General features: G+C 46.3%; 914 protein-coding genes, 23 tRNA genes, 3 rRNA genes, 2 other RNA genes, 14 pseudogenes, 7 riboswitches and 8 other annotated features. Of the genes and pseudogenes, 246 read left to right on the top strand and 710 right to left on the bottom strand.

Features of this window, described 5'->3' with window-relative positions; genetic code table 11:
- Positions 1–24: 24 nt before the first annotated feature.
- Positions 25–1074, bottom strand: a complete 1050-nt coding sequence (locus M1D90_RS07530; RefSeq protein ID WP_020452334.1) for an NAD(P)/FAD-dependent oxidoreductase — start codon at positions 1072–1074, stop codon at positions 25–27.
- Between the two features lie 287 nt (positions 1075–1361).
- On the opposite strand from M1D90_RS07530, the gene nikA reads away from it, so the two are divergent.
- The 9 genes from nikA to M1D90_RS07485 all read left to right on the top strand — a co-directional run bounded on the left by nikA (position 1362) and on the right by M1D90_RS07485 (position 11085).
- On the top strand, positions 1362–2984 hold the full coding sequence (nikA, locus tag M1D90_RS07525; protein ID WP_023855329.1) for a nickel ABC transporter substrate-binding protein: 1623 nt from the start codon (positions 1362–1364) through the stop codon (positions 2982–2984).
- Positions 2985–2993: 9 nt separating this feature from the next.
- Positions 2994–3938: a nickel ABC transporter permease subunit NikB gene (gene nikB / locus M1D90_RS07520; protein ID WP_020452336.1), complete on the top strand. Its 945-nt coding sequence runs from the start codon at positions 2994–2996 to the stop codon at positions 3936–3938.
- Complete coding sequence (nikC, locus tag M1D90_RS07515) at positions 3935–4762, top strand: nickel ABC transporter permease subunit NikC (protein ID WP_020452337.1); 828 nt, start codon at positions 3935–3937, stop codon at positions 4760–4762. Before nikB ends, nikC begins: the two co-directional genes overlap by 4 nt.
- Positions 4763–4780: 18 nt before the next feature.
- The gene (nikD, locus tag M1D90_RS07510; RefSeq protein WP_456283290.1) at positions 4781–5599 is read left to right on the top strand and encodes a nickel import ATP-binding protein NikD; all 819 of its coding nucleotides are present in this window, start codon (positions 4781–4783) and stop codon (positions 5597–5599) included.
- A 41-nt stretch (positions 5600–5640) separates the two neighbouring features.
- On the top strand, positions 5641–6459 hold the full coding sequence (nikE, locus tag M1D90_RS07505) for a nickel import ATP-binding protein NikE (RefSeq protein WP_456283288.1): 819 nt from the start codon (positions 5641–5643) through the stop codon (positions 6457–6459).
- Positions 6460–6713: 254 nt separating this feature from the next.
- Complete coding sequence (locus M1D90_RS07500) at positions 6714–7544, top strand: MerR family transcriptional regulator (RefSeq protein WP_206761307.1); 831 nt, start codon at positions 6714–6716, stop codon at positions 7542–7544.
- Positions 7545–7604: 60 nt separating this feature from the next.
- Positions 7605–8960 (top strand): MATE family efflux transporter, encoded by a 1356-nt coding sequence (locus M1D90_RS07495; RefSeq protein WP_095290919.1) that lies wholly within the window; start codon positions 7605–7607, stop codon positions 8958–8960.
- A 305-nt stretch (positions 8961–9265) separates the two neighbouring features.
- Positions 9266–10273, top strand: a complete 1008-nt coding sequence (locus M1D90_RS07490; protein ID WP_026579219.1) for an AraC family transcriptional regulator — start codon at positions 9266–9268, stop codon at positions 10271–10273.
- Between the two features lie 17 nt (positions 10274–10290).
- Positions 10291–11085, top strand: a complete 795-nt coding sequence (locus M1D90_RS07485) for an SDR family NAD(P)-dependent oxidoreductase (protein WP_035338415.1) — start codon at positions 10291–10293, stop codon at positions 11083–11085.
- A gap of 82 nt (positions 11086–11167) precedes the next feature.
- Here M1D90_RS07485 and M1D90_RS07480 read toward each other — a convergent pair whose 3' ends face one another.
- The 6 genes from M1D90_RS07480 to M1D90_RS07455 form a co-directional block, all read right to left on the bottom strand.
- Positions 11168–12952, bottom strand: coding sequence for an acid phosphatase (locus M1D90_RS07480; RefSeq protein WP_026579218.1), 1785 nt, complete (start codon positions 12950–12952; stop codon positions 11168–11170).
- 262 nt (positions 12953–13214) lie between these two features.
- Positions 13215–14042: an alpha/beta hydrolase gene (locus M1D90_RS07475; RefSeq protein ID WP_023855337.1), complete on the bottom strand. Its 828-nt coding sequence runs from the start codon at positions 14040–14042 to the stop codon at positions 13215–13217.
- Between the two features lie 405 nt (positions 14043–14447).
- Positions 14448–15683 (bottom strand): cytochrome P450 family protein, encoded by a 1236-nt coding sequence (locus M1D90_RS07470; RefSeq protein ID WP_023855338.1) that lies wholly within the window; start codon positions 15681–15683, stop codon positions 14448–14450.
- Positions 15684–16127: 444 nt separating this feature from the next.
- Positions 16128–17015 carry a sulfite exporter TauE/SafE family protein gene (locus M1D90_RS07465; protein ID WP_020452347.1) on the bottom strand — a complete coding sequence of 296 codons (888 nt, stop codon included), beginning with the start codon at positions 17013–17015 and terminating at the stop codon, positions 16128–16130.
- A 391-nt stretch (positions 17016–17406) separates the two neighbouring features.
- Positions 17407–19008: a xylan 1,4-beta-xylosidase gene (gene xynB, locus M1D90_RS07460; RefSeq protein ID WP_020452348.1), complete on the bottom strand. Its 1602-nt coding sequence runs from the start codon at positions 19006–19008 to the stop codon at positions 17407–17409.
- Positions 19009–19060: 52 nt separating this feature from the next.
- Positions 19061–20434 carry an MFS transporter gene (locus tag M1D90_RS07455; protein ID WP_026579217.1) on the bottom strand — a complete coding sequence of 458 codons (1374 nt, stop codon included), beginning with the start codon at positions 20432–20434 and terminating at the stop codon, positions 19061–19063.
- A 571-nt stretch (positions 20435–21005) separates the two neighbouring features.
- On the opposite strand from M1D90_RS07455, the gene M1D90_RS07450 reads away from it, so the two are divergent.
- Entirely contained in the window at positions 21006–21386 is a 381-nt protein-coding gene (locus M1D90_RS07450) for a hypothetical protein (protein WP_020452350.1), read from the top strand.
- Positions 21387–21612: 226 nt separating this feature from the next.
- Positions 21613–22407: an SDR family NAD(P)-dependent oxidoreductase gene (locus M1D90_RS07445; protein WP_026579216.1), complete on the top strand. Its 795-nt coding sequence runs from the start codon at positions 21613–21615 to the stop codon at positions 22405–22407.
- Positions 22408–22444: 37 nt separating this feature from the next.
- Here M1D90_RS07445 and M1D90_RS07440 read toward each other — a convergent pair whose 3' ends face one another.
- The 7 genes from M1D90_RS07440 to M1D90_RS07410 form a co-directional block, all read right to left on the bottom strand.
- Positions 22445–24478 carry a GH32 C-terminal domain-containing protein gene (locus M1D90_RS07440; protein WP_023855342.1) on the bottom strand — a complete coding sequence of 678 codons (2034 nt, stop codon included), beginning with the start codon at positions 24476–24478 and terminating at the stop codon, positions 22445–22447.
- Between the two features lie 129 nt (positions 24479–24607).
- Positions 24608–25435 (bottom strand): PTS system mannose/fructose/sorbose family transporter subunit IID, encoded by an 828-nt coding sequence (locus tag M1D90_RS07435; RefSeq protein WP_020452353.1) that lies wholly within the window; start codon positions 25433–25435, stop codon positions 24608–24610.
- Positions 25436–25456: 21 nt separating this feature from the next.
- Positions 25457–26260, bottom strand: a complete 804-nt coding sequence (locus M1D90_RS07430) for a PTS mannose/fructose/sorbose transporter subunit IIC (protein WP_020452354.1) — start codon at positions 26258–26260, stop codon at positions 25457–25459.
- 18 nt (positions 26261–26278) lie between these two features.
- Complete coding sequence (locus tag M1D90_RS07425) at positions 26279–26770, bottom strand: mannose/fructose/sorbose PTS transporter subunit IIB (RefSeq protein ID WP_023855343.1); 492 nt, start codon at positions 26768–26770, stop codon at positions 26279–26281.
- On the bottom strand, positions 26770–27207 hold the full coding sequence (locus M1D90_RS07420) for a mannose/fructose/sorbose PTS transporter subunit IIA (protein ID WP_020452356.1): 438 nt from the start codon (positions 27205–27207) through the stop codon (positions 26770–26772). The genes M1D90_RS07425 and M1D90_RS07420 overlap by 1 nt, the downstream gene beginning before the upstream one ends.
- A gap of 200 nt (positions 27208–27407) precedes the next feature.
- Positions 27408–30194 carry a sigma 54-interacting transcriptional regulator gene (locus M1D90_RS07415; protein ID WP_023855344.1) on the bottom strand — a complete coding sequence of 929 codons (2787 nt, stop codon included), beginning with the start codon at positions 30192–30194 and terminating at the stop codon, positions 27408–27410.
- A gap of 404 nt (positions 30195–30598) precedes the next feature.
- Positions 30599–31057, bottom strand: a complete 459-nt coding sequence (locus M1D90_RS07410) for a hypothetical protein (protein ID WP_026579215.1) — start codon at positions 31055–31057, stop codon at positions 30599–30601.
- Positions 31058–31177: 120 nt separating this feature from the next.
- Between M1D90_RS07410 and M1D90_RS07405 the strand changes: the two genes are divergently transcribed.
- Positions 31178–31438, top strand: a complete 261-nt coding sequence (locus M1D90_RS07405) for a YrhK family protein (protein WP_456283284.1) — start codon at positions 31178–31180, stop codon at positions 31436–31438.
- Positions 31439–31520: 82 nt separating this feature from the next.
- Here the strand turns inward: M1D90_RS07405 and catA are convergent, their stop codons facing one another.
- Positions 31521–32171: a type A chloramphenicol O-acetyltransferase gene (gene catA, locus M1D90_RS07400; RefSeq protein ID WP_023855348.1), complete on the bottom strand. Its 651-nt coding sequence runs from the start codon at positions 32169–32171 to the stop codon at positions 31521–31523.
- 217 nt (positions 32172–32388) lie between these two features.
- Between catA and M1D90_RS07395 the strand changes: the two genes are divergently transcribed.
- The gene (locus M1D90_RS07395) at positions 32389–32949 is read left to right on the top strand and encodes a bifunctional transcriptional activator/DNA repair enzyme AdaA (RefSeq protein ID WP_023855349.1); all 561 of its coding nucleotides are present in this window, start codon (positions 32389–32391) and stop codon (positions 32947–32949) included.
- A gap of 4 nt (positions 32950–32953) precedes the next feature.
- Positions 32954–33523, top strand: coding sequence for a methylated-DNA--[protein]-cysteine S-methyltransferase (locus M1D90_RS07390; RefSeq protein ID WP_023855350.1), 570 nt, complete (start codon positions 32954–32956; stop codon positions 33521–33523).
- On the opposite strand, the gene kdpDN is transcribed toward M1D90_RS07390, so the two are convergent.
- The 7 genes from kdpDN to M1D90_RS07355 all read right to left on the bottom strand — a co-directional run bounded on the left by kdpDN (position 33496) and on the right by M1D90_RS07355 (position 41865).
- Positions 33496–34644, bottom strand: a complete 1149-nt coding sequence (gene kdpDN / locus M1D90_RS07385) for a KdpD-like non-kinase potassium sensor (RefSeq protein WP_023855351.1) — start codon at positions 34642–34644, stop codon at positions 33496–33498. The two genes, M1D90_RS07390 and kdpDN, sit on opposite strands and share 28 nt — an antisense overlap.
- Before the next feature lie 69 nt (positions 34645–34713).
- Positions 34714–35274 carry a potassium-transporting ATPase subunit KdpC gene (kdpC, locus tag M1D90_RS07380; protein WP_020452363.1) on the bottom strand — a complete coding sequence of 187 codons (561 nt, stop codon included), beginning with the start codon at positions 35272–35274 and terminating at the stop codon, positions 34714–34716.
- 12 nt (positions 35275–35286) lie between these two features.
- Positions 35287–37359, bottom strand: coding sequence for a potassium-transporting ATPase subunit KdpB (gene kdpB, locus M1D90_RS07375; protein WP_026579211.1), 2073 nt, complete (start codon positions 37357–37359; stop codon positions 35287–35289).
- 13 nt (positions 37360–37372) lie between these two features.
- Complete coding sequence (kdpA, locus tag M1D90_RS07370; protein WP_023855354.1) at positions 37373–39046, bottom strand: potassium-transporting ATPase subunit KdpA; 1674 nt, start codon at positions 39044–39046, stop codon at positions 37373–37375.
- Positions 39047–39071: 25 nt separating this feature from the next.
- Positions 39072–39119 carry a K(+)-transporting ATPase subunit F gene (gene kdpF, locus M1D90_RS07365; protein ID WP_409333860.1) on the bottom strand — a complete coding sequence of 16 codons (48 nt, stop codon included), beginning with the start codon at positions 39117–39119 and terminating at the stop codon, positions 39072–39074.
- Positions 39120–39373: 254 nt separating this feature from the next.
- A riboswitch (cyclic di-AMP (ydaO/yuaA leader) is annotated at positions 39374–39516 on the bottom strand.
- Between the two features lie 252 nt (positions 39517–39768).
- Positions 39769–40614, bottom strand: coding sequence for an aldo/keto reductase (locus M1D90_RS07360; RefSeq protein WP_026579210.1), 846 nt, complete (start codon positions 40612–40614; stop codon positions 39769–39771).
- A 30-nt stretch (positions 40615–40644) separates the two neighbouring features.
- Positions 40645–41865, bottom strand: coding sequence for an MFS transporter (locus M1D90_RS07355; RefSeq protein WP_059231411.1), 1221 nt, complete (start codon positions 41863–41865; stop codon positions 40645–40647).
- Between the two features lie 157 nt (positions 41866–42022).
- Here M1D90_RS07355 and M1D90_RS07350 point away from each other — a divergent pair, with 157 nt between their 5' ends.
- Positions 42023–42400: a winged helix-turn-helix transcriptional regulator gene (locus M1D90_RS07350; RefSeq protein ID WP_020452368.1), complete on the top strand. Its 378-nt coding sequence runs from the start codon at positions 42023–42025 to the stop codon at positions 42398–42400.
- Between the two features lie 19 nt (positions 42401–42419).
- A complete protein-coding gene (locus M1D90_RS07345) occupies positions 42420–43085 on the top strand; it encodes a peptidase E (protein WP_020452369.1) in 666 nt (221 codons plus the stop codon).
- 302 nt (positions 43086–43387) lie between these two features.
- Here M1D90_RS07345 and M1D90_RS07340 read toward each other — a convergent pair whose 3' ends face one another.
- Positions 43388–44215, bottom strand: a complete 828-nt coding sequence (locus M1D90_RS07340; RefSeq protein ID WP_039072888.1) for a uroporphyrinogen-III synthase — start codon at positions 44213–44215, stop codon at positions 43388–43390.
- Between the two features lie 104 nt (positions 44216–44319).
- On the opposite strand from M1D90_RS07340, the gene M1D90_RS07335 reads away from it, so the two are divergent.
- On the top strand, positions 44320–45264 hold the full coding sequence (locus M1D90_RS07335; protein WP_020452371.1) for a cupin domain-containing protein: 945 nt from the start codon (positions 44320–44322) through the stop codon (positions 45262–45264).
- 42 nt (positions 45265–45306) lie between these two features.
- Here the strand turns inward: M1D90_RS07335 and M1D90_RS07330 are convergent, their stop codons facing one another.
- Positions 45307–46260, bottom strand: a complete 954-nt coding sequence (locus tag M1D90_RS07330; protein ID WP_020452372.1) for an iron-hydroxamate ABC transporter substrate-binding protein — start codon at positions 46258–46260, stop codon at positions 45307–45309.
- A 77-nt stretch (positions 46261–46337) separates the two neighbouring features.
- Positions 46338–47237, bottom strand: coding sequence for a LysR family transcriptional regulator (locus tag M1D90_RS07325; protein WP_020452373.1), 900 nt, complete (start codon positions 47235–47237; stop codon positions 46338–46340).
- Between the two features lie 120 nt (positions 47238–47357).
- On the opposite strand from M1D90_RS07325, the gene M1D90_RS07320 reads away from it, so the two are divergent.
- Together M1D90_RS07320 and M1D90_RS07315 are read left to right on the top strand one after the other, a co-directional pair.
- A complete protein-coding gene (locus M1D90_RS07320) occupies positions 47358–48575 on the top strand; it encodes an MFS transporter (RefSeq protein ID WP_025811072.1) in 1218 nt (405 codons plus the stop codon).
- A gap of 146 nt (positions 48576–48721) precedes the next feature.
- Complete coding sequence (locus M1D90_RS07315) at positions 48722–49105, top strand: YoqO family protein (protein ID WP_039072889.1); 384 nt, start codon at positions 48722–48724, stop codon at positions 49103–49105.
- Positions 49106–49129: 24 nt separating this feature from the next.
- On the opposite strand, the gene M1D90_RS07310 is transcribed toward M1D90_RS07315, so the two are convergent.
- From M1D90_RS07310 to M1D90_RS07295, 4 genes are all read right to left on the bottom strand, one after another.
- Positions 49130–52354, bottom strand: a complete 3225-nt coding sequence (locus M1D90_RS07310; protein WP_456283279.1) for a bifunctional cytochrome P450/NADPH--P450 reductase — start codon at positions 52352–52354, stop codon at positions 49130–49132.
- A 33-nt stretch (positions 52355–52387) separates the two neighbouring features.
- The gene (locus M1D90_RS07305) at positions 52388–52963 is read right to left on the bottom strand and encodes a TetR/AcrR family transcriptional regulator (RefSeq protein ID WP_023855364.1); all 576 of its coding nucleotides are present in this window, start codon (positions 52961–52963) and stop codon (positions 52388–52390) included.
- A 265-nt stretch (positions 52964–53228) separates the two neighbouring features.
- Positions 53229–56372 (bottom strand): Ig-like domain-containing protein, encoded by a 3144-nt coding sequence (locus M1D90_RS07300; protein WP_456283277.1) that lies wholly within the window; start codon positions 56370–56372, stop codon positions 53229–53231.
- A gap of 170 nt (positions 56373–56542) precedes the next feature.
- Entirely contained in the window at positions 56543–57148 is a 606-nt protein-coding gene (locus tag M1D90_RS07295) for a class I SAM-dependent methyltransferase (RefSeq protein WP_025811068.1), read from the bottom strand.
- Between the two features lie 281 nt (positions 57149–57429).
- Between M1D90_RS07295 and yjcZ the strand changes: the two genes are divergently transcribed.
- Positions 57430–57603, top strand: a complete 174-nt coding sequence (gene yjcZ, locus M1D90_RS07290; RefSeq protein WP_105980180.1) for a sporulation protein YjcZ — start codon at positions 57430–57432, stop codon at positions 57601–57603.
- Positions 57604–57699: 96 nt separating this feature from the next.
- Here yjcZ and M1D90_RS07285 read toward each other — a convergent pair whose 3' ends face one another.
- From M1D90_RS07285 to M1D90_RS07255, 7 genes are all read right to left on the bottom strand, one after another.
- Positions 57700–57849 carry a hypothetical protein gene (locus tag M1D90_RS07285; protein ID WP_164468297.1) on the bottom strand — a complete coding sequence of 50 codons (150 nt, stop codon included), beginning with the start codon at positions 57847–57849 and terminating at the stop codon, positions 57700–57702.
- Positions 57850–58021: 172 nt separating this feature from the next.
- Complete coding sequence (locus M1D90_RS07280; RefSeq protein ID WP_020452381.1) at positions 58022–58171, bottom strand: YrzI family small protein; 150 nt, start codon at positions 58169–58171, stop codon at positions 58022–58024.
- A gap of 405 nt (positions 58172–58576) precedes the next feature.
- Entirely contained in the window at positions 58577–58810 is a 234-nt protein-coding gene (locus M1D90_RS07275) for a YrhC family protein (RefSeq protein WP_011198155.1), read from the bottom strand.
- A gap of 87 nt (positions 58811–58897) precedes the next feature.
- Complete coding sequence (locus M1D90_RS07270) at positions 58898–60040, bottom strand: bifunctional cystathionine gamma-lyase/homocysteine desulfhydrase (RefSeq protein ID WP_020452382.1); 1143 nt, start codon at positions 60038–60040, stop codon at positions 58898–58900.
- Between the two features lies 1 nt (position 60041).
- Positions 60042–60965: a PLP-dependent cysteine synthase family protein gene (locus M1D90_RS07265; RefSeq protein WP_456283275.1), complete on the bottom strand. Its 924-nt coding sequence runs from the start codon at positions 60963–60965 to the stop codon at positions 60042–60044.
- Positions 60966–61016: 51 nt separating this feature from the next.
- The gene (gene mtnN / locus M1D90_RS07260; protein ID WP_020452384.1) at positions 61017–61712 is read right to left on the bottom strand and encodes a 5'-methylthioadenosine/S-adenosylhomocysteine nucleosidase; all 696 of its coding nucleotides are present in this window, start codon (positions 61710–61712) and stop codon (positions 61017–61019) included.
- A 21-nt stretch (positions 61713–61733) separates the two neighbouring features.
- Positions 61734–62375, bottom strand: coding sequence for a class I SAM-dependent DNA methyltransferase (locus M1D90_RS07255; RefSeq protein ID WP_023855369.1), 642 nt, complete (start codon positions 62373–62375; stop codon positions 61734–61736).
- 189 nt (positions 62376–62564) lie between these two features.
- Here M1D90_RS07255 and M1D90_RS07250 point away from each other — a divergent pair, with 189 nt between their 5' ends.
- On the top strand, positions 62565–62768 hold the full coding sequence (locus M1D90_RS07250; RefSeq protein WP_023855370.1) for a YrzA family protein: 204 nt from the start codon (positions 62565–62567) through the stop codon (positions 62766–62768).
- Positions 62769–62807: 39 nt separating this feature from the next.
- Here M1D90_RS07250 and M1D90_RS07245 read toward each other — a convergent pair whose 3' ends face one another.
- The 21 genes from M1D90_RS07245 to cymR form a co-directional block, all read right to left on the bottom strand.
- A complete protein-coding gene (locus M1D90_RS07245; protein WP_020452387.1) occupies positions 62808–63500 on the bottom strand; it encodes a YrrS family protein in 693 nt (230 codons plus the stop codon).
- A gap of 58 nt (positions 63501–63558) precedes the next feature.
- Positions 63559–65313 carry a peptidoglycan D,D-transpeptidase FtsI family protein gene (locus tag M1D90_RS07240; RefSeq protein ID WP_145930163.1) on the bottom strand — a complete coding sequence of 585 codons (1755 nt, stop codon included), beginning with the start codon at positions 65311–65313 and terminating at the stop codon, positions 63559–63561.
- A gap of 54 nt (positions 65314–65367) precedes the next feature.
- Positions 65368–65844: a transcription elongation factor GreA gene (gene greA, locus M1D90_RS07235; protein WP_020452389.1), complete on the bottom strand. Its 477-nt coding sequence runs from the start codon at positions 65842–65844 to the stop codon at positions 65368–65370.
- Positions 65845–66082: 238 nt separating this feature from the next.
- Positions 66083–66718, bottom strand: a complete 636-nt coding sequence (udk, locus tag M1D90_RS07230; RefSeq protein ID WP_020452390.1) for a uridine kinase — start codon at positions 66716–66718, stop codon at positions 66083–66085.
- Positions 66719–66722: 4 nt separating this feature from the next.
- Positions 66723–67991: a peptidase U32 family protein gene (locus tag M1D90_RS07225; protein WP_020452391.1), complete on the bottom strand. Its 1269-nt coding sequence runs from the start codon at positions 67989–67991 to the stop codon at positions 66723–66725.
- A 14-nt stretch (positions 67992–68005) separates the two neighbouring features.
- On the bottom strand, positions 68006–68935 hold the full coding sequence (locus tag M1D90_RS07220; RefSeq protein ID WP_023855373.1) for a peptidase U32 family protein: 930 nt from the start codon (positions 68933–68935) through the stop codon (positions 68006–68008).
- On the bottom strand, positions 68932–69594 hold the full coding sequence (locus M1D90_RS07215) for an O-methyltransferase (RefSeq protein ID WP_020452393.1): 663 nt from the start codon (positions 69592–69594) through the stop codon (positions 68932–68934). The genes M1D90_RS07220 and M1D90_RS07215 overlap by 4 nt, the downstream gene beginning before the upstream one ends.
- A 146-nt stretch (positions 69595–69740) precedes the next feature.
- Entirely contained in the window at positions 69741–70853 is a 1113-nt protein-coding gene (gene mltG, locus M1D90_RS07210; RefSeq protein WP_023855374.1) for an endolytic transglycosylase MltG, read from the bottom strand.
- A 194-nt stretch (positions 70854–71047) separates the two neighbouring features.
- On the bottom strand, positions 71048–71332 hold the full coding sequence (locus tag M1D90_RS07205) for a DUF1292 domain-containing protein (RefSeq protein WP_016885528.1): 285 nt from the start codon (positions 71330–71332) through the stop codon (positions 71048–71050).
- 10 nt (positions 71333–71342) lie between these two features.
- Complete coding sequence (gene ruvX, locus M1D90_RS07200) at positions 71343–71762, bottom strand: Holliday junction resolvase RuvX (RefSeq protein WP_003183918.1); 420 nt, start codon at positions 71760–71762, stop codon at positions 71343–71345.
- A 6-nt stretch (positions 71763–71768) separates the two neighbouring features.
- Positions 71769–72035, bottom strand: a complete 267-nt coding sequence (locus M1D90_RS07195; RefSeq protein WP_003183920.1) for an IreB family regulatory phosphoprotein — start codon at positions 72033–72035, stop codon at positions 71769–71771.
- Between the two features lie 83 nt (positions 72036–72118).
- On the bottom strand, positions 72119–74755 hold the full coding sequence (gene alaS / locus M1D90_RS07190; RefSeq protein WP_023855375.1) for an alanine--tRNA ligase: 2637 nt from the start codon (positions 74753–74755) through the stop codon (positions 72119–72121).
- A gap of 346 nt (positions 74756–75101) precedes the next feature.
- Complete coding sequence (locus tag M1D90_RS07185) at positions 75102–76160, bottom strand: AI-2E family transporter (protein ID WP_103749539.1); 1059 nt, start codon at positions 76158–76160, stop codon at positions 75102–75104.
- 87 nt (positions 76161–76247) lie between these two features.
- Complete coding sequence (locus tag M1D90_RS07180; protein WP_003183926.1) at positions 76248–76379, bottom strand: YrzQ family protein; 132 nt, start codon at positions 76377–76379, stop codon at positions 76248–76250.
- Between the two features lie 15 nt (positions 76380–76394).
- Positions 76395–76586 carry a hypothetical protein gene (locus tag M1D90_RS07175; RefSeq protein WP_016885531.1) on the bottom strand — a complete coding sequence of 64 codons (192 nt, stop codon included), beginning with the start codon at positions 76584–76586 and terminating at the stop codon, positions 76395–76397.
- A gap of 15 nt (positions 76587–76601) precedes the next feature.
- Positions 76602–77066, bottom strand: a complete 465-nt coding sequence (locus tag M1D90_RS07170) for a PRC-barrel domain-containing protein (protein ID WP_023855377.1) — start codon at positions 77064–77066, stop codon at positions 76602–76604.
- Between the two features lie 88 nt (positions 77067–77154).
- Entirely contained in the window at positions 77155–79551 is a 2397-nt protein-coding gene (gene recD2, locus M1D90_RS07165; RefSeq protein WP_456283271.1) for an SF1B family DNA helicase RecD2, read from the bottom strand.
- 51 nt (positions 79552–79602) lie between these two features.
- Positions 79603–80253, bottom strand: coding sequence for a tetratricopeptide repeat protein (locus tag M1D90_RS07160; protein WP_456283269.1), 651 nt, complete (start codon positions 80251–80253; stop codon positions 79603–79605).
- A gap of 94 nt (positions 80254–80347) precedes the next feature.
- Positions 80348–81466 carry a tRNA 2-thiouridine(34) synthase MnmA gene (mnmA, locus tag M1D90_RS07155; protein ID WP_456283267.1) on the bottom strand — a complete coding sequence of 373 codons (1119 nt, stop codon included), beginning with the start codon at positions 81464–81466 and terminating at the stop codon, positions 80348–80350.
- Between the two features lie 105 nt (positions 81467–81571).
- Positions 81572–82711 carry a cysteine desulfurase family protein gene (locus M1D90_RS07150; RefSeq protein ID WP_456283265.1) on the bottom strand — a complete coding sequence of 380 codons (1140 nt, stop codon included), beginning with the start codon at positions 82709–82711 and terminating at the stop codon, positions 81572–81574.
- Positions 82712–82731: 20 nt separating this feature from the next.
- Positions 82732–83148 (bottom strand): cysteine metabolism transcriptional regulator CymR, encoded by a 417-nt coding sequence (cymR, locus tag M1D90_RS07145; protein WP_023855382.1) that lies wholly within the window; start codon positions 83146–83148, stop codon positions 82732–82734.
- Positions 83149–83656: 508 nt separating this feature from the next.
- Here cymR and M1D90_RS07140 point away from each other — a divergent pair.
- Positions 83657–84922, top strand: coding sequence for a replication-associated recombination protein A (locus M1D90_RS07140; protein ID WP_023855383.1), 1266 nt, complete (start codon positions 83657–83659; stop codon positions 84920–84922).
- A 146-nt stretch (positions 84923–85068) separates the two neighbouring features.
- Here the strand turns inward: M1D90_RS07140 and M1D90_RS07135 are convergent, their stop codons facing one another.
- The 5 genes from M1D90_RS07135 to M1D90_RS07115 all read right to left on the bottom strand — a co-directional run bounded on the left by M1D90_RS07135 (position 85069) and on the right by M1D90_RS07115 (position 89859).
- Complete coding sequence (locus M1D90_RS07135) at positions 85069–85833, bottom strand: tRNA threonylcarbamoyladenosine dehydratase (protein WP_025811059.1); 765 nt, start codon at positions 85831–85833, stop codon at positions 85069–85071.
- Between the two features lie 154 nt (positions 85834–85987).
- A non-coding RNA gene (ssrS, locus tag M1D90_RS07130) (6S RNA) lies at positions 85988–86184 on the bottom strand.
- A gap of 68 nt (positions 86185–86252) precedes the next feature.
- Positions 86253–88031, bottom strand: coding sequence for an aspartate--tRNA ligase (gene aspS / locus M1D90_RS07125; RefSeq protein WP_023855386.1), 1779 nt, complete (start codon positions 88029–88031; stop codon positions 86253–86255).
- A gap of 14 nt (positions 88032–88045) precedes the next feature.
- Positions 88046–89320 carry a histidine--tRNA ligase gene (gene hisS, locus M1D90_RS07120; RefSeq protein WP_023855387.1) on the bottom strand — a complete coding sequence of 425 codons (1275 nt, stop codon included), beginning with the start codon at positions 89318–89320 and terminating at the stop codon, positions 88046–88048.
- 80 nt (positions 89321–89400) lie between these two features.
- Positions 89401–89640 (bottom strand) — a binding site (T-box leader).
- A 54-nt stretch (positions 89641–89694) separates the two neighbouring features.
- Complete coding sequence (locus M1D90_RS07115) at positions 89695–89859, bottom strand: YrzK family protein (RefSeq protein ID WP_023855388.1); 165 nt, start codon at positions 89857–89859, stop codon at positions 89695–89697.
- Between the two features lie 142 nt (positions 89860–90001).
- Between M1D90_RS07115 and M1D90_RS07110 the strand changes: the two genes are divergently transcribed.
- The gene (locus tag M1D90_RS07110) at positions 90002–91573 is read left to right on the top strand and encodes an SH3 domain-containing protein (RefSeq protein WP_026579149.1); all 1572 of its coding nucleotides are present in this window, start codon (positions 90002–90004) and stop codon (positions 91571–91573) included.
- Positions 91574–91600: 27 nt separating this feature from the next.
- On the opposite strand, the gene dtd is transcribed toward M1D90_RS07110, so the two are convergent.
- The 7 genes from dtd to M1D90_RS07075 all read right to left on the bottom strand — a co-directional run bounded on the left by dtd (position 91601) and on the right by M1D90_RS07075 (position 100383).
- The gene (gene dtd, locus M1D90_RS07105) at positions 91601–92044 is read right to left on the bottom strand and encodes a D-aminoacyl-tRNA deacylase (RefSeq protein ID WP_020452409.1); all 444 of its coding nucleotides are present in this window, start codon (positions 92042–92044) and stop codon (positions 91601–91603) included.
- 13 nt (positions 92045–92057) lie between these two features.
- The gene (locus M1D90_RS07100) at positions 92058–94259 is read right to left on the bottom strand and encodes a RelA/SpoT family protein (RefSeq protein ID WP_023855390.1); all 2202 of its coding nucleotides are present in this window, start codon (positions 94257–94259) and stop codon (positions 92058–92060) included.
- Between the two features lie 169 nt (positions 94260–94428).
- Positions 94429–94941, bottom strand: coding sequence for an adenine phosphoribosyltransferase (locus tag M1D90_RS07095; RefSeq protein ID WP_023855391.1), 513 nt, complete (start codon positions 94939–94941; stop codon positions 94429–94431).
- Between the two features lie 17 nt (positions 94942–94958).
- Entirely contained in the window at positions 94959–97307 is a 2349-nt protein-coding gene (gene recJ, locus M1D90_RS07090; RefSeq protein WP_025811058.1) for a single-stranded-DNA-specific exonuclease RecJ, read from the bottom strand.
- A gap of 71 nt (positions 97308–97378) precedes the next feature.
- Positions 97379–97672 (bottom strand): LapA family protein, encoded by a 294-nt coding sequence (locus M1D90_RS07085; RefSeq protein WP_023855393.1) that lies wholly within the window; start codon positions 97670–97672, stop codon positions 97379–97381.
- Between the two features lie 152 nt (positions 97673–97824).
- On the bottom strand, positions 97825–100050 hold the full coding sequence (gene secDF / locus M1D90_RS07080; RefSeq protein WP_026579145.1) for a protein translocase subunit SecDF: 2226 nt from the start codon (positions 100048–100050) through the stop codon (positions 97825–97827).
- A 36-nt stretch (positions 100051–100086) separates the two neighbouring features.
- A complete protein-coding gene (locus tag M1D90_RS07075; RefSeq protein ID WP_023855396.1) occupies positions 100087–100383 on the bottom strand; it encodes a post-transcriptional regulator in 297 nt (98 codons plus the stop codon).
- A gap of 117 nt (positions 100384–100500) precedes the next feature.
- Between M1D90_RS07075 and spoVB the strand changes: the two genes are divergently transcribed.
- Positions 100501–102054: a stage V sporulation protein B gene (gene spoVB / locus M1D90_RS07070; protein ID WP_026579144.1), complete on the top strand. Its 1554-nt coding sequence runs from the start codon at positions 100501–100503 to the stop codon at positions 102052–102054.
- A 9-nt stretch (positions 102055–102063) separates the two neighbouring features.
- Here the strand turns inward: spoVB and M1D90_RS07065 are convergent, their stop codons facing one another.
- A complete protein-coding gene (locus tag M1D90_RS07065) occupies positions 102064–102714 on the bottom strand; it encodes a DUF421 domain-containing protein (RefSeq protein WP_020452417.1) in 651 nt (216 codons plus the stop codon).
- A gap of 155 nt (positions 102715–102869) precedes the next feature.
- On the opposite strand from M1D90_RS07065, the gene M1D90_RS07060 reads away from it, so the two are divergent.
- Positions 102870–103253 carry a TIGR04086 family membrane protein gene (locus M1D90_RS07060; protein ID WP_020452418.1) on the top strand — a complete coding sequence of 128 codons (384 nt, stop codon included), beginning with the start codon at positions 102870–102872 and terminating at the stop codon, positions 103251–103253.
- Between the two features lie 175 nt (positions 103254–103428).
- Here M1D90_RS07060 and yajC read toward each other — a convergent pair whose 3' ends face one another.
- The 7 genes from yajC to M1D90_RS07025 form a co-directional block, all read right to left on the bottom strand.
- Entirely contained in the window at positions 103429–103692 is a 264-nt protein-coding gene (yajC, locus tag M1D90_RS07055; protein ID WP_085959518.1) for a preprotein translocase subunit YajC, read from the bottom strand.
- Between the two features lie 46 nt (positions 103693–103738).
- Positions 103739–104884, bottom strand: coding sequence for a tRNA guanosine(34) transglycosylase Tgt (gene tgt, locus M1D90_RS07050; RefSeq protein ID WP_020452419.1), 1146 nt, complete (start codon positions 104882–104884; stop codon positions 103739–103741).
- A 28-nt stretch (positions 104885–104912) separates the two neighbouring features.
- Positions 104913–105941 carry a tRNA preQ1(34) S-adenosylmethionine ribosyltransferase-isomerase QueA gene (gene queA, locus M1D90_RS07045; protein ID WP_020452420.1) on the bottom strand — a complete coding sequence of 343 codons (1029 nt, stop codon included), beginning with the start codon at positions 105939–105941 and terminating at the stop codon, positions 104913–104915.
- A 40-nt stretch (positions 105942–105981) separates the two neighbouring features.
- Positions 105982–106182 (bottom strand): DUF2905 domain-containing protein, encoded by a 201-nt coding sequence (locus tag M1D90_RS07040; protein ID WP_003183984.1) that lies wholly within the window; start codon positions 106180–106182, stop codon positions 105982–105984.
- Entirely contained in the window at positions 106175–107179 is a 1005-nt protein-coding gene (gene ruvB / locus M1D90_RS07035; protein ID WP_023855398.1) for a Holliday junction branch migration DNA helicase RuvB, read from the bottom strand. Before ruvB ends, M1D90_RS07040 begins: the two co-directional genes overlap by 8 nt.
- Before the next feature lie 9 nt (positions 107180–107188).
- Positions 107189–107794 (bottom strand): Holliday junction branch migration protein RuvA, encoded by a 606-nt coding sequence (gene ruvA, locus M1D90_RS07030; RefSeq protein ID WP_023855399.1) that lies wholly within the window; start codon positions 107792–107794, stop codon positions 107189–107191.
- 123 nt (positions 107795–107917) lie between these two features.
- Positions 107918–108439: an intercompartmental signaling factor BofC gene (locus tag M1D90_RS07025; RefSeq protein ID WP_023855400.1), complete on the bottom strand. Its 522-nt coding sequence runs from the start codon at positions 108437–108439 to the stop codon at positions 107918–107920.
- A 231-nt stretch (positions 108440–108670) separates the two neighbouring features.
- Between M1D90_RS07025 and M1D90_RS07020 the strand changes: the two genes are divergently transcribed.
- On the top strand, positions 108671–109318 hold the full coding sequence (locus M1D90_RS07020) for a protein kinase family protein (RefSeq protein ID WP_020452425.1): 648 nt from the start codon (positions 108671–108673) through the stop codon (positions 109316–109318).
- Between the two features lie 70 nt (positions 109319–109388).
- Positions 109389–109511 carry a hypothetical protein gene (locus tag M1D90_RS07015; RefSeq protein ID WP_023855401.1) on the top strand — a complete coding sequence of 41 codons (123 nt, stop codon included), beginning with the start codon at positions 109389–109391 and terminating at the stop codon, positions 109509–109511.
- An 81-nt stretch (positions 109512–109592) separates the two neighbouring features.
- On the opposite strand, the gene M1D90_RS07010 is transcribed toward M1D90_RS07015, so the two are convergent.
- From M1D90_RS07010 to M1D90_RS07000, 3 genes are all read right to left on the bottom strand, one after another.
- Entirely contained in the window at positions 109593–109772 is a 180-nt protein-coding gene (locus tag M1D90_RS07010; RefSeq protein WP_023855402.1) for a small acid-soluble spore protein H, read from the bottom strand.
- A gap of 108 nt (positions 109773–109880) precedes the next feature.
- On the bottom strand, positions 109881–110345 hold the full coding sequence (locus tag M1D90_RS07005; RefSeq protein ID WP_026579142.1) for a DinB family protein: 465 nt from the start codon (positions 110343–110345) through the stop codon (positions 109881–109883).
- A 59-nt stretch (positions 110346–110404) separates the two neighbouring features.
- Positions 110405–111115, bottom strand: coding sequence for a poly-gamma-glutamate hydrolase family protein (locus M1D90_RS07000; RefSeq protein WP_144498726.1), 711 nt, complete (start codon positions 111113–111115; stop codon positions 110405–110407).
- 403 nt (positions 111116–111518) lie between these two features.
- Here M1D90_RS07000 and M1D90_RS06995 point away from each other — a divergent pair, with 403 nt between their 5' ends.
- Positions 111519–111698, top strand: a complete 180-nt coding sequence (locus tag M1D90_RS06995) for a hypothetical protein (protein ID WP_003183993.1) — start codon at positions 111519–111521, stop codon at positions 111696–111698.
- A gap of 89 nt (positions 111699–111787) precedes the next feature.
- Here M1D90_RS06995 and M1D90_RS06990 read toward each other — a convergent pair whose 3' ends face one another.
- From M1D90_RS06990 to nadB, 7 genes are all read right to left on the bottom strand, one after another.
- Positions 111788–112114 carry a hypothetical protein gene (locus M1D90_RS06990; RefSeq protein ID WP_023855405.1) on the bottom strand — a complete coding sequence of 109 codons (327 nt, stop codon included), beginning with the start codon at positions 112112–112114 and terminating at the stop codon, positions 111788–111790.
- A 138-nt stretch (positions 112115–112252) separates the two neighbouring features.
- A complete protein-coding gene (locus tag M1D90_RS06985; RefSeq protein ID WP_023855406.1) occupies positions 112253–112975 on the bottom strand; it encodes a YebC/PmpR family DNA-binding transcriptional regulator in 723 nt (240 codons plus the stop codon).
- Between the two features lie 124 nt (positions 112976–113099).
- Positions 113100–113735 (bottom strand): YhcN/YlaJ family sporulation lipoprotein, encoded by a 636-nt coding sequence (locus tag M1D90_RS06980; protein ID WP_023855407.1) that lies wholly within the window; start codon positions 113733–113735, stop codon positions 113100–113102.
- A gap of 172 nt (positions 113736–113907) precedes the next feature.
- Complete coding sequence (gene safA, locus M1D90_RS06975) at positions 113908–114954, bottom strand: SafA/ExsA family spore coat assembly protein (protein ID WP_456283261.1); 1047 nt, start codon at positions 114952–114954, stop codon at positions 113908–113910.
- A 115-nt stretch (positions 114955–115069) separates the two neighbouring features.
- Complete coding sequence (gene nadA / locus M1D90_RS06970) at positions 115070–116179, bottom strand: quinolinate synthase NadA (RefSeq protein WP_023855409.1); 1110 nt, start codon at positions 116177–116179, stop codon at positions 115070–115072.
- A 21-nt stretch (positions 116180–116200) separates the two neighbouring features.
- Positions 116201–117040 (bottom strand): carboxylating nicotinate-nucleotide diphosphorylase, encoded by an 840-nt coding sequence (gene nadC, locus M1D90_RS06965; RefSeq protein ID WP_026579140.1) that lies wholly within the window; start codon positions 117038–117040, stop codon positions 116201–116203.
- Entirely contained in the window at positions 117021–118595 is a 1575-nt protein-coding gene (gene nadB, locus M1D90_RS06960; RefSeq protein ID WP_026579139.1) for an L-aspartate oxidase, read from the bottom strand. Before nadB ends, nadC begins: the two co-directional genes overlap by 20 nt.
- A gap of 100 nt (positions 118596–118695) precedes the next feature.
- Between nadB and M1D90_RS06955 the strand changes: the two genes are divergently transcribed.
- Complete coding sequence (locus M1D90_RS06955) at positions 118696–119874, top strand: IscS subfamily cysteine desulfurase (protein WP_026579138.1); 1179 nt, start codon at positions 118696–118698, stop codon at positions 119872–119874.
- Complete coding sequence (locus tag M1D90_RS06950) at positions 119843–120385, top strand: transcription repressor NadR (RefSeq protein WP_020452437.1); 543 nt, start codon at positions 119843–119845, stop codon at positions 120383–120385. Before M1D90_RS06955 ends, M1D90_RS06950 begins: the two co-directional genes overlap by 32 nt.
- A 41-nt stretch (positions 120386–120426) precedes the next feature.
- Here M1D90_RS06950 and pheA read toward each other — a convergent pair whose 3' ends face one another.
- The 9 genes from pheA to M1D90_RS06905 all read right to left on the bottom strand — a co-directional run bounded on the left by pheA (position 120427) and on the right by M1D90_RS06905 (position 126758).
- Positions 120427–121278, bottom strand: a complete 852-nt coding sequence (gene pheA, locus M1D90_RS06945; protein WP_025811045.1) for a prephenate dehydratase — start codon at positions 121276–121278, stop codon at positions 120427–120429.
- Between the two features lie 27 nt (positions 121279–121305).
- Positions 121306–121749 (bottom strand): ACT domain-containing protein, encoded by a 444-nt coding sequence (locus M1D90_RS06940; protein WP_023855415.1) that lies wholly within the window; start codon positions 121747–121749, stop codon positions 121306–121308.
- A 117-nt stretch (positions 121750–121866) separates the two neighbouring features.
- Complete coding sequence (gene obgE / locus M1D90_RS06935) at positions 121867–123153, bottom strand: GTPase ObgE (RefSeq protein WP_020452440.1); 1287 nt, start codon at positions 123151–123153, stop codon at positions 121867–121869.
- Positions 123154–123185: 32 nt separating this feature from the next.
- Positions 123186–123764 (bottom strand): sporulation initiation phosphotransferase B, encoded by a 579-nt coding sequence (locus M1D90_RS06930; RefSeq protein ID WP_020452441.1) that lies wholly within the window; start codon positions 123762–123764, stop codon positions 123186–123188.
- A 226-nt stretch (positions 123765–123990) separates the two neighbouring features.
- Complete coding sequence (rpmA, locus tag M1D90_RS06925; protein ID WP_003184023.1) at positions 123991–124272, bottom strand: 50S ribosomal protein L27; 282 nt, start codon at positions 124270–124272, stop codon at positions 123991–123993.
- A gap of 12 nt (positions 124273–124284) precedes the next feature.
- Entirely contained in the window at positions 124285–124626 is a 342-nt protein-coding gene (locus tag M1D90_RS06920; RefSeq protein WP_020452442.1) for a ribosomal-processing cysteine protease Prp, read from the bottom strand.
- Positions 124627–124638: 12 nt separating this feature from the next.
- Positions 124639–124947, bottom strand: a complete 309-nt coding sequence (rplU, locus tag M1D90_RS06915; protein ID WP_003184027.1) for a 50S ribosomal protein L21 — start codon at positions 124945–124947, stop codon at positions 124639–124641.
- A 12-nt stretch (positions 124948–124959) separates the two neighbouring features.
- Positions 124960–125034: a sequence feature (ribosomal protein L21 leader region), on the bottom strand.
- A 73-nt stretch (positions 125035–125107) separates the two neighbouring features.
- Positions 125108–125974 carry a M50 family metallopeptidase gene (locus M1D90_RS06910; RefSeq protein ID WP_020452443.1) on the bottom strand — a complete coding sequence of 289 codons (867 nt, stop codon included), beginning with the start codon at positions 125972–125974 and terminating at the stop codon, positions 125108–125110.
- Positions 125967–126758 carry a peptidoglycan DD-metalloendopeptidase family protein gene (locus M1D90_RS06905; protein ID WP_105980149.1) on the bottom strand — a complete coding sequence of 264 codons (792 nt, stop codon included), beginning with the start codon at positions 126756–126758 and terminating at the stop codon, positions 125967–125969. Before M1D90_RS06905 ends, M1D90_RS06910 begins: the two co-directional genes overlap by 8 nt.
- Positions 126759–126903: 145 nt before the next feature.
- On the opposite strand from M1D90_RS06905, the gene M1D90_RS06900 reads away from it, so the two are divergent.
- A complete protein-coding gene (locus tag M1D90_RS06900; protein WP_026579136.1) occupies positions 126904–127332 on the top strand; it encodes an SRPBCC family protein in 429 nt (142 codons plus the stop codon).
- The gene (locus M1D90_RS06895) at positions 127332–127655 is read left to right on the top strand and encodes an ArsR/SmtB family transcription factor (protein WP_023855421.1); all 324 of its coding nucleotides are present in this window, start codon (positions 127332–127334) and stop codon (positions 127653–127655) included. The genes M1D90_RS06900 and M1D90_RS06895 overlap by 1 nt, the downstream gene beginning before the upstream one ends.
- 45 nt (positions 127656–127700) lie before the next feature.
- Here the strand turns inward: M1D90_RS06895 and minD are convergent, their stop codons facing one another.
- From minD to M1D90_RS06840, 11 genes are all read right to left on the bottom strand, one after another.
- Positions 127701–128507, bottom strand: coding sequence for a septum site-determining protein MinD (minD, locus tag M1D90_RS06890; RefSeq protein WP_020452447.1), 807 nt, complete (start codon positions 128505–128507; stop codon positions 127701–127703).
- A 2-nt stretch (positions 128508–128509) separates the two neighbouring features.
- Complete coding sequence (gene minC / locus M1D90_RS06885; RefSeq protein WP_023855422.1) at positions 128510–129190, bottom strand: septum site-determining protein MinC; 681 nt, start codon at positions 129188–129190, stop codon at positions 128510–128512.
- 53 nt (positions 129191–129243) lie between these two features.
- The gene (gene mreD, locus M1D90_RS06880; RefSeq protein WP_020452449.1) at positions 129244–129762 is read right to left on the bottom strand and encodes a rod shape-determining protein MreD; all 519 of its coding nucleotides are present in this window, start codon (positions 129760–129762) and stop codon (positions 129244–129246) included.
- Positions 129759–130667, bottom strand: a complete 909-nt coding sequence (gene mreC, locus M1D90_RS06875) for a rod shape-determining protein MreC (protein WP_020452450.1) — start codon at positions 130665–130667, stop codon at positions 129759–129761. The genes mreD and mreC overlap by 4 nt, the downstream gene beginning before the upstream one ends.
- Positions 130668–130697: 30 nt before the next feature.
- On the bottom strand, positions 130698–131708 hold the full coding sequence (locus tag M1D90_RS06870; protein WP_003184042.1) for a rod shape-determining protein: 1011 nt from the start codon (positions 131706–131708) through the stop codon (positions 130698–130700).
- A gap of 87 nt (positions 131709–131795) precedes the next feature.
- Complete coding sequence (radC, locus tag M1D90_RS06865; protein WP_020452451.1) at positions 131796–132470, bottom strand: RadC family protein; 675 nt, start codon at positions 132468–132470, stop codon at positions 131796–131798.
- 54 nt (positions 132471–132524) lie between these two features.
- Positions 132525–133097 (bottom strand): Maf family protein, encoded by a 573-nt coding sequence (locus M1D90_RS06860; protein WP_020452452.1) that lies wholly within the window; start codon positions 133095–133097, stop codon positions 132525–132527.
- Positions 133098–133247: 150 nt separating this feature from the next.
- Positions 133248–134282, bottom strand: a complete 1035-nt coding sequence (locus M1D90_RS06855; RefSeq protein ID WP_456283256.1) for an SPOR domain-containing protein — start codon at positions 134280–134282, stop codon at positions 133248–133250.
- Positions 134283–134487: 205 nt separating this feature from the next.
- The gene (locus M1D90_RS06850) at positions 134488–135237 is read right to left on the bottom strand and encodes a prepilin peptidase (RefSeq protein ID WP_145624167.1); all 750 of its coding nucleotides are present in this window, start codon (positions 135235–135237) and stop codon (positions 134488–134490) included.
- A 152-nt stretch (positions 135238–135389) separates the two neighbouring features.
- Positions 135390–136688 (bottom strand): bifunctional folylpolyglutamate synthase/dihydrofolate synthase, encoded by a 1299-nt coding sequence (locus M1D90_RS06845; RefSeq protein ID WP_186438586.1) that lies wholly within the window; start codon positions 136686–136688, stop codon positions 135390–135392.
- Between the two features lie 81 nt (positions 136689–136769).
- Complete coding sequence (locus tag M1D90_RS06840) at positions 136770–139412, bottom strand: valine--tRNA ligase (protein WP_154059213.1); 2643 nt, start codon at positions 139410–139412, stop codon at positions 136770–136772.
- A 60-nt stretch (positions 139413–139472) separates the two neighbouring features.
- Positions 139473–139705, bottom strand: a binding site (T-box leader).
- Positions 139706–139871: 166 nt separating this feature from the next.
- Between M1D90_RS06840 and M1D90_RS06835 the strand changes: the two genes are divergently transcribed.
- On the top strand, positions 139872–140063 hold the full coding sequence (locus M1D90_RS06835) for a hypothetical protein (protein WP_020452457.1): 192 nt from the start codon (positions 139872–139874) through the stop codon (positions 140061–140063).
- Positions 140064–140081: 18 nt separating this feature from the next.
- Here the strand turns inward: M1D90_RS06835 and ysxE are convergent, their stop codons facing one another.
- From ysxE to hemA, 8 genes are all read right to left on the bottom strand, one after another.
- A complete protein-coding gene (gene ysxE / locus M1D90_RS06830; RefSeq protein WP_020452458.1) occupies positions 140082–141104 on the bottom strand; it encodes a spore coat protein YsxE in 1023 nt (340 codons plus the stop codon).
- Between the two features lie 27 nt (positions 141105–141131).
- Entirely contained in the window at positions 141132–142694 is a 1563-nt protein-coding gene (locus tag M1D90_RS06825; protein ID WP_456283253.1) for a LysM peptidoglycan-binding domain-containing protein, read from the bottom strand.
- A gap of 148 nt (positions 142695–142842) precedes the next feature.
- Positions 142843–144138 (bottom strand): glutamate-1-semialdehyde 2,1-aminomutase, encoded by a 1296-nt coding sequence (gene hemL, locus M1D90_RS06820; protein ID WP_020452460.1) that lies wholly within the window; start codon positions 144136–144138, stop codon positions 142843–142845.
- Positions 144139–144163: 25 nt separating this feature from the next.
- On the bottom strand, positions 144164–145138 hold the full coding sequence (gene hemB / locus M1D90_RS06815) for a porphobilinogen synthase (RefSeq protein WP_020452461.1): 975 nt from the start codon (positions 145136–145138) through the stop codon (positions 144164–144166).
- 3 nt (positions 145139–145141) lie between these two features.
- Positions 145142–145933 (bottom strand): uroporphyrinogen-III synthase, encoded by a 792-nt coding sequence (locus tag M1D90_RS06810; RefSeq protein WP_035338226.1) that lies wholly within the window; start codon positions 145931–145933, stop codon positions 145142–145144.
- Complete coding sequence (hemC, locus tag M1D90_RS06805) at positions 145923–146864, bottom strand: hydroxymethylbilane synthase (RefSeq protein WP_020452463.1); 942 nt, start codon at positions 146862–146864, stop codon at positions 145923–145925. The genes M1D90_RS06810 and hemC overlap by 11 nt, the downstream gene beginning before the upstream one ends.
- A gap of 39 nt (positions 146865–146903) precedes the next feature.
- Positions 146904–147734, bottom strand: a complete 831-nt coding sequence (locus tag M1D90_RS06800; RefSeq protein ID WP_020452464.1) for a cytochrome c biogenesis protein — start codon at positions 147732–147734, stop codon at positions 146904–146906.
- A 5-nt stretch (positions 147735–147739) separates the two neighbouring features.
- Complete coding sequence (gene hemA / locus M1D90_RS06795; RefSeq protein WP_020452465.1) at positions 147740–149101, bottom strand: glutamyl-tRNA reductase; 1362 nt, start codon at positions 149099–149101, stop codon at positions 147740–147742.
- A 188-nt stretch (positions 149102–149289) separates the two neighbouring features.
- Here hemA and M1D90_RS06790 point away from each other — a divergent pair, with 188 nt between their 5' ends.
- A complete protein-coding gene (locus M1D90_RS06790; protein ID WP_035338224.1) occupies positions 149290–149775 on the top strand; it encodes a hypothetical protein in 486 nt (161 codons plus the stop codon).
- Between the two features lie 48 nt (positions 149776–149823).
- Here M1D90_RS06790 and yihA read toward each other — a convergent pair whose 3' ends face one another.
- From yihA to ilvE, 14 genes are all read right to left on the bottom strand, one after another.
- The gene (yihA, locus tag M1D90_RS06785) at positions 149824–150411 is read right to left on the bottom strand and encodes a ribosome biogenesis GTP-binding protein YihA/YsxC (RefSeq protein WP_075752023.1); all 588 of its coding nucleotides are present in this window, start codon (positions 150409–150411) and stop codon (positions 149824–149826) included.
- Complete coding sequence (lon, locus tag M1D90_RS06780; protein ID WP_020452468.1) at positions 150408–152732, bottom strand: endopeptidase La; 2325 nt, start codon at positions 152730–152732, stop codon at positions 150408–150410. The genes yihA and lon overlap by 4 nt, the downstream gene beginning before the upstream one ends.
- Positions 152733–152948: 216 nt before the next feature.
- The gene (gene lonB, locus M1D90_RS06775; RefSeq protein ID WP_456283251.1) at positions 152949–154604 is read right to left on the bottom strand and encodes an ATP-dependent protease LonB; all 1656 of its coding nucleotides are present in this window, start codon (positions 154602–154604) and stop codon (positions 152949–152951) included.
- 181 nt (positions 154605–154785) lie between these two features.
- On the bottom strand, positions 154786–156051 hold the full coding sequence (gene clpX, locus M1D90_RS06770) for an ATP-dependent protease ATP-binding subunit ClpX (protein ID WP_003184083.1): 1266 nt from the start codon (positions 156049–156051) through the stop codon (positions 154786–154788).
- 268 nt (positions 156052–156319) lie between these two features.
- Positions 156320–157594, bottom strand: a complete 1275-nt coding sequence (gene tig, locus M1D90_RS06765) for a trigger factor (RefSeq protein ID WP_456283249.1) — start codon at positions 157592–157594, stop codon at positions 156320–156322.
- A gap of 226 nt (positions 157595–157820) precedes the next feature.
- Positions 157821–158828, bottom strand: coding sequence for a DNA damage checkpoint antagonist DdcA (gene ddcA, locus M1D90_RS06760; RefSeq protein WP_023855434.1), 1008 nt, complete (start codon positions 158826–158828; stop codon positions 157821–157823).
- A gap of 129 nt (positions 158829–158957) precedes the next feature.
- Entirely contained in the window at positions 158958–159557 is a 600-nt protein-coding gene (leuD, locus tag M1D90_RS06755) for a 3-isopropylmalate dehydratase small subunit (protein ID WP_026579127.1), read from the bottom strand.
- A gap of 12 nt (positions 159558–159569) precedes the next feature.
- A complete protein-coding gene (gene leuC, locus M1D90_RS06750; RefSeq protein ID WP_456283247.1) occupies positions 159570–160988 on the bottom strand; it encodes a 3-isopropylmalate dehydratase large subunit in 1419 nt (472 codons plus the stop codon).
- 33 nt (positions 160989–161021) lie between these two features.
- Positions 161022–162134: a 3-isopropylmalate dehydrogenase gene (gene leuB / locus M1D90_RS06745; RefSeq protein ID WP_023855435.1), complete on the bottom strand. Its 1113-nt coding sequence runs from the start codon at positions 162132–162134 to the stop codon at positions 161022–161024.
- Positions 162135–162161: 27 nt separating this feature from the next.
- Positions 162162–163718, bottom strand: coding sequence for a 2-isopropylmalate synthase (locus M1D90_RS06740; protein ID WP_023855436.1), 1557 nt, complete (start codon positions 163716–163718; stop codon positions 162162–162164).
- Positions 163705–164733 carry a ketol-acid reductoisomerase gene (gene ilvC, locus M1D90_RS06735; RefSeq protein WP_020452476.1) on the bottom strand — a complete coding sequence of 343 codons (1029 nt, stop codon included), beginning with the start codon at positions 164731–164733 and terminating at the stop codon, positions 163705–163707. The genes M1D90_RS06740 and ilvC overlap by 14 nt, the downstream gene beginning before the upstream one ends.
- 23 nt (positions 164734–164756) lie before the next feature.
- Complete coding sequence (gene ilvN / locus M1D90_RS06730) at positions 164757–165275, bottom strand: acetolactate synthase small subunit (protein WP_020452477.1); 519 nt, start codon at positions 165273–165275, stop codon at positions 164757–164759.
- Positions 165272–166996 carry an acetolactate synthase large subunit gene (ilvB, locus tag M1D90_RS06725; protein ID WP_145624175.1) on the bottom strand — a complete coding sequence of 575 codons (1725 nt, stop codon included), beginning with the start codon at positions 166994–166996 and terminating at the stop codon, positions 165272–165274. The genes ilvN and ilvB overlap by 4 nt, the downstream gene beginning before the upstream one ends.
- Positions 166997–167152: 156 nt before the next feature.
- Positions 167153–167414 (bottom strand) — a binding site (T-box leader).
- A 4-nt stretch (positions 167415–167418) separates the two neighbouring features.
- Positions 167419–168333, bottom strand: coding sequence for a branched-chain-amino-acid transaminase (gene ilvE, locus M1D90_RS06720; protein WP_023855438.1), 915 nt, complete (start codon positions 168331–168333; stop codon positions 167419–167421).
- A 458-nt stretch (positions 168334–168791) separates the two neighbouring features.
- On the opposite strand from ilvE, the gene M1D90_RS06715 reads away from it, so the two are divergent.
- Complete coding sequence (locus M1D90_RS06715) at positions 168792–169016, top strand: hypothetical protein (RefSeq protein ID WP_081691800.1); 225 nt, start codon at positions 168792–168794, stop codon at positions 169014–169016.
- A gap of 44 nt (positions 169017–169060) precedes the next feature.
- Here M1D90_RS06715 and gdhA read toward each other — a convergent pair whose 3' ends face one another.
- Complete coding sequence (gdhA, locus tag M1D90_RS06710) at positions 169061–170443, bottom strand: NADP-specific glutamate dehydrogenase (protein ID WP_026579124.1); 1383 nt, start codon at positions 170441–170443, stop codon at positions 169061–169063.
- 398 nt (positions 170444–170841) lie between these two features.
- On the opposite strand from gdhA, the gene M1D90_RS06705 reads away from it, so the two are divergent.
- On the top strand, positions 170842–171096 hold the full coding sequence (locus tag M1D90_RS06705) for a hypothetical protein (RefSeq protein WP_020452482.1): 255 nt from the start codon (positions 170842–170844) through the stop codon (positions 171094–171096).
- Positions 171097–171316: 220 nt separating this feature from the next.
- Here the strand turns inward: M1D90_RS06705 and M1D90_RS06700 are convergent, their stop codons facing one another.
- The 14 genes and pseudogenes from M1D90_RS06700 to M1D90_RS06635 form a co-directional block, all read right to left on the bottom strand.
- Positions 171317–171487 carry a galactose oxidase gene (locus M1D90_RS06700; RefSeq protein WP_456283243.1) on the bottom strand — a complete coding sequence of 57 codons (171 nt, stop codon included), beginning with the start codon at positions 171485–171487 and terminating at the stop codon, positions 171317–171319.
- A 79-nt stretch (positions 171488–171566) separates the two neighbouring features.
- The gene (locus tag M1D90_RS06695) at positions 171567–171761 is read right to left on the bottom strand and encodes a hypothetical protein (RefSeq protein WP_456283241.1); all 195 of its coding nucleotides are present in this window, start codon (positions 171759–171761) and stop codon (positions 171567–171569) included.
- A 375-nt stretch (positions 171762–172136) separates the two neighbouring features.
- Positions 172137–173261, bottom strand: a complete 1125-nt coding sequence (locus M1D90_RS06690; protein ID WP_456283239.1) for an SAP domain-containing protein — start codon at positions 173259–173261, stop codon at positions 172137–172139.
- Between the two features lie 45 nt (positions 173262–173306).
- A complete protein-coding gene (locus tag M1D90_RS06685) occupies positions 173307–174050 on the bottom strand; it encodes a hypothetical protein (RefSeq protein WP_456283237.1) in 744 nt (247 codons plus the stop codon).
- A gap of 268 nt (positions 174051–174318) precedes the next feature.
- Positions 174319–174993, bottom strand: a complete 675-nt coding sequence (locus tag M1D90_RS06680) for a hypothetical protein (protein WP_456283235.1) — start codon at positions 174991–174993, stop codon at positions 174319–174321.
- Between the two features lie 110 nt (positions 174994–175103).
- A complete protein-coding gene (locus tag M1D90_RS06675) occupies positions 175104–175934 on the bottom strand; it encodes a hypothetical protein (RefSeq protein WP_456283233.1) in 831 nt (276 codons plus the stop codon).
- 67 nt (positions 175935–176001) lie between these two features.
- Positions 176002–176896 (bottom strand): annotated as a pseudogene (locus tag M1D90_RS06670) (phage minor head protein).
- A pseudogene (locus M1D90_RS06665) lies at positions 176893–177072 on the bottom strand (phage portal protein); the annotation flags it as partial. The pseudogenes M1D90_RS06665 and M1D90_RS06670, both read right to left, overlap by 4 nt.
- Positions 177048–177368, bottom strand: a pseudogene (gene terS / locus M1D90_RS06660) (phage terminase small subunit); the annotation flags it as partial. The pseudogenes terS and M1D90_RS06665, both read right to left, overlap by 25 nt.
- 267 nt (positions 177369–177635) lie before the next feature.
- On the bottom strand, positions 177636–177908 hold the full coding sequence (locus M1D90_RS06655) for a hypothetical protein (protein WP_456283231.1): 273 nt from the start codon (positions 177906–177908) through the stop codon (positions 177636–177638).
- A 157-nt stretch (positions 177909–178065) separates the two neighbouring features.
- Positions 178066–178308: a hypothetical protein gene (locus tag M1D90_RS06650; RefSeq protein WP_456283229.1), complete on the bottom strand. Its 243-nt coding sequence runs from the start codon at positions 178306–178308 to the stop codon at positions 178066–178068.
- Positions 178309–178422: 114 nt separating this feature from the next.
- Positions 178423–178578 carry a hypothetical protein gene (locus M1D90_RS06645; protein ID WP_456283227.1) on the bottom strand — a complete coding sequence of 52 codons (156 nt, stop codon included), beginning with the start codon at positions 178576–178578 and terminating at the stop codon, positions 178423–178425.
- A 512-nt stretch (positions 178579–179090) separates the two neighbouring features.
- Entirely contained in the window at positions 179091–179540 is a 450-nt protein-coding gene (locus M1D90_RS06640) for an SMI1/KNR4 family protein (RefSeq protein ID WP_456283225.1), read from the bottom strand.
- 17 nt (positions 179541–179557) lie between these two features.
- A complete protein-coding gene (locus tag M1D90_RS06635) occupies positions 179558–181558 on the bottom strand; it encodes a T7SS effector LXG polymorphic toxin (RefSeq protein WP_456283223.1) in 2001 nt (666 codons plus the stop codon).
- Positions 181559–181838: 280 nt separating this feature from the next.
- Between M1D90_RS06635 and M1D90_RS06630 the strand changes: the two genes are divergently transcribed.
- A complete protein-coding gene (locus M1D90_RS06630; RefSeq protein WP_456283221.1) occupies positions 181839–182954 on the top strand; it encodes a response regulator aspartate phosphatase in 1116 nt (371 codons plus the stop codon).
- A complete protein-coding gene (locus tag M1D90_RS06625) occupies positions 182954–183088 on the top strand; it encodes a hypothetical protein (protein WP_456283219.1) in 135 nt (44 codons plus the stop codon). The genes M1D90_RS06630 and M1D90_RS06625 overlap by 1 nt, the downstream gene beginning before the upstream one ends.
- Before the next feature lie 47 nt (positions 183089–183135).
- Here M1D90_RS06625 and M1D90_RS06620 read toward each other — a convergent pair whose 3' ends face one another.
- Together M1D90_RS06620 and M1D90_RS06615 are read right to left on the bottom strand one after the other, a co-directional pair.
- Positions 183136–183519, bottom strand: coding sequence for an ArpU family phage packaging/lysis transcriptional regulator (locus tag M1D90_RS06620; protein WP_456283217.1), 384 nt, complete (start codon positions 183517–183519; stop codon positions 183136–183138).
- A 107-nt stretch (positions 183520–183626) separates the two neighbouring features.
- On the bottom strand, positions 183627–184277 hold the full coding sequence (locus M1D90_RS06615; protein ID WP_456283215.1) for a hypothetical protein: 651 nt from the start codon (positions 184275–184277) through the stop codon (positions 183627–183629).
- Between the two features lie 493 nt (positions 184278–184770).
- Between M1D90_RS06615 and M1D90_RS06610 the strand changes: the two genes are divergently transcribed.
- Complete coding sequence (locus tag M1D90_RS06610; protein WP_456283213.1) at positions 184771–185511, top strand: tyrosine-type recombinase/integrase; 741 nt, start codon at positions 184771–184773, stop codon at positions 185509–185511.
- A 119-nt stretch (positions 185512–185630) separates the two neighbouring features.
- On the opposite strand, the gene M1D90_RS06605 is transcribed toward M1D90_RS06610, so the two are convergent.
- The 13 genes from M1D90_RS06605 to M1D90_RS06545 all read right to left on the bottom strand — a co-directional run bounded on the left by M1D90_RS06605 (position 185631) and on the right by M1D90_RS06545 (position 195351).
- A tRNA-Arg gene (locus tag M1D90_RS06605) sits at positions 185631–185704 on the bottom strand.
- A 119-nt stretch (positions 185705–185823) separates the two neighbouring features.
- Positions 185824–186345: a metallophosphoesterase gene (locus M1D90_RS06600; RefSeq protein ID WP_026579121.1), complete on the bottom strand. Its 522-nt coding sequence runs from the start codon at positions 186343–186345 to the stop codon at positions 185824–185826.
- A 17-nt stretch (positions 186346–186362) separates the two neighbouring features.
- Positions 186363–186953: an XTP/dITP diphosphatase gene (locus tag M1D90_RS06595; protein WP_456283211.1), complete on the bottom strand. Its 591-nt coding sequence runs from the start codon at positions 186951–186953 to the stop codon at positions 186363–186365.
- 22 nt (positions 186954–186975) lie between these two features.
- Positions 186976–187716 (bottom strand): ribonuclease PH, encoded by a 741-nt coding sequence (gene rph / locus M1D90_RS06590; RefSeq protein WP_020452486.1) that lies wholly within the window; start codon positions 187714–187716, stop codon positions 186976–186978.
- Between the two features lie 125 nt (positions 187717–187841).
- On the bottom strand, positions 187842–188951 hold the full coding sequence (locus M1D90_RS06585) for a GerMN domain-containing protein (RefSeq protein WP_123032344.1): 1110 nt from the start codon (positions 188949–188951) through the stop codon (positions 187842–187844).
- A 152-nt stretch (positions 188952–189103) separates the two neighbouring features.
- On the bottom strand, positions 189104–189922 hold the full coding sequence (racE, locus tag M1D90_RS06580; protein ID WP_020452488.1) for a glutamate racemase: 819 nt from the start codon (positions 189920–189922) through the stop codon (positions 189104–189106).
- 7 nt (positions 189923–189929) lie between these two features.
- The gene (locus M1D90_RS06575; RefSeq protein ID WP_003184148.1) at positions 189930–190373 is read right to left on the bottom strand and encodes a MarR family winged helix-turn-helix transcriptional regulator; all 444 of its coding nucleotides are present in this window, start codon (positions 190371–190373) and stop codon (positions 189930–189932) included.
- Between the two features lie 161 nt (positions 190374–190534).
- Positions 190535–190759: a spore germination transcription factor GerE gene (gerE, locus tag M1D90_RS06570; RefSeq protein ID WP_003184172.1), complete on the bottom strand. Its 225-nt coding sequence runs from the start codon at positions 190757–190759 to the stop codon at positions 190535–190537.
- Positions 190760–190934: 175 nt separating this feature from the next.
- Positions 190935–191633 carry an SDR family NAD(P)-dependent oxidoreductase gene (locus M1D90_RS06565; RefSeq protein ID WP_023855445.1) on the bottom strand — a complete coding sequence of 233 codons (699 nt, stop codon included), beginning with the start codon at positions 191631–191633 and terminating at the stop codon, positions 190935–190937.
- A gap of 17 nt (positions 191634–191650) precedes the next feature.
- Positions 191651–192121 (bottom strand): acyl-CoA thioesterase, encoded by a 471-nt coding sequence (locus M1D90_RS06560; protein WP_023855446.1) that lies wholly within the window; start codon positions 192119–192121, stop codon positions 191651–191653.
- Positions 192122–192184: 63 nt separating this feature from the next.
- Positions 192185–192949, bottom strand: coding sequence for a succinate dehydrogenase iron-sulfur subunit (gene sdhB, locus M1D90_RS06555; protein ID WP_020452491.1), 765 nt, complete (start codon positions 192947–192949; stop codon positions 192185–192187).
- On the bottom strand, positions 192946–194709 hold the full coding sequence (gene sdhA / locus M1D90_RS06550) for a succinate dehydrogenase flavoprotein subunit (protein ID WP_020452492.1): 1764 nt from the start codon (positions 194707–194709) through the stop codon (positions 192946–192948). Before sdhA ends, sdhB begins: the two co-directional genes overlap by 4 nt.
- A gap of 33 nt (positions 194710–194742) precedes the next feature.
- A complete protein-coding gene (locus tag M1D90_RS06545) occupies positions 194743–195351 on the bottom strand; it encodes a succinate dehydrogenase cytochrome b558 subunit (RefSeq protein WP_023855447.1) in 609 nt (202 codons plus the stop codon).
- A 301-nt stretch (positions 195352–195652) separates the two neighbouring features.
- Between M1D90_RS06545 and M1D90_RS06540 the strand changes: the two genes are divergently transcribed.
- On the top strand, positions 195653–196096 hold the full coding sequence (locus M1D90_RS06540; RefSeq protein WP_144498754.1) for a YslB family protein: 444 nt from the start codon (positions 195653–195655) through the stop codon (positions 196094–196096).
- A 150-nt stretch (positions 196097–196246) separates the two neighbouring features.
- Here the strand turns inward: M1D90_RS06540 and M1D90_RS06535 are convergent, their stop codons facing one another.
- Together M1D90_RS06535 and M1D90_RS06530 are read right to left on the bottom strand one after the other, a co-directional pair.
- Positions 196247–198820, bottom strand: coding sequence for an ABC transporter permease (locus M1D90_RS06535; RefSeq protein ID WP_456283208.1), 2574 nt, complete (start codon positions 198818–198820; stop codon positions 196247–196249).
- Positions 198817–199566 carry an ABC transporter ATP-binding protein gene (locus M1D90_RS06530; RefSeq protein WP_231006487.1) on the bottom strand — a complete coding sequence of 250 codons (750 nt, stop codon included), beginning with the start codon at positions 199564–199566 and terminating at the stop codon, positions 198817–198819. Before M1D90_RS06530 ends, M1D90_RS06535 begins: the two co-directional genes overlap by 4 nt.
- Before the next feature lie 164 nt (positions 199567–199730).
- Here M1D90_RS06530 and M1D90_RS06525 point away from each other — a divergent pair, with 164 nt between their 5' ends.
- Complete coding sequence (locus tag M1D90_RS06525; RefSeq protein ID WP_105980114.1) at positions 199731–200405, top strand: response regulator transcription factor; 675 nt, start codon at positions 199731–199733, stop codon at positions 200403–200405.
- A 2-nt stretch (positions 200406–200407) separates the two neighbouring features.
- Entirely contained in the window at positions 200408–201829 is a 1422-nt protein-coding gene (locus M1D90_RS06520; protein ID WP_328038255.1) for a sensor histidine kinase, read from the top strand.
- A 568-nt stretch (positions 201830–202397) separates the two neighbouring features.
- On the opposite strand, the gene M1D90_RS06515 is transcribed toward M1D90_RS06520, so the two are convergent.
- The 13 genes from M1D90_RS06515 to zapA all read right to left on the bottom strand — a co-directional run bounded on the left by M1D90_RS06515 (position 202398) and on the right by zapA (position 217168).
- The gene (locus tag M1D90_RS06515; RefSeq protein WP_456283206.1) at positions 202398–203630 is read right to left on the bottom strand and encodes an aspartate kinase; all 1233 of its coding nucleotides are present in this window, start codon (positions 203628–203630) and stop codon (positions 202398–202400) included.
- A 147-nt stretch (positions 203631–203777) separates the two neighbouring features.
- Positions 203778–203958, bottom strand: a riboswitch (Lysine riboswitch).
- Between the two features lie 64 nt (positions 203959–204022).
- The gene (uvrC, locus tag M1D90_RS06510; protein WP_456283204.1) at positions 204023–205795 is read right to left on the bottom strand and encodes an excinuclease ABC subunit UvrC; all 1773 of its coding nucleotides are present in this window, start codon (positions 205793–205795) and stop codon (positions 204023–204025) included.
- A 145-nt stretch (positions 205796–205940) separates the two neighbouring features.
- Positions 205941–206255 carry a thioredoxin gene (trxA, locus tag M1D90_RS06505; RefSeq protein WP_020452497.1) on the bottom strand — a complete coding sequence of 105 codons (315 nt, stop codon included), beginning with the start codon at positions 206253–206255 and terminating at the stop codon, positions 205941–205943.
- Between the two features lie 212 nt (positions 206256–206467).
- A complete protein-coding gene (locus tag M1D90_RS06500) occupies positions 206468–207445 on the bottom strand; it encodes an electron transfer flavoprotein subunit alpha/FixB family protein (RefSeq protein WP_283931399.1) in 978 nt (325 codons plus the stop codon).
- A 49-nt stretch (positions 207446–207494) separates the two neighbouring features.
- Positions 207495–208268: an electron transfer flavoprotein subunit beta/FixA family protein gene (locus M1D90_RS06495; protein ID WP_020452499.1), complete on the bottom strand. Its 774-nt coding sequence runs from the start codon at positions 208266–208268 to the stop codon at positions 207495–207497.
- Between the two features lie 31 nt (positions 208269–208299).
- A complete protein-coding gene (locus tag M1D90_RS06490) occupies positions 208300–209076 on the bottom strand; it encodes an enoyl-CoA hydratase (RefSeq protein WP_039072905.1) in 777 nt (258 codons plus the stop codon).
- A 1-nt stretch (position 209077) separates the two neighbouring features.
- On the bottom strand, positions 209078–209680 hold the full coding sequence (locus M1D90_RS06485; protein ID WP_020452501.1) for a TetR/AcrR family transcriptional regulator: 603 nt from the start codon (positions 209678–209680) through the stop codon (positions 209078–209080).
- Between the two features lie 141 nt (positions 209681–209821).
- Positions 209822–211501 (bottom strand): AMP-binding protein, encoded by a 1680-nt coding sequence (locus M1D90_RS06480; protein ID WP_456283202.1) that lies wholly within the window; start codon positions 211499–211501, stop codon positions 209822–209824.
- A 208-nt stretch (positions 211502–211709) separates the two neighbouring features.
- Entirely contained in the window at positions 211710–212114 is a 405-nt protein-coding gene (locus M1D90_RS06475) for a DUF350 domain-containing protein (protein WP_003184198.1), read from the bottom strand.
- Positions 212115–212132: 18 nt separating this feature from the next.
- Entirely contained in the window at positions 212133–214490 is a 2358-nt protein-coding gene (locus M1D90_RS06470) for an endonuclease MutS2 (protein WP_456283200.1), read from the bottom strand.
- Between the two features lie 16 nt (positions 214491–214506).
- Positions 214507–216222, bottom strand: a complete 1716-nt coding sequence (gene polX, locus M1D90_RS06465; protein ID WP_020452504.1) for a DNA polymerase/3'-5' exonuclease PolX — start codon at positions 216220–216222, stop codon at positions 214507–214509.
- A gap of 143 nt (positions 216223–216365) precedes the next feature.
- Positions 216366–216902, bottom strand: a complete 537-nt coding sequence (locus tag M1D90_RS06460; protein WP_023855455.1) for a CvpA family protein — start codon at positions 216900–216902, stop codon at positions 216366–216368.
- A gap of 8 nt (positions 216903–216910) precedes the next feature.
- Complete coding sequence (gene zapA, locus M1D90_RS06455) at positions 216911–217168, bottom strand: cell division protein ZapA (protein ID WP_020452506.1); 258 nt, start codon at positions 217166–217168, stop codon at positions 216911–216913.
- A gap of 151 nt (positions 217169–217319) precedes the next feature.
- On the opposite strand from zapA, the gene rnhC reads away from it, so the two are divergent.
- From rnhC to M1D90_RS06435, 4 genes are all read left to right on the top strand, one after another.
- The gene (gene rnhC / locus M1D90_RS06450) at positions 217320–218258 is read left to right on the top strand and encodes a ribonuclease HIII (protein ID WP_095290832.1); all 939 of its coding nucleotides are present in this window, start codon (positions 217320–217322) and stop codon (positions 218256–218258) included.
- Positions 218259–218645: 387 nt separating this feature from the next.
- Positions 218646–219245: a hypothetical protein gene (locus tag M1D90_RS06445; RefSeq protein ID WP_456283198.1), complete on the top strand. Its 600-nt coding sequence runs from the start codon at positions 218646–218648 to the stop codon at positions 219243–219245.
- A 25-nt stretch (positions 219246–219270) separates the two neighbouring features.
- Entirely contained in the window at positions 219271–220074 is an 804-nt protein-coding gene (locus tag M1D90_RS06440; protein ID WP_456283196.1) for a hypothetical protein, read from the top strand.
- Positions 220075–220457: 383 nt separating this feature from the next.
- Positions 220458–221258 (top strand): zinc-dependent metalloprotease, encoded by an 801-nt coding sequence (locus M1D90_RS06435; RefSeq protein ID WP_456283194.1) that lies wholly within the window; start codon positions 220458–220460, stop codon positions 221256–221258.
- Positions 221259–221339: 81 nt separating this feature from the next.
- Here M1D90_RS06435 and pheT read toward each other — a convergent pair whose 3' ends face one another.
- From pheT to M1D90_RS06420, 3 genes are all read right to left on the bottom strand, one after another.
- Positions 221340–223754: a phenylalanine--tRNA ligase subunit beta gene (pheT, locus tag M1D90_RS06430; RefSeq protein ID WP_026579104.1), complete on the bottom strand. Its 2415-nt coding sequence runs from the start codon at positions 223752–223754 to the stop codon at positions 221340–221342.
- Positions 223755–223769: 15 nt separating this feature from the next.
- On the bottom strand, positions 223770–224804 hold the full coding sequence (pheS, locus tag M1D90_RS06425) for a phenylalanine--tRNA ligase subunit alpha (RefSeq protein WP_003184229.1): 1035 nt from the start codon (positions 224802–224804) through the stop codon (positions 223770–223772).
- Between the two features lie 362 nt (positions 224805–225166).
- Complete coding sequence (locus M1D90_RS06420) at positions 225167–225913, bottom strand: TrmH family RNA methyltransferase (RefSeq protein WP_023855459.1); 747 nt, start codon at positions 225911–225913, stop codon at positions 225167–225169.
- 118 nt (positions 225914–226031) lie between these two features.
- On the opposite strand from M1D90_RS06420, the gene sspI reads away from it, so the two are divergent.
- On the top strand, positions 226032–226244 hold the full coding sequence (gene sspI / locus M1D90_RS06415; protein ID WP_023855460.1) for a small acid-soluble spore protein SspI: 213 nt from the start codon (positions 226032–226034) through the stop codon (positions 226242–226244).
- A gap of 31 nt (positions 226245–226275) precedes the next feature.
- On the opposite strand, the gene cstA is transcribed toward sspI, so the two are convergent.
- Positions 226276–228072 carry a carbon starvation protein CstA gene (cstA, locus tag M1D90_RS06410; RefSeq protein WP_020452513.1) on the bottom strand — a complete coding sequence of 599 codons (1797 nt, stop codon included), beginning with the start codon at positions 228070–228072 and terminating at the stop codon, positions 226276–226278.
- A 199-nt stretch (positions 228073–228271) separates the two neighbouring features.
- Here cstA and M1D90_RS06405 point away from each other — a divergent pair, with 199 nt between their 5' ends.
- From M1D90_RS06405 to M1D90_RS06395, 3 genes are read left to right on the top strand one after another with little or no spacing between them, the layout of a single operon-like run.
- Positions 228272–228865: a TetR/AcrR family transcriptional regulator gene (locus tag M1D90_RS06405; RefSeq protein WP_035338206.1), complete on the top strand. Its 594-nt coding sequence runs from the start codon at positions 228272–228274 to the stop codon at positions 228863–228865.
- 10 nt (positions 228866–228875) lie between these two features.
- The gene (locus M1D90_RS06400; RefSeq protein ID WP_065643643.1) at positions 228876–229355 is read left to right on the top strand and encodes a PH domain-containing protein; all 480 of its coding nucleotides are present in this window, start codon (positions 228876–228878) and stop codon (positions 229353–229355) included.
- Entirely contained in the window at positions 229342–230790 is a 1449-nt protein-coding gene (locus M1D90_RS06395; protein ID WP_456283191.1) for a PH domain-containing protein, read from the top strand. Before M1D90_RS06400 ends, M1D90_RS06395 begins: the two co-directional genes overlap by 14 nt.
- Before the next feature lie 126 nt (positions 230791–230916).
- Here the strand turns inward: M1D90_RS06395 and M1D90_RS06390 are convergent, their stop codons facing one another.
- From M1D90_RS06390 to M1D90_RS06340, 11 genes and pseudogenes are all read right to left on the bottom strand, one after another.
- Positions 230917–231192, bottom strand: coding sequence for a hypothetical protein (locus M1D90_RS06390; protein ID WP_025811013.1), 276 nt, complete (start codon positions 231190–231192; stop codon positions 230917–230919).
- A 94-nt stretch (positions 231193–231286) separates the two neighbouring features.
- Positions 231287–232795 (bottom strand): arabinosylfuranosidase ArfA, encoded by a 1509-nt coding sequence (arfA, locus tag M1D90_RS06385; protein ID WP_025811012.1) that lies wholly within the window; start codon positions 232793–232795, stop codon positions 231287–231289.
- A 35-nt stretch (positions 232796–232830) separates the two neighbouring features.
- On the bottom strand, positions 232831–233673 hold the full coding sequence (locus M1D90_RS06380; RefSeq protein WP_020452519.1) for a carbohydrate ABC transporter permease: 843 nt from the start codon (positions 233671–233673) through the stop codon (positions 232831–232833).
- Complete coding sequence (locus M1D90_RS06375; protein ID WP_456283190.1) at positions 233673–234617, bottom strand: carbohydrate ABC transporter permease; 945 nt, start codon at positions 234615–234617, stop codon at positions 233673–233675. Before M1D90_RS06375 ends, M1D90_RS06380 begins: the two co-directional genes overlap by 1 nt.
- Positions 234618–234647: 30 nt before the next feature.
- The gene (locus tag M1D90_RS06370) at positions 234648–235925 is read right to left on the bottom strand and encodes an ABC transporter substrate-binding protein (RefSeq protein ID WP_456283484.1); all 1278 of its coding nucleotides are present in this window, start codon (positions 235923–235925) and stop codon (positions 234648–234650) included.
- Positions 235926–235948: 23 nt separating this feature from the next.
- Positions 235949–237154 (bottom strand): sn-glycerol-1-phosphate dehydrogenase, encoded by a 1206-nt coding sequence (locus M1D90_RS06365; protein ID WP_456283189.1) that lies wholly within the window; start codon positions 237152–237154, stop codon positions 235949–235951.
- A gap of 16 nt (positions 237155–237170) precedes the next feature.
- A complete protein-coding gene (gene araD / locus M1D90_RS06360; RefSeq protein WP_101561172.1) occupies positions 237171–237857 on the bottom strand; it encodes an L-ribulose-5-phosphate 4-epimerase in 687 nt (228 codons plus the stop codon).
- A gap of 15 nt (positions 237858–237872) precedes the next feature.
- Positions 237873–239564 (bottom strand): ribulokinase, encoded by a 1692-nt coding sequence (gene araB / locus M1D90_RS06355; RefSeq protein WP_456283482.1) that lies wholly within the window; start codon positions 239562–239564, stop codon positions 237873–237875.
- Positions 239565–239578: 14 nt separating this feature from the next.
- Positions 239579–241060, bottom strand: coding sequence for an L-arabinose isomerase (gene araA, locus M1D90_RS06350; protein WP_035338198.1), 1482 nt, complete (start codon positions 241058–241060; stop codon positions 239579–239581).
- A 260-nt stretch (positions 241061–241320) separates the two neighbouring features.
- Positions 241321–242283, bottom strand: coding sequence for a glycoside hydrolase family 43 protein (locus M1D90_RS06345; protein WP_023855472.1), 963 nt, complete (start codon positions 242281–242283; stop codon positions 241321–241323).
- A 151-nt stretch (positions 242284–242434) separates the two neighbouring features.
- Positions 242435–243521, bottom strand: a pseudogene (locus M1D90_RS06340) (M42 family metallopeptidase).
- Positions 243522–243694: 173 nt separating this feature from the next.
- Between M1D90_RS06340 and M1D90_RS06335 the strand changes: the two are divergent.
- Positions 243695–244096: a hypothetical protein gene (locus M1D90_RS06335; protein WP_023855473.1), complete on the top strand. Its 402-nt coding sequence runs from the start codon at positions 243695–243697 to the stop codon at positions 244094–244096.
- Positions 244097–244111: 15 nt separating this feature from the next.
- Here M1D90_RS06335 and M1D90_RS06330 read toward each other — a convergent pair whose 3' ends face one another.
- The 6 genes from M1D90_RS06330 to lrgA all read right to left on the bottom strand — a co-directional run bounded on the left by M1D90_RS06330 (position 244112) and on the right by lrgA (position 247083).
- The gene (locus M1D90_RS06330) at positions 244112–244375 is read right to left on the bottom strand and encodes a DUF1294 domain-containing protein (protein ID WP_020452529.1); all 264 of its coding nucleotides are present in this window, start codon (positions 244373–244375) and stop codon (positions 244112–244114) included.
- 123 nt (positions 244376–244498) lie between these two features.
- Complete coding sequence (gene rplT, locus M1D90_RS06325; RefSeq protein ID WP_003184266.1) at positions 244499–244858, bottom strand: 50S ribosomal protein L20; 360 nt, start codon at positions 244856–244858, stop codon at positions 244499–244501.
- 32 nt (positions 244859–244890) lie between these two features.
- Positions 244891–245091: a 50S ribosomal protein L35 gene (gene rpmI / locus M1D90_RS06320; protein WP_003184267.1), complete on the bottom strand. Its 201-nt coding sequence runs from the start codon at positions 245089–245091 to the stop codon at positions 244891–244893.
- Positions 245092–245108: 17 nt separating this feature from the next.
- Positions 245109–245627 carry a translation initiation factor IF-3 gene (infC, locus tag M1D90_RS06315; RefSeq protein WP_116523372.1) on the bottom strand — a complete coding sequence of 173 codons (519 nt, stop codon included), beginning with the start codon at positions 245625–245627 and terminating at the stop codon, positions 245109–245111.
- A 67-nt stretch (positions 245628–245694) separates the two neighbouring features.
- Positions 245695–245827: a sequence feature (ribosomal protein L20 leader region), on the bottom strand.
- Between the two features lie 135 nt (positions 245828–245962).
- On the bottom strand, positions 245963–246646 hold the full coding sequence (gene lrgB / locus M1D90_RS06310; protein WP_075212766.1) for an antiholin-like protein LrgB: 684 nt from the start codon (positions 246644–246646) through the stop codon (positions 245963–245965).
- Positions 246647–246669: 23 nt separating this feature from the next.
- Complete coding sequence (lrgA, locus tag M1D90_RS06305; protein WP_105980081.1) at positions 246670–247083, bottom strand: antiholin-like murein hydrolase modulator LrgA; 414 nt, start codon at positions 247081–247083, stop codon at positions 246670–246672.
- A gap of 240 nt (positions 247084–247323) precedes the next feature.
- Here lrgA and M1D90_RS06300 point away from each other — a divergent pair, with 240 nt between their 5' ends.
- On the top strand, positions 247324–248874 hold the full coding sequence (locus tag M1D90_RS06300; RefSeq protein ID WP_026579093.1) for an alkaline phosphatase D family protein: 1551 nt from the start codon (positions 247324–247326) through the stop codon (positions 248872–248874).
- 50 nt (positions 248875–248924) lie between these two features.
- On the opposite strand, the gene M1D90_RS06295 is transcribed toward M1D90_RS06300, so the two are convergent.
- From M1D90_RS06295 to M1D90_RS06285, 3 genes are all read right to left on the bottom strand, one after another.
- Positions 248925–249647, bottom strand: coding sequence for a LytR/AlgR family response regulator transcription factor (locus M1D90_RS06295; RefSeq protein ID WP_101561175.1), 723 nt, complete (start codon positions 249645–249647; stop codon positions 248925–248927).
- Positions 249622–251406, bottom strand: a complete 1785-nt coding sequence (locus M1D90_RS06290) for a sensor histidine kinase (RefSeq protein ID WP_020452535.1) — start codon at positions 251404–251406, stop codon at positions 249622–249624. Before M1D90_RS06290 ends, M1D90_RS06295 begins: the two co-directional genes overlap by 26 nt.
- 385 nt (positions 251407–251791) lie before the next feature.
- Entirely contained in the window at positions 251792–252019 is a 228-nt protein-coding gene (locus tag M1D90_RS06285) for a DUF3923 family protein (protein WP_020452536.1), read from the bottom strand.
- 259 nt (positions 252020–252278) lie between these two features.
- Here M1D90_RS06285 and M1D90_RS06280 point away from each other — a divergent pair, with 259 nt between their 5' ends.
- A complete protein-coding gene (locus tag M1D90_RS06280; protein WP_020452537.1) occupies positions 252279–253091 on the top strand; it encodes an HAD family hydrolase in 813 nt (270 codons plus the stop codon).
- Between the two features lie 31 nt (positions 253092–253122).
- On the opposite strand, the gene thrS is transcribed toward M1D90_RS06280, so the two are convergent.
- The 9 genes from thrS to M1D90_RS06235 form a co-directional block, all read right to left on the bottom strand.
- Positions 253123–255054, bottom strand: coding sequence for a threonine--tRNA ligase (thrS, locus tag M1D90_RS06275; RefSeq protein ID WP_020452538.1), 1932 nt, complete (start codon positions 255052–255054; stop codon positions 253123–253125).
- A gap of 343 nt (positions 255055–255397) precedes the next feature.
- Positions 255398–256240, bottom strand: a complete 843-nt coding sequence (gene ytxC, locus M1D90_RS06270; protein WP_020452539.1) for a putative sporulation protein YtxC — start codon at positions 256238–256240, stop codon at positions 255398–255400.
- Positions 256241–256317: 77 nt separating this feature from the next.
- Positions 256318–256950 (bottom strand): TVP38/TMEM64 family protein, encoded by a 633-nt coding sequence (locus M1D90_RS06265; RefSeq protein ID WP_026579089.1) that lies wholly within the window; start codon positions 256948–256950, stop codon positions 256318–256320.
- Between the two features lie 38 nt (positions 256951–256988).
- Entirely contained in the window at positions 256989–257921 is a 933-nt protein-coding gene (dnaI, locus tag M1D90_RS06260; RefSeq protein ID WP_020452541.1) for a primosomal protein DnaI, read from the bottom strand.
- A 15-nt stretch (positions 257922–257936) separates the two neighbouring features.
- The gene (locus tag M1D90_RS06255) at positions 257937–259361 is read right to left on the bottom strand and encodes a replication initiation and membrane attachment family protein (RefSeq protein WP_023855478.1); all 1425 of its coding nucleotides are present in this window, start codon (positions 259359–259361) and stop codon (positions 257937–257939) included.
- Between the two features lie 116 nt (positions 259362–259477).
- Positions 259478–259936 (bottom strand): transcriptional regulator NrdR, encoded by a 459-nt coding sequence (nrdR, locus tag M1D90_RS06250; RefSeq protein ID WP_020452543.1) that lies wholly within the window; start codon positions 259934–259936, stop codon positions 259478–259480.
- A gap of 16 nt (positions 259937–259952) precedes the next feature.
- Positions 259953–260345 (bottom strand): hypothetical protein, encoded by a 393-nt coding sequence (locus tag M1D90_RS06245; protein ID WP_020452544.1) that lies wholly within the window; start codon positions 260343–260345, stop codon positions 259953–259955.
- A 185-nt stretch (positions 260346–260530) separates the two neighbouring features.
- Complete coding sequence (gene speD, locus M1D90_RS06240) at positions 260531–260917, bottom strand: adenosylmethionine decarboxylase (protein ID WP_020452545.1); 387 nt, start codon at positions 260915–260917, stop codon at positions 260531–260533.
- Positions 260918–261152: 235 nt separating this feature from the next.
- A complete protein-coding gene (locus M1D90_RS06235) occupies positions 261153–262175 on the bottom strand; it encodes a glyceraldehyde-3-phosphate dehydrogenase (protein WP_020452546.1) in 1023 nt (340 codons plus the stop codon).
- A 253-nt stretch (positions 262176–262428) separates the two neighbouring features.
- Between M1D90_RS06235 and M1D90_RS06230 the strand changes: the two genes are divergently transcribed.
- Positions 262429–263913 carry a pectate lyase family protein gene (locus tag M1D90_RS06230; protein ID WP_456283188.1) on the top strand — a complete coding sequence of 495 codons (1485 nt, stop codon included), beginning with the start codon at positions 262429–262431 and terminating at the stop codon, positions 263911–263913.
- A 26-nt stretch (positions 263914–263939) separates the two neighbouring features.
- Here the strand turns inward: M1D90_RS06230 and coaE are convergent, their stop codons facing one another.
- The 9 genes from coaE to citZ all read right to left on the bottom strand — a co-directional run bounded on the left by coaE (position 263940) and on the right by citZ (position 275489).
- Positions 263940–264545: a dephospho-CoA kinase gene (gene coaE / locus M1D90_RS06225; RefSeq protein WP_456283187.1), complete on the bottom strand. Its 606-nt coding sequence runs from the start codon at positions 264543–264545 to the stop codon at positions 263940–263942.
- Positions 264546–264562: 17 nt separating this feature from the next.
- Positions 264563–265195 (bottom strand): sporulation membrane protein YtaF, encoded by a 633-nt coding sequence (gene ytaF, locus M1D90_RS06220; RefSeq protein ID WP_009329359.1) that lies wholly within the window; start codon positions 265193–265195, stop codon positions 264563–264565.
- 220 nt (positions 265196–265415) lie between these two features.
- Positions 265416–266243: a DNA-formamidopyrimidine glycosylase gene (mutM, locus tag M1D90_RS06215; RefSeq protein WP_023855481.1), complete on the bottom strand. Its 828-nt coding sequence runs from the start codon at positions 266241–266243 to the stop codon at positions 265416–265418.
- Positions 266244–266261: 18 nt separating this feature from the next.
- Positions 266262–268901: a DNA polymerase I gene (gene polA, locus M1D90_RS06210; RefSeq protein ID WP_456283186.1), complete on the bottom strand. Its 2640-nt coding sequence runs from the start codon at positions 268899–268901 to the stop codon at positions 266262–266264.
- Positions 268902–269156: 255 nt separating this feature from the next.
- Positions 269157–270902, bottom strand: coding sequence for a two-component system histidine kinase PnpS (pnpS, locus tag M1D90_RS06205; protein WP_020452551.1), 1746 nt, complete (start codon positions 270900–270902; stop codon positions 269157–269159).
- A complete protein-coding gene (locus tag M1D90_RS06200) occupies positions 270895–271617 on the bottom strand; it encodes a response regulator transcription factor (RefSeq protein ID WP_020452552.1) in 723 nt (240 codons plus the stop codon). Before M1D90_RS06200 ends, pnpS begins: the two co-directional genes overlap by 8 nt.
- A 329-nt stretch (positions 271618–271946) precedes the next feature.
- Positions 271947–272885, bottom strand: a complete 939-nt coding sequence (gene mdh, locus M1D90_RS06195) for a malate dehydrogenase (RefSeq protein ID WP_020452553.1) — start codon at positions 272883–272885, stop codon at positions 271947–271949.
- A gap of 47 nt (positions 272886–272932) precedes the next feature.
- Complete coding sequence (icd, locus tag M1D90_RS06190; protein ID WP_023855485.1) at positions 272933–274204, bottom strand: NADP-dependent isocitrate dehydrogenase; 1272 nt, start codon at positions 274202–274204, stop codon at positions 272933–272935.
- Between the two features lie 166 nt (positions 274205–274370).
- Positions 274371–275489 (bottom strand): citrate synthase, encoded by a 1119-nt coding sequence (gene citZ / locus M1D90_RS06185; protein ID WP_020452555.1) that lies wholly within the window; start codon positions 275487–275489, stop codon positions 274371–274373.
- A 626-nt stretch (positions 275490–276115) separates the two neighbouring features.
- Between citZ and bglS the strand changes: the two genes are divergently transcribed.
- The gene (gene bglS, locus M1D90_RS06180; protein WP_025811000.1) at positions 276116–276847 is read left to right on the top strand and encodes a beta-glucanase; all 732 of its coding nucleotides are present in this window, start codon (positions 276116–276118) and stop codon (positions 276845–276847) included.
- Between the two features lie 256 nt (positions 276848–277103).
- Here bglS and M1D90_RS06175 read toward each other — a convergent pair.
- A pseudogene (locus M1D90_RS06175) lies at positions 277104–277251 on the bottom strand (transporter); the annotation flags it as partial.
- A gap of 265 nt (positions 277252–277516) precedes the next feature.
- Positions 277517–277981: a DUF441 domain-containing protein gene (locus tag M1D90_RS06170; RefSeq protein WP_020452557.1), complete on the bottom strand. Its 465-nt coding sequence runs from the start codon at positions 277979–277981 to the stop codon at positions 277517–277519.
- A 101-nt stretch (positions 277982–278082) separates the two neighbouring features.
- Here M1D90_RS06170 and ytvI point away from each other — a divergent pair, with 101 nt between their 5' ends.
- The gene (gene ytvI / locus M1D90_RS06165; RefSeq protein ID WP_020452558.1) at positions 278083–279198 is read left to right on the top strand and encodes a sporulation integral membrane protein YtvI; all 1116 of its coding nucleotides are present in this window, start codon (positions 278083–278085) and stop codon (positions 279196–279198) included.
- 42 nt (positions 279199–279240) lie between these two features.
- Here ytvI and M1D90_RS06160 read toward each other — a convergent pair whose 3' ends face one another.
- The 7 genes from M1D90_RS06160 to dnaE form a co-directional block, all read right to left on the bottom strand.
- Positions 279241–279627, bottom strand: a complete 387-nt coding sequence (locus M1D90_RS06160; protein WP_020452559.1) for an FxsA family protein — start codon at positions 279625–279627, stop codon at positions 279241–279243.
- 105 nt (positions 279628–279732) lie between these two features.
- Positions 279733–281490, bottom strand: a complete 1758-nt coding sequence (pyk, locus tag M1D90_RS06155; protein ID WP_020452560.1) for a pyruvate kinase — start codon at positions 281488–281490, stop codon at positions 279733–279735.
- A 24-nt stretch (positions 281491–281514) separates the two neighbouring features.
- The gene (pfkA, locus tag M1D90_RS06150; RefSeq protein WP_020452561.1) at positions 281515–282474 is read right to left on the bottom strand and encodes a 6-phosphofructokinase; all 960 of its coding nucleotides are present in this window, start codon (positions 282472–282474) and stop codon (positions 281515–281517) included.
- 242 nt (positions 282475–282716) lie between these two features.
- The gene (gene accA / locus M1D90_RS06145; RefSeq protein WP_020452562.1) at positions 282717–283694 is read right to left on the bottom strand and encodes an acetyl-CoA carboxylase carboxyl transferase subunit alpha; all 978 of its coding nucleotides are present in this window, start codon (positions 283692–283694) and stop codon (positions 282717–282719) included.
- Positions 283679–284554, bottom strand: a complete 876-nt coding sequence (accD, locus tag M1D90_RS06140; protein ID WP_020452563.1) for an acetyl-CoA carboxylase, carboxyltransferase subunit beta — start codon at positions 284552–284554, stop codon at positions 283679–283681. The genes accA and accD overlap by 16 nt, the downstream gene beginning before the upstream one ends.
- A gap of 362 nt (positions 284555–284916) precedes the next feature.
- A complete protein-coding gene (locus M1D90_RS06135; protein ID WP_020452564.1) occupies positions 284917–286152 on the bottom strand; it encodes an NAD(P)-dependent malic enzyme in 1236 nt (411 codons plus the stop codon).
- A 142-nt stretch (positions 286153–286294) separates the two neighbouring features.
- Positions 286295–289639 (bottom strand): DNA polymerase III subunit alpha, encoded by a 3345-nt coding sequence (gene dnaE, locus M1D90_RS06130; RefSeq protein WP_020452565.1) that lies wholly within the window; start codon positions 289637–289639, stop codon positions 286295–286297.
- A 139-nt stretch (positions 289640–289778) separates the two neighbouring features.
- On the opposite strand from dnaE, the gene M1D90_RS06125 reads away from it, so the two are divergent.
- The 3 genes from M1D90_RS06125 to M1D90_RS06115 all read left to right on the top strand — a co-directional run bounded on the left by M1D90_RS06125 (position 289779) and on the right by M1D90_RS06115 (position 290911).
- A complete protein-coding gene (locus tag M1D90_RS06125; RefSeq protein ID WP_003184343.1) occupies positions 289779–290120 on the top strand; it encodes a YtrH family sporulation protein in 342 nt (113 codons plus the stop codon).
- On the top strand, positions 290117–290620 hold the full coding sequence (ytrI, locus tag M1D90_RS06120) for a sporulation membrane protein YtrI (protein WP_020452566.1): 504 nt from the start codon (positions 290117–290119) through the stop codon (positions 290618–290620). The genes M1D90_RS06125 and ytrI overlap by 4 nt, the downstream gene beginning before the upstream one ends.
- 111 nt (positions 290621–290731) lie before the next feature.
- Positions 290732–290911, top strand: coding sequence for a hypothetical protein (locus M1D90_RS06115; protein ID WP_020452567.1), 180 nt, complete (start codon positions 290732–290734; stop codon positions 290909–290911).
- A gap of 113 nt (positions 290912–291024) precedes the next feature.
- On the opposite strand, the gene M1D90_RS06110 is transcribed toward M1D90_RS06115, so the two are convergent.
- On the bottom strand, positions 291025–291969 hold the full coding sequence (locus M1D90_RS06110; RefSeq protein WP_023855493.1) for a DHH family phosphoesterase: 945 nt from the start codon (positions 291967–291969) through the stop codon (positions 291025–291027).
- 146 nt (positions 291970–292115) lie between these two features.
- Between M1D90_RS06110 and M1D90_RS06105 the strand changes: the two genes are divergently transcribed.
- Complete coding sequence (locus M1D90_RS06105) at positions 292116–292418, top strand: YtpI family protein (protein ID WP_023855494.1); 303 nt, start codon at positions 292116–292118, stop codon at positions 292416–292418.
- Between the two features lie 28 nt (positions 292419–292446).
- Here M1D90_RS06105 and M1D90_RS06100 read toward each other — a convergent pair whose 3' ends face one another.
- The 15 genes from M1D90_RS06100 to sppA all read right to left on the bottom strand — a co-directional run bounded on the left by M1D90_RS06100 (position 292447) and on the right by sppA (position 305745).
- Entirely contained in the window at positions 292447–293769 is a 1323-nt protein-coding gene (locus M1D90_RS06100; protein WP_020452570.1) for a CBS domain-containing protein, read from the bottom strand.
- A gap of 92 nt (positions 293770–293861) precedes the next feature.
- The gene (locus M1D90_RS06095; protein ID WP_020452571.1) at positions 293862–294419 is read right to left on the bottom strand and encodes a PadR family transcriptional regulator; all 558 of its coding nucleotides are present in this window, start codon (positions 294417–294419) and stop codon (positions 293862–293864) included.
- 117 nt (positions 294420–294536) lie between these two features.
- Positions 294537–295223 (bottom strand): metal-dependent hydrolase, encoded by a 687-nt coding sequence (locus M1D90_RS06090; RefSeq protein ID WP_020452572.1) that lies wholly within the window; start codon positions 295221–295223, stop codon positions 294537–294539.
- Between the two features lie 32 nt (positions 295224–295255).
- Positions 295256–296017 (bottom strand): SDR family oxidoreductase, encoded by a 762-nt coding sequence (locus M1D90_RS06085; protein ID WP_023855495.1) that lies wholly within the window; start codon positions 296015–296017, stop codon positions 295256–295258.
- A 165-nt stretch (positions 296018–296182) separates the two neighbouring features.
- Positions 296183–296326 carry a hypothetical protein gene (locus M1D90_RS06080; protein ID WP_020452574.1) on the bottom strand — a complete coding sequence of 48 codons (144 nt, stop codon included), beginning with the start codon at positions 296324–296326 and terminating at the stop codon, positions 296183–296185.
- A gap of 74 nt (positions 296327–296400) precedes the next feature.
- Positions 296401–297780: an argininosuccinate lyase gene (gene argH / locus M1D90_RS06075; protein WP_020452575.1), complete on the bottom strand. Its 1380-nt coding sequence runs from the start codon at positions 297778–297780 to the stop codon at positions 296401–296403.
- Positions 297777–298988 (bottom strand): argininosuccinate synthase, encoded by a 1212-nt coding sequence (locus tag M1D90_RS06070; RefSeq protein ID WP_039072910.1) that lies wholly within the window; start codon positions 298986–298988, stop codon positions 297777–297779. Before M1D90_RS06070 ends, argH begins: the two co-directional genes overlap by 4 nt.
- Before the next feature lie 194 nt (positions 298989–299182).
- Complete coding sequence (locus M1D90_RS06065) at positions 299183–299701, bottom strand: MogA/MoaB family molybdenum cofactor biosynthesis protein (RefSeq protein ID WP_023855497.1); 519 nt, start codon at positions 299699–299701, stop codon at positions 299183–299185.
- 98 nt (positions 299702–299799) lie between these two features.
- Complete coding sequence (locus M1D90_RS06060; RefSeq protein WP_020452578.1) at positions 299800–300987, bottom strand: acetate kinase; 1188 nt, start codon at positions 300985–300987, stop codon at positions 299800–299802.
- A gap of 229 nt (positions 300988–301216) precedes the next feature.
- Complete coding sequence (locus tag M1D90_RS06055; RefSeq protein WP_020452579.1) at positions 301217–302203, bottom strand: class I SAM-dependent methyltransferase; 987 nt, start codon at positions 302201–302203, stop codon at positions 301217–301219.
- A gap of 85 nt (positions 302204–302288) precedes the next feature.
- Positions 302289–302792 carry a thiol peroxidase gene (gene tpx / locus M1D90_RS06050; RefSeq protein WP_023855499.1) on the bottom strand — a complete coding sequence of 168 codons (504 nt, stop codon included), beginning with the start codon at positions 302790–302792 and terminating at the stop codon, positions 302289–302291.
- Between the two features lie 137 nt (positions 302793–302929).
- A complete protein-coding gene (gene ytfJ, locus M1D90_RS06045; protein WP_020452581.1) occupies positions 302930–303388 on the bottom strand; it encodes a GerW family sporulation protein in 459 nt (152 codons plus the stop codon).
- 12 nt (positions 303389–303400) lie between these two features.
- A complete protein-coding gene (locus M1D90_RS06040) occupies positions 303401–304084 on the bottom strand; it encodes a DUF2953 domain-containing protein (protein WP_020452582.1) in 684 nt (227 codons plus the stop codon).
- A gap of 119 nt (positions 304085–304203) precedes the next feature.
- The gene (locus M1D90_RS06035) at positions 304204–304722 is read right to left on the bottom strand and encodes an RDD family protein (protein WP_026579078.1); all 519 of its coding nucleotides are present in this window, start codon (positions 304720–304722) and stop codon (positions 304204–304206) included.
- Between the two features lie 15 nt (positions 304723–304737).
- Positions 304738–305745 (bottom strand): signal peptide peptidase SppA, encoded by a 1008-nt coding sequence (gene sppA / locus M1D90_RS06030; protein WP_079289271.1) that lies wholly within the window; start codon positions 305743–305745, stop codon positions 304738–304740.
- A 193-nt stretch (positions 305746–305938) separates the two neighbouring features.
- Between sppA and M1D90_RS06025 the strand changes: the two genes are divergently transcribed.
- On the top strand, positions 305939–306736 hold the full coding sequence (locus M1D90_RS06025) for an NAD kinase (RefSeq protein ID WP_020452585.1): 798 nt from the start codon (positions 305939–305941) through the stop codon (positions 306734–306736).
- Positions 306737–306753: 17 nt separating this feature from the next.
- On the opposite strand, the gene M1D90_RS06020 is transcribed toward M1D90_RS06025, so the two are convergent.
- From M1D90_RS06020 to M1D90_RS05995, 6 genes are all read right to left on the bottom strand, one after another.
- Positions 306754–306885 (bottom strand): hypothetical protein, encoded by a 132-nt coding sequence (locus M1D90_RS06020; protein WP_023855500.1) that lies wholly within the window; start codon positions 306883–306885, stop codon positions 306754–306756.
- Between the two features lie 124 nt (positions 306886–307009).
- Positions 307010–307438, bottom strand: coding sequence for a MarR family winged helix-turn-helix transcriptional regulator (locus M1D90_RS06015; protein WP_128823554.1), 429 nt, complete (start codon positions 307436–307438; stop codon positions 307010–307012).
- Between the two features lie 25 nt (positions 307439–307463).
- Positions 307464–309062 carry an acyl-CoA synthetase MbcS gene (gene mbcS / locus M1D90_RS06010; protein ID WP_243456965.1) on the bottom strand — a complete coding sequence of 533 codons (1599 nt, stop codon included), beginning with the start codon at positions 309060–309062 and terminating at the stop codon, positions 307464–307466.
- A gap of 133 nt (positions 309063–309195) precedes the next feature.
- Positions 309196–309408, bottom strand: coding sequence for an alpha/beta-type small acid-soluble spore protein (locus tag M1D90_RS06005; RefSeq protein WP_003184396.1), 213 nt, complete (start codon positions 309406–309408; stop codon positions 309196–309198).
- A 111-nt stretch (positions 309409–309519) separates the two neighbouring features.
- Complete coding sequence (gene thiI / locus M1D90_RS06000; protein ID WP_128823556.1) at positions 309520–310725, bottom strand: tRNA uracil 4-sulfurtransferase ThiI; 1206 nt, start codon at positions 310723–310725, stop codon at positions 309520–309522.
- Positions 310726–310732: 7 nt separating this feature from the next.
- Complete coding sequence (locus M1D90_RS05995) at positions 310733–311878, bottom strand: cysteine desulfurase family protein (protein ID WP_020452589.1); 1146 nt, start codon at positions 311876–311878, stop codon at positions 310733–310735.
- Between the two features lie 194 nt (positions 311879–312072).
- Between M1D90_RS05995 and brnQ the strand changes: the two genes are divergently transcribed.
- Complete coding sequence (gene brnQ / locus M1D90_RS05990; protein WP_020452590.1) at positions 312073–313410, top strand: branched-chain amino acid transport system II carrier protein; 1338 nt, start codon at positions 312073–312075, stop codon at positions 313408–313410.
- A 107-nt stretch (positions 313411–313517) separates the two neighbouring features.
- On the opposite strand, the gene ezrA is transcribed toward brnQ, so the two are convergent.
- Positions 313518–315212 (bottom strand): septation ring formation regulator EzrA, encoded by a 1695-nt coding sequence (gene ezrA / locus M1D90_RS05985; protein ID WP_039072913.1) that lies wholly within the window; start codon positions 315210–315212, stop codon positions 313518–313520.
- A 186-nt stretch (positions 315213–315398) separates the two neighbouring features.
- On the opposite strand from ezrA, the gene hisJ reads away from it, so the two are divergent.
- On the top strand, positions 315399–316211 hold the full coding sequence (gene hisJ / locus M1D90_RS05980; RefSeq protein ID WP_020452592.1) for a histidinol-phosphatase HisJ: 813 nt from the start codon (positions 315399–315401) through the stop codon (positions 316209–316211).
- Here hisJ and refZ read toward each other — a convergent pair.
- Positions 316204–316842: a forespore capture DNA-binding protein RefZ gene (refZ, locus tag M1D90_RS05975; RefSeq protein WP_020452593.1), complete on the bottom strand. Its 639-nt coding sequence runs from the start codon at positions 316840–316842 to the stop codon at positions 316204–316206. The two genes, hisJ and refZ, sit on opposite strands and share 8 nt — an antisense overlap.
- A gap of 129 nt (positions 316843–316971) precedes the next feature.
- Between refZ and M1D90_RS05970 the strand changes: the two genes are divergently transcribed.
- Entirely contained in the window at positions 316972–317466 is a 495-nt protein-coding gene (locus M1D90_RS05970; protein ID WP_065643625.1) for a GAF domain-containing protein, read from the top strand.
- 13 nt (positions 317467–317479) lie between these two features.
- Here M1D90_RS05970 and M1D90_RS05965 read toward each other — a convergent pair whose 3' ends face one another.
- Positions 317480–319180: a sensor domain-containing diguanylate cyclase gene (locus M1D90_RS05965; RefSeq protein WP_065643624.1), complete on the bottom strand. Its 1701-nt coding sequence runs from the start codon at positions 319178–319180 to the stop codon at positions 317480–317482.
- A gap of 331 nt (positions 319181–319511) precedes the next feature.
- Between M1D90_RS05965 and rpsD the strand changes: the two genes are divergently transcribed.
- Positions 319512–320114: a 30S ribosomal protein S4 gene (gene rpsD, locus M1D90_RS05960; RefSeq protein WP_020452596.1), complete on the top strand. Its 603-nt coding sequence runs from the start codon at positions 319512–319514 to the stop codon at positions 320112–320114.
- A 52-nt stretch (positions 320115–320166) separates the two neighbouring features.
- On the opposite strand, the gene M1D90_RS05955 is transcribed toward rpsD, so the two are convergent.
- Positions 320167–320301 (bottom strand): hypothetical protein, encoded by a 135-nt coding sequence (locus tag M1D90_RS05955; protein WP_256164420.1) that lies wholly within the window; start codon positions 320299–320301, stop codon positions 320167–320169.
- A gap of 109 nt (positions 320302–320410) precedes the next feature.
- Here M1D90_RS05955 and M1D90_RS05950 point away from each other — a divergent pair, with 109 nt between their 5' ends.
- Positions 320411–320641 carry a hypothetical protein gene (locus M1D90_RS05950; RefSeq protein ID WP_026579071.1) on the top strand — a complete coding sequence of 77 codons (231 nt, stop codon included), beginning with the start codon at positions 320411–320413 and terminating at the stop codon, positions 320639–320641.
- Positions 320642–320916: 275 nt separating this feature from the next.
- On the opposite strand, the gene M1D90_RS05945 is transcribed toward M1D90_RS05950, so the two are convergent.
- The 4 genes from M1D90_RS05945 to acsA form a co-directional block, all read right to left on the bottom strand.
- Positions 320917–321354 carry a DUF805 domain-containing protein gene (locus tag M1D90_RS05945; protein ID WP_026579070.1) on the bottom strand — a complete coding sequence of 146 codons (438 nt, stop codon included), beginning with the start codon at positions 321352–321354 and terminating at the stop codon, positions 320917–320919.
- Positions 321355–322083: 729 nt separating this feature from the next.
- On the bottom strand, positions 322084–322230 hold the full coding sequence (locus tag M1D90_RS05940; protein ID WP_165395385.1) for a hypothetical protein: 147 nt from the start codon (positions 322228–322230) through the stop codon (positions 322084–322086).
- Between the two features lie 131 nt (positions 322231–322361).
- Positions 322362–323627, bottom strand: coding sequence for a tyrosine--tRNA ligase (gene tyrS, locus M1D90_RS05935; RefSeq protein WP_023855507.1), 1266 nt, complete (start codon positions 323625–323627; stop codon positions 322362–322364).
- Between the two features lie 48 nt (positions 323628–323675).
- Positions 323676–323916: a binding site (T-box leader), on the bottom strand.
- Between the two features lie 53 nt (positions 323917–323969).
- On the bottom strand, positions 323970–325688 hold the full coding sequence (acsA, locus tag M1D90_RS05930) for an acetate--CoA ligase (RefSeq protein ID WP_026579069.1): 1719 nt from the start codon (positions 325686–325688) through the stop codon (positions 323970–323972).
- Between the two features lie 155 nt (positions 325689–325843).
- On the opposite strand from acsA, the gene M1D90_RS05925 reads away from it, so the two are divergent.
- The 3 genes from M1D90_RS05925 to M1D90_RS05915 are packed head-to-tail and all read left to right on the top strand — an operon-like array spanning position 325844 to position 328299.
- On the top strand, positions 325844–326476 hold the full coding sequence (locus tag M1D90_RS05925) for a GNAT family N-acetyltransferase (RefSeq protein WP_456283185.1): 633 nt from the start codon (positions 325844–325846) through the stop codon (positions 326474–326476).
- Positions 326477–326497: 21 nt separating this feature from the next.
- Positions 326498–327142: an acetoin utilization AcuB family protein gene (locus M1D90_RS05920; RefSeq protein ID WP_026579067.1), complete on the top strand. Its 645-nt coding sequence runs from the start codon at positions 326498–326500 to the stop codon at positions 327140–327142.
- A complete protein-coding gene (locus M1D90_RS05915) occupies positions 327139–328299 on the top strand; it encodes an acetoin utilization protein AcuC (RefSeq protein WP_026579066.1) in 1161 nt (386 codons plus the stop codon). The genes M1D90_RS05920 and M1D90_RS05915 overlap by 4 nt, the downstream gene beginning before the upstream one ends.
- A gap of 63 nt (positions 328300–328362) precedes the next feature.
- Here M1D90_RS05915 and motS read toward each other — a convergent pair whose 3' ends face one another.
- From motS to M1D90_RS05850, 13 genes are all read right to left on the bottom strand, one after another.
- Entirely contained in the window at positions 328363–329055 is a 693-nt protein-coding gene (gene motS, locus M1D90_RS05910) for a flagellar motor protein MotS (RefSeq protein WP_020452603.1), read from the bottom strand.
- Positions 329045–329863: a flagellar motor protein MotP gene (gene motP / locus M1D90_RS05905; protein ID WP_020452604.1), complete on the bottom strand. Its 819-nt coding sequence runs from the start codon at positions 329861–329863 to the stop codon at positions 329045–329047. The genes motS and motP overlap by 11 nt, the downstream gene beginning before the upstream one ends.
- Before the next feature lie 95 nt (positions 329864–329958).
- The gene (gene ccpA / locus M1D90_RS05900) at positions 329959–330960 is read right to left on the bottom strand and encodes a catabolite control protein A (protein WP_020452605.1); all 1002 of its coding nucleotides are present in this window, start codon (positions 330958–330960) and stop codon (positions 329959–329961) included.
- Between the two features lie 315 nt (positions 330961–331275).
- Positions 331276–332352, bottom strand: coding sequence for a bifunctional 3-deoxy-7-phosphoheptulonate synthase/chorismate mutase (locus M1D90_RS05895; RefSeq protein WP_003184447.1), 1077 nt, complete (start codon positions 332350–332352; stop codon positions 331276–331278).
- A 212-nt stretch (positions 332353–332564) separates the two neighbouring features.
- Entirely contained in the window at positions 332565–333098 is a 534-nt protein-coding gene (locus tag M1D90_RS05890; RefSeq protein ID WP_229128929.1) for a hypothetical protein, read from the bottom strand.
- Between the two features lie 149 nt (positions 333099–333247).
- Positions 333248–333574, bottom strand: coding sequence for a bacillithiol system redox-active protein YtxJ (gene ytxJ, locus M1D90_RS05885; RefSeq protein ID WP_020452607.1), 327 nt, complete (start codon positions 333572–333574; stop codon positions 333248–333250).
- A gap of 20 nt (positions 333575–333594) precedes the next feature.
- Entirely contained in the window at positions 333595–334011 is a 417-nt protein-coding gene (locus M1D90_RS05880; RefSeq protein WP_020452608.1) for a YtxH domain-containing protein, read from the bottom strand.
- 3 nt (positions 334012–334014) lie between these two features.
- Positions 334015–334437: a DUF948 domain-containing protein gene (locus M1D90_RS05875; protein WP_020452609.1), complete on the bottom strand. Its 423-nt coding sequence runs from the start codon at positions 334435–334437 to the stop codon at positions 334015–334017.
- 167 nt (positions 334438–334604) lie between these two features.
- The gene (gene murC, locus M1D90_RS05870) at positions 334605–335903 is read right to left on the bottom strand and encodes a UDP-N-acetylmuramate--L-alanine ligase (RefSeq protein ID WP_023855512.1); all 1299 of its coding nucleotides are present in this window, start codon (positions 335901–335903) and stop codon (positions 334605–334607) included.
- 265 nt (positions 335904–336168) lie between these two features.
- Positions 336169–339075, bottom strand: coding sequence for a DNA translocase FtsK (locus tag M1D90_RS05865; protein WP_456283184.1), 2907 nt, complete (start codon positions 339073–339075; stop codon positions 336169–336171).
- 184 nt (positions 339076–339259) lie between these two features.
- A complete protein-coding gene (ytpR, locus tag M1D90_RS05860; RefSeq protein ID WP_039072918.1) occupies positions 339260–339865 on the bottom strand; it encodes a YtpR family tRNA-binding protein in 606 nt (201 codons plus the stop codon).
- A gap of 18 nt (positions 339866–339883) precedes the next feature.
- Positions 339884–340693 (bottom strand): DUF1444 domain-containing protein, encoded by an 810-nt coding sequence (locus M1D90_RS05855; RefSeq protein WP_020452613.1) that lies wholly within the window; start codon positions 340691–340693, stop codon positions 339884–339886.
- Positions 340694–340712: 19 nt separating this feature from the next.
- Positions 340713–341033, bottom strand: a complete 321-nt coding sequence (locus M1D90_RS05850; RefSeq protein ID WP_003184462.1) for a thioredoxin family protein — start codon at positions 341031–341033, stop codon at positions 340713–340715.
- Between the two features lie 290 nt (positions 341034–341323).
- On the opposite strand from M1D90_RS05850, the gene M1D90_RS05845 reads away from it, so the two are divergent.
- Positions 341324–341770 (top strand): YtoQ family protein, encoded by a 447-nt coding sequence (locus tag M1D90_RS05845; RefSeq protein WP_020452614.1) that lies wholly within the window; start codon positions 341324–341326, stop codon positions 341768–341770.
- A 52-nt stretch (positions 341771–341822) separates the two neighbouring features.
- On the opposite strand, the gene M1D90_RS05840 is transcribed toward M1D90_RS05845, so the two are convergent.
- Entirely contained in the window at positions 341823–342896 is a 1074-nt protein-coding gene (locus M1D90_RS05840; RefSeq protein ID WP_039072919.1) for a M42 family metallopeptidase, read from the bottom strand.
- A 136-nt stretch (positions 342897–343032) separates the two neighbouring features.
- Here M1D90_RS05840 and M1D90_RS05835 point away from each other — a divergent pair, with 136 nt between their 5' ends.
- Positions 343033–343347: a PepSY domain-containing protein gene (locus tag M1D90_RS05835; protein ID WP_020452616.1), complete on the top strand. Its 315-nt coding sequence runs from the start codon at positions 343033–343035 to the stop codon at positions 343345–343347.
- A gap of 36 nt (positions 343348–343383) precedes the next feature.
- Here the strand turns inward: M1D90_RS05835 and M1D90_RS05830 are convergent, their stop codons facing one another.
- The 3 genes from M1D90_RS05830 to trmB all read right to left on the bottom strand — a co-directional run bounded on the left by M1D90_RS05830 (position 343384) and on the right by trmB (position 346733).
- A complete protein-coding gene (locus M1D90_RS05830) occupies positions 343384–345081 on the bottom strand; it encodes an NAD-dependent malic enzyme (protein WP_165395384.1) in 1698 nt (565 codons plus the stop codon).
- 73 nt (positions 345082–345154) lie between these two features.
- The gene (locus M1D90_RS05825) at positions 345155–346000 is read right to left on the bottom strand and encodes a YtnP family quorum-quenching lactonase (protein WP_023855520.1); all 846 of its coding nucleotides are present in this window, start codon (positions 345998–346000) and stop codon (positions 345155–345157) included.
- A 91-nt stretch (positions 346001–346091) separates the two neighbouring features.
- Complete coding sequence (gene trmB / locus M1D90_RS05820) at positions 346092–346733, bottom strand: tRNA (guanosine(46)-N7)-methyltransferase TrmB (RefSeq protein ID WP_023855521.1); 642 nt, start codon at positions 346731–346733, stop codon at positions 346092–346094.
- Positions 346734–346913: 180 nt separating this feature from the next.
- Here trmB and M1D90_RS05815 point away from each other — a divergent pair, with 180 nt between their 5' ends.
- Complete coding sequence (locus M1D90_RS05815) at positions 346914–347192, top strand: YtzH-like family protein (protein ID WP_020452620.1); 279 nt, start codon at positions 346914–346916, stop codon at positions 347190–347192.
- Here M1D90_RS05815 and M1D90_RS05810 read toward each other — a convergent pair.
- The 5 genes from M1D90_RS05810 to thpR form a co-directional block, all read right to left on the bottom strand.
- Positions 347187–347990: a phosphotransferase family protein gene (locus M1D90_RS05810; RefSeq protein WP_020452621.1), complete on the bottom strand. Its 804-nt coding sequence runs from the start codon at positions 347988–347990 to the stop codon at positions 347187–347189. The genes M1D90_RS05815 and M1D90_RS05810 overlap by 6 nt on opposite strands.
- A 188-nt stretch (positions 347991–348178) precedes the next feature.
- Positions 348179–350311 (bottom strand): type I pullulanase, encoded by a 2133-nt coding sequence (gene pulA / locus M1D90_RS05805; RefSeq protein WP_456283183.1) that lies wholly within the window; start codon positions 350309–350311, stop codon positions 348179–348181.
- 26 nt (positions 350312–350337) lie between these two features.
- Complete coding sequence (locus tag M1D90_RS05800) at positions 350338–351258, bottom strand: YegS/Rv2252/BmrU family lipid kinase (RefSeq protein ID WP_456283182.1); 921 nt, start codon at positions 351256–351258, stop codon at positions 350338–350340.
- 52 nt (positions 351259–351310) lie between these two features.
- Complete coding sequence (locus M1D90_RS05795; protein WP_101561191.1) at positions 351311–352252, bottom strand: hypothetical protein; 942 nt, start codon at positions 352250–352252, stop codon at positions 351311–351313.
- Entirely contained in the window at positions 352236–352841 is a 606-nt protein-coding gene (gene thpR, locus M1D90_RS05790; RefSeq protein ID WP_456283181.1) for an RNA 2',3'-cyclic phosphodiesterase, read from the bottom strand. The genes M1D90_RS05795 and thpR overlap by 17 nt, the downstream gene beginning before the upstream one ends.
- Before the next feature lie 139 nt (positions 352842–352980).
- Here thpR and cysK point away from each other — a divergent pair, with 139 nt between their 5' ends.
- Positions 352981–353913, top strand: a complete 933-nt coding sequence (gene cysK, locus M1D90_RS05785; protein ID WP_075212773.1) for a cysteine synthase A — start codon at positions 352981–352983, stop codon at positions 353911–353913.
- Positions 353914–354030: 117 nt separating this feature from the next.
- Here cysK and M1D90_RS05780 read toward each other — a convergent pair whose 3' ends face one another.
- From M1D90_RS05780 to pepV, 3 genes are all read right to left on the bottom strand, one after another.
- The gene (locus tag M1D90_RS05780; RefSeq protein ID WP_025810985.1) at positions 354031–354282 is read right to left on the bottom strand and encodes a hypothetical protein; all 252 of its coding nucleotides are present in this window, start codon (positions 354280–354282) and stop codon (positions 354031–354033) included.
- Between the two features lie 73 nt (positions 354283–354355).
- Entirely contained in the window at positions 354356–354829 is a 474-nt protein-coding gene (locus M1D90_RS05775; protein ID WP_025810984.1) for a DUF2691 family protein, read from the bottom strand.
- Positions 354830–354845: 16 nt separating this feature from the next.
- Positions 354846–356237 carry a dipeptidase PepV gene (gene pepV / locus M1D90_RS05770; protein WP_039072924.1) on the bottom strand — a complete coding sequence of 464 codons (1392 nt, stop codon included), beginning with the start codon at positions 356235–356237 and terminating at the stop codon, positions 354846–354848.
- Positions 356238–356344: 107 nt separating this feature from the next.
- Between pepV and M1D90_RS05765 the strand changes: the two genes are divergently transcribed.
- Positions 356345–357652: an NCS2 family permease gene (locus M1D90_RS05765; RefSeq protein ID WP_020452630.1), complete on the top strand. Its 1308-nt coding sequence runs from the start codon at positions 356345–356347 to the stop codon at positions 357650–357652.
- A 20-nt stretch (positions 357653–357672) separates the two neighbouring features.
- Here M1D90_RS05765 and M1D90_RS05760 read toward each other — a convergent pair whose 3' ends face one another.
- Together M1D90_RS05760 and M1D90_RS05755 are read right to left on the bottom strand one after the other, a co-directional pair.
- Positions 357673–358833, bottom strand: coding sequence for an ABC transporter permease (locus M1D90_RS05760; RefSeq protein ID WP_212110570.1), 1161 nt, complete (start codon positions 358831–358833; stop codon positions 357673–357675).
- Complete coding sequence (locus M1D90_RS05755; RefSeq protein ID WP_020452632.1) at positions 358830–359537, bottom strand: ABC transporter ATP-binding protein; 708 nt, start codon at positions 359535–359537, stop codon at positions 358830–358832. Before M1D90_RS05755 ends, M1D90_RS05760 begins: the two co-directional genes overlap by 4 nt.
- A gap of 271 nt (positions 359538–359808) precedes the next feature.
- On the opposite strand from M1D90_RS05755, the gene M1D90_RS05750 reads away from it, so the two are divergent.
- Positions 359809–360030, top strand: a complete 222-nt coding sequence (locus M1D90_RS05750; protein ID WP_003184500.1) for a DeoR family transcriptional regulator — start codon at positions 359809–359811, stop codon at positions 360028–360030.
- A 122-nt stretch (positions 360031–360152) separates the two neighbouring features.
- On the opposite strand, the gene M1D90_RS05745 is transcribed toward M1D90_RS05750, so the two are convergent.
- On the bottom strand, positions 360153–360875 hold the full coding sequence (locus tag M1D90_RS05745; RefSeq protein ID WP_020452633.1) for a pseudouridine synthase: 723 nt from the start codon (positions 360873–360875) through the stop codon (positions 360153–360155).
- A 40-nt stretch (positions 360876–360915) separates the two neighbouring features.
- Positions 360916–362544 (bottom strand): putative polysaccharide biosynthesis protein, encoded by a 1629-nt coding sequence (locus tag M1D90_RS05740; RefSeq protein ID WP_128823566.1) that lies wholly within the window; start codon positions 362542–362544, stop codon positions 360916–360918.
- 234 nt (positions 362545–362778) lie between these two features.
- On the opposite strand from M1D90_RS05740, the gene M1D90_RS05735 reads away from it, so the two are divergent.
- Positions 362779–364053, top strand: a complete 1275-nt coding sequence (locus M1D90_RS05735) for an NAD(P)/FAD-dependent oxidoreductase (protein ID WP_456283180.1) — start codon at positions 362779–362781, stop codon at positions 364051–364053.
- A gap of 230 nt (positions 364054–364283) precedes the next feature.
- Positions 364284–365819 carry a glycine betaine transporter OpuD gene (gene opuD / locus M1D90_RS05730; protein WP_116523373.1) on the top strand — a complete coding sequence of 512 codons (1536 nt, stop codon included), beginning with the start codon at positions 364284–364286 and terminating at the stop codon, positions 365817–365819.
- Positions 365820–365853: 34 nt separating this feature from the next.
- On the opposite strand, the gene M1D90_RS05725 is transcribed toward opuD, so the two are convergent.
- The 10 genes from M1D90_RS05725 to M1D90_RS05680 all read right to left on the bottom strand — a co-directional run bounded on the left by M1D90_RS05725 (position 365854) and on the right by M1D90_RS05680 (position 372913).
- Positions 365854–366036 carry a sporulation protein Cse60 gene (locus M1D90_RS05725; protein ID WP_003184510.1) on the bottom strand — a complete coding sequence of 61 codons (183 nt, stop codon included), beginning with the start codon at positions 366034–366036 and terminating at the stop codon, positions 365854–365856.
- Positions 366037–366201: 165 nt separating this feature from the next.
- Positions 366202–366516, bottom strand: a complete 315-nt coding sequence (locus M1D90_RS05720) for a rhodanese-like domain-containing protein (RefSeq protein ID WP_020452637.1) — start codon at positions 366514–366516, stop codon at positions 366202–366204.
- Positions 366517–366598: 82 nt separating this feature from the next.
- Positions 366599–366733, bottom strand: coding sequence for a hypothetical protein (locus M1D90_RS05715; protein ID WP_023855526.1), 135 nt, complete (start codon positions 366731–366733; stop codon positions 366599–366601).
- Positions 366730–367848, bottom strand: a complete 1119-nt coding sequence (locus tag M1D90_RS05710) for a response regulator aspartate phosphatase (RefSeq protein ID WP_195536458.1) — start codon at positions 367846–367848, stop codon at positions 366730–366732. The genes M1D90_RS05715 and M1D90_RS05710 overlap by 4 nt, the downstream gene beginning before the upstream one ends.
- Before the next feature lie 104 nt (positions 367849–367952).
- Positions 367953–368312 (bottom strand): DnaJ family domain-containing protein, encoded by a 360-nt coding sequence (locus M1D90_RS05705; RefSeq protein ID WP_023855528.1) that lies wholly within the window; start codon positions 368310–368312, stop codon positions 367953–367955.
- 37 nt (positions 368313–368349) lie between these two features.
- The gene (locus M1D90_RS05700) at positions 368350–368997 is read right to left on the bottom strand and encodes a YesL family protein (protein ID WP_456283179.1); all 648 of its coding nucleotides are present in this window, start codon (positions 368995–368997) and stop codon (positions 368350–368352) included.
- A gap of 16 nt (positions 368998–369013) precedes the next feature.
- Complete coding sequence (locus M1D90_RS05695; protein ID WP_341045913.1) at positions 369014–370291, bottom strand: Gfo/Idh/MocA family oxidoreductase; 1278 nt, start codon at positions 370289–370291, stop codon at positions 369014–369016.
- A 21-nt stretch (positions 370292–370312) separates the two neighbouring features.
- Positions 370313–370801 (bottom strand): lipoprotein YteS, encoded by a 489-nt coding sequence (locus M1D90_RS05690; RefSeq protein ID WP_145654342.1) that lies wholly within the window; start codon positions 370799–370801, stop codon positions 370313–370315.
- The gene (locus M1D90_RS05685; protein WP_456283178.1) at positions 370798–371919 is read right to left on the bottom strand and encodes a glycoside hydrolase family 88/105 protein; all 1122 of its coding nucleotides are present in this window, start codon (positions 371917–371919) and stop codon (positions 370798–370800) included. The genes M1D90_RS05690 and M1D90_RS05685 overlap by 4 nt, the downstream gene beginning before the upstream one ends.
- Before the next feature lie 28 nt (positions 371920–371947).
- A complete protein-coding gene (locus M1D90_RS05680) occupies positions 371948–372913 on the bottom strand; it encodes an ABC transporter permease (protein ID WP_020452644.1) in 966 nt (321 codons plus the stop codon).
- Positions 372914–373128: 215 nt separating this feature from the next.
- Here M1D90_RS05680 and M1D90_RS05675 point away from each other — a divergent pair, with 215 nt between their 5' ends.
- A complete protein-coding gene (locus tag M1D90_RS05675; RefSeq protein WP_145625132.1) occupies positions 373129–375438 on the top strand; it encodes a helix-turn-helix domain-containing protein in 2310 nt (769 codons plus the stop codon).
- Positions 375439–375469: 31 nt separating this feature from the next.
- Here M1D90_RS05675 and M1D90_RS05670 read toward each other — a convergent pair whose 3' ends face one another.
- The 5 genes from M1D90_RS05670 to M1D90_RS05650 form a co-directional block, all read right to left on the bottom strand.
- Entirely contained in the window at positions 375470–376975 is a 1506-nt protein-coding gene (locus M1D90_RS05670) for an extracellular solute-binding protein (RefSeq protein ID WP_023855847.1), read from the bottom strand.
- Positions 376976–376991: 16 nt separating this feature from the next.
- Positions 376992–377870: a carbohydrate ABC transporter permease gene (locus M1D90_RS05665; RefSeq protein ID WP_020452647.1), complete on the bottom strand. Its 879-nt coding sequence runs from the start codon at positions 377868–377870 to the stop codon at positions 376992–376994.
- A gap of 141 nt (positions 377871–378011) precedes the next feature.
- Positions 378012–378776: an NAD-dependent epimerase/dehydratase family protein gene (locus M1D90_RS05660; protein WP_105981153.1), complete on the bottom strand. Its 765-nt coding sequence runs from the start codon at positions 378774–378776 to the stop codon at positions 378012–378014.
- A gap of 18 nt (positions 378777–378794) precedes the next feature.
- Positions 378795–379682, bottom strand: coding sequence for a dienelactone hydrolase family protein (locus tag M1D90_RS05655; RefSeq protein WP_023855844.1), 888 nt, complete (start codon positions 379680–379682; stop codon positions 378795–378797).
- 32 nt (positions 379683–379714) lie between these two features.
- The gene (locus tag M1D90_RS05650) at positions 379715–380965 is read right to left on the bottom strand and encodes an APC family permease (RefSeq protein ID WP_095290793.1); all 1251 of its coding nucleotides are present in this window, start codon (positions 380963–380965) and stop codon (positions 379715–379717) included.
- A 126-nt stretch (positions 380966–381091) separates the two neighbouring features.
- Here M1D90_RS05650 and M1D90_RS05645 point away from each other — a divergent pair, with 126 nt between their 5' ends.
- A complete protein-coding gene (locus M1D90_RS05645; RefSeq protein ID WP_020452651.1) occupies positions 381092–381985 on the top strand; it encodes a LysR family transcriptional regulator in 894 nt (297 codons plus the stop codon).
- Positions 381986–381996: 11 nt separating this feature from the next.
- On the opposite strand, the gene M1D90_RS05640 is transcribed toward M1D90_RS05645, so the two are convergent.
- The 5 genes from M1D90_RS05640 to M1D90_RS05620 form a co-directional block, all read right to left on the bottom strand.
- Positions 381997–382404, bottom strand: a complete 408-nt coding sequence (locus M1D90_RS05640) for a VOC family protein (protein ID WP_341045923.1) — start codon at positions 382402–382404, stop codon at positions 381997–381999.
- Positions 382405–382753: 349 nt separating this feature from the next.
- Positions 382754–385168: a leucine--tRNA ligase gene (gene leuS, locus M1D90_RS05635; RefSeq protein WP_103750249.1), complete on the bottom strand. Its 2415-nt coding sequence runs from the start codon at positions 385166–385168 to the stop codon at positions 382754–382756.
- Between the two features lie 112 nt (positions 385169–385280).
- Positions 385281–385487, bottom strand: a binding site (T-box leader).
- 102 nt (positions 385488–385589) lie between these two features.
- On the bottom strand, positions 385590–385919 hold the full coding sequence (locus M1D90_RS05630) for a DUF4257 domain-containing protein (RefSeq protein ID WP_016885609.1): 330 nt from the start codon (positions 385917–385919) through the stop codon (positions 385590–385592).
- A gap of 220 nt (positions 385920–386139) precedes the next feature.
- On the bottom strand, positions 386140–387321 hold the full coding sequence (locus M1D90_RS05625) for an MDR family MFS transporter (protein WP_020452654.1): 1182 nt from the start codon (positions 387319–387321) through the stop codon (positions 386140–386142).
- Positions 387322–387441: 120 nt separating this feature from the next.
- Positions 387442–388266, bottom strand: a complete 825-nt coding sequence (locus M1D90_RS05620; RefSeq protein ID WP_456283177.1) for a MetQ/NlpA family ABC transporter substrate-binding protein — start codon at positions 388264–388266, stop codon at positions 387442–387444.
- 56 nt (positions 388267–388322) lie between these two features.
- A riboswitch (SAM riboswitch) is annotated at positions 388323–388430 on the bottom strand.
- A gap of 131 nt (positions 388431–388561) precedes the next feature.
- Here M1D90_RS05620 and M1D90_RS05615 point away from each other — a divergent pair.
- On the top strand, positions 388562–389242 hold the full coding sequence (locus tag M1D90_RS05615) for a sunset domain-containing protein (protein ID WP_145654350.1): 681 nt from the start codon (positions 388562–388564) through the stop codon (positions 389240–389242).
- Between the two features lie 28 nt (positions 389243–389270).
- Here the strand turns inward: M1D90_RS05615 and M1D90_RS05610 are convergent, their stop codons facing one another.
- The 7 genes from M1D90_RS05610 to M1D90_RS05580 form a co-directional block, all read right to left on the bottom strand.
- Positions 389271–390602: an ABC transporter permease gene (locus M1D90_RS05610; protein WP_020452657.1), complete on the bottom strand. Its 1332-nt coding sequence runs from the start codon at positions 390600–390602 to the stop codon at positions 389271–389273.
- Positions 390592–391290, bottom strand: coding sequence for an ABC transporter ATP-binding protein (locus M1D90_RS05605; protein WP_023855839.1), 699 nt, complete (start codon positions 391288–391290; stop codon positions 390592–390594). The genes M1D90_RS05610 and M1D90_RS05605 overlap by 11 nt, the downstream gene beginning before the upstream one ends.
- Positions 391291–391315: 25 nt before the next feature.
- Positions 391316–392296, bottom strand: coding sequence for an ABC transporter permease subunit (locus tag M1D90_RS05600; protein WP_128823570.1), 981 nt, complete (start codon positions 392294–392296; stop codon positions 391316–391318).
- Positions 392290–393168 (bottom strand): ATP-binding cassette domain-containing protein, encoded by an 879-nt coding sequence (locus M1D90_RS05595; protein WP_023855837.1) that lies wholly within the window; start codon positions 393166–393168, stop codon positions 392290–392292. Before M1D90_RS05595 ends, M1D90_RS05600 begins: the two co-directional genes overlap by 7 nt.
- Positions 393161–393553 carry a GntR family transcriptional regulator gene (locus M1D90_RS05590; protein ID WP_003184565.1) on the bottom strand — a complete coding sequence of 131 codons (393 nt, stop codon included), beginning with the start codon at positions 393551–393553 and terminating at the stop codon, positions 393161–393163. The genes M1D90_RS05595 and M1D90_RS05590 overlap by 8 nt, the downstream gene beginning before the upstream one ends.
- 41 nt (positions 393554–393594) lie before the next feature.
- A complete protein-coding gene (locus tag M1D90_RS05585; RefSeq protein ID WP_020452661.1) occupies positions 393595–393723 on the bottom strand; it encodes a hypothetical protein in 129 nt (42 codons plus the stop codon).
- A gap of 125 nt (positions 393724–393848) precedes the next feature.
- Positions 393849–394121 carry a YtzC family protein gene (locus M1D90_RS05580; RefSeq protein ID WP_065643617.1) on the bottom strand — a complete coding sequence of 91 codons (273 nt, stop codon included), beginning with the start codon at positions 394119–394121 and terminating at the stop codon, positions 393849–393851.
- A 152-nt stretch (positions 394122–394273) separates the two neighbouring features.
- Here M1D90_RS05580 and M1D90_RS05575 point away from each other — a divergent pair, with 152 nt between their 5' ends.
- The 3 genes from M1D90_RS05575 to gltP all read left to right on the top strand — a co-directional run bounded on the left by M1D90_RS05575 (position 394274) and on the right by gltP (position 397240).
- Positions 394274–395242 (top strand): TIGR01212 family radical SAM protein, encoded by a 969-nt coding sequence (locus M1D90_RS05575; RefSeq protein WP_065643616.1) that lies wholly within the window; start codon positions 394274–394276, stop codon positions 395240–395242.
- Complete coding sequence (locus M1D90_RS05570; protein ID WP_023855833.1) at positions 395239–395823, top strand: tRNA (mnm(5)s(2)U34)-methyltransferase; 585 nt, start codon at positions 395239–395241, stop codon at positions 395821–395823. The genes M1D90_RS05575 and M1D90_RS05570 overlap by 4 nt, the downstream gene beginning before the upstream one ends.
- A 166-nt stretch (positions 395824–395989) precedes the next feature.
- Positions 395990–397240, top strand: coding sequence for a glutamate-aspartate/proton symporter GltP (gltP, locus tag M1D90_RS05565; protein ID WP_023855832.1), 1251 nt, complete (start codon positions 395990–395992; stop codon positions 397238–397240).
- A gap of 40 nt (positions 397241–397280) precedes the next feature.
- Here the strand turns inward: gltP and M1D90_RS05560 are convergent, their stop codons facing one another.
- Positions 397281–398360, bottom strand: a complete 1080-nt coding sequence (locus tag M1D90_RS05560; protein WP_456283176.1) for a tetraprenyl-beta-curcumene synthase family protein — start codon at positions 398358–398360, stop codon at positions 397281–397283.
- A 14-nt stretch (positions 398361–398374) separates the two neighbouring features.
- On the bottom strand, positions 398375–399154 hold the full coding sequence (locus tag M1D90_RS05555; RefSeq protein WP_023855831.1) for an alpha/beta hydrolase: 780 nt from the start codon (positions 399152–399154) through the stop codon (positions 398375–398377).
- 43 nt (positions 399155–399197) lie between these two features.
- Here M1D90_RS05555 and M1D90_RS05550 point away from each other — a divergent pair, with 43 nt between their 5' ends.
- The 3 genes from M1D90_RS05550 to M1D90_RS05540 all read left to right on the top strand — a co-directional run bounded on the left by M1D90_RS05550 (position 399198) and on the right by M1D90_RS05540 (position 401611).
- Positions 399198–399716 (top strand): gamma carbonic anhydrase, encoded by a 519-nt coding sequence (locus M1D90_RS05550; RefSeq protein ID WP_020452666.1) that lies wholly within the window; start codon positions 399198–399200, stop codon positions 399714–399716.
- Between the two features lie 174 nt (positions 399717–399890).
- Positions 399891–400415 (top strand): phosphatase PAP2 family protein, encoded by a 525-nt coding sequence (locus M1D90_RS05545; RefSeq protein ID WP_396278778.1) that lies wholly within the window; start codon positions 399891–399893, stop codon positions 400413–400415.
- Positions 400416–400474: 59 nt separating this feature from the next.
- A complete protein-coding gene (locus tag M1D90_RS05540; protein ID WP_023855829.1) occupies positions 400475–401611 on the top strand; it encodes a glycosyltransferase family 4 protein in 1137 nt (378 codons plus the stop codon).
- Between the two features lie 41 nt (positions 401612–401652).
- Here the strand turns inward: M1D90_RS05540 and asnB are convergent, their stop codons facing one another.
- Positions 401653–403551, bottom strand: coding sequence for an asparagine synthase (glutamine-hydrolyzing) (gene asnB, locus M1D90_RS05535; RefSeq protein WP_023855828.1), 1899 nt, complete (start codon positions 403549–403551; stop codon positions 401653–401655).
- A gap of 144 nt (positions 403552–403695) precedes the next feature.
- Entirely contained in the window at positions 403696–404898 is a 1203-nt protein-coding gene (gene metK, locus M1D90_RS05530) for a methionine adenosyltransferase (RefSeq protein ID WP_003184586.1), read from the bottom strand.
- Positions 404899–405229: 331 nt separating this feature from the next.
- Positions 405230–405367, bottom strand: a riboswitch (SAM riboswitch).
- A gap of 194 nt (positions 405368–405561) precedes the next feature.
- Here metK and pckA point away from each other — a divergent pair.
- Both pckA and M1D90_RS05520 read left to right on the top strand, forming a co-directional pair.
- On the top strand, positions 405562–407145 hold the full coding sequence (gene pckA, locus M1D90_RS05525) for a phosphoenolpyruvate carboxykinase (ATP) (RefSeq protein WP_025810968.1): 1584 nt from the start codon (positions 405562–405564) through the stop codon (positions 407143–407145).
- 250 nt (positions 407146–407395) lie between these two features.
- Positions 407396–408580 carry a dicarboxylate/amino acid:cation symporter gene (locus M1D90_RS05520; RefSeq protein ID WP_020452671.1) on the top strand — a complete coding sequence of 395 codons (1185 nt, stop codon included), beginning with the start codon at positions 407396–407398 and terminating at the stop codon, positions 408578–408580.
- Between the two features lie 40 nt (positions 408581–408620).
- On the opposite strand, the gene M1D90_RS05515 is transcribed toward M1D90_RS05520, so the two are convergent.
- Positions 408621–408863: a DUF2584 domain-containing protein gene (locus M1D90_RS05515; RefSeq protein ID WP_009329422.1), complete on the bottom strand. Its 243-nt coding sequence runs from the start codon at positions 408861–408863 to the stop codon at positions 408621–408623.
- Complete coding sequence (locus tag M1D90_RS05510) at positions 408864–409688, bottom strand: alpha/beta hydrolase family protein (RefSeq protein ID WP_020452673.1); 825 nt, start codon at positions 409686–409688, stop codon at positions 408864–408866.
- A gap of 145 nt (positions 409689–409833) precedes the next feature.
- Here M1D90_RS05510 and M1D90_RS05505 point away from each other — a divergent pair, with 145 nt between their 5' ends.
- The 3 genes from M1D90_RS05505 to M1D90_RS05495 are packed head-to-tail and all read left to right on the top strand — an operon-like array spanning position 409834 to position 412378.
- Positions 409834–410790 (top strand): ABC transporter substrate-binding protein, encoded by a 957-nt coding sequence (locus M1D90_RS05505; protein ID WP_445594904.1) that lies wholly within the window; start codon positions 409834–409836, stop codon positions 410788–410790.
- A gap of 12 nt (positions 410791–410802) precedes the next feature.
- Positions 410803–411567, top strand: a complete 765-nt coding sequence (locus M1D90_RS05500) for an ABC transporter ATP-binding protein (protein WP_020452675.1) — start codon at positions 410803–410805, stop codon at positions 411565–411567.
- Positions 411554–412378, top strand: coding sequence for an ABC transporter permease (locus M1D90_RS05495; protein WP_031304951.1), 825 nt, complete (start codon positions 411554–411556; stop codon positions 412376–412378). The genes M1D90_RS05500 and M1D90_RS05495 overlap by 14 nt, the downstream gene beginning before the upstream one ends.
- A gap of 30 nt (positions 412379–412408) precedes the next feature.
- On the opposite strand, the gene ytkD is transcribed toward M1D90_RS05495, so the two are convergent.
- From ytkD to M1D90_RS05475, 4 genes are all read right to left on the bottom strand, one after another.
- Positions 412409–412885, bottom strand: coding sequence for an RNA deprotection pyrophosphohydrolase (gene ytkD, locus M1D90_RS05490; protein WP_020452677.1), 477 nt, complete (start codon positions 412883–412885; stop codon positions 412409–412411).
- A 180-nt stretch (positions 412886–413065) separates the two neighbouring features.
- Positions 413066–413389, bottom strand: a complete 324-nt coding sequence (locus tag M1D90_RS05485; RefSeq protein ID WP_020452678.1) for a hypothetical protein — start codon at positions 413387–413389, stop codon at positions 413066–413068.
- 47 nt (positions 413390–413436) lie between these two features.
- Positions 413437–413841 carry a phage holin family protein gene (locus tag M1D90_RS05480; RefSeq protein WP_020452679.1) on the bottom strand — a complete coding sequence of 135 codons (405 nt, stop codon included), beginning with the start codon at positions 413839–413841 and terminating at the stop codon, positions 413437–413439.
- 149 nt (positions 413842–413990) lie between these two features.
- Entirely contained in the window at positions 413991–414428 is a 438-nt protein-coding gene (locus tag M1D90_RS05475) for a Dps family protein (protein WP_003184609.1), read from the bottom strand.
- 133 nt (positions 414429–414561) lie between these two features.
- Between M1D90_RS05475 and ytzI the strand changes: the two genes are divergently transcribed.
- Positions 414562–414705 (top strand): YtzI protein, encoded by a 144-nt coding sequence (gene ytzI / locus M1D90_RS05470; RefSeq protein ID WP_020452680.1) that lies wholly within the window; start codon positions 414562–414564, stop codon positions 414703–414705.
- On the opposite strand, the gene M1D90_RS05465 is transcribed toward ytzI, so the two are convergent.
- Together M1D90_RS05465 and M1D90_RS05460 are read right to left on the bottom strand one after the other, a co-directional pair.
- The gene (locus M1D90_RS05465; protein WP_020452681.1) at positions 414699–415142 is read right to left on the bottom strand and encodes a FixH family protein; all 444 of its coding nucleotides are present in this window, start codon (positions 415140–415142) and stop codon (positions 414699–414701) included. The two genes, ytzI and M1D90_RS05465, sit on opposite strands and share 7 nt — an antisense overlap.
- Positions 415143–415273: 131 nt before the next feature.
- Positions 415274–415747 (bottom strand): S-ribosylhomocysteine lyase, encoded by a 474-nt coding sequence (locus tag M1D90_RS05460; protein WP_020452682.1) that lies wholly within the window; start codon positions 415745–415747, stop codon positions 415274–415276.
- Between the two features lie 137 nt (positions 415748–415884).
- On the opposite strand from M1D90_RS05460, the gene yidD reads away from it, so the two are divergent.
- A complete protein-coding gene (gene yidD, locus M1D90_RS05455) occupies positions 415885–416112 on the top strand; it encodes a membrane protein insertion efficiency factor YidD (protein ID WP_020452683.1) in 228 nt (75 codons plus the stop codon).
- Here yidD and M1D90_RS05450 read toward each other — a convergent pair.
- Complete coding sequence (locus M1D90_RS05450) at positions 416109–416678, bottom strand: beta-class carbonic anhydrase (protein ID WP_020452684.1); 570 nt, start codon at positions 416676–416678, stop codon at positions 416109–416111. The two genes, yidD and M1D90_RS05450, sit on opposite strands and share 4 nt — an antisense overlap.
- Before the next feature lie 125 nt (positions 416679–416803).
- On the opposite strand from M1D90_RS05450, the gene M1D90_RS05445 reads away from it, so the two are divergent.
- Together M1D90_RS05445 and M1D90_RS05440 are read left to right on the top strand one after the other, a co-directional pair.
- Complete coding sequence (locus M1D90_RS05445; protein WP_195536454.1) at positions 416804–417985, top strand: GTP-binding protein; 1182 nt, start codon at positions 416804–416806, stop codon at positions 417983–417985.
- 98 nt (positions 417986–418083) lie between these two features.
- Positions 418084–419115, top strand: a complete 1032-nt coding sequence (locus M1D90_RS05440) for a metal ABC transporter substrate-binding protein (protein ID WP_065643695.1) — start codon at positions 418084–418086, stop codon at positions 419113–419115.
- 82 nt (positions 419116–419197) lie between these two features.
- Here M1D90_RS05440 and M1D90_RS05435 read toward each other — a convergent pair whose 3' ends face one another.
- Positions 419198–419443, bottom strand: a complete 246-nt coding sequence (locus tag M1D90_RS05435; protein ID WP_003184624.1) for a type B 50S ribosomal protein L31 — start codon at positions 419441–419443, stop codon at positions 419198–419200.
- A gap of 192 nt (positions 419444–419635) precedes the next feature.
- Between M1D90_RS05435 and M1D90_RS05430 the strand changes: the two genes are divergently transcribed.
- The 4 genes from M1D90_RS05430 to M1D90_RS05415 are packed head-to-tail and all read left to right on the top strand — an operon-like array spanning position 419636 to position 422465.
- The gene (locus tag M1D90_RS05430) at positions 419636–420961 is read left to right on the top strand and encodes a cytochrome ubiquinol oxidase subunit I (protein WP_023855818.1); all 1326 of its coding nucleotides are present in this window, start codon (positions 419636–419638) and stop codon (positions 420959–420961) included.
- Positions 420962–420997: 36 nt separating this feature from the next.
- A complete protein-coding gene (locus tag M1D90_RS05425; protein WP_025810962.1) occupies positions 420998–422041 on the top strand; it encodes a cytochrome d ubiquinol oxidase subunit II in 1044 nt (347 codons plus the stop codon).
- A gap of 44 nt (positions 422042–422085) precedes the next feature.
- Positions 422086–422247 (top strand): DUF1540 domain-containing protein, encoded by a 162-nt coding sequence (locus M1D90_RS05420; RefSeq protein ID WP_075212789.1) that lies wholly within the window; start codon positions 422086–422088, stop codon positions 422245–422247.
- A gap of 26 nt (positions 422248–422273) precedes the next feature.
- Positions 422274–422465, top strand: coding sequence for a hypothetical protein (locus M1D90_RS05415; RefSeq protein WP_195536453.1), 192 nt, complete (start codon positions 422274–422276; stop codon positions 422463–422465).
- A 161-nt stretch (positions 422466–422626) separates the two neighbouring features.
- On the opposite strand, the gene menC is transcribed toward M1D90_RS05415, so the two are convergent.
- From menC to M1D90_RS05385, 6 genes are all read right to left on the bottom strand, one after another.
- Positions 422627–423736, bottom strand: a complete 1110-nt coding sequence (menC, locus tag M1D90_RS05410) for an o-succinylbenzoate synthase (protein WP_020452691.1) — start codon at positions 423734–423736, stop codon at positions 422627–422629.
- Positions 423737–423748: 12 nt separating this feature from the next.
- A complete protein-coding gene (locus tag M1D90_RS05405; protein WP_023855814.1) occupies positions 423749–425185 on the bottom strand; it encodes an o-succinylbenzoate--CoA ligase in 1437 nt (478 codons plus the stop codon).
- 77 nt (positions 425186–425262) lie between these two features.
- Positions 425263–426081 (bottom strand): 1,4-dihydroxy-2-naphthoyl-CoA synthase, encoded by an 819-nt coding sequence (gene menB / locus M1D90_RS05400; RefSeq protein ID WP_020452693.1) that lies wholly within the window; start codon positions 426079–426081, stop codon positions 425263–425265.
- 13 nt (positions 426082–426094) lie between these two features.
- Complete coding sequence (gene menH, locus M1D90_RS05395; RefSeq protein ID WP_456283175.1) at positions 426095–426916, bottom strand: 2-succinyl-6-hydroxy-2,4-cyclohexadiene-1-carboxylate synthase; 822 nt, start codon at positions 426914–426916, stop codon at positions 426095–426097.
- Positions 426904–428646, bottom strand: coding sequence for a 2-succinyl-5-enolpyruvyl-6-hydroxy-3-cyclohexene-1-carboxylic-acid synthase (gene menD, locus M1D90_RS05390; RefSeq protein WP_065643693.1), 1743 nt, complete (start codon positions 428644–428646; stop codon positions 426904–426906). The genes menH and menD overlap by 13 nt, the downstream gene beginning before the upstream one ends.
- Positions 428643–430067 carry an isochorismate synthase gene (locus M1D90_RS05385; protein WP_023855811.1) on the bottom strand — a complete coding sequence of 475 codons (1425 nt, stop codon included), beginning with the start codon at positions 430065–430067 and terminating at the stop codon, positions 428643–428645. Before M1D90_RS05385 ends, menD begins: the two co-directional genes overlap by 4 nt.
- Positions 430068–430335: 268 nt before the next feature.
- Between M1D90_RS05385 and M1D90_RS05380 the strand changes: the two genes are divergently transcribed.
- The gene (locus tag M1D90_RS05380; RefSeq protein ID WP_128823580.1) at positions 430336–431268 is read left to right on the top strand and encodes a 1,4-dihydroxy-2-naphthoate polyprenyltransferase; all 933 of its coding nucleotides are present in this window, start codon (positions 430336–430338) and stop codon (positions 431266–431268) included.
- A gap of 108 nt (positions 431269–431376) precedes the next feature.
- Positions 431377–432129, top strand: a complete 753-nt coding sequence (locus M1D90_RS05375) for a TraR/DksA C4-type zinc finger protein (protein ID WP_023855810.1) — start codon at positions 431377–431379, stop codon at positions 432127–432129.
- Positions 432130–432156: 27 nt separating this feature from the next.
- Here the strand turns inward: M1D90_RS05375 and M1D90_RS05370 are convergent, their stop codons facing one another.
- The 29 genes from M1D90_RS05370 to M1D90_RS05230 all read right to left on the bottom strand — a co-directional run bounded on the left by M1D90_RS05370 (position 432157) and on the right by M1D90_RS05230 (position 449404).
- On the bottom strand, positions 432157–434562 hold the full coding sequence (locus M1D90_RS05370; protein ID WP_075212793.1) for a glycogen/starch/alpha-glucan phosphorylase: 2406 nt from the start codon (positions 434560–434562) through the stop codon (positions 432157–432159).
- Positions 434523–436004 carry a glycogen synthase GlgA gene (gene glgA / locus M1D90_RS05365; RefSeq protein ID WP_020452700.1) on the bottom strand — a complete coding sequence of 494 codons (1482 nt, stop codon included), beginning with the start codon at positions 436002–436004 and terminating at the stop codon, positions 434523–434525. The genes M1D90_RS05370 and glgA overlap by 40 nt, the downstream gene beginning before the upstream one ends.
- On the bottom strand, positions 436001–437029 hold the full coding sequence (locus M1D90_RS05360; protein ID WP_023855807.1) for a GlgC family sugar phosphate nucleotidyltransferase: 1029 nt from the start codon (positions 437027–437029) through the stop codon (positions 436001–436003). Before M1D90_RS05360 ends, glgA begins: the two co-directional genes overlap by 4 nt.
- A gap of 26 nt (positions 437030–437055) precedes the next feature.
- The gene (locus M1D90_RS05355) at positions 437056–438195 is read right to left on the bottom strand and encodes a glucose-1-phosphate adenylyltransferase (RefSeq protein WP_023855806.1); all 1140 of its coding nucleotides are present in this window, start codon (positions 438193–438195) and stop codon (positions 437056–437058) included.
- Positions 438192–440075, bottom strand: coding sequence for a 1,4-alpha-glucan branching enzyme (gene glgB / locus M1D90_RS05350; protein WP_456283174.1), 1884 nt, complete (start codon positions 440073–440075; stop codon positions 438192–438194). Before glgB ends, M1D90_RS05355 begins: the two co-directional genes overlap by 4 nt.
- Positions 440076–440259: 184 nt before the next feature.
- Positions 440260–440331, bottom strand: a tRNA-Glu gene (locus M1D90_RS05345).
- Positions 440332–440343: 12 nt separating this feature from the next.
- Positions 440344–440434: transfer RNA gene (locus M1D90_RS05340), tRNA-Ser, on the bottom strand.
- Position 440435: 1 nt separating this feature from the next.
- Positions 440436–440510: transfer RNA gene (locus M1D90_RS05335), tRNA-Asn, on the bottom strand.
- Positions 440511–440516: 6 nt separating this feature from the next.
- Positions 440517–440593, bottom strand: a tRNA-Ile gene (locus M1D90_RS05330).
- 12 nt (positions 440594–440605) lie between these two features.
- Positions 440606–440679 (bottom strand) — tRNA-Gly (locus M1D90_RS05325).
- 8 nt (positions 440680–440687) lie between these two features.
- A tRNA-His gene (locus M1D90_RS05320) sits at positions 440688–440763 on the bottom strand.
- A 22-nt stretch (positions 440764–440785) separates the two neighbouring features.
- Positions 440786–440861 (bottom strand) — tRNA-Phe (locus M1D90_RS05315).
- Between the two features lie 9 nt (positions 440862–440870).
- A tRNA-Asp gene (locus tag M1D90_RS05310) sits at positions 440871–440947 on the bottom strand.
- A gap of 22 nt (positions 440948–440969) precedes the next feature.
- Positions 440970–441046: transfer RNA gene (locus tag M1D90_RS05305), tRNA-Met, on the bottom strand.
- Positions 441047–441070: 24 nt separating this feature from the next.
- Positions 441071–441163 (bottom strand) — tRNA-Ser (locus tag M1D90_RS05300).
- 7 nt (positions 441164–441170) lie between these two features.
- Positions 441171–441247: transfer RNA gene (locus M1D90_RS05295), tRNA-Ile, on the bottom strand.
- Between the two features lie 5 nt (positions 441248–441252).
- A tRNA-Met gene (locus tag M1D90_RS05290) sits at positions 441253–441326 on the bottom strand.
- A 25-nt stretch (positions 441327–441351) separates the two neighbouring features.
- Positions 441352–441424: transfer RNA gene (locus M1D90_RS05285), tRNA-Ala, on the bottom strand.
- Positions 441425–441430: 6 nt separating this feature from the next.
- A tRNA-Pro gene (locus M1D90_RS05280) sits at positions 441431–441507 on the bottom strand.
- 8 nt (positions 441508–441515) lie between these two features.
- A tRNA-Arg gene (locus M1D90_RS05275) sits at positions 441516–441592 on the bottom strand.
- An 11-nt stretch (positions 441593–441603) separates the two neighbouring features.
- Positions 441604–441675: transfer RNA gene (locus M1D90_RS05270), tRNA-Gly, on the bottom strand.
- Positions 441676–441690: 15 nt separating this feature from the next.
- Positions 441691–441775 (bottom strand) — tRNA-Leu (locus M1D90_RS05265).
- Positions 441776–441782: 7 nt separating this feature from the next.
- Positions 441783–441858 (bottom strand) — tRNA-Lys (locus M1D90_RS05260).
- 81 nt (positions 441859–441939) lie between these two features.
- Positions 441940–442015, bottom strand: a tRNA-Thr gene (locus tag M1D90_RS05255).
- 15 nt (positions 442016–442030) lie between these two features.
- Positions 442031–442106: transfer RNA gene (locus M1D90_RS05250), tRNA-Val, on the bottom strand.
- A gap of 698 nt (positions 442107–442804) precedes the next feature.
- Positions 442805–442920, bottom strand: a 5S ribosomal RNA gene (gene rrf, locus M1D90_RS05245).
- A 132-nt stretch (positions 442921–443052) separates the two neighbouring features.
- Positions 443053–445982 (bottom strand): 23S ribosomal RNA (locus M1D90_RS05240).
- A 233-nt stretch (positions 445983–446215) separates the two neighbouring features.
- Positions 446216–447765 (bottom strand): 16S ribosomal RNA (locus M1D90_RS05235).
- Together the 16S, 23S and 5S rRNA genes form the textbook arrangement of a ribosomal RNA operon.
- A gap of 538 nt (positions 447766–448303) precedes the next feature.
- Complete coding sequence (locus M1D90_RS05230) at positions 448304–449404, bottom strand: GntR family transcriptional regulator (protein WP_023856004.1); 1101 nt, start codon at positions 449402–449404, stop codon at positions 448304–448306.
- A 161-nt stretch (positions 449405–449565) separates the two neighbouring features.
- Positions 449566–449665: riboswitch (TPP riboswitch) on the top strand.
- A 111-nt stretch (positions 449666–449776) separates the two neighbouring features.
- Between M1D90_RS05230 and thiT the strand changes: the two genes are divergently transcribed.
- On the top strand, positions 449777–450361 hold the full coding sequence (gene thiT / locus M1D90_RS05225; RefSeq protein WP_101561540.1) for an energy-coupled thiamine transporter ThiT: 585 nt from the start codon (positions 449777–449779) through the stop codon (positions 450359–450361).
- Between the two features lie 41 nt (positions 450362–450402).
- Here thiT and M1D90_RS05220 read toward each other — a convergent pair whose 3' ends face one another.
- A complete protein-coding gene (locus M1D90_RS05220; RefSeq protein WP_023856005.1) occupies positions 450403–450960 on the bottom strand; it encodes a class D sortase in 558 nt (185 codons plus the stop codon).
- A 106-nt stretch (positions 450961–451066) separates the two neighbouring features.
- The gene (locus M1D90_RS05215) at positions 451067–452062 is read right to left on the bottom strand and encodes a processed acidic surface protein (protein WP_020452707.1); all 996 of its coding nucleotides are present in this window, start codon (positions 452060–452062) and stop codon (positions 451067–451069) included.
- A 179-nt stretch (positions 452063–452241) separates the two neighbouring features.
- Between M1D90_RS05215 and M1D90_RS05210 the strand changes: the two genes are divergently transcribed.
- The 6 genes from M1D90_RS05210 (at position 452242) to M1D90_RS05185 (ending at position 456626) form a co-directional block, all read left to right on the top strand.
- The gene (locus M1D90_RS05210; protein ID WP_003184678.1) at positions 452242–452430 is read left to right on the top strand and encodes a hypothetical protein; all 189 of its coding nucleotides are present in this window, start codon (positions 452242–452244) and stop codon (positions 452428–452430) included.
- 124 nt (positions 452431–452554) lie between these two features.
- Positions 452555–453667 (top strand): response regulator aspartate phosphatase, encoded by a 1113-nt coding sequence (locus M1D90_RS05205; RefSeq protein ID WP_065643909.1) that lies wholly within the window; start codon positions 452555–452557, stop codon positions 453665–453667.
- A 1-nt stretch (position 453668) separates the two neighbouring features.
- The gene (locus M1D90_RS05200; protein ID WP_269426586.1) at positions 453669–453797 is read left to right on the top strand and encodes a hypothetical protein; all 129 of its coding nucleotides are present in this window, start codon (positions 453669–453671) and stop codon (positions 453795–453797) included.
- A gap of 79 nt (positions 453798–453876) precedes the next feature.
- Positions 453877–454524 carry a pyroglutamyl-peptidase I gene (pcp, locus tag M1D90_RS05195; RefSeq protein WP_023856007.1) on the top strand — a complete coding sequence of 216 codons (648 nt, stop codon included), beginning with the start codon at positions 453877–453879 and terminating at the stop codon, positions 454522–454524.
- A gap of 123 nt (positions 454525–454647) precedes the next feature.
- The gene (locus M1D90_RS05190) at positions 454648–455304 is read left to right on the top strand and encodes a potassium channel family protein (RefSeq protein WP_020452710.1); all 657 of its coding nucleotides are present in this window, start codon (positions 454648–454650) and stop codon (positions 455302–455304) included.
- Between the two features lie 2 nt (positions 455305–455306).
- Positions 455307–456626, top strand: coding sequence for a TrkH family potassium uptake protein (locus M1D90_RS05185; RefSeq protein WP_023856008.1), 1320 nt, complete (start codon positions 455307–455309; stop codon positions 456624–456626).
- Positions 456627–456636: 10 nt separating this feature from the next.
- On the opposite strand, the gene M1D90_RS05180 is transcribed toward M1D90_RS05185, so the two are convergent.
- The gene (locus M1D90_RS05180; protein ID WP_020452711.1) at positions 456637–457551 is read right to left on the bottom strand and encodes a DMT family transporter; all 915 of its coding nucleotides are present in this window, start codon (positions 457549–457551) and stop codon (positions 456637–456639) included.
- Between the two features lie 116 nt (positions 457552–457667).
- On the opposite strand from M1D90_RS05180, the gene M1D90_RS05175 reads away from it, so the two are divergent.
- Positions 457668–458153, top strand: a complete 486-nt coding sequence (locus M1D90_RS05175; protein ID WP_033155020.1) for a DinB family protein — start codon at positions 457668–457670, stop codon at positions 458151–458153.
- Positions 458154–458198: 45 nt separating this feature from the next.
- On the opposite strand, the gene M1D90_RS05170 is transcribed toward M1D90_RS05175, so the two are convergent.
- The 3 genes from M1D90_RS05170 to betB form a co-directional block, all read right to left on the bottom strand.
- Positions 458199–458780 (bottom strand): MOSC domain-containing protein, encoded by a 582-nt coding sequence (locus M1D90_RS05170; RefSeq protein WP_020452713.1) that lies wholly within the window; start codon positions 458778–458780, stop codon positions 458199–458201.
- A gap of 109 nt (positions 458781–458889) precedes the next feature.
- Complete coding sequence (locus M1D90_RS05165; protein ID WP_020452714.1) at positions 458890–460098, bottom strand: iron-containing alcohol dehydrogenase; 1209 nt, start codon at positions 460096–460098, stop codon at positions 458890–458892.
- A 17-nt stretch (positions 460099–460115) separates the two neighbouring features.
- Positions 460116–461588, bottom strand: a complete 1473-nt coding sequence (betB, locus tag M1D90_RS05160; protein WP_023856011.1) for a betaine-aldehyde dehydrogenase — start codon at positions 461586–461588, stop codon at positions 460116–460118.
- A 321-nt stretch (positions 461589–461909) separates the two neighbouring features.
- Between betB and cudC the strand changes: the two genes are divergently transcribed.
- Entirely contained in the window at positions 461910–462464 is a 555-nt protein-coding gene (cudC, locus tag M1D90_RS05155) for a choline uptake/conversion transcriptional regulator CudC (protein WP_023856013.1), read from the top strand.
- 120 nt (positions 462465–462584) lie between these two features.
- Positions 462585–464213, top strand: coding sequence for a sodium:solute symporter family protein (locus tag M1D90_RS05150; protein ID WP_023856014.1), 1629 nt, complete (start codon positions 462585–462587; stop codon positions 464211–464213).
- 44 nt (positions 464214–464257) lie between these two features.
- Here the strand turns inward: M1D90_RS05150 and M1D90_RS05145 are convergent, their stop codons facing one another.
- Entirely contained in the window at positions 464258–465175 is a 918-nt protein-coding gene (locus M1D90_RS05145; RefSeq protein ID WP_023856015.1) for a class I SAM-dependent methyltransferase, read from the bottom strand.
- Between the two features lie 176 nt (positions 465176–465351).
- Entirely contained in the window at positions 465352–466533 is a 1182-nt protein-coding gene (alr, locus tag M1D90_RS05140) for an alanine racemase (RefSeq protein WP_020452719.1), read from the bottom strand.
- 324 nt (positions 466534–466857) lie between these two features.
- Between alr and M1D90_RS05135 the strand changes: the two genes are divergently transcribed.
- Positions 466858–468039, top strand: a complete 1182-nt coding sequence (locus M1D90_RS05135; protein WP_456283173.1) for an oxalate decarboxylase family bicupin — start codon at positions 466858–466860, stop codon at positions 468037–468039.
- Positions 468040–468113: 74 nt separating this feature from the next.
- On the opposite strand, the gene M1D90_RS05130 is transcribed toward M1D90_RS05135, so the two are convergent.
- The 8 genes from M1D90_RS05130 to M1D90_RS05095 all read right to left on the bottom strand — a co-directional run bounded on the left by M1D90_RS05130 (position 468114) and on the right by M1D90_RS05095 (position 473425).
- Positions 468114–468186, bottom strand: a tRNA-Ala gene (locus M1D90_RS05130).
- A 115-nt stretch (positions 468187–468301) separates the two neighbouring features.
- Complete coding sequence (locus M1D90_RS05125) at positions 468302–469288, bottom strand: ADP-ribosylglycohydrolase family protein (RefSeq protein WP_216919651.1); 987 nt, start codon at positions 469286–469288, stop codon at positions 468302–468304.
- 98 nt (positions 469289–469386) lie between these two features.
- Positions 469387–470025, bottom strand: coding sequence for a hypothetical protein (locus M1D90_RS05120; protein WP_101561531.1), 639 nt, complete (start codon positions 470023–470025; stop codon positions 469387–469389).
- A gap of 5 nt (positions 470026–470030) precedes the next feature.
- Positions 470031–471632, bottom strand: a complete 1602-nt coding sequence (locus M1D90_RS05115; protein ID WP_229129359.1) for a hypothetical protein — start codon at positions 471630–471632, stop codon at positions 470031–470033.
- A 19-nt stretch (positions 471633–471651) separates the two neighbouring features.
- A complete protein-coding gene (locus M1D90_RS05110; protein ID WP_003184717.1) occupies positions 471652–471975 on the bottom strand; it encodes a hypothetical protein in 324 nt (107 codons plus the stop codon).
- Positions 471972–472679, bottom strand: coding sequence for a DUF5081 family protein (locus tag M1D90_RS05105; protein WP_456283172.1), 708 nt, complete (start codon positions 472677–472679; stop codon positions 471972–471974). Before M1D90_RS05105 ends, M1D90_RS05110 begins: the two co-directional genes overlap by 4 nt.
- A gap of 17 nt (positions 472680–472696) precedes the next feature.
- Positions 472697–473047, bottom strand: coding sequence for a WXG100 family type VII secretion target (locus tag M1D90_RS05100; RefSeq protein WP_020452734.1), 351 nt, complete (start codon positions 473045–473047; stop codon positions 472697–472699).
- 18 nt (positions 473048–473065) lie between these two features.
- A complete protein-coding gene (locus M1D90_RS05095; protein ID WP_023856112.1) occupies positions 473066–473425 on the bottom strand; it encodes a hypothetical protein in 360 nt (119 codons plus the stop codon).
- Positions 473426–473717: 292 nt separating this feature from the next.
- On the opposite strand from M1D90_RS05095, the gene M1D90_RS05090 reads away from it, so the two are divergent.
- Together M1D90_RS05090 and M1D90_RS05085 are read left to right on the top strand one after the other, a co-directional pair.
- Positions 473718–473927, top strand: coding sequence for a zinc ribbon domain-containing protein (locus M1D90_RS05090; RefSeq protein ID WP_003184724.1), 210 nt, complete (start codon positions 473718–473720; stop codon positions 473925–473927).
- Positions 473928–473949: 22 nt separating this feature from the next.
- Positions 473950–474123 (top strand): hypothetical protein, encoded by a 174-nt coding sequence (locus M1D90_RS05085; RefSeq protein ID WP_020452736.1) that lies wholly within the window; start codon positions 473950–473952, stop codon positions 474121–474123.
- Between the two features lie 20 nt (positions 474124–474143).
- Here the strand turns inward: M1D90_RS05085 and M1D90_RS05080 are convergent, their stop codons facing one another.
- Complete coding sequence (locus M1D90_RS05080; RefSeq protein WP_079289170.1) at positions 474144–475625, bottom strand: alkaline phosphatase family protein; 1482 nt, start codon at positions 475623–475625, stop codon at positions 474144–474146.
- A gap of 16 nt (positions 475626–475641) precedes the next feature.
- Positions 475642–476775 carry an MGDG synthase family glycosyltransferase gene (locus tag M1D90_RS05075; protein WP_035337557.1) on the bottom strand — a complete coding sequence of 378 codons (1134 nt, stop codon included), beginning with the start codon at positions 476773–476775 and terminating at the stop codon, positions 475642–475644.
- A gap of 99 nt (positions 476776–476874) precedes the next feature.
- On the opposite strand from M1D90_RS05075, the gene M1D90_RS05070 reads away from it, so the two are divergent.
- Entirely contained in the window at positions 476875–477423 is a 549-nt protein-coding gene (locus M1D90_RS05070) for a YkoP family protein (protein ID WP_023856115.1), read from the top strand.
- A gap of 45 nt (positions 477424–477468) precedes the next feature.
- Here the strand turns inward: M1D90_RS05070 and M1D90_RS05065 are convergent, their stop codons facing one another.
- The 3 genes from M1D90_RS05065 to M1D90_RS05055 form a co-directional block, all read right to left on the bottom strand.
- A complete protein-coding gene (locus M1D90_RS05065) occupies positions 477469–478284 on the bottom strand; it encodes a metallophosphoesterase (protein WP_020452740.1) in 816 nt (271 codons plus the stop codon).
- 126 nt (positions 478285–478410) lie between these two features.
- Positions 478411–479241: an undecaprenyl-diphosphate phosphatase gene (locus M1D90_RS05060; protein ID WP_023856116.1), complete on the bottom strand. Its 831-nt coding sequence runs from the start codon at positions 479239–479241 to the stop codon at positions 478411–478413.
- An 82-nt stretch (positions 479242–479323) separates the two neighbouring features.
- Positions 479324–480469: an AI-2E family transporter gene (locus tag M1D90_RS05055; RefSeq protein ID WP_020452742.1), complete on the bottom strand. Its 1146-nt coding sequence runs from the start codon at positions 480467–480469 to the stop codon at positions 479324–479326.
- 212 nt (positions 480470–480681) lie between these two features.
- Here M1D90_RS05055 and M1D90_RS05050 point away from each other — a divergent pair, with 212 nt between their 5' ends.
- Complete coding sequence (locus M1D90_RS05050; protein WP_144498826.1) at positions 480682–481668, top strand: Gfo/Idh/MocA family protein; 987 nt, start codon at positions 480682–480684, stop codon at positions 481666–481668.
- Between the two features lie 44 nt (positions 481669–481712).
- On the opposite strand, the gene M1D90_RS05045 is transcribed toward M1D90_RS05050, so the two are convergent.
- The 4 genes from M1D90_RS05045 to tlpB (M1D90_RS05030) form a co-directional block, all read right to left on the bottom strand.
- Positions 481713–482237, bottom strand: coding sequence for a type 1 glutamine amidotransferase domain-containing protein (locus M1D90_RS05045; protein WP_025809689.1), 525 nt, complete (start codon positions 482235–482237; stop codon positions 481713–481715).
- Positions 482238–482368: 131 nt separating this feature from the next.
- The gene (gene tlpB / locus M1D90_RS05040) at positions 482369–484351 is read right to left on the bottom strand and encodes a methyl-accepting chemotaxis protein TlpB (protein ID WP_020452745.1); all 1983 of its coding nucleotides are present in this window, start codon (positions 484349–484351) and stop codon (positions 482369–482371) included.
- A gap of 133 nt (positions 484352–484484) precedes the next feature.
- Positions 484485–486470, bottom strand: a complete 1986-nt coding sequence (tlpB, locus tag M1D90_RS05035; RefSeq protein WP_026580033.1) for a methyl-accepting chemotaxis protein TlpB — start codon at positions 486468–486470, stop codon at positions 484485–484487.
- Between the two features lie 132 nt (positions 486471–486602).
- Positions 486603–488564: a methyl-accepting chemotaxis protein TlpB gene (gene tlpB, locus M1D90_RS05030; protein ID WP_438367174.1), complete on the bottom strand. Its 1962-nt coding sequence runs from the start codon at positions 488562–488564 to the stop codon at positions 486603–486605.
- A 152-nt stretch (positions 488565–488716) separates the two neighbouring features.
- Here tlpB (M1D90_RS05030) and M1D90_RS05025 point away from each other — a divergent pair, with 152 nt between their 5' ends.
- The gene (locus M1D90_RS05025; RefSeq protein ID WP_020452748.1) at positions 488717–489454 is read left to right on the top strand and encodes a protein-glutamine gamma-glutamyltransferase; all 738 of its coding nucleotides are present in this window, start codon (positions 488717–488719) and stop codon (positions 489452–489454) included.
- On the opposite strand, the gene M1D90_RS05020 is transcribed toward M1D90_RS05025, so the two are convergent.
- From M1D90_RS05020 to M1D90_RS05010, 3 genes are read right to left on the bottom strand one after another with little or no spacing between them, the layout of a single operon-like run.
- Positions 489434–490489, bottom strand: coding sequence for a nitronate monooxygenase (locus tag M1D90_RS05020; RefSeq protein ID WP_023856121.1), 1056 nt, complete (start codon positions 490487–490489; stop codon positions 489434–489436). The genes M1D90_RS05025 and M1D90_RS05020 overlap by 21 nt on opposite strands.
- Before the next feature lie 14 nt (positions 490490–490503).
- Positions 490504–490905 (bottom strand): secondary thiamine-phosphate synthase enzyme YjbQ, encoded by a 402-nt coding sequence (locus M1D90_RS05015; RefSeq protein WP_023856122.1) that lies wholly within the window; start codon positions 490903–490905, stop codon positions 490504–490506.
- A 38-nt stretch (positions 490906–490943) separates the two neighbouring features.
- Positions 490944–492626: a glycoside hydrolase family 13 protein gene (locus tag M1D90_RS05010; protein ID WP_023856123.1), complete on the bottom strand. Its 1683-nt coding sequence runs from the start codon at positions 492624–492626 to the stop codon at positions 490944–490946.
- A 302-nt stretch (positions 492627–492928) separates the two neighbouring features.
- Between M1D90_RS05010 and M1D90_RS05005 the strand changes: the two genes are divergently transcribed.
- On the top strand, positions 492929–493519 hold the full coding sequence (locus M1D90_RS05005; protein ID WP_016886099.1) for a TetR/AcrR family transcriptional regulator: 591 nt from the start codon (positions 492929–492931) through the stop codon (positions 493517–493519).
- Complete coding sequence (locus M1D90_RS05000) at positions 493516–494190, top strand: YqeB family protein (RefSeq protein WP_023856124.1); 675 nt, start codon at positions 493516–493518, stop codon at positions 494188–494190. The genes M1D90_RS05005 and M1D90_RS05000 overlap by 4 nt, the downstream gene beginning before the upstream one ends.
- An 82-nt stretch (positions 494191–494272) precedes the next feature.
- On the opposite strand, the gene M1D90_RS04995 is transcribed toward M1D90_RS05000, so the two are convergent.
- From M1D90_RS04995 to M1D90_RS04980, 4 genes are all read right to left on the bottom strand, one after another.
- Positions 494273–495058, bottom strand: a complete 786-nt coding sequence (locus M1D90_RS04995; RefSeq protein ID WP_020452753.1) for a GH12 family glycosyl hydrolase domain-containing protein — start codon at positions 495056–495058, stop codon at positions 494273–494275.
- A 182-nt stretch (positions 495059–495240) separates the two neighbouring features.
- Complete coding sequence (locus M1D90_RS04990; RefSeq protein ID WP_020452754.1) at positions 495241–496530, bottom strand: hemolysin family protein; 1290 nt, start codon at positions 496528–496530, stop codon at positions 495241–495243.
- 50 nt (positions 496531–496580) lie between these two features.
- Positions 496581–497255: a zinc metallopeptidase gene (locus tag M1D90_RS04985; protein WP_023856125.1), complete on the bottom strand. Its 675-nt coding sequence runs from the start codon at positions 497253–497255 to the stop codon at positions 496581–496583.
- A 98-nt stretch (positions 497256–497353) separates the two neighbouring features.
- Positions 497354–497578: a hypothetical protein gene (locus M1D90_RS04980; RefSeq protein WP_023856126.1), complete on the bottom strand. Its 225-nt coding sequence runs from the start codon at positions 497576–497578 to the stop codon at positions 497354–497356.
- A gap of 182 nt (positions 497579–497760) precedes the next feature.
- On the opposite strand from M1D90_RS04980, the gene M1D90_RS04975 reads away from it, so the two are divergent.
- Complete coding sequence (locus M1D90_RS04975) at positions 497761–498015, top strand: membrane-integrating protein MstX (RefSeq protein ID WP_020452756.1); 255 nt, start codon at positions 497761–497763, stop codon at positions 498013–498015.
- Positions 498012–498995: a potassium channel family protein gene (locus tag M1D90_RS04970; RefSeq protein ID WP_020452757.1), complete on the top strand. Its 984-nt coding sequence runs from the start codon at positions 498012–498014 to the stop codon at positions 498993–498995. Before M1D90_RS04975 ends, M1D90_RS04970 begins: the two co-directional genes overlap by 4 nt.
- On the opposite strand, the gene M1D90_RS04965 is transcribed toward M1D90_RS04970, so the two are convergent.
- Positions 498992–499396, bottom strand: coding sequence for a YugN-like family protein (locus tag M1D90_RS04965; RefSeq protein WP_023856127.1), 405 nt, complete (start codon positions 499394–499396; stop codon positions 498992–498994). The two genes, M1D90_RS04970 and M1D90_RS04965, sit on opposite strands and share 4 nt — an antisense overlap.
- A 37-nt stretch (positions 499397–499433) precedes the next feature.
- The gene (locus M1D90_RS04960) at positions 499434–500000 is read right to left on the bottom strand and encodes a DUF421 domain-containing protein (RefSeq protein ID WP_023856128.1); all 567 of its coding nucleotides are present in this window, start codon (positions 499998–500000) and stop codon (positions 499434–499436) included.
- A 117-nt stretch (positions 500001–500117) separates the two neighbouring features.
- Here M1D90_RS04960 and M1D90_RS04955 point away from each other — a divergent pair, with 117 nt between their 5' ends.
- Both M1D90_RS04955 and M1D90_RS04950 read left to right on the top strand, forming a co-directional pair.
- The gene (locus M1D90_RS04955) at positions 500118–500594 is read left to right on the top strand and encodes a TspO/MBR family protein (protein ID WP_026580041.1); all 477 of its coding nucleotides are present in this window, start codon (positions 500118–500120) and stop codon (positions 500592–500594) included.
- 74 nt (positions 500595–500668) lie between these two features.
- On the top strand, positions 500669–501196 hold the full coding sequence (locus M1D90_RS04950) for a GNAT family N-acetyltransferase (protein ID WP_020452761.1): 528 nt from the start codon (positions 500669–500671) through the stop codon (positions 501194–501196).
- A gap of 21 nt (positions 501197–501217) precedes the next feature.
- Here M1D90_RS04950 and M1D90_RS04945 read toward each other — a convergent pair whose 3' ends face one another.
- The gene (locus M1D90_RS04945; protein WP_020452762.1) at positions 501218–502570 is read right to left on the bottom strand and encodes a glucose-6-phosphate isomerase; all 1353 of its coding nucleotides are present in this window, start codon (positions 502568–502570) and stop codon (positions 501218–501220) included.
- A gap of 289 nt (positions 502571–502859) precedes the next feature.
- Positions 502860–504023, bottom strand: coding sequence for an iron-containing alcohol dehydrogenase (locus M1D90_RS04940; RefSeq protein ID WP_101561525.1), 1164 nt, complete (start codon positions 504021–504023; stop codon positions 502860–502862).
- A 141-nt stretch (positions 504024–504164) separates the two neighbouring features.
- On the opposite strand from M1D90_RS04940, the gene M1D90_RS04935 reads away from it, so the two are divergent.
- Positions 504165–504401: a DUF378 domain-containing protein gene (locus M1D90_RS04935; protein ID WP_020452764.1), complete on the top strand. Its 237-nt coding sequence runs from the start codon at positions 504165–504167 to the stop codon at positions 504399–504401.
- A gap of 31 nt (positions 504402–504432) precedes the next feature.
- Here the strand turns inward: M1D90_RS04935 and yugI are convergent, their stop codons facing one another.
- From yugI to M1D90_RS04920, 3 genes are all read right to left on the bottom strand, one after another.
- Positions 504433–504822, bottom strand: a complete 390-nt coding sequence (gene yugI / locus M1D90_RS04930; protein WP_020452765.1) for a S1 domain-containing post-transcriptional regulator GSP13 — start codon at positions 504820–504822, stop codon at positions 504433–504435.
- A gap of 204 nt (positions 504823–505026) precedes the next feature.
- Positions 505027–506199: an aminotransferase gene (locus M1D90_RS04925; RefSeq protein WP_219191959.1), complete on the bottom strand. Its 1173-nt coding sequence runs from the start codon at positions 506197–506199 to the stop codon at positions 505027–505029.
- Positions 506200–506700 carry an Lrp/AsnC family transcriptional regulator gene (locus M1D90_RS04920; protein WP_003184796.1) on the bottom strand — a complete coding sequence of 167 codons (501 nt, stop codon included), beginning with the start codon at positions 506698–506700 and terminating at the stop codon, positions 506200–506202.
- A gap of 204 nt (positions 506701–506904) precedes the next feature.
- Between M1D90_RS04920 and M1D90_RS04915 the strand changes: the two genes are divergently transcribed.
- Positions 506905–507726, top strand: a complete 822-nt coding sequence (locus M1D90_RS04915; RefSeq protein WP_023856136.1) for an alpha/beta fold hydrolase — start codon at positions 506905–506907, stop codon at positions 507724–507726.
- 38 nt (positions 507727–507764) lie between these two features.
- On the opposite strand, the gene M1D90_RS04910 is transcribed toward M1D90_RS04915, so the two are convergent.
- Together M1D90_RS04910 and M1D90_RS04905 are read right to left on the bottom strand one after the other, a co-directional pair.
- Positions 507765–508019 (bottom strand): DUF1871 family protein, encoded by a 255-nt coding sequence (locus M1D90_RS04910; protein WP_023856137.1) that lies wholly within the window; start codon positions 508017–508019, stop codon positions 507765–507767.
- A gap of 79 nt (positions 508020–508098) precedes the next feature.
- Positions 508099–508596, bottom strand: coding sequence for a hypothetical protein (locus tag M1D90_RS04905; RefSeq protein ID WP_456283171.1), 498 nt, complete (start codon positions 508594–508596; stop codon positions 508099–508101).
- 106 nt (positions 508597–508702) lie between these two features.
- On the opposite strand from M1D90_RS04905, the gene M1D90_RS04900 reads away from it, so the two are divergent.
- On the top strand, positions 508703–509866 hold the full coding sequence (locus tag M1D90_RS04900; protein ID WP_025809718.1) for a MalY/PatB family protein: 1164 nt from the start codon (positions 508703–508705) through the stop codon (positions 509864–509866).
- Positions 509867–509892: 26 nt separating this feature from the next.
- Here M1D90_RS04900 and M1D90_RS04895 read toward each other — a convergent pair whose 3' ends face one another.
- Entirely contained in the window at positions 509893–510093 is a 201-nt protein-coding gene (locus tag M1D90_RS04895) for a hypothetical protein (RefSeq protein WP_020452772.1), read from the bottom strand.
- Between the two features lie 67 nt (positions 510094–510160).
- Here M1D90_RS04895 and M1D90_RS04890 point away from each other — a divergent pair, with 67 nt between their 5' ends.
- Positions 510161–510550 carry a kinase-associated lipoprotein B gene (locus tag M1D90_RS04890; RefSeq protein WP_023856140.1) on the top strand — a complete coding sequence of 130 codons (390 nt, stop codon included), beginning with the start codon at positions 510161–510163 and terminating at the stop codon, positions 510548–510550.
- 27 nt (positions 510551–510577) lie between these two features.
- Here the strand turns inward: M1D90_RS04890 and kapD are convergent, their stop codons facing one another.
- Positions 510578–511153, bottom strand: a complete 576-nt coding sequence (gene kapD, locus M1D90_RS04885; protein ID WP_373926117.1) for a 3'-5' exonuclease KapD — start codon at positions 511151–511153, stop codon at positions 510578–510580.
- Between the two features lie 352 nt (positions 511154–511505).
- Here kapD and M1D90_RS04880 point away from each other — a divergent pair, with 352 nt between their 5' ends.
- The 3 genes from M1D90_RS04880 to M1D90_RS04870 all read left to right on the top strand — a co-directional run bounded on the left by M1D90_RS04880 (position 511506) and on the right by M1D90_RS04870 (position 515082).
- The gene (locus M1D90_RS04880; protein WP_025809721.1) at positions 511506–512684 is read left to right on the top strand and encodes an MFS transporter; all 1179 of its coding nucleotides are present in this window, start codon (positions 511506–511508) and stop codon (positions 512682–512684) included.
- A gap of 132 nt (positions 512685–512816) precedes the next feature.
- Entirely contained in the window at positions 512817–514652 is a 1836-nt protein-coding gene (locus tag M1D90_RS04875) for a transglycosylase domain-containing protein (protein ID WP_052252271.1), read from the top strand.
- 31 nt (positions 514653–514683) lie between these two features.
- Positions 514684–515082 carry a thiol-disulfide oxidoreductase DCC family protein gene (locus M1D90_RS04870; protein WP_033155026.1) on the top strand — a complete coding sequence of 133 codons (399 nt, stop codon included), beginning with the start codon at positions 514684–514686 and terminating at the stop codon, positions 515080–515082.
- A gap of 50 nt (positions 515083–515132) precedes the next feature.
- Here M1D90_RS04870 and M1D90_RS04865 read toward each other — a convergent pair whose 3' ends face one another.
- Positions 515133–515690 carry a YufK family protein gene (locus tag M1D90_RS04865; RefSeq protein ID WP_020452777.1) on the bottom strand — a complete coding sequence of 186 codons (558 nt, stop codon included), beginning with the start codon at positions 515688–515690 and terminating at the stop codon, positions 515133–515135.
- Positions 515691–515877: 187 nt separating this feature from the next.
- Here M1D90_RS04865 and malK point away from each other — a divergent pair, with 187 nt between their 5' ends.
- From malK to M1D90_RS04835, 6 genes are all read left to right on the top strand, one after another.
- Positions 515878–517479, top strand: coding sequence for a malate sensor histidine kinase MalK (gene malK / locus M1D90_RS04860; RefSeq protein WP_023856146.1), 1602 nt, complete (start codon positions 515878–515880; stop codon positions 517477–517479).
- Complete coding sequence (locus M1D90_RS04855; RefSeq protein WP_020452779.1) at positions 517472–518179, top strand: response regulator; 708 nt, start codon at positions 517472–517474, stop codon at positions 518177–518179. Before malK ends, M1D90_RS04855 begins: the two co-directional genes overlap by 8 nt.
- Before the next feature lie 525 nt (positions 518180–518704).
- Positions 518705–519241 (top strand): CDP-diacylglycerol--serine O-phosphatidyltransferase, encoded by a 537-nt coding sequence (gene pssA, locus M1D90_RS04850; protein ID WP_020452780.1) that lies wholly within the window; start codon positions 518705–518707, stop codon positions 519239–519241.
- Positions 519242–519247: 6 nt separating this feature from the next.
- On the top strand, positions 519248–519730 hold the full coding sequence (locus M1D90_RS04845; RefSeq protein ID WP_020452781.1) for a DedA family protein: 483 nt from the start codon (positions 519248–519250) through the stop codon (positions 519728–519730).
- Between the two features lie 42 nt (positions 519731–519772).
- Positions 519773–520564 carry a phosphatidylserine decarboxylase gene (locus M1D90_RS04840; protein WP_023856148.1) on the top strand — a complete coding sequence of 264 codons (792 nt, stop codon included), beginning with the start codon at positions 519773–519775 and terminating at the stop codon, positions 520562–520564.
- A 272-nt stretch (positions 520565–520836) separates the two neighbouring features.
- Positions 520837–522180: a 2-hydroxycarboxylate transporter family protein gene (locus M1D90_RS04835; protein WP_023856149.1), complete on the top strand. Its 1344-nt coding sequence runs from the start codon at positions 520837–520839 to the stop codon at positions 522178–522180.
- A gap of 59 nt (positions 522181–522239) precedes the next feature.
- On the opposite strand, the gene M1D90_RS04830 is transcribed toward M1D90_RS04835, so the two are convergent.
- Positions 522240–522473, bottom strand: a complete 234-nt coding sequence (locus M1D90_RS04830; RefSeq protein ID WP_025809732.1) for a hypothetical protein — start codon at positions 522471–522473, stop codon at positions 522240–522242.
- 245 nt (positions 522474–522718) lie between these two features.
- Here M1D90_RS04830 and M1D90_RS04825 point away from each other — a divergent pair, with 245 nt between their 5' ends.
- Genes M1D90_RS04825 through mnhG form a run of 7 tightly spaced genes read left to right on the top strand, consistent with a single transcriptional unit; the run spans position 522719 to position 528485 of the window.
- Positions 522719–525121 (top strand): Na+/H+ antiporter subunit A, encoded by a 2403-nt coding sequence (locus M1D90_RS04825; protein WP_023856151.1) that lies wholly within the window; start codon positions 522719–522721, stop codon positions 525119–525121.
- Complete coding sequence (locus M1D90_RS04820) at positions 525118–525549, top strand: Na(+)/H(+) antiporter subunit B (RefSeq protein ID WP_003184834.1); 432 nt, start codon at positions 525118–525120, stop codon at positions 525547–525549. Before M1D90_RS04825 ends, M1D90_RS04820 begins: the two co-directional genes overlap by 4 nt.
- Entirely contained in the window at positions 525549–525890 is a 342-nt protein-coding gene (locus M1D90_RS04815) for a Na(+)/H(+) antiporter subunit C (RefSeq protein WP_020452785.1), read from the top strand. Before M1D90_RS04820 ends, M1D90_RS04815 begins: the two co-directional genes overlap by 1 nt.
- Positions 525883–527361, top strand: a complete 1479-nt coding sequence (locus M1D90_RS04810; protein WP_026580052.1) for a Na+/H+ antiporter subunit D — start codon at positions 525883–525885, stop codon at positions 527359–527361. The genes M1D90_RS04815 and M1D90_RS04810 overlap by 8 nt, the downstream gene beginning before the upstream one ends.
- Positions 527362–527366: 5 nt before the next feature.
- A complete protein-coding gene (locus M1D90_RS04805; RefSeq protein ID WP_020452787.1) occupies positions 527367–527843 on the top strand; it encodes a Na+/H+ antiporter subunit E in 477 nt (158 codons plus the stop codon).
- Entirely contained in the window at positions 527843–528127 is a 285-nt protein-coding gene (locus tag M1D90_RS04800; RefSeq protein WP_003184842.1) for a Na(+)/H(+) antiporter subunit F1, read from the top strand. The genes M1D90_RS04805 and M1D90_RS04800 overlap by 1 nt, the downstream gene beginning before the upstream one ends.
- Positions 528111–528485 carry a monovalent cation/H(+) antiporter subunit G gene (gene mnhG, locus M1D90_RS04795; protein WP_023856153.1) on the top strand — a complete coding sequence of 125 codons (375 nt, stop codon included), beginning with the start codon at positions 528111–528113 and terminating at the stop codon, positions 528483–528485. The genes M1D90_RS04800 and mnhG overlap by 17 nt, the downstream gene beginning before the upstream one ends.
- A gap of 36 nt (positions 528486–528521) precedes the next feature.
- Here the strand turns inward: mnhG and M1D90_RS04790 are convergent, their stop codons facing one another.
- From M1D90_RS04790 to degQ, 6 genes and pseudogenes are all read right to left on the bottom strand, one after another.
- The gene (locus M1D90_RS04790) at positions 528522–528911 is read right to left on the bottom strand and encodes a hotdog fold thioesterase (RefSeq protein WP_009329508.1); all 390 of its coding nucleotides are present in this window, start codon (positions 528909–528911) and stop codon (positions 528522–528524) included.
- Between the two features lie 16 nt (positions 528912–528927).
- Entirely contained in the window at positions 528928–529566 is a 639-nt protein-coding gene (locus tag M1D90_RS04785; RefSeq protein ID WP_003184849.1) for a response regulator transcription factor, read from the bottom strand.
- A gap of 86 nt (positions 529567–529652) precedes the next feature.
- Positions 529653–531975 (bottom strand): annotated as a pseudogene (locus M1D90_RS04780) (ATP-binding protein).
- Between the two features lie 39 nt (positions 531976–532014).
- Positions 532015–532179: a competence pheromone ComX gene (comX, locus tag M1D90_RS04775; RefSeq protein ID WP_023856155.1), complete on the bottom strand. Its 165-nt coding sequence runs from the start codon at positions 532177–532179 to the stop codon at positions 532015–532017.
- A 14-nt stretch (positions 532180–532193) separates the two neighbouring features.
- The gene (locus M1D90_RS04770; RefSeq protein ID WP_145625260.1) at positions 532194–533063 is read right to left on the bottom strand and encodes a polyprenyl synthetase family protein; all 870 of its coding nucleotides are present in this window, start codon (positions 533061–533063) and stop codon (positions 532194–532196) included.
- 187 nt (positions 533064–533250) lie between these two features.
- Positions 533251–533391 carry a degradation enzyme regulation protein DegQ gene (degQ, locus tag M1D90_RS04765; RefSeq protein WP_003184860.1) on the bottom strand — a complete coding sequence of 47 codons (141 nt, stop codon included), beginning with the start codon at positions 533389–533391 and terminating at the stop codon, positions 533251–533253.
- A gap of 485 nt (positions 533392–533876) precedes the next feature.
- On the opposite strand from degQ, the gene M1D90_RS04760 reads away from it, so the two are divergent.
- Positions 533877–534224, top strand: coding sequence for a hypothetical protein (locus M1D90_RS04760; RefSeq protein ID WP_328067033.1), 348 nt, complete (start codon positions 533877–533879; stop codon positions 534222–534224).
- A 41-nt stretch (positions 534225–534265) separates the two neighbouring features.
- Here the strand turns inward: M1D90_RS04760 and M1D90_RS04755 are convergent, their stop codons facing one another.
- The 7 genes from M1D90_RS04755 to M1D90_RS04725 all read right to left on the bottom strand — a co-directional run bounded on the left by M1D90_RS04755 (position 534266) and on the right by M1D90_RS04725 (position 540092).
- Positions 534266–535486: an EAL and HDOD domain-containing protein gene (locus M1D90_RS04755; RefSeq protein WP_020452793.1), complete on the bottom strand. Its 1221-nt coding sequence runs from the start codon at positions 535484–535486 to the stop codon at positions 534266–534268.
- A 177-nt stretch (positions 535487–535663) separates the two neighbouring features.
- Positions 535664–537073 (bottom strand): nicotinate phosphoribosyltransferase, encoded by a 1410-nt coding sequence (locus tag M1D90_RS04750; protein ID WP_229029889.1) that lies wholly within the window; start codon positions 537071–537073, stop codon positions 535664–535666.
- Positions 537074–537150: 77 nt separating this feature from the next.
- Positions 537151–537702, bottom strand: coding sequence for a cysteine hydrolase family protein (locus M1D90_RS04745; protein WP_026580053.1), 552 nt, complete (start codon positions 537700–537702; stop codon positions 537151–537153).
- Positions 537703–537887: 185 nt separating this feature from the next.
- Positions 537888–538289, bottom strand: coding sequence for a YueI family protein (locus M1D90_RS04740; protein ID WP_025809741.1), 402 nt, complete (start codon positions 538287–538289; stop codon positions 537888–537890).
- A 93-nt stretch (positions 538290–538382) separates the two neighbouring features.
- Positions 538383–538631 (bottom strand): YueH family protein, encoded by a 249-nt coding sequence (locus M1D90_RS04735; protein WP_020452797.1) that lies wholly within the window; start codon positions 538629–538631, stop codon positions 538383–538385.
- Positions 538632–538704: 73 nt separating this feature from the next.
- On the bottom strand, positions 538705–538926 hold the full coding sequence (locus M1D90_RS04730; RefSeq protein WP_020452798.1) for a spore germination protein: 222 nt from the start codon (positions 538924–538926) through the stop codon (positions 538705–538707).
- 56 nt (positions 538927–538982) lie between these two features.
- Positions 538983–540092: an AI-2E family transporter gene (locus M1D90_RS04725; protein WP_075212937.1), complete on the bottom strand. Its 1110-nt coding sequence runs from the start codon at positions 540090–540092 to the stop codon at positions 538983–538985.
- 187 nt (positions 540093–540279) lie between these two features.
- Between M1D90_RS04725 and M1D90_RS04720 the strand changes: the two genes are divergently transcribed.
- The 3 genes from M1D90_RS04720 to M1D90_RS04710 all read left to right on the top strand — a co-directional run bounded on the left by M1D90_RS04720 (position 540280) and on the right by M1D90_RS04710 (position 543388).
- Entirely contained in the window at positions 540280–540714 is a 435-nt protein-coding gene (locus M1D90_RS04720; RefSeq protein WP_020452800.1) for an Rrf2 family transcriptional regulator, read from the top strand.
- A gap of 168 nt (positions 540715–540882) precedes the next feature.
- On the top strand, positions 540883–541779 hold the full coding sequence (locus M1D90_RS04715; protein ID WP_456283170.1) for a prolyl oligopeptidase family serine peptidase: 897 nt from the start codon (positions 540883–540885) through the stop codon (positions 541777–541779).
- 145 nt (positions 541780–541924) lie between these two features.
- Complete coding sequence (locus tag M1D90_RS04710; RefSeq protein WP_205802153.1) at positions 541925–543388, top strand: esterase/lipase family protein; 1464 nt, start codon at positions 541925–541927, stop codon at positions 543386–543388.
- On the opposite strand, the gene M1D90_RS04705 is transcribed toward M1D90_RS04710, so the two are convergent.
- The 10 genes from M1D90_RS04705 to M1D90_RS04660 all read right to left on the bottom strand — a co-directional run bounded on the left by M1D90_RS04705 (position 543385) and on the right by M1D90_RS04660 (position 557065).
- On the bottom strand, positions 543385–543915 hold the full coding sequence (locus tag M1D90_RS04705; protein ID WP_020452803.1) for an HD domain-containing protein: 531 nt from the start codon (positions 543913–543915) through the stop codon (positions 543385–543387). The genes M1D90_RS04710 and M1D90_RS04705 overlap by 4 nt on opposite strands.
- 157 nt (positions 543916–544072) lie before the next feature.
- Positions 544073–544804 carry a (S)-benzoin forming benzil reductase gene (locus tag M1D90_RS04700; RefSeq protein WP_020452804.1) on the bottom strand — a complete coding sequence of 244 codons (732 nt, stop codon included), beginning with the start codon at positions 544802–544804 and terminating at the stop codon, positions 544073–544075.
- Positions 544805–544824: 20 nt separating this feature from the next.
- On the bottom strand, positions 544825–545280 hold the full coding sequence (locus M1D90_RS04695) for a hypothetical protein (RefSeq protein WP_023856164.1): 456 nt from the start codon (positions 545278–545280) through the stop codon (positions 544825–544827).
- A 12-nt stretch (positions 545281–545292) separates the two neighbouring features.
- Positions 545293–545781 carry a type VII secretion protein EssA gene (gene essA / locus M1D90_RS04690; protein WP_025809752.1) on the bottom strand — a complete coding sequence of 163 codons (489 nt, stop codon included), beginning with the start codon at positions 545779–545781 and terminating at the stop codon, positions 545293–545295.
- Positions 545771–548809: a type VII secretion protein EsaA gene (esaA, locus tag M1D90_RS04685; RefSeq protein ID WP_144498846.1), complete on the bottom strand. Its 3039-nt coding sequence runs from the start codon at positions 548807–548809 to the stop codon at positions 545771–545773. Before esaA ends, essA begins: the two co-directional genes overlap by 11 nt.
- The gene (gene essC, locus M1D90_RS04680) at positions 548806–553290 is read right to left on the bottom strand and encodes a type VII secretion protein EssC (RefSeq protein ID WP_144498848.1); all 4485 of its coding nucleotides are present in this window, start codon (positions 553288–553290) and stop codon (positions 548806–548808) included. The genes esaA and essC overlap by 4 nt, the downstream gene beginning before the upstream one ends.
- 36 nt (positions 553291–553326) lie before the next feature.
- The gene (gene essB / locus M1D90_RS04675; protein ID WP_035337611.1) at positions 553327–554643 is read right to left on the bottom strand and encodes a type VII secretion protein EssB; all 1317 of its coding nucleotides are present in this window, start codon (positions 554641–554643) and stop codon (positions 553327–553329) included.
- A 14-nt stretch (positions 554644–554657) separates the two neighbouring features.
- Complete coding sequence (locus M1D90_RS04670) at positions 554658–554897, bottom strand: EsaB/YukD family protein (protein ID WP_020452810.1); 240 nt, start codon at positions 554895–554897, stop codon at positions 554658–554660.
- Positions 554898–554977: 80 nt separating this feature from the next.
- Positions 554978–555274, bottom strand: a complete 297-nt coding sequence (locus tag M1D90_RS04665) for a WXG100 family type VII secretion target (protein WP_003184900.1) — start codon at positions 555272–555274, stop codon at positions 554978–554980.
- Between the two features lie 333 nt (positions 555275–555607).
- On the bottom strand, positions 555608–557065 hold the full coding sequence (locus tag M1D90_RS04660; RefSeq protein WP_043054604.1) for an alanine/glycine:cation symporter family protein: 1458 nt from the start codon (positions 557063–557065) through the stop codon (positions 555608–555610).
- Positions 557066–557199: 134 nt separating this feature from the next.
- Here M1D90_RS04660 and M1D90_RS04655 point away from each other — a divergent pair, with 134 nt between their 5' ends.
- Together M1D90_RS04655 and ald are read left to right on the top strand one after the other, a co-directional pair.
- On the top strand, positions 557200–558438 hold the full coding sequence (locus M1D90_RS04655; RefSeq protein WP_020452812.1) for a PucR family transcriptional regulator: 1239 nt from the start codon (positions 557200–557202) through the stop codon (positions 558436–558438).
- A 110-nt stretch (positions 558439–558548) separates the two neighbouring features.
- Complete coding sequence (ald, locus tag M1D90_RS04650; protein WP_025809761.1) at positions 558549–559688, top strand: alanine dehydrogenase; 1140 nt, start codon at positions 558549–558551, stop codon at positions 559686–559688.
- Positions 559689–559740: 52 nt separating this feature from the next.
- Here ald and M1D90_RS04645 read toward each other — a convergent pair whose 3' ends face one another.
- Positions 559741–559983 carry a hypothetical protein gene (locus tag M1D90_RS04645; RefSeq protein ID WP_025809763.1) on the bottom strand — a complete coding sequence of 81 codons (243 nt, stop codon included), beginning with the start codon at positions 559981–559983 and terminating at the stop codon, positions 559741–559743.
- Positions 559984–559998: 15 nt separating this feature from the next.
- Complete coding sequence (locus tag M1D90_RS04640) at positions 559999–560592, bottom strand: sulfite oxidase-like oxidoreductase (RefSeq protein WP_025809765.1); 594 nt, start codon at positions 560590–560592, stop codon at positions 559999–560001.
- A 103-nt stretch (positions 560593–560695) separates the two neighbouring features.
- On the opposite strand from M1D90_RS04640, the gene M1D90_RS04635 reads away from it, so the two are divergent.
- A complete protein-coding gene (locus tag M1D90_RS04635; RefSeq protein WP_020452815.1) occupies positions 560696–561292 on the top strand; it encodes a biotin transporter BioY in 597 nt (198 codons plus the stop codon).
- 78 nt (positions 561293–561370) lie between these two features.
- Here M1D90_RS04635 and M1D90_RS04630 read toward each other — a convergent pair whose 3' ends face one another.
- Together M1D90_RS04630 and M1D90_RS04625 are read right to left on the bottom strand one after the other, a co-directional pair.
- Complete coding sequence (locus tag M1D90_RS04630) at positions 561371–562699, bottom strand: Na+/H+ antiporter family protein (RefSeq protein ID WP_456283169.1); 1329 nt, start codon at positions 562697–562699, stop codon at positions 561371–561373.
- Positions 562700–562851: 152 nt separating this feature from the next.
- The gene (locus M1D90_RS04625) at positions 562852–564342 is read right to left on the bottom strand and encodes a leucyl aminopeptidase (protein WP_020452817.1); all 1491 of its coding nucleotides are present in this window, start codon (positions 564340–564342) and stop codon (positions 562852–562854) included.
- A gap of 165 nt (positions 564343–564507) precedes the next feature.
- Here M1D90_RS04625 and M1D90_RS04620 point away from each other — a divergent pair, with 165 nt between their 5' ends.
- Positions 564508–564984 (top strand): divergent PAP2 family protein, encoded by a 477-nt coding sequence (locus M1D90_RS04620; RefSeq protein WP_003184918.1) that lies wholly within the window; start codon positions 564508–564510, stop codon positions 564982–564984.
- Between the two features lie 43 nt (positions 564985–565027).
- On the opposite strand, the gene M1D90_RS04615 is transcribed toward M1D90_RS04620, so the two are convergent.
- From M1D90_RS04615 to M1D90_RS04600, 4 genes are all read right to left on the bottom strand, one after another.
- Positions 565028–565693 carry a 3D domain-containing protein gene (locus M1D90_RS04615; RefSeq protein WP_023856175.1) on the bottom strand — a complete coding sequence of 222 codons (666 nt, stop codon included), beginning with the start codon at positions 565691–565693 and terminating at the stop codon, positions 565028–565030.
- 133 nt (positions 565694–565826) lie between these two features.
- Entirely contained in the window at positions 565827–566147 is a 321-nt protein-coding gene (locus M1D90_RS04610; RefSeq protein ID WP_025809770.1) for a YuiB family protein, read from the bottom strand.
- A gap of 74 nt (positions 566148–566221) precedes the next feature.
- Positions 566222–566350, bottom strand: a complete 129-nt coding sequence (locus M1D90_RS04605; protein WP_033155022.1) for a YuiA family protein — start codon at positions 566348–566350, stop codon at positions 566222–566224.
- A 189-nt stretch (positions 566351–566539) separates the two neighbouring features.
- Positions 566540–567757: an NAD(P)/FAD-dependent oxidoreductase gene (locus M1D90_RS04600; RefSeq protein ID WP_026580067.1), complete on the bottom strand. Its 1218-nt coding sequence runs from the start codon at positions 567755–567757 to the stop codon at positions 566540–566542.
- Between the two features lie 357 nt (positions 567758–568114).
- Here M1D90_RS04600 and yumC point away from each other — a divergent pair, with 357 nt between their 5' ends.
- A complete protein-coding gene (yumC, locus tag M1D90_RS04595; RefSeq protein WP_035337619.1) occupies positions 568115–569113 on the top strand; it encodes a ferredoxin--NADP reductase 2 in 999 nt (332 codons plus the stop codon).
- A 34-nt stretch (positions 569114–569147) separates the two neighbouring features.
- Here the strand turns inward: yumC and M1D90_RS04590 are convergent, their stop codons facing one another.
- Positions 569148–569348 (bottom strand): hypothetical protein, encoded by a 201-nt coding sequence (locus M1D90_RS04590; protein ID WP_020452822.1) that lies wholly within the window; start codon positions 569346–569348, stop codon positions 569148–569150.
- Between the two features lie 142 nt (positions 569349–569490).
- Between M1D90_RS04590 and M1D90_RS04585 the strand changes: the two genes are divergently transcribed.
- Positions 569491–569715, top strand: coding sequence for a cold-shock protein (locus M1D90_RS04585; RefSeq protein ID WP_020452823.1), 225 nt, complete (start codon positions 569491–569493; stop codon positions 569713–569715).
- 104 nt (positions 569716–569819) lie between these two features.
- Here M1D90_RS04585 and M1D90_RS04580 read toward each other — a convergent pair whose 3' ends face one another.
- From M1D90_RS04580 to M1D90_RS04560, 5 genes are all read right to left on the bottom strand, one after another.
- Positions 569820–570299 carry a GNAT family N-acetyltransferase gene (locus tag M1D90_RS04580; protein WP_025809776.1) on the bottom strand — a complete coding sequence of 160 codons (480 nt, stop codon included), beginning with the start codon at positions 570297–570299 and terminating at the stop codon, positions 569820–569822.
- 102 nt (positions 570300–570401) lie between these two features.
- Positions 570402–570767, bottom strand: coding sequence for a HesB/IscA family protein (locus tag M1D90_RS04575; RefSeq protein ID WP_020452825.1), 366 nt, complete (start codon positions 570765–570767; stop codon positions 570402–570404).
- A 73-nt stretch (positions 570768–570840) separates the two neighbouring features.
- Positions 570841–571698: a diaminopimelate epimerase gene (gene dapF / locus M1D90_RS04570; protein ID WP_080131491.1), complete on the bottom strand. Its 858-nt coding sequence runs from the start codon at positions 571696–571698 to the stop codon at positions 570841–570843.
- A gap of 126 nt (positions 571699–571824) precedes the next feature.
- A complete protein-coding gene (locus tag M1D90_RS04565) occupies positions 571825–573042 on the bottom strand; it encodes a NupC/NupG family nucleoside CNT transporter (RefSeq protein WP_020452827.1) in 1218 nt (405 codons plus the stop codon).
- 156 nt (positions 573043–573198) lie between these two features.
- Positions 573199–573435: a YuzB family protein gene (locus tag M1D90_RS04560; RefSeq protein ID WP_003184941.1), complete on the bottom strand. Its 237-nt coding sequence runs from the start codon at positions 573433–573435 to the stop codon at positions 573199–573201.
- A gap of 271 nt (positions 573436–573706) precedes the next feature.
- Here M1D90_RS04560 and M1D90_RS04555 point away from each other — a divergent pair, with 271 nt between their 5' ends.
- A complete protein-coding gene (locus M1D90_RS04555; RefSeq protein WP_020452828.1) occupies positions 573707–574774 on the top strand; it encodes an NAD(P)/FAD-dependent oxidoreductase in 1068 nt (355 codons plus the stop codon).
- An 80-nt stretch (positions 574775–574854) separates the two neighbouring features.
- On the opposite strand, the gene M1D90_RS04550 is transcribed toward M1D90_RS04555, so the two are convergent.
- From M1D90_RS04550 to M1D90_RS04535, 4 genes are all read right to left on the bottom strand, one after another.
- Positions 574855–575226 (bottom strand): iron chaperone, encoded by a 372-nt coding sequence (locus M1D90_RS04550; RefSeq protein WP_048350786.1) that lies wholly within the window; start codon positions 575224–575226, stop codon positions 574855–574857.
- A gap of 196 nt (positions 575227–575422) precedes the next feature.
- Positions 575423–576016, bottom strand: coding sequence for a dienelactone hydrolase family protein (locus tag M1D90_RS04545; RefSeq protein WP_456283168.1), 594 nt, complete (start codon positions 576014–576016; stop codon positions 575423–575425).
- Between the two features lie 87 nt (positions 576017–576103).
- The gene (locus M1D90_RS04540) at positions 576104–576301 is read right to left on the bottom strand and encodes a hypothetical protein (RefSeq protein ID WP_154495611.1); all 198 of its coding nucleotides are present in this window, start codon (positions 576299–576301) and stop codon (positions 576104–576106) included.
- Positions 576302–576306: 5 nt separating this feature from the next.
- Complete coding sequence (locus M1D90_RS04535; RefSeq protein WP_020452833.1) at positions 576307–577413, bottom strand: Rap family tetratricopeptide repeat protein; 1107 nt, start codon at positions 577411–577413, stop codon at positions 576307–576309.
- Between the two features lie 275 nt (positions 577414–577688).
- Between M1D90_RS04535 and M1D90_RS04530 the strand changes: the two genes are divergently transcribed.
- Positions 577689–578189, top strand: a complete 501-nt coding sequence (locus tag M1D90_RS04530) for a phenolic acid decarboxylase (RefSeq protein WP_009329528.1) — start codon at positions 577689–577691, stop codon at positions 578187–578189.
- Positions 578190–578208: 19 nt separating this feature from the next.
- Here the strand turns inward: M1D90_RS04530 and M1D90_RS04525 are convergent, their stop codons facing one another.
- Complete coding sequence (locus M1D90_RS04525; protein ID WP_023856183.1) at positions 578209–578475, bottom strand: hypothetical protein; 267 nt, start codon at positions 578473–578475, stop codon at positions 578209–578211.
- A 113-nt stretch (positions 578476–578588) separates the two neighbouring features.
- Positions 578589–578915, bottom strand: coding sequence for a YuzD family protein (locus tag M1D90_RS04520; RefSeq protein ID WP_003184955.1), 327 nt, complete (start codon positions 578913–578915; stop codon positions 578589–578591).
- A 134-nt stretch (positions 578916–579049) separates the two neighbouring features.
- Here M1D90_RS04520 and M1D90_RS04515 point away from each other — a divergent pair.
- Positions 579050–579348, top strand: a pseudogene (locus tag M1D90_RS04515) (NifU family protein).
- 41 nt (positions 579349–579389) lie between these two features.
- On the opposite strand, the gene M1D90_RS04510 reads toward M1D90_RS04515, so the two are convergent.
- The 6 genes from M1D90_RS04510 to yutH form a co-directional block, all read right to left on the bottom strand.
- Entirely contained in the window at positions 579390–581351 is a 1962-nt protein-coding gene (locus M1D90_RS04510) for a prolyl oligopeptidase family serine peptidase (RefSeq protein ID WP_456283167.1), read from the bottom strand.
- A gap of 106 nt (positions 581352–581457) precedes the next feature.
- Entirely contained in the window at positions 581458–582378 is a 921-nt protein-coding gene (thrB, locus tag M1D90_RS04505) for a homoserine kinase (RefSeq protein WP_396278816.1), read from the bottom strand.
- Complete coding sequence (gene thrC, locus M1D90_RS04500) at positions 582375–583433, bottom strand: threonine synthase (protein ID WP_023856186.1); 1059 nt, start codon at positions 583431–583433, stop codon at positions 582375–582377. Before thrC ends, thrB begins: the two co-directional genes overlap by 4 nt.
- Positions 583433–584734 carry a homoserine dehydrogenase gene (locus M1D90_RS04495; protein ID WP_095292354.1) on the bottom strand — a complete coding sequence of 434 codons (1302 nt, stop codon included), beginning with the start codon at positions 584732–584734 and terminating at the stop codon, positions 583433–583435. The genes thrC and M1D90_RS04495 overlap by 1 nt, the downstream gene beginning before the upstream one ends.
- A 232-nt stretch (positions 584735–584966) precedes the next feature.
- Positions 584967–585929, bottom strand: a complete 963-nt coding sequence (locus M1D90_RS04490; protein WP_020452840.1) for a 2-hydroxyacid dehydrogenase — start codon at positions 585927–585929, stop codon at positions 584967–584969.
- A 91-nt stretch (positions 585930–586020) separates the two neighbouring features.
- On the bottom strand, positions 586021–587031 hold the full coding sequence (gene yutH, locus M1D90_RS04485; protein ID WP_146875213.1) for a spore coat putative kinase YutH: 1011 nt from the start codon (positions 587029–587031) through the stop codon (positions 586021–586023).
- A gap of 144 nt (positions 587032–587175) precedes the next feature.
- Between yutH and M1D90_RS04480 the strand changes: the two genes are divergently transcribed.
- Positions 587176–587676 carry a phosphatidylglycerophosphatase A family protein gene (locus M1D90_RS04480; RefSeq protein ID WP_020452842.1) on the top strand — a complete coding sequence of 167 codons (501 nt, stop codon included), beginning with the start codon at positions 587176–587178 and terminating at the stop codon, positions 587674–587676.
- A 46-nt stretch (positions 587677–587722) separates the two neighbouring features.
- Here the strand turns inward: M1D90_RS04480 and M1D90_RS04475 are convergent, their stop codons facing one another.
- From M1D90_RS04475 to M1D90_RS04465, 3 genes are read right to left on the bottom strand one after another with little or no spacing between them, the layout of a single operon-like run.
- A complete protein-coding gene (locus M1D90_RS04475) occupies positions 587723–588493 on the bottom strand; it encodes a TIGR01457 family HAD-type hydrolase (RefSeq protein ID WP_095292350.1) in 771 nt (256 codons plus the stop codon).
- 20 nt (positions 588494–588513) lie between these two features.
- Entirely contained in the window at positions 588514–588954 is a 441-nt protein-coding gene (locus M1D90_RS04470) for a DUF86 domain-containing protein (protein WP_023856189.1), read from the bottom strand.
- Positions 588955–588981: 27 nt separating this feature from the next.
- Positions 588982–589257 (bottom strand): YutD family protein, encoded by a 276-nt coding sequence (locus M1D90_RS04465; RefSeq protein WP_003184977.1) that lies wholly within the window; start codon positions 589255–589257, stop codon positions 588982–588984.
- A gap of 103 nt (positions 589258–589360) precedes the next feature.
- Between M1D90_RS04465 and M1D90_RS04460 the strand changes: the two genes are divergently transcribed.
- Positions 589361–589978, top strand: a complete 618-nt coding sequence (locus tag M1D90_RS04460; RefSeq protein ID WP_020452845.1) for a YhcN/YlaJ family sporulation lipoprotein — start codon at positions 589361–589363, stop codon at positions 589976–589978.
- Between the two features lie 53 nt (positions 589979–590031).
- On the opposite strand, the gene lipA is transcribed toward M1D90_RS04460, so the two are convergent.
- Entirely contained in the window at positions 590032–590928 is an 897-nt protein-coding gene (gene lipA, locus M1D90_RS04455; RefSeq protein ID WP_023856190.1) for a lipoyl synthase, read from the bottom strand.
- 252 nt (positions 590929–591180) lie between these two features.
- On the opposite strand from lipA, the gene M1D90_RS04450 reads away from it, so the two are divergent.
- Positions 591181–592161 (top strand): M23 family metallopeptidase, encoded by a 981-nt coding sequence (locus M1D90_RS04450; RefSeq protein WP_023856191.1) that lies wholly within the window; start codon positions 591181–591183, stop codon positions 592159–592161.
- 46 nt (positions 592162–592207) lie between these two features.
- Here the strand turns inward: M1D90_RS04450 and M1D90_RS04445 are convergent, their stop codons facing one another.
- The 8 genes from M1D90_RS04445 to M1D90_RS04410 form a co-directional block, all read right to left on the bottom strand.
- The gene (locus tag M1D90_RS04445) at positions 592208–592321 is read right to left on the bottom strand and encodes a methionine/alanine import family NSS transporter small subunit (RefSeq protein WP_003184985.1); all 114 of its coding nucleotides are present in this window, start codon (positions 592319–592321) and stop codon (positions 592208–592210) included.
- Positions 592318–593847 (bottom strand): sodium-dependent transporter, encoded by a 1530-nt coding sequence (locus tag M1D90_RS04440; protein ID WP_043054462.1) that lies wholly within the window; start codon positions 593845–593847, stop codon positions 592318–592320. Before M1D90_RS04440 ends, M1D90_RS04445 begins: the two co-directional genes overlap by 4 nt.
- Before the next feature lie 184 nt (positions 593848–594031).
- Entirely contained in the window at positions 594032–594808 is a 777-nt protein-coding gene (gene yunB / locus M1D90_RS04435) for a sporulation protein YunB (RefSeq protein ID WP_095292342.1), read from the bottom strand.
- 67 nt (positions 594809–594875) lie between these two features.
- The gene (locus M1D90_RS04430) at positions 594876–595181 is read right to left on the bottom strand and encodes a YunC family protein (protein WP_023856194.1); all 306 of its coding nucleotides are present in this window, start codon (positions 595179–595181) and stop codon (positions 594876–594878) included.
- A 79-nt stretch (positions 595182–595260) separates the two neighbouring features.
- Positions 595261–596616 (bottom strand): bifunctional metallophosphatase/5'-nucleotidase, encoded by a 1356-nt coding sequence (locus M1D90_RS04425; protein WP_035337646.1) that lies wholly within the window; start codon positions 596614–596616, stop codon positions 595261–595263.
- A 19-nt stretch (positions 596617–596635) separates the two neighbouring features.
- Complete coding sequence (locus tag M1D90_RS04420; RefSeq protein ID WP_020452850.1) at positions 596636–597457, bottom strand: sulfite exporter TauE/SafE family protein; 822 nt, start codon at positions 597455–597457, stop codon at positions 596636–596638.
- Positions 597458–597474: 17 nt separating this feature from the next.
- Positions 597475–598326: a DUF72 domain-containing protein gene (locus M1D90_RS04415; protein ID WP_456283166.1), complete on the bottom strand. Its 852-nt coding sequence runs from the start codon at positions 598324–598326 to the stop codon at positions 597475–597477.
- A gap of 130 nt (positions 598327–598456) precedes the next feature.
- Positions 598457–598990 carry a membrane protein gene (locus tag M1D90_RS04410; protein ID WP_041817309.1) on the bottom strand — a complete coding sequence of 178 codons (534 nt, stop codon included), beginning with the start codon at positions 598988–598990 and terminating at the stop codon, positions 598457–598459.
- Positions 598991–599078: 88 nt separating this feature from the next.
- Here M1D90_RS04410 and M1D90_RS04405 point away from each other — a divergent pair, with 88 nt between their 5' ends.
- Positions 599079–599663: a TetR/AcrR family transcriptional regulator gene (locus M1D90_RS04405; protein ID WP_020452853.1), complete on the top strand. Its 585-nt coding sequence runs from the start codon at positions 599079–599081 to the stop codon at positions 599661–599663.
- A 209-nt stretch (positions 599664–599872) separates the two neighbouring features.
- Here the strand turns inward: M1D90_RS04405 and M1D90_RS04400 are convergent, their stop codons facing one another.
- Together M1D90_RS04400 and M1D90_RS04395 are read right to left on the bottom strand one after the other, a co-directional pair.
- Positions 599873–600007, bottom strand: coding sequence for a hypothetical protein (locus M1D90_RS04400; protein ID WP_456283165.1), 135 nt, complete (start codon positions 600005–600007; stop codon positions 599873–599875).
- A 9-nt stretch (positions 600008–600016) separates the two neighbouring features.
- A complete protein-coding gene (locus tag M1D90_RS04395; protein ID WP_149169286.1) occupies positions 600017–601243 on the bottom strand; it encodes a pyridoxal-phosphate-dependent aminotransferase family protein in 1227 nt (408 codons plus the stop codon).
- A 164-nt stretch (positions 601244–601407) separates the two neighbouring features.
- On the opposite strand from M1D90_RS04395, the gene M1D90_RS04390 reads away from it, so the two are divergent.
- Positions 601408–603006: a PucR family transcriptional regulator gene (locus tag M1D90_RS04390; RefSeq protein ID WP_105981205.1), complete on the top strand. Its 1599-nt coding sequence runs from the start codon at positions 601408–601410 to the stop codon at positions 603004–603006.
- A gap of 100 nt (positions 603007–603106) precedes the next feature.
- Here the strand turns inward: M1D90_RS04390 and M1D90_RS04385 are convergent, their stop codons facing one another.
- Positions 603107–604303, bottom strand: coding sequence for an MFS transporter (locus M1D90_RS04385; RefSeq protein WP_020452856.1), 1197 nt, complete (start codon positions 604301–604303; stop codon positions 603107–603109).
- A 180-nt stretch (positions 604304–604483) separates the two neighbouring features.
- Positions 604484–605890 carry a YfcC family protein gene (locus M1D90_RS04380; RefSeq protein WP_023856201.1) on the bottom strand — a complete coding sequence of 469 codons (1407 nt, stop codon included), beginning with the start codon at positions 605888–605890 and terminating at the stop codon, positions 604484–604486.
- Between the two features lie 242 nt (positions 605891–606132).
- Between M1D90_RS04380 and M1D90_RS04375 the strand changes: the two genes are divergently transcribed.
- Together M1D90_RS04375 and M1D90_RS04370 are read left to right on the top strand one after the other, a co-directional pair.
- Positions 606133–607041 carry an anthranilate phosphoribosyltransferase gene (locus M1D90_RS04375; RefSeq protein WP_456283164.1) on the top strand — a complete coding sequence of 303 codons (909 nt, stop codon included), beginning with the start codon at positions 606133–606135 and terminating at the stop codon, positions 607039–607041.
- Positions 607042–607120: 79 nt separating this feature from the next.
- A complete protein-coding gene (locus M1D90_RS04370) occupies positions 607121–607942 on the top strand; it encodes an endonuclease I family protein (RefSeq protein ID WP_020452859.1) in 822 nt (273 codons plus the stop codon).
- Between the two features lie 126 nt (positions 607943–608068).
- Here the strand turns inward: M1D90_RS04370 and M1D90_RS04365 are convergent, their stop codons facing one another.
- From M1D90_RS04365 to M1D90_RS04250, 24 genes are all read right to left on the bottom strand, one after another.
- Positions 608069–608908 (bottom strand): FAD binding domain-containing protein, encoded by an 840-nt coding sequence (locus M1D90_RS04365; protein ID WP_020452860.1) that lies wholly within the window; start codon positions 608906–608908, stop codon positions 608069–608071.
- A 221-nt stretch (positions 608909–609129) separates the two neighbouring features.
- On the bottom strand, positions 609130–610251 hold the full coding sequence (locus M1D90_RS04360; protein WP_456283163.1) for an NAD(P)/FAD-dependent oxidoreductase: 1122 nt from the start codon (positions 610249–610251) through the stop codon (positions 609130–609132).
- Between the two features lie 64 nt (positions 610252–610315).
- Entirely contained in the window at positions 610316–611176 is an 861-nt protein-coding gene (locus tag M1D90_RS04355) for a DMT family transporter (RefSeq protein ID WP_020452862.1), read from the bottom strand.
- 30 nt (positions 611177–611206) lie between these two features.
- A complete protein-coding gene (locus M1D90_RS04350; RefSeq protein WP_023856206.1) occupies positions 611207–611590 on the bottom strand; it encodes a hypothetical protein in 384 nt (127 codons plus the stop codon).
- A 695-nt stretch (positions 611591–612285) separates the two neighbouring features.
- Entirely contained in the window at positions 612286–613407 is a 1122-nt protein-coding gene (locus tag M1D90_RS04345; RefSeq protein ID WP_023856208.1) for a response regulator aspartate phosphatase, read from the bottom strand.
- Positions 613408–613867: 460 nt separating this feature from the next.
- On the bottom strand, positions 613868–615265 hold the full coding sequence (gene sufB, locus M1D90_RS04340) for a Fe-S cluster assembly protein SufB (protein ID WP_035337663.1): 1398 nt from the start codon (positions 615263–615265) through the stop codon (positions 613868–613870).
- Positions 615266–615283: 18 nt separating this feature from the next.
- Complete coding sequence (gene sufU / locus M1D90_RS04335) at positions 615284–615730, bottom strand: Fe-S cluster assembly sulfur transfer protein SufU (protein ID WP_020452866.1); 447 nt, start codon at positions 615728–615730, stop codon at positions 615284–615286.
- On the bottom strand, positions 615720–616940 hold the full coding sequence (gene sufS / locus M1D90_RS04330) for a cysteine desulfurase SufS (RefSeq protein ID WP_020452867.1): 1221 nt from the start codon (positions 616938–616940) through the stop codon (positions 615720–615722). The genes sufU and sufS overlap by 11 nt, the downstream gene beginning before the upstream one ends.
- On the bottom strand, positions 616940–618253 hold the full coding sequence (sufD, locus tag M1D90_RS04325) for a Fe-S cluster assembly protein SufD (protein WP_123032451.1): 1314 nt from the start codon (positions 618251–618253) through the stop codon (positions 616940–616942). The genes sufS and sufD overlap by 1 nt, the downstream gene beginning before the upstream one ends.
- A 17-nt stretch (positions 618254–618270) precedes the next feature.
- Entirely contained in the window at positions 618271–619056 is a 786-nt protein-coding gene (gene sufC, locus M1D90_RS04320) for a Fe-S cluster assembly ATPase SufC (protein ID WP_020452869.1), read from the bottom strand.
- Between the two features lie 222 nt (positions 619057–619278).
- Positions 619279–620214 (bottom strand): cation diffusion facilitator family transporter, encoded by a 936-nt coding sequence (locus tag M1D90_RS04315; protein WP_023856211.1) that lies wholly within the window; start codon positions 620212–620214, stop codon positions 619279–619281.
- 413 nt (positions 620215–620627) lie between these two features.
- Complete coding sequence (locus M1D90_RS04310) at positions 620628–621011, bottom strand: carboxymuconolactone decarboxylase family protein (RefSeq protein WP_031305044.1); 384 nt, start codon at positions 621009–621011, stop codon at positions 620628–620630.
- A gap of 92 nt (positions 621012–621103) precedes the next feature.
- Positions 621104–621934 (bottom strand): methionine ABC transporter substrate-binding lipoprotein MetQ, encoded by an 831-nt coding sequence (metQ, locus tag M1D90_RS04305; protein ID WP_095292329.1) that lies wholly within the window; start codon positions 621932–621934, stop codon positions 621104–621106.
- 13 nt (positions 621935–621947) lie between these two features.
- Entirely contained in the window at positions 621948–622616 is a 669-nt protein-coding gene (locus M1D90_RS04300; RefSeq protein WP_003185053.1) for a methionine ABC transporter permease, read from the bottom strand.
- Entirely contained in the window at positions 622609–623634 is a 1026-nt protein-coding gene (gene metN / locus M1D90_RS04295; protein ID WP_023856214.1) for a methionine ABC transporter ATP-binding protein MetN, read from the bottom strand. Before metN ends, M1D90_RS04300 begins: the two co-directional genes overlap by 8 nt.
- A gap of 116 nt (positions 623635–623750) precedes the next feature.
- Positions 623751–623858: riboswitch (SAM riboswitch) on the bottom strand.
- Between the two features lie 174 nt (positions 623859–624032).
- Positions 624033–624389 (bottom strand): SCP2 sterol-binding domain-containing protein, encoded by a 357-nt coding sequence (locus M1D90_RS04290; RefSeq protein ID WP_020452875.1) that lies wholly within the window; start codon positions 624387–624389, stop codon positions 624033–624035.
- 121 nt (positions 624390–624510) lie between these two features.
- Positions 624511–624819, bottom strand: a complete 309-nt coding sequence (locus M1D90_RS04285) for a thioredoxin family protein (RefSeq protein WP_026580080.1) — start codon at positions 624817–624819, stop codon at positions 624511–624513.
- A 25-nt stretch (positions 624820–624844) separates the two neighbouring features.
- Positions 624845–625189, bottom strand: a complete 345-nt coding sequence (locus tag M1D90_RS04280; protein ID WP_075212653.1) for a toprim domain-containing protein — start codon at positions 625187–625189, stop codon at positions 624845–624847.
- A gap of 62 nt (positions 625190–625251) precedes the next feature.
- Complete coding sequence (locus tag M1D90_RS04275; RefSeq protein WP_020452878.1) at positions 625252–625488, bottom strand: YusG family protein; 237 nt, start codon at positions 625486–625488, stop codon at positions 625252–625254.
- Between the two features lie 60 nt (positions 625489–625548).
- Positions 625549–625932 carry a glycine cleavage system protein GcvH gene (gcvH, locus tag M1D90_RS04270; RefSeq protein ID WP_020452879.1) on the bottom strand — a complete coding sequence of 128 codons (384 nt, stop codon included), beginning with the start codon at positions 625930–625932 and terminating at the stop codon, positions 625549–625551.
- 61 nt (positions 625933–625993) lie between these two features.
- Entirely contained in the window at positions 625994–626350 is a 357-nt protein-coding gene (locus M1D90_RS04265; RefSeq protein WP_020452880.1) for an arsenate reductase family protein, read from the bottom strand.
- Positions 626351–626465: 115 nt separating this feature from the next.
- Positions 626466–628250, bottom strand: coding sequence for an acyl-CoA dehydrogenase family protein (locus M1D90_RS04260; RefSeq protein WP_145654530.1), 1785 nt, complete (start codon positions 628248–628250; stop codon positions 626466–626468).
- Positions 628251–628269: 19 nt separating this feature from the next.
- The gene (locus tag M1D90_RS04255) at positions 628270–629445 is read right to left on the bottom strand and encodes an acetyl-CoA C-acetyltransferase (protein ID WP_456283162.1); all 1176 of its coding nucleotides are present in this window, start codon (positions 629443–629445) and stop codon (positions 628270–628272) included.
- Positions 629446–629457: 12 nt separating this feature from the next.
- The gene (locus tag M1D90_RS04250) at positions 629458–631848 is read right to left on the bottom strand and encodes a 3-hydroxyacyl-CoA dehydrogenase/enoyl-CoA hydratase family protein (RefSeq protein ID WP_075212654.1); all 2391 of its coding nucleotides are present in this window, start codon (positions 631846–631848) and stop codon (positions 629458–629460) included.
- 209 nt (positions 631849–632057) lie between these two features.
- Between M1D90_RS04250 and M1D90_RS04245 the strand changes: the two genes are divergently transcribed.
- The 3 genes from M1D90_RS04245 to M1D90_RS04235 all read left to right on the top strand — a co-directional run bounded on the left by M1D90_RS04245 (position 632058) and on the right by M1D90_RS04235 (position 632899).
- Positions 632058–632219: a YuzL family protein gene (locus M1D90_RS04245; protein ID WP_456283161.1), complete on the top strand. Its 162-nt coding sequence runs from the start codon at positions 632058–632060 to the stop codon at positions 632217–632219.
- Between the two features lie 76 nt (positions 632220–632295).
- Positions 632296–632547: a hypothetical protein gene (locus M1D90_RS04240; protein WP_023856221.1), complete on the top strand. Its 252-nt coding sequence runs from the start codon at positions 632296–632298 to the stop codon at positions 632545–632547.
- Positions 632548–632557: 10 nt separating this feature from the next.
- Entirely contained in the window at positions 632558–632899 is a 342-nt protein-coding gene (locus tag M1D90_RS04235) for a spore coat protein (RefSeq protein ID WP_009329552.1), read from the top strand.
- 29 nt (positions 632900–632928) lie between these two features.
- On the opposite strand, the gene M1D90_RS04230 is transcribed toward M1D90_RS04235, so the two are convergent.
- From M1D90_RS04230 to M1D90_RS04210, 5 genes are read right to left on the bottom strand one after another with little or no spacing between them, the layout of a single operon-like run.
- Positions 632929–633180, bottom strand: coding sequence for a YusU family protein (locus M1D90_RS04230; protein ID WP_020452886.1), 252 nt, complete (start codon positions 633178–633180; stop codon positions 632929–632931).
- Positions 633181–633921: an IucA/IucC family C-terminal-domain containing protein gene (locus M1D90_RS04225; RefSeq protein ID WP_456283160.1), complete on the bottom strand. Its 741-nt coding sequence runs from the start codon at positions 633919–633921 to the stop codon at positions 633181–633183.
- Positions 633914–634732 carry an ABC transporter ATP-binding protein gene (locus M1D90_RS04220; RefSeq protein ID WP_020452888.1) on the bottom strand — a complete coding sequence of 273 codons (819 nt, stop codon included), beginning with the start codon at positions 634730–634732 and terminating at the stop codon, positions 633914–633916. The genes M1D90_RS04225 and M1D90_RS04220 overlap by 8 nt, the downstream gene beginning before the upstream one ends.
- Positions 634733–634749: 17 nt before the next feature.
- The gene (locus tag M1D90_RS04215) at positions 634750–635805 is read right to left on the bottom strand and encodes a FecCD family ABC transporter permease (RefSeq protein WP_456283159.1); all 1056 of its coding nucleotides are present in this window, start codon (positions 635803–635805) and stop codon (positions 634750–634752) included.
- A complete protein-coding gene (locus M1D90_RS04210; protein ID WP_020452890.1) occupies positions 635802–636803 on the bottom strand; it encodes a FecCD family ABC transporter permease in 1002 nt (333 codons plus the stop codon). Before M1D90_RS04210 ends, M1D90_RS04215 begins: the two co-directional genes overlap by 4 nt.
- Before the next feature lie 152 nt (positions 636804–636955).
- On the opposite strand from M1D90_RS04210, the gene M1D90_RS04205 reads away from it, so the two are divergent.
- On the top strand, positions 636956–637933 hold the full coding sequence (locus M1D90_RS04205) for an ABC transporter substrate-binding protein (RefSeq protein ID WP_020452891.1): 978 nt from the start codon (positions 636956–636958) through the stop codon (positions 637931–637933).
- A gap of 40 nt (positions 637934–637973) precedes the next feature.
- On the opposite strand, the gene M1D90_RS04200 is transcribed toward M1D90_RS04205, so the two are convergent.
- The 3 genes from M1D90_RS04200 to M1D90_RS04190 form a co-directional block, all read right to left on the bottom strand.
- Positions 637974–638420: a YusW family protein gene (locus tag M1D90_RS04200; protein ID WP_145625306.1), complete on the bottom strand. Its 447-nt coding sequence runs from the start codon at positions 638418–638420 to the stop codon at positions 637974–637976.
- A gap of 79 nt (positions 638421–638499) precedes the next feature.
- Complete coding sequence (locus tag M1D90_RS04195) at positions 638500–640284, bottom strand: M3 family oligoendopeptidase (RefSeq protein ID WP_456283158.1); 1785 nt, start codon at positions 640282–640284, stop codon at positions 638500–638502.
- A 110-nt stretch (positions 640285–640394) separates the two neighbouring features.
- Complete coding sequence (locus M1D90_RS04190) at positions 640395–641549, bottom strand: D-alanyl-D-alanine carboxypeptidase family protein (RefSeq protein ID WP_224146405.1); 1155 nt, start codon at positions 641547–641549, stop codon at positions 640395–640397.
- 142 nt (positions 641550–641691) lie between these two features.
- On the opposite strand from M1D90_RS04190, the gene M1D90_RS04185 reads away from it, so the two are divergent.
- Complete coding sequence (locus M1D90_RS04185; RefSeq protein WP_456283157.1) at positions 641692–642534, top strand: SDR family oxidoreductase; 843 nt, start codon at positions 641692–641694, stop codon at positions 642532–642534.
- A gap of 93 nt (positions 642535–642627) precedes the next feature.
- Positions 642628–643092 (top strand): Dps family protein, encoded by a 465-nt coding sequence (locus tag M1D90_RS04180; RefSeq protein ID WP_020452896.1) that lies wholly within the window; start codon positions 642628–642630, stop codon positions 643090–643092.
- Between the two features lie 298 nt (positions 643093–643390).
- On the opposite strand, the gene M1D90_RS04175 is transcribed toward M1D90_RS04180, so the two are convergent.
- A complete protein-coding gene (locus M1D90_RS04175) occupies positions 643391–644761 on the bottom strand; it encodes a S1C family serine protease (protein WP_105981212.1) in 1371 nt (456 codons plus the stop codon).
- A gap of 238 nt (positions 644762–644999) precedes the next feature.
- Between M1D90_RS04175 and M1D90_RS04170 the strand changes: the two genes are divergently transcribed.
- Together M1D90_RS04170 and M1D90_RS04165 are read left to right on the top strand one after the other, a co-directional pair.
- Complete coding sequence (locus M1D90_RS04170) at positions 645000–645674, top strand: response regulator transcription factor (RefSeq protein WP_023856226.1); 675 nt, start codon at positions 645000–645002, stop codon at positions 645672–645674.
- A complete protein-coding gene (locus M1D90_RS04165) occupies positions 645671–647017 on the top strand; it encodes a sensor histidine kinase (protein ID WP_146874762.1) in 1347 nt (448 codons plus the stop codon). The genes M1D90_RS04170 and M1D90_RS04165 overlap by 4 nt, the downstream gene beginning before the upstream one ends.
- Before the next feature lie 23 nt (positions 647018–647040).
- Here M1D90_RS04165 and spxO read toward each other — a convergent pair whose 3' ends face one another.
- Entirely contained in the window at positions 647041–647205 is a 165-nt protein-coding gene (spxO, locus tag M1D90_RS04160; RefSeq protein WP_023856228.1) for an anti-adapter protein SpxO, read from the bottom strand.
- A 187-nt stretch (positions 647206–647392) separates the two neighbouring features.
- On the opposite strand from spxO, the gene M1D90_RS04155 reads away from it, so the two are divergent.
- Positions 647393–648277: a TetR/AcrR family transcriptional regulator gene (locus tag M1D90_RS04155; RefSeq protein ID WP_023856229.1), complete on the top strand. Its 885-nt coding sequence runs from the start codon at positions 647393–647395 to the stop codon at positions 648275–648277.
- A 45-nt stretch (positions 648278–648322) separates the two neighbouring features.
- On the opposite strand, the gene fumC is transcribed toward M1D90_RS04155, so the two are convergent.
- Positions 648323–649711, bottom strand: coding sequence for a class II fumarate hydratase (gene fumC / locus M1D90_RS04150; protein WP_095292311.1), 1389 nt, complete (start codon positions 649709–649711; stop codon positions 648323–648325).
- An 83-nt stretch (positions 649712–649794) separates the two neighbouring features.
- Positions 649795–649962 (bottom strand): YvzF family protein, encoded by a 168-nt coding sequence (locus tag M1D90_RS04145; RefSeq protein WP_020452898.1) that lies wholly within the window; start codon positions 649960–649962, stop codon positions 649795–649797.
- A 125-nt stretch (positions 649963–650087) separates the two neighbouring features.
- Here M1D90_RS04145 and M1D90_RS04140 point away from each other — a divergent pair, with 125 nt between their 5' ends.
- The 4 genes from M1D90_RS04140 to M1D90_RS04125 are packed head-to-tail and all read left to right on the top strand — an operon-like array spanning position 650088 to position 654144.
- On the top strand, positions 650088–651530 hold the full coding sequence (locus tag M1D90_RS04140; protein WP_095292308.1) for a spore germination protein: 1443 nt from the start codon (positions 650088–650090) through the stop codon (positions 651528–651530).
- Positions 651499–652599, top strand: a complete 1101-nt coding sequence (locus M1D90_RS04135) for an endospore germination permease (RefSeq protein ID WP_026580091.1) — start codon at positions 651499–651501, stop codon at positions 652597–652599. Before M1D90_RS04140 ends, M1D90_RS04135 begins: the two co-directional genes overlap by 32 nt.
- A complete protein-coding gene (locus M1D90_RS04130; protein WP_026580092.1) occupies positions 652596–653717 on the top strand; it encodes a Ger(x)C family spore germination protein in 1122 nt (373 codons plus the stop codon). The genes M1D90_RS04135 and M1D90_RS04130 overlap by 4 nt, the downstream gene beginning before the upstream one ends.
- A 43-nt stretch (positions 653718–653760) precedes the next feature.
- Positions 653761–654144, top strand: a complete 384-nt coding sequence (locus tag M1D90_RS04125; RefSeq protein ID WP_026580093.1) for a hypothetical protein — start codon at positions 653761–653763, stop codon at positions 654142–654144.
- 36 nt (positions 654145–654180) lie between these two features.
- Here M1D90_RS04125 and M1D90_RS04120 read toward each other — a convergent pair whose 3' ends face one another.
- The 8 genes from M1D90_RS04120 to M1D90_RS04085 all read right to left on the bottom strand — a co-directional run bounded on the left by M1D90_RS04120 (position 654181) and on the right by M1D90_RS04085 (position 660539).
- On the bottom strand, positions 654181–654816 hold the full coding sequence (locus tag M1D90_RS04120; RefSeq protein ID WP_026580094.1) for a response regulator: 636 nt from the start codon (positions 654814–654816) through the stop codon (positions 654181–654183).
- A 3-nt stretch (positions 654817–654819) separates the two neighbouring features.
- Positions 654820–655884 carry a two-component system sensor histidine kinase LiaS gene (gene liaS, locus M1D90_RS04115; protein ID WP_023856232.1) on the bottom strand — a complete coding sequence of 355 codons (1065 nt, stop codon included), beginning with the start codon at positions 655882–655884 and terminating at the stop codon, positions 654820–654822.
- Entirely contained in the window at positions 655881–656612 is a 732-nt protein-coding gene (liaF, locus tag M1D90_RS04110; RefSeq protein WP_026580095.1) for a cell wall-active antibiotics response protein LiaF, read from the bottom strand. The genes liaS and liaF overlap by 4 nt, the downstream gene beginning before the upstream one ends.
- 30 nt (positions 656613–656642) lie before the next feature.
- Entirely contained in the window at positions 656643–657506 is an 864-nt protein-coding gene (gene liaG, locus M1D90_RS04105; protein WP_195258462.1) for a LiaG family protein, read from the bottom strand.
- A 106-nt stretch (positions 657507–657612) separates the two neighbouring features.
- A complete protein-coding gene (liaH, locus tag M1D90_RS04100; RefSeq protein WP_023856235.1) occupies positions 657613–658296 on the bottom strand; it encodes a stress responsive protein LiaH in 684 nt (227 codons plus the stop codon).
- Positions 658297–658316: 20 nt separating this feature from the next.
- Positions 658317–658703 carry a protein liaI gene (locus M1D90_RS04095; RefSeq protein ID WP_023856236.1) on the bottom strand — a complete coding sequence of 129 codons (387 nt, stop codon included), beginning with the start codon at positions 658701–658703 and terminating at the stop codon, positions 658317–658319.
- Positions 658704–658875: 172 nt separating this feature from the next.
- The gene (locus tag M1D90_RS04090) at positions 658876–659829 is read right to left on the bottom strand and encodes a pectinesterase family protein (RefSeq protein ID WP_130569247.1); all 954 of its coding nucleotides are present in this window, start codon (positions 659827–659829) and stop codon (positions 658876–658878) included.
- A 131-nt stretch (positions 659830–659960) separates the two neighbouring features.
- Positions 659961–660539: a cob(I)yrinic acid a,c-diamide adenosyltransferase gene (locus tag M1D90_RS04085; RefSeq protein ID WP_101561488.1), complete on the bottom strand. Its 579-nt coding sequence runs from the start codon at positions 660537–660539 to the stop codon at positions 659961–659963.
- A 186-nt stretch (positions 660540–660725) separates the two neighbouring features.
- On the opposite strand from M1D90_RS04085, the gene M1D90_RS04080 reads away from it, so the two are divergent.
- Positions 660726–661472 carry an SDR family NAD(P)-dependent oxidoreductase gene (locus M1D90_RS04080; RefSeq protein ID WP_020452903.1) on the top strand — a complete coding sequence of 249 codons (747 nt, stop codon included), beginning with the start codon at positions 660726–660728 and terminating at the stop codon, positions 661470–661472.
- Positions 661473–661521: 49 nt separating this feature from the next.
- Here M1D90_RS04080 and M1D90_RS04075 read toward each other — a convergent pair.
- The 8 genes and pseudogenes from M1D90_RS04075 to M1D90_RS04040 form a co-directional block, all read right to left on the bottom strand.
- Positions 661522–661949 (bottom strand): annotated as a pseudogene (locus tag M1D90_RS04075) (4-hydroxythreonine-4-phosphate dehydrogenase PdxA); the annotation flags it as partial.
- Between the two features lie 103 nt (positions 661950–662052).
- Complete coding sequence (locus M1D90_RS04070) at positions 662053–663231, bottom strand: sialidase family protein (RefSeq protein WP_396278828.1); 1179 nt, start codon at positions 663229–663231, stop codon at positions 662053–662055.
- The gene (locus M1D90_RS04065) at positions 663231–664634 is read right to left on the bottom strand and encodes a sodium:solute symporter family protein (protein WP_023856243.1); all 1404 of its coding nucleotides are present in this window, start codon (positions 664632–664634) and stop codon (positions 663231–663233) included. The genes M1D90_RS04070 and M1D90_RS04065 overlap by 1 nt, the downstream gene beginning before the upstream one ends.
- Before the next feature lie 66 nt (positions 664635–664700).
- The gene (locus tag M1D90_RS04060; protein ID WP_023856244.1) at positions 664701–665870 is read right to left on the bottom strand and encodes an iron-containing alcohol dehydrogenase; all 1170 of its coding nucleotides are present in this window, start codon (positions 665868–665870) and stop codon (positions 664701–664703) included.
- A 4-nt stretch (positions 665871–665874) separates the two neighbouring features.
- Positions 665875–666777 carry a 4-hydroxy-tetrahydrodipicolinate synthase gene (gene dapA / locus M1D90_RS04055; protein ID WP_023856245.1) on the bottom strand — a complete coding sequence of 301 codons (903 nt, stop codon included), beginning with the start codon at positions 666775–666777 and terminating at the stop codon, positions 665875–665877.
- Positions 666778–666966: 189 nt separating this feature from the next.
- Positions 666967–668250 (bottom strand): ABC transporter ATP-binding protein, encoded by a 1284-nt coding sequence (locus M1D90_RS04050; protein WP_456283156.1) that lies wholly within the window; start codon positions 668248–668250, stop codon positions 666967–666969.
- A complete protein-coding gene (locus M1D90_RS04045; RefSeq protein ID WP_026580097.1) occupies positions 668243–669307 on the bottom strand; it encodes a FecCD family ABC transporter permease in 1065 nt (354 codons plus the stop codon). Before M1D90_RS04045 ends, M1D90_RS04050 begins: the two co-directional genes overlap by 8 nt.
- Complete coding sequence (locus M1D90_RS04040) at positions 669270–670220, bottom strand: ABC transporter substrate-binding protein (protein ID WP_023856248.1); 951 nt, start codon at positions 670218–670220, stop codon at positions 669270–669272. Before M1D90_RS04040 ends, M1D90_RS04045 begins: the two co-directional genes overlap by 38 nt.
- A 381-nt stretch (positions 670221–670601) precedes the next feature.
- Between M1D90_RS04040 and M1D90_RS04035 the strand changes: the two genes are divergently transcribed.
- Both M1D90_RS04035 and M1D90_RS04030 read left to right on the top strand, forming a co-directional pair.
- Positions 670602–671282: a GntR family transcriptional regulator gene (locus M1D90_RS04035; protein WP_101561484.1), complete on the top strand. Its 681-nt coding sequence runs from the start codon at positions 670602–670604 to the stop codon at positions 671280–671282.
- Between the two features lie 97 nt (positions 671283–671379).
- Complete coding sequence (locus M1D90_RS04030; protein ID WP_095292263.1) at positions 671380–672171, top strand: SDR family NAD(P)-dependent oxidoreductase; 792 nt, start codon at positions 671380–671382, stop codon at positions 672169–672171.
- Positions 672172–672214: 43 nt separating this feature from the next.
- On the opposite strand, the gene M1D90_RS04025 is transcribed toward M1D90_RS04030, so the two are convergent.
- A complete protein-coding gene (locus M1D90_RS04025; RefSeq protein ID WP_456283155.1) occupies positions 672215–672910 on the bottom strand; it encodes an MOSC domain-containing protein in 696 nt (231 codons plus the stop codon).
- 190 nt (positions 672911–673100) lie between these two features.
- Here M1D90_RS04025 and M1D90_RS04020 point away from each other — a divergent pair, with 190 nt between their 5' ends.
- The gene (locus M1D90_RS04020; protein WP_456283154.1) at positions 673101–674009 is read left to right on the top strand and encodes a LysR family transcriptional regulator; all 909 of its coding nucleotides are present in this window, start codon (positions 673101–673103) and stop codon (positions 674007–674009) included.
- Positions 674010–674046: 37 nt separating this feature from the next.
- Here M1D90_RS04020 and M1D90_RS04015 read toward each other — a convergent pair whose 3' ends face one another.
- From M1D90_RS04015 to sspJ, 13 genes are all read right to left on the bottom strand, one after another.
- Positions 674047–675357, bottom strand: a complete 1311-nt coding sequence (locus tag M1D90_RS04015) for a glycoside hydrolase family 28 protein (protein ID WP_105979815.1) — start codon at positions 675355–675357, stop codon at positions 674047–674049.
- 13 nt (positions 675358–675370) lie between these two features.
- Positions 675371–676861: a UxaA family hydrolase gene (locus M1D90_RS04010; RefSeq protein WP_050820785.1), complete on the bottom strand. Its 1491-nt coding sequence runs from the start codon at positions 676859–676861 to the stop codon at positions 675371–675373.
- Entirely contained in the window at positions 676861–678324 is a 1464-nt protein-coding gene (locus tag M1D90_RS04005; RefSeq protein WP_105979812.1) for a tagaturonate reductase, read from the bottom strand. Before M1D90_RS04005 ends, M1D90_RS04010 begins: the two co-directional genes overlap by 1 nt.
- Before the next feature lie 58 nt (positions 678325–678382).
- Positions 678383–679381, bottom strand: a complete 999-nt coding sequence (locus tag M1D90_RS04000) for a LacI family DNA-binding transcriptional regulator (protein ID WP_216919543.1) — start codon at positions 679379–679381, stop codon at positions 678383–678385.
- A gap of 80 nt (positions 679382–679461) precedes the next feature.
- Positions 679462–680850, bottom strand: a complete 1389-nt coding sequence (locus M1D90_RS03995; protein ID WP_456283153.1) for a glycoside-pentoside-hexuronide (GPH):cation symporter — start codon at positions 680848–680850, stop codon at positions 679462–679464.
- Positions 680851–680885: 35 nt separating this feature from the next.
- The gene (gene uxaC, locus M1D90_RS03990) at positions 680886–682307 is read right to left on the bottom strand and encodes a glucuronate isomerase (protein WP_456283152.1); all 1422 of its coding nucleotides are present in this window, start codon (positions 682305–682307) and stop codon (positions 680886–680888) included.
- 173 nt (positions 682308–682480) lie between these two features.
- Complete coding sequence (locus M1D90_RS03985; protein WP_020452922.1) at positions 682481–684238, bottom strand: sensor histidine kinase; 1758 nt, start codon at positions 684236–684238, stop codon at positions 682481–682483.
- Positions 684235–684963: a response regulator transcription factor gene (locus M1D90_RS03980; RefSeq protein WP_020452923.1), complete on the bottom strand. Its 729-nt coding sequence runs from the start codon at positions 684961–684963 to the stop codon at positions 684235–684237. Before M1D90_RS03980 ends, M1D90_RS03985 begins: the two co-directional genes overlap by 4 nt.
- A 171-nt stretch (positions 684964–685134) precedes the next feature.
- Entirely contained in the window at positions 685135–685902 is a 768-nt protein-coding gene (locus M1D90_RS03975; protein WP_043054605.1) for an ABC transporter ATP-binding protein, read from the bottom strand.
- Between the two features lie 63 nt (positions 685903–685965).
- Positions 685966–686979 carry a FecCD family ABC transporter permease gene (locus M1D90_RS03970; RefSeq protein ID WP_023856259.1) on the bottom strand — a complete coding sequence of 338 codons (1014 nt, stop codon included), beginning with the start codon at positions 686977–686979 and terminating at the stop codon, positions 685966–685968.
- Complete coding sequence (locus M1D90_RS03965; RefSeq protein ID WP_020452926.1) at positions 686979–688043, bottom strand: FecCD family ABC transporter permease; 1065 nt, start codon at positions 688041–688043, stop codon at positions 686979–686981. Before M1D90_RS03965 ends, M1D90_RS03970 begins: the two co-directional genes overlap by 1 nt.
- A gap of 156 nt (positions 688044–688199) precedes the next feature.
- Entirely contained in the window at positions 688200–689603 is a 1404-nt protein-coding gene (locus tag M1D90_RS03960; protein ID WP_020452927.1) for an amino acid permease, read from the bottom strand.
- Between the two features lie 114 nt (positions 689604–689717).
- Positions 689718–689894: riboswitch (Lysine riboswitch) on the bottom strand.
- 159 nt (positions 689895–690053) lie between these two features.
- Positions 690054–690194, bottom strand: a complete 141-nt coding sequence (sspJ, locus tag M1D90_RS03955; RefSeq protein WP_003185183.1) for a small acid-soluble spore protein SspJ — start codon at positions 690192–690194, stop codon at positions 690054–690056.
- Between the two features lie 239 nt (positions 690195–690433).
- Here sspJ and M1D90_RS03950 point away from each other — a divergent pair, with 239 nt between their 5' ends.
- The 3 genes from M1D90_RS03950 (at position 690434) to M1D90_RS03940 (ending at position 694514) form a co-directional block, all read left to right on the top strand.
- On the top strand, positions 690434–690904 hold the full coding sequence (locus tag M1D90_RS03950; protein ID WP_020452928.1) for a metal-dependent hydrolase: 471 nt from the start codon (positions 690434–690436) through the stop codon (positions 690902–690904).
- Positions 690905–691003: 99 nt separating this feature from the next.
- A complete protein-coding gene (locus M1D90_RS03945) occupies positions 691004–692863 on the top strand; it encodes an LTA synthase family protein (protein WP_020452929.1) in 1860 nt (619 codons plus the stop codon).
- A 199-nt stretch (positions 692864–693062) separates the two neighbouring features.
- A complete protein-coding gene (locus M1D90_RS03940) occupies positions 693063–694514 on the top strand; it encodes an MDR family MFS transporter (RefSeq protein ID WP_149169302.1) in 1452 nt (483 codons plus the stop codon).
- 39 nt (positions 694515–694553) lie between these two features.
- On the opposite strand, the gene M1D90_RS03935 is transcribed toward M1D90_RS03940, so the two are convergent.
- The gene (locus M1D90_RS03935; RefSeq protein WP_146874740.1) at positions 694554–695393 is read right to left on the bottom strand and encodes an aldo/keto reductase; all 840 of its coding nucleotides are present in this window, start codon (positions 695391–695393) and stop codon (positions 694554–694556) included.
- 87 nt (positions 695394–695480) lie between these two features.
- On the bottom strand, positions 695481–696341 hold the full coding sequence (locus tag M1D90_RS03930) for an ROK family protein (protein ID WP_020452932.1): 861 nt from the start codon (positions 696339–696341) through the stop codon (positions 695481–695483).
- Positions 696342–696605: 264 nt separating this feature from the next.
- Here M1D90_RS03930 and M1D90_RS03925 point away from each other — a divergent pair, with 264 nt between their 5' ends.
- A complete protein-coding gene (locus M1D90_RS03925) occupies positions 696606–697730 on the top strand; it encodes an aminotransferase class V-fold PLP-dependent enzyme (RefSeq protein WP_105979808.1) in 1125 nt (374 codons plus the stop codon).
- Positions 697731–697806: 76 nt separating this feature from the next.
- Positions 697807–698217, top strand: coding sequence for a DUF5412 domain-containing protein (locus M1D90_RS03920; protein ID WP_219191948.1), 411 nt, complete (start codon positions 697807–697809; stop codon positions 698215–698217).
- Positions 698218–698305: 88 nt separating this feature from the next.
- Here M1D90_RS03920 and M1D90_RS03915 read toward each other — a convergent pair whose 3' ends face one another.
- The 3 genes from M1D90_RS03915 to M1D90_RS03905 all read right to left on the bottom strand — a co-directional run bounded on the left by M1D90_RS03915 (position 698306) and on the right by M1D90_RS03905 (position 702788).
- Positions 698306–699190, bottom strand: coding sequence for an alpha/beta fold hydrolase (locus tag M1D90_RS03915; RefSeq protein ID WP_101561473.1), 885 nt, complete (start codon positions 699188–699190; stop codon positions 698306–698308).
- 474 nt (positions 699191–699664) lie between these two features.
- Positions 699665–702001, bottom strand: coding sequence for an RNA polymerase recycling motor HelD (gene helD / locus M1D90_RS03910; protein ID WP_456283151.1), 2337 nt, complete (start codon positions 701999–702001; stop codon positions 699665–699667).
- A 178-nt stretch (positions 702002–702179) separates the two neighbouring features.
- A complete protein-coding gene (locus M1D90_RS03905; protein ID WP_003185205.1) occupies positions 702180–702788 on the bottom strand; it encodes a trimeric intracellular cation channel family protein in 609 nt (202 codons plus the stop codon).
- Positions 702789–702912: 124 nt separating this feature from the next.
- Here M1D90_RS03905 and M1D90_RS03900 point away from each other — a divergent pair, with 124 nt between their 5' ends.
- Entirely contained in the window at positions 702913–703443 is a 531-nt protein-coding gene (locus M1D90_RS03900; RefSeq protein ID WP_025809899.1) for a GrpB family protein, read from the top strand.
- Positions 703444–703538: 95 nt separating this feature from the next.
- On the opposite strand, the pseudogene M1D90_RS03895 reads toward M1D90_RS03900, so the two are convergent.
- The 4 genes and pseudogenes from M1D90_RS03895 to M1D90_RS03880 form a co-directional block, all read right to left on the bottom strand.
- A pseudogene (locus M1D90_RS03895) lies at positions 703539–704025 on the bottom strand (N-acetyltransferase family protein).
- 94 nt (positions 704026–704119) lie between these two features.
- Positions 704120–704533 carry a disulfide oxidoreductase gene (locus tag M1D90_RS03890; protein WP_003185211.1) on the bottom strand — a complete coding sequence of 138 codons (414 nt, stop codon included), beginning with the start codon at positions 704531–704533 and terminating at the stop codon, positions 704120–704122.
- Positions 704523–705218 carry a thioredoxin domain-containing protein gene (locus M1D90_RS03885; RefSeq protein ID WP_020452939.1) on the bottom strand — a complete coding sequence of 232 codons (696 nt, stop codon included), beginning with the start codon at positions 705216–705218 and terminating at the stop codon, positions 704523–704525. Before M1D90_RS03885 ends, M1D90_RS03890 begins: the two co-directional genes overlap by 11 nt.
- A gap of 125 nt (positions 705219–705343) precedes the next feature.
- On the bottom strand, positions 705344–707455 hold the full coding sequence (locus M1D90_RS03880) for a heavy metal translocating P-type ATPase (RefSeq protein ID WP_105981224.1): 2112 nt from the start codon (positions 707453–707455) through the stop codon (positions 705344–705346).
- Between the two features lie 255 nt (positions 707456–707710).
- On the opposite strand from M1D90_RS03880, the gene M1D90_RS03875 reads away from it, so the two are divergent.
- From M1D90_RS03875 to M1D90_RS03810, 14 genes are all read left to right on the top strand, one after another.
- Positions 707711–708931: an ABC transporter substrate-binding protein gene (locus M1D90_RS03875; RefSeq protein ID WP_456283150.1), complete on the top strand. Its 1221-nt coding sequence runs from the start codon at positions 707711–707713 to the stop codon at positions 708929–708931.
- A 26-nt stretch (positions 708932–708957) separates the two neighbouring features.
- Positions 708958–709851: a carbohydrate ABC transporter permease gene (locus tag M1D90_RS03870; RefSeq protein ID WP_023856274.1), complete on the top strand. Its 894-nt coding sequence runs from the start codon at positions 708958–708960 to the stop codon at positions 709849–709851.
- Positions 709848–710669 (top strand): carbohydrate ABC transporter permease, encoded by an 822-nt coding sequence (locus M1D90_RS03865; RefSeq protein WP_023856275.1) that lies wholly within the window; start codon positions 709848–709850, stop codon positions 710667–710669. The genes M1D90_RS03870 and M1D90_RS03865 overlap by 4 nt, the downstream gene beginning before the upstream one ends.
- A gap of 21 nt (positions 710670–710690) precedes the next feature.
- Positions 710691–713000: an alpha-xylosidase gene (gene yicI, locus M1D90_RS03860; protein ID WP_456283149.1), complete on the top strand. Its 2310-nt coding sequence runs from the start codon at positions 710691–710693 to the stop codon at positions 712998–713000.
- Positions 713001–713014: 14 nt separating this feature from the next.
- Positions 713015–715957: a glycoside hydrolase family 3 C-terminal domain-containing protein gene (locus tag M1D90_RS03855; RefSeq protein ID WP_456283148.1), complete on the top strand. Its 2943-nt coding sequence runs from the start codon at positions 713015–713017 to the stop codon at positions 715955–715957.
- 224 nt (positions 715958–716181) lie between these two features.
- Positions 716182–716925: a metal ABC transporter ATP-binding protein gene (locus M1D90_RS03850; protein ID WP_075212680.1), complete on the top strand. Its 744-nt coding sequence runs from the start codon at positions 716182–716184 to the stop codon at positions 716923–716925.
- Complete coding sequence (locus M1D90_RS03845; RefSeq protein ID WP_020452947.1) at positions 716925–717782, top strand: metal ABC transporter permease; 858 nt, start codon at positions 716925–716927, stop codon at positions 717780–717782. Before M1D90_RS03850 ends, M1D90_RS03845 begins: the two co-directional genes overlap by 1 nt.
- 28 nt (positions 717783–717810) lie before the next feature.
- Positions 717811–718740: a metal ABC transporter substrate-binding protein gene (locus tag M1D90_RS03840; RefSeq protein WP_039073020.1), complete on the top strand. Its 930-nt coding sequence runs from the start codon at positions 717811–717813 to the stop codon at positions 718738–718740.
- 104 nt (positions 718741–718844) lie between these two features.
- The gene (locus M1D90_RS03835) at positions 718845–719171 is read left to right on the top strand and encodes a four-helix bundle copper-binding protein (protein ID WP_020452949.1); all 327 of its coding nucleotides are present in this window, start codon (positions 718845–718847) and stop codon (positions 719169–719171) included.
- Positions 719172–719280: 109 nt separating this feature from the next.
- On the top strand, positions 719281–720060 hold the full coding sequence (locus M1D90_RS03830; protein ID WP_003185233.1) for a MurR/RpiR family transcriptional regulator: 780 nt from the start codon (positions 719281–719283) through the stop codon (positions 720058–720060).
- An 83-nt stretch (positions 720061–720143) separates the two neighbouring features.
- Positions 720144–721058: a 1-phosphofructokinase gene (pfkB, locus tag M1D90_RS03825; protein ID WP_023856281.1), complete on the top strand. Its 915-nt coding sequence runs from the start codon at positions 720144–720146 to the stop codon at positions 721056–721058.
- 13 nt (positions 721059–721071) lie between these two features.
- Positions 721072–722472, top strand: a complete 1401-nt coding sequence (locus tag M1D90_RS03820; RefSeq protein WP_026580109.1) for a PTS fructose transporter subunit IIC — start codon at positions 721072–721074, stop codon at positions 722470–722472.
- A 6-nt stretch (positions 722473–722478) separates the two neighbouring features.
- Positions 722479–722937, top strand: a complete 459-nt coding sequence (locus M1D90_RS03815; protein WP_023856283.1) for a PTS sugar transporter subunit IIA — start codon at positions 722479–722481, stop codon at positions 722935–722937.
- Positions 722938–722962: 25 nt separating this feature from the next.
- Entirely contained in the window at positions 722963–723814 is an 852-nt protein-coding gene (locus M1D90_RS03810; RefSeq protein WP_023856284.1) for a tagatose bisphosphate family class II aldolase, read from the top strand.
- A gap of 41 nt (positions 723815–723855) precedes the next feature.
- Here the strand turns inward: M1D90_RS03810 and M1D90_RS03805 are convergent, their stop codons facing one another.
- From M1D90_RS03805 to M1D90_RS03760, 10 genes are all read right to left on the bottom strand, one after another.
- Positions 723856–724005 carry a hypothetical protein gene (locus tag M1D90_RS03805; protein WP_023856286.1) on the bottom strand — a complete coding sequence of 50 codons (150 nt, stop codon included), beginning with the start codon at positions 724003–724005 and terminating at the stop codon, positions 723856–723858.
- Positions 724002–726437: a heavy metal translocating P-type ATPase gene (locus tag M1D90_RS03800; RefSeq protein WP_456283147.1), complete on the bottom strand. Its 2436-nt coding sequence runs from the start codon at positions 726435–726437 to the stop codon at positions 724002–724004. Before M1D90_RS03800 ends, M1D90_RS03805 begins: the two co-directional genes overlap by 4 nt.
- Positions 726438–726473: 36 nt before the next feature.
- Entirely contained in the window at positions 726474–726683 is a 210-nt protein-coding gene (copZ, locus tag M1D90_RS03795; protein ID WP_020452955.1) for a copper chaperone CopZ, read from the bottom strand.
- A 94-nt stretch (positions 726684–726777) separates the two neighbouring features.
- A complete protein-coding gene (csoR, locus tag M1D90_RS03790) occupies positions 726778–727083 on the bottom strand; it encodes a copper-sensing transcriptional repressor CsoR (RefSeq protein WP_020452956.1) in 306 nt (101 codons plus the stop codon).
- Between the two features lie 124 nt (positions 727084–727207).
- A complete protein-coding gene (locus M1D90_RS03785; protein ID WP_003185255.1) occupies positions 727208–727759 on the bottom strand; it encodes a DJ-1/PfpI family protein in 552 nt (183 codons plus the stop codon).
- Positions 727760–727844: 85 nt separating this feature from the next.
- Positions 727845–728606: a DeoR/GlpR family DNA-binding transcription regulator gene (locus M1D90_RS03780; protein WP_456283146.1), complete on the bottom strand. Its 762-nt coding sequence runs from the start codon at positions 728604–728606 to the stop codon at positions 727845–727847.
- Between the two features lie 79 nt (positions 728607–728685).
- Positions 728686–730167, bottom strand: a complete 1482-nt coding sequence (locus M1D90_RS03775) for a rhamnulokinase (RefSeq protein ID WP_023856288.1) — start codon at positions 730165–730167, stop codon at positions 728686–728688.
- A complete protein-coding gene (gene rhaI / locus M1D90_RS03770; protein WP_456283477.1) occupies positions 730164–731384 on the bottom strand; it encodes an L-rhamnose isomerase in 1221 nt (406 codons plus the stop codon). Before rhaI ends, M1D90_RS03775 begins: the two co-directional genes overlap by 4 nt.
- Entirely contained in the window at positions 731377–731766 is a 390-nt protein-coding gene (locus M1D90_RS03765; RefSeq protein ID WP_096748472.1) for a sensory rhodopsin transducer, read from the bottom strand. The genes rhaI and M1D90_RS03765 overlap by 8 nt, the downstream gene beginning before the upstream one ends.
- A gap of 54 nt (positions 731767–731820) precedes the next feature.
- Positions 731821–733890 (bottom strand): bifunctional aldolase/short-chain dehydrogenase, encoded by a 2070-nt coding sequence (locus M1D90_RS03760; RefSeq protein WP_456283145.1) that lies wholly within the window; start codon positions 733888–733890, stop codon positions 731821–731823.
- 357 nt (positions 733891–734247) lie between these two features.
- Between M1D90_RS03760 and M1D90_RS03755 the strand changes: the two genes are divergently transcribed.
- Entirely contained in the window at positions 734248–735447 is a 1200-nt protein-coding gene (locus M1D90_RS03755; protein WP_023856293.1) for an MFS transporter, read from the top strand.
- Between the two features lie 19 nt (positions 735448–735466).
- On the opposite strand, the gene M1D90_RS03750 is transcribed toward M1D90_RS03755, so the two are convergent.
- On the bottom strand, positions 735467–736693 hold the full coding sequence (locus tag M1D90_RS03750) for an MFS transporter (RefSeq protein ID WP_023856294.1): 1227 nt from the start codon (positions 736691–736693) through the stop codon (positions 735467–735469).
- A gap of 525 nt (positions 736694–737218) precedes the next feature.
- On the opposite strand from M1D90_RS03750, the gene M1D90_RS03745 reads away from it, so the two are divergent.
- Entirely contained in the window at positions 737219–737968 is a 750-nt protein-coding gene (locus tag M1D90_RS03745; protein ID WP_025810757.1) for a tRNA-dependent cyclodipeptide synthase, read from the top strand.
- Positions 737965–739185 carry a cytochrome P450, cyclodipeptide synthase-associated gene (locus M1D90_RS03740; protein WP_328056222.1) on the top strand — a complete coding sequence of 407 codons (1221 nt, stop codon included), beginning with the start codon at positions 737965–737967 and terminating at the stop codon, positions 739183–739185. The genes M1D90_RS03745 and M1D90_RS03740 overlap by 4 nt, the downstream gene beginning before the upstream one ends.
- Here the strand turns inward: M1D90_RS03740 and M1D90_RS03735 are convergent.
- The 3 genes from M1D90_RS03735 to M1D90_RS03725 all read right to left on the bottom strand — a co-directional run bounded on the left by M1D90_RS03735 (position 739182) and on the right by M1D90_RS03725 (position 741426).
- Entirely contained in the window at positions 739182–739637 is a 456-nt protein-coding gene (locus tag M1D90_RS03735; protein ID WP_256163513.1) for a nuclear transport factor 2 family protein, read from the bottom strand. The two genes, M1D90_RS03740 and M1D90_RS03735, sit on opposite strands and share 4 nt — an antisense overlap.
- Positions 739638–739653: 16 nt before the next feature.
- Positions 739654–740133: a MarR family transcriptional regulator gene (locus M1D90_RS03730; RefSeq protein WP_254121973.1), complete on the bottom strand. Its 480-nt coding sequence runs from the start codon at positions 740131–740133 to the stop codon at positions 739654–739656.
- Positions 740134–740247: 114 nt separating this feature from the next.
- Complete coding sequence (locus M1D90_RS03725) at positions 740248–741426, bottom strand: amidase (RefSeq protein WP_271725394.1); 1179 nt, start codon at positions 741424–741426, stop codon at positions 740248–740250.
- 183 nt (positions 741427–741609) lie between these two features.
- On the opposite strand from M1D90_RS03725, the gene M1D90_RS03720 reads away from it, so the two are divergent.
- Entirely contained in the window at positions 741610–742659 is a 1050-nt protein-coding gene (locus M1D90_RS03720) for an oxidoreductase (RefSeq protein ID WP_161513279.1), read from the top strand.
- Between the two features lie 31 nt (positions 742660–742690).
- Here M1D90_RS03720 and M1D90_RS03715 read toward each other — a convergent pair whose 3' ends face one another.
- The 5 genes from M1D90_RS03715 to M1D90_RS03695 all read right to left on the bottom strand — a co-directional run bounded on the left by M1D90_RS03715 (position 742691) and on the right by M1D90_RS03695 (position 745705).
- Positions 742691–743326: an FMN-dependent NADH-azoreductase gene (locus M1D90_RS03715; RefSeq protein WP_020452970.1), complete on the bottom strand. Its 636-nt coding sequence runs from the start codon at positions 743324–743326 to the stop codon at positions 742691–742693.
- A gap of 161 nt (positions 743327–743487) precedes the next feature.
- Entirely contained in the window at positions 743488–743622 is a 135-nt protein-coding gene (locus M1D90_RS03710; RefSeq protein ID WP_261794672.1) for a hypothetical protein, read from the bottom strand.
- A 143-nt stretch (positions 743623–743765) separates the two neighbouring features.
- Positions 743766–744734, bottom strand: a complete 969-nt coding sequence (gene trhO, locus M1D90_RS03705; protein ID WP_105979775.1) for an oxygen-dependent tRNA uridine(34) hydroxylase TrhO — start codon at positions 744732–744734, stop codon at positions 743766–743768.
- A 196-nt stretch (positions 744735–744930) separates the two neighbouring features.
- On the bottom strand, positions 744931–745149 hold the full coding sequence (gene rsoA, locus M1D90_RS03700; RefSeq protein ID WP_031305046.1) for a sigma-O factor regulator RsoA: 219 nt from the start codon (positions 745147–745149) through the stop codon (positions 744931–744933).
- On the bottom strand, positions 745112–745705 hold the full coding sequence (locus M1D90_RS03695) for a sigma-70 family RNA polymerase sigma factor (RefSeq protein ID WP_020452972.1): 594 nt from the start codon (positions 745703–745705) through the stop codon (positions 745112–745114). Before M1D90_RS03695 ends, rsoA begins: the two co-directional genes overlap by 38 nt.
- 157 nt (positions 745706–745862) lie before the next feature.
- On the opposite strand from M1D90_RS03695, the gene M1D90_RS03690 reads away from it, so the two are divergent.
- From M1D90_RS03690 to M1D90_RS03670, 5 genes are all read left to right on the top strand, one after another.
- Complete coding sequence (locus tag M1D90_RS03690) at positions 745863–746012, top strand: YvrJ family protein (protein WP_020452973.1); 150 nt, start codon at positions 745863–745865, stop codon at positions 746010–746012.
- A gap of 93 nt (positions 746013–746105) precedes the next feature.
- Positions 746106–747260: an oxalate decarboxylase family bicupin gene (locus M1D90_RS03685; protein WP_020452974.1), complete on the top strand. Its 1155-nt coding sequence runs from the start codon at positions 746106–746108 to the stop codon at positions 747258–747260.
- Positions 747261–747332: 72 nt separating this feature from the next.
- On the top strand, positions 747333–747731 hold the full coding sequence (locus tag M1D90_RS03680) for a YrvL family regulatory protein (protein ID WP_025810753.1): 399 nt from the start codon (positions 747333–747335) through the stop codon (positions 747729–747731).
- A gap of 64 nt (positions 747732–747795) precedes the next feature.
- Positions 747796–748281, top strand: coding sequence for a DUF6022 family protein (locus M1D90_RS03675; protein ID WP_039073024.1), 486 nt, complete (start codon positions 747796–747798; stop codon positions 748279–748281).
- A gap of 147 nt (positions 748282–748428) precedes the next feature.
- Entirely contained in the window at positions 748429–749874 is a 1446-nt protein-coding gene (locus tag M1D90_RS03670) for an alpha/beta fold hydrolase (RefSeq protein ID WP_456283144.1), read from the top strand.
- Positions 749875–750050: 176 nt separating this feature from the next.
- Here the strand turns inward: M1D90_RS03670 and M1D90_RS03665 are convergent, their stop codons facing one another.
- The 3 genes from M1D90_RS03665 to M1D90_RS03655 form a co-directional block, all read right to left on the bottom strand.
- Positions 750051–751274: a glycoside hydrolase gene (locus tag M1D90_RS03665; RefSeq protein WP_044803292.1), complete on the bottom strand. Its 1224-nt coding sequence runs from the start codon at positions 751272–751274 to the stop codon at positions 750051–750053.
- Positions 751275–751374: 100 nt separating this feature from the next.
- Positions 751375–752922 carry a glycoside hydrolase family 43 protein gene (locus tag M1D90_RS03660; RefSeq protein ID WP_456283143.1) on the bottom strand — a complete coding sequence of 516 codons (1548 nt, stop codon included), beginning with the start codon at positions 752920–752922 and terminating at the stop codon, positions 751375–751377.
- Positions 752923–753550: 628 nt separating this feature from the next.
- Complete coding sequence (locus M1D90_RS03655) at positions 753551–753712, bottom strand: hypothetical protein (RefSeq protein WP_153247050.1); 162 nt, start codon at positions 753710–753712, stop codon at positions 753551–753553.
- A 245-nt stretch (positions 753713–753957) separates the two neighbouring features.
- On the opposite strand from M1D90_RS03655, the gene M1D90_RS03650 reads away from it, so the two are divergent.
- Both M1D90_RS03650 and M1D90_RS03645 read left to right on the top strand, forming a co-directional pair.
- Positions 753958–755571: a ribonuclease YeeF family protein gene (locus tag M1D90_RS03650; RefSeq protein ID WP_456283142.1), complete on the top strand. Its 1614-nt coding sequence runs from the start codon at positions 753958–753960 to the stop codon at positions 755569–755571.
- A 5-nt stretch (positions 755572–755576) separates the two neighbouring features.
- On the top strand, positions 755577–755936 hold the full coding sequence (locus M1D90_RS03645; protein WP_456283141.1) for a hypothetical protein: 360 nt from the start codon (positions 755577–755579) through the stop codon (positions 755934–755936).
- Here the strand turns inward: M1D90_RS03645 and M1D90_RS03640 are convergent.
- From M1D90_RS03640 to M1D90_RS03605, 8 genes and pseudogenes are all read right to left on the bottom strand, one after another.
- Positions 755920–756103: pseudogene (locus M1D90_RS03640) on the bottom strand (peptidoglycan-binding domain-containing protein); the annotation flags it as partial. The gene M1D90_RS03645 and the pseudogene M1D90_RS03640 sit on opposite strands and share 17 nt — an antisense overlap.
- Positions 756104–756196: 93 nt before the next feature.
- Positions 756197–756552: a transfer-messenger RNA gene (ssrA, locus tag M1D90_RS03635) on the bottom strand.
- Positions 756553–756668: 116 nt separating this feature from the next.
- On the bottom strand, positions 756669–757142 hold the full coding sequence (smpB, locus tag M1D90_RS03630) for an SsrA-binding protein SmpB (protein WP_009329604.1): 474 nt from the start codon (positions 757140–757142) through the stop codon (positions 756669–756671).
- A 115-nt stretch (positions 757143–757257) separates the two neighbouring features.
- On the bottom strand, positions 757258–759561 hold the full coding sequence (gene rnr, locus M1D90_RS03625; RefSeq protein WP_144497806.1) for a ribonuclease R: 2304 nt from the start codon (positions 759559–759561) through the stop codon (positions 757258–757260).
- Positions 759562–759574: 13 nt separating this feature from the next.
- On the bottom strand, positions 759575–760321 hold the full coding sequence (locus tag M1D90_RS03620; protein WP_456283140.1) for an alpha/beta hydrolase: 747 nt from the start codon (positions 760319–760321) through the stop codon (positions 759575–759577).
- 139 nt (positions 760322–760460) lie between these two features.
- The gene (gene secG / locus M1D90_RS03615; protein ID WP_003185418.1) at positions 760461–760691 is read right to left on the bottom strand and encodes a preprotein translocase subunit SecG; all 231 of its coding nucleotides are present in this window, start codon (positions 760689–760691) and stop codon (positions 760461–760463) included.
- 163 nt (positions 760692–760854) lie between these two features.
- The gene (locus tag M1D90_RS03610; RefSeq protein ID WP_020452985.1) at positions 760855–761136 is read right to left on the bottom strand and encodes an AbrB/MazE/SpoVT family DNA-binding domain-containing protein; all 282 of its coding nucleotides are present in this window, start codon (positions 761134–761136) and stop codon (positions 760855–760857) included.
- A 28-nt stretch (positions 761137–761164) separates the two neighbouring features.
- Positions 761165–761398 carry a helix-turn-helix domain-containing protein gene (locus M1D90_RS03605; RefSeq protein WP_085959538.1) on the bottom strand — a complete coding sequence of 78 codons (234 nt, stop codon included), beginning with the start codon at positions 761396–761398 and terminating at the stop codon, positions 761165–761167.
- A 152-nt stretch (positions 761399–761550) separates the two neighbouring features.
- Between M1D90_RS03605 and M1D90_RS03600 the strand changes: the two genes are divergently transcribed.
- Positions 761551–761952 carry a transcriptional regulator gene (locus M1D90_RS03600; RefSeq protein WP_020452987.1) on the top strand — a complete coding sequence of 134 codons (402 nt, stop codon included), beginning with the start codon at positions 761551–761553 and terminating at the stop codon, positions 761950–761952.
- A gap of 172 nt (positions 761953–762124) precedes the next feature.
- Entirely contained in the window at positions 762125–762523 is a 399-nt protein-coding gene (locus tag M1D90_RS03595) for a helix-turn-helix domain-containing protein (protein ID WP_224066730.1), read from the top strand.
- 48 nt (positions 762524–762571) lie between these two features.
- Here M1D90_RS03595 and M1D90_RS03590 read toward each other — a convergent pair whose 3' ends face one another.
- The 4 genes from M1D90_RS03590 to M1D90_RS03575 are packed head-to-tail and all read right to left on the bottom strand — an operon-like array spanning position 762572 to position 766011.
- Positions 762572–763249, bottom strand: a complete 678-nt coding sequence (locus M1D90_RS03590) for an ABC transporter permease (RefSeq protein ID WP_020452989.1) — start codon at positions 763247–763249, stop codon at positions 762572–762574.
- Positions 763250–763265: 16 nt separating this feature from the next.
- The gene (gene opuCC, locus M1D90_RS03585; protein WP_103750129.1) at positions 763266–764183 is read right to left on the bottom strand and encodes an osmoprotectant ABC transporter substrate-binding lipoprotein OpuCC; all 918 of its coding nucleotides are present in this window, start codon (positions 764181–764183) and stop codon (positions 763266–763268) included.
- A 13-nt stretch (positions 764184–764196) separates the two neighbouring features.
- Positions 764197–764850 carry an ABC transporter permease gene (locus tag M1D90_RS03580; protein ID WP_456283139.1) on the bottom strand — a complete coding sequence of 218 codons (654 nt, stop codon included), beginning with the start codon at positions 764848–764850 and terminating at the stop codon, positions 764197–764199.
- A gap of 21 nt (positions 764851–764871) precedes the next feature.
- The gene (locus M1D90_RS03575) at positions 764872–766011 is read right to left on the bottom strand and encodes a betaine/proline/choline family ABC transporter ATP-binding protein (RefSeq protein ID WP_020452992.1); all 1140 of its coding nucleotides are present in this window, start codon (positions 766009–766011) and stop codon (positions 764872–764874) included.
- 257 nt (positions 766012–766268) lie between these two features.
- On the opposite strand from M1D90_RS03575, the gene M1D90_RS03570 reads away from it, so the two are divergent.
- Positions 766269–766808, top strand: a complete 540-nt coding sequence (locus M1D90_RS03570; RefSeq protein ID WP_020452993.1) for a GbsR/MarR family transcriptional regulator — start codon at positions 766269–766271, stop codon at positions 766806–766808.
- A gap of 51 nt (positions 766809–766859) precedes the next feature.
- On the opposite strand, the gene M1D90_RS03565 is transcribed toward M1D90_RS03570, so the two are convergent.
- Positions 766860–767492 carry an NAAT family transporter gene (locus tag M1D90_RS03565; protein ID WP_020452994.1) on the bottom strand — a complete coding sequence of 211 codons (633 nt, stop codon included), beginning with the start codon at positions 767490–767492 and terminating at the stop codon, positions 766860–766862.
- A 159-nt stretch (positions 767493–767651) separates the two neighbouring features.
- Between M1D90_RS03565 and M1D90_RS03560 the strand changes: the two genes are divergently transcribed.
- Positions 767652–768431 carry a zinc ribbon domain-containing protein gene (locus M1D90_RS03560; RefSeq protein ID WP_456283138.1) on the top strand — a complete coding sequence of 260 codons (780 nt, stop codon included), beginning with the start codon at positions 767652–767654 and terminating at the stop codon, positions 768429–768431.
- A gap of 163 nt (positions 768432–768594) precedes the next feature.
- Here M1D90_RS03560 and M1D90_RS03555 read toward each other — a convergent pair whose 3' ends face one another.
- From M1D90_RS03555 to M1D90_RS03545, 3 genes are all read right to left on the bottom strand, one after another.
- Positions 768595–768969 (bottom strand): VOC family protein, encoded by a 375-nt coding sequence (locus M1D90_RS03555; RefSeq protein WP_095292199.1) that lies wholly within the window; start codon positions 768967–768969, stop codon positions 768595–768597.
- A gap of 438 nt (positions 768970–769407) precedes the next feature.
- Entirely contained in the window at positions 769408–771186 is a 1779-nt protein-coding gene (locus tag M1D90_RS03550) for a zinc ribbon domain-containing protein (protein ID WP_456283137.1), read from the bottom strand.
- 130 nt (positions 771187–771316) lie between these two features.
- The gene (locus M1D90_RS03545) at positions 771317–772264 is read right to left on the bottom strand and encodes an ABC transporter substrate-binding protein (protein WP_101561452.1); all 948 of its coding nucleotides are present in this window, start codon (positions 772262–772264) and stop codon (positions 771317–771319) included.
- Between the two features lie 204 nt (positions 772265–772468).
- Here M1D90_RS03545 and M1D90_RS03540 point away from each other — a divergent pair, with 204 nt between their 5' ends.
- From M1D90_RS03540 to M1D90_RS03530, 3 genes and pseudogenes are all read left to right on the top strand, one after another.
- Positions 772469–772597, top strand: a complete 129-nt coding sequence (locus tag M1D90_RS03540; RefSeq protein ID WP_257878897.1) for a hypothetical protein — start codon at positions 772469–772471, stop codon at positions 772595–772597.
- Positions 772581–773081, top strand: a pseudogene (locus M1D90_RS03535) (methyl-accepting chemotaxis protein); the annotation flags it as partial. The gene M1D90_RS03540 and the pseudogene M1D90_RS03535, both read left to right, overlap by 17 nt.
- Before the next feature lie 621 nt (positions 773082–773702).
- Complete coding sequence (locus tag M1D90_RS03530) at positions 773703–774092, top strand: hypothetical protein (RefSeq protein ID WP_101561450.1); 390 nt, start codon at positions 773703–773705, stop codon at positions 774090–774092.
- Positions 774093–774396: 304 nt separating this feature from the next.
- On the opposite strand, the gene M1D90_RS03525 is transcribed toward M1D90_RS03530, so the two are convergent.
- From M1D90_RS03525 to M1D90_RS03490, 8 genes are all read right to left on the bottom strand, one after another.
- Positions 774397–774477, bottom strand: coding sequence for a putative holin-like toxin (locus M1D90_RS03525; RefSeq protein ID WP_095292191.1), 81 nt, complete (start codon positions 774475–774477; stop codon positions 774397–774399).
- A gap of 197 nt (positions 774478–774674) precedes the next feature.
- Complete coding sequence (locus M1D90_RS03520) at positions 774675–775307, bottom strand: type 1 glutamine amidotransferase family protein (RefSeq protein WP_456283136.1); 633 nt, start codon at positions 775305–775307, stop codon at positions 774675–774677.
- Between the two features lie 136 nt (positions 775308–775443).
- Positions 775444–776736: a phosphopyruvate hydratase gene (eno, locus tag M1D90_RS03515; RefSeq protein WP_020453001.1), complete on the bottom strand. Its 1293-nt coding sequence runs from the start codon at positions 776734–776736 to the stop codon at positions 775444–775446.
- 22 nt (positions 776737–776758) lie between these two features.
- Complete coding sequence (gpmI, locus tag M1D90_RS03510; RefSeq protein WP_020453002.1) at positions 776759–778294, bottom strand: 2,3-bisphosphoglycerate-independent phosphoglycerate mutase; 1536 nt, start codon at positions 778292–778294, stop codon at positions 776759–776761.
- A complete protein-coding gene (gene tpiA / locus M1D90_RS03505; RefSeq protein ID WP_020453003.1) occupies positions 778287–779048 on the bottom strand; it encodes a triose-phosphate isomerase in 762 nt (253 codons plus the stop codon). The genes gpmI and tpiA overlap by 8 nt, the downstream gene beginning before the upstream one ends.
- Before the next feature lie 30 nt (positions 779049–779078).
- The gene (locus M1D90_RS03500; RefSeq protein WP_020453004.1) at positions 779079–780263 is read right to left on the bottom strand and encodes a phosphoglycerate kinase; all 1185 of its coding nucleotides are present in this window, start codon (positions 780261–780263) and stop codon (positions 779079–779081) included.
- Between the two features lie 174 nt (positions 780264–780437).
- Positions 780438–781445, bottom strand: a complete 1008-nt coding sequence (gene gap, locus M1D90_RS03495; RefSeq protein ID WP_020453005.1) for a type I glyceraldehyde-3-phosphate dehydrogenase — start codon at positions 781443–781445, stop codon at positions 780438–780440.
- A 33-nt stretch (positions 781446–781478) separates the two neighbouring features.
- Positions 781479–782519 (bottom strand): sugar-binding transcriptional regulator, encoded by a 1041-nt coding sequence (locus M1D90_RS03490; RefSeq protein ID WP_105979735.1) that lies wholly within the window; start codon positions 782517–782519, stop codon positions 781479–781481.
- Between the two features lie 293 nt (positions 782520–782812).
- Between M1D90_RS03490 and M1D90_RS03485 the strand changes: the two are divergent.
- A pseudogene (locus M1D90_RS03485) lies at positions 782813–782911 on the top strand (hypothetical protein); the annotation flags it as partial.
- 89 nt (positions 782912–783000) lie between these two features.
- On the opposite strand, the gene M1D90_RS03480 reads toward M1D90_RS03485, so the two are convergent.
- Together M1D90_RS03480 and M1D90_RS03475 are read right to left on the bottom strand one after the other, a co-directional pair.
- The gene (locus M1D90_RS03480) at positions 783001–784008 is read right to left on the bottom strand and encodes an LLM class flavin-dependent oxidoreductase (protein WP_456283135.1); all 1008 of its coding nucleotides are present in this window, start codon (positions 784006–784008) and stop codon (positions 783001–783003) included.
- A 139-nt stretch (positions 784009–784147) separates the two neighbouring features.
- Complete coding sequence (locus M1D90_RS03475; protein WP_023856323.1) at positions 784148–785515, bottom strand: amino acid permease; 1368 nt, start codon at positions 785513–785515, stop codon at positions 784148–784150.
- 61 nt (positions 785516–785576) lie between these two features.
- Positions 785577–785833 (bottom strand) — a binding site (T-box leader).
- Between the two features lie 314 nt (positions 785834–786147).
- On the opposite strand from M1D90_RS03475, the gene M1D90_RS03470 reads away from it, so the two are divergent.
- The gene (locus M1D90_RS03470) at positions 786148–786621 is read left to right on the top strand and encodes a hypothetical protein (protein WP_023856325.1); all 474 of its coding nucleotides are present in this window, start codon (positions 786148–786150) and stop codon (positions 786619–786621) included.
- Between the two features lie 354 nt (positions 786622–786975).
- On the opposite strand, the gene M1D90_RS03465 is transcribed toward M1D90_RS03470, so the two are convergent.
- From M1D90_RS03465 to M1D90_RS03440, 6 genes are all read right to left on the bottom strand, one after another.
- Positions 786976–787902 carry an ABC transporter ATP-binding protein gene (locus M1D90_RS03465; protein ID WP_023856326.1) on the bottom strand — a complete coding sequence of 309 codons (927 nt, stop codon included), beginning with the start codon at positions 787900–787902 and terminating at the stop codon, positions 786976–786978.
- Positions 787902–788591, bottom strand: coding sequence for an ABC transporter permease subunit (locus tag M1D90_RS03460; RefSeq protein ID WP_020453011.1), 690 nt, complete (start codon positions 788589–788591; stop codon positions 787902–787904). Before M1D90_RS03460 ends, M1D90_RS03465 begins: the two co-directional genes overlap by 1 nt.
- Before the next feature lie 336 nt (positions 788592–788927).
- Positions 788928–789650, bottom strand: a complete 723-nt coding sequence (locus tag M1D90_RS03455) for a LutC/YkgG family protein (protein WP_020453012.1) — start codon at positions 789648–789650, stop codon at positions 788928–788930.
- Positions 789647–791080, bottom strand: a complete 1434-nt coding sequence (locus M1D90_RS03450; protein WP_020453013.1) for a LutB/LldF family L-lactate oxidation iron-sulfur protein — start codon at positions 791078–791080, stop codon at positions 789647–789649. The genes M1D90_RS03455 and M1D90_RS03450 overlap by 4 nt, the downstream gene beginning before the upstream one ends.
- Before the next feature lie 42 nt (positions 791081–791122).
- Positions 791123–791839 carry a (Fe-S)-binding protein gene (locus tag M1D90_RS03445; RefSeq protein WP_020453014.1) on the bottom strand — a complete coding sequence of 239 codons (717 nt, stop codon included), beginning with the start codon at positions 791837–791839 and terminating at the stop codon, positions 791123–791125.
- A 130-nt stretch (positions 791840–791969) separates the two neighbouring features.
- Positions 791970–792710: a FadR/GntR family transcriptional regulator gene (locus M1D90_RS03440; protein WP_020453015.1), complete on the bottom strand. Its 741-nt coding sequence runs from the start codon at positions 792708–792710 to the stop codon at positions 791970–791972.
- A gap of 201 nt (positions 792711–792911) precedes the next feature.
- Here M1D90_RS03440 and lutP point away from each other — a divergent pair, with 201 nt between their 5' ends.
- A complete protein-coding gene (gene lutP / locus M1D90_RS03435) occupies positions 792912–794603 on the top strand; it encodes an L-lactate permease LutP (protein WP_020453016.1) in 1692 nt (563 codons plus the stop codon).
- 33 nt (positions 794604–794636) lie between these two features.
- Here the strand turns inward: lutP and rpoN are convergent, their stop codons facing one another.
- Complete coding sequence (gene rpoN / locus M1D90_RS03430) at positions 794637–795947, bottom strand: RNA polymerase factor sigma-54 (RefSeq protein ID WP_444546401.1); 1311 nt, start codon at positions 795945–795947, stop codon at positions 794637–794639.
- Positions 795948–796020: 73 nt separating this feature from the next.
- Here rpoN and yvfG point away from each other — a divergent pair, with 73 nt between their 5' ends.
- Positions 796021–796236: a protein YvfG gene (yvfG, locus tag M1D90_RS03425; protein ID WP_003185491.1), complete on the top strand. Its 216-nt coding sequence runs from the start codon at positions 796021–796023 to the stop codon at positions 796234–796236.
- A 6-nt stretch (positions 796237–796242) separates the two neighbouring features.
- On the opposite strand, the gene M1D90_RS03420 is transcribed toward yvfG, so the two are convergent.
- From M1D90_RS03420 to M1D90_RS03350, 15 genes are all read right to left on the bottom strand, one after another.
- Positions 796243–797220: a polysaccharide pyruvyl transferase family protein gene (locus tag M1D90_RS03420; RefSeq protein WP_043054481.1), complete on the bottom strand. Its 978-nt coding sequence runs from the start codon at positions 797218–797220 to the stop codon at positions 796243–796245.
- 10 nt (positions 797221–797230) lie between these two features.
- The gene (locus tag M1D90_RS03415; RefSeq protein WP_025810738.1) at positions 797231–798376 is read right to left on the bottom strand and encodes a DegT/DnrJ/EryC1/StrS family aminotransferase; all 1146 of its coding nucleotides are present in this window, start codon (positions 798374–798376) and stop codon (positions 797231–797233) included.
- Complete coding sequence (locus M1D90_RS03410) at positions 798363–799028, bottom strand: acetyltransferase (protein ID WP_101561445.1); 666 nt, start codon at positions 799026–799028, stop codon at positions 798363–798365. Before M1D90_RS03410 ends, M1D90_RS03415 begins: the two co-directional genes overlap by 14 nt.
- Positions 799028–799630 (bottom strand): sugar transferase, encoded by a 603-nt coding sequence (locus M1D90_RS03405; RefSeq protein WP_025810736.1) that lies wholly within the window; start codon positions 799628–799630, stop codon positions 799028–799030. The genes M1D90_RS03410 and M1D90_RS03405 overlap by 1 nt, the downstream gene beginning before the upstream one ends.
- A 20-nt stretch (positions 799631–799650) precedes the next feature.
- The gene (locus M1D90_RS03400) at positions 799651–801207 is read right to left on the bottom strand and encodes an MATE family efflux transporter (RefSeq protein ID WP_031305047.1); all 1557 of its coding nucleotides are present in this window, start codon (positions 801205–801207) and stop codon (positions 799651–799653) included.
- Positions 801204–802223 (bottom strand): glycosyltransferase, encoded by a 1020-nt coding sequence (locus M1D90_RS03395; protein ID WP_020453023.1) that lies wholly within the window; start codon positions 802221–802223, stop codon positions 801204–801206. The genes M1D90_RS03400 and M1D90_RS03395 overlap by 4 nt, the downstream gene beginning before the upstream one ends.
- A complete protein-coding gene (locus tag M1D90_RS03390) occupies positions 802220–803299 on the bottom strand; it encodes a polysaccharide pyruvyl transferase family protein (protein WP_020453024.1) in 1080 nt (359 codons plus the stop codon). The genes M1D90_RS03395 and M1D90_RS03390 overlap by 4 nt, the downstream gene beginning before the upstream one ends.
- Positions 803300–803310: 11 nt before the next feature.
- The gene (locus M1D90_RS03385; protein ID WP_020453025.1) at positions 803311–804342 is read right to left on the bottom strand and encodes a glycosyltransferase family 2 protein; all 1032 of its coding nucleotides are present in this window, start codon (positions 804340–804342) and stop codon (positions 803311–803313) included.
- A gap of 44 nt (positions 804343–804386) precedes the next feature.
- Positions 804387–805490 (bottom strand): EpsG family protein, encoded by a 1104-nt coding sequence (locus M1D90_RS03380; protein ID WP_020453026.1) that lies wholly within the window; start codon positions 805488–805490, stop codon positions 804387–804389.
- A 4-nt stretch (positions 805491–805494) separates the two neighbouring features.
- Positions 805495–806655, bottom strand: coding sequence for a glycosyltransferase family 1 protein (locus M1D90_RS03375; RefSeq protein ID WP_101561443.1), 1161 nt, complete (start codon positions 806653–806655; stop codon positions 805495–805497).
- Positions 806648–807490, bottom strand: a complete 843-nt coding sequence (locus M1D90_RS03370) for a glycosyltransferase family 2 protein (RefSeq protein ID WP_456283134.1) — start codon at positions 807488–807490, stop codon at positions 806648–806650. The genes M1D90_RS03375 and M1D90_RS03370 overlap by 8 nt, the downstream gene beginning before the upstream one ends.
- Entirely contained in the window at positions 807487–808635 is a 1149-nt protein-coding gene (locus M1D90_RS03365) for a glycosyltransferase family 4 protein (protein WP_025810732.1), read from the bottom strand. The genes M1D90_RS03370 and M1D90_RS03365 overlap by 4 nt, the downstream gene beginning before the upstream one ends.
- Positions 808636–808645: 10 nt before the next feature.
- Positions 808646–810463: a polysaccharide biosynthesis protein gene (locus M1D90_RS03360; RefSeq protein ID WP_456283133.1), complete on the bottom strand. Its 1818-nt coding sequence runs from the start codon at positions 810461–810463 to the stop codon at positions 808646–808648.
- 259 nt (positions 810464–810722) lie between these two features.
- Positions 810723–811415: a CpsD/CapB family tyrosine-protein kinase gene (locus tag M1D90_RS03355; protein ID WP_020453031.1), complete on the bottom strand. Its 693-nt coding sequence runs from the start codon at positions 811413–811415 to the stop codon at positions 810723–810725.
- On the bottom strand, positions 811405–812157 hold the full coding sequence (locus M1D90_RS03350; protein WP_025810730.1) for a YveK family protein: 753 nt from the start codon (positions 812155–812157) through the stop codon (positions 811405–811407). Before M1D90_RS03350 ends, M1D90_RS03355 begins: the two co-directional genes overlap by 11 nt.
- 236 nt (positions 812158–812393) lie before the next feature.
- Here M1D90_RS03350 and slrR point away from each other — a divergent pair, with 236 nt between their 5' ends.
- Together slrR and M1D90_RS03340 are read left to right on the top strand one after the other, a co-directional pair.
- Positions 812394–812852, top strand: a complete 459-nt coding sequence (slrR, locus tag M1D90_RS03345; protein WP_023856335.1) for an HTH-type transcriptional regulator SlrR — start codon at positions 812394–812396, stop codon at positions 812850–812852.
- Positions 812853–813264: 412 nt separating this feature from the next.
- Positions 813265–813789: an NAD(P)H-dependent oxidoreductase gene (locus M1D90_RS03340; protein WP_023856337.1), complete on the top strand. Its 525-nt coding sequence runs from the start codon at positions 813265–813267 to the stop codon at positions 813787–813789.
- A gap of 36 nt (positions 813790–813825) precedes the next feature.
- On the opposite strand, the gene M1D90_RS03335 is transcribed toward M1D90_RS03340, so the two are convergent.
- From M1D90_RS03335 to M1D90_RS03300, 8 genes are all read right to left on the bottom strand, one after another.
- Positions 813826–815109: an MFS transporter gene (locus M1D90_RS03335; protein WP_456283132.1), complete on the bottom strand. Its 1284-nt coding sequence runs from the start codon at positions 815107–815109 to the stop codon at positions 813826–813828.
- A gap of 69 nt (positions 815110–815178) precedes the next feature.
- On the bottom strand, positions 815179–816129 hold the full coding sequence (locus tag M1D90_RS03330; RefSeq protein ID WP_216919464.1) for a phosphoglycerate dehydrogenase: 951 nt from the start codon (positions 816127–816129) through the stop codon (positions 815179–815181).
- A 27-nt stretch (positions 816130–816156) separates the two neighbouring features.
- Entirely contained in the window at positions 816157–817155 is a 999-nt protein-coding gene (gene pdxA, locus M1D90_RS03325; protein ID WP_050820771.1) for a 4-hydroxythreonine-4-phosphate dehydrogenase PdxA, read from the bottom strand.
- 3 nt (positions 817156–817158) lie between these two features.
- Positions 817159–818430, bottom strand: coding sequence for a four-carbon acid sugar kinase family protein (locus M1D90_RS03320; RefSeq protein ID WP_328038151.1), 1272 nt, complete (start codon positions 818428–818430; stop codon positions 817159–817161).
- A 13-nt stretch (positions 818431–818443) separates the two neighbouring features.
- Entirely contained in the window at positions 818444–819610 is a 1167-nt protein-coding gene (locus M1D90_RS03315; RefSeq protein ID WP_025810727.1) for an iron-containing alcohol dehydrogenase, read from the bottom strand.
- Between the two features lie 13 nt (positions 819611–819623).
- On the bottom strand, positions 819624–820511 hold the full coding sequence (dapA, locus tag M1D90_RS03310) for a 4-hydroxy-tetrahydrodipicolinate synthase (protein WP_456283131.1): 888 nt from the start codon (positions 820509–820511) through the stop codon (positions 819624–819626).
- 144 nt (positions 820512–820655) lie between these two features.
- The gene (locus M1D90_RS03305) at positions 820656–822374 is read right to left on the bottom strand and encodes a PrpR N-terminal domain-containing protein (RefSeq protein ID WP_456283130.1); all 1719 of its coding nucleotides are present in this window, start codon (positions 822372–822374) and stop codon (positions 820656–820658) included.
- A 99-nt stretch (positions 822375–822473) separates the two neighbouring features.
- Complete coding sequence (locus M1D90_RS03300; protein WP_456283129.1) at positions 822474–822797, bottom strand: winged helix-turn-helix transcriptional regulator; 324 nt, start codon at positions 822795–822797, stop codon at positions 822474–822476.
- Positions 822798–822969: 172 nt separating this feature from the next.
- On the opposite strand from M1D90_RS03300, the gene M1D90_RS03295 reads away from it, so the two are divergent.
- The 3 genes from M1D90_RS03295 to M1D90_RS03285 all read left to right on the top strand — a co-directional run bounded on the left by M1D90_RS03295 (position 822970) and on the right by M1D90_RS03285 (position 827485).
- Positions 822970–824064 carry an NADH-dependent flavin oxidoreductase gene (locus M1D90_RS03295; RefSeq protein ID WP_026580145.1) on the top strand — a complete coding sequence of 365 codons (1095 nt, stop codon included), beginning with the start codon at positions 822970–822972 and terminating at the stop codon, positions 824062–824064.
- 348 nt (positions 824065–824412) lie between these two features.
- A complete protein-coding gene (locus tag M1D90_RS03290; protein WP_020453044.1) occupies positions 824413–825858 on the top strand; it encodes a glycoside hydrolase family 68 protein in 1446 nt (481 codons plus the stop codon).
- 79 nt (positions 825859–825937) lie between these two features.
- Positions 825938–827485 (top strand): glycoside hydrolase family 32 protein, encoded by a 1548-nt coding sequence (locus M1D90_RS03285; protein WP_059260908.1) that lies wholly within the window; start codon positions 825938–825940, stop codon positions 827483–827485.
- A 64-nt stretch (positions 827486–827549) separates the two neighbouring features.
- On the opposite strand, the gene M1D90_RS03280 is transcribed toward M1D90_RS03285, so the two are convergent.
- The 3 genes from M1D90_RS03280 to M1D90_RS03270 form a co-directional block, all read right to left on the bottom strand.
- On the bottom strand, positions 827550–827702 hold the full coding sequence (locus M1D90_RS03280; protein ID WP_023856347.1) for a hypothetical protein: 153 nt from the start codon (positions 827700–827702) through the stop codon (positions 827550–827552).
- Between the two features lie 127 nt (positions 827703–827829).
- Positions 827830–827905, bottom strand: a tRNA-Arg gene (locus M1D90_RS03275).
- Positions 827906–828049: 144 nt separating this feature from the next.
- The gene (locus M1D90_RS03270) at positions 828050–828166 is read right to left on the bottom strand and encodes an NINE protein (RefSeq protein WP_234025600.1); all 117 of its coding nucleotides are present in this window, start codon (positions 828164–828166) and stop codon (positions 828050–828052) included.
- A gap of 286 nt (positions 828167–828452) precedes the next feature.
- On the opposite strand from M1D90_RS03270, the gene clpP reads away from it, so the two are divergent.
- A complete protein-coding gene (clpP, locus tag M1D90_RS03265; RefSeq protein ID WP_003185550.1) occupies positions 828453–829049 on the top strand; it encodes an ATP-dependent Clp endopeptidase proteolytic subunit ClpP in 597 nt (198 codons plus the stop codon).
- A gap of 265 nt (positions 829050–829314) precedes the next feature.
- A pseudogene (locus M1D90_RS03260) lies at positions 829315–829618 on the top strand (transposase); the annotation flags it as partial.
- 51 nt (positions 829619–829669) lie between these two features.
- On the opposite strand, the gene M1D90_RS03255 reads toward M1D90_RS03260, so the two are convergent.
- Together M1D90_RS03255 and M1D90_RS03250 are read right to left on the bottom strand one after the other, a co-directional pair.
- Positions 829670–830275, bottom strand: a complete 606-nt coding sequence (locus M1D90_RS03255) for a DJ-1/PfpI family protein (RefSeq protein ID WP_105979705.1) — start codon at positions 830273–830275, stop codon at positions 829670–829672.
- 34 nt (positions 830276–830309) lie between these two features.
- Complete coding sequence (locus M1D90_RS03250; protein WP_059260902.1) at positions 830310–830885, bottom strand: LOG family protein; 576 nt, start codon at positions 830883–830885, stop codon at positions 830310–830312.
- 110 nt (positions 830886–830995) lie between these two features.
- Here M1D90_RS03250 and M1D90_RS03245 point away from each other — a divergent pair, with 110 nt between their 5' ends.
- Together M1D90_RS03245 and M1D90_RS03240 are read left to right on the top strand one after the other, a co-directional pair.
- On the top strand, positions 830996–831331 hold the full coding sequence (locus tag M1D90_RS03245; RefSeq protein ID WP_020453047.1) for a MazG nucleotide pyrophosphohydrolase domain-containing protein: 336 nt from the start codon (positions 830996–830998) through the stop codon (positions 831329–831331).
- Complete coding sequence (locus tag M1D90_RS03240) at positions 831318–832295, top strand: HD domain-containing protein (protein WP_456283128.1); 978 nt, start codon at positions 831318–831320, stop codon at positions 832293–832295. Before M1D90_RS03245 ends, M1D90_RS03240 begins: the two co-directional genes overlap by 14 nt.
- Positions 832296–832342: 47 nt before the next feature.
- Here the strand turns inward: M1D90_RS03240 and M1D90_RS03235 are convergent, their stop codons facing one another.
- Positions 832343–833962, bottom strand: a complete 1620-nt coding sequence (locus tag M1D90_RS03235; protein ID WP_309539572.1) for a SulP family inorganic anion transporter — start codon at positions 833960–833962, stop codon at positions 832343–832345.
- Complete coding sequence (locus M1D90_RS03230) at positions 833963–834562, bottom strand: beta-class carbonic anhydrase (RefSeq protein WP_020453050.1); 600 nt, start codon at positions 834560–834562, stop codon at positions 833963–833965.
- 397 nt (positions 834563–834959) lie between these two features.
- On the opposite strand from M1D90_RS03230, the gene M1D90_RS03225 reads away from it, so the two are divergent.
- Positions 834960–835931, top strand: coding sequence for a 2-hydroxyacid dehydrogenase (locus M1D90_RS03225; RefSeq protein ID WP_026580149.1), 972 nt, complete (start codon positions 834960–834962; stop codon positions 835929–835931).
- Positions 835932–835946: 15 nt separating this feature from the next.
- Here the strand turns inward: M1D90_RS03225 and M1D90_RS03220 are convergent, their stop codons facing one another.
- Complete coding sequence (locus tag M1D90_RS03220; protein WP_145930000.1) at positions 835947–836546, bottom strand: flavin reductase family protein; 600 nt, start codon at positions 836544–836546, stop codon at positions 835947–835949.
- An 88-nt stretch (positions 836547–836634) separates the two neighbouring features.
- Here M1D90_RS03220 and M1D90_RS03215 point away from each other — a divergent pair, with 88 nt between their 5' ends.
- The 3 genes from M1D90_RS03215 (at position 836635) to M1D90_RS03205 (ending at position 838320) form a co-directional block, all read left to right on the top strand.
- A complete protein-coding gene (locus tag M1D90_RS03215) occupies positions 836635–837330 on the top strand; it encodes an ArsR/SmtB family transcription factor (RefSeq protein ID WP_048350579.1) in 696 nt (231 codons plus the stop codon).
- Positions 837331–837584: 254 nt separating this feature from the next.
- Positions 837585–838040, top strand: coding sequence for a ribonuclease (locus M1D90_RS03210; protein WP_026580150.1), 456 nt, complete (start codon positions 837585–837587; stop codon positions 838038–838040).
- A 4-nt stretch (positions 838041–838044) separates the two neighbouring features.
- Positions 838045–838320, top strand: a complete 276-nt coding sequence (locus M1D90_RS03205) for a barstar family protein (RefSeq protein WP_020453055.1) — start codon at positions 838045–838047, stop codon at positions 838318–838320.
- A gap of 64 nt (positions 838321–838384) precedes the next feature.
- Here M1D90_RS03205 and M1D90_RS03200 read toward each other — a convergent pair whose 3' ends face one another.
- The 8 genes from M1D90_RS03200 to M1D90_RS03165 all read right to left on the bottom strand — a co-directional run bounded on the left by M1D90_RS03200 (position 838385) and on the right by M1D90_RS03165 (position 845781).
- Positions 838385–839143, bottom strand: coding sequence for an arylamine N-acetyltransferase (locus M1D90_RS03200; protein WP_035337756.1), 759 nt, complete (start codon positions 839141–839143; stop codon positions 838385–838387).
- 45 nt (positions 839144–839188) lie between these two features.
- The gene (locus tag M1D90_RS03195; protein ID WP_020453057.1) at positions 839189–839458 is read right to left on the bottom strand and encodes an HPr family phosphocarrier protein; all 270 of its coding nucleotides are present in this window, start codon (positions 839456–839458) and stop codon (positions 839189–839191) included.
- Positions 839459–839475: 17 nt separating this feature from the next.
- Positions 839476–840426, bottom strand: coding sequence for a DNA-binding protein WhiA (gene whiA, locus M1D90_RS03190; protein WP_020453058.1), 951 nt, complete (start codon positions 840424–840426; stop codon positions 839476–839478).
- A gap of 28 nt (positions 840427–840454) precedes the next feature.
- Complete coding sequence (locus tag M1D90_RS03185) at positions 840455–841408, bottom strand: gluconeogenesis factor YvcK family protein (RefSeq protein WP_023856351.1); 954 nt, start codon at positions 841406–841408, stop codon at positions 840455–840457.
- 1 nt (position 841409) lies between these two features.
- Positions 841410–842297 (bottom strand): RNase adapter RapZ, encoded by an 888-nt coding sequence (rapZ, locus tag M1D90_RS03180; RefSeq protein ID WP_020453060.1) that lies wholly within the window; start codon positions 842295–842297, stop codon positions 841410–841412.
- 21 nt (positions 842298–842318) lie between these two features.
- The gene (locus tag M1D90_RS03175) at positions 842319–842783 is read right to left on the bottom strand and encodes an 8-oxo-dGTP diphosphatase (protein ID WP_023856352.1); all 465 of its coding nucleotides are present in this window, start codon (positions 842781–842783) and stop codon (positions 842319–842321) included.
- Between the two features lie 420 nt (positions 842784–843203).
- Positions 843204–844154 carry a thioredoxin-disulfide reductase gene (trxB, locus tag M1D90_RS03170; RefSeq protein WP_020453061.1) on the bottom strand — a complete coding sequence of 317 codons (951 nt, stop codon included), beginning with the start codon at positions 844152–844154 and terminating at the stop codon, positions 843204–843206.
- Between the two features lie 166 nt (positions 844155–844320).
- Positions 844321–845781: a tetratricopeptide repeat protein gene (locus tag M1D90_RS03165; protein WP_105979695.1), complete on the bottom strand. Its 1461-nt coding sequence runs from the start codon at positions 845779–845781 to the stop codon at positions 844321–844323.
- Positions 845782–846075: 294 nt separating this feature from the next.
- On the opposite strand from M1D90_RS03165, the gene M1D90_RS03160 reads away from it, so the two are divergent.
- Positions 846076–846573 (top strand): GNAT family N-acetyltransferase, encoded by a 498-nt coding sequence (locus tag M1D90_RS03160; protein ID WP_145624947.1) that lies wholly within the window; start codon positions 846076–846078, stop codon positions 846571–846573.
- A 23-nt stretch (positions 846574–846596) separates the two neighbouring features.
- Here the strand turns inward: M1D90_RS03160 and hisIE are convergent, their stop codons facing one another.
- The 8 genes from hisIE to M1D90_RS03120 are packed head-to-tail and all read right to left on the bottom strand — an operon-like array spanning position 846597 to position 853024.
- Entirely contained in the window at positions 846597–847229 is a 633-nt protein-coding gene (gene hisIE, locus M1D90_RS03155) for a bifunctional phosphoribosyl-AMP cyclohydrolase/phosphoribosyl-ATP diphosphatase HisIE (protein WP_023856355.1), read from the bottom strand.
- Positions 847226–847984: an imidazole glycerol phosphate synthase subunit HisF gene (gene hisF / locus M1D90_RS03150; protein WP_023856356.1), complete on the bottom strand. Its 759-nt coding sequence runs from the start codon at positions 847982–847984 to the stop codon at positions 847226–847228. The genes hisIE and hisF overlap by 4 nt, the downstream gene beginning before the upstream one ends.
- Positions 847981–848718 carry a 1-(5-phosphoribosyl)-5-[(5-phosphoribosylamino)methylideneamino]imidazole-4-carboxamide isomerase gene (gene hisA / locus M1D90_RS03145; RefSeq protein ID WP_456283127.1) on the bottom strand — a complete coding sequence of 246 codons (738 nt, stop codon included), beginning with the start codon at positions 848716–848718 and terminating at the stop codon, positions 847981–847983. Before hisA ends, hisF begins: the two co-directional genes overlap by 4 nt.
- Complete coding sequence (gene hisH / locus M1D90_RS03140; RefSeq protein WP_039073040.1) at positions 848715–849353, bottom strand: imidazole glycerol phosphate synthase subunit HisH; 639 nt, start codon at positions 849351–849353, stop codon at positions 848715–848717. The genes hisA and hisH overlap by 4 nt, the downstream gene beginning before the upstream one ends.
- Entirely contained in the window at positions 849354–849938 is a 585-nt protein-coding gene (gene hisB, locus M1D90_RS03135; RefSeq protein ID WP_231005559.1) for an imidazoleglycerol-phosphate dehydratase HisB, read from the bottom strand.
- On the bottom strand, positions 849938–851218 hold the full coding sequence (gene hisD / locus M1D90_RS03130) for a histidinol dehydrogenase (protein WP_039073041.1): 1281 nt from the start codon (positions 851216–851218) through the stop codon (positions 849938–849940). Before hisD ends, hisB begins: the two co-directional genes overlap by 1 nt.
- A complete protein-coding gene (hisG, locus tag M1D90_RS03125; protein WP_023856361.1) occupies positions 851215–851856 on the bottom strand; it encodes an ATP phosphoribosyltransferase in 642 nt (213 codons plus the stop codon). Before hisG ends, hisD begins: the two co-directional genes overlap by 4 nt.
- A complete protein-coding gene (locus tag M1D90_RS03120) occupies positions 851849–853024 on the bottom strand; it encodes an ATP phosphoribosyltransferase regulatory subunit (protein ID WP_197407088.1) in 1176 nt (391 codons plus the stop codon). Before M1D90_RS03120 ends, hisG begins: the two co-directional genes overlap by 8 nt.
- 232 nt (positions 853025–853256) lie before the next feature.
- On the opposite strand from M1D90_RS03120, the gene M1D90_RS03115 reads away from it, so the two are divergent.
- Positions 853257–853982, top strand: a complete 726-nt coding sequence (locus M1D90_RS03115) for a C39 family peptidase (RefSeq protein WP_026580157.1) — start codon at positions 853257–853259, stop codon at positions 853980–853982.
- Between the two features lie 279 nt (positions 853983–854261).
- Complete coding sequence (locus M1D90_RS03110) at positions 854262–854930, top strand: pectate lyase (RefSeq protein ID WP_081320859.1); 669 nt, start codon at positions 854262–854264, stop codon at positions 854928–854930.
- A 29-nt stretch (positions 854931–854959) separates the two neighbouring features.
- On the opposite strand, the gene M1D90_RS03105 is transcribed toward M1D90_RS03110, so the two are convergent.
- The 5 genes from M1D90_RS03105 to hprK are packed head-to-tail and all read right to left on the bottom strand — an operon-like array spanning position 854960 to position 858840.
- Positions 854960–855478, bottom strand: a complete 519-nt coding sequence (locus M1D90_RS03105) for an acyltransferase (RefSeq protein ID WP_023856365.1) — start codon at positions 855476–855478, stop codon at positions 854960–854962.
- A complete protein-coding gene (gene ppaX, locus M1D90_RS03100) occupies positions 855475–856122 on the bottom strand; it encodes a pyrophosphatase PpaX (protein ID WP_025810719.1) in 648 nt (215 codons plus the stop codon). Before ppaX ends, M1D90_RS03105 begins: the two co-directional genes overlap by 4 nt.
- Positions 856112–857059, bottom strand: coding sequence for a nucleoside recognition domain-containing protein (locus M1D90_RS03095; protein ID WP_026580159.1), 948 nt, complete (start codon positions 857057–857059; stop codon positions 856112–856114). Before M1D90_RS03095 ends, ppaX begins: the two co-directional genes overlap by 11 nt.
- A 24-nt stretch (positions 857060–857083) precedes the next feature.
- Positions 857084–857896 (bottom strand): prolipoprotein diacylglyceryl transferase, encoded by an 813-nt coding sequence (gene lgt / locus M1D90_RS03090; protein ID WP_020453077.1) that lies wholly within the window; start codon positions 857894–857896, stop codon positions 857084–857086.
- An 11-nt stretch (positions 857897–857907) separates the two neighbouring features.
- Complete coding sequence (hprK, locus tag M1D90_RS03085) at positions 857908–858840, bottom strand: HPr(Ser) kinase/phosphatase (protein WP_020453078.1); 933 nt, start codon at positions 858838–858840, stop codon at positions 857908–857910.
- A gap of 196 nt (positions 858841–859036) precedes the next feature.
- On the opposite strand from hprK, the gene M1D90_RS03080 reads away from it, so the two are divergent.
- Together M1D90_RS03080 and M1D90_RS03075 are read left to right on the top strand one after the other, a co-directional pair.
- The gene (locus M1D90_RS03080) at positions 859037–859516 is read left to right on the top strand and encodes a MarR family transcriptional regulator (RefSeq protein ID WP_023856369.1); all 480 of its coding nucleotides are present in this window, start codon (positions 859037–859039) and stop codon (positions 859514–859516) included.
- Between the two features lie 184 nt (positions 859517–859700).
- Complete coding sequence (locus M1D90_RS03075; protein WP_238548684.1) at positions 859701–861215, top strand: MFS transporter; 1515 nt, start codon at positions 859701–859703, stop codon at positions 861213–861215.
- 16 nt (positions 861216–861231) lie between these two features.
- Here M1D90_RS03075 and M1D90_RS03070 read toward each other — a convergent pair whose 3' ends face one another.
- From M1D90_RS03070 to M1D90_RS03050, 5 genes are all read right to left on the bottom strand, one after another.
- Entirely contained in the window at positions 861232–865242 is a 4011-nt protein-coding gene (locus M1D90_RS03070; protein ID WP_456283126.1) for a metallophosphoesterase, read from the bottom strand.
- 97 nt (positions 865243–865339) lie between these two features.
- Entirely contained in the window at positions 865340–865699 is a 360-nt protein-coding gene (locus M1D90_RS03065; protein WP_023856370.1) for a phage holin family protein, read from the bottom strand.
- Entirely contained in the window at positions 865696–865896 is a 201-nt protein-coding gene (locus M1D90_RS03060) for a PspC domain-containing protein (RefSeq protein ID WP_020453083.1), read from the bottom strand. The genes M1D90_RS03065 and M1D90_RS03060 overlap by 4 nt, the downstream gene beginning before the upstream one ends.
- Before the next feature lie 4 nt (positions 865897–865900).
- Positions 865901–866995, bottom strand: a complete 1095-nt coding sequence (locus tag M1D90_RS03055; protein WP_020453084.1) for a DUF4097 family beta strand repeat-containing protein — start codon at positions 866993–866995, stop codon at positions 865901–865903.
- 25 nt (positions 866996–867020) lie between these two features.
- Complete coding sequence (locus M1D90_RS03050; RefSeq protein WP_020453085.1) at positions 867021–867347, bottom strand: DUF4870 domain-containing protein; 327 nt, start codon at positions 867345–867347, stop codon at positions 867021–867023.
- A 214-nt stretch (positions 867348–867561) separates the two neighbouring features.
- On the opposite strand from M1D90_RS03050, the gene M1D90_RS03045 reads away from it, so the two are divergent.
- Complete coding sequence (locus M1D90_RS03045) at positions 867562–867792, top strand: hypothetical protein (protein ID WP_026580162.1); 231 nt, start codon at positions 867562–867564, stop codon at positions 867790–867792.
- On the opposite strand, the gene M1D90_RS03040 is transcribed toward M1D90_RS03045, so the two are convergent.
- The 22 genes from M1D90_RS03040 to flaG all read right to left on the bottom strand — a co-directional run bounded on the left by M1D90_RS03040 (position 867789) and on the right by flaG (position 891444).
- The gene (locus tag M1D90_RS03040) at positions 867789–868181 is read right to left on the bottom strand and encodes a VOC family protein (protein ID WP_456283125.1); all 393 of its coding nucleotides are present in this window, start codon (positions 868179–868181) and stop codon (positions 867789–867791) included. The two genes, M1D90_RS03045 and M1D90_RS03040, sit on opposite strands and share 4 nt — an antisense overlap.
- A 141-nt stretch (positions 868182–868322) precedes the next feature.
- The gene (gene uvrA / locus M1D90_RS03035) at positions 868323–871196 is read right to left on the bottom strand and encodes an excinuclease ABC subunit UvrA (RefSeq protein ID WP_020453087.1); all 2874 of its coding nucleotides are present in this window, start codon (positions 871194–871196) and stop codon (positions 868323–868325) included.
- A gap of 7 nt (positions 871197–871203) precedes the next feature.
- Positions 871204–873189: an excinuclease ABC subunit UvrB gene (gene uvrB, locus M1D90_RS03030; protein WP_025810713.1), complete on the bottom strand. Its 1986-nt coding sequence runs from the start codon at positions 873187–873189 to the stop codon at positions 871204–871206.
- A 183-nt stretch (positions 873190–873372) separates the two neighbouring features.
- Positions 873373–873606, bottom strand: a complete 234-nt coding sequence (locus M1D90_RS03025) for a CsbA family protein (protein WP_020453089.1) — start codon at positions 873604–873606, stop codon at positions 873373–873375.
- 118 nt (positions 873607–873724) lie between these two features.
- The gene (locus M1D90_RS03020) at positions 873725–874018 is read right to left on the bottom strand and encodes a DUF5316 domain-containing protein (protein WP_020453090.1); all 294 of its coding nucleotides are present in this window, start codon (positions 874016–874018) and stop codon (positions 873725–873727) included.
- A gap of 125 nt (positions 874019–874143) precedes the next feature.
- Positions 874144–875379 carry a PDZ domain-containing protein gene (locus M1D90_RS03015; RefSeq protein ID WP_081691837.1) on the bottom strand — a complete coding sequence of 412 codons (1236 nt, stop codon included), beginning with the start codon at positions 875377–875379 and terminating at the stop codon, positions 874144–874146.
- 273 nt (positions 875380–875652) lie between these two features.
- Positions 875653–876006 carry a swarming motility protein SwrAA gene (swrA, locus tag M1D90_RS03010; protein ID WP_003185659.1) on the bottom strand — a complete coding sequence of 118 codons (354 nt, stop codon included), beginning with the start codon at positions 876004–876006 and terminating at the stop codon, positions 875653–875655.
- Positions 876007–876358: 352 nt separating this feature from the next.
- Positions 876359–877777, bottom strand: a complete 1419-nt coding sequence (gene ctpB, locus M1D90_RS03005) for a carboxy-terminal processing protease CtpB (RefSeq protein ID WP_101561419.1) — start codon at positions 877775–877777, stop codon at positions 876359–876361.
- A 127-nt stretch (positions 877778–877904) separates the two neighbouring features.
- A complete protein-coding gene (locus M1D90_RS03000) occupies positions 877905–878963 on the bottom strand; it encodes a tartrate dehydrogenase (RefSeq protein WP_020453093.1) in 1059 nt (352 codons plus the stop codon).
- Between the two features lie 154 nt (positions 878964–879117).
- Complete coding sequence (locus M1D90_RS02995) at positions 879118–880368, bottom strand: murein hydrolase activator EnvC family protein (protein ID WP_026580167.1); 1251 nt, start codon at positions 880366–880368, stop codon at positions 879118–879120.
- A 92-nt stretch (positions 880369–880460) separates the two neighbouring features.
- On the bottom strand, positions 880461–881351 hold the full coding sequence (gene ftsX / locus M1D90_RS02990) for a permease-like cell division protein FtsX (RefSeq protein ID WP_026580168.1): 891 nt from the start codon (positions 881349–881351) through the stop codon (positions 880461–880463).
- Entirely contained in the window at positions 881344–882030 is a 687-nt protein-coding gene (gene ftsE / locus M1D90_RS02985) for a cell division ATP-binding protein FtsE (RefSeq protein WP_003185670.1), read from the bottom strand. Before ftsE ends, ftsX begins: the two co-directional genes overlap by 8 nt.
- Positions 882031–882380: 350 nt before the next feature.
- Positions 882381–882707, bottom strand: coding sequence for a cytochrome c551 (cccB, locus tag M1D90_RS02980; protein ID WP_020453096.1), 327 nt, complete (start codon positions 882705–882707; stop codon positions 882381–882383).
- A 48-nt stretch (positions 882708–882755) separates the two neighbouring features.
- Positions 882756–883610 (bottom strand): YitT family protein, encoded by an 855-nt coding sequence (locus M1D90_RS02975; protein WP_020453097.1) that lies wholly within the window; start codon positions 883608–883610, stop codon positions 882756–882758.
- A 201-nt stretch (positions 883611–883811) separates the two neighbouring features.
- A protein-coding gene (gene prfB, locus M1D90_RS02970) for a peptide chain release factor 2 (RefSeq protein ID WP_096748347.1) occupies positions 883812–884913 on the bottom strand; the annotation gives its coding sequence in 2 pieces (ribosomal slippage) (positions 883812–884840 and positions 884842–884913; 1101 coding nt in all).
- A 62-nt stretch (positions 884914–884975) separates the two neighbouring features.
- Entirely contained in the window at positions 884976–887501 is a 2526-nt protein-coding gene (gene secA, locus M1D90_RS02965; protein WP_020453099.1) for a preprotein translocase subunit SecA, read from the bottom strand.
- A gap of 160 nt (positions 887502–887661) precedes the next feature.
- The gene (gene hpf, locus M1D90_RS02960) at positions 887662–888222 is read right to left on the bottom strand and encodes a ribosome hibernation-promoting factor, HPF/YfiA family (protein WP_103749393.1); all 561 of its coding nucleotides are present in this window, start codon (positions 888220–888222) and stop codon (positions 887662–887664) included.
- Positions 888223–888453: 231 nt separating this feature from the next.
- Positions 888454–888831 carry a hypothetical protein gene (locus M1D90_RS02955; protein ID WP_020453101.1) on the bottom strand — a complete coding sequence of 126 codons (378 nt, stop codon included), beginning with the start codon at positions 888829–888831 and terminating at the stop codon, positions 888454–888456.
- A gap of 9 nt (positions 888832–888840) precedes the next feature.
- A complete protein-coding gene (locus M1D90_RS02950; RefSeq protein ID WP_020453102.1) occupies positions 888841–889182 on the bottom strand; it encodes a flagellar protein FliT in 342 nt (113 codons plus the stop codon).
- The gene (fliS, locus tag M1D90_RS02945; RefSeq protein ID WP_020453103.1) at positions 889182–889583 is read right to left on the bottom strand and encodes a flagellar export chaperone FliS; all 402 of its coding nucleotides are present in this window, start codon (positions 889581–889583) and stop codon (positions 889182–889184) included. The genes M1D90_RS02950 and fliS overlap by 1 nt, the downstream gene beginning before the upstream one ends.
- A gap of 18 nt (positions 889584–889601) precedes the next feature.
- Positions 889602–891083, bottom strand: coding sequence for a flagellar hook-associated protein 2 (locus M1D90_RS02940; RefSeq protein ID WP_146874679.1), 1482 nt, complete (start codon positions 891081–891083; stop codon positions 889602–889604).
- A 19-nt stretch (positions 891084–891102) separates the two neighbouring features.
- Positions 891103–891444 (bottom strand): flagellar protein FlaG, encoded by a 342-nt coding sequence (gene flaG / locus M1D90_RS02935; protein WP_023856383.1) that lies wholly within the window; start codon positions 891442–891444, stop codon positions 891103–891105.
- Positions 891445–891714: 270 nt separating this feature from the next.
- On the opposite strand from flaG, the gene M1D90_RS02930 reads away from it, so the two are divergent.
- Positions 891715–892098, top strand: a complete 384-nt coding sequence (locus M1D90_RS02930; RefSeq protein WP_146874675.1) for a hypothetical protein — start codon at positions 891715–891717, stop codon at positions 892096–892098.
- Between the two features lie 141 nt (positions 892099–892239).
- Here the strand turns inward: M1D90_RS02930 and hag are convergent, their stop codons facing one another.
- The 15 genes from hag to M1D90_RS02855 all read right to left on the bottom strand — a co-directional run bounded on the left by hag (position 892240) and on the right by M1D90_RS02855 (position 903773).
- Positions 892240–893130 (bottom strand): flagellin Hag, encoded by an 891-nt coding sequence (gene hag, locus M1D90_RS02925; protein ID WP_146874673.1) that lies wholly within the window; start codon positions 893128–893130, stop codon positions 892240–892242.
- Between the two features lie 134 nt (positions 893131–893264).
- On the bottom strand, positions 893265–893489 hold the full coding sequence (csrA, locus tag M1D90_RS02920) for a carbon storage regulator CsrA (RefSeq protein WP_003185697.1): 225 nt from the start codon (positions 893487–893489) through the stop codon (positions 893265–893267).
- Positions 893483–893914: a flagellar assembly protein FliW gene (gene fliW, locus M1D90_RS02915; RefSeq protein ID WP_186438612.1), complete on the bottom strand. Its 432-nt coding sequence runs from the start codon at positions 893912–893914 to the stop codon at positions 893483–893485. The genes csrA and fliW overlap by 7 nt, the downstream gene beginning before the upstream one ends.
- 21 nt (positions 893915–893935) lie before the next feature.
- Positions 893936–894502: a DUF6470 family protein gene (locus tag M1D90_RS02910; RefSeq protein ID WP_075212709.1), complete on the bottom strand. Its 567-nt coding sequence runs from the start codon at positions 894500–894502 to the stop codon at positions 893936–893938.
- A 49-nt stretch (positions 894503–894551) separates the two neighbouring features.
- Positions 894552–895463 (bottom strand): flagellar hook-associated protein FlgL, encoded by a 912-nt coding sequence (gene flgL / locus M1D90_RS02905; RefSeq protein ID WP_020453110.1) that lies wholly within the window; start codon positions 895461–895463, stop codon positions 894552–894554.
- A 10-nt stretch (positions 895464–895473) separates the two neighbouring features.
- On the bottom strand, positions 895474–896997 hold the full coding sequence (gene flgK / locus M1D90_RS02900; RefSeq protein WP_145625002.1) for a flagellar hook-associated protein FlgK: 1524 nt from the start codon (positions 896995–896997) through the stop codon (positions 895474–895476).
- A gap of 15 nt (positions 896998–897012) precedes the next feature.
- Complete coding sequence (locus M1D90_RS02895; protein WP_075212712.1) at positions 897013–897489, bottom strand: flagellar protein FlgN; 477 nt, start codon at positions 897487–897489, stop codon at positions 897013–897015.
- 18 nt (positions 897490–897507) lie between these two features.
- Positions 897508–897774, bottom strand: coding sequence for a flagellar biosynthesis anti-sigma factor FlgM (flgM, locus tag M1D90_RS02890; RefSeq protein ID WP_020453113.1), 267 nt, complete (start codon positions 897772–897774; stop codon positions 897508–897510).
- 79 nt (positions 897775–897853) lie between these two features.
- Positions 897854–898273 (bottom strand): TIGR03826 family flagellar region protein, encoded by a 420-nt coding sequence (locus M1D90_RS02885; protein ID WP_020453114.1) that lies wholly within the window; start codon positions 898271–898273, stop codon positions 897854–897856.
- A 58-nt stretch (positions 898274–898331) separates the two neighbouring features.
- Entirely contained in the window at positions 898332–899069 is a 738-nt protein-coding gene (locus M1D90_RS02880; RefSeq protein ID WP_026580174.1) for a ComF family protein, read from the bottom strand.
- Positions 899026–899310 (bottom strand): late competence development ComFB family protein, encoded by a 285-nt coding sequence (locus M1D90_RS02875; protein ID WP_020453116.1) that lies wholly within the window; start codon positions 899308–899310, stop codon positions 899026–899028. Before M1D90_RS02875 ends, M1D90_RS02880 begins: the two co-directional genes overlap by 44 nt.
- Before the next feature lie 54 nt (positions 899311–899364).
- Positions 899365–900759, bottom strand: a complete 1395-nt coding sequence (locus tag M1D90_RS02870) for a DEAD/DEAH box helicase (RefSeq protein ID WP_128822151.1) — start codon at positions 900757–900759, stop codon at positions 899365–899367.
- A gap of 123 nt (positions 900760–900882) precedes the next feature.
- The gene (locus M1D90_RS02865; protein ID WP_020453118.1) at positions 900883–901725 is read right to left on the bottom strand and encodes a DegV family protein; all 843 of its coding nucleotides are present in this window, start codon (positions 901723–901725) and stop codon (positions 900883–900885) included.
- 119 nt (positions 901726–901844) lie between these two features.
- Complete coding sequence (degU, locus tag M1D90_RS02860) at positions 901845–902534, bottom strand: two-component system response regulator DegU (protein WP_003185730.1); 690 nt, start codon at positions 902532–902534, stop codon at positions 901845–901847.
- An 81-nt stretch (positions 902535–902615) separates the two neighbouring features.
- Positions 902616–903773, bottom strand: a complete 1158-nt coding sequence (locus tag M1D90_RS02855; RefSeq protein WP_020453119.1) for a sensor histidine kinase — start codon at positions 903771–903773, stop codon at positions 902616–902618.
- A gap of 222 nt (positions 903774–903995) precedes the next feature.
- Here M1D90_RS02855 and M1D90_RS02850 point away from each other — a divergent pair, with 222 nt between their 5' ends.
- Together M1D90_RS02850 and M1D90_RS02845 are read left to right on the top strand one after the other, a co-directional pair.
- On the top strand, positions 903996–904634 hold the full coding sequence (locus tag M1D90_RS02850) for a YigZ family protein (protein WP_023856394.1): 639 nt from the start codon (positions 903996–903998) through the stop codon (positions 904632–904634).
- A gap of 14 nt (positions 904635–904648) precedes the next feature.
- Complete coding sequence (locus M1D90_RS02845) at positions 904649–905728, top strand: LCP family protein (RefSeq protein WP_023856395.1); 1080 nt, start codon at positions 904649–904651, stop codon at positions 905726–905728.
- A 52-nt stretch (positions 905729–905780) separates the two neighbouring features.
- Here M1D90_RS02845 and M1D90_RS02840 read toward each other — a convergent pair whose 3' ends face one another.
- The 15 genes and pseudogenes from M1D90_RS02840 to M1D90_RS02770 all read right to left on the bottom strand — a co-directional run bounded on the left by M1D90_RS02840 (position 905781) and on the right by M1D90_RS02770 (position 920182).
- On the bottom strand, positions 905781–906164 hold the full coding sequence (locus M1D90_RS02840) for a YunG family protein (RefSeq protein ID WP_023856396.1): 384 nt from the start codon (positions 906162–906164) through the stop codon (positions 905781–905783).
- A gap of 109 nt (positions 906165–906273) precedes the next feature.
- On the bottom strand, positions 906274–907338 hold the full coding sequence (locus M1D90_RS02835) for a glycosyltransferase family 4 protein (RefSeq protein WP_025810697.1): 1065 nt from the start codon (positions 907336–907338) through the stop codon (positions 906274–906276).
- A gap of 130 nt (positions 907339–907468) precedes the next feature.
- The gene (gene tuaH, locus M1D90_RS02830; RefSeq protein ID WP_023856398.1) at positions 907469–908656 is read right to left on the bottom strand and encodes a teichuronic acid biosynthesis protein TuaH; all 1188 of its coding nucleotides are present in this window, start codon (positions 908654–908656) and stop codon (positions 907469–907471) included.
- Positions 908657–908677: 21 nt separating this feature from the next.
- Positions 908678–909436 (bottom strand): teichuronic acid biosynthesis protein TuaG, encoded by a 759-nt coding sequence (gene tuaG / locus M1D90_RS02825; protein WP_023856399.1) that lies wholly within the window; start codon positions 909434–909436, stop codon positions 908678–908680.
- Positions 909437–909465: 29 nt separating this feature from the next.
- Positions 909466–910140: a teichuronic acid biosynthesis protein TuaF gene (gene tuaF / locus M1D90_RS02820; RefSeq protein WP_128822153.1), complete on the bottom strand. Its 675-nt coding sequence runs from the start codon at positions 910138–910140 to the stop codon at positions 909466–909468.
- 41 nt (positions 910141–910181) lie between these two features.
- Entirely contained in the window at positions 910182–911636 is a 1455-nt protein-coding gene (tuaE, locus tag M1D90_RS02815) for a teichuronic acid biosynthesis protein TuaE (RefSeq protein ID WP_023856401.1), read from the bottom strand.
- Positions 911637–911699: 63 nt separating this feature from the next.
- Positions 911700–912629, bottom strand: coding sequence for an NAD-dependent epimerase/dehydratase family protein (locus tag M1D90_RS02810; RefSeq protein ID WP_023856402.1), 930 nt, complete (start codon positions 912627–912629; stop codon positions 911700–911702).
- A 17-nt stretch (positions 912630–912646) separates the two neighbouring features.
- Positions 912647–913978, bottom strand: coding sequence for a UDP-glucose 6-dehydrogenase TuaD (gene tuaD / locus M1D90_RS02805; RefSeq protein WP_023856403.1), 1332 nt, complete (start codon positions 913976–913978; stop codon positions 912647–912649).
- Between the two features lie 182 nt (positions 913979–914160).
- Positions 914161–915342: a teichuronic acid biosynthesis protein TuaC gene (gene tuaC, locus M1D90_RS02800; RefSeq protein WP_023856404.1), complete on the bottom strand. Its 1182-nt coding sequence runs from the start codon at positions 915340–915342 to the stop codon at positions 914161–914163.
- A 22-nt stretch (positions 915343–915364) separates the two neighbouring features.
- Positions 915365–916804, bottom strand: coding sequence for a teichuronic acid biosynthesis protein TuaB (gene tuaB / locus M1D90_RS02795; RefSeq protein WP_456283124.1), 1440 nt, complete (start codon positions 916802–916804; stop codon positions 915365–915367).
- Between the two features lie 23 nt (positions 916805–916827).
- A complete protein-coding gene (locus M1D90_RS02790) occupies positions 916828–917463 on the bottom strand; it encodes a sugar transferase (RefSeq protein ID WP_206761246.1) in 636 nt (211 codons plus the stop codon).
- Positions 917464–917752: 289 nt separating this feature from the next.
- The gene (locus M1D90_RS02785) at positions 917753–919240 is read right to left on the bottom strand and encodes a cell wall-binding repeat-containing protein (protein WP_456283123.1); all 1488 of its coding nucleotides are present in this window, start codon (positions 919238–919240) and stop codon (positions 917753–917755) included.
- A gap of 90 nt (positions 919241–919330) precedes the next feature.
- Positions 919331–919411 (bottom strand): annotated as a pseudogene (locus M1D90_RS02780) (hypothetical protein); the annotation flags it as partial.
- 101 nt (positions 919412–919512) lie between these two features.
- Positions 919513–919725 carry a hypothetical protein gene (locus tag M1D90_RS02775; RefSeq protein WP_456283122.1) on the bottom strand — a complete coding sequence of 71 codons (213 nt, stop codon included), beginning with the start codon at positions 919723–919725 and terminating at the stop codon, positions 919513–919515.
- Positions 919726–919867: 142 nt separating this feature from the next.
- A complete protein-coding gene (locus tag M1D90_RS02770; protein WP_214485290.1) occupies positions 919868–920182 on the bottom strand; it encodes a hypothetical protein in 315 nt (104 codons plus the stop codon).
- Positions 920183–920377: 195 nt separating this feature from the next.
- On the opposite strand from M1D90_RS02770, the gene tagU reads away from it, so the two are divergent.
- Positions 920378–921304 (top strand): polyisoprenyl-teichoic acid--peptidoglycan teichoic acid transferase TagU, encoded by a 927-nt coding sequence (gene tagU, locus M1D90_RS02765; RefSeq protein ID WP_268460852.1) that lies wholly within the window; start codon positions 920378–920380, stop codon positions 921302–921304.
- A gap of 42 nt (positions 921305–921346) precedes the next feature.
- Here the strand turns inward: tagU and M1D90_RS02760 are convergent, their stop codons facing one another.
- Positions 921347–921592: a hypothetical protein gene (locus tag M1D90_RS02760; protein WP_126430466.1), complete on the bottom strand. Its 246-nt coding sequence runs from the start codon at positions 921590–921592 to the stop codon at positions 921347–921349.
- Between the two features lie 209 nt (positions 921593–921801).
- Here M1D90_RS02760 and galU point away from each other — a divergent pair, with 209 nt between their 5' ends.
- The gene (galU, locus tag M1D90_RS02755; RefSeq protein ID WP_023857186.1) at positions 921802–922680 is read left to right on the top strand and encodes a UTP--glucose-1-phosphate uridylyltransferase GalU; all 879 of its coding nucleotides are present in this window, start codon (positions 921802–921804) and stop codon (positions 922678–922680) included.
- Positions 922681–922746: the final 66 nt, after the last annotated feature.

Here is a 922746-nt window from a genome sequence, read left to right as displayed (position 1 = left end):
AGCCGCTCCCACGGCGGTCCTTTTCTACACGAACATCTTCTTCACAAGCTCGCGGTTGCGCTCTTTGAAAACCTCATTATGTGACGACACCATCGCACTCTTGTGTGCTTCGGGATCGATAAAGCGCTTGGCGCTGTTGACCGCGTTTGCCGCATCCTGAAACGCTCCGGCGATCAAGTGCAGCTTGCCTTCATAATGCACAATATCCCCTGCCGCATACAGTCCGGGCACGGAAGACTGGCAGTTGGCGGTACCTTTAATATAATAGTCATCAACCCTGGTAATATGAAGCCGGCTGTTCTCCAGCAGTGAGGTGTCGCGTTCATAGCCGTGGTTGATAACCACTTCGTCGACAGGCAGCTCCATCACCTCACCGGTTTGAGCGTTCGTGAGCTCGACCCGTTCGATCACCTCATGATCTTCCGAAGCGATCAGCTTGGTAATCTGTGTATGGAAGAAGCAGCTCACCGAGCTGTTCAGCAGCTGATCCACCTGGGCCTCATGCCCGCTGAGCGCATCTTTGCGGTAAGCGAGGTAGACCTTTTTCGCTACAGGTTCGAGCTCGTTGGCCCAATCGACAGCCGAATTGCCGCCGCCTGATACTATGACCGTTTTATCTTTAAAATGCTGCAGCGATTTGACCGTATAATTCAGATTGGACACTTCAAAGCGCTCTGCTCCTTCAATCTGAAGCTTTTGCGGATTGAGGATGCCGCCGCCCACGGCAACGATGACCGTCTTGGACAGATGCACCCCTGAGGCAGCCGTATGTAACTCAAACAACCCTTCTTCATTGCGGGCAATCGATTCAACTTTCTCATTCAGCAGCACTTCAGGATGAAATGTTAGCCCCTGCTGCACGATCTGTTCTATCAGCCTGGCTCCGGAAATCGGCGTTAGCCCCCCGACATCCCAGATCATTTTTTCAGGATATACGTGAACCTTTCCGCCCAGCATCGGCTGATATTCGATAATCTTCGTTTTCATTCCCCGCAGTCCGCTGTAAAAGGCGGAATATAAACCGGCCGGACCTCCGCCGATCACGGTCACATCAAACACTTCATTTCTGCTCATCGCTCTTCACTCCCGGTATATGTCATGAGTTTACACCCTCAATCGTAAATGATTATCATTATCATTAAGTGTACTTTGATTGCTTCGTTTTTACAATCCATTTTAATAAAAAGTTCATTCTTCGCCACTTCATTTTCGCCTCTCCCTCTTTGCGTTCGTTCTTCACGGGATGCCGCCGCTTCCCCATTCCGCAGCATGTAAGCAGTTCCTATATCTTACATTGACAAGGGTATGCTTCCTGCATAGAATGAAAATGATTATCAACTTCATTTAGGAGGAAACAAAGCATGATAAGCGGAAGGATTAGTTCGAAAATTAAAATTACTTTTGTATTAATGCTCGCCTTTTCTATTTTATTGGCCGGATGTACAACCTCAGGAAATTCAACAGAGAAAACGCATGAAAACATGGTCACAATGGCTTGGCCTAGAGATATTGGCGAGATGAATCCGCATGTGTATAATCCTTCCCAATTATTTGCCCAGTCGATGGTATATGAACCTTTGGTTACCTATGAAGCGGGAGGAAAGCTTAAACCGCATTTAGCCGAATCTTGGGATATATCAAATGACGGTAAAGTATATACGTTTCATTTGCGTAAGAATGTAAAATTTTCAGATGGAACAACGTTTAATGCAAAAATTGTGAAGAAGAATTTTGATTCCATTTTAAAACATACTGAATTACACAGCTGGTTAGGGTTTCTTTCAAAAATAGCCCAAACAGAAGTGATTGATGATCATACATTTAAATTGACATTAACTGAACCATATTACCCGACCATTCAGGAACTAGCCGTAGTACGGCCGGTCCGGTTTTTGGGAGAAGCCGGCTTCCCTAAGGACGGCGATACATCAAAGGGTGTCGCAAAACCGGTAGGTACGGGCCCGTGGGTATTGGAAGAGCATAAAGCTGATGAATATGCGGTTTTTAAACGCAATGAACATTATTGGGGTGAAAAGCCAAAAGTCGAGAAAATCAAGGTGAAAGTCATCCCGGACGCCGAAACAAGGGTGCTTGCATTTGAAAAAGGTGAGCTTGACCTCATTTACGGCGAAGGCGTTATCAGTTTGGATGCATTCAAGCAGCTGCAAGCGACAGGCCAATATGAAACAAGCCTTTCTGAACCTGTGGCGACGAGACAGCTTGTCATGAATACGAAAAAAGAACAGCTCTCTGATGAGCGCGTGCGTCAAGCCCTCCACTATGGTTTTGACAAAGAAGCCTTGGTGAAAGGCATCACCTCCGGGTTAGAAGAAAAAGCAGATCATATTTTGCCCACAGACTTCCCATACACGTCTGATATTGATGTAAAGCAAATCAACTATGATCCAGAGAAAGCAAAAGCGCTATTAGATACAGCAGGCTGGAAGCTTCCGAATGGCAAGACGGTGCGCGAGAAAGACGGAAAGCCTCTTGAATTTAGTTTAATGTATGATTCAGCGGAATCCATTCAAAAAACAATGGCCGAAACGCTGCAGGCAGAATGGGCGGCGATCGGGGTAAAGCTGAATCTTGAAGGTGTAGAATTGGCAACCCAAGTCAAACGGTTTAAAGCGAATGAGTTTGATATGAACTTCTTTAGCAACTATGGTGCGCCTTATGACCCGCACACATTTTTAAACATTGTCTCCTCCAAAGGATTCGGATTTAATGAAGCGATTTCAGCCTATCCAAACAAGGACGAGCTGATCAAGCAGATGGCAAAGGTACCTCAAACGACTGATGAAAAAGAGCGGCAGGAGCTTTACTCATCTATTTTAAAATCCCTTCAAGACCAGGGAGCCATCGTTCCTGTTTCTTATATTAAAAAGACGGCGATATATCAAAAGAATATCAGCAACTTTACGTTCCCTGCCAATCGTGACGAACATCCATTTACAGGGATTCGCATCAAGCAGCAACACTAGGAGGCTTTTATGGGCAACTATATATTGAAACGAATCATGTCTATTATTCCAGTGTTTCTTTTAGCTGCACTTCTCACAACTGGAATGATTCATCTCTCACCGGTTGACCCAGCTGAAGCATACTTAGCCGCAGCACATATCCAGCCAACCGATGAAATTTTAGCGCAAAAAAGACATGAGTTTGGCTTGGATCAGCCATTCTTCATTCAATATGTAAACTCTGTATTGAAGATATGCCAACTTGATTTTGGCATATCTTATGTTTCGAATCAGCCGGTTTGGGATGAAGTTGCACACCGAATGCCGGCGACGATCGAGCTCGCGCTTGGGAGTTTATTGATTGCGGTGCTTGTCAGTGTGCCGCTAGGCTTCTTAGCGGGAATTAAAAGAAACGGTGCAGTTGATCATATCAGCCGCTTCATTTCCTTTTTCGGAGCATCCATCCCGACTTTTTGGTTAGGGTATATGCTGGTTTTTTTCTTTTCTGTTCAGTTAGACCTTTTGCCGGTAGAGGGAATCGGGACATGGCAGCATCTTGTACTGCCGTCGATGACTTTGGCGCTTCCTTTAATCGCGATGTATACAAGGCTGCTCCGTGCAAGTGTCATCGAAAACCTGCAAGAACCGTACGTGCAATTTGCACGCATAAGAGGAATGACGAGGATGAACATTATGGCCAAACATGTATTGCGAATGGCCATTTCTCCGATGATTACGGGGCTGGGAATGAACCTTGGCAAGCTGCTCACCGGCACAATTATTGTTGAAGTCGTTTTTTCTTGGCCGGGCTTTGGCCGTTATTTTATTGAGGCCATTTTCAATCGGGACATCCCTGTCATTCAATGCTATGTGTTCTTAGCCGCCGCCTTTTTTATATTGAGCAACTTAATTGTTGACCTCATTCAAATGTATATTGACCCGCGCATTTCAAGGAAAGAAGGACAGCATCGATGATAAGTATACGCAAGATTTTCAAAGGCCCAAAAGTGATCGCAATCTGCACCATCATATTAACCGTCCTTTTTATCATCGCTGTATTGGCCCCTTGGATTGCGCCGCATCACCCTGCTGATGTCCATTTGGTCTATAAGCTGCAGCCTCCATCCTGGACGTTTCCTTTAGGAACTGATCATCTGGGAAGATGCAACTTATCCCGCCTTTTGTACGGCGCCCGGATTTCTCTTGGATTCGCGATGCTCATTTTCATTTCCTCACTCGTTATCGGCCTCATAATCGGGACGATCTCAGGGTATAAAGGCGGCTGGATTGATCAGCTGTTAATGAGATGCTGCGATGGTGTGATGGCCTTTCCGAACTTAATTTTAGTTCTTGGCCTCGTGGGCATATTCGGTCCTGGACTTCCTCAAGTCATTGTGGCCCTCATGCTTGTGCAATGGGTCTATTATGCAAGAATTTTTAGAGGAATGGTGCTTAGTCTGAAAGAGGAGAATTTTATTGCGGCGGCAAAAATCAATGGATCTTCACAATGGAAAATTATTAAACAGCATATTATCCCTAATGTCCTCCCTCCCCTCGTCGTCATCGGCACGTTGGAAATGGGCTGGGCCATTATGGATATCTCCGCCATGTCTTTTCTCGGATTAGGCGTTCAGCCCCCGGCAGCTGAGTGGGGAGCGATGATTCATGAAGGTAAATCGTATATTCGGACGAACCCCGAGTTAATGATTTATCCAGGGCTGATGATCATGGTTGTCGTTGTGACGTTCAATTTATTGGGCGAAGCCTTATCAGATCAATACGGCGTCAAACGTCGATGATAAAAAGGAATGAGGAAGTTGGGAACAGAACAATCAACTGTACTTCAAGTCAGAGATTTGCATGTGCAGGTTCACAATCAAAAAGGAAATTCAACTATCGTTCAAGGGATTAATTTTGAACTGAAGCGCGGACAGGTTCTTGGTTTAATTGGTGAGAGCGGTTGCGGAAAAACGGTAACGAGCATGTCTATTCTTCAGACGCTTGATCCAAAAACAAACAAGGTGGAAGGAAGTATTGCTTTGCGGGGCCGGGAATTGAACGGATTAGCAGAACAGGACATGCGTAAAATCCGCGGCAAAGATATAGCCTATATCATGCAGAATCCGATGAACGCTTTTACACCCGTTTTTACGATCGGCCAGCAAATGATCGAATCGATTCGCTCTCATACATCTTTTAGCAAAAAACAGGCGAAAGAGCTCGCGACCGAAGCATTGCATCATGTAAACCTCCCCCACCCTGCTAAACTTTTGCATTCTTACCCTTTTCAATTAAGCGGCGGAATGCTTCAACGGGTCATGATTGCAATTGCAGCATGCCTGGAGCCGGCCGTTCTTATTGCGGATGAACCCACAACTGCGCTCGACGTGTTTAATCAGAAGACGGTGCTGAAATATTTAGACGGCTTGCGATCTGAATTCGGCACGGCGATTTTGCTTATATCTCATGATCTGGGCGTCATTGCTGAAATGGCCGATGAAGTCGCTGTGATGCAGAATGGGAGAATTGTAGAAAATGGAGATGTGTTTCAGCTGTTTGATGAACCAAAACATGACTATACAAAGAAGCTGTTAAGTGCACGGTTGACTTTGCCAATGGATCAACTTGCCACTTGAGTCAGTATGAAGAAGACCTGCATTTGATATGGGGTGAACAAGTGAGTTTATTACAAGTGAAAGACGTCACTCATCATTATACGGCGCGCAAATTGTTCAAATGGAAAGCTCCATCGAAACAAGTCCTTTCCAATGTCAGTTTTTCAATTGAAGAAGGCGCATGTCTGGGCATGCTTGGACCAAGCGGAGCCGGGAAAAGCACATTGGGAAAAGTGTTGCTCGGTTTGGAACGGCCGCAATCAGGCCAAATCTTTTTTCAAGGTCATGATCTATATAAAGCCGAGCAATCCATCCGGCGGAAAATCCGCCGCGACCTTCAAGCTGTTTTTCAAGACTCATATTCTTCCGTCAACCCGCGAATGACGGCGGAACAAATCATAGCAGAACCGCTCGAAAACTATGAAAGGCTCACAATCGCCGAGCAAAAACGGGCCATTATCGAGCTGTTGGAAAGAGTAGGCTTAACTGAAGAGGATTTAACTAAATATCCGCATCAATTCAGCGGCGGCCAATTGCAGCGAATTAATATTGCAAGAGCAGTCTCGCTCAAGCCGAAGCTGATCGTATTGGACGAGTCTGTCAGTAACCTGGACATGGTAACCCAAACGCTTATATTGGATTTATTAAAAGAGCTCAAAAACGATTTTGGAATGTCGTATTTCTTTATAACGCATGATTTAAAAGCCGCCTATCAATTAAGTGATACACTAGGTGTTTTAGATCACGGCCAATTGACCGGGCTTTACGAGAAAGATCGGTTTTTAAAGTCAGGTCACCCGGTTGTAAAAGAAATGAAGCGTTCCATACTGGCAGAGCATCCGCGATTTCGTTCGATCGGAACAAGAGCGCTTCAGCAATAAACTTGCCGGGAACAATTCAAACCTTTTCTCTGAAATGAGCTTCTTTAATTCACGTTTGTGAAAAATAAATGAGGGCTTCCAATCATGAAGCCCTCATTTATTTTTGAAAATCTATCATTTGGCGTAATGCCCCTTTTAGAGGCTGCGGTTCCTTGTTGACCAGGCATGCATTTTCACCTAATGTCAATAGTAGGCTTAAGATATACATCCGATAACCCTAAAAAAAGTTCACATACCAACAAATGAGGTGAAAAATGGTGAATAATCGATTCCGCGTGGGAGAAGTAGCACGGCTTTTCAAGCTGCCCGCATCGACTCTGCGTTACTATGATGAAATCGGACTGTTCAAGCCAAAGTATACTGACCCTGAAACATCCTATCGATATTATGGTGTTGAACAATTTCAGGTTCTGGATACCATTATTTTTTTAAGGAAAAATGGATTTTCGTTAAAAGACATTCAGCATCAGTTAGATAAAAGGACTCCGGAAACGACGATGGATATTTTGAAGAAGAAGCTTGAGGAAGTGAGGATGGAAATTTGCCGGCTCCAACGCAGTGCGGCGAGGATCGAAAACAAAATTTCCACAATCGAAGAAGGAATAAAACTTGCCGGTCATCCTGCTTTAACATTTCAGTATTTCCCAAAACGGCCTGTTTCCTATCTGTATTTTGACAAACCTGTCGATCTGATAGAGGAAGGCGACGACATCTATTTAAAGGATAGAGAAACGCTTTCGAGCCAGTCGATCGAGAATAACGGCTTCTTCACCGGAGACATCGGAACGATCGTGGATATGGAAAGCTTGAAGCAAGAAGGACCTGTAAAATACATCGGCTTATTTGAATTGCTGCACGGCGAAAACAGCAATGAATATTTAAACGAAGGTTTGTATGCAAGCTATCCTCATATTGGCCCCTACGAGGACATGAGAAAAAGTTATCAGCTTGTTTTACGTCAGCTGAAAGAGAAAGGATATAAACTTGAAGGAATCCCCGTTGAGATTTCCGTTCTTGATGAGGCTGTCATCAAGGAGTCCGATCATTTTGTCACTTTAATCCAAATTCCGGTGACAAAGTTTTGATTGACCTTCAAGTAACTTGAAGGTTTAGAATACTCCTGTAGCTCATTATAGGAGGAATACATGATGACAGAAACACATCAGCAGCTAATGAAATTACCAGTTAATCAAGTGTTTTTTAAATATTTCATCCCTGCAACGCTTGGATTACTCTTGATGTCAGCGAATATTTTAATTGATGGCCTATTCGTTGGAAATGGGATTGGAACCGCAGCACTGGCTGGAGTGAACCTTTCCTATCCGGTCATTTCTTTGATTATGGCCATCGCTCTGTGGGTTGGGATAGGCGGAGCAACGAAGTACTCTATCAGCATCGGGGAGAATCGTCCACAAAAGGCAAGCAGCGTTTTTTCTCTGGCTCTCTTCTCTACACTAATCATCAGTGCGCTTTTAGGGGTGTTCGGGCTTTTCAATATTCAAGCCATTTCCCTATGGCTTGGCGCTAACTCCGACACCTCTTCTTACGTCATAGAGTACTTAAACGTCATGTTTTTATTCGGCTGGGTCATCGCATTAGAACAGGTCTTAAGTATTTTTGTAAGGAATGACGGCAGTCCAAAGCTTTCGATGATAGCTCTTGCAACAACATCGATTGTGAATATCATTCTGAATTTTTATACAATCATGATTTTGAACATGGGGGTAACAGGTGCTGCGATTTCAACGGTGCTTGGCGGATTCGCCGGACTGCTTGTATTATCCCTGCACTTCTTTAACCGTCAAGCGCAACTGAGAAAGCTGGCGTTTCAGTGGTCCCGGAAATCCCTTCTGCACATCTTTGCCATCGGGTTTCCAAGTTTTCTGGCGGAGGCTGGGCTCCTCATATTTGTAACAGGGTATAACCTGGCGATGTCCGGACTGGCAGGCACGGGAGGAGTCGCTGCCTTCTCGGTCATCAACTACCTTCACGGGTTTATGTTCCTGTCCTTCTTCGGCATTGAAATGGCGCTTCAGCCAATGATCAGCTATTATCATGGTGCTGAAGAAAGCGAACGAATCAAAAGCAGCATGAAGATTGGGGAGAAGACCGCTGTTATCCTGGGAATTCTTTTGCTCGTTATCGGTTGGGTGGCTGCACCGTTCCTTGTAGGTTTATTCGGAATAGAATCAACCGAAATCCAGGAGCTGGCCATCGATGGAATCCGCCTATTTTTTATCGGGTATATCTTCCTTGGCTATAACTTTGTCTATATGAGTTACTTTCAATCCATTGGCCGGGCCGGCTCATCGGCTTTGATCATCATATTGCGAAGCTTCGTGTCCCTTCTCATCCTGCTTTGGATTTTGCCTAAGTTTATTGGCGTCACGGGAGTTTGGCTATCATTGCCGCTTTCCGAGTTTTTTGTCGCCGCCCTCCTCTTTTTCATGACGAGAAAACATGTGATGAAAACAGGAAATCCCGTGTTTGGCAAGGGATGATTTTACAGCCGGGAGTTTCCTCCCGGCTTGTTTCCTATATCTAAGGACTGCATACATCAATTGAAGATTCAAACAATAATACTTGTCCCTCCTATTTGAAGGTAATGATAGAATACAGGCGCCTGCCTGTCACAGTCTTCGTACGCTGACACGTTCGGCGTAATCGGCAAGTTAAATGTCGTCCTTTGCTAGTTACAGTCCGACAATGGATAGGTAAAGTTATAACTGTCCCGCCAATAAGGCAGGATGGAATGACGACCAAGTGAGCGAAGGTGCAGAAAGTTAAAGGAGTGCTCATACGTATGATGTCTCATAATCGAATTAAATTCCCGGCAGGGTTTTGGGCGGGATTGCGTCACTTAGGAATGAACGCCTCTGACGTGCTCCGAAAAGCCCAGCTGCCGCTCACCATGATGACTGAACCAGTTGTCACCGCCGCCCAATACCTCGCGATCTGGCAGGCGTATTCCGATCTCGTTGATGATGTTTCCAAAGGAATCATCAAGCTTGCGACCGGCTTTGAGCCGGCACATTACCCTCCAGCCGTATTAGCGGCTTACCATGCTCGTGACTACCGCGACGCGCTAAAGCGAATGGCCCGCTATAAACAATTGTGCCCTCCCGAAAGCTTGCGTATCACCGAGGAAAGTGAGCACTGCACAATCGAACTGGAATGGTTGGATGATAAGCAACCCGGTCCGCCGCTCTTGATTGGCATTACACTGGCATTTCTTCTGGAACTCGGGCGCCGGGGTACAGGTCAGCCGTTGACAGCGAAGTCGGTCGAGTTTGCACACCCAATGGGCGACATGCAGGCGCTTGAAGCATACTTCGGCTGCCGTATCCGGAGCGGTGCAGATCGGAATCGGCTGACGCTGCATCGAGGAGATCTGGACCGCCCCTTTGTCTCGTATAATGCAGAGTTGCTGGAGATTCTGACTCCCGTGCTGGATCAATCGTTGAATGATCAGCAAAATAGCCTTTCAATCACTGAAGTGGTCAAGTGGATCATGAAACGCACGCTCACAGGAGGGCACCCAGACATTCAGACTGTCGCGGGCGAATTGGGAATGAGCGGCCGCACCTTGCAGCGCCGGCTTACTGATGAAGGCACTAGCTTCAAACAGCTGTTGATCCAAGTCAGACATGAGCAGGCGCGGGAGTACTTGGCAGACCCTTCGCTCGATATTAAAGAAGTGGCCTTTCTGATCGGATATGAAGATCAGAACTCGTTCTACCGGGCCTTCCGCCTCTGGGAAGGCGAGACACCTTCTAATTGGCGTAAGCAAACCCGGCTGAATGGACTTAACTAGAATAGGAGAAATGTTTGATGGATATGGGATTAAAAAACAAAACAGCTTTAGTTACAGGATCGACGAAAGGGATAGGAAAAGCCATCGCTATTGAACTTGCCAAAGAAGGTGTTCATGTCCTCATTAACGGACGAAATGAGGAAGAGGCAGAACGAACAGTCAATGAAATAAAATCAGCTTTTCCTGCCACCTCTCCCCAAAACGCCGCGGCTGACATCGTGGATATTAAGCAAAGGGAAGCTTTATTTAAAAAATACCCTCAAATCGATATTTTAATAAACAATATGGGCATTTATGAAATCATGGAATATGAGGACGTTGACGATGAAATATGGGAAAAATACTTCCGCACCAACGTTCTGGCCGCAAACAGTTTAACTAAATTTTATTTGCCGAAAATGCTGAAAAGTGATTTTGGCCGCATCATCTTGATTGCGAGTGAAGAAGCGATGATGCCTTCAGGGCAGATGCCTCAGTATTGTATGACAAAATCAATGCTATTATCATTGTCAAAAAGCTTATCTAAATTAACAATCGGAACAGAAGTGACGGTCAATACGATCATGCCGGGGCCGACGCTCTCTGAGAATGTGAAGCAAATCATTGAGGGAATGTACCCTGATGAAGGAATGACTTTTTCAGAAAAAGAGAAGAAATTCATGACCACAAACCTGCCTCAATCCGAAATACAGCGATTTATCAAACCTATTGAAATCGGCAGACTGGCGGCATTTGTATGCAGTCCTTATGCATCCGCATTTAAAGGGTCTCCGATCCGTATGGACGGGGGAATGGTGCCGACTATTTTTTAAGATCTCCTGTTCAAGATAGACTTCGTCAAAACGAAAAACAAGCTGGCGGCAGTAAGCGCCAGCTTGCAGCTTATGATGAAGATCAGCTTCTCCCCTTTTGATCAAGTTTCAACTGAATACTGTTGGACTTATAGATGATCTTCACTTTATACTTGCTTGGCAATCCTCTGGTTTCGACGGAAGAAAATGAGCCATGACGCTTGCGGAAGGTTATGACCGCCGATCCATCAGCCGGAACGTAATTGTCTGTAAAATTGAGACGTAATGTCCCCTTTAATCTTGCTTTTCCTTTAATTTTCAACTGATCTTTTTTTCCGCTGAGATGAAGTTCAAGTATTCCTTCAGCAGATTGTTTGTAGTCTCCCCCGATCATCAGTTTTCCCGGCACATCTTCCCTAAGGGTGCCCCTTCCCAATGAAACATCACCTCTCCCGAAAGCTGTCTCCGAACCGCCCTCAAGCGTCCCTTGATCAATCCGTGTACCGCCGGAATATGTATTTTTCCCTTCCAGCTTCAAAGTGCCTGTCCCCTTTTTGGTCAGCTTTCCAGCGCCGGAGATGTCGTTGCGCCAGCGATCCGTTGCTTGGAAGCCGCCTTTGGCAGCATCCATCTTCACGGTAACATCTTTGGTCAAAGCACCATACCCATCTGCGGCGGAAAAGAGATTAAGCCTTCCCCATCCTTCCGCATCATCAAGAACAGGATAGCCGGCCGGAAGACCGGTAGTTGCTAAAATCAAACGGCGCTGCTTTTTGTCAAGGTAAGGAAAACGCGTTTCCAGCAGGACTTCGGCTCCCTTTGGAACTGCCATTGGTTTAGCGGTTGTCTTCATTTGACGAAATCCATATGTCAATCGTTCCGTATATTGTTTTTTATTCGTTTCATAATCGCTGTATCTGTCTTCGCCTGTACCGGTTTGCGTTAATAGTTTACGATGAGCTTCATCATAAGCCGTTTTCTTCAATTTTTCATTGTCGGGATCAGACAGAATCGCAGCTGACAACGCTGTTGCCATGACCCTTCCCCCCATGACGTCCAGCGGGGAATGCATACCGGCAACAATCCGGTTATGACCGAGTTCAGTAGCGCGAGTCAGCAGCTCCTGATAACGCTCTGGTATCGCATAGGCCATGGCAAAAGCGCTGAGATATGCGGCGTTCGTATGTCCGCTTGGAAAACCTCCGTCTTTGTTCGGATCAGGATTGATGACGGGAATAAGCGTTGGAACAATGATCGAATTGTCTTTCCAGCGAAACGGACGGGGATAATTGAAATAGCCTTTAGCCGGATTCGATGAAGAATAGTTGCCGCGTAAAGTATTGACCAAGCTCACGACATGTCCAAGTTCCGAACTGGTGCTGCCTGAATTGGTTCCTTCATCATGATATTTTTTTATCGAGGCACCTGCCGGGATGCTGATGATCGTTGTCGTCGCTCCCGCGTTCATTCGGTAGACGTCAGCAAGCTTCCCGAGGCCGTCAATAACACTGTAGCTCTGGCCCCTCCGATCATCAAAATATGCAGCATTTTCCTCAAACATCGTGCGGTGTTCAGCAATATCCACGACTTTTTGGATGTTGGCATCCAACACTCTTCTGTTCAGTTTAGTACCGGTATTCCACGTCTTTCCGGGGATCCAAAGTTTATTAAATTCGGAAAGCACCCCGATGACTGGATTGGATTCCACCGTCATATTAGCAGAGATATTATTTTTGTAATGATCTACGAAAAATCCGGAAGACTGCCGCGAAGCTGCAGTTGTTGGTTTAGTTGCCGCGCTCGCATCGCCTACAACCAGAGAACTTAGAAGAAGTGCCAAAGAACAGACAGCTATCAGTAAATGCTTCCTCATCCTTAATCGTTTCATTCTCACATCATATCCCCCTTACTCTTAATCTCCCAACCATCAAGTTCTATATGATCGTATCGTAAATTTGTTAAATCAAATGGCTTGATTTTATTAATGTTTTGTTTATATTTTGGGATTTTGCAGATTGATGCATTATGAGTGAGGAGGGTAACAAGTGTGAGAAAGGCCGGATTTAAAATTCAGGCCTTTCTCTGCTAGTTTAACAGCTGTTTATACACTTTCAACCAAGTGCATAGGAGGCTAAATCGGCCTGTTTAGTCTATTTATTTTCCTTCTCTAAAAACGCCATAACCGCTTTTGTCAGATTCTGTGCTTCTGCCGGCGCATCCGGTGAGCCGAACATCTTATTTAAATCACTGTGAGATAAGCTGTTGACCCGATACACAAAATCCGTTGCTTTCGCTTTGTTTACGGTTTCCGCGAATTTGTAGACGGCGGGGTCTTCCCAGCGGGTCACAAAATAGGCAGGCGGCAATTTTGAGTTGTTGATGTAGGAGAGCGGCGAAGCTTCTGTCCATACCTTTTCGTCGGAACCGAACACTTTTTGATAAGACGGGATCGCTTCGATGAATCGTTTCATATCCAAGGGTCCATCTAAAACCACAATCGAATTGAGCGAGGCCGGCGTGAGGCCGACACGATTTAAATATGCCGGATTTGCGGCAATTAAGGCGGCCAAGTGCCCTCCTGCCGAATGTCCCATAACATTGATTTTTGACGGATCGATTTGATATTCATCAGCATGATCCATCACCCATTTAACGGCCTTAGCCGCATCATCAGCCATCTCTTCATACTGAACATCGGGATGAAGCCGATAGTTGACAGATACGAAAACATAGCCGTTTTCCGTGAACAATGCCGGCTTCGAAGCAGCCCTGCTTTTGTCGCCGCTTGTCCATCCTCCGCCGTGAAGATAGATGAGAACAGGATGTTTTTCACCCTCGTTTGTTTGCGGTGTATAAATATCCAATGTTTGTCTGTCGTCTTTTGCGTAATGAACATTTTCAGCATTCTTGTTGGAAGTACAGGCGATCAAGCCAATACACAGAATCGCCACCCCTGTCCATTTGATGAATCCTCTCAAGTTTAAAAACACCTTTCTTCTTTAGCCAGTATATTTTAAAACGTCTCACGGAACATTCCGGGAATGCTCATCTGTTAATCAGTTTTAAGGCGGCGGAACATTAGCATATGTTTCTAATTATAAACAGAAACAAGAAACTTACAAATTTTAAAATCAATAAGAAAAGTTAAAGCTGTTGTGCAGTAAACTTGCGAGGAAAATATGAGAGGAGGCATTCGTGAAAGCGAACATGAATAACAATAGACGATTAAGCCGGCAAGAGGAGTACTCCCCGTCATATCGGGGAGTACGATTTTTATGAACCTTGTAATAGATGAATGTCTCATAATCTGATGTTCTATTTTCAAGATGAAAACATCCCATGCTTTTTCTTCGGCCGAAATGACAGATCGCAAATCCAATCATTTAAAAAGATAATGGCAGTTCATCTAAAGCTCTCATCAGAAAATTGCCTTTCCATTTGATCTGCTCCCTTTCGCCTTTGATCTCTATATGTTCAAAGCGGCGCAGCAAGGTTTGAATGGCAATTTTGGCCTCCAATCGGGCAAGCGGTGCGCCCAGGCAAAAATGGCTGCCATAGCCAAAGGCAAGGTGGCGGTTATCCTTTCTTTCAATATTAAAGCGGTCGGCATTCGGGAAGACCGTGTCATCGCGGTTGGCCGAGGCTAATGAAATGATGATCACATCTTTTCTCTTCATCTCCTGCCCGTGCAATGTAAACGGTTCGGCCGCCCAGCGCAGAGTGGTCAATTCCACGGGGCTGTAAAATCTGAGCGCCTCTTCAATGGCTGAGTCGATTAAATCTGCGTTTTGATGAAGCTTTTCCAGTTGCTCAGGGTGGTTCAGCAAGGCAAAGGTCATATTGGTTATTAAGTTTACCGTTGTCTCATGTCCTGCAACGATAAGGAGCATAATTGTCGAATACAGCTCTTCTATGCTTAATGTCGTTCCTTCGCTTTCTGCCTGAATTAATGCACTGACTAAATCCTCAGCCGGCTCGTCCCTTTTTTTGCAAACCAAATATTCCAGGTATTCAGCAAACTCGCCTATTTTATGCTTGTATTCCTCCAGGCTTTCGGGCGTGTCAGAAAAATCAATAACCGCCTGGGACCAAACTCTGAATTTTTGCCGATCTTCAAGCGGAATACCAAGCATCTCGCTGATGACAATGATCGGCAGCGGGAAAGCGAAGTCGTCTACAAGATTCATGGAATGATTCGGTTCTGCTTGATCCAATAAAGAATCAGCGATTTTTTGGATTCTGTTCTCGAGCTGTAAAACCATCCGGGGAGTAAATGCTTTCTGTACAAGAGACCGCAAACGGCCGTGGTCGGGGGGATCTGAGTTGAGCATATGCTTTGATAAAGGTTCTTCATTTTCCAGAGCGGAGAAGTTCTCTAATTCTTCTTCAGTAAACACATTTTCGTAATTTTTCTTCATTCTTGCATCCTTTAATATATGGACCGCATCCTCGTACCTCGTAATGAGCCAGCCTTCGCCCAGATCCCCCATCGATACGGGATAGACAGGACGGGAAGCGCGTAATCGCTTGTAAAATTCGTACGCTTCATCTTTAAATGCCGCAGAAGACAATTCTCTCTCAGTTAATATGGCGAAGCTCTCCTCTTGTTTTGAAGACATACATCCTACCTCCATCTCTATTTTTGTAAATAACAGCCTGCACCGGAATGATAAACCGCGATAGTGCGTTAGGCTATTCACATCCACTCATTCACAAATATTATAATTCCAGGAAAACCCACATTCAATCGGCAATCAAGCTGGAGATGTTCATTAATAAACACCTTCCGCATTCATTGTTTAGAAATGAGACGGGGAATGCAAAAAGAGGCATGAAAACAAGTTGAGACCGGCGCTATGCCGATCTCGCTATAAGTAAATTTAAAAATAAAAAGTCCTCTTAGTTTACAGTTCCTTTTCAAGGAACGGCAGTCTAACAGGAGCCCTTCGGTTGTCCGATCGGAATGTATTCGTTTGTTGACGGCCTGAAGTTCTTCCCTTCTCTTGCTTATCGACTTCCGCATCTTTTTTAAAACGCTCATGATATCTGAAGCCGTCGCAAGATTATTGATTTAATGCTTGAGCAGTTTGATCACTTGTTCTTATTTTTACAACAATATATACAATAGCTGATATCCAAACTGCGATGATTCCAATATAAATAGCCGGATATAATGCTGTTTGATTGATCCACGAATGGACAAGCGTTCTTGTGTTGACGAGAATGATCAGTCCGCCGACCAGAACGCCCATTAATCGGGCATGCACCTTCTGCACCAGCCAGGCGGCAATCGGAGCCGCAATAATTCCGCCAATCATCAATGCACCAACCCACAGCCAATTGACTTCTTCCCAGCCGAGAGAAATGAAAAATCCTAACGTTGCCGAAACGGCAATAGCAAACTCGCTTGTGTCAACAGTACCCACTACTTTTCTCGCACTGACGCCTTTTTTGGATAACAAAACTGGAGTGGCAATCGGCCCCCAGCCTCCCCCTCCGGTTGCATCAGCAAAACCCGCGATTAATCCCAGGGGAACGGCTTTTTTTCTCGAAAGGCTGATACCGCTTTTTTGCTCTCCTATTTTAAACATGAATAGAAATCGAGTGAGCACATACACGCCGAGGACAAGCAGAAATATTGAAATATAAGGTTTCGCAAGCTCGCCCGGAATGTTGCTTAAAAAGGAAGCGCCGAGAAATGCCCCGAGTGATCCCGGGATGACGAGTCGTTTGACCGTTTGTTTATCAACGTTTCCAAACTTTATATGCGACACACCGGATGCCGCGGTTGTGACGACTTCCGCCAGGTGAACGGATGCTGACGCAACCGCCGGTGCGATGCCGAAGGCAAGCAGCAATGACGACGATGTCACCCCGTACGCCATCCCTAAGGCGCCATCTATCAGCTGCGCAAATAATCCTATCAAGACAAACACAATCAGCTTTTTCATGTTGGCCTCCCACTTCAATTGGTTTATTTTTATTGTTAAATATAATCTATACTATACCTACCTGTAAAGTGGGAATTTGAAAAATATAAATTTTTTGTATTTTTCATCGACACCAGCAAAAAAGAGCATATGCATGCAAAATGAGCGCCTATCCCCCGGTCTTTTGTCTTATGGATGTTCATTAGTGAACACCTTCTGTAATCATTGTTTAGTAATGAAGTTTAATTTGAAAGGTTCATAATGCATCTGCTCCTTTTGCGTTTCACTTACCCCAAAGCGAGCGAGGATGACAACTTTTAAATTAACCGAGGAAGGAAAGAGGCATTAAAATGGGAAGGGAAGAAAACAAATTTGAACCGCTCCCGATTGTCGGGAGCGGTATTTTGTTGACTCATAGCTCTTTGTACATAAAGTAATCAAAATCGGCATGTTGATGTGCTCCGCTTGTATCTTGGCATTGCATTCCCACAAAAGCTCCGGTGAAGAATCCTCCTCCGCGCACATAATCATCTGACAGTTTTTTAGATTCCAACGGGATCTCAATTTTATACCAGTCTTTTTTATTAAAAGAATAGGAGTAATAATATGTTTCCCATTCGACATTTACTCTTAAATAAACATATTGTATGTCCCGCGGGATGACAATTTTGTCTTTTATCGGCTGTGAGAATGTAAAATTATCGCATATCGTTACATCCAAAATGCGCCCAAGGTCTTCATCATAAGTCACTTGAAGAGCCGTCCAGTTTTCGGTGTTGTAGTAATTCACGAGTCCCGCGGCTTGCTGAAAGGTCTCCGGGTTGAAATCAACAGCAGTCTCCGCTGTAAAACGGAGGCTTTGCCAACGCCTGGCTACAAACGCCTGGGTAAATGTAGAGGTTAGTGATTCACGTCCATATAAACGTAAATGATTCGGCCTTTCAGTCAATGATCCTAATTCTTTCGTAAAGGGAATCCGCAATGTCTGAAAGTTCATATTTAATGTCCGATCAGCAAATTGATCGACTTCCTGATATGTCGATGGAAACTTGGTTTCAGATATGCGGGGCGCTTCCACCTCCACCCTCCCCTCTTTTCCGCCTGCCACATAAGGCCAGCCGTCTTTCCACTCTAATTTTTGAATCGCGGTTTCTCTTCCCAAAGGACAATATCCTCTTTGGTGAATAACCGAGTCATCAGCAGGATGAATAGGACGCCCGGTTAAGTGAGCTAAATACCACTCACCTGTATGCGTTTCCACAATTGATGCATGTCCGCATTTCTGCAACGGATTCCGAGGTTCGTGCCAAGACGTTAAAATTGGATTGTCGGGGTGAATCTCATATGGTCCTTCGATATGTTTTGAACGGGCAATTGTGGCGGCATGCTCGTAACGGGTCCCGCCTTCCGCTGTCAACAAATAGTAATAATCCCCGATATGATAAAGGTGCGGCGCTTCAGTCAGTTTAATATCTGTGCCTTCAAAAATGATTTTCGGTTGATGGATAAGCCTTTTTTCGCGCACGGAAAATTCCTGCATCACAATGCCTCCGAATGAATGGCGGCCGATCCGGTGATCCCACAGCATATTTAACAAATATTTTCTTCCGTCGACATCATGGAACAATGAAGCATCGAAGCCGGAACTATTTAGTTGAATCGGCTCCCCCCAATCCCCATCGACGGTTTCGCAAGTAACTAAATAGTTATGACAGTCTTTCCAGGCTCCGTCCACAACTTTTACATCTGTATATATAAGCCAAAACTTTCCTTCACTATAACTTAGACAAGGCGCCCATACACCGCCTGAGTCGGGATTCCCTTTCATATCCAATTGTGAAACTCTCTGCAACGGATGTGCAATTAAACGCCAATTCACCAAATCTTTTGAATGATGGATTTGCACTCCTGGAAACCATTCGAAGGTGGATACTGCGATATAATAATCTTCCCCTACTCTACATATGGATGGATCCGGGTTGAAACCTTTAAGCACCGGATTGATAATTTTCATCTTCATTCCTCCTCACGGTTGTCTTTAAAATGTATATTTCCACTGAAATTCTTCATAGAGTCCAAGTCACTTTATCTCTATTCTCTAATTCACGTACGACTTTTGCATATTTTTCATCGCTTAAATTGTAAAAATTAATGTCGATCATAGCCAATATAAGGAAAATAACCGGAACTACAGTTGTCGTTAATAATATCCCTGTCAACGCTTCAGGTGTTTGGACCTGGCCTGCGGCATAGCCGAACTTCTCCAATATGAGTCCTGGAACGATTCCGCCGAGTGCCATGCCAAACTTGAAAAAGAAGCCGATAATCGCATAAATCAATCCACTCAAGCGTTTCCCAGTCTTATATTCGCCATATTCGATTGTTTCAGGGATAAGCGCCCACATATATCCCCCGGCCGTCACGCTTCCAACTGCGGCAATGACCCGAAAGAAGAGCACCAGAAACACATTGCTTGGCGGAACAATGAGAATGGCTAAAAGTCCAATGATATTTAATAATAAAGCGGCATTTAATAGCTTTCTCTTTCCCAGCCACTTATTGATTCGGGGTATAAACGGCAGGATGGCCAATGCAGGAAGGCTTCCAAGCAAGCCGTACCATTTCACAAGATCGGCTCTGCCTACATTGTACGTCATGTAGTAGATGCCGACGGAATTGCTTATCGAGTTGACGCCAAAAATAATGATAAAGAAAATGCTTAAAACGACTAACGGACGATTCACCCGGAATTGCTCGAATAGATCGGAAAATTTAATTTTTTCTTCGGACATTGGCAGAGTGACCCGTTCTTTTGTACTTTTAAAACAAAAGATTAATAGACAGGCGCCAATTATCCCCAGCATGCTCATCGTCAGCTGCCAGCCAAGAGCCGTGTTTCCTGTCGTATCACCTAAATAAGTAGAAAGTAAAGGAACAAAAAAAGATACGATGAGTCCGCCAAGATTGGCAAAGACCATCCGAACCGAAGTAATGCTGACGACCTCTTGATTATCTCTCGTCATCGCGGAGGTTAATGCGCCGTATGGAACATTTATCGCTGTATATGTGAGTGATAAACCGACATACGTGATATAAGCGTAGATTAATTTTCCGGTATCTGAAAAATCAGGGGTTGTAAAACAGAGGATGGCAAGTACAGAAAGCGGAAACGCGCCGAACAGCAGATACGGCCTAAACCTCCCGAATCTGCTGTTTGTTCGGTCTACTAATGTTCCGATAAAAGGATCGGCAAGCGCATCAATGATTCGAACAATCAGAAACATTGTTCCAGCGGCAGCGGCTGATAAACCATAAACATCCGTATAGAAAAATAACAGATATGTAGAAACCGTGGTGTAAATTAAATTACATGCTAAATCTCCAGAAGCATAACCGGATTTCTCATACATACTAACTTGGTTTACATGTCCACCCGTCATGATTCTTACCTCCTCCACAGCCTTTCAAAACGGCTTTATGATAAGTTTTTATGAAAGCGCATACATTGAACCTGGCAAGCGGCCTTTCAGCCGAAGTGAGACAGATGCTTCACTCGTCAACCACGAATACTAGATTGTAGGTTTATGTCATCTTATCACCTCCATTTTTCAATTTTCTCAAGAATCAGATTTCGAAGGTTGCTTTGATCAGAACATAAAATGATCTCCCTCTTTCATCCACTCCTTATGCACACACTTAGTTTAATCATCAAACTAAGTTTAAGTCAGTTTGAAAATGTTGTCAATCATTAGCAGTGCCTATTTCAATTTCAAAAGAAAAAAACTCGAAAAACCGCGGAGGCCTTCATGGGATATCAGCTTCATTTGTTACAGCGCCGCAGCACCATGATCGGCCTTTTTTCTTAATAAAAGCACAATTTATGGATGCCGTTCGCAAAAAGTGCATCATATGAAAAAGATAAACCCAATTTTTCAGGGAACAATGCCTCATTCTTTCATCTGTGATGAATGATACAATCCCCAGTGTAGTGACTAAAAAGGAGGACCAATCATGAAATTCAGCAAAATCGGTGCCTTACTGCTCACTTTGGCGTGTTTGCTTTTGCCTTTTTCTTCTGCGTCTGCAGCAGGTTCCGGTGTATGGGATAATATCGGCACATATGGCATGACATCGCAGACTCCGATCATTAAATCAGGCGGAGGGAAATTTTATTTTCACAACAACAGCTTTTATGGCTTTACTTTTACGCTGTATGAAGTTGACGGGGCGGGAAGCACGCCCGAAATCGTTAGAAAAAATATCTACGTCGGACCGAAAAGCAACAGTCCGGTGATCGATGTCAGCGATTTTACAGATGGCGCGAACAAAAAAGCAGAACTCGTTCTGTTTAAAGGGAACGATACATACATCACCGTTACTTGCTATGATTGAATTCCCCATAAACAGTAAGCCCGCCGTTTACAGACGGCGGTTTTTTGATGCTTTTTTTGCCTGGTCAAACAAACGGTCCCCTCTTTAAACTGAGGGGGCACAAAAAAGTGCCTATATAACTTTAAAGTGCGTACTTCCGTTTCGGGTTCTTCTGTTCCATAATCATGAATGATGTTTTGTATGACATTGTTCTGTTTATACTGAAAAGAAAACGGAGGGATCCATGATGAACCTGAACTTACGAGGAAAAACAGCATTGGTGACCGGATCAACGTCCGGAATCGGCAAAGCGATTGCCGCTTCACTTGCGAAAGAAGGTGCGTCTGTCATCATTAACGGACGCCGGCAAGACAAGGTCAATCAAATAATAGACGAATTGCAAGGCCAATTCCCCGAGGCTGTTCTTCATCCGGCCCCTTATGATCTTGGCACTGAGAAAGGGTGTCAAGACCTAATAGCAGCGTTCCCGCATGTTGATATTCTCATTAATAATTTAGGAATTTTTGAGCCGGCGGAATATTTTGAGATTCCGGATGAGGATTGGTTCCGCTTTTTCGAAGTGAATATTATGAGCGGAGTAAGGCTCTCGCGGAGATATTTGCAAAGCATGATCGAGAAAAAAGAAGGCCGGGTCATTTTTATTGCGAGCGAAGCTGCGGTTATGCCGTCACAGGAAATGGCGCATTACAGCGCAACAAAAACGATGCAGCTTTCGATTTCCCGGAGCTTGGCAGAGCTTGCTACGGGTACAAATGTGACTGTCAATACCGTTATGCCGGGCTCAACCTTAACCGAAGGCGTTGAAACGATGCTGAAGACTCTTTATCCGGATGAAAACCTGACGGTCGAAGAAGCGGAAAGGCGGTTTATGAAAGAAAACCGGCCGACCTCTATCATACAAAGGCTGATTCGGCCGGAAGAAATCGCGCACTTTGTCACCTTTTTAAGCAGTCCGCTTTCCTCGCCGATCAATGGTGCAGCCTTGCGGGCGGACGGCGGATTGGTCCGCAGCGTCTTTTAAATGAAAGGCTGGAATGCCCGGCATTCCAGCTTCATCGTTATCGATCAGCATAAACATGTTGGAAGACTGCGGTCGCATCCCATGCATTCAAGCCAAATGCTCCCTCGGTAAACGTGGAATCCCGAGCACTTATCACCAATCGGCCGTCCAAGTAAATATGAAAGTTGGAATCGCGGGCCACCGCCTTCAGGTGATATTTCCGGCCGGTTTCTATCGGTGTGCGGTGTTCGGCAATAACAGAGGCCGAGCCGTTTTCAAATTTGAAAAACTTCACCACATCATGCTTGGCATCCACATTGGCAAGATATCCGTTTTGAACATCCTTGTCGGCCCGAAACACGAGAGCACCCGCCCCTCTGCCATTTCCATCCTTTACCGTGACATCTGCTTCATATGTGAAATCTGTTCCTTTTGCTGAAGATAAAATGAACGAATCCCCGTCAGATCGCCCTTGTTTTCCATCAATCGTGTCGGCCCATACACCGTTTACGGTCGTCCAGCCGGTCAAATTCGATTGAAAGGGTGACGTTCCCCATACGTTTTTCAGAGGATGAACCGTCATCGAATTCAGCTTGACAAACCCGTTAGATGCGTATACTTCAAGCCCTTTACTGGATCGGTCGGGCAGAATAATGTCGGTGATCACCTGCCTCCCGTCGTTGCCGAATACTTCAACTGAAGAGCGGTCGACATAAATGCGCATCTTCACCTTCCCACCGACGGGTTGCAGCGGGGCCGCATGCTTTCCGGTGTTAAAGTTCGGATTAAAGGAGACGTTTCCGGATTGGCTTCGGTCGACGAACAGTGAAGCGCTGTTTTTGCTGTAGCCGATTTTCGTATATTGGTTTTCCCCTGTTCGGACTTTAAAGCCAAATTCGGCCGCAGTTCCGGTATTTACTTGAAATTCCGCATTGATTTCGTACGCATTATCTGACAGCGCTTTCAAAAAATTTCTGTTTCGAGGTGAAATGATCTTGTTTTTCCACATTTGCGATGCACCCCTGATCGACTTCAGCTCAGTTACCGGAGCCTGAACAATTCTGAACCCTTCGGAAAACGCTTTCAATTTTAGTTCTCTCGGGATAGACATTGCGCTTCTCCACGGGGAAGTGGGAACATCGTTTGCGTATTGCCAATTGCTCATCCATCCTAACCAAAGCCTTCGCCCGTCAGACCGCGGGATATCAGACCAGCTGACAGCTGCGTAGAAGTCTTTGCCGTAATCTGTCCATAATACGCGATTCGGCGGGTTTTCATTTTTAAAGGTTGTGCCGTCAAAGCTTCCGACGAAATATTGCATGCCTGATCCTCCTGAAACAGCACCGTCTCCAACACTGACTTGCATCACCCATTTCGTTTCATTCGGTCTGCCCTCTACAGGAAGCTCAAACAGATCCGGACATTCCCACACGCCTCCATGGCTGCCTTCTCCTTCGCCGAATTCGCTCGCATATGTCCAGTGCTTCAGGTCAGGCGATGTATAGATTAAAATTCGGTCGCCGCCCGCAAGCACCATCACCCACTTTTTCGTCTGTTTGTGCCAAACGACTTTCGGATCTCGGAAATCTCTTTTTCCCGGATTTGGAATGACGGGGTTGCCTGAGTACTTCGTCCATGTCCTGCCTTTGTCATTGCTGTAGGCGATGCTTTGTACTTGTTCCCCGTCCCGGTCCTGCGTATAAATGGCAACGAGCGGCTTCTCCGTCCCTGTTTGAAACCCTGTTGTATTATGCCGATCGACGACAGCGCTTCCCGAAAAAATTGTCCCTTTTTCATCCGGATACAGCGCGACCGGCAAATGCTCCCACTTGACCAAATCTTTGCTTACTGCGTGCCCCCAATGCATCGGCCCCCAGCGCAAGCCATACGGATGATATTGATAAAACAGATGATATTCCCCCGCGTAATACACCATCCCGTTCGGGTCATTCATCCAGTTTGCTTCCGGCGTGAAATGATACTTGGGCCGATGATCCTCGTTATAGTAGTCCGGGTCGGCCGCAGCTGCGGAAAAGGCTTCCGGAAACATCATAGCCCCTATGATCCCCATCTGAATCATTCTCTTTTTCATCCCTTTTCTCCCCTCTTCTTCACACGGTTTTTAGTGACGGTTAAGGCAGGAAGTCCAAACAGCCTCCCCCTTTTTGCGGCCGAATGGACCTGCCTCTCCAAAAGCTAAGAAAAGAACAACTAAATCATTTTATGCCAAAAAGCCAGCCCAATAGCCGACAATCCCGATGATAAAAATACCGAAAATCATGAGAAGAGGATTCACCCCTTTGCGAAGCATCCAGGCAGCGAGCAATGTCAATCCTAGAGGCAGTACCCCCGGCATGATGCTGTCTAAAATGTTTTGCACGGTCTGTACATCGACTTTGCCTGCATCATCTTTAATTCTCGACACGACGATCGGGATATTGATCGTCGTCCACTTGGAAACGAGCGCTCCCATCACAAACAGCCCGAGTATTGAAGCGCCTTCCGTCAGTTTCTGAATGCGGTTCCCGACCAAGTCCTGCAAAATTTCCATGCCTTTCACATATCCGTACTTTAACCCGTAGTATTTTGTACTTAACCTGATCGCGTTGATTAAAAAGAAAAACAAAAGCGGGCCGGCGATGTTTCCGCTTAAAGCAAGCGACGCTCCCAAGGCTGCCAGAACGGGACGCAGCGTCCCCCAGAAAATCGGGTCGCCCACACCTGCCAACGGGCCCATTAAGCCGATTTTCATTCCATTAATCGCTTTGGCATCAATCTTTTTATTGTTGGCCATTTCTTCTTCCATCGCAGCGGTCACGCCGAATATCGGCGCTGTCAGCCACGGATGCGTATTAAACCATTCCAAGTGGCGCTGGAGCGCTTCGCTCCGTTTCGCTCCCGGACCGTACAATTTTTTGATCGCCGGAATCATGACGTAGCAGTAGCCGAGCGCCTGTACACGCTCAAAGTTAAATGATCCGAGCAAAAAGTTTGAGCGGATAAACATACTGAAAATCTCTTTCTTCGTTAACCTTTTTTCTGTGCTCATTATTCGTCCCTCCTTCAATAGTTAAGCATCCAGATCATCGTCATCATCATAAGCAGCCACGCTGCTGTCACTGGCGGCAGCCACCGCCCCCTGCGCATGATTTTTTTGCATCACTTGCTGATATAAAAATGCCAGACAAAGCCCGAGGGCACCGAAGCCGACTAAATTGAAATCGGTAAACGCGGCCAGCAAAAAACCGATATAGAAAAACGGCTTCAAATACGGAATGTTCATCATGTTGATGACCATCGCATATCCGACAACAACGATAATGCCCCCGCCTATTTGCAAACCTTTTGTGATGACGTCCGGAATATTTCCCAAAAACGCCTGAACAGCGCTGACACTGATCAGAGCCACAATCAATGTCGGAATCATAACGCGCAGCGCCTGAAACGCCATGGCGGTAATATGCATGATTTCAATTCCTTTAAAATTGCCATCCTTTGCGTATTTGTCGGCGCGGTGAATTAAAAATACGGTGATCGTCCTGACGAAAATCGTCAGCGCCTGACCCGCAGCAGCCAAAGCCACCGCGACGGCAATCCCTTCACCGACTCCCTGATCGGCGGTAATCACTAAAATGGTCGAAATCACGGAAGCGATAGCCGTATCGGGGGCCATTGCAAGACCGACGTTCATCCAGCCAAGCGCCATCAGCTCCAGCGTTCCGCCGAGAATGATGCCTGTTTTCAGATCCCCGAGAACCAGGCCGACCAACGTGCAGGCAATCAGCGGACGGTGTGTCTGCCCTTCGTCCAATACACTACCGATACCTGTTATAGCTGCAATGACGAGCAGCAAAATAATTTGAATCGTTGACATGGCTTTAGAACCCTCCTTCTAGGATTTTATTGCGTTTCTTAAAATCTGCATAAAGTCTTCGCTCGAATCTGACGGCAGCTGCCTCAGTTCCAGCTTCACGCCCAATCCGTGCAATTGTTCAAACGATTTGATGTCCTTTTCAGTCACGCTTACCGATTTCGTGATTTGCCTGCGGTTATTCTCGAAGCGCATCCCGCCGACATTGACTGTTTCGATCGGAACACCTGCTTCGATTAAAGAAACAATGTCGCCCGGATTTTCGAATAACAGCATTGCCGTCGTATCTTCGTACCGCGGACTGTGAAACGCTTTGGCCATTTTAGAGATCGAAACGGCGCTGGCTTTCACATTTGAAGGTGCGACAGAAAGGATCAGCGTTTTTCTCATTTCGTCCTGCGCCACCTCATCAGAGACGACGATAATGCGGTCAGCAGCGTGGATTTTAATCCATCTTGTTAATACTTGGCCGTGAATAAAGCGGTCATCAATTCTTGCTAAAACGATTTTCATTACAATTCATCCTCTCTTCCCTGATTAGACTGACTGAATTTTTCCAATTGTTCGCTGCAGATTTGGAAGCATTCCCGGCTCATCTTTTTCAACTGGTTCAGCAGTTGTTTGAGCGGCATATGCTCCCTCAAGCTCAATGCCTCTAACAAAATCGGCAGGTTCACGCCGGCTGCCATATCGAATCTCCGCTCCTTCGCGATGTAAGGAGTCGCTGCGTTGTATGGCGTCCCGCCGAAAATATCCACTAAAAAAAGCACCTCGTGTTCCTCCGGAATGTCCTTCAGCGTCTGATGATATTTTTCTTGCAGTGTCTGAATGCCTTCCCCTTTCAGAAACGGCACCGCGATCAGGCTGTCTTCTTCTCCGAATATCATCCCTGAAGATTCTTTTAATGCTGTGGGAAAGTTTCCGTGGCCGCTGATAATGACTGTAATCATGTACATTGCTCCTTTCTTTTTTCGTTCGCTTATTTATAATGCAAGGATCGTGCCAACAAAGTTGTATTAAGCGCTTTCACTGCATCTCAAGACGAATGATTTTCAAGTTTGAAACACATTCAAGCATAAAAATAAACCTGTATTAAAATGGGATTCCACTTAATACAGGTTTACCTGAAAAAATCGCTCATGGAAAACAGCTATAACTCTTCAGAAAAGATGGTCGCGATAAATATTTTTTCATCTTCGCTGATCGCGAGTCCAAGCTTTTCTTCGTAAGGCTTTAATGTTTTCTCTGTGATGTGAAGAACGTTTTGAAGCTGATCATTCATTTCTTCTTCCTCAGGAAAAGCGATCGGATTCTGTTTGATCACCCTTTCAAAAGCAAAAGCGGTATGCATGATGACTTTGATCAGCACCGCGTTGCTGAATGTGATGCGCAGTTCGTCTTGAACCGTCTGAAGCCACTCCAACAGCATGTCTATCATATGATAGGGATTCAAAAAGACAAGATATTTTTTCAGGCTGTCTTCGCACAGCTCCTTCACCACCACATTTTTACCGGATAATCCGCCGCTCGCAGGGATATTGCCGTTTCCAATCACTTGCTGAATCACTTTTTCTCCTTCGCCTTCAATCAATACTTCTAAAGGCACGTGCGGAGCATCGATTTTAGGATTCTTCGTGCCCACCGTGGCAAGGATCTCATACGTTTTTTCAATTTCTTTCATGCGGCTTGCTAATTTGATCGATGACACCGACAAAATGCTGATTTGTTCATCGGATGTCCTGCTCACGATTGCTGTTAAGATCTCTTCGAGCTTTTTCGCCGTTCCGCCGCCTGTCGTGCAAATGGAGACGATCGCCTTCTTTTTGCCTGAGACCCGCGGTTTATCGGCCCATAAATCGATGAAATCCTTTGTAACCGAATCATAGATGGCGTGCAAATTCAAATTCAAATAATTCACCTTGCGGACAGCATCAAGCACCATCGATGTCGTAACATTGCTGATCGTTTTTATTTTTACGCCCGTTTGTTGTTCGAGCCTTGTTTCCAGCATCGCAAGCGATCCCATGTCGACAAGCATTAATACGCCTTCTCCTTCATCAACCTGCTTCACTTTCTCCGCCAGACTGCTTACGATTTCCGCAGGTGAAACGGTCAAAGGCATATCAACCGCAGCAATCGGGGTGCTCCCCAGCAGTTCAGTGGCTACTTCAACCATAGAGCTCGCCGTGCTGTTTCCATGGGCCGCCACGACAATGCCCGTCCTTTTGTTTTCTTTCCATGATTTAATCGACTGAATCAGCATCGTCAAGTAGATGACTTCGATTTCCGGAACGGTTACTTTAAAATACGCTTGAATTTTATCTTTGAAAATCAGTGCGACCTCATATTCTTTCACATGGGTTTCCCTGATTTCATCTGTTTCCTGCGGGTTTAAAACATCAATCTGTTTTCCGCGCTTTAAAAATGCGGCGATGTGCATGCTCAGGAAATAGATGAATTTACGGTCGAATTTGCAGTCTAACTCATGTTCAGCGACTTCCTTTAATTCTTTCGTCATCTGAATCACGTCGTCTTCAACGAATTTGAGCAAGCTGTGGTTTTGAAGCATTTTCTGATTAAAAAAGCTTCTGACGTGCAAATGAATATCCGTTAAAATATATTGATTGATTTGTTTTTTTGTTAAGCCTTCTTTATTCAGGATTTTCGCTTTTTCTTCTATGACATGGTATAAGTTAAATGAGTCATCGATTTTCGTTGTATCATCTTCCACAATCGGAGAGATGATCGTTGTAATGTTGACGTATTCAGAAATCATTTTGCTCCGTTCGATATTTTTGCTGCTGGACATCCAGTCCTGTTTGATCTCATCGGGAAGATCCCGGACGGTCAGTTCAACAACCTCGTCTTTGTCAAGGTTATTTAAAAATCCGTGCGCACAGACCAGCTGCACATTTGATTTCAGCTGCCCGACATTTCCGAATTTTGCAGAATGAATCAATGCATTATAGACGTCGATATGAACATTTAAGTTTTTCTTGATCCGCTCTGCTTCTTTCCCCAATAAAAAAGTTGTCAGCTCCACTCTTTCTCCAAGGGACCGTTCATCGAGCGACGGAATATGTACGGTCATCGGAATTCTCCGTAAAAATGTCTTCAGCAATGCAGAACTCGGGTTTTCTGTTGTTGCGCAGATAAACAGGACTTTTGCCGTTCGCTTATGCTCTGTTTCACCAAGCCTGTTGTATGTGCCGCTGTCAATGAAATAAAACAGCATTTCCTGCCCCTCCGGCGGGAGACGATGAATTTCATCCATAAACAGAATGCCCCCGTCCGCCTGTTCGACTAATCCTGCTTTGTCTTCGCCGGCACCTGTAAACGACCCTTTTTTATGTCCGAACAATTGCGAGAGCAATAATTGAGGATTGTTATAATAATCGGCACAGTTGAATGTGATGAACGGGGAATCGGGCTTCAATATGTCCGAATAAACGGCGAACTGGTAGATCCGGTTCGCAAACAGCGATTTCCCCGAACCCGTCGGACCGAGCAGCAGCATGTGCAAGCCGTGCGGAGGATAAAAGACAGCCGCTTTCGCCTGAGAGATTGCCTTTTTCAAGCTCCCTTTGGCCCCGATCATGAGCTCGAGGGGATCGGCGGACATGTTGCGCGCCGGCTTTTTTTGGCCGTCAGCCAGCCGCTTCAGTTCTTCAACCTCCATCAACTCTGAGTTCCATTTGATGTTCAAGATGTTTTCAACGATTTCCACCGGGACATAGCGCACAGGGAACGTTTTAATCTTGATCACCTTTTTGGCACGAACGAGATTGTTTAATTCAAAGCTGACATTTGAACGCTCCATTTGCAGCTGACCGGCGATTTCTTGAGCCGAATTCCCTTGTATCTTTAAAAGCTGATGGATATTCGTTTCGCGAAAATTATCCAGCAGCTGATGGTAGATTTTATCTATTCTTTTCATATGTATCATCCTTTGTTCTCGATTGATCAGCAAAAAGGCGGCAAACTTCTTGAAGATTCAGAACTTTAAAGTCGAATCACGGGATAAAAAAAAGATCTTTTACAGATTGACAATCCTGACTCTCCTACTTTTATATCGATTTGTTCGTGCTCTCATGACACAGTCTGGTGTTTTTGCTTCATCAGCATCCACAGAAACACCCCACCCAAAGTAGCAGCTTGTCAATAGTGTATCATTATTGAGAAAATATTGGTGAAAACATCCTGTATTTTTCTCTAAATGTAAATGTTTTGTGAAAGCTCTGCTGATCAACGTTCACTTCGATACCATGTTGGCCGAACGACCGGCTGCCTTAACTTTCACAAAAAAGGCCGTTGACGGTTCAACGGCCTTATCTTTATGATTCATCTCCCTTTGAAAATAAACGATTCCTTTAAAAGTCTGCCTTCGCTCCCTTTTTCCGTCCAAATCAAGTCCACTTCCAATTCGGTCGCATTCTCTGCCAATAGCAAATTCCGGTGCTTGACAGGGCTTCCGTCATTTAAGCTTTTGGCTAAAGAGACCGCATTGTCGTGAGGAATATTCCAAAGCGAAAATTTCGTTGAAGAATTGGGTTCATTCCGATAGAGATAAATTTCCGCCGAAGCTATATCGTGTCCAATGTTTTTGATTTCGACAGCATAAGTATGAAACCTACCTTTTTCCGGCTTCGCCATTCCGTTTTTTGCTTCGGCTTTACCGATTTGAACTTCCCATTGTTTTGAAGCCTGTTTAACCGGCAATTCTTCAAACGTCAGCGCTTTTGTTTCAATTGTCGGAACAATCATGCCGAACAGGCACAATGCACATATGAATAGCCGCATATTTTTCACTCCTCGATGGTCGATGTCCCCATATATTATTCCTTATTCATAAATCCTATGCATACCGACGTTTCACTCCTGCTTCCGGCAGGGTAATAAAAGGACTGGAGGGATCAAGCAATGCCGCAAAACCTTAATGATCGATACGAACTCTTTTTCAAAAAAAGATACAAAGTTCTTCATACATTAAACGATTTTCTTATCGGTCTTTTATTCCTTGTCGGGAGCTTCTGTTTTTTCTTCGAGGAACTGAAGCCGGCGGGAATATGGATGTTTGTGATCGGCAGCTTTCAGCTGTTAATCAGGCCGACGATCCGTTTGGTTCATGATTTTCATTACCGGAAGTTTGTTGAGAGCCGGCGTTCCAAATCCCGTGAGTAAATTTAAACAGCAGGGAGAGATGGCAGGAGACCCGCTAAGAAGTGCATATAAAAAAGGCCGAATCCTATCGGCCTTTCCTCTGTCACATAAGCCACTCCTCACAATCGGCGGCAAGCCGTTCCAACTCGTTCATAAAAGCGCCGGCATGATAGCCGTCACACACTGCATGGTGTACTTGCAGGGAAACCGGCAAAAATGTTTCACCGCCTTCTGAAAAGTATTTCCCGTTTGTAATAATCGGCAGCAAGTGTTCGCTGTTATCTAGGTTTAAATTAAAGTTTGTAAAGCGCACCCATGGAATAGAAGAAACTGAAAACGCATTGGGCGGGATGTCCGGCTTAGCCCACAAGCCCTTTTTGTCTCCAAAGCGCTCGGCATCCTGAAGATATTGACGATAAAACCGCGAGAAATCATCTGAGTATTCTGTCCAGAGGGCGGAAAACGTTTGGTCGTCCTGATGAAAAATCGTATAGCACGGGTGCATTTGTTCCCAATATCCCAGCTGTCCTTTGTCGTTAAAAGTTGTTCTAAACTCGGGACGCGAATGAATGGCCCTTGATACGATATAAATAAAAACCGGGTACAGCTTGATCTTCTTTTTCTTGAGCACGGCAAACAAATTGGTCACATTGACGTTTGCCGTTATACTGAAAGAACATTTCGCTTCCTTCATGTAATGGTCAAAATAAGATTTTCTATACCAAGTGTCGAGATCGATTGTTTGAAAATTCATGTTTTACCTCCTAAAATATAGCTTTTTTATTTTAGGAGGCCTGCTTCTCTGATTTCGGCAATATTCTCACCTCATCCTGTATTGTAAATGAATTGTAGCGCGTTTCGGAGACGCAGGCAACCGTCCCTCCTCTTCTTTGTCTTCTTGCTGTGCCATTCTCCGCCTCTCCACCTCCGGCTATCATTTAGGTTATACTGACATAGATCGGGGTGAAGATATGAACAGCAAATCACGATTGACGCCTGAAAGGTGGCGGGCGATTACGGAAAACGATTCCGCCTATGACGGAGTTTTTTATTACGCGGTCAAAACGACCGGGATATTTTGCCGCCCTTCCTGCAAATCGAGAGTTCCTCAAATCGAAAATGTGCAAATCTTTTTCAATGCAAAAGATGCTTTATCAGAAGGGTACCGCCCCTGCAAACGCTGCAATCCGGCCGGGATGCTGCTGCCGGATGAAGAGCTGGCACAGCGGGCGGTGCAAATCATCGAGGAATCTTATCGCGATCCGCTGTCTCTGCAAGCTTTGGCAGACAGGTGCCATATCAGCCCTTTTCATCTGCAGCGGACGTTTAAACGAATCAAAGGCGCCTCGCCGGCAGAATACATCCTGCAGAAAAGGATTGAGAAAGCATTCGATTTGCTTGCCCATTCTGAACGAACGATTGCAGAAATCGCCTCAATGGTAGGCATCGGGAATGCGGATTATTTTGCCGCTTTGTTTAAAAAGAAAACAGGGCAATCACCGACGTCATACCGGCAAATGAAACGGAGGTAAACATATGGAAGATCAAATCGTATACTGGCGTACGCTGACTTGCCGCCGCTCGCAGATTCACATTGCGGCGACTGCCCGCGGGCTCTGTTTTACAGGGGCATGGAATCAAGGATTCGGGGAGCTGGCCGCTTGGGCTGAAAAAAGGTACGCACAGCCAGTTTTCATTCGGGATGACAAAGGATTGGCAGAATACGCCGAGCAGATTCAGGCGTATTTAGATGGCAAGCGGACTCATTTCAGCTTTCCTGTCGACCTTGCCGGAACGCCTTTTCAGCTAGCCGTGTGGCAGGCGCTCTCCGAAATTCCTTTCGGCAGCACGCGTTCCTATTCCGATATCGCCGGGCATATACAAAAGCGGAACGCTGTCCGGGCCGTAGGTACGGCGATCGGCGCAAATCCGCTGTTAATGGTAGTGCCGTGCCATCGGGTTATCGGCAAAAACGGACAGCTCACGGGATACCGGGGCGGATTGGAGATGAAAAAAGAACTGCTGATACTGGAGGCCGCAGGCGCCGCTGAACATCCTTTAACAACGGCATCCCGATCTCAAGCTTTCTCATCCGAGACAATGTGAAGGTCGATTCCGTCTGTATGCCTCATAATGCTGTTGACAATCGAGCCTTTTCTGATTTCTTCCCATCGCGATCGGGCGGATTGGCCGAGCACGATTTGTGTAATGCCGTGCTGTTTCGCTGTATCAGTGATCGTTTCAGAAATGCGCCTTTTGTTTGAGTGTTTAAAAATGAATTCGGCGCCGAATTGTGCACAGAGCGTCTCCCATTGCCCGATTTTATCCCGTTCTGTCGGGGCCAGCTGCTCCTTTGACGTGCGCGACACGTTTAAAACGAGCAGATCGGCCTTCAGGCGGCTTGCGATTCTCCACCCGCGCCGAATCAGTTTTTCGGCATTTTTTCCGTGCTGGACGCACACCAAAATCTTTTCATTCGTTCCCCTCGGCCGGAGGCTGCCGTTCGTCCGCTCCAGACGATCATCCACATCATCTGCAACTTCTCGCAAGGCGAGCTCTCTCAACGCAGCTAAATTATTTTTCGTAAAAAAATGGGTTAAAGCCTGTTGAATCTTATGTTTTTCATATACCTTTCCTTCCTGAAGCCGCTTTTGCAATGTTTCCGGAGTGACGTCAATCAAGATGACTTCATTCGCCAATTCCAATACGCGGTCCGGGATCCGTTCTCTCACTTTCACCCCGGTGACGTGTTGAACGATATCATGGACGCTTTCGATATGCTGGATATTGACGGCGGACAGCACGTTGATGCCTTCCTGTAAAATATCTTCAACGTCCATGTACCGCTTTTCATTTTTCGAACCTGGCACATTGGTGTGAGCCAGTTCATCGACAAGCACAAGGTCTGGCTTCCGGTTAATAATCGCATCGACATCCATTTCTCCCATCGTTATCCCTTTATATGAAATGTTTCGTTTTGGAATGACTTCTAAACCTTTGACGAGTGCGGCCGTGTCTTTTCGATGATGCGTTTCGACAAGGCCGATCACGGCATCGATCCCTTCACGCTTTAAATCGTGCGCTTCCTGGAGCATCCGATACGTTTTTCCGACTCCCGGCGCAGAACCGATATAAATGGTCCAATGCCCTCTTTTCAGCTGTTCAATTTCGGCCAGCAGTTCTCCCGGCGTCTTCCTTCGATAATCACGGGTGTTTTTTGTCCGCATTGCAGCATCTCCGTTTTCTTATCAAGTTTGTTTTTCCCGGTGTCGTATGATCAGACACCGGGCAGCATTCTACTTCAGTTTTTCTTTTAAATCGATATTGAGAAGTAGCACGTTGACGCGCGGTTCACTTAAGAAGTCGCTTTTGGTATGCTGATGAACAAGCTGCACAAGCTCTTTCTCCGGCAGTCCTGTCAGACGGCTGATTCTCGGAATTTGCGCCATCGCCCCGTCGGGACTGATATCAGGGTCTAATCCCGAAGCGGAGTTCGTGACTAAATCGACCGGCAGTTTACTGATAGGAACATCAGGGTTTTCCTCCTTCCACTTTTCAATCGATGCTTTCATCCGTTTCAGCAAATCGGGATTTGACGGCGCTTCGTTTGGCGATCCAGATCCTGCGGCATCATACTTGATGCTGGATTCCCTTCCTTGAAAGAGCCGCGGGTCTCTAAACCGCTGGCCAATGAGTTCAGAGCCGATCACATTCCCCTGCCGGTCATACACAAGACTTCCATTTGACTTTCCAGGCATGGCAGCCTGTGAAATCCCTGTCAGCGCGAGCGGATATCCAAGCCCGCAAACCAGCATTAACAGCAGGCTGATTCTGAAGATTACTCCGATTTCTTTCATGACGATTCCTCCTTACAACATAATCTGAAGCAGCATATCGATCAGCTTGATTCCGATGAAAGGGACGATGACGCCGCCGAGGCCATAGATCAATAAATTGCGGGCCAGCAAAGCATTTGAGCTCATCGGTTTATAAGCAATTCCTTTCATGGCTAAAGGCACAAGAAGCGGGATGATCAGCGCGTTAAATATCAGCGCAGATAAGATTGCTGAAATCGGCGAACCAAGCCTCATGATGTTCAGCGCGTTCATCTCGGGAATCGCCAGCATAAACATCGCCGGGATGATGGCAAAATATTTGGCGATATCGTTTGCGATGCTGAACGTAGTCAAGGCGCCGCGCGTCATAAGCAGCTGCTTTCCGATCGAGACGACTTCAATGATTTTTGTCGGATTCGAATCAAGGTCCACCATATTCGCTGCTTCCTTGGCAGCTGTTGTGCCGCTGTTCATGGCAAGCCCGACATCAGCCTGCGCAAGTGCGGGCGCGTCATTGGTTCCGTCGCCCGTCATGGCGACAAGCTTTCCTTCAGATTGTTCGCGCTTGATCACATTAATCTTGTCTTCGGGCTTGCTTTCGGCAATAAAGTCATCAACGCCCGCTTCCCTTGCGATCGTAGCGGCCGTTAACGGATTGTCGCCTGTGCACATCACCGTTTTGATCCCCATTTTGCGAAGCTCGGCAAAGCGCTCTTTCATGCCCGGTTTAACGGTGTCTTTTAAATAGATCAAACCGAAGATTGTTCCGTCTGCCGCTACAGCCAGCGGTGTTCCGCCTTCTTTCGAAATCCGTTCGCTTTCCAGATCGAGATTCGAAGGTATCGTTCCGCCATTGTTGATCACCCACTTTTTCACGGCATCGACAGCGCCTTTGCGAATGTGCCTTCCGTCGGGCAGGTTCACGCCGCTCATTCTCGTTTCCGCCTTGAATTCAATCGGTTCTCCTGCTTCAGCAACGGACGAGTCATAATGAATCGAGAGTTTATCAGCGAGTTCGATGACTGAGCGTCCTTCCGGTGTTTCGTCATGGATGGAGCCAAGCGCCGCATATTCACCAACGGTTTGAAGCGATTCATCTCCGACAGGAACAAATTCCCCGGCCATCCGGTTTCCAAAAGTGATCGTCCCTGTTTTATCAAGAACAATCGTGTTAATGTCGCCCGCAGCCTCGACAGCTTTCCCCGACATCGCCAGAACGTTGAAGCGGGTCACGCGATCCATTCCCGCAATCCCGATGGCTGACAGGAGCCCGCCGATCGTCGTCGGTATAAGACAGACAAGCAGGGCAATCAAGACGGCGGGATCAATTTGAAAACCGAGATAGGACGTAAAAAACGGGAGTGTCGCAACAACGATCAGAAAAATCAGCGTTAAGCTCGTTAAAACCGTATTCAACGCGATTTCATTCGGCGTTTTTTGCCTTTCAGCCCCTTCGACTAAAGCGATCATCTGATCGAGGAACGTTTCACCCGGATCACTCGTGATCTTGACTTTAATCGAATCGCTGACGACCCGGGTGCCTCCCGTAACAGAGCTGAAATCACCGCCTGCTTCCTTTATGACCGGAGCAGACTCTCCCGTGATGGCCGATTCGTCTACTGATGCGAGACCCGCGATGACTTCACCGTCGCCAGGTATCATTTCTCCCTGGGAGACGATGACGATGTCCCCCTTTCTAAGCTCGGCAGACGCTACCTTCTCAATGCGGTCATCCATTACTTTATTGGCCGAAACCCCTTTTTTCGTCTGTTTTAAAGAATCGGCCTGCGCCTTTCCTCTTCCTTCAGCCAGCGCTTCGGCGAAATTCGCGAATAACACGGTGATCAGCAAAATGAAAGAAACCGCCGGATTGAACCAGGGAGCCGCCGTACTGCCGAAAAACCGGGGAAACACGGAAAGCAGAACCGTTATGAAAAATCCGACTTCTACGACAAACATAATCGGATTTTTGATTATAGTTCGCGGATCTAATTTTAAAAAGGCATGTTTGACCGCATCTTTGATGATCGTGTCGTTCATCGTTTGCTTTGTTGTGTGAACGGCATCCGGTGTGGCCTGTTGACTGGAATGATGCAAATCGTTCATGAGTAAAGCCCCCTTATCGTAATGTTAAATATTCTGCGGCCGGTCCCAACACAAGCACCGGAAAGAATGTTAAAGCCCCGACGATCAGGATCGAAGCGATAAAAATCCCGCTGAACAGGCTTGAATCGGTGCGAAATGTTCCGATTGTTTCCGGAACGGTTTGCTTTTTCAAAAGTGACCCCGCAACTGCGAGCAGTGTGACAATTGAGAAATAACGGCCGATAAACATCACAATTCCCGTTGTTATATTCCAAAAAGGCGACGCGTCTCCGAGCCCTTCAAATCCTGAACCGTTATTCGCGGCTGAAGACGTATATTCGTATAAAATCTGGCTGATCCCGTGAAATCCGGGATTTGAAATTGCAGCCTGACCCGCTTGCGTCATGACGGCAAGCGCTGACGCCCCTAAGATTAACAAAGGATGAATCAGCAGAGTAACGGCTAAAAGCTTCATTTCTTTTCCTTCAATTTTTTTGCCTAAAAACTCAGGCGTTCTTCCGACCATTAAGCCCGACAGAAAAACCGCAACCATCGCGTATAGAAGCATGTTCATCAATCCGGCGCCTATTCCGCCAAACACCGTGTTCAGCATCATATTAAGCAATGCCAAAAGACCCGTTAGTGGCGTGAGCGTGTCGTGCATCGTATTGACAGCTCCTGTCTCGCTCGCGGTGGTAACCATCGCATAAAAAGCTGAATTCAATGTTCCAAACCGCACTTCCTTACCTTCCATGCTGCCTTCTGTGTGCTCGATTCCGAGCTGATTGATGACGGGATTGCCTTGCGATTCCGCCATGAAAGCTGCCCCGGCTGAAAGCAAAAACAAAAGACCTGCGGATACAAAAAGAATGCGGCCTTGCTTCAGATTCCCAACCATTTTCCCATACGTAAACGGCAGTGAGATGGTAATCAAGAGCATTAATAAAATTTGAATCGCATTGCTCCATCCATTCGGATTTTCAAATGGATGAGAAGAGTTGACGCCAAAATACCCCCCGCCGTTGTTCCCCAGCTCTTTGATGGATAAAAAGGACGCCACCGGCCCCCGAACAATGGACTGCTCACCTCCGCTCACCGTATGGGCTGTCACGGAACCGTCAAGCGTCTGCGGTACGCCTAGGGCGACGAAAACAAGCGACACCACAACTGTGATCGGCAGTAAAATCCGCGTGATCGAACGGACCAAATCGACAAAAAAGTTGCCGAACGGTTTCCCGGCGAGCCCCCGAATCATCGCAACCGCGGCTGCCAGCGCCGTAGCGGGAGCGGCAAACATTAAAAAGGTGATCGCAATCATCTGCGAAAGCATGGACAGACCGCTTTCGCCGCTGTAATGCTGCAAATTTGTATTCGTCATAAAACTGACTGCCGTATTAAAAGCCAGTGTGGGTTCCATTCCCGCGACCTTTTCAGGATTTAAAGGCAGTACACCCTGCAGACGAAAAACGAGATAAACGATGAAAATCATCGCCGTATTCGTGAGAACCAGCGCGGCGGCGTATTTCTTCCACGATTGGTTTTCTCCTTTTACTCCGCCCAGCTCCAGCAGCAAGCGTTCCGCCGGAAGGAAAAACCGGTCGATTTTGGACGGGGCGCCGTCAAATACCTTCGCTATGTAAAGCCCCATTGGTTTGGCTGCCAGCAATGCGGCAAGCAGGATAAAACAGATGGATATGAGCGACGTCATTTCAATACCCCCAATTTGTGTACAATTAAAATTTCTCAGGATTCAATAAAGCATAAGTCAAATAGACAAACATGGCGGCTGCTCCCGCTGCCAATAGCGCCATGGCAATCACTCCTTTCACATTTATGATTGATCAGCGGTTTTCCCCACCCATCTCAGCAACAGAAACATCATCCCCGCTAAAAATGCGACAATGGCCAGCATCACGATATCCAGCACTCCGCTCACCTCCTTTCATGTTTTTTGCACGAAAAAAAGCCGCAAGAGAACAAACCTCTTACGGCTTTTTTGGGCACAGTTAAGAAACCGTGCTTTATGCACGTTTTTTGGTTCTCTTTAAACGCTTGCGAGGTTAGCTGTCGGATTCAGGTGCAAAGAGTCACCTTACCTTGAAAAGGATTCACCCCAAGTGGCAGCGCCACAAAAAATTGGTTCCCCCGCTTCCAATTGGAATTCAGCGGTTACGTTAATTGGAAATTTTATTCAGTTTTTTGATGAGATTTATATTACGCCCGTTCAATCATCGTGTAAAGTTTCATAAATGATCAAATTTCCTCGTTTATCAATTTTATAACCTTTTTTACACAGTTTATGACTTATTACCTTCTATTTTCTCTTAATATCTCGTTTTCTCTTTCATGTTATGGCTTTTACCTGTGAAAAACGGCGGATAAAAAATGTGTCGAAGCCCCGCTCGGAAATTCGAACGGGGCCGTTTTTTGTTAAAAGTCAAAGTTATCAGGATCAGGACCGACACGGGTGTTTTCATTCAGCCCGTCAATTTGCTTCATTTCCTCGAGGGTCAGTTCAAAATCAAATACGTCCGCGTTTTGGGCAATTCGCTCCGCTTTTGTCGACTTTGGAATGGTGATGACTCCGTTTTGCAAATCCCAGCGTAAAATGACTTGAGCAGGTGTCTTGCCGTGCTTGTCCGCGATATCTTTCAGCAGCGGGTGGCTGAGCAATTGGCCTTGCATCAGCGGCGACCATGCTTGAAGCTGGATGCTGTGCGAACGGCAAAACGCTTGCAGCTCTTTCTGCGTGAGCCGCGGGTGATACTCGACCTGGTCGATCACCGGTTTGACGGCGGCATCTTTCAGCAAGTCTTCCAGATGGTGAACGTGAAAATTGCTGACGCCGATTGCTTTTACGCGCCCTTGTTCATAAAGAGTTTCAAGGGCTTTCCACGCCGCTTTATAGCGCCCTTCAACAGGCCAGTGGATCAGGTATAAATCCAGGTAATCGAGCCCGAGCTTTTCGAGACTCGCTTCGTAGGCTGCAATCGTTTCGTCATAGCCTAAATCGTCATTCCAGACCTTTGACGTTACAAACAAGTCTTCTCTAGAAATTCCGGCTTCTTTCAACCCTTCGCGAATTCCTTGGCCAACCCCTTCTTCATTTCCGTAGATGGCTGCCGTATCGATACTGCGGTAGCCGTGCTTGATTGCCGTTTTTACGGCTTGCACCAGTTCGGGCCCTTCCTCTACTTTAAACACGCCTAGTCCAAACCAGGGCATGTCCGTCCCGTTATTCAATGTGATTCGATCTTGCAGATTTTTTACCGTCATCTAATTGGCCTCCTCATATTTTTGTATACATCATGCGCAGTTTTTCTTTAAAGCTTGATTTTGTTTTTGGTCATTTCGTTCCAGCGCCCTGCTCCAGCCCGTCAGCGCGACGGCGCCGAGCACCATCAAAGCTCCGGCCCATGGAGTGTGAATCAAACCGATCGACTGTGTGATGGCGCCTCCTGTATAAGATCCGATCGCGATCCCGGCGTTGAATGCAGCGATATTGACAGCTGATGCGACATCTACCGCCCCCGGAACAAACCGTTCAGCCAGAATTACCACATAGGACTGGAGCCCGGGGACATTCATAAATGCTAAAAATCCCATCAGCATGATGACGATAAAGCCCGCTGCCTGATAAGGAGCAGCCGCCGTTAAGATGAGAAGCACAACCGCTTGGGCGATGAACATATAGAATAATGCAGTAAGCGGTTTTTGGTTGGCCGCTTTACCTCCGATGATATTTCCGAGCGCGACGGCAATGCCGTAAGCAAGCAAAATGACGGCAACAGCTTCCTGTTTAAAACCTGTCACATGCTGAAGCAGCGGGGATAAATACGTAAAGACAACAAATGTTCCTCCATAACCAAGCGCCGTAATGATGAATAAAAGCAGCAGACGGCCATTGGTTACAAGTTTCAATTGGCTCTTGAAAGACGTTCGGACGCCTTTCGGCAAATCGGCCGGAACAAGAAAGCTGTTGGCGATAAACGCCAGTGCGCCGATAGCGACGATCGCCGCAAAAGCAATCCGCCAGCCGAACAGCTGACCGAGGAACGTGCCGATGGGAACTCCGGTAATCATCGCAATCGTCAGACCGGTAAACATAATTGATATCGCTCCGGCTCTTTTATCCGCCGGGACCAGGCTTGCCGCAATCGTTGAACCGATTGACATAAATACGCCATGAGAAAACGCGGAAATCACGCGGGCGGTTAATAAAACACCGATGCTTCCGGCACATGCCGCAAGCCCGTTTCCGATCATAAAAATAATCATAATCACAAGCAACAGCGCTTTTCTCGGCATACTCGATGTGACAGACGTCAATACGGGTGCGCCGACTGTCACGCCCAAAGCGTATAACGATACAGTCAGCCCCGCGGTCGTCACTGAAATGTTCATGTCATCAGCAATTAAAGGCAGAAGCCCCACGCTGATGAATTCGGTTGTTCCGATGGCAAATGCGCTGGCCGCCAAGGCTAAAAGCGCTAATGTACTGCGTTTTTTATCATGAACAGAAGTCATTCTTTTTCCCCCTTTCGTTTTTAATGTATAGCAAATGTCTGCCGGCAAATGATATTATGGTACATATCATCTATAAAAAAAAGTACGCACTTTTAAGTGCGATAGGAACCAAAAAGTTAGATAGGTACTTTTCGGTTCCTATGGTTTGGAGGAGAACATGAAGCCGAAAAAGTACAATATATCTGTCGAAGCTACACTTGAAGTAATTGGAGGTAAATGGAAATGTGTGATTTTGTGCCATTTGACGCACGGCAAAAAACGCACGAGCGAGCTGAAGCGGCTGATGCCGAACATTACGCAGAAAATGCTGACCCAGCAGCTGCGCGAACTGGAGGAGGACGGCGTCATCAATCGGCTCGTGTACCAGCAGGTGCCGCCGAAGGTCGAATACGAACTCAGCGAATACGGATGGACGCTTAAAGACATATTGGATTCATTGTGCGCCTGGGGAGAAACACATATTACGAAAGTGTATGGAGACAAATTTGCCGTTTTGGAGGACAGCGTGCTGAATGAACAATTAAAGGAAACATAATAAATAGATGGAGGTCAGGATGGGAAAATGGTTTCTTTCCGGGGGCGGAGATGCGCACCAAACTGAACGGCTGGATCGACATTTTGCCGGGAGCCTCTGCCCGCATAAGCCTTTGTTGTATATTCCGATTGCCATGGACGCCGACAGGTATGATGAAGGCTTCGATTGGATCAGCCGGCTCTTTCACCCGCTCGGCGTTAAAAATATCGTGATGTGGACGGATGTCAAAGGCAAAACCGTGCACGATTTAGACGCATTTTCTGCCGTATATATTGGCGGAGGAAATACGTTTCGTCTGCTCAAACAATTCATTGAATCACATTTTATCGAGGTGTTAAAGCGCTATGCCGAAAGCGGCGGCGTCATTTACGGCGGAAGCGCAGGCGCCGTCATTCTCGGAAAGAACATCATGACTTGCTCTTATATGGACCGCAATGCTTGCGGATTGCGCGATTTTAACGGATTAAAGCTTCTGGGAGACTATGCGGTTTGGTGTCACTACAAGGTTGAACATGATCCGCTGATTAAAAGGTATAGGCATGCCTTTGACACTCCCGTCATCGCCTTGCCGGAAGAAACGGGAATCGCCGCAAGCATTTCAGACATCCGGGTCATCGGAACAAAGCCTGCCCGGATTTTTAATGAAGACGGCGCGGTATTCGTTTCAGATCAATTTGTTTTATAAAGCAAAAAACGCTTCGGCTCATCGGCGAAGCGTTTTTCTTGTTTTTGCGGCTGCAAGCCGTTTGACCAGGCTTTCCGTCAGAAAAAACACGGTGAGACTCAAACCCAGCAAAACAGAAAAATTTGACATCAACGGCTCACGATCAACATATTCAAAAGCATGATGCACAAAAAGTATCACAGCCCAGAAAATGATAGCCGCACGGCAAGCTGTGTCTGCGGCTTTTTTCCTTTTGGGTCTGCATACATGACAGCGCCTCCCAAGGAGACTCTCACGCCCCAATCTGCTGATTTCCTTCGCACTTACTGTGTTTTGATTTCCTCTTCCGTTTCATAAAACCGAGCCAGCTCCACAATCATCGCTCCCATTCGTTCGAGGCCGGGAGCGAGCAGGCGTTCAACTCCTTCTTCTCTTAAAGCTTCTGCCGTCACTTTTCCGACAGCGGCTGCCAACACGCTGTCTTGAAAAGATTGGACCATTTTCTCCGCATAGCCGTTTTCTTTCGCAAAATGAAAAAGCGAGCGGACTTGGACGGCTGTTGTAAAGCAAACCGCATCCACTTCACGGTTGATGACCTCGCTGCACAATAAAGCGACGGTTTCCCGGTCCGGTGCAACATGGCGATACGGCAGAAGCGGAAAAACAGCTGCACCTTTCTCTTCCAAAAACTGAAGCAGTGACGGTGCGTTTTCGCCGTGAAGCTGTACCATCACCCGTTTCCCGGAAAAATCATGGGATTGAAGCGAGTCGATCAGTCCTTTGGTGGTGCCGTCTTCATCCGCCGCAACCGGCGTAATGCCGAGCTTTTTTAATGCGGCGATTGTTTTGTAGCCTCTCGATGCCGCCTTCGCCCCGCGGATCGCTTGTAAATAGCGCTCACCGATCCCCAGTTTATCAGCTAGGTTGACAAGCGTCTCCGTCCCGATTCCTGTCGTAAAAATCACCCAGTCGGCTCCCGTTTCAACAAAGGCTCGCAAATCAGGACCTACTTCTTTTTCGGCCAAAAACACGGTACCCTGAAGGGAACGTACGACGGGAACCCCGCCTTGCTTTTTGATTAATGTGCTCATTTCATCCGTTTTTCGCGATGCTCCGATGGCAATTCTTCTGCCGTTCAATCCTTTTCCCAATCCAATCCCTCTTTTCCGTATCTGTTTCTATCAATGTAATGGTTTACTATCATCTTCCAAATGAGATATGATTGAATTATCAAAAAATAACAGGAGGTTTTTCAATGCATTCTCAATTTGAAACCCGAGCCGAGCATTTGACGAAACATGCCCGTTTTTTCGAGTATACCACTGCCTCTGACCCGATTGGAAGCGGAATAATCAGTCCGATTCCTGTGAAAGAGTTCGGACCTGAATTGTATGAAACAGGTGAAACGCGGATCATCCCGCTGGACATCTCAGAAGAACTGAAGACGGAATATCCCGCTTCAAGCCCTTCCCTTCTCGCCCACTTCATCAAGATTCGTTCGGGCGACACGATTCACACCGCCCCCCGCGCGACAAGCGAACTATATTACATTGTCAGCGGCGCAGGGCGTACCGAAGCGGGCGAAGATACGATTCACTGGCAGAAAGGCGATTTTTTGACTTTGCCTGCCGGTTCAAGCAGCCAGCATACCGCAGCAGAAGATGCAGCCATTTATTACATCACCGATTCACCTCTCCTGCATTATTTGGGCGTAAAGCCGTCGGAATCCCGCTTTCAACCAACCATCTACACCGCTGAACAGGCAAAAGCAAAATTGGCTGAAGCGGCCGCCGCTCCTGACGCCCGTTTCCGAAACCGTATTTCCGTTCTTTTAAACAATGATATATTCGATCAAACGCTGACGATCACCCATGTATTGTGGGCGATGTTCGGCATCGTGCCTCCCGGCTCCAATCAAGCGCCCCACAGCCACAAGTCGGTGGCTCTCGATTTTGTCGCCTATGCCGCACCAGGGACGTACACATTAGTCGGAAGCAAAATCGATCCGGCCACAAAGGAAATCATCGATCCGAAACGGATTGACTGGGTAACCGGAAAAGCCTTCATTACACCGCCGGGATTATGGCATTCCCACCATAATGAGTCAGGTGAAGCGGCCTATATCATCCCCATCCAAGATGCGGGCCTGCAAACATACCTCCGGACACTGGATATTCAATTTCAGCATTATGAAAAATGAAAAAGCGGGAAGCCGGATCATTCTTTTCGGCTCCCCGCTTTTCTATTCGTTTTTCGCTTTCTTGGAAATCATGTCCGCGATTTCTTCGGCCTGCGCCTGAACAGCGTTTGGATCATACGGCCAGAACCTGTCCGGATCGAGGAAAAAGACCTTGCCTTTTTTCACCGCGTCAAGCGACTTCCAAACCGGATTGTCCTGATCAAGCTTTCCGTTGTATGATTCATCGACAAATATGTAGTCTCCGGCATATTTCGGCAGAACTTCGAAAGATATGGCTTTATATCCGTCAGCTGTATCAATGGCATCCTTTTTAACAGATTCAGGCGGCGTCAGTCCCAGCTGCGTATAGATCGCTTCTCCGCCCCGATACCCGTAGGCCCCGTAGACATACACAGATTTTGCATATGCGCCGATTAAAGAGAACGTTTCACCTTGTACAGATGCATCTTTGATTTTCGCGCGGGCGGCTTTCATTTTTTGATTAAACGTTTTCGTCCACTCCCGAGCCTCCTTTTCCTTGCCGAGCAGCTTGCCAAACGTTTTCATTTCATCGCGTGCATCTTTAAACGTGCCGAACGGATAAACGACAGTCGGAGCGATTTTTGAGAGCTTTTCATATTCTTTTTTATCGTTTGTCATCGATACGATCAAATCGGGTTTAAGCTTAAGAATCTTTTCCACAGATACTGAAAAACCGTCTTTTCCCCCGATATTCTTTATTTCTGAAATATGATCTTTAATATAGGGACTTTCAAGATATTTCCCTGTTTCTCCAAGCGGCTTGATTCCGAATGCAAGCATTGTCCCGGCATATCCTATCGTAACGACGCGCTTCGGATTGGCCGGTACAGTGACATTTCCGTTGATTGTTTTCACCACTCTTGTTTTCGCTTCGTTCTTTGATGCCGTCTGTTTTTGGCCGCTTTGACAGCCTGAAAGAAAAACAGAAAATGCGAGTAAAACGGTCAATATATAAGAATACTGCTTTTTCGTCATGTTCAACCCTCCAATTGATAATAATTATCATTATCAATATACAGGATAATTGTCACCATGAGAAGTCTTTATTTGCTTTACGGCTGATCAGGCCGCTCATTCCGTCGATAGTATTCGATGACAAATTCTTTAAAGTTGCGTGCCGCCGGCGATAAATAATAGTCTTTCAAAACGGCGAGACCGATCGTCCTCTCAGAACGGTAGTCTGACACTCGGCAAAATGCCACCGGAGAATGGATATGTTCCGCCGTTTTCGGCAGGATCGCCGCACCGAGCCCTGCTGACACAAGGCCCAAAATCGTCGACACTTCTTCCCCTTCAAACGCAAGCTTCGGGCTGATGGACAGTTCCCGGCACATTTGATCAAACACATATCGAAGACCATAACCCGGCTTAAAACCGACAAAGTCCTCATGGGCAATGGATCTGATCGCGACTTCTTTCCGATCTGCGAGCGGGTGGTCGGCGGGAAGCACCAGGTAAAGCGGTTCAGTATCCAGCACCGTCCATTCAAGAAGTTCGTTTGGAAGGGGTGGTGAGCTGAGACATATATCAGCCTCGCCCGTCTCCACCATATGCTGAAGATGTTCATTTGCAGCCTGATACAGACGGAACGCAACATTCGGGTATTTCTTTTTAAAACCGGCAATCAGCTGCGGCATCAGGCGTGAACCAAGCGTATGCAAAAAAGATACCGAGATTTCCCCGGCATTCGGATTGACGCTTTCCCTGATTTGCTGGACGCCTTCGTCAAGAGCAAGGCGGGCCTGTTTCGCTTTGATAAGGAACTGCTCGCCGTACTTTGTTAGGCGGATCGATTTTGTTTTTCGAATAAACAGCGGGACGCCCAATTCTTCTTCAAGCTTTTTGATCGACCTGCTCAAAGCCGGCTGGGAAATCCTTTGTTCCAGGGCGGCTTTTGTAAAATGTTTATGCCTGCTCACGGCAATAAAATGGTCAATTTGATAGAGTTCCAATGCTCATCCGCTCCTTCATAACTAGAATGCATGATATTGATAGATATTATAAATTAGACACATCACAAATGAAAGCGTACCATGAAACATAGATTGTCATTCTGGAAAAGAGGAGCTACCATGACTTACATACAGCCGCATACGAAAGATTATCAAAAAGCAAGCATCGCTTTATTCATCAGCGGTTTTGTGACATTTGCCACGCTTTACACCACACAGCCGCTCATGCCTCTGTTTGCGGAGGAATTCGGCATATCGGCGGCAGCTGCAAGCTTAACTTTATCCATTTCAACAGGTATATTGGCTTTTGCATTACTCACGGCAGCAGCTTTATCTGACGGATTCGGCCGGAAGACGATTATGGCAATATCCCTGTTTGCGACATCTGTGCTCGGCCTCTTGACCGCCTTTAGTCCGAACTTCGCGGCGCTCTTGGTGATGAGAGGGCTGCTTGGCTTTTTCCTTGCAGGCGTACCCGCGATCGCCATGACTTATGTCGGAGAGGAATTTGATCCGCGAGGGCTCGGGAAAATGATGGGGTTATACATTAGCGGCACAAGCCTTGGAGGAATGAGCGGAAGGCTTTTGACCGGCCTTTTGACAGACTTGTTCAGCTGGCGTGCAGCGCTTGGAATCATCGGGGGATTATCAGTGCTATTAAGCTATTTGTTTTGGATTTTGCTGCCCCGGCCACAGCACTCCGCTAAGCGAAAAACGAGCATGAAAAAGGCGAGCCTCGCCTACTCTGCCGTCTTGATGAACAAACGGCTGCTGTCGATTATTTCACTCGGATTTCTATTAATGGGAAGCTTTGTTACGCTGTTCAATTATATCGGATTTCAATTGATGGGCCCTCCGTACAGACTCTCTCAAACTGTCATCGGGTTCATCTTTATCGTTTATTTGGCAGGGGCAATCAGTTCCGTTTATATGGGAAAGAAAGCCGACCGTTTTGGCAGCCCGCTGATGCTGAAAATCGGGATTGCCATTATCGCGGGAGGCGCATTGCTTACGCTTCTGCCTCAGCTTTCTCTGAAAATCGCCGGAATCGCTGTCTTTACATTCGGATTTTTCGGCTCGCATTCGATCGCAAGCTCCTGGGTCGGGCAGACGGCCGGCGAACAGCGCGTTCAAGCTTCCTCCCTTTATTTGCTGAGCTATTATCTCGGCTCAAGCTTAGCAGGGTCTTTCGGAGGCTTCTTCTGGACTCATTTTAAATGGCCGGGAATCGTCGCCTTCATTACCTTGCTGCTTTTGGCCGCTTATCCGGCAATTTTCTTTGCCGAAGCCAAAAGGAACAGGCGGCAAGACGATACACAGATCCGAAATAAAAGCTAAACTTTCTTCACCGCATGCCGATATTTAAACCAAAGCCAGCATGACGATTCCTCCTGAAGATCAGCCGTTTTTAGAATGAATAAATGCAGCCTGTCATGTTGGCTTTTCCTTTATCTCCCTCTATAATGGTTTGAGGGGGAATCATCTTGCTTAAAACAATTGGATTTAACGGATTTTTGGCATCTGCATGTTTGAATCTTTTTCTCAGGTTTGGGCTCAAAATAAACGGCACAGCGAATGATATCATCTCAATGGTCTCCCTGGTGTTCGTACTGATGTACGTATGGGGAGATTTGAAAAAACGAAGTGCAAAAACGCTCATTTTACAAGGGCTCGCTCTCGTCACCTCTGTGGCGTTATTGGTGTTTGTCATCATGAAAGGGCAAACATTCATTGATTCTCTGCCTTTTTTCGAGGGCTGGGAGACGCCGGCAAAATGGGGATATATTTTGCTCGTTTGGTTCTTGGGATTAAACCTTTTCATCTATATCAATGGAAAAATCACAAACTCTAAAAAAGAGGCATCCTGATAATTCAGAATGCCTCTTTTTGTTTTACGTTCTTGCGATGTGGTCCGCATTCACGTTATGTTGAGAAACGCCGCCGTCCCACACATCCTTTACATAGCGCCCTTCTTCCAAAAGTGCGGACAGCCAGCTTTCCGACTCTTCCTGACGCGCTCCCTGTACAATCCGATATGCCTCGCACAAAGCTTGTTCAACAGCGGGAGCCATGCGGCTTCCGTCTCCGCACACATACAGGCGGCCGCCTTTGTTCAACAAGTGAATCAGCATGTCTGCATCCTCTCTGAGCAAATCTTGCACATATGTTTTCGGACGGCCTTCAAGCCTGGAAAACGCTGTATGCAAATGGACGATTCCGTCCTTTTCCGCTTGCTCCAATTCGTCTCGATACAGAAAATCTTCATTCGGACGGCGGCAGCCGAAGTACAAATGCGCTTCACCGAGCTTTATCCCGGTTTCGCGCTGGATGCGGCGCGCCTGAAGAAATCCGCGGTAAGGTGCGATTCCGGTGCCCGGTCCGACCATGATCATCGGTGTTTCAGGATCTTCAGGAAGCCTGAAGCCTGACTGGGGCTCCCTGATGAAACAAGAAATCGCATCTTTCGGCTCAAGGCCTGCGAGATAGTTCGATGCAACCCCCTTATATTGCCCGCGGCCGCTCAATGCCGGTCCGCTTACGACAGAGACGGTGATGCTTGTTTGCCGAGGGTTAATCTGCGGCGAACTGGAAATCGAGTAATACCTCGGTTTTAGCGGAGGCAGAAGCGCCAGAAAGCGGGCGAACGGCAGTTCACAGGCCGGGTATTGCTCAAGCAGGTCAAGCATTGTCAGCCGTTTTTTCAACACTTGATTCTTATAGACGTCATCTTTCAGCAAATCTTCAAGCTCGCGCTGATGAGGCGGACATACAGTATGTGCCGCCAACTCGCGAATCTGGGCCCTTGCAGCCGGTTCCTGCAACTCGACACAATGTTGAAAAAGATCCTTGACATGAACGGGCCGCTCCAAAGGCAAATGTGATGCTTGACTCCGGCCGCTGATCATAATTTGTTCATTTCCGTTCAGCCCAAACCGCTGAAAAACGCGTTCAATCAGCACCTCGCTGTTTTGCGGAAGCACCCCGAGATGGTCTCCCTCCTGATATGCGGTACCTTCAGGAAGCGATATTTCAATATGCCTCGTGCTTCTCCCGCTCTCTTCACACTGCAGTTCCCGGTTTGCCGATATTTTCGCTGTAAACACTTGATAAGCTTTAGCCAGCGGCGAAGCCGCAGGTGCGCTTACAAACTCGACAGATATGGCTTGTCTGTCTGTTTCTGTTTGATTCGGCTCGGGTTCGGACAATGAAAATTCGGTTCTTAAAAGCGGCCACAGATCGTTTTTCCATGACTCAAACTGTCCTTCAAAATCATCGCCTGCATCCCCTTCTCCAAGCTTGTGCAGCCTTTGGGCGCCTCTTTTTTCCAATGCGCTGTCAATCAGGCGCGGAATCCGCTGGTAGGTGCTGGCCCAGCTCCGGTTACCGCAGCCGAATACCGCATATTTGACACCGTGCAAATCGCCTGTCTGATCATGCTCAAGCCAATGGACAAATTCCCTTGCGCAATCAGGCGGGTTTCCGTTATAGGAAGCCGTCACAATCATAACAGCCCCTTCTGCCGGGAGGTCGCCTGAATATTGATCAAGCTCCGCCGTCCGGCTTCGATATCCTTGCTCACGCGCTTCTTCAGCAAGCTCCTTTGCAACCTCTTCGGCTGTGCCGAGATTTGAACCGTAGAGCACAAGGAGAGGGGTTCCGTGCGTATTTTCCGCAGCCGGTGCGGAAGGCTTTTCTTCCTGCCGCTTGTTCTCTTCAGGTTGAGCACCCGGCGTCACCATCATTGCTTCTTTTTTCCTCGGCCTTACCCTGATTGTGAAGCCATCCGGTTTTAATGTCAGCGATTCTTTGATCTTCAATTGATAGTTTGCATGATCTTCAAGATCAAAGTACTGAAGAATCATGCCGAGCACAAGCGTCGCTTCGTGAAGGGCGAACTGCATGCCGATGCATGCCCTTTGGCCGTTGCCAAACGGTTTGTATGCGTGCGCCGGAATGCTGTCCATCTGCTCGAACCGTTCAGGCCGGAACGCCTCGGCATCTTCTCCCCAGACGCTTTGATCCCTGTGCAGTTTTGGGATGAGCACTGTGACGCTCTGGCCTTTCGGAATCAAGTATTTTCCCCCGATAACCGTTTCGTCTTTTGCGTAAAGAGAAAAAGACGGCGCCGTCGGCCAAAGCCTTATCGATTCATTCAAAATCATTCGAATGTATTTCAGCTGCTGAACCTGTTTGTAGGAAGGAACGGGATCGGTCAGCACGCGGTCCGCTTCTTCATACGCTTTCTTAAGCTTATCCGGATGCTTCAGGAGCAGATAGATCGCAAACGATAATAAACCGCTCGTCGTCTCGTGCCCTGCGATCAAAAACGTAATGATTTGATAGCGGATATTCTCATCATCCAGTTTTTCGCCGGTCTCAGGGTCTTTCGCATGAAGCATAAGCGATAAAAGGTCATTTCCGCTTTCGCTGCCGGCCTGCTTCCGGTCAGCGATGATCCGGTCAACAAGAGAAAACATCGACTCAACATCGCTGTCAAACTGACGCTTCGTTTGGACCATCAGCTTATCCTGCAGCGGAAAGCGCTTCGTCTGTCTCATCGCTTCGCTCAAACCCCGGACCATGCTCTCGATAAACGGATGCTGCCCTTCGCGGTAGAAGCTGTTAAATCGGTAGTTAAATCCGCATAAGCCGATCGTATCCAGCGTCAGCCGCGTCATATCATCCGGTACGTCAATACTTTCATCCGGATTGAGACGGGACCATTTTTGGATGAGCTGGACGGCGATGTCCTGCATCATGGGATGGTATCCCTTCATCGCTTTTTGGCTGAAGCTCGGCAGAAGGATATTGTGGGCTTTCCGCCAATTGGGTTCCTTCGTCCAGCTCGTAAACAGCCCGTCTCCGCTGAACTCGCGAACTTTCAATAGCCCCTTCCCCATGTTTTTGTCAAACCGGGATTCGTCAGAGACTTCTTTAACCAGTTCATGGCTGGACACAAATACCCCAATCGCATCTGCAAACTTAAATTGAAAGATAGGCCCCATCTCATCCGCGATTTTCCAAAGAGACTGGGAGACCTTGTTTTTGTCAAGCAAAGGCAGGTTGCCGAGCGGTCCGTAAGTTTTAGGGATTGGAATTCCATTTAACGTGTTCATGAAAATCATCCTTTCTGTTTTGAAAAAAGCTTTTCATCCATGATGTTTGACAGCATGCCAGGAACATTCTTCAATCTCTTTGATCAGTCCGGTAGGATCTTCGATTTCCCCGGCCCTTACCAATTTCTGAATATGAACGAACGCCCCGAATACCACAGCCGACAAGATGTGAGAAGGCAAGGGGCGAATCACGCCGGCCGCTTTCCCTTTTTCAAAAAATAAATAGACGAAATCCAGCAGTTCGTTTAAGACTTCACGGCTTTTCTCTGTCAGGTAATGAGAGGTTTTGTCAATTTCCAAAAAATAAAGCGCATGGACATTTTCCTGAGAAAACTCGAAAAGGCAGCGGAAAATATGCTGAAATTGTTTTTTTATCCCTGCTGAATCTTCAGGATAGTCCTCCTCAATCTTTTCTTTAAATCTCTTCACACTGTCTTGGAACAAGACGTTCACAAGGTCTTCCTTGCTGTCAAAGTAGCGGTAGATGGTGCCTGCACCGACGTTTGCCTTCTCGGCAATCATCGGAATGGTTGCAGCGTCAAAGCCACGGTCTGCGAAAAGGACGAGCGAAGCCTCGATAATCTTCTGATATTTGCTTTCCGATTCCATTGATTTTGCCCTCCAAGCCAGCGGAATGAACGTTCATTCCGCTTTTTCCAATACATTCACTTTTTGACAGAACACTCGAAAATTCCTTTTTTAATATAAAATTTTTTAAAGAAAAACAAAAAAAGGGAGAATAGACCCAACTGTTGACATGAGTTGAAATTCATAAATCGAATGCAGGCAGCGCGGCTGTTTAATAGTATTCTTATATATTAATTTCGATTAAAAAAGAGGAACTGATATGTCATCAGTTCCCTCTGCCATCGGATTATTTTGCTTGTTTGACTTTTAATATGCTCGCTTTGCTCGTATTGCCGGCTTTATCTTTTGCAGTGACCGCTAAAACAGTGTTTGCCTTTTGTTTTTTTATTTTAACGGAGAACGCGCCTTTTTTATCGGCCTTGCCGGTTCCAAGCGTTTTCTTTCCTGCTTTGACGGTGATGGCGGCGTTTGCCTCTGCTTTCCCCTTAACGGCCGTGCTCTTGTTTGTTACTGTATTCACTTTTGGCGCGGGCGGGGGAGTTTTGTCAAGCACAGTGACGGCTTTCGCTTTGCTGACATTCCCGGCTTTATCCTTTGCTGTTACACTGATGACCGTTCCGGCTTTTTGCCTGCTGATTTTCAGCTTGTATTCACCTTTGCCGTTCGCTTTACCGGAAGCGATCGTCTTTCCTTTTACTTTTGCGCTGACTTGCGCGTTTGCTTCTGTTTTTCCCTGAATCACCGTACTTTTATCGGAAACCGGATAAACTTTCGGGGCGCCTGGCGGGATGACATCAGCAACCGTCATTTTAACATCGCCGCTTTCTCTGTAGTCATCAGCAGATGCGGAGACATACAAAACGGCATATTCTTTTTGCTTATTGATGTTCACTTTAAACGCTCCGGATGCATCCGCTTTGCCTTGCGCGATCACTTTTTTGGACGCGTTTTTCACTTTGATCGTGTAGCCGGCTGCCGTTTTCCCCGTTACGGCAGTATCTTTGTTCGTGATGCGTTTGACGGAAGGGTTTTTCGGCGCTTTTTCCACGACGGTTCTGAGCGAGGCTTCCGCCTGATAACCCGATGCCGCGACATGAAGAACTTGCCCCGCCTTCTGGGCCGGAATTTTCACTGAAAACGCGCCTGATTTTCCGGCTGTTCCCGTGCCCAATACTTGCTTCCCTCGCAAGATTTTGACCGTCACACCGCTTTTGGCTGTGCCTGTCACTGCCGTATGGCGGTTTAAAACGGGATGAACCTTCATGTTCAGCTCAAAAACGCTGGCTGCGTGATAAACATTCAGCCTCCCCCACCCGGAAACGAAATCATAACCAGGGATTTGAGCAGCCGGTTCTACATCCAGATCATAGTCCGGGTTGGGATTATCCTGTTCTTCAAATGCCACATCTGCTGTCGTCTCGGTCAATAGCTTTGCGACTTGCTTTGGTTTCAAAGATGGATTCTGTGACAAAAGAAGTCCTGCTGCAGCTGCAACATGCGGCGCCGCCATGGATGTTCCGCTCATATAAGTGACATTTCCGTCCGGAACGAGGCTTGGAATATCGGTTCCCGGCGCCACCATATCGAGACCTTTTCCATAATTGGAATAGTCCGAGACGAGATCGAGGTTATTGGTCGCCCCGACTGAAAGCGTATATTTCGAAGATGCCGGGTACGAAATCTCCGACACTCCGTCATTGCCGGTGGCGGCAACGATCGTCACATTTTTGGACGCCGCGTATTTGAGCGCATATTCCATCACCCTGCTGTATGGTCCGCCAAGGCTTAAATTAATGACTTTTGCACCGTGGTCGGCAGCATAGATGATGCCGTTGGCAATCTGTTCCGTATCTCCGCTTCCTGAAGAATCCAGCACTTTGACAGGCAGGATTTTGGCATAGGCATTGATTCCCGCCATTGAAAAATGGTTGTCTTGCGCAGCTGCGATGATGCCTGACACGTGTGTGCCGTGGCCATTGTCATCCATCGCGTCCGCGGTGCGGCTGATATAGTTATAGCCTTCGTCTTTTTTGACGCTGCCGCTTAAATCGGCAAGCGTATGATCAACACCCGTATCGACAACGGCGATTACTGTATCTCTCAGCTTTTTGCCTTTCATCAGTTTTTGAAGCTGTTCAAATTGTATGTCTGCATTCGCAGCACGGTTTTTGCCGTTATTTTTGAGCGACCATTGATATGGATACTGGGTGTCCGCTGACAGTGCTTCATATTGCTGAACCTGTTCGACGAATTCCACTTCAGGCATCTTGGCAATCTTGGCTGCTGCCGTCTGATATTGCTTTGCCGCCGCTTTGAATCCGGCTGAACGGCTTTCCTTCATTTCCACAACGTACATATCTTTAAATTTCGTTTTACTTTTACCAAGTGGTTCTAATGCCTTGACGCCGGAAGATTGGGCTTTAGATTTGAAAGAACCCAGTTTTTTGCCGTCTTTCAATTTTACAATATAGCGTTTTTCAGGGGCGCTTGATGTAGCTGTCGCCATCCCCGCTTTCTCCAGCACAGCCGATACTTTGCTGCCTGTTAATTGTTCGATGCCGATGTCTTTTGCCACTTGATCCAGCTGTTTTTTCAGCGACTCGGGAACGGACTCGCGCGATGTTTCGTACAGACGGCTGATCGCTTTTTGATCATCATTCGTAATGGTGTATGCGCTCTCTTTTCCGTTTTTTGCGACATCGGAAAACAGCGGCTTCAGCTGCACCAAGTCTTTGTAGACACTGTCTCTCATCGATTTGTTAAAGAGCATTTTTGCGCTGATGAATGGAGCTGCTTTATAGTAAAGGGAAGACAGCTCTTTTCCTTTTTCAGTTTTTGAAAGAACTTCATCCCTGATCGTTCTTAACTGTTTTAATATGCCCTTGCCGGTTTCCCTTTCGGAGACGCTTAATTCTGCAGGACACTCTTCTTCCGCCTCCTGGTTTGCCGGAGGCAGGGTGACGCCTTCATAGCTGATGGTGTAAGAAATATCTGTAATTGAAGTGGTTTCGTTTTCCTCATCATGGTGATTTTCTACTTTTATGTAGTAAGGACCTTTCCAGGCAATCGGAAAATCGATTAAAGCGGGATTATTTTCATAGGAGTAGCCGTTGTATCTGTCAAACGTTTGGTGATCAGCTGCGTTTTCCAGGCTGGAGTAAACGGAAATGTTCAGCTCTGCATCTGATTTCAGTTTAACGCGGAAATGCGTGTGGTTTGCGATTTCCTGATTTGAAGGATTGATTTTATACCAATGCACCTCATCATCGCTTTGAAATGACGCTACAACTGGGGACGCGCCGGTCAGTGTGGTTTCGTTAATCGGAACGCTGTCTTCGGCCGCCATAGTCTTCGGTAGAGGCAGCTGGCCAAAAATCAATGCAACAAGGAGAAAGAAAGCAATTGAACTTTTCACGATCCTTTTGTTCATAAATACCTCCGGAAAATATAGTAAAAACGTTCACTTTGATATTAAACCATGTTTGCTATGTTATTGGAATACTTTTCTTTAAAAATCAAAAATATGATATTTAAGATCTGGTTTCAACTCTATCAAACATAAAAAATCCCTCTCGTATGAAAGGGATGATCGTACAAAGCTCACGATTTTACCGCAGAAATGCAGCAGTCATTTTCGTTCATATGTACCGTGATGTCTCTGAAATGGCTTTCTTCAAGCAGTTGCTTGATTTGCTCTTCTGAGTATAAGGAAAAGCCTTTTGTTTTTTTCGATTTTTTCATTTGCCCTTCCAGATGGACGGCGAGAAACAGCGTGCCGTCAACCTGTAAAACACGGTAAATTTCTTTTAATGCTTGTTTGAAATCCGTCCAAAAATAAAGGGTGTGGACTGAATATACTTTATGAAAAGAACGGTCCGGATAAGGAATGTTTTCGGCATGGCCGAGCTTCAATTCGGCTTTTCCTTCTTCTTTCATATGACGGATTCGCCGCATCCCTTGCTTGACCATGCTTTTTGAAGCGTCTATGCCGCAGGCTTTGCCGCTTTCAAGCATCTCCGCGATCTGATAAAGCGCCGCTCCGCTTCCCGTTCCGATTTCAAGGATGCGCTCATGCGGACAGACATCCATTAAATTGATGGTCCATTCGTTTATATCATGATTTCCGTTTTCCATATATGACGCGACCCATTTCGACAAAATGCCTCTCGGGCTCCGCAATTGTTTTCCAAGCCATTGTTCAAACACGTTATAACACCTGCTTTAATATCTAATTAGCCCGGTTTTTCAGGTTGCAAATCGTTCAAACGGGCCTTTCACCAATCATATCGGTCAATAAACCGAATATTAAAAGCATTAGCAAAAATAACTGCATTCTTTTGTTACATTCCATAACTAGACGGCTTCAGCTTTGAAAATGTTTCGCTTTAAGAACACTGTTTTTTTAATGAATTGGTCTATCCGCCCTTTCCACAACTCAAACCCATGCATAGTATATATGGAATTTTCACTAAAAGGTGGTGCTATTTATGGGCTTTGGTTACGGCGGCGGATGCTGCGGCGGCTGGGGTGGCTACCCTGGCGGATACGGCGGTGGATACGGCGGTGGATACGGCGGCGGATACGGCTATGGAGGCGGATTCGCACTTGTTGTGGTTCTATTCATTCTGTTAATTATCATCGGCGCTTGTTACGTCTGCTAAATGAACAGGAGGGGGGCTTTAAATCCCCCCTTTTTATTTTGCCATTCAGTTTGTCCACATGAAAAAGAGCAGAAAACAAACGTTTTCTGCTCTTTCTCAATAATACCAATAATGCGGCCAATACCCGAATTGGCGCGCCATCTCCATTCTTTGGCGCCGGTACGGATTACCGTATCCGTGCTTGAAAGAATGAGGCATTGATGTATACCCGTGGCCGATAAAAGGCATTCTGCCGTTTTTCTGCATGCTTTTCACCCGCATTCATTGAATTGCTTGCTTCATATTATGCAGAAAAGCGGAGATGCGGAACTCGTTTCAGCCCCGGCTAAACCTGGTCCTTCTCCCGAGTGTAATGTGCCAACAGTTCCCTTCTATGCATCATCTTGATCTCCTCCTTTATTTTTTTTCGCGCTTTAAGCTAGCGCTGGCTGTTCATGTAAAGATATTTCAGCTGCAGGTCTTTCATTTCGTTGTACATTTGTTCGATTTCGTATTCTCGCTCGTACTCTTCCGGACTTTTAAATCGTCTCTGAATGGTTAGTGTTAAGAAGAATAGATTTATTGTCACATCGCTCACCTCCTTTCAAGTTCGCTAAAAACAAAAACAGCCCGCAGATTTTCTGACAAACCTGCGGGCGCAAACAAAAACCGCCAGATAAAAACGAATCGAGTCTTTATCTTGCGGGAGGAGCAGCGTATGATTATGCCTAACTTCCTAACGGACCGGCTGTGCTGAAAAAGCATCGGTTAAGGAAGTGCACAATCTCTCCCACAGGTTTGATGAATCATGATATTGGCGTTCACAAAGTCTAATGTATGTAGTCAGTGCTGGTTTCATGTTCATCAACCTCCTTTGCTTTTTGTTTACTTTGTAAGTATATCCATCAAATTCCTGTTTGTAAACCGTTTTTTTAATAAATGGACGGATTGATCAAACAAAAAAAGCGGAGAGCCCCTCTCTGAGTCTCTCCGCTTACGATTCTTCCATCTCATCTAATTGTCTTTTATATTTAAGCGAGCGCTTCACACAATAGAAGGCTCCTCCCAAAAAGCCGCATGTCGCGAGCATCATTGTCATCTTTTGGCCGGTTTCCAAACCTTGTCCGGGAATGACCGATCCGATATATAAAAATGCGCTTACGCTGAGAAGCGTAAAAGCAAACTGCTTATAGTCTTCCATCAGCGATTTGACTTTTTTCTTCTGCATGTCATGATCACCTGCTTTTGTTTCATAATGGATATGATTCAGGATAACATAGATTGACAGATGACCAGACATGTAAATTCAGCCATTTTAAGAAATCGGGGCCAGCGCTTGCTGCAAGTCTTCCAACAGATCGTCAATATCTTCTACCCCGGCGGAAATGCGGATCAATCCGTCTGTAATGCCAAGCTCCAGCCGGCGTTCACGCGGGATCGAAGCGTGAGTCATCCGCGCCGGCACTGAAATCAGGCTTTCAACCGCGCCAAGGCTTTCGGCAATCGTAAACCATTTCAGACGGCCAAGGACAATGTCCACGTTCTCTTCTTTTCCGATATCAAACGAGATCATGCCGCCGAAGCCCGTGCTTTGCCGCTTGGCAAGCTCATGTCCCGGATGGGACGGCAGCCCTGGATAATAAACCTTTTTGACGGCCGGATGATCATCTAAAAAAGCTGCGATTTTCCTGGCATTTTGCTCATGCGCTTCCATTCTCAAGCCAAGAGTTTTCATCCCCCTCATTAAGAGCCAGGAATCCTGAGGCCCGAGAATCCCGCCTGTAGAATTTTGAATGAAATGGATCTCTTCTGCGAGTTCCTTCGAGGCTGTCACAACCAGTCCGCCGACGACATCGCTGTGTCCGCCCAAGTACTTCGTCGCGCTGTGAAGGACGATATCGGCTCCCAACGAGATTGGGTTTTGAAAGTACGGTGTGTAGAAGGTGTTGTCGACAATCAGCAACAGGCCGTGCTTTTTCGCTGTTTCAGCGGCTTTCTTGATGTCCGTGATTTTCAATAAAGGATTTGTCGGCGTCTCAACATAAATCGCTTTTGTATTCGGCTTGATCGCTTTTTCGATGTCTTCAATGCTGCTCGTATCACTGAAGGTCGCTTCAATGCCGATGCGATTCATCACCTTTGTCATCACGCGGTATGTGCCGCCGTATACATCATCTGTCAACACGATGTGATCGCCGCTTTTAAAAAGCATCATGACCGCTGTGATCGCTGCCATCCCAGAGCCGAACGCGTAGCCTGCTTCACCGCCTTCAACATCCGCGATCAAGGATTCGAGCGCCGTTCTTGTCGGATTTCCCGTCCGGGAATATTCGTATCCTGTATGCTGTCCGGCGCGCGGCTGTTTGTACGTGCTGACTTGGTAAATAGGAACCGATACCGCTCCTGTTTTTTCGTCTCCTGTAATGCCGCCGTGGATCATTTTCGTTTTTGGCTTCATCTCATATTCCTCCTTCGTAAATTTTTTTGCTTAAATAGCGGTCGCTGCTGTCGGGGAAAATTGTCACAATGTTTGTGCCGGCTTTCGCTTTTTCGGCTTCTTTCAACGCGGCAAACAACGCGGCGCCTGATGAGCTTCCGATCAGAAGCCCTTCCTTTTCAGCGGCTTCTTTTACAAGCCGGAACGCCTCTTCGTCAAGCACGGTGTAAATCTCATCGAAATGGCTTTCGTCCATATATTCCGGAATGAATTCCATTCCGATTCCTTCGGTTTTATGTCCGTGCGGTTCTCCTCCGTTTAAAATCGAGCCTTCAGGTTCAACAATAACCGTTTTAATGGACGGATTTTTTTCTTTTAGAAACTTGGCGGTTCCCGCAAATGTCCCGCCTGATCCCGCACCGGCGACGAAGACGTCAATCCGGCCCTCTAGATCATCCCATATTTCCGGGGCGATCGTTTTATAGTAAGCCAATGGATTTACTGGGTTTTTAAACTGCAAAATGCAATAAGAATCAGGAATCTCCTTCTCAAGTTCAAGTGCCTTTTCAATCGCACCCTTCATTCCGGCACTTCTGAGGGTATGAACAATTCGAGCGCCGAGCGCTTTCATGATCGACTGTTTTTCCATGCTGAAATGCTCGGGCACGCAAAAAACGGGTCTAATCCTGTGCTTTCTGGCGGCGAGGGCAAGGCCGATTCCCGTATTGCCTGCTGTCGCCTCAATGACCGTTCCACCGGGTTTCAGCTTTCCCGAATCGACGGCTTCAGCAATCATCACTTCTCCGAGCCGGTCTTTAATGCTGCCTCCCGGATTCATCATTTCAAGCTTTGCATATATGTTAACACCGCTGGGGATATGAAAATTCAAAATCTGCAGAAGCGGCGTTTTACCGATCAATTGGGTGATGTCCTTGATCACATTCATGTTCCTTCCTCCTTCAAGAGGTGCAAAACAGAGGGGGGCTCCCCCCTGTTTTTAATTGATTCTTTTGATCATGCGGAGCACAAGATCTGTCGAATGCTTGGCAGCCTGCTCCAAAAATTGGTCAAATGAAATTTCAGACTCTTTTCCGGCGATGTCTGAAAGCGCCCTGATGACAACGAACGGCGTATTAAATTGATAGGAAACCTGTGCGACAGCAGCCGCTTCCATTTCAACCGCGTAAAGATCTGCAAACTTGCCGCGGATGAATGCCACGCGGTCAGGATCGCTCATAAAGGAGTCGCCTGTTGCAATCGTTCCTTTGACAACCTGAATGTGTCCCAGTTCAGACGCTTCGGCTTCCGCCGCTTGGATCAATGTACTGTCGGCCTTGTATGCGGCCGGCAGATTCGGAACCTGTCCATATTCATAATCAAATGCCGTGACATCGACATCATGATGGCGGACTTCGGTCGAGATGACGATGTCTCCGACATTAAGCGAATGATGGAAGCCGCCGGCTGATCCGGTGTTGATGACAACGTCCGGTTTAAAGCGGTCGAGCAGAATCGTCGTGCTCATGGCTGCATTGACTTTGCCGATGCCGGACTTTAAAAGTACGACTTCTTTTCCTTCATAAAATCCGCTGGTAAATTCACAGTTTGCGATGACTTCTTGGTTCGTCTGTTCGAGCTTGCTTCGCAAAATCGTGACTTCTTCTTCCATTGCTCCGATAACTGCGATTTTCATATCTTAAAACTTCCCTTCAAATTACAATTTTGCCGCTTCCATTACCCAGACAAAATCATTATGCTTTTGAAAGGCGATACTGAATTGTTCTGAGGTAAAGATCATTTCCATTTCCGAAAGCGTCGGATAATGTTCCGTTTCAAGGTCTTCCGCCAATTGCAGGAACCCTTTTTCCTTCGCTTTTTTAACAGCGGCAGAGAAGGCTTCCCGATCCTTGAAGACGGTATCAGCAAACACTATTTTACCATGCTTTCCGAGCATTTTTCCATATCGCTTCACAGCCTCCCGTTTCTCTTCGTTTGTCAGGTGGTGAAACGCATAGGAACTGACAATCGTGTCGGGAGAAAACGGCGGTTCCGGAAAGTCGAGAAAGTCTCCGTCAACGATCACTGCATTCTCCGCTAGCTTTGCCTCGGCAATTTCCCTCATTGCTTTTGAAGGTTCTACACCTGTGACTCCCTTTCCGGCTGCCAGCAATTTTGCAGTCAGATTGCCAGTGCCGACGCCGAATTCAAGAACTTTATGCCCGGAGCGGCTGACGACATCATCCAGAATGCCGTCGTAGTTGCGAAACACTTCTTTGTACTGAAGATCGCGGCCAACTACTGTATCATCATAAGAATTTGCCCAGTTCTCAAATAAAGGAATGAACTCTCTTCCCATTTTATCGTCACTCTCCATCTATTTTTACAATTCCTATAAGTATAGTATGATTTATTCAGTTGATTAGTTCTTATCCTACCACAAGTCATTCGTTTTGGGTACAAAAAAGGCTTGGTTATATTTCCCTTGTCACCCGGACGCTTCTTTGCTTTAATAAAAAATGACTTGAAACGAATGGAGGATTGGTTTATGAACTTCGGGCTCGATCTGATCAAAGATAAAATTGAGTTTTTTGAGGCGCTGAGCTTAGAGGAGCTTGAAAAAAAGATCAGTCAGCAGATTGAAAACAACCAGGCGCTTTTGCTGAGGGTCCATTCGGTTTCCCATCAGACGGCGGTCATTGACGGACGGATCCACTACAGCGCAGTCGTGCATTTTAAAGCCGAATCATAAAAAAAAGCGCCCGGTTGTTAAAACCGGACGCTTTTTTCTTTACTTCAACTGTTCAACTTTTGTCGGCTTCCAGCCTTTCCCGTCAACCCAAGTAATGGCTACCTGGTATTTGACGCCGGTGTCCTTCGCCTGAATGGTTCCTTTCGCATCTTGCGGGCTGCCGTTGTTTCCGAGCCAGATCAACGTCATGTTATCCTGGGAAACCCCTGTCGCATATGAAATGGCTTCAAGCATTTCTTTCCAGTCTTGTGAAGACGAATCATATGTTGCGGTATGCTGTCCGCTCTGTTGTGTGCCGACAGGCTTCCAGTCAGGATTGATGATCGTTTTTTCAACATTGGCGCTTGAACCGCCTTCTTTCACTTCGGCTCCTTCAAACGGATCATCTGATGTTGATTTGTCCTCGTCTGAAGCAGAGTCTTTATCCTTGTCCGAGTCGGAATCGCTGTCTTCTTTGTCGGCAGAATCGCTTTTTCCTTTGTCCTCATCTTTTACATCTTCGTCAGACGTTTGTTTCTTATTGTCGGAAGCAGGTGCTTCTGTCGTCTGTTCAGAATCGTTTTTCGAAGCATCTTGCTGCGCCTGCTCCTTCGGGCTGTTCATCATCAGACTGCTGGCGACGACAACGATTAATACCAATACGATGCCTATTAAAATGTTAAGCACAAGATTCGCTTTCCTGCGCTTATCACGATTTTCAAAACGAGATTCCCTTGTTTCGCTCAAGTTCATTGCACTCCTTTTTCCCTCTTGCCTCGCTTTCTATTTTATCATCACCTGAGGCATTCTTCTATGTCTGGTTCTTTTCAATTTCATATACTTTTTTAACAATATCATAAAATACGGCATTTGTCGCAGCCTTGCTATCCGGCGTATCCATATGGACGACGACGAGCGCATATTTCGGTTTGTCCGCCGGAAAATAACCTGCGAACCATTTATGATAGAGCGATTTTTTGTCATCTGCCGTCCGGCCTGTCTGAGCTGTGCCCGATTTGCCCGCTACTTCGTACGGAAGATCTCTGAAGCGCCGGCCTGTCCCCTTTTCAGACGTGACGACTTTTCTGAGCAGTTTCTGCAGCTTTTGCGCGGTATACTGATCGATTTTCTCTCCGGGGAGCTTGTGATCTTTAAAAGCCGTCATCAATGTGCCGTTTTTATATTCGATCTGGTCTGCGATCTTGACTTGTTTTTTCTCTCCGCCTCTTGCAATGGTCGCCATCATGTTGGCGATTTCCAACGGGGTCAGCTTCACATTTTTTTGGCCGATGGCGGTCTGGGCTACAGCTTTTTTGACTTTTTTGTCCTTTTCATCCCCCCAGATTGATCCGGCAGTTTCATGATGAAACTGTCTGAACTCATCTTCATGATACAGCTTCCCTTCCCAGCCGACCCGTCCGGTCAGCCCAAGCTTTGCGGCGGTATCTTCGATCACGGAGCTGTTTTTTTCAACGAGCTGCCCAGCAAGATTTGTAAACGTGTAGTTGCAGCTTTCCGCAAAACTGTCTTCCAAGCTGAGCTTCCCTTTGTCTTCTCCGGCCTCACCGTACAGGTTCAAATTGCAGTTAAAGGTTTTTGACGGATGGTCCAAGCCGTTTTCGATCGCTGCCGCGGCAATCACGGTTTTAAAAACCGAGCCGGGATATACCGGTGTCAGCATATAGTTTTGCCTTGTTTTTTGCGATGCCATGTTGAGATCGGGCTTGCTCGCAATCGCCGCCACGCCGTTCGTCTCGATGTCAATCAGAACCGCTCCGCCTTTATCAAGCTGATGGTCAGCCAGTACATCTTCCATTGCCCGCTGAACCTTTTTGTCGATCGTTGTTTTGACTTGCAGCGGGTAAAACGGATTTGCATCTGCCGTATATTTGACGTCCATACCGAACAAAGGGTTTCCCAATCCGTCCACATGATACAACAGTTTTGTATCTTGTTCAGGCAGCAGGAATTCATCAAATGTCCGCTCCATGCCGAAGGTGCCGATTTTCGTGCTGATGGAGAGGCCCTCTTTATCGGGATATTTTCGTCGGAGAAGGTCCGGGTCTTGATTGGTCATACCGAGCGTATGCGAAGCCAGCCTGTTCTTTTCTGTTTCTTCTATGTATACGCCGTAAACGCCGGGATATTTCAGTTTATTGATTTTTTCGAGAGCCGTCTTTGAAATGGACGCTCCTTCATGTTTTGTAAGAATCACAGGTTTTTTCGCATGCTCAAGCTTATTCTCGAGCTCATCTTTTGTCATGTTTAAAATTTCGGCTGCTTCTTCGGCCGGCCATGGCTGATGTTTTAAAAAAGGAAATAAGACGATGGCCGGTTTTTGGGTGACGGACAAATGTTCGCCGTTCCGATCTAAAAAAGATCCTCTCCCGTCTGAAATCCGAACTTCCTCAGTGCGCTGTTTGACGCTTTCCTGGATTAAGTTCACATTCCGTTTAGAAAAGGATTCGGTAAAAAACAGTTGAATTTCAGCGAGCCTGATCAGCAGAAATAACAGGGCAGCCGAAATGATAATCGACACCCACTTCATGCGCTTTTGCCATTTCATAATAAAAACACCTCATCCACATTGTGGACGAGGTCATCGTTTGCTAAACAGATTTTATGAAATTTTCACAATTTTTACAAGCATTTCGCCGCCCGGTGTTTGAACGGTCACTTCGTCCCCGACCTGTTTGCCGAGAAGGCTTTTCGCGATTGGGGAATCGTTCGAGATTTTTCCTTCAAACGGATCGGCTTCCGCGCTGCCCACAATGGTATAAGATTCTTCTTCACCGTCAGGAAGCTCCGTAAATGTAACGGTTTTTCCGAGGCCGACGATATCTGAGTTTGCACCATCGTCTTCGATGATCTTTGCGTTGCGGATCATATTGTCAAGGGTTGTGATGCGCCCTTCTACAAAAGCTTGTTCTTCTTTTGCTGAATCGTATTCGGAGTTTTCGGAGAGGTCTCCGAAGCTTCTTGCCACTTTAATACGTTCAACAACTTCTTTACGTTTAACCGTTTTCAAATACTCAAGTTCTTCTTCCAGTTTTTTCTTTCCCGTTTCTGTCATAGGAAATACTTTCTCTTGTGCCATGTTCCTTCACTCCTTCTAGTTGGTTCCTCATCACTTGTATGTGAGGTATAGACTTGAATATACAAGAATGAGGACAACCCTTGTCCCCTTCTTCTCTCCCATATTTGTAAAGTATCATATAAACCGGATGGAAGGCTCCGGTAAATGGTGCTTATACAGTTAAAGAAGGGCTCAGGATGAGAACCCTTCAATTTCTATACATAATATGGTCAGAGTTGTGTTTGTCTATGCTATGTTATTATAAAATCGCGTTTTGTTCAAGAATAGTTTGTATTTTTGTTACCATCAGGTCGATGGCGACGCGGTTTTGTCCGCCCTCCGGAATAATGATATCGGCATAGCGTTTCGTCGGTTCGACAAACTGGTTATGCATCGGTCTGACGACTGAGATGTACTGCTCGATGACAGAATCGATCGAACGTCCTCTTTCTTTTATGTCTCTGACCATCCTTCTGATGATCCGCAGGTCGGCATCCGTATCGACATACAGCTTGATGTCCATTAAGTCGCGGAGCCTTTCATCCTCGAGGACAAGGATTCCTTCCAAAATAATAACATCTTTCGGATCGACGTGCACGACTTCCTCTGAACGCGTATGCAGCTTGTAATCGTAAATCGGCTTTTTGATCGGCTTGTAGGCAAGCAATTCATTTAAATGCTCGATCAAATAGTCATTATCAAATGCAAGCGGATGGTCGTAGTTCGTGTTCAGCCGCTCTTCAAACGGCAGATGGCTCTGATCTTTATAATATAAATCCTGTTCCAGCATCAAGATCGAATGACCTTTAAACTGTTCATAAATGGATCTGGTGACGCTCGTTTTTCCAGATCCGGAGCCTCCCGCTATGCCGATAACTACCGGTTTTTTCCCCATGCCATTACTGCCCCTTTCTCATCATGTTGCTAGGATATATCTTGTTGTCCACTTTAAATTTGACGATCTGCAGGGGATGGCGGGCTGCATCAAGCACATTGCCTTTTTCGTCCCATATCGTGTCAATTTTGCATGTGAAATTTTCGATTTCCGGACCGAAAAATTCGACTTCATCTCCGGTTTTAAAGAAGTTCCGCTGCTGGAGCGTGACCATTTTTGTCTCTTCATCATAATCAAGGACAAGTCCGGCAAAGTCGTATGTTGTCTTTTTGCCGTGAACGCCGAACATCTGCTCTTCATATCCGGGGGTTCCTTCAAAGAAAGCAGGCGCCGTGTCTCTATTGGCGCATTTGTCCAGTTCTTTCAGCCATTCTTCTTTGATGACGAAATTTTCGGGGTCAGCGCAATAAGAATCGATCACTTTTCTGTACACACTGACGACTGTCGCAATGTAGTGAATCGATTTCATCCGGCCTTCGATTTTCAGGCTATCAATACCCATTTCAATCATTTGCGGAATCGATTCGATCAGCTTCAGATCTTTCGGGCTCATCGCAAACGGTGCATCGCCTTCTTCATATAGCGGCAGTGCATTCGCCCCGTCCGTCTGATACAAATCATAGTCCCATCGGCATGACTGGCAGCAGCCTCCGCGGTTAGAGTCTCTGGCCGTCATATGGTTGCTGAGCACGCAGCGGCCGGAATAAGCGATGCACATCGCACCGTGTATGAATGTTTCGATTTCAATATCCACTTTTTCTTTCATTTCTCTGATCTCAAGTGCGCTCGTTTCGCGCGCGAGCACGACCCGCTCAAGGCCTTCTTCCTTCCAGAACTGAACGGCTTTCCAGTTTGAAAGGGACTGCTGGGTGCTCAAATGCACTTCCAGCTTCGGCGCGACCCTGCGGCATGTTTCAATGATCAGGGGATCAGCGACGATAATGCCTGACACGCCTGCTCCCTCGAGGTCGCGCAAATAGTCTTCTAGCCCGTCGATATTTTCTTCATGCGCAAAAATGTTTGTCGTCACATAAATTCTTGCGCCGTATTTTTTCGCAAATTCGACACCTTCAGCCATTTCTTCAATTGAAAAGTTATCTGCGTTTGAGCGGAGTCCATATTCACGTCCGCCGATAAATACAGCGTCTGCGCCATAGTGGACAGCGATTTTCAGTTTTTCCAAATTTCCCGCCGGAGCAAGAAGTTCTGGCTTTTTCGTAATGACGCGTTTTCCATCAACGATTTTGGAAATTTTATCTTTTACTGCAGACATGGCTATCCCTCCTTTTAGTATACTGTTTCTTTGAAAAAGAATCCGGTATCGATGCTGCGGTTTGCAGGCTGCAGCTGTTCAATCCGCTCGATCCATTCTTCTTTCTTGTCTTCGTATGCTTCTCTGTCTGCGATGCAAAGGTCGATGGCTTCGCGGTACATGGCCGTTACCTCAGTCATGTATTCGACCGATTTTAAAATCCCTTCAATTTTAAATGAATCGACGCCGGCATCGATTAAATCCTCAAGCTCATCAATGATGCAGACGTCATTCGGACTCATGATGTGCGTGCCGTTTTCGTCTTCGAAAATCGGATATTTGTTACCGCGTTCTTTATCATGAAGATACATGCCTTTTTCTTTTTTCTTTCCTTCGATATCCATGACTTTTCCCTGGTATTCAAAATAGTTGCCGATCAGGGAGCGCTTTGACTGGAACATACATGTCATGCCGTGAACCTGAATTTCGATCTCGACTTCTGCTTTCTCTTTAATCTCAACGATGCTGTCCATGTTGAGCTCTCTTGCGAGCACCGCGCGCTTCGCGCCCTTTCGCCCCCAATAGTTGCAGGAATAATGGTTGGTTGCGGTCGTTTCCGTATTCCAGTGAAGTTTCATATTCGGCGCTGATTCCCGTGCAGCCATAAGTACAGCGGGATCGCCGAAGACAACCGCATCGGCGCCTGCCTCTGCCAAGAAAGAAAGGTAGTCATTCAGTTCTGGCACCCGGTCATTGTGAAAAATCGCATTCACGGCAACATATACTTTTGCGCCTTTTTGATGAGCCTGAATGATGGCTTCTTTTACTTCCTCTCTGGAAAACTCCCCGGCTAAACGCAGACCGAACCTTTGTTCACCGATGATAAACGCATCGGCGCCCGCCTCTGCCAAAGGCTTAATATCCGAAACAGCCGTCGGCGTCACAAGCAGTTCAGGCTTTTTCATATCCGTTCACCTCTTTTTTGACTGACGGCCAATCCGTCGCCCACAGGCAGGATCGCCGTGTGGTAGTCAGGATGCTCCATCAGCCAATGATTGTAATGATCTATTTTCGATACAAGCTTTTTGATGCGCTTGTTTTCGATCTGATTGTAATCTGATGCGACAAGGCCTTTGAAAAGGACATTGTCAGTAAAAATGATGCCGTCATCGGCGAGCATTTTTTCATATATACTGAAAAACTTCTGATACTGGCCTTTTGCGGCATCGATAAAAAGCGCATCATAAGGAGCCATCGATTGAACGGCATCCGATTCGCTGAGCGCATCGCCGAAGAACACGTGAATTCTGTTTTCAAGCTGGAATGACCGGATGTTTTTCAACGCTTCCCGATACCTGTCTTCATCGCGCTCGATCGTAAAGATTTCAGCTTCGGGAAGGGCAAGTGCCATCCGAATCGCCGAATAACCGATGGCGGTACCGATTTCAAGAATTTTTTTCGGATTTTTGAGTGAAAGAAGCTGCAGGAGCACTTCGATTCCTGTCGGTTCCATAATGGGCACGCCATGCTTTTCGGCATAGGCCTCCAGTTTCATAATTTCAGCCGGTCTTTGCTTCAGCAGCTTTTCAAGATAGCCGGTCAATTCTTCGTGTCCAATCTTCACGGGCAGATGGCCTCCCTTTCATAAAAAAGAGCCTTAGGTCAGATGTGCAGCACTCTCCTAAAGCAGTCGACTGTCTTTTCTCAATAAACAACCCGATATATTTTATCATAAAACCTTTGTATTTGCGAATAAAAGGAGAGTAATTTTTACTCTCCTTTTTCCTCGTCCTGCGTGTTCGTAATGTATTTTGCTTTTGCTTTATTGTGTTCTTCAAGCGTTTTTGTAAAGACGACTTCCCCATTTTTCTTTGCAAGGAAATAAACATAGTCTGTTTGCTCCGGATTTAATGCCGCTTCCCAGGAGCTCTCTCCCGCGTTAGCAATCGGCCCAGGCGGTAGACCGGCATGTTTGTACGTATTATACGGGGAATCCGCTTCAAGGTCTTTGTACATGACACGGTTTTTATGCTCCCCAAGCGCGTATAAAACGGTCGGATCCGTTTGCAATGGCATGTTTTTACTGATGCGGTTGTAAAAGACGCTTGAGATTTTATGCCGGTCCGCTTTTTCGGTAGCTTCTTCTTCAATTAACGAAGCCATCGTCAAGGCTTTGTGGACGGACATCTTTTTGTCTTTCATCTGCTTTTCATACTTTTCAGCCAGCTGATCTGTTTGTTTGATCATCGCTTCGATGATTGCGTCCAGCTTCGTCTCAGGGTCGTAAAACGGATATGTCGCAGGATACAGGTATCCTTCAAGCGGATGCTTGATATTCTTGTTTAGCACGTCGTCGGTGATCAGTTTCGGATACTTCTGTTTTAATCGGCTGATGAATTCGCGGTCATCCAGCTTTTTCATAATGTCCGCTGCCGAGTAGTTGGTTTGTCCGGCAATGATAGCTGCGATTTCCTGGAGCTGTCTTCCTTCAGGAACGGTAATTTTAAATGCCGGTACATGCGAAGCGCTCGTCAGCTTTTTGACCATGCCGGCCGCATCCATCGACTGGCTGAGCTGAAAGTTCCCCGCTTGAAAGCCGGAGGCATTTTTAAATTTCACATAAGCGATAAATACTTTTTCGTTTTTAATTAGGTCCTCTTTTTTCAGTTTGGCGGCGATGGACGTAACGGTCGATCCTTCCGGAATATAGACGCTGACCGTTTTTGCATTATTTTTATCGACCGGTTCGAGCGCCGATTTGACGTAGAGCGAAACAGCGCCTGCGGTTAAAATCAGCAGAACCGCGACCACAGTCAGCCAAAACTTTATTTTATGTTTAAGGAGTCTTTTTATAAACGGTTTCTTTGTCTGATCTTCAAACATTGGTGTCCTCCTCTCCTCCCATGGTATATACTACATGATTCGTTATCATTCGGCAATTTATTACAAAATGTTTTAATAAAAAAAGCCGCCTGTCGGCAGCAGGGCGCAAATGATTGCAGATGCCCATTTAAAAAATGACAAAATCCTAAAACGGTTTAAGTTTTAGGATTTTGTCAAGCGGTTCAGCCGCTGCTTTATTCTTCTTCGTCTTCATCCGCTAAAAACGTGTTCAGCGTCTCTTCGATCATATCCCACTCTTCCTCTGTTTCAATCGGCATCAGTTCGCCGTCTTCTCCGGCTTCATTCGGTACGAAGCTTGAAGCATGGATCTCGATCTCTTCCTCGTCCTGTGCTTCAACCGGATAATAAAGCACGTATGACTTGTTAAACTGATCGCTGTCAAATGTGAAGAGCACTTCACACAGCTGTTCGTTTCCTTTGTCGTCTACAATCGTAATGTTTTTTTCTCCGTGTTCCATCTTAATCACCTCATGAGTTTAGGCTGTCGAGATATCCTTGAAGGATCATCACGGCCGCCATTTTATCTATTACTTTTTTTCTTTTCTGCCTGCTTACATCTGCTGAAATCAGCATTCTTTCGGCCGCCATTGTCGAGAGGCGCTCGTCCCAAAGCACGACGGGAACTTGAAACGTTTCTTCAAGCACTTCCGCGAACTTCTGGCTCGCCTCCCCCCTCGGGCCGACGGTTCCATTCATGTTTTTGGGAAAACCGAGTACAATCTTGTCAATTACATAGTCTTTCGTCAATTCGGCGAGGCGGTTCAAGCCGTAGTCACCGCCCGCCTCGTCGATTTTAATCGTTTCTATCCCTTGAGCCGTCCAGCCCATTTCATCGCTCAGCGCTACGCCGAGCGTTTTCGAACCTAAATCCAGACCTAATATTCGCATGCTTGTTTACGCCTCTTTATGCTGTTCTAAGTACGATTTAACCAATTCTTCGATTATCTCGTCTCTTTCTATTTTCCGAATCAGGTTACGTGCATCTCGATGCCTTGGAATGTAAGCGGGATCTCCTGATAGCAGGTATCCGACAATTTGGTTGATCGGGTTGTAGCCTTTTTCCTGAAGCGCATCATGGACGGTTATCAGCACTTCATTTACATTGGTTTCCATCGAATCGTCGGAAAAGTTAAATTTCATCGTCTTATCAAATGAGCTCACCGTTTTGCACCTCTTTCCCAAATTCGCAGGCAAAGTTTCAGCCTGATTACCTTCTAATCACCATTCTACACCACAACGGCTATTTATAAAACGGATTTTACCCATTCTTCCGCAGATGCTAATGCTTCAGCAAGCCGCTCAGGCTGTTTTCCTCCCGCCTGCGCCATGTCTGGACGGCCGCCTCCGCCGCCTCCGCATGCTTCTGCGACTTGCTTGACAAGCTTGCCTGCGTGGAAACCCCGCTCTATTAAATCTTTTGTAACTCCGGCGGAAATATTCACTTTTTCGTTTTGAACCGCCCCGAGAACGATGACGGCTGAGCCCAGTTTCGCCTTCAGATCGTCAACCATTGTGCGCAGGTGATTCATATCTTTGGCATTCACTTTTTCTGCGAGCAGTTTGATTCCGTCAATTTCTTTTACTTTTTCTAAAATCTCTCCGGCTTCTTTATTTCCCAGTTTCGCCAATAAAGATTCGTTTTCTCTCTGAGCTTCTTTCAGATCAGACTGGAGCGCTTCGATCCGTTTCGGCACTTCCTTCACATTGGTTTTCAGGACTTCTGCCGCCTGCTCGAGAAGCTCCAGTTTGGCGTTCATCTCTTCATAAGCGCCCTGCCCAGTTACCGCTTCGATTCTGCGGGTGCCGGCCCCGATGCCTGATTCGGACACGATCTTAAAGAGACCGATTTCAGCCGTGTTTCTCACGTGGCAGCCTCCGCACAGCTCGATGCTGTAGTCGCCAACTTGAACGACGCGGACGATGTCTCCGTATTTTTCGCCAAACAGCGCCATGGCTCCCATCGCTTTCGCTTCATCAATCGGTTTTAAGTCGATTTGCACAGGAATCGATGCCCAAATTTTCTCGTTCACTTTTGTTTCTATTTGTTCGAGTTCTTCCTTAGTCACCTGTCCAAAGTGAGAGAAGTCAAAGCGCAGACGGCTGTCAGTGACTAGCGAGCCGGCCTGGTTGACATGCGTACCGAGCACATCTTTCAGCGCCTGATGAAGCAAATGTGTCGCGGTATGGTTTTTGACGATGTCTTTTCTTAGCCGCTCCGTGACTTCTGCGGTCACGCTCATGCCTCTTTTAATTGCGCCGCTTTCCACGATCCCTTCATGCAGGTTCTGGCCGTTCGGCGCTTTTTTAACATCTGTGACGCGAATCGCGGCATCCCCGCTTTTAACCCAGCCTCTATCACCGATTTGCCCGCCGCTTTCAGCATAGAACGGGGTTTTTTCCAGGATAAACTGAACTTTCTTGCCTTCTTGAACGAGGTCGGCAAGTTCCCCGTCTTGAAGAAGCTCGGCGATTTTCGTTTCCGTTTTGATATCGGAATAGCCGATGAATTCGCTTTTTGTCATGATATCGCGGAGAGCGCCGCCTTGAACCTGCATGCTGCCGACGTCCTGGCGCGCCTGCCGGGCCCGTTCGCGCTGCTTGTCCATCTCGCGCTCAAATCCGTCATGATCGACTTCCATGCCTTCATCTTCGGCGTATTCTTCGGTCAGTTCAACAGGGAATCCATACGTATCATACAGTTTAAAGACATCTTCCCCGGAAATGATGCGGTTTCCTTTTGCTTTTTCCTTTTGAATCACTTCTGAGAGAATCGCCAAGCCCTCGTGCAATGTTTCATGGAAGCGTTCTTCCTCTGTTTTGATGACTTTCGCGATAAAGTCCGCTTTTTCTTTGACTTCGCCGTAGAATGCGGCCATGATGTCGGCCACTACCGGCACGAGCTCATACATAAACGGACGGTTGATATTGATGGACTTCGCATAGCGGACAGCGCGGCGAAGCAGCCTTCTGATGACATAGCCGCGCCCCTCGTTTGACGGAAGCGCTCCGTCGCCGACCGCAAACGCAGCCGTTCGAATATGGTCGGCCACAACCTTAAATGCCGTATCTTTTTCAGCAGATGTGCCGTACTTTTCTCCTGAAATGGCTTCTGTCGCCTTGATGATCGGCATAAACAAATCCGTATCATAGTTCGTCTTGGCATCTTGAATAACAGATACCATCCGTTCAAGACCCATCCCCGTATCGATGTTTTTCTTCGGAAGCGGTGTGTATGTTCCGTCAGGATTGTGGTTGAACTCGGAGAACACAAGATTCCATACTTCAAGGTAACGCTCGTTCTCCCCACCCGGGTAAAGTTCCGGATCAGACGGGTCATTTCCATAATCTTCACCGCGGTCATAGAAAATTTCGGTATTCGGTCCGCTCGGGCCTTCACCGATATCCCAGAAGTTTCCTTCCAGTCTGATGATCCGTTCCTCAGGAACGCCGATTTTTTTTGACCATAATTCATACGCTTCGTCATCTTCCGGATGGACCGTGACTGACAGCCGTTCGGGATCGAAGCCGATCCATTTTTGATCGGTTAAAAATTCCCATGCCCACTCGATCGCTTCTTCTTTGAAATAATCGCCGATCGAAAAGTTCCCGAGCATTTCAAAGAACGTATGGTGGCGGGCTGTTTTCCCGACATTTTCAATATCGTTCGTCCTGATTGATTTTTGAGCGTTGCAGATACGCGGATTCTCCGGCACAACCCGTCCGTCAAAATATTTTTTCAGCGTCGCAACTCCGCTGTTGATCCAAAGCAGGGAGGGATCTTCATGCGGAATAAGAGAGGCGCTCGGTTCAACGGCATGCCCTTTTTCTTTAAAAAAATCTAAAAACATTTGGCGCACTTGTGCGGATGTCAATGTCTTCATTATTTTTTCCTCCTTTAAATGATGCACATGCAAATTAAAAAGCCCCCGCCCTATGCAAACAACGTTTACACAGGGACGAGAGCTCCTCTCGCGGTACCACCCTGATTATGGGCGTAACAAAACGCCCATCACCTTGATATCCGAATAACGCCGGATGAAGACGGCAGGTTTTCGCCTGCACTCAGGATTAGCTTCTACTGATCTTCTGTTAAAGCTCTTTCACCGCAATGGAGCTTCTCTCTATAAAACAGGGCTTCAGTATACTCGGATCCGTCAATCGAGATACGTATGTATGTCTATTTCGAAATTATAGACAACGGAAGCCGTTATGTCAAACTTCTGCCGCTCACGCTTTTCTTGCCGCTAAAAAATGGACGAGCATCACTTTGATAACGGCCATGACAGGCACAGCCAGAATCATGCCGATGATACCGGCAAGCTCCCCGCCCGCCAGCAATCCAAGCATAATGACGACGGGATGCATATGCAGGCTTTTGCCGACGACAAGAGGGCCGAGAATATTGCCTTCGATAAACTGCAGCACCAAAATCGTAATGATCACCACGAAAACGAGCCTCGTCGATAAAGCGGCAGCTACAATAACGGCGGGAATCGCGCCGATGACGGGACCGAAATACGGGATGACATTTGTCGCGCCGATGACAAGGCCGAGGATCAGCGGATAGGGCAGGTCAAAAAACCAAAATGACAGGCTCGCTCCCAAGCCGATGACAAGACAGACAAAAAGCTGGCCTCTGATGTAGTCTCCAAGAGAATCATCGACATCGCGGATGAATTCGCTGCCTCTCGCCCTCCATGAAGAAGGCGTCAAATACCATACCGCCTTCTTCATCGTATCAATATCTTTCACCATATAGAATACTAAAAAAGGAATAATCGCCGCCACGAGCATATAATCAAAAACGAACCGGATGCTTCTGATCGTCCGTTCCACCCAGCTTGCTACGAATTCCTCCGTCTGATTGACGAACCTGTCGATCCTGTCGTGCATGCCGTCGGGCCAGCCGTCTGTATGATGATGCAGCTGATCCAGCATGCTTTCGTAAGATGCGGCAAGAAACGGAATTCCCTCTGATAGCTCTGTCAGCTGTTTAATGAGGATCGGCACCCCTTTGTAAAAGGCATAGCCGAGACCGGCAAAAAACAGAACATAAATCAGCAAAATACTCAATGTTCTCGGCACGCCGGCCCGGTGTATCTTTTCAACGACAGGCAAAAGCAGATAGGTGATAAAAACCGCAATTACAAGCGGAATCAGAATCGACTTCAGCAGCACGCAGACAGGCTCCCAAATCATTCTCAGCTGCAAAAAGATATAGACGGTTAATAGCAAAAGCATGAAGATCGAGACCCACATTAAAAGCTGCAGCGGTTTTTTCAGCATTTTTTTCACCCCTTGTTAGCTTTTGATTTCTGCTTGTAATTATTCCCGAAGAAAAAAGGGACACCCTTTTAAAGGTATCCCTTCTGCTTAAAACATTTTCATGACGCGTCTTCTCAGCTTTCTCATGTTTCGCTTGTTCATCATATCGTTCTGAGACGCCATGTAGTACATCAAAGCCCCGGCTCCTAAAGAAATGAGAGAAGTCATTGTACGATTCAACTTTCTAACCTCCATTCAAAGGTTAATCGTTCGTTCGTCATCTGAAAACAGATCGTCCAGGCTGCTCAATGTTCCGTCCTCTTCGACTTGATGAGTCGAAATTTTTCCTTTTGAAAGGGTCAGCTCAATAAAGCATCCCCAGCAGTAATATTGATTTACACCGATTTTGCCGATGTTTTTGCTTTTGCAATTCGGGCAAACGAGCATTTGAACACACACCTCTTATTCGTTCAAGACGATTGTGCTTCTGCCTACTTCAAGCGGTTCCCCAGATGAGTGAATCTGCTTTTTGTCGCCTGACAAATCGGCAAAAAAACCGTCTGATAGTTCATATGCTACGATTATGCCCGTGTCGGAAGAAAAGTATACATCTTCCAGCATGCCCAGCGTATCTCCTGCTCCGTTTTTGACCATTTTTTGTTTCATCTGGTCATAAGAAAGACTCTGCTTCGGAATTTGCATCGGCTTGAATTCGGTGAAATCAACATATACGCTGTCACGTCCGATTTCGGTGACAGCGGGAAGCGGAAGAAGCGAACGGGGATTGTAAAAGCGCCGCTTCTCTTCCATAATCAATCCGAGACATGTCCCTTCATTGGAAAAACAGATATCTGTTACCACCCCAAGCGGGAGAGAAGATTGTCTGTCGTAAACATTGAGTCCTTCCAGCTCATTGCATGTTCTCAAAGTGTGATCAACCACCTTTTTACGAACATTCTTATGATCTGCTGTTGCGACGCGACTCATACGATGAAATGGATTCCATGAAAAACACTTATTCTGCTTCCTTTTCCATAAAATCAAAAGGTGTAATGCCTTCCATCCCGATATTGGCGTCATAGACGCTAAAAGGCAGCTCTTTTTGCAGCGCCATGAGCTCTTCATCCTCTTCATGCGCCGCCTGCTGAAGCCTTCTTTTAAGCGATGTCTGCCTTTCCGATGATTCCTTATTTTTCACGCCCCATTCAAGGGCCTCTTCTTCCCCGCACAAAATCAGGAATTTCTTGCTTCTTGTGATGGCCGTGTAAAGCAAGTTCCTTCTCAGCATGCGGTAATAGCTTTTGACGACCGGAAGGATGACGATCGGAAATTCGCTGCCCTGCGATTTGTGGATCGAACAGCAATAGGCGTGCGTAAATTGGTTAAAATCTTTTTTTGTAAAGGTGATTTCATTCCCGTCGAAAGAGACGACGGCCATATCTTCTTTTTCCGTATTTTCTTTTGCATAAAAAATCGAGACGATCTCACCCATATCACCGTTAAACACGTTGTGTTCCGGCTGGTTGACGAGCTGAAGCACTTTATCCCCGGTACGGTACACGACATCGCCGTACTTCATTTCCCTGCCTTTCGGCTTCGGGGGATTCAGGATGCCCTGCAAAAGCGCGTTTAACTCGTTGATACCGGCTGCTCCCCTGTACATCGGAGCCAAAATCTGAATATCCCTGGCCGAATACCCTTTTTGCAGCGCGTTTTTGACGACTTTTTCGACGACTTCTTTAATCTGCTGCTGGCGGCAGCGAATGAAAGAACGGTCTTTTGTCGGCGCGGTCAAGTTTTCAGGAAGCTTTCCTTGTTTCATTTCATGCGCCAGTTCAACGATGGAAGAGCCTTCAGCCTGCCTGTAAATATCGGTTAATCTGACAGAAGGAATGACATTCGATGCCAAAAGATCCCTCAGCACCTGTCCGGGACCGACGGACGGAAGCTGGTCTTCATCTCCGACCATGATGACCTGAATCCGGTCGGGAATCGCCTTGAACAATTGGTTGGCGAGCCATATATCAAGCATGCTCGTTTCATCAATGATGAGCAGCCGTCCGTCAATCGGATTGTCTTCATCGTGCGTAAATCCTTCGGCTCCATTCCAGCCGAGAAGCCTGTGAATCGTTACGGCCGGCAACCCGGTCGACTCGCTCATCCGCTTAGCGGCCCGGCCGGTCGGTGCTGCGAGCACAAACGGAAACGTTTCATCCTTTTTGTAATCAGCCAGATTTAAGCTTAAGCCGTGCAGCTCGCTGTACAACTCGACGATTCCCCTAATGACGGTCGTTTTCCCGGTTCCCGGTCCGCCTGTCAAAAGCAGCATCGGCGACATCAGCGCTTTTTGAATCGCTTCTTTTTGACTTGGCGCGTACTGCACTTTCATCCGTTCTTCAAGCTCCCCTAAAGCGAGCAGGAATTCCGATTCGGGAAACTGGTCATCGTATTCGGTCTGTCCGGCGATTTTCTGCACCCTTTTGGCAAAGCTTTGTTCAGCGTAGTAAAGGGACGGATAATAACACCTTTCATCTTCAATGAACAGCTCTTTTTGCTCCCCTAAAGAAATGATCGCGTCCGCCACATCCATCTCGGTTACTTTTTCATCACCTGCAGACTGGTTTAACAGTTTTTGCGTCTCGATGATGAGCTGTCTCGTGTCTATGTATGTATGCCCTTCTTGAAGGCATGTCGCTTCAACCGTGTATAAAATCGCCGCCTTGATCCGCTCTTCATGTTTGCCTGAGATCCCCATTCTGCCGCCCAGTTCGTCCGCCTTGATAAAGCCGATTCCTTCGACATCCTTGACAAGCTGGTACGGATTTTCTCGGATTTTATCAAGCGTTTCCGCTTCATACGCCTGATAAATTTTCATGGACAGCTGAGGGCCGAAGCCGAATTCGCTCAAGGAGATCATAATCTGTTCGAGCCCCTGATGCTGCTGCAGGGCAGCGGCAAGCTTATCCGCCTTTTTTTTGGAGAGCTTCGGAACATCATACAGGACGGCGCCGTCGCTTAAAATTTTGTTGATCGCACCTTCCCCAAGCTTATTAACAATTTCCTCGGCCGTTTTTTTGCCGATTCCTTCAAATAAATCGCTGGCCAAGTATTGGATCACGCCTTCTTTTGTTGTCGGCACTTCTTTTTTAAAATGATCCGCTTGAAATTGCAGGCCAAATTTCGGATGGGAGGCGGTTTTTCCGTAAAAAGTGTAGATATCGTCTTCATGGATCAAAGGAAAGTAACCCGTGACAGAAACGGTTTTGTCTTCAAAAGACTCCGATGTTTCTTCCACTTTTACCTTTAATACGGTATACAGGTTTGTTTCATTATGATAAATGACAGCCGCAACCGTTCCTTTTACAAATGAAGCTTCTTCCATTTCAATTTGGTCCGGGTTATGGCGCTGCATCACTGTACTCCCCCTCTCCATTCAAAATCCGTCATGACGGCTCTTGATCAATCAAGCTTCTTCCAAAAGCTGCTTGGCGCGAATGCTGAGCATATGGTCCGGCTGAATGTCCAGCGCCTTGTTCAGCATGGCAAGCGCGGTTTCCTGATCTTCCTTAAACGCATAGGCAACGCCTAAATTATAAAAAGCATCTGCATGGGACGGATCGCGCTCTGTTACATTTGAAAACTCCGTGATCGCTTCGTCCAGCATCCCTTCATTGGCAAGGCACATCGCGTATTGAAAACGGGCTTCGACATCCGTATCGTTCTGCTCAGCGGCCCTTTGCAAATACGGCATCGCGAGCTTCGGCTGCTCAAGCTTCACAAGCGTCGTCCCGAGCATATAATATAAGTCGCTGTTTTCCATGCCCGTCCGATGCGCTTTTTCAAACATGTCCTTCGCTTCTTGATACCGTTCTTTCATGACATAGACATTCCCGGCTCCATAATAAGCTGCTCCCGCTTTCTCGTCCAAAGCAGCCGCCCGGTCGTAAAACTTAAGCGCCCTGTCCAGTTCCCCGACTGCCGAAAGCAGATTGGCAAAGTTGATATAAGGCACCGGATCGCCGCTGTTTTCATCAATTGCCTTTGTAAAGGCTTCTGCGGCTTTTTCAAAGTCGCCTTTTTGCATAGCATCTATTCCAATTTGATTGTAATCCAAAAGCCCTCTCCCTTTCACGAACTATTTTAAAAAGGCCGCCGACATTGCCGGCAGCCGTTCGAGAAGCTCCGGGGTGTTATCCAGAGCCCCGGTTTTATACATACCAAAGTTGTTGTCCGTCTTTAAACACATCATCAATCGTTCCGCCGCCTAGGCATTCTTCACCTCTGTAAAAGACAACCGCTTGTCCCGGCGTAACGGCGCGGACCGGCTCTTTAAAGACGACCTCTGCTTCATCTGTCCCGGTCATTCTGACAGTGACTTCGTGATCGGTTTGGCGATAGCGGAATTTGGCCGTGCAGGCGAGCTCTTCTTCACCGCCGAAGACGCCGTCATGCACAAAGCTTACGTTTGTCGCCGTGATCTTATCGGAGAAAAGAAGCGGATTGTCGAATCCTTGGTCAACATACAAGATGTTTTTTTCGAGGTCTTTACCGACGACGAACCAAGGGTCTCCGCTTCCGCCGATGCCGAGGCCGTGCCTTTGTCCGATCGTATAGTACATTAAACCGTCGTGGCGGCCTTTGAATTCGCCTTCCATCGTCCGCATATCTCCCGGCTGTGCTGGAAGGTACTGGCTGAGAAACGTTTTGAAGTTCCGTTCTCCGATAAAGCAGATGCCTGTGCTGTCTTTTTTGGAAGCTGTCGCAAGCCCCGCTTCTTTTGCGATTTCCCTGACACGGCTTTTTTGAAGCTCGCCGATAGGAAACAGCACTTTGCTTAACTGCTCTTCTGTCAGCTGGTTAAGAAAATAGGTCTGATCTTTATTTTCGTCCAGCCCTCTGAGCATTTTAACACGTCCGTCCGTACGGTCGACCCGCGCATAGTGGCCGGTGGCCAAATAATCGGCTCCAAGCGACAAAGCGTGCTCCAAAAAGGCTTTAAATTTAATCTCTTTGTTGCACATCACATCCGGGTTCGGCGTTCTGCCCGCTTTATATTCATCAAGGAAATATTGAAAAACCTTTTCCCAATACTGCTTTTCAAAATTTACCGCATAGTACGGAATTCCGATTTGATTACATACCTTTATAACATCTTCGTAATCTTCCGTCGCTGTGCAAAAACCGTTCTCATCTGTGTCATCCCAGTTTTTCATAAAAATTCCGATGACATCATAGCCCTGCTCTTTCAAAAGCAAAGCCGCCACAGAGGAATCAACGCCTCCGGACATTCCGACGACCACCCGTGTATCTTCAGGCCGCTTCGTCATTTTCATCAACTCCAATAAATCAATTCAAAAACTTGTCCTTTCAGATCATATCATCATTTTCGGGCAAGATGCGAATCTTTAGCTCGGAGCGTCGCTTCCCGACACTTATGACAGGCGCTGAACAATTGCCGCAAGTTCTTTCGCGGCCCGCTCCACCTGCTCCTCTGTATTGCCAAAGCCGAAGCTGATCCGTATGGATGACGTCAGCCGGTCATCTTCCTCGCCAAACATGGCGGAGAGAACATGGGACGGAAGCACAGATCCGGCCGTGCACGCCGATCCGCTCGATACTGCAATTCCCGCCATATCGAGATTAACGAGCAGCGATTCAACAGATACTCCCGGAAAATACAGATTTAAAATATGCGGCAGGCTGTGCTCTCTGCTGCCGTTCACATCGAAGGAGACGCCATCTGCTTCCAGCGTACGAATGACGATGTCTTTAAACCGGCGGTAAAGCGCCGATTTTTCTTCTCTTTCCTGACCTGACAGCAAAACGGCTTCACCGAGTCCCGCGATTCCCGGGACATTTTCCGTTCCCGCGCGGCGTTTGCGTTCCTGCTCTCCTCCGAAAAGCAGCTGGCTGAGCTTCACCTTTTCGTTGACGTATAAGAAGCCTGTCCCCTTCGGCCCGTTCAGTTTATGTCCGGAGACTGACATCATATCGATGCGGCTTTTTTGCACATCAATCGGCAAAAAGCCGAAGGCTTGTACCGCATCTGTATGAAACAGCGCCCGATGGTCTTTTAGCAGATCGCCGATCTCATCTATCGGCTGAATCGTTCCCACTTCATTGTTTCCATACATTACCGTCACCAGGATGGTATCGTCCCGCAGCGCGTCTTTCACCTGCTCAGCGGAAATTCTTCCGCTTTCGTCGACATCAAGATATGTGATGTCAAATCCCATTTCTTCAAGCCTGTTGCACGTATGCAGAACGGCGTGGTGCTCGACTTTTGTCGTGATGATGTGACGGCCCTGCTGCTCTCTCGCCAGCGCGGTTCCGAGAATCGCCATATTGTCGGCTTCGGTTCCCCCGCTCGTAAAAACGATTTCATTGGGATGCGCTCCGATTTCCCGAGCGATCATCTCCCTCGTGCCGTCAAGCCATTTTCGGCTCTCCCTCCCAAAGGAATGAATGCTTGAAGGGTTTCCGAAGTTTTCCGTTAAGTAAGGCAGCATTTTTTCCACTACCCGTGGGTCAGTCGGAGAAGTCGCTGCATGGTCTAAGTAAATCCGTTCCATCGTACCATTACACCTCAATCTTAAATGTAAAACATATACGCTTCTTGCTCGCCCTCTGTATAGCTGGCCAAGTCTTCAAGCGTCGTGGAGTCCAGCACTTCCTTGACAGCGTCGCGAATCTTGATCCACAGCTCGCGCTTTGCCGGCTCCTCATTTTCAAGTACTTCCACCGGGCTGATCGGTCCTTCCAGAACGCGAATGATATCGCCCGCCGTAATCGCCTCAGGCTCGTCACCCAGAATATAGCCGCCGTACGCGCCGCGGATGCTTTTCACAAGCCCTGCGTTCCGCAAAGGTGAAACAAGCTGTTCCAAATAATGTTCCGATAAATCGTTTGTCTGAGCAATACTTTTCAAAGAAGTCGGGCCTTCCCCATGCTTTTTAGCAAGCTCAATCATAATCGTCAGCCCGTATCTGCCTTTAGTTGATATTTTCAAAATAAACACCTCTAACCTATAATAAATCATGCCTTCAGGACGAAGGTACTCGGCGTTTTTCGCAGGACGCGAAAGCTCTTAGCCGAGTCTCCTTTTCTCACCAGAACAAAGCTACTCGGCGTTCCTCGAAGGACGCGAAAGCCTTTAGCCGAGTCTCCTTTCTCACCAAGACGAAGGTACTCGGCGTTCCTCGAAGGAGGAAAAAGCACGCAGCCGAGTCCCGTTCGGACGCAGGAGGCGTCCGGCACATCCTAACAAGGCATAAGCCGTTCTCCAAATGAAATTACCGGTGCAAGCCGGCTGTTGGTTTTTAAGCATCTGTTATATATTAAAAACTCGGTTAAGGCAAGGTACCGTCCTTGCCCTTCTGATAGATTACAGGTTATTATAGCACACTTTATATAAACTTTCATTTTCGGCCCTATATTCAGCTTGCCATATTCATTTCTTTTCTAATCGTCTTTTTTCCGTTACTCTATAAAAAGAATACATTCGGGAGAGATCAATCATGAAACCACTCGCATTTCGAATGCGCCCTACAAAAATCGAAGAGGTTCTCGGCCAGGATCATCTGGTCGGAGAAGGAAAGATCATTCATCGGATGGTGCAGGCCAAACACCTCTCATCGATGATTCTGTACGGCCCCCCGGGCATCGGCAAAACGTCGATCGCCACGGCGATTGCCGGCAGCACAAGCATCGCTTTCCGAAAGCTGAACGCTGTCATCAATAATAAAAAGGATATGGAAGCCGTTGCCGCCGAAGCCAAAATGTCGGGGCAGGTCATCTTAATCCTTGATGAAGTGCACCGGCTTGACAAAGGCAAGCAGGACTTTCTCCTTCCGTATTTGGAAAACGGCATGATTATTATGATCGGGGCGACGACAGCCAACCCGTACCATGCGATCAATCCGGCGATCAGAAGCAGAACGCAGATTTTCGAGCTGCAGCCATTAGACTCTGAACAAATCAAAGCGGCCATTAAACGGGCGCTTGAGGATGAACACAGAGGCCTCGGTTCGTATGATGTTGCCCTCGACGATGAAGCCCTTGACCATATGGCCCGCGGCTGCGGCGGCGATGTCCGCTCCGCTTTGAATGCGCTCGAGCTTGCCGTATTGTCCACAAAGGAAAACAGCGAAGGAACCATCCGCATTACATTGGAAATCGCAGAAGAATGCCTGCAGAAAAAAAGCTTTGTCCACGACAAAGATGGAGACGCGCATTATGATGTCATTTCCGCTTTCCAAAAATCGATCAGAGGCTCTGATGTCAATGCGGCACTTCATTATCTGGCAAGGCTCATTGAAGCGGGGGATTTGGAAAGCCTTGCACGGAGGCTGCTTGTTATCGCCTATGAAGATATCGGCCTGGCGAGTCCGCAGGCTGGAGGAAGAACGCTTCAAGCTATTCAAACGGCGGAACGAATCGGATTTCCGGAGGCAAGGATTCCGCTCGCCAACGCCGTGATCGAGCTTTGCCTGTCTCCTAAATCGAACTCGGCGATCCTTGCGGTTGACGAAGCGCTGTCAGACGTCCGCTCCGGAAAGATCGGCGATGTGCCGAACCATTTAAAAGACGCCCATTATAAAGGAGCCGCAGAGCTTGGCAGAGGCGTCGAATACAAATATCCGCACAATTACGAGAACGGCTGGGTCAAACAGCAGTACCTGCCTGATCCGCTGAAAAACAAAGTTTACTATCAGCCGAAGCAGACAGGAAAATTTGAGCTCGCGCTGAAACAAGTATATGACAAGCTGATGAAACAAAAATAATAAACAGCCTGTTCCCTTTTCATATGGGGAACAGGCTGTTTATTATTACACTAAGCTTTAAAGGATAACAAAATCCCAAAGCGGCTTTTAGTTTTGAGATTTTGTTAACAATCTTAAACGACAGCACCGTTGCCGTCATTTTTGTATTACTTATCTTTCACCCTTTTGATCGGAATATCTTTCAAAAGCTCCATGATCACATGGCCGCCCATGATCAAGCCTGCGACTGACGGAACAAAAGCATTCGAAGACGGCGGCATCTGCGCTTTGCGAATTTTCGCTTCGTCATTTCCGACGATTTGGCGTACGTCTTCGCGGATCACGATCGGGCTTTCGTCAGAAAAGACGACTTTAATGCCTTTCGTAATGCCTTCCTTGCGAAGCCTCGTCCGGATGACTTTTGCAATCGGATCGGTGTGGGTTTTTGAAATATCGGCCACTTGGAACCTTGTCGGATCTGTTTTATTGGCCGCTCCCATGCTTGAAATGATGTTGATGTCCCGCTTCAGGCACTCTTTCATTAAGTGAATTTTATAATGAATCGTATCTGACGCGTCGATTACATAATCCGGTTCATAAGCAAAAAACTGTTCATACGTCTCTTCGGTATAGAACATTTTTAAAGCGATGACATCACACTCAGGGTTAATATCGGCGATTCTCGCTTTCATTAAGTCAACTTTCGGCTGTCCGACCGTTGAAAGTAAAGCCGGCAGCTGACGGTTGACATTGGTGATGTCAACATCGTCTTTATCGACCATCACGATTCTGCCGACACCAGAACGGGCGAGCGCTTCCGCGGCGAAAGAGCCGACCCCGCCGACGCCCAAAACGGCGACCGTGCTGTTTTTTAAAATATTTAAACCTTCTTTTCCAATCGCTAATTCATTGCGTGAAAACTGATGTAACAAGAATCTCACTCCATCTTTATTAACAGTTACCGATAGTATCTTATCATAATCAGGTGATTAAACAAGCGGTCTATTTCATTTTCCCGTCATATTTTTTCGCTTCGCCTCATAGATTATCCTATGTATGGCCGAAAAAGGCCTTTTCAAGCACAAAAAAAGTCCCGATTGTGCCGTTGTCGTATTCCTTCGTTTTGATCCCGCTCTCGGCAGGTGGGTGTTCTGTTCCAAACTTTGCAAGTCCTCCTGAGCACACGAGTGATAAGAGGCATTTGCTCCATTTGGAAACGTCGAACTCCCAAGTAAAAAAATGTTCGGTCAAAACTAGGTGTACAACAAACACATCAGGACTTTATTTGTTAAAAATGATATCATACGTCCCTTTGATTTTCAATGGGATGTGCAGCCGTATATTTTACAATTTACTGTCGAACTTTGCGGTTGATTGACAGGTGCAGCTCATCGAGCTGGGCGCTGTCCACTTCGCTAGGTGCTTCCATCAACAAACAGCTTGCGCTTGCCGTTTTCGGGAATGCGATCGTATCTCTCAGGTTGGTGCGGCCGCTGAGCAGCATCACAAGCCGGTCAAGGCCGAGCGCGATTCCGCCGTGCGGGGGAGCCCCGTATTCAAACGCTTCAAGCAGGAAGCCGAACTGCTCTTTCGTCTCTTCCTCAGATAGACCCAAAAGCGCAAACATTTTCTCCTGAACATCTTTTTCAAAAATACGGATTGATCCGCCGCCCAGCTCATAGCCGTTTAAGACAAGATCATAGGCTTGCGCTTTCATGTCTTCCGGATTCGTGTCGACCAGATCAAGGTCTTCCCGGACAGGCATCGTGAACGGGTGGTGTGCCGCATAGAAACGTCCTTCTTCTGAATCATACTCAAGAAGCGGCCAATCAACGACCCATAAAAAGTTGAACAAGCTTTCATCGATCAGATTCAATTCTTTTCCGAGCTTTAAGCGCAGCGCGCCGAGCGCGTCATTGGCGACTTCCAGCCGGTCTGCGACAAAGAGGATGAGGTCCCCTTCCTTCGCGTCAAGCGCTTCAATGAGCACCTGCTGTTTTTCGTCCTGGAAGAACTTCGCAATCGGGCCTTTCAGTCCGTCCGCTTCGGCTTTCAGCCATGCCAGCCCTTTCGCCCCGTAGTTTGCGGCGAATTCGCCGAGTGCGTCAATGTCTTTCCGCGAATATTTAGATGCAGCGCCTTTAACGTTTATCGCTTTAACCGCGCCTCCGTTTGCCACAGCTGACGCAAACACTTTAAAATCGGAATCCTTTACGTTTTCTGATACATCGGTCAAAAGCATGTCAAAGCGGGTATCCGGTTTGTCGGATCCGTAAAGGTTCATCGCATCCTGATATGACATTCTCGGCAGCGGCAGAGAAATGTCCACACCGTGCGTTTCGAGCATGACTTTCGCCATCATTTCTTCAGCGAGCTTCATGATGTCTTCCTGGTTCATAAATGACATTTCGATATCGATCTGCGTAAACTCCGGCTGGCGGTCGGCGCGCAAATCTTCGTCCCTGAAGCAGCGGGCGATTTGATAATAGCGGTCAAAGCCGGACACCATCAACAGCTGTTTGAAAAGCTGCGGAGACTGCGGCAGCGCGTAAAATTCTCCTTCATGGACGCGGCTCGGCACGAGATAGTCGCGCGCTCCTTCAGGCGTTTTTTTTGTCAACACCGGTGTTTCAATATCGATAAAGCCGTTGTCATCAAGGAAGCTGCGGACGGCTTTTGTAACGTTATGCCGCATTTTTAAGGTGTTGAACATCTCCGGTCGGCGCAAGTCGAGATAGCGGTGCTTCAACCTGATGTCTTCAGACACTTCTGAAGCCTGGTCGCTGATCGCAAAAGGCGGCGTTTTGGCCGCACTCAGCACATTGACCGATTCCGCTTGGATTTCGATTCTTCCGGTTTTCAAGTTCGGATTGACTGTTGCTTCTTCACGGGCAACGACTTTTCCTGTAATGTCAAGCACATATTCGCTGCGGATGCTTTCAGCTGTTTCAAGGGCGTCTTTGGAAACGTCGGGATTAAATACAACCTGCACAATGCCGGTGCGGTCTCTCAAATCAATAAAAATCAAGCCTCCGAGATCGCGTCTTTTTTGAACCCATCCTTTTAAAACGACGGATTCTCCGATCGCCTTCTCCGTTATTTCGCCACAATAATATGTTCGTCCAAACAAAGCGGTCCTCTCCTTTAACTTTCAGTGTTTGTTTTCAAGAAATGGATGAATTCATCAAGGCCGATGGCCTGTTGATCTCCTGTTTTCGCATCTTTGACATTCATTTGATTTTGGCTCAGTTCATCCTCGCCCAAAACAGCGATATATTTCGCATTGAGACGGTCGGCGGATTTAAACTGGCCTTTCATTTTTTTCTGTTCATAGTCGATTTCGGCGGAAATTCCTGCTTCTCTCAATTTATAAAGGAGGGATACAGAATAGTCTTTGGCTTTGTCGCCAAGTGTCACGATATAGCAGTCAATGCCTTCATCCGCTCCGACTTTCACATTTTCCGCGTCAAGTGCGGCGAGAAGACGTTCGATACTCATCGCAAAACCGATGCCCGGCGCTTTCGGTCCGCCGAACTCCTCGGTAAGGCCGTCATAGCGCCCTCCGCCAGCAAGCGTCGTAATCGCTCCGAAACCTTCGGCATTGCTCATGATTTCAAAAGCCGTGTGATTGTAATAGTCAAGACCTCTCACCAGGTTCGGATCGACCTCAAACGCAATGCCGATGTCGGTCAGATATTGCTGCACTTTCGCAAAATAGGCTTTGGATTCTTCATTTAAGTAGTCAAGAATCGAAGGAGCGGTTTTCAGCAGTTCATGATCCCTGTCTTTTTTACAGTCCAGAATCCGCAGCGGATTTTGCCGGAGCCGTTTTTGACAGTCTGAACAAAACTCGTCGATCCTCGGCTCAAAGTGGCGGATCAGCGCTTCTCTGTGAGCGGTTCGGCTCTCTTTGTCGCCGAGGCTGTTAATGACCAGCTTCAGATTGCTGAGACCCGCTTTCCGGTATACGCTCATCGCCAAGGCAATGACTTCCGCGTCAATCGCCGGATCGTTCGAACCGATCGCTTCGATGCCGAATTGATAAAATTGGCGGTAGCGGCCTGTCTGCGGCCTTTCATAGCGGAACATCGGTCCGATGTAGTAAAGTTTCGTCGGCTGAACCGGATTAGCAAAAAGTTTGTTTTCCACAAAAGAGCGTACTGCAGATGCAGTGCCTTCAGGACGAAGCGTCAGGCTTCTTCCTTTTTTGTCAGCGAATGTGTACATTTCCTTTTGTACGATATCGGTCGATTCTCCCACTCCGCGGGAAAATAGTTCTGTATGTTCAAAAATAGGCGTCCGGATTTCTTTATATTGATACGCATGACACGTTTCTCTCGCAATCTTTTCGACGTATTGCCAGCGTTCCGATTCTCCTGGGAGAATATCTTGTGTTCCCCTTGGAATATTAAATCCCATTTTTAAATCCTCCTCATGACTTAAATGCTTTTTTTCATTTATGGAAATAAAAAAACCCCCGAACCTACTATAAAACCAATAGTAGGGACGAGAGTTATACCCGTGGTGCCACCCTAGTTGGAACGATCAACCCGTTCCCGCTCATGCCTTTAACGCAGGTTCACGTCCGCCGCCTAATTGCTCGCAAGTTCTGCCGGGCTTTCAGCGGGAAACCTTCGGAGTGTTCATTCGGTCAAGATACCGTGCAGACCGCTTTCAGCCCAGGGCGGTTCCTCTCTTTTCACGTACTCTTGCCTACTATTCTCCATCTTCAGTTCAACTCATATGTACACTAATTTATATTATAATACGAGTGTTAAGTGTGCATGTCAACCCTATTTGCGGTTCTTTTTATTCTGAATTGATTCTTTGGACGCGAGCCCCAGCTCAGTCGCCGTTTCTTCCATAAAGCCGGCTTGCTCCGGATCCGCATGATCCTTTAGATGCAGATTTGCATCTTGCTCATGGATCGCTCTGCCCATTCTTTGATTATACCTCACACAACAACATCCTTTTGATATCTTTTTTCTATAGTATAAACAAATCATTTTCATTTTATTAAAAAAACGGCAAGGAATATACGATATAGAAGAAGAAGTAGTGTTCCAAGTTTTTTACCGAAAGGAGGAGATGGGTAACAATATGAAAAAAAGAACAGTATTGATCCTATCGATGATGCTGGCAGCACAAGCAGCCTTTTATACATCGTCAAACACAGCTTCTGCAGCCATCGGGGAAGCCGTGATTGCCACCGATGAAATCAATGTCAGGAGCGGACCCGGACTGAGCCATGAAATCGTCAGCGTCGTCAGCCGGAATGAAAGCTATCCGATTCTTGAAGAGCGCGGGGATTGGGTCCAGATCCAGCTGAACGGCGGACAAAAAGGATGGGTTGTATCCTGGCTGATCAAGAAAAAAAGCCAAGTCTCCAACGGCTCTGATTCAGCGGCGGGAAAAGTCACATCTTCCGAAGCAAACCTGAGAATCAGAAAAGGCCCCGGCACTTCATATGAAGTCCAAGGCGTATTCCCTGAAGGAGAACAGGCTGACCTGCTAAAGACCGACGGAAACTGGGTAAAGATTTCCTATCAGAACATCACTGGCTGGGTCCATTCAGACTATGTCAATCAAGGTTCAGGAGCAAAACAGTCTCAATCGTCTTCATCACGCGCTTCATCAACAAAATCAGGAACGGTCGGCGTATCCACCTTAAATGTCAGAAGCACAGCTTCCCATCAGGGACGGATTATTGCGTCGCTTCAACGGAATGCAAGTGTGACGATTTTAAACGAACAGCACGGCTGGTATGAAATCGAATTTAATGGTCAAAAGGGCTGGGTCGCAAGCCACTATATTCTCGAAGGACCCAAACAGAAAAGCGGAACTTCGGAAACAAGCAGCGGCTCCGGGTCAAAACAGCAGGCCACCATCGTGTATGAAGGCACAAATGTTAGAAGCGGGCCTTCGACATCCTCAGCGATCGTCAAGCGCGCAGGGAAAGGCGAGTCTTATCCGATCGTCTCTGCAAAAGGCGACTGGTATGAAATCAAACTGTCAAACGGCGATTCCGCCTATGTGGCAAACTGGGTCGTTCAGACCGCTGACCAGTCTGGCTCAGCCGGAGATTCGAAAAGCGCAGCACCGCCTTTGGCAAAGCGGTCAAGCGCGAGCGGCACAATCAAAAATAAAACGGTTGTCATCGATGCCGGACACGGCGGACATGACAGCGGGACAATCGGAACGCGGGGGACGCTCGAAAAACGGCTGACCATCAAAACAGCAACGCTTCTTGCCGCGAAACTGAGAGCCGATGGCGTCAACGTCTATATGACGCGGAATGACGATTCTTTCGTCAGCCTTCAGTCGCGGGTCGCGACCTCTCATTACCGAAACGCCGACGCTTTTATCAGCATTCATTATGATAGTTTTGCAAACGCGTCCGTAAGGGGAAATACCGCCTATTACTACAGCCCGTCAAAAGACCGGAAGCTCGCAGCAGACGTTCAGTCCGAGATCGAAAAACACTCGCCTCTGCCTAGCCGCGGTGTATTATTCGGGGACTACTTCGTATTAAGAGAAAATAAACAGCCCGCCGCATTGTTTGAACTCGGCTACTTGAGCCATCCTCAAGAAGAAGCGGTTGTCAGCACGAACGCTTATAGAGAAAGAGTGACAGACGGCATTAGAAGCGGCTTAGAAAACTATTTTAACTAATAAAAAAGCTCCCAAATGGGAGCTTTTTTATGCTTTCGAATCCATAATAAAGGTGACGGGACCCGAATTTGTCAGCTTGACATCCATCATTTCGCCAAATCTTCCCGTTTCGACAGCAACGCCTTTTGCGCGAAGCATGCTGTTCCACTCCTCGTATAACTGAAGCGCCTGATCGGGCTTTGCCGCTTTTGTAAAATTCGGCCGTCTTCCTTTTTTCGTGTCGCCGTACAAGGTAAACTGAGAAACCGATAAAACGGAGCCTCCGACATCTAAAAGCGACAGGTTCATCTTTTCGCCTTCATCTTCAAAAATCCGCAGATTGACTAGCTTTTCCGCCAAATATGCGGCATCTTCGCTCGTATCCTCATGCGTCACGCCGACAAGCACCATCAAGCCGAGGCCGATTTGACCGACAGTCTCGCCTCCTACCGAAACGCTTGCATCTGTGACGCGCTGAACAACTAATCTCATGACGCTTTTCCTCCTAATTCATCACCCTGCGCACGGAGTAGATATCTTTGATCTGTTTGATCCGTTCAACCACTTTATGCAAATGATTAATATTTTGAATGAAGATGGCCATATGGATCGTCGCCACTTTATTGCGGTCCGATTTACCTGACACAGATGAAATATTTGTTTTTGTCTCATTAACGGCCTGAAGAACTTCATTAAGAAGGCCGCGGCGGTCATAGCCAAGAATTTCGATTTCGACGTTATATTCTTTTCTCCGCTGCGTCTGCGGCTCATGCTCCCATTCTACTTGAATCAGCCGGTCGAGCGCTTCATTTGTTAAAACATTCGGGCAGTCCTCGCGATGGACGGATACACCACGGCCTTTTGTAATGAATCCGACGATCGGATCTCCCGGAACGGGGTTGCAGCATTTTGACAGTCTGATCAGAAGGTTGTCAACGCCTTTGACGCGAACACCCGCTTCGCGTTTTTTCCCTTGGTAAGGTTTCGGTTCAGGTGTTACATCTTGAACGCTTTTCACCTGTTCTTCCTGATCTCTGATTTTCCGTTCTTTTTCCGTCAGACGGTTTGCAACTTGAGCGGCTGTAATGCCGTTATAGCCGACTGCGGCATACATGTCTTCTTCATTGGCAAAATTGAACTTGTCGGCGACTTTCTGCAGATTCTCAACAGTTAAGACGTCCTTCACTTCAAAGTCCAGGTTTTTAATTTCTTTTTCAACCAGTTCTCTGCCTTTTTCGACATTTTCCTCTCTGCGCTGCTTTTTAAAGAACTGGCGGATTTTATGCTTAGCCTGAGATGTCTGCGCAAGGTTGATCCAGTCCTGGCTCGGACCGTACGAATGCTTGGATGTCAGAATTTCTACGATATCCCCTGTGCGCAGCTTGTAATCAAGCGTGACCATTTTTCCGTTTACTTTCGCCCCGATCGTTTTATTGCCTATTTCTGAATGGATCCGGTACGAAAAGTCGATCGGCACAGAGCCTGACGGCAATTCAATGACGTCCCCTTTCGGCGTAAAAACGAACACCATGTCGGAAAACAAATCGATTTTTAGAGATTCCATAAATTCTTCGGCATCGCTCGACTCATTTTGAAATTCCAAAATTTCGCGGAACCAGGAAAGCTTTTTATCAAAGCTTGAATCTTCATTGACATTTTTGCCTTCTTTGTAAGCCCAGTGGGCCGCGATTCCGTATTCCGCAATTTCGTGCATTTCAAACGTCCTGATCTGGACTTCCAGCGGATCCCCCTTCGGCCCGATGACGGTAGTGTGGAGGGACTGGTACATGTTCGGCTTCGGCATTGCGATATAGTCTTTAAATCTGCCCGGCATCGGCTTCCAGCATGTATGAATGATGCCTAGAACCGCGTAGCAGTCCTTGATGCTGTTGACGAGGATCCGGACTGCGAGCAAGTCGTAAATTTCATTGAATTGCTTGTTTTGCATCGCCATCTTTCTGTAGATGCTGTAAATATGCTTCGGCCGGCCGGAAAAGTCCGCTTTAATATTGACCTCTTCGACGCGGCTTTTCACTTCGTTTACGACCTCTTCGACGTACAATTCCCTTTCGGCCCGCTTTTTCTTCATCAAATTGACGATCCGGTAATATTGCTGTGGATTTAAATAGCGTAAAGCGGTATCCTCAAGCTCCCACTTTATTTTTGAAATCCCAAGGCGATGAGCCAGCGGAGCAAATATTTCAAGCGTCTCATTTGAAATTCTGCGCTGCTTTTCCTGCGGCAGGTGCTTCAAGGTTCTCATGTTGTGAAGGCGGTCCGCCAGCTTGATCAAAATGACGCGGATGTCCTGAGCCATAGCCACAAACATTTTCCGATGATTTTCTGCCTGCTGTTCTTCCTGTGATTTATATTTAATTTTCCCAAGCTTCGTGACGCCGTCGACAAGCATCGCAACTTCTTCGTTGAATGCTTCCTTTAAATCTTCAAGCGTTACGCTCGTATCTTCCACCACATCATGGAGAAATCCTCCCGCTATTGTGGCGGGGTCCATTTCCAAATCGACGAGGATACCCGCGACCTGGATCGGATGGATAATATACGGCTCGCCCGATTTGCGGTATTGTTCGCGATGTGCGTCTTCCGCGTACTGATAAGCCTTTTTTATAAAAGCAACATGTTCATCGGAAAGGTAACTTTTCGCCTTCTCAATGACTTGCTCAGCGGTTAATACTTGTTCGTTCGCCATGGAATCACCTTTTTTATAATTGAAAACTGTATTGTAATTATTATCAAGAAAAATGTCACAGATGTAAAGAGAAGAAATTCAAAAGGACTTTTGCCGGCCCCGGAATACTATATGAATAGGAAAAAAAGCACCCGCTTTTTATGAGTGCTTTTTATAGTATAAAATTTGTTTAGTATTGCATCAAGGTTAAAATATCATATCCGTCCAGTTTATTTCTTCCTTCAAGATATGTCAGTTCGATCAGGAAAGCGATTCCGGCTACGACGCCGCCAAGCTCTTCAACCAGCTTGATCGTTGCTTCGATCGTTCCGCCGGTTGCAAGCAGGTCGTCAGTGATCAAGACGCGCTGCCCCGGTTTAATGGCATCTTTATGGATGGTCAGGACATCTTTTCCATATTCCAATCCGTAGTCGACTTTGATGACTTCACGCGGCAGTTTGCCTTCTTTGCGGACAGGCGCAAATCCTACCCCGAGCGAATATGCGACAGGGCAGCCGATGATAAATCCTCTCGCTTCAGGTCCCACGACAAGATCGATCTCTTTTTCTTTCGCATACGTTACAATTTGATCTGTCGCGTAGCGATAGACGTCGCCTTTGTCCATCAATGTTGTAATATCTTTAAATTGTACGCCTTCCTTCGGGTAGTCCGGCACAATTGTCACATACTTCTTCAAATCCATCTGTCTTCATGTCCTCCTCATACTTTATAAGCGACGGCGTTTTCCGCCATCCGCTTATCCAGCCACTGTTTAAGCTCATCCGCCGAAGAATAAATGAGCTTTTGCTCCAATTCAATCAGGCGCTGTTTTTCCCGGTAGGTTTCAGAATCTGTCAGATCGCGCTTTTCGGCATGATAAACAACAGATAAAACACCATTCTCTATTGTAACAAAACCGAGCTCAAAAAACACCTTTGTCATAAAATCAATTGTGTCTTTTGTCCAGCCTTTATGTCTGGCAAGCTCCCCGCCGTATTTCGGCAAGTCAAAAGAACCTCTTTTCAGGAGGAAAGCATAGTACCATTTAAAATATTCCCTAGTTGGAAATGTTGAGAAAAAATGTTCGTCTGATTGATAAAAAATCAGATAAATGCGCTCCAGTTTTTTGCCTTTTATCACTTGGTCAAAGATGTCGAGCGACGGCGGAATATCTATAAATACCGCATAGCGGCTCTCAAGGACGAGACGCTCTGCATCTTCAGGACCGCTGATGACGGTCAGCTCTTCTTCAAGGCCTGTCCCCGCAAGCTTCGCTTTGGTTTCCTCACGGAAGCAGATGCACGCCCGTTTCGCAGGATCCAGCTGCAATATTTTTTCTTCCCATGACCGTTTTCCCCGCAGATCAAACAGCTGCCATTCATTGACGGCTGCATCTTTGATCATCAGCTGCGGTTTTTTTCTGTTATTCCACTCGTTAATCGACAGTTCCCCGACAATCGAGATCTTTGCTCCAGGAACGATCCCGTCTTCGATGGCGCCTTTATAAAATCCGATGCAATCAAGCTTGTTCTCGCCGTCTGCCAGCACAAGCTTCAAGTGATTCTTGTTGGCGCCGATTTTCCTGGAATCATCAATTTTAACGTCGCTGACAAGGACGAAGGGCTTCGGATTTCCCGTGCCGAACGGCGCCAGCATGTTCATTTCGGCAATGCTGTCAACCGTGATATCTTCGAGCCGGCAGCACAAATCGACGTCTTGGACGGGAATAAAATCTTCCTCGGTCAGAACCGCTTCAGCCTGACGGTTGATTCTCTCCCTTAGTGCCGAAACATCTTCCAGGTTGAGCGTCATTCCGGCTGCCATCGGGTGCCCGCCGAAGTGCGGGAGAATATCCCGGCACTCCGAGAGATTTTGAAATAAATCAAATCCTTTGATGCTGCGCGCAGATCCTTTGGCAATGCCTTTTTCTTCATCGATACCGAGAACGATGGCGGGCCTGTAATACCGCTCGACAAGCTTTGAAGCCACGATTCCGACGACGCCGGGATTCCAGCCCGGCCGCGCCGCGACGATCACCGGCTGATCAAGGCCTTCCTCCTCGATCATCTGAACGGCTTCCTCTGTCATCTGATTGACGATTTTTTGGCGCTCCTTGTTCAAGGCGTTGATATCTTCGGCCAGCTCTTCCGCTTCTGTTTCGTCTTTTGTGTTCAGGAGGTAAACGGCCGGGTCAGCCTGTTCAATTCTGCCGACCGCGTTTAAGCGGGGCGCAATTTGAAAACCGATGGTCTCTTCATCCGCACTATGTATCTCCGCTCCGGCAATTTTGGTCAGCGCCTTTAATCCGGGGCGCTTCGTTCTCCTGAACTGTTCCATGCCGCGCTTGGCAATCTGCCTGTTTTCATCATGAAGCGGCACAAGGTCGGCAATCGTGCCGATCGCACAAAGGTCGAGCAAATCTTCCGGGAGCTCTCCGTTCAAAGCGTGGGCTAGCTTAAATGCGACACCGACGCCGGCAAGCTCTTTAAATGGATAGCCGCAGCCCGGCTGCTTCGGATGAATGATCGCATAGGCATCCGGCAAAACGGGTCCCGGCTCATGGTGATCCGTAATGATCAAATCGACGCCAAGCTCTTTAGCGACTTCAGCTTCATGAACGGCGGCAATGCCTGTGTCAACTGTGATGATCAATGAATAGCCTGATTCTTTGATCCCGCGAAAGGCCGCTTCGTTCGGGCCGTACCCTTCTTTAAAGCGGTCAGGTATATAAAAATCGGCTTGTGCTGAACATTTTTTCAACATTTGCAAAAGGACAGTCGTGCTTGTCACACCGTCCGCATCATAATCGCCGTAAATCATAATCTTTTCTTGATCTGAAATTGCCTGTTTGATTCGCTGTACAGCTTTTTCCATATCTTTCAGCAGATAAGGATCGTGAAAAACTGCATCCTTGCCATTTAAAAATGAAGATGCTTTGTCGGCTGTATCGTAACCTCTCATGACAAGCAATGAGGCGGCAAGGGGAGTAATGCCTAATCTTCCGGCGAGCTGCTCCACCTTTTCTTTGTCGGGCGTTTGCACGTCCCAACGCATTTTTGACGCTAACATAAATTCACCCCTCAACCACACTATTATACTAGAGCAGCATGAGGGGATTCAATTTATTTCGTGCAATCTTTCTAGTCTTTCTGATTTTCAGGGGCCGCCGATTCGGCTTCAAGTTCAGGATACTTTACCCGTTCTTCTCTCTTGAGCGCCTTCAGCTCTTTTTTCAGCCGCATGATCTGGAAAGCGCCGGCCGAGCCGATAATGAGCGCCCCCATCAATACCGATACCAAAATGACCAGGATCAAAGGCCATTCTGCCGTTCCAAAAAGAAAATCAACCTTCACCGGTTCAACATTAATGACCGCGAAAACAGCAACAATTAATGTAAAAATAAGTGCAGAGATTAACGTCCATTGTTTGTTCATGAGATACTCTCTCCATTCGCGTCGTTTTCTAGCGTTATTTTCCCGCTCTGCTCCCATTTTAAACAAAAAGAAGATCGATAGAAAGCCGCCAAAACAACTTTTTTCTCTTCAAACCAAAAAAGGACCGCCCGGCAGTACGGGCAGTCCTCGATTTATTCTCCTGCAGGCTTGCGCTTCGGCTTTTTCAGGTCGCGCCCTTTCCAGACAAGCCATACTTGAGCTGCGATGTAGAGCGATGAATACACTCCACTCAACAGCCCGATTAACAGCGCGACAGAGAAGTTCGTAATCGATGCTGCGCCAAAAATGAGGAGCGCAATGACCACAATGACGACGGTCAGCACCGTATTAATCGAACGAGTGAACGTTTGCTGCAAGCTCAGATTCACAATATGCGATAAATCGCTGAAGCTCTTCGGCTTGCGCTTTTTCACCTGTTCCCTGATTCTGTCAAACGTTACGATCGTATCGTTGATCGAATAACCGATAATCGTCAGCACGGCTGCGATAAACGTAATATCCACCTCGAGCCTTGTAATGCTGAAGACCGCGATGATGAAGAATGCATCGTACAGCAACGAAGCGATCGCCGCAATTGCCATCTTATATTCAAAGCGGATCGAAACATACAGGATGATCCCGAGAGCCGCGACGGCCACCGCATAGAGGGCGTTTCTCGCCAGCTCTTTTCCGACGGTCGGTGATACTGTGCTGACGTTCGGCTCCGAGCCGTATTTATCTTTAAAATAATCCTTCACTTCGGCAATTTTTTTCTGATCCGGAACGCCGACAAATCTGGCGACGCCGTGTTTTTGATCATCACCCGAAAGAACGATTGAATCGGCTGTCAACCCGACCTCTTCAAAGTCTTTTTTCAGCTCTTCGCTCGTCAGCTTGTGGTCGCTTTGCACTTCGATCCTTGATCCGCTGGAGAAATCGATGCCAAGGTTCAGCCTGAAAACAAGCAGAATGACAATTCCCGCAGCCAAAATAATTCCGGAAAATACGAAGAACCATTTACGCTTACCGACGAAATCCCATTTGGTAAACGGAGTCGGAGGCTCAGTATTTTCGTCTGTCTTGCTGATGTCCAGGATGTCTTTTTTGCGCACTCCAAACCAGCCTTTTTTCCGGTCAAGCCAGCGGCTTTCGACCAGCAGGCCGAGCAGGAAGCGCGACAGGAAGACAGCTGTAATAAAGCTTGTCAAAATGGATAGGATCAGCATGGTCGCGAAGCCTTTGACAGAGCTCGTACCAAATATGAAAAGCACGATTCCGGCAAGCATCGTCGTAATATTGGCATCAAAGATCGTTGCAAATGATCTTCTGTTTCCTGCTTTAAAAGCTGAGCGTACCGATTTGCCGAGCTTCAGCTCTTCTTTTATGCGTTCGTACGTAATGATGTTGGCGTCAACCGCCATCCCGACACCCAAAATAAGAGCCGCGATCCCCGGAAGGGTCAGAACCGCATTCATCCAGTCAAAGATCTGCAGTGTAATGTAGATATAGACAGAAAGCGTAATGACCGCGACAAAACCAGGCAAGCGATAATAAAGAAGCATAAATAAGAAAATAATAGCAATACCGACGATTCCCGCAAACACGGTATCATTCAAAGCCTGCTCCCCAAACTGCGCGCCGACGGATGTCGAATACTTTTCAACGAGTTTGACAGGAAGAGCGCCCGCATTTAAAATGCTCGCCATATCTTTTGCTTCCTGAATCGTAAAGTTTCCTTCAATCATTACGTCTGACGTGTTCAGCACCTGGCTGACATTCGGAGCGGAGATGTATTTATGATCCGCTTTTTGCGATTCTTTTTTAAAGGAGTCGCCTTTTTTGTAATCAAGCCAGATGACGAGCTGGTTGTTCGGCTTCATATCGAGCACTTTCTTTGTCACTTCGCCGAATTTATCGGCATCCTTCAGCTTGATCGTCACGATCGGCTCATTTGTGTCCTGCTTGAACGACTGTTTAGCACCGTTTTCGACAAGATCTGAACCGTTCAAAAGCTCTTTGTCATTCGTATCCCTGAACGTAAGCTGAGCCTGTGTGGATAAGATTTCCCGCGCCCTGTTCTGGTTGTCGACGCCGGCAAGCTGAACCCTGATCCGGTTGTTTCCTTCGATTTGAATGTTCGGTTCGCTGACGCCCAACACATTCGCCCGGCGGTTCAGTGCTTCAACCGTACTGATGAGGGCGTCCCTGTCAATTTTGTCGCCCTGTTTGGCAGGCTGGACTTCATACAGAACCTCAAAACCGCCCTGAAGGTCAAGGCCGAGGCTGATGCTGTCTGCAGCCGGCTTCGTGAACATTCCCAGTCCCGTACCGATCAAGAGAACGGTAAGGAAAAACGCAATCAAGCGTCCTTTTTTCATTATGTATTTCCTCCTTAAATCAACCAAAATCTACGGCTACCTCAGCAGCTCATCGAGCATATTCTGCCCTTCTTTGCTGTCGAGTAAATTAGACGTTTTAAACGATTCTACGGTTGCATAGTTCATAAATTCGCCAATTTTCACAGATAAAATATCACCGGCGAGCTGATGAATTTGAACATCCTTCTTTTTCTTCCATTTCTTATTCAATAAGTATGACCACAATTCCTCTATTTCAATATCGTCATAACCGAGTATCCTGAACTCTTCCGTCTTGCTGTGAAGAAAGGGTTTTAAATGATCCTTGTACAGATCAGCCGGATGTTTGCCCATGCCAAAGCCACGCTCCTTTCACATTTTTTCAGAGAGACTTGTCATGCTTGGACGATGTATGCGCATATCTTATTGTATATGATTAAAGGTTGTTTGAGAAGGCAGGGGACTCTAGAAATGACGAAGCAGACGTTTTTAAAAGGAACGCTCATTTTAATAGCGGCAGGTTTGATTACGAGAATGCTCGGCTTTATCAACCGGATTGTCATCGCAAGGTTCATCGGAGGTGAAGGTGTCGGGCTTTATATGATGGCGGCTCCGACTTTTTTTCTGGCGGTCACCCTCACCCAGTTCGGCCTACCTGTCGCCATCAGCAAGTTGGTTGCTGAAGCGGAAGCGCGCGGAGACCACAGAAAGACAAAGCAGATTTTAGTGATGTCTCTTGCAATTACCGGGACGCTCAGCGCCGTCATTACTCCGGTGTTTCTCATCTACGCCCCGCTGATGGCCGACACGCTGCTCACAGACAAAAGAACGCTTTATCCGCTTTTGGCGGTTACACCGGTCGTTCCGATCATTGCTGTTTCCAGCGTGCTGAGGGGCTATTTTCAAGGAAAGCAAAATATGAGGCCGCTTGCCGTGTCCCAGGTTCTCGAACAAATTGTCCGGATATCGCTTGTCGCCGTATGCACGACGGCATTCCTTCCGCTCGGCATCGAATATGCGGCTGCGGGCGCGATGCTGTCATCCGTGTTTGGCGAGTTGGCTTCACTCCTTTATTTGTTCGTCGCCTTTAAATACAAAAAGAAAATCCGCATCAGAAAACGTTTTTTCCAATCCCTGAAATCTGGACGAACCACGTTTTTCGAGCTGATGAGCGTCTCGCTCCCAACAACGGGCAGCCGTTTTATCGGCAACCTGTCATGGTTTTTTGAACCGATTGTCGTAGCGCAAAGCCTTGCAATAGCAGGGGTCGCCGCTTCCGCCGCAACGAGCCAGTACGGAGAGTTGACCGGCTTTGCCCTGACGCTTCTCACCCTCCCGAGCTTTATCACATATTCTCTGTCTACGGCGCTCGTTCCAGCCATCAGCGAAGGAATCGAACAGAAAAAAATGCAAGTCGTGGAATACAGGCTTGAGCAGGCGATGAGGCTTTGCCTTTTAAGCGGCGGAATATCGGCGGTCATTTTGTTTTCGTACGCGGATGAGCTGGTCAGCGTGATGTACGGGTCGTCAAATGCTGCGATTTATGTGAAAATCATGGCTCCATTCTTTTTATTTTACTATTTCCAAGGTCCGCTGCAGGCCGTCCTGCAGGCTTTAAACCTGGCCGGCGCGGCAATGATGAACAGCCTGGTCGGCGCCGTTGTGAAAACAGGTCTCATTTTTGTTCTCGCTTCACGGCCTTCACTTGGCATTATGGGGGCTGCGCTGGCGATTTTGACGGGGATCATCCTCGTCACCCTGCTGCACGCCGCAACCGTCAGCAAAGTACTTCCCATCAGCATTAACCTGAAAGAATATATCGTATCCTTCGGCGTCATTTTGATATCAGGGTGGGGAAGCCTTCTGATGAAAGAACACCTTTTTTTAGACCAGTCCGAGCCGATGCGCCTGCTTTTGTGTGTCGCGGTTACAAGCTTTCTTTACGTCTTCCTTCTGGTCGCCTTCAAGCTGGTCAAAAAAGAAGAAATCCAGCGGTTTCCGCTGTTCGGCCGCTGGATTTCGTAAGCTCTCGCTTTAAGGTTTAAATTCATCCTTTATGTCAATAAAAAAAGAACCTTTATTATATGTGCAATAAGAAATTTTGGAAAGATCGCGGTGTCCTCTTTTTTCAAGCTTTTGCTCAAGCCACTCCCGGTCTTTCCCGATCTTTTCTAATTGTTCTTTTTGAACCATTCCGTCAACAATCAACGGCAGTTCGATCATTTTGTTTGGCCCGTCTTTTGTAAACACTGAAAGCTTCCCGGTCGGCTCCAAAATCGCATATGAAACATCCCCGATTCGTTCCACATTCTTATCTCTCAGCTGTGTCATCAAATCATCGTAATTATAGCGCTGTGTCCTCATGGCGTGTTCATCAATTTTTCCGCGGTCTATGATAATCGTTGGTTTTCCATCGAGAAGCCGGCGGATTTTTTGATTTTTCAATGACAGATATGCAAATATAACCTGGATCAGCGTCAAAACGAGAATTGGAATGATCGTATGGAGAAGGTGGTCATCGAGATTTTCAATGGCCAAAACCGCGATTTCGGCCATCATAATAAAAACGACAAGATCCAATATGCTCAGCTCGCCTATTTCCCTCTTTCCCATCAAGCGAAACAAAATAAAGATGATGAAATACAAAACGACCGTCCGAAACGTAAGAGCTAAAATTTCATCCATTACCGCCCGCCTCCTTCCGCCTATCATGATCATAAACATAGCCTTTGTAAAATTGAGGCTTTTATGTATAAAAGGTCGGGGGAGCTAGTCTATTTGCCAAACGTGCAGAATACATTTAAAAAGACGAGCCCGTCTATATTGAAAGGAGGATCGTGATGAACGAACCAAAACAAGTCGGCAAAGGGATTTTATACAGCTTGGCGGTTATTTTCGCTTTGATGTTTGCGGGAAGCCTGGTCATTTCGCTGCTCCTCACCTTCACATCATTAACCGAAAGTTCATTCAGCTGGTTTATTACCGCCATTTCTTTTATTACCTTGTTCATCGGCGGTTTTATTGCGGGAGGCAAATCGAAGGAAAAAGGGTGGCTGAGCGGAGGATTGACAGCGCTTTGCTTCTCTCTTACGGTGCTTTTGTTTCAATATCTCGGCTTTGGCGAAGCCTTCAATTTGAAGCAGCTGCTCTATCATTCCGGTTTTTTGGGAGTCAGCATGCTGGGCGGGATTTTCGGGGTCAATCTGCAGGGGAGCCGTGCATAAAGACAGCAAAAAGGGAGCGGATGACCGCTCCCTTTTCTCATGCCCATCAGGCTTCTTTTATGCCATGTCACATCAGGAACAACTGCGGCTTCATCAAGACATAAGGAACGGCGCTAGCGCCGTTTTCACGTCCTACGACAGTCTGATTTCCGATGCTTATGTATCAGCCTTTCGGCTATTCTGCTGACGCCTCTCTGATCGCGCGGCGGTCGAATGTCAGACGGGTATTGTCGCCTGTTTTGATGACAACCTTGCTTTCGTCAATTGAATCAACGATGCCGTGCAGGCCGCCGATCGTTACGACCTTATCTCCTTTTTTCAGCTCCTCCTGCATCTGGCGGACAGCCTTCTGCTGCTTTTGCTGCGGACGGATCAAAAGGAAATAAAGAACCGCAAACATTAAAATAATCGGAAGTAATGTTCCAAGCATCTCCATTATTTTTTCACCCCTTTCAAATGGCTTTATCGCTTTCTTCGTTTATGTGTCAGAAACTTTTAGCATTTGGTTTATTAAAACCGTAGCGCTCAAAAAACTCTTCCCGGAAATCACCTAAACGATCTTCACGAATGGCATCTCTGACTTGCCCCATTAATTTTAACAGAAAATAAAGATTATGATAAGAAGTTAAACGAATTCCAAACGTTTCGTTACAGCGGATTAAATGTCTGATATAAGCGCGCGAGTAATTGCGGCACGTATAGCAGTCGCACTGCTCGTCGATCGGTCTGAAATCTCTTTCATATTTGGCATTTTTCACGACGAGACGCCCTTCGCTCGTCATGAGCGTACCGTTTCTCGCTATCCTTGTCGGCAGCACGCAATCGAACATATCCACTCCGCGGATGGCTCCGTCAATCAGAGAGTCCGGTGAGCCGACCCCCATTAAATAGCGCGGTTTATCCGCAGGAAGCAGCGGAGTTGTAAACTCCAGCACACGGTTCATCACGTCTTTCGGCTCTCCGACGGATAGTCCACCTATAGCATATCCCGGAAAATCCAGTGAAATCAAGTCTTTCGCACTTTGTTTTCTCAAGTTTTCGTACTCTCCGCCTTGAACGATTCCGAAAAGCCCTTGCTCGTCAGGGCGTTTGTGAGCTTTCAGGCACCTTTCCGCCCAGCGGCTCGTCCGTTCAACAGACCTCTTCATATAATCGTACTCTGCCGGGTACGGCGGGCATTCGTCAAACGCCATCATAATATCTGATCCGAGGGCGTTTTGGATGTCCATCGCTTTTTCAGGAGATAAAAACAGCTTGTCTCCGTTTAAATGATTGCGGAAATGAACGCCTTCCTCTTCGATTTTGCGGAACTCGCTCAGGGAAAACACCTGAAAGCCGCCTGAATCCGTCAAAATGGCGCGGTCCCAATTCATAAACTGATGAAGGCCCCCCGCCTCTTTGACGATGTCATGGCCCGGTCTCAGCCAAAGGTGGTACGTATTGCTTAAAATAATGCCTGCACCCATTTCTTTCAGCTCTTCCGGCGCCATCGTTTTAACGGTGGCGAGCGTTCCTACGGGCATAAACACCGGCGTTTCAAATGAGCCGTGCGGGGTGTGCACTCTCCCCAGTCTTGCTCCTGTTTGTTTACATGCTTTTATGAACTCATAGCGTATCGGTTGCTGCGACAAATTATGAGCCCTCCAATCTTTTTGAATTTTATTTGATCAACATGGCATCTCCGAAGCTGAAGAAGCGGTATTCGTGTTCCACTGCGGTGCGGTAGGCAGAAAGCACATGCTCTCTGCCTGCGAGCGCGCTGACAAGCATAATGAGGGACGATTTCGGAAGATGAAAATTGGTAATCATCCCGTCAATCGCCCGGAATGTGTAGCCTGGATAAATAAAAATCGATGTCCAGCCTCTCGCTTCCCGGAAGCGGCCGTCATGTTCGGAAGCGATGGTCTCAAGCGTCCTCGTCGATGTCGTGCCGACGGAAATGATTTTTCCGCCTTCCTGTCTGACGCGGTTTAACAATGCTGCCGTTTCTTCCGACATTTCATAAAACTCGGCATGCATATCGTGTTCCTCTACATTTTCCGCACTGACAGGCCGGAATGTCCCGAGCCCGACGTGAAGGGTAATAAACGCAATATGCACGCCTTTTTTCCTGAGCGCATCCAGAATCTCTTCCGTAAAATGCAGCCCGGCCGTCGGCGCAGCCGCCGATCCTTGTTTCTTTGAGTAAACCGTCTGATAGCGCTCTCTGTCATCGAGCTGTTCTTTAATATAAGGAGGCAGAGGCATTTCGCCGAGCGATTCGAGCACCTCGTAAAAAATTCCTTCATAGCGGAATTCAATTTTTCTTCCGCCGTGCTCGAGCTCTTCTGTGCAGACCGCCGTTAGACGGCCGTCTCCAAACGAAAGAACGGTTCCGCGCTTGACCCGCTTTGCGGGCTTGACAAGCGTTTCCCATACGTCCCCTTCCTCCTGTTTTAACAGAAGAACTTCAACCTTTGCGCCCGTCTCTTCCTTGACTCCGTACAAGCGGGCCGGTAGCACCCTCGTATCATTCAACACGATGCAATCGCCCGCGTTCAGAAAATCAATCACGTGCTTAAACGTGCTGTGAGTGATTTCTCCTGTTTTTTTATCCAGCACCATCAGCCTGGACGCATCCCGCTCTTTTAAAGGAACCTGTGCGATAAGGCGTTCAGGCAAGTCAAAATCGAATAATTCTACTTTCATCTTTTTTCACCTTACTCTATCTATAGACTTGAATGTCGCGTCATTTCATTCGTCCGAAAAACGAAAACACCACGGACAGAATGATGCTGATGACAATGCATGTAACAACCGGAAAGAAAAATGTCACGTTTCCCTTTTTTACAAAAATATCGCCGGGGAGCCTGCCGATGACTTGCATGAATAAACCGATGCCAAAAATGACGGCGCCCAGCACCATTAAAATCTTTGGAAATTCAGTCACGGTTCGGAACCTCCATTTTAAAGTGGCTGTATACATCAGGGGTTACGATGCGCCCCCGCGGCGTTCTTTGAATAAAACCGATTTGAAGAAGATACGGCTCATACACATCCTCGATCGTGTGAGACTCCTCACCGATGGTAGCCGAAATCGTATCGATGCCGACTGGACCGCCGCCAAATTTTTCGATCATGCCCATTAAAAGCTTGCGGTCGATATGATCAAGCCCGAGTTTATCAACCTGGAGGCGTTCAAGCGCATCCACCGCCACTTCCTCCGTGATGGAGCTGTTTCCAAGCACCTGGGCAAAATCTCTGACCCTCCTCAAAAGCCTGTTGGCAATCCGCGGCGTCCCTCTTGACCGTCTCGCGATTTCGAGAGCCGAGAGCGAATCGATGTCAACCTCAAACAGCTCCGCCGTTCTGATCACGATGTCTGAAAGCTCGTCACGCGTGTAATACTCAAGCCTTGACAGAACGCCGAACCTGTCCCTGAGAGGCGCGGTTAAAAGCCCGACCCTTGTGGTCGCGCCGACAAGGGTAAAAGGAGGAAGATCGAGCCTCACAGAACGCGCCGACGGCCCTTTGCCGATCACGATATCAAGGCAGAAATCTTCCATCGCAGGATACAGCACCTCTTCGATCGAACGGTGCAGACGGTGGATCTCGTCAATAAATAAAACGTCACCTGGCTCCAGAGCCGTTAATATCGCCGCCAAATCGCCGGGGCGCTCGATCGCCGGACCTGACGTCGTTCTGAGATTGACTCCCATTTCGTTGGCGATGATCGCAGCGAGCGTCGTTTTTCCCAATCCCGGCGGCCCGTACAACAAGACATGGTCAAGCGTTTCTTCCCGCATTTTCGCAGCTTCAATGAATACCTTGAGGTTGTCTTTCACTTTTTCCTGGCCGATATACTGAGCCAGTCTTTGCGGACGCAGACTTTGCTCGATCGCTGATTCATGGTTGTCTAGTTCACTTGATACAAGCCGCTCATCCATGATATCACCTTACTTTAACAATTTTTGCAATGCTTTTTTAACGTATTGATCCGTCGAAAGCGCCTCTTCCTTTTTCAAATGAGGCTGGACTTTTTTAATTTCCCGGTCGGAATAGCCGAGCGCTCTTAATGCTTCAAGCGCCTCCTCAAGAGCCGTTTCCGCTTCATGAATTTGCTCCCGCTCTTCATGGTTAAACAGATCGGCCGCGATTTCAGGAACGGCGTCCGCAAGCTTCCCTTTCAGATCAAGGATGATCTGCCTTGCCGTTTTTTTGCCTACGCCGGGGAACTTGACGAGAAACGCTTCATCCTCATTCTCGATCGCTTCAATCACCGCTCCCGGATCGCCGGAAGCGAGGATCGCAAGCGCTCCTTTCGGGCCGATTCCCGTAACATTCAGCATTTTCGTAAACAGCATTTTTTCTTCCCTTGTCGAAAAGCCGTACAGCGCATTCGTATCTTCTCTTACATAATGGTATGTATAGATTGTTTCGTTGCTGTTTTTCTTATAAATAAACGGATTTGGCGTAAAGATCTGATAGCCGATCCCGCCGTTTTCAATGACAATATATTGGGGCGATACATAATCAATCGTCCCTTTTACGAATTCGATCAACGTTCATTCACCTCTTTGACTGCTCTTCATTGTAACACAAAACAGGCAAAGCTAGAATGAAAAAGTTAACATATGTTCGCTAAAAATGGCTTCTGTCTGCAGCTGAAAAAAGACATAACAGCGTCATGTCTTCATATCTTTTACATGATGTTGGCTTCCGGATGATTTTACGGCTTCAATGACATGTTCAAATTCCTTTTTCGTGCGGTATGGGATCCCTTTGCGCAAATCATCCGCCATCCGGCTTTCCAGGCGCTTTATATCAATCTGAAAAAACGATTGAATCGGCTCTGATAATATGCCCGGGCGGCCGTGAAAAGTCGAAATCACGCCGTCTTCCGTCACTCCGATATAACCGTTTGTTTTGCTGAGGGGAGAAATGTCGTCCACCTGTTTGCGAAACAGAATAAACCCCTTTTTCTGATCGATGAGCTGCCACCCTTTATAAGCAGCTTTAAAGTCTTCCAGTGTTCGAGCGGCCTCTACTTTATTTTCGATTCCAACGTCCCCGTCCAGATAAACCTTTTCAAGCTGGATTTGAACTTTAGCCGGCTTTTCGGCCAGGGCCTCCAGGTGAAAGCTGAGCGCGGCCAGCAGACTTCCAATAAGCAATAAACCGATTTTGAACTTGCTTTGGCTGTTCATCAATATCACCTTCTTTTTTGCCTTAACGATCATATCCATAGTTTGACCAACGCTTTTAAAAATTAATCTAAAAAAGCAATTAGATGACAACCGGTTTACGAATGTTACATTTTTAAACCAATATGAAGAACTCAAAAGCATTTAAGGTGCAAAACCCCTCGTTCTCATGTATAAACAACATTATAGAGAGTTTTTCGTTTGACCAGCCCTTAAAAAGAAGGTGAGTTCGGCGTGAAAAAGGCGCAAACCTATGCAGAGGCCGTAAAGTATAATACGAAAAAAAAGTTCAATAAACTTATCCAAAAACCCGATGACTTAGAGTTGATCGGGAAAGGCAGGAGCGCATACGTTTTTAAGCTGACTGAAGAGGGCAGGGAAATGGCTCTTAAAGTCTTTTTTCCCGAATTTAAGAACATTGCCGCAAGGGAAGCGGAGATTTACAAAAAGCTTTCTGATTCGAATTATTATCCTGATATATATGAAACAGGGCCATCATATATTTTAATGGAGTATATTAAAGGATACACTTTTTATGAGTGTTTAAACAAAGGCATTCCGATCGATGATGACATGATCTGCGAGGTCGACCGCGCATTGAACGATGCGAAGCGGAAAGGATTGAATCCATCCGATATCCACCTCAGAAACCTGATACTGACGCCGGCTGGGACAATCAAAGTCATCGATGTGGCCAGGTTTTTGCAGACGAAAGAATGCAGACAGTGGGATGACTTAAAAACAGCCTATCAAACCATTTATAAAAAAAGCCGTTTCCCGCAAAGGCTTCCTAAGCTGTGGATGGAATTGATCGCTTATCTTTATAAAAAAAACTGGCTTCAGAAACAATGGGCCGCCAGAAAAAACAAATTTCACCCCTAATTTGAAACTTAAAGAAGGCGCGTCCGTATATGAAATAACCCCATTAAAGTCAGGAAGGGAGAAACAGCTGTTGAAGAAAAAGAAGAAACGAAATGATGATAAATGGGATTATCTTTATCTCGTTGATTTGCTTGAGCCGTTGTTTTATGTGCTGAGGCTGGCAGTAAGAGGACTTGCAAAAATCATAAATTAAACACTCGGGCTTTCGGGTGTTTTTTTTGATGGCCGAGTGATAAGACAAATACAAAACCCCTTCATTTGAAGGGGTTGCTTTTTAATGCTCTTTCAAATTTGCGAGCGGTACTTCCTGCTCGTTCTCCGGCTGGCCGAGCGGAAAAATTCTTGCGGTTTCATTTTGTTCGTTGACATGCTGAATATAAATCGGCCTGCCGTTATAAGTAACATCAACCATGTCGGGTGATTCGACGATTTCCTGGGCACGATGCGTATTCATGCTGACACCCTCCTTTTGCTTTTACTCATAATGTGTACACCCGGCTGCTTTCGTATTCCTTTTGAGCCGGTTTTCTTTCAAGGAGGGGTGATCTTCAGGCTCCCGTAATCAATGAATCTTTACGTACAAAGGCAGATCCGTGTGTCCCATTTCACGCACATAAACAAACAGATTGCCTTTGTGATGAATTTCGTGTCCGATCGCTAGCTGCAGCAGCTGTTCGCCGGCTACTTTCCGTCCGAAGACGCCGGTCAAATCGACCTCACGATCCAATTCTTCATCCGTAAAAGATTCAAGCAGCTTTTTTGTTTTTTCTGTATACGTTTTGGCGAGCTCGCTCAGGCTTGACCCTGTTTCTTCCGGCTTCTTTTTAAAAGACTCTCCGTTTCCTTCTTTTGCCGCCGAAGCAAAGGCATAGAAAGATTGCAGCATATGCGTGACAAGTTCCTTCGCTGGCATCGACGTTTCAGTCGGTTTGTAATCGAGATGTTTTTCATCAATCTTTTGAATCAGTTCTTCTGTCACCAGACGGTGGGACATAAATTCCTGAACGATGCGGTCTTTTCGTTCCATTTTTTATTCCTCCTTCGTGTTTTAGCAGTTCATACACAGAATAACACGAGTTTCCATTTTCAGCATCTGTCCTGCAGCACCCTTCGGACCGCCTTGACATATTTGCGGAATGTTCTCGTTTTTGTTTCCTCCCTCTCTTTATAGGAAAAGTCTTCGAAAAACTCTTTCCTTTGAGCCGTGCTGATTTCAAGCTGCACGCTCATTCCTGACTGGCTTTCATTATTGATGTTTTCCTCGGCAGTTCCGGCAAATTTCCCGTCCACTTTGACCAATTCTGCGGAAAAGTCAGACTCTTTCAGAGATTTGACGATGGCTTTTGCCAGCTTTCTGTCCGTTCCTCCCACAAGCGTGTGCGGGCGGTCGCCGGAATAGCCGTGGAATGCGATGGTATAGCGGTGTTCTTTTATTTTCTGCAATGCCAGAGGCTCGTCAAAGTTTGTGCTTGTAATATGAAGATCCGAGTTGTTCTCATCCTTTTTTCCTTCGAATAAATAAGTTGAATAATCATCTTTGAAAGCTCTGACAAGCTCGCTTACTCCGCCTTCTATTCTTCCTCCATGAGGCGAAAAAATTAAACAGTCGCTTCCCGCTTTTTCGTGGTACTCAATGTCATAACCGCTTTTTTCGTGTTCCTGCAATTCCTTGAAATTCATGTATCTGTCCCCGGCCTGGATCTGAAAGTTCTCCCGGGTTGTTTTTTCGAACCACCTGTATGCGCCATTTATCATCACTGCTGCGATCACCAAGTAGATGAGTACTTTTTTCTTCATTGATTATTCCCCTTTTACACTACCTTTCGATTTCTAAGCATGTCCTCCAAGCCTCATTGTATATTTGGCTTTTTTGTGACACAGTTATTTTACGCTTTAGACATGACGCGTTCAATTATGAATAAGTTTGATAAAAAATAAAAATTTAAATAAAATGATGCTTTTTCATTAGTTTAAAAGATCGATAAATTTTAAGAAAAAAATCTCATAAGAATAGGCGTCTCTTGTTGCACGACTTTCCCTACAGCCTATCCCGCTTGAGAATAAGGCATTCTATCAGAAACGGGGTATACGGTTTGATAAAAGTAACATCTGCCGCGTCTGCCGGCTGCTGATGTTATATTTTCTTTTCATCCCCGTTCTGTTATCCTATTACCGACAATAAAAATGCAGGTGATAAAACATGGAAACAGAATATGAAACAAAAGGCTACGACCTGACAAAAGTTTATGATTACAATCAATATCCGGATGTCCGCCACGGACGGTGCGACAATTGCGATTACACCCTTTTTAAAAGCTCTGTAAAAAACGGGCAGTTTTTGCGTGAATGCCGGCGCTGCGGCATGAAAAAAAGCATTTAGCGTTACAGTACATTCTCATATGTATAAAAAAACTTGCCGACAAGGCTGAATGGAGCTTTGCCGGCAATACACGTCATGCTGTCAAATGCTTAAACATCTTTTTGATCTTTGTTTGTGACGATGCCGTTGATCGATTCACCGATCTTTCCGCTAAGATCAGCATTCAGGCTGTTGATATTTTGAATGTATTCGCTGATGATATTTTGGACCGCTTGATTCATCTCTGCATTTTCACTTTTTGTGAGGTCGGCCTCTCTCAGATCGATGCCGCTGTTTTTCTGAACCAGCTCATTGATGGATTGACCAAATCCCGTGATAAAGCTGTTGATTTTTTCGATGACTTGAGCGGTTTCCTGATCTTGCGCACCCGCGTCTATAGCCGTGAAAGGCTTCTCATTTTCGCGCTGTTCAGCCATTTATAGAACCTCCTCTCATGATGACAGATTCCTTCACAATATATGATGAAAAATCAAATCTTGATTCCGCAGCAGCTTGATACGGCTGCTAAATGGTTGAATGCATAAAAAAACGCCGCGAACCTGGTGCGGCGTCCTTTAATGAACGTTCGTATACACTTCCTGCACATCGTCATCATCTTCAAGTGCGTCAATGAGTTTTTCGACTTTTTCCTGAAGTGTTTCATCGACCTCTGCATAGGTTTGCGGAACCATTGTCATTTCGGCTGTCGCCGTTTCGTAGCCGCGCTCCTCCAAGTTTTTCTTTACTTCTTCAAACTGTTCGGGCTCTGTATAAATCTCGAACAGCTCTTCGCTCGTTTCTAGCTCCTCGGCACCGGCATCAATGACCTCAAGCATAAACTCCTCTTCATCTATCTCAAGATCTTCACGCTCGATTGCAATATATCCTTTCCGGTCGAACATATAAGAAACACATCCTGTTTCCCCCAAGCTGCCGCCGTTTTTGCTGAAAGCAGTTCTGACGTTTGTCGCCGTCCGGTTTTTATTATCTGTCAAACATTTGACCATGACAGCCACACCGCTTGGGCCGTAGCCCTCATACGTAATTTCCTCGTAGCTTTTTCCATCCTGGCTGCCGGAAGCTTTTTTGATGGCGCGGTCGATGTTGTCGTTTGGCATGTTTGCATTTTTGGCTTTATCGATGACGAGACGCAGACTTGCGTTAGATTCGGGATCGGGTCCCCCTTCTTTTGCGGCTACATATATTTCTTTGGCAAGCTTCATGAAAATTTTGCCGCGTTTAGCATCTTGGGCATTTTTTCTTCTCTGAATATTTTTCCATTTAGAATGGCCAGCCATATCTTTCTACCTCCAAAAAAATTCTCGTCTCTATGTACACTTTATACGGTTTTCCCCGTTTTTGTAAAGAAATCGGCCGAACGCTTACTAAAAAATTGCCGGGGAATCCCCGGCAATTCCCTGCTTATTGGTTGCGCAAGCGGTTCAAATTGTTATTCGTCGTGTCTCCGCGATCCCTAATGTTCTGAGGGTCGTCGTTCATTTCGCGCAGCCTTGTAAATGCGCCGTCGTCCTCGACAACTTGAACTGTCCGGTCTCCAGCAAACGTTTTGGCTGCTTTTCTAATTTGAGTTCTCTCATTATTTGTCAGCTGTTTATCTGACCGTACCGCGATGATGACCGTTTCATTCGTTACGACGGCCTGACTCTCGTCAACATAATTCAACTTGTTGACGCGTCCAGTGATATTCCTGGAGATTTTACGGTTTTCCGGTCTGTTATAGCCCGTGTCCGCCGTGTTCACCAAATGATTGTGATAATTCATGTCTCCCCGGCTGAAAGTTCCATCGCCTGTTGGAACGGGATTGCCGTTGCCCGCTCGATTGTTCACGTTCGTTGCACCGTTTCTCCCGTTCATGTTTTCAAGCATTTCTGTAACAGGACCGTCATTATCAAGACCGTTATTACGATCTGCATCATTTGAATAATATCCGATCGGACGCGTATTGTTTCCATTATCTATAGCGTCGTTCGTTCCGCAGGCAGATAGACCAGCTGTCAAAAGCAAAATACCCGAAAACACTTTCAGCTTGCTGTCCAATGGTAATACCCCCCGTGAAAACCGCTGAATTTGAGCATTGCGCTCTTTTTTAGGATGTGCGAGATGTGAAGAGTTACCCTTGACAGTTATAGACAGTCCAGTGAAAAAGCATGAAAGTGTTTATAGCGGCCCACAATAAAAAAGGAACGATAGATCATCGTCCCATTCCGAATCAGTCTTCTTCATCTTCCGGTCTGTTAAACATCTGTCCGCCTGCGGGCTGCTGTCCGTATCCGCCCATACCGTACGGAGCTCCCATTTGCGGCATCTGTCCATATGGCGCCGCACCCGGAAAACCTCCCGGGAATTGGCCTGGCCCGCACCCGCAGTCATCTTCTTTGCCGTGTGCCATATTGGGATCGTGTCCGACGTTTGGTGATGCATATCCCGGAAACGGCTGATAAGGCGCATATGCCGGAGCAGTCATCGGCTGATGATGATATCCGTGATGACCGGCATTGTCATGCCCCATGTTGTCATCACCGTCATATTCAGCAGGAGATACATAGCTAGGCTGAGGCATGTAAGGCATTTGAGCAGGATATGGATACCAAGGGTGGCATAAGCCCGATCCAGGCAGCACCGGTGAAACAGGAATCCAGCAGCCTCCAGGATAGAACGGATAAGGATGCGGATGGTGATGATATCCGGCAGCAGCTACATTTGGCATGCCGTGAAACTGCTTATTTTCATCACCTGCTGCACCGACATTCGGCGGCTGCGGAACATTCGGATAATTGACATTTTCCATATGATTCTCCTCCTCATTTGTCCATGGATTATACATGTTAGGGCCTTTCTCTTGATGTTCATAAGGTTTTGGAGGTGCGTACGGCTGATGAAGCTGATTGACGCTTTGATACAAATTTGAAATGTCGCCTTCAGGCAAACTTGACTGCCCGATGTTCGGGACAGGCGGAACATAAGGAACCGAAGGCTTTTCTTTCGGTTTTATATCTTCAACATCAAGCTTACCTTTCGGCTTTTCTTTTGCAAATGGATGTTCCTGCTGTTTTTTCGGTAACTCTTTTCTCATATTGAGCTGTTCTTCTTTTTTGACCGGCACTCCCCCTGACGGTACTTTGATTTTCATGCCCGGCATGATCAAATCTGGATTGCTCAGCTGCGAATTCAGCTTTTTCAGTTCTTCAAAGTCCACTTCATATCTTTCCGCGATTTTTTCCAGAGAATCGCCCTTTTGGACAATATGAATTTTCAACGTTTTCCCCTCCTATGCAAAAACGTGAACGAACAGATGAGAATAACAAATATGCTTCTCCACAAATTTATGCGCATAGCGGAGGGGTTATGATAAAAACTTGTTCTCCAAACATTTAACGGATCGTTAACATCCGATTCAGCGCAAGAATGGCATCTTTTGCGATATCTTGATCAACTTTGATCACGCCTGTCAGTTCACCTTTGTCAATCTGCTCCAGCGACCACAGCAAATGCGGCATGTCGATTCTGTTCATTGTCAAACAAGGGCACATATCTGGATTAAGGGATTCGATTTGTTTATCAGGATGTTCTTGAATGATGCGCGAAACAAGGTTCATCTCTGTTCCAATCGCCCATTTGCTCCCCGGTTTTGCTTCATTAATCGTATCGATGATTTTTTTTGTAGACCCGCTGAAATCGCTGAGTGCGACGACTTCATGGGTGCATTCCGGATGAACGATAACATTAATGTCCGAATCCCGTTCTTTAACACTTTTGATATTCGCCGCGGTAAATTTTTCGTGAACAGAGCAATGCCCCTTCCACAAAATGATTTTTATGTCTTCATAATCGCCGTTATACTCAAGTTTTTCTGCGATGGGATCCCACACCGCCATTCTGCTGAGGGGAATGCCGAGGTCAAATGCCGTGTTTCGTCCCAAGTGCTGATCCGGAAGAAATAAAATTCTCTCCTTTTGCGATAGCGCCCATGTCAACATGCGGGCCGCATTTGAGGATGTCACGGACGCTCCCCCGTTTCTTCCTACAAAAGCTTTGATTTCCGCTGTCGAATTGACATATGTGAGGGGAATAATGGTATCGCCAAACAGCTCTGCAAGCTCTTCCCAGGCGCGATTCGTCTGCTGCATGTTGGCCATATCGGCCATCGAACAGCCTGCGCGCATGTCCGGCAAAACGACAATCTGTTCGTCGGAAGTAAGCATATCGGCTGTTTCTGCCATAAAATGTACGCCACAGAACACGATATATTCCGCTTTTTTATTTTTTTGGGCGACTTGCGCCAGCTGAAGCGAATCTCCCGTCGCGTCCGCAAATTGGATCACTTCGTCTTTTTGGTAGTGATGCCCCGGGATAAACAGCCTTTCTCCGAATTTCTTTTTGATATTCAAAATCCTTCCGGCCATTTCTTCTTCGGTCAATTCTTTATACAGCTCCGGCATCATGCCGGCGTTCCTGTCATGAATCAAGTTTAAAATAGACATCTGTCACCTCTCCAATCCCGCTTATTTTTTCAGATCGACATTCATGCTGATATCAAGGCTTTTCGCCGAATGGGTCAAGTAGCCCAATGAAATACAGTGCACCCCTGTTCCCCTGTATGCGGGGAGATTTTCAAATGAAATTCCGCCTGAAGCTTCCGTCATAATGCCTGCGGGTGTCATTTCCGCAAATGCTTTCACCTTGTCAGGAGGACAATTGTCAAACATAATGATATCGGCTTCAGCCTCAATCGCTTCTTGAAGCTCTTGTTCAGACTCGATCTCCACCTCGATTTTGACCATATGGCCGCACGCTGCCCGTGCTTTTTCAACCGCTTTTGAAATCGAGCCGCAGGCGGCAATGTGGTTGTCTTTAATCATGATGCCGCCGTCCAAACCAAAGCGGTGATTGCAGCCCCCGCCGGTTTTGACCGCGTATTTTTCAAGAATGCGCAGGCCCGGCGTCGTCTTTCTCGTATCGCAAATCGCGATATCCGGATCATTCAGCCTGATAACGGACTGCTTTGTTAAAGTGGCGATCCCCGACATTCTTTGAATGAGATTCAGCACGACCCGTTCGCCGGTCATGAGAGAAGCTGCACGGCCTTTGAGCCTCGCGATCGTTTCTCCTTTATGGACCGCTTCGCCATCTGTTTTCAGCATTTGCACGGCAATCGTTTCATCGAGCAGCCGAAAGCCTTCGAAAATTACTAATTCTCCTGCAAACCATCCGTCATCCTTCGCTGTGATGACCGCTTCGCATTGAAGATTGGCATCGAAAACGGCTTCAGAAGTGAAATCCCCCCAGCCGATATCTTCCTTGAAAAATTCTTTAAGCATGTTCCTAAGTATGAGCCGCTGCATATTTCACAATCCCTTCGTTTTGTCTTATCTTGATCCCGCCTTTTGTGTGAACGATTTGCTTGCCATGCCAGTTTTTATCATCAGGCGCCGGGCGATCCGAACGATAATGGCCGCCTCTGCTTTCTGTACGAAGCAATGCCGAGGCCGTCATCTGCTTGGCGGTCTGCCATAAATGAGCTAATTCAAGCTGTTCTTTTGTGATTTCTTTCACATTCATGATTTGAAAAGGCACTCGCTCAAGCCATTCTTTCGCCTTCGTCAATTCATCCTCCGTTCGCACGATCGCCACATGATCTGTCATGTGTTTTTGAATATCCTTCACATCTGTCAGGGGAACAGAATATGTCACATCCTCAGGCAGAGGAGATTGTCCTCTGACAGGCTCAGGTTTTTGATAAGCTTGTATCCGTTCCGCCGCTCTCCTTCCGAAGACGATGCATTCCAAGAGAGAATTGCTTGCCAGACGGTTGGCACCGTGAAAGCCGGTGCATGCAGCTTCCCCAATCACATAAAGGTGTGGAACCGCCGTTTCCCCCCATCTGTTCACAGAAACGCCCCCCATTAAAAAATGCATGCCCGGTGAAACCGGAAGCCGGCCTTCTTCAATGGAAATTCCGGCTTTTTCGCAAAGAGAGGAAATCGTAGGGAAGCGGCTTTTAAAGTCTGATATGCGGGTAATATCCAAAAATACGCTGCTTCCGCAGGCAAGCTTTTCGTGAATCGCACGAGATACGATGTCCCGCGGCGCTAAATCCTGCATGTGGTGAATCCCTTCCATCACCCGCTGGCCGTTTTCATCAACCAAGACAGCTCCTTCTCCACGCACAGCTTCTGAAACAAGCCCGTGTGCGCGCCCGTCTTTGACGAGCAATGTAGGGTGAAATTGAACGAATTCCAAATCTGCGAGCTCGGCTCCTGCCCGATATGCCAAAGAAATCGCATCGCTTGTCACAGAACGGTTATTCGTGTTGATTTGAAATAGATTTCCGCAGCCTCCTGCCGCCAGCACAACAAAATCGGCTTTCCTGAGAAAAGTCTTTCCCTGGCGGTCTTTCGTCCAGACTCCCGCACAGCGTCCGTCTTCCATCCATAAATCCGCCGCCGTTTCGTATTCTTTCAGTATGACGTGAGGACCGAGCCTTCCGATTAAGTGCCGGATCAGCGCCTGCCCCGTAGCGTCTCCCCCGGCATGCAAAATTCTGTTCATCGAATGTGCGCCTTCTTTGCCGAGGCTGAGCTTTCCGGATTCGTCAGTATCAAAAGGGAAATGCTGAAGAATCAGCTCATCAACAAGGCGCTGGCCGTCTTTAATGGCATCTTGAACGGCTTCGATTTGATTGTGGCCGCATCCGGCATATAATGTGTCGTCCGCATGAGCTGACCAGGAATCGCGAGGCAATACAGCCGAGGCAATTCCTCCCTGAGCGAGGGTTGAATTGCTGTCTTTTACAGATGCTTTTGTCATCACAATCACTTCATAAGACGGCGGAATGGCTGCAGCAAAAGACAGCGCAGCGGCACCTGCTCCGACAACAATTATCGTCTGATGAGACATGTCGACCCCTCCTGTAAATTTACATGTGTCTTGACACCTATATTTACATATCGATAAAATAAACTCAAGTATTTTTTATAAAGAATGGGAGACGAGAGCCGTGATTTATCTTGATTATGCAGCAACGACACCGGCGGCAAAAGAAGCCTTGGACGCGTTTCAAAAACTGAGCACAGACGTGTACGGAAATTCGAGCAGTCTGCACGATGCGGGAGGGAAAGCCGAAAGTATTCTGCGCTACTGCCGCCAAAAGATGGCGGAACTTTTATCCGGGGAAGAAGAAGGCGTTTATTTTACGAGCGGCGGCACCGAAGCCAATTTTTTGGCGATTCACTCCATCTTAAATGGACTCCCCGCCGGAAAGCAGCGCTTTTTAATGACAGAAATGGAACATCAGTCGATCCACATTTTGAAGCGGCATCTTGAGATACTGGGCTTTGAAGTCGACTTGATGAAACCGAATGCTTCAGGCATCATCACAACAGAGATACTGGAACGGCACCTCCGTCCTGATACAGGTCTCGTCTCAATTCAGCATGCCAACTCAGAAACAGGCGTCATCCAGCCCCTGGCAAAGCTTTCGGCTTACTTGCATAAGCGGGACGTGCTCCTGCACAGCGACTGCGTACAGACCTTTGCCAAGATTCCGGTCGGCATTGATGAGCTCGGCGCTGATGCCTTATCTGTTTCAAGCCATAAAGTATACGGACCAAAAGGAGTTGGAGCGGTCTATATTCGGCCTGGTGTGAACTGGAAACCCGTCTACCCGGGCACTTTACATGAAAACGGATTGAAGAGCGGCACCGTCAATGTCCCTGGAATCGGCGCTTTCATTACCGCTGCCGAGTTGACAATAAAGCGTATGGATGCCGCGCATCTTAAACATCAGGATCTGCGCGCCCGTTTTCTGGAAAAGGCAAAAGCCCGGAAGCTTCCCGTCTCCCTCGCTGTGCCCGATTCGGCAAATTCGCATGTTCTGCCGCATATTATAGGTTGTTTTTTTCATTCCTTTGAAGGACAATATACTATGCTGGAATGTAATCGGAGAGGAATTTGCATTTCTACCGGAAGCGCGTGTTCAGCCGGCTATCATGAGCCGTCGAATACGATGAAAGCCCTTTTAGTCCCAAGGGAGCTCGCGCTTCAATTCGTCCGAATTTCGTTCGGATGCGATACGACAAGCGAACATGTTGATAAGCTGTTGGACGTTTTTGAAGATATGATGCATGAGAAAGGAGACCATCGGATTGACAGACGGATTAAAACTTACGGGCGCTGAGCGGCGCCAGCAGCTTCTGGCCTGGCTGAAGGAGTCTGAGGCTCCGCTGACAGGAAGCGAACTGGCGAAAAGAGCATCTGTTTCACGGCAGGTCATCGTACAGGACATTTCTTTATTAAAAGCAAAAAACGAACCGATCATCGCAACAAGCCAAGGATACGTGTATTTGCAGTCAGTTCTCGGCAAAAAACAGCCGGTTCAGCGGCTCATCGCTTGCGACCATGAGCCGGAAAAAACGGAAGAAGAGCTGAATCTGATCGTCGACTTTGGCGTAACGGTGAAAGATGTAACGATTGAACATCCTGTCTACGGCGACTTAACAGCTTCGATCAGAGTCAGCACAAGAAAAGAAGTCTCGGACTTCGTCAAAAAAATCTCTTCGACAAACGCCGCTTATCTGTCTCAACTGACAAACGGCACCCATCTGCACACATTGGAGGCAGATGACGAAGAGAAGATCGAACAAGCTTGCGACGCCCTGCAAAAAGCGGGCATCCTCATTCCCGAATAAAGAAAAGGTCCTTTGCCGTCATCAACGCAAAGGACCTTTCTTTATAATGTATACGCATTGTAGGCTCCGAGCATTTTCACCTTGCAGCCCAAAGCTTCAAGCTCAGCTATCGCACCTGGAATCAGCACATCGTCCAGTGCCATTTCAATATCAATAATGAAAAAATAATTGCCGAGACCGGTTTTTGTCGGCCGCGATTCAATTTTAGAAAGATTCAAATTTCTCCAGGCGAAAGCCGACAGCACCTGGTGGAGAGCCCCTGATCTGTCCGAAGGAAGGGTTACCAGCAAAGTCGTTTTCGGCCTTCCCGTCAAGTGCGGATTGACCGGCGGAGATGCCTCGTGATCCGGATGAAGCATCACAAATCTCGTGTGATTATATTCATAGTCATGCACATCTCTTTTGACGATGTCTAATCCATACGTAGCGGCTGCCATTTCATTGGCAATCACGCCGATGTTCTCGTCCGGATGTTCACTCACGTATTTTGCAGCTGCACCGGTGGATGTCGCATATTCAAACGGAATGGAGCGGAACCGGCTGTGCAAAAATTTATGACATTGCGCGATCGCATGGGAATGGGAATAAACTTTCTGAATGTCTTCCCAAGCCTCTTTTCTTGCAGGATGCACAAGTAAATGCTGACGGATGGGAGCGGTGATTTCTCCGACAATATAAAGGGGCTGTTCGTGGATTAAGTAGTCTATTGTCAGATTCACCGATCCTTCAATTGCATTTTCAAGCGGGACGACAGCCAGATCAATCTCGCCGTTCATCGCCGCATCCATACAGGCGGGTATTGTGTTAAATGCTTGCTGGTCTGCATCTGAAAAGCAGGAGCAGACGGCAAGGTGCGTAAATGTTGCTTCTGGACCTAAATAACCTACTCTCATACTCATGATATATGACATTCTCTCCCTTTAAGCGCCCGAACCTAGTATTTCGACCTTTTCTACGAATTCCAGCTTTCTTAATTTGTTCATCAGCAAATCGATATTTCCATCCATTCCTCTCGTACTGACGGACAGCGTGACATTCGCTCTTCCTTGAAGAGGGATGGTCTGGTGGATCGACAGCACGTTGCAGCCCGATTCAGCCACCACTTGGAGCAGATGGGACAGCGTTCCCGAGCGGTCCTCCAAATGAAAAAAAAGCGTGATAATCTGTTCCTTGACCATCGTATAAAAAGGAAAAACCGCATCTCTGTACTTGTAAAAAGCGCTTCGGCTCAAATCTACCTTTTGGACGGCTTCAGCTACAGATTCCGCTTTTTTCCGCTCAATCAGCTTTTTGACCTCAAGTGTTTTCCGCATTGCCTCCGGCAGCACGTCTTCCCTGACAAGATAAAAGGTCTCCTCTTTCACAGACTTTTCTCTCCTTTTAAAAACCCTGATTCCTTTACATTGATCCAGCAAGCGAAAGGAAAGGCGTTCCTTTCAGCTAAAAGTCGGAGAGCTTGCCTGGCAAACTCTCCGGTATGATCAGTCGATAAATTCAAATTCAAATTCGAGAAGACGGATCGTATCTCCGTCTTTTGCACCGCGGGCCCGAAGCGCGTCATCAACGCCCATTCCGCGAAGCTGTCTGGCGAAACGCTTAACAGACTCGTCTCTTGAAAAATCCGTCATTTTAAATAAGCGTTCAAGCTTGGCTCCGCTGAGCACAAAGGTGCCATCAGGATCACGGCTGATCTCAAACGGCGCTTCCTCATCCTCAAGCTTATACATGACTCTGTTTTCAGTCATGTCTTCTTCGTCGTAGAGCGGGAATTCCGGCGTCGTTTCCAAACGGTCGGCAATCTCAAACAGCAGATCCCTCAATCCTTGTCTGGTCAACGCGCTGATTGGAAAAACAGGATAATCATCTGTAAGCTTTTCTTTGAATGCCTTCAGATTTTCTTCCGCATCCGGCATATCCATTTTATTGGCGACAATAATTTGAGGACGTTCTGTCAGCCTCAGATTATACTGTTCAAGCTCTTTATTGATGGTCACATAATCTTCATACGGGTCGCGCCCTTCAAGACCCGACATGTCGATCACGTGCACGATGACGCGCGTTCTTTCGATATGTCTGAGGAATTGGTGTCCGAGGCCAACCCCTTCGTGCGCCCCCTCAATCAGTCCCGGAAGATCCGCCATTACAAAGCTGCGGCCGTCTTCCGTTTCGACCATTCCGAGATTCGGATTCAGCGTTGTAAAATGGTAATCGGCAATTTTCGGCTTGGCCGAAGACACGACAGACAGGAGTGTTGATTTTCCAACGCTTGGGAAACCGACAAGACCGACATCGGCCAAAACTTTCAGCTCGAGAACGATATAGCGCTCCTTGCCGGGTTCGCCGTTTTCAGAAAGCTGCGGCGCCGGGTTGGCAGGCGTCGCAAAACGGGTATTGCCTCGTCCGCCGCGTCCTCCTTTTGCGATGACGGCTTCCTGTCCGTGCTCCGTTAGATCAGCGATGACCTGCTTTGTATCATCGTCAATGACAACCGTGCCGGGCGGGACTTTTACAACCATGTCTTCTGCATTTCGGCCGTGCTGGTTTTTAGACATGCCATGTTCTCCGCGCGTCGCCTTAAAATGTCTTTGATATCTAAAATCCATCAGCGTGCTGAGGCCTTCGTCAACTTTGAAAACGACGTCTCCGCCTTTTCCGCCGTCACCTCCGGCAGGGCCTCCTTTTGGCACATATTTTTCGCGGCGGAAAGCAACCATACCGTTGCCTCCGTCTCCGCCTTTTACGTATATTTTTACCTGATCAACAAACATAATGTCCTCCGTTCTATTCCTAAAAAACCGCTTTACTTGATATGAATTTCAGCGATGCACTCACGGTCTGTTACATCAAGCCGCTTGATTTCATAAAAATCAGCCAGTGAATGATGAAAGTCTTTGATACCGGTCAGCTTTGTGAATACGCCGTGGAAATCCAGAAAGATGACGAGCCGGTCGTCCGGACCGTCCGTCTGCAGCGTGATCGTCAGATGATTGTCGCCGCCTTTCAAAACGGCATCCTCAAAAGTCCCAAACAGCTTTCTGACGAAAACGACGAGCTTCTCTTCATAAGCTGACAAATCTCTGACCTGACCGATCACCTCATATTCAAGCGTCAGCGAATGGGCCATCCAGTTAAATGTAAGCAGCTCATACGCCGCACGCGGGATTTTAAGGTTTGAAAGCTTTGATTCATGCTGAGCTTCGATGACCACTTCATCAATAATTTCAAATACGCGGTCATACTTTTTTAATGTTAAGTTTCCTTTAATCAATTGCAGTTTATTCATCCAGTCGTGCCTTGAATGGCTGAGCAGATGAATAAGCTCATGGGTCAAAGCCTTATCGTCCATCGTCTTTTCTTGTTTTTTCGAAGTTTCTTCCATTTTTGCACTCCCAATCATTTGTTCTCTATTTTAGGAGTCTGATTCAGTTTGTACTTTGAATTATAACAGAGAAGGCAGTATAAATGAAACACGTTTATATACTTTAAAGAAGCAGAATCAGAGCGGAAACCCGGCCTTGTCCAGGGGGCGGGAAGGTGTTTTTCAGCAAGTCACGGTGCTGTATGTAAAAAACTCCGGTCAGAACGACCGGAGTTTCGTTTAAAGGTTAGGCTACAGGATATACGCTCACTTTTTTGCGGTTACGGCCGAAACGTTCGAATTTAACAGTTCCGTCGACTTTTGCATATAGAGTGTCATCTCCGCCGCGCCCAACGTTTTCACCTGGATAGATTTTTGTTCCGCGCTGACGATAAAGGATGGAACCGCCAGATACGAATTGACCGTCTGCACGTTTAGCACCTAGGCGCTTCGCCTCAGAGTCACGTCCGTTCTTCGTTGAACCTACTCCTTTTTTAGATGCAAAAAACTGAAGATCTAATCTTAGCATGTAGCTCACCTCCTATATTTTGTTCGTCGTTACTTTTAAGTAACCTTTGTAGTCTCGTTCGATCGTTTCAAGGGAGACGATCATGCCTTCGAGAAGGAGCTGCGCCTTTTCAAAAGCCTCCCGATCCGTACCGTCCGGGAATCCGAAAGATAAAAATCCGCCGTCTTCCCCGAGGTCAATGACCGGCTCAATGCCCGTCAGCTTCATGACTGCATTGACAGCTCCAAAGGCGACCGCCGATGCCCCTGCACAAACGAGATCCTGACCATGTTCAGCAAAATTCGCATGTCCCGACATTTCAAAGCCTAAGATGTCTTTGTTCGATCGGGCTCTGGTAACCTTTGCATGAATCATATCATACACGCCTTAAGCGTTGATTTTTTCGATTACAACTTTAGTGTAAGGTTGACGATGACCTTGTTTTTTATGTTGGTTTTTCTTCGGCTTGTACTTGAATACGGTAATTTTTTTCGCTCGGCCTTGTTTTTCAACTTTGCCTGTTACCGTAGCGCCTTCAACCGTAGGGCTGCCAACTTTAACATTTTCACCGCCGACAAACAATACGTTGTCAAAAGTAACTGTTTCGCCGGCTTCAGCAGCAAGCTTTTCGACGTATACAGTTTGGCCTTCTTCAACTTTGATTTGTTTTCCGCCTGTTTGAATAATTGCGTACATCTCTGCACCTCCTAATAAACTAAGACTCGCCAATCACAGGGGGCTAAGAAAGCACTTAACACCTGTGCTGAGCGGTTGTAGCACGGGTGCTACATCCATAACATTAAAAAATATACCAGAAAAGAGCCCGAGTGTCAATGTCTTTTAGAAGGATGGACGGTCAATAAACCAAAAGCAGATCTTCCATTGAGGAAGTCGTACGCTTGTCTGTAAAATAAGCGTGGAGAACTTCATTTTCATCAAGCTGGCTCAGTTTTTGTCCGTCCTTCTCAATAATGATCGGGTGTTTGCAGCCTCGTTTAAACAGGAGCATGACCTCATAAATCTGCTGTTCAGCGCACACCGTGATCGGGGCGAGGCGTCGCACTTCCCTCTCCTTTCCGTAATAGCGCTCAAGCAAAAAACGGATATGGACGTAATGGCGATTGCGATATTCTTGGTAAAGGGATGCAGCCAAAAATACGAGGAGCACCCAAGCGCTCAGCTGTGACGGGGAAACCAACAGAATTGCCGCGATTAAAACAGTACAGCAAAAGCACGACACAGCCAGCATCACCCGCTGTGCTTTCTGATACGGAAGGTGTTTTGAAAACAGCAAAAACAGCAGCTTCCCGCCGTCAAGCGGCCAAACCGGAAACAGATTAATCAAGAGGATGGTCAGATTGTAAAAGGTAAACGTTTCAAATATATGAGGGCTGACGAGCGAATTGACCGCCAAAAGCCATGCAGCAAATTGAAGCCAGATATGCTGAACAGGCCCCGCGGCGATGACGGCCAGCTCTTCCTTTAACGGTCTGTTGCCATGTTCATCGACTTCAAGCGTTCCCCCAAAAGGCAGCAGGAAAATGCCTTTAATTCTCCATGAAAAATAAACGGCAGCAGCAGCGTGGCCAAGCTCGTGGATCAAAATAACGATCATTAAACAAAACAGCGCTTTAATATGTCCTGTCATGATACCGATCGCCATGACAAGCCACAGCAGCGGGTGAATGTGAAGCTTGGTGAAGAGCTCCGTCCATTTATTCAAATGTGATCACCTGTATCGGATCAACAAATTCCTCTCCTTGTTTGATCGCAAAGTAATAGACGCCTTTTTGATTTTTATCCTGCTTAATCGTTCCGAGCTTCGTTCCTTTATCTATAAAATCGTATAAAGCGACATCCGCTTTTTTCAGCTGGCCGTAGTAGGTATAGCTGTTGTCCGCATGCTGCAAAACCACCGTCAGGCCCGTTTCCGGATTTTTGTCCACTTCAATGACATAGCCTTCCTTCATGCTGCGGATCGTTTCGTCTTCTGTTTCTACCTTAATGCCCTGGCCTGAGAATTTCTCCTGAACCTTTCCCATGGCAGGAACAGCGAGATCTTGATTCACCTCGACCTGACCGGATGGTTTTTCACCTTTCGGTTGAAAGAATGCGAGGGGATCGCCAAACTTGGATTCATACCAATTCTGGAGAGCCGCAAATTGGAACTCTTCAGTAAACACCTGGCTGATGACCGGTTTGATTTGGTTTGCGGGTTCAAACTGGCCTTTGTAGGCAATAGCGGACACAAGGACAAGACATGCCGACAGAAGACATTTCATGATGAGCGCATCCGCTTTGACAAGAGGGTGCTTCCCATTTATCAGCAGGGAGCTTCCCTCAGGCGGAGGGAAGTCTCCGGCCTTTTCATCTTCCGAAAAGGCTGTCCATGCAGGCGGCTTGACCGGCAGCTTTTTGCCGCCTGACGAAAAGGGCTGTTTATCCGGCGCCTTCCGCTTTCTTTTCCTGGCCATTCTTTTTCGAATCTCATCTGCTCTATGACTCATAACCCTCATCCTTTACATTCAGGTTCGTTTGTTCAATGATATGTCTTGTCCTAGGCGTTTATGACGGTATATTGACATAAAACCAAAAGGTTTCATATAATAGATAGGAAACCTTTTGGTTTTACTTTTTTCTAGGAGGTCTATTATGAGCAATCAACAAGTGCCTGATATACATAAACAGGCTGTTTTTCACGCATCGATAGAAAAAGTGTGGGAGGCCGTCGCCACCAGTGAAGGCATCGCCGCCTGGTTTATGCCAAATGATTTCCGTCCGGTGATCGGCTGTGAATTCACCTTGCAGTCTCCGTTCGGCCCCTCCCCTTGCAAAGTGATCGAGCTTGAAGCGCCACATCGACTCGCTTTCAGCTGGGATACGTCGGGATGGATCGTCACATTTGAATTGAAAGAGCTGTCTGCAGAAAAAACCGAATTTACCCTGATTCATTCAGGATGGGGCGCGCCGGAAGAAACGGTTGCAAAAGCGGGAGAAAAACAAGCGGATGTCCGCAATCGGATGAATGGCGGCTGGGAAGTGATCGTCAATCAAAAGCTGCGTCAGGCAGTTGAAGGCTAGTGACATCATCGGCCGTAAAACATGATGTGTTCCAAGCCGTTTCCGATCCCTCACGGCGAAAGATGCTGAAGCTCCTCGCCGGCAGGGAATTGCCTGTAACAGATATCAGCACCCATTTCCCGATGAGCCGAACGGCTGTTTCAAAGCATCTGAGAATTTTGTCAGAAGCCGGACTTGTCAGCGGAAGAAAAGCGGGCAGAGAAAAACTGTACAGGCTTCATCCCGAACCTCTCGCGGAGCTGCAGCAGTGGCTCGCCTACTTCGACATGTATTGGGACAATAAGCTTTCCTTGTTAAAGCACAAAGTCGAAAACGATCAATGAAACTGCAAAAAAGCAATCTCGTTTTGGAGATTGCTTTTTTGCAAGTTAAGCGCGTACGCCGAAAAATGATTTAATCTTTGCGAAAACGCCTTTATTTTCTTCTTCAAACGACTGTAAAGGCACAGATTCGCCCAGCACGCGGCGGGCGATGTTCCGGTATGCGATTGAAGCTTTATTGTTCGGATCCATGACGACAGGCTCCCCGTTATTGGAAGCTTTAATCACTTCGTCATCATCCGCAACAATACCGATCAGTTCGATCGACAAGTGCTGAATGACTTCATCAACATCCAGCGTATCGCCGTTTTTCATTAAGTGGTTGCGGATCCGGTTGACGACAAGTCTCGGCGGCTCAATATTTTCTTCTTTTTCAAGCAGGCCGATGATCCGGTCGGCGTCACGAACAGCGGAGATTTCCGGTGTCGTCACGACAATCGCTTTGTCAGCGCCCGAGACCGCATTTTTATAACCTTGCTCAATCCCTGCAGGGCAGTCGATGACAATGTAGTCGAAGTCTTGTTTGAGCTGCTGGACAAGCTTGACCATCTGCTCGGGAAGAACAGCCGACTTATCGCTTGTCTGGGCGGCCGGGAGCAAATAAAGCAAATCATCGAAGCGTTTATCTTTCACAAGCGCCTGATGGATTTTGCATCGCTCCTCAACGACATCTACCAAATCATATATGATTCTATTTTCAAGGCCCATGACGACATCAAGATTGCGCAGGCCGATATCCGTGTCAACGAGACATACCCGTTTTCCCAAAATGGCCAAGGCGGTGCCAAGATTTGCGGATGTCGTCGTTTTGCCTACTCCGCCTTTCCCCGAGGTTATTACGATAGCTTCACCCAATTTTACATTCCTCCCTCAAGCCTTGTTAAACTAGGTCTTAAATGAGCTAATTGCTGAAGGCGGTCAATGACCATATTCTCATTTTCATCTAAATAAGCACATTCCATGTCGTTCCCTTCTTGGATGTGGTCTGGGGAGCGATTGAGCACATGATTGATACGCAATTGAGTCGGTCTCATATCCGAAGCCGCAATAACAGCTCGTTTATTTCCATTAAAACCGGCGTGGGCAATCCCTCTTAATGAGCCGAGGATGAAAATATTCCCTCCGGCCTTCACCATTCCTCCCGGATTCACATCCCCAATCAGAAGCAAATCACCCTCCGTTTCGAGGACTTGCCCTGAACGGACAATTTTAGCGACAGAAATAATTTCGCTTTCCGCTTTTAAACGGTTTGCTTCATCTTTGGTCATGACTTCACTTTCAATGGAGTGGATGAACAGATTTTGTTTCTCAGTGATCACATCGGTCAGGATCTGTTCTTGCTCCTCGGTCACATAACGGTGGCCGAGCTTAACGAGCACACTGATTTTCTGGCCTTTTCCATCCATATAATGTTCGAGTGACAGCATATCCTGAAGACCGTACAATAATTCTTCAAAAGAGCATGTGTCATCAAGATGAAGCGTCAATCCATTTTTCGTTCCTTTAATTGTTACGTATTGCTGCTTTTGGGTCTTCACGGTGTTCACCTCAACATCATACTCTTTTCGACATCGGCTCATAAAATCCTCTTTTACTCATTCCTCAGCTCTTTCTTAAGACTGGTAAAAAACCATTTGAACGGGTAAATGAGCAAAAGGCCGCCAACGGCGTTCAGCCCAAGCGTAGGCAGGAGCCTGCCGAGCACAAATTGATGGAACGGCATGATTTCCGGACGTATCAGCATCTGCACGCCATATTGGTAAAATTCAAGAACACAGACGGCGAGCAGCGAAATAAAAATAACGACCAGCGCGTTTGTCTGCAATACTTTGAATGCTTTTGACGATAAATAGCAAATACCGGCAAAACCGAACATATATACACCTAAAAGGTCGGTGTAATTAATATCATATAACAGTCCGAAAATAAATCCATATGTAATGGCAAAAGGCTGATTGACATAAGCCGTCATAAAAACTAAGACAAGCAGCAGAAAACGCGGGATGAGCTGCTGTTCTTCCGTCACAAAAGGCAGGTTGACAAAATCCGCGTAGACGCTGTCAGATACTAAAACAAACATCATCACGACGGGAAGAAGGAAGCGTTTCACGAACCTTCCTCCTCATCGTCCATCTTGTTGACATCCACCGTATCAAGCGTTCTGTCGACGACGATCACGTTATCAAGGTTATACATATCGGCCGCCGGCTCTACATAAGCGATTTTTGTCAAGCCGTAGGAATCGGGTTCAACCTCTGTCACTTTTCCGATTGTCAGGCCTTTCGGAAAAACGCCGCCCGCACCGGAAGTTTCGACGAGGTCTCCTTTTTTCACTTCCCTGTCTTCATCAGGCTCAATGATTTCCATTGACAGCGCCTTTTTCTCGGAGTCGTAGCCGTTGATGATTCCGTTGACCGTTTTCTTGCCTTTATTTGCAGCGATAACCGTAGAAATTCTGTTATTTCTGTCTGTTGCGCTTAAAAGCTGGACGGTGGAAGTGAAATTGTTCACTTTAGTGCTTTTGATTTTCCCGATCAAGTTGCCGTTTTCATCTGTGACCGCCATATCCTTTTCGACGCCGTGCTTAGAACCTTTGTTAATCGTGATCAGGTTCCACCACTCATACTTATCGGGATTTCTGGCGATTACAGTCGCCAGAATCGGCGTGTAGTCTTTAATTGATTTCAAATGGCCGAGCTCTTTTCTTAAAGACTTATTTTCATTTTCAAGCTCTTGCAGCTTTGCCTCGTATTGCGTCTGGCCGTCGAGCTTTTTCCGCAGGCGCTCATTTTCGCTGTACGTATTTTTTAAGTCTTCGATATTTTCAAAGAAGCCCGCAAAAAATTGAGCGGGCGTATGAAAAATCGTCTGGAATACACCAGTTGTATCGCCAATAAATTTTTCGGGCCAAGTTGCATTCCGGTCATTCTTCAACGAAAATCCAATCATTGCCACTAAAATGATGATACAAAGGAGTAAAAGCATCAACCGTTTATTCGTAAAAAACTGCGGCATGATTATACACCTCTTCTATTCCCTGTGTCCTTAATTTTTGCCTTTAAATAGATGAATTTGCTCGAGAGCTTTACCTGTTCCGATCGCTACACAGTCAAGAGGGTCTTCCGCAATTAAAACCGGCATTTTCGTTTCTTCGCTGATGACTTTGTCCAAGTGGCGCAGCAGCGCACCGCCTCCTGTCAGGACGATTCCGCGGTCCATAATATCAGCCGCGAGTTCAGGCGGAGTTTTTTCAAGCGTATTTTTTACGGCATCGACAATTGCAGTCACAGTGTCGCGAAGCGCCGCTGTAATTTCTTTTTCAGTGATTTCAATCGTTTTCGGCAGACCTGTTAAAAGATCGCGGCCGCGGATTTCCATGCTTTCTCCGTTTTCAGAAGCTTCGGCAGAACCGATTTCAAGTTTGATCGCTTCCGCAGTACGGTCACCGATCATCAAGTTATATGTTTTTCTAATATAAGTAATGATTGCTTCATCCATTTCATCACCGGCAACGCGAATAGACTGGGATGTGACGATGCCGCCGAGGGAAATAATCGCGACTTCGGTCGTTCCGCCGCCGATGTCGACCACCATGCTTCCAGTCGGTTCCCAAACAGGAAGATTGGCTCCGATCGCCGCTGCAAACGGTTCTTCAATCGGATATGCATCTCTCGCCCCGGCCTGGCGCGTAGCGTCGATTACCGCACGCTGCTCAACCGCCGTAATTCCCGACGGGACACAAACCATGACATAAGGCTTTCTCGCAAATAAGCCTTTGTTTTTAACAGCTTTGCTAATATAATGTTTCATCATTGTCGCTGTTGTTTCATAATCAGCGATTACGCCATCTTTCATCGGGCGGAGGGCGACGACATTGCCGGGCGTACGTCCGATCATGTTTTTCGCATCGTTTCCGACTGCAACGATCTGCTTTGTATCTGTTTGCAGCGCAACGACGGAAGGCTCCCTGACGACAATTCCTTTACCTTTCACAAAAACAAGCGTATTCGCCGTTCCTAAATCTATTCCAAGGTCTCTCGCACCAATTCCAAACATTTGTATGTATCTTCCTTTCTTAAAACAATATTCCTAAGCAAAAACCCATAAATTCTATTATAGCTTAATTTAATGAAAAAAAAAGTGTTACAAATATCCTTTTTCTTTTAAGCTCACAAATTTTTGATCACCGATGATGATATGATCGAGCAATTCGATTCCAAGCAGCTGTCCGGACTCGTGAAGGCGCTGTGTAACTTCTATGTCTTCGCGGCTTGGAGCCGGATCTCCGGACGGATGATTGTGGACGCAGATGAATGAGGCTGCGGAGCGCTTTAAAGCTTCCTTAAACACTTCCCTCGGATGGACGATTGAAGAGTTCAAGCTTCCTATAAAAATTGTTCGCTTGTGGATCACCTGGTTTTTCGTGTTCAGATACAGGCATACGAAGTGCTCCTGAGACAGAAAGCGCATATCCCCCATTAAAAAATTGGCCGCATCTTCGGGAAAACGGATCACATAACGGTCTTTGCAGGCAAGGCTGTGAATGCGCCGGCCAAGTTCGAGCGCCGCCAAAATCTGCACGGCTTTGGCGCGGCCGATCCCGGAAATGCTTGAAAGCTCCTCAGCGGATGCTTCTTTTAACAAACGGAGGCCGTCAAACGTTTGAAGCAGCCGGCTTGAAAGCTGAAGAACCGATTCTTTTTTCGTCCCGGTTCTGAGCAGTATCGCGAGCAGTTCATGGTTTGACAAACTTTCGGCGCCTGTGTTGAGAAGGCGCTCCCGCGGCCTTTCTTCATCAGGAAAATCCTTTAATTTCAACGGCAGATCGCTTATGATAAACCCTCCCTTTTGATTCCCTTCTCGTTCGGTTTATCAAAAGGAGTGAAGATCGAACGTTTTCAGCATTCTCATCGTTTTGGAAATCGGAAGACCCACAACTGTATAGTAGTCTCCCTTTATCTGTTTGACAAAAAGCGCGCCTTTTCCTTGTATTCCGTATGAACCGGCTTTATCAAACGGCTCTCCTGTAGCGATGTAAGCGCTGATTTCCTTTTCTTCAAGAGGCCAAAAAAAGACTTCGGTTTCTTCAAAAAATGTTTCGCATCTCTCGCCGTCCTTAATGCAGACGCCGGTAAGCACTGAATGGGTCTGTCCCGAAAGCATGCTCAGCATCCTTTTTGCATCTTCGGCATCTTTGGGCTTGCCCAAATAAGCCCCGTCATAAAGAACAATGGTGTCGGCGCCAAGCACGACGGCATCAGGATATTGTTCGGCTACTGCACGCACTTTTTGTTCCGCCAACCATTTGACGTTTTCTGCTGGTGAAAAGTTTCGAATTAATTTTTCTTCCGCGTTGCTCGTAACGATGCTGTACGGAATCTGAAGAAGATCGAGGAGTTCCTTTCTGCGGGGTGATTGTGAAGCCAATATGAGCTGTCGGGTCATAAGAAGACATCCTTTCAAAGGTTTTTGCATAGGAAAAAAAGATACCTGTTTTATCCTACCAAAAGAACGCCGCCGCCACAATTTCAGAAAAGTAACTTTTTAATAACAAAAATCGTGAAAATAAAAAAACCAGCGCCTCTGCTGGTTTTTTTATTTTATTTGGCTCAGCAATAACTGCTGGCTTTTCCAGCCGTTGGCTGCGGTCGGTTTCTCAAGCAGGTTGACGGCTTCCAGTATGCTCTTCTTTACCTCTTCAGATTCTCCTTTTGATTTGGCGCCGTCAAGTTCAGCTTTGACATCAGCTATGTTTTGAGATGTAACCTCCGCGCCGAGAATCGCTTTTGCCGACAGCTCGGCCGCTTCTTTAAAAGGCTCTAGCAAACCGGGCTCGAGTGCAACCGGAAGCTCTTTTCCGCCCCACGCTTCAAAATCGTTTTCGATTAATATTTTGCCAATTTCAGATGTCATCTGTTTTTCCCCTGTTATTCCGGCGATCACATAAAATCCGTCGTCTTTGGCAATCGAAACGGCGGCATACCCCTTGTCTGCGATTTGAGAGGCCAGCGTCTCCGCTCCTTCTTTAGATGAAAACTTGCCGGCCTGAACGGCAAAGCTGTGAAAAGATTCTCCCGCTTGTCCGCTATTTTTTTGTCCGCTCTTTTTCTCTTCGGCACCTGAGTCACCGACTTTTACCGCCTGTCCGTTTTCCGCATCCGCACCCAGGCTGCCGGATGCCGGCACTCCTTCTTTATGGGTTGCGAGATTCAGCGCGAACAGCCCGAGTCCCGTGCCGAGCAACACAGCAAAGATAATGGTTGCAGCAAAGCGCTTCAAAGGAAACGTAAGGGACATTTTCGCTTTTCGGTTGTTTTTAGCCTCGTTTTTCTTTTGATAAGGCGCCACCACTTTGGGATCGTCTTTGTACACGGTTTCTTCTTCGTCTGGAGGCGTCCATGTAAATTCATCTGTTTCAGGTGCGCCGTCCTCTTTTGAAGCCGATATTTCCCGTTCCGCCTTTCTCTTTTCTTCCCAGTTTGAAAAGGTGAACTTCTTTTCTTCATTTCCGTTGGAAAACTCTTTTTCATTTCCGTAGATGGTCTCTTCTCTGCCATTGATCATCACTTTAAGCGGGTCTTCCTGGGGCACTTTTTTAGCTGAGTTTTTCTTGCTTTTCCGTTTTTTCATGTGGCTTCCCTCGCTTTCCGTTTATTGTTTTATATTGAGATTAGGCGGCAGATTGGCCGCTCTCTATACGATCGGCAGAGGGAAGCCAGAAGGAAGGAGGAGTTCTCCCAAAGGCTGTCCCTCTTATTGTCCACACTTTAACACAGCCTCAAAAAAAAAGAACAAGACTTTTGTCGTCTTGCCCAAAAAGGTTTCGTCAAATTTTTTACCACCGTGCCATTTGAAGGTACCACTCGATCATTGGATTGCCATAGAAACAGCTTATCAGCGTCCCGATCAGAATCGCGGGAGCAAACGGCATAGGTTCATTTTTCTTTAGCTTTCCTGCCAGCAATGCAATCAGACCAAGCACCGTTCCTGCGGCTGCCGAAAGGAAAAAAGCGAGAATGAGGAGGCGGCTGCCGAGCGCCATGCCGAGCACCGCAAACAGCTTTACGTCCCCCCAGCCGATCCCACCTTTCGTCAAAAGCAGCGTCAAGAGCGGAAGCATGCCGCCGGCAAACGCACCGCTTAAACCGGAATGCCACGGCTCGAGGGGAACAAGAAACCGTCCGACAGCAAAGACAATCAGGAAAAAACAAAGCACAGCATCCGGAATGACCATATGTGTCACATCAGATACAAAGACGATCAAAAGCAGGGAAATAAGAGCAAGCACAATCACCAGCTCCCCCTGATGCCCAACCTGCATACCGGCAAACGCAAACAGGATGGCGGCGGAGAGCTCAACTGCCGGATACACGATCGATATCGGGGTTTGACACCCCTTGCACCTCCCCCGCTGCATCAAATAGGACAAAACAGGTATCAGCTCCGCGAGGCCCAGCTTTCTTTTGCAAGCCCGGCAGAGGGAACGCGGAGCAATCAATGATATCTTTTCAGGGATGCGTCGCCCGGCTGAACTAAAAAAGGAACCGAGCACTAACCCCGCCGTAAAAAGGTAAAAGATGAGCATCACTATCAGCCTCGCACTATCAAATTTAACCGCCTCATGGGAAAAAGCGGCTTCCTGAGGCTGTTATTTTAGCAAATATGAAGCGCCTCCGCTTTTCATAAAACATAAAAATGCGCAGTCAGCCGATGGCCAAAAGCGCATTTTTATGTTTTTTATTCAGTTAAAGCTGCCCTGACGGCGGAAATAAAGTAAAGCGACCCGGTAACAATGACCACCGCTTTTTCATCTTCAGCTTGTTCTTCGATATAGCGGAAAACAGAGCCGATGTCTTCATCACATGTTTTATGATCAGCGGTACTTTGCTCAAACAGCTTTTGAGCGGATTCCGCTCTCGGAAAATCAAAAGATGTGAAGTGAATCGATGACGCAAACGACTCGATTTTGCGGATCATGTCTCTGTACGGCTTATCTTTGAGAGCACTGAAGCATACGTGAATATTCCGCCCGTCGAAGTGGGACGTGATCGTCTCGGCCAGCCGCTCTACCCCTTCTTTGTTATGAGCGCCGTCGATATAAACGAGAGGCCTGTTCAATACCTTCTCAAACCGGCCGGGCCATCCCGCCTTATGAATGCCGCGTTTCAGCTCTTCTTCGCTGATGGCCGCATGCTTTTCGGCTGTCAGCCATTCGGCCGCAAGTATGGCCAAAGACGCGTTTTGCCGCTGATGGGTGCCGATCAGGCTTGTTTCAATTCTTTCATAACGATGTAACGGTGTTTTCAGTGAAAACTGCTCTCCATCGGGCAGTGAACGCTCTCCGGACAGCTCGCAATCCTCATGAAGGGATATAAAAGCAGATTCTGTCTCCATCGCCTTTCGCTTTATCACTTCAGCTGCTTCACGCTGATGAACGGCTGTGATAACAGGAACGCCGTGTTTGATGATTCCCGCCTTTTCTGCGGCAATCTCTTTCAGCGTGCCGCCTAATATTGCCATATGGTCATGGCCGATCGAAGTGATGACCGTTAACATCGGCTTCACGACGTTTGTCGAATCCAAACGGCCGCCTAATCCCGTTTCAAAAATAACAAAATCGGTGCGCCGGTATTTAGCAAAATATAAAAATGCGCATGCCGTAATAATTTCAAATTCGGTGGCTGCTCCGAATTCGGTTTTTTCAAGCTCAAGGACGAGAGGCCCGACCTCATTAAAGAGCGCCGTCCATTCGTCGTCCGAGATCGGTGCGCCGTCAACGCTGATCCGTTCGTTAAAGGTAATGATATACGGTGATGTGAAGGTGCCTGCTGTATAACCGGCTTCATTTAATACCGTACGGAGAAAAGCGATCGTTGAACCTTTTCCGTTTGTTCCGGCGACATGAATCGCATTAAGCTTTTTCTCGGGGTGCCCGAGCTTTCTCAGCAGCCATTCCATTCGTTCCAAACCCGGCTTCACGCCGAATTTAAGCCTTCCGTTAATCCAGCTGAGTGCTTCATCAAACGTTTTGAACAAGCGAATTCCTTCCCTTCAATTGATGAAGGTGTTTTCCAGCATCTTTAGAAAGACCTGGAAAACACCTCCTTTTTTCGTTGATTAATTTTTCAATTCGGCAATCCTTTTTTCTACAGCTTCACGTTTTGCCGTATAATCGGCTTCTTTCGCCCGCTCTTCTTCAATGACATGTGCAGGCGCCTTTTTCATAAATCCTTCGTTGCTTAATTTCTTTTGAACCCGTTCAACTTCCTTCGTCAGCTTATCGAGTTCTTTTTGCAGGCGGCTGATTTCTTCCTCAATGTTAATCAGACCTTCGAGCGGCAAAATCAGCTCGGCGCCGGATACGACAGCGGTCATCGCTTTATCGACCGCCTGAATATCCGTTCCGATTTGAAGAAGGCTCGGATTCGTAAAGCGTTCCACGTACGAACGGTTTTCTTCAAGTCGTTCGGCGATTTCCGGCGTGCTTGTTTTAATATAAAGCTCAATCTGCTTGCTGAGCGGCGTGTTGACTTCGCTGCGGATGTTCCGTACAGCGCGGATGACTTCAACGAGAAGCTTCATATCCGCCGCTGCTTCGGTGTCCGTATATTCTTTAACAGCTTCAGGCCACTTGGCGACTGTAATGGATTCCCCTTCGTGAGGAAGATGCTGCCAGATCTCCTCCGTCAGGAAAGGCATAAACGGATGCAACAGGCGCATCGTTTGATCCAGCACATACGCTAAAATAGAGCGGGTCGTCTTTTTCGCCGTTTCATCTTCACCGTAAAGCGGAAGTTTAGCCATTTCGATGTACCAGTCGCAGAAATCATCCCAGATAAAATTGTAGAGATGGCGGCCAACCTCGCCGAATTCGTACTTGTCAGCCAGCTGTGTCACAGTTTCAATCGTTTCGTTCAACCTTGTTAAAATCCACTTATCGGCAACTGATTTTTCTCCTGACAGATCAAGCTCTTCGTATGTCATGCCGTCCATGTTCATCAGGGCGAACCTTGATGCGTTCCAAATCTTGTTCGCAAAATTCCATGTTGACTCCACTTTTTCAAAGCTGAAGCGTAAATCCTGCCCTGGAGAGCTTCCCGTCGCAAGGAAGTAGCGCAGCGAATCCGCTCCGTACTTATCGATCACATCCATCGGATCGACGCCGTTTCCGAGCGATTTGCTCATTTTGCGGCCCTGGTCATCGCGGATAAGCCCGTGGATCAAAACATCTTTAAACGGACGTTCTCCGGTAAATTCGATACCTTGGAAGATCATTCTGGATACCCAGAAGAAAATGATATCGTATCCTGTGACAAGGACGTTCGTCGGATAGTAACGCTTGAAATCTTCCTCATCGATATCCGGCCAGCCCATCGTTGAAAACGGCCAAAGAGCGGAACTGAACCATGTGTCAAGAACGTCTTTGTCCTGCTCCCAGTTTTCGGCATCTTCAGGAGCTTCAGCGCCCACATAGATTTCCCCCGTTTCTTTATGGTACCACGCAGGAATACGGTGGCCCCACCAAAGCTGGCGGGAAATGCACCAGTCGCGGATATTTTCCATCCAGTGCAGATACGTTTTTTCAAAACGGTCAGGGACGAAGTTGACTTTTCCTTCGCTTTTTTGCAATTCGATGGCGGCATCGGCAAGCGGCTGCATTTGCACGAACCACTGCGTTGACAAATACGGCTCAACGACTGCTCCGCTGCGTTCGCTGTGGCCGACCGAATGCGTATGTTCTTCAATCTTGAACAGCACGCCCTCTTCCTGAAGATCTTTCACGATCTGCTTGCGGCATTCAAAACGGTCCATGCCTTTATATTGAAGCGCCTTGTCATTCATTGTGCCGTCTTCATTCATAACGAGAATGCGTTCAAGGTTGTGGCGGTTTCCGATTTCAAAGTCGTTCGGATCATGGGCAGGTGTAATTTTGACGGCACCTGAGCCGAATTCCATATCGACGTAGTCGTCTCCGACAATCGGAATTTCCCTTCCTGTGATCGGCAGAATAACCGTTTTTCCGATTAGGTGTTTGTACCGCTCGTCTTCCGGATGTACCGCAACCGCTGTATCGCCGAGCATCGTTTCCGGACGGGTCGTCGCAATTTCAATCGAGCCTGAACCGTCTTTCAACGGATAGCGCATATGATAGAACGCGCCTTGTACGTCTTTATAGATGACTTCGATGTCAGACAGAGCCGTTTTAGTGGCCGGGTCCCAGTTAATGATATATTCTCCGCGGTAAATCAGCCCTTTTTCATATAGCTTCACAAATACTTCGCGAACCGCTTTAGAAAGCCCTTCATCAAGGGTGAAACGCTCCCTTGAATAGTCAAGGCCAAGGCCGATTTTCGCCCATTGGCCGCGAATAAAATCGGCATATTCCTCTTTCCATTTCCATGTTTCTTCAAGGAATTTTTCGCGGCCGAGATCATAGCGCGTTTTTCCTTCTTCGCGAAGCTTCGCTTCTACTTTTGCCTGAGTTGCAATACCGGCGTGATCCATACCCGGCAGCCAGAGCACGTCATAGCCCTGCATCCGTTTCATTCTTGTCACGATATCCTGCAAGGTGGAATCCCAAGCATGCCCCAAGTGCAGCTTACCCGTCACATTCGGCGGGGGAATGACAACGGTGTACGGTTCTTTTTCAGGGTCGTTTTTCGCTTCAAAAAATTTGCCGTTCACCCAATAGTCGTATCTGTCTTTTTCAACTGCAGACGGATCGTATTTTGTCGGCATCGTCAGTTCTTGATTATCCATTTTCAAACCTCCAACAGTATTAAACGGCTGAACAATAAAAAAGAGCCCTCTCGATCCTGTTAAAAGGACGAAGAGAACTCTCTCGCGGTACCACCTTTTTTCATGAATGCGAAAAAAACGCATTCACGCACTTAAATGGGATAACGGGACTTTCCCGAATTTCTCTACTTTTTGTTCGAGAAATTGCGCTCCTGGGCGACCTTCCAAAAAAGACTGACTGGGAGCCTTTCAGCGAACCGGCTTCCCTCTCTGCAAGCGTCTGTTTTTGTACTCTTCCCATTCAAAGCGGGTGATCATTGACTTTTCAGCACGTACTTTTTCTTTTTCTTATATTACTAAATCTTTTTCATTTTCGTCAATCATCTTTTCCGTTTTTCTCTTGTTTTATACGATACTGGGCCATGCACACAAGCTCCTTTTCCTCATATGATGCTGTAACGATAAGAGAGGAGGCATAAGATGCGAAAAAAATTCAACACACATTCATTCCAGCCGTGGCTGAAGCAAGTCAGGCTTGTTGCTGTTCAAGTCGTCCTCCCGATCACGATCTTCCAGGGCATACGCACGATCATCTTTCCGACCACATTTGATGTCCTCCTTTTGGGCATTCTCATATTCCTTGCGTGCGCCTTTCACCTTGACTGGATATAAGCACGAAAAAAGTCCGCATCATGATGATGGGGACTCTGTTTCTTCCTGCAGTTTTCTGTTTTCTTCCGTCTCGTGAATGCTCATCACAAGCGGTTCGGCGTTTTTCATTTGCCAGTACGCCTTCAAAAGCGTTGTACAGGCTTCTTTTTCTCCGGGCCCCTTCTCAAGGTCGTAGCGGTTCAGCACACCGAATACAGGCCCGGGGTAAGCCATATAGCTGAGGAATAAGCTGATTTCTTCCTCCCGCAAAGGATAGACATTGTGATACGTATAAAACCAGTTTACACATTCCGTGCACATCACGGGATTCGTCTTAAACATTCTTGTAAAAAATACGATGAGATCGTTCGCTGGGGGCCCGTGTCCCGCTTTCTCAAAGTTCGTAAAGTAACCCGTTCCGGTATCGTTATAGAGAAAATGCCGGACGGACAGCTGCCCGTGGTTTAAAACCATTCTCGAAGACTCTTTGTCTTTCATGGTCTCATACCACTCTTCAAGGCGGGCAAGCGCAAAGTCTGCAGCTGATATCGTCTCTTTGAAATACATGGCTGCCTGAAGCTGGAACGGGGACATATACCATTCGTTTTCTGCTCTTGAGATGAATTCTTCATATTTCTGTTTTTGCTGTTCCCATTTCCGTTTTGTCCGTTCATAGTGCCCGAGTATTTCTTCCCGCCTCACACCGAGCTCTTTTTCCGTTCGCTGGTGAAGAAGAGCGATTTCTTTAAACATATATTCGTGTTTTTGGTCACGCTCTTCCTCTCTTTCAAGGGTAAGCCAAGGCATGAGATAACAGACATCTTCTCCGGCTTGCGTTAAAAATTCGCCCGTGCGATTTCGATAGACGGGAACAAACTGCCTGTAGCCTTTTTCCTCCAGCAAGATCATCTGTTCTGTGAAGCGGGCGTTTCTTGAAGCCGCCAATTTTTTCAGGGCGAATACACCGTGATCCGTATACACTTTCCATACCTTTGGACTGACCGATTCCATATATTCAGGCGTAAGACCGTACTCATTTAAAACAGACTGGATGCCTTCCATCGGCTTCACCACATTTTTATCAATGCATTAGGCATGGCTGTTTTGATAATCCGGTATATAAAGGATCTGTCCCTCTTTTAATTCCTCGTCAAGGGAAAGGGAATTCATCCGGATGAGCTGCTGGACATTAATATCATAGCGCTCGCACAAAAGATCAATGGTATCGTTTTGCTGAACGATGCACATCCTCATTCGAGTAAACTCCTCCTCTCCCTGTTTTGTAAACAGCTTTGTCAAATAGAGAGCATTGTCATTCTCCTTCGCTGACACTTCCTGGTCGTCTGCTGCCGGCATCTCATCTCTTTCTTCTTCAGGCTCCGTCTGCTCATGAAACGAATATTCCGGGATTTCAATGGTATGCCCGGCTTCCTCTTCTTCATCAATCGCTTCTGCTTCCTGTGTCACTTCAACTTCAAACGTCTCAGGCTCCCTGTCATTCTGGTCTTCCTCCAAAAGAGGCGGAACACCGTAGAACGGGGTTTCTTTCGGTTCATCATGAGGTTGATAAGCCCTTTGGAGCGGCTCCGGCTCTGCTTCCGCTTCTTCCCTTTTTAACTCGTATTCTTCCGGCTTCTCTTCCGCTTTCTCCCTTTTTTGCTCATATTCTTCCGGTTTTGCTTCTACTTTCTCCCTTTTCAGCTCATATTCTTCCGGTTTTGCTTCTACTTTCTCCCTTTTCAGCTCATATTCTTCTTCCGGTTTTGCTTCTACTTTCTCCCTTTTCAGCTCATATTCTTCTTCCGGTTTTGCTTCTACTTTCTCCCTTTTCAGCTCATATTCTTCTTCCGGTTTTGCTTCTACTTTCTCCCTTTTCAGCTCATATTCTTCTTCCGGATGTTCAAGAGCGGAGTCTTTTGGATTTTCCATTTCGCGCTTCGTCCGCTCTGCCGCAGACAAAGACGCTGTAAAAAACGGCTTTGTTTCCTCTGTATCGTCTCCGAGAAACGACTGGTAAATCGGAACCGCTTCCGCATCGGTATCAGTTTCTTCTGCTTCTTCATACGGCTGTTCTTCGTCCTGCTCTTCATAAGACCTGTCAAGCTGAATCAAAAATTCTTCCTCTTTACCCTGTTCTTCGTCGTCTGAAGGTGATCTGAAGGCAGGCTCAAGCTCCTCTTCCGGCTGGACTGCCGCAGGCATAGTACGCGGTTCTTCTTCTCCGGCTTCACCGCTTACATTCAAGAGGCCTTCAATCGCCAAATCAGCTTGAATCGTCAGCATCCTCGCATCTGTCAGCTGATAATCGAAAGCGTCAATAAAAACAAATACGTCGTTTAAATGATTGACCTTGTCTTTCGGGATGGTGATATCCACTGGGAAACAATGCGTCAGCTCTGCGCTGCCGTCCCCTTTCAGCTTTACATCTTCCACAAATCGGCTTGTCGCAGGCAGCTCTGCATATTCCCGGGTTTGATCTATGTTGTATTCGCCTGTCAGCTCTAATGACCCTCGTATGGATACATAATCATTTACTTCCTGAACGGTAATGTCAGGATCCAATGAAATCGATAATAATTCGGATACTTCCTGTCCTTTTTGAAAACAGATTGACTCTTCTACAGAAAATTGCAAACGATTGTTTTGCGGCAAACTGATATCCTCCCTTCACCTAATTTTTAAAATTAGATGTCAGTAAAGATGTATGAGAAAAGCAGGCAGAATATGAACAGAAAAATCATAAGCCGTTACCGGCACCATGCAAAAAAGAGCCGCCGGCAATGTCCGGCAGCCCTTTTCTTTATCTGGAGCGGCTGATTCTTTCGAATACGCGTTCAGCAGCTTGAATCGTATGCTCAATGTCGTCATCCGTATGAGCGGTTGACAAGAACAGCCCTTCAAACTGTGAAGGCGGGAGAAACACGCCTTCATCGGCCATCCCTTTATAATATTCGGCAAACAGTCCGAGATCAGACTGTTTCGCTGTATCATAATTGATGACCGGTTCATTTGTGAAGAAAAAGCCGATCATAGACCCCGCTCGATTAAATGTACACGGAATGCCATTTTTCCCGGCAGCTTCAGAAATTCCTTTTTCCAAACGGTCTGCTTTGCGGGAGAATTCCTGGTAGGATTCAGGAGTCAGCTGTTTCAATGTTTCGAGTCCGGCTGTCATGGCAAGCGGGTTGCCGGACAGCGTGCCGGCCTGATAGATCGGACCGCTCGGCGCAATTTTCTCCATGATTTCCGCCTTTCCTCCATAAGCGCCGACAGGAAGACCGCCGCCGATCACTTTTCCGAGGCAAGTCAAATCAGGCGTCACTCCGAAATAGCCTTGCGCACAGTTGTAGCCCACCCTGAAGCCTGTCATTACTTCATCAAAAATCAGCAGAGCGCCATGCGTCTCAGTCAGCTCGCGAAGCCCTTCGAGGAACCCTTTAACCGGAGGTACGACACCCATATTGCCCGCGACAGGTTCAACGATAACGCCGGCAATGTCCTCTCCGAATTCCTGAAAGACAAGCTTCATGCTTTCCAGATCATTGTAAGGAACGGTAATCGTGTTTTTTGCAATGCTTTCCGGAACTCCGGGACTGTCAGGGAGGCCGAGCGTTGCTACTCCAGAGCCCGCTTTAATCAGCAGGGAATCACCGTGTCCATGGTAGCAGCCTTCAAATTTCACGATTTTGTTACGGCCTGTGTAACCGCGCGCCAGCCGCAAGGCGCTCATCGTCGCCTCCGTACCGGAGCTTACCATCCGAACGATTTCTATGGAAGGAACACGGTCGATGACAAGCTCGGCAAGCTCGGTTTCCAGTTCTGTCGGTGCACCGAAGCTTGTCCCGTGTTCTGCCGTGTTTTGAATTTCTTTCACCACTTTTTCATTGCTGTGTCCTAAAATAAGCGGTCCCCATGACAAGACATAATCGATGTATTCGTTTCCGTCAATATCATAGATTTTTGATCCTTTTCCCCGCTCCATAAAAATCGGGTCCATGTTCACTGATTTAAAGGCTCTGACCGGGCTGTTCACCCCGCCAGGCATGACTCGTTGCGCCTCTTCGAATGCCGCTTTAGACTTCTCATAGCTCCGCATCCTCTAAAACCCCCAGTTCAAATTCTTATTCCGAAATCCATTTTGCCGCATCTTTTGCAAAGTACGTAATGATCAAATCGGCGCCCGCCCGCTTCATGCTTGTCAGCATTTCGAGAACAAGAGCTTTTTCTTCAATCCAGCCGTTTTGGGCCGCGGCTTTGACCATCGCATACTCCCCGCTTACATTGTATCCGACAACAGGCAGGTTAAATTCGTTTTTCACTTCTCTGACGATATCAAGATATGAAAGCGTCGGCTTGACGATCAGGAAATCGGCGCCTTCTTCCACATCGGATTTTGCCTCCCGGAGAGCCTCCCTGCGGTTGGCATAATCCATTTGGTACGTCTTGCGGTCGCCGAACTGCGGACTGCTTCCCGCGGCATCGCGGAACGGGCCGTAAAACGCGCTCGCATATTTTACAGCGTACGACATGATCGGCACATTTGTAAATCCTTCCTGATCAAGCGCATCCCTGATGGCGGCAACGAAACCGTCCATCATGTTTGAAGGCGCAATAATGTCAGCGCCTGCACGGGCTTGGCTGACAGCGGTTTTTGCCAAAAGAACGAGCGATTCGTCATTTAGTATTTCACCGTTTTCCACAAGGCCGCAGTGACCGTGGTCCGTGTACTCGCATAGGCATGTATCTGCGATAACGACAAGCTCAGGAAAGTCTTGTTTAATTTGCGCAATCGCTTTTTGAACGATGCCGTGGTTGTGATAGGCTCCGCTTCCCACATCATCTTTGTGTTCAGGCACGCCGAAGACGATCACAGATTGAATGCCGAGGCCTGCGACTTCCTCCATTTCCTCTTTCAGCCGGTCCAAAGACAGCTGGTATACGCCCGGCATGGACGGAACTTCGCTTTTAACATTCTCTTCCTCGGTTACAAATATCGGATAAATGAAGTCAGATGCTCTTAACTCGGTTTCTCTTACCAATTTTCGCATACCTGCTGTCGTCCGCAGGCGGCGGTGTCTTTGAAATGATGCTTCCATTTGTCATTCTCCCTTTCTTGAAATGCGGCATATTTCACGCAGCATTCCGTCGATTGTATAGACGTCCGGCATATATGAAGGAATTCCGTAGTCCGACAGCGCCTTCTTTGTCATAGGCCCGATCGTAATAAAAGCCGTACCGTTCTTTTCGGCCCACGTTCTGCTCTCCTCTTTCAAAATGGACATGAATGTATGTACCGTCGAGGAGCTGGTAAATGTCACAAAATCAAAAGACGCGTGTTTTGCTGCTTCCTTAAGCTCCAAAATTCCTTTTTCATCACGAACGGTTTCATACAAAATCCATTCCGAAACTTGAATTCCGAGCGGAGTGAGGGTTTTCTTGATGACGTCCCGGGATAAATTTCCTTTTAAAACGGCCACTTTATCATGACGGCCGACATTTCGCTTCAGTGCCTCCGCCAAATGTTCAGCCACGTATAACTCAGGCATCAGATCGACAGAAAGACCCCTGTCGCGCAAATACCTGGCCGTTTTTTCACCGACAGCGGCAACCTTGGCCTTTGATGCGAAAGGAACGCTGAACCCGGCGTTCTTCAAATAAGAAAAAAAGAATTTTGCCCCGTTCACGCTTGTAAAAACAAGCCAGTCCGCGCTTTCAAGATCTGCTCGAAAGCGCTGGGCCTGTTCTCGCGGGAGGGCGGGCCGAAACGAAATCAATGACGTTAAAACAGCTTCTCCGCCCAAAGCCTCCACCTTTTCCCTGAAGGATTGGGCTTGGGCTTTATTGCGGGTGACGAGCACTTTCTTTCCCTGTAAAGGAAGATCATGCTTCATTGTCTTCCAGCTCCTGTTTCACACGGTCAATCAGTGCCTTTGCTCCTTTTTCCGACATGACCGCCGCGCATTCTCTGCCGACAGCCTCCGGATCTTTTCCTTTTACTGTTTCTCTGTATGCGGTTTTTCCGTCAGGCGATGCCACAAGACCGGTCAGTTCGATGACGCCGTCTTCGTCCATCGTCGCAAATCCGGCGATTGGCACTTGGCAGCCGCCTTCCATCGCATGAAGAAAAGCACGCTCGGCCGTGACGGTCAGCTGTGTGTAGCGGTCGTTCAGGCGCGAAAAGAGGGACAGCAGCTCCTCATCCGAGCCTCTGCACTCGATCGCCAACGCGCCTTGCCCAACGGCGGGAAGGCAGCTCTCTGGATCAAGAAATTCGGTGACGACATCGTCCTTCCAGCCCATTCTTGACAGGCCTGCCGCTGCTAAAATAATCGCGTCGTAATCTTCGGTTTCAAGTTTTTTTAACCTTGTATCGATATTTCCCCTGATCCACTTGATCTCAAGGTCGGGACGCATTTGCAAAAGCTGCGCGCTTCTTCTGAGGCTGCTCGTGCCGATAACCGCACCTTGTTTCAGGTCGGCCAGCTTTTGACGGCTTTTTGAAATGAGAACGTCCCTGGCATCTTCCCGTTTTGGAATGCAGCCGACCACCAGCCCTTCGGGAAGCGCCGACGGCATGTCCTTCATGCTGTGAACGGCCATATCAATTTCCCCGGAAAGCATCGCCTGTTCGATTTCTTTGACGAACAGGCCTTTCCCGCCGACCTTTGACAGCGTAACATCCAAGATCCGGTCGCCTTTTGTAACGATTTCCTTTATTTCAAACGTGAAATCCGGATTTAATTCCTCCAGCTTTTTGATCACCCATTTTGTCTGGGTCATCGCCAATTTGCTTCTTCTTGAGCCTACAATGATGTTTCTCATGTTTTCTTCCTCCCAATCCGTCACGGGCAACCGTTTTAACTAACTAAACCAATGAAATTGCGAAAAGCTGCCGAGCAAAAAGAAATTGATTAAAAGAACAAGAAAAGACGCGGTATTCCACATGGCCGCGATCCTTCCCTGCAGCTCTTTGACAATCCTGATAAATAAATAGTATCCGTATAAAAAAAGCAGCACGATCGATCCGAGCACTTTCGGATCCGCCCAGTACAGGGTTTCAAGCGATACATACGACCAGATAATCCCCAGAATCAGACTCAGCAAAAGCATAGGAACGCCGATGAGATTAAGGACATAAGCCATATGATCAAGTTTTGGCAAATCTTCGATTCGTAAGAGCCATTTCCCCCACTTTTTCTTTTTCAATAAACGGTACTGAAAAAGATACAGCACGGAAAAGACAAACGACAATGAAAACGCTCCATACGAAAGAATCGCCATTGTAATGTGAATGATCAAGAGCTCGGACACGAGCCTTCCCGAAAGCTCCGCCGACTGCTGGGCAGTCGGTGTAAACGTGTGGATCGCCGCCATTGAAAAGCCGATGAGATTGGTGAAAAAAACGAGAAATTCCACTTTCAAAAGCTTCGTCAAAACGAGAGACAGCGTGACAAGCACCCACGCGTAAAAATAAAGCCCCTGTGCATTATTCAAAACAGGAAACTGATCTGTGTACTGCATGAAATAAAAAAGGTATACCGTCTGCAGAATCCAGACAATAGAAAGCAACCAGAAGGCCGCTTTTCCCGCCTTCCGGTTGTGCTGTAAAAAGTCTATAAAATAAAAGAGGACGGTGAGCGCGTACAACACGATTGTAACTTCGTTAAGCCTTGCTAACAATGTGTCTGTCATGTCTGTCACTCGCTCGCGATAGAAGTCAAACCCTGCTGGTTTTGCCGCTTAAACGCATGAACCGGCTGGCGTTCGTCTTGATTCTCTCCGTCAGGAAAAGCCGCTTCTTCAATATCAAAAATCTGCGTAAACAGTGCAAGCTTTTCTTCGGCATCAGCTTCTGACGCAAACTCCTTCACTTTTAAAATCGGGTCGCGCAAGAGCTGGTTGATAATGCTTTTCGTATGCTTGTTTAAAAGTTTTTTCTCTCTTGTGCTCAAGTGAGGGAGCTTCCGTTCGATGCTCTGCATCGTTTCCGCCTGGATTGTCAAAGCTTTTTCCCTGAGAGCAGAGATGACCGGCACGACGCCGAGCGTATTCAGCCATTGTTTAAAAGCGACGATCTCAGCTTCAATAATCAGCTCCACTTCTTCAGCAACGGCCTGACGCTCCTTCAGATTTTCTTCCACGATCCCTTCAAGATCGTCAATATCGTACAGAAAGACGCCTTCCACATCGCTGAGAGCCGGGTCAAGATCCCGCGGCACGGCAATATCCACCATAAAAAGCGGACATCCTTTGCGAAGCTTATTGACATGTTCGATCATCTCTTTTGTGACGACATAGCCGCTTGCGCCCGTTGAACTGATGAGAATGTCGGCTTCCATTAAAGCGCATTGCAGCTCATTTAAGCTTTTCGCCGCGCCTGAAAAACGGCCGGCAAGCTCCTTCGCTTTTGAAAATGTTCTGTTGATCACGGTAACCTGTCCGATTCCGTGGCCGTGCAGGTTTTGAACCGCAAGCTCTCCCATTTTGCCCGCGCCGAGAATCAGCACGTGTTTATCGGAAAGGTCGCCGAAGATTTTCCTGGCAAGCTCGACGGCTGCATAGCTGACGGATACAGCATTTGAAGCAATGTCCGTTTCGGCATGGCAGCGCTTCGCAACGGTGACAGCCTGCTTAAACAAATAGTTGAAAACGGTACCAATTGTCTTCTCTTCCTGAGCCAGCTTAAAACTTGTACGCACTTGGCCTAAAATCTGCGTTTCTCCAATAACCATCGAATCCAATCCGCACGATACGCGGAACAAATGTTCAACGGCTCCGTCGTTTTCATAAAACTTCAAGTAAGGCGAAATGTCCTCTTTGCTTAGTCCGAACCAGTTCGCCAAAAACATTTTCATATAATAACGTCCGGTGTGCAGCTGATCAACGACTGCATACAGCTCTGTCCGGTTGCATGTCGACACGATGATATTCTCAAGTATGCTTTTTTCTTCTTTCAATTGCGACATCGCCTGCCCCAGCTCATCCGGCTGAAAGGTTAACTTTTCACGTATATCAACAGGGGCTGATTTGTAATCCAATCCCACGACAAGTATATGCATAACTCTTGCTTGCACCCCCAACATCTATCTAAATTAGAATGATTATAATATAGAATTTATTATTCAAAACGATTATAACATATATTCACTATTTTCTCTTCCCAAAATGTGAACAGATTTTAAAAAATTGATGTGATATAGTAGAAAATGTGTTTCTATTTCTTTCACTACATCAAGAAGGTGATACTTTGAAAAAGAAATCTGTTTTGCTTCCATTGCTGTTGATAGCCGTGGCTGTCTACGCCTTTCTGCGGTCGGGCCGGATCAACCTGTTTGACGGACAGGAAGAATGGTCTGTACTTGCGGGGCTCATCGGGCTGGCTCTTTTTTATCAGGGACAGAAGGAAGCCGATTCCGCCCATTCCTTTGCAGGGCTCTTCATGACAGCGATCGGTGTTTATTTCACATTTAAAGAGGACTATTTCAGCCGCGCGGATGATTTTGCGGTCATCGTGCTGATCCTCGGTGCGGCGCTTCTTGTCAAATCGTTTAAGACGAAAGAATATCAATATGAGAGTCTGCTGATGATCGCAGTCGCCCTCTATCTTTATTTTTTCCGGCAGATTGCCGCCTGGCTGAAGACGGCGAATATCGAGACGGCATATGTAGAAGCTTATTGGCCGGCCGCTTTTATCGCGGTTAGTCTGCTTTTATTATTCTTAAAAAGAAAATAGTTTATTCAAGAAAAAGCACTTGCATTAATCCCGCAAGTGCTTTTTCTTTTATCTCGCGATCATTTGCTCGATCGCCGACCACGCTTCTTGTTTACCCTTTTTCGTCTCGGAGGAAAACAAGATGAGCTTGTCTTCTTTTTCTATATTGAGCGTCTCTTTGACGACTTTGGCATGCTTTTCCCATTTACCTTTAGGGATTTTATCCGCTTTTGTCGCAATCACGATCACAGGAATTTCATAATGCTTTAAAAAGTCGTACATCATCACATCATCCTGTGAAGGGGCATGTCTGAGGTCGACGATTTGAACGACCGCTTTCAGTTCTTCGCGGGATGTCAAATACGTCTCTATCATACGGCCCCAAGCCTCGCGCTCCGTTTTGGAGACTTTCGCAAATCCGTAACCGGGCACATCGACAAAGTGAAGGACATCGTTAATGATATAAAAGTTTAATGTCTGTGTTTTGCCCGGCTTTGATGATGTCCTCGCTAAGTTTTTACGGTTGATCATTGTATTGATAAATGACGATTTTCCGACATTAGATCTCCCGGCAAGGGCGATTTCCGGCAGCCCCCCTTCAGGGTACTGCTCGGGTTTCACCGCACTGATGACAATCTCTGATTTCGTTACTTTCATTTCTCTTCTCCTACTAGCGCATGCTTTAGAACTTCGTCCAGGTGAGCGACAGGAATGAAGGTTAAGCCTTCCCGCACGCTGTTTGGAATGTCCTCAATGTCTTTTTCATTATCTTTCGGCATAATGACAGTCTTTAAGCCGGCACGGTGTGCGCCGAGCGCCTTTTCCTTCAAGCCGCCGATCGGAAGGACGCGGCCTCTTAACGTGATTTCGCCGGTCATGCCGACATTTCGTGAAACAGGTCGGCCCGTCAGCGCCGAAACAAGAGCTGTCGCCATTGTGATCCCCGCGGATGGCCCGTCCTTCGGAACGGCCCCTTCCGGCACGTGAATGTGAATATCGTGTTTTTCATGAAAATCAGGGTTGATGTTTAACTCTTCCGCTTTTGAACGGACATAGCTGAATGCGGCTTGTGCCGACTCTCTCATGACATCGCCGAGCTTTCCGGTTAAAATGAGCTTGCCTTTCCCGGGGGAAAGAGACACTTCGATGGACAGCGTATCTCCGCCGACCGTCGTGTAGGCAAGACCTGTGACAACGCCGATCTGATCGTCGAGCTCAGCCTGTCCGTACCTGAACATTCTTTTTCCTAAATAGTCTTCAAGGTTTTTGTCCGTGACCGTAATTCTTTTTCTTTCCCCTGATACGATCAGCTTCGCCGCTTTTCTGCATATCGCTGCGATTTGGCGTTCAAGACTTCTGACGCCGGCTTCCCTTGTATAATAGCGAATAACATCAAGGACAGCCTGCTCCCGTATTTGCAGATTGGATTTTTTCAGACCGTGTTCTTTCAGCTGTTTTGGAAGCAGATGGTCTTTGACGATTTCGACCTTTTCCACTTCCGTATAGCCGGCGATCGTGATGATCTCCATACGGTCTCTGAGCGGACCCGGGATTGTGGCCAGGTTGTTCGCGGTCGCAATAAACAAAACCTTTGATAAATCAAACGTCTCTTCAATATAATGGTCGCTGAACGTATGGTTTTGTTCAGGATCGAGCACTTCCAGCATCGCTGAAGCAGGATCTCCCCTGAAATCCGAAGCCATTTTGTCAATCTCGTCCAAAAGGAACACGGGATTGTTCTTGCCTGCTTTTTTCATCCCCTGAATAATGCGGCCCGGCATGGCGCCTACATATGTGCGGCGGTGGCCGCGGATTTCGGATTCATCCCTCACGCCGCCAAGGGAAATGCGGACAAATTTGCGTCCGAGCGATTTGGCGATCGATTTGGCCAGCGAGGTTTTTCCGACACCCGGAGGTCCGGCCAAGCATAAGATCGGTCCTTTTAACGAGCGGGTCAGCTTTTGGACTGCCAAATATTCGAGAACCCGTTCTTTCACTTTTTCAAGGCCGTGATGTTCTTCATCAAGAATTTGACTGGCGAGATTTAAATCAAGCCTGTCTTCTGTTGCATCATTCCATGGGAGGGAAATAAGCCATTCAATATAATTGCGGATGACAGAACTTTCAGCTGAGCTTGACGGTATTTTTTCGTACCGGTTTAGCTCTTTAAACGCGGTTTCTTTCACATTGTCAGGCATGCCGGCCTGTTCGATTTTCTCAGTCAGCTTTTGGACCTCGCCCGTTTTTCCTTCTTTGTCGCCAAGCTCTTTTTGAATGGCTTTCATCTGCTCGCGCAGGTAATACTCCTTTTGCGTTCTTTCCATTGAACGCTTGACGCGCTGCCCGATCTTCTTTTCAATCTCAAGGACTTCTTTTTCGTTGTGAATCAGGTCGATCACTTTGTTTAATCTGGCTTTGACATCGATCGTTTCCAGCACTTCCTGCTTGTCTTTCAGCTTAAGCGGCAGGTGGGAGGCGACGATATCGGCCATTCTTCCCGGCTCTTCAATATCTGTTACAGCGGCAAATGTTTCAGCCGATATTTTTTTCGAAATCTTTATGTATTGATCGAAGTGGTCAAGCAATGTGCGCATGAGTGCTTCATCTTCAACATCTTTTTCAGTCTCTTCATCGATTCGTTCGATTTTTACAGACGTATATTCATCTAAATCATGGTACTCAAGAATGCGGGCGCGCTGCAGCCCCTCCACCAAAACGCGGATCGTTCCGTTCGGCAGCTTGAGCATCTGCTTGATTTTTGTATAGGTTCCGAATGTAAAAATCTCGTCTTCATCCGGTTCGTCTATGGATATGTCCTTTTGTGTTGCCAAAAAGATCATATGGTCATTCATCATCGCCTGTTCAAGCGCCTGAACCGACTTTTCACGCCCGACGTCAAGGTGCAAAACCATCGTCGGATAGACGAGTAAACCTCTTAAAGGGAGGAGCGGGATGTTTCGTTTCGTTTCATCTGCCATTTTGACTGACACCTCCGTAACTTTAGTATGAACCATTATAATATACTTTTTTTATCCCTGTACAATTGTAAGCCCGGCGAAATAAAAAGGGTCTCCTGTAGTATACCCTTTCTTTCAGTTCTGAAAAAGGAAAAGATGTCCTCCGCTAAGAAAACATGCCGGCGCCTGTCGGAGAAAACCGGCCCGAAAAAAATCCCCATCTGAAATGATGGGGATTTATACGGATTCTCTTTTCATCTGAGCGCCGTCAGGCATTTCTGAAGGAGGGTTGACCAATGCAAGGTCCAGCACTTCCTGCAAGGTTTTGACGGGAATGATATGTACGCCTTCTATCCGCTTTAAAATCGACTGGACATTTTCATGCGGAATAATAACCGTTTTTGCCCCCGCATGCTTGGCCGCTTTGATTTTCGGAATCACGCCGCCGATCGGCTTTACCCGGCCGTTCAGGCTGATTTCCCCCGTCATGGCGACAGTATGGTCTATCGGAACCTTATGAATGGCGGAGAAAATGCCCGCCGCCATGGCAATTCCTGCAGATGGTCCGTCAACCGGGATACCGCCGGGGAAATTCACGTGAATATCATAATCCGAAGCTTTTACTCCCATTGTCCGCAATACAGTCATGACATTTTCGACCGACCCTTTCGCCATGCTTTTCCGTCGGATCGATTTTGACTGGTTGCCGATATTCTCTTCTTCTGCGATGCCTGTGATATTAATCGATCCCTTATCAGCAGCCTTGTTGACTGTGACTTCAATTTCGAGCAGCGAACCGCTGTTAGGGCCGTGGACGGCAAGTCCGTTGACGATGCCGACCTGCGGTTTGGAGGCGATTTTTTGTTCGTATTTCGGTGTCAGCTGGCTCGAATGGATCACCCATTCGATATCTTCAACCGTCACCTCGTCGCGCTCTTCAGTCAAAGCCATTCCGGCGGCGATTTGCATCATATTGACGACTTCGCGGCCGTTTCTCGCATACCGCGTCAACAGGTCAAGTCCTTCCTCTGCGACTTTCTTCTCAATCTTATCAGCCGCTTTTTTGGCGACCGTTTTTAATTCTTGCTTTTCAAGGTCGCGGAAGAACACTTCCAGACATCTCGACCGAATCGCTGGCGGGATTTCGTCAGGCATCCTCGTCGTCGCGCCGATCAGTCTGAAATCCGCCGGCAGCCCGTTTTGAAAAATGTCGTGGATGTGTTTGGGGATTTGCGTGTTTTCTTCACTGTAATAGGCGCTTTCCAAAAACACTTTCCGATCTTCAAGCACCTTCAGCATTTTATTCATTTGAATCGGATGAAGCTCTCCGATTTCGTCGATGAATAATACCCCGCCGTGCGCATGCGTAACGGCTCCCTGCTTTGGCTGAGGAATTCCGGCCTGCCCCATCGCTCCGGCACCCTGATAAATCGGATCGTGGACCGATCCGATCAACGGGTCGGCGATTCCCCGCTCGTCGAAGCGGGCCGTTGTCGCGTCAAGCTCGACAAAGACGGAATGTTCCTGGAACGGTGAGCGCTTGTTCTTTTTCGCTTCTTCGAGGACAAGCCTTGCAGCTGCGGTTTTCCCTACACCTGGAGGGCCGTAAATAATGACATGCTGCGGATTTGGTCCGCAAAGGGCGGCTTTCAGCGCTTTAATGCCGTCCTCTTGGCCGACGATGTCTTCAAAAGCTGTCGGCCTTACCTTTTCTGATAACGGTTCTGATAAATGGATTGATCTCATTTTCCGGAGCTGTTCCATCTCTTTTTTGGACTCTCTGTCTATCGTAACCTTTTGGGTTCTTTGATTCTTGAGCAGATTCCAAAAATATAATCCGATGATGATCCCGAAAAATAGTTGTACAAAAAGTGCAATGCTCGTCCAGCTCAACTGATGGTCCCTCCTGAAATGGTTTCGTATCTTTAAGTATGTCAGATAGTATTTCCTGATCACGGAGGGAATAAACGTACAGAAAGGGATAATTTTGCTTTTCGAACCGTCACTTTTTTCTGTATGGCGACGGTTTCCAAATGCAAAAAAAGAACCTCCTTTGGCTAGGAGGTTCTCTGCATTATGCTGAAGTTTTTTTGTCTTTATTGACGACCGTGCCGTCTTTCATAATGAGACGCGGCGGTTCGCCGTCAGTGACGGTTTTGCCTGTAATCACGCATTTTTCAATATCCTCGCGTGACGGCAGATCGAACATCACGTCGAGCATGATTCCTTCGATAATGGAACGAAGTCCGCGTGCTCCTGTTTTACGTTCAATTGCTTTTTTAGCGATTTCTGTGAGCGCTTCGTCTTCAAATACAAGCTCCACATCATCCAGCTCAAGCATTTTTCTATATTGTTTAACAAGTGCGTTTTTCGGTTTTGTTAAAATTTCAACCAGCGCTTTTTCATCGAGTGGTTCAAGGCTTGCGATGATCGGGAGACGGCCGATGAATTCAGGGATCAGACCGAAGCGAAGCAAGTCTTCCGGAAGCACTTTGGAAAGAAGCGCTTCTTTTTCAAGATCTTCATGCTTGTTGTCAGAGCCGAAGCCAATGACCTTTTGACCGAGACGGCGCTTGATGATTTGCTCGATTCCATCAAAAGCTCCGCCGCAAATGAACAGGATGTTCGTTGTGTCAATCTGGATGAACTCTTGATGAGGATGCTTTCTTCCGCCTTGTGGAGGAACGCTTGCAACCGTACCTTCAAGAATTTTAAGCAGAGCCTGCTGAACGCCTTCACCTGATACATCGCGTGTAATTGAAGGGTTCTCGGACTTTCTGGCTACTTTATCGATTTCATCGATGTAGATAATGCCTTTTTCCGCTTTTTCAACATCGTAGTCAGCAGCCTGAATCAGCTTAAGCAAAATGTTCTCCACATCTTCACCGACATAGCCTGCTTCAGTAAGCGAAGTGGCATCTGCAATGGCAAACGGCACATTCAGGATGCGGGCTAGTGTTTGAGCAAGAAGCGTTTTTCCGCTTCCAGTCGGTCCGATCATGGAAATATTACTTTTTGACAGCTCGACATCATCGACTTTGCTGTTCGAATTGATCCGCTTGTAATGATTGTAGACGGCCACGGCAAGGGATTTTTTTGCCTGGTCCTGGCCGATGACGTATTCATCAAGAATCTCGCGGATTTCCTTTGGTTTTGGGACATCTTTGAACTCCACTTCTTCTTCAGAGCCGAGTTCCTCTTCTACAATTTCAGTGCAAAGTTCGATGCACTCGTCACATATATATACGCCTGGTCCGGCGACAAGCTTGCGTACCTGATCTTGTGTTTTTCCGCAAAACGAGCATTTTAATTGTCCTTTTTCCTCGTTGAATTTAAACATTCTTTCACCCCTTATATCCTTGTCATTCCTGTTTCTTCGTTAAAAGAAACATCGCTTGAAAACATTCGTTCCATTATGTATTGCATTTTACCACACTTTCCAAAAAGGCGATAACGTTGTGTTTGCCGTTCGGCATATTCAATATGTATGTTGATCAAAACGACATTATCTATCCTTTCCCAAAGAAAAGATGATAAGTCAAAATTGTATAAAACAAGGCACGAAACATTCGCGCCCTGTTTTATATAAAGTATGATTATGAAACATATTAACGGTTTTCTACAAGAAAATCAATTGCTTTGCGAACTTTTAAGTCCTCTTTCATTCCTTCTGTAGAACCGATTGCTTGTTTGATGTTTTCAACAGGCATGTTGTACGCTTCAGCCATTTTAGAAAGCTCTTCTTCGACTTCTTCGTCAGTGACTTGAAGGTTTTCAGCTTTGGCGATCGCTTCCAGTGTCAGGTTGGATTTCACGCGTTTTTCAGCATCCTCTTTCATTTGCTCTTTCAGCGCGTTTTCATCCTGTCCTGAGAATTGGAAGTAAAGCTCAAGGTTCATGCCTTGCATTTGCAGACGCTGTTCGAATTCTTTCATCATGCGGTCAAGCTCTGTGTCGATCATCGCTTGAGGAATGTTAGCTTCAGCGTTTTCAGCTGCTTTTACGACAAGCTCTTCGCGAAGTTTAGCGTCCGCTTCGTTTTCTTTTGCTTCCTCGAGACGTTTTTTCGTTTTTTCAGTCAGCTCGGCAAGCGTTTCAACTTCCTCATCGACATCTTTCGCAAACTCGTCATTAAGCTCAGGAAGCTCCTTCGCTTTGATTTCGTGGATTTTCACTTTGAATACGGCAGGTTTGCCCGCAAGCTCTTCCGCATGGTATTCCTCAGGGAATGTTACTTCTACGTCTTTTTCAGCACCGGCTTCAAGTCCGACAAGCTGATCTTCAAAACCTGGAATGAAAGAGCCTGAACCGACTTCAAGGGAATAGTTTTCCGCTTTTCCGCCTTCGAACGCTTCGCCGTCTACGAATCCTTCGAAGTCAAGAACAACAGTGTCCCCTTCTTCCACTTTGCCGTCTTCTTTTACAACGAGTTCAGCCTGGCGCTCTTGAAGAGACTTCAGTTCATTTTGAACGTCTTCATCCGTTACGGCAGTATCGTCTTTTTCAATGCCAAGGCCTTTGTATTCGCCAAGTTTCACTTCAGGCTTAACCGTTACCTTCGCAGTGAAGATCAGGTTTTCGCCTTTTTCGATTTTTTCCACATCGATTTCCGGGCGATCAACAGGCTCAATGCCCGCTTCCTCTACCGCTTTCGGATACTCGACAGGAAGCAGGATGTCCAGCGCATCCTGATAAAGCGCCTCAACACCAAAACGCTGTTCAAACAAACCGCGCGGTACTTTCCCTTTGCGGAATCCAGGAATGGATACTTGCTTTACGACTTTTTTAAATGCATCATCAAGGGCTTTATTAAAGGTATCGGCATCTACCTCAACCGTTAAAACGCCTTCGTTTCCTTCTTGCTTTTCCCATTTTACTGACATGTGTTTCCCTCCAAAATCTATTCAGGTTGTGTCGGTTTTCCATTTTAAAACAAACAAACGGCTACGTCCATCGCAAGCTGCCGACTGTGTGCAGCTCATGTGTTTCTGACAGCCATCATTATGTATACAAAGATAAATAATGAACTTTAAGCGGCAAACGGATCAACTTCCGTTTTTCACAAATGCAACCACTATATTATAACACAATGCCCGCTGCTTTCAACATTTACAAATAAGAAATTTCTTCTATGTCTTTGATGAGCGCGCAGGCCTCGTCAAGCTGTCTGTCATTGAATTCATAGAGAATATGAAGCTCCTCTTTATCGATGTCGATCCCGTGCATTTCGTATCCGACTTTATGCAGCGCAGCAGCCCAGAGCTCGCGGTTTGAGTATTTCGGCTGAAACGGATAGAGGACGTAAATATGCCTTCTCCACAGCTCTTCGACCGCTTGGTACAGCGTGGGATTTTCATTCCCCAGCGTGTCATCCAGCACGCTCAGAACATGCTTTAATATCGGCATATCATCCGGCTTGACTGTCTCTGTCGGATTAATTGTCATCGAATCGCCAAATTTTGCGACAAGTGTCGGCTTTTCATGGTCTGACTCGGCCAAAAGCTGGAGAATCATCGTTTTTACGACAGGATGCGCGCTCGGATTTTGCAAAATTGTTTTCAACAAGCCGATATAGCTTGTCAGATTGCGGTCCTTCAGTCCGTGAAGAAGCTTAACCTGCTCTTCCGTGTCATTCAAAAGCCTTTCCTGATCAACCTCCTCCGTCTCGGGAAGGTCTTCGGTGATATCCTCAGGTCCGGGGTCTTCCGTCATCTTGCGGCTGAAATCAAGCAGTTTATAAAACTGTTCCGCGCTTTCAGGAGGCAGCTTATTTTCTTCGAGTACAGCTTCAATCGTTTCTTTTACTTTTTCGTATTGTCTGAGCTGGATTAAAATCGTCATATAGACTTGTAAAACGGTAAAATAATGGCCGTGGCCTTCTTTCAGCATTTTTTCACAGATGCCTTTCGCTTCTTCAAGCTCGCCGATTTCCAGCAGGCAGATGGCCATTCCCAGATAAATATCCGATTCCTCGTCATCATAGCGCTTCGCTTCAGAAAACAGCCTGAGCGCTTCATGGTAATTCTTTTCTTTAAGCGCGGCCATCCCTTTGTGCACTAAACGCTCCTTAACGTTCGGGAACGGGATGATCTTCGAGTTTTTCTTGTCATGCTTCATTTCTAAGTTCCTTTCAGGCACTTATTTTTTAACAAGTGTATCAACCCGGCCCGCTAAACACAAGAAAGAACCGGCGGCAGTATGCTGCCTTCAGCAAAAAAAGCCTCCGATCTACATCGGACAGCTTTTTTATGCTTGCAACCAAGAACTTCTCTGTTTCTCAAATTGTTCGATTTCTTCTTCAAGGAGCAATGTTAAAGAAATTTCATCGTAACCGTTCAGCAGCATCTCTTTCCAATGCGGATCGACCTCAAATGCAATCTGCTGCCCGGCGTGGTCTGTTATCGTCTGTTTTTCAAGATCGACAGTCATCGGCAAAGACTGATGTTCATACTGTTCAGCAAGCACTTTCCACGTCTCGTAAGGAAGGCGGATCGGCAGCATGCCGTTTTTGAAACAGTTCTGGTGAAAGATATCGGCAAAAGACGGCGCGATAATGATTTTAAATCCGTAGTCGTCTAGCGCCCATGGGGCGTGTTCCCTTGAAGAGCCGCAGCCGAAATTTTCGCCGGCGATTAAAATCGAAGCGCCTTTGTATTCCGGCCGGTTCAGCTCAAAATCAGGGTTTGGATCGCCGTTATCCAAATACCTCCAGTCAAAGAAAGCAAAGCGGCCGTATCCCGTTCTTTCGATCCTCTTTAAAAATTGCTTCGGAATGATCTGGTCCGTGTCTACGTTGATTCTGTTTAGCACCGCCGCTATTCCGGTATGGGTCTTTAATGGCTCCATCTTGTCACTCCTCTATACAGCTGTTGTCTCTTGGTAATATTTTCTGACATCGACAAAGCGTCCGTGAATCGCGGCCATCGCGGCCATCGCCGGGCTGACGAGATGCGTCCTGGCCCCTTTGCCCTGTCTGCCTTCAAAATTGCGGTTGGAAGTGGAAGCACAGCGCTCTCCTTCAGGGACAACATCGTTGTTCATGCTCAAACACATGCTGCATCCCGATTCTCTCCATTCAAAACCCGCTTCGATGAAAATCTCGTGAAGCCCTTCATTTTCAGCTTGAATTTTGACGCTTTGCGAGCCGGGAACGACGATCGCTCTGACGCCGTCGGCGACTTTTTGGCCTTTTATCATTTCAGCAGCCTGGCGAAGATCTGTCATGCGCGAGTTGGTGCATGAACCGATAAAGACGTGCTCGATTGTAATGTCCTCGATTTTTTTATATGGTTCAAGACCCATATATTCATATGCGCGCTGCGCTTCTTTTTTATCGTCTTCCTGAGAGAAGGCCTCAGGGCCCGGAATCGCTTCATCAACCGGCAGCACCATGCCAGGGTTGATGCCCCACGTCACCATCGGTGAAATCGCGCTTCCGTCCATCAAGATCGTCCGGTCGTAGACCGCCCCCGGATCGGTTCTCAGATTCTTCCACTCTTCTACAGCTTTCTCAAACTCTTCGCCTTTTGGCGCATATTTTTTCGTTTTGACATATTCAAATGTTGTTTCATCCGGTGCAATCAATCCTGCTCTTGCCCCAGCTTCGATTGACATGTTGCACACCGTCATCCGTTCGTCCATCGACATGTTTCGGAATACTTCGCCGGTATATTCAATGACATAACCCGCACCGAATTTAACCCCGTATTTTCCGATGACCGCCAGAATGACGTCTTTAGCCGTCACTCCTTTTTGCAGTTTGCCGTCAACGCGGATTTCCAGCGTCTTCGGTTTTTGCTGCCAAAGCGTCTGCGTTGACAAGACGTGCTCCACCTCGCTCGTTCCGATTCCGAAAGCGAGCGCACCAAACGCTCCGTGTGTAGATGTATGACTGTCTCCGCAAACGATCGTTTTGCCCGGCAGCGTCAGCCCCAGTTCAGGCCCGATGACATGGACGATCCCCTGGTCGACGCTTGACAAGTCTGCGAGGCGGATGCCGAATTCTTCGCAATTCCGTTCGAGCGCACTGACCTGCCGTTTGGCGACATCATCTTTAATCTCAAACCGATTGACAGTCGGAATGTTGTGGTCCATTGTGGCAAACGTATTTTGAGGCCGTCTGACTTTTCTATTCTTTTGCCTTAGGCCTTCAAAGGCCTGGGGTGACGTTACCTCGTGTATCAGATGCAGATCGATATAGAGAAGGTCAGGCTTCCCTTCACCTTTTTTAATCACGTGTTGATCCCAAATTTTTTCGATGATCGTTCGAGGCATCATCTTTCTTCCTCCCTCTACCAATATCCATTTTCCTTAAACGTAAGCGGTCATGATGTTTGAAATGGCATTGTCGTCTGCCAGCGCAGCTTTTACTTCCCCTGTAATCGATTGAGTCGTGGAATGTTCCGATCCTTTTGCCAGGTCCTTCGTCCGCTTACCTGCCCGGAGAACTTGATCAACTGCGTGTTCAACAGCTTTCGCTTCAGCTTCAAGACCGAATGACGTCCTGAGCATCATAGCCGCGGACAAGATCGCCGCAAGCGGATTGGCAATGTTCTGTCCCGCGATATCAGGGGCCGAGCCGTGGACAGGTTCATATAGATGAAGTCCGGAGCTTGATAAGCTTGCCGACGGCAGCATGCCGAGCGACCCGGTCAGCATCGATGCTTCATCGCTTAAAATATCGCCGAACATGTTTTCAGTCACGATAATGTCAAACTGTCCAGGCGCATAAATGAGCTGCATCGCTGCATTGTCGACGAGCATGTGCTCAAGCTTGACGTCAGGAAACTCTTTCGCTACTTCTTCCGCCGTCTTGCGCCATAGTTTGCTTGACTCAAGGACGTTCGCTTTATCAACAGAGGTCACTTTGCCTTTTCGTCTCTGCGCCATTTGGAAGGCCTCCCTGATGACCCTTTCCATTTCCGACTTTTTATAAAACAGCGTGTCAACGGCTTCTTCCTCGCCGTTCTGATTGACGTACTGCTCGCTAGGCTTTCCGAAATACAGGCCGCCCGTCAGCTCGCGAACGATGACAAAGTCAACACCTTCGATATATTCAGCTTTTAACGGAGAAGCCCCCGCAAGGCTTTCAAATACTTTAACAGGCCGCAGATTGGCAAAAAGATCGAGCTGCTTGCGGATGGCGAGCAGCCCTTTTTCAGGCCTCAGCTCAGAAGGATTTTGATCCCATTTCGGCCCGCCTACTGCTCCGAGCAAAATGGCGTCCGCAGCTTTGCAAGCGGCGACAGTTTCCTCGGGAAGCGGCGCTCCCGCCTCATCAATTGCCGCTCCGCCGATCAGGCCGTATTCAAATTCGAATTCATGCTGATAATGTTCAGCAACGCTTTTCAGCACATCAACAGCCGCGTCCAATACTTCGGGACCAATTCCGTCACCGGGCAAAAGTGCGATTCGTTTTTTCAAATTCAACAAACTCCTTCCTTATTACTGTTATGATCCTACAGCCGCCTGTTTTGACAATCCTTCCGTATTCGTCTTCAATACAAGATAGCGGTTCACTGCGTTCAAGTAAGCTTTGGCAGATGCTTCGAGAACATCCTGGGCGACTCCGCGTCCTCCGGATTCTTTTCCGTCGATCATCACCCTGACGTATACTTGCGCGAATGCATCCTGTCCCTTGCGATTGGATTGAATCCGGTAATCAAGGAGCTGGACTTCTTTATCCATACAGCGCTTCAGCGTGTTGTACACCGCTTCAACACTTCCCGCTCCGGTCGCCGCTTCCTGGATGATCTGATCCGTTTCCTGATCTTTAAGGGAAACCGTTGCTGTCGGAACCTGCGAGGTGCCGTAATGAACCTGCAGCGAAATAAATTCATAGCCGATTTTGCGGTCTGCCGTTTTCTCCTCGAGAATCAGCGAGATGAGATCTTCATCCGTAAATTCCTTTTTCTTGCCGGTAAGTTCTTTAAAGATGTTAAAAAATTTATTGACTTCTTCTTCTCCAAACTGGAATCCGAGGTTTTGCAGCTTATCTTTAAATGCGTGGCGCCCTGAATGCTTTCCGAGGACAAGCGCATCCGTTTTTACGCCGACAAGCTCCGGAGAAATAATTTCATATGTTGTTTTTTCTTTTAAGAAGCCGTCCTGGTGAATGCCTGATTCGTGGGCAAAGGCATTATCGCCGACGACCGCTTTGTTCCGCGGCACGGCCATGCCGGTCAGTTTGCTCACTAAATCACTTGTCCGCTTAATCTCATTCAGCTGAATCGTTGATTCCGCCTGGTAGAAATCTTTTCGGAGATAGAGGGCGACGGCGATTTCTTCCAGAGAGGCGTTCCCCGCTCTTTCGCCTATGCCGTTGATGACCGATTCGACTTGATCCGCTCCGTTTTCAATCGCAGCCAAAGAGTTGGCGACAGCCATGCCTAAATCATCGTGGCAATGGGCTGAAAGCGTGACTTTGTCAGCATTGCGGGCATTTTCTTTAATATAGCGGAAGATATTTCCGTACTCGGCGGGCGCTAAATAACCGACCGTATCCGGAAGATTGACGACGTCCGCTCCCGCGGCGATCACTTCGCTGACGATCTCGGCTAAAAACGGAAGGTCGGTCCGGCACGCATCTTCGGCAGACCACTGGACGATCGGGAAGCGTTCTTTGGCGTATTTCACCATTGCGACCGCCTGTTCCAGAACCTGTTCGCGCGTTTTTTTCAGCTTATATTTTAAATGGATGTCAGAAGTGGCGATAAAAATGTGAAGCCTTGGTTCAGCCCCGTCTTTGAGCGCTTCCCACGCCGAATCGATATCTCCTTTGACAGAGCGGGCAAGCCCCGTTACCGAACAGTTTTTAATCGTCCTTGCGATTTCTTTTACTGCGTTGAAATCCCCGGGGGATGAAGCGGGGAAACCCGCTTCCATAATGTTGACCCCGAGTTTTTCAAGCTGCTGGGCGATCGCCAGCTTCTCCTGCGTGTTTAAATTAACGCCCGGCGACTGCTCACCGTCACGGAGTGTCGTATCAAAAAAGTTAATTTTTCGCACCGGCTACCACCGCTTCCTTCTTCTTGCCCTGCTTGACAAACGGCATCATTTCGCGAAGCTTTCTTCCGACCACTTCGATTTCGTGTTCGTTTTCGCTTGTATTGATGGCGTTGAAACGCGGACGGTTGACTTGGTTTTCGACGATCCATTCTTTCGCGAATGTACCGTTTTGGATGTCTTTCAATACTTCTTTCATTGATGCTTTTACCTTCTCATCGACGACGCGCGGGCCTGATACGAAATCTCCCCACTGCGCTGTGTCTGAAATCGAATATCTCATGCCTGCTAAACCTTCTTCATACATCAAGTCGACGATGAGCTTCAGCTCGTGCAGACACTCGAAGTATGCGAGTTCAGGCTGATAGCCCGCTTCTGTCAGCGTTTCGAATCCTGCTTTGACAAGGGAAGTCAATCCTCCGCACAGCACCGCCTGTTCACCGAAAAGATCGGTTTCAGTTTCTTCTTTAAATGTTGTTTCAAGAACACCGGCTCTTGCTCCGCCGATCGCTTTAGCATAAGCAAGGGCTTTGTCTTTCGCTTCCCCTGTGACATCCTGATAGATCGCAAACAGCGCCGGAACCCCTGCACCTTGTTCAAACGTTCTTCTGACAAGATGTCCCGGTCCTTTAGGAGCGACAAGGAATACGTCAACATCTGCCGGAGGCACGATCTGATGGAAATGAACGTTGAATCCGTGGGCGAATACGAGTGAATTGCCCGCTTGAAGTCCGTCTTTAATTTCCGCTTCATACACTTTTTGCTGCTGTTCATCCGGAAGAAGCACCATAACGATGTCGGCCTGTTCTGCCGCTTCTCTTACCGTGAAAACTTGATGGCCGTCTTCCTCTGCTTTAGCAAAGGATTTCCCTTTTCTGACGCCGACAATGACGTCCACTCCGCTTTCTTTCAGGTTCAGTGCGTGCGCATGGCCTTGAGAGCCGTATCCGATTACCGCTACTTTTTTGCCTGCCAATACGTTTTCTTTGATATCACCGTTATAATATACTTTTACCATTTCAATCTCTCCCTTTTTATGTTTTATACAATAGATATTGTTTTAATAGAGGACGGCTTTTGCTGGGTTCCCCTCGCAAAGGCCGTGGTGCCTGTTCTGGCAACCTCTTTAATCCCGTATGGTTTCAACAGTTCGATCAGGGCTTCGATCTTGCTTGATTCCCCCGTCACTTGAATCACGACGCTGTCTTTTGCGACATCGACGACAGTCGCCCGAAACGGTTCAATGACGCCGTTTATTTCCGCCCTGCTCGACGGAGGGGAAACCACCCTGATTAATGCCAGCTCTCTTTGGACGATCGATTGATTTGTAATATCCGTGACTTTCAGTACATCAATCTGTTTGTTTAATTGTTTTGTCAGCTGTTCCGTTTCTTTTTCATCTGCCACATGCACGACAAACGTGATCCTGGAAATCCCCGCTGTTTCGGTGTGGCCGACGGTAATGCTTTCAATGTTGTAATGCCGTTTTGTAAACAACCCTGTAATTCTGTTTAAGACGCCGCTTTGATTCAAAACCGTCAGCGTGATGATTCTTTTCAAGGTTTCACCCCCACCATTTCGTGCAGCCCTTTTCCAGGCGCAACCATTGGAAATACTTTTTCAGCTTGTGCAACCTGAACATCGATGACCACCGGTTCATTCGACGTTAGCGCCGCTTCCAGCTTTTCTTCCGCTTCTTTTTCAGATGTGATTCGGACACCTTTGATGCCGTATGCTTCAGACAGCTTGATAAAATCAGGCTGTGATGCGAACTTGGAGTGTGAATAGCGCTCATCGTAAAAGATCTCCTGCCATTGCCGGACCATTCCGAGGCAGCGGTTGTTTAAGACCACGACTTTGATCGGAAGGTTCAGATCGCGAATGACGGACAGCTCCTGCAGTGTCATCTGGAATCCTCCGTCGCCGAGTATCGATACAACTGTCGCATCCTTATCCGCAAGCTGTGCCCCGATTGCCGCCGGAAGTCCGAAGCCCATCGTGCCGAGCCCGCCGGAAGTGACCCACCTGTCGGCTTTTTGGAACTGATAAAATTGCGCGGCCCACATTTGATGCTGTCCGACGTCCGTCGTTAAAATAGCTTCACCTTCTGTATAGCGGTGGATATATTCGATCAGCTTCTGCGGTTTGAATCCTTCTGCTTCATTCTCTTCATACCAGAGCGGATATTCGTTTTTCCAGTCAGCAAGCTGCTTTTTCCATTCATCGGAATCGCTCGGTTTGCCGTTTTGCTTGATCAGCTCTGTCAGTACAAGCTTGCTGTCGCCGACAACCGGAATGTGCGTATGAACGATTTTGCCGATTTCAGCCGGATCGATGTCAATGTGAGCGACTTTCGCATATTTTGCAAAATGCTTCAAGTTTCCTGTGACCCGATCATCGAATCTCGCACCGATGCTGATTAACAGATCGCTTTCATACAGAGCCATGTTGGCCGCATACGTTCCGTGCATTCCGGCCATCCCGAGGAAAAGCGGATGGTCGGCTGGAAATCCTCCCAAGCCTAACAGCGTATGCGCCACCGGAATTTGCTGCTGTTCGACATAATTTTTTAATTCTTCTGACGCTTTCCCGTGCAAGACGCCCGCGCCCGCTAAAATTACCGGCTTTTTCGCTGCACTGACCGCTTCCACAAGCTTTCTGATCTGCAGATAATTCGGTTCCTTCGTCGGCTGATAGCCAGGAAGGTGAATCTCATGGTCGTAGCGGAATTCTCCTTCTACAACGGCGATGTCTTTAGGAATATCGATTAAAACGGGGCCCGGTCTTCCTGTTGTTGCGATATGAAATGCTTCTTTAATAATTCTCGGCAGATCTTCTGCATGGCGAACCTGGTAGCTGTGCTTTGTAATCGGCATCGTAATTCCGATGACATCAGCTTCTTGAAATGCGTCAGATCCGATAACCGAGGTCGCAACCTGACCGGTGAATACGACGAGAGGCAATGAATCGATCATCGCGTCGGCCAGACCCGTTACAAGGTTGGTCGCTCCCGGACCGGATGTGGCGATGACGACACCCGGTTTCCCCGAAATCCTCGCATATCCTTCGGCTGCGTGGATAGCGCCTTGTTCATGGCGCGTTAGTACATGAAACATCCCCGATCCGTAGAGTTTGTCATAAATCGACAGGACCGCACCGCCGGGATACCCGTAGATCACTTCGACATTTTCCTTTTTTAAAGCCTCAATCAGCATTGACGCCCCTGCCATTGTTTGTGTACATTGGGCATTTTCAGCATCCAACTGTACATTCGTCCCCATTTTTCTTCCTCCTTATCAAGTGATCATCATCACTGTTCATTCACGTGGTTTTTTAAAAATAATTCATGTATATATGCCGCAAAGCATGTTTCCAATCTGCTTTTGCAGCTAAAAAAAGCCTTCCCGCCCACTGTTGACGCTGCACACCTTGCAGGCCAAAGGGGCGAAAAGGCTTTTCTTTCCGCGGTACCACCCTTGTTCGCGGCTTTCGAAAGCCGCCTTATGGATAATCGCTTATCCGGTTTAATAACGAGTGAACCTTCGTGACGTTCACCCGGCCAGCCTTACTAAACTTGGAAGTCGTTCAGGCTGACACTCAGAGGGGAGTTCACAAGCGGAGGCCGTCACCGGTTTCCAGCAATCCCGGCTCTCTGCAGGCGGCGTTTCCGCTGTTACTTATCCTCTTCAACGTTTGTCTTTATTCAACTGACACTTAAGCTTTGATCTTCGAGGCTGACTTTTATCCCTTCACGGACGACGCGCTCGCGGAACTTTTCAAGCATCCGGTTTGTGTGGACTCCCGGTTTGCCGTCCCCGATCTTGCGGCCGTCAACTTTAACGACCGCGATGACTTCTGCAGCCGTTCCGGTTAAAAACACTTCGTCGGCTGTGTATACGTCATGGCGGGTAAACGGCTCCTCCTTCACTTCATAGCCGAGCTCCTGCGCTATTTCGATAATGGCATTCCGAGTGATTCCTTCAAGCGCTCCGATATAGCCCGGAGGCGTCAAAAGCTTTCCGCTTTTATAAATAAATACGTTATCCGCAGAACCTTCGGCGACATAGCCTTGATCATTGAGCATGAGCGCTTCTGTCACGCCCGCCATGTGCGCCTCGATCCGGACAAGAATATTGTTTAAATAGTTCAGCGATTTCACTTTAGGGCTCAGCACATCAGGTCTGTTTCTTCTTGTCGGAACCGTAACGATGTCAATTCCCGTTTCATATAAGTGTTTCGGGAATATTGCCAATGGTTCGACAATTATAATGACACTCGGGTGTGAACAATTGTTTGGATCGAGTCCGAGGTCACCTGCTCCTCTTGAAACGACCAAGCGGATGTAAGCGTCTTTAAGCCCGTTTTTTTCGACTGTTTTGAGAACGTGCTGTGTCAGTTCTTCCTGCTGATATGGAATCTCCAGCATGATCGATCTCGCAGAATCGTAGAGGCGGTCCATGTGCTCTTTCATTCTGAAGATGTTGCCGTCGTATACCCTGATCCCTTCAAACACGCCGTCCCCGTATAAAAATCCGTGATCATAGACTGATATTTTAGCGTCTTCTTTTTTAACGAGTTTGTCGTTTAGGAAGATCCACTGGTCTTTCTGGTCCCCCATCCCTCTAGCACACCTTTCTGTTGTAAATGAACGCTTTAAACGGTTAAAAATCGATAATGCGGGAACCCGTTTTCCCGCTGTCATTCCCGGGAAAGATGAAAAGTTTTCAAGTGATTTGTTCTTTTGTTTGAACTCATATTACGCCCCTTTACATGCAGTGTCAACCGTATTTTTTAAAATTATTAGACAATTTCGATTAATCAATCTACTTGTATACGCTTACATAATTGATATAAAAGGAAATGCAAAATTGAAAAACAATTTGAAATTTTTTATGCAATCTATAAAGATTACATAAAAAAACTGGTGTTTTATACAGTTTTGTTAGATTTTATGACTGACAACTTTTTGAAATTTCATCCCGGAAGGTTAGATTTTTTACCACATTTGTGTACAGACTCCATTTTACGATTTTTTACATAAACTGCTGTTAATCCAAAAAGAAACGGGTGAATATGATGTACCGCACCTTTCCTCCATACTCTGATCCCCGCGTGCGCCAATACCCGGGATACTTCGGTTATCCGACTACTTATGTCTATAATCCTTCAGCACACGGGCCCTATACCTATTATCCGTACGGCGGAGTGTTCACCACTCCGACTCTCGGATTCAGCATCAGCTATCCGGGAATTTCCGTTCCCGCTGTGCACGGCTTTACCGGTGGATTCAGAGAAGATTAACAAAGCACAAAAAAGAGAGAGCATTTTGCTCTCTCTTTTTACGGTTAAACGACTCCCTGAGCGATCATCGCATCCGCCACTTTAATAAATCCGGCTATATTGCAGCCGTCAAGCAGATTGCCGGGACGTCCGTATTCTGAAGCCGCTTCAACGCTTCTCTTGTAAATATCGGTCATGATCATTCTGAGCTTCTCATCCGTTTCTTCCGCCGTCCAGTGGAGCCGTGCGCTGTTCTGCGCCATTTCGAGCGCTGAAACGGCCACACCGCCGGCATTTGCAGCCTTAGCCGGCCCGAAAAGAACCCCCGCATCCAAAAAGCGTTTGACGGCGCCCTCTTCAGACGGCATATTCGCCCCTTCTCCGACGGCTTTGACCCCATTTGAAATGAGCACTCCGGCCGCCTCTTCGTCAATTTCGTTCTGGGTCGCGCACGGAAGCGCGATATCGCACGGAATAGACCAAATGCCGGAGCATCCTTCGAAATAGTGTGCTTCCGGATGCTCGCTGACATACTCGCGAATCCTTCCGTTCCCGCTTTCTTTAAGCCGCTTCACCGTCTCAAGGCTGATGCCTTTTTCGTCATAGACATAGCCGTCAGAATCACTGCAGGCCACTACTTTTGCGCCGAATTGAGCGGCTTTTTCCATCGCATACAGCGCGACATTGCCTGAACCGGAGACGACAACGGTGCTGTTTTCAAAACGCAGCCCCTGATCCTTCAGCATTTCTTCTACGAAATAAACCAGACCGTACCCTGTCGCTTCTTTCCTCGTCAAACTGCCCCCGTATTCAAGGCCTTTGCCTGTTAACACACCTGCATCATAGCGGCCCCGAATCTTTTTATACTGTCCGAACATAAACCCGACTTCCCTAGCTCCGACACCAATATCACCGGCAGGGATATCCGTGTCCGGTCCGATATGTCTATACAGTTCATTCATGAAGCTTTGCGTAAAACTCATGATCTCCCTGTCAGACTTGCCCTTCGGATCAAAATCAGCCCCGCCTTTTCCGCCGCCGATTGGCTGGCCGGTCAAAGAATTTTTAAAAATTTGTTCGAAGCCCAAAAATTTAATAATGCTCGCATTTACAGAAGGATGAAAACGGATGCCGCCTTTATACGGACCGATTGCGCTGTTAAATTGAACCCGGTATCCCCTGTTAACCTGGATATTGCCTTCATCATCGACCCACGGCACCCTGAAGGTGATCATCCGTTCAGGCTCTGCAATCCTTTCAAGAATGCGGTGTTCGATATACTTTGGATGTCTTGCCAATACAGGGACGAGGGAATCGAAAATTTCTTTTACAGCTTGAAGAAATTCGCTTTCGTGAAGATTTCGCTGCCGCACTGTCTCGTATGCTTTTGTCACATAATCTCTCGCCATCTGAACATTTGTTTGCTCCATTTTTTCTAGCGTTTGCATCTTTCTTCAGCTCCCTTTCTAAAATAAAAGCAGAACGAACGTTGTAAGATTTTCTACATGGTAAATTTTACAACCAATGCCCCATTTACATCAATCTGAAAAACAGATTAAACCATTGCTGAATTGAGATGTATAACAAAAAGCGAGAATAGACGGGTATTAAGATAGAAGAACCGTTCTTAAATGCTGAGGAGAAAAGAACCAATAAACCATAAAATACCATAACATCCGAAAGGTTTTTTCTGGGCTTTTCGTTGCGATCGGCTCATTTGCCCGTTGTACTCTCGGCAGAAAATGAGCATCTTCTCCCGTTCTTAAAATGAATCGTACTGCACAAAACGAAAACACATAGCTCTTCTTTTTCATGGCAACAATAAAACTAAAACAGGGGTGATCTGATGGACGACAAAAAAGAACTGTCAAACGTTGAAACACAAAGAAACTTTTTAACGGCAGAAGAATTTCCTGAAGGAGCATATGGAGCTGCCCAGGGCAAAGACAAGCCTGTTGAAAACAAAAACACGCCATGGAAGGAAGGTCAGCAGTACTACAGCAATTTCACATATGAATTCCGCAACCTCCACCAAGGAATGCCGCGGCAGTACCCCGGGGCGCATCCAACCCATGACGAAAAGGATCAAAACGAGGAATGACCGATATAAAAAAGAGCCGTGCTAAACGGCTCTTTTAAGCTTTTCTATTGGAGGGGCTGCTGGAAATTTTGATTGTGCTGCTGGTTTTGTTGGTTTTGCTGACCCTGTTGACCTTGCTGTCCTTGCTGGTTAAATGACTGCTGCGCCTGCTGAAGTGCCTGGCTCATGATGTTGTTGTTTGAAGAAAAAGCCATTCAGAGAACTGAATGACCTTAAAGAATTACTTATATTTATTCACCTCAAACATCATAATATTTTTAAATACGACATAATCCTTTTTGCTTTCAAACGGTACTTTATTGTTGTCATGTTCATCAATAGCATAAAAGCCCGGTCCTTCTCCATCATCACGTTGTTTGTACCACTTGAGGAATGCATTCACTTCTTTCATGGACAGCTGGTACTCTTTTTGCAAACCATTGACCATGGTTATGACAAGGAGGGCATCCCCATCATCGGATTGGGTTTCATCATCTGGTTTCGTTCCCGTCGTTTGTGCCTTGGTCAGGATTAGTGGAAGAAGTTGATTTAATTGTGTATTTTTCTACAGATTTCATAGTATTTGATTCCGTAGGGTATGATGAAGCTCCTCCGACTGTATAAAGTTCATTATTTATTACTACCTTCCCTGCTCCAGCTCGAGCAAACTGAATACTTTCATCCATTAATTAATCGTTAATTCGTATGTGTTATTCTTATTAAAATCGTCGTCCCAGGTAATCGTTAAATAAAAAGGAATCGGCGTGTCTCTATAAGTAGTAATTCGACTTTTTCGTAGTCACAGCTATAGATTTGTTTTGGAAAAGGGGCAAACACTTCGTTAATATTTACGTTATTACTTGTGATAATTGAAATGTTCTTAGCTACCGCTTGCCCTTTGTTATGTAACGTCAACGTATAACCTGTACGATCAACTCGAATCGTCTTTTTCATTGACCTAAGGCGTTCCTTTTCTTTACGTAAATTCCTATTAATGAACCAACTACCGCCAAAGCAAATGAAATATATTGTACCCACGTTGGCATTCGATCAATCCCCTTTTAATTTATCTTTTCGTGGTTTACTTCGTATTTTACCTCGTAATCATTCGGAAACTCTAAGCCGTATTTATCCCAAAATGATTTCTCGTCCATTTCCTTATTTAATCGGTTGTATGCGTTAAACAAAGCCTCCTTAACTTCATCCGAGTTATCATCAAACGAGTATAGAAGACACTGAAAACATTCATCTAACGTTAAATAGTGAAACTCTGGTCTTGTTTTATCCCAAGCGTTTTTAAACTCTACCTTAAGCGCTGATTCGTCTAAATTCAGTGTTTCAATCAATTGCTCTATTATATGGCGTGAAGGAATATCGTACATCATGTAGTTCGGATGACTTAGGTAGTTACTGTTACCTAATCCGCTTGTATCCATTATAAAAACCCTTAAGTAATGAAATAACGCGTCTTTGTACCTTTTCTCACGGCGCAGTTGTTCCGCCATATTACGAATATCAATAGTCATTAGTCCATATTGAGATTTTACTGCGTGTTCCATGTAAGACCTTTGAAATAACGCCCACGAAATATCACCATTTCCTGGCTTATAGTTCAACTTACTAACATGCCTTATTGCATTCGCAACGTTATATACGCCATCTTTTGAGTCGTAACGATGCGCGGGCACGATATAATAATATTCCTCTAGGACTTTTTTGCCTTTATCAGTAACTCGGATCATACGATTTTCAATAAATGATTCTATTTCATCGCTCGAATAATTTTCTCCGATTCTCGAAATCAAATCAGCTTTCTTGCCGCTTACTTTTAATTCCTTAGTTTTCAAAATCCCCTTTAATTCGGGAAGTTTTAACGCGAGTAGAGACTCGATAGGTGATGCTTCTTTTATATAACCCTCGTTTTGTAGCTTCTCCAAAGATTGTTTAGCCTCAATTCCGTAAGTCGTTTCAAAATAACGAGGGTATTTCGCATTGATTGTTTTTCCTTCGATCCAATTTATTAATACTAACTCACCAGGTAACAATCCATTGGGAAACTTTTTTAATAGAATAGGGTCAATACTATACGAGTTAAATTCGTTAGGAAGTGACTTCGTATAACTAACTGTATTACGTTGAGAACCTTCCCCAACAATAGCCTTTTTAAGAAAGTTGAATATACCCATAACTTTTCCCTCCGATCCCTTAATTTGTATATAATTATATCATTTCTATCTATGTATTTGATACGAAAAAAACTGAGCGAAGGCATCCCGTTCATTGTATTTACTGAATTCTTTTGTGACCTGCGGCCAAGTTTTAGAAATGTCCTGTCCACTCTCCGCTAATTTCTCAAGTTTGCCGCGGGTCTCACCCGAGATCGCCCCCATTTCTTGCAGGGCAGCCGTCACATCTCCGATCGGACGGCCAGACTTGATCCCGTCATAGAGACGTCCCATCCATAGAGCGACTTCCGAGAATGGCCGATGCACACCTGCAGCCACGTCCCCGACAAGTTTCATACCTTCAGCAGTAGAAAGGGCGTTTCCTGTAAAGACTTGCAGCACCCGGCTTGATTCAAAGATTTCATCCCGGGTAAATGGAGTTTGACCAGCGAATGTTGTTAATTCGTCCAGTCTTTGATTGGCCGCCGTCCGGCTTCCGAGTAGGGTTTCAAATGCAGTCGTCATATTTTGACGGTCGGCGACCATCTTTAACGGTACGACAATTCCTCCGGTCGCCCCGGCTCCTACACCTAGAATTCCAAGTGTTGAAGTTGCCGCGGAAGCGATCGCCTTCAAAGGCTTAGTCGCAAGGTCTAACACTTTGACAGTGGCGGTCCATGTCCGGTTCAAGTGTTGGTTCGCAAAAGACGTAACCCGACGGGCAGGCGCTGTAAACCGATCAATCGCTTGAATACTTGATTTGTAGTATTCCGGAATTTCACGCCTGGCACTTGAGACGATACGATTCACGGTTTTCGTCACCATGTCTACTGCCCGAACTGTAACATTGTAGCCTCTTCCCAGCTGATCTTTGGCATACCTGGGAATACGGCGAATGACGGCCGTCGCCCGATCCTTTGCCTCAATAAGGATTCTGGCGAGGACCAGATAAGTGACGATCCAAATAACGCCTCAGGCGCTGAATCTGTGGTGATGCCCGGTCTACCACTTTCATCATGATTTCATGGGCACGCGGCATCTGACTCACCTCCTTTCGTAAAATAAAAAACTGTCTACTTTAAGACAGTTTTTCAGATGATGCATAGTATTCTCCTTGAATGCTCTGAAATTTTTTAATTAAATCAGAGGTTATATTGTAATATCTCTTAGCATCTGTATAAGTAATTGATTTAGCTTCATCATAATCTCTGGCTACAGCAGTTCTTAATTGCCATAAAGAGAGAATAATCCCCCTCGTCTTTTTAGAAATATAGCCTTCATTAACAAGGTTATCTACAATTGGGGGAATGTCTAACATTGTACTTTTTCCGATTCTAACCAACATATACCTTAATTCTTTCTCAAGTTCTAACCATGCTGAATATACAGCTTCCTGGGGAGAACGCCAAGCCATGCTGTCAAATACCTCATTATCCACCTTGTCTCTCGAAAAATCATATTCTTCATGGTCCTCCTTAATAGCAGTATTATTGGCATCATTTATTGTATGCACTACTTTTTGTTCCTCAACAGGACCATTTGTTTCGCCTTTCATATTTTTTTCCTTCTCATTCTCAATCTTATCCAAGACTTTCGAAAAATTAATTTCAAAAACATCTTTATATTTCAAGTTTAGCAATCCCCCAGCCCGATTAAGAATTAAGGCTAAAGGCTTTTTTAAGATTAAGACTACTAGGACAATTGCTAAAGGCCCCGAATTAAGTACTGATGAAAAAAACTCTAACCAATTCATATCTTTCCCTCATTCCCAAAAGTTAAGAGGATATGATACTATCCCCCCGTATTTACTAAGGCTTCTCTTCGAATTTCTTTTTTAATTCTTGCAGCTTTCGTTTGCCCCTTTCAATTCAGATTTTTATATTTATCCTCAAATTCTTTCTTAGCCGCGTTCTCATTCTCTACTCTAGCATCTGAAATTTTTTTAAAAAGAGGGATCCACTTGGCCACTCTTTCCCTTATTGTTTTGTTTCTTGAGCTATATTTCCCTTGTGAAACATGGATAGAATAATTAATGAGTAAAACCAATACAAAACAAACTAATATTACAATTGTAAATAACATAAAGTATGGTCGAAGAGGTATTAACAATTGCTCTTCAGTCATGAACCTATCTACTATAAATAGGTAGATCAAAAATATTTCTACATATAAAAGAAAAGTTACAGTTTGACTGAATCCTCTATAGAAGTTAATCGCTGATCTAATCCAATAATTCTCCTGGCTTGCGGCTAACTGAAACCATTTATAACCGTTGTTAACAACTCTATGGTCAAGATTAAATTCATTTTCAACCTCTATTTTTAACAATAAAAGTTTTTCCATAAGCTGTTGATATGTTTCATTATCTTTATGAGAAAGATATAAATGATAATATTCCGCCACCTTATTAAAACTGTCTATAATATTTCTTTCTTTTAATTTAATCAGGGATGATGGATTATCGAAATATTTTTCAATAAATTTCTCTAACTCAAATTCAATTTCTGCTTTGTTTGTTTTGTTAAGAATTTTGTTTAATGCGAAATATAAAGGACCACAAGCTTCATTTAAACTCTCCTTTGCTTGCTCTTCATACTTATCTGATCTACTTTTTCTCTTTAAAAATAGATAGGTTAAATATGATGACAGTACAGGTGCAAGGTATACTGCAAAGTCTTTTAAAAACCCTAACATAGCATTACTCCTTTCATATAATCATAATACGAAAGCTTGCCATCTAGGTTTCAAAACCCCTCAGAATTCAAAATTTCTTGATGGATTTTTTCTTTTCTTCTACAGATAAACTAAGTATCCTCTGATCAATCACAGGGCCAATTACACAATGACATCTAACCCGCTCTTTGGCTGACAGCTTTGAATCCCTCGGATGCATGCATGTTTCACCGCTGCCTGGAATCGTGAATTCTTCGTCTACTCCCAACAACAGTTCCATCGAGAGCCATATGATTTTCACGAAGATTGTATTTCTTTCCTCCGCTGTGCCTCCACTTTTTCGCGATGACAGCCGGAGATTGGGAATAAGCCTCCTGCTGCGCGGCGGAGGAAGCGGCAAGCACTTCAGTTATGGCTGTTGTCCGTGCCCGGCCTCTATCAAACTGCGGCAAGTCCCGGAGAGTCAATTCAATGTCCTGAATGGAAGAACCGTTCTCAATGGCTTCTGTCAGTACGTTTTCTACCGCTTCATGGGTATTTAATTTCATGATCTCGGCCAGCTCTTCAGACCAGCCTTTGATCCAATTAGTCGAACGACTCGAAAGAACTTTAAACGGGACATCCGGATCCAATGCATCCATGATGACAGATGTCAGCTCCTCAATGGTCTGCTTTAGGAAACCTTCTGTCAGTTCCTGAAATCGTTCCTCGAAATCATCACCTGCAAATAGATTCTGCGTAAAATACACCAGAATGGCTTCTAACGTCTCTTTTGAGTCTTTGCTTACAAAATTCATTCAGTCCACTTAAAAACTTCTTACGCTGGCGTCTGAGCAATCTGGCAACCTTTTTCTCATATTCCTCGACATAACCGGGTACTTAGAAAGGCCGGGGAAATCAGGTATAACCTCCACGAGTGATTTTCCATCATCTTCCTCGACTTTTCGAATAAAAGCGTTCAGACTGTTTAAAAGCTGACTTATTCATTTTGCTTCAGCTCCTCGAGGACATCCCTCATATCCTTTAGCAACATGATCAACTCCCCAGACCGATTGTCTTTTGATTTTTGAAAAAGAGCCTGCATCGGATCAGAAAAATTGTTTTGAGCTTTACCAAGCGGCCGGCTGAATTCATCCTCCGGCCATTCTTCAAGTGTTTTCCGACACCGCCCCTATTTCCTTTCGCATTTTTGTTTCCAGGTGGTGCCTTTCCACCATTGTTTCCTTTGGCGTTTTTATTGCCTATTGGAGCGCCGGAACGTAAAGGAGCGCTCCCATTCGATTTAGGGGCGCTCCTTTTGAATTTTTCTTCCCATTTATCTGTTGCTTTCCACTTTCGGACGGTGCTGCTTGAAACGCCCAATTCATCCGCGATGTCTTTTAATTTCTTGGTTCCGCTGCTCTCTTTCCATAAACGGAACGCTTCGTCACGTCTTGGATCACGCGGTCTCGCCATTACATTTCACCCACCTCCGCAACCTGAATTGAGTTTGAGTTTGTTTTTAAATTTCTTCATCTTTCTGCAGCTGTATATCGAGCTCGATGAGCTTTTTAAATCTTCAACAGTGTTCACCTTAATATAGTTGCTTTGAAAATCTTATATCCACCTTTATCGAAATATTCGTTTTGAGTAGCGAAACGTGCTATGACGGTTTTCCAATTTTCACCGAACACATATCACTGCAAACATAAAAAAGCACCCCGAAGGATGCTTTTTTCCGTACTATTGGATACTTTTTATTTTTTCGTCTAAAAGTTTTATTACTTCTTCTTTACTCAAACCCAAAGGTATTGTAAAACTATGATCTCTTCTATTCTTTTGATATGTTTTATTAGGATTTAAAGGGGTTATTTTTACATGTAACGCCTTTTCTTCAGATATAAGTGGGGTTGCTCCTTCAAACCAACTTAATTCACAACCTTTAGAAAAAGCATATTCTTCGGCGAACTTCCCTAGACACTCACTACTCTCCAAATCAAATATCTCTTTATCCATTCTCTAGCCTCCTAATCTCTATTATCAAGTTACTTAAAATAATTGTTCAACATGAAATTACAATATCCTTTAAAAATAGCAGCATTTTTTGAAAATTGTCGTGCGTTAGATACGTAGAAGTCGTAAGGTAAAAAAGCACCCCGAAGGATGCTTTTAATTAATTGCCCTTGACTTCGTCAGGGACATAATCGAGTAATATCTGCATGATCCAAATGAAGTGCCAAGGAGCAAGGTTTTGTCCTAGATTCTCTTTCAGTTCATTCAAAAGCTTCTCGATAGACTCACCCAACACAATATTATTATTATCCTTTGCTTTTTGTAACGCATGTTCTAAAGTGTTGAGTATTTTAAAATACTCATTATTTCTATCTGAAATATAATATCCACTTTGTTCAGCCAATGTTCTCACCTCCCACCTTAATATCGGTTAAGGAGCATGACAATAGAATCTTATACGAAATTTATCGAAGAAAAAGTACCATCAATCTGAAAAAGCAAGGGTTATTTCCAAAATTTATTTTCTCCGAATTCGGCCACTGACACGCATATAAGTATCACGTTTGGTTCCCATAATCTCTTCCCAATCCTTTCTGGAAAGCTGTCCATTTTTAGCTGCAGAAGCATTAAGTCTCTTTTGATTCTCAACGGACAAAAGATCTCTTAATTTCATACTCATTTCTCCTTATCGAATAAACACCACCTTGCGCTATTCGCTTTTTTGAATTAAAAATGGCTCCTGCTAATCTCCAGGAGGACGCAAAGATTATAGGGAGCCATGTAAAAATGACTTCCTTGGCAAACGGGATCTCACCGCTTGCATTCCCCGTGACTATCGCGCGCAACACTGCATAGACTCCAGCCGCTCCTCCTGTGAAGCTGACGACCTTCATCATCATTCGATACATCCGGGTACACCCTTGATAAGGGAAAGGTGCGTCTCCCATTCTGGCCAATAAAAAAGCGGCCACCAATCAGCTGCACAATATCCGTGTGCAAAAGATCAGTGTCCGCAGGCTCTCCTTCTTGGACTCAGGTATACGTTCATTTTTCTTGTCTCTATCGTATGACAAAATGGAATAGAAAAAGTCCCCCATTTTATCCCCCTTTTTGTCGGCTTTTTCTCGGATTTGAAACAAAAAAACCTTGAAAGGCAGTTGCCAATCAAGGTTCTAAAAGCACATTTTATTCTTCATCATCTTCATAAAGGTTGTCCAAAAATTCGTTGATGTTATCAGCTAGAAAATACATATTGCTCATATCATCCGGATTCTCTGACTCTTCTTCATGATCCCAAAAGTAGATCTTTTCATAATAAGGCTCTTTAGTTCCTAAGCAAATAACATTTCCTGCGGGGTCTTCTGCAATAGGAATAAATCCTTCAGGCAAACGGTCTTCCATTATATCCAAGAAATCCTCTAAATTATCATACATATCCCCAATTCCATAAAAAACGTTTAAGACACTGGATCCTTGTTCATCTGAAATTTTAAATATATTTGGTCTTGCTTTACCGCCATTCCACTTTAATAAAAATTCTTTATAAAGCTCTGACAGCTTAACATTATTTTCTGATTCAAATTGTTCGATTTGTTCCAATGAAAGTTGATCGTGTGAATTAATGATCTGCGCCATATCATATTTCCTCCTCTTTATTTACCGTTAACAGTATTAACTCCTCCAACATGGGTAAATTCTCTATGCACTTTTTTATCAACCAACATCATCGTTTTTCCATCTTCATGATGATGCCAGGTATATCCTTCTGGTGGCTCGTTTAAAGCACCTACAGGCGGATCAGAGTCCTTGTTTAAACCAGCCTTTAAATTTGCCTGCTTGAAGTCTGCTGAACGATTGGTTGGTTTTGCAACCTCAATCTCTACAGGTTTTACAGTAGGGTGCATATATGGAGTGAAGTCTGGATAACCTCCAGTATATCTAACCGTTTGTCCTTTTTTATTTGTGTATACCCAAGTACCATCTTTATCTATTTCTACTTTGCCGCCTTTTTTCTCCCATTTTTCTGGAACAGGAGAATTTTTAGGCTTAGTTGCCAATTGTTCTTTTGTGAATTTTTTCAACGTTTCTTTTTTGCCCTTAGCAACAGCATTCACTTTTCCACTTGTTGATTTAAATAAAACACTCTTCTTCTTATCCTCAACCAGCTCACGTATCGGAGGTGTATTCTTCACGTTAATAGAATTCGGTGCATCCTGAAGAATCCCTTGCAATGCAGGAGTGTAACGATTATTAGGTGGCTTAATTGACTGTTTTATAGTCTTACCAGCTTTCTTCGCCTTGTTGACCGCGGCTTTCCCCGCTTTTGCAAGATCTTTCGAGCCTGTCGAAACAGAAGATTTTCCGCTTTTCAAGCCCCAAAGGCTGCCGATCATATAAGTAAAATAATGCGCTCTTGAATACGCATCCCCATGTACTACTTTCTCATCCCATTTTTCCGCCAACGTGTCAACCATACTCATAAAAGCGCCCTTATAATCGTATCCAAGAACCGTGTCTAAAACGACTTGTGGGTCTTTATGTAAATGGTCGATTGTCCATCCGATATTCCACCCCAGCTGAATTCCGCCATCAACAAAATCTTTCGCAAGATCATATCCAGCGACAGCGCTGCCTTTAGCTGATTTATATACAGGACCTAAATATTTCTCCCCTGCCTCATCTAATTTTTCCCCTGCGTCCACTATACCATCTATAAAGCCTTTGCCGGTCTCTTTAATATTATCAATTGTCGTTTGAAGGGGGTCATCCCAGAACTCAATAGATTTAACATGCTCCATTTGCTCTGGTGTGAGATTATCATAACCAATTTCTTTAGCAATCTTAAGATATTCCGCTGAATCGGATGTATTTTCGAGCTTTTTTCTCAGCTTATAAAGTTTAACATCATGTTCACTAACTTCGCTAACTTCTTTTTCAAGCTTCGATCTCTTATCCAGCTTATCCAACATGACGCCCATCGCTGTGTCTTGTCCACCACGCAAAGTATCCATCTCATCTGGCTTTAAAATCGAACCTTTTTGATAGCCGGTAATTTCAATTTTAGGCCCTGTGTACATTTTTTCAAGCCTGGTTATGTATCTCTGCATCGTTTCCAGGTCGTTTTCTGCGGTTTTAAGAGCGTTTGTCTGTTCGCGGTCAAACGCATGTAGCTTTTCAAGAGTCGTGCTAATTTCCTTTAAGGCTTTCTGATCCTGTTCATGAAAATCGGTGTCATTCAAATCAGGCAAATCGACAATATGACTGACCTTCGCGATCGTGGCGTTGGCTTTAGACACCAGGTGTTTTGTTGTGCGGTCCGCAGCATTCAATCCTTGTTCCAGTTCGTGCTCAAGAAAGCTTTGCGAAATAAATCCGTTGTGGTTTGGTTCCAGAGAATTCAGCGCGCTTTTCATTTTCTTTAGCGTAGAACTGTATTCCTCTATAAACGTATCATAGAACTGTAGAAAAGGAGTGTGACATTCCTCGTAAAAGGCGCGGATCGCGTCGCCGCCTTTTCCTTTTAAAGCATCATCAAGTGATGTAATGCTCTCTACGGCTTTTTTGACTTTGGCGAATTCGTCAGATTGATGTTTTAATTGTTCCAGCGTTTGATCAATGGCTTTGTGCAACGCCTGAACATCAAGAGTTTTCATAGCATTCTCCTCTAATACTAAAGTGACATATCACGAAATATTTTACCACTTTATAGAAAAGAATTGGTGAATAAATCCTGTCAATCCATGAAAATGAATCTTATTGAGTAGGTCTTATACCCTGACACGTTCGACTTGTTATTTTCAAATGCTAAAAAAGGAAAATCATTGTCAAAAAATGATCCTTTATGTAAAATGAATCATATGCAGAAAAAGGAAAAGACCAGACTTTAATTTTTTGAATATTTAAAAACAACTATATGAAAGGATGCTGGGGGCATTGGAAGCTAAAGTTGCGTTTGAGAAAGTCGGTAAAATGCTTAATGATTGGTATTGCTTTATTAGACAAAACAATATTCAAAATGCTACTAAACTGCGGGAAGAAATTAAAAACATACTGCCTAATATGAAGGAAAATCAAAATGTGCTGTTATATTTTAACCTTATAGATTCACGATTTAAACTGATGACTGAGAATTACAAAGAATCTGGAGATCTGTTAAACGATATCAAATCAAAAGCTTTAGAATCCTGTACTGATGATATGATTCAGTACTATTTCTATTTCTTTTCTGGATTGTATGAGTTTTATAAAAAAAGATTTACCAAAGCCATTAATTTTTATAGAATCGCGGAAAGTCGTCTACATAAAATCCCTGACGAAATTGAAAGGGCAGAGTTCAATTATCAAGTTGCCATTGCATACTATGAAATTCGACAAAATTATTTTTCCTTAAATCATGCTGAAAGAGCATTAGAGAGTTTTAAAGCAAATGGTATGTATTCCAATAGAGCAGCAACGTGTCAAATGGTTATTGCATGTAACAAAATGGATTTACTTCAATACAATGAAGCTGAAGACATTTTCAAAAGAGCCATTAAGGAGGCTGCTCAAGCAAATGAAAAAAGGGCTGAAGCCCTGGGATATTTCAACCTTGGCATATGCTATGAAAGACAGGAAAAGTTAGATGAGGCACGACAATCCTTTGAATCAGCATTGGATATTCCAGAGCATCAAAGATCAGTTTATTCTGTCCGAAGTATGTATATGTTAACCCGGGTGCTCTGTAAAAAGGGTCTTATTGAAGAGGCGCGAGAATGGTACAAAAAAGCAATCTATGAAGCTGCTCAAGCTGTAGAAACGACATATGAAGCCAAACTGAATATCATAAAATCTTTATATATGGATTTAAACGAGACTTTAAACGAGACATCATTAGAGAAAGGATTTAATGTTCTCAAGGAAAATAACCTCTGGAGTGATGTTTCGGAATTGTCACAAAATGCAGGTAAACATTTCAAAAAGAAGGAACACCAGGCACTTGCGGCGAAATATTTTGAGGAAGCATTAATTGCCAAAGACCAAATCCAACGATTAACGGAGGGGATTGACTGATGAAAAAATTCCTGATCACCCTGGCTACAGTATCATTAACAAGCTTTATATTATTAGGTGCTGTTCATACACCGAGTGAAAACTTAGTCAAGACTACATCTATAAAAGTAGCTGAAAATGGAGCTTTCGGATAAAAATTCGCGGACTCATAAGAGTCTGCTTTTTTTCTTCTTAACAGCCCTCAGATTATCCCGAGAGCTGTCGCAAGATTGTAAATGGCCCGCCGTTTGACCTGATAGTATTTGTCCTTTTTCAACCCCATCTCCATATAAATCTCAATGTCCTTTATTTTTTGGGGAGAGAGGTACTTAGCCTTTATAATCTTTAATTCATCATCATCAAGGCTTTGTTTAAGTGCCCTGTCCATCTGACAAACTTTCAATTCATTTAAAGAGTGCTGGTCCCTGAGCTGCGGGAAAAGGTTATTCATCCCGGCCGCTTCCCGTTCTTTCCGGTTTTCAAGCTGGACCTTCAAAGCCTTGTATCTTTTCAGCTCCCTTATCATCGTATTTCTGACTTCTTTTTCATTAATGGCCGGCAAAAAAGACAATTGTTTCGCGAACAAATTCACCCCTCCTAAAAATAAAAAAGACACCAAACAAACAGCGAAGATGCTGGTATGTTCAGTGTCCGCAGGCTCTCCTTCTTGGACCTTGGATTTTTGCTACTTTGTTATTTAGGCTTACTAAAACCTATTTTTAAAATAAGTGTTACAAAACCTATTGCAATTAATAATACCGAAATATTTTTTATTAATTGCAGGTTATCTTGAAGAATTTTACGCAATTCAGGGTGAGTCATTATAGCTAAGTAGACTGTAAGAAAACAAATAAATATTACCGAAAAAACAGCAAGATTTCTCTTTATCTTTTGCATTTCCTTAAGTTGTTTTATTCCTTTATCAAAAGTAATCGTACCAAATTCAGTTTCAATTGGTGCAAATTCATCTTTTTCTTTAAGATACACTTTTTTCAACTCTAATAAATTATTAGATATAACCATCTTCTGGTCAATTGATATAAAGTTTGTTTCGAAAATTTCTTTAATAAGATGATCTAAAATCTCACTTATACTATACATGCTATTGACCTTTATTTTAAATGATTTAGCATATGCTGAAACTAGTGAATCTATAAGATGTATAGAAGGCTTTTCACCTTCTGATATTAAATTTTTCAAAGTATGTATCATTACTTCATTTGCTTTTTTAACTCTTTTTAAATACTCTTTTCTTCCAATAAACTTACGAAGTCCATCAACAAAAACGGTGCTTACTATAGCTGATATTAAACTTACGACCCAAGTATTTGTTAACCAATCCATCCTTCACAACCAGACCTTTTTAAATTCAATATACCATAAAATACAAAAAATTTATCGTCTGGTTTATTAATTATTTTTTCATCTTACACGCTGGTGTTTAAACATTAATGCCTGTCCAATGATTTTGTTAGCTTTAAGCGACCCGTGTCGGTTTACTCATACAAACATTAACCCTCAGACTAACAATAACCGGCCAGCTCGCCCCAAGAATCTTTCCTTATTTAAATTCCTTCAGTAATCCGAAATATTTTAGAGTCAAAATTTCCGATCATCTTTTTCTTTTTAGAATCCTTATAACAGAACACCCGGACAATATAGGTTCCGCTGCCTAACTCTCTTCTTACCGACGGCACACTAAATTTTTTAATAGGGATGGAAGATTTAAAATAGCCCACCGTACTCTCCCCGCTATATAAATCGGTGTTCGTCCATTTATAAGCCAGGTCCCCTTTCATCGTCAAGGATCTCCAATTGTTTTAAAGCATTTAAAAATGTGCTCCAACGGGCTGTTGATTGGAAATTTATAAAAGAAAATCCAGCTGACGCAGTCGATCGACCTAAAGCCAAAAGTGAAAAAACTGACGTGTATTCCGAAGAAGAAATCGATTATATTTTCAATCGCTTAAATAACTATTCTTTTATCTGGCAAGTCCTGATCCCGCTTGCGTTTGTTACTGGTGCTCGAGAAGGTGAATTAGCAGCCTTAGAAGAAAAGCACATTAATTTAGAAAAGCCGTCTATTTACATTGAGCAGACTATTGTAGAAGTAAAAGGGAAAGGCGTTGTAGTTAATGACTCAACGAAAACCGATCGAACCCGGCATATTTCAATCCCGAAATTTATGGCAGTTTTGCTTAAAAAGTTGATTCACATTAGGAAACAAGAAAAGTTTCAGGCCGGCTCTCAATGGGAATGGGGAGATTATTTATTTCTTTTTGGAAATGAAGTAGGAAAACCCCTCCGACCAGATTCAATTAGCCAGTGGTGGAGACGGTTTACTGAAAAGCAAAACATTAAGCATATCCGGTTTCATTCTCTAAGACACAGCTCTGCTACTCACTTGATAAACAAAGGAGTGCACGCGAAGGTTATTCAAGAAAGACTAGGCCATACAAAAATGGATACTACAATGTCAATTTATGCTCATGTAATCGAGGAAGCTGACCAAAAATCAGCCACGCATTTTGACAGTTTTTTTGAGGACAGAACAGCGGGCGGAAATTCGAAAATTTAAATCCGCTCCCAATCCGCTCCCAAAACACATTTTCAATCCCAAAATAGAACGCATGTTCCAAGCAAAGAAAAAAACCTCAAACCCTTGTATACCAAGAAGTTTGAGGCTTTTTCCAGAGACGTCCCAGGAGAGATTCGAACTCCCGACCGACGGCTTAGAAGGCCGTTGCTCTATCCTGCTGAGCTACTGGGACATGATGTTGTTTTGTTTCGCTTTAACTATCAGCGACAAGATTTATTATATGCGGATCGGGACATAAAGTCAACAACTTTTTAGAATTTTTTTCTTCACGAGGAAGAAAAAAATTCTTCCTCATGAATGTGCTGGCAGTTGGATATGGTTCGTCAGGCTTTCGACTTCCCGGCCGTCCAAGTCGTAAAAGCGGACCGTTGCATTGTCTTTGTCAATGTTCAGTATAGCATAAGTTTTTTCTTTCCGCACCCGCGGAAGGCGGATGCTGCCGGGGTTGATCAGCAGTTTTCCGTCCATCAGTTCGCTTCCCGCGATGTGGGAATGGCCGAAACAGATGATATCGGCGCCGAGTTCTTCAGCGCGGTAGAATACATTTAAAAGCGACTGTTTAATGCCGTATAAATGCCCGTGTGTGAAAAAAAGCTTTTTTGATCCGACAGGAACGACAATTTCGTCTTTAAACTCCCCGTAAAAATCGCAGTTTCCTTTTACCGTTAAGTAAGAGGAAAGCGCGGGATGGGAAGGATCCAATTCGGAATCTCCGCAATGGATGATGAGATCTGTTTCCTTCCCGTGCCGCTCAGCGATCAATTCCAGTTCGTCTTCAAGGCCGTGGCTGTCGCTGACAATCAGAACCTTCATGATCGGCCCTCCTCCTTTTACGCTTGGTCCAATAGAGCGGACAGTTTTTTCAGTGCTTCCGCTCTGTGGCTGATTTTGTTCTTTTCGCCGCTTGAGAGCTCGGCCATAGTTTGATCTTTGTCTTTGACGAGAAAAACCGGGTCGTAGCCGAAGCCGTTTGTGCCGCGCGGTCCTTCGGTAATGTATCCTTCCACAGAACCTTCGACCGTTTTCGTTTCCTGTCCTGGAATGCATAATGCGAGCGCGCATCTGAACCTCGCGGAGCGTTCTTCTTTTTCCACCCCTTCAAGCTCTTTCAATAGCTTTTTCAGGTTGGCGAGATCGTTTTTCTCTTCTCCTGCATAGCGGGCCGAGTATACGCCGGGGCTGCCGCCAAGGTAGTCGACAGACAGGCCTGAGTCATCGGCAATTACGATTTTACCGGTTTCTTTCGAAATCGTTTCCGCTTTAATCACCGCGTTTTCTTCAAACGTCTGCCCGGTTTCTTCGATTTCGGGCGTATAGCCGATGTCCAGTAGAGATTTGACATCGTAGCCTCTCGGTTCGAGCATCGCTTTGAATTCCCTGACTTTTCCTTCGTTTTTCGTGGCAATGATGACTTCTTTCATCGTGTATCAAGCCTTTCTCATGTTATTGTTGAATGGCTGATGCAACGTCGCCGAGCACTTCTTTCTGCTTTTCGATGAGTTCGGCGATCCCTTTTTCAGCCAGTTCTAAAAGCCCGTCCAATTCACTTCTTGAGAATGTCGCTTCCTCTCCTGTTCCCTGAAGTTCGACAAAGCGGCCTTCACCTGTCATGACGACGTTCATATCCACCTCTGCCGCAGAATCTTCCTGGTAGTTCAAATCAAGGATTAATCCTTTTTCCTTATCGATTCCCACTGAAGTGGCAGCCAAAAAGTCAGTGATCGGCATCGCCTTCAGCGTGCCTTTTTCGACAAGTCTTCCGACGGCAAGCGCCATGGCCGTAAATGCTCCGGTGATCGACGCGGTTCTCGTGCCTCCGTCAGCCTGAATGACGTCGCAGTCGATCCAGATCGTCCGCTCACCGAGCTTTTCCAAATCAACGACCGCCCGCAAAGCTCGTCCGATCAGCCGTTGAATTTCCATCGTCCGCCCGGAGATTTTCCCTTTTGACGATTCCCTGATCGTCCTTTGGTTCGTGGCCCGCGGCAGCATGCTGTATTCCGCGGTGATCCAGCCCTTCCCTTCTCCTCTCAAAAAGGGCGGTACGCGGTCTTCCACAGACGCGTTGCATATCACCTTTGTCCCGCCGACTGTGATCAGGACCGATCCCTCGGGATGCGTAATGAAGTCGAGGTCCATTGTGACAGGGCGCAGTTCATTGTTTTCTCTTCCATCGTATCTCATTTTTTACCTCCGATTGTATGTACATAAACCTTTCACAATCATTCTGCTCTTCCAAAAAGCTGAATAAAGAAAGAGGCAGCTTTAATCGCTTACCTCTTTTTTTATAGTATATCAAAAATCTCTGCTTAAAAACTACCTGTGTTCACCTTGCTCGGTCTTGAAACCGGCTTGGAAAGCTTTTCTCCTTTTTCATTGACGAGCTCGGATTTTCCGTTCACAGTAACCGACACACTTTTCACATCAGGCAGTTCGGTTAATGTCAGCACAATACTATTTAACACTTCATCCGATATCACTTTCTTCTCGCCGTCGGCGCTCCCGTAGATCGCTTCGTTAAAGTCGAGAGTCACATGGCCGTCTTCAATCTTCGGCTCGTTTTCAAGCTTGACATCGCCCTGGAAATCGGAAAGCAGGCCGCTTTTATTGCCCGGTCCTTCCGTCAGCTCTTTAATCGCCGCCGTCACCTGGTCTTTTTCTTTTGCAGACGTCCGTTTCGTTACAGGAACATAGTATGTGCCTTTGTCCGATTCAGCCAAATAATAGACGGTGACCGGCTGTGTCGCCGTTATATCGGTCACACCGGCCGTATCGAGGTTGATGCCGTCCTCGCGGCTGAGTTCTTCTGAAATCGGCGTGCCGTTAACAGGCATTTCTTTCAAATCATGGCCGTTCATGCGGATCTTCACTTTATCAATCGAGTTAAACTGTGTTAACGTCCATGTAATCGCCTGTACGATTTTTTGCTCGTCTTCAGCTTTATAGTTTTTAAATTCATTTGAGAAGTCAGCGATCGCTGTTCCGTCTTCTTTAATATCAACATTGACCGCTGTATCCGCCGGCAGCACGGCTCTGAATCCGTTTGGCATGATGTTTGAAACAGGGCCGCCATCAACGAGGTATTCAAGCGCTTGTTTAGCCGTACCTTCCTGCTTTGGCAGCGGCAGCGTCTGCGCTGTCACATAGCCGTTCTTATCAATGAGATAAAGCTCTCTCATGACCGTATCGCTCGTTTGAGCCGCTTTATCGTCGCTTGTCGTTTTGCTGCCTTTGTCTTCTGTTTTATCTTTGGTTTTGTCTGTTTTGTCTTGCTCCTTCTCCTCTTTTACATATGTGATGTCCTGCGGCGGATCTATCTCCTCTGAGGCTTGATCTGACTGAAATATTCCGCACCCGGAAAGAAGCAGCGCGGAGGCCGTAACCGAAACCGCGATTCCTTTCATTCCTTTTTTCAGCATACTTTTCCCTCCTAAGGCAGTTTGTACTATTATGTATACGAGCCCGTTTTTGAATTAGACCGCTTTTTAAAAAAATCCCTCTGAATACAAAAAACCTTTTCTTTTAAAGAAAAGGCTCATGAAAAAAGCTGCCGTTTGCTTGTGCGGCAGCTTTATTTTATAGCGGTTTCCTGAAGAGAAATGCTTTCCACATTTTTCACTTCGTATCCAAACCAATCATTTGCAATTTTTGTGAAGCGGGCGCGCTCCCCGGTTGTTAAAAACAAGTGTTCCGGCGGTTCACCCGTTTTGCTTAATAAACCGTTGTATGACAAGATCGTGCTGACTTCCCTGGCCGTTTCATCTCCGGAGGAAATGATGTTGACGCGCTCTCCCATATAGCGCTGAATCGGCTCTTTTAAAATCGGATAATGCGTGCATCCGAGAATCAGTGTATCGATTGATGAATCCCTGAGCGGGTGCAGTGACGACCTGACGATTTCATCAGCCGTCTCATCCAAAAATTTACCGCTTTCCACAAACGGGACAAACATCGGGCAAGCCAGATTTTCTACCGTTAAATCTCCGTTCAGCGAAAGAAGCGCTTCTTCATATGCGCCGCTTTTGATCGTGTTTTCTGTTCCGATCACGCCGATTCGCTGGTTCTCCGTCACTTTAATCGCGGTTCTGGCTCCGGGCTGCACAACGCCGATGACCGGGATCGCGACTTCTCTGCTGATTTCTTCAAGTGCGATGGCCGTCGCTGTATTGCAGGCGATCACGAGCATTTTAATATGGTGGCGGGATAACAAATAATTTGTCATTTCCCATGTATATGACAGGACTTCTTTTCTGTCCCGGGGCCCGTACGGACACCTTTTCGTATCTCCAAGATATATAATTTTTTCTTTCGGCAGCTGCCTCATGATTTCTTTTGCAACGGTTAAACCGCCGACTCCCGAATCGATGACTCCTATCGGTTGATCCAACAAAATCGCCTCATTTTCTGTTCATTTCCTGCTGAAGTTTAATTAATAATTTTTCAAATGCGGCTGTTTCTTCCTCGGAAAACGCCTCTAACATGTCTTCCAAATAGTCCTGCCTTTTTTGAATGACCTCCTGGATGATCCGCTCTCCTTCCGAGAGAAGATGAATGCGGACTACGCGCCTGTCGGACGGATCTTTCACCCGTTCAACGAGGTTGTTTTTCTCCATCCGGTCAATTAAATCCGTCGTGGTGCTGCACGCCAAGTACATCTTTTGTGATAACTCGCCGATCGTCATATCCCCGTATTCATACAGCCATTGAAGACCGACAAACTGGGGAGGGGTAATCGTATATTGGGTGAGAATTTCTCTTCCTTTTTGTTTGATGATGCCCGCAATATGGCGGAGTGATTTTTCAATATCCGCTATGTGATTCAAAGAAGCATTCGAATTCATTTTCTCTACCTCGCTCGACTCGTTGTTTTGTTTTCAAAACACTTGAGTCTATTTTCCTTCTTTTCTACACAAATTGCAAGACTTCAACATGAATATACAAATTGCACCTCAAAACAAATAACCGGTTCCCTTCTTGTTACAAGAAGGAACACCGGCTCAATTTAGAGCTCTAGCTCACCCATTCGAAGAAGTTCAACAACAGCTTGCGAACGGCCTTTCACTCCCAATTTTTGCATCGCATTGGAAATGTGATTACGTACAGTCTTTTCACTTATAAAGAGCTCGCTTGCGATTTCCTTTGTTGTCTTGTCTTGAACGAGCAATTCGAACACTTCTCTTTCTCTTTTTGTTAGCAGCGGCTTTGATTGAAACTCTTTCTCCTTCAAGTATTGTAACCCTCCTTGCTAAGGTGAGAGCTGATCTGAAACGAATGGGTTTCGATATAGTCGTGATATCATATGAAACATACGCAAGGTCGGTGACGTTTCTGACGGAGAAAAGGGTTCCCTCAAACACCTATTTTTCAGATCATGACACAGGCATCGTTTCAGGGCTGAACTTCTAAGGAAGACATTTTAAAATCCAGGCGATCAGCCGCCATCTTTTCGTAATATATGCGTGCGTTTTCTTTTTCTGCACAGCACTGATGATTTGTGCAGCCGCTTTTTCGGGCGAAGCCGTCCAAAACAGGTGATCACCTTTTGCAAGAGCCGTGTCCACAAAGCCCGGCTGAATTTCGGTGACCACGATTTCATCATACCCAAGTTTTTTCACTTTTTGACGGAGCCCTTTTAAGTAATTAGAAACGAATGCTTTTGAAGCGGCGTAGGTGACAGCCCCTCCGTTTCCTCTCAGCGCGGCAATGGATGAAATGCCGACTAAATGCCCTTTCCCATTTTTGATAAAATGCTCCATCAACACGTTCGAGCAGGACACAAATCCTGTCATATTGACATCGATCGTTTCCTTTTCTTTGCTCCAATCCATTTCGCTTTCCAAATATCCAACACCTGAACAGATGAAGACTGCATCTGCCCAATTCATCTCATCAAGCAGTTCTTTCAACAGTATAGGCGAGCGTTCGCTGTCGACTGTATCGATCTTTTTAATGTATGAAGGTCCAGGGAGGTCGTCGCGCAATTTGGCTAGCAGTTCATACCTTCTTGCAGCAAGACCGACCTCCACTCCTGCGGCTGACAGCTGCTTGGCAAGCGCCTTGCCAATTCCGGAACTCGCGCCGATGATCATCGCTTTTTTCATTTTCTTCTCCCTGTCAATTATTTCTCAGGAAATGAGTGATTGCCAAGCAGTTTTGCTTTTTGTTCATCTGTCCATTTCACCGGTTTACCCGTATCTTTCGCAATTTGCACCATAACCGCCACCCCTGTAAAGCAAAGGTCACCTTCCCCATTTTTCGCCGCATAGTGGAGGGTGAGGGAAGCGTTGCCGACAGATGCTGTTTTGACGCCGATTTTCAAATGTTCATGAAGCATGACCTGCTGAAAATAATCGCATTGCTGGCTCGCCACGACGGGAATGGCCGCGCTCTTCCCGTCTGAAAGGCGGTCCATGACGCCCAGGTGCTTGAAATAGGAAATCCTCGCTTCCTCGAAATAGACAAACGGTGTGACATTGTTCATATGACCGAACATGTCCGTTTCTGAAAAACGGACGGATACTTCATCAAAAAAAGAAAATGACTGACACCATGTGTCAAACGGTTCTTCAATATATCCCGGCAGCTTCATTGTTTTTCATCCCCTTTGGTCATAAAAACACCTCTTCGGCTTGAAGAGGTGCGTTTTTTCGTGTTATTCCGTGTTGTCGCTTCCGAAGAAGTTTTTAAACGCCTGAACGGTCGTATCCCTGTTTAATGCAGCGATTGAGGTTGTGAGCGGGATGCCTTTCGGACATGACTGCACGCAGTTTTGCGAATTTCCGCATTCGGCCAGTCCACCGTCTCCCATAATCGCTTCAAGTCGTTCCGATTTGTTCATCGCGCCTGTCGGATGGCTATTGAATAAGCGCACTTGCGAGAGCGGTGCAGGTCCCATAAAGTTTGTTTTATCGTTCACGTTTGGACAAGCTTCAAGACATACGCCGCAAGTCATGCATTTTGACAGCTCATACGCCCACTGCCGTCTTCTTTCCGGCATTCTCGGTCCCGGTCCGAGGTCATATGTGCCGTCGATCGGTACCCATGCTTTGACTTTCTTCAATGAATCAAACATGCGGCTCCGGTCCACTTGAAGGTCGCGGACAACCGGGAATGTTTTCATCGGTTCAAGGCGGATCGGCTGCTCAAGCTGGTCGATCAGGGCTGTACAGGACTGTCTCGGCTTGCCGTTGATCACCATCGAGCAAGCGCCGCACACTTCCTCGAGACAGTTCATATCCCAAGCAATCGGCGACGTTTTTTCCCCTTTCGTATTAACCGGGTTCCTTCTGATTTCCATCAAAGCGGAAATGACGTTCATATTCGGACGGTATGGAATTTCAAACTCTTCCTGGTAAGGACTAGAATCCGATGTATCCTGACGAGTGATGATAAACTTGATTGTCTTATTTTCACTCATGATTTCGCCACCTTTTTCTTCGAGTAATCCCGTTTACGCGGTGCGATTAATGAAACATCGACATCCTCATAATGGAATTTCGGGGCTTCAAAATCGCCTGCATGTTTCGCCATTGTTGTTTTCAGCCATTCCTCGTCATTACGTTCAGGGAAATCCGGTTTATAATGGGCGCCGCGGCTCTCATTCCGGTTGTATGCACCGAGCGTGATCACCCGTGCCAATTGCAGCATGTTGTGCAGCTGGCGTGTGAATACGGCGCCCTGGTTGCTCCATTTTGCCGTATCGTTGATATTGATGTTTTGGTAGCGCTCGGCAAGCTCTTGGATTTTTTCATCCGTTTTCAGCAGCTTGTCATTGTGGCGCACAACCGTCACGTTATCTGTCATCCATTCGCCGAGCTCTTTATGAAGGACATATGCATTTTCATTGCCGTCCATTTTCATAATGTCAGCCCACTTTTCTTCTTCCTTTTTGACGCAGCTGTCGAAAACGGAAGAAGACAGATCTTCTGCGGATGTTTCAAGACCTTGAATATATTCAACGGCTTTCGGACCTGCCACCATGCCGCCGTAAATGGCTGACAAGAGCGAGTTCGCGCCCAGGCGGTTTCCGCCGTGCATTGAATAATCGCATTCCCCTGCGGCAAACAGTCCTGGAATGTTGGTCATCTGATTGTAGTCGACCCAGAGTCCGCCCATTGAGTAGTGGACTGCAGGGAAAATCTTCATCGGCAGCTTGCGCGGATCGTCACCCATGAATTTTTCATAGATTTCAATGATTCCGCCCAACTTGATGTCCAATTCCTTCGGATCTTTGTGGGAAAGATCGAGATATACCATGTTTTCGCCGTTGATGCCGAGCTTTTGTCTGACGCATACATCAAATATTTCACGCGTCGCAATATCCCGCGGCACAAGGTTTCCGTATGCCGGATATTTCTCTTCGAGGAAATACCAAGGCTTTCCGTCTTTATACGTCCAGACTCGTCCGCCTTCACCGCGCGCCGATTCGCTCATCAGACGGAGCTTGTCGTCTCCCGGAATGGCGGTCGGGTGGATCTGGATGAATTCTCCGTTCGCATAGTAAGCGCCCTGCTGGTAAACGATCGAAGCGGCTGATCCGGTATTGATCATCGAGTTCGTCGATTTTCCAAAGATGATGCCCGGTCCCCCGGTCGCCATGATGACTGCGTCTGAACGGAACGACTCGATTTCCATCGTCGTCAGATTTTGGGCGACGATGCCCCGGCACGCATTGTCATCATCAAGAACGGCTCCGAGAAACTCCCAGCCTTCATATTTCGAAACAAGCCCTTCTACTTCAAAGCGGCGAACCTGCTCATCCAGCGCGTACAAGAGCTGCTGTCCGGTCGTCGCCCCCGCATATGCCGTTCTGTGATGCTGAGTTCCCCCGAAGCGCCGGAAGTCAAGCAGCCCTTCAGGTGTTCTGTTAAACATGACGCCCATGCGGTCAAGCAAATGAATAATCGACGGCGCCGCATCACACATCGCTTTGACCGGCGGCTGGTTGGCCAGAAAGTCGCCTCCGTAAACGGTATCGTCAAAATGCTCCCAAGGGGAGTCGCCTTCACCTTTTGTATTGACCGCTCCGTTGATTCCGCCCTGCGCACATACGGAATGTGAGCGCTTAACGGGAACGATCGAAAATAGTTTTACATTTGTTCCTGCTTCCGCAGCTTTAATGGTCGCCATCAGACCCGCAAGTCCTCCGCCGACAACGATGATGCTTGAATTGCTCATGCCTGCCCCACTCCCTCTAGTAATCTAGTTCTTTTACACAAATGCCAAAATCGCTCTCAGCCCTACATAGGACAACACAACAAAGACTCCCATTGTCACAAACGTGGCGATTCGCTGTGAGCGAGGAGAAACGGTGATTCCCCAAGTGACAGCAAACGACCATAAACCGTTTGAAAAGTGGAAGATTGTTGAGAGGACACCTACAATGTAAAAGCCGAGCATGATCGGGGAGCTCAAAATATCAGCCATCATGTCAAAGTTTACTTCTGCCCCCATTTGAGCGGCAATCCGTGTTTGCCACACGTGCCAGCTGACAAAAATCAAGGTAACGATTCCTGTAATCCGCTGCAGAACGAACATCCAGTTTCTAAAAAAGCCGAATCTGTTCGCATTGTTTTTCGCTGTAAAAGCTATGTATACTCCATAAACAGCATGATAAATCAGCGGAAGGAAAATCACGAAGATTTCCAAGACGTACCTGAACGGCAGGTTTTCCATAAAGTGAGCGGCGTTATTAAACGCCTCCTCTCCGCTTGCCGCAAAATGGTTGACAACCAAATGCTGGATTAAAAATATGCCTACCGGTATGACGCCAAGTAAAGAATGCAGTCTTCGATAAACAAACTCTCTGTTCCCGGCCATTGCTTTACCCCCTAGTTGAAAAGTGCAGTAAAAATGAAAGGTCTCCTATCCCCCGTCCTGTTTCAAATATCGCACTTTGTTAAGTTTTTATGACAATTTCATTTTACTCCTATGAGAAATAGGCGTCAAGAAAACGCGTACATAAATTGAAATTTTCTAAAATTTAATCATATTTTAGAAAATTTTATTTTATCAAAATATAAATATATCAGATTTTTTTCTTCCTAATTGCATGTCCCCGCTGTAATCTTTCACCCCATTTAAGCTATAATAAACGGAGAAAAGAGGGGAGACATTGGATATGAACAAATATGAAGCAAACTTAGCGCAATTAAAAGAGCTGGAAGTCTCCGCATATGGCTATGAGTTGATCAGGGAAGTGCTGCTTCCCGATATGCTGGGACAAGACTACGCAGATATGATGTACTGGGCGGGAAAAAAGCTCGCCCGCAAGTTCCCGCTTGAATCCAGGGAGGATCTTCCCGCTTTCTTTCTGGATGCAGGCTGGGGAACGCTTACGATCGCCCATTCAAAAAAACAGGAGCTTGAGTTTGAGCTCGAAGGCCCGCTGGTCTCAAACCGCCTCAAATATCAAAAGGAACCCTGCTTTCAGCTAGAAGCCGGATTTATCGCCGAGCAAATCCAGCTGATGAACGAACAAATTGCCGAATCGTATGAACAAGTGAAAAAAAGAGCCGGAAAAGTTGTATTGACCGTCAAATGGGATATGAAAGATCCGGTATGATGCTCGAAAGGCTGCTGTTGATTTTCAGCAGCCTTTTTACAATAAAACCCAAATAGACACACATTCTTAAACCTTCTGTTGAGAATATCGGCAAATCACACATCCACTGCTTCATTCTTCCAGCACGTTAGAAACGGTTATGCTTAAAAATTAATCTTCAAACACCGATTTTACTAAGTTACTTTTTGAAAGCCACAGTGCAGAAGGAAGGGCAGATAGAATACCCAGTAACGGACTTATTAATAATATGATGAAAATTATCACATAAGGTATTTCGAGGTTCTTTACATCTAAAGCTGATAATAGATTATACCCCAGTATAACGCTTGAAATTAAACCCATTATACAGCCAGCTAATGAAATAACAATTCCTTCATATAAAGCGAGTCGAACGATTTGCCACGGCTTTCCACCTATGGCTCTCATCATCGCAAACTCTTTTTTACTTTCCCTTAAATTGCTTGCCATACTATTCATTAAGCCAACAAGTGCAATTAAGGTGATGATTAACACGCTGCTTCCCAATAATACAATACGCTGTTTGTACTGTTGATAAAATTTATCCATTTCTTCTTTTCTATCATACAAAATAGCATCTTGATATTGGGGATTTTCCATCAGTTTCTCAATTTTGGCCTTTATATGGCCTTTTTCACTTTGGTCCTTAATATTAAAAAATATTTGTTCTGTTTTTTGAAGATGAAATAACTCTTTTAACGTAGTCTCATTAGTAAAGAATCTTAAATCTTCATCAGGTAAAATAGGCACTTCGTCAACCACACCGACAATGCGTAATGTAAATGGCTTCTTGCCAGAAACTTCACTTAATTCATCTGGTTCCAATGTGACTGTATCTCCGACTCGAAACCCGATGTCCTCAGAGAATTGTTTCGTAATCACGGCCTCATCATCTTTAAGGTGATCAATTCGGCCTTTCACAATTTCAAAAGGGGCAGTGTTGCGTACTTTTTCCAAATCCAGGCCACCCACACTCGTTAAAACTTCTTTTTTTCCGTTTACGGTCATAAATTGCCCGTTCCAGTTTGAATCTACTTTTTTTATATCTAAATCCAAAGTATGTGTTAATATACTTGTTTGAACCGGGATTGTTTCAACTCCGTTCATATGATCAATTTGTTTTATAATTGAAGAAGAGAAACCTGGTTCATACGAGGCTTCTGTAGCCTGTATGACATAATCAAGCGGATATTGTTTTGATATTGTTTTTTCTGTTTGACTGACAACAGCTTGCAAAATCATATATCCAACGAATCCAACAATGACTGCTAACGTTAATACCCTGGCAATTTGCTGACTTCTTCTCATTCTTTTCAGAGCATTTCTTCCGGCAATCATGCTTTCCATTTGATAAAACGGCCTTAAGAGAAAAGTTAGTGCCGTTACAATGATCCTCAATACTGCAGGAGTCATCACAAACATAATGAGTACAAATGATACCCCTAACAGAATACTGAAGCTGCCGCTTCCTCCGCTTTTATGCACTGCAAATGTCATAGCTGCCAGCAATAGCAAAATCATGGTCAGGCCGATAATGGTTCCTTTTGATTCCGCTTTACTTTTACTGATTTTTTGGCTGTATGCAGCGATAGGAGAAAGCCTGCTAGTCGATAAAGCTGGTATTGTTGCTGCTAAGACAGTCAAAAGAATGCTTCCAAAAAACGAAATGATTATACTTTTTGCCGGGATTGATATTGATTGGATGGAATAGCCTATAAATTGTTCAACAATATTTGTCAGGGCATAACATAGTACAGTACCTGTAACCGTTCCTATTAATGCAGCCATAGTCCCTATCAGAAAAGCTTCCCAGATGACCATATAAAACAATTGGGCAGGCTTTCCGCCTAAAAGTCTTAATGTTGCTAATTCCTTTTGTCTTTCTTGAACCGACATTTGCAAAGTGCTGACTACGATTAAAAGGCTTCCTAACAAGACTGTAATTGATAAACCGTTGACAATCGGTTTTAACCCGCCCAGTTGTTCTTTCTCTGTCGTCATCGCCTTTCGTTGATCAATGGATATGTCTGCAAAATGTTCCTTTAAATCCTCTATTACTTTTTGTTTATCAGCTGATTGATTTAATTTCAGCATGACTGCCGTTGCTTTATTTACATTATGAGTTTGTGCTGCGAGCCAATCATAATCAAAAATGACGATATTATTTAATTGCTCGCTTTCATTTAAAATACCAGATACTCGTACCTTTACGTCGTCCCCTGGAGGAAAAGGGAAACTAATTTCAGAATCAATATCCAAGCCCTTAGCTTTTGCATATCGAGCAGGGATTACCACTTCCTGAGCTTTCGGAAATCCACCTTTACCGATGGAAACCAGCGGGTGCTCCATAGCCAATTGGTGATGTTTAAAGCCTATATAAACAGGCTGAGATGCAACAGCAGCCGGCATATCTTCACTTGCATACGGAAATAACATCGGGGTTATTTGATCTACATCTGGAAATCCCTCTATCTTTTGCAAATCTTTCGCACTCAATTTTTTGGTTGATCCGTTATAACCTGAAACCAAATCAAAATCTCCGTATTTTTCCAACACAGATTTTTCGTTTGATTGTTCTAAAGTTGTCATCATGATTTGCGAAATAATGAGCAGCATAACCCCAAGACTAATACCGATCACAGCAAATATAGACCTGGCTCTTCTTGCTTTCAAAAATCGCCAAGCCAATTGAGCAGTTAATTTCATGCGTATACATCCTCTAATCTTTTAGTGATATGGCTTAAATTTACTTTAGGAGTCGCAGTGAGCTGAATATCTCCCGCCAATTCCCCGTCCTTCATAAATATAATCCGATGTGCATGTGAAGCCACATTTGCATCATGCGTCACCATGATAAGCGATTGTTTTTTCGTATCGCAAAAGTGGCGGAGAATTGTCAAAATGGCATCACCAGTTTTTGTATCAAGACTTCCGGTTGGTTCATCTGCTAATACGATACTGGGTTCCATAATAAGCGCTCTTGCAATTGCAACCCGCTGCTGCTGTCCCCCTGACATCTGGGACGGATAAGAAGAAGCGAGTCTTCCAATCCCTAATAATTGCAGCAAATCATTTGCCTTTTTATTTACCGATTTATCTTTCTTTCCAGCTAGGAGTATAGGAAGCGTTATATTCTCCTCCGCCGTTAGAACAGGAATCAAATTAAACATTTGGAAAATAAAACCGATATTATCTCTTCTGAGTTGTGTAATTTGAGCCTCATTGCAATGAGATAAATGAATACCGTCTAGTGTGACTTCTCCTGAAGTTGGTTTATCTAGCCCTGACAGCATATTTAATAACGTAGACTTTCCCGAGCCGCTAGGACCCATAATGGCTGTAAATTCACCTTTTTTTATATCCAAATCAATATTTCTCAATGCAAAAAATTGATGTGCTCCCTCTCCATATGACTTTGATAACTTTTTAGTTTGCAGGACTGAAGCTCTCATGTTTTTCACCTCTTTTTATAGTTCAGTTTCATTTTAAATAGCTAAACTCAATAGGGCGTTAATAAAATATCAATAAAATATCAAGATTTATTCACACATATTCCGCAATTACCAAAAAAACGTCATAATGTTATTCAGAAGCAAAACAGAAAGGAATGGCGATAATGAAAGAAACCATTTTAGTCGTCGATGATGATGCAGAAATTATTGAACTGATGAAAGACTTTCTGGAGATCGAGAATTACAATGTTCTAACAGCATTTAATGGAGAACAAGCCCTCTCCATTGTCAACAAACAAGAGGTCGACTGTATCTTACTAGATGTAATGATGCCGGGGGAATCAGGCTTTTCGATATGCAAGAAGCTGAGAGACATAAAGGATGTCCCTATCTTATTTTTAAGCGCCAAAGAGGATCCAACCGATAAAATCAGGGGATTAAGTGTCGGGGGTGATGATTATATTGTAAAAACGGCAACACCAGGTGAGATTGTAGCCAGAATCAAAGCAGTGAGACGGCGCTCCGGACAGCAAAAACCCGGACACTCATTCAACGGCCTTACAATTGATTACTTATCCCGAGAAGTACATATACACGGAAGAAAAGTTTCCCTCACCTCAAAGGAATTTGACTTATTATCTCTACTTAGCAGACATCCCCATCAAGTATTTACACACGATCAAATTATCCAATTTATATGGGGGGAGCATTATAGTGATCCGCATACAGTAAGGGTATTCGTCGCGAGAATCAGGGAAAAAATTGAAGAAACTCCCTCTCGGCCGCGGTGGATCCTAACTGTCTGGGGTGTCGGATACAAATTTGTGGAGGGGGCATAAACATGTTAGAGGGGCATAAAAAAAGACTGACAATAAAAAAATGGCTGTTTCTCTTCATGATTGCATTTATTTTGCTCCCCATTCTTACTACAAAAATGGCCGTCCATTTTTATAATGAATCAAAAACAAATTCTATTGAAATAGAAGATATAATGCCTTGGCTGGAACAAAACATTCTAAATCAGCCGGAAAATTGGAACAAAAAAGAGTGGCAAAAACAAATACATCATAAAACTGATGAGCTTCATATAGGGATACGCTTGCTAAACAAAGATCAAAAAGTCTTATTTTCAACAGTAGAAAAACCAGATAATCATCAGATTACAAAAATAGAGCAAACAGCAGATTACTCAGTTGGGAATACAAACTATCTTCTTGAAGAATATTATGTATATCAGAACAAAAAACTCGCAGGCATTTTATATGTTCAAGATAAAAGGCCTGCACTCCATGCTTTCAATGGTCCAGAAAACAGTTTTCTAGAACAGTATGGAGGCTTATTCATCGCATTATTTGTTTTCCTAATGCTTTTGGCGACAGCTGCATGGTTTATGAATAAACAAGTATTAATTCCGTTGACTGCACTGGAGAAAACATCACAGCTCATTTCAAAGCAGGATTTCAATTTTTCTCTTCCTTCTTCACGTGTTACAGAAATTCATGAAGTATCAAACGGATTTAAGTCTATGCAGCTGCAGCTAAAGAAATCATTAGCCAAACAACAATCACTTGAAAACGAAAGAAAACTGTTTATTGCTTCTATCGTGCATGATTTACGAACACCAATATTTACAATCCGGGGATATCTAGAAATTATAGAAAAGCAATTACACCAAGCCCCTGAAAAAGTAAAGAAATATATTGTGACATGCAGAAATAAAGCGGATATGCTGAATCATTTAGTGTCAGACCTATTCTCGTACACGAAGCTAGAACTTTACAAAGAAAAACCAAGTGTAGAGTTTGTAAACCTAAACCGCTTACTTGACGATTACCTGAACGATTACTCAGCAATATTAGAAGAAAAGGGAATTCATCTCATAAAATCAATTCCTGAAGGTGATACATATGTTTATGCAGATCCCGAGCTTTTTTCCAGAGCTTTTTACAACATAATAGACAATGCCATAAGATTTTCTTTTAAAAACAGCGACATCTACGTTTCACTGTTCGAAGAGAAAAAATACGCTGTTATTGCCATTCGGGATAAAGGAAAGGGACTGCACGAGTCCGAGTTAGACCAGATATTTACGCCGCTTTACAGAGGAGAAACCTCTCGCAATCGAAAAACAGGAGGAGCCGGATTGGGCTTAGCCATAAGCAAGGAGATTTTAGAAGTGCATGGAGGTAAAATCACTGCAGAAAACCATAACAAACAAGGTGCCGTTTTTAAATTATATTTGCCATTACCTAATGGATCATGATTAATCATCATACTTTTTTTGATCGCTTGTTTTAGATGATATAGAAAAAGCAATAAAGAAATCGCTCATCATACAATAAAAGCACATAGCTTGAATATGAAAAAAGGACCCATACATCAAGTAGAAACCAAAACAGCCAACCAATAGCTGAAAAGTAACTTTTTATTTTTCGGCCTATCCTATTATTTATATCAAAAAGGAATAAAATTTGGCCTCTGGCTGATTCGGTATTACAAACATCGCAACCGTATTGGGCTATGTTTAATCAAATTTATTTCGCACAAAGTGTCATAGGCGGGGACCGCGGATATATTTTACGAAGAAAAAGGATGCAGCACCGTAAAATCGCTCTGTGTTATTATCAATCGTCTCCCGACTATCTGGAGCCATTCCACAACAAACAATGGATAAAAGCTTATCAGAGCGGAAAACAGCGATATGATTGAGCTCCCTAAGGAAAAATATTCATCTTCATTTTCGCGGATTTCCCGCCTTATTCGACTTTGCATTAGCCCTTACTAACTCTGATTACATACCATTCTCCTCCTGCTAGCAAATTGCAGGATGTTTAATTCGCAGCTATGCTTATTTTCGACAGTTCAAAAGCATCATGCAGCGCTTCAACAGCTTTCACCATATCGCCTTCGTTGACGACAGTCGAAACTTTGATTTCGGATGTGCTGACCATTTTGACCTGGATGTTTTTTTCCGCCAGCACAGCGAACATTTCCGCTGCTACTCCCGGGTTGGAGATCATGCCTGAACCGACGATCGAGACTTTGGCCAGCCTGTTTTCCGTTTCAATCTGTTCATAGTCGAGCGCGTCTTTGTATTCTTCGAGAACTTCGACCGTCCGTTTTAAGTCTTCCGTTTTCACGGAGAAAGAAATTGACGTTTGGCTTGTGCTTGTCACTGATTGAATGATGATGTCAACGTTGATGTTCTGTTTGGCGAGCGTTGTAAAAATCGTTGACAGCGTCGTCAAGCCGCTCGCCAGGCCGCATACGGTCACGCGTGTGATCTGATCTTCAAATGCAATGCCTCTTACAATTAAATTTTGTTCCATTGATGATTCCTCCTCGATTAATGTGCCGGCTTCTTTTTCGGTGCTTGAACGGACTTCCAAAGGCACCTGATAGTTTTTCGCAAATTCAACAGCTCTCGGATGCAGGACGCCTGCTCCAAGATTGGCAAGCTCAAGCATTTCATCGTAGGAGATTCCGGCCAGCTTCCGCGCTGTTTTCACATAGCGGGGATCGGTTGTGAAAACCCCCGGTACATCGGTGTAAATGTCGCATTTATCGGCTTTCAGGGCAGCTGCGAGGGCAACGGCTGTCGTATCTGATCCGCCTCTGCCGAGCGTTGTGATTTCACCTTCCGCTGTCGTCCCCTGGAATCCGGCGACAACGGCGATTTTCCCTTCATTCAGACGCTCTTTCAGCTTGCCTGTATCAATGTTCGTAATTCTTGCGTTGCCGTGAATATTTTCGGTTTCGATGCCGGCCTGCCAGCCTGTATAGGAAACCGCATCATACCCCTTGTTCTGCAAAGCCATTGTCAACAGCGAAATTGTCACCTGTTCTCCTGTTGTCAGCAGCATATCCATTTCCCTGCTGCCCGGCTGCTCGGTAATTTCCTTAGCAAGCGCGACGAGGGAGTCCGTCGATTTGCCCATCGCTGAAACGACGACGACAACATCATGACCGCGCTGTTTTTCCTCGATGACGCGGTTTGCGACATTCAATATTTTTTCCACTGATCCTACTGAAGTTCCGCCAAATTTTTGGACGATGAGACCCATCAAATACCACCCTTTTTGTTTTCGTTCGTGCTTGTTTATGTATGAAGAGGAAAACTTGACCGGCGGGCTGTACGGTTTTTTCGTACAAAAAAAGCAATGAGAGAATTCCCTCATTGCTTTAACCAACAAAAATGCCGATGATTTTAACAACGAGATAGCCCTCCAAGAAATGATTTCTTGACAGCCTTACATTTATTCAATGTAAAGCCAGCAGGAAAAACGAATGGATTTTTTCCCCGCTTCGGCGACGCTCCCCTTTCGGCTTTTTTCATCGGAATCCATCTTCCTCATCAAGCCTACTCTTGAAGTTCGCACCTCTATCTTCACCATATCACACGATCTTATTATGAAATTAGTACAAATTCTATCAGATTCTTTTTAAAAGTTCAACATTATTTTTTCAAAGCCTCTTCAATCAGCTGCGCCGTCTTCAGGGGGATGCCGAGCTTGCGGATATCTTCGGCGCTCGCTTCCTTCATTTTCTTAACGGAACCGAAATGTTTTAACAGCAGTTTTTTCCGCTGTTCGCCGACGCCCGGTATGCCGTCGAGCACCGATTGAAATGCGCTTTTTCCCCTGAGCTGCCTGTGGAAGCTGATCGCAAACCTGTGCACTTCATCCTGAATGCGCTGAAGCAGGTAAAATTCCTGGCTGTTCCGCTCAAGCTGGACGATCTCAAGGGGGTCGCCGATCAAAAGGTTGGAAGTTCTGTGTTTATCATCTTTCACCAGACCGGCAACAGGGACATCGAGCCCCAATTCATTTTCCAAAACGTCAAGGGCGGCAGACACCTGGCCTTTTCCGCCGTCGATCAATACTAAATCAGGCAGCGGCAGATTCTCTTTCAGCACCCTTGTATATCTTCTTCTGATGACTTCGCGCATTGACCCGTAGTCGTCAGGGCCTTCAACCGTCTTAATCTTATATTTGCGGTACTCTTTTTTATGCGGTTTTCCGTCGAGAAAGACGACCATCGCCGAAACGGGGTCCGTTCCTTGAATATTTGAATTATCAAACGCTTCAATTCGGTACGGCGTGTAGATGCCCAGTGCTTTGCCGAGCTTTTCAATCGCGCCGATCGTCCGCTCTTCGTCCCGTTCAATGAGCGAAAACTTCTCTTTCAAAGCGAGCTTTGCATTTTTATGGGCAAGGAGCAGCAGGTCTTTCTTCGCTCCCCTTTTCGGCTGGCGCACGTTCACGTCCAAAAGCTCCTCAATCATGTCCTTATCGACGCTGTCTGGAACCAAAATTTCCCTTGGGAGGAGATGGTTGTTTTTTGAGTAAAATTGCCCGATGAACGTCAAAAACTCCTCGTCTGCTTCCCTGTATAAAGGAAACATGCTGACATCTCTTTCAATCAATTTGCCCTGCCTGATAAAGAAGACCTGGACGCACATCCAGCCCTTGTCATACGAATAGGCAAATACATCGCGGTCAACCATGTCATTCAGCATCATTTTCTGTTTTTCCATCGTTGACTCGATATGGGCCATTTGATCGCGGAATTCTTTCGCCCGTTCGAACTGCAGGTTTTCCGAGGCTTCGAGCATTTTTGCTTCAAGTTCTTTCTTGACTTCATTGTATCCGCCCTTTAAAAAGCGGGTGATTTCTTCTGTGAGCTGTCGGTTTGTCTCCTCAGACACATCATATACGCATGGCGCCAGACATTGTCCGAGATGATAGTACAAACAGACGCGGTCCGGCAGTTTGGCGCACTTTCTGAGCGGATAGAGGCGGTCCAGCAGCTTTTTTGTTTCCCTCGCAGCCTGGACATTGGGATACGGCCCGAAATAGCGGCCTTTGTCTTTTTTGACCTTCCTCGTGACAATCAGCTTCGGATGCCGCTCGTTCGTGATTTTAATAAACGGGTAGCTTTTATCATCTTTCAGCATCACGTTATATTTCGGGTCGTACTTTTTGATTAAATTCATTTCAAGAATGAGCGCTTCGATGTTCGAGGAGGTGACAATGTATTCAAAATCTTCAATTTCACTGACAAGACGCTGTGTTTTGGCATCATGGGACCCGCTGAAATAGGAGCGGACCCTGTTTTTTAAGATTTTCGCTTTCCCGACGTAGATGACGGTATCCTGCCTGTCTTTCATCAAGTAGCAGCCAGGCTGATCCGGGAGAAGGGCCAGCTTTTCTTTGATTTTTTTGTTCATCAAAAATCCTTCCTTGTTTCGGCGTTTTTTCTTCATTTCAGTTTACCATGACCGACCGTACGTTCGCTACAATTGGAGAAGGAAGATGGCGCGTTGTAAGAAAAAAGCGATCCCTTTGGAATCGCCTTTTTCACAGGTTTCTATTTTACAAATGTTTGTTGACCAGTTCTTCAAGGGCTTCTTTCGGTTTAAAGCCGACAGATGTTTCAACCACTTCGCCGTCTTTTAGTATGAGGAGAGTCGGGATGCTCATCACGCCGTATTTGCCGGCAGTTTCTTGGTTTTCGTCAACATCGATTTTTACGATTTTCAGTTTGTCTCCCATTTCTTGATCAAGCTCTTCAAGTACCGGCGCGATCATTTTGCAAGGTCCGCACCAAGGAGCCCAGAAGTCGGCAAGAACTACGCCTTCACTTGTTTCAGATGAGAATGTTTGATCAGTTGCTTTTACGATAGCCATTCTTTCATTCCTCCAATTGTGAAATTATGCTTTTTAGTATAGCATCTCCCTTTGGTTCACGCTAACATAATGCTTGATTATACATTTCCCTATCTGCGCAGTTTTACACATCGGGATTTTAGCCTTTCTAAAAATGTCCTTATTCCATGTTATTTTGCAAAAGGCGGAAATGTGCCTATGTAAAAAGCCGGCCATTTCAGGCCGGCTTTTGATCAAGTACTGACGCTCAGCTTTTTAAATTCCTCCGTGAGCAGCGGAACGATTTCAAATAAGTCGCCGACGATCCCGTAGTCGGCAATTTTAAAGATGTCGGCTTCCGGATCTTTGTTGATGGCAACGATGATTTTGCTGTTTGACATCCCTGCGAGGTGCTGAATCGCTCCTGAAATGCCGCAGGCGATATATAAGTCTGGAGTTACGACTTTGCCGGTCTGGCCGATTTGAAGCGAATAGTCGCAGTAGTCTGCGTCACAGGCTCCCCTTGAAGCGCCGACCGCGCCGCCCAGTACGTCGGCAAGCTCCTGCAGCGGTTTAAAGCCTTCCTCGCTTTTGACGCCGCGGCCGCCGGCTACGATGATTTTCGCTTCAGACAAATCGACGCCTTCGGACGTTTTTTTGACAATGTCCTTGATAACCGTTCTGATGTCCCGAATATCCACTTCGATGCTTTCGACCGCTCCCGTTCGCGTCTCATCTTTGTCGAGCGGGGCAATATTATTCGGTCTGATCGTTGCAAAAATCGTTTCATCTTCGGAAATGATCCGCTCAAACGCTTTGCCTGAGTAGATCGGTCTTGTAAACACGATGTTGCCGCCGGCTACTTCGACGTTGACGGCATCTGATATCAGCCCTGTTCCCATACGGGCTGCAAGCTTCGGCGACAAGTCTTTGCCCATTGACGTATGGCCGAAAATGATCACGTCCGGACTTTCGCGCTCAATGATCGGCATAAAGGCTTGAACATAGCCGTCAGACGTATAGTTTTTCAAGAGCGGGTTTTCGGCTGTAAGCACTCTGTCAGCGCCGTAATGGATCAGTTGTGCCGCATCGCTTGAAACGCTTTCACCGAAGAGAACGCCGATCACCTCTCCCCCTTCGGCAACCGTTTTTCCTGCGGCTATCGCTTCGAATGTCACATTTCTCAACGAACCGTCCCTGAACTCTCCCAATACGATAACTTTTTTGCTCATGTCCATTTCCCCCTGTATTTTAATGACCGTGTTTTTGCTCCCTTCGGCTTCAAACGACCTTTGCTTCGCTTCTCAGCAGTGATACAAGGTCTGCCGCCTGCTGTTCCGGCTCCCCTTCAAGGATTTTCCCGGCTTCTTTTTTCGGAGGCAGGAACCGTTCGATCGTTTTTGTTTTGGCGGCCACGTCTTCCTCGTCGATGTCCAGATCATCAAGTTCAAGCTCCTCAAGAGGCTTTTTCTTCGCCTTCATGATTCCCGGAAGTGACGGATAACGCGGTTCGTTCAACCCCTGCTGTGCAGTCGCTACGATTGGAAGCGACGTTTGGATCACTTCAAGGTCACCCTCGGCGTCGCGTTCCGCTTCAACATCTCCGCCGTTTACCGTCAGCTTTGTAATCGTCGTGATACAAGGGATGCCGAGCAGCTCGGCCAAACGAGGCGCCACCTGTCCCGATCCCCCGTCGATCGCCACATTCCCGCCGAGTATCATGTCATACTCGCGGTCTTTCAAATAGTTGTATAGGATGGCTGACGCCGTATATTGGTCCGCTTCTTCCAGATCGTCTTCAATGTTGATCAAAACGGCTTTGTCGCACCCCATCGCCAGAGCCGTCCTGAGTTCTTTTTCAGCTTCTTCCTCGCCGACTGTGACAACCGTAATCTCACCGCCGTGCTTCTCCTTCAGCTGAAGCGCTTCTTCAATGGCGTACTCATCGTACGGGTTGATGATGAATTCCGCTCCATCCGTGCTGATTTCCCCTTGTTCAATCTGAATTTTCTCCTCTGTATCAAACGTGCGCTTCATTAAGACATAAATGTTCATGTTCTATTCATCCCCTTTGTTTTCACGTTTGTTATTTCCCTTTAAAATGCGGCTTCCGCTTTTCAAGAAATGCCTGAATCCCTTCCTTCGCATCCTCCGATTGGAACACTTCGCCGAAGTATTTTCCTTCCAGCTTGAGGCCGCCTTCATACGAATACACTTTGCTCGAATTCAGGAGTTCAATGACATAAGCCATCGTCTGCGGACTTTTTTCGGCGAATTTTCGCGCGAGCTCTTGTGCCTTTTGCAGCACTTCTTCTTCATTCGCCGCCAAAATCGTGACAAGGCCGTATTCAAAAGCTTCCTTGCCGGATATCGGCTCTGATGTCCCGATCATTTCAAGCGCTTTGGCGGTGCCCACATACTTCGGAAGGCGCTGCGTTCCCGCAAAGCCGGGAATGATTCCGAGATTCAGTTCGGGAAGGCCGAGCTTAGCGCTCTCCTCGGCAATCCGGATGTGGCATGCCATTGCAAGCTCCAGACCTCCTCCAAGAGCAGCTCCGTGAATCGCGGCGATCACGGGCTTTGGAAAAGATTCTACTTTTTCGAAAATCTGCTGGCCTTTATCAGCCAAATTTGCATAATCAGACCCGTCCATCAATGATGTAAACTCTTTAATGTCAGCGCCTGCCGAGAAAAATCTTCCTTCCCCGTGAATCATGACGCTTCTGACATCCTGACGTTCTGAAAGCTCCTCAAGACATGCGGAAAGGTCTTCAAGCACTTGCGTCGATAGCGCATTTGCCGGCGGGTGCTGAATCGTAATGGTTGCGATATAGTCGTCTACGGCGTATGTTAATGCTGCCATTTTATTTCTCCTCCTTCGTCTTTTGGCTGCCGAACCCATGGATCAGCAATTCATGAATGCTGTCTGCCAGCTTTGGCAGATCGTATTTTTGATCATTCATCACCCAGGTTGTAACCGTCTCATCCACCGTACCGAAAATCATCTGCTTCGCCAGGCGGACATCAAGCGTGCTCTTAAATTCTCCCGCTTCTTTTCCTTCGGTGATGATGTCTTCCAGGATCGTCAAGTACCCTTTGAGAATCTCATTGATTTTCAGCCTCAGCTCAAGATTCGACTGCCTCAGCTCAAGCTGGGTGACAATCGCGAGGTGGCGATCGCTGCTGAGCAGTTCAAAGTGCTTTTTGATGAACAGCGTGAGCTTTTCTGTCGCCGAATTTGTCACTTCCATTTCTTCGTTCATCTGCTCGATAAACTGTCCCATTTTCTCTTTGAATAGCGAGATGAGAATATCTTCTTTGTTTTTAAAATAAAGATAAATGGTGCCGTCCGCCACTCCGGCCTGCTTGGCGATTTTCGAAACCTGCGCCTGATGGTATCCGTTTTCTGCAATCACAATGACAGCTGCGTCGATAATCTGCATATACTTTGGTCTCTTTTGTTTCAATTGGCTTCGTTCCTTTCAAATTAATGAATGAATACTCATTCATGAGTTTATCGTAAATAAAAATGGACGCTTTGTCAAGAAGCTAAACTCAAATCGCACCACAAAAGCATGCCGTCAAAATCGACGGCAGACTTCGCTTTTTCAGACGCCGGTTTTTTCTTCTTGAACGAGCGCTCTTCTTAAAATCTTCCCGACTGCCGTTTTCGGCAGTTCGTCCCTGAACTCGTATACTTTCGGCACTTTATAAGGAGCCAGACGCGATCTGGCATATTCGTCCAATTCCTTCTCCGTTATTGTAACATGATCTTTCAGCACTATAAAAGCCTTAACCGTTTCTCCTCTGTATTCATCAGGGATGCCGGCAACAACCGCCTCCTGAACGGCTTCGTGCTCATAGAGCACCTCTTCGATTTCACGCGGGTAAATGTTGTATCCCCCGGCAATGATCACGTCTTTTTTGCGGTCGACAATATAAAAGAAGCCGTCTTTATCCATGTAGCCGATGTCCCCTGTAAAAAACCAGCCGTCCCTTAGACTTTGAGCGGTTTCTTCATCATTGTTCCAGTAGCCCTTCATCACCTGCGGTCCTTTGACGGCGATTTCTCCATGCTCATAAGGTCCGAGAAAACCGCCGGTTTCTTCCGAATAGATAGCCGCGTCTGTACCAGGCCAAGGACAGCCGATACTGCCCGCTTTATTCAAATCCCAAATAAAATTGGCGTGAGTGACGGGCGAGGTTTCAGACATTCCGTAACCTTCGACAAGCCTTCCGCCCGTTACCTTTTCAAACTGCTGTTTGACTTCAACAGGAAGCGCTGCAGATCCGCTCAAACAGCTCTTAATTGATGACAGATCAAATTGGTGAAGATCAGGATGGTTCAACAGGGCGATATATATCGTCGGTGCCCCCGGAAATATCGTCGGCTTTTCTTTATCGATCGTTTTCAGCGCTGCGCGCGCGTCAAATCTCGGCAGCAGAATCATTTCATACCCCTGCCTGATCGTGAAATTCAAGACGGCCGTCATTCCGTAGACGTGAAAAAACGGGACGATCCCCAGCACCTTCTCCTCCCCTTTATTAAATTGATAAAACCAGGCATCGCACATCTCCATATTGGCTAGTATGTTGCGGTGGCTGAGCATGACGCCTTTTGGCGTGCCTGTCGTGCCTCCGGTATACTGCAGGACGGCAACGTCGTGGGCCGGATCGATTTCAATCCCCGGCGGACCGCTTGGAACGGGGCATTTCATGATGGTTCGGAAGAGGTGTGTCGTCTCATTTTCATTGATCTCAACCGACATTTGATTCTCTTTTTTTTGCACGATTGGGTACAGCAGATTTTTAGGGAAAGGCAGGTAATCTTTTATGCTTGTCGCAATGATGTGCCGGATATTTGACAGCGCTTTCATTTTATATGCTGCCGGGTACAGCATGTCAAGCGTAATGATGATGGTTGCCCCGCTGTCATGAAGCAGATGTTCAAGCTCCCTTTCCGTATACAGCGGATTTGTCTGGACGACGATGCCGCCGGAGAAAAGAACGCCGTAATACGCGATAACCGCCTGCGGGCAGTTCGGCAGCATGATCGAGACTCTGTCTCCTTTTTGAATGCCGAGTGACAGCAGGTAATCTGCCATTTTTAAAGCGTCCTCATAAACTTGCCGGTACGAACATTTTTTTCCGAGAAAATGAATCGCTGTTTTTTCAGAAAACTGTTGGGCGGATTGTTGCAGGATGGAATGGAGTGTTTGATCTTCAAATTGCAGCTCGTGAGGAATTTGTTCGGGATAATGACGCAGCCACGGTTTTTCAGTCGGCATAAGCTCCCCCCTTTTAAACAATATATTCTTGATTTCAGTATATCAAAACAATATTCAGAAAGTAATGATATTTTTCCTTTTTAAAAAAGGCGCCCTTTTAAAGGACACCTTTTTCAAGCATAAAAGATCATATAAATCAGGCCGATAACCACAAATACCCCAGCTGTGAAAAACAGGACTTTCGCTAATTTCTCCATGTTGATCCCCTTTAGATACCCGAAGCCACGACAAATGACAGGCCGACTGAAATGACGAATGAAATGAAGCCGACTGCGCGGTTGTCGTTTTCAATCTCCTTGTCAATTTTAAAGCGCGGCGTCAGAAATTCAAAAATGAAGTAGCCGATCAAAAGCAGGATAAAACCGAACAGCCCCCACCCCATCATTTGCAGCAGGGAATTATGCTGGCTGATCGATTTTTGCAGCACGTTGGCGATGCCTAAAATTTTTCCGCCTGTTGCCATCGCGACCGCCATGTTTCCTTTTTGAATCTCCTCCCAATTTTTATAGGTGGTGACGAGTTCAAACACAGATAAAAATATCACAAGACACAAAACGGAAACGCTGTAGTACGCGGCAATTTCCACAAGGTTGTTCTCCCAAAACTCTTTCATCCTTCTAGACTCCCTTTTTTATTTTAATTCGACAATGGTGACGCCTGATCCTCCCTCTCCCGCTTCGCCGAACCGGGAGTTTTTCACATTGCGGTGGGATTTCAAGAGGTCCTGAACGCCTTTTCGGAGGGCGCCGGTTCCTTTTCCGTGGATGATCGAGACTCTTGGATAGCCCGCAAGCACCGCATCATCCAAGTATTTTTCAACCCGGTGAAGCGCATTTTCATACCGCTCCCCTCTAAGGTCGAGTTCGAGCGAGACGTGATAATCTTTTCCTTTGACGGCGGCGATCGTTTTTTGTTTTTCGGGTTCAGGTGCCGATTTCAGGAATTCCAGATCCTTTTCCTTAACCTTCATTTTCAGAATGCCGATTTGAACATTCCATTCGGCCGCACCCGTTTTTTCGAGCAGCGTTCCTTTTTGACCAAAGGTTAAAACCTTGACTTCATCGCCCGGTTTTAATTCGCGCTTGTCCGTTTTTTTCTGAGCCGGCTTTTTCGCTTTTTCAAACGAAGGCACCGCTTCTTCAAGGCGCTTTTTCGCCTCGATCAGCTCATGGTCTTTAAATGCTTTATGGTCTTCCTTGATCATTCGGAGCGACTGGATGATCTCGTCTGCTTCTTTCATCGCTTCTTTGACTTTTTCAGCGGCTTTTTGCTCCGCTTCTTCATAGAGCCTTTCTTTTTTCTCCTGCCATTCGCTGATCTGCTGCTGGAGGTCGCGGTGAAGGGCTTCAGCCTCGGCGCGGATGGCTTCTGTCTCGTTCAGCTCCGCCTCGGCGCGCTTTTTGCTGTCTTCCAGCGATGCGATCATCGTATCAACTTCATTATGCTCGGCCGTCATCTCCGCTTTTGCGCGGCCGATCAGGTAATCAGGCAGCCCGAGTCGCTTCGAAATTTCGAACGCATTGCTTCGGCCGGGCACTCCGATTAACAGCTTGTAGGTCGGCGACAGTGTATCGATATCAAATTCGACGCTTGCATTAATGACATTTTCGCGATTGTAGCCGTATGCCTTCAGCTCAGGGTAATGAGTCGTGGCAATGACGCGCGCGCCAGTCTGGCACACCTCGTCAAGGATGCTGATCGCAAGGGCCGCGCCTTCCTGCGGGTCTGTCCCGGCGCCGAGCTCGTCAAAAAGCACAAGGCTGTTTTCCGTCATGTCTTTCAAAATATCGACGATGTTGACCATATGTGACGAGAACGTACTTAAGCTTTGTTCGATTGACTGTTCATCGCCGATATCGGCAAATACTTGATCAAATATGGCGGTTTCTGATCCTTCTTCCGCCGGTACGTGCAATCCCGACTGCGCCATAATGGTCAAAAGCCCGAGCGTTTTAAGCGTCACCGTTTTACCGCCCGTGTTCGGGCCCGTGATGACAATTGTCGTATACTCTCCGCCGAGCTCAATATCATTCGGAACGACTTCATCCAGGGGCAAAAGCGGGTGGCGGGCTTGAATCAGGCGGACATAGCCGTCATCATTGACAGCCGGTTTAACCGCTTTTGTCGCTTTGGCGTATTTTGCTTTTGCAAAAATAAAGTCCAGCGTCTGAAGCACTTTGACATCGTGAAAGAGTTCATTTGTGTGCTCTGCCGTCTTTTCTGTCAGGACGCGCAAAATCCGTTCAATCTCCTGTTTTTCGTTTACTTTCGCCTGGCGAAGCGTATTGTTCATATCGACAATCGCCTGAGGCTCGATAAACAATGTCGCGCCGGAAGACGACTGATCGTGCACGATTCCTCCGTAGCTTGATCTGTACTCCTGTTTGACAGGGATAACGAAGCGGTCGTTACGAATTGTGATGATCGTATCCGACAGCATTTTTTGCGCAGATGAAGAACGCAACATTGATTCCAGCCGGTCCCTGATTCTTGATTCAAGCGTCCGCAGCTGCGTCCTGATTCCCCTTAACGTCTCAGATGCATGGTCTAGCACTTCTCCATGATCATCGATGCACGAATTGATGTCTCTTTCCAATTCGGAAAGCGGAATGAGCTTTTCTGCATATTGGTGAAGACAAGGAATCTCAACCCCGTCTTCGAACAGGCCTTCGAGAAAATGCTTCATCTGTTTTGCTGCGTATAGCAGACCCGATATTTCGGTCAATTCCGCCGGGCTTAAAATGCTGCCGATTTCCGCCCTTCTTAACGCTTTTCTAATGTCGGTAAGGCCTCCGAAAGGGGCGTTTCCTTTTAAACGCAGGACGGTTCCTGCTTCATCGACTTCTTCCTGCAGCTTTTTGACTTCTTCGAGCGAACGGGAAGGTTTGAGTTCCAAAAGCATTTCCTTCCCTAAAGAAGATGCCGCATGCTCTGTGAGCTGTTCTTTTACTTTATGAAATTCAAGTGCTGATAGCGCTTTTTGCTGCAACGTCCATTAAACCTCCTTAAGATCGATGGCGCGACAAAAATGCCTGGACTTCTTCAAAGGAGCGGGTATTTAATACATTGGCCTTTGGCGTCCATCCTTTTCTCGCTGCCGTAACGCCCGTTTTCATATCGTCAAGCATCGCTGTGTTGTGGGCATCCGTATTAATAACGAGTGTCACTCCGGCAGCATTCGCTTTCATCAAGTGTTCCATCCTGAGATCGAGCCGCGCTGGATTTGCGTTCAGTTCCAAGGCGGTATTCGTTTTCTTCGCAAGCTCGATCAGCTGGTCAATATCGACTTCATAACCCGCCCTTCTTCCGATCAGACGGCCGGTCGGATGAGCGATAATGTCAACGTGCTGATTCATCAGTGCGGTTTCAAGCCGCTTCATGATGACATGCTGCGGCTGTGAAAAGCTTGAATGGATCGAAGCAATGACAAGGTCCATTTCCGCCAGCAGCTCATCGTCATAATCTAGCGTTCCGTCAGGCAGGATGTCCATTTCCACGCCTTTAAAAATATGAAAATCGGTCAATTCCTTATTCAGTTCATCAATTTCCTTCGCCTGCATGCGCAGGCGCTCAGGCGTCAAACCGCCTGCCACTTTTAAATACTGGGAATGGTCTGTGATCGCCATATAGCGGTACCCTTTTGCCATGCAGGCTTCCGCCATTTCCCTGATCGAAAAAGCACCGTCGCTCCAAGCCGAGTGCATATGAAGGTCTCCTTGAATATCCTCGGCGGAAACGAGTCCGATGTCATCGCGGTAGTCCTCGACTTCTCTTCCTGTCTCCCGCAGTTCGGGCGGAATAAACGGAAGCCCGAAATGGGCGAAAAACTCTTGTTCGCTTGAGAAGGTTTTAATTTCTCCAGTTTCAACGGTTTCGACGCCGTATTCACTGATTCTTTCGCCTTTTTCTTTGGCAAGCTGGCGCATTTTGATATTGTGGTCTTTTGATCCGGTAAAATGATGGAGCGTCGTTGGGAACTGTTCCTCCGTCACCAGCCGGAAATCCGCACTGATTTCGTATTCAAAGGCAAATGTGAGAGACACTTTCGTATCTCCTGCGGCAATGACCTCCTTGATGTTCGAAAGCTTCAGGAGTCCTTCCCTGACAAGTTCCGGATCAGTGACAGCCATAATGTAATCGAGGTCTTTCACCGTTTCTTTGGCACGGCGCAGGCTTCCGGCCCGCGAAAACTTGATGAGGCCCTGGAGCCCTTCAAGCTGTTCTTCGATGATGTCAGCGACAGCCAAAGCGACCGCGATCGGGTACCGTTCAGGGCGTTTCCCCGCTTCACCTAAAGCCTGCAGGATTTTTTCTTCCGTTTTTTTGCCGAATCCGGCAAGCCCCTGAACCTTTTGCTGTTCGCATGCCTCTTTTAAAGACGCCGCATCACAGACACCGAGCTCCTGATACAGCTTGGCGATTTTTTTGCCGCCGAGGCCCGGCAGCTTCAAAAGCGGGACAAGTCCTTCCGGAACCTCTTCCTTTAATCGTTCCAGCGTACCGGACGCTCCCGTGTCCATATATTCCTTGATGACGGCATACGTGCCTTTGCCGATCCCGGACAGGGACATCATATCATCGATTTCCGAGAGGCTCCGGTCGTCTTGTTCAAGAGCTGCCGCAGCCTTTCTGAAAGCGGAGATCTTAAATGGGTTATCCCCTTTTAGTTCCATATATATCGCAATCGTTTCAAGCAATTTGATGATATCTTTTTTATGCATGCTGTTCACCTCTTGTTTCCCCTCGTTCATCCTGCTTCAATCATACAAATTTTTGGCTGATCCTACAACAAACAGGCCTATTCGACAGTTTCCGGGGTTCTCAAGAGCCCCGAAAAAAAACTTCCCTACAAACAGAGAAGTTTTTACAAAGATCCGTACTGATGCAGCAGATTGTTTAACATGTTTGATAAAAACGGTGTTTTATGAATGATCAAGTCAGCCATCACCGAACCGGCCATCATGTTTTGCAGAACATCGATCGGCAGAAGCGTTCCGATGAACAGAACGACAAACACGAACAGATAGATCTCCGCAAAACCGAGCACGGCTCCAAGTACTTGGTTGATCTGTTTGAGAACCGGTATGCTTGCAACGGCATCCAGAAACGATGCGGCAATTCTCAAAAGGATAATCGTCAGGAAAAAGAGAATCAAAAACGCAATCATATTGTAATAAGCGCCTTCAAGGCTTCCGTTTACAAACGCCAGCGCAGACTGGCCGCCCGTAAAGTCGGGAGACGGAATCCAGCCGAGCTTAGGTGCAAGGTCGCCGTAATAGGTTGCGGCCACAGCGATCGCTGCGATAAACGTAACCAAACGGATAAACTGGCGGATAAACCCTCTTTTGAGTCCAATAAACAAACCGGACAAAAGCAAAATGATAATGATGATATCTAGCATCGTGATGTTCAATCCTTTTCTTTAATTTGTCCTTTTAATCTCTCAAGCTCTTCCTTCAGCTTCAAATAATCGTGAACCACATTTACAGCCGTCAAAACGGCCAGTTTATTTATATCAAGATACGGATTTTTTTCGTTGATTTCTCTCATTTTATCATCCACAATCGAGGCAACGTGCCTCATATGGCTCTTGCTCTCATCGCCGATAATTGTGAATTGCTGACCGTAGATGTCAACTGTTGTTTTCGTTTTTTGACCATCAGACAACGTTTCTCCTCCATTCCAATTATGCGAGAATCCTAGTCTATATCATAACATGTTTAGAGATTGAATGGAAAGACGAGCCCTCCGCTGTTATGATACACTTATAAAAACAATGATTTAGCCTGTTTAAGCAGCTAATAAAGGAGATTAGAACGTGTCACATTCTGTTTTAAAAGTTCCCCCGTCTGTTATTGAACGGATGCAAAGCCACTACGGGCCTCACATGACTTCCCTTTCCGTACAGGGCGCGGTTTTCCAGGCCAAACCACAGGGCTGCACCATTACAGCATACCGGTCGGGGAAGGTGCTGTTCCAAGGAAAAAACGCGGAAAAGGAAGCGGAGCGCTGGACGGCGGATGCTGAAACACCGGCTGCCAAAAAGCCCGCATCCAAAAAAAGCATCCCGTCCGTCTATCAGCCGCCTGAAGGCATCGGTTCCATGTCTGTGATCGGCTCCGATGAAGTCGGGACAGGCGATTATTTCGGTCCGATCACCGTCGCGTGCGTATACGCTGACAAGGTAAAGCTGCCGCTGTTAAAGGAACTCGGTGTTAAAGATTCAAAAAACTTAAAAGATCCGCAAATCGTTCAGATCGCGCGCGACTTAATCAAGACAGTTCCTTACAGCCTGCTCGTCTTGAGAAATGAAAAGTATAATGAAATGCAGGAAAAAGGGATGAGCCAGGGAAAAATGAAGGCCCTTCTCCACAACCAGGCGATCGGCAACCTTCTCAAAAAATTGGACGGAACCCGGCCTGAAGCGATTTTAATTGACCAGTTCGCAGAACCTGCCGTCTATTTTAAACACCTGGCCGGCAAAAACGCCATCAAAGAACGTACATATTTCAGCACAAAAGCGGAAGGCATCCATCTTTCAGTTGCAGCGGCTTCGATCATCGCACGCTATTCATTTTTAATGGAGATGGATAAGCTTTCGAAAGAAGCCGGGATGACGCTCCCGAAAGGAGCGGGTCCGCTCGTCGATGAAGCGGCGGCAAAGCTGATCAAGAAACACGGCGAAGGCGCATTGAGGGTATTTACAAAGCTGCACTTTGCAAATACGCAGAAGGCGAAGCGGATTGCGTCGAGGTGATAAGCATTAAAAGGGGGACTTCCGGCTGTCGGAGGTCCCGTCGCTTTACATGACCTTAAACATTTTTTCATTTGAATGCGCTGTCTAAATTGAATTCCATATACCATATCTCCTGTAACCGAGGGATAAAGTTTCGTTTGATATCAAGAAAAAGAATTTTTGTATATCGAAAACCTACGGGAAACCAATATTATAGTTTTTAACTAATTCTCCCTATCTGTATCCATTTTCAAACAGTGAATATTCCATCGTTAGAAGATAAAATATTCTCTCTTCATGTTAAACACTTTTAAATAAATTGAAAAATCAGAAAAACGGTCTGTACTCCCTTTGAAGAAAATGGTATATTTTTTCTGTATTTGAATATGTATACAGGAGTTGGTAGCCATGCAAAAGTCTCGTTTTTGGGTAGTTTGCATCACGATGCTTCTTACTATTAATCTTTTCCCTCTGTATCAGGCCTCTGCTGAAGAAGAATTTACTGAAGTGCTTGATGAAAATTCCGAATATTACGAACTTGGTGAGACTGTTAAAATCGAAGGAGTTTTAGAGCCCGCAACGGCAAGCAGTGATTTTCAGGTTAGTTGCATAGCTTGTGTTAATAACAGATACGTAGTGAAGACAATAAAGGGCCCTACCAAGGTAAAAAAACGTGTAAGGTTTTTAACCTCTTCTTGGGCAAAAGCCTCTAGCTATACCTGGAGTAAAACTCAATCTGCCAGCTCCACTGTATCATCTAATGTGGGGATTAGCGCCAAAGGGATATCAAGTCAGTTAGGGGTTTCTAATACAGTAACCACTTCTTATTCAGTTGCAATCACAATTCCCGCTAATAGTAAGAAATATAGTAAACTTGCATTCTATAGTGATTACAACAAACGGTATGTAAGAGTAAGAAATTATTTAGGAAACTCCCTTATAAGTACAAAGTATGCTTACCATTATGCTCCGCGTAAAGATACATACTTGCAAGTTGTCTATAAATAAAATATAAAGAGGTAAAGGAGTCACCATGTCAAAAATAAAATGGATCATCACGCTCTCCATATGCGCAGCTCTGGCATTTTCTCTCTTTATTTTCTTCAACAAGGCGAATTTTACAGAGGCCAGCGAAAATAAAGAAAACGGGCTTTTCTTTGCTCAAAACTATATCAGCTATGCGATGGAAGACGAGACGATGTCGTTTAACATTTTCGGACTGCAAAAAGCAAACACCGGCATTCCGATAAGCGGTGATACGGTTACGTCGCTCGCTTTTGATAACGATCATATTCAAATCAGCGATTACAAGGTTGAAACAGGGATTCGCCATAAAGGCTATACGCTCGTCAACATCATCGTTGACGTCCGAATCTCAAGCGATAAACCGGAAAAAGCTGATCAGCTGCTGATATCTTTTAACGGACGTGATGCAGAAGCATTTCAAATCGGAAAGATTACCCTTCAAAACGATCATAATGTTCGAAGCGGTGACCTGTCGCCTGCTGGCCAGTATACTGCAGGATATCCAAAACCGTCCTTGGACGTTCGGCTGAAAAACAACCTGGCAAAAGATATCTCCCTTGAAAAGATCACCGATCTAAACGGCGTCATGACGTATTCATTTGACAAGAGGACCGCCATCCAAGCTAAACAAAGCAAACACATCGTCGTCCCGGCTTTTGATATGATAGGGGAATATGATTTTTATACGGTCACTCCTGTTTTACGTTACACTGCAGCAGGGAAGCCTCATCAATACAGCTTGCCCGGTGTACTGTACGGAGCTTTAGACTCCGATGTAGAAAAAATCGAACGGATGCTGAAGCGTCCATAGTTACTGCAAAAAAGCCGGTCTCTGGCTATTATGGTTCGGGACGGCTTTTTCTTTATCCTCTAAAAAACAGCTGATACATACCCCCAGAGTCTTTCTTTGATCGCTGCCATTTCAATTACGATAGCCGCAAGTTTTTGTAAAACTCAAATTTTTCTCTCGTTTGACCGAACATTTTGACGTTTTCAAAGATTACTTTTTTTAAAACCCAGATATCAGGGTTAAAAGACCTAAAAAAAGAAAGATTCACATGACCATAGACGGTAATTAAAAGGGAATGCCGAATAGACCTATATAAATCTTCCTCATTTTGGATGGTTAGCAGGAATTCTTAGTTAACTGGACGAATCTTTAGTCTGTTAAAAACTAAGGAGGAAATTTTTCAAATGAAAAAACGGTCTTTATTCTTTACTTTATTGCTTTCTGCAAGTTTAATACCTGGGGCGGCTGGAGTCGCGGAAACGGGCGGTCATAAGCATACTCATGAAGCAAAAGGGATTTATAAGGAAGCATTGCCTAAACCTAAGGAAGGTTATAAAGATTTAACAGGCAAAGTTCACATTGAAAAAACAACGAAAACAAAAGTGCTGGATGAGAAAGGAAATGAAACGAGTACGATCACATTTAAAAAGAATGTAAACAACGGTAAATTTTCGACTCAGGCAAGCACGGGCAAGCAAAAGATAAGTGTCCTCGCGGTGGCTGATAAGCAGTACCGGCAGAAACACAAAGACTGGAAAACGAGAATCGTCAACATCGTTGAAGAGGCGGACGAAATGTTTAACCGCGACCACGATATTGATTTTGTCGTGGAAGCTGTTGCCCCATGGAGTTCTTCCGGAAGCAATGCCTCTGACATTCTTGACAACCTGGCGGAAAAATTCGAAGGACGGCCTTATAAATTCGTAGCCGGCTTTACAGCCAACGACAATTTTGAAGCGGGCGGCATCGCTTTTCAATACCCTGTTAAACCGGACGGTCCTGCTTTCAGCGTCACGTTCGACCTGGGAACGGAAAATACGGCAAAAGCACAAAGACACGAATTTTCCCATAATTTCGGGGTGGAGCATGATCCGCAAGGAAGCGGCATCCGTTGCATTATGAACTACGATTACGCATACACCGTCGATGTCTGGGATGCGGAACACAACAGCCTGATCGAGAAAAATAAAGTTTGGTATCAATAGTTATAAAAAGGCGTCTCCGCATAAAGCGGAGACGCCTTTTTTGTACTGCAGCCGGGCAGCCTCAATTGGGCTGGGAACCGGTTATCCTCTCAATACAGCCTGATACGCATCCTCCAGTGCTTTCAGCACCTGGTCGTGAACTTTTGTCACTTCTTCTTCAGTCAATGTTTGTTCAGGATTCAAATATTGCAAGCTGAAGGCGACGGATTTCTTGCCTTCTTCCATGTGCTCGCCTTCGTAGACGTCAAAGACATGGACTTCTTTGAGCCATTTGCCGCCTGCTGTTTTGATGACGTCCTCAAGCTGACCGGCCGCTGTTTCTTTATTCACAACAAGCGCGATATCCCGGGTAACAGAAGGATACTTTGGAATTGGTGTATACGTGATCTCCGGTACATCCAATCGAAGGAGCTCGTGCAGGTCCAGTTCAAACACATACGTGTCGCTCAGATCCAGCTCTTTTTCAACTGACGGATGCAGCTGGCCGATGAAGCCGACTAATGAGCCGTTATGCAAAATATTGGCCGTCCGCCCGGGATGAAGCTCTTTTCTTTCAGATTGAGCGAATTCGATGCCTTCGGTGATGCCGAGCTTTTCTAACAGACCCTCGACGATGCCTTTTACGACGAAGAAATCAACCGGCTTTTTCTCGCCCTGCCAGAGGTTTTTATGCCACAGGCCTGTCACGGCTCCGGCGACGTGCTCTTTTTCGACCGGTTTCGTATGTTCTTCGGCTTTCAAGAAAACTGAACCGACCTCATAAAAAGCTGCAGAATCGGACTGCCGTGCCAGGTTGTATGCGACCGAATCAAGCAGATTAGGAAGCAGGCTGTGCCTCAGCACGCTTCTTTCCTCGCTCATCGGCAGCGAAAGGATCGTTTTAAACGATTTTTCCAATGCGTAAGCCGTTGCTTTTTTATCGTTTGTTAGTGAGTATGTGATCGCTTGGGAAAGGCCTGCTCCTTCCAGAAAGCGTCTTACTTTTCTGCGCTTGTCCTGATAAGGTGTCAGTCCGCCCGCAAAGCCTGTTACTTCCGGCAGTGTCGACGGAATGTTGTCATATCCGTACAGTCTTGCGACCTCTTCGATCAAATCTTCTTCAATCGCAATATCGCCTCTTCTTGACGGAACCGTCACGACCAGTTCCCGTTCAGCGTCTTCAACTGCAAAGCCGAGCCTTTCAAAAATGTTGACCATTTCTTCTTTGCTGATGGACATGCCGAGAACCTTCGTCACTTTATCAACGGAAAGGCGGATGACATTCTCTTTGATATCAAGGTGGTTTTCTTCAACCGTACCTTCTAAGACGGTTCCTCCGGCATACCGGCTGATCAAATCTGCCGCGCGTTCTGCAGCGAGGCGCACCCGTGCAGGATCGATGCCCTTTTCAAAGCGGACGCTTGATTCGCTGCGAAGACCGAGATCCTTTGATGCTTTGCGAACGGTCTGACCGTTAAAATACGCGGCCTCAAGCAGCACTGTCGCCGTATCTTCGCGGACTTCGGAGTCCGCTCCGCCCATTACGCCTGCGACTGCCTGCGGAAGAGAACCGTTTGTGATGACAAGATGCTCAAGCGTCAATGTTCTTTCTTGTTCATCAAGCGTCGTTATCGTTTCATTTTCGTACGCTTTGCGGATGACGACCTCTTTTGAGCCAAAGCGGTCATAGTCAAACGCGTGCAGCGGCTGACCGTATTCGAGCAGAACAAAATTCGTAATATCGACGACATTGTTGTGCGGTCTGATGCCGGCATTGATCAGCTTCGTCTGCATCCAAAGCGGCGACGGGCCGATTTTGACGTTTTTAATGATTTTTGCCGCGTACAAAGGATTGGCTTCTGTATCTTCAATTTTGACGGAAATATAGTCCGCCGCTTTTTCGGCGCCTGCCTGATAAGCCGTCTCAGGAAGCTTGACTTCGCGGCCGAGAATCGCAGCCACTTCATAGGCAACGCCGAGCATGTTCATGGCGTCGGCGCGGTTTGGTGTCAGTCCCAGTTCAAGAACCGCATCGTCGAGCGCCAGGCTTTGAAGGGCGTCCGCACCGGTTTCTGCATCGCCCGGGAAGACGAAGATGCCTTCCGCATATTCTTTCGGCACAAGCTTGCCTTGAATGCCAAGCTCCTGCAAAGAGCAGATCATGCCGTTAGACACTTCTCCGCGAAGCTTCGCTTTTTTGATTTTAAAATTGCCGGGCAATACCGCACCAACCGTGGCGACGGCTACTTTTTGCCCTCTGTCCACGTTCGGAGCCCCGCAGATGATCTGGACAGGCTCTTCTTCGCCGATATCGACGAGGCATTTATTCAACTTGTCGGCGTTCGGATGCTGTTCGCGCTCCAGCACATGTCCGATGACAACGCCTTTCATTCCTTCTCCCTTATATTCGATGCCTTCCACTTCAATTCCGCTTCTCGTAATCTTTTCAGCGAGAATCTCGGGAGTCATCCCATCTAAATCCACGTATTCCTGCAGCCATTTATATGAAACAAACATCACGCGTCCTCCTCTTTAAGCCTGTTTAAATTGAGATAAAAATCTGACATCGTTCGTATAGAAATGACGAATGTCGTCAATTCCGTATTTCAGCATCGCGATCCGTTCAACACCCATTCCAAATGCAAATCCCTGATATTGTTTGGAATCGAATCCGGCCATTTCGAGCACGTTCGGATGCACCATTCCGGCGCCGAGAATTTCGATCCAGCCCGTTTGTTTACAAACGGAGCAGCCTTTGCCTCCGCATTTAAAGCAGGAAACATCGACTTCGACAGACGGCTCTGTAAACGGGAAGAAGCTTGGACGCAGTCTGATTTCGCGCTCTTCGCCGAACATCTTTTTCGCGACCGTTTCAAGCGTTCCTTTTAAGTCGCTCATGCTGATATCGCGGTCAACGCAGAGCCCTTCAATCTGCATAAACTGATGGGAGTGTGTCGCATCATCGTTGTCGCGGCGGTATACTTTGCCGGGGCAGATGATTTTGACAGGGCCTTTGCCTTTATGCTTTTCCATCGTGCGCGTCTGGACGGGAGACGTCTGCGTTCTCATCAGCGTATCTTCCGTAATATAAAAGCTGTCTTGCATATCGCGGGCCGGATGCTCTTTCGGAAGGTTGAGCGCTTCGAAGTTATAATAGTCGGTTTCTACTTCAGGACCCTCTTCCACCGAATATCCCATGCTGATAAACAAGTCTTCGATTTCTTCAATAACGATCGTCAGCGGATGCCGCGCTCCTGTTTTTACAGGGCTTCCCGGAAGCGTCACGTCAATCGTCTGTTCTTTCAGCTTCCTTTTCACCTCTTCTTCCTCTAGGCGGGCATTTTTTTCGGCAATCGCCGCGGCGATTTTTTCTCTTACTTCGTTCGCCAAGGCGCCCATTTTCGGCCTTTCTTCAGCGGACAGCTTTCCCATTCCCCGAAGTACTTCCGTGATCGGTCCCTTTTTTCCCAGGTACGCAACGCGGACATCGTTGACTTCTTTTAATGAACCAGCGGCTTCCACTTTTTCAACCGCTTCTTTCTCAAGCCGTTTCAGCTCTTCCTGCATCTTAAAAACTCCTCCTTTTATGTAGCAACCTGTTATTTTAGGCAATAAAAAAAGCCCCTTTCATAATGAAAGGGACGAATCGTGGCCGTGGTACCACCCTTTTTTAAAACAAAGCAAAAAAGCTTTGCTGCTTACTTCATTGGCATAACGGAATGAATCCGGTTCACCTTTACACATCCCTCGAGAGACGCGGTCCCGGTGACAACTCAAGAGGTGAAGCGTTTTTCCGGCCTGCCATAAAAATGCTTGCAGTCTAAGGCATTTTCTCCCTAAATGGCGACATGTGAAAAAACGGAGCCTCTATCACTGTTTTTAAACATATTACATTCATTATAGTGAATTACATGATCCTGTGCAACCGGTTATCCGTGGAGATGATAAAGAAGGACCGCGGTTGCGGCCGCTACATTCAGCGACTCCGCTTTTCCGTAGATCGGAACGTACAGATTTTGGTCGGTCTGTGCGAGGAGAGCCGGATCGACCCCAGATCCTTCGTTTCCGATCAAAAGCGCAAATGACTGCGACGGCTCCGCTTCTCTAAATGGCACGGCATCTTGCAGCGCTGTGCCGTATACCGGGACGCTTTTTCCCTTTAGCTCTTCAATCAGCTCCGAAAGCTCGCGTTTTAAAATCGGAATGTGAAAATGCGAACCTTGAGCCGATCTGAGCGTTTTGGCATTGTAGGGGTCGACAGTGCCTTGTCCGATCACAACGGCATCGATCCCCGCCGCGTCTGCCGTCCGGATGATCGTCCCTAAATTGCCCGGATCTTGCACAGCATCCGCAAGCAGCAGCTTTTCGTATTGAAAAGGTCCGCTTTCAGGCATTCGGCATACAGCGGCGACAGCCTGGGGTGTCTCTGTTTCGGCAATCGCCGAGAAAGCATCGTCGCTCAAAATATAGCGGGCAACAGACTCATCAAGCGCGGCCGGGAAATCCGCTTCGTCTCGGACCATGATTTCTTTCACAACACCCGGTGTCTTCAGCGCTTCCTCAACGAGATGCTCGCCTTCTATTAAGAAAGTATTGGTTTTTGTCCGCTCTTTTTTCGTATGAAGTTTTTTCCAATCCTTCACTTTTTGATTTTTGGCTGATTCAATTCGTTTCAAATCGTTTTGACTCCTTTGTCTCGCAATAGTCACATTATATCTCATCAATGATACATAATAAACCCGAAAGCGAGGCAGAATATAGAAAATCAGATTTGATGAAATGGAGTGAAAAAAGATGGATTTGAATTTGCGCCATGCCGTTATTGCCAATGTATCAGGAAACTCGCAAGAAGAGCTTGAGCACACGATCGTCGATGCGATCCAAAGCGGTGAAGAAAAAATGCTTCCGGGATTAGGTGTGTTGTTCGAGGTCATCTGGCAGCACGCAACTGAATCGGATAAAACTGAAATGCTTGAGACATTGGAACAAGGATTAAAAACGAAATAAACCGGCGGCCTGAAACGGCCCCGGTTTATTTTCATCCTGGAATAGAAGGCTCCATCCGCAATGCCGGATCGCGCCAAATCTCCGTCCACTTTTTAATGGCAGCCGCCATGATCACCAGCCCCAGCAGCAGCATAATAATTGATAAAATGCCGTTTAAAACGCTGAAACCGGCAGCTTCCGCATTAAAATAAACGTTTTTGATCATCCAGTATCCCGCATAGTTGACCGTTACGTACAAATAAGCGAGCGGAATGAGACATGTCAGCATATAACGCCGTTTGTCCGCTATTTTTAAAATGACCGTCGCGCCGATAATTAAACCGACGGATGCCATCAGCTGGTTGGATACGCCAAACAGCGCCCAAATCGAGCTGATGTCGCCTGAATACAGCAAATACCCCCACATGAAACAGGCAACGGCGCTCGCTGCGACCGAACCCGGAAGCCAGTCCGTTTTTTTCAGCGGTTTGTACACTTCTCCGAAAAAGTCTTGAATCAAATAACGCGCCACCCTTGTACCGGCATCAATCGCCGTTAAAATAAAGACGGCTTCAAACATGATGACAAATTGAAAAAAGTAAGAGGCCAAATGGCTGAAAAACGGAATATCCGTAAAAATATAAGCCATGCCGACGGCAAGGGTAACAGCTCCGCCTGTTCTTCCTTCAAGATCGAGACCGATTTCGCGGCTGAGTTCAGGCAGGTGGACGACATTCATGCCAAGCGTCCGAAAGACTTCAGGCGAACTGTTGATGGCAAAATAATCGCCCGGCTGCAATGCCGTTGCCGCGATCAGCGCCATGATGCCGACAAGACACTCAACGAGCATCGCCCCAAAGCCGACGAATTTCATATCGCTCCACTTATCAAGCATTTTCGGCGTCGTGCCTGAACCAACAAACGCATGGAAGCCGGAAATCGCACCGCAGGCGATCGTAATTGAAATAAACGGCCAAACCGGACCAGGCGATACAGGTCCCCCTCCGCCAGTAAACTCGGTAAACGCCGGAAACGGAATCGCCGGATTGACGACGAACACCCCGGCAATCAAAGCGATAAACACCCCGATCTTCATGAAGCTGCTCAAATAATCGCGCGGCGCGAGCAGCAGCCATACAGGGAGCGCAGCTGCAAAAAATGCATAGACAGGAAGTGCGACAGCAAGCGTTTTCGTATCAAGCGTCAAGGCGTCTCCAAGCGGCGTTTCCGCGATGGACGGTCCGATGAAGACACCGGCCATCAGTAAAATAAATCCGCCGGTTGACGCTAATTTTAAGTTGCCTGTCTTTTTATAAAATAAACCGACCCCCATTGCGATCGGAATTGTAATCGCAACGGCGAACGTCCCCCACGGATTGCGTTCAAGCGCATGAAGCACAACCATCGACAGCCCCGCCATCGTGATCGTAATAATAAACAGCATCGCAAGCCCCGTGCAAAATCCCGCAACAGGCCCGAGCTCTTCTTTCGCCACTTCTGAAAGCGACTTTCCCTTCCTCCGCATGGACGCAAATAAAACGACAATATCATGCACGGCTCCCCCGATCACCGCTCCGATCAAGAGCCACAACAGTCCCGGCAAGTAGCCGAACTGCGCCGCCAAGATCGGCCCGACAAGCGGCCCCGCGGCTGCGATGGCCGCAAAGTGGTGGCCGAAAGACACCCATTTGTTCGTCGGCACATAATCTTTGCCGTCTTTCTGGAGATGGGCAGGAGTCGGCTTGTCATCATCAACCTTCAACACTTTCACCATCATAAATGTTCCGTACAAACGATAGGCGATCGCCAAAATACAGATGGAAGCGATCACAATTGTTATTGCATTCATCCAATTCCTCCCCCCTTTGTTTCTTTTTTAACATATCTCATATTTTTTGTAAGCGCAATCATCTTTTTTCGAAAAAAGACACGGCCTCCATCTTCGCTTTTTATGACAGCTTCCTTTTGTTATAGACGAGCACCCGGACCTCTCAGTTTGATTTCATATTCTTATTGACACTTTAGCACGATCGTACTAAAATTGAGCCATGAATACGAAATCACAAAAAAGACGACTGCAAATTATTGAAGACGCTATTCAAGTGCTTGTGGAAGAAGGCTATGCGAATGCCTCGATCGGCAATATCGCAAAAAAGGGGGGAATCAGCAAAGGAGTCGTTACGTATCATTTTCGAAATAAAATGCAGCTTATGAAGGCTGTTGTTGAGTATTGCTACGGACTTGCAGCACCTTATATGGAAAAATTCATGGATGGTTCAGACAGTGCGCCGGCGACACTGCGCGCATACATTGAATCAAATCTCAGATTCATGTATGAACACCGAGCTTACGTGACCGCAATCATTGAGGTGGTATCCAACCTACGAACAGAAACCGGCGAGCTGTTTTACCAGAATGAAGATGAATCAATATATGAGCCATTAGTTGAAATTTTTAAGTGGGGACAGGAAACAGAAGGGAGTTTCAGGCAGTTTTCCCCGCACATTATGGCCAGAACCGTCCGAAGCGTCATCGATTCTCTTGGGACCAAAATCGCAAATCAAGATATATCAGATAAGGAAGACATGATATCAGAAATTGTCGATACGTTCGATTATGCAACAAGAAAAATAACTAAATAGGGGGGCTATCGTGAACACTGGTGAATTTAAAAAATTGGACGGGAAAATTGTTGCCGTACGGAAGCTTGAAGGTGTGATCACTTTATGTGTGTATGCAGCCATGATTCTGGCATTGCTATACTTTACTATCACATTCGGCTGGCCAAAATGGATATTGGCTGTCACATTATGTTTAGCTGTTGCCTCGGTACCGTTTGAACTTTATCTTTTGCCGAAGTGGAAATGTCACTTGTGGCGATACCGCCTAAGTGAAGTAAGTATTCAAATCCATAAAGGGATCATTTTCAGACGAAAAGTATTAATTCCTATGGGGAAAGTCCAGCATGTCGAAGCAAAACAAGGTCCTATTTTAAAAAAGTACAATTTATATACAGTGACTTTATCAACGGCAGCCGGCAGCCACGACATTCTGGGATTGGCCGAAGGAACAGCCGATTCGATCCGCAAAGAAATTGAAGCCTATGCGAGGTTATGCGATGAACAAGTCTGACACATTGATCAAACATCGTCTCCATCCGGTTTCCGTCCTTTACTTTATCGCTACAGCGATCAAAGAATCATTTTCCTTTATTTGGTCATTTCCACTGCTCGTATTATGTATTCATAAACTGGGCGGTGACATTCCCGCTTTCCTCATCAATATCACTTTAGGCTCATGCCTTATCATGTCGTTTTTCGTGATTGGTGTATTAAAATGGCGGTCATTTACCTACCAAATACATGAGAAAGCGATATATGTTGAATCCGGTTTGCTTGTCGTCAAGAAAAGATGGGTGCAGCCGGATCGTATACAATCAATTGATTCTGCGATTCGTGTATATGATCATTTATTTTCCACCCGGACTTTGACAATTGAACTTGCCGGAGGAGAAGAATCCGGCATCACACTCAGCTGCATTTCAAAAGAAGAAGAACAGCGCATTCGGACGGCTTTAAAAACAGAAGCAAAAGACAGGCCGAGCGAACATGCTGAAGACTCAATGTTTCAATTATCTAAAAGTAACCTCATTTTACACAGCCTGCTATCGCCTAAAGTCGGGATTGTGTTTACGCTGTTATTACTGGGATTGCTAAAATATATCGATATATCGAAAGAAGGAGACAGGGACACTTTGTTCACCTCCTTATCTGGCTGGTTCGGCCCCAACTGGATCATGATCACGGTGGTCTTGATGGCTATTCTATCATTCGCGCTTTCGCTATTACTCACATTTGCAAGTGATTTTCAATTCACATTAAGGAAAAATAGCAAAGGAGAAATTGAGATTGAGCAGGGTCTGTTTGAAAAGAAAAAACGAACGATCGGACAAGACCGGATACAGGCCGTTCTCATCATTGAGCGTCCGATTCACCGATTCTTGGGGTATGCAGAAATCAAAGCTGTTGTGATTCGCAATCGTTCAAATGAGCAAAGCAGTAAAACCGTCACCCTACTTCCTTTTGTTAAAAAAGAAAAGGCCGAATCCATGCTTGAACCGTTTACCGGTTACCGCAAAGGAGGCCATCTGCACACGCTCACAAAGGGAGCGAAAATTCACTATATGGTTATGCCATTTATAGCCGGCTGTCTTTTTGCCATACCGATATGGCTGTTTGTACCTTCCGACTATCACAATCTGGCTGCAGTTCTGCCGCTCGGATTATTCAGCCTGGGGTGGATAGGGTATCGGATGATTGGCTGGAATCAAAGCAGCCGGTTTTTAACTTTGCAATACGGAATTTTATCCCGGAAAACGGCAATTATGAAACGCGGACGCATTCAATGGGCATCATTGAGCCAAACATTTATGCAAGAGAGAAAAAACTTAGCGTCAATTAAGCTGGCCGTTGCCTCAGGAAAAGAAAATATGAAATTTTCGATCAGCCACATTCCAATAGAGAGTGCAGCAGATCTTTATCAACATGTCCTTAAAACAAAGGAATAATTTTCAAAATCACCCAAAACCCAGTTGACTAATAGGAATAATAAGAATAAAATAGACACATGCTTCATCTGCTGCCTTTTTTAAGGCGTAATTGGCGGGTATCATCGGATATCCGCCTTTTTTCTGTCAGCATAACGGAACAATAAAAAAATGAACGGCCATGACTAGACAGAAAGCGGCGCTCCCTCCGATTCGATTGATGTTTGTTTTGACAAGTGAAGCTGAGAGATGGTGAGACAGCGAAAAAAACAATATGGTGCCGATCAAGATGACGCCCGCCTCTAAAAATGAGTGATTGAGAAACCGGGTCCGATCAAGGACCGCCGTGATAAACAGAAGCCAAAGGTATGCTATAAATGCGTACATCAAAAAGCAATATGCAGCCGAAAAAAACGACTTCATCATATCCCCCCTCCTGTTTTATAGTATTCTCCGACATAAATGCGCACACCTTTTCACACCTAAAAAAACCGGCACAGCGGCCGGATTTTTTAGATCATCTTTTTTTCACTCTGATCACATTCCAGGAAAGTTTCGGAAGGTGAGCCGTCAGCCTGCCGTCACATACTTTGGCGTCTCCGCCGCTGTGCGGAACGACGTTGTTGCGGTCTTTTTCATTCGTCGCTTTATGATCTTCGTGTTCCAGAACGATGTGCTCAGAGACACTGTACCCTTCAAAGCTTCTCATATCGGCTTCCATTTCAAGGCCGGCGTCAGTTGCGCGGTTGACGGCAAAAACGGTTAATTCTTCGGCTTCTTCATTGAAAACAGACACGGACTCCAGGTACGGCACATCCGTAAAGTCTTTCGCATCATACTTCGGAGACGATACCGCCGTCTGCAATACCGTTCCTCTGCCGTAGACGGAAGCGTGCATAAACGGATAGAAAATGGTCTGACGCCACGCTTCTCCGCCTTTGTCTGTCATAATCGGCGCGATGACATTGACAAGCTGAGCCAGACAGGCGATTTTCACGCGGTCGGCATGCTTGAGCATCGTAATCAGCATACAGCCGACGAGAAGCGCATCCTCAAAGTTGTAGATGTCTTCAAGAAGGTGCGGCGCTTTCGCCCAGCGTTCAGCTTCTTTGTCTTTTTCATTCGAGTGATACCAGACATTCCACTCATCATATGAAAGGTGAATCGTTTTCTTGCTTTTCTTTTTCGCTTTCATATAGTCGCAGACTGAGATGACCGTTTTGATAAAGTGATCCATGTCCAGCGATCTCGCCAAATAGTTTGGAAGGTCATTGTCACGGTTGCCGTAATACGAGTGAAGCGAGATGTACTCGACGTGTTCGTACGTATGATCAAGCACGGTTGTTTCCCAGTCGATGAATGTCGGCATTCCGCTTCCCGAACTTCCGCAGGCGACGAGCTCGATCGACGGGTCCGTCCATTTCATCACCTTCGCGGCTTCAGCGGCAAGTCTTCCGTATTCGGCTGCAGTTTTATGGCCGATTTGCCATGGACCGTCCATTTCATTGCCGAGGCACCATGTTTTAATTTTATGCGGTTCCTTATATCCATGGGATTTTCTCAAGTCGCTGTAGTACGATCCTGACGAATGGTTGCAATATTCTACCAGGTTGCGTGCGGCATCAATTCCTCTCGTTCCGAGGTTGACGGCCATATTCACCTCTGCCCCGACAAGCTTTGCCCAATCCATAAATTCGTTCGTACCGATTAAGTTCGGCTCGGTTGTCGCCCACGCCAAATCAAGTCTTGTCGGCCGCTGTTCGACAGGACCGACCCCGTCCTCCCAGTTATAACCCGAGACGAAATTTCCGCCGGGATACCTGATAAACGGAACCTTCAGTTCACTGACCAATTTAATAACGTCTTTCCGAAAGCCAGATTCGTCAGCTTCAGGATGATCGGGCTCATAAATGCCTTCGTAAACGGCTCTGCCGAGATGCTCGATAAAGGATCCGTAAATTCGCTTATCAACCTCTGCCACCTTATATTCCTTGTCAATCGTCATCTTCGCTTTGTGTGCAGTCATGTTAAATCATTCCTTTCAAGATGATATATAGTGGATCAGCCTTTAATTCCGCCTGCCGTCAAACCTGATATAAAGTACTTCTGGAAGAACAGGAAAATGAGAATCACGGGCAGAATCGCCAGCACAGAACCCGAAATCAACATGTCATAATTGTTCCCGTACGGACTGAGCAAAGCGGACAGTCCGATTGGGAGCGTAAACATTTCTTTCGATCGCAAAACGATCAGCGGCCATAAGAAGTTGTTCCAGCTGTTTAAGGATTGAAGAATGATCATCGCTCCAAATGCCGGCTTCATCAAGGGCGCCATGATCCTGAAGTAAATGCCGAACTCTGTGCAGCCGTCCATTCTCGCGGAATCAAGCAAATCTCTCGGCAGGCCGAGCGCATACTGTCTAAAGAAAAACACGGCGACAGGCGAGACGATAAACGGCAGAATCACACCGGCGTATGTGTCGACAATATGAAGAGAAACCGTCATTTTAAATAAAGGCAGCATGAGAATTTCGATCGGCACCATCATGATCAGGAGCACAGCTACAAACAAGAGATTTTTTCCTTTAAAGTCGTAGACGGCAAGCCCGTATCCGACCATTGAAGAAAACAAGAGCGTCAGCACGGTGGATATCACCACGAGAATCAAGCTGTTCGAAAACCATTGAAAATAAATGCTTCCTCCATTAAACAAGTATGTGTAATTGTCAAGGCTCAGGATTTCAGGGCTCAGCTTTAAATTCAAGCCGAAGCGCAACAATTCCGAAGATGGTTTGAGCGAGCCGAGCACAAGGCAGAAAAGCGGAAACACAAACAAAAAGCTTAGTATCGCAAACAGCAGAAACAGAGCAACTTTCGCAATGTTGAGGCCTCTGGCAGGACGCATTAATAGCCCTCCTTTTTAAAAGATCCAGACAGCTTTAATGAAATGAGGCTGCAGATGAAAATGATGATCAAGAGCACGATGCCGAGCGCCGAGCCGTAGCCCATGTTGTTGTAGGCAAGCCCCTGCTGATAAATGTATCCGACCATCGTCAGGCCGATGTTGCCCGGAGAGTTGTTTTGCCACAGCACATAGCTTTCTTCAAACATCCGGAAGCCGCCGATGATGCTGATCGTCAGCACGTAGACGCTGACGGGCTTTAAAAACGGAAGCGTAATATGGTAAAACTTCTTGAACGTGCCTGCGCCGTCGATTTCGGCAGCTTCATATAATTCTTTCGGAACGTTCTGCAAGCCCGCCAAAAAGTACAGGACATTGATTCCCATCCATCTCCAGGATGCGAGCATCACCATTAAAAACATGCCGGTATGTTCGTTGTTCAGCCAGTTGTACGGCGAAGCTCCAAACTTAGCCAATATCGAATTCGCCAGCGATGTATCCATTTCTCCAAAAATCAGCCTGAAAATAATCCCCGCCACAATGGTTGACGTCAGAGCCGGGATGAATAAAGCCGATTTGAACACGCTTTTAAACTTTACGAGTTTAGAATCTAAAAAGACTGCCAGAATAAGAGGAACAGGTATTAAAATCAGCAATGTCCAAAAGGTGTATTTTACGGTGTTGAATAGTGCGGTATAAAATGTAGGATTGTTTAATGCTTGATAGTTCTCCGTCCCGATGAAGCGGACTTCCCCGGGGAGAATGCTTTGAAAGCTCATGATGACGACGCTGATAAGCGGATAAAGAAAAAATATGCAGAAGGAGAGTACAAAAGGTGCTGTGAAAATGTAGGGTGCGGCTTTTGCTGAATATAATAATCGTCTGATCTTTCTTTTTCTGCTCACCGGCGGAAACGAATGCACTGTATCTGTTTTAACAGTCTTCAAGTTATCGCCTCGCTTTACAGTAATGAAAGACTATTGCCCTTTCACTTCAGCTGCTGCTTTGTCCAATGCTTCTTTCGGTGTTTTGCTCTTCGTTTTGAGCGCTTCGTACAGGACGTTTCTGTTGACGAGATCAGAAGTCTTCGCATAATCCTCAGTAAGGTAAAGCGGATTGATCTCATCCTTTATGTCAAGAAGCACGGAAAAGATGTGTTGTCCGTTTTGAAAGTATTCTGTATATTGATTTGGTTTTTTCAATTCGTCCGAGTCCCACACATCCCATCTGAGCGGATCGAATCCGAGCACGGTCCACAGCTTGATGTTGCCTTCTTTCGATGCTTTGGCAAATTTCAAGAAATCCTTGGCCAGATCGACCTCTTTCGCCTGTTTTGGAATCACGGTGGCCGTTCCGCCCATTCCCGCTGAACGGTCTCCCCCTTCTTCCCATGCCGGCAACGGTCTGATCGCGATTTTCCCTTTCAAGTCAGGCATATAATCCAAAAAACGGCCCATATACCAGATCGGCATTAAGACAGACGCCGCGCCGCCTTGGTTCATAAACCCGTAGTATTCTTCACTGTGATGATTACCTCCGGGCGTTGTGACGGCAATTTTGTCTTTCTCAATTAAAGTCTTTAAAAATTCGAGCGTTTTTAAGTTTGTCTCATTGTTTAATGTCAAACGCCCCTGCTCATCAAAGTAACCGGATCCCTGCTGGGAAACCAGTGGCAGAAATGAATTCGGATCGGTCGTTTCAATCGTTGTCATCGGCTTTCCGAGAGCTTTGACGACCTTTTTGCCCGCTTCCCTGTAATCTTCCCACGTTTTGATGTCGTCCGGATCAACGCCTGCTTTATTCATCATTTCCATGTTGTAATACATCACGGTTGTTCCGACATGTGTGTCAAGTCCGTAAAGCTTGCCGTTTTTGCTGTAGAGCGTCAGCCTCGCTTCAACAAACTTGTCGCGTTCGCCCTCCACAAGCGGCGTTAAATCTGTAAGAGGAATGTCAGAGCCCTTCAAAAAGTTCGAATAGCGCCCCAGCTCAACATCGGCAATATCTGGAACCCCTTTCCCGGCTAAAAGCGAGATTGATAAATTGTCATGCATCTGTCCATACGGATACACCACTGTATTTAATTTGATTTTTCGCTCGGGATACTTTTTGTTCCATTCTTTCACCATCTCAGCATAAAACTGTTCATGAAGGCCGTTGAATGTCCAAAATGTCAGTTCGGTGCCGTCCGCTTGATCAGAGGCTGGACTTGCCTTGCACCCCGATAAAAGCAGACATGCAGCGACCGTGACCATAAAGATAGATGAAAGGAACCTTTTCACATTTTAACCCCTTTCACGCCTGGTCCTTTGCCTAAAAGCCCCGGCAAAAGGCCGTATTGATTGATGATTTTCAGTCCTGTATACCGGTCTCTGAGCTGATGGGCGTATGCGAGCGCTTCTTTCACCAGCTCTTCTTCAACATCGAGTTCTTTGAATGATACAGGCCCGCCGATACGCCTCATCCACTCTGCCATTTTCTTACCGTCAGGAAGCTTTTCATAAACGGAGCGAATCGCTTGCTCAGCGTGTTGATCACCCAGGCTTGTACCGATAAGAGATCGGTAAATGTCAGTCAGCATGATGGCGCTGCAGCCGACTTTAGCACCGTGGAGCACTTGCCGCTTATTGTTCTCCAACGCTTTCATTTCAAGGTAGTGGGAAAGATGATGCTCGCCGCCGGAAGCCGGCCTTGAATGGTCGAGAACCAGCATGACAAGACCAGAAAGGATCAGTGATTCCATCAATTTCCTAATCCCATCGCGCGTCTTGGCGGCGATGTCATCTTTTCGGTCAAGGCATTGATCAAGCGCTTCCCTCGTCAGCCGGCTGGCGGCCGGGCAATACGGCTCATCGGCAAGCAGGCGGGAAATTTCCCAATCAGCAAGCGACGTCTCCTTGCCGAGCATATCGCCAAAACCTGCGGCTATCATGTTCTGCGGCGCTTGACACAAGAGCTCCAAATCGGCAAAAAGCGCGATCGGCGCTGTCGTTTGAACCGTCTGTTTCTTTCCTTTTAAAATCAGCGGTGCGCCGGCTGAAGTAAAACCGTCAACCGACGGAGCCGTAGGAACTGAAATAAACGGGATGCCGCGCTGATAGGCGCAAAACCTGACGATGTCGTGAATCGTGCCCGCTCCGGCTGCAATTAGTACATCCGCATCAATCGGTACACCGATCAATGCACTCACCAATGTTTGCTCATCCGCCGTCACATCGCCCGCTTCATTAGCTTCCAGCAGAACCTGAACCGTTTCAGCCGTTTCTTCAAGAAGAGCCGCAATCCGCTTACCGGCTATCCGTCCGGTCGTTTCATCATAAATGACAGCGGCTTTTTTATAGGAAGCCGATTTCACGAAAGCGGGCAATTCTTGCTCAACAGCTTTGCCGCCGATCGCGATTTTTTCGACTGTAAGCGGATGATGAACGGCTCCGCATTCGCACGCACCCAAAGTGTCTTTCACATAAGAGATCAAATCTTTCATTGACAGCTTCCCTCCTCTATTGGCCGTAATACGCGTCTGCCCCGTGCTTGCGAAAATAGTGCTTATCCTGCAAAGCGCTCTTAATCGGCTCAAGAGACGGATTCAGCATCAGGGAGCGGTACGCCATCTTCGCGACTTCTTCCAAGACGACAGCATTGTGTACGGCCGCCAAGGCGTCTTTCCCCCAGCAAAACGGCCCGTGATTGTTCACGAGAACGCCGGGCATCGCCAGGGGGTCCAGATGCCGGAACGTCTCGGCAATCACTTTTCCTGTATTCAACTCGTATTGACCTCTGATCTCCTCAGGATTCATTTCTCTTGTACACGGAATGTCACCGTGGTAGTAGTCGGCATGAGTCGTTCCGAGTGACGGAATATCCTTCCCTGACTGCGCCCAGCTTGTCGCCCACGGAGAATGCGTATGGACGATCCCGCCGATCGACTGAAACTGCCGGTAAAGATAGAGGTGTGTCGGCGTATCGGAAGACGGCTTCAGATCCCCTTCTACAATCTCGCCGTCCATATTCAGAACCACTAAATCTTCGGCTTTCAAATCGCTGTATTTGACACCGCTCGGTTTGATGACGACCAGCTCATTCTCCCAGTCAATACCGCTGACATTTCCCCATGTAAAGGTGACAAGCCGGTATTTTTCAAGTTGCAAATTCGCTTTTAATACTTGTTCTTTCAAAGATTCCAGCACAGTTTTCTCCTCCCTTTAAGCCATCGCTTTACCGGTGTCAGAACTAATGGACTGGATGTTTTTCAATTTTTTAAGGCGTTTCATCACGTTGTTTTGCTTTCCGAAGTACGTGTAAAGCTCCTTGTATTCCGTATAAAGCCGATCGTATAAGGCAACGTTTTCAGGAATTGGTTTGTACGTTTGATCCTTGATCTTGCCCATATGTGCGACTGCTTCTTCGATATGGTCATAACCGCCGTTCACACTTCCGGCCGCGAGCGCTCCGAATATCGCGGAACCTAAAGCCGGCGCCTGCGGAGATCCGGAAATTTTGATTTCCATGTTGGTGACATCCGCGTAAATCTGCATGATAAACGGATTTTTTTCGGCGATTCCTCCTGCGGCATACAGCTCCTCGATCGGCACACCGCTTTGTCTAAACGTTTCAATAATGATCCTCGTCCCGTAAGCAGTCGCTTCAACCAATGCACGGTATATCTCTTCAGACTTAGTGGCAAGCGTCATACCGAGCAGCATGCCTGTCAGATCGGCATCAACGAGTGTTGAACGGTTTCCGTTCCACCAATCCAATGCAAGCAAACCGCTTTCGCCGATTTGGAGACGGTCAGCTTTTTGAGACAGCAGTTCGAAAATGGAAATCCCTTCGGCTTCAGCTTCTTTCATATACGCTTCTGGTACAAAGTGTTGAATCAGCCAATGAAAATGGTCGCCGACGCACGATTGGCCTGCTTCATAGCCGACATAGCCCGGGAGAATCCCGTTTTCAACAACACCGCACATTCCCGGCACCATTCTGACATCTTCACCGAGCAGCATATGGCAGGTAGACGTTCCCATGATCATCAGCATCTTGCCCGGCTCTGTGATGCCGACCGCCGGAACTGACACATGCGCATCAACATTTGCGACAGCGACCGCCGTACCAGCCAGAAGCCCTGTCTTCCCGGCCATTTCTTCAGTTAGTCCGCCCGCTTTTTCACCTACAGAATAAATATCCTCTGTTAATTTTTCGCGAACGATATTTTTCAGCTTCGGATGCAGGCTTGCGAAGAAATCATCAGAAGGATAGCCGCTTTTATTGTTCCAAATCGCTTTATAACCCGCTGTACAATTGTTGCGCTTTCTAGTTCCGCACAGCATATAGACGATCCAGTCGGCCGCTTCCATAATCTCGGCTGCAGCATCATAAATAACAGGCGCTTCTTCCGCGATTTGCATCACTTTTGGAACGAGCCACTCGGAAGAAATTTTCCCGCCGTATGTTTGAAGAAAAGGTTCATTTCTTTCTTCCGCGATTTGATTCAAGCGATTCGCCTGCTCCTGTGCAGCATGGTGCTTCCAAAGCTTGACATAGCTGTGCGGTTCTGACGCATACTCTTCCCTCATGCAAAGAGGAGTGCCGTTCTCGTCAACGGGCAAAATCGTGCAAGCCGTGAAATCGATTCCGATGCCGATGATTTCTTTCGGATCCGCTTTCGACTGCTTTAAAAGGCTCGGAATTGTTTCCTCCAGCACTTCAATGTAATCAGCCGGATGCTGGAGCGCCCAGTCCCGCGGAAGTTTTCGCTTTGAGACGGGAAGCTCCCGGTCTATCACCCCGTGTGTGTACTCTTTGACAGCTGTCGCGATTTCCTCACCTGTCCGGACATCGACGAGAACAGCGCGTCCTGACAATGTTCCAAAGTCAACTCCGATTGTGTAAGGGATAAGCCTTCACCCCCTTAAAACTTGCGAAGCCGATATGCAGCTTCACTCCATTTAAGTTCATTGCGAAGATTTAAAATCGTCGTATCGCGATTGATCAATACCGCTTCAATGCCTGACATTTCGGCCCAATCGAGCATCTGCTCGGCTGTCAGCTGATACGAAAGGCATGTATGGTGCGCACCGCCAGCCAAAATCCACGCTTCAGCCGATGTTCTCAAAGACGGCTGCGGCTTCCAAAGTACGCGCGCCACCGGAAGATTCGGCATATCATGCGGAACCTTCTCAGCTTCCACTTCATTGATGACAAGCCTGAAACGGCCGCCCAAATCGATGAGAGAGACATTCACCGCAGGGCCTGCAATTCCGTCGAACACGAGCCGCGCCGGATCGTCCTTTGCACCCATTGACAGCGGATGGACTTCAATTCTCGGTTTGTGATCGGCAATCGACGGGCACACTTCAAGCATGTGGGAGCCGAGAATCATTTCATTGCCCGGTTCAAAATGGTACGTGTAATCCTCCATAAATGACGTTTCTTTTCCGCCGGCCATCACTTTCATCATCCTGACGAGCGCAGCCGTTTTCCAATCTCCTTCTCCTCCGAAACCGTAGCCTTCGGCCATCAGGCGCTGAACGGCCAAACCTGGAAGCTGCTTCATACCGTGGAGGTCTTCAAAGGTTGTCGTAAAGGCCGTATAGCCCCCATTCGAAAGAAAGCGCTTTAATCCAAGCTCGATCCGCGCCTGCTCTTTGACGGATTCCCTTGCCTCTTCGCCTTCCGGCCACTCATAAAGCTCCTCATATTCGGAAATGAGCTCGTTCAGACTTTGTTCTGATACAGTATTGATCTCTGTGACGAGGTCGCCGATTCCATATCCGTCGACAGACCAGCCAAGCTGAATCTGCGCTTCAATCTTATCTCCTTCTGTTACCGCCACATTGCGCATGTTGTCCCCAAATCGGGCGACTTTGATATGACGGCTCTCAATATATGCGACCGCTGCGCTCATCCATTTGTCGATCGAGTGTTTGACGTCTCTGTCTTCCCAATACCCGGCAATGACTTTTCGCGGAATGCCCAATCTCGCTCCGATAAAGCCGTATTCGCGGTCGCCGTGTGCAGACTGATTAATATTCATGAAATCCATGTCGATTCTATCCCACGGAATGTCCCGGTTAAATTGGGTATGAAAATGGAGCAGCGGCTTATTCAGCTCGGACAGGCCCGGAATCCACATTTTCGCCGGTGAAAACGTATGCATCCAGGTAATGATGCCCGCGCACTCCTCGTCCCGGTTCGCCTCTTCAAACAGTTTTCTGACGCCGTCCAGCGAAGTGGCCACCGCTTTGTACTTGACTTGAAACCTTAAATGTCCGTCATTTAATCCGTTGCAGATCATTTTGGAATGCTCTTCCACCTCTTGTACGGCCTCTTCTCCATATAAATGCTGGCTGCCTGTCACAAACCAAAATACATGCGTCTTTTTTTGAATCAAATAGCTTCCTCCTCTTCTTTAAGGTTTCTGTGTAAAGATTAGCAAACTATTAAAACGCTTACAAAAAAACATGAATATACCTTATTCTCAAACTTATCGCGACTATATGTACGTACAACTAAACTCAAAAACATATTTGTACGAACAACTTCATTATATCATTTTGAAAAAAACTGTCAATTTAATTTCCAGTGTGTTTTTTATTTTTTTTGACAGATTTCAGAACAAAAAAACCGGGCGGAAAAATCGCCCGTCATCTGTTAATAAGTCGGCCACCCTTGGGAATCCCAGTACAAGTCGTTGATGAGCAGCTTCGATACACCATTGTCCAACGCGTCATAAGCGTGTCTGACAAGGATCGAGTTGTTCAGAACATCCTGATGTCCCGGCCCTTTCCAGCGGTCATTGCCGGAATCTAGGATCGTCCCTCCGCCGTTCATCATATTTTTGCCGCTTTTATCATAATAGGGTCCCGTAATGCTCGTTGAACGGCCGTACGCTATTTTATATGTGCTGTTCACCCCTTTACAGCAGCTGTCAAACGAGACAAATAAGTAATAGTAGCCGTCTTTGTAGGTAATGTTCGGCGCTTCAACCGCTCCGCCGTTATTCGGCCTTGAGGCGATCGAATACAGGCTTCCCGTCGGCTTCATCGTGTTTTTATCAAGCCTTGTCAGCTTGATGCCGGTCCAAAAGGAACCGAATGAGAGCCATGGATTCCCGTTATTGTCAATAACCAGATCAGGGTCAATGGCATTAAACTGATCACCGGATGTCGATCTGATGACCAGCCCGTCATCCCGCCATTGGCCGGATGAAATCCGGTCTGTCGATGCGAGTCCTATCGCTGATGTGTTTGAACCGAAAGACGATACAGAGTAATACAGCCAATACCGGCCGTTATAGTAGCTGATATCCGGCGCCCACTGATGCGGTTCATGATTTGGTACGTACATCTTCCACCAGGACAATGGAGCTGGAAAAATACTCGGGGCAGCACTCCAGTTTCTGCCGTCGGTTGACTTAATGACACGCAGCCCTGTACCGAGCCCGGTTCCAAATGTATACCACGTATTTCCCTCTTTAATGATGGAAGGGTCATGGATGAAATTGTCCCCCTTTGTGTCCCAAAACGCAGCCTTGCCTGATTCAGGCATCAAAAAAGCCAGCAGCAGTCCGAACATCAATCCTGTCAAAGACATTCTCCGCAACACATTTTTCATTCAAATCACACTCCTGTTCTTGTAAATGAAAAAACAATGCCTCCCTTTCTTTGTCAATTTTTCGAACAATGTTTATATATGTAAACGCTGTCTTTGACATTACAAAAAAAGCTGACAGCTTATAAAATAAGCCTGTCAGCCACATCTTTCATCAGTCAAACGTAATATTTTGAACCGTCTCTTTATCCAATCGCTTAATCACTTCGGTAATTAATTTTACCGCATGTTCATAGTCATCCCGGTGAAGCATGGCTGCGTGCGTATGGATATACCTTGTCGCGATCGTGATCGACAGAGCAGGCACTCCGTTCGCGGTAAGGTGGATCGAGCCCGAATCTGTTCCTCCACCTGAGAGGGCGTCAAATTGATACGGAATGCCGGCTTCATCTGCAACATTCGTGACAAAGTCGCGAAGCCCTTTATGAGACACCATTGAAGCGTCATAAAGGATGATCTGCGGGCCTTTTCCCATTTTGCTTGTCGACTCTTTTTCCGTAATACCCGGCGTATCACCCGCGATTCCCACGTCAACACCGAAAGCAATATCAGGCTTGATCGTATGCGCGGCGGTTTTCGCGCCTCTCAGTCCGACTTCTTCCTGTACGGTTCCGACGCCGTAGACGACATTCGGGTGATCCGCTCCTTTCAGGTTTTTCAGCACATCGATCGCGATCGCGCAGCCGATACGGTTGTCCCATGCTTTGGCAAGCAGCATTTTTTTCATTATTCATCACCGTAAATTCAAAGTAAGGAACGACCTGGTCTCCCGGAAGAACGCCCCACTCCATCGCTTCCTCTCTGTTCGACGCTCCGATATCGATAAACATATCTTTAATATCCACCGATTTTTTTCTTGCCTCCTGAGACAGGACATGAGGAGGTTTTGAACCGATGATACCGGTGATGTCGCCTTTCTTCGTCACGACCGTCACACGCTGCGCCAGCATGACCTGGCTCCACCAGCCTCCAACCGTCTGAAAGCGGAGATAACCCCTGTCATCGATCCGCGTAACCATAAAACCGACCTCATCAAGATGGCCGGCAATCATAATCTTCGGTCCGTCAGCCTGTCCGGTCTTTTTAGCGATTAAGCTTCCCAGTCTGTCTGTCGTAACCTCGTCGGCAAACGGTTCTATGTACGATTTCATGACTTGTCTGGGTTCTTTTTCATTTGCAGGAATTCCTTTTGCATCTGTTAATTCCTTTAGCATCGTCAATGTTTCATCAAGCTTTGCCATCTCTATACAGCCTCCTTAATTAACCCTCATTTACTATTATACAGAAACATCCCTTTTCAATACGATCAATATTCTGTACAGCTTTTTTGGTTAAAAAATGAAACCTTGCGGGAACTGGTTCGTATATATTGGGATATACTCAAAATTACGTTCAAGGGAGGTTCTGTTTTAACATGATTGTCATCATATTGAGACTGGCTTTGCTGGCGCTTTTGGTTTACGTCGTGTACAGGGCCGTTCAATTTTTGGGGAGTCCGGACAGAAGGCTGAAATCAGCACAAGCCAAAAAACACTTTTATTTTTTGGACGAACAGAAAAATGCACGCAAAAATCTCAAGCTGACATTTAAAGGCGTGCTTTTCGAAGGAGAAAAACACATTCCTTCAAAAGACCATCCGCTGTTCATCCATACGATTTTTGTATGGACGGAAGCGCCTGAAGAAAAGCTCAGCTCTTTCACGGAAGAAGACTTCGCAGAATTGGAAGAAAACATTAAAGCCCACTATCCCGATTGCAAAATCGACTGGGATTCGAACATTCAAAAGTGGAGAAACAAAAAAGCAGAAGAGCAATAAGCCTCGTCTGCTTTTTTAATTCATCATATAAAAATAGGTCAAAACGGCTTGCACGGCCAGCAAAAAAGGAATGCCAAGCCTGAAGGAAAGGTGTTTTGTCTTATGTCTGAACCGCATCATCCCGAACCAGACGCCTGCGGATCCGAAAGCGGCCGCAACGAGCCAGATGCGGCGCTCAGATACCCTCCATTTCCCAGTGACCGCTTTTTGCTTGTCTGCTTTCATTAAGAAAAAGCCGTATCCGTTTATGAGGATCGCGTAAATCCATATGAGAGTCATATTGTTCATTTCTCCTTGTTTCGCGGTTGGGGCTTGCGGCGGCCGGTCTCACGAACCGTTTCACATCCCGCGCGAGTAGCTTCTAACAACAAAAGAAAAAGGCCGGGTTCCGGCCTTTTTCAATTATTTATTCAATTGCGCTTTAGCAGCGTCTGCAAGCTGATTGAATGCGTTCAAATCATTTACAGCAAGGTCAGCAAGCATTTTGCGGTTTACTTCGATACCGGAAAGCTTAAGACCGTGCATCAAACGGCTGTAAGAAAGACCGTTCATGCGTGCTGCAGCATTGATACGAGTGATCCACAGTTTGCGGAAATCGCGTTTTTTCTGACGACGGTCACGGAAAGCGTAGTTTCCTGATTTCATAACCTGCTGGTTAGCTACTTTATATAATGTATGTTTTGAACCAAAATAACCTTTTGCTAATTTGAGAACCTTTTTACGACGTTTGCGTGTAACAGTTCCGCCTTTTACTCTTGGCATTAGATTTCCCTCCTAATTATACCTTTTCCGAATTACTTAATGTTGGCAAGCTGCTGCTTGATGCGTTTGAAATCGCCGGCGCTTACGACTGCGCTTTTGCGAAGCTTGCGCTTTTGTTTTTGAGATTTATTTGCGAACAAGTGACTTGTATATGCATGAGAACGTTTCAGTTTCCCGGAACCTGTCTTTTTAAAACGTTTCGCAGATCCGCGGTGAGTTTTCATTTTTGGCATGGATGTTTCCTCCTTAATTACTTTTCAGTTTTAGGCGCGAGCACCAAGAACATGCTGCGGCCGTCCATTTTCGGCTTCGTTTCAACAGTCGCCACTTCCGCGCAGGCTTCTGAGAAACGGTCCAGCACGCGCTGTCCGATTTCTTTGTGCGTGATCGCACGGCCTTTAAAGCGGATGGACGCTTTCACTTTGTCCCCTTTTTCCAGGAACTTGATGGCGTTGCGAAGCTTTGTATTGAAATCATGTTCTTCAATACCAGGGCTCAGCCGAACTTCTTTTAAGTTAATGATTTTTTGATTTTTGCGTGCTTCCTTTTCCTTCTTCTGCTGCTCGAATCTGTACTTTCCGTAGTCCATGATCCGGCATACAGGCGGTTTTGCATTTGCTGCAACCAACACAAGGTCAAGATTTGCGCGACCCGCAATTTCCAGTGCTTCCTGGCGGGATTTGATCCCAAGCTGATCGCCATTTTGTCCGATCAAACGAACTTCACGCGCACGGATACCCTCATTAACCAATTGATCTTTGCTAATAATGAGCCACCTCCATAGAATCTTTGAATTGATTTCACAACTCATTTTGACCGTTTCTTTGCATTCCACAGGCAAACAAAAAGTGCGGGCATCGAAACACCCACACTGCGAACATTGCATAGAAAAATAAGAAATGTACGTTTAACCTGCCAACTACAAGAATGTGTCAATCAGGTGAGAAGCGGGTGCTTCTGCTTGTTGATATATATTCAATTCATTATCCATCTTACATAAACAAATCCTGCAAGTCAAGATATAAAATTTATCACAACATTTGCTATTATATCAGGACACATTTGAAATAGCAATGCTATTTTTTTATTTTTCTTTCACCGGCTCTATCCGCCGATCATTTGGACACATAACGGAACGACAAACACGGTCACGACGCCGACGACGACAACTGCAATACTCGCCATTGCCGCTTCGACTTCCCCCATTTCAATTCCGACGGCGACGCCGAGGGCATGTCCTGATGTTCCGAGCGCCAACCCTTTGGCGATCGGATGCTGCACTTTGAAGATCTTCAAAAAAAGCGCGCCAAGCGCATAGACGATCACTGCGTTAAAGATGACGGCGAAGGCCGTGATATCTTGAATGCCGCCGATTCCTTTTGATAAAGGAAGCGCAATCGCCGTCGTGGCGGCCTGAGGCAGCATGCTTTTCATGACGGCTCCGTCAAGATGGAGCGCGTTTGCGATCAGATAGACGACAGCAACCGAGCAGACAGAGCCCGCAATAATGGCGCCAAGGATTTGCAGCCAATATTTTTTCAGGCTTTCCACCTGTTTGTATAAAGGAATGGCAAACGCAATCGTGGCGGGCTCCAAAAAGAACTTAATGATGTCTCCGCCGCTCTTGTAGTCCTCATATGAAAAACCGCCGATTTTTAAAAATGCAATCCCAAGAATCATCGCGACAAACAGAGGCGTGAACAAGAAAAAACCATTTGATTTTTTAAATAAAAAAGTGCCGATGCCAAATGCGGCCAGTGAAACGACAATACCGAAATAAGGTGTCATAGCGTTAATAACCTCCTATCGATTCAAGAAGCTGTTTTTTTGGCTGATTCAACCCGGTTGTCCTGACGGTCCTTTTTGCTTGCAGACAGGATGAACTGTGAAAACAAGCCTGTCGCTGCAAGCAGAATGACGGTGGCCAGGAAAATCACGAGGACGATCGGCAGCCCGTATTTCTCCATGACACCGAGCGAGTTCATCACTGATATACCCGACGGAACGAATAAAAAACCGATCAGCGAAGTGAGCGCCGTGCCAAGCGATTCGACTTGTTCCAGCTTCAACACGTTCGCACACAGCAATGCAAACAACATCACCAAGCCGATGACAGACGGAGGAATCGGGATGGGCAGAATCGCGGCGATTCCGTTTGAAACAAACATCATAACAGCAAAAATAAATGCCTGAGTTAAAAAGCCATATTCTTTTTTCCCCTTCATTTCGTTCACCTCTTTGGCTGTGTTGGGTTCATTATATAAAAAGGCCCCGGCCAAAAAAGCGTTTTCAAAATAACTTGCCGGATACCGCCCTTCAATTGCAGAAACGGGACGCTGAAATGCAAATTATTCTTCCGGCTTTGCACATTCTTCACAATTATTTAAATTCCAGAATGTGCTAATGGAGCAAAACAGATCGTATAGTGGTTAATGAGAAAACGATTGATGAGGAGGCTCTGACTCATGAACCATTCAAGAGGAGGGCGCTTTGTTCCGGCTGGCGAATTCGCATCTTTAGCAAGACGCGGCCTGATGCCTGAAGACGCTTCGATCGCCGCCGGCGCGCCCCGATTTGCAGATTATCCATTCAAGCTTGGAGTGGCTTCAGGTGACCCGCATCCCGACGGGGTTGTCATTTGGACGAGGCTTGCCCCCGATCCGCTTGCCGAAGACGGTTTAGGGGGAATGCCCGGCAGAGCCGTCCCTGTTCAGTGGGAAGTAGCCGAAGATGAACATTTCCGCAAAGTGGTGAAGCGCGGGACCGTCTCAGCGCTCGCTGAGCTCGCCCACTCCGTTCATGTTGAAGTGAACGGCTTAAAGCCGGGAAGCTATTATTGGTACCGGTTTAAAGCGGGACGGGAAATCAGCCGGACAGGCCGTACAAAAACAGCGCCTTCCCCGCACGCCGACATCAAGGGAATGTCGTTCGCTCTCGCCTCGTGCCAAGCTTGGTACCACGGATATTTTACAGCTTACCGGCATATGGCCGAAGACCATCCGGACGTTGTTTTTTTCCTCGGAGACTATATTTACGAATATGCCATTAATGCTAAAAATCTTTTCCGCGATGTGACTTTATCTGCTGCCCATAACGCAAAAACCGTCACGCTCAGCCAATACAGACTCAGATATTCTCTTTTTAAGACAGACCCGGACCTCCAGGCCATTCATGCGCTGGCTCCCTGGGTTGTGACGATGGATGACCATGAGGTCGAAAACAATTATGCCGGCATCCATTCCCAATACAACACATCTCCGGACGATTTTCTCCGGCAGCGCGCAGCGGCGTACCAAGCTTTCTACGAAAATATCCCGATCCGCAGCACATCGATTCCAAATGGGCCTGACATGCTGATGTACAGGCGGTTCCGCTATGGAAACCTGGCTGAATTCAATGTTCTGGACACCCGGCAGTACCGCAATAATTTTCCGGCAAATGAGGCCGAACGGCTTGAGCCGTCACGCTCCATACTCGGATTTGACCAGGAGCGCTGGCTTTTTAACGGCTTGAGCCGGTCTGACACGGTGTGGAACTTTTTAGTCCAGCAAGTCGTCCTGGCTCAAATCGACCGCGATACAGGCCCCGGAGTTGAGTACAGCACAGACCAGTGGGACGGTTTTCCCGCTTGCCGCGACAGGCTTTTTTCCGCATACAAGGCATACGGCATCCAAAACCCCGTTGTGCTGACAGGAGATATTCACAGACATGCCGCTGCCGACTTAAAGGAGAACTTCGACGATGCGGGCTCAGCGACAATCGGAACCGAGCTGATCACAACTTCGATATCTTCAGACGCTGACGGCAGCGAGACCGATTCATTGGCGCCGATCTGGCTCGGAAACCCGCATGTCAAACTGTACAATGCGCAGCGCGGCTACGTTCGCTGCCGCTTGACGCCCCGGCAGCTTGAAGCCGACTTTCAGGTTCTTCCTTATATCACACGGCCCGGCGCCCCAGTCTCAACTTATGCCACATTCTCCATAGAAGCGGGACGGCCCGGGCTTCAGCGCTAAAAAACGGCGGTGAATGACGAATTCAGTCTTTCACCGCCGCTGATCATTTTTCACACCATATGCAGCCGTTTTTTCAGCTCTTTCGCGTATGTACGGCTGACAGGAATCGTGGAGCCGTCTTTCATCAGGAGGTTGTATGTCGAATTGAACCAGGGTTTGACTTCTTTAATATGATCCATATTTGCGAGAAAGCTTCTATGCACCCTGATCAACGCCGTCTGTGAAAGCTTTTGTTCGAGAACGACTAATGTATCGTGAACCGTGTATGCCTGATCAAAGGTTTTCACTGTGACGTGTCCGTCTTCTAACCCGGCGTATACGATTTCGTCCGGATCGAGAATGACGATCGCTTCGTCAATGCTGAGAGCCAGCCTGTGGCGGCCCGCAAGCTGCTGCCCCTCCTGATGGCCGGGACGCATCCTTTTATATTTTTGGATCGTCTGTCTGATTCGCTCCTCATCAAACGGCTTTGTCAAATAATCGACCGCATCCACTTCAAATGCTTTCAGCGCATATTCATCATAAGCGGTCGCAAAAACGACAGCCGGAGGCACCGACATTTTTTTCAGCCGCTTCGCAATGTCAAAACCGTTCTCCCCAGACAAATCGATGTCCAAGAAAAGAATATCAGGTTTGTGATCCGCCATTTTGTCAAACGCTTCTTCGATATGTTCAGCTTCATCGACCGCAACCACTTCTTCGGTCTGCTCTAATAAATATTTCAGCTCGTCTCGCGCAAACATTTCATCATCCACGATTAATACCTTGAGCATCTCTGTTCCCCTCTCTTTCGGTTTGAAAAGGAATCTTAAAGGATATCTCTGTTCCTCTATCAGGTTCGCTGGCAAGCTCGAGGGCAGCCTGGTGCCCGAACAAACCGGTAAGCCGCTGATTCACATTGTAAAGCGCCGTCCCGTTCCCTTCTTTTGAAGGTGCGGGCGCCTGTCCCAGCTGTCCAAGCAGCTCGGGATCAATTCCCCTGCCGTTGTCTGACACCTTCATCAAAACGCCGTCCTGCTCTCTCACAGCGCATACTTTTACCGTGCATACCTTTTGTTTTCTCGGGAATGCATGGCGAAGCGCGTTTTCAACAAGCAGCTGCAATATAAATGGAGGAATTTCCATGCTTTCAAGACCGTCCTCAATATGAAAATCAATATGATACTTGCCAGGGAACCGGGCCTGCTCCAATGATAAATAGGCTTCCAGGTGGTTCAGCTCTTTTGAGAGCGGAATCATCAGCTGCCTGGCTCCCTGCAGATTGGAACGAAAATAAACGCTCAACTGCAGGAGGAGTTTCCGCGTTTTTTCGGGATCTGTCCTGCACAGAGCAGAAATCGTATGGATGGCATTAAATAAAAAGTGCGGATTGACCTGCGCTTGAAGCGCCTTGATTTCGGCATCTTTCAAAAGCTTGCTTTGCAGCTCAGCCTCACCGAGTTCTAGCTGAGTGGAAAAAAGCATGGCAAGCCCTTCGGCGAGCTCTTCCGTCACACGGTTAAGACCGGATGGATGCTTAAAGTACAGCTTCAGCGTGCCGATTGTTTCGCGGTTGGAGAAGAGCGGCAGTACGATCGCCGCCTGCAGCGGACAGGAACGGTGCGCACACTCGATTTCATCGCGCGACTTCACTTTCATGACCTTTCCGGTTTGAATGACTTTTTTCGATAAACCGGTGATCAGATTTTTCGAAGGAATATGATGATCTGCTCCATCTCCGACATGAGCGAGAATGTTCTCTCTGTCCGTAATCGATACGGCATCCGTCCCCGTCATCCGGTGAATAATGAGAGCGGCGCTTTTGCAGGAATCCTCATTCAGTCCCCGGCGGAAAAAAGGAAGCGTCTGATCCGCTATCGAAAACACCTTATGGGTCTGAACGGCCCGCGCCTGTTCCTCTTTGCGGATAATAGACTGAATGATCGATAGAAAAATAAAGCTGCCCGTCCCGTTGACAATCATCATCGGAATGCCGATCATCTGAACGAGCGCAATAGCCTCAGCCTGCGGTTTTGCAAGTACGAGAATCATCAGCATCTGCAGACCCTCCATACAAATACCCGCCAGAGCGGCTACCCTTGGTGTCACCATCTGATGCCGTTTCCTGAAAAAGCTGCCGATATAACCGGCGATGACGCCAGCCAACAGTGAAGAAACCGCACAGCTCAAAGCTGTCGTCCCTCCCAGTGAAAAACGGTGAATGCCTGACAATAGCCCGACACCCGCTCCGACAAACGGCCCTCCGATCAGACCGCCGATTTCGACACCGAGAATTCTCGTATTGGCAATCGAGCTTGACGGATCGATCGCAAAAATCCAATCATTGTTCAAAATCTTATGTTCCCGGATTTCAATGCCTGTATAGTTGCTGATGATGCTGAACAGGGAAAAAATGAAGATGAGAACCCCTTTTCCCTTATACCCTTCCGGATGCTGGAGGTGCTGACGGAACACCTTCATATGGGCCAACATAAAGCCCAGGATAACGATGATCCCCACTCTCTCCAGCATCATGATCATGAGTTGAATCATGTACTTCCCCTTGCTTTCTTTCTGTATCGGAATTTGCTCTTATTCTATCATACCTCTTTTTATTCACACTTTGACGCGGCATGCTTTACAAAATAAAAAAGGCAGCAAACAATTGCTGCCTTCAGATTGTTGACAAAATCCCAAAACGACTTTTTGTTTTGGGATTTTGTCATCCTTTCAGCGTGATTGAAAACCCTTGCAGTCTAGGAAGGCCGAGCATCGGAGCGGACTTTCACAGGAGGTGATGACGGCGGTGTTCAGGCAGGACGCCTGGGTGGTTAGCCGCCGATCCTTCCTCTATTCGTGAGCACCGACGCGCAGGCCTGACAACGAATGCGAGGGTTTGTCGACACGCTGAAGGTAGCAAACAATTGCTGCCTTTACCTTATTTGCTGCTACCCGTTTTCAAATTAACAATCAGCCACACAACTTGAATAATGAATGGAAATATAAATGCAATCAATAAAACGATAAACGCTATTAATTTAAGCTCAGGCGTTTGAGTAACACCGGCGCCATCAACATCTCTCAGCCACACGAGAGCCGTCCCCATTACAAAAACGGCCATCCAAAATATGTTGCAAATCCACCAAAATATCCATCGTTTTTTCACAAAACCATTCCTTCCATTTCTACACTGTATCTGCTTCTTCTGTCCGCATGTGAGCCCGTTATCACGAACATAAGATGCATCTTAAAAATCCCCTGCATTTCCAAACAATAGAAACCCGTTTCATTCTATCATATTCGAGAAGCTTTCACACTTTGACACTGCATTACATCACATTCTTAAATTCATTTCTTTCACATCCATTTAATCTATTGTAAAATAAATAAGAGAATTCTATAAATTAATGGCAGAGGAGAAGATCATGAAAGCCGTATTTTTTGATTTAGACGATACATTGCTCTGGGATGAAAAAAGCGTCAGCACAGCATTTTCCAAAACGTGTCTTAAAGCTGAAGAAAAATACGGAATCCATGCGGAAGAATTTGAAGCAGCGGTCCGCGAAGCAGCGCGAAAGCTTTACACGTCTTATGAAACATATCCATACACCGTCATGATCGGCATCAACCCATTTGAAGGCCTGTGGTCAAACTTCAGCGAGCCGATCAGCGAAGGCTTTCAAAAACTGAACAAAATTGTTCCTGAATACAGAAAAAACGCATGGACAAACGGATTGAAGGCGTTTGGCATCGACGATCCCGCCTTCGGGGAAGAACTCGGCGAATATTTCGCCGCAGTGCGCCGAAAGAGCCCTTTCGTGTATGAAGAAACATTTGCCGTTTTAGATGAACTGAAAGGAAAAGTAGAGCTTCTTTTGCTGACAAACGGCGATCCGAGCCTGCAGAAAGAAAAGTTGGCAGGCGTACCGGAACTTGCTCCTTATTTTAATGAAATCGTCATTTCCGGTGAATTCGGAAAAGGAAAGCCTGATCCAAGCATATTTGAACACTGCCTCAGCCTCCTCGGCATGACAAAGGATGATGCCGTGATGGTCGGAGACAACTTGAACACCGACATTCTCGGGGCTTCCAGAGCGGGCATTCAAACCGTCTGGGTCAACCGCAAAGGCAAAAAGAATGAAACTGACCTTACACCCGATCACGAAATCAGCCATTTGAGCGAACTGTTCGATATCCTCCGCGGAAAAACAGCCGACAAACTAAGCAAAAAAGCATGACTCCCGAGCGGGAATCATGCTTTTTTCTCGTTTATTTCTTTGCTTCTGCAACGGCTTTTTTAATGAAGTCTGCAAAGGCAACTGTTTCTGATTTTTGCTCTCCGTATTTGCGGACGTTGACGGCTTCGTTTTCAACTTCCTGGTCGCCGACGACAAGCATGTACGGGATTTTTTGCATCTGTGCTTCACGGATTTTATAGCCGATTTTCTCGTCACGGATATCGACTTCAACGCGAAGTCCTTCACGCTGCAGGCGCTCTTGAACTTTTTTGGCGTAGTCAAGATGCACGGACGGCGATACAGGGATGACCTGGAACTGAACAGGGGCAAGCCATGTCGGCAATGCGCCTTTATGCTCCTCAATTAAGAAAGCGACAAACCGTTCCATTGTGGAAACGACACCTCTGTGAATGACGACCGGACGATGAGGTTTTCCGTCTTCTCCGACATATGTCAGATCAAATTTTTCAGGAAGAAGGAAGTCCAGCTGTACAGTTGACAGTGTTTCCTCTTTTCCGATTGCTGTTTTGACCTGAACGTCAAGCTTCGGTCCGTAGAACGCCGCTTCCCCTTCGGCTTCGTAATAATCGTGGCCGATCTCGTCCATCGCTTCCTTCAGCATCGATTGCGCTCTGTTCCACATTTCATCGTCATCGTAATATTTCTCTGTATCTTCAGGGTCGCGGTAAGACAAGCGGAATGAGTACTGCTCAAGGCCAAAGTCTTCATACACTTCCTGAATCAGGCGGACAGTGCGGATGAACTCTTCCTTAATTTGATCGGGACGGACGAAAATGTGCGCGTCATTCAAAGTCATCCCGCGAACACGCTGCAGACCTGAGAGAGCGCCTGACATTTCGTAGCGGTGCATCGTTCCGAGCTCCGCGATCCGGATCGGCAGTTCACGGTAGCTGTGAATGTCGTTTTTATAAATCATCATATGATGCGGACAGTTCATCGGTCGAAGCGTCAATGTTTCATTGTCCATTTCAATCGGAGGGAACATTGTGTCTTGATAATGATCCCAATGCCCTGACGTTTCGTAAAGTTCTTTGCTGCCAAGGACAGGTGTATACACGTGCTCATAGCCGAGCGCAAGCTCTTTGTCAACGATATAGCGCTCGATGACGCGTCTGATGGTTGCACCCTTTGGCAGCCAAAGCGGCAGCCCTTGCCCTACCTTTTGCGAAATCGCAAACAGCTTCAGTTCTTTTCCGAGCTTTCTGTGGTCGCGTTCTTTTGCTTCCTCAAGGAGGCGAAGATGCTCATCAAGCTCCGCTTTTTTGAAGAAAGCCGTACCATAAATGCGCTGGAGCATCTTGTTGTTGCTGTCTCCGCGCCAGTATGCTCCCGCAAGGCTCAGCAGTTTGAACTCCTTGATTTTTCCTGTCGAAGGAACGTGAACACCGCGGCACAGATCGAAGAATTCGCCCTGCTCATAGATCGATACCGTTTCACCTTCCGGAATCGCATCAAGCAGTTCCAATTTCAAATCATCGCCGATTTCGGCAAACCGGGCTCTGGCTTCCTCACGGCTGACTTCTTTTCTTACGATCGGCAGATTTTCGCCAACGATTTTTTTCATTTCCTTCTCAATCTTCGGAAGGTCTTCCGGAGTCAGCGCTTCTTCCATATCCACATCGTAGTAGAAGCCGTTTTCAATGACCGGACCCACGCCAAGCTTCACGTTTTTATACAGGCGCTTGATCGCCTGGGCCATTAAGTGTGCAGTACTGTGGCGCATGATTTCAAGCGCTTCTTCGCTACCTTCTGTAATGATTTCGATGGCGCCGTCCTCAAGGATCGGTGCGCGCAGATCGATTTCTTTGCCGTTTAATTTCCCCGCTATTGATTTTTTCTTTAAGCCGGGACTGATTGATGCCGCGATATCTTCTGTTGTCGTCGTTTTTGCAAACTCCTTAACCGCTCCGTCAGGAAATTTGATTTTTACCATATCTGACATCCTAGTCACTCCTTTTTTTTACAAAATAAAAAATCCCCGTCCCCCTATGAAAGGGACGAGGATTAATAAACGGAATTCGTGGTTCCACCCTTTTTCCCGAAAACGCAAAAAACCCGTCGCGCTCTCGGCTTTCGGTTCTGTAACGGGAAGTCCCGTCAGTCATTACTAGACACATTGCCGTTCACAACTGATGTTCAAAGGCGGTAAAAAAATGCTCCTTGGCTTAAGAGACTTTCAGCCGTGGTCTCCCTCTCTGTCAAACCGGTGTTCATCTTTTCATGTCCTTATCGATACATAATATCTTTAAGTTTACATCGTATTATAAATCGTTTTTCACACAAAATCAAGAATGCTCTTCCAAAATGTTTTCTCGCGGATGAAAGGCGTCAAGCGAAAGAATCCGTACGCGCTCCTGAAAAATATTTTGAATGGTCTGAACCATGGCGTGTTCCCGGTCTTCTGTATAGAGGTCTATTTTTTCCGGCGCAATCGATACGAGCGGAGCCAGGAGATGGGAATCAATATACATCGGGTGTTCTCTTACGAACCGCCTGTCTATGTATTTTTTTTGTTCCCGTTCAGAAATATACTTTAATTCCCACAATACAAAATAACCGTCGTGCACAATGCGGACATGGTCAAGCATCGGCTCTTTCGACATGACGTAGTCTCTCAGCGATTGAATGAATGTCTGATATTCCTGTTCCATTTTATACTCGTCAATTGCCGCCTCCACATAAGACCTGAGGCGTTCATAATACCTCCCGAGGCGAAATGTCATAAAAGACCGAATGGAAAAGACGTTTTCCTCAAGACAAATCGTTTGGAGCTCCTGAATGATGTAATGTTCGCGAGGGGTGTCGTCCTTGTTGAGAGGAAGCCCTTCAAGTTCGCCCTCCATAATGCTGTGGGCCAGTTGAAGAATCTGCTGCTGTTCATCCCGGTCCAAAAAGTAATAATCGCCTTCAATAACCGAAAGCATGTATTCGTCTTCTTTGCATTCTGTAAAAAATCTCGTCAGAACCGGCTCAATATAGGCCTGAATACTGACAGAGGAATGGGTCTTTTCAATTCCGATCTTCCCTGGTGCTTCGTGAATCTTGATATGCCGGTTCGCATCCGCATTGCGAAGGAGATGCAAAAACGCGGCTGTATCATAATCATCTTCAAATGTAATTTCAAGCATGTTTGTCCCCCCTAACAACATCTGATACATGTATATGGGGGTGACAAATAAAATAGACGTAAAAAAAGGATGAGCCCTTAATCGAGGAGCGCCTGCACTTTTTTTCTGAACAAAAGAGGCACGGTAATGAATATCAAGTAAATTGCCGCTGTAGCTGCAATTGCTATGATGTCGCCGGTCAAGAGGCTTGACCCGAGCACATTTAAAATAACGGTGCCCGGAATGATGCCCGCAGCCGTCGCCAGGGCAAACGACAGGGGCTTCACTTTTGACACGCCTGCCGCATAGCTAACCGCGTCAAAATGAATCGGCGCGAGCCTCAAGAGCAGAATGCAGAAAAAGCCGTTTTTCCGCAAAAGCGTCCGCAGGCTGTCAAGCTTCAGCGGCATGTGCTGAAGGTTTCCGCCGAGCCTGTATGCAACAGCGAATGACAAAAATGCACCGCCCGCCGCACCGATAAAAGAATACAAAGAGCCAAACAGCGGACCGAATGCGAGGCCCCCGCTGACGGCGAAAACGGAAGCAGGTAGCAGCAAAAACGGCCGGATCATCAATAATCCGATATAGATGAGCGGGGCGAAAATCCCGAAGGATAAGACGCCTTCTCTTATATGAGCGGGGCTCAGATTCAGATATTTCGCATTCAACCATAGTCCGGCCGCCGCGATTACGGCGATAACCGTCCATTTGGCCAAGGTTCTTTTTTGCATCTTCTTCATCTCCGTAATTGAAGCTCGGGATCATGTGATTACTGACGTCGGTTTTTCCCGTCCAGCCGGACAGGCGTCGCTAAATACAGCACCCTCTCCATCAGCCTTGCCGCTTTCACCTCTTCTTTTTCGCCCCTTTGCGAATAGGTGAAATGGTGTTTCAGTTCATCAGGGTCAAAGTTGGAAGAGAAAAACGTCGGCAGCTGATGAGACATTCTGTGCTGAAGGATGGCGCCAAGCACCTCATCCCTCACCCAGCTTGACATGGACTCCGCACCGATATCATCGAGCATTAGAATCGGCGTAGACTTGACCATCTCAAGCTTTTCTTCAAGCGACTGATCGTGTATCGCATTTTTCAGTTCCCTGACAAATTCGGGGACATAGACGAGAATGGATGGATGGTCCTTTGCCGCAAGCTCGTTGGCGATGGCGGCCAGCATAAAGGTTTTTCCGACCCCGAACTTCCCGTAGACGTAGATGCCTTTTCCCTTTCCCGTTTCGTTATAGTCATGCAAAAAGCCCGTCACAAGCTGAAGGACCTTTAATCTGCTCGGATCATCTCCGTCAATATCGGCAAACGTAGCATTCAAGAGATCCTGTTGAATATAGATGCTTTTAATCAGCGACCGCTGTCTTTCCCTCTCGTCCGCTGCCTTTTTTTCCGGACACCTGTCATATTGAACATCGATCGTTTTTCCGTTCATCACAAGCTTTGGATGATAACCTTGAATCAGGTTTTTGCACTCTTTCAGACTCGGGCAGTCTTGGCATGCTTTGCTTTGCTGTGTAAATTCATAAAGCTTGTTTAGGCTCCTGTCGATCATTCCTTGATCCACTTCTGACTGGCGGCTGTTTAAAAACTCCTGAACATCCTTGTCAGAGAGCACTTTTTCTTTCATATCTTCAAGGCGTTTTTGAAAATCGGGTCTCGTCGTCACGCCTTGCAAAGCGCGTTTAATCGGCTCCATCATCTTCACCTCACATTAAAGAGCGGAATGGTTTTTCAGTTTTTTTATTTCTTCGAGCAGCTTCTGCTTCTGTTGGTCAAAGCCTTCTCTCGTTACGGAACCGGCCGGCTCTGTTTCGAGCGGTTTGCTGTCGGCTTCGTCACTTTCCCGAAGCCAGTCAGGCAGCTTTTCTTCCCTGATGACTTTCTTGTTCCGGGAAGGCTTTTTCTTCCCTTCCGCCCATTCAAGATATTGGCGGTTTTCTTCTTTCGCAAGCTTCATGGCCTCTCTAACCGTGCGAACGTTTTTTCTGGCCCAGTGAGAAGCTATTTTTTGGGTGTAATTTTTCGAAAGCTTCATATCGGTTTTCAGCATGACATAATAAATCAGAACATTGATGACGCCGGGCTCTAATTTTTGGTCAAGCATTATTTCTTCTATAATTTTCAGATCGGCTTTGGATGGTTCCGCTCCGCCGCCGATATCCTGCAGCAGCTTTTTCGGCGATACCTGCTCAAGCAAAGCAATCAAATTGTCTTCCTTGGCATTCGTTGACGACTGTTGATTCGGCTGTTCGCGGAGATTCATCGGCTGCACTTTGTCGACGAGTTCCGGAAGCGGGCCGCTGCGCTCGATCTGATACCAGTCGCTCGCCGCTTTTCTGAGCGCTTCTGTCGTGATCGTATCGTGCTCATCAACGGCTGACATGACGACGTTTTGCATCTGAAGCGGTTCGATCCCGTAGAGAAAGGCGAGCTTTTTAATCGTTTCCTTCACTTGGTCTGACAGCGCTTTTCTCGGAATAAGCGTGTCGGATAAACCGGCGAGAAACAGTTGAAAGTCAAAGGCGTCGTCTGTGACCGCCGCCGGTTTGCCATTCCCTTCTTTCATCCATTCACGATCTTCGCGAAGCTCCATCGCTTCGATCATATCGTCAGACATCTTCCATTCGCTCGGCTGGACAGATGCAAAAACTTCGTTGAAAGAACGGGTGATATCCCGTGCTTCTTCGGGAACAGACGGGTGGGAAAAGTATTCTTTCAGCTGCTGAAACCTCGCTTTTCCGACGCGGTTGTACAAGAAGACATTCAGCATGCCGTCCTGAAAGAACTCATCCGGTCTGAGCGGCGGAATCAATTCATATATAAACAAACGCTCGTCTTCCGTTTCTTTCATATAAGTTTTCAACAGTCCGATTCCCTCAAGCTTTTCCTTCTCTGAGTGAATCGTCTTCAGGTTGGTCTGCATCGCCGCCATCAGCTGTCTGTGAGTCGAGCTTTTCCCCCAGACTCTGTTTTGCTCCAGTTCCCCCCACAGCGTGAGAAACAAGCTGAATGAAAAAGAGCCGATTAGAGGCTGATACAATAGCGTGACAATTTGCCGGTCCAAGTCCTGAAGCAATCCGCAGCTTTTGACAACGTACGGATCGACAGGAAGCAAGTCTTTCCAATAATTACTCATATCTTTTGTCAACCTTCCACTTTGTTTCTTGTCCTCATTTTACACCTTTTTCAGGCCTTCATGTCACACGACCGTGGTTTTATCATGAGAAAAGAGCTGGATTAATTTACAGCTCTTTACCGTTCTTTCTTTATTAAGTCTTTCAGCTCGTCGATAAATACGTTAATATCTTTAAATTGGCGGTATACTGAAGCAAACCGGACGTATGCGACTTCGTCGATTTTCGCAAGCCGGTCCATCACCATTTCTCCGATCATATCGCTTTTCACTTCAGCAACGCCTTGATTTCTAAGCTCTTTTTCAATTTCAAAGCAAATATCCTCAAGTTGCTTTAAGGCGACAGGGCGTTTTTCGCACGCTTTGATCAAACCGCGGAGCATCTTCTCGCGGCTGAATTCTTCCCGGATTCCTTCTTTTTTTACGACGATGAGCGGAATTTCTTCCACTTTTTCAAATGTAGTAAATCGATAGTTGCATGATTCGCATTCGCGTCTTCTGCGAATCGATCTGCCTTCGTCAACGGGACGGGAGTCCAAAACCCTCGTCCCGTTATGCTGACATGCTGGACATTTCATTTTTTCAGCTCCCTATTCAATTGTTTGAATGTACAGATTTCTGCAGCTTTCCGTCCAGTTCGCTGTATAGCGTCGAGACAAGCCCGCGGCTGTAGCCAAAATCGGTCGGCAAAAACGTTTCCGTTGACACATTAAAATCCACCGCTGTATCAAAAGGGCGAATCGACACGACTGTCGCCACCACAAAAGCTTTTCGCGTTTTTTTCACCTCGGCGCTGATTTCTCCTCTTTCTTCCGACACCGATGTCACCTTACAGCCGTCAAGGCCTTCCAGCACTTCCTTTACAGCATTGAGCGCTTCTTTTGACGCCGCTTTATAATAGCGGCTCTTCAGCTTGTCCGAAGGATGGCGGTCAGACGTTTCGGCGTGTGTAGAAAAAAACCGGTGAATGTTTTGAAAAAGACTCATATCCCCTGTCCCCTTTGTCTTTCTTCTCTATATTTTATTAAAAAAATGGTTGATTTCCAAGGGAAAACAAATTAGGGCAAGAGAATGCCGGGGAAAATATGTTTCGGGGATTGTCGCGAGAGGAAAGAAAAAGGAGCGGATTTTAAAAGCGGTGTCCGCTTTTTCATCCAGCTCCTCTATCGGCATTAAAGTGCCTGTGCTTTGGCGTTGGCCTGTTTCACCTGAACAGGTCCCATGCCTCTCGGTATTTCAATGTTCTCTCTTGTTTCTGCTCTTAATTCTTCTGCGATATAATCGGCAGCTACGTTCGGATCTAAATCTCCGCAAGTATAAACATCAATGCTGGCATATCCGTGTTCAGGAAAACTGTGAATGGTCAAGTGAGATTCAGAAATGATCACAACCCCGCTTACACCTTGAGGTGCAAACTTATGAAAGGCTACCTCACGTACCTCAGCACCTGACTTCAGTGCCGCATTTACAAACGTTTTTTCAATAAAATCCATGTCATTCAGCTTATCAAAATCGCATCCCCACAGTTCGGAGATAACGTGACGCCCCATTGTTTCCATAGCATGGACCCCCCTTAACAAGAATTAGAAAAGTGAATTTCCAAGCAACTGAACCGGTCATTTACCACGGGGGAAAGTTAGTCCGGAGAGGTCCTAACCCTTTAAGTAATGCCGAAGCGCTCACGAACTAGAAGTTCACGAAAAATAGTATACTTTGTTTGAATATTTTTTGCAAGGCGGTTTTATCATTTGATGGTTAAGGGGTATTTATTTTTTATCCGTCCATGCTCTTATTTTATACAGCCGAAGGGTGTTTCATTCTTGAAGCCACGTATCTGATTAAATCGACAACCCTGCACGAATATCCCCATTCGTTGTCATACCATGCGAGCACTTTCACCTTTCTGTTTTCAAGCACCATTGTTGAAAGGCTGTCGATCACCGCCGAGTATGGATTCGTATTAAAATCGGATGAGACAAGCGGTTCATCGCATACATCGAGGATCCCGGACATCGAGCCTGCCGCCGCCATTCGGAACGCTTCATTAATATCTTCTGCCGTCGCATCGCTTTTTAAATCAGCCACAAGGTCAACGAGTGACACATTTGAGACGGGAACGCGCAGGGCCAGGCCGTGCATTCTTCCTTTTAAATGTGGCATGACAAGTGACAGCGCTTTCGCGGCGCCTGTCGTTGTCGGAATGATCGAAGAACCGCAGGCGCGCGCCCTTCTCAAGTCTTTGTGCGGATTATCAATATTTTTTTGATCATTTGTAAATGCGTGAACAGTGGTCACCAGGCCGTTTTCAATGCCAAATGCATCATCAAGCACTTTTGCGACAGGAGCGAGACAATTCGTCGTACAGGAAGCGTTTGAAATAATCGTATGACGCTCCGCATCAAATTCGCGTTCATTGACGCCCATCACGATTGTGATGTCTTCATTTTTCCCCGGCGCTGTCAAAATAACTTTTTTCGCGCCGGCTTCAATATGAGCTTCCGCTTTTTCCTTCGCGTTAAATTTCCCCGTCGCTTCTACGACGATGTCGATCCCGTATTGCGCCCACGGAAGAAGTTTAGGGTCCCTCTGATTGGTCAGCATGACCTTTTTACCGTTAACGAACAGGCAATCGTCTCCAGCGTTTACATCAAGCTCATATCGGCCGTGATTTGTGTCATACTTTATTAAATGAGCGAGCGTTTCCGGAGGGTAGCTCGCATTGATCACTGCAATGTCAATCTGTTCATCAAGCATCGCTTTTCTAAACACCATTCTGCCGATCCGGCCGAATCCGTTTATCGCAACTTTCACTTTCATCAAATATGCACCCCTTATTTTATGTCATTCCACATCATGATTTATTCAAAATAAGTATAACACATTATTTTTAATTAGCCATACCATTTGTTTCTTTTACAGCAAATTTACGCGGTTTTTGTGAAACAGTGAACAAAGAACTAGAAAAAATCGGCATTAAAGCATATATTTCAAATACATCTTTAGTGCTACAATTTCCAACGGCGCCAAATTTTCACACGACAGAAGGCAGTGTCTTCAAGAAAGGACAACCATGAAACTGACCAAAAACATATATTTTATCATTTCTTTTTTGGCTGCGGCCGGCATTTATTTTTTTATAGGAACAGCAGCCGCTTCCGCGGCGAACGAAGATTATCCGAAACAGATGATCAGGCTGGAAAGCTTATCAGGCATAAACATCACGCCCGCCGGGAATCAAGATAATGCACCGCTAACAGCAAAACAGACGAGCGGGGAAAAAGCAGAAAGATGGAGGCTGGATACGTCTGACGGCAAACAGTTCAAAATCAGAAATATGGATAACGGCAAAATTATCATCCCTTCCCATTACGCGTTGTCAAACAATAATCCCGCTGTAGTCTACTATGACAATTCACGAAAAGAAGAGTTGTGGAATATTATCGGGGCTGACAAAGACGGAAACGGAGACTTTATCACGTATAAAATCGTCAGTGCGCAAAACAACAGCCTTGCCCTGACACTGGACGGCAACGGAGTGAAGCTTGCCAAATATACAGGCGGCTCCGTCCAAAAGTGGAAGCTTCCAAGCGACGGTCTCGAAGGTTTCGCGGGCTATGCAAAGGAATCGAATGGCAAGCAGAAAACAGGCACAACCGGCGGCCTGTTTGGAAAAGTCGTCTATGTCAACAATCTGGGCGAACTGAAAGCCAATATTGGAGGTTCAACGCCCCGCACCATTGTCGTCTCCAGCAATATCGGCGCTTCAGCCAAAACGGTATTGACGGTGGGTGCCAATAAAACAATCATCGGCTCGTATGAAAAACATAAGCTGAACAACATTTACTTTAAAACAAAAACGGACTCAGGCAACGTGATTTTCAAAAATCTGATCATTGCACATGATGCATTCATAAATGAAAACAACGACATCCCTGTTTACATTACAGATTCGAGGAATTACTGGATTGACCATGTCACATTCCAGGGCCACAGCTATTCAGCAAACAGTCACGATCTCGACAAGCTCTTATACATCGGCGCTAAAGCCGATTACGTCACACTGTCTCACAGCACATTCACAGACCACAGGTACGGCTTGATTCTCGGCTGGCCTCAAGATGACAAGCAATACCACAGTATATATAATGGATATCCGCGGATGACAATCAGCCACAACCGCTTTGAGAATCTCTATGTCAGGGCGCCCGGGTTGATGCGTTACGGCCAGTTTCATGTGAAAAACAATTATATCAACAATTACCATCTAGGCTTCACGATAACGACATTGGCCAAAATTTATTCTGAAGCCAATTACTTCGGTACGGGCAGCGAGAAAGGCATACTTGATGATTACGGAGACGGCTCATTTAAAGATGTCGGATCATATCCGGCGATAAAAGGACAGAAATCGCCTGAAACAAGCTGGAAACCTTCATCCAACTACAGCTATCGGACGATGAAGGCAGGCAATGCCAAAGCTTTTGCCGAACGGTATGCAGGTGCACAACGCACCGCGCTGTATTATGCGAATTACAGCCAGTTTAACAACGACTAATAAAAAAAGTGAGCGCAATTTCGCGCTCACTTTTCAATATTTGACCATGTATCAAGCAGCTGATGAAGCTGCCCTTCTGTATCTTTCAGACTGCCGCTGTTATCGATCACCGCGTCTGCCTTTTTCTTTTTTTCGTCAAGAGAATGCTGGGCGTGAATTCTGTTCAGCGCCTCGTCTTCAGTGAGCCGGTTTCTTTTCATCAGCCGCTCAAGCTGAAGCTCCATCGGCACCCAGACGACGATCACTTTATCTGTCAAATGTTCAAGCCCGCTTTCATATAAAAGCGGAATATCGAGAACAACAAACCGTTCACCGGCCCGGATGGCTTCGTCGCGCTGTTTGATCATCATTTTTCTCACTTCCGGATGGACGATCGCATTTAACTGCATCCTCTTTTCTTCGTTAGTAAAAACAATTTCTCCAAGTTTTCTCCGGTCGATACCGCCTGTTTCAAGCAGCACGCCTTGACCAAATGTCTCTACGATTTTCTGATAAGCGGGCATCCCTTGTTCAACGGCCTCTTTCGCGATCACGTCCGCATCGACGACTGTGATGCCGCACTGCTGGAACATTTGCGCGACAGTACTTTTGCCGCTGGCAATCCCTCCGGTCAACCCGATGACCAATGTCAAAGGCCTGCACCTCCTTCTTACAGTTTCCAGATGCCGATCATAATCAGCAATATACCGGGAAGAAAGGTCAGTTTATCCATCCAGTTCCATTTCGATAAAAATCGCCCCGCCTGTATTCCGCAAAATACGAACAATGAGCTCATGATGCCTACCGTAATGCTCATCGGTACAGGGGAAAAGCCGAGCGCAGCCGCGCCGATCCCTGCTCCGAACGCGTCAATAGAGAGGGCAAAACCGAGAAGGAAAGCTTCTATACCGGTAATGATTCCTGATTTATCAATGTCGGCGCTTGTCGGTTTTCTTAAAATGTGTATCACGATTCCGAGCGATTTCAATTCAAGGTTGATGAGCGTTTTTTCAGAGAAGACGAGATCCTGTTCTTTCTCCGGCCTGAAAAACTGATACAGCACCCATGCGCCGATCCCCATTAATATGACGGCTCCGAGCCTTTCTGTTACGACAACGGGCAGGAATTTCGCCAAAAGGGTTCCGATCATCATGGCAATATACATCACGGCACCAGAGCAAAAAGCAATAATCAAAATCGCTTTAAATGGGATTTTCAACTTTCGCAATCCGTAAGTAAATCCGACTGAAAAACTGTCCAAGCTGACGGCAAATGCCAGCAGCAAGAAAGATGCAAACATCATATCAGGCTCTTCCTTTCTGTTGATGCGAGCAGTTAAGTCATGCAGCCTAAAGGCAGCTTTCTAGGCTTCTTATATATATGAAAGAAGAAAACCATCCGTGTGTTGTTTACCCGAAAAAGAAACATCACACCTTAAAGCTTGCTTTTAACAGCTATATGGAGCGTATGCATCGACAGCTTGAACCATGATACGGCTTGCTGTTGTCCCTTTTATGCGATTGTCATTTTTTCTGGCACTTTATGCAAAAATGCGTGCCCCTTCCGCCAACGACTGTTTTTTCAATTGGAGATCCGCACTTTTTACAAGGTTCATCTTTCCGGCCGTAAACGAAAAGTTTGAGCTGGAACATGCCGATTTCACCTTGTGAATTGATGTAAGATCTGACTGTGCTTCCCCCTGCTTCAACAGCTTCCTTTAACGTTTGAACGATCTCTTCATGAAGAAGAACCGTCTGTTTTTTTGTGAGCTTGTTCGCTGTTGTCTCGGGATGGATACCGGCTCTGAATAAAGCCTCGTCGACATAAATATTGCCCAGCCCGACCACTGTCCGCTGATCGAGCAGTGCGGTTTTCACTGAGCGGTTTGTTTTCTTCAGGCGCTCTCTTAAGTAACCGGCTGTAAATTCCTCGCTGAAAGGTTCGGGACCGAGCTGCCTGAGAGGCAGCTCCGTCAGTTCCTCCCCCGGCTTAAACAAATGCATCGTGCCGAACTTTCTGACATCCCGGTAGCGCAACTCGCTTCCGTCCGTGAACCTGAAAATGACGTGCACATGTTTATCAAGGGGTTCATCGTTTTGATGAAGCCCGTACTTTCCTTCCATTCTCAAATGGGAAACCATGACACAATCATCAAGATGAAACAACAGGAATTTTCCCCTTCTTCCGATCGACTGAATCGTCTGACCGGCCAGGAGCCTTGCGAATTCCTCAGGCTCCTCCGGACGTTTTATGATTTTTGTCCATCTGACATCAACCGCATCGATCGTTTTCCCTCTTACAAGCCCGGCAAGAGTGCGCCGGACCGTTTCGACTTCTGGTAATTCCGGCACATCATCACTTCCTTTTCTCTATTTTGCATCGTACCATGAAGGCCCTGAAGCGCAGTCCACTTTCAGCGGAACATCGAGCTCCAATGCATGTTCCATTACTTCCGGAACCAGTTGTTCAAGCACTTTGATTTCATCTTCAGGCGCTTCAAAAATCAATTCGTCATGAACCTGCAGCAGCAGTTTGGCCTGGAGATTTTTTTCTTTCAGCTTGTCCGCCATGTCGATCATCGCTTTTTTAATGATATCTGCTGCGCTTCCCTGGATCGGCGTGTTCATTGCCGTCCGTTCGGCAAAGCTGCGCAGATTGAAATTCCGACTCGTCAATTCCGGTATATACCGCCTCCGGCTTAAAAGAGTCGTCACATAGCCCCTCTGTTTCGCTTCTTGAACGGTTTCTTCCATGTATTCTTTAACTCCCTGGAAGCTGTGGAAATAGCGCTCAATAAACGCGGCCGCTTCCTTTCTTGTAATTCCCAGGTTTTGCGACAAGCCGTAGTCGCTGATTCCGTAGACGATTCCGAAATTGACGGCTTTCGCCTGCCTCCTCATCGCAGGGGTGACTTCTTCTTCTGATACATGAAAAACATCCATCGCCGTTTTCGTGTGAACGTCCATATCGTTCGTGAACGCTTCAATCAAATTTTTATCCTTTGAAATGTGGGCGAGAACCCTCAATTCGATTTGGGAGTAATCCGCAGCGAATATGAGCCAGCCTTTTTGCGAAGGGACAAACGCCTGCCGGATTTTGCGGCCTTCCTCAAGACGGATCGGTATATTTTGCAGATTGGGATCGGTTGAGCTGAGCCTTCCCGTCTGTGTTAAAGCTTGATTAAAGCGGGTATGCACTTTATGGCTGTCTTTTTTGATTACTTTTAAAAGTCCTTCGACGTATGTGGACTGGAGCTTGCCGATCTGTCTGTAGTGCAGAATATCTTCGATAATGACGTGTTTGTCGCGCAGTTTTTCAAGCACATCGGCTGAAGTCGAATAGCCCGTTTTTGTTTTTTTGACGGCAGGCAGCCCGAGTTTTTCAAACAAAATCACACCGAGCTGCTTTGGTGAATTGATATTGAACGTTTCACCTGCTGACTCGTGGATTTTCTTCTCGTATTCCGCTAATTTGGCGGACAGTTCTTCCCCCATTTTTTTCAATCTGTCGACATCGACTTGGACACCGATCGATTCCATCTCACCGAGAATGTGGGCGAGGGGCATTTCGAGCGCTTCAAACAGATCGAGCTGCTCGTTTTTCTCCAATTCATCAAGAAGCTTTTCGCGGAGCAGCGATATCGCCTTCGCTTTTCTGGCTAAATGGTCGGCAAGCTCCTTCTCATCCGGCACCGCCTGTTTCGCGCCTTTTCCGTAGACCGCTTCATCTGCCGCGACAATGTGTAATTGGTGTTCTTTCGCAACGCTTGCAACATCGTCGTAAGAGTGTCCCGGATTGATGATATAGGCCGCAAGGAGAACGTCAAATTCTGCGCCTTTCAGTTCGATGCCCCGCCAGCGCAAAGCGACCGCCGCGCGTTTTGCATCAAACACCCATTTCTTTTTCGACTCGTCTTCGGCCCACTCTTTAAAACGGTCCGACTGAACGGCTGTCTCTTCCGGGATGAAGAAAGCGCCATGTTCGTTGACGATCGAAAAACCGAGGATCGGCGCCTCATGATAATTGTCGCCGAGCTGTTCGACAACGAGTGAAGCCGGTGACGCAAACAAATCATCCGTGATGTCTGTTTTGATCGTGACGTTGATCTCTTCAAACTGTTCTTCTTCTTTTTCTCCCGGCTCTTCGCCAATCCTTTCGAGCAAAGAGTTAAAACCGAGATCTTTAAAAATCTTGACGACCGCTTCCCTGTCAAAACCTTCGTATCCGAGGGAATCGAGGGTGATTTCAAGCGGCGCTTCTGTCGTAATTGTCGCAAGCTCTTTGCTCATCAATGCCTGTTCTTTAAATTCTTCAAGCTTTTCTTTCAGTTTTTTTCCGCTGACTTCGTCTATTGACGACAGCAGCTCCTCTACTGTATGGAACTGTTTCAAAAGCTTGATCGCCGTCTTTTCGCCGACGCCCGGCACACCTGGAATGTTGTCTGATGAGTCTCCCATCAGCCCTTTCATGTCAATGATTTGTTCAGGTGTAAGTCCGTACTTTTCCCGGACATGTTCCGGCGTATAGTATTCAACATCTGTAATGCCCTTTTTCGTGATGGCGACCGTCGTTCCTTCTGTAGCCAGCTGTGTCAGGTCTTTGTCGCCGGAAAAAATCTTCACTTCAAATCCGTCTTTTTCCGCTGACTTGGCAAGGGTGCCGATAATATCATCGGCCTCGTAGTTTTCAAGCTCATACCTTGAGATTTGATAGGCGTCGAGGAGCTCGCGGATAAACGGCAGCTGCTCGGACAGCTCGGGCGGCGTTTTTTGTCTGCCGCCTTTATATTCTTTAAACGTTTTATGTCTGAATGTCGTTTTCCCCGCATCAAAAGCAACGAGCATGTGGGTCGGTTTTTCTTCTTCAAGCATCTTCATTAAGATCGTAGTAAAACCGTACACAGCGTTTGTATGTATCCCTTTTTCATTGCTGAGAAGAGGCAGAGCGAAAAACGCGCGGTAAGCCAGGCTGTTTCCGTCAACCAATACTAGTTTTTTTCTTTCAGTCATCTTTATCCTCCTAAGGAGCCGATTCGTCAGCTTCCATTCAACTTCGTGATCATATTTGCTTATTTTATTTTAGCAAAGTTCATTTTGAAAGGAAAATGAGAGTGATTTCGCAGAAAAATAAAAAAAGGGACGCGCTGTTGATCGCGTCCGTCCATATGGCTCCTTGGATGAAGGGGTTCACTAATGATCCTATCAGCCAAGTTTTAACCATATATATAAAAGTTGTTAAGCCTTTGTAAAGTTTGCTAAATGAAGCTACTCGGATGCGCGTTTTAAGCGGACCGTGAATTCGGTGCCTTTCCCCCGCTCGCTTTCGACGTCGATTTCACCGTCGTGGGCTTCGACTAAATGCTTGACGATCGCAAGGCCGAGACCGGTTCCTCCTGAATTTCTGCTCCTGTCTTTATCGATCCGGTAGAAGCGTTCGAATATTCTCGGGATTTCGGACCGCTTGATCCCGATGCCCGTATCCTTCACTTTGACTTGCACTGCATTTTCCAGTACATCAGCCGAAATCGTTACGTTTCCATCTTCAGGCGTATATGTGAGGGCATTGTTCACCAAATTTAAAAAGATCTGCTTTAGTCTGTGCGGATCCCCGGAAGCAACGGCTGGCATCTCCGGCTTTTCCAGGGTCAAGGTGATTCCTTTTTCCTCCGCTTTATTCTTCAAAAGCATCTCAATTTCAGCGAGGATTTCACCAATATTGCAATTTTGAATATTCAAGGTGAAGTTCTGCTGTTCGATTTTCGACAGATCCAACAGGTCCTGGATCAACGTTTGCAGACGGCTGCTCTCTTTTAAGATGATCGATAGAAATTGCAGCAGCGTCTCCCTTTCGTTCATCGCTCCGTCTAAAAGCGTCTCGGTGAACCCTTTGATCGATGTAATCGGCGTTTTCAGCTCGTGGGAGACATTGGCGACAAAGTCCTTCCTCATTTCTTCAAGCTGCTTTCTTTCCGTCATATCATGGAACACGAGAACGATGCCTTTCCACTCATCATTGATGCCGATAATTGGAACTCCGTCGACTTCAAAATACCTTCTTTCAATTTTGATCGGCAGTTTAAACATTTTGCGGACCTTTGTTTCCGTCATAAAAATTTCTTCAATGAGATTAATGATTTCTTCGTGTTCGAGCACTTCGTGATAGAAATGGTAAAGAAGCTGATCGGCTTCTACGTGAAATTGCTTTTGATAAGCGCGGTTCACAAGGTGAATATAACCCTTTCCATCGATTAAGATCAGACCGGAGTCGATATTTTCGATGACGGTTTGCAGACGGTCGCGCTGCATTTCCTGTGCTCTTGTCATGTCCTGCAGGTTCTGCGCCAGCATATTGATGGACTGGCTCAGCATCGTTTCATCTTCGTTGAAAGTTCTTGCTTTATAGTTTCCTTTGGCAAGCTCAATCGCTACTTGTGTCGCAGACTCAATCGGATTCGTATATTGAGAGGTTATTCTCGCCCCAAGCCCGGCGATGATTAAAAAGGCCGTTCCAAGGCTCACGCCGAGGAGAATCCAGATCTTTTGATTGATATCTTGCAATGAATCGACAGGAGTGCTGATCAGAATATATCCATTCACATTCCCGTCTTCTTTCAGCGGCTGCACGTAACGGTAAACCGACTCGTCATCCGGATTGATTCTGAAGCCTCCTCCTTCACCGTTTAAATCCGACTCAAGCGCTTCTTTGATAACGGATTGATCTTCTGCACGGCCCCCAAAATGAAAAAGAACCTGACCTTTTGTATCAACCAGCGATACATGACTGTCCAGTTCACGGCTTGCCTTCTCTAAAATGGCTCCTTGCTCCGAAGACTTCATGTTTTCACGATTTGCCAATGAAGCGACCAAAGCGGCTTCTTTTTCAATATGGCTGCTCAGTTTGGCATCGTATGAGGAGTGAAACAAGTGAACGAGCAGAAAACCGAGTGAAGCAAATACGAGAATCAAAAGCGTCAGCAGGGCAGCTAAAAGCCGGGTCCGGAATTTAATCATTCAGCTTCGGCTCCTCCATTTTGTAGCCAAGACCTCTGATTGTTTTAATGTATTCCGGTTTTTTCGTATTTTTTTCGATCTTATCGCGAAGATGGCTGATATGGACATCGACGATGCGCGTATCGCCCGCGAAGTCGTAGTTCCAGACAGCGTTGAGGAGAAGGTCTCTCGTCAGCACCCTCCCTTTATGCCTTCCCAAATATAAAAGGAGTTCGAATTCCTTAGGCGTTAGCTCGAGGCGTTCGTTTTGAAAGTAAACCTCATAATGTTCTGGCAGTATTTTCAATTCGCCTATGATCAGCTCGCCTGCATCCGGTTCTTCCGTCTCCTCCGGATGAACGGACAGCGTCTGTGTTCTTCTTAAAATCGCTTTGACCCTTGCCGTCACCTCTCTCGGGCTGAACGGCTTCGTCATATAGTCATCGGCACCCAGCTCGAGACCGAGCACCTTATCAAATTCATCATCCTTAGCGGTCAGCATCAAAATCGGATACATCAGCTTCTTCTGTCTGAGTTCCTTGCATACTTCAATGCCGTCCATTTTAGGAAGCATCAGATCGAGCACGATCAGATCCGGCTTCTCTTCAATCGCCTTTAATAAGCCGGCCTCTCCGTCCATGGCCGTCACCACATGATAGCCCGACCGTTCAAGGTTATATTTTAGAAGGGTAACAATCGATTCCTCATCATCTACAACTAATATCTTTTTGCTCATGACATGCCTCCAGGCTTCAGATTTCCCCGACATCTCTTTCTCTATCTTTTGTTAAATAAACGTTTTCACTCCTATTTTAACGAAAGCCTATCCGTTCGACAATTTGATTTTTCAGTGTTTTGCATAAAATCTCTCTTTTTCGGCAATAAACCGCTGTTTTAAGCGATGGAATGCTTCCAGAAAAAAGAATGAAAATGTCCGGGCAGATGATTATGATTAGGTATATGCTGACAGCCCGTGTTTATGTCTTGATTTTCATATGGTTTTATGTAAAAAAAGATCGCATTCAAAAACAGGAAGGCTTGTATAAAGCCTTCCTGCTGTTTTCATTATGATAATACTTTCATGACGTTTTTGACTGATTCAACGGATCGATCAAGCTGACTTCTTTCTGTTTCAGTCAGTTCAAGTTCAATGATCTGTTCAAGACCGTTTCCGCCGATAATCGTCGGAACGCCGAGGTAAATGCCTTCATAGCCGTATTCGCCTTCAAGGTAGGCAATAGTCGGCAGCACGCGGCGCTGGTCTTTTAAGATTGCTTCAACCATTTCTGTCAGGGAAGCGGCAGGCGCATAATACGCACTTCCGTTTCCTAACAGGTTGACAATTTCTCCCCCGCCTTTTCTCGTTCTTTCAACAATCGCATCGATCCGGTCTTTCGGAAGAAGCGTTTCAAGCGGAATGCCGCCTGCATAAGAGTAGCGAACGAGCGGAACCATATCGTCCCCGTGTCCGCCCAGTACAAAACCTGTAATGTCTTTGACGGAAAGGTTGAGCTCCTGAGCGACAAACGTTCTGAATCTTGCCGTATCCAAAACTCCCGACTGGCCGATGACCCGCTCTTTCGGGAAGCCCGATTCTTTATAGACGGCGTATGTCATCGCATCCACAGGGTTTGTCAGAACGACGATGATACAATCAGGTGAGTATTTAACAACTTCCTTCGTTACGCTCCTCATGATCTTTTCATTTGTAGCCACGAGGTCGTCCCGGCTCATTCCCGGCTTTCTTGCGATTCCCGCCGTGATGACGACGATATCTGAGCCGGCCGTATCTTCGTAGTTTGCCGTTCCTGTAATATTCGCGTCAAATCCTTGGACAGGGCTCGCTTCCAGCATATCGAGCGCTTTCCCTTTTGTAGGGTTTTCAAGCTGCGGAATGTCGACTAGCACGACGTCAGCCAATTCTTTTTGAGCCGTTAAAAACGCAGTTGTTGCACCTGTAAAGCCCGCTCCGATGACAGATACTTTATTTCGCTTCTTTCCCATGTTTTCTACCCCTTTTAATTGTTGTTGTTTTACCCCAAAACAGCCGTTTAAGACATATTTTTGATAAGCTCATCACCGAATTCAGAGCATTTAACTTCAGTCGCGCCGTCCATCAAACGAGCGAAATCGTATGTGACGACTTTGGATGCGATTGTTTTCTCCATAGATTTAATCACAAGGTCGGCAGCTTCATTCCAGCCCAAATGCTCAAGAAGCAGCACGCCGGATAGGATGACTGAAGACGGGTTTACTTTGTCTAGGCCAGCATATTTTGGAGCTGTACCATGTGTCGCTTCAAAGATGGCGTGTCCTGTCTCATAGTTGATGTTTGCTCCAGGAGCGATGCCGATTCCGCCGACTTGGGCAGCAAGCGCATCTGAAATGTAGTCCCCGTTCAGGTTCATTGTCGCCACAACATCAAACTCGGCAGGGCGGGTCAGGATCTGCTGAAGGAAGATGTCAGCGATGCTGTCTTTGATGATGATTTTGCCGGCCGCTTCAGCTTCGCTTTGCGCTTTGTTTGCAGCGTCTTTGCCGTCTTTTTCAGCGATGCGGTCGTATTCGGCCCATGTGAATACTTTATCGCCGAATTCTTTTTCAGCCACTTCATAGCCCCAGTTTTTAAAGGCGCCTTCCGTGAATTTCATGATGTTTCCTTTATGGACGAGCGTTACAGATTTGCGGCCGTGCTCGATTGCATACTCGATCGCAGCTCTGACAAGCCTTGACGTTCCTTCTTCAGAAACCGGCTTGATACCGATGCCTGATGTTTCAGGGAAACGGATTTTGTTAACGCCAAGCTCGTTTTTCAGGAATGAAATCAGCTTTTGAACTTCTTCAGAGCCTTTCGCGTATTCGATGCCGGCATAGATATCTTCAGTATTTTCGCGGAAGATGACCATATCCGTATCTTCAGGGCGCTTAACCGGTGAAGGAACGCCTGTGAAATAGCGGACAGGACGCAGGCATGTAAACAGGTCAAGCTCTTGTCTTAGCGCTACGTTTAATGAGCGGATTCCGCCGCCTACAGGAGTTGTTAAAGGACCTTTAATCGCGATCAGGTATTCGCGGATCGTATCAAGCGTTTCTTCAGGAAGCCATTCGCCTGTTTTGTTGTACGCTTTTTCCCCGGCGTAGACTTCTTTCCAAGTGATTTCCTTTTCGCCGTTATACGCTTTCTCCACAGCCGCTTCAAGAACCCTTGAAGCCGCTCTCCAAATATCAGGACCTGTTCCGTCCCCTTCAATAAACGGGATAACCGGGTTGTTTGGAACGTTTAATACTCCGCCGGAGACTGTAATTTTTTCGCCTTGTGCCACAATAAAACCTCCCATAATATGTAATTCTTCAATATAGAAAAACATTTGTTTCCCCCGTTTGGCGGGGGACAAACATGTTTTTTCATAGATTCATGAAATCGTTGTTTCCTAAGAAAGCCGTTAAGAGGCCGGCCGAACAAAGCTCGAACAGCCTCCTTTCAAACGGTCAGCTTCTGTCTTCAATCGGAATGAACGTCTGCATGTCAGGGCCGGTGTAATCAGCCCGCGGACGAATCAGTCGGTTATTTTCATACTGTTCGAGAATGTGAGCGAGCCAGCCTGATACCCTGCTGATCGCAAAAATCGGCGTGAACAGATCATGGTCGATTCCTAAGCTATGATAAACCGACGCAGAATAAAAGTCTACGTTTGGCGGCAGCTTTTTCTGAGACGTGACAATTTCCTCAGTCCGCTCTGAAATCTCATACCATTTGCTTTCACCCGTTAAATTCGTCAAACGTCTGCTCATTTCCTTCAAATGTTTTGCGCGGGGATCGCCCTGGCGGTATACGCGGTGGCCGAACCCCATGATCTTTTCTTTCTTTTCAAGCTTGGCGTGAATATATGAATCTACGTTTTCAACCTCGCCAATCTCTGAAAGCATTTTCATAACTGCTTCGTTTGCTCCGCCGTGAAGCGGACCTTTCAAGGCCCCGATTGCGGCCGTGATCCCTGAGTAGACGTCTGAAAGCGTCGCGACGCATACTCTGGCTGTGAACGTAGATGCGTTCAGCTCATGATCCGCATGCAGAATCAAGGCTTTGTCAAACGCTTCCACTTCAACAGGTGAAGGTTCTTTTCCATTCAGCATGTAGAGAAAGTTGGCGGCAAAACCGAGTTCCGGATTCGGCTCAATCGGCTCGAGCCCTTTGCGGATTCTTGAAAAAGCAGCGACAAGCGCAGGCATCTTCGCTTGGAGACGCACCGCTTTTCTGTAGTTTGCTTCCGCATCCATTTGATCTGCTTCTTCGTCAAACAGTCCGAGTAAAGAAACGGCTGTCCGAAGAGCTGCCATCGGGTGGACTTTTCCATTCGAGTAGGATTTGAAATGGTCAATCACTTCTTTGGGGATACCGGCATTTTCAGAAAGCTGTTTTTTAAGCTCTGCGAGCTCCTCTTTGTTCGGCAGCTTTAAATGCCAAAGCAGATAAACAACTTCTTCAAAGCTAGCTTTTTCTGTCAAATCATCGATGTTATACCCTACATATGTAAGAGTATCATCAATAATTGAACTTACTGATGATGTAGTGGCGACTACCCCTTCAAGGCCGCGTGTTGCTGTCATACTCATCTCTCCCTTTTTTTAAAAATTTCCCCTTTTAAAATTAAACCAAAACCTAGGAGCAAAAACAACGCATGTTGTATACATCTTCTTCAACCCAAAAAGAAAATGCTTACATTAAATCGTTTTTCAAATAAAACAATCGTGCGTTTCTATATACCGTTCGATACTCCGATATGCTTAATAAAGATTAAGCATATTTATATTATAAACAATAATCTGATAAATTTGTAGGTTTTTGATCAAAAATGCTTTTAAAGCCTTATAAATCAAGGGTTCGTAGTTATTTATTATCAATCGACAGCTTTGTAGAATCATGTATTCTTCTGTATCTATTTGAGGGAGGTTTTGGGAAGGGATTTTTATTAAAAGTGGACAGACGTATTCCTCCAGTTCTTTCATACTAATCGGTTTATGATTTTCACCTATAATAAATTTATAAACAAAAGAAAAAGAGATAAAATTTTTTACTTGTTACTTTACAGCAAATCCCCTTCATCCGTTTTAAAACAAACGGGGGGAGTTTTTATGAATGAAAAGTTATTATCATTATTTTGACTGATGTTCCCTTTTAAAAGAATCAGGTATGATCGATAAAGAAAACGTTTTCAAAGAAAGGGGAATGCCACATGCCTTATCGTATGAAACGAGTGTTGCTGCTTCTTGTCACTGGATTGTTTTTGAGTTTGTCTGCAGTCACTTCTACTGCCTCGGCTCAAGCAGGCGGATCGTTTTTTGACCCTTTTAACAGCTATAACTCCGGTGTATGGCAGAAAGCAAATGGTTATTCGAATGGAGGTGTGTTCAACTGCACTTGGCGTGCAAATAACGTATCAATGACATCATTAGGTGAAATGCGTTTGGGGCTAACAAGTCCATCTTATAACAAGTTTGACTGCGGGGAAAATCGCTCTGTTCAAACATATGGATATGGACTTTATGAAGTCAGAATGAAACCAGCTAAAAACGTAGGGATCGTTTCATCGTTCTTCACTTACACAGGTCCAACAGATGGAACTCCTTGGGATGAGATTGATATCGAATTTTTAGGAAAAGACACAACAAAGGTTCAGTTTAACTACTATACGAATGGTGTAGGAAACCATGAGAAGCTTGTGGATCTCGGATTTGATGCATCCAATGCCTATCATACGTATGCGTTCGATTGGCAGCCAAACTCGATTAAATGGTATGTCGATGGGCAATTAAAACATACCGCGACGAGCCAAATTCCGACTACGCCAGGAAAGATCATGATGAACTTGTGGAATGGTATTGGTGTCGATGACTGGCTCGGTTCCTACAACGGTGTAACACCTCTATACGCTCATTACGACTGGGTGCGTTATACAAAAAAATAATGTCAAAAATGATAAGAGCCTGCAGCCTCAACCTAAGCAGGCTCTTATGATTGTAATGAGAAGTTGTTGGCATGATTAGTCTTTTATACAATCTTATCGAGATGATGACAGCCCTCTTTCTGGGTTTGCTTTTTTTGCTTCTTTAGTTCTCTTTCTTTTGTGAAAATGACATCTTCATATCCTTCAATTTTTTGATGGTTTCTTCAATTTCTTTCTGTTTTCTAGCAATTTTTCTTTTTCGTTCACTAAAATCACTTGCTGCCGTCCGCGCCGCAATCATATCCGACGTCTCAGTTAGCAGAAAAAATAAACTCTCCGGCACTGAACAGAACTCCCAATTCGACAGCCATCATAATAAAGGATGCGATAACTGATGCAAGCGTTTCAGCCCGAAAGAGACGATAGATCATTTTTTCTTTTTATCCAAGCTTACCTGCTGAAGACTCCACAAATAAAAACCCACAAATTCGAAATAAACGGTCATATTTCCCCACACAGGTTTTTGACAAACTGAGCCCTCTTTTATAGAGGGCCTTATTTTTTTGCACCAGCTGACTTCTATTTACAGATTTTTAGGAGTTTTAACTGCGTTATGTATGTTTATTTTTAGTTGCGAACGTTTTTTCAAACTAAAAAACCCCCTGAAACAGGGGGAGCTGGCCCGCATTTCTAAGATGTAAAATGCTGGACAGCCTGCATGACAAGATAGGCGATCCCGGCACCGATGAGCGGGCCGACGGCAACACCTTTGAATAAAGCGACCGCTAAAATCGTTCCAAATACAAGAGCGGTGGTGATATGCGGGTCTTCCGCGAGCAATGTGATCCCGTTTTTGGCGATCAATGCTACGAGAATGCCCGCCCCGAGTGCGATCCATGCGTAATATGATTTCATCGCTTCGCCAAGCTGTTTAAAGCCGATCTCTCCAGTGGCAATCGGCACAAGGACCGCTATTGTAATAACGGTAACTCCCCAGTTAATCCCTTTGGATTGGATGGCCGGAAACAGCTTTTGATCGAGGCCGGTCAGCTTGATCAAAAGCAGGACGGATACCGCGATGATCAACGACTGATTTTTCGCGATTAATGCGATGGCCAAAAGCAGGATCAAAAATAAATTAGCTTGAGTAAACATGCTGTATTCAACTCCATTTTTTTATGACCTTTCTCATAATAACAGGACTCAAGAATAAAATGAAATAAGGACATGCTTTCTAATATCAGGAGGATGCAGAATTGAATCAATCCTATCTCACAGCTGCGCTTCGGGCAGTGTATGTGCTGTTTTTGACCGCTGCTTGCGGAGCGGTCGGCTACTACTCTTTTCCGTTAACCTATCCTTTTGTGATTGCGCTTATTCTCGCCATCATGATCAACCCTTTTGTGGAATGGCTCGATAAGCGGACCGGGCTCCCGAGAGGCGTTAATGTCGGCATCGTGCTATGCGGCTTTTTGATCGCCGGAGCCGGCTTTTTGACACTGGTCGTTGCCGAGATTGTCTCTGGAACGGCTCATTTGGCTAAAATACTCCCCGTCCAGTTTAATAAAGCCGCTCTTTATATCGAATCGTTTTTTACGAATCAAATCATGCCGCTGTATAATCAGCTTGCCGCTTTTTTTGACGGGCTCGAAGCCGCCCAGCAGGAATCGATCATTACACAGGTCCAAAATTTGGGCAGTGAACTCGCATCAGGCACCGCTTTGTTTCTTTCAAAAATTCTTGAGATGGTGCCCCTCTTTTTCGCCTTTCTGCCGAATATGGCGGCCGTGCTGATCTTTTCGCTCCTGGCCACTTTTTTTATCAGCAAAGATTTGCATAAAATACAAAACAAGGCGCGGTCTGTTCTTCCTGATCGGCTGATCTCGGGTGCAGCGGCTGTCTATGCGGAATTGAAAAGAGCGCTGGCAGGCTTTGTCAAGGCCCAGCTTACCCTTGTGGCGATGACGATGGTGCTGGTGTTGATCGGGCTTTCTGTGTTGAAGGTTAATCATGCTGTCGCCATCGCTTTTCTCATCGGGCTGGTCGACCTGCTGCCGTATTTGGGAGCGGGGTCTGTATTTGTGCCGTGGATCGTCTATTTAGCAGCATCCAAGCAGCTGCCGCTTGCGATCGGCCTCGGAGTCCTGTACATCGTCGTGCTCGTCTTCAGGCAGCTGGCCGAACCGAAGATTTTGAGCCGGTCAATCGGACTTCACCCTTTGGGAACATTGATCGCGCTGTTTGCCGGTTTCAAATTGTTTGGCTTTCTCGGATTGATCATGGGCCCCGCCCTTCTCGTTCTCATTCAGGCTCTCTTTACAACAGGTATTTTTAAAGACGTATGGCAGTTTATTAAAGGAAATGAAAAATAAGCGGCAGCCTGCTTTTTCCAATGCGGGCCGCCGCTTATCGGGTTATTTGATGATGTTGATCCGCCTGCCTTCAGACATCCTCTTCAGCTTGCGGGATATGAACGGTTTGAAACGGCTGCGCGTTGCCGGCAGCAGCAGCAGTAAACCGATGATATCCGATAAAAAGCCGGGCAGCAAAAGCAGCATGCCGCCTATGAAAATACAAAGCCCGTCCAAAATCGCATCCCCAGGCATTTTTCCATACTGAAGATCGCGCTGAACTTTGTAGTAAACTTCGATTCCTTGTTTTTTGGCGAGAGCGGCCCCGAGAAATCCCGTCAAGATGATCAGCAAAACGGTCGGCAAGACACCGATCCAATTAGCGGACAAGAGGAACAGACCGATTTCACTCGCTGGAAAAATGACGAGAAATAATAAGAAAAACTTCATTGTCTTCACCTCATAATTCTAATATGGAAGCGAACGGCCGCCCTGTTTTGCTTGTGCCGCCTGCAAAAAAAGAAGGGAAAGCTTCCCTTCTTCTTCAATAAGCGATTAAAGTACGCTTGCACGTCCTTTGTAAACAGCTCCGCGGGCGGAGTCGACCGTAATGTCTTCTCCCTCTTTGAGAATGGAAGTCGCATTTTCCATTCCGACGATGACAGGGATGCCGAGGCTCAAGCCTACGACTGCCGCGTGGCTGGTTAAACCGCCTTCTTCAGTAATCAGCGCAGCCGCTTTTTCAAGGGACGCCATCATGTCACGATCCGTGCTTTTTGTAACCAAAACGGCGCCATCTTTCATTTTTTTATCCGCTTCTTGTGCATTTTGAGCGATGACCACTTCACCAAACGCGGATTTGCGTCCGATTCCCTGGCCTTTTGCGACCACGTCTCCGACAACATACACTTTCATCAAGTTTGTTGTGCCGGCTTCACCGACAGCTCCGGCCGTGATAACGATCAAGTCGCCGTGGCGTACGATGCCTGTGTCGAGAGATTTTTGCACTGCTTTTTCAAGCATTTCGTCAGTCGAGCTGTGGTTTTGTCCGCTTGTTGCGAAAACACCGAAGACAAGAGACAGCTTTCTTGAAACCGCATCATTTACCGTAACTGCGACAATCGGCGCCTGCGGGCGATATTTGGAAATCATTCTCGCCGTATGACCGCTTTCTGTCGGTGTGACGATGGCATTCACGTCAAGGTTGATTGCCGTATGCGCCACAGACTGGCCGATGGCATCTGTAATTGACATGCTGACTTGCTTGCTTCGTGCAGAAAGGATCTTTTTATGGTTGAGCGCTTCTTCTGAACGGGAAGCGATATTGTGCATCGTCTGAACGGCTTCAACAGGGTAATTTCCCGCAGCAGTTTCACCTGAAAGCATAATCGCGTCAGTTCCGTCAAAGATCGCATTGGCAACGTCGCTCGCTTCCGCGCGTGTCGGACGCGGATTGCGCTGCATGCTGTCGAGCATTTGGGTAGCCGTGATAACAGGCTTGCCAAGCGCATTGCATTTTTTGATCAGTTCTTTTTGAACGAGCGGCACTTCTTCAGCAGGGATTTCAACACCAAGGTCTCCACGTGCGACCATCAGACCGTCTGATACTTCAAGAATGGCATCGATGTTGTCAACGCCTTCCTGGTTTTCGATTTTTGGAATGATTTGAATATCTGCCGCATTGTGCTCTTCAAGAAGTTCGCGGATTTCAAGAACATCCGACGGACGGCGCACAAAAGATGCCGCGATAAAATCAACACCCTGCTCGATACCGAACACAATGTCGTTAGCGTCTTTTTCCGTAATTCCCGGAAGATTGACGCTGACGCCCGGCACATTCACGCCTTTTTTGTTTTTCAGCGTTCCGCTGTTCATTACTTTCGTGACGATTTCACGCTTGTCCTTGTTGACATCAGTGACTTCAAGTCCGATCAGTCCATCGTCAAGCAAAATCGTTGAACCAATTGATACATCGTGAATCAACCCATCATATGTAACTGAGATTTTTTCAGGCGTACCGATGACTTCTTCCATTGACACGATCAGCTGAGAACCCGCTTCCAGTTCGATTGAACCGCCTTCCATTGTGTGCGTGCGGATTTCCGGACCTTTCGTATCAAGAAGGATACCGATATCTTTTCCCAGCTTGCCGGCTGCTTCGCGAATGTTTTTAATTCTTGCGCCGTGCTCTTCGAAATCTCCATGGGAAAAGTTCAAGCGCGCCACGTTCATTCCGGCTTCCATCAGCTGGGTGAGCTTTTCAACAGTTTCGCTGGCCGGCCCAATTGTACAAACTATTTTAGTCTTTCTCATATTGCTTCCTCCTCGGGTTTTACACTAGATTGACAGTTCTTGAGACAAGCGGTACATGCTTTGATCAATTGTATGTTTATGATCGAGTATTTCAATGATATCATGATGCACAAGCTGGTTATTTTGAATTCCGACACAGCGTCCGCCTTTTCCTTCAAGAAGCAGTTCAACCGCAAATGCCCCTAGACGGCTTGCCAATACACGGTCTGCTGCAGTCGGAGAACCGCCGCGCTGGATATGTCCAAGCACCGATACTCTAGTTTCGAGATTTGTGGCTTCTTCAATTCTTTTGCCGAATTCAACGCCGCTTCCGACGCCTTCCGCCACAATGATGATGCTGTGTTTTTTGCCGCGCTCATGCCCTCTTTTCAGCCTCGCAATAATTTCTTCCATATCGTAGTCAGCTTCAGGGATCAAAATGGATTCCGCGCCTCCTGCCAAACCTGACCATAAAGCAATGTCCCCGGCATGGCGGCCCATTACTTCAATCACGTATGTACGTTCGTGGGATGTAGCTGTATCCCTGATTTTATCGATGGCATCGATAACGGTATTTAACGCCGTATCAAATCCGATCGTCAAATCTGTTCCAGGGATGTCATTGTCGATTGTTCCCGGCACTCCGACACAAGGAAAACCGTGTTCTGTCAGCTTTTTCGCTCCCATATAAGAACCGTCTCCGCCAATGACGACTAATCCTTCTATACCATATTTTTTTAAATTCGCTATTCCTTTTTCCCGTCCTTCTACCGTTTTAAACTCAGGACACCTTGCTGTATATAGCTTCGTTCCTCCGCGGTGAATGATATCTCCGACAGAACCGATTTCAAGCTTTTCTATTTTTCCGCTGATTAAACCTGAATACCCGTTGTAAATTCCGTATACTTCTACGTCATGGTAGATTGCTTTCCTGACAACCGCGCGGACCGCCGCGTTCATTCCCGGGGAATCTCCGCCGCTCGTCAATACTCCGATACGTTTCATCTTTTTCACCTCGAAAACATATATAATTTACCTTAACACGTTCATTGCCGCTAAAACAATGAAAAAGGGATGAAAATTTTCCGAAAATCCCTATAAAACCTTACTCATTATACAATTAAACAAAAAGTTTTTAAATAAATTTTAAGCAAACTCTTTGAAAAATCGCGGGTGAAAGACACAATCCTTTCACTTTTCACCTTTATCCATAAAAAATAAACGTGAGCCAAAGGCCTCACGTTTATTTATTTTATCCCAACAAATTGGTTTTCAGTCGAAATTTTTCCAATTGATTTATACTTGTTATATCTTTGTTGAATCAGCTCGTTCTTATCCAGTTTCAGCAAGGATTTAAGCTCTCTTTTCAGCGCTTCATCGATGTAGGCGGCCTGCTGCTCTACATCGCGGTGTGCTCCACCTCTTACTTCTTTTATAACATGATCTATAATATCCAATTCTTTAAGGTCCGGAGCGGTGATTTTCATTGTTTCTGCCGCTTTTTTCGCGAGTCCTGAATCCTTCCAGAGGATAGCAGCCGCTCCCTCGGGAGAGATCACCGAATAAGTTGAGTTTTCCAGCATCAATAAGCGGTTTGCGACGCCGAGCGCAAGCGCTCCCCCGCTGCCGCCTTCCCCGATGACGATCGAGATGACCGGCACAGAGAGTCCCGCCATTTCAAAAAGATTCTTGGCAATTGCTTCGCTTTGCCCCCGCTCTTCAGCTGCTTTTCCAGGGTATGCTCCTTTTGTATCAATAAAGCAGATGATCGGCCTGTTAAATTTATCGGCCTGCTTCATCAGCCTGAGCGCTTTGCGGTAGCCTTCCGGATGCGGCATTCCGAAGTTGCGGCGGATGTTTTCTTTTGTATCCTTGCCGCGCTGTTGGCCGATCACTGTCACAGGAAGGCCCCGGAATTTGGCAATTCCGCCGACAATCGCTTCATCATCACCGAAATATCGATCTCCGTGGCATTCAAAAAAATCGGTAAAGAGATGTTCGATATAATCGAGCGTTGTCGGACGGTTCGGATGCCTTGCAATCTGGACTCTGTCCCAGGCTTTCAGATTTGTATAAATGTCTTCTTCAAGCCTTTCAAGACGAGCTTCAAGCTTCGTAATTTCAGAGCTTAAATCCATATCGGAATCCTGTGTGAACCTTTTCAATTCGGCGATCTTTTCACGCAGTTCGACCACCGGTTTTTCAAATTCTAATTCTCCAGCCACTCGAGATCACCTCCAGTTTGGTGCATTTTCAAAATGCTGCCGAGCGTTTTTTTCATGTCTGCTCTGTGAACGACGGAATCAAGCTGTCCGTGCTTTAACAGAAATTCCGCAGTCTGAAAATCCTCAGGCAGTTCTTCACGGATGGTTTGTTCGATAATTCTTCTTCCGGCAAAGCCAATCAGCGCGCCCGGCTCGGCAAGGTTGTAATCGCCGAGAGATGCAAAGCTTGCGGATACACCGCCTGTTGTCGGATGTGTCATCACCGAAATGATCAAGCCCTGCTCTTCACTGAACAGCTTTAAAGCGGAGCTTGTTTTAGCCATTTGCATCAAGCTGAGAAGGCCTTCCTGCATTCTCGCACCGCCTGATGCGGTAAAAATAATGAAAGGCACTTTTTCTTCTCTTGCCTTTTCGATCGCCAGCGTAATTTTTTCGCCTACGACAGACCCCATGCTTCCCATTCTGAAAGATGAATCCATCACGGCAACGACTGCCGGAGATCCGTCAACCGTCCCTTTTCCGGTGACAACCGCTTCATTCAGCGATGTTTTTTCCCGGTCTTTTTGCAGTTTCTCAAGGTATCCTGGGAATTCCAGCGGGTTTTCAGACATCATATCCTGATTGAATTCTTCAAAGGAGCCATCGTCCAGCAGGCTTTTTATACGCTGCTTCGCGTTCATTTGAAGATGGTAACCGCAGTTCATGCAGACCCTTAAGTTTTTATCCAGCTCTTTTGTGAGCATGATTTTTTTGCAATCCGGGCATTTTGTCATGATCCCTTCCGGTACATCTTGCTTTGCTGATTCCGCGGGAACGGAAGCGTATTTTTTTTTCTTTTTGCTGAATATATCTTTTAACAAAAGATTACCTCCCTTTTCTGAAGGGTTTTCTTCATGTATGCCTGTCCTGTTTATAGACTAGAACATCACTATACCGAAACTATTGTACTTTTTTTGTCAAACGGTGTCATCCTCAATTCGACATTTTTGACCGGCAAACAGCCGAATCGCACTTGATGCGGTTAGAGACTGACAAATTGATATATCAGCCTTGAGAGCGGATACAAAAGTCCGGAAAAGCGATTTGAAAAAATTTTTTACAGCCCGCATATTCCCTTACAAGTGTCCCCAATAAGAGGAAAAACTGTACATCATATTCGAGAAACAGCGCGTGACGGCTCTTTAGGCCAGAGCAATCACGCGCTGATCACAAAAATGGAGTTTTATTTTCCTTCAATTACTGCAAGCTTTCTTGTCTTTTCAGCGACTTCTTCAGGATCGACATCGATTCGTGCAACACCTGTTTCCATCGCGGCTTTCGCTACCGCTTTGGCAACGGCCGGTGCGACCCTTGGATCGAACGGAGCCGGAATGACATATTCGGGGCTCAGCTCTTCGTCGGAAACGAGTGATGCGATCGCCTCAACCGCGGCGATTTTCATTTCTTCGTTAATATGTGTCGCGCGGACGTCGAGCGCCCCGCGGAAGATGCCGGGGAATGCGAGAACGTTGTTCACTTGGTTAGGGAAGTCAGAGCGTCCCGTTCCAACGACGCTTGCTCCGGCTTCATGCGCTTCAGCAGGCATGATTTCAGGATTTGGATTCGCCATGGCGAAGATGATCGGTTTGTCAGCCATGCTTTCAACCATTTCTTTTGTCAAAGCGCCTTCGACGGAAACTCCGATAAAGACATCGGCGTCTTTGATCACATCTTTGAGCGATCCGTCTATGCGGTTTTTGTTCGTATATTTTGCGACTTCATCTTTAACAGCGTTCATGCCGTTCGGACGGCCTTCGTAAATCGCGCCTTTCGTGTCGCACATGATGATATCGCGCACGCCGAAATGATAAAGAAGCTTGATAATGGCAATTCCCGCTGCCCCGGCGCCGTTTGCCACGACTTTGACGGAAGACATCGATTTGCCAGACAGCTTAAGCGCATTGACGAGACCGGCTACCGTAACGATTGCAGTACCGTGCTGGTCATCGTGAAACACCGGGATTTTTGTTTCTTTTTTGAGGCGTTCTTCAATGACAAAACAGTTCGGCGCTGCAATGTCTTCAAGATTGACGCCGCCGAATGTCGGCTCAAGCAGCTTGACCGTCTCAACAATTTTGTCGACATCAGATGTATTTAAACAGATTGGGAATGCGTCCACACCGGCAAAGCTTTTGAAAAGAACCGCTTTTCCTTCCATAACCGGAAGGGCGGCTTCAGGGCCGATATTGCCGAGACCGAGCACTGCCGTTCCGTCCGAGACGACTGCTACCATGTTTCCCTTCATTGTATAATCGTATACTTTGCTGTTATCATCGTAAATCGCTTTGCAGGGCTCAGCCACACCCGGAGAATATGCAAGGCTTAAATCATCCGCATTGCGAACCTGCACTTTTGATTTTGATTCCAATTTGCCCTGGTTTACTTTGTGCATATGCAGCGCTTTTTCTTTCAATGACATGTTAACAAACACTCCTTCAAGGGAATTTTGCCAAAAACTTTGCTTCGTTTTCTGCTTAAGATTCTTGTAAGACGAACCCTAGAATCTTAAAAATGATAACACAATTGACCGCTTTTTTGATCAATAATGCTCAAAATACCTGCTATCTGAGCACGACATTTTTCTCACCTACAACGCTTTTCAGCCTGTAGAGGGCAGCGTGGTCAGCCTTGATGTTGTAGCTTTCCGGCAGCTGCATCGTTTGTTTCCGTTTTTCATAATAGACGCAGACCGGCGTTTCCCCTTTGTGTTCAAGCAGGATGCTGCTGATTTTCTTAAAGATATCGTGGGTGTGCTGACTTTCCTCCACTTTAATATAGACGGACGGCTGCTTTTTAGCATGAAGCGATTCGACAAGCGATGCCCCGGCGATGATCAGCTGGCGCTTTTCATTCCTTGTCTCAAGACGTCCTTCTGCAAAAAGCGATACGCCTTCTTCCAGGATCGGGGAAAGCTGTCTGAACTGTTCAGGAAAAACAACCGCTTCGATTTCCCCGCTTTCATCGCTCAGCTCCAGAAAAGCCATCGTCTGTCCCGTTTTTGTACGGATCGTCTTCATCTTCGTCAAAAGTCCGCCCAAAGCCGCCTTTTTACGGCTGGAGGCGAGCAGCTGAATAATCGGCAGCGCACCTGCACGGTCCAGCTTCTTGCGGTGAACGCTCAACGGATGGTCAGAAAAGTAAATGCCGAGCGTCTCCTTCTCGTGTGCCAGCAGGTCGACGAGCGGCATTTCTTCCGTCTCGGCGTACTTCGGCTTAATTGTCAAGCCTTCATCGAGAAAGAAGCCGAGCTGATCATTGTCTCCTGCAAACAATTCGGCATGCTCCAGCGCGACATCGACAGAAGCGAGCAAAGTGGCCCGGTTTTCACCGAATTCATCCATTGCTCCGGCAAAAATTAAAGCTTCAATCGTTTTCCGGTTCACGCTTTTCACAGAAGTCCTGACACAAAAGTCAAACAAATCTGCGAACGGCTTTTCTTTTCTTGCCCTGTAGATTTCTTTCACAGCCGAAATCCCGACGCCTTTAACAGCCCTTAAACTGTAGCGCAGCGCCCCGTTTTCCACGACGAACGGATAGCCGCTCTTATTAATGGAAGGACCTAAAACATGCAGCCCTTTCCCTTTCGCTTCATAGATGTACTGAGCAAGCTTTTCCTCATTTCCGATCGCACTCGTCAAGAGGCCGCACATAAAGTAGAGGGGGTAATGCGCTTTTAAATAAGCGAGCTGGTAGCCGATCATGCTGTATGCAACCGCATGACTCCGGTTAAAACCGTAATTGGCGAATTTTACAATCAGATCGTATACTTCATTAGCCGCTTGTACGGAATACCCTTTTTTCAAGCATCCACTAATAAAATGATTTCTCTCTGTATCGAGAATTTCCTTGTTTTTTTTGCCGACCGCCCTTCGCAAAAGATCGGCTTCTCCAAGCCTGAAACCCGCCATCCGCGATGCGATCATCATGATCTGTTCCTGATAAACGATCACGCCGTATGTATCTTTCAAAATCTCGGCCAAATCCTCGTGCGGATAAGACACGGCAACCCGTCCGTGCTTTCGTTCGATATACAGCGGGATATTTTCCATCGGGCCCGGGCGGTACAAGGCATTGACAGCGACAATGTCTTCAAGGCTTGATGGCTTGAGCCTTTTTAAAACGTTTCTCATGCCGGCTGATTCGAGCTGGAAAATACCTGTCGTATCTCCTTCTGACAGCAGCTTAAACGTCTGTTCATCTTCATAGGGAATCGCCGAAAAATCGATGGTGACCCGCTCGCTTTTTTCGATCAGCGTTTTGATCGATTCAATGAGCGTTAAATTGCGCAAGCCGAGAAAATCCATTTTCAATAGTCCCAAGTCTTCGAGATAGCCCATCGAATATTGCGTTAAATATACACCGTCATGTCCTTCCTGTATCGGTATGATATTCGTCAGCGGCTCCTCGCTCAACACGACGCCCGCCGCATGAATTGACGTATGCCGCGGAAGCCCTTCGATTTTCTGAGCCGTTTTAAATATGTCCTGAAGCTTCTTGGACCCGTTCAGGCGCTTGTCCAGTTCAACAGAAAGAGCTCTCGCCTCTTTCAGCGTCACTCCAGGTTTGGACGGAATCAATTTCGCCAGCTGGTCGGCTTCTTTCGGACTGATGCCCATCACCCTGCCGACGTCCCGGAGCGCCGCTTTTGCGGCCAATGTACCAAACGTGATAATTTGCGCTACGTGCAGTGCCCCGTATTTATTTTTCACGTATTGGATGACTTCATCCCTTCTCGTATCGGGAAAATCGATATCGATATCGGGCATGCTGATGCGCTCCGGATTTAAAAACCGTTCAAACAGCAATTTGTGCTTGATCGGATCGACATCTGTGATAAACAGCGTATAAGCGACGAGAGAGCCGGCCGCCGACCCCCGCCCCGGCCCTGTGATAATGCCGTTGTCGTGGGCAAACTTCATGAAATCCCAGACGATCAAAAAATAGTCGCTGAACGCCATGTCGCGAATCACTTTCAGCTCATACTCAAGCCGTTCGACATACTCCCTCGGAGCGGCATCGAACCGTTTTTCCAGTCCGAGAAAGCAAAGCTCAGCCAAATAATCGTCAGCATTCTTGCCGAAAGGCGCCGGATATTTCGGCAGGCGCGTCTGGCCAAGGCTCAGGTCCACCTGGCACAGATCCGCGATTTTGACTGTATTCTCCAACGCGTCCGGACGATCCCTGTAAATGTCAAGCATTTCAGCGGGCGGCTTGAGCTCAAGATGCAGATCTCCTTCGGCCTTCATGTCTTCGTTCAGCTTCTCGCCCGCTTTAATCGCTTTTAAACACGTATAAGCTGCCGCATCCTCTTTTTCGATGTAGCGTACATCGCCGGTTGCGGCAATCGGAATTCCCGTATGTTCGCTGAGCTCCAGAATGCGTTCAGAAAGAAGCGGGTCGCCCTTGTACGGCTGATACGACAAATAAAAGCTGCCCTCTCCGAAGATCGAAAGACAGCGGAGGGCGGCGTTCTTCGCCTCTTCAATCAGCCCTTCTTTCAACAGCGCTTCAACATGGCTTGTCCCGCCCGTTGTCAGCGCAATGAGCCCTTCATGATAACTTTTGAGCCATTTTTCTTTGATGCCGGTTTTTGATTTCGACTGCAACACACTGCTGATTTTCAGCAGGTTTTGGTAGCCTTTGTTTGTTTTCGCCAAAAGAACGAGCGGATATGAAAGCTGTTCTTTTTCATCTGTTAAAACTGAGGCTGTAAGCCCGATAATCGGCTTGATGCCGCGTTTTTTGCATGATTTATAAAATTCCACCGCCCCGTACATGACCTCATCATCCGTCAGCGCCATTGCGCTGTAGCCCAGCTCTTTGGCTTTGGCCGTGAGGTCCTCTACGGAAGCGGCGCTGTTTAATAAGCTGTAACCGCTGTGTACTTGCAGGTGAACAAAAGGCATTTCTGTCACCCCTTCCTTTTTCGAGCCGTCTCTTTTCATTATATGATGGGATCGAATGAGAAACAAATGTTCTTTCTTTGATCAACAATCATACTTGTCTTTCTTTATCCATATAGTGTGATAAGGTGAGGTGATCGGAATGGATCCTGAACAGCCCTTTTTTCCAAACTTTATCAGCTGTTATTTTATTGCGCTAGGAGTGCTTCTCGGCGGTTGCTTAATCGGAGGGATCGGCGCCTATCTGTCGGGACAGCCGCCTTTAACGATTATTACAAGCCTCGCAAACCGTCTAAAAATCTGGGCGCTGGTTGCGGCAATCGGCGGCACGTTTGACGCGGTCTACAGCTTTGAAAGGGGCATTATCGAAGGCAATACGAGAGACATCGTAAAACAGCTTCTCCTGATTCTTTCGGCGATGGGAGGAGCGCAGACCGGTTATCTGATCATCAATTGGCTCACACAGGAGCATATTTCCTCATGAGAATCCCTCCTTATTATAAAAAACCGGGTTGGCAGCGTTTTTTTGCGGGAATGATGTGCGGAGCCATCATCAGCTGGGTCGTGTTCCTGTTTACATACGGCACCTTTCAGGAGAAGCAGGTCGTCTTGATAAGAGAACAGAAAGAGCGCATCAATGATTTAAATGACCAGATCACCATTTACCGGGAGGACCTTCATAAGCTGAATGAAGACAATAAAAGAAAACTGCTGATTCAAAGCGTCGACGTCAAGCTGATCAACGGCAAGCAATACAAATTGTCACAGCCCGACATGATGAACTTTGAAGAGCGTATCCGGGATAATATTTCGGATGTCATCACAAAGGATATCGAAAGCGTCTACCGGACGAAGGAGCTTTTAAAGCGGACGATTGAAAATAAAGAGTATACGATAAACGATAAAACGTACAAAGCGAAAGTCACCGAACTGACGATTTATACACGGCTTTCCGTTGAAATCAAAATCTCTTTTTCCGAATAAAATTATGGATTTTTTTTTACGATTTACATGCATTCGTCGCTTTTTTCCATATTTTAATTTAAACTGACAGTAAGCGATATGTAAGTTTTTTTAAAAAGGGAGGAAAGCAGAATGTACATTTACAGTTACCATCAGCTGGCAAGAGATAAAGTCAACCGGATCAAGCTGGGCTACTCGGCTTATGCGGAAACCGAAAGTCTCGCGTCCCTTATCAAAAGAGAGTTAAGAGCCCAAAACATCCATGTTTATGAGGATGTAACAGATATCGGATCATGGTTTATACCTGAATAAGCAGCAGCTGTGATGCGTAAAATGATCTGCTTACACTTTGCTGCTTACTTTTTCGCAAAATATAATGCAAACGCTTGCAGTTGAACTGCACAAAAAAAGAGGGACTTCCCCTCTTATTTGTTTTCTTTGCATATGCGCTCCAAGTCAGCGATGACAAGATCGGTGTCTTTCCAGTCATAGATGGAAGCACCGGCTGCGAGCGGATGGCCTCCGCCGTTGTATTTTTTAGCGACTTCATTGACAATCGGCCCCTTTGAACGAAGCCTTACCCTGATCTGGTCGGCTTCCTCCACAAAAAACACCCATGCTTTGATTCCTGAAATATTGCCGAGCGTGCTGACAAGCTGTGAAGCTTCAGACGGCGTAATATTGTATTGATGCAAAATGTCACGGGTGATGAATACCGACGCCACACCGTTTTCGGACAGAGAAACATTCTGGTAAATGTAACCGTTCAGCCTCACAACATTTAATTTCGTCTCATACAATTGATTAAAAAGCGCCTGAGAATTAAAAGGATACTCAATCAGCTCTCCGGCATATTTCAATGTCTTTTTTGTCGTGTTCGGAAATAAGAAGCGCCCTGTATCCCCCACAATGCCGGCATAGATCAGTTCGGCACCCTTTGTCGGAAGCGTCCATCCCGCTTGTTCTTTACCCGCTAAATACAGTTCGTAAATCATCTCGCTCGTCGAGCTCGCATTCGTATCCACCCATAAAAGGTCGCCGTATTGGTCTTCATTCGGATGATGGTCGATTTTGATCAGCTTGTCGCCCATGTTGTAGCGCGAATCGGAAATTCTCGCTTGATTGGCCGTGTCACAGACGATGACAAGTGCATTTTCATACACCGGGTCTTCAATCACATCCGGGGTGTACAAAAAAGCGAGGGAAGGCTCGGGCGTTCCGACCGCGAAAATATTTTTTTCAGGATAGGTTGCCCTCAGGATTTCCGCAAGGCCGCATTGGGATCCGTAGGCATCGGGATCCGGTCTCACATGTCTATGTATAATGATCGTGTCATATAATGATATGGTTCTGATGATTTCTTTTTTCATGACGCGCTCCTTCTTTACTTTGTTTTTAACCATTAAATCATAATCTGTTGTTGGTGGAAAGTGAAAGTTATGACTTTTTATTGTAGAAAGCGAACCCGATTATGTATACAATGGGTTTGTAAAACTTACAATGGAGGATGTCGATTATGCCGTTTTTTGTTTTTTTCATTGTGGTTTCAGCGATAGCTTATGGGTACTTCAAAGTAAGGTATGTGCGCACCAAAAAAGCGATTGAACGGGAATACTATTCGGCCAAGTCAAGCATGAGTCTGGGCCTGTTTATCATGTTCTTCGGCGCCAATCAGCTGCTTTTAAACCGCGGCACGCTTGCTGTCGTCATCGGCGTTATTTTTATGCTGACCGGGCTCGGGAGCATGTGGGCCGGCTACAGAGCCTATAAGCACTATGTCCCTTTGCTTGCGAAAGAAAACGAACGGGAAAACGCATAAGCGAAAAGAGGGACACTGGCCGCGTCCCTTAGCTTCTTTCCATCAGCTGAACCATCATCATCGCTTTGCCGACGAGAGCACCCTGGTGAAAAACTTCTATATCCATTTTTCCGAACTTTCTCCCGGCTTCGAGAATGTTCGGTTTTATTTCAATGACAGACTCCATTTGCACAGGCTTTAAAAAATAAATCGTCATGCTCTCTATCACGAGTTCGCCTTTTTTGTGCGACCGCAAAAAACGGTTTGCAGCTTCGGTCAAAATCGTCGTAAACACGCCGTAGGAAATTGTTCCCAAGTGGTTTGTCATTTGCGGCGTTACTTCGTATTGATAAACCGGATCCGGCTTGTTTTTGTCATTGTCCGATTCTTTGAAACCGCCTGTCACAATGTCATCGAGTTTTTCGCCGACCTGAGGCTGCTTCTGAATCATTTGAAGCGCCTTTAATACGTCCTGCCTGCTGATCATGCCGATCAGCTTTTGCCGCTCGTCAACGACGGGAAGCACTTCGATTCCTTCCCAGACCATCATCTGCGCCGCTGAAGCGACTGACGTTTTGCCGATTACTGTAATCGGGTTTTTCGTCATGACTTTTTCAATCAATACAGAGCGGTCATATCCGGCAACATCTTTTGAAGTTAAAATGCCGTGGATTTTCATCTGCTCGTCAACGATGGGAAAACGTCCGTGCCCCGTTTCAAAGTTTTTCTCATACCATCTTTCGAGCTTTTCATGAGGGGATAAGCAGACCGTTTTTTCCAAAGGGGTCAAAATATCCTCGACAAGCACGACCTCTTTTTTGATGAGCTGGTCATAAATCGCCCTGTTGATCATCGCGGCTACAGTAAACGTGTCATAGCTTGTAGAAATGACCGGGAGCTCGAGCCTGTCGGCAAGCTCAATAATCTCCGGCTCCGTATCAAAACCGCCGGTCACCAGCACGGCAGCACCCGCTTCCAAAGCCTGGCGGTGCGCATCGATTCGGTTGCCGACAATCAGCAGGTTGCCCGCCCCGGTATATCTCATCATCGCATCAAGCTTCATCGCTCCGATGACGAATTTGTTGAGCGTTTTATGAAGCCCTGCTTTTCCGCCAAGCACATGGCCGTCAATGACATTGACCACTTCAGCGTATGTCAGTTTTTCAATATTCTCTTTTTTCTTTTGCTCGATCCTGATCGTTCCGACCCTTTCGATCGTGCTGACAAACCCTTTATTCTCGGCTTCTTTTATCGCTCTGTAAGCAGTTCCTTCACTGACTTTCATTTCCTTCGCAATCCGCCTGACGGAGATTTTTTCGCCGACGGACAAAGAATCAATATATTTTAAAATCTGTTCGTGTTTTGTCGCCAATCGTTTCACCTTCATCCTCTGACTGCTAGATATATTTATTATAAATGGTTGTGCAATTGAACCGCAATCCGCCTTCGCAACATCATGTCCGTCTAAGAGCGATCATTCTCCATCAGAAGAAGCGCTTTTTCAAGCCATGAGCAATAGCCGTTTTCCCGCTCCAGCGCCCGGGTCAATACAAGGTAATGGCCGAAATGAGGCGAGCGGAAAGTTATCGATTCACCCGCTTCGCGCTTCAATTCTTCGAGCTTATTTTTTAAAAAAACGGCTTTCTCTTCCCGCTTTTGAAGCTGATCGGCAAAAAGCCTTTTCGCTTCATCACGTTCCATCGAAGAGATAAAATAAGCTTTCAGCATAAATTCATCTTTTACCGTATCGGGGACCGGTTTGAATTCCGTAAGCCATCCGTGAAGTTCACGCTTTCCGGCCTCTGTGATGGAATACATTTTCTTTTCTAATTTTGAGCCTTGGATCACCGTTTCATATTCGATAAATCCTTCATCCGTCAGCTTTTTCAGCTCGGGATAAATCTGACTGTGCTTGGCGCTCCAAAATTGGCCCAATTCGGCTTTAAAGCGGCTTGTCATATCGTAGCCGCTCAAACTCCCGTGATCAAGGAGCCCCAAAATCGCGTATTTCAATACCCTCATAATATCCTCCCAAGAACAATCCGATTCCTATATTATATCATCATTAACATGTTTTGATAGACATATAACCGGTTCAACCGAAAAAAGGACCCGGATTCGGGTCCTCTAAAAACAAGTTTATTTAAATTCGATTGACTCACCGACCTCAAGCACTTTTCCGACGCCGCCGGGAAGGCTGTCCGCAAATGCATGCGGGTCCTGTTCGATGACGGGGAACGTCGAGTAGTGAACCGGTACAACCTGTTTCGCCCTGAGCCATTCTGCGGCCAGTTTGGCATCCTCCGGGCCCATCGTAAAATTATCGCCGATCGGCAGGAAAGCGAGGTCGATATGATTTAATTCACCGATCAGCTTCATATCTGAGAAAAGCCCGGTGTCTCCTGCATGAAAAATCGTCCTTCCTTCCACAGTCAAGAGGATCCCCGCCGGCATGCCGGTATAGACGATCTTTTGGCTGTCTTCTTCCGTATAAGCCGATCCGTGGAAAGCCTGCGTCAGCTTGACTTGGCCAAAATCGAACTGATGGGAGCCGCCGATATGCATCGGATGGACATTCAGGCCTTTCCATCCCAGATAGACCGCGAGTTCATTCGGAGCTACAACGAGCGAATGATTTCGCTTGGCGATTTCGACGGTATCGCCGACATGATCGTTATGACCGTGGGTCAGCAAAATAACATCCGCTTTAACCTCTTCCGGCTTTAAATCGGTTAAAGAATTTCCTGTAATAAACGGATCGAAGATCAATTGATGATTTCCCGTTTCAACTGTTACCACTGAATGACCATGATATGTCACTTTCATCATATCCACCCCTGTTTTTTAATTTCGCACGTCTAAAGAGAATGACGGTTAATCACATTCAAGCCGCCTGTCGCTTCAATGACTGTTCCCGTAATGTAGTCGGAATGTTCATCGCATAGAAAAGTGATGATCCTTGCGATATCTTCACCGGTTCCCGACCTGCCGATCGGCGTTTCCTCATCAAGTGACGCCCTCGCTTCTGAAATCGAAGCCTCTTTCATATCCCCGACGATGTTGCCTGGACAAACCATGTTGGCTGTGATGCCGGAGCCCGCTTCTTCAATGGCGATCGTTTTTGTTAAAGAAGCCAGCCCCACTTTCGCCGCTCCAAAAGCGGAACGATGCAGCCAGCCCGGCGCATGGTCTGCCCCCTGAAATCCGTATGTGATGATGCGGCCGAACCGCTGGCGCCTCATCACCGGAACAACCGCTTTAAACAGATGGAAGACAGAGCTTAAGTTGCCTTCAAGCATGTCATACCATTCATCATCAGTATAATCTGCAAGCTTTTTTCGTTCAAATATGTATGGGCCGGCATTATTGATCAGAAGATCAATTTTTCCAAATCGCTCAAGTGCGGCATTCACCATTCGGAGCAGGTCTTCTTTCTTGGTGACATCTCCCTTTACAAACTGTAAACGGTCAAGGGATGACCGCCATTTTTCTTTTAGGCGGCTGACAGCTTCTTCGTCCTGCCTGTAATTCACCGTCACTGAGTAGCCTTTTTCAAGCAGGGCTTCCGTCACTTTACGCCCCAAACCTTTTGAACCGGCCGTAATTAACGCATGGCGCACATCTTTCCCTCCCAGGCATTGGTTCTCGGTATTCGCAAATGATTGCATGTATCTACCTATACTTTACTACAAAAGCCAGAGTATATCACATGTGGAGCATCGGGAAATTTGCAATCGCCGCTGGACAGAAGAAAGCTGAAGCCCGCTGTTACGGGCTCCAGCTTTCTATTGTTTATCTGCATCAGCTAACGGCTGTGCGTCATCGTGCGCGACAAATCCGCTGAAATAGGCATCAGAGATTTGCTGAACGGTTTCTTTATCGCCGTCGGCATCATACATGTATGCGTGTTTTGACTGATCTTGTTTCATTGCCACACCCCTTTTCGATTCACAAATCTATTTTGCGTATGAAGCCGCACAGTTATGAATCGAATCGGGAAGTGTTAAAAATTGTTCAAACAATGCTTCGCCTTTTGAATGGCTTCTTCCACCTTTTTGAATCCCGTCCCGCCTTCACTCATCCTTTTTTCGACGGCATGGTGCGGGTCGAGCACGATGTAGACGTCTTCTTCAAACAGTTCGCTTGCCTTTTCGAACTCTTCAAACGGCAGGCCGCTGAGATAAATGCCTTTTTCGATACAAGTGTAGACAAGCTTCCCGACGACTTCGTGCGCCTCTCTGAACGGCATGCCCTTTTTCGCCAGATAGTCGGCAAGTTCGGTGGCATTTGAAAAATCCTGCTCCGTTGCTTTTTTCATCATATTTTTGTTCACTGTCATCGTTTTCGTCATGCCGGCAAAAATCTCAAGGCTTCCTTCGACCGTTTTCACAGTATCAAACATACCTTCTTTGTCTTCCTGCAAATCTTTATTGTACGCTAACGGGAGCCCTTTCATAATCGTCAGGAGGCCGATCAGATCACCGTATACGCGTCCGGTTTTCCCGCGGATAAGCTCTGCCATGTCCGGGTTTTTCTTTTGCGGCATCATGCTGCTCCCCGTAGCATAAGTGTCATCAAGCTCAATGAATTTAAATTCCTGCGAACACCAAAGAATGATTTCTTCGGAGAATCTTGACAGATGCATCATCAAAATGCTGCTCGCGCTTAAAAATTCAAGGATGAAATCCCTGTCGCTGACGCCGTCCAAGCTGTTTTCATATATCGAGTCAAACCCGAGCAGACCTGCTGAATATTCACGGTCGATCGGAAATGTCGTTCCGGCGAGCGCCCCGCATCCAAGGGGGGACTTGTTAATCCGCTTGAATGAATCATGATAGCGTTCTTTATCGCGCTCAAGCATCCAGAAGTAAGCGAGCAAATGATGCGCGAACGAGATCGGCTGCGCCCGCTGCAGATGGGTGTATCCCGGCAGTATCGTCTCCACATGTTCTTCCGCTTTTTCGATAAGCACGTGTTGAAAAGCCGTAATCAGCTCGATGATATGCTCTGTGTGCCCTTTTAAATACAGGTGCATATCCGTCGCCACCTGGTCGTTTCGGCTTCTGGCCGTATGAAGCTTTCCGCCGAGCGGCCCGATTTCGTCAATGAGCATTTTTTCAAGGTTGAGGTGAATGTCTTCGTAATCGACTGAAAAATCGAGTTCGTTTTTTTCCGCTTTGTGCAAAAGGGATGTCAGGCCTTCTTTTATTTTGACCGCTTCTGCTTCGGTTAAAATGCCGCATTTTTCAAGCATGGAAGCATGAGCGAGAGACCCTGCGATATCTTCTTTCACGAGCGTTTTGTCAAAGTGGATCGATGCGCCGAACTCATCGACCCATTTTTCCGGTGTTTTTTGGAACCGGCCTCCCCACAGCTTTTTCATGCTTTAATCTGCTCCTTTTTTTGGACGATGCTGTTTACTTTCGTCGGCAGTCCCCACAGCTCAATAAAGCCGACGGCAGCGTGATGATCGAACGCATCGTCTTTTGTATACGTCGCCAGTTTTTCATCATACAGGGAGTATTCGGATTTACGCCCTTCAACGATCGCATGGCCTTTGAACAGCTTGACGCGGACGACGCCCGTGACATGCTTCTGCGTTTCTTTCAGGAAACCGGAAAGCGCGTCTTTAAGCGGAGAAAACCACAGGCCGTTATAGATCACTTCAGCCATTTTTTGTTCGATCAGAGGTTTGAAATGCGCCACTTCTTTTACTAATGTCAAATCTTCAAGCTCTTTGTGCGCCTTAATCAAAGTCATCGCGCCCGGGCATTCGTACACTTCGCGTGATTTGATGCCGACAAGGCGGTTTTCAACATGGTCGATGCGCCCCACTCCATGCGCGCCCGCCAGTTCATTCAGCTTTAAAATCAAGTCTGACAGCGAGTAATGAGCGCCGTCAATGGAAACCGGAATGCCCTCTTCAAAAGCGATTTCGATCACATCGGGGGTATCCGGTGTTTTTTCAAGCGGCTTCGTCAAATCATAAGCCCCTTCAGGAGGCGCCGCCCATGGATCTTCCAGAACTCCGCATTCATTGCTTCTGCCCCACAGGTTCTGGTCAATTGAATACGGGCTGTCAAGATTGATCGGAATCGGAATGCCGTGCTTTTCTGCATACGCGATCTCTTCGTCGCGCGACCATTTCCATTCGCGCACAGGTGCCAGTACCTCTAAATCCGGATTGAGCGATTTAATGGACACCTCGAAGCGCACTTGGTCATTTCCTTTGCCTGTGCAGCCGTGAGCCACGGCTTGGGCGTTCTCTTTTTCAGCCACTTCGACCAGCTTTTTGGCGATCAGCGGTCTGGACAGAGCTGATACAAGCGGGTACTTTCCTTCATAAAGCGTATGGGCCTGGAGGGCAGTCAGTGCAAACTCTTTCGCAAATTCTTCTTTTGCATCGATAACATATGAATTAGAAGCCCCGACTTGAAGCGCTTTTTGCTGAACAAATGCGAGATTTTTTCCCTCCCCGACGTCAAGGCAGCAGGCCACTACATCATATCCCTGTTCCTGCAGCCATTTTATCGCGACAGAAGTATCAAGTCCTCCTGAATATGCTAAAACCACTTTTTTCTTTTGCGTCATTTTGAAAAACTCCTCTCATCTCGGTGCTCTTTTTTGTATAAAAATAAGTTTTATTTAATAAAAATACATTTAATATGTATACACTTTAACAAGGAAGTCTGGTTTTTTCAACCTTTTTATAAAAAAAACTTCATTCATTTTTTATGAATGAAGTTCAGTGCATATTCAGCGTTCAGCCGGAGGGCTTTCCGGCTTTATTTTTTCATATCTTTTCTCAGTTCTCTGATGACATGGGCAAGCTCAGGCACAATCAGCTTTGACATTGCAAGCTTAACCGCCCCGCTTGAACCCGGTGTTGCAAACACGGCTTTGTTTTGAATAACACCCGCTGCAGCTCTTGAAAGGATCGCAGCCGCTCCGATATCCTCTGTATAACTCAGCATGCGGAATATCTCCCCAAATCCCGGAATTTCTTTCGAAAAAAGAGGAACGATCGACTCGATTGTTACATCTCTAGAGGCAATGCCCGTCCCTCCGTTTAATAGGATGGCATCGATCCGGTCATCAAGACAGCCTTCCAGCACAGCTTTTTGAATCATTTCCTTTTCATCCTTTACAATCTCATAGGAAACGATCTCATGACCGTCTTCCGCTAAAAACTCTTTCATAAGCCGGCCGCTTTTATCTGTGTCTTCCGTTCTTGTATCGCTGACAGTAATAACTTTGCAGTTGACGCGGTCCGGCGCTTCTTTTTTATGTTCCTCAACACTCATGGCTAAATAGCCTCCTTTATACAGTCTTTTTTCATTATAAAGGGGAAGATGCATAAAAAAACAGCCTTCCTTGTAAAGAGAAGGCTGTTTTTTTATTTTTAGTGAGCCAGTCTAACGACGTCTCTTGCAATCATCACTTCTTCATTCGTCGGGATGACGAGGACTTTTACAGGTGAATGCGGATAGCTGATAAACGCTTCTTTTCCACGGACGTTATTCAACGCAGGATCCCAATAGACACCCATGAATTCCAAACCATGAAGAACGCGCTCTCTGACTTCAACGCTGTTTTCCCCGATGCCGGCAGTGAAAATGATCGCGTCTACTCCGCTCATTCTCGCTGCATAAGAACCGATGTATTTATGAATTCTGCTTGCGAATACTTCAAGGGCTGTTTCCGCACGTTCATTGCCTTCTTTAGTTGCTTCGACAATATCGCGCAAATCGCTTGAGAATCCGGAAATACCTAAAAGACCGCTCTTTTTATTGAGTGTGTTCAGGACTTCGTCGGCTGTTTGACCCGTTTTTTCCATAATGAACGGGATAAGCGCAGGATCGATGTTTCCTGAACGCGTACCCATCGCTACACCTGCAAGCGGTGTGAAGCCCATTGATGTATCGATTGATTTGCCGCCTTCAACAGCTGCGATGCTCGCGCCGTTTCCAAGGTGGCAGGAAATCAGGCGAAGTTCTTCAATCGGACGGCCGAGCAGCTCTGCCGCGCGTTCAGTCACATATTTATGAGATGTGCCATGGAAACCGTATTTACGGATGCCGAATTTCTCATAGTATTCGTATGGCAGACTGTACAGATAAGATTGTTCCGGCATTGTTTGGTGGAATGCCGTATCAAAAACAGCCACGGCAGGAACATTTGGAAGTACTTCTTTAAACGCTTTAATTCCGACAATATTAGCCGGGTTATGAAGCGGTGCGAGTTCTGAAATCTCCTCGATCTCATGGATCATTTCATCCGTCAATAAAACGGAGTCGCTGAACTTTTCGCCGCCGTGTACGACGCGGTGTCCGATTCCGTCGATTTCATTTAAATCTTTGATAATGCCGAATTTTGTAAGTTTATCCAGCAGCATTTTTACGGCTACGGAGTGGTCCGGGATATCTGTTGTTTCGGTCTTTTTTTCGTCGTTGACGGAAATCGTGAAGATGCCGTTATCCAGCCCGATTCGCTCAACAAGGCCTTTTGTTAGTACTTTTTCGCTGGGCATTTCGAACAGTTGAAATTTCAATGATGAGCTTCCAGCATTGATTGCAATAATTTTGGACATAAAATGACGCTCCTTTTTACCTATAGTCCGGTGACATTATGTTCAACCCGGATCATAAAAAATATGTATAAAATCGTTCTTAGTAAATTCAAAAAATATCTGCCTTTCTCATTTAAACACTCAAAAGAGTGCATTTCAAGTCACGATCCGACATGTTAACGCTTTCACAAAGAAATTATTATTTTCTGAATATAAAAACAGATCAGAGAATATATCTTCTCTGATCTGCTTATCTTTTTTCAGCTTGAAACCAGTTGTCGAGTTTGGCTGTCATTTTCAGCATCGCATCCTGATTGGCGAATGATGGAACTTGTGCAAGCAGAACTTGTTTAGGCGCTTTCGCCTGTTCGCCATGCTTTTGTAAAACCAAAATGCTCTTCGCGTGTGCCTCATCTTTGAAAATCGACAGCGGAAGCTGAAGCACTGCATTAATATACGCATTGTCCTTTAAAAAGGTACGCAGCTTTTCGCTTTGGCTGCTTTCGAACAATTGGTTCGGAATCATAAAAAATAAATAGCCGCCCGGTTTCGTATAGGTCAAGCTTTGTTCAATAAACAAATGGTGTGAAAAAGAATGGCCTTCATCTGCCTTTAATTCGAAAGCGCGCGCGCTTTCGTCATCAGGATAATATCCGACGGGAAGATCGCAAATGACCGCATCGGCAGGCTCCATAAAAATCGGCTGCAGGCTGTCCTGGTTAAAAAGCTCGATTTCCTTTTCCTGCAGGTTTGCCTGGACATAGGCGAGCTTGATCAGAACGTCATCAATCTCTGAGCCGAACGCTTTTCCGGCTTCACCGGCCAGCTGGTTCAAGACGGCAAGCAGCAGGTTTCCAGTGCCGACCGCCGGATCAAACAGCGTCAATTCTTTTTTGGGTCCGATGAATTTGTTCACCAGATATCCGATAAATAAACCGATTGTATCGGGCGTCATCTGCCGGTTCGGATGGGGAATATCTTTCTGGCCTTTCAAGATGGCAAGCTGGAAGGCTTTTCGGATCGCCTCATGGCTGCATTCTGAAAAACGCGCACGGCCGAGCAGATCCTTCACCTTTTGTTCGGCTTTTTCGGAAAGCCCGCGGTCCGCGGACCCTGTAAAGAATGCCTCTCCTGCTTCCGCCAATCCTTCTATGTAAGGGATCTGCAGGTCACGTGCGATGATTTCCGCTCCTTTGTCAAGCCATTCATAAATCGTTTCGACTGGATAGTTTTGCATGATGATGTCTCTCCTTATCAAAAAATCAAAGCCATGAAAAGAGCTCCGGCAAGATGATCACCTGGAGCCCTTTTATGAGTTGAATTTACTTAACGAGTGATTTGGCAGCTTCGATGGCTTTGTCATAGTCCGGGTGGTTTGTCGCTTCGCTGACGTATTCAGTGTAGACGACTTTTCCGTTTTCATCTAACACAAATACGGCGCGGGCAAGCAATCTCAATTCTTTAATGTAAAGCCCGAATGCTTCCCCAAAAGACATTTCCCTATGATCTGACAATGTTTCCACATTTTCAATTCCGTTTGCTCCGCACCAGCGAGCCTGTGCAAACGGCAGATCCGCGCTGATCGTATACACTTTCACTGAACCGAGGCCTGCGGCTTCTTCGTTAAAGCGGCGGGTCTGCGCGTCACAAACACCTGTATCGATAGACGGAATCACCGAAATAACAGCTGGTTTGCCTTTAATGTCTTGAAGCGTGACTTCCTCAAGCGAATTGGACAAAACAGTGAAATCAGGCGCCTGGTCTCCGACTTTCACTTCTGAACCTACCAGTGTCACCGGGTTTCCTTTAAATGTAATTGAAGCCATCATCATTCCTCCTTCATTTATGTATGACTCTACTATAAAAGAGTTTAGGACAAACTGCAAAGCTTAAGTCCGGCCGAGACAAAAAAAGTTAACTGCTGCAGGAACAGTTAACTTCTGTGGCCGGAAAGCCGAAGCTTTTAAAATGGAGGCGTCTGGTTTTGGCGGTTCATATTTTGCTTTTGCTTATCGTTTTTCTTAAACATATGCTGAATCCGTTCGATCGTTTGCGGGGCTGCGTCTAAAATCTTATCGATGACGTGCGTGTTTTCATCCAAATGCAGGATTTTAACGCCTGATGATCCGACAATCAAAAAAGCAATCGGCGTAATCGATACGCCTCCCCCGCTTCCCCCGCCAAACGGGAGCTTCGATTCTTTTCGTTCACGATCTCCATCGCTCGCTTTGGATTCGGCCGGTTTATTTCCGCCGAACTCGCTTCCGCCAGCCGCAAAACCGAATCCCACTCTGGAGACGGTTAGGATGACGCTGCCGTCAGGTGTTTCTACAGGATCTCCGATAATGGTATTGACATCGATCATTTCCTTTAAATTTTCCATTGCGGTTTTCATCAAACCTTGAATTGGATGTTCAGCCATATTCCATTCCTCCTATACTGATGAATCATTCTTTGTTGAACCTGACAGATTTTTTGGCAGCTTAAATAAGCCGCGCATTTTCCCTTTCCAGTTCATCACGATTCTAAAAGCTGCGGTTATAGCATGGCCAACGCGAAAATGGAATATACATGTCAGATGCGTTTTAGAGGAGCGGCTGTTAAAGACTGGAATCACTTCGTATTCCGGCTGGCTGTCAAAGCAAAAAATCTGATGCAAGAGAGCCATTGTGCCGGCTTTCAGAGACCAGGCGCCTCCCGTGACGATTCCGGTTAAAGCGGCATCAGGAAAGCCGAGGACTGAGGTCCATTCGAGCTTCGTGATGTGAATCCGCTTCATAAATCGGCGGATAAGCGGCTGCAGATTGATGACCTGTTCCACCAATTTTTTGATTTGCTTCGTATTATCGAACACTTCCCGATAGCCGACTTTTCTCCTCTTTTTATCGTTTTTTAGAGCCGTATTCGTCTGTTCTTTTACATCAACGGTCATATCCTGCTGATTGATTTTAATCACCGGAATTTCCTTTTTGAAGCGCAGAAGCCCAAAACCTGTTCGAACTTTAAAGGTCAGCCGGTCGTCATCGTCTGTATGAAGATATTCGATCGCGATGCGGATTTTCATCATCATTAACGCTGCCAAAAGAAGGAATACTCCCGCAATCCATATGTAAATCATGATTTCACTTCCTCTTATACTAATCATTATAGGAAGAAATTTGAAAAATAAACATAGACGGAGCTTATTCCAGGCAGCAAAAAAACCCGGCTGTCTTTCAGCAGCCGGGTTTGATACGCTCAGTCTTTTTTTCGATACAGCTTTTCATGAATAACCGCCGTGTCCGCAAAGAAATCGTGAATCCCCTGTTTCTTTGGCGAAAATGCAGCAACGAGATACGTAATATACAAACTGTTGATATAGCGGCCGATAAGCTCCCTAAACAAGATCACATCCCATGTCAGCCCTTTTTCCGGGACAAGCGACACGACCTTCAGCCCGAATACCATCTTGCCCAACGTCTGTCCGAAATACTTCGTCATCAGGACGAAATAAGCGAAAAATACTGCCGCCGTCACAAAAGAATAAAGCGAAAAGGTGAAAAACCCTGATTCTTTAGGGAGATTCAGCAGGCTGAAAACAGGTGAAACCGCTAATTTGTTGATGCTGCCGACAACAATCCCGTCGAGCAGAAAGGCAAACAGCCTGATCCAAAAACCGGCATATGCATGCTCTACATGCGGGGCCGATTCTTCCCTGGAAACACCGGCGTCCGGTGATAATTCATTATGATCCTTTCCATCATAAGTCACATCCATTTTTTCGGTCCCCTCCTATTTAGCGTATAAATACATGAGTCTCGGTGCGCCGGATTGAGAAATTGATTCTTTAATGTTTAAGAAATCGGCTTCGCTTTTAAACATCTTATTTGCAGTCATCGAAAAGAGCGACGCAAGGCCGGCCGATTCTTCATAGCTGACAACAGACGCTCCGGCAAGGTTTTTGTGGTCTTTTTTCATCGCTTTGACCGCATCCTCATAGTAGCCGAGCTCATCAATGAGATGGTTCTGTTTCGCCTGGCGGCCGTCATAAACGCGTCCGTCGGCAATTTTTTTCACGTCATTTTCGGACATGCTGCGTCCTTCGGCTATAACATCGACAAATCCTTCGTACGCGTCATCGACCATTGACTGCATGATTTCTCTTTCTTTTTTCGTCATATCGCGCGTCGGTGACATGATGTCTTTAAACTCACCGCTTTTGATCGTTTCCGTTTTCAATCCAAGCTTTTCTGCAAGCTTGCTGTAGTTAAGGCTTTCCATGATGACCCCTAGTGAACCCGTCAGCGTGTCCGGCGCTGCAAAGATTTTGTCGGCAGGCGTTGAAATGTAATAGCCTCCAGATGCAGCCATCGAGCCCATTGATACGTAAATCGGTTTTTTCGTATCTTTTTTGATCTCTTCAAGCTTCTTATGTATTTCGGCGCTTTCGTATACTCCGCCACCCGGAGAATTGACGCGCAGAATAATGCCCTTTACAGCAGAGTCGTCTTTTGCTTTTTCAAGCATTTGCAAAAACGATCTGTGGTTATAGCCTTCAGAGCTGAACAAGCCAGAAGCGCCGCCATTGTCGGAAATCGTTCCGTTCACTTCAAGCACGGCGATTTTTCTTGAGCTGTTTCCTTCTTCAAGCACCGTTTCTTCCTGGGTGTCATTAAGGCCAAACTGCATCTTTCCGTCATTCCCCATCGTGTCAAATACTGCTAGCAAAAGGCTCACCACCGCAGATAACGCAAAAACGCCCAGCGCGATGACAAGTGCGATCCATCTTTTCGCATTCATTTTGTCTGTTCTCCTCCTTTGAATAAAAAAAGCTGCATGTCTTAGTACGTATATGAAGAGAAAAAGTTCAGTATGATGCCGCTTCATATACAAGAAGTTTTTGGACATGGTAAACTAAGGGTCACAGGTCATTTTAACATACATGTTAGATGGCAGAAAAATCTAAACTTAACAGACAAAGGGGAGAATGATTGTGACAGACCGCCGGAACATTTATTTCTTTTACAAAAAAAGCGAAGAAACCGACGAGCAGTGCAAAAAACTGAAACACCTTGCAGAAGAACACGGATTTCGCGTCGTTCACCACCACAATGAAGCCAATATTATCGCAAGCATCGGCGGCGACGGGACATTTTTGCAGGCGGTTCGAAAGACGAATTTCAGGGATGACTGCCTGTACGTAGGCGTGGCCAAAAAGGGGAAAGCTCATTTGTATGCGGATTTTAATATACATGATACCGATAAAATGATTGAAGCGACAAACTCTGAACAAATCGAGGTCAGAAAATATCCGCTGATCGATGTAACCGTTGACGGGACAAGCTTTCAATGTCTGAATGAGGTATCCATCCGTTCAAGCATTATTAAAACATTTGTGATGGACGTTTATATTGATGATCTTCACTTTGAAACATTCCGCGGGGACGGAATGATCGTGTCCACTCCGACCGGAAGCACCGCGTATAACAAATCGGTTGAAGGGGCCGTCGTTGATCCGCTGCTTCCATGCATACAGGTGACAGAGCTCGCTTCATTGAACAACAACACATACAGAACACTCGGATCTCCGTTTATTTTAAGTGCGGATCGAAAGCTGACATTAAAAATCGTCCAAGACGGGAACGACTATCCGATCATCGGCCTTGATAACGAAGCCTTCAGTACGATGCATGTAAAAGAAGTCGAAGTCAGCCTCTCGGGCAAGATGATCAAAACCATTAAATTAAAAGACAATTCATTTTGGGAAAAAGTAAGGCGCACATTTCTATAATTTTGAAAACCTTTTCATTAATAAAGAGCGGGATGTTCTTCCTGCTCTTTTTTGCGGTTGTTTATCACGAAATTTTCATTTCCGCATTCATGCCGGGTAGCAAGCACTTTGGCGGACGAATTTAATATCGACACATCGGATTGCCTCAAAAGTGCTCCTCCTTCCGGTTTTTATATATCGTATTACAAGTTGTATTACGCATCCTTTTTTCTATAAATCAACAGATTAAAAAGAAAAAGGCTGGTGATCGTCTGACCAACAGCCTTTAGCCGATTATTTGCTCCACTTTTTAAAATCCTGATTCAGTCTGATCAAATGAGTTTCCAATGTGCTCAGTTCTTCTTTTGTCCAGTCTTGAAGAACCTCCGTGTATACATGAAAGCGAGCCTTTTGCACTTTTTTCAGAGTATCAATGCCCTCCGAAGTCATTTCTACAAGGCTGATCCGGCCGTTGTTGGGATCGGGAAAACGCCTGATGAGCTTTTTCCGTTCCAATGCTGCAACCTGTCTGCTCGCTGTCGAAAGATTCAGCATTAAGGTTTCAGCCAGCGAGTTGATGGCAAGAGGACTTTGCTTATCAAGCTCGCTTAACAGCAGATATTCCGAGCGGTCCAGACTTCCGAACCGCGGACTGTAGGCCGTCGTCAGACGGACTAAAAGCGCGATTTCTTTCTCGATGTTTCGGAGTGAGTCATGCCCCAAAGGATATTCCCCCCCTCTTGTGTGGTTATTCAGCTTTTGTTTTAAGAACGATTTCCCGTTGTCTTAGTTCAAAGCGCTTAATTTTCGCCGATGGCGTTTTCGGCAGTTCTTCGATGAATTCTATCTCCCGGGGGTATTTATAAGGGGCCGTCATGGCTTTTACATGGTTTTGCAATTCCTTTGTCAGTTGTTCATTTCCGCGGGATCGATCCTTTAAGACAACATATGCTTTCACGATCGATCCCCTGATTTCGTCAGGGCTTGCCACAACAGCACATTCTTTGACCTCAGGATGCTTGATCAGTGCATCTTCAACTTCAAACGGGCCGATTGTATATCCTGAACTGATGATCACATCGTCATTGCGGCTTTCAAACCAGAAATAGCCGTCTTCATCCTTTCGCGCCTTATCCCCTGTTATAAAGTAATCTCCTCTTCTTTGGCGGAGCGTTCGTTCTTGATCTTTGTAATATTCTTTAAAGAGTGCCGGCGTGCTTAAGTGGACGGCGATATCGCCCGTTACGCCCGGCGGACAGCTCTTTCCATTCCCGTCTATAATATCAACCAGGTTTCCAGGCGTCGGTTTTCCCATGCTTCCAGGCTTGATTTTCATTCCTTTTAAAATCCCCACCAACAGCGTGCTTTCCGTTTGTCCGTATCCGTCCCGCACATCAATATGAAAATGCTTTTTAAATGTATCAATGACTTCCCTGTTCAACGGCTCCCCGGCCGAAACAGCGCTGTGCAGCGAAGACAGGTCAAAGCGGGACAAATCATTGACTTTCGCCATGAATCGATATTCTGTCGGCGTACAGCATAGCACATTGATTTGATGGCGCTCAATCAGCTGCAAATACGTTTCCGGCGTAAATTTCCCGTGATAGATAAAGCCGGCTGCACCGCTGCCGAGCACTGCTAAAAACGGGCTCCATACCCATTTTTGCCAGCCCGGCCCCGCTGTTGCCCAGACGAGATCCCCTTCTGAAATGTCAAGCCATGCGGAAGCTGTTGTTCTTAAGTGAGCATAAGCCCAGCCGTGTGTATGTACAACTCCTTTTGGCTGACCGGTCGTGCCTGATGTGTAAGATAAAAATGCGATGTCATCGCGAGAGGTATCAGCCGCTTGAAAATCCGCGGCAACGGCCTGATTCATTTCTTCAAGCAGGTTGATCCACCCTTCTCTGCTTTCTCCGACGGCAAATAACGACAGCTCATCTTTTGCTTGAACATCTAGAAAAGCATCAAGAAATGCTGAATATACGACGGCTCCTTTGACGCCGGCATGCTTGATCCTGTAATCCAAGTCTTTCGCCCGGAGCATTTCGGAACATGGGATGACCACCATTCCGGCTTTTAAAATGGCCATGTAGACGGCATACGTCTCCGGAATCCGCGGCATCATCACGATAAGCTTGTCACCTTTTTCCAGTCCAGAACGGGTCAATATGCCGCCGATTTTGTAAGCCCTTTCAATTAATTTTTCATAAGTCCAAGACACTTGACGTCCTGATTCATCTTCCCAGATCAAAGCGGTTTTATCACGGGAAGATTTAAATTTTTCAATTTCATCAACCGCGTTATACTTCTCCGGCGCAATCAAATCTTCTCTTCTCAACCCATCCATCTCCTTGTCTTGTGCCATCTTTTTATTATACATAATCCTTTCATACAATTGTATTCCGAAATGCCTATTTTGCAGAACATAAAAAAGAGTGGGGATTAAACCCCACCCATTATCCATTGCTTTTTAATTTTAATTATTGTTGTGTTCCACCCATTTGCTGTTGAGCGAAAGAAACTAAACGCTTAGTGATTTCTCCTCCAACTGAACCGTTTGCACGAGAAGTAGTTTCTGCTCCAAGGTTAACGCCAAATTCAGAAGCGATTTCGAATTTCATTTGGTCGATAGCTTGAGCAGCACCAGGAACCAATAGTTGGTTAGAACTGCTTTGTCTGTTGTTTTGAGCCATGTGTTCTCACCTCCTTGTGAGTATAGATTGTGTAAAAACACATGACTTCATACAAAGAATGTTTGGTAATTGTATGCAAAAACAGACAAAGGCGTTTGATCGAATATTCCTTTAGAAAAAGTCCGCAAATTGATCTTTCGTTTCCGCTTTGCTGCTCAAAACAATCGTTTCTGTGTTCTCTACAGCTTCGTTGATGAGCGGTTCGAAATCTGTGTAGCTTTCAAAGTGTTCGATTTTTTCTTTTTTCGGACGCGTTTTCGGCGCAGAAGGCGTGAAGATCGTGCAGCAGTCTTCGTACGGACGTATGCTGATATCGTACGTATCGATTTCCTTCGCTTTTTCGATGATTTCCGTCTTATCCATGCAGATTAAAGGGCGCAAAACCGGCGTGCTCGTGACCGCGTTGATGGCATACATGCTTTCGAGCGTCTGGCTTGCCACCTGGCCGAGGCTTTCTCCTGTAAAAACGGCAAGCGCGTTATGTCGTTCGCGCAGTTTGTCGGCGATCTGCAGCATCAGCCTTCTGGTCGCCGTCATGGAATAGTTTTCGGGAATCTGCTTTTGAATGAGCTCTTGGGTTTTCGTAAACGGAACGATATGAAGCTTGATGTCTCCGCCGAAAGCCGTAAGGCGTTTAGTGAGATCAATCACTTTTTGCTTGGCCCGTTCGCTTGTATATGGCGGGCTGAAAAAGTGAACAGCTTCGATCTCAAGCCCGCGCTTCATGGCATAGAACCCGGCAACAGGGCTGTCAATTCCGCCGGATATCATAAGCATCGCTTTTCCTCCGCTTCCGACCGGCAGTCCGCCCGCACCTTTTTCATCCCGGAATGTCAAATACGTAGCATCTTCCCGAATTTCGATCCGCAAATGGATGTCCGGGGAATGAACGTCAACGGTAAGATCATCGGTGTTGCGCAAAATGTGTCCGCCGATTTCGGCATTCATCTCATTTGTATTTAATTCAAACTGCTTGTAAGCCCTTTTCGTCGATACTTTAAAGGTATCTCCGGGCTTGTATTGTTCTTGAACAGACGCGAGCGCCGTCTCTTTAATGCTTTCCAGATCTGTCCGGCACTTCACGGCAAGACTGAACGATTGGATGCCGAAAACGTTTTTCAGACGGGCCATTACGGCTTCCGCGTCTTCTCCGTTTAATACGAGAGTCATTCTGTCACGTGTTGACTCATAACGGACGTTGCGGAAATCGCGCAAGACCATTTTGATATTTCTTTTCAGGCGATCGACAAAAAGCTTTCTGTTCTTTCCTTTTGTTGAAATTTCGCCAAATCTGATTAAAATATAGTCTTCATTCATTGTGTCTCTACCTCATAATTCCTTTTAGTTTGTGTAAACTTTCTTTTAAGGCCGTCATAAACGGGCCGACAATCTCCTGATTGTCCCGGTATGTCATACTGATTCTGATGCTGCTTGCCGCTGCATCTTCACCTTTTCCCATTGCTAAAAGCACCTTGCTCGGCTTATGCTGTTTTGAAGAGCATGCTGATGTCGTCGATACGAAAATACCCCGCTCTTCTAGCATATGCAAAAGGACCTCGGCCTTCAATCCCGGCACGGAAAAATTAATGATATGCGGCGCGCTGTTTTCTTCCGGCGTATTTAATATAACACCTTTTAGCTCTTTTAGCTCCTTGATAAAAGCCAATTTTGCCGCCTTTATTTCTTCTATATAATGGTTATAATCCTGTTTTGACATATTGATCGCTTTTGCAAGCGTAACAGCGCCGGCGGTATTTTCAGTTCCGGCACGCCTGTTGTTCTGCTGTTCTCCTCCGGAAATCAAAGGAAAAAGCGAAATCCGTTCGTTCAGAATGAGCGCTCCTGTTCCTTTTAAGCCGTGAAATTTATGGCCCGATATCGTACAAAGGTCAATGTCCGCCCCGGAGATGTCCAGCGGAACCTTGTTAATGCCTTGAACGTGATCAACGTGAAAGTATGCCCTTGTGTTTTCTTTTACGATTTTGCCGATGTCTTCCACAGGCTGGATGACACCTGTTTCATTGTTGACGTGCATGATGCTCACCAGAATCGTGTCTTTGCGGAGCGCTTGTTTCAGATCTTCAAGCGAAACAAATCCGCGGCTGTCGACAGGAAGATATGTAACCTCAAAGCCGAAGGCTGTCTTCAGCTGCTCCAAAGATTCCGTCACAGACGGATGTTCAATGGAGGAAGCAATGATATGTTTTCCTTTTTGCATATGGGCCAAAGCAATGCCTTTCAGCGCCATGTTGTTGGCTTCTGAAGCCCCGGACGTAAACACGATATCATGACTTTTTAGCGAAAGCGCCGTTTTGATCTGTTTCCGCGCTTCTGAAAGCAATTGATCCGCTTCAATGCCGTGGCGGTGCAGTGACGACGGGTTGCCGAAGAAGCGCTGATTTACTTGTTCATAAATTTGTAATAATTCAGGATATGGTTTTGTTGTTGAACTATTATCAAGATAAATCATGATCTACTCCTTTAAAAATGAACGTTCTTTTTCATGACTGTATATGTTATCATATCAACTTGTAATTGAAAATTAAAAATAAATGTTTGACTTCTCTGATTTTTAAAATATAATAGTCTTTGGACTTTTGTCATATTATATCACGAAAATAAATTGACAGAAAATTTAAACAACAAACCAGGAGGTTCTTTTTAATGAAAACTTCACTATCCGCTAAGGAAACGACGGCGATTGGACTTATGCTGTTCGCCCTCTTTTTCGGAGCGGGAAATATGATTTTTCCTCCCCAGCTCGGTCAAGCTGCCGGAGAGAATGTTTGGCCGGCTATCATCGGATTCTTGCTGACAGGCGTCGGTCTTCCGCTGCTCGGCGTCATCGCGGTTGCTCTAAAAGGGAGTGCAAAAGGCCTAGCTGACAAAGCCCATCCGGTCTTCGGCACGATATTAATCGTCAGCATTTATTTGACGATCGGACCTTTGTTTGCTATTCCGAGGACAGGAAATGTTTCATACGTGATAGCGGTGGAGCCGTTTTTAGGGAAACATTCATCAAGTCTTTATCTGTTTATCTTTACCCTGATATTTTTCGGAATCACTTATTTCCTGGCTTTAAACCCAAGCAAGCTTGTTGACCGCATCGGTAAAATTTTAACACCGATATTATTGACTGTAATCGCAATATTAGTCATCAAAGCGTTTATCACCCCGATGGGCAGCATCGGCTCTGTGACAGAGGCCTATCAATCCGCACCTCTGTTTGTTGGATTTTTAGAAGGATATAAAACGATGGATGCGATCGCTTCAATCGTATTTGGAATTGTCGTTATTACCGCGATTAAAGACCGCGGCGTTACAAATCCAAAGTCAATCGCCGCTTCATGCATCAAAGCGGGGATCGTCGCTGCAGTCGGTCTCGGACTCGTTTATGTTTCTCTCGCTTATTTAGGGGCGACAAGTGTTGAAACCGTCGGTTCGCTCAACAACGGCGGCGAAATATTGTCCAAAGCTTCCGCGTATTTATTCGGCTCGCTTGGAAATGCCGTGCTAGGTATCGCGATTTTGTTCGCCTGTCTGACGACGAGCGTCGGACTCGTTTCCTCTTGCGGAGAGTATTTTTCAAAGCTGATTCCGAAGCTCTCTTACAAAGCTGTTGTCATCATCGTGACGCTTTTCAGCCTTGTGATTGCCAATTTCGGACTGACAGAAATCATCTCGTTTTCAGTTCCGATTCTGTCGGCGATTTATCCGCTTGCGATCGTCGTCGTTTTGCTCTCTTTCATTGACAAGCTGTTTGCTGAACGACGCGAAGTCTATATCGGTGCCCTTATCCCGACTGGAATTTTAAGCATCATCGACGGATTAAACGCGGCGAAAATTCCGCTGGGTCCGGTAAACGATATCTTAAAAGCGAACATCCCGCTGTTCAGCATGGGTGTCGGCTGGGTCATTCCGGCTGTTATCGGCGCGGTGATCGGTTACATTGTGACATTTTTCATCGCTTCGCCGAAAGACAAATTAAAGAAAGTCAGCTGATCTTTTAAAAACCGGCTCTGTTTTTAAACAGGGCCGGTTTTTTTATTTTTCATTGCAGCTATAGACAAAAAAACCCGACACGCCTCTTCACGTGCCGGGTTTTTGCTCTATTCAGGCTGCTTCGCGTCCGCTGCAAGCCGGGCAACTGCTCCCGGCGACGCTTTTTCGACCGCTCTGGCGGCAATGTCGTAAGCCTCTTCATACTGATATGCATAAAAACTTTTCTCTGCTTCTTTCAGCTGTTCGGAAAGAATCCGGTCCTGGCTTCTGAAGCGGTTGCCATATTGGATGATGCGTTCGATCAGCAAAACCAGTTCAACCAGTTCATCCGTCTTTGTTTTCACTTCTGTGACAAGCTGTTCCGCCTCTTGAAGGCGTTCGTTCACCGCATCCATGTTCAGCGGCAGCTCATTCAGCTGTTCTGTCACTTTCTGCACAGTCGTTTGCGACTGCCGGATCTTTTCGGTTATGGCTTCCGGAATCCCTGGAACATTGCTTTTCTCCAGGCTCCGCGCCGTATCCTTGATCGTCTGCTTTAATTGCTTGAGAAGCTCTCTTGCCTGAAGCTCTTCTTTTCTCAGCATTTGCAGCATGTCTCTGTATTCGTCATGCTCCCGTTGAGCGGCTTCCATCTGCTTTTCGATATCCGCAAGCTCTTCTTTTAACAGCGAGTAGGCGACATGTTTCTGATCAAGCCTTTCTTTCACTTGTTCGAACTGCTTTTCGATCATTTCAAGGCGTTTTTCGTATGACTGCTGTTTCTCCAGTTCTCCGGTTGTCAGTCTGTAGCCTTTCTTGACTAGTTCGGTTTCAGCTTCGGTATCCTTTTTGGAGGCTTCAAGCTTTTCCAATGCAGCGGCAAGCTCAGGCACTTTCCCCAAAATTTCCTGCCCTGCTTCGACTTCATGCTCCAGCTGGTTATACAGCGTCTGGATCGTTTCATCAATCATCTGCACGATTGCGGCGGCTTCTTCTAAATCAAGTTCGTCCAAAAGCGCACCTTCAGCACGCTTCAATTCTTTCAAAAGATTTTCGAGCTCCTTCTCCACTTGAATATGATCGAGCTTGTACCCTTTATCGATCATTTCCTGATAGCCGGCTTTCAATTTGGCGAGTTCCTGCGGAACGGTCTGCTTGCAGCTTGCAAGCAGTTTCGGCACATCGTCTATGTATGATTGAAGCTCTTCAAGCAAACGGTCTTGGGCGAGCAGCACCTTTCTGGCTTCTATATAATTTCCGCCTTCTGTTTCCTCTTCAAACTGTTTAATCCCTTCCCACACGGTATCGAGGTCGGTTTCAATTTTCTCATAGAGGTCTCCGTACAGGTGACTGTATGCCAAAAGGTTTTTCCGCACTTTTGTATACCGTTCTTTTACCTCTTCGATTTCTTTGCGGTTCTGCTCTTCGCTCGAGACAAGATCGGCGATTTCCTTTAAGATGTCTTCAATGTTGGATTCAGCCGCTGATAAAAGATTCTCAATATGCGCGAGCACCTGTTTCGATTTTTGAAAACGGTATTTGTCGGCGCAATCCTCGGCTTCAAACAGAAGCTCTTCGACTTTGGGCATATGCGAGGTGACGATTTCATCCCATTCCCGGCGCCACCTTTCAAAGAATTCCTCAGTCTGCCCCGTCATTTTCAGATGCTTGATTTTTGACATCTCTTCCACGATCGATCGGTTCATGATTTCGATTTTCCAAGCTTCTAAACGGTCGATCTCTTTATATATATTTTTTCTGAATAAGTAGCCCGTAGCGAATAAGATTAAAAATAACGCCAGTAAGCCAATGACAAACTCCATAATGAGCCCCCTTGCTGTTTATCTGTTCTGTCAGGGTATGTATTTGAAATTGTTATGTAAAAATGAAGTTAAACTATCGTTTTCATTGTTCTTATGATACCATGTAACCAACATTTTTTGAGCAGAATTTTTAATTTTTTTACATCAAAGTGACAACATCTGACTATTTTTTTACGGGGTGACATCATGCTGAAACGAGACGGTCATGTTCATTCTCCCTTTTGTCCGCACGGATCAAAAGACGAATTCAGATATTATATAGAAGAATTATGCAAAAAAGGCTTCCGATCCGTATCCTTCACCGAGCATGCGCCGCTTCCGCCTTCATTCATGGATCCGACCCCGGAGAAAGACAGCGCCATGCCGATCTCCGAGCTGGACCGCTATATTGAACGGCTGACCGAACTGAAGGAAGAGTACAAAGGACAGCTCGACGTTTTAATCGGTCTTGAAGTCGATTATATCCGCACCTTTGAACACGAAACGAAAGCTTTTCTCGATCAATACGGCACGCATCTTGACGACAGCATTCTTTCCGTTCATTTTTTGCCGGCCGGATCATCGCACATCTGCCTTGACTACGATGAAAAAGCGTTTCAGCAGCTGATCGGCTGCTACGGCAGCACAGAACAGGTCTATCTCGCCTATTATGACGAAATTTATTCTTCCATTGTATCACCGCTGGGAGCATTTAAGCCAAAACGAATCGGCCACATTACGCTTGCGAAAAAATTTGTGAAGCTGTTTCCGTATTCGATGTCAGAAAGCGTCAGAAAATCGGTCTCCTCCTGTTTGGATGAAGCCGCAAAGCGCGGATACGAACTTGACTTTAATACGTCCGGCCTCCGCAAGCCTTATGCAGGCGACGTCTATATGGAAGAATGGATGATAAAAGAAGCGGAACAAAAAAACATCCCGCTTGTCTTTGGGTCTGATGCCCACCAAGCAGAGGATGCCGGATTTGGTTACGAACATTTTGAGAGCCGCTTGGCTAAATAACGGCGGCTTGCCGACCTTCTCTGTACAACAGACTGAGAAGCCATGTTTTGACTTCCTTGTAATACGCCTGATAAAAGTACGGCTCGTGCGGCTGTACATACAGCACTTCTGAAATATATTGAGGCTGCAGATAAGGCATCATTAAAAGCGACTTCAGCTGAATCATAAAATGGGAAAGGGGAAAACGGGAAAATTCATTGTCCTCATTTCCCTTTTCAATGATCAGGTGGAGAATGTACTTTTCTTTTGTTAAATATGTCGACATCACTTCGCGATTCAGTGTGGAATCAATCGTGACTTCGCGATAAACAAACCGAGTTAATTGACGGTGCTCATGCTGATACGATAGAATATCAAAAACCAATTGAAGAAGGCAATCCGTTGCACCTGCATCCGGAAGGCGTTCATAACCCTTTTCAAGGACTCTTAAATAGCCTTCATAAAAACGGGATATCAAATGCTCCATTAAACCGCCTTTTCCATTAAAATAATAGGAGATGTGGGCGACATTGACATTGGCTGCTCGGGCAATTTCGCGGACGGATGTTCCTGAAAAACCTTTTTGGTTGAACAGCTCCACGGCAGATTCGATGATCCTGTCCTTCGTGGTTGAAATAGCGTTTGATCCCATCTTGTTTCACCCCTTCTTACTTAAAACAATTCCACTTCAAGCGGAATTGTTCCTGTAAAAAGTGCTCGACAAATAGCATCACGGCAAGCGTGTTTTTGCCATTTCAAAGAAAAAGCGAGGGAAATTATCATGTTTCATGTCGAAAAAACAGAAGGCAGCAAAGAAAAAAAATACGAGCTTCTCCTCAAACAGATCGATGCGCTGACAGAAGGCGAACCTGATATGATCGCCAATACAGCAAACGCCTCCGCTCTTTTATATCAATCATTGGAAGACATCAACTGGGCGGGTTTTTATTTTGCCAAAGACGGCGAGCTTGTGCTCGGGCCGTTCCAGGGACTTCCTGCATGCGTAAGAATCCCGTTCGGGAAAGGCGTCTGCGGCACCGCTTATACAAACGGCCGGATCGAGCGCGTTGAAGATGTGAACGCGTTCCCCGGACACATTGCGTGTGATGCGGCATCCCAATCCGAAATCGTAGTTCCGCTTGAAGTTGACGGGAACATCATCGGGGTGCTCGATATCGACAGCCCGATTAAAAACCGCTTCGATGAAACAGATGAGTATTATTTGAAAAAGTTCACAGAGATGCTTGGAGAGCGTTTAAGCGAAAAGAGCCGGTAAATCCGGCTCTTTTTTAATGTGTCATAAACCTGTTTTTCCCGTTTCGCTTTGCATTGTACAGCGCGACATCCGCCTCTTTAAAAAGGCAGGTTAAAGATTTCGGACGATCTTGAGACCAATTGGATACCCCGCACGAAATCGTCACCTTTGGATCAGTGCATTCCCTGACAAGCGTAATCAGCCTCTCAGCAAGCATTTTACCGGTGTTCAGCCCTGCTTTCGGCAAGTATACCGCAAGCTCTTCTCCTCCCCACCTTGCTGCGACGTCCTGGTCGCGGATGTTTCGCTGGATCACCCTGGCGACTTGAATGAGAATATCATCGCCTTTCTGATGGCCGTACGTATCGTTAATCTGTTTAAAATCATCGATATCAATCAATACGAGTACGCCGCTCTCATCCGCTTTCATACTGTACCCGATTTTTTCATCGAAATAGCTTCTCGAGTAAAGCTCTGTCAAACGGTCTGTTTGAACAAGATACTTCAGCCGGTCGCGCAGCATCAAATTCGACACGGCGAGCGTGGAATGCCTGATCAGCGTCTGAAACAGCTTAAACATTTCAAATGAAAAAGAGCAGACGTTTTTTTTCAATACGATGACAAATCCTTTGTTTTCATTATTCTCCAGCATCGGAACGCCCATTAATGAAGCATAACCGTCATTTCCAAAAAACGAAGAACCGTTTCCGACAAATACCCCGTTTTCCTCTGAAATCTTTTCTTTAACATAGCGGATATATGGAAGGGCCGCATCCGTCTGAAAAAAACTGGTGCTTCCCGGCAGCAGGGTTTCCTCGTCCAAATGATTTTTATAAAAAAAGCCCACCTCTTCGGCGCCAAATGAACTGATCAGCCTTTCGGACAAACTCTTCATCATATCAGGGAGGCGTTTCGTCCGGTTCAGCTGATGCGATGTTTCATTAATCAGCTCCAAATTTGAAATCATATTCTGCGACTGTTCGTAAAGCCGGGAATTTTCAAATGCTTTCCCTGCCGCATTCGAAATAATGCATATATCCGCTGCCGTATCGGCAGCCCCTGGTCCAAAAGCCTTCAAAACGCCATACGTTCCCTGCCGGCCTTTAATCGGAATGTAAACTTCCGATTCATTTTTGCTCTTCGCCTGTCCTGATAAGTATGCCTCTAAGGCGAAAGAATCGGTCGATTCGCTTTGCACATCTAACTCTATCGCAGGAAGGCTGATGTATTGGTCCTCGTCGTATGACAAGAAAAGACAATATGCCAAAAAAGGAAAAACACCCCTCAAACTTTCAACCATTGTCTTGAGCACCTGCTCCTGATCCATCAGCTCATGCAGCAGCGCCGTCTTTTCATAAATCTTTGTTTTATTGAGCTCCTCATGAAATAATGCATCAAGTTTCAGACAATGCATTAAAAACAGGAGGATGGATTCAGCAAGACGTTCTGGTACTTTATGATTCTTTTGACACAAAAGTTCTATATATTTGCTGTTTTCTTCTATTGTTATAATGATATAATAATCATTAACTCGGCTGATCTGGCCGCTTTGGCCGTTCGCTCCCTGCGGACTTGAAGAAGGACGCAATGTAAGAGATATAAACGAAAAAAATGACTCTGCTGCCGCTTTTAGCCAGGCAACAGAGTCATCGTACGAGACGGCCGGCTTTTTTAAAAGAAATTGGAACAGCTTCTGATGAAAAGACAGATATAGGTCTTCAGTTTGTTTATTCATGGTCATCACCTTAAAAAAATCCGTTTTATGTATTTTATTTTCCTGATTATATCATAAAAAACAGGACTTTATACTTATTAACGATTCAGGCTCTTTGGGACAGTCCATGAATGGTTGACTTTGCACAGCGGACATTATATAATCTTCTTTGTGTGAAATAATGCAGCCTTTTTGTTCTGCTTCTGTGTTTCATTTTGTTCCTTATCTATTAAGGTGTATCGTGTAACTCTTTGCTGCTGGAGCGAGGATACATGAAAACAAAATGGACATGGCTGAATTGAACAGATGGGTTTTATTTTCACAAAAATAAAACCAAAGGAGGAGTCACATTATGGCTCGCTATACAGGTCCAAGCTGGAAATTATCCCGCCGTTTAGGCATCTCTTTGAGCGGTACGGGTAAAGAATTAGAAAAACGTCCTTACGCACCAGGTCCTCACGGTCCGGGACAGCGTAAAAAACTATCAGAATATGGTTTGCAATTGCAAGAAAAGCAAAAGCTTCGCCATATGTACGGTGTGAACGAACGCCAATTCCGCAACCTTTTTGACAAAGCTGCGAAAATGGCTGGTAAACACGGTGAAAACTTCATGATTCTTCTTGAAGCACGTCTTGACAACATCGTTTACCGTCTTGGCCTAGCGCGCACTCGCCGCCAAGCACGCCAATTGGTAAACCACGGTCACATTCTTGTTGACGGAAGCCGCGTTGACATTCCGTCTTACCAAGTTAAACCTGGCCAAACGATTTCACTTCGTGAAAAATCTCAAAACCTTTCTGCAGTTAAAGAAGCGGTTGAAGTGAACAACTTCGTTCCTGAATACCTGACTTTTGACGCTGAAAAGCTTGAAGGTTCACTAACTCGCCTTCCAGAGCGTTCTGAGCTTCCTGCTGAGATCAACGAAGCATTGATCGTTGAATTCTACTCTCGTTAATAGAAAATGCTCTTTAAAGAGCATTGGCAAAAACCCTGGAATTGTTGATATATCAGCGATTCCAGGGTTTTTTGTTGTATTCTTCTTCCCCCGTTGATTCGGGGAGATTGCAGGCTGTTGATAAGCCGGGAATAAAACGGACCCAGCTCATAAGCGTCAAGTTTTTAATAGATGATTTTTCTTGCAAGATACCTCCTCACAAGCAAGATATGACAAACGTCTCCTTTTCTCTTATGCATATATTCGGTAAAATCAAATCGTTGGTTAAAGAATGAAAACGGAGGAGTGACCAACAAATGCTTATGTTTTTTGGTAAGTTTCTCTTGTTCTACTTGTTCTGTTTAGCTGCATTCGCCATTTTCAAAGTCATTTACTACAATATCAGCAAAAAATGGGTTGCAAAGACTGAAGATGGCACTAAACTGAATTGGGCTTTGAATGTCTTTGTTAAACACGGTAAGAAAATGGACAGCAACGACTGCTTTGTAATGGGGGTGTTAGCGGGATGGTGTGCGATTTATTTATAAAAAACTCCCGGAAGGCTTCGATGAGGGCTAAGATCCGTCCCGCGATACGAGGGGCATGAACTTCAGTGACTGCTTTTGTTTTAGCCTCGCCCATTTGACTGTCTCCGGTATCTCAAAACCATCTTGAATCGTCACTGAAATTGATATGCCAAACAATCTTCGGAAATACGGGCATCTCTCATTAAAAATCAAGTTAACAGTCGTTCCCCTTCGGTCTTCTTCAGACTATAAAAAACCCCAATCGCCAGATGATTGTCTAACAATTGGGGTGCAATTTACGATACATTTACTTTTGGATCTGGTCCATATTGATTTTCTTTTGTTTCGCCAGCCTGACAGTAAAAAATCAGCAGAATGACAGCACCGATAATCGGCAACAAGCCAATTAAAATCCACCAGCCGCTTCTTCCGGTATCATGCAGCCTGCGGACATTGACAGCCAAAGAAGGCACCAAAACAGCCAACTGATAAATTAAGATCAGGACGTACCCGAGGAATCCACCGCCATACCCGATGATATATCCTACTTGATATCCATCATATCCTTCCGCTGTCATGATTCCTGAAATAAATAAACTTACGATCATTACTGTTAAGATAAATAAAATAAAACATATGATACCGTTAAACAAATGAAACAACCAATATTCCTTTCGTCTTGCTCTCCCTTCAAAATTCGCATAATTCCTCAAGCCTTTCCAAAACCACTTCATACAAGTTCCTCCATTGTCAAATCTATAAATTTGCGAAAAACATATGAATTATACCATAAAATATCATTATCAACCATTTACTTGAAGGATGCTCCCAAGTCATCTTAGAGGAACATTTTTTTAATTGGAATTTGAGCTGTGCCTTTTCAAAATTTCAGTTCTCATTTCACCATTGCTTCTGTATAATATGAATCATCCATTTCGCCTCTGTAGCTCTAGAAGGGAAGAGCGCCGTAAAACATTGTAGGAACGGGTCGCAAGGCAAGGGTTTCAGAAGCACCGAAAAGCAAATAGCTGAGACAGGTGGAATTCCTGTCGGTGAAAGTCCGTAGGGAAGCGTGTTCTCCCCTAGCCTATGCTTACGAGAGGAGTGCGGGTTCGAATCCCGCCGGAGGCATTGTTCTTTGTTCTCGAAGAAGAAGCCAAAAAAACAGACAGAAATTCACTGTCTGTTTTTTACGGCTTTAATCTGTCATATATTCCATCATCCGGCACAGGCATACGAGAGGAGAGGACATTCCTTTTTCCTGTATGAAGCTCTTCAATTCTTCCCGTGCATATGTCTGGAAATCAATGGGTCGGCTTGATCCAGCACTATCTTCTTTCATGATGACGGGAGACCCGGCTTCAAAGTATTGATTGTACCCTTCGTTAACGGCTATGATGTCCGGCTGATGCGCGGAAATTTCTTCGCGGACACCTTCATACCAAGGGGGCCCTAAAGACCCTCTACTTCAGCCACTTTGCTGCATTTTCCGTCTGATTCAATTGATTGTATCCGTCAGCTGACTGCTGCGCCTCTTGTTTTCGTTCCGTTTCCAGCTGCTTGTTGTAATCTTCCATAAACTTTTCTTTCGCCGCAATGAACAGGTTCATGCTACATTCCTCCCTCTTCAACGATGAAAATGCTCTACCTATTACATCTATATTTTTGACATTTCCTGAATGAACATACATGAAACATACGGACACAAAAAAACCCTTGCCGTTTGGCAAGAGCTTTTTGATTATTTATAAGTCAGCAGGAAGTATTTCTTTTTACCGCGGCGAATGACGGTAAACTGTCCTTCGATGCGGTCGTCGCCGGTGAGGACGTCCGCAACATCGGTGCGGCGCTCGCCGTTAACGTATACCGCGCCGTTTGTGATATCTTCGCGCGCCTGGCGTTTAGACGGAGACAGCTTGGATTGGACGAGCACCTCAACAAGAGGCAGTTCATCCGCTTTCTCAAGTTCCATGGAAGGAACCCCTTTAAAGCCGACCTTCACTTCTTCAGCAGTCAGCTGTTTAATATCTCCGCTGAAGAGTGCTTTTGAGATGTTGACAGCCTGCTCAAACGCTTCACGGCCGTGTACAAGAACGGTCACTTCTTCGGCGAGGCGCTTTTGCGCTTCGCGTTTTTCAGGCGCCGTCTCTGCTTTTTCAGCGAGATCTTCAATTTCTTCTTTGGACAAGAAAGTGAAGTATTTTAAGTATTTCACGACATCCCTGTCGTCGGTATTGATCCAGAACTGATAAAACTCATATGCCGATGTCTTCTCTTTATCAAGCCAGATCGCGCCGCCTTCCGTTTTTCCGAACTTCGTGCCGTCTGCTTTTGTCACAAGCGGAATCGTCAATCCGAAAGCTTTTGCATTCTCTTCAGATTTGCGGATAAGCTCGAGGCCTGACGTGATATTGCCCCACTGGTCGCTTCCGCCGATCTGCAGCTTGCATTCCTGGTTTCTGTACAAATTCAAGAAATCGAGAGACTGTAGGATCATGTAGCTGAATTCAGTATAAGATATGCCCGTCTCGATTCTGGAGCTTACCGTATCTTTGGCAAGCATGTAATTGATTCCGAAGTTTTTGCCGACATCGCGCAGGAAATCAATGACGTTCATTTTGCCGATCCAGTCATAGTTGTTCGCCATAATCGCCGGATTTTTTTCAGCTTCAAAATCCAGGAAACGCGAAAGCTGGTTTTTGATTTTCTGCGACCATTCGCGGACGATTTCTTCATTGTTCAGCGTGCGCTCCGCTTTCTTTCCGCTCGGATCGCCGATCAGGCCCGTCGCTCCGCCTACGAGCGCAATCGGACGATGTCCGGCCAGCTGAAAGCGGCGAAGCATTAAAATCGGCAACAGGTGTCCGATATGCAGACTGTCAGCTGTCGGATCAAATCCGGAGTATAAGCTGATTTTTTCTTTATCCAGCAGTTCTCTCAAGCCTGCTTCATCGGTTTGCTGCTGAATCAGTCCCCTGAAGGACAAATCATCAAGTAAGTGTGTCATCATCATTTAGCTCCTTTTTTCCAAAAATAAAACGCCCCTTCGCAAAAACGAAGGGACGATAAAAATCGCGGTACCACCCTGCTTAAAAGAACGCATGGCCGCGCTCTTTTCACTCTCAATGATAACGGAAAAGCTTCCGTTCTTCTGCTACACAAAGCCCGGGAGGCTTTTTTCGCAAAAGCGGTTCGTGAGTGTAATTCAAACCATCCATATGTGCTGATTTTCACCGGCCATCAGCTCTCTAAGACAGGGAAGGATGCGTTTTACTGATCTCAGTCTTCACCTTTTGAATATTCGACTAAATCTTTTTTAACATAATATTTTTGCATTGTCAATGAGACATCAGTCTTCCATCGATGAGAGATCGCCTGCCGGAAGGTTCAGCTCCCAAGCTTTCAGGACGCGTCTCATGATCTTTCCGCTTCTTGTTTTCGGCAGTTTATCCTTGAATTCGATTTCCCTTGGCGCGGCGTGTGCGGCCAAACCTTGTTTCACGAACTGCCTGATTTCTTCTTTTAACGAATCTGACGGTTCATAACCGTCCCTCAAGGCGATAAATGCTTTAATAATTTCACCGCGGACGGGATCCGGTTTGCCGATGACGCCTGCTTCAGCGACAGCTTGATGTTCAACAAGCTTGCTTTCGACTTCAAACGGGCCGACGCGCTCGCCCGATGTCATGATGACATCGTCGATCCTTCCCTGGAACCAGAAGTATCCGTCTTCATCCATGTAGGCGGAATCTCCTGACACATACCAATCCCCCGGCATAAAATAGGAGCTGTATTTTTCAGGATTGTTCCAGATTGAATGCATCATCGACGGCCAGCCTTTTTTAATGGCGAGATTTCCCATTCTGTAAGGAGGCAGTTCATTTCCCTGGTGATCGACGATTGCAGCCTCTACGCCTGGAATCGGCTTGCCCATCGATCCCGGTTTAATTTCCATGCACGGGTAATTGCAGATGAGCTGCGCTCCTGTTTCGGTCATCCACCATGTATCATGAATCCGGTTGCTGAAGACTTTATGCCCCCATCTGATGACTTCAGGATTTAACGGCTCCCCTACGCTTAAAATATGCCGTAATGAGCTCAGATTATATTTGTTTACGAGATCGTCGCCAGCACCCATCAGCATCCGAAAAGCCGTTGGCGCGCTGTACCATACCGTCACTTCCATTTTTTCAATCGTTTCGTACCATGCTTCGGGACTGAATCTGCCGCCTACGACAACATTCGTTGCTCCATTCAGCCATGGACCGAAGATCCCGTAGACCGTTCCGGTAACCCAGCCTGGATCAGCCGTGCACCAATAAATGTCATCGTCGTGCAGATCAAGAACCCATTTGGCTGTTTGATAATGCTGAATCATTGCTTTGTGGACGTGGAGAACCCCTTTTGGCGCGCCGGTCGAACCCGATGTATAGTGAAGCAGCATCCCGTCTTCCTGATCCATCCATTCAATCTCAAGATCAGTATCTGCTTCAGCCGCTTTCGCGTAATAATCGATGACAGCCCCTTCTTCCTTTACGCCTTCTCCAACGACAATGATTGATTCAAGATCCGGAAGTTCGCCGGCCGGCACCCGTTCAAGCAATTCCGGCGTCGTCACGATAACCTTCGCTCCGCTGTTTAAAAGCCTGTCTTTGACAGCGCCTTCCATAAATGCTTCAAACAACGGCCCGACGATCGCTCCCAATTTGACAGCGCCGAGAAGAATAAAATAAAGCTCGGGTGATCTCGGCATAAAAACAAACACACGGTCTCCCTTTCCCACATTGGCATGCTGCTTTAAGACATTCCCGGCTTTATTCGTTTCATTTTTCATCTCTCTGAAGGTGTACTTTTCTTCGCGGACCGGATCTTTGTAGTAAAATGCCACTTTATTTTTCAAATTTGACTCAGCGTGGCGGTCGATCGCTTCATAAGCTGCATTGATTTTTCCCGTTTTGTGCCATGAAAAATGTTTTTCGGAATCCTTCCAGTCAAATGTCCGGTATGCTTCATCATAGTCTTTCAAGTTGTAGTTTCCCTTTTCTGCTGGCAACGCTTTCAATTCCATGCCCATCCCCCTTTGTTCGCTCATCAAAATATATTATAGTATAGATTTTTTATTTTCTCAATTTTTAAAAAATACTCTTCCATCCTATGAAAACGCTTAATATTTTGGTATGTTATGTATAAAAGACTTCAACTAAGATGTAAGGCGGTGGATACGTGGAGCATCACAAAACTTATCATGCCAAAGAATTGCAGACAGAGAAAGGCTCCGTGCTGATAGAGGGCCCTATCAGTCCCGAAAAACTCGCACAATATGAATTTCACAACGAGCTTACAGCCTTTCGCCCATCTCAAAAACAACATGAAGCATTAATCGAAATCGCAGGGCTTCCCGAAGGACGGATCATCATCGCCCGTTTCCGGCAAACCATTGTCGGCTATGTGACATATGTTTATCCAGACCTGCTTGAAAGATGGTCTGAAGGAAACATGGAAAATTTAATTGAGCTTGGAGCCATCGAAGTCATTCCGGCGTTCAGGGGTCACTCTGTCGGGAAGACGCTGCTTGCGGTCAGCATGATGGATCCGCAGATGGAAAAATATATCATCATCACGACTGAATATTACTGGCATTGGGATCTAAAGGGGACTAATAAAGATGTTTGGGAATACAGAAAGATGATGGAGAAAATGATGAATGCCGGAGGGCTTGTCTGGTTTGCGACAGACGATCCGGAAATCAGCTCCCATCCCGCCAACTGTTTAATGGCCCGCATCGGAAAAGAGGTCAGTCAGGAGTCGATCGAGCGTTTTGACAGACTCAGATTCCACAATCGTTTTATGTATTAAGGGAGCAAAGGGGACCTGAATATGATTGTTGAAAAAATCATGAAACGGGATGTTGTGACACTTTCCAGAACGGATACGATTGAAGAAGCGATCAAACGCATGCGAACATTTCATATTAAACACCTTCCCGTCATCAATGAACGGGGAACGGTCATAGGCATTGTCACGGACAGGGACGTCAAAACAGCAAGTCCGAGTATTTTTGCCCAAAACAGATCTGACGAAGATTTAAAAAAGCCGGTGGAACTGATTATGTCAAAAGAAGTGATCACCGGTCACCCGCTTGATTTTGCCGAAGAAATATCAGCTGTTTTTTTCGAACACGAAATCGGCTGCCTCCCGATCGTAAAAAACGGGAAGCTTGTCGGCATTGTGACAAAATCCGATTTGCTGCATACGTTCGTCCAGCTGACAGGAGCCCATTTTCCAGGCTCCCAAATCGAAATCAAAACCGATCATATCGCCCGTAGCCTCGCTGATATCAGCGCCATTTTCAGCAGGCGCCAAATCGCCATATTGAGCGTGCTCGTATATCCCGGTGATGAAGATGATTCGAAAATACTCGTGTTTCGCGTTCAAACGATGAATCCCGCCTCTATCATCAAAGACGTGAAGTCCAAAGGGTATCAGGTTCTTTGGCCGGCTGTTCAAAGGGATTTGCCATGAAGGACAGCGTATTTATTTTTTCTCCCTCTTACCAAACCTATCAATTTCATCAAGATCACCCGTTTAATCAGCTGCGAGTCTATGTAACATACGATCTTTTGAATACGGTCGGCGCATTTGAACCGGGAGAAACGATTGCTCCGCGCATAGCGACAGAAGCCGAGCTCGCCCTTGTTCACACAGGCGATTATATCAAGGCCGTCCAGCTTGCAGGGGCGGGAAAACTCCCGGCAGCCGAAAGCGAAAACTACGGGCTTGGAACAGAAGATACCCCTGTCTTTGCCGGGATGCACGAAGCCGCCTCCCTTTTGGTGGGCGGAACACTGACAGCTGCAGACTATGTCATGACGGGCAAAGCAAGACACGCCCTCAATCTCGGAGGCGGGCTTCACCACGGATTCAGAGGAAGAGCTTCAGGATTTTGCGTCTATAACGACAGTTCAGTTGTGATACGATATTTGCAGAAAAAATATCATGCGAAGGTTTTATATATTGATACGGACGCCCATCACGGCGACGGGGTGCAGTTTACGTTCTATGATGATCCTTCCGTGTGTACCGTCTCGATTCATGAAACCGGCCGCTACCTTTTCCCGGGAACGGGGCAAGTACAGGAAAGAGGTCATGGCGAAGGCTACGGCTACGCTTTTAATATCCCGCTCGATGCCTTCACAGAAGATGAGTCTTTTCTTGAATCCTACCGGACGGCTGTTTCTGAAATAGCTGAGTTTTTTAAACCGGACGTTATTTTGTCGCAAAACGGAGCTGACGCGCATTACTACGATCCGCTGACACACTTGTGCACGACGATGAAGATTTACGAAGAGATTCCAAAGCTCGCTCACGAACTTGCACACACCTATTGCAACGGAAGATGGATTGCTGTCGGCGGAGGAGGGTACGACATTTGGCGCGTCGTACCGAGGGCATGGGCAAGAATCTGGCTTGAAATGAAAGGAATGAAACCTGAGGATAAGATGCCTGAAAAATGGCTGAAAAAGTGGGGGAAGCAGGCATCTGTCCGACTTCCTGCCAACTGGTCCGACCCGGCAGATTTGTATCCTCCGATTCCAAGAAAATCCGAAATAACGGAAAAAAACGCCCAAACCGTTGCCAAAGCTCTTTATCCGATTCGCTCTGCCAAGCGCGCCACTTAATGCGAAAAATCCCGGCGTACAGAAAAGGCCTTGCTTTTATGCAAGACCTTGCTTTCTTCTCATTTATTTTTTTGCGATGACAATTTCGACGCGCCTGTTTTCCTTCATATGGCTCTCTGTGCGGTTGTCCTTGACCGGTTTTGTATCGGCATAACCGATGGCAAGAAAACGTGAAGAGTCGAGCTTTTCTTTCGACGTAAAGTAGCCGATCACAGTGCTCGCCCTTGCCGCAGAAAGCTCCCAATTGGATGGAAAACGGTAAGTCGAAATCGGGCGGCTGTCCGTATGCCCCTCCACACGGATCGGGTTGGACACTGATTTGAGAAGGACGGCGATTTTATGCAAAAGCGGGTGAGCCTGGTCTTTCAGATCCGCTTTTCCCGAATCAAACAAAACCGCTTCCTGAAGGACGAGGATGATGCCCCGTTCATCACGCTTGGCCGCTATCAAACTTGACAGTTCATTTTTTTCAATATAGTCGTTGATTTTCTTTAATAAATCTTCTTGGCTTTTAGCCGTTTTTTCAGCCTTCTGATCGTCCGCGTTTTCTTTTTTCAGCTCTGCGGCGGATTTGCCGTCGGCCCTGTCTTGAAATGAACCGACTGCTGCTTTAAATTTGTTTAAATCGATTTGCGACATCGAAAACAGTAAAATAAAGAACACGAGGATGAGCGTAATCAAATCCGAAAACGTGATGATCCAGTTTGACGATTTGCGACCCTGCTCGCGCTTTCTTCGTTCATGTCTAAGCTTCATGAGCCCTGTCCTTTTGTTTTATATGATCCGCCCGCTTTTTTGCCCATTCTTCTTTTGAACTGAAAACGACAAGCTGGCTTTCCAGATTTCGCGGATTTCTTCCCGACTGGATGCCGATGATGCCTTCGATCATGACCTGCTTCTTAAAGATTTCATTCTCAGTCTTTTCTTCAAGCTTTGCGGCGATCGGTATAAACAGCATGTTGGCTAAAAGGGATCCGTAAAGCGTCGTCAAAAGGGCGATCGCCATATTCGGACCGAGCGTTTCCGGCTTGTTCAGGTTTTTGAGCATCATGACGAGTCCGACAAGGGTTCCGATCATTCCCCATGCAGGGGCAAATTCCCCCGCTTTTTCAAAGATTCTTCTTCCCTTTCTGTGCCTTTCTTCCATCGCGGCGATTTCCGAGTTCATCACATTACGGATCGTCTCCTCGTCCCATCCGTCGATGGCAAGAAGCAGACCTTTTTTCAAAAACGGGTCTTTCATTTCATTGATATTGGCGTCCAATGATAAAATTCCTTGTTTGCGCGCCTGTTCAGACAGGCTGACAAAGGTTTTGACCAAGTCGCGTACATCGTCTTCTTCCGAAATAAAGACCTGCTTCAGCACAGCCGGCGCTCTTTTTAAATCTTTCGGGGAAAAGCTGATGAAAACAGCTGCACACAATCCGCCCGTCACGATAAAGAAAGACGTCAAATCGATAAACGAATAAAAACCGGAAAGCCCCGCTCCAGAGACAACGCCGATTACTAAAATGAAAATACCCAAAATCAAACCGACCGGTGTCAGATAATCAAATCGTTTCATTTTTTCATAATCTCTCCAGCTCAAGGAAAAGAAAGCAAGCAATTCACGAAAAAAGCTGTGAACACTTGCTTTCTTTCTCGTTTATTTAATCATGATCATTTTGTTGATTGTCTGAGTTCAATGCGATGCGGCAGCTGGACAATATGCTCTTCGACTTCCTCTTTGTTCATCAGCTTTGTCAGAAGTCTCATCGCTACGGCACCGATATCATACGTCGGCTGGACGACAGTCGACAGCTGCGGTCGAACCATTAATGAAAGCCTTGTATTGTCAAAGCCGATCACTTCAAGGTCATCCGGAATAGCCAGTCCTTTATCCTGTGCTGCGTGAATAACGCCGAGTGCCATTTCGTCTGTCGCTGACAGGACGGCCGTCGGTTTTTCATCCAGCTTCATTAGCGCCTCCAGCGCTTCCATTCCTGAATCGTAAGTATAATCGCCTTCTGCGACATACTCTTCTTTAAATGTCAGCCCCTTATCCTCAAGCGCTCTTTTAAAGCCTTGAAGTTTTTTCGCTTGATTGACCGGCTCAGTCATAGGTCCTGATACAAACGCAAGGCGCTTATGGCCTTTTTCAATCAGCATGGTAGCCGCATCATAAATCGCCTGTTCATAATCGATCGCAACCGACGGCGTTTCCCCTTTTTCTTCAACAGATGCCGCAAGCACGATCGGAACTGGTGACCGCTTAAACTCCTCCACATGCTCTTCAGTGACATTTCCGCTCATAAAGACGATACCGTCAACTTGTTTTCCTAGCATCGTATTCAAAAGATGAAGTTCTTTGTCCATATTCTGGTCGGAGTTGCTCAAAATAATATTGTACTTGTACATCGTTGCGATATCTTCGATTCCCCTCGCCAGCTCTGAATAAAAGATGCTGGAAATATCGGGAATGATCACGCCGACAGTCGTCGTCTTTTTGCTTGCAAGGCCCCTTGCCACGGCATTTGGACGATAGCCAAGACGCTCGATGGCTTCAAGCACCTTCTTTCTCGTCGTCGGCTTGACGTTCGGATTTCCGTTCACAACCCTGGAAACGGTTGCCATACTTACATTTGCTTCGCGTGCTACATCATATATTGTCACATTACTCATTTTTACCACTCCTTCAACTGGGTACACTTTTCTTTTCCTATAGCATAAACATTTTCATGTAGAGAAATGTCAAAATGTAAAACTTTATGTAAAATAAACAGAACTCAAGTTTACATTATTTTTCATAACCTGCCAAAACAAAAGGGGCTCTCTGAAATTATACACGGTTTTACCTAATATGAAAACGTTCCCTTTATTTTTATAATTAATTTAAATAAGAATAAACAGCTTTTTAATTAAAAATAAGACATTTTTTCGACAATTTTTGATGACAACTAAAAAAAGGACCGCTCGAAAGCGGTCCATAAACGAATCTTATGCTTTTACTTGAACGAGCGGCTTCAGTTCATTTAACCATTTTTCAAATGTCGGGATATCCATTTGCTGAGCAGAGTCGGAAAGCGCGACAGAAGGATCAGGGTGGACTTCGGCCATGACGCCGTCAGCTCCGATCGCAAGCGCTGCTTTTGCTGTCGGAAGCAGCAAGTCGCGGCGTCCGGTAGAATGAGTGACATCCACGAATACAGGAAGGTGAGTTTCCTGCTTCAGGATCGGCACAGCTGAGATATCAAGCGTATTTCTAGTCGCTGTCTCATACGTTCTGATTCCGCGTTCGCAAAGGATGATTTGATCATTGCCCTGTGACATGATGTACTCCGCTGCATTGATGAATTCCTTCAGCGTTGCGGCAAGTCCGCGCTTTAGCAGAACCGGCTTCTTCACTGAACCGGCGGCTTTTAAGAGCTCGAAGTTTTGCATGTTGCGGGCGCCGATTTGGATAACATCAATGTAATCAATGGCTTCTTCAATATGCTGCGGATTCACGATCTCACTGATGACGGCAAGATCATACTCATCAGCAACACGCTTTAAGATTTGCAGGCCTTCAACACCGAGGCCTTGGAAGTCGTACGGGCTTGTACGGGGTTTGAAGGCTCCGCCGCGAAGCAGTTTCAAGCCTTGCTTTTTAGCTGCGGCTGCAACTTCGGCTACTTGCTCATAGCTTTCAACTGCACACGGACCGACGATAAATCTTTGTTCTCCGTCGCCGATCTTTTCGCCTTTCAAATCAACGATCGTATTTTCAGGCTTTTTCTTGCGGGAAACGAGCAGTGCTTTGCTGTGATCGTCTTCCTGAAGCTCAAGTCCAGCTTTGAAAATCTCTTTGAAAATATGCTGGATCGTCGAGTTTTCAAACGGTCCGTCATTATTTTCAATAATTTCGTTCAGCATCGCTCTTTCTCTGACTGGATCGTAGCGGTTGATGCCTTGCGCTTCCTTCGCTTTTCCAATCTCCTGAACGATTCTTCCTCGCTCATTAATCAGCTTTAATATTTGCAAGTTTAATTCATTCGCCTGCTGCCTCAGCAAATCAAGTTCAGTGTTGCTCATGTTATCCATCCTTTCTTTTTAACTTCACCCTCTATGAGAATAAGAATGATTCAATTGATTAGGGTTTATTATAAACAATGTTTCTTAAAATGTCACGAAAAAATTCTTTATTACCAAAACGCTTTTAAGCGATAAAGCATTATATGCAGTTTATCCCTTGCTGTGCGGGTGTTTGTCGGAAGAATAAAAAAAAAAGAATCCTGTTTGATTCTTTAACTTGATAACCTGTATATTCTCTGTATTGCGGTTTCGACGCTAAAAACCCTGTCATTCAAGGCAGCCGCCTTATCATCGGCATGTTCGACAATGTTCTCCGTAAATTGTCCGATGTTCTCGATGATCGTTTTCGGGAGCCTCTCCTGTCCTCTTTTCAGTTCATCTATATCTGTTTCAAGCCGATTCAGCCGCTTGTCCATTGCGTTTAAGCGGTTTTCTACTTTGTTTAAGCGCCCGTCTATTTCTTTGAAGCGCTTGTCGATTGCGTTAAAGCGCTTATCTACTTCAACGAAACGTGCGTCCACTTCATCGAAGCGCTTGTCGATCTCAACGAAGCGTGCGTCCACTTCATCGAAGCGCTTGTCGATCTCAACGAAACGTGCGTCCACTTCATCGAAGCGCTTGTCTATCTCAGCGAAGCGTGCGTCGATTTTGTCTAAGCGCTTGTCGATTCCATCAAGACGCTGATTGATCGGACTCAATTCTTCTTTTAGAACGGATTGAAGCATGTCCTTTAATTCAGTGTTCAACTCATCACCTCCTGTTTTATTAATTATAACGTACAACCATGGATCAAACGATACATTATCCTAAAAAGGCATTTCCATGAGGCAAAAGCATCATAACAACATAGAAAACGGCCAAAACGCTATACGTCTTGGCCGTTTTTACCTGCGGATTATCTGCTGTTTTCCGCAAGTGCTTGAGCTGTAATTTGCGAATGGGAGGCGTGCCATTTCACGTTCCCGTTTGTAAAAATGAAGGCTTGAGGACTTTCGTGTTTAATTCCGTACTGCTCAGCGATATAGTTTGACAGCGGTCGGCTTTCCTGCACTTTTAAATAATAAGCCGGTATGTCTTCATGCTGATTGGCGAATGATTCAAATTCTTCAAACGCGCGCCTGCTGATCGGGCATGTCACACTATGTTTCAAAAAGATAAATGTATCGTTGTTTTCTGCAAGCTTTTTAAATTCATCCTCTGTTTGAATGAGCTGTTTCGACACGGTGATCTCCCTTTCCTCCATTATTTCTGGACGGTATCCGCTGTTTCCCTTGCTTCATCTTCTATTTCATTTTTGGCTTCTTCAGCCTGTTCTTCGATTTTAGTCGATGCTTCTTCCTTTAGTTCATCAGCTTTTTCAGCACCTTTGTTTCGCAAGTCTTTGACTTTATCCATGATCTGTGAAGACTGGTCGGCAACAAGCTGTGAAATCGAAGATGTCTTCTCTTTGGCGATGCTGACGTACTCAGAACCTCTCTCCCTCGCTTCGCTTGTGAGCTTTCCGGTCTTATCTTTTAAAACGACAGCCTGATTTCCGAGGTCATCGCGAAGCTCTTTCCCTGACTTCGGTGCTAAAAATAAAGCTGCGGCTGCCCCGATGATTCCGCCTACAAATGTGCCGATTAAAAAATCTTTAGTATTCATTCCATCTTTACTCATAAATTATTCCTCCTTCATCTTCTTTTGTTTCCATCTATTCCAAATTTCCAAAGCTGCATTGCTCCAGCTGACAACTTGAGAAATTTTTTCACGGTTTTGCTCTGCGGCTGATGTGACGGACTCTGAAACCTGCTGAATGGAGCTGTTAAACTGCCTGACCGATGTGCCGACTTCCTGAACGGCATCCACGACCGTATTCAGCTTCAAAGATTTTTCCTGAATATCATCAGCGAGCCGATTCGTCTTATTCAGGAGCTCCGTTGTTTCAGCTGTGATGCCTTTCATTTGTCCTTCAACACCTTCCAGCGTTGCGGCAACATGATTGAGTGTGACTTGAAGCGATTTTAATGTTTTTGATAAATAGATAACCAGAATAAGAAAGCTGACAGCGATGAGTGCGGCGCTTAAATATAGAATAATAATCATCTTATCCTCCTCGAGCTAAGGTCTTACAATTGATGTATACCCAATTGTTTAAATCGTAAACCTTTATATTTACTTTTTCTACACGCACGAGAGAATTCCTTTAACAGAAACTCCCGGCTCCATATGTACAAAAAAGCAGCGGATTGACTCACACTGCCTTTTTCTCATTATGCTAATACATTTTCATATGCTTTTAAATACTTTTGAATGTCACCTGCGCCCATGAAAATTAACACTGCATTTTCATGCTCCTTTAAAATCGATGTGTCATTTTCATCGATCAGCTTCGCCTGCGGGATTTTCTCCTGCAAATCGCCGATCGTCAGCTTTCCTGCATTTTCTCGGGCAGATCCGAATATATCGCAAAGATATACATAATCGGCTTTCTTGAGGCTTTCGGCAAACTCATTCAGGAACGACTGCGTACGCGTAAATGTATGCGGTTGAAATACTGCGACAATGTCCCGTTCCGGATACTTCTGTCTGGCTGCTTCAATCGTCACCGTGATTTCAGTCGGATGATGGGCATAATCGTCAATCAACACTTGGCTGCCGGCATGTTTTTCGTTAAATCTGCGTTTAACGCCGCCAAAGGTTTGCAATCCTTCCTTAATGATATCGACATCGACCTGTTCATAATGGCAGAGTGCGATAACGGCCAAAGCGTTCAGAACGTTATGGCTGCCGTATGCCGGTATATAGAAGGTATCGTAGAATGTGTTCCTGACGAAAACATCGAACGTTGTGCCCTCGGTATTTTTGATGACATTTCTCGCCTGAAAATCGTTTTCCTCGGCAAAGCCGTAGTATACGACTGGAACGTTCGCATGGATTTTCATCAAATATTCGTCGTCGCCGCATGCGATAATTCCCTTGTTCACCTGTAATGCCATCGTTTGAAATGCGTCAAATACATCATCGATATTCGCGAAATAATCGGGATGATCAAAATCAATATTTGTCATAATCGCATAATCAGGCTGATAGCTCAGAAAATGCCTTCTGTATTCACAGGCTTCAAGCACAAAGTACTCGCTGTTTTCGCAGCCTTTTCCAGTCCCGTCTCCAATCAGATAAGATGTCGGTTTTGCTTTCTGGATGACATGGGATAAAAGACCCGTCGTTGACGTTTTGCCATGTGCCCCTGTCACGGCAATACTCGTAAATTTCTTCAGATAGTCACCGAGGAATTTATGATACCGCACGACTTGCAGGCCTTCCGCTCGCGCTTTTTCAATTTCAGGATGGGTGTCGGGAAAAGCATTTCCGGCAATAACAATCATTCCCGGCTTGATATTTTCCGGATCAAACGGATATATCGGGATATTTCTCTCCTCTAAAGCGGTTTGTGTAAAAATGTACTTTTCGATATCCGATCCTTGGACATTATATCCATTATCATGGAGAATTTGGGCAAGCGGACTCATACCTGTCCCTTTTATTCCGACAAAATGATAAACAGTCATAATTGTACCTCCAACAAACGTCTATCTGCTTCCCAGTATATGACGCTTATTTCAATTTGCAACCTAAGCTCGGCCGCATCGTTTTCTTCAAAGTCATCATTATATTCAGTATCAGACATTTTCAAGAGTGAATAAACCTCCTGCGTAAAGGATTTTTTTGAACCCTTTCACGGAAGTGCTCTTAAAAACGGATTAAAACGCCGCTGCCGGCGCTTTAATATGCGGCGCTCTAAAAAAAACACGCCCATCTGCTATCATACCATGTTTAGCCGAAAAGTGAACTACTTTCTATTAACTGTTCCAGCTCGGCCTTTGTAATCAGGACTTCTCTCGGCTTACTTCCTTTCGCCTCAGAAATCATGCCTTCCCTTTCCATCATATCGATTAATCTGGCAGCTCTGTTATAGCCGATGCGAAAGCGCCGCTGCAGGCTTGAAGTGCTGGCGCTGTTTTGTTCCACGGCAAATTCGCACGCTTCCAGAAACAGTTCATCCTGATCAAATCCGGCCGGATTTTGTCTGACCAATTGTTCTTGTTCAAATAAATAGTTCGGCTCCTGCTGCCGTCTGACATGTGAAACGACACGGTCAATCTCCCGGTCGGAAACAAAGTTGCCCTGCAGGCGGACCGGTTTGCCTGAACCGTTCTCCAGGAACAGCATATCCCCTTTTCCAAGCAGCTTTTCAGCTCCCGCCATATCGATAATCGTTCTTGAATCGACGGCGCTTGATACAGAAAACGCTATTCTTGTTGGTATATTGGCTTTAATCAAGCCGGTAATGACATCAACTGAAGGCCGCTGCGTCGCGATCAGAAGATGGATGCCGCACGCTCTTGCTTTTTGTGCGATTCGGCAGATGCTTTCTTCCACTTCATTCGGAGCGACCATCATTAAGTCGGCAAGTTCATCAATCACGACAACAAGATAAGGAAGTTTTTCACCCATGTTCTGTTCCCGGACTTTTTCATTAAATCGTTCAATTTCCCGAACACCGGAATGGGCAAATAATTCATAGCGCCGCTCCATTTCTTCGACAACCCATTTTAATGCAGCAGTTGCCGCTTTGGCATCTGTGATGACAGGACTGACGAGATGAGGAATTTTATTATACGGAGCAAGCTCCACCATCTTAGGATCGATAAGCAGAAGCTTGACATCCCTCGGCGCCGATTTGAACAGCAGACTGACTAAGATCGTGTTGATGCATACGCTTTTCCCTGATCCCGTAGCCCCGGCAATCAACCCGTGGGGCATTTTTTTCAGATCTGCCACGACGGGCTTTCCGGAAATGTCGAGTCCGAGGGCTGCGGTCAGAGGGGACGGATTCGTTCTGAATTCCGAACTTCTGATCATTTCGCGCAAATAAACCATTTTACTATGCAGATTCGGCACTTCAATTCCGATCGTATTTTTTCCCGGAATCGGCGCTTCGATCCGAATATCTTTCGCTGACAGGCTGAGTTTAATATCATCTGACAGATTTGTAATTTTGTTTACTTTCACTCCGGGTTCAGGATGCACCTCAAATCTTGTCACAGAAGGCCCCTGGGTGACATGAACGACATTTGCTTTGACATTGAAGTTCTCAAGCGTGACGTCCAACAGCTCGCGCTGCTCGTGTATCCAGGCCTGATCATCCTGCTTTTGCGCCGGAGGCACATCAAGCAAAGACATATTCGGGAACTGATATCCTTGAGGCGCTTTTTCTTTTTGTTTATCTGATGCAAGCATCATGACATTAAACGGAACAGAGCCTTTCTTCGATCCCGGAGCAGCTCCTGTTTCCCGTTTCCGCGGAGCCTCAGGCCGCCCCTCAACTGTCCCTGTACTCTCCCGGTCCTGTTCGCTGTTTTCGGGTTCACCCGCGCTTGACGCTGTCTCTTCCGGTTCCGGTGAAAATGATGCATGCTCATGTCTCCAGCCAGCCTGGCTGCTTCCGCTTGTTTCTTCACGAGCGTCAGCCGGCGTGTTGGAATCTGTCCGGTTTTTGTTATCGGAAGGACCATCGCTCTGGTCGGATACTTCAGAACTGCGGCCAGTGTACTGCTTTTCTGGAATTGAAGCTTCCGGGTCAGGCAGCATTTCGTCCGAGCCGTTAGTCTCCCCATGTTCTTCTACGATGGTTTCTGCATCCTCTGCAGTTTCCTTCTCTTCTCCGGTTTCCTCGATCTGATCCAAAAGCTTTTCGATTTGTTCCGGCGTTTGCTCGGCGGGAATTGCTTCTTCTTCCGTTATGTTCCATGATGCGGTGGCTGTCTCTTCTTCAGCTTCATACCGCAGCGCTTTCTCTTCGGCAAGCCCGCCGCCTTCTGTCATTCGCTCTTGGCGGATTTCCGTTTCTTCCGGAGTATGCGTTGAGACAGAGGTTTCCGTTCGTTCGGATTCATGCCGCAGCGCTTTCTCTTCGGCGAGCCCAGAGTCTTCTGTCATTCGCTCTTGGCGGATTTCCGTTTCTTCCGGAGTACGTGTTGAGACAGGGGTTTCCGTTCGTTCGGATTCATGCCGCAGCACTTTTTCTTCAGCGGCTTCGCCACCTTCTGTGATTTGCTCTCGGCGGAAATCCGTTTCCTCCGACATATGCGGGACATCTTCAAATTCGGCTCGCCATGTCGGATTGCGACTCTCGCTTTTAGTCAGCGGACGGCCGTTCTTTTCAGTTTGCAAGGAAGGTTCTTCTCGTACCGGCTGCTTATTTCCGGCAACCTTCTGCTCTTTTTCAATTTCTTCGTTAAACAGCGTGACACGCGCTTCCATTTGTTTGTTTGCACGATATGTATAATTTTCCGGTTTGGCTCTTTTCTGTTCATGAAAGCCGTAAACCGGTGACGGGATGACGGACGGCCTAAAGGGTTTTTTCGCCGCTTTCTCTTCATGATGATAGGAATTTCCGGGTTTCGGCTGAGAAGCTGTGTGCCGGCCTGCCGGGCGGCGGGTCCTTTGTTCGCGGCTGTCATCCTTTTCCCGCGGCCGCGAGTTTTGATCAGGTATAACCGGGAAGCGGAATTTCCCTTTTGGATATTCATATACGACTTTTGCGTCGGAAATTTGCGGCATTTCTTCTTCTTTCTCTATAAATGAATCCGCCTCAAACTCTTCTATGTGCTTTTTTTGTTTTTCATTATCTTCATCATCGCCTAAAAACAGGCTGAACATTTTATTAAACCAGCTCATGAATCATCACTCTCTAACTCCCTTAAATTTTTCGGGGACGGTTTTAAGTATACCACTGCTTCCCCACCCAGAAAAGGACAAGTCCTTCTCATGTGTCCGCCCTCCGAATAAAAAAGCCGCCAAGTTTGTCTACCCAGCGGCTTCTTTTTTACATCTATTCGAAAGTTTTGTTCATTTTATGCCGTTAAAATGTAAAAGCTTCTCCTGCTTTACGGCTGTCATCAAGGACAAGAATGCCTTTTTCCTTCGGCGCGTCTGGGAGGTTCAGTTCCTTGGCAGAACAAATCATACCGCTTGACGCCACTCCGCGAAGTTCCGCATCTTTAATAATCATACCGCTCGGCATCACGGCTCCAACTTTGGCTACGACGACTTTTTGGCCGGCTTCAACATTAGGAGCTCCGCAGACGATTTGCAGCGTCTCGCTCCCTGCATTCACTTTGCAGACACTCAGTTTATCGGCATTCGGATGCTTTTCTTTTTCTTCGACATATCCGACTACAAACTTCGGAGAAAGATCGACGGTCAGCTCATCTTTCAAACCGTTGCGGACCAGAATTTCATTCACATCCTGGACAAAGGATTCGGAAAGCGCAACAGCTCCGCTTTCCTCAATGCTCACATATGAGGAGACATTAAAAATGTTATAGCCAGCTGTTTCCTTTGTGTCTTTATGAAAAATTTTCACGACGTCTCCGCAGCGCTCAAAAGCGATCTCTTCGCGCGGAATATCGTTCAATGAGATGAGCAGCGTATCGCCTACGCCTTCTGGATTATAAAATGCGTTCATGAGAAAAATTCCTTTCTATCATTTCTTTTTAGGGCGGTTTTTAGCCAGAATAAAGATCGGTTCAAGCTTTCCATCCTCATAAAGGAAAGAAAGCGCAGTGATCGGCACTGTTCCGTTTGCAAAAAAGCTCATCGACATTTGACCGAGAATATCGTATCCGGCATTGTTGCGGATGTCGGCAATAATCAGCACATCCTGGTGCGGGATTGACACCGCCAGTGTCCCTTCCGCGCTTTTCTCATACTCTGCGAGAATCGATTCGTTCAACACCCTGCTGGCGTCATAGCCGTCATTTGCTCTGAAAAAGTAGAAGTGATTGCCGGCGACTGCGTCTTCTTTGACAACGGTTTGGAGCGAGCGAAGGTTAAAGGAAGCCGTTTCCCGAATCCTTTCCTTTGTCCAGCCCTCTTTTTCAAGCATTTTTTCGTCGATCAGCCGGTATGTGTTGCCAAGATCGAGCGCGTAGTATATTCGTGTTTCAGCCGTGTGGCCGTCAAAAATCAAGGGAACGCCTGCACTGGATTTCTCGGGAAAGGAAGTCGATCGGATGACGGGATAGATGAGACTTTCCCGCCCTTCCATTTCCTGCGACTGGCCTTTCATGGCATTGAGTGCTTCCTCAGTATAATAGACGACTTCGTCAATCGCATCATCTTTTTTCTGCTCCCATTTGGCGATGATCCCCGGGAGTTCGAGTGTAATGCCTTTTCCTGTATTTTTATCCTCGATTCTCAAGGTGTCTTTTTCCCTGTCGAAATGAAAGGACCAGTTGTCATTTTGCAAACGTTTTTTTAATATATCGGAAAGTTTCCTTGACGTCATTTTCATAGAGGAACTCTCCTTTCGGCTACTTATTCAGGGAATCTGTCAAAAATTGCTCGATTTCCTCTTTCGTTTTTCGGTCTTTGCTGACAAAGCGGCTGATTTCGTTTCCTTCTTTAAATACGAGGAAGCTCGGGATTCCGAAAATGTCCCACTCCGCGCACGTATCAATAAATTTGTCACGGTCAACATAATAGAATGTAAATTCCGGATAGTTCGCCTCAAGCTCGGGCAAAAACGGTTCTACAAAACGGCAGTCCGGGCACCAGTCAGCCGAAAACATCAACAAGGATAAATCGTCTTTCACAACTTTTTGCAGTTCTTCATTCGTCTCGATTGTTTTCATCACTCAACGCCTCCAATATATGTTCTTATCATCCATTCGGATCATACCAGACAACCGGCTCCATATCCAGCCTTTTGCTGTCCACCTGCTTTTTTAAAAGATGGACGATTCTTTATGTATCTTACCCGTTTTAAAAAGGGAAAATCTTAACGATCCGATCCTCTTTCATATCATAAGCATAATTTTTTTGCTTTATCAAGCCATTCTCGTTTAACATGGTAAGTAATAGGGTAAAAATATCCGTTAAGGCGCCTTGCGCCGTGATCCCATGACAGTCAGGAGGAGCATGTATGGAATTTATCGTTTATCTTGCCGGAGAAATACATAGCAATTGGCGTGAAGAAGTGAAGGAAAAAGCAAAATCGCTCAAGCTGCCGATCACGTTTGTCGGACCGATGGAAAATCACGACCGCTCCGACAACATCGGTGAAGAAATTATGGGCAAGCAGGCTGATTCGATCGCGAAAGATGATGCAGCCTCGGATTTGAATAATTTTCGAACTTCCGTTTTAATGAACAAAGCGGATGTGGTCATCGCTCTTTTCGGGGAAAAATACAAGCAATGGAACACGGCGATGGATGCTTCATACGCGATTGCCAAAGGCAAGCCGCTGATCATCATCCGTCCTGAGTCACTCCATCATCCGTTAAAAGAACTGTCAAACAAAGCGAACATTACCGTAGAAACTGTCAATCAGGCGATTAAATCGTTGTCGTACGTATTTGAAAGCCGGTAGCTGTATCATCAAAAAGAGACCCTGTGCGTAAAGCGGCACAGGGTCTCTTTGTTCAATCATTTCGCAAAATCGATTGTACGGCAGAACTGTCGCAAGCTTTGACAAGCTTGAGCAGCAATTCTTTTGCAGCAAGGTAGTCATCAACGTGGATAATGGAAGCAGATGTATGGATATATCTTGAACAAATGCCGATCACGGCCGAAGGAACGCCTTCATTTGAGATGTGAACACGACCGGCATCGGTTCCTCCAGGGGAAACAAAATATTGATACGGGATGTCATGAGTCTCTGCCGTATCCAGCACAAAATTTCTCATTTCGCTGTGCGTCACCATCGTCCGGTCGAAAATCCTTAACAACACCCCTTTGCCGAGCTGGCCAAATTGATTTTTGTCGCCGCTCGCATCGTTTGCCGGACTTGCATCAAGCGCGAAAAACAAGTCAGGCTGTATCATATTGGCCGCAGTTTGCGCGCCTCTTGTGCCGAGCTCTTCCTGAACGGTCGCGCCTGAGTAAAGCGTGTTCGGAAGTTCTGCTCCTTGCATTTCTTTCAGCAACTCAATGCTGAGTCCGCAGCCGTAGCGGTTATCCCATGCTTTCGCCATGATCTTCTTTTCATTTGCCATCGGGGTAAACGGACAGATCGGCACGATTTGCTGGCCTGGTTTGACACCGATGCGTTCGGCATCTTCCCTGTCATCCGCACCAATATCAATCATCATGTTTTTGATATCCATTGGACGTCTCCTCTGCTCATCTGTTAAAAGATGAGGAGGCGTGCTCGCGATGACGCCGGGGATCGGCCCGTTGTCCGTATGGATTTCCACCCGCTGAGCCAATAAAACCTGGCTCCACCAGCCGCCCAGTGTTTGAAACCGAAGCAGTCCGTTGTCTGTGATTGATGTCACCATAAATCCCACTTCATCCATATGGCCGGCCACCATAATTTTCGGACTGTCTTCAGGTCCATGTTTAACGCCGAACACGCTTCCCAGTCTGTCCTGGAGGATCTCATCAGCATATTTTTCAAGCTCTTTTTTCATGAAACGGCGGACTAGATGTTCATTTCCCGGGGCGCCGGGGAGCTCCGTCAGCGTTTGAAAAAGCGTTCTCGTTTCCTGATTCATCTGTTTCCCTCTTTTCTTATGTATCTCTCTACATTTTACATAAGTGTGCGATGTGTTTCCAGAAGAGAGCCCATCCTTAACACGGACGGACATGTTCTGTATAATGAAAAAAACAAGCTTTGGAGGTGCTGAAAAGATGAAACTGCGCCATTTTCTTCTTGGGGCCGGCATCGGCATTGCCGCGGCCGTTGTTGTCAAACAATATGTCATGCAGCCTTACATTTCTTCTGAAAAAGCGCTGCGCATCGTCAAGTCCGCTTTTAAACAGAGAGGCCCGATCGACGGTTCATGGATATATACCGTTCCGGAAGCCTATACCGTAAACGGCGAAACCGTCATGGTGTACAAAACAGGCATTACACGTTCTGCTTTCGGAGAGCTTGAACAGTACGAAGTCATGGTTGATGCGAAGACAGGCATGATCGTAGATGTGATTGATACCGCAGCATAGCATATAAAAAATGCGGCCTGAAATGGCCGCATTTTTTTATATGGCGCGAATCGGCCGGTAGACCGGATGCCACATCGCATCCTGTACAGCTTGAATCACATCGCCCGGCTCATTTTCTGCAACTCCGTCTTTTATGGCTGCTTTAATAACAGCCGTTGCCACTGTTGCGGAAACCGTGCGCAAATCCTCAACCTCCGGAAGGAGCGCTGCGCCGGGCCGTCCGGTGTCAACCATACCTGCGATCGCAGCTGCGCTAGCGTAAAACATGTTGTCCGTAATCAGCCTTGCTTTTGATACGAGCGTTCCGAGACCGAGACCGGGGAATACAAAGGCATTGTTCGCCTGGCCGATCGCATAACGGGTGCCGTTGTAATCGACAGGCGCAAACGGGCTTCCTGTGGCGACGAGCGCCCGCCCTTCCGTCCATTTGATCAAATCTTCTGGTCTTGCTTCAGATAACGGCGTCGGATTGGACATCGGAAATATAGCCGGCCGTTTCACATGCTTTGCCATTTCTTTTACGATTTCTTCTGTAAATGCGCCCGATACAGTAGAGGTTCCAATCAAAATGGTAGGCTGCACTTGTTTTACCACCTCAAGCAGATCGATTGTATCCCCCGGGCCGTTCCGGCTAAAGTCTTTGACCTCGTCGGCAGGCCGTGCATACGGCTTTTGAATGTCCTGCAAGTCGTTCATATCATCTGTCAGCAAACCGTTCCGGTCAACACACCAAAAACGGCGGTATGATTCCTCTTCCGACACCCCCTCTTGAATAAGAGCGGCGCGAATTTGCTCTGCGTTGCCGATCCCGGCCGTCCCCGCTCCGAATATGACCACTTTATGATCTTTTAGGGGCATTTTCGATATTTTGACGGCCGCAAGCACCGCTGCAAGGGTGACTGCTCCTGTGCCTTGAATGTCGTCGTTAAAGGTGCAAATTTTGTCTTTGTATTTTTTTAAAATCTGACGTGCATTTTGCGTTCCGAAATCTTCCCAATGCAGCAAAACGCCCGGAAACGTCTCGGTTGCGATTTGAACGTATTGATCAATAAACGATTCATAACGCTCGCCTCTGATTCTTGAATGCTGATTCCCGACATAAAGCGGATCATTGAGAAGCCTTTCCTGGTTCGTCCCCGCATCAATGACAACGGGAAGGACCTTGTTAGGATCGATGCCCGCAGCCGCAGTATAAACGGCAAGCTTTCCGATCGAAATGGCGATGCCTCCGACTCCCCAATCCCCGATTCCGAGAATCCCTTCAGCATCAGTGGCCACAATCAAATCGATCCGGCTTTTTTTAGCGGCCAGATTTTCAAATGCTGTTTTCATGCCTTCAGGGTCATTAACCGACAAAAACAGCCCCCGCGGCTTTCTGTATTCATGGCTGTATTGCTGGATTGCCGTTCCGACAGTCGGGGTATAAACAATCGGCAGCATTTCTGTCATATGGTCGTTCAGAAGCCTGTAGAACAGCACTTCATTTCGGTCATGAAGCGCCGTTAAATAGACGTTTTTGCTCAAGTCATCAGGTTGTGATTGGAACTGTTTATACGCCCGTTTTGCCTGTTCTTCAAGCGTCAGCACCTTGGGAGGAAGCAATCCTGTCAAGCCGAGAGCTTCCCTTTCCTCCGGAGGGAAGGCAACCCCTTTGTTCAGCAGGGGCGTTGCAAGGACTTCAAATCCTCTTAATTGCGTCTCGATCACTTGTTCATTCAGATTATTGTGGCTCACCCGTCGTCTTCCTTTCAAAAGTTAGTTATCCTTAGGATGGATAACTACAAAGCAAACCATTCACCAAAATAGCTTAGCGCCTTTCTCTCTTTACTGACTCTGCAATCTCGCCGTTTTCATCCCATTTTAATGCCCTATAAATGGCGTCATGGTAAAAAATGTACCAGGCGTTTTTCTCGGCGGCTTTCGCCTGCCATGCTTGCTTCGCCGCAATCGATGTCATCGGATAATCGTCGTACGCCAGCACCCAGAGAGGATTCTGATGGGCATGCGTCGGCATAATATCAGCCATATGAAGGGCCGTTTCGCCGGCATCCTCAAGAACGATCACGGAATGACCGTCGCTGTGGCCGCCTGTATGATGCATCGTAATTCCCGGCAAAACTTCGAGCTTCTCATCGAAGGTCCTCACTTGATGCTGAACTGCTTCCCAGTTTTCTTTCCAATATGTATTTTTGGAGCGGATATTCGGATTTCTCATCTCTTCCCATTCGATCGCAGACGTGTAAATCGCTGCATTTGGAAACACGGAAACAAGGCTTTCTCCCTCATAGCGCGTCAATCCGCATGCATGGTCAAAATGGAGATGTGTCATCAGAACGGCGTTGATATCTTCCGTTGAGAGCCCGAGTGCTTTTAACGAGTCAGCAATTGACGATTCTTCGGTGACCCCGTAATTTCGTTTCTGCTTATCCGTCAGTTTGCCGCGTCCGATACCGGAATCGATCAGCAAATTTGTGCCGTCTTTCTGAACAAGTATAGGGTCTGTTCTCAGTTCGATCTGATTTTTCTCATTAACGTCATACTTTTTAGACCAAAGCGGCTTGGGCACAACGCCGAACATGGCGCCTCCGTCCATGTGTGTGACGCCTCCGTTCAGCCATGTCAGCTTGATTCGTCCGATTGTTAAAGTTTCCATGATCATCCCTCCTTCTCCTATCGTAGCAAAAAACGCAACCCGAAGCTTCATTTGAAAGCAAAAAAACAGACCGCCGGAAGCAGTCTGTTTTTTATGTTCGCCATTCAGCTTCTACTCTGTAGATCGGCTGGCCTTTAGCGGCGAACTTTTCTTCGTATTCGGTCATCACGTTTCCTTGAAAATCGCTTTGATGCAGATCAAGGCTGACGAACGTCAAAACGAGTCCGTATTCGGAAAAACTGGTAAGGGAGTACTCAAATAACCCGCGGTTATCGGTTTTGAAATGAATCGCTCCCTTGCCTCCGAGCACCTGCTCATACTTTTTCAAGAACGCTTGATTGGTCAGACGGCGCTTTGCATGGCGTTTTTTCGGCCACGGGTCGGAAAAATTCAAATAGACCCGGTCGACCTCCCCATCTGCAAAAACGTCTGAAAGCATATTGGCATTAATGTTCAAAAGCTTTACATTCGGCGCCTCTGTCTGCTTTACTTTATCAACAGCGGTTACGATGACGCTTTTAAATAATTCGATTCCGATATAGTTTACATCCGGATTTTGCAGGGCCATTCCTGAAATAAATTGCCCTTTTCCGGTTCCTACTTCGATGTGGATCGGGTTGTCATTTCCAAAAATGGAATGCCATTTCCCTTTACATTGAGACGGCTCGCTGATCACAATATGAGAGTTTTCAGCCAGGTAGTCATCCGCCCAAGGCTTGTGACGCATTCGCATGTACTTACACCTCTATTTGTTATATCGTCTTACAACATACCATGAAATCCCGGAATCCCGCAAGGCCTCTTCCAAAGCAAAAAAGACCGAAGATCGGCCTCCGGGTCTTTCGCGTATAAATTACAGCTTTCTGAACATTTTAATCCATATACTCCGAGAATGAAGGGAAGTGCCAATATTATGGGCTTAAATCAGCAAAATCAGATTCATCTATTAAAAGATATTCTCTCAGACCATCAGGCAGACTGCACCGGAACCGTCGCTGAGTGCGAACAGATGGAGCGGATTATCAAGTCTTTAATGGCAAATACGAATCTTGACGCCGGCCTGAAAGGCGTTCTCGAAGACATTTATTTGTACAGCCAGAGGGGAAAATCGTCCGCTTCAATCAACAGCCACATTCAGGAACACCAGGATCATCTCACACAATGGGTGGAAGATATCGGCTCATTTTCATGAAGCTCCGGCGAGACGCTTCATTAATGCGTGAAGCTGTTCCAGCCCTTGGTGAAAGCCTTCCTGATTGCCTTTCGCTTCTTGCCAGAGTGTTGTCATTGCTTTTTCCGCCAATACGTACCAGGCCATTCTCAGCCTGAGATTGTCCGTTAACGAAGAGCCGTAGCGTTCGAGCCAGCTTCCCCATTCCCGCTCTTCAACGTAATGATAAAGAAGCGGCCCCAGATCGATCGCGGGGTCTGCAATCATCGCTCCATCCCAATCGATTAAATAAAGCTGGTTCTGATCTGTAAGAAGCCAATTGTTATGATTCACATCGCAGTGACAGACGACCTTTTCTCCGGACTGTACATCATCGAGATGGTGCTCCAGATACAAAAGGGCTTGGTCAAGCTGCGGTATCGGATATTGCCGGGCCTGGATAAACTGCTTCAATTGAGTGATTACAGAGCTTGGCTGAAAAGGCTGCTTGCCGAGTCTCTTCAGCATGTCTAAAAGCTCTTTGGAGCTGTGAATTTTCCGAAGCATCTCAGCCACCGCCTGGCTGTTCATATCCTTCGGCTTCAGTTCTCTTCCCTTGAGCCAGTGCTGTGCTGTAATCACATCCCCGTTTTCCATTCGTTTTGTCCAAACGAGCTTAGGAACAATTCCTTCCGCGGACAGGACAGCCAAAAAAGGAGAGCTGTTGCGCTTTAAAAAAAGCTGCTGTCCATTATGTTCTGCATAATATGCGTCTCCTGTAGCTCCTCCTGCGGGGGAAATCTCCCATTCGCTACCTAGTAATTGTCCCAACCAGTTCATATCGATTTTCAACCCATCATTTCATTAAAAGATTTTAAAAAGCATCTGCTCCCTAGAGCGGGCAGCAAACCGCTTGTATTGTCGTCTCTTTATATTCAAATAAAAAGACGGCTATTGAGAGTCATTTGTGCTAAACAATAGCCGTCTTTTAAATTTTAGCGCTAGACGCCAAACTTCGTCAAGCAAAACTAAAAAATCCCTTTTGGTTCGTATAGAACATAGGTTCCGATTCCGTTTAGCCGAAGCCTTTTTTCCGCTTGAACCTTCCCATTGAAGAACGTAAAAGGATCGCAGTGCAGCAAGTACTGTTTCTGGGCGGGCAGCTCAAGCGTTTCCTTTTTTGCAGACGGACAATGCACCACTATGATTTCGTTCCAGGGATCAAATGCTGCAATGTTCTTCAGCTTGTAGGCCGTTACCTCTTCTGTACCGCTCATAAAAGAAAGATGTTCCTTGACTTCCTCCTCTTTTTGCAGACGAAAAGCGGGATGGCTTCTCCGCAGCCTGATCAGCTGGCGCACATATTCGACGTCCTCGCAAAGCTCCGCCCGCTTTTCCCAATCGAGCCTGTTGATGCCATCTCCCGACCTGTAGCTGTTGCTGTCCCCATTCTTTGTTCGGCAAAATTCCTGCCCGGCATGAAGAAATGGAACGCCTTGCGAAAGCAGGACGATCGACAGCGCGAGCCTTTGCCTGAGCCGTTTTGTGCAGGCATCTTCTTCCGAACAGAAGGCCATCTTATCCCAAAACGTATGATTGTCATGGCACTCCGCATAATTGATTGACTGTGGCGGCAGCAAGAATCCCGGTGAGCCGGCAATTCCATGTTGAAGCTCAGCTTTTTTTCCAGTGTCCCCTAAAGCATATCCGCGGTCACCGAGCTCAAATGTACTCCCTTTGACTGCGTTTCTGAACCGATCATTAAAAAAGCCGACCGCCGGAACTTTCCTGGCATTTTGCAATGTTGCTTTTTGCCCGCTTTCAAGCGGGGTATTTAAATCCCAGCCTTCTCCGAACAGGAGCGCGCCCGGCTTCACATTCTCGGCAAGCTTACTGATTTGGCGGACGGTTTCAATATCAAGAATGCCCATTAAATCAAAACGAATTCCATCGACATCATATTCTTCAAGCCAATAGCGGACAGAATCGAGAATATATTTTCGCACCATCAGCCGCTCAGATGCAATGTCATTTCCGACGCCTGTTCCGTCGGCTGGAAAACCGTATTCATTATGTCTGAAAAAATACCCGGGAACCGTTTTTTCAAAAGGGGATGTTTCCCTCTTGTACACATGATTATATACGGCATCCATGATCACGGAGAAGCCGTGTTTGTGCAGCGTCTGAATCATCGTTTTCAGCTCGGTGATTCTGCTTTTGGGGTTCTGCGGATCGAGCGAATAGCTTCCTTCAGGCGCATTAAAATGAAGGGGGTTATAGCCCCAATTATAGGATTGGTCCGGAGACAGCTCGTCAACTCCGGCAAAATCGTGAAAGGGCAGAACCTCGATATGGGTGACACCGAGCTCTTTCAAATAGGCAATTCCCGTTGAGAAGCCGCCGGACGTTTCAGTTCCGTCCTCTGTAAAAGCAAGATATTTGCCTTTATGGCGCATACCGCTGTCTTCATGAATCGAAAAATCGCGGATGTGAACCTCATATATAATCGCATCACACGGACTGTGAAGGCTTGGCGCACGGTATTTTTTCACTTTGACTTCCTCAGGATCTATTACAACGCCCTTTTCCCCGTTTACCGTAACAGCTTTCGCATAAGGATCGACTGTCAATAACGGCGTCCCGTTTACATAAAGCTTATATAAATAGGACCAGCCGTTCAGATCGCCTTCGACCGTTACCTCAAAAACACCCTTTTCTCTGCGCATCATTTGAAAAGTATTTGTTTGAAGCGAATCAGGGCTCTCCAGCTTGATCGCTGCCGTACTCGCGGTCGGCGCCCATACCTTAAATAAAGTACGCTCTTTTGAATAAAAAGCACCGAGACGGCCGTCATAAAAAAAAGCCTTGTCAAACGCCGCACTTCGCGTAACAGAACCAATTTGCAGGTCTGTCCAGACGCTTTCTTCACAGCATACTTTATGAACTCTTCCGAATGGAACGGGGCGGCTGCTTTCGAGAACATACTTGAATTTCTCCTCAAGCTCCTCCGTCGCTTTTACCGAAAGCTCTATCTTCCCTCCTTGATCATCTTCAAGCAGAAAAGGGGGGCTGCAGCTTGACGCGCGGCTCTTCGGAACTAAAACAGTGATCGTTCTCATTTCATCGAGATAAGCTTCAAAGGGGCGGCTGATACCCGGCATCTCAGTCTCTCCTTCATTCGAAAGATTTATGCTCTTAACCGAAGAGATTCGGTCCCTGTTTTGATGAAAACGGGCGCCCAGCCGATCACCTCTCCATCCGCTTGAAAGAGCACCCGCTCATTCGTATGAAAATAAATTTCTTTCGTCTTAAACGCCGTAACACCGTTTTTACCGATGTGTTTGCCGAATATCATTGCAAACAAGAGGCCGGCTTTTTTCAATACGGAGCGGTCTTCAATAATGATCACGTCTAAAAACTCATCCCGCGGATTTGCGTTCGGTGCAATCTTCATGTCTCCGCCATAGTAGGGGTGATTTGAAATCGACGCAAACCAGATTTTTTTAAACGTACGCTTGTCATCCCCATTCTCATACGAAAGAACAAACGGTTTAAACGTAAACGCCGTAACAAAGAAAATCAGTGGCTGAATCAAATGATTCAGCCTGAGAGCAGCCGTCCATTTCGGCAAAGCAGTCATCTTTTTGACGGCGCAGGCATCAAATCCTAGGCTGAGATGATTGGCAAAATAAAGTTCGTTTTCACTGTCTTTCGTATGAAAGCTTCCGAGGGCATAGGTCCGGGTCAGCGATTGCCCTTTTCGCTTCATTTCTTTAATGATATTCGATTTTTTCACGGCAAAGCCGCGTTTAAAATCATTATTTAAGCCCGACGGGATGACGCTCAGCTGAATATCCCGCAAGCTGACTAAGCCGTTGAGCACTTCATGGACGGTTCCGTCCCCGCCGATCACCAGCAGACGCTTCAGCCTGTCATCCTGCATCGTTGATATTTGCCTTGCCAACACTTCAGCATGCCCGGGATGCTGGGTCATAAATGAGCGGTACGATATATTTGCCTTTTGAAGGTCTTTCTGCAATGATTTCCATACTCTGAAGGCCGTCGCATTTCCCGCCTTTGGATTTATGATGATATACCAATCGCTCATGATTCCATTCTCCATTTTATAGTATGAAAAAGCCGGGATAACGTTCTGGCGGTCAGCTCAGCCATTCCTGTCTCCGCATCGAGTCGGAGACGCCGTGCGACAACAGAATTTTCGCCGTTTTCAGCTGCTGGCTTTTAATCGGGGCGAAGTTCTTTTGCTGCTTCTCCAGCCACTCTTTCCAGTGTCTTTTGTCGCAAATGCTGATACCGTAAGGAGGTTCCGGATAATCGATATACGATGTCCGGCTGACAACGACTTTGCGCACAGGCAGTTCAATTCCCGATCCCTTTAACAAGCCGGAAAGAACCGTGCCTGTCCTGAGAAGCTCAACAGCCGGATTTAACAGTGACCGTTCTCTTCCTCTTACCGTTTTTTCTTTCCAAAAACGATCTTTGGAACCGATAAATGCGCTGTCCTTCTCGCCTTCGAGAAATGATATACAGTAGATCTCAAGAGGTGTGAGAATCAAGACGCTGAGCTCTACCGCAGCCTGATTCACCTGCAGCACCGGCCGATACATGATGAAATATGAATCCGGCAGCTGCTGTGCCAAAATGTGCAGGATTTTATCGCTTTTTATTTCCCGGGAAAGCCTGGATATGTCAGAGATTGTCGAGCTTGCCCATTTCAGCTGAAACTCGTACACGTATTCTTTGAAAAACGACACGAGTTCCTCCCCTGCCGCAGGAATTCTTGCAATCAAGCTTTCATCCATTTCTCCATCCAGTCCGTTAAACCATTCATCGGCTTCTTTTCCTTTATTAATATCGGATGCTTCTTTTTTTCTCTTTAATGTAAATGTCTTCTTTCTTTTTCCGACCGTTTCATCATCGGCGGCTTCTTTATCGTAATGAAGGCTGTCTTTCTTTTTCTCAGCCATCTCTTTAATTGACTGCCAGCGCTGCTTTTTCAAGCGGATAAACTGGTTGATATAATGATAAGGATCCTGTTCATACCTTGAAATGCAGTCCTGTATTTTAATAATCTGTGCCAGCTGCGTTCATCTCCGAATCTTGCTTTTCTGCAGCCGGCCGTTCACCGAAATGGAAAACGGCTTGATGCTCATATTTGGGAAGCCTGTCTAAATGAGTTTGAAAGATGGTGAAATGCCCGGCCATAAAAGACACCGCGTCTTCAAGAGGCTCCAGGCGGCCGTTAAAAGAAGCCGATCCATTCCACTTTCTAGCAACCGTCATATGTGGATGAAAAGGCCGTTTTTCAATTTCAAATCCCGCCGCATCTGCAGCATGCTTCACCCGTTCCCTCACGTGAAAGAGAGCGTCTGAGTATTCCGGTTCCGCATGAAGAATTCTCGGCTCCGACGGCTTGCCGAAGGTTCCGAAACGTTTCAAGGCAATCTGAAACGGAGCCGTCTCAGCGGAGATCAGCTTGAGGCTGTCAGCAAGCATAGCCAGCTGCTCTTCTTCAGCGGAGCCGAGGAACACGAGGGTGATGTGATAGTCCAAAGGATGCACCCATCTATGAAAAGAAAATTCCGGACGGCTGCTGACTGTTCGATAAAGCGGCTCACTAAGCTCCGCCGGAATTGGAATTCCAATAAAGTAATGCGGTTTGACTGACATATGTATGGCTTCCTCCTCATTCGTCTTCTCTATATTTTAACAAAAAATATAAGGACTTATAACCTCTCTATTGTCCACTTTCCGAGGCCTTATGATAGGATAATGACAGAATCATGTTTTTTGGAAAGGGTGCACAGCCGTGAAAGCCGTTCACAATATTGCAGAATTAATCGGGGAAACGCCCCTTGTCAAGTTGAACCGCGTTCAGCCCGAAAACGCAGCCCAAGTTTATATCAAGCTTGAATCTTTTAATCCGAGCGGAAGCGTGAAAGACCGCGCGGCCTACCAAATGATTGTGGATGCCGAAGAAAAAGGCCTGCTGAAACCGGGTTCAACCATCATCGAACCGACGAGCGGAAACACCGGCATCGGCCTTGCGATGAACGCTGCGGCAAGAGGCTACAAAGCCATTCTTGTTATGCCTGATACGATGACAAAAGAGCGGATCAACCTTCTGAAAGCGTACGGAGCTGAGGTCGTCCTGACGCCGGGGGATGAAAGGATGCCGGGCAGCATCAAAAAAGCGCAGGAGCTTGCTCGGGAAATTCCGGGCAGCTTTATTCCGATGCAGTTTGATAATGAAGCCAATCCGGAGGCTCACCGGAGATCAACCGCTCTGGAAATTGCCCGGGCAATAGAAGAAATCGGCAAACCGCTTGCCGCATTTGTTGCAACAGCAGGAACAGGGGGAACGATTACCGGAACAGGCGAAAAGCTGAAAGCGTTATTTCCGGGGATAACCGTTCATGTGGCAGAACCTGCAGGGTCGCCTGTTTTATCCGGGGGCAAACCGGGAAAGCACAAGCTTGTCGGGACAAGTCCGGGATTTATTCCAAACATTTTAAACGAAAACGTCTATGACGAAATCTTAAAGATCAAGGACGAAGAAGCCTATGAGATGACGCGCAGATTGGCGCGGGAAGAAGGAATCCTTGTCGGCTCTTCTTCTGGGGCCGCTTGCTTCGCCGCTGTTGAAACAGCTAAGAAGCTCCCTCCCGACAAACTGGTCGTCTGTATGACAGCCGATACAGGAGAACGCTATTTATCAAGCGATTTATTTCAATTTGATTAAGAGAGAAAAGCCTGGTTTCTGTTGTGAAATCAGGCTCAGATTGTTGAAAAAATCCCAAAGCTAAGAGACGTTTTGGGATTTTTTCATCTTTTTAGCGTGAACCGCAACCCTTGCAGTCTAGGAAGGCCGAGCATTGGAGCTGGTTTTCACAGGATTGTGATGACGGCAGTGTTCAGGCAGGACGACGCCTGCTCCGTTAGCCGCCGTTTCTCTTTTGTTCGTGAGCACCGACTTAGCAGGCCTGACAACGAATGCGAGGGTCTGACGACACGGAAAGAAGCGGATAAAACGCCCGTAACCGAAAAAGAACAAAAAATAAAATGAATAAAACCGTTTCCTCACATGCAGCAATTCCTTTTCCTGCTTCAAAAAGCCCCTCTCCTGAAAACAGCAATGTTTAACAGCAAAAAAGCCGCTCTAGAGAGCGGCCGTCTTCGTTATGCTACACATACATTCCTGTCCTGGCATCGTTGTGATCCGTTATATATTCAATCCGCTTGAAACCGCAGTCCTTTGCATTTTGATATAGAAGCTCCAGTTTTTTTTGATCTTTGCAGTATATCGTGACAAAACTCGAATCGGCTGTAAGCACAATCAGCTCGCAGCTGCTTTTCATATATGATTCATATGTGCTGACATCTTCAGGATGGCCATCCTTCGGAAAAGCCTTCAGATCGGCGAAGATGAGATAGTACCTTGCGTCTTCCAGCCTTTTTTTAAATGCTTCTCCTGTCATCACCTGCGGATCTTGAGGAAAAAGATTTTCATCTGACAATTCACCGTTTTCCACGAGATAGCATTCGCCATCGGCAAGCAGCCAATTGAAATCGGCCGGTTCAACCGGCTTCAGCATATCGAGAAGAAAGCGCCCGTACCCGTTCGGGATTTCAAATAAAACGCCTCGCTTATGACTCATGTCATCACTCTCTTTGCTACTTCGCCAATTCATAAATGGCCTGTGCATATATCGATACAGCCTTCAGCAGATCATCAATTTCCATATACTCGTCTTTCTGATGGGCAACGTCGGGACGGCCTGGAAACAGCGGTCCAAATGCCACGCCGGCTTCCAGTGACCGTGCATATGTCGCCCCTCCGATCGAAATTAATTGTGCCGTTTCCCCTGTCTGCTCCTCATAGACCCGCTGCAGCGTTTGGATCAGCTTATGGTCTTTTGCTACATGATGGGGCTTGCTGTCTTTAAAGCTCACCAGCCGGGCGCCCTTTATTTGCGAAAGCCCGGATTTCACCCGATCGCTCTCTTCAGTCACAGGATAGCGGATGTTAATATGGGCTTCTCCGCCTTTTTCCTGTTCATACTGCAGCCGGCCGACATTCAACGTCAGCTCTCCGCTGATGTCATCGCGGCAGCCGATGCCGATTTTTTCCCCTCTCGTATCTCCGGCAAAAGCCCCGCTAACCGTTTGAACAAACTGGAGCCCGGCTCTGTCAAGGGATTGGGTATGTAAAAACTCGGACAAAATGAGGCCGGCATTGACACCGTTATTAGGCTCCATGGCGTGAGCTGATTTGCCGTACACGGTTAATGTCAGTCTGCCGTCTTCTTGAAGAATACGCCCTTCTGCGCGCTTTTCTTTTACAAACCGGACAAATGACTCTTCAAATCCTGATGGGGCAGACCCCTCCAGGACGGCTTCGGCGTCATCAGGCACCATGTTCAGACGCCGGCCGGACCGGAAAGTCTCCAATGTTAAGTCCGCACCTGTTTCCGCTTGATCAGTTTCAATTTTTAAAGCCGCGTCAATCAGGCCTTTTTCCGCATAGATAATCGGAAAATCAGCATCAGGCGCAAAACCAGCCGAAGGCATCTCTTCGTGTTTAAAATAATGCTCCACACAGCGCCAGTCGCTTTCTTCATCAGTGCCGATAATCATTCTGATTCGCTTTGATAATGGGAGGCCGGAGTCTTTGACAATTTTTAATGCATGATACGCGGCCATTGTCGGCCCTTTATCATCAAGCGCTCCCCTTGCATAGATGCGGCCGTCTCTAATTTCTGCAGCAAACGGATCGCTCGTCCAGCCATCTCCGGGCGGAACGACATCAATATGGCAAAGCACGCCGATGATCTCCTCGCCTTTCCCCCATTCGATATGGCCTGCATACCCGTCAAGATTTTTGACCGTAAATCCGCTTTCTTCCCCTTTATTCAAAAGCGCTGTCAGGCATTCTTGAATTCCTTTTCCAAACGGCCGACCCGGACCCGCCGTCTCTTCATCAAGGACGCTGTTGATTTTTAAAAAACCTTGAATATCCTCTACGATCTCATTCCGTCTTTTTGACACTTCCTGTTCCCAGTTCATAATTTCGCCCCTTCTTTTTTCAGTTTAGCCAAAAACCCTTGCAAAAACACCCGATAACGAATAATATAGATATTGTTTTGCTATAATGTTCGTTATTGGAGGAAATGATGTTTAACATAAAAGAAAACCAAACCACAGTCAAAAAAGAAATCCTCGCCGGTATTACAACCTTCTTTACAATGGTTTATATCGTCGTGGTCAACCCTAGTATCCTATCCGGTACAGGCGTCCCGTTTGATCAAGTGTTCACTGCCACAATCATTGCTGCCGTCGTCGGAACGCTTTGGATGGCGCTTTCCGCCAACTTTCCGATCGCGATTGCACCCGGGATGGGGCTGAATGCGTATTTTGCAGTGTCAGTCGTCGGCTCGTCCAACGGCGAAATTTCTTACCAGACAGCGTTCAGCGCTGTTTTCGCGGCCGGCATCCTCTTTATTATCTTATCGCTAACACCTCTTAGAAAACAACTGATCGAAGCCATTCCGGCTAATCTAAAATACGGGATTACCGCCGGAATCGGCTTGTTTATCGCTTTTGTCGGTCTGAGAGGAGCCGGAATCATTACCGCCAATGAATCCAATTTGGTCGGACTCGGCAATCTGCACTCGCCCGGAGTGATCCTGGCACTAATCGGCTTGGCTTTCTCCGTCGTTTTGATGGTCATGAATGTGAACGGCGCTCTATTTTTCGGTATGATCTTAACCGGCCTGATCGCCTTTTTTACCGGCCAGCTTGAGTTTACCAAAGGGATTCTGTCAATGCCTCATCTGCCGGAAAAACTGATCGTCACAAACCCTTTCGCCGCTTTTGGAGATGTCGTCCACTACGGCCTTTATTCGGTTGTCTTCTCGTTCCTGCTCGTCACGATTTTTGATACGACAGGAACGATGATCGGTGTCGCCGAACAAGCCGGACTCATGAAAAACAACAAACTGCCGAATGCAAGAAAAGCCCTTCTTGCCGATTCGACAGCGACGACGATCGGCGCAATGTTCGGGACAAGCCCGACGACCGCTTATATCGAATCATCCGCAGGGGTGGCCGCAGGCGGAAGAACAGGGCTTACGTCTTTAACAGTCGCTGTGCTTTTCGGAGCGGCGCTGTTTTTCAGCCCGCTTGTGAGCGCGGTCTCCGGGATCTCGGCGATTACGTCGCCGGCATTGATCATTGTAGGAAGCATGATGATCGGCGCTGTCACCAACATTCGCTGGAAAGAGCTTGACGAAGCATTCCCGGCCTTTCTCGTCATTTTGACAATGCCGCTGACATCATCTATTGCGACAGGCATTTCCCTCGGGTTTATTTCTTATCCGATTGTCAAAGCCGCGAAAGGCAAATGGCGCGAAATTCATCCGCTTGTCTTCGTGTTTGCCGTTCTCTTTTTCATACACCTCTTCTTTTTGGAAGGGCATTAAACGACTGAACCCCGTCTTTTTTAAAAAGACGGGGTTTTCAGCATCAGGCTGAGCGCGATGACGAGGCAGCACCAGATTAACCCCGGATAGAAAAACCAGTCAATGGAATTCCGCCTGGCTTCATAAAAAGCGTCGCTTTCTTTGTCTGCCCCCAGCAAAAAAACGCGTTCCATCACCTTGTCAAAATGGACGGACAACAGACTTCGATAAGCGAAGGCAAAAACCAGGAGAGCGCCCGCTTTCATCCAGATCGGTCCAACCATGATCAGCGCCGTAAAAATGCCGATCATTTGCATAAGCTGTCTTTTATAGTCCGGATGGCGCAGCATCACTTTAAAAAAGATTTCCTTAAGGCCATTTTGCACTGTACGGGCTTTAAAGATGTTCCGAGATTTTTTAAAGAACAGCCGCGGCCTTTTTGCCCCTCGTTTCCCCTGCTTCGGCACGCTTCCATCCAGGTTCAGCGACAGGAAAAATTTTGCGAGTCTCAGCTTTTTTCTGTTATTAAATTCAACCTCTTCATAAAATAGATACATGTTGCCGAGAGTGCCGCAGGCGGTCTTCAGCGCGGCCGCAGACAGCACCATGCCGCTCAAGATTACAACCGGCCAGGAAAACAACAAAACAACTGCACAAGCCGACAGCCACACGAAAAAGATCAGTCCGGCGTTCAGCACCCGGTGTTTCAGCTTGTACTGCCATCCGATGTTCCGCCTCTTCAAGACGGTGATCAAGGAATTGAGACAGAAATAAAAAAAGAATACGGCGAGACAAGCGGGCAGTTCAATCCCAAATTGTCTGACGAACAGAGGAGTAAACACGGCCGCCGCCAACAGCCATTTGCAAAACTGGATAAACAGACAATATAAATAGCCGCACCTTTTCATGTCCAGCACGAGTGTCTTTTTTTGCAACAAATAAAGCTGATCAGCTTCCATTAAAAATGTCCTCACAGACCCAAACAGCGTAAAAACGGCCGGAGCAAGCACAATCAATCCGGCCTGCCATCCGTTATCAAACGACCCTCCATTCAGCCATTTGATATATTGATAAACGCCGATTCCAGCCGCAGGCAGTACAATATACAGCGCAACCGTCCAATCGATGACCAGTTTGATGATCCGGAGCTGATAAAGACAGTCCGCTTTCAGCCTGCTGATAAACAGAGCCCGGCCGCTCATGCGGGCGCACCTTTTACAGCAAAGTAAAAGCAGTCAAGCAGCGAGCCACCCGAAAGGCCGGTTTTCTCCTGCAGCTCTTCGAGCGTACCTTCCAGCATCAGACGGCCATTTGAAATCAGCAAAAAACGGTCACAGATCTTCTCGGCGGTATCCAGCACATGCGTACAAAGCAAAATACCCGCTCCCCGCTTCTGCTCTTCTTTCAGCATATCCAAAAAGAGGCGGCTTGCGATCGGATCGAGCCCGATAAACGGTTCATCGATAATATATAGATCAGGCTGCATGAGAAAAGCATGGATCAGCATCAGCTTTTGCTGCATCCCTTTCGAAAAGCTCCCCGGATAATCATGAAGCGCATGCTCCAGCGAGAATCGCTCGATGAGCCGATTCGCCCTCGGCAAAAACGAGGACTCGTCCTCCTGCAAAAACGTCCCTAAAGCCGTGATATGCTCCCATAAAGTCAATTCGTCGTAAAAACTGGGCTGTTCAGGTATGTATGCATAGTTTGACGTTTCAGCCCATTCAACCTGCCCGGCCATATGCCTTGTTAAACCGAGTATCGTTTTAATTGTCGTGCTTTTCCCCGCTCCATTCGGTCCGATTAATCCGACAAGCTCGCCTTCCCCCACAGTAAACGATATATTTTCGATCGCCGATTCCTTTTCTTCATAACCGGATTTTTCAATATGCACTTTTAATTTCATTATCTTTACCACCTCTCTTTTACTACGTATGAAGCTAGAAAAAGTTTAAAATTTTTTTGGCAAAAAAACGTGATCGTACTGCATGTTCTGCTCACGATTTTCATTTTTTCATTAATTTGGCTCCGGCTTTTTTCTGGATATTTGGCAAAGAGATCGTGTATAATATTTATTGATCATTTTCAAGAAATGGTCGCTAACCGTCCATGCTGCATTTTGGAGTCGTAAGTTGTGGTAGTCAAGTCCATTCGATCATACGATAGGGAGTGGTTGTTTGAAACCTTCAACAAACCGAATGCTAACCAGGATCAAATCAGTATACATGTTCATTCAAGAAAAAGGACTCGTTACAACCCAGGAACTGGTTGATGAATTTGGCACTACACCGAGAACAATCCAGCGTGATCTGAATGTGTTGGCATACAACGATCTAGTACACAGCCCCAGCAGAGGCAAATGGGAGACTACAAGAAAAAAAGTGAAAATCTCCTCATAGTAATATTCTGAAAAATTGAACTTTAGCGCTGAATATCATATAGGACAGCCATCAAACATAAAAAGCATCAAACCCGATGAAGTTTGATGCCCCATAAACCAGCTCTACAGGCACTCGACGAATCAGAGTGTCTTTTTGTTTTGCAATGCGGCAAGCTCGTGCTCAGAGAGCTCTCTGTATTCCCCCGGCAAAAGCTCTCCATCAAGATCGACATCCCCCATTTTCAGCCGCTTTAAATAGATGACGTCACGGCCGACCGCCTTCAGCATTCTTTTAACCTGATGAAATTTTCCTTCCGTTATTGTCAAAAGCAGACGTTCCACGCCGTTTTTGCTTGCCAAAAGCGACGCTTCAGCCGGTTTTGTGACATATCCTTCACCGATATCGACCCCTTTTTCAAGCTGATCGAGAGCCGCCTGATCAATCGGCTTATCGACATGTACTTCATACGTTTTAGGCACGTGTTTTTTCGGCGATAAAAGCTGGTGTGCCAACTGGCCGTCATTCGTTAAAAGCAGCAGCCCCTCGGTATCCTTGTCAAGCCTTCCGACCGGAAACGGCTCAAACCTCAGCAGCTCCGGATCGAGCAAATCAACAACCGTTTCCTGGCGGCTGTCTTCTGTCGCTGACAGCACGCCTTGCGGCTTGTTCATCATCAAGTAAATAAATTCCTGATAAACGACGGGTTCGCCGTAAACCGTGATGTCGTCTGATTCCGGGTCTACATGCTCTTTTGCGTCTTTGATCAGTTGATCATTCACGCGTACCGCCCCGTTTTTCAGCATTTTTTTGACTTCTTTTCTCGAACCGTAGCCGCTGTTTGACAACAGTTTATCCAATCTCATGAAGACACTCCCTTTTTTTACATAAAAAGAAAAGCCCTTTTTAGGAGGCCTTTCTTTTGAAAAAGCGATTCAACCGCTGACCGAACATTTTTTCGAGCAGTTTCACACGGTAAGCCAAGTACAGATAAACCGATCCGCCGACCGCGGTTGTGATGAAAATGACGACAGCAGATTTGATCTGCCCGCCTTCATATGAAATAAACAGACTGAGTAGCGCCTGAACAAGCAGCAACATGATGCCCATGACCGCCGTCAGGATCAGCATCAGCAAAAACCGTTTAAACAGTTTGCGATACGAATAGCCGGCATGGCGTTTAATCATAATAAATCCGTACAGGAGTGACGCTGAATAGCCGAGCGCCGTTGCCAAAATCGATCCGCTTCCTTGAAACAGCTTGATGAGCGGAACGTTAAGCCCGATTTTGATTACAATCCCGATCATCAGGCTGACAACCGCAAATTTCTGCTTGTTCACCCCCTGCAAAATCGCAGCGTTGACGGTAAAGAGCGAGAATAACAGCGCCACGGGCGCGTACCAGAACAAAATATCTCGTCCCATTTCAGGGAGCAGACTTTCCGAGCCGTAAAAGAACGTGTAAACCGGACCCGATAAAAGAGCCATACCGACTGATGCAGGAAGAACGATAAAAAGAATGATCTGCATCGCCTGATCAATCTGTTTATTTAAAGCAGGGAAATCCTTGTTGGTAAAGTTTTCAGTCACCGCCGGGATCAATGTCAGGCCGAATGCCGTCGCGAGAGATACCGGTATCATCACAAGCTTTGGCACGTACAGCGTCACGATCGCCATCAAATCCTGGCTGATGTTTTGATAGCCGGCTGCAATCATCGCTTTATTAAACGTATTCGTATCAATGTACTGGTAAAGCGGTATCGCCAATCCGACAAAGATGTATGGGGCGGCATAGCTGAACAGCTCCTTAAACATCTGCCGGTACGTAATATTGGTGGAAGGAACCAGGTTCGGCTTCAGCGCCAAAAGCGCCCCTTTTCTTTTCTGCCAGGAAAAATAAAGCGTGAACAGCCCGGCGAATGCGCCGATCAAAGCCGCAAAAGTCGCATAGCCGACAGCTACGACAAGCCCTCCGTCTAATACTTTGATCACCAAATAAGTAGCCGTTAATAGAAAGACGATTCTGGCAATTTGTTCAACGACCTGTGAAACGGCTGTCGGCCCCATCATCTGGTGACCTTGGAAAAAGCCTCTGATCAGCGCCAGGATCGGCACAACAAGTAAAGCGAGACTGACCATGCGAATGACATACACGACATGTTCAATCGTCAGCCCGTTGTTTTCTGTTCCGCCGAGGGCCATCTCCGCAAAAAACGGGGCAGACAAATATAGAATGGAGAAAGCAATGATGCCTGTGACGAGCATCATCGACATTCCGGCGCGCAGCATCCTTCTCGTTGTTTCATAATCGCCCATCGAGTTATATTTTGAAACAAACTTGGACACGGCCGCCGGAAATCCCATGGTCGCAATGCTTAAAAAAATCGTATATTGATTATAACCGTACTGGAACAGGGCACCGCCGGTGGCACCGACCATGGCTCCGAACGGAATCAAGTAAATCATTCCGAGGATCCTTGAAATATAGGTACCAAGCGTTAATACAAAGGTGCCTCTTAACAGTTTGCTTGACATGTTCCCAATCACCATTTTTCTTCAATAGATTCAACTTTTCTATTTTAACATACAGGCGCATTACTCAGGTAATAATAACATGGCTAAATTTTAACATCCCCATGTTTTAACGTTTTTTCATCCTGCCGATCTTTCGTTATAATAAGAAGATGGAGCGCGGATATTATCTGATGAAATCCCTCCCGCCTGCACAGAATGCAGGCTCTACAAGACAGGAAAGTTGAGGATATTGGTATGAAGTATTTTGATGTCATCGTCATCGGCGGAGGCCCCTCCGGGCTGATGGCCGCCATCGCGGCCGGTGAACAGGGGGCGGACGTTCTTTTGATTGACAAAGGAAACAAACTCGGCCGCAAGCTGGCCATTTCGGGAGGCGGACGGTGCAATGTGACGAACCGCTTGCCGGTTGATGAGATCATCCGGCATATTCCCGGAAACGGACGCTTTTTGTACAGCGCTTTTTCTGAATTTAACAACGAGGACATCATCAAATTTTTTGAGCGCCTTGGCGTCAAGCTGAAAGAGGAAGATCACGGAAGAATGTTTCCTGTCTCCGACAAGGCGCAGAGCGTAGTGGATGCACTTTTAACAAGGCTTGAACAGCTTCATGTAAGCGTGCGGACAAACGAAAAAGTGAAAACAGTCCTATACAATGAAGAAAAAGCGTGCGGGATCGTGACAGGCAGCGGCGAACAAATTGGAGCGGGCTCTGTCGTTATCGCTGTAGGCGGGAAAAGCGTCCCGCATACAGGATCGACCGGAGACGGTTATGAATGGGCGGAAAAAGCCGGCCATACGATTACGGAACTGTTCCCGACAGAAGTTCCGGTTACGTCTGACGAGCCTTTTATCAAGCAGAAAACATTGCAAGGCCTATCATTGAGAAACGTCGCTCTCAGCGTATTGAACAAAAAAGGAAAACCGGTTATCACCCACCAAATGGATATGATTTTTACCCATTTTGGACTTTCTGGGCCCGCTGTCCTCAGGTGCAGCCAATTTGTCGTTAAAGAGTTGAAAAAGCAGGAAAACGTCAGGCTGAAAATCGACTTGTTCCCTGATATTCATGAAGAACAGCTTTTTCAAAACATGCATAAAGAATTAAAGGACGCTCCGAAAAAATCACTCAAAAACATGCTGAAGCCTTGGATGCAGGAAAGGTATCTGCTGTTTCTTCTTGAGCGCAACAAGATTGATCCTTCTGAAACGTTTTCATCCCTTTCCAAAGACCGTTTCAGAGCTTTCGTCAAAGACTGTAAAGAGTTTACCGTCAACGTGAACGGCACTCTTTCGCTTGACAAAGCCTTTGTGACCGGCGGAGGGGTTTCCGTAAAAGAAATCGCCCCTAAAAAAATGGCGTCCAAAAAAAAGGAGGGGCTTTATTTCTGCGGGGAAATCCTCGATATTCACGGCTATACGGGCGGGTACAATATCACATCCGCGCTTGTCACAGGCAGACTTGCAGGCATGAATGCTGGCGAATTTTCACTTTGCCGAAGAAAAAAATAAAATTGCTCCAAACCCTTGACAAACGTGGAATGGCAGAGTTTCAGCGCAGTGCTGAGACTTGTGCCTTTTTTGAAAAGTATGTTACGGTTAAAGAGTTTTGTTTCACCTGATTGTGGGGTAATAGGGGAAGCTAGGTCAAACTTCCTGAGAGAGAATGAATTTTATATGTGCAACTCATACTAAACATAATGATGGGAGTAAGGACGAAAAATGATTAGAGGGTGAGGATGATTTTGAAAAATATTTCAAGCGTTTTTTGGATTGTGATTGTTATCACAGCAGCAGCTGTATTATGGGGAATCGTTGCTCCTGATAACCTTCAGGCGTTAACGACTTCGATTCAAGGTTATGTTACGAACACACTCGGATGGTATTATTTATTGGTGGTTTCTCTGTTTGTCGCATTCAGCATCTTTTTGATCTTCAGTCCGATCGGAAAGATCAAATTAGGGAAACCTGAAGAAAAACCTGAATTCTCTCGATTATCTTGGTTTGCCATGCTTTTTAGCGCAGGTATGGGCATTGGTCTCGTATTTTATGGCGCGGCTGAACCGATCAGCCATTTTGCCATTAGCTCTCCATCAGGTGAAACAGAAACAGCCCAGGCCTTCAGAGATTCTCTGAGGTATACATTTTTCCACTGGGGATTGCATGCATGGGCGATCTATGCGATCGTTGCTCTTTGCATCGCGTACTTTCAATTCAGAAAAGACGCGCCTGGCTTGATCAGCGCGACGCTGTTTCCGGTCTTCGGCGACAAAGTCAACGGACCGCTTGGAAAAGGGATTGACTGCATCGCTGTCTTCGCAACCGTCGTCGGTGTAGCAACAAGCCTCGGAATCGGCGCCACGCAGATCAACGGCGGACTCCATTATCTATTCGGAGTGCCGAACAGCTTTCAAGTGCAGCTGGCAATTATTGCAGTCGTTACCGTGCTGTTCTTAATTTCCGCATGGAGCGGTATCGGAAAAGGCATCAAGTACTTGAGCAATACGAACATGGTGCTGGCCGGCATCCTGATGATCTTTATGCTGTTCGTGGGACCGACAGTGTTGATTATGAACTCGTTTACGGACACGATCGGAACGTATATCTCCAACGTGGTGCAAATGAGCTTCCGCCTTGCGCCTAATGATCCGGACAGCCGTGAATGGATCAATTCATGGACGATTTTCTACTGGGCTTGGTGGATCTCCTGGTCGCCGTTTGTCGGTATTTTCATCGCCCGCGTATCAAGGGGGCGCACAATCAGGGAATTTTTGATTGCCGTATTGTTTGCGCCTACTGTGCTGGCGTTTCTATGGTTTTCAATTTTCGGGGTTTCAGCGATGGATCTTCAGCAAAAAGGGATTTTCAACGTTGCAAAACTGTCTACAGACACGATGCTGTTTGGCGTGTTTGACCACTATCCGCTGGCGATGATTACATCTATCGTTGCCTTGGTGCTCATTGCCGTATTCTTTATCACTTCCGCAGACTCGGCAACATTTGTTCTCGGAATGCAAACGACTTACGGTTCACTGAACCCTGCGAATTCGGTCAAGGTATCATGGGGTATCATCCAGTCAGCAATGGCTGCGGCGCTTCTGTATTCAGGCGGACTATCGGCGCTGCAAAACACCGCCATCCTGGCCGCACTGCCGTTCTCAGTCGTCGTGATTTTCATGCTTGTATCGTTGTATAAATCTCTGTCACAAGAGCGGAAAGAAATTAAACAGGCTGAGAAATTCCAGAAGCCAAGAAGCCCGAGAGTGAAAAAAGCATAAACGAAAACAGCTCTTCCTTTGAAGAGCTGTTTTTTTATGTCCTGTATAAAATTAACGCAGAAAAACAGTAAAGCTGTTCGCCTTGAGGATCGCATGCGGCTGATACGTCATATTTTATATCGACCAGCTGGTCTTCCGACAGCTTTTTTAAGAATTCATTGATCTCATGCTGCAAATCTTTTTCGTGTTCTTCATCAAATACGGCTACCTTCAGCATACGCTCTCTCCTTTCTATAATGAAAGGTATTCGCACACAGCCGAAGTTATGCTTAAAATCCTGATCGAAAGAACCTTGAAGGTCGCCGGCAGGAGGCTCCGAGCGTTTCCTGACATGTGATAAATAAAAAACTTCTTATCTGTACAGATAAGAAGCCGGACCCGCTTATTTTGTTTTCGGCTTTGTGTTTCCGGTCCATTCGAGCATGCCGCCGACCATATTGGTGACATCAAAGCCTTTATCCTGCAAATAGAGGCAGACATTTTCGCTGCGCTTGCCTGATCGGCAGACAAAAATATAAGGCTGCTCCTTTTGGAAGACATCGAGTTTTTCAGGAATATCCCCCATTTTAATGTGAACGGCTTCAGGGATCATTCCTTCAGCCACTTCTTCATCTTCTCTGACGTCAATAATGTTCAGCGTTTCTCCTTTTGCAAGCCTGTCTTTCAGTTCATCAGCCGAAATCTCTTTTATCGTCATCGTTACTGCTCCCTTCAATTGCCTTTAGGTGAGACTATTATAGCAAAAGTCGGGAGGCAATTTCTATTTCAGCAGGTTTTCTCTATCGTCCACTGTCAGGAAACACTGATTTTCCCAATGTCTGGAACGATCCGTCCTGTGCTGCAGAATCGGCTGTGAAGCTTCCCCCTATCAGACAAACAAGCATGACGGTGAAAAAACAAATGGATTTTTTCATATGAGCCCCTCCTTCATTTTATATATTTGATTCTTGGCATGCTGCGATTTTTCCAGGTAAAGCGCGCTTTTTTCATAGTCGCCGGACTTCATGTAGTAATCGGCTATATCTTTTGTCAGTTCGGCAACATGAGGCCATAGCCGTTTATCGCTCATGTATTCAAGCGAAAGTTCAATATCGAGCGGATGGCCCGCATCATACAGGGCGAAAATCAGCCTGAATTTCGCCGCGTATTCATCCTCCCCTTGTTCCGCCGCTCTGGTAAATCCCTCTTTGCAGAGACGTCTCGCTTCTTCGGGAGAACCGTTTTTGTACATGAGGTGGGACAGCTCAAAAAGGGTGTTAATGCCAAAGACCGATTGCTCATGGACACCGATTGAAAGAGCTTTTCTAAAGTGTTCCTCCGCCAAAAGCGGCATGCTGCATTTGGCGTAGTTCAGACCCATATTATGATAGATCAGCCCGATGATTCGCCGGTTTTGGAGGGAAACGGCCTGATCAAGCGCCCGGCCGTAGTGTTCCTCGGCTTGTTTGATGCGGAACAGTTCAAACTGAACCGACCCGAGAATCATTTCGCACCCGATCGTTTTGTCTATGTATTCTTTATGCTTGCTGAAAAGTGAGAGCGCTTTTTCGGAGTAGTTCAACGATCTGAAATGATCATCTATTTGGTAGTAGGCAGTTGCGATCTTATAGTAAAATTCCGCTTTTTCAATTTCATCGGTCAGTTTATGCAGCTTCATTTCCGCTTTTTTGTAACAGCTGATCGCCTCAAGATAGTTTTTCTCATAAAACTCATACATGCCTGAAAAAAAGAAAAAATAGTACTGAATGATGTCATCCGCGTTCTTAACCGTTTCCTTCTGCCTTTTAATCTTCCGGAAGAGCTCGGCTGATTCTGCAAACTGCTCCATCATCAATTTGCAGCGGTAGTCCAAAAGCTGAAAATAGAGCTCCAAATCTCTGTTTTTCTCCATTTTAGAGAGCAGGTTTCGGATCTCGTATCTCAAAGATACAGCCTGGAGCGCTTCATGGCGCTTGATCATGGTGTACCACTGATTCAAGAGCCCGGCCGCTTTTTCGTATGCCGCTTTCGCTTCCACTTCTTCATTCATCCTTTCTTCTTTTTAAAAACACAAAAATTACATTTATTAACTTTATTTTACAGAAAATAATTGTTATTGGCAATTATTTTTATGAATAAGTGCAAGGAGTGGCATCAGCTCCAATATTTGAGCTGGCTTTCGAGGTTTTTGGCTGAAACAAGGCCTTTTTGGAATTGGTTCGGACAGGTGAGGTTGTATTTTTTAATTTTTAGGTTGATGGCATCGATCAGCGCTTCGCGCTGATTCGATTTGATCGCTTTTTCAATCTCTTGTTTAATTTCCTTTTGCAGCTTCAGCCACTCCGGCAGATAACGGGCGTTTTTAAGAGTTGACGAAAGCGCATCCCCTTCGAGCGCCTCTTTACTGAGCGGTCTTCCAAAACCGGGGAGGGACTTGAAGTCGTCTTTCTTTTCGCTTTCCTTTACAGCTTGATCAATCCAGTGAAGATATCGTTTTTCAAATTCTTCACTCATGTGGGCCATCTCCTCTCATCACACCTGAAGCAAAGGTTCAGGTGTGTCTTGTCGTTACGACAGTTCCCCTCTGTTCTACGGCCTCCGCTTTTTTCAATACTTGATATGCCAGCCACATGACCGCATAGCTGAGCAGGCTGACGCTGAAAAAAGGAACAATTCCGGGCAGAAAGGCAAAAGCGATATAAAGCACGGCAGCAACCGCCATCATTGTTAATGTATACTGTAAATACGATATGCCCAGAATCAGCGAAAACTTAAAATACATCCGCTTCTTCCAATCGAAATGGGCGAGCAGTGGGAACATATAAAACAGCATAATTAAAAACAAAAACCCAAAAATCATAATGACGAACCGGAGAACGTGCAATAGGAAATGCTCCGGATAAATAAAAGCAAGGTCAACATAAATGATGATGCCAACTGCCGCCAGAATAAGACCGATGACGTTGGAACGAAAAAACTCGCCGCGGTACGCCTGCCAAAACGTTTTACATATCTGAATATCGGTTTTGCCCATAATCCATTTTCTCATCACGGAAAACAATGCAGTCGTCGCCGGCATAAACCCGAAGACGCCAAGGCCGAGCAGCGTAAAAACAAACCACAGCAGATTGGCGTAAAAAAACTTCAGCACCCATTCACAAAAACTCAGCACCCTTCCCATGGAGACGCTTTGTTCCACGAATTCCCCCCCCCCTTTATGTATATTGCCGGGTATACAGAAGTTCACTGATTCCTATCGGCTTTTTTTCTTTGATGGAGCGCCATATTGCCTCGCCGGCTGCAATTGAATAGGCGCCTGCTTCGGCACCGGCCAGAATGTCGTAATTCCTCAACGGGTCTCCTCCGCCAAACAGCTCTTCCAAAAGCAGCGGATCTCCTCCGCCATGCCCGCCGGGCTGCCTGACGACGCGAATCGTTTCTTTCGATTCAAACAGCGGATAATAATCGATGGTCTGTTCGGGAACTTCAAATGGAACCCTTGCCGGTGCATGATATTCCTGCGTTTCAAGCCTTCCCTTTGTCCCGTTGATTGCAAGCCGGTAGCCTTCATACGGGGCTGAAAAATGGACGGAGTAATTCAGCAGCGCCCCTTTGTCGTATTTCAAAACGGCTGCATACGTGTCCTCGATATCGATTTCTTCATCGAAAATACACGCGTCAGGCCTGTAATCGGTATAGAGCAGCTGCTGGCTTTCGTTGGTCTTGACATGATCGTCCTGCGGGTCGCCTGCCTGCCACCTCATATAATAGCGGCAATTCTTCTTGACATGGCATGTTCCGCAATAGCGTTTTTCCCCTTTTTTAGGATTCATTTCGCCGCCGGGTCCGTAGTAGTACAGGCCTCCATAGGCAAAAACCTCGCGAGGCGTTTGAGCAAGCCACCAATTGACAAGGTCGAAATGATGGGTTGACTTATGGACGGAAAGCCCGCCGGAGTATGCTCTCATCCTGTTCCAGCGTTTAAAATAGCTTGCGCCGTGATACGTATCGATGTACCAGTTCAAGTCAACCGACGTAATCGTGCCGAGCTTTCCTTCAAGTATCAGCTCTTTGATCTTGCGGTGGTACGGATTGCAGCGGTAATTAAACGTAACGGTCACTTTTCCTTTGCTCGCGGCTTCGGCTTTTAATACGGCTGCCGCATCCCGTGCCGTTGTCACCATCGGCTTTTCAGTGACCACATCGATATTCGCCTGTAAAGCGCCCAATATATAGCGGACATGCGTATCATCACGGCCTGCTACAATAATGGCGTCCGGCTTGATTTTATCAAGCATTTCGGTAAACGCTTTCTCCTTGAAAAACGGGACAGGACGAAGCGCCGGAAACCTGTCTTTGCAGACTTCTTCCCTTAGCGGATCGCTGTCCAGGAGCGCGGCGATGCGGTGTTCTTCCCCGTATTTTCCCACTAGAGGCTCGATAAACATGTTAAAAGCGCGGCCGCTCAGACCGCATATCGCATATGTTTTCATCGGTTCCTCCCCCTTTCATTTTCAGCGAAGCGCTTCGATGAGTTCCATCGCTTCAGGGGTTTTCTTCGCATAGACCGGTATGAAAGCTGCCATGTCTGTATTCAGCTGAAACGTATAGCCGTTCAAACGTTTTTCTCCTTTTTCAATGACAGCCGCATACAGCTGTACGTCCCCGTTTTTGCCCGGAGCGCTGTATGGCTCTTTTTCTTTCGAAGCAACTTTCAATGGCTGAAGTCCTTCAGGATCGTAAAAAGGTTTAAACATGTCTTCTGGAACGATAAACAGATCTCCTTCTTTCGCCGCAATTTCAACTAGAAGTTTTTCCGGTGCAGCCGGGAAAACGGTGATGTTGAGCTGTTCTTTCCCGGCTGCGCGCTGGACGTTTTCCTTTATTTCAGCCGGTGCATCCGAAAAGATCAATACGTCTGTTCTCCGGCCCCCATCCTGTCCGCATGAGGAAAAAAGAAGCACTGCTGCAAATAGAAGGACGGAGAAAGCGAAGTTCTTCACTTCGCTGCCTTGCGGGAAAAGCGGCCGGTCTTTTCAAGTTCTACAAGAGCCATGATCAATGCGCCGACACCGTGAAGATCGTTGGTGCTTTTTTCCCGCCCGACATAATAATCGTATGTCCCTGCAGAAGTTCCGACGCAAATATCTTTTAAAAGCAAGCCTTCTTTTGCGCTCAGCTCGATTTTCTCTTCGACGAGTCCTTTGAAAGCCTTTGCGGCTCTATCAATATATGATGAATCGATATAGCCCATGCGAGCTCCTTTCGTCATCGCGTACATATATAAACACGAGCAGGAGCTTTCAAGCCAATTGTCCGGAAGTCCGCCTTTATCGACAACCTGGTGCCATAACCCTGTGCGTTCATCTTGAAAATTGGCAATGCTTTTGACCATCTCTTGAAGCACCCGGGTCCACTCCTGTCTCGTGTCATGCCCCTGCGGGAGCAGTTCGATCATATCGCTCAGTGCAAGCGCGTACCAGCCGATTGACCTTCCCCAAAATTCGGGAGAACAGCCTGAAACGGGGTCGGCCCAGGGCATTTCCCTCTTTTCATCCCACGCATGATAATACAATCCCGTCCGGCAGTCTTTCGTATGTTTTCTCATCAGTTTTTCTTCGAGGATGACCATATCGTACAGTTCAGGCTCATTGAACGCTCTTGCATACTTAAGTGCGAAAGGCCCTCCCATGTACAACCCGTCAAGCCACATTTGGTAAGGATATTTATCTTTATGCCAAAACCCGCCTTCTTCTGTTTGATTCAGCGTATCAAAAAGGCCCTTCAGCTTTTTGGCGGCTTTACGGTAGCGTTCATCGCCCGTTTCATCATACAAAGGATAAAGGATAAGTCCGGCTTGTATGGCGTCCAGTTCATCCCTCCTGAAATAAAAATTCCCGCAGCCGTCAATGAGCTCATTGGCGTATTCTTTTACATAGTTGAAATATGCTTCTTTCCCCGTTTCTTCCCAGAGGCGAATCAAGCCGCACAGAAATACACCCTGATGGTAGTGCCAGCGTCCGGCCGGCGGCAGCTCCTCTGGTGTATACGCTTTCATTATTGTTTTGGCCGCTTCTTCGGCAATGTAAAGAGGCGTTTTTGTGATGAGAGATTGATTCATGTCATTCAATTCCTTTCATCAAAAAATATTAATATATTCCTTCTTCTCCAAACTTCTTCGCCATCCTGTTTGCAAATATGACAAGAATGAGACCGACAGCTGCTTTAAATAAACCGACGGCTGTACTGTAGCTGAACTGCCCCTGCTTTAATCCGGCCGTGTATACATACGTATCAAAGATCTCGGCCACTTCGCGGTTCGTTGCATTTAAAAGCAGATACACATGCTCAAAGCCGAGTTCGAGCGTATCGCCGATTTTCAAAATAAGCAAAACAACGATGACGCTTCTGATCGCAGGTAGTGTGACATGCCACATCCTCCTCAGGCGATTGGCCCCGTCCATTTTCGCCGCTTCGTAAAGCTGCGGATCGACAGCGGTAATCGCCGCCAAATAAATGATCGTCGACCAGCCGGCTTCCCTCCAGATGACCTGGAGAATGTACATCGGCCTGAACCAGCTTTCATTCAGCAAAAAGTTGATCTTTTCTCCGCCGAAGTAGGCGATGATCTCATTGATCAATCCTCCGTCAACCGTCAACAGAACGAATGAAAGCGATACCACAATGACCCATGACATAAAATGCGGAATATAGATCAGCGTCTGGACAAACTTTTTGAACAATGCGACTCTGACTTCATTCAATAAAAGCGCCAAAATAATCGGTATCGGAAAGAATACAACAAGGTTGAGGAAAAACAAAATCAATGTATTCTTCAGAAGCATAAAAAACGTCGGTTCGGTGAACAGCCTTTCAAAATGCTTAAAACCCACCCATTCGCTCCCCGTTATGCCGAGAAACGGCTGGTAATCCTGAAACGCTATGACAATCCCCCACATCGGCACATACTTAAAAAGCAAAAAATAAATCAGTCCCGGCAGAATCATCAAATATAAATATTTTTGCTGGAGAAGCTTTTCCCAAAAACGCGTCTTTCGTTTTTTTTCAACAATATGGGCCGGATTTTTTCCGGTCTGGACATCGGCTGCTTTCATAAACGGCCTCCCTTCGTGATGTTTGCTTTCACTTTATCCCACCATGAAAAAATAAATCTACAATCATATCATCACATCGGCCGCACCTCGCCCGACAGCCGGCAAAACCTAATAAAATGAAACGATGGTTAGAAAATGATTATTGACAAATTCACACAAAAGTCGGATTAATTATATATGAACAACTCAAACGAAGATTTGTTGGGGGGGAATTTATGAAGAGAAAACAATATAAGTTTTACTATAAGCTGGTGACCTTCTTTCTCGTTCTGAGCACCATTCCGGTCATCATCGTCGGCTTTTTTTCCTATCAGAGATCAGCGGAAACCATTGAACAAAACGTTACAAACGAAAAGCTCCAAACCGTTGGCCAGACACAGCTAAATATCGAGCATATTTTAAAAACGGTTGACCATTCCTTCACCAATTACGTCCGTTCCTATCCTTTAATTCAGACACTCAGCCGCACCATTACACCAGAACGCTTTCAGCTGTATAACCAAATCAACAAGGAATTAAACGAACTGCAGACATTCGATACCGATCTGTCGGATATCACGCTGATCAGCCAAGAAAAAAAGTGGTATATCAACAATTCCGGTTTATATCCTTTAGATCAGGGAAAACAAGCCATCACGATCTCGCTTTACAACGCCTTAAAAAGCCGCTCCAGCTGGGTGCTTGAAAAAAACAACGACCTTGTCGCCACAAAAGAAGGGGCTTCGGGCAACTGCCTGTACAACGTCAATCTGGTCAAACAGCTTCCGCTGAACAGCATGGAAAACAGAGGCCTTGCGATCGCAAGTATTCCTTCTTGTTCGCTTGTCAAGCGCATGCCGCATCATTCAAAAACAAACAGCATGATGGTGCTTGATGACAACGGACGGATCATCCTTCACTCAGACCCGTCAATGATTGGGCAATCGATCAAACAAGACGATTATTTCAAAACGATCCGCCGGCATCAGGAAAAAAACGGCCAGTTTGATACAACAGTCAACGACACCGCCTATAACATTACATACCAGAAATCAGATTACAATAATTGGATATACATTTCGTTAACGACCATTCCGGAACTCTATCAGCAGACGGCATCAATCGGCTGGTTTACGTTTACGATCTGCATCATTTTGTTAGCGCTTTCATACCTATTTTCCTGGTTTGGTTCTCGTCATTTTTACAGGCCAATCAAGGTTTTGTACGAATCCGTCTCAGGCTTTTCTGCGGGGGCCGCTTCCGGCCAGGAGAAACCGAAAAACGAATTTGAACTGATTGAACGGAATATTAAAGAGATGAAAAATAAAAACCATGATCTGAAGGTGCGCGTCGAACAGCAGGTCACCCAGCTGAAGCAGTATTTTTTAACAAGGCTTTTGCTCGGCAAGCTGAGCGAAGAAGAAATCAAAGACCGCTTTACAGGGCTCGGCTTCCCTGAAGATTGGAGCCACCTGTCCGTTTTTGCCTTGCAAATTGATACATTGAAAGACACATCATATGATAAAAAGGATCTTGATGTCCTGCTGTTTGCGATCAACAGCCTTGTCGAACGATCTGTGCCCAAGAATAAGCGCCTCCCGCCGGTTGTCATTGATAAAACGCAGACCATCATCATGCTGAACCGCGGACAACCGCTGGACAGGTTTCAGGAGGACTTGGAGCATACAGCATCATCCATCAGGGATAAAATTCATGAGGAGCTTGGATTGTTCGTCAGCATCGGCATCAGCCAGCCGTTTACAAGCCTTGCAATGTCGAAGCGCGCTTATTTGGAAGGGCTTGAAGCGCTGACATACCGTCTGAAATCAGGAAAACACGCGGTGATTTTCTATGAGCATCTTGACCGTAACAAAGCGTTTTTAACCCAGTTTCCAAAGCAGATCCAAAATGAACTGTTTGAAGCTATTAAAACGTGCAACCGTAAACAAGCGGCCGAACAGCTTCACCTTCTCCTTGAATCGATTTGTTCTGAAAACATGAATCCGCATCACTGCCAGGTAGCGATTGCAAGGCTCTTGAACAACTTGATTGAATTTATGCATTTGCTTGGAATCGAAATTTTTGAACCGAACGAAAATACGATGCTGTACGACGACGTCTTTGAGCTGACGACCATCGAGGAGATCGAAAGTTGGCTGAACGCGCAGATCATCGTCAAAATGATCGATACCCTCAGCATCAGAGAAGAATCACAATACAAAAACATCTCAGAAAAAATCGTCCATATTATCCAGCAGGAATTCGACACGGACTTGACGCTCGAATCGATCGCAGGAAGGCTTCATTACAACCCCAACTATTTAAGCAGCATCTTCAGGAAAGAAATGAAAATATCGTTCAGCGAATACTTGTCATCCTACAGGCATCATGTCGCGAAAAACTGGCTGACAGAAACGACGCTGTCCGTAAAAGAAATTTCTGAAAAACTGAAATACAAAAATCCGCAGAATTTCATCCGCTCATTTAAAAAGCTGGAAGGAATCACGCCCGGCAAATACCGCGAGCTGAAAACTCATTCGGCATAAAAAGACAATCCCGGCTTCCCGGGATTGCCTTCTATTTTTCTGCTTTTTTAAATGACTCTTCATATTCTTCTATTACTTGATCTCCGCCGTTCGTCCGCCATTTTTCAACCGCTTTCTCGAACTGGCTTTCATCCGTTTTGCCGAGGATGAATTGATATGTGGCATCGTCAATGATCTTTTGCAGTTCATCGCCTCTTTCAGATGCGGCCGGTGAGTACAAACTTTCGGCCGGATTTGAGACGATGATCTCATTATTGTCCTCTGTCAGCTCTTCATATTTTGTGCGGAGCGGATCTCCCGTATTTTTCAAATATTGTTTATCAATGCCGACGAGAGAGACGAGCGGCTGAATTTCCGCCTGCCAGTCTTTCAGTTTTTCATCAATTCGTTTGAATTGTTTTTCCCCTTCTTTTTTATAGTGAACCCCTTCGATCCCGTAAGTCATCAGGCTGTAAACATCCTCTTCGGCGATCCGGTCGAAAAAGGCCAGAATCCTCTTCAGCTCTTTTTCTGTTTTGACGCTTGTTTTCGGGAAGGCAAAGATTCCGTTATGCCCGCCTGATGCCCAGACGCGTTCCTTTCCGTCCGGTCCTTTGATCCGATTGATGATCTCAAGCTCCATTTTATCATCGACAGACTGGTCTCTTAAATTGACGGCATCGACCATATTTCCGACATAAATGCCGGCTTTCCCTTGTGAAAACATCTCCTGCTGCTGCGTTTTGCTCGTAACCGGGAAGTCTTTGTTGATCAGCCCTTCATCATACAGTTTTTTCATATATTTCATCGTATCCATGTACTCTTTTGTCATGAAGTCAGGCGTGAACTTGCCGTCTTTTTCCTCCCAGTCAGTCGGCATGCCCATATAGGACCCCAATGTTTTAAAGGCGCCGTAGATCAAATCGTTTCTGTCGGTAAAGCCGATCGTATCGTTCTTTCCGTTTTGGTCAGGATCTTTTTCTGTAAATGCCTTCGCTGTTTCGTAAAGTTCATCAACCGTCTTTGGTATATCGAGCCCAAGGTTGTCAAGCCAGTCTTTACGGATGACAACCCCCTGTCTTGATAACGGGCGCTCCCTGTAGATGCCGTAAAGCTTTCCGTCGATTGAAGCGTTTTTATTGATCAGCTTGTTCATCTTGCTTAAATTCGGATAATCCTTTAAATAAGGACCAACCTCCCAAAACATCCCCGATCTGAACGCATTCATGACAGATGAATTTTTAATGTCCTGAATGGTGACGACTTTCGGCAGGTTTCCGGCGGCGAGCGCTGAGTTTAAGCGGTCTTCTTTTACTGCATCAGGCACCCACATTAAATCGAGCTTTGTATTGGTGAGCTCCTCGATTTTTTTAATCGCTGTATCCTTCGGCGGCTGCTGATGATAAAGGATTACCATCCAGCTCAAGTCCAAAGGCGAGTTCAGATCGACTTTCTCATCCTTTGTAGAAGCCTGATCTGCTCCGCTTTTCGAACAGCCAAACAGTCCGCCGGCCAAAAGCGCGAACGCAAAAATCGCTATCAGCCATTTTTTCCCCATATTGTCCCCTCCGTTTTTATCCTTTAATTGACCCTAAAAGAGCGCCTTTTGCAAAGTGCTTTTGAATAAACGGATACACGAGCAGCACCGGTATGGTTGCAACGACAATGACCGCCATTTTGATCGTTTGTTCCGGCGGCGCCGCGGCTGCCCCCATCTCCGTCATATCCCCTTGCATACCGCTTGATACGATGACAATCTGGCGAAGCAAAACTTGTATCGGCCATTTTGTCGCATCGCTCAAGTACAGAATCGCTTGCATGTACGTATTCCAATAGGTGACGGCGTAAAACAGCGAAATTGTCGCAATCGCCGGCAAAGACAACGGAAGAATGATGCGGAAGAAGATTCCGATGTCATTGCAGCCGTCGATTTTGGCGGATTCCTCGAGGCTTGACGGTATGTTTTGAAAAAAGTTCTTTAAAATGATCAAGTTAAACGCATTGATGGCCGTCGGAAGAATCAGAGACCAATAGGTATCGAGCAAGCCGAGCGATTTTACAACGAGAAAGGTTGGGATCATCCCTCCGCTGAACAGCATCGTGAACACAACCAAGAACATGAGGACGCGCCTTCCCATCAGCTCCTTTCTCGACAACCCGTATGCCATTAAAGAGGATAGAAACATGCTGACCGCCGTCCCTGCGGCTGTGACAAGAATAGAAATGATTAAGCTTCTGTACACAATGTCAGTTGAAAAAATATACCTGTACGCATCCAGCGAAAAAGTTGTCGGTATTAAGATAAACTTTTTCGAAATGACCTCCTCAACTGTCGCAAAAGAGGCTGCGATAACATGAATGAACGGCAGCACACAAACCAATCCGAACCCTGTTAAAAATGAATAATTCAATATGTCAAACACGCGGCTTCCAGCAGAATGCCTGATCGTCATTTCCCCCTCCTTGTAAGCGCTGTCAAAATATTACGATATCGTGTCTAAAATGTAGCAAACAGAAAGGAGAGCGTCTATAATCATTTTTTAAGCAGGATCAGAAAAGCGGAGAAAAAGATCATCACCTTAGAAGATGATACGTCAGTCTTCATCAAGGATGTCTGAGGTGCTGACTTTCGGCTTGAACCCCAGTTCCCCAATGGCGGAATCGATCGACCACGGCCGCCCCTTATTGTCGCTGACAGCATAATATGTACCGTATGTTTTGACGGATTCGATTGCGGCTTTAAAGATTTGGACGAGGTCGGGGTGGGATAACAGCGTTTTTTTGCTCCTCGGTTTTGCGCGCAGCGTTTCTTGCTCATTTTCAGCGGCTGTCCCGATCCGCAGATTGATCACGGAAACCTTGGCGTCTGATTGGTGCGAGAAAAGATAGCCGAGATTTTCGGACGCCAATTTTAGCAAGCCGTACAAGCTTTTGGACTGCGGGTAGTCATCCGTGTTGATCTTCCTCCCCAGCAGAGAATCGCCGTTCTTTTCATACACATCTGTCACATGGTTGCTGCTTGCAAATACCACCTTCGGCACGCCGAGCTCCGCCGCCGCCCGCAAAATCGTATATGTCGCTTTAAAAAAGATATCCGTCATTTTCTCAAACTCCCGCCGGTCAAGCAAATCGCCTGTCGGCTTGACAGCCAAAAGGTTGATCACCGCATCCGTATTCAGAGGAATGCTTTTCACGACTTCATTGTAATCTGCCGCATCCACCCGGACAAACCGGACAGCCGGCTTTTCATCCGGTTCTTTTAAATCCAGCACTGTCACCTCGTATCCTTCGCCTGCCAATCCGCCCGCTAACACGCGGCCGACCGTGCCGTTCCCTCCGATGATCGTCACCTTTTTCACAGTGATTCACCTCCTGTTTTACAGCCATGTTTTTAAGAAACCGATCGCTTTATGCCTCATTCCGGCTGTCTCGAAGTGCCCTGAATGAGAGCGAAACACTTCATAGCGTTCACCGGCGCCTTTTTCTTTATACACATCGGACAGCTTTTCTTCAATGAGGTCAATTCCTTGAACTGGCGTTAGTTTATCTGCGGTTCCGACCAGGCTTAAATGGGGCCTTGGAGCGATCAGGCTTTCGATTTGAGCGGTTGAAAAGTGCTTGACCAGCCCTGGAACATACGAATAGAGATTGTGACGGTCCAAATTCTGCGTCTTGATTAATGTTTCGCTGTCCACCTGCGCGCATATATCAACGCATACGCTGACCCGTTCATCCAATGCAGCAGTCCACCAGGCCATCAGACCACCCATCGACATGCCGAGTGAAGCGATGCGGCTTTCGTCTGTGTCCTCACGCATGCTCAGGTAATCGATGGCTCTGATGCTGTCGAAGACCATCATTCCCCACATCACCCGTCCTGTCCAAAGCATTTCTTTAAATATCTCACTCTCCGTTTTGCCCCGCCTGTCTCCGAAAGCCCAATGGTCAATCGCAAGCACGGAAAATCCCAAGGCCGTCAATTCCTCGGCGAACGGCGGCGTTTGCAAGTAATCCGCTCCTTCAATCAGCTCCTCCTTTCCCCTTTCGTAACGTCCTCCGTGTGAATGACAGTAAAGCACGGCCGGCCGCTTGCCGTTCATCTGTTTCGGTTTTGCAAAATAGGCCGGTACCGCTTCAATTCCGTTTAAATCAAGCAAAAGCGTTTCAAGAATAAAAGATGACTTTTCTTCAATTTTAAGAGTGCTCACATCAATGCTTTTTTTCTCCGGCAAATCGCCGAGCAGTTTGAAAAGTTGACTGCGCATCGTGTTCCCCTTTCTTTTTTCCGTTTGATTCATTAATACGATTTGAAAGGGCGTTTTACCTTTTTCCAGATGATAAGTTGACGGAAGTTCACCACAAACAAGGCGCTGGTCAGCATGATAAACAGTAATATCCAGGGTGATGAAAACAAAAGAAGCAGCGAGAAGCACCCCATGAGAAAGAGGCAGCCTATTTTGTAAACGCGACCGGACAGCAGCTTGTAAGCAGCGGCAAGACCGCACAGCGAGTTGCAGATGAAAAAGGCGTTTGCGATCAGGACCAGTGTCTCAACATTAAGAAAGTGAAACATCAGGCAGACAAAAACGACGGTATGAATGAAAAACATAAGCCCCAGTGCTGCCATCGGCTGATTTCCCCTTGATCTGCGGGCAAACAGCCCGCCGGCCTGCGATGCCACCAGCCTGGCTGCTCCGCCTGTCACCTGAAAATAAGCGCACATGCAGAGAACAGCGGTGAGCACAGCGATCACCGGCAATGCAAAAGATCCGAACAACGGCGTCAGCATCATCGCCAGCTTCAATTGTCCGTTTGCGAAGAACCCCGGATCAATCCATTGAACAGCTGCCGCAGTCGCCACATATATGAGCGTTACCGTCAGACTGCTGATCACGACGGCCCGGGGAATCGTTTTCCCGCGGTTTTTCACTTCCATGCTGTAGTTGCCGACGATTTCCCATCCGACTAATGCCCAGAACAGCAGCAGCAATCCGCGGCCAAAATCGGCAAACTGAAATGTTCCGTCTACGAGCGGCCCCTCACGAAAGTAAGGCACAGAAGCTGCGCTGCTTCCAAACAGAATGAGGGCCGCGGCAGTGGAAAAAATGAGTGCAACCATGCCGACAAATGAAAGATTAAAGCAAAGGACTACCATACAAAAGATAAAAAAAATGAAGCCGTACAGTTCAGCAGGAAATGCCGTGCCGGCCGCAAGAGAGTGAATATATTCGCCGGCCGTCATTAATACGGCGGCGGGGCCGAAGCTCGCAGCCATGATAAAATAAAAGACTGCCAACTTTTTAACACGGGAACCGAACGCTTTTTCAGCCGCATAAGCAATCCCGGCATCATTCGGATACTCGACGCTCAATCTGGCAAAAATCCAGGCAAATAAAAAACCGATTCCCAACATCAACAGCCATGCAAAAATCGCATAGTCCCCCGCTGTCTGATGAATCATCGGCGGCAGCAGAATGATTCCCGACCCTAAAATAGGCCCCGTCATCAGCCCGCTTAATAATAAAGGGCCAAGCTTTTTTTCTCTCATACTGATACAATCCTTTCGCAAAGTCGTTTAAAATGATTGTAATCTTGTTTAATTCATCAGTAAAATAGATATTATCGATCTGCAACTTCGAATTTTTCGATATAAAATAAAAGGGAGATGGACGAGATGGAGATCCGACATTTGAAAACATTCAAAACCATCGTGGATATCGGCGGTTTTACCCGTGCTGCCGATTATTTGGGATATGCGCAGTCCACTGTGACTTCGCACGTTCAAGCAATCGAACAAGAATTAAGAAAGCCGCTGTTCTACAGGCTGGGGAAAAAAATGATGCTGACAGAAGCAGGAAAACACCTTCTCCCTTATGCCGCAGAAATGGTCGAACTGTATGAAAAAGCGAGGCACATTCCGGAAAACGACCAGGAGCCGTCGGGAAACTTGATCATCGGCGCCTCGGAATCTTTAACGGTTTACAGATTGCCTGCCATTCTTCACGAATTTACTAACAAATATCCGCAGGTCACGGTCACATTAAAGTCTTCCACGTGCTGGCAGCTGAGAGATGAATTGAAGCAGGGAAAAATCGATGTCGCTTTTCTTTTGGACAACGATCGGAAAGAAAACGACCTTCATGTTGAAAAGCTGGTCAATGAGCCGATGGTGTTCATCTTTCCAAAGGAACACCCGGCAGGACAAAAGGCCCTTGATGATTTGACTTTTACCGCAAATGAAACGTTTTTATATACGGAGCACGGCTGCAGCTACCGTGATTTTTTTGAGGAGTATTTACGTCAAAGGGGAGTCATTGCCGACCATACGATGGAATTTTGGAGTGTCGAAGCGATTAAACAGTGCGTGATGTGCGGTTTGGGCGTATCCCTTCTTCCTTTGATCACAACGCGCACTGATATCGAAGAAGGAAAGCTTCAGGGCACGCTTGTCCGCGACGCCCTGTTTTCCACTCAAATGGCTTATCATAAAAACAAATGGCTTTCTCCTGCAATGGCGGCTTTTACAGATATCGTCCGCACGAAAGCAAGAGACTGGGCACAGGCATAACGTTCCTATATCTAAATGCCTTCGGTATTCATCAGCACGATCCGCCAGCCGTCCGGATCTTCCACTGTTGCTCCTTTGTCCTTCCAATACAGATTTTCAGGCGGCACTTCGTGATGGCCCATGTCAGCGAGCCTTTTTAAAATACTCTTGATTTCCTTCTGATCAGGAATATAAAAGACGAGCAGATTGTCTTTGGTCGGTGCCGGACAAGGGCTGCCTCCGATATGGGAGGTGAATTCAAGGTGATATTGGACATTCGGCAGGCCGAACATGACGCCATGATACCCTTGATGTCCGGAAAAACCGCCAAGCTTTTTCAGGCCCAGCCCCTTTTCGTAAAACGCAACGATTTCGTCAAAACGGTCTGTAGGCCGGGCGATTCTGACCTGTGCGGCGGAAAAATCGGAAAAATGCATCATCATCATCTCCTTTTTTCCCATTTTAAGCGGTCATGGATCATTTGAAACGAAGCGAACGGCTGAAATATTTTCATCCTTTCGGCGGAATGACAGGGCTTTCAGATTATTAAAAAAAATCCCAAAACGGCTTTTAGTTTTGGGATTTTGTCATCCTTTGTCCCGCAATCCTTGCAGTCTGGGAAAGCCGAGCATCGGAGCGGTCTTCCACAGGATGTGGTGACGGCGGTGTTAGGCGGTTAGCCGCCTGATCTTTTCTCCTATCGTAAGCACCGGCTTAGCAGGCCTGCCAACGAATGCGCGGGTTTGTCGGCACGCTGAAAAGCCCCTTCGGATTGAAGGGGCTTTTCCATTAATTTGCGACAATATTTACAAGCTTTCCAGGTACAGCAATCACTTTTCTGATCGTTTTCCCTTCGAGCTGTTCTTTTACTTTTTCATTGTTTTTCGCCAGCTCTTCAAGCTGTTCTTTGTCGGCGTCGGCTGGAACGTTCAGCTTCGCTTTCACCTTTCCGTTCAGCTGAACGACGATTTCGACTTCGTCATCAACGAGCTTTGCTTCATCATAGACAGGCCATGCTTCATACGTGATCGTTTCCTCATGTCCAAGTCGGCTCCACAGCTCTTCAGCCAAGTGAGGCGCAACAGGAGACAGCAATTTCACGAAGCCTTCCATGTATTCTTTCGGAAGCTGATCAGCTTTATATGCTTCATTGATGAAGACCATCAGCTGAGAAATACCTGTATTGAAGCGCAGACCTTCGAAATGGTCTGTTACTTTCATGACCGTTTCGTGGTAGACGCGCTCAAGCGTTTCGCCGGCTCCTTCAACGATCTTCTCGTTTAACCCGCCATTGTCATCGATGAACAGACGCCATACGCGGTCAAGGAAGCGGCGGGCGCCGTCAAGTCCTGTCGTTGACCAGGCGATCGATGCATCCAAAGGCCCCATGAACATTTCGTACAGCCGGAGCGTGTCCGCACCATGAGTCTCCACTATTTCGTCCGGATTGACGACATTGCCTTTGGATTTGCTCATTTTTTCGTTGTTTTCACCAAGAATCATTCCTTGGTTATAAAGCTGTTTGAACGGCTCTTTCGTCGGAACGACCCCGATGTCATAAAGGAATTTATGCCAGAAGCGCGCATACAATAAGTGAAGAACGGCGTGTTCCGCCCCTCCGATATACATATCGACAGGAAGCCATTCCTGTAATTTTTCAGGAGAAGCCAGTTCGTTCGGGTTTTTCGGATCGATGTAGCGCAGGAAGTACCAGCAGCTTCCCGCCCATTGCGGCATCGTATTCGTTTCGCGTCTTCCCTTTTTGCCTGTTTCAGGGTCTGTCACTTCCACCCATTCTTTAATGTTCGCAAGAGGGGACTCACCCGTTCCGCTCGGTTTGATTTCCGACGTTTTCGGCAAGATCAGCGGCAGCTCTTCTTCAGGAACCGGAGTCGATGTGCCGTCTTCCCAATGGATGACCGGGATCGGCTCGCCCCAGTAGCGCTGACGGCTGAACAGCCAGTCGCGGAGGCGGTATGTTACCTTTTTCTCGCCCTTCCCGTTTTCCTCAAGCCACTGAATCATTTTTTCGATCGCAGCCGCTTTATCAAGGCCGTTCAGAAAATCTGAATGGATGTGTTCGCCGTCGCCTGTATAAGCTTCTTTCTCAACATCTCCGCCTTTGACGACTTCTTTGATCGGCAGCCCGAATGCTGATGCGAATTCGTGGTCCCGCTCATCATGGGCAGGGACGGCCATGACCGCTCCAGTTCCGTATGTAGCCAAGACATAGTCCGCGATCCATACCGGAATTTTTTCCCCGTTTGCCGGATTGACGGCATAAGCACCTGTGAAGACGCCTGTCTTTGTTTTGGCAAGGTCTGTCCGCTCCAAGTCGCTCTTTGATTGAACTTCTTCGATATAGGCGTCGACCGCGTCTTGCTGTTCAGGCGTCGTGATTTTTTGAACCAAATCGTGCTCCGGAGCCAAAACGGCATATGTGGCACCGAATAATGTATCTGGCCGCGTTGTGAAAACCGTAAACGTTTCGTCTGTGCCGTCGACCGCAAAATGAACATGCGCCCCTTCGGAACGGCCGATCCAGTTGCGCTGCATCTCTTTGATGCTTTCCGGCCAGTCGAGTTCTTCCAGATCTTCAAGCAGACGGTCGGCATAAGCGGTAATCTTCAGCATCCACTGCTTCATTGGACGGCGTTCTACAGGATGGCCGCCGCGTTCGCTTTTGCCGTCGATGACTTCTTCATTGGCAAGAACGGTTCCAAGCGCAGGACACCAGTTTACAGGGACTTCATCTACATAAGCGAGACCTTTTTCGTAAAGCTTTAAGAAAATCCACTGCGTCCATTTATAGTAGTCCGGATCTGTTGTATTGACTTCTCTGTCCCAGTCATACGAAAAGCCGAGCGCTCTGATCTGGCGGCGGAAGTTGTCAATGTTCTGCTCGGTAAAGACGGCAGGATCGTTTCCCGTATCCAGCGCATATTGTTCCGCAGGAAGCCCGAATGCATCCCAGCCCATCGGATGGAGGACATTGTACCCTTGCATCCGTTTCATGCGGGACAAAATGTCAGTTGCCGTATAGCCTTCAGGGTGTCCGACGTGAAGGCCTGCGCCTGACGGATACGGAAACATGTCCAATGCATAAAATTTCGGTTTGGATTTATCTTCACGCGTGGCGAACGTTTTATTTTTAAGCCAATAGTCCTGCCACTTTTTCTCGATTGTTTGATGGTCAAAACTCAATTGTAAAAACCTCCTTTGAATATGAGTACGGCTTCTTTGTATTCAAGTATGGACGGGACTGGCAGCGTTATATTCAGATTATTCTAAAATCAAAAAAACTCTCCCATCCCTAAGAAGGGACGAGAGATTTCCCGCGGTACCACCCTTGTTAGTGTGCATGCGGCACACTCACTTGATATCTGTAACGCAGATACGCGGCAGCAGCTCATCACTGCTGCAACTCTGAGGCGAGTTCGGAAGCTCATTTGATTGACTTTCACCAGCCGTCAACTCTCTGAAACAAAATGGGCTTCTTACTGCTCCTCTTCACTGTTCTTGCCGTAACCGTAATCTTATCTGTATTTTATAGAATTCTGTTCATAAGTGCAAGCAGGTTTGTATACAATGGGAATGTGCTGAAAAAAGGGTAAGAGTGAGGATCTTAATCGTGTGGAGATTTGTTTTGCCGTTCGGAGTTCTGTACATTTGCCTGCTGTTCTCTGACAAAGTCAAAGCTTCTCAATACAGCTTCACCGCCGTAGCCGGCAATGATCGATAACACGACAAGCTGAATTCCAGAATCAGGTTCCGCAGATAAAACAAGCAAAATAGAAGCAACCATTCCGACAAGAATATCTTCAAAAAATCCAAGGTAAATGAATCGTTTCGTTGTTCTCGGTTTCTCGAGGCGCCCTCTTTTTTTAACGTGCCCGAGAACCCCCATAATCCCTCCAATCAAACAAGCAACCAAAACTTGATGCAGCATCTTCATCACCTTCCTAAAGCCCTTAGTTTAGTCAAGCGACTTCAGGCCATCGAGCAGCCCCCCTAGACCCCTTGCGATGATATTCGATACTACCATACAGAAAATGTGTTCTGTCTGAGAAGAAAAAAAGCTTGTTTCTTCCATTATATGTGAAGATTTGGTTGATAATCTTGATTCCTTCGATTCATTTTCATATAATTACAATTACCTATTTTTTCTATACCACTTATGCATCTGATTGAGCGGAGAGCTGCTTTTCCTTCCTGTCGTATAAAAACGCCGTTCCTATTGCGAACAGCAGCAATACGAGCAGAACCGCAAGCAAAAGCTGCATATTGAAATAATCAACCAGCATTCCGCCAAAAAGCGGCCCGATCATTCTTCCGCCGGTCGCCATACTGTTGACAAACCCTTGATAAAACCCTTCTTTTCCCCTCGGAGCGAGACGGTTGGCGATTGTCGGCACAGCCGGCCATACAAGCATTTCGCCAATGGTCAGCACAACCATCGCGGCAAGAAACGCCGGAAACCGTTCAGCGCCAAACAAAATTCCGTATGCCATCATAAAAATGACAAATCCGATCACGATTTGGTTTTTCAGCGATTCGGCAAACCGTTTCACAAAAAAACCGATCAGCGGCTGACCGAAAACAATGAGCGCCCCGTTCACTGTCCAAAGTACGCTGTACTGCCCAAGAGATATCCCCAGCTCCTGGGTGTGTGAAGCGATGGTCGAGGACCATTGCGAATAAGCGACCCAGCCGAGCAGGTAGCCCGTACATATAACCAAAAGCGCGGAGAATCTAGATTTCCCGCTGACTGAATCGGCATGATCCAAAACAGAAGACTGCATGGCTTTTTCAGACCGAATGCGTCTAAATCCGAAAATCGCAATCATGAAAAAGACGGCATACAGCATTGCATTCGCCAGAAAAACATACGTAAATGAAAAAGACGCGACAATTCCGCCGAGCGCTGAACCAACTGCCACCCCTGCATTTTGCGCCACGTATACAGCATTGAACGGCTTTCTGCCGCCTTCCGGCCAAACCGAGCCGGCCATTGCATAGCATGCCGGAAACACGATCCCTGATCCAAAACCGGCCAGTGTTAAGAAAAGAATGTATTGGAACCACTCGTGAAAAAAGACGAGGCCTGAAAGGCTCGCAAACGTGATCACAATTCCAAGTACGACGGTTTTAAATCCGCCGATTTTATCGAATAGATATCCCCCGAACAGGTTGCCCAGCACATTTGCCCCTGAGTTCAGCATCAGCACAAATCCGGCCGCTGTCAGCGACTTTCCCAAATGCTGATGGATATAGATGGTATTCAGCGGCCATAAAAAAGATGCCCCTGTGACATTGATAAACATTCCGATGACCAATAGCCATAATGTGCGCGGCATAGCGTTTCCTTCTTTCTCTTTAGCATTCCCTCTAGATTCTATTCGTTTTGCCCATTTTTTTCAATTGACACGATTTCGATTTTCAACATAAAAAACCCCCTTTTTAAAGGGGGAATTTTTTTATGATTGCGTCATCCATTTTGGCTTTCCGAAACCGGCGAATTCCCGATCGATCGCATCTTCGAAAGCTTTGGATCGTACCGCTTCTTTGAGATCTTTGGCGAATGGCTTGTCTTTGTTTTTTTCATCCACTACCACTTGATTGCGGTAGCGGTCAGGCATGTTCTCAAGCGCCAGCGCGTCCTGCAACTTCATATTAGCGGAGAGAGCGAAATTACCCGGGACAGCCGCGATATCCAGGTCATCGACCGCTCTTGGAAGATTGGCAGATTCAAGCTGTTTAAATGTCAGCTTTTTCGGATTTTCCGCAATATCCTGCACAGAGGCTTTCAATGTGTCGACATCGCTTTTCAGCCGAATCAGCCCCTGATCCTGGAGCGTTAAAAATGCCCTGGCGGCATTGGCCGGATCGTTTGGAACAGCCACTTCCGCCCCGTTTTTGACATCGTTCAAGTCGTTATATTTGGCAGAATAGAGACCCATCGGAGCGGTCGGCACAGAAATGAGTGCAGCAAGATGTTTATTGTTTTCTTGATTGTATGATTTCATAAAAACCTCATGTTGAAACAAATTGGCGTCGAGTTCGCCTTCGCTTAACGCCGTGTTCGGCTGTACATAGTCGGTGAATTCAACCACTTCAACTTTGTAGCCTTTTTTCTCAAGTTCAGGCTGAATCGCTTTTTTGACCATATCGTAATACGGTCCTGCAGTAGCGCCTATTTTGATCGTTTTACCATCGCTTTCGGCATTGTTTCCGCATGCGGCCAGAAGCGCCAGGCTCAAGGCCAGTCCCAGCACGGAAGTCCATTTTAATATCTTGTTCATGTACATCTCCTCCTCCAAAATAAAAAAAACTCTTTCGGCGCCTGAAAGAGTTGTTCAACTTATCTTTCAGAATGCGCCTGACATTCTGCTGGATTTAGCACCTTGCTCTGCTGCAGGTTGCTGAGATTTCGCCGGGCCAGTCCCTCCATCTCTCTTTATAAGCTCCATATTCGGTTTTTTAAATGATTTCTTTATTTTACGTTTGAATATTTAGATTTGCAAGAAGTTTTTTGGTATAAACATTTTTTTCTTTTTAAGCTAAAATATAGTTATCAAACACGAAAGGAGACGAATCATGGAATCTATCATGCTGATCGGGTTTTTATCCTTTATTTTTTCCATCTGCTATCTTGTATTTCATTTGATCAGAAGAATCTTTTCTCCAGGCAAAAGGTTTTCCAGAAAACTCTTTTATCCTTGTTTTGCAGGCGGACTTCTCCTCCTGATCATCTCTGCGCCTTATTACAGTGAGGAAACATATGCCGTCGATGAGACAAAAACAGAGGACCTGACAACCGAGCTTCAGGAACTGAAAACTGAACACAGCGCTGTACAAAAGGAGCAAACCGCATTAAAGCAGCAGCTCAATCAAGCAAACGAAAAACTGAAGGCAGCCAAAACGGAGAATGACACATTAAAAAAAGAAAATGAAAAACTGACAAAAGAAAAAGACTCGCTTACGAAAAAAACAAAATCGCTGTCAGAAAAACTGGCTAAGGCTGAAGAAAAAAGCGGCAGTGCCGAAGCCACTGTAAAAGAAAAGAACGCCACCGCTCAGGCCGGAACGTCACACAGCGCGCCCTCCCCTAAGAAAAACAGCGGTGAAAGCAAACAAGAGTGCAAAATCAAAGGAAGCGTCAACCATATTTATCATACACCAGGAAGTACATATTATGACCGCACGAAAAACGTCGCCCGCTGGTTCTGCACAGAACAGGAGGCGCGTGATGCGGGGTACAGACCTCCGAAACGTTAAAAAAGCCGGCATACCGCCGGCTTTTTTCTTAAAGCTCTCTTCTTAATGCTGTCAGCACGTTCGTTCTTGTCGCTTTAATGGCCGGGTTCAGGCCTGAAAGAATGGCGACGCCTGCACTGATCAAGGTCGCGATAAGGACAAGACTGACCGGAATGTACGAGAAGGTGATGCTGAAGTCTGCCGCACTCGCTCCTCCTTCTGAAACCGATGATAAAATAGGTGGTATAATCTTGTTCACTAAAAAGCTGACACCGTATGAAATGATAACACCTAAAACAGATCCTAAGATACCGATATAGGCGCTTTCCAGCAGAAACATTTTCCTGATCACGTTCGGGCTTGCCCCGATCGCTTTCATAATGCCGATCTCCTGCGTCCGCTCTGTAACCGCCATTGTCATCGTGTTAAAAATGCCGATCGCTGAAATCAAGACGGCAATGACTCCGACGAAGATCAGACCGATTTTAAAAGCCATGAAAAAAAGATTAATGCTTTCGAGTTTTTTCGTTATTGAATCGACGTAGTAGCCTTCATCCTCCAAATCTGTTGTCAGCTGTCCGACATGTTCAAAGTTATCCGCGTAAACCGAAAGCTTTTTTTCGATCGTGCCGCTGTCTTTGTCCGCCTTCAGAAATCCGGTGATGTCTTTTTGCATGTCGTTGCTGACATAGACTGTTGAATCGCTTGCCCATTCATAAGAAGGTTTTTTCGTCACTCCGACAACTTTCAGATCATATGTTTTCGCTTTCCCTTCTTCTCCTGTTTTTTCATCCATTTTTGAGATCTTTAATTCAATTGTTTTGCCGAGAATATCTTCTGCGTATCCTTTTGGTTCTTTTACTTCCTCAGCATTATTTTCCATCTGCTTTTCATAATCTTGGGCTTCTTTTTTCGTCCAGAGATTCTTCCCGAAATGGTAGCCGACGACGATTTCATTCGGTGTTTTCGCTACGCGGCCGCGATCGAGTTTAATATTGGCTTTTTGTTCAGCAGCCATGTCAGTAATCGTGATATTCGACATTTGATTGTTTGTCCTGTTGCCCAACTTTGCTTCAGCAGGTGCGAACACCTGCGTGCGCTCGATAATCGCGGACACATCTTTGCGATTTTCGAATTCTTTCAAGTCTTTCTTTTGAACTTTCTGATCGCTTTGCCCTTCTTTTCCGACAACATTTATCTCAGTCACGATTTGCTCTTTCATCAGCTGTTCAGTCAGCGATTTTTGCAGGCCGAATCCGACCGATGCGAGCACGATTAAAAACGCGCAGGCCACCGTTGTTGCGAGAATGGTCATGAATACACGCAGGCGGTTTTTCTTCATATTTCTTCTAATGAACTTCAACTGATCCTTAAACTTCAACAGTCTCTTCCCCCTTCTCTAATACGCCGTCAGATAACTGAAATTTCGTTTTGGCGATCGATGCCACCTCGTCATCGTGCGTGATGATGACGAATGTAATACCGCGCTCCCTGTTCAGCTGCCGAATGAATTCGAGGATTTCCTGCTCTGTTTCGGAATCGAGGCTTCCGGTCGGTTCGTCGGCTAAAATGATTGACGGATTCAAAATCAAAGCGCGGGCGATGCTGACGCGCTGCTGCTGTCCGCCTGAAAGCTCATTCGGATAGTGTCCAGCGTGGTTTTCAAGGCCGACGCGGTGAAGCATCTCATTGACGCGCTGCTTCCGCTCAGACGGATGAACACCTTTTAAAGTCAGAGGCAGTTCGATGTTTTCGTAAGTCGTCAAGCTCGGAATCAGCTGAAAACTTTGAAAGATGAAGCCGAAATGTTCAAGCCTGAATGCCGCCCATTCTTTTTCGCTGTACTTTGTGACATCCGTACCGTCAATGACGATCTTACCTTTTGTCGGGGCGATATAGCCGGAAATCAAGTTCAACAGCGTCGATTTTCCGGAACCGCTCCGTCCGACAATGCAGGCGATTTCGCCTTTTTCAACGGTAAGCGAGACATCCTTTAACACTTTAACTTCATTTTCCCTCCCCTTTTTACCGACTTTAAATGAGTGGTGAATATGCTCTACACTGATCATTTGTAAATCTCCTCTCCATTATGGATTACAGCTGTTTTATTTTTTTGAAAATCAAGAAGTAACTGATTAAGAATCCGACTGCCGAACCGATCAACATACCGAAGATATAGCTGAACAGGCTAGAAGAAGTGGCTGCGCCGAATCCCCAGATGCCAAATAAAATCACGAGAATTTGAATCGGGCGATCCATTTTTCTCCAGAGAAAAAAATGTCCGTTCCGTTCAAGCTGCTGTTTGATAAAGCAAAAATAGCCGATTATATAAAACAAGATCCCCATGACCAGCGGAATCAACAGCGTAAAGGCCAAGCCGCCGTTATGGACGCCGAAACCGTCGAGGTACACAATCGGCGTTATATAATTTAAAAAATATGAATCCTGAGAAAATAAAGCAGAATTAACCCCAAAGAAACTCATGATAATCTGCAAGTTTGCCATCGGAAGGCCGATCAGCAAATAAGGCAGAATCGACGTTGAAAAAGCAACAATCATCTGGGCCAGCGGATTGCCGGTCATCGCGCCCGCCGCCATGACAAGCGAGTAGACCATAAAGCAGAATATGACCGATCCGATAAAATACTCGTGAAAGTTGACGACGTCAACCTTATACAAAACAACTAAGGCATAAGATAACAAGTAAGATAATAGCTGGGCTGTTAAAAGAATTGTAATACCCAAGAAATATTTCGTATTGAAAATGATGCCTCGCCTATAAGGGAGCCCGAGTGTGAAATCAAGCGTTCCTCTGCTCCGTTCAAACCCGATCTGGCTGAGTGCAAGCGCGACTCCGCCAATCCAGAACATTCTCATGACCCCGCTTATCTCATAATCTTTATATAAAACGCACTCTATATCGGGAAATTTTTTCTGTTCCGCAAGACATCCTTGATACTGAAAATAATCATTTAAAATCGAAAACGGTTCACTCAGCATCACCGCTGCAAACACAACTAAAAAAATCCAGAAATGCTGTTTCCACTCTTTATATAAAAGTCCGCGGTCTACCATCTTCGCTTACCTCCATACTTTGCGATGAATACTTCCTCAAGACTGACCGGAAGCTCGTTCCAAACTTTCGGAGACAAACTTTTTAGAAATTGTTTGCTCACATCGTCTGCTTTCGGAATCAACACCGTATAAAACACGCCGGTGTGATCCAAAACAGGGATTTCCCTTTCCCTGATTTTCAAATTGACATCTTCTTCAAATGCCATTTGGATTTTAATAAAATCGCCTTTCAGTTCATCAAGATCCATGATGTTCGACAATGTATTGTCTTCGAGAAAACCGATTCGGTTGCACATTCTTTCAATATCCTCAAGCCGGTGGGATGTGATGAGAATCGTCGTGTTGTTTTCAGCCACTTCATCGACCATCAGCTGGAGAACATCTTGTCTTGTGACGGCATCAATGCCGTCTGTCGGTTCATCGAGCAGGATGACCGCCGGCCGGATCGCAAATGACAAGATCAGCGACATTTGCTTTTTCAATCCTGTAGACAATTCCCTGTACTTTTTTGTTTCGGGAATATCGTAGCGGTTCATTAATTCATTAGCGTATGTAACATCAAAGTCAGGATAAATGTTTCGCAAAATATTGACGAGCTGTTTGTAATTGTATTTTTCGAAATAGGTGTTTTGAACGGGCATATAGACGATATTGCGCTTGACGAGCGGATGGTCCTTCACCTTGACGCTGCCGAAGTAGATATCTCCCTCATCAGGCAGCAGGATTTGCTGAATCAGGCGGAGAAGCGTCGTTTTCCCTGAGCCGTTTCTGCCGAGCAGTCCGAAAATCTCTCCTTCCTCAAGCTTAAAGGAGATGTTTTTGAGTATTTGTTTTCCGTCAATCGTTTTTGATACAGATTTGAGCTCAATCATTCACTTCCCCTCCTCTCACTTCTTCGTCGATTTCCGCCATCCACTCCTGCAGCTTTTTAGTGTCGATCCCAGCGTAATGCGCATCGATGATCAGCTGCTTTAACTGCTCTTTAATCATCGCAATCTTCCCTTCATCAAGCGTAACTTTCGCGTTTTCTGAAATATACGTTCCTCTCCCCCTCAACGTTTCAATTATTCCTTCCCGTTCAAGTTCTTTATAGGCTTTGCTGACAGTATTCGGGTTTGCAATGATAATGGTTGCAAGCTCTCTGACAGAAGGAAGTTTATCTCCAGGCTTGATTATCCCTTTTAAGCAAAGCTCTTTCATCTGCTGGATAATCTGCTCATAGATCGGGGTAGAGCTTCTCGGATCGATTTGAATCATCTATCTCCCTTCTTTCTCGTTCAATCTCAGGTCATTCACTTTTAAAAAAACACGTATCCCAAATTTTCTTGAATTATAAAGCCCAGCTTCGCAAGAACAAACAAGAACGAACAGGCAATGATAAACGCCACGACCACCATCGGCGTTATTTTTTTATGTTTATCACTCATGAGTATTACTCCTTTACATGTGTGTGTTAATTGTATTACTCGATATAGTACACCTAATACATTAAATACATCGTCCTTTTTGTCAATCACTTTTTTTCAAAAAAATGAACCCTTTCAAAAAGGGTTCATCTTTCATACGATCTCTGCAGAATCATATTGTTTTGAAGGGTTTGCAGCTGAAGCCTTTTGCGGTGAATTTCCTCCCTTTGTTGCTCATTGGCAAACAGCGAAAGCTTGTTTAATTCATTGACCGCGTTTTCAAGCATCAGCTGCGCATCGCTGAACTCTGTCTCATTGTAATGTTCCTGCCTGCTTGCAGTTTCAAATTGAGATAAAGCATAATCATAAGCATCTTCGCTTCTTTGGATGTGCTCTCCGACGGATTGTCTTGTAGCCAAAGAAAACCCCTCCTTAATGGAAAAATCCATCGTGATTAGTTTGGCCATCACAGCCGTGATCATTGAAGAAAATAATTGGGAATCGGTTTGTTCTTATCGTGTTTATTTGCTACAATTTTAGGATGCGTAATACTAAAAGGAGGTCCTTTTGTTTGCATCAGAACAACCCTTTTCCATATACGAACAGTGAAAAACGATATCATACATGGAATTATCATTTACGAAATCATTTCGGTCATAAAGTGTTTAAAGTCGCCCTTGACGGAGGCTTTGACTGCCCGAATCGCGACGGCACGGTCGCACACGGCGGATGCACATTTTGCAGCGCCGCAGGGAGCGGAGACTTTGCGGGAAACCGAGCCGACGATCTGCTGACCCAATTTAAAGAAGTCCGCGACAGAATGCATGAAAAATGGAAAGACGGCAAATACATGGCGTACTTTCAAGCATTTACGAATACGCACGCTCCTGTCAGCGTTCTTCGCGAAAAATACGAAACGGTCCTCGGCCTCGACGGCGTAGTCGGCCTTTCAATCGCAACCCGGCCGGACTGTCTTCCTGACGATGTTGTCGAATATCTTGCCGAGCTTAATGAACGAACATACCTCTGGGTGGAACTCGGCCTTCAAACCGTTCATGAACGGACGGCTGATTTGATCAACCGTGCCCATGATTTCGACTGCTATGTAGAAGGCGTGAACAAGCTGAGGAAACACGGTATCCGCGTCTGCTCTCACATCATTAACGGGCTGCCTCTCGAAGACCGCGGCATGATGATGGAAACCGCAAAAGCGGTCGCCGATTTGGATGTGCAGGGGATTAAAATCCATCTGCTTCACCTGTTAAAGGGAACGCCAATGGTGAAGCAGTATGAAAAAGGAAAATTAACGTTCCTTTCGCAAGATGATTATGTCCAGCTTGTTTGTGATCAGCTTGAAATTCTTCCTCCGGAAATGATCATTCACCGGATTACGGGTGACGGACCGATCGAATTGATGGTCGGACCGATGTGGAGCGTCAATAAATGGGAAGTCTTAAATGCCATCAATGGAGAACTGGAAAGGCGCGGCAGCTATCAGGGGAAATGGTTCAACAAAGAGAAAGAAGGCATCGCCACATGAAGCTCAAGAAGATCCTCCCTTATGCGAAAGAACTGCTGAAAACAGCCGCAGGCGAAGGAGACATCGTCATTGATGCGACAATGGGAAACGGACATGATACGTATTTTTTAGCAGAACTTGTCGGTGAAAACGGACATGTCTATGCCTTTGATATCCAGGAAGAGGCGCTGATCCATACTGCGGAAAGACTTGGAAACGAGTACAAAGACCGGGTGACATTGATTCAAAAAAGCCATGATGAGCTCATCACTTCGCTTCCTGACGACATCTCAGGCAAGGTGGCAGCAGCTGTGTTTAACCTCGGGTATCTTCCGGGAAGCGACAAATCGGTGACGACAAAAAGCGATTCAACCATCGCCAGCATCAAGCAGCTTCTCAAAATCCTGAAAAATGAGGGGCTGATCGTACTGGTCGTCTACCATGGCCATCCCGAAGGAAAGCGGGAAAAGGACGCCCTGCTCGAATTTTGCACATCACTCGACCAAGATACTGCCCGCGCCCTCTGTTACCAATATTTAAACCAGCGAAACGATCCGCCTTTTATCATTGCGATTGAAAAGAAAATAGCGGCTCAAAAATGATATCTTGAAAATCCTCCATTAGGAGGATTTTTTTCATCCAAACATAATGTAAGCGATATCAAAATAAAATATAAGAAATTTTTCGCAATTTTCTAAAAAGAAAAGGTGTTTCACTCTTTGTCACGAAATTATTGAAAACTCATGTAAAATACGGAGGGATTTCGCTTTGAAAAAATTTATCGCTTATCAAATTTTGATCGCACTCGCCATTGGAGCAGTGATCGGACACTTTTTCCCTGATTTCGGAATGGCGCTGCGCCCCGTCGGAGACGGATTTATCCGCTTGATTAAAATGATCGTCGTTCCGATCGTTTTTTCTACAATCGTCATCGGAGCGGCCGGAAGCGGAAGCATGAAAAAAATGGGCAGTCTCGGCATCAAGACGATTATTTGGTTTGAAGTGATTACGACGTTCGTGCTCGGACTCGGGCTGCTTTTGGCTAATGTGCTAAAGCCCGGTGTCGGCCTTGACCTCTCCCATTTGGCCAAAAAAGATATCGGCGAGCTCTCAGGCTACACGGAAAAAGTGGTCGATCTTAAACAAATGATCCTCGATATTATTCCTACCAACATCGTTGACGTCATGGCCAGAAATGATTTGCTTGCCGTGATCTTCTTTGCGATATTGTTCGGCGTCGCAGCTGCCGGGATCGGCAAAGCCTCAGAGCCTGTCATGAAATTTTTTGAGTCTGTTGCCAATATCATGTTCAAACTGACGCAGATGGTTATGGTCACAGCCCCTATCGGCGTGCTTGCTCTTATGGCCGCATCCGTCGGGCAATACGGCATCGAACTCCTGCTTCCTATGTTAAAATTAGTCGGCACTGTTTTTCTCGGACTGTTTCTCGTTCTTTTTGTTTTATTTCCGATTGTCGGTCTTATTTTTAAAATTAAATACTTCGAAGTCCTGAAAATGATTTGGGATTTGTTTCTGATCGCGTTCTCCACTACGAGCACAGAAACAGTCTTGCCGCAGCTGATGGACCGCATGGAGAAATACGGCTGCCCAAAACGGGTCGTTTCCTTTGTGGTTCCTTCAGGCTTATCGCTGAATTGTGACGGCTCCAGCCTATATTTATCTGTCGCTTGTATCTTTTTGGCGCAGGCTTTCAATATAGACATGAGCATTTCACAGCAATTGCTCATGATGCTCGTGCTAGTGATGACAAGCAAAGGGATCGCCGCCGTTCCATCTGGCTCGCTCGTCGTCCTTCTGGCTACCGCCAACGCAGTCGGCCTTCCCGCTGAAGGAGTCGCGATTATCGCGGGAGTGGACCGCGTGATGGACATGGCGCGAACAGGCGTGAACGTGCCGGGTCATGCTGTCGCCTGCATCGTTGTTTCAAAATGGGAAAAAAGCTTCCGGTATAATAAGCGTTTTGTACTTGAAAAACAATACCGGATGGAAAGCTTGTAAACAGCAAAAGCTCAAGCCGATGAACGGTTTGAGCTTTTCTTTACGAGCTTTTCATCCACGGCATTTTTTGAATTTTGCGGTAGGCCCTTCCGTTGATATAGAAGAAGTAGGAAGTTTTTCCGCTCGCTTTAATAAGGCGCTTCGCCAGCCGGCCGATTTCCTTTTGACCCGCGACCTTATCGTCTGATAAATAAACACCCAGAAGACCTCTGTTGATCAAACGGTGAAAGTTTTCGTGCGGAATCCCGCGCAAATGTTCATCCGCCATTTCAATGAAATATTCGAGCCTTTCCATCATATCTGAATGTGATGGGTAATACGTGCAGAAATTCAAATCTCCGCCGATTAAGTCTTCCTCCTGGTCAATTAAATAATCGAGCAGGATGTGCAGTCCCTGTATGTACGGAAAATAGCTGTCGCGGATCTTTCCGGCCATCGATTCAGTAAAATCGGAACGGACGGAATACGATACGAGGCAGAAGATGCCGAGCGTTGAACCCGCACAGGCTGAGAACTCGTACCATTCCATTTTCGGCAAGGCCGATCTATAATTCTCAAACCACGCTTCGAGCCGGGGGACACGCTCATGCTCCACAACGTGTTTATGAACTTGCAGATCGCAGTAATAGCTGCAAAGCTCAAGCAGGTGCTGCTTGATCAAATCATAGTTCTCAATTTCCGCAAGCACGTCTTGGCACGTTTTCACTAAGTCGTGCAAATAGCCTTGATCATCCTGGTCTTCCCTGAACCGGTAATAGTTCTTCAATTCAGCCCCGACGGTCAGCGCGTCTTTCATTGACTGATGAAGCATGGAAAAATCATCAGGGTCAAGCGAGGTGCTCCGGTCGCATAGATTGTCGAGATAGTCGCTTATCGTCTGATACGCCGTAATAAACCGGATCGACTGCTCGATTTTGTCGCCTGAAAGGAGGGCCATAATGCCGCCGCCTTCACAGTGAAAGGTTTTATCCCTGATGCTGGCTTTCGCCTGCGTTTTCAGCTCGGGATTTTGAATCGTTTCAGCTTTTCGTTTCCACTTGTCCAACTCATGATGAACAAGGGGAAAAACTTCTCTGTATACTTTAGCCATTAATCCAAAAGGATGCTCCGGTACTGCCAAAGAATGCACCTCCATTATGTCATATACTGTTCCACAAACGCTCTGGCCGCTTTAAAAACGTCTTCCCGCTCAGGCTCATTAAAAATTTCGTGGTATAAGCCCTCCCATTCCCTGTACGTCTTATTGTGAGAAGCAAGCTCGTTAAACCACTTGACGACCATTTTTTTGTCGACAAGCCAGTCTGTGCCCGCCTGCATGACAAAGAGCGGGATGTTGAGAAAGGCGTCCGTCGGCTCCATCGCGCTTTTCAACGCTTTTAACATTTCTTGATACCATCTGACAGAAACTTTTGTGATATATAATGAATCGTTGATGTCCATTTCGATGACTTCTTTGTTTCTCGTCGCTTTATCAGGCGTGATCCCGGATTCAAACCGCATGGACGGAGCCAAAACGTTGAGCCCTTTGGAAATCCAGTCCAAAAATTTGTTCGGCTTTAATTGCAGCCCGAGACAAGGGGATGATAAAATGAGACCGGCAATGCCGCTTTGCTGCTGCTTAAACCACTCGATCGCGATCAGGCCGCCCATGCTGTGCCCGAGCATAAACACAGGCAGTTCAAATGCTTTCGCCCTGGCGACCCATTTGTCCACTTCATCAATATATTCTTGAAACGAGCGTATATGTCCTCTTTCTCTTGTCGAAGTTCCCTGGCCGGGCAAATCCCCCATGACGACATTAAACCCGGATGAACGCCACATTTCGGACAGCCATTTATACCGCCCGTGATGCTCACATGCACCGTGAATGATGACGATTGAAGCAACTGGTCTTTCCGCTTCCATGCACCACATGCTGACCACCTCACACAATTTTATAAATGAAAGGATGAAACCAATGATCTACCCTTATAAAAAAACGGAACCCGTTATTCATGAAACGGCGTTTATCGCCGACAACGCGGTCATCACCGGAGATGTAACAATCGGAGAGCAATCAAGCATCTGGTTCTCTTCAGTTATCCGCGGCGATGTCGCCCCGGTCAGGATCGGAAAAGGCGTGAACATTCAAGACCTTTCCTGCCTGCACCAAAGCCCTGAGCGCCCTCTTGTGATTGAAGACGGTGTGACGGTAGGCCATCAGGTTACACTGCACAGCTCCGTGATACGAAAGCATGCCCTTATCGGAATGGGGTCGGTTATTCTTGACGAAGCGGAAGTCGGGGAAGGCGCTTTTATCGGGGCAGGCAGTCTTGTCCCGCCTGGCAAAAAGATCCCGGCCGGGCACCTCGCATTCGGCAGGCCCGCTAAAGTCATCCGCCCGTTAACTGACAAGGATAAACAGGAAATGGAAAGAATTCGCAAAGAATATATTGAAAAAGGACAATACTACAAATCCTTGCAAAAAAAAGATTAGCTTTGCTACAACTTTACCATTTTTTCACCGATAATTTAAGCAATAACCTTTTCGGCCGCACGCGTCTGCGGCTTTTTTCTTTTCCGAAATCTTTACAAATACTTATCATTTGCTAAACATTCATTTTTTACAATAAACATGAAGCAGCCATTCATGTAAAGGGGGTTATGACATTTGAATAAACTGATGGTCGGCATCTACAACTTTGAATGCCGGATCTTCCTCGGTATGAACAGCTTATTTCACCAAAAAGCACTAAACCGTTACTTTCGTTCCTCAACACATCTGGGAGGGGCATTCTGCACGATTTCCGCTTGCCTGTCTCTCTTGCTGTTCGGATCCGGAAGTGTTCGTACAGCGGGGATCGCCAGCGCCATTGCACTTTTGGTCAGCCACCTTCAAGTCATGCTGATCAAAAAGCTGTATCCAAGAAAGCGGCCGTATTTAACGCTAAAGGAAACACAGGTTTTGCAAAATCCGCTCAAGGATCATTCTTTTCCATCCGGCCATACGACCGCAGCATTTTCCGTCATTACACCGCTAATGATATTCTTTCCGATACTCGCGCTTTTATTAATTCCGGTAGGCATCAGTGTGGGACTCTCCAGAATTTATCTCGGTCTTCATTATCCTTCGGATGTTCTGGCAGGCACGGCCCTCGGGATATCAGTCGGAACTTTGTCGGCGATGGTTTTCTAAGCCGGCCGTTTCTTCCAAAGCGTCACTGATTTTTTACATCACAAACAGGAGGGGAAACGATGAAAATTGCGATATTTACGGACACTTTTACACCGGATGTGAACGGATGCGCCAGAACGCTGAAAAGGTATACGGATTATCTTGAAAAAAACGGGATGTCCTATAAAGTATTTGCGCCGGAAAGCACGCATGAAACACAATTTTCGAGCCGCATCCGCCGTTTTACGAGCATGCCGTTCTTCTTATACCCCGAGTGCAGAATCGCTCTTCCTAATCTCATCAAAATGAAATCAGAACTCCGCGAATTCAATCCCGATCTCATTCACATCGCGACTCCTTTTAATATCGGCCTGGCAGGGCTCAAGCTTGCGAAGAAATGGAACATCCCTGTCGTAGGCTCTTACCATACCGATTTTGACCAGTACCTTTCATATTATGATCTTCAAATGTTTTCCAAACTATTATGGAAATATATGCACTGGTTTCATAAAGATTTTCGAAAAATTTTTGTCCCTTCGCGCGAAACGTTTATGCAGCTCAAAGCCAAACAATTCAGGAACCTCTCCATCTGGAAGCGCGGCGTGGACTGCTCGCTGTTCAGTCCGGCGCATCAAACCGAACACATCCGCAAGCGATACGGCATAAAGGAAACCTATATCCTCAGCTATGTCGGAAGGCTTGCACCTGAGAAAGATTTGGAGACGCTGCTCAAGATCGCAAGTCACCCCAATTTGAAAGATGGCGTCCACTGGCTGATCGCGGGAGACGGCCCGTTAAAAAAAGAGCTTGAGAAGCGTGCTCCCCTCAATATGACTTTTGCCGGCTATGTCAAAGGAGAAGAGCTGGCAAGCATTTATGCAAGCTCAGATTTGTTCGTCTTTCCTTCTCCGACGGAAACCTTCGGAAATTCCGCGCTTGAAGCGCTCGCCTGCGGGACGCCTGTTATCGGGGCAGATTCCGGCGGCCTGAAAGACTTTATACAAAACGGAAGAAACGGTTTTCTTTCCGAACCTGGAAATCCGGATGCATTCACCGAAAATATATTGCGCGTCCTCTCCAATGTGCCGTTAAAAAAACGGATGTCATACGATGCGAGAAGCTATGCCCTTACCCAGTCGTGGGAAGTGATTTTTGACAATCTCTTCTCCGAATGTGAACGTGTGCTAGCAGATTTATCAGCTGAAAAACCGGCATAAAAAAAGAAGGTTTTCGATTAACGAAAACCTTCTTTTTTGACTTAAACGATAATGACTTCTTTTGGCTGATGATTCAGTTCTTCCGGTACAAAGCGCTTTTCAACGAAAATGCTGTGCCAGATCATAAAGATGAGAACCGTCCAGATTTTGCGGCTGTTATCCGCTTTGTTGGCGCAGTGGTCTTCAAGAAGCTGAAGCACGTAATCTTTATGGATATATGCGTCTGTCTCGCTCTCTTTAATGATGTTCACGGCCCAGTCATGCATTTCGTTTTTCAGCCAGTGGCGGATCGGCACAGGGAACCCTAGCTTTTTGCGGTTTAAGACATGATCTGGAACGATGCCTTCCGCCGCTTTTCTAAGCAGATATTTTGTCGTGCCGTTTTTCGTTTTCAGCTCTTCCGGAATTTTGGAAGCCGCTTCAAATACGACTTTGTCCAAAAACGGAACGCGGAGTTCCAGTGAATTGGCCATCGTCATTTTGTCGGCTTTCAGCAAAATGTCACCGCGCATCCATGTGTGGATATCGACATACTGCATTTTGTTAATTTCGCTGTAGGACTTGCTTTCTTCAAAATATGGCTTTGTCACGTCACAGTAAGAGAGGTTGCTGTCATACTGGCGAAGAAGTTTTGATTTCATGCCTTCTTCAAAAATCTTTGCGTTGCCGATATATCTCTCTTCAAGAGGTGTACAGCCCCTCATTAAAAAGCTTTTCCCTTTCATTCCTTCCGGCATCGCTGAAGCTACGTGCAGAAGCATCTTTTTCAGCGGGGACGGAATTCGTTCAAACGGCTTTAATGAAAGCGGCTCCCGGTAAATATTGTAACCGCCGAACAACTCATCTGCTCCTTCTCCGGACAAAACAACCGTAACTTGCTTCTTCGCTTCCTTCGCGACAAAATACAAAGGAATTGCAGCAGGGTCTGCCAACGGATCATCCAGATGCCAGACGATCTTTGGAAGCTCGTTCATATATTCTTCAGGGGAAATGATCGCGCTGAAGTTCTCCACGCCGACCCTATCAGCGGTTTCTTTCGCAACGTCAACTTCGCTGAAGCCTTCATGTTCAAAGCCGACAGAGAACGTTTTTAAGTTGGGATGAAATTGCTTTGCCACCGACACGATAAAAGAAGAGTCGATGCCTCCGGAAAGGAAGGAACCTACAGGTACATCGCTTCGCATATGGACTTTTACGGAATCAAAGATCGCGTCTCTTACTTCCTGAACAAGCTTGTCTTCTTCGGTCTGAACAGGCTTGAATTGAACTTTCCAGTATGTTTTAAATTGAATATCCTCGCCCGGGCGGACAGTAAACTGATGGCCCGGTTCTACTTTTTGCACCTTTTTGTCAAGCGTCTCAGGCTCTGGTACAAATTGGAATGACGTATACTGCTGAAGCGCTTTTTCATTCAATTCCAAATCGGCATCAACAGCCATCAGGCTCTTTCTTTCTGACGCAAAATAAACATGGCCGTCCGTTTTCGTAAAATAGAGCGGCTTAATGCCGAACGGATCGCGCGCTCCGTATAGGAGCTGTTCTTTTTTATCCCAGATTAAAAAAGCAAACATTCCGCGCAGCTTGGAAGCAGCTTCCTGTTTGTAGTGGCGGTAAGTCGCAAGCAAAACTTCCGTATCTGAATCGGTTTTGAACTCGTATCCTTTTGAAATAAGTTCGTCTTTCAGTTCTATATAGTTATAGATTTCTCCATTAAAAATAATCCAATAGGAATCATCTTCATAAGACAGAGGCTGTCCTCCGTTTTCCACATCGATGATGCTGAGCCTTCTAAATCCGAAGCCTACATGCTCATCATGATAGTACCCATCATCGTCCGGACCGCGGTGTACAATCATTTCATTCATTTGTTTAATCAGTTCTTCCTGGGCTGCTGTCTCGGATGATGGGCGATGATTGAATACCCCTACAAATCCACACATAGTATTGCCTCCGATTTTTTAAATTTCGTGCAGAAATCAAAGTCTGCTTCTTGATTAGACAAGTGTTTAAAGAAAAACGTTTCACATCCGCCCGCTTTTTGCCATCGAAAAACAAAGCCGCTTATGAAAGCGGCTATGCAGTTGTTATTCTCCTAATGCATCTTTCTTCAGCTGATCTGCTTTGTCTGTGCGCTCCCAAGGCAGATCGAGGTCGAGGCGGCCGAAATGTCCGTAAGCTGCCGTTTGTTTGTAAATCGGACGGCGAAGATCGAGCATTTTAATAATGCCGGCAGGTCTTAGATCAAAGTTTTTGCGAACCACTTCGATCAATGTTTCTTCACTGGCTTTGCCTGTACCGAATGTATCGATTGAAATGGATACCGGCTGTGCGACACCGATCGCGTAGGCAAGCTGCACTTCACAGGAATCAGCAAGGCCTGCGGCGACGATATTTTTCGCTACATATCTCGCAGCATAAGCTGCAGATCTATCAACCTTTGTCGCATCCTTACCGGAAAACGCTCCGCCGCCGTGACGGGCATATCCGCCATAGGTGTCAACGATGATTTTGCGTCCTGTTAAACCGGCATCCCCCTGCGGTCCTCCGATAACAAAACGGCCCGTAGGATTAATGAAGTACTTCGTGTTTTCATCGATCAGCTCTTTTGGCACTACCGGGTTGATGACATGCTCTTTCAGATTGCGCTGAATTTGTTCAAGCGAAATCTCAGGGTGATGCTGAGTCGAAATGACAATTGTATCGATGCGAATCGGCTTGTTGTTCTCATCATACTCAACAGTTACCTGTGTCTTTCCGTCCGGACGAAGATACGGCAGAATTTCCTCTTTGCGGACTTCTGTCAAACGGCGAGACAATTTATGAGCAAGCGAAATCGGCAGAGGCATAAGTTCCTTTGTTTCGTTGCAGGCAAAACCGAACATTAAACCTTGGTCTCCGGCTCCGATCGCTTCAATTTCAGCGTCGCTCATTGCTCCTTCACGCGCTTCAAGCGCCTGGTCGACTCCCATTGCAATATCTGGCGACTGTTCATCTATAGACGTTAAGACCGCGCAAGTTTCGGCATCAAAACCGTATTTTGCACGTGTGTAGCCAATTTCTTTAATCGTTTCGCGGACTGTTTTCGGAATATCGACGTAAGTGGACGTCGTGATTTCACCGCTTACCAGCACCAATCCGGTTGTCACAGATGTTTCACAGGCAACGCGGGCATTCGGATCTTTCTTTAAAATTTCGTCTAATATACTATCCGAAATCTGGTCGCAAATTTTGTCCGGATGTCCCTCCGTAACTGACTCTGATGTAAATAACCGACGGTTTTTGCTCATTTATGTTTCCTCCTGTATATGAAGATCAGCCGTGATCTTAAGTATGATACGGATCTCGTCCCTCTTGATTATATGACGATACTCGGGCTTCATACGCTCTCGTTTTGAAACAATTTCCATATGCTATTCTTGACGAGATTCTAAGTCAAAATTCCTCTTAATAGAATTTTTCCTGACTGGCTGCCCGGCTAGACCTTTCACGTCCTGTGAAAAACGCCCAGTACCTTCCTCCTGAAGGCAGTTTTTTTAGCAATTTTTGGATCTCGATTTATGCAATAAAAAAACCTTTTCCTATTCGCTGAGGAAAGGGTCTGGTATTGCGTGCCTTTCACTCTTATCGCTCAAGGTATTGAACACCTTGCATCAGGTTAGCACCGTAGTTGTCTCAGAAACTGTTTTTTTCCATTAATAAGAGAAACCGGTTGCTGGGTTTCATTGGGCCTGTCCCTCCACCAGCTCGGGATAAGAGTATCCGCTCAATGAAATATCTTATCTTAAAATGGCTTGTTATGTCAATATCGGCCGCAATAAATTTAAACTTGTCTTTCGAGAAAAAACCCGAACGAAAAATGAAGAAACGGTATAGACTATAAGAGTAAATGTGTTATACTAATTCTACATTAATGTTATACACATTAAAAAACACGCAAAGGAAGGTTTTTTATGAATTCTGTAGATTTAACAACTGACTTACAAACGTTATTAATGGGCGAAAACGTTCAGCTGAACTTATCCGTTCCCCTTTTGGTTGAAAAAGTCCTTGAACGCAAAGAAGGAGTCTTAACATCTTCCGGAGCCGTGCGGGCTACAACCGGTACATACACCGGCCGCTCGCCAAAAGACAAATTCATTGTGGAAGAAGCGAGCACAAAGGACAAAATCGATTGGGGCGCAGTAAACCAGCCGATTTCAGAAGCCGCCTTTGACCGGCTGTACACAAAAGTGCTCAGCTATTTAAAGGAACGCGATGAATTGTATGTATTTGAAGGGTTTGCAGGAGCAGACGAAAAATACCGGCTTCCGATTACAGTTGTCAACGAGTTCGCCTGGCACAACCTGTTTGCAAGACAGTTGTTCATCAGACCTGAAGAACATGATAAAAAACCTGAAGAACAGCCGTTTACGATTCTTTCCGCTCCGCATTTCAAAGCCGATCCGCTCATTGACGGGACCAGATCTGAAACATTTATCATCGTGTCGTTTGAAAAGCGTACGATTTTAATCGGAGGCACCGAATATGCCGGCGAGATGAAAAAATCGATTTTTTCTATTATGAATTATCTTCTTCCTGAACAAAACATTTTACCGATGCACTGTTCGGCAAACATTGGCGAGGAAGGCGGAACAGCTCTCTTCTTCGGATTGTCAGGCACAGGCAAAACGACGCTTTCCGCCGATCCGAAACGGAAGCTGATCGGTGACGACGAACACGGCTGGTCCAGCACAGGCGTTTTCAACATTGAAGGAGGCTGCTACGCCAAGTGCATTAACTTAAGCAAAGAAAAAGAACCGCAGATTTACAATGCGATCCGCTTCGGTTCCGTTCTTGAAAATGTCGTGGTTGACGGCAAAACCGGGGAGCCGGACTATTCCGACGCATTCTATACGGAAAACACGAGAGCGGCTTACCCGATTGATGCGATTGACAACATCGTCAAGCCGAGCATCGCAGCACACCCGCAGACCATTGTATTTCTGACGGCAGATGCTTTCGGCGTGCTTCCTCCGATCAGCAAGTTAACGAAAGAACAAGCCATGTATCATTTCCTGAGCGGATATACAAGCAAGCTCGCCGGCACCGAACGCGGGATCACCGCTCCTGAAGCCACATTCTCGACCTGCTTCGGTTCCCCGTTCCTTCCGCTCCCTGCACATGTGTACGCTGAAATGCTCGGAAGAAAAATCGATGAACACGGCGTCAGCGTCTTTCTCGTCAATACAGGCTGGACCGGCGGCGGATACGGAACAGGGGAAAGAATGAGCCTCGCTTATACGAGAGCGATGGTTCAGGCTGCGATAGAAGGAGAACTGGATAACGCCGAAATGAAGACTGACCGCATTTTCGGACTTCATTCACCGGTCCATGTTCCGGGTGTGCCTGATCAAGTGCTTGACCCGGCTAAAACTTGGACAGATGAAAACGAATACGAGGAAAAAGCGATCCACTTGGCGAATGCATTCAAAAAGAATTTCAAAAAATTCTCTAATACCGAAAACATTGAAAAAGCCGGAGGACCGCTCGTATAACTCAACCCGCTTGCAGCAGCGCAGGTATTCTGCGCTGCTGCAGTTTATTAAAAATCCGCTTCGCCTGTCAGCGGCCGATGCCATTTTCTGGACAATGATTAAAACGACAATCAAGCACGGCCTGTGATAAAACGCTTCCAATTCGCGGCTGTTATTATTTGAAAATACAGACTTTTTTTATTTTTAACAAAAGAAATCTTTCATATGATAATATGATAAAAACATTTGTATATATCAGGAGGACACATCTATGAAATTTGGATTACTGCCGAGAATTATGACGGCAATTGTTCTTGGTGTTATCGTCGGAAGCTTTGCTCCGCTTTGGTTTGTCAAAACAGCCGCTACTTTCAATGATATTTTTGGAAACTTCATTAAATTCGTCATTCCTTTTATTATTATCGCTTTTATTATTCCCGGCATCGGACAAATCGGCCGCGGCGCCGGAAAAATCCTTGGCATTACAGCAGGTATCGCCTACACGTCAACCATTTTTGCCGGCCTCCTGGCGTACCTTGTCGGATCAAATCTTCTCCCCGCGATCATTTCCGGCCATCAGCTGCAGGAATTTAAAAATCCGGAAGAAGTTTTGCAAGCAGGATTTTTCACCATTGAAATGACGCCGTTTATGAGCGTGATGAGCGCACTGATTTTTGCTTTCATCATGGGAATCGGAATCGCTTATCTGCCCGGAAAAACATTAAAAAACGCATTCGATGAATTTCAAACGATCGTTGAAAAGCTGATATCATATATTATTATTCCGTTACTGCCTGTTCATATTTTCGGTATTTTCACCAATATGACGTTCGGCGGTCAGGTGCAGACAATCTTATCCGTATTTGCTAAAGTTTTCGTGATGATTATCGTGCTTCACCTCGTCATACTTTTGATTCAGTACTCCGTTGCGGGCGCTGCAAACGGCAGAAATCCGCTGTCGCTGTTGAAAATCGTGGCGCCGGCATACTTCACTGCGCTCGGCACACAATCGTCAGCGGCAACGATTCCCGTCACGTTGAGACAAGTCAGAAAAACGGGAGCAAGCCAAAAAGTGGCTGACTTCGCCGTTCCGCTCCTGGCCAATATTCATTTGTCAGGTAGCACGATTACACTGACGAGCTGTGCAATGGGCGTAATGATTCTAAACGGTCAAACACCGACTTTTTCGATCATGATGCCGTTCATTTTAATGCTTGGCGTCACAATGGTCGCAGCGCCCGGTGCCCCGGGGGGTGCCGTTATGGCCGCGGCCGGACTGCTGCAGTCGATGCTCGGCTTTAATGAAACCAGCGTATCATTGATGATCGCACTTTACCTTGCTCAGGACAGCTTGGGTACAGCAACGAACGTGACAGGAGACGGCGCTCTCACCATGCTGATTCACAGGCTGACTTCCAAAAAAGGAATCGGAAAAGAGGAAGATGTGCCTGCATAATACAGAAAAGCCAAGGACGCTATCCGCGCCTTGGCTTTTTTTAATTCGTCGAATTTAATGATACGAGCCTGTATGTTAAATGAGTCCGTCCGTCTGACCATTCAAGGCGCTCCGCCTGCGCGGTGCCGGTAATGTCGCCCCGCTTAGTCTTTCTGACTTCAAGCGGCACATGAAGAGGGTAAACCCGATAACCTTCTTTTTCAAGTGTAAACACATTTTCCTCAACCCGTGTTTCTTTTCCTTTTGTCACAATCATTGTATTAAATTCAACTGGCATTCCCACCTAAAGTCCCCCTCCTTTTCTCTTTTCTTTTAGTTTACCATAACTTGTCCAAGGCCGGCTTTTCATCCATTGAGACAATTCTCTTACAATCCGCCTATTTTCCCGCGGAGGAAAATAGTGGGTATATCGACTGAAATACCACGTATCCACAGACTTGTTTCTTTGCAGAAGTTCGCGTTCTAGACGCCGCGCATGCTCGATGGAGACATTTTCATCGTTTGCTCCGTGGATCAAAAGCACGGGCGCTTCGATCTTCTCCAGCTCGTCAAAAGGCGTCCTCCATTCGTACGCTTCAGGAACCTTTTCAGGCGTCCCGCCGATGACCCGCTTCATCATCCGCCGCAAATCTTTGCGTTCGCGATAGGTCATAACCATATCGCTGACACCGCCCCAAGACACAAACGAAGCTGCAGCTTCTTTCATTTCGATTGCCGTTAAGATACCCATGATCCCGCCGCGGGAAAAGCCAAAAATGTGTACGCGTCCATCTTTTACCAGGTCATGCTTCTGCAGAAGACGAAAAGCGGCAAAAGCATCTTCCCGGTCATCACCCGCAAAGTCTTCATCGCCTTCTCCTCCTTGATTGCCTCTGTAAAACGGAGCAAGAACGACAAAGCCCTGTGAAGCGAACTGGACGATTCGGCCCGGTCTGACCATTCCGACGTTTTTAATTCCGCCGCGCAAATACAAAAATCCGTCATAATGTCCGGGAGCGGCCGGTTCCGCCAAGAGCCCCTTAACCTTGAGTCCTTGTGAAAGGTATGTGACGGAAAACAGACGCACCTTTTTGTTCGGCGATGGAAACCTTCTTTTTTCTAACCACATTCGTCACGTCACCTCTTTTTTAATCCGCAGCTGCCCCTCACACCTGTTTAGTATATAACATAAACTATTTTATGCCGAAAATAACCGAAATCAAAGGAGGGAAATCGGTTTGAAGCGTTTCTTTTTTACCATATTATCCTTCATTATGATGCTGTTTATCCTCGCTTCATGCGGCGGTCAAAAGCCCGAAAAGATCCGTCTCGCGGAAGTGACCCGTTCCGTTTTCTATACGCCTTTATATATCGCCTTGTCTGAAGGTTTGTTTAAAGAAGAAGGCCTTGATGTTGAACTGAAAACGACATGGGGTGGAGATAAAACGATGACTGCCCTTCTGTCAAACGGTGCCGATATTGCGCTTGTCGGCTCGGAAACGTCAATATACGTGAATGCCCAGGGCGCAAGCGATCCGGTGATTAATTTTGCACAGCTTACCCAGACGGACGGAACATTCCTCGTCGCCAGGAACGATGCGGGGCATTTCAGCTGGGATGATTTGAAAAACAAAACGTTCCTTGGCCAGCGCAAAGGCGGAATGCCGCAGATGGCGGGCGAATTTGTCCTGAAACAGAAAGGCATTGATCCCAAAAAGGATGTGGACCTGATCCAAACGATTGATTTCGCGAATATCGCAAACAGCTTTGCATCTGGTACAGGCGATTATGTTCAATTATTTGAACCCCAGGCCTCCATTTTTGAAAGAGAAGGCATCGGCCGCATTGTCGCCTCCTTCGGAAAAGAATCGGGCCGAATTCCATATACGACATTCATGGCTAAACAAAGCTACTTAACAAAAAACGAAGAAGCGGTCGAAAAGTTCACCCGCGCGGTTTACAAAGCGCAGCAGTGGGTAGAGACGCACTCTGCAAAAGAAGCTGCCGAAAGCATTCAAGATTATTTTAAAGATACCGAGCTTTCAATCATTGAATCTTCAATCGAACGGTATAAACAACAACGGTCTTTTGCCCTTGAGCCTGTTTTGGCTGAAAAAGAATGGAACCAGCTTCAAACCATCATGGATGAAGCCGGCGAGCTGCCGAAGCACACCCCTCATCAAGAGCTGGTCAATACAAGGATCGCCGAAAAGGTCACAAAAAATCACTAGGAGGTGGCCGCAGTGTCTTTTTTGCAAGTTCAGGATGTCACACATACTTACTTTTCATTAAAGGAAAAAACAGCAGCGCTGGAAAACGTCAGCATTGAAGTCGAAAAGGGCGAATTTGTTTCGTTTCTCGGCCCAAGCGGATGCGGCAAAACAACACTTTTATCGATCATCGCCGGCATCGTTTCCCCCACGGAAGGACGCATCTTGGTGGAAGGGCGCACGCCTGACGAAGAGGATCGGCACATCGGTTATATGCTCCAGCAGGATTATTTATTTCCCTGGAAAACCATTGAGGAAAACGTCTTAATCGGTTTGCATATTTCCAAAAAATTCGGACCGGAAACAAAGGAGACCGCTCTCGGCCTGCTGAAAAAATTCGGGCTTTACGAGGTTGAAAAAAAGTATCCAAAAGAGCTCTCAGGCGGTATGAGACAAAGGGCGGCGCTTGCCCGCACACTCGCTGTCGACCCCGATATCCTCCTGCTTGATGAACCTTTTTCAGCCCTTGACTATCAGACAAAACTAAACCTCGAAGATTTGGTGTTCAACACGTTAAAGACGTATCAAAAAACAGCGGTGCTCGTGACTCATGATATCGGTGAAGCGATCGCGATGAGCGATCGGATATTGCTATTTTCAAAGCAGCCGGGCACCATCCATAAAACATTTGCCGTTCCTGAAGCGATCAGGAAGCTGACACCGTTTGAAGCGAGACAGGAACCGGAATTTCAGCCCCTCTTTCAGAACATATGGAAGGAGCTCAATGACCTTGAATAACAAACATCTGAAATCAAAAATTGACTTCCTTCATGAGGATTTTTTAAAGGAGCAGCAAGCCGAAAAAAGGCGGGTCCGCTTTTATCAAATCGTGATTTTCATCGTTTTCTTTTCACTGTGGGAAACCGCAAGCCGTCTGGCGTGGATCGATCCGCTGATCTTCAGCTCTCCTTCAGCCGTCTGGGCGCTTTTCCTCGAAAAGATGGGAGACGGATCATTGCCGGGGCATATCGGTGTCACCGTATTTGAAACCATCCTCGGCTTTCTGGCCGGAACATTGCTTGGAACTTTTCTGGCCGCCCTCCTATGGTGGTTCCCGAGGCTCTCCAAAATATTGGATCCGTATCTTGTCGTCTTAAATGCGATGCCGAAAGTGGCGCTAGGCCCCATTCTCATCGTGGCGATCGGCCCCAGCTTGACGAGTATTATTGCAATGGGCGCCATCATCAGCGTTATCATTACGACAATCGTCGTCTACACGTCCTTTCAAGAAATCGATGAAAACTATTTAAAAGTCATGAAAACATTCGGTGCAACGAAACGCGAGATTTTCAAAGAAGTCATTCTGCCCGCTTCCATTCCGACAATCATATCTACACTGAAGGTCAATGTCGGCTTAAGCTGGGTCGGCGTCATCGTAGGAGAATTTTTAGTGTCGGCTCAAGGCCTCGGCTATATGATCATCTACGGTTTTCAAGTCTTTAATTTCAACCTCGTCATGCTGAGCCTCCTGATCATCGCCGTCTTTGCAACATTGATGTATCAGGGTGTCGAGCTGTTGGAAAGAAAGTGGATGAAAGGCAGAGTATAACATGAAAAAACCCTGCAAATGCAGGGCTTTTTATTTGATGATGCCGGCCTTTTTCAGCTTTTCAAGACTGATCGTCAGGACGGAATCTTTCATTATAAAACTGTAATTTCTGTTTTTAGCGATATCTTTCGGGAGGCTCTTCAGCAAAACAGGGCCATTTGTCTCATAGTATGTCTGCTGTTTTTCGATCTTTTCGATATCGGCAAAATAAATATTTTTGACGATCACTTTCTCTCTGCCAAGAACTTTATATTGTCCGAGATAGGTCAGCTTTCTTACGACAGCGCCTGTTTCTTCCTTTACTTCCCGCAAAGCCGCTTCCTCAGCATTTTCGCTTGGTTCGACTTTGCCGCCTGGGAATTCACGGCCCCTGTCTTTATGATTTGTCAACAGCCATTGATCTTCGTAACGGCAGATCACCCATACATGCTTTGGTTCTTTTGAAAAAGGTTCCTTTTCAAAAGAAAGCTGAACCGTATTACGGTAAAAATCTTTAAATTCGTACATCCTAATCCCTCTTATCCGTTTCCTTGCTTCTTCCACTCATCATATCATATATTGGTTCTTTCGGTAGAGTTTTTGTCCAGTTCAGCTCAGTAATTTTATCGTTCCCTCGGGAACTTCAGTGTCCATTTCTGAGTGAGAAGGCGGCAAGGCTGGGTAACTCCGTGCTTGATGGTGCTTCGTTTAATCTGCTGAATTGAGTTCGGCAAGGCCGTTTTCACTGATAAACGACTTGGTTTCTTCATTGCCCAGACGGTAAAGCATCGAGTAAATGTCTTTGCGCAGTTCGTCCATTTTGTCATTTGCACTGTCATAATGGTATTCGACTGCCGGCACGTGAGCTCTGAAAAAGTTTATCCAGTCTTCTGAATACAGCTGATCAAAATATTCCCTTAATATAATGATGTCATCATCTGTCGCTGAAATTTGAAATTCCCACGGGGAAGCGTCTGAGCTCTGTGAAATCATTCCATCTTGCACCGAAACATAGTATGTCCTTTTTTCCAAAGCCAATCATCCTTTTTCGTGTTAGTATGACCAGTTATGTTAAAATGTTACGGCTTTCCCCGGAGTTTTTCCTTTATGGTATTTAAAATATCCAATAACATCTGCGGCACGGGGATTCCTAACGAATGAGCCGTGCTTATGATTTGAAACGCTTCATATAAAATATAAAACATAATAGAAAAATCGCGGATCGAACTGCCTGTTTGCAGCATCTGATCAAAAAGGTGGGCAACGGATATAAGAAAGAGCGTCACCAATTTTTTAGCCAGCCTTGTAAACAGCCTCTTCATTGTAAAGCGATCTTCCACACATTCGTTCAAGCTTTTGCTGACAAATTCAATTCCCATGAGCGTTATTAAGATCATAAATAAATATTCGATTCGGCCAAACAAAAATCCGATGGCTGATAAACCGATTGTAAAGAGCGAAAAGATGCTTAAGTCCTTAAACATATGCTTCAACATCCTTTCAATAAAGACTTTTCATAGCTTATCCTATGAAAAAAGACTTTGAAAGGCTTGGATGAATTGTTTGACAATTTCTAAAAAAGGCTTTAAAAAGAACGAAAATAAAAAAAGCTCAGGCATTGCCCGAGCTATTCTTACCCTAAGTAGGCTTTCAGCATCCAGTTGTGTTTTTCGATCGATTGATGAATCGCGAGCAGCATGTCTCCCGTCGTTTCATCATTGACTTCATCGGCAAGCTCCATTCCGCTTTTCAGCTCCTCAGCCACCGTTAAAAAGTCATTATAAATATTTTGCACCATTTGTTCAGCAGACTCGCTTCCGTCCGCTTCTTTAATCGCGGACATTTCCAGGCATTCCTTCATCGTTCCGACCGGGGAGCCCTGTATAGCCAAAAGGCGTTCAGCCAAATCATCGATATGCTCTGCAGCTTCTGTGTAAAGTTCCTCAAATTTTTCATGCAGCGTAAAGAAATCTTTCCCTTTCACATACCAATGATAATTATGTAGCTTTACATATAGAACGGTCCAGTTTGCGACTTGTTTGTTGACGGTTGCTTTCAATTTTTCAGACATAAGGTCGTCCTCCTTTTCGTTTACTTTTGATTTACCCGTTTAGCTTGTGCAGGAAACATTTCTTTTACTCTTTATCATGATTTTCTTTGCCTGATATGGTAAACTGTTGGAAAAAGCTATTCGGAGGTAAGTGATGATCCTCTTTTGGATTATTGTAGGAATTCTGATTACAGGCGCCGTTCTGGCCGTATCGCTTGTCACAACATCAAAAGCTTATGACTACAAGCATGAAGTCGATCCCCTTCCGTCGCGGGAAGAAGAACAGCCTCATCAGTGATGGTGGGCTTCTTCTTTTTCATCTTCTTCAGTCACATCCGTTGCTTTCCCTACCTTAATGTCTGCAACCGGCATTGTATGCTGTTTTTTCGCCGTGACATGGACTTGAACTTTGTAATGGCCATCTTCAGGAAACGCTTTTTCAATGCTGTATACGCCTTTTCCTTCATTCTTCGCTTTGATTAGCTCGCTATCTTCCTTGCTCCCGGCCTTCCAGCATTCAAACTCCACATCATCGGCATCTGCAACAGGCTCGTCCCCATAGCGCACGGTCGCTTTTATGACAGCCTTTTCATTTTTGGCCGCCGCTTCTGGAGCCGCCAGTTTTGCCGTCAGCACTTTGGGCTCCTCATCCGATGCCGCCTGCTTGTCCCCCTGGCTGCAGGCTGAAAGACCGACTGCTAAACATAAGAGAATAAACCATTTTCCCAAACGCATCCTATCACCCTTTTTCTATGATATGTATTACAATATAAAGTGTAGCAAAGTTCAGGGATATATGGCATTATTTTCTTTGTGAACAAAAAATGAAAACCGGCTCTTTTCTGAGCCGGTTTTTTTCAAACGTTTTATCCAAACACTTTGAGCAGATCTTCTTTATTTTGCGAAAGCCAAAAACGCATCATGCGCTTTGCGCCCTCTAGATCGTGAAGCTTTGCCTGGCCGCACTGTTTTTCGTTAGCCGCCGGAATTTCAGTCACTTCAACGGCTTCTTTGAACGTATCCTCAAGCAAATCAACGATTTCTTCCACTTTCGGTTCACCGCTCACCACCAGGTAATAGCCTGTTTGGCAGCCCATCGGCGAAATGTCGATAATATCAAAGTGGTCATATTTTTCCGCATACGTGCGGATCGTAAATGCAAGAAGATGCTCCAAAGTATGAATTGTATCAGGTTTCATCGCCTGCTTATTCGGCTGGCAAAAACGGATATCAAACTTGTTGACGACGCCGTCCGATCCCACTTTATGGACGCCGCAGTGTCTGACGTAAGGCGCTTTTACTGCATTATGGTCAAGTTCAAAACTTTCAACTGAAGGCATGGTTCCTCTCTCCCCTCTAATCGGTCTTTTTGTATTATATCATACTTTACCGATAAGTTTTCAGGTCAATGCTTTTCCTTTTTATGAGTTTTTTGCTTATATTATAATAAGGTCAAAACAAAAAAGGTGCGAAAAACATGAAAACCTTATTCCTGCTGCTCATCCGCTTTTATCAAAAATGGATATCACCGGCTCTTCCGCCGACATGCCGTTTTTATCCGACATGCTCCAATTACGGCCGTGAAGCGATCGAAAAGCACGGCGCATGTAAAGGCGGATGGCTCACCATTAAGCGGATTCTGAAATGCCATCCGTTCCATCCCGGCGGGATAGATCCCGTTCCGGAAAAAAAGCAAAAGGATTAACGTTCTTCCGGATATCCGTTGACAATAAGATCCAGTCTGCCTGTTTCCGGATTGATGACAAGTCCGTGAACAGGTACTTCCTCCGGCATCAGCGGATGGTTTCGAATCACGCTTACACTATCCCTGACGCTGTCCTCTACAGAATCAAAGCTTTTCAGCCATTGTTCAAAATCGACGCCGGAGTACTCAAGCGTCTCAATCCGTTCTTTTGGAATGCCTCGCTTAACGACTTTATCCAAAAAGCTGTCGCAGCTCAGCTTGCTCATTCCGCAGTCATGGTGGCCGATCACGCATACTTCATCAGCGTTCAGTTCGTATACCGCAACGAGAATGCTCCGCATAATACTCCCGAAAGGATGAGCCACGAGTGCACCCGCGCTCTTAACGATCTTCACGTCCCCGTTCCGCATATTCATGGCATGAGGAAGCAGCTCGACAAGCCTTGTGTCCATGCAAGACAGAATCACCATTCTCTTATCGGGAAACTTGCTTGTTTGGTATTTTTGATAGTCCTGCCGCTCAACAAACTGTTGATTGAACTGTAGAATGTTCTCCAAAAGTTTCATGGCTCATTTCCTTTCTAAACGCTTTTTATATCTAAATATAACATATTTCTTGTATTTTTTTCATAAGTCAAGTAAGATTTCCATTGTGCAAATCGAAATAATTACGTTTTAAAGGAAGTGAAAACATGACGCAAAACCTGATTCCTGTCACTGTTTTAAGCGGCTATCTCGGGTCCGGGAAAACGACGCTGCTGCAGCATGTCCTGCATGAAGCGCACGGCATGAAAATCGCCGTGATCGTCAATGACATGAGTGAAATTAATATCGACGGCTCCCTCGTGAAAAAAGGGGATCTTATCCGCACGGATGAAAAGCTTGTCGAAATGCAGAACGGCTGCATTTGCTGTACGCTGAGAGACGATCTGCTCATCGAAGTCCAAAAGCTGGCGGAGAACGGCGGAATCGATTATATTCTCATCGAATCTTCCGGTATCAGCGAGCCGATTCCCGTTGCCCAAACCTTTACTTACAAAGATGAGGAGCTGGATATTGATTTAAGCAAATATTGCAGGCTTGATACAATGGTCACCGTCGTCGACGGCAGCCGTTTTTTTGAGGACTTCGCTTCGGGGGAAAGCCTTTTGGAACGGAAACAGGCGGCAGATGAAACAGACAGCCGTGAAGTGGCCGATCTTTTAATTGAGCAAATCGAATTTGCCGATGTCCTCATTTTGAATAAAACTGATTTACTCAATAAAAAAGAGCAAGAAAAGCTTTTCTGGTCTCTGAGAAAACTGAATCCGGACTGCAGAATCATTTCCTCGACATTCGCAAAAGTGCCGCTTTCGGCCATCATGAATACGAAATCGTTCGATTTTGAAAAATCGAGTCAATCAGCGGGGTGGATCAAAGAACTGAATGAAGAGCACACACCTGAAACAGAGGAATTCGGAATTTCTTCCTTCGTCTATCAAAAACAAAGGCCTTTCCATCCTGAAAGACTGAAGCGCTGGCTTGAAAACTGGCCGCCTCATATTATCAGAGCAAAAGGCTTCTTCTGGCTTGCTTCTCGAAATGACACAGCAGGCCTTCTGTCCCAGGCAGGCTCTTCTCTGATGATCCAAAGCGCAGGCCCCTGGATTGCAGCGTCTCCCGAGGAAGAACAAAAGCTCGCGTTTGAAGAGGATCCCCATTTAAAAACGGACTGGGATGAAACATACGGAGACCGAAAAACGGAAATCGTTTTTATCGGCATTGACATGAATCAGGAAGACATGATCCGCTCCCTGGATCAGACCCTTCTTACAGATAAAGAAATGAATTCAGACTGGTCGGCCTTCCATGATTCACTGCCTGAGTATATTTAACTATCATTTCCTCTTTTCAAATCGTAATTATTACGATACAATGATACAGGACCATTAAATCGGAACCATTACAGTTTTACATTGAGAGGAGAAATACCATGAAAAAAACATTCGGATTAGCATCTGCATTCATTCTTGCTGCCGGATTAGCAGCCGGTTGTTCAAGCAACGGCACTTCCAGTGAACAAAAAGAAAATAAAGACACGCTGGATATCTATACAACCATTTATCCGCTTGAAGACTTCGCCAAAAAGGTCGGCGGAGAATATGTGAACGTCAAAAGTGTTTACCCGCCAAACGTTGAAGCGCACACTTACGAGCCAAGCTCAAAAACGATGGCGGAAATTTCCGACTCGGATGCCTTTATATACTCTGGAGTCGGTGTAGAAGGATTCGCAGACAAAGCTGTAAACACATTAAAAAACAGCAACGTCAAAATCGTCAAAGCCGGAGAGGGCATTGACCTTCTGTCACGTGAAGAAGAAGGCGAACACGATGACCATGCACATGAAGAAGAACATGGTGACCACGATGAGCATGCTCACGAAGAAGAACATGAACACGGAGAAGCCGAAGGCCATGATCATCATCACGACCATGGAGATCATGACCCGCACGTATGGCTTGATCCTGTCCTTGCTGAAAAAATGGCCGAAAACATTAAAGACCAACTCGTAAAATTAGATCCGGAACACGAAAAAACGTTTACGAAAAACTATGAGTCTTTAAAAAAAGATTTGGAGCAGCTTGACAAAGACTTTAAACAAACCGTTGACAAAGCTGATAAAAAAGAAATTCTCGTCTCACATGCCGCCTACGGCTACTGGGAAAAACGCTACGGCATTAAACAAATAAGCGTTCTCGGCCTTTCGCCTACTGAGGAACCTTCACAAAAGCAGCTTGAAAACATTGTTAAAACAGCGAAAGAACATAATATTAAATACGTCATTTTTGAAAGCAATGTCAGCAGCAAAATCTCCGAGATCATCAAAAAAGAAATCGGAGCCGAAAGTCTGACGATGAAAAACCTTGAATCTGTAACAAAAGAAGACATTGAAAGCGGCAAAGATTATACTACCATCATGAAAGAAAACCTGACCGTCTTGAAAAAAGCTTTATCAAACAAATAACAAAGATCAAGCGCATGAGACCTCATGCGCTTGTTTTTTTTATATGGACGAAAAAAGACCGGAAACATCCGGTCTTTTTCATTTAATCCATATTAAATCTTTTCTTGAACTGTTCGACCCTTCCGCCTCTTTCGTTGAATTTCTGTCTTCCGGTATAAAACGGATGGGTGTCTGAGCTTACTTCAACTTTTATAACGGGATACGTCTTGCCGTCTTCCCACTCGGCCGTCTCATCGGAAGTTTTAGTTGAGCGGCTTAAAAAACGGTACCCGCTGTTTACATCCTGAAAGATCACTTGATAAGTTTTCGGATGAATATTTGGTTTCATATGCCATTCCTCCTAACAAAACGTAATAATTACGTTTTATTATATACCTTTCATATGTTTGTGTCAAAAATGAATGTTCATTTGCCATGTTTTGATCACCTTATCCATTTTAACCGCTCACAGGAAGAATAATCTAAAAAAGGCGGTAAACAATAAAAAGCAAAATGGTGTAAATGAAAGGTGGTTTTCCGGATGAATGACTTGATTTTTGCAAGAAGCCTTTTCGGAACAACGATGGGGTTCCATATTATTTTCGCCTCGCTCGGTGTCGGAATTCCTTTAATGATTTTGCTGGCCGAGCTGATCTATCAAAGAACGAAAGATCCCCACTACGCCATTATGGCAAAAAGATGGACGAAGGCACAGGCCGTGTTGCTCGGGGTCGCCATACCGACCGGAACCATTGCCGGAACGCAGCTCGCCTTGCTTTGGCCGGGATTCATGGAAGTGATCGGGAAAGTCATGTCCCTCCCATTTCAAATTGAAATCTACGCTTTTTTTATTGAGGCTTTATTTATGTCCATTTATGTTTACGCAGCCGATCGGCTGACTCCTCTTATGAGAATTACAGCTGTCATTTTTATCGTTATCGGAGCAGCCGCATCAGCCATCTTAATTACAAATGTGCACGCTTTCCAGGGAACGCCTGAAGGCTTCAAAATCGTGAACGGCGAAATTACAGATGTTCAGCCGTGGACGGCGTTCTTCAACAAAAGCTTTGTGGCTACAGCAGGACACGTTGTCGTCTCCGCTTTTATGACGGGCGCGTTTATTATTGCGACGATAGCCGCTTACAAAATGCTCCGAAACCGCGGTGATGAAAAAGTCTACGCCCTTCATAGAAAAGCGCTGCTGCTCGGGCTGATTGTCGGAGGAGCGTTTTCTCTGGTCACGGCTCTGAGCGGTCACGAATCCGCACAGCTTCTTCACCGCTACCAGCCTGAAAAACTGGCGGGCGCAGAAGGGCTTTTTGAAACTCAGTCCCACGCTCCACTTGCGATCGGCGGATTTACTGATGAAAAGACGCAATCGGTCAAATGGGCGATTGAGATTCCTTGGGCTTTAAGCTTTTTGGCCGACAACCGCTTTGACACCGTTGTAAAAGGACTGAATGACTTTCCAAGGGATGAGTGGCCTCCTCTGTTCATTCATACTTTGTTCAACGGCATGGTTTTTATCGGCAGCCTTTTGATTGTTTATGCCGCTGTCGGTTTTATTTGGAGAAAAGTCATGAAAAAAGACCGCTTTCCCCGCTGGATGCTGGCCGTGTTTATAACCGGCGGCCCGCTCGCTTTGCTTGCAATCGAATTGGGCTGGGTGTTCGCTTGCACCGGAAGGCAGCCTTGGGTTATTTACCATATGCAGAAAACGTCCGAAGTAGTGACATCCTCCGGCTCGATCGGCATATTGTTTCTTTTGTTCTTTATCGTCTACATCATTTTAGGAGCAGCGGTGGTGTTCGTATTGCAATATTACTTTAAACGCCACCCTGTCGAAGAAGATTTAAAAAGCAGCTGAATGCACAAAAAACAGAAGGGAAGTCATATGATGCAACTGGATGGAACAACAGATGCCCTGCTGGCTATTTCGATCGTCTGGGGATTTATATTTATCTACGCTGTGATGGCGTCAATGGATTTTGGAGCGGGATTTTGGTCGATGATCTATATGAACAAAAAACAGCTGAAAGCAACCAATATTGCAAACCGCTACCTTTCCCCGACCTGGGAAGTGACCAATGTTTTCATCGTCGGAATCGTCGTGGCCCTTTTCAGCTTTTTCCCGGGCGGCACTTTTGTGCTGGGAACGGTGCTTTTGCTTCCTGGCAGCATTATTTTATTGCTTTTGGCGATTCGAAGCGGATTTTTGGTCTTTTCGCACGCTGCAAAAGATTATGAAAGGGCGTTGACTTACGTTTCAGGGATCAGCGGCTTTATCATTCCGGCTGTTTTAATCCTTGTCTTGCCCGTGACACACGGCAACTTCGTATATCAGGTAGACGGAAACCACCAATTGGATTTTATTAATTTGTTTTTAAGCCCTCATGCCTATTCTTTTATGGGCTTTGCCATTTTCAGCACGCTGTTTCTGTCTTCATTGCTGCTGGCTGATTTTTCAAATGTAGCCGGAGAAAAAGACGCGTATCAGGTCTACCGCCGAAACGCTTTAATCACCGGCCCGCTCGCTTTGCTTATGTCATTCAGCATCATGATGACCATGAGGACGGAAGCCCGCTGGCTTTATACAAAAATGATGGACGGGCTTCCGTGGCTGATTTTATCGTTTTTGCTGTTTCTCGTCGCATTTGCGGCTTTGTTTCTGCCAAACAGACATAACAGCGACCGGCAGGGAAAGCCTCGCCTCGCCGTCATCGCCATTACGCTGCAGTATTTTACGGCGAGCTATGTGTACGGGAGAGCGCACCTTCCTTACATGGTCTATCCTGATGTCACGATTCAATCAGGCTTCACCGCGCCGGAGACATTCAGGGCGCTGTTCATCTCCTATATCGTCGGTTTTATTATTTTATTCCCCGGCTTTTATTATTTCTGGAAATTGTTCATGAAGGACAAGAGGTACATCAAACAGCATGAATAAGGTTAAGCTAAATGTGTACAACTTTTAAAGGGGGCCAAAATGATATGGAACAAAAAATACTGTGTGAAGTCAGCAACTGCACCTATTGGGGCCAGGGAAACAAGTGTACAGCCGACGCCATTTATGTCGTCAGCCATGCTGAAGGTGAAAAAGCTTCTAATAGCAAAGAAACGGATTGTAAAACATTTAAACCTGAACATCATTAAAGCGGATGAATGAAGGAGGGACAGTCATGAATAAAGAGTCGCTGCTACAGGCTTTTTATCAGGAAATCCACGGGGCGGACGAAACCGCATTTCAAAAAGCCGCCTGCTCCTTCATGAACTTATGGGATTATGAATACGGATGTCTGGACGGGCTGCCGGCTCAAGCGGACCGGCTGATCGGACAGATCGTACACGAAGATTTGCTTTTGGGCGATTAAAGGAAAGGGCTGTCATAAAGGCAGCTCTTTTCATATTTTTAAAAAAACCGGCTTGAAAGCCGGTCCAAACGAGAAGGGAATAATGTACAGCTTTACTATACATGAGAGGCCGTCCATTTAACAAAGCTTGAAAATCTGGAAATCAGCGTTTAAAACAGCCTTTACTGTTTGAAAACATCTATTTTAGATGAATTCTTTCTTAAAACATGAGTATCCACTTCAAAGCCCATTCCCGGTCGGCTTGGAACCTGAATATAGCCGCCTTCGATGCGGATTTCCGGTTTTACGATATCCTCTTCCCAATACCTTGAGGATGAAGAAAGATCCCCGGGAATCAAAAACTGCGGAAGAGAACTCAGCGCAAGATTGTGTGCTCTTGAAATACCGGTTTCAAACATGCCGCCGCACCAGACAGGCATTTGATGTTCTTTGCAGATGTCATGGATTTTCAGAGCTTCTGTCAAACCGCCGACTCGGGACGGCTTAATATTGATAATTTTGCAGCTGCCGAGCTCGATTGCCTTTCGCGCATCATCAGCAGAACGGATGCTTTCGTCAAGACAAATTGATGTTTTGATATGTTTTTGCAGATGGCGGTGGTCTACGATATCATCATCCGCCAAAGGCTGTTCGATCATCATTAATTTAAATGCGTCAAGCTCTTTAATCCGGCTGATGTCTTTTAATTCATAAGAAGAGTTGGCATCCGCCATCAGCGGCACCTTCGGAAAATGCCGGCGTATTTCCTTTAAAAGCTCTATATCCTGCCCCGGCTGAATTTTGATTTTTATTCTTTGATAACCTTCTTTTACATATTGTTCAATTTCCTCAAGCATATCATCCAATGGAGCAAGACCGACGACGACCCCGGCAGGAACTTCTGTTTTTACTCCGCCCAGCGCCTCTCTTAAAGAGATCCCTTTTTTCCTGGCGTAAATGTCCCAAAAGGCGGCTTCAAGGCCGGCCTTTGCCATTCTGTTGCCTTTGAATCCGCGAAGCGTCTCGGGCACTTCTGAAGGGTGTGTGAATGATTCGCGCAGCACAGCCGGAATCAAAAAATCTTTTAGCATGTGGTAACATGTCTCCGTTGTTTCTTCTGTGTACCACGGAGATGAAAAAGCGGATACTTCCCCCCAGCCTGTCACCCCTTCCCGGTCAGCAGCTTCTATGATGATAAACTTGCGATCCTGAAAGGTTTCCAAGCTTGATTTAAAAGGCTTTTTCAGCCGCATGCTGAGATGGTACAATGTCAGCTGTTTGATTTGAATCATGGCGCTCTCCTTCTACAATTGATGTCTCATCAGTTTATTCGAAGCATTTCTCGGCAGCTTGCCGACAAAATGAAAGGCTTTAGGCACTTTATAGGAAGCAAGCCGTTCTTTGCAAAAGTCGCTCAGCTCCTCTTCATCAACAGGGCTGGCGGCGACAAGATAGGCGTGGGGAACCTTTCCCCAAGTTTTGTCATCGACCCCTTTTACCCCCGCTTCCGCAACTTTGGGGTGTGACAGAAGAACGGCCTCGACTTCAGCCGGATAGATGTTTTCTCCCCCTGATATGATTAAGTCTGAACGCCTGTCCAGCACGTATAAAAATCCGTCAACGTCAAGATACCCGATATCACCGGTTTTAAACCAGCCATCATTGAATGAGGCTTTGTCTGCCGCCTCATTTTTTAAGTAGCCCTTCATAACGGTCGGCCCTTTTACGGTTATTTCTCCATGTTCTCCGGGTTGGCATTCCGTGCCGTTCTTTTCGATTTTAATGCTTGATGCAAACAGCGGCTTGCCGGCTGAACCGAGCTTTTCAATCGAGTATTCTGGGGCGAGGGTGGCAATCTGTGAGCACGTTTCAGTCATTCCGTATGACTGTACGACAGGCAGCCTCTTTCTTTTGCATTCCTCAAGGAGAGAAAGCGGAGCAGGCCCTCCGCCCAGTAACAGGCACCTTAATGATTCGGGGCAGCTGTCGACTTTTGCCGCAAGCCTTGACAGCATCGTCTGAACGACCGATGCAATCGTTACTTGATTGTCTTTGATCGAACAGAGAACTTCTTCCGCGTCAAACCTTTGATGTAAAACAACTGTCATTCCGTAAATGACCGATTTAAAAAGAGCCGATAAGCCGCTGATGTGGAAAAGCGGCAAGGCGATCAGCCAACGATCGTGTTCTTGGAGCCCTAAATTCAAAGCGGATGAAACCGCGCTGAAATAATGGTTGGCAAATGTCTGCATAACCCCTTTCGGCCGTCCTGTCGTTCCGGACGTATACATAATTGTGGCCGCATCGTCCAAATGAATGCTCTCGATTTCCGTAACCGGAGGGCCGGCGGCGTTTTGAACGTCTTCAATGTCAACAGCGCGGGCCGGCTTGCCCTCTCTATGCTCTTCCAGGAAAGGCTGTTCTGTAAGCAATAGCTTTGCTTCCGAGTGTTCAATTTGATATGTTCGTTCGGCCATTGACAGCTTCGTATTCAGCAAAACGATGCGAACTCCGAGAATAAAACAGGCATGGACGGCGATAACCATCTCCAGCCGGTTGGTGAGAAGTACAGCCGCTGTATCCCCTTTCCTCAGACCAAAGCTCTTCAGCTGCCCGGCCGTTTTTTTTGCTTCATGAAATAATTGATTAAAAGTCAGCTTGTGATCCCCCTGAATCACAGCCATCCTGTCAGGAGTCAGCTCTGCTCGCTGTTTAAGCCAATTCGGATGGTCCATCAGCATATCATCATCTCCAAAAAATATCTTGAATGATAAAAGAAACAGCTCAGTCGCACTAAGCTGTTTCTCTCTTCCGTCTTTTAAGGAAAACGCGGGAACTGTCCGAAATCTGGACGGCGTTTTTCTTTAAACGCATCGCGGCCTTCTTTCGCTTCATCTGTTGTGTAATAAAGCAGTGTCGCATCTCCGGCAAACTGCTGGATGCCTGCAAGCCCGTCCGTGTCGGCATTAAAGGCCGCTTTAAGAAATCTGAGTGCTGTCGGGCTTTTCTCAAGCATTTCTTCACACCATTGAATCGTTTCTTCTTCAAGCTTTTCAAGCGGTACAACCGTATTGACAAGGCCCATTTCCTTAGCTTCCTGAGCGTTGTATTGACGGCACAGATACCAGATTTCACGCGCTTTTTTATGACCGACGATACGCGCCAGATAGCCTGATCCGTAGCCTGCATCAAAGCTGCCGACTTTCGGCCCTGTTTGTCCGAAAATTGCGTTGTCTGCAGCAATCGTCAAATCGCATACGATGTGGAGCACATGGCCGCCGCCGATCGCATAGCCTGACACCATCGCAACAACAGGCTTCGGAATGACGCGGATCAGCCGCTGAAGATCAAGAACGTTCAGACGTGGAATCTCGTCTTCGCCAACATAGCCGCCGTGTCCTCTTACCTTCTGGTCTCCTCCTGAACAAAACGCTTTATCGCCGGCCCCTGCAAGGATAATGACACCGATATTGGCATCATCCCGCGCATATGCAAACGCATCGATCAGTTCCGAAACCGTTTTTGGACGAAATGCGTTATGTACCTCAGGGCGATTGATCGTGATTTTGGCGATGCCGTTATATGTTTCATATAATACATCTTCGTATTGACGTTCGCTTTTCCATTCTACAGTCATAGATGTGTACCTCCTATTTTAAAATAAATTCACTTACTATTTTACCAAAAAAATCGGGCTCTTCCACATGAACCGCATGACCGGTATGTTCAACAATCTCGAGGCGGGCGGTTGGAATTCGCTTTGCCATGCTTTCATTGATCGCGATAAATTTCCGATCCAGGCTCCCCGCAATAAGAAGCACCGGATCATCGATTCCGCTCAATCTGTTCCACCAGGACGGCTGTGATCCGGTTCCCATTCCGATTAAGCTGCCTCGAAGCCCGACCGGATTGTTGTTCAGACGTTCTTCACGCACTTTTTTTCTTTTCGAAGGGTCCATTGACAGCTGGGATGCAAACAGCGGAATGCCTTCCCAATAATCTACGAAAGACTCGATTCCTTCTTCAAGTATCCGTCTGCTGAGCCGGCTGTCCTGCTCCCTGCGCATTTTTCTTTCTTCCGGCGAATCAAGCCCCGGAGAACTGCTTTCCAGCACAAGACCGGACACACGCTCCGGATGAATCATCGCCATTGATAAGGCAAGCCGGCCGCCCATTGAATAACCGATGAGGTAAGCCTGTTTCACATTTAACTGATCAAAAATCTCGATCAGATCGGCTGCCTGCTTCTCTGTTGTGTAGCGGCTGCTGTCTGCCGGCGAGTCTGTTCCGCCGTGTCCGAGCAGGTTCAGCTTGATCAGACGCAGCCCCTGAAAATAGCCGTCTATCCCGTCCCATGTTGCCGCACTTCCTGTAAAGCCATGCAAAAACACCGCCGTTTTTTCCGCAGACAGGCCATTGTCTTCTATTTTATAGGAAACGCCGTCTTTCAGTGTTAATTTCAAAACGGCCACTCTTTTCTTATTTCATACATTGCGGAATCAAGCATTCGGCGATGCTGCTCTACACGATCATCGCGCTTCGTTTTCACCTCAATGATATCCAAGCCGCGGCGGTTGACGGAGGACAAATACGCATCGGCAAAATGAGCGGATGACTCAGGGCATACATAGCGTCCCCCATACAGCTTGGCGGCATGCTCGAATTCGAGCCCCGTCGGCGTTCCGAACAAGAGCTCGAAGTACCTTTCTTCAGCAGATTGGGGAAGAAATGAGAAAATGCCGCCACCGTCATTGTTGACGAGAACGACAGTCAGCGGAATGTCGAGCGTTTTGCTGACAAGAAGGCCGTTTAAATCGTGATAAAAAGACAGATCGCCGATGACAAGAGTTACCGGTTCTTTCGTTGCGGCATATATGCCCAGCGCAGTCGAGACAACGCCGTCAATCCCGTTTGCCCCTCTATTGGCGAAAATCCGGAATGTTCGCTCCTGATTTTCAAAAAATGTATCCGCATCGCGGATCGGCATGCTGTTTCCTACAAACAGGGAACTGTTGTCCGGAATCAAATGCTGCAGGTTCCGGTAGATATTTCCTTCAAAGGTAAGATCCTCAGCTTCAAGATTTCTTAAAAGAGCTCGGAAGCGGCTGTTGGCAAACCGCCATTTCTCCAGCCAGCTGCCTGATCTTTTTTCTGAATGGACAGCGGAAGCCACAGCAGCCGCGACCTCTTCTTCCGCGCAATGCAGCATATGTGCACTGAGCTGAGTCGGATCGCGCCACCCTCCATCTGGGTCAACAACGATTTGCCTGATGCTCGGATTTTGCTTTAGCAGCTGAAAAAGCGGCTTTGAAACCGGCATCGCGCCGAAGCGGATGACTAGCTCAGGCATGAGCTCCCGTTTCAGCTGTTCTTCTTTCAATAATGAATCGTATCCATCGATGATGGTTTCTTTTGAATGGCTGCCGTTTCTCAAGTTTGAAAGCGGGTCAGCCAAAATCGGATATCCCGCTGCCTGAGAGAGAGATACAATATGTGCTTTGGCGTTATCATCTTGCAGCTCTCCGCAGACGATCATGCCTTTTTCCGTCTCTTTGATCAGAGCGCTCAGCGCTTCAAGCTGATGCCGGTCAGCACGAAAGCGGCCGCTTTCAACCGCCACATGACTGCCGTTTCTCAACCTTTGAAACGGGTCATCCTCAAGGTTCGGCATGAGCGGCTCTCTCAGCGGAAAGTTGATATGCACGGGTCCGCGCGGCGCTTTTTTGGCTTCTCCGGCTGCGCGTGCTGCCAAAGAGCGGATGTACGCCAGCATTTCGGGATGACTGTCAGGCAAAGCCGAGTCTGTGAAAAACTTAACAAAGTTTCCGAATAAGAATTGCTGATCAATCGCCTGAGGTGCTCCTACTTCTCTCAGTTCATGCGGCCGATCAGCCGTTAAGATGATAAGCGGTATTCTTGAATAATGAGCTTCGATCACAGCCGGGTAGAAATTCGCCGCAGCTGTTCCGGATGTACAGATCAATGCGACAGGCTTCCGCATAGCTTTTGCCATGCCCATTGCAAAAAACGCAGCGGATCTTTCATCCACATGAATATGAACATTGATGTCCGGATGACTCGCGGCCAAAATCGCAAGGGGCGTCGATCTTGATCCCGGGCAGATAACCGCTTCTGTCACGCCTGCAAGAGAAAGCTCATCAATAAAATTCCCTATATATTTTGTAATTGGATTTTCAGTCAACGGATATCGCCTCCAAGTGCAGACAGCATCGGCTTCATCTTAATTTGCGTTTCTTCGTATTCCATATGAGGATCGGAATCAGCCACAACCCCGCAGCCGGCAAAAATTCTGGCCTCTTTTGAATCGATAAGTCCTGACCTGATCGCCACCGCAAATTCCCCATTGCCGGACATGTCGATCCAGCCCGCCGGTGCCGCATACCAGCCCCTTGACATCGGCTCCAACACTCTGATGACCTCAATCGCTTTTTGCTGAGGCGCTCCTCCAAGTGCAGGAGTTGGATGAAGCTTCTCGATTAAATCAAAAAGCGAGGACTCCGCATTCATTTTGCCGACAATCGGCGTATACAAATGCTGCACATTTTTTGTTTTGTATAGTCCCGGCTTGGCCGGCTTTTTGATATTGCTGCAATTTGACAATAGCGCCTGATGAATCATATTGACGACAATGTCGTGTTCGATAAGGTTTTTTTCATCGTTTAACAGCTCAAGACCGAGCATCCGGTCCTCCTGCTCACTTTCGCCTCTCTTGATTGAACCGGCAAGGCAGGTCGACAGCACGTTGTCTCCGTCTTTTTTGACCAGTCGTTCAGGTGACGCGCCGACAAAACTTTTGCCGTTTTCTTCAATAGCGAATATATAGCTCGTTTTTTGTTCAGACATCAGATTGAATAATACTCTGTGAAGTTCGACTGGCTGGTCGAACGTTAAAAGGATCTCTCTGGCGAGCACAACTTTATCGTACTTCCCGTTTTTAATGTCGTCAGTCGCCCGCCGGACCGCTTCAAGCCATTCAGGAACATCAAGCTCCTCCTTGGCGGTAAATCGCGCATGACCGTTTTCGGGATAACGGGAAGCGTCCGCCTTGATCAGCTGTGAAGCAGCGCCCTTTATTTCTTCAAGTACTTTGCGCACATCCTCTTCAGGAGCCTTCCATCTATTGACCGTAATGAACGTTTCCTCTCCGTCCTGTGTCAGCATAGCGGTAGGAATAAAAAAAGCGCCTTCCTGGTAGCCGTTCCAATGCTGCTTGCGATCTTCCAGCGGATCAAATGAAAAACCGCCAAACAGCAATGGCCCCACCGCTGCCTGACTCGTGCATTGATCTTCGTGGAAGTGAAAGGTTTTCTCTTTTAAGCGCTCCCATTTTTCATGTACAGCCTGATAACGTCCGGCATCCTTCAGGTCTGTGGAAACCGAAATTTCCTTTCCCAATCCGACAAGCGTCAGTCCGCCGTCGGGATCAGACCAGAAGAACCGTTTCCCGGCAAATTGTTCTTCCCCATTTATGAAAAAGGAAAGAGCATCTATGCTCTCAATTTTTCTGGAATAACTTATTAAAACAGCATGGTTGACTTTTTTGACGATGTTTAATGCTTCAGGCGCTTCCCTTAGGAAAGTGCGCTGCACTGTTGTCACCATGATACATTCCTCCAAAATCCGTAAAATGCTTTTATAACCATACACCTGTGAACGGTATGTGTCAACAAAACGACACTTTATTAACAACTGCCCTTACCTATTATAAACGTAATCGGCCGATTGAAAAAGACAAGGTCATTTAATATTTTTGAATTGCTGGACGGCCGCTTTTTTTCTAACAATATCACCCATTATATTGACACCTTTTTTAACTTTTTCTAAACTTAGTATGGACGTGTACGTATTAAAACTAAAGGAGTCATACTATATGCAGCATCAATCACTTTCAGGGAGTGTTTCTGAAATAAAGCCGGAAAAATGGCGCGTATGGTGGATGTTAACAAGACCCCATACACTGACAGCAGCCTTTGTCCCTGTAACGCTCGGGACCGTAATGTCCCTTGAATCGGGAAAAATTGATATCTGGCTGTTTTTAGCTATGCTGGCCGCATCAATATTAATTCAAATCGGAACGAACTTATTCAATGAGTATTTTGATTTTGTACGTGGACTTGATAATGAAAACTCGGTCGGCATCGGCGGTGCTATCGTCCGCTATGGAATGAAGCCAAAGACGGTATTATACCTGGCATACGGACTGTTTGGAGCAGCCGTTTTACTCGGCCTGTACATCTGCGCTTCTTCAAGCTGGTGGCTTGCGTTGATCGGATTGATATGCATGGCCGTCGGCTATCTTTATACGGGCGGACCGTTTCCAATCTCCTATACGCCGTTCGGTGAAATTATGTCGGGCGTTTTTATGGGAATGGTCATCATTCTGATTTCATATTATATTCAGACTGGCGGGTTGACTTGGAACGTCTTTCTGATCTCCCTTCCGATTACGATTTTAGTCGGAGGCATCAATCTTTCCAATAATATCCGCGATATGGTCGGAGATAAAGAAAACGGAAGGAAGACGCTGCCGATTTTGGCTGGAAGAAAAAATGCCGTGCAGATTTTGAGCTGGGTTTTTGCTGTTTCCTATATATTGATCGGTATATACATCGGCTTTGAGATCGTTTCTCTGTGGAGCTGCATTGTTCTATTAAGCCTGCCGAAGCCGATTAAAGCCATCCAGGAGTTCAAGGAAAAAGAAAAACCGGCGGATCTGATGGTCGCCATGAAATCAACGGCGCAGACGAACACCTTTTTCGGCCTTTTGCTCGCCATTGCCCTGCTCATTCAGTATATTTTTTAAAAAAGGAGCCTTTATGGCTCTTTTTTTTTGCTTTTATTTACAAGAAAGTTCTGTTTGAATTCGTTCATACTAAAAACGCGAGCACTTTAAAGAAACGAGGCGATGCATGTGCTAACAAAAGAACAGTTGACAAAACTCGAAAATGAACTGAAAGCCGGGAAAGAACAGATCGTCAGCCGCTTTAAAGAAAACGGACATTTTGGCATCGATGTGACGCATCCGTTCAACTCGACGGGCGATCTTTCGGCTTATGACAACCATCCAGGAGATGAAGGTACAGAACTGTACGAACGCGAAAAAGATCTTGCTCTTTTTGAACATGAAAGAGAGCATTTGCACGATATCGAACATGCTCTGGCTTTGATCGAAAAAGGAACATACGGCCGCTGTGAGGTATGCGGAAAGGATATCCCGTATGAAAGGCTGTCCGTACTGCCAACCGCAACGACGTGCAGCGAACATTCGTCAACCGTCTCCGTTTCAAAAGACCGTCCGATTGAAGAAGAAGTGCTGAACCCCCCGTTCGGACATTTTGAAAAAGACGAAGACGACGAAAACGTCGCATACGATTCAGAAGACGCTTACCAGGACGTCGAACGCTACGGCAATTCTGAAACACCTCAGGATCTGGCCGTTCCGCCGCTTTCATACAGCCAGATGTACATGGAATATGAAGAGCCGCTCGGATACGTCGAAGATTACGAAAACTATGCCGCAACAGACATTACCGGAAAAGAAGTAACCGTCTACCCGACGAAAGAACACGAAAAATATGAAGACCTTCTTGATGAAGAAGGCATCATGACCTCTTTCGGTGATCTCCCGGCTTATGAAAAGGATCCTTATACTGAAGAAGACTAAGCCCCGCGGGTCAGGGGCTTAGCGTTTTTAAATTCGGCGGTGATACGGCTCAATTTCCCAAATGTCTTCCGCATACTCCCTGATCGTGCGGTCACTTGAAAAATATCCGGCATGCGCGATGTTTGTGACGGCTTTTTCGGCCCAAAGACGCTTATTCAAGTAGTCTTTTTGAATCCGTTCCTGCGCTTCAATATAAGAAGCAAAATCTTTTAAAACAAAGTATTCATCATTATAAGCGATCAGCGAGTCATAAATCGGCTCAAATTCGCCGGCTTCCCCTTCGAAAAAACCATTGATCAGCTGATCGGCCGTTTGTCTGATCCTTGCATCATGCTGATAGTATTCCCTTGACAGATAGCCGCCTTTTTCAGTGTAGTTCAGCACTTCATCCGCCTTTAAACCGAACGTGTAAATACACTCTGGCCCCACCCTCTCAAGCATTTCAATATTGGCGCCGTCATGCGTGCCGATCGTCAAAGCCCCATTGATCATGAACTTCATGTTTCCTGTACCGGAGGCTTCTTTGCTTGCCGCAGATATTTGCTCGCTGACATCTGACGCCGGAAAGATACGCTCGGCGGTTGATACCCGGTAATTTTCCAGAAAGATGACATTGATCGATTGTCTGACATCCGGATCATGATTGATTTTATCTGCGACTGAATGGATCAGTTTAATGACCTTTTTGGCATAATGATAAGTCGGCGATGCTTTTGCCCCGAAAATAAATGTTTGCGGATAAATGGCAAAGCCTTTGTCTTCCTTCAGCCTGTTGTACAAATACATGATATGGAGCACATTTAAAAGCTGGCGCTTATAAGCGTGGAGACGCTTGACTTGAACATCGAAGATGCTGTCAGGATTAATGGCGAATCCGATGCTGCCTTTCATCATGTCTGCTAAAAGCTGCTTTCGTTCCCTTTTGATGCGCTGAAACGCTTCAAGAAACGCGGAATCGTGCGCAAACGGACGAAGATCCAAGAGGCTTTCCGGTTCTTTCAGCCACCTGTCTCCTATCGCTTCAGTTATCAAGTTCGCCAGCGGCGGATTTGCCTTTAACAGCCACCTTCTATGTGAGATGCCATTCGTTTTATTATTGAATTTAAAAGGGAAAACGGAATAAAAGTCGTTCATTTCCCGCTCTTTTAATATGGTTGAATGAATGTTGGCTACCCCGTTAACACTGTAGCTTCCGACAATCGCCAGATGGGCCATTTTCACTTCGCCGTGGGCGATGACGGCAAGCTTTTCGATCCTTCCCCATTCACCCGGGTATTTTTCCCACAGCCAGCCGCAAAACCGCTCATTGATCTCCTCAATGATCATAAAAATTCTCGGCAGAAGCGGTTGAATTAAATCGATCCTCCATTTTTCCAGCGCTTCGGCAAGCGTCGTATGATTCGTATATGAAATCGTATGTACGGTAACATGCCACGCTTCATCCCACGTCATTTTTTCTTCATCAAGCAAAATTCTCATCAATTCCGGCACAGCCAGAGCGGGGTGGGTGTCATTGATATGGATCGCAACTTTTTGATGAAAATCATGGAGTGACGGGTGATTTTTCTTATAGCATTTCACAATGCTTTGCAGGCTTGCCGATACTAAAAAATATTGCTGTTTCAAACGGAGAATCTTGCCTTCGTCATGCGTGTCATCCGGATACAGGCATTCAGATACAGCTTCTGTCTCGCGCTTATACTTCAAAATATTCGGTTCATGATGGAGCGAGCAAGGCTCCGCATTCCACAGCCGGAGGGTATTGACCGTCTCGGTCTCATAGCCGATGATCGGAATGTCGTAAGGCACGGCTGTCATCACTTCCGCTTCTTCCTGCCAAAAGCGGAGGCGCCCTCCTTCCTGCGCCATCTTGACCCGCCCGCCGAAACGAACACAAACAGCCTGATCGGCGTTGCGGATTTCCCAGACGTACCCATGTTTGAGCCATTGTTCAGGCAGTTCGACTTGATGACCGTCAACGATTTTTTGTTCGAAAAAGCCATGCTTGTAGCGAATCCCCATCCCATGCCCGGGAAGGTCGAGCGAAGCCAGTGAATCCAAAAAGCACGCCGCGAGCCTGCCCAATCCGCCATTGCCAAGGCCTGCATCCATTTCGGCCTCTTCGATGTCTTCAAGACAAATGCCAAGCTCGGAAAGACCTTCTTGGACAACTTCACGGACGCCGAGGTTGAGCAGGTTTTGGCCGAGCAGTCTGCCCAGAAGAAATTCAATCGATAAATAATAGGTCTGTTTATTTTGGTTGGAGCGGCTCCTTTCGTTGGTCCTGATCCAGTTTGCGCTGATATGTTCCCTGACCATGATGCCGAGCGTCTGATACTGGTCAAGCGTAGAAGAGTCCCGAAAGCTTTTTCCGCACAACCGTTCAAGACGCTTCAAAAAGCATTGTTTAAAGCTTTCTTTACACGAGAACATGGCGCTTCCCCCTTTATCTCCCGGCTGTATAACTGCTGATACTGACGGGCTGACAAAGCCCAGCTGACATCATGTGTCATGGCTTTTTGAACGATGCTGCCCCATTCTTCTTTCCGGTGATATATAGACAGTGCTCTTTTAATCGTATACTTCATATCATGGGCGTTAAAATGGGCGAACGTAAAACCGTTGCCTTCACCGTTTGTTTCCTGGTAAGCGGTCACTGTATCGTGAAGCCCGCCTGTTTCCCTGACAACCGGAACCGCTCCGTATCTAAGGGCAATCAGCTGCCCAAGACCGCACGGCTCGAATTTTGAAGGCATCAGGAAAAGATCGCTGCCGGCATAAATCTTGCGGCTGAGCGGTTCATGAAAACCGATATACGCCTTGCACCGCTCCGGAAAAGCCTGCTCCATATAGCGAAAATAATTTTCATATTCCGCTTCTCCGGTTCCTAAAACGAGCAGCTGCATGTCTTCTTCTTGAAACAGTTCGTGCAATACCCGCTTGATCAAATCGATGCCTTTTTGCTTCGTCAGCCTTGTCACCATGCTGATGAGCGGAATGTCTTCATTCACCGGCAGACCGAATGTCTTCTGGATCACAGCTTTATTTTTCCGTTTTCCGTCACGGTTGACGGCATCGTAATGATAATCGATGTGAGGATCATTTAAAGGGTCGTACAGTTCATCATCAATCCCGTTTAAAATGCCGGTCAGCACATCCTTCTTGTCTGCCAGCACCCCTTCAAGCCGCTCGCCGTAGTATGGAGTCAAAATTTCATTGCTGTACGTCGGACTGACCGTTGTCACCTGATCAGCGGCAATAATGCCGCCTTTCATATAATTGATGTGTCCATAAAACTCGAGCTTTTCCGTTGTGAAGTGGGAAATGTCAAGGCCGAGCAAGTCATGGACCGCTTCCTTCGGAAAAATCCCCTGAAATTGAAGGTTATGAATGGTGAATACGCTTTTCATGCGCTGATAGAACGGTTTTTTTTGATATTCCTCTTTTAATAAATAATTGATCATCCCTGCGTGCCAATCATGGGTATGGATGACATCAGCATCAAAATTCAGCGCGTATAATGCTTCCAAAACGGCCCGCGAGAAAAAAGCAAACCGTTCTCCATCATCATAATGGCCGTAGAGGGAATCCCGGTTAAAATAATACTCATGATCTAGAAAATAATAAGAAATTCCGTCATGTTCAAGGTGTTCAATGCCGCAAAACTGCCTGCGCCACCCGACGCGAACTTCGCATTCAGCCGTTTTAACCATCCTTCTTCTGAAATCTTCCGCAATCAAGCTGTATTTCGGCATCATGACAGCCGTTTCTATTCCTAAAAGGGCGAGTTCTTTCGGGAGCGCACCGGCGACATCGGCGAGCCCGCCTGATTTAACAAACGGCACACATTCAGAGACAGCGAATAAGACTTTCAAGAGTTCATCAGCGCTCCTTGTACGGCTCCTTTTTTTATGATGAAAGGGAGGCTCATAGTGCCGGACATTTCGATATGATGGCCGACTTTGACATCCTTGTCGCAGATGACGTGCTCCAGTCGGCAGTTTTCTCCAATCCTTGTTTTTTGCATAATCACGCTGTTTTTAATGGTCGTTCCTTTTCCTACGTGAACTCCTCTGAACAAGACCGAATTTTCAACCTCGCCTTCGATGACGCAGCCGTTAGCGATAATCGATTGCTTTACCCTGCTGTTTTTAGCGTATTTTACTGGAGGATCGTTTTTTATTTTTGTGTAGACAGGCTGGCTCATATGAAAGACTTGCTCCCGAAACACAGGCTGGATGAGGTTCAAACTATGAAAAAGGTAGCTTTCAGGAGAGTCGATCACGGCGGTATACCCCGAATGCTCATAGCTGTTGACGGATAGCGAACCACGCTCTTTCCGGCAGACTTCCTCAAAAGATTGCGCTCCTCCGGCGCAATGCCCTTCAACCATCTCCCTCAACAGACTTTTTTTCGTGACATACAAACCTAAAGGTTTTCCTTCTTGACAAACTTCAGTCAGATCACACCCAGATTCAAGGTGCTGGTTGAGCACTTCTTGAAAAGGAATGTGACAGACCGTATAGCTGTTTGCCACAGCAGCATATGGCTGAGTACTTCTTTGAAAATAATCGAGATGCTCGGCAAATTGCCGAAACGAACCAAGCCCGACATGCTCATCATGGGGAATCGAAGACGGAAGAAAGAAAAGACCGTCCCTTTTCCTGTTTAAATCCCACTCTTTTCCCGATCCTAAATGATCCATCAAGGAACGGTACGGAGACTTGGAAAATACAGCGACACTCCGAATGCCTGCATGAACCATGCCTGACAACGCAAAATCGATCAGCCGGTACCTTCCTGCAAACGGAACGGCTCCGATCGAACGTCCGGCCGTTAAATCCTGAAGAGAGTGCTGGTTGACAGCTGCATCAATAATCCCCAGCATTTGTTTATTCATTGGCACCATCCGCCTCTCCGTGTTGTTTAAACAACCTTATGTTTTTTGACATATTCCTCTGTGATCAGCAGGATTTCGCCATCTTCCGCCTTCGCGTGAAATCCGTCCGGAATTCGTATTCCTGCCGATACAATAGCATTTTCGATCTCAACATGCTCTCCAATTGAAACGTCATGCATCACGACTGAACGTTTGATCGCGGAATGTCTGCCGATTGCAACGCGCTGAAAGATAACCGAACGGGTGACAGCTCCATATACGGCGCACCCTTCGCTAATGAGCGATTCTTTGATGTCCGCCTGCTCGGCAACAAACTGCGGCGGTAGGTTCGGAGCGACGGAATAAATCCGCCAGTTCCGTTCGAACAGGTCAAGTGGAGGATGATCTCCAAGCAGATCCATATTAGCTTCCCATAAACTTCTGACCGTACCGACATCCTTCCAGTACCCTTTAAACGGATAAGCGTTCAGCTGCTTCTTTTCCTCGAGAAGAGCCGGTATGATATCTTTACCGAAATCGTGGCTTGAGCCGGATTTTTTTTCATCGCGTTCAAGCGCCTCTTCAAGCACGCTCCATTTGAAAACGTAGACACCCATCGATGCCAAGTTGCTCTTCGGGTATTTCGGCTTTTCCTCGAAGCTTGTAATCTCCATCTTGTCATTCGTATGAAGGATACCGAAACGGCCGGCTTCTGCCCAGCTCACTTCGATGACGGCAATGGTGGCGTCAGCCTGTTTCTCCACGTGGTATTCGAGCATTTTTCCGTAATCCATTTTGTAGATATGATCTCCTGATAGGATGAGTACATGTTCAGGCTGAAGCTCTTTTAAAAAATGGCGGTTTTCATAAATCGCGCTTGCCGTTCCTTTGTACCACTTCACTTCTGACGCTTCTGCATAAGGGGACAAAATGGAGACCCCGCCGTCATTGCGGTCAAGATCCCATGGCTCGCCGATGCCGATATATGAGTTTAATAAAAGCGGTTGGTATTGAGTCAGCACACCGACATGATGAATTCCCGAGTTGGCGCAGTTGCTGAGGGCAAAATCGATGATTCTGTACTTGCCGCCAAATGGAACGGCCGGTTTTGCGAGGTTTTTCGTTAAGGCATTCAGCCTGCTTCCCTTGCCGCCAGCCAAAAGCATAGCCACACATTGTTCTTTCATCCCTTTTTCGCTCCTCTCTTTTTGACTGCTCTGAAAACCGCAGCTCCCAGCGGAGGGACTGTCATGCTGATGCTGTATGGTTTGCCGTGCAGAACGCCTGCTTTTGCTTGAAGGCGTTTCGGGTTGATTTGGTGTGAACCTCCGTATTTTACATCATCGCTGTTAAGCACTTCGATATATTCGGTTTGAAAAGGGACGCCGACCTGATATTCGTGATAAACGGAAGGCGTAAAATTGCAGACGATAATCAACGCTTCACCGGGCTGTTTTCCATAGCGGATAAACGATACAATCGACTGTTCCGCATTGTTGACGTCAATCCACTCGAATCCTTGCTGCCGATGATCATTTTCATACAGAATACGGCTTTTTTTGTAGAGGTGAAGAGCCTCCTTTGTAAACATCCGGGCCTTGCAGTGCATGTCAAAATCGTCCAAGAACCAATCGAGCTCTTCTTCGTCTTTCCATTCATCAAATTGAGCAAACTCACCGCCCATAAAGAGAAGTTTTTTTCCCGGGTGCAGCGTAAAATAACTGATCAGCAGGCGGTACTGGGCGAATTTCTGCCAGTAATCGCCGGGCATCTTATGAAGCAGAGACTTTTTGCCGTATACCACTTCATCATGGGAGAACGGCAGGATGTAATTTTCTGAGTAGGCATACATTAAGGAGAATGAAACAAGATGATGCAGGTGTTTTCTTTGTTCTGGGGAAGCTTCCATATAGGTTAATACATCGTTCATCCAACCCATATTCCACTTATAATTAAACCCGAGACCGCCTGCATAGGTCGGATGCGTCACAAGCGGCCAGTCTGTGGAGTCCTCAGCAATCATTAAAAAGTGGGGATCTTTTGCAAAAACCTGTTCATTTAAAGTTTGAATAAATTCGACGGCAAAGCCGTTCGCTTCAGCCTGAGGACGGTTTGGCCAATACAGGAGGTTTGCAACTGCATCGACTCGAAATCCATCTATATGATACATCTCGATCCAATACAACGCATTCGAGATTAAAAAACTGCGAACTTCTCGTTTTCCGAGGTCAAAATTGGCGGTCCCCCATTCCCAATTTTCCCTGTCATGCTCATGTGAATATTCATACAGCGGCATACCGTCAAACAAATACAAGCCGTGGTCATCTTTGCAGAAATGGCCGGGAACCCAATCCATAATAACGCCGATCTCATGCTGATGGCACTGATCGATAAAATACATCAAGTCATGCGGTTCGCCATATCTGCTCGTCGGACTGTAGTACCCCGTTGTCTGATAGCCCCATGAACGGTCAAACGGGTGCTCTGTCAACGGCATCAGCTCGATATGTGTGAATCCGTGTTCTTTAACGTAAGGAATGACTGTTTCGCTCAGTTCCCGGTATGTGAAAAAACGCCCATCCGCTTTCTTTTTCCACGAACCGACATGAAGCTCGTAGATGGAAATCGGTGTTTCATATACGTTTTTTTGTTTCTTTTTCTTTTGCCACTTTCGGTCGCCCCATGGGTATCCGGCCAATTGATAAGTGATCGATGCCGTTTTCGGCCTGACTTCAGAAAAAAAAGCATAGGGATCGGCCTTCAATTTTGTTTCATTTGCGGCTGTGATCATTTCATATTTATACAGCTCCCCTTCTCCGATGCCGGGGATAAACAGTTCCCATATGCCTTCCTGATGACGCTTCTCCATTTGATGCCGGGCACCGGACCAGCCGTTAAACGTTCCGGCGATTCGAACTTTCTTCGCATGAGGGGCCCAAACACAGAACCGAAAACCTTGGCAGCCGTCCTGTTCCATTTGATGAGCGCCGAAAAATCTGTAGCATTCATAAAGCCGACCTTCATGAAAGAGATGCGCTTTAATATCCGAGGCACTCACACCAGCCATTGATTTCATCCTTTCTGCCACTATATTTAAAGATTACTCTTTTATTCGCATAATATGGCTTGATCCCTTTTATGAAAGCGCTTCTTTTTATTGACAAAGTTCAACAATATCCTTTTTGAACATTGACTGAAGTCATACAGGCATAAAAAAACTCCGCATCATAATGATGCAGAGTTTAACATGATGACCCGTACGGGATTCGAACCCGTGTTACCGCCGTGAAAGGGCGGTGTCTTAACCACTTGACCAACGGGCCTTATTAAAAAAATGGCGGAGAAGGAGGGATTTGAACCCTCGCGCCGCTTACGCGACCTACACCCTTAGCAGGGGCGCCTCTTCAGCCACTTGAGTACTTCTCCATGGCTCCGCAGGCAGGATTCGAACCTGCGACCGATCGGTTAACAGCCGATAGCTCTACCACTGAGCTACTGCGGAATATCATGGTGGGCCTGAATGGACTCGAACCATCGACCTCACGCTTATCAGGCGTGCGCTCTAACCAGCTGAGCTACAGGCCCATGATATACAAATGGAGCGGGTGATGGGAATCGAACCCACGACATCAGCTTGGAAGGCTGAGGTTTTACCACTAAACTACACCCGCATTTCGCATGGGGCGGTTGATGGGAATCGAACCCACGAATGCCAGAGCCACAATCTGGTGCGTTAACCACTTCGCCACAACCGCCGCAATATATAAAATTGTAAAATGGTGGCTCGGGACGGAATCGAACCGCCGACACACGGATTTTCAGTCCGTTGCTCTACCAACTGAGCTACCGAGCCTTTATTAAATGGCGGTCCGGACGGGACTCGAACCCGCGACCTCCTGCGTGACAGGCAGGCATTCTAACCAACTGAACTACCGGACCATTTTGGCAATGAATTTAAATTTGGTTGCGGGGGCAGGATTTGAACCTGCGACCTTCGGGTTATGAGCCCGACGAGCTACCGAACTGCTCCACCCCGCGATGATCAAAACAATAATAGATATATGGCGGAGGAAGAGGGATTCGAACCCCCGCGGGCTTTGACACCCCTGTCGGTTTTCAAGACCGATCCCTTCAGCCAGACTTGGGTATTCCTCCGTAACAATGGTGGACCTTGTAGGACTCGAACCTACGACCGGACGGTTATGAGCCGTCTGCTCTAACCAACTGAGCTAAAGGTCCTTTAATAGCGGCGGAGGGAATCGAACCCCCGACCTCACGGGTATGAACCGTACGCTCTAGCCAGCTGAGCTACACCGCCATGGTGAATATTAAAGATAACAAAGTGGAGCCTAGCGGGATCGAACCGCTGACCTCCTGCGTGCAAAGCAGGCGCTCTCCCAGCTGAGCTAAGGCCCCAAATAATGGTCGGGAAGACAGGATTCGAACCTGCGACCCCATGGTCCCAAACCATGTGCTCTACCAAGCTGAGCTACTTCCCGTTATATAATGGCGCGCCCGAGAGGAGTCGAACCCCTAACCTTTTGATCCGTAGTCAAACGCTCTATCCAATTGAGCTACGGGCGCATAGATGATCAAGCGGAAGACGGGATTCGAACCCGCGACCCCCACCTTGGCAAGGTGGTGTTCTACCACTGAACTACTTCCGCAAAATAGATTGGCAATGCGGATGAAGGGACTTGAACCCCCACGTCTTTAAAAGACACTAGAGCCTGATTCTAGCGCGTCTGCCAATTCCGCCACATCCGCATGAAAATGGTGAGCCATGAAGGACTCGAACCTTCGACCCTCTGATTAAAAGTCAGATGCTCTACCAACTGAGCTAATGGCTCCAATACTGCAATGAAAGCTGAAGACTTTTTCGAAAGCTATCTGTCTTTTTTCAGCAACTTTTATATTGTATCATAAAATCGTGGTGCCGGCAAGAGGACTTGAACCCCCAACCTACTGATTACGATTCAGTTGCTCTACCAATTGAGCTACACCGGCCCATTCCAAAATGAATGGTGGAGGATGACGGGATCGAACCGCCGACCCTCTGCTTGTAAGGCAGATGCTCTCCCAGCTGAGCTAATCCTCCTCGTCAGTTGTTGGAGTAACTCTCGATCTGACAAGGACTATTATATACGGGAATACACCCATTTGTAAAGGCTATATTAAAAAAATTTTATTTTCAGTTTATTCTATCATAACAAGACGAATGTGCACACATCGTTCCGCTTAATCCGTATATTGCATCAAAAGCTTCAGAGCAACATTTATCCCTATGTACTGCTTATAATAGGTTCTTCAGACGCTCCGTGAATTCCTGTCTTTTCCCCATAGCAAATTTGTATTCGAATTGATTTTTCAAAACAATTTTAAGTCCTTTTCGAGCGATAAGCAATGTATTTGGCTTCTCGACTCTCTCTATCCCAACTCTTAATACCAAGCGGCGTGTTTTGAAAATGAGTGTTGTACGGCTCAAAATATATGCCTTCATTTGTCAATTTTAAAACTGTTCAATACCTCAAAATCCCTTTTCCGGAACATCCATCTTTTGCTCCTCTATTTGCATGAGTTTCACTGCCTTACATCACTGATCTTATACATGCCGATGTGTTGATTGACTCCATATTTCGCTATTTCCCTATGGAATTCGCACTGAACCGCCAGATCGCGAGCCTGAAGAGGTGAAAGCAAGTTTGCCTATTGTTTCGCAGTTTCGCGCATCACTGAAGGGTTAAAAGCGCTATATCAATAAAAAAGACCAGCTGATATCAGCTGGTCTTTTTAAGTGCTTGGCGGCGTCCTACTCTCACAGGGGGAAGCCCCCAACTACCATCGGCGCTGAAGAGCTTAACTTCCGTGTTCGGCATGGGAACGGGTGTGACCTCTTCGCTATCGCCACCAAACTATTTGCCTTCAGGACGAAGGTACTGGGCGTTCCTCACAGGATGTGAGGGCCTTTAGCCGAGTTTCCTTGCCTTTGGCTTTCTGAGAGCATTCTCTCAAAACTAGATAACGGTCAGACATTCACAAATATTTAGGTTAAGTCCTCGATCGATTAGTATCTGTCAGCTCCATGTGTCGCCACACTTCCACCTCAGACCTATCAACCTGATCATCTTTCAGGGATCTTACTTCCTTGCGGAATGGGAAATCTCATCTTGAGGGGGGCTTCATGCTTAGATGCTTTCAGCACTTATCCCGTCCGCACATAGCTACCCAGCGATGCCCTTGGCAGAACAACTGGTACACCAGCGGTGCGTCCATCCCGGTCCTCTCGTACTAAGGACAGCTCCTCTCAAATTTCCTGCGCCCGCGACGGATAGGGACCGAACTGTCTCACGACGTTCTGAACCCAGCTCGCGTACCGCTTTAATGGGCGAACAGCCCAACCCTTGGGACCGACTACAGCCCCAGGATGCGATGAGCCGACATCGAGGTGCCAAACCTCCCCGTCGATGTGGACTCTTGGGGGAGATAAGCCTGTTATCCCCGGGGTAGCTTTTATCCGTTGAGCGATGGCCCTTCCATGCGGAACCACCGGATCACTAAGCCCGACTTTCGTCCCTGCTCGACTTGTAGGTCTCGCAGTCAAGCTCCCTTGTGCCTTTACACTCTGCGAATGATTTCCAACCATTCTGAGGGAACCTTTGGGCGCCTCCGTTACCTTTTAGGAGGCGACCGCCCCAGTCAAACTGCCCACCTGACACTGTCTCCCCGCCCGATAAGGGCGGCGGGTTAGAAGGTCAATACAGCCAGGGTAGTATCCCACCGATGCCTCCACCGAAGCTGGCGCTCCGGTTTCCAAGGCTCCTACCTATCCTGTACAAGCTGTACCAACATTCAATATCAGGCTGCAGTAAAGCTCCACGGGGTCTTTCCGTCCTGTCGCGGGTAACCTGCATCTTCACAGGTACTATAATTTCACCGAGTCTCTCGTTGAGACAGTGCCCAGATCGTTGCGCCTTTCGTGCGGGTCGGAACTTACCCGACAAGGAATTTCGCTACCTTAGGACCGTTATAGTTACGGCCGCCGTTTACTGGGGCTTCAATTCGCACCTTCGCTTACGCTAAGCGCTCCTCTTAACCTTCCAGCACCGGGCAGGCGTCAGCCCCTATACTTCGCCTTACGGCTTCGCAGAGACCTGTGTTTTTGCTAAACAGTCGCCTGGGCCTATTCACTGCGGCTCTCTCGGGCTTGCACCCTAACAGAGCACCCCTTCTCCCGAAGTTACGGGGTCATTTTGCCGAGTTCCTTAACGAGAGTTCTCTCGATCACCTTAGGATTCTCTCCTCGCCTACCTGTGTCGGTTTGCGGTACGGGCACCTCTCACCTCGCTAGAGGCTTTTCTTGGCAGTGTGGAATCAGGAACTTCGCTACTATATTTCGCTCGCCATCACAGCTCAGCCTTATGGGAAACGGATTTGCCTATTTCCCAGCCTAACTGCTTGGACGCGGATATCCAATACCGCGCTTACCCTATCCTCCTGCGTCCCCCCATTGCTCAAATGGTGAGGAGGTGGTACAGGAATATCAACCTGTTGTCCATCGCCTACGCCTTTCGGCCTCGGCTTAGGTCCCGACTAACCCTGAGCGGACGAGCCTTCCTCAGGAAACCTTAGGCATTCGGTGGAGGGGATTCTCACCCCTCTTTCGCTACTCATACCGGCATTCTCACTTCTAAGCGCTCCACGAGTCCTTCCGGTCTCGCTTCACAGCCCTTAGAACGCTCTCCTACCACTGTTCGTAAGAACAGTCCGCAGCTTCGGTGATACGTTTAGCCCCGGTACATTTTCGGCGCAGAGTCACTCGACCAGTGAGCTATTACGCACTCTTTAAATGGTGGCTGCTTCTAAGCCAACATCCTGGTTGTCTAAGCAACTCCACATCCTTTTCCACTTAACGTATACTTTGGGACCTTAGCTGGCGGTCTGGGCTGTTTCCCTTTCGACTACGGATCTTATCACTCGCAGTCTGACTCCCAAGGATAAGTCTTTGGCATTCGGAGTTTGACTGAATTCGGTAACCCGGTAGGGGCCCCTAGTCCAATCAGTGCTCTACCTCCAAGACTCTTACCTTGAGGCTAGCCCTAAAGCTATTTCGGAGAGAACCAGCTATCTCCAGGTTCGATTGGCATTTCACCCCTACCCACACCTCATCCCCGCACTTTTCAACGTGCGTGGGTTCGGGCCTCCATTCAGTGTTACCTGAACTTCACCCTGGACATGGGTAGATCACCTGGTTTCGGGTCTACGACCACGTACTCATGCGCCCTATTCAGACTCGCTTTCGCTGCGGCTCCGTCTTTTCAAACTTAACCTTGCACGGGATCGTAACTCGCCGGTTCATTCTACAAAAGGCACGCCATCACCCGTTAACGGGCTCTGACTACTTGTAGGCACACGGTTTCAGGATCTCTTTCACTCCCCTTCCGGGGTGCTTTTCACCTTTCCCTCACGGTACTGGTTCACTATCGGTCACTAGGGAGTATTTAGCCTTGGGAGATGGTCCTCCCGGATTCCGACGGAATTTCACGTGTTCCGCCGTACTCAGGATCCACTCAGGAGAGAACGAAGTTTTGACTACAGGGCTGTTACCTCCTATGGCGGGCCTTTCCAGACCTCTTCATCTACCTCGTTCCTTTGTAACTCCGTACAGAGTGTCCTACAACCCCAAGAGGCAAGCCTCTTGGTTTGGGCTGTTCCCGTTTCGCTCGCCGCTACTCAGGGAATCGCATTTGCTTTCTCTTCCTCCGGGTACTTAGATGTTTCAGTTCCCCGGGTCTGCCTTCTCATATCCTATGAATTCAGATATGGATACTGCTCCATTACGAGCAGTGGGTTTCCCCATTCGGAAATCTCCGGATCAAAGCTTGCTTACAGCTCCCCGAAGCATATCGGTGTTCGTCCCGTCCTTCATCGGCTCCTAGTGCCAAGGCATCCACCGTGCGCCCTTTCTAACTTAACCGTTAAAAAGAATCACTACGTGATATCTTGCTTACTAATTGAATGTGATGTCTACTGTTATCTAGTTTTCAAAGAACAACGCACAGGAGGTGCTAACACATGCGTTGCCACAGGATGTGGCGCATTTAGCAGGTGTCTCCTATGTCTGAAGGAATGATCCTTCAAAACTAAACAAGATCTAAACGCACCTGTCTATAAGACCGCAAGGTCTTATATTCCGTATAATATCCTTAGAAAGGAGGTGATCCAGCCGCACCTTCCGATACGGCTACCTTGTTACGACTTCACCCCAATCATCTGTCCCACCTTCGGCGGCTGGCTCCAAAAGGTTACCTCACCGACTTCGGGTGTTACAAACTCTCGTGGTGTGACGGGCGGTGTGTACAAGGCCCGGGAACGTATTCACCGCGGCATGCTGATCCGCGATTACTAGCGATTCCAGCTTCACGCAGTCGAGTTGCAGACTGCGATCCGAACTGAGAACAGATTTGTGGGATTGGCTTAGCCTCGCGGCTTCGCTGCCCTTTGTTCTGCCCATTGTAGCACGTGTGTAGCCCAGGTCATAAGGGGCATGATGATTTGACGTCATCCCCACCTTCCTCCGGTTTGTCACCGGCAGTCACCTTAGAGTGCCCAACTGAATGCTGGCAACTAAGATCAAGGGTTGCGCTCGTTGCGGGACTTAACCCAACATCTCACGACACGAGCTGACGACAACCATGCACCACCTGTCACTCTGCCCCCGAAGGGGAAGCCCTATCTCTAGGGTTGTCAGAGGATGTCAAGACCTGGTAAGGTTCTTCGCGTTGCTTCGAATTAAACCACATGCTCCACCGCTTGTGCGGGCCCCCGTCAATTCCTTTGAGTTTCAGTCTTGCGACCGTACTCCCCAGGCGGAGTGCTTAATGCGTTTGCTGCAGCACTAAAGGGCGGAAACCCTCTAACACTTAGCACTCATCGTTTACGGCGTGGACTACCAGGGTATCTAATCCTGTTCGCTCCCCACGCTTTCGCGCCTCAGCGTCAGTTACAGACCAGAGAGTCGCCTTCGCCACTGGTGTTCCTCCACATCTCTACGCATTTCACCGCTACACGTGGAATTCCACTCTCCTCTTCTGCACTCAAGTTCCCCAGTTTCCAATGACCCTCCCCGGTTGAGCCGGGGGCTTTCACATCAGACTTAAGAAACCGCCTGCGCGCGCTTTACGCCCAATAATTCCGGACAACGCTTGCCACCTACGTATTACCGCGGCTGCTGGCACGTAGTTAGCCGTGGCTTTCTGGTTAGGTACCGTCAAGGTACCGCCCTATTCGAACGGTACTTGTTCTTCCCTAACAACAGAGTTTTACGATCCGAAAACCTTCATCACTCACGCGGCGTTGCTCCGTCAGACTTTCGTCCATTGCGGAAGATTCCCTACTGCTGCCTCCCGTAGGAGTCTGGGCCGTGTCTCAGTCCCAGTGTGGCCGATCACCCTCTCAGGTCGGCTACGCATCGTTGCCTTGGTGAGCCGTTACCTCACCAACTAGCTAATGCGCCGCGGGTCCATCTGTAAGTGGTAGCTAAAAGCCACCTTTTATAATTGAACCATGCGGTTCAATTAAGCATCCGGTATTAGCCCCGGTTTCCCGGAGTTATCCCAGTCTTACAGGCAGGTTACCCACGTGTTACTCACCCGTCCGCCGCTAACATCAGGGAGCAAGCTCCCATCTGTCCGCTCGACTTGCATGTATTAGGCACGCCGCCAGCGTTCGTCCTGAGCCAGGATCAAACTCTCCATGAAGTTTGATAATGACTACGCACATTCGCATGTACGATTTATTTAATGAATTAACAGGTACGTTTGTCTTGTTTAGTTTTCAAAGATCATTTCCGCCTCTCGAAGAAGCGACTTTACTAATATAACATTCTATCATCGTGAATGTCAACAACTTTTTTCAAAAGATTTTCGAAGTTGTTTTTATAAAGCCTCCTTTTTAGGGGCGGATACTAATATAACATCTATTTTCGTTTTGCACAATAGCTTTTTTAAAAAAATAATAATCAAATGATTTGGACTCAGATGATTCCTGATCATCTCGACCTCCGGCAGTTGACAGCATTTATTTCTTCTTACTGCTTTCTTCTATATAAAAGTATACAGCGGTCTTTAAAAATTGATTTGCTAAAGCTGCACATGGTCCAAAGCTTCGAGGATAACATTAAACTCTCCGTTATCAGCTTTTACTTGAATAAAAAGCTCCTCATTCCGGAGCTTTGTAACAGAATATATATTCTTCTCATTTTCATTCACGCTGGTTGGCGGATAAAGATTGTGCAGCCTACCTTTTCAGCTTGGCGGTCGAATGTCTGACAACCAGTTCAGGTTTGTAGACGGTGGAATGTTCAAGCTGATTCGTGTTGCGTCCCTCAACTTTGGCAATCATCCATTTTGCCGCCTCAATCCCCATCTGCATTTTCGGATGAGTGACTGACGTCAGCTTCACTTCAGATGCCTCGCTCAAATGTGAGTTGTCATATCCGACAATCGAAATGTCTTCCGGCACTTTCAAACCGAATTCCCTCACGACATCCAACACCAAAAGCGCTATCTCGTCATTATAGCAGAATATGGCAGTCGGACGGTCTGATGAAGAAAGCCGCTTCCTGGCTTCAGCTATCGTTTTTTGTTTTTTGTTCTCTGTTGTGTACGTCACGACCATTTCAGGGTAAAACGACAAGCCGTTTTCTCTGAAAGCACGGATAAATCCTTTCATCCGGTTGGCGCCCTGCATATCGTCCTGTTTAAAGAAACCGAACACTTTTTCATGGCCGAGTTTAATCAAATGCTCAGTGGCGATAAAGCCGCCGTGTTCATCATCCAAAATGAAATGGGGTGGATTTAGCTCCTGATAAAATTGGTTGATCATCAAATACGGAATATGATGTTGTTCAAGCGTCAGATAGTAACTTAAATTCGGGTTAAAGCTTCCTGTTTTCGTCGGCTCCACGATCAACCCAGCAATTTTTTTATCGAGCATATTCACAAGGCATTGTTTTTCTTTTTCAATGTCATTATTGGTGCTCGCGACGACAAGGGTGTATCCTTCGCTGGACAGTGACGATTCGATTCCTCTTATAATAGAAGGAAAAATGTAATCCGAAAGGTAAGTCGTAATAACCCCGATCATCTTATTTCTTTCCCTTCCTTTTTCAGAAAGCTGAAGACGGTGAGAGCAATACGTCCCTGAGCCCTGCTCTCTGTATAAAAGCCCTTCATGAACAAGGTCGCCAATCGCTTGCCGGATCGTGTGCCTGCTTACATCAAATATTTTCATCAATTCGTTTTCCGAATGAATTTTTTCCCCCGGCTTCACTTTGCCTTCATATATCCACGATTTAATTTTATTTTTCACCATGCTGTATTTTGTAGGTTCACTCATCAGATCAACCCTTTACTGATCTTGTACGTACGAATACGTTCTATTATAAAGGAAAAGATGTTTGCATTGCTACATATTGGAGAAATTAAGCAAAATTTTTCGAAAAATCAGCTTGTCGTCCGTTTCTTTTTTTAGTATAGTAGAATATAACTAAATAACTTGATGACCACAAGGGGAGCCTCGAGGCTGAGAGTGAACGACCGTTCTGACCCTTTGAACCTGTTAGTTAACGCTGGCGTAGGGATGTGGCAAAGTCATTTCTAATTGCATCCAAAGCAGTGCGTGGAAAACTTTCCTACTCCTTCCCCGCATTGCTTTTTTTATTGGGAAAGAAGTCCAGTATCCCTTTGTTCATCAAAAGTGAGGGTTATGATGAATCAATCTAAACAACTTGTACAGCTGATTGAAATTGCGTTTATGACAGGAATAGCACTTATACTTGATATGGTGTCCGGAATGTTTTTAAAAATGCCTCAAGGCGGTTCAATCGCAGTCATGATGATTCCGATCTTCCTGATTTCCTTTAGATGGGGGCTGAAGGCAGGGCTGGCAACCGGGTTTTTAGCCGGATTGCTTCAGTTTGTCACTGGAGGATTTTACGTTTATCATCCTCTGCAGCTTCTTCTTGATTATTTTATCGCGCCTACGGCCGCGGGTATCGGCGGCTTTTTTGCCGGATCGATCAGAAACGCTTCAATCGAGAAACAAAAAGGAAAGATCATTTTCTATGTTACGCTGGCCGTCTTTCTCGGAAGCGGACTGAAATTTCTCGCTCATGTCATCAGCGGCGCTGTCTTTTTTGGAAACTATGCGCCTGAAGGCACTCCGGTATGGATTTATTCCTTGGTATATAATGGAACATATATGCTTCCGTCTTTCATTGTCTGCACAATTGTCCTTTGTTTACTGCTGCTAACCGCGCCAAAACTCCTGGAAAACAGATCAGACATGAGATAGCATAAAAAAACAGCGGACTCGCCTGAGATTCCGCTGTTTTTTTATGATTTAATCAAATCTGCGACCAATATATACCGCTCCGGTGCTGAACCGATAAAGTCAAAAGGATAGCAGGTGGAAACCGTCAATGTTGCTCTCGGCTTTGGTACAATCACCGTCCGGTCATCCGCATCCACGATCCGCACCTTTTTCACTTTGTATGTAAAAGTTCCGTAGGAAGCTTCAACAATTAACTGATCGCCCTTCCCCACTCGGCCGAGTTTTCGGAAAACCGTATCCCGGTGGCCTGATAAAACCGAGTTGTCATCTTCTCCAGGCAGAACGGAACCAGCGAAATGGCCCACGCCTTTTTGCAGCTCGTCTTCATCTGTCCCGTGATATATAGGAATCCTTGCATTGATTTTCGGAATGACAAGATCACCGATTTTCTCCCCGGTTTTAAATGTTTGATCAATCACCGTTTTTTCTTTTTTCGCCGTCTGAATCGGAGGTTTTTCAGGCTTTTCTTCTTCTTTCATCTGCTGAAATGAAAAAAGAGCGTAGCCGTGCATTAACTTGAACACATTCGTTGTTGTAAAATAAGCGCCGCACACAACCATCACAATAGCTGCGAGCCAGATGATTTTTTTTCGATGTGCCTTAATTTCCTTTCACTCCTTATAAAAACTTCCCATTCTCTACATAATTAGAATGGGAAGTGACATGTTAAGCCGCTTTGCGAAGCCTTCTGATCATGAAGAATCCGCCAAACATCAGAACGGCGCCTAAGATCGACCATTCCGCGTAATGCCCGGCTGTCTTTGGAAGCTTTGCACCTTTAACCGTCTTTTTCACATGAGATGGCTTTGAATCATGTTTGACAGCCGTTTGGGTTTGCTTCACTTTTGACCCTGTATCATGAATTAAATCAGATCCGATCATGTCAGGCGTCAGCAATACATCCAAAATGAAGTTGCCTTGCAGATCGTATACTTCCACCAGAAGGCTTGCTCCCTTCAGATCTTCCGCGCTGACAAGCGTTGTCAAAGACACTTCTTTTTTCTTTCCGTCTTTAACAAGATAGTATTTTGTTTTCACTTCAAGCGTCTTCTGAAGATCGTTTAAAATGGATAGCATTTCAGCGATATCCTGAGCTGACAGCTCTGATACAGACTCGAAATCGGCTACCGCTTCAAGACGTTCTCCAAGAGCCATCAAATCATTTTCAAGGTTTGGATTTTTATCGCGCACCTTTCGGAGATGATTCACGAGCCTTTCCCACTCCTGATCATCCACACCCAATTCTTGAAACAGGTTCCCGATCTGAAAATCGTCTTCTTCATATGTCACAGTGAAAAGCGCATCATCCAATTCGTATTCAAACATAAACACGTCGAGAATGTTTTGGCCGCTTTCCATATAGCCATTTTCAACAAAAAGGTCAGCCGCTTCTTTTTCGCTCAATCCGTATTCTTTTAAATAGGATGCCAAAAGTTGATTAGTCAGTCTTTCCCCTAAAAAATCTTTCAACTCTTCCACCGACTCAAAATCTTTTAAACTTTCATCATATGTATCCTGTAAATAAGCTTCCAATTCTTTTTCTGTCATTCCTATTTCTTCAAGATACTCTTGAAGCTCGGCCTGTTTCGGCGCGGCAAAAGCACCAGCTGCCGGCACTAAAACCAGGATGCAGACCAATAGTGACATCAGCCTTTTTTTCATTTCTTATGACCCCCTAAATTTATCTTTCATTTTGATTATAGTGGAAATATTTTTAAAAACATGTATTGTAATTGAAAATCTTTTCGTCTATAATATTTTGTTCTTTTTCCTGTTTAAACAGGCATAATCTTCCCCTCTATTGAATGTAATATAGTAAAGCGAATAGAGGAGGTATGCAAATGAACCCTTACTATATGATGCTCTTATGTTACGTCCTATCGATCATCCACTTTTTAATAGGCTACCGGGAAGCCCTGAAAATAAGCGGAGCTGACGGGCTGGTCAACGGAACCGCAATGATCTCCTGTATTCCGCTTGGCGCGGTTTTCGCTTTTTTCGCGCACTTTTTTTGGAAAATGACGATTTAATTTCAGAAATGAACTTTTCACCGGCGAACTTGCATTTCAGCGTTATTCACAGACGGCAGCAGTTTATGCTATGATTAATAGAACTTCAATTTACAAAAAATTCACAAAGATTGGAGGGAAGAGAATGGCCAAAGCCGTGGCTTCACAAGAAGTCGCCAATATGCTCAACGACTGGTACATACTGATGAAAAAAAGAGACATTTCAGGCTCAATCGAAATGAAAGATGACATAGATAAAGCAATTGAAAAAATGGAAGAAGATCATGACGTTCTACTCTATTATCAAATGCTCGATTTTCGCTTAAGGCTCCTTCTTGAAGATATCTCCCAATCTTCCACCGAAAAATTGGAGGCCATCAGTTTTCAAGACAAAGATCCAAAAAGTACGGACGACAAGCTGAATTATTATTTTTACCTGTTTAAAGGGATTTATGAGGACTACAAGCAAAACCATACAGAAGCGCTCAATTTTTTCAGAATAGCGGAAAAAAGACTGAGCGTCATTCAAAATGAAATTGAAAAAGCTGAATTTCATTATAAAATCGGTGTTTTGTATTACAACTTAAAAGCGACATGGCTGTCGATTCATCACATCAACATTGCCTCCGGCATCTTTCAAGGGTATGACGGGTATGCCAAGCGGGTCATCAACTGCAAAATGCTGATCGGGCTCAATTATATTGACCAATTTAAGTTCTCCGAAAGTGAAGTATTATTAAAAGAAGCGATCGAAAAAACCGAAAAAATCGGCGACCAATACCTTTTACCGTGTACCTACTATAATATGGGCTTTTTGAAGAGTAAGGAAGACAAGCAGGAGGAAGCGCTAAAGTATTACAATAAAGCTTTTGCAATCAAAGATTTTGAAACGAAAGCCAAGTATGCTTACCTTCTTTGCGTTTATGAAAACACAAGGTCTCTTTTCAAAACCAACGCACACAAACAAGCATTTAAATGGATCGAAGTAGGCTTTAAAAAATCCCGCGAAATGAACAGCGAAATTTTCGAATTGAAATTCAAAATTTTATATACATTATATTCTGATACACAGAATAAACTGGAAATAATCAAGGACTATGTTCACCAGTTAGAAAATGAAAAAGCCTGGGTAGATTTGGAGGAATTATTGATGGATGTAGCGAATTACTACAGGCGAGAAAAGTTATATGAAGAAGCCATATACTTTTACATTAAAACAGACAAGGCGAGCAAGCTCGCTGGAAGAGGAGGAGAATAAAATGAAAAAAGTATTATTAACAGCAGTTGTATTAGGCGCAGTTATCGGCTTTTCATTCGTAAACCATGCACCGGAAGCGGCTTCTCAAGGAGATCAGGTACTTCTGGCATCCCGGGGATCAGGAGCATAAAATATTTAAAAAAATACCCATTCAGACATCTTCTGAATGGGTATTTTGCACTTTATATTCATATTCAGGAGGGATCGATATGGGAAAGAAAGTACTGCTGACAGGTTTTGACCCCTTCGGGGGAGAAACGGTCAATCCGTCTTGGGAAGCTGTAAAACGGCTGAACGGAGAAAAAGTCGAAGGCGTCTCTATCGTGGCGGAGCAGATCCCGACCGTCTTCCATCATTCAGCGGCCGTTTTGGAAAAAGCGATCGAAAAGCACCATCCCGATATCGTCATTTGTGTAGGACAAGCAGGCGGCCGGGCTCACATTACTCCGGAACGCATCGCAATCAACATCGATGACGCCCGCATTCCGGATAATGAAAAACGGGAACCGATCGATGAACCGATCGCGGCAGACGGGCCTGCAGCTTACTGGTCCGCGCTTCCGATCAAACTCGTTGTGAAAGAGTTGAGAAAAAACGGAATCCCGGCCTCCGTCTCTAATTCAGCTGGAACATTCGTATGCAACCATCTTTTTTACCAGTTAATGCACCGTATAGACCGCACCTCGGCAAACATCCGCGGAGGGTTCATCCACATTCCGTATCTCCCCGAACAAACAGTCGATAAGCACGAGCCGAGCCTCAGCCTTGAAACGATCGTCGAAGGGCTGAGGATAGCCGCCGTCGTCTCTGCCCTTCACGAAAAAGACATTCGCGAAACCGGAGGCTCGCTCAGCTGAAACCGAAGCCGCCTCAAGGCGGCTCTCCGGATTCGCACACTTCCGGATTCTTGTACATCCCTGTGTGTTTTTCTTTTAAAAAAGTAAACACTATAAGAAAAACAGATAAAAGGGTGAACACGGATGCAGAAATCTTATGCCGTTTTCGGGCTCGGTCAGTTCGGCGGCAGTCTTGTCAAAGCCTTCCACGCAAAAGGGGCAGAAGTTTTAGGCATCGACAAATCCGAAGAAAAAGTAAACGAATATTCTGCTTATGCAACCTACACCATTTGCGCCAATGCCGTTGATGAAAATACATTGAAACAAATCGGGATACGCAACATCGATCACGCCTTTGTATCATTCGGCGATGACATTGAAGCAAGCATTCTGACTTCGCTTTTGCTGATTGAAATGGGCGTTCCCAAAGTATGGACGAAAGCGCAAAATGACTATCACCAAAAGGTTCTCCATAAAATCGGCGTCCATCGTATCATTCATCCCGAAAAAGATATGGCCAAGCGGATAGCCAGCCATATCACCTCGGAAAAGATGATCGATTTTGTTGAGCTGTCGCCAAATTACAGCATCGTCGAAATTGTGGCAACAAAAAAGCTGGACAAAAGAAGCCTGGGGGATATCGATGTACGCGCCAACTTCGGCTGCAACATCGTCGGCATAAAAAGAGACGGGCATTTCATCATCGCACCGAGCGCTGATGACTTGATATACGAAAACGATATTTTGATTGTGATCGGGCAAAACAAAGATATTGAGACCTTTGAAAAAAAGGGCGATTAACCGTGAAGTTTAAACAGATTCAATTAAGCCCGTCCCAACTGCTCGTGCTGGTGTTTTTATTTTTCATCATATTAGGAACTCTTTTATTGAAGACCCCGGCAGCGACGTCTAAACCCATAGGCTGGATTGATACGCTTTTTACATCGACATCGGCGATGACTGTTACCGGCCTAGCCGTCGTTGATACAGGCACGGATTATACGTTGTTCGGTCAGCTCATGATCCTCGTTCTCATCCAGATCGGGGGACTCGGCATCATGTCATTTGCAGTGCTCATTTTTATCATGCTCGGGAAAAAAATCGGCCTGAAAGAACGGCTGTTGATTCAACAGTCTCTCAATCAAACTTCTTTAGGCGGGATCATTAAGCTCATCAAGAGTTTGTTTATTTACTCCTTCGCAATTGAAATGCTGGCCATGCTGATACTGGCTGTCAAATGGGTACCTGAATACGGTTTCGCACGCGGCGTCTACTACAGCCTGTTCCACGCGGTTTCCGCCTTTAACAATGCGGGATTTTCCATTTGGCCGGACAGTTTAATACGGTATAAAAGCGATCCGCTCGTCAACTTGGTGATCAGTTTTTTGTTTATCATCGGCGGGATAGGGTTTACCGTATTGTCTGATCTATGGCATAAGCGGAGCTTGAAAAAGTTAAGCCTTCATTCGAAATTGATGATATACGGTACGTTTATCATCAATTTGTCAGCCATGATCTTTATTTTTCTGCTTGAGTATCAAAATCAAAAAACGCTCGGCATGCTTCCGCCAGCTGAAAAACTTTGGGGCGCCTATTTTCAGGCCGTGACCCCGCGAACAGCCGGGTTTAACACGACAGATATCGGAAGCCTGCACGAAAGCACGATCACACTTTTGCTCCTTCTTATGTTTGTCGGAGCGGGGAGCGCATCCACCGGCGGAGGAATCAAGCTGACGACGTTTCTTGTCATTCTCCTGTCGGTTATCACTTTTTTAAAAGGCAAAAAACATATTTCGATAGCAAAAAAAACGCTGAAAGACCAATTGATCATTCGTTCGCTCGCTATTTCGACTATCAGTGTGCTGTTGATTTTAGCGGCTGTCTTTATTTTAAATATGACAGAACCTAAGCCGTTTTTGGCGATTTTGTTTGAAGTCGTATCAGCCTTCGGCACGGTCGGCCTGTCAATGGGGATTACGGCTGACCTGACCCCTGTCGGAAAGATACTGATTATTTTCATTATGTTTCTCGGAAAACTCGGACCGCTCACATTGGCGTTTTCCCTGGCCAGACCTGAACAGGAAAACATCCGCTATTCAAGCGAAGATATTTTGACCGGATAAGGTGCAAACTTTAAAGCGCCTTATGTGTTTTCCCTTTCACGGACGGGACGGTGTTTTTCCTCATGCTTTGCGAGGCCATGAACAAGATAATACCTGAAAAAATGACCGCTCCGCCGATCACCTGCGTCATCATGACGGATTCGTCTAAAATCCAATACGCCAGCGCAACCGCTCCGACAGGTTCAAATAAAATCGCCACAGAAATCATATTTGTGCTCAGCCATTTCAGCACCCAGTTAAACAGCGAGTGCCCGAGCAAAGTCGGAATGACGGCAAGCAGAAAGAAATACCCCCAATCTGACGCAGGATAAGAAAAAAAGGCGGCGCCCGAAAACAGACAGTACAGGCATAAAGTGATGGCGCTGATTCCATACACAATAAACGTGTAAACGGTCAAACTGTGGCGTTTTCTGACATGCTGGCCAAACAGCAAATATGCCGTCACAAGCGCGCATGCCAATAGTGCAAGAATGTCGCCGTAGAGCGCCTGGCCGCTTACTTTGAAATCCCCCCAGCTGATGTACGCGCTTCCGCCGATCGCGAGAAGCGCACTGATGATTCCAGCGAACGACACTCTTTCTTTAAATAAAAAGTATGTACCGATAAAAGAAAAAATCGGCTGCAGCGTCACAAGAACAACCGAGCTCGCCACTGAGGTGTATTCAAGCGAACGAAACCATAAAATAAAATGAAATGCCAAAAAGAACCCCGCTGCCGCTGAAAACAGCCAGTCCTTTTTCGAAAAACTCAAGACTTCTTTTCTTTTTCCCCAGAAAAAAGGAAAGATCAGCAAAGCGGAAAAAAAGAGACGATAAAAAGCGATGATTCCAGCGTCAGCCGTTGACAGTCTGACAAAGATGGCGGAGGAAGACACAGCCAGCACCCCGACCACTAATGCGATATACGGGTACAATGTTGTTCTCAAATAAATCCTTCCTTCTATTCATTTTTCTTAAGCATATCCGATGGCGATGCGAAAATCGAGTGTTTTTTGGTTATTTTACCAGCCTGCGATATGGTACAGTAAAAACAGGAGGGGATATGATGAGCATTTTTAATGAAGCGAGAAAAGAACTTTGGAGCGAGATTCAAGGCCTGTCAGACGAAACGCTGAATAAAAGGCCCTCGGAGGACGAATGGAGCATTCAAGAAGTGATCGACCACCTGAAAAAAATCGACCTGATGGCACTTCAAATCCTAAAGGAACAAATCAAGCATGCACCGGTCAAAACAATCGAAGATAAACCGGTGCATCAGTCGGAAGACAGAAGCTCCAAACGAAAGGCGCCCCCATATGCAGAGCCTGAAAGAAAAACGGCGGATGCTTTAACCCTCAAAGCTGAGCTCGACAATGTCAGAACACAATTAACTTCAGTCATCGCCGCCTTTCATGATGAAGATTTTCAAAGGGTGCTGCCGCATCCGGTTTTCGAAGAGCTTACGGTCAGACAGTGGCTCGACTTCATCGGCCATCATGAAAGAAGACATATTAAACAGATCAAGGAAATCAAACAGAAACTATTATAATACACGGAAAGCCCCGGCTTTAGAGGCCCGGGGCTTTTCATCCGCTCAGGCAAACGACCTGGCGTCTTTCGTGGCAGCAGGCGAATACGCCCACACTTCTGCCTGGTCGCCTTGATGGATCAAGCCGGGGCGTTCGACGACGCAGACGATTCCCCTTCTTCCGATCGCATGGCGCACAAAGCGCGAAGCAAGCTTCGGTTTGTCGGGAAACTGCTCCTGAATGACTTCTCCGGGCTGAATGCACGGCTCGTTCTCACCCTCGCTCAACAGAGAGGCGCCGCTTGGAAAAACGATTCTGCTTCCTTCTCTTAATGAAGTTAAATCAGGCAGTCCGCTTAATGCGATATTAGCCCCGAGCCATTCCGGAAGGACCGCAGGAACGTTCAGCCGTCCGGCAATCTCAAGACACTCTTCGACCGAGACAATTGAAATCTGCCTCCTGTTGAAAATCTCCGTCCCTCTTTTATACATCGGCTCCCTTGCTCCCGCTTTTTTCGTCAGTCCAAAATGCAGATCACCCGGTATTCCCCCATAATCAATCACAATCTTTTCTTGTTTCTCTGTCACAAATGACGGTGTGTCCGCTATGTATACGTTCTCTGCAACAGCCGTGTGCTTTTTCCACATTCAACCCATCCCCTTTTTTCAAGATGTGATTTATTTTACAATGCATCCCTTTTTTTCTCAAATTGAGAAAGCCCGCTGTGCGTTCACACAGCGGGATTCATGCATTTCTTTATACAGTTTTCGGGGTTAGATTAAAGCAGCGTTTGTAAATCCAATTGTACGCTTTTTCGTTCAGGTCTCTCGGGTTTCCGACCGTTTGCGGATCTTTCATCGCTTCTTTTGAAAGGCGGTCGATCATGTCAGGTGATACGCCTTGCTCTTCAAGACTAGGAATCTCCAAGTCTTCCACAAGCTGATACATCCAGTTCACTGCAGCTTTAGCCGCTTCCACTGTAGACATGCCGCTTGTGTCAATGCCGAACGCTTTTGCAATGCGGGCAAATTTTTCAGGGTAGCCTTTCCAGTTGTATTCCATTACAGGACCCATCATCGCCGCCACACATTGGCCGTGCGCGACAGGAATGATTCCTCCGAGCGTCTGGCTCATCGCGTGAGCAGCGCCTGCAGATTCGCTTCCGTAAGAAAGGCCTGCAAGCATAGCCGCCTGCGCCATGCCGTATCTCGCTTCAAGATCTTCCCCATCGGCAAACGCTCTGCGGATGTAATGTGCGCCGTATTCGATGGCAAGAAGGGCCACCGCGTCAGTTATCGGCTGAGCAAATTTCATCGTATAGCACTCGATGGCGTGAGCCAAAGCGTCAACGCCGGTCATCGCTGTGACGTGCGGAGGCATTGATACATGCAATTCAGGATCGATAACTGTCAAGTGAGCAGCAATCAGCGGGCCGCCCGTATTGAATTTAAATTCACGCTCTTCATCTGTGATAACCGCCCATTGTGTAACTTCTGAGCCGGTTCCGGCAGTCGTCGGGATCGTTGTAAGCGGAGGAATCCGGTTTTCAAGAGGCTTCTTTCCTTCTGCCGCTTCATAGTCAAGAACCGAGCCTTCATGAGTGGCTTCGACTCCGATCGCTTTCGCCGTATCCATTGAGCTTCCGCCGCCGACTGCTACAAGGCCGTCGCAATTTTCTTCAGCATACAGTTTGGAACCTTCAGCGACAAGACGGACAGGCGGATTCGGCTCGACTTTATTAAAGACGACAACTTCAACGCCTGCTTCCTGAAGGGATTCAACGACCGGGTTTGTTACACCTGCTTTGTAGATGCCGGGGTCTGTGACAAGCAGTGCTTTTGAAACGCCAAGTTTTTTCACTTCTTCACCCACATGTTTAACGGCTCCGATTCCGTGCTTAATGACGGTCGGGATTTCAAACGTGTGGAATTTGTTCATCGCTTCTACTTTCATATTTAAAGTCATGAATAATCTCCTCCTTCTTATGCTTTAAACCAATTGACAGCCGCCGGTTTCGTATTGCGGTAGACGTGCTTCACTTCTGTGTATTCTTCAAGGCCCATGCGGCCAAGTTCGCGGCCGATGCCTGATTGCTTGTAACCTCCCCAAGGCGCTTGTGCGAAATAAGGGTGGAAGTCATTGATCCAGACGGTTCCCATGCGCAGTTTGGCAGCGACGCGTTCCGCTTTTTCGATGTCTTTTGACCAAACGGCGCCGGCAAGGCCGTAAATCGTATCGTTTGCAAGTGAGACAACTTCTTCTTCTGTTTTGAATGTTTCAACTGTTAATACAGGACCGAATACTTCTTCCTGAACGATTCTCATATCTGATGTACAGCCCGAGAAGATTGTCGGCAGATAGAAGAATCCATTTGCAAGTTCAGGGTCCTCCGGACGCTTTCCGCCTGTTTCCAGCTTGGCGCCTTCTTGCAGGCCAATTTCTACATATTTTTCAATTTTGCTGCGGTGCTCAGCTGAAATGAGCGGACCGCTCTGTGTCTCCTCGTGGAATCCGTTGCCAAGTTTGATTTTTTTCGCACGCTTGACAAGCTCTGCGACAAACTCGTCATGAATGGATTCTTCAACGAGAAGACGAGCACCCGCGGAGCAAACCTGTCCTGCGTGGAAGAATACCGCATTCAGCGCCTGGTCAACCGCTACGTCAAAATCTGCGTCTTTAAACACAATATTCGGATTTTTTCCGCCAAGCTCAAGCGCAATTTTTTTCACATTCGTACTTGCAGCCTGCATGATTTTCTTTCCGGTTTCAATTCCGCCGGTGAAGGAAATTAAGTCGACGTCTGTATTTCTGGCAAGTTCATCGCCGACAGTGGCTCCGGGGCCGAGAACAAGGTTGGCAACCCCTTTAGGCACACCGGCTTCTTCCATCAGCTTGAAGATCTTAATGGTTGTCAGCGGTGTGATTTCACTTGGTTTGACAACGATCGTGTTGCCCGCTGCCAAAGCCGGAGCGATTTTCCAGCTAGCCTGCAGAAGCGGATAGTTCCATGGTGTGATCTGCCCGCAGACACCGACCGGCTCCCTGACAATTTCGCTTTTAGAATCGGGAATCGGTGAAGAAATGACTTCTCCGCCATCTTTATCCGCAAGCCCTGCATAATATTGAAATACGTTTGCAATATCATCCATATCGGCTCTGCTTTCTTCAAGCGTCTTGCCGGTGTCAAGCGATTCAAGCTCTGCCAGCTCTTCGTGGTCGCGTCTGATCAGTTCGGCGATCTTTAATACGATGTTGCCTCGTTCAAGACCCGGCGTATTCGCCCACTCGCCGTCGTCAAAGGCGCGGCGCGCTGCGGCAATCGCCCGAACAGCGTCTTCTCTGTCTCCTTCACTGACGGTTTCAATATGCTCTTGATTGTAAGGGTTGATAATTTGGCGGGTTTCGCCTTTTTTGGCGCCCACCCACTTTCCGTCAATGAAAAGTGTTTGACTCATAAAAGCAGCCTCCTCATTACGCAAAGTTTGTTAAATAAAAATTTAACGTTTTGAACACTTTGAATTTATCATGTGCCATTTTTTGTGTCAAAGAAAATCAGGCTGATTATTTTTTTTGAATTTTATATGAACGCAGTACTCACACGGGCTGAGGCCATTTGAAAAAAAATTTTGATTTTGACATTTGAATTTCTTTCGTTAAGATAAAGAACATACAGAAATAACTTAACAAACTTAACGCGGATTTCAGATTAATCCCCGTTTTTCCGGGGCATTGAATCTGCAATGCTGATGTTCCGCTCCTGTGAAAGGAGGCAAGTAATGGACAATCCCCGTGATCTTTCAGCAAAAGAAGCGATCGCACAGGCAAAAGATCTTGTCATTGATTCAATCGCAGAAACGATGGATCTGTACGGCATTACCCGGAGTGCGGGTATTTTGTACGGAACCATGTACCTTTCGGATGAAATGACACTGGACGAAATGCGGGAAGAACTGCAAATGAGCAAGCCCAGCATGAGCACAAGCGTAAAAAAACTCCAAGACTTAAACGTCGTCAAAAAGACATTCCATAGAGGAAGAAGAAAACACAGCTTTGTTGCTGAAAAGGATTTCTTCAAATTTTTCACAAGCTTTTTCCCGCAAAAATGGGAAAGGGAAGTCAAAGTGAATCTCATGGCCATTCAAGACGCTCAAAAAGCATTGGAGGACATCGTCGAAAGCGATGGGCTTGACGAAAGTATAAAAGAAGAAGCGAGAACTCTTTATGACCAGTTGGAACAGTCAAAACCGTATTATGACTGGCTGCTGAGACTCGCGAAATCTGTCCAATCCGGAGAGATTTTTGAGTTTATACCGATTGATAACAAGGAATAAAAAGGTTTTATCCGCTCTGAAGTCAGCAGTTTGCATACTTCCCAGAGTGGCGCAAAACCTTTTTTCACATTTTAATTTCAAGAAAATTCGAAAAATTATTACCGGAGGCGATGTGCATACATGAATTATGCTGAGAAGAAAAAAAACTGGATCAAATTAGGTATTTTTGTGTTGTTTGCGGGAGGCTTACTCGCGTATATCGGCATTTCGAATGCAGACATTCATTGGGGCGGCTTTATCTCCATGATGATATTCTTTGCTTTCACCTATTATTTAGGCGCTTTTTACGCAGCAAAGAAATCAAATTCTTTTTCTGATATGATCGTGGCAAAAAGGAGCATGCCGTTTTTCGTCGGAATGGTGACGATGGCCGCAACATGGGTCGGCGGCGGATATATTAACGGAACGGCCGAATCGGCTTACAGCGACGGTCTCATCTGGGCCCAGGCACCCTGGGGCTACGCATTAAGCCTGATTATCGGCGGTATTTTCTTCGCCAGAAAAATGCGCCGTCATCAATTTATGACCATTATCGATCCTCTCGAACAGCGCTTCGGTAAGCGGATGGCCGGTGTTTTATATATACCGGCGCTGTTAGGAGAATTGTTTTGGAGCGCCGCGATCTTAACGGCATTGGGCACGACTTTCGGAATGATTCTGAATATCGATTTCCAAACGTCGATTATTCTTTCGGCGATGATCGCCATCGCTTATACGGTGGCCGGAGGCATGTGGGCAGTCGCTTTCACAGATGTCTTCCAAATGATCATCATTTTGCTCGGGCTGTTTTTAGTCGTCCCATTTGTGTTGTCAAATGTCGGTTCATTCGATATCGTATGGGCAAATTACAGGCACGATTTCGGAAGCAGCGCCAATCTGTTTCCGCCGTTGGACGGCTGGAAAAATCCTGAATGGGGAAACCTGTTTTGGAACTGGTGGGATAATGCGCTCCTCTTAATTTTCGGTGGTATCGCATGGCAGGTGTACTTTCAGCGCGTTCTTTCGGCAAAATCGGAAAACGCCGCCATGTGGCAGTCGATTATTGCCGGAGTGATCTGTATCATTGCCGCCATTCCGTGCGTGATCATCGGAGCTGCCGGAAACAGTGCGGATTGGAGCCTGTTCGGAGCGAGCGCTCCGGATAACCCGGCGATGATTTTGCCGCAAACGCTTGCGTATTTAACGCCGGGAATTATCGCTGGCATCGGTTTGGGTGCAATTGCAGCTGCCGTTATGTCAAGCATGGACTCATCGATTCTATCGGCATCATCAATGGCCGCATGGAATATTTACCGTCCGCTGATCAAGCCGAAGGCCACCCAAAAACAGCTGCAAAAAGTCGTCAAACGCTCAATCATTTTGTTCGGCGCGGGAGCAGCGATCATCGCGCTGAATGTCAAAAGCGTTTATACTTTATGGTATTTGGCATCGGATTTAGTTTATTGCATTCTTTTTCCCCAGTTAACAATGGCCCTCTTTTATAAAAGAGCAAACCTGTACGGGTCAATTTCCGGATTTGCAGTTGCGGTCATTCTGAGGCTGGGCGGCGGTGAACCCGCATTCGGCATCCCGCCGCTTCTGCCGTATCCGATGATTGAAGACGGCACAGTCCTCTTTCCTTTCCGGACGCTGGCTGCGGTTACAGCATTTATGACGATCTTCGCTGTGTCCGAATTGACGCAGCGCAAATGCCCTCCTAAACAGCTTGTACTCCCCCAAGAAAAACAGAAAGACGATCGCGCGGCTTAAAATAGGAAAAACGCCCGGCCCCGGGCGTTTTTCTTGATTCGTGTTTAATTTTTCACGGCATGAATGTAGTGAATCGTTTCAAAGGCTGACAGATCATCTTTTCGATTTTTAAAATAACGCTCTTGAATATCCGACGGTGACAAATGCTCATAAACGAGCAGTCCGGATTGCTCCAGCATATGCTGGATTTCCTGATACGAATAGCATGACTTCATCGGTTCTCCGCCTGCCGCTGCCATTTTCACCATATTTTCCACCCTGTTGGAGAAACCTTTTTCTTTGAACAGGTTTTCATCCGCATAATCAAAAACGATCGAACTTCCTGAAGGAAGATCAGCCATTAATTGTCTCAGCAATTTTTCGGTTTCTTCCTTTGTTAAGTAGTAGGAAACGCCCAAAAAGCTAAAGAACGTTTTTTTGTTAAAATGAAAACCCTTATCAGCCAATTCTTGATAAGAAAATGCCTTGGCAAAGTCCAAAGGAATAAAATGAAGGTGGGCCGGGATGTGAAAACCTGCTTTGTCCAGCCTTTCCTTTTTCCATTTTTGTGTCGCCGGATGGTCAATTTCAAAGATATCAATTTTGCCTTTTAACTCTAGGTTCCGAAAACAAAAAGTATCCAGCCCTGCCCCAAGAATCACGTATTGTTCTGCTCCAAATCGAATCTCATGGTGCAGCACGCTTTCGCAATATGCGGCACGCGCGAGCGGCGTCGGAGAGAGCTGAATTTGTGTGACCCATTTTAATATTTCTTCATCGTCTCCCTCGTATTTTTCCGCTATATCTTTGTTGAAGAACTGTATACCTTGAATGAAACTGTTTTTAATATCAGAAAATTCTTGTTGGGAAATGAGCGTTTTGGCTAGATTGTCATCAAAAATTTTTGGTTCATCATATTGGCTGTGATAAGCTCTGCCAAAAGCCGAAATAAGAGACGTTACACTCGATTCATCTTTTTTCATGTCGTACACTCCTTCATCAAACGCAAAAAAAATAGGATTCTCCCGGCCAGGAGAATCCTATTATACACACCAATATTCAATTAGTAAATTATAGCATAAATAAATTTTTTTGTCAAGAATTTGCACTTTTCCTATTTTATCAATGATCGAGAAAACAGCCTGTGAGTATGGGAAAACTACACGTATAACAGCGGGGTCGACTTTTTAAAAATCTTGCCGTCTCTTATATAAAAACGGGGGACGCGCCAGCTTATTGTAGATACCACTTCATAATTGATCGTATCAAGCATTTCCGCAACTTCATCAACGGAAATTTCAGCTCCCTTTTGCCGGCCGTAAATCACGACTTCCTCTCCTTGTTTACCTTCGCTCTCTCCCAGACTGACCATTATCATGTCCATTGTTACTCTTCCCGCCACCGGCACCCGTCTTCCGCGGTGTAGAATAAATCCGCGATTGGAAAGTTCACGGGAATAACCGTCAGCATAGCCGACCGGAATCGTGGCAATCACTTCCCCGCGCTCCGCAACATATGTAGCGCCATAACTAACGGTCCGCGGTTCTGTCAACATGGTTTTCACATAAGCGATGCGCGCCTTCAAGCTTAGTGCAGGCACAAGCTTAACGAGATTGAGCTGCCTGATATAATCGGAAGGATATAATCCATACATTCCGATACCTAGGCGAATCATATCAGCGCTGAATTCCGGAAAAGCGATCGCCGCGGCCGTGTTGTTCATATGCACCGTAGGCAGCTTAAAGCCTTGTTCTTTCAGAAAGCGGAGAAAGCTGATAAACTTTTCGTGTTGAATCATGGTTAGCTCAGTATCCGGTTCGTCAGCTGTGGAAAAATGCGTGAAAATCCCTTCCCATCTGAGGTTTTCACTTGCCGCCAGCGCTTCCACAATTGCTAAAAGCCTTTCTTTTGTGCGTACACCTAAACGCCCCATGCCGGTATCCACATTGATATGAACAGACAGCCGGTCAGGGGTTGCTTCTGTTTCCAATATCTCGTTCGCTTCTTTAATCCAGTCAACTTGAAATGCTGATAACGATATATTCCAAGCTGCCGCTTCTTTCACACAGCTAAGCGGGGTGAAACCGAGCACAAGGATCGGTGCGTCAATCCCCGCTTTTCGCAAAACGACCGCTTCCTCCACCGAGGCAACGGCGAGCTCACTCGCGCCGTTTTCCAGTGCATGGCGTGCCACTTCCACCGAGCCGTGACCATAAGCGTTCGCTTTTACGACAGCCATAATCTTGCTCCTCTTCGGAATATGCCGCCGAAATGCGCGCAAATTTTTTTTAATCGCATCAAGGTTTACCTCTACCCAGACTTCCCGGCAAAGCTTTTTCATCAACGCTCCCTTCTTTCTTGTCACATAGTATTCATTCATGTAGCCGTTCGAAAATTGCCCGGATGCTTTCTATCTCATTCTTATTCAGCTTCGGGCGAAATCATTCAGTCAGTAATCGTTAGCGGTGGAAGGCAAACAGCAGGAGCCCGTGCCGTGCAGACTTTAAATCGAAGGTTTTCTTCTGCTGCCAAAGGAAATGCAAATCTGTCCATCTAGTTTTTTTAAAAGTGTCTTAAGAAGGCTCCGATTTTTTTCGATTTGATATATTTTAAGCGTCCCTGTCATAAATTTCGGTATACACGACCTGTGAAGGGAGCTTTTTACATGAAAAGAACAGCCGGGACTCCAGCTTGGTACAATCGCGTGCCTCATCCAATAAGACACGATGGTGCGGGCGCGACTGATTTTGGGCCCCGCGACGTAATGCGGGATTTAGAGAATCCCGACATGTTCGTTCCTCCAAAAACAGATGCCGGAGCAATCCCCAATTTAAAGTTTTCTTTTTCAGACACACATATGCAGTTAAATCATGGCGGCTGGTCGCGCGAAATAACTGTCCGGGAGCTGCCGGTATCAACGACGATTGCCGGCGTCAATATGCGGCTGACGCCAGGCGGGGTGCGCGAGCTGCATTGGCATAAGCAATCGGAATGGGCTTACATGATTTTGGGCCATGCGCGCATTACCGCCGTCGATCAGGACGGCCGAAACTTTATCGCCGATGTCGGCCCCGGGGATTTGTGGTTCTTTCCCGCCGGAATACCGCACTCGATTCAAGGGCTTGAGGATGGCTGCGAATTTCTCCTCGTTTTTGACGACGGGAACTTCTCCGAGTTCGATACCTTCACGATTACAGATTGGTTCGCACACACACCGAAAGATATTCTGGCCGCGAATTTCGGTGTACACGAAAGCGCCTTCGCCCGCATCCCCGACAAACAGCGATACATCTTCCAAGCAAAAGTGCCGGGACCGCTCGAAAACCAAAAAGTGCCCGACCCGTATGGAACCGTACCAAAAAGCTTCGCTTACAGGCTGTTTGCACAAAAACCTATCGTAACACCCGGCGGAACGGTGCGAATTGTTGATTCTTCAAACTTTCCAATTTCGACAACGATCGCCGCCGCGCTCGTCGAAGTCAAGCCCGGCGGAATGAGGGAAATGCATTGGCACCCGAACAACGATGAATGGCAGTACTATATCACAGGAACCGGGCGAATGACAGTATTTGCGGCAAACGGGACTGCCCGCACCTTTAATTACCGGGCGGGTGATGTCGGGTATGTCCCATTTGCCATGGGGCATTACATTCAAAATACAGGCAGCGAAAGCCTGTGGTTTTTAGAAATATTCAAAAGCAGCCGCTTTGCAGACATTTCATTAAATCAGTGGATGGCGCTGACTCCAAGAGAGCTGATTGAAGAGCATTTGCATGTAGGACCGGAGCTGATGAACGCTCTGCGAAAAGAAAAATGGCCAGTCGTCCAATACCGTACAGACAGATAGGCCATCACCCCGCAAAAATGGATCGCGTAAAAAAGGCAACAAAAAAACCCTTGAATGATCAAGGGTTTTAAAGATGGAGCATAGCGGGCTCGAACCGCTGACCTCTACACTGCCAGTGTAGCGCTCTCCCAGCTGAGCTAATGCCCCGTATATTTAAGACATGATTTATTATAGATGGATTTTTGGAGAAAAGCAAGCGGTTTTTGATGTGAAAAAGAAAATGCTCTGTCAGCAGGCATTTTCTTTTTCACCTAGACAAGCGCTATTGCTTTGATTTTTCAAAACAGAACTGAGTGAACCTTTCAGACAAATCCAGAATGTCATCTATCCTAGCCAAGGCAGTGATCCATTCTTCCGGGATGCTTTCCATTTGATCATACATTCCAGCCATCGTACCTGTAATAAAGGCAATTGTATCTGTGTCTTCCCCCAGGTTCACTGCTTCCAATACAGCATCAGAATAACGGTCTGAATTGAGGAAACACCACAATGCCGCTTCTAAAGAGTGCACAACATAGCCGTCTGACATGATGTTTTCTCTTTTAACACTCGCAATGTCATCATTAAGTATCCTCTTATACGAAGAAAACTCATTTTCATACTCGGTTCCTCTCAAATTCTCCACACAAGAATGGACTGCTTGTTTATACGCCTCTTTAGGAGAATGATCAAACAAGTTTATTAAGAATTCTATATAAATGATACATCCCAGCGTAGATCGGGGATGACGATGTGTAATAAATGCCCACCTTTCGATCTCAGCTTGTCTTTTTGAAAAATCTGATTCGTTCCATAGCATAAAAGCCAACGGAGATATTCTCATCAATGCTCCGTTTCCATTATCAAACTCAGACGCTCCGCCGCATTGTTCAATTGGAACGCCCCTTTTGAAGCGCTCGATTGCATCATCAGTCGCTCTGCCAATATCAAACATGCTGCCGTATGGAGTCCAGTACCCTTCCCGATACGCAGCAAACTTTTTCATCAATTCGGTCTCATCTTTTTCTTCGATCAGATTCTCCATTAAACACAAAGTGAGTGATGTATCATCTGACCATGTCCCAGGCGGTTGATTATAAGTCCCGTACCCTATCATTCCAGTGATATTTAAGTTTCTAGCTTTAAATTCCACAGGGACGCCCAGCGCATCACCGATAACCCCGCCAAGGATAGTGGAGTACAGTCTTTTTTTAAATTGTGAGATATGGTTATCATTGTTCCACTGAAACGATATTATTCTTCTTTTCATTTGGCACACCCGCTTTGTTGATTCATCTTGAAAACGCATGGAGATCGATTTCCATGCGTTTTAGTTTTATTTGCTCTTCTTTTTTTAAACCCATTCAATTAATTATTAAAATAGTCACTAACTATTCTATCTAATTTGTCGTTTCCTTTTTCATTTTCAGAAAGATATTCTATAAAAAAATTATCAATTTCTTCATTTTTAAAATGACTAATATATAAGAACAATGTTTCCAAACTATGATTTGTTGTCCACTCTTTCAATTGTCTGCGTCCTATCTTAATCGAATCCTCTATAAAATAGTCATCCTTTATTTCCATTAATAATTCTAAAATAAAGTCTCTCTCATCCTGATTCTCTCCTTGCAATATCTCGCGCATTTCATCTTGACTCATTTCTTGTATATATATATCCTTTTTTGCCCTCCAAAAATCATCTAAGGAAGTACCATCTTCCTCATAAAACATGGACCAAAATCCACTATAAGAAATAAATTTATGAGTAAGCTTATACTCATCTTCTGCTATTTTTTTTTCAACATAATTAGAATTGTTGTTTGAGACAGTTTTAAAATATTTTGCTTCATATGGAATTACACTTCCGTAATCATCCTGAATTCTAAATGAGTTATAATTAATTTCTTCATCATTTTTTTTATACTCACATTCATAAACGGAATAGATTTTGTTTTGTGTTATATCAGGTAAACTATTGTCTCTTTCTATACACTTTACTCTCATTTTAATCACCTCAGTTTAGACGGTACAAAATTGTCATCTAAATCTATAATCCAAAATAAATCCTTCGAGTCTTTTCGTAAATCTTTTGATTTCGGGATTTTCAATTTACTATCAAATGAGCTTACTTCACCAGTTCTTGAGTTTTGATAGTAATGTATCTTTCCCTCTCCAAACTCTGTTTTATATGAATATATCGATTCCATTTTCCACCAATCACTAATGTTCGAACCATCTTTAGTCAATATATCAACTGCCTTTTGATCCCATAAGTCGGCTCCATTAATTATTTTTTTTGAGTTGCTTATTATATCACCTTTTAATAATTCCTTTTTTAGTAGTTGATATGCATATACATCAATAGAAACTGGATTATATTTTTCCGAACTATTTGTTGTCTTAGCACCAGAAGAACTACTCCCTTTGCCGACTTTCCCAGCCTCAATCTCCTTCTCAACCCGCTGAATCGAATCCTGCATCTTCGCTTTCGACGCCTTATGGGCGTCGTTGACGTGGGCGGAGTAATTGGACCCTTTTCGGACGAGGGTGCCGCCGGCTCCTGCTTCTGCACCGCGGGCAATATCGCTCAAAGCGTCGGCGCTTTTGGCGAATTGTTTTTTGATGGCGAAGCCTGCGTCGTTGAGTCGGTCTTGAGCTTTCAGCCCATTCACCTTCATGCGGTTCGCCCAGATGTTTTTGCTGTCTTTAAAAGATTGTACCATATGTTCTGTTTTGCTTGAAATTTGGCCGATTGTGGCTGCGCTTTTAAATGTACCTTTTGCCGCGGCTGCCCCCGGGATGATGTCAAGGGCGCCGAACACGCCTCTTTCAACCCTTTCGTCTGTGTTTAACTCCCGTTGTGTCATCCAGTCTTTTCCGGTTGCGGCGCTCGAAATATTGGCTCCTCCGTAGGCGACGGCCACCGTGAGACCGGCCGGTGCACAAAAGATGGTGAGCACGATGATGCCTGCACCGGCCAGAAGATCCCGCCACAATTCCTGATTCTTTTGGACATCTCCGATTGATTCGTATTCAAATCCGCGGGAAGAGGCAATCGCTTTCATGTATTCTTCATACGATAATTCGATGTCGGGGTGGTTGATCTGGAATTCTTCAAATTCTTTGCTCAGTACGTGATCAAACGATTCCGAGTCTTTGAAGATATCATTTACGCTCACTTTCGCTTTGTCGGTTTCGACCGCTTGTTTGGACATGCCGTATCCGACGTAAGTGGTTTCCTTGGAGCCGATCCGGTTCGCGGTCGTGTAATTATGTATCGTCAGTCCGCGCATTTTTTCGGCGAACGCGTCTATTTTTTTATAAAAAGGGCTGTCAATGTGATCTTCCACCAAACTGCCGGCTTTCAGGCAAAAGTCAGCCAGCTTTTGATAATCCTTAAACAGTTCCTCGATCTTGCTTTTTTTGCTTGTGTGGGTAAAGCTGATCGACCTGTCGCTGTCCTTGTCTTTGATTTTGGATTCGATATCTTCCAAGAGATCGTTGAGTTTGATAAGGCCGGCTTTCATACCGCCGCCATATGGTCCGCCCGTCAGCGCATCGAGCCCGTCTTTCATGCCCTGCCATTCTTCCGGTACGTATTTCACATCCATTTAGATGATCGCCTCATTTCTATTTCTGAATCTTGTAGAGTTTTTGAAGCTCTTTATCTGTTTCATACATTTTCTCCATCGCATAACTGACAATATGGGAAGCTATACAGTAATTATCAAACAGCTCCATCGTCTTCCCGAGAATATCCGCGTAGCTTTCAATCGCTTTTGATGCCTGTCCGGCTTTATAAAAATCGGATTCTGAAAGGTTTTTGATTTCTTTCTGAACCCCTTCTGTATAAATATCGCAGATGCTTTTCAGCTTATTGGAAATGGTGATCATTTCTTCAAACTCGAGATGGATGTTTGTACCGCCGCCTCCTGCTCCGCCTTCTGCATTCATAGCATCGCCCTCCCTGCTCTGAAATTGATGTGCAGTGCGTCATAGATCCGGTTGTTCACAATATAAAGGCTGATCCATTCATATCGATCATTTAAAGGATCAACCGAGATGAAATCTTCGCCTTTTGTAAAGTAAAGTGTTGTCGTCTGGAAACCGGTGTCTGCCGGTTTTTGCTGCGAGGCAAGCTTGAACGTTTCCACAGCAAGAACTTCTTTTTGATCAAGATCCATTGCCCTGACTTCGGCTTTTTCAGCGGCGCTCATCGGTTTTGTCAAAAAAGCGAGGTCTTGATCACGCGGCTCTCTTACTAAAAATGACACGTTGGAAATAAGCGATAAATAAACTTCGCGCTTTTCCAAATAATCTAATGTGTAGCCTTTGCCCTGGCTTCTTTCAGTCAGAGCGACAACGCGCTCCTCATCGTCCGGCAAAAATGCGCACATGACGTTATTAAAGCGCACGAATTCTTCGCTTTCTTGATATTGCTTCAGCAGCTTAATCAGAAAAAAAGCGGTCTTGGTCAGCTTGCCTTCCTTTAAAAGGATGCCTTTTTCAATCAGGCTCTCTTTTGCTTTTACTGCACAATCCGGCTCAGCCAAGGCCAGCTGTTCGCGTTCCGGAAGACCGAATATGTAGGTAACTCCGGCTGCTCCTGCTAAAACATAAAGTTCTGCCGCCGACAGCGTATCTGCTTTCACCTGCATGTCATTCTCCTTCCCTGTTATAAGTTTTTGATTTCCTGCACTTCACTGAGCTTTGAAAAATCGTCGATGTGCATTTGCAGTGCATCTAATGCAGCCGTATGATCTTTCAAGGCGTCTTTCATATCGGCATTCAATTCGATAATCAGCTCAAGGTAGCTTAAGAATGCGTCGCGGGTTTTTCCGCTCCATTTTCCGCTTTCAACATACGCTTTCAATTCCTTTGCTTTTTTCAGCGAGTCGCCAACATGTTTTTCGATCGCTTTCGCATGGGAATGCGCTTTTATTGTTCCATTATGTGAAATTTTCACAGTCTCTCCGCTTACTTTCGGATTGGCCGCTTGATAGTTGTAGTATCCATATCCGTCCATGACTCGGCTGTTCCTCCTCTACGCCTTTTTCTCTTCAGCTTCAGCTTTTGCTTTATAATACTCCCACTTGCTTTTCGCCTTCGACTTGGCGCTTTGAATGTCATCGACCATATCTTTAAAATGCTTGACCAATTCCTTCAGCTTGGCATCCTTTTCATGGCGTGTATCCTCAAATTCGTGGGAAGGGATTTTCAAGTCCGGGAGATTGCTGTTGTATGCTTTCAAACTTGCATCAACTTCTGCTAATTTCGTCTTAACATCGCTTTCTTTATCAGATAAAAAGTCGTATAAATTTTTATACTCGTCGCGTTTTCGTTCATTTTCCGTGTAGGATATGTGCAAAAAGTTGCCTACTGAATCCCAAAAACCTTCGCTCAAAGCAGCTGCCCCTTTCATTTATCCTAGTCAATAAAAACTATTTTCCTGTAGTGGATGATATTGTAATAGGTTTATCTTACAGGATGGTCCTAGGCGAATGAATAGGTTAAAAGGATTGTTTTTTCGACGAAAAAATAAAATAACCGGTCTTCGAGAGATTTTTATAAGCAAAAAGGATCAGTCCGTTTTCCCCTCTTTTCCGACCGGTCATTTCCTGAGAAATATTTTCTTTTGAAGAACATTCCATTATAATGAAGTTGGTTGGATTTTACATCATGAAAGGAGAAGCGCTATGCGTGAACATAAAGGATGTATCAAGTGCGGAAGTACAGATGCGGGGCAAAAAGAAATCGCGACGACCGGCACCGGCCTGTCAAAATTGTTCGATGTGCAGCATAACCGTTTTCTCGTCGTTTATTGCAAAAACTGCGGGTATTCGGAACTGTACAACAAACAATCTTCAACCGCCGGAAACATTCTCGACCTGTTCTTTGGAGGATGACGGCCCGAAAGGAGAAACGGTTATGAGAGAAAAATACGGATTATTGATTGCCATATTTATTTTGGCTTTATGTGTGCACTCCAATATCGTCGTAGAACATGCACTCTTACAGGCGATCATAAAAACAGTCTCACTATTCGTGATGATCGCTTCGGCGCTTGCAGCATTTGTCAAAGGCATCAGACAGCCGTCATAATCACTGAGAGAGGGGGTTAGTCATTGCCCCGTTCCCAGTGATTTGACTAAATCGAGAATCCATTCTTTCACGTCGACAAGGCGATTGTATGCCGGCTTTGTATCGGTTCCGGTGATGATCATGGATACGAGGGAGTCCTGCTTGTGCAATGCACCGTGGCTGGCTCCTCCGACGTGCGTCGGCGACCCTTCGCCGATAAATTCGTATCCAGGCTTTGCATTGGCGATCAAAAAGTCGCCTTCATGCGAAAAAAATGAAGTGTACAGTCTGGCCAGCGCATCGGGAAACTTTCCGTATCTCATGCTGCTTTGCTCGACCGTCAAATCGAGAATGTTTACATCCCCTTCCAGCGTCCACGTTTGTCCAAATTCATCCGTGTACTTGCCTCCCGGCCGAAATGTGAGCTTCCCGTGCTGCTCCCCCGAAACGACCTCAATTGAATCCGTTTCATTTTTCCAGCCGATGATGTCGATCCTCTCGTCCTGTTGCAGAATATCCGCGATCCTCGTGAGCGGAAGCTTCGCTTTATCGAGCGAATAGATAAACGCCATTCTTTCGTTAACGGCAAGAACGATGTCGTCATCGTCTGCCACGCCTTTCTTTAATTTCACAATGCGAAAGGCGTCTAGAAGACTTCTCAAATCAATCAATGCTTCTTTTTTATTGCCGCTGATCCAGGCCTGTCCGTTATCCCCCATCACGATCCAAATGTGATCTTTTAAAGCGGCTTCCCATGACGGAAAGCTGTCTAAAATCTTTTGAACATGCCGGTCTGCTTTCGCGACCCCTGCTGCGTCGTTTCTCCCGTGTTTATGTACGTGCTGGTCGAGATCGGGAAAATAGACGAGTGCAAGAGGCGGCACTTTGTTTGTTTTGATCAGATGAACCAATTCATTCGCAGAAAACCGGTCATTAAAGCCGAATTTTTTGAAAAGCGAGCGGTTTGCCGGATTCACTTTGGAAAAACCGCCGTACGAGAACAGCTGGGACGTGTTGATTTTGACTGATTGGTTTAACCCGGAAATTATTGAAAAAAGAAAAGGAACCTGTAAATAGCCGTCCCGGCTCCCCCTGTGCAAAAGCGCATTGATCGAGCACGTTTCAATTCCTTTTTCATCAAGCTCTTCGTGAAGCGTCTTCACCTGTTGGCTTAAATGAACCTGATTCAAATTGTAAAAGACGTCTCTGGAGGATTGTTTGATGCCTAATTTCAGAAGCTCTCGAATATGGCTGCCATAATTGATGATCCGTTTTTCCTTCGCGTTGTACCACACAAGACCCGGAACTTTATGGCGGTCGCTGCTCGCCCCTGTAAGCAATGTGCTGTCAACATTGACGGACATCGTCGGAAAAGGGCTGATCATATCAGGGACATAGCGCCCGTTTTCCAGAAAATATCGCAGACCAGGAGCCTGTCCGGTTTTCACGGCTTCTTGAAGCGATTCATCCATTAATGAATCAATCAGCAACATGACGACTGATTTCTTGCGGCTCTCAGACATCGTTCTTCCTCCTTCCTTATACGTGAGCATTCCCTAAACCGCTCCGGTTATGAATGATCCCGTCTAAAATGTCGCTGATATCCCGGTCCGATTTTTCACGCAAATATTGACCAACGCTCATTTGATAGCGTCTGATGTCTTCTTCCGAACGGAAAAAGGAGAGCAGCTGCTGTTCAATCGGCTCCTGTTTTTGCTGATTCAGTTCAATGACAAGGTTTTTCTTTTTCAGAATATCGAGATTCATCTCTTCCTGTCCGGGCAGCGCATGGTAGATAAATACCGGAAGCTGTTTTTCAATGCACTCGCTGATCGTGACGCCGCCGGGCTTCGTCATGATGCCTGACGCCTCCTCGTATAAACGGTTCATTTCTGCTTTGCTTTCGATATAAGGCAGCGCTGTAATGTATGGATTGTTTAAATCATGAACATACCGGTAGAGCTTTCGGTTTTTTCCGCATAGTATTTGGTATGCGACATCCCCATTCGGCGACAGCTCCTGCACAAGCTTAAAAATGCCGCCCACCCCCATGCTTCCGCCGGTTATGAGGATGTTGCACACCGCTTTTTTGTCCCCGTTCTGCCCAGGCTTTCTCTCCATTTTATAGGAACGATGCACGGGTATTCCGGTCAAAAAAATCTTCTCTTCATCAACGCCTTCTGCGATCAGCTGTTCTTTGATGTCTTTGATCGGCGCAAAATGATAATCAATCTTTTCTCTTCCCCAAATTCGGTTGACGAAAAAATCGGTATAAACATTGACCACTTTCATGTCGGGAAATCGGCCTTTTAAGCGGTTCAGCAAATAGGAGGGCAATGCATGCGTACAGAACACGATATCAGGCTTTTTTTCCGCAATGATCTGCTGCATATCCTTCAAAAAGATCAGCTCGTACAAGAGGTGGCGCTTTGCGGTTTGATGGCGCCCGCACGCCAGGAGATGATAGACCGAGCTGTAGACTTTCGGAAAATACTGAATCCATGACAAATACGCCGCAGAAGAGGCTTTTTCAAGCCGCCGATAAGCATGTGAAAAAATGTCGATTTTTTCACATTGATGGGATTTGAGAAGCAGTTCTGCCTGCAGTGAATCGGCAACGTGATGATGACCGGTGGAAATGCTTAAAAAAGGGAAAATCAGAATCTTTGTCATCTCCATCCTCCATTTCAGAAGAAAAATGTTTTCCATTTATATTTTTCAAATATCCAGCCAAAATATAAGTGTATTTTTTCAGGAAAGGAAAGTGGCGACTTGAGAAACTGTTTTTTGTCGATTTGGAGTGTAATTGACCCGTTTTATTATTTTTTTTCAAGACTGACACTCATTGATCAAACGAAATCGAGCATTTTTCGCGTCCGTCTCACAAGGTACAAAGGGATCGATGTGGTGTTAAACGATGGGACGGTTATTAAGAAGAACGATGTTCTGATCAAAATTCATCTGCATAATATTAAGCTGATCAAAGAGCTTCAAAATATTGAGAGCGCTGTCAGAAGAGGCATCCTCATTTATCAAAAGGCGTACTTTTCAATGCCGATCCTGGCCGAATATGTTAAAAATCATCACCGGACAGACCAAATCAAAGGCATCATCGGCATTACGACGCTGCATAAAGGCGTTGAAAGGCTCGGTTTTGAAGCCGTTGAGCCCGCAAACCAGTTTTACAGAGTCTTTAAAAAACTGACGCAGATTCCGATTTTATATTTAACAACAAAGCAATTTTCTCTTCGTAAAATTCCTCCTTCCCAATATTTGTTTATCTCGAAAGAAAAATTGTTCAAGTCCTATCTGCAGAAATAACAAAAAAAGAGACTGATCCCTCAAAACAGGAACAGCCTCTTCTTTTTATGAAATGTGATGGAACGTCATTTCCGGACGGCTTCCAATGCGGATATTCGCTCCCGTCTGGCCCAATCCCTCGCTGATATAAAACGGTTTGTCATGATGATAGTGAAGACCTTTAATCATATTCATTCGCACAAGCTTTCCCATCTTCAGAAGATGATAAGGCTTCGGCCAATGAATCTGACCGCCGTGAAAGTGCCCTGACAGAAGATAGTCAAAGTGAAATTCCTGCATATCAAGCACAACGTTCGGATCATGCGTCAATACAAGGTTGTACCCTTCCTTCAGCTCTTTATATGAAGCGGCAATATCGCTTCGCTTCGTGCTGTAATCATCAATCCCGATAATGTTGAGTGCCTCACCTTCCACTTCAATCGAGACATGCTGATTTCGAAGGGTGATGCATCCGTTATCTTCCAGCACACGTTTCAGCTTCCGAAAGTGTTCACCTTTCAATACGTAGTCATGGTTGCCGAATACAGCGTACATCCCGTATGCCGGCTTTAGTTTTTGCAAAGCTTTTAAGTAGTTTGCAAGCTTTGGTATATTTCGTTTCCTATCAAGAAAATCTCCTGTTAAAGCAATGAGATCCACTCGTTTTTTATTGGCAAGTTCAAGAATCTGTTCAGGTGAAATCGAAATGTTTTCTAAATGAAGATCAGACAGATGAAGAATGTTCAGCTTTTTCTTTAAAGCGGGAGCCTGGACGCGCTCGACCGAAATCGTGTTGACTTTCACATCTTTTGTATTGTGGTTCGCTTTATAAAAAATAGGCATTAAACCTAAGATAATCAATAGACATGCGATAATAAACATTTCAATATCTCCTCCCTCTTACTAGTATAGTAAGTTGGCAGGCAGTTTTATAGTGGGAAATAATAGGATATCATTCTTTTTACCTATAATAAAAACCGATTTCCAGCTGGAAATCGGTTCGTAATTTTACAGAAACAAAATGAACAGAAGAAGCCCTAAAATGATGCGATAGATGGCAAACGGGACAAGCTTGATCTTATTGATCAGCCTGAGGAAAAAGCGGACGACAAAAAGAGCGACAATAAAAGCGCTGATAAACCCTGTAATAAAGAAAGGAAACAGGTCTGCACTTAAATATGCCCAGTTTTTAATTAAAGAGAGCAGGCTGGCTCCCATCATGATCGGAATCGCCATGATGAAGGTGAAATCGGCGGCCGCTCTGTGGTTCAAGCCGAGAATAACACCGCCCGAAATCGTCGAACCCGAGCGCGAGAAGCCCGGCCAGAGCGCCAGACATTGAAACAGCCCCATACCGAGTGCCTGCTTATACGTCATCCGGTCAACCGAATCTGTCGTCTCCGTGCGCCGGTTAATCCAGTCGGCCCCGAGCATCAGCACCGCGCCGGCGATGAGACCGACCGCAACGGTGTGTACGGAAAACAGGTACTGATCAATATAGTCTTCGAATAAAAAGCCGAGCACAGCGGCGGGAACAAGTCCTACAGCGATTTGGGCAATGGAAAGGCGGTTTCCCGATTTTTGCTCTTCCGTCATGTTTTTCTTCACACCTAAGAGGTTGAGAATCCGGTCTTTAAATACGATGGCGACAGCGAGGATGGAGCCGAGCTGAATCACGACTTTAAAGGTATTCGCCGCCTCAGGCGTGAGCAGTTCTTTCGATTTCAGCCAGACGTCGTCAACAATGATCATATGCCCTGTTGACGAAACAGGGGCATATTCTGTTAATCCTTCAACAATTCCGAGTATGATGGCGACAAAAATATCCCAAATGTTCATATGTCATTCCTTTCGCTTCATAAAACTTGTCCTCTAATAAACTATTTATATCGCCTTTAAAAGCCGATTATGCAAGCGGGATTTAGACTTCTTCGTTTTTTTCATAAAGGTGTGAACGCTGTTTAAACCATTCAAACAAATGCGTGACCACCACTTTGATGACCGCGTATCCGGGGATGGCGAGAATGACGCCGATCACGCCGAACAGCTTGGCTGCCGTCAGCAGCACAAAGATGATCGTTACCGGATGGATGTGCAGGTTTTTTCCCATAATTTGCGGCGAAATAAATTTTCCTTCAAACAGCTGCACCACAGTCCATACGATGATCAGCTTCACAAGCATAAACGGGGAAGTAACCAGGGCAATAATGATTGCCGGCGTGATCGCAATCGTCGGTCCGAGATACGGAACGATGCTCGTACACGCCGCCACAAGGGCCAATAAGGAAGCGTAATCAAGACCGATGATCATATATCCGATAAACAATAGGCAGCCGATACAGAAGCTGACGATGATCTGCCCCCTGATATACGAACTGAGCCGGTGATTCATCTCGGACATCATCACATACGTCTGTTCCCGCAAGCGGACCGGTACGAGCTTCAAAATAAAGAGCGGCAGTTTTTTACCATCTTTCAATAAGTAAAACAGGATAAACGGCACGGTCACAATTGAAATCACGACTTCTGTAACAGCGCCTATGAACGTTCCCACTCCGGTAAATGTGCTGTTTAAAATTGTGGTGGCTTGATCGGATAATTTGCTTGCCAAATCGGTCAGATTGATGTTCAGCGTCTGCTGGACTTGATTAAAAAACTGGCTTCCGATCAGCTGTTTAATTTGGTCTTCCACAATGTGGACATACCTTGGGAAATTATCGACAAGGCTTGTGATCTGTTCCCTTAACAGCGGGATAACGGAGACGATCAAAATCGTGATCAGACCGATGATCACGATATAGAGAAGAAGAATCGAATAAATCCTTTTCACATTTTTCCGCTCTAGAAAATCAACGATCGGATTTAACAAATAATAAACGACACCTGTCAGTACGACAGGCAGAGCGATGGTTTCCACAAGGACGATGAAAGGCGTGAAAATAAACGATGCTTTTGTAAATACAAGGATGTTCAATCCGATCAAGAGCAGAACGAGCAGAAACAAAACGAATTTATTGTCTAAAAAAAACTTCTTAAATCTGCCGCCCCACATATTCAAAGAGTCCATGGCGATCCTCCATTAACGTTGGTTTTATACATTAAATTGTACACTATTACTCCTCATACTAAAAATAAAACCATTGCTATTGGTCTTTTTTTCCGCTTGCAAATGTTTATTGATGATATACATATACGCCGGTGCTTCCGGCTTTTTGTCTTTCGCCGGCAAAAGAAAACACTGTATAATAAACATATCCTACAGCGAAAGGGGAAAATAGCATGATACGGTTCGGGGTAGTCGGAACAAATTGGATCACCGACCGGTTTCTTGAAGCGGCCCGTTTGGTCGGCGATTTTCAATTAACCGCGGTATATTCAAGGAGCGGGGAGCGCGGACGTGAATTCGCGCAAAAATACGGGGCCGAGGCGGTTTTTACCGATATCAGCGAAATGGCTGAGAGCGATGTTATTGATGCGGTATATATCGCAAGTCCCAACTCTTTACATAAAGAACAGGCCGTCACATTCATGAAAAGCGGAAAGCACGTCCTGTGCGAAAAACCGCTTGCGTCCCATGTCAAAGAAGCGGAAGAAATGGTAAAAACAGCGCAGGAACACCGCGTGACATTTATGGAAGCGATGAAAACGACATTTCTTCCGAATTTTAAAAACATCGAACGCAACCTGCACAAAATCGGCAAAGTCCGCCGTTTTACAGCCAGCTACTGTCAATACTCTTCCCGCTATGACGCCTATAGAAACGGAACCATCTTAAACGCATTTAACCCGGCTTTATCGAACGGTTCCCTGATGGATATCGGCGTCTATTGCGTCCATCCCGCGATCGTCCTGTTCGGCAAGCCCCTCGAAGTAAAAGCAAACGGGCTGATCCTTGAGTCGGGGGCGGACGGTGAAGGAACAGTGCTGTTAAAATACAAGGAGCATGAAGCTGTTTTGATGCACTCGAAAATCTCCAATTCCTTCACTCCTGCTGAAATTCAAGGGGAGGAAGGCTCTATCGTCATTGATAAAATCCACCGACCTGAAAAAGTCGACATCCGCTATCGGGACGGACGGGTTGAACATCTTACGCTGCCGGATGACAAACCGGCCATGTTTTATGAAACAGAGGAATTCATTCATTTAATTAAACAAGGGCGGATCGAGTCTTCGCTCAACACATTTGAACGCTCTATCAACACCTTGGCTGTCATGGATGAAGCCCGCAAACAGATCGGTCTCGTTTTCCCCGCTGATCAAAAATAAAAAATGAGCCGCCTCGATTCGAATGAACGGGCGGATCATTTGTTTTAGGATTGCGCCAAAAGATCGGCAAAGGCTTTGACATAGATCGGCAGGTCCGGCGGGCGGCGGCTTGACACGATATGACCGTCGACGACCGCTGCTTCATTTACCCATACCGCTCCGGCATTTTCCATATCGTCTTTGATCCCAGGTGTGCTTGTGACCTTCCTGCCTTCCAATATTCCTGCGGAAATCAGCACCCAGCCGGCATGGCAGATTTGCCCGATAGGCTTCTTCCTTTCGTTGAACCACCGAATCATCTCCAGTACCTCGGGATATCTTCTGAGCTTGTCAGGCGCCCAGCCTCCCGGAACCAGAACTGCGTCGTATTCCTCAATATTCACACTTTTCAGCTCATAATCAGAGACAGCAGGTACGCCGTATTTGCCCTTATATTCATGATCCGCTTTTTCACCAATGAGGTGTACGATCGCGCCTTCTTCTCTCAGCCTTAAAACTGGATACCACAGTTCTAAATCTTCGAAGTCATCGCTGACAAGCGCGATCACTTTCTTGCCTTCCAGTCGCATGATTTATCCCTCCTGTACAACCAGTGTACGATAGATGACAGTCTGTTTAAACCTATTTATCCCCTTCCCCGTCCCTTTTTAAAAATGCTTTTCCCGCGTAAAAGGCTACCGGATCGCCGGCAGCCTGATGTTTAGTCAATCTTAAATTTTTTCGTCAAATCGCGCAGTTCTTCAGCCATTTGTTCAAGCGTAGCCGCAGAAGAACTGATTTCTTCCATTGAAGCGAGCTGTTCTTCAGCCGAAGCGGCGATGTCTTGAATGCTTCCTGAGCTTTCACGCGATACGTCTGCAATTTCTTCAACCGCTCCCGCGACATGCTGTGACCCTTCTGACAGCTCTTCAACTGCCGCATTCATCGTCTGCAGCTTGCCCGCGATTTCGTTTGTCATGTCATAAATCTGCTTAAAGCTTGTATCTGTTTCATCTGTGATGGTAAGTCCCGACTGTACTTCACGGTTGACGTCCTGGAACATGTCCAGCGACTTTCCGATCTCATTGACGATTTCCTGAATGAGCGCTTCGATTTCTTTTGCCGATGAGGCGGATTGCTCAGCCAGTTTGCGCACCTCTTCAGCCACTACTGAAAACCCTCTCCCGGCTTCACCGGCTCTTGCGGCTTCAATTGCAGCGTTCAACGCGAGCAAATTCGTCTGATCTGCGATGCCGTTGATCACCCGCAGGATTGCCGTAATGTCTTTTGACTTGCTTTCAAGTCCTTTCACGACGGATTCTGCCTGTTTAACGGAATGATCGATGGAATTCATTTGTCCGACCGTTTTTTGAACAAGCTCTCCGCCTGTACCGGCAATGTCCGTCGATTGAATGGATGATTCTGTAATCGATGCTGAAACTTTGGACATTTCATGCAATTGGCTGTTCATGTCAGCCAGCTGCTGTGCACTGACTTCCACTTTCTCGTTTTGGCTTTCGTTTCCGTTTGAAAATTGTTCGATCGCAGATGTAATATGTTCTGTCGCCTTGCTTGTCTGATCCGCGCTCGCGGTCAGCTGCTCTGACGAAGAAGCGACGTTTTCAACTGATGTCTGAATGACGCTGATTAAAGAGCTCAGCGATTCGGCCATTTCGTTGAAGCTTGATCCGAGCTGTCCGATTTCATCTTTTGAACGGACAGTGATTTTTTGCGTCAAGTCGCCTCCGCTGATGCTTTTCGCAGAGGAAACGAGTTCGCGGAGCGGACCTGTGATCGATCTGATGATGAAAATCATCAGAAGCACACCGATGATGATGCTGACGCCCAACGTAATCAAAGCTGCATTCAACACAGGCTGTGACGCTTCTTTTAGTTCAGTGATATACATGGTTCCGCCGATTTTCCAGCCGGTCAGTTTATTAGTCGCGAATGCCATCTGCTTTTCGCCGTCAGACGTATATTTGATTGTTCCTTTGTCATTGGCGTATACTTTTTCAACCCAGCTGCCTTCGATGTCTGAGCCCGCATCATGTTTCGGGTGGGCGACAAACTTTTTATCGGCACTGGTGATAAAGGCAAAGCCTTTTTTCCCGATGGTCACACGTTCTGTCGCTTTAATGAGCTCTTCGATTTTCATATTGACGGCGACCACGCCGGATCCGTCTTCATGCATCTTGGCGATGGTGATAACCATCGTTCCGGTTGACGCCGTTTTGTAAGGGTCTGTAATAATGACTTCGCCCTTGTGTTCGGCGGCTTTTTTATACCAGTCCCGCTCTACCGGATTATATCCGCTCGGCATTTCCTGATCCGGGTAGCGGATGAACTTTCCGTCCTTTGATCCGGTAAAGATCCCTTCCACATCGGGATGGAGCTTGGCGAACTGTTCGAATTTCACTTTTAAAGCGTCACTTTCTTTTCCTTTAAAAGAGTTTTCTTTAATGAACCCGCTGAAATAGGACATGGCATTTGTTTTCTGGCTGATATTCTGATTGATGATTTCGTTCAGCTGATTAACGTTTTCGCGCGCATTGTCCATGATTTCTCCGTCAAGCGTACTGCTTGCCGTTTGATACGCGCTATAGGAGAGGACGATGATTGGAACAGTTAAAATAAGCAAGAATGAAAGAATTAATTTCTTTGCAATGGAGGGACGTTTCACCCAATTTATAATATTTTCCATAGAATTGTTGACTCCTCTTTTCTGTTATATTTCTAATATCGGATTCTTTTAAAAGTTTTTATACGCGTTTTATAACTTTTTATAGTCTAAAATAACTAAAAAAACATCCGGAGGAAAACCGGATGTTTTAAAGCTATTCAATCTTAAATTTCCGTGTCAAATCACGCAGTTCTTCAGCCAGCTCCGCCAATGTGGTGGAAGATGCGCTGATCTCTTCCATAGAAGCGAGCTGTTCCTCGGCTGAAGCGGCGATGTCCTGAATGCTTGCCGAACTTTCTTTCGATACATCAGCGATTTCTTCGACCGCGCCCGCGACTTGGCGGGAACCTTGCGTCAATTGTTCGACAGCGGCATTCATCGTCTGCAGCTTGCCTGCAATATCATTGGTCATATCGTAAATCGTTTTGAAGCTTGTCTCTGTTTCATCTGTGATTCGAAGTCCTGACTGTACTTCATGATTGACCGATTTGAACATGTTCAGGGAGTTGTCGATTTCCTTGACGATTTCCTGAATTAAATGTTCAATTTCCTTCGCCGAACCGGCGGATTGTGCGGCGAGCTTCCTGACTTCTTCAGCCACTACCGAGAAGCCGCGGCCCGATTCCCCGGCCCTTGCCGCTTCGATCGCTGCATTGAGCGCGAGCAGATTCGTTTGATCGGCGATTCCGTTAATCACACGCAAAATGCTTGTGATGTCTTTTGATTTGGCTTCGAGCCCTTTGACGACCGCTTCCGCTTGCTTGACAGACCGATCGATCGAGTTCATTTGGCCGACCGTCTTCTGAACAAGCTCTTCCCCTTTGCCTGCAATCTCAGTCGATTTCAGCGATGCATCAGTAATCGCGGCTGAAGTTTTTGACATGTCATATAACCCGTCGTTCATTTCATTCAGCTGATGCGAGCTTGCTTCGACTTTTTCTTTCTGGCTTTCATTACCGTCAGAAAATTGTTCAATGGCCATTGTAATATGCTCAGTCGCTTTGCTTGTCTGCTCTGCGCTGGCATGAAGCTCTTCAGATGAAGAAGCTACATTGTCAACTGATGATTGAATGACGCTGATTAAAGAGCGCAGCGATTCGGCCATTTCATTAAAGCTTGTACCGAGCTGACCGAATTCGTCTTTTGAACGGACTGCGATTTTTTGTGTCAAGTCGCCGCCACTGATGCTCTTTGCGGATGACACGAGCTCGCTTAACGGCTTGCTGATTCCGCGGATAATGAAGTAGATGAGAATCCCGCCGAGCACGATCGCGGCTGCCAAAATGATGATCGCCATGTGGAAGACAGGCTGAGCAGCCTCTGATATCTCATCCGTGAACATCGTTCCGCCGATTTTCCAGCCGGTCAGCTTGTTCGTCGTAAAGGCCATTCTCTTTTCTTTTCCTTCAAATGTATATTGAAAATCACCTTTTTCACTGCCGTACATTTTTGTAACCCAGTCGCCTTTGCCTTCGGTTCCGGCTTCGATCTTCGGATGAGCGACATATTTTTTATCATTGCTTGAGATAAACGCAAAGCCGCTTTTTCCGATGTTGACGCGTTCTGTCGCTTTGATAAGTTCATCGATTTTCATGTTAACGGCAACAACCCCTGAGCCGTCCTCCGTCTGCTTTGCAATCGTAACGACCATCGTTCCGGTTGACGCCGTTTTATAAGGGTTTGTGATGATCACTTTTCCTTTATTTTCAACGGCTTGCTTATACCAGTCCCTATCCGCCGGGTTATAATCTTTCGCCATTTTTTCAGCGGGATAGCGGATGAACTTGCCGTCTTTTGAACCTGTGTAGATCGCTTCCACATCCTGGTTCAGCTTGGCGTACTGCTCGAATCTCTCTACAAGTGATGCGTTCCCTTTTTCTTGATAAAGCTTTTCACTCACCCAGCCGCTGAAAAAAGAGACGGCCTGCTCTTTCTTTCCGATATTCTGGTCTATGATCTCATTCAGCTGTTCGACATTATCGCGCGCGCTTCTCATGATTTCCGTTTCAAGAGAGCTTCCCGCCGTTTGGTACGCACTATAGGATAAGGCCAAAATCGGCAAAGTTAAAACCAATATAAAGCTGAAAAACAGCCTTTTTGAGATAGACGGACGTTTAAGCCAGTCCAATACCTTTTTCATTTGATATAACTCCTTTAGCTTCTAGATTATGAAACTAATATCGGAGCTTTCATTTACTTTTGCATATTAAAAAACTTTAAAAAGTATTTCTGAAGATTCTTAAAAAAGAGGCTGACCAGCAGCCTCTTTTCATCAAATTGTAAACTTTTTCGTTAAGTCGCGCAGTTCTTCAGCCATTTGTTCGAGCGTCGCAGCGGATGAGCTGATTTCTTCCATTGAAGCCAGCTGTTCTTCCGCTGAAGCAGCGATGTCTTGAATGCCGGCAGAGCTTTCACGCGATACGTCGGCGATCTCTTCGACCGCGTCGGATATTTCGTGAGAACCTGTTGACAAATGCTCTACGGCGGCGTTCATCGTCTGCAGCTTGCCTGCGATTTCGTTCGTCATGTCGTAAATATGTTTAAAACTCGTTTCCGTTTCTTCCGTAATTTCGAGCCCTGACTGTACTTCTTGGTTGACCGATTTGAACATGTTGAGCGAATGTTCGATTTCCTTGACGATATCCTGAATCAACTCTTCGATTTCTTTTGCCGATCCTGCTGATTGGGCCGCAAGCTTTCTGACTTCTTCAGCGACAACCGAGAATCCTCTGCCTGATTCGCCGGCCCGCGCTGCCTCGATGGCGGCGTTCAGCGCCAGTAAATTCGTTTGATCAGCGATTCCGTTTATGACGCGCAGGATCGCGGTGATATCTTTCGATTTCGCTTCTAGCCCTTTGACAACCTGTTCGGCCTGTCTGACGGACTTGTTGATCGAATTCATCTGCCCGACGGTTTGTTGGACGAGCTCTCCGCCTGTTTCGGCAATTTCCGTCGATTTACCCGAGGATTCTGTAATCGATTCCGATACGCCTGCGATTTCATTCAGCTTGTCATTCATTTGGCTGAGCCGCTGTGAGCTCGCTTCGACTTTTTCATTTTGACTTTCAGCGCCGCTTGAGAACCGCTCGATGGCTAATGTAATGTGCTCCGTCGCTTTACTTGTCTGGTCGGCGCTTGCCGTCAGCTGCTCTGATGAAGATGCCACATTGTCGACCGATTCCTGAATTGTGCTGATCAGCGAACGCAATGAGTCAGCCATTTCGTTGAAGCTTGCGCCCAGCTGTCCGAATTCGTCTCTGGAGCGGACATCGATTTTTTGTGTCAGATCTCCTTCACTGATGCTTTTTGCAGAAGAGACGAGTTGATTTAAAGGCTTGCTGATCGCGCGGACGATAAAGTAAACAAGAATGCCGCCCAGAATAATCGCGCCTGCCAATGTCATGACTGCCATGTGAAGCACAGGCTGTGCAGCGTCTTTAATCTCTGCTGTATTCATCTCTCCGCCGATTTTCCAGCCTGTTAGTTTATTGGTCGTGAAGACCGTTTTCTTTTCTTTGCCTTTTTCATTAAATGTGAACAAGCCGCTCTCTTTGCTGAACATCTGCTCTGTCAGATCGGCTTCTGCTTCTGTGCCGGCTTTCATTTTCGGATGGGCGACATACGTTTTCCCTTCGCCGATGATGAATGCATAGCCGGTTTTTCCGATGCTGATGCTGTTTGCCGATTTGATCAGCTTGTCAATGTTTAAGTCAAGGGCGACTACGCCTGATCCGTCTTTGTTCTGCTTGGCGATCGTGACGACCATATGGCCTGTTGATGCAGACTCATAAGGTTCAGTTACAATCGTTTTCCCTTTTTCCTGGACAGCCTGTTTGTACCAGTCGCGTTCTACCGGGTCATACCCGTCAGGCAATGGAGCATTCGGATATTGTGCGTAAACGCTATCCTCCGAACCGGTGAATACGAGTTCGACGTCGGGATTTTGTTTTGCAAATTGCTCAAACCGCTGTTTAATGGCGGTCTGCCCTTTCTCTTTGTACGCTTTTTGATCAATCCATTCGCTGAAATACGCAATAGAAGTCTCCTTGCTGCCGATATCTTGCTGAATGATGTCGTTCAGTTCATCGATATTGTCTTTCGCACTTCTCAAAATCTCATCCTCAAGCGTGCTGCTGGCCGTAAAATATGAAGTAGCCGAAAGAACCAAGATCGGAATTGTTAAAATGAATATAAATGAAAAAATTAATTTTTTAGAAATAGAAGGCCGTTTCATCCAATTTAAAAGCTTTTTCATGTGTGATTCCCCTTTCTCTACTTTTATCGGAGACGGGGTCTATTTTTTAAGTAAAAAAAGCGGAAAATTAGACCGTTTTCCTGCCCAAGCATCAGGCATACGCTAATAAAAAAGGGAAAAGGGTGTATCCTATGATAAGTGTTTCGGGCTACTGGCTCCGTCCTGAGGATATCGAAAAACTGAATGTCAGTCAGACGCAGAGAGACATTGCCAACCGGATGCTGGCCATGCCGTCCAGATATAGATACGGTTCAATCTCAGAACTGTTATTTGAGCTGAGATTCAGAGTGCATACCGTCGAATCAGCCAGAGAGCTGATCAACAGCGGAGCAAAGTTTGCCACCTTTTCAAAGACATACGGGAATGAAGAGTTTTGGAGGGTGACGCCTGAGGGGGCTTTGGAGTTGAAGTACAGAGCGCCGGCTTCAAAGGCGATTCGAAATATTTTCGAAAGCGGCTCTCTTTATGCTTTTGAGTGCGCAACTGCGATTGTCATCATTTTTTATATGGCGCTCCTCAAAACGATCGGCGATCAGACATTTGACCGGAATTATCAAAGAATCATTTTATACGATTGGCATTATGAGCGGCTGCCGATCTATACAGATAAGGGGAACGACTACCTTCCGGGAGACTGCCTGTATTTCAAGAACCCTGAATTCGATCCCGAAAGACCGCAGTGGCGCGGAGAAAACGCTATTTTACTTGAAAATAATCTCTATGCGGCACACGGTCTGGGGATCTTAAGCGGCGAAACGATCATTGAAAAACTGAACGGGCTGAGAAAGCCTCATGCACAGACGTCCGCCTATCTGCTTTCTCAAGTGACACGGGTTGATATTCCTGCATTAATACAAATGATCAGATAGCACATCGGCAGGCGCAAGCTGATCCATCAGCTCCTTCACCGTCGTTAGCCGGACGGAGGCCCGCACGCCCTGCCCGGACCACAATGACATGCCGTCCGGATTCCCTTCAAGCTTCGCCTGTTTTCTCATCGGCTGCGTCAGCGTATTTTGCAGAGGATAAGGCAGCGCTTCAGCTTCGTCCGGGCGCCTGTCTTCCATCCATTGATTGACGATGCCTCTTGCCGGCTTCCCTGAGAACAAACGGGTCAGCCTTGTGTCTGTTTCAACCGCTTCGAGCAATTTTTGTTTGTATGCAGGGTGTGTTCCGCTTTCTTCGCACGTCAAAAAAGCGGTGCCGATTTGAACGCCCTGTGCGCCGAGGGCAAAAGCTGCCGCAACACCTCTTTTGTCAAAAATGCCGCCCGCTGCAATAATCGGAACCGACACATGATCTGCCGCTTGGGGAATTAAAGCCATCGAGCCGACAGCGGGTTCTCCCTTCGTTTTCAAAAAGGCACCCCTGTGGCCGCCAGCTTCACTTCCTTGAACAACGATGACATCCATCCCCAATTCTTCAAGCATCAAGGCTTCTTCAACCGAAACGGCGGTGCCCATTAAACAGCAGTTTCGGTCTTTCAGTTCTTTGACGGCATCGGCCGGCGGCGGGCCAAACGTAAATGAAACGGCGCTGACCCCTTCCCTTAAAATGATTTCGATTTTCTCGTAAAAATCGTCCCAATCGTGTTTCTCTTCTGGCACGGGTGAAGCCGAACGTGCATAAGGTATCTTCTCTTTCCACCCTTCATACTCTTCCCGTCTGACGTTTTCCCGTTTTTCCGGAATGAAGAGGTTGACTTGAAACCCGGCTGATGTCAGCTTTTTAGTCTCCAGAATCTGTTGTTGAAGAACTTCCGGCGTCAAATAGCCGGATGCAAGGCTGCCTAAGCCGCCGCAATCTGATACGGCGGCGGCGAGCCTTGGTGTTGTCGGTCCACCCGCCATCGGCGCCTGGATCACAGGCTTTGATAAAGAGAGACGTTCCATGAACTGATTCATTTTATTTTCTCCTTTCAATCGGCTGTGATTTTAAAATAGCATGTCCGGTGCCTCGGGCCGTCGAACTCGCAAAAATATATACCCTGCCAAGTCCCGAGGACAAGCCTGCCCCCTTCAATGATCATATGTTGCGATGCCCCGACCGTGCTCGCTTTCAAATGCGCCGCGGTATTCCCTTCCATATGGCGGTCAAGCTCATGTTCCCACGGATACACTTCATCGAACCGTCTCAGCATATCGCGTTTAACATCGGGGTCGGCATTTTCATTAATCGTAATGCCTGCCGTTGTATGCGGACAGTAGACAATAACAGTGCCGCTGGAAACGCCATTTTCTGAAACGAATCTTTGGACGTCATTTGTAATATCAAGCATTTCATCGCGCCGGTTTGTTTGAATCTGTATTTTTTTCAACATATGAATCCGCTCCTTTCCTGGCACCCTTTCTCTATTCGTTATAAATCGCCGATTTCCTGTCTGATCATGTAAACGCGCGCCTCATAAGGCTTCATCACAAAAGATGTAAGGTGCTTGTGCGCGTTGATATCAGCATTTGACAGCAGCAGTCCGTCCGTACATAACGGGTATGCGGGATGGTGGTAATACGCCTGGCGCGCGCTAAGGTTGACGATCACGATGGCCGTTTCTTCCCGAAGCTTTCGCAAGTATGCGAAAATCTGCCGGTCCTCAGGCAAGAGCAGTTCATATGATCCGTCGATGAAGACGTCATACCGCTTTCTGATCGCGATCAACCGTTTATAAAAATGATAGACTGACCGGGGGTCATGCTGCTGATGAACTGTATTGATCAGCTTGTAATTTTCGTTCATGCAGAGCCACGGTTCTCCTTTAGTAAAGCCGGCATTTGGCCGATCCGTCCATTGCATCGGCGTGCGGGCGTGATCCCTGCTCTTTTTCCAAACCGCCTTCATGATGTCTTCGTGTGAGCGGCCCTTTTCTTTTTGAATCCGGTAATCATTTTTAATCGATACGTCATCATAATCATCTATCTCGAAGAAAATCGCGTTTGTCATTCCGATTTCCTGCCCTTGATAAATAAACGGGGTGCCTTTCATCAAAAAATACATCGCAGCTAAGGCCTTGGCGCTGTCTACTCTGTATTTCCCGTCATCTCCCCAGACTGAAACGGCCCGGGGTTGATCATGATTTTCGATAAAAAGCGCGTTCCACCCTTTCCCCTCAAGAGCCGATTGCCAGTTTGACAATATCCGCTTGAGTTCGGGGAGATCGAGTTCTCCGCCTTCAATCCCCCAAAGACCGAGGTGTTCAAATTGGAAAATCATGCTGAATATCCCGTTTGATTCTCCAACCCAGTCCTCCGCTTCTTCAGCGCTGACACCGTTTGCTTCGCCGACTGTCATGATATGGGGATACCCGGCGAACGTATTTTCTTTTAGTTCCTGCAATAACGCTATAATCCCGTCGACATTCATATGATAAGCAAATGAAGGCACAAAAGAGAGCCCTTCCGGATTCGGCAGATCCGGAAGTCCTTCTTTTTTCTTAATGTGTGAAATCGCGTCAACCCTGAACCCGTCGATTCCTTTTTGAAGCCACCAGTTGATCATGTCATAAAGAGCGCTTCGCATGTCACTGTTTTCCCAATTCAGATCCGGTTGCTTTTCGTGAAACAGGTGCAGATAATATTGCTCTGTTTTTTCGTCATAGGTCCAGGCTGAGCCGCCGAATATGCTTTCCCAGTTGTTCGGTTCGCTCCCGTCCTTTCCGTCTTGCCAAATATACCAGTCCCGCTTCCCGGAATTCCGCTCTGCCCTTGATTCGATAAACCATGGATGTTCATCGCTCGTATGATTGATGACGAGATCGATGATCAGTTTCATTCCGAGCTGATGCGCTTCAGTCAGCAGAGCGTCAAAGTCGTCCATCGTGCCAAATTCCGGCATAATGCTTTGATAATCCCTGATGTCATAACCGTTATCGGCATTGGGAGAATCAAAGACCGGACAAATCCAAATGGCATCTGCCCCGAGCTCCCTGATATACGGAAGCTTCTCTCTGATCCCGTTGATATCTCCGATGCCATCCCCGTTCGAATCCATAAAACTGCGCGGATACACTTGATATATGACAGCCTCTTTCCACCATGCCCTTGTCATTCAAACACCCCTTGTTGTGAAGACATTATGATATATGAATAAAATATTTTTAGACTCCGAACATAAACATCCTATAAACTTTGATATACCAACGATTATACGTTTCTCAATACTAAATATGCTTTGCGGCTTATAAATCCTTTGAAGGCAGCAAGGGTGATGGCAAGAGTAGGTGAAAGAAGCTTTAATCCTTTTGAAACGGAGCATCTGTTAATACAGAATATGTAAAGCATAAATTACAGTTGCTTTTTTACCTATCGGTAAGTAAAATAAATATACAGATTATGCTAAGGATGATTTCAATGAAAAAGAAAATGAACACCCAAGATGCGATTGTTGAAGCAGCATTTACTCTTATTGCCCAACACGGCCTAAAAGGCACGAGCCTTTCAATGATTGCATCGGAAGTCGGCATTTCTAAACCGGCTATTTACTATTATTTCCCTTCTAAAGAAGAGCTGGTGGATTATCTATTTCACATTGTATTTGATGATCACAATTTCTCTGAATTTTTTTCAATCAATGAGTACACGAAGGAAAACTTTAAAAAACGATTAATAACAGACGGCATACGCTATTTTGAAGAGTATAAACATAACTCTCCTGCTTTAAAAGTGGTACACGAGTTTGTTTTAAGTGCAGCACAAAAACCAAGGTATGAGAAAAAGCTTAAATCTATCATGGAACAATTCTTAGAAGGTTTTGAAGCTTTGCTTTCTTACGGTGTCGAACTCGGTGTCATCTCTTCTAAAAACACCAAAGTGAATGCACACTCCCTTGCCCTGATCATTGATAATTTGGGTAACTTTATGATTTTAGGAATCGAGATGGATTATAAAAAAATATGGGAAACAGCAGTCAGTCATGTGATGAAAGGCAGTGAAAGATTTTGAATCAGGAAACGATTATTGGATTATCTAAAATAGAGAAAACCTTATATTGGATCATTCCACCGGTTTTAGGAGCTGTTCTTGGATGGTTTTTGCCTGTTATAGCCGATTGGGTATTGACCATTCCAATCGTTCCTTTTAAAGGGCCTTTGGAATTTATCACATCACTAAACAATTTTTGGGTTTCAATTATCGCTGCAGTTATCGGAATCGTTGCCGGCCTATTTTTTTCACAATATATTTTCACTGAAATTCTTCAGGTGTTCATCTCTGATCAAAATGTGAAGCTGTTGTTTAAAGAGAAAGAAGAAGTGATTGAGAAAAAAGACATTTCTGCAGTTTATCTTGAGAATAAGGATCTTGTTGTTCTTGATCATAAGGGTACTGAATTGTACCGTGAACAACTTGAATCAAAGAGAGCCCTTGCAGAAAGTGCTTTTAAACATCACGGCTATAAATGGGCAGACGAAGATCCTTTTAAGAATGAGTATCAACGCTGGGTTGCGGATCACCCCGATTTTCCCTCGCATATCAATACGCTACTTTTAGCCAGAGAACGAGCTTTACTGGATAATAAACATGAAGAAGCAAAAATTCTGCGCAAAGACCTGGCAAAGCTTGGAGTGGTTATACAGGATGAAGATAAACGGCAATACGTAAGGATGGTATCGTAATATTTCAGTTGCGAACGCCTAAAAAAGAACATTAGGAATAAATTAAACACCGCTCTTTTTGTGAAAGAGCGGTGTGAATCCATCAGCGGACTGTTACGTCCCAATTGGAAATATTAATTTGTCCTGTGCCTCCGAAAACTTCCGTCCCGAATTCCACACTGCTGACATACTTTGTTTTGGAAAGCCAATGTTTGGAGTCGGCAAGATAATTCGTGAAATCCCGAACATTCAGGTTCGCACGTTGGGTGTTTGCCGTTCTGACAAATGAAAACACGTTCCATCCTTTGCCGCTTCCAGCATCAATATAGCCTTTATATACTTTCCAATTGTGCCCGCCGATCGAAACAGTTTCGACATAAGAACCGGCAGGTCCGGCATTTGTGTTATTGAGCCAGATCATAATCTCATCGGTTGGAGCCGAACCCCAGCTTGCCTTGTTTGTATTGTGGAGCCAAATGTCATATGCGGCATTGTACGTGCCGTTCGCACTGATCGAATAGCTGACTTTCGTGTTGATGTTTTTTTGATCTGACAATCGGGTCGGGAAGCCGCTGCCCGCAGTATAGCCTTCAGTCCAATGCCAGCCGCTGACGATCGACGGATAAGCTTTTACTGTGCTTGTATTGCTCGGCCAATTCCATACCCAGCCCATGTCTGAATCATTGTTATGATAAATGGTCTGCCACCAGCCGCTGACCTGGTCGGCTCCCCAAACATTGTTGAATATGTAGTATTTTTTGTTTTTAAAATACAATTTATCCGACGGGTTTGATGACGAAGCAGCAAGCGCTGAGAGCGGCCCCGTCAGCAGCATGATACATACAGCTCCCCATAGCAGGATAGCTTTTAGCAAATGGTTGTTTCTCACGTATTGAAAACCTCCTCATATTTATACACCCTATTATAAAAAAGAACGAAACGGAGTACATTCGTAAAAAGTCATGAATTTCCATAGATATATCCTCTTATCTTTGAAAAGATATCCATTTTATTGAAATAAAGAACGGCCATCGAACTAAAAAACAGCCGCGGTCGCCCGCAGCTGTCTTTTTAAAATTCCGTTTTTTTCACTTCAATGAAACGGATATGATGATCTTCAGCATCAAGAATTTTAAATTCGCATCCCTCAGTTTTGAGGATGTCACCGTTTTTCAGCTCCATCTTTTGCGTCAGAAGCCAGCCAGCAATCGTATCGACTTCTTCGTTTTCAATCGCGATATGAAGGAGGTCATTCACTTCGTCGATTAAAGCCTTTCCGTCCATAATATAATGGTGTTCGCCTTTTTTTATAATGTGCGGCATTTCGTCCTGATCAAACTCATCCCTGATTTCCCCGACGATTTCCTCCAATATGTCTTCAACCGTAACCAGTCCTGCCGTTCCACCGTACTCATCAACAAGAATGGCCATATGAATCCGTTCCTTCTGCATGCGAATCAAGAGCTCCTGGATCGGTATGTTCTCAATCACCCTGATGACAGGCCTCATTAAGTCCGTTAAAGGAATCGTCTCGTCGAGAAAATACGATTTAAACAAATCCTTGCTGTTGACAATTCCGATAATATGATCTTTATCATCCTTAATGACCGGATATCTCGTATAGCGTTCATTAATGACGGTTTCAATCGCTTCTTTTATGGATTGATCGGCCAACAAGGTAGCCATCTCCGTTCTCGGCACCATGATTTCCCGGGCCAGTCTGTTGTCAAATTCAAAAATTTTGTTGACGTATTTATACTCAGACTGGTTGATTTCTCCTTTTTTATAGCTTTCAGACAGCATAAGCCGCAGCTCTTCCTCACTGATTGCCACTTCATGCTCTTTAACCGAATGGAACCCGAACAGCTTCGTTAACAGCCGGGCCGAGCCATTCAGCAGTTTGATAAACGGGAACATGATTTTATAAAACAAAATGAGCGGCTTCGCCGTCCATAAGCTGACGGCTTCCGCTTTTTGAATCGCAATCGTTTTTGGCGCAAGCTCGCCGACCACAACGTGCAAAAATGTAATGATGACAAAGGCGGTAACAATCGAAGCCACTCTTAAAACGGATTCAGGCAGGCCAAATAGTTCAAAAAGCGGATGGATGATCCTTTCGAATGTCGATTCTCCGAGCCAGCCGAGCCCTAATGCGGTGATGGTAATGCCGAGCTGGCAGGCAGACAAATATTCATCAAGATTTGTCACCACTCTTTTGGCCGCAATCGCCCGCTTATCCCCGCTTTCAACAAGCTGATCGATTTTTGTGCCGCGGATTTTGACGATCGCAAATTCGGCGACAACGAAAAAAGCCGTAGCTGCAATTAAAAGTATGACGAGTATGAGATTCAGGATATTCAAAAAAAGCCCTTACCAAATATGGTAAGGGGCCACCTCCTTAAGACGAATGGTTAGTCATTACGACCGGACAGGAAAATTGCGACGAAGCGCAGCAGCTCAAACAGCGAAACAAGCGCTGCAGCAACATATGTCAGAGCCGCGGCATCCAGCACCTTGCTGACGCCTCTTTCTTCCGTGTTGCGGATCATTCCTTCTGAAACGATGATCCTTTTTGCCCGGGAGCTTGCGTTAAATTCAACAGGCAGTGTCACAAGCTGAAAGAATACGGCCGCCGAAAACAAAATGATGCCGAGTCCGATCAGATTCAGGCTTCCGAGCAGCATTCCGCCGATAAACAAAAACGGCGCCACTCCCGAAGAAAAGTTCACGATCGGAAACATCTTATGCCTCAAAACAAGTGCGCCGTATGATTCCTGATGCTGCAGGGCATGTCCGCATTCATGGGAAGCAACGGAAACCGCTGCAATTGAACGGCCGTAATATACGGGTTCGGACAGGCGCACAACGCGTGCTGTCGGGTCATAATGGTCTGTCAAGGTTCCTCTTACCGGTTCAACCGGGATATCGTAAAGGCCGTTTTGGTCGAGAATCTGTCTGGCCACTTCGGCTCCAGTTCTCCCGCTTGACGCCTCTACTTTTGAATATTTTTCAAAGTTGCTCTTTACTTTAAATTGTGCCCAAATCGATAAACCTAATGCAGCAAATGTTAACAAGTAAAAAATCATGCTCATGCAATCATCTTCCCTCTTGTGATAAGTCGTTTAAAATTTTAATTGTAAATATATTTTATCCCGAGGGATTTCCTTTTGTACAGAAAAGTGCACTACCTTTTTCTTCGCGGTAAACAAACCCCGATAAAGATCAGCACCATTCCTGACACCATGATATAGAAAGGCGGCCTTGTGGACAGCTCCTTGAAAAACTCCCTCCAGAATACCTCATCAGAGGAATGATAAACGGCGTTTAAATCAAAAATGAATTGAATGGATGCCGCCGCCATCAGCTGGACTCCGACCAGTATGAAAAAGAGCCTCATTAAACAGGACATTCCGCTCCCATCCCTCATCCGTTTATAAAAAGTGTATGGAAGGACGGGAACCGATATGACGCCCCAGTAAAAATCTTCAGCTCTACCGGTTATTGTCGGTTATCGAAGGTTTATTTTTACCTGAAAAATTTTTGTAAAATAGGGATATACTGAATAAAAAGGAGAGCACGGGTGGTGACACGGTGAAAGTAACGGATCAGGAAAAAGAACAGTTAAGCACGGCGATTGATAAAATGAATGAAGGGCTTGATGCGTTCATTCTTCTCTATAACGAATCGGAAAAAGACGAGCAGCTGATCGAATTTGAAGAAGAAACGGCTGAGATGATCAGACAAGCGATTGAACAGCACGGGAAAGTAAGCACCAATCAAAAGTTAAATGCAATCATCAAAGAGATTTTATCATTTTCCCTGCGGAAAGACGGTGAAGAAACATGAAATCAAACCGTGTATTTATCGCATGGCTGAGGTGGCCGATATATGTCCGCATCGCAATCATTATCCTTTTATTGATCATCCTTTTCGGTCAGCTGATCACATTCGTCGAGCCGCAGCAGTTTTCAAACGTTTTTGAAGGCGTATGGTGGGCGCTGATCACCGTGTCCTCAGTCGGATATGGCGATTTTGTCCCTAAAACCGCACTCGGCAAAACCGTCGGCATGCTCCTTATTTTAATAGGGGCAGCGTTTGTCACGGCCTATTTTGCAACGATGGCGACGGCCGCTTTTAGCAAGCAGCAGCGCTACGCCGAAGGCAAGGTCAACTACAGAGGCAAGGGACATATGATCCTGATCGGCTGGAACGAGAAATCCAACAAGCTGATGAGGACGCTCCAGGCCGCCGATTCAAACAAAACGATCGTGCTCATTGATGAAACACTAAAGGAAGGCCCTCTGATGGAAAACATTCATTTCATCAGAGGACCCGCTGCGGATGATGCCACACTGCAAAAAGCCAATATTGAAGAAGCTGAAATCGTCTTTATTACCGCCGATCAGCATAAAAGCGAAATATCTGCAGATATGCAGTCGGTCTTAACATTGCTGGCTGTTAAAGGCTTGAACCCGTCGGTGTATTGCGTTGTAGAAATCTTGACGGAAAAGCAGAAAAAAAATGCCGAGCGCGCCGGAGCGAACCAAATCATCAGTACGGCGGACCTTTTAAAAACAGCGATGCTGCAGCATTTTCTCATTAAAAATCAGCTTCCTGATCCGCTATTTAAGGAAGCCGATATTCATTTCAAAGTCCATCGGGTTCCGCTTCCGAAGACGATGGAAGGTGCGTCTTTTCAAGAAGTGATTCACCATTTCATGAAGGAAGACATTTTCGTCATCGGTATTCACCAAAAAGACGGGCCTGTGCTGTCTCCTTCATTTTCGTACAAGCTTCAGCCGACAGACCAGCTGCTGTCACTTTAGGAAAGAAGCGCCTTTTCGAGTTCTTTTACATACGATTGGCCAAGCTTTTCATAGACGTCGGGAATATCGGCGTCTTTTTCTTTCGGTTCAGCAAACTGGTCAAAAGATGCGCGAAAATTCCCCTGAACGACGTAGTCGTCCAGCGCTTCCTGATAGACGTGGCGAAGCAAAAATGGTGTACCGAGCTTGACCGTCGCATTTTGCGAATCAAGCTGTCCGTCCTCCGCTTCAAACGGAATCCGCAAAAATAAGTATCCTTCCTCATCATCAATTTTATAGTCAAAAAAGCCGCGGTCATATTCCCAGCCGCCGCTGATTACATAACCGAGAGGCTTGAGCGTCTGTTCGAGATGATAAAGAGAAAACGACCGGTTTTCCAGTTCAGAAGGTAAGCTTATCATAAAAAAACTCCTTTTTTCGTTTTTATACTTCAGGGCCCTAGCGCAATTGTTTATCAGGTTCGTGCAGGTGCCCTTCATTGATTTCCTTAAACAGATTGTCCTCCGGCTGCTGCAGGTTGTTTTGCATGCGGAGGAATTTTTTATACTCTCCCATAGTAAAAGGCTTTGCATCATCCGATAACTCGTAGCCGATCTGGCCGTTTGATTCGAGCGTTACGTTTTTCACGTCCGATAATTTTGAAATCCCCTGTGTCCTGAGCCTCATTTCCAGCTGGTCGACAGTCAGGCGGTGCCTTTTTAGGTTCTGCTTCTGAAGCTCGCCGTTTTCGATTAATACAACGGCTTTCCCCGCAATCAGGCTTTCAAAAAAATCAAATTTCATTTTCAAATACTCGATCAACAGAAGGACGATGATAAAGATCGATGCAGCTGCCACCGTTTTAAAAATGCTGTCTTCAATGATCGGCTGAACAATGATCGTTCCGATGGAAATCATGACGACGGTGGTGGCTATTGTCATTTGCGAAATTGATTTCCTCCCCGAAATTCTCAGCAGAACAATACCCGTTAAGATGAGAAACAACGTTTCCAATACAAATAACATGATGTCACTTCACCCGTTTTATTTTTTAGTATGGATCAGAAGCTTGTGCGGTATGAGTATATTTAAACGAATAGGGAAAGACAAAGGTATCAAGCTTACTATGGGGAGGGACTTTTATTGAAGAAGGAAAAAATAGCAACGGCTGTCATCGTGTTTCTCGTTACATATGCACTGTTTTCACTGGCGAGCGTTTTATTTCCCGTAGATCGTGAATGGTATGAGTCATTGAACAAACCGGATTGGACACCGTCAGGCCGTTTGATCGGAACCATCTGGAGCGTGCTGTTCGCCTTCATTTCATTAGCGGCGGCGCTTGTGTATGCCACATATGATCTGAGAAAAGCAGCGGCGCCATTTTGGATCATGCTGATCATTAACTATTTGTTTAACCAGGCATTCAGCTATTTTCAATTCACGGAAAAAAACGTACTTGCTGCCGCGGCCGACTCCTTTTTCGTAGCCTTGACCGCTCTTGCGCTCGCCTTGATTACACTTCGCATTCATAAAAGAGCAGCACTTCTCCTTGTCCCTTATGTGTTGTGGAGTTTTTTCGCGACTTATCTCGCGTTTACGATTTACGGGATGAATCATTAGGTTAACGAGCCCCGCCGGCTATTGCCGTGTTAAAATAAGGTGAACAGCTGCCTTACAAGGGGGACCGGAATGGAATGAAGCACTGCTTTCTGCAAACAACACGCATCGGCTTTTCTTTATGGGCTAAAGAGAATTTGAATTTGGCAAAGACATTGTGGGGAAATCGAGATGTGGCCAAATATCTGACAGCAGACGGAATTATGACCGATAGCGAAATAAGAAATCGTTTGCTGCTTGAGATCGAACAATACAAAACACACGGTGTGCAATACTTCCCGATATTTAAAACAGGAAACAACGAATTCATCGGATGTTGCGGACTTCGCCCCTATGACCCGGAAAATGATGTGTACGAGCTTGGTTTTCATCTCGTCCGTTCGGCTTGGGGGAAAGGTTATGCATCTGAAGCGGCTGAGGCCATGATTGAATACGCATTTAACAAAATCCGGGCAAAAAAGCTGTTTGCGGGACATCACCCTGAAAATACAGCTTCACAAAAACGACTGGAAAAATTGGGATTCGTCTACACTCATGACGAATTTTATCCGTCTACTGGACTTCAGCATCCGTCATATGAATTAAAACAGCCTCCTGGACAATAAGTCCGGAGGCTGTTTTTTCGTTTATTGATCCAAACGTTTCTCAAGCTCTGCTTTTTTCTCTTCGAAGCCAGGCTTGCCGAGGAGAGCGAACATATTGACTTTGTACGCTTCCACTCCAGGCTGGTCAAACGGGTTGACGCCGAGCAGGTATCCGCTCATTGCGCAGGCTTTTTCAAAGAAGTATACGAGGTAGCCGAACGTGTAAGCGTTCATTTCAGGTACGTTCACGATCAGGTTCGGCACATTACCGTCTGTGTGCGCGAGCATTGTGCCTTGGAACGCTTTTTTATTGACGAAGTCGACCGTTTTGCCGGCAAGGTAGTTTAAGCCGTCAAGATCATTGTCCGCTTCTTCGATTGTCAGCTCATGTCTCGGCTTTTCAACGTTCAGCACCGTTTCGAACATGTCTCTTCTTCCTTCTTGTACGTATTGTCCAAGAGAGTGAAGATCCGTCGAGAAGTTGGCTGAAGATGGATAAATGCCTTTTTCGTCTTTTCCTTCACTTTCGCCAAAGAGCTGCTTCCACCATTCTGCGAAGTACTGAAGGCCCGGCTCGTAGTTGATCAGCATTTCAATCGTTTTGCCTTTGTTATAAAGGACATTTCTGACGACCGCGTATTGGTAAGCCGGATTGTCTTCAAGCTCTGATGTGGAGAAGTCTTTGCTCGCATCGCGGGCGCCCTTCATCATTTCATCGATATCGGCTCCGCTGACTGCGATTGGAAGCAAGCCGACCGCTGTGAGCACAGAAAAGCGGCCACCGACATCGTCAGGAATGATAAATGATTCAAAGCCTTCCTCATTAGCAAGCGTTTTTAATGCGCCCCGCTCTTTATCAGTTGTTGCATAAATGCGGCGTTTCGCTTCTTCTTTTCCATACTTTTCTTCAAGAAGCTTGCGGAAGATCCGGAAAGCAATCGCCGGTTCTGTCGTTGTGCCTGATTTAGAAATCACGTTGATTGAAAAATCAGCGTCTTCAAGAAGATCCATCACGTCTCTCATGTAAGAAGAGCTGATGTTGTTGCCGATGAAAATCACTTGCGGCGTTTTACGCTTTTCTTTCGGCAGCACATTGTAAAATGAATGATTCAGCATTTCGATCGCCGCTCTTGCGCCGAGGTATGAACCGCCAATTCCGACAACCAGCAAAACATCGGAATCATTTTGAATTTTTTCAGCGCATTTTTTAATGCGGGCGAATTCTTCTTTGTCGTAGTCAGTCGGAAGATCCACCCATCCTAAAAAGTCGCTGCCCGCACCTGTTTTTTCGTGAATGGTATGGTGGGCGACTTTCACGAAGTCACGCAGATATGTAAGTTCATGTTCTTTAAAGAATGGCAATGCTCTTGAGTAGTCAAAACGGACATGCGTCATATTATTAAACCTCCAGTACTAGCTGTTTTCTTCCATATACCCGCCAGCGCTTTCATTTTCATGAGAGTGCGGGCCAAAGGGTTTTAAAACATGTCGATTTTCGGCGACAGCCTCTTCCCTTTTCACTTTATATGAACTCCTTCGTTAAATCAAGTGACGAAAAAAAGGAGGATGGAGGCAGGCGCGCAAAAATGCATGTTTTTCAGCCGCCACGCGCAGTTTTGTCAAAAAGATAACAAATGAACAACGGCTCAAGGTATGGCGGTCCTCCTTGAGCCGTCAAGAAATCTTATAAAGAAGCCTTCAAAATAGACAGAACATCGTCTTTATTCAGCGTTTTAAAGCGGCCGAATTCGCCGTTTGCCATCGCTTTGTCGGCAATCAGATCCAGCTTCTCATCTGTGATGTCATAATCAGCAAGACGATTTGGCGCGCCAAGGCTGGTCCAGAATTCAGACAGCTTCTCGATTCCAACAAGCGCCACTTCACGATCGGTTTTTCCTGTTTCATCTACGTCAAAAACGCGTACGGCAAGCTGTTTAAAGCGGCCGACATTTTCGGAAAGCGTGTGCTTCATCCAATTCGGGAACAGGATCGCAAGCCCTCCCGCATGCGGAATATCGTAGACGGCCGAAACAGCGTGCTCGATATTGTGCGTCGCCCAGTCTCCGCGTGCGCCCATTGATAGCATACCGTTCAGCGCAATGGTGCCTGTATAGAGAATCGTTTCTCGCAGCTCATAGTTTTCAAGGTCTTCAATGAGCTTAGGAGCTGTTTCAATCACCGTTTTGAGCAGGGATTCGCACATCCGGTCCTGATAAGGAGTATTTTCGGTATGGTGAAAATATTGCTCAAACACGTGGGACATCATGTCGACAATGCCGTAAATCGTGTGGTCTTTTGGAACGGTAAATGTGTTGACCGGATCAAGAATTGAAAATTTAGGGAATACGAGCGGGCTTCCCCAGCCGTATTTTTCATTGGTTTCCCAATTTGTGATCACAGATCCCGAGTTCATTTCCGATCCTGTTGCTGCCAACGTTAAAACCGTTCCAAACGGCAGCGCATCAGCAGGAATATGTTTTTTTGTCACAATATCCCATGCATCGCCGTCGTATTTCGCTCCGGCGGCGATCGCTTTCGTACAATCGATGACGCTTCCGCCGCCGACTGCCAATAGAAAGTCAATATCGTTCTCTTTGCAGATCGCGACTCCTTTATTCACAGTGGCAACACGCGGATTCGGTTCGACACCGGGCAATTCATGGACGGTCGCGCCTGCCTTTTCAAGGATTGAAATCACTTGATCGTATAAACCGTTTCGTTTAATGCTGCCTCCGCCGTATACGAGCAGGACATTGCGGCCGTAGTGTTTCACCTCTTCTGCCAGCTTTTCAACTTCTCCCCGGCCGAACATCAGCTTCGTGGGATTCCAATATGTAAAATTATCCATCTATATCTCCTCCTTTATTTACTATTATGGGAAATCGCCGAATGCCCTGTAAAGCGATCTGCTCCTCAAGCGTATAATGTTTCCAAATCCGTCGCAATCTATAAATGTGAAATATAGGACTTCAAAAAGGAGGAAAAACAAATGAATGCACTTCAACGTATTGCATTGGTATTAACAATCATTGGAGCAATCAATTGGGGACTGATAGGATTTTTTCAATTTGACTTGGTTGCAGCCATTTTTGGCGGTCAAGGATCCGCTTTAGCCCGGACCGTTTACGCGCTTGTCGGAATCGCAGGTCTGATCAACCTCGGACTTTTATTTAGACCGGCTGAAGAGACTGCTGGCGAAGACGCCAAGCAGCCGGAAATGCGATAAAAAAACTCCGGCTTTTGCCGGAGTTTTTCAATTATTTCTTAATAAGATCTTTTCTGTTGGACTGCTCGATCCACTCTTCAAGTTTGTCTTTTAACGTGTTGAATCCTTGTGGAGCAGCTGTATCTTCGGCTTGAACAGCCTTTTGTCTTCTAGGCTTGCTTTCTTTTCGTTCAGGAGCTGCCTGTGTAGCGCGGATAGAAAGGCTGATTTTGCCTTTTTCCTCATCTACAGAAAGAACCTTCACTTGCACCTCATCACCGATCGCCAAGTGCTCATTAATATCTTTAACGAAACCGTGTGTTACTTCAGAAATATGCACGAGTCCCTGTGTTTCTTCATCTAATGCAACAAACGCTCCGTACGCCTGTAATCCAGTCACTTTTCCAGTGTAAACACTGCCTACTTCAAATTTTGCTGTCATAACTAACAACTCCTAAATCATATGAATTTAACTCTTTTTATACGCAATAAAAAATTATATCATACAAGTCTTTATTAAGCAAAAAAACTTTTTTAAGCATTGTATGTTTAAAACCGAGCTGAAAGGGGAATACTAAAGAACAACTAAGGCTTTCTAGTATTCCCCCCCCTTATGTTGATGCGGACCTTTTAGGTGCGCATTTTTTTATTGAACTGCACCGGTCTTCTGGACAAAGCGTTTCATTCTGACGAGCGCTTCCTGAAGCTGTTCAAGCGAGGAAGCGTAAGAACATCTGATATAGCCTTCGCCGCTCGGCCCGAAAACATTGCCCGGGACGACGGCGACTTTTTCTGCGATGAGAAGCTCCTCAGCAAACTGTTCTGAACTCATGCCCGTTTTTTTAACGGACGGAAACGCGTAAAAAGCGCCCCCCGGCTGATGACAGTCAAGCCCGATTTCGTTCAGTGAATCCACAAACACATTCCTTCGGCGGCGATAGCTTTTTTTCATCTTTTCGACGTCTTCGAGACCGTTTTTAAGGGCTTCCTCCGCCGCAAATTGAGCCATGCTTGGCGCGCACATCATCGAGTACTGGTGAATTTTCAGCATAGGGTCCCTTAAATATGCAGGAGCTGCGACATATCCAAGGCGCCAGCCTGTCATGGCAAACCCTTTCGAAAAACCCGATATCAATATCGTCCGCTTTTTCATTCCGGCGATTTCCGCAAAGCTTGTATACGTTTCATCGTATGTCAGCTCGGCGTATATTTCATCCGCTATTACAATCAGGTCATGCTGTTCAGCAAAAGCCGCGATCTCTTCCAGTTCTTTTTTTGAATACACAGAGCCTGTCGGATTAGACGGGGTGCAAAGGATAATGGCCTTCGTACGTTCAGTCAGAACGGCTTCAAAATCGGCTGCACTCGCTTTAAATCCGCGCGCTGCGTTCGTGTGAATGTGAACCGCTTTTCCTCCCGCCAAAGAAACAAGCGCTTCATAAGCGACAAAACAAGGCTCGGGAATCAGCACTTCTTCTCCGGGATCAAGGATCGCCCTGACCGCAATATCAAGCGCCTGGCTTGCTCCGACTGTGACAATCAGCTCGTCATCAGGAGCATAATCCAGATGAAAGCGTTTATTCAGATAAGCGCTGATCTCTTTCCGCAAAGAAAGAAGACCCGCGTTTGCCGTATATGACGTGTAGCCCTGTTCAAGGGAAAGGATGCTCGCTTCCCTGACATTCCACGCCGTTACAAAATCGGGCTCTCCGACGCCCAATGAAATCACGCCTTCCATTGTGGACGCAAGATCAAAAAATTTGCGGATGCCCGACGGTTTGATTTGCTGGGCTGCTTTCGAAATATAAGTTGTCCTCATTTAAGGAGACACCACGATTCTTTTGTCATCATCACCGGAGTCAAAAACTTTACCGTCATGCTTGTATTTCTTTAAAATAAAGTGGGTGGTTGTCGACACGACCGATTCGAGCGTCGATAATTTTTCGGACACGAAATGCGAAATATCCGACATCGTTCTGCCGCGGATGACAACAGACAGATCATATACGCCTGACATCAAGTAAACGGATTCAACTTCCTGAAAACGATAAATCCGCTCGGCCACTTCGTCAAATCCGACGCCGCGCTTCGGTGTTACCTTCACATCGATCATCGCTGTCACGCCTTCATGGCCGTCGACTTTTCGCCAGTCGATCATTGCCGAATAATCGATGATGACCTTTTCTTTTTCAAGCTTTTCGATAATCGCTTTTGTTTCTTCCTGTGAAATGTTCGCCATTTTAGCAATGGTTTCAGGTTCGAGGCGGCTGTTTTCCTCTAATATTTCCAATATTTCTGTTTCTTTTTCTGTTAGCTTCATCTCGTTATCACACCTTTTATATGTCAAGAAATCTTCTGAATATTATAGCACGTTTTTGAACGAATGTAAGGCGGTAAAAAAAGCGAAATCAAAGCGTGAAAAAAATTTTTTCGGGTACGATAAATAACGTACTCAGGACTTAGGCGACAACATGCAGCCAGATTGTTTGAACATGAAAGAAAAACATTCGGAGTGATTTGGATCATGCTGTTAACAAAACCTTCTATTGAAACCATTCAAGGGGTCAATATATATTATGAGCATTACGAGAATCCGGGCAGGCAATCGCTCGTTTTAATACACGGCTTTCTTTCTTCCTCGTTTTGCTACAGAAAAATCATTCCTCTTCTGAAGGATGAGTTTAATTTAGTCGCCGTTGACCTGCCTCCCTTCGGCCAATCAGAAAAATCCAGCACCTTTGTGTATACCTATCAAAACATGGCCAGGGTGGTCATCGAACTGATCGAAAGGCTGAGGATTAGAGACGCCGTGCTTGTCGGACATTCGATGGGCGGCCAGATTTCACTTTATGCGATAAAGGAAAGGCCTGAACTGTTCAAAAAAGTCGTCCTGCTGTGCAGCTCAGGCTATTTAAAGCGTTCCCCCCGCCCGCTCATTTTCGGGAGCCATATTCCTTATTTTTATTTGTACATCAAGCGCTGGCTATCAAAACAAGGCGTCCTGAAAAATCTCATGAATGTTGTCTACGACAGATCTCTGATCGATCAGGAGATGATCAATGGCTACCTGAAACCGTTTCTCGACGATCAAATTTTCAGGGCGCTCGCGCGTCTCATCAGACACCGGGAAGGCGATTTATTACCGGACGATTTGAAGAAAATCGAGACGCCTTCCCTCTTAATCTGGGGCGAAGAGGACCGCGTTGTCCCTGTACAGATCGGCAAAAGGCTTCATCAGGATTTGCCCAATTCTATTTTCTATTCCCTGCGGGAAACCGGCCACCTCGTCCCCGAAGAAAATCCGGATTATGTATCAGACAAAATTGCCGATTTCATTTTGACATGAATATAAAAAAACCGCCGTTTGGCGGTTTTTAATTTTGATCAGCACGAACTGCTGTCTTTGATCGCAAGGAGCCGTTCAGCCAGCTGTTTGCATTTTGCCAGCGGCAGCGTCTGATCAAATGATACTTCAAAAACGGACTGGATAGCTTCGCCCAGCCGCTCTGCGTCGTTTTCCGTGTAGACGGCCTGAACAATCTCGGCCGCTTCCGTTTCATAAAAATCGGGTCCGGCTTGAAACGGATCCCATTCCTTTATGATGTGGATGATTTGTGCTGCTGCCTGACTTTCTTTCATCATGATCACCGCTTCATTGTAATGTTTCAAAAGCTATTGTATCATAACGCGCCGGCTTGTCGATAAGGAAAGCACCAGGCTATCGGCCGGCTTGTCTCCGCTTCCTCCGCCAGGCGATCAGCAGCAGCCCGATGCCGTTGACGAGAATCAATCCGAACACGGTATTTCCGAGGGGCGCCCAGCCGTTTTCCCCCGTCAGCATCACTGACAGCACAACCTTGCCGATCAGCGTCACATTCAATACCGCAAGTCCCCACCCTAAGGAGCGCTTCCAAAATGCCGCGCCAATCAACACGAGAAACCCCATCATAAAAGCGAGCGTGAGCACGGCAGAAAGCGGGTTGGACAAAAGCATCTGCTCGTAATCCAAAACAGCCTGCATCTCCGGATTGATCCGCTCGGGGACGGGAAACCAAAACATGCTGCTCGTCATCAGCAAAAAAGTAACGATGACGCCTTTCCAAGTCCGCCTATAGCAAAAATACGCAAGCGCCACAAGAAAGACCGGGCGAATATACCAGCTCATAGGGTTGAGATGACGCTGAAAAGCCCACTCAAGCACACTGCTCCATTCCATCGGATGCCACTCCCTTTACTTTATAAAAGCTTTCATGGTTAAAACATTGCATTCTATCCTTATCACAGTTAATGTATAACATATGAAAAAGACATGAGGTGAGATCATGGATTTTAATACAGAACATAACAGACGCGGGACCCAGTCTGTGAAGTGGGACTTAACACAGGAATTATTCGGTGTAGATGACGCGCTTCCAATGTGGGTGGCTGATATGGATTTCCGCGCCCCCCAGCCCGTTATCGACGCTCTTCAGCAGCGCTTGGAGCACGGGGTTTTTGGCTATACATCTGCAAGCGCGGGCACGAACGAAGCTGTCACCGATTGGCTTAGCCGCCGGCACGGATGGAATACTGAACCGGCGTTTATCACTTTCAGCCCGGGCATTGTAACAGCGCTAGCCCAAGCAGTGCAGGCGTACACAGAGCCAGGCGAGCGGGTGGTCGTACAGCCGCCTGTATATACGCCGTTCTTTGATATAGTTGAAAAAAACGGACGGGTTGTGTTACACAATCCATTAATCGAAAAAGACGGCCGCTATGAAATGGATTTTTCCGACCTTGAAAAAAAGCTTGGGGAACCGGATGTGAAGATGTTCATTCTTTGCAATCCGCACAATCCTTCCGGACGTTCATGGTCGAAAGAAGAGCTGACAACGCTGGGCGAACTCTGCCTTAAACACGGTGTCACAGTTGTTTCCGACGAAATCCATTCAGACCTGATGCTGAACGGACTGAACCATACGCCGTTCGCCTCTTTATCTCCGGAATTCGCGGATATTTCGATCACATGTATTGCACCGAGCAAAACGTTTAACTTGGCCGGGTTGCAGGCCTCAGCCATCATCATACCCGACAAGGCGAAGAGAACCGCCTTTGCAAAAGTTATGCAGCGCCAGGGACTGCATTCTTTAAATACATTTGCAGTTGCAGCAATCGAAGCGGCCTATTCAAAAGGCGAACCGTGGCTCGATCAGCTTATCCCTTACATCGAACGAAATATGGAAGAAGTCCGCCGCTTTTTAGCAGAGGAGCTGCCCGAGGTCCGCATGATGGAGCCAGACGCCTCTTACTTGGCATGGCTTGACTGCCGCAAGCTCGGATTGACGGATCAGGACATCAAACGGCTTCTCCTTCATAAAGGAAAGCTGATTCTGGAGCCGGGACCAAAGTACGGACCGGGCGGAGAAGGATTCGTCAGAATGAATGTCGGATGTTCGCTCTCTGTTGTAAAAGACGGGCTCAGACGTCTGAAGACCGCTTTTTCATAAGCGTTCCGGCTGAAAAACGGGCGCTTCTAAGAGCGCTTGTGGATGGTTTCATTCAATTCTCTTTCCAGCTTTTCCGCTTTTTCAGCTTCTTTTTTGGAATGTTTAATGATCAGCCGGAATACAACAATTGCGATGATAAAGAAAACGGCCAGCGTAATAAAAGAAGGGATATATTCTCTTTTGTCTTCAGGAAAATAGAGCATAAACTGAATCAGAAACGGCGCCATTTTTCTTCCTCCCTGAAATGATTTTTTTACCATTTATTTATTATGATACCATTAGGAGGCAGATGCAGTGAACAACCAATTTCAAGTCGGCGATCGTGTAAAGGGCTTTTATAAGACAGGCGTCTACATCGGCGAAATTACGGATGTTAAACCGATGCACTACCTTGTCAAAATCCTCGCCGTGCTGACCCACCCGAAGCAAGGCGATCTTCACCATCCCAACAAGGCAGACGTCCCTTTTTTTCATGAACGAAAAGCGCTCGCTTTCGGTGAACAGACAAATATCCCGCATCGTATGGTGAAGCCGTTCGATGAAGCTGTACCGGATTATGCGGATTCGCTCCGCTCAGCTTTAAACCGTTTAAAAACGGATCTGCAAAACGATTCGTCCGAATACGCGGCAAAATCGCTTGAACTTATTCATGCGCTTGAAAATGAATATTTCCCGCACAAATAACCCAATCTGTTCGCCAGATTGGGTTATTTATGTGGCGTGCGGAAAAACTTTTGAAAGATCAACCCGTTCGCCGATCGTCGTCGGTTTCGGATTTTCCAAATACTTCTTATCCCGTTCTACGAGCCGAAACAGCTTATACGTTGTCATCGCGTCGTCTAGCGCTTTATGCTGTTTTCCCGTTCCTGAATCGCCGTACTCTTCCGCTGCTTTCCACAAATTCGTCAATGTTTTGTCACCAAAGAATTCCTTGTACTCCATGGAAAGATCCCTCATCTCTCCTTTAAACGGAAACGGAACATGGTTGAACATGCAATTTTGCTTCAGCACTTTCATATCCATGTTTCCCCATGTAATGATGGCGCTGTTTTGGTCAGGATCAAGCTCCCGCAGCTTTTCAATCAACGCGTTAAACGTGATGCCTTGGTCAACCTGTTCCTGCGTAATGCTGAGAAATTTTTTGCAGCGCCTCGTTAATTTAGGGAACTTCTTCGGCTTAATATAGCTTGAAAATGTCTCAACCACCTCATCATGAACCGCCTTTACAATCCCTGCTTCTATGATTTCCGGGAAAAAATTTTGCGGGTGATACTTTCCCTCAGGCATTGTAAATTCAAAATCAATAATCAGTAAGGTGCTCGCTTCCAACTTTCACACCTGCCTTTCTATCTCAATATAAAAAACTTATGGATGTAGCGCAGCGGATGGAAATCGTCCAAGCCTAAAGCCTTCTGAATGTTTTCCAAAGTACGTTCATATTTCTCTTATTATATCATTATATTTCTATATTTAAGGTTTTAATTTCTGAAAATGTTGAAAATTCCTTCAAATACCCAATTTTCATTTTTCCAATGAGCAGCGATTCCATACAGCTTCCACATTTCATTTATAATGAAGGAAATTCAAACTTTTTAAGAAGGTGATTCGCATCTCTGTTTATAAGAAAAACCTTGTGATCATGTGGTTCGCGAATTTTTTCGTGGCCGCAAGCTCTACAATGGTTCTGCCGTTTCTTTCCCTCTATATCGAAACGCTCGGCAGCTATTCGGACGGATTTACGGCAAAATGGAGCGGATACGTTTTCGGCGTCACATTTTTGATGGCCTTTTTGGTTTCTCCTTTTTGGGGAAGGTTCGGAGATAAACACGGCTATAAAAAAATCCTCTTGATCACGGGCACCGGCATCGGCACTTGCATTCTTCTCATGTCCCTTGTCTCTTCCGTATACGAACTGTTTTTTTTGAGAATGGCGATGGGGCTCGTAACCGGGTTCATTCCCACTTCCCTTGCCATGATTTCGGCTCAGACGCCGAAAAAAACGGCTGGCAAAGTGCTCGGCACGCTGCAGATGGGCACGGTCTCAGGAGGGTTATTCGGCCCCTTGCTCGGCGGTCTGCTCGCCGATCGCGTCGGTTTTACATATACGTTTTTCATTACGGCATTTGCCATTTACAGCGCCGTTTTCCTCGTGTTTATCGGAGTGCGTGAACGTCCTTTGAAGGCGAAGCGCGATGCCTCCGCCGGGTATACGAGAAAGCAGGTGCTGCAGACGATTTTGCACCAGCGCCCGCTGATTACGGCGATGATCCTCACCGCTGTGATTCAAGTGGGAAACTTCAGTGTTCAGCCGCTGCTTGCCTTATATGTCAGCGAGCTGCACGGAACTGACAATCTCGCATTTTTCTCAGGGCTGGCTTTTTCTGCAACCGGCCTTGGAAGCCTTCTCGCCGCGAGAAAATGGGGCGTCTTAGGCGATCGGTTCGGCCATGGAAAAATATTGATGATTCTCGCGCTGGCTGCCGCGGTTTGCGTTATCCCGCAAGGACTTACATCTCAGTATGAAATGCTTGTGTTCTTCCGCTTTCTGTTCGGAATCGCGCTTGGCGGGATGATTCCCTGCATCACCGCCTTAATCCGAGTTGAATCTCCGGGGCCTATTCAAGGGGAAGTGCTTGGCTATAATGTAAGTTTCAGATTTTTGGGCAATGTCATCGGCCCGGTGCTCGGCGGCGTTCTTTCCAGCTTTTTCGGAATTTCTTCCGCTTTTTACGCAACTGCCGTCCTCTTTTTCGGCGGAGCATGCCTTCTGATATTCCAAAGGTCCCAGCAAAAAAAATCAGAGGCAAAAGCAAGCTGAAATCGGATAAAAAACTGCCAATCTATCAAATTATCCTTCTCGATATCGAAAAAGAATGGTACGATATGGCTAGAATTTAGCGAAAAGAGAGTGACAAAGTTGCGTTCATTTTTTGGATGGATTTTTCTGTTGATGTTAATTCCTATATTTGTCTTTACCTTAATGGCCTCCGGCCGGGAAGCTCAGGATATGAAGCCTCTCGATCAGGTGCTCGATGAGAAGATCAATATAAAAGATATCGGCCTTGTACAAAACAGCTACATGTATGACAGGGACGGCGCCCTGATTTCAGAAATTGTTTCAGATCACCAAAACCGGGTATTTGTCCCCTATAAAAATATCCCTGATCATGTGAAGCAGCTGTTTCTCACTTCAGAGGATCGGCATTTCTTTCAGCATAAAGGCTTTGATTTTATCGGAATGGCCCGGGCCGCCGCAGCCAATGTCAAAAAAGGCGGCATTGATCAGGGAGCCAGCACGATTACACAGCAGCTTTCGAGAAACTTGTATTTGAACCATGAACGAACCTTCGACCGCAAGTTCACAGAGCTCCTGTATTCCTATCAGCTGGAAAAAAAGCTTTCAAAAGAAGAAATTTTTGAGAAATATTTAAACACGATCTATTTTAATCATGGGGTCTACGGAATTGGATCCGCGTCTTATTTCTATTTCAGCAAGCCTTTGAAATCTCTCAACCTTGCCGAAACGGCGTTTATTTGCGCGATCCCTAATAACCCTACATTATATGATCCTTTGAAACATTTTGACTACACAAAAACCCGCCAAAAGCGGCTGCTTGAAGGGCTGAAAAAAGCGGGCGTGATCACTGAAAAAGAATACAGCAAAGCCGTAAAGCAAAAAATTACGCTTCATGTAAAAGAAAAGAAAGACGCTTATCCCGACTATACGACTTATGTCAACGAGGAATTCACCAAATTGGTGTCTGCTTCGGAAGGGTTTGACGAACGGCTGAAAAAGGCAAAAACAAAAGAAGAAAAGAAAAAAATCGAAAAAGAGCTGTCTAACCGCATCAGCTCCCTCACGACGAGCGGGATCAAAATTTATACGGCGCTCGATACCGGGATGCAAAACCGGGTCGTCCAGCAAGTGAATAATCGCCTCCCTTATGAAGGCGTACAAGGCGGAGCGGTGGTGATCAACCACCAAACCCATCAAATCGTCGCCATGTCCGGCGGGAAAAACTATAAAAAGTATGATTACAACCTGGCATTCCAGGCATACAGGCAGCCGGGATCATCGATTAAACCGCTCCTTGACTACGGGCCGTACATTGAAGAAACGGGTGCGACGGCAGGCAGCATGATTGACGCAAGCAAATTTTGCAGCAAAGAATACTGTCCGAACAACTTCAACGAAAGAACATACGGAACCGTGTCGATCAAGACAGCCTTTAAAAATTCGTATAATACACCGGCCGTACGAATGCTGAACCGGGTCGGCGTGCAAAAAGGATTCAGCTATTTAAAACCGTTCGGATTTGATAAAATCGTTCAAAATGACTACCGTCTTCCTGCTGCACTGGGCGGATTTACATGGGGCTTCTCACCGCTGGAGATGGCCGATGCCTATACGACTTTCGGCAATAACGGCAGCTATACATCCAGCCATGCCATCACAAAGGTGACGGACTTAAAAGGCAAAACGCTTTACAAATGGAAAGACAAACCGCAGCAAGTATTCAGCATGCGGACAAACAACCAAATGCGTCAGCTCTTATCAGCGGTTGTCAAAGAAGGAACCGGGAAAAAAGCGAATTTCAGCGGCGGATATGTAGGAGGCAAAACCGGAACATCCAACGGGTACAGAGACCTTTGGTTTGTCGGATTGACGGATACGTACACAATGAGTGTATGGGTCGGAAAAGAGGCAAAAGGCAATGTCGAGTATCTGCATCACGCGGGACCTCAACTTTTAATCTGGAGAGGAACGCTTGCATACGCATCTTAAATCAAAAAAGGGGTGGCTGAAAGTGGCTGATATGCCTGAGCGAATCGTTCTGTTTGACGGCGTGTGCAACTTTTGCGACGGAGCCGTTCAATTCATCATCAAGCATGATCCAGAAGGCTTATTTTCATTCGCTTCCCTGCAATCTGATGCCGGGGGGAAGCTGCTCAAGCAATATCAGCTCCCCTCCGATCATTTTGACAGCTTTATTTTGATCGAAAACGGACGGGTATATCAGAAATCAACCGCGGCCTTGCATGTGGTGAAAAGCCTTCCTGGTCTTTGGCGGGCCGCTTCCGCCCTCTTGATCATTCCCAGACCGCTACGGGACGCCATCTACAGCGTGATTGCGAAAAACCGTTACAAATGGTTTGGGCAAAAAAGCGAGTGCACCATTCCCGGTCCTGAGATCAGAAAACGATTTTTGTCATAAAAAAACCGGAGCCGTCGGACAAACGTCCGCGCTCCGGTTTTTTGCATGGCTCAAACGGGCAGGCTCGCCATGACGCTGTTATATAGCTTGATGACGATATACACCGTGCCAATTAAAAACGTAAACCAAAACAGCAGCTCAAACATAATAAAGCCGATTAATGACATAAATGAAAGCGTGCTGTGGATCGCATAAACGATAAAAATTAAATATACGAGTGTTGCGAGTAAAAAAAGCGCTGCAATTCCAGCGGCATATTGGACAAAAATAAAGGATAAAAGGCTTGCTCCCAGATACACGGCAGAACCGACCCTGATTTTCCTCAGGTTCGCTCCTTCAGGATCTTTGGCGAAAAATAAGAGGGCAAGCTCTGTCACTGTATTGGCAATCAGCTTCAAAGCGGAAAATACCATGAAAAAAATCAGCGTAAACACAGCAAACAAAGCCATCCGGATGCCGCTCTCAGAGAAAAATTCGAGCATTCCTTTGTAAATGCCGAGAGAAGACAGTATCCCCATGGCATAGATAACGGAAGAAATCGCAAGAGATGAACTGAAAAGAAGAATTGCGATAAAAGGAAAAAAGCCTGTTACATACGTATTTTTCATAAAAAAAAGTCCCTTTCTGATATGTTCCTCATTCATTATGTACGACTTAGGACCTGTTGACAAGAATATTTTCCATATTTTTAATTTCTGCTGTTCGCGGCAGAAAGGGGCAGGATTCTTCACAAATTCGCCATTTACTTGTAAAGTATTATGTGTTGACTAATCAATAGATCGCGAGGAATCGCCGTTGAAAAAAACATTAAAACTGCAGACACGATTAACGATATTTGTCTGCGTCGTCGTTTTGATTTCTTTATTGATCGCGTTTTTTATGGTCGGGTCCGAGACCGCAAGGAACATTCGGGAGCAGGAGCAGCAGATTGCCCTGCAGACGGCGGAGATGGTCGCCGAAGCTCCGATTACGGCGCAATCGCTGGAAAGCGGCGAATACGATGAGCTCCGAACATACACCGCCCGCGTTCAAAAAATCACCGAGACTGAATTCGTCGTTGTCATGGATATGAACAGCATCCGTAAAACCCACCCGGATCCGAATAAAATCGGAAAGAAATTTGCCGGCGGGGACGAAAAAGAAGTGCTGAAGGGCCGCCGCCACATTAGTACGGCAAAAGGCACGCTCGGTGAATCACTGAGGGCTTTTGTTCCCATCTATAATAAAACGGGCAGCCAGGTCGGAGCGGTAGCGGTCGGAATCACCCTTAACGAGATTGAGCAGATCACCCAGCAAAATCTCCGCCCTTTATATACGGTTATCGTCCTCAGCATCTTCGCCGGAATCATCGGAGCTGTCATCGTGGCGAGGAAAGTAAAAACGATTATGTTCGGTATGGAACCGTATGAAATTGCAACGCTTTTGAATGAACGAAGCGCGATGCTTGAATCGACAAAAGAAGGGATACTCGCCGTTGACCGAACAGGAAAAATCAAGCTCGCCAACGCGGAAGCGAAGCGCCTGTTTCATAAAATGGGGATCGAAGAGAATCCGATCGACCGGGATGTCACCGACATCTTGCCAAACAACCGCCTGAAACAAGTGATCGATACTCAGAAGCCCGTTCTGGACCGCGACGTTAGAATCAACGGGCTAGAACTTGTCTTTAATGAAGTTCCGATCCACTTAAAAAAGGGAAACATCGTCGGAGCGATTGCCACATTCCGCGACAAAACCGAAGTGAAGCACTTAGCTGAGCAGCTGTCCGGTGTTAAAATGTACGCAAACGCGCTCAGGGCGCAGTCGCACGAGTTTATGAACAAGCTCCACGTGATTCTCGGTCTCGTTCAATTAAAGAACTACGACGAGCTTGGAAACTATATAAAAGACATTGCGATCTATCAGCAGTCTGAAGCGAGCGAAATTATCAACCATATTAAAAACTCGGTGCTCGCCGGCTTTTTGCTCGGCAAGCAGAGCTATATCCGGGAACAGGGGGCCTCGCTGGAGGTTCATTGCAGCACGAGGATTCCGGATACAGCCAACACAGCGGTGATACACGATTTAATCACCGTTATCGGGAACCTTCTCAACAATGCCCTGGATGCCGTTTCCGCAACTGATAAGAAAAATATCTCGATTTCATTCCGCCACCATGACGGACAGCTTGATATTGAAGTCACGGATACGGGAGTCGGCATATCCAAGGAGGAACAGCAGAAAATGTTTGATCAAGGCTTTTCAACAAAGGGCTCCAACCGGGGGTTCGGGCTTTATTTCGTCGAACAAAGCCTTGAAAATTTAAATGGACATATCATCGTGACAAGCGAAAAGAATGAAGGAACGACATTCAGTCTCCGCATTCCGTATGAACCAAAGGAGGATGACCATGATTGATGTATTAATTGTTGAAGATGACCCGATGGTAAGAGAGCTGAATAAACGTTACCTCAGCCAGGTAGAGGGATTTCAGCTGAAGGGAATTGCTGCTTCTTTTCAAGAGGCTCTCACCTTCCTCCGGGAAGAGCACATCGATCTGATCCTGCTCGATATTTATATGCCGGGCAGGAACGGCGTCGAGCTGCTCACTGAGATCAGACGCCAGAATCAAGCTGTCGACGTGATCGTCATCTCAGCGGCCAGTGAAATGGATGTTGTTCAAAAAACGCTGCGGTACGGGGCTGTCGATTACTTAATCAAGCCGTTCGAATTTGAGCGGTTTCAAAGCGCCCTAACCGATTACAAACGGAAGCAGCAGCTTTATGCAAGCAACCGGAATATCAGCCAAAAAGAGCTGGATTTCGAACTTTTTCAAAAAAAACGCGCGCCCGAAAAGATGCATTTGCCAAAAGGGCTGACCAAAAGCACGCTGAATCTCATTTGGTCAAGCATCAGATCGTTTGACAGCTTGACGTTCACAACAGAAGATTTGGCCAATCACACGGAAATCTCTCAAGTTTCAATTCGCAAATACTTGAAGTTTCTGGAGGAAATCGAAGTTCTCAACGTAGAAATGGCCTACGGCACGATCGGCAGACCGGTTTTCCAATATAAATTAAATACAAATGACTTGAACGTGATTAACCAATATCTATAACATGTCCCCTCCCCGCCCGCTGCTTCCTAAAGACAGCGGGCGTTTTTTTGTGACGGTCACGCTTGACTTCTCGCATGCCGCCGTTACCGGACAAGGATTTATCGCGCTCGCTGCGCTTAGGGTTCGACCCGAACGAATCCGCTCTGTTCTTCGGCTTCGCTCAAAGCTATCAACAGCATCGGGTCCACGCTTCCTTCTTCAAAGAAATACCAAGCGTCTGTTGCTGATTTCGCCTTGCGTTTGACGATTCCCGCGCTGGCCTGATTTATCGGCTTATATTAAAGGAAAACGCCAACCGAACGATAGAATAAGAGAGCGTCTGCTCTCTTATTCATTTTTTTGTTACCTTAACAAAATATAAATTTTTTTGACGCCGCCAGTGTCTTTACCACTTTTATGGTATGATGAAAAAGTCTGGTTATCAATCATTTCAGGAATTTTATTGCAGACAGGAAGCAAATCGTATACAATTTAATATTGTTTAATTTCTATATAAAACGTTTTTATTTAAAGGATGCGAAAACATTGAATAAATCAGTCATACCTTCTTTAATTACGATTGGAAACTTTGTTTCGGGCATCTCTTCAATATTGCTTGCATTCAGAGGGTATTTATTCTTAGCCATTATATTTGTTCTGATCGGCGCTATCTTGGACAGCCTTGACGGCATGGCCGCGCGCAGATTAAATGCCGTCAGCCCGTTTGGAAAAGAATTGGATTCTTTGTCTGATATTATCACTTTCGGAGTCGCCCCGGCCATCATCACCTATTCAATCGTTTTTTATGATGCACCGATCTTAGGCCTTCCTTCGACATTGTTATTCCCTGTTTGCGGAGCGCTTCGGCTGGCGCGATTTAATATTCAATCAGAGAACCAGGATTATTTTACAGGCCTTCCGATCACCGCAGCCGGAACAATTCTGGTTTGCTTAAACCTTTTATCAGAGATCCTTGGCAAAAAGCCGTACATTTTGATTATGCTGTTCCTGTCCTTTCTCATGGTCAGCAAAATCAAAGTCATCAGCCTGAAGGGGAAAAAACTATTGAAGAAAGTGAGCTAGTTTTTCATGGAGTTGGCAAAAGAATTGATTTCCCAATACGGGTATTTTGCGATATTCGGGATGCTTGTTCTCGGAATTGTAGGCCTGCCGATACCCGATGAAGTCATGATGACATTTGTCGGTTATCTGTCTTCTATTCATCTATTAAACTATGAGCTGTCTCTTTTGATCAGCTTTTCAGGTGCGGTATCAGGGATGCTCATCAGTTACTTTCTAGGGAAGAAAATCGGTAAACCGCTGCTCGATAAGTTCGGGAAATGGATCGGTCTGACGCCGAAAAGACTGGACACCGTGCACCGCTGGTTTGAAAAATACGGCCCGTGGACGATTCTTTTCGGCTACTTTGTTCCCGGAATCCGCCATGTGACATGCTATCTGTCCGGCATGAACGAGATGGACATGAAAAGGTTCCTGATTTATGCCGGATCAGGGGCTTTTATTTGGTGTCTCGTTTTTATTACGATCGGATACACAATCGGCGTGATTTAAATACCGCTTGCATCCCGTGTGATCAGTAAAGGAGTGAACAGCTTGAAAAAGCGGCTTTACCGGTTTTTGATCGAGTTGACGAATAAAAAGGGCGTGTCCCGGATGCTGAAAAAGTTTGCTCAGTCAAAGCTCAGCAAACCTCTCATCCCCTCCTATATCAAAACCTTTCATATCAATACAGAAGAGATGCAGGAAGATGTCCGCTCTTTTAACAGCCTGCACGAGCTGTTCATCAGAAAATTAAAGAGCGGTGCACGCCCCCTTCCCGCTGAACCAAACAGCCTGGTCAGCCCTGTGGACGGAGTCATCGAAGAAATGGGCGCCATCACGCGCGACAAGCAATTTACCGTCAAAAAAAAGCTCTATTCCGTAGAAGAAATGATCGGGCGATCCGAGATCGTGAACCGCTATATCGGTGGAACCTATATCATCATCTATTTAAGCCCGAGGGACTACCACAGAATTCACAGCCCGGCTGACGGTACACTTGAAACGCAATATTCGCTGGGAAGCGCGTCTTACCCCGTGAATCAAATCGGTTTGACCTACGGGAAATCGCCGCTGACAAAAAACTACCGGATGATTTCCGAATTTAAGCATCAATATGGGTCCGCCCTGCTTGTGAAGGTCGGGGCGATGTATATTAACTCGATCGTGATGCTCGAGGAGTCAAAAGAATGGCGTCAAGGCGACGAAATCGCATATTTCTCTTTCGGCTCGACCGTTATCCTGCTGTTTGAAAAGGATACCTTTATTCCTGATGAGCGCCTTCACCCCTCTCTTCAAGTGAAAATGGGAGAGGCGTTAGGATCTCTTGCCAAAAGAAAATCATAATGCAAAGCCCCCCGAAAACAGCTTCGGGGGTTTTTTAAATTGCTGCTTTAAAAAAGCTTTCTCCCCGGACAGGGAATTCCCTTTTTTACCTGGATACGCCCCCCAATAAACCAAAAGACCTATAAATTGATCAAAATCAAGCAGATTCCTCCTCTTTTCCCGCTCTTTTTCGCTTTAATTTAATTATCAATCGATTATTTTAATTTAAAAAACGCACAGAATTGACACTTTTCTTCTACAATTGAACACATACAAACATGGGGGTGTTTTTGATGGAAGCAGCAAAAGATTTGAAACCGATTACAAATCACGGTCATAAAGAAAATAAAAATTTTTTCCAGAAGTTGATCAATTGGAAAATCGGCGTGATTCCGTTTCCGCTATACATTGCGCTTGCGCTGATTATTTTTCTGGCAGCTTACTATAACGAATTGCCGAATGACATGCTTGGCGGTTTCGCGATCATTATGATTCTCGGTATTATTCTCGGGGATGTTGGACAGCGCATTCCGATTTTAAAAGATATCGGCGGACCTGCCATTCTCTCGCTGTTTGTTCCTTCGTTTTTAGTCTTTTTCAAAGTGCTTAACCCCGCATCTATGGAAGCGGTTACGACTTTGATGAAAACGTCGAATTTTCTGTATTTTTACATCGCATGTTTAGTCGCGGGAAGTATTTTAGGAATGCATCGCACGGTTCTGATTCAAGGTTTTATGAGAATGTTCGTTCCGTTGTTGGCCGGGACGGTCGCAGCGGTTGCCGCCGGTATTCTCGTCGGTCTGTTGTTTGGCTACAGCCCTTATGAAGCTTTCTTCTTTATTATTGTACCGATTATTGCCGGAGGCATCGGCGAAGGAATCCTGCCGCTGTCACTCGCTTACTCGCAAATTTTGGGACAATCCACAGATGTATTTGTTTCACAGCTCATTCCGGCCGCTATTATCGGAAACGTCGTTGCCATCATCTCAGCCGGACTGATGAAAAAGCTTGGCGAAAAGCGGCCTGAGCTGAATGGTAACGGCAGGCTCGTCAAATCGAAAAAAGACGATGAAATTTTCAACCAAAAAGAAGAGGAGCCGAAAATCGATTTGAAATTAATGGGTGCCGGCGTTTTAATCGCATGTTCCTTCTTCATTTTCGGCGGTTTGGTCTCCAAGTTCATCGCAATTCCGGGAGCGATCCTGATGATCATCGCGGCGGCTGCCGTAAAATATGCAAAGCTTCTGCCTGCAAGCATGGAAAAAGGCGCACACCAGCTTTACAAATTCATGTCATCAAGCTTCACTTGGCCGCTGATGGTCGGGCTCGGCATTCTTTACATCCCGCTTGATGATGTGGCGTCCGTTATTTCCCTGCGCTTCATCGCCGTCTGCGCTTCAGTCGTCATTGCCATGGTGACATCAGGCTACTTTGTCGGCAAATTAATGAACATGTACCCTGTTGAATCAGCGATTGTCACCGGCTGTCACAGCGGTCTCGGCGGTACGGGGGACGTGGCTATTCTTTCGGCTTCAGGCCGGATGGGGCTGATGCCGTTTGCGCAAATCTCAACGCGTCTCGGCGGAGCAGCAACCGTCATTATGGCGACCGTTTTACTAAGGTTCTTCACCTCGTAAGGGCCGCATAAAAAAACAAAAAGGAGTCTGATCTATACGATCGGATTCCTTTTTTGTTTTCAGCGTTTCTCAACTCTGATATATTCTCTCGGTTTAAAGGGAGCTCTTTCTTTTCCCATTAAGGACTGATCTTCCGCTCCCGTCTGAAGCGGCGTGTAATCCCCGCGATATTGAGGGCCTTCGTCCGTTCCTATTCCCGGAGTCTGTTCACGCGTCATTTCCCTGTTGATCATAAACGCTCCCGCAAAAAGCGAACAAAATAAACTTAAGCTGATAAAAGCTTTCCTTCTCATCTTTCATCACCTCAAATTCATCTTGTTCAAAAAAACTTTCCATTATACAAATGCCGCATTTTTTGTTAAAATTGTTTTCAGGTTCATAAGACCGCATAAACCGCGATTATCATGAGATCATGCAGCCGATTAAAATTTGAGTTATAATTTGTCTAGGTCACCAGTTCTAAAAAAGTACATAACGTTTGAAAATTTTAGTATGGAACAGAATGTATTTATACATGCTACCTTAAAGGGAGGTTAATATGACGGCTTTACATATTGCAATTTTATCGCCTTTTGCACTCGCCTTTTTGATTCCGCTATTGGCGAAAAACGTCAGAAAGATTCATACAGGCTGGTTTGTCCTGGTTCTTCCTGTTCTATTATTTATTTATTTTTTCCGCATGATCAAAATGACGGCGGATGGCGGAACATTAAAGGCTGTACTGGAATGGATTCCGTCCTTTGGCATTAACTTTACCGCATACGTTGACGGACTCGGATTGCTATTCGCCCTTCTGATTACAGGGATAGGGTCTTTGGTTGTCCTTTACAGCATCTATTATCTATCTAAAGAAAGAGAGCAGCTCGGACCGTTTTACGTTTATCTGCTCATGTTCATGGGGGCAATGCTCGGCGTTGTTCTCGTTGATAACGTCATTGTACTTTATTTATTTTGGGAATTGACCAGCATATCGTCTTTTTTGCTCATCGGCTATTGGTACAAGCGGGAAAAATCAAGATACGGCGCGACAAAATCGATGCTTATCACCATTTTCGGCGGTCTTTCCATGCTTGGAGGCTTCATTCTTCTTTACACGATTACGGGTTCATTCTCGATCAGAGAAATGATCAACCAAGTTGATTTAATTTCGGGCCACGGCTTTTTCATTCCGGCTCTCGTGCTGGTGTTAATCGGAGCCTTCACTAAATCTGCGCAGTTCCCTTTTTACATCTGGCTTCCAGACGCGATGGAAGCACCAACGCCTGTAAGTGCTTACCTGCACTCCGCCACGATGGTAAAAGCGGGAATTTATATCGTTGCAAGATTCACCCCTGTGTTCGCTTTTTCCGGGGAATGGTTTTGGATCGTGTCCCTCACGGGGATTGTCACGCTTTTCTGGGGTTCGTTCAACGCCGTCAAGCAGACTGATCTGAAAGCGATACTTGCCTTTTCTACGGTCAGCCAGCTCGGAATGATCATGTCGATGCTCGGCGTCGGTGCCGCAGCTTTGCACTATCAAAATTTTGAATACTATATGGTTGCAGTAATCGCCGCCGTTTTTCACTTGATCAACCACGCGACATTTAAAGGCAGCCTGTTCATGGCAGTCGGAATCATCGATCATGAAACGGGAACGAGGGATATCCGCAAGCTTGGCGGTCTGATGACGATCATGCCGATTACGTTTACGATTACGCTGATCGGCGCGTTTTCAATGGCTGGTCTGCCGCCGTTCAACGGCTTTTTGAGCAAGGAAATGTTTTTCACCAGCATGCTCAGGATTACGGATTTTAATTTGTATAACGCCGACACATGGAGTTTTGTGCTTCCTGTTCTGGCTTGGATCGGAAGCGTGTTTACGTTCATTTACTGCATGGTTCTGCTGTTTAAAACGTTCGGGGGGAAATATCAGCCTGAAAAACTTGAAAAACAAGCGCATGAGGCTCCACTCGGCATGCTGATTTCGCCGATTGTCCTCGTCTCTCTCGTGGTGATTTTTTTCTTTTTCCCGAACATTCTGTCATACAGCATCATTGAACCGGCTGCATCGTCGATTATGCCGACCCTTTTGGACGGAGACGAAAAATTCAAGGTTCATATTTACATGTGGCACGGCTTTTCATCTGAACTCTACATGACAATCGGCGTCGTTGCTCTCGGCGTTCTCGCCTATTTGACCTTGTCAAAATGGCGGAAGGTCTACGGCCTCTTCCCGGAAAAACTGACGCTCAACAAACTGTACGACAGCTCGTTGTCTGGGCTTGAAAAAGGCTCCAACAAGATTACAAGAACGTATATGACCGGGTTTCTTCGCGATTATCTCGTCTATGTTTTTGTCTTCTTTATCGTGATCATCGGCGGATCGCTCGTTGTTACCGGAGGCTTTTCATACGATGTGAAAGGCAATGCTTCAATCGGCATCTATGAGCTTGTTCTGTCAGCCGTCATGATTGCCGCAACATTTACCACCGTTTTCGCAAGATCAAGACTGACGGCGATTATCGGGCTCGGCGTCATCGGCTACACGCTTGCGCTGTTCTTCGTCATTTTCAGAGCGCCGGATCTCGCGCTGACGCAGCTGATTATCGAAACGATTTCAGTCGCATTGTTCCTGCTTTGCTTCTATCATTTGCCGAAGCTCAGATTCAAGCCGAAGTCGGCTAAGTTCAGGGTCACAAATGCGCTTGTCTCGGTCGGAGTCGGAACTGTTGTGACGCTGCTCGCACTTTCTGCAAACAGCCAGCGCTCCCTTGAAAGCATTGCATCGTATTTTATTGAAAACAGCTATAAACTCGCAGGCGGCCACAATATCGTCAACGTGATATTGGTCGACTTCAGGGGATTTGATACATTGTTTGAAATTACCGTACTTGTCATAGCCGCTTTAGGAATATACGGCATGATCAGGCTCAGAATGGGGAAAGGAGGGGAAGAGCATTGAAAAAGGTTCAGACGAATGATGTGATCCTGCAAACCGTTACAAAGATTGCATCCTTTATCATTCTGCTCTTTTCTTTCCATCTGTTTTTTGCCGGCCATAATAACCCGGGCGGCGGTTTTATCGGCGGATTGATGACGGCGTCTTCGCTCGTCCTTCTGCTGCTTGCCTATGATTTAAAAACGGTGCAGAACATTTTGCCCGTCAACTTTATCTATGTGGCGGCCGTCGGCTTATTCATTTCCGTTTCCACCGGAATCGGCTCATTTTTATTCGGCGCTCAGTTTCTTTCCCACGCGTTTGATTACTTTAACCTTCCGCTCTTGGGGAAAACGGAGCTTGCCACCGCGGTATTGTTTGATATCGGGGTTTATCTCGTAGTGGTCGGCGTGACCATGACCATTATTCAGACGATTGGGGAGAGAGAATAATGGAGATTTTAATGTCTTTTATTGTAGGAATTTTGTTTATGGCAGCGACATATCTCTTGCTTTCAAAAAGCCTTCTGAGGGTGATTATCGGAACTGCCGTTCTTAGCCATGGCGTCCACCTGCTTTTGCTGACAATGGGAGGGTTAAAAAAAGGAGCGCCTCCCATTTTAAATGAAGAGTCGTCAACCTATGTCGACCCTCTCCCTCAGGCGTTGATTTTAACGGCGATCGTCATTGCTTTCGGGGTCACCTCGTTTCTCCTGGTCATGGCTTTCCGCGCCTACCAAGAGCTGAAAATGGATGATATGGATCAAATGAGGGGAAATGATCAACATGAATAATCTTGTAATTCTGCCAATACTGATTCCTTTAATGGCCGCAGTTCTGCTCATCTTTATGAACAAGTCGATCGTGCTGATGCGTGCATTCAGCGCCATATCTTCCATTGCGGCGATCGCGGCGGCCGCTGTTCTTGTGCAGACCGTCTATACGGACGGAATCCAGACCTTATATCTCGGCGGGTGGAAGCCGCCGTTCGGGATCAGCCTTGTCGCTGATCAATTCGCCAGCCTTCTGGCGTTAACGACAGCCATTATCGGATTTCTGACGGTTCTTTATTCGTTTCGCTCCATCGGCGAAAAACGCGAGCGTTTCTTTTATTATCCCGCGGTCCAGTTCCTGCTTGCCGGAGTTAGCGGCGCTTTCTTAACCGGGGATTTGTTTAACCTGTTCGTATTTTTTGAGGTTCTCCTGATGGCTTCGTATGTGCTGATCGTCATTGGCGGCACGAAGATCCAGCTGCGGGAATCTCTGAAGTACATCGTCTTTAACATTATCTCTTCCGCCCTCTTTGTCATCGGAGTCGCTTATTTATATGCGGTGACGGGCACATTAAACATGGCGGATTTGAGCGTTCGGATCAGTGAATCGGGCCAAACCGGGCTGATCACGGTCATCGCTGTTTTATTTTTGATCGTCTTCGGTTTAAAAGGCGGCATTTTCCCGCTGTATTTCTGGATGCCTGGTTCTTATTATGCGCCGCCTGCCGCTGTGTCCGCACTGTTTGGCGCACTTCTGACCAAAGTCGGCCTGTACGCGATCACAAGGGTGTTTACATTAATTTTCACCCAAGACGCGGCTTTTACTCATCAATTAATGGTCTGGCTTGCGGCCCTTACGATCATCTTCGGTGTCATCGGCTCGATCGCCTACTGGGATGTTCAAAAAATCATTATCTACAATATTGTGACTGCGGTCGGTGTGATCTTATTCGGTATCGCCGCCAATACGCCGGCTTCGATCGAAGGATCTGTCTACTATCTGATTCATGACATGATCATTAAAGGAGCGCTGTTTATGCTTGGCGGAGCGCTGTTTGCCCTGACAGGGACAAACAACCTGAAAAAAATGAGCGGCCTGATCAAAAACCATCCGGTGCTCGGCTGGATGTTTATGATTTCAGCTGTTTCATTGGCAGGGGTCCCTCCTTTCAGCGGATTCATCGGCAAGCTGAAAATTGCAGAGGGCGGCTTTCTAAGCGGTGAATTCGTGATTACGCTGCTGATGCTTTTATCCAGTCTGCTCGTCTTGTATTCCGTCATGAAAATATTTATCAACGGCTTCTGGGGGGATGAACAGGAAGATGCTCCGGCCAAAAGACCGCTAAAAGGCTATATGTATCCGGCAGCGGTACTGCTCTTTCTGTCGCTTGCCATCGGACTCGGAACCGAGCTTATCGCGCCGTATTTCCATCAGGCGGCTGATACGCTCGTCAACCCCGAAAAATATATTGAAGCCGTTTTGAAGGAGTAGATCGCATGGCATTACAAATATTGTTGAACTTTATTCTTGCGTTGTGCTGGATGTTTCTGAACAATGACTATACCGCTGCCGGGCTTGTCGTCGGTTATGTGATCGGATTATTCTCGCTCTTTCTGATGAGGCGTTTTTTCCGCCGCCGCTTTTACTTGATTAACATTTGGGCGATCATTAAACTGCTGTTTATTTTTATTAAAGAGCTCGTTCTCGCAAACGTCAGCGTATTAAAGACGATCTTATCCCCAAGGTTAAAAAATAAGCCCGGCATCTTCGCCTTCAAGACAGACCTTAAAGCGGACTGGGAAATCACGACATTGGCGAACCTGATTACGCTGACACCGGGCACATTGGTTGTTGATATCTCTGATGACCGTTCGATTCTTTATATTCATGCGGTCGATATCGATGATGCTGAGAAAGCCATCAGTGATATCCGCATTTCGTTTGAAGAGGCCATTAAGGAGGTAAGCCGCTGATGTTTGAATTTATTTTGCAATTGTCACTCGGCATTTTGGCGGTCTCCACTTTTCTGTATGTCCTGAGGGTCATTAAAGGGCCGAGCATCCCAGACAGAGTGGTGGCGCTTGATGCGATCGGCATCAACCTGATCGGAATTACGGCTCTCGTGTCCATCTTGTTAAATACGACAGCATATTTGGAGGTCATCCTCTTGATCGGTATTCTGGCCTTTATCGGCACCGTCGCATTTTCTAAATTCCTTGAGAAAGGAGAGATTATCGAAAATGATCGAAGCCGCTAAATTGCTTATCGCCGTCTTGGTCCTTCTTGGCGCACTGATATCGTTAGCCGCTTCCTTTGGAACGCTGCGGCTGCCTGACGTATACTCAAGAATCCACGCCGCTTCTAAAGGAGCGACATTGGGGATCATCAGCGTGCTGCTCGGCGTATTCTTTTACTTCTGGTTTCTGCACGGCTTCATTACGGCCAAAGTGCTGCTCGGTATCGTCTTTGTATTTCTGACGTCTCCTGTAGGCGCCCACCTGATCGCAAGGGCCGCCTATAACACCGGCGTAAAAATGGAAAAGAAAAGCGTACAGGACGATTATGAAGGCAACAGAAATTTTCTGATTAAAAAGAAGGAAGATTCCTATTTATAAAAAGAAAACTCGCCCTAAAAGGCGAGTTTTTTTGGTTTACGATGAAGGGCGGCTGATGACCGCCATCGTGCACCTGGACGTGCAAATCAGGCTGTCTTGCTCATCGCGTATTTCAATTTGAAACACCATTGTTGATTTGCCTACATGCAGAGGCGTTGCGACCGCTTTAACCGTTCCGTCTTTCACCGATTTAATATGGTTGGCGTTGATCTCAAGCCCGAAGCATGCCTGCTCTTTTGGATCGATATGCTGATATGCCCCGATGCTTGCCACCGTTTCAGCAAGCGCAACGGACGCACCTCCATGCAGATAACCGAATGGCTGACGCGTTCTTTCGTCGACAGGCATGACCGCAACACACCGCTCTTTGCTGCATTCCTTCAACTCGATTCCCAACGCTTCAAGAAGTGTATGTTTCGTTTCCATCACAATCGTCCCTTCATCAAAGTACGCCTTCAGATTTCGCGATTAAAACAGCCTCTGTCCGTGATCCTACATTCAGTTTGCTGAATACGGAAGTCAGACTGTATTCGATCGACCGCTTGCTTAAATGAAGCGCATCAGCGATTTCCTGATTTGTATAGCCTTTTTCGACTTCTTTTAAGATCAGGCATTCCCTTTCAGTCAAAAGATCGTGCTGGGTCTGCTGGCTGTTTGACTTCGATTTTTGCTGTGTAATCAGCTGCTTGAAATAATCATAATCGACGACAATTTTATTATCCAGTACCTGATATATGTACTCTATAATCTTTTCCTTCGACTCCGTTTTGCTGATGGCGCCGTGCATGCCGGAACGAATCGCCTCTTCAAAATAATCTTCGACTTCATAGCCTGTGTAAACGATAATTTTGCATGATGAACACGTCTCAAGGATTTTCTTAGATAGGTCCATGCCGTTGATTTCACCCAAATTTAAATCCATTAAGATCAGGTCATACGCAGAAAAATCATGCTTCTTGAGAAATTGTTCGCTGGCTTCAGGGCTGAGGCAATCGACAACAAAGTCCTGGTTCGTTTCAAGAATTGCCTTCGTCCCCTCCATGACAGCCGGATGATCATCGATCACAAGTAATCTTCTCATAATTTCCTCCCTTTTGCGTAACCTTGCCCTATCACCATTTTATAGAAAAAACTTGGCGGATGCCAAGCAAAAATGTTAACTAAACATTACAATTCCATTTCAATGGCGACCCTGAAGCCTTTCCCTTCTGCTGTCTGTATATCCAGACTGCCGTTCAGCGCGCGGACTCGCTCGCGAATACCCGACAGCCCCATGCTTGCGCTGTTTTGATAAAGCTTGTCCGGATCAAAACCGATGCCGTCATCTTCATAATGAAGAACAACTTTTTCTTTTATGCAGACAAGCATAATCAAAACCTCATTAGCTTTCGAGTGTTTAACCGCATTGCTTAAAAGCTCCTGCACAATTCTGTACAAATTCAGCTGCGTGTCCAGGTCGAGCACCTTTGAGAACCTTTCCGTATTGAGGCGGATCTTATCGATCGATGAGGACTCCTGATGCTGTGCCGCCAGTTTCGAAAGGGCTTTGACCAGTCCGAGATCGTACAACAGCTGCGGCCTCAGCTCCTGACACGTTTCCCTTGTCGTCTGGATGACGGTGGACATTTGCTCATTCATATTGATGAGCCTTTGCCTGATTTGATTCGTACAGACTTTATCTTTTTCAAAATCAGCCAGAAACATCTCGCTTTGATGCTTCAAGGAAATCATGTCCTGCAGCACAGAATCATGAAGATCACGGGCCAAATCAGATCTCTGCTTCTCTTCAATCGCAAACATCAATTTATTCAGCCACGCCGGATTCGGCCCTTCTTTTTTCACATGTTCCAGATGCTCCATCAGCTCGCCGATTTTCAAGACGTTTTCCAGGGAAACACTCGTATAAAACGCCAGCGTCTCAAGCCACGAAATCTCATCGCGCGTCAGCCTAGGCGTATTTAAAACCGACAAACACAGCATGACATAAGAAGTCCCGCCCCGTTCACCGATCTTAATCAAAAATCCGCGGTCGACTTCGACGATTTTGCCGATGTCGGTGATAGCCCTAAAAGCTTCTTTTTCATAAGGCTTCCACACTTGATCGTTTGCATTATTTTCAAGTAACCCTACGGTTCCATCACTCTTTAACTCCAGTACATAAGCCTGACTTACAGGTAAAACATCAAGAATCGTTTGAGACAATTCCCTTAGCACTTGAGCTAACGATGTCGAGCTTCGTATAAGTTGTGTAAACTTAAATACACTATCTTGGTAATTAAATTTTTCAGAAAACCTTTTTAAACGGAAACGAAAATCAAGAATTTCCTTGAGATAAAAAACACCTAACATAATAAAATAGATAAATATAGTGTTTTTAACTGTATTCAAACTATTACTTAATTCTTGTGTTAAAGTAAATACACCTACAGCTGTCAAGCTTGGTAAAATGGCTAACAATCCGTAGTATTTAAAACGTCCCAATAAGAATTCAATGTCATATATTTTGGTAGCAATAAATTGATACACTAATGAGAAAGGAATAATCAACAAAAAAGGAACGACAAACATTGCCGGGAATATATAATCCCCGATAAATACATATGGTATGACATAGAAAATTAAGAACGGAATAAACGCAACAAAATTTGTGATAACGAGTATCCTTAAAAAAATAGGCTTGCTCTGAAGCTTTATTTTTTATTACACCATAAATGATAAGAGCAAAGGCTATAATGGTAACAAACAAGAAAGATACCAAGTTAAAGAGCTTAATGGAACTATAAGAAATCTGCAAATTATCACTGAAAATTTCCAATAGCAAATTCAATAAACCCACCGGATATAGGAAAAGAAATATTTTATTATTGAAAAACTCTTTTCCTTTTTCCTTGAAATATTGATAAATATAGTGGAGATACAAAACAGGAACGAATTGAAAAGTTATCATTGTTATATAGATACTTAAACTATCTCCCTTTGCAGATCCCACAGAACAAGAATAAGCTGTTGATGTAACAAGCAGAAAAACAATTAAAATAAAAGCGGAAGCCGAATTTAACCTTTTGTTTGATTTTATTATGAAATAAACACAAAAAAGAGAAAGGAGATAAAACATCATTGGAATGATAAATAGAAATAGGCTTTCATAACTTACCAATTCATATCCGGTCTCTACAAACCCTATCTCTCCATCTCTTTCAACGATCATAGATTTAACATCACTTAATTCATCAGCTAATTTTCCATCATCGGCCCTTAATTTTTCTACACTTTTTCCATTTATCTCTAATATAACATCCCCTTTTTCAAAACCTAGGGATTGGGCTAGTGACCCTTTTTCAATCTCGAATACTTGATATTCATTTTTTTCATTAAATTGCATTGTCATTCCAAGGTAACTAGAATGCAGATTTACATAGATAATATAAGGAACCAAGGAGAGGCTTAGCAAAATAATAATTAAAGATAGTTTGTTATAATTAACACGCATTAATTTTACATCCTTATAGTAGATAGTATAGGAAGAATTTTAAATCCAAAATCCTCCTCCACCCCAACTCTTACCTAATAATCTAATACTGTCAACCACTACTCCTGTTTTTTCTGGGTCTATGCCTAGTAAACAAGCATCCCCATCAACAACTTTTTTTAAAACATCGGGATTTTCCATCAAAAAGTTCACAACATCTTGCATATATAGTCTCCTCTTTAATTGTTATTAAGCAGGGCAGACATCAAACGTTCTTTTTCCATATCCCCCAACTCCAACTCCTCAATCCCCTTCTTAAATTTCTGAATAGCGAGCTGATTCATAACATACATATACTGAGTGACGCCTGCTGCTTTCAATTTCTCTTTATAGCATTTTATTTCTTTATCGGCAATTTTATCCTCAGTTTCAAATGTTTTTAATAAATCAATCGACGGCTGGTTAAATTTTCTTGACAAATATAAGTACGCAAGCGTCCGCTTTTTCTTGGCGATATCGCTTTTTGAATCATAAAAAAGTGCTTTATAATCATTTTCGATTTGTGAAGCAATGCCCAGCTGATATGCGTACTTCTCCACCGCCGGGTCAAATTTGCCCGTGGCAAGCATCGCCCCAAGCACGCATGGCAGAGCCGTCAGCGCCCCGGACTTACGCTTGATCATGTCAAGGCATTCATCTTCAGTGGCAGGCCGGTTGCTGAGATCGTCATGCTGTCCCTGCATCGATTGAAGTATATATTCCATCAGTTTTTCAAAAAACACCGGTTCTTTCGACACCGAACTGATCACTTTAATGCTTATTGTATAAAGCGCAGTCGCCGCATTCATTGCGACTGAACGGTTTATTTTCATCCAAGGTTCATCGGGGCTGTCTTCATCCTCTAAATCATCGAATATATCAAACGCAAGAATCAAAAGTTCTATGCCCGCTCCAAGCGTTTCCGCCGCATCAGCGTCCGTGCCGCCGAAACTTTGGTAATGATAAAAAGCAAGCTCGCTGAAATGCAACTGGTCCTTTGCATCTAGAAAAGCGTGCAGCGTCCGATTTAAGTCCGCATTGGGAATCTCAACGTCTATAAAATGATTCATTCTTTGCTTGATTTTACTGTGATCTAGACAAAAAAGCTTAGAGATGGTGCTCCCTCCTTTCTTAATATTTTACTAAATCAAATTCCCGATTGACAGAGCAATTTTTTTATTTAACAATTATATAATAATATATCCTTTTTTTGGATTTGTTTGCAAAAAAAAAAAGACTTGTCTGAAACAAGTCTTTTTACGAGGTTTTTAGATATGTGTACTTATCGTATTGATCAATGCTTTTGTTAATCTTGCGCAAGGAGTCCTTTGTTTCTCTGATTTCATTCTCTAGCCGCCAAAGCAGTTGTTTTAATTCTTCAATTTGTTGCTTTTCCACCGATTCCACACTCCTTTTGGAAGATCAATCAATTTGTGTATAGTGAACGAGTCATAGGTATTTGATCTGTTAATACAAGTTTAAAGGGAATTGGTCTCTTTTTCACCGAAAAGTTGCATATAAATTCATGCGTTACACCGCAAACTTTAAATAGACCATAACACCCATTCTACACGACTTGCGATTAGTTCTCAATTCCTAATGAAACATAAAATTTTAGTTTGTTTTTAAAGGGATCAAATAAAGATCACTAATAAACCCCTTTAGCACCGCAAGTTCAGTTATTTTTTGTTCGTTTTGCGACATTGAGTCTAAAGTAATAACTAGCTGGGAATAGAAAAACTTGATTGTTCAAGGAACGCAGAGCGGGTATGCACCACCGAAAAACACGCAATAGACCGACACGCATTTCGGCCCTTAAAAAAAACCGACCCTTCGCCTTACACCGCAAAAACCGCAATTTGACCCGTAAAAATTGAAACGAGGTGTTCATATTGCTTCCTTCTCATTGCTTTTGGATGTATCCATACCAACATATCCGCTGCCGGCAGGTCTATCCGGAAGTTGAAGCCAGCGCCTTTTCGCGTTCGGCAAAAGAAGCGGAGCGCTTGATGGCTGACGGACAAAGAATTTTAAGCAGGCTTTCAGCATCGCGTGCTTTGGCTCACCAAATCATGACGGCTGCCCAAAGCAACCAAAAAAATACCGTCCTTGCCCTGCTCAGACAAACTGGCGTCCGCAGCCAGCTTGATGCCTCTTTCGATCCCGACGGCATCCGCATCATGCTTATCAGCCCCCGCAGCAGAATATTCCTCCTCCTGCGTTGGTCTTAGCGCAAAAAAATTCCGGTCCCTAAAAAGGAGCCGGAATTTTTTTATAAAAGTTTTTGACACCAATCAACAGCTTCAAGATAGCATTGATACGCTTCATCTTTTGTTAAGCCTTCTGTTTCTGGCGTGCTGTCTTCCCATTCGTTTCGTTCGATCGATTTTGCAAGCCGTAAGATTTTTCGATAATCGTTTTCTTTGCCGAGCAGTGCTTGTCCTACTTCGTCCGTCAGCGGCAGTTCGCTGATGACTTCCGCCAGTTCTTTGTGAAGCAGTGTATCGATAAATGAAAACATGCCTGTCAGCATATAAGAAGCCGGCTGAGGGCGATTCGTTTTTTTCGCCAGCAATTCGCAAAGCTTCGCGCGGATCAGCGAAATCTTGACGACTTCGTTCTTGCTGGAGTTTTGTTTTTTCGTTAAATCCTTAAATGAGAGGATGAAGATCCACCTTTTGATTTCTTTAAATCCGAGAAGCACGATAGCCTGGCGGATGCTTTTAATCTTTTGAATCGGCCGGTTGGCCGGAGAGTTCAACAGCTTCAGCAGCTGGTAGGAAAGCGACAAATCGCGTTCTATAATATTTGTGACGTTTTCAATATCAGGCTGATCTTCGCTTAATTCATGCAGCAGCTCATAGTAAGCATGGAAATGATATGTAATGTCCTGACCGTCAATCACAGCGGGCTCGCTGAAGAAATAGCCTTGAAACAGTTGAAATCCGTCTTTTACAGCCTGCTCATAATCCTTTCGCGTCTCCACTTTTTCAGCGAGGAACGTCAGACGGTGGTTCCGGCATGATCGAAGGATGCTCTGTCTTTCCTGCCGCGTCGTTTTGAAAAAATCGATCTTCAAAATATCAATGGATGCCAAAAGCTGATGGAGCAAGTCCCTCTCCACGCGATGCTTTAAACAAAAATCATCAAGGGCAATCGTGTAGCCGAGGCTTTTCAAATGCCTGCACCTTTCGATAAGCTCAGGGGTGATCGGCACATCTTCAAGGATTTCTACAACGAGCTGGTCCGGATCAAAATAAGTCGGCAGCCCTGATGCCAAAAGACCTTCGGTAAAATTCACGTAATACCTTTTGCCTTCTGTCAATTTATCGATTCCAATGTTTAAAAAGCTGTTAATCATCAATTCTGTTGTCGCTTGATCACCGTCAATACCGGAAAAAAAGTTTTTCTCGCTTTCTCTGTATAAAAGCTCGTATGCGACAACTTGTTCTTTTCTGTTGAATATTGGCTGTCTGGCAACGAATACCCTCATTCTTCTTCCCCCTAGCGACTGAGGTGCCTTCGCTTTTAAGTATATCAATTAAATGAGCAAATCCCGTCCGCTTAAAAAATCCGCCCAAATATTGAACTTAATATTGAAAAACAGATAATCCCCGAAGAAATTATCTGTTTCAATCCCCAGTTATATTAAAAACTATCGTTTACAGAGTCAACCTTGATCCAGACCTTTTTTCGCCTTGATTTTTGCTTCGTGAATTTGCTGCATCTTGTTGTTCCAGCAAGCTTCGCTTAAATCGACAGGATATTCTTCGGGCTTGCTGATCCGCTTATACTCTTCCCAAAGCAAACTGAGATTTTCTTGAACATACCGCTTAATATCCTGAATGCTCGGATTCTCATAAACAAGCTCGCCTTTTTCAAAGATCGGCTGGTGAAGGTCTTTCGCATCAAAATTCGTCACAAACTTGCTGATAAACGTATGAACGGGGTGAAACATCTTCAGCCGCTCCTGTTCATTGACCTTTTCATAGTCCAAAGCGATATAATCGCCTTCTGAATGATGGTTCAGCTGATTGATGATTCTGTACACCTTTTTCAAGCCTGGAGTCGTCACTTTTTCCGGATTCGAAGAAATTTTAATCGTGTCTGCCATTTTTCCGTCTTCTTCGATGGAAACGAGTTTGTAAACCGCGCCGAGAGCCGGCTGATCATAAGCGGTAATCAGCTTTGTGCCGACGCCCCAGACGTCGATTTTTGCGCCCTGGGCTTTCAGGTTCATAATCGTATACTCATCAAGATCGCTTGAGGCGACGACTTTTGTATCTGTAAATCCGGCTTCATCCAGCATGGCTCTCGCTTTCTTGGACAAATAGGCGAGGTCTCCGCTGTCCAGGCGGATTCCCGAAAATTCAATTTGATCACCGAATTCCTTCGCCACTTTGATTGCATTTGGAATGCCGGAACGCACCGTATCATATGTATCGACCAAAAAGACACATTTTTTATGGGTTTCCGCATATTTTTTAAATGCCGTGTATTCGTCGCGGTAGGCTTGAACAAGCGCATGGGCGTGCGTGCCCGATACCGGAATGTCAAAACGTTTGCCGGCGCGGACATTGCTTGTCGCATCGAACCCGCCGATAATCGCGGCCCTTGCTCCCCACATCGCCGCGTCCATTTCATGCGCGCGCCTTGTTCCAAATTCGAGCGCCGTCTCATCTCCTATCACACTTTTGATTCTCGCGGCTTTTGTCGCGATCAATGTTTGGTAATTCACAATGTTGAGCAGAGCCGTTTCAATCAGCTGCGCTTCGGCCAAAGGCGCTTCGATCCTCATGATCGGTTCGTTTCCAAACACGATTTCGCCTTCCTGCATGGAATAAAGCGAACCGGTGAATCTCATATCTTTTAAAAAGCTGAGAAAGTCATCTTTGAAGCCCAGCTCTTCTTTTAAATAAACTAAATCGCTTTCAGTAAATCTGAAATCCCGCAAAAACTCAATCGCTTTTTCAAGACCGGCAAAAACGGCAAAACCGCTGTCAAAAGGGAGCTTTCTGAAAAACAGTTCAAAAACGGCTTTCTTTTGATCAATGCCGTCGCGCCAATACGTTTCCGCCATATTAATTTGATATAGGTCTGTGTGTAGTGCTAGACTGTCGTCTGTAAAACGGTGTTCCAACCTTCATTTCTCCTTCCTCAATCTGACACTGAGGCTCCCAGGGTGTTTGCAAAATGAGAAAGAGCCCAGTCGTGCCCGTCCGGGTTAAAGCTAGCCACTGCGTTTTGATGAATGACAAGATTAAACCCTTTATTATAAGCGTCTACTGCGGTATGGAGCACGCATATATCTGTGCATACGCCAACGAGGTGCAGTTCTTTAATATCCCTTTCACGAAGCTTCAGCTCGAGGTTTGTCCCGGCAAAAGCAGAGTACCTTGTTTTTTCCATGTAATAGACATTCTGATCATGTTCGTGTTTTCGATAAAGCGCTTCAAGCTTTCCGTATAAATCCTGTCCTGATGTACCTTTTATATTATGTGGAGGAAACAAACGGGTTTCCGGATGATGCGAATCGCCGGCCTCGTGTGAATCGACTGCAAATACGACGTAATCGCCGTTTTGAATAAACGTTTCCGCGAGACGCGTCACGGCGTCTTCGATTTTCCGGCCTGGTTCTCCGCACGTCAGCTTTCCGTCAGCTGCGACAAAGTCATTTGTATAATCTATACATATAAGAGCTTTTTTCATTGCCGCCCTCCCCGCCTTTTGTATGATAGGTAACATTATAACTTATCTAAACGGACAAGTGAATGGCGAATCAAGCGGATATGGCTGCAAAGCCGCGCCAGCAGCGGGTTTTTTCTTTTTCAGAAAAAAACAAAAACCGCGGGTTTTCGCACGCCCTGTGGAAGACGCGTGCGAAAACCCGTGCCTCATCTCTTGTTTAAAACCGACTGCTCAAAGATGTCGTCCTGAACATAAATCGATTCTTTCTCTACAGCCTCGCGCGCTGCGAGGACAAGTCCAAGGGGAGTATCCGATTGCTGGTCGGACACGATGGAAAAAGGAACACCTTGTTTATTGGACTCCTTGATGTAAGGAGATAAATGAGAGTAGTCGATTTCACCGTTCAGCAATAATGTCGCATCTGCTTTTGAGCCAAGCGCATCGATGACTTCGCGGTATGCCTGCGGACGCAGCACTTGTCCTTTCGTCAATGCGATGATAACCCGTTCCCTCAGCGAGCCTAAAAACAGTCTGCGTTCATCCGGCTTCGTTTCGCGTGGTCCATACATTCCCTGCTGTAAATATTGATCCATTGATTGGTCGCTCACGTCTTAGACCCTCCAGTTTATCTTGCTGGCAGCTTGTTTTAAGCTGCGTTTTTTTATCAGTATGCCCATGAAAACAGCGGGCATGAGCCCGGGCTACATTTCGGTCACCCATTGTACAATCTTTTTGGACAGCTCCTCGGCCGCATCCGCTTCAGCCACTTTCGACAATGACCGGTCAAGCTTTTCGGCGAGCTCTGCTTTTTCTTCTTCATAAGAAATCAGCTTACTCCACTCCAGTTGCGGCACAGCCACAAGCGTATGAAATTCCTTTTTATTTTCATGGAGGTAAACGTCTGTGATCATCTGATCTTTGTTCAAGATGTTTGCCTTCCTTATTTTCATCTTTGTCACCTGCCTTATCTATCTTTTTTCCCATTATACTATAAAAAAGAAACAGCCTCTTTAAAAGAGGCTGTCACAGGTTCAATGACTTGAAACCGTCGATCACATCCGCATCTGTGAAGGATGTTTTATTGCTATTGTTTTGAATCAAACCGTAGTCCCCTGTTAAAAATGTACCCGCTCCTCCTCCGGAAACATCCGTGCACTTCGGGGAAATGGCAAACACATCTCCAAAGAAGGCTGCGCTGTCATCAACGACTTGCCTGATAAAAATCGGTCCGACGATCGCCGGCATCTTCACACCTCCGCCATTCAATTTATTAGCATCATATGTGAAAATGGGCAAAACGTTCAGACTTCAGGATTTTCCGCCGTTTCTTTTTTATACCTCTGCCTTAAACGGACAAGGCGGACGATATTCAATGTAAAAGCCTTGAGCAGGGCATAAGCCGGAACGGCCAGGATCATGCCGAGAATGCCTCCGAAGCTTCCGGCGCCGATTAATAAAAGGATGATCGTCAGCGGATGCGTATTCAGACGGCGGCCGATAATCAGCGGCGACAGCAGATTTCCGTCTGTCTGCTGAACGGCAACGACGATGATCAGCGCGATGAATGCTTTCGTCGGCGAGTCGAGAAAAGCGATAATGACAGCCGGTGTCGCTCCAAGAAACGGTCCGACATATGGAATAATATTCGTCACGGCAATAATCACGCCGAGAATCAGCGCGTATTTCACACCGGCGATCCAAAAACCGATGAAGCACGCCGTTCCGACAAACATACAAACGATCAACTGTCCTTGAATGTAAGCCGCCAGCGTCTCATACAAATCCTTAAAAATTTTCAGTCCTTCATTTTTGTACTTGTCAGGCAGAATCTTGACAGCCAAATTCGGGAAACGGTTGCCGTCCTTCAGCATATAAAACAGGATGAACGGCACGGTAACAGCCGTGATCGCAATGTTGGTCACAACACCGAATACAGAAGACAGGCTCCCTGTAATATTCTCAGGCAGGCTCGTCAGATATTCGCCGATTGAGCTTTCGATTTTGGCAACCGATACGAAGTCCTGATTCATCATCCAAGTGAACCACTGCGAATTCGACATTTGCTTAATGAAAATCTGGATCTGTTTCACATAGGACGGGATGCTGTTAAACAGATCGGTCACCTGCTTTGTAAACACAGGACCGACAGCTGACAGCACAAACCCGATGAATGCCACAAACACTAAATAGATCAGCAGAATGGACAGCGTTCTCGGCAGCTTTTTCTCAAGAAACCGCACGATCGGATTGAATATAAAATACAAGATTCCCGCAATTAAAATCGGAGTAAATAAAGTCGATGCAAATACAATGATCGGTTCGAAAAGAAAAGACACTTTTGTCGACACATAAATAATAAGAAGAACCAATAAAATTTGCAGCGTCCAAAAATGGGTTTTTGATTTAAACAAGCTTTGTTTCCTCCCGGCTTTTTTCATTAATCTAAAAACTACTATTCACACTAACGTCTGTCAACTGTTTTCCTTCCATTCATACGAAAAAGCTTTGACAGGGTTTCATTTCAACACCTTTTTGAGCAAAAAAGATTGACAGCTTCATCCGTTGTAAATACAATAATTACAACGGAAGGGTGATTTGATGAAGATCAGCAGCAGATTTACGATAGCCGTACATATGTTATCCTTGATGCAAGTCCGAAGCGACCATTTGACATCAGAACAAATCGCAGACAGCGTCAATACCAATCCAGTCATCATCCGCCAAATCAGCAGATTGCTGAAAAAAGCGGGCTTGATTGAAGTAAAGCGCGGCACAGGCGGCGCGCACTTATTACGGGATGCCGGCGCCATTTCTTTGTATGATGTCTATAAAGCCGTCGAAGTTGTCGGTGAAGGCGAACTGTTTCACACTCACGAAAATCCCAATCCTGATTGCTGGGTTGGCGCGAATATCCACCAGGTTCTTGAGCTTATTTTATTAAAAGCACAAACAGCCATGGAGACTATACTCAAAGAAATTTCTATAAAAGAATTGACTGATCTGATTATCCAAAAAAAGAATGCTTCTCAATGAGGCATATTTTTTTCGACTCGTTGTAATAAACGCACTTACAACGAGAGTCTGGCATTAATTTTTTGCCTCGTTGTAATATTGTTCGTTACAACGGAATAAAAGGAGGTGGGTACCATGTGATCAACACAGGCGAATTCGGATTTCCAACACATTAAGGGAGGACTTAACATGACGAATCATATAAAAGAAATCAACTGGGAGCAAAACACCAACTCTTACATTCAGCTCATACCGAATATTGAGTACACAAAAGTGAAAGACACTTCTTTGACATTACATTTGCTGGTGCGCCGCAATCCAATGGATGCGTTATTTAACCGGGAAGGCAATCAAGAAACATACCCGCTGATTATTTATCTGCAAGGGTGCGGATGGGGGTGGACAAAACAGGATACATCCGCCTTTATCCCCCAGCTGGTTCCATTTGTCGAGCAAGGCTATGTCGTGGCAAGCGTTCAATACAGAGGCAGCGGAGAGGCGGTGTTTCCGGCTCAGCTTCATGATGTGAAAACAGCTGTCCGCTTTTTAAAAGCAAATGCCGACCGCTATAACATCGATCCTGATAGAGTGGGAGTCTGGGGGGATTCTTCAGGCGGCCATTTGGCTCTTTTGCTTGGATTGACCGAAGGAATTGAAGAATTAGAAGGCCAGGACGAACACCGTCATGTATCGAGCAAAGTCGATGCGGTTGCGGACTGGTTCGGCCCGGTTGATCTTCTGTCCATGAGCAAGTATCCGTCCATCTTCGACCATGATTCACCCAATTCACCGGAATCCAAGCTGATCGGCGGACCTGTTCAAGAAAACAGAGAACAGGCGAAACAAGCGAGTCCGATAAGCTATGTTCACAGGGACGCGCCCCCCATTCTGATCATGCACGGGGATCAGGACGATGTCGTCCCTTATGAACAAAGCGTCCAATTGTTTGAAGCCTTAATAAAAGAAGGCCATGAAGCCCTTATGTATAAAATAAACGGGGCCGGACATAACGGTTTTACCCAGGTTCATACCCTTGACATCGTCAAATCGTTCTTCCGCAAACATTTAAAACATGGAAAAGCATGAACATTGAGGCCGGATATCCGGCCTTTCAGTGTATATTCCTATCTTTTATGAATATTTTCTAAATTTTTTTCAGTATATCGGTATAAAGTTCACCTTCAGAAAATAAGATGAAAACGCTTACAACAAAACCATGAGGTGAACAACGATGAAAAAACTGGTACTGCTCATGCTTGTTTTGCTGCTCGTGTATCCGCATGTATCGAAAGCGGGAGGATTTAAAGGAGGGGGCGGCGATCCGGGCCACTGGTTCGCGGGAGACCCTGTTGAACATCCTGATCCCGCAAAACCGCCGATTGTATTTGTCCATGGATTAAACGGCTCTTCAAGCGCTTGGTTTGACGAAAATGACATGGCGGAGCAGGCGTGGAAAAACGGATATGATGCGGCTTTTATCGATCTCCACCCCGATAAAGACATGCAGGATAACGGAGCGATGCTGGCCGCGAAACTGCGCGAAATCTACCAGCATTTCGGCCGCAAGGTCATTCTCGTTTCCTACAGCAAAGGCGGAATTGACAGTCAGTCGGCGCTGATTCATCACAACGCATACCATTATGTCGAGCGCTTGATTACGCTCGGAACCCCCCATCACGGTTCGCAGCTGGCAGACCTTGCCTACAGCAGCTGGGCAGGATGGCTCGCCGATATTTTAGGCCAGAAAAATGACGCCGTTTACTCTCTCCAAACAGGGTTTATGAAATCGTTCCGCGATCAGACCGACAATCATCCCAATCGATCGAAAACCAAATATTTCACCTTGGCAGGCAATAAAATCGGCGGGTTCGGCAGCGTTTTATTTTTTGGAGGCGTCTATTTAAACATGTTTGGCGAAAATGACGGAGCCGTCACCGAAAAAAATGCGAGACTCCCTTACGCCACAAACCTGAATACAGGGAAGTGGGATCACTTCTCGATTATTAAAGGAAACCTCACATTTCCTGTATTTATGCCTTTATTGACGGTTCAGGCATATGCAAATGAAACAGCGGCCATCAAGGAAAACCTATCGTACCCTTTCATCAGAGGAGGGGAAAATCATGGATTGAGAGAAGAGGAATTCGCCGTTGAAAAAGGCGTCAAGGAAATAACCGTTCACTGGCTGAGCAATCATTCCTCGGGAAATATCAAATTGACAGATCCGCACGGCAAGCCGCTCAAAGATTTTTCAATAGCAAAGACGGTGGATGTTTTTGAAGGGGGATTCGTCCATTCCGCTGCCATTAAAAATCCGGCAGCAGGTACATGGAAGATCGCATCATCTGTCAAACAAAAAGAGGCGTTTTTGTTCATTGTGACGTTCGATTCTCCTCTGAACCAGCAAATTAAAAACGCAGTCACCAGAGAATCGGCAAATCTTGCGAATGTTAAGGCGTCCGTTCGTTCTATCCGCTATAAAAACGGAAAACAGGCCGAGAAAAAGTCGCTGAAACCAGCTTCCATCAATGCGCTGCAAAACAGCCTGTCATTCAAAAAAGCGGGCTTGTATTCGGTGACGATCGACCTTTCAGGAAAAACGGCAGACAACTCGCCGTTTAACAGGACGATCATCCGCTCTATTTATGTAAATGACAAAGGGGAGAAGTTTGAAAACAGCCCTTTGTCCGATTAAACCGTTCTTTTCATGGGAGATAAAGATTCATCGACCATGCGGTCAAGTTTTCTGATCTTTTCAAGCGCCAGCTTATGATCAATTTTGCGGTAATGGTGGTTTCCGCCCGGCTCTTCATCCAGCTCATCCGCTTTTTTGACGATTTCCTGCAGCTTGTTTTTATCGAGGTCCCCTTCTGGCAAATAGGAATCCGTATGAAGCAAAATCGCCAAAGCAATCTCTTTTGCCGCTTTCCGATCTTCGCCGAGGCGGATCAGCAGCTTGTGAGCGCGCTCGGCACCCTTTATCGCGTGAATGTCGTTTTGCTTGTATTTTTCATAATCCCATTCCCCGTCGGTATACCATTCATAATGACCGATATCGTGCAGCAAAGCCGCTTTTGTCGCGATATCAGGGTCTACTCCCGCTCGCACCGCCAGGCGGTATGCGTGGTAAGCGCAGGCTACGGCATGAGCTACACCGGAGCGTGTTAAATATTTTTGTGCGATTGGATGGGTGAATACATCCACTAATGTTACGTTTCTCATGTAAACCCCTCCTTTATATATTTTTAGAATCCTAACATATTTTCATGTAAATCTCAATTGATCTGACACATCATATTTAAAATTCCGCTATATGAGCCTGCGCCATAATAAAATAAAAACAAGCACAATCGATTTGATGTGCTTGTTTTTTTATTTTTCACAAAAACTCTTTAATGTCATACACTCTGCCGTTTTCAAAGTCGGTCTCAAGCAGATCGAGCAGAACGCCGGCGACGTAAGGCGTGCTTCTCAGCTTTCCTTCTGTTTGATAGGTTTTGAATCGTTCAATTTCATGAAAGTCTTTTTTCGATGATGAACGTATTACCTCTTGCATGCCGGTATCCATGATCCCCGGTGAGAAAGAAATCATTTTCACCGGATCAGATTGATCTTCCTGTTCAAAGCCGAATGTTTTCGTGAACATATCGAGCCCCGCTTTTGAACTGCAGTAGGCGCTCCATCCTTTATAAGGGTTTTTGGCCGCACCTGATGATATATTGACAATCGATTTTTTACCTTTGTATGGCTTGAGCCATTTGGTAAACAGCTGGCTGAGAATCACCGGAGCTAACAAATTCAAGTCATAATGCAGCCTCAGCTCTTCCAGTTCAGCTTCACCGGCGCGCTTGATCGGCGTCACCATACCCGCATTGTTGATCAAGGTGATCGAAGTAAAATCGCGGGCTTGGACAGATTCTGTCAATTGCCGAAACCACTTTTCTGTTTCGACGAGCTGTGTCAGATCAGCCTCATGCCGGATCAGCCTCTCATGACTGACTTCAGACTTGGTCCTTGAGACAGCGTGAACAATATGGCCTTTTTGCAAAAGCCCTTCGGCAATCGCGGCGCCAAGCCCTTTTGACGCTCCGGTAACAATGGATAAATGCATACGGCGTCCCTCCTTATCCATTATTGTACTGATTCATCAGCCTGCTTCTCAAGTGCAGCGGTTTTCTGTTCCGGAAGAAACGCGGCGAGCACGTAAAAAACCGCCGTCAGTAAACTGAACCATTCGAACACAATCAGCTGGAGAGCTGCTCCAAAAACAAGCAGACCTTGCGTCCATGAACCGCATTTCCCTTTTAAAATGCGAATCAAAGCAAAGATCATGATGGCGAGTGCCACACCCGAGCCTAGCAAGCCATAACCGTAGTGGACAAAGTCCGCCATTGCCTGATCGTGTCCCTCCCTCATCGATGGGTATATCAGTAAAATGATGCCTAATGTGCAGATGACCACAATGTAATAGAAAATGGATTCTAATATGAGCAGCCCATGTACTGCCACAAGCATTAATAACCAAATCGACGCCAATGCAAAAGCTAACCATGCAGATAGCACCTTATAGAACCTCGGATTTTTCATTGTTGAGCGCTCCTATTTTTTCTGCTGCCCGCTGACTTTCGGAATCAAAAAGAACAGACCTGCGATGCATAAGAGGATCAGCAGACCGTATAAGATGGGCAGGAAGATGGATTGCCGACTTTCCGCAGCGTCATCTTCCCGTCCCGATAAGGACGGGTTTGCCGAGAATGACAGGTCAAGCTGCTTCAGCTTTGACGCCACGGAATTGCTTTCATTCGTGAAGCTTCCGGACAGGCTTTTCAGCTTTTCGATGGCATCTTCTTTTTTCGAATCTGTAAATGAGAATTCCTTCAGTTCTTCTGGAATTGATATTTCTTCCTTGTATTCCGTCTCTTCTTCCTGAAGATAGTCCGTCTCGATTTTAATATCCTGCTTTTCATACTCGTTTGGCTTTACATCGACTTTATCGGTTTCCTCCGCCTTCACGAACGGAGTGAAAAGAAAGAAGGAGAGCATGACTGCCATGATCCCCTTCTTTCCCCATTTCGCATTAAGCATCATGGTCAGTCTCGCTTTCTTCTGTTCTTGATTTTGCAAAATCGATAATAAAAGGAACAGCAATCGCGATGATCGTGATTAAAATTAATGCTCCGATTCCGAGTGCAAACTGGCTTCCAGTTCCGTACTGAATCGACATATATACGGTTGATACCGGATTGTTAAAGCTGAAGTTCGGCATCGCCAAGTCAAGCAGCGGCGCTACATAGAACAGCACCATAGCGGCTGTTGCGATTCCGCCTGCGATCGATCCCAGCATAAACGCCGTCCGGATGATGGCTGAACTTGCGACCAGCAGCAAGATCGTAAAGACCGACCACATGACAGCCTGATCGTCTGCGAGTGAGTAAATGTTCAAACCGAACAGACTGATCATCAGTCCGACAATAATATTCAAAATGCCAAACAGCGCGCCTCTGACTAAGAGCGGAGCATTTTGATAATGGTGGCTGAAATATCCGATCAGCAAGCTGGAAAGCATCACAATCACGAGAATGACGACCGGCGGTACGTTTTGCGCTTTCGACTCTGGAACATCCCCGCTGATTTTCACCGGACTTGCCAGATGATCGTATACATATCCGTCGTTTCCTCCGAACGCATTGCCGAGAATGCCGTACACGTCTCCGCGGATCAGCTTTGTCGTCGCGACATTTTGGCCCCAATTTGAATTCAGGGTATCCGCTTTTTTCTGAACATCGTTCACACTTTCCTGAATATTGCCCGTGTACTCGATGACGCCTGATTGCGTTTCCGACAAGGAACCGAGCATGTTAGACAGCTGCAAAATGTCATTTCCGAGCGTATCCTGCATGCTGATGACCATCGTTCCATCTGTCGCGTCTCCCTGCATGACCGTTGTTCCGGCGCCTTCCGGATTGCGCAGCTGTTCAGATACGGCATTTGCTCGTTCTGAAATCGTGCTGAGTTCATTCAGCACGTCAGTCTGCTTCTCACTAATGAAATCGCCGTAGCTTTTGACGAAATCGGTCATGTCTGTTGTGTAATTTTCAATGTCTTCATTTGTAGACAGCATATTATTTTTTAAATTGCTCCATTTTTCCGCTTCGGTTTCACCGATTTTAAGGACGGTATCCACGCTGTCTTTTTTCGCGGAGATAACATTGCTCTTAATTGAATAATCTACTGATCCGTATAGCGTTGTTCTATATACAGACAACGTATTATGATATCTGAGAAGGTCGCGGACATCTCTTGTATTGATTTTAGAAGCAAAAGCCTCTTTTAATGCTTCTTTTCTCTCAGTACCCATCGGGTAGCTTAATATTTCGTTTTCAAGTGTTTCGATTTGACTGTAAATCGTCTTAAAGTCTTCATTCTGGCTCTCTTCAAGCTTTGTAATTCGCCCGTTCAGCTTTTCGACATTTTGATTTAAGTCTTTAATCGTATTCGTTAATTCAGCGACTTTATCATCAAATTTTTCTAGCTGTTTTTTCAACTCTTCATTATGCGTTTCCTGTTTTTCGCGAAGATCTGTTTCCACCTTTTCAATTCTAGCGGCGGCTTCATTGAGCTGTGCTTTTAACTTGGTAATTTCGTCTTCAGGCTCGTCTCCCGGGTTCTCCGTTTGGCCGTCTTCGCCTGTTCCCTTATCGCCTGCATCATCTGCAGAAGTTGAACCGTCCTGCTGACCGTTTTCCCCGGTTTCAGGAGAAGGTTCTTGACCCTGATTCGGCTCTCCGGCAGATGGTTCTTGATCTCCTGAATTGCCGCCATCATTCCCTGAGGAATCCTTTAGCCCGTCCGATAATTCTTTAAGATCAGCCGCAATGTTCTTCAATTCATCTTGCTGTTCTTGAAGATCGATTTTTAAATCTTTCGGCTGTTCTTCGTCGTCATTTTGATCTTCATCATCGTTATCTTGATCATCACCAGGATTTGTGGTGCCTGGATCTTCCTGTGGAACGGTTAACACTGAGCGCCTCTCTATTAATTTAGGTTGAAGCACGCTCAGATTATAGCTTCTCGTTTGGGCCTGATAATCATCGATCAACTCATTCTGAATCCTGTCAATTCCGCTCATTTGTAACGGCACCTGATTTTCACGCGTCGTTTGCAGGTTTTGAAAAGAGTTCGCAGTCAGGCTGAATTGATTTTGCAAACCGTTGAATGAAGCGGCCATGCCGCTCATTTGTTCATTGAAACGGCTCGTTGCGCTGGACTGCTTTTCCTTAATCACCGTAAGGCCGTCTTGAATTTGCTTTTCACTGTCCGCTTGTGCAGCTTGAAGCAGTTCCGACTGCTTTTCTTGATATTGTTTGTACTGATTGACGTTGTCGACGAAGCTGTCCAATTGTTTTTTGGATTCTTCTACGCCTGCGTTGCGCTCTTTTGATGTGCCTTCTGTTTCATTGATCGATTCTTTTAGCCTGTCGATCATCTCTTTTTGTCTTTCTACTTCGCCCGCTAAATTGTTGGAGCTCGGCTTGTAAAAATTGTACATCGCGTTTTGGAACTCTGATTCTTTGTTTACGATGCTGTCAAACTCTTTTCTGACCTTTTTGACTCCCTGTTTGACAAAGCGCCAATACAGGGAAGACATTTTTTTGCTCACCGTTTTTTGCGCGTCTTGAAGTTCGCGCTGGACTTTTTCCTTGTTGACGGCGTCAAGCTGGTCCTGAATTTTAAATTCCAGCTCCGCTTTTTGTGGACGCTCATGGTTGTAGCTTAAAATGTTTTGCGAAAAGTCCGACGGAATGTAGACAATCGCATCGTATTGCTTCTCCGAAAGTCCGCTTTCTGCTGCGCTCCGGTTGACGACCGTCCATTTATAGTCCGGACGGTCAACCAGGGAAGCCGAGATTTCGTTCCCCAGCAGCGCATCTTCATCAACGGTTCCGTCATCTTTCAAAATGCCGGTATCTTCATTGACGACAGCGATTTCCCTTGTCGCGTTCGATACCTTTTTCGTCGGGTTCTCACCGATGAAATGAAAGAACAAGACGGGCAGCAAGATGATCGTGACGAAGGCGCTGATAATTTTCAGCGTGCTTTTTTGTTGTTCCGTCATTTCGTTTTCTTCCTTTCTACGGCACATAAAGGAATTTGAATTTTCCTCTCTTTGCCGTTTTCAACGATATAGCCAAAGCCCGGGAGAATTTCCGGCTCCTGGCGTTCATATGGGAGCTGAATCAAATTCTGCTCGGATTTTTTCATCAATAGCATGGCGTGTCTGACCTGCTTGACTTCGCTTGTCAGCGAATCATAGCCTTTTGTGAACTCGCTGTGATTTCCGGCAGGTATAAAGTGGAAGCCTAAATGGGCGTATGACTTCATAAACATCGCCATTTTATCCTGAATAGATGCGTCGATCGTCTGCTGGAACCGTGAAAGTCCGTCGACGATAAAGACCATCGGTGAAAAATCAAGGTTGGCGATTTCGCCTTGTTTAACGGCTTCCAAATACATCGCTTCTCTTGTCCGGCAAATTTCTTCCGTCTCAGCCAGCCAGAGCATAATGTCGTCTTTTGTTTCAAGATAGCTGATTTGATCCTCTGTCGCATATTGAGAAAGCCCTCTGTCTATCGAATCAAACACGGCAATTTTTTTCGTGTCATGGTCAAGCAGGTGCTCGAGCATGATCTTGATGACGTTTGTTTTTCCGCGCTGCGTCTGACCCATGATGAGGCAGTGCTTATTTTTCTCAAGGTTAAAGTATACCGGTTCGACAGATTCTTCATCGAGTCCCATTGGAATAAGGCCTCTTTCAGGCTGAAGCGGATAATCTCTCACAAACTGCGTAACGGAAAGCTCCAGCGGCAGCATCGGCACAGGCGCCGGCTTTCTCATGCCTTCCGACCGTTCTGCGATCGCCTGAATGTCGGATTTGATCCGTTCAAACAGCTCGATATCATTGTCCGCTTCCACAGGCATAAACATTTGTGCGAAGTATTGGTTTTCTTTATTGATAATGACGCGTCCAGGGATCGGTTCAAGGCTGAATTCCGGCCTTCCGATGATCGAATATGCTTCAGACTGATCCATCAGGTAGTGGACAACCCTCGTTTTCAGGTTGTTCAAGAGCGACTGTCTGATCGCATTGACCCTTGTCGCGGTCAGGATTAAATAAATTCCAAGCGACTGGCCGTCGCGTGAAAACTGGATAAATTCGCTTTCAAGTTCATGCATTTCGTCTTTAATGATGTCAAAGTTGTCGACCGTTATGAAAATAAACGGCAGCTTTTCCTCATTCAGCGCATTGTACATCTTGATATGGCTGATTTCTTTTGCGCGGAAAAGATTTTTCCGGTGCTCGATTTCCGCCTTGATCCGGATCATGAATTTCTCGATTTTTCTCGTTTGGTCCATCAAGAAATAATCCGCGGTATGCGGAAGCCTTGCAAGCGGAAGCAGCGTTCCGTTGCCAAAGTCGAAAATGTAGTAATGCAATTCTTCCGGTGTATATTGTTCGGCAAAGCTCATCATGAACGTCGTAGCGGTCAGGGATTTTCCGTAGCCTGACGATCCGACGATGCCGATATTGCCGTCATCCATCATGCGATAGCTGATCGGCTCCTGGCTTTGCTTTTCAGGTTCATCGATATAAGCAAAGTTAAAGGCATCCGCTTCCTCAGACGGGTAGCGCGTTTTAGGTATGCGCTCTTCAAGCGGCGGCAACCAAGGGCTCGGAAGCTTCTCGATTCCCATTTCCTCTTGAATCCGTTCAATTTGTTCGACGACTGCAGAAATTTCCGTCACGGCCTCTTTTTTCGCAGTATGATCGGCATCAACGTCTGACAAAGGAATTAAACCGGTGTCTGTGACGATCGCCACTTCATCCTCTGTGCCGTAGCCGTCCTCCATGTAAGGGGCGCCGCTCCATGCAGACTGGAACAGTTCATACACCTCATTGTTGCCGACTTGCAAATAACCGCGGCCCGTTACCGTGATGGTAGCCGCATCTCCGTTTTTAAGGATTTCTTTACTGTCATTCGCATCCTGAACCTTCAAGGCAACCTTGAATCTGGAGTTGCTCCAAATCTGGTCGTCGATGATGCCGCCCGGTTTTTGCGTCGCCAAGATTAAGTGCACCCCGAGACTTCGGCCGATCCTTGCCGCGCTGACAAGCTCGCGGATAAATTCCGGTTCTTCGCTTTTCAGCTCGGCAAATTCGTCTGAAATTAAGAAAAGGTGCGGCATCGCCGTTTTCGCTTTTTTCTGTTTGTAAAGCTTTGTATAGTCATTGATATGGTTGACTTTATACTGATCAAAGAGCCGCTGCCTTTTCTTCAGCTCACTCTTAATGGACGCCAGCGCCCGGTTGCTGAAGTTCTTGCTGCCTTCAATGTTAGTAATCGTTCCGAGCAAATGCGGGATGTTCCGGAACGGCTGCGCCATTCCGCCCCCTTTGTAGTCGATTAACAAAAATGCGACTTCATGCGGGTGGAAGTGAACGGCCAAAGACAAAATATAAGTCTGCAAAAATTCACTTTTACCCGAACCGGTCGTTCCGGCAAGCAGCCCGTGGGGGCCGTGGGCTTTTTCGTGAAGATTTAAATGAACAATATCGTCTTTTCCTTTATAGCCGATCGGTACGGCCAAAGATTTGGCCGATTCGCTTGTCAACCATTTTTGGCCAATACCGATGTCATCGACTTCCTTCACTTGGAACAGTTCGAGAAACGATACGGTATCAGGAATCGAATTCGTCATGCCCGTCTGGTGGTCAAGCGTTCTCAGCGTCCGGGAAAACAGTTCGTTGTCTTCTCTGTTGTGGTGATCCAGCTGAAACGGGATCTGGACGGCTTTCTTTTGCTTGATCAAAATGTCGCCTTCCTGTTCAGTAATATAACGAACAAGAGTATGAATGTTTTCGGACAGGCTTTCTTTCGTCTCTGCCGCCACGATTGTCGACACTCCGAGGTTTTTCTGCTTGCCTTCCAAATATTCTAAAATGACGTGTTCCGCGATGAGCTGCTGATTTGTGATGATAAACACAAAGTGCGGCTTATACAAAGTTTTCTTTTTGTTTTCATCTAAATCCCGTTCTCTCAAAATTTCATATATGCTTGAAAGGAGCTGATCTCTTGTCTGTTCGTTGTAAATAAACCCTTTCGCATAAATATGAGGCATCTGAAAATGCGGAAGCCACTTCATCCATTCCCATTCTTGATACTCGGCTTCGTCAAAAATAAAGACAAAGCGCAAATCATGATAGCTGTGGAAAAATGCGAGCTGGCCGACAAGCTGATGAATTTCATTTTTGACGACGGACAATTTTCCGACGACGCCCATCGGGCCTTCAGCAAGATTCACGGTGATCGGTGCATTTTTCAGTTCTCTGTAGACCTCTTCCATTTTTTGCGTTTGTTCAAGGAGATGGTCTGTATCGCGATTGGCCAAATCTCCGCCGTTCAAATTGATTTGGTATGAAGATGCAACATTTCCCGTTCCAAGGCGGATTTGCAGAAAATCGGCGCTTTCAATCGATTTTTCCCAAATCCGTCCGCTGATCTCCTTTGTTAAATATTTCATTCTCTCGAATGTAGGAAAATGGAAATCAAGGACGAACTTTTGCCTTTCTGCAAGTTCGTGCAGCTCTTTCTTTTTGTTTTCAAGGTAAAGGGTGTAGACCCGCTCTCTTTTTTCTTCTCTTTTTTTACGCTGATTTTTGTCGCGGAAGTACTGCACGGTTGACGTAATCAGCGTCATCATAAACATCGCAAGGGAGACGATGATAAAAATTCCCCGCGGCTGAATGAGCGCCACGATCCCCATGACGAGCAACATGACGATCGGAGGCAGAATCATCAGCCATAAGCCTCTGTTGTCTCCGTCGCTTTCCTGTGCCGGGAAGCTGAAGGATATCTTTTCATCCGGCAGATCGTAAATCATTCTCGGCGGCCTGCGGTATTGCGGATATTTATTTTTTGTCTCCGAGCTCGGCTTGAGAATGTTCTCCAAAGACGTATCATATTGCCCGAACCCCTCGATTTCCAAGAGGTCATCTTCAATGATGCGAAGAATATTCAGTCCAAATGCGATTTCGTCTCCATTTTGCACGGAGACCGAAGCGGACACTTCTTCTCCGTTCAAATAAATTTTGGCGCCATTCGGCAGGACATTCCATCGCCCGTCGAGGCGGATGAAGGAGAATGTACCTTTTTCTCCAAAGAATGAATCCGTTTCATTGAAATAAACATCCGCTTCTTGATCAAGGGAAGAAATGACGACTTCCTGTCTCTCTCCTAAATAGTAGGCGGGAACGCTGTCGGATTCTTCGGCTAAAAAAAGTGTCAGCTGTTCAGCGCCGCTTTGGACGGACGCCTTTCCGCCAAGCTTTAAAGAAGAAACAGTCTCCCCTCCCAGCTGCACGTTGAAAGCGTCTGAGTCCTTCTGCTTTTCCAGTACCACCGGGCCTTTTTCAAACGAAAAATGCTTGATCGTGACAGAATGTTTCAAATCCGGCCCGATGGTGAGCGTGCGGCTGTTCTGATCATCCAGTTTTATTTTTTGATAGTTTTTATGATAAAAAATCCATAACAGACTCATTTCCCCGCCTCCTGCCAACAACAGGTGTTTTCGCTTTTATTTATCATCTTTTTTCTTTTTGTCTTCCTTTTCTTTATTTTCTTTTTTCGCCTGCTCTTGCTCGGCTTTCTCCTTTTCAGCCTTTGCGGCTTCTACGTCCGCCTGGCTTTGCTCGGTGTTTGCCTGCTGGTTTTCATCAGTTTTAGCTTTCTGTTCATCTGCTGTCCGCTTCAATTCTTCAAGTTCTTTTTCGAGCGGTTCCAGCTGTTTCTGCCTCTCATCACTGGACAATTTATCATCAGCTTTAATGTCATCTGTATATTTCATAAGTGCCAACATAATCTGTGCATTGTTTTCCAGCTTACGGGCCGTCTCAAGCGCTTCTTTATTGGCGCCGCGTCCGATCTGAATCCAATAAAGGAAGTTATTCGGATCGACTTGAAGCGTCAGGCTCTTCATAGCATCTTCCTGTAAATCCGCTTCCTTCAGTACATTGTCAACGATGATATACGAATAAGCCAGCTGATATTGAACAGAATCAGGCATCTCGCCGGCATCATATTTATCAAGCGTACTGATGACTTTGCTGTACTGTTTATTTAAGAAGTAGCGGTTGCTTTCGATAAACGCCTGCTGTTTCGGTTGTGCAAAGAATAATGAGTAGAAGGAAAATAAAACAGCCGGTATTAAGCATAAAATAAGTCCTAACCCTATGTACCTTTGAATCTTCCATTTCTTCTTCGGAAGATGGACAAGCGTTTTTTCTTCGGCATCCAGTTCATCGATCCTCTTTTGAATGACGGCTTTCAAATCGCCGTACGTCCCGCTTGTGATGATGTCTTTTACCTGATCTGAAAACTTGATGGTTTCGCTGTATTTTAAATACTCTTCAAAAGTAAACTGCCCGTCGACAGCAAGCGCAGCAGCGGCTTTCACTTCATTGAAAAGTCTTTCTTCGTCGTCTTCATATGGCGGAATGCTTTCTTTCACTCCATAATGTAAAAATTTAGGTGTTAATCCTTTGTCAAAAACAATGTTTTCAGGCGCAGCGATCAGGTGCAGCCTTTTAATTGAATGTTCTTCGACGGCTTTCACGAGCTGGTACGCAAAAAGCCATTTGCTTTTTTTATTTTTTCCTTTTATATAACGAAATTCTTTATATTCGGAAGGAGGCTGAATCAAAATTTGGACTTCATCATCGGTCATGACGGTTTCTTTATTAAAGGAAGGATCGACTTCTTTGATGACGTTTGCTTCCAAGCCGTTCACAAGATTGATCTTTTCTCTTTGAAAACGAAAGATATATGAACCGTCTTCTTTCGTCATGACGGCCTCTAATTGGTCTTCGAGATACGTTTTCTTTTTCTCTGCCATTCACCCAGATCCTTTCATAAAATTTCCAGGCGGTCACCTGTCGTAATTCCGCATTGCGATAATGTATATTCGCCTGAAAAAACGGCATCTTTATTTGTCACCCTTACCCAGTAGCCTTCCCGGGGAGGTACCGGTATGCTTTTGGCTTGCCACGCGATGTCGATTACCTTTTTAACAGAATGGTAATCTGACAGTCTGAGGTCAAAGGCGCTGCCGTCGTAATGTTTTAAATCGATGGTAATGTCAACATACACCAGTTCATCACCTCTCAATAGAAAAAGCGCCGTCATCTTCTTTTGAATTAGGCGCTTCTCTCATTCTTCTAATCTGTAAATTAGCCGCGGATTTGGCTAGCGATGTCTTGGTCAGTGCTTTCAAGAGTGTTAGCAGTCTGATGAAGTTGTTTAGAAACGTCGCTTAGAAGTTCAGCCATTTTAATAAAAGAAGGTCTTAGCTCTTGATATTGCTCTGAGAACGCACGGCTTGATTCACCTTCCCACATATCTTGAAGCTGGTTGATCATTTGATCAAGGCGCTGATTGACCTGTTCAGTCACATCTCCGCTTTCTTTTTGATATCTGTCAGCCATTTGCCGCAATTCAGCCGGCGTAACACGAATGATTCCTGACATATTCCTTATACCTCCTGCGCTATTCGCCCTAGATATGGGCTAAATAACTTATTTTTTTGAACGCTTTTATTATAAAAACAAGATTGAGGCACAGTCAAACAAATCTGTTGTTATTTTACAAAATGAGTCTAAAGGTTTATCATTCCTCTATTTCCACCCAGCAAAAATTATAGAAATCTAGTAAAATTATCTCAATTTTCTTCTCTCGTAACATTTGAATCAAATGGCATGGTTCTGTTTACCCACTTGAGTCTGAACCGTTTCCATAGGATAAAGGAAGGATTGCATAAGCGCAAAAAAAGCCCGCCTCTAAGAGAGGCAGGCTTGTCTCGATCAGCCCGCTTTCAAGCCGGCTGATTTTTGTTTTTCCTTATTATAATGGTGCAAAAAGAAATCGTCAGTTTCCGCCCGAATGACTTTCCATAAGAGCACAAGGGCGATTAAGTTCGGGATCATCATTAATGCGTTCGCCATGTCGGCAAAAGCCCATACAGTATTGAGGCTTGCGACTGCACCGTAATATGCAGCGATGACATAAACGACACGGTAAACCGGCACCCATTTTAAACCAACTAAATATTCCAGACATTTTTCTCCATATACATACCAACCGACAATGGTTGAATAGCCGAAGAAAATAACTGAAAACGTCACAATGTATTTACCCGCGGCTCCGAGCGAAGAAGCAAACGCGGCGTTTGTCAGCGCGCCGGCGTCAAGCGATGTATCGTGGGCAACACCAGAAAGCAGACCGCCTGAAGGATCCCAAAATCCCGTAATAATGAGGACGAGCCCGGTCATTGTACATACGATCAATGTGACGATGAATGTTCCCGTCATCGCAACCAATGCAGCCTTGACGGGGTGATCGGATTTCGCGTTTCCTGCGATCAAAGCAGCGGTACCAAGACCCGCTTCATTTGAAAAGATTCCTTTCGACATGCCGTTTCTGATCGCCTCAGACACGACTACACCTGTAAAGCCCCCAGCGGCTGACACCGGATTGAAGGCGTGATAAAAAATCAGCTGGAACGCCGGAATGATTTGATCATAATGAAGGAAAATAATGATCAGTGAGCCGCCGATATAAAGAATCGCCATGACCGGCACGAAAATGCTCGCCACCGTGCTGACACGCTGAAAACCGCCGAAGATGATCGCGGCTGTCAATATCGCGAGCACAAGACCGATGATCCAGCCTGGAATTCCGAAGCTGTGTGTGACGACTTCCGAAATCGTGTTGGACTGGACGGAATCCCCGATTCCAAAAGAGGCAAGCACACCTGACAATGCAAATAAAACGGCAAGCGGCTTCCACTTCTTCCCGAGCCCTTTTTCGACATAGTACATCGGTCCGCCCGAATATTCGCCCCGCTCATTTTTGACGCGGTATTTCGTGGCGAGCAATGCTTCGCTGTATTTCGTAGCCATCCCTAAAAGACCGACGAGCCACATCCAAAACAAAGCCCCCGGACCTCCAACCGTAATCGCCGTGGCTACACCGGCAATATTCCCGTTTCCGATCGTTCCGGCAAGCGTCGTCATCAGCGCCTTGAAATTGCTGACATCACCGTCTGCTCCGGCTGATTCTTTCTCTTTCCCGAATGCAAGTTTGAATGCATATATCAATCTTTTAAATTGAAGCCCCCGCAGGATGAACGTCAAAAATAAACCGGTTCCCACAAGCAGAATGATGCCCGGGACTCCCCATAAAAAGCCGTTGATTTTCTCTAGAATCGCCAATGTTCCTACTCCTCTTATTTCAGAATAATTAAATTTGGTGTAATACATCGCTACGTTTATGAAAAATAATAAATCGTCAGCGACTTTTTTGTTGATTTTAACAAACAACTATATTCATAATAAAAGTAAGATGGGTATATGTCAAAATTTTTTCATGCAAACATAAAAGTAGGGGTTTTTTTATGAACAATCGAAACAATCCTTTTAAATATCAATATGACCGTTTAGAAGATGTGGCAGATCACATCAGCGAGGTGCTGGACTGTCCGATTACAATAGAAGACATCAACCACCGTCTCCTTGCTTACAGCACCCACAGCGACTACACGGACCCGGCGAGAACGTCAACGATCATCGGAAGACGCGTGCCGGAAAAGGTCATCAACAAGCTTTGGAAAGATGGAACGATTCCCGCCTTGATGAAAACCGACGAACCGATCAGGGTTGAGCAAATCGATGAAGTCGGCTTGTCGAGCCGCGTGGCGATATCAATCTGGAAAAACAGCGAGGTTATCGGTTTTATCTGGGCGCTGGAAAGCCAAAAAACGCTGTCGGAAGACGAGCTTCATCTTTTGAAGCTGGCTGCGGATTCCGTCAAAAACAAGCTGCTGCCTTATCAAGTCCGAAAAAGAAAAAATGAACAGCGCAGCCAGGAATTTTTCTGGAAGCTCTTAACCGGGCATATTTCGGAAGATCAGGAGATCTCCGACGGCTTTCATCAGCTTGGTATCGGGGTACCTTCAACTTACTCGGTCATCATCATCCGGCTGAAAGACGAAATCGAAGAAAAAACCGAAAAACAGCTCCACTACTTGCTGGAGACGACGCAGCAGGTGCAAATTCTTCTGGCTACAATCGATTATAATGAGCTGATTGTCCTCGCTTCGCCAAAAACGGGGCAAAAGGGACAGCCGTTCAATGATTTAAAGCAATTTGCCGCGAATATACAAAAGCAGCTTGAAGAGCGCTATAAACTGAACAACTGCACGATTGCGATCGGCGGAATGTACAGCTTGATCACCCTTGTACACCAGTCTTATCAGGAAGCGCTCTCGGCGCTGAAGGTCAAGGAGCGTTTTCCCGAAGAAACAAGGCAGCTCGTCAGCTTTTCAGAACTCGGCATCTATCAGTATCTCGACGTGCTCAGCGAAAAACGAAAACACGCAAGCTATCCAAACTATTCTTTAATGCAGCTTGAAGCATATGACAAGGAGCACCACTCCAATCTTGTCGAGACGCTTGAGCAGTTTATCGAATGCGACAGCAACGTCAACACCGCCGCCAAAAAGCTGAACATTCACGTCAACACGCTGAACTACAGGCTGAAGCGCATCAGTAAAATCGCCGAAATCGATTTAAAAAACATCAATGAAAAATTTACGATTTATCTGGAAATCAAGCTTCGCAACATGCATTTGTGAAATTCCACAAATGCATGTTTTTTTATTTTTCGATCCAAACAAAGAAAATTCTAAAAAGTCAGTATAAACTAAAACAACAGCATTTTTACAGAAAAAGGAGGAATGATGGGATGATTATCGGCGTACCGAAAGAAATCAAAAACAATGAAAACCGTGTTGCCTTGACTCCCGGTGCAGCTTCTCAACTGATCGCGGCAGGACACCGCGTCATCATCGAAAAAGACGCGGGGGCTGGAAGCGGGTTTGAAAATGAAGATTACGTCTCAGTGGGAGCGGAGATCTCAGAACAGGCGAAAGCCGTCTGGGAAGCAGCTGATATGGTGATGAAAGTCAAAGAGCCGCTTCCTGAAGAATATCCGTATTTTAGAGAAGGGCTTATCTTGTTCACTTATCTGCATCTGGCCGCAGAGCCTTCCCTGGCTGAAGCATTAAAGCAAAAAGGCGTGACAGCCATTGCCTATGAAACGGTCAGCGACGGCCGCTCCCTTCCTTTACTGACGCCGATGTCAGAGGTAGCCGGGCGGATGGCCGCTCAAATCGGCGCCCAGTTCCTTGAAAAGCCGAAAGGCGGAAAAGGCATACTATTGGCCGGGGTACCAGGAGTCGCGCGCGGGAAAGTGACGATCATCGGCGGAGGCGTTGTCGGCACAAATGCGGCAAAAATCGCGGCGGGTCTGGGAGCCGACGTGACGATGATCGATTTAAGCGCGGAACGTCTGCGCCAGCTTGATGATCAATTCGGCAACCAAATCAAAACTTTGATGTCCAATCCGGTCAACATCGCTGATGCCGTCGCTGAAGCCGATCTCCTCATCTGCGCGGTGCTGATCCCGGGTGCCAAAGCGCCGACTTTGGTGACGGAAGAGATGGTCAAACAGATGAAACCGGGCTCGGTGATCGTTGACGTCGCAATCGATCAAGGCGGCATCGTCGAGACGGTGGATCACATCACAACCCACGACAATCCGACCTATGTCAAACACGGAATCGTCCATTACGCCGTTGCCAACATGCCCGGGGCCGTTCCGCGGACATCCACAGTCGCACTGACGAATGTAACGGTTCCGTACGCGCTTGAAATCGCAAATAAGGGCGCGGAAAAAGCGATACTTGAAAACCGTGCGCTAAAAGCCGGTGTAAACACAGCAAACGGCCATATCACTTATGAAGCCGTAGCCAGAGACTTAAACTATGATTACGTTCCGGCAGAGCTTGCGATCGAAAATTCGTCGTCAACCGCCGGTGCATAGCATCAAAAAGACAGAGCCTCGGGAAACAGCTCCGAGACTCTGTCTTTTTCTTTTATTCCGTTTTCCGCCGATCCTGAATCAATTTTGCGGTAATCACAGAAACAGGGATCGCCGCAAACAGAACGATTCTCCACAGCGTCCTGTCTGAGGCATCGCCGGCTGCGGCAAACAGCGGCAAAACCACCGCAGCTGTCAGCGCTAATAAAACAGCAAAAGCCTTTTTCTTGAATGATGCGATCAAAAGCCAAAAACATACGGTCAGCATGCAAAATATGAGCAGCTGTACGAAAAACATTTCATCCTCCCCCCGTTAATCAAAGCTGTACCTTTCTTCTTTCCAAGGATTTCCCCTCATATGGTACCCGTTTTTCTCCCAAAAGCCCGGATGGTTTACCTTTGTAAACTGAATGCCCCTCAGCCATTTGGCGCTTTTCCAAAAATACAGATGCGGCATGACCGCTCTGAGCGGAAAACCGTGCTCCGGTGTGAGCGGGGCGCCGTTGTGGGAATGAGCCAAAAGAGACGAATTCTTTAAGAAGTCTTCGAGCGGAACATTCGTCGTCCAGCCTTCCTCTGCATGCAAGATGACAAATTTGGCTTCGGGAAGCGGCTTTACTCTTTCAGCGATCTCCTTTGTTTTGATCCCTTCCCAGACATTATCGAGCCTGGACCAGCCTGTTACACAATGAATATCATTGGACACTTCGCTCTGCGGCATGTCATGCAGATCATTCAAAGACAGCAGGAGCGGCTGTTCGACAAGTCCGTAGACTTGCAAATTCCATTTTGAGAGGTCTTTGTATTCCGGAACATCGCCTGCATGAAGAACAGGAAAAGATGTCGTGACATTTTGGTTTGGAGGGACCCTGTCGGACTTGTGCGGTTTTGTTTTTCCAAAAAACACGAAAGAACCCCCTTTGTTAACTTTGTTTAAAAAGTGGTTGACAAACTATTTTACGATCTCTTACGATAAGGTTGTGTTGAATCACTGAGGAGGAACAAAGATCATGAATAAAAAGAAACTTCGCGCCGCTGATATGGCGCTTGTCGGAATGTTTGCCGCCCTCATGGGGATCGGCGCTAATATCACTTCGTTTGCCCCGTTTCTGCAAATCGGCGGTATTCCGCTTACGATGCAGCCTTTCTTCTGTCTGCTTGCCGGGCTTCTGCTCGGCCGCAAATTAGGTGCGCTGTCCATGATCGTTTATGCGTTAGTCGGCTTTGTAGGCGCTCCTGTATTCGCTTCTTTTTCAGGCGGTATTTCCGTTCTTTTCAAAGGAAGCGCCGGATTTATTCTATCCTACATTCCTGCCGCATATGCCGCGGGCTGGATCACGGACAAAGTATCAGAACCGAGAACAGGCCACTTTTTCACAGCTTCATTGATCGGTACACTAATCATTTATCTGATTGGCGTCAATTATACGTATCTCGCGTTTTCAACTTGGCTCAATACACCGTTGTCTTATTCAGCCGTTTGGAAGATGATGACCTGGTTCTTCGTGAAAGACTTGGCATTCTCCGTTCTGCTCGCCGCGCTCGCCTCAAAGGTTTTCCGGGCGGTTCAAAAAGGCGCAGGCTTCAGAAGAAACCCGACCTATTAATTAAGAGCAGGCGGTGCGGTTCTCTTTTTATTTTAACAAACATAGAAAAAAATTCCCCTCAAAGTGAGGGGAATTTTTTTAAAGAACAATCGCCGCGATCCAGCCAAACAAAATCAGCGGAATATTATAAAAGATGAATGTCGGAACACAAGTATCCCAAATGTGGTGGTGCTGTCCGTCTGCATTTAAGCCTGATGTCGGGCCAAGCGTGCTGTCGCTCGCAGGTGAACCGGCGTCCCCGAGAGCCGCCGCCGTCCCGATAATGGCGATGGTCGCCATCGGACTGAAGCCAAGCTGCATGCAAAGCGGCACAAATATCGTTGCGATAATCGGAATCGTCGCAAATGATGAACCAATCCCCATTGTGATCAATAAACCGACAATCAGCATCAGCAATGCGCCGATCACTTGATTATTGCTGATGAAACCTGTTGACGCTTCAACAAGAGCTTTGACATCGCCCGTTTTCTCAAGCACATTGGCAAAACCGGCGGCGGCCAGCATCACAAATCCGATAAACGCCATCATGTTCATGCCGTTTGTGATCAATTCGTCCGCTTCGCCGCGCTTCATCGCTCCGCTTAAAAACAAGACCGCCAAACCGCTGAGCGCGCCGAAGATCATTCCGTCGACGTCTAAACTTTGAGACAAATAAAGCTGTACGCTTAGTGATACAGCGATGGCCAAAGCGGCAATCGAAAGGCTTTTTTTCGTATAAGCCGCCGATTTTTGACCGGCGATTTCCTTCATTTTGTACGTGCGCGGTTTGCGGTATACAAAAGCAGCAGCAGCCAAACCGGCAATCATCCCGGCGATCGGGATGATCATGGCGATCGGAATATCAGCCAATGTGACCGAAAGGCCGGCATCTTTCATATTGTCTTTCAAAATCCCCTGGAAAATCTGACCGAAGCCGACGGGAAGCAAAACATACGGAGCTGTCAATCCGAATGTCATCGCACACGCAATCAGGCGGCGGTCCACTTGCAGCTCATTCAAAATTTTCAATAACGGCGGTATTAAAACAGGGATAAATGCGATATGAACCGGAACGATATTTTGAGACATACAAGAAATGATTAAAATCACGAAGACGATCAGCGCTTTTGAAAGGGTTTTGCGCCTTGTATCGCCTTCTTTGCCGATCAGCTTGACAGCAGCTTCAACCATGGCATCCGGAAGACCCGTTTTCGTCAAAGCGACCGCAAATGCGCCGAGGAGCGCGTAGCTGACAGCGACGGTTGCGTTCCCGCCGAGTCCTTCCGTGAATACGCTGACCGTCTGGCCGAGACCGAGACCGCCCGTCAGACCTCCTGCAAGAGCGCCCACAATCAAGGCAAGAACAACATTGACTCGCAGCAGGCTTAATATAAGCATGACAATAACAGCAATCACAACTGCATTCATATTTGAAACCTCCGAACAAACGCTTTAGTTTGCTAATGTAGTAGATAATTAAAGTAATGAACGTATATTACCACATGTTTTATGAATGCGTCAATGAGGCTCTTCTGTATTTTTCATAAAAAAAATCCCCTTCTGTCAAAGGGGATAAAAACCTACAATTGATCCGAAAACCGCTCGACAAACGTGACAAGCGTCCTTACCATCACGCCCGTTCCGCCTTTCGGTCCAAAGCATGAACTTTGAGATGTCGTTGCCGTTCCGGCGATGTCAAGGTGAACCCATGGCGTCCGCTCGGCGAATTCACCGAGGAACGTTCCGGCCATAATCGCATGGCCTTCCCTGCCCGGTGAATTGTTAAGGTCGGCCATTTGGCTGTTTTTTACTCTTTTTTTGTCTTTTTCTGTAATCGGAAGCTGCCAAATCGCTTCTCCCGCTTCTTCAGCCGCCTGTCTCACCTGCTGATAAAGCGGATCATGATTTGTCATCGCGCCTGTCGTTTCCGTTCCCAGAGCTACGACGACACCTCCGGTCAGTGTCGCGACATCGATCAACACGGAGGCTCCGTGGTGCTTTGCATATGTCAGTCCGTCAGCGAGCGCCAGCCTTCCTTCGGCGTCCGTATTCAAGATCTCAATCGTCTTGCCGCTCAAGGAAACGATAACATCGTCCGGCTTCATTGCGCTTCCCGAAATCATGTTATCAGTCGATGGGATCACGGCAAGCACGTTTTGTTCCGGCCTTAATTCACCGATCGCTTCCATCGCTCCCAAAACGCTGGCGGCTCCGCCCATATCTGACTTCATGCCGACAATGCCGCTCTTCGTCTTAATCGAATAGCCGCCGGTATCAAACGTGATCCCTTTGCCGACTAAACCGATGACATCATCCCATGCTTCCTTTCCCTGATATTTTAAGACGATCATTTTCGGCGGCTCTTCTGATCCTTGGTTGACCGCGAGGAGACCGCCCATCCCGAGCTCTTCCATTTCAGCCTTTTCGAGAATTTCACATTCAAATTCGTATTTTGCTGCCAATTCAGCGGCGTATGACGCGAGATCCGCCGCTGTCAGCATGTTCCCCGGCATGTTCACGAGGGTTCTCGCCGAATTCGTCGCATTTCCGTACACCTGCCCGACATGCAGACTCGCCTGAATTTCCTTCAGGTCATGGTCTGTCAAAACATAGACGCTTTGCAGGCATTGATCAGGTACATTTGCTCTGTGCTTGTAATCCTGCACTTCATAGCATGACAGCATGCACGATTCAGCCAATGCATGCGCGGCGTCAGCGGCTGGTACCTCTTCAGATACGAAGCTGTCGAGCATGACGGTTAACTCCTGCTTTCGATCTTTGTGAATCTGCTGAACAGCTTCGGCAAAGCACTGTTTCGCATCCTCGAAGGTAAATTCCGCTTCACGGCCCAATCCGACGATATAGATGCGTTTGACTCCCTGAAGGGAAGGGGTAAATATTTTAGACACTTTCGTTTTTTTGGAAGATACATCCCCGTCTTTCAGCAGCTGAGAAAGCTGGCCGTCCAAAAGGCGGTCGATTTCTTCCGCCTTCCCGTACAGCTGGCTTTTTTTAAACAGTCCGATTAAAAGCGTTTCTTTTTTTTCGAAGTCTTTAAAGGCATAAAACATGCGTTCACAGCTCCTTATCAGCAAAGTGAGTAAAATTGAAACAACAATGTTATAATAGGAAAAACATTTTTTCCCGATGGGGTTTCATATTATATATTTTAGCAAATAACTGAGTGCTTTTTTGAATTCATCTCTATTTTCTTTATAGAAAGGATGTTCTGCAAAATGGAAATCCTCACAAACTTTCCTTTACTGGCGAGCTTTGCCGCGATCTTTTTCGCTCAGTTTATCAAGGTGCCCATTTACTTTGTCGTCTCGAAAAAATGGGATTGGCGGCTCGTCACAAGCACTGGCGGAATGCCGAGCTCACACTCAGCAGCCGTTACGGCGCTTTCAACCGGCGTGGCTCTTGATCACGGGATGGATTCTTCTTTGTTCGCCGTTTCCGCAATATTTGCCGTTATTACGATGTTTGATGCAACCGGAGTGAGAAGACATGCCGGAGAACAAGCAACAGTGATCAACCGGCTTGTCCGCGATTTTAACCGCTTTGTCAACGAAGCGAAAGATTTCCCTAAAAGCCATCAGGAAGAAAAACAGAAGAAGCTGAAGGAACTGCTCGGCCATCAGCCGATTGAAGTTTTTTTCGGCGGTTTGACCGGCATTGCCCTGACGCTGCTTCTCGATTACTTATTGATGTAGAGCAAAAAAACGTTTAAGACGCACAGGTCTTAAACGTTTTTTCTTATTCTTTCGCCATTTTATATTTTTGTCTGAATACTTGCATCGATTTATTTTCATTCAGTTTCAGGAGATCCTCTTCGGTAATGGTGCCGTTTCCTTTTTTAATGACATACACATCAAGTGTTTTTTTGCCCCACTCTTTATAAACATCTTCAACCGTCTCATAGTACAAATCAAGCCGGTTCCCTTTGATGGCTGATCCGGTGTCCGCAACAACGCCATAGCCGTAGTCCGGTATGAACAATATCGTGCCGATCGGAAAGACCGACGGGTCGGCAGCAACGGTTGAATATAAATCTCTTTTAACTTTGACTCCCGAATATGTAATCCCGTAATCTGGATGATGAGGCTGTTTTCCCGTCGATTCCGCCCCTGCTGTATATCCGGTCGCGGTGACTTTTTGCTTCGGATACTTGGTCCAGTCAAAGGCATCTTCAAGCGATTTCGGTTTGTTTTTAATTTGTTCTGCGGCAGACAGAGACGTTTTTTCCGCTTTTTCTTTCGGAAGTGATTTAAAGGTGAGCATCAGCTGTTTCAAGGACAAATCGCGTTCTTTCGCCCAGCTGGATATGTCCTGTGCTTCCACGCCTGAAACGGCAAAGAAGGTCGTCATAAAAGCAAAGACAAACAAAACTGTCATCAAGAAACGCCGGAACATTGTCATCACTTTTCTCAAATCTTCCACTCCTCTCACCATCTAGTTGTTTCCAAGCGGAAACAGAAATATTCAGATGGCGGAAAAATTTTAAGAAAAGTGAAAAAATTAAATTCAAAAAACCCTCTCCCTTGAAGAAGAAGGCTTAAAACATTTGATATCCCCTTTTTCGCAACGCTTTAATCGTAACACCCGACAACAGGGCTCCGGCCATTCCGCTGGCTAAAATGATGATATCGGCAGCTCCCAATGAAGCCACTCTGTCAAAAAGGCCGGAAAATGCCTCTCCCGGCGCCTCTACATAGCGAATCAGCTTTTCTTTATTCACAATGAAAAGGCATACAATTGGATAAATGACAGCCATGATCCATGACATCCTGAGCAGCATATTCAGCAGAAAACCGATGCCGAAAAACAGGACGAAAAATAAGACAACTGAAATGATGACAACTGGTAAACTAATCAAAGCCTCCACCCCCAATTCACCTCTTTTAGTGTACATTGGGGAAGGAACTTGAGTCAATCATTGGAAAGCGGCGATCAGCGGTCTTTTCCCGTTCCCTTGCAGTTGTTGCACGTTTCCGAACCACCGAGCAGAAGCTGAAAATAGCCTTTTCCCGAACAAAATGTACAGGTTGATTCAAGGCGATGGGTTGATGTCGTCTTCATTAGATACTCACCTTTTTCTTAATTTTCTGATAATATATCATGAACATTGTCAATAATAAAGTCAGAAAATATAACAGATCATTTGATGTAAGCGCTTAAAAGCTAAGCTTTCTTCCTTTTTCTTTCGTTTTTGAAGTTTTTAACCCCGAATAAAAAGCCCGCAGCTTCCGCTGCAGGCTTCGATTCCGCTTAGAAAAATTTAAACTTTCCTTTTTTCAGAACAAGTCCCGGCCCGCCGATCAGGAACAGCGAGCGGTTGTCGATAATTTTTTTCATCATGGACGCCGTCGTTCCCGTCATCTTTCTCCCGAATGCGACGCCGATTGCATCATGTTCGCCGAGAGAAGCGACAGAGCCTTTATTATCGAATGAGAACGTTTCCGTTTCTTTGCCGTGAATCAGTGCGGCCAAATTGTTTGCGCACGTTTCGCCCTGCTGCATGGAAATCTGCGCAGTCGGCGGATAAGGCCTTTCGGTTTCTTCATTTATGATCAGCGAGCAGTCTCCGATTACAAATATATCATCATGGCCTTCAACGCGCAGATCAGGTTTTACCTTCACACGGCCGCGCATGTTTTCAAAGCCTGATTCTTCTATGATCGGGTTGCCGCGGACACCTGCGGCCCATACGACAGTGCCTGCTTTGATTTCTTCGGTCTGATCGTCTTTTCCACAGATGATTCCGTCAGGCGTGCATTCTTTCACAGCCGTGCCGATTTTGAATTCAACGCCTTTTCCTTCAAGGTAGTTGACCGCATAATCGACAAGCTCAGGATCAAAGCCCGGGAGAACGGACGGCGCGGCTTCCACGCATATTAAACGAACCTGCTGACGGTCGATATCGTATTCGCGGCACAGCTCAGGAATGCGGTTGCCCAATTCGCCCAAAAATTCAATGCCGGTAAAACCCGCTCCTCCGACAACGATCGTCAGGCGTTCCGGGCGCTTCTCGGCTTCTGTGTTATACGTCGCAAACTGATATTCAATGTGCTCGCGAAGCTGCCGGGACGAGTTGATGTTTGAAATGGAGAAAGCATACTCTTTCAATCCAGAAATTCCGAAAGTTTCAGGGACGGCCCCCAGCGCTACGACAAGATAGTCGTAACTAAGCTCGCCGGTTTCAAGGACGACTTTCTTTCCTTCTTTATCGATTTTCTTTACCGTATCCTGAACGAAATTGACACGGGATGTATTGATGACGTCTTTAATCTGATAGCGGCATCTGTCATGATGAAGTGTACCTGCGCTCGCTTCGTGCATCCAGGTTGTCTCATAATGATAATTGTGCTTGTTGACAAGCGTAACATCCGCTTCATTGACGCCGATTTTTTTAACAAGTCTCGTAACGGTCATTAATCCACCATAACCTGCACCTAATACTACTACTTTTGGCTTATTCAACGGAATCACATCCACCTTTTCTGTATTTTACTGCTAAGCCGGATTAAAAATAGCCTTTGGGTTATCTTCTGCCGGCTTCAGGCTTTTTATGAAAAAAAGTTTGTGAAACCCTTCACTTTAATTTGCCGAACAACGGAATGTTTTTCGGCTGTGCGTCGAAAAATATTCACGAATCTTTAACAAAATGTTCACAACTACATCATAGCCGCTCGCTTTTGCTTTTTCAAGGTTAAATATGCTCGGGCGGCAGACTTTAGATCAGACGGTAATATTTTCCGATCTTAAAAAAACAGACGCGCTCGTATTTATTTTATGTGATATGATATAATTAAGAACAATTTTCATTTAGGGGGCATTATTTTCATGCGTGAAGACTCAAAAGTATATGACATTACAATTATCGGGGGCGGCCCTGTCGGCTTGTTTACCGCATTTTACGGCGGAATGCGGCAAGCGAGCGTCAAAATTATCGAAAGCCTGCCGCAGCTAGGCGGTCAGCTGTCCGCTTTGTATCCCGAAAAATACATATACGATGTAGCCGGGTTCCCTAAAATCCGCGCTCAGGAGCTGGTCGACAATTTGAAAGAGCAAATGGCGAAATTTGATCAGACCGTTTGTCTGGAACAAGCTGTCGAAAGCGTTGAAAAACAAGCAGACGGCATTTTCAAGCTCGTCACCAACAAAGAAATCCACTATTCTAAAACGGTGATTATTACTGCCGGAAACGGAGCATTCCAGCCGAGAAAGCTCGAGCTTGAATCTGCGGCTCAATACGAGAATGCAAACCTTCATTACTTTATAGATGATCTGAATCAATTTGCGGGCAAACGCGTTGCGGTGTTGGGCGGCGGCGACTCTGCCGTCGACTGGGCGCTCATGCTGGAACCGATCGCTAAAGAGGTGTCAATTATTCATCGCCGCGATAAATTCCGCGCACATGAACACAGCGTCGAAAACCTGCACAATTCAAAAGTCAATGTGCTGACACCGTTTGTTCCGACCGAACTGATCGGCGCCGAGCGGATTGAACAGATCGTCATCGAGGAAGTGAAAGGCGAGAGAAAAGAAATCATCGATGTCGACGATGTGATCGTCAACTTCGGCTTTGTTTCATCTCTCGGACCAATCAAAAACTGGGGGCTTGAAATCCAGAAAAATTCGATCGTCGTCAAGTCCACAATGGAAACGAACATCGAGGGATTCTATGCAGCCGGCGACATCTGCACATACGAAGGAAAAGTCAAGCTGATTGCCAGCGGATTTGGAGAAGCACCGACCGCTGTCAACAATGCAAAAGCTTACATGGATCCTAAAGCGCGCGTACAGCCGCTGCACTCTACAAGCATGTTTGAAAACAAATAAAAATGAAAAGGAGCCTGACACCGGCTCCTTTTCATTATATGATATTCAAATATGAGAAGATCGTTCCCAAAATCAGCACAATCGTTAAGATACCGACCACTCCCGCCGCAGTCAAGACAATCCGGTCCGTAATTTTCTGTGCTTTTGGAAGCGGTTTTTCGCAGCCGCATGCTTCACAGACTTTTGAATCGTAAGGCGTAAGCCCGCCGCAGCTTCTGCAGTTGATTTTTTCCATGGTTGAACCCCTTTTCTTTACTGGGCTTGGACTCTAAATAAACCTGTCCAGTATAGAATAACAAATTGACGAATAGAATGTCTTAAGATTCACAAAATATTCTTAAATGAACTCCAAAAAACCCTTGTTAGGAAGTGACGATATGTCTTACTACAACAATCGCAATCAAGAGCCTTTGCCAAAGGAAGATATCAGTACGTGGGAATGTACCGCTGAGGACTGCAACGGATGGATGAGAAAAAATTTCACGAGCAGCGATCGCCCTCTATGCCCTCTGTGCAACAAGGAAATGGTAAGCGGAAGCCGCTATATCACCTCAATCACCAACAACACGAGCAATCTCAACCGAATCTTTAACCAGAAATAAACACGATTGTTCCGGAAGCCCCGTTGCAAAAACCTTGCTCAGCACTTGAGCGGGGTGGCTGCATTGCTTCCTTCCGGCATTTCCCGAGCGAAGCGGAAAACAGATTATGTTAAATCTTTTACCAAAAGAATCTCATCCCGAATCGGTATGCCGTTATCAGCGGTAAAGGGAATTTCAGGCTTTACTTTTCTTGCTTCTTCAACTGCGTTTACATACAGCTCGGCCATTGTATAGCCTCTCTTTTGATAAAACATAAACGCCCGCATATTATCGTTCGTCGTGATCAGTTTAATCGATTGACACTGTTTTCGCTTTGCAGCACGTTCCACTTCGTTTAAAAGGAGTGAGCCGATCCCTTTGTTTTCGGCAATACTGTCCAAGGAGACGACTTCACATTCGTTTCCGGCGATGAAGTACGTAATCAGGCCTTTTATATCGCCTTTTTCATCTGTCACAGCGAATCCTTCCAATTCATCGCAGCGGAATGTTCCGTGTGAATTGACCATGTCCGGACTTCCCCAATGCTTATGAAAAAACGCGGTAACGTCCGCTTTTGACAAGCCGAGCGTTGATACGAGTTTCATTTCTTTCCCCCCAGATCATAATAAAACGCCTTTTCGTCACGATGATGCATCGCAATGAAAGGCGTTTTTCTCATTCCATATCGTTGACCTGATGCCAATATGTCAGCACTCTTCAGGCTTCCCTGCATTCACTGCGGTTCTGAATGATGATCCGCAGCCGCATGAAGCGATGGCATTTGGATTATCGATGGTGAAGCCTCCGCCCATCATCGATTGTTTAAAATCAATGACCGTACCGTTCATAATATCCAGGCTTTCTTGATCTACAAGCACTGTGATTCCATGCTGGACGAATTCATTGTCGTCTTCGTTTTTTTCGTGTTCAAAACCCATGCCGTATGACAGACCGCTGCATCCGCCGCCTTTTACTCCGATTCTCAAGAATGCGTTCTCCTCTTCATGCTCTTTCATCATATCCTTGATATGAAGAGCAGCCGCTTCCGTGACCGTAACTGTTTTTTCGCTCATAACATCACACCTCCTAAAAGCTCATGTGTACTTTATTATAAAGTCGCACGTCCGATTTCTCAAACGGACCGACTCATGATATAAAAAACTCGCCTTCACATACCGTTTCAGCGGGTCCTGTCATCATGACACGACCGTCATTTTTCCAATTAATGATCAGATCGCCGCCGGCGAGATGGACGATAATGTCCGTGTCTCGTTTGGAATAGCCGTTGAGTATCGAACTCACTGCGGCTGCGCAGGCGCCCGTTCCGCATGCCTGGGTAATTCCTGAACCCCTTTCCCATACACGGAAATGGAGTTCTTTGTCGTTTTCGACTTCAACAAATTCTACGTTAACCCCTTCCGGAAACCTTTCATCTTTTTCAATGAGCGGTCCCATCGACGTAAGCGGCGCTTTTTCAATATCGTCTAAATAAAAGACGATGTGGGGATTGCCCATGGATACAGCGGTACCTTTCATTTCCCGGCCGCCGAATATCATCTTTTCATTGATCGTCTCCGACCCCTGTTCACCGCCCATTGGCATATCTGATTTGAGAAGACGCGGTTCACCCATATCGACTGTAGCCGATACAACTTTTCCTTCCTTCACTTCAATCTCAGCCTTTACCAAGCCTGAAAGAGTTTCAATTAAAAAGGATGTTTCCTTCACCAGTTTATGTTCATACGCGTATTTTGCAACGCAGCGCAAACCGTTTCCGCAGTTTTTGCCTTCAGATCCGTCGCTGTTGAAAATCCTCATTTTAACCGGCGCTTGATCTGAAGGACAGATGAGTATCATTCCGTCTGAACCGATTCCGGTGTAAACGGAAGACACTTTGACGGCCAAATCTGACAACAGCTCCTCAGGGAGATGTTCTTCAAACTGATTGACGTATATATAGCTGTTTCCTAAGCCGTGCATTTTAGTAAAACGAAAAGAATTCATAGCCGCCTCCACATTTTTTTACTTTCTTCTAGTATAAAAGCTGAAAGGGATGGATACAATATGGCTATCCCCCGTTTTTCATACATAAAAGCTCCCTGCGTTCATATGCAGGGAGCTTTTATCATGTTATCCGATAAACATACCGGCGATCGCCGCGCTTGTAAGGTTGGCCAATGTTCCGGCAGCAACGGCTTTCAAGCCGAGACGGGCGATATCGGAACGGCGGTTCGGCGCCATTCCTCCCAATCCTCCGAGCAAAATCGCCACAGAAGACAGGTTTGCGAAACCGCACAGCGCAAAGCTGATAATCGAAGCGGTTTTGACGGAAAGCTGATCAAACATCGGAGCAAAATTGGAATAAGCGACAAATTCATTCAGCACGAGCTTTTGACCGATAAAGCTTCCGGCCTGAACTGCTTCATCCCAAGGGACGCCGATGACAAAGGCGAGAGGTGCAAATACATAGCCGAGAATGAATTCAAGCGAAAGGTCTTTAAAACCGAACCATCCGCCGATTCCTCCAAGAATTCCGTTTAAAACGGCAATCAAAGCAACAAATGCAAGGAGCATCGCACCGACATTCAAAGCAAGAGAAAGACCTGTTGATGCCCCTTTTGCAGCGGCATCGATGACATTTGCTGCGTCTTCGTCTTCAGCCATTTGAATATCTTTTTCTTCAATTTTCGATTTTTCAGTTTCGGGAATAAGCATTTTTGCCATAATCAAGCCCGCAGGTGCAGCCATAAAGCTCGCTGCAAGCAAATATTCGAGAGGAACCCCAAGAAGGGCGTAACCGAACAAAACAGAACCGGCCACTGATGCGAGTCCGCCTGTCATAACGGCAAACAGCTCCGACTTTGTTAAGTTTGCAATAAACGGCTTAATCACAAGCGGCGCCTCAGTTTGTCCGACAAAGATATTGGCAGCTGCAGAAAGAGATTCCGTTTTGCTTGTTCCGAGCAGTTTTGCCAATCCGCCGCCGATAAAGCGGATGATGACTTGCATGATCCGTAAGTGGTAAAGAACCGCAATCAGCGATGAAAAGAAGATGATAACAGGAAGAACGCTTAAAGCGAAGGCAGCGCTGTCGCCTACTTGCAAGAGAGGCCCGAAGAGAAAGCTGATTCCTTCATTCGCATAATTGACGAGATGCTGAACGGCTTTCGTAAACGAAAGAAACACTTCCCGCCCCATTTCCCATTTGAGAACGATGAATCCGAACAGGAGCTGCATCGCCAAACCGATTAAAATCGTTCTTATGTTAATTTTACTCTTGTGCTCAGAAAGCAGAAAAGCAATCGCGAAAATCGCCAGAATACCAAGAAGTCCCCATAAAATGTTCATGACCACACCTCTTATTATTTTTTAAACTTTTATTAAGATAACAATTAATGATTGGCCTGTCCACAAAAATTTTTAAGAATTTTTTCTCTTTTTATGTAAACCCTTTCAAACAAAGGCTTTGCATGAAAAAACGAGATCACCAAGATGACCCCGTTTTTAAATAAGTTCATTTTCATCAATGAACTTGTATATATTTTCGACCAATTCAGCCGGATTATTCGCTGTCACCATTTCTCCGTTTACAAGAGCATACATGGTCTGCATGCATTGTCCGCAGTAACTCAGGCAGCCGTATTCGACGACGTCCAGATTCGGATCTTTCTCCAATATTTCTTTTGCTTCCTGAGAACCTTGGGCAAGATTGCTGACGCAAAACTCAACGATTGGAAACACTTTATTTCACCTCACATCGCTTTTTTATCGTACCCTATTTACGTTTCAATAGTCAAAGTTTTAGGCTGAGGAATAAAGCTTTTGTAACATATTAATACCTTAAAGGGTTTTACTAATTATCGATTCAAGGCGGATATGTAGGTTATTTTCCCGAGAAATATTGTGATTTTACATCAAATTAGATATAATTCTAGAGGGTATTTACATAGTTTTTTAATTTTGCAATGAAAAAGGTTAGTTTCTTAATCTGAGGGGAAAAGGGGAATTACCAATGAGAAATTTAGTCTTGCTCGGCGGCGGGTACGGAAATATGCGGATCATTCATCGTTTGCTGCCTAACCAGCTGCCAGATGATGTGATGATCACTTTAATCGACAAAAACCCTTACCATTGTTTGAAAACGGAGTACTACGCACTGGCTGCGGGGACGATTTCCGATCATCATATCAGAGTGTCCTTCCCGGATCACCCGAAGTTAAAGATTGAATACGGGACGATTTCGTCTGTTGATTTGGAAGGAAAAAAAGTTTTGTTTCATGACAGGGAGCCGATATCTTATGATGACGCCGTCATCGGGCTGGGCTGTGAAGATAAATATCACAACGTTCCCGGCGCGCCTGAACATACCTACAGCATTCAGACAATTGATCAATCACGCAGCACTTATCAGGCGCTCAACAACTTAAATGCGGAAGCCACCGTTGCGATCGTCGGGGCAGGACTGAGCGGCGTTGAGCTTGCGAGCGAGCTGAGAGAAAGCCGAAAAGATTTGAACATCGTCCTTTTTGACCGTGGAGAATTAATTTTGTCGAGCTTCCCGAAGCGTTTGAGCAAATATGTTCAAAGCTGGTTTGAAGAGCACGGCGTCAAGATTATCAATTGCGCCAACATCACAAAGGTGGAAGAAGGCATCGTCTACAATCATGACGATCCGATACAAGCTGACGCCATCGTCTGGACAGCGGGGATACAGCCGAACCAAATCGTTCGGGATCTCGATGTGGAAAAAGATCCGCAAGGGCGCGTCGTCCTGACGCCGCACCATAACCTGCCGGGAGACGAACACGTGTATGTTGTCGGCGACTGCGCAAGCCTGCCTCACGCGCCGAGCGCACAGCTGGCCGAAGCTCAGGCGGAACAAATCGTCCAAGTGCTTGAACTGCGCTGGAAAGGCGAACCTCTTCCTGAAGCGATGCCGAAATTCAAGCTGAAAGGCGTGCTCGGTTCACTCGGCAAAAAAGCCGGCTTCGGTTTAGTTGCCGAACGGCCGTTGATCGGCAGAGTGCCTCGCCTGCTGAAATCGGGCTTGCTTTGGATGTATAAGCATCATAACGGATAAGATTGCTCGAAACCTTAGCGTTTTTTAATTAGGGCGCTCTCTCGCCTTCAATGAGAGTACGCCCTTATTTTTGCGTTTTTTTATTTCCGCCAAAAAGTTGAACAGTCCGCCTTATCCGCAAGATTAAACTCGATCATTTTTTTAAGTAATGAGAAATCAAGCGGACGATCCCACGGGAAACGGACAAGCTGCTTCGTATGATCATAGCCGGCCTGCACGATTTCTTCAGAAAAACGATCAATTCCCGCGCTTTCAGGGGCAACAGCCAGGTGATGTTTCGCTGTGCTGAAACCGATAATAAAAGTGCCGTGATCGGTAAACATAGGCTGATTCCAGGCGATTTTCGGCGTTAAATTTGGAAATGTCTCCGCTGTCCAATTCAACACTTCCTCCATCCGGGCTCGATGTTCCGGGTGATCAATTCCTTCTAAATATTCTGCAAAAGCTTCCATGTTGCTCCCTCCTAAAATTAAAATGATGCTAGAACTTTGTTTCGCAAATGAACCCTTTGTAATAAGTCTATCCTTGGAACAGCTTCATTCGAATTCCCACAGATAAGATTCTACTCAAAAAAGCCCCCTTGTCATCGGCGAGCTTTCTTGAATTGAGCGTCATACCTATTATAGCGTTTCCATGCCTGTCCGCTTTTTATAAAGCTATTAAAAACTCCATCATCGTTTCATAAGCAATTTGCGAGGACTGCCGGTTGTATTTTACGGAATACGGGTCGCTAAATCCATGCTCACCCTTCAGCTTCACCGTTTTGACATTCTTTGATTCCAATTGGGATATACACGCGGCAACGTCAAAGGACTGCTCTTTTTCCGGGAAAAAAAGCAGTGCCGGACATGAAGGCGATATGTTCAGATAGTCTCTTATCCGGGAGCCGTAGTATCCGGCGATCCCATTGACACGCTCATCTTCGCTGCAAAGCCAGGCAGCGGTTGCTCCGACGCTGAACCCGAGTAAGATGATCTTGCGATATTGACGATCCAGCTTGGATATGATTGTATTTATTTTGCGCAAAAGACCGGGGAAACCGACGTTTTCCATAAAAAAAAGATAAGCCGCTTTTTCCTCAGCGTATTCAAACGGCTGATTCCGATTTAACAAATTGGGGCAAATAACATCAAAGCCCTGCTCAGCTATCAATTGGCAAACATCGTGCATGTGCCGGTTAATCCCGTATATTTCGTGCAGCACGATAACAGCTGTATCGGATTTATTTTGAATATGTATCATGTTCTGACTCCTTGTCTCTCATTGCTGCATAAAAAAAGGGCGCCGCCTTCGGCGCCAGTTTAACAGCTTGTACGGCAACAAATCAGGTTATGCAGTCTTTTGCAAAGCTGCAGGCGCTTTACCATCAAAGCTGTCGAGAAAAATCGCTCTGCCCGCCATCAGCTGGGCCGGCTTATCGTCAAGAAAAATGGCGCGACCGGCAAACTCGGCATTTCCCTTCGGCTGAGACGAAAAACTTAAAACGACAAGGCTGGCAAAGACGGCAGTCAACGCAACGGCAATCATCTTTTTCACTTTAGCTCCTCCGTTCTTTTAAGAATTTGGTCTCTTGCATGATGAGATTCTTCAAAATATTCGGCAGCTTTGTCTGCATCTCCATTTTCTTTATAGTAAAGTGCGATATCAAATGTTAATTCCGCTACATCCGTCCAGAGATTGATCGTTTTAAGATATTCTAAAGCATGTTCAACCGTAAGTGGATCCTGTTCATCATACAGAGCATGAATAAGTTTAAATTTCGACAAATATTCCCTTTCTCCTGCTTTTTCCGCGCGGAAAAATCCTTTTTCATACAATTTGCGGGCTTCTTTGACAACATTTGATTTGTATAGCACATGTGTCAGTTCAAACATGGAGTGGATGCCGTAAACCGATTCTTCATGCTCTTTGATAAGCAGCGCTTCTTTGAAATGATGTTCGGCCAAGGTGAGGAGATTGCGATTGACATAGCTCAATCCTAAGTTGTGGTGAGCCATGCCGAGGAGAACGTGGTGCTTGATCAGTGCCGCGTCTTTTAGGGCTTGCTTGTAATGCTGTTCGGCTTCATCAAAACGAAATAAATCGAGTTTATTTGCTCCGATCAGCATATCGTTGCTGATCGCTTTTTGAATATAGTCATCATGTGTTTTGAAGGTTTTTAGAGCTGTTTTTGCATGGTTTAAGGAGAGGAAATTCTGTTTGATTTGATAGTAGGCGATAGCCAGTTTGTAATGGAATTCGGCGATTTCGATTTGATCGGGGATTGTTCTGAGCTTTTCTTCGGCTAGTTTATAATAATTGATGGCATTTGTATAATCCTTTTTATGAAATTCGTACATGCCTGCGAAAAAGAAATAATAATATTCGATCATGTCATCTGTGCTTTGCATATCTGCTTTTTGCTCCTGAATATCTTCGAACAATTTGGTGGAAGCTGCAAACTCTTCTGTCAGCAGTTTGTGCCGATAGTCTAAAAGATTAAAATAAAGAAGCAGATCTTGATTTTCTTCCATATTCGGCAGCCGGTGCTCAATGTCGTATTTAATCGAGACCGCTTGTGCCACTTCATGGCGCTTGATCATGACATACCATTGATTAAGCATTCCCGCGACTTCCTCATAAGCAATTTTTGTCTTCAATCGTTTATCCTTCCTTTCCTCCCATGTCTCTTCCTTTTTATGGGTTGTTTTTCATTTTACAGAATCGCTTATTTTTTGACAATCACTTTTCTAAATATTGGCTTAATTTCCTAAAATAACTCAAAATTCTGACATCAATCGTAACCATTTTCTGTATTGTTGCAAATCTCTCAGAAAGTATTTTCGTTTGACATTGTTTTTGATGACATTTTATAATTATATATGTAAATATCAACATGTTCGATTTTACAATAAACAAATAAGGAGCGGTTCATATGAATCAAGATGTCAAAGAGTTTGTCGGAAGCCATATGATCTATACGTATGAAAACGGATGGGAATATGAAATCTACATTAAAAATGACCATACCATTGATTACCGCATTCACAGCGGAATGGTCGGGGGACGCTGGGTTCGCGATCAAAAAGCCGATATCGTCAAGCTGACTGAAGGCGTCTATAAAGTATCATGGACAGAACCGACAGGGACTGACGTTTCCTTGAATTTCATGCCCAATGAAAAGCGGATGCACGGCATCATCTTCTTCCCTAAATGGGTTCATGAACGCCCTGATATCACAGTCTGCTATCAAAATGACCACATCGACTTAATGGAAGAATCGCGCGAAAAATATGAGACGTATCCAAAATATGTCGTACCGGAATTCGCCGATATCACATTCATTGAAAATGCCGGAATCGATAATGAAGATCTGATTTCAAAAGCCCCTTATCCCGGAATGACGGATGACATCAGAGCCGGAAAACGAGTATAAATGGGAAAAGGGCTTTTCATTAATGATATAATGACTGGACTTTTGTTAAGTCATGCAGCAAGGCTTTAATATCGTCTTGCGATAAAGGGACAAGCATTTGATCGTAAAGGGTGATGATCTGTCCTCCCTCGTCATGCTCATGCTGCCTTAAATACTGCTGCAAAGCCCTGAGCTGGTTTTCTTTCAAGCTGGTCTGCGTTTGAAACTGCTTGATTTTCTTTAACGAAAAAACATTCATTTCGTCATCAAAATCGCCTGACATGATTTGACCCTCAATGCTGGACATGCTGGCTATCCCTCCTTATTGACGATTCGGCTGGTAGTTAGTCTGTCCGCTTTAAGAAAAGTACAATCATAAAAAATAAAACAGCAAGGGACAGATCTGTCCCTTGCTGTTTATCATGCAGGCTTATAACCTTGCTTTTCCATTTCTTTATACACGTCTTTCAGCTTCGGATTTCCTTCGCCGACCACTTGATCACCGACCATGACGAGCGGATAAAAATATTCGTCGTTCAGGATTTTTTCGGAGATTTCCTGTTTTTCAGGATCGTTTTCCGGCGGCTGATGGATATCAATGTACGTGATCGAGAAAGGCTGGTCGGGATATTTTCTTTTCAGGGCGGCTTCGAGCCACTCATACGTTTCTTTTGATGACGGAAGGTTGACACAGCTTGGACAAAGAACGTCGGCACCGTAAACAAAAAGCTCGGCTTGTTTTTTCATCAGCGGCAGCTCCTTTCTCTTTGTCTTTTATTTTATTCTATTTTGTCCTTTCGCTCCATATTGAAATGAAAATCGCTTTTTGTCTTTGCCGGCAAATATGATATAATATGTGGGAAAACGATTGAAACCAAACAATAGCTTTTTATTGTTCGACTGAATATAATGGTTGTATGATTTGAAAGGAGCGATACGAATGACGACAGAGGTCGAAATGAAAGAACAAGTACAGGAAGTGCTGGACAAACTTCGTCCATTTCTACTCCGCGACGGCGGTGACTGTGAACTCGTCGATGTTGAAGATGGCATCGTCAAGCTTCGCCTGCTCGGCGCATGCGGAAGCTGCCCAAGTTCCACGATCACCCTTAAAGCTGGAATTGAGCGCGCCCTTTTAGAAGAAGTTCCGGGCGTCATTGAAGTTGAACAAGTATTTTAATTTGAGGCGGCTGCCGTTCATTACGGCAGCCTTTTCTTTTTTTATAGATAATCTTCAAACCAGCCGGCAATATACTCAAGCCGTCTGATCCGCTGCTTCGGATGCCCGCTTCTTGATAAATCGTGCGACGCATTCGGGAATCTGACGAGTTTTACTTCTTTCCCCATTTTTTTCAATGCCGTAAACAGCTGCTCCGCCTGTTCAATCGGGCACCTGTCGTCCCGTTCGCCATGGAGGATGAGAAGAGAAGTCTCCACCTTGTCCGCATATTTGAGCGGCGAATGCTCCCACAGTTTGCCGGGATTTTCAAAAAGGTCCGCTCCGATCTGCCAGTCTGTGAAAAAATAGCCGATGTCGCTTACCCCGTAAAAACTGATCCAATTGGAAATGGACCTCTGCGTCACCGCGGCCTTAAAGCGATTCGTGTGGCCGACAGCCCAGTTTGTCATAAAGCCGCCGTAGCTTCCTCCTGTGATTCCGAGCCTTTCTTGATCGATGAAATCATATTGTCCCAGCGCGTGGTCAACAGCTGCCATTACATCTTTAAAATCTCCCCCGCCGTAGTCGCCTCTCACCCGGTTGACAAAATCCTGTCCGTAGCCGTGGCTTCCCCGCGGATTGACATATACAACGGCGCTTCCCTTTGCGGCAAGCACTTGAAATTCGTGAAAATAAGCATTCGCATACATGGCGTGAGGACCGCCGTGCACTTCCAGAATGAGCGGATACGTGTTTCCTTTTTCATATTGAGCAGGCTTTATCAGCCAACCGTGAATTGTCAAACCGTCCGCTGTCTGAAATTGAAGCTCCTCCGGTTCTGATATAATATGCTCTTCCGTAAACGCTTGGTTGGCATCTGTTAATCGCTCCGCTGTTTCTTCACCCAATGGGAGATGGTAAAGTTCGCTCGGCCGGACAGGCAGAGCTATCGATGCCGCAAAACTTTTTTCATCCGGATGCAGGCTGAATCCGTTCAGATGCTCTTTTTCCAACCGGACCGGATAAGCAAGACCTTCGATTGATATGTAGTAAATGCCTGTCGAACCTTGGTCAGATCCAATGACATAAAAGCCGTTTCCGTCTTTGGTCCAGGCCGGTTTCGGAAGAACGCCTCCGACAAGGCTGTCCCCTGCCACTGCATCGCTGAGATGGACATCAAGCATTTCCGTCAGACACGTTAGTTTTCCTGTTTCGATATTATACAGCCATGCTTTATCAAGCGTGGCGTTTTGAAATTCCTTTTCGTTTCCGATGAATGCAAGGTGTTTGCCGTCAGGAGAAAACGATAGTGAAGAAAAAACGCCGTTTTGACCTGTAAGGCGCTTCAAATCACCTGTCGAAAGGTTCATCAAATAGACATCGTTCACACGCATATCCGTCTGATTGGCACAAAATGCAATCCTGTCTCCGCACGGTGAAAATGCGTGGCTGAAATGGTCGCGTTCTAGATCGGTCAGCTGTTTTATCTCCCCGGTTTCCACTTGAACGAGGACAAGCTGCGTATACTTTCCCCTTTTAAACCCTTGGCCGTCTAATTTATACGACAAAGAATCGACTTCCAGCGGTTCGTGATCTTCAATCTCCGTCTTTTTCTCATCGTCGACGCTTTCCTCTTTCGTCAGCCTCACTGAACAAAGCAATGACTTGCCGTCAGGCGACCATTCAGGCTGTGATACATCATAGGGAATATCGGTCACTTTTCTCGCTTCTCCTCCGGCGGCGCTTATTACGTAAAGTTGTGTGGTTTCCTCGCGATTAGACGTAAATGCAAGGGATTTGCCGTCGGGCGACCAGCGCGGATGCTGGTTTCTTCCTTTTCCAAACGTCCATTGTACTGACGCTTGTTGTTTGCGATCGTAGACCATGATATGCGAATCATAAGAGTCCTGTTTTTCGTTTACTTTTGTTTGTACGTAGGCGATTTTTGCACCGTCAGGCGAGTACTGCGGGTCGGTAATGGATACAAGCTTGATGAGGTCTTTTTCGGTTATCAGCTGCTTCATGTTCGTTTCTCCTCCTCTATATGTTTGTCATACTATTTCGACTTTCTAAATAAAACTCCTTGTTTTGAAGGCAAACAAAAAAAGAGCCGAAAAAGCTCTTTTATCGTTAAACACTGTTTACTGATTTTCTTTCAACGATAATGCCTGTATCCGGGACATGAAGGCAGTCCACTTCACAATGCGGAAACTTAGAAGCAAGCTGATCTCTCAGCGCGTCTCCCTTTCCTTTTTCAATAAAGGAAAGGATCGTCGGTCCTGCTCCGCTTAAAGCGGTCCCAAACGCGCCGTTTTTGCCTGCTTCATGCTCTACTTTAGAAAGCTCAGGGACGAGCGCCCTTCGGTAAGGCTGATGAAAGAGGTCTTTTTGCATCATGCGGCCGACAAGCTTCCAATCTTTCGCCATCAGTCCGGCGACGAGCATATTGCTGACCGCGCTTGCTTCCACCGCTTTCGGATAAGAGAGGCTTTCGGGAAGAACATCCCGCGCATCTTTTGTCAGCACTTCATAAAAAGGAATGACGACAACGACATCCAAATCGATGTCTTTCATCGAAACCATCTCTGTTTCATCTTCTTCATGAAGTCCGATGACAAGCCCGCCGAAAAGCGATGCTCCGGCATTGTCAGGATGGCCTTCTTCAAGGCTTGCAAAATGGAGTTTCTCGCGGTCAGAGAGCTTTAAATCGGCAAGTTCGTTCGCCAGCTCAATCGCAGCGGCAATTGCGGCTGCGCTGCTGCCGAGACCGCGCGCCAGCGGAATATCGCTCCACACTTTGACGAGGCTTGGCGGAAGGTCTTTTCCGAAGTGAGCGGCGGTCCGTTTGGCCACCTGGTAAATTAAATTATCCGTCCCTTCAGGAATTCCCGCTACGACTTCTGTTTCAGCCTCAAAACGCCACTCATCATGAGGAAAAACAGACAGTCTCAAATAACGGGACAGCGCCATGCCGACTGAATCAAAGCCCGGGCCCAGATTGGCCGTGCTTCCGGGAACCGTAACGGAAAACAGCATGCCAGCCTCAGTCATACACGAGCGGCTCCTTTTAAGTGTTCGAGAATGGCTTCTTCATCTGTCGGCAGTGTGACAGGTTTGATCTGCGACACATCAACGGCTGTGTTCGGATCTTTCAAGCCGTTTCCGGTTAAGACAGCGACAACTTTCGCCCCCGGCTGAATCTCTTTCGTTTCCAGCTGTTTCAGTACGCCGGCAATAGATGCGCACGATCCCGGTTCTGCAAATACGCCTTCTTCTCTTGCCAGGAGCTGATAAGCGTGCAGGATCTCTTCGTCTGACACTTCATCGATTTTTCCGTTCGATTCTTTTGCAGCATTGACCGCTTTGTCCCAGCTTGCCGGATTTCCGATTCTGATCGCTGTCGCAACGGTTTCCGGCTTTTCAATTACTTTGTTTTTGACAATCGGGGCCGCGCCTTCCGCCTGAAAACCTCTCATGACCGGCAGGCCTGTGCCGTTTTTCTCATGATATTCTTTAAAGCCTTTCCAGTAAGCCGTAATATTTCCGGCATTCCCGACAGGAATTGCAAGGATGTCAGGCGCTTCGCCCAGCTGTTCACAAATTTCAAAGGAAGCGGTTTTCTGTCCTTCAATCCGGTAAGGATTCACAGAGTTGACGAGTGCAATCGGCTCTTTCTCGCAAATGCTGCGCACCATTTTCAGGGCATCGTCGAAGTTTCCGTCGATCGCAATGATTTTAGCGCCGTACATGACGGCTTGGGCCAACTTTCCGAAGGCGATTTTGCCGTCCGGAATAATGACGATGCACTTCATGTTGGCGCGAGCCGCATAAGCCGCAGCAGCAGCTGACGTATTGCCGGTCGAAGCGCACATGATCGTGTCATTGCCTTCTTCTTTCGCCTTGGCGACCGCCATGACCATCCCGCGGTCTTTAAAGGAGCCTGTAGGATTGACACCCTCTGTTTTGACATAAAGCTCGATTCCGAGCTTTTTCGAAAGATTTTGCAGATAAATGAGCGGGGTATTTCCTTCGTTCAGCGTCAATTCCGGTGTTTTATCCGTTACTGGCAAATATTCTTTATATTGATGGATGAGTCCTTTCCACATTAGCTCCAACCGTTCCCTTCTACTCGATAAGTGCTTTTCACCTGATCAACAACCTCAAGATCATTCAGCTTTTGCAAGATATCCGTAAAATCCTCTTCTGACGTATGATGTGTCACAATGACAATCTCAGCCAGGTCATCATGGCCTTTAATCGGAAGCTGCAGAATTTTTTCAAAACTGACGCCTCTTTCCGAAAAAATCGATGTGATTTTTGAAAACGAACCGACCTGATCTTTAACATGAATTCTTAAAAACTGCTGGGCGAAGATTTCAGAAGGTGCCTTGATCTTCTTTTCAAATTGCGGATCGACAAAGCTGCTGCCGTTCACGCCGAGACGCATGTTTTTCATGACGGAAACCAAATCTGATACGACGGCGGTCGCAGTCGGCATGCTTCCTGCGCCAGGCCCGTAAAACATCGTTTCCCCGACGGCCTCGCCATACACGTAAACCGCATTGAATTCATTATGGACGGAAGACAGCGGATGATGCTCCGGCAACAATGTCGGCTGGACGCTCACTTCGACTTTTTGTCCGTCGCGCTGGGCGATGCCGATCAGCTTCATCGTATAGCCGAGCCGTTTGCTGAAATTGATGTCTTCATCAGACACTTGGGAAATGCCTTTCACTTTGACATCGTCAAGATCGACATTCATTGAGAAACCGAGCCTGGCCAAAATCGCCATCTTTCTCGCCGCATCAAGACCTTCAACATCAGCTGTCGGGTCCGCTTCGGCGAAGCCGAGCTCCTGCGCTTCTTTCAGCACTTCAGCATAAGGCGCGTTTTCTTTATTCATCTTCGTTAAAATGAAGTTGGTCGTTCCATTGACGATTCCCATCATTTTCGTAATCCGGTCTGAAGCCAGCCCGTCTTCCAGGCTTCGCAAAATCGGAATTCCACCGGCGACGCTCGCTTCAAAATAAAGGTCGCAGCCGTTTTCTTTCGCGGCAGCCGTCAGTTCCGATCCATAGAGGGCGATCAAATCTTTATTCGCTGTCACGACATGTTTTTTCGCCTGAAGCGCGTCAAGCAAATAGCGTCTTGTCTCCTCGATTCCCCCGATGACCTCAATGATGACATCCACTTCCGGATCTTGAATGACATCATAAGCTTCCGTCGTCAGAACATCTTTGGAAAGGTCGACATCCCTCTTCTTATCTTTATCTTTTACAAGAACTTTTTGAATCGTAACAGGGCATCCGACTTGGTGTGTCAGCTTATCCTGGTGATCCTGAATAATCTTCACCACACCGCTCCCGACTGTTCCTAATCCTAGCAGCCCCACTCGTATCGCCTTCAATGAAATTCCACCTTTCTCTCTCTTATCGTCCTCTCTCTAAGGACATTTGTAAACACAACGCAGACATTTAAGTTACAAACATTATAATGGGGGATTCTTTTTTTGACAAGATGACATTTGCTGAAAAACAAATCATGAAAACGCTTTATACATTGATATAATAAGATTCTATATATTCAGAAATATTTTTGTGAGAAAATCTTCCGACCCGTCAGGCCGGCCGGAAGAAACATCAAATCTCGGTCTTTGCCGGCTTCCCTCCCAGGACAAGCGCAATATTTTCCGCACAAAGCCTCATCATGGCTTCTCTCGTTTCGACAGTGGCGCTGCCGATGTGAGGCAGCGCGGTCACTTGCGGCAGATTGGCGAGCGGGTGATCCTGCTGCACGGGTTCTTCCGCAAAGACGTCGAGTCCTGCGCCGGCAATATCTTTTTCGATCAGGGCTTCATATAAATCGTCTTCATTCACAACCTGTCCTCTTGAGACATTGATAAAAATAGCGGAGCGCTTCATCCTTTTGAATGCGCTGCGGTTAAACAGATGCTTCGTTTCCTCAGTCAGAGGCGTCAGGCATACCACAAAATCCGCCTGTTCGAGCAGTTCGCCAAAGGATAGATAAGTTGCCCCCAGTTCGGCTTCCGCCTCGGGATTGCGGGTGCGGTTATGATATAAAATCTCCATGCCAAAGCCTTTCGCCCGCCGGGCGACGGCTTGTCCAATGCTCCCCATCCCGACGATGCCAATCGTTTTATGATGGATATCCGCTCCGGCCAAAAGCAGCGGCCCCCAGCCCGTCCAGTTACCTTGTCTAATCCAGTCGCTTGCCTCGACGATTCTGCGCGCGGATGCCATCAGCAGAGCAAACGTCAAATCTGCAGTTGACTCTGTCAGCACGCCGGGCGTGTTGCAGCAGATGACGCCATGCTTTTTCGCAGCCTCCACATCGAGGTTGTCATAGCCCACCGCCAAATTGGCCACCACTTTTAAATGCGGCGCACCTTTTAAAAGCTCCTCATCAACTGTGTCGGAAAGCATCGTCAACAGTCCGTGCGCCTTTTTTGCCTTTTCCGCCAGAACGGCGCGCGGGCACGGTTCTTCTTCCTTTTCCCACATCTCAATACGGGCTTCTTCTTTTAACGCAGAAAGCTGTTCTTCCGGTAATTTTCTCGTTACATATACAAACGGTTTGTCCATGCTGCCTCGTTCCTTTCTAAGAGTAGCTTCCAATCTAAGCATATCGAAAAAATCCGTAAATGTTAACATGAAGAAAAGAACACCGAGGCGTCTATGGTGTCCTTTTCAGCCAATTGACAGGCGGCATGCTCATAAATCCTGCGGCTCTCATGCCTGCCATTTCTTGAAAGCCATTTAGAAATTGCTCATAAGCCGGCGCTTGAGACAATAAATGGTCGAGTCTGCTTTCAAAATAATGGTGCTCTGATTCAGGAGAAATATAATACCCTTCAACCGTCTCAAAATAGTGGAGCGGAAACAGAAGCCTGCTGTACACCAGCCGTTTAGAAAATGAGGAAAGCGGCGCGGCTTGTTCGTATTGCTGAAAAAACAATGCGATGTCATTGAAGTTTTTCCTTTCGTGAAACAAGCTTCTGGCATATTCCGCAAGATCCCTGGCCGCATGATCAAACACCCATTCCATCGGGATTTTAATAAGCGGCTCGCGCCTTAAAGCCTCGCAGGTGAGCCGCTGCTGGCAAATCGTCCCGGAGTCGGCGGCCTGCGGCTGATCATCCAATTCGGTATCGGCCAAATATTGAATCGCATTTTCGGTTAAACCGAGATAATAAGGAAACGATTCGATAAAATGTTTTTCAAAAGGCTGCAGCTGTCTTGCCTGCGTTTTTTGGATCCAGAATTGTTCTAGCTGGTCGAGCCGTTTCCCCCAAAGTTCTTTCCACTGCCCGATCCGCGAGGTTTCTTTTACCTCATAAGGGTATCCTCTTCCCTTCTGATGAAATTCAGCCAGCTCCGCCCCAAATGAAACGGAGCTGTTTGTCATGCGGGGAGCAGCTTGAAGCAGTACATATGAGGCGCCATTGTCCTCAAATGTCATCTCCCCATCCTTTGTCAATATAAAAGATGAAACGTATGGGTCGCGCTGTTCTTGCAAATACTGACTCATACTAAACAATTCCGCAAGCTCATCCTGACTCAAGTGGGATACCGGGACGATCAAAAACATCGAATTCGGGGTATGAAAAGCCTGATAAGACAAGTATGAAGTAAGATCGCGAATATGGATTCCGAATTTTTCTTTGATCAGCTCCTTCACGGACATCACTTCCTGATAAATTTTTCTCCTTCTACACATCGTAATCATGAAGGGATTCGATTATGAATCGATTCGGAAAAAGAGTTCTAAAATCGTTACATTTTTAAGGTTGTTTGTATACACTAAGTAAAAAAAGATTGGGTGAAAATGATGCCGGAAAACAACAGCATGCATCAAATCGAAACAGCAGCAAAAGAATGGCTTGAGAAACGGGGCGTCAAGATTTCGGATATTGCTGATCTTGTCTACGTACTACAGAAGAAATATCATCCAAACTTGACAAAAGAAGAATGTGAAGAGAATGTCAACCGGGTCATGAAAAAACGCGAAGTTCAAAACGCCGTGATCACAGGGATTCAATTGGATATGCTGGGTGAGCAAAGAAAGCTCATGGAACCGCTCCAAACCTTAATCGAGACAGATGAAAGCTTGTACGGCGTCGATGAAATCTTATCCTTCTCCATTGTGAATTTGTATGGATCAATCGGTTATACAAACTATGGATATATCGATAAAATCAAACCGGGAGTGCTCGCACGTTTAAACGATAAATCAACAGGCGAATGCCACACGTTTTTGGATGATATCGTCGGAGCGATTGCGGCAGCCGCATCCAGCAGACTGGCGCATCGAGCAAAAGATGCGGAATAAGCCATTAAAAAACACTTGTCCTTAAAAGACAAGTGTTTTTTTGCGGTTAGATGCGATCCATCCAGTCTGTTAATGAATCAATGACATATGTCGGCTTTTCCTGATAGGCTTCAAGGTGTTCTTTTTTGGTCACGCCCGTATGAACGAGAAGCGTGTCCATCCCGGAATTCATTCCCGCCATAATATCCGTATCATAATTGTCACCGACCATCAGCGTTTCACTGATATCTGTGCCGAGCACCTTCATCGCCTGCTCCATGATGATCGGCTCCGGCTTGCCGATAAAAATAGGCTCTGTCTGCGTAGAAACGGTTAATACTGACGTGAGAGAACCATTGCCCGGCAATAGTCCTCTTTCTGTAGGAATGGCGATATCGCCGTTAGTCGAGATGAATGTAGCGCCGTTGCGGATGGCAAGGCAACCGACGGCTAGCTTTTCGTATGTAATGCCGCGGTCGATACCGACGACGACGAAGTCGGCGTCTTCTTCGCCGAATGCCAGTCCTTTTTCCTCAATGGCCTGGCGGATGCCTTCCTCACCGATCACATATACGGAAGCATCCGGTTTTTGTTCGGCGATAAAATTGGCGGTCGCCATGCTGGTTGTGAATACCTGGCTCTCTTCGGCCGGAATATCAAATGAAACAAGCTTGTCCGCCACTTGCTTCGGCGTGCGCGACGAGTTGTTTGTGACGAACAGGTACGGGATGTTCCGTTCTTTCAGCTTCTTTACGAATTCGCATGCTTCTTCGATTTTTTCCGTCCCTTTGTACATTGTTCCATCCAGATCAATTAAGTATCCTTTGTATGTTTTCATGTTGTACACTCCAGTTTTGTTTAGTGCGGTTTGAATGCGGATACCGGACCGAGCTCATGGTTTAAATAATCGCGGATCCGCGCCGGAAATTTCTCAAGCGTTTCCGCATGCCTGCTGAGCAGCATGTCCAATTCTTCATGGTTGACATTCAAGTAGTCTTGAACCAATGTCTTCCGATAGGCGATCAAATGTTTCAGACTGTCGCCTTCCGCTTGGCTGACAACCTTTTCATCGGTCAGTATATCCATAATGTCGTCATAGCTTCCAGGATCTCTCATAATAAAGCCGTCAATCATATCGTTCCCTATATCCAATATACATTCGATCAGCGTGTGGCCGATTCGTTCGAGCGCTTTTTTTTCGACGTCGGAAGTCCATTCCTCCTGTGTTTGATAAAGCCGCAGCTCCTCTTCCAGGAAGTTCAGCGTGTTTTCGATTTTGTGTCGATCGACAAAATACATCATCAGAGCATCCCCTTTTATGATCGCTTATTTTCGCAGACGTTTTAAAACAAAGTAGGCACATCCGAAATTACAGTACTCGTAAATATATTCATCAAGCGTGCTGATCTTCGTATCAAATGTGGCCTTTTGATTTTGATCGTCAAAAAAGCCTTTCAGCCTCAGCTGGCTGTATCCCCAATCCCCGACGATGTAGTCATATTTATTTAAAATGTCGGAGTATCTGGCTTTAAACGCTTCTTCGTTAAAACCGTTTTTCACATCTTTGACGACTTCAAATGCAGCGTTCTGAACGACAATCATTCTTTTCACCTCTTTTATATGATAATTCAAACCCGTGCCGCCATCAATTGCTAAGAATAAATCCTCCCCGTTGGAAAAGCTATAAATGAGGAGGAAAAGCAGAATGAATAAAAAAATTCTTTTAGCAGGGCTGCTGGCGGTGCCTTTAGCAGGATGCCAGACAGCCTTAAATGATACCGAACACAATATATATGACGAAGACGGAAATACCGTTCACGTTGCAGACAAGAACCCTCAATATCATGAAAAGTTCAGAAATGACAACCGGAAAGGCAGATTCGGATATGCGCGCCATCAGGCAACTCCAGTCGCAAACAAGGAAGAAATGCAGGCGCCTCAAATTGATCGGGAAGAAATGGCGCATATTATATCTAGTTTAACGGTTCAGCTTCCCAATATTCAAGATGCCTCAGCACTTGTGACAGACGAAGAAGCGCTTGTCGTGTACAAAACGGACTCTGGGCAGCGCGAACAGACGGCTGACCAAGTTAAAAAGACGGCGGCATCCGTCATTCCGAGGTATTACCACATCTATATTTCCGATGATCCGGATATGATGCAATCCGTCGCCAACTTCAGCCGGCTTGGAGCCAATTCAAGAAACGTTGATCAGCTGATGGCCGATACGATTAAGGAAATGCAAAAATCACCGCAAGGCAAAACAACGACAGGTACAGATGAAAACGGCCTTGACGGAAAAGGAAAAGCGACCGAATCCTGACCTGAAAATAAGAAAAACGCCAGCGCAAACGGCTGGCGTTTTTTCATCCAATGTTATGCCTGTGCCTGGCGTTTTTTAGACGCTTCATTCACCTGTTCATCGGCATGGTATGAAGAGCGGACGAGCGGCCCTGCTTCACAGTGGCTGAAGCCTTTTTCCATGGCGATTTCTTTCAGTTCGGCAAACTCGTCAGGATGGTAATATTTCTGTACTTTAATATGTTTTTTGGACGGCTGTAGATACTGGCCGATTGCCATGATGTCGACGTTGTTCGCAAGAAGGTCGTCCATTGTTTCGATGATTTCTTCTTTTGTTTCGCCGAGGCCGATCATGATGCTGGATTTTGTCGGGATGTCCGGCTGCATCTCTTTGGCGCGGCGCAAAAATTCCAATGATCTTTCGTATGTAGCTCTCGCACGGACTCTCGGCGTCAGGCGGCGGACCGTCTCAATATTATGGTTTAAAATATCCGGACGCGTATCCATCAGCGTTTTCAAATTATGATAGTCTCCGCCCATGTCAGACGGGAGAACTTCGATTGTTGTAAACGGGCTTTTTCTCCGGACGGCGCGTACGGTTTCAGCGAATACCCCTGCTCCTCCGTCTTTTAAATCGTCACGGGCAACGGCTGTAATGACCGCGTGTTTCAGATTCATGATGCTCACAGAATCCGCGACTCTTTCCGGCTCATTCAAGTCAAGTTCTGTCGGCAGCCCCGTCTTCACCGCACAGAAGCGGCAGGCTCTCGTACAGACTGATCCGAGAATCATAAAGGTTGCGGTACGTCTGACGGCCCAGCATTCGTGGATGTTCGGGCATTTCGCCTCTTCACAGACCGTATGGAGGTTGTTTTCCCGCATTAATTTTTTTAAGCCCGTATAGTTTTCATTTGTGTTCAGCTTGATCTTAAGCCATTCGGGCTTTCTTAGGTGCTCGTCTTTCTTTGCCAATTCCATCATCTCCATTGTGGATTGTAGTCATGTTCAATACGAAATTTGTGACATAGCGCCGGATGTGTCCCTCTGCTTTGGAACCGCTTAAATTAAAATTGCTAAATCTTCATCTTTAGTCACTTTAACATAGTACAGATTTGTGAACAAGAGCTTGATTAGTCAAGATGGAATTTCTAACATTTTCTTATTATCGATTTCCGCAGATGTCACAAACTAACCGTATTCAAACTGAAAGGAGCTAAGGACACTGTGAAAGCTGTATTATCCGTTCTCATCCTCCTTTTGCTCATATCGCAGCCGTGCGCTCTTGCAAAGGAGAAAAAAGAGCCCGATCTGCAAAAGAGAATGGCCCTTTATCATAAAACAGAAGCTGCAACCCATATTCCTTGGTATGTTTTCGCGGCTGTCGACCAATACGAAATCAACATCCGCAAAAACCGCAAGGACTTGCCGAAGCAAAAAGGGCACACCGGGATATATATTCCGCAAAGCGTGTGGAGCGGACCTGAAAACCCCAACCCGAAAGATACATCGCCGCTCAGCATCAAGGTTTTTGACGGAATTGGAATGGACGGAAACGGAGACGGACTGGCGGAACCGGATCAGGATGAAGACGTCCTTTATACGTTTGGACAATACTTGTTGACATACGGAAGAGACATAGAAAATATCCGCATCGGCCTGTGGGAGTTTTACGAAAGGGATCAGACGGTCGGCATCATATCAGGCTTTATCAGGCTTTTTCAAAAATACGGCCACATTGATTTGAGCAAGCACGCCTTTCCTCTTCCCGTAAGATCAGATTACAGCTATAGAAGCACATGGGGAGATGCCCGAGGATTCGGGGGCAGGCGGATTCACGAAGGGACGGATTTGTTCGCCCATTATGGCCTCCCCGTCCGGTCGACATGCTACGGTATTGTTGAAATGAAAGGCTGGAACCGTTTCGGCGGTTGGCGGATCGGAATCAGAGATATCAACAATACGTACCATTATTTCGCTCATTTGAACGGATTCACAAAAGGCTTGAAAGTGGGAGAAATCGTCGAACCCGGTCAAGTGATCGGCTCGGTCGGAGCAACGGGATACGGGCCGCCGGGGACATCGGGAAAATTCCCGCCCCATCTTCACTACGGCATGTATAAAGACAACGGAAGAACCGAATGGTCTTTTGACCCTTATCCTCATTTAAGGGCATGGGAACGGAAAGAGCTTCGAAAGAAAAAATAAAAGACATCCCTATTTCAGAAGAATAGGGATGTCTTCTTTTCAGAGATTAACCGGCTTGGCTTTTCTTGCTTTTCACAACCGCATTGATGATGCTTGCGGCCAAGCCTCCCCAAATAATGACGATGCCGATTACCATCATTGCTATAGATGCGCCGTTCATGAGGAAACCTCCTTGTCATGTTGAAATGGCGTATATTTCAGTTCGTTCTTCCATTTTGAAAGTGAAAGGATAAACCCGGCTGCGATCGCTCCAACAGCGACGCACCATCCCCATTTCAGGAGAAACTCTACCGGCAGATCACCGTAGGCTGTTGTGATATTCGTCTTGATATTATCAAACATCATATACCCCAGAACAATCGGCGTGACGACGCTCAGGCAGATTCTCCACCAGGCGCCGAGCTGAATGTCGGAAACCGAATTGGCGTGAGCCTGCAAAGCTTTCAGCTCTTTCGCAAACCATGCAATCGCAACGACTTCGATCAATCCGGCAAGCGCCACTCCGAAATTGTTGATAAAGTAATCGGCTGCATCGAGAAAGAACAGTCCGCCTTTTGTCGCAAATACGAGCGAACACAATGCAGCAGCCCCTCCGCCGAACAGGACGGCTTTCCGCCGCGGAACGTTGAACTTATCCTGAATCGCGGCAACATATGTTTCAGAGATCGAAATGAGAGACGACAGACCTGCCAAAACTAGCGAACCAAAGAATAAAAACCCGAAAAGCACATTAAACGCCGGAAACTCATTGATGATTTGCGGAAAGACGACGAACGCCAAACCGATTCCGGAAGAGACGACCTCTTTAACTGGAACGCCCTGCTGCGCGGCCATAAAGCCCAGCGCACTGAATACCCCGATCCCGGCCAGCAGCTCGAACGACGAATTCCCGAAGCCGGTGATGAACGCATTGTTTGTAACATCGGATTTTTTCGGCAAATAGCTGGAATACGTAATCATGATGGCAAACGCGATCGACAGACTGAAGAAAATTTGGCCGTATGCCGCCACCCAAACTTTTCCGTTTGTTATCTGGCTCCAATCAGGCGTGAAAAACGCATTCAGCCCTTGAGCAGCCCCGTCAAGTGTAATCGAATAAATGACGATGATTAAAAATAAGACCACAAGCAGCGGAATGAAGATGCGGTTCGCAATTTCGATTCCTTTTTTGACTCCGGCAAATAAAATGCCTAAGGAAACAATCCAGACAATCGCGAGCGGAATCAGGACGCCCGGCACGAAGCCTCCGAATTGCCCGATGGCTCCTCCTCCAATATCAACTCTGTTTAAATATTCAGTCATTAGAAAATTTTCTGTATCTTTACCCCAGCCTAAATTGAAAGAAAAGACAGTGTAAGAAATGGCCCATGCCACGATCACGGCATAATACGTCGAGATGACAAATGAGATGGCGACCTGCCACCAGCCGATCCACTCCTTTCCTTTCCCCATCCGGGCATAGGATAGCGGGGCTGAGCCCCTGTATTTATGGCCGATTGTAAATTCCATGATGAGAAGAGGGATTCCTGCTGTCAAAAGCGCGAACAAATATGGCAGAAAGAACGCACCTCCTCCGTTTTCATAAGCTACAGCCGGGAACCTCCATATATTCCCCAAACCGATCGCAGAACCGACAGCTGCTAAAATAAAACCCGCTCTTGTTCCCCATTGCGGACGACTATCCATAAGCTTCCTCCTTTACCTTATTGAAACATCTGAAAACAATGAATTTTCTAATAATTATTATTATTGAATAGTATATACAGTCTTTTTGCCTAAGTCAAAGTATTTTTTTAAGAAAATAGACACATTCTGTTTCCAGGACGCAAAAAAAAAGCATTCTGCCTGATGTGTGCAGAACGCCTGGAAATCATTGCTTATTTTGTTCCTTTTTTTGTTCTGTTTTTTCATCCTTTGAAGGGATTTGAATCGATGGCGCCGTCTGGCTGCCGTTGCCGCTATAGAAGTCGGGTACTTCGCCGTGCACGGCTTGAATCGTTGCCGGTATCGTATTTTTAACAACCGCCGTTTTTGTCGCAAACGGTATGACGACACGGACCTTGACTTCGACAAGAACACCGACATTTATTAAAGCATTATTAATTCCATATGGTTCGACACTATGTTTAAAATCTGTAAAGACATCCCCCACAACATTAAGCCGTACAGGTATTTTCGGCCCTAGGTTTCCAAGAAGCGTGTTTCCCGTTGCCTGACCTAGAGGAATATTATAGATTACACCATCATTCTTACCTTCGGGAGTTTTCGCAGAAGAATTAAATTCTTCGGTTTCTGTTTCCTTCAGCTTTTCGTGAAGTTGTTTCGTAATTTTCGAATGCATACCACGAAGACCATGAGAGTTGAAATCAATTGTTGTTACTTTTCCATTTTCATTCGTCTTCATTTCTACTAGATTTTGAACATTTTCATCTTGGCTCATATAATCCTCGACGGCTTCCTGGATGACGTGCGTCGCAATCCGGTTCGTTTCCATTTCAGCGATGTTCAGAAGCGTCGGTTTGATGGATGAGTTGATGATCAACAGGCTGACGGCCGTTGAAAAAATAAAAAATACAAACGAAAGCAGCATGACATATCGAAAAGGCAAAGGTCCTCTTTTTGACAGAGGGCCGCGAAATCTTCGCAAGCAAAATCCCCCCTTACATCACAAGTGTATGCTTGTAAGAGGGGATATACGATTCAATCAGACAACTTTATTTCACCATTTTTAAAAGGGCTTCTTTTCCGCTCATTCCGGGATGGATGCCGAGCTCTCTGGCCGCATCGGTTACAGATTCGAGCGGCGCTTCGAGAAGCTGATCGATCGTCCGCACGCCGACGGCTCTGGCGGCGACGATTTTCCGTTCTTTTAATTTATCATTCAGCAGGGCGACGTCAAGCGCTCCGCACATAATATATCCATGGTCATTGGTTACCGCCATAAAGTTCGTTTTCGGCAGTTTGACCGTTACAGCCGTAAACGGCTGATCTTCTATCATAATCGGAGTTAAATTTACCATCGCGATCCCTCCTTTACCATTAATGTATGATAAAGCGGGAGACATGTTCCGGTTTACCCCGAATCTTAAAGCATCTGTATTAGAACCGGTTTGCTTTTTTAAGCTTCCAGGCGAGCAGATCGCGCAGGAATTCAGGCATAAAGTACTCGATATCTTCCGCATCGCGGATCGCCGGAAACAGCGTTCCGAGTGTAAACATATCAATCGTGGCGATCGTGTAGAACGCATCATCTTCAATGTCCGCTCCGTTGACAGAGAGCTTTTCCGGGTCAAGGCCGGCATACAGCATTTTCCCCATCACTTCGCCGCGAAAACCGAGCCCTTTAATTCGCAGTTTCTCGGTTTCTTCCGATGATGCATGGAAGATGACCTCTTTCAGCTCACGTCCCGTCAGCTTCAGTTTGACCGGATTAATCGGATGCGGACAGATGCGGTGAACATCCGCTTTCGTCACCGGGCCTTGTGATAGAGACTCCAGTACAATGCCTGAGTTGACCATTCCGATTTCTGCCTCACACCATTCCTTTAAGGCGTCTGCCAGCATTTGCGGAAGGGCGCTTCTGCGGAACCAGGCGGTTTCAAGGGTGTTGTCCAATGTCGCAATTTCTTCTTCAAGGAGATGTCCGGCTTCTTTCTCTTTTTCCTTCAGAAAACGAATCGTCTCCTCTGATTCTTCGTTCCATTCTGCCGTCTTCATAACGGTTGCTGTGATGTTCTCAAGCCTTCCGTTATACATCAGTTCAACATGACCGACATAGTTCCCGTATTTTTCGGCGCAGGCCAGCATAACGCCGTCTTTCATCATCCCTTCTTCAAGCAGGTGATGGGTGTGGGAACCGAGAATCAGGTCGATTTCGGGAAAAGCCTCCGCGACGCGCTGATCATCCAAAATGCCGAGGTGTGAAAGAAGAATGACAGTATCGGCTTTTTCTTTGATTTCACTGAGCATCTCGCCGATGCTTTCAAATGCGTCTGCAACCGTCCAGCCAAGCTGCCGGTAGATCGGATAATACGGGACTGTCACACCGAGAATGGCAAGAGTTGCGCCGCTCTTCACCTTTTTGAGCACATACGGTGCTGCCCAGCCGGGCCTCTTCCCTTTTTCGTCAAACAAATTGGAAACAACGACAGGAAACTGTGCGTTGTCATAAAGTGTATCCAGCTCCTGATGCGGCAGTGTAATTCCTTCATTATTTCCGATCGTTGCAGCATCATACTGCAGACGGTTCAACAGCTCCACATTCGCTTTTCCGAAGGTGGCCTCAGATATCGGATGGAATCTGTCGACATGATCGCCGAGGTCGAACAAAAGCACTTCCTCCCCCTGCTCTTCATGTTTTTGTCTTTGTGTCTGAATATAATCGACGATTTTCGGCCAGTTTTCAAAATGGCTGTGCAAATCGTTCGTATGGTAAATATGGAGCTTTTCCGTCATGCAAATCTCTCCCTAACGTTTAACTAAACACGCCTTGATAGATTAATCTGATTCCGATGATGATCAATACGAACCTCATGATCAATACGATCGTCTTTGTTTGCATCTTTTTATTAATGTAGGCGCCGAGCTGTCCGCCAAACCAGGCGCCCGGGATCAATGCGAGCGCATAAAGCCAGTTGACATGGCCCGCGATGACATGGCCGGCAGAGCCCGCGACAGATGAAAGGAAAATAATAAACATCGATGTCGCAACGGCGACCCTTGTCGGAAATAAAAACAGAAGAATCATCGCCGGCACCATCAGCGAGCCGCCCCCGATGCCGAAAAGCCCGCCGAGGAAGCCGACGACAAAGGCGATCGCGATTCCGGCTAAAGGATGATATGAATACGTATATTCCTGTCCTTCATCCCCTGTGAACGTTCTGATAACGCCCGTATGCTTTTTCTCGGCAGGTTTCACCCTTTTCTTTATCATTAAGGAAAGGGAAATGAGAATCATAAAAATCCCGAACCATAGAGAAAACGAGTCTGAGCTGAAATATGTCGATATATGGGCACCTGCGATGCTGCCCGGCCCCGAACCGATGAAAAAAATAAGACCGCTTTTATAATCTACGGTTTTATACTTCATATACGCAATCGTTGAAGAAAGCCCTGTGAATATGATGACAACCAGCGATGTGCCGACCGCCATTTGCGGTGTCACATGGTCAAAGAGCGTCGGCAGCCCCGCCAGAAAAAGGAGCGAGGGAACGATGACGATCCCTCCGCCGAGCCCGACAAGACTGCCGATGGTTCCCGCGATAAATCCGAGTATGATCAAAATAAGATATTCCATAAAATAAGTCCTCTTTTCTAGCTGAATAAATCGAGCTGCCTTGGCGTAAGCCCTTTGTATTCAATATCGAGCAGCTCCTTCATTTGCTTTCCGTTTTGAGCCGCATCACCGCCTGAATTGTTATTAAACAGCACGTAAACGTTTTTCGACTGCTGTTCAAGCAGCTCAAGGTTTTTCTTCCAGTCTTTTAATTCTTGTTCATTATATAAATATAAATATCTGACCTCACGCCAATTTTGCCCGGAAGACGGCCTTAACCAGCCTTCCTTGTTGCGGCCGTGAAAACGGACGAGCGTTTTCCTGCTGTCAGTCGCATGAAGAACCGTCGGTATGCTGCCTTCGCCCGCCTGGGGTTCATCGCAAATGCTGTGAATCCATTGCTGTTCCTCCATAAAAGCGAGCGTTTTGTCGTAAAACTGGGGCATAAACCATGACCGATGCCTGAATTCAAGCGCACACAGTATATCTCCCATTTTCTCTTTTACCCATCTTAAATAATTGACGTTTTCTTTTTTGCAATCAAACCATGGCGGAAACTGAAAGAGGACCATCGCCAGCTTGCCCGCTTTTATGTATGGCGTTAACGAAAGCTTAAAAGCAGCAAACATGTCGTCTTTCGTTTCAAAGGGGATTTCCCCGCGCTGATGCCCCGTCATTCCCTGATATGCCTTAATGATAAACTGAAAGGTTTCCGGCGTCTCCTTCACCCATTTTTCATTGTTCCGCTCGGGCTGAATCGCGTAAAAGCTCGCATCAAGCTCGACGATCGGAAAATGCGCCGAATAGTGGATCAGCTTGTTTTGACTGCTTGTTTTGGGCGGATACAGGCTGTCATGATCCCCCCATCCTGTTAATCCAATATAAATCAATGCAGTTCACCTCTTCCTTTAGTTTATCACAGGTTTTTTTCGAAAACTTGATCCAGGTCTGCTTGTAGCATTTCCTTTTTCAGCGGCGGAATACTTGAACATGAAAAAGAAGCCGGATGTCCGGCTTCTTTTAACGGGCTTTCTTCGGAAAAAGGGTAAAGCTGAAACTGTACAGAAAATCGATGGCAAGGATGATCGACCATAAAGAAGCGATGTGGATTAACGGTTCCGTTCTTTCCGGGTCGCCGATGAACAGATGCATCCCGGCCAGCAGCGCCGCCCCGATCAGCCATGCGATAAAATGCCGCAACCAGCCTTTGCGCTCTTTTTTGGCGTGTTCCTTGCCGTACTGCGGGCCTTTGTCAGGCTTCGGACCGCCGGCAAAGCGATAGGCGAACCTTTCATCCGCCCATTTGATCATGCGGCTTCCGAACGCAATGCTGACGCCGATATAAACGGCGGCGAGGCCGTGCAAAACATCCGCTTGCGCCCCATTGTACAGATCAAGCGCCGTTGCAGCCAAAAGCAGCAAATCCAAAACCGGTGTGCATGCAAACATGATCAAACCAGCCTTTTTCCAGCCTGCCATATAGCGAAAAATAAGGCCAAGCAGAATAAAAATCCAAAAACCGATCTCACAAGCTATAATCAATAAACCAATCACCTTTTATCCGCCTCTCTTTTTAACACATTTGTACTAAAAAATTATAACACATATGTATTAAATAATACACCCGTGTTATAATGTGTGTATGCCAAAAATAGTTGATCACGAAAAACAAAAAGAAAAAATTGCCGAAGCGGTGTGGAATGTGATTCACAGAGATGGACTTGAACATTGCACCGTCAGAAATGTCGCTAAAGAAGCCGGACTTTCGGCCGGATCGATGCGCCATTATTTTCCCCAACAGTCTGAGCTTTTCATTTATTCAATGAGGCTTGTGGCAAACCGGGTCAAAACGCGGATTGAGAGCATGACATTTAACGGTACACCGGCTGAGAACGTCAAACAGCTTCTTTTTCAGCTTATGCCTCTTGATGAGGAGCGAAAACTGGAAATGGAGGCATGGTATGCATTTACGGCCAAATCGCTCAGCGATCCGGAGCTCAAACCGTTAAGAAAGGAGATGAATGAAGGCATTTATTCAGCCTGTAAATCGGCTGTTGAAATGCTGGTGAATACCGGCGCCAAACCGGGGATCGATGTTCTAAAGGAAACCGAGCACCTGTACGCCCTAGTCGACGGGCTGGCGCTTCATTTGATCATGGCCCCTGAAAGGCTGACGGCTGAAATGATCGATTCTGTATTGGCCGGTTATTTAAGATCGTTGGAATAGACACAGATCGATCGGATTGCACCAAAAGAGACTTACACAAAACAACGGAAAAGCAGGCCTCTCAGCCTGCTTTTTTTGATTAATTCTCTTGTTTTAGATTCTCACGGATGTCGCAAAATTGTTTTTTCTGGTCATCCCACAAAAAACAGCCTGATCACAGGCTGCTTTTTGCGCTTCAGTGAACCGCTTTTGCTTCTCTTTCGTCTGCCTTAAAAATGTATTGACGCACTGCCGTCAAGCACGCCCGGCTCAGCAATCATCCCGTCTTTGACGCCGATATCGGTTTTCCTTACGTCTGGGCACACGACGGAAGCGCCTTTCAAAAGCAAGTCAAACGTTTTCATGAGATTAGCCTACTCATGATAGAAATCCAGAGCCGCCTGAAGCGCATTTCCCGGCGATACTGAAGCACCTGTGCGAATGAGAACCGCTTCGAGAGCAGCCAATGTAAAAAGAACATTTTCTTTTCGGCAGCTGTACCCCATTGTCCCGATTCTCCATATCTTTCCGGCCAGCGGTCCGAAAGAGCTGGCGATTTCGACGCCGAAGTCGTCAAGCATCATCTTCCTGACAAGGTCCGCGTCAACCCGATCAGGCACTTTCACACAAGTGACGGTCGGCAGCTTTTTCCGGCCTTCCGTAAACAATTCGAGACCCATCGCTTTGATGCCCTTGATTAGCGCTGCTTCATGCAGCCGGTGTCTTGAGAACCGCTCGCGGAGCCCCTCCTCAAGAACGACCCGCGCTCCTTCACGCAAACCGTACAGCATCGAAGTCGCTTCTGTATGATGATTGAGGCGCCTCGGGCTCCAATAATCCATCAGCATGCCGAGGTCAAAATAATTGCTGGAAATCGGCAAGCGTCCTGTTTCAAGCTCGATATCTTCTCTTGTGGCAATGCCACGTTCTACCTTTTTCCTTTCATTGATGCGCTTTTCAACCCGGCTGTTAAATGTGATCGGCGCCATCCCGGAAGGAACGGATAAACACTTTTGCGTACCTCCGACGACCGCGTCAAGGCACCATTCATCCGTATTGACATCCGTGCCGCCGATCGTAGCCACCGCATCGACTACACAAAGCACATCAAGCTCCCGGCAGGCCCGGCCGATTTCTTCAAGCGGCTGAATGCATCCCGTTGACGTCTCGCCGTGCACAACCGCGACGATCTCCGGTTTCGTCCGTTTGATTTCGGAGATGATATCTTTCGATTCAAAAACGTCTCCCCACGGGCATTCCATTGTATAAACATCCGCCCGGTACCGTTCGCAAATTTCGGCCAGCAGATAGCCGAACCGTCCGAAAATGGGAATGAGCACCCGGTCCCCCGGTTTGATGAGACTGGCAAGGACGGCTTCAAGCCCGGCCCGCGATGTCCCGTCTATCGGAAATGCCCATTTATTTGTCGTTCGGAAAATCTGCCGGAGCAGCGCCATGACGTCATTCATCATGTCTGTAAATGCAGGATCGAATTGTCCCAGTACAGGTGAGGAAAGCGCCCTCAGCACTCTCGGATGAACCTCGACAGGACCGGGAGTCATAATTGTCCGTTTCGGAATATTCATTTCGCCAATTGTCATGTGAAGAAACTTCCTTTCTTTTTTCTTGTTATATTTCTTTACAACTCTCTATATAAATACAAGTTTACTGGTAACATGAAAAATAAACATCGGCATAAATGTCACAAATCCGCTCATTTTTTGTTGATAATGACTAAAATGACAAAGGAGGTCTGTACAGATCAATGAATATCTATGACATGATGAAACTCCCCGTGTTTAAAGGCGCAACGCTTGCCGCCGGAAAAACGGGAGGGACCCGGAACATCGAACACATCAATATGATGGATGCGCCAGATATTGCCGATTATCTGCATCACGGCGAGCTCCTCGTCACGACCGCATACCATTTAAAGGACCGGCCTTTTTTATTGAAGGAATTGATTGAAAGGATGATCAGGCGGGGCTGCGCCGGACTCGGCATCAAAACGCGCTTTTTGCAGAAAATACCCGACGAGGTGATCAAGCTTGCCGACGAGCGGTCATTTCCGATCATCGAGCTAAATAAAGATGTCCGCCTCGGTGATATTGTCAATCATACACTGAGCCATATTTTGGACAAACGGACGGCAGAACTCGAACAGGCCATTACCGCCCAAAAAAAGTTCACAACCCATATTATGAGCGGAAAAAGCATTCAATCGCTCTTGCATAACGTCTCTGCTGTTTTGAAGCTTCCCGTTCTTCTTTTCAATCAGCATCTCAAGCCGATCGCCTCCTCAAAAGCGGATGCCGCCGGGACGCTGTCGCATTATGAAGGAATATTTCAAAAAGGAAACAGGACAGGGCTCACCTGTTTTTCAACGCTTCCCGACAAACAAACCTATTCGGTATTTCCGATCTATACTCATGAAAAAAAATGCGGCTTCCTCGTTGTCTGCGGGATGATTTCCCCTTCAGACAAAGGCTTGCTGTTAACCCTCGAACAAGCTGCCAATGTCATCGCCTTTGAGCTGCTGAAGGAAAATGCGCTCAAACAATATTTGCGAAGAGCACGGAACGAGTTTTTTAGCAATTTTTTGGACGGCGCCTTTTCCTCTGCTGAAGAAATTAAAAACCGGGCCAAAGAATTTCAGCTCAAGTGGGATCAAAAATATGTGTGCATTGCGGGCAAATTGGACCGGCGCGAAAAATCGCTCAGCTTCACGGAAAATCAGCTTGAATCAGATTCCGTGTTCGAACGCCTGGAAGAAGAGCTGGTTGACTTTCCGTTCCCTCCGCACCTTTTCACAAAGGGAAACGTCTGCTTCCTGCTGGCCGAAGCGACGGACAGCTGGGCTGAACTGAATGCAGACGTCAGCGGATTTTTAAAGACGTTTCAGCGTCATGCAGCGGAGCACTTTCAGCGGACAATCTCTTTCGGAATCAGTAACCTCAGCCATCAGCTGAGCGACGTTCCGCACATTTGCAAAGAAGCCGTCGACGCGCTCCACTCCGGCCATTTGTCCGGCAGCACCGAGTTCATCCAGACGTACCATATGAAAGACGTCTCTGAGCTTTTACGCATGATTCCGGCTGATGATTTGAAGACATTTTACACGCATGCACTGCATCAGCTTGCCAGCCTGCCGAAGGATGACCAGGGGCTCCTGCAAACATTGTCCGTCTATCTGGAAACGCACTGTCAGATTTCTGAAACGGCCAAGCGCCTGTATGTCCACAGAAACACAGTCATCTACAGGCTTGAAAAATGCGAAGAATTGCTCGGGAAAAGCCTGAAAGATGCGGACACAACCCTGCGCTTGAGACTGGCGCTCAGAATTCAAATGCTGCTTGGATTGTGAGAAACTCCAACAGCAGCAACCGGAGAAAGTTAAGCCATACCGGCATTGCTGATGATTAGACATTCACCATAGAAAAAAGCCGGCATATGTGCCGGCTCCCTTATACTTTTTCGGGAATTGCGCGCGTCTGCTGCTTCCGCCCCCAGCTGACTGCCGCCAAAAAGCTGAGCACGAGAACGACCGCACCAAAAATATATGGAATTTCCACGTTCACATCGAATAACAGACCAGCCACCGTCGGTCCGACAATGTTGGCAAGGCTCATAAACGCATTGTTCATGCCTGCGGCAAAGCCCTGTTCATCACCGGCCATTTTTGAAATCAGCGTATTAATTGCCGGACGAAGGATGGACGTCAGCATGAAGAAAACAATTGTTGCACCGAAAACGAGCCAGTACGAACCGGCAATCGAGCAGACGGCAAGCGCTGCGGCTGAACCGATCAGCGTCATGTTCATCAGCTTTTTTTCGCCGAAGCGGTTCGTCAGCATCCCGAGGGCCACCGCCTGGACGAACACGCCGATCAAGCTTGCCGCTGTAATGACAAAGGCAATGTCTCCCGGTGTAAAGCCGTGCTTATGATCGACATAAAGGCTGAATACCGCCTCAAAATTCATGATCCCGAAGTTCAGGATGAACACGAGGACAAACAGAAAAGCATACGGCGATCGCAGCGCGCGCGCCATTTGCTTAGGAAGCGGTTCGCGCTTTTGAGCGGAGCGGCGCTTTTCAAGCATCTTTTCTTGACTGAGCGTTTCCGGGAGGACAAAAAGCGATAAAACCGTCGCCAAGCCGGCTAATCCGGCTGACACGTAAAACGGAAAAGTGAGCCCGTACGCAGCCAAATATCCGCCGGCTCCCGGACCGATGACAAAGCCGAGAGACATCGCGGCGCTGATCAGCCCCATCCCTTTGCTTCGATCCTTTTCCGATGTGATGTCGGCGATGTAGGCAAACATGGCCGGCACCAAAAACGCCGCTCCCGCTCCGCCGAGAAGGCGGGAAACAAACAGCAGCCACATCTGGCTCGCCAAGGCGAAAAGCAACTGGGAAACCGCAAACGCACCGATGCCTAAAATGATCATTTTCCGTCTTCCGTATTTATCGGTCATTTCCCCGGCAACGGGCGAAAACAGCAGCTGGGTAATACCCGAAGCCGCAATCAGCAACCCGAGCGTGCTGCCTGACGCGCCGAATTCTTCTATAAACGTAGGCATGAGTGGAATAATCAAGCCTATACCAAGCATAACGATGAACACGTTCAGCATGAGAATATACAATCTGGCCATTTTTTTCATCCGCGGATACCTTCCTTAAAGCCCGATAATACCGGACAATCTTAAATTCGATCAATTACTAAATTAGTATATCCACAGATAGGTTCAAAGTCTAGTTTTTTCATATTTATGCATATTTTTTCTTCTGAAGGAATGATGGGAAATTAAAAAAGCGGAGGATTCCCCCGCCTTTTTATCCATTTACGACCAGCCGACAGCGTTAGCAAACAGCAGGAAAAGCACGGCCGCTCCCATCCAGAGGCAAAACAGCGGAAGGATGAATCGCAGCCACTTGTTCCAGGCAATCCGGCTGATCGCAAGCGTCGCCATAAAGTAACCCGATGTCGGAAAGACGATGTTTGAAAAACCGTCGCCGAATTGGAAAGCCAGAATTGCCGTCTGCCGCGTAATTCCGACAATATCAGCCAAAGGCGCCATAATCGGCATCATTATTAAAGCCTGTCCGCTTCCGCTTGGAACAAAAAAGTTAAACAGCATCTGTGTGAAAAGCATCGCCGTAACCGTTAAATAAGAAGGAAGTTGTGAGACCGCATGAGACAAGCCGTAAACAATCGTATCCATGATCTGCCCGTCGGCCATAACGACCGCAGCAGCTCTTGCAATGCCGCAAATCATCGCCCCGACGAGCACTTCTTTAAAGCCCTCATTAAAGGACTCGGCAATGTCTCTCGAGCTCATGCCGGCAATGTAAGCAGGAATGATGCCGAGCGCGAGGAAATAGCCCGCCATTGTCAGCATATCCCACCTGAAATAAATGACACAGCCAATCAAGCCGGCAAACAACCCAAGCGCCGCGATACCGGCCCATTTCACCCGTCTGCCTGCTTTAAAAGCAGGCACCGCTTCTACTGCTTCTTTCCCCGTCAGGCTTTTTTCAGGATGCGCCCTGACCTTTTCCGCATATTTGAGCACATATACAGCGGCAATCGCCGTAATGACAACAAAGATGACCGCCCTGTACCCCATCCCTGAATAAAGCGGGAGACCGGAAATCATTTGTGAGGTTCCTACGGTAAAAGGGTTTGTCAAAGCGCTCGTAAAGCCGGCGATCGTCCCGCACAACGCAATTGCTGCTGCTGTCATCCGGTCATATCCGAAAGACAGCAGCAGCGGAAGAATGACAGGGACGTAAACGATGGAAAGCTCAGGCGTCCCGATAAAACAGGAAATGCCGGAAAAAACGAATATTAAAACAGGTGTAACGAAAACCGGTTTGTTCCTGAACTGACCCGCCAGCAGACGGACACCGAGCTCAATGACAGACGCTTTCCGCAGAACGGCAAAAGCGCCGCCAATCACAAATGTAAACACGATAATCGGGGCCGCTTCTGTCATCCCTTTCGGAACAGCCGTAAGCAACCCCAAGATATCAACCGGCGTCTGTTCGATCCGTTTGTAGGACGCCGGATCAATCATTTCCCTGCCGTCCGGACTTTCCACCCGTTCATATTCGCCCGCCGGAATCACATATGTCATAAGCGCCATTAGACCAATCATGACAGCCAGAATGACATAAATATGCGGAAATTCCTTTTTGCTTTTTTCTTTCTTGTTCACGTCTTCTGTTTTGTAAGCCGGCATTCCCATTTTCGATCATCCCCTTTTCCATGTTAACTTTTTTAACATATTAAATGATTACAGCATTAATCGCATTGAAAAATCCTCTAAATTTCAGCATGTTTTCAGTTAAAATACCTAAATCTACACGGCCAATCCAGAAAATCGTCATATTTTCTATCAAGTATTAAGCCGACAATCTCGACTGTTCCTTTTCTGCATTTTCATGTAAAGTCATAAGAAAGATCAGCATGTAAAGGAGAGAGTTCACATTGCAACAGTGGATTAAAGAAGTCGCAAGAGGAAAAAGGGGCGCCCGCGATTTAACTTATGAAGAGGCCAAACAGGCTGCAGAAGCGATCGTTACGGGAAATGCCAGCCCCGTCCAGACCGCCGCATTCTTAATAGCGGAGCGGATGAAAACAGAGTCCCCTGAGGAATTGCTCGCGTTTACCGAAGCATTGCGGAACAGCTCGAAAACACTGAACCTTTCCAAAGCTGTAAAAGATGCGGTCATCGATTTTGCGGGACCTTACACAGGAAGACATTCTTTTTTAGCAACCATTCCCGCCTCGCTCCTTCTCGCAGGAAACGGAGTCCCCGTGTTTCTCCACGGCAGTGATGCATTGCCGCCCAAATATGGAACGAGTGTAAAAAATGTCCTAGACAAACTCGGAATCCCCTCTGAGACTGATCCTGCGCAAACGGCACACTCACTGGAAGAGGCCTCAATCGGATTCGCAGCCGCCGAAACATTTTGCAAACCGTTTGTTCGGATGAGGAAAATTCGCGAAGAGATCGGCATCCGCACCGTGCTGAATACAGCTGAAAAACTGGTCAACTTCTCTGATGCCGACAAGCTCATGATTGGCGCGTTTCACCGGACGGCCATTCAGAAAATGCATCCCGTTTTTCAGCACTTGACGTACAAAGAAGTGTTCATTGTCCAGGGGGCGGAAGGCTCGGAAGACGTACCGGTCCACAGAGGCAGCTTTGTGTTTACGATAAAAAACGGCGTGATCGATTCCTTTATATTAAAGCCGGAAAAATTCGGGCTTTACGCAGATGAAGCAAAGCTCAACAAACCGCTGTCTGCTGAGGAACAGGCGGAAAAACAGCTGAAAGAAAAAGCCGGCCTGGAAGCCCTCGAGAGGTGGAAAGCTTCATTTACAAGACCGTAAGAAAACCGTAACCAAAATGATATTTCCTTTTCATGAAAAGATTGGATAATGGAAGAAATGAAAAGGAGGGAATCGAAAGATGAACCGAAAGTGTCTCATACCGTTTATTTTGATGCTGTCAGCGATGTGCGCGCCCACCCAAAACGCAGAAGCCTTCCAGTTGTTTTCCTTACACGTCCAGCCCCATCAGTCCTCGGCTCCGGCGGATTACTATGAACAGGCGCAAGGCAAAACAGGCGAAGCTTTAAAACAAGCGCTTCACGACACAATCGACGATCATAGAGAGCTTTCTTACAGCGAGGTATGGGAAGCACTGAAAGCAACGGACGAAGATCCGGCCAATCGAAATAACGTGATTCTCTTATATTCCAGAGAGTCGCGCTCTAAACAGGCGAACGGGGGGCAAACTGGCGATTGGAACCGCGAGCACGTATGGGCAAAATCGCACGGTGATTTCGGAACAAGCAAAGGACCCGGAACAGATTTGCATCATCTCAGGCCCAGCGATGTGCAAGTAAACGCCGCCCGCGGAAACCTTGATTTCGACGAAGGCGGCAGCCCCTATCCCGGTTCTCCCGGAAACCGCTATGACGGCGATTCCTGGGAACCTGACAAAAGCATTAAAGGCGATGTCGCCAGAATGATTTTCTATATGGCGGTCCGCTATGAAGGGGACGACGGCCAGCCGGATCTTGAAATGAACGACACAACGAACAACGGATCTAAACCGTACCACGGAAAAATGTCGGTTTTATTGAAATGGCACCATGAAGATCCTGTCGATGCCCTTGAAAGAAAGCGGAACGACATCATCTATCAGCAATACCAGCATAACCGCAATCCATTCATTGATCACCCTGAATGGGCGGAGGATATTTGGGGCTCAGGCGTTTTGAATTGAACAAAAAAAGCGCCTGCCCGGCGCTCTTTTTTTAAACCTCTCTTTTTTTGTTCAGCACACCGATTTTAGGGCCAGTTCAAATTCATGGTATCCCGCGCGCCTGCAAATATTGGATTCAAACGCTTGTCAAAACGTCTCCTTCTTCAGCATGTCGAGAATGTCAAACAGCGTATGTTTGATGACAAATTTGCGATACTCAGCGGAACCCTGCGCATCGTCCAAAACAGGGCCGGGAAAGCGGCTGATCGCCTTTTCCACCCTTTGATCTACAGGGAGCGATTCGTCATTCAACGCAGATTCCACTTCTGATGAACGAAACGGAAAAGGGCAGACACCGCTAAATGCACAGCGGACGCGTCCGTCTATTTCAAGAGCTGAAATCGTCGCCAAAGGATATCCCGTATCCCATTGCTGCCTCACTTTTATGCTTGCAAAAGGCTGATGAAGATAGCGTTCTTCAATCAAAAGGAAAATGAGGATTTCTCCCTTGTTCAGCTTCAGCTGCTGATCGAATACGTCGTGAATCAAATAGCGCTTTTCCCCCTTGTCTCCGATCGTCACCACTTTGCTGTCGGTTAATAAAAAAGGCAGCACTGCTTCGCGGTAAAAGATCTGCCCGCAAATATTGCCGCCAAGCGTAATCTTATTGCGCGCCGTATGGTCGGCCACTTCCCTTACCGCTTTGCTCAACAATGGAAAGCCGCCGTTTTCCGTGATCTCTGTCAATGTTAATGCTGAGCCTAAAGCGAGGTGGCGCCGTTCAAATTGCAGAGTTCTGCACTCAGGTATGTCTTTAATATCGATAACGGCATTTGGATGAATCACCCTCAGCCGTCCTGGTATTAAATGTTCTGTTCCGCCGGAAAAATAAGCCGGCTTTTTCCCCTTGCGCTCCAAGCTTTGAAAGAGCTTTACCGCTTCCTGCGCAGATTGGGGCCTGTAATACTCAAAGTCAAACTGGATCATGGCGACCCTCCTTTTACTTTCCAAATTTGTTCGGGAATCAGAGGCGGCCGATTGAACCGAACACCTGCCGTTCAAAAAAATCGGCATGCACTACGAAGAAAGTCATATGGTTTTCTCAAAATTTTCCTCCATGGATTTATATTGAAAAATTTTCTATTTTAAAACTGTAAACAAGAAAAAAGTTCACTCTAGCTTCGAGTGAACTTTTTTTGCAACATGATTCAACTTTCAAGCGCGCCGGCCGGATCATATAAAGCGATATCAAGCTCAGGCTCTTCTCCCAAGGCGAGTCTTGCCAATTCCGCGCCAAGGTAAGGACCTGACGTGAGCCCTGAAGCGCCAAGGCCGTTGGCAACAAGCAGCCCGCAAATGTTCGGCAATGAGCCGATCACGGGGAGAAAGCCTGGTGTAAACGGCCTGAATCCTACACGCGTCTCAAGCAGCTCGCTCAATTCCAAACCCGGCGCAACAGCAAGCGCCTTTGAGAAAATTTCGTGAAGGCCGCCAGCCGTTACCCGAAGATCATCAAGCTCCGCTTCATTTTCGTGAGTAGCGCCGGCAACGATCCGGCCGTCTTCAAATGCCAATATGTATTGGTCATTCGGAGGCATCACAACAGGCCAGCTGCCGGTATCCGCCTCCGGAAGACGAAGATGAACAATCTGCGCTTTTTGGTGGCTGACTGAAAAACGCACGCCGAGCGGCTTCAAAAGCTCGTCCGCCCAAGCGCCCGCTGTGACCAGCACCTGATCAGCGTATATTTTTTTGTCAGCTGTGGAGATCCCTGTTACCCGGTTTCCTTCATAGAGCAATGAAGCGTTTCCGGCAACAACTGAAGCTCCGTATTTCTGTGCGGCATTCACAAGTGAGCGGCGGAGCAATTTTCCGTTTACGCGCGCGGCGCCGCTGATATGAACCGAGCTGTACCCCTCTGCCAAAGGCGGAAATAAACGCTTCGTTTCCTCATGGGATAAACGGGTGATCTCGCCGATTTCAGGCGCATCCTTGCGCCTGAGATGCGCCCGTTCTTCCATTTTCTCCAGCTTTCGCTCGTCTGTATGCAAGCTGATAGCGCCTGTCCGTTTATACCCCGTCTCCGATTCTCCGTCAGCTTCAAGCTGCTTGATTAAATCGGCGTAGTACGCCGCTCCGCCTTTTGCAAGCTTGTACCATGCCTGGTTTCTGCGCTGCGAAAGCCAGGGGCAGACGATTCCCGCCGCGGCATCTGTAGCCCTTCCCCGCTCTCCGCGGTCAATCAAGGTCACTTCCGCGCCCTTTTTTGCAAGATGATAAGCGGCAGAAGCGCCGAGGACGCCCGCTCCGACTACAATAAAAGATTTCATGATTAACACCTTTTTCATTTCTGTTTATTTACAAATATAACGGATCACATCGATGGAACACAACCTAACCAACGGCTACCGATATCACGCCAAGCACCATAAAGACAGCCGCGACAATTCTAAGCCGTCCGAAACCTTCAGACAAAAGAACCGCCCCCATCACCGTTCCGATTAAAATGCTGATTTCCCGAACCGGTGCCACATAGCTGACCGGAGCAAATACCATGACACTCAGCGCCAAAATATAAGCCAAAGAGTTAAAAACCCCCACCCCGACAGCTTCCATCCGGTGATGCTTCCACTCAAAGCGGACTTCGCTCCAGCTTTTCGCGGCAAAAGGAGTCAATATGATCAGACGGCCGAGCGTATTGCAATAATCAAGCAGCAACGGCGGAATGAGAAACCGGCTGACCGCTGCTTTATCAAGGAGGGTATATGCGGCAATAATACCGCCGACCGCCAGCCCGTAAAGAACCGGTGTGAGCGAGCCTGATTCTTTTAACCGCTTGACTCCCCCTGTGAAAAAAAGAATGCTGATCACAATCAAAAGAATCCCTGTTATTGCGGGCAGCGTCAATGACTCGCCAAAAAAGGCGACCGCCAGCACGCAGGTGAGCAGCGGGCCAGTTCCTCTCGCAATAGGGTAGACGAGGGAAAGGTCGCCCTTTTTGTACCCTTTTTGAAGAACAAGAAAAAAGCCCAAGTGTGCAAGGATGCTCGCCATGATAATGGCAAGCTGCCAGATGCCGATCTCAGGCTTTTCATATATGACAACACCTATGGCCAACGGCGTGTAGACAACGGCTGCAATCGCTGTGAACAGCCAGATAAATGGAACGCCTCCATCGGCTTTTTTTGAAAGGTAGTTCCATGATGCATGGATAAATGCAGAACATAATAATACACAAAAACCCACGGCAGTCATTACACAGCCCTCCGTTCATCATAATGGAGCTCAATGTTTGATGACAATGTAGCGCTTCAATTCCCCATGCCATTTCTTTCCTTTAACAGCATCCACCCAGACGTCATACTTGCCCGGTTTCAGCTTTTTCGTCGGGAAGCTCACCCGAAAATGAGATTTTCCGCGTGTTAAATGAACATCTCGATAGATCAGGACAGTTCCTTTTTTATTGATCAGCCGGACAGCGATCATCGTTCCCGTAACAGGACTTTTTCCAGTGACAACGATCGAAGTGGCTGATTTCGTATATGTATTGGCATCCGTCCTGAATTTCACCGCGCCTTTGGAAGGCATAGCAAAGGCTTCTGTACTCCCGGCAAATGCGGCCAGCAAGAAAACAGCGGCTGTCAACACAGCCTTTTTCAACATTTTCACTGGTCATATCCTTTCTTATACAGTATGAATGTCACATGCTATACCCTTCATTATACATGACAATATGATCTAATAAAGATATTTTACAAGAAGATCCTGTTCTTCTTTTAATGGACAAATACTGTATAAGTGGGTGAAAGGGGATGATTTAAATGTATGAAGCTAAGGTGAAAAGACTAAGACAGGTATACAAATTGTTGATGAAGATGGGTATTTTCATGATGATCTTTTTCTCGCAGGCAGCCTTGTGGAAATACTCGTCGATCGAATAGCAGCCCGATTCTTAGCAGGACGGGAAATCTAAGCTGGCAGAGCATATGGAGACAAAAACCTGCCAAGTCTTTTCTTCTTCATGAAATCTCCCGTCTTAACCATTTTCTAATCATTATGCATTCCCCAATCGTAAAGCCAATGATAAAGGCCGCGCAAACTGAGGAGTAATCCGGCTTTTCCATTGACACCTCGCAAATTGCGAATCCGGCCCCCACTCCCAAAAGAATAAACAGATAAGATAAGATACGATTCTCGATTTTAAATAGTTTGCCATAGATCGACCTATCTTTCTATGCTGTACTTAAAGTTAAACTCAAGCAACTTACCTTATTCAAAATTTGAGGTTTTATAACGCCCTGAGTATAATGCTTTTGGGGCCAATACTTAATCCTGTAAGATGCTTTAACTACCCCTAAAATAATTTAGTTTACATGTAGAAAAGCACTCCTTTGGATTTGTCTTCTCGCTTTAACTGTTATCCGGTAGAATTCCACTGCATCTCGAATTTTTTCTTTTTTCTCTAGAAGCTCTGCTGCTATAAGACCGTATTCCTCCATGTCTGCATACTTGCCTTTACTTTCGAAAAACTTGAACGATTCTCGAACCATATCTAGATCAAATGAAAGATAAAGCCCTTTTATTAAGTCAAACTTCGCAAGCATATCTAAATTCTTGTTCCTTTCAGCCAACTCTTTGCCTTCATAGTATAGGTCATCAGTTATTGACAACTTTCCTTGCTTTGCCCTGACATGGGCGAGGTTGAATAATGTTTTTGGCAAAAAACTATGCTTCTCCTCTTTATAAAGGTTCAGAGCTCTTTGAAAATGGTAGGTTGCTTTATCGACATCTTCCAATTTATTGTAGCATATGCCAATATTTAAATGTGATGAACCCATAAGATGAAGAATTCCTTGTGTCTTTGACTCTTTAAGCGCTTTATTTAAATTATGTAGAGCTTTTTCAGGATACATATGATCTAACCAGTTGCCAGCAATAATAAATTGACTTTGCACTCGACGCTCACCGTAGGTTTTATACTTTTTGTATATGTTATACGCACGACTTGCGTAATTCATTGAAAAGAACGTTTGCTTCATATGGTAATAAACTTCAGAAGCTTTGAAATAGAATTCAGCCCTTTCCAGTTCATCACAATCAAAAGAATCAAGTTTTTTCTCGGCTTCCCTATAAAAATTCAGCGCAAGGATTAATTCTTTTTGTCTGAAATGATACATCCCAGCGAAAAAATGATAATAATAATCCAACATCCCTTCCAGATTATTCTGACCGCGAATCTTTTTGAACTCATCAAAACGACTATTTAAATTTACACCGGGTTTAGAATACATATAATCAAGTTGAAGATTATGCCGGAAGAGCAGTAAGTTGTAATAGACAATCACATCCTGATTTTGTTCCATTTGTTCTAATTCTCGTTCAACTTCTTTCTTAGTATCCTCAGCCTTGCCTGTCCAATTGTTTTTTAAGGCTGTATACCAAAAATTCATTTTCGTCGCAACCAAATCATATGGTATCACGCTCACATATCCTCTTCCTTTCTAGCAATATTATAACTTTTCTGAAAACAAAAGGTTTCCTTTTTCTTCATAGTCATCATTTTACATAAAAGAATAATTTTTCACAACAACATTCTAAGAAATCTTTAAAAGTTAGAGGTTCTTTGACCTAATCAATATGATTCGTTTTCCGTGTTCGGGTGAATTTTTTGAAGTATAGGAAGGAAGGCAGAACAGATGAAGGATTATATTTTCCTGTTGATATGTAATTTGGCATAACTAATCGTTAGGAAGGAAAATTCAAACCTCTTTTATGAAATAAAAAGCTAAAGTCCTCTGACCGTATGATTATCATTTAATCTATTCAAGAAAAAACCGCAGATACACTTCTACGCCTTTTAGAAAATTGCTAGGCAATAGATTATATCTGCGGTACATTTGGGGTGCAATCAAATCGAAGTCTGATCACACCCTTTCTTTTCAATGATTAACCAATAGACCCTTCCATCTCAAACTTGATCAAACGGTTCATCTCAACCGCGTATTCCATCGGCAGTTCTTTCGTGAACGGCTCGATGAAGCCCATGACGATCATTTCTGTTGCTTCTTCTTCAGAAATGCCGCGGCTCATCAAGTAGAAGAGCTGCTCTTCAGATACTTTTGATACTTTCGCTTCGTGCTCCAATGAAATGTTGTCGTTCAAAATTTCATTGTATGGGATTGTATCAGAAGTTGATTTGTTGTCCATGATCAGCGTGTCGCATTCGATGTTTGAGCGGGCGCCTTCGGCTTTGCGTCCGAAGTGGACGATTCCGCGGTATGTGACTTTTCCGCCTTGTTTTGAGATCGATTTTGAAACGATTGTGGATGACGTATTTGGTGCAAGGTGAATCATTTTCGCACCGGCATCCTGATGCTGTCCTTTTCCTGCGAGAGCGATAGAAAGCGTCATGCCGCGCGCGCCTTCGCCTTTCAGGATAACGGCAGGATATTTCATTGTCAGCTTGGAGCCGATGTTTCCGTCGATCCATTCCATTGTCGCGTTTTCTTCACAGACCGCACGCTTTGTCACAAGGTTGAAGACGTTGTTCGCCCAGTTTTGAATCGTTGTATAACGGCAGTAGCCGCCTTTTTTAACGATGATCTCAACAACCGCGCTGTGAAGGGAGTTTGTTGTATAAACAGGTGCTGTACATCCCTCTACATAGTGAACGTGAGCGCCTTCGTCGACGATGATCAGCGTCCGTTCGAACTGTCCCATATTTTCTGAGTTGATGCGGAAGTATGCTTGCAGCGGAGTATCAACTTTTACGCCTTTTGGCACGTAGATGAATGATCCGCCGGACCATACCGCAGAGTTCAAGGCCGCAAACTTGTTGTCAGTCGGCGGAATGACTTTTGCCCAATGCTTGCGGAAAATGTCTTCATTTTCTTTGAGGGCGCTGTCTGTGTCTTTAAAGACGATCCCTTGAGACTCAAGATCTTCTTTCATGTTATGGTAAACGACTTCTGACTCATACTGCGCAGATACACCGGCCAAATATTTTTGCTCAGCTTCAGGGATTCCAAGCTTGTCAAATGTTTGTTTGATTTCCTCAGGAACTTCGTCCCATGATCTTTCTGAACGCTCAGAAGGCTTTACATAGTACGTGATTTCATCAAAGTTCAATGAGTTTAAATCTCCGCCCCATTGCGGCATTGGCATATTGTAGAAGTGTTCAAGAGATTTCAGGCGAAAGTCGAGCATCCACTCCGGCTCTTCTTTCATGCGTGAAATTTCTTCAACGATTTCTTTTGTCAATCCCCGCTCTGAACGGAAAATGGAAACGTCTTTGTCGGCAAAACCGTATTTATATTCGCCGATATCCGGCATTTTCTTAGCCATCCATTTTCACTCCAATCTTTATTCGTTATCGCTGTTTTCTTTGGAAACGCCTTTTTCAAGGGCTTTCCATGACAATGTTGCACATTTAATCCGGGCCGGAAATTTTGAAACGCCTTGCAGTGCTTCAATATCGCCTAAATCGATCGAATCGTCGTAGTCTTTGCCCTGCATCATATCTGAAAAGATCTGTGACATCTGAAGGGCGGTCTCCACGTCTTTCCCTTTGATCGCCTGTGTCATCATGGACGCAGAGGCCATTGAGATTGAGCATCCTTCGCCTTCAAATTTTGCATCTTCTACTTTACCGTCTGTTATCTTCATCGTCAGTCTGATTCGGTCACCGCATGTCGGGTTGTTCATATCAACAACGATGCTGTCATTTAAAACCCCTTTGTTTCTCGGGTTTTTGTAGTGATCCATTATCACCTGGCGATACAGTGTATCCAAGTTCACATTAAAAGACATTTGTGAAATACTCCTTTGTCTTCTGAAGAGCTTCAATCAGTTTGTCGATGTCTTCTTCCGTATTATACAGATAAAAGCTTGCTCTTGCAGTGGCGGAAACGTTCAGCCATTTCATCAAAGGCTGTGCGCAGTGATGACCGGCTCTGACGGCGACCCCTTCTGCATCAAGCACGGTTGCCACATCGTGCGGATGAACGTCTTCAAGGTTGAATGTCACGAGTCCTGCACGTTCGGCCGGACCATAGACAGTCGCGCCTTCAAGCTCTTTAAAGCGCTCCAGGGCGTAGGCCGCCAAACGGTGTTCATGCGCCAATATTTCGTCAAGTCCGATGTCTTCAAGGAAGTCAATCGCCGCTCCCAATCCGATCGCACCGGCAATGATCGGTGTGCCGGCTTCGAATTTCCAAGGCAGCTCCTTCCAAGTCGATTCGTAAAGACCGACAAAATCGATCATTTCTCCGCCGAATTCTGCGGGTTCCATGTTTTCAAGCAATGCTCTTTTTCCATACAATACCCCGACCCCGGTCGGACCACACATTTTGTGGGCTGAAAACGTGTAGAAATCGCAGTCCAAATCCTGGACGTCAATTTTCATGTGAGGCGTGCTTTGCGCACCGTCTACGACCATGACCGCGCCGTTGTCATGCGCGATTTTGGCTATTTCCTTAATCGGGTTGATCGTACCGAGAACGTTTGAAACATGCGCAGCCGAGACGATTTTTGTATTTTCCGTCACCGTTTCCCTGACATCGTCCAAGGAAATGGTTCCGTCTTCCTGAAGCGGAATGTACTTCAGCGTGGCGCCGGTTGCTTTGACAGCCTGCTGCCACGGAATAATATTCGCATGGTGCTCCATCGGTGTAATGACGATTTCATCACCAGGCTTGAGGTTTGCGCGGGCATAGCTGAGCGCAACCATATTCAGGGCCGTTGTCGTACCCCTTGTAAAAATAATTTCCTGCATAGACTTCGCGTTTATAAACTTCCTGACCTTCTCACGAGCTCCTTCATATCCATCCGTTGCTTTCGTTCCTAATGTATGAACGCCGCGATGGACATTGGAATTGTAAGAGTTGTAATACTCATCAAGCGTCTCGATGACAACGCGCGGCTTCTGCGAGGTTGCCGCGCTGTCCAAATAAACGAGATCGTGTCCGTTGACCTGTTGGCTGAGAATCGGAAACTGTTCGCGAATATCTTTGGCATTCATTATTTTACTTTCCTTTCAATCACAGAGACCAGCTGCTTCTTCACGCCTTCGATCGGAAGTTCATTGACAACCGGTGCGAGGAAGCCGTAAATGACGAGGCGCTCTGCTTCTTCTTTTGGAATTCCGCGGCTCATCAAATAGTAAAGCTGAACCGGATCGACGCGGCCGACGGATGCAGCGTGTCCTGCCGTTACATCGTCTTCATCGATTAACAGGATCGGGTTGGCGTCGCCGCGCGCTTTTTCACTCAGCATAAGAACGCGTGATTCCTGCTCTGCATTTGATTTTGACGCGCCGTGCTCGATTTTTCCGATGCCGTTGAAGATCGAAGATGCGGAATCTTTCATAACGCCGTGTTTTAAAATATAGCCTTCTGAATGCTTTCCGTGATGAATGATTTGCGTTGTAAAGTTTTGAGTCTGTTCTCCTCTGCCGACGACAACCGTTTTCGTATCGCCGAATGTGCCGTCTCCATGCAGATTTGTCGTGTTTTCAGAAACGGTGTCTCCGTCATTCATTAAACCGAGCGCCCATTCAATTTTGCTGTCGCGTCCGAGTGCAGTTCCGCGGCGGCTGACATAAGCCGTCACCCCTGCGGAAAGGTTGTCGACCGCACCGTATTGCACGCGGGCATTCGCGCCTGTGATCACTTCTGACACGATATTAAAGACCGCTTCCTTAGGGTTCACAGTGCTGATGTAGTTTTCTACATATGTGACTGCACTGTTGTCATCAGCAACGACAAGTACATGGTTGAAAAGCGTTGTATCATTGCTTTCATGGACATAAACAGCTTGCACCGGCGCTTCCAGTTCGACGTTTTTCGGAACGTAAAGGAAGGCTCCGCCGTTCAGGAGGGCTGCATGCAATGCCGTTAATTTATGCTCATCGGCTTTTACGCCGTCTTTCATAAAGTATTTTTTGACCAGCTCGTCGTGTTCGCGGAACGCAGTATGAATATCTGTAAAGATGACGCCTTTATCCTGCAGCTCTTTTGAAAGAGAAAGGTAAGCCGGCGTCTGGTCTCTTTGGACATAAAGCGTTTTGTCTTCATTTCCAAGATCGATCAGCGATTTGACCTCATCTGAAAGATCATCCAAAGAATCAAGCGGTTTATTTTCTACAGTATGCTTATCAAACCGTGTAAAATTCCAATTTGTAATTTTCGTTTTATCAGGTTTCGGCAGCGGCAGATCTTCTGCTTTTTCAAGCGCTTCTAAGCGTAGATCTTGCAGCCATGCAGGTTCCTGGTGCTTCTCAGAGAAGCTTTTGACATATTCCCGATCTACAGATAGTTTTGTTTCCAATGTCATGTTTATCCCCCTAACGCTTACGCTTCTTGACCGACAGTTTCGTCTTCGATTCCAAGCTCATGCTTAATCCAGTCATATCCTTCAGCCTCAAGGCGCTGCGCCAGCTCAGGTCCGCCGGATTTCACAACGCGGCCCTGCATCATGACGTGCACATGGTCAGGCGTAATGTAGTTCAAGAGGCGCTGATAGTGCGTGATGATCAGGCAGCCGAAGTCCTCGCCGCGCATTTTGTTGATTCCTTTTGAAACGACTTTAAGGGCGTCGATATCCAAACCTGAATCGATTTCGTCAAGAATCGCGATTTTCGGTTCGATCATCATCAGCTGAAGAATTTCGTTGCGTTTTTTCTCACCGCCTGAGAAACCTTCGTTCAAGTAGCGCTGCGCCATATCAGGATCCATTTCAAGAAATTCCATGTTTTCGTCCATTTTGCGGATGAATTTCATTAAAGAAATCTCGTCGCCTTCTTCTCTGCGCGCGTTGATCGCTGAACGGAGAAAATCGGCATTTGTAACACCGCTGATTTCACTCGGATACTGCATAGCCAAAAACAGGCCGGCCTGAGCGCGCTCGTCCACTTCCATTTCCAGAACGTCCTTGCCGTCAAGCGTGATGCTTCCTTTTGTTACTTCGTATTTAGGGTGCCCCATAATCGCCGCGGATAAAGTTGATTTACCCGTTCCGTTCGGTCCCATTACAGCGTGGAATTCCCCGCCTTTTATTTCAAGGTTTACACCTTTTAAAATCTCTTTTCCTTCAATCTCAACGTGAAGATCTTTGATTGTTAATGTCGAAGCAGCCATGAAATATACCTCCAATATATATAATCATCATTCTCAATTTATTCTCATTCTAATTTTATAACAAATGAAAAGTGAATACAACAATAGTCTTCCTATCTTTTCGTGTACATGTTCTCAAGTTTAACAAAAAACGTTTTGTTCTTAAAGAGATTGGGACAAGAAAACTTCCCGGACGAGAGATGTGTACCTTACAATCAACAAGCTATAGAAAAACAGCGGGAATTACGAGCGGGAACGGTTTGATCCCAGGCTGCACGATTCATGACGGGAACAGCGCTCCCCTTCTATTTGGACCGTCACATGCTCCACGTTGCATTCTTTCCTTAGATATTTTGATACTTGTTTTAAGATTCTATCCCTGTCACTGTTTTCGTCTGCCACGATATGGCAGCTTAATGACGGCATGTCAGATGAGATCGACCAAATGTGGAGATCGTGAACCTCTCTGACTGACGGAATGGAAAGCAGGCCGTTTTTAAGCGCTTCCGCATCAATGTCTTTCGGTTTTCCTTCCATTAATATATGCACCGAGTCTTTCGTCACCCGCCACCCGCTGACAAGAACCAAAGCCGCGACGGCGGCGCTTGCGATTGGATCGGCGATATTCCAATTGAAGAAAAGCATGAGGAGGCCTGCGATAATCGCGCCGAAAGATCCCAGCATATCACCGATGACGTGCAAAAATGCGCTCCGCATGTTTAAATTCCCGCTTGTGTCGCCTTTCATTAATATCCAGGCTGCAGCAATGTTGACGAACAAACCAACCGTTGCAATCACCAGCATGCCACTGCCGGCGACTTCCGGCGGGCTGAAAAAGCGGTTGTACGCTTCCCAAAAGATATAAAGTGAAATCAAAAGCAAGGTGATGCCATTGATAAACGCAGCCAAAATTTCAAAGCGCCTGTAGCCGAATGTTTTGCTCACAGTTGCGGCCTTTTCCCCAATTTTAAACGCCAAGAGGCTGAAACCAAGTGCTGCAGCGTCGCTGAGCATATGTCCCGCATCCGACAGCAAAGCGAGGCTGTTCGTCAATATCCCGCCTATCACTTCAATGATCATAAAAGTAAAAATTAAACCGAAGCTGATGTAGAGCGCTTTTTGATTGGCTGATCGGCTGCCATGGTGGCTGTGACCTGTGTGATCGTGAGAATGAGCCATCATAAATCCCCCTTTTAATATATGATCATATATTCATATTTAAATTTTACCTTTTCCTTCACTTATGGTCAAGCGGATTCTAAAGACATATAGAAGGACGGATTGACATCCGCCCCCCTCATTTTATCCGATCATGGGTAAATTTGATACGATCTGCTTGCTTTTTTGATGCTGCTCTTCGCGCCTTTTCTCAACTTCAAGCCGGTTCACATGGCTTCTGCTGTACTCCTCGTACCCCATTCCATGCGACTTGTGCATCGCTTTTTCCATTTCGGCCGTGAATTCAAGGTCAAGCTGATCTTGGCTTGAACAAATAATGAATCATCCTTTCAGAGATTTTCTTTCATAGTACCAGTTATATACAAACTCTTCAAAGATGTGTGTGCTTTCAATATGCTTTCACGGATGAAAAATCAATGCTTCATTTGCTGGAATTCTTCCATCGCCTGCAGAACGAGCGTGACAGCTTGGCTCATGGCCGCGCCCCCGCCAAATGCCGCAGTTACGCCGACCGCTTCAAGAATTTCTTCCTCCGACGCTCCGCAATCCAGGCAGCCCTTGATATGATAAATAATGCAATATTCATCCTGTGTATTAACACTGATGCCCAGTGCGATCAGCTGCTTATCCTTTTCGCTGAGCGCGCCTTTTTTAAAGCATTCCTCTGTAAATTCGTTGTATTTGGCGGCAATTCCGGGCATTTTTTCGGAAAAGATGCCGATCCCTGCTTTATATTCATGCAGTGCGGATTCGATAATGCTTTCTGATTCATGCTGATTCACGTTTTGTTCCTCCATTTTCAGTTGGTAGTCTTTTTTTATTATGAGCCTCTTTTCAAAAAATACGCGAAAAAACCCCGGTTTTCTCCAAAACCGGGGTGTTCTTTCATTTACTCAGAAACAGAAATGACAGAGCCTTCATATTTTTTGTCGATGAACTTTTTAATGTCCTCAGAGCGCAATACGTCCATCAGAGCTTTCACCTTGTCAGAATCTTCGTCGCCTTTGCGGACGGCGATGATGTTAGCGTAAGGATTGTCTTTTGGAGACTCAAGCTCGATTGAATCAGTTTTCGGATTGAGCTTGTTTTGGATCGCGTAGTTCACATTGATGAACACTGCGTCAGCTTCATTGGCTTCGTATGCTTTTGCCGTCATTTCAGGCGCCACATCATTTTTGATTTTGAGGTTTTTCTTGTTTTCTGTAATATCTTTTACTGTCGCATCCACTTTTTCAATGCCTGATTTCAGCTTGATCAGTCCGGCATTTTCAAGCATTGCAAGCATGCGGCCCTGTTCAGCGGCGTTGTTGCTCATAATAATTTTTGCACCGTCAGGAAGGTCTTTTAAAGATTTATACTTTTTAGAGTAAATGCCGAATGGCTCAAGGTGTACCGCGCCGACGTTAACAAGATCGTAGTCTTTATTTTCTTTCATTTCCTGTTCAAGATACGGGACGTGCTGGAAGTAGTTCGCATCGAGATCTTTCGTTGCAAGCGCCTTGTTGATCAGTTTGTAGTCCGTGAAATTTTTGATTTTAAGCTCATAGCCTTTTTCTTTCAAAAGCGGCTTTGCTTCTTCAAGGATTTCAGCGTGAGGCGTCGGCGTCGCTCCGACTGTGATGACTTTGCTGTCTTTATCCCCTTCGCTGCTGGAAGATCCGCAAGCGGCTAAAACGCCTGCAAAAATGATGAATAAAGCTGTTAATAAACCTTTTTTCATGTTGATGTCCTCCCTAACGTTTGTCTAATTTATTTGTTATAAAATCCCCGATAAACTGGATGATAAACACAATAGCTAAGATGAAAATAGTGGCGATGAGTATAATATCGGGATTGTTCATCTGAAAACCGTTTACATAGGCAAGGTTCCCGAGTCCGCCTGAACCGATTGCTCCGGCCATCGCCGTCGAACCGATCAGTGCAATCGCCGTAACCGTAATGCCAGAGATCAAGGCCGGCATCGATTCGGGCAGGAGCACTTTAAATATGATCGTCGATGTTTTGGCTCCCATCGATTTTGCCGCTTCAATCACGCCCTTATCAACTTCGCGCAAAGCGATTTCAACCAGGCGGGCATAGAACGGAGCGGATGCGATAATCAAAGCCGGAAGTGCGGCGTTCGGCCCCAAGATCGTGTTCATTAAAAACTTTGTGAAACCAAGCAGCAAAATAATCAATATAATAAAAGGAATAGACCTGAACACATTGACGATTGCCGAGATTACACCGTTCACGACTCGATTCTGCCAAATGTTTCCTTTTGAAGTCAGATACAGCAGCATACCGAGAATCACTCCGATGATAAAAGCAAACAATAGGGAAATTCCTGTCATATATATCGTTTCATACGTAGCTTCCCACAGCTGCTCCATATCTACGTTTGGAAACAGTTTTTCAAACATTCGTGATCACCTCTGCTTCTACTTGACGGCTCTTGATGAAATCGACCACATCATTGACCTCGTTTTCATATCCGTCGACATGAATGAACAATGAACCGTATGCGCCGTCCTGAGTTTGCGAGATTTTGCCTTGAAGGATGTTGACTTCAACATCGAACTTCCGAATGATCTGTGTGATCAGCGGCGATTCGGCCGCTTCACCGACGAAGGTGAGCTTGATCGTCCGCCCGGATGTCGTTTCTTCGAGGAAATGCTTCAGCGTTTCCTGTGTTTCCACCGGTTCTGTTACCTGCTGAACAAAGCGCTTTGTCATTTCTTCCTGCGGCTTGAGGAATACGTTCAGCACATCGCCTTCTTCCACGACCTTTCCGTTTTCCATGACGGCCACTCTGTGGCAGATTTTCCTGATGACATGCATTTCATGAGTAATCAGGACAATGGTCAGTCCGAGCCTTTCATTGATATCGGACAGAAGACCCAGGATCGAGTCAGTCGTCTGCGGATCAAGCGCTGATGTCGCTTCATCGCATAAGAGAACTTTCGGATTGTTTGCGAGCGCCCGAGCGATGCCGACGCGCTGCTTTTGGCCTCCGCTAAGCTGTGAAGGGTAGGCATTTTCCTTGCCTTCAAGTCCGACAAGCTTTATCAGTTCAGCGACTCTTTTCAGACGTTTTGCTTTGCTGACACCGGCGATCTCCAGCGGAAACGCAATATTGTCGCGGACCGTTCTTGACCACAATAGGTTGAAGTGCTGGAAAATCATGCTGATTTCCTGCCTTGCATTCCTCAGCTTCTTCCCTTTGATCTCACTGATTGTTCTGCCGGCTACTTCAACCGTGCCTGAAGTCGGCTGTTCAAGTCCGTTCAAAAGACGGATCAAGGAGCTTTTTCCAGCTCCGCTATATCCAATAATTCCGAAGATTTCACCTTTTTTAATCGTAAGGGTGACATCCTGGACAGCATTGACATCTCCATGCTTTGACCGATAAATCTTTGAAACATTTTGAAGATTTATCAAAAGCCATCACCTGCTTTCTTGCTCAATTCTCATAGTTGTCTAAATTCCTGATCAAACAATGAAAAAAGCCTTTCTGCACACATGAGCAGAAAGGCTTTTGAATAGTCCGGGCCTTTCTCTCATCTTTCAAAGCATAACGCTTCGTGTGAATTGGCACCATTTCAACACGTGTTGATGGTTGCCGGGTTTCATAGGGCACTTCCCTCCACCTCTCTGGATAAGAGAATCATATATTTATTTTTTGATTATTATGATCGGAATTCTTAAAGTAGGATATCATGCGAAAAAATAGTTGTCAACTATTTTTCGTAAGACAATCGGCCTACGGCGAAAAGAGACGAACGTAAACGCTCGTCTCTGTCCGACTTATACACGGAATGTGCCGATTTTTCAAATTTTTAAAATGTCTCTGAATAAAGATCGCTGTTTTTAAAAAAGCCGTCCGTCAGCCATAAAATCGCTTCAAGCTTCAATAAAGCTCTGAATGAGCCTTTTACTTGAACAGTGCCGCGCTGTACGAGATGCTGCAATGAAATATCGCCGTGAAGAAGGTCAATAATCTCGCTTTGCTCTCCAAAAAAGGTCAAATGAGCTTTCTCTGCAAGAGAAGATTTTTCCATTTCCCCTTTTTCGTTGATCGCTAACGTAAAAGCTTCTTTCTCGCCTTGAAACGTAATCAGCAAAGCCGTTGTCGATAATAGAGGTTTTAAAAAAAGAGCCTTGTCCTCTCTTTCTATCAATCCCATTTTCTCCAACTGTATAACCTCCTGTAAATTGGTCATACTTACAGATTCTCTGTCTGCCGCAGGAGTTCCTTTAGGAATTGCTCGACAAGTTTTTGCTGGTTATTTCCCGAGAAATATGTCAAAACCGCCCTTAATCCACAACATTTTGTTTAATCGTATCGTATAAGTAGGAAACGGAGTGAAAAGCGTATTCTTTTTTGACGACTTGCCCGTTTTTGTAAAGGATAAAGCATGGAACGCTTTCTATTTCCTGCTGCTTGGCAAATGCCGGGGAATAATTGAGATTGTTTTTATAAAAAGGAATGTCCTTTATCATTTCATCAACGACTTCCAGCATTCTTCCGGCCAGCTGACACGTTCCGCAGAACGGCGTGTATACATATAGAAGACAGGTCTCATGTTCAAGCCGTTTTAGCTCTTTTTCTTGGAGTTCTTGCATCTGTTGAACCGCACCTCAATACGTTTTATAATAAATATTTTGTATGTACCCGGATGTTTGAACGAATTAATATTTCTGCAACATGCTGACTCGGGGCGGAAGCGACTTCTTTGTATACCCTATCGATGTATAGATGCGAAGCTTGGGGGAGCTCCCTCGTCAGCTGCCGGCGGAGCTTTTCCCCTGATTCATCGGCATCCACCAGGATATAAACGTCTTTATCAAACAGCGTTTCGGCGAATTCATCGAGTTTTGCCTGGCTGATCGTTCCGTTTGTGCAAATGATATCCACGGGCTCTTCGATGACATGCTTCACTTTTTGCTTATCTGATTTCCCTTCGACGATCATGACTTTTTCATTTTCCGGCATATGGATCACCTTTAAAGATTTACTTGTAAAAAAAGGCAGTGAATGTTCACCGCCTGACTTGATTAACACCAGCCTTGGTGGTCATCACAGTCTACATATTTAGCATCCGGACCGCTTACGGTATCCGCCGTTTTGTAAAATCTCTCATCTTGGAATGAATATCCAGATTTCAACTCGTATTGATCCTTTCCGGTCATTCGGCCGATCAGCTCATTCTCATGGTACAGCTGCATTCCGCCGTTTTTTAATCGGCTTTCCACATGTTCTGTAATATCAATACGTTCTTTTTTCAGCGTCAATTTGGACACCCCCTCTTGATATAGAGTATCCAAACGACACATGGCTATCCTGAATAATCCTTAGTCTTCTTTTATCATGTCCTCATATTGCTCGGCTGTCATCAGATTTTCGATTTCAGAAGCATCGGACGGCTCGACGATAATCATCCAAGCCTTTTCATACGGAGACTCGTTGACGAATTCAGGGCTGTCTTCCAGATCTTCGTTCACTTCGACCACTTTTCCGTTGATCGGGGCATACAGCTCAGAAACGGTCTTTACGGATTCAACGCTGCCAAAAGGCTCGTCCGCTTTGATTTCGTCTCCCACTTCAGGAAGCTCGACAAATACGATGTCTCCAAGTTCGGATTGGGCGAAGTCTGTAATGCCGATTCTGACTTTATCTCCTTCTGTTTTCACCCATTCGTGTTCTTCTGAATAACGCAACTCTTTCGGTGTGCTCATGCTAACCCCTCCATAAAGTGTTTTAATCGATCCTACATTGAAGATATCATATTTTGATGGGTTATAACCAGTATGTCTTAAACTGATCTTCTTTAAAACCGACCGTTACTTTACTGCCGTCTGTCGCAATCGGGCGTTTGATCAGCATACCGTCCGAAGCCAGCAGTTCCAGCTGCTCATCTTCAGACATGTTTTGCAGCTTGTCTTTTAAGCCGAGTTCACGGTATTTTTGTCCGCTCGTGTTGAAAAACTTCTTCAATTCAAGCCCGCTTTTCTCGTAGAGCTCTTTCAGTTTTTCCTTGCTTGGCGGCTCTTCTGCGATATGTATCCCATTGATTTCTTTGCCATGGTCTTCAAGCCATTTTTTCGCTTTGCGGCATGTCCCGCATTTCGGATACCAGTAAAAATCCAAAGCCATACATACACACCCCTCTCATTTAATCGAGGTAATTTTAACACAGATCGAATGAAAAACCTAAAACCGTGCTCCATTCTATAACAGCTAAAAACCCCGCCTAAGCAGGGCTTTTCGTTTAAACGATATATTTCTCAGCTTCAAAGACTCCCTTGGCTGCCTGGCGCTTTTTCTCAATGACATTGACAGGCGTAAAGCGCGTCAATTTGCGGAGCGCGGACAGCATCATCCGCAGCGAATCACCTGATTCCATCGCAATGAGCGATTCCTTGGCATGGCTTTCAATTTCCTGAAAGGCAACTTGTGCAAAAATCTGCGTATAAAGAATTTTCTGGGCGTTTTTGTCTTCCCCGGTTGCCTGGATGGCTTTTTCTGTACGCAAAATAGCTGCTTCCATGGCGTAGACCTGGCTGACAATGTCGGCGATATTCACGAGGATTTCCTGCTCCTGGTCGAGCGCTTTTCCATATTTTTGCGCGGCGAGTCCCGCGATCATGAGCGCGATTTTTTTGGCGTTTCTCAGCAGATACTTTTCCTGTTCCAAAACGCCGTCACCTGGTTCTTCAGGCATGAGCATCATCAGTTCTTCCTGAAGCGCCTTCGCTTTCTCAAACAGAGGAAGCTCGCCTTTCATCGCTTTTTTCAAGTATGTGCCCGGGACGATGAGACGGTTGATTTCATTTGTGCCTTCAAAAATCCGGTTGATCCGTGAATCGCGGTAAGCCCGCTCCACTTCGTATTCCTGCATGAATCCGTAACCGCCGTGGATTTGGACGCCTTCATCAACGATATAATCAAGCGTTTCAGATCCAAATACTTTGTTAAGGGAGCATTCGATTGCATATTCAGCGATCGATTTCGCGACCTGGCGCCCGTCTTTTTGCTCTTCTTCGCTCAAGGTGCCCATTTTGTCTTCAAACAGCCCGACCGTACGATAAACAGAGCTTTCCATCGCATAAAGTCTGGCTGACATAGTGGCGATTTTTTCCCCGATTAAGCTGAACTTTGAAATCGGCGTCTTAAATTGCTGGCGCTGATTGGCGTATGAAGCGGACAGCTCGATGACCCGTTTGGAAGCGCCGATTGTCCCGACAGCAAGCTTATAGCGGCCGATATTTAAAATATTGAAGGCGATGACATGCCCTTTTCCCGGTTCGCCTAAAAGGTTTTCTTTCGGAACTTGAACCTGGTCTAAGATGAGCGTACGGGTCGAAGAGCCTTTGATGCCCATTTTTTTCTCTTCAGGCCCTGTGGAAACACCTTCGTAATCTTTTTCCACAATGAAGGCCGAAAAATGTTCGCCGTCTATTTTCGCGTAGACGATGAAAACATCGGCAAAAGCTGAGTTTGTAATCCATTGCTTTTCACCGTTTAATATATAGTGGGTTCCCGCCTCATTCAAAACGGCCGTTGTTTTTGCCCCTAATGCATCAGATCCGGAGCCAGGCTCTGTTAAGGCATAGGCTGCAAATTTTTCCCCTGTTGCAAGGGACGGCAGATACTTTTTCTTTTGCTCCTCGGTTCCGAAAAATACGATCGGAAGCGTGCCGATCCCGACGTGCGCCCCGTACGATAACGAAAAGCTTCCCGCTCTTGAGAATTTTTCGGTAATCAGCGCCGAGCTGATTTTATCGAGCCCGAGTCCGCCATACTCTTCAGGAACGTCAGCACCGAGAAGCCCGAGTTCTCCAGCTTTTTTCAGGAGCCTGACAGAGTGATCGAAATTGTGCTCTTCAATTTCGTCGATGTATGGCAAAACATCTCCGAGAATATAATCTTCAGTCGTTTTGGCAATCATTTTATGTTCATCTGTGAAATCTTCCGGTGTAAACAGCTGATCAGCCGTCACCTCTTCGATCAGAAAGGCTCCGCCTTTTTTCATATGGTCTTTTGTTTGTTCCATTGTTCCATCCCCCTTGTGATTAAACTAATTCGAATACCCCTGCTGCTCCCATGCCTCCGCCGATACACATTGTTACAACGCCGAATTGCTCGCTTCTCCGCCGCATTTCGTGGATCAATTTCAGCGTGAGCTTTGTGCCCGTGCAGCCGAGCGGATGTCCGAGCGCAATCGCTCCACCGTTGACATTGACTTTTTCTTCATCGATGCCAAGCGACCTGATCACCTGGATCGCTTGTGATGCAAATGCTTCATTTAATTCGAATAAACCGATATCAGAGAGCTCAAGTCCCGCCATCTTCAGCGCCCTTGGAACAGCTTCAACAGGACCGATGCCCATCACCTCCGGCGGAACGCCGCCGACTGCGAACGAACGGAACCTTGCGAGGGGCTTTAACCCAAGCGCATCCGCTTTTTCTCTGTCCATGATCATCACTGCGGCCGCCCCGTCGCTCGTCTGCGATGAATTCCCTGCCGTAACAGAACCGTCCGCCGAAAACGCCGGTTTTAACGTTGACAGAACGTCTTTCGTTGTCCCCGGGCGCACACCTTCATCGGCAGAGAAAGTAAACGTCCGCTCCTTCAGCTTGTGATGGTCATCCACTTCTCTGACGGTGACGTCCACCGGGACGATTTCATCTTCGAACTTTCCTTCCGCGATCGCTTTGGCTGCTTTTTGATGGCTGCTGACGGCAAATGCATCCTGATCATCCCTGGAAACGCCGTATTTAACGGCAACCTGTTCAGCCGTATGGCCCATTCCCATATAATATTCAGGAGCTGTTTCCGCGAGCGCCGCGTTCGGTCTGACGATATGTCCCATCATCGGCACGATGCTCATCGATTCAGCGCCGCCGGCAATGACCGTGTCGGCAGCTCCAAGCATGATTTTTTCGGCCCCGTAAGCGATCGATTGAAGTCCTGAAGAACAATATCTGTTGATCGTAACGGCCGGAACTGTGTGCGGCAGCCCGGCAAGCGCGCCGATATTGCGCGCCATATTCAACCCTTGTTCGGCTTCCGGCGTAGCGCAGCCGATGATTAAATCATCGATATTCCCTTCATAACCGCCAGCTCTTTTCAACGTCTCTCTCACTGCATATGCGCCTAAATCATCGGGACGGACAGTCCTCAATGAGCCTTTTTTTGCTTTTCCGATCGGGGTTCTCGCTCCCGATACAATAACTGCCTCTTTCATTATTTTCCCTCCTTAATTACGCAAAGGTTTGCCTTTTACAAGCATATGCTGCATTCTCGCCTGCGTTTTCGGTTCGCTCACAAGGCTCAGGAAAGCTTCTCTTTCCAAATTGAGCAAGTATTCTTCCGTTACTTCAGCGCCGAACGGAACCCTCCCGCCCGCGATGACAAACGCCAGCTTTTTCGCTATCTTCATGTCGTGTTCAGAGATGGCGCCGGACAGCTTTAACGATTCCGCACCGAGCAGGAGCGCCGCATAGCCGGTTTCGCCTGTCACCGGAACTTTCTTTTTCACCGGCGGACGGTAGCCGCTTTCGGAAAGTGTCAGGACGAGTTTTTTAGCATCGTATAACAAGTGATCCTGGTTGATGCTGATTTGATCCTCTGCGGTTAAGATGTTCAGCTCTTTCGCTTCTTGAGCCGAAGTCGACGTTTTTGCAAGAGCAATTGTCTCAAACGTTTTGATGGCGGCCTCCTGGATATCCGGTTTAACGCCTTCAGGCAGCCCCTTCAAGTAGTTTAAATAAAGCTCTTTATTGCCTCCGCCGCCCGGAATCAGGCCGACGCCTGTTTCAACGAGGCCCATGTATGATTCACTTGAAGCTTGAACACGGGCTGCAGGCAGACAAAGCTCAGTCCCCCCGCCAAGCGTCATCCCGAACGGAGCAGCGACGACCGGCTTGGTACTGTATTTCACTTTCATCATCGTCTCCTGGAACTGACGGATGATCATGTCAATTTCCATATAGTTGTCGTCTTGGGCTTCCATCAGCATCATCGCAAGATTGGCTCCGACGCAGAAATTTTTGCCCTGGTTGCCGATCACAAGTCCTTTATAATTGGCATCTACTTCCTCAAGAGCGAATTTGAGCATTTGGATGATGTCGAGGCCGATTGCATTGCTTTTCGAATGAAATTCGAGCAGTGCGACATCATCGCCTAAATCGATCAAACTTGCCCCGCTGTTTTTCTTGATGACGCCTTTTGTTTCTTTGAGTGACGACAAATGGATCGTTTTCTTGTTTTCTTGAAGCGCCCTGTATTCGCCGCTTTCAAAACAGTAGCAGAACGTCTTTCCGTTTTCTCTAAGGTAGAAGGTCTCATGTCCTTTTGCGAGCATTTCCTTCACCCAGTCCGCGACTTTCCAGCCCTCTGCTTCAAGCTTTTGCACCGCGTTTTTCACACCGATGCTGTCCCACATTTCAAACGGACCTTCCGACCAGCCGAACCCCCATTTCATCGCCTGATCAATCGCCGTTATGCTGTCAGCGATTTCCCCTGTCAGCTCAGCCGAATAGACAAGCGTCGGAGCTGTCATGTTCCAAAGAAGGCTTCCCGCTCTGTCATCTGAATAAATAAGCGCTTTCAATCTCGCTCCTGCGCCTTTCATTTGCTTGGCCGCTTCAAGTCCCGATGTTTTTAATGTTTGGCGTTTGCTGTAGGTCATCGTCATCGGATCGAGCTCAAGGATGTCTTTTCCTTCTTTTTTGTAAAAACCTTGTTTCGCTTTGCTTCCGATCCAGCCTTTTTCGAGCATTTGTTCAATAAATTCAGGCAGCCGGAAAACGTTTTTTTCTTCGCCAGTGACTTGGTTATAGACATTTTTGGCAACGTGCGAAAATGTATCAAGCCCGACGACATCTAGCGTTCTGAAAGTTGCGCTTTTCGGGCGTCCGATCAGCGGGCCTGTAATCGAATCGACTTCGCCTATCGTGTAGCCGCCTTTCAGCATTTCCTGAACCGCCACAAGCAAGCCGTAGGTTCCGATGCGGTTGGCGATAAAGTTTGGCGTGTCTTTCGCTTCAACAACCCCTTTGCCAAGGACGTCTTCGCCGAATTTCTTCATAAAGTCCAGCACCCCGGGATCCGTTTCATCAATCGGAATCACCTCAAGCAGCTTTAAATAGCGGGCCGGGTTAAAAAAGTGCGTTCCTAAAAAGTGCTTTTTAAAATCAGCGGACCTTCCCTCCGCCATCTGCCTGACGGAGATGCCTGATGTATTGCTGCTGACGATGCTTCCGTGTTTTCTGTATTGATCGACCTTTGAAAACACTTGCTTCTTGATCTCCAGGTTTTCGACAACCACTTCAATAATCCAGTCGGCATCTTTAATTTTTTCAAAATCGTCTTCCATGTTCCCTGTGCTGATACGGCTGATATTCTTCTTCGAAGTAAGCGGAGCCGGTTTTTGCTTTAGCAGCTTTTGTACGGCTGACTGTGCCAGCCGGTTGCGCACATCCGGGTCTTCAAGGGTGCGGCCTTTTTTTCTTTCCTCATCTGTTAATTCACGCGGCACCATATCGAGCAGTAACACAGGAATCCCGATATTGGCTAAGTGAGCCGCGATTCCGGAACCCATTACACCGGAACCGATAACGGCGGCTTTACGAATATGCTTGACCATGAAAGATCCTCCCCTACTTTGAATGAATACTCATTCATTTTTGCTCCAAAAAAATAAACTCTCCTGTCTTCTTTCATCTTAAAAGATTTTGGAAGCGAGTTCAATAACTTGGTGCAAAATTTCTGAAATTTTTTCAGCGGGTATTATTTTGCCGCGGTTACATGTTTCCCCGCTTTTGGGACAAACCAATAGAGAGGGAGGTGAAGGCCTTGGTACGTGAAAGAAAAACTCCATCTTCAGCCGCAGTCAGCGCCGCAAGCATAAAAGGTAATGCAGGTCCGGATTATAAAAAGGCGGATGCGGGCGGAAAACGGACAAGCCAAAACCAGCAATATAAAAAGCATAATATGGATGTTCCTGAAGATCACTAAGCCCCCTTTAAGCAGCCGGTATAAATTTCCACTTTGTTAGGAAATCTAAAAATAAACCCTAAAAGGAGGCAGACTCATGCAGCAACAGCAAGGAATGACAACACCGCCGCCAGTCATTTCAACAAAGGATCATCTGTATTTGCAGGATATGCTGAACTGGAACTTGCTCGCAATGAAAAAAGCGCATTTTATGGCGGACCAGTGCCAGGATCAGTCTCTTAAAACAGAACTCGACAGGGTCGGACAAATGCACCATCACCATTACAATGTGATATTGGAGCAGCTTCGACAAAATCAAACGCAAAACCCGTCAGCATACATGCAATAGGAGGTTAATGATGAATCAGCAAAACCAACAGAAAATCGGCAATCAGGAAACTCCTGTCCCGAAAACGAGCGCGATGAATGACAGGGATTTTGTCAACGAACTGCTGACAACCGAAAAATACATGACGGCAGCATACTCGACAGCGCTTAATGAATTAAGCCATGAGTCGCTTTACCAAGCCGTTCAGCCGCTGTTTAACGAGGCGCAAAACGTACAGCGCAGATTGTACCAGGTGATGTTTCAAAACGGATGGTACAAGGTGGAGGCAGAAGATGCCCAGAAAATCCAGCAGTCTTATCAGCAGTTCCATTCTACATTGCAAGACCAGTCGCCATATCAGCAAAACCAATAAACAAAAAATAAGCAGAGGAGTCTCCCTGCTTATTTTTTTTGATTAGCCGCTCGGTGCGCTTCATTTCGTTCTTTAATTTGACGGATTACTTCTTTTATCTCCTGCTTCGCATCCGGATAAGCTCCGTTCCAATGCTTGGCGAGGGGCGGCATGCTTTTGGCGATATGGCTGTAGATGATCCACATCTTCACCTGTTCTTTCAGTTCTTCGTCCGTTTCGCCTAAAAGCAGCTCCGTATATTTCTCAACAAGTCCATCCAGCTGCTCCTTTAGTTTTTCCACTCACGACACCCTTTCTTTACGTTTATTTCTCGGGCATGTCCTGCATTTGACACCGTTTTTGTCTGTTGCATAATACAGACAGCAAGTCGTGCGTGTCCGGTCCTCCGCATGCTGTCCGGGATAAAACCTTTTGAGAGGGTTTTCGTCCGCCCCTTCTTCAAAAAGACCGGGCTCAGCTTCATAAAGAAGAAAATGAAAATCTTGCGCCGCCCGCGCCTTGAGTTTCGGATCTTCCAGAAGCGTGTCATACATCCAATACAGATAAACGGCAATATTTTCCCAAAGAATATGCTTTGAAATCGAAAATACCCGCCGACAGGCCGCGATCAGGCCGCCAAGGTGGCACCTGAAGATATCCTCAGTCAATCTTTTCAGTTCTTCGGTGCGATCCGCTTCGATAAGCTCAGCACCTTTGTGAAAATAAAACGACGGCGTCCACCCTCGATCATCGGCTTCTATCTCCCATGACACGGAAGCAGAAGCGGTTGGCAAGCGCTTTCCCCAAACCGTAAACAGATAGAAATGCAGCGCAGCCAGCATCCCGCTGCGCTTGACGAGCATTGAAGCCGCAACTTTTTGATTCGGAGCGTTCAGCCTGTCTTTAATATCTTCTACATAACGTTCTAAAAAATCCTCATCAAGGAGCTTGTTTCCTTTAACAGAGAATAAGGAGCCGGTCTGCTTCGTTCCAAGGCGAAAACGAAGCAATGACTCAAGCTCCTCTTTTGTTAAATTAAGCATGGGACTGAACCACCTGCTGGACGATGCATCTTCCTCTTCCGTATGGAATGCAGTGCGGCGTGCCGAAAAGCGGATCTTTCGTCACTTCGCAGTCCATTTCAAAAACGTCCTGCACAAGCTTGCAGTTGATAATGGATTCAGGCCGGCCTTCGGCATATATCTTTTTATCTTTAATCGCGACGAGGTGGTGAGCGTAGCGGCAGGCAAGGTTCAAATCGTGCAGCACCATCACGATCGTGCGCTTTTCGTGTTCATTTAATTCAAACAAAAGGTCCAGAATTTCAATTTGATGCGTCATATCCAAGTATGTCGTCGGTTCATCCAGTAATATGATATCCGTTTCCTGGGCGAGCGTCATCGCGATCCAGGCGCGCTGCCGCTGGCCTCCTGACAAGGAATCGACTGTGCGCTCGGCCAGTTCTTCCATTCTTGTCGCTTTCAAAGCCTTTTGCACAGCCTCTTCATCTTCCGCCGACCATTGCTTCAGCCAGTTTTGGTAAGGGTACCGCCCCTGCTTAACGAGCTGGAGAACGGTCAGGCCTTCCGGAGCCGAAGGGCCTTGAGGCAGAATGGCCAGCTCCTTTGCCACTTCTTTCGTGGGAAGTTTGGCGATGGAGCTGCCTTCGAGAAGCACTGAACCGCCCTTTGGCTTCATCAAACGTGCGAGAGACCGAAGGAGAGTCGACTTACCGCAGCCGTTGCTGCCGATAAATACGGTGATTTCACCTTTTGGGATCGTTAAGTTTAACTCATCAATAATGATTGTTTCTCCATAACCTAAGCTTAACGTTTCTGTTGAAATGGCACTCATAAATGAAATCTCTCCTTTTATTGGTTTCTGCTTTTATACAGCAAGTAGATAAAGTAAGGGGCGCCGATCGCTGCAGTAAACACACCGGCAGGCACTTCAACGGGAGAAAAAAGCGTGCGTCCGATGATGTCGGCAATCAGCACAAGCAATCCTCCGATCAGCGCTGCAACCGGCAAGAGGGCGCCGAATGATGAACCGACAAGCCTTCTTGCGATATGCGGGGCCATCAAACCGACAAATCCGACGGTTCCGGCAAAGGCAACTGCAATTCCGGCAAAAGCCGTGCTCAGCAGAAGGAGCAAAAAGCGGTTCCGCTGAACCGAGCTGCCCGCTCCTGTCGCCAGTTCTTCACCAAGCGTCTGAATGTTGACGTTTCTGGCGGCGGCTGCGGATATCAGCAAAAGGACAAGCGCAGCCGGCATTAAAATATTCACATCCTGCCAGTTCGATCCATATACTGATCCGGTAATCCAGACGTTCGCCTGAGACATTCTATATATCGGTCCTTTTATCATAAACAATGTCGTCAGCGACTGGGCAAGCATCGAAAATCCGATTCCGATCAAAACGAGCCTGAAAGTCGAAGAGCCATTTTTATATGAAAGAAAATAAACGAGCATTCCGGCGAGAGCCGCGCCGATAAATGCGGCGACCGGGAGCCAGCTGATGCTGACCGTAAGCGCATTGTTTTTATCGGAAAACAGCATTAAAAACAAGACAACGGCGACTGAAGCCCCGCCGGTCACACCGATGATATCCGGCGAAGCGAGCGGATTGCGGATCAGACCCTGGAGGATCGACCCGGCTGCCGCCAGACAGATTCCGGCAAACAGAGCGACCAAAATCCGCGGCATCCTGAAGGACATGATGATCAGGTCATCGCCCGGATCACCCATGCCCAAAAACGTTTTCGCGACGGCGCCTGGAGAAATAAAACGTTCACCGATGCCGGCGCTGAGGACGACGGCACAAGCCGTCAACACCAATAGGATCATGAACGAAAACAGCGCTTTTCTGCCGATCAACAGTGAAATGCCGCCTTTTCCGATTCTCAGCGTGCGGTAATTTTTCATTTTTGGAACCCCCTTCTCGCGATATAGACAAAAATGGGTGTTCCAATGATGGCTGTCATGACGCCGACAGGCACTTCTTCAGGCATAATCAGGTACCTTGCGCCAATGTCTGCGGTTACAAGCAGGATGGCTCCCAGCACGGCACAGTACGGAAGAACCCAGCGATGGTCGTGGCCGACGATAAATTTTGCAAAATGCGGGATAACAATACCGATAAAACCGATCGGCCCGGCGACGGCGACAGATCCCCCGGCGAGCAGGATAATCGAAACCGCCATCAACGCTTTGATCAGCCACGTTTTCTGGCCGAGGCTTTTTGCCACTTCCTCCCCCATCGTTAAGACATTGATTTTCGACCCGAGTAAAAAGCTGATGATGAATGCCGGCACGATATATGGAAGGACGGAGACCAAGAGGCTGAGGTCGCGCCCCTGGACAGAGCCCGCAAGCCAAAACAGCGCCTGCTCAAGAGCTGCTTCATTAACGGAAAGCATGCCTTGCGTCAATGATGAGAACAGCGCTGACATCGCCGCCCCTGCAAGCGTCAGCTTGACCGGCGTCAGCCCTTCCCTTCCGAGAGAGCCGACAAAATAGACGACAAGCGCGGCAAACGCTGCACCAAAAAACGAGATCCATGCAATCGTCTGAAGCGAACTGACGTGATAGAAAAACAGCGCTCCAACAACAAAGAAACCGGCACCCGCGTTCACGCCGAAAATTCCCGGGGAAGCAAGCGGGTTTTTTGTCATCGCCTGCATTAAAGCGCCGGCAACTCCGAGGGAAGCGCCGACAGTTGCAGCAATCAGCGCGCGCGGCAAACGCACGTTTTTGATGACAAGATGTTCATTAGAGCCGCTGAAGCCCGTAAAAGCCTTGTAGGCCATCGACCATGACGTATTCGTATAACCGTATACGATACTAGCGCAAACGGCGGCAACCAGCACCAAAATAAAAGACAGTAGTGCGATTGTTCTATATTTATTCGTTCTTAAGAGCATAAATTAAAATTCTCCTAGTTTGACTGAAACATCTACTGGTTATTGTATCAGATAACATTGATCTTGAAAATCATTTTCAATTAACAATTGACAAAATTCTGATCAAAAATTATGATCAGGATGAATGACTTACATACCTAAGGAGGACACACATGAAGAGATGGTCAATTGTTGGATTTATCGCTTTGTTAGCGATTTCAATTCTTGCAGCCTGCGGCGGAGGCAAGGATGACTCTGCAAAGGGCGGAGAGAATAAAGATACTATCACCGTTAAACACGCAATGGGTACGGAAGAACGAGTGCCTGCAGACCCAAAAAGAGTCGTCGTCCTGACAAATGAAGGAACCGAAGCGCTTTTGGAACTCGGAATCAAACCTGTGGGTGCAGTCAAATCCTGGACAGGCGATCCTTGGTATAAGCATATTCAAGCCGATATGAAAGGCGTTAAGCAAGTCGGGCTCGAAGGCGAACCGAATATCGAAGCGATAGCCGAGCTAAAGCCTGATTTAATCATCGGGAATAAAATGAGACATGAAAAAATCTACGACAAGCTTGAAAAAATTGCTCCGACTGTCTTCTCTGAAACGCTGCGCGGCGAATGGAAAGACAACTTCTCCCTCTACGCGAAAGCGGTAAACAAAGAGGAAAAGGGCAAAGAAGTTTTAGAAGATTTCGATAAAAAAGTCAGCGAATTAAGCGACAAGCTCGGTGACCAGAAAAAGAAACGGGTGTCGGTTGTCAGATTTATGGCCGGCCAATCAAGGATTTACTATAAAGATTCTTTCCCGGGAATCATCTTGGATCAGCTCGGTTTTAAGTATCCGGAAAAACAGGAAAAACTGTTTGAAAAACAAGACGACAAATTTGTTTTTATGACGGAAAATAAAGAATCGATCCCTGAAATGGATGGGGATGTCCTGTTCTATTTCACATATAAACCTGCCGAAAGCAAAACAGAGGCCGAAACATGGCAAAACGATTGGACAAGCGATCCGCTTTGGAAAAAATTGAACGCTGTCAAAACCGGAAACGCCCACGAAGTCGACGATGCGATCTGGACGACGGCCGGCGGTGTCAAAGCAGCGTATCTGTTCCTTGATGACATCGAAAAATACTTTTTAAAATCGTAAGCAAAAAAGAGCATTTCCGCCGTTGGAAATGCTCTTTTGTTTATTTTCCGTGATAGATTCTTGACGTACCATCCGGCCATTTCACCCGCAGATGAAACAGGTCATATCGCTCATCAAGATTGAAAGCCTCGAGCACATTGCTGATCACGTCCTGCTTTGAATCGGATTTGGCGATCGAAAGCTCGCTTAAAACCATTTTCATTTCGTTTAAAGCTTCTTCCCCTTCGCGGTCCGCTCCGTTCAGGTTGTCTTTAATCAATGCTTCTTCTCGCTCCTGTTTGTCGTATACGGCTGTAAACGAATTGTGCTTTCCACGGCCATAGTTCACTTCCAATGCAAATGCAGCGTAAGGCACGCTTTCCACATCTGAAACAGGAGCGTTATCGGGAACGGCCTCCTTGCCTTCGGCATGTTCTTCCGCTATTGAACGGCAGCCGGTCATCAGGATCATGACGAGAGCGATAACGGCCATCCGAAATAGGTTCATACCGTTCATCTCCTCTATGCACATTATCCTTAGCTATGTCCACTTTGCGGAAACTCATTCAATCTCTCAGCGGAAGCCTTTATATCATCTCTAACAATGCTTCTGCATCACGGACAGCCGGCTGAATGGCCGCTTCCCAGAAATCCCGCTTCGTCAGATCGGCGCCGAGATGCTTCATCGCCAGTTCCTCAACAGACATGGAGGCTGTATCTTTTAAGAGCGCGATATATTTTTCTTCAAACGCCGCCCCCTCTTTCAGCGCTTGCGCGTAAATGCCAAGCGAAAACAAGTAGCCGAACGTATAAGGAAAATTGTAGAACGGGACAGACGTAATATAAAAATGAAGCTTTGATGCCCAAAAATACGGATGATACTCGCCAAGCGCGCCGCAAAACGCTTCTTTCTGAGCTTCTTCCATCAGCTCGTTCAGTCTTCCGGCGGATACGACGCCGTTTTTTCGTTCATCGTAAAAGCGGGTTTCAAATAGAAACCTCGCGTGAATGTTCATAAAAAAGGCGACGCTTCGCTGGACTTTATCTTCCAGAAGGACGAGTTTTTCTTCGTCTGAACCGGCTTGTTTTAATGCCGCATCAGCCACGATCATTTCTGCAAAAGTGGACGCGGTTTCCGCCACGTTCATCGCGTACGCCCTGTTTAGCGGTCTGACGTCCAGCATGGATTCCTGATGAAAGGCATGGCCAAGCTCATGCGCCAGCGTGGAAACGTTTGACTGGCTTCCTGCAAATGTCATAAATATTCTCGATTCCCCGCTGTCAGGAAAATTGGCGCAAAAGCCGCCCGGGCGTTTGCCTCCCCTGTCCTCAGCTTCAACCCATCTGTCTCTGAGCGCTTTTTCGGCAAAGGAGGAGAGCTTTTCTCCAAACGTTTTAAACTGCCCGGTAATAAAAGCGGCTGCCTCTTGATACGAATATTCCTTTGCCGCTGAACCGATCGGCGCTTCGACGTCATACCAGCTCAGTTTATCCAGCCCAAGCATAGACGCCTTCCGGGAAAGATAGTCTGCAAACGGCTTTTTATGATCAATAATGACCTGCCACATGACATCAAGGGTTTCCTGCTTCATGCGATTGATGTCCAGGGGTTCTTTTAATACATTGTCCCAGCCTCTCGCCTCATAGACGTTCAGTCTGAAACCGGCGAGGTGATTCAGCGTGCTGCTGAGCAAATCAGCGTGCTGTTCCCAGCCGTGATCCAAATTTTCCGATACGGAGCGGCGAATCTTTCTGTCAGGTTTAGATGTCAGGTTCTGCGCCTGTCCTACAGACAGAATTTTCGTCTCGCCATCTTCTTCATACGGGATTTGAATTTGGTTGACGATGCTGTCGTACATATCACCCCAAGCATGATATCCGTCAACAGACAAACCTTGAATCAATGTTTCCTGTTCGGAACCAAGCTTTTCCGTTACCCGCTCCCTTCTCTCATTCAAAATATAAGCGATATTGGAAATGCCTTCTTCTTGAAGGATCGCTTCCCATTCTTCATTTGAGACAACGGCAAATTTGCTGTCAAGCACGACCAGCGCCTTCTGAGCATCGGCAGCGAGCTGGGTGACCTCAAAATTAAGGGCATTCGCCTTTAAATCCGCGGTGTCCTGCGCTTGGAGACATCCGACAAAAGCGTCTGCTTCTCGGATTTTAACATCAATTGTTTCAAAAAGCGCAAGTGTTTCCTTCAATTCATCAAGACCGCTTTTTGAGACGGTAAGAGCCTCGGCAGAGCGTTTAAAAGTTGAAAGCAGCGCTTTAATTTCATTTAAATATTGACGGAACTCGACGGAGCCGCTCCCGCCTTTAAAGAAAACCTCGAGATCCCACGTATCTTTAAGTTGATGAAATGTCATTGTTCCCGTCCCCTTTCATTGGCTTGTTTCCATTATAAGATAAATTTGGCTTTTCAGGGCAAATAAAAAACGGCCGGCTTGTGAGCCGGCACGCCTCTTCCCTGATCATATTACAGCTGCCTCATCCGTTTGACCGCATAGCTGGCCGTCAATAAACCGATTAGGCCGAACACAAATAAATACAATCCGCCTTTACTTTGCGGCGGGCCTTGAACAGCATCTGTGCCGCTTGATATTTCCGCGCTGAATGGTTCTGCGATTTGCAGGGCCTGAAGCAGCCTGCCGTCCTCTCCTTTAATGTTCAGAATTCCGTCGCTGTCTACATTTTCACTCAGGGCTTCGCCTTTCTTTTTCGTCACGTATATAGGGTTTTTCAGTTCATGGCTTGTCCCGTTCTGGTCGGTAAACGCCTCTCCCTTTTTGAGTTCTTGTGTCTCGTAATTGTGAAATCCTTCATCCAGAAGCGTTTTTGTATCGCTGTACATCATTTTCTTGCTATCGGCCTTCATGATGACGGCGATTAAATTAAGGCTGCCCCGTGTTGCCGTTGTGACAAGGGTATGCTTTGATTCATCCACAAATCCTGTTTTGCCGCCGGTTATTCCTTTGTAAGGAATCTCACCTGTCAGCATTCGGTGATGGTTTTTCAGCGTCGTGTCCCACGTCTGTCCGTGCCATGACGTTTGCTTTTCCGAAAAAAGCGCTCGAAACGTTTTGTTTTTCATTGCGTACTCGGTAATTCTCGCCATGTCGGCGGACGTCGTATAATGATTTTTGTCAAACAGTCCGTGAGGATTCACAAAATGAGTGTCATGCACTCCGGCATGCTCAGCAATAAACGCGTTCAGATCATCCGCAAACTGTTTCACGCTTCCGCTGACATGTTCGGCGATCGCCGTTCCGGCGTCATTTCCCGAATTCATCAGCAGCCCTTGGAGCAGCCGTTTTAATGGAACCGACTCCCCCGCTTCCAGATATACGCTTGATCCTTCCGTTTGAGCAGCATTTTTGCTGACTTTCACGCGATCGTCTAAATTTCCGTTTTCTATTGCATAAATCGCCGTGGCAATTTTTGTAATGCTTGCCGGGTACATTTTTTTGCGGCTGTTTTTTTCATAGAGAACCTGCCCCGATTTCCCATCGATCAATATGGCGGAAACACTTTTAATTTCCGGTTTGTTTTTTTCTCCTGCTTGAGCCGAACTATGAAAAAACAGCGTCAGACATAGTACAATAATGAACAGGAGGGATCGTTTAACATTCATTGTGTCACCCTGCCTTCTTTCTCTCTTGCGTTTTTTTATAAAAAATAGGTCTTTTAGCACTTTTTAAATTTTAGCAATGATAAACTGCCGCTGACAAGCCTTTTTTTGTCAACAAGCCAAAATTTTGAATGGAGGAAACTCATTGAATAATAAAATCGCCATCGTAACAGGCGCGACGAGCGGATTTGGTTTATTGACCGCTTTAAAACTCGCCGGCACTCATTTCGTCATCGCAACGGCGCGCCATCCCGAAAAAGCGGAAGCTTTACGGAACCGCATAGCGGAGCTTTCGATCGATTCATCGATTGCCGTCACTGAACTAGATGTCACAAACGAACAATCGATTTCAACATTTACCGAAGAGCTGAAACCGTACGAACAGATAGACGTTCTCGTCAATAATGCAGGAACGGCATACGGCGGATTTACTGAAGAGCTTTCTCTTGACGACTACAGAAAACAGTATGAGACAAATGTTTTCGGCCTGATGGCCGTAACGAAAGCGGTCCTTCCTTATATGAAGAAACACAGCGGCGCCAAAATCATTAATCTGAGCAGTATCAGCGGACAGATCGCTTTCCCCGCTTTCTCGGCATATGCTTCATCAAAGCATGCGGTTGAAGGCTTTTCAGAAAGCCTCCGCCTCGAACTCCGCCCATTCGGAATCGATGTGGCCGTCGTCCAGCCGGGATCGTATCAGACGGCGATTTGGGAGACATCATTTGCCGCCCAGGTCACTGCACCTGAAGCCGAATCACGGTACAGTACATATTTTGAGCGAATCTCCGCCTACATTGCGGCGAACCGCCAACATTACGGAAACCCTGATGATGTGGCTGAACTGATTTGCCGCCTCGCTGTAAAAAAGCGGCTGAACAGGCTGCGCTATCCGATCGGCAGGGGCGTCCGCCTCATGATCCTCCTCCACAGCGCCCTGCCATGGAGGATTTGGGAACGCGCGGTCATTAAAAATTTGTTTAAATAAGGTTATTTAAAATAATTATAATTTAGTATTGATTTTAATCTTATATTTGTTATAATATAATTAACAAATGAAAACACGAGGAGGAAATATCACATGATCTCTCAACAATTAAAACAGCAAAATCCTGTACTTGAAAACTCAATGAATACGAATTTGTCCAACTGGTTCATTCTCTACACGAAGCTTCACCGTTTTCACTGGTATGTAAAAGGGCCGCAGTTCTTTACCCTTCATGAAAAATTCGAAGAGCTTTACAACCATGCCGCAGAAACAGCAGATGTGGTCGCGGAACGCTTGCTGGCCATCGGCGGACAGCCGCTTGCCACAATGAAAGAATACCTTGACCACGGCACAATCGAGGAAAACGGATCCGAAAAAACGGCCGAAGAAATGGTTTCCGCACTTGTCAGCGATTACCGTCAAATCCGCGATGAAATTCAGCATACCATAGAACTGGCGGAAGAAAAATCAGACCATTCTACCGCTGACCTTTATATCGCCCTGACAGAGGAAATTGATAAGCAAATTTGGATGCTTAGTTCATTTTTGGACAAGTAATATAAAAAAAAGCCATGGCAGACGCCATGGCTTCAGATTGTTGACAAAATCCCAAAACGGCTTTTAGTTTTGGGATTTTGTCATCCTTTCAGCGTGACCCTCAACCCTTGCAGTCTAGGAAAGCCGAGCATCGGAAGCTGACTTTCACAGGATGTGATGACGGCGGCGTTTAGGCAGGACGCCTGGGCGGTTAGCCGCCGATCCTTCCTCTATTCGTGAGCACCGACGCGCAGGCTTGACAACGAATGCGCGGGTTTGGCGACACGCTGAAAGCCATGGCAGACGCCATGGCTTTTATTTATGATTTGCTTTTCGCAAGCTTTGCTTTCATTGTTGTTTGCTTTCCGTTTCTCAGCACCTCAAATGTGACGGTATCTCCTGCTTTTGCTTCAGTATAAAGAATTTTTCTGAGATCTGAAGTGGTTTCGACGTTTTTGCCGTTCATTTTGGTGATGACGTCGCCGGCTTTCATGCCCGCATCAGCCGCAGGCGATTTCGGCGATACTTTATCGACGTACACGCCTTTATTGAGCTGGTCTCCGAAAAGGCCAAGCGTATTTTGCTGATACTGTTCCGGCACCTGCTGCATATCGATCATTTGCACACCCAGGAAAGGCCGCTCCACTTTTCCTTTTTGCAAAAGCTCGTCAACGATCGGCTGAACATCATTGCTCGGAATCGCGAAACCAAGTGATTCAACACCGCTTTGGCTGATCTTCAGGCTGTTGATGCCGATGACCTGCCCGCTGCTGTTAATCAGAGGGCCGCCGCTGTTTCCAGGGTTGATCGCCGCATCTGTCTGAAGGACGTTCATATCCCAATTCCCTTCAGATGTGGAGACTTCAATTGTCCGGTTGACACCGCTGATGATACCTTCTGTAACCGTTCTTGAGAATTGAAGGCCGAGAGGGTTCCCGATCGCGATTACTTTTTCACCGGCGCGAAGTTTTGCGGAATCTCCGAAACTTGCAACCTTATCAACGCCTTTGCTGCTGATCTCTAAAACAGCCAGATCAGTCAAAGCGTCACTGCCGATAATCTTGGCATCCGCTGTCTTACCGTTGTATAAGGAGATGGTTACCTTCGAAGCGCCTTCAACGACATGGTTGTTTGTAATAATGTAGGCCTTGCCGCCGTCTTTCTTAAAGATGACGCCTGATCCCGTGCCGCTTTCCTCCACGTCGTCCTCAGAGAAGCCGAAGCTCGTTTGAATATTTGAAACGCCGACGATCGCAGGCTCCAAATCTTCCACCATATCAGGCACGTTATCTGCGTTTGTAACAGGTTTTGTGTTGAAATTCTGCGACTGCTTTGGCTCTGTCTGTCCGGTTCCGGCGGTTTCGCTCGGATGATCGCCCGGAAGATACGGAGAGATTCCAAGCACTAAGCCGCCCCCGATGATGCCGCCCAAAATCGGGCTCAGCCACGAAGCCTTACGCCGCTTTTCTTTTGCCGCTCTCGTTTCCTTGGCATCTTCCAGGGCTGCAGCGGTTTCTTTATTCGTAAGATCTGACTGATCGTCTGTATCCTTCTTTAAAATCAGCTCGGGCTCCTTTGCCGGCTGTTCTGACTGCTGCTCCTCAGAACCTGCCGTTTGCGGCGTCTGCGCTTCTTCGCGAAGCTGCTCTTCATTTGCATGTTTTTGTTCGTCATCGCGTCTAAAATCCATAAGCGTACACTTCCTTTATTTTTCTTGTCTTCAACTATCGCAAATGGCATAAAAGCTTTAACATCCACAAAAAAAGAGACCCGGCCGTCGTTCACTCTGTTTTCATTCCCTTTCTTCCCTGATGAGTATGTTACGAAAACATTGTGGGATAAAAATGAAAAGAATATGTGAAATTATGAAAATTGACCAGACTTATGTTAAAACTAGTATAATGACGTAGAAAGGATGTGAACCGCCCTTGTCATACTCCATTTATCTAGTTGAAGATGAAGAGAATTTAAATGAATTGCTGACAAAATACTTAGAGAGTGAAGGCTGGCACGTCACTTCTTTTCTAAACGGTGAAAGTGCCAGGCAAAAAATAGGCCAGTCACCTCATTTATGGATTCTCGATATCATGTTACCAGATATCGACGGGTATACGCTAATAAAAGAAATAAAAAATCATGATCCGGAAGTCCCCGTCATTTTTATTTCTGCACGCGATGCCGATATTGACAGAGTGCTGGGGCTTGAGCTGGGCAGCAGTGACTATATATCTAAGCCGTTTCTCCCCAGGGAACTGATCATCCGCGTACAAAAGCTGCTCAAGCTGATATATAAAGAAGAACCGGGAGAAATGAAGAAAGGAACGCCGGTTTCCTGCTATGAAGTCTATGAAGACTTGAGAGAAGTCTATGAAAATGGCAGCATGATCAATTTGACGTCAAAGGAATTTGATCTTCTGCTTCTATTTATAAACAACAAAGGCCGCGCCTTTTCAAGGGAGGATATCCTCACCAGCGTCTGGGGAGACGATTACTTCGGAACCGACCGCGTCGTTGACGATCTTGTCAGAAGGCTGCGCAAGAAAATGCCCGAACTGAAAGTGGAAACCATCTACGGGTTCGGCTACAGGATGTTGAAATCATGAAGAACAGGTCGCTCGCCTTTCAAATTTGGAGTGTCATTTGCGGCATCCTGTTAACGGTCTCGATTTTGCTGACGTTTTTATTCTCGACAACACTGCAGAACTTTTTTACTGACGAAATTTATACGAACATTGAAAATGAGCAGCATGTTCTGACAGAATACGGATTTTCCGATTCACCGGAAAGAGGCTTCGGCGGAAGCAGCGGCTCACGAAGCACAAACCGCCACGTTCAGCACGTCCTGCTGCCTGAGAGAGGAACCGTCTACCAAAGCCCGCAGATCCTCCCCGATTCTTTTATCGAGAAGGTTCAGAAGCTCGGCAAAAAACAGGACGAGTCCTCAAAAAGGTATTCGGAGAATGTCAACGGAGAGCACATTTTCTTTGTGCTCAAAAAAATCCAGACCCAGGACCAGACGTTTCTGCTATTGTCCTATGCGCTTGATTCATACAGGGACGATTTGTCCCATACGCTGTTTAAGCAGCTGCTGTTTATTTTGATTGTCGTCATTTTGCTGAGCTGGATTCCTTCCATCTGGCTGGCGAAATATTTATCAAGACCGCTCGTCACGCTTGAAAAACACGTCAAACAAATCTCTAAACAGGACTGGGATGATCCCGTGATTGTCGACAGGGAAGACGAAATCGGCAAGCTCGGACACACCATTGAGGACATGCGGCAAAAGCTCATCCAGAAAGATGAGACAGAACGCACCCTCCTGCAAAACATCTCCCACGATCTGAAAACGCCGGTCATGGTCATCCGCGGGTATACCCAGTCGATCAAAGACGGCATCTACCCTAAAGGAGATTTGGAAAACACGATTGAAGTCATTGAAGGCGAAGCTGAAAAACTTGAAAAGAAAATCAAGGATCTTCTTTATCTGACAAAGCTTGATTATTTGCTGAGACAAGAAAGACAGTACGGAACTTTTGATATACAAGAGGTCATTAAAGAAGTTGTTGAACGCTTGAAATGGTCCAAAAAAGAATTGAACTGGAAGATTGATCTTGAAGAGGAAACAATGTTGACGGGCGATCAAGAACAATGGAGCAAGCTGTTGGAAAACGTTCTTGAAAACCAGATCCGCTATGCGGAGACATGCATTGAAATCAGCGTCAGGTCGACGAAAAAACATACGTTGATCACCATTAAAAATGACGGACCACACATTGAAGAAGAGATGCTTTCCAGCCTGTATGAGCCTTTTAATAAAGGGAAGAAAGGCGAATTCGGCATTGGACTCAGCATCGTTAAACGAATCTTGACGCTCCACCATGCTGACATGACCATTCGGAATGATCAAACCGGTGTGTGCTACTCAATATCCGTTCCGCGAAATTAGACTGTAGACGCTGCAGTCTTTTTTCATATAAACGAATAGCCGTTGAAATCCCGATAGCTGGGCTTCATCGTGTTTTTCGGCTTTTTCATCCATTTCTTTTCGCACAAGACATGCTTTGGATATTTGACTTTGTCCACCTTAATTCCCCTGCTGCGCAGGCGCCTGATCATATCATCGATTTCTTTCATCAACCTTCACCCTTTCTCCACAAATTTTGACCACTCGGTCACCTTACTTTATAATATAAATAATATCAAACAAAAAAACAAGTTACAATCTAGTTAAAAATATAACGGAGCAGAAAAAGTGACCCGCCAGTCACCACGGTCCGCCGAAAGCCGCTTTCGGGTTCGATCTTTCAGGAAGGTGAAAGCAATGAAACAAAAAGAGAAAGTCATTATTGAAACAGCCATCAAACTTTTCGCAAAAAAAGGATACAGCTCTACTTCAGTTCAGGAAATTGCAAAAGAGTGCCAAATGTCAAAAGGCGCTTTCTACATTTATTTTAAATCAAAGGAAGCGCTCCTCCTTTCAGTTCTTCACTACTACTATGAAAGAATCTTTACCCGAATTCAGAAAATCAAAACGGAGCATGACCATCCGCGCGATGTGTACCGGATGCAGCTCGTCGTTTTTTTCGAAAACATTTTGGAGCACAAAGAGTTTATCACGATGCAGTTTAATGAGCGGTCAATGCCGATTAATGACGAAATTGAAGCGTTCGCGAAAAAAATGCGGAGAACCACGCTCAGGCTGCACATCGAAAACATCCAGAACATTTACGGCAAAGACATTGAACCGTACAGCGCCGAACTGTGCTTTATGATCAACGGAATGAGCGATGTCTATCTTGAGCTGATGATTTTGCTGCACCATTCGTTCGACCTGCAGTCTCTCGCCGACCACATGCTGAACCGCCTCGACGATTTGGCAAAGGGGATGATCAAGCGCAATGATCAGCCGCTGATTTCATTCGAAAAAGCAGACGAGTGGTTCGGCCCCTTTTACACATTTGATCCGCTGAAGGACGCCCTCCTCAATGAAATGCGGGTCAAAGCGAACAAGCAGTACAACGGCGCTCCTCCCGCCGATCTTGCCGAAAGCCTGGATATTCTGGAAAAAGAGCTTAGAAAAGAAAAGCGCAAAAACGCCATCATCAAAGGCATGATATCCAACTTGAAGGAATATGACGCGATTCGAAAAGAAACGGACAAACTCGCTGAATTGATCAAAAAAGACATGCACCATCCGCACGGATGATTCGCAAAACAAAACCGGCTGCAATACATGCAGCCGGTTTGTTGATTATGCTTTCGGTTTCACCATTTCTTCAGGTTTTACAACTTCGTCGAACTGCTCCTCTGTTAAAAGGTTCAGTTTGAGCGCCGCTTCTTTCAGCGTCAGCCCTTCTTTATGGGCCAGCTTCGCGATTTTCGCCGCATTTTCGTATCCGATATGCGGGTTTAAAGCCGTAACCAGCATGAGAGAATTGGTCAGGTTCTTTTCAATTGTTTCCCGATTAGGCTCGATTCCCACGGCACACTTGTCATGGAATGAATTCATACCGTCGGCAAGAAGCTGAACGGATTGCAGGAAGTTGTATATAATCACCGGTTTAAAGACGTTCAGCTCAAAGTTCCCCTGGCTCGCGGCAAAGCCGATCGTTGCGTCATTCCCCATGATTTGGGATGCGACCATTGTCAGCGCTTCGCTTTGCGTAGGGTTTACTTTTCCAGGCATGATCGAGCTTCCCGGCTCATTTTCCGGAATAATCAATTCGCCGATTCCGCAGCGCGGTCCGCTTGCAAGCCATCTGACATCATTGGCGATTTTCATGAGATCTGCTGCAAGCGCTTTAAGTGCGCCATGAACGTGTGTCAGTTCATCATGGCTTGTCAGCGCATGAAACTTATTAGGCGAGCTTTTGAATGTCTGTCCGGTCAAGGCGCTGATCTCTCCGGCAACAGTGCTTCCGAATTCAGGGTGAGCATTAATGCCTGTTCCCACGGCAGTTCCGCCGATGGCAAGATCGCGGATTTTGTCAGCCGATTCAAGGATCATCTCTTTAGAACGGTCCAGCATGTATACCCAGCCGCTGATTTCCTGTCCCAATGTCAGCGGTGTCGCGTCCTGCAAATGAGTGCGGCCGATTTTGACAATGTCTTTGAACGCTTCAGCTTTTTCATGCAGCGTGCCTCTCAAGCGGTCAATCGCCGGGATCAGTTTATCGTGAATCGCGAGGACAGCAGCCACGTGCATCGCTGTCGGGAATGTATCGTTAGAGCTTTGGCTGCGGTTGACATCATCATTCGGATGAATCTTCAGGCTTGAGCCTTTTTCCTGCAAATAAGCCGTTCCCCTGTTTGCCACGACTTCATTCATATTCATGTTGCTCTGTGTTCCGCTCCCGGTCTGCCAGACGACCAGCGGAAAATGGCTGTCATACTTTCCTTCTAAAATATCATCGCATACGGAAACAATCGCTTCCTTTTTTTCCGCTTCAAGATTGCCAAGCTTTTCATTGGCAATCGCGGCGCTTCTTTTTAGGATTGCAAACGCATACACAATTTCCTGCGGCATTTTCTCAGAACCGATTTTAAAGTTCTCCTTGCTTCTTTGGGTTTGAGCTCCCCAAAACTTATCGGCGGGAACCTTGACTTCACCCATCGTATCTTTTTCAATTCTGTAATCCACTTTCGAATCCCTTCCTTCTCTCAATCTGCAATAATCTATATTTCGATAAAAATCGATAAAACCCTTCCATTTAAATTTTATCTTTATTTTAATTTTAGCTCAATATAAACTCGGGAATCTTTTGCATATTTATATTTCGGGTTTGTCTTGCCGTATTCTTTCGATACATATGAAACCTCATAATGCTTAGAAAAAGATTGGATAATGCGTTCAATCTCTTCCGGTTTCCCCGTAAGCCTGATCTGCGCCAACTTTTCTCACTCCGTCTCTGTTCAATGAAAATTTCACCAAACACTACTGTAACACAGTATATTGTTTTTTTAACAGGAAAAGATAACCTATATCAAATTCCAGAAACACCAGGCAGGTGACGATCATGACTCAGTCGGAATTCAAGGAACACATCCATGAGAATCTCGCAATTCTTCTTCCCCATCTTGAGCACAACGATGATCTGATTCAAAACAAAAAAATGCTGAAAAACGGAATCATTTTTTACTTTTTGTACTTTAAAGATTTGAATGATGATAAGAAAATCCAAAAAGCGGCGAAATTGCTGGTCTCGGATGACAGCTCTTATTCACTGGAGGATGTCCGTCTCCGTTTAAATAAGCTGAATGCGGAACCCGTTACAAAAGAAAAAGACGCCATCAACGCGATATTCAAAGGAAAGTGCCTGCTCTTGATCAATGGCATGAATGTTATTTTTGCGCTGCCAACATCTGAGAAAAAGAAAAGAAGTCTTGGAGTCGTAGATACGGAAAACGTCGTCAGAGGCCCGAAAATCGGCTTTATCGAGGATGTCGATACAAATGTGGCCCTGGTCAGGCAGCGTGTCCCGGATCAAGAACTGACCGTGGAAAAAATACCGATCGGCAAGAACAAGTTTAAAGACGCGACCATTATCTATATCCAGGGCAAAGCGGACGATTCGGTCATTAAAGATCTAAAAAAACGCCTCAAGAAGGTTCGGCTGGATGACATTCAGGATACCGGGGTTCTTGAAGAATTAATCGAGGATAATAAGTACTCGCCGTTCCCGCAGATTCAGAACACCGAAAGGCCTGACAAGGTTTCTTCAGCGCTGTTTAATGGACGGATCGCCATCTTTGTCGATTACTCGCCATTTGCCCTGATCGTTCCCGCTTCTTTCGGAATGGTGATGCAGTCCCCGGACGATTTTTATGAAAGGTGGATCGCCGCGACCTTAATTAGATTTCTCCGGTTCAGCTCGATTTTCATCACCTTGTTCCTGTCGGCGTTTTATATTTCGCTTGTGTCTTTTCATCAAGGGATGCTACCGACAGCACTCGCTGTTACGATTGCAAGCACGCGCGAAAATGTGCCGTTTCCGCCGCTCCTTGAAGCGATGATTATGGAAGTAACGATCGAACTCTTAAGGGAAGCAGGACTGCGGCTTCCCAATCCGCTCGGCCAGACAATCGGCCTCGTGGGAGGAGTCGTCATCGGCCAGGCGGCGGTCGAAGCCAATATCGTCAGCTCCGTGATGGTAATCATCGTCAGCATTATCGCCCTTGCGTCATTTACTGTGCCGCAGTACGGCATGGGTCTGTCGTTTCGCGTGCTGCGGTTTATTTCCATGATAGCTGCATCCGTGTTCGGACTTTACGGGATCATATTATGCATGCTCGTCATCTTCACTCATTTGGTCAGGCAAAGGAGCTTCGGCATCCCGTATTTTAACCCGAACCATTTTTTCAGCTTAAAACATACCGATGAAGCCATCATTCGTCTGCCAACAAAAGACCGGGAGGTGAACCCTGAAAATGGTTCCAAGAAATCAGCACGATCGGATTAGCACATATGAAGCCGCTTCGATCATTACGAGCACAATGCTCGGGGCAGGCCTGCTAACGCTGCCGAGGGCGCTGACGCAAAAGACGCTGTCGCCAGATGGATGGATCGTATTGATCGTAGAGGGGCTCGTCTTTTTTCTCATTATCTACATCAATGCCAAAATCGTTAAAAAGCACAACGTCCTGTCTTTTTTTGATTACACAAGAGAAGGCTGCGGCTTTATGATCGGGAATATTCTCAACCTTTTAATCGTTTTATACTTCATGGGCGTGGCCAGCTTTGAAGCAAGGGCAATGGCTGAAATGGCAAAGTTTTTCCTTCTTCAGTTCACACCGATGGGCGTGACAATTTTTGCTTTTATCGTTTGTGCAATTTATTTGGTCATCGGCGGTATCAGCGATATGTCCAAGCTATTTCCGTTCTTTCTGTCCATTACGATCGTCGTTCTTCTCATCGTTTACGGACTGAGTATGAATATGTTTCAGCTGAACCATTTGCGTCCGGTTCTCGGCCTTGGATTGGAGCCGGTCAGCAGAGCTTTGACGGTGGTTTCCATTTCATTTTTAGGGGTGGAGCTGATGATGTTTCTGCCGAAATACATTAAAAACAAAGAAAAGCTCTTTAAAGCATCCGCGATCGGATTTGGGATCCCGCTCTTCTTATATATTCTCACCTTCACGGTCGTTGTCGGGGCGCTGACAGCGACTGAGGTTATGACAATGACATGGCCGACGATCTCGTTATTTCAGTCTTTTGAGATAAGAGGGATTTTCATCGAAAGGTTCGAATCTTTTTTGCTCGTCATTTGGACGATCCAGTTTTTCACAACATTTGTCGTCTATACGTACTTTGCCGCCTCAGGACTTGAAAACGTATTCGGTTGGCCTGTGAAAAAAAACGTCCTCTTTGTCGGCGCCATTGTTTATCTGGCATCTCTTGTTCCGCGGGACGCCAACCAGGTCAGCGCCTTCAGCGATTACCTCGGGTATATCTTTATCGTTGTCTTCTGCGCGCTACCCCTTCTGATCTTTTTGCTCGTGTCCGTCAAAAGGAGGTTTACGTCTTCGTGAAAAAAAAGGGAATGTTAGCAGTCTTGTCCCTGCTTCTCCTTTTAACAGGCTGCTGGGACAGCAGGCAGATTGAAAAACTCAGCATCGCCATCGGCCTTGCCCTCGATAAAGGTGAAGATGATAAAAAGGTGAAATTGACGTATCAGTTTCTCGTTCCTAAAAAGATCGGACAAGACGGCAGCGCTCAGGATCCGACCAAAGTGGTGTCCACTTCTGGAAATACGGTTCATCAAACCATCCGTTCCACCGCTTTGAAAAATTTCCCGGTATTCTCGCAGCATCTGCAAGTCCTGATTTTCTCGGAGGATCTTGTATCCGATATTTCTCTGGAAGCGTTGATCAATCAGTTTATCCGGGACAACAGCATCAGAAGAAGCAGTGAGGTCTATATGACGCCCGGGGCGGCCGGCAGCATTTTGAAGATTGATGATGCCGGAGATCCCGCGTCTGACGTGATCCACAACATCTCTGAAAACAGAGCATCAACGATCAAGCTGCTCGATCCTGTTACATTGGGCGACATTTCAATCAAATTGCAGTCCGATTTGTCTTTTATCATGCCGAAGGTTGTCGTCGAAAAGGGGCAGCTGCAGCTTGAAGGAGGCGCCGTGATCAAAAACAACAAATATCATGCAAACCTTTCGCCTCCTCAGATCGAAGCGCTGAATTTATTAACGGGCCATGTAAACGGAGGGGTGATCGACTCAAAGCATGATGGCCATTTATTCTCGTATGAAGTGTTTTCGATGACACACCGCGTTCGGGCGATGAGGCAGAACGGAAAGTACAAATTTGTCATCAATGCCAATATTAAAGGAAGGCTGTCAGAAGACTGGTATCTTGGGGAGGATTCTTTTAATGATCAATACATTAAAAATATTGAGAAATCGGTTCAAAGAGACATCGAAAAGCGGGTTGAACGTCTGATCCATGTCCTGCAGCACGAAATCAAAACGGACGTCACCGATCTTTCCGACAATGCCCGAATCACTTTTCCGAAGGAATGGGAAAGAGACAGATCCAATTGGGATAAACACTTCAGCGAAGCCGATATCGACTTTCACATTAAAGCGACAATTCAGGACTTTGGGACAAAAGGTGCGACAAAAAGCAGCTAGCGGCCCGTTTTTCTGATAAAATGTGTGTGAAAGGGTGATGAGCTTGAAGCGGATATTGCACATGACAGGCATTTTTTTGATTGCAGCGGCCGTCATTTTGTCCGGATTCATTATCAGCGATGTCGCTTATGATCCGTTTATGGAGGATTCGCAGTCGATGCTTTTCTTTACGATCGGCACATACCTCACCACTCCGTTTTTTTGCTTCATCGGCGGATTCATTTTGCTAGGCATCGGCAAATTGATCGACTTGCAGGAGAAGCACAATGCCATAGTAACCGAGCGGCTCGGCATCATTTGCCAAAACGTCACAGCGGGCGAACATGCACGCGAGGAAAACGAGACCGCCCAACTTACCGCCCGCACGGTTGAAACAGATTCATTCACTCTTCCTGCAGATGAGGACCGAAAATATTGGAACGGCTGAAAAACGGCTTTCTTGAGAAAGCTGTTTTTTGTTTTGTCAGTCGACAAGTTTGTTTCGGTGGGCGTAGACTGCGGCTTGTGTCCGGTCGTCGACTTCAAGCTTGGAAAGGATGTTTGTCACATGCGTTTTAACTGTTTTAATGGTGATAAATAATTCTTCGGCAATATCTTTGTTCGTTTTGCCTTCTGCTACATGCTTGAGAATTTCCAATTCTCTCGCTGTCAGCGATTGATGAAGGGGCTGTTCGCCGGCTGAATGTCTCAGCTTGGACAACACTTTTCCTGCGACTTTGGCTTCAAGCTTTGGTTCTCCAACGCTCGCAGCCCTGATCGCATCGGCGATTTCACTCGCTTTCGACGTTTTCAGCAAATAGCTGAGCGCTCCGGCTTCGATGACCGGATAGACCTTGTCATCATCAACGAAGCTCGTCAGAACGATAATTTTCGGATCGGCAAGCTGCCGGCAAATTTCTTTCGTGGCCTCAATTCCGTCCATCCCTTCCATCACAAGATCCATCAAAATCACGTCGGGTTTGGTTTCAAGTGCCAATTCAACGCCGCGCTTCCCGTCTGATGCTTCTCCAATCACTTCAATATCAGGCTGGGATTCCAGGAAAGCGGCCAGCCCCATTCTCACCATTTCATGATCATCAATTAACAATACTCGAATCACCTTTTAAGCCTCTCCTTTTTGTTGTTCAAAAATCGGAACCTTTACATCAACCTGTGTTCCTTTTCCCGTAAATGAAATGATTTCGGCCACTCCGCCGACTTCACTGGCCCTTTCCTTGATCGAGTTCAGCCCGTATGAAGATGTTTTGACGGCGTCCATCATAAATCCTTCACCGTTGTCAATGACTTTCAACTGGAGCTGCTTGTTCCTGAGCAGCAGTCTGACGGTGACTTTTGTCGCTTTTGAATGCCGGAACACGTTTGAGAGCGCTTCTTGAACGATCCTGAACAGGTGGTCTTCCACACCTTTCGGAAGTTTGCCTGCATCCTCGATCTCCCAATCGATGTCGACCGACTGTTTCGCTTTAAATTCTTTCAAAAGGTCTGCAAGCCCTTCTTTTAAACCTTTCCCTTCAAGGGTAACAGGTCGTAAATGCAAAAGCAGCGCCCTCATTTCATTCTGGGCGTCGGCCGCCATTTTTTCGACCATTTTCAGCCTTTGAGCGAGCTTTTCGTCAGCGGCAGCATCGATCCCCTCCAATACCGCCGAAGTCATCATGGAAATCGCAAACAGCTGCTGGCTCACCGCATCATGCAATTCGCGCGCAAGACGCTGCCGCTCTTCAGAGATCACCGATTTTTTCATTTGATCCTGCCATTCCGCTCTCTCGTTGGACAGCTTTTGCAAAGAGGCGACCTGTCTTTCGATCCGTTTGGCCATCTCATTGAGCTGGTCGGCGGCCAGTCCGATCTCATCGTCTCCAAGCGACGGAATCCGGTAGGCAAAGTTGCCGTTTTCGTACTTTAGAATGGATTCGATCAGCTTTTCAAGCCGTTTTTTCAGCTGATTGCCGAACATATAACCTGAGCCGAATCCGACAGCTGCGCTGATCAATGCGAGAAGCGCGATAAAAGGAATCCCGAACCACCTGGAAACGATAAGCACCCTCGGATCCAGCTGGTAGTAAAACAGCATAAAACCCAATACAGCAAGAAAAATCGTAAAGCTGACACCTAGGGATAAGCGGACGGCGCGCCATTGAATGTTTGCAAGCCTGTTCGTTCTCATATGAACCGCACATCCACATCGCCGATAAACAGCGAAATCGAAATTTTGACCCGTCGTGCCGACTGCTCGTAATTCTCTGTCTCGGTATAGATTTGATTGCCGATGCCGCTTTTTCGGCCGCCGATAACGTCAATGTCTCCAATGAACGCAGAGGAGCTGATGGACACTTCAAGGTCGGACGGGATGTAAATATCGACATCTCCGATCAACCCCGTGATGACGATGGTGTTTTCTCCCTCTGAAATAATCGCTTTTGACAAATCGATTTTCACGTCACCGATAAACCCGGAGATATTCAAGTCATTTAAGTCAAAAGGTGTTTTCATCAATTTTACATCACCGAAAAAAAAGCTGCGCTGTCCCGGGCTGTTCTTCTCCTGAAGCGGCTTGGAATCCGTCTTTTCCTTCTCCCTGCCTTTCGGCTTATGGCGATCAAATACCGGCTGATTTGTCACCAGCCGGTACCCCGCATAAATTAAGAAAGCGGCAAAGAAGAAGCCGAACAGGCTGAATGTAATGCTGAAGATGTTCTTCAGCAGCAGAAAGCCCGCAAAGATATACATGACAGACCCGAGCCAGCGGCGGGAATATTTATGGAGAAAATAACCGGCAAAAAGAAAAGCGAGCGGCCAGAATAACGCGTCTCCAAGCCCGCTGTTTTGCAAAAATATGCTGATTCCGAAGAGTACGATGATCAGTCCGATCAGCTGGTTTTTAGTAAGTCGCATGCTGACTCGAGCCCCCTTTCTTTTTGTTGATTACTCAATTGAGACATTCCCGCTCGTGATGGAGATGTCGATTTTATTTTTTCCATTTCCTTTTTTTCCAGTCAGTGTCCGCTTCTCATTGGCAACTTGATCAAATGAATAGGAATGACTGATGTTTCCGCTTGTCGACTCGGCTTTAAGACTGATGTCGGCATCATCGGGAAGTTTAAGCTTGGTGTTTCCGGATGTTTGTTTGATGCTCAGAGGATCATTGATCTCTGTAAAAGAAGCGCGCAAATTGCCTGAAGTCTGTTTGATGCTCAGTCTGCCGGTGACATTTTCAAGTTTTGTATGACCGGATGTGGAGCGGATGTCGCCTTCTGTGGTTTGAACGTTTTCCAGCCTGACCGACCCCGAGGTCCCTTTTACAGAAAGGTCTACCGCCTGAAGATCATCGGCCTTGAGGCTGCCGCTTCCCGACTTCAAGGCTACATTTCGCAAATGCAGACCGCCGCCGGACAGTTTGACATTTCCGCTTCCCGAAGAAATCGCCAGATCTTCTTTATATTCAGAAGGAATCTTGACAATCAGCTCTTTTTTACTCCAGAAAAACGGCCAAAAGCCCTTCGAATCAGCGGAAAGCCGGAGTGTACGCCCCTGTTCAGACGAATCAAGCCGGACGTTTTTTCCCGAAATCTCAGCTTTTATATCATCGCGGTTTTCAGCTTGAATGTTGACTGTTATGCTCTTTGCATCAATGTCAATTTTATCGATGTCTTTTCCCTGTGCATGATATGTGCGGGCTGACTCGTCATCGAAGCCGAAGAATGAAAAGCCTTCGCGCCCATTCAACATCATCCCGACAAGGATAAGAATGCCGGCGATAATCAGCAGTTTTCCAACCGTTTTTTTCATTTAGATTACCCTTTCGGCTAGTAAGTGTATGCTCCTTATTATAAGGAAAATGATCTATGAAAGAAATCAAAAATTGCATAAGGGGCCTATGAGAGCCCCTATTCGTTTACGCATTTCCCGCAGGCGTCTGCTTTTCCAAGCCTGTCTTTTTAGCCCTCATTTTTTCCAGCTCTTCTTCTACCTCTTTTGCATATTCAAGGCGGCCGAATGGGCTGCTTGATGAAGCGGATAATTCAGCATAACTGTTCGCCTTTGTTTCCATCTCTTCAATGCGGTTTTCCATTCTCATAAATTCCCGGTAGGCGCTTTCGCTGTCGATTTTATTAAATGATGCATTCATATGTTCTTTCGCTTTTACCGCGTTTGCCCTGGCGATCAGCGCATGCTTGCGGTCTTTGACATCGCGCAGTTTAATTTCGAGTGTCTCAAGCTGTTCCTTTAATTCGGCAAGCTGCTTTTTCGCGTGCTGGTGAGCGTCCTTATATTCGGCAGCTTTTTCTTCAAAATACTTCATTTCTGAGAGCGCCTTTTTAGCAAGTTCTTCTTCACCCGCATCAAAAGCGAGCTGAGCCTGGTTTCTTCGCTTGACAGCAAGCTTTTCGGCTTCTTCCACTTTTCCTTTAAAACTATGTTCAATTGTCTGCTGCTTGACAATGGTATGCTTCGCCTTAGCGATATCACTTTCCATGTCGCGTACGTATTGATTCAGCATCACCCGGGGGTTCTCAAGTTTATCCAATCCTTCATTTACTGATGCGACAAACATGTCTCTGATTCTTTTTAAAGCCATGATCTCGTCCTCCTAAAATATTATTTATTCTTTTTCAAAAAGTCTTCCCACTCTGCATCAAAGCCTGTGTCATATGAAGCTGCAGAAGGCTCCGTTTTCTCTGAATAAAGGATGTCATTCTGTTTGTCATCCTGCTTCATCATTTTCCATCCGAAATAAACCATCGCTGCAGCAACCGCGATGCCGATCAGAAACGGCAATGACCCTCCCAAAAACATGATGCCGAAGATCGCGGCCAGTACCGCGGCAAACTGGCGCCCTTCCTTCCATTTTTTCACGGAATAGAATAGAAGCAATGCTCCAATAGCACCTGTAACCAATCCGCCGAAATGGCCTCCGCCGAAAAACAGGGAGACGCCAAAAAGGATTAGAAAAAAGCCGATGATGGACTTTCCATTTATATTCATATTTGCTCCTCCTTTCTCGTTCATGTCTTTACTATAGTCAATTTCAGGCTTCGACAAAACGAGTCACAGATTGATTTTGCTGTACGACCCTAGTCGTACGGCACATCGGACCCGCTCGCATAAAAAGACCGCTCATCTCAGCCAGAGAGCGGTCTTTCTGCACGTTGCCTTGCTATGATTCAACTTTAGGATTCCAGCCGTCCAATACGTTTTCAATTGTCCATTTCTCAGCCTCATGATCGGCAAGCTGCCTTCGATCCTCATGTGATATCGCACCAGGACCCGTATTCTCGTATTCATACAATCTGGCATCGGCTGCCGAAAAGCCCGACATATCCGTCCATCCTTCAGGCTTGATGTGTGCGCCTAAATCGCAGCGGTGATATAGTACACTGGCGATGGCGTCGGGGTCTCCTCCCGGATGCCAAGGGCGCCCGAGGTATACCGTTCCATCTGAGGCATCGCTTGTCAGTCTGCAGTTCGTCATCAATAAACCGAACGGCTTTGCGATATGCGTGCTCGCAGCTGTTACATAACCGTTATTGGTAGCGGACCCGCGGTCAGCGCTATGGATCTGGCACTCTTCAAACACGGCTCTTGCTCCTCCGAAAATGAAATCGACATCGCCTTCTATATAGCATTGATAAAAATATTGTGTACCGTCATTGACAAACAGTGTATCTTGTCTGCCTATAAACCTGACATGTTTGAACGTCATCCTGTTTCCTTTCGCATAAACCGCCACCGCTTGTGTATCGGTCGTATCGACTTTCGTGCGGTCGAACGAGTTTTCAAACGTCAGATTTTCAGCTTCAACATGATCCGCATAAATAAACACGCTTGAACTTCCGGTCGTGCCGTATTTCCCTCCTCCTTCCTTTTCTTTTCCGGCATAGTTGTCATACGTAATCACAGTCTCGTAACGATCTTCGCCGATCAGCTTCACAAACGGCTTTGTAGCCGGAATATGAACGACTTCTTTGTAAACTCCTTTTTTAATGAATATCACTTTCTGTTCCCGACTGTACTCAGGCAAAGCATCGATCGCCTCTTGAACGGTTTGAAATTCGCCGTCTCCATCCTTCGAAACCGTCAGCCGTATAGCAGCTGCCTCCCGATTAACCACTTGAACACTCCCTCTCTTTGAAAACGCTTACTTAAAGATTTACGACAAAAAGCCGTTTTCCCCTGCCGGAAAACGGCTTGATTTGATCAATCGGCCCATTTCTGTTCGATAACGATTGGCGGATTTCTCATTCATGAGTTTTTCTTTGTCCGGAATACATCAGCGCTTCGTTCATATTCGACATCCACTTCCCCGAGCCGGTGATTGACAATGCGCGCCGCCGCAAATAAATAATCGGACAGCCGGTTGACGTATGGCAGCGCAAGCGGCGGAATGTCTTCTTCTTTGGCCAAAGCGACAATCTTTCGTTCAGCTCTTCTGATGACCGTTCTCGCCGCATGCAAAAATGATGCCGCTTCTGTTCCGCCCGGAAGAATAAACTTGGTCAGCCGCGGTGCTTCCTCGACATAGGCATCAATTCGTTCTTCAAGCATGGTGATTGATTCAGTCTTGAGCTTGCCTTCTTCCTGAACATTGACATACGCCAAATCAGTGCCGCAGTCGAACAGCTCATGCTGGATGGCGGTCAACTCTGACAGAACATCTTGAAACAGCGCTTCTTCTGCTTTTAAATAAGACTGAGCCAGCCCGATGAAACTGTTTGCTTCATCCAATGTGCCGTACGCTTCCACTCTAAGATGATCTTTATCCGCCTTTCCGCCAATTAAACTAGTTTTTCCCTTATCGCCTGTTTTTGTGTATAGTTTCATTTCATTCTCCCTTCTTTATTACTTGTTTCTATAGTATACCCTGTTTCTAACGGCTGCAGGAATTGTTCCATTATGAAACAAAAAAAACGAATAGCAATTATTGAAATAAAGTTTTGTTGAATAAAGAAACACTCAATTTTATAATAGACATGAAAACGGTTTTATTCAAAGACAGGTGGGATGAGGATGGAATTGAATCAGCAAACGGCGATTATTACCGGTGCAAGCCGCGGCATCGGCAAAGCTGTTGCAGAGACGCTTGCGGATAAAGGGGCAAATGTCGTCATCAACGGGACAAACGAAGAATTGCTCAAGTCCCTTTGCACACAATTGAATACTGAGAGAAAGCGCGCTTCTTATGTTGCAGGTGATGCCAGTTTGCCAGAAACAGCCTCGCTTCTCATAGCTGAAGCAAAACAGCAGTTTGGGCGGATCGATATTTTGGTCAACAATGCGGGCATTAATTTGCGGAAAACGACCATTGATACATCGCTTGAAGAGTGGAAAAGAGTGATAGATTTAAATTTAACCGGCACCTTTCTCATGTGTCAGGCTGTCATCCCGGAGATGATCATGCAGGGCGGCGGAAAAATTGTAAACATGAGCTCAACGACGAGCAAAACACCGCATCACAATGCCTCTCCTGCTTACGGTGCATCGAAAGCAGGCATCAACTATTTAACGATGCATTTGGCAAAGGAGCTCGCTGCACACCGCATTTATGTCAACGCCGTCTGCCCGGGACCGATTGAAACGGATATGAGCAAGCAGTGGAGCGAGGAGTATCGCGCAGCTGTCATGGAGCGGATTCCGCTGAAAATGATCGGCTCACCCGAGCATGTCGCAAACGTTGTCGCCTTCCTAGCCTCTGATCAATCTGATTTTATAACGGGCGAAACCATTAATATTAACGGCGGGACCTACATGAACTAAAAAGAAGAGCCTCCTTAACTGGAAGGCTCTTCTTTTATATATATGCCGCTCAAGCGGACCGGACGGACAGCACGATCGCCTGTCTCACTGCTTCTTCTAAACTCGCAGGATCAGCTTTGCCGGTTCCCTCATTATCAAAGGCTGTTCCATGGTCAACACTCGTACGGATCATCGGCAGGCCGACTGTAATGCTCACACCGGCCTTAAGGCCAAGCGGACCGTGTCCTGGATCGTCATACATCGCCACCACTATATCAAAGTCGCCTCTCACTACTCTGAAGAAAAGCGTGCCAGCGGGCAGCGGACCGAATGCCTGCGGTCAACGCCAGGAACAATTTTCTCTTCTCCTTCTCCATGTCCAAACAAACCATTCTCACCGCCATGGGGGGTCATGCCGCATACGGAGATTTTCGGCTGCGGAATGCCTGCGCGAATGAGCGTGTCATACGCCAATTGAATTGTCGTGTACACCCGTTTCACATCACGAGGGAGTCCCTTCAAACGATTGGGACAGCCTCTCGAACTTAAATCATAAATGATATACCCTTCATTCCATCAAGTGCCGCGCGTTCAAACGGCTTTATTCTTGGCCGGCAAGGGCCCATGTTTGCGGAACACGTACATATTTAATCGCCTGACGGTAGTACGTAAAGGCAATATGCAGATCACCGTCTTTCCCCTGCTTGATCGACGGATAGGAAAATTCGCGGTTGAGCTTGTCTTTTGAGTTGTTCGTCATCGCATAACCATCGCCGACTTCGATGTTTCTTTTGACAGGCCATGTGATGCCGCCGTCCTGTGAAAGGGCCAATGTCATCGGCGCCCTCGGAGCTCCCCAAAAGGCAGGCCGCGCTTCTGTGTCAACACCTGTTTTTGTATCATCCTCCTCCTCAATTTCATCGTATAAAGATGCTCTTCTTTCGGTCGTTTCATTCGCATTCATATGATTGTATACGAGAGCAAGCGTCCCATCTTGAAGCGCTGTAAATTGAATGGAGGAGTTGTTGTTCGGCAGCTCCGTCGGCTCAGGCTCTGACCAGGTGCGGCCGTTATCAATAGAGCGGCTCGAATAAATCGAGTCTGCAAAACGGCTTCTAAACAGCGCAAGCAATGTGCCGTCGCGCAGTTTTTCAATATCCATATGAACACAGCCGGTACTGCCCGGCACCTTCACTTCCTCCCACGTCTTGCCTTTATCAGACGAAATTTTCACCGCGCTGATGTCACGGTTTCCAGTCCATTTCACGCCCGGCAAGGTGATGCAGTAAAAGACAGGCAGCAGCCAATCGCCGTTATCCAGAACAATGAGCGGCTGGCGGATAAAAGTCCCGGCTTCGGCAAACAACGTGTCAATCTTACTCCATGTCCGGCCTCTATCGTCTGAAGTCCGGTATCTGACAATCGCTGTATCCTGATTGCCGGAAAGCTGTGCCGTATACATAAGCCAAAGCCGGCCGTCAGGCTCTTGAAAAAGCACCGGATTTTGTTCGGAGCGGGAAGGATCATCTGACAGCTTTTCTGCCTGTGTCCACTCATCGCTTCCTCTTTCAAGCCTTGACATGTAAATCGATATATCAGGGATGCCTTCCTGCGTTCCCCCAAACCAGACGCACAACAGATCACCATTATCCAGCTCCAGCAGGTTGGCTGCATGGTTTTGCGGGCAGTCTGTCGGCAAAAACGCATCCTTTCTGGCCGAGTCGGTTTTATTTTCTCTGATGCGTCCATCTATCGGCAGGGAAGTTTCACTTTGTTTCATCACAATTCCTCCTCCACATTTGACTCTTTTTTCGCAGGCGAGCTGATCAGACGGTCTAATACGAGCACAATAAACGGGACAATGATGGCGATGTACATGTTATCGATGCCAAACGGATTGTCCAGTAAATACCATACCGTCGTCGTAATACCTGAAAGCGTCAGACCAATTGTTGCTCCGCGGTTTGAATTGAAATATGGCAAATAAAAGCCCATCGCCGCCACAACGGCAATTGATGTCCGAAGCGCCCTCGTAAAGAAAGAAAGCGTTAACAATTCAGGCGCCAGCGCAACGCCGAGCAGCGGAATAAAACCGATGATAATCGAAACATATCTCGTGATTTTCATGCGCTGTTCCGGTGTCGGGTTTGCTTTCGGCACATAAAAATCATCAATGATCAGCGTCGTTGTCGCCAGCGCAACCGTCGAAACGCCGACGAAAATAGACGCCACAAGGGATGTCGCCACAACCGCGCTCAGCACAGGATTCATGTGCTGCATAAACACCGGGAATGCGTAAATTGGATCAATATCCGGGTACAAATACCGTGCAGCAACGCCGATGACTCCAATGGCAATCGCAAGCGGCAGACAAAGCAGCGCTGCATACAGCGTCGACTTCTTTGCATCTTTCTCACTTTTCGATGATGTAATAGCCTGTATAATAAACTGAGTCGCGAAAATCGCCCCCATGTTGCCGATAAACCAGGCGCCGATTGTCCCCCATCCGATGCTGCCGTCCCAAGTGAAGAAATGCTCCGGCAACTGCTGCGTCATCGGCTCCCAGCCTTTTGTCAAATAGAGGGCAACCCCTAAAGTGATCAGAACCCCAGCATATTTAACAAGAGAATGCAAAATCGTCACCCAGGCAACGCCCTTCATTCCGCCAAACGTAAAATAAAAGGTGCTGACAATCGCTGTAATGATCGCACACGTCATCAGCGGCAAACCTAAAATAGACGAAATTGCCGCCGATCCGCTTAAATAGTTTCCAAGATTCACAAGTAAAAGGGCTACAATCATAATGATAGAAACGACTAGCTTGGTCGAACGGCCAAACTTTTCACTAATAATGCCGGAGATCGTATATTGGCCTGTTTTATAAAATTTCCCGGCTAAGAAGTAGGAAAAAATAAAAAATGCAATCGAGACCGTTACAATCGACCATGAAGCCGCTAAACCATGTGTATAAGCTGATTCAGCGGTCCCAATTGTCGATTTGGTGCCGATGAATTCACTCATCAGCAGAATGCCGACAACAATCGCCGGCAGCGTTTTGGCAGCATTGTTGAATTCCGAACTTGATTTACTGCGAAACCGCATCGTCAGCCACGTCGTAAAAAGAATGTAAACCACAATCACTACCAAAATAAACGTTATGATCGAACCGCTTAAGACATCCACCCAAACTCCCCCTTTGTTTGTGAGCCATTTACAGGCTCATGGTGAAAACCATGTACAGATCCCGACCTACATATCCAGCAATTTCAAATAGACGGCTTCAATCTCCGCAATGGACATCGGCTTTGGATTGTTATCCATGAGCCGTTTGACGTCGGCTGCCGCCTCTGCAAGCGATGGAACATCCTCTTTTGATACCCCGAATGTCTTTAAATTTTGCGGAATGTTCAAATCAGCGGTCCACTCTTCAATTTTCCGTATGACCCGCTCTGCTTGACTTGCCTTCGAACCCTTTGGTTCAATTCCAATCACGCCAGCCACATCCGAAAGACGGTCAATCACATGATCCGCATTGAAGGCCGTTACATGCGGAAGCAGCATTGAATTGGCCACCCCGTGCGAAATTTTGTATTTTCCCCCGAGCGGGTAAGCCATCGCATGAACCGCCGCTGTTCCTGCGCTTGTCAAGGCCATTCCGCCATACATGGCGCCAATGAGCATTTTTTCTCTCGCTTCCAGATTATCTCCATGATGGTAGGCCTCCTGAATACTGGAGGAAATCAGTCTCATAGATTCAAGCGCAAACATGTCGCTGAATGGGTTTGCTTTGTTGGAAATATAGGATTCGAGTGCGTGTGTAAATGCATCCATTCCGGTTGCAGCTGTGATCGCTTTTGGAAGACCGGTCGTCAAAACCGGATCTAAAATCACAACCGACGGCAGCAGATAGGGACTGACCATACCAATCTTTAATTCTTTCTCCGGGAACGTCACAATCGCATTCGGCGTCACCTCTGACCCTGTTCCGGATGTTGTCGGAATCAGCACAAGCGGAACGCCGGGCTTTTCAACAAGATTCGTGCCAATCAAAGCAGAAATCGGTTTTTCATTTGTTTTCAGAACAGAGAGGATTTTAGCCGCATCTAGCACACTGCCTCCGCCAATTCCTAGAATCGCGTCATGGCCTCCTTCAGAAAAAAGCTGAAAAACCTCTTCGATATTTTGTTCCGTCGGCTCCGGCTGTATATCGGTGTTAATTTCACTTGAGATGCCTTTTTCGGCCAGCACCTCTTTCATTTGGTCTGCATAGCCGAGAGAAACGATCGACGGCTGAGTTAAAATAAACACCGAACGAATCTGATTCAAGCCGGTCTGATCTAAGTGATCGCCAAGCAAATTGAGTGAATGTGCACCAGCCTCAATTCGGGCGGCCGTTTGAAAATGATAAAGCGTCTTCATAACCTCACTGCTCCTTTGCCATTTTTACTTCAATTCCGTAGCCTTCGAGCATCTTTTTTACTTTTAGCAGCGGCTCTCCCGACAGCTCTGCAATCGGACTTTTAGGCGGCCCGACGGCAATGCCGGCAAGCTCTGCTGCTTTTTTTAGCGGTGCCGGCAGTGAACCGAGTGAAAACGTATCACGAAGCGGTTGCAGCTGCTGTTGATAGCGCTCGCTCTCTTCAATGTTTCCTTGTTTAAAAGATTCATAGATTGAAACAACGGTTTTGGGAAGCACATTGGCTGTGGCAGCTACAGCACCTGTTCCACCCGCCTTCAATGTGTCTAAAATCAATGAATCAGTTCCTGCCAGGACGGAAAAGGACTGTTCTTTTGTACGCTCAAGATACGCCTTAATATTGGCGAAGCTGCCGCTGCTGTCCTTAATGCCGATAATGTTCGGCAATGCCGCAAGCCTTTCAACCGTTTCGGGCTCCAGTGATACGCCTGTTCTCGACGGAATGTTGTAGAGCAGGACGGGAAGCGTGACATTTTCAGAAACCGTGCGGAAGTGCTGATACAATTCCTCCTGCGAAGGTGCGACAAAGTATGGCGTAATAATCGAAAGAACATCCGCTCCGATATCCGCCATTTGATTGGATAAGGAAATGGTCGCCTCAGTACTGTTTTCTCCTGCCCCGATGAAAACAGGCACTCGTTTATTAACCGCTTTTACAACTGTTTCAGCAATTTGAAGCTTTTCCTCTTGCGAGAATAAATGAAATTCGCCATTTGTCCCTAAAGCAAAAATGCCATGGACGCCTGAATCAATAAGATCATTCACCAGCTTTTCGGCTGCGCCCGCATGAAAAGCCTGTTCTTTTGTAAGCGGTGTCAGTATGGCAGGGATAATCCCCTCTACTTTCAAGTGATCTCGCCTCCTCTGTTGCATTTTTAAACATTCAAATAGTAAAACGCTTTCACAAATTTTATTATAAAGGTGTTATGATTCATTTAACAACACATTTTTTCGAATTCGGGACAAAAGAATGAAACCTCACCTTCAGCTGATGCGTTTTAAAACAATAAAAAAACCTGTCCAAAGACAGGCCCAAATTTAACCTTTTAAAACTTTCACACAAGCCGCTGTTTTATTTTGAATTTCTGTAAAAAAGGCAGTTTGATACGCTGACCGGCCGGATTGAGTGGCCGCTACAAGCACATCGCTGCACGGAATATGGTGCTCGGCTGCGGCATTTGCTGCAGCACTTATCGCCGTTACAAATTGACCATCTTGCAAACAGCCGTCAACTAACACCCATATGATCAAACGCCCCGCCGTATCTTTCATACCGACGATGCAAAGATCACCCTTTTCCGACACAATATGACAGTCAGCCAATTCAGCATCATGTTGGATAAACAGCGTTTCCTGTTCATAGGCTGACAGGTCATGCGGCAATCCAGAGTTGTTTCCGCTTGCGAAGACAAGCTTTCGTCTCCATGCAAAGCCTGTTTCAGAGGACAGAAGACGCAGCGGGCGGTCTGCCGAAAATGCGATGCCATGCGGCAAATGCTGTTCAATCCGCTCTTTTAAAAAGAGGGGCTCGGTTTTCTCCGGGATGGTTTTCGCCTTGATCGTAAACTGCGGATTTGCACGCTGAGGATGGTCCAGCGTTGTGATGCCCGTATCATACACTCTTCCGATACCCTCGGCAGAAAGGGCGGCTTCCGGGCGGTCAAGAACTTCCGCCTTTCCATCTTTCAACAACAGGAGGCGGTCACAGTATAAACTCGCAATATTCACATCATGAAACACCCCGACCACTGCGAGTTTGGATGCAGCCGTTTCTTGTTTCATTAAATCAAGCAGACTCTTTTGAAATGACAAATCGAGAAAACTCGTCGGTTCATCAAGCAGCAAATATTCGGGTTCCTGGGCAAGTGCCTGTGCTAAATACACCCGCTGCTGCTCTCCGCCGCTCAGCTCATGAATGGATTTTTGAGCGAAACGAAGCGTGTCTGTCTGCTTCATCACCCTCTTCACGATATCATGGTCTTCCGCTGTCAGCTGCCGAAAAAGGCCTGATTGATACGCGTAGCGGCCAAACTGTACCGTTTCCTCCACCGTAAAGGAAAAGGCCTGCTCCGTTTTTTGAGGAAGGACCGCCATTTTGCGAGCGAGCTCTTTCGTTTGGTACGCCCCGACTGAACGGCATTCAAGCAGCACCTCGCCGCTTCGAGGCGCGATTGTTCCCGACAACATTTTCAGCAAAGTAGTTTTTCCGCTGCCGTTCGGACCAAGAATTCCTAAAAATTCACCCGGCTTTACAGCAAAGCTGATGTCCTGTAAGACATCCGTTTTTCCGTAGCCGCCGGACACACGGATGACATCAATCATGAATTCGCCCTCCCCGGTAGCGCCGAATCAAAATAAACCCGAAAACAGGCGCTCCTATCAGTGCGGTAATAATACCGATCGGCAGCTCGGACGGCTCAATGATGGTTCTCGACAAAAGATCTGACAGCACAAGGAACGAAGCACCGTTCAGCATCGAGAGCGGCAGAAGATGACGGTGATCCGTAATAGAGAAAAGCCGGATAAAATGCGGAATGACGAGACCGACAAAGCCAATGGTTCCAGACACAGCAACCGCACTGCCAGTTAAAATAGCTCCCGCCAACAGAACGACATACTTACTTCGCTTCACATTCACACCGAGGAGCCTCGCTTTTTCCTCGCCATAAGTCATCACATTCAGTTCTCTCCCGCTGATCAAAAGCGCGGCAGCACCAACCGCAAAAAAGGGCAGAAACAGCGCGATATAACCCCAGCCTCTCATCGATACACTGCCGAGCAGCCAGTGGACGATCGGTTTTAAATCATCGCCGGTCAATGCGATCATGAGAGAAATAAGCGCACCCAAAAAAGAACTGAAGATGATTCCTGTCAAAATCAAAGCAGACAGGGTCAATGAAGGGTGTACGAGCCGCGCAAAGAACAAAACCAAAAAAATCACGACAACGGCCGCGGCAACGCTTAAAAACGGCAGTGTAAAACTTCCGATCACCGGCAGCTGAATCCCAAAAAACAGCGTGACCACTGCACCGACGGCCGCGCCTGACGAAATGCCGAGCGTATACGGATCTGCGAGCGGGTTTTTCAAGAGCCCCTGAAACCCGGCTCCCGCAGCAGCAAGCCCCGCGCCGACAAGAGCGGCCAGCACCACCCTCGGCAGTCTGATTTTCATGATGATGTTCGCCTCTGTCGGATCGGGATTTAACCCTTGAATACCAAACCATTCGTTCAAAAAAACCTTGATAATAGAAGGAATGGGAATCTCCAAAGATCCGATAGAGATTCCCATAAGAACAGATGCCGACAGAAACATCAGGCTGAAGGCATATGCCGCGAAGCGGTTATTTTTTAAAAACGTCAGGGTAAATATGTTCAGCAAGCTCTTCGACCCCTTTGATCAATCGCGGCCCCGGACGGGTCACGAGGTCAGGGTCCACGTCGTATACTTCGTTATTTTTGACCGCTTTTACACCGTTCCAGCCGCTTCGTTTTTTAATTTCGCTGACTGCGGATTTACCGTTTGTCGTCACGATCGCATCGGGATTCAGCTTGACGATCGCTTCTTCCGTTATTTTGGTCCAGCCTTTCTGCGCGGAAGCGGCATTTTCCGCATGGATCGCTTCAAGCATTTCATCCATAAAGGTGCCTTTTCCGGTCGTATAAATGTCCGGAGCCGGAGACACTTCGACAAATACTTTCTTTTGATCGTCTTTAGATATGCCGGCAGCTTTTTCTTTTATGTCAGCCAGGTCAGATTTCATGCCCTTGATCAGGCTTGCCGCTTGATCCTCTGCACCGGCAGCTTTTCCGATCATTTCGATGGACTGGTACGCCTCTTTAAAAGAGGCCGCATCATTCACGGTCACCACCGTAATTCCTGCATCCTCCAGCTGCTTTAGCCCTTCTTTGGCACTCTGCATGCTCGATGCGTGGGCCAAGACCAAGTCGGGATTTAACGAAATGATTTTTTCTGTGTTGAATTCCATGCCCCCGATTTTTTCAACGTTTTTCACTTCTTTTGGATATGTATCAAAATCCGTCACGCCGACGACTTTCTTCCCCAGGCCAAGGGCGTATGTAATTTCGGTATTGCTCGGCATCAGAGAGACGATTTTCTTCGGTTCTTTTTCAATTTTGACCTCTTGTCCTGAAGCATCTTTTATGGTGACCGGAAACGCTTCAGCCGCCTTCTCCTGTTTTTGCTGTTCTGCCGGTTTTTGCGCTTGACCGCAGCCGCTAAGAACGCCGGCGGCCAACAGCAGTGACAGCAATAAAAGCCCTAACTTCTTCATTCTGCTTCCTCCTCGGGATAAAATAAAAACATCTCTACTCAGTAAAGATGCAGTAAACCAGGAACGTACAAAAAAAGAGCACATCGCTTATACCGCATCTGTCTTCGCAGATAACGCGGTCATCATCCAGGCGGTTATTCCGGCTTGCGGTTGATCGCTCCCGGCCCGCCGAACTGCTCGCGGGGGGCTCTCTCGCCGGCTCCCCTATTAGCCGCTTCTGGGCAGCGCCTTTCTGACTCATTCGTGTCCTAATTTCGGAATTATTATACTATAATCGACACAGGTCTGTATATGAGATTCTGAAAAGGAGATTTTCAACTGAAAAACGTTGTTTTTGCTAAAGTATTTACGATATATTGCATATAGAGAAAGGGTGGTTTTATGCCGATACCGAAAAACTATACGCCGCAGGTCAGACTTTCAGCAAAGGAAAAAGCGTTTCATCAATTGCAGCGCTGGATTGTCGACGGAACCCTTGAACCCGGCGAAAAAGTCACGGACGTCGATCTGGCCGAAGCGCTCGGCGTCAGCCGCACACCGGTCAGAGAAGCGCTTCAACTCCTCGAATCTCAAGGTTTTGTGGAAATGAAGCCGGGAAAAGAAACAAAGATCACGCTTATTCATCCCGATGATGCGCTGGCCGTCTATCCCCCGCTCGCACATCTTCAGGCTCTGGCGGCAGAACTGGCAACGCCGCTTTTGACTGAAGAAGAGATCGCCGAGCTCAAAAAACTCGCGGCTCAATACGAAGCCGCTTTTAAAGAGGAGCGGAACCACGATGCAGCTGAACTGGACGAACAGTTCCATCATTTGATTACAGAAGCGGCTAAAAACCCGTATGTTCTTCAGTTTTCCGCCGTTCTGCAGCTTCATGTCAGACGGATGAAGTATGTGTTTTTCAATCGGCCGTCTGCTCCGAAACTGCAGTCCGCCGCCGAGCATTGGGAAATCATCGCCGCTTTTGAAAAAAACGATCCGAAATTGGCGGCTGAAGTGATGAAAAAGAATTGGCTCCGTCCGATGGAAGATATTCATAAGATTTTAAAAGACAAGGAACAATAAAACGACAAGCACGATTTTCGACCGAGGTATCCAGCTGCGATATACTGTTCATTAGATGTTTTTTCATCTTAACTCTTAAAACAAGGATTGATGGCATATGGATTTACAGCTAAAAGACAAACTCGTACTCGTGACAGGTTCTACTGCAGGTATTGGAAAAGCAACGGCGGAAGCCTTCTTGGCGGAAGGGGCCGAAGTCATCGTGAACGGACGGACAGAAGAAAAAGTCCAGTCAGTCGTTGAGGAACTTTCCCGGCACGGAAACGTTCACGGCATTGCCGCTGATTTATCCGATCCTGAAGAAAGCATGGCATTGGTCGAAAAAACCGCTAAAATCGGGGAGCTTGATGTCCTCGTCAATAATATGGGCTTCTTTGAAGTGAAGGATTTCACAGAGGTGACAGACGAAGAGTGGCTCAAATATTTTGAAGTAAACGTTTTAAGCGCAGTCAGGCTTTGCCGCGCGTTTCTGCCGGCCATGCTGAAGCGTAATAAGGGAAGGATTCTCAATTTGGCAAGCGAAGCCGGCATCAAACCGCTTCCGCAGATGATCCCTTATTCAATGACGAAAACCGCTCTGATCAGTTTATCAAGAGGTTTGGCCGAAATGACGAAAGGGACAAATGTGACGGTCAACTCCGTCCTTCCGGGACCTACCTGGACGGAAGGCGTCGCCAATTATATGGAGGGTGCCGCAGCTCAGGAGAAAACCGATTTAGACACTTTTGTCAAAGACTATTTCAAAGTGAATGAGCCGACTTCTTTGATTCAGCGCTATGCAAAACCGGAAGAAGTGGCGAGTACGATCGTCTATCTCGCTTCCGAAAAAGCTGCGGCCATCAACGGTTCCGCTCAAAGAGTGGAAGGCGGAATTATCCGCTCCATTTAACAGAAATCCTCTGCCGATCGGCAGAGGATTTTTTCCTTTTGGGTTAAGATCTCTTCTCCAGACCTCCCGTCAGCCTTTCGCGGTCATCCGGCTCAAAACCGTTAAGCCGCTTTAAACATGATGCCCGCCAATTTGCCGACAGTTCCTCCACCCCGAGAAGTTTTTTGATGCCCTCAATATTGTTCTTTTCATGATGCTTGATGCGATTTGCGTAAGAAATCGTGATGCCTTTAGGGTGGCGTGAGATTCGTTTCAGACCACGATCCTTACAGACGAACCCTTCGTTCAGCACGCGAAAGTAAAAACCCGTAAATCCGGTGTTCTGTACCTTCAGTATCATATCGGGCATACCGTACCTTACGGTTAGTTTATAGCAAGGCTGCCTTGGCTGGCTCACCTGTACAACAGCTTCACCCAGCTGAAAGATATCGCCGATATGAGCGTCATCCTCCAGCAGACCCTTGATCGTTAAATTTTCGCCAAATGCTCCGTATTCCAGCTTTCTTTGCAGTTCCTTTTCCCAAAAGAGATAATGTTCATACGGATAGACACACACTGCTTTTTCCGCGCCACCATGATGAACGAGATCCCCCTGTCCGTCCCCCGCAAAATTAGTAGATGACAGGAAGATAGGGCCGCTTGCCGGCTTCTTGTATATTCCGGTAGACACAGCTTTATTTTGAAACTGAATTGCCTCTGGCTTCCCTACATTGATCGAAAGGATATCGGCATATTCCATTCATATCACCTCTTACATTCAAATGTCCTGCAGACGGCAGCGGCCGAACAGCAACGCTGCACATCTCTTTTGAGATTTAAGTATAATCGACCTCTTATCATAAAACCATTCAATCGTTATTATAAAAACAATAGGTTAAACCTATCGTTGAGTTTCGTCTGTTTTTTATAATGGAGAGAGGGAAAAAGCATTGGAGCTAAAGCAATTGGAGTATTTCATGGCATTGTGCCGGGAGCTTCATTTTACCCGTGCCGCCGAAAAACTGAATATCGCTCAGCCCTCGCTGAGCCAGCAAATCCGTTTGCTTGAACATGAAATCGGAACGCCTTTGTTTAACCGTTCAGGCAAACGCACCGTAATGACGGAAGCGGGAAAGATTCTGCTTCAGCACTGTTACAATATCTTTCATGAACTGTCACAGGCGCAAGACGCAATCAGCGAGCTCCAAGGTTTAAAGAGGGGAACGCTAAAAATCGGGGCGCTGTTGACCGTGGTTAATTATTTGCTTCCCCTGACCGTGATCGACTTTCACCGCAGCTACCCCAATATTGAATTGTCTGTTTTAGGGCTGAGAACCGGAGATATTTACGAGCGGCTGCTGCAAAATGAGCTCGACTTGGGCATTGTAGCCCAGCGGGTGGAACACAGTGATCTGGAAACCGTTCCATTCCTTACCCAGCAGCTCGCCCTCGCAGTGCCTATTGACAATCCGGTTGCAAAACGGCAGTTTGTCACGCTTGACGTGTTAAGGGAGATTCCATCCATTTTGCTGCCTGAGACGTATTTTTTGCGGCAGCTGATCAACGAAAAGTGCCGCACGTTTGGATTCGAACCTCGGCCAGTCATGGAAATGACAACGATGGAATCGATCATGAACATGGTTGGTAAAGGCATTGGCGCCACCATTTTGCCGAAAGGCTATCTCGATGATATTGGAAATAAATCCATTCAGACGATTCCGATTCAAATGCCGGATTTGACGACGGAAATCAGCATCGTTTACCGTAAAAACAAGCATATGTGCGCTGCAAGCCGGGTGTTTATGGAACTGCTGATTTCCTCGGTCAAAAACGAAACCGCTGATGCGCCGCCGCGTTAAAAGAAAGATCCTCTGCATGTCTGCAGAGGATCTCTGTTTAGACTTCGTGTGAATCATAGCGTTTTCCGTTAATATACAGATTCGAAAAAACAGGGTCTTTCACATGTTTCAGTTCCATCGGAATATCGACGCCGTCGATCTCGGAATCAGTCACTTTCAGACCGGTGACTGGAGAATGATCGTACGCCAGCACCCTTATCCCGTATTGTCCGCCCATGCTTTTCAGCTGCTCAACATCAATGTTGCGGACGACGGGCTTGAAATCTCCGGCGTCCCCTTCTTCATATTCCATATCGATGGCGATCACTTCGCGCTTCAAGCTTTTGACCGTATTTTTGTGAAAGTAGATGTTTTCAAGAACACCGCCGCGCACCGAATTCGTTTTAATGCGGAGGGCTCTGTCCAAGTTCGGGCTGTCCATGAGGTTTCCCTCGGCGATGACATTCTTCACGCCGCCGGAAATTTCGCTTCCGATCGTGACCCCTCCATGCCCGTCTTTCATTTCGTTATGTTCAATGACAATGTTCTCCGATGGCATGTTGATCCTTCGGCCGTCGGCGTTTCTTCCCGATTTGACGGCGATGCAGTCATCTCCATTATCAAAATGGCAGCCCTTGATCACCACGTTTTTGCACGATTCCGGGTTGACTCCGTCGGTATTCGGACCGTGTCCGATGACCTTGATTCCGTCCACTGTCACATTCTCGCAAAGCACGGGATGAACTTGCCACATCGGCGAATTCAGCACGGTGACACCTTGAATCAAAATATCTTTGCAGCAATACGGCTGAATGAAGTTCGGCCGCAAATAATGCCCTTTTCCAAACTGCCGCTCAGTGACCGGGACACCGCGCTCAGCCATTTCAAACAAAGCATTTCGGTCTTTTTCCTGTGAAGACTGGCCGTTCGTTCCCCTTTTCCACGGCCACCAATGCTCGTCATCACCTTGGCCGTCAAGCGTGCCCTTTCCGGTTATTGCAATATTTTCGGCTTCGTAAGCATAGATGAGCGGTGAATAATTATAGAGCTCTACGCCTTCGAACCTCGTCAGCACAACGGGGAGATAATCTTCCGGGTTCTGACTGAATTTGATCACCGCTCCTTGTGCAAGATGAAGCTCCACATTGCTTTTCAGTCTGAGTGCACCGGAAAGAAACACGCCTTCAGGAACTGCTACTCTTCCACCGCCTGCTTTGTGGGCTTGATCAATCGCCTTTTGTATCGCTCCCGTCGCATCCTTTTTTCCGCTTCCGTCAGCCCCAAACGCTGTAACATCAAATGATCGATCAGGAAATACCGGAACCTTCAGCGTCTTTAGAATCTCGTCTTTTATTTTCTGCATACTCACGTTACCGCCCCCTTTACAATGTAACGCCTGTTTTAAATATCGCAAGCTCCCTGAAATCGTTTATCTCATTGTTCAGCTGCCTGCCGCCCGCGACTTCGATCAAATATGCTGTCAACTCTTTCAAAACGTCATCTTCTGACCGGTTTTCGAGCACCCTTCCCGCATTAAAATCGATCCAGTGGCGCTTCGCCTCATAAATCGCTGTATTTGTCGAAATTTTCATCGTCGGCACAAAGGTGCCAAAAGGCGTGCCCCGCCCTGTCGTAAATAAAACGATTTGACACCCTGCAGCGGCCAGTGCGGATGAAGCAACAAGGTCATTTCCCGGAGCGCTCAGCAGGTTCAACCCGTTCTTTTTCAAAACGTCCCCGTATTCCAGAACATCCGTCACCTTTGAAGTGCCGGCTTTTTGCGTACAGCCGAGCGACTTATCCTCCAATGTCGTAATGCCGCCTGCTTTGTTGCCCGGAGACGGGTTTTCATAGACGGGCTGCCTGTGATCGATAAAGTACTGTTTAAAATCGTTGATTAAGCGGACGATTTTATGAAACACTTCCTCATTTTCAGCCCGCTCCATCAAAAGCGTTTCCGCTCCAAACATTTCAGGCACTTCTGTCAAAACCGCCGTTCCCCCTTGGGCGATCAGAAAATCGGAGAGCCGGCCGAGCAGCGGATTTGCGGTAATGCCGGAAAATCCATCAGATCCGCCGCACTTCAAACCGATCTTCAGTTCAGAGAGCGGAACATCTTCACGCCGGTCACCTTTTGCATGCTCATAAATTTCTTTTAACAGTTTGACGCCTTCCGTGACTTCGTCTGATACTTCTTGAGAAAGCAGGAACTTGACCCGGCTGTGATCATAATCGCCGAGCGCTTCGCGGAATTCATGGATGCTGTTGTTTTCACAGCCAAGTCCCAGCACAAGGACACCGCCTGCATTCGGGTGTTTGACGGCATTCGCCAAAATCGTTCTCGTGTTGATATGATCATCGCCAAGCTGTGAACAGCCGTACTGATGCTTTAATACGTGAACGCTTTCAAAAGGGACGATAGAGCCGACCTCAGCTTTAAATTCTTTGATGATCAGCTCTGCAATGCCATTTACACAGCCGACAGTCGGTACGATCCATAGCTCGTTTCTGATTCCCGTTTTTCCGTCTTTTCGTTTAAAGCCTTTAAATGTGAGCGGTTCTTTTTGATAGCGGTTTTCCGTAAATTTCGGCTTGTAGCTGTATTCTTCGACACCGCCCAAATTCGTTTTCACATTTTTTGTATGCACCCACTCCCCCGTCTGAATCATGTCAGTGGCGTGCCCGATCGGAAAGCCGTATTTGATGACGTCTTCATTTTCAGCGATGTCTTTTAAAGCAAACTTATGGCCTTTCAAAATCGTTTCCTTGATCACGATGGTCCGTTCTCCTGCAGTGACCGTTTCACCGGTTTGCAATTCTCTTAACGCAATGCCGACATTATCTTGAGAATTGATCATCAAGCAGTCTTTCATCACATGTCCCCCAGCTCAGCCATTTGGCTGTTCATCATTTTTTTCAGCGCCTTCCTCATTCCCGTTTGTTTCATGTCCCTTAAATATTCAGCCGTCTTGTCCGTCAACCCGGAAACGTCGTTCAGGTTTTGCCCCCATACTTTTTCAAACCCGAGAACATGGAACGCGATGTTTGAAACGTCTGTCTCTTCTGTCCAGAGCCGTTTGAGAAAAGCCAGCACCTCATCGTCGTCAGACAGCGGAATGGCCTCATCTTCCCGTTTTCCTTGGTAAAAATAAATTAAAGCGCTTAAAGCAAATACGGTTCGAGCAGGAAGTTTGCCAGTTCGTTCCGCATATTCCATTAAGACGGGCAAATTTCTGACTTTGAATTTCGCAAAGGAATTTAAGGAAATATCAATCAGCTTGTGACGGATAAACGGGTTTTTAAAGCGGTCGAGAATCTCTTCCACATAGGCGTCAAGCTCACTGCCGGGCATATCGATCGTCTCAAGCACTTCACGCTGAATCAGCTCTTTCACAAATGATCCGATAAGTTCGTCTTCAGCCGCTTCACGAACCGTCTCAAGGCCTGCCAAATAAGCGATCGGCGTCATCGCGGTATGGGCGCCGTTTAAGATTCTCACTTTTCTCACCCGGTACGGCGTCACATCTTTGACAAACTCGACATTCAGACCGGCCTCATGAAGCGGAAGCTCGTCTGGAAGCCATTTCGGCCCTTCAATCACGAACAAATGATACGGCTCCGCCGTCACCATCAGAGAATCGCGATAGCCGGCCGCGTCTTCAAGCCGGTGTGCATTTTCTTGCGGGAATCCCGGTACGATCCTGTCTACAAGCGTATTGCAAAACACATTTGACTCCTCAAGCCAATCGATGAACCCCTGTTCAAGCGCCCATTCGTTCGTATAGCGCAGCACAATGTCTTTCAGTTTTTTCCCGTTATCTTCAAGCAGCTCACACGGGAGGATCACCAGGCCTTTTTCCCTGCTTCCCTGAAAAGTCAGGTAGCGTCTGTATAACAGCGCAGTCAGCTTCCCCGGATAGCTCTTCTGCGGACGGTCGGACAGCCGGTCTTCCTCGATATATATGATGCCGGCCTCTGTCGTATTTGAAAAGACAAAGCGCAAATCCGGCAGATCGGCCAGCTTCATAAATTCATCATAGTGTTCATAGCTGCTGACGACTCTGCTGATTGTTGTAATGACAGCAGAATCGCGAACCTCCCGTCCTTCCCGGAAGCCTTCAAGATAAAGCGTGTAAAGCCCATCCTGTTCTTGAAAGGCCGTTACTGAGCCGCGGCGCGGAGGCACAACAACGGCGCTGCCGTTAAAATCGGTTTCTTCATTCAATCTATGAATCTGCCAGTCAATAAACCCCCTCATAAAGTTACCTTCCCCGATTTGCAAAATCCGTTCGGGACGGCTCGGCTTAGACCTTATCCGTTTGGACAGCCTCTCCATTTCAATTCCCTCCTCATTTTTGCACACGTTCACATTTTACAGCGCATCAAAAATGATGCTATAGATGCTTAACTGAATTGCGAATGATCAGCTCCGTGCCGATGAGCGTCTGCCTGCCTTCTGCCTGCGGATTTTCGATCAGTGACAACAGGCTTTCCGCACCAAGCATGCTGATTTTTTCCGTCGGTTTTTTTACCGTCGTCAATGACGGTGTCGTATACGCCGAAAATCCGCTATCGTCAAAGCCGATGATCGACATATCGTCAGGACAGCGTTTCCCGTTTGCATAAAGGGCGTTCATCGCGCCGATCGCCATATCATCATTGGCGCAAAACAGGGCTGTCGGAGGGTTCTTCAGCTTCAGCAGCGTTTCAGCCGCACGAAAGCCGCTTTGCATCGTATAATCACCTTGAACGAGGTATTCGCCGGGCATGTCAAGATTTGAGTCGCGAAGCGCTCGAAGAAAGCCTCCTTTTCTTTCTTGAGACGATTTAAAACTTTCTTTCCCCTGCACCATGGCGATCCGTCTGTGGCCGTTTTTGATCAAGTATGAAGCAGCGAGGAAAGCGCCCTCGTGTTCATTCGCCAAAATATTGACGACGGAGTGCCCTTCGATTTTTCTGTTCAGCACGACGACCGGAATATTCTGTTTGAGGACGTGCTCAATAAAAGCCTGATCCTGTTCGCTTTGGCTGATTAAAATCATGCCGTCATAGCGGTTGTGGTGAATGGATGACAAATCATGATAATCGTCAATCCCCCTGACAACCATATTATAGTTTTCATCGATCACCTTGTTGACGCCGCGCAGGATGTCTGCAAAGAAACTTGAAGACGTCCCGTCTGTCAGGCTTGTTAAAAACAGACCGATCGTAAAAGACTTTTGCGTAACAAGGCTTTTCGCATTAAAATTCGGTTTATAATTCATTTCGGCTGCGATGTCGAGTATTTTCTTTTTCGTGTTCTCTTTTATCAGCGGACTATTGTTCAGCGCTCTGGATACTGTGGTGTGCGATACATTCGCCAGCCTGGCGATATCTTTAATCGTTACTGACATTGTTTTTTTACCCGCCTTTTCTTGCTGTTGTTACCATCAGTTTACCATATCAAAAGCGCTTTTTAGAAAGTGAAATTCCGCTATGGTCTCGCTTCGATTTCCGCGATCATTTCGGCATGCTTCTGATCTGTCAGACGGTACAGGTAGCCGAGAACGAGAATGGCTGCCGTCAGCGCCGCTGCAGGATACAAAAGGAGTATCGCTTTAATGCCGAGCAGCGTCCCCGCTTTTTGGGTCGCATTCGGCACATAGCCGATAATGCTGAGACCGATCCCCGACAGGAAGCCGGAGAGCGACTGAGCCAGCTTTCTCGAAAAGTTAAACAGCGAGTATATCGTTCCTTCTTTCCGTTCCCCTGTTCTCCACTCGCCATAATCGATCGCGTCTGATACAAATGCCCAGGTGATACCGTTCGGAATGCTGATGCCGATAAAGGCGATGCTGGCGAGAATCGTAAAAACAAAGACATTGCCCGGTACGAAAAAATTGATCAGATCCGCACAGACGGAAACCGCGAGCCCCAAAATAGCGGTATGCTTTTTCCCGAACAGCTTCACGAGCTTCGGCAGCATGATGACGCCGATAAAGGATGAGCCGATGATGATAAAGTTCATGTAGGCCATCAGTTCGGCGTTGCCGAGGTTATACTGTGCGAAATAAATCAGCATCGCAGATTTAAGGTTATAGGCTGAAATCGTAAAAATGGTCATGAATATAAGCGTAAGGAGCGGTTTATTCGTAAAAAACGTCTTTGATATTGCTTTGAATGTCACTTTTTCCTGTTTGTACTTCTCATCTTTTACGACAATCCGTTCCTGGCAGTTTCTATAGCAAATGTAGAAAAACAACACACCGAGAAAAGACATCAGCCCCATGACGACCGGATAGGCAACCGCAGGGTTGTCAAACCTGACGATCATCGGAATGACAACAATGCTCGTCACAAACAGGGCGCCCAGCGAGCCGGCCTGTCGAAAGGAAGCAAGCGAAGTCCGCTCCACCGAATTTTGCGTCATGGCCGCCCCGAGCGAGCCGTAAGGGATGTTGACAAAGGAATAGCCGAGGCCCCAAAGCATGTATGACGCATAAGCGTATATGAGTTTGCCCGTCGGTGACAGATTCGGCGAGATGAAGGTCAATATCGTCAAAATCGCGAGCACAAAGCTTCCATATAGCAAATACGGCCTGAATTTGCCTTTCGGCCCGATATTCTTCCTGTAGTCGATCGATGTTCCCACAATCGGATCGACAAAAGCGGCAAAAAGTTTGCTCACAAGAAAAATGCCTCCGGCCGCTGCCGCCGGAATACCGGCAACATCCGTAAAAAACTTCAAAAGATAGAGCTGTCCAAGGTCAAACATAAATCCGTTCCCAAAATCTCCAAAACCGTAAGAAACCTTTTCTTTTAAACTTAATTTCTCTTGAGTAGCGGCGACTGTTTCGGTTTGTTTGTTCGTCGATATTTCCATGAAAAAGCAGCTCCTCTGCTAGCCATTTTGTGATTCTAAGCTTTCAAACGATCTTTCACTTCAAACTGGAAATAGTGTTTTGCATTTTCGTAGCAGATCCCTTTGACGATCCGTCCCAGAAGCTCGATATCATCCGGCGCTTCTCCTTTTTCAACCCATGTGCCGATGACGTCGCAGAGCAGGCGCCTGAAATATTCATGTCTTGTGTAGGAAAGAAAGCTGCGCGAATCAGTCAGCATACCGATAAAACGGCTCAATAGTCCGATGTTGGCGAGCGATTTCATTTGTTCGAGCATGCCGTCTTTCGTATCGTTGAACCACCAGGCGGTGCCATGCTGGATTTTCCCCGGTATCCGGCCGTCCTGGAAGCTTCCGCAAAGGCTTGAAATCACGACGTTATCTCGCGGATTTAAAGAATACAAGATCGTTTTTGGCAGCGCGTCTTTTCGGTCAAGAGAATCGAGAAAGCTGCACAAAGGCTTTGCGATGTCCTGATCATTAATCGCATCATATCCCGTATCAGGCCCGAGCTTCCGGTACATTTTGCTGCTGTTGTTTCGGAGGGCGTTAATGTGAAGCTGCATCGCCCAGCCCTTCTCCGCATAGCATGTTCCCAAATAGTGCAGGGTAAAGGATTTAAATTTGCACTCTTCCTCAGGTGAGGCGGCTTCTCCGTTCATCACCTTTGCAAAAATCGGGCGCACTTCGCTTTCATCTGTTTCCGTGTACATCATTTGATTGATGGCATGATCCGATATCCGTCCGCCTAGTTCATGGAAAAAGTCAATTCTGTTTTTAAGCGCTTTCAAAAAATCGTCATAATTTCCTATCTTCATAGCGCTTGCCGCTTCAAGCTTGCTCACCCAGGCAGCAAAGCCTTCTTGATTGATTTCCAGCACCTTGTCTGGCCTAAATCCGGGTAAAACGCTTACATTAAAGTCTTCATCTTTCAGCTTCATATGATATTCAAGACTGTCTGCCGGATCATCTGTCGTGACAACCGTTTCAACGTTTGATTTTTCAATCAAGTCTCTGGCGCCGAACCCTTCTCCGGTCAACTGTTCGTTCACCCGCTCCCAAATATGCGGCGCGCTCTTTTCATCAAGCCGTTCATCGATGCCGAAAAACCTTCTCAGTTCCAAATGGGTCCAATGATAAAGCGGGTTTCCGATCGTCATCGGAACCGTTCTTGCCCAGGCGCTGAATTTCTCTTCGTCTGACGCATCTCCTGTAATAAACTCTTCGGATATTCCATTGGCCCGCATTGCTCTCCACTTGTAATGATCCCCGTACAGCCACACTTCGGTCAGATTTTTAAACGTTTTGTTTTCGTAAATTTCCTTTGGGCTCAAATGGCAGTGGTAGTCGATGATCGGCATCCCTTTAGCATACTGGTGGTACAACACTTTCGACGTTTCATTCGTTAAAAGAAAATCGTCATTCAAAAACGGCTTCATAAAATCCCCACCTTTCCTTATTTAATGTTAACGTGAACATTTCTTTTTGCAATACAATGTGAACGTTAACATTTAATCTTATTTTATACGAACCTCGCCTTCTTTTCCATTATTTTCTCAACATAAAAGAAGCCTAAAGGCAATAACCTTTGGCTTCTTCTTTTTCATACCGCTTATTTGGCGGTTTTAGGGTTTTTCTTAAATTCCATCGTAATTTCCGTCCCGCGGCCTGTCCGGCTGTCAACGGCGATGCAGCCGTCGTGAAGGTGGACAAGTTCCAAAGAAATCGCAAGGCCGAGACCGCTTCCTTCTGTCGCATCTTTTGTATGCGTTCCTCTGTAGTAGCGGTTAAATAAATTTGAGACGGTTTCCGAGTCCATGCCTCTTCCGTTGTCTTGAATTTTAAGAATAATATATTGCTTGGTTTCTTCAAGGATTACCTTGATGTCAGTGCCTTTTTTGTTATGCTTGACGGCGTTGGCAAGGAGGTTTTCCAGGACTCTTCTGAACCAGCCTCTGTCTATCGCAAACTCGGTATCTTCTTGCGTATATTCAAAAGAAACGTTGTACCCCTCCGAAAACGAATGGCGCTTAAACTCTTCAACGAAGCTTTTTAAAAACGGCACAAGCCTCACTGTCTGGCGTTTAATCGGCAAGGCGTCGTTTTTCAGCCTGTACGTCAAGTTCAGGTCTTCGATGAGCTGTGACATGTAGTCCGATTTTTCTTTCATTGCCTGGCCGATTTCACGGATTTCTTCTTTTGACCACTCATAGTTTGGAGACTCCAGCATCATGCTGTAGCCGTAAATCGTGCTGAGCGGCGTTTTTAAATCATGGGAGAGCCCCGCGATCCATTCCTCCCGAGTCGTTTGGATTTTCTTGCGGCTTTGTTCGTCTTTTTTCAGCGTTTCTGTCAGCTGCTCCATCGATTCAAACACTTCTGTGAACAACCGGTACGGCTGTTTTCGCTTCCCTTTTTTGTTCCGGCTTTGCGGGCGGCCTTTCCGATTTCTCGGCTCTTCAAATCGCCCTTTTGAAAGGTTGACGATCCATTTAATCGTATGGATGATCGGCATGCCGAATCTAAAAGAATACCAAATCGTCATGGAAGACATCAATACGATCAGAACGCCGATCACGAGCAGAACGATTTTTAAAGCGAGCCCGATCATCGTCCTGTTGAACTCATGATCCGGATTATAAATCGGGTTCGGGGTAGCGGCAATCAGCCATTCTGTCGCGCTTAAACGCCTGTATGAAAACTCGTGCTCGTAGTTCCATGGCTTTGATCCGTATTTTAAAAGTTCCAGCTCAGTGATGCCCTGGCTGTAATCTATGTCCTGATAGAGCGAGTTCAACATTTTCCCTTTTTCGCTGAACAGATAAACCGATCCTTTGTTTTTCTTAATGAAATCAAGCGTGCTTTTTTTATAGGAAGAAAGGTCCGCCATATCCTTCTCTTCCTTTTCCAAATAGGACAGGATCGTATCGCTTTTCGACTCCCATCCGAATAGAATCACGTAGTCTTCACCATTGAAATTGGCAGACCAGAAGTTGACTTGATATTTTTTGATTCTTTTTTTGTCAAAGACTGATACGAGGTCTTCCCTGTGGTACTCCCTCTGAATTTCCGAAGGAAGGCGGTAGGAATAAACGGTTTTCTCCTTACCGTCTAATATTTGAAGCCAGCCTCCCTGTTTGTCGATAGCCGATTTCAAGATATCTTCAATCTGCCAATTATTATTGTCATCCACACTGACCCAGCTTTCAAACGTGTCTGATGTGGCTTTTGCCAAGCCTGTATCCGCTTCGCTCTCGCTTAACCGGAGAGCGAAAAAGATGAAGGATAACAGCAGAGTGGCGAGGACAAGACCGAGAATCAGGAAAATCTGGCTGACAAAATGGAGAACGAGCTTTCCTCTCAGCTTCATCCTTCGCTCTCTTTTCTTGCAGGATTGGGAACGAACTTATAGCCAAGACCGCGAATCGTGACGATATATTCGGGGCTGCTCGGGTCTTTTTCGATTTTCTCCCTCAGTTTTCTGATATGTACCATAACGGTGTTGCTGTCTCCGTAAGATGGAACGCCCCACACTTTTTCATAAATTTGGTCCTTGGAAAGCACTCTGTTCGGATGATCGCAAAAATATTGCAGAAGCTGGAGAAGCTGTGCGGAGCAGCTGACCGTTTCTCCGTCCACGATCAGCTCCGCAAAATCGGGATGAAATGTAAACCGTTCATATTCGTAGGCTGAAGATACCGAAGCAGCTGCGACTTCTTTATGTATATACGTTCTTTTTAAATGCGCTTTAATCCTGGCAATTAACTCCAGAGGATTAAAAGGTTTTGTAATATAATCATCGGCTCCGTAGGCAAAACCTGACAGTTTATCGAGGTCCGATGTCTTCGCCGTTAAAAAGAAGATCGGGGCGTTGGTGTGCCGTCTGATTTCAGGGGATACATCAAATCCTGTCTGTCCCGGCATCATGACATCGAGAAGTATTAAGTGCACGGTATCCTTTTTCACGATGTCGAGCGCTTCTTCTGCGCTGCTCGCGGTCAGCACTTCTGAAAATCCTTCCTTCGTGAGGACGCGCTTGACCATTTGAACAATGGCGTCTTCGTCATCCACAATCAAAATTGTCGCATTTTCCAAAATCCTTCTTTCCTTTCTGTCTATATCATGTTTTGATATCCTCATCTTACCATCTATTATATCTTTATCGGCACCCGTTTTCTGATTTTAAAGTAAAAATAAACTTTTTTAGAAATGATTTTTTACTTTATGAAATCATGGAATAAAAAAACAGACATCGTCTGATGTCTGTCAGCCGGTTGCCAGCCTCTGATCCTCTTCTTTTTTCAATAGATCATAAGTCAGGCACACCGGTTTTCCTGTGCGCGGGTCTAAAATAATTTCCGCATCAATCTGAAACACTTTTTTCAATACCTCTGAGGTCATGACTTCATGTGGAGCGCCCTCTTTGACAATTGCACCGGAGTTCAGCGCCACCATGTGATGGGCAAAGCGGGCGGCATGGTTGAGGTCGTGAATGACCATCAAAATCGTTCGGCCTTCTTCTTTGTTGAGCTTTTCCAGCAGTTGCAGAATTTCAAGCTGGTGCGCCAAGTCCAAATAGGTTGTCGGTTCGTCGAGCAGCAAGAGCTCCGTTTCCTGGGCAAGAGCCATCGCAATCCAGACGCGCTGGCGCTGTCCCCCGGAAAGGGCTTCGATCGGCCGGTCATAAAAAGGCAGCATTCCTGTCACTTCGAGAGACCATTCAACCATGCGGCGGTCATCGGCCGAGAGCCTGCCCATTCCCTTTTGATGAGGAAAACGGCCGTAAGAAACGAGCTCATATACGGTCAGACCGCCTGGCGCCTCAGGGGTCTGCGGAAGAATCGCCATCTGTTTGGCTATATCTTTCGTCGACATTTGGTGGATCGCTTTGCCGTTTAAATAAACGGCGCCCGTTCTAGAACGCTGTATGCGTGCCATCGTTTTTAATATGGTTGACTTGCCGCACCCGTTCGGACCGATCATGGTCGTTACTTTTCCTTTTGGTATGTGGAGGTTTAAGCTTTCGACTATCATCTGTTCTCCGTAGCCGATCCCCAGGTTGTTTGTTGAAAGAGACACCTTGCACCCTTCCCTTCTTTAATTTGTTTTCATGAGCAAATAGATAAAGTACGGCGCGCCTAAAGCGGCAATGACTAACCCTACGGGAATTTCCGAAGGCGCCAGTATCATCCTTCCGATTAAATCCGCCAGCAAAAAGAGCAATGCTCCGGTCAACGCGGAAGCCGGGATTAAAAGCTGATGCTTCGGCCCGACAAGCCTTCTGGCAATATGCGGAGCCACAAGACCGAGAAACGTAATATTCCCTCCAGCCGCTACACACGCGCCGCTCAGCGCGGCTGCCGACAGAAGCAGTATGCGCCGCTCCTTTTCAACTGCCGTTCCAAGCCCTGTTGCGAGCTGATCACCGAGATTCAGCACGTTTAAATAGCGCGCTTTGTAGAGAATAAAAGGAAGCAGCACGACAATCCAGGGCAGCACGGCCGAGACAAAGCTCCAGTTTGAACTCCATATATTTCCTGACAGCCAAACAGCCGCCTGCATAAAGTCATTCGGGTCCATTTTCAGCTGCAGCATTAAGATGGCCGCCGAAAACGCCGCATTCACTCCGATGCCGACCAGAACGAGGCGAATGGGATTCAAGCCTTTTTTCCACGCCAGCAAATAGATGGAAACGACTGCAAAGCAGGCTCCCAAAAATGCAAAAATCGGCAGGGAAAAAACGAATCCTTTTTGCAGATTTCCAACATTCCCCTGAAAATAAAAGATGAACAGCACAACGGCAAAACCTGCTCCCGTATTGATGCCCAATATCCCCGGATCGGCCAGGTCATTCCGCGATATCCCCTGCCAGACGGCTCCGGAGACAGCAACTCCCGCACCGATCAGCATGGCGAGGACCATGCGCGGCAAACGGAATTCAAATAATACAAGTTCATCCTGCGGCGTTCCGAAACCGAACAGTGTTTTCAATGTATCAAGCGGGGCGATGCGGATTTCTCCCATGTTCATGCTTAGTAAAAACACGGCGACCGTCAGCACGGCCATGACGAGCATCACCGCAGCCGCCCGTCTGCTGTTTTTCTTGAGCATTACAGTCCACTCCTTTCCCTGCGGGCCAGATAGAGAAAGAATGGTACGCCGACAAGCGCCGTGACTGCTCCGACAGGTGTTTCGAACGGCGGATTGACCAGCCTTGCCGCAATATCCGCATAGATCAGCAGGACGGCGCCAAGCACCGCTGAGCATGGAATGATCCAGCGGTAATCAACCCCGACCAAAAAGCGGGTAATATGCGGAATGATCAATCCGATAAAACCGATTGCCCCGGCAACGGACACAGCGGCACCCGTCAGCAGAACAACCGACACGATTCCGATCGCTTTCACCGTCTTCGTATATTGCCCGAGCCCTTTCGCCAGCTCCTCTCCCAAGCTTAGAACCGTAATGGAACGGGCGATGACAAAAACGACGGCCAAACCGAGAGCTGCCGCCGGAACCAACAACTGAATGCTGAGCCATTTCGTGCCAGCGACACCTCCGGCATACCAAAAACTGACGTCGCGCGCCACATCAAAATGGATCGCAATGCTCGTAGAAAGAGCGCTCAGAAATGTGCCGACAGCCGTACCGGCCAAAGCCAGCTTTACAGGCGTAAGACCGCCTTTTGAAAACATTCCGATCGCAAAAACGAGTCCCGCTCCAAGACCCGCGCCGGCAAACGACCAGATCATCAGCCCGACCGATGAGGTTCCCGGAAAAAAAGCAAACGCGACAGCAATTGCGAAAGCTGACCCGTGCGTGACGCTCATAATTTCCGGCGATGCGAGAGGGTTTCTCGTCATCCCCTGCATCACGGCTCCGGAAACCGCCAAGCAGGCGCCCACAAGAGCCGCACTTACCGTCCTTGGCAGTCTGAGTTCCTGAATAATTTGATGGGCCGTATTTTTCGCATCAAAATGAAAAATGGCGTCCCAAACCGTTCCAAGCTTTATATCAGCCGCACCGAGCGCAATCGATAATGCGGCGCCAAACAGCAGTAGCATGATTCCGCCGGCCAGGACAAAAACAGCTCCAAGCGGACGGCTGATCGGTTTCTGTTCTTCATCAGGGCCATCCGCGCTGTTGATACGATGTATGTTTTTGTAAGAGCTCACTCGATGCCATTCCTTTCGATCTTTTTAACCGATAACGATTATCATTTTCATTTTATAGTATAACAGGCCTAAGCGGAAATTTTAATCAAAAATTTCGGCGGGAATCAAAAAGCCAGCCGATCTTCTGCTAAAAGACCCGGCTGGCAAAGAACTTTATCACACTTGATTATTTTTGAACTTTTTGTAGACGAACGGGTAGATCGCAAGACCGACGAAAAACAGCCCGATTCCCAAGATAAAGGTGGTTAAGTCAGACGTACCTGAAACGATGACCCATAAAGAATACACCAGAGCAGCCAAAGCGATGATGCCGTCCCCTGTTCTTGAACCTTTCAGTTCGCCGTATGTCTCCCCTTTGAGGATGAGCTTCAAGCTGAAAACAGCCGCCACAAGATAAGGCACAAGGTAAGCGAGCGTCGCCGACGTTGTTAAAAACGTAAAGGCCTCGCTGATCGTTCCCGAAACCGTTGAGAAAATAAAGATCTGCGACATCACGTTTGTGACGATCAATGAATTAACCGGGCTTCCCTTTTTGTTCGTTTTCGCAAAGAAAGCAGGAAAATCACCGGCCTTTGCCGCCTGATACGGAACCTCTGCGCCGATTAAAATCCAGCCGAGCATCGATCCAAACAAAGAAACGATTGCCAAGACCGCCATAATTACGCTGCCAAAGCTGCCGATGATCACGTGCAGCACATCAACGAACGGTTTATCCGAGGCCTGGAGCTGATCGTGCGGGATGACGCCCATCGTTATTAAAGTGATGACCATATAAATGCCGAGCGCAATTAACAGTCCGGTAATCGTCGCGCGTTTGACATCGCGCTGGGATGATGCGCGCCCTGATAAGATTACCGCAGACTCGATGCCGACAAACGCCCACAGCGTTGAAATCGCCGCATTGTGAACCTGTCCGCCCAGCCCAATACTTTTGCCTTCTGATTCGATTGGAAAATAAAATGATTCGAATAAAGCCGTCTGAAAAACGAACAAACCTGCAACAATAAACAGGACAAACCCAAGCACTTTTGAAAAAGTTGCTAAAAAGTTCAGTTTGCCCGCTCCATTTATGCTGGAGACTAAGATGAAATGCGTCCCCCATAACAAGATTGTACATACGATAAATGTCAAGAGCTGGCCGAGTGTAACGGGGTGGCCGCCGAGTTCAATCAGCTCGCGTCCGTCAGTTAAGATCGGCAGGAAAGTCGTCAAATAGCCTGCAAGGCTTGTAATGATGGCCACGTTGCTGATCCAGCTTGCCACCCAATACCCCCATACCATTGTAAAACCTGCCGCATTCCCTTTTTTAGGGTCTGAGAATAAAGCTCTTGCATAGCTTTGCGGACCTGCTTTAAGATCCGGGCGGCGAATGGATAAATGACCGAATACAAGGGCGATCATCAGCACCCCCGCACCCGTCACCAGCCATGCCGCCGTTACGCCGAACGGGCTTGCCGTCTGGGCGAGTGTGCTGGGGAGCATAAAAATCCCTGAGCCGACCATATTGCCGACAACAAAAGCGGTAAGAAGCCAGAAGCCCCATTTTTTTGTCTGTTCCATAAGATATAACCTCCGAGCATTTTATAAAAAATATGCCGGACCAGACCGTGAGATCATTCAAAATAAAAAAAGCATGAACAAAAGTCCATGCTTTGGTTAAACATACACTCTTGATCTCCGGATAGCCCTCCGCGGGAAAACCCGCGGCAGTCCTGCACTTATTCAATGCAGACCCAGCATAAAGAATGAATGGCTTCCTTATGCTTCGGCGCTGATGCCTTTTGCATATGATCATCGGCCCCATCAGCCTCACACATGCGACTCATCATCCGCGCAACCTCTACCTCACTAAGAGTTAAGAGTGAGGATTTATCACATATTCTGAAAAGAGGTTACCAGAGAAATTTTAATCTGTCAAAGGGAAGTGATGGAAAAACGGACAGCCGCGCCAAAAGGCCGCCTGTTTCGGCAGCCTTCTGCAGAATGGAAGACGGCGCTTCCATCTGTCATTTATCGGTTGTTTTTCTTTTTGTTGACCGCCTCTTGCAAAGGGTCTCCTTTCAGCGCTTGTCCTGCATCTTCAAGCGCCCCCCGAACGGCGTTTTGGTCCTTTTCCTTATTTCCTCTATCTTTATTGAAGAAAATACCCAAATGAATCACCTCTTTAAAAATGTGGTACAATTTTAATTTGGCTTATCACTTTAAAATTATGCAGAACCTTGAATGTGTTTTTTAACTGAAAACACCATATTCTAGATGTAAACATGCTGATTGCCTCAGGAAAATGCGTTTTTTGCCTGACAAGTTGCCACCATCTGTCTTGAAGGCCGCCAGAACTCTTGATATAGTTTTCATTAGGAAATTGTTATAGGTCTTAAAGGAGAAGCGATATGACAGGAAAAACACACATCATGGGAGGGGTCGCTTCTTGCACGGCTGCTGCTTATTTTTACGGATATGATCCAGTGTTCATGACAGCTTCGGGCGTTATCGGAGCATTGATTCCGGATATTTGCCATACAAAGAGCAAGATCGGCAGAAGGCTACCGATTTTATCAGCAGTGGTCAGTTCTGTCTTCGGGCACAGGACGTTTACACACAGCCTGCTCTTTTTGCTCATCACGGCATTTGCGGCACATTTATATTTTACAGATCAGAGCATTTTTGTCGGATTGATGGCCGGAATGGCGAGCCATCTGCTCCTTGATGCCGGGACTGTAAATGGCATCAAACTTTTCTTTCCGTCCGCCATTAAGGTTCGGCTGCCCCTTTATATTAAAACCGGCGGGAAGGCGGAACAAGGCGTTCTGGCTGTGCTCACCGTTGTTTCGTGCTATTTTATTGCGAACTTGATCGCCTGACGAAAGGGACGGTTTGACCGATTGCTGTATTATGCTTTGTTCAGTCGTTTTATCTTGGTGTTCTTTACCTGCGGGGATTATATGTGAGGAGCTATTTATATGAAAGAACAATTTTTTAAAAAGCAGTGGTTTTTATGCCTATCCATATTTTTTATGTGGATGAAAACGTACTTCATCTACAAGCTGGGCTTTAATTTACAAATTGACAACGCACTTCAGGAATTGATCCTGTTTATCAACCCGCTTAGCTTTCTCATCCCTGTACTCGGCATCAGCCTCTTTTTTCGCGAAAAAACGCAGCGCCTCTATTTAATCGGGGCTAATGTCGTCCTGACGGGCATCTTGATTGCAAACAGTATTTTCTATGGTTTCTACATCGATTTCATCACTGTTCCCGTCCTGTTCCAGGCAAAAAACCTCGGGGGGCTTGGGAGCAGTTTTCAGGAGCTGTTCAATCCGGTTTTCATCGCGCTTTTTCTGGATTTGGCTCTTTTAGTCTGGCTGGCAAAAACGCGCACAAGAACCGGCAAAAAGCTTTCCGCTAAAGCCGTTAAGATCTACTACGCGGCAGCCGCCGGCACGGTACTGTTTAATCTCGCCCTGTCGGAGCTGGATCAGCCGAAGTTTTTAAGCTACTCCTACGACAGGGAAGTGCTTGTAAAAAACATCGGCTTATATCAGTTTCATCTGTTGGACGGCATTTCACAGACTTTTAATTTGACACAAAAAGCGGTCGCTGATGAAAACAGCCTGGCAACGATCGAGAACTACACAAACGCTGACTACAGCAAACCGAACCAAGATATGTTCGGGATTGCCGAAGGACGAAACGTCATCTTTGTAACGCTTGAATCCACTCAGACATTTGTCATTAATGAAAAGGTGAACGGCCAGGAAATCACACCGTTCTTAAACAAATTCATTCAAAAAAGCTATTATTTCGACCATTTTTATCAGCAGACCGAACAGGGAAAAACGTCCGATTCGGAATTCATTGTCGCCAATTCGCTCTATCCGTCTCTGAGCGGTTCGGTGTTTTTTACGAAGAGCGAAAATGCGTACAATTCGATGTATAAAACACTGGCAAACCACGATTACAGAACATCGGTTTTCCATGCCAACCATAAAAAATTCTGGAACAGGGACGTCATGTACAAAGCCCTTGGCATCGACAGCTTTTATGACGTCTCCCATTTTCATGTGACACCTGAAAATTCAACGGGCTGGGGGCTGAAGGATAAGGAGTTTTTAACGCAATCGGCCGACTTGATGAAAGACTTGCCGCAGCCCTTTTACAGCAACCTGATCACATTGACGAACCACTTTCCGTTTCAAATTGATGATAAGGATAAGCTGATCGATGAATACGACTCGGACAGTGAGATTTTAAACCGGTATGTCACGACGGTACGCTATGAAGACGAATCATTGAAGCATTTCATTGCAAAATTGAAGAAAAACGGCCTTTACGACAATTCCGTGATCGTCTTCATGGGAGATCACTACGGCATATCAGAAGCGCACAACGATGCGCTGGCTCAATTTTTGGGCAAAGACGAAATCACCCCTTACGATACCGTTCAGCTGCAGCGTGTGCCGCTGATTATCCACATTCCGGGGGTAACGGATCAAGACCCGAAAACGATATCTGAAACAGGCGGCCAAATTGATGTCAAACCGACATTGCTCCATTTGCTCGGAATTGATACAAAAGGCATGATTCAATTCGGTAATGACCTGTTTTCGAAAGAAAGAATGCCTTTCGCTGTGTTAAGAAACGGTAGCTTTATAACAGATGATTATATCTACACGAAAAATACGTGCTACAGCAAAAAAACCGGGGACATGATCAACGACAGTGAGGACAAATGCGGTCCGCTCATAGAGAAGGCGAATCAAGAGCTTTCCCTTTCCGATAAGATTATTAACGGTGATTTGCTGAGATTTTATAAAAAATAATCCGTCCCCTTTAAGCCGGATTCCCCCGGCTTAAAGGGGCTGTTTAAATTGAGGGACAGCTGGGTATTATATACCGAATGTTAAAAATGAACTTGCGGTTTTGCAGTTCCTTCGTTACCCTAAATAAAAAGAGAAGTTATTTCGAGTACCGATTATTTCATAAAGTGTTATAAAAAATGATAAATAAGAAGGTTTTAATATGAGTGAAACACAGCATAAGACAAATCAATTGCCGATTGTTGCCGTCTTGATTATGGGGACTTTTATCGCCATTTTGAATCAGACGCTATTGACGACGGCTTTGCCTCCGATCATGAGGGACTTAAACATTACGCCGGGGCTTGCCCAATGGCTGACGACCGTTTTTATGCTCGTGAATGGGATCATGATTCCAGTTACGGCTTTTTTAATTGAAAAATTCACGACGAGAAAGCTGTTCATGGCGGCAATGTCTTTATTTACGGCTGGGACTCTGATCTGCGCCTTGTCATTCAGCTTTCCGGCGCTGATTGCAGGACGCGTCGTCCAGGCGGCCGGCGCGGGCATTATGATGCCATTGATGCAGACGGTGCTTTTATTGATTTTCCCAAAAGAAAAGCGTGGATCAGCGATGGGAATGGTCGGGCTTGTGATTGCCTTCGCTCCCGCTGTCGGACCGACCTTGTCAGGCTGGATCGTCGACCGCTACCCTTGGGAAGTATTGTTTTATCTGTTGCTTCCGTTTGCCGTTATCGACATGATTGCCGCACACTTTATTTTAAAAAATGTCACCGAACAGACGTCACCTAAGATGGATGTTACTTCCATCATCTTGTCTTCACTTGGCTTCGGCGGCATTTTGTACGCCTTCAGCAGCGCCGGTGTTGCGGGCTGGACGGGTGCGGACGTGCTGGCTGGCTTCGCGGTCGGCAGCGTTACGCTGTTTTGGTTCATTTGGAGGCAGCTCCATTTGGATGAACCGATTTTGGAATTCAGGGTATTTAAATATCCGATGTTTACACTTGCGACGATTATCGGGATGGTCGTCTTTATGTCGATGATCGGAGCGGCGACGATCGTGCCGATGTATATGCAGGATATGCGCCATTTCACGGCGATGGAATCGGGAATGATGCTGTTTCCGGGAGCTGTCGTGATGGGGCTGATGTCTCCGATTACCGGAAGAATTTTTGACAAAATCGGCGCGCGGATCTTGAGCATCACCGGTTTGACGGCGATCTTCGTGACCACATTGCTCTTGACCCATCTGACAAAGACGACGCCTTTTGCGTATTTGTCTGTCGTCTATGCGATTCGGATGGTCGGCATGGGGATGGTGCTCATGCCTGTTACAACAGCCGGCTTGAACCAGCTCCCGCGCCATTTGATTCCTCACGGAACGGCCATGAACAATACGATGAGACAGATGTCCGGATCGATCGGGACGGCTGTTCTCATCACCATCATGACACAGCGTGCGCTGGCCGATCCTGCCGGTCCGTCTTCGGATACGGCGATGATTCACGGCGTCAATCTGGCGTTTATGACCGCGGCCGCATTGTCGGGAATCGGATTGGTTCTCTCATTCTTTATTAAGCAGCACCGCCGCGGACGGCTCGACGGCAGCAGAAGGAAACAAGCGAAAGGCCGCTTGGCCATTCATGAAAAATAATAAATCCCGGGTTTTTATGAACCCGGGATTTTCTTATGCTTATTCGAATCCGTGAACCATTGTGTCAGGATCGGGACCGACGCGCTCATCTTTGTTAAGAGCGTTGATTTTTTCGATATCTTCCGCTGTTAATTCAAAGTCAAATATGTCGGCATTTTCAATAATGCGGTGTTCTTTGATTGACTTCGGAATGGTAATGACTTCATTTTGCAAATCCCAGCGCAGGATGACTTGAGCGACGGATTTGTTGTATTTTTTAGCGATGTCAGTCAGCACTTGATCATCGAGGAGTTTTCCCTGCATGAGCGGAGACCATGCTTCCACCTGAATGCCCTGCTTTTTGCAGTAGTCCCTGAGCTCAGCCTGAGTCAGCCGCGGATGGAACTCAACCTGATTGACCATCGGTTTAATTTCCGCATCTTCCAATAAGCTTTCCAAATGGTGCAAATTGAAGTTGCTGACGCCGATCGCTTTTACTCTGCCGTCTTTGTACAGCTTTTCAAGCGCGCGCCACGTATCTTTATATTTGTCTTTTCCAGGCCAATGAATCAAATATAAATCAAGGTAGTCAAGATCGAGTTTTCGAAGGGTTTCATCAAAAGCCGCCAATGTTTTTTCATATCCCTGATCGCTGTTCCAAACCTTTGACGTGATGAAAAGCTCTTCGCGAGGAACGCCTGCTTCTTTAATCCCTTTGCCGACGCCTTCTTCGTTTTGATAGATAGCGGCTGTGTCAATGCTCCGGTATCCGTTTTTAATGGCTGCTTTCACAGATTCTACAACTTGGCTGCCTTCTTCCACTTTGAAAACTCCAAGTCCGAACCATGGCATTTTCACACCGTTATGTAATGTCACAGTATCCTTTAAACTGCTTACCATTTTGAACGACCACCTTTCTTTTTTTCATGCTTTTAAACGCACCGCTGTTATTATCTCACACTGGGTGGATTTTACAAAACAACTTGCTCAACCGGCTTCATAAGCCAAAGCGAGCGCACCGGTGATTCCCTGATCGTCGCCGAGACCCGGCGGTACGATGTATCCTTCAAGATCAGGCAGGTCAACATATCCGTTCATATATTCGGCAAGCTTTTTGCGAATCAGCGGGAACAGCTGCTGCTGCTTCATGACACCGCCGCCCATGATGATTTTTTCAGGGCACAGGATCAAGATATATTGCATGAGAGCCTGCGCTAAGTAGTCGGCTTCAATCTCCCAAACTTCCTCGTTTTCAGCCAAATCATTGCCCTTTTTCCCCCAGCGCTTTTCAAGCGCCGGACCCGATGCCATTCCTTCAAGGCAGTCCTTGTGATACGGACAGATTCCTTCAAACGTATCGTGCGGATGCCGTCTAATGAGAAGGTGACCCATTTCAGGATGGAGCGTGCTCTGCACGAGCCGGCCGCCGACAATCGCTCCTGCTCCGATTCCTGTACCGACTGTAATATACAAGCAGCTTTCCAATCCTTGCGCCGCTCCTTTTGTCAGTTCGCCAAGCGCGGCAGCGTTTACATCAGTCGTAAACGAAACCGGTATGCCGAGCCTTTTTTTCAACTCGGGAATAAACGGGTACCCCTTCCAGGCTAATTTCGGCGTATTGGTTATGTATCCGTAATCCTCTTTATCTTTTGCAACGGATATAGGTCCAAAAGAGCCCACTCCCATTGATGTGAGCTGATACTTGCTGAAGAAATCAGTCAGTTTTCCAATAGTCTCTTCAGGAGTCTCCGTCGGGATCGTCAGCCTGTCAATGATTTCTCCTTTTTCTGTTCCAACTGCACAAACAAACTTTGTGCCTCCTGCTTCTATTGCACCGTAATGTTTCATCCTCTCGGCTCCTTTTCATCTGTTTGAATTGCTTTAATTGAATCATAAATCAGACGATGAAAGAAAGCAATCGCACTGAACAATGATTCACCAGAGCATGGGAGCTTTTGATGCTGACGGAAGAAAGCTTCCCGAAAATGTGACAGTTTTCAAACAGCTGCAGCGGTTGTTCTTTCGCTTAAAGAGGCTTCTGCCCGCTTAATTTCAACTGTGAAAAAGAGGATTTTTTCAGGCCCGCTCGAAGCTTTAATGAGGAGGGATATCATGAAGCATCCATTCCACACTTACCGTTCTTTATTTCCGATATTGTCTGGTCATGTTCACCTTGCCGCATGCTCCGGCAGCGCGTTGGCTCTGCCTGTTGCCAAAGCGGTTGATGAGTATCAGAACGGCCTTTTAACAGCCGGGGCAGACTGGAAAGCGCATCTCGACAAGATGGATGAAGCCAAGGAAAAATTTGCCCGGCTGATCGGTGCCGAAAAAGAAGAGATAGCCGTTTTGCCGTCAGTATCTGACGCAGTGGCGGCTGTCGCTGCTTCATTGCCGCAGCCACCACACCGAAGGCAGATCGCCTTCACGGATATCGATTTTCCTGCCGTCGGCCAAATTTGGCTTGCGCAAGACCGCTTCAAAGATCACCTCATCATCATTCAGAGCGAAGACGGGATGATTGACTTGGAACAATACGAAAAAGACGTTACCGATCAGACGCTCTTGACTTGTGTACCCCATGCCGGCTATCGGAACGGGTTTAAACAAGATGTAAAACAGATTGCCGAGATTGTTCATCAAAAAGGATCGCTTTTATTTGTCGACGCCTATCAAACCGCCGGACACATTCCGATTCATGTCAAAGACATGGATATCGACATCCTTGCGGCGGGGACGCGCAAGTACATGCTCGGCATTCCCGGAACGGCTTTTTTGTATATGAAACGCGAACTTTGCGGACAATTTGAGCCGAAGACGGCCGGCTGGTTCGGCAGGAACAAACCATTTGCCTTAGATTCATGCTTTGCGGAAGGTGCGAAACGCTTCGAGTCGGGGACACCGTCATTTATCAGCATTTACGCGGCAGACGCGGCACTGAGGCTGCTGCTTGAAGCAGAGCCCGGCAGGATCGAGCCCTACCTGCGGGAGCTCGCGGCATTCTCTTTGCAATACGGGGCGGAAAAAGGCCTGAAGATCATAGGCCCCGAGACCGTACATAACAGAACAAGCCTGATCTCGGTGTATGCCGAAGAGGCTGGCCGTATGGAAGCTCTCTTGCGTGAAAAGCATATCATCGTCTCAGCGCGAAACAACGTCATCAGAATAGCCCCGCATTTTTACAATACAAAGGAGGAAATCGGGTTTGTGATGGATGAGATGGCGGCGCTCTTTAGTTAACCCTGCTTCAAAATAGACAGAATACGATTTTTTCCTTAAACTATAAAAAACAATTTTCATCAAGGAATGAGACAAATTGGAGCTTTATATTGACGGAGAAATAGAAAAGCAGAGGAAGTCACCGTGCCAAAGCGTCTTGTTTGCCATTTTGGCTGTTTTGCTTGCGTCAGGCATTACCATCGGATATATCGTGTATACGCATTTTTACTCGATGAATCATCTGCCGAAAGGAAATTGGATTCAGTCTTCCGCTTCGCCGAATCAAGCATACAACCTGAATTTGTATAGCGTGAATAAAGGCGGGGGAACGAACTCCCCTTCCGTCAGAGGGGAATTGACAACGGTTGCCACCGGTGAACGAAAAAACATCTATTGGGGATACGAAGAAGAACATGTCAAAATCGAATGGCAGGACAAATACCATGTGTCCATCAACAACAACGTGCTGGATGTCAGAACTGATATATATGATGGAAGAAGAGAGTGACAGCGTCACTCTCAGCCTTTGGAAAAAGTTTGTATGACCGCTCGTATAAGCCGCTGCATCTCCATGAAATGGACAACAAAACTGTGGTTTATTTACTGAAAAAACGTAATATACGTTCATTTACGTATTGAGGCTGTTCCATTGATAAAACGTGACCTGCCTGTTTTATGATTTCCGCTTCAATACCTGGAACTAATGTTGAGGCGCGATGTAAGGCTGATTGCGGGTCATAGATGACTTCATGCTCACCCAGCAATAATAGAATAGGGACTTTTACTGATTTTAATTCGTCGTCAGTGAAAACATACGGAAATCCGTCGGCGTTAGGCCTTGGCTGTCTTAATCCATCCTGCCACATTACGCCTGCATGAAACTGCTCTGCAAAAACCGGGTGTAACACATTACGATCTGTCATCATCCAATTTAAGAAATTCTCTACTCCATCAGGCTCTGTGAGGCTAAGAGCGTATTGATAAAAATCGTGATGAAACGGCAAAAATGTTTCCGCGGGACTAAGGATCGCTGCGCTCTCTACTCTCTCTGGCGCACGTAAAGCGAAATTCATCGTATGAAGCCCGCCAAGCGAAAGACCAACCATGTGCGACTTCTCTATCCCCAAAGCGTCGAACACTTCGAGAAGCCAATCAGCGTAACCCGCCCTCGTACCGCATAAATCTGCAGGGATGCTTTTGTTCTTATCACCTATGATATCAATTGCGTATGTTCGGTATTTGCTGCTCCAATCCTCGATATTGGGGTACCACATAGTGGAACTGAATAATGCGCCGTGAAGCAATACAAGCGGCGGGGCATCTTCAGGTCCGCTTGCAACAATATGCGTTTGGCCGAAACGGGTAGATACGTAGAAAGTTTTGTAATGAACTGGCCAAAGACCAAGGCTTTCCTTATAAGCCCGAAAATAGCGAATGCCGCTGTCACTTAAATCAGGGGTAATCGGTGAATGGTTTGACATGAAATATTTCCCTCCCAATAAATCCTCTTCAAATGAATATGCCGTTTCGTGCAGGGGAGTTTGTCATTATATATAACAGACTCTATATATAATATATTACAGAATAAATTAATCATCAAATCCCAATTTTAAAAAGCTTTATATTATGATACAGAACTATAAAATTTAATATAACAGATTTTAATTAACGATTTCGATTTCGTAATCTCCTGCATGTAAAATGAAAATAGAAAATATGTTATATATCCTCAAGAAAAAGAGAAGCGATTTGATGAATAAAAGCTTTTATATTATTTAGCCAGACCACTTTCCTCTATATACGCTGGAAATCATTTCATTTTTGTTTAAGATGACAAACTCTTTAACCTGCCAGAATATGAAGAAGATTGCCACAGACTCAGCCTAGTGTAGAAAAGTTTGTAAATAAAAAAACTTATGGAAACAATGGTTTCTCCAAAAAAGAGAGTGACACCGTCACTCTCTTTTCGTATACATATCATTTGAAACACCGTTTAAAAAATGCGTTTCCTTTCCAAGGGAAAAGAGATGGAGCTCATGCATCGCCCTCGTGCACGCCGTATAAAACAGAGTTCGCTCTCTCTCTTTTTTGTATTGTTTTTCAGAAGCGTCATAAATGACGACGGCATCAAATTCGATCCCTTTCGCCAAATAGACGGGAATGACGATCACGCCTTTTTGAAACGTTCTCGTTTCTTTATCGATCAGTTTAAGCTCTGTATGCTGCTGAAGATGCCGGAACGCATCCCTGCATTCCCGGACTGTTTTACAGATGACTGCAATCGTCTCAAGTCCTTCTTTTTGAAGGGCGGTTATAAGGGAAGCCATCTGTTTATGGTGTGCATGAAGGTCGGCCGATATTGTCAAAGTCGGTTTTTTGCAGTTCCTGTTAAAGGCTTCGATCTCTTCGCCTCCCTCGATGATGCGCTTTGTCAATTCAACAATTTCTTTCGTCGACCTGTAGCTGCGCTTCAAGGTGATGATCTCCGTTTTTTCGCCTTCAAACACGCCTCCCGACAGGAGCGTCTTATCGTGATACGCATGGGCAAGAATCGCCTGGTTTAAGTCTCCCAGCATTGTGATGCTGCACGCGGGAAACAGGCTCTTCAAAAAAGCAAGCTGAAAAGGCGTGTAATCCTGGGCTTCATCAATGAATAAATGGCGGATTGCCCTGTTTTTTCTCCCGCCTGTCAGCTGGTTTTTCATATATAAAAAAGGGACGGCATCTTCATAAGGCAGCTTCTCAAAACGAAAGCTTTTCCGGGTGAATGTGCAAGTGCTTTGCCAGTCATCAGGACGGGTTTGCGGGGTATAGCGCCCGGAAAAAAGCTGAAGGTACGTTCCTTTAAAATCAATAAAGCCGAACGCTTTTACCGCTTGCTTGAGCGGTTTGAACTCCCTTTCGGCAATGATAGCGGCAAGGAGGTTTTGTTCCCTTTCATAATCGTCAAACGTATTCTCCGTAAATCGCTGTTCTTCCTGAAGACGTTTATAGGCCTTTAAATATTCCTCTTTATCCAGCAGCTCGCTTTCCTCGATGACCCAGTCTTTTTTTCTTTCTTGGCGTTCGTATTTGTTCAGCAGCTGTAACAGCCATTTCCCCGTTTTTTCAATCCGGTTGGACAGCGTATCTGCATGATCAAGGGCCGCGAAAAATTCCCGCACCTGATCGCTTGTAATGATCCTTTTTCCGCGAAAGGCGATATGTTTAAACACCAGATCCAGACGCCCTTTTGCCAAACATTTGACATAATCATCGATAATGCCTTTGAAGGCCAGACCTGATTTCAATTCGATTGATTTCATCCGGATGCGCTGCTCCTCATCGTCTGAAGCCGTTAAACAATATTCGAGCTGATCGAACGGAGTCTCGCACGAAACCTGCTTTCCAAGGCGGCGCGCCACAAATTCCTGGAATGTCTTCTGCTGGATGTTTTCCTCTCCGAGCTCAGGCAGAACATTGGCGACATAGCTGTTAAAAAGCAGGTTTGGAGAGAATAGCAGCATCTGGCTCGACTCGATCTGCCCGCGACCGCGGTACAGCAAATACGCAGCCCGCTGCAATGCCGCCGACGTTTTTCCGCTGCCAGCCGCTCCCCGAACAATTAAAAAGCGGCTTCTTTCGTTCCGAATAATCTGATTCTGCTCTTTTTGAATTGTGGCGACGATGCTTTTCATCTGAATATCTGCCTGCTGCCCCAGGACTTCCTGAAGAACTTCATCTCCAATCGCCATATCCGTATTAAACATCGCTTTCAGCCGGCCGTTTTTGAAGAGAAATTGCCTTTTCAGCTCAATCGTTCCCCTGACCGTCTCGTCCGGAACTTCGTATTGAGCCGCACCGGGACCATAGTTGTAAAACAGACTGGAAATCGGCGCTCTCCAATCATAAATCAAAAACCGCTCTTCTTTTTCGTCCATTAAAGAGGCGAGTCCGATGTAGACGGATTCAGCGTTTTCTTCGCCGTCCTCCAAAAAATCTACACGGCCGAAATAAGGCGATTCTTTCACTTTTAACAAGTTTTTCAACTCGTTGTAAAACTGCTTATGACTCCTTTCCCTTTCAGCCAAAAACTCAGCCTGCTGTTTAATGCTAAAAAATGTTTCAACCGCTTCGTTTTCATCGGCCAAGTTTACGGTGACATCGCTCCAGAAATGTTTCCGTAAATCGATGATATCCTCCTTCAATCCGCCGGTCTTTCCCTTTAGAGAATGAAGCTTCTGATCCAATTCCTTTAAAACAAGCCGGATTCGTTTTTCCTCTTCCAGCCATTCCTGACCGTTTTCCTGCACGCTGACCACTCCCTAAAAAGATTTGACATCAAAAAAGATTCATGATAAAATAAAAATGGATAATACTATAATATTTTAAATTTTATGTTAAAATACACTTCATCTTATCATATAACCTTTGGTCAAATCAATATAAAAAGCCGATTTTTCAATCAACGAAAAATCGGCTTTTTTCTATTCAGCTGTGGGACCGCAGCGAACGATTCGGCAGCTTCCAGTTAAACATGTACGAACATACGCGGCATGCGACCAGCAAAGCAAACAGGATATACAGCGTGAGCGGCTTCTCCGCCCAGCCCATGCCGATAATGAATCCGCCCAAAGCGGCCCAAACGGCGTAGATCTCGGTTTTCAGCACGAGCGGCTTTCTTCCAGCCAAAAGATCCCGGATCATTCCGCCGCCGCTTCCTGTTAAGACCGCCGCAACGATCACCGCGCTGACCGGATGGTTCATGTGAACGGCATAAAGCGCTCCTTGTATCGCAAATGCGGCAAGACCGATCGCGTCTGAAAAGCTCCCCCAGATGCTCCAGTGCTTTAACAGGAGCTTAGGAAACAAAAAAACGATCGTGATCGAAACAAGAGCGATTAGAAACAGGCTCCCCTGCTCCCACAAGGCGGACACCGGAACTCCGATGAGCAGGTTTCTGATCGCCCCTCCGCCGAACGCCGTCACAATCCCCAATATATAAACTCCTAAAATATCATACTCTTCTTCCATTGCAACGATCGCTCCGCTGATCGCAAAAGCGACGGTACCGATGATGCTCAACACTTCCCAAGCCATCTAAGGTGTCCTCCATACTAAACTTCAATCTTTTTGATTTTATAACTTCTCCAACCTTTAAATCAACCCTCTCTGAATCAAAATATCTTATAATATAAAAAGACGTTTTTAAAGGGGTGGAAACATGGAACAGGAGATCATCATCGAAAAAGCGAAAGCCGGGTGGGCTCAGGAATTTGCAGCTGAAAAACAGCGGCTCACGGATGTCCTCGGAAAAAAAGTTCTCGCTATCGAACATATCGGCAGCACCTCTGTTCCCGGTCTTGCGGCAAAACCGGTGCTCGATCTGATGGCCGGCGTCAACAGTCTCAGCGAAGCTTCAGCCTGGATCGAACCGCTTGAGCAGCTCGGTTATGAGCACGTATTTCACGAAGCCTTCCCTGCCAGGCGCTTTTTTCGAAAGGGAATGTGGAGGGCGGGCACACACCATCTGCACGTATATGTTTTTCAAAGCGAAGAATGGAAAAACCAGCTGAGATTCCGAAATTATTTAAGAAAGCACTCCGCCGAGCGGCAAGAATATGAAACATTGAAAAAAACCTTGGCGCGGCGCTTTCCATATGACCGCACCTCGTACACAAAAGGAAAAGAATCGTTCATTAAAGACGTGATTGAGAAAGCAAAACATTTGGAAAGGAGTGGCCCGGTATGCTGAAAAAGACAAAACATAAATTGCTTACAATAGCCATCGCCTTCATTATGGCGGTCTTGTTATACTACTATGTCCAAGTCACGAAGTGAAAGCGGGCATTATACGCGCAAGGCCATTCGGACCGTTTTGAGGATATGCCCTTCAAATTCTTCATCATATTCGGAGACATCCTCAAAACCCTTCGCCTTGTAAAAGTTTTTTCCGGTACGGTTTTCTGTTTCAACCTCTACAAAGATCTTTTTTACTCCCTCCAAATGTTTTAGCCCCTCTTCCAATAATGCGGTTCCGGATGCCTTTTCCTTGGTATTCCGGGGCTAAATAAATGGCAGCGAGATAGGCCTCCCCTCCTTCTCTTACAAATGAGTAGTTAACAAAGCCGACGATTTTTCCGTCCGCTTCTGAAACGAGCATTAACGAGTGTTCCAAACGCTGCTGCATTATCTCATCATTGTACGCTTTCTCTAAGAATTTCTCTTGAATATCGAAAGGGATTATCCCTTCATAAGTGTGATTCCAGCTTGTTTTGGCAATCTGCTGCACTTGTCGGATGTCTTTCTTTTTCATTTTACGAATCTTAAATTCCATCCTCATCATCCTTATCCATTTAATAATTTCCAAATATTATAGCATTCATTTTGTTGAACATGTAAAAAAAGAGCATTGTCAGACAATGCTCTTTTTACTCATCTTTCCCCTTGAGAAAGCACATAAAAATGATAATCAAAATAAATGCGATAAGGGCGAGAAACGGAATCGTGATGAAACCGAACCAATTGATATACTGCCCTGAGCAAGGCACTCCTGTGACACACGGTTTAATACCGTTGAATCCGGGAATTTTTTGTTCCATGTAATGCATCAGGGAAATGCCTGCGCCGATCACCGCCATCGGCAGCACGTATTTTTTCACGCGGGCATCGCCCTGAAATGTCGCAATTCCAAGGATCAGCACGAGCGGATACATCATAATCCGCTGATACCAGCACAGTTCGCAAGGAATGAATTTACGGATTTCGCTGAAGTACAGGCTGCCTAGTGTCGCCGTTAATGAGACGATCCAGGCGCCGTACAGAAAAAGCAGTTTATTTTTCATCAGACTGGCCTTTCAGCTCTTTGGCGATCGTTTCTTTGATTTTGTCATAATCAAACGGTTTGTCGATTTTTACGTCGTTGACAAAGATCGTCGGCGTCGAGTCTACACTGTATTTGCTGATGAGCGAATTGTCCGTTTTTAATTGCTCAGAGAACGTTTTGTCATTTAAGCTGCTGATGAGCTTATCGCGTTTGATTTTCGTATTCGCTTCCGTGATGTCCGCCAATTTTGCCGGCGTCGCCCACTCGTTTTCCATCGTGTCATTGTCAGGCTGCGCTTTGTACAGTGCTTCATGGAATTTCCAGAATGAAGCCGGGTCTTCCTTCCATACTTGCTCGGAAGCGAGGGCGCTCAATTCAGAGCCTCTGCCGTGCTGTTCATTGACGAAGTTAATATATGAAAAATTAACTTGATCTTTATCGATGTAATCCTTTTTCAAATCCGGAAAGACGGTCTCAGTCCACTGTTTGCAGCTTGGGCATTTGTAATCTCCGAATTCTGTGATCGTTACAGTCGCATCTTTGTTGCCAAGAAGCGGCTGTCCTTCAGTTGAAGGCTTGTCATCAAAGGTTTGCGAAGCATTTTGGGTTTGATTGTTGAGTACGACAAGTGCGCCGATCAGAAAAACGACCACGACTGTCATAATCACTGCAAATTTCATCGGTGACTGCTGTTTCTTCTTCACTTAGACACCTCATTATTCTTATTTTTTAGTACGCCAGTTTGATAACCTCTTTCATTTTAACAAGACAAGCCGCATTCGTGAAGATGCTAAAAAAGGAATTTCCAGTTCATTAGGTGGTAAAAAAGTTACATTTCTTTTACTTTTAAAACCCTCATCGCATTTAAAACGGCTAAAAGGGTAACACCGACGTCTGAAAAGACGGCTTCCCACATCGTTGCGATGCCGAAAGCACCCAAGATGAGAAAAACACTTTTAACGCCGAGCGCAAAGATAATATTCTGCCAGACAATCGCCCTCGTCCGCTTAGCAATGCTGATGGCTTCTGCAATTTTTGAAGGCTGGTCAGTCATGATCACAATATCAGCCGCTTCGACTGCCGCATCAGAGCCAAGGCCTCCCATGGCAACCCCGATATCCGCTCTCGCCAAGACCGGCGTATCGTTGATGCCGTCTCCTGCGAAAAGCAGCTTTTCTTTTGGAAGCTTTTGCTTGTCAAATGCTTCAATGCGGTCCACCTTGTGCTGTGGAAGAAGCTCCGCATGCACTTCATCAATGGACAGTTCCGCGCCGACCGCCTCGCCGGTTTCTTTCGCGTCACCCGTCAGCATCACCGTTTTTTTAATCCCCGCTTTTTTCAAAGCAGAGATCGCACGCTTGGCATCCTCTTTGATTTCGTCTGCGATAACAATCGAGCCGATAAACATATCGCCGGCGGCTACATAAACAACGGTACCGATTTCGCTTTCCTCTTGATACTGTATGCCGAATTTCTTCATGAGCTTGGCATTGCCAGCCAAAATGACGGCTCCGTCTACAACCGCTCTGACGCCGAAGCCGGCCGTCTCGCTGTAATCTTTGATGCGATCCGCTTGGACTTCCTTCCCGTATGCTTCACGGATCGACTCGGCGATCGGGTGGCCTGAGAAATGTTCGGCAAGCGCCGCATATTCAAGCAGTTCCTCTTCTTTGACACGGCCTGCCGGCGACAGCTTAACAACGGCAAATTCGCCTTTTGTTAATGTGCCTGTTTTGTCAAAAACGGCGTATTTGACATCATTGAGCGCTTCTAAATAATTGCCGCCTTTTACGAGTATACCTGCTTTTGACGCCGCCCCAATACCGCCGAAAAAGCCGAGCGGAATGGAAACGACAAGTGCGCACGGACAAGAAATGACCAAAAAGACGAGGGCCCGGTACACCCAATCCGACAGCGCGGCTCCGGAAATGATCAGCGGCGGGACAAAAGCGAGAAGAAGCGCGACTATGACAACAAAAGGCGTGTAGTACTTGGCGAATTTGGTGATAAAGTTTTCTGTTTTCGCTTTTCTGCTGCTGGCATTCTGGACGAGGTCAAGAATCTTTGAAACGGTTGATTCACTGTATTCTTTGTCCACTTTCACTTCAAGCACTCCGTTTTTGTTGACAAATCCGCTCAGCACCTCTTCGCCGGGTGCGGCTTCTCGTGGAACGGATTCCCCGGTTAATGCGGACGTATCGACAAGCGATTTGCCCGCTCGCACTTTGCCGTCAAGCGGGACTTTCTCTCCTGGCTTGACGATGATGATATCACCCGCTTTAACCTCATCGGGAGATACTTTGACCGTACCGCCTTCCGTTTGAAGATTGGCATAATCGGGACGGATGTCCATCAAATCGCTGATCGATTTCCTGGAGCGGCTGACCGCGGCTCCCTGGAACAGCTCGCCTACTTGATAGAACAGCATTACCGCCACGCCCTCGGGATACTGCTGAATGATAAATGCACCCAGAGTGGCGATCGTCATTAAAAAGTGCTCATCAAAAACCCGGCCGCGAAAGATGTTTTTGACGGCTCTTAATACGACATCACCGCCGATGATGAGGTAAGCAAGGAAAAAGAGAATCCACTCAGCTGCGGTACCGCCGGGAAGCAGAAAGCCTGCCGCGCCGAGAACGGTGCCTGCAGCCAGTCTTGCGATCGTTTTTTTAAACCGGCCATCACCTTCGGATGGAGCCTGTTTTGTCCCTTCCTTCAACATCACGTTGACGTGCGGTTCGATCTCGGTTACTTTTTTCTTTATTTTTGAAGAAATGTCTTCGCCGCTGTTTTGGTCGACTTTGACAGTCAGCGTGCTTGTTGCAAAATTGACTGAACACGCTTCAATCCCTTTCATACCGGCTATCTCATGCTCAATTTTTTGTGCGCAATTGCCGCAGTCGAGACCGTTTAACATGTATTCCTGCTTCACCTTTTCCATCTCTCTCACCTTTCTTTTTCAGCGCCGGGCTTTATTTTATATATGAGCATATACGCATATATTATTTATCCTTATTATATGCTTCATTCGAAAAATGTGTCAATCGATCTTTGTTATCATACGCACCGGACTGTTTCCGCGTTTTACCCTGCTTTCGCGCCTGCGAAACTCTGCTGGCATATTAGAAGCGATGCCCAAATATACTTAGTTTAGCTATTAAACTAACAAGCTTTTTTTCATAAGGAGTGAGCGTTTTTGAAAAAATCGTGTCTGATGATCATCTGCCTCTCCCTTCTTCTCGTTTTTTCCGCAGGCTGCAAAAGCGGCACCAACGCCGGCGAAAAGCATGCTGAAGAAATCAAAGTCTGGGATTATTTCACCGGCAGACAGCAGGAACTTTATCATGAACTTGTCGACCAGTACAATCGGTCTCAGGATCGGTACAAAGTCGTAACAGAGTACATTCCTTTTAATGAAGTGAAAAAGCAGCTGTCTGTCGGAGCAGCCGGCAATGCCATGCCTGACGCCGTTTTCCTTGACAATGTCGACAATGCCTCATTCGCCGCCATGGGCGTGCTCGAAGATTTGACAGAGAAAGTCGAGCAATGGGGGCAGGCTGACCGGTATTATGAGGGGCCGCTCTCATCAGCCGTATATGAAGAGAAGTACTACGGCATCCCTTTCGCAAGCAATGCGCTTGCTTTGTTTTACAACAAAGACCTCTTGAAGGATGCAGGGATTTCCAAGCCGCCTGAAACGTGGAGCGAGCTGAAAAAAGCAGCAAAAAAAACGAGCAAAGGCCAAACGAAAGGATTTGCCCTGTCAGCCGTCAAATCAGAGGAAAGCGCTTTTCAATTTTATCCGTTCCTTTTGTCTTCCGGAGCAGATTTAAAACAGCTGCATTCAAAAGAAGCAGCCTCTTCCCTGCAGTTTTTAACGGATCTGGTCAAAGAAGGCGCAATGAGCAAGGAAGTGTTAAACGCCACCCAGGATGATCTGGCCAGACAGTTTGCAGCAGGTCAGCTCGCTATGATGATCAACGGCTCCTGGAATATTGAACGGCTGAAAGAAGCCGGTCACTTACATTACGGGATTACCTTCATCCCGAAGGATCAAACATTCGCTTCCGCCCTTGGCGGGGAAAATATGGCAGTCGTTAAAGGAAAAAACACCGACGGCGCCTGGGATTTCATCACTTGGCTGATCGATCCGGAGCGGCTCGAAACGCTGACCGCGGAAACAGGTGTATTCCCGCCGCGTAAGGATTTGCTCGAATCATCAAGTCATTGGAAAACAGATGACAATTTAAAAGCCTTCATTCCAATCATGGAGATTGCATCAGCCCGCGGCCCTTCGAAAAACTGGCCGAAAATTTCGGAAGCTTTACAGACGGCCCTGCAGGAAGCATTGAGCGAAAGCAAAACGCCGAAAGAAGCGCTGGATGAGGCCGCACAAAAAATCAACGCCTTAAACTAGCTTTAAGCGCACGAAGGAGTTTTGACATGATCAAAGCCATCATTCGTAAATGGGAAGGGTGCTTCTATTTGTTCCCGGCCGTTCTTTTTATGCTTGCCCTTATCGGTTATCCTCTCATCTACAACATAATTCTCAGCTTTCAAAACGTGTCGCTTGCAAATATAGCATCAAAGGATATCAGCTTTATAGGAATCGACAATTATCAGCGGCTTGCCCAGGATAAAGTATTTTGGGCATCTTTAAAAAACACGCTGCTCTACACGGCTGGAAGCGTCGTTTTTCAGTTTGCAATCGGCTTTTTGCTCGCTTTGTTTTTCAGCATGAAATTTCGGCTTGCCCCGTTTCTCAGGGGATTGATGATGGTGAGCTGGCTCATTCCGCTGACGGTTACGGCGCTTTTATTCAAGTTTATGATGGCTTCAAATGAAGGCGTGTTCAATCAGCTGCTCCTATCATGGGGAATGATCGACAATCCAATCCCCTGGCTGTCAGATCCGAAGATTGCCATCTGGTCCGTTATTATCGCCAACATCTGGGTCGGCATTCCCTTTAATATGCTGCTCATATCCGCCGGTCTCAGCTCCCTTCCGGAAGACGTCTATGAAAGCGCAAGCCTTGACGGCGCCAATGCTTTTCAGAAATTCATTCATCTGACCCTACCCTTATTGCGGCCGGTGATCACCGTCGTCATGATGCTCGGCTTCATTTATACGTTCAAAGTGTTCGACCTTGTGTTTGTGATGACTGGAGGCGGCCCCGTGCACGCCACTGAAGTCCTGTCAACCGTCAGCTACCGCTACTCCTTTGACGAATTTCAATTCAGCATGGGCGCAGCAAGCGCCAATGTCCTGTTTTTCATTCTTCTTTTGGTCAGTCTTGTCTATTTGCGGCTGATCAAAAAAGATGAGGTGATGTCATGAAAACGAAGCAAAAGGAATGGCTCTTTAACATTATTGGCGTCCTCGTTACGGCCGGCTTTTTATTCCCCGTTTATTGGATGATCGCCACAGCTTTCAAAAGCGAGGCAGAATTGTTTAAAACACCGCCTTTATTGTGGCCCGAGACATTCCGGACGGCCGGCTTCGAAGCTGTGTTCACTTCAGGCATCGCCGGATACTTTTTGAACAGCCTGCTGATTTCCGGGGCGGCTGCCGCCATCGTTCTCATATTGGCCGTTCCTTCCGCCTACGGCTTGGCGCGCTTTCGGATCAAGGGCAAAAAAATGTTCATTTTACTGTTTCTCATCACGCAAATGCTGCCTGCCACCGTTGTTTTGACTCCGCTGTTTATCGCCTTTAATCAGCTGAACATATTAAACACGTATATCGGACCGATTTTGACGGGAGCAACGCTCGGCGTTCCTTTTTCGGTATTAATGCTCAGAACTTTTTTTCTCGGGATTCCCAAGGACCTTGAGGATGCGGCCAAAATCGACGGCTGCAGCCGTTTTACCGCATTCATCCGCATTATTTTGCCTATCAGCGTACCCGGGATTGCCGTCAGCGGAGCGGTTTCCTTCTTTTTCGCATGGGGAGATTTGATTTACAGCATGACATTCAACCGAAATCAGGAGCTGTGGCCGCTGACGGCCGGCATTTACAATGTGATCAGCCAATACGGAATCCAGTGGAATGATCTGATGGCATTTGCCGTTTTATCGGTTTTGCCTGTCATCATCATTTTTATACTGCTTCAAAAGCAGCTTGTTAAAGGTCTGATCAGCGGTTCCATCAAGTAAAAAGAAAGGGTGTTTTCGATCATGAAATTTTCAGACGGCTACTGGCTGACGCGCGAAGGATATCACATCAACACGCCAAAAGAAGCCTACGACCGAATGATTGATCAGCAATCATTGACTGTATACGGGCCTGTCAAAGCGGTTCAAAAGCGCGGGGACACGCTGGACACCCGCATGCTCACCGTCAGATTTTCGAGTCCTCTTGAAGACGTGATCCGTGTGCAAGTGTCCCATTTTCAAGGGGAAACGCCTCGCAAGCCCGAGTTTCAGCTGGATATGACAGACGTTGAGCCGGTTATCTCCGAACAAGATGATGCGCTGACCTTCCAAAGCGGCAGCCTGTGCGTTGAGGTGAGCAAAAGCGGTTGGCGCTACCAATTTTCACGTGATGGACAGAGCCTGACCGCAAGCGAATCGAATAGCCTCGCCTATATCACGAGCAATGACGGGCGCACCTTTATGAGGGAACAGCTCAACATCGGCGTCGGCGAATTGATCTACGGTCTCGGCGAGCGTTTTACGGCATTCGTGAAAAACGGCCAAACCGTAGACATCTGGAATCAGGACGGCGGCACAAGCACGGAGCAGGCGTATAAAAATGTGCCGTTCTATTTGTCAAACAAAGGGTACGGTGTTTTTGTCAATCATCCCGAGCTCGTTTCGTATGAAATCGGTTCTGAAGTCGTATCCAAAGCGCAGTTTTCGGTCGAAGGGGAAACGCTTGACTATTTTATCATCAGCGGTGCTGAACCGAAGGATGTTTTGAAACGCTATGCGTCGTTAACGGGAAAACCGGCGCTTCCCCCGGCCTGGTCTTTCGGCCTCTGGCTGTCCACATCGTTTACAACCGACTATTCTGAGGAAACCGTGACCCGTTTCATCGACGGGATGACCGAACGCGGCATCCCGCTCAGCGTGTTTCATTTTGACTGCTTCTGGATGAAAGAATTTGAATGGTGCAATTTCGAATGGGATGAACGATATTTTAAGCAGCCTGAAGCTATGCTCAGCCGCCTGAAAGATAAGGGGTTGAAAATATGCGTCTGGATCAACCCTTACATCGCCCAAAAATCGAAGCTTTTTCAGGAAGGAAAAGAACACGGCTACTTTTTAAAAAACAGCCGGGGGGATGTGTGGCAGTGGGACCGGTGGCAGGCCGGCATGGCAATCGTCGACTTCACCAATCGAAAAGCGCGTGACTGGTATTGTTCAAAACTTGAAAGCCTGCTCGACATGGGCGTCGACTGTTTCAAGACCGATTTCGGAGAACGGATTCCGAGAGACGCGGTTTACTTTGACGGATCAGACCCCGACAGAATGCACAATTATTATTCTTTTTTATACAACAAAACCGTATTTGACCTGTTGAAGCAAAAGCGCGGCGAACGGGAAGCGGTCGTGTTTGCAAGGTCGGCGACGGCCGGAGGCCAGCAATTTCCCGTACACTGGGGCGGGGATTGTTTTGCCAGCTATGATTCAATGGCTGAAAGCCTTCGCGGCGGCCTGTCGCTTTCCCTTTCAGGCTTCGGCTTCTGGAGCCACGATATCGGCGGATTTGAAAGCACGGCAACAGCCGATTTGTATAAGCGCTGGACCGCATTCGGCCTCTTGTCGACGCACAGCCGCCTGCACGGGAGCGAATCATATCGCGTTCCGTGGCTGTTTGACGAAGAAGCGGCCGATGTGATGCGGTATTTTGTCAAACTGAAGCACAGGCTGATGCCTTATTTGTACGCCGCCGCGCATGAAGCGCACGCTGAAGGCATTCCGATGATGCGGGCGATGCTCCTCGAATTTCCCGGGGACAACACTTGCCACTGGCTTGACAGACAGTACATGCTCGGCGGAAGACTCCTCGTCGCTCCCGTTTTTCAGGAAGACGGCGTTGTCCGTTATTATTTGCCAAAAGGCACCTGGACACACCTTTTGACGGGAAAAGAGATGGAAGGCGGAGAATGGAAAGAAGAACAGTACGGGTATATGGGGCTTCCCCTGTTCGTCAGGGAAAATACGCTGCTGCCGCTCGGGCAGGAATCCGGGCGACCTGATTATGATTATCTCGACGGTGTGACGTTCTGCCTTTACCAATTAAAAGACGGCTGCACAGCCGAACAGACGATTTACAATGAAAAGTGCGAAGCAATGACAGTCAGAGCTTCACGGCATGAAAATACGATTACCGTGAAAACAACAGGCGTCCAAAAGAAATGGAAGCTGCTCATCCGCGATCTGTCTGTCACTTCTGTCATAAACGGCGCAGCGGAAGCGCTTCAGGAGGGAACAGCAATTCAGCCAAAAGAAAAGGACCGGGATGTCTTCATTTTTTTCTAAAAGGAGTGATCAGGATGCTGAAAACGGTCCGCACCATCATGTTGGCGGCAATGTGCACGATCCTTTCCGCCGCCGCTGTCAATCCGCCGCCCGCGGCCGCTAAAACCCAGGCTGATGAATATGAATATCCCTTTCAAGATCCAAGTCTCCCTGTTCAAAAAAGGGTCAGCGACTTGCTTTCTCGACTGACCCTTGAGGAAAAAGTGTCGCTGATGCATCAATATCAGCCTGCCATTCCCCGGCTGGGCATTCCCGCTTTTAAAACAGGCACAGAAGCGCTTCACGGCGTTGCCTGGCTCGGGGAAGCGACCGTTTTCCCGCAGGCTGTCGGGCTCGCACACACATGGGACCGCTCTTTAATCAAACAAATCGGCTCAGCGGTCGGCGATGAAGTCCGCGGCTTCCATCACCTTGATCCCGCGGCAAACGGAGTCAATGTCTGGGCGCCGGTCGTTGATCTGCTGCGGGATCCAAGGTGGGGTAGAAATGAAGAAGGCTATTCCGAAGACCCTTTTTTAACAGGGGAAATAGCAACCGCCTATGCCTCCGGTTTAAGGGGCGAGCATCCCTTCTATTTGAAAACAGTTCCTACCTTAAAACATTTTCTTGCCTATAACAACGAAACAGACCGGGGATTCAGCTCCTCAAGCATTGATCCCAGGAACATGAACGAGTATTATTTGAAGCCCTTCAAAACGGCAATTTCCGCAAAAGCCGCGTACAGCCTGATGCCAGCCTACAATTCTGTCAACGATAAACCGGCCATTTTGAGCCCGCTGCTCAACAGCACAGTCAAAGGAAAATGGGCCGGAGACGATTTCTTCATCGTCAGCGACGCCTTTGATCCTTCAGGAATCGTCACTGACCACAAGTATTATGACAGCCACGAAAAAGCGCATGCCCACGCCGTAAAAGCCGGCATTGACAACTTTACAGATCAGGGAGAAAATCCCGGGCTGACGAAAACCGCCTTAACCGGCGCCTTAAAGAATGGCCTTATGTCTGAGAAAGACCTCGATCAAGCCTTGGCCAACACATTCAGCATCCGTTTTCGAACAGGCGAATTCGATCCGGACGAACTCAATCCGTACAGCCGCCTGACAGATGGCGTCATCAACAGTCCAAAGCACCGGCAGCTTGCGAAAAAAGCGGCTGAAAAAGCCATTGTTTTACTGAGAAACGACCGGAATCTGCTGCCCTTCAATACCCGGAAAAATGAAAACATCGCAGTTATCGGACCGTTCGGAAATGCGCTTTACGAAGATTGGTACAGCGGAACGATGCCGTATCGGAAAACCCCGCTTGACGGAATCGCGGACAAAATCGGCAAAGACCGCGTCTCCTTTGCCGAAGGGCTGGAACAAAGCGGGTTCAAATCCGCCCTGACAGGAAAGTTTGTAACCGCAGGCCGGGACGGCAAACAACCGCTCACAGCATCGGCTGACAAGCTTGAGAAAAGCGCGGCATTCGATGCGGCGGATTGGGGAGAAAGCATTTTCACCCTCCGCGCCCAAGCGAACGGTCTCTATGTCTCGCTTCAGGATGACGGCAAACTGATCGCTGATCAGAAACAGCCGAACGGCTGGACCGTCAAAGAAACTTTCCAGTTTGAACAGCAGCCTGACGGGACATTCGCCATCAAAAATACGGCAAACGGCAAATATCTCACCGCTGGAAAAGACGGGACATTAACAGCAACTGCCGAAAAGCCGGCGACAGCAGCGGAAAAGTTTTCAAAGGCGATCATCAAGAGCAGTACGGAGGAAGCGGTTCGACTGGCAAAAACCGCGGACAAAGCCGTCGTGTTTGTCGGCAACAATCCTTACATCAACGGCCGGGAAACCGAAGACCGGAAAGACATTACACTACCTCCGGCCCAGGAAAATCTGCTGAAAGCTGTTTCTAAAGCCAATCCCAATACGGTGCTTGTCGTAACGAGCAGCTATCCGTTCGCTCTCAACTGGGCTAAAGCGCACATTCCTGCGATCATATACTCCGCACACGGAGGCCAGGAGGCGGGAAGCGCATTGGCGGACATTCTCTTTGGAGATGAAAATCCGGGCGGACGGCTGACGCAAACTTGGCACACGTCAGTCAAAGAACTGCCGGATATGATGAATTACGATATCATCAAAGGGAAAAGAACCTATAAATATTTCGAAGGCAAGCCGCTGTATCCGTTCGGCCACGGGTTATCCTATACAGCGTTCCACTACAGCGGTTTAAGCGTTTCCTCTGACAGCATCAAAAAAGACGGCTCCGTCACGATCCGCGTCAACGTCACCAACACAGGCGGAAGAAAAGGAGATGAGGTCGTTCAGCTCTATACTTCTCCTCTGTTTAACACTCGGGTTAAACAGCCCAATCTGGACTTGAAAAACTTTCAGCGCGTTGAGCTGGCACCGAAAGAAACGAAAACCGTGACATTCAAGCTGAAACAGGCAGACCTTGCCTTCTGGGATGTAACGAGCGAAACGTTTGCCGTTGAAAGAGGCGCATACAAAATATCGGTCGGGAGCTCGGCGGCGGACATCCGCAAGACAAAGCGGATTTTCGTCCAAGGTGAAACGATTCGAGAACGGAACTTGCGGCGGCAGACAAACGCTGAAAACTACGACGACTACAAAGGCGTGCTCATCACCGAAGAATCCAAATACGGCGGCGATGCGGTAAAAAGCAGTACAGCAAACGCGTGGATCGCCTTCCATGATGTCCGCTTCAAAGGCGAAAAAAGGATAAAAGCAAAGGTTGCAAGCAGAGGCGGCGGCGAAATCGGCATCTTCCTCGATCATCCTCAAAAAGGAAAGCAAATCGGCTCGTTAAAAGTGCCTGACACATCCGGATTGCATAACTGGAAAACGATAAAAGCTTCCGTCCGAAAATCGGCAGGCACCCATCGCATCTACTTTGTCTTCAAAGGGAAAGTCGCAATCGATACGTTTCAATTTGAACGATAAACCGGCACAGAAGAAATTTTTTTAAAGCCATGCAGCTTGATCTGCATGGCTTTTACCGTTTTTCAGCAATTTTAGTGCTTTACAACTTAGGAATGATATATTAGAATTCAATCAAAAGTTGCATTAGGTAAAAAAAATGTCACAAGGTAATAAAATATTACCGCAACAAAAATATTGTATTCAGGTTAACTTTCATATAGACATAGAAAGGGGTTAATGAACCTATGAAACCCGCGATTACTGTAAAAGATTTATATGTTTCTTATCACGGCGCAGAAGCGCTTCGCAATATCAATTTCTCGCTTGATCAAGGAATGATGGCGGGCGTTATCGGACCGAACGGCGCAGGAAAATCAACACTGTTAAAAGCCATGCTCCAATTGATTCCAAAAGATAAAGGCGACGTCCGTCTGCTCGGAAAACCGCTCAAACATGTACGCAAGCAAATCGCCTATGTTCCGCAGCGGAATGATATGGATTGGACGTTCCCGATCAATGTGCTCGACACCGTCATCCTCGGCACGTATCCTGAACTCGGCCTTTTCAGACGTCCGAAAAAACGCGATAAAGAATGGGCATATCACTGTCTTGAAAAAGTCGGGATGGAAGCATACGCCAAGCGCCAGATCGGTGAACTGTCAGGCGGGCAGCAGCAGCGCGTTTTTCTCGCCCGGGCGCTCGCCCAAAAAGCAGAGCTGTTCTGTCTTGACGAACCGTTCGTCGGAATTGATGTGACGAGTGAAGAAATGATCGTCAGCATCTTAAAGGAACTTCGTGATGAAGGAAAGACCGTTCTTGTCGTCCATCACGATTTGAGCAAAGCGGACAGCTATTTCAATGAATTAATTTTGCTGAACAAAGAGCTGATTCAAAAAGGCCCGGTCTCCGACATCCTCAATCCCGACGTGATGATGAAAGCCTACGAATCTCAGCTTCCGTTCCTGCAATCGAAAAGGGGTGCAATGTGATGGAATTTATCCATGGTTTGATGGAATATTCGTTTCTGCAAAAATCGCTGTTCACATCGATTATGGTGGGCATCATTTGCGGCGTCATCGGCTGCTTTATCATTCTCAGGGGAATGGCGCTGATGGGAGATGCGATTTCACACGCGGTCCTTCCCGGCGTCGCCATCTCTTATATGCTCGGCGTCAATTTTTTCTTCGGCGCCGTCTTTACGGGCATCCTGACGGCTCTCGGAATCGGCTATGTCAGCCAAAACAGCCGGATTAAAAACGATTCGGCCATCGGTATCGTCTTCACAGCCTTTTTCGCCGTCGGGATCATTTTGATCACGCTTGTCAAAAGCTCAAGCGATCTGTACCACATCTTATTCGGAAATGTGCTGGCCGTTCGTTCATCCGACATGTGGATCACGCTCGTCATCGGAGTCATGATTCTTACCGCCGTCTTTTTGTTTTACAAAGAGCTGCTCATCACCTCTTTCGACCCGACGATGGCGGCCGTCTACGGCTTGCCGAACCGGCTGATTCACTACTTTTTAATGACGCTTTTAACGATGGTCACGGTCGCATCGCTTCAGACCGTCGGCATTATCCTCGTCGTCGCGATGCTGATCACGCCTGCCGCAACCGCTTATTTATTAACGGACCGGCTGTGGGTGATGATCTATTTGTCCGCTTTCCTCGGCGCTTTGTCAGCGGTCGTCGGTCTTGGATTAAGCTATACGTACAACCTCTCCTCAGGAGCGGCGATCGTGCTCGTGGCTACGATTTTGTTCGGACTTTCCTTTACATTTTCACCGAAACAAGGCGTGCTTTGGAGAGCTTTGAAATCAAGAAGAAAGCGGGCAGCACTTCAATAATCCACAATATAAAGGGGGAACACAAAACATGAAATGGAAGCAAACATTAGCCATTGCGGCGGCATTAATTCTTGTTCTCGCCGCTGGCTGCTCATCGAAAAGCAGCAATGAAGAAAACGGAAAGCTGAAGGTCGTCACCACCTACTCCATTCTCTATGACATCGTCAAACAAGTCGGAGGAGATCACATCGATTTATACAGCATTGTACCTGTTGGAACAGACCCGCACGAATACGACCCGCTGCCAAAAGACGTGCAAAAAACGACGGACGCCGATGTCATCTTTTACAACGGCCTGAATTTGGAGACAGGAAACGGCTGGTTTAACAAGCTGCTGGAAACAGCTGAAAAAGACGGCGATGACGCCCCTGTCTACAAGCTGAGCAAAGGGGTCAAGCCAAAGCATCTCACTGCCAAAGGTAAAGAATCGGAAGAAGATCCCCATGCATGGCTCGATATAGAAAACGGGATTCAATATGCCAAAAACGCGAGAGATGCGCTGATCAAAAACGATCCCGACCATAAAGAAGATTACGAGAAAAACGCTGAAGCCTATATCGGCAAGCTGCAAAAGCTTCATAATGAAGCGGTGAACCGCTTTAAAGATATACCGAAAGAGCGCCGCGTCCTTGTAACAAGCGAAGGAGCTTTTAAATATTTCGCTTCGGCCTACGGCGTCGACGCGCAGTATATTTGGGAAATCAATACCGAAAATGAAGGAACTCCCGGTCAGATGAAAAAAATCGTCGACACGGTGAAGAAAAAGGAAGTTCCGGCCTTATTCGTGGAGACAAGCGTTGACCCGCGGAGCATGGAAAGCCTGTCAGCGGAAACGGGCGTGCCGATTAAAGCAAAAGTCTTCACCGATTCGATCGGAAAGCCCGGTGAAGCGGGAGATTCCTATTATAAGATGATGAAAGAAAACCTTGACCGGATCCATCAAGGTCTCGCCGAATAACCAAAAACTGCTGTACATCCTGTACAGCAGTTTTTTTCGCATGTTTTCCCGATTTTAAAGCAGGGTACAACGAAGGGAAAACGCAGAAAAAAGGAGTGTATTTCGTGAAATCTGTATACGAGGAATGCATCAAAGCCTGCCGGGAATGCCTTGAAGCCTGCAATCACTGCTTTGACAAATGTCTGATGGAAGAAGACGCGGGGATGATGGCCGAATGCATCCGACTTGACCGGGAATGCGCTGAGATGTGCGGATTCGCACTTCAAGCCATGACGCGCAACAGCCCGTATGCCGAAGACATTTGCCAGCTTTGCGCAAAGGTTTGCGAAGCTTGCGGCAATGAATGCAGCCTGCACAAGCATGACCACTGCCAGCTTTGCGCTGAAAGCTGCTTTGCATGTGCGGAAGCATGCAGAAAAATCGCTTCTTAACTTGAAATATCCGGCTCTCGGGCCGGATATTTTTAGGTCGGAAACGTTTATTTTTTCTCCTCCCCCCTTGCTAAACTGATACAATATGACTATAAAAGGGGGTTTTAATATGAAAGACAGCGTGTTTCAAATGACTTCTGACACATATCAGTCGCTCAGCGATTCAGAACGGCATTTGCTCGAGTACATTTATCAGCACTTAGATGTCATCGCCACTTTATCGATTGTAAAATTAAGCGAGGATGCAAATGTTTCAACAGCCACGATTGTCAGGTTAATGAAAAAGCTCGGTTATGACGGCTACACTTCTTTTAAGTACGCATTAAAAGAAAAACACCACCTCGGCCACGCTCCGCTGATGGATGATATCGACAGCCAAATTAAACAGGCCGTGCTCAAGAATGAAAGAGAAGTTCTGGATACGATTAAAATGCTTGATATCGGGTTGATCGAAGATGCCATTCAAAAAATCAGCAATGCCGAAAAAGTTTACATTTTCGCAAGGGGATTGTCTGAAATGATTGGGACTGAGATGACGATCAAGCTTCAGCTACTCGGCAAAAACTGCGAGATGCACAGCGACCCGAATATTATCAGAGGCAAGTCAAAAACACTGGCAAAAAAAGACCTCGGCCTTTTTGTTTCCCTGAACGGCGAGACAGAGGAGCTTGTTGAAGCCGCGCAAAATTTCAAATTGCAAGCCATTTCCACTATTACATTAACAACAAGGATCGATTCGCGTCTTGCGAAATTATCAGAGATCGTACTAGTCGGGTTTAAAGGTGAACAATCATTTTTTCCCGATTATGAAGTCCGCTCGCGCCTCCCTCTGCAAGTCCTCTCCCGCATCATGCTGGACTCATACGTCATCCGCACCGCTCATAGCTGAAAACCTTTACACAACCTGTAAACATCCCCCCTTTTATCTGTGACATAATGTCTGTGAAGCCACAGATAAAGGGGGGATACAGCATGATCTATACATGCACGATGAATACCGCGGTCGACTTATTCGTTGAAACCGACGAGCTGCTTCCCGATGTCGTCAACCGCACTAAAGATGAAGATTATCAGCCAAACGGAAAAGGTGTCAATATTTCTTTTATGCTCAAGCGCCTCGGCCTTAACAATACCGCGCTTGGATTTACAGGCGGATTTACCGGGCGTTTTATTGAAAATGAACTGCTGAATGAAAAAATCGTCACAGACTTTGTCGAAGTCGAAGGCATCTCACGGATTAATATTTTTATTAATGCCACCCGGGAATTCAAAATCGTAAACAAAGGTCCGCTCATATCTGAAGGCCGAAAACAGGAGCTGATCAACAAAATCCGTCAAATTCCGTCCGGCCGCTTTTTATTTGTTTCAGGCAGTCTTCCGAGAGGAGTCCCAGATGACATGTACCTTTCGCTTTCCGAGATTGCCGCCGAAAACAAACTGAAGTTGATCTTGGATATCAGCTCTCCCGTCCTATTAGATTGTCTTTCATACCATCCTTACCTGATTAAACCGAATGAACAGGAGCTTGCCGCTTTTTTCAGCCGGAAGAAAGCGCTGTCTGAAGAAGAAATCATCCACTACGGAAAGGAGCTCCTCAATCGCGGCGCTCAAAGGGTTCTCATCTCACGCGGCAAAGACGGCGCCCTTTATTTGGACCGCCAAAGAACCTTAAAAGCGACAGCCGCCAAAGGCAAAGTTGTCAATACCGCGTGTGCCGGCGATGCCATGCTTGCCGTGTTCGTCGGAAAACAGGAGCTGGGCTGTTCTGTTCCTGAAGCACTCAGACACGCCTCTGCCGCCGGATCCTTGACGGCTTTCTCGAAAGGCCTCGGAGATGTGTCCAAACTCGATCAAACAGCTTCACAAATTCAAATCACTCATTTATAAAGGGGGTTTTCTTATGAAAAAGTTCAAAATCATCGCGGCAACCGGCTGTCCAACAGGCATTGCCCATACATTTATGGCTGAAGAGGCCTTAAAACAGGCCGCCGCCAAACTGGGTGTAGAAATCAAAGTCGAAACACACGGACAAATCGGAGTTCAAAACGAACTATCGCCAGAGGACATTAAACAAGCCGACGGAGTCATTGTCGCGGCTGACAAAGATGTAGGCGCCGAGCGTTTTGCAGGCAAACGCGTCCTTGACGTCCCGGTTGCGCGGGGCATCCGAGATGCGGAATCTTTAATTCGGGCGCTGCTGAACGGCGAAGCGCCGATTTACCGCGAACAAACAGCGGCAAAAACAGAGGATGAACTCCAAACAGGCGAAGCCGCTTCCATCGGCCGTAAAATATATAAACATTTGATGAACGGGGTTTCCCACATGCTCCCATTTGTCGTCGGCGGAGGGGTTTTAATTGCACTTTCCTTTTTATTCGGCATCCATTCAGCAGATCCTGAACATCCAAGCTACAACGCTTTTGCCGAATTGCTGAATAAAACGGGCGCATTCGGCTTCCAGCTGATGGTTCCGATTTTATCCGCTTATATCGCCGCTTCAATGGCCAAACGTCCCGGCCTGATTGTCGGGTTTATCGGCGGCATGATCGCCAGCACGGGGGGAGCGGGTTTTCTGGGCGGCATCGTATCCGGTTTTTTGGCGGGACTGATCATTTACGGTCTCTCGTATGCACTTAAAAAAATGCCTCAATCCCTTGAAGGGCTAAAAGCAATTTTTCTTTATCCGGTTATCGGCATTTTTCTGATCGGTGCGGTCATGTTTTTCCTCGTGGAGCCGATGACGGCCATCAATGAAGGGATGAAGGACTTTTTAGCCGATTTTCAAGGAGCGAATCCCGTCATTCTCGGCTTAATTATCGGCTGTATGAGCGCATTTGACATGGGCGGTCCGGTCAATAAAGCCGCTTATGTCACCGGCACTGCTCTTCTCGCTGAAGGGAACCAATATTTCATGGCAGGCGTTTCCGCCGCGTGCATCACACCGCCGCTTGTCATTGCGTTTGCCACTTTGCTTTTCCGCAAATATTTCAGCCAGCAGGACCGAAATGCAGGGCTTGTCAATTTTATTCTCGGCGCCACTCATATTACCGAAGGTGCTATCCCGTTCGCCGCAAAAAAACCGATCCCTGTCATTCCGATTTTGATGATCGGCTCTTCGATATCGGCGATATTAACATACTCATTCGCAGTTCAAGTACCTGCCCCGCACGGCGGATTCCTTGTACTTCCCGTTGTCACAGGAGCCTTTCAATGGGTGTTGTCGATTATCATCGGATCGCTTATCGGCGCCTTCTTATACGGTTTTTATCAAAAACGGACATATGAAAAACAGAAAGGCTGATCAAACATGGGCACAACAGCTTTAATCAAAAAAGAGCACATCTATCTTCAAGAAACGTTATCTTCCCAAGCGGAAGCATTTGACCGGGTGGCTCAGGTCGCATATGAATCGGGAGCCGCCCAAACAAAACAAGCGGTCATACACGGATTGGCACAAAGAGAGGCTGAAAGTACGACCGGCTTCATTGAAGGCTTTGCCATTCCCCATGCAAAACTGAAGGACATCACAGAAGCATCTGTCATCATCATTCAAAACCAGATGGGCATCGAATGGAACGCGCTTGATCAAAACCCTGTCACATTTATCATTGCTTTATTGATACCAGATGCCGAGGCAGGCAGCACACATCTCAATCTATTATCATCGGTGTCTCGCATGCTTGTTCACGAAGATGCGAGGCAGCAGCTGATTAAAGCCTCGAGTCCTGACGACATTCTGAACACCTTTTCGAGCTATATATCCTAATTTTGATCAGAAAGAAGGAATCGATATGCTGACAAATACGAAGAAAATGCTGTTGGACGCACAGACAAACGGCTATGCGGTACCGGCCTTTAACATTCACAACCTGGAAACCGTGCAAGCCGTGACAGAAGCGGCTGAAGCCCTAAGGTCCCCCGTGATTCTTGCGGCTACTCCCGGAACCTTCAGCTATGCAGGCCGCGACTATATTCAAGCGATTGCAGAAACGGCCGCAGCGCGCTGTTCAATCCCGGTCGCCCTCCATCTCGATCATCATGAAGAGATTGATGATATTCGCGAGTCTTTATCATTAGGGACAAAATCGGTGATGATTGATGCTTCGCACCATCCATTTGCCGAAAATACCGCAATTGTAGCGAGCGTCGTACAATATGCCCGGCAAAAAGATGCCACTGTAGAAGCCGAGCTCGGAAGGCTCGGCGGACAGGAAGATGATTTAATCGTGGATGAAGCCGACGCTTATTACACCGATCCGGATGCAGCAAAAGAGTTCGTCGAGAAAACCGGAATCGATTCGCTTGCGGTGGCAATCGGTACAGCCCACGGGCTTTACTCAAAAGAACCCAATATCGATTTTGACCGGCTGGCCGCGATTCAAAAACGGGTTTCAGTTCCGCTTGTCCTGCACGGCGCCTCAGGAATTCCGCAAGAAGATGTAAGAAAGTGCATCAAGCTCGGCTGTGCAAAAGTAAATATCGCGACTGAATTAAAAATTCCTTTTTCAGATAAACTGCGCCGTTATCTGCATGAACACACTGATGCAAGCGATCCAAGAAAATATATGACCCCCGCCAAAGAAGCCATGAAAGAAATCGTTCAGGAAAAGATTTTGATGTGTATGAGCAATAACAGATACTAATGCAAAAAGCCGGATGTTCTTTAACATCCGGCTTTTTCAAATCATTTGGCATGCTCTTCTAAAGCATGACCGTCATGAGGCTTTTCATCGGGTATCGGTTCCTGAGCGGCCAATATGCTGTATACGAGCATGACAATTCCTACATAAACAACCGCCGAAACCGTCCAAACGAGCACTGTTTTATCCTTCAAGACGGATTCCTCCAATCAAGCTTCACCTTTTGCAGCCTGAGTGCATTCAGAACGACCGAGACCGAACTGAACGCCATCGCGGCACCTGCGATCCACGGGGCCAAAAGCCCGACGGCCGCGAACGGAATGCCGATGCTGTTGTAGGCAAACGCCCAGAAAAGGTTTTGTTTAATGTTTTTGATCGTCAGCCTGCTCATGAGGATCGCATCGGCGATGCTGTTTAAATCGCCGCGGATCAAGGTGATATCGGCGGCTTCCATGGCGACGTCAGTCCCCGTTCCGATCGCCATTCCGGTATCGGCTGCCGCCAGTGCCGGCGCATCATTGATGCCGTCGCCGACCATCGCGACGTTTTTGCCTTTTGCCTGGATTTTCTTCACTTCATCTGCTTTTCCTTCAGGCAGGACTTCTGCAATGACATGCTGAATGCCGGCTTCAGCAGCAATCGCTTCTGCCGTCCGCCGGTTGTCTCCGGTGATCATGACGACTTCAAGCCCCATATCATGCAGCCTTTTCACCGCTCTCTTCGACGTGTCTTTTATCGTATCGGCGACGGCGATCAGCCCGGCAAACCGACCGTCGATGGCGGCAAGCATCGCTGTCTTTCCTTGTGTTTCAAACTTCTCCATTTCGCTGTGCGCCTCTTGAATGTCAATATCACGGCTTTCCATCAGCCGTCTTGTGCCGATCAAAATCCGTTTTTCATTGACTGCGGCTTCGATACCATAACCGGGTATCGCTTCAAAGCTGTCTGCGGAGGCCGGTTCTATCTCTCTCTTTTTAACGCCTTCGACAATGGCTTCAGCAAGCGGATGTTCAGAGTTTTTTTCCGCAGCACCGATAAGCTTGAGAAACGATGTTTCATCGATCCATGGTTCAGTGCGCACATCTGTGAGCTGAGGCTTTCCATTTGTGACCGTCCCCGTCTTGTCAAGCACGATCGTCTCCAAGCGGTGAGCCGTCTCCAAATGTTCGCCGCCTTTGAATAAAATTCCGAATTCAGCCGCACGGCCCGATCCGGCCATGATCGAAGTCGGTGTTGCCAAACCGAGCGCACACGGACATGCGATCACAAGCACCGCAATCAGCTTTTCCAGCGCCGTGCCGAATTCACCGGGGCTAACCGCCAAATACCAGACGAAAAATGTGATGACTGCGATCGCCACGACAATCGGCACAAAAACCCCGGAAATCCGGTCTGCGAGCCGTTGAATCGGAGCTTTTGAACCTTGCGCCTCTTCCACGACTTTTATAATCTGCGCCAGCGCAGTATCTTTGCCTACTTTTTCTGCTCTTACTTTTAAAAATCCATTTTTATTGATTGTAGCACCGATAACCGGATCTCCAACCGTCTTGTCAACAGGGATGCTTTCACCGGTGATCATTGATTCATCCAGCGCAGAACGTCCTTCGACAATCTCTCCGTCTGCCGGTACTTTTTCACCGGGCTTCACGTACATGATGTCGCCTGCCAATACGTTTTCAATCGGCACGGTCATCTCTTCGCCGTTTCTGACGACGGTCGCCGTCTTTGCCTGCAGCCCCATCAGCTTTTTGATCGCTTCGGATGAGCGCCCTTTCGCTTTCGCTTCAAACAGCTTTCCTAAAATGATCAAGGTTAAGAGGATGGCGCTTGTTTCATAATAAAGTCCGTCCGGATGCCGGTTCGTGCCGAGGCTTTCAATGCTTAAATACAAGCTGTAGAAATACGCGGCAGACGTGCCGAGAGCGACGAGCACATCCATGTTCGCGCTTTTGTTCCGAAGCGCTTTATAAGCCCCTGTGTAAAACTGTTTCCCGACGATAAACTGAACCGGTGTCGCCAACGCGAACTGAACCCAGGGATCCATGAACATTCCCGGCAGCCATATAAATGACGTGAATTTGAAATGGCTGACCATTGCCCAGAGCAGCGGAAAAGATAAAATGGCCGAAAAAATAAACTTGCCGGTTTGACGCTGAATGCCTTTTTCTCTTTGTTCCGCCGCTCCATCCGCAGTTTGGTCTTTTTTCAGCTCGAGTTTGTAGCCGAGCTTTTCAACGGCTTCAATCATTTCCTCCGGCGAAACCGCACCGGTATGATAGTCGACTGCCGCAGTCTCTATGGCAAAGTTGACGGCGGCGTTTTTGACGCCCGGCAGCTTGTTGAGGCGCTTTTCAACCCGGTTGGCGCAAGCCGCACACGTCATGCCGGAAATTGCGAATTCGGCTTTTTCCGCTGGAACTTGATAGCCGAGCGATTCGACTTTTTCAGCCAGCTGTCCGACTTCGATTTGCCCCGGATCATAAACGATTTTTGATTTTTCCAGCGCCAAGTTCACATTTGCGTCCTGAACGCCGTCAAGCCTTTTCAACCCTTTCTCGATCCGCGCCGCACAGGCGGCGCAGGTCATGCCAGAGATTTGGAGGGTGGCTTCTTTTTGTCCGTCCATATCCTTCACTCCTTATATACCCCTTATAGGTATATATTAGCCTGCGACATCATACCCCTGATCTTCGATCGTATCGATGATTTCTTTCAGCGATACTTTGCCTGAATCAAACGAAACTTCGACCTTGCCCTCGCTTAAATTCACTTTAACGGACTCTACTCCGCCAAGCTTTCCGACGTTTCCTTCTACTGCCTGAACACAGTGGTTGCAAGACATGCCTTCGACTTTCAGTGTTTTTTGTTCCATATTGAAAACCTCCTATGGTTTGATGATATTGATCGGTTTTATATTACCATACCCCTGTAGGGTATTTCAAGAAAACGATTTTCCCTTTTTTCGTTCACGACTTTGAAAAACGCTTAAACACATCAAGCAGCTCCTCGATGGCCTCTTCGCCTTCACCGCTTTTAATCGCGTTTGCGACACAATGGTGGGTATGATCTTCAAGCAGGCTGAAAGCCACCTTTTGCATCGCGGCTTGCACAGCTGAGATTTGAACAAGAATATCGACGCAGTAGCGGTCATTTTCGATCATGTTTTGAATGCCTCTGACCTGCCCTTCAATCCGCTTTAAACGGTTTGTGATTTGTTCTTTTCCTTTAGAACTTTTGGGATTTAATGTGTGTTCATGATGATCTGCTGACATCGGAGCACCTCTCTTTCCATTATATTTTGTCCAAGTTACCCGTTTGTACCATTATAAAATGCGAAGCGAAACATGTCTAAAAAAAAGAGACAACCCCAATTTTCTGCGGGGTCGTCCCTGCATATTATTTGTTTAACGCTTTAAAAAATTCTCTCATAAACTCCGGCAGATTGGACCAGTCATGGCCTGAGACCAGATTGGCGTCGACATGAAGCTTCTCCTCTACATAAGTCGCGCCCGCTGCTTCGACTTCCGGTTTGCAGGCGATGTAAGCCGTCAGCTCCCGACCTTTCAGATGTTCTCTCAGGCTTGTGAAAATCAGGCTCGCGTGACAAATCGCGCCGACCGGTTTATTTTCCTCAAAGAAATGAGCAACAATTTTCAGCAGGGAATCGTACATCCGGATAAATTCCGGCGCGCGTCCGCCCGGAATGATGATACCGTCGTATTCGGACGGATCAATCTCATCAAATGAAGCATGCGCGTCAATTAAATAGCCCGGCTTTTCGGTGTATGTATCCCAATCCAGAAAGTCATGAACAACCGTATGAATCTTTTTCTTTTTCGGTGCGGCGATCGTCGTTTCATAGCCCTCTTCAAGACAGCGGTAATAAGGATAATACACTTCCAGCGCTTCAACTGCGTCGCCCGTTACGATCAAAATCTTTTTCGCCATCAAAAACATCTCCTTTCCTTTTTTACTCTTCTATTTTATCCCATTTGCGCCTGATTTTAAAATCAAGTGCTTGAAAAGCTTGGTTTCAGCCGACGATCGTGATGGTCTCTGTAATGTCTTTCAAGAGGGCAAGGTTTGCATTGTCAATTCCTGAATCTGTGATGATCCTGTATCCGTTATGAAGGCGGTCGATTTGCGAGAAAGCACGGGTCCCGAATTTGCTGCTGTCCGCCATCAAGATCGTTTCGTCCGCAATCTCGATCATCCGTTTTTTCAACAGCGCCTGCATTTCGTTTGAATCGCTCAAACCGCTCGCAGGGTCGACGCCTTTGCAAGACAGAAATGTTTTGTTGACGTGATACATATCAAGGGAGCGCTCAGCCAAAGGACCGACATATGACATCGATTGCGGCAGCAGCATCCCGCCGGTTGAAATGACCGTCACCTTTTCTTTTTTGCTGAGTTCAATCGCGACTCTGACTGAATTGGTGATGACGGTCAGCGGGATGTTTTCAAGCGCTTTTGCCATGTACCATGCCGTCGTGCTGGCATCAAGAATTATTCGTTCCCCGCTTTTCACGTGCTTAACGGCTTCAAATGCAATCATCTTTTTTTCGTTTACGTTTGTAATTTCGCGCTCGCGAAAATGCACCTCCGCTTCTTCGGTCTGTACGCTGACAGCGCCGCCATGACTTCTTTTCAGCTTATTTTCCTTCTCAAGCTTTTCCAGATCGCGCCTGATCGTTTCTTCCGTGACGGAAAAAAGCTCGCTCAGTTCTGTGACGCGTACGCTCGAGCGCAGATTGACAAGCTCGACGATTTTTTGGTGTCTTTCAGCTACAAGCATCCGTTTACTTCCTTCCTTTTTTGGTAAAAGTCACTGTTACTTTCATGATAGCGCATCAGCGCCGATACAGGAAATGTTTTCAGCGGGAAGCGGCGCCGAGAATCTGACTTGTATAGCGGCGGTATGCCGCCTCCCACGCTTCTGTATCTTCCGGTACATACGTTTTTTGAGGGAAGGAAGTCCTGATCGCTTTTCGGGCGCTTTGAATATCCCAAAACATGTCGAGTGCGATGGCCTGTACGGCAATGTTGCCGATGGCGCTCGCCTCTGACGGTCCGGCCCATACATTTCTGGCCAGTACATTCGCCGTGTATTGGCACAGCAGTTCATTTCGAATCCCTCCGCCCGCCATGTGAAGTCCGTCATATTCTTTTCCTGTCAATGTTTCAATCCGTTCAAGCGTAAACCGGTATTTAAACGCAAGGCTTTCCAGCACGCAGCGGATCATCTGTCCGGGCGTTTCCGGCACGTGCTGCCCAGTTGCACGGCAATACTCCCTGATCGCCTCAGGCATATGCACGGGATTAAGAAACATCGGGTCATCCGGGTCAACCGCCGACCTGAATGCTTCCGACTGTCCGGCAAGTTTGACAAGCTCGGCGCTCGAATAGCTGATCCCGTCTTTTTCCCAATCCGCCTGACAGCGCTGGAACAGCCACAATCCCATAATGTTTTTTAAAAAGCGGAATGTACCGCCGGCACCGCCCTCATTTGTAAAATTCCAATCGAGCGCCTGTTTTGACATCAGCGGAGTGTCAAGTTCAGTTCCAATCAGCGACCAGGTGCCGCAAATCAAATATGCAAAGTCTTCCGTTTCAGCGGGAACGCCGACAACTGCAGAAGCCGTGTCATGTTCGCCGACGGCAATGACCGGTACGGCAGGCACCGACAATTCGCTGCACACTGATTGTGACAGCCTCCCCGCTTCGCTTCCTGGTTTTGCTATATCCTTCGGAAAAATATTGGCCGGGAGTCCCATAAGGCTGATGAGCTCCCAATCCCAATCTGACGTTTTCGGGTTGAACAGCTGAGTTGTCGTCGCATTTGTAAACTCGCTTTTTTTCTCGCCCGTTAAAAAATAGCGCAGCAAATCAGGAATCATTAAAAGCGTTTCCGCGTGTTCCAACAGCGGAGAATTCGCTTTTTTCAGCGCCCGGAGCTGAAAGATGGTGTTGAACGGCAAAAGTTGAATACCGGTTCTTGAAAACAGCTCTTCTTTTCCGATTTCATTCAGCACCTCCATCATCATTCCGTCCGTGTAAGGGTCTCGGTAATGATAAGGGTTCCCCAACAGCTCTCCGTTACGATCGAGAAAGCCGACATCAACCGCCCAAGAATCGATTCCGATACAGCTGATTCGTCCGCAGCCGTTTTTCGCCTTTAAAATGCCTTTTTTGATTTCATGATAAAGCCTGAGAATGTCCCAATAAAGGTGTTTTCCCGCCTGAACGGGCTGATTTGGAAAACGGTGAATTTCCTCCGCTTTGATCAGACCGCCGTCCACATGACCTGCATAAGCTCTGCCGCTCGACGCACCAAGATCAAAAGCGAGAATCGTCACCAGCTTGCACCGCCTTTGCCGCGTGCCAGTATTTTCTCCGCATACCCGCTTTCCGCATAAGCTTTGAGCGGATCAGGCGGGACGTTCATTTCCTCCCGCACGGCGTAAAGGAGCGGTTTGACGTCAATTTCAAATGCTTCGCGGATCGCAGCCTCTGCGGCAAGAACGTCATGATTTTCCTGCGCTTTCTTCACTTCATCGAAGTTGATCAAAAGCGCTTTTGCAAATTGAGTCTGCACATTCATGACCGAGCGCAGTACAGCCGGGATTTTAGGTTCGAGATAATGGCATTGATCAAGCATATACGAAATATGTTCGGCCGTCTTCCGGACACTCGGGTCGGAATCGCGGCAGGCGTCCAAAATTTGATAAAAAATGAGAAACAGTTCGTACGGGTTGTGCGCGCCTGCGATCAAATCGTCATCAGCGTATTTGCGGCTGTTGAAATGAAAGCCTCCGAGACGTTTTTCGTCAAGCAAATAAGCGACAATGTGCTCGATGTTCGTCCCTTGGGGATGGTGGCCGGTGTCGACGAGCACCTCAGCCTTCGGCCCGAGCTTTTGCGCCAAATTGTAAGCCATCCCCCAATCCGCCAGGTCTGTATGATAAAATGCCGGCTCAAAAAACTTGTATTCAATCAAGAGCCGCATATCATCGTCAAGCGCTTCGTATACTTCAGCCAGACACTCATACATCCAATTTTTCCGTTTTCTGATGTCGCCCTGACCGGGATAGTTGGTTCCGTCGGCAAGCCAGAGGCTGATTTCCTTGGAGCCTGTTTGTTTTGCAATATCGACGCATTCGAGCAATTGCTCAGTCGCTTTTTGGCGAATGTCGGCTTTAACGTTTGTGACGCTTCCGAATTTGTAGTCATCGTCCTGGAACAAGTTCGGATTCACGGCACCGATGGCAAGGCCAAGCTCCTCGGCGTGCGCTTTCAGCTTTCCGTAATCATCAACTTGATCCCACGGAATATGGATGGCGACGGAAGGACAAGTTCCGGTTAATTTGTGAACGACTGATGCATCTTCCATTTTTTCAAACGGATCCCTCGGTACGCCCTCTTGCTGAAACACTTTGAAGCGCGTGCCCGAGTCCCCGTATCCCCATGAAGGCGTCTCGATTTTAAGCGCTTTCAATTTTTCCTTTACTTCAGAAAGGCTGATGCCTCTGTCTTTCTGCTGTTCTTCAAATAAAGCGTAAGCCCGGTCATTCATCATGTACACTCATCCCCCTTGTTTTTAACGGATATGCCATGGTTGACATTAACGCAAGTTCCGGCTGGGTTGTGTCCAGCCGGCTGTACTGGACGATCACAGGTACATCGCTTGCGATCTCGATCGCATAAGGAACATTTTCAGGAATGCGTTCTCCTGCTCGGTGCAAAGAACTTGTGCGAATATGCTTCGTTCTCTTGCCCTGAACCGTCTCGGGAATGCCTTCGAGCGGCGGACGGTCTTCAAAGTATACTGTGATCGCAAGGTTTGCGTCTTCTTCATGGCAATTTAAAACACAGATGGCTTCATGGCTCGTCAAGCTTCCGGAACTTTCCGGAGGAATAAAACCGTCCGGTATGATCCAGTGGGTCTCGCCCTTCATCTCCCTTTTCCCCCTTTGTTTTCTGAAAGGACGGCCGAAGCCGTTCCTTTCCAATTACCTTGAAAATGCGGCCGGCACTCCCCCGTCAACCGTCAGCATGCATCCCGTCGTTTTTGCCGTTTTTTCTGAAGCGAAATAAGCGATCGCTTCGGCGATGTCGGCGGGATAAATGTTGACGGAAAGAGTCGTACGTTTGCGGTAATGCTCTTCAAGCCGATCGGGTTCAATCCCGTAGGCGGCGGCTCTTTCTTCGCGCCACTTGGAGTCCCAGATGGCCGACCCTTGGAGCACCGCATCCGGAAGCACTGAATTCACGCGGATTCCATACGGTCCGCCTTCAGCGGCGATGCATCTCGCCAAATGAACCTCAAGCGCTTTTGCAGAGCTGTATGCCGAAGCGTTTTTGCCTGCATAAACGGAATTTTTCGAGCCGATAAACACCATGCTGCCGCCTGAACCCTGTCTTTTCATTTGCTTAAAAGCTTCTCTGGCGACGAGAAAATATCCTGTTCCAAGTACATTCATATTCAAATTCCATTCTTCGAGAGTCGTTTCATCAAGCGGGCTGGATGTCGCAAGCCCCGCGTTGTTGACGAGAATGTCGATCCCGCCGTAATTAAGGACGATTTCCTCGAATGCCGCCTGAACGTCCTCTTCTTTCGTCACATCCATACGGACGGCGGATGCTCGTTCTGCACCGTATTGTTCATTAATCTCTGCGGCTGTTTTTTCTGCGCCTTCTATATTAATGTCAGCAACAGCAACATGCGCACCTTCTGAAGCAAGGCGGCGGCAGGTCTCGCTGCCGATTCCGCCCGCTCCTCCCGTCACAAATGCGATCTTGCGGGAAAATTCGGCTTCCGGCGGAGCAAGCGTTAATTTATAAAGCTCAAGCGGCCAATATTCGACATTGTAGGATTCTTCCTCATTTAGAGATACAAAGTTTCCAAGGACTTCTGTTCCCTTCATGACAGCAATCGCCCGCCGATATAAATCTCGGCTGACCTTTGCCATCGCCAGGCTTTTACCTGCTGCCACCATGCCGATTCCCGGGATTAGCATCACGCGCGGCGCCGGTTCAAACATCTCGTCTCCTTCATGCCGGTTTCTTTGAAAATAGGCGGCATACGATTCTTTAAACCTAGCAATCTCGGTTTTGATCCGTTCGACCAGCTTCTCTGTGTCCTGTTCAGCGGGATTCCACGGAATATAGGCAGGCGTCCGCTTTGTATGCACAAGGTGATCCGGACATGCGGCGCCGACCTGTGAAAGCGATGGAGCGCACCTGCTGTTCGTGAATTCGAGTACATCATCAGCATCGCACCATGTGAGCAGCATGCGTTTCTCTCCGCTGACAGCGCCGCGGATAATTGGCAAGATATCGGCTAAAATCCGTTTCCGGTCCTCCGGTGCAAGCGGCTCGACCATCTGTCCGCCAAACGGCTGATGATCTTCTGAACGGCTTTTAATGTATGCTTCCGCTTCGCGAATCACAGCAATCGTCTGATCATAGCTTTCTTTCGCCGTTTCCCCCCAGGTGACGAGCCCATGCTTCTCCATTAAAACAAGCTCTGCATTCGGGTTGTTTTTCACACCTTCTGCTATCAGCTTCGATAAAGCGAAGCCCGGTCTGACATAAGGCACCCATACAAAGCGGCTGCCGAATATCTCCTCTGCGATCTCTTTTCCATTATCAGCGCAGCAGATGCTGATGATCGCATCGGGGTGGGTGTGATCGACATGCGGAAACGGCAAAAAAGCATGAAGAAGCGTTTCGATCGACGGCCGCGGGTGCTTTCCGTCCATCATGCAATGGGACAAATATGCCGTCATTTCTTCATCGGTCATGCTGCTCCGTTCCATCAGCGGACGAATATCATCGAGCCTCAGCCCGGTAAATTGGCCCGCTGACATCGTCGCCAAGTCCGAGCCGCTGCCTTTCACCCACATCACCTCGATGTCCCTGCCCCTGAAATCCTTTTCCGTCGTTTTCATTGATGTGTTTCCCCCGCCCCAGTTGCAGACCGATCGGTCAGAGCCGATCAGGTTGGAACGGTAGACGAGTTCGTCAAGACCCGGACGCAGCGATGCAGCCTCAGTTTCTGACCATAAATATTCCACCATACGTATCACTCCGTTTTTGTTTGTTTATTTTTGAATATGTTTGTTTAAAGAGTAACATATTTTGTTTTGTTTTGTAAGCGCTTTTTTCAGAAGCCATTTTATGATAGAGCTGTTTCAATCGGTCTATAAATAAAAAACCCTCAACAGCAGGCAGCCGTAGGGGGGCAGGAATGTGGAATGTTTTAACCTTTGAAAATAAAATGTCAGATTTTAAGAAAGCGCTGGCATCATGATGATGACGCTTTTTGTCCCGCCGGCTAACTGTTTTGGGAACATATTGATCCACAACAAACGGTTGAAAATCGGCTTTTAATCTTTTAATATATAAACTCATGTTTTTTAAAAGGAGGGGTCAGGATGAATAAAACACTGCACGCACCAGTCAAACTGATCATCGCAATTTTTATGATTTGCACATTTTCTATCGGCTTTACAGAGTACGTCGTTATGGGTATATTGACTTCCATTTCAAAGGATCTCTCTGTTCCGATTTCATCTACTGGCTTATTGGTAACGGCATATGCGGGAAGCGTTTGTCTGACGGGGCCGATCGTCACCATATTGTCGGTCAAAATGCCGCGAAAACCGGTATTGATCGGCTTGATGAGTGTGTTTGTACTGTCGAATGCGCTCAGTTTCCTGGCGCCGAACTTCACCGTTTTGTTGATCTCAAGAATCCTATCCGCTTCCATTCATGGCGCATTTTTTGCAACGACGATGGTGTTCGTCAGCGAAATGGTACCGCCCGAAAAGCGGGCCGCCGCTGCCGCTTCAATGAACGGCGGCTTGACCATCGCCCTGATGCTCGGCGTTCCGTTCGGTTCTTATTTAGGCGACCTTTTCAACTGGCGGATCGTTTTTCTGATGATCGCATTCCTCGGATTGATCGGCCTCGCCGGCATTTGGCTGACGGTGCCGCACAGAAAACCGAAAGTCGTCCCTAAATTGATCCATGAATGGGATGTGTTTAAAAATAAACAAGTTCTTTTCTCTTTTGCTATCACAATTTTCGGCTATTCAGGTGTATTCATCGCCTACACGTTTATTGAACCGATGCTGCGGCATTCTGCCGGTTTTGGCAGCCTCGGCATTACAGCCGCCCTTTTCGCCTACGGATTTGGCGGAGTCGTCGGCAATTTCTACGCCGGAAAGGTGCCGTTTCACCTGTTAACCCGCTCCATGATCGGCGTGATGATCGCGCTCATGGCAATCCTTGCGGCCTTCCCTTTTGTCAGCGGACACCCTGCCGGCGCCATCATCGTGACGTTTTTATTCGGAGCCGGCGCTTTCGGAACGGTGCCCCTTTTGCAAACAAAGGTCGTGGCTGCGTCTGAACACGGAACAACGATCGCCACCTCTGTCAGCATCGCTGCATTTAACTTGGCCAACGCGCTCGGCGCATGGATCGGCGGACTCATTCTTCATGCATCAGAGTCCTACACATACCTTGCCACAGGCGGTGCGCTTATGACCATGTGCGGACTGACGCTGACGATGTTCGCCTTTGTGTCTGAGAAAAGACAAGTGAAAGAAGAAATGTGGAGAACGGATCTGTAATTAAAAAAGCTGCCCGGTTTTAAGACCTGGCAGCTTTTTTGTTTGGTTCTTGCAGCGTCTTTGTCTGAGCTGCTTTCCGCATGATCGCGATCATCAAAAGGGCGGCCGCGGCATAGACGATGCCGAAACAGCCGAAAACGAAAACAGAAGATGACATTCCTAATAACACGCCTGATAGAACAGGACCGCAGGCCATTCCCGTATACCTGATAAAATTAAACATGCCCATCGCACTGCCGCGGTTCTCATCAAATTCATTTGCCATCATCGTAGAGAACAGCGGCGGGATCAGCCCCATCGTGACGCCGAAAAGAACGAGGGCCGCCGACAACGCGAAAAGTGAAAACGAGTGGGTAAAGCCAAAACAGACGACGCTGGCCGCGGCGGTCAGATTGCCGATCAGAAACAGGCGTCCGAGAGACAATCTCTTTTGTATCCACTTAAACAGCACGCTGCCGGCAACCGTACTGACCGCTATCGGCAAATACAGCAAGCCGACGATCTGCAGATCAAGGTGATAATGATCAGTCAGCAAAATCGGCAAATATACGATCACTGAAAAATAAATAAAGAAAAGAAGATAGCTTAATATCAAAACGGCATTTCCCGTCCTGTTTTTGAAAATATCCTTATAATGCGACAACAGGCTGCCCGCGCTGAGATTGGTCTTTTTCTCCGCATGGCTCTGCGGAAAGCAAAACGCATTTCCGAAAAGCAAAAGAACAGACAAGACTGTCAAAAACCAAAAAATTCCCGGATAATTATAGCGCTCCCCGATAAAACCGCCGAGAATAGGCGCCGCTGCCGGTGCAAGGGAAAGCAGCATTTGATAAGTCCCCATCGCACTGCCCCGCTTCGTTCCCTGGAACAGAGATCCGATTGTGGTTGCCGCAATTAATGGAAGCGCTGCCGTCCCTAAAGCCTGCAGCACCCTAAAAAAAAGAAACAGTCCAAAATCCCTTGCGACGGCGCAGCCGATTGTAGCAATGACCGTTACGATCATGCTCGCCATCATCACAAACCTCGATCCTTTAAAGTCGACAATTGAGCCGACAATGATCTGCATCACAGCTGTAATGAAGATGAACAGCGAGACGGACAGGTTGACCATCGATACGGAAACGTGAAACGAATCTCTGATTAACGGAATGATGGGTGAATAGATATTTTGATTCAACGATGCGAAAAAGGCGCTGATACACACAAAATACATAATGAAAGAAGCATTTAATTTCATTGGTCTCATGTCAAACCGCCTGCCTTGTTTTTGTTTATTCGTTAACAATTCCTTCAATATCGTTCACCGGTTAACAATATTAATTGTAGATGACTCCTTTATCAATGTCAACGAACATTTCTTACTGCAGCTTTAAAGTTTTTACAAACTTTTTACTTATCGGGTTTCTTCACTCGAAAAACGCCTTAAAAAAAGGTTCCTTCTGATCAAAATTCCTCAGATTCACAAAAAACGTTACGAATATTTTCATATTTTGAATTTGATTTGTGTTGACAACTGGAAAAGATAGGGATAAAATGACTATTGTTTACTAGTAAACTTTTATGCTGTACCTTGCCTGATTTTGAGCTCAAACTCTTGCCCTGCTTTAACTATTGAACAAATGTGATACCCCTTCATCATGACCCGCACCATCGCTTATTCTTCTCGATTCATCGTGAAGTTGAGACCAGCCTATTCCCAGCTCGATAAACCGCACGTATCCCATCATTGATTGCAAAAGAAGTCATTCTATGTCCGTTAAGGAGGAAATCAATGACAGAGCTTACAATGGAGAGCAAACACCGGCCATTCAAAACTGAAACTCTTACCCGAAACTGCAATGAAATACTAAAACGCAGACGCCATGTTCTCATTGGCATCAGCCCGTTTAACAGCCGATTTTCCGAAGATTACATTCATCGGCTTATCGGCTGGGCCGTCCGTGAATTTCAACATGTATCCGTGCTTTTAGCCGGAAAGGAAGCAGCCAACCTTCTCGAAGCGCTCGGCACCCCGAATGGGAAGGCCGAACGGAAAGTCAGGAAAGAAGTCTCACGGAACCGGAGATTCGCTGAAAAGGCGTTGGAAGCGCATGGCGGCAACCCCGAGGCCATTCATACATTTTCCGATTTCGCGAACCAGACCGCATACCAGCGTTTGCGGATGGAAGTCGAAGACGCCTTTTTTGACCAGCCGCATTTCCGCAAAGCCTGCCTGGAGATGTCGCATGCGGCGATCCTCGGACGGGCCCGGGGCATTCGGATGGATGTCCAGGAGGTCAGCGCCGCCATGCTGGAGCTGGCTGTTGAATACGTCATCGCTGAACTTCCGTTTTTCATCGCCGCCCCTGATATTTTAGGCGTCGAAGAGACGCTTCTTGCTTATCACCGTCCATGGAAGCTCGGCGAACAGATCTCCCGTCATGAATTTGCCGTCAAAATGCGCCCAAATCAAGGATATCTTATGGTTTCCGAATCGGACGAAAGTGTGGAATATAAAAGCATGCAGGAGGAACGAGTATGAATCAATCGCTAAAAACATTCAGCGTGTTGTCAGAACAATATCACGAGAATCCGTATCAATATTTCTCATACCTTCGGGAATCTGATCCCGTCCATTATGAAGAATCGCTAGACAGCTATTTTATCAGCCGCTACCAGGATGTGCGCCGCGTGCTCCAGAATCAGGATGTCTTTACAACGAAATCGCTTGCCAAACGAGCCGAGCCCGTCATGCGCGGACCTGTGCTCGCCCAAATGAAAGGCAAAGAGCACACGGCGAAAAGGAGAATCGTTCTGCGCCGTTTTATCGGGGAATCCCTTGATCACCTCACACCGCTCATCAAAGAAAATGCACAAAGGCTTTTGGCCCCTCATCTTGAGAAAGGGCGGATCGACCTTGTCAATGATTTCGGCAAAACGTTCGCCGTTTGTGTGACGATGGACATTTTAGGTTTGGACAAGAACGACCACCAAACGGTGAGAAACTGGCACAGCGGCGTCGCCGATTTCATTACCAGTTTGAATCAGGCACCTGAAGACCTGGAACATTCCCTCAAATGCAGTGAACAGCTCGCTGAATATTTGAATCCGATTATCGAGGAAAGGCGCAAAAATCCCGGACATGATTTAATATCCATCCTTTGCACTTCCGAATACGAGGGAGTAGCGATGTCTGACCGCGACATCCGCGCGCTGATTCTCAATATATTGCTTGCCGCCACGGAACCGGCGGACAAGACGCTCGCATTAATGATTTATCATTTGCTTCATCATCCCGATCAAATGAATGACGTGCTGGAAGACCGTACGCTCCTGCCTCAGGCCATCGCAGAGACGTTGCGCTACAAGCCGCCGGTGCAGCTTATCCCGCGCCAGCTTTCACAGGACGCGGTGATCGCCGGAGTCGAGCTCAAAGAAGGGACGACTGTATTTTGCATGATAGGCGCGGCAAATCGCGATCCTGAAGCGTTTGAGAATCCCGACGAGTTCAACATCCATCGCACCGACCTGGAAGTCAAAAGCGCATTCAGCGGCGCAGCCAGGCATCTCGCATTCGGTTCAGGCGTCCACAACTGTGTAGGAGCGGGGTTTGCGAAGACGGAAATCGAGCTTGTCGCAAATATCGTCCTAGATCAGCTGAAGAATATCCAGCTGGAGGAAGACTTCGTTTACCGTGAGACAGGCCTTTACACACGCGGCCCCGTCTCGCTCAACATCAGATTTGATACGAAACATTAATCTTGTGAAAAAGCCTTCTCCTCCCGAGAGGAGGCTTTTTCAATTGCCGCCTCACTGATCTTCGCCAGCTCTTCAAAATCCTCCCTCCCTTCGATCGCATGTGAAAGTTCGTGGCATTGAACGATTTTAAAACCATTCATTTTAAACATCGCGATGATTTCAATTCTCCCCCGGTCTCCGTTTGTTTTGACAACATTGACCGTATACCTGACCGCTGCGCTTTGCAATCGCTCGTCAAACAAAAACTCATGAAAGGGCGACACCGTTATGGTGCGGGCAACCTTTTTCAGCGTCCTCATGTGATCTTTAAACTGCACAAGGTCAATTTGACTGCCATCGGTTACTTGAACATAATTCTCGCTGAAATAATCGGGAATTTTTTCAGTATTCATTTCACTCAAGATGTCCTGATACATGCTGCTTAAAAACTGTTGGGCTTCACTTTTATTCATTCGCTTCTCCTCTTGATTAAATGTGTTTTGACCATTCGTTTAAAAAGCGGATGATGGTTTCCAGCTCGGATTCGGAAAACCGCTCAAACAGCTCGATATAGTGCTGCTTTGCAATTTCGTGCATCCTGTCATGAATGTCGGCCAGTTTCTTCCCCTCGTCTGTTAATCTGTAATACAATTCTTTGTTGTTGTTCGGTTTTTTGTGCGATTCGATCATCCCGTGCTTTGTAAGCACATTGACCGCTTTTGTCACTGCCGCTTTTGATATTTGAAGTTTTGCTGCCAGGAAAGCGTTGTTGACGTCTGCCTCGTTTTCGCTGATAAGCGAGATAATGTGAAGCTGGGTCAGTGTCCAATGCTTCCGGATGCTGTCGACTTCTTGAAAAGCTTCCTTTGCGAGCGCCTGCTGTTCATGCTGAGCCCGCTTTTCTCTTTTGAGAATAAAATCCTGAACGGCTTGAAATGCTTGCTCATACGTCTTGTTTTCCACGATCATCATATCCTTTCCATAATCGTTAACCGGTTAACTATTTAATAGTTTACCAGTTAACAATAATTAAAGCAATCAAAAAGCATATGATGCAGAAAAGATCCGCAGCATATGCTTCCCTCATACTTGAAGAGATAACACGTGCTTTTCAGTCCAAGCCAGAAGCTTCAGGTCCTGTTTGCGGCCGGCGATGAATGAAAGCCCCAAAGGCTCGCCGTTTTTTGCCGGTAACGGAACGGTGATCTGCGGAAGCCCGCCAAGCCCGGCAATACACGTCAGTTTCATCGTGCGCGCCCTTCTCTCATGTAATTCGTTTTCCGGCAGCCCGCGGAGCGGCGGCGTGCCGGGAGCAGTTGGAATGACGAGTAAGCCGTCTTCCGCGAGCCATTCCGACAGTCTCCTTTTCACCGCTTCTCTTTTCATCAACACATGCTCATGATCGCTTTTCCTAAGACTTGACGTCCATTCAAATCTTTCTGCGATTCCAGAGCCGAACACTGGATTTGTGCGCTCGATCCAAGCTCCATGCTCCTCCCAAATATCCAGACCCTGCAGCAACTTGAACATCTCCGCCCATTCCGCGAGGCCTCCGTCAGCGGCAATGCACCAGTCGAATTCGCCGTCTATCAGGCCTAATGCATGAGCGTATACTTGTGTCCGGTCGCTTTCTTCAAGCAGGCTCCACGCCTCTTTTTCAAAATAAATCCGCTTGAAACAGGCCCCTGCCTCCTCCTGTCCGCTAAGCAGGACGCGGCCTGCCGCATGAAGAATTCCGATATCTTTTGACATCCATCCGACAGTGTCAAAGCTTTTCGCCAGTGGTATGACTCCATTAACCGGCACCTCGCCGTGCGTCGGCCGAAATCCGAAAATTCCGCAGTAGGAAGAAGGGATTCTGACAGACCCTCCGGTGTCTGTTCCAAGGGCAAAATCGGCCATGTCGGAAGCTGCCGCCACGGCCGAACCGCTTGAAGATCCTCCAGGAATGTTGTCCTTGGCACAAGGATTGACTGGCGTACCATAATGGACATTTTCTCCGTCAAGGCTGTACATCAGCTCATCCGTGTGAGCAGCACCTTTAAGCCTTGCCCCTTCACGCAGCAGCAAGTCAACGGCTTCCGCGTTTTTTTCGGCAGGTTCGTGCGTCCTCAGCCAATCAGGATTTCCCGCCGCATTTGTATGGCCTTCTACCGCAAACACATCCTTTACCGCAAACGAAAGGTTTTTCAAGCTTCCTTCAGCTGATGCCGGCTCGACAGCCAAATCCTTGTTCATAAAAGCGCCCCAATCATACTCCATTTTCAAAATCCCCTCTTTTTGTTTTTAACGATAACCGGACACCTCTTCAAATTGAACAAAATTGTGACAAAATCTTCCGTTCTCCGGTTGAAAAAGGTCTTTAGGTTTGTTCCTATAGGCAAACAGGGTAAAATAAAGGTGTGTTAATTACATATTAAAAACGAACATGGGAGAGGAGAATGAATGGTGAACAAGGTTCGCACAGGAATATTAGGATACGGTTTGTCAGGTTCGGTGTTTCATGCGCCTTTATTATCTGTGTTAGAAGATTTTGAGATTCGAAAGGTGATGACTTCAAGAAAAGAACAAGTCAAACAAGACCTCCCCGAAACAGAAGCCGTCAGCTCGATCGAAGACATCACAAATGACCCTGACATTGATCTCGTCATCGTGACCACGCCGAGCGGCCTTCATTACGAAATGGCGAAAGAGTGCATCCGCGCCGGAAAGCATGTCGTCCTGGAAAAACCGATGACGGCAACAGCGGAAGAAGCTGAAAAGCTCATCAATGCCGCGAAAGAAAAAGGGGTGCTTCTCAGCGTCTACCACAACCGAAGATGGGATAACGACTTTTTGACGATCAAACAGCTCATCAAAGAAGGGCGCCTCGGAGAGGTTAACACATTCCACGCCTCCTATGACCGGTTCCGGCCGAATGTCAGACAGCGCTGGAGAGAGCAGAAAGGACCGGGCTCAGGCGCACTGTACGATTTGGGTTCACACCTGATCGATCAGGCTCTTCATTTATTCGGCATGCCAAACAGTGTCACCGCTCAAGTGACCGCTCAAAGAGCCAATGCGGAAACAGACGATTACTTCCATGTCGTCCTTCACTATGATCAGCGCCAAGTGATTCTCCACTCGGGTTCGATTGTTCCGGCCAACGGTCCCCGCTACCAAATCCACGGTTCAAAAGGAAGCTTTATTAAGTATGGTATCGACGGCCAGGAGGATGCACTCAGAGCGGGTCAAAAACCTGCAGGCGATGAGTGGGGAGCCGATCAACCCAAATATTACGGGGAACTGGCCACAGTCAAAGGCGACGAGGTCATTAAGGAAACAGTGGAAAGCATCCCGGGTTCATACTCAACCTATTACAAGCAGCTTGCTTCAAGTATTCTTGAAGGCGGCAGCCTGCCTGTCACGGCGGAAGAAGGGCGCGACGTCATCCGAATTATCGAAGCCGCTCAAAAAAGCAGCGAAACGAATCAAACGGTGTTCTTACACAAATAAAATAAAACCGCGGATCACGTCCGCGGTTTTTTCAAAAGGTCCGGCCCAATTCTTTGGCGCGGGCAATTGCATTTCGTTTAATTTCTTCGGCTTTATCCGGCTCTGCATTATGCCCTTCTATAAATAAACCTTCAAATTCCGGCACTCCGAAAAACTGCATCATGATGCTGATATAGCGGTGCCCCATCTCAAGTTCCGCAGCCGGCCCTTCTGAATAGTAGCCGCCTCTCGCCTGGATGTGCAGGGCTTTTTTATCGGTTAACAGCCCGATCGGTCCCTGTTCGGTATATTTAAACGTCTTTCCCGCTACAGCGACCGCATCAAAGTACGCTTTCATCACCGGCGGAAAAGAGAAATTCCAAAGCGGCGTGACAAACACGTATTTGTCTCCCGCGATAAATTGCTCGCTCAGCTCATTCAAACGGCCGACTTTTGCCTTTTCGTGTTCAGAAAGCTGTTCAAATCCCGATCCCGACTGCAATTTTCCCCAGCCGCTGAAAACATCCGCATCAATCTGCGGAATGTTCTCCTTGTAAAGATCAAGATGTATGACTTCATCATCCGGATGAGCTTCTTTGTAAGATTCGATAAAAGCTTTTCCCGCCGCCATGCTGTATGATGCCCTTTCGTCATGCGGGTGAGCGGTAATGTAAAGGGTTTTTGTCATCTCTTTTGCTACCTGCCTTTTTGTATTGTTATTGGATAGTATGGGACGTTTTCAGGCAAATATTCAGAAAAACTCGGCTTATGCTGGAATCATCCGCCGGTCCAAAAACGTATAGCCGGAAATAGCTCGCAGACAGGATGCAAACTTCCCATACGGAAGTTTTACGACGCAGTTTGCACATATTGCTGATCGCCTGTTTCGCATTTTTGCACTAGCGGCTGGATCAAAAGCGTTAATTGATACTTTCGTTCAGCAATCTGATCGCCTGCAATATTTTCATTCTGCTTGCAATTCACGAATAAAAAAAGGAACGCCTCGATTTTTCAGTTCAAGGCGTTCCTCCATTCAAAACGAAAGCAGGCTCCCTTGCAGGAGCAATGCCATTTCTTAGATGCTTGCGGCATCTTCGTTTTTTAGATGATACTTTTATATACAGCTTTTATGACTGCGCTGTATGCCCCTCTTCTTCCAGCTTTTCGAGTCTCTCTTGCACCTCTTCTTCTGAAAGGCCGTGCTCTTTGACATACAGGTTGCGCGGATGAACCCGGCACTCGTGCGTGCAGCCCCGCAAATAGCGGTGTTCATTTTCTTCAGAGCAGATGATCTGCTTGTTGCATTCAGGGTTGGCGCAGTTGACATAGCGCTCGCAAGGCTCGCCGGTGAAATAATCCTTGCCGACGATGACATGCTCTTTCTGGTTGACCGGAACGCTGATTCTTTCATCGAAAACATAGCACTGCCCGTCCCACAGTTCACCTTGAACTTCAGGGTCTTTTCCATACGTCACAATCCCGCCGTGAAGCTGGGACACGTCTTCAAATCCTTCTTTTTTCAGCCATCCCGAAAATTTTTCGCAGCGGATACCGCCCGTGCAGTAAGTCAATATTTTCTTGCCTTCGAGCTTTTCTTTGTTATCACGGATCCATTCAGGCAATTCGCGGAACGCCTTAATGTCCGGTCTGACCGCGCCGCGGAAATGTCCCAAATCGTACTCATAGTCGTTCCGTGCGTCGACGACAATCGTATCTTCCCGCTGCATCGCCTCATAAAATTCTTTTGGCTCAAGGTATTTTCCCGTTAATTCATTCGGATCGATATCATCTTCCAGACGGAGCGTCACAAGCTCATCGCGATGGCGGACATGCATTTTTTTGAAAGCGTGCCCTTCTGATTCATCGATTTTAAACACCATATCTTCAAAGCGGGGATCGTTTTTCATTTCACTCATATAGCGGTCTGTCTGCTCTACAGTTCCTGACACGGTTCCGTTTATTCCTTCACCCGCCACAAGGATGCGCCCTTTCAGGCCCAAATCTTTGCAGAACTTGAGGTGATCTTCGGCAAATTGCTCGGGGTTGTCGATATGAACATATTTATAATACAACAATACTCGGTATTGATTTTTCATGATATCTTACCACCTATCTGATGCATGTTTTTATAGGAGAAAAAATGGAATATCCATCCATTTATTTTATCAAACCTTTGTTCATATTAAAACAAATCATCACCATGATTTCAATGAAGCTGCTTGAACATTCCCTTAATCAAATGCTAGAAATTTTAACACTTCCGGCCGTTTTATGCAAGCAAAACAACTCAGGTTAAAGGACTTTCAGCAATTCTGTTATAAACTCCCAAAACCCAGGAACTTCTTGACATAAAAGCATCTCCGCTTTTTCGCAAATTTTCATCTTCAGCTCCTGTTCAAGATCCTCCCTCTCTTGATAGGATGTGTTGTTTAATTTGCTTTTGATCATCGGCGTGAAATTTTCCAGCAATTTCTCAATCTCTTTTTCGTCGTGCAGACTCACTGTTATCATTCCCCTCTGCTTTAGAATTCAGCAGCTCTCTTATCTTTTCGAGTGCCCTTTTATGAATTCTTGAAATATTTTGCCTTGATTCTCCCAAAGAGTCAGCCATTTCCTGCATGGATACCCCGTGAATGTAAATTTGCGCAAGCACTTTTTTCTGCTTGTCCGTCAATTGCAAAAACGCTTCATAAAGCATCGGGTCTTGCAGATGTTCACTTAAATCCTCTTCCTGTTCCAAGACATCGTCTAACAGGTCCCCTCGGGGCGGCTCGGGCAAAGTCGGACTGTCGTCGATCATCAATGGAAAACGCTCTCGATTTTTCCGGACTCTTTTATCAAAGTCGACGGAGAAAATCCGGATCATCGAGTTGATGTATTTGATCATGCGGATGTTTTTGTAAAACCGCTTAAATTCGCGATCGAGACACTCTGCCTCTTCAGAATCCGGATGTTCCAAAACGTGGTTGAAAAGCCGCTCATACCGGGGGTTGCTCAAAAAATGCTTCACAAGCGGATGCCCTGTGATTTCCTTGATTTTCGCACGCAGTAACGTTTGATCAATCATAAAAACCGCCTCCTATTTATTTAGATGAAAGAAATGTAAAAAAAGTAAACTCATCTCTTCTTATTAACATGCAAACATAAGTTCCCATTCAGAGAAAATAGTTCTTTGCTTACATTTTTCAGACTTTCTTCACTTCTTAACATAGGAGGTGGTAAGAATGGACAGTGCATTCATTGAGGAAGCAGCGAAACAAATCGGCAATGTCGGCTTTCCAGCTGTATTGGCAATTTACCTGCTGACGCGTTTTGAAAAGAAAATCGATGAACTGATCGAATTGATCAAAGAAAAAAGTGACACCGATGATTGACATCGGCCTCACTTTTTTCACTTAACATGACAGAAGGGGAAAACGAAAGGCCTTTCAGCTCTCCTTTACATTTTGAGAAAGAGGGGATATCACATGGAAAAAAACAAATCAATTCCACAGCCGATCAGAGGAGAAAAAGGAGCGGAAACGAAAATTCCGCATAACGTTGAGCGCGATCGCCAAAATCCGGACATGCTTGCGCCGCCGGAAACCGACCACGGAACGGTGTCAAACATGAAATTTTCATTTTCCGATGTCCATAACCGACTCGAAAAAGGCGGATATGCACGGGAAGTCACCGTTCGCGAGCTGCCGATTTCAGACAAGCTTGCCTCTGTCAACATGAGGCTGAAACCTGGAGCCATCAGGGAACTTCACTGGCATAAGGAAGCCGAATGGGCATATATGCTGTACGGAAAAGCACGGATTACGTCTGTTGACCAAGACGGCAGAAACTTTATTGAAGATGTGAAAGAAGGAGATCTCTGGTACTTCCCGTCAGGTCTGCCGCATTCAATCCAAGCGCTTGAAGACGGCTGCGAATTCCTGCTCGTCTTCGATGACGGCTCTTTCTCTGAAAACAGCACCTTCCAGGTGACAGATTGGCTGGCCCATACGCCTGATGAGGTAATTGCCGCAAACTTCGGCATTTCAAAAGACGTCGTAGCATCTCTTCCAGATAAAGAAAAGTATATTTTCCAAGAAGTGATCCCTGGATGTCTTGAGAAAGACAAAGTCGAAAGCCCGAACGGAACGGTGCCTCAATCTTTCAGCTACAATTTGCTTGAACAGGAACCGATCGTATCTAGCGGCGGTAAAGTATGGATTGCCGATTCCACGAATTTCAAAGCGTCGAAAACAATCGCTTCTGCGCTGGTGGAAGTCGAACCTGGAGGCATCCGGGAGCTGCACTGGCATCCGAATACAGACGAATGGCAGTATTATATTTCCGGACAAGCGAAAATGACCGTTTTCGCGTCCGACGGGCATGCCAGAACATTTAACTACCAGGCCGGAGATGTCGGCTATGTGCCGTTTGCAATGGGACACTACGTCCAAAATACAGGAGACGAACCGCTTCGCTTCCTCGAAATCTTCAAAGACGACCACTATGCTGACGTTTCGTTAAACCAATGGCTCGCGCTCGTTCCGGAAGAGCTTGTCCGCCAGCACCTCGACGTCGGCAGCGAGTTTACAAACATGCTCTCTAAAGAAAAGCATCCGGTCGTGAAATTTGATAAGAAATAACCAGCCAGGCTTGCAGGAGACATATCCTGCAGGCCTTCGGCTGCTGTGTACATATTTAAAAGGAGTTGTATCATGAAACATTTCGTTATTTGCTGCTTATCGGTAATGTTCGTTTTTTTCGCCCACTTTCTCGGCATTTCGATCCTGTTTCATCTGCCGGGCGCATTTTACCAAACTGTCGGGTCCCTGCTTTTGTTTACGCTTTGTTATACCGCACTGACCTTTGTCCTGGAACCGGCTGAAAAGCTGCTCATCCACAGTATGAAGCTGCTGGGCATCAATCGGCGGATCACGTTTTTTGCAGCCGAAATGCTCACGATCGGATGTTTATGGGCCGCGATTTTTACAGCGGACGAATTGCTGGACGACGTTCTGCTGACCTCTTCGGCGGAAATCATGATTGCCGTTTCGTTTTTTACCATTGATAAAATCCTTTATCCACGGCAGAGGTCCGGTTCGCTCTTATATTGAGAATCCACTGTGCAGGAGAATGTTATATAATGGATTTCAAGTAATCAAAAGGAGGTTTTCGTTCTTGTATAAGGTACGTTTTAGACCCGACATGTCGATCAAAGAAATCGGCGAACAGGTGCAAAGCTATGTCGCCGCCAATTGGAAACAAACGCTTGAAGATCATCGCGAAGCGCTTTTAAAGGTGTTTCCCGAATTGGAAGACGCGACTTACGGCGTCTACTTGGACCACCTGCTGCCTCCTGTATTTGAAAGTCTCGAACAGTCCGGCTTTACAACGATTCAAGATGCGGGAAAAGGTGATTTTTTCATCGGAAAAGGCTTAAACTTTAGACAGTCCATGGAAAAATGGGGAGCTGACGACTGCCGCTCACGGGTGTTTTGGGCTGTCATCTCCGATCAGCAAGAAAAGCCTGCCGGGACGCTGCTCTTTGACTTTTTTCACTCTCACGCCGGGTTTGACGTGCCTCTTTCTCCGAAGATTTACACATTGGAGGAAACAGAGAGAGACAGAATTGTCGCTCACGTGAAACAGATAAAGGAAAACTAGCTGATAGCGACCCACAACATCATAAGCTGCAACCGCTGGGTAACCCGGCGGTTTTTTTAATGCAGCACAAGGAATATTTTTGCAACCAATCAAACCACACATTCGTTATGTATAAGACCACCAACATCTTACATAAGGGAGAAAATCATGAGAACTTTCGAAATATTATTAACACTCCTGTCTTTTGTCATGCTGTTTCAGCAAAAAATGCCGAGAAAACTTGCGGCGGCAGCCGGATTTGCGAGTATTGGCGTGTTGGCGGGACAGCTTTTTTTTGAGGGATACAGATGGCAAATGGTTTTGATCTATCTGATCTCCGCCGCCCTCGCCTTTATCGCGATCTTCGGTAAAAGGCTTCAAATCAAGATGTGGAAGCCGCTGAAATATGGCTTGTATGTTCTAACATTCGCCATGCTGGCAATCTCCGTCTTCCTGTCTGTATACCTGCCCGTCTTCGATTTGCCTAAGCCTGACGGCGCTTATTCTGTCGGGACGAAGACGTTTCATTTGACCGACCGCGACAGAGAAGAAACGCTGACAAAAAATCCGCACGATAAAAGAGAACTGATGATCCAAGTATGGTACCCCGCCCAAGGTTTGCATGGACAGAAACGGGCACCTCTCTTTCCCGAAGACGCAAGCACATTTCACGAATATATTGAGAATTTCGCAGATGGATTCGGTCTTCCCCCGTTTGCTTTGGACTATTGGCGCTACATCAAAACAAACTCATACGAAAACGTTGCGATCTCATCAGCTGAAGCCCGATATCCAGTCGTCGTAATCAGCCACGGCTTCGGAACAAGCCGGCTGCTGCACGCTTCCCAAGCCGAACATCTGGCAAGCCATGGATTTGTCGCAGTGGCGATCGATCATACGTACAGTACGATGGCAACGGCTTTTCCAGACGGACGGATGACAGGCTTAACAACCGAGCGATATATGAACGGAGTTTCCGAAAACAGCAGCAAGCTCGGGAACATTTGGACGCAGGACGCCGACTTTGTCATCAACCAGTTGGATCAGCTGAATCGCGATGCCTTTAAGGGAAAACTCGATATGGACAACATCGGGATGATGGGTCACTCATTCGGCGGCGCCACGGCGTTTAACGCCGCATATTCAAATCCCAAAATTAAAGCCGGAATCAACATGGACGGTTCACTGTACAATGTCAACGGCAAGCAGGCGATTTCAAAGCCGTTTCTATTCATGGAATCGAGCAGCTTTATGAACATTAAAGACAAGGCGCTCAGCGGAAAAATTTCTGATGAAGAAATCAAAAATTCGGGTTTAACGAAAGAAGAATTCAACAAGATGATTGAGGAACGAAAAAAGGAATACAAAATCATTGATCAAGCGTCAATGGTGTATATTGAAGGAACGGAGCATTACAACTTCACCGACTTGCAGCTTTATTCAAAACTTTTGAAGCAGCTCGGCATGACGGGCGACATCGACGGCGAACGAAGCGCGGATATCGTGAACCGGTACGTTTTGGATTTTTTCAACAAGCATTTAAAAGAAACCGGCAGCGGCTTGATCAGCAAGCCGAATCCGTCATATCCGGAGGTGAAGTTTCCGAAGGAATAAACCGAAAACGACAGAAAGGGTGCCGGCGGCGGCACCCTCTTTGTCTCATTAACAGATACACCCTGGATTGCGAGAACTAAATATTTTTCGTATGCCTTTTCACTAAATGGCCGCTAAGCCCGGCATATCGGAACTGTGCGGCTTGTAACTCCGCTTCATGCGCGGCGTCGTTAATATTAGCGGAGGTTAGCGACAAATGTTGTCACACTCTGAGCCGGAAGATGCGCCCAAAAATGATTGTCTGTTACATTGAGATTCGTTCCAGGTTGAAGGTTGCTGCTGCTGCTCGTGATCCATCTGGATACTTGAGAAACAGATCCATTCTGCAGAACGAAGTTTTGGTTAACCCCTGAGTTGTTTTTATTAATGGCAACTATAACGACTTTGTTGTCACCTTTATAGGCAGATACGTAAACGTTTGAAGCGGGGCTCTTTGTCGCATCAACCCTGACATAACCGGGACGGACAAACTTCGAGAAATGAGCCATATTGTAACCGCGTTTGCTGATCGTACCGTCTTCTTTCATAGGACCGTATGATCTGCGGATGTACCACCATACATAAGCCTGAAAATCTCCCTCTACCATCGAATTGTGAATATGGTGCGAAACATCCAATGCCTCAGGCCAGCGGTCCGCAGAATGATTGTCACTGTTCGGATAATATACTTCCGTCATCCAAAGATCTTTTCCTGCTCCTTTTTGTTTGAACAGTGGATAAGCGAAATTGTTAAGCTGTGTACCATAAAGATGAGCGCCAAGAATATCCATATTGGCAAGCGCCTTCGGATCATTCAAAATCGGATCCGATATATTTTTTAAGTATTGAAACGACTCAGGCGCGATGACACGGGCATTAATCGAGCCGGCGTTCTCTTTCATAAAGCGAAGTATTTCTTGCGGTGTCCACCACGTCCAGTCGTGTGCGTAATCAGGCTCGTTTTGGACGGAAATCGCATACAGATTCACGCCATTATTTTTCATGAAGGTAACAAAGTCGTTAAGATGCTTCGCGTATGCGGCGTACTTATCGTATCTCAGCCGTTTAGCTGATGTGTCTCCATTCCGATTGAAAGTCTCAACCATATCGCTTGGCGGATTCCAGGGAGAAGCAAAAACGATTGCTCCGTGTTTGATCGCACTCTTTGCCGTCTCCACTTCTCTGTACCAATTGTTTCTATTTTCATCAACATGAATTCTTAAAATTGAAAAGCCTAACTGATTCTGTCCATTGCCAAAGGCGGTTTCTCTTTGAGCTGCTGTAAGATCCCCGATCCAAGCCGGGTGATTCATCCCTCCAAAACCGCGAATCACTTGTTTTTCTGCAGATAGACGAACTGTTGCGTCACTGGCTGCTGAAACTTCAGAAGCGGCAGGCCCGGTTAACATGAGCGACAGCATCATTACATATGCCAACAATACACAAATTATTTTTTTCACATGCTTTCATCCTCTCATTGTTGTGGTATATGAAAACCCCTCTGAGACCACCTTTTTGCTGTTACCGGTGCTCATTTTGTGTAAACTGCCAGTAATCAAAATTAAACAAGTTGCCTGAACTGTTTCCGGTAAATACAAAATAGACGTTGTGAACACCGGTTGCGCCGCTCACAGTGGTTTCTATTTCTCTCCAAGTCTGCGCTCCGCCTGTGGAAGGTACATTCAGAGTTCCCACAAGCTTACCTGTTACACTGTCGAGACGGACTTCAATTTTACCGCCTGCAGTGGAAGCGACATTGGCTTTAAATGTCCTCGCTCCGCGCGTGCCGAAGTCAGCATTTCCTACAGCAATCCAGTCTCCGTTATGAATGCTTGTTACGTTTTGATTATTTTCCGGTCCGCCGGGTGCTGAGGATTTCTCCGTCAAAATGCGTCCATTCCAGGCAAACGTTTCAGCTTCTACCCGGTTATACGGATTCAAATTGGCAAGCTGAGACACTCCCCTGTAATTTGCCGCCACCTCTTGAATGGACCCGTTTGCAAGATGGACCAGCTTATTGATATGGGGAGAACGGTATCCTTTGCCGGCTCCGAACAAAGCGAAACTGACAGTTTGAGCATGGTACACCACATACCACTCGTTTTTAAAATTGAAAACAGCATGATGGTTGTTTCCGCCAGCCCCGAAGAATGCACCCGGATTTTTCAGGAAATGCCCTCTATACGTAAAGGGCCCCATGGGACTTGAGCTGGTCATGTAGCCGATTTCACCCGGTGGTATATTGGCCGGGTGCACACCGCTGAAATTGATGCAATAGGAATAGTAATATTTTCCGTTATGTTTATGAATTCCCGAGTCTTCAAACATGAAAGGCGCATCAATCACAGACGCGCTTCCAACAACGCTGGTCATATCGTTCCCCAATTTTATGACTCGTGCTGTTTTAGGATTTGCCCATTGCTCCTGCGTTGGATTTGAACCGCCGGGGATGCCTCCACCGGCATACAGATAACCGGTGCCATCGTCATCTACGAACACTGCCGGATCAAATAGCCAAACAACGCCGGACATTCCCGGTGTACTTGTTGTAACCAACGCTTTTCCAATCGGATCTGTCCACGGCCCGGTCGGGCTGTCTGCGGTGAGGACCCCGATACCTCCGCCGCCGTTTGCAAAGTAAAGGAAGAATTTATCCTTACCATTTATCTTTTTAACTGCGACTGACGGGGCCCAGGACGCGCCTGCCCATTTCGCAATCCCCCGGCCGCCATTAGCCCCGTTGGCACCTGCCACCGGAATGGCTCCGTGATCTGTCCAGTTCACCATATCCGCTGAAGAGATGACGAACACTTTGTTCAAATTGGCAAATGAATTATCCTTAATCGTTCCGTTGCTGTTATATTCATAATCGTCACTGGACATATAGATGTAGACTCTTCCGTTATAGGTCAGCGCAAAGGGATCCGCTCCTAAATGATGGTCTATAAGCGGGTTAGAATTCCCTACATGTTTTGCAATGGTTGTGCTGGCAGCAAGTACAGATTTCCCAGGTATACAGCTCATGAATAGCACAAGAACCAATAAACATGCACCGCACTTCATTTTCATAACCAACATCCTCCTTTTATCTATAAAATCAGGCGAGTTGCCGATTTTTCCGGCAGAAGCCCCTGTCTTTGAAAAGTGCGATCCGGCTTTGGGGCGATTTCTAATCTTGAAGCAGCTTCTTTCATAGCTCTATTCCTTCGCGAAGCCGGGCCTAGCCCTCTTCCGGAAGAACGCGTTCAGCAACCGCAATAACCTGACCGGTGATTTATCTGCCGGCGCTTTGCTCTTCTTTCTCCGCATCCCCTCCTGTAGTTCATATTTAATAACCGTTTTGCATAAGCGTTGATCATACAAACTTTTACATTTAGCACCTTCAAAAACTTACCATAATTTTTTAAGCATATTAAGTGTCTTTTATCATTTCTTTTTTGCACATCTAAAAATTAATTCTTATGAACTAATTTCATTTCAATTAAAAGAAAAAAGGACAAAGGTTTGTTTTGTAAACTGTTGGCGTAGAGGTGATTCATAATCGCGGAAAGAAAAAGGAGCAGAAGAACATCTGCAGGCGACTAAGCACAGATATTGCAATTATTAAAGGAACGGGCGGCGACTTGACAAGCGAGCTGAATCCGGAGGAATGACCGAAAAGCTGAGTGCCGCTGAGGAAAGCGGCAACCTCTTATAATCAGGAGAAAATAAAGAAAAGACTTAAAGCAATCGCAGTCTGAACAAGCGAAATCAAAGCCAAGTGTCCAAACGGAGTCTTGGCTTTTTTAATGTATGTATCATAAATGGCATTAACAGTAAAAAAACAAACGTATCCTATTAACGATTCAATGATGAGCATGTTATACCTCCTTTTGGCCAGCGTATATACCAGCTGAATTCGACATGACATTCTGCATTCCTTCAATTTTCATCTACTCCTTGCCTTATCTCAATACAGAAAAGGAAAAATAACCTATTACATTCGATTCATTTTCATGGATGTTCAGGGTTTATTCACCAATTCCTTTCTATATAGTGGTAAACTCATTACTAGTTGTTACTTTTGGCATATGAATGCCCCAGATAAACAAAGAGGAGAATGCCATGAAGACTCTGGATGTTCAGTCGTTGCACAATGCAATTGATCAAACGCTGGAACAATTAAAACAACAATCAGACGAATTCGCCAAGGTCAAAAAGGCCGTTGAGGGCATCACATCACTTGATGATGCTTTAAAGGGAAAAGGCGGCGACGCGATTCGCGCCTTTTACGAGGAATGTCACACCCCTTTTCTACAGTTCTATGATACTTTCATAGAGGAATACAGTTCCACGCTGAAGAAAATGAAAAGCGCGCTGAATTCCCTGGAACCCAACCATAACGCATTTATTTCCCAGTCCTTTCTCGAACACGAGTTGGAGAATGGCTTGAATGCGGCTGATCGAACAACGAAACATTTGGTTTCCAAGACCAACGCTACGATCGCAAAAGTTAGTCATATCGTTGATTTACCGGATTTGAATGACAGCGGTTTTCATGAACAGAATCAGAAAGCGTTAAAGGAAATCAGCACGACTCTTGAAAAGCTGCATGCGTTTGACCGCGAACAGACAAACGCGCTCAAAACGGCTGAAAATGATCTTGAGACGATGCAGAGATACATAGCGCGGCTCGAAAAGATGTATACCGGCCCCAAAATAGAAATCACCAGTTATCAAAAAGGCGCGATTTTAAAGCCGGATGAGATGGATACCTTGAGTGGAAATCAAGAAACAGCGATGGGTGCCATGCTGAAAAAAGTCGGTGACAAAGAAGATGCTGACGTAAACACACTCGCCGATCCAGATCGATTAAAAAAATTGGCGACACAAAAGGTTCCCAAGAAAGAGTACACTCAAGAGGAATTGAATGAACTTAAAAAAGATTATAGAGTATTTAACGATACGCTTTACCGGGCATACATAGATGGTGATACAATCGTTAAGATAGAACCCGCCTACACCCTTCCAGAGCATGTGGAAAAAAGCGACTTTGCTAAATATTTCGATACAGCGATGGAATTTACAGGTGTGTATGATGCAGTAAGAGCAGCGTTTGGATACGACCTTGCGACAGGTGAAATCGTTAAAAGTAGTGGGGACCGTTTGATCGCCGGATTGAGTGTCACACCTTTCGGAAAGGCATTTAAGTACGGAAAGCGCGGCTTCAAGTTATTTAAAGGTGAAGAAGCGGGAAAGAAAGTTGCGAAGGTAGATAAAGAGTTGAAAACTGCTGAAGATGTTGGGAAAGTTGAAAGCAAAACTTCTAAATCAGCAAGTAAAGATAAATTTTCTGCAATGACAGCCGAAGAACAAATTAAAATAGCCAAAGAATACTCTAAAAGAGCTCCAATTAAAATTCCTGATACCGCAAAAATCAAAGCCCAGTCGAAAACTGATTATGAACAAATAACATATAAATGGAATGATGGAACATACAAATATGAAGTCAGATGGCACACAAGTACTCCTGGAGCGCCTAAAAACCAAGGAAATACGTGGGTTGTACAAAAAACTGTTCCGGGAAACGGTGGACAACAACCACAAAGATTCTTTAAAATTGGAGAAGACGAGTGGATTGAAGGACATAAATGGTTTGAAGCGATTAGGGAAAGAAAAGCTGGGACAGCTACTAAAGACCAATTAAAAATTTTAGAAAAAGGCCATTGGAAGGATTGATCAAGTTGCTAAACACAAAATTTTATGATGGATTTGAGGGTGAACCTGAACTTGCTTTATCTGATGGAGAAAATAAGTTCGTAATGTGGAATGGATACTTTGAAACTTTATTAAAAGCTTTATTAGATAACAAACTAGAGAAAGAGGGAATTATTAAAGAGTACTATTATCAAGAAGGCTGGTATGATGACTCGCCTTGGGTAATTGAAGACGTACAATTAACAATAAACCAAATGAAAAGTTTTGATGTAAACAAAGTAGATACTTCAGACGGTTTTAAAAAAGAATTAGTGGAATTAGTTAAAGAAATTATACAATTTCTCGAAAACGCCAAAAATAAAACTGTTGTTATTGAATACGATTAAAGGCCCTTTTTAGGGCCTCTTTTTGTTTTTTCAATAATGCCTCCAATTTCGCCTTTGTCTTCGGTCCGTAAATACCGTCGGCAGGCAGCCCTTACATCAGCTTGGAAACGTTTGACCGCATTCGCTGTTTTCGGCCCGTAATAGCCATCTATGCCGTTATTCTGCGACGTATTCCGCAGTATCATTCATATATTCATTAAGCCTTTCAAAGGCAAACAACAAAAACTCCCCCAAAAACAAAAAAACCACCATCATATGTATGGTGGAGACGGTGGGAGTCGAACCCACGTCCAGAAACGTCGATTGCTTCAGCGTCTACGAGCGTAGCCCTGCATATTTAGTTTCGCTCATCTTCGTGCCTGCGGGCAGGCCCTCGGAAAGCTAGTCTGATAAGTCTCTTCCTGCGCTCTCAGACGGGAGCGCAAGCGTAGCCTACTTCGTTATGGGCTCTTAACCGGCACATAGGCGATGCGGGCAAGAGCTCGCTGCGCTAATTAGGCAGCTAGTGCTAAGTTCTGGTTAGATTTGCCAGTTATATTTAGGTGCGTTTTTACGAGATCGCCTCTCGGCTCGCAACTCAAGCTCGATCCGTCCCTGTCGAATCCGTAACGTCCCCTTGGATGAAAAGGAAGTCGGATAACTGGCTGCATCACTATTATAACAAGATCACGCGTCAATTCCAAATGGTAATGTCTGTGATCACGTTCATATAGGATAACATGGGTTCCGGCTTTAGATCAAGCCTTTTTGCCTGTCGCGGAATGCTCTTTCGATTTCACGTTTGGCGTCTTTGCGCTTTAAGTCTTCGCGTTTGTCGAATTTCTTCTTCCCTTTTCCGAGTCCGAGCAGCACTTTCGCAAAACCGTTCTTCAAATAAATCTTGAGCGGTACGAGCGAGTATCCCTGCTCTTTCGTCAAACCGATCAATTTGTTGATCTGCTTGCGGTGCATCAAAAGCTTTCTCGTCCGCAACGGATCATGGTTGTAGCGGTTCCCCTGCTCATACGGGCTGATGTGCATATTGTGAAGGAACACTTCCCCGCGCTCAATTTTGGCGAACGCGTCCTTTAAATTCACCCGTCCGGCGCGAATGGACTTGATTTCCGTACCTTGAAGCACGATGCCTGTTTCGTATGTTTCTTCTATAAAATAATCATGATTTGCTTTTTTATTTTGGGAAACAACCTTCCCTTCTCCCTTTGGCATACGGCAACCTCCTCCCGCCTTCAATCTCACATTCAAAAGGGCGGCGAATACGTATTATTCTATCAAATGAACGTTCGCCTTACAATTTCGCCGCCCTTTTTTTGACGTGTGCCGTCTATTTTTTCTTTTTCTTGCGTTTTTGTTTCGGCGCGTTTTGAAAACCGCGTTTTTTCTTTACTTTTTTCTTTTTCGGCTTGGTGAACCATTCCCCTTTGTCAGCCGATGGAGCATCCTTTTTAGGACCCTTTTTCTGTTTTGGCTCCGGTTTCTGCCGGCGGCGGGAGCCTTTCATGCCGACGATTTCAAAATCGATGTTCCGCTCGTCTTTATTGACGTCAACGACGCGGACCGTAATCTCATCGCCGATCCGGTAGACGTTGCCCGTACGCTCGCCGATCATGGCATAGTGCTGTTCATCATAACGGTAAAAATCGTCCGTCATAAAGCTGACGTGGACAAGCCCTTCGATCGTGTTCGGCAGCTCGACAAACATGCCGAAGTTCGTAACGGAACTGATCACACCGTCAAATTCTTCACCGATCTTATCCAGCATAAATTCGGTTTTTTTCAGATCATCCGTTTCCCGCTCGGCATCTACGGCATTGCGTTCCATATTTGACGTATGCTCGGCGATCTCAGGCAGTTTTTCGGCCCATTTCTCCCTTGTCGCTTCGTCTGTCTTGCCCTGAATCAAATACGTCCTGATCAGCCTGTGGACGATCAAGTCAGGGTAGCGGCGAATCGGTGACGTGAAATGGGTGTAGAATTCAGTCGACAAGCCGAAGTGTCCGAGGCTTTGCGGATCGTATTTCGCCTGCTTCATCGATCTGAGCATAACCGTTGAAATTACGGCTTCTTCAGGACGATCCCTGACTTCTTCAAGCACGCTTTGCAGCGCTTTCGGATGGATGCTTCCGGCCGTCCCTTTGACGACATAGCCGAATGTCGTAACGAACTCAAGAAATCTCTGGAGCTTTTCTTGATCCGGATCTTCGTGAATCCGGTAAATAAACGGAACATTCATCCAATGAAAGTGCTCGGCGACCGTTTCATTGGCGACAAGCATAAATTCTTCGATCAGCTTTTCTGCTGTCGACCGTTCTCTCAAGACGACGTCCTTCGCTTTTCCTTCTTCGTCGACGAGTACCTTCGCTTCCTTAAAGTCAAAGTCGACGGCACCGCGTTCCATCCGCTTGCCGCGCAGAATCGCAGCCAAGTCTTCCATGTCTTTGAACATCGGGACAAGCGCCTCATATTTCTGCTTCAGCTCTTCATCGTCATCGACTAAAATCTTGTTCACGTCAGAATAAGTCATCCGCTCGGTCGTTTTAATGACACTTTGAAAAATTTCGTGTTCGACGACTTGCCCTTGAGGATTAATGAGCATTTCGCACGACAAAGTCAGCCGGTCAACCTTCGGATTTAAAGAGCAGATTCCATTCGACAGCCTGTGCGGGATCATCGGAATCACCCGGTCGACAAGATAGACGCTCGTGCCGCGTTCATATGCTTCCTGGTCAATCGGAGACCCTTCTGTGACATAATGGCTGACATCGGCAATGTGGACGCCGAGTTTATAATGGCCGTTTTTGAGTTTTGTGACGGTAACGGCATCATCCAAGTCTTTGGCATCTGCGCCGTCGATCGTGACGATCGTTTGATCGCGCAGATCCCGTCTGCCTTCAAGATCTTTTTCATCGATTGTATCAGGCGTATTGCCGGCTTGTTCCATCGCCTCAGCCGGAAAGTCTCCCGGGAGGCCATGTTTATGAATGATGGAAAGGATATCGATGCCGGGGTCGTTTTTGTGGCCGAGAATCTCGATAACTTCCCCTTCCGCACTCATCCGGCCTTCAGGATAGCTTGTCAGGCGGACGACGACTTTGTGCCCCTCGACGGCGCCGTTTTTGGCGTGCTTCGGAATAAAGATGTCATTCGTGATTTTTTTATCGTCGGGAATGACGAAGCCGAAGTTTTTCGTCTCTGTATACGTGCCGACAATCTTCTGAACGTTGCGCTCAATGATGCGGATGATGGCTCCTTCTTTTTTTGTACCTCCGGACTCCGTACTCAGGCGGACAAGCACGGTATCTCCGTTCATTGCCGTATTCAGCTCAGACGGCGGAATGAAGACATCGTCAAGCGAGGAATCTTCGGGGAGAACAAACGCGAAGCCTTTCGCGTGCGCCGACACCTTCCCTTTGATCAAATTCATTTTTTCGGGCAAACCGTAGCGGTTGCTTCTCGTTCTGACGACCAGCCCTTTTTCTTCAAGGGTTACAAGAGCTTTGACAAGCTCTTTGTATTCGTCCGAATCGGTGATTTCCAGCATCTCTTCCAGTTCCTGAACTGTAAGAGGTTTATACGCTTCTTCTTTCATAAAGGAGAGAAGCTTATCCATAAATTCTTCTTTTTCCACTAACCAGACCTCCTTATGTCTGCCAATCCAGCGTTTCTAAAAATTGATACACATCCTTGTGCAGTGCTTCGCGTTCTTTATCCAATGTGATGGCATGACCGGATTCTTCATACCATTTCAGCTGCTTATCATCCGTTTCAACTTCATTGTAGATGATGTTCGCGCTGTCCGTATTAATCATATGATCGTGGCGCGCCTGCACGACAAATGTAGGCGAATAGATCATGTCCACATGCTCTCTGACATCGGCAATCAAATCCTGCAGTGCTTTCAACGTGTTCATCGGCGTTTTTTTGAATTCTTCCATCTCAGCGTCAATCTGTTCCGCTGCCTTGCCTTCAAATTTCTTATAATTGCGTGCATACTCAAGCACACCCTCGTACATCGTCTCTTCGCTTTTGATATACATCGGCGCGCACATTGGAACAATTCCCTTTATGGGTACAGTGTAACCCAATTTCAATGAAAAAACCCCTCCGAGAGACAGACCGCAAGCGGCGATTTGTTCATACCCTTCCGATTTCAAATATTCATACCCGTTCATGACGTCTTTCCACCAGTCTTCCGGCCCTGTGGAAAGAAGTTCTTCCGGAGGCACGCCGTGGCCTTTATATTGGGGCGCATGGCATGTGTAGCCTTTTTCATTCAAATATCTTCCGAGCATTCTCACGTCCGCCGTGTTGCCGGTAAATCCGTGCAGCAGCAGGACTACTTTTTTTCCGCCTTTAAATGTGAAAGGTTGTGGTTTGACGATTTTCATGATTCACTGTCTCCTTTTATATGTATTCTTCCACGTTTAGTCTTGAAACAAACTTTATCAATCGGCCGGTCTCTTCATACAAAGACCTGCAAATAGGAAAAAGGCCTGACTTGAACATCAGACCTCATGCTTCATTGTCTTATACAAAGTAAGCAAGCGCAATCGTTAAGAAAAAGAAAAGCACGGTTAAAACGACCGTCATCCGGTGGAGAATCAAATCAAGTCCTCTTGCTTTCTGCTTTCCGAAAAGCTGCTCGGCTCCGCCGGAAATTGCGCCTGATAATCCGGCGCTTTTGCCGGATTGCAGTAAAACGACAACGATCAGTACGATACTTACAATCACTAATAAGACCGTTAAAAATGCGGCCATAACCTACACCTCCAGACAAACTGGCTGACAATAGTTTTATTTTACATGAAAAGCAAGCGCATGTCACGAGCGTTTCGAACAGCTTTTTTTATTTTTTCCCAGCGCCTGAATAAGGTATACAAAAAAAGGAGCGGCTATGCTCCCTATCAGGCGGAATATGTAATCATTTTTCTGACAAGGCCGCCATCATATCTTCCAGCAGCATTTCTGCTCCCCTTGGGCTGAGTACGATTTTGCCGCCCGCATACGTTTTATTTTTGGTGGTGATGTCGCCGGTCATCAAGCATGCCATGTTGGCGGCGTATTTTGTCAAAATGATGTTTTCTCCGTCGGTGTATATTTCGAGCGGGTCCTTTTCATTGATATTCAGCACCCTGCGCATTTCGACCGGGAGAACGACTCTGCCGAGCTCATCGATTCTCCGGACAATTCCTGTATTTTTCACGTTTGAAAAGCCTCCTTTTTTCCTTTGTTTATTGACTTTTGTCAACATCTTTATAATAAAAGAGATCTTCAAATTTTTTGTTGAAATACTGAATCATCTTTCCGATCACAAGCTGTCCGGGCCTCCTTTCGCCATTTAAAACTCTGCTCAGAGTCGCCGGGGATACGCCGATTTCAATGGCAAGCTGATTTAAGGAGAGATTGTGTTCAATCATATACTGGAGAACAAAATCTCTTTTGATATGAATCTTTTTTACCATGATTACTCCCCTTTCTAATCTCTTATGTTTCTTTTTGTCTATATTGAACATAAACGATTTGTTAACTTTTGTCAATACTTTTATCATCCATATGTTTCCTATAGGCAATATTCGTACTAAAATATTTTATAATAAGAGATTGCGAGGTTTTGGCCATGACGAACTTTGGATACCATTTACGACAATTAAGGGAACGGAAAAAACTGACCGTCAATCAGCTGGCAATGTATTCCGGCGTCAGTTCGGCCGGCATTTCGCGAATTGAAAACGGAAAGCGCGGCGTGCCGAAGCCGGCGACGATCAGAAAACTGGCGGACGCTTTGAAAGTCCCGTATGAGGAACTGATGGCATCCGCAGGCTATATCAGCGCATCTACAGTCCAGGAAGCGAGAAGCAGCTACGATTCCATTTACGACATCGTTTCACAGTACGATTTAGAGGATCTTTCTCTGTTTGACAGCGAAAAGTGGAAGGTGCTCTCAAAGAAAGACATAGAAAACCTGGACAAATATTTCGACTTTCTCGTGCAGGAAGCAAGCAGCCGAAACAAAAACTGAATACCTTCTCCGCAGCGCACGCCCCCCTTTTTATCATTTTCGTCTGTTTTCGACCCTGCTGTTATTTTATCCCTTATGTTAACTTTTGTCAATATTTTTCCTGTTTAAGTATTTCCTTTAGTCAACATTTGTATTAAACTGTTTATATCATGAATTTGCGGGGGAGATGGCGATGACAATGTTCGGCGAACAACTCAAAGAGCTGAGGGAACAAAGAAGCCTGTCTGTTAATCAGCTTGCTATGTATGCCGGTGTGAGCGCCGCTGCCATTTCCAGAATCGAAAACGGCCACCGCGGCGTTCCAAAGCCCGCGACGATCAGAAAATTGGCCGATGCTCTGAAAATGCCGTACGAGCAGCTCATGGATATTGCCGGTTATATGAGGGCTGACGAGATTCGCGAACAGCCGCGCGGCTATGTCACGATGCAGGACATCGCGGCCAAGCATGGCGTCGAAGATCTGTGGCTGTTTGAGCCCGGAAAATGGGACTGCTTGTCCCGCGAAGACCTGCTTAACCTCGAACAGTACTTTCATTTTTTGGTCAATGAAGCGAAAAAACGCCAATCATAAAAAGCCGAATTTCTCTTTAGCAGAAATTCGGCTTTTTTCGGCTGCCATTTAAGCGGCATCCGGATTCGGCGTCTTGCCTTTATGATGCTTAACGGGGCTCAGCGCACGTTCAAGCCATCCCATGAACAGATCGGCGATGATCGCCATCAGTGCCGTCGGGATCGCGCCTGCCAGAATGATCGCTGTTCCGTTGGTCGCGTTTGACCCCCTGACAATGATGTCCCCGAGGCCGCCAGCGCCGACAAACGTGCCGATGGCCGTGATGCCGATCGCGATGACGAGCGCGGTTCTGAGCCCTGCCATAATGACCGACAAAGCGAGCGGAAGCTCCACCATCCGGAGCACTTGAAATTTCGTCATGCCCATCGCCTTCCCTGATTCAAGGTAGGCGTGCTCAATGCTGACGATTCCCGTATATGTGTTTCGAATAATCGGCAAAAGCGAATACAAAAACAATGATAGAATCACCGTGTTGGCGCCGAGTCCCATGACTAGCATCAAGACGGCGAGCATCGCAAGCGCCGGAATCGTTTGAATGACATTGGTGATGGAAAAGACCCATTTGCTGATCTTCCGGTATCTGGCGATGAAAATACCAACAGGGATGCCGACGACGGCGGCGAATAATACGCCGTATGCCGACATTAAAAAGTGTCGGTAAAATTCCCCCAGCACATAGCTCCCGTTTTGCGCATAATACGTCCAAAGCTGCTGCAGCACTTCCATTTGTCAGCCCCTCCTTTTACTCAAAATAATTGTGCTTCTTTAAAAATTCGGCCGCGACGACAGAAGGCTCTTTCAGTTTTCCATCAACTTCGTAATTGAGCTCCTGCATCGTTTCGGTATCGATTTTTCCGATCAGTTTATTGATGGTCTCTTTAAGCTCTGGATGTTCCTTCAGCACTTTTTCCGGCACGACCGGCGAACAGTCATACGGCGGGAAAAAGCGTTTATCGTCTTTTAACAGCTTTAAATCATAGGCTTTGATCCTGCCGTCCGTTGAATAGGCAAGAACGATATCCATTTTGCCGTTTTTGACGGCGTCATAAACGAGTCCGATCTGCATTGGAAAGGTCGAGCCGAATGAAAATCCGTATTCCTGTTTAAATCCCGGATATCCGTCGCCTTTTCGTTTCAGCCAGGCATTGTCAACGCCAAGCTTCAGTTTATCCGCGTCTTTTTTCAGATCGGATATGGTTTCATAGTTCCCTTTTTCAGCGAGTTCTTTCGTGACTGTAAAGGCGTACGTATTGTCAAATCCGTAAGAATCAAACCATTTGTAGTTGAATTTCTTTTTAAAGTCCTGCTGTACGATGTGAAGCGCTTTTTCCGGGTCTTTCTCCGCTTCCCTTCCAAGCGTGCTTGTCAGATCTGTTCCCGAATAGCGCGTCGCTGAAATGTCAATGTCTCCGCCGAGCATGGCCTGGTGCTGCACATAGTTTGAGCCGAGGTTTTTGACAAGCACCGTATTGAGATCTGTATCATGCTCGATCAAAAGCGAGATCATATTGGCAAGAATTTCGGATTCGGTCAGGTTTTGCGCCCCGATTTTGATCGTTTTATCGGAAGCCCCACCAAGACCCGGCAGCGCACAGCCGCTGATCAAAAGCAAGAAGACCAGCATGACGGCGCCGAGCCGTCTCAATTTTTTTGTTTGCATAAGAGCCAACTCCTTATGATACTTCCTTCATCCCTTTTAATCCTTGGGGCGTGACTTTGTCTTCGGTTTTCGACAGCATATAGTCGATCACAATGGCCAGTATCGTAACCGGCACCGCTCCGGCGATAATGTACTCAGGCTGGTACAGGTTGAGCCCGATAAAAATATAGTCGCCGAGTCCACCGCCGCCGATAAAAGCCGCGAGCGTCGCCCAGCCGATTAAGTAAACGGTGGAAGTCCGGATGCCTGCCATGATCACCGGCACCGACAGCGGCAGTTCGATCAGGCGGATTTGTTCCCATGCAGTCATACCGATTCCCTTTCCTGATTCAAGCAAATTTTGATTCACGCCTTTTACGCCCGTGTAAGTGTTTCTCAGAATCGGTAGGACTGAATAGAAAAACAGCGCGACAATCGCCGGAATCTTTCCCACTCCGAGGAGCGGAATAAAAAACGCCAGAATCGCCAAACTCGGCAGCGTTTGAATGATATTAACAATTCCAATCACGACGCCGGCCCCTTTTTTCATTCTCGTTAAAACGACACCGAGCGGAACCGCGATAATGATGCCGAGCAGCACCGCAAAAATGGATATATATAAGTGCTCCCATGTTTTATAAAGGATTTCCCCGCCGTTGTTCTGGAGAAATTGGACGATCTGATTCATGATTGATGCACCTCCCTACATTTAACGTTGGACAAGGGTTTCTTCATCTCCCCAAATCGAGTCGTACACGATGTCGACAAGGTTTGCCCTTGTGACAATTCCGACAAGGCGCCCTTCTTCATCAAGAACGGGAACATATTTGAATCCTCTTTTCAAAATTTTTCGGACGGTATCTCTGATGAGCGTGCCTTTTTGAACGGAGTAGACATTCTCATTGACAACCTCTCCGACCGTGACGGCTTTTTTCCGGTATTGATCGATGATTTCAACATCGATATATCCTTTTAAGACATTGCGTTCGTCCACAACAAGCAGTGAATCGACGCGGCGCTCCCTCATCACTTGAATCGCTTCAGTCAGGTTTTTTTCACTCGTAATCGTGACCGGATTCGGATTCATCACTTGTTCGACATGCTCGATGTCAGGACGGGACTGAAGAAGCCGTTCTTTTCCGATGAACTCCTCAACGAATTCATCCGCCGGATTCCGCAAAATGTCGTCAGGCGTTCCGACTTGAACAATCTCGCCGGCACGAAGAATCACAATTCTGTCGGCAAGCTTGATCGCTTCATCCATATCGTGGGTCACAAAGACAATCGTTTTGTCCAGCGATTTCTGCAGCTTTTTGAACTCTTCCTGAAGCGAATCACGGGTGATCGGGTCCAGCGCTCCGAACGGTTCATCCATTAAAATGAGGGGCGGCTCTGCCGCAAGCGCCCGCAGCACGCCGATTCTCTGCTGCTGTCCGCCGCTTAGTTCATGAGGATAGCGGTTCAAATATTCCGGCCCCATATCAACGAGCTGAAGCAGTTCCTCCGCCCGCTTCTTCCGCTTTTCTTCCGGCCATTTCAAAAGCCTTGGAACAAGCGTGATATTCTGCTGAATCGTCATATGGGGAAAGAGTCCGATTTGCTGAATGACATAGCCGATTTTCCGGCGCAGCTCCACCGGGTCCTGATCCATTATGTTTTCTCCGTCGATGTAAATGCTTCCTGAAGTCGGTTCAATTAAACGGTTGATCATTTTCATCGTCGTTGTCTTCCCGCAGCCGCTCGGTCCGATAAAGACGATAAATTCACCTTTTGCTATATCAAGATCAATGTTCTTGACCGCTTTTTTTCCGCCTTTATAAACCTTCGATACATTTTCTAGCTTCAGCAAAACGCACACCTCCATCTGTTTTTTAAAAATTTCAACATCTCATTTATTATAAAATACACTTTGTAAAATAAAAAGTTTACAAAGTGTTTAAATTATATATATAAGACATAAAAATATATGTTAACGGCATCAATCTGCTGGTTATTCTTAAAATTACGGCCGATTTCTTTATTTTCCTGCCGTTTTAGTGTTTTCAACCGCTAGCAAAATTATGATATATTGACAATAAAATTGGCTGCCCGAAGGGATGATGTGCTTTGGAGGAAAACGCTTTAAAGGCGATTAAACAAGCGGAAGAACATTTCATAGAAAAAATCGCGGAAAACATGAATACGTACGGTATATCATCAACTGTCGGCCGCGTGCTCGGGATTATCTATATGAACAGAAAGCCGATGACTTTAAATGAACTGTCAGAAGAAACGGGCATGAGCAAAACGAGAATGAGCCAGGTCGTCCGCGAAATGCTCGATTTAAATATAGCCGAAAAAGTTTTTGAAAAAGGCGTCCGCAAAGATTTGTACGATGTCGAACAAGATTATTACCAAACGTTTATTTCATTGTTTACGGCCAACTGGAGCAAAGTCGTCAAAAAGAACAGGATGATCGGGAAGAAAATCAGAAAAGAGCTGTTGGAAGCCCTTGAGGAAGAAGGCCTTTCACCCGAAACCGAAGCTAAAATCAATGAGCTGCTGGCAGAAACAAAACAATGGATCGATTACTGCGAGTGGCTTGACAATCTGATCGCGTTTTTAGAAAGCGAAGAAATCTTCAAGCATGTGCCGAAACCTTCATAAATCGAAAAAAAGCTGCAAAGAATAAAGCAGCTTTTTTTGCTTTTTCTCCAATCATCCCGACAAAACCGGAAACATCCCTTTTAAGCCCGTGCCGATCATGCCGACCGCCACGACCGCCAAAATCAAGCCCATCAGCCGGGTGATCACATTCATTTCCGTCTGCCCCAATTTGTTGCTGATCAGCGTCGAATAATGAAAAGCCGCAAACGTCAGCAGGAGGACGGCGGCGATGCCGATGATCATACCGCCAAAATGAACCAGGCTGCGACTGCCGGCCGAAAGGCTCATCACCGTTGCAATCGTTCCGGGCCCCGAAATGATCGGAATGCTGAGCGGCGTCACCGAGATATCCTCTTTTTCCTTGCTCTCGCGGTGTTCATCATGATGGAGCGACTGAACATGAGACTGCTTCGCATTCAACAGATTGTAGGCAATTCCGAAAATAAAAATACCCCCGGCAACTCGCAACGCATGGATGTTGATGTCAAAAAGCCTGAAGATGAACTCTCCGAATATGAGAAACGCGATCAGAATCAGAAACGATAAAATTGCAGCCTTTCTCGCCAATGCGGTGCGTTCTTTTGCTTCATAGCCTTCTGTGAGCGCCAAAAAGATCGGCACATTGCCTATCGGATTTGTGACGGCGAACAATGATACAAAAACATGGATGATAAAAGCAAACACGGTTTACCACTCCTTTCTCAGTAAAAAATATGGGTAATCGATTTTTACCTCCGACATTGGCCGCTTAAACTTTCAAAAAACAATGTCATCTTGCGGCACTTTCCTTTATAATAATTTTTTATAGGATAAAATAACTATTTCAAAGGAGATTTTATTTTTATGACATGTTCAAAGTGCGGCCATCAAACAGATGGCGGAAAATTTTGTGAACAGTGCGGGGCAAGCTTGGCAGGCGGCAGTGCTGACAGCAAGGCTCCCGCTGAAACGCCGCAGGCAGCGAGGTACACGGAGGCGGCGAAACAAGCGTCTTCCATGTATTTTTCCTTTTGTTTAAAGGTATTGAAACGACCGTATACCGAAATGAAAAACGCGGGGGAACAGCACGTCCTCAACAGCATCATCACAATGGTGATCTTTGCGCTTACAGTGCCGCTGATGTTTTACTTCGGCCTCAAAGGCTTTTTTGACTCTCTGGGGGACTATTCCGGATTATTCGGCCGATCCTACGCAATGCCGACATTTTTTGATATCGTTGTCAAGCCCGCTTTTACCTTTGCTATTTATATTTTCTTATTATTTGTTTTTACATACGCAGGTGTGCGCATTCGAGGTGTGCAAGCGACATTTAAGGAAGTGCTCGGACGGTTTGGAACGGTGCTTGTTCCTTTCGTCGCACTTCTGCTCGCCGCATTGCTCTTATCATTCATGCAAACGGGTTTGTTTGTATACATTCTTTTCTTTGCCCTTTGCGGTATCGCCTTTTTAATTCCGCCGGCTGTCATCTTGAGCTACCACGAAAAAGCGGCAGGCGCTGTTGATACGATTTACGCGACGCTGATCGTCTATTTGCTGACATTTATGTCTGTGCGGTTCATGGGAGATTTGTTTCTTGAATATTTCGGAAGGATCGGAGGCTCTATATTAGGGCGGCTGTTTTAGAGGACTCAAGGGAAAAAGGGGGGGGATACCAAAACAGGTCGGATTTTTATAAACCGGCCTGTTTTATGTATTTATTCCAATTTCCCGATAAAAAAACGATGTCGATGACGCGCTTTTTTTGAGTTTGATGGCAAACCAGAACGTTGTATGCATTCTACAATCGTTATGCCATTGATTTGGAGAATTCAAGCAGCTCAATTTTATTATCGAACGGATCAACAATGACAGTATAATGACCCGGCGGACATTTTTGCGGTTCTTTGTACAAAACTTTCACACCGTTTTTTTTCAGATGTTCTAAGTCCTTATTCAGATCATCGGTTTGTAATCCAAGTACGACTTGTGAATTTTCTCCATAGTCTAAGGTATTCGGTTTCGAAGCTTTCTCAAGAATGATTGGAAAGCCATTTACATTTAATTCAATGATATTCTCTCCATACTCTTTTTCTAAATTGAAATTCATTTTTTCACAATAAAACTTCTTCGCCTCTTTCATGTCTGTTACTTTAATGGATACCATACAGACCTTGGCCTTCATCTTTTACACCTACTTTCTGGATTGAAAATTTCTCATCGTTACTATTAATTTTGCACTTTATAATCTTGTTGATTGAATAACATTTTCGTCGATTGACTTAAAAATCCTTCTTTCAGCAGAACTTTTTTAAGTTTATGGATACTAATGATGGTGAGAGGTTTAAAGTAGATCACAATCATTACTGGGAGTCCGTAAAACACAAAAAATAGTTCTGATTTAGCCAAGTTCCAGCCAAGATGTATATTATATTGATGACCAAGTTTTTTATTTAGGGTTATTCCTTTTAGATAAAATAAAAGCTTGCAGAGAAGACAGTGCTTTCTCTACAAGCAAAACTGACATGCCATCGTGTCTCTTATTTATACAACAGCCTGATCTTTTTAAAACAATCATGCTAACGGTAAAATCATACAATTCCCTTATATTTGCTTTACTATACTATTCTATTGAGATCAAAAGTAACTCCCCGCCTTCTACAACAGCATGGTAAGTCCACTTGTAGGTTTTGAGTTGTTCTTTTCCGCCTTTAATGATATTGATTTTCTCCGTTGTCTTAATCGTTGCCTCCCGCCCGTTTTGCTTCCAGCTGTTTACGCTGAAATCTGCAACTTCTTCCTGCGTCCCGCTGTTGTACAGTTTAGTGACAAGTTTCTTTTGATCGTTGTACAGCGGACTTCCTTCTTTCAAGCTGTCGCGGACAAGGCCGAAATTGTTTGTGTTGATGGCGCCTTGAAGACCGTATAAATACGTTTCAATGGCGGAAGCAACCTTTTGATCAGTGAGCTCTTCATCTGCTGATGCATTGTTCACAGCTCCTTTTGCCGAAGCCCATGCCGATGTGTATTCCTTCGGATTGTCATTTTTGATTTCTTTTTGATGTTCGATATTGATAACGGCTTCAGGATCGCTTTTTTCGACGAACCACTTTTTCTTGCTTTCTGAATAGACCAGTGTGTACGTATAGCCGTTATCGTTTTCTTCCAGTTCAGGGGCACTGTAGTCGTCATAATAAGCCGATTTATGCTTTTCAATCCCTTTAACCTCTGTTTTCCATTGCCCGTCTTCTTTGTACAGCCGAAACGAATCAAGATCAAATACGGTAGATAAGTAGGTGCCTTTATAGTAGGTGCTGCTGCTTTTCAGCCCGTCCGTGACCTCTTTCAGGCTAGTTTGATAAGACGTCGCGGCCAGTGTCATGCCGCTGACATCGCCGCTTGCAAAGGCCTTTGCTGCTTCTTTTGTATGACTGACGACCGTGGTCATCATCTCATCCATAAATTCCTTGTCTGAAGCAAGATTGACTTCGATTTCCCCGCTTTCAATCGGCGCTTTTTCGCTTTTCAGCTTCCCCCACGGAAATTGCGCCTCAACCGCAGCAGTCATTGAACCGTCAGTCAGCACGGGTCCGAATTCAGTTCCTTTGAACGGGTTGATCTTCATCTCCTGATCATTGATCCAGAGCGTTCCTTTCAAGTTTTCATAGCCTTCTCCAAAGACGAGCTTTGCCATGTGCCCGTCAAGGTCCGCATTAACCTTCACATCACCTTGGAGGGCAGTGACCTTTTCCGCTTTTTCAAGGTCGGCGATTCCGCTTTTCAGCTTTGCCTTCACCTCGTAAATACCGGGAACAAACGGGCCGATTTTTTTCTCGAAGTTTTCTTTTTCTGTTGTGATGACCTTCTCACCGTTAACAAACAGGCCGGTATCTTTATAGTTTGTCTTAACCGTTAAATAGACAGGCACCGTGTTCAAGACATAGTGGTCATAGATCCAAAAACGTCTGCCCTTTTTTTCGATCGTCATCAATGGATGGCCGGCACCGCTCTTTAAGGATGAGATCAGCTCTTTTTCTTCATCCGGATGTTCTTTCAAATAATCGAGGAGCGGCTTGACGTTTTTCTCCGTGACAGCCAGATCCACGTCTGATGATTGAAGCAGTTTTGCTGCTTTCTTGGCATCTTTCTGATCGAGGGCAGCTTCAAAATCGGAAATCAGTTTTTCCTTTGAAGTGAGTGCTTCACCGGTTTTATAGCCGGCAAACAATAAAATCAAGCAGGCCGCGATTGCTGCCATGATGATGATTCTTTTTCGTGTCATCGCACGCTGATACCCTGCCGCCGGATCGGAAGCTCGTTCCTCGTCCACCCGCGCGCCGCAATGCTTGCAATACAGCGCATTTTTTGTTCGTTCCCTTCCACATTCCTTGCAAAAATTCATGACTTTCCTCCTATCAAACTTAAACCTATTTAGTCATTTTATACTATATTTATCGTAAGAAGGGAGTTAATCTTAAGGCAGCATCAAAAAAAGCCAAACGAATGCGCTGATCCGTTTGACTTTTTTTTCATTATTTTAAAAAGTATTTTTCGATATCATCAAGCATCAGATTCGCTGCAAGGACGCCCCCGGCTGTATTCCAGACGGCATCGCTCACTTTATGGACGTTTCCTTTTTTGGAGACGCTTAAATTTTTAAAGAGCGGATCGTTGACATAGTCTTTCTCAATGGCGCTTGCTTTGTCATTGCCTGTCTCATACGTGTAATAAAAAAGCACGTCTCCATCCATATCAGGAATTTGCTCCTTTGTCACTTCCATTTGTCCGAGATCGTTGGCTTCCTGGCCTTTAGGCCTTGCAAAACCGAGCTGATCCAAAATCGTTCCGGCAAACGATCCCTTGTGATAGATGCGGGTATCGGCATCTGTAAAGCGGACGAGAGAGACTTTTTGCTTCACTTTATCGCCGAGCTTTTCATGAATGTCTTCAACACGCTTATCAAAGTCAGCGATGACTTTTTCGCCTTCTGCTTTTTTATTGAGCGCCTCGGCTGTCAGCTTAAAGTTGTCTTTCCATTCCCCTGACAATGTCTCGGCAAATACGGTCGGCGCGATGGCTTTCAGCTTGTCGTATACTTCTTCTTGGCGGATTTTGTTGCCGATGATGAGGTCAGGGTTCAGGCTCGCGATTTTTTCAATATTCGGCGCAGCTTCCGTTCCGACGTTCTCTACGCCTTTCATTTTATCTTTAATATGATCATACCATGGATCTCCCAGCCAGGATTGAACGGCGCCGATAGGTTTAACACCCAGGGCGAGCACTGCTTCTGTCGCTTCATTCGTCAGCACAACGACTTTTTTCGGAGTGCCGTCAATTGTCGCTGTTCCCATTGCGTGCTTTACAGTATAGGAATCTTTGCTGTCGTTCTTCTCCGCAGCTTGTTCTTTCTCTTGATTTCCACAGGCGGCTAATACAAGGAAAAGCGCAGCGAACAGCGCAAACCATTTAAAACGTTTCATGATATGCTGTATCCCCTTTTCTCAAATGATTTTCATTATCAATTAGATTATATAATGAAACAACCCAAAGTCAATATTAAATTCCTATAAATCTGCTTTGGATGATGCTGAAGACCGTTTTTAAGCTGTTTTACAGGTGGGATTATCCAGTGGAATCGGCGAAAAGCCGATAAAGCTTAATCAGAGGTTTAAGGAGGTTCTATTTTGAAAGCATTCGCTTTTGAAAACTTGCCAACTCTTTTGAAAATCATGATCTTGATCCCGCTGCTTGCAACCATTCTGTCGATTATCATATATATCACCTATAGAGAGAACATTAAACGCTGCTATTGAAGCGGCGAGAGCTGGTGAATCAGGAAAAGGGTTCGCCGTCGTGGCTGAGGAAGTCCGCAAGCTTGCCGAGGAAACAAAAAATGCTTCGACTGATATTTCAGCTACCATCCACTCAATACAAGACGGGATAACCCATTCAGTCGAATCGATGAAAGACAGCCAGCAAGCTGCACATACAGGCATCGAAAAAGTCAAACAAACGGGGCAGTCCTTTACAAGCATCCATCAATCTATCCATGATGTGACAGCAAATATTCAGCTTATCAAAGATGATATCCAAGCTGTTGAAGAACATACAAAACAAATGCGCGATATCGTCAAACAAGTGCACGATTATTCAGTGAACACAAGCGAAAACGTAAACAATTCATCCGCTTTAACAGAGGAGCAGTCATCGATTACGGCAGAAATCGCCAAAGCATCAGAAGACCTGGTTGTTATAGCGCAGGACCTTCAAGAAAAGATTTCTCAGTTTAAAATGTAGAGCAATTAAATAACACCCTCGCTTAAAAGACGCAAGGGTGTTATTTTTATTTTGAAGATAAGTAAAAAAATCATAAAGTGATACATAATGTCCAACACTATCATGAATCATTTAAGTCCATTGAATGTAGTATGTATGATTTATTTTTTATGCTTTGTCAAAAAAATAACCAAATAGAATATTTAACAGTACTCTCATCTGGACAGCCAAATAGTTAGAATCCTGTACGTGGCATAGATGTTTAATTAAAAGATCACTCTATTTATTGTTTATCTTTTTGTATCGAATATAAAAAGAAAGATCTATTAACGATCCAAGCATTATTCCTATGGAAAGACCATACGATAAAATATTAAAAACGACTCCAAGGAAAAGCCCTAAACAAAAACCGATTACTAGAAATACCGCGCCATCCCCTTTATATTGTTTCAAATTAAACAGCTCCTTAAATGTATAAGTTAATTATAGCATATTCTCCCAAAAATTCTTTTAATACCATCAAACTCCATTCAACTATTTTTTCTTAATAAAACAATAGTTTTTTAGTTCAAACACTAAGATAATTATTCCGCTTTTACTTCTGAATACTTATAGTGTATATTTTCAAGTGGAGGGATTTAAATGAAAAATTTGGCTTTATCCATTCTCTATCTTTTAGGATTTGTGATGTTAAGCAGCTGGTCGGTTTCATTTGGAGAAATGTTCGGAGTCAATGTTTCAGCTATACCTCAGTTTATTTTAGCGATGCTGTTCACACTTATCATAGGAGGCTATACGGGTCTTCCTTTAATTTATATCAAATTCAAAAGATCTGAAACGTTGTTTTTCACGAATCAAAAGGTCTTCCTCATCACCTTAGGATTGGGTGTGCTGCTTTCCTGCGCGGCTTACAGCCTTCAGCAAACGCTCTCTTCCATTGCGATTGCACTGCTGTCGATCATTGGTTTTTTGATCATTGGCATTAGCGGTTTTCTTCCCGCCTGGCTTCTGAAACCTGTGAAAAGTCTGTGATAACGGGTGGGCTTTTTCTTAGGCTGAAGGGTTGTTGGAGCCCAAGGTTGTAAACAGTGCTAGACAAAATGGGGCAGAAAATACCTTTCCGATTCATAAAAACAACAATTTGCTATCACCATTTACAAATTAATGAAAATTCCTTATGATATAGATGTAATCTCAGAAAGCATGTTGTATATATTAAGAAGACCGAAGTGCTCCAACACTTCGGCTTGTACAAAAAGCCGGCCCTTCGAAGGGGCTTGCTCAGATTGATCTAAAATAGACCACTCCCTATCACTTTCCAGGCTCAAGGGGCGGTCTATTTTTCTTTGTTCTTTGACAACATGGCAATCAGCATGCCAAAAGCAATCATTAAAGAGATTGTTTCATATGCTGTCACTTTTATCACCCCCTTTCAGAAGGGGATGAGCAAGACTTCCCTTGAGTGAGCAAAGCTTTTTATACGAGGTAGATTATACCATACCAAGCAGAGTGTTAAATAAAATAAAAAACCCTTTTCCCTCATGAAATTTGCTTTTCCACCGAAAAAAATGCTCCTCCAGCGTCTAAAGCATCGTTCTCCTCATGGTCTTTGAGCTACTTATTGATCGAGTTCATTAACGTGAAGAAATATTCAGGTTGGCTGGTCTTATTGAGTTGATACCATGAATCCAATGTATCCGGTGCAAACACGTCTAATTTTTTCAGCACTTCCCTCGCGAATTCAAGAGGAGCCGTTCCTGATGCAGTAACCAGATTCTCATCAGATACCGCTGGCTCCATCTCATAAAATGGTTCTCCTTTATAATGGGGACAGACCATTTTCATATATGCCAGGTCATTGCTTGTATGCTTTCTTGAATTCAAGTATCCGTTATTCGCCAGTCCCGCAGTTGCGCCGCAAATTGCGACAACCATCGCGCCAAGCTCTAAAGCTTCGCCGGCCTTTTTTAAGATCGGCTGATGAATCTCTTCTCCCCAAGTATTCCCTCCGGGTAAAATTAAAAGATCCGTACTCTCAAGCGTCCACTCATCAAGTGAGATATCCGGTTTGATGCGCAGCCCTCCCATCGTCGTCACCATTTCTTTAGTCACTCCTATTGTCATGACTTTTAAAGGTGCTGCATCTTTTTTGAAATATCTTCCCGAGTTCAGTTCGGCCATTAAATATCCATATTCCCAATCCGACATTGTAGGAAATGCATAAAGATAAACTGTTTTCGACTGCATCCATAACACTCCAATCTCAATTGATACAGCCTATTATAGTCAAAAACCCTGACAGCTCTTGTCAGGGTAAAGAAAAAATTAAGCTTTCACACAAAAAAGAGCTTGGCCGCATCAGCAGCCAAGCTCTTTTTTATGCTTACTTATTCAAGTTGTAGAAAGATTGAATACCGTGGTATTGAGCAGTTTCAGCCAACTGATCTTCGATGCGAAGAAGCTGGTTGTATTTCGCAACACGGTCCGTACGGGACGGAGCACCTGTTTTGATTTGTCCTGCGTTTGTTGCCACAGCGATGTCAGCGATTGTGCTGTCTTCAGTTTCACCAGAACGGTGAGAGATAACAGCAGTGTAGCCTGCGCGTTTCGCCATTTCGATCGCATCGAATGTTTCAGTCAATGTACCGATTTGGTTTACTTTGATCAGGATAGAGTTGCCGACGCCGTTTTTGATGCCTTCAGCAAGTTTTTTCGTGTTTGTAACGAAAAGGTCATCACCGACAAGCTGAACTTTTGAGCCAAGACGCTCAGTCAGTAGTTTGTGGCCTTCCCAGTCGTTTTCGTCAAGTCCGTCTTCGATAGAGATGATTGGGTATTTAGAAACCATTTCTTCGTACCAGTCAACCATTTCAGCAGATGTTTTCACAACGCCTTCGCCGGACAGATGGTATTTGCCGTCTTCTTTGTTGTAGAACTCAGAAGATGCAGCATCCATAGCCAATTTCACTTCTTCGCCAGGTTTGAAGCCGGCTTTTTCAATCGCTTCAACGATTGTTTGAAGCGCTTCTTCGTTAGAACCAAGGTTTGGAGCGAATCCGCCTTCATCACCTACAGCAGTGTTCATTCCTTTAGCAGAAAGAACTGATTTCAAGCTGTGGAAAATTTGTGCTCCCATGCGAAGTGCTTCGCGGAAGTTTTCCGCACCGACAGGCATGATCATGAATTCTTGAATGTCAACGTTGTTGTCCGCATGCTCTCCGCCGTTTACGATGTTCATCATCGGTACTGGGAGCGTTTTAGAGTTGAATCCTCCAAGGTATTGGTATAGAGGAATCTGTAAGAAATCTGCAGCTGCGCGGGCAACGGCCATTGATACGCCAAGGATGGCGTTGGCGCCGAGCTTGCCTTTATTTTCAGTTCCGTCAAGTTCGATCAGCAATTTGTCGATTGATACTTGCTCTGTCACATCAAAGCCGATAAGCTCAGGTGCGATGATTTCGTTTACGTTGTTAACGGCTGTTAAAACGCCTTTTCCAAGGTAGCGGTCTTTGTCGCCGTCGCGAAGCTCAACAGCTTCGTATTCACCAGTGGAAGCTCCGCTTGGAACAAGCGCGCGTCCAAAAGCTCCTGATTCAGTGTATACTTCAACTTCAACCGTCGGGTTACCGCGGGAGTCTAATACTTCACGTGCATAAACATCAACAATGTATGGCATGTTTGTTTCTCTCCTTTAAAGCTTATTTTTGAATTAATGACGATCCTGTCATTTCTTTCGGTTTTTCAACACCCAGCAAGTCTAAAAGAGTTGGCGCCAGATCCCCGAGGATTCCGCCTTCTCTTAATGTCACGCCTTCTTTTGTGACGATGACAGGAACCGGATTTGTCGTATGTGCGGTGTGCGGCTTGCCTTCTTCGGTAATCAGCACGTCTGCGTTACCGTGGTCGGCCGTAATAATCGCGTGGCCGCCTTTTGCAAGAATCGCATCAACGACTTCGCCGAGGCACTCGTCAACCGCTTCGATTGCTTTGACCGTTGGCTCGACTTTTCCTGAATGTCCGACCATGTCAGGGTTGGCAAAGTTGAGGATGATCGCGTTATGGTTTTCAGCCTCAATTTCTTTGACAAGCGCATCTTTTACTTCATATGCACTCATTTCAGGTTTCAAGTCGTATGTTGCAACTTTAGGCGAGTCGATTAAGATTCGCTCTTCGCCAGGGAATTTCTCTTCGCGTCCGCCGCTCATAAAGAACGTAACGTGCGGATATTTTTCAGTTTCAGCGATGCGAAGCTGCTTCAACCCGTTTTGGGATAAAACTTCGCCGACTGTGTTGTCGAGATTGACCGGTTTGAATGCCACGTATCCGTCAACCGTTTCACTGAAATGTGTCAAGCAGACGAAATGAAGGTTTTTCGGATGCTTGTCTCCGCGGTCGAAATCGCGGAAGTCATCATTGGTGAACGTGTTGGAAATCTGGATCGCCCGGTCAGGTCTGAAGTTGTAGAAAATGACCGCATCGTTGTCCTTAATTGTCGCAACAGGCTCGCCGTTTTCTTTCGTGATGACGGAAGGAATGACGAATTCATCGTAAATTCCGTTTTCATAAGAATCTTTCACGACATCGAGCGGATTTTCATATTTCGGTCCTTCTCCGTATGCCATGGCTCGGTACGCTTTTTCGACGCGGTCCCAGCGCTTGTCTCGGTCCATTGAATAATAGCGGCCTGACAATGTTGCGATCTCGCCGACGCCGATTTCTTCGATTTGCTCCTGAAGCTCTTTGATGTACTTCTCAGCTGTTTGCGGGCCTACATCGCGGCCGTCAAGGAAGCCGTGAATATAGACGTTTTCAACGCCTTCTTTTTTCGCAAGCTTCAAGAGTGCGTACAAATGTTGAATATGGCTGTGTACTCCGCCGTCAGACAGCAGTCCGAACAAGTGGAGGTTTGTGCCTTTTTCTTTGACGTGTTTCATCGCGTCTAAAAACGTTTCGTTCCGCTCAAATTCGCCTTCACGGATTGCGACGTTGACGCGCGTCAGGCTTTGATAGACGATCCGTCCGGCGCCAATGTTCAAGTGGCCGACTTCAGAGTTTCCCATTTGTCCTTCGGGAAGTCCGACCGCTTCGCCTGAAGCTGTCAGCGTCTGATGCGGATACTTGTTCCAATAGCGGTCAAAGTTCGGTTTCTTCGCTTGGGCTACGGCGTTTCCGACTGTTTCGTCCCTTAGTCCAAACCCATCCAAAATGATGAGTGCGGCCAATTTATTACTCATATTGACCTGCCTCCAGTAATTGCACGAAAGACTGCGGCTCAAGGCTTGCTCCGCCGACAAGAGCGCCGTCGATATCGGATTCGGCCATATATTCTTTAATGTTCGCAGGTTTTACGCTTCCGCCGTACTGAATGCGGACGCTGTCTGCTGCAGCTTGTCCGAATTCTGATGCAACGGTTTTGCGGATGTGCGCGCATACTTCGTTTGCATCTTGTGCAGTTGAAGATTTGCCGGTTCCAATCGCCCAGATCGGCTCATAAGCGATCACGGAAGCAGCTACCTGTTCAGTTGTTAAACCTGCAAGTGCTTTTTTCACTTGGTCTGCAACAAGCTCGTTTGTTTTGTTTGCTTCGCGCTCTTCAAGCGTTTCACCTACGCAGATGATCGGCACGATGCCATATTTGAATGCAGCATGCGCTTTTTTGTTGACCGTTTCATCCGTTTCAGCAAACATTTCGCGGCGCTCGGAGTGGCCGATGACGCAGTATTCAACTCCGAGGTCTTTCAAAGCCGCAGGGCTGATTTCACCCGTGAAAGCACCGCTTTCTTCAAAGTGCATGTTTTGCGCGCCGACTTTCAGATCTGTACCTTTAACAGCTGATGCAAGCTTTTCAAGGAACAGTGCAGGCGCACAGACAACAGCTTCTGCTTTATCTGCTGCGGGAATGGAAGATTTCACTTCTTCAACGAAGCTGACAGCTTCTGAAAGCACTTTATTCATCTTCCAGTTACCGGCTATTATTGGTTTTCTCATGTGCTCCACTCCTTATGCTGTATATTTTGCTTACTTGTCGTTCAATGCTTTGACGCCAGGAAGTTCTTTTCCTTCCATAAACTCAAGGGAAGCTCCGCCGCCTGTTGAAATGTGGCTCATTTTGTCAGCAAGGCCGAACTTTTCTACAGCAGCTGCAGAGTCTCCGCCGCCGATGACAGAGTATGTATCTTTTGCCTCTGCTAAAGCTTCAGCGACAGCTTTTGTTCCTTTAGCGAACGCATCGAGTTCGAATACACCCATCGGTCCGTTCCAAACAACAAGCTTGCTGTTTTTAATGACGTCAGCATATGTTTTTCTTGTTTCCTCCCCGATGTCAAGGGCTTCCCAGTCGCTAGGGATTTCGCTGACCGGCACGACTTTCGTGTTGGCGTCGTTTGAGAAATCGTCAGCAACAAGCACGTCTGTAGGCATGTAGAAGTTCACGCCTTTTTCTTTGGCGCGGTCCATGAAAGATTTAGCCAATTCAATTTTATCTTCTTCAAGCAGGGATTTTCCTACTTCATGGCCCAGCGCTTTAACGAACGTGTAAGCAAGACCGCCGCCGATGATCAGGTTGTCTACTTTCTCAAGAAGACTTTCGATCACGCCGATTTTGTCTTTTACTTTTGCGCCGCCGATGATCGCTGTAAACGGACGTTCAGGGTTAGACAGTGCTTTGCCCAGCACTTCAAGCTCTTTTTCCATGAGGAAGCCTGCAACAGCCGGAAGGTGTTCAGCGATACCTGCTGTTGAAGCATGGGCACGGTGAGCCGCTCCGAATGCGTCATTGACATAAACGTCAGCCAGGTCGGCAAACGCTTTAGACAGCTCAGGATCATTCTTTTCTTCTCCCGGATAGAAGCGGACATTTTCCAATACGAGAATATCTCCGTCTTTCATTTCGGAAATTTGCGCTTTTACGGCGTCGCCGTAAGCTTCATCCGCTTTTTTCACTTCTTTGCCGATCAGTTCGCCGAGGCGTGCGGCTACCGGCGTTAAGCGAAGCTCTTCTGAAACCTGGCCTTTCGGACGGCCCAAGTGGCTTGCAAGAAGAACTTTCGCTCCCTGCTCTGTTAAGTATTGAATCGTCGGAAGTGCGGCGCGGATTCTCGTATCATCCGTCACTTTTCCGTCCTTCATCGGAACGTTAAAGTCAACACGGCAGAAAACAACACGGCCTTTTACATCAATGTCTTTTACTGATTTTTTGTTCATGGCTTTTAGGAGATCCTCCTTTTAATGTTTTACAAGCCTGAAAACGGAAATCCCCGGGCGGCTTAATTGGCGCCGATATGGAAAAAGGGAAAGGGAGTGTGTGTCCCCTTCCCTTGTCCGCTTTCATTATAGCGCTTCTCTCATCAAGAACCAAGTCTGATTCTGGTTTCCGGATTAAAGACCTTGTTTTGCGATGTAAGCGGCAAGGTCAACTACACGGTGAGAATATCCGCTTTCGTTGTCATACCAAGAAATAACTTTAACCATGCTGCCTTCCATAACCATTGTAGAAAGAGCATCGATTGTAGAAGAGTTTGCATTGCCGTTGTAGTCTTTAGAAACAAGCGGCTCTTCGCTGTAGCCAAGAACGCCTTGAAGTTCGCCTTCTGCTGCTTCTTTAAACGCTGCGTTTACTTCTTCTGCTGTTACTTCTTTGTCAAGTTCAGCAACCAGGTCAACAAGTGATACGTTTGGTGTTGGAACACGCATTGCTCCGCCGTTCAGTTTTCCTTTCAATTCAGGAAGTACAAGAGAAACGGCTTTCGCTGCACCAGTTGTTGTAGGAATGATGCTTTCAGCTGCCGCACGCGCACGACGGTAGTCTTTGTGCGGAAGATCCAGGATTTGCTGATCGTTTGTGTAAGAGTGAACAGTTGTCATCATACCGCGTTTGATGCCGAATTTGTCGTTCAGAACTTTTGCAAACGGCGCAAGGCAGTTTGTTGTGCAAGATGCGTTAGAGATCACATCGTGGTTAGCCGCATCGTATTTATCTTCGTTAACACCCATAACGATTGTAATATCTTCTTCACTCGCAGGAGCTGAGATGATAACTTTTTTCGCGCCGGCTTCCAAATGTTTCGCCGCATCTGCGCGTTTTGTGAAGAAACCAGTAGATTCAACTACGATTTCAACGCCTTGTTTGCCCCAGCTAAGTTTAGAAGGATCGCGCTCTGCTGTAACTTGGATTGTTTGACCGTTAACAACTAGGTTGTTTCCGTCAACAGAAACCTCTGCGTCCAATTTTCCGTGTACTGAATCATATTGTAATAGGTGAGCAAGCATGTTAGCGTCTGTCAAATCGTTAACTGCTACAACCTCAACTTCAGGATTATTTAATGCTGCGCGGAATACATTGCGTCCAATACGACCAAAACCATTAATACCGACTTTTACTGCCATGATGATTTCCTCCTTTAAGTAAATAAGAGATATTTAATTTATATTGAGGGAAGAAGCTTCCCTTAATAACTGTTTCGCGGCTCCTTCATCAGTGATCAAAACCGTGTTGCGCGGCTTTTTGAAGTACGCCTCTATCGCGTCCGCTTTTGACGAGCCTCCCGCCACCGCAATGATGTTCGGGATTGAATCAAGATCTTCGAGCTGGATGCCAACGCTGTGCACTTTGTGAATGACTTCTCCGTGGCGGTCGAAATAGTAGCCGAACGCTTCTGCAACTGCCTCATTTTCTTCTATTTTCTTCAAATCTTCCTTCGGTGTATTTCTTCGTTCTGCCATTGTTTTAGCATCCCCGATTCCATGGATCACCATACTGGACGATTGAATTGTCTGAAGCACTTCTTTAATAGAAGGCTCTTCAATGATAGAAGAATATGCTTCTTTGCTCAGCTCACCCGGCACAAATAACAGTCTGTATGTACCGGAAGCTTTTTCAGCCATATGGGCGCAAATCGTATTGGCCTGATTCCTGACGTTTTCGCCGAGCCCGCCTCTTGCCGGAACAAAAAGCAGCTTGCGGTTTTTCGAGTCAGGCGACATCATTTCTGCCACGGCCTCAAGCGTCGTACCTCCGGTTACGGCGACGATATTTTCCCCCGTAAACCTGTTTTTCATGCATGCGACGGCCGCTCTCCCCATCTCTTTTTTGACCCATGGGGACTGGTCGCTGTCTCCCGATACAATGATGACTTCGTCGAGGTTCAACCTCTCTTTTAATGTATTTTCCAAATGGGTTAAACCTAAAACATCCTTCATCGTATCTTCGAGAACTTTCAGCAGGTTGGATCCTTCAAGTGTCAATATCATGCCGGTTGTTTTAATCTCTAGTAGATTTTGTTCTTTTAAAAACTGAACCTCCGCCCTTAAAATCCGCTCGCTGATGCCGAGACTGGCGGCAAGGCTTCTTCTGCCGATCGGTTCAGTCAGCCTTATGTACTGCAAAATTTTGTACCTTTTCTGCATGACATCGAGAAGATCCGGCAATAATTTTTTTTGAGCCTGTATTAGTTGATTCATGCCAAAACGTTCCTTTCATCTCGTCCTGGACAAATAATGTCCCGTAGTGACTGAAAACGTCCCACCTCAGCCAAAAAAAAATTGCTCCTGCTTACATTCCTTATTGTAACAGGGTTAAAATGTTTATTCAACTGTTAAGAATCAATTCATCGACAACATTCGCGCGAATGTTCACACATCTGTATTAATTATTGTCCCTGTTGATTTCTATACTATACATATTTCATGAAAACGTGCCTCAATGAAAAAAAACTATGAATGCCATTGCGCATTACGGACCGGAAATATTCAAAATGAATCTGGCTGTCCAACGTTCTGGGACGTTAGAATGGGGTGTACATACCGGATGGAGGTCGATGCTCGCGTACGGTATGGTACCGTCCCTCATCTTCGTCTATTTTCAAAAATAAATATATTGCTAAAGTACGTACTCATAAAAAAAGCAACGGGCGGTTTTTCCGTTCCGTTGCTTTGTTGCCGTTTATCCATTTTTCCAGACATCAGCAATGATTTCAAACGAGCGAAGTCTATCAGCATGGTCAAACGTTTCTGAATTGATCATGATCTCGTCCGCCTGAGTCGTACGGATAAATTCTTCAAGCTTTTCTTTCACAGTGTCCGGCCCGCCGATGATCGTTGAGCTGAGCTGCTCATTCACCATCGCTTTTTCACGCGGCGTCCAAATCTGATCCATATCATCTACAGGCGGCTTAAGCTGAGTCGGGGCGCCGCGGACAAGATCCAAAAACTTCTGATAGTGCGATGTTGCAAGGCGCTGCGCTTGCGCGTCCGTATCGGCTGCGATCACGGTCACCCCGACCATCGCATAAGGCTCCTCCAAGACGCCCGGCTTAAACGAGCTGCGGTACAGTTCCAAGGCAGGCAGCGTATTGGCCGGCGAAAAATGAGCCGCAAATGCAAACGGCAAACCGAGTTCCCCGGCAAGCCGGGCGCTGAATCCGCTTGAACCGAGAAGCCAAATCGGCACATCAAGCCCTTCGCCCGGTATGGCGCGCACGTGATTTCTTACATTGCCGGACGGCTTAAAATACTGGCGGAGTTCTTCAAGCTGCTCGGGAAAATCCTCCCCGCTGCTTATATTTCTTCTTAATGCGCGGGCGGTTAATTGATCCGTACCCGGAGCGCGCCCCAGTCCTAAATCGATTCTGCCTGGATAAAGGGATTCAAGCGTTCCGAACTGTTCGGCGATAACGAGCGGGGAATGGTTCGGCAGCATAATCCCTCCCGAACCGATGCGCATCTTCTTGGTGCCCTCGGCGATATAACCGATCAAAACAGAGGTAGCCGAGCTCGCAACGCCTTCGATATTATGGTGTTCAGCCAGCCAGAACCTGTGGTATCCCCATCTTTCGGCATGCTGCGCCAAATCCATAGATTGTTTAAAAGATTGTCCCGCATCTCCGCCTTGTACGATAGGAGACAGATTTAATACGGAATACTTCGTATTTTTGAAATGCTGTTTTGACATTGTCTTTCCTTCTTCCTGAAGTGTAGTGGTCATGTAATTAGACGATAACATAATCGTTCAGGTGAATAAAAGAAATTAGTTCGAAAAAAATCGAACTAATGTGTTAAAAGCTTGCCTCCCTGCGGAGGCAAGCCTTTTTTTAAGAAGCGGACGTTTGGCCGGCTGTCTGGTTCCTTCCTTTAAAGAAATAAGCAGCGCTAATGAGCAGATAGATTCCCGCCGTCACCAATGTAATGACAATCGATGTGGTCAGGATGACACCGATCAGTATCGCTGTCAGTGAAATGATTGCCAGCCAAGTCGTATAAGGGAACCATTTGACATAGTAGCCGTTCCCCGCTGTTTGATTCCGTTTTCTCGATTTTAAATGGGCAGCGGCAATCAGCATCCAGATCACAAGGACGGTATAGCCGAGAGACCCCATCAAATATTCAAACGTTTGGCTGCCGGCAAACAGTGAAAACAATACGCCCAAGTATAAGAAAGAAGTACACAATAGAATCGAATAAACCGGCACTTTTCTCATGGAAAGTCTCGAAAAGATTTTCGGCATTCTTCCGTCTGATGCCTGTGTATACATTATTCGGGAGGCACCGTAAAGCCCTGAGTTCATCGAAGAAATGACCGCCAGTAAAATGACCGCATTCATCAAATGATCCGCTCCGGGAATGCCGATCATCTTAAAGACCATAACAAAAGGACTCTCCGACACACCGTTGACTTGATTCCATGGAATCAAGCTGACGATCACGAAAAACGGCAGAAGATAAAAAGCAATAATGCGCGTCAACGTTCCACGCACAGCTTTAGGCACGACCTTCTCAGGGTTTTTGGTTTCCGCCAGTGTCACCCCGATAATTTCGGTTCCGCCGTAGGAATAGATCACAACTAGCATGGCTGTAATCAGCCCTCCGGCGCCATTCGGGAAGAAGCCGCCATGGTCTGTCAAATGAGTAAAACCAACAGCTGAGTGTTGTCCAAAAGAGAAAAATAACAAGATAAATCCGGATATAATAAAGACGACAATCACTGTGATTTTAATAAGGGCAAGCCAGTATTCCGTCTCGGCAAAGCTTTTGACAGAAAGCAAATTCACGCTCGTAATGACGAGTGAAACGAACAGCGCCAGCACCCAGATCGGCAGCCCCGGCAGCCAGTACTGCAAAAATATCGCGGCGACAACAGCCTCTGCCGCAATATTGAGAACCCACATTTTCCAGTATATCCAGTCTAAAAAATAAGCGGCATACGGCCCTAATATTGATTGAACGAGATCCCTGAATGTTCTGGCTTCACTGTTTCGGACAGCCATCTCGGCAAGCCCCTGCATGATAAACAGCAAAATCACGCCGCCGATCAAGTAGGCGATCATGACCGAAGGCCCCGCCAAATCGATCGCTTTGCTGCTTCCTTTAAATAATCCTGCTCCAATGGCTCCGCCCAATGCCATCATCATAATATGCCGCGATGTCATTGTGCGCTCGAGCTTCTGCATGTCTTTCTCCATCTATGTTCACTTCCTCTAGTAAAATGAAAAAAGCTCACCGTCTCCCTCTTCGATTTGAAGATAAAGAGACGATGAGCTTTGAAGCTTACCGCGGTACCACTCTTTTTGATTCTATGCCAAGAATCCAGCTTTGCGATGCACAGCCATACTGTGCAAACCTGTTAACGAAGGTTAATCGTAATGTCCTCAGGAATTGATGTCCGTCCTTTAGCCAGTCCACTCCCGGGCGAGTTCAAAGGTTCATTGGTCTGCGTCGCACCTACCCGCAGCTCTCTTTGCCAATGCCGATCTTTTACTGCTCCCGTTCATTGTGTTTTCTTCTGCCTGAAATATATTCATATAATATACGTGCCGATCTTGACTTTGTCAACATCAAATCCACTGCCAAAAAATAAAAATTAAAATTTTTCTCTTTTTTCAAGGAAAATCGCCTTTTCCATTGGAAAATACAAGGGAAGATATGCACAACTTTCATGATGATGGAGCATTCCCCAAAAGAGGGAAATATAAAAATCGGCGGATTTCCCCCGAAAAAAATAGTTAAATTGAAATATTATTCAAACTTTACAAAATATTTTAACGATGATAGAGTGTGAACCGAATCATCACTTCAGCTAAAGGAGGAAGAGAACGTGAAAAAACTTTCGTTTATGGTGATCTTGTCCGTATTGACGCTCGTCTTTGGTTCATCGTCCGTAAGCTTTGCGAAAAACATTCCTGAAGACAGATATACAACACCTACAGATGCTGAATTTAGCCAGATGAAAGAGATTTTAAACAATGATGATATCGAAACCGGCAATTTGCAGAAGGATTACGGCGTGATTGTCAATGATCCCGCTGAAAAAGTCGGCGTCATATCAGACATCCCCGCCGAAAAAGACGACTGGAGCCATGTCAGCTTCCATTCCTACTATGTCGACCTCAACAGCAACACTCTTATCGCTGATGTTCAATTTGAATTCACACAAAACGATGACGGTACATCGGAAACCGAGTACAAAAACGTAACAAACGGAGGCAGGTATTTCGTCAAGATGGACCAAGACGGAAATGTCATTGATGAAGAAACGACCGGCGACATGTCGATTTTGGGGAAATACTAGAAACCGAGCACCCCTTATGGAAAACGCCTTTATTCAAAGGCGTTTCAGATTGTTGACAAAATCCCAAAGCGACTTTTTGTTTTGGGATTTTGTCATCCTTTCAGCGTGATTGAAAACCCTTGCAGTCTAGGAAGGCCGAGCATCGGAGCGCAGCGAATGTTGGAATTCGTGAGCACCGACGCGCAGGCCTGACAACGAATGCGAGGGTTTGTCGACACGCTGAAACGCCTTTATTCAAAGGCGTTTTTTTGTTCGGGCATTTAATAGATCTATCCATTGACGCCATTCGCATCTGCAAGACTAAAGGCATGATGCCCGAACAGATCCGGGTTCATTCCTATCAAATTCTTTCTGTCAAGAAACAACGCGTTCCTCAGAGCTGTCCAAAAAGATGTCTTCAAGCGACGGTTCATCGACGTGAATTCTGTAGATTCCCACTTTGCAGTTTGTTAATACTCTGACAATGGCGGGAATTTTTTCTTCTGAATTGACGGTGATCGAAATCTCATGGTGATTGAATTGAACGTTTTCACCAGCTGACTCAAGAAAACGGTCGATCAGGCCGAAATGCTGATCGGGAATAGTCGAATGGCGAATGTGAACGCTTATGTTCGACATGAAATGCCTCCTTAATTCATCGAGCGTGCCTTCTATTAAAATGCGGCCGTTTTTCATGATGGCGATTCGCGTACAGATTTTCTCTATCTCATGCAGGTTGTGTGATGTCATAAATACCGTCTTACCTTCTTTTTGCAAATCCATAATCAGCTTTTGAATGTGCAGGGCCGATTCGGCATCGACACCTGATGTCGGTTCATCCAAAAAGATGAGCTCGGGGTCGTGGATGATCGCCTGGGCGATGCCGAGCTTTTTTTTCATACCGAATGAATAGGCGCCCGATTTTTTTTCAGCATGCTCAGTGAACCCAACTCTCTCTAAGACTTCTTCGCACCGCTCAGTCGATACGGCTTGTCCGTTCAGCTTTGCAAAATACTTCAAATGCCCGACTGCTGTCATTGAATCATAGAGGGTCAAATAATCAGGTAAAACGCCGATGCGATGCTTGACGTTTTCAATCGAAGCATCATTTAACAGCAGAAAACTGCCGGCTGTCGGCTCGATAATGCCTGTGATCATATTCATGAACGTAGATTTCCCCGCACCGTTACGGCCGAGGAAACCGTAAATCTCTCCTTTTTCGACTTGGAGGTCGACATGATTGACGACGGTTTTAGCCCCGTAGCTTTTCATCAGCCCTTTTGCCTCGATCACCACATCCATTATAAATCTCTCCTTTTAAACAAAACGATCGCACCGCAAAGAACGATGGCCGCGTAGACAAAGTTGATGAAAACAAAAGAACCGCCCAGCACGGAGTAATAGTACGGTGTTAAATATTTAAACCAGGTGATCATGCCGTTCTCTGAATAAACAGTCCATAAGCTGACCGCGGGAAAGACGAGCGCAAACACGATTCCGAAAAACATGGACATGGCGGGCCTTGAAATCACGATGGAAAATAAAAGGTTCAAAGAGATTGCAGCTGTAAGAAACGCCATGCTGTCTGCATAACTCATCCATAAAAACTCTTTTGAGGCGATCATCACCAAGGTGTACGAAACGAGCATGCAGAAAAACCAAAACAGCCAGACGCCAAAAAACTTTCCCAGAATGATCTTGATCCGCGAGGTTTTCGTCACAAGAAATCTGACCGTCCGGGCATGGACTTCGCGGTTGATCATGTCATGGGAAAGTCCAGCGATAAACAGGAAACCGAGAGCAAAAACAATAACCGCCGTTCCGATTGCGTTTGCATCGCTTCCTAAATCCAATTCGCGCACAAAGTCCGCAGGCGCCTGTTCGATCAATCCTGCAGTCTTATAGCTCACCCAAAACATAATAATAATGACAATAATCGACTTGATGCTTTTAAAAAGACTGATAAATTCATTCAGACATACCGCCCGCATACGAGTCACTCCTTCACTATTCTCCATTATAGTGAGTGAACATTATCGGGAAATAATCTTATCCTTAACATTACCTTAAATTTTAATAGGCTATTTCTTACAGGGGTGTTTCCGAGAATCATAAATGAGATGCAAGTGGCTTGAACCAGCGGCAGAAATGGGGATACAGAGCCGGAAAACTGATAAAAACACCATTTTAATATAACAAGTTCCGCTATTTTATAACTGGCAAAAAAAGTGGAATGATGCGGAAAATCGGGAAATGCCGGAATTGTCATATCGCTAAATAAAAAAAGATTAGCTCTGCATGAGGCTAATCTTTTTGTTATCGTCTAATTACCGGTCAGTCACGACAATATATGCCGCTTTTACCGGGCCGTGGACACCGACTACAAGGTCCATTTCGATGTCGGCTGAATTGCTCGGTCCAGTGACATAGTTGATGCAGGACGGGATGACGTCGCCGTCTGCAACCTTTTGTTTGATCATTGCGCTTGCCTGTGTCATCCGCGGGACGATGGTGCTTTTCGGGACGATCGCAATATATGTCGTCGGCAGCAAGCTGACAGATCGTCCTTTGTCTTTTGAACTGAAGAGGACGACCGTTCCGGATTCAGCAAGCGTGATCTCGCTGAATGTCACGCCGATGTTAGCCTGTTCGGCCCGCTGGATATTTTCATCTCCGGCCGCTGCATTCCATTCCCACACTTTTGTCCCCTCATTCGGCCACTTGTCTGTTAACAGGCCTGACAGTCCGTACTCTTTAAAACGGTCATCTTTCGGAATGATGACAGGCCCGCCTCCAAATCGTGATGCTTGTTCATACAAGGCATCATGCAAGCCGATGACATCCGTTTCAATCAGCTCCGTATGAATCTTTCGGCAGTGGTCCTTTAAGACGCCGACAAGCTCATCCTGTGTATAGCCTTGATATACCCGGTGCTGCGGCTGATACGTATAATCGGGAACGGTGACACCTGCCGAACGCCTGTTGCGGCCGAGCCTTTCCGCAATCCGGTTTAAAAAGCCGTCTTTATTTTGGATTGTTCCGTTTGTCATCTGTCTTCCCCTTTCTCTTTCCGTCTGTCCTCAAACCAGTCGCGGAACCTTGACTTGTTCGGCGCGGGGAAGTCGCGAATCTGGGTCCACTGTTTTAACGGACCCGGTCCCTTCGTTATTTTGCCGTCTTCGTTAAACGGCTTCATGGCTGCCGGCGCCCATTTGGAGCCCATTTTATATAGAGATGGCGCAGAAGTTCCCAAGCCGAACGCTTTCATCGCGAGCTTCTCGGATATCGGTGCGCGCCCTTCTTTTTCAACGATGCGCTGCCGGTGCTTCAGAAGCAGTTCGTGAAGCGGGATTTTTACCGGACATGCTTCAGAGCATGCCGCACATAACGAAGAGGCGTACGGCAGTTCTTTATAATCGTCATATCCGCCGAGCAGCGGCGACAATACGGCTCCGATCGGGCCTGAATAGATCGAACCGTAAGAATGCCCGCCGACATGGCGGTATACGGGACAAACATTGATGCAGGCCGCACAGCGGATGCATTGGAGGACGGATTGAAACTCCGTTCCGAGAATGTTCGAACGCCCGTTGTCAATGATGACGAGGTGAAACTCTTCGGGTCCGTCCGCTTCACCGGGCAGCCGCGGCCCTGTCAGCGCCGTGATATAGCTTGTCAGCCGCTGTCCGACAGCGCTTCTTGTGAGCATGCCGACGAGAACCTCAAACTCGTCGAATGAAGGGACGATCCGCTCCATCCCCATCACGGTAATCTGCGTCTTCGGAACGGTCGTGACGAGACGTCCGTTTCCCTCGTTTGTGACAAGGCTGACAGACCCCGTATCGGCAATCGCAAAATTGCAGCCCGTAATGCCGATGTCAGCCTCGAGAAATTTCTTTCTGAGCACGGCGCGCGCGTGCATGACAAGCTCTTCCGGCTTTTCGGTGTTGCGGTAGCCGATCCGCTCTTTGAAGACGTCGCGGATTTGCTCTTTGTTTTTATGCAAAGCAGGTGCGACGATATGTGACGGCGGATCATGATCATCGATTTGGAGGATGTATTCGCCCAAATCGGTTTCGACCACTTCGCAGCCGTCGCGTTCAAGCGCCTCGTTCATGTTGATTTCTTCGGTCACCATTGATTTTGATTTCACGATTTTTTTGCCGTTTTTCTTTTTCACGACATCGCGAATATAGCCTGTCGCTTCTTCGGCCGTCTGTGCAAAGAATACGTACCCGCCTTTTTTGGCGACATTTTCGGCGAGCTGTTCTAGGTAGTAGTCCAGGTTTTCGAGCACGTGCTGCCTGATTTCCTCGGCCTGAGACCGCCATTCTTCCCAGTTCCCGAGCTCTTCCGCCGCCTCAAGACGGCGCGCTCTCAAGCGCTCCTGCGCACTTGAAACAGCCCCCCTCATAAACTCGTTTTCGAGCCCGTCTGATACGCGCTCTTTAAATTTCTGCGTTCCGATCTTCATTGCCATAACGAATGTCCCCCTCTATCTGTGAAATGACCGGATGTCTGTTTATCTGCTGTTCAGCACTTCTGCGATGTGCATGACTTCAATCGGCTTGTTCTTTCTCCCGATCCGTCCGCCGATATTCATCAAGCAGCCGCAGTCCGCCCCGATTAACACATCTGCGGCGGTTTCTTCGACACACGCCACTTTCTCATCGACCATCTGTTCGGATATTTGCGACATCTTCACCGAAAAAGTCCCCCCGAATCCGCAGCAGTCGTGTTTGCGCGGCAGCGGCGTGAACTCCAGTCCCTTCACATGCCGAAGCAGCTTCATCGGCGCGTCTGTGACGCCCAAAAGCCTTGTCATATGGCATGACGTATGATAAGTCGCCTTTTTCTCAAGTGTCGCCCCAACGTCTTCAACCTTCAAAACGTTGACGATAAAATCGGTCAGCTCATACGTTTTGTCAGCCAGCCGCTGCGCTTTTTCCGCCCAGGCCGGCTCATCCCGGAAAAGGTGCGGATACTCCTTGAACATAAAAGCGCACGATCCTGAAGGGCTGACGACGTATTCGGCTGATTCAAATGTCTCAATCATCCGTCTCATCGCTTTTTTGGAATCTTTGACATAGCCGCTGTTGTACGCAGGCTGGCCGCAGCAGATCTGCCCTTCGGGAAAATCCACTTCACATCCGAGCCGCTCAAGCAGTTCAACCGTCGCTTTTCCGACATTTGACTGAAACATGTCAACCAAACACGTGATAAACAGTGATACTTTCATCTTGATCCCCTCTCCAACCCGATAAATCAGGTCATCTGATGACTTGGTTAGAAAACCCTCTTTCTCCATCTTACACCTTGGTAAAATTTTTTGAAAGGGGTTTCTTTTTCGTTTTCACTCGGGCCGCTGCTTATATGGCCGGCTCGTCGGCCTGTTTCGTTTCTTCAAAATATGAGGCCAGCACATTTTCCACATTCGTCAGATGATTGTGCATCGCCTGTTCTGCTTTTTGGCCGTCTTTTTCCATCACAGCCTGATAGATGGCATCGTGTTCCTCATAAAGGCGCTTAACGGTTGTGTTCTTCGAGAACAGCCAAATTTTGCGCGTCTCCCTCATCGTCTCAATTAAGAGTGATGACACATGATTCATCAAGCCTTTCAGCAGATCGTTTTGCGAGGCGCCGGCAAGCGCAAGATGAAACGCGAGGTCGGCTTTTTCGCCAAGTTCGCCGTTCCCATCCGCCTGCTTCATATCCTCAAGTGCGGCCTGCATGCGCCCGAGATCTTCTTCTGTGCGTTTTTGAGCCGCACTTGAAACAGCTCCGATTTCAAGAATCTTACGGACTTCGAGCAGTTCAGCGACGTCTTTCTTTTTCATCAAAAGCGCAGCCGAAAGGGGGATGGAAATTTGCTCAGGCTCAAACCTTTTCACATACGTTCCTTCCCCCTGCTTCATTTCGACCATCCCCATCGCTTTTAACGCAGACAGCGCTTCCCTGACGGCCGAACGGCTGACCTGAAAGCTTTCGGCGAGCGCCTGAACGGAGTCAAGCTTATCACCTGGCTCAAGCTCTCCGCTTTTAATCGATTCAAGAAGCGCTTCTGCGACTTCTTCGTATATTTTTTTCGTCTTGATTTGTTTGTATTTCAACTTTTTTCACCTCGTAACCAGACTGGGCATGATGCGCTATTTTTTATTATACCGTTCTTTCCGTCCGGAACATATAGACTTCGGCTCCATGCAAAAAAAGATTGTAATTTATGACATTGAGAAATATAATGCTAAATGATCAGTCTTATCATCATGTCATCAGATGACTGAGTGAGACTTTGAACAAAGGGGGAATTGGAGATGGGATGGACGCAAGATTATACTCCGCTGGGGAACAGTTTGCTGCTCTCTTCGCTTGCAGCGCTTATACCGATTTTGTATTTTTTCTGGGCTCTGGCAATCAAAAGAATGAAAGGGCATACAGCGGGTGTGTCGACTTTGCTGATTGCGCTCGCGCTGGCCGTTTTCGTATACGGCATGCCCGCTCATCAGGCTGTGATGTCGGCTTCACAAGGGGCGGTTTACGGGCTGCTTCCGATCGGCTGGATCATTGTGACTTCCGTTTTTTTGTACAAGCTTACAGTCAAAACCGGCCAATTTGAAATCATCAGGAGCTCGGTATTATCGATCACAGATGACCGCCGTTTGCAAGCACTTTTGATAGCGTTTTCATTCGGGGCGTTTTTAGAAGGAGCGGCAGGCTTCGGCGCCCCTGTCGCAATCTCGGCCGCATTGCTTGTCGGCCTCGGCTTCAATCCGTTGTACGCGGCGGGCATATGCCTGATCGCTAACACGGCGCCTGTCGCTTTCGGAGCGATCGGCATTCCGATTATCGCGGTTGAAGGGCCGACGGGGATTCCTGCGATGGACATTTCAAAAATGGTCGGACGCCAGCTCCCGTTTTTATCTGTATTTATTCCGTTTTATTTGATTATCATCATGAGCGGCTTGAAAAGGGCTTGGGAAGTGCTGCCGGCGATTCTCGTGTCGGGTGTCTCTTTTGCCGTTACACAGTATGTAAGCTCAAACTTTCTGGGGCCTGAGCTCCCGGATATTTTGTCAGCCATCGTATCGCTTATCGCGCTCGCTGTATTCTTAAAATTTTGGAAACCGAAAACGATATTCAGATTTTCACATGAAAAGGAAATGGCCGCTGCCGCGGAGGCGCAGCAGCTTGAACATCAAAAGGCCTCATACTCGGCTGGGCAGATTTTCAAGGCGTGGACACCGTTTTTGCTGCTCACGGCAATGGTCTCCATCTGGGGAATTCCAGCTGTCAAACAGGCGCTGACAGGCCATTACGAAGGGTCAAATCCATTGCTGCTGTTCATTAGTGATATCGGCGGCAGGCTGACGTTCGCGCCCGGTGTGCCTTTTTTGCACAATCAAATTCTCGATGGCTCCGGAAAACCGCTTGAAGCTCTTTATAAACTTGATCTCGCCGGATCGGCGGGAACGGCGATCCTGATTGCCGCCGTACTGACAAAGTTTGTCACAGGCATGCCTTGGAAAGAATGGGGCGCCGTGTTTACAGAATCGCTGAAAGAACTCGGCAAGCCGATATTAACGATCGCTTCCGTTGTCGGTTTTGCCTATGTCACCAACTCTTCGGGCATGAGCACAACACTTGGCATGTCCCTTGCGATGACGGGTTCAATGTTCGCATTCTTTTCTCCCGTTCTCGGCTGGCTCGGCGTCTTTATAACCGGTTCAGATACGTCGGCCAATTTGCTGTTCGGCAGTCTGCAAAAAGTGACGGCACAGTCGGTCGGAATGGAGCCGGTGCTGTCTGTGGCGGCCAACTCTTCGGGCGGCGTCACCGGAAAGATGATCTCTCCGCAGTCGATTGCTGTCGCCTGCGCAGCCGTCGGACTGGCAGGAAAGGAATCCGATTTGCTGCGCTTTACACTGAAACACAGCCTGTTTCTTCTGTTCCTGGTTTGCATGATCACGTTCCTGCAGCATCACCTGTTTGCGTGGATGATCCCGTAAAAAAGCCGCCGGCGTTCGTGCCGGACGGCTTCTTTATTGATATCTCTTTCTGACAGACGAAGGCAGTATATTAAGCTGATCGCGGTATTTGGCGACGGTCCGCCTCGATATGACGATGCCGTGCTTTTCGTTTAAAAGGTCGGCCAGCTTCTGGTCTGAAAGCGGTTTCATTTTATTTTCTTCATCGATCAGCCGACGAAGATGCGCTTTGACTGTGTGACTTGACGTATGTCCGTCAGCGGCATCCTTTACCTTCGCCGAAAAAAACCGTTTAAGCTCGCACAGCTCAAAAGGCGTCTGCACGATTTTCCCTTTGACTGCACGGCTTACTGTTGATTCGTGAACCCCGAGGGCATCGGCGACTTCTTTTAATGTGAGCGGCTTCAGTTCGTCTTTCCCTTTTAAAAAATAATCTTTTTGACGCACCATAATTTCCGCCATCACCCTCCGCATCGTTTCCCGTCTTTGCCTGAGGGCATTGTCGAGCCATTTCCACTGCTTGAACTTATCAGAGATATAAACGGTCGCCTCGTCTTTTGACTGGCGCTGCAAAAACGGCTCGTAAAACGCGTTAAGCTGGATATCGGGAAAAGAACGGCTGCTGAGCTCAAGCACCAATTTTCCATCCTCGGCTGAAATGATGACATCAGGCTCGATATAGACTCTGCCTTCATCCGTGCCATACATCAATCCGGGACGCGGCGACAGCTCTGCAACAAGATCTTGTATGTCCTGAAGCTCTGAGAGCGAAAGGCCCGCTCTCTCAGACAGCTCTTTCCATCCTTTTTTGGCAAACAGGTCAAAGTATAGGGAAATAACTTTTTCCGCTTTTGCCGTCTCCTTTGGCAGACGCTTTAATTGGATCAGGATGCATTCCTGAAGCGACCGCGCTCCGATGCCTGCCGGATCAAGAGTCTGCAGCTTGCCCAAGACTTCTTCCACTTCTTCTCTGGTGACAGCCAGCTCGGAAGCGATAAAGGCGATGTCTTCTGTCACATATCCGTTTCGATCAAGGGATTCGACCAGGTAGCTGAAAATCCGCTTTTCCCGGTTTGACAGCCGGAGATCGAGCGCCTGCTGTTTCAAGACGCTTTTGATATCTTCACGGGAATGCGCCGTCTCAGAGCGGCTCATTCCTTCATTTTGCAAATGACGATTCGTTTTATGGTAAAATGATCGGGGAATATCGGGGTCTTTTCGTTCGATCAGGGGGTTTTCCAATGAGAGTTCGTCAATCCGGCTGTTCAGCTCGGCCGACGAATACTGAAGCATATGAATGGCTTGGGCAAGCCCTTGCGTCAAGTGAAGTTTTGCCGTTTGCTGCTGCTGTACATGCAAGTTCATCATATCTCCCCTCCCACTATTAGTTTACACGATCGGTTCCGTACCGTATAGACTTAAAAAAGGAGTGTTACCATTGACAGAACTTTTCTCTGTACCCTATTTCATAGAAAATTTTAAAACCCATATTGAAATGCATCCAAATGAGGATAAAATTCACGCAATGAACAGCTACTACCGTTCAGTCGTGTCAACGCTTGTCCAAGACCAGCTGACAAAAAACGCGGTCGTCTTAAAACGGATTCAGCATTTGGATGAAGCCTACAACAAAGTAAAGCGCGAAGAAGCATAGCGCCTGTCATACGTGAACAGGCGGTTTTTCTGCTTCTTCCGGATTGTTTTGAATCAGTTTTGTACTCGGGATATCCTTCATCCATGTGTTGTAGTAATTTGCGTTTTTTCCGTAGGAGTTGTCAATCACGACATTTTCTTTTCCGAGCAGACACGATAAGATGTGGCCGTGCAGCCTTGAAGTAACGACGGATTCATAGCGGTTGAAAAAACGGATTGATTTGTCGACGAGGCTGTCCGAATAGCGTTTCCAATAAGAAGCGATCGGCAGCGGATTGCCGGCTTTTTTGTTGAGGACATTGATCGTCTGCAAGCGTTTGATTCCGCGTTTGTCGCCTTCTGACAAGATAACGTTCCAATCGTACGTATCCGGCTCCTCTGCTTTTTGCAGGCTGCTGTTTGCTTCTTTGTCGGTTCTGATCAACCGCAGAACGGACTCAGAAGGCTTTTCGGCAGGTGCCGCGATCGGCCAGAGCTGGTGAGCCATATCGGGCATCATTCTGATGTTTTTCACCCCTTCGAAATGCTTGAGAGCAAATTCGAAGGATGCCTTTTCCCGCGTGAATAAGTGCAGATCCGGGTGAGCCGCCAAAATGCCGCGCGTTTTTTTTGCATTTTCTTCATGTTCATAATAAATCGACTGCGGCAGAATGACGATCCGGTGGTCCGGGTAATGTTCGACAACCCGTTCCCTGAACTGCTGAAAGTGAGGGTACAAATCGCCGAAATTGCCGCCCCCCTGACAAACGATGATGGCGTCCTTTGGAATGCGGCGGCCCGGAATAAAATTCTCTGCATTCCATCTTTCGCGCACCTTGATGCCGTATGCTTCAAAAAAAGCTTCCGTTCCTTTCATGATCAATAGGTCCCCGACGTTTCCGTAGAGCGGGTAGTCCAAGTAAACGACTGATGAAAGTCTTGGGATGACATCCAAAATTTCTGCCAGCTTATGCTTTAAGCTGTCCATGGAATATGTAATCGCCATGTTTAGCACCTCATTTATATTTAATCCGGTCGGCCACGATTTGAATCACCCGGTCCTGCTCTTTTCGCGTCATACTTGATCCTGACGGCAGGCAGAGCCCGCGCTGAAATAAGTCGCAGCAGACAGAGCCTTGGTCATCGTGCTGATAAAAGGCCGCTCCTTTAAAAAGGGGCTGTCTGTGCAACGGCTTCCATAACGGCCGGGCTTCAATGTTTTCATTTGCGAGCTGTTCAATGATGTCCGCCGGTGTTGTTTGAATCTTTGCTGTATCAAACGTTAATGTCGTGAGCCAGCGGTTTGACATGCCGGCTTCAGGCATGAATTCTATACCTTCGATACCGGCGAGCGCCTCCTGATAGCGCTCGAAGATCGCCCGTCTGGCGTGTACCCTGTCATCCAGGACGGCGAGCTGAGCGATGCCGATTCCGGCCAGGACATTGCTCATCCGGTAATTGTAGCCAGCTTTTTCGTGCTGATAATGAATGGCGGGCTCGCGCGCCTGAGTGGCTAAAAAGCGCGCCTTCTTCAAAGCGTCTTCATCATCGCTGACAAGCATTCCTCCGCCTGATGTGGTGATGATTTTGTTGCCGTTGAACGAATAAATGCCGAAGCGTCCGAAGGTTCCGCTTTTTCTGCCCTTATAAACAGAACCGAGCGATTCGGCCGCATCTTCAATAACAGGGACGGCAAATCGATCGCAAAGCGCGATAATCTCGTCTATTTTCGCGCTTTGGCCGTACAAGTTGACGACGATGACGGCTTTCGGAAGATTTCTGGCCCGCTCCGCTTCGTCGAGCGCCCGTTCAAGCGCCTCGGGCGACATGTTCCATGTATCCCGTTCAGAATCGATGAAAACCGGCTCAGCCTGCTCATATATAATCGGATTGGCGCTCGCTACAAACGTAAAGGAAGAACAGAAGACCTTATCGCCTTTGCCGACGCCGAGCAATTTCAACGCCAGGTGGATTGCGGCTGTTCCTGAGCTGACTGCCGCGGCACCGGACGTCCCCGCATAGGCGGCAAGCTTTTCTTCGAATGTATCGACAAGGGGACCGAGCGGCGCGATCCAGTTTGTCCGAAACGCTTCAGCTACATAGCGCTCTTCGTCTCCGCTCATGTGCGGCGGGGATAAATAAATTCGCTTATTCTGACTCATGTTTTTCACCCTTTTTACTGCTGTGATATTTAATTTTTCTTGCAGGGACTCCGACAGCGGTACAATCATCAGGAATGTCGTGAATGACGGATGATCCCGCTCCCGTCACGCTCCAGCGGCCGATTGTCTTTCCGGGAATGACCGCCGTTCCCGCTCCGAGATGAGCGCCTTCCATAACTGTCACACCGCCGGTTAACACCGTTCCCGGCGAAAGATGAACGTAATCGCCGATCCGGTTGTCATGTTCGACGATCACACCTGTGTTGACAATCGTGTGGATGCCGATGTAGGCATCCGCTTGGATAACGCTCGACGCCATGACAACGGCGCCGTTTTGAATCCGGGCCGAACCGCTGATCACGGCAGACGGATGAATCAAAACCGCATACCGGTCAAGTGGAAGGCCGAGACGTTCATACAGCTCCTTTCTGATACCGTTTTGACCGACAGCTAAGACGAACTTCACGTCCGGATGCAATCGCGCAAGTTCTTCTGCTGCGCTTGAAGGACCGCGATACAGACCGTTCTCGACATGAAGCTCCGCATACCGATCATCGAGAATACCGGCAAGCGCCGTATCAGGCCGTGCTTTTACAAGATCCAGAACGACTTTCCCATGGCCGCCGGCTCCGATGATCACCACATTTTGCATCAGGCATTCCTTCTCCCCGTAAATTTTTCTGCTGTCACATGGCGGTCCTGGCTGACGCCTTCCGACTTCAAGACTTTTACGACAGTCAACAAAAGGATTTTGAGATCAAGCAAAAAAGAACGATGATCCACATACCAGACATCAAGTTCAAACTTTTCCTCCCATGTCACTTTATTTCTCCCGTTGATCTGCGCCCAGCCCGTGATGCCCGGCTTGACTTCATGCCGTCTCCATTGCCGCTTCGTATAGAGGGGAATATACTCCATCAAAAGCGGCCGCGGCCCGACGAGGCTGAGATCTCCTTTGATGACGTTGATCAGCTGCGGCAATTCGTCAAGGCTCGTTTTTCTGATCAGCCGCCCCGTCTTTGTCAGCCGTTTTTCATCGCTTAGCAGATTGCCTGCTTCATCTCTTTCATCAGTCATTGTTCTGAATTTATATAATGTAAAAGGCTCGCCATTCAGCCCCGGACGGGTTTGGCGAAATAAAACAGGCGAGCCGATTTTCCATCTGATGAGGCAAGCTGTCAGGATCATGGCTGGACTGAGCGCGATCAGCAAAATAACCGACAATGCAAGATCGAAAAACCGTTTCGCTAGCACGAAAAACGCACCCCTTTCTTTTATTTAAAAAATCCCTTTTGAAACGGGAAGGATAAAGAGCATCGAAATGCTTGGAGCCTTGTTGTGACAATATGCCGTTCCGCTTTCGTCAACATGACGAAATAGGCAAACAGGCCGTATGTCCCCGTCGCAGCAAGCGCCGTGACAAACAGGGACAGCAGGCTGTCGATTGCAAATAAGTATTGAAGAGCGTAACAGACAGCCAAGGTAAATGAAGCACCTGCAACCGGCCTGTATATACCTTTATAAAAAACCCTTTTTCTTTCACCCGTAATCTTTGACGCATAAATCGGAGTGAAGACGACATTTTTCAGCATTAAAGCTGCCGCACCGGCCAGCGCAATTCCGTAAAGGCCGAGTCCCGCCGGTCCGCTCAGCACGATGGCAAGCAGCAAATTGACAACGCCGAAGGCAACCGTGGTCAGCGCCGGTGTTCTCAGCTTGTTATAGGCGGTAAAAATATAAAAAAGCGGCGCCGGGCTTAATGAAACAACCAAATAACCCGCATGTATCAGTAAAAGCCATTTCAAATGTTCGAATGAAGGGCCAAGCCACAGCGACAGAAACGGGCCGGCAAGCCCGCCCAGAAGCGCAGCCGGCAAAGCGAGCAGAATGCCGTTAATTCTGACGGCCTGGTTGGCATAGCGGACGAGCCCTTCTTTGTCGCCTTTTGAATAATAGAGTGTAATCGTAGGTGAAAATACGGCCGCAAGCGTTCCCGAAAGCGTCCGTAATAACAGCGGAAACTGAATGATCGCGGCGTACATGCCGGATTCGGAAACCCCCAGCATCACATTCGCCACCATTAAATCGATTTGCAGAAACAGCAGGACGCCGACTTGGCTGACGGAGCTCCATCCTCCCGCCTGAAGCAGTTTTTTGCACTTTGCAAACGACATATCCCTCACACGAAACGTAAACCATGGGATCAATTTCTTAAAGAAAAAGATCGACAGGATGCACGCCGAAGCGGTTGCGATAAGAGCGGCGAGCTGAATGTGCCAGATCTTCGGTGCAAACCACGCGAAAATCAACAATACGCTCAAGACGCGAATCAGCATTTGGACGGCCTGGATCGTGCTTGTAATATAGATTTTATTGGCAAAAAACGGACCGGCGGCAAATCCCGACATCACAAAGGTCAATAAAAACAGCAGGCTCCCGATCAAAAGCGCGATCTGCACATCCCCCAAAAGACCGGCGGGAACGCGAATGATCTGATCGATAAAAAACACCGTGCCGCCAAGCGGAAAAAACAAGATGACCGAAAGCACCAGTGATGAAACGATGTAGGTATTCATATAGCCCCTCGCTTCATCAAGCGCCCCCCTGTGGGCGGAAACAGAAAAAAACCGGACAACGACCGCGCTCAAGGCAACCGTAATAATCGAAAAGTAATTGATCATATTCTGCGTGAGATGGACAAACCCAAACGCCTCAACACCGAGGTTCTTGATAACATAAGGCGTCAGCCACATCGAAAACAGCACCGATAATAAAAAAGACGCCACATTGGCGCCGAGATTCAAAATAAATGTCTTATTCAAAAGGCTCATCCCTTACTGGGCAGATTTCGTTTAAAAAACAATTCGAGCAGGATCGGAATATTCAGCTTGCATAGCAATAAAACGAGCCGTTGGCCGATTAAAAGATTGCGGTTGCGGAGAGACGTTGATTTGACGCACGACTGCACCATCCGGTAAGACAAAATGTCTTTAATGTGCCGCCTCACCTGCTTTGAAGGCTTCGGTTCCGCACAGGCATTGGCTAAAAGCATCGGAATTTGATGTTTGCATGTGTACGTTTCCAGATCGTCCGCACATTCATCCAAAAGCTGAAACGTCTCATAGAATCTCCTTTTCGCCCGGTACTGCCTTTTCAGGCTTTCGTCCATGTACGGTTTAAACGGCACCTCCGTCAGGCTATCCGGATTGCACCTGTACATGTAGTAGCCGTCATCGATCGCTCTTACCCGTTTCGCTGCATAAAAGGCGTACAAATTGAACGGCGAATCCTCTGCAAAACGAATGTCTTCAAAAAAGTACAACTGGTTTTTCTTCAGCAGATCGCGCCTGTACAAATTCCGCCACACATACCAGATGAAGCGGGTTTCGTGCGCCTTTTTGAGCTCGCGTTTAATATCCCAGCTCAACAAGAGACGATCGGTCGGCAGCGGCGGCGGGAAATAGGTGTCTTCCGCATCGGAATGTTTATGATACCCGCACATGACGATATCAAGGTCGTCTTTTTTGGCAGCGGCGTACATGTTTTCAAACATGGCAGACAATACAAAATCATCACCGTCGACAAATCCCACATAATCTCCTGTCGCGGCTTGAAGACCGGCATTTCTCGCCGAGCTCAGCCCGCCGTTTTTTTTATGAATCACTTTCACTCTGGCATCCAGGCTGCAGTACTTTCTCGCTATCTCCCCGGATCTGTCGGGAGAGCCGTCATCGACAAGGATGATTTCAATATTTTTCAGCGTCTGCCTGCGCAGCGAATCGACGCATTCTTCTATATAATCTTCGACATTGTACATCGGAACAATGATACTGACGAATGGCTTCATTGGACATCACCCATAATTTTCTGTCTTAAATCTGTGAAATAATGCTCCCTTGACGGAGTCTCACGATACGAATCACCGGTCTTAATCAGCTCTTCAATTGCGCCGAGAACCTCTGCCGCATCGGGATTTTCCACAAGCTTCATCGAAGGAACGCTTTTCAGCCAGCGAAAGCCTTCAAGCACCTTATGATCAAAAGAGCGGATCACAACGCACGGCGTCCCTGTAATCGCACAAAAAATCATGCCGTGCAGCCTGTCTGTCACAACGACCTCCGCACCTCTCAGCTGATCCCAAAGCCGATTCAGCTCCTTCTCGCGGGACATGCGGCTGACCCTCCTGCCGATCGTCGTTGTAAAAGTTTGCACGCCGCCGTATTCGTCGCCGACAGCCTTCATCAGTTTTTCACGCTCTTCCGGTCTGAGAAAGCTTTCTTTATCCTCTCTTAAACAAACCAGCACACCGTCTCTTTCAGACTGCTGTTCTTTCTTTAAATAAAGCACCATATCAGGCTGCTTCACAATCGTTTGCTTTGAAAAATGCTGTTTCATAAATTGATAGGTTGTATCATCGCGCGCCATCATAAACAGCCGGCGATGGGAGTTGTAGACTTTTTTCGCTCTTTTCAGCTCCTTTTTGCCGCGGGGCGTCTCGGAAAAGTGCGCGGTGGCTGGGAGCTGGACAATTTTATAATGCTTGAATGTTTTGATAATAAAGCGCCTCGTCCATTCCTCATTGCGGTACAAATCCCCCATGTTTCCTCCGCCGATGATGAACACCATATCCTCGGGGTGGCGGATGCGCATGAGGGCTTTTGCATGTTTGTAAATATCGTTGATGCCGATTTCAATTAATTCAAAATCGGGAAACTCGTTTTCTATGAATGTCCGGCTTGCCAGGGCAATCGCGTGATCTCCCAAATTATCATGGGACGGAATTAAAGTCAGAATGATTTTTTTCTTGCCTTTGTATTGATCAAAACGCTTCAAACCCGGCGTTCCCATCACATATTCAGAAGGATATTTCACCTTGAGCAAAAGCCATTCTGCAAGATTGATCTTCAGTTCCTGAAAGGTCATTTCCTCACCGCCTATTTCTTCATTCTGTGCTCGATCATTTTCTGGTAAATGGCCGCAAATCCATACACTGCCGGCATAAACCGCAAGCGAATCAGCATAAGGAGAAGCTTCTTCTTCGAATCGAATGCCGACATGTCCACCGCGGGAATTTTCCCCCTGAATTCCGGACAGGCGCATATGCTGCGGATATTTTTATATTTTTCTATTGAAGGATTTTGGTTTCGGCTCTTGCATTCATTTAAAATACTGATGCAGCCGTGGTTGACGATAAAGACGTGCAGCGCCTCCTTTAAAGCCGGAAGCTCTCCGTGCTTTGTCAGGCAGTCAAGGTTCGCTTCATAAAGAGCGAGCCCGTCTTCAAACAGCCCCGCCTGATACTTTTGGACGATGGACGACAGGTGGACCCTGTAATGATAAAGCGGCTTAGTCACGAACGCCGCCGTATTCGCATATAGAAGGCATCTGAAGCTGAAGTATTGATCTTCGATGTTTTCCAGCTCGTCGCGCAGCGGGAAAACGAGCTTATGCTGCTCAATCAGGCTCCGCCTGTAGAGCTTGTTCCAGGAAAAGCCGCTTACTTGACCCTTTAATAAAGCTTTTATGAATGCCTCTTTCGGCTTTCCTTCATAGTTTTTCCCGATGTCCGGGCAGACCGTTTTTCCGGTATCCTGAATTTCGACGGCATAATCACAGATGACAAGGTCGGCATCCTCATCCTTTGCTTTTTCATACATAGATTGGCAATAGTCCGGCTCAATCCAGTCGTCGGAGTCGATGAATGCCAAGAACTCGCCTGACGCCGCTTCGATCCCTTTATTGCGGACAGCGCCGAGGCCCTGATTCTCCTGCCGAATCGTTTTGATGCGTCCGTCCTTTCGGGCGTAATGATCAATGATCTTCTGGCTTCCGTCTGTTGAACCGTCATTAACGATAATGATTTCGATATTTTTTAAGGTCTGGCTGATCAGCGATTGCAAACAATTCGGCAAAAAAGCTTCTGTATTATAAACAGCGACCAGTAGACTAACTGCTGGATTTTCCAATGTGATGACTCCTTTGTCGAAATTTTCACAAGATATTCCGCTATTCAACGTTCAAAAATCGTTCTGTAAGGCAATACCGACGAGTCGAACGGCATGAGCATAAAGCTGTATAAGAAGTAACAGATCAAAATCAAAACATACAGAAGCGCGTTCGATTTCGGTTCGAAAATCCGTACAAAATAAGGAACGAGAATCAGCTGATAGAGCCCGAAATAAATGTTGAACCTCGCAAAAATGACATCCTTTGTCGCCAAAATTCCGAACAGGAAACCGATCAGACAAAGGTTGACGATATAATCGACTTCGGGCCAGCGTTTTCTGAGCTGCTCCCTGAAGCAGAATGCAAGTACGAGCGGGAGAAGAAGAACGATGATTTTAATGGCGTTCATGCCGTTCGTATTTTTCATCAGCCATTCTTCGTAATGTCCGTATTGACTGTTTTCAAGCACGACAAGGAATACGGACAAAAATTTTTGATACAGAAAAGTTCCCGCCAAAAATAAGAGCATGAGGCACCAGAGGACAGGCGACCACGCTTTTCTTCTGACGATGAAATAGACAGGAATCATGATCAAAGCCGAAGAATGAAAAAGCGAACAGATCAGCACGACGATCATATAGCGCACCAGCTTCCCATCGATCAGATACCGGACCGCCCAAAACAGAATGGCCGCCGCCATGTATTGGCGAATACCGTTAAACGAAGCGTAATAGTGAAACATGCCGATAAAGAGAAACATGCTCAACTCAAACGGCCTTCCATACACATATAGCGTCTTGACGATATAGATATAGGTAATCGCGGCAACGACGGCAAACATGAGCGCCGGATCGGCTGAAATCTGGTTTAATATCCATAAGAGTGCGGTAAATCCGGGATCTGTCGACGACTTATCTGTTCCGAAACCGAAGATCTCCCAAATGTTGTTGTATTTTCCGGCTAATTCGTAAAGCAGCATATAGGTGTGGTAATCCGTTCCGACCTTGTATCTTAAGCCGGCAACGATAATCAAAGACGCGAGCGGAACGACGGTGAGGATCGCATTCGGACGGTAGCCCGTCGGCAGCCTGTGATCTTCCCTGCCGTACATTTTCGCAAACCATGACCAGATGAAAACAATCCCCATATTCAACATGTAAACAGACATACACTCACTGTCCTTCTGCCGCGGAGATTGAATAGATGTCCATCAGTCTCGCCAAATTTGCTTTTGCATCATAGCCTCTCTCTGCCAGGCTTCTCTCAATCTCCGGCCATGCAGGCTTTTTCGCCTGAGCGGCACGGCTGATATCCTCAGCCCACCGTTCAAAGCCGGCATTTAAGCTGAGACGGGTCAGCAGGCCGAGTCCCAAATCGGTTTCCTCTGTAATATGGTCTGATACAATACAAGGAAGCCCTGATGCCTGCGCTTCGACGAGTACGAGAGGGAGCCCTTCAAACAAAGACGGCATGGCAAATACATCAAACGTCTGCATGAGAGCCGGGATATCTTCGACGACGCCGAGAAACAGAATGTCGTCTTTTACACCGAGAGCGGCGGCTTTTTCTTCCATCTGTCTGCGCAGCGGACCATCACCTGCGAACACCGCTTGAAAAGGCGTGCCCGATTTCTTGAAATGAGCGGCAAGCCCGAGCAGAAACGCGTGGTTTTTCTGTTCAAAAAAACGGCCGACATGTCCGATAACCAATGCGTCTTCCTTGATGCCGAAGCTCTTTTTTGCATCCGTCTTTGAAACGCCGTTCGCTTCTTTGAAGCGGTCAAGTTCAATCCCGTTTTGCAAAAGATGGACCGCGTTTTCGCCCATCTTTTTTCCGCCGAATAAAAAACGCCCGGCATCTTTGCCGCAAGCGCACAGAGCCGTAGCACTGGAGAAAATCAAACGGCGGAATGCGAGGAGCTGCCATGTATCCCAAAACCGGGGGTTAGGCTTCCAGGCCGTGTTGTGGGAATGACAGACCCTCACCGGAACGCCGGCGAGCTTGGCCGCCAATGCGGCAAACCCCGTCTGAAAATCCGTATGGGCGTGCACGGCGGCATACGGCCCTTTCTCAACCAAAATCCTTCTGATGTTTTTGATGTAGGCGAGAGGCCCCGACCGCCCGATGCTTGGTACATAAAACACCCGGCCGCCGCGCGTGATGATCTCCGGATCATAATCGCACGTTTCTTCCCGGTGGGAAATAAAATCAAATTGAATATGCCGCCTGTCTGTATGGCGGTATATATTCATAATCATCGTCTCCGCTCCACCGCGGTTCATTCCGCTTACGATGTGAAGCACCCGTTCTGGTCTCACGCTTCCGTCATTCATGTTTTACGACCCCTCCGCCTTCATTCATCAATCTTCTTTTATGGTATTTGTTCATGATAAAAGGAGGCATGAGCCCCCTGATGATGGGTTTCATCATATAAATGTAGTCTGAGAGCGGCAGCTTCAGCCGTCTGCAGGCGGCAAAGACGATAAACGCATTGTCAATCGAGTAGCTGAACTTTCTCCTTTTAAACGCCGATTCGTCTTCCCTTACTTTGTATAAAGCTTCCTGAAGGTTATAGCCCGTGTAGCCCGCTTCAAAAAAACGGAGCCACAAATCGATATCTTCCATCCTTCTTGTTCTCCGGCCGACCCGATAGCCGTCCAGCGCCTCGTACACTTCCGCTCTCATCATGATCGTCGCATGGCAAAACGGCGTTCCTTTCGCCATGATTCTCGGCCCGGGAGAGGGAGGAAGCATTCTGACGCCTCTGATCCCGTTTTCGTCGAAGGCCATCATTCCGCTGCCGACGACATGATAATGAGATTGTGATTCAAGAAATGCGACCTGTTTTTCAAAACGCCTTGGCAAAGAGATGTCATCTCCGTCCTGGCGCGCGATATATTTCCCGCCGGCGTACCGGAGACAGTGGTTTAGCGAAGCAGCCAGCCGCTGATTCTTCTCGTTTTTAATCAGCTTGATCTTATCTGCGTAATGATCGGCATACCGCCTGGCAACAGCATATGTCCCATCTGTTGATGCATCGTCGCATATAATCAGTTCCCAATTTTTATAGGTTTGATTTAAAATCGACTCGATGCTCTCTGCGATCGTGCCCTCACAATTGTAGACTCCCATAATGACAGAAACTTTCGGCTTTTGACCCCCTGTCATCCTTTCAGCCTCCTTTCAACTGTTTCATGATCCATAAAGGAAGAGTAAATGCCCGCCATTTCTTTGACGGTGCGCTGCTGGGAAAAAGCGGCGGCCGTTCGTCTCCCCGCGTCCCCCATCTTTTTTCGCAAAGAAGGCAGACGGTACAGCTGCAAAATTCGGTCGCTGAACGTTCCGGCGTCTCCCTGCGGAATCAAAAATCCGTTCACGCCCTCTTGAATAACTTCCCGGTGTCCGCGGTTGTCCGCTGCAACGGCGGGCTTTCCTGCCGCCATTCCTTCCAGGAGGTTCATGCCGAGCCCTTCCCTGATGCTTGAAGCGACAGACACATCGGCAAGCTGAATCCATTCGTGGATGTTTTTTTGAAAACCTGCAAACGTGACGGTCGAAGAAACGCCTTTTTGTTCAGCGAGACTTCGGTATTTTTCTTCCATCTGCCCTTTTCCTGCAAACACGAGCTTTAAGTTTGGGGCTCTATCTTTTAAAGCAGCCGCCGTTTCGATGAGCAGCGCCTGGTTTTTATTCGCGTTCAGTTCCGCGGGATATATGAGAATAAAGTCGTCTTCTTTGAAACCGTATGTTTTCCTGAGCAGCATTTTCTCTGTTTCGCTGACAGGATGAAAGCGCTCGGTATCGACGCCGATGCCATGAATTTTTTCTGTTCGCAGCGCCTTGCGCAAGCCTTTTGCAAGGACGAAATCTTCTTCATTGATCGTGATTAGGCAATCAGTCAAAGCGGACAGCCCTTTTTCAATCGGATAGTATAGCAGCCAATTCTTTAAAGGTGCACCTTGGCAAAAGTGAAAACCGTGAGCGGTATAGATCACTTTCGTTCCCTCTTTTCTCTGTTTCCGGGCCGCAAGCCTTGCCAGCACGCCTCCCATCGGCGTATGGCAATGAATGATGCTGTACCGGTTTTCGTCAATGATGCGCGCCAGCTCCCGATAGGCTGCGATATTGCTTGCATTCAGAGGAGAACGCCTGATGTCGATATCAAATTTTTTGTCTGTATAAGGCAGTGCCATATCTCCTTTTGCGGCGATATGAACGTTCCACCCCTGCTCTTTAAACCATTTTAAATATGGGAGGTGGAAGGCCTTGAAATGGTAATCCACAGTAGCGCAAAACAAAACCGTTCTTGTCATGTTCTTCCCCCTAGTGCGCTGTCACCAGCTTTTTCTCATGCTGGCCGATCGCTTGGAACAAGCGTTCTCTCAGCTCGCGGTCTGACAAATACATAAATTCCTCCATGAATGTCTTCAGCACCGTTAGCTCGACGTCGACCGCCTTGCCGATATGAATCTTCGGAAAAACCTGCTCTGCCAGCACTTCATTTTGATTCAGCAGCTCTTCGTACATTTTTTCTCCCGGGCGGATGCCTGTAAATTCAATTTTGATCTGGTCTGTCGTATAGCCGGAAAGCTGGATGAGATTTTTGGCGAGATCGACGATTTTGACCGGTTCGCCCATATCGAGCACGAAAATCTGTCTTCCTTTGGCAAGCGCCCCCGCTTGAATAACCAGCCTTGAAGCTTCCGGAATCGTCATGAAGTACCTCGTCATGTCCTGGTGTGTGACAGTGACCGGACCGCCTCTAGCGATTTGTTTTTTGAAAATCGGAATGACGCTTCCCCTGCTGCCGAGAACATTTCCGAAGCGGACGGCGACAAATTTGGTTTTGCTCGTTTTGCCGAGATTCATGATCAGCATTTCTGCGAACCGCTTCGTCGCCCCCATGATATTGGCAGGGTTGACCGCTTTGTCTGACGAGATCAGGACAAAAGTTTCCACTCCGGTTTCGTCGGCGGCTTCAGCGACGTTCTTCGTACCGAGGATATTGTTTTTGACAGCTTCTTTCGGGCATTTTTCCATCAGCGGCACATGCTTGTGTGCAGCTGCATGATAAATGACATTCGGTTTGTAGTGTTCCATCAGCAAAAACATTTTCTCTCTGTCCTGTATGTCGGCGATTTCCGGATAATAGGCGACATGCTTTCCGAACTTCTCCTGCAGTTCCAGCAGAATCGAATGAATGCTGTTTTCTCCGTGCCCGACTAAAACAATCGATTTCGGTTTAAATTTGCTGATTTGACGGCAGATTTCCGAGCCGATTGAACCTCCGGCTCCCGTCACAAGAACGACGCGGTCCTTGACCGTATTGGAGATTTCGCTTGTATCAAGCTGGACAGGCTCCCTTCCGAGCAAATCTTCCGCTTTGACATCGCGAAGCTGGCCGACAGGATGTCTGCCTAGCAAAATTTCGTCTATTTTCGGCATGATTTGCGTTTTGATCCCCGTTTGCGCACACGCCTTGTACATGTCCTGCATCTGAGTGACGCTTAAAGATGGAATGGCGATGATGATCCGGTCAATATTCCACTGCCGAACCGCCTGCATGATCTGCTCTTTTCCGCCTAAAACGGGCAAACCCATGATTTCAAGCCGGTATTTCGTTTTGTCATCATCGATAAATGCGACAGGCTTAATGTTCAATTCCGGCTTTTGCACAAGCTGTTTTGCGATCAAACTGCCGGCAGAGCCGGCTCCGATAATCAGCGCTTTTAAGGATCCTTTGCTTTCTTTGTTCACCTGTTCCCTGATGATGCGCCACATCATCCGCGACCCGCCGATCAAGATCAGCTGGAACAGCCAGCTTAAACATAAAAGGCGAACCGGAACGTTTTGAAAGAAAAACAGTTCGAGGACCGCCGTCACAAGATGGGACAAGGTAATCGATTTAAGCAGCACATATAATTCACCGATGCTTGCGTACTCCCACACTTTTTTGTAAAGGTGGAAGCAATGGGCGAATAAATGCTGAGCCCCAAGCAGTATCAGTGAAGTCATCAGCAGCATTTCCGAAGGGTATAAATCATATGATGGCGAAATCAGCTGATATCCGATAAAGATGGACAGCAAAACCAAGTACGAATCGAGTGCGGTAATAATGGAAAGCCTTCTCCGATATGTCAATTTCCTACCTCCTAATGTATCTTTCTAGCTGATAGGATCTTTTAGGGCAAAATCCCATGAGCTAAAAAGATACGGGCGATTTTCAAATTTAAACCGAGCACGTCAATTAAATAAAAATGGGCATTTAACCCGTCCTCACGCTCCGCCATCGACGACTTGCGTCTAAGGCAGACGGGTAGTCTGCCCACGGTAGAGCCGAGTGCCTCCATCGGTAAAGGCAAGGAGACATCACCTAAAGCGGCGCAGCCGCTTCAAAAGATTACATGGTTGCGTAATTATACTGACGCGCCTTCTTCACTTTCCGCCCGTTCAACACGGCGCCGAGCAGTTCGCTTTTTGAAGAATTCAGCGCGTCCCGCGACTTGATCGCGTTATCAAGCTTTGTTTTTCCGCTGAGGATGACAAGGATGCTTCCATCCACTTGGTTCGCCAATATTTGCGCGTCTGCGACCGGCAATAGCGGCGGTGAATCAAGGATGACTAAATCGTACTGGTTGTACGCTTCAGCAAGCAGATCCTCCATCGCCTGCGACGACAACAACTCGGACGGATTCGGAGGAATCGGACCGCTTGTCAGCACATGGAGATTTTCCGCCGGGCTTTGCTGCACGACATTTTCCAGCGTCGTTTTTTTCATCAATACATTTGTGACGCCAGAATGATTATCGAGCTCAAAAATTTTGTGAATCGTCGGCTTTCTTAAATCCGCGTCGATCAGAAGGACCTTTTTTTCCTGTTGCGAAAATACGACCGCCAAGTTTGAAGCCGAGAATGATTTGCCCTCTCCCGGGAGGCCCGATGTGATGAGCAATGATTTAAACGGCTTCTCAAAGGATGAGAACTCAATGTTCGTCCTGATCGTCCGGTATTGTTCGACGATCGGCGCATTAGGCTGATGCAATGCGACAAGCGCCGATTGATATTTGCGAGAGCGTTTTTTTCTAATAGCCAAGCGGCTCACTCCTTCCTGCTTTCACACGGATATTCATATCGGGGTCTCCGCGAAACAGACTTTTTGTATGCTTCATTTGCTCAATACTTCCCAAATAAATAAATCCCGCTTCCTTTTCGACTTGAGACGGCCTTGCAACCGTATCATCGATAAAATCCAAAAAGAACGCCAAAGCGATTCCGGTCATTATTGCGGCGCCGAATGCCAGCAAAATATTCATTTTGTAATTCGGTCTGACAGGAGTCGGCGAATCGACGATGTCGGCTTTTGAAAGGACGGTTATCCGATCGGTGTTCATGATTTGCTTAATCTCTTTTTTGAGCACCGCTGTTAGCGTGTTCGCTATATCGGCTGCCCGTTTCTGATTTTCGTCTTGAACTGTAATGTTAATAATCTCTGATTCGCTTTCACTGCTCGTTGCGATTTTTTCACCCAACCGGCCGGCAGAGTAAGGTAAATCAAGCTCTCTCTTGACTTGCTCCAAAATCACCGGGTTCTTCAGAAGCGCTTGGAATGTCCGCGTGTATTGCAGGTTGATTTGAATATCGCTGTACGTGGCGCTCCCTTTTTTCTCTCCTACTTGATGCACCAAAATCTGCGTCGATGCCTGATAGACAGGTGTCAGCACATAGAACTGAATGATTCCGGTCGTCAATGTTACACCTATTGTCAAAACGAGAATAAGAACCGTTCTTTTTCGCAAGATTGCAATCAGTTCTCTAAAATCAATATTTTCTTTCATGCTTGACTGCCTCCTCAGGAATGCCGTTTGTTAATGATTGGATTATAAAAGAAAAAATTTGAATTGAAAAATGCTGAATTTAGCTATATAGTTCTTTTTAGAGAACAAATCCGTTCGTTTTCTTTTATTTTCTGTCGATATCTTAAATTTTTGAATTTTATAAAGAACAAATTATTTCTTATAATGAACAGGAAAGCGTTTTTATATGAATGGCAAGGGGAAGAGGAGGAATCAGTATGATCGGAAGAGTCATCCGAATGTACAGAAAAAGAAAAGGCTACTCCATTAACCAGCTTGCTGATATAGCAGGCGTATCAAAATCATATTTAAGCAAAATCGAACGCGGCGTTCACAGAAATCCGTCAGTCGAATTCCTAAAAAAAATCTCCCGTGCGCTGAAAGTGGAATTAAAGGAATTGTTTGATACCGAAGTGATCCTTTATCGCCGGACCGAGCATGAAGACGAGTGGAGAACCCACCTTGTACAGGCCGTACAGGCGGGGATGAACCAGGAAGAACTGTTTCAATTCACACACCGTCTCAAACAGAAAAAGAAAGAACGGACGCTTTATCGAAACAGGGAGCTGACCCAAGCCAATATCGACGAATGGAGAGCCCTTATGTTGGAGGCCAAAGAAATGGGATTAACCGTCAAAGAAGTAGAAGCGTTTTTGATGAGAACAAAAAACCATTAATTCATCCTGCATTCATATTTAATTTTTTAGAAGATAACGGGAGCTTTTGACTTGAACCATTCATCCGGATATAAATCCACATTTCCATTTCAACTTGCCTAAAATTCGGAATAATCGCATTAATAGATATCGCCCGATCATGAAGATCCATGTCTATAGCTCCGTTTTCACCTGTTTGCCTTATTTTTTCATGGCAGTCTTTAAGAGACTTTTTACTTATGTTTATATATAAATGAAGAAACTCGGATTTTGACCTTTCGCATCTTCCTCCAAGGCATGCAAATTCTGTGTCTTGCGGCTTATATCAAGACCTTTGTCACGGCCCGATTCCTTGAATAGGGATGAAGCGTTTTTGTTGAATCCAAGCTGGCTGTTCGTTAAGATGAATAAAATGGAAGAAGGAGATGGAATCATGAAAGTATTGGTACTCGCATTTCATCCGAATATGGAGCAGTCAGTTGTGAACAGAGCATTTGCAGACACATTGAAAGATGCACCCGGCATTACATTCCGCGACCTTTATCAGGAATATCCTGACGAGGCCATTGATGTGGAAAAAGAACAAAAACTTTGTGAAGAACACGATCGGATCGTCTTCCAGTTTCCGCTTTATTGGTACAGCTCGCCGCCACTTTTAAAAAAATGGCTGGACCACGTTTTTCTCTACGGCTGGGCATACGGAACAAACGGCACAGCGCTTCACGGCAAAGAATTCATGGTCGCTGTATCGGCGGGCGCTCCCGAAGAAGCCTATCAGGCCGGCGGGTCAAATCACTATACGATCAGCGAACTGTTACGCCCTTTTCAGGCGACAAGCAACTTCATCGGTACTACATACCTTCCGCCGTACGTCTTCTATCAAGCGGGCACGGCCGGAAAAAGCGAGCTTGCTGAAGGTGCGACACAATACAGGGAGCATGTGCTGAAGTCATTTTAAATGAGAAAAGCCCGGCTTATGAGCCGGGCTTGTTCCTTATACTTGAATCTGTTTCACTTTTCCCAATAGGAATAAATAATTTAAAATGGCAATGACGATCAAGGCAGCTGAAAAAAGGAGCGCCGGCACGAAAGAACCCGTTGCGCCAACGATGAAGCCGGTAATGATGGGCCCGACCACTCCGCCCATATTAGAGACTGTATTTTGAATACCGGCAACCATCGACGTCATATTTTTCGGAGCCACATCCCCCGGAAGCGCCCAGACTTGGGACGCGGCGACAGTCGTTCCCGATTTCGCTACACAAAGAAGGATGACAGCCAGGATAGCAGAATCTGCAAAAGCGGCAAAACCGATGCACGAAGCCATGGCAAGCCCGATAATTAAAAACAGTTTCCGGACGGCTGTCAGCGACAGTTTTCCCTTTGCATATATCCGGTCGGACATCCACCCGGCTCCGACTTCAACGACCATTGCAGTCAAAAGTGGCAGAGACGCCATAATCCCCATCTCGATTAAATCCATGCCCCTTTCTTTGACAAGGTATGTCGGCAGCCATGTGATAAAGAAGTAAGAATTATAATTGATCATGAAAAATCCGATGCACATCGCCCATATGTTTCGATATTTGAATAGCTGATACCACTTCAGCGGCTGGCCGCCGCCCGTTTCTTCCATGTGAGCCTGCCCTTCCCGAATATGAGCCAGTTCCGCCTCATTAACGCGCTTATGATCTGCGGGATTCTCCTTAAAGAAAATCATCCAGACAATTCCCCACACGATACCGACAAGTCCGATCAAAAGAAACGTCAGTTTCCAGTCAAAAACTGCTATCATCCAGGCGATCAAAGGCATGGCAACAGCTCCGCCAAACTTTGACCCGCTGTCAAAAATTCCGGCTACTGTCGCCCTTTCTTTTTTCGGAAACCATTTGGCGGCGATCCCCGCATTGCTCGGATATGCAGCAGCCTCTCCGACTCCCAGTGCGACCCGCAGCCCGAGCAGGGATTTGAAGCCTGTCGCAAGACCCGTCAGCGCCGTAGCAACAGACCACCAGACGACCGCAAAACCGAGCGTTTTTTTCTGGCCATACTTGTCGGCCGCCCAGCCTGAAGGCAGCTGCAGCAAAGCGTACGACCAGAAGAAACCGGACATGATGATTCCCATTTGGCCGGCTGTCAAGTTGAATTCCTCGGTAATATAAGGAGCGGCAGCCGAGAGCACTGTCCGGTCAATATAATTGATGGCAATCGCAGCCCACATCATAAACGCGACAACCCAGCGTACATTTGACTTTTTTTGAATCGGGTGATTCAACATGTTATCCACCTCATCCTATTTATAGAAAACGCTTTCAAATCATGATGCAGGGCATGAATGAAAACACATTCACAACCCGTTGACGACAAACTCCGGTTTTTGTTTGTCGATCAGTACACTAGCGATGTTTTTGACGCATATCATCCCAAGGTTCTGTACGGCATCTCGGGTGTACCCCGCGATATGCGGCATGGCGATAAAACGGTCCAGCTCAAAGAGAGGGTGCTGCTTCAGCGGTTCGGTTTGATACACGTCAAGCGCAGCCCCTGCGATGCTCCCGTTCGCCAAGGCATCATATAACGCACACTCAGACACGATGCCTCCCCTTGAAGCATTGATCAGATAAGATGTTTCTTTCATAGCGGCTAATTCTTTTTCACCGATCATGTTTTCCGTTTCGGCTGTGAGCGGCATATGAAGGGTGATAAAGTCGCTTTCTTTCAAGAGGTGATCAAGCTCCGTAAATTGGATGTGATGATCGGCTGCGAATGCACGATCGGGAAACACATCATAGGCTAAAACAGTCATATTGAAGCCTTGCGCCCGTTTGGCGACTTCTTTTCCGATCATGCCAAGTCCGACGATGCCGAGTGTTTTGCCGTAAACGTCTGATCCAAAAATCCTCGGCCATTTTCCCAGCTTTGTCTCCCTGTCGGCTGCAGGAATCTGTCTTGCAGCCGATAGCATGAGGCCGAATACAAAATCGGCGACTGCATGCTTGTTGGCGTTGGGAGCATTCGTCACCCAGACATTGCGCTCTTTCGCAGCGTGCAGATCAATATTGTCGACACCGACGCCATGTTTGCAGACAATTTTTAAAGAAGGGAGACGATCCAGGACATACGGCGTAATCTGGTTAAACGCCACGATCGCGGCATCCGCTCCGCCTGCTGCTTCTATGAACTGCTCCTCGGTTATATCTGCAGGAAGGCGTTCCAGCGATATGCCTTTTTTCTTCAAAAACAAGACGGGATTGTCTGAGTATTTCGCAAATGACGGTGATGTACATACGACTTTCATAAGATGCACCAACCTTCTTTCATTTTTCTACGATTTGGGCGCCAGCTCAGCGGCTGACCGCAAAGCAGCGAGCATGCTTCTTTCATCGGCTTTGTTCTGCCCCGCAATGTCAAATGCGGTTCCGTGGTCGACAGAGGTGCGTATGATCCCGTCGTTTAATCCGACCGTAATGTTGACGCCCTCTTCCAACCCGAGGACTTTGACCGGTATATGCCCCTGGTCGTGGTAGCAGGCTACGACCAGGTCAACATCTCCTCTGACAGCTTTGTAAAACAGCGTGTCTGCGGGGTATGGGCCGCCGGCATCAATTCCCTCAGCTGCCGCCTGCTCAATCCCCGGAAGCAATTGCCGTTCTTCCTCGCCGCTTCCAAACAGGCCGTTTTCCCCTGCATGGGGGTTGATTCCGCAAACAGCAATTTTCGGCTGTTCGAATCCGGCTCTTGTCAATGTATCATGTGCGAGACGGATGACTTTATAGGTCCGCTCCGGCGTAATCGACTGAATCGCCTCGATCAGCCCTTGATGCGTTGTCAGGTGAATCACCTTCAGCTTTGGCGAAGCCAGCATCATGCTGTAGTCTGTCGTATTCGTTAAATGAGCGAGAATTTCCGTATGCCCCGGGTATCGGTGTCCGCCTTTATGCAGCGCCTCCTTATTTAAAGGCGCTGTGCAAATCGCTTGAATACAGCCTTTTTTAGCGAGCTCAACCGCTTTTTTCACGAAATGGAAAGCGGCGTTTCCAGCTTCAGCCGATACCTTTCCGACAGGCAGGTTTTCAGGCAGCAGATCGATATCGAGGCAATCGATCTTTCCATGTACAAAACCGCCCTCGTCCGGATGCCCGACCTTGTTAATGACAACCTCTGATCCGATTTGGAAGGCGGCTTTTTTCAGCATTTTCATATCGCCGATGACGAGCGGCCTGCACATGTCATACACTTCGCGGGACTTGAGGGCTTTTACGATAATTTCCGGACCGACGCCTGCCGCGTCGCCCATTGTAATGCCGATAACCGGTTTCTTCATTGTTTATCCTCCTTGTAGCTTGATTGCCGCACTTGCCATCACCGAACGCGAGCCAAAATTTCCGGCCTTTGTCACAATGTACAATTCTTCACCGGCTGCTCCCACCGGAATGCCGGGCTCTACTTCGTCCAGCAATCGTATCTCATGAATCCGAAGCTGATGCAGCACTTGGTATGCCGTGTCACCTCCGGTTAAAAACAGCCGTCTCACATGAAAGGCTTGAATCAGCTCGCCCGCCAATTCGCCAAGTGCACCGGACACCGCATTGCTCGTTTGAACCGGGGTGAGTCCGCGGCTTTCACCAATCTTCTGTGTCTCTGCCGCATTGTCCGAGGTGCAGAGGACGATGTGTTTCGAACGGCGGCGGACGTCCGCCGCCCTCTCCTTCAGCCGTTCGAACTCGTTTCTTTTCTCAGCTCCGCCGCACAGCACGCGCTCTGATCTCATTTCAATTTTTTCAGCCGCACGTCCGGCGAATAGTTCGTGAAGCTGTTCCCTCCCCTTCCGACTCATGCTTCCGACGACAAACATGATCGGCTGGTCGGAAAACGGAACGGTTTGACCGAGCTCCCTTTCTTTCAGATTGAACGCTTTGGGCAGGCAGCTCATCAAGCCTGCCGAACCGGCTAAAATGATAGAATACGGCAAACTCTCCAAAATAAGCGCCAGATCCTGCAGATCGGATTCGTGAACCGAATCGGCCGTCACATATGAAATCCCTTCCGCCCGAAAGCGTTCCAGCTTGTTGCGAACATGCCCGTGTCCGCGGCGGATGTCTTCATATGATAAATGCCCGCTCTTATTTCGAGTCTGCTTTTCTATTAATCTTTGAATATTCGACTCGGCTACAGGCGTTTTCGGATCGTTTGCCGCTTCGGTTTCTTCAAGCTTTACGCCGTTCACATAATGGACGCCGCCGATAACCTGACGTCCGTTTTGAGGGTAGCCGGGAGCGATCAGTACAAAATCCGGCTGAAACACTTCGTGCATCGCTTGAAGCTCGGCTCCGATATTTCCCCTCATTGTGCTGTCGATTTTTTTGTAGACGATATCAAACGATTGCCGGGAGATGTGTTCACTGATGTTTTTCACAGTCGCCTTCGCCTCTGCGGCTGACAGCGATCTGCTGTCCGTATTGAAAATAACGACGCCTTCCGTTTCCCGTCTGGTGAATTCGGCGTCGAGTTTGACGGAAACATCCATCCCGTAATGAACAAGCTGACCGCCGCAGTCGTTCGCTCCCGTCAAATCATCCGCGATGATTGCAATTTTCAAATGTCTTCATCCTTTAGTTGATTAGTTTTCGATAGATGTCTTTTATATTTTCCAGACTGAGCGGTTTCGGATTGTTATGAAGCAGGCGCGTCACTTTTGAAGCTGAGTCGGCTAAATCGTCCACGTCGCTTGCGGTTACGCCGAACGCTTTTAAATCCTGAGGAATATTCAGCCGCTTCGTCCACTCTCTTATTTTCTGCACAACGGCCTCAGCCGCTTGTTCGGCGGTCAAATCAGATGCAGCGATTCCCATCGTTTCTGCCGCAAGAGACAGCCGTTTTGTAATAGCATCCATATTAAACTCCATCACATGCGGAAGGAGCATCGAATTGGCGACACCGTGGGGAATTCGGTATTTCCCCCCAAGCGGATAGGCGAGGGCATGAACGGCAGCAGTACCGGCAGCCGTCAGCGCCATTCCGCCATACGTCGAACCGAGCAGCATGTTTTCTCTCGCTTGTATCGATGAACCGTTTTCATACGCTTCCACAATACTTGCCGAAATCAATCTGATGGATTCTAAAGCGAACATATCGCTGATCGGGTTTGCTTTCGTCGAAATGAACGATTCAAGCGAATGGGTGAATGCATCCATTCCGGTAGCCGCCGTAATTGATTTTGGCAATCCAAGGGTGATGATCGGGTCAAGAATGACAAGTTTCGGCAAAAGAAGCGGACTGACGATGCCGACTTTCAATTCCTCTTCGGGAAGCGTAACGATCGCGTTCGGCGTCACCTCTGCGCCTGTCCCCGAGGTACTCGGAATCAGCACGGTCGGGATTCCCGGCTTTTCGACCAAATCTGTCCCGAGCAGCTCCTCGACCTTTTTTGAATTCGTTTGCAGCACGGACAATATTTTCGTTCCGTCCAGCACGCTGCCTCCGCCGATTCCGATGAGAATGTCGTATCGTTTATCACGGATTCCTCTAAATACGTCTTCAATATTTTGTGCGGTCGGTTCCGGCAATATGGCTGTGCAAACATCTGACTGAATGCCAATCTCTGTAAGCTGAGCCTGTACTTCTCCGATCGCGCCAAGTTTGACAATCGACGGCTGGGTAATAATCAGCGCCCTGTCCGAATTCGGTACAATCGTTCGTACATGATCTTTGAGCCTGCGGATGGAATGTTCGCCCGCAACGATATGATCGGCTGTCCGAAATTGATAATTCGCTGGCATTCTTGAAACCTCCCTATTTTGATTGATAGTAAGCGACCATTTTTTCGACCTCCAAGAGCGCCGAACCGGCCAGCTCTTGGATGGGCGCTTTCGGCGGGCCTACAGGGATTGAATAAAGCCCAACCGCTTTTTTCAGTGCCGCCGGGATCGTACCTAAACGAAATGTATCGCGAAGCGGCTGAAGCTCCATCTGGGCAGCCTCCGCCTTTTCAGTCTCACCCTCTGACCAATGGTGGTAAATCGACGTTACGATATCAGGGAGCATATTTGCTGTTGCTGCGACTGCTCCCGCTCCTCCCGCTTGAAGCGTTTTCAATATGAGCGAATCGGTGCCTGCAAAAACGGAAAAGTCCTCATTTTTCGTCAGCTCGATATACTGCTGTATGTTTTCAAAGTTTCCGCTGCTGTCCTTAATTCCAACGATATTATCCACTTTCGCAAGCTCTGCCACTGTTTCTGGTTCTAAATGGAAACCTGTTTTTGAAGGGATATTGTACAAAAGGATCGGAAGTGAAACGGATGCCGCAATTGTTTTATAATGCACCGCCGCTTCTTCCTGTGTCGGTGGAATAAAGAATGGCGTGATGACCGACAGCGCATCTGCGCCAAGTCTCTCCATTTCCTTAGAAAGCCAGATCGCTTCTTCTGTGCTGTTTCCTCCGCTCCCTACCATGACGGGAACGCGTCCTGCCGTCTCTTGAATGATGATTTCTGCAACTTTCAGCTTGTCTCCGGTGTTGAACATATGAAATTCCCCGTTGGTACCCAACGCAAAAAGCCCGTGTACATGAGCATCGATCAAATGGTTTGTCAGCTGTTTCAACGCCGATTCATCAATGCTTTGATCTTCTGTAAGCGGTGTCAGCATAGCGGGATAAATCCCCTTTGGTACGAATCCCATGATTGCCTCCCCTTCCTGTAAAGCGTTTTCAAAAATGATTATATACATAAATGTTTCAATAATCAACGGTATTTATCTAAATTATTTTTATTTATTGTTGCATATTAAAACAAAAAATAAAACACCGGTTTAGCCGGTGTCTTATCAATGTGACGATTTCAATTTTCTCCAAAGCGTCGTTCTGTTGATGCCGAGCCTTTCCGCTGTTCTTGTTTGATTGTTCCCTTCTTCGGCATAGATTTTTTGAATGATTCTTTTTTCGATCTCTTCGAGCGTTCCGGATAAATCGATGTCTTCTCTTTCTTCCTCGTTCAAGCGGCTCAGGGCCCGTTCGGCGTCAGCCTTCTCGATATAAACGCCCTGCGCTTCAAGGACACAGTTTTGGACCGTTTTTCTCAATTGGCTGAGGTTGCCCGGCCATTTCGCTTCTTCAAGCAGAACACCAGCTTCGCTTCGAAAGCCGACGATTTGTTTGCCGAATGCCTCATTGCTTTCCGCAATAAACAGATAAGCCAGATGCAAAATATCCTCTTTTCTTTCGGAAAGAGGGGGAACGTCCAGTTCCAAATGACAAAGCGCATCATATAAATCGCTTAAAAATTCCCCGGCGCGCCTGCGGGAAGAAGAAACGATCAGCCTCGGCCCGTCATACGGTTCGCTGATCCGCCTGAGTAAAAGCCGTTGCGAGGACGGCGGCATGCGATCGACTTGTTTGATGTATAGCGTTCCTCTCCCTGAAAAGAATTCTTCGCTTTCACACGCCTGTTCCCATTCTGCTTCAGACAGCAAACCGGCATCGATTTTTCGAAACGGCTCATGCTTGTCCTCCCCCTTCATATGGATCAGCCCGGCCAAGCTCTCTTTCCCTGAGCCGGGCGCTCCGTTGATCCATATGGGTTCCCGCCTTGCCGCGAACAACTCCGCTTTTTTCAGCACCTGCTGCATCGTTTCGTTCCTCGATGTTTCCATATAACTCATCCGTAAAGGAGAAAGAGTCGCTGCTCCAGGCAAAGAAGAAACGTGAACATCTTTTGCATTTTCCGCGGTAAATACGGTCAATGCCTCGTCTGATGCGAAAAACCTGCGTCCCGTGATATTCCATGTCCGCCCATGCTTTCGGAATCTAAAATGGATGACTCCCTTCTTTTCCGCTTCCCCGATCAGCTCTTCCAGATGATCCAGCAAGCCGATTTGTTCGGCAAATACGCCGTTTTGAAAAACCGGCCGCAATGTCTTGTTGTATACTGCATAACCGGTCTCGGCCTTTTGTAAAATGTGATACGGCACAGCGTACTTCTGCTTGATGCTCTCTAAAAAGGAATACAGTTTTTTAGCGTATGCAAAAGCTTTGGCAATGCTTTCTTTTCCGGATGTCAAAAGCAGTCCGTTTAAACCGAGCTGCTCTGCTTTCTCAATTGTGATCACATCGCCGATAATGATCTGATAGCCCTGTTCTTTGAGCTGAAGAAGCACCGGTTCAACATCGCGTTCGTCTGATACGGTGCAGGCGTCGATCCGGATATCCAAAATTTCGCACACTGCTGACGCGCCGTCGGCAATCATCGGAAATCCGACAATTGCCGCTTTGCCGGGATAGCCCTTGGCAAGCGTAAGCACACGCAGCATATCGTATCCCGACACTTCGATATCCACAACCGGAATGGAAACTTCTTGCTGGATCAGCTCAGCGGTTCCACCTCTACTGATAATCAAATCAGTCCCGTTTGCTTCCGCTTGTTTCGCCAGTTCCACGCCCTTCTCTAAATCTCCGGAAGCCGCCTCGAATTCAAAATCCTCGCCGCCTGCCACTTGAATCATCAGCTCTTTTAATCCCTCATATGGAGCAATTGCCATCACTTTCATATTCGATCACCTTTTGTTGCAAATTTAAACACATTATCACTATACCAAAAGGCAGAAATATTTGGAACCGCAAAACGAAGGCAAAATAAAAAGGCTCCATTACGGAAGCCATTTTTCCCCCCACACGGCCATCTCTTTAAAAATGCCGTGGAACTCTTTACCTTTTTCTGTTAATTCATATTCTACAGTAACAGGAACCGTCGGGAACACCTTCCGGGAAATCATACCGCTTTCTTCAAGATGTCTTAATGTGTCAGTTAATCCTTTAGTGTTGACGTTTCCCAAGTTCCTTCTGAGCTCGTTGAATCGCCGCTTGCCCTGAATGAGCTCGGCGAGAACCAAAAATGACCATTTACCGGAGAAAATTTTCAATACACCCTGTATTAAAGAAGAGCATTCTTTATGATCGACAGCTGAATTCATAGCAATTCCTCCATTGCCTCATTCGCCAATTTTGACTTGATCCTACCATATGGACACCAGAGCATTCAAGAGAACGATCTTACGGTTTATTTTTATAAAGCATATATAAAAAAATTGCGTTCTTGTGGAGCCTCACGGTGGTTGCTATGGTTATATCAAAAGGAGGAAAAACATGAAAAAACAATACGATTCTTTATTCACACCCTTTACTTTTAAAAACGGCATCCAATTGAAAAATAGAATCATCATGCCGCCAATGGGGCATTCATCCTCTATGCCGGGAGGATTCATTTCTGACGACGAACTCGTCTATTATGCCGCGCGGGCGACAGATGTCGGGATGGTCATCACATCTGCGACAACCGTACAGCCCGGAACCGGATTTCCCGGCATTCCCGGAGCTGAGAACGATGATCAAATCCCGGGACTAACCCGGCTTGCAGCCACTTTAAAGAAACATGGAGCAAAAGCAATCCTGCAGCTCTTTCATCCTGGAGCCAAAGGTATAGAGCAGACGGTCAGTGCCAGCGCCGTCGCTCCGAATCAACCGAATGCACCGGTGCCAAGGGCACTGTCTGAGCAAGACATTCAAGACCTTATCCATTCTTTCGGCCAGGCGGCGCGAAGAGCGATAGAGGCCGGGTTTGACGGAGTCGAAATTCACGGCGCAAACGGGTTTCTCATCCATCAGTTCTTCTCTCCTTATTACAACCGGCGCAATGACAGCTGGGGCGGCACTTTAGAGAAACGGATGAGATTTCCGCTTCAGATTATAGAAGAAATCAGACGCGTAGCGGATAGCTACCATAAACCATCTTTTATCATCGGCTACAAATTTTCGCCCGAAGAGCCGGAAACGCCCGGAATCACAATGGCTGAAACGTTGCCTTTCGTCAATGTACTGCGGGAACAAGCATTGGATTACCTGCACGTTTCTCTCATTGATTTCCGGTCCTTGCCGCGCCGTGGTGCAGACAAATCCCGCACGCGGATGGAACTGATCAAAGAAGCGGTCGGGGACCGTCTTCCTCTGATCGGAGCCGGGAAAGTACACACACCGGAAGATGCCGTTCAAGCGCTGAAAACAGGTGCCGATCTCGTCGGAATCGGTCGGGGACTTCTGATGGATCCGGAATGGCTTCAAAAAGTTCAAGCCGGAAAAGAGGACGATATTCAAACAACCCTGTCAAGACATGATCAACGAAAGCTCGCAATTCCAGATGCCTTTTGGGAAAGTATACCGATGTATATTGATTTCAACGATTGACGATTCCTCCTTATACGGACTATAGATTCATTAAAAAAGGTGCCTTTTAGCTTAAAATTGATGTCATTTGCAAAAAAATGTATGAGAAAAGAGGAACTTAGACCAGTTGAGTCCCGGAGATGAGTATATTAGAATGATGGTAATTCAATATTGTCGGGATTGTTACTGTCTAAGCAGGCAAGACCTAAAATGTGTGAAGGGCGAAGTCTATCTTTTGCCTATATGACCTTGCACATTTTAGGTCTTTTTTCTGTTCTTCAGGACAATGCCGCAGTTAGGAGGGATGATTGGAAACGTTCATGTTGTCAGGAGCAATCTGTTACATATTGAAAAAGGGAGGAAATATTGATGAACATCAAAAACATCGCTAAAAAAGCGTCAGCCTTAACCGTCGCAGCAGCTCTGCTTGCGGGAGGCGCGCCGCAAACCTTTGCAAAAGAAACGCAAGATTACAAGAAGAGTTACGGATTTTCTCATATCACAAGACATGACATGCTGAAAATTCCCGAACAGCAAAAGAGCGAACAATTTAAAGTTCCTCAATTCGATCCGAAAACCATCAAAAACATCCCTTCAGCAAAAGGTTATAACAAAAATGGAGAACTGATCGATTTAGACGTATGGGACAGCTGGCCGCTGCAAAATGCCGACGGAACAGTCGCTACATACCACGGCTACAATCTTGTTTTCGCGTTGGCGGGCGACCCGAAAGACGTCGATGACACATCCATCTACTTGTTCTATCAAAAGAAAGGCGAAACTTCCATCGACAGCTGGAAAAACGCCGGCAGAGTGTTTAAAGACAGCGACAAATTCACTCCTGACGATCCGTACCTTAAGTATCAAACACAAGAGTGGTCAGGTTCCGCCACGCTGACAAAAGACGGAAAAGTCCGACTGTTTTACACAGCTTTCTCCGGCACGCAATACGGCAAACAGACGCTGACAACGGCTCAGGTCAACTTCACGCAGCCGGATTCGGACACACTGAAAATTGATGGTATAGAAGATCATAAATCGGTCTTTGACGGCGCCGACGGCTCAGTGTACCAAAATGTTCAGCAATTCATTGACGAAGGAAACTACAGCTCCGGCGACAACCATACGCTGAGAGACCCGCATTATGTGGAAGATCACGGCCGCAAATATCTCGTATTTGAAGCCAATACGGGAACAAAAACCGGCTATCAGGGAGAAGACTCTCTATTCAACAGAGCTTACTACGGAGGCAGCAAGCAGTTCTTTAGAGGAGAAAGCAGCAAGCTGCTTCAAGGAGCGAACAAAAAGAACGCTTCATTGGCTAACGGCGCACTCGGAATCATCGAATTAAATAAAGATTATACGCTGAAAAAAGTCATGAAGCCTTTGATCGCCTCCAATACGGTGACTGATGAAATCGAACGGGCCAACCTCTTCAAAATGAACGGAAAATGGTATCTGTTCACAGATTCAAGAGGATCAAAAATGACAATTGACGGCATTGGTGCAAAAGACATTTATATGCTCGGCTATGTATCAGATTCACTAACCGGGCCATTCAAGCCTTTAAACAAATCCGGACTTGTTTTGCACATGGACCTTGATTACAATGACATCACATTTACTTATTCACACTTTGCCGTACCGCAGAAAAAAGGCGACAAAGTCGTCATCACGAGCTACATCACAAACAGAGGAATTTCAAACGAGCATCACGCCACATTTGCACCAAGCTTTTTGCTGAAAGTCAAAGGATCAAAAACATCCGTTGTCAAAAACAGCATTCTTGAACAGGGACAATTAACGGTAAACTAATAAAACGAACGAAAGAAAATGCCGGTGAACATCGGCATTTTCTTTCGTGTGTCATCTTAGAATAAAGCGGGGAATTTTCTTGAAGAAGACAGTATATAAGCGGATTAGCATTTTAACTGTTTGTCTTGGAATCTTCATCATGATATTGGCTTCAGACCGGGAAACAGAAAAAAAGGGAGAATCCCCGGAAACACCGGAATATCGCGCGGCTTTCCATTTGACAACCCCTGACAAGTGGAAAAACGACCCTCAAAAGCCCGTCTATTTCAATGGAAAATATCATTACTACTATCTCTATAACCGGGACTATCCGGACGGCAATGGGACAGAGTGGCGCCACGCGGTGTCAGATGATCTCGTCCACTGGCAGGATCAAGGGGTTGCCATTCCGAAATATACGAATAAAAACGGCGATCCTTGGTCCGGTTCTGTCGTTGTCGACTCACAAAACACAGCCGGCTTCGGCAAAGGGGCGATCGTGGCGATTATGACGCAGCCTTCGGCCAATGACGGGAAGGAAGAACAATTTTTATGGTACAGCCAAAATGGTGGAAAAACATTTAAACCTTACGGTGAAGAGCCGGTATTGCCTAATCCGGACACCGTCGATTTCAGAGATCCGAAAGTGATCTGGGATGAAGAGGATGATAAATGGGTGATGGCGCTGGCTGAAGGAACGAAAATCGGCTTTTACGAATCACAAAATCTGAAGGAATGGCGTTATACAAGTAGTTTTCAAACAGAAAATATCGGCATCATCGAATGTCCGGATCTATTCAAGATGCGGGCGGATGACGGAACATATAAATGGGTTCTCGGAGCAAGCGCAAATGGAAAAGGTGCCGGCAAGCCGAATACTTATGCATACTGGACAGGCAGCTTCAACGGCAACGAATTTACCGCGGACGAAGCGGAACCTCAGTGGCTTGATCACGGCTTTGACTGGTATGCGGGCGTGACATTTGAGGACGGCGAAACAGACGATTCGTACGAGAAACGCTATGCTTTGGCGTGGATGAATAACTGGGATTATGCAAACCGGACGCCGACATGGAAAGACGGCTTTAACGGAACCGATTCGATCGTCCGGCAAATTCAGCTTAAACATAAAGGCGGAAATCAATACAGCCTTGCCTCTCATCCAATCGATCAATTGGATGAATTAACCGAATCGACAGATGAATTTGAGCGCATTGAAGTAAACGGATCAAAAACGCTTCAGATTAAGGCAAATACCTATCAGCTTGAGGCGGATATCTCGTGGGCCGATCTTAAAAACGCGGGATTCAGGCTAAGAGAATCCGCGGATCGAAAACGCCATATCGATGTAGGAATTTCGGCTGAAGGCGGTTATTCTTTTGTGAACAGAGGATTTACAGGACAGCCTGACAGCACCCGCACCTATTTGGAAAGCAAAGCACCGTTTGATCCGGAAAAAAAGCGGGTGCATTTCACAATCATCGTAGATCAAAACACTGTCGAAGCGTTTATTGATGACGGCGAAACGACGCACTCAAACCTTGCATTTCCAGACCTGAATGATACAGGTATCACGCTCTTTACCGAAAATGGAACGGCCGTCTTTGAAAATCTAAAGATCAAACATATGCGTTCAATCCACGATTAAACAACAACGGGCGGCCAAGCGGCCGCCCGTTGTTGTAAAAGCGCAAAAAAGCGAGCCTTCCAGCTCACTTTCCGTTTCGTTTCGGCACAACAGCAGACAACAAAATCCCCGCCCCGAGGCCGATCAAAAGCCCCGGTGCCGGATGGTCGAATAATATCCCGATGCCTAATCCAATCAACAGTCCTGACGGTATAAAATAATTGTGTTTTTTGTCCATTTAATCCCGCCCCTTCGTCTAGTCATCGCGAGTGACCCCAATTGATATATGCTTCCGGGGAGTCAAATACGACTAAAAGTGCACAAAAAAAACAAGGGCGGCTAATGCCAAACCCTTGTCTTGAAAACGCGCTCGGAGGGATTCGAACCCCCGGCAGACGTGGTACCGGAAACCACCGCTCTATCCAGCTGAGCTACGAGCGCACAATATAATTTTTTAACGTCAGCAATTTATATTATAAGGGCTGTTCTTTAAAAAGTCAATCACAATCTCTTGCTCGAAACAATGCAGGTTTAGATTATACTCGATTTCTTTATTTAATTCGTCCGTTGTTTTCACAAGGCAGATCATACCGTCAATAAAAGACCAAATCTAATCCAGTTGAGAAGCAGCATGGCTGCAGCGTAGCCTGTTCTCTCGTCGAGATAAAATCTGTGAGCGGCAACAACGCCGAGAAACCCGATCAGCTTTGGTTTCTTCTTATTTGGAGCTCTGAGCGCTCTTGTCTGCGTTCACATATATAACCGGCTTCCTTTTTTCCTATAAAATAAATTGAAGATCAATGGACTTAGACCCCATTTTTCTATACTTTCCTCTGTAAAGTTGATCTTTTGTTTGAATGTCCTTTAAAATGGGAAAAATAAACCCCAGTATGTCTTTTTAATGAAGGCGGCTTTTTGTTTGACCTTTATTGACCAAAAATGTATGATTAAACTACATACTTACCTTTTAAGGTGAAGGAGGAGCATTATGAATTTAATACCTACAGTCATTGAACAGACGAACCGCGGGGAAAGAGCGTATGACATTTACTCACGCTTGTTGAAAGACCGTATCATTATGCTGGGATCAGCAATCGATGACAATGTTGCGAACTCCATCGTATCTCAGCTTCTATTCCTTGAAGCCGAAGATCCAGAAAAAGATATCAGCATTTATATTAACAGCCCTGGCGGCTCTATCACAGCCGGCATGGCGATTTATGACACCATGCAGTTCATTAAACCTCAAGTCTCTACGATTTGTACGGGAATGGCGGCATCTATGGGTGCGTTCCTTCTCGCAGCCGGCGAGAAAGGGAAGCGCTACGCTCTTCCAAACAGTGAAGTCATGATCCACCAGCCGCTTGGCGGAGCGCAAGGTCAGGCAACAGAAATCGAAATTGCCGCGAAGCGCATTCTTTCATTGCGTGACAAACTGAACAAAATTCTTGCAGAGCGCACTGGACAACCGCTTGAAGTGATCGAGCGCGATACTGACCGTGACAACTTCAAAACGGCTGAAGAAGCAAAAGAATACGGCCTGATTGATAAAGTGCTCACACGCAATATCGACGCACAGAAGTAAAAGCAAAAAAAGCTGCCGGAATATTGAACTGCACCCCAATTGTTAGATGGTGTCTAACAATTGGAGGTGCAGTTTTCTTATGGCTGAATTTTCGGCTGAGGAACAAATACAAGCAGTCAAAAGGCTCTTGCGGGGACTGAAGGATAAAACGATCGCCAGAGAGATTGGCGTTTCGCATAGTATTTTTCATGTATCGATTCGCAAACATCTACATTATGGAGAAGTTGCGTTGCAAAAATCCTATACAACCTATTCCGCGGAAGATAAGCTCATGATTCATTCAGATCAGTGATGGACTACCAATTGAAGCCGTACCGTCAGGCCTTGAAAAAACGAAACATCACAAAGCATGTCCCGCATAAGCAACTGTTATGACAATACGGTGATGGAAAGCTTCTCTAGCGTTTTAAAATCAGAATTTCTTTATCTTAAAGAATTTGAGAGCGTCGAACATTTCAAAAAAACTCGCAGCGTATATTGATTACTACAATCACAAACGAATCCAGATCAAATTAAAAGGCATGAGCCCGGTACAATACCGGAATCATGCCAGTCAAACTTTTTCATGACATTTTACTGTCTAACTTTTTGGGGTCACTTCAATATCCGGCAGCTTTTTTTCATGCGCCAAACGGGCTGTCATATTCCATCCGCTTTGCCGTTTGCAATGCTGTTTCTTCTCCGAGGAGCCGCTTGACGATGTGAAAAGACATATTAATGCCCGCCGAAATTCCCCCTGAAGTGACGATATGTCCTTCATCAACAAATTTCACCTCACGAATGACGCGTACTTCAGGATATTCTTGTTCCAGCCTGTTATAACTCGCCCAATGTGTCGTTGCGCTTTTTCCGTTTAGCAGTCCGGCTTCCGCCAACAGGAGGGATCCCGTACAAACGGAAAGCAAAAGCTCTGCAGAGGCGGACGCTTCCTTGATCCAGCTGATCACCCGCTGATTATGAATCTCATGATTTCTCGCGCCGGGTCCGCCCGGAATGATTAAAATATCAAAACGCGGCGCATTTTCGATCGAAAAATCGGGGATGACCTTAAGCCCGTTCCGAGCCTTCACCTCACTGCCGGACTCAGAAACCGTCTTTACATCAAACGGGCGCTCTCCCCCTCCACCAGTCCCGGCAGTGACAGAAAACACTTCAAACGGACCGGCGAAATCAAGCACTTCCACCTCATCAAACAGCAGCAAACCGACACTCCATTTCTTCTTCATTCGCCCCGCCTCCATTTCTTTATGTAGTCAGCCTTTATAAATCCTTCCACTTTTTCTCTAACACCGGATAATGATAATCATTCATCTTCTCGACCAATTCACCCGGACTTTCGGAAGCATAGATCAGCTGAAGGTGCGATTCATTCGAAAAGCCCTCTTGAACGCTGTATTCGAGCATTTTAAGAAGTGGGTCAAAATAGCCGTTCACATTGTAAAGTCCGATCGGCTTTTGATGAATGCCGATCTGGGCCCAGCAAAGCACTTCAAACAGCTCTTCAAACGTACCGAAGCCTCCGGGCATCGCGATAAAGCCGTCAGCTAATTCACTCATTTTCGCTTTGCGCTCATGCATGCCGCTCACTTCGATCAGCTCTGTCAGCTGCTGATGAACGATTTCCCCTGTAAAAAGTCCTTTCGGCATAACGCCGACAACTTCCCCGCCGTTTTTCAATACGGTATCCGCAATCACGCCCATCAATCCCATTCTCGATCCTCCATAAACAAGGCGAAGCCCCTTCTCGGCAATATAAACACCAAGCTCTGCAGCTTTCTTCTTGTACGCCGGGTCCGTCCCCATATTTGATCCTGAATATACGCATACCGTTTTCACTTTCGCTCACTCCAACTCCATATATTGATAAAAGCAATTAACATTGTACTATATATTGTTTGTTCCGTGTGCGATAATATAATTGAATTTCTAAATGGGAGTGTAGACTTATGACAATCACAGACGCGGAGCAATGGACAAAGACATTTTATCGGAAAAGGGGATGGAGCGAATACGGACCTTTCATCCGGATGGGATTTTTAATGGAAGAGGCCGGTGAACTGGCGAGAGCGGTCAGGGCATACGAAATCGGAAGAGACCGTCCTGATGAAGCCAAACGGCCGGCTGCTGAACTGAAAAAGGAACTGATCGAAGAAATGGGCGATGTGATGGGGAATTTGATTATGCTTGCTGGCATATACGATGTTTCATTGGAAGACATGATGGATGCCCACCGCCGCAAACTGACGAAAAGATTTGCAGGAGAGCATCATGAAGATCAATGACCGCCTTTACGGCGAGGCAGATTTGGAGCCTGTGCTGACAGACCTCATTCATTCAAAAGCCGTTCAGCGTCTAAATGGGATTCACCAAGGCGGAGCATGCTTTCTCGTCAATCCCGCATGGAACATCAGCCGCTGCGAACACAGCATCGGGGTTATGCTTTTGATCCGCAGGCTTGGCGGAAGCCTTGAAGAACAAATTGCAGGTTTGCTTCACGATGTTTCCCATACGGCATTTTCCCATGTGGCTGATGATGTATTTAACATGGAAAACGAAGATTACCATGAACAGATGTTTCGGCAATGGGTCAAGCAATCTGATATCCCCTGGATTCTGGATACATACGGATTCAAAGATGAAGATATCTTATACGATGAAAAAAAATGGACGCTGCTGGAGCAGCCGGCTCCTTCATTATGTGCGGATCGCATCGATTACACGCTTCGCGACTCTTTAGCCTACGGGTTTGGCGACCAAGAAGAGATTGGACGATTTTTAGAAACCGGACTGACCGTTGTCGAAGGCGAAATCTACTGCACTTCGACAGAGCACGCCGAATGGTTCACCCGCCTTTACTATCAAGAGGTGATTGACTTCTTTATGAATCCCCTCAATGTATATGCGCTCTGTACACTCAGCCAAATGCTGAAAAAGGCGCTTGACATGCGTATCATCACGGGACGCGATTTTTTCAAAACCGACACGGAACTGCTTGCGATGCTAAAGCAAAAAGCGTGCTTCCGGGAAACGCTTGAAAGGCTCAGTACAGCGAGCCAGAGCGTTAAGCAAGGAGACGAAGACGATTTTACTTTTCATCAAACTTTAAAGGTAAGATGGATCGATCCAAAAGTCGCCGTTAACGGAAGAAAAGTCCCCGCCTCCACACTTTCAAAAGACGTCCTTTTGATGAAAGAAACGGCAATAGCCGCAATGAAAAAAGGCACATATGTAAAAGCCGCCGAATAAAAGCAACCGCCTGCTTCGGTCAGCCCGGAACAGGCGGTTTTCTTCAGTTATGTCACGTCAAATATTTGTTCAGGCCTGTCGACAAAATGCTTTTTGCCGATTTTATGAAACAGCCCTGTTTTATGAAGAAGCTCACGCGGCTGCTGCTGCAGCCCGACAATCATCACTTTGCCGTTTTGCTGGTGGACACGGTTGACGATCGTCATCAAGCTGCCTTCTGCGGAAGAATCCATATAGTCTACTTTGTTCATAAGCAGGATGAGGAGTTTTGGCGGGTGGCCTTTGTCCAAAATTGAATCCTCCAATGAATTCGATGAGCCGAAAAACAGCGGGCCTTCAACAGAATAGATGCTGACAGAGCGGTGGAATTTCTTTTCTTCCGCTGCAGCAGCCGACTGGACGATCGATTCAGACACATCCTTTTTAATGCGGAACGATTTGCTCATTCTGACGATAAAGGTGATGATCGCCAGCAGGATCCCGGCCGCCACCCCAAATACAAGGTCCTGCCAAACCGTTAAAAGAAATGTGACGACAAGCACGGCAGAGTCGGAATTCTTAATTTTCAAAATGTTTACAAACTCTTTCCGCTCACTCATATTCCAAGCGACCACCATTAAAATCGGCGACATGCTTGCAAGCGGGATAAGGGAAGCGTATGGCGCAAACAAAAGCAGGACCAATAAAACAAACACGCCGTGCACGATCCCTGAAATCGGAGAAGCAGCACCCGTTTTAATATTGGTTGCCGTACGGGCAATCGCGCCTGTCGCCGGAATTCCGCCGAACAGCGGTGCGGCAATGTTCGCAATCCCCTGGCCGACAAGCTCTTTATTGCTGTCATGCCTTGTTCCCTTCATATTGTCTGCCACCATCGCGGAAAGCAGCGATTCGATTCCGCCGAGCATCGCAATCGCAAGAGCGGGAGGCAGCAGGTAAATGATTTTATCCAATGACAATTCTGGAAATTGAAAGCTCGGCAAGCTGCGCGGAATTTCGCCGTAAGCTGAGCCGATCGTTACCACCTGTTCAGGAAACAGCATCGTGGCCATGACCGTCGATACAAGCAAGCCTGCAAGCGCTCCCGGCACTTTCGGCAGAATCTTTGGCGTAAACAGCACAAAGAAGAGCGATACGACAGCCGTCAAAATGCTGTAGAAGCTGAGCGTGTTCAGGTTGATGACAACCTCTCGCATATTCATATAAAAACTCTCATGCTTCTCAACATTCCTCAAACCTAAAAACTTGGCGATTTCTCCGGTGAAAATAATCACTGCGATGCCGGCCGTAAATCCGATGATCACCGGCCGCGGAATAAACTTGATAATCTTGCCGAGTTTTAGCAGCCCTAATATGACGAGAATCACTCCGGCCATAAAACCGGCAATCAGCAGATTCTCAAATCCGTATTGGAGCACAATAGCGAACAGGATCGGAACAAAGGCGCCTGTCGGTCCGCCAATCTGGTATTTCGACCCGCCGAGAAGCGAAATCAAAATACCGGCGACAATCACTGTGTAAAGACCGTGTTCCGGTTTCACCCCCGAGGCTATGGCAAAAGCCATGCCAAGCGGAATTGCGACGACTCCAACGACCATTCCTGCTACAATATCTTTTTGAAACCGTTTAAGGCTGTATCCTTCAAATCTGCCTGAAAAACGTAACATTCAATCTATCCTCCCCATTTCCGAAAGCAAAACGTCTTCACGTGAATAACCATCTTCCACAACATCCAAACGGCCGGTCTTTGGATCAATCACCAATCCGTGCACCGGAACGTCTGAAGGCATCAGCGGATGATTCCGAACCATGTTCACGCTGTGGCTGACGCTGTCTTCAACGCTGTCAAAGCCCGTCATCCATGTGTCCAAGTCGATGCCTGAATGCTGCAGGAGTTCGAGACAGCCATCATCAATCCCCCGCTGTTTGGCCTTTTGAAGGATAGATGAAGCGTTCAGGCTTGCCATACCGCACTCATGGTGGCCGATCACGCAGACTTCTTCAGCCTGCAGCTCATAGACAGCCACAAGAATGCTGCGCATGACGCTTCCAAAAGGGTGAGAAACAACGGCCCCCGCATTCTTAATGATTTTTGCGTCTCCATTTCTTAACCCCATTGCATGATGGAGCAGTTCTAATAAACGCGTGTCCATACATGTCAAAATCACAAGTTTCTTCTCCGGAAATTTTGTCGTTTCATAAAACTCGTACCCCTTTTCCTCTACAAAAGACTGATTTCGCTTCAAAATGGAAGTTAAAATCGCCATTTCTCTCTCACTCCTTTTCATAGTCATATGACCTTGATATTGTTACAGCCGAATTATAGCACATGGTTTTTCGATTTGGATTCGAATCAAAAAATTCACTATAAATGTACTGAATATTTTAAAAAGTCTAATTTTATATCTTTCTAAAATAATAAAATCTACACTGTTCTTCACCTATAAAAATAGAACTGGAAGCAAAATAGAACATCTAATATTTGGATTTATAGTTATAAAAATGCATTAAAATAAATTAAAAAACTGAAATAAGTATCTATGATTTTCTAAACAACAATAATTGAGCTGATAGTCCTGCGTTTATTCGGAACAGACTTTGATTTTTATAGAAGCCGTTTTTCCTCTATAATAGAAGCAGATGATACGCGGAAGGAGAATGCAGATGAAACCGTTTGTATATGTCACAAAACCGGTCCCAAAAGAAATCGAAGAGATGCTCGCCGAACACTGCACATATGAAATTTGGACTTCGCGCGAGCGCATTCCCAGATCAACCCTGCTCGAAAAAATCAAGGAAGCAGACGGTCTTTTGACCTCGGGGACAAAAATCAACCGTGAATTATTATGCAATGCGCCGAAGTTAAAAATCGTCAGCAACAACTCCGTCGGCTATGACAACTTTGACATTGAAGCAATGAAAGAAAAATCGGTTATCGGCACTCACACACCATACATTCTTGACGGCACAGTCGCAGACCTCGCTTTCGGTCTGATCCTTTCCTCAGCGCGGCGAATCGCCGAGCTCGACCGCTACATCCGCGATGGAAAATGGACCAAATCAGAGGATGATGAAAGCTTGTTCGGATGCGATGTCCATCACCGGACGCTCGGCATCATCGGAATGGGACGAATCGGAGAACAAGTCGCCAAACGGGCGGCCTTGGGTTTTGATATGGAAGTGCTCTATTACAGCCGCAGCCGCAAACCCGACACAGAGAAAAAAACCGGCGCGGTTTATACGGGCTTTCATGAATTGTTGGAACGCTCGGATTTCATTGTTCTGATCACACCGCTCACAGATGAGACATTCCGCCTTATCGGCGAAGCTGAATTCAAAAAAATGAAACCGTCATCCATTTTCATCAACATCTCCCGCGGCAAAACCGTTGACGAACAAGCGTTGATTCAAGCGCTGAAAGAAGGATGGATTAAAGGAGCCGGACTTGATGTATTTGAAAAGGAGCCGATTGAAAAAGACAATCCGCTCCTAAGCCTTTCCAATGTGACCCTCGTTCCCCACATTGGATCATCCACTCTTGTCACACACGTCAACATGCTGAAAAGCGCCGTCCAAAACCTGATTGACGGTCTTCAGGGCAGACAGCCAAAAGATATAGTCAAAGAACTGAGATGACGCACATTCTTACATTCAGGCCCGGAATGTTTTGCCGAGCTCGCGTCCTAAACCAAAATAGTGTCTAAAAAGATAAATTAAAGGCCCCCATTTTTGAGGATCGATGTGGTGTTCCCCTTTTATAATCGCTTCATGTGCGTGCACATGAAGCACTTTTGTTTCAATGACGGCAAAATACGGTGAATGTTCCGGAATGCGGATATTGACGGCTTCCGCTTCAATTTGAAGCGGACAATCGGCGACTCTGTCAGGTTTCACCGCCAGGGAATCTGCTGCCGTAAATCCGCCGGCTGCAAACTTTTTTTTAAGGTATGTAAAGCCGAGCCGCTTTTTTTCTTCCGGAACGCATCGTTTGCCGGTATAGGAAGCGAGCCGTTCTACATTGCTCCATAAAGATGAATCCGGCACATTGATGACACATCCGGCTTGTCTCTCTAAATTCTCCAATGCTTTGCCGCCGGTGCCGACGCCGAGTACGATCGAATCCCCAAGCGCCCAAGAAGAGGAAAGCGGGCTGAGATTCGTGGAACCGTCTTCGTTCAGCGTGCTGAGCAAAATGACGGGTGTTCCGTAGTATAAAATGCTTGGCTGAATAATTTTGCTGTTTTGATGCATATCGGTCTCCTCCTTTTATGCTTTTATTGTAATTCTCCAATATTTCAATTAACATCGAAGTATCGATTACATTTTAGGAGGAAGTGTCATGACCGTGAATCCGAATATCGCCGAGGTCGCCAAGCTTGTCACCGATCCGTCACGAGCAGCGATTTTAACCGCATTGCTTGATGACCGGTTTTATACAGCTACCGAGCTGGCCGGGTATGCGGGAATCAAACAGCAGACAGCAAGCTTTCACCTTTCCAAACTGCTTGACGCCGAAATGCTGACATGCCGGAAGCAAGGACGGCACCGCTATTACCGGCTCAAAGATGGCAAGGTTGCACAATCGCTGGAAACTCTGCTCAACATAGCCCCCCCTGCTGAAATTCGCTCTTTCCGGCAGTCAGCCGAAGATCGGGCGGTCAGAAAAGCGCGGACATGCTATGATCACTTGGCTGGATCGCTCGGCGTCACACTTGCGGAGCGGCTCGTGGAGATGGGCGTGTTGAAAGAAGAAGAGACGGCTTTTACCGTGACTGAAGCAGGAGAATTATTTTTGAAGGAACTTGGCATCGATGTTGGGGAAGTCAAAAAGAAACGGCGCTCTTTTTGCCATAAATGCCTGGATTGGAGTGAAAGGCGGCATCACATTGCCGGTGCCCTGGGCTCCGCACTGCTCGACGCTTTTATCCGCATGGGCTGGATCGAGCGGCGCCCGCGCACACGGGCCGTTGCAGTCACGCCCGCGGGCGCAAAGGAACTTTACCGCCTATTTCACATTTCCATTGAAAAGAACTGATGAAAAGCAGTTGGTTTTTTCTTCAAATCTTGACTAACATTCCGGGAGTCAAATAGGAAACCGCGGCGATCCGTTCCCGTCCTCGGGTTTCATGGAAAATTTACAATACTATAATGATTTCTGAGCATGTTTTGAGGTACAATTCAATATGATTACAGACGGAATGGAAATGAGGAAATGCGGCTGTTCAATCCCATGAAGGCACATTCTTCATGTTTATGCTATAAAGTCTAAAGATGGGGAGGACTTTATCCGTGAAAAAAATATTATCCACACTTGCGCTTGGGATTGTTCTCGCGCTCGGCTTTCTGGCAGGGAACCTTTTTACAAGCTCAGCTGAAGGGCCGCATGCAGAAAAAGGCAGCACCGTTCAGTCAAATGAGGTCATTAATACGTTTGAAGGTGTTGCCGACTATATCGTGAAATACGGCAGGCTGCCTGACAACTTCATCACAAAAGCCGAAGCGGCAAAATTAGGGTGGGACCCGCAAAAAGGCAATCTCGCAGAAGTAGCGCCTGGAAAAAGCATCGGCGGCGATATCTTTCAAAACAGAGAAAAATTGCTTCCAGATGCGGCCGGACGCGTATGGAGAGAAGCCGACATCAACTATACATCGGGATTCCGGGGGTCAGACCGGATCGTCTATTCCAACGACAGACTGGTTTATAAAACAACTGACCACTATAAAACGTTTACGAGAATGAGATGATCATATGAAACAAGTCACTTTAAACGGAGACAAGATCACGAGCGTATCAGACCTTCACCAAACATTAAAAGAACAGCTGGAGCTTCCGGACTACTATGGCGAAAACCTTGACGCGCTGTGGGATTGTCTGACCGGCTGGGTCGGCATGCCTTTGCTGATCGAGTGGAAGAATATCGAAAAAAGCCGGATTTACTTGGGCGATCAAGCCGAAGCATATTTGCAGCTTTTTCGCGAAGCCGAAGAAACACTGGACGGCTTTCAGCTGAAAACAGAAGGATAAAACAGAAAACGAGCGGGCGCTGCAGACAGGCGTCCGCTTATTTTAATTGATGCACAGTGGTGCTTCAGTCAAAAAAGGCTTGAACGAAAATGGTCTGGAAATCTCCGGCGTTCACATCTTCTTTCGTCAAACCGCTTCCGGTTTGCTTTGTGAAGTGATCCTTCGACAAAATTAACTTTCCGTCCTTTGTCAGCTTGGAAGCGAGCGGGTTTTTATTAAAGGGAGACGCTTCCTCATCGAAAATCGCATCCCGCACGCACGCAAGCGCCGCTTCATCGATTGGCGTCAGCGAAAATGCGTAGCCGGTCTGCCACCCCTCTCCCTTATCCATTTCAAGAAGGTAATCTCCTTTATCTGTCTTTGTTTTCCTGATACGGTAAGCTCCTGTTTTTGAGGTGATGGGTTCACCTGAGAACGGAACGGGGGCAAGCGGCAGGTTGATGCCGAATCCAGTATCAAGCAAATAGGTTTCATCGCTTTCCCGCAGAATAACGGCGACATGCGTTCCCGTCAGCGCCCACGCCTGTTCTTTTGGATTAAAAACCGTCCCGCGAACCATGTGTACGGAAAAGCCGAGCTCTGTCAGCACATGGTAAAGAAAAGCGTTCAAATCATAGCATAAACCGCCTCTTTTATTGTTCAGCAAGGCTTCCGTCAGCCCTGTTTTCGTCATCGAAATCCGTTCGTTTCTTAAAACCGCGCTATTTTCAAAAGGAAACTGTAAAGCCAGCAGCGATAAAAATTCGGGCAAGTCAGCAAATGTCACCTGCTGACCGGGCTTGTATCCAATCCTTTTAAACAGCGAATCAAGCATCGTCGTCATCGGTTATTCTCCTTCCGCTTTGAATCGATGAGAAAAAGCCAAACCTCATAAAGGTTTAGCTTTTTTCTCTTGAACATATGCAGTCAATGCAGCAAGAGCATCTTGCTCATCGGAACCGTCGGCGATCAGCGTGACTTCCGATCCGGAGCTGACAGCTAGGCTCATCAGCCCCATGATGCTTTTGGCATTCACTTTTTTATCTCCCTTTTCCAGAAAAATATCTGATTGAAAACGGTTGGCTTCTTGAACAAACAATGCCGCCGGGCGCGCTTGAAGCCCCGTTTTCAAAAGAATTTCCACTTTTTGTTGAACCATACGATCTCCCCCATTCCCTATTTTAAAGAGACAGATTGTCCTGAACGCAGCTGCTCAGCTATTTCATCCAGTTTCCTAAGCCTGTGATTGATGCCCGATTTGCTGATTTTTCCGCTCGACACCATTTCCCCGAGTTCCTTTAAGGTTACTTCCTGATAATCGATGCGGAGCTGGGCGATTTCCCTCAGCTTTTCCGGTAGCGCATCAAGCCCGATTCTTTCGTCGATCAGCTTAATGTTTTCCACCTGCCGCAGAGAAGCGCCGATCGTTTTGTTTAGATTGGCTGTCTCGCAATTGACGAGCCGGTTAACCGAGTTTCTCATATCGCGCACGATCCGGACGTCTTCAAAGCGGAGCAGCGAATTATGCGCGCCGATCACATTCAAAAACTCGGTAATTTTTTCAGCTTCCTTCAGATACGTGATGTATCCTTTTTTCCGCTCAAGCGTTTTGCTGTTTAAATGAAACTGATTCATGAGCCTGCACAATGAATCATTATGCTCTTTATACAGCGAAAAAATTTCGAGGTGGTAAGAAGATGTCTCGGGATTATTGACAGAACCCCCGGCTAAAAAAGCCCCTCTCATATAAGAACGTTTGCAGCAACGTTTTTTGACCAAGTCTTCCGAGATGTTTCTGGCAATGACAAAGTTGTCTCCGAGTATTTTCAGGTCCTCAAGAATCAGCTTGGCATTTTCGATCAGGCGTACGATGTAGACATTGTTTTTTTTCAGTCTCATTTTCTTTCGAACGAGCAGTTCAACGGAAACATCGTATTGTTTCTTCAGCAATGTGTAAATTCTTCTGGCGATGGCCGCGTTCTCGGTCTGGACGTCGAGAACCACTTTTCGGTTTGAGAAAGACAATGAACCGTTCATCCGAATGAGGGCAGAGAGCTCTGCTTTCGCGCAGCAATCTTTTACTTCAAGGTTTGTAAGTTCTTTTTTCGTTTCCGATGCAAATGACATATTATGGACACCCCCATTCCAAGGCCTGCTATTCTTTTAACAAATCAACAAGTAGCGAAGCGACTTTATGTGTATCATGACGGATCACGCCATTCTCGTATGTCACAATCTGATCTTTGATGACCTCAAGCCCCATCGCAGACAGGTCATCAATGTTAAACTGGACGGGCTGTGCCTGCTCCTTCGCATAGCGTTCCCGGATATCGTCCGGGATTTCCTCATTGTTGACGAGGATCGTATCGATAAACGGACCGCCCATATGCTGGTTAAGCGCTTTTACATGATCAGCTGCACTGTAGTACAGCGTTTCTCCCGGCTGGGTCATCACATTGCAAATATAAACTTTTTTTGCCGGGGCGTTTAATATTTCTTCCCTTATCTTCGGAACGAGAAGATTCGGCAAGATGCTCGTATACAGGCTTCCCGGGCCGAGAAGAATCAGGTCGGCGCCGCGGATTACATCAATCGTTTCCGGAACGGGTTCGATTTTTTCAGGTGTTAAAAACACCCGTTTAATCCGCTTACCGTAAGACGGTATCGTCGATTCCCCTGATATGATCTGTCCGTCATCCATTTCCGCATGAAGGACAACACTGGTATTGGCCGCGGGCAGAACCCTTCCCCTCACATTTAAAACTTTGCTCATTTCAGTGACGGCGTGAAAGAAATCACCGGTTATATTCGTCATCGCCGCCAAAATCAAATTTCCCAATGAATGGCCGATTAAATCGCCGCCTTTAGAGAAGCGGTGCTGGAACAGATCTTCAACAAGCGGTTCAACATCAGACAGTGCAGCGAGCACATTTCTGATGTCCCCCGGAGGGGGAATTTTAAGCTCATCGCGCAGCCTCCCCGAGCTTCCGCCGTCATCTGCGACCGTCACAATCGCCGTAATGTCAACCGGATGTTGCTTCAATCCTCTGAGCAATACCGAAAGGCCTGTTCCTCCGCCAAAAATTGCGATTTTTTTCTGATCTGCCATGCTATTTTCTGCTTTTCTTCTCGATGTCCCGGTGAGTAACATGAGTATAGTAGTCCTTTTTATAATAATCAGCAAGGTATTCAGCAAGCGTCACCGAGCGATGCTGTCCGCCTGTGCAGCCAATCGCGATGACTAGCTGGCTTTTACCTTCGCGCTTATATGACGGAAGCATAAAGCTCAGCAGCTCGGTCAGTTTTTCAAGAAACTTTTGTGTTTCGTTCCATTTCATCACATACGAAGATACTTCCTGATCTTTTCCCGTCAACGGCCTCATGCTGTCGATATAGTACGGATTCGGAAGAAACCTTACGTCGAACACTAGATCCGCATCGATCGGTAATCCGTATTTAAACCCGAATGACATTACATTCACTGTAAAGGTATGTCCATGATCTGCCGCAAAATGCTGGACAATTTTTTCGCGCAAGTCCCTCGGTTTCATATCGGATGTATCATAAATGATTTGAGAGCGGCCTTTCAACTCTTCGAGAAGCTCCCGTTCCGTTCGGATACCCTCAAGCGGCAGGCCAGTTGTCGCAAGGGGGTGGGACCTTCTTGTCTCTTTATATCTTGAAACGAGAACCAAATCCTTGGCATCTAAAAATAAAATTCGCGGGGTAATCCAGGATGTTTCCCCAATCTCGTCAAGCGCTTCAATCAGGCTGTCAAAAAACTCGCGGCCGCGCAAATCCATAACAAGGGCAACTTTGCTCATTTTTGAACTTGATTCCTTCATCAGCTCCAAAAATTTCGGCAGCAAAGATGGCGGCAGATTATCGACACAGAAAAAACCGAGATCCTCAAAGCTTTGAATCGCCACTGTTTTTCCTGCCCCTGACATTCCGGTTATGATCACAAGCTGTATATCATGGCCTCCATTCGCATTCATGCTTCTCTCCCCCTCTTATGTTTATTCGCCTTGCGGGTCGAGGCGATAGGACAGCAATTCAAAGTCAGGCGTATACGTAAAGGTGCCGTGAAGCAGTCCTTTGCCTTTCAGCATAAAATCCAGAATATGGACGTCTCCCGGCGCCATCGGCAGGCTCCAGACGTCTGCCGCCTGATGCCACTCGATGATGCCTTCTTCCGATTCTTCTACATGTTTGCCTGTATAATGATCGGCGACGAATGTGAACATCATCCATTCAGATACGACCTGATCATTTTCTTTTATGATAAAGGTGAATATCCCTTTCAGCTGCGGGTTCAGCACATACAAGCCCGTCTCTTCGCGGTATTCCCTGATGACGGCGTCCCTGACGGTTTCCCCGCTTTCCATTTTGCCGCCGGGGGCTACCCACCAGCCTCGTCTGGGCTTTTGCAGCAACAGGACTTTATCACCTGAAGTCAGCACACAATTCGTCACTCTTTGCAAAGTCTGTCACCCATCCTTTTATTCCTTCAATTCTTTTTTCTATTATACCGCTTCCTGTCCCCGCTCACAATGAACATGCAGTTCCGCCGCGAAAATCGCTTTTTTCCGGACTGCTTTAAGGCTTTTCCCGGGTAAAACTTAAAGAAACGGCTTTTTCAGCGAATGGAAGCGCTTGCGAAAACCGTTCTTTCATTCTATTTTACAGCAAAAATAGACGTTTCAATATTGAAATTTGAACAACTTGTGAAATTTGTAAAAATTTCTCTTTGTGGAAAAATAAAACAAAAAAAGGACACGGATAAGATCATCCGTGCCAATAAAATTCATTATAAAAGGGGGTCAATTACTATACCCATCATAACGAATAATTGTTTCACTGGTGTTACAGGGCGGTTAAATCATGATGACGATAAAAATACGTTATTTTACAGCCTTTTCTTTCTCTTTCAGCTCTTCGATATAGTGCTGAACGCTTTGTGCGGCAATGCTTCCGTCGCCTGTTGCCGTTACGATTTGGCGAAGGGTTTTCTCGCGGATATCGCCCGCTGCAAAAATACCTTCAACTTTTGTTTCCATCTGTTCATTTGTCACGATGTAGCCCTCTTCATTTGTAATGCCGAGGTTTTTGAACGGCTCTGAAAGCGGCAGCATGCCGATGTAGATAAAGACGCCGTCAGTCCGGAACTCTTCTTCTTCGCCTGTGACCGTATCGACCAGCGTTACTTTACCGACCTTTCCGTCTTTTTCATGAATTTCCTTGACCGTCTTGTTCCAGAGAAAGTCGACTTTTTCGTTGTCAAACGCGCGCGCCTGTAGGATGCTTTGCGCTCTCAGCTTATCGCGGCGGTGGACGATCGTGACTTTCGAAGCGAAACGGGTTAAGTACACGCCTTCTTCAACAGCGGAGTCCCCTCCTCCGACAACGACGAGCTCTTTATTTTTAAAGAATGCGCCGTCACAAACCGCACAATAAGATACACCGCGGCCGCCAAGCTCTTTTTCGCCAGGTACGCCGAGCTTCTTATATTCGGCGCCTGCTGTGATGATGACCGCACGCGCTTTAAATTCTTTTGATCCCGCTTTGACGATCTTGTAGTCTCCTTCATCGACGACTTCTTTAATATCGCCATACGCATACTCAGCGCCGAACTTTTTCGCATGTTCAAACATTTTATTTGAAAGCTCTGGTCCCAGAATGCTTTCAAATCCCGGATAGTTTTCGACATCCTCCGTATTGGCCATCTGTCCGCCCGGAACGCCTCTTTCAACCATCAAAGTCGACAGGTTCGCCCTTGACGTATAAACGGCTGCCGTCATTCCCGCAGGACCTGCTCCGATAATAATGACGTCATACATCTTTTCTTCTGACACAATGTTCACTCCTTCATGAATCTTATGCTGTCAAGCAGTCCATTTCTGTTAAATAAGATTCCCTTCTTATATCTTCCTTACCCATATCCTATAAAATATCATGAATAATCGCTATTTTTTTGCTCACATAATAAAACAGGCTGAACAGTGAAGTTCACACCTGTTTCTATAGATGTTCTTTTAATGTACGTTCATACTTTGAAAGCGTTCCGGGCGAGATATGGAAGATTTTTGCGGTTTCAGCTTTTGTCAGCCGCTCCTGATGCTCGGTCTTCCAAATGTAATAGATCGCCGCGGCAAGCCCGCCGGCATTTTTCAGCTGAAGGCCGTAAGCCCTGATCTGCTGAATGACATGAAAAATCCAAAAGCACATGGCCTCCTGTTCCATCGCTGACTGATCCGCTTGTTCAATCGCTTTCGCAGTTCTGTAAGCAAGAAGTGCGTCTTTTGAATCAACGGCTGCACTGCTTTCCCCGTAAAGCACAAGCCTGACAAACTGATCTTCAAACGGCGTTTTTGCCATCTGTGAATCAAGCACCGCTTTCAGCTGGGCTTTTTCCCCTTTTCTTCCGCTGATATAGTACGCGGCAAGGCGCTCCTCAAGCGGCCGCTGGACAGGTTTCTTTTCCTTCCGTTCTTTCCACGGCTCCATGCGGGCGTCATCCGGATACTCTTCCTGCATCTTTTTCCATACAGACCGGGCAAATTGAGTGCGGCCGGTGTAGTAAGCTGAGCAGGCGAGCCAGTAATAAAAGGTCTCATCCCCTTCAAATCCCATGCGGTAGAGTGATTTCAGCCATTTATAGCCGAGATCGTATCTGCCGACGAGGGACAGCGTGGCGCCGAGCTTATACCTTTGCTCAAACAGCATCGGATAAACATTGGAAAGCTGTTCGGAAAGCGCCTCGACCTTATCGTCCCGTCGTTCATAGTGATAAAAAATAAGAAGATTGCAAAGCGCATGCAGGTTTCCATGGCTTTTTTCCAAGACCGAAAAAATCGTCGTTTTGGCTTTCTGAATGTCTCCGGCATAAAAATATGCCAGTGCAAGGTTGTTGTAAGCTGACCAAAACTCGGGGTAATCGGAAGTGATTTCTTCAAGCATCACGATCGATTCCTGAAGCTGTCCATTTTCCAGCAGTGATTTCGCCCGATCCTGTTTCAGAATCAAGTCGTCCTGATCAAACTGCGAATAGCCCTCATCTTCCTCTCCCATATCCAATAAATCAAGGAGCTCCGCATTTTCCTCGCTGAACTCGCCGTCCGGGTCTTCTTTTAAATAAGTCTCCGCTGCTTTATAGGCTTCGTGAAAAAGGCCGAGGTGCGCATAGTTGTTGGCTTTAAAATAATAACATTCAGTCATTTTTTCGTTGATGTTCGTCAGGATAAAGTCCAAAAGTTCATTTGATTGCTGGTAAAATCCCATTTCAGTGTAAATAACAGCAAGTTGGGACAGCATTCCCGTGTTTTCCGGTTCAAGAAAAATCGCTCTCTGAATGAGCTTGCTTGCGCGGGATAAATTGCGTTCTCTATATGCTTTGAGCCCTTTATGATAAAAATATTGCCCATCTTGGAACAGTTGGACAATTCTCGAATCTTTATGGTGTTCAGAAGTGTACTTTCCCACAGATACCCTCCATTTCAAACTATATACCGTGAGTAGTATAACATAGTTTCCAGCAGGCTTAATAGGCCAAAAACAAGTTTCGAGAAAATTCTCTTCATTTTCCACATATGGTTTTTTCACCATTTTATTCCTGACGTTTGGAGCACTGGAGCGCATAGGGCTTTCAGAAGGTTCAAGGTAGGTTTTATATCGGAAGTACGCTTTTTATTTTAACCAGGGCAAAATCTTTTTTTAGCACTAGATAGTGACGAATATACGTTCCCATTGTATGATCATAGAAAGGGGGTTCATCATGTGAAAAAAAGCGGATCAATACAATTGAAGCATTTCTCGGAAGAACATTCAGCTGCGCTTCTCGAATTCGAGCTTCCTGAAGAACAGCATCGATTTACCGCGTTGCCGAAAGAGGTTTTAAAACAGACGGACGGTCAGTTTCCAATCGTAATTTTAAGCGAAGGCGAACCCGTCGGATTTTTTATCCTGCATGCGACCGAGAGGGTAAAAGACTATTCGGACAACCCGGACGCCATGCTGTTAACGGCGCTATCCATCGACAGAAAGCACCAGGGAAAAGGTTTTGCAAAAGAAGGAATGCTCAAGCTTCCTGCATTTGTCGCCAAGGAGTTCACCCATTGTCATGAAATCGTGCTGGTTGTGAACGTGAAAAACACCGCGGCCCAGCACCTGTATGTGAAAGCCGGATTTGCAGACACAGGGGAAAGAAAAATGGGGCCGATCGGAGAGCAAATCGTAATGAAATTAAACACGGGAAAACACCCAAAAGGCAGTTAGCTTTTTGGGTGTAAGCAATGCGCTTATGATTCAGAGCCTTCATGGCGCTCTTTCAGGACGCCAAGCACATCATCAAGCGGCAGGGACTGCTCCCTCAACAAAACGAGCAGATGGTAAAGAAGGTCAGCCGCTTCCCATCTCAGCTCTTCAGAATCCCGGTTTTTTGCAGCGATAATGACTTCCGCCGCTTCTTCGCCAACCTTCTTCAAAATCTTGTCAACGCCTTCACGGAACAAATATGTCGTATATGCGCCTTCAGGCATTTCAGCCTGCCGTTTAGCAATCACCGTTTCAAGTTCATTGATGATGTCAAAGCGGCCGCCATCAGTCTGTCTGATATGTTCGCCGGGCGAAAAACAGCTGTAGCTTCCTGTATGACAGGCCGGTCCCGCCGGTTCGACCAGCACGATGAGCGCATCCTGATCACAGTCAAGCCTGATGTCTATCACACGCTGAATGTTTCCTGACGTCGCTCCCTTATGCCAGAGCTCTCCTCGCGATCTGCTGAAAAACCATGTCTCCTTCATTTCCAGCGTTTTTTCAAACGATTCTTTGTTCATATAAGCAAGTGTCAGCACTTCCTTGCTCGCTGCATCCTGGACAATCGCCGGGATCAAGCCGGCTTCATTAAATGTCAACTCGTCTGCCTTGATCATCTTACATTCACCCCGCGCTCTTTTAAATAAGCTTTTACTTCTTTTACAGATGTTTCTTTGTAATGAAAGATAGATGCGGCAAGAGCCGCGTCCGCCCGCCCTTCTGCAAATGCATCATACATGTGGCCCGCATGACCTGCGCCTCCGGATGCAATGACGGGGACTGAAACAGCTTCTGACACAAGCTTTGTGAGCCTGCAGTCAAATCCGTTCTTTTCTCCGTCTGCATCCATGCTTGTCAGCAGGATTTCACCGGCTCCCCGCTGAACGGCTTCCTTCGCCCATGAGACGGCCTCAAGGTCCGTCTTTTTACGTCCGCCGTGTGTATAAACATAATACTGATCAGCTTCCGGATCAAATTTTGCATCAATCGCGACGACAATGCATTGAGAACCGAAAAAGTCAGCGCCTTCCGTTATCAGCTCCGGACGGAGAACGGCAGCCGTATTAACGGAAACTTTGTCGGCGCCGGCCCGCAGGATCGTTTTCATATCATCCAAACGATTGATGCCGCCGCCGACGGTAAACGGGATCGCCAGCTTGGCCGCCACTCTTTCAACGACGTCAACCATCGTTTTTCTCCCCTCGTGGGATGCCGAGATATCGAGAAAAACAAGCTCATCGGCGCCTTCACGATCATATACTTCAGCCAGCTCAACGGGATCGCCGGCATCTTTCAATTCAACAAACTGCACACCTTTGACAACGCGGCCGTCTTTTACGTCCAAACACGGGATAATTCGTTTTGTGATCACTTTGCCGCCACCCTTTCAAGCGCTTCAGTCACGGTAAATTGATTGGTATACAGCGCTTTTCCGACAATGGCGCCAGAGACGCCTTCCACAGTCCGGGAAGCGAGCGCCTCAAGATCGGCGAGAGAGCTGACACCGCCGGAGGCAATGACTTGTTTGCCGGTTGCCCTGGCAAGCTCCACTGTACTGCTGATATTCGGTCCTGACAGCATTCCGTCAGTCGCAATGTCGGTAAAGATAAAAACTTCCGCACCTTCATTCGCAAGCTCGCGGCCAAGCTCTTCCGCTCTAACGGAGGAGGTCTCAAGCCATCCTTCAGTCGAAACAAATCCGTCTCTTGCGTCAAGACCGATTGCGATATGCCGGCCGTAAGCTTTCAGCATGTTTTTGACAAACTCGGGATTTGATACGGCCGAGCTGCCTAAGATCACCCTTTCAACACCTTGCGACAAGTAGTCATACACGTCTTTTTCGGTCCTGATGCCGCCGCCGACTTGCACTTTAACGTTGAGCTCATCAGCAATGCTTATGACGTGTCTGTCGTTCACTTTTTTGCCTTCTCTTGCCCCGTCCAAATCGACAAGATGAATCCAGTCTGCCCCCGCTTCAGCAAACCGGGAGGCCATATCCAGAGGGGAATGACCGTAAATCGTTTCTTTTTCATAATCTCCCTGGATGAGCCTGACGCATTTGCCGTTTCTCATGTCAATGGCAGGGTATACAGTAAACTCGCTCATTTTTTCACCTTCTGTTCTTGTGTAAGCTGCTTGAAACGCTTTAAGATCGACATGCCGACCGCACTGCTTTTTTCCGGATGAAACTGGGCGCCGTATACATTGCCAAAACCGACGACAGCAGGCACACGCACACCGTATTCGGCGCTGGCAAGCAAAGCTTCCTCTTCGATTCCGCAGACATAATACGAATGAACGAAATACGCATACCCTTCTTTCGTCTTTGGTAAAAGCGGAGAGTCGCGGTGGACCGTGAGAAGATTCCAGCCCATGTGAGGCACTTTTAAGCGATCTCCCGCTTGATCACGGTCTTTCAGTTTAACGATTTTTCCTTTCAAAAGGCCGAGTCCTTTTGACGCCCCGCGTTCTTCGCTTTCTTCAAATAACAGCTGCATACCGAGGCATATGCCGAGAAGAGGTTTTCCTTCACTTACGGCATCTTGAATAAATGTTTTCAGGCCGGTCTGGCTTAAAGTCTCCATCGCATCCCGAAAAGCTCCGACTCCCGGAAGGATATAGCTGTCCGCTTTCTTAAGTTCATCCGGATGCTCGGATACGAAATAAGGGGCATCGATCCGTTCAAGCGCTTTAGAGACGCTGTACAGATTTCCCATTCCGTAATCTATGACACCGATCATTTACAGCATTCCTTTCGTTGACGGAATTCCTTTGACCCGCGGATCGATCAATGTCGCTTCATCAAGCGCACGTCCCAGCGCTTTAAAAATCGCTTCGATCATGTGGTGAGTATTCGTACCGTAATGAACGATGACATGAAGATTCATTCGCGCTTCCAGCGCAAACTTCCACAAAAATTCATGGACAAGCTCTGTATCAAAGGTTCCGACTTTCTGGCTCGGGAATTCGGCTCTGAACTCGAGGTGCGGCCTGTTGCTCAGATCAATCGCAACCTGGGCGAGCGCTTCATCCATCGGCACTATGCTCGAACCGTAGCGTTTGATTCCTTGTTTATCTCCGAGCGCTTCCAAAAGCGCCTGTCCGAGACAAATTCCGATATCTTCCGTCGTATGGTGGTCGTCGATTTCAACATCGCCTTTCGCTTCAACTGAAAGGTCAAACTGCCCGTGTTTTGTAAATAAATCGAGCATATGCGTCATAAACGGGACATCCGTTTGAATATCCGCTTTCCCTTCTCCGTCAATATGAAAGGATAATTTAATATCAGTTTCATTGGTTTTTCTTGCCCGTTCGGCTTTTCTCATCAGTCTTCCTCCCGGTTTCTGGATTCAATTGCTCTTGCATGGGCTTCAAGTCCTTCCAATCTTGCAAAGGCCGCAATGCTCTCGGCATTCTCGCGGAATGCATCCCTGCTGTAGGAAATGATGCTGGAGCGCTTTTGGAAGTCGGTCACATTTAGCGGGCTTGAAAATCTGGCTGTGCCGTTAGTCGGCAGAACATGATTAGGGCCCGCAAAATAATCTCCCACCGGCTCTGAACTGTAGCGGCCCAGGAAAATGGCTCCCGCGTGTTTGATCTGTCCGAGCAGGGCGTCAGGCTGAGCTGTTAAAATTTCCAAATGTTCAGGAGCGAGCTCATTGATGACGGAAACAGCTTCATGCATCGTCTTTGTAACATAGATCAAACCGTGGTTGTCAATCGACTGCTGTGTAATCTCTTTTCTTGGAAGATGTTCGAGCTGTTCGTAAACCTCTTTTAAAACAGATTCGGCAAGCGGCTTTGAGTCGGTGACAAGAATGCTCGCTGCCATCGCATCATGCTCAGCCTGTGAAAGTAGATCAGCAGCGATTTCCCGGTGATTTGCCGTACTGTCAGCGAGAATGGCGATTTCACTTGGGCCCGCGATCATATCAATATCAACCTGGCCGAATACTTCCCGTTTAGCCAAGGCGACGTAAATATTTCCAGGTCCTGTGATTTTATCGACGGGGGAAATGGTTTCTGTTCCGTAAGCCAATGCGGCAATCGCCTGAGCACCGCCCATTTTGTAAATCTCTGTGACGCCAAGCTCAGCGGCAGCTGCCAGCACTCCCGCCGACAATTTGCCGTCTTTTCCCGGAGGTGAGGCAAGGACGATGCGATCGACACCGGCAACAAGCGCCGGAATAACATTCATCAGAACGGATGATGGGTAAGCAGCCGTTCCGCCGGGCACGTACACTCCCGCTGAATCAAGGGGCGTGATTTTCTGGCCGAGCATCGTTCCGTCCTTGCGGTGGTAAAACCATGATGATGCGAGCTGCCGCTCATGATATTCTTTAATGTTAAAAATCGCCGCCCGAATAATCTCGAGATCACGTTCATTGAGCGTGATGTATGCTTCCTTGATTTCCTCTTCAGAAACGCGAAAGTCGGCCACATCCGCTCCGTCAAATTGTCTTGTGAATGCGGAAACAGCTGAATTCCCGTACTTTTTCACTTCATCGATAATGCCGCGGACCGCTTTTCTTTGCTCTTCCGTTCCGGCGTCAATAGTGCGCTTTAGGGAAACCGACGTATTTCCGCTGATGGTTTTGATCTTCATTTTACTTTTTCCCCTTCCACAATAAGAGAAAGTTTTGAAGCCATTTCATCGATGACTGCGTCTTTCATTCGGTAGCTGACAGGATTTACGATGAAACGTGACGTGATGTCGCAAATTTTTTCGGTTTCAACCAGCCCGTTTTCCCTTAAAGTCTGTCCTGTTGATACGATATCAACGATTCGGCCGGCAAGTCCGATCAAGGGAGCGAGTTCAATCGAACCGTTGAGCTTGATGATTTCCACTTGTTCTCCCTGCTCCCTGAAGTAGCTTGACGCGACATTTGGATACTTGGTCGCAACCCGGGGCGCAACGTTGTCGGCCGCCGTCTCTGGCAGGCCGGCTACGGCAAGACGGCATTTGCTGATGTTTAAATCAAGAACCTCGTAGACATCGCGTTCTTCTTCCAGCAGCACATCTTTGCCGGCGATTCCGACATCGGCCACCCCGTGCTCGACATATGTTGTGACATCCATCGGCTTGGCGAGGATAAAGCGAAGGTTCTCTTCAGGCACCTGAATGATCAGTTTTCTCGAATCATCGAATTCTTCAGGGAGCTGATAGCCTGCTTTTCGAAGCATATCGGCAGCTTCTTCAAATATCCGCCCTTTCGGCATCGCAATCGTCAATTCCTTACCCATGCTTCTCTTCCTTTCTGGCCCCGATAAAATAGGTCACGTTTTGAAAAGACTTTGTCATTTGGTCAATATCTCCGATTCCCGCTAAGTCCTGTATAACGACTTTTTTGCCCTTTCTTCGCTCTTCTTCGGCAAATTTGATCGCCTCTTTTCTCTGTTCCGTGCTGAAGATGACGACATCGATTTTTTCTTGCTCTTCAGTCGGCTTCAATGCTTCTAGCAGCCTGTCAGTCCTGATGCCGAAACCGGTTGCCGGAGCGGGTGAGTCGAAGCGGCCGAGAAGCTGGTCGTATCTGCCGCCGTTTCCGATCGGAAAGCCGACGTTTTCAGCATAGATTTCAAACAAAACACCCGTATAGTAGCTCATATGGCTGACCATGCCTAAATCAAGTTTAATGTCGTCCGTGCAACCATAGTCGCCGAGTGTCTCCCAAAGCGTCTTCAGTTCTGAAACCGCGCGTTTTCCTTTTTCAGAATCGATGATCGATGCCGCCTTGCCGCACGTTTCAATACCGCCTCTCAGCTCCAAAAGCTCGAGCAGCCTGCTTTTATCAATTGAGGATAAATTGAGGGATTTTACATGCTCCCGGTAGCCGACATAGTTCTTTTCGTATAAATAGCGCCGCAGGACATGAGCCCTTTCTTCATTCCCTAAAACCTCCACAAACAAAGCATCTGAAATTCCGACATGGCCGATCGAGATTTTAAATGAAGTCAGGCCGGCATTTTTAAGCGAAAAAATGACGAGTGCAATCACTTCTGCGTCAGCGCTTGTAGATCCATCGCCGATCAGTTCGACGCCGACTTGCTCAAATTCGGCGGCACGTCCGCCTTCACGTTCCTGTGCCCTGAACACATTTGCAGCATAGCCCACTCTAAGCGGGTGATCATCTTTATGAAGCTTTGAGGCCGCCACCCTTGCGATCGGGGCCGTCATATCAGGTCTTAACACGAGCGTCTGCCCCTCCTGATCAAGGAGTTTAAATAACTGCTGATCCAATATGGCCGACTGCACACCGACCGTATCATAAAATTCAAGGGCCGGTGTCTCCATGAACTGATACCCCCACAAAGCCATCACCTCTGTTAATGAAGAGCGCACCTTTTTCTTTGTTTCGTAAAGCACAGGCAGCGTATCCCGCATGCCATGCGGTTTTTCAAACATAAACATCTACACTTGCACCCCCATAACTGTTTGAAGGAAAATTCCGAATCCTTTAGTTCGCTAATATGATAATATGCTAACAGATAAAAGAATCAAAATCAACAGCCGCTCTTAAAATAGACTACGGACCGTATGGGAAATGATAACTTTTATGTAATGAACATCTTGATGTTATAATATAAACAATTGCAAATCTTTGCCTTAACCAAACCAGCAAAGGGAAGACAGGAGACTCAGAATGAAATTTTTCAAAACTCTTTTTTTAATTTTTTTCGTAGCAGCTCTTATAACCGCCGTTCTTATACTGTTTTCTAAAGATGCGTTAAGCCCGTTAGCCGAAATGCTGCACAGCAGCCATAAGAATGCTGCTGACAATAAAGAAGTACATCAGCCGCTTGACGTCCCGTTGATCAACCAAATGGACTCGCCGAAGCTTTATAACGGCTGCGAAGTCGCCAGCCTGGCGATGATCTTAAACTACAGCGGATATCATGTCACAAAAAATGAGCTTGCCAATGAGGTGAAAAGAGTGCCTCTGCACTATGAAAGCGGCTTAAAGGGAAATCCTAACGACGGCTTTGTGGGAGATATGGAAAACGGACCCGGACTGAGTGTCTACCATGGCCCGATTTACGATTTGGCCTATTCATACGCAGGTACTAAAGCTGTCGATTTGACGGGAAGTGAGCCGGAGAAAATATATGAACAGCTGAATCAGGGAAGACCGGTTTGGGTTATCACCACTGTTCATTTCAGTCCAGTCAACGATATGGAAACATGGAATACGCCGTCAGGTAAAATCGATGTGACGTACAGCGTTCACAGTGTTGCCGTGACAGGCTATGATGAGGATTACGTTTATTTGAATGATCCGTACGGATATAAAAACAGAAAAACAGACAGAGAAAATTTTGAGAAATCATGGACACAAATGGGCAGTCAGGCGATCGTGATCGCCGCTTAAAAAGGCAGATTAACCCCTGCCTTTTTTAGTTCTTTCAACCCCTATTAAAATAAGCCTCTTTACCCTTTCATCACATCCAAAATACAGAAAAAAACCTCATTGCACGTGTTCAATTTACTGTTTTTTCATAATATTCAAATTATTTGTTTACTTTTCAGCAAGCTCGCATATATGATAGTACCGAAATAGGTGTCTCATCTTATTGCAAAAGGTCTAGAAATTGCTTTCATCTAAGGGAGACAAATCTGTTTTGAACAATATTTCATGAGGAGGATGAAAATGATGAAGAGATTAGCAGGTACGGTTATTTTGTCAGGTTTGCTCGTCTGCGGGTTTGGACAGGCTCTGCCCGAAAAAGCCTCGGCCGCCGAGGTCGTTCACAAAACGATCGTAGTCGAACAAGGACAAACGTATGACGGGAAAGGCAAGCGGCTGATTGCAGGTCCGGAGCTGGGGGACGGAAGCCAGCGCGAAGATCAAAAACCGATTTTCAAAGTGGAGAATGGCGCAACGCTCAAAAATGTCGTGCTTGGCGCTCCTGCTGCTGACGGTGTTCACACTTATGGTAACGCTTCTATAAGCAATGTTGTTTGGGAAGATGTCGGCGAAGATGCCCTGACTGTCAAAAGCGAAGGAAATGTCACGATTAACGGAGGATCAGCCCGGCTTGCCGCGGACAAAATCTTTCAGATTAATAAAGCGAGTACATTTACCGTGAAAAATTTCACTGCGGATCAAGGAGGCAAATTCATTCGCCAGCTCGGAGGCTCGACATTTAAGGCAGTGGTCAATATTGATAACTGCACGATTACAAATATGAAAGAGGCCATCTTCAGAACCGACAGCAGTACAAGTTCCGTTACGATGACAAATACAAGGTACTCAAAAGTCGGAAAGAAGTGGATCGGTGTGAAGCATATTACGGAAAGGAACAATCATGAATTTTAACTTTGATTGCAAATAAAGGCCCCCGTTCTTTATTCAGCGGGGGTCTCCAACCTTTTTTCCATTTCTTCTTTTGTATAGATCAGCCGCATCGGATTGCCGCCGACAAAAGCGCCCGGAGGCACATCTTTATGAACGAGCGTTCCGGCGGAAATGACGGCGCCGTCTCCGATTTCGACGCCTGGAAGGATCGTCGTATTGGCTCCGATCATGACTTCATCGCCGATGACAACCTCGCCGAGCCGATATTCTTTTATTAAATACTCGTGCGCCAAAATGGTCGTATTGTAGCCGATCACGGTGTTACGCCCGACGGAGATCTTTTCAGGAAACATGATATCCGGCATGACCATTAAAGCAAATGAGCATTTCTCTCCGATTTTCATCCGCAAAAACGTCCGGTACATCCAATTTTTCATCCCAAGAAACGGCGTATAGCGCGCTGCCTGAATGACGATAAAGTTTTTGACCACTTTAAAAAATGGAACCGTCTGATAGATGTGCCATAAGGAATTGGAGCCGGACACCGGATAGCGCTTCGTTTTTCTCAAGCTTTCTCCACCTCAAGAATGCGAAGGAGATCGCTCATTTGCTGGAGCATAAAATCAGGCTCGTGTTTAGCCAGGCTTTCTTCTCCTTTAATCGTCCACGCAACGCCTGCTGTTTTCGTTCCGGCGTTCTTCCCTGCTAATATATCGTGGTAATTATCACCGATCATGATGGCTTCTTCCGGACGGCTGCCAAGCTTGGAAAGGGCGAGCAAAACAGGCTCGGGATCTGGCTTCGGCCGCTTGACGTCATCCAGCGTCACAACCGTCTCGAAAAAGGCATCAAGCCCCGTCAGTTTAAGCCCCATGATAACGGTGTCCCGCAGCTTTGTCGTGACAATCCCGAGCTTATACCCTTCTTCCGCGAGACGTTCCAGCGTCTCGTAAACCGTCTCATACTCGGTTACCAGTTCATCATGCATCTGATGATTAAATGTCCGGTACATGGTGATCATTTCTTCAGCCTTATCCTTTTGAATGCTTGAGAACGTTTCATAAAGGGAAGGTCCGATGAAAGCAAGGACATCCTCCCGTTTATAGCGTCCCGGTGCATAATGGTCGAGCGTGTGCAAAAATGAGGCGATGATCAGCTCATTTGTATTGATTAGCGTTCCATCCAAATCAAATAAAACCGTATTAACTTTCATACAAAGCTTCCTTTCTGCGAACGGAATAACCCGGCTTTCTCCAGATGCGCGAAATCGCGATCGTCAGCAGAATCGCGGTTACAAGCCTGATCAACAAAAGAGGCCAGACCGGAATGCCGAGCGGGATAAATACCAATGTGTCTTCCACAACCGCGTGACAGGCAACGAGAAAAATAAACGCGATCGTTACATCTCTTTTGCTGACGCCGTCTTCTTCGACCGCTTTGATCATAACGCCGGCCCCATATGCAAGGCCGATCGTCAGCCCGGCAACCATCGTCATTGAGGTGTTCTCTTTCATGCCGAGCATTCTCGTCAGCGGTGCAAACCACTTTGAAAAAGTATGCAGCCAGCCGAGGTCTCTCATATATTGAATGATGATCATCAGCGGTATCACGATGGCTGCAAGCTGAAGGACACCAAGACCCGCCTTGGTGACGGCTTCAAGCGCAATTTCAAGCCAGCCGGAAGGAGCGGCGCTTTTCGCAGAGATCAAGCCGTATTTAGCCGCATCCTGACCGCCGTGCCAGACAAGGTTAATGATAAAGGCCGAAAAAACGGCGAGGCCGATGCGCACAAGCAAAATAAGCCATATTTTAATTCCGACCCTTGATGCAACGGTCGATTCGATAATCAAATTGTGGCAAAACGACAGCATCACCGCTAAAATAAACACTTCTTTAACTGTCAAATCAAGCGTTAAAATCCCCGCAATTCCGGCATACAAGTTCAGCATGTTGCCGAGCACAAGCGGTATCGCCGCTTCCCCTGACAACCCGAAAATTCCCATCGCCGGCGTGATCAGTTTGATCAACCAGTCCATCACCGGTGTGTGCTGAAGCATGCTGACAATCAGCGTGACAGGAAAAATCACTTTTCCGAGTGTCCACGTCGTTTTCAGTCCCGCCACAGCGCCGGCTTTTAAAGTTCCCTTCATTGCTGTCTCCCCTTTGTAAAATCGCTACATCTCCTGATACCGTTTAATCTCTCGCCCTTTGAAACGTCTGTAGGCTATCAGCGCAGCCGCACTGAGGATCAGGACGATTGAAATCACCTGGGCGATGCGAAGGTTCGCCGTCAGCATCAGACTGTCCGTTCTCAGGCCTTCGATATAGTAGCGTCCCATCGAATACCAAATGACATAGATTAAGAACAGCTCGCCTCGCTTTAAATTCGCTTTTCTTAAAAGAAGCAGAACGACGACTCCCGTGAAGCTCCACAGCGATTCATACAAAAAGGTAGGCTGGTAGTACTGCCCGTCGATGTACATTTGATTGATGATAAAATCAGGCAGGTGGAGGTTTTCTAAAAACGCTCTTGACACCGCCTCACCGTGCGCTTCCTGGTTCATAAAGTTTCCCCAGCGGCCGATCGCCTGACCGAGCAGGATGCTTGGAGCAGCAATATCAGCCAGCTTCCAAAACGAAAGCCCTTTGACCTTCGCATAAATGATTCCCGTCAGTACGGCGCCGATCAGTCCGCCGTGGATCGCAAGGCCGCCGTTCCATATTTGAATAATCTGGTCCGGGTGTTCACTGTAATAGCCCCATTGAAAAATGACATAGTATGCCCTTGCACATAAAATCGCAATCGGGATCGCAAAAAGCACCAAATCGACAAAGGTGTCCTTATGCAGCCCCCTCCGTTCGCCTTCCCTGACCGCCAGCCACAAGCCCAGCAAAGCGCCAAGGCCGATGATAATGCCGTACCAATGGACAGCAATCGGCCCCAGGTGAAAAGCAATCGGATTTAAAGGTTCAATCGTTTCATTCATATTGTCAGCTCCTATTCTTCAAGCTCACCATCTTCAATCACATCCGCAAGCTTATGGGTAAATTGCTCAGCGGCATTCAGACCCATTCTCTTTAGTCTGAAGTTCATTGCGGCCACTTCGATGATGACGGCAAGATTTCTTCCCGGACGAACCGGAATTGTCAGCTTCGGAACGTCTGTATCAATAATTTTCATTGTATCTTCTTCAAGCCCTAAGCGGTCATACTGCTTTCCTTGCTCCCAAAGCTCCAGACTCATGACAAGAGTAATCCGCTTAAAGCTTCTGACCGCCCCCGCGCCAAATAACGTCATGACATTGATAATGCCAAGGCCTCTGATTTCCAGGAGATGCTCAATTAATTCAGGCGCGCTTCCGATCAATGTATCCTGGTCTTCCTGTCTGATCTCAACGCAGTCATCCGCCACAAGGCGATGGCCTCTTTTGACAAGCTCCAAAGCCGTTTCGCTTTTTCCAACGCCGCTCTTTCCGATAATGAGCACCCCGACGCCGTAAACATCGACGAGGACGCCGTGAATCGCAGTTGTCGGAGCCAGCTGGCTTTCAAGAAAATTCGTCAGACGGCTTGTCAGGCGCGTCGTCTTTAACGGGGATCGAAGCACAGGCACGCCGTTTTCTTCGGAAGCCTCGATGAGTTCAGGCGGAATCGGCAAATCACGGGAAAGGATGATCGCCGGTGTAATTTCCGTGCATAACGACAGCATCCGCTGCTTTTTTTCTTCCTCTGGAAGCTTTTCAAAAAAGGTAATCTCGGTCTTCCCAAGCAGCTGAACCCTCTCTTTTGGATAGTATGTAAAATAACCAGCCATTTCAAGGCCCGGTCTTGATAAATCGCTCATCGTAATCGGGCGGTTGATCCCTTCTTCTCCGCTGATGAGCTCAAGCTTAAATTTATCCATCACATCTTTTGTTCGAACTTTCGGCACGATTGATGCACCCTCCTCTTCTCAGATGAAGAACTAGACATTCAGCTTTATTCTATCACTTTCAAAATGAACCTAAAACATTTTTTGAAAATGGCCCCCCTTGACACTTCGGTGAAGTCTTCTTTTCCCGGGCTTTCTTTCAAAGCGAAAAATCAGTAGTATGTAAAGAGGAACGCGAAAAGGAAGTGAATAACCGTTGAAATACAATATCCATGATACCACCGTGCTGAACGAAGACATTTTGACCCCGGAAGAAAAAGAGACATGGGTTCTTTATATGAAAGTACTGACCGCTGCCGGCCTGGGGGATGTCTCCGAATGGATGAAGCTCGATCTCAGCATGCCGCAAATGAAAGTTTTAATGCTTCTGAACAACCACGGCACACTGAAAGTCTCTGAAATCGCTGAAAAAATGGGCGCTTCCCTTTCAAATATGACCGGACTGCTGAGCCGCCTTGAACAAGCGAACTTCATCAAAAGAACACATTCCGAGCAAGACCGGAGAACGATTGTTGTTGAACTAACCGAAGATGCAAAGGGGATTTTTCGAAGCCTTTACAAAAAGGGCCACGAAAAGCTCAAAAAGGCGCTACAGAAACTGAACGAACAGGAAAAAACCCAAGTGAATGAAGGCCTTACCATTCTTGAAAAAGCGTTAAAAGCTGACGATGAATAGACAAGCTGCCCGGAAAACGGCGCAGCTTTTTTTGTTGAAAAATTTCTTTTGACAAAACGTGTTTTTTTAAGGATGATTAAAATAGTTCACTCAAAGTGAATTATTCATTTTAAATTAATAAAAAAGGAGGATATATGGTGTGAACCAAAAGTGGGCCGTATTATTATTTACGATCGGCGTGTTTATGGCTGCTTTAGACAATGGCATCATTTCAGCCGCTCTGACGACAATCAACGATTCTTTTCAAGTATCCCCCTCATGGGGAGCTTGGGGCATCACACTTTATACGCTCGGTTTGGCAGTCAGCGTCCCGATCGTCGGAAAGCTGTCTGACCGGTATGGACGTAAAAAGCTGTTTATCATCGAAGTCTTGCTGTTTGGCGCCGGTTCGCTGCTGGTTGCATTGAGCCAAAACTTCCCGATGTTTTTATTGGCAAGGCTGATTCAGTCGCTTGGCGGCGGCGGAATCTTTATTATCGGAAGCTCGCATATTCTCACTGCGCTGCCTAAAGAAAAACAGGGAACCGCACTGGGGCTTTTAGGTGCGATGAACGGCATCGCGGCAGTGCTCGGTCCGAATATCGGCAGCTTTATTTTGGATATGACCGGAAGCTGGCACTGGCTGTTTTTGATCAACCTTCCGATTGCCGCAGTGCTGATCATTCTCAGCGTTCCATTGATGAAAGAAACAAAAGGGGGAACACAGAAGCCGCTCGATCTGGCCGGAACTGTGCTGTTGTCTCTTGGGATTTTAGCTGTGATGTACGGAATAACGAATATAAACGGACAGCACATGTCTGCCGTCCTGTCCGACCCAAAGGTTTACTGTTTTCTTCTGATCGGCTGCGCGCTGTTTGCAGGACTCATCTTTTATGAAAAACGCATAGAACTGAAAGGCGGCGACCCGATACTTGCCTACAGCTTATTAAAAAACAAGGTGTTTCAATGGACGCTTTTTATCGGATTTTTATCCGGCGGACTCTTGGCAGCCGTTATTTTCATTCCTGCATATGCGGAACAATATTTGCATGTCGCTCCTGAAAAAGCGGGGTATTGGATGACGCCTCTGGCGCTGGCTTCAGGAATAGGAGCAGGGCTCGGCGGAATGCTCGCCGATCGGAAAGGACCGGTAAAAGCGGCATGGCTCTCGGGAATCATTTCGTTCGCCGGGTTTTTACTCTTATCCGTCTGGGTGACAGAGAAGTGGGAATTTGTTTTGGCAAGCATTATCGCAGGGGTCGGTTTTGGTTTTCTGTTGGGCGCGCCGTTAAATATGCTTGTATCAGAGGCAGCAAAACAGGATTACGGGACTGCGCTCGGCACATTATCACTCGTCAGGCAGATGGGAATGACCTTGGCGCCCGCTTTGTATGCAGGATATATAACGGCCGGCTACGAAAATATCGGCACACATATCAAACAAAAACTGAATGATGCAGGGATGCCGATAAAAGAATTTACAGGCGGTGAGTCGGACGTATCGCGTCTGAACGAATCACTCAGCCAGATTCCCGATCCAAAAGTCAAGGACATTATAAGCGAAGCGATCCATGAAAGTGTGGGAACGGGGTTTTTTAACCTCTACTTCACAGCCGCCGTCCTTTCCCTTGCCGTCATCGCTTCTGTCAGCATTTTATCGCTTTACAGAAAAAAACAAGCCGACACGGCAACCCGTCTGAAAAAAGATGTGACAAACTAAAAAGCATTTGCTCCCCTTAGGAAAACAAATGCTTTTTACGTTCACAAATGAATACCGCAGCCAGCCAAAAGCCGATTACAGCAATTGGGGGATTTTTCATACCTGACGGCTCAAGTTTCGCTTGCTTTAACTTTATGCCGGCCGGCGGGGGGCTCCCCGACAATTGCCACAGAGCTGAGCCCACCCCGGCGGTTTGATCTATCAAAAAGGATTTCATGCCGTCATCTTTTGTCGTCAATTTCCACATCTGAGATCTGCTTTTGCCGCCGTAATGGTCAGAAGCTGCGGCGTACCAGAAATAGGTTGTGTTCGGCTGTAAATCCTTCCATGTCACTGAAGCCGTCTTTCCGCTTTTCACCGTTTTTGCTTTCCCAATTTCCTTGTTCGAAAAGACATTCAGCTCAAAATAATCGGTTTTAACCTTTTTCTTCCGTGGTTTCAGATCCGTTTTGATGTTGAACTCGTCTTTCGGGCCGAATTGGTGCGGATCATAAAAATTATAGTCGTCAAGATATGGCGAATACGTTTTGACATGGATCGTGTCATGCTTCGGATCTACATGAAGAATTCTTAAATAACCTTGGCCTCCTTCAGGACCGCCCTGATAGTCGGCAAGCATTTGATACACCTTGCGATCCGGCTTGCCGTCCCCGTTATCATCAAGCCTGTCGACTTGTAAGTTGGAGCTGTGATAGTGGCCGCTCAACACAGCGATCACATTCGGATTCCGCTTGATGATCTGTTCAAATATTTTCTCCCCGATTGGACTTCTGCTTCCGCTGACAAGCAAAAACTCGTGAAATGACAAAATCGCTTTTCGATCGGGATGGCGTTTCAGAACATCATCTATCCACTGCAGTTCTTTTTTTCCGATTCCCCACCCCATCGATACCATGATATAGTCGTTTCCCCCGCTGGAGATGAGATCGTAATGCCCTTTGTTATTCTGATAAGACCCGCCGTAATGCGGTTTTTGTTTAAAACGTCTTTCCCCGAAATACCTGCCGAATTTCAAATAAGACCGGTCTTTATGGCTGACATCGTGATTGCCCGCCAGCACGCCGTATGGAACTTGATGGTCGTCGAGAACTTTCATGAACTGGTCGGCGCGCTTCCATTGCAGCGGCTGATCCGCTTCATCCACAAGATCCCCCGTATGAAAGACGTACTGAATGTTCAGCTTATCCTTTTGTTCGGCGATCCACTTGACCTGACGTTCAAAAATGTGCGGATAGCTTTCCGAATAATATTGCGTATCAGACATCCACACAAATGTATAGTCATTTTGCGAAAGCTGAATTTGATCCTGAATGATGATGCTCGCCTTGGATTGACGGATATAATCGGCAGCTTTTATGCTTCCTTTGAGGGTGAAAGGTTTTTCATCCTTTGCAACATGGAATGTCAGCGTCTCCCACCTCTTGCTCGTCCAATTCCAAGCGAACATGGAGACTTTTCTGCCGGGAAGCGAACTGCCTCGCCACCGCACTTCCACCTTGTCGTTCGGCCCCGTATTTTCATCCACTTTGACATCAAAGCGATGGTACGGAAACTTTGTTGTTGATGACGTTTCAAAACCTTTTCCGTCAGGTGCGGACATGCCGCTGCGCTCTTCTTTTGTCATCGCCTTTTCCCCTCTGACCGCAAAGCTTTGCGGAGGTTCCGTCCCGCTTTCGTTCGCTGACACGTCAACGTGCTCTTCGTCTTTTACAGTGTACTGAAACCCTTGATGGAATGACACTTTCATCTTATCTTTGGTCGGGTCCTTGACGCGAACGGCCAGCTTAGCTTGTGTGCTGCCGGGGGCATTTTTGACCTGGGCTGGCTTGTCCGGCTTTTCCTCTTTAATATAAAATGCCTTTTTCACGATTGACAGGTTGCCCGCGCTGTCCTCCGCTTTTATTTTCAGTTCGTGCTTTCCCGCATCCAGGCCGGCAGAAGATATAAAATAGGGAAGCGCTATTTTTTTGCCGTCAAGAACGGCTTTTATGCTTTTCACACCGCTCCATTTATCGTGTGCAGCCGCATTGATCTCAAACGATCCTTTATACGTCCTGCCGTCTTTTAATGACGTTTTGATCTCAGGGCCTGTATTATCAACCGTCACCCTGCGGATGAGCCTTTCTTCGCCATTCTCCGCTTCAACGATGTGCGGCCCTTCATCCCAGGCCCGTGTATGCCATTGACTGGCAAGCGATGTAAACTTGGCTTCCGGAATCGAAAAACGGAATTCATACCATTCGCGCGCCCCTGGACCGTCGCCGGCCGGAAGCTCAGCTTTCGGATCGTCGTACTGCTCATCGCGAATGATGGTCCCATCCGCTAAGATAAGACGGGGATTCTTGAGGACAAAATCATCCCTGTTTTCTTCTGCAGATTGTTCAAATGGGGTTGACTTCGTGCCTGAACGAACTTTAATCGCAAACGGCTTTCCTTTTTTAAATTCCTCCGGAGAAACCGGAACCGTAATAGTCGTATACCGGCGGCGCGAATCGTCAAAAACTTTTTGAACCCTTCTGCCGATCGTTATAGCATTTTTAAAATACAGATTTGTTTGATTGACATCGAATGCAAAGTAGGCTTTTTTTTCAAGCGCTGATTCACCTTTTTTTTGTTCAATTCCGTCAATCCGAATTGTCGTTTCAAAAGGCGGCTTTTCTGCTGTGGCTTTCAACAGCATTTTTCCGGAAACGGTTCCGCCTTCGCTTACATTCAGCCTGAGCCCCTTTAAAATCCGCTGTTCAAGCGGTATCGTTTTCTTTTCAGTCGCCGTAACATTTGATCCATCGCCGGACCGCATATAGTATTCCACTTTTTCTTTGCCAATGAGCTCGGCAAAATAGATATTGTGGCGGTACAAACCGTCATTGCGGCTTTTTTCAACACGGACTTCAGTAAACGGCTCATCATCATTCATACGGTAGAAAAACTGCGCCTGTTTCACTTGCCGATTGTCTTTCATGTCAGCTAAGAGCTGAATCGTTTCACCCGGTTTGACCGCTTGATGATCCGTCATATCATGGATCGCCGGCTTTTCTCTGTCAGGCATGACCGTCACCGTCTGTGAAGGAACCTGCGCCTTCAGGAGCGAACCAGGAGACGGTGTTTCTTCCCCGGCCGATATCATTTTCATATGCTTCGTTCCATCCAGCGGATATCGATAAAGAAGCGCTTTATTTTTAGTGACATCAGTTTTATCCGGCTTGCTTTGATAACGGGCGGATGCGACCTCTTCCCCGCTGTTTGTGCAGATAATCACCTCTCTCGGCGCCGTATTCGCCAGGCCGCTCCCTTTGAGAACAGAAAGCGTTTTGCCTTCACGAAGGTGAACACCGTAATGCTGATTGAAGTCATCTTCCGTCAAATGTCCGTTTGAGCGGTTTTTCACCCAAAACACGTGTGTTTGACCGGAAGGAATCGTCACATCATCGCGTTCAAAAGGCCAGACGGTGTCTGATTCCTTGCCCTTTTCAGGATGCCTGTATTTCATTTTGTAATTGTTCAGATGAACAGCTTTATTGGTATTGTTATAAACTTCAATAAATTCATAGCCGTCCTTTGCACCGGTGTTTGACGTGTCGACAGCCATTTCCGTGATCAACAGCTCCGGAAGCTTTTGTGTATCCGTACGTACGCCTTTCAGGGCGACAGTATACACATCCGTCTTCACAGAGGAACGACCGGCCTGAGCCTCAATGTAATACTGGACTTTGTCGGATGCTATGGATTCGCTTTCCAACTTGGCAATATAGCCGTTCTGTTTGCCCGGCTCTACTTCCATCGGAATCCCCCGATACGGCAATTCGGCATGCTGCTTGTAATACAGAATGACCGTGTCAGCGGCCGCCTCCGCGGAAAAATACAAGTCGTCTCCTTTTTTTACTTGTTCAACAGAAGTATGCCTGATGGCCGGTGAACTAAGCTGAATGTGCTCTTTTTCCGCCGCGGACGATATCGGCATCTGTAAGGCAAAAAGTAAAACTGCGGCCAGAAACAAAAGGGTTTGGCGATTTCTGTACTTTTTCATCGTCTACCTCCCTTTCGTATTTTGCCTTTACAGATCATTTTTATGAAAGAGACATCCGTGCAAAAAAAAGAAGCCTGATGAATCATCAGACTTCAACTTATTTTTTGGACATCGGTTCGATAATTGCTTTTTGAATGAGCAAGTGGAAAACCGACAGGACGATCGACGCAAAAATGGCTGTCCCAAAGCCGTCCAGGTCAAAACTGTCCCCCATAATGGATGCGGTCATATAAAGAGTAATCGCATTGATGATAAACAAAAATAAACCTAAAGTAATCACCGTGACAGGCAGCGTCAAAATCACCAGCACCGGCTTCACAAACATATTTAAGATCGATAAAATCAAACTTGCCGTGATGGCTGCCCCGATGCTTCTGACGTGAACCGAATCAAAGTAACCAGCAATAACGATTAATAATAAGGCATTGACAAGAACGTTTATGATCCATTTCATCATCTGTCGACGTCCCCTTCATTCGGCACTAGGAATACCCAGACAATATAAATCAGCAGAACGGGAACTCCGGTCGAAAATATAAATAATAGAACCGTAATGATTCTCAGCAATGACGCATCCATATTTAAATACTCAGCAAGACCCCCGACGACCCCGGCAATCTTTCTGTCTGTTTCGGATCGAAATAGCCTTTTCATTGTATCACTCCTGTGTATGGTTTAAATGGATCGATCCTGTCTTCGATTCCAAAAAAACAGTCATGCTATGATCATGATTTTGATTTGCTTTTAGATACATTTCTTTCTGGATTGTCTCGTTTTTTTCTTTTAAAATTTCCGCATCTGACAGATCATGAGACAGAGAACCGAGATTGCTTTTCAGCTCCGCTGTCACAGCGCAGTCCCGGGGAACATTCAGCTCTACGCTTCCAGTCGTTGTTTTCACGTATGCCGTCCGGCAGTGCGGATTTTTGACTGTTGCAGCAATATTACCGTTAAAGCTCTGCAGGTCAAGTGCATCGCATGAACCTTTAAGATCGATCAATCCATTGATGGTTTCCGCTTCAATCTCTCCGCAAGTATGGTCGGCGAGTTTGATTTGCCCATTTGCAGTTTCCAATGAAGCTTTTCCTGCCGTGAGAGCAGAGAACGACAGCACGCCGTTCGTCGTTTTGGCGGACAGCTCTTTTACGTTTAAATGTTCCCCTCTGACCGGGCCGTTAAACAGCTTAAAGCGGATTTTGCCGTACTCTTTGTCCGGTATATAGACGGTAAGGTTGGTCTTCATTGTTTTTTTCTCCGTGCGGATCGTGAACTTATCGCCTTCCACACCGCAGTCGATATGCTGGAGAAAAGCCTGCCTTGCTTCATCCTGATTTTCGGCGCGGTACACTTTTGCCTGGCATTCGACTCTGATGTCGGAATCGTTCCATGGTACAAGGTTGACGCTGCCGTTGGCAAGCTGAATATCCAGAGTCGAAAAATCGGAGTCTTTGAACTGGAATATATGCTGAACCTCGAACGAGTGCCCGAAATTCAAATCCAGGTCTGCTTCTTTCACTTTTTTTACAGCGGTATCAATCCATTCGAACAGTTTGGAACCGATTGAAGGCTTCGGTTCTTTTTTCTTTTCGCTGTAGAAGTCTTCCGCATCAATGACATTTTCAGACAGAGCTGTCACTTTGCTCTCCGTTTCCCTATAGTCTTCTTCAAGTTTTTCGATCAGGATCAGCGCCTCTTTCGCAGACAGTTTTCCTTCCTCGACCAATTTTAAAATTCGCTCTTTCTCATGCTTCATGAAAAGCTCCCCCGTTCTCCTTCTTTTAGGCCTGAGTCAGCATTTTAATCCCTTGAACAACGTTCCAGACCACAATAATCAAGCTGATGATTCCGAAAAAAACAAAACCTCCGACCATGAAAATGACCGCCAAATAACCGCCGTCATTAAAGATAAGCGAACCGCTGATCGCGCCTGCTGCCAATATGACTACGCTTATAAACGGAATAATATGCGAAATAAGCGAACGCATCGCATGCTTTTTCGTTTCTTGATCATCTGTTATAAAATACGCAGCGATTGGCAAAATAAGCGGGGCAAAAAAAACGCTAAAATAACAAATTGCAGAAATCAGTGCGTTGTTTCTCGTCATGCAAAACACTCCTTATCGATGTAAAGCGTTCTTGTGAGTCTAATGTACAGTGACCTTATACTCAGTTTACGTGTATCTTGGCCTTTAGGTTTCATTTTCATTCGATCGGCGTGCGTCAAACTTCGCGAATTGATGTTTTTAGATTTTATGAATAGATTCTTTTTTTATAACCCTTTAAAATATGTGGCAAAGCCAAAGAAAAGGAGCGAGCGTTATGAAACAGAAATCGGAAGTACACGCCTCATCCGCCTCCCAGCTTCTTAGTCTGATTCAGGAACAAAAAAGGATGAATCAGGAGATCGTGAACCGATTGGAAGCGATCAACTCCGCTCCTCCGCTTTCCAGCGAAATCCGCTATTTAAAGGTTCTGCTGAACAGCAGCAGCACCCACATTTTAAACAGTATGATTGAAGCGGCCAAACACATCAGCCGGACTGAGCGTTAAACGTTCTCACGAAGTTCGTTTGATATTTCAACCAGATTTCCGTCGGGATCTCTGATATACACCGAAACGATCGGTCCTTCAGCGCCCGTCCGTTCTGCGGGGCCTTCTTCAATCTGAATGGACAGCCCTTCCAGATGACGGATCACATCATCAATGCCTGTATTTGTGATGAAACACAGGTCCAGGGAGCCGGGCACCGGGTGCTGTGCCTTCGGCTCAAATTCTTTTCCGGCCTCGTGGAGATTTATTTTTTGCCTGCCGAATGTCAGCGCTTTTCTTCCTTCTCTAAAAGTGACCGCATCCATCCCCAACACACGGCTGTAAAATTCGCATATCGCTTCAAGGTCTTTGACCGTCAGGACCAGATGATCAATCCGATCGATCTTCATCACCCCACCCCCCTTTATGGTTTGTTTTTTACGTTATAACAGCTATTGAATAAAAGAGCAATGAAAATCTTTTGAACAAAGCTTGCCGCTGATCATTCGGCCATTGAAAAAGCCGCCGACGTGAGATCGGCAGCATGTTATTTACGGTCTGACAGCTTCTTTTTCCTGAAGCCGCTTTTTCATTCTGTTTTTGTCGCGTTCAATGATCGGTTTTAAATAATGGCCGGTATATGACCCTTCAACTTTCATGACTTCTTCGGGCGGTCCGGAGGCCACGATCGTCCCCCCGCCGTCTCCTCCTTCAGGGCCCAAATCGATCAAATAATCAGCTGCTTTTATAATATCGAGATTGTGTTCGATTACAAGCACGGTATCTCCATTATCGACCAGGCGCTGCAGAACGGCCAAAAGCCTTGCGATATCATCGACATGCAGTCCTGTCGTCGGCTCGTCCAAGATATAGAGTGATCTTCCCGTTGAACGGCGATGAAGTTCAGATGCCAATTTGACCCGCTGCGCTTCTCCCCCGGAAAGCGTTGTAGCCGGCTGTCCGAGCGTAATATAGCCAAGCCCGACATCATAGAGGGTCTGCAGCTTGCGCTTGATTTTCGGGATGTTCTCAAAAAATTGAACGGCATTTTCGACCGTCATCTCAAGCACGTCAGAAATGTTTTTACCTTTGTATGTGACCTGAAGCGTTTCACGGTTGTATCTCTTTCCGTGGCAAACCTCACAAGGAACGTATACATCGGGCAGGAAGTGCATCTCGATTTTGATAATTCCGTCGCCTTTGCAGGCTTCACAGCGCCCGCCTTTGACGTTAAAGCTGAAGCGCCCTTTTTTGTATCCTCTGACTTTCGCTTCATTCGTCTGGGCAAACACGTCACGGATGTCATCGAACACGCCGGTATATGTGGCCGGGTTTGACCTCGGCGTCCGGCCGATCGGAGACTGGTCGATGTCGATCACTTTATCGAGGTGCTCGATTCCTTTTATTTCTTTGTATTCTCCCGGTTTTGCCTTCGCCCGATGCAGCTTCTGAGCCAGCGTTTTGTGGAGAATTTCATTGACGAGCGTGCTTTTCCCTGATCCCGATACCCCGGTGACAGCTGTGAACACGCCGAGCGGAAACTTCACGGAAACATTTTTCAAGTTGTTTTCCTTTGCGCCTTTTACCTCGATAAAACGGTTGTCAGGCTTCCTTCTCTCGGCAGGAAGAGGAATGAATTTTTTCCCTGAGAGGTACTGCCCTGTCAGCGATTGATCATCGTTCATCACTTCTTCCGGTGTTCCGGCAGAGATCACTTCTCCCCCGTGTACGCCCGCGCCGGGTCCGATATCAATTAAATAGTCGGCGGCAAGCATCGTGTCCTCGTCATGCTCGACGACGATCAAGGTGTTTCCGATATCCCTCATGTTTTTGAGCGTATCAATCAGGCGGTCATTATCGCGCTGATGAAGACCGATTGACGGCTCATCAAGAATGTAGAGGACACCGGTCAGCCTTGAGCCGATTTGCGTTGCAAGCCTGATCCGCTGCGCTTCTCCTCCCGACAGAGTGCCGGCGGCACGGCTGAGCGTCAAATAGTCAAGCCCGACATTGTTCAAAAATCCAAGGCGCTCTTTAATCTCCCGCAAAATGAGGTTGGCGATCTTCATGTCTTTTTCCGAAAGTTCAAGTTCACGGAAAAATTGAAGGGCGTTAGAAACCGACATTTCGGTTATTTTGCCGATATGAAGGCCGTTTACCAGTACGGCGAGGGATTCCTTTTTCAGACGGTAGCCTTTGCATGAAGGGCACGGCTGATTGGCCATGTATTTTTCCATCAGTTCCCGAACGTAATCAGAGCTCGTTTCTTTATAGCGCCTTTCGATATTGCGGATGACGCCTTCGAACTCAATGTAGTTTTCCCGGACCTGTCCGAAGTCGTTTTCATATCTGAAATAAATCTGCTCGTCTCCGCTGCCGTAAAGGATTTTTTCAAGCTGGTGCTTCGGCAGCTCCCTGACCGGAACATCCATATCGATTCCATAATGGCTGCATACCGCTTCAAGCAGCTTCGGATAATACTGGGAGCTTTGCGGTTCCCAAGGTGCAATCGCATTCTCCTTTAGCGACAGCTCATCGTTTGGAATGACGAGCTCTACATCGACTTCCAGCTTGGACCCGAGGCCGTCGCAGCTCGGACACGCGCCGAACGGGCTGTTGAAAGAGAACATTCTCGGCTCCAGTTCACCGATTGAAAAACCGCAGTGCGGGCAGGCATGATGTTCACTGAAAAGCAGCTCTTCCTGTCCGATCACATCGATGATCACGCGGCCTTCACCGAGGCGGAGCGCCGTTTCGAGCGAGTCTGTGAGACGGGCTGCTACCCCTTCTTTTATAACGATACGGTCGACGACAACTTCAATCGAATGCTTTTTATTCTTTTCGAGCTCGATGTCTTCTGAGAGGTCGTTCATTTCGCCGTCGATCCGGACTCTCACATAGCCTTGTTTTCTGATTTGGTCGAGCACCTTCACGTGCGAACCTTTTCTTCCCGAGACGATCGGCGCGAGCACCTGGATCTTCGTGCGCTCGGGATATTCCAAAATTCTGTCCGTCATCTGTTCGATCGTTTGCGAGGTAATTTCAATCCCGTGAACCGGACAGACCGGCTTTCCGATTCTGGCAAACAGCAGCCGGAGATAATCATAGATTTCCGTTACCGTTCCGACTGTCGACCGGGGGTTCCGGCTCGTCGTTTTCTGATCGATGCTGATCGCCGGCGACAGGCCTTCGATCGCATCGACGTCGGGTTTGTCCATCTGTCCTAAAAACTGGCGGGCATATGCGGAGAGAGACTCGACATAGCGCCGTTGCCCCTCTGCATATATCGTATCGAACGCAAGGGATGATTTCCCTGATCCCGAAAGACCTGTCAGCACGACAAGCTGGTCCCTCGGAATAGAGACATCGATATTTTTCAGGTTGTGGGCCCTTGCACCTTTCACCTCAATTCGTTTCGTTGCCATTCTCCATTCATCCTTCCGATTTTAACTCTAGGAGCAAGTCGCGAAGCTCAGCGGCACGTTCAAAGTCAAGCGCTTTTGCGGCTTCCTTCATGTCGTTTTCCATTTGAGCGATCACTTTTTCCCGCTCTTTCTTCGTCATCTTCGAAAGCTTCGGCTCCTCTTTTGCTTGATATTCTTCCTGCTCTTCAGCAGCATGAGTTGCCCGGATGACGTCCCTGATCTTTTTGTTGATCGTTTTCGGCGTAATGCCGTGTTTATCATTATAGGCCTCCTGCTGTTCGCGGCGGCGCTTCGTTTCATTGATTGCGATTTCCATTGAGTTGGTGATTTTGTCGGCATACATGATCACGCGGCCTTCGGCATTTCTGGCGGCGCGGCCGATTGTTTGAATGAGCGAACGCTCAGACCGCAAAAAGCCTTCTTTGTCTGCATCAAGGATGGCGACAAGTGAAACCTCCGGGATATCGAGTCCTTCCCTCAGCAGGTTGATGCCGATGAGAACGTCATGCTTGCCGAGGCGAAGGTCGCGGATGATCTCGATCCGCTCCAGCGTTTTAATCTCGGAATGCAGGTACGTGACCTTGATTCCGATTTCTTTCAGATAATCCGTCAAATCCTCGGACATTTTTTTCGTCAGCGTAGTGACGAGGACGCGTTCATTCCGCTCGATTCTCTGCTGGATTTCGCCGATCAGATCATCGATCTGCCCTTCAATCGGCCTTACCTCAATGATCGGATCGAGCAGCCCCGTCGGCCGGATGATCTGCTCTACCATTTCAGGCGTATGCTCAAGTTCATAAGGGCCCGGCGTAGCCGACACATACACGATGTTGTGAATGTGCTTTTCAAACTCTTCAAACCTGAGCGGACGGTTATCCAAAGCGGAAGGGAGCCTGAATCCGTGATCGACGAGAACCTGTTTCCTCGCCTGGTCTCCGTTGTACATTCCTCTGATCTGCGGCATGGTGACATGCGACTCGTCTATGACCATCAGGAAATCGTCCGGAAAGTAATCGAGCAGCGTATATGGAGTCGAACCTGCCGGACGAAGCGTCAAATGTCTTGAATAGTTTTCGATGCCCGAGCAAAAGCCCATTTCGCGCATCATTTCCAAATCGTATCTCGTCCGCTGTTCCAGACGCTGGGCTTCAAGGAGCTTGCCTTCTTCACGAAGCGCTTTAAGGCGCTCTTCCAGCTCCTCTTCAATGTTTATGATCGCTTTCTTCATCTTTTCTTCCCGCGTGACGAAGTGGGAAGCCGGGAAGATCGCGACGTGTTCCCTCTCCCCTAAAATTTCGCCTGTCAGGGCATCCACTTCCCTGATTCGTTCGATTTCGTCGCCGAAAAATTCAACCCGGATGCAGTGCTCATCCCTTGAAGCCGGGAAAATCTCGACGACATCGCCGCGCACTCTGAATGTTCCGCGCTGAAAGTCGATATCATTCCGCGCATATTGGATGTCAACGAGCTTTCTGAGCAGCTCATTTCGCTCGATTTCCATTTCCGCTCTGAGCGAGAGCACCAGTTCCCTGTATTCCTCCGGGGAACCCAAGCCGTAAATACAAGAAACACTCGCCACAATGATGACATCTTTGCGTTCAAAAAGAGCAGACGTGGCAGAGTGCCTTAATTTATCAATCTCATCGTTAATGCTGGCATCTTTTTCGATAAATGTATCAGTCTGAGGCACGTAAGCTTCAGGCTGGTAATAGTCATAATAGCTGACAAAATATTCGACTGCGTTGTTTGGGAAAAATTCCTTAAACTCGCTGTACAGCTGTCCGGCGAGCGTTTTGTTGTGGGCGATGACGAGAGTCGGTTTGTTGACTTCTTTAATCACGTTTGACATCGTAAACGTCTTTCCTGTACCGGTCGCCCCCAAAAGCGTCTGATGCTTTCTGCCTTCATTGATTCCTTTGACAAGCTGATCAATCGCTCTCGGCTGATCCCCCTGGGGCTGATAATTCGAGACTAATTCAAAGCGGTCTTTCACAAAAAAGCCTCCGTTTCTTTACGAAATCTTCCTGCTTATTATTTTAACACACCCGAAGTAAAAATACGAACTAAAGTTCGGTTTCTGTGTTTTCCCACAAAAGCCGGCCCTTCCTGATCTATCAAAAAACCCCTCCTTTTTGTCATCAAAAGCAGGGCTTTACGGCAATCATTCTTACGATTTCTATGAGTCTTCCTTCTTTTCGCCCGCCTTTTTCGCCGCATAGAGTGAACCGGCCACGAGCGAGACGATATCAAGTCCTACAATAAAAAAGGTTTCCGTATAACCTTTTAAATATGAAGCGAACAACAGCGCTGCGGTCAGCGCAATCCCGACGTAATGGTTATAGGTCACCCTTGTAAAAAACAAGACAAGCAAGAAAGGAAATATCAGTGCAAAAACGGCTTTTGTAAACACAAAAACCCTCCTCACGTTTCTTGATCTTATTCGATTATATTAAAGAACAAAGAAACGGACAAACATGGACACTCATTCATTTTGTCCATTATCATGCCGCGTTATTCGGAATCAGACGTTAAAAGGCGAAAAAGAACGAGATTCCGGCTGCCAGGAGGTTCGGCATGGCGAAAACGGCGAGTGCGTTTGCCAGTTTGCCGTTCCACTCCCTGTGCTCCTTCGTTTCCGAATCGTGATTTCCCTTGAACCGGTCACCGCTGACAAATACGCCGGAACATAAAGCAGACAGCAGAATTGCGCCTAGTCCGGCGGATCCCGAAACTTTGAAAATCAACGTCCAATCCCCGGCCGCAGCCGAAATCAATACAGCTATCAAACAAACAAAAACACCGGCGAGAAAAGCCTTTTTCATCAATCATTCTCCTTCAATCGGTTCTATCCATCATCCTAGCGGAACGTTTTGTAAAAGACAACCAAAAAGATTCCCTAAAAGGAAAAGCAAAAGCGCCCGAAAAAGCGGCGCTTTATTAACATCAATTATTCTGTTTCTTGTGAGGCGGCTGCCTCAGCGTGCTTCATCGCCGCATCCTCTTCTTTTACAAAGATGATGCCAAGCTCATGATGCTCTCCTTCATATGAAGCTCTTTGTTCAAAACGAATTTCATTGTTTAAACCGACGACTTCAAGTTTGAAGAAAGCACGGTTCTTTTGAAGCGCTTCGTAGAAGTCCGCCGTATTTTTCACTGAAATCCCGTTAACCTTCGTGATGATTTCGCCGATCTTGAGACCGAGATCGGCTGCCGGCGTGTTCGGAATAATGCCGAGCACCACGAGCCCCTGGTCTCTCTTTGAAAAATGGAAAGGGGCGGAATTATCGTTCATCCGCTGTTTCCATGATAAAAAGGCCCTTCCTGCGATCGCCGCTCCGGCGGCAAGAGCGGCAAGCGGCGTCCACCATACGCTTCCGGCCGCGAGCAGCAGAATGATAATACCAAGCACGCTGATGCGCTTCGCTGTAATTTTAATGCTTTCAATTGGAAGCGATCCTTGAACTCTTTGGCCGAAGCCGATGAAATAAGGAATCCAGAGGAGCTCAAAGCCTCCGTTAAATGACAGAACGGGCCACCACGGAACCGATGATTCGATCGCATGTCCCGGAATGAGAATGAACAACGGCAAAAGCCAGGTTCTGCCCGCAATCTGCTGGCCGATCGGGAGCCCCCTTTTGCTCATAACGATCGCAGGGGAAGTTTTGATATGTGCCGTTTTGTAGACGAGCACTCCTTCCGCTACCAACAGAAGTCCGAGCAAGACGGCAGCAGCCGGCCAATTCGCGAGGGACAGCTGTGGAAGTAATGCGTCAAGCGCTCCGAAACCGGTGTATTCGATACATAAACCGACGACGATGCTCACGCCAAGCGTATATGCCGCTGACAGCAGACTCTGTCTGAAAGTTAAAGCTGCGGCAACGCTGACCGCCGCTATTAAAACCAGCATACCCATCGGCAGATACAGCCCTAAGCCGAACGAAACAATGGACAGCACGAGTCCTGCCAAGAGTCCTTTGGAATATGTAAACTTAAACTCGTCATAAATATCTTCAATACGCGTATGAAACGTCTTTCTTTCACGTTTGATCCGGGCATAGCCGTAAGCAAGACTCATGATCATCATAAAATAGAAGAGCGGGTGCAGAAAAAACAATCCTGCTCCTTTTAAAAGTTCAATTAAGCTTTCTTCAACTGACAAGGGAACGTTCACCGCCTCAGCCAAGCATTTCAGGCCGCCTTAAATACGGCAGCTTTTTAACGTTGGATATTTTAGGGAAACCCAGCTTGTCTAAAGCGTCGGCACGAGGAAATGACGTGCGGCCGTTCAGGCGGGATGCCTGAGCCGTCAGCCGCAGAAACTTTCGTCATGATGCTTTAACGCCGGTGCTTTTTAAGCGCATTCGTGACGACAAATGCTGGCACCTTTAGGCAAGCTGGTGCATTTTATTATTATTCTAACAAATAATAAAATGCTTGGGTATGGTAAACGTGAGGTTTATTTCTCCTGGCTCATCCAAAGCGTCACATTCGACAAAGAAAAGTCTTTCAGGTAATGATTGACTTCGACATCTAGAATATCTCCTATCAGCTGCATTGACCGCTTGATATCGGTCAGATTGATGCCGAGCCGCTTGTGGTTGTCCATCAAGTAGTTGAAATAAAGTTCCGCGCAATCCTCATTGATATCCTCCACACTTTCGACCGAAGTGTAGTTTACGAGGTATCTGCTGAACAGCATAAGCAACCCTACTGCCTTTGTAGCGGAAAACGTAACGTCTTGTGATCGAACTTTTAACTGCTCCACTAATTCATAGTATTTTTTCTCTCTCACAATACTTGCCCTTTTCAATCGTGTACCCCCATTTATTATTTATATATAAGAAAAGCGCAAGCGTCAGACGACTCCACCAACAGAGACGAAGAACGCAAACCGCGCTAACATTCTCCGCAAAAAAAATGCACACATTATAATTCTTGAAAAAGCTTTGGTTCTATTTTAAAAAGTTTTCCTTAGTTATACAACTTGCAAAAGTTACATTTTTACTGCATCTTTACATCCTTATAAAGTCTCCCATACACTTATGTTATCGGGTCAATTCTATTCATTATGAATGTTTTTTTTATGAAAAAACAAAAATTTTAGGTAAAAAGATTGAGAATTTATTTTCTGAGAATAAAAAAAGTGAGGACATCCTGTGTCCTCACTTTTTGTTAAACAGCACTTTTAATGCGGTTTGCAGCTGAAGATCGTTCTTTTCTTTCATCTTTTTCTCTTCAATCCGCAGGTTCATTGTATTTGCCGTTTTTTGGTCAATGATGCCCGTTTGTTTCAGCTTGTTTTCAGCCTGAAACGCCATGACGGCTTTTTTTGTGCCTTCACTGTAATAGCCGTCTTCCCGGCCGGGGACAAACCCGAGTCCTTTCAGCAGGTGCTGTGCCCGCTTAATTTCATTGTTGTTCATATCCGGCTTGAGAGGCTCCTTCAGCTGTACAGGCCCTACCGAGAAATATGCAGGCTGGGCGACTGGAACGGTCGGCTGAATTCCCTGCTTATGGATCCAATTCCCTTTAGGCGTCAGCCATTTATACAGCGTCAGCTTAATATTGCTTCCGTCTCCCATCGGAACCGCTTGCTGGACGGTTCCCTTTCCAAAGGAAGGATCGCCCACTACGTCGTAACCCTCGGCTTCTTTTAATGCACCTGCAAGAATTTCCGACGCTGAAGCGCTGCCCTTGTCCGTAATCACGCTCACAGGATATGGTTTTTTCTCTTTTAATTTTGAGAAGTATTGTTTTTTATTTCCGTTTCTTTCGGCGATTTGTATATATGGATGATCTTTTGTCACAAAATGTTTTAAAATGTCTTCAACGCTTTGCAAGTATCCGCCCGGATTGCCTCTTACATCCAAAACGAGCCCTTTTATTCCCTTTTTCTCAAGCTTTTTCAGTTCAGCAGTAAAATCTTTTGCCGTATGTTCGGAAAAGGAAGATATTGCGATATAGCCGACAGGTTTGTCCTGTATTTTTTTAATGGAAGCAAATACCGTTTCCAGCGGAATTTCATCGCGCTTAATTGTAAATGTCAGCTGATCTTTCATGCCGGGCCGATGAACTTTCAGCGTAACCGTCGATCCCTTTTTGCCCCTGATCTTTAATACGGCGTCATTCAAATCCATTCCGGCCATGGAATCGCCGTCGATACTGATGATTTCATCGTTCGGCTTTAATCCGGCTTTCTCTGCCGGAGACTGTTTAAAAGGAGAAACGATAATGATTTTCCTGTCTTCCATTCCGATTTCTGCGCCGATTCCTTCAAAAGAGGAATCAAGGGAATCTGAAAACCGCTTTGCCGTCTGTTTATCCATATAAACCGAGTATGGGTCATTCAATGTTGAAAGCATGCCCTGTATGGCTCCTTCCAACAGCTTTTCCCTGTCGACCTGCTCTACATATTCATTTGAAATCAGGTCATATGCTTTCTCAATTTTCTCCAATTCGTTTCTGGCGGCAGCCGCTGATGCTTTTGGAACGGCATCATGAAACGGAATCGGACCGGCGCCTGTTACCAAGCCGCATAACAGGCTGAGCGCAATGATGAGCCGTGCAATCTTCTGATTCATCCTATACCTCCTCTTCTGCCTGCACTATGTTTTGTTGCTTGAAGTATTATGCGCAAAAATCGCCCGTATCATGTAATCGATTTTCCATTCACAGCAAAAAAACTGCCGGATTGCCGGCAGCTTTTGCTTATATAGTCTTCACACGCTTGATGATTTCTTCTGTCACTTCATCTGTCGTACTTGAACCGCCGATATCAGGCGTCAAGTAACCGCTTTTTAGAACGTCTTCGATCACGTCAAGCAATCTGGCACCGAGTTCTTCTTCTCCAAAATGATCAAGCATCATTTTAGCCGTCCAAATTTGGCCGATCGGGTTTGCAATTCCTTTGCCGATAATATCCGGGGCAGAGCCGTGCACAGGCTCAAACATGGATGGATATTTGCCGTTTACATTGATATTGGCGGCCGGCGCCACGCCTATACTCCCCATAATCGCCGCCCCGATATCGGTCAAAATATCACCGAATAAGTTGCTGGCAACAATGACGTCAAGCTTCTCCGGCTTCGTTACAAAAAAGGCCGACAGCGCGTCAATGTGCTGCGAATCAGCGGTAATGCCAGGGTAGTCTTTTGCCGTGTTCGCAAAGACTTCATCCCAAAAAGGCATTGAATATACGATTCCGTTCGATTTTGTTGCGCTTGTGACATGCTTTTTCCGTTTAGCCGCCAACTCAAATGCAAAGCGCATCGCCCTCTCCGCCCCTTTTCTTGAAAAAACGGCATTTTGGATGGCGATTTCATCTTCATCTCTGAAGATTCTGCCTCCGATCGAGCTGTATTCCCCTTCACTGTTTTCCCTGACGACAAGAAGATCGAAATCTTTTGGATTGGCCAGCGGAGACTTGATTCCTTGCAAATATTTCGCAGGTCTAACATTGATGACCTGTTCAAATTCGCGGCGGATTTTAATGAGCAGCCCCCATAGGGAAATATGGTCGGGGACAAGCTTGCTGTTTCCTACCGCTCCAAGGAAAATGCTGTCGAACTCTTTCAGCTGCTCCATACCGTCATCGGGCATCATTTCCCCGTGTTCCAAATAATACTCGCAGCTGTATGGAAACTCCGTAAACCGAAATGAGAGTCCTCCGTGAACATCAGAAACCGCTTTCAAAACTCGCTGTGCAGCAGGTACGACTTCTTTTCCTACTCCGTCACCGGGTATGCTGGCAATGTTGAATACTTTCATTAGATCATCCCCTATTCAAATAGTCGACTGTCGACAGATGTCACTTTCATTCTATACCTTGTGTTATTTTCTGACAAGAACAAATTTTGAAGCATCTCAATTTGAATAACAAAAAGCCGATTCGGTCCATTTCCGGACGAATCGGCTTTCATTTTTAAAGCGGTATATAATTGGCCGGGTCAACAGCATTGGATTTCGCGTTGTTCCAAAGGCCTTTATGAATTTCAAAGTGAAGATGCTGCCCGTAGGATTGGCCTGTATTTCCCATCGTTCCGATCACTTGTCCCTGTTCAACACGCTGGCCTGTCTGCACTTTAATCGAAGACATGTGAGCGTAGACCGTCTGATATGTTTGCCCGTTGATATTATGGGTAATAAACACAACATTGCCGTAGCTGGACGAGTAATGGGCGTTATAGACCGTTCCGGCGGCTGCCGCATGAATCGGAACACCTGAACCGCGCTTGGCGATATCTACGCCGAAGTGATTCCCGAGCGAACGATTTCCGAACCCGGAAGTAAATGTGCCGGAAGCAGGACGGATAAAGCCTGAGCTGCTTGGTGCCGACGGTTTAGAAGAAGAGGCTTCCGATTGGCCGCTTGAAGCCCGGCGGCTAGCTTCAGCTTCCTGCTTTTTCCGATGCGCCTCTTCAGCTTTGATCGCTTCATCCTGACGCTTTAAAATTTCTGCTTCATTTTCGAGTGAACCAAGTTCTTCATGCGCATGATCTTTATCTTGCTTCACTTTTTTCATGACGTTTGCTTTCTCTTTTTGCTGCTTGTCGAGCGTCTTTTTTAAATCTTCCAGGTCTTTGAGCGCTTTTTCAAGGCTTTCAAGATCCTTGCTCAGCATTGTCTCCTTTTCCTCAACAAGCTGAAGATCGCGCTTTTGCTCTTCCATCAGGTCTTTATCAGCTTCGACAATTGTCGAAACCGCACCCGCACGGCTGATGAAATCCCCAAAGCTTTTCGAGCCGAGAAGCACATCTATGTATTGAACGGAACCGCCGTTTTCCTGCATGGAGCGAACCCGGTCTTTCAATATTTTATTGCGTTTCTCAATCTTTTCTTTAAGCTTTTTGATTTGCTTTTTCAGCTCTTCAATGCTTTTCTTTGTTTGGTCGATTTCTTCGTTTTTCTTTTCCAGCTTTTCATTCGTGTTCGTCATCTGACGGTCGATTTTCTCGATCTCGCTTTTCAGGCCTGCTTCTTTTGATTCAAGCTTTGAAAGCTCCTGTTTCTTTTTTTCGAGTTTTGACTCGTTTTCAGATTTTTTGCTTTGAACGTCGCTCTTTTTTTTCTCCAAGTCTTCATAAGCTAAAGCATGGTTGCTTTTTAGGGGGATCAGCACTGCCGACGATCCGAGCACAGCGGTCAGCCCCAGCGTCATAAGCTTTCTTTTCAACCTTGGTTCCTCCTTGCCTTCAGAATCAAGGGAGCCCGGCGCTTTGCAGGCATCCCAGCTTTAAACATGATACAACCGGCGAGAGCGCCGGTTTAAACTTTTAAGAATTTGCGAATCGACATCAAGCTTCCCCATACACCGATAACGGCTCCGATCAGCACAAGGATCGCTGAAATTTGGAAGACGAACGGATTGTACGGCAAGAGCTGTATGAATGTGCCCTGAACTTTCGGAGCGATCCACTGAACGGCATGATGATACGTTCCGAGCAAAATAGCGATCGGAATGATAGAACCGCATACACCTAAGAGCAGACCTTCAATGAAGAACGGCCAGCGAATGAACCAGTTTGTCGCGCCTACAAGTTTCATAATCTCGATTTCTTTGCGTCTTGCAAAAATCGTGATTTTGATCGTATTAGAGATTAAAAACATCGCCGTAAACAGCAGGCCGACAACCAATGCAATCCCGATTACTTTGGTGACACCGCTGATTTTAAACAGGCGGTCTACCTGCTCCTGCCCGTATGTCACCTTATAGACGTTGGTCAGCTTCTCAAGCTTCTTGGCAGCTTTCGGTGTGTCTTGAGGGTCTTTTGTTTTTACGACAAATGCATCGTTCAGCGGGTTTTCCTGCTCGAACATTGCAAAGAATTTCCCGTCTTCCCCAAAGCTGTCTTTCAGGTTTTTCAGCTCTTCATCTTTAGATGAATATTTGACACTGCTGATTTCCGGTATTTTTTTTATTTCTTTTTCCAATGTATTTTTTTGGTCCTGGTTGGCCGTCAAGTCAACAAGCACTTTGACTTCGACTTCCTGTTCGGCTTTTAATGTCATATTGTATACGTTCAGCATGATGACCATGAACACGCCGACCAAGATAAGTGTAACTGTTACAGCACTGATGGATGCGAAAGTCATCCACGCGTTTCTCCCGAGAGATTTTAAGCTCTCGCGCAAATGCCGTCCGAGAGTTCTAATCATAAGAACCATACTCCCCTCTAGCTTCATCACGCACAATGACCCCGTCTTCGATTGCGATGACCCGTTTCTTCATGGTGTTTACGATTTCTTTGTTATGAGTCGCCATAACGACTGTTGTTCCGCGGTTGTTGATCTCCTCGAGCGTCTTCATGATTTCCCAAGACGTCTCAGGGTCAAGGTTTCCCGTCGGCTCGTCAGCGATCACGACATCAGGGTCGTTGACGATTGACCGTGCAATTGAAACCCGTTGCTGTTCTCCCCCGGACAGCTGATCAGGGAATTGCCTTGCTTTGTGCTTCAGCTGGACAAGATCAAGCACTTCAAGCACTTTTTTTCTGATCACCTCTGGACGCTCCCCGATGACCTCTAAAGCAAATGCAACATTTTCAAACACCGTCAGCTTTGGCAGCAGTTTAAAGTCCTGGAATACAACGCCGATTTTCCTTCTGATAAAAGGAATCTCTTTTTCTTTGAGCTGCGCCAAATTTTTATTGTTTATGACAATCTTCCCTTTGGAAGGCTTTTCTTCGCGGTAAATCATTTTAATGAAGGTTGATTTTCCTGCTCCGCTCGGTCCTACAACATAAACAAATTCCCCGGGATATATAGAGATGCTTATTCCGTTCAGCGCCGAGACCCCGTTGGAATAAGTCTTATATACATCTTTTATTTCGATCATGTAATCACCTAATCTTCTATGTTTATACGGTCATACTCTTCGAAAGGACATGTCGTTTTGTGTCCTGCTAAATTCACGGTAAATGGTATTGATCCAAGCCCTTTTTCAACAACACCCATTATACGTCAAGATTAGACAAAATGATATTACAGTTTTGTTTCAATGCCGACATAAGTTATAGGAAAAACGCAAAATCAGACAAAAAATTTGTACTTTGGGCCTTTTCTGAGATAAAAGAACTTGTTTTTCTTCGTTCTTTAATAGGCATAAAGGCCTTTTCAACAAAAAAAGAACCTTTTTCACCCGAATGTGAAGAAGGTTCTCTTCGCCTCCTGACCGGCAAGGCATTCTTATTTTTTCTCTGAAAGCCACTTCGCGACCGCTTCAGCTTCTTTTTCGTCTACAAGATTGCCAGGCATTCCGCCGCGGCCGTTGACTACAATGTCTTTAATTTCGCTTTCCTTATACTTGCCGCCAACTTCTTTCAAGCTCGGGGCGGAACCGCCGGACAAATCCTTACCATGGCAGCCTGTGCAGTTTTGCTGGTAAATCTCTTCCCCGTCCGTTGCAGTTGCTTGCCCGCCTGTGTTTTTCTCTTTGCTTTCATTGTTATTGCCCCCGCAGGCAGCCAGCACAAAAGAAACAGCCATAAACAGAGTAAACAGCTTCATTTTCATTTTTTTAAGTCAGCTCCTTTAACAAGTCAACCTTTATTATAACCTCGATTACGCGCGTTTAAAACCCTCGCCAAGCACCTCTGAAGCATCCATCGCAATGACAAATGCAGACTCATCAATGTGTTTCACAAGTTGTTTCAGCTTTGTGAACTCGGTCTGGCCGACCACGCACATCAAAATGGGCCGCTCATCATCTGTATAGCCTCCGACCGCTGATATTTTCGTAATCCCTCTGTCAATTTTATTCAGTACCGCATGTCGAACTTCCTCTTCCCGGTTGGTAATGATCATTGCCATTTTGGAACGGTTCAGCCCGACCTGGATAACATCGATGGTTTTGCTTGATATATAAACGCCAAGCATAGCATACAGTCCCTGTTCGATGTTAAAAACAAACATCGCCGACAGGACGATCGTTCCGTCGATCAGCGCCAAACATTTGCCTTGCGAAAGCCCGGTGTACTTATGAATGATTTGCGCAGCCAGCGCAGTCCCGCCTGTAGAACCCCTTCCGAGAAAGACCATCCCGATACCAACTCCGATGCCGACACCGCCGAAAATGGCGGCTAAGAGCGGATTCTCTGTCGCCGGAGCAATGTCCCGTGTCATATATACGATAAAGGGGAGAAAAACAGACCCGACAAGCGTTTTAATGCCGAATTTTCCTCCGAGTATGAGAATCCCGGCAATAAATAAAGGAATATTAAATGCCCATTGCACATAGGCAGCTTCAAAGCCGAATGATTGCAAAATGGTGCTGATGCCGCTGACTCCGCCGGCTGCAATCCGGTTGGGAAGCAGAAACATATTAAATGTCATAGCGACGACAGCTGATCCAAACAGGATATAGCCGTAGTCACGCAACACCGCAAACAATTGATGTCTCGTTTTATCCATATTCATATCTGTCATCCTCCGCACGATTCGTTACCAATCGAGAGTATAGCATTTAGCTTATTGTAAGTAAATAACAGCCAAATAACGTATTAATCGGATAAAGCGGCAGAGGGACAAAGCTTCTTACGGCTTAGGCTGAACATATCCAGGCGGATTTACCCGCAAAAAAAAGACACATCTCACAATATGGATGTGTCTTTCTCCAATTTAGGAAAGCTTTGAACGCAAATATGCGTCGATGAAAGAGTCAATGTCTCCGTCCATAACCGCCTGCACGTTCCCCATTTCCGTGTTCGTTCTATGATCCTTCACTAGGGAATACGGATGGAAAACGTATGAGCGGATCTGGCTTCCCCAGCCGATTTCTTTTTGTTCGCCGCGAATTTCGTCAAGCTGTGCCTGCTGCTCTTCGATTCTGCGCTGATACAGCTTCGACTTCAGCATTTTCATGGCACGTTCGCGGTTTTTAATTTGTGAGCGCTCCGTTTGGCAAGTGACGATGACGCCTGTCGGCAGGTGGGTGATCCTGACGGCGGAGTCTGTCGTATTGACGTGCTGCCCGCCGGCGCCGCTTGCCCTGTACGTATCGACTTTAATATCTTCCGTACGGATCTCAATGTCGATTTCTTCGTTGAATTCAGGCATGACATCACAAGACACAAACGACGTGTGCCTGCGCCCTGATGAGTCGAACGGAGAAATTCTGACGAGCCTGTGTACGCCTTTCTCGGCTTTTAAATAGCCGTAGGCATTGTGTCCTTTGATCAGGAGAGTGACAGACTTGATTCCTGCTTCATCCCCTGGGAGGTAATCAAGGGTTTCCACCTTAAATCCTCGGCGCTCTGCCCACCTGGTGTACATTCTGAGAAGCATTGAACCCCAATCCTGTGATTCGGTGCCGCCGGCTCCCGGGTGAAGCTCAAGAATCGCATTGTTTTTATCATACGGCTCGCTTAACAATAGCTGCAGCTCAAATTCGTTAAATTGCTTTGTTAAGCTTTTCAGCTCGCTGACCAGTTCATTTTGCAGGTCTTGGTCAGGATCTTCTTTTAAAAGATCGTGTGTCATTTGCAGTTCTTCATGAGATTCGCTCAACTTGTTATACGTGTTGACATAATCTTTTAACGCATTCGCTTCATTAATGATCGTCTGCGCTTTCTGCTGATCTCCCCAAAAGTCAGGGTCAGCCATCTGCTCGTCTAATTCGCTGATTCTTGCTTCCTTTGTTTCGAGGTCAAAGAGACCCCCTGAAGTCCGCTAATCGAGTAGCCATATTTTCAAGTTCCTGTCTGATTTCTGCCAATTCCATTATTCTTTCACCTCATCATAGATTTCAGCCTGTTCAAAATAAAAAGAGGCGTGCACCTCTTTTTATTCTGTTCTTCCGCAGCAGTTTTTATATTTTTTTCCGCTCCCGCAGTAGCAAGGATCATTGCGTCCGATATCCACCGCTTTGCGGACCGGTTTTTTCTTCGCTTGTTTTTCCTCATCGCCTTCTTTCGGCTGATGGGCTGTCGTCTGTCCTTGAATGACCTCTTCGCGCTCAAGGTTGTTTTCAATTTCAGCCTTCATGACGAATTTGGCTACATCATCTTCGATGGCCGCGATCATGTTTTCAAACATTGCAAAGCCTTCCATTTGATACTCGCGAAGCGGGTTTGTCTGAGCGTAAGCGCGCAGATGAATTCCTTGACGCAGCTGATCCATCGCATCGATGTGATCCATCCATTTCGTATCCACTTCGCGGAGAACGATGACTTTCTCAAATTCGCGCATTTGTTCAGAGCCGTACCGCTCTTCTTTCTCATCGTATTTCGTCTTGATCCTGTCATAAATGAGCTCTGTAATCTCCTCAGGCTCTTTTCCGAAAATGTCGCTTTTCTCCACTCCGCCCTCATCAAGGAAATTCGCATTTACAAGCTCGACAAGGCCTTCAAGATTCCACTCTTCAGGCAGATCTTCCTTTGGCGTGTATGAAGCAACAGCCCTCTCAAGTGAAGCTTTAATCATATTTTCGACGATGGAGCGGAGGTTGTCGGAATCGATGACCTCAAAGCGCTGTTTATAGATGACCTCACGCTGCTGGCGGAGCACGTCATCGTATTGCAGAAGCTGCTTACGGGCATCAAAGTTGTTGCCTTCCACACGCTTCTGTGAAGATTCGACCGCTCTTGAAACCATCTTGCTCTGAATCGGCGTCGAATCGTCCATTCCGAAGCGGTCAAGCATCGCCATCGTCCGTTCTGCACCGAAGCGTTTCATTAATTCATCTTCCATGGAAAGATAAAATTGGGTGATACCAGGGTCCCCCTGACGGCCTGAACGTCCGCGCAGCTGGTTGTCAATCCGCCGTGATTCATGGCGCTCTGTACCGATAACGGCCAGTCCGCCAAGCTCTTTTACGCCTTCGCCAAGCTTGATGTCCGTACCACGTCCCGCCATGTTGGTCGCGATGGTGACCGCGCCTTTTTGCCCGGCATCTTCGATAATCTGGGCTTCCCGCTCGTGGTTTTTCGCGTTTAACACCTGATGCGGAATGCCTTTATTTTTAAGCAGCTTTGAAATCAATTCAGATGTTTCAACCGCAACCGTACCGACAAGAACCGGCTGACCGACCATATAGCGCTGGGCGACATCCTCTGCAACAGCTTTAAATTTTCCTTCCATGGTCCGGTAAATTAAATCCGGGCGGTCATCACGGGCGATCGGCTTGTTGGTCGGAATCGTTACAACCTGCATGTTGTAGATGTTGCGGAATTCTTCTTCTTCCGTTTTTGCCGTACCCGTCATCCCTGCCAATTTTTCATACATGCGGAAATAGTTCTGGAAGGTGATCGTCGCGAGCGTCATGCTCTCATTTTGGATCTCAAGCCCTTCCTTCGCTTCAATGGCCTGGTGGAGCCCGTCGCTGTAGCGGCGGCCTTTCATCAGACGGCCTGTGAAAGAGTCGACGATAACGACCTGGCCGTCTTCGACGACGTAATCGACGTCTTTATGCATCGCCGCATGGGCTTTAAGCGCCTGGGCAATATGATGGTTTAAGGCGACATGGCGGACATCAAACAAGTTTTCGATGCCAAATGCCTTTTCTGCTTTTGTCATCCCTTCTTCAGTCAGCTGAACGCCTTTTGTTTTCACATCGTATGTGTAGTCCTGATCCACTTTTAACGTGCGGACAAACGCATTAGCCTGAACGTACAGCTTTGTGGATTTGGCCGCTTGTCCAGAAATGATGAGCGGCGTTCTTGCTTCATCGATCAAAATCGAGTCGACTTCATCGATGACTGCAAAATGAAGCGGACGCTGAACCATCTGCTCTTTATAAAGCACCATGTTGTCGCGCAAGTAGTCAAAGCCAAGCTCATTATTCGTAGAGTACGTAATATCGGCTGCATAGGCTTCACGCTTCTCGTCTTTTGAAAGGCTGTTCAGGTTTAAGCCGACTGTCAGCCCGAGAAATTCATAGATTTTTCCCATCTCTTCAGCATCGCGGCTCGCCAGGTATTCGTTGACCGTCACGATGTGAACGCCTTTCCCTGACAAAGCGTTCAAATAAACAGGCATTGTGGACGTCAGCGTTTTACCTTCCCCCGTTTTCATTTCGGCGATATTCCCTTCATGAAGGGCAACGCCTCCCATCAGCTGAACCTTAAACGGGAACATGCCTGTCACGCGCCGGGAAGCTTCCCTGACAACGGCAAACGCTTCAGTCAAAAGATCGTCAACTGTTTCGCCTTTTTCAAGGCGCTCTTTGAACTCGATTGTCTTTTGTTTCAAAGCTTCGTCTGAAAGCCTCTCTATATCTGCCTTGAGCGCATCAATCTCGTTCGCTTTCTTTTCATAACGGCTGAGCGTGCGTTTTGTCGGATCAAACACTTTATTTAAAATTCCAAGCATAGAATAACGCTCCTCTTTATTTTCCTTGTTTAAGTATGAGTAAACAGTAATTTTTATATATGCAATATCATATCATACCTTTTGTCATTTCCAAACAATTTACCGCGGGGAAACGGAAAAAATCCCCTCTGCGGAAGATCCGGGAGGGGACTTGATATATTTATTCGTTCGGTTCGATCAAACCGTATTTTCCGTCGTTTCTTCGGTAGACCACATTGGTCAGATTGGTTTCGGCGTTCGTGAATACAAAGAAGCTGTGTCCAAGCATATTCATTTGTAAAATCGCTTCTTCATTATCCATCGGTTTTAAATTAAAGCGCTTTTGACGGACAACCTGCGGCTGTTCATCCTCAGTGTCATCCTGCACGGCCGTTCCGATGCCGTTTTCTTCGGCAAAAACATACTTCGGAGAACCTTTTTCGCGGAATTTCCGGTTCACTTTTGTTTTGTGCTTGCGAATTTGACGTTCCAGTTTGTTCGTTGCGAGATCGATTGCATTGTACATATCTTCGTGGTGAACTTCCGCACGGAGAGAGAGGTCTGTCATTGGAATTGTCACTTCCACCTTAGATTCCTGATCGTTGTAGAATTTCAAGTTGACGTGAACAATCGCATCAACGTTATTTTCAAAATAACGCTCAAGCTTTCCAATTTTCTTCACGACGTGTTCTCTTAACGCTGGTGTTACCTCAATGTTTTCTCCTCTGACGTTGTACTCCATCAAAAGAACGCCTCCTTTATATTAAGGATATGTAAATACATTTCGTCTTTTCCCTGCTGAATTCCTGCATAAACGTAAAAATTATGTGAAAAATCCGTGAATTTTGACGAAGATTGTCTCCTGTCATTTGAACCCCTTTATTAAATCTTAAATATATTCACATGCGAATAAAATCAGAACGCCATTTTTGCTTTTTAAAAAATATGGCATACACCTGTCAGGTGTATGCCGTCAATGGATAACGTAAGGTCTCATGCATTGGTGGATCGTTTTCATCCATTCCCGATAAAGCGGTAAAAAATGATGGGTTAAGTCATGCTGAAATTCAGCAGACGGATAATTGTAATAAATCAGACTGTCAAACTCACGGAAGACTCTGTCAAAAAAACGAATCGAAGATTTGGCACAGCTTGTCTCCAAAATCGACAGCAATACAGCGTGCGACGAATCCAACTGAAAAAAAGCATAGATTAGATCGTTAAAAATCCGCTCTCCTTCTGTCTTCGCCAAATCTTGATTCGCTTCTATTAAATAGCAAAACCCCTCTTCAATCGTAAACAAAAGCTGATAATAAGTCGTTAAGAGCATGTAATCGTCGGTGCTTGTCAAAGCGATCACCTATTTGCGCTTGTCATAATATGTGCCGTCAATCGTCATGTTGGCGTACGGATTGATATAGGAATGATGCATGGCTCGCTTCTGCTTCGCCTGAAGCAGCTCATGTTTGACAGCCTGCTGCAGCCTTTTCAGTTCGGCCATGAGCAATGGCTCCATATCCGTCACTTGCCGCAGCTGCTGCTTTTCTGTCTCAGAAAGAGGCGGCTTGATCTCCTTGATCAAGCCATCGCGTTTTTCAAGAAAAGCTTCGATTGCCTGAACCAGCTCATCACTTTCCGGGGCGTCTTTTATTTGAGCGAGCATATGTTTTGTTTCGCTGTACAGCAGCTCAATCTTTTCCATTATGCCAGCCCGCCCGATCCGAACCGGCCCTGCCGTTCGATTTGAAGCGCTTGCTTCCAGGCATCGCGTAAATCTTTAACATACCCTTCGACTTCCGTCACGATATCTTTGTCATTGCGAATGTTGGCTTCAACCAGGCGGCGGTGGATATACTCGTACATTGCCCCCATTGATGCGGCCAATTCGACTTTCCGGTCAAGAGTGATATTGAGCTCCTGAATAATCTTTTGAGCTTTAACAAGGTTCGTATTTTTCGTTTCCATATCCTCTTGTTCAATCGCCTGTTTCGCCAGCTTCATAAATTTAAGGCAGCCATCAAATAGCATAAGCGTCAATTCTCCAGGGGTCGCCGTGTTGATTGAATTTTGCTGATAAGCTGCATACGGGTTGTTTAAAGCCATTCTTGATCCTCCACAATATTATTGTCCAAGCATTTGTAATAAGTATGTCGATTGTTCGTTCGCTTTTTGAATCGCTTTTTCCATCGCCGTGAATTTTGTGTAATAGCGATTTTCGACTTGTTTCAGGCGGGCGTTCATTGACGAAATGTCAGATTCAACTGTATTCAAGTTTTTCCCGATTGTAAATTGATTGTTTGTCATTGCTGAATTTCCGGCTTTATCCTCAATCTGCTTTTTCGTATCGGTCAAAACTGTCTGAAGGCGTCTCATGATGCCTTTTTCATTATAGTTTTCAGTGCTGCTCGTTCCCGCCATAAAGAGATTAGCCACACTGTCGGGATCTTCTGCGATCTTTTCTTTCAGTTTTTTTTCATTTATCTCTAAATGACCGCGCTGACTGTAAACGCTCGATGTCGTAATTCCAAACTGAGTGAGCTGCAGCGATTCGCCGTTTACAGAAACATTTGAATAAAAATCAGTACGCATTTGGTTGGTGGCGCCGCTTAAAATCGTGTCGCCCCTTAACAGTCCGCTTTTCGCTTTTTCTTCCCACAGCTCAATTTGCTTTTCCGTCATATCTTTTTTCTGTTCTTCTGTCAGCGGTGTATAGTCGCGGTATTTCTTTTCCGTGAGCTTGCCGTTGACCATATCGATCAGTTCATTGTACTTTGTAACGAAGTCTTTAATCTTCTCGTAAATCCCGTCAACATCGGTCGCTACGTCAAGCGAAACAGGGCTGGTCGTCGTATTTTTCAGCTGATATGTCACATTACTGACGGTAAAATTGTTCGTTGTTTTTTCAATTTGCAGTCCGTTGATAACAACTTCGGCGTTTTGACCTTCCTGGCTGGCTGTCAGCTTGTTGTCGGCGTCAAGCGCAAAACCGAGCTGATTGGACATAAAGCTTGCCGTCGCATCATCAGCTGCCTGTATGCTGCCCCCTGCGCCGGTAGCTTTTGATGTAAAAGCGATCGTTTCCACATATTCAGACCCGTTATAAATTTTTTCTTTCATAGCGGTTACGCCCAAATTTGATTTGTTGATTTTGGAAACGATGTCATCCAGCGTATCCGTGCTGCTGACACTGATTTCAACCTTTTTCGCAGCCGTTTCTCCAGGAGCTGTCACTTGGAAAGTTAACGTTTGATCGCTCCCAGTATACCCTGAAAGGCTAGAAGATTTATAGGTAGCCGCAGTTGCCAGCTTGTTGACTTGGATCGTGCCTGATGTCGCATTCGTGGTGCCTGTTGCCGTAACAGCCGACTCATTAGAGCTTGTCACCTTTTTCGCGCCGTATGTACTAGGACGGAGCATAAGGTTGATTGATTCCTGCAAATCTTTAATTTTCGTATTGATTTCACGATAGCTGTCGCGCTGCCATTCTAAAGTCTGTTTCTTTTGCGTGAGCTTATCAAGCGGGACGCGCTCCGTTTTCATTAATTTGCTGACAATATCGTCTACATCCATCCCTGAAGCTAAACCTGATATTCTGATCGCCATATCATCTAACACTCCTGTTCTATGTAGTTTTATCGACAATTAATCCCATGAACTCCGCCATCGCCGCATAAAAATCGAGCCACTCTTTTGGCGGGATCTCACGGACGACTTCCTCTGTCCGATTGTCCACGACTTTCACATAATACTCTCCCAGTTTTTCATGAAGCACAAACTGAAGGTGGACTTGCGACGGCTCTAAAAGGTTGTTTGCGCCTTGTACGGTTTTCTCAAGCTGAGCAAATGTAAATTCTGCAGCGTCCGTCTGCTGCGGGCGTTCTACAGCTTCAGACTGTTTATTCATCATCTGCGTTTTGTAAGCATCAATAATGGGTTCTAAAGATGACAATCTATTGATCGACAATTTTTACCATCCCCTATGCTATGATCTAAAACTTATATCGGCTAAGGGAGAATGAGATTAAATATCTTTATGGAAAAAAATTAATCAAGGTAGATAGAAACTAGCCACTCACAGTATATTTTAAGAGTAAGACCATGATAGAACTTCCTTATGATAGCCATTATAAAATCCTTTTGGATACGAAAATATCTTTCAATAAATATTCAAATTTGTTATTTATTATAATGTTATAATTGAACTGACAATATCTACAAGAAAGGGGATTTGTTCATGAAAAAAATATTTGTGTCGCTGGCACTAGCCTTTGTATTGTCATTTAGTTTTTACTCGTCTTCGAAGGCAGCAGTTTTGGCTCGAGTAGCTGTATACCCTGGTGAAGTTCGCCAAAGCGCTGATATTTTTCGTGGCGTTGGGGAAGGCGATTTCCGGTGCATATTTTATTATGCAACACGTCTAGGTGGTGGTACTTGTTCACTTTACGAAATTACTCCGGATGGAAGAAATAGAGTAGTTGCCTCTTCCAGTGTAGATTACTCGCTACAACAAGAAGTTCAAACAGTTTATACCGAACCGGATCACCTCTACTATATAAAAGGGAAGAATTCTGCACTAAGTGGTACAAGAACACTTATTATTAGCGAATTCACTAATTAATAGACATTCTGTGTTCAGACACTCTAAGGTCAATGATTGAGTGTCTCTTTTCTAATATTACAAAAAAGGATTTAATAATTTACTTGGTTTGATATTACAAAAAAAAGACCTTGGGCAAAAACCAAGGTCTTTTTTAAGCAATTAACGAAGCAACTGAAGAACGTTTTGCGGCTGTTGGTTCGCTTGAGCAAGCATCGCTTGAGAAGCTTGAGAAAGAATGTTGTTCTTAGTGAACTCGCTCATTTCTTTAGCCATGTCAACGTCACGGATACGAGACTCAGCAGCTGTTAAGTTCTCAGAAGAAGCACCAAGGTTGTTGATTGTGTGCTCTAGACGGTTTTGTACCGCACCAAGTTTAGCACGTTGTGTAGAAACTTGGTTGATCGCATCGTTAACGACTTTCAATTGTGCGTCGAAACCGTCATTAGGTGCAGCAGCTTCGTTAGTAGCAAATTTTGTTACGTCTAGATTTTTGATGTTAAGAGCAGTATTATCTGTTCCTAGATCTGTAGCTGACATTGATTCAATGTTTACTGAAATTTGTTGAGTAGCATTAGCACCAATTTGGAACACTAAGCTTTTTGTAGTTGCCGGATCACCAGTATCTTTGAAAGTGCCATCTAACAATTTTTTACCGTTAAATTCAGTACGGTTTGAAATACCATCAATTTCTTCAATTAGTGCATCCATTTCATCTTTAATTGCACTAAGGTCTTCAGCTTGCTGTGTTCCAGTGTTTCCTGCTTGAACAGTAAGTTCGCGCATACGTTGAAGGATCGCGTGAGTTTCAGTCAATGCACCTTCAGCTGTTTGGATAAGAGAGATTCCGTCTTGAGAGTTTTTCTGAGCCATTTCAAGACCGCGGATTTGTCCTCTCATTTTTTCAGAGATTGCAAGACCTGCTGCGTCATCTCCTGCGCGGTTGATGCGAAGACCAGAAGAAAGTTTCTCCATGTTCTTTTGGCTTGCGCCGTTGTTTGCTGACAGACGGTTCAGCGTGTTAAGCGCTGCAATGTTGTGGTTGATTCTCATTGTATATTTCCTCCTTGAAATGTGTTTGATTGCACGTCCATGTGCATATTTTGGAGCATTCAGGCTGTCCTTCCTGCTACATACTTTATATCGGAGGTGCCTTAAAATTGTTTATAGCAAAAATAAAAAAATCCTCACTTTTTTTGTGAGGACAATTTCGCAAGCAAATCGTTTGAGATGGAAGCGGCCCGGCTGTTTTCTTCCTGGATCGCCAAATAGATTTCCTTGCGGTGAATTTCGATATGCTTCGGCGCGTCAATGCCGATTTTCACCTGATCTCCGTCAACGGATATGATCTTCACTTCGATATCGTCTCCGATTTGAATCGCTTCATTGAGCTTGCGGGATAAAACTAGCATGCTTCCCCTCCTATCGGCTGCTTAGTCTGATAAGAAGAGTCATGCAAAATCACTTGTTTGGCAAGCATTTTTCTGCGGTTCACGACAATCGGCGCCATCAAATTGGCCGTTGATTTCTCGAATGGCTCTTCGATCGTTAAAATCGCCATCACTTCAACGTCTTCGGCAGATTCGATTTCAAGAAGTTCAACCGTCGTTTCATCAAGATCAAAGCCATAATCTTTGAAAAAGACGAACGGACTGGCGACAATGAATGCAAGCTCTTCCGACTGCATCGACTGAAGGACGACAAACGGCGAATCCTCGGAAAGCGGCAGGATGACGAACTTCTTCTCCCCTGTAAATCCGGGTAGGCCGTTTTTAAACATGATCGTCTGCTCTTCTTGAATTTGTGTTTCTCCGTGATACTTCGTTTTAATGATCATCATTCACGATCCTTTGCTAAATTACTTTTGTTTTGGGTATTCCACATCTATTTTTACCTCCGGATATTGGAGCATGTCAACCTTCACACTGCCTGGCGTATAGTTAACAACCGGTTTATTCGGCGTTGCTTCGATGATAGGCTTACGCGGTGTCGCTTCAATGTTCACTTTAGCCGGTTCATATGCGATCTTCACCCTGTCAAATGACGGCGTAAAATGAACGCCAATTTGAATCGGTTCAGGCTCGCTGATTCGTCTCGCCTGGTCTGCAAGCGGATTGCCTTCGATTTCAATCCGCATCATCTCGTCCCCTTCTTCAGCGGTCCGAGCCATTCCGGCAAGCCAATCCTGATAGCCTTGCTGCGCCCCTTCTTCAATCCTTTTAAAGATATGCTTTCTTTCTAAGTCTTCCCATGCTTTAGTCTGGTCAATCGTGAGCTTCGAAGGGGTAGTTGTCATCTCCAGTTCAGCCGGCGGCTGCTCGATTTTCAAGTCGGCGCGCGGCTGTTCCATTTTCAAATCCGGCGGCGTTGTTGTTAAACCGATGCGGCCCGGGATATTTTGCATGATCAGCCTCGGCATCTCCATTATGATATCCTCCTTTTGCTAAAAAAAAGCAACTCGGGTAGAGTCGCTTTTATCTTAAAAAGTCAACCAGTGTCGGCTGAACAATTTTCGCGTTTACGGCAAGTGCAGCTCTGTGAACCGATTGCTGTGTAATAAATTCAGTAATGATTTCTTCAAGCTCAACATCTTCGTTGTCTGACAAAACTTTTGTCGCCGTCTCTTCCTGCTCGCTCAGCCGTGAATTGATCAATTCGAGCCGATTGTAGCGCGCTCCAATATCAGACCGCTCATTGCTCATCTGATTGGAAAACTGGTCAATGTCTGAGAGGGCGTTTTCCATCCCTTCCATTGTTCCCGCTTTTAAGGCGTTCTCGAGAGACTCAATCATTTCAAACACATTTTGTCCGCTGCCTGACTGCCCGCCGAAAGCCGAAATCGGATTTGAGTTTACATTTAAGGTTGCGTTTGGCGAAACATTGATGTTGACGTCAGAGCTGCTTGTATAGTTTTCAAAATTGTATGTGTAAGTACCGTCGGCGTTTTTTGTGATCGGAGCGACGTCAGAGTTCGTACCGTTAAAGAGGTAGCGGCCGTTGACCTGCGTATTGGCGATCTGAATCAGCTGGTCTTTCAGCTGGCCGATTTCGACTCCGATCGCATTTAGTTCTTCTTCGCCGTTTGTACTGTTTTGAGCCTTAACAGTCAGCTCCCTGATTTTCCCCATGATATCAATGCCTTCTGTAATGTTCGTTTCCGTGTTTTCAAGCCATGTAAAAGCTTGGGAGGCATTGCTTTGATATTGTTTAACCTGGGACAATTGCGTATTGTACTTCAGGCTTTTCATTGCGACGACGGGATCATCGGACGCCTTTGAAATCTTTTTTCCTGACGAAATCTGGGATTGAAGCTTATCCAGCTTTCCATAGCTTGAATTGATGTAGCGCAAAGAGTTTTTTGCGATCATCCCTTGGGTTACCCGCATGAATCTTTACCTACCTTCCCACGACACCCATGCCGTTAATAATTTTATCGAGGACTTCGTCCTGCAGCGTTATCATTCTCGCAGCTGCGTTATAAGCATGCTGGAATTGGATCATGTTCGACATTTCTTCGTCTAATGATACGGCGCTTACAGACTGCCTGTTCAACTCAGCAGTGTTTACAAGCGTTTCTGTATTTTTGGCCAGTCTGTTTGTTTCCTGAGCTTTTACACCCATTTCACCGATAATGCCTGCATAATAGTCTAAAACGGTCGTCGTTTTGTCGCCGATTTGAATTTTCTTGGTGAAGACATTAGCGAGATTTGTCGCGTTGGAGTTGTCGCTCGCTTCACCATTCAGCGATGCAGCGATTTTATCGCCTTTTGAATTCATGATCTCATCGGTTACTTTGATTTTGCCGGCGGCTCCCTTTGCAGGCTCAGCCTCTCCTCCGGTAAATTCAAAAAAGATGCCTCCCGGTTCTCCCGATGAAGTAAACCCGCTTTGATGGACTGCATTAAACTCTTTCGCAAAAGCAAGCGCCAGCGTATCCAGATCTGCGAGCATTTCAGGATACAAACCTTTTTCTTTACCGTTTGACATATATCCGTAAGACTCAATTAAACCGAGCAGCGATCCTTTGCTAGTAAACGAATCGATGCCGATGTCCGTCCCGCCGAGGGAAACACCTGTCACAAGGCCTGTATCGTTGTCGTAATTTACTTTGACAGTTTCAGTCGTGAAGTTTGGTCCGTCAAGAACCTTGCCCAGAGACTGGCCGTTTTCGTCCAGGATTTCGATTGATGCAATGCCTTCAGCGGTTGCAAGTGGGTTGCCGCCAGTTTTCGTATAGCTGACTTTGATATTAACCATTGAAGACAGTTCATCAAGGAGCTGATCACGTTTATCGTACAAATCATTCGGGAGATAGCCGTTCGGCTCGACTTTGGCAATTTGCTCGTTTAAGCTGTTCAGCTGTGACAAAAGCGAGTTGATCGTCATCACATTTTGATCAATCTGGTCGCCTAAATTTGATTGAACGGTTGTCAGCGATTTATACAGAGTGTTAAATGTCTCGGCGACCGCCTGCCCTTTTTGTCCGACGACAGAAGCAGCGCTCGGCTCGTGAGCGTTGTTCGTCAATTCCTGAATGGAATTCCAGAATGAATTCAGAACCTTGTTTAACCCGGTGTCATTCAGTTCATTCATAATCCCTTCCATTTGGTTAAAAGCGTCCACTTTTGCATTGTAATAGCCTGCCTTTGTATTCTGCGTCCGGTATTGATAATCCAGAAAGCTGTCTCTTACCCGTTCAACCGAACCGACCTCAACGCCTGTACCCATCTGGCCGGCAAGCCCGACAGAGTTTCTTGATACGGACGGATAAGGGGTTGACGCTTTAAATGTGACACGCTGCCTTGAATACCCTTCGGTATTGGCATTAGATATATTGTTCGCTGTCACGCTCAGAGCTGATTGCTGCGCGGACAAGCCTCTTTTGGCGATTTCCAGCCCTAAAAAAGTTGGGTTTGTCATCTTTTTCACTCCGTTCTAAGCTTTTGAGTCGAATAAAGAAAGCCGTTTTGTCCCGCCTGTCTGATTTGACTGCTGCTCTTTTCCATAATTCGAACCGCTTTCTTTCGGAAGGAGCATATCAAATGTAAGCGAGATAAATTGAAGCGACTGAAAAGTCAGCTGCTTATTCAAATCGTTCACATCCTTTAAACGGATGACGAGCTGTGAGAGCTTGGCATACAGCTGTTCCAGCACCTTTTTCTCGCCGCCCGCAGCTCTGATGATACATGCGCTGATGGTCGCGTCCGAGCTGCCGATACAGCTTTTAGTTGCTTCAATGCGGGACTGCTCCGTTTGTTCAATGGCTTGCACATACTTTTGTTCTTTCGTCACGATTTCTGAAAGTGCCTTTATTTCGTTCGTCTTCAGCGCCTCCGTTTTTTGTTCCGACAGAGACAGCAGATGTTCATGCAGCACGCATAAGCGCTCCAGCTCTTCAATCACCCGTTTCACTGAACTGACTTCCTCCTTTTATTGCTGTTTATAAAAATTAACCATTTTTTCAGCTATGCCTTTGCCGTCCACTTTGTATGTTCCATTCTCTACGGCTGCTTTCAGCTGGGCAATTTTCTCCTGACGCTCCTTCATTAAATCAGGGCCTTTTTGCAGCTCCTTTGCTTTCGCAGAAATCTCAACTTTATCTTCCGGCTGTGCTGCAGCCTGGGAAGAAGCTGTTTGTTTTTCAAATGATTTATGATAAGGATTAACAGGTTGTGTTCCATATTGGTTGATCTTCATGGGATTCCTCTCACTTTCCGCCATAGTTATCTATGATCATACTCATTTTATCGTCTGAGCTTCAAGTTAGTTTAGGGAATCAGTCATTTTTAGGATTAAAGGTATAGTACGTGCCTTTAGAACTATTTCTCTTCTCTTTTTCAAGCTGCTCCAGCTGGTCTAATTGACTCATTTGCGATGCTAAATCTTGATCGCATGACAGGCAATAACGCCCTTCCCGAATAAGTGTGCCGCACCTTTCGCACGGATAGCCGAGATTCGGAAAATTGGAGATTTGAATGCGTTTCTGTCTGATGAACTTCAATATTAACTCTTCTTCGACACCTGTTTTTTCTACGATCTGAAACATTGTAGACTGCCGGTTTTCTTGTTTTTTCAGAAATTTATAAACGGTTTCAAACGCACGTTCTTCTTCTTTCAAGCATGAAACGCAAACGGTTTGAAAACTGCTTTTCATAAACAATGCATTACATCTTGGACAATTCGCCAATTGACTCATAAATTTTGACCCCTATCCTTAAATTCTATCTTTTATATCGGCAGGGAAAAAAAATGATTTAGCTTCGAATTAATGTAAATGATGATACAGATTTTGCCTCACCGGATGTCATCAGACAAGCAGCGGCATGATGAAGGGTCGCCCCTGTCGTATACAAGTCGTCGATCAATATGATATCCAGATTCTTTACCGATCCCTTTTCGGTTCTAAAAACCGTTTTGGGCTTGATCCGTTCTTTTCTGCTTTTTTTGGATTGTTTTTCATTTTCGATTCTGATCAAAGGATGCATAACGGGTTTTTTTAATAAGGAAGCAAGCCTCTCCGCCTGATTGAATCCCCGCTCCGCTTTACGTTCTTCACTGAGTGGTATCGGAACTAAAACAGCTGGAGTGCGGCGGTAATATTGGTGGAAAGCATTGATAAATAAAGGAGCAAAAGCGAAGACCAGTTCAGCATCACCTCTGAACTTAAAACGGGCAAGGACTTCTTTCATGAAGGTATTGTAAATATAGACAGAGCGGTTTTGCCTCAAAAGAGAGCGGGTTAACGGATCAGCTTCCCATTTTAGGCAGTCACCGCAAAGTTCTTCGCTCTCTTGGGGGCGCCCGCACTTAGGGCACACCGTTCTTCCTTCGATCCTGATAAAATTGTCTTTACATGCCCTGCATATTTTCTCTTCTGATCGTAAAAAGAATAAAGCGCGCCATGAAAGAGAATGTAAAAGAGGCGCTTCACAAATTAAACAATGCAGTTCATTTCCTCCCTTTTCGATTGCTTTCGCAAAGCGGGTTGTCATTCACCTTTCTGGCAGCTTCAGCCAAGGTGACGAGCATTGATGTATTTTTTTGTTTGTCAACGAGCTCTGCTTTTATGTAAGTCAGCTTCGACTCATCTGTTACATATTGCGGTTTTACTGCATTTAAAGCCAAGGCGAGCACATCCTCTCTGCACCTGCTGCACTTACAGCTCATGTGCAGCTGTTCGATATACTGATCAAACAACTCTTCCAAAACAGCCTCTTTAGCATTGACTAGCATCCGGCACCGCTCCTCATTTTATATTCATAGGTATACTTTACCATGAATATCAGACTAGTCAATCAACATTTCCTTTTTAGACAGTTTATTCATATATTGAATATGACGTCGTGCCGCATTCATCGACTTTGTCCTACCGTGATGAAAGAAACAGACGTCTCCATCTGTGTGCTCAGGATGCCTGCCGGCTCTGCCGGCCATTTGGACAAGAGCGCTTTCCGAAAAAACAGCCGCCTCTGCCCCCAATACTCCAACCTGTGCTTTTTTGACGGTTACACCTCTTTCCAAAATCGTTGTCGTCACGAGCACCTCAAGCTTACTTTTCCTAAACCGGTTCACTTTTTCATTTCTCTCAGGGTCTTCGGCATAGACTCCTTCTGCGCGAAATGTTTCCTTTTTCAGCAGACTGACCACGGTTTTAAGAACAGGGATAGAGGGAACAAACAGAAAAACCGGATGCTGCAGTTCCTGGTGCTTAAAAAGCCATTTTTTGAGGCGTAAAGGAACTTTTCTTCGTTTCAAACCCCTTTCCCAATTTCCGCACCAAATCAATGTAGGTTCAGGCAGCGGGCTGCGGTGGAATCTTGCGGGAATACGGACGGTGTGCAGCTTTCCGCTCTCAGCCCTTTTCTTCATATCTCTAGAAGGCGTGGCGGTTAAATAGATATGTGCGCTTTGCCGTTTTGCCGATTTTTTAACAGCGTATTGCAGCGTATTATCAATTGAATACGGAAAAGCATCCACTTCATCTATGATGATCACGTCAAATGCTTCTTTATAGCGGAGCAGCTGGTGGGTAGTTGAAATGACAAGCGGCGAGAGAGTTCCAACGTCTGGGCTTCCTCCGTATAAAGCGGCGATTTCCATCCCGGGAAAGGCGTGGCGAAACCGCGGTTCAAGCTCAAGCACAACGTCTGTTCTCGGAGTGGCGATACATACTCTCAAACCGTTGTTCAGCGCGAATTCGATCCCTTGAAAAAGAAGTTCCGTTTTTCCCGATCCGCAAACCGCCCAGATCAACAGCTCTTCTTTCCTGCGTATAGCATCGATAATAGATTTTGCCGCTTTTTCCTGACCGGCTGAAAGTACGCCTTTCCACTCCGTGTAAACAGGCGCCCATTCATGTCTGCCATGTCCACGCCAAGTCAACAGAGACGTACACTCGCTCACCCTGCCCATCATGACACAGGCTCGGCAGTACACGCAGCATTTATTGCACCTATAGCAAGGATATCGAGCGAAACAGAAGCGCTCGTGCTGGCCGCACCTCAAGCAAACAAAGCCTCTCTTCGTTTTTTTAATGCCTTCCTCCGTTTTTATCAGGCCTTCTTGGATATGCCAATCAATGACAGGTTCCGGAAAAGGAAGTTCGCTTTTCAGAAGGTGGCGCTGCTCCAAACATGACCGCAATTCACAGGAATAGGATGCCGGATGTTCGATGTGAATCACCTCCAATCTGCCATTCAGTATCTATCATCCATGTTTTCTTGTAAAACAGTCAAAATCTAAAAATCTCCCTCAAAAACCGTAGAAAAAGAAAAAATCTCCGTTTTGCAAAACGGAGATTGGCTTTTATACTGTATACCAGGCGATACCCATTGCTCCTTCACCAAGGTGGGTGCCGATCACAGGCCCGAAATAGCTTTTATAAAATTCGACATGTGCGTATTGCTGCGACAATTCTTCGATTATTTGATCAGCTTCTTCTTCACGGTTGGCATGAATCACAACCGCTCTCAACGGCTTTCCTTTTTCGGCATCTTCGCCAAAAAGCTCAAATAAACGGTTCATCGCTTTTTTTCTCGTCCGGATTTTTTCGAAGGGAACGATCAGCTTGTTCTCAAAATGCAAAATCGGCTTTACTTTTAAAAGGCTTCCGACAAAAGCCTGGGCGCCGCTCAGGCGTCCTCCCCTTTGCAAATGCGAAAGGTCGTCAACCATAAAATAAGCCCTCATTGAGGTTTTCATATGATCCAAGTGGCGAATGATTTCTTCCGGAGCCGCTCCTTTTTCCGCCATCTCAGCCGCTTCGATCGCATAAAAACCTTGAGCCATGCAGCTGATTTCTGAATCAAACGGATACACTTTAATTCCTTCAAGCATACCGCGTGCTGATACAGCGCTGTTGAATGTTCCGCTGATGCCGCTGGAAAGGTGGATGCTGATGACCGCATCATATGTTTCCCCGAGTTTTTCATAGAGAGAAATCAGCTCGCCGTATGCGGGCTGGGAAGTCGTCGGGAGATTTTCGTGAGCTTTTACTTCTTTGTAATAGTCCTTCCAGCTCATATCGATTTCTTCCCTGTATGAAGTCTCTCCAAAGATCACATTGAGAGGTATCATATAAATATTGTAGCGCTCACGCAGGTCTTTAGGTATATATGCCGTACTGTCTGTTACTACTGCTGTTTTCATGAAATAAACCTTCCTTATGAAAGATACTCTTTTCTATTCTAAAAGAAAAAGCAGCTTTTTTCATTATAAAGTTTGATTTTCTGCTAAAAGAAAAGACCTGCCTTATGGCAAGTCCACCTTTATCTCATTTCTACCCAGCCATTTTTAATGGCTACAACGACAGCCTGCGTTCTGTCGTTTACATTCATTTTTTGAAGGATGTTGCTGACATGGTTTTTAACCGTTTTTTCACTGATAAATAATGATTCGCCGATTCCGCGGTTGCTTTTTCCGTCCGCCAGCATCTGCAGAACCTCGCATTCCCTTCTGGTAAGAATGTGAAGAGGTCTCCGGATTTCCGGATACACTTCATGCTGAGCGTGAGATGATACACCGCTTGTTGCAAGACGGCGGAATTCATTCACAAGATTATGAGTAACCTTAGGATGCAGATAAGATCCGCCTTCAGCCACAACTTTCACGGCTTCGATCAGCGTGTCGGCATCCATTTCTTTCAGCAGATAGCCGCGGGCTCCTGTTTTTAATGCATGTGTAACATAGTTTTCATCGTCATGGATAGATAAAATAATAACCTTTGATTCCGGATACAAGTCGACCAGTTGTTTTGTCGCTTCTACGCCGTTTACATTCGGCATATTAATATCCATGATTACCACATCAGGATGGTAGTGCTCGACAATGCGAGCCGCTTCATCTCCGTCGTCTCCTTCGGCCACTACCTCAAAGGTAGGTTCGAAATCCAAAATCCGTTTGACACCTTCACGGAATAACTGATGATCGTCAATAATTACAATATTTACTTTAGTCACAAGCTACGCCTCCCCATTCTCATTGTTAAACACACCGCTTTTATGGTCAATATGTCTTTTGTCTCTATTTTACAATTATCTTTACAAAGACAGCGGAACTTTAATCAAAATAAATGTCCCAAGACCTATTTTCGAATCGATTGTCATTGAACCTTCGAGCAAATCGACTCTTTCTTTCATACCTAGCAGACCGAAAGATTTGTTCTTCTTGCCTTTAACTTCTTTTAAGTCAAAGCCGTTTCCATTGTCTTTGATAATCAACGTCACAAAATCTTTTGTCACTTCTACTTTAACATGAATCTCAGTTGATTCGGAGTGTTTTAAGGCGTTTGTCACTGCTTCCTGTGCAAGCCGGAAAAGTGCAACCTCAAACCGCGGTGCTATTCTTCTATCTTCGGATTCTCCGATGCATTGGAAATGGATCTTTGCTTTTCCATGATAATCTTCGATCGTGTTCAAGTATTTTCTGAGCGTCGGTATCAATCCCAAATCATCTAAAGCCATCGGTCTTAAATCATAAATGATTCTTCTGACTTCATAAAGAGCATTTCTGACGTTTTGCCGGAGGTTTCTAATTTCCTGAAAGCCTTCTTCTGTTCCTTTGTCTCTGAAGATGCGTTCGATCAGCTCAGATCTCATCATGACGTTGGCCAGCATTTGCGCAGGGCCGTCGTGGATTTCCCTTGAGACCCTTTTTCTTTCTTCCTCTTGGGCTTCGATGATCCGCAGTCCGAAATCCTGTTTGGCCTGCGCATCTTCTAGGAGAACGCCAACCTGGCGCAGATCCTGATTTAAATAGTTTAAGACGACAGTAATCTGGCTGACAAGCCCTTCTGAACGCTCGATGATTTCCTGAAGCCCCAAAAGGCGCCGTTCCAGATCATCACGCTTCTCTCTCAGCTGCTTTTCACGCTGCTGGATCATCGTCAGTTCAACCTGCAGTTTGTGGGCTTTTTCATAAGCTTCGCGAATCTCTTCTTCACTGAATTTATGAAAGTTTCTGCTGACCTCAGACAAGCGGTTTCGCGCATGGCGGGCATGCACTTCCAGCCTGTCTCCAAGATCGATGACTTCGTTGACCTGCTGTTTAATCTGCTTCAGCTCTTCTACCAAGCCTTCATATTGCTGACGGGACTGCTCTCCGATTTGAAAGACCTCATCCTTGCTCCCATCAACCGTTTTTAACATCTTCATAATGATTGAATCTAAAACTTTGGAGTCCATTTTGGAAACACTCACCCATTTTCCCTCCGTAACAGCATTGTCATTTACTTTTATCATAAATTTCATTGAACTGAAATTCGTGTCGAATTATAATGAAAGAATGCGTATTCTGGTTTTTTGGTCTTTTTATGGTTACCGATCCATTTCTATTTAATCATAACAAAATACGCGCCAAAATTCTAAGTCTGTTCGATTTTTAGGAGAACAGCCGCATGGCTTGTCAGGAGGTAAGCAGGCATGCTGCAAAGTTATCTCACTGTTGCAGGTGAAGGGACCCATGAAATCGTGATTGAAAAATCCCGGTTTATATGTCACTTAAGCCGCGTCAGTACTGAAGAAGAAGCACAGAACTTTATCAATCACATAAAAAAGCAGCATTGGAATGCGACGCATAATTGCTCGGCTTACGTCATAGGAGAAAATGATCAAATTCAAAAAGCGAATGATGACGGAGAACCGAGCGGGACAGCTGGAGTTCCGATGCTTGAAGTTTTGAAGAAACGCAACCTTAAAGATACGTGCGCCGTTGTGACGAGGTATTTCGGCGGTATTAAACTCGGCGCTGGAGGGCTGATACGGGCTTATGGAAAATCCGTGTCAGAGGGGCTGAACCATGTCGGCGTTGTCGAACGAAAGCTGATGCGGGTGATGCACACGACAGTGAACTATACATGGCTCGGCAAGCTTGAAAACGAGCTTCGCGAGTCCCCTTATCAAATAAAAGACATTCATTATGCCGACGATGTCGAATTTGAAACGTATGTCAAGGAAAGTGAAAAACAGGCATTTACGGAATGGATAACCGAATTAACAAATGGCAAGAGTGAGAATAGAGAAGGCATTCAAGTCTATTTGGAAGAAGCTTTTAACAATTAAAGGAGAATTATTATATGGCTGAGCGTATTAAAGTGAAAGTGCGAAAAAAAAAGAATAAAAAGAGAAAGCTGATTAAACGGTTTATAGTCCTTATGCTGCTCGCACTTCTCGTAGTCGGCGGAGTGGGCATATATAAAATTATTAACACGATTTCCGCTGCTGACGGCACTTATGATGAGCTTGAACGCGGAGAGAAGTCAAAGCTCAGGGACGATGTCGTTAATATTCAAAAAAAGCCGTTTTCGATTCTTTTTATGGGAGTTGAAGATTATTCGACAAACGGCGAGCACGGACGGACGGATTCCCTGATTGTCGTGACGCTCGATCCTAAAAAGAAGTCGATGAAAATGCTGAGCATTCCGAGGGACACAAGGGTGCATTTGGCCAGTGACACAGCCGGCACAAAAACAAAAATAAATGCTGCCTATGCAAAAGGCGGCAAGGATGAAACAATCGAGACGGTAGAGGACTTCCTCGGAATCCCGATCGATTACTATGCAACAGTCGATTTTGACGGGTTCAAAGATGTCATCGATGAAATCGGCGGAATCGATATTGACGTCCCGTTTGATTTCAGCGAAAAAAGCGATGTCTCCAAATCCAAGAGAATCTATTTTAAAAAAGGGAACATGCATCTAAATGGAGAGGAAGCTCTTGCCTACGCAAGGATGAGAAAACAGGATAAGCGGGGAGACTTCGGGAGAAACGACAGACAAAAGCAAATCTTAAAAGCCGTTCTTGATCAAATCTCAAAACCGCAAAACCTCGCTAAAATTGATAAAATAGCCCAAAAAGCAAGCAAAAACATTCAGACAAACTTCAAAATCACACAGGCTCTGGCGCTTCAGCAAATCTACAGCGGCTTTGCTGGTGATGATATAAAAACATTAAACATCACAGGAAAAGATCTTACGATCGCTGATGTTTACTACTTTGAGCCTGACCAGCAAAACCTTGCAAACGTGCAAAATGAATTGACCCATCACTTGTATCCGGACTCAACCGCTGATTCAAGCGGAACATCGTCTGAATCTTCCGCAACCGCTGGCGGGACAGACAGCTCAGCTGAATCGTCTGCTGCTTCTTCTTATTGATTGGCTCTGTTGAATGTGAAATTCATAATCGAATAAAATGAAGGGGAACTCTTTATATATTAAGGGTTCCCCTTTCTTTTGAAAAAGACAATTGATTGATAACACTTTGTTTTAAATAGTTATACTGTTTTTCGTTGGTATCTGAGAATGCCTCGTTTCTATTTGAGGGAACATCCATATACAGGATGTCTTCTTTGAATTGGGAAATTGTTAAATCATATCTTTTACCATTGATAACATTATAAAAATGCCACCCTTCAAGCAGCTTTGTTTTTCTTATTTCTCCACCTAATAGATCATTTACGATTAAGGCGGTTACGCCGCATTGTCCCTTCGCAGGGTTATCCTGACTCCATTTTGAACTTGAATCTGAAGACCAGGATTTATAGAGTGCTTTCATAATTTGTTCGATCTGTCCAAGGTGATGATCATCCATAAAAAATCCTCCTTCTCATAGAGTTTTTGGTTAATCAACCAACCGCTTGTGAGGCTTCCTGAGTTGCAGCAATAATAAAACCCCTGGAATCCAGGGGTTTTTGTACGCATTAATTCCTCTTCACCATCCGCCTGTAAAACTTCGTAAAGGGCTTGTACTGCTCATTTACAAGGCCTGTCACTTCTGCGATGATCTGCATGAACAGGATTAAGCCGAAGATGATGAAGATGGACACCCAGAGCGTCGCGGTTTTTAAAAGAATGGCGCTCAGGCTGAAGACGATGCCAATTAAATAAATGACGATGACGGCTTTCCGATGGGACAGTCCAAAGGCCATTAGCCTGTGGTGAATATGCGATTTGTCGGGCGCCGAAATCGGCTGTTTGTTTAAAATCCGCCTGATGATCGCGAATGTCGTGTCAAATATCGGCACTCCTAATATAATGATTGGAATGACGACGCTGAACAGGGTCACGCTTTTATACAGTCCGAGAAGCGACAGAACCGAGATCACATAGCCCAAGAAGAGCGAGCCCGTGTCTCCCATAAAAATTTTCGCCGGGTGGAAGTTATAGAACAGAAAGCCGATCGTGCTTCCGATGACAACCAGCGACAGAGAGAAGATCAAGATTTTATCGGCAGAAAAAGCCATGACGGCAATCGTCGAAAGGCCGATGACGGATATACCCGCAGCCAGTCCGTCCAATCCGTCGATTAAGTTGATGGCATTGGTGATCCCGACGATCCATAAAATCGTCAGAGGGTATGCGAGCCACCCCAAATCAAAGCGAAGATCCCAAAATGGAATCGATAAAAATTCCATTTTTAAGCCTGTACTGACGATGATGCAGGCTACTAATATTTGAACGATAAATTTAATTCTCGCGCTTAAATTGTGTTTGTCATCTACAATGCCCAAAATGACAATCATAAAAGCACCGAGTGTAATTGCTGTTATTCTGTTTTCATAAAGGCCGCCGGCAAGCGAACCGGTCAATACTCCTATAAAAATGGCTAAACCGCCCATTCTCGGCATTACTTTATCATGTATCTTTCGTTTATCCGGCTGATCCACGACCCCGGATTTGATTGCTAGACGTTTGACAAGCGGAGTAATAATTAAAACAGTAATGAGAGAGACAAAAAACGCAAGTATAGTGCGTTCATAAGACATAAGGAAGTCTCCTTTTTAAATGAAGTCTGGTCGTATTAAAGATCATACCTTTTCATTATACAATTTCATTATTTATTATAACAAGCTCCAGCCAAAAGAAACATCACGAATTAATATCCCCCGCCGCAAATTATGCATCTTTATTCAAGCTCAATTTATCAAGCATCGATAAAAATAAATGATGCCAGTCTCTTTCATGTGCGATCTTTCTGCGCAGTTCAACATGGGAGACATCTTCATGCGCAAGCTCCAGCTCTTCACACAGCGCTGTAAATTCAACGGGGTCGTTTCCTGTTAGATGACGGTAAACGTGTTCCTGTTCAACCTTTTTTGTTGAAGGAAGGTTCATACCGGCGACAGGCTTTCCGGCAGCTAAAAATTCAAACAGCTTTAAAGGGAATACCGCATTATTATATGGCGACGGTTTATACGGCATGATCCCGATATCCACTACATTCATATAAGCCGGTACTTCCGACGGCGCAGCGGGCCCCGTCCAAATGACATTTTCTTCTTCAAGAAGCGCTTTAAAATCTTCGTCTCCGTTTGTCCCGTCAGGACCGACAAATAAAAACGTCCACTCTTTTTTGGTTTTGGCAGCTTCTTTGATGAGCTTAAAATCGAGCTTTGGCTTAATTCCGCCGATAAAGCCGAGGACGGTGCCTTCCCTTCCGTTCAATACATCGGCTTTTTGCTTATTTTCCGCAAACAAGCTGTATTCGACACCATTTTCGATTGTAAAAACCGGCTTTGTTTCTCCTTGAAGCCGGTCAGCTATGTTTTGGTTCAAATATTCGGAAGTGCAAAAAATCATATCGGCTGCATTGATGATTCTGCCTTCGGCTTCAGAAATGACCTTTTGCCTGAATCCTGAGACAAGGCTTTTTTTTCCGCTGATCGGTGCCGCCCACAGGTCACTGCAGTCATAGAAGACCTGATCCCATTGATAAAGTGAGGACAGCATCGGAAAACCGGGGAATGTGTACCATAAGCACACCTTTTCCCCCTGAACGTCTTCTTTCAGCCGGTCAAGCAGCGGCTCCAGCTTGCTTTGATAGAAAACATCCTTGTAGCGGGCAAACCTGAATATTTTCTTTTTCAAGAAATCTTTGACTGCAAATTGCTTGATTCCGTTGTCAAGCAATGTAAATGTCTCTCGGGAAGGATTTTCAGACGGACAGACCCAAATGACTTCCTTCGTCTCCTTGCGGCCGGCCAAAAACTCAGCAAGGCGGTGCCTTCTGTATCTTAGCTGATCCTGCCCCCATTCACCTGTTGCTACTATGACGTGTATGATTTGATCTGCTTTCACTTTCAATCACCTTTTCTGTCAATGCCGTTATAATCTTTTCTTTACTGCGTTCTTAGCGTAATGGAAAAAGCACCATGTCGCTTTCATCAAGTGAAGGCGTTCGATTTCCCTGTACACATACCAGGTTTTTCGCGCCGCCTTCCATTTATTACTGGAGATCGATGTTTCAACGATGCGGTATTCGGCGAGTGGTTCGTTCAGTCCGTATGCCTTGAACCCCCGCTTTAATACGGACAGCCATGTCGCCAAATCCTGACGGGTTCTGATATTCGGCATCCGGATATCACCCGTTTGCTCTCTGTCAATCATTACCGTCAAACAGCCGATAATCGTATTTTTTAATACATCATCATATGCAAGGCTGACGGGTGCATGAATGGTTTTATGAAGCGGTTCGCCGTCTTGGCTGATCAGCTCGTATGCCGTAAATGTGAAAGCGTGCTGATGCTTCCTCATAAAGGCAAGCTGCTTATCCAGCTTTTCTGCTTTCCACACATCATCGCTGTCCAAAAAGGCGACATAGCGCCCTTCGGCTTTGCTGAGCGCTGCATTTCGAGCCGCTGCAGCGCCTTGATTTTCTTTCAGAAAAATGGCATGGATCCGTTCATCATCTTCTTCATAGCGCTTCAAAATGTCTCTTGTCCCATCTGTTGAGCAATCATCGGCAATGATCATTTCCCAGTCGGAAAACGTCTGATTTAAGACGGACTGAATGGTTTTTTCGATAAATTCCTCCGCGTTATAGGAAGGCGTAATGACAGAGATTAAAGGTTTTTGCCTCGTCATGGTCCTGATCCACATCCCCAATTAAAAATTTAACGTTCTCTGAATACTTCCGGAACGACAATGATAAAAAACGACAGCGCTAAACCGATCAGTACGCCTAATACCGCTCTTTTTTTAGGCGACATGCCGGCAGCCTGGTTATCCAGCACGATCAAGGGCTCAATTTCTTCAGCAGCCTTCATATCAAGCTTGCTTGTTTCAAGTTCATACAAAAACCGCTGTTTATCAACTTTGGAATCAGCGCTGACTGTTTCGCCTTCAAGCGCCTTTATATTCTTTTCGATGACTTCTTCCCTTTTTGAAAACAGCGCCTTATCGCCTTTCATATAGGCATCTTTAACTTTTCCTAAAGTATCCAATGTTTTCTGTTTGTCAGGCCCTGTATAACTTAAGTTAAAAAGTGAATCCGTTCTGATTTCAATCGCCAGATCGTCTTTCAACTGCGCCAGATCCTCTTCCGGCATATCCGGGAAAATGTCCTTTAAAAAGGCTTCGTTTTTCAACAGCAGCGGCACCTGCTTTGCATTGTTGTACTTCGCTTCTCCATAGTTCCCGGTTGATATCGTTACAGTAGCCGTGTAATCGGACGGAGCAACGCTCCCCTTCGGCATAAAATAGCCGACAAGACCAAGAATAAGAGGAAGCGCAATAATCGCCACAATAAACTTTTTCACTCTACCAGCAATACGTTTGATTAAATTCATCACATGAATTTCTCCCTGTTTTTAAATTCGATTTTCAAAAATCACCTATACTGTTCGGTTTCATCCGTTCTGCTGACTCTAAAGGTATTAACCGTCGCAATCACAAGGGCGAGAAACACCCAATGGAAATATAGATTCGAGACGGAACTCGGACTGATGCTTGATACAAGGAAGGCGACGAGCGCGGCTGTCAAACCTTCAATGAGAAGCTTGTACCGCTTTCCAAGCGATCTTTTATAATACCGGTAAAGCACGGTTATTAAATAAATGTACATCGTTAAATAACCGAGCATCATCACAACTCCAAAATTCGTCATGATCTCTACGAGCCAGTTATGAACCTCCACGACCCGGTCTGTATCGAACAATGCGTGATGTTCCAAATAATAAGGTACATTGCCGGCGCCAACGCCGAATCCGTAGGTATCCAGCACATAATGCCCGGCGTTTTTCAACAAGTTTGCCCTGGCGACATTGGATGGCAGCGGCTCGCTGAAATCGTGTGTAGTTTGCGGAGCCAAAAAGTATGTATAAAAAGCTCCGGTGATCTTTCCTGCAAACAGTGTGACAAAAGCGATACATCCTGCAGCTGCGGCGATGAGCGCCCATTTTTTAAGCACCTTCGGCAGCAAAATAAACGCATAAACGGCAAGTCCGGCTATAATTCCCAGGATGCTGGCTCTTGATCCTGTCAGGAAAATCAAGTAGGCCGAACAGAATGCAAGGAGCAGCCCCGCTATTTTTAAGTAGCTGTTTTTAATGTTTTTGAAAAAAGATAAATAAAAGAAAAAGCTGATGGATAGAAATGTCGCAAAGTCATTCTGATTGAAAAAAACGGATGTCGGATAGTGCTGTTTATAGTGCGGCCCGTTATAAAGGGTCGAGCTCGGCAGGTGGTTTAATGTAAAGTGGTTGTAAAACCCGATGACCATTAAAAATACGGTCATGACCAGCCATATGTAATAAAACGCGAGAATTCGATCCATTTTTTGAAAAAACATAACAATCAGAAAAACAAAAAACATTCCCATTGCCAATAGGAACAGATATTTTACGCCCTCAGTAGCAGACTTGACCCAAAGCAGCGAAATCATTCCATAGCAGAACCAAAACGCGAAAAACATCAAAATGCCTTTAACATGCACCTGCTTCCACTTTTCAAGGTGCTGGCTGCCTTTCAACATTTCCGCTATGAATAAGAATCCTGCCAGAATCAGAAGAATTCGATATGGAAACAGGCTGAAAAAGCCTAATTTAATCGTAAAAAAAGCATTGTTGGCAAAAGTTGCAGCGATGAGCAGATATAATACGGGCATCAGCAATTGCTCGGACGACAAATACTTCCGGAGCACAATGATCAAAGTCAGCGCAATCAAAATCAGACATGCTAACAAGACTTTTTTTGCATTGGACTGGGCCAATACAACGAATGCTAACCCTGCGGTCAATGCGGCGAGCCAAACCAAAACATTGACCGCGAAACGTTTGAGACTCATTTTGCCCCCTCCTTCCGCTTCTTTCTGGAAAAGGGCTGCCGACATCAGCCAGCAGCCAGTGATTTACGTATTCATTTCTTTTTTATAATATGAAATGGTCTTTTCCAGTCCTTCAGCGAGCGGCATTTTTGGTTCCCAGTTTAAAATTTTCTTTGTTTCTTCATTACTCAGTGTGCTGTGGCGGATATCCCCCGGCCTTTCATCTTGATAAATCGGAGACAGCGCCGAGTTCGTCGCTTTTTTCATCTCTGCAAACAGCTCATTGACCGTGATCGAAAAGCCGTTCGAAACGTTTAAACAAACGTTTGATTGAGCTCTGAGCGCCTTGACGTTGGCGGAAGCCACATCACCGACATATATAAAATCGCGCGATTGTTCTCCGTCTCCAAAAATCACCGGAGCCTTGCCGCTTGTCAGCAAATCGGAGAAAATCGATACGACGCCGCCCTCTCCTTTTGCGTCCTGGCGCGGCCCGTATACATTGCTGTACCGCAAAATGCAATACTCGGTTCCATACAAATCATAGGCCAGCTTTAAATAGTTCTCTACCGTAAGCTTCGTCAGCCCGTAGGGTGAGCCTGGATTTGTTTTATGACGGGTGTCGACAGGCAGATATTCAGGATCTCCATAAACAGCTGCTGATGATGCAAAGACGATCTTTTTCACGCTGCATTCACCCGCTGCCTTAATGATATGGAGCGATCCCCTGATATTGATGTTTTCATCATTTAAAAAATCGCTGACAGACTCCGCCACGCTTACTTGTGCAGCTAAATGAATAATATAATCGGGATCAATGCTTTTGATGACGTCGATGACTTCCGGCTTTGTTATATCCTGCTCATAAAAGTCAACCGCGAGACCTTCAATGTTGGAGCGGTGTCCCGTAGTTAAATTGTCAAGAATTGAAACCCGGTAATTTTCTTTCAGAAGCTGTTCAGCGATATGCGAGCCGATGAATCCGCATCCGCCTGTCACTAGTACTTTTTCCATTGATAACACCCCGCGTTTTATACTTTTGTTAAGCTTTTCTCTCCCTGTACTCCAGGGCGGCCAATTGAATGATAAATAAATCCTTCTCTTCTCATATCTTCAAGTTTAAACAAGTTACGTCCATCAATTAGAACAGGACGATTTAAATATGTTTTCAATTTCTTAAAATCCATTTCTTTAACCTGAGGCCAATCTGTCAAAATGAGGCAAGCATCAGTATCTTTTACAGTATCATACAAATCGTTGCTGTATATGGCCTGATCTCCCAGTAAGCGTTCTGCCTCCGGAATTGCAATGGGATCGTATGCTTTAATATGAGCACCAAGGCTTCTCAGCATCGGAATGACATCCAGAGACGGCGCCGAGCGCATATCGTTTGTATTCGGCTTGAATGCCAGCCCAAGAACCGAAATGGTCATGCCGTTTAAATCGCCAAACACATCAAGGAGCTTTTGCACAATGTGGGCGCGCTGCTTTTGATTCGTCTCAATAACGGCTTCAATCATTTTAAAAGGATAGCCGACTGACTTCGCAATGTGCAATAAAGCCATTGTATCTTTAGGGAAGCAAGAGCCGCCAAAGCCGATTCCGGCTTTCAAAAATTTATTGCCGATTCTGCTGTCCAATCCGACACCTTCAGACACCTTTGATACATCAGCTCCGACCCTTTCGCAAATATTCGCGATATCATTAATGAACGAGATCTTTGTAGCCAAAAATGCATTTGCAGCGTATTTAATCATTTCTGCACTTTCAAGGTTAGACTTGACGATTTTCGTTTGAAAAGGCTTATGGAGCTCTTCAATAATTGCAGCAGCCTTTTCGCTTGTCGCACCGATGACGGCTCTTTCCATATTCATCGTATCGTAAATAGCTGTTCCTTCACGAAGAAACTCAGGGTTTGAAACGACATCAAACGGATGTTTGCCATTGGTATGCTGCTCGATAATGGATTGGACAAGCTTTCCTGTCCCAACAGGAACTGTACTTTTGTTAACAATGACTTTATATCCGTTTAAATATTTTCCAATCGTTTCAGCAACTTCTTTTACGTATTTCAGGTCTGCCTCTCCATTTTCTGACATCGGTGTCCCGACTGCTATATAGATAATTTCCGAATCTTTTATCGCCTTGGGAATGTCAGTTGAAAAGAACAAACGGTTATCATTCACATTTTTATCCACAAGCTCTTGCAGGCCGCGCTCATAAATTGGCATAATACCTGCAGAGAGACTCCTAATTTTTTCGGCATCTATATCACAACAGACAACCGAATTTCCAATCTCAGCAAAGCAAGTTCCAGATACCAGCCCAACATATCCTGTTCCAATAACAGCGATTCTTTTCAATATCATCATTCCCCTTCCTTAAGCTAACCCTTCAATCCAATAGCTTTATTAGGCGATGATTTTTATTTCTATCTTAATAAAAACCAGGCGTCTCTCTTCTCTTATATTTTTCATCATGGACGCAATGTTGCTGCTTTAAACAAAGCCTTTATTAGATTTTATTCTAGATTTCTCGTACAGATTTAATTTTTTTCCCGACGCCATAAATCTTCATACTTCTCTTTTAATGCTTTAGCATTTTTACTTGCATCATAATCCTTGCACACAGTTTGATACAGCTCCTCAGCAATGTTTTTCCTCCATTCTCCCTCCTCCATATATACCTTAACCGCTTTTATTATATTGGAGACAGAGCGCGGCTTGATCAACAGATGTTCGTGTTTTCCGAATAAAGACGGAACCCCTCCGACCGCCGTACAAAGCACCGGAACCTTGAGGGCGAGCGCTTCAATGACGACAGTCGGCATCCCCTCAGAATACGAAGGAAGCACAAACAGATCTGATGCAGCCAGATATTCTGATATCTCATGGTTTGCGACCTGCCCCGTCAATATCGCTTTTTCACCGGCGGTTTGACGAATGTGCTGCTTCTCCGGTCCGTCGCCGATAAACACAGCTCTGTAGCTGTCATCAAGCTGCCTGACCGCTTCCGCCAGCTCGGCTACTCCTTTTCCTTTCACCAAGCGGCCGACGAACGTCAGCAATTTTTTGTCTTTCGGCAGGCCGAATTTCTCCCTCAATTCAAATGTTGAAGCGGAGGGTTTTTGAAACCGGTCCAGGTTGACGCCGATAGGAAGAACCGAGCATTCAGCACCGGTCATTTCTTTTGTTTTGGCTTTCAGCTCATCGCTGACAGCCAGAACTTTAGCCGCGGAATGCACAGCTGTTTCAAATGCTCGAAATGCACCTTTGCTGTATTGGGGATAAATATTGACATCGCTTCCGTGCAAAGTCAGAACATAAGGAACTTTCAGCCTCTGTGAAACAACGGCAGCGGCACCCCCGGATGGCATCGCGAAATGGGCATGGATAAGATCCGGCGCAAGCCCGTGCTTCTCGATCGTCCTCAATACGGACTTTGCAATCCGGCGATGCGGCTGAGCCCATTTTAGCTGTCCAGGCAGAGCCGTATACGGCGGTCTGTAGACCGGGATGCCTTTTCTTTCTTCATATTCCGGGACTGTTCGTGCTTGACGGTATTTTTTTTTCAGCAGCCTGAGGGGAGCAGGGTTCACAGGTGATGGACATATGACCGCCACATCAACGCCCTGCATCTGCAGCGCCTGAACCTGTGTTTCATGAAAAACGCCTTCTCCCGGTTTTTGACTGCTTGGATAAACACTGGTAATCCAAAGAACCTTCAATGATGAAACGCCCTTTCTGCTGTCATCTTCCTAATTGGATCTTCATAGCCCGCCGATAAAATTTACTGACCAGAAAACCGTAAAAAATTCCGCTGATTCCGACGGAAACTGCCAGCTGAAGCATGGCGCCGTGAAGCAGATGTCTGCTGCCGACGCTCAAGACAAGAGCCAGCAATGCCATGAGCAGTGTCAAGGCCAGCGGTTTTCCAACGGTTCTGAAATATTCGCCCATCTTCAGCTGGATGACATATTTGAGCAGCCATCTGCCGATAAAGAAATTGATCAAGCTGATCGCTGCATAGGTCCAGGCGGTGATCGTCAAATCCTTCGTTAATACCGCCGCATAAAGAGACAGCCCGTAAAGGAGCATGATCCCGCTGTCCCAATAAAATGCCAGGTCTGCTCTCCCCTTCGCCAGCAAAACCGATCCGTTCGGATTCATCAAAACCCTGAGCAGCCCGACAATCGCGAGGATATTCAGAACCGGTACGGCCTGCAGCCATTTTTCTCCGAAGACGACTTCAATAAATAAATCTGAAACAGTCATCAGTCCGATCAGAAGCGGGAATGAAATCAGCGAGAGAAGCTTTGTCATATTTAAAAAGCCTTCGCGCAGCGTTTGATTGTTCCCTTGATTCTTTGAGAAGACGGGAAACGCTACCCGTGTCACGATCGGATTGATTTTTAATACGGGAATCGTAATAATTTGATACGCCAGGTTATAGATTCCCAATGCTTCCGCACCGAGAAACCGTCCGATCAAAATCATGTCGATATTGGCGCCAAGCCTGTTTACAAGCCTTGAAGCGAGCTGAAACGCGCCGAACGAGAAAAATTCTTTCACTTCCCCCAACGCAAAGACGAGAGATGGACGCCATTTTTTTAAATATACAGCAAAAAACATGATGCCTTTAACCGAATTAAGAAAAACTTGTGACAATGCATAGGCCACAATCGGATCCATCAGAAAAACCAAAACGAGCAGGAGCACAAATGACAAAACGGTGACACCCGCTTCTATTTTGCTCAGCACATTAAACTTCAGATCTTTTTGCAGCATATATTGATACTGCTGGCCGACCGGGGCGATCAAAAACATGATGGCCAAAATCCGCACAAGAAAAACCAGTTCGTCCCGCTGATAAAAGTCTGCGATGAACGGACTCAGGAAAAAGAGGCCGATAAACAAAAGGATGCCCGTTAGGATATTCAGCCAATATAAGGTCGATAATTGGCGTTCACTGATGTCCTCCTTTTGAATTAAAGCGGCCCCGAATCCCATATCGAGTACAATTTGTGTAAAAATCGTTACGGTGGTCAGCATTCCGACCAAACCGAATTCGGCAATTGTCATGATATTGCCGAGCAGTGCAAACTGTATAATTTGAATGACCGTGACGATCAAAGTTGAAACACTTGTCCATTTTGCACCGCTTAATATTTGTTTCGTAATGGTAGACATAGCATATTCCTAACTTCCTCGTATTATCTGGCTCCTTCGCCGGTTAATACTACTTTAATCGTTTTCAGCATAACCTTCAAATCGAGAAGAAACGTTAAATTCCGAATGTAATACAGATCGTGCACCAATTTTTCTCTCGGACCGATATCATAGCCTCCGTTTACCTGTGCAAGTCCCGTTAACCCAGGCTTAACAATTAAGCGGTTTTTAAATCCCGGAATTTCATGGTGAAACTGAGCGGTAAACATCGGTCTTTCAGGCCTTGGTCCCACAAGGCTCATATCTCCGGCCAGAACATTGATCAACTGCGGAAGTTCATCGATTCTTGTTCTTCTTATAAAAGACCCGACTGCAGTGATGCGCGGATCATCCTTCTGCGCCCATTTCGCACCGGATTTTTCGGCATCGATTCTCATAGAGCGCAATTTAATCAGCTTAAAGTGCTTCCCGTCTTTTCCAACGCGTTCCTGGCGGTAAAAAGGCGATCCAGGAGTCTCTATAGAAATCAAAATACAGAATAACAGAATCACCGGCAGTGTAATGGCGAGACCGATGAGTGATAGGACGATATCCATTGCCCGTTTGATATTCAAATATCGCACTGCTTTTTCAGATAGAGCACAAGAATAGATATGCTGGCTTGAGTATTCATTATACATTCTTAAGCTTTTGTCCATACTCACTGACATACACCTCACGATTGGTTTGGTTCTTCTTTGTGATCTCTGCGTCAGTGTAGCATATGAACGTAAACCCATTGTAAAGGGCTTGTTAAAGAGTATTAATTGTGTGATTTTTCGGTAAGTTTGTTTATTTTTCTTTAAACATTAATCACTGTCCGCTCCTTTTTGTTGAATTAATGGAATAATCATACTATATTTCAATATATAAAAAAAGAAGCCGAAGTTCGGCTCCTTTTTTCACATAAAGGACTCACAAGCCCTCCTTTTATCTATAGTATGCTGAAACAGCATCATTGATTCCTTTTGCTGCTTTATCCTTTAGCGTAACGCTTTTTAATTTGCTTGCGTCAGACGAATTCGTGATAAAAGCGGTTTCTATTAAAACGCTCGGCATTTTCGAATACTTAATCACATAGAACCCTGCTGTTTTCACGCCTCTGTCTCTTGTTCCAAACGCGCTGACGACCCTCGGTTGAACTAATTCAGCAAGCCGCTGGCTGTTGGCGCTTTGATATGTTTTGTCATAATACGTTTCAGTGCCTTGTGATGAAGATGTATATGAATTGGCATGAATGCTGATGAACAGATCGACATTCGCGTTGGCGCCCTTTTTCACCCGTTCTTCAAGCGAATAGAACGTATCGTTTGACCGTGACATTACCGGAATAGCTCCTGCGCTGTTCAGTTTGCTGTTTAGCCGTTTAGCAATATCCAGGTTGACGTCCTTTTCCTGCAGACCGTTGCCGATTGCACCAGGATCCTGATCCCCGTGCCCCGGATCGATGAAAATCGTTTTACCGACTGCCGGATTTTTAAGCTGGGTCATAACCTTTGAGGTGACAGAAGAAGTTCCCCCAACAACAGAGAAGTTTTTGATATTTTTATTGCCGATAAAAGCTCTCGGCTCTTTCGATAAATTTTCCCCGTTTGTCAGGATGATCGCTTTATTTTGTTTCGCAGCAAGAGCTGCTCCGGCGATAGAGTCAGCATAAGAATACCCATTGCTGACGTAAGTATTACTTGTATTTAGAGTAAGCTTTTTTGCAATATTCACAGAAATGTCGTAGCGGTTTACTCCTCCGATTCTGATCGGCGATGGGAGTCTTTTATATAATGTGCTGTTTATACTGCCATTTCCTCCGATAACATATGTCTGTTTAATCCCTTTGCTTTTGAGCGCATCAGCTGTATAACTATTGAGTGTACTGTTATTTGTAAACAAGATTGGATAGCCATTTTTAGCCGCATAAGGTATGATGGCTATCGGTTCGGCATACAAAAAGCCATTTGCGACAATCGCTTTTGAAGTGCTCGGCATGGATTTTGCCACTTTTGCTGCCGTATCATACCGGTTTTTCCCGACAATTCTTTTGACAGTGATTCCAAGACTTTTAATTTGATTTTCTACTGTATGGGATACGGTTGATGACCCGCCAATGATATAAACGGTTTTTGTCTTTAATTCTTTTAAACGAGATTTTGTCTCGCTTGACAGATTATTTGCATTTGTTAATAAAAGCGGTGCATTTTTTTGATAGGCAAACGGCGCCGCAGAAATAGCATCCGCATAAGCTCCTCCGCCTACAATGACTGCGGTGCTGGCGGTTGACCAGCCTTTTTTTGATGCTTGCACCGCTGTATCATATCGATTTTTTCCTGCAATTCTGTTTGCTGTGTTGTCTGCAAGAGCAGAAGGTATAAAAAGGATGAGTCCTAAAAAACTAAATGTTAGGACTTTTAATAAAGATCGCAATATCTTCCCCTCCAAATATTTCAAATCATTCGGCAATAAAAAGGAAAACAAGAGACGAGGCTGCCTCCTGTTTCCGATTTGAGTTTTAATTTAATAGTTCGTTAAAGTCGTTCTCGGATAATAGAATTTTAAAATAGAACTATATGAAGTACCCGATCCGGCTCTCGTTTTGCAGGTCCACTTTTTTGTAATGAGATAACGGATTTAAAGCCCCATTACCTCATTGCTCGCCTCAGTGTAACCCCCATAACTTGAAGAATATACCGCTATGATCAGGATTCCAGTACTTTCATTTCGTTTAATTCACGACCTTGCAAGAGTTTGAATACAACTGTATCTGCCGTAAACTTGATATACGTTGTATTCGCCCCTTTTTCCAATTTTCTTGACCGAATATGTACAAGCCGATACAGCCGTTTGGTATCCTCCACATTGCTGCCTCTCACTTTGTGATTTCCGGCAGTTGTAATATCCCGGCTTGACATAGTTGGTCAGCTTAACGGATATGAATTCGTAGCGAAAGAAACGGGAGACGTGATCAACAAGATCATGAAAAAGTGTAAACAGCATCGCTTGCTTCGTTTTCTTCAAGGCCCCAAAAAGTCTCTCTTCATTGACAAACTTAATTTATTTCTCGCTTTCGATTTTCTTTAATTCAAGCTGTCCATTTTCGGTCTTTTTGTAAGTCACTCTTACTTTTTGTCCGTCTGTAAATTTGTCAATATCCCCTACATAGTCACCGGCAATATTTAAGCTGACAGGCTCGTTGTTTATTTTCACCTCAATCGTATGAGTGTCTGCCTGTCCCACGAACGTACCGTCCTCCGTTTGAACCTGATCCGTTTGAACCTGGTCGGTTTGCTCGCCTTGTTTCGCCTGTTCGGCAGTACCGCATCCGGCCAGAAGAAGCATAAAGAACATAAATGCCGCAAATTTCTTCATTTTTCATCACCTCTTGTTTTTTATCGACAAACATTTATAATTTTATAGAAGGAAGCGCCTCTTTGTAACATTCTTAAGTGCTATTTAATCTACTTGTAATATTAAAACTAGAGATATGAAAAAAATTAGTTGTTTCTATTATTTTTAAAATTTATAATCAAATCAGATGATAAAAACTTTAAAGCGAGGAAAATGATGAGAGCTGAAAAAAGAAAAAAGAAAAGAAAAATCCTTTTCATTATTTTAACGATTATTGGCTTATTCGTTTTATGTACCGGCGGCTATGCCTACTACCTATGGAACAAAGCAGCTTCAACCATCGCCAGCATTCATGAGGATATCGGAAAATCTGATAAACGGGACAAGCAGGTGGATGTTAACAGCAAAGATCCAATCGCAGTCTTAATCATGGGAGTTGATGAAAGGGAAGGCGATAAAGGACGGGCTGATTCCCTCATCTACATGACGGTGAATCCAAAAACGAATACAACAGAAATGGTAAGCATACCGCGTGATACGTACACCGAAATCATCGGCAAAGGAAAGATGGACAAAATTAACCACTCCTACGCCTTCGGTGGAACCCAAATGACCGTCGATACGGTTGAAAACTTTTTGGACGTGCCTGTAGATTACTTTGTGAAAGTGAATATGGAAAGCTTCAGGAATATTGTTGATACGCTCGGTGGAATTACGGTGAACAGCACATTTGCTTTCAATTATGACGGGCATTCATTCAGCAAAGGCGAAATCACGTTGAACGGGGAAGAAGCGCTTGCTTACACCCGGATGAGAAAAAAGGATCCAAGAGGAGACTTCGGAAGGCAGGAACGTCAGCGTCAGGTCATTGAAGGCATCATCAAAAAAGGGGCCAATATCTCTTCCGTAACGAAATTCAGCGATATGTTCCAGGTCATCGAAGACAACGTGAAAACAAACCTTACGTTTGACAATATGTGGGATATTCAGTCAAACTACAAATCGGCTCGAAACAATGTCGTGCAACATCAACTTAAAGGCCAGGGAACCAAAATTGACGGAATCTATTACTATAAGGTCGACGAAAGCGACCGTGAATCGATTTCAAAAAAATTAAAAGAAAGCCTTGCGCTTAAGAATTAACAAAACGAGCTCCGCTCATAACATGCGGAGCTCGTTTTATGTTCATGAAATGGAAGAAGCTTGTCCGGCCGATAGCCCAAAACGATAAAGAATCTCGCCAACGATGAGTTTCAGCGCGTTTCCATCACTGTATGGAGTTGAAGCTTTTGACATTCTTTGATACTCGTCATAATTATTCAGCAGCTTTGTCAGTTCGCAAACATCTTCTTCATTCGTTCCGACCAGCTTTAACGTTCCGGGTTTTACCCCTTTTCGGCCAATATCACCTGTTCTTTCAATGATATTCAAAACAAAATCAGGTCCAGTTTGAAACTCATCAAGCACCTTATCAAGCAATTACCTGTGCCGGGACCTTATAACAACATAAACCATTTAATCAACGTTTTTTTCCTAAACAAACATAATAACTGCTTTGTTCTATGATACGTGTGAAAATGCTCGAATTGTGGTAAAGTTTATTGTATGATCACATCCACTTTAAGGAAGGTGCTTTATTAATGAAAAAAGTAAGAAAAGCCATTATACCTGCGGCAGGTCTTGGAACCCGCTTTTTACCAGCGACAAAAGCAATGCCAAAAGAGATACTCCCCATTGTCGACAAACCGACGATCCAGTACATAGTTGAGGAAGCAATCGACTCCGGTATTGAAGATATCATTATCGTAACCGGTAAAGGAAAGCGCGCCATCGAAGACCATTTTGATCACGCGCCTGAACTGGAACGTAATCTTGAGGAAAAAGGAAAAAAAGAGCTACTTGAAAAGGTTCAAAAAGCCTCCAATATGGCGGACATTCATTACATTAGACAAAAAGAACCAAAAGGACTCGGACATGCCGTATGGTGTGCTCGCAACTTCATCGGCAATGAGCCTTTCGCCGTTTTGCTCGGAGACGACATCGTTCAGGCCGAAACGCCGGGGCTTCGCCAGCTCATGGATGAATATGAGAAAACCCTTTCTTCCATCATCGGTGTTCAGCAGGTACCTGAAGACGAAACACACCGATACGGAATCATCGATCCTCTCACAAAAGAAGGACGCCGGTACCAAGTGAAGAACTTTGTTGAAAAACCAACATCGGGAACTGCCCCTTCCAACTTGGCAATCCTGGGCCGCTATATCTTCACTCCTGAAATCTTCATGTATCTAGAAAAGCAGGAAGTTGGAGCAGGTGGAGAAATCCAATTGACGGACGCGATTCAAAAATTAAATGAAATTCAGCGCGTTTTTGCATATGACTTTGAGGGCAGGCGGTATGACGTCGGTGAAAAGCTTGGTTTTATTCAAACGACCCTTGAATTCGCCATGCAGGATCCTGAACTTAAAACTAAACTTGTTCCTTTTATAGAAAATCTTTTAAATAAAGAAGAAATATAATAAACGCAAAAAAACTGGCACACTCTTATGCCAGTTTTTTAATGCATTCTAAACACTTCGGTTTAA

The sequence above is a fragment of the Bacillus sp. JZ34 genome (assembly GCF_053903205.1).
The sequence above is the reverse complement of the archived record's forward strand: the minus strand, read 5'-3'. Positions and strand labels throughout refer to the sequence as shown.

What these genes read in the sequence shown, in the direction of transcription:
- M1D90_RS07530 (WP_020452334.1), bottom strand. Translation starts at nt 1,074, where the DNA reads ATGAGCAGAAATGAAGTGTTTGATGTGACCGTGATCGGCGGAGGTCCG.
- nikA (WP_023855329.1), top strand. Translation starts at nt 1,362, where the DNA reads ATGATAAGCGGAAGGATTAGTTCGAAAATTAAAATTACTTTTGTATTA.
- nikB (WP_020452336.1), top strand. Translation starts at nt 2,994, where the DNA reads ATGGGCAACTATATATTGAAACGAATCATGTCTATTATTCCAGTGTTT.
- nikC (WP_020452337.1), top strand. Translation starts at nt 3,935, where the DNA reads ATGATAAGTATACGCAAGATTTTCAAAGGCCCAAAAGTGATCGCAATC.
- M1D90_RS07500 (WP_206761307.1), top strand. Translation starts at nt 6,714, where the DNA reads ATGGTGAATAATCGATTCCGCGTGGGAGAAGTAGCACGGCTTTTCAAG.
- M1D90_RS07495 (WP_095290919.1), top strand. Translation starts at nt 7,605, where the DNA reads ATGATGACAGAAACACATCAGCAGCTAATGAAATTACCAGTTAATCAA.
- M1D90_RS07490 (WP_026579219.1), top strand. Translation starts at nt 9,266, where the DNA reads ATGTCTCATAATCGAATTAAATTCCCGGCAGGGTTTTGGGCGGGATTG.
- M1D90_RS07485 (WP_035338415.1), top strand. Translation starts at nt 10,291, where the DNA reads ATGGATATGGGATTAAAAAACAAAACAGCTTTAGTTACAGGATCGACG.
- M1D90_RS07480 (WP_026579218.1), bottom strand. Translation starts at nt 12,952, where the DNA reads ATGAAACGATTAAGGATGAGGAAGCATTTACTGATAGCTGTCTGTTCT.
- M1D90_RS07470 (WP_023855338.1), bottom strand. Translation starts at nt 15,683, where the DNA reads ATGTCTTCAAAACAAGAGGAGAGCTTCGCCATATTAACTGAGAGAGAA.
- M1D90_RS07465 (WP_020452347.1), bottom strand. Translation starts at nt 17,015, where the DNA reads ATGAAAAAGCTGATTGTGTTTGTCTTGATAGGATTATTTGCGCAGCTG.
- xynB (WP_020452348.1), bottom strand. Translation starts at nt 19,008, where the DNA reads ATGAAAATTATCAATCCGGTGCTTAAAGGTTTCAACCCGGATCCATCC.
- M1D90_RS07455 (WP_026579217.1), bottom strand. Translation starts at nt 20,434, where the DNA reads ATGACGGGTGGACATGTAAACCAAGTTAGTATGTATGAGAAATCCGGT.
- M1D90_RS07450 (WP_020452350.1), top strand. Translation starts at nt 21,006, where the DNA reads ATGAAATTCAGCAAAATCGGTGCCTTACTGCTCACTTTGGCGTGTTTG.
- M1D90_RS07445 (WP_026579216.1), top strand. Translation starts at nt 21,613, where the DNA reads ATGAACCTGAACTTACGAGGAAAAACAGCATTGGTGACCGGATCAACG.
- M1D90_RS07440 (WP_023855342.1), bottom strand. Translation starts at nt 24,478, where the DNA reads ATGAAAAAGAGAATGATTCAGATGGGGATCATAGGGGCTATGATGTTT.
- M1D90_RS07435 (WP_020452353.1), bottom strand. Translation starts at nt 25,435, where the DNA reads ATGAGCACAGAAAAAAGGTTAACGAAGAAAGAGATTTTCAGTATGTTT.
- M1D90_RS07430 (WP_020452354.1), bottom strand. Translation starts at nt 26,260, where the DNA reads ATGTCAACGATTCAAATTATTTTGCTGCTCGTCATTGCAGCTATAACA.
- M1D90_RS07425 (WP_023855343.1), bottom strand. Translation starts at nt 26,770, where the DNA reads ATGAAAATCGTTTTAGCAAGAATTGATGACCGCTTTATTCACGGCCAA.
- M1D90_RS07420 (WP_020452356.1), bottom strand. Translation starts at nt 27,207, where the DNA reads ATGATTACAGTCATTATCAGCGGCCACGGAAACTTTCCCACAGCATTA.
- M1D90_RS07415 (WP_023855344.1), bottom strand. Translation starts at nt 30,194, where the DNA reads ATGAAAAGAATAGATAAAATCTACCATCAGCTGCTGGATAATTTTCGC.
- M1D90_RS07410 (WP_026579215.1), bottom strand. Translation starts at nt 31,057, where the DNA reads ATGCGGCTATTCATATGTGCATTGTGCCTGTTCGGCATGATTGTTCCG.
- M1D90_RS07405 (WP_456283284.1), top strand. Translation starts at nt 31,178, where the DNA reads ATGCCGCAAAACCTTAATGATCGATACGAACTCTTTTTCAAAAAAAGA.
- catA (WP_023855348.1), bottom strand. Translation starts at nt 32,171, where the DNA reads ATGAATTTTCAAACAATCGATCTCGACACTTGGTATAGAAAATCTTAT.
- M1D90_RS07395 (WP_023855349.1), top strand. Translation starts at nt 32,389, where the DNA reads ATGAACAGCAAATCACGATTGACGCCTGAAAGGTGGCGGGCGATTACG.
- M1D90_RS07390 (WP_023855350.1), top strand. Translation starts at nt 32,954, where the DNA reads ATGGAAGATCAAATCGTATACTGGCGTACGCTGACTTGCCGCCGCTCG.
- kdpDN (WP_023855351.1), bottom strand. Translation starts at nt 34,644, where the DNA reads ATGCGGACAAAAAACACCCGTGATTATCGAAGGAAGACGCCGGGAGAA.
- kdpC (WP_020452363.1), bottom strand. Translation starts at nt 35,274, where the DNA reads ATGAAAGAAATCGGAGTAATCTTCAGAATCAGCCTGCTGTTAATGCTG.
- kdpB (WP_026579211.1), bottom strand. Translation starts at nt 37,359, where the DNA reads ATGAACGATTTGCATCATTCCAGTCAACAGGCCACACCGGATGCCGTT.
- kdpA (WP_023855354.1), bottom strand. Translation starts at nt 39,046, where the DNA reads ATGACGTCGCTCATATCCATCTGTTTTATCCTGCTTGCCGCATTGCTG.
- M1D90_RS07360 (WP_026579210.1), bottom strand. Translation starts at nt 40,614, where the DNA reads ATGACGGTAAAAAATCTGCAAGATCGAATCACATTGAATAACGGGACG.
- M1D90_RS07355 (WP_059231411.1), bottom strand. Translation starts at nt 41,865, where the DNA reads ATGACTTCTGTTCATGATAAAAAACGCAGTACATTAGCGCTTTTAGCC.
- M1D90_RS07350 (WP_020452368.1), top strand. Translation starts at nt 42,023, where the DNA reads ATGAAGCCGAAAAAGTACAATATATCTGTCGAAGCTACACTTGAAGTA.
- M1D90_RS07345 (WP_020452369.1), top strand. Translation starts at nt 42,420, where the DNA reads ATGGGAAAATGGTTTCTTTCCGGGGGCGGAGATGCGCACCAAACTGAA.
- M1D90_RS07335 (WP_020452371.1), top strand. Translation starts at nt 44,320, where the DNA reads ATGCATTCTCAATTTGAAACCCGAGCCGAGCATTTGACGAAACATGCC.
- M1D90_RS07330 (WP_020452372.1), bottom strand. Translation starts at nt 46,260, where the DNA reads ATGACGAAAAAGCAGTATTCTTATATATTGACCGTTTTACTCGCATTT.
- M1D90_RS07320 (WP_025811072.1), top strand. Translation starts at nt 47,358, where the DNA reads ATGACTTACATACAGCCGCATACGAAAGATTATCAAAAAGCAAGCATC.
- M1D90_RS07310 (WP_456283279.1), bottom strand. Translation starts at nt 52,354, where the DNA reads ATGAACACGTTAAATGGAATTCCAATCCCTAAAACTTACGGACCGCTC.
- M1D90_RS07305 (WP_023855364.1), bottom strand. Translation starts at nt 52,963, where the DNA reads ATGGAATCGGAAAGCAAATATCAGAAGATTATCGAGGCTTCGCTCGTC.
- M1D90_RS07300 (WP_456283277.1), bottom strand. Translation starts at nt 56,372, where the DNA reads ATGAACAAAAGGATCGTGAAAAGTTCAATTGCTTTCTTTCTCCTTGTT.
- yjcZ (WP_105980180.1), top strand. Translation starts at nt 57,430, where the DNA reads ATGGGCTTTGGTTACGGCGGCGGATGCTGCGGCGGCTGGGGTGGCTAC.
- M1D90_RS07285 (WP_164468297.1), bottom strand. Translation starts at nt 57,849, where the DNA reads ATGCAGAAAAACGGCAGAATGCCTTTTATCGGCCACGGGTATACATCA.
- M1D90_RS07275 (WP_011198155.1), bottom strand. Translation starts at nt 58,810, where the DNA reads ATGCAGAAGAAAAAAGTCAAATCGCTGATGGAAGACTATAAGCAGTTT.
- M1D90_RS07270 (WP_020452382.1), bottom strand. Translation starts at nt 60,040, where the DNA reads ATGAAGCCAAAAACGAAAATGATCCACGGCGGCATTACAGGAGACGAA.
- M1D90_RS07265 (WP_456283275.1), bottom strand. Translation starts at nt 60,965, where the DNA reads ATGAATGTGATCAAGGACATCACCCAATTGATCGGTAAAACGCCGCTT.
- mtnN (WP_020452384.1), bottom strand. Translation starts at nt 61,712, where the DNA reads ATGAAAATCGCAGTTATCGGAGCAATGGAAGAAGAAGTCACGATTTTG.
- M1D90_RS07255 (WP_023855369.1), bottom strand. Translation starts at nt 62,375, where the DNA reads ATGGGAAGAGAGTTCATTCCTTTATTTGAGAACTGGGCAAATTCTTAT.
- M1D90_RS07250 (WP_023855370.1), top strand. Translation starts at nt 62,565, where the DNA reads ATGAACTTCGGGCTCGATCTGATCAAAGATAAAATTGAGTTTTTTGAG.
- M1D90_RS07245 (WP_020452387.1), bottom strand. Translation starts at nt 63,500, where the DNA reads ATGAACTTGAGCGAAACAAGGGAATCTCGTTTTGAAAATCGTGATAAG.
- M1D90_RS07240 (WP_145930163.1), bottom strand. Translation starts at nt 65,313, where the DNA reads ATGAAATGGCAAAAGCGCATGAAGTGGGTGTCGATTATCATTTCGGCT.
- greA (WP_020452389.1), bottom strand. Translation starts at nt 65,844, where the DNA reads ATGGCACAAGAGAAAGTATTTCCTATGACAGAAACGGGAAAGAAAAAA.
- udk (WP_020452390.1), bottom strand. Translation starts at nt 66,718, where the DNA reads ATGGGGAAAAAACCGGTAGTTATCGGCATAGCGGGAGGCTCCGGATCT.
- M1D90_RS07225 (WP_020452391.1), bottom strand. Translation starts at nt 67,991, where the DNA reads ATGTCTGCAGTAAAAGATAAAATTTCCAAAATCGTTGATGGAAAACGC.
- M1D90_RS07220 (WP_023855373.1), bottom strand. Translation starts at nt 68,935, where the DNA reads ATGAAAAAGCCTGAACTGCTTGTGACGCCGACGGCTGTTTCGGATATT.
- mltG (WP_023855374.1), bottom strand. Translation starts at nt 70,853, where the DNA reads ATGTTTGAAGATCAGACAAAGAAACCGTTTATAAAAAGACTCCTTAAA.
- M1D90_RS07205 (WP_016885528.1), bottom strand. Translation starts at nt 71,332, where the DNA reads ATGGAACACGGAGAAAAAAACATTACGATTGTAGACGACAAAGGAAAC.
- ruvX (WP_003183918.1), bottom strand. Translation starts at nt 71,762, where the DNA reads ATGCGAATATTAGGTCTGGATTTAGGTTCGAAAACGCTCGGCGTAGCG.
- alaS (WP_023855375.1), bottom strand. Translation starts at nt 74,755, where the DNA reads ATGAAGACATTGACATCCGCACAAGTGCGCCAAATGTTTTTAGATTTT.
- M1D90_RS07185 (WP_103749539.1), bottom strand. Translation starts at nt 76,160, where the DNA reads ATGCTGAAAAAACCGCTGCAGCTTTTAATGTGGGTCTCGATCTTCATG.
- M1D90_RS07175 (WP_016885531.1), bottom strand. Translation starts at nt 76,586, where the DNA reads ATGCTCGTTTGCCCGAATTGCAAAAGCAAAAACATCGGCAAAATCGGT.
- recD2 (WP_456283271.1), bottom strand. Translation starts at nt 79,551, where the DNA reads ATGCAGCGCCATAACCCGGACCAAATTGAAATGGAAGAAGCTTCATTT.
- mnmA (WP_456283267.1), bottom strand. Translation starts at nt 81,466, where the DNA reads ATGACGAAGCGGCCTGAAGATACACGGGTGGTCGTCGGAATGTCCGGA.
- M1D90_RS07150 (WP_456283265.1), bottom strand. Translation starts at nt 82,711, where the DNA reads ATGGAACGGATTTACTTAGACCATGCAGCGACTTCTCCGACTGACCCA.
- M1D90_RS07140 (WP_023855383.1), top strand. Translation starts at nt 83,657, where the DNA reads ATGAAACCACTCGCATTTCGAATGCGCCCTACAAAAATCGAAGAGGTT.
- hisS (WP_023855387.1), bottom strand. Translation starts at nt 89,320, where the DNA reads ATGGGATTTAATATTCCAAGGGGAACACAAGATATTCTCCCAGGAGAA.
- M1D90_RS07110 (WP_026579149.1), top strand. Translation starts at nt 90,002, where the DNA reads ATGAAAAAAAGAACAGTATTGATCCTATCGATGATGCTGGCAGCACAA.
- dtd (WP_020452409.1), bottom strand. Translation starts at nt 92,044, where the DNA reads ATGAGATTAGTTGTTCAGCGCGTCACAGATGCAAGCGTTTCGGTAGGA.
- M1D90_RS07100 (WP_023855390.1), bottom strand. Translation starts at nt 94,259, where the DNA reads ATGGCGAACGAACAAGTATTAACCGCTGAGCAAGTCATTGAGAAGGCG.
- M1D90_RS07095 (WP_023855391.1), bottom strand. Translation starts at nt 94,941, where the DNA reads ATGGATTTGAAGAAGTATGTGACAATTGTGCCGGACTACCCGAAGGAA.
- recJ (WP_025811058.1), bottom strand. Translation starts at nt 97,307, where the DNA reads ATGTTAGCGTCAAAAATGCGTTGGGACGTGCAAACGCCCGACAAAGAA.
- M1D90_RS07085 (WP_023855393.1), bottom strand. Translation starts at nt 97,672, where the DNA reads ATGAACAAACAATGGACGTTAATCTCTGCACTTATTTTTACATTAATT.
- secDF (WP_026579145.1), bottom strand. Translation starts at nt 100,050, where the DNA reads ATGAAAAAAGGACGCTTGATTGCGTTTTTCCTTACCGTTCTCTTGATC.
- M1D90_RS07075 (WP_023855396.1), bottom strand. Translation starts at nt 100,383, where the DNA reads ATGGGCAAACATCCGGCTGATCTGTACAAGGATCATTTAAAACCCTTT.
- spoVB (WP_026579144.1), top strand. Translation starts at nt 100,501, where the DNA reads ATGACGAAGCAGACGTTTTTAAAAGGAACGCTCATTTTAATAGCGGCA.
- M1D90_RS07065 (WP_020452417.1), bottom strand. Translation starts at nt 102,714, where the DNA reads ATGGATGAAATTTTAGCTCTTACGTTTCGGACGGTCGTTTTGTATTTC.
- M1D90_RS07060 (WP_020452418.1), top strand. Translation starts at nt 102,870, where the DNA reads ATGAACGAACCAAAACAAGTCGGCAAAGGGATTTTATACAGCTTGGCG.
- queA (WP_020452420.1), bottom strand. Translation starts at nt 105,941, where the DNA reads ATGAAAGTAGAATTATTCGATTTTGACTTGCCTGAACGCCTTATCGCA.
- ruvB (WP_023855398.1), bottom strand. Translation starts at nt 107,179, where the DNA reads ATGGATGAGCGGCTTGTATCAAGTGAACTAGACAACCATGAATCAGCG.
- M1D90_RS07025 (WP_023855400.1), bottom strand. Translation starts at nt 108,439, where the DNA reads ATGAACAGCCAAAGCAAGTTCAAAATCGGTTTATTGCTTATTGGAAGT.
- M1D90_RS07010 (WP_023855402.1), bottom strand. Translation starts at nt 109,772, where the DNA reads ATGAATACGCATCGTGCCCAGGAAATCGTCGAATCACCCGACATGGTT.
- M1D90_RS07005 (WP_026579142.1), bottom strand. Translation starts at nt 110,345, where the DNA reads ATGGAACGAAAAGACCGCATCGTTCAGGAATTTATGTCCCACCGTCTG.
- M1D90_RS07000 (WP_144498726.1), bottom strand. Translation starts at nt 111,115, where the DNA reads ATGAAGAAAAAAGTACTCATCTACTTGGTGATCGCAGCAGTGATGATA.
- M1D90_RS06995 (WP_003183993.1), top strand. Translation starts at nt 111,519, where the DNA reads ATGGAAACAGAATATGAAACAAAAGGCTACGACCTGACAAAAGTTTAT.
- M1D90_RS06990 (WP_023855405.1), bottom strand. Translation starts at nt 112,114, where the DNA reads ATGGCTGAACAGCGCGAAAATGAGAAGCCTTTCACGGCTATAGACGCG.
- M1D90_RS06985 (WP_023855406.1), bottom strand. Translation starts at nt 112,975, where the DNA reads ATGGCTGGCCATTCTAAATGGAAAAATATTCAGAGAAGAAAAAATGCC.
- nadA (WP_023855409.1), bottom strand. Translation starts at nt 116,179, where the DNA reads ATGTCTATTTTAAACTTGATTCATGACAGGAACGCCGGCATGATGCCG.
- nadC (WP_026579140.1), bottom strand. Translation starts at nt 117,040, where the DNA reads ATGCAGCGGCTCATACTTAGGAACATGCTTAAAGAATTTTTCAAGGAA.
- nadB (WP_026579139.1), bottom strand. Translation starts at nt 118,595, where the DNA reads ATGTCTCATCAGACGATAATTGTTGTCGGAGCAGGTGCCGCTGCGCTG.
- pheA (WP_025811045.1), bottom strand. Translation starts at nt 121,278, where the DNA reads ATGAGAGTAGGTTATTTAGGTCCAGAAGCAACATTTACGCACCTTGCC.
- obgE (WP_020452440.1), bottom strand. Translation starts at nt 123,153, where the DNA reads ATGTTTGTTGATCAGGTAAAAATATACGTAAAAGGCGGAGACGGAGGC.
- M1D90_RS06930 (WP_020452441.1), bottom strand. Translation starts at nt 123,764, where the DNA reads ATGGAAGAAACTTCGAAAAAACAAGAAAAGACGATGGACGATAAGGCT.
- rpmA (WP_003184023.1), bottom strand. Translation starts at nt 124,272, where the DNA reads ATGCTAAGATTAGATCTTCAGTTTTTTGCATCTAAAAAAGGAGTAGGT.
- M1D90_RS06920 (WP_020452442.1), bottom strand. Translation starts at nt 124,626, where the DNA reads ATGATTCATGCAAAGGTTACCAGAGCCCGATCGAACAAAGACATCTTA.
- rplU (WP_003184027.1), bottom strand. Translation starts at nt 124,947, where the DNA reads ATGTACGCAATTATTCAAACAGGCGGAAAACAAATCAAAGTTGAAGAA.
- M1D90_RS06905 (WP_105980149.1), bottom strand. Translation starts at nt 126,758, where the DNA reads ATGAGTCATAGAGCAGATGAGATTCGAAAAAGAATGGCCAGGAAAAGA.
- M1D90_RS06900 (WP_026579136.1), top strand. Translation starts at nt 126,904, where the DNA reads ATGAGCAATCAACAAGTGCCTGATATACATAAACAGGCTGTTTTTCAC.
- mreC (WP_020452450.1), bottom strand. Translation starts at nt 130,667, where the DNA reads ATGCCGCAGTTTTTTACGAATAAACGGTTGATGCTTTTACTCCTTTGT.
- M1D90_RS06870 (WP_003184042.1), bottom strand. Translation starts at nt 131,708, where the DNA reads ATGTTTGGAATTGGTGCGAGAGACCTTGGAATAGATTTAGGAACGGCG.
- M1D90_RS06860 (WP_020452452.1), bottom strand. Translation starts at nt 133,097, where the DNA reads ATGACCCGACAGCTCATATTGGCTTCACAATCACCCCGCAGAAAGGAA.
- M1D90_RS06855 (WP_456283256.1), bottom strand. Translation starts at nt 134,282, where the DNA reads ATGAAAAAACGGAAAAGCAAGAAAAACTCAGCTAAAAAAGTGCCCCAG.
- M1D90_RS06850 (WP_145624167.1), bottom strand. Translation starts at nt 135,237, where the DNA reads ATGCTCATCTTTTACCTTTTTACGGCGGGGTTAGTGCTCGGTTCCTTT.
- M1D90_RS06840 (WP_154059213.1), bottom strand. Translation starts at nt 139,412, where the DNA reads ATGGATAATCAAGAACTGACGATGCCGACAAAATACGATCCGTCTGCA.
- M1D90_RS06835 (WP_020452457.1), top strand. Translation starts at nt 139,872, where the DNA reads ATGCGAAAAAAATTCAACACACATTCATTCCAGCCGTGGCTGAAGCAA.
- ysxE (WP_020452458.1), bottom strand. Translation starts at nt 141,104, where the DNA reads ATGGAAGGCATCCAGTCTGTTTTAAATGAGTACGGTCTTACGCCTGAA.
- hemL (WP_020452460.1), bottom strand. Translation starts at nt 144,138, where the DNA reads ATGCGGAGCTATGAGAAGTCTAAAGCGGCATTCGAAGAGGCGCAACGA.
- hemB (WP_020452461.1), bottom strand. Translation starts at nt 145,138, where the DNA reads ATGGAAGCATCATTTCAAAGACACCGCCGCCTGCGGACGACAGCAGGT.
- M1D90_RS06810 (WP_035338226.1), bottom strand. Translation starts at nt 145,933, where the DNA reads ATGAAGCATGATCTTCCTTTACAGGGAAAGAAAGTGCTCGTCACCCGC.
- hemC (WP_020452463.1), bottom strand. Translation starts at nt 146,864, where the DNA reads ATGAGAAACATCATTGTAGGCTCAAGAAGAAGCAAATTGGCGATGACC.
- M1D90_RS06800 (WP_020452464.1), bottom strand. Translation starts at nt 147,734, where the DNA reads ATGACAGACACATTGTTAGCAAGGCTTAACGAAGTTACAATCGTGTTG.
- hemA (WP_020452465.1), bottom strand. Translation starts at nt 149,101, where the DNA reads ATGCATATACTTGTCGTGGGATTGGATTACAAATCAGCCCCTGTTGAT.
- yihA (WP_075752023.1), bottom strand. Translation starts at nt 150,411, where the DNA reads ATGAAAGTAACGAAATCAGAGATTGTCATCAGTGCGGTGAAACCCGAG.
- lon (WP_020452468.1), bottom strand. Translation starts at nt 152,732, where the DNA reads ATGGCAGATGAAACGAAACGAAACATCCCGCTCCTCCCTTTAAGAGGT.
- clpX (WP_003184083.1), bottom strand. Translation starts at nt 156,051, where the DNA reads ATGTTTAAATTCAACGAGGAAAAAGGACAATTAAAATGCTCGTTTTGC.
- tig (WP_456283249.1), bottom strand. Translation starts at nt 157,594, where the DNA reads ATGTCAGTAAAATGGGAAAAGCAAGAAGGAAACGAAGGCGTTTTAACG.
- ddcA (WP_023855434.1), bottom strand. Translation starts at nt 158,828, where the DNA reads ATGAAGCATGACAAGAAAAACTCGAAGATCATCCCGTTCCCGAACGTT.
- leuD (WP_026579127.1), bottom strand. Translation starts at nt 159,557, where the DNA reads ATGGAGCCATTAAAGACCCATACCGGAATAGCGGCGGTGCTAAACAGA.
- leuC (WP_456283247.1), bottom strand. Translation starts at nt 160,988, where the DNA reads ATGATGCCTCGAACGATCATCGAAAAAATTTGGGATCAACACGTGATT.
- ilvC (WP_020452476.1), bottom strand. Translation starts at nt 164,733, where the DNA reads ATGGTAAAAGTATATTATAACGGTGATATCAAAGAAAACGTATTGGCA.
- ilvB (WP_145624175.1), bottom strand. Translation starts at nt 166,996, where the DNA reads ATGGGGACGAATGTACAGTTGGATGCTGAAAATGCCCAATGTACACAA.
- ilvE (WP_023855438.1), bottom strand. Translation starts at nt 168,333, where the DNA reads ATGGGGGACCAGAAAGACCAGTGGATCTTCCTAAACGACAAACTCGTT.
- M1D90_RS06715 (WP_081691800.1), top strand. Translation starts at nt 168,792, where the DNA reads ATGTACCGCACCTTTCCTCCATACTCTGATCCCCGCGTGCGCCAATAC.
- gdhA (WP_026579124.1), bottom strand. Translation starts at nt 170,443, where the DNA reads ATGCAAACGCTAGAAAAAATGGAGCAAACAAATGTTCAGATGGCGAGA.
- M1D90_RS06705 (WP_020452482.1), top strand. Translation starts at nt 170,842, where the DNA reads ATGGACGACAAAAAAGAACTGTCAAACGTTGAAACACAAAGAAACTTT.
- M1D90_RS06700 (WP_456283243.1), bottom strand. Translation starts at nt 171,487, where the DNA reads ATGAAAGAAGTGAATGCATTCCTCAAGTGGTACAAACAACGTGATGAT.
- M1D90_RS06695 (WP_456283241.1), bottom strand. Translation starts at nt 171,761, where the DNA reads ATGGATGAAAGTATTCAGTTTGCTCGAGCTGGAGCAGGGAAGGTAGTA.
- M1D90_RS06690 (WP_456283239.1), bottom strand. Translation starts at nt 173,261, where the DNA reads ATGGGTATATTCAACTTTCTTAAAAAGGCTATTGTTGGGGAAGGTTCT.
- M1D90_RS06680 (WP_456283235.1), bottom strand. Translation starts at nt 174,993, where the DNA reads ATGAATTGGTTAGAGTTTTTTTCATCAGTACTTAATTCGGGGCCTTTA.
- M1D90_RS06675 (WP_456283233.1), bottom strand. Translation starts at nt 175,934, where the DNA reads ATGTTAGGGTTTTTAAAAGACTTTGCAGTATACCTTGCACCTGTACTG.
- M1D90_RS06655 (WP_456283231.1), bottom strand. Translation starts at nt 177,908, where the DNA reads ATGGATAAAGAGATATTTGATTTGGAGAGTAGTGAGTGTCTAGGGAAG.
- M1D90_RS06645 (WP_456283227.1), bottom strand. Translation starts at nt 178,578, where the DNA reads ATGAAATTAAGAGATCTTTTGTCCGTTGAGAATCAAAAGAGACTTAAT.
- M1D90_RS06640 (WP_456283225.1), bottom strand. Translation starts at nt 179,540, where the DNA reads ATGGCGCAGATCATTAATTCACACGATCAACTTTCATTGGAACAAATC.
- M1D90_RS06635 (WP_456283223.1), bottom strand. Translation starts at nt 181,558, where the DNA reads ATGAAAACTCTTGATGTTCAGGCGTTGCACAAAGCCATTGATCAAACG.
- M1D90_RS06625 (WP_456283219.1), top strand. Translation starts at nt 182,954, where the DNA reads ATGAAAAAATTCCTGATCACCCTGGCTACAGTATCATTAACAAGCTTT.
- M1D90_RS06615 (WP_456283215.1), bottom strand. Translation starts at nt 184,277, where the DNA reads ATGGATTGGTTAACAAATACTTGGGTCGTAAGTTTAATATCAGCTATA.
- M1D90_RS06600 (WP_026579121.1), bottom strand. Translation starts at nt 186,345, where the DNA reads ATGAAGGTTCTGATTGTCAGCGACAGCCACGGCCTTGAAGACGAACTG.
- M1D90_RS06595 (WP_456283211.1), bottom strand. Translation starts at nt 186,953, where the DNA reads ATGAAAGAAGTCATCATTGCCACGAAAAACGAAGGAAAAGTCAGGGAA.
- rph (WP_020452486.1), bottom strand. Translation starts at nt 187,716, where the DNA reads ATGAGATACGATGGAAGAGAAAACAATGAACTGCGCCCTGTCACAATG.
- M1D90_RS06585 (WP_123032344.1), bottom strand. Translation starts at nt 188,951, where the DNA reads ATGCTGAAAAAAGGAATGAAAGGAATCGCGGTTTCGGTTACGGCCTCC.
- M1D90_RS06575 (WP_003184148.1), bottom strand. Translation starts at nt 190,373, where the DNA reads ATGAATTCGAATGCTTCTTTGAATCACATAGCGGATATTGAAAAATCA.
- M1D90_RS06565 (WP_023855445.1), bottom strand. Translation starts at nt 191,633, where the DNA reads ATGAAAAAAGCGATGATCATCGGCGCGAGTTCCGGAATTGGCAAGGCG.
- M1D90_RS06560 (WP_023855446.1), bottom strand. Translation starts at nt 192,121, where the DNA reads ATGAAGCTGCCGGGATATATTGAAGAACCGTTTGACACATGGTGTCAG.
- sdhB (WP_020452491.1), bottom strand. Translation starts at nt 192,949, where the DNA reads ATGAGTGAAAATAAGACAATCAAGTTTATCATCACTCGTCAGGATACA.
- sdhA (WP_020452492.1), bottom strand. Translation starts at nt 194,709, where the DNA reads ATGAGCAATTCAAGCATCATCGTTGTCGGCGGAGGACTTGCGGGTCTG.
- M1D90_RS06545 (WP_023855447.1), bottom strand. Translation starts at nt 195,351, where the DNA reads ATGGCCGGGAACAGAGAGTTTGTTTATCGAAGACTGCATTCTTTACTT.
- M1D90_RS06540 (WP_144498754.1), top strand. Translation starts at nt 195,653, where the DNA reads ATGAACAAATATGAAGCAAACTTAGCGCAATTAAAAGAGCTGGAAGTC.
- M1D90_RS06535 (WP_456283208.1), bottom strand. Translation starts at nt 198,820, where the DNA reads ATGAAATTAACTGCTCAATTGGCTTGGCGATTTTTGAAAGCAAGAAGA.
- M1D90_RS06530 (WP_231006487.1), bottom strand. Translation starts at nt 199,566, where the DNA reads ATGAGAGCTTCAGTCCTGCAAACTAAAAAGTTATCAAAGTCATATGGA.
- M1D90_RS06525 (WP_105980114.1), top strand. Translation starts at nt 199,731, where the DNA reads ATGAAAGAAACCATTTTAGTCGTCGATGATGATGCAGAAATTATTGAA.
- M1D90_RS06520 (WP_328038255.1), top strand. Translation starts at nt 200,408, where the DNA reads ATGTTAGAGGGGCATAAAAAAAGACTGACAATAAAAAAATGGCTGTTT.
- M1D90_RS06515 (WP_456283206.1), bottom strand. Translation starts at nt 203,630, where the DNA reads ATGGGTCTCATCGTCCAAAAATTTGGCGGAACTTCAGTAGGATCAGTG.
- uvrC (WP_456283204.1), bottom strand. Translation starts at nt 205,795, where the DNA reads ATGAACAAAAAAATCAAAGAAAAGCTGGCCCTTCTCCCGGATCAGCCT.
- trxA (WP_020452497.1), bottom strand. Translation starts at nt 206,255, where the DNA reads ATGGCTATCGTAAAAGCAACTGATCAAACATTCTCATCTGAAACAAGT.
- M1D90_RS06500 (WP_283931399.1), bottom strand. Translation starts at nt 207,445, where the DNA reads ATGAGCAAAAAAGTTATCGTATTGGGAGAGTTCAGGGACGGTTCGTTG.
- M1D90_RS06495 (WP_020452499.1), bottom strand. Translation starts at nt 208,268, where the DNA reads ATGAACATTTATGTCTTAATGAAGCGCACGTTTGATACAGAGGAGAAA.
- M1D90_RS06490 (WP_039072905.1), bottom strand. Translation starts at nt 209,076, where the DNA reads ATGGCAGCATTAACATACGCCGTAGACGACTATATCGCAACCATTACG.
- M1D90_RS06480 (WP_456283202.1), bottom strand. Translation starts at nt 211,501, where the DNA reads ATGCCGACTGAAAAACCGTGGCTGCGTCATTATCCCGAACAAATTCCT.
- M1D90_RS06475 (WP_003184198.1), bottom strand. Translation starts at nt 212,114, where the DNA reads ATGAAAGAGTTTTGGGAGAACAACCTTGTGGAAATTGCCGCGTACTAC.
- polX (WP_020452504.1), bottom strand. Translation starts at nt 216,222, where the DNA reads ATGCATAAAAAAGATATCATCAAATTGCTTGAAACGATTGCGATATAT.
- M1D90_RS06460 (WP_023855455.1), bottom strand. Translation starts at nt 216,902, where the DNA reads ATGCTAGATATCATCATTATCATTTTGCTTTTGTCCGGTTTGTTTATT.
- M1D90_RS06445 (WP_456283198.1), top strand. Translation starts at nt 218,646, where the DNA reads ATGCAAAAGTCTCGTTTTTGGGTAGTTTGCATCACGATGCTTCTTACT.
- M1D90_RS06440 (WP_456283196.1), top strand. Translation starts at nt 219,271, where the DNA reads ATGTCAAAAATAAAATGGATCATCACGCTCTCCATATGCGCAGCTCTG.
- M1D90_RS06435 (WP_456283194.1), top strand. Translation starts at nt 220,458, where the DNA reads ATGAAAAAACGGTCTTTATTCTTTACTTTATTGCTTTCTGCAAGTTTA.
- pheT (WP_026579104.1), bottom strand. Translation starts at nt 223,754, where the DNA reads ATGTTTGTTTCATATAAATGGCTGCAGGAATACGTGGATTTAGATGGG.
- pheS (WP_003184229.1), bottom strand. Translation starts at nt 224,804, where the DNA reads ATGCAGGAAGAGCTGAAACGGCTTGAGAAAGAAGCGGTTGAAAAAGTG.
- sspI (WP_023855460.1), top strand. Translation starts at nt 226,032, where the DNA reads ATGGATTTGAATTTGCGCCATGCCGTTATTGCCAATGTATCAGGAAAC.
- cstA (WP_020452513.1), bottom strand. Translation starts at nt 228,072, where the DNA reads ATGAATGCAATAACAATTGTGATCGCTTCCATCTGTATTTTGGCGATC.
- M1D90_RS06405 (WP_035338206.1), top strand. Translation starts at nt 228,272, where the DNA reads ATGAATACGAAATCACAAAAAAGACGACTGCAAATTATTGAAGACGCT.
- M1D90_RS06395 (WP_456283191.1), top strand. Translation starts at nt 229,342, where the DNA reads ATGAACAAGTCTGACACATTGATCAAACATCGTCTCCATCCGGTTTCC.
- M1D90_RS06390 (WP_025811013.1), bottom strand. Translation starts at nt 231,192, where the DNA reads ATGAAGTCGTTTTTTTCGGCTGCATATTGCTTTTTGATGTACGCATTT.
- arfA (WP_025811012.1), bottom strand. Translation starts at nt 232,795, where the DNA reads ATGACTGCACACAAAGCGAAGATGACGATTGACAAGGAATATAAGGTG.
- M1D90_RS06380 (WP_020452519.1), bottom strand. Translation starts at nt 233,673, where the DNA reads ATGCGTCCTGCCAGAGGCCTCAACATTGCGAAAGTTGCTCTGTTTCTG.
- M1D90_RS06370 (WP_456283484.1), bottom strand. Translation starts at nt 235,925, where the DNA reads ATGGTCACGGTCGCTGCATGTCTGCTTTTATCGGGGTGCAAGGCAAGT.
- M1D90_RS06365 (WP_456283189.1), bottom strand. Translation starts at nt 237,154, where the DNA reads ATGAAAGATTTGATCTCTTATGTGAAAGACACTTTGGGTGCGTGCGAA.
- M1D90_RS06345 (WP_023855472.1), bottom strand. Translation starts at nt 242,283, where the DNA reads ATGAAAAATGTGTTGCGGAGAATGTCTTTGACAGGATTGATGTTCGGA.
- M1D90_RS06335 (WP_023855473.1), top strand. Translation starts at nt 243,695, where the DNA reads ATGATTGTCATCATATTGAGACTGGCTTTGCTGGCGCTTTTGGTTTAC.
- M1D90_RS06330 (WP_020452529.1), bottom strand. Translation starts at nt 244,375, where the DNA reads ATGACTCTCATATGGATTTACGCGATCCTCATAAACGGATACGGCTTT.
- rplT (WP_003184266.1), bottom strand. Translation starts at nt 244,858, where the DNA reads ATGCCAAGAGTAAAAGGCGGAACTGTTACACGCAAACGTCGTAAAAAG.
- rpmI (WP_003184267.1), bottom strand. Translation starts at nt 245,091, where the DNA reads ATGCCAAAAATGAAAACTCACCGCGGATCTGCGAAACGTTTTAAAAAG.
- lrgB (WP_075212766.1), bottom strand. Translation starts at nt 246,646, where the DNA reads ATGACACCTTATTTCGGTATTGTCGTTTCACTGGCCGCATTTGGCATC.
- lrgA (WP_105980081.1), bottom strand. Translation starts at nt 247,083, where the DNA reads ATGAAGGGGAAAAAAGAATATGGCTTTTTAACTCAGGCATTTATTTTT.
- M1D90_RS06300 (WP_026579093.1), top strand. Translation starts at nt 247,324, where the DNA reads ATGAACCATTCAAGAGGAGGGCGCTTTGTTCCGGCTGGCGAATTCGCA.
- M1D90_RS06295 (WP_101561175.1), bottom strand. Translation starts at nt 249,647, where the DNA reads ATGCTCAAGGTATTAATCGTGGATGATGAAATGTTTGCGCGAGACGAG.
- M1D90_RS06290 (WP_020452535.1), bottom strand. Translation starts at nt 251,406, where the DNA reads ATGATTCAACTCATGATCATGATGCTGGAGAGAGTGGGGATCATCGTT.
- M1D90_RS06280 (WP_020452537.1), top strand. Translation starts at nt 252,279, where the DNA reads ATGAAAGCCGTATTTTTTGATTTAGACGATACATTGCTCTGGGATGAA.
- thrS (WP_020452538.1), bottom strand. Translation starts at nt 255,054, where the DNA reads ATGTCAGATATGGTAAAAATCAAATTTCCTGACGGAGCGGTTAAGGAG.
- ytxC (WP_020452539.1), bottom strand. Translation starts at nt 256,240, where the DNA reads ATGCTTGAAATTACATTTGAAGATGATTATGATACAGCCGCGTTTTTG.
- M1D90_RS06265 (WP_026579089.1), bottom strand. Translation starts at nt 256,950, where the DNA reads ATGCAAAAAAGAACCTTGGCCAAATGGACGGTTATCGCCGTAATCGCG.
- dnaI (WP_020452541.1), bottom strand. Translation starts at nt 257,921, where the DNA reads ATGGAGCCGATTAAACGCGCTTTGCAAGGCGTGACGACGAGACCCGAT.
- M1D90_RS06255 (WP_023855478.1), bottom strand. Translation starts at nt 259,361, where the DNA reads ATGAGTAATTATTGGAAAGACTTGCTTCCTGTCGATCCGTACGTTGTC.
- nrdR (WP_020452543.1), bottom strand. Translation starts at nt 259,936, where the DNA reads ATGAAATGTCCAGCATGTCAGCATAACGGGACGAGGGTTTTGGACTCC.
- M1D90_RS06245 (WP_020452544.1), bottom strand. Translation starts at nt 260,345, where the DNA reads ATGAGTCTTTTTCAAAACATTCACCGGTTTTTTTCTACACACGCCGAA.
- speD (WP_020452545.1), bottom strand. Translation starts at nt 260,917, where the DNA reads ATGGAAACAATGGGGCGTCACGTTATCTCCGAACTGTGGGGATGCGAT.
- M1D90_RS06235 (WP_020452546.1), bottom strand. Translation starts at nt 262,175, where the DNA reads ATGAAAGTGAAAGTTGCGATAAACGGATTCGGCCGGATCGGCAGAATG.
- M1D90_RS06230 (WP_456283188.1), top strand. Translation starts at nt 262,429, where the DNA reads ATGAAACTGACCAAAAACATATATTTTATCATTTCTTTTTTGGCTGCG.
- ytaF (WP_009329359.1), bottom strand. Translation starts at nt 265,195, where the DNA reads ATGATGTTTGCATCTTTCTTGCTGCTGGCATTTGCCGTCAGCTTGGAC.
- polA (WP_456283186.1), bottom strand. Translation starts at nt 268,901, where the DNA reads ATGACTGAAAGAAAAAAACTAGTATTGGTTGACGGAAACAGCCTGGCT.
- pnpS (WP_020452551.1), bottom strand. Translation starts at nt 270,902, where the DNA reads ATGATTAAATTCCGGACCCGGCTTTTAGCTGCCCTGCTGACGCTTTTG.
- M1D90_RS06200 (WP_020452552.1), bottom strand. Translation starts at nt 271,617, where the DNA reads ATGAGCAAAAAGATATTAGTTGTAGATGATGAGGAATCGATTGTTACC.
- mdh (WP_020452553.1), bottom strand. Translation starts at nt 272,885, where the DNA reads ATGGGAAAGAAGCGAAATAAAGTATCTGTCATCGGAGCGGGCTTTACA.
- citZ (WP_020452555.1), bottom strand. Translation starts at nt 275,489, where the DNA reads ATGACAGCAACACGCGGCCTTGAAGGGGTAGTCGCCACTACATCATCA.
- bglS (WP_025811000.1), top strand. Translation starts at nt 276,116, where the DNA reads ATGCCTTATCGTATGAAACGAGTGTTGCTGCTTCTTGTCACTGGATTG.
- M1D90_RS06170 (WP_020452557.1), bottom strand. Translation starts at nt 277,981, where the DNA reads ATGTTTACTCAAGCTAATTTATTTTTGATCCTGCTTTTGGCCATCGCA.
- M1D90_RS06160 (WP_020452559.1), bottom strand. Translation starts at nt 279,627, where the DNA reads ATGAAGTTTTTCTTATTATTTCTCGTCATTTTTCCAGCGAGTGAAATC.
- pyk (WP_020452560.1), bottom strand. Translation starts at nt 281,490, where the DNA reads ATGAGAAAGACTAAAATAGTTTGTACAATTGGGCCGGCCAGCGAAACT.
- pfkA (WP_020452561.1), bottom strand. Translation starts at nt 282,474, where the DNA reads ATGAAACGTATCGGAGTATTGACGAGCGGCGGAGATTCCCCGGGAATG.
- M1D90_RS06135 (WP_020452564.1), bottom strand. Translation starts at nt 286,152, where the DNA reads ATGTCATTGAAAGAAAAAGCGCTGCATATGCACAAAGTAAACCAGGGC.
- dnaE (WP_020452565.1), bottom strand. Translation starts at nt 289,639, where the DNA reads ATGCCTTTTGTTCACCTGCAAGTACACAGCGGTTACAGCTTATTAAAC.
- M1D90_RS06125 (WP_003184343.1), top strand. Translation starts at nt 289,779, where the DNA reads ATGGATCCTGAACAGCCCTTTTTTCCAAACTTTATCAGCTGTTATTTT.
- ytrI (WP_020452566.1), top strand. Translation starts at nt 290,117, where the DNA reads ATGAGAATCCCTCCTTATTATAAAAAACCGGGTTGGCAGCGTTTTTTT.
- M1D90_RS06115 (WP_020452567.1), top strand. Translation starts at nt 290,732, where the DNA reads ATGTACATTTACAGTTACCATCAGCTGGCAAGAGATAAAGTCAACCGG.
- M1D90_RS06110 (WP_023855493.1), bottom strand. Translation starts at nt 291,969, where the DNA reads ATGAAAAAAGAAATCATCAGAACCATATCATTATATGACACGATCATT.
- M1D90_RS06105 (WP_023855494.1), top strand. Translation starts at nt 292,116, where the DNA reads ATGCCGTTTTTTGTTTTTTTCATTGTGGTTTCAGCGATAGCTTATGGG.
- M1D90_RS06095 (WP_020452571.1), bottom strand. Translation starts at nt 294,419, where the DNA reads ATGAGGGTATTGAAATACGCGATTTTGGGGCTCCTTGATCACGGGAGT.
- M1D90_RS06090 (WP_020452572.1), bottom strand. Translation starts at nt 295,223, where the DNA reads ATGAAAGTGACATATCATGGTCATTCAGTGGTAACAGTTGAAACGGGA.
- M1D90_RS06080 (WP_020452574.1), bottom strand. Translation starts at nt 296,326, where the DNA reads ATGAAACAAGATCAGTCAAAACACGCATACATGTATGATGCCGACGGC.
- argH (WP_020452575.1), bottom strand. Translation starts at nt 297,780, where the DNA reads ATGAAAAAGCTGTGGGGAGGCCGGTTCCAAAAAACACCGGAAAAATGG.
- M1D90_RS06070 (WP_039072910.1), bottom strand. Translation starts at nt 298,988, where the DNA reads ATGACGCAAAAGAAAAAAGTGGTTTTAGCATATTCAGGAGGACTTGAT.
- M1D90_RS06065 (WP_023855497.1), bottom strand. Translation starts at nt 299,701, where the DNA reads ATGAGTGTTGAGGAACATAAAAAAGAAGCGCCGGACCGCGTCAACTGC.
- M1D90_RS06060 (WP_020452578.1), bottom strand. Translation starts at nt 300,987, where the DNA reads ATGTCCAAAATTATTGCAATCAATGCTGGAAGCTCATCATTGAAATTT.
- M1D90_RS06055 (WP_020452579.1), bottom strand. Translation starts at nt 302,203, where the DNA reads ATGCAAAACTATCCAGTCGAAACGATTTATGAATGGCTTGACAAAGGA.
- tpx (WP_023855499.1), bottom strand. Translation starts at nt 302,792, where the DNA reads ATGGCTTCAATTACATTTAAAGGAAACCCGGTGACACTGGTAGGTTCA.
- ytfJ (WP_020452581.1), bottom strand. Translation starts at nt 303,388, where the DNA reads ATGGCTGAACATCCAATTCAAGGTTTGATGAAAACCGCAATGGAAAAT.
- M1D90_RS06040 (WP_020452582.1), bottom strand. Translation starts at nt 304,084, where the DNA reads ATGATTTACATATGGATTGCGGGAGTATTCCTTCTTTTGGCAGCGTTA.
- M1D90_RS06035 (WP_026579078.1), bottom strand. Translation starts at nt 304,722, where the DNA reads ATGGATGTGACTTATGATGGAAAGGATCATAATGAATTATCACCGGAC.
- sppA (WP_079289271.1), bottom strand. Translation starts at nt 305,745, where the DNA reads ATGAATGCGAAAAGATGGATCGCACTTGTCATCGCGCTGGGCGTTTTT.
- mbcS (WP_243456965.1), bottom strand. Translation starts at nt 309,062, where the DNA reads ATGGATGGGTTGAGAAGAGAAGATTTGATTGCGCCGGAGAAGTATAAC.
- M1D90_RS06005 (WP_003184396.1), bottom strand. Translation starts at nt 309,408, where the DNA reads ATGGCTCAAAACAACAGACAAAGCAGTTCTAACCAACTATTGGTTCCT.
- thiI (WP_128823556.1), bottom strand. Translation starts at nt 310,725, where the DNA reads ATGAATGAAGACTATATTTTAATCAGATTTGGCGAAATTTCAACAAAA.
- M1D90_RS05995 (WP_020452589.1), bottom strand. Translation starts at nt 311,878, where the DNA reads ATGATTTATCTTGATAATAGTTCAACAACAAAACCATATCCTGAATTA.
- brnQ (WP_020452590.1), top strand. Translation starts at nt 312,073, where the DNA reads ATGAAAACTTCACTATCCGCTAAGGAAACGACGGCGATTGGACTTATG.
- ezrA (WP_039072913.1), bottom strand. Translation starts at nt 315,212, where the DNA reads ATGGAGTTTGTCATTGGCTTACTGGCGTTATTTTTAATCTTATTCGCT.
- hisJ (WP_020452592.1), top strand. Translation starts at nt 315,399, where the DNA reads ATGCTGAAACGAGACGGTCATGTTCATTCTCCCTTTTGTCCGCACGGA.
- refZ (WP_020452593.1), bottom strand. Translation starts at nt 316,842, where the DNA reads ATGGGATCAAACGCTATTTCAACCACGAAGGACAGGATCATCGAATCT.
- M1D90_RS05970 (WP_065643625.1), top strand. Translation starts at nt 316,972, where the DNA reads ATGTTTCATGTCGAAAAAACAGAAGGCAGCAAAGAAAAAAAATACGAG.
- M1D90_RS05965 (WP_065643624.1), bottom strand. Translation starts at nt 319,180, where the DNA reads ATGAATAAACAAACTGAAGACCTATATCTGTCTTTTCATCAGAAGCTG.
- rpsD (WP_020452596.1), top strand. Translation starts at nt 319,512, where the DNA reads ATGGCTCGCTATACAGGTCCAAGCTGGAAATTATCCCGCCGTTTAGGC.
- M1D90_RS05950 (WP_026579071.1), top strand. Translation starts at nt 320,411, where the DNA reads ATGCTTATGTTTTTTGGTAAGTTTCTCTTGTTCTACTTGTTCTGTTTA.
- M1D90_RS05945 (WP_026579070.1), bottom strand. Translation starts at nt 321,354, where the DNA reads ATGAAGTGGTTTTGGAAAGGCTTGAGGAATTATGCGAATTTTGAAGGG.
- M1D90_RS05940 (WP_165395385.1), bottom strand. Translation starts at nt 322,230, where the DNA reads ATGAACCTGTTCATTGCGGCGAAAGAAAAGTTTATGGAAGATTACAAC.
- tyrS (WP_023855507.1), bottom strand. Translation starts at nt 323,627, where the DNA reads ATGACACACTTACTTGATGATTTGTCCTTCAGGGGACTGATTCAGCAG.
- acsA (WP_026579069.1), bottom strand. Translation starts at nt 325,688, where the DNA reads ATGGAATTGAAAGCGTTGCCAGCAGAAAAGGGAAACTACAACTTGAAA.
- M1D90_RS05920 (WP_026579067.1), top strand. Translation starts at nt 326,498, where the DNA reads ATGATTGTTGAAAAAATCATGAAACGGGATGTTGTGACACTTTCCAGA.
- M1D90_RS05915 (WP_026579066.1), top strand. Translation starts at nt 327,139, where the DNA reads ATGAAGGACAGCGTATTTATTTTTTCTCCCTCTTACCAAACCTATCAA.
- motS (WP_020452603.1), bottom strand. Translation starts at nt 329,055, where the DNA reads ATGAAGCTTAGACATGAACGAAGAAAGCGCGAGCAGGGTCGCAAATCG.
- motP (WP_020452604.1), bottom strand. Translation starts at nt 329,863, where the DNA reads ATGAAACGATTTGATTATCTGACACCGGTCGGTTTGATTTTGGGTATT.
- ccpA (WP_020452605.1), bottom strand. Translation starts at nt 330,960, where the DNA reads ATGAGTAATGTGACAATATATGATGTAGCACGCGAAGCAAATGTAAGT.
- M1D90_RS05895 (WP_003184447.1), bottom strand. Translation starts at nt 332,352, where the DNA reads ATGAGCAACACTGAACTTGATTTGCTGAGGCAGCAGGCGAATGAATTA.
- M1D90_RS05880 (WP_020452608.1), bottom strand. Translation starts at nt 334,011, where the DNA reads ATGAGTAAAGATGGAATGAATACTAAAGATTTTTTAATCGGCACATTT.
- M1D90_RS05875 (WP_020452609.1), bottom strand. Translation starts at nt 334,437, where the DNA reads ATGATTATTATTCTATATTTAAGCGCCGCACTCATCGCTGTCAGCTTT.
- murC (WP_023855512.1), bottom strand. Translation starts at nt 335,903, where the DNA reads ATGACTGTTTATCATTTTGTCGGAATAAAAGGGACAGGTATGAGTCCG.
- M1D90_RS05865 (WP_456283184.1), bottom strand. Translation starts at nt 339,075, where the DNA reads ATGAGCTGGTTTAATAAAATGTTCAGCCTGTTTTTAGGCGATGATGAA.
- ytpR (WP_039072918.1), bottom strand. Translation starts at nt 339,865, where the DNA reads ATGAACGCATTTTATAATCCAGAAGGCGTAGGCGATACGCTGCTCATC.
- M1D90_RS05855 (WP_020452613.1), bottom strand. Translation starts at nt 340,693, where the DNA reads ATGAAAATGACGTCAAGGAAACTTTCCGATATATTAAAAAAACGTTTG.
- M1D90_RS05850 (WP_003184462.1), bottom strand. Translation starts at nt 341,033, where the DNA reads ATGAAAACAATCGAGACGAATGAAGAACTGCAAAAAGTTGTGAAAGAC.
- M1D90_RS05845 (WP_020452614.1), top strand. Translation starts at nt 341,324, where the DNA reads ATGGAATTTATCGTTTATCTTGCCGGAGAAATACATAGCAATTGGCGT.
- M1D90_RS05840 (WP_039072919.1), bottom strand. Translation starts at nt 342,896, where the DNA reads ATGAATCAGGAAACGAGAACGCTTTTTCAAACGCTGACGGAGCTCCCC.
- M1D90_RS05835 (WP_020452616.1), top strand. Translation starts at nt 343,033, where the DNA reads ATGAAACTGCGCCATTTTCTTCTTGGGGCCGGCATCGGCATTGCCGCG.
- M1D90_RS05825 (WP_023855520.1), bottom strand. Translation starts at nt 346,000, where the DNA reads ATGGAAACTTTAACAATCGGACGAATCAAGCTGACATGGCTGAACGGA.
- trmB (WP_023855521.1), bottom strand. Translation starts at nt 346,733, where the DNA reads ATGCGAATGCGTCACAAGCCTTGGGCGGATGACTACCTGGCTGAAAAC.
- M1D90_RS05815 (WP_020452620.1), top strand. Translation starts at nt 346,914, where the DNA reads ATGGGCTTAAATCAGCAAAATCAGATTCATCTATTAAAAGATATTCTC.
- M1D90_RS05810 (WP_020452621.1), bottom strand. Translation starts at nt 347,990, where the DNA reads ATGAACTGGTTGGGACAATTACTAGGTAGCGAATGGGAGATTTCCCCC.
- pulA (WP_456283183.1), bottom strand. Translation starts at nt 350,311, where the DNA reads ATGCCGGGTATCAGCCGCCCCTTTGAAGCTTATCTCGATGAAATGAGA.
- M1D90_RS05800 (WP_456283182.1), bottom strand. Translation starts at nt 351,258, where the DNA reads ATGAGCGATTGGTATATCATCATAAATCCAAAGGCGGGAAATGCGACG.
- thpR (WP_456283181.1), bottom strand. Translation starts at nt 352,841, where the DNA reads ATGTCAGTCAAACCGCATTACTTTATTGGAATTCCAATTCCGGCGGAG.
- M1D90_RS05775 (WP_025810984.1), bottom strand. Translation starts at nt 354,829, where the DNA reads ATGAGTCATAAGCGAGGCGTTTTATTTGAAATCCCGAACGGGTACGGG.
- pepV (WP_039072924.1), bottom strand. Translation starts at nt 356,237, where the DNA reads ATGAACTGGGAACAGGAAGTGTCAAAAAGACGGAATGAGATCGTAGAG.
- M1D90_RS05765 (WP_020452630.1), top strand. Translation starts at nt 356,345, where the DNA reads ATGTTTAACATAAAAGAAAACCAAACCACAGTCAAAAAAGAAATCCTC.
- M1D90_RS05760 (WP_212110570.1), bottom strand. Translation starts at nt 358,833, where the DNA reads ATGAGCGGCCGGGCTCTGTTTATCAGCAGGCTGAAAGCGGACTGTCTT.
- M1D90_RS05755 (WP_020452632.1), bottom strand. Translation starts at nt 359,537, where the DNA reads ATGAAATTAAAAGTGCATATTGAAAAATCCGGTTATGAAGAAAAGGAA.
- M1D90_RS05745 (WP_020452633.1), bottom strand. Translation starts at nt 360,875, where the DNA reads ATGAGATTGGATAAACTGTTGTCAAACAGCGGCTACGGTTCGAGAAAA.
- M1D90_RS05740 (WP_128823566.1), bottom strand. Translation starts at nt 362,544, where the DNA reads ATGTCAAGCAAACTGTTAAGAGGCACCTTTGTATTAACGCTTGGTACC.
- M1D90_RS05735 (WP_456283180.1), top strand. Translation starts at nt 362,779, where the DNA reads ATGAAGTATTTTGATGTCATCGTCATCGGCGGAGGCCCCTCCGGGCTG.
- M1D90_RS05725 (WP_003184510.1), bottom strand. Translation starts at nt 366,036, where the DNA reads ATGCTGAAGGTAGCCGTATTTGATGAAGAACACGAAAAAGATTTGCAG.
- M1D90_RS05720 (WP_020452637.1), bottom strand. Translation starts at nt 366,516, where the DNA reads ATGACGATAAAAGAGATTTCGGCTGATGAACTGAAAGACAGGCTTGCA.
- M1D90_RS05715 (WP_023855526.1), bottom strand. Translation starts at nt 366,733, where the DNA reads ATGAAAAAATCCATTTGTTTTTTCACCGTCATGCTTGTTTGTCTGATA.
- M1D90_RS05710 (WP_195536458.1), bottom strand. Translation starts at nt 367,848, where the DNA reads ATGAATGAAGAAGTGGAAGCGAAAGCGGCATACGAAAAAGCGGCCGGG.
- M1D90_RS05705 (WP_023855528.1), bottom strand. Translation starts at nt 368,312, where the DNA reads ATGAGTGAAGAATTTGAAAAACGATATCTTCACTGGATTGATCAAGCT.
- M1D90_RS05695 (WP_341045913.1), bottom strand. Translation starts at nt 370,291, where the DNA reads ATGAAAACATATGCGATATGCGGTCTGAGCGGCCGCGCTTTTAACATG.
- M1D90_RS05685 (WP_456283178.1), bottom strand. Translation starts at nt 371,919, where the DNA reads ATGAATCAATCTCTCATCACAAAAACGCCTCTTTACATTGCCGAAGAA.
- M1D90_RS05680 (WP_020452644.1), bottom strand. Translation starts at nt 372,913, where the DNA reads ATGAAAGCAGCCGATGTCCAGACCGGAAAAAATCCGGCCCATATTGTT.
- M1D90_RS05675 (WP_145625132.1), top strand. Translation starts at nt 373,129, where the DNA reads ATGAAGAGAAAACAATATAAGTTTTACTATAAGCTGGTGACCTTCTTT.
- M1D90_RS05670 (WP_023855847.1), bottom strand. Translation starts at nt 376,975, where the DNA reads ATGGGGAAAAAATGGCTGATAGCGATTTTTGCGTTCGCGCTTTTGGCC.
- M1D90_RS05665 (WP_020452647.1), bottom strand. Translation starts at nt 377,870, where the DNA reads ATGACGATCAGGCATTCTGCTGGAAGCCGCGTGTTTGACATATTGAAT.
- M1D90_RS05655 (WP_023855844.1), bottom strand. Translation starts at nt 379,682, where the DNA reads ATGCGCAGTCAACTTTTCAAACTGCTCGGCGATTTGCCGGAGAAAAAA.
- M1D90_RS05650 (WP_095290793.1), bottom strand. Translation starts at nt 380,965, where the DNA reads ATGAGAGAAAAAAAGCTTGGCCCTTTATTATTAAGCGGGCTGATGACG.
- M1D90_RS05645 (WP_020452651.1), top strand. Translation starts at nt 381,092, where the DNA reads ATGGAGATCCGACATTTGAAAACATTCAAAACCATCGTGGATATCGGC.
- M1D90_RS05640 (WP_341045923.1), bottom strand. Translation starts at nt 382,404, where the DNA reads ATGATGCATTTTTCCGATTTTTCCGCCGCACAGGTCAGAATCGCCCGG.
- M1D90_RS05630 (WP_016885609.1), bottom strand. Translation starts at nt 385,919, where the DNA reads ATGAAGATGCTGCATCAAGTTTTGGTTGCTTGTTTGATTGGAGGGATT.
- M1D90_RS05625 (WP_020452654.1), bottom strand. Translation starts at nt 387,321, where the DNA reads ATGCCGCGCACATTATGGCTATTGGTCATCGGAATGTTTATCAATGTC.
- M1D90_RS05620 (WP_456283177.1), bottom strand. Translation starts at nt 388,266, where the DNA reads ATGAACAAGATATTAAAATGGACTTCCGTGCTGGGACTGGCCTTGAGC.
- M1D90_RS05615 (WP_145654350.1), top strand. Translation starts at nt 388,562, where the DNA reads ATGGAATCTATCATGCTGATCGGGTTTTTATCCTTTATTTTTTCCATC.
- M1D90_RS05605 (WP_023855839.1), bottom strand. Translation starts at nt 391,290, where the DNA reads ATGATCAGTGTAGAGCATATTCACCACTCATTTAAAGTCGGTAAAAAG.
- M1D90_RS05600 (WP_128823570.1), bottom strand. Translation starts at nt 392,296, where the DNA reads ATGGTAGACCGCGGACTTTTATATAAAGAGTGGAAACAGCATTTCTGG.
- M1D90_RS05595 (WP_023855837.1), bottom strand. Translation starts at nt 393,168, where the DNA reads ATGATTGAGCTCAAATCTGTATCAAAAACGATTGACGGAAAACAAATA.
- M1D90_RS05590 (WP_003184565.1), bottom strand. Translation starts at nt 393,553, where the DNA reads ATGATTCAAATCGATCCGAGAAGCTCTACCCCGATCTATGAGCAGATT.
- M1D90_RS05585 (WP_020452661.1), bottom strand. Translation starts at nt 393,723, where the DNA reads ATGAGTGATAAACATAAAAAAATAACGCCGATGGTGGTCGTGGCGTTT.
- M1D90_RS05570 (WP_023855833.1), top strand. Translation starts at nt 395,239, where the DNA reads ATGAAGCTCAAGAAGATCCTCCCTTATGCGAAAGAACTGCTGAAAACA.
- M1D90_RS05555 (WP_023855831.1), bottom strand. Translation starts at nt 399,154, where the DNA reads ATGTGGTGCATGGAAGCGGAAAGACCAGTTGCTTCAATCGTCATCATT.
- M1D90_RS05550 (WP_020452666.1), top strand. Translation starts at nt 399,198, where the DNA reads ATGATCTACCCTTATAAAAAAACGGAACCCGTTATTCATGAAACGGCG.
- M1D90_RS05540 (WP_023855829.1), top strand. Translation starts at nt 400,475, where the DNA reads ATGAAAATTGCGATATTTACGGACACTTTTACACCGGATGTGAACGGA.
- asnB (WP_023855828.1), bottom strand. Translation starts at nt 403,551, where the DNA reads ATGTGTGGATTTGTAGGGGTATTCAATCATCGCCCATCATCCGAGACA.
- metK (WP_003184586.1), bottom strand. Translation starts at nt 404,898, where the DNA reads ATGAGCAAAAACCGTCGGTTATTTACATCAGAGTCAGTTACGGAGGGA.
- pckA (WP_025810968.1), top strand. Translation starts at nt 405,562, where the DNA reads ATGAATTCTGTAGATTTAACAACTGACTTACAAACGTTATTAATGGGC.
- M1D90_RS05520 (WP_020452671.1), top strand. Translation starts at nt 407,396, where the DNA reads ATGAAATTTGGATTACTGCCGAGAATTATGACGGCAATTGTTCTTGGT.
- M1D90_RS05510 (WP_020452673.1), bottom strand. Translation starts at nt 409,688, where the DNA reads ATGTGGTTAGAAAAAAGAAGGTTTCCATCGCCGAACAAAAAGGTGCGT.
- M1D90_RS05505 (WP_445594904.1), top strand. Translation starts at nt 409,834, where the DNA reads ATGATGCTGTTTATCCTCGCTTCATGCGGCGGTCAAAAGCCCGAAAAG.
- M1D90_RS05495 (WP_031304951.1), top strand. Translation starts at nt 411,554, where the DNA reads ATGACCTTGAATAACAAACATCTGAAATCAAAAATTGACTTCCTTCAT.
- ytkD (WP_020452677.1), bottom strand. Translation starts at nt 412,885, where the DNA reads ATGTACGAATTTAAAGATTTTTACCGTAATACGGTTCAGCTTTCTTTT.
- M1D90_RS05480 (WP_020452679.1), bottom strand. Translation starts at nt 413,841, where the DNA reads ATGTTTAAGGACTTAAGCATCTTTTCGCTCTTTACAATCGGTTTATCA.
- M1D90_RS05475 (WP_003184609.1), bottom strand. Translation starts at nt 414,428, where the DNA reads ATGTCTGAAAAATTGAAAGCAACCGTCAACAAACAAGTCGCAAACTGG.
- ytzI (WP_020452680.1), top strand. Translation starts at nt 414,562, where the DNA reads ATGATCCTCTTTTGGATTATTGTAGGAATTCTGATTACAGGCGCCGTT.
- M1D90_RS05465 (WP_020452681.1), bottom strand. Translation starts at nt 415,142, where the DNA reads ATGCGTTTGGGAAAATGGTTTATTCTCTTATGTTTAGCAGTCGGTCTT.
- M1D90_RS05460 (WP_020452682.1), bottom strand. Translation starts at nt 415,747, where the DNA reads ATGCCTTCAGTTGAAAGTTTTGAACTTGACCATAATGCAGTAAAAGCG.
- yidD (WP_020452683.1), top strand. Translation starts at nt 415,885, where the DNA reads ATGAAAACCTTATTCCTGCTGCTCATCCGCTTTTATCAAAAATGGATA.
- M1D90_RS05450 (WP_020452684.1), bottom strand. Translation starts at nt 416,678, where the DNA reads ATGAAACTTTTGGAGAACATTCTACAGTTCAATCAACAGTTTGTTGAG.
- M1D90_RS05445 (WP_195536454.1), top strand. Translation starts at nt 416,804, where the DNA reads ATGACGCAAAACCTGATTCCTGTCACTGTTTTAAGCGGCTATCTCGGG.
- M1D90_RS05440 (WP_065643695.1), top strand. Translation starts at nt 418,084, where the DNA reads ATGAAAAAAACATTCGGATTAGCATCTGCATTCATTCTTGCTGCCGGA.
- M1D90_RS05435 (WP_003184624.1), bottom strand. Translation starts at nt 419,443, where the DNA reads ATGAAACCAAATATTCATCCGAAAACTTATCAAGTGATCTTTCAGGAT.
- M1D90_RS05430 (WP_023855818.1), top strand. Translation starts at nt 419,636, where the DNA reads ATGAATGACTTGATTTTTGCAAGAAGCCTTTTCGGAACAACGATGGGG.
- M1D90_RS05420 (WP_075212789.1), top strand. Translation starts at nt 422,086, where the DNA reads ATGGAACAAAAAATACTGTGTGAAGTCAGCAACTGCACCTATTGGGGC.
- M1D90_RS05415 (WP_195536453.1), top strand. Translation starts at nt 422,274, where the DNA reads ATGAATAAAGAGTCGCTGCTACAGGCTTTTTATCAGGAAATCCACGGG.
- menC (WP_020452691.1), bottom strand. Translation starts at nt 423,736, where the DNA reads ATGATTCAAATCAAACAGCTGACATTGTACCATCTCAGCATGCGGCTG.
- M1D90_RS05405 (WP_023855814.1), bottom strand. Translation starts at nt 425,185, where the DNA reads ATGCTGATGGACCATCCGAATTGGCTTAAACAGCGAGCAGAGCTGACT.
- menB (WP_020452693.1), bottom strand. Translation starts at nt 426,081, where the DNA reads ATGACTGTAGAATGGAAAAGCGAACGTCAATACGAAGATGTATTATAT.
- M1D90_RS05385 (WP_023855811.1), bottom strand. Translation starts at nt 430,067, where the DNA reads ATGGTGACAACAGTGCAGCGCACTTTCCTAAGGGAAGCGCCTGAAGCA.
- M1D90_RS05380 (WP_128823580.1), top strand. Translation starts at nt 430,336, where the DNA reads ATGCAGCATCAATCACTTTCAGGGAGTGTTTCTGAAATAAAGCCGGAA.
- M1D90_RS05370 (WP_075212793.1), bottom strand. Translation starts at nt 434,562, where the DNA reads ATGTTCTCGTGTAAAGAAAGCTTTAAACAATGCTTTTTGAAGCGTCTT.
- M1D90_RS05360 (WP_023855807.1), bottom strand. Translation starts at nt 437,029, where the DNA reads ATGAATAAACAAATGCTGGGGATTATTGATGCAGCTGTCAACCAGCAC.
- M1D90_RS05355 (WP_023855806.1), bottom strand. Translation starts at nt 438,195, where the DNA reads ATGAAAGAACAATGTGTGGCTATGCTTTTGGCTGGCGGCAAGGGAAGC.
- glgB (WP_456283174.1), bottom strand. Translation starts at nt 440,075, where the DNA reads ATGGCTGGTGTGAGTGCCTCGGATATTAAAGCGCATCTCTTTCATGAA.
- M1D90_RS05230 (WP_023856004.1), bottom strand. Translation starts at nt 449,404, where the DNA reads ATGAGTGAACCTACAAAATACAGCATGGTGAAAAATAAAATTAAATCG.
- thiT (WP_101561540.1), top strand. Translation starts at nt 449,777, where the DNA reads ATGAATCAATCTAAACAACTTGTACAGCTGATTGAAATTGCGTTTATG.
- M1D90_RS05220 (WP_023856005.1), bottom strand. Translation starts at nt 450,960, where the DNA reads ATGGTTGTGTGCGGCGCTTATTTTACAACAACGAATGTGTTCAAGTTA.
- M1D90_RS05215 (WP_020452707.1), bottom strand. Translation starts at nt 452,062, where the DNA reads ATGAAAAAAAGGCTGATGTCACTATTGGTCTGCATCCTGGTTTTAGTG.
- M1D90_RS05210 (WP_003184678.1), top strand. Translation starts at nt 452,242, where the DNA reads ATGAACCCTTACTATATGATGCTCTTATGTTACGTCCTATCGATCATC.
- M1D90_RS05205 (WP_065643909.1), top strand. Translation starts at nt 452,555, where the DNA reads ATGGCCAAAGCCGTGGCTTCACAAGAAGTCGCCAATATGCTCAACGAC.
- M1D90_RS05200 (WP_269426586.1), top strand. Translation starts at nt 453,669, where the DNA reads ATGAAAAAAGTATTATTAACAGCAGTTGTATTAGGCGCAGTTATCGGC.
- pcp (WP_023856007.1), top strand. Translation starts at nt 453,877, where the DNA reads ATGGGAAAGAAAGTACTGCTGACAGGTTTTGACCCCTTCGGGGGAGAA.
- M1D90_RS05190 (WP_020452710.1), top strand. Translation starts at nt 454,648, where the DNA reads ATGCAGAAATCTTATGCCGTTTTCGGGCTCGGTCAGTTCGGCGGCAGT.
- M1D90_RS05175 (WP_033155020.1), top strand. Translation starts at nt 457,668, where the DNA reads ATGATGAGCATTTTTAATGAAGCGAGAAAAGAACTTTGGAGCGAGATT.
- M1D90_RS05170 (WP_020452713.1), bottom strand. Translation starts at nt 458,780, where the DNA reads ATGTGGAAAAAGCACACGGCTGTTGCAGAGAACGTATACATAGCGGAC.
- M1D90_RS05165 (WP_020452714.1), bottom strand. Translation starts at nt 460,098, where the DNA reads ATGACTTTAAATATGAAAGTAGAAGCGATGAACAAATTCCACACGTTT.
- betB (WP_023856011.1), bottom strand. Translation starts at nt 461,588, where the DNA reads ATGAGTCAAACACTTTTCATTGACGGAAAGTGGGTGGGCGCCAAAAAA.
- cudC (WP_023856013.1), top strand. Translation starts at nt 461,910, where the DNA reads ATGGACAATCCCCGTGATCTTTCAGCAAAAGAAGCGATCGCACAGGCA.
- M1D90_RS05150 (WP_023856014.1), top strand. Translation starts at nt 462,585, where the DNA reads ATGAATTATGCTGAGAAGAAAAAAAACTGGATCAAATTAGGTATTTTT.
- M1D90_RS05145 (WP_023856015.1), bottom strand. Translation starts at nt 465,175, where the DNA reads ATGAAAAAAGATGAATCGAGTGTAACGTCTCTTATTTCGGCTTTTGGC.
- alr (WP_020452719.1), bottom strand. Translation starts at nt 466,533, where the DNA reads ATGAAAAAGCTTTGCCGGGAAGTCTGGGTAGAGGTAAACCTTGATGCG.
- M1D90_RS05135 (WP_456283173.1), top strand. Translation starts at nt 466,858, where the DNA reads ATGAAAAGAACAGCCGGGACTCCAGCTTGGTACAATCGCGTGCCTCAT.
- M1D90_RS05125 (WP_216919651.1), bottom strand. Translation starts at nt 469,288, where the DNA reads ATGAAAAGAAGAATAATATCGTTTCAGTGGAACAATGATAACCATATC.
- M1D90_RS05120 (WP_101561531.1), bottom strand. Translation starts at nt 470,025, where the DNA reads ATGAGAGTAAAGTGTATAGAAAGAGACAATAGTTTACCTGATATAACA.
- M1D90_RS05115 (WP_229129359.1), bottom strand. Translation starts at nt 471,632, where the DNA reads ATGGATGTGAAATACGTACCGGAAGAATGGCAGGGCATGAAAGACGGG.
- M1D90_RS05110 (WP_003184717.1), bottom strand. Translation starts at nt 471,975, where the DNA reads ATGAATGCAGAAGGCGGAGCAGGAGGCGGCGGTACAAACATCCATCTC.
- M1D90_RS05105 (WP_456283172.1), bottom strand. Translation starts at nt 472,679, where the DNA reads ATGCAGGTGAAAGCAGATACGCTGTCGGCGGCAGAACTTTATGTTTTA.
- M1D90_RS05100 (WP_020452734.1), bottom strand. Translation starts at nt 473,047, where the DNA reads ATGGACGGATATGGATACTACAACTATCAAGCGGCCAATCCGAAAGTA.
- M1D90_RS05090 (WP_003184724.1), top strand. Translation starts at nt 473,718, where the DNA reads ATGCGTGAACATAAAGGATGTATCAAGTGCGGAAGTACAGATGCGGGG.
- M1D90_RS05085 (WP_020452736.1), top strand. Translation starts at nt 473,950, where the DNA reads ATGAGAGAAAAATACGGATTATTGATTGCCATATTTATTTTGGCTTTA.
- M1D90_RS05080 (WP_079289170.1), bottom strand. Translation starts at nt 475,625, where the DNA reads ATGTCTGAGAGCCGCAAGAAATCAGTCGTCATGTTGCTGATTGATTCA.
- M1D90_RS05075 (WP_035337557.1), bottom strand. Translation starts at nt 476,775, where the DNA reads ATGACAAAGATTCTGATTTTCCCTTTTTTAAGCATTTCCACCGGTCAT.
- M1D90_RS05065 (WP_020452740.1), bottom strand. Translation starts at nt 478,284, where the DNA reads ATGTTTATTATCGCATGTCTATTGATTATCTTAGGTTTAATGCCTATT.
- M1D90_RS05060 (WP_023856116.1), bottom strand. Translation starts at nt 479,241, where the DNA reads ATGAACATTTGGGATATTTTTGTCGCCATCATACTCGGAATTGTTGAA.
- M1D90_RS05055 (WP_020452742.1), bottom strand. Translation starts at nt 480,469, where the DNA reads ATGGACTCTTTGAATATGTGGGGCGGCAGATTTAAGAAGTTTTTTTTA.
- M1D90_RS05050 (WP_144498826.1), top strand. Translation starts at nt 480,682, where the DNA reads ATGATACGGTTCGGGGTAGTCGGAACAAATTGGATCACCGACCGGTTT.
- M1D90_RS05045 (WP_025809689.1), bottom strand. Translation starts at nt 482,237, where the DNA reads ATGCGACTGGAAGGCAAGAAAGTGATCGCGCTTGTCAGCGATGACTTC.
- tlpB (WP_020452745.1), bottom strand. Translation starts at nt 484,351, where the DNA reads ATGGAAAATATTATAAATTGGGTGAAACGTCCCTCCATTGCAAAGAAA.
- tlpB (WP_026580033.1), bottom strand. Translation starts at nt 486,470, where the DNA reads ATGAAAAAGGTATTGGACTGGCTTAAACGTCCGTCTATCTCAAAAAGG.
- tlpB (WP_438367174.1), bottom strand. Translation starts at nt 488,564, where the DNA reads ATGAAACGGCCTTCTATTTCTAAAAAATTAATTTTTTCATTTATATTC.
- M1D90_RS05025 (WP_020452748.1), top strand. Translation starts at nt 488,717, where the DNA reads ATGATAAGTGTTTCGGGCTACTGGCTCCGTCCTGAGGATATCGAAAAA.
- M1D90_RS05020 (WP_023856121.1), bottom strand. Translation starts at nt 490,489, where the DNA reads ATGAATCAGTTCATGGAACGTCTCTCTTTATCAAAGCCTGTGATCCAG.
- M1D90_RS05015 (WP_023856122.1), bottom strand. Translation starts at nt 490,905, where the DNA reads ATGTTGAAAAAAATACAGATTCAAACAAACCGGCGCGATGAAATGCTT.
- M1D90_RS05010 (WP_023856123.1), bottom strand. Translation starts at nt 492,626, where the DNA reads ATGACAAGGGCATGGTGGAAAGAGGCTGTCATATATCAAGTGTATCCG.
- M1D90_RS05005 (WP_016886099.1), top strand. Translation starts at nt 492,929, where the DNA reads ATGAAAAAGAAAATGAACACCCAAGATGCGATTGTTGAAGCAGCATTT.
- M1D90_RS04985 (WP_023856125.1), bottom strand. Translation starts at nt 497,255, where the DNA reads ATGATTTTTTACTTGTTAACATTTGCTGCATTAGGTTTATCGATTTGG.
- M1D90_RS04980 (WP_023856126.1), bottom strand. Translation starts at nt 497,578, where the DNA reads ATGTCCTGTTTAATGAGGCTCTTTTTCATACTGGTCGGAGTCCAGCTG.
- M1D90_RS04970 (WP_020452757.1), top strand. Translation starts at nt 498,012, where the DNA reads ATGAAATCAAACCGTGTATTTATCGCATGGCTGAGGTGGCCGATATAT.
- M1D90_RS04965 (WP_023856127.1), bottom strand. Translation starts at nt 499,396, where the DNA reads ATGATAAGCTTACCTTCTGAACTGGAAAACCGGTCGTTTTCTCTTTAT.
- M1D90_RS04960 (WP_023856128.1), bottom strand. Translation starts at nt 500,000, where the DNA reads ATGTTATTTGTATTGGAAACGTTGTTTCTCATCTTAACGGGTATTGTT.
- M1D90_RS04950 (WP_020452761.1), top strand. Translation starts at nt 500,669, where the DNA reads ATGAAGCACTGCTTTCTGCAAACAACACGCATCGGCTTTTCTTTATGG.
- M1D90_RS04945 (WP_020452762.1), bottom strand. Translation starts at nt 502,570, where the DNA reads ATGACGCATGTCCGTTTTGACTACTCAAGAGCATTGCCATTCTTTAAA.
- M1D90_RS04940 (WP_101561525.1), bottom strand. Translation starts at nt 504,023, where the DNA reads ATGGATAATTTTACATATTGGAATCCCACGAAGCTGATGTTCGGCCGG.
- M1D90_RS04935 (WP_020452764.1), top strand. Translation starts at nt 504,165, where the DNA reads ATGAATGCACTTCAACGTATTGCATTGGTATTAACAATCATTGGAGCA.
- yugI (WP_020452765.1), bottom strand. Translation starts at nt 504,822, where the DNA reads ATGACAGCAAAATTTGAAGTAGGCAGTGTTTACACTGGAAAAGTGACT.
- M1D90_RS04925 (WP_219191959.1), bottom strand. Translation starts at nt 506,199, where the DNA reads ATGAGGACAACTTATATTTCGAAAGCAGCCCAGCAAATCAAACCGTCG.
- M1D90_RS04920 (WP_003184796.1), bottom strand. Translation starts at nt 506,700, where the DNA reads ATGAAGCTAACAGAAAAAGAAACAGAAATATTGGAAATATTAGAGGAA.
- M1D90_RS04915 (WP_023856136.1), top strand. Translation starts at nt 506,905, where the DNA reads ATGCTGTTAACAAAACCTTCTATTGAAACCATTCAAGGGGTCAATATA.
- M1D90_RS04910 (WP_023856137.1), bottom strand. Translation starts at nt 508,019, where the DNA reads ATGAAAGAAAGTCAGGCAGCAGCACAAATCATCCACATCATAAAGGAA.
- M1D90_RS04905 (WP_456283171.1), bottom strand. Translation starts at nt 508,596, where the DNA reads ATGGAATGGAGCAGTGTGCTTGAGTGGGCTTTTCAGCGTCATCTCAAC.
- M1D90_RS04900 (WP_025809718.1), top strand. Translation starts at nt 508,703, where the DNA reads ATGGATTTTAATACAGAACATAACAGACGCGGGACCCAGTCTGTGAAG.
- M1D90_RS04895 (WP_020452772.1), bottom strand. Translation starts at nt 510,093, where the DNA reads ATGGCGCCGTTTCTGATTCAGTTTATGCTCTATTTTCCTGAAGACAAA.
- kapD (WP_373926117.1), bottom strand. Translation starts at nt 511,153, where the DNA reads ATGCCTGAGGGAAAGTATCACCCGCAAAATTTTTTCCCGGAAATCATA.
- M1D90_RS04880 (WP_025809721.1), top strand. Translation starts at nt 511,506, where the DNA reads ATGTGGTTCGCGAATTTTTTCGTGGCCGCAAGCTCTACAATGGTTCTG.
- M1D90_RS04875 (WP_052252271.1), top strand. Translation starts at nt 512,817, where the DNA reads ATGTTAATTCCTATATTTGTCTTTACCTTAATGGCCTCCGGCCGGGAA.
- M1D90_RS04870 (WP_033155026.1), top strand. Translation starts at nt 514,684, where the DNA reads ATGCCTGAGCGAATCGTTCTGTTTGACGGCGTGTGCAACTTTTGCGAC.
- M1D90_RS04865 (WP_020452777.1), bottom strand. Translation starts at nt 515,690, where the DNA reads ATGAAAAATACGTATGTAACAGGCTTTTTTCCTTTTATCGCAATTCTT.
- M1D90_RS04855 (WP_020452779.1), top strand. Translation starts at nt 517,472, where the DNA reads ATGATTGATGTATTAATTGTTGAAGATGACCCGATGGTAAGAGAGCTG.
- M1D90_RS04845 (WP_020452781.1), top strand. Translation starts at nt 519,248, where the DNA reads ATGGAGTTGGCAAAAGAATTGATTTCCCAATACGGGTATTTTGCGATA.
- M1D90_RS04835 (WP_023856149.1), top strand. Translation starts at nt 520,837, where the DNA reads ATGGAAGCAGCAAAAGATTTGAAACCGATTACAAATCACGGTCATAAA.
- M1D90_RS04830 (WP_025809732.1), bottom strand. Translation starts at nt 522,473, where the DNA reads ATGAGAAGGAAAGCTTTTATCAGCTTAAGTTTATTTTGTTCGCTTTTT.
- M1D90_RS04825 (WP_023856151.1), top strand. Translation starts at nt 522,719, where the DNA reads ATGACGGCTTTACATATTGCAATTTTATCGCCTTTTGCACTCGCCTTT.
- M1D90_RS04815 (WP_020452785.1), top strand. Translation starts at nt 525,549, where the DNA reads ATGGAGATTTTAATGTCTTTTATTGTAGGAATTTTGTTTATGGCAGCG.
- M1D90_RS04810 (WP_026580052.1), top strand. Translation starts at nt 525,883, where the DNA reads ATGAATAATCTTGTAATTCTGCCAATACTGATTCCTTTAATGGCCGCA.
- M1D90_RS04805 (WP_020452787.1), top strand. Translation starts at nt 527,367, where the DNA reads ATGGCATTACAAATATTGTTGAACTTTATTCTTGCGTTGTGCTGGATG.
- M1D90_RS04800 (WP_003184842.1), top strand. Translation starts at nt 527,843, where the DNA reads ATGTTTGAATTTATTTTGCAATTGTCACTCGGCATTTTGGCGGTCTCC.
- mnhG (WP_023856153.1), top strand. Translation starts at nt 528,111, where the DNA reads ATGATCGAAGCCGCTAAATTGCTTATCGCCGTCTTGGTCCTTCTTGGC.
- M1D90_RS04790 (WP_009329508.1), bottom strand. Translation starts at nt 528,911, where the DNA reads ATGGAAACGAAACATACACTTCTTGAAGCGTTGGGAATCGAGTTGAAG.
- M1D90_RS04785 (WP_003184849.1), bottom strand. Translation starts at nt 529,566, where the DNA reads ATGAGAAGATTACTTGTGATCGATGATCATCCGGCTGTCATGGAGGGG.
- comX (WP_023856155.1), bottom strand. Translation starts at nt 532,179, where the DNA reads ATGCAAGATGTTGTGAACTTTTTGATGGAAAATCCCGATGTTTTAAAA.
- M1D90_RS04770 (WP_145625260.1), bottom strand. Translation starts at nt 533,063, where the DNA reads ATGAATCATTTTATAGACGTTGAGATTCCCAATGCGGACTTAAATCGG.
- M1D90_RS04755 (WP_020452793.1), bottom strand. Translation starts at nt 535,486, where the DNA reads ATGAGGGTATTCGTTGCCAGACAGCCAATATTCAACAGAAAAGAACAA.
- M1D90_RS04750 (WP_229029889.1), bottom strand. Translation starts at nt 537,073, where the DNA reads ATGGCGGAAACGTATTGGCGCGACGGCATTGATCAAAAGAAAGCCGTT.
- M1D90_RS04745 (WP_026580053.1), bottom strand. Translation starts at nt 537,702, where the DNA reads ATGAAAAAAGCTCTTATATGTATAGATTATACAAATGACTTTGTCGCA.
- M1D90_RS04735 (WP_020452797.1), bottom strand. Translation starts at nt 538,631, where the DNA reads ATGAAAATAAGGAAGGCAAACATCTTGAACAAAGATCAGATGATCACA.
- M1D90_RS04730 (WP_020452798.1), bottom strand. Translation starts at nt 538,926, where the DNA reads ATGCCGGCGATCGTCGGACCGATTTTTATCAGGCAAGTCGTTGATGAC.
- M1D90_RS04720 (WP_020452800.1), top strand. Translation starts at nt 540,280, where the DNA reads ATGAAGATCAGCAGCAGATTTACGATAGCCGTACATATGTTATCCTTG.
- M1D90_RS04715 (WP_456283170.1), top strand. Translation starts at nt 540,883, where the DNA reads ATGACGAATCATATAAAAGAAATCAACTGGGAGCAAAACACCAACTCT.
- M1D90_RS04710 (WP_205802153.1), top strand. Translation starts at nt 541,925, where the DNA reads ATGAAAAAACTGGTACTGCTCATGCTTGTTTTGCTGCTCGTGTATCCG.
- M1D90_RS04705 (WP_020452803.1), bottom strand. Translation starts at nt 543,915, where the DNA reads ATGAGAAACGTAACATTAGTGGATGTATTCACCCATCCAATCGCACAA.
- M1D90_RS04700 (WP_020452804.1), bottom strand. Translation starts at nt 544,804, where the DNA reads ATGCATTTATCCATTGTTACCGGAGCGTCAAAAGGGCTTGGCGCCGCG.
- M1D90_RS04695 (WP_023856164.1), bottom strand. Translation starts at nt 545,280, where the DNA reads ATGAAAAATCCGAGGTTCTATAAGGTGCTATCTGCATGGTTAGCTTTT.
- essA (WP_025809752.1), bottom strand. Translation starts at nt 545,781, where the DNA reads ATGATGCTTAATGCGAAATGGGGAAAGAAGGGGATCATGGCAGTCATG.
- esaA (WP_144498846.1), bottom strand. Translation starts at nt 548,809, where the DNA reads ATGACGGAACAACAAAAAAGCACGCTGAAAATTATCAGCGCCTTCGTC.
- essC (WP_144498848.1), bottom strand. Translation starts at nt 553,290, where the DNA reads ATGAGTCTGTTATGGATTTTTTATCATAAAAACTATCAAAAAATAAAA.
- essB (WP_035337611.1), bottom strand. Translation starts at nt 554,643, where the DNA reads ATGGCAGAGAAAAAGAAAACGTATCTCGAAGACCAATTAGAGGCCGTC.
- M1D90_RS04665 (WP_003184900.1), bottom strand. Translation starts at nt 555,274, where the DNA reads ATGTCAGGAATCATTCGTGTTACGCCGGCTGAATTGCGGCAAATGGCT.
- M1D90_RS04660 (WP_043054604.1), bottom strand. Translation starts at nt 557,065, where the DNA reads ATGTATTACACCAAATTTAATTATTCTGAAATAAGAGGAGTAGGAACA.
- M1D90_RS04655 (WP_020452812.1), top strand. Translation starts at nt 557,200, where the DNA reads ATGAACAATCGAAACAATCCTTTTAAATATCAATATGACCGTTTAGAA.
- ald (WP_025809761.1), top strand. Translation starts at nt 558,549, where the DNA reads ATGATTATCGGCGTACCGAAAGAAATCAAAAACAATGAAAACCGTGTT.
- M1D90_RS04645 (WP_025809763.1), bottom strand. Translation starts at nt 559,983, where the DNA reads ATGTTTTTCGTACAGCTGCTCATATTTTGCATGCTGACCGTATGTTTT.
- M1D90_RS04635 (WP_020452815.1), top strand. Translation starts at nt 560,696, where the DNA reads ATGAATAAAAAGAAACTTCGCGCCGCTGATATGGCGCTTGTCGGAATG.
- M1D90_RS04630 (WP_456283169.1), bottom strand. Translation starts at nt 562,699, where the DNA reads ATGAATGCAGTTGTGATTGCTGTTATTGTCATGCTTATATTAAGCCTG.
- M1D90_RS04625 (WP_020452817.1), bottom strand. Translation starts at nt 564,342, where the DNA reads ATGTTTTATGCCTTTAAAGACTTCGAAAAAAAAGAAACGCTTTTAATC.
- M1D90_RS04620 (WP_003184918.1), top strand. Translation starts at nt 564,508, where the DNA reads ATGGAAATCCTCACAAACTTTCCTTTACTGGCGAGCTTTGCCGCGATC.
- M1D90_RS04605 (WP_033155022.1), bottom strand. Translation starts at nt 566,350, where the DNA reads ATGAAGACGACATCAACCCATCGCCTTGAATCAACCTGTACATTTTGT.
- yumC (WP_035337619.1), top strand. Translation starts at nt 568,115, where the DNA reads ATGCGTGAAGACTCAAAAGTATATGACATTACAATTATCGGGGGCGGC.
- M1D90_RS04590 (WP_020452822.1), bottom strand. Translation starts at nt 569,348, where the DNA reads ATGGAAAAAATCAACTGCAGAAGCTGCGGCGGGCTTACGCCTTACGAT.
- M1D90_RS04585 (WP_020452823.1), top strand. Translation starts at nt 569,491, where the DNA reads ATGTCTTACTACAACAATCGCAATCAAGAGCCTTTGCCAAAGGAAGAT.
- M1D90_RS04580 (WP_025809776.1), bottom strand. Translation starts at nt 570,299, where the DNA reads ATGAAACTCGTATCAACGCTCGGCTTGTCAAAAGCGGACGTTACCGCG.
- M1D90_RS04575 (WP_020452825.1), bottom strand. Translation starts at nt 570,767, where the DNA reads ATGAGCGAAAAAACAGTTACGGTCACGGAAGCGGCTGCTCTTCATATC.
- dapF (WP_080131491.1), bottom strand. Translation starts at nt 571,698, where the DNA reads ATGAATTCTTTTCGTTTTACTAAAATGCACGGCTTAGGAAACAGCTAT.
- M1D90_RS04565 (WP_020452827.1), bottom strand. Translation starts at nt 573,042, where the DNA reads ATGAACATTTTATGGGGACTTCTTGGTATTCTGGCGATTTTCGCGATT.
- M1D90_RS04555 (WP_020452828.1), top strand. Translation starts at nt 573,707, where the DNA reads ATGAGAAATTTAGTCTTGCTCGGCGGCGGGTACGGAAATATGCGGATC.
- M1D90_RS04550 (WP_048350786.1), bottom strand. Translation starts at nt 575,226, where the DNA reads ATGGAAGCTTTTGCAGAATATTTAGAAGGAATTGATCACCCGGAACAT.
- M1D90_RS04545 (WP_456283168.1), bottom strand. Translation starts at nt 576,016, where the DNA reads ATGATACATATTCAAAATAAATCCGATACAGCTGTTATCGTGCTGCAC.
- M1D90_RS04540 (WP_154495611.1), bottom strand. Translation starts at nt 576,301, where the DNA reads ATGATTGCCGTTGCGTTGACTGCCGTCTTTGCCAGCCTTGTCGTTTTA.
- M1D90_RS04530 (WP_009329528.1), top strand. Translation starts at nt 577,689, where the DNA reads ATGAATCAAGATGTCAAAGAGTTTGTCGGAAGCCATATGATCTATACG.
- M1D90_RS04525 (WP_023856183.1), bottom strand. Translation starts at nt 578,475, where the DNA reads ATGTCCAGCATTGAGGGTCAAATCATGTCAGGCGATTTTGATGACGAA.
- M1D90_RS04520 (WP_003184955.1), bottom strand. Translation starts at nt 578,915, where the DNA reads ATGAAAAAACAAGCCGAGCTTTTTGTTTACGGTGCCGACGTTCTTTGT.
- M1D90_RS04510 (WP_456283167.1), bottom strand. Translation starts at nt 581,351, where the DNA reads ATGAAGCAGCTGATAACCGAAAAAGACCTCATCAAGCTTGTATCCATT.
- thrB (WP_396278816.1), bottom strand. Translation starts at nt 582,378, where the DNA reads ATGACTGAGGCTGGCATGCTGTTTTCCGTTACGGTTCCCGGAAGCACG.
- thrC (WP_023856186.1), bottom strand. Translation starts at nt 583,433, where the DNA reads ATGTGGAAAGGACTCATCCATCAATATAAAGAATATTTGCCAGTAACG.
- M1D90_RS04490 (WP_020452840.1), bottom strand. Translation starts at nt 585,929, where the DNA reads ATGGACAAACCGTTTGTATATGTAACGAGAAAATTACCGGAAGAACAG.
- yutH (WP_146875213.1), bottom strand. Translation starts at nt 587,031, where the DNA reads ATGTCCGTGAAGGAGCTGATCAAAGAAAAATTCGGAATCCATATTCGC.
- M1D90_RS04480 (WP_020452842.1), top strand. Translation starts at nt 587,176, where the DNA reads ATGCCGGAAAACAACAGCATGCATCAAATCGAAACAGCAGCAAAAGAA.
- M1D90_RS04475 (WP_095292350.1), bottom strand. Translation starts at nt 588,493, where the DNA reads ATGAAAACATACAAAGGATACTTAATTGATCTGGATGGAACAATGTAC.
- M1D90_RS04470 (WP_023856189.1), bottom strand. Translation starts at nt 588,954, where the DNA reads ATGTATTTTGTCGATCGACACAAAATCGAAAACACGCTGAACTTCCTG.
- M1D90_RS04465 (WP_003184977.1), bottom strand. Translation starts at nt 589,257, where the DNA reads ATGATTGTCGTTCAGAACGCTGCATTTGAAGTCGTCAAAGATGTGAAA.
- M1D90_RS04460 (WP_020452845.1), top strand. Translation starts at nt 589,361, where the DNA reads ATGAATAAAAAAATTCTTTTAGCAGGGCTGCTGGCGGTGCCTTTAGCA.
- M1D90_RS04445 (WP_003184985.1), bottom strand. Translation starts at nt 592,321, where the DNA reads ATGAACGGCGCATCTATAGCAATGATGGTAATCGGCATCGTCATTATT.
- M1D90_RS04440 (WP_043054462.1), bottom strand. Translation starts at nt 593,847, where the DNA reads ATGGATAGTCGTCCGCAATGGGGAACAAGAGCGGGTTTTATTTTAGCA.
- M1D90_RS04430 (WP_023856194.1), bottom strand. Translation starts at nt 595,181, where the DNA reads ATGGTAAATTTAACTCCGATTATGATAGAAGATCAGCCGTTTACGGCT.
- M1D90_RS04425 (WP_035337646.1), bottom strand. Translation starts at nt 596,616, where the DNA reads ATGACGGAAAAGCTCCATATTTACCATACGAACGATTTGCACAGCCAT.
- M1D90_RS04420 (WP_020452850.1), bottom strand. Translation starts at nt 597,457, where the DNA reads ATGGAATATCTTATTTTGATCATACTCGGATTTATCGCGGGAACCATC.
- M1D90_RS04405 (WP_020452853.1), top strand. Translation starts at nt 599,079, where the DNA reads ATGCCAAAAATAGTTGATCACGAAAAACAAAAAGAAAAAATTGCCGAA.
- M1D90_RS04400 (WP_456283165.1), bottom strand. Translation starts at nt 600,007, where the DNA reads ATGAAAACGTTTGACTTGCTTTTGAAAGGCGCTTCCGTCGTGTGCCCA.
- M1D90_RS04395 (WP_149169286.1), bottom strand. Translation starts at nt 601,243, where the DNA reads ATGACAATTGGCGAAATGAATATTCCGAAACGGACAATTATGACTCCC.
- M1D90_RS04390 (WP_105981205.1), top strand. Translation starts at nt 601,408, where the DNA reads ATGAATATCTATGACATGATGAAACTCCCCGTGTTTAAAGGCGCAACG.
- M1D90_RS04385 (WP_020452856.1), bottom strand. Translation starts at nt 604,303, where the DNA reads ATGAAAAAAATGGCCAGATTGTATATTCTCATGCTGAACGTGTTCATC.
- M1D90_RS04380 (WP_023856201.1), bottom strand. Translation starts at nt 605,890, where the DNA reads ATGGGAATGCCGGCTTACAAAACAGAAGACGTGAACAAGAAAGAAAAA.
- M1D90_RS04370 (WP_020452859.1), top strand. Translation starts at nt 607,121, where the DNA reads ATGAACCGAAAGTGTCTCATACCGTTTATTTTGATGCTGTCAGCGATG.
- M1D90_RS04365 (WP_020452860.1), bottom strand. Translation starts at nt 608,908, where the DNA reads ATGATCCAGTTTGACTTTGAGTATTACAGGCCCCAATCTGCGCAGGAA.
- M1D90_RS04360 (WP_456283163.1), bottom strand. Translation starts at nt 610,251, where the DNA reads ATGAAATCTTTTATTGTAGTCGGAGCGGGCGTCCTCGGCGCTTCTGCC.
- M1D90_RS04355 (WP_020452862.1), bottom strand. Translation starts at nt 611,176, where the DNA reads ATGACTGCCGTGGGTTTTTGTGTATTATTATGTTCTGCATTTATCCAT.
- sufB (WP_035337663.1), bottom strand. Translation starts at nt 615,265, where the DNA reads ATGGCTAAGAAAATGCCGGATATCGGCGAATATAAATACGGTTTTGCC.
- sufU (WP_020452866.1), bottom strand. Translation starts at nt 615,730, where the DNA reads ATGTCTTTTAATGTGAACTTGGATACACTGTATCGCCAGGTGATAATG.
- sufS (WP_020452867.1), bottom strand. Translation starts at nt 616,940, where the DNA reads ATGAATGCCAAAGATATTCGCGAACAGTTTCCGATTCTCAGCCAACAG.
- sufD (WP_123032451.1), bottom strand. Translation starts at nt 618,253, where the DNA reads ATGACATTGGAAACAAAACTATCTGTAGATCGGGAATATGTCAAAAGC.
- sufC (WP_020452869.1), bottom strand. Translation starts at nt 619,056, where the DNA reads ATGGCTGCTTCGACATTAACAATCAAAGATCTTCACGTTGAGATTGAA.
- M1D90_RS04315 (WP_023856211.1), bottom strand. Translation starts at nt 620,214, where the DNA reads ATGGCTCATTCTCACGATCACACAGGTCACAGCCACCATGGCAGCCGA.
- M1D90_RS04310 (WP_031305044.1), bottom strand. Translation starts at nt 621,011, where the DNA reads ATGGAGGAACAAAACGTGAATCAGCATGAATCAGAAAGCATTATCGAA.
- metQ (WP_095292329.1), bottom strand. Translation starts at nt 621,934, where the DNA reads ATGAAAAAAGGTTTATTAACAGCTTTATTCATCATTTTTGCAGGCGTT.
- M1D90_RS04300 (WP_003185053.1), bottom strand. Translation starts at nt 622,616, where the DNA reads ATGTTTGAAAAACTGTTTCCAAACGTAGATATGGAGCAGCTGTGGGAA.
- M1D90_RS04285 (WP_026580080.1), bottom strand. Translation starts at nt 624,819, where the DNA reads ATGCAAGAACTCCAAGAAAAAGAGCTAAAACGGCTTGAACATGAGACC.
- M1D90_RS04280 (WP_075212653.1), bottom strand. Translation starts at nt 625,189, where the DNA reads ATGCCGGAAAATGAAAAAGTCATGATCGTCGAAGGGAAATCAGATAAG.
- gcvH (WP_020452879.1), bottom strand. Translation starts at nt 625,932, where the DNA reads ATGAGCACACCGAAAGAGTTGCGTTATTCAGAAGAACACGAATGGGTG.
- M1D90_RS04265 (WP_020452880.1), bottom strand. Translation starts at nt 626,350, where the DNA reads ATGGCTTTGGATTTTTACTGGTATCCGAAATGCGGGACATGCCGCAAA.
- M1D90_RS04260 (WP_145654530.1), bottom strand. Translation starts at nt 628,250, where the DNA reads ATGGAACAAACAAAAGACCATATGAAAAAAGGCGGAGCCTTTCTGATC.
- M1D90_RS04255 (WP_456283162.1), bottom strand. Translation starts at nt 629,445, where the DNA reads ATGAAAGAGGCAGTTATTGTATCGGGAGCGAGAACCCCGATCGGAAAA.
- M1D90_RS04250 (WP_075212654.1), bottom strand. Translation starts at nt 631,848, where the DNA reads ATGGTCAAGCATATTCGTAAAGCCGCCGTTATCGGTTCCGGTGTAATG.
- M1D90_RS04240 (WP_023856221.1), top strand. Translation starts at nt 632,296, where the DNA reads ATGCAGCAACAGCAAGGAATGACAACACCGCCGCCAGTCATTTCAACA.
- M1D90_RS04235 (WP_009329552.1), top strand. Translation starts at nt 632,558, where the DNA reads ATGAATCAGCAAAACCAACAGAAAATCGGCAATCAGGAAACTCCTGTC.
- M1D90_RS04225 (WP_456283160.1), bottom strand. Translation starts at nt 633,921, where the DNA reads ATGCTTAATTTAACAAAAGAGGAGCTTGAGTCATTGCTTCGTTTTCGC.
- M1D90_RS04220 (WP_020452888.1), bottom strand. Translation starts at nt 634,732, where the DNA reads ATGAGTGCCATTTCAACAGAAACGTTAAGCTTAGGTTATGGAGAAACA.
- M1D90_RS04215 (WP_456283159.1), bottom strand. Translation starts at nt 635,805, where the DNA reads ATGAAAAATTACCGCACGCTGAGAATCGGAAAAGGCGGCATTTCACTG.
- M1D90_RS04210 (WP_020452890.1), bottom strand. Translation starts at nt 636,803, where the DNA reads ATGCTCTTAAGAACGAATAAATATAGAACAATCGCACTACTGTCTTTT.
- M1D90_RS04205 (WP_020452891.1), top strand. Translation starts at nt 636,956, where the DNA reads ATGAAGAGATGGTCAATTGTTGGATTTATCGCTTTGTTAGCGATTTCA.
- M1D90_RS04200 (WP_145625306.1), bottom strand. Translation starts at nt 638,420, where the DNA reads ATGAACCTATTTCGGATGGCCGTTATCGCTCTCGTCATGATCCTGATG.
- M1D90_RS04195 (WP_456283158.1), bottom strand. Translation starts at nt 640,284, where the DNA reads ATGACATTTCATCAACTTAAAGATACGTGGGATCTCGAGGTTTTCTTT.
- M1D90_RS04190 (WP_224146405.1), bottom strand. Translation starts at nt 641,549, where the DNA reads ATGAATGTTAAACGATCCCTCCTGTTCATTATTGTACTATGTCTGACG.
- M1D90_RS04180 (WP_020452896.1), top strand. Translation starts at nt 642,628, where the DNA reads ATGATCTCTCAACAATTAAAACAGCAAAATCCTGTACTTGAAAACTCA.
- M1D90_RS04175 (WP_105981212.1), bottom strand. Translation starts at nt 644,761, where the DNA reads ATGGATTTTAGACGCGATGACGAACAAAAACATGCAAATGAAGAGCAG.
- M1D90_RS04165 (WP_146874762.1), top strand. Translation starts at nt 645,671, where the DNA reads ATGAAGAACAGGTCGCTCGCCTTTCAAATTTGGAGTGTCATTTGCGGC.
- spxO (WP_023856228.1), bottom strand. Translation starts at nt 647,205, where the DNA reads ATGAAAGAAATCGATGATATGATCAGGCGCCTGCGCAGCAGGGGAATT.
- M1D90_RS04155 (WP_023856229.1), top strand. Translation starts at nt 647,393, where the DNA reads ATGAAACAAAAAGAGAAAGTCATTATTGAAACAGCCATCAAACTTTTC.
- M1D90_RS04140 (WP_095292308.1), top strand. Translation starts at nt 650,088, where the DNA reads ATGACTCAGTCGGAATTCAAGGAACACATCCATGAGAATCTCGCAATT.
- M1D90_RS04135 (WP_026580091.1), top strand. Translation starts at nt 651,499, where the DNA reads ATGGTTCCAAGAAATCAGCACGATCGGATTAGCACATATGAAGCCGCT.
- liaS (WP_023856232.1), bottom strand. Translation starts at nt 655,884, where the DNA reads ATGAGAACGAACAGGCTTGCAAACATTCAATGGCGCGCCGTCCGCTTA.
- liaF (WP_026580095.1), bottom strand. Translation starts at nt 656,612, where the DNA reads ATGCGACTTACTAAAAACCAGCTGATCGGACTGATCATCGTACTCTTC.
- liaG (WP_195258462.1), bottom strand. Translation starts at nt 657,506, where the DNA reads ATGAAAAAAACGGTTGGAAAACTGCTGATTATCGCCGGCATTCTTATC.
- liaH (WP_023856235.1), bottom strand. Translation starts at nt 658,296, where the DNA reads ATGGCTTTAAAAAGAATCAGAGACATGTTTGTCGCATCAGTAAATGAA.
- M1D90_RS04095 (WP_023856236.1), bottom strand. Translation starts at nt 658,703, where the DNA reads ATGAATATAAATGGAAAGTCCATCATCGGCTTTTTTCTAATCCTTTTT.
- M1D90_RS04085 (WP_101561488.1), bottom strand. Translation starts at nt 660,539, where the DNA reads ATGAAACTATACACAAAAACAGGCGATAAGGGAAAAACTAGTTTAATT.
- M1D90_RS04080 (WP_020452903.1), top strand. Translation starts at nt 660,726, where the DNA reads ATGGAATTGAATCAGCAAACGGCGATTATTACCGGTGCAAGCCGCGGC.
- M1D90_RS04070 (WP_396278828.1), bottom strand. Translation starts at nt 663,231, where the DNA reads ATGAAACAAAGTGAAACTTCCCTGCCGATAGATGGACGCATCAGAGAA.
- M1D90_RS04060 (WP_023856244.1), bottom strand. Translation starts at nt 665,870, where the DNA reads ATGAAGACGCTTTATCATTTTCAAACGGCCGCCCGAATTGAGGCTGGT.
- M1D90_RS04050 (WP_456283156.1), bottom strand. Translation starts at nt 668,250, where the DNA reads ATGATTGATGTCATCCGTGTGTCCGGCGGCTACGGAAAAACGGATGTC.
- M1D90_RS04040 (WP_023856248.1), bottom strand. Translation starts at nt 670,220, where the DNA reads ATGAAGAAGTTAGGGCTTTTATTGCTGTCACTGCTGTTGGCCGCCGGC.
- M1D90_RS04035 (WP_101561484.1), top strand. Translation starts at nt 670,602, where the DNA reads ATGCCGATACCGAAAAACTATACGCCGCAGGTCAGACTTTCAGCAAAG.
- M1D90_RS04030 (WP_095292263.1), top strand. Translation starts at nt 671,380, where the DNA reads ATGGATTTACAGCTAAAAGACAAACTCGTACTCGTGACAGGTTCTACT.
- M1D90_RS04025 (WP_456283155.1), bottom strand. Translation starts at nt 672,910, where the DNA reads ATGGAATATGCCGATATCCTTTCGATCAATGTAGGGAAGCCAGAGGCA.
- M1D90_RS04010 (WP_050820785.1), bottom strand. Translation starts at nt 676,861, where the DNA reads ATGAAAGACTGCTTGATGATCAATTCTCAAGATAATGTCGGCATTGCG.
- M1D90_RS04005 (WP_105979812.1), bottom strand. Translation starts at nt 678,324, where the DNA reads ATGGAGAGGCTGTCCAAACGGATAAGGTCTAAGCCGAGCCGTCCCGAA.
- M1D90_RS04000 (WP_216919543.1), bottom strand. Translation starts at nt 679,381, where the DNA reads ATGTCAGTAACGATTAAAGATATCGCCAGGCTGGCGAATGTATCGCAC.
- M1D90_RS03995 (WP_456283153.1), bottom strand. Translation starts at nt 680,850, where the DNA reads ATGGAAATATCGACGAACAAACAAACCGAAACAGTCGCCGCTACTCAA.
- uxaC (WP_456283152.1), bottom strand. Translation starts at nt 682,307, where the DNA reads ATGAAGCCGTTTTTGAATGACGATTTTCTTTTAACGAATGAAACGTCG.
- M1D90_RS03985 (WP_020452922.1), bottom strand. Translation starts at nt 684,238, where the DNA reads ATGAAGCTGAGAGGAAAGCTCGTTCTCCATTTTGTCAGCCAGATTTTC.
- M1D90_RS03975 (WP_043054605.1), bottom strand. Translation starts at nt 685,902, where the DNA reads ATGATAGTCGAAAGCTTAAACCTCCACATACCAAAAGGAAAAGTAACG.
- M1D90_RS03970 (WP_023856259.1), bottom strand. Translation starts at nt 686,979, where the DNA reads ATGCTCAAGAAAAACAGCAGACGGGCGGCTGCGGTGATGCTCGTCATG.
- M1D90_RS03960 (WP_020452927.1), bottom strand. Translation starts at nt 689,603, where the DNA reads ATGGAACAGACAAAAAAATGGGGCTTCTGGCTTCTTACCGCTTTTGTT.
- M1D90_RS03950 (WP_020452928.1), top strand. Translation starts at nt 690,434, where the DNA reads ATGACAGGAAAAACACACATCATGGGAGGGGTCGCTTCTTGCACGGCT.
- M1D90_RS03945 (WP_020452929.1), top strand. Translation starts at nt 691,004, where the DNA reads ATGAAAGAACAATTTTTTAAAAAGCAGTGGTTTTTATGCCTATCCATA.
- M1D90_RS03940 (WP_149169302.1), top strand. Translation starts at nt 693,063, where the DNA reads ATGAGTGAAACACAGCATAAGACAAATCAATTGCCGATTGTTGCCGTC.
- M1D90_RS03935 (WP_146874740.1), bottom strand. Translation starts at nt 695,393, where the DNA reads ATGGTAAGCAGTTTAAAGGATACTGTGACATTACATAACGGTGTGAAA.
- M1D90_RS03930 (WP_020452932.1), bottom strand. Translation starts at nt 696,341, where the DNA reads ATGAAACATTACGGTGCAATAGAAGCAGGAGGCACAAAGTTTGTTTGT.
- M1D90_RS03925 (WP_105979808.1), top strand. Translation starts at nt 696,606, where the DNA reads ATGAAGCATCCATTCCACACTTACCGTTCTTTATTTCCGATATTGTCT.
- M1D90_RS03915 (WP_101561473.1), bottom strand. Translation starts at nt 699,190, where the DNA reads ATGTCAAACCATTCACCGATTACCCCTGATTTAAGTGACAGCGGCATT.
- M1D90_RS03905 (WP_003185205.1), bottom strand. Translation starts at nt 702,788, where the DNA reads ATGGCTTGGGAAGTGTTGAGCATCATCGGTACCGTCGCTTTTGCGATC.
- M1D90_RS03900 (WP_025809899.1), top strand. Translation starts at nt 702,913, where the DNA reads ATGGAACAGGAGATCATCATCGAAAAAGCGAAAGCCGGGTGGGCTCAG.
- M1D90_RS03890 (WP_003185211.1), bottom strand. Translation starts at nt 704,533, where the DNA reads ATGAAAAATAAACTGCTTTTTCTGTACGGCGCCTGGATCGTCTCATTA.
- M1D90_RS03880 (WP_105981224.1), bottom strand. Translation starts at nt 707,455, where the DNA reads ATGGAAAAGGTGAAGCAGGAATACATGTTAAACGGTCTCGACTGCGGC.
- M1D90_RS03870 (WP_023856274.1), top strand. Translation starts at nt 708,958, where the DNA reads ATGATCAAAGCCATCATTCGTAAATGGGAAGGGTGCTTCTATTTGTTC.
- M1D90_RS03865 (WP_023856275.1), top strand. Translation starts at nt 709,848, where the DNA reads ATGAAAACGAAGCAAAAGGAATGGCTCTTTAACATTATTGGCGTCCTC.
- yicI (WP_456283149.1), top strand. Translation starts at nt 710,691, where the DNA reads ATGAAATTTTCAGACGGCTACTGGCTGACGCGCGAAGGATATCACATC.
- M1D90_RS03855 (WP_456283148.1), top strand. Translation starts at nt 713,015, where the DNA reads ATGCTGAAAACGGTCCGCACCATCATGTTGGCGGCAATGTGCACGATC.
- M1D90_RS03850 (WP_075212680.1), top strand. Translation starts at nt 716,182, where the DNA reads ATGAAACCCGCGATTACTGTAAAAGATTTATATGTTTCTTATCACGGC.
- M1D90_RS03845 (WP_020452947.1), top strand. Translation starts at nt 716,925, where the DNA reads ATGGAATTTATCCATGGTTTGATGGAATATTCGTTTCTGCAAAAATCG.
- M1D90_RS03840 (WP_039073020.1), top strand. Translation starts at nt 717,811, where the DNA reads ATGAAATGGAAGCAAACATTAGCCATTGCGGCGGCATTAATTCTTGTT.
- M1D90_RS03830 (WP_003185233.1), top strand. Translation starts at nt 719,281, where the DNA reads ATGAAAGACAGCGTGTTTCAAATGACTTCTGACACATATCAGTCGCTC.
- pfkB (WP_023856281.1), top strand. Translation starts at nt 720,144, where the DNA reads ATGATCTATACATGCACGATGAATACCGCGGTCGACTTATTCGTTGAA.
- M1D90_RS03820 (WP_026580109.1), top strand. Translation starts at nt 721,072, where the DNA reads ATGAAAAAGTTCAAAATCATCGCGGCAACCGGCTGTCCAACAGGCATT.
- M1D90_RS03815 (WP_023856283.1), top strand. Translation starts at nt 722,479, where the DNA reads ATGGGCACAACAGCTTTAATCAAAAAAGAGCACATCTATCTTCAAGAA.
- M1D90_RS03810 (WP_023856284.1), top strand. Translation starts at nt 722,963, where the DNA reads ATGCTGACAAATACGAAGAAAATGCTGTTGGACGCACAGACAAACGGC.
- M1D90_RS03800 (WP_456283147.1), bottom strand. Translation starts at nt 726,437, where the DNA reads ATGGACGGACAAAAAGAAGCCACCCTCCAAATCTCTGGCATGACCTGC.
- copZ (WP_020452955.1), bottom strand. Translation starts at nt 726,683, where the DNA reads ATGGAACAAAAAACACTGAAAGTCGAAGGCATGTCTTGCAACCACTGT.
- csoR (WP_020452956.1), bottom strand. Translation starts at nt 727,083, where the DNA reads ATGTCAGCAGATCATCATGAACACACATTAAATCCCAAAAGTTCTAAA.
- M1D90_RS03785 (WP_003185255.1), bottom strand. Translation starts at nt 727,759, where the DNA reads ATGGCGAAAAAGATTTTGATCGTAACGGGCGACGCAGTTGAAGCGCTG.
- M1D90_RS03780 (WP_456283146.1), bottom strand. Translation starts at nt 728,606, where the DNA reads ATGCTTGTAGCTGAAAGACACCAAAAAATCGTCGAGCTTGTCAATCTG.
- rhaI (WP_456283477.1), bottom strand. Translation starts at nt 731,384, where the DNA reads ATGAATGACCGGGCTTACGCTTTATTTGAAGAACAGCAGAAAGACAGA.
- M1D90_RS03765 (WP_096748472.1), bottom strand. Translation starts at nt 731,766, where the DNA reads ATGAAGGGCGAGACCCACTGGATCATACCGGACGGTTTTATTCCTCCG.
- M1D90_RS03760 (WP_456283145.1), bottom strand. Translation starts at nt 733,890, where the DNA reads ATGGTGGAATATTTATGGTCAGAAACTGAGGCTGCATCGCTGCGTCCG.
- M1D90_RS03755 (WP_023856293.1), top strand. Translation starts at nt 734,248, where the DNA reads ATGAATAAAACACTGCACGCACCAGTCAAACTGATCATCGCAATTTTT.
- M1D90_RS03750 (WP_023856294.1), bottom strand. Translation starts at nt 736,693, where the DNA reads ATGAGACCAATGAAATTAAATGCTTCTTTCATTATGTATTTTGTGTGT.
- M1D90_RS03745 (WP_025810757.1), top strand. Translation starts at nt 737,219, where the DNA reads ATGACAGAGCTTACAATGGAGAGCAAACACCGGCCATTCAAAACTGAA.
- M1D90_RS03740 (WP_328056222.1), top strand. Translation starts at nt 737,965, where the DNA reads ATGAATCAATCGCTAAAAACATTCAGCGTGTTGTCAGAACAATATCAC.
- M1D90_RS03735 (WP_256163513.1), bottom strand. Translation starts at nt 739,637, where the DNA reads ATGAATAAAAGTGAAGCCCAACAGTTTTTAAGCAGCATGTATCAGGAC.
- M1D90_RS03730 (WP_254121973.1), bottom strand. Translation starts at nt 740,133, where the DNA reads ATGATCGTGGAAAACAAGACGTATGAGCAAGCATTTCAAGCCGTTCAG.
- M1D90_RS03725 (WP_271725394.1), bottom strand. Translation starts at nt 741,426, where the DNA reads ATGGAGTATGATTGGGGCGCTTTTATGAACAAGGATTTGGCTGTCGAG.
- M1D90_RS03720 (WP_161513279.1), top strand. Translation starts at nt 741,610, where the DNA reads ATGGTGAACAAGGTTCGCACAGGAATATTAGGATACGGTTTGTCAGGT.
- M1D90_RS03715 (WP_020452970.1), bottom strand. Translation starts at nt 743,326, where the DNA reads ATGACAAAAACCCTTTACATTACCGCTCACCCGCATGACGAAAGGGCA.
- trhO (WP_105979775.1), bottom strand. Translation starts at nt 744,734, where the DNA reads ATGAAAAATCAATACCGAGTATTGTTGTATTATAAATATGTTCATATC.
- rsoA (WP_031305046.1), bottom strand. Translation starts at nt 745,149, where the DNA reads ATGATAACAGTGAGTCTGCACGACGAAAAAGAGATTGAGAAATTGCTG.
- M1D90_RS03695 (WP_020452972.1), bottom strand. Translation starts at nt 745,705, where the DNA reads ATGATTGATCAAACGTTACTGCGTGCGAAAATCAAGGAAATCACAGGG.
- M1D90_RS03690 (WP_020452973.1), top strand. Translation starts at nt 745,863, where the DNA reads ATGGACAGTGCATTCATTGAGGAAGCAGCGAAACAAATCGGCAATGTC.
- M1D90_RS03685 (WP_020452974.1), top strand. Translation starts at nt 746,106, where the DNA reads ATGGAAAAAAACAAATCAATTCCACAGCCGATCAGAGGAGAAAAAGGA.
- M1D90_RS03680 (WP_025810753.1), top strand. Translation starts at nt 747,333, where the DNA reads ATGAAACATTTCGTTATTTGCTGCTTATCGGTAATGTTCGTTTTTTTC.
- M1D90_RS03670 (WP_456283144.1), top strand. Translation starts at nt 748,429, where the DNA reads ATGAGAACTTTCGAAATATTATTAACACTCCTGTCTTTTGTCATGCTG.
- M1D90_RS03665 (WP_044803292.1), bottom strand. Translation starts at nt 751,274, where the DNA reads ATGCTGTCGCTCATGTTAACCGGGCCTGCCGCTTCTGAAGTTTCAGCA.
- M1D90_RS03660 (WP_456283143.1), bottom strand. Translation starts at nt 752,922, where the DNA reads ATGAAAATGAAGTGCGGTGCATGTTTATTGGTTCTTGTGCTATTCATG.
- M1D90_RS03655 (WP_153247050.1), bottom strand. Translation starts at nt 753,712, where the DNA reads ATGCTCATCATTGAATCGTTAATAGGATACGTTTGTTTTTTTACTGTT.
- M1D90_RS03650 (WP_456283142.1), top strand. Translation starts at nt 753,958, where the DNA reads ATGAAGACTCTGGATGTTCAGTCGTTGCACAATGCAATTGATCAAACG.
- smpB (WP_009329604.1), bottom strand. Translation starts at nt 757,142, where the DNA reads ATGCCAAAGGGAGAAGGGAAGGTTGTTTCCCAAAATAAAAAAGCAAAT.
- M1D90_RS03620 (WP_456283140.1), bottom strand. Translation starts at nt 760,321, where the DNA reads ATGAAAATCGTCAAACCACAACCTTTCACATTTAAAGGCGGAAAAAAA.
- secG (WP_003185418.1), bottom strand. Translation starts at nt 760,691, where the DNA reads ATGGCCGCATTTTTAACGGTCTTATTAGTGATTGTAAGTATCGTACTG.
- M1D90_RS03600 (WP_020452987.1), top strand. Translation starts at nt 761,551, where the DNA reads ATGACGAACTTTGGATACCATTTACGACAATTAAGGGAACGGAAAAAA.
- M1D90_RS03595 (WP_224066730.1), top strand. Translation starts at nt 762,125, where the DNA reads ATGACAATGTTCGGCGAACAACTCAAAGAGCTGAGGGAACAAAGAAGC.
- M1D90_RS03590 (WP_020452989.1), bottom strand. Translation starts at nt 763,249, where the DNA reads ATGGAAGTGCTGCAGCAGCTTTGGACGTATTATGCGCAAAACGGGAGC.
- opuCC (WP_103750129.1), bottom strand. Translation starts at nt 764,183, where the DNA reads ATGCAAACAAAAAAATTGAGACGGCTCGGCGCCGTCATGCTGGTCTTC.
- M1D90_RS03580 (WP_456283139.1), bottom strand. Translation starts at nt 764,850, where the DNA reads ATGAATCAGATCGTCCAATTTCTCCAGAACAACGGCGGGGAAATCCTT.
- M1D90_RS03560 (WP_456283138.1), top strand. Translation starts at nt 767,652, where the DNA reads ATGACATGTTCAAAGTGCGGCCATCAAACAGATGGCGGAAAATTTTGT.
- M1D90_RS03555 (WP_095292199.1), bottom strand. Translation starts at nt 768,969, where the DNA reads ATGAAGGCCAAGGTCTGTATGGTATCCATTAAAGTAACAGACATGAAA.
- M1D90_RS03550 (WP_456283137.1), bottom strand. Translation starts at nt 771,186, where the DNA reads ATGAATTTTTGCAAGGAATGTGGAAGGGAACGAACAAAAAATGCGCTG.
- M1D90_RS03545 (WP_101561452.1), bottom strand. Translation starts at nt 772,264, where the DNA reads ATGAAACGTTTTAAATGGTTTGCGCTGTTCGCTGCGCTTTTCCTTGTA.
- M1D90_RS03530 (WP_101561450.1), top strand. Translation starts at nt 773,703, where the DNA reads ATGAAAAATTTGGCTTTATCCATTCTCTATCTTTTAGGATTTGTGATG.
- M1D90_RS03520 (WP_456283136.1), bottom strand. Translation starts at nt 775,307, where the DNA reads ATGCAGTCGAAAACAGTTTATCTTTATGCATTTCCTACAATGTCGGAT.
- eno (WP_020453001.1), bottom strand. Translation starts at nt 776,736, where the DNA reads ATGCCATACATTGTTGATGTTTATGCACGTGAAGTATTAGACTCCCGC.
- gpmI (WP_020453002.1), bottom strand. Translation starts at nt 778,294, where the DNA reads ATGAGTAATAAATTGGCCGCACTCATCATTTTGGATGGGTTTGGACTA.
- tpiA (WP_020453003.1), bottom strand. Translation starts at nt 779,048, where the DNA reads ATGAGAAAACCAATAATAGCCGGTAACTGGAAGATGAATAAAGTGCTT.
- M1D90_RS03500 (WP_020453004.1), bottom strand. Translation starts at nt 780,263, where the DNA reads ATGAACAAAAAATCAGTAAAAGACATTGATGTAAAAGGCCGTGTTGTT.
- gap (WP_020453005.1), bottom strand. Translation starts at nt 781,445, where the DNA reads ATGGCAGTAAAAGTCGGTATTAATGGTTTTGGTCGTATTGGACGCAAT.
- M1D90_RS03490 (WP_105979735.1), bottom strand. Translation starts at nt 782,519, where the DNA reads ATGAATCAACTAATACAGGCTCAAAAAAAATTATTGCCGGATCTTCTC.
- M1D90_RS03480 (WP_456283135.1), bottom strand. Translation starts at nt 784,008, where the DNA reads ATGTCAAAACAGCATTTCAAAAATACGAAGTATTCCGTATTAAATCTG.
- M1D90_RS03475 (WP_023856323.1), bottom strand. Translation starts at nt 785,515, where the DNA reads ATGGAGAAAGACATGCAGAAGCTCGAGCGCACAATGACATCGCGGCAT.
- M1D90_RS03465 (WP_023856326.1), bottom strand. Translation starts at nt 787,902, where the DNA reads ATGGATGTGGTGATCGAGGCAAAAGGGCTGATGAAAAGCTACGGGGCT.
- M1D90_RS03460 (WP_020453011.1), bottom strand. Translation starts at nt 788,591, where the DNA reads ATGCGGGCGGTATGTCTGAATGAATTTATCAGTCTTTTTAAAAGCATC.
- M1D90_RS03455 (WP_020453012.1), bottom strand. Translation starts at nt 789,650, where the DNA reads ATGACAAACGGAACAATCCAAAATAAAGACGGCTTTTTAAACCGGATT.
- M1D90_RS03450 (WP_020453013.1), bottom strand. Translation starts at nt 791,080, where the DNA reads ATGGCAATGAAGATCGGAACGCAGAAATTTAAAGAGCGCGTATCAGAC.
- M1D90_RS03445 (WP_020453014.1), bottom strand. Translation starts at nt 791,839, where the DNA reads ATGAAAGTATCACTGTTTATCACGTGTTTGGTTGACATGTTTCAGTCA.
- lutP (WP_020453016.1), top strand. Translation starts at nt 792,912, where the DNA reads ATGGGATGGACGCAAGATTATACTCCGCTGGGGAACAGTTTGCTGCTC.
- rpoN (WP_444546401.1), bottom strand. Translation starts at nt 795,947, where the DNA reads ATGAACTTGCATGTACAGCAGCAGCAAACGGCAAAACTTCACTTGACG.
- M1D90_RS03420 (WP_043054481.1), bottom strand. Translation starts at nt 797,220, where the DNA reads ATGGCGATTACATATTCCATGGACAGCTTAAAGCATAAGCTGGCAGAA.
- M1D90_RS03415 (WP_025810738.1), bottom strand. Translation starts at nt 798,376, where the DNA reads ATGAGTCAGAATAAGCGAATTTATTTATCCCCGCCGCACATGAGCGGA.
- M1D90_RS03410 (WP_101561445.1), bottom strand. Translation starts at nt 799,028, where the DNA reads ATGCAAAATGTGGTGATCATCGGAGCCGGCGGCCATGGGAAAGTCGTT.
- M1D90_RS03400 (WP_031305047.1), bottom strand. Translation starts at nt 801,207, where the DNA reads ATGAGCCTTTTGAATAAGACATTTATTTTGAATCTCGGCGCCAATGTG.
- M1D90_RS03395 (WP_020453023.1), bottom strand. Translation starts at nt 802,223, where the DNA reads ATGAAGCCATTCGTCAGTATCATTGTTCCGATGTACAATGTCGAAGAT.
- M1D90_RS03390 (WP_020453024.1), bottom strand. Translation starts at nt 803,299, where the DNA reads ATGACCTTTCAGGAACTGAAGATCAATCTTGCAGAATGGCTTTTGCTC.
- M1D90_RS03380 (WP_020453026.1), bottom strand. Translation starts at nt 805,490, where the DNA reads ATGTCTGTTTACATGTTGAATATGGGGATTGTTTTCATCTGGTCATGG.
- M1D90_RS03375 (WP_101561443.1), bottom strand. Translation starts at nt 806,655, where the DNA reads ATGAATGACGGAAGCGTGAGACCAGAACGGGTGCTTCACATCGTAAGC.
- M1D90_RS03370 (WP_456283134.1), bottom strand. Translation starts at nt 807,490, where the DNA reads ATGACAGGGGGTCAAAAGCCGAAAGTTTCTGTCATTATGGGAGTCTAC.
- M1D90_RS03365 (WP_025810732.1), bottom strand. Translation starts at nt 808,635, where the DNA reads ATGACAAGAACGGTTTTGTTTTGCGCTACTGTGGATTACCATTTCAAG.
- M1D90_RS03350 (WP_025810730.1), bottom strand. Translation starts at nt 812,157, where the DNA reads ATGAAAGAAAATATTGATTTTAGAGAACTGATTGCAATCTTGCGAAAA.
- slrR (WP_023856335.1), top strand. Translation starts at nt 812,394, where the DNA reads ATGATCGGAAGAGTCATCCGAATGTACAGAAAAAGAAAAGGCTACTCC.
- M1D90_RS03340 (WP_023856337.1), top strand. Translation starts at nt 813,265, where the DNA reads ATGAAAGTATTGGTACTCGCATTTCATCCGAATATGGAGCAGTCAGTT.
- M1D90_RS03335 (WP_456283132.1), bottom strand. Translation starts at nt 815,109, where the DNA reads ATGTTGAATCACCCGATTCAAAAAAAGTCAAATGTACGCTGGGTTGTC.
- M1D90_RS03330 (WP_216919464.1), bottom strand. Translation starts at nt 816,129, where the DNA reads ATGAAAGTCGTATGTACATCACCGTCATTTGCGAAATACTCAGACAAT.
- pdxA (WP_050820771.1), bottom strand. Translation starts at nt 817,155, where the DNA reads ATGAAGAAACCGGTTATCGGCATTACAATGGGCGACGCGGCAGGCGTC.
- M1D90_RS03315 (WP_025810727.1), bottom strand. Translation starts at nt 819,610, where the DNA reads ATGCCAGCGAATTATCAATTTCGGACAGCCGATCATATCGTTGCGGGC.
- dapA (WP_456283131.1), bottom strand. Translation starts at nt 820,511, where the DNA reads ATGGGATTCGTACCAAAGGGGATTTATCCCGCTATGCTGACACCGCTT.
- M1D90_RS03305 (WP_456283130.1), bottom strand. Translation starts at nt 822,374, where the DNA reads ATGAAAGTGATGGCAATTGCTCCATATGAGGGATTAAAAGAGCTGATG.
- M1D90_RS03300 (WP_456283129.1), bottom strand. Translation starts at nt 822,797, where the DNA reads ATGAATTCAGCTGTCGATCATAAAGAATGCTCTTCTTTAATACAGGGT.
- M1D90_RS03295 (WP_026580145.1), top strand. Translation starts at nt 822,970, where the DNA reads ATGAAAAAACAATACGATTCTTTATTCACACCCTTTACTTTTAAAAAC.
- M1D90_RS03290 (WP_020453044.1), top strand. Translation starts at nt 824,413, where the DNA reads ATGAACATCAAAAACATCGCTAAAAAAGCGTCAGCCTTAACCGTCGCA.
- M1D90_RS03280 (WP_023856347.1), bottom strand. Translation starts at nt 827,702, where the DNA reads ATGGACAAAAAACACAATTATTTTATACCGTCAGGACTGTTGATTGGA.
- clpP (WP_003185550.1), top strand. Translation starts at nt 828,453, where the DNA reads ATGAATTTAATACCTACAGTCATTGAACAGACGAACCGCGGGGAAAGA.
- M1D90_RS03255 (WP_105979705.1), bottom strand. Translation starts at nt 830,275, where the DNA reads ATGAAGAAGAAATGGAGTGTCGGTTTGCTGCTGTTTGATGAGGTGGAA.
- M1D90_RS03245 (WP_020453047.1), top strand. Translation starts at nt 830,996, where the DNA reads ATGACAATCACAGACGCGGAGCAATGGACAAAGACATTTTATCGGAAA.
- M1D90_RS03240 (WP_456283128.1), top strand. Translation starts at nt 831,318, where the DNA reads ATGAAGATCAATGACCGCCTTTACGGCGAGGCAGATTTGGAGCCTGTG.
- M1D90_RS03235 (WP_309539572.1), bottom strand. Translation starts at nt 833,962, where the DNA reads ATGTTACGTTTTTCAGGCAGATTTGAAGGATACAGCCTTAAACGGTTT.
- M1D90_RS03230 (WP_020453050.1), bottom strand. Translation starts at nt 834,562, where the DNA reads ATGGCGATTTTAACTTCCATTTTGAAGCGAAATCAGTCTTTTGTAGAG.
- M1D90_RS03225 (WP_026580149.1), top strand. Translation starts at nt 834,960, where the DNA reads ATGAAACCGTTTGTATATGTCACAAAACCGGTCCCAAAAGAAATCGAA.
- M1D90_RS03220 (WP_145930000.1), bottom strand. Translation starts at nt 836,546, where the DNA reads ATGCATCAAAACAGCAAAATTATTCAGCCAAGCATTTTATACTACGGA.
- M1D90_RS03215 (WP_048350579.1), top strand. Translation starts at nt 836,635, where the DNA reads ATGACCGTGAATCCGAATATCGCCGAGGTCGCCAAGCTTGTCACCGAT.
- M1D90_RS03205 (WP_020453055.1), top strand. Translation starts at nt 838,045, where the DNA reads ATGAAACAAGTCACTTTAAACGGAGACAAGATCACGAGCGTATCAGAC.
- M1D90_RS03200 (WP_035337756.1), bottom strand. Translation starts at nt 839,143, where the DNA reads ATGACGACGATGCTTGATTCGCTGTTTAAAAGGATTGGATACAAGCCC.
- M1D90_RS03195 (WP_020453057.1), bottom strand. Translation starts at nt 839,458, where the DNA reads ATGGTTCAACAAAAAGTGGAAATTCTTTTGAAAACGGGGCTTCAAGCG.
- whiA (WP_020453058.1), bottom strand. Translation starts at nt 840,426, where the DNA reads ATGTCATTTGCATCGGAAACGAAAAAAGAACTTACAAACCTTGAAGTA.
- M1D90_RS03185 (WP_023856351.1), bottom strand. Translation starts at nt 841,408, where the DNA reads ATGGCAGATCAGAAAAAAATCGCAATTTTTGGCGGAGGAACAGGCCTT.
- rapZ (WP_020453060.1), bottom strand. Translation starts at nt 842,297, where the DNA reads ATGAATGCGAATGGAGGCCATGATATACAGCTTGTGATCATAACCGGA.
- hisIE (WP_023856355.1), bottom strand. Translation starts at nt 847,229, where the DNA reads ATGATCAAGGCAGACGAGTTGACATTTAATGAAGCCGGCTTGATCCCG.
- hisA (WP_456283127.1), bottom strand. Translation starts at nt 848,718, where the DNA reads ATGAGCGAGTTTACTGTATACCCTGCCATTGACATGAGAAACGGCAAA.
- hisH (WP_039073040.1), bottom strand. Translation starts at nt 849,353, where the DNA reads ATGATCGGTGTCATAGATTACGGAATGGGAAATCTGTACAGCGTCTCT.
- hisB (WP_231005559.1), bottom strand. Translation starts at nt 849,938, where the DNA reads ATGAGAAAAGCCGAACGGGCAAGAAAAACCAATGAAACTGATATTAAA.
- hisD (WP_039073041.1), bottom strand. Translation starts at nt 851,218, where the DNA reads ATGAAGATCAAAACCATCAGCGGAAATACGTCGGTTTCCCTAAAGCGC.
- hisG (WP_023856361.1), bottom strand. Translation starts at nt 851,856, where the DNA reads ATGGGTAAGGAATTGACGATTGCGATGCCGAAAGGGCGGATATTTGAA.
- M1D90_RS03120 (WP_197407088.1), bottom strand. Translation starts at nt 853,024, where the DNA reads ATGTTTATGTTTGAAAAACCGCATGGCATGCGGGATACGCTGCCTGTG.
- M1D90_RS03115 (WP_026580157.1), top strand. Translation starts at nt 853,257, where the DNA reads ATGAAATTTTTCAAAACTCTTTTTTTAATTTTTTTCGTAGCAGCTCTT.
- M1D90_RS03110 (WP_081320859.1), top strand. Translation starts at nt 854,262, where the DNA reads ATGATGAAGAGATTAGCAGGTACGGTTATTTTGTCAGGTTTGCTCGTC.
- ppaX (WP_025810719.1), bottom strand. Translation starts at nt 856,122, where the DNA reads ATGAAAGTTAATACGGTTTTATTTGATTTGGATGGAACGCTAATCAAT.
- M1D90_RS03095 (WP_026580159.1), bottom strand. Translation starts at nt 857,059, where the DNA reads ATGAAGGGAACTTTAAAAGCCGGCGCTGTGGCGGGACTGAAAACGACG.
- lgt (WP_020453077.1), bottom strand. Translation starts at nt 857,896, where the DNA reads ATGAATGAAACGATTGAACCTTTAAATCCGATTGCTTTTCACCTGGGG.
- M1D90_RS03075 (WP_238548684.1), top strand. Translation starts at nt 859,701, where the DNA reads ATGGCTGCTTTAGACAATGGCATCATTTCAGCCGCTCTGACGACAATC.
- M1D90_RS03070 (WP_456283126.1), bottom strand. Translation starts at nt 865,242, where the DNA reads ATGAAAAAGTACAGAAATCGCCAAACCCTTTTGTTTCTGGCCGCAGTT.
- M1D90_RS03065 (WP_023856370.1), bottom strand. Translation starts at nt 865,699, where the DNA reads ATGATGAAATGGATCATAAACGTTCTTGTCAATGCCTTATTATTAATC.
- M1D90_RS03060 (WP_020453083.1), bottom strand. Translation starts at nt 865,896, where the DNA reads ATGAAAAGGCTATTTCGATCCGAAACAGACAGAAAGATTGCCGGGGTC.
- M1D90_RS03055 (WP_020453084.1), bottom strand. Translation starts at nt 866,995, where the DNA reads ATGAAGCATGAGAAAGAGCGAATTTTAAAATTGGTCGAGGAAGGAAAA.
- M1D90_RS03050 (WP_020453085.1), bottom strand. Translation starts at nt 867,347, where the DNA reads ATGACGAGAAACAACGCACTGATTTCTGCAATTTGTTATTTTAGCGTT.
- M1D90_RS03045 (WP_026580162.1), top strand. Translation starts at nt 867,562, where the DNA reads ATGAAACAGAAATCGGAAGTACACGCCTCATCCGCCTCCCAGCTTCTT.
- M1D90_RS03040 (WP_456283125.1), bottom strand. Translation starts at nt 868,181, where the DNA reads ATGAAGATCGATCGGATTGATCATCTGGTCCTGACGGTCAAAGACCTT.
- uvrA (WP_020453087.1), bottom strand. Translation starts at nt 871,196, where the DNA reads ATGGCAACGAAACGAATTGAGGTGAAAGGTGCAAGGGCCCACAACCTG.
- M1D90_RS03020 (WP_020453090.1), bottom strand. Translation starts at nt 874,018, where the DNA reads ATGAAAAAGGCTTTTCTCGCCGGTGTTTTTGTTTGTTTGATAGCTGTA.
- ctpB (WP_101561419.1), bottom strand. Translation starts at nt 877,777, where the DNA reads ATGAATCAGAAGATTGCACGGCTCATCATTGCGCTCAGCCTGTTATGC.
- M1D90_RS03000 (WP_020453093.1), bottom strand. Translation starts at nt 878,963, where the DNA reads ATGAAAGTATTCAACATTGCCAGCATACCCGGTGACGGAGTAGGAAAA.
- ftsX (WP_026580168.1), bottom strand. Translation starts at nt 881,351, where the DNA reads ATGATTAGAACTCTCGGACGGCATTTGCGCGAGAGCTTAAAATCTCTC.
- ftsE (WP_003185670.1), bottom strand. Translation starts at nt 882,030, where the DNA reads ATGATCGAAATAAAAGATGTATATAAGACTTATTCCAACGGGGTCTCG.
- cccB (WP_020453096.1), bottom strand. Translation starts at nt 882,707, where the DNA reads ATGAAAATGAAGCTGTTTACTCTGTTTATGGCTGTTTCTTTTGTGCTG.
- M1D90_RS02975 (WP_020453097.1), bottom strand. Translation starts at nt 883,610, where the DNA reads ATGAATATGGATAAAACGAGACATCAATTGTTTGCGGTGTTGCGTGAC.
- secA (WP_020453099.1), bottom strand. Translation starts at nt 887,501, where the DNA reads ATGCTTGGAATTTTAAATAAAGTGTTTGATCCGACAAAACGCACGCTC.
- hpf (WP_103749393.1), bottom strand. Translation starts at nt 888,222, where the DNA reads ATGGAGTACAACGTCAGAGGAGAAAACATTGAGGTAACACCAGCGTTA.
- M1D90_RS02950 (WP_020453102.1), bottom strand. Translation starts at nt 889,182, where the DNA reads ATGGAAAAGATTGAGCTGCTGTACAGCGAAACAAAACATATGCTCGCT.
- fliS (WP_020453103.1), bottom strand. Translation starts at nt 889,583, where the DNA reads ATGGCTTTAAACAACCCGTATGCAGCTTATCAGCAAAATTCAATCAAC.
- M1D90_RS02940 (WP_146874679.1), bottom strand. Translation starts at nt 891,083, where the DNA reads ATGGCGATCAGAATATCAGGTTTAGCTTCAGGGATGGATGTAGACGAT.
- M1D90_RS02930 (WP_146874675.1), top strand. Translation starts at nt 891,715, where the DNA reads ATGAAAAAAATATTTGTGTCGCTGGCACTAGCCTTTGTATTGTCATTT.
- hag (WP_146874673.1), bottom strand. Translation starts at nt 893,130, where the DNA reads ATGAGAATCAACCACAACATTGCAGCGCTTAACACGCTGAACCGTCTG.
- csrA (WP_003185697.1), bottom strand. Translation starts at nt 893,489, where the DNA reads ATGCTAGTTTTATCCCGCAAGCTCAATGAAGCGATTCAAATCGGAGAC.
- fliW (WP_186438612.1), bottom strand. Translation starts at nt 893,914, where the DNA reads ATGATCATTAAAACGAAGTATCACGGAGAAACACAAATTCAAGAAGAG.
- M1D90_RS02910 (WP_075212709.1), bottom strand. Translation starts at nt 894,502, where the DNA reads ATGGAGATGCCGAGGCTGATCATGCAAAATATCCCGGGCCGCATCGGT.
- flgL (WP_020453110.1), bottom strand. Translation starts at nt 895,463, where the DNA reads ATGCGGGTAACCCAAGGGATGATCGCAAAAAACTCTTTGCGCTACATC.
- flgK (WP_145625002.1), bottom strand. Translation starts at nt 896,997, where the DNA reads ATGACAAACCCAACTTTTTTAGGGCTGGAAATCGCCAAAAGAGGCTTG.
- flgM (WP_020453113.1), bottom strand. Translation starts at nt 897,774, where the DNA reads ATGAAGATCAACCAATATGGAACACAACCTGTTAATCCTTATCATAAA.
- M1D90_RS02885 (WP_020453114.1), bottom strand. Translation starts at nt 898,273, where the DNA reads ATGAGTCAATTGGCGAATTGTCCAAGATGTAATGCATTGTTTATGAAA.
- M1D90_RS02880 (WP_026580174.1), bottom strand. Translation starts at nt 899,069, where the DNA reads ATGACAACCCGCTTTGCGAAAGCAATCGAAAAGGGAGGAAATGAACTG.
- M1D90_RS02875 (WP_020453116.1), bottom strand. Translation starts at nt 899,310, where the DNA reads ATGCTAGTCAATGCTAAAGAGGCTGTTTTGGAAGAGTTGTTTGATCAG.
- M1D90_RS02865 (WP_020453118.1), bottom strand. Translation starts at nt 901,725, where the DNA reads ATGAAAACAGCAGTAGTAACAGACAGTACGGCATATATACCTAAAGAC.
- M1D90_RS02850 (WP_023856394.1), top strand. Translation starts at nt 903,996, where the DNA reads ATGCTGCAAAGTTATCTCACTGTTGCAGGTGAAGGGACCCATGAAATC.
- M1D90_RS02845 (WP_023856395.1), top strand. Translation starts at nt 904,649, where the DNA reads ATGGCTGAGCGTATTAAAGTGAAAGTGCGAAAAAAAAAGAATAAAAAG.
- M1D90_RS02840 (WP_023856396.1), bottom strand. Translation starts at nt 906,164, where the DNA reads ATGGATGATCATCACCTTGGACAGATCGAACAAATTATGAAAGCACTC.
- M1D90_RS02835 (WP_025810697.1), bottom strand. Translation starts at nt 907,338, where the DNA reads ATGTCTTATGAACGCACTATACTTGCGTTTTTTGTCTCTCTCATTACT.
- tuaG (WP_023856399.1), bottom strand. Translation starts at nt 909,436, where the DNA reads ATGACGAGGCAAAAACCTTTAATCTCTGTCATTACGCCTTCCTATAAC.
- tuaF (WP_128822153.1), bottom strand. Translation starts at nt 910,140, where the DNA reads ATGAATTTAATCAAACGTATTGCTGGTAGAGTGAAAAAGTTTATTGTG.
- tuaE (WP_023856401.1), bottom strand. Translation starts at nt 911,636, where the DNA reads ATGAGTCTCAAACGTTTCGCGGTCAATGTTTTGGTTTGGCTCGCCGCA.
- M1D90_RS02810 (WP_023856402.1), bottom strand. Translation starts at nt 912,629, where the DNA reads ATGGAAAAAGTACTAGTGACAGGCGGATGCGGATTCATCGGCTCGCAT.
- tuaB (WP_456283124.1), bottom strand. Translation starts at nt 916,804, where the DNA reads ATGTCTACCATTACGAAACAAATATTAAGCGGTGCAAAATGGACAAGT.
- M1D90_RS02790 (WP_206761246.1), bottom strand. Translation starts at nt 917,463, where the DNA reads ATGTATAATGAATACTCAAGCCAGCATATCTATTCTTGTGCTCTATCT.
- M1D90_RS02775 (WP_456283122.1), bottom strand. Translation starts at nt 919,725, where the DNA reads ATGTCAAGCCGGGATATTACAACTGCCGGAAATCACAAAGTGAGAGGC.
- M1D90_RS02770 (WP_214485290.1), bottom strand. Translation starts at nt 920,182, where the DNA reads ATGAAGAAATTTGCGGCATTTATGTTCTTTATGCTTCTTCTGGCCGGA.
- tagU (WP_268460852.1), top strand. Translation starts at nt 920,378, where the DNA reads ATGAGAGCTGAAAAAAGAAAAAAGAAAAGAAAAATCCTTTTCATTATT.
- galU (WP_023857186.1), top strand. Translation starts at nt 921,802, where the DNA reads ATGAAAAAAGTAAGAAAAGCCATTATACCTGCGGCAGGTCTTGGAACC.